Below are 909,058 nucleotides of genomic sequence, written 5' to 3' on the forward strand. Positions count from 1 at the left end.
TTGCGGCTGACGACGATTTCCCTTGCTCCGACAGAGTAAATCTCGGAAACGACATCATCAAGCCTTTCGATAATCGTCACTAAGTTCTCGCCCGTCGTCAAATCAGAAAAAGCGAGCCCGTATGTATGCTGAAATTCACTGACAGAGGCGATAAAGTTGTTTTCATTTTCATGAATTCCTTTTCCGTCCATCACGGTGCCGGGTGTGATCAGCTGCACGACTTCCCTTTTGACGACTCCTTTGGCCGATTTAGGGTCCTCCACCTGCTCACAGATCGCGACTTTATAGCCTTTTTTAATGAGCTGTTCGATATATGAAGAGCATGAATGATAAGGAACCCCGCACATCGGAATTCTTTCGCTCGATCCACCGTCTCTGCTCGTCAGCGTGATTTCGAGTTCCTGAGACGCCTTTTTGGCATCTTCAAAAAACATTTCATAAAAGTCTCCAAGACGAAAAAATAAAAAGGCATCCTGATACTCTGCCTTAATCTTTAAATATTGCTGTATCATAGGCGTGTAGCCTGCCATATTTAATCCCTCACTATGTATAAACGTTTCTATTGATTCCAACACTCATTATACCATAAAGATTCATGCTAAAAAAAAGAAACTAGGGTGGTGTTTCCCTAGCTTCCTTTTATTCTTCTGGATCTCCGACCAAAAACTCCGGATTGATGTCCTCAAGTTCTTCATCAAGTTCTTCTTCCCACGCTTCTTCCTCATCGCTTTCCGTCCAATCAGAATTGACCTCAACGACGACCTTCGTCTCGCCGACAACCTCTGATAAAAATTCCCTTTCCGCCTGTACAACCACTTTGTTTCCGTTCGGAGAAATGGTCACTTCAAGGCAGTTCGGCTGCTGAAGCACCTTCGCAATCACTTCGTGTTCATCATCTAAGTAATTTTTGTCGCGATACCGGAGCTTAATAACATCAACATAGGAAACGCGTTCTGTCACAACTTCGGTTTTGGTGTTGTCCGCATATGAATACCAGACGTTGATATCATATGTCCCTTCAATTTCCACGGTTTTTCCGATTTTTTCGGCGTCATACTTATGATTGATAATCCAACCGCCTAAAATACTGGTTGGCTTTTGCGAAGGGGAGATTGTATGAGTGGACTGGGTGAATTTCCGGCCTTTCGCGACCACCGCTTTAGTAATAATTTCCCTGTATTCAGACATTCGGTCATGCCTCCTTGTTTTTCCTCGTATTATCCTATGCTGGGCATTCGTCTAATGTGCGTTCCTTGAGAAATCAAAATAACATCCCATATAATGAATCTGTTTAAGTGTATGCAGATAAAAGGATAAACTTGACTTAAATCAGAAAAGAAAAAGACAGACCGAAAACCGAATCTTTTCAATTAGCCGTCGCGGCGGGAAATTGCATTCAAAAAAACGACGCCTTTAAAAGGCGCCGCCAAATTATAGAGAACAGCTCGGTGATGAATTTTTTACTCTTGAACCGGTCTCGCCTTTCAGCAGGTCTCCACCGGTTGATGTGATGATCTCGTTTGTCACTTGGTTTGATATTGTATGCGCGACGAGCTGAAGAAGGTCGTTGACTTCCATTTGGGAGTCTCTGAACTCTTGAATGATCGGGATCTCGTCAAGCTCTTCCTGAAGCGCGTCAATCTTTGCTTCCGTTTGTTTAAGCGCTTCGTGCTTTTCGTAATGTTTAAAGTTGACGGCTTGCTTTTGCAGGGCTTTGATTTGGTTGATAATGCCAGTTATTTTGGCATTCTCATTAATCTGTGCCTCCGCTTTTTTGAAAAAGTCGACTTCTTCCGTTTCGGCAATCATTTTTGCGAGCTCCCGCGCTTTTGCAACAATCTCTTTTTTCGTATAAAGCGTCACTTTATTTCACCTCGATTGCTTCTCCTACCATTTCTCCGTCAAGCGACCAAGTTTTCGCCTGGTGGATTTTCACGTTGACAAGCTGGCCGATCGCTTCTTTTGGTCCTTTGAAGTTGACAAGCTTGTTTTTCCGTGTATAGCCGGCAAGGATATCAGGGTTGTTTTTACTTTCACCCTCTACTAACACTTCGACAACCTGCCCCTCATATTCCTTCATTTTCTTCGCGGAAATTTCGTTGACCACTTCATTTAATCGCTGAAGCCGTTCTTTTTTCACGCGCATCGGAACATTGTCTTTCATTTTTGCAGCTGGCGTTCCTTCGCGAGGCGAGTAGATGAACGTATAGGCGCTGTCAAATTCAACTTCTCTGTATAAGGAAAGCGTTTCTTCAAATTGCTCATCAGTTTCGTTCGGGAAGCCGACGATAATGTCTGTTGTTAAAGACGCGTTCGGCATCGCTTTTTTAATTTTGGCGACAAGCTCGAGATAGCGTTCGCGGTCGTATTTGCGCGCCATCAGTTTCAAGACATCCGAGCTTCCGGACTGAACAGGCAGGTGGATGTGGTCCAGAAGGTTCCCGCCTTTTGCGAGCACCTCGATCAGATGATCGTCAAAATCACGCGGATGGCTTGTCGTGAAGCGGATTCGCGGAATATTGATTTTGCGGAGCTCATCCATCAAGTGTCCGAGTCCGTATTCCATATCCTCGAAATCTTTGCCGTAAGCGTTGACGTTCTGTCCGAGAAGCGTGATTTCTTTATAGCCTTCAGCCGCAAGTCGTCTCACTTCCTGAATGATTTCTTCAGGACGTCTGCTTCGTTCTTTTCCTCTTGTGTACGGCACGATGCAGTACGTACAGAACTTGTCGCAGCCGTACATGATGTTGACCCAGCCTTTAATTTTGCCGGTGCGGACTTTCGGAAGGTTTTCAATGACATCGCCTTCTTTAGACCACACTTCGATGACCATTTCTTTTGACAGATAAGCTTCTGACAAAAGTTCCGGCAAGCGGTGGATATTGTGTGTACCGAAAATCAGATCGACGAACGGATGTTTCTTTAAAATCCGGTTGACGACTGATTCTTCCTGGGACATACATCCGCATACGCCAAGGATCAAATCCGGATTGTCTTTTTTCAAAGCTTTTAAATGGCCGATTTCACCGAATACTTTGTTTTCCGCATTTTCGCGAATGGCGCATGTGTTTAACAGAATCACATTAGCGTCTTCAGTCGAATCCGTCGGCTCATAGCCGAGGGTCATGAAAATACCGGCCATGACTTCTGTATCGTGTTCATTCATCTGGCAGCCGTATGTGCGGATGTAGAACTTCCGTCCTTCACCCATCCCTTTGTACTGCTCGGAAATTTTAAAATCGCTATGGTATTTAACCTCTTCTTTGCCGCGTTTTTTCGCATCTTTTAAGGAAGGCGGAACATAAACAGCTTCGAAGTACTTGCTGTAATCCTTCTCGGATTTTTTGTCCGATGGATTGACCTGTCCGCTTTCAATGCGCTGTTTCTCATTCATGTTTTTGATCTCCTTTCAAACAAAGCTCCACTCTTCAGTATAAAGGTTCTCGGTTGTCAGCACAACCCAGAACCTATCATTGTACACTAACTGAAAATGATTATCAATGGTTATTTGCTTTGTTTAAAAAGAAATCGACGAGTTTAAAGCAGACCCGCTTTTTTGGCGCCGGTTTCAATGATTTCAAGGGCTTTATCAAGTTCTTCTTTCGAATGCTGGGCGGTCATGATCGTTCTGATCCGCGCTTTGCCTTTCGGGACGGTCGGAAATACAATGGCCTGGGCAAATAAACCGAGCTCGAAAAGCGTGCTTGAAAAGCGGCATGCCTCGGCTTCATCACCTATTAAAATCGGCGTGATCGGCGTTTCGCTCTTAATCAGCGGAAGGCCGATTTTTTCAAGCTCTTTTTTGAAGTACGAAGTATTGTCCCAAAGCTTTTTAATTAATGAAGGTTCCTCCATCAGCACATTGACCGCTTCAATGCATGCCGCAGTGACGGCCGGCGGATGGGAAGTACTGAAGAGAAACGGTCTGCCTTTATGCTTTAAATAGTCGATCAGCACCTTGGAACCGGCCGCATAGCCTCCTAAAACACCGATCGCCTTGCTGAGCGTGCCGACTTGAATGTGAACCTTCCCGTCCAGCCCGAAATGGTGAACCGTTCCGCGTCCGTTCTCGCCGAGAACGCCGGACGCGTGCGCGTCGTCGACCATGACAAATGCGTCATACTGTTCAGCGAGCCGGACGATTTCGGGAAGCGGCGCGATGTCTCCGTCCATAGAAAACACGCCGTCTGTAACGATAAGCCGCATTCTGTAATTCATTGATTTTTTTAAAATCTTTTCTAAATCTTCCATGTCCGCATGCTGATATACTTTTTTGCCCGCTTTGGTAAGTCTGATGCCGTCAATGATGGAAGCATGGTTTAATTCGTCTGAGATGACGATATCATCTTTGGTGAGAATGCTTGAAAGAATGCCTTGATTTGCGGTGAAACCGGACTGAAATACGAGCGCAGCTTCAGTATTTTTAAATGAAGCGAGCTTCTTTTCGAGCTCATCATGCATGGTGAATGTTCCGGCTATTGTCCGGACCGATCCCGTTCCAGCTCCGTACCGTTTTACCGCCTCTTCGGCCGCTTTTTGGAGGCGCGGATGTGACGTCAACCCGAGATAGTTATTGGATGAAAGCTGAATGATGTCTTTTCCCTTCATTTTGACAGTTGATCCTTGCAGCGATTCGATGATCGGCAGTTCCTGAAAAGTTCCGTTTTCTTTCATTGTATCAAGCTCGGAAGCTAAAAAATTAAATTCTTTCATATCCATCTCTCCCTTCACGGTATCAATACGACTTTTCCGCATTGCCCTTTTCTCATCAGTTCAAAGCCTTTTCCAAACTCTTCCATCGGGAAACGGTGGGTGATGACAGGCTTGATTTGAATCGTACCGGACTGGAGAAGACCGCTGACCTGCCTCCACGTTTCAAACATTTTGCGGCCGGTAATTCCCTGAACCGTCAATCCTTTAAAGACGATATCATTTGTCATATCGATGCATACGGGATGCTCGGGCAGACTTAAGACATGCACCCGCCCTCCGTTCGCAGCCATTTTTAAACTTTGGCGGATGGCCGTCGGATGGCCTGACATTTCGCAAACCAAGTCCGCCCCTTCACCGCCTGTTAAAGCGCTTACATTTTTGAGCGGATCTTCTTTTTCAACGGAGATGATATCGGTTGCCCCCATTTGCAATGCAAGGTCGAGCCTGTATTCGTTTTTATCGATGGCGATCACTTGTGACGCGCCTGACGCTTTTGCAACTGCCACGGCCATCAATCCGATCGGTCCGCAGCCGACGACAGCGACTTTCACTCCAGCTGTCATTCCCGTCAGAACCGTATGCACGGCATTTCCGAGCGGTTCTTGAATAGAAGCGAGATCCTCAGGCATGTCGTCCGGATTTTTCCAAATGTTTGCGGCAGGCACTTTGACATATTCAGCAAAACAGCCGTCTGTATCGACACCGAGAATCAGCGTTTTTCTGCAGACATGCTCTTTTCCAGTCAAACACGGCAGGCACTTTCCGCAAACGATGTGCGTTTCTGCCGAAACATACTCCCCTTCTTGTACCACAGTCACATTTTCCCCCACTAGTACAACCTCGCCAGAAAATTCGTGGCCAAACACATAAGGCGGTTTCACCCTGCTTTTCGCCCATTCATCCCAATTATAAATATGGACATCCGTTCCGCAAATCGATGCGGCTTTGACTTTGATCAGCACCTCGTGTTTGTCGATCTTCGGTATCGGGACGAGCTCGAAGCTGGCGCCCGGCTCCCCCGGCTTCTTGATAAGCGCTTTCATATTTCCGTCCAAGATGAACAGACCCCCTTTGCAAAATCGCTTTACAAAAGGATTGTAGCACGATAATTCATATTGGTAAACATCTGTGTCCTCCTGAGAAAAACAGATGAACACCCTCTGAAAAATGTATGATATTTTTTTAAAATGGGATGCGGCTGAAGAAATTTTGAAAGAGAAATCCGTCGACTTGACTTGGTGTATATGAGCGCTGCAACGCTTCGATCAGATTCCCGTAATCTTTGTGGGCTTCCAGACCCGGAATGACCCGGTCGATGCCGTCAAAATCAGATCCGAATCCGATATGCCGCTCACCTCCCAAAGAGCAGACATGGTCAATATGTGAGAGGATATCTTTGATCACAGTCGTTTTTCCGTTTCTCACGAATTCAGGAACAAATGTCAAGCCGATGACGCCGTTCTTTTCAATAAGCGCTTTGATTTGATCGTCTTTTAAATTTCTCGGATGAGGGCAAAGGCTGTGCGCATTCGAATGAGAGGCGATCGGATACGCTGCCGTTTCAACCGCACCCCAAAAGCTTTTCTCTGATAAATGGGAGAGATCGGTCCATGCCCGGTTTTTGTTCGCCTTGCGAATCAGCCTTTCCCCATAAGAAGTCAAACCTGCGTTTCTTTCTTCTAAAGCGCCGTCTGCGAACGTATTGGCCCAGTTCCACGTCAGGCCGAAACTTCTGACTCCGAGCTGAAAAAAGATGTCAAACAGCCTTAAGTTTTTTGAGATCGGCTCACAGCCTTCCATCGTTAGAATGATGCCGGTTTCATCGCTTTTGAGCTTGTCGATATCGGCTTTATGTTTGATCAGTTTGATTCGCTTGTACTTTGCAATTTTTTCGTGAAACAGCCGGATCTGCACGAGCGCCATTTCAAGCCTAATTGTGTCGGGTACGGTTTCGGGCAGAAAAATCGCCAGACACTGCACTTTCGCCTTTCCGTTTAACAGAGCCTGAACCGGCGTTTGAAGCGACGGGTCGCTGTATTCATTAAGCTTCGGATTTTTCCAGAGCTTCAGCAGCAAATCAGAATGGGCATCAAAAATTTTCACGTTCATCCTCTCCCGGCTGCATTTTTCAAAAACGGCTAAACCAAAAACAACCCGCTTACGTGAAAGTAAGCAGGTTGAAGCATTTGAAAAAGAGTGATTTTTCTATCAGCGAGGCTCTACGATTAGCTTAATCGCTGTTCGTTCTTCACCGTCAATTTGAATGTCCGTAAACGCCGGAATGCAAATCAGATCGACACCGCTCGGCGCTACAAATCCCCGTGCAATCGCTACCGCTTTAACAGCCTGATTTAATGCTCCGGCTCCGATTGCTTGAATTTCTGCAGCTCCTCGTTCCCTCAAGACTCCTGCGAGCGCACCTGCGACCGAGTTTGGATTTGATTTTGCTGAAACCTTTAATATTTCCATTCCTGCTCCCCCTTAAGTTTACAATGGATAAGTGAGTGTTCATTAGAACAATCATTATTAGATGTTGCTATTTTCAAAGCCATCCCCTTTTAATTGCTTTTCAAAAATAGCAGGGTACCTTCCATTTTTACTATATTCACTATAGGACCGGGATATTCCTGCTTTCCTTTTAATATTTTTCTAAAATGATTTTCTGTTCAGTCATTCAAAAAACATGTGGTCATCATTAATTAATATCCGGTCAATTTTAACGGCTTTCTTGCTCTGTTCGTCAATGTCAATGACAACTCCGCTCAGTGTTGTGCGTCCTTCGGCAATCTCAAAACGAACGGGCAGGCTCGTTTTAAATCGCTTGATAATCGTCTCGCGGTCGACGCCGAGAATCCCGTCGTAAGGCCCTGTCATCCCTACGTCTGTTATATATGCCGTGCCTTTCGGAAGAATGCGGTTGTCAGCTGTCTGAACATGCGTATGCGTTCCGACAACTGCTGACACGCGGCCGTCCGTATACCAGCCGATCGCCTGCTTTTCGCTTGTCGCTTCGGCATGAAAATCGATAAAGATGAACGGTGTTCTTTTTGACGCTTCTTCTATTAATTCATCAGCTTTTCGAAAAGGGCAATCAATCGCAGGCAGAAATGTGCGGCCTTGCAAATTGATCACAGCCAGTTCCTTCGAACCGTTTGTTTTTATGTATGTGATGCCTTTTCCAGGCGTGCCTTCGGGAAAATTGGCGGGTCTGACGATCTGCGGCGCATCATCAATAAAATCAAATATTTCCCTTTTATCCCATGTGTGGTTTCCCATTGTGAGAACGTCGGCTCCCGCTTGAATGAGCTGGTGGTATATTTTTTCGGTAATGCCTTTTCCGTGTGCGGCGTTTTCTCCGTTGACGATGACGGCGTTCGGTTTATATTTCAGCTTCAGCTTCGGCAAATAGGTTTTGATCATGTCTCTGCCGGGCGAACCGACAACATCTCCAATAAATAAAATTCTCATAATTTGACCCTTTCTTTTTTAAAATAGGTTTTAATCATAGTGTTACACAAGGAAACAAAAAAATAAAGTGGCGCATTCGCACCACTTTATTTTGCGTATTCAACGGCTCTCGTTTCCCTGATCACGGTTACCTTGATGTGTCCAGGGTAGTCAAGCTCGTCCTCGATTCGTTTTCGAATATCACGCGCCAAACGATGGGCTTCAAGATCGTTGATTGAGTCAGGTTTGACCATGATCCGCACCTCTCGTCCCGCTTGTATCGCGAATGATTTTTCAACACCTTCGTACGATTCAGAGATTTCTTCCAGCTTTTCAAGCCTGCGAATATAGTTTTCGAGCGTTTCGCTTCTTGCGCCTGGTCTTGCGGCGGACAGCGCATCGGCTGCGGCCACGAGCACGGCGATGATGGAAGTCGGCTCCTGATCTCCGTGGTGAGATGCGATACTGTTGATGACAACTGGATGCTCTTTATACTTAGTGGCCAGTTCCACACCGATTTCAACGTGGCTTCCTTCCACCTCATGGTCAATCGCTTTCCCGATATCATGAAGAAGTCCTGCCCTTTTTGCGAGCGTCACGTCTTCCCCGAGCTCTGAAGCCATCAGGCCTGTCAGAAACGCCACTTCCATTGAATGTTTCAGTACATTCTGTCCGTAGCTCGTTCTGAACTTCAAGCGGCCGAGGATTTTGATTAAATCGGGATGAAGACCGTGAACTCCAACTTCAAACGTCGTCTGTTCACCCATTTCGCGGATGTAATCATCCACTTCACGGCGGGATTTCTCAACCATTTCTTCGATTCTGGCAGGATGAATGCGGCCATCCTGAACGAGTTTATCAAGAGCGATCCTGGCTGTTTCACGCCTGATCGGATCAAATCCTGAAAGGATAACGGCTTCCGGCGTATCGTCGATGATCAGATCGATCCCCGTCAATGTTTCCAATGTACGGATATTACGTCCTTCACGTCCGATAATGCGGCCTTTCATCTCATCATTTGGAAGGTTGACAACTGAAACAGTCGTCTCGGCCACATGATCTGCCGCACAGCGCTGTAAAGCCAATGAAAGAATATTTTTCGCTTTTTTATCAGCCTCTTCTTTCGCTCGATTTTCACTTTCTTTCGTCATGATCGCGATGTCATGGGAAAGCTCGTTTTCAACCCGTTCCAGAATGATTTGCTTCGCTTCATCTCGCGTCAGACTTGAAATACGCTCCAACTCTGACTGCTGCATACGAATCATTTCATCCACTTTGCTTTCCATCTCTTCAATATGTTGTTGTCGTTCATTCAGAGAATGATCTTTCTTCTCCAACATCGCTTCCCGTTTATCTAATGATTCATCTTTTCGGTCAAGGTTCTCTTCCTTTTGAAGTAAACGGTTTTCTTGTTTTTGAAGCTCATTTCGTCTTTCACGAACTTCTTGTTCAGCTTCTATCCGAAGCGTATGAATCTCGTCCTTTGCTTCAAGAAGGGCTTCTTTTTTCAACGCTTCAGCATCCCGCTTTGCGTCTCCAAGAATTTGTTCGGCTGCATTTCGCGCACCTGAAATTTTTGCTTCGGCAATGATTTTACGAACATAGTAGCCAACAACTAAACAGAATAGGCTCAGCAAAATGGAGATGAGAATTGCTAAAGGATTCATAACTTTCACCTCCTCTTGCTATGAACTTGTCTTGCTAAAAGTAAGTGTCGGCATGTACATTGTACTTCTTCTCAACATACAGAACCTTCACAGGGAGTGAAGCGGCTTCACAGCCCTTGTCAAGTTTAAATGTTTATCAATCATGTTAAGAAAAACAAGTGATACAATTTCATTGTAATTGTGTGGGAAATACTTGTCAAGCTTACGGTCTTAACGTTTCCGGATTAAACGCCTTTTCAAACGGCGCGGATGAAGGAGATGGACAAAGGAGCTGCGTCTGAATGCGCAGATGAAAGGAAAAGGCTGCCGATCGGGCCGGCAGCCTTTCACATGTTTCATGATTAAAATTCAAGTTCTTCTTGAGCTTGGGCCTCGTCTTCCTGAGCAGGAGCAACGCCTCCAGTGTCCAAACCGTAGTGCTCCCGGATCTGCTCTTGAATCATCAAAAGGATGTCCTTGTTTTCTTTCAGGAACTGTTTGGCATTTTCACGGCCTTGTCCAAGACGTTCCTCCTGATAAGAGTACCATGCACCGCTCTTCTGAACGATGTCAAGCTCTGTTCCGAGATCGATGATTTCCCCTTCTTTTGAAATCCCTTCCCCGTACATAATGTCCACTTCGGCAGTCCGGAATGGAGGGGCCACTTTGTTTTTCACGACTTTGATTTTCGTCTTGTTCCCCATGACATCGTTGCCTTGTTTCAGCTGCTCTGCGCGGCGCACTTCAAGGCGGACAGAAGAGTAGAATTTCAGCGCTCTTCCGCCTGGCGTCGTCTCAGGATTTCCAAACATGACGCCGACTTTTTCACGAATCTGGTTAATAAAGATCGCGATGGTCTTCGATTTATTGATCGCTCCGGAAAGCTTACGAAGCGCTTGAGACATCAGTCTGGCCTGCAAACCGACGTGGGAATCCCCCATATCTCCTTCGATTTCAGCTTTCGGCACAAGCGCTGCCACAGAGTCGATGACAACGATATCCACCGCTCCGCTTCTGACAAGAGCTTCGGCGATTTCAAGCGCCTGCTCGCCCGTATCAGGCTGTGACAGCAAAAGCTCATCAATGTTGACGCCCAGCTTTTGTGCATAGACGGGGTCGAGCGCGTGCTCGGCGTCGATAAACGCCGCCTGTCCGCCCTGCTGCTGAACTTCGGCAATCGCATGAAGCGCCACCGTCGTTTTACCGGAGCTTTCAGGCCCGTATACTTCAATAATCCGGCCGCGCGGGTATCCGCCCACTCCAAGAGCCGTGTCGAGCGCTAAAGAACCGCTCGGAACTGTTGAAATTCTCGTTTCAGTTTGTTCGCCGAGTTTCATAATCGAACCTTTACCAAACTGCTTTTCTATTTGTTTAAGCGCCATATCTAAGGCTGCCTGACGATCACTCATTCTATTTTCCTCCTTTATCACTTCCGCTATATCTACTATACCTTGTTTGCGCGGATTTGCCAAGAAAAAAGCGAACGCATATTCGATTTTTTTAAGAGGGAAAAATCGATCTCCTAAAATGGAATGACTTTTTTCATAAGAAAGATATACCGAAAATCCGGTTTCCGCTTATTTTTCCATCATTTTCAGCAACAGATGGCAGCCGTATTTGGCAGAACGCTTTCGCACCGCAGACCTGGATCCGGCGAACTGAAATTCGAACGCTTCTTCAGCCTGGTCCTTCACGGAGATGCCGATAAACACCTTTCCTGCCGGATGGCCTTCTTGCGTATTCGGCCCGGCTACTCCAGTAAAGCTGATGCCGATATCGCTTCCTGTTTTGACTCTGATGCCTGCGGCGAGCTCTTTTGCGCATTGCGCGCTGACCGCACCGTAGCGCTGCAGCGTGTCTTCAGCAACGCCGGCCGCTGAAACTTTCAATTCGTTTGTGTAGCAGACGGCACCGCCTTTGAAATATTCGGAAGCGCCGCTCATTTCCGTCAGCCAGGTGGAAAAAAGCCCGCCTGTAAAGCTTTCCGCAGCGGCCAAGGTCATTCCCTTGCTCCTGCATGCTTTCGCAAGCTCTTCTGCAAGAGATGTATCATCATACCCGTAAAAGAACTCTCCGACCCGCTCCAGGATGAGGTCTTCCGTTTCTTTTAACAAGCGGTTTGTCTCCTTCGGATCCGCATGCTTTGCCGTGAGCCTGAGCGTGACTTCCCCGTCGGCCGCAAGCGGGGCGATTGTCGGATTAGTCTGCGCATCGATGAGATCTTCCAAATCGGTTTCAAGCTGGGATTCTCCGATGCCGAAGAACCGCAGCACCCTTGACACGATCTTTTCCTTCGAGCCGAGCTTTTCCAAAATCAGCGGCTTCGCTTCGTTTTCAAACATCGGCTCCAGCTCTTTCGGAGGTCCCGGCAAGAGCATATAAAAGCGCGATTCATGCTCAAGCAGCATTCCCGGAGCCATCCCGAAGCGGTTCGGCAGAACATCGGATCCTTCGAGGATCAACGCCTGTTTGCGGTTGTTCGGCGACATCTCCCGGTTCGTTTTTCTGAAGTAATCCTGAATCGATTCGAAGGCTTCATCGTCGAGCTTAAGAGGGCGCCCGACAACTTCAGCGATCGTTTCTTTTGTCAAATCGTCTTTCGTCGGTCCGAGGCCTCCCGAAAAAATGATGAAGTCAGACCTTTTCTGAGCTGTCTGAATGACTTGTTTAAGGCGTTCAGGGTTATCTCCCACCGCCGTGTGATAAAAGACGTTAATGCCGATTTCGGCCAAATGCCTGCTGATAAACTGAGCATTTGTATTAGCGATTTGTCCGAGCAGAAGCTCAGAACCGACAGCGATAATTTCCGCTTTTCTTTCCAACTTCATTGTTTCCACTTCCCCACGTTTAGTTCGATGTTTTTAAAGCATCCCAGTTTTTAGCGAAATAATCCCATCCTGATACGACTGTGAAAAAGACAGCCACCCATAAAGCAAGCGATCCGAACGGGAAGGATACAAGCTCAAATGGAAGATTGTGAAGCAAAAGAGCAGAGATGGCGATGATCTGAGCCCATGTTTTCACTTTTCCAAGCATGTTGGCCGCGACGACTTCCCCTGTTCCCGCAAGGACGAGCCGCAGTCCCGTTACGGCAAATTCCCGGCTGATAATGACAATGGCCATCCAGGCCGGAGCAAGATGGTAATGCACCAGAATAATTAAAGCGGAAGACACGAGCAGCTTGTCTGCAAGCGGGTCAAGAAATTTTCCAAAGTTTGTTACAAGGTTCAGCTTTCTCGCGTAATAGCCGTCAACCCAATCGGTGACAGAAGCAAAAATAAACAACAGTGCGCCGATCAAATGGGTGACCGGAATCGACTCGCTGCCGAAGGAGACAGCCCCCCACTGAAACGGCACAAGCATGATGACCATAAAAACAGGAATTAATGCGATTCTAGAAAGCGTGATTTTATTCGGTAGATTAAACATAAAGGTTCCTCCAGATATGTATGTTTTCCTAATGATGATGAACGCAAGAAAAAGTCATCTGTGCAATTAAGATGACTTTTCCTCCTTTTTATTTTGAATCGTTATGTTTTGTGTCATCACAGTCTTAGGATCGAGCTTGTAAGAAAGAACTTCTCCGTTGATTTTAATTTCAACGCCCGGCGCATATCCGATCCGCAAATCAATTTGCGATTGATCGGTAATATTCTTTTGAAAGGTTTCTCCTTTTTTCATCATTCCTTCTTTAAGGGAGCTTCCTTTCTCGTCGCGCACCCTGACCCATGAGTTTGCGTTTGCCTTTACTTCAAGCTCCAGCTTGTCGGATCCTGATACTTCATAAGTTGTGGAAGAGCCTTCGCTTGCGGTCGCTTTCATGGTCAGCTTGTCGTTCTCATCAGACTGCTGATCCTTTTTTTCTTTGTCGCCTTCAGCGCTGTCTTTCTGCGCATCCGTGTTCTGTTGATTTCCCTTTGTCAGCGGGGAATCTTTTGAGACGTCATACTTGCTTTGCGATTCCTCTGTCTTAGGCTCTTCAGCCTGCTGGTTGCCTCCGCCGTTTACAGCCTGAACGATGACGTAAATGATCGCGATCACAACGATAACGCCGGCTGCCACAAGCAGGGTAGGCAAAAGTTCAAGCGCTTTTGAGGCAGACTTGGGCAGCTCTCTCTGCGGCTTGATTGAAGAAAGCTTCTCAGAAACCTCATCATTGTAAGAATTAGGGATATCTTTTTTAAACTCTTCAAACAAGAGCTCCGAGTCGAGGCCGACAGCTTCGGCGTACTGCTTGATAAAAGCCCGCACATAAAATTTTCCCGGAATGATATCATAGTTTCCTTCTTCAAGGGCCGTTAAATACCTTTTTTGGATCTTTGTGGCCGCCTGAAGATCGTCCAATGACATCCCTTTTTCCTCTCTGGCTTCTTTCAGCCGATTTCCTAGTTCAGTCACAACAAACACCTTCCATTTTAAAAATCAAAGCCGGAAAAACCTGAATGGTCAAACATCTGCGGTTCTTCAGCATGTTCATATGTAATCACCTCATCGGGGCTGTTACGCAATTCGATGATGTAATCAAAATCGTCCATCGTATATTCCGTATTTTGCACGAAAATGTCCGGATGCTCGACAACTTTGGTCGCCGGCAGCCGCATGATCTCACTGACGAGCTGCAAATGGCGTTCAGATCCTCTTCTCGTCGACACAATGCCGTCCAAAATGAAAACATTCTCCGGACTGTACTCATCGGCAATCAGCTGGCTTCTGATCGTTTGCTTCAGCAGTGTCGAAGAAACAAAAAGCCACCTTTTGCTTGCACAGACACTTGAAGCGACAATTGATTCCGTCTTGCCGACGCGGGGCATTCCCCTGATCCCGATCAGCTTGTGCCCGTCTTTTTTAAACAGCTCAGCCATAAAATCGACAAGCAAGCCAAGCTCGTCGCGTTCAAACCGGAACGTTTTTTTATCGTCTGCATCCCGCTGGATATAGCGGCCGTGCCTTACAGCGAGACGGTCACGAAGCTTCGGCTCGCGGAGCTTCGTCACTTTAATCGTATCCATCGTGTTCAGAATCGATTCCAGTCGCTTAATCTGATCTATATGACGGCATTTTAACAAGAGGCCTCTTCTTTGAGTATCGACGCCGTTAATGGTCACAATATTAATTGAAAGCATCCCCAATAAAGAGGATATATCTCCCAGAAGTCCGGGACGGTTGACTTGTATTTCATATTCTAAGTACCATTCGAGCTTTGCCAAATGATAACCTCCCTACCCATCATCGTGGCAAAAATTTACCTTCCTTTATCATAAAGCATTTTGTCTCAATTAGAAAGCAGAATGTTGTGATTAAATAAGAAAAACGTCCGTTTCCCAGAATCGGGAAAAACCTGCTGTAACGGCGCCTGGATGATGTTTACCCTATCGGGGCGGAAAGAAAACACAAAAGCGGTGCCGCTAACAAAGCCGCGCCTATAAAAAAGAGAGAGTGAACACACTCTCTCCTTAATGCGAGCCGTTGTTTTCAACAAGCTTAACCATCACATTCGCAATGGCGCGCTGCTCTTCTTCGGAAGCCACGCTCCAAAGGTCCGCGAGCACTCGTTCTTGATGGTTTTTTGAATCAACCTCACCGGCCAAATAATCGCCGATCTCATATGCGAGATCTGAGATGGTTTCGTTTGACATTCCTCTTTCTTGGGCATAGTTCAAACGGTCGCCCAAAAAGTTTTTCCACTGATCCCAATTATCCAGTACGGACATATCAGGCCCCTCCATTCTCTTGAAGTTACAGCCTTATTATTCTCTGGGGGACCGCAAACTATACATGTTTTTAACAATGCCAGCCGCCATTAACTGACAAAATTTGACCCGTGATATAAGATGCCTTAGCCGAGAGCAGAAACAGCACGGCGTCCGCAACCTCTTCGGCTTCGGCGAGCCTTCCCATCGGAATCTCATCGGCGATCATCTCTTCTTCCTCTTTTGAAAACGAGCCCATCATCCTTGTTTTCACAGCGCCCGGAGAAACGGCGTTGACTCTGATGCCGCTTGGCGCAAGCTCTTTTGCGAGGGCTTTGACAAACACATTTTGCGCGCCTTTTGTCATGCTGTATAAAACTTCGCACGACGCCCCTGTTTCACCCCAAATGGAGCTGACAGCTACAATTGCGCCGGATTTTTTCCTGATCATCGCCGGCAGCAGATTCCTCGTCAACAGAAACGGGCTTGAGACATGGAGCTGCACCATGTCCTGCACAGCCTCATCAGTCATGTCTGTCACAAGCCCGCGAAAGCTTTGACCGCTGTTTAAGACGATGCCGTCAAGCGCCCGCCCGCCGATGGAAGCGGAAACGGCTTTTGCGCCGCCGGGGTCGGATAGGTCGCCGTGAATGATTTCGGCGTGAATGCCGTATGTATGTGACAGCCTTTCTGCAAGTGCTGCGGCTGCCAGCTCATTTGTATGGTAATGGAGGAGAAGATCATACCCGTTTTGCGCCAGCTTTTCGCTGATGCTTTGCCCGATTCCGCCGCTTGCACCGGTGATAAGAGCGAGTTTTGTCATACTATGTTTCCACCTTTCCGTTCAAAAGAAGAAAGGTTCAGCGTGCATCGGAAAATCTCCTGACACGCTGAACTTTCAGACCTTGCTTTATGATTTTGGAACGACTTTGCAGACGGTGATTCTGTCTTCTTCGATTTCTTCCTGAATGACGCGGTGAACGTCCTCAAGCGTAATCGATTCGAGTACAGTGACGATATCAAACAGACTCGTCTCCAGAAAAGCGTACCGTGTAAACTGGTTGGCGATATACTCAGGCGAATTCATCGATTTTAAGAAATTGCCGATTTTTTTCTTTCTAGCCAGCTCCAGCTTTTCGGCTGTGATCGTTTCTTTCGCCTTGAACAGCACTTGTTTCAGCTCCTCGGCAAGCTTGTCGGGCTCAGGCGTATCGCCGCCGACAGAGACGAAACCAAATCCGTGTTCTTCAGTATAGTCATAGCTGAATGTCTCATCGATATATCCTTTTTCATAAATTCTTTCATAATCGCTGGAGCTTTTGCCGAACAGGCACTCGAGAATGAGGTTGATGGTCAGCTCATGCTTCAGCAGGGCTTCTCCCGTATTCATCGGATGAGCGCTTTTTAAACCGACGAGACATTTTGAGCTTTGAACATTCATTTTAATTTCCTGTTCTTTTTTGAATACTGCTCCAGGCTCTTCAACTTCTTTGCGAACGATTTCAGGCTGGTCTGTATACGGCTTTTTCTGCTGATTTTCGCGGACCTGGCGGATGATCGCTTCGGGATCGACCGGACCAACGACAAACAGCAGCATATTGCTCGGGTGATAGAACGTCTCATAGCATTCGTACAAAAGGTCTTTTGTAATATGCGAGATGCTTTCGATCGTGCCTGCGATATCAATCCGGACAGGATGCTCCTGGTACATGTTTTCGATCAAGCCGAAAAACAGACGCCAGTCTGGGTTGTCGTCATACATGTTGATTTCCTGCCCGATGATGCCTTTTTCCTTCTCAACCGTTTTTTCCGTAAAGTAAGGGTCCTGCACAAAATCGACGAGCGTTTCCAAGTTTTCTTCCACGTTGGACGTGCTCGAAAACAGGTAGGCCGTTCTGGTAAAGGAGGTAAACGCATTTGCCGAAGCTCCCTGCCTGCTGAATTGCTGAAAAACATCGCCGTCTTCTTTTTCGAAGAGCTTATGCTCCAAAAAGTGTGCGATTCCGTCAGGCACACGGACCATTTCTTCTTTTCCAAGCGGGACAAACTGATTGTCAATCGATCCGTATTTTGTTGTAAAGACCGCATATGTCTTGTTAAATCCTTCTTTCGGAAGAACATAGACATCGAGGCCGCCAGGCATTTTTTCGTAATATAATGTTTCCTTCAGCTGTTTAAATTCGATCGTTTTCGTCAAGATGCTCCCTCCGTCCCTTTGAGAAAGTACGTTGTATCCAAATCGATTTTCTTCCCGACTTCGATAATCTCGGCTTTTCTGACGTTGTCGATTCGTCCAAGCCAGTCTTCAAGAGAAAATTCGGTTTGGGCGGCAGCCTGCTGATAAATAAATTCGACTAAGCCGTACGGTGTATCAAGCGTTTCAAGAATCTGGTTTTTAATGACCGCTTTCGTCTGGTCGATCGCTTCTTCTGTAAAGCTGCCTTTTTTCATTTCCTGGAACTGCTCCTTGATGATGTCGACGGCTTTTTGATAATTGCCGACTTCAATCCCCGACATCACCATCATCAGCCCTTTAAAGCTTTCGATTCTGGAAGCCGCATAATAGGCAAGGCTGGCCTTTTCCCTGACATTAATAAACAGCTTTGAATGTGAAAATCCGCCAAACAAACCGTTAAACAGCTGAAGCGCCGGATAATCATCATCCGTAAAATACGTTCCCGTCCGAAATCCCATGTTCAGCTTGCCTTGCTTGACATCCGCATCCTCGACGACTTCCTGAGGCTCCTTTGCGCGGATTTGCTCAAGCTTGGGAACGGGTCTCAGCTCCCGCTCGTTTACTTCGAAGTATTTGGAAATGTACGAATCCACCTGCTGTTCATCCACATCCCCAACGACGTAAATGTCGAGCTGGTCTTCTGTGACCGCTTTTTGATAAGCTTCATACAGGCTTTGAGGCGTGATGTCGTCCACATCATCAAGCTCTCCGTTGACGTGAAGCGCGTATGGCTCATCTTTGCACATCACCTGAATCAGCCTCAAATTTGAATAGCGCATTTTGTCGTTATATACCGCCTGTATTCTTTGCTTTAGTGTGCGTTTTTCCTGAGACACGTACAGCGGCAGAAAAGCTCCGTCTTCAAGCGCCGGCGAAAAAATGATCTCTGACAAAAGCTCGAGCCCTTTTTCCAGAAGCGGTGTCTGATCCTTTAAAAATTTTTCGTTTGCGATATCGAGCCTGAATGTAATGACATGCATTTCCCCTTTTTTGGAGAGATCGCATGATACGGAAGTGCCGTAAAGTTCATCAAGATACATTCTGAGTTCTGAAGTTTTGGGGCGGGTGCCCGTTCCCCGCAAAAGCACATGCGGAAAAAGCGCCCTCTCTGTCACATCTTCCTTTGTTAAAGGAGCAAGCATTTTAAAAATAATCGAGACGGTTTTGAATTTTTCCGTTTTGACGATGTGGCTTGTCAATCCGCGGTGCTTTCTTTTTATTTCGTTAAGGTATGTCATATAGAACCTCCTTCGTCCTTGTTTATATTATGTATTATGACCACATTTCAGCATATGCGCTTGGACTGTATGGTTGTAATTATATCAACTGGAGGAGATTTAAGGAAACTAAAAACCTTATGAAAAAGACGGTGCAGATTTACACCGTCTTTGCCGCTTCACTTTCGTCTTCTTTCGGGTCGATATTAAACAGCACAAGCGCTAAGGCGGCTAAACCGCACAAAAGCGATACGATGAATATCAGCCAATCCGCATTTGTCATCATATAGGCGAAAACCGGCGGTCCGAGCGCAACCCCGATAAACCGCATACTGTTGTAAAACGAAGATATCGTGCCGCGTTCTTCTTTTTCAATTCCCTCGGTAATCAGCGCATCCAAAGAAGGGAGTGCAATTCCGATCCCGATGCCGCCGATGGACATAAATAAAAACAGCGGGTAAAAGCTGTGGTTCCACCACAAACCGGCAAACGACAGAGACAGCAGGACCATGCCGGTCAGTACGCAGGCCTTCATTCTGATTTTGTCGTTTCCGATCAGCTTTCCGGCAAGGTAGGAGCTGACGGAAAGGAAAAGCAGCGGAATGCTGAGAAGCGCTCCTTTTGCAATCCCGTCAATTTGATGCTGCTTCTCCAATGTATCCGACAGGTAGAAGAGAACTCCGAATAAAAGAAACATAATGATCCCGCCGATGACAAAAATGGAAACAAGCCATCGTCCTTCCCGTTTAAATATCTCCTGTACGTTTTTTGCGAAATTTTTTAATGTTTGCTTTTCATCATCTTTGTCCTTCGGTTTGGGAACAAAGAACAAGACGAGAAAAAAGCTGGCAAGAGACACGACCGGAATAAACCAAAATGGCATGTACCAAACCCAAGATGCTAAAAAAGCCCCTAATATCGGGCTTAATACTTTACCGGCAGTATTGGCCGTCTCTATATCTCCGAGTCCCGCGCTGATTTCTTCATCTTTTTGAAAAAGATCGCCGATAAACGGCATGACGATCGGGGCTGCGCCGGCTGATCCGATACCTTGAAGGACGCGCCCGGCTAAAATCATCGCAAACGGATCTTCGAAAAAAGTTGAAGCCAAACCTGCCAAAGCTCCTCCAGCTCCCGCGATTACAAGACATGGGAGCATGATCTTTTTTCTTCCGAACCGGTCTGACATATAGCCGGTAATCGGGATGCATAAAATCGCCACGATAGAGTAAACCGTGATGATCAGCGACACTTGGAACGAAGAAATGTTTAATTTTTTTTCGATCATCGGCAAAACCGGAATCAGCATCGAATTGCCTAGCGTCATCACAAGCGGGACCGAAGACAGCGCAACAATGCTTTTCATGTCTTTTTTTATGCTCAACTTTTTTTCACCCAATTCATCAGTATTTCCATCTGTTATTGTTCCGTGATGCGGGCTTATTTATGTATGGGCGCTAATGGGCAAAAAAAAACAGCCGCTCCTAATCGAGCGCCCGTATATCAAAAACGTTTTCTGACGACGTGAAATCTGAATTTATCGGCCCGAAAATAGTTTAAAGAATATAAAACGGGCTTATCGTTTTGGTCATAATGAGTCTGTTTGAGCAGCAGCAAAGATGTTTCAGGATCGCATTCGAGAATTTGAGAAATGGTGTCGTGATACCCGATCGGCACAATATCGGCAACAGCATAGCTGATCACGGCGCCGGATTTGTCCTCAAGCCATTCAAACATCGATTCCTGCTCGTGTGAAAAGCCTTCCGGGAGGATATCCACAGGTATTTTATCAAGACAGTAGACAACAGGCATTCCATTTGCCGTTCTCACCCGCTCAAGCAAAAAGATCTCGGTTTCTTCCGCATATTGAAACCGGAGCATATCTTCTTCGGTAGGAGCGGTAACCTGTGAAGACATAAAAATGGTTCCCGGCGTCATGCTTGCCTGCTCGATCATTTTTGTGACGCTGTTCAGCTGCTCAATACCAGATAGAAATAACGGCCTGGCATTTACAAAGCATCCGACTCCGTGCCTTCTGATGATGACGTTTTCTTCTTCCAGCATTCTAAGCGCTTCACGCAAAGCCGTTCTGCTCACACCAAGCATCTTTGACAGCTCAAACTCAGACGGGAGCCGTTCATTCTCGCAAAAGACCCCATTTTGAATATCATCTTTTATCCGATCAATCACTTTTAAACATAACCGTTGATTGTCAGCTTTTATCGACATGTTTTCCCTCCGTCTGACAGATCAGATTCAAATTACCTTTAATTGAGGATAACTATATCATGTTTTGTCAAATAAATAAATAGACGTTTTCCAGTTTACATAATAAAATTATGTAAAACAAGAACTCTCTTCTTAAGAAGAGAGTTCTTCGTATTGCTCTTTTGACAAGAGGACTTCACGGGGCTTTGAACCTTCATAAGGGCCGACGATTCCCCGCTCTTCCATGGCATCGATAAGCCGCGCCGCTCTTGTGTAGCCGATGCGGAATCTCCTTTGCAGCATGGACACGGACGCCGTCTGCATGCTGACGACAAGCGCAACCGCTTCGTCGTAAAGATCGTCTGTCACTTCGCTGACCGTTTCCTGCGTCTCTTCTGGAATCATTTCTTCTTGGTATTGGGCTTTTTGCTGGGTGATGACGTGATCGACAACTTTTTCAACTTCTTCATCTGACAGGAAGGCCCCTTGGACGCGGAGCGGTTTGTTGGCGCCGACAGGCAGGAACAGCATGTCCCCTCTGCCGAGAAGTTTTTCAGCGCCTCCCATATCAAGAATCGTTCTGGAGTCGGTCTGCGACGATACGCTGAAAGCGATCCTTGACGGAATATTGGCTTTAATAACCCCTGTAATAACATCGACCGAAGGCCGCTGCGTCGCGATGATCAGATGGATTCCCGCCGCCCTTGCCATTTGCGAAAGCCTTGTGATCGAGTCTTCCACATCAGAGGAAGCGACCATCATCAGGTCGGCAAGCTCGTCCACGATCACAATGATGTATGGCAGCTCCGGCTGCTTTGCTTCTTCTGCGGCATTCATTCGTTTAATATAGTCGTTATACCCTTCGATATTTCTCGTTCCCGTGTGAGAAAACAATTCGTAGCGCCGCTCCATTTCGTTGACGACTTTCTTCAAAGCCTGCGATGCTTTTTTCGGATCTGTCACGACGGGCGCGAGCAAATGCGGAATCCCGTTGTAGACGTTGAGCTCGACCATTTTCGGGTCGATCATCATCATCTTCACTTCGTGGGGCTTTGCCCTCATCAAAATGCTTGTAATAATCCCGTTGACACAGACGCTTTTCCCGCTTCCTGTCGCTCCTGCAACAAGAAGATGGGGCATTTTGTTCAGCTCTGCCAATACAGCTTCTCCGGAAATGTTCCGGCCGAGTCCGATCATCAGCTTTGCATCCGGCCGGTCATTCAGTTTCGATTCGAGCACTTCTTTCAAGGAAACCATCGCGACTTCCGCATTCGGGACTTCGATTCCAATCGCCGATTTTCCGGGAATCGGGGCTTCGATGCGGATATCTTTGGCCGCGAGCGCAAGAGCCAAGTCATCACTTAAATTGACAATTTTGCTGACTTTGACGCCCACATCAGGATAGACTTCATATTTCGTTACGGCCGGGCCGAGATGAACCTGGGTGACTTTCGCCTTAACTCCGAAGCTTTGAAACGTCTTTTCCAGCTTCCTGGCATTGTCGTAAATATTCTTTTTATCCGCCTGCTGCCCTGTGTGCTTCGGCTCATCCAGCAATTGAATCGACGGAAGCTGATAATCCTTGTTTTCAAGCTCTGTGAACGTGATCTCGGGCGCGCCTGTAGCCTGCATGTCCTCACCGGCTTCAGGCTCAGGAGAATGCTCGGCAGGGGCAGGCGCCTGAGCTTCGTACGCTTGAACTTCGGGTTTTTCATCACGGTCGGAAAAGCTTGAAATAATCGGTTCTGACTGAATCACCGGATCTGGATCAAGCTCCGCATCTTGTACAGGCTCTTCAGACACTTTCGGTTTTCTCTGCGCCTTTTGTTTTTTTCCTGATTTCTTTTTGGGCGAGCTGCTTTTCAATTGTTTAATGTCTGCTAAAAAGGCCTGCCACTGGTTTTTAATGAAGGAGGCGACCGGGGTCATCCATTTGATCAGCGTCTCCTGCAACGAACGGTCCGTAATCAAAAGAAGGCCGATCAAGATCAGGAAGAAGGCGATGATTTTAGACCCTGCAGATGCAAACAGAAAGTATGACGCCGCAAATAAAACGGCTCCAATCATTCCGCCTCCAAGATCAGGTGATCCTGTCTCGCCTTTTACATCCATCAGAAACAGCTCCCACGTATTTTGGATTACGCTCGGAGACTGAACGATTCCCCTTTCGGTCAAATGCTGAAACAGCTGGACATGGGAAAGAAGCAGCATGCTTGCGATGATGCAGTAAAGGCCCGCTTTTCTCCTTGTTAAAAAACTGGGTGTTTTCTTCTTCCAAAATAAAGACACACCCGTTAAAAAAAGGCCGAGAAAGCAAAGGATGAACCATTCACCGGCGAAAAAGCGGAACATGTAAATGAACGTTTGCCCTGCTACGCCAAGCTGCAAAACCGCAATAATCGAGATGGCGATACAGATTAATCCGTACAATTCAAATTTAAGATGAATCCGTTTTTTTCCTTGTTTTTGTTTCTTTGTTGATTTTCGTTTTCTTTTTGCCATGTTCCATCACCTTACTGCGTGTTAAAAAATGTAAAAACAAAGAGAAAGCAGCCTTTTTTCGGCTGCGATTTTCCTCTGGATTCCCCTATTATAGCATATTTATCCTTGCGACACTTCAGCTATTTATAAAATGTCAGTTTAAGCGTCTGCCCAGGTGCTGTTTCTTGTTTTAAAAAATCCATCGGGTTCGTGCTGAGAACTTGGACGACTCTTGCTTCCTCTCCGTTCATTTCGACTAAAAGGGGCACGCCGTTGACATCGATCTGTTTTAAGTTCGAGTTTTCCGCCTGCCCTGCGAACACGATTTCCTGCGGCATTGTCGTATACAGAATCATTGGATCATCCCTTCCTGGGCGCCTTTGTTTTGTTCGATTAATTCATTCAGCTTTTGAATCGCCTGTCCGACTCCGCCGGTTTCATCGATTAATCCGTATTTCACGGCATCGTTTCCTACGACATTCGTCCCGATATCGCGGGTCAAATTGCCTTTTGAAAACATCAGTTCTTTAAATTTGTCTTCCGATATGTTCGAATGACTTGTCACGAAATTGATGACCCTTTCCTGCATTTTATCGAGATACTCAAATGTCTGCGGCACACCGATGACAAGCCCTGTCAGTCTGACCGGATGGATCGTCATCGTCGCTGTTTCAGCGATATAGCTGTGGTCGCAGGACACCGCAATTGGAACTCCGATTGAATGTCCGCCGCCCAGCACGATAGAGACCGTCGGCTTTGACAGAGACGCCAGCATTTCCGCAATCGCAAGACCCGCTTCAACGTCTCCTCCGACCGTGTTTAAGATGATGAGCAGCCCTTCGATTTTAGGATTCTGCTCTACTGCAACGATCTGGGGAATCACGTGTTCATATTTTGTTGTTTTATTTTGGGGAGGAAGCTGTACGTGACCTTCAATTTGCCCGATAATGGTCAGACAGTGAATGTTGGTATCCTGACCCATTTGCGGGAGTGTCGTTTCGCCGAGCTGCTGGATTTTGTTGACGAGACTGTCTTTTGCGTCCGGCTTAGCCGGCTGCTCCCCCTGGCTGTCCCCGTTTTGTATCCGGTTTGAGTCCATCTGGCTCACCTCTTTCTCGAGTTTCTTTTGTATTATGGACAATGGCGTTTTTTTCATTCAACGCAAAAGGCATGAAAAAAAACCAAGAGAAATCTCTTGGTTTTATACTTCCATGATGATTGGAATGATCATTGGTTTTCGTTTCGTTTTTTCGTATAGGAACTGGTTTAGTGCGTCACGCATCGCCTGTTTTAAGGCGGACCATTCGACGACGGCGTTTTCTGTGCTTTCGTTGACGAGTTCCCTGACAAGTTCCGTCGCTTCAACGATCAGCTGTTCAGATTCTCTGACATAGACAAAACCTCTCGTGATAATTTCGGGTCCTGATACAAGATGTTTTTTCTTTTTATCAAGGGTAATCACAACGATTAAGATTCCGTCCTGGGACAGAAGACGGCGGTCTCTGAGCACGATATTGCCGATGTCGCCGACACCGAGTCCATCGATCAAAATATTGCCTGAATGCACTTTATCGCCGATTTTCACGTTTTGTCCGCGGAATTCCACGACGTCTCCTTTTTCAATCAGGAAAATGTCGCTCCGTTTCATACCGATTTCTTCGGCAAGCTTGGAATGCGCTTTTTGCATTCTGTATTCACCGTTTACGGGGATTAAATACTTCGGCTTCAGCAGGTTGAGCATCAGCTTCAGTTCTTCCTGACAGCCATGGCCTGATACATGGACGCGTTTTTGGGCGAAAACGACCTGCGCGCCCGCTCTTGTTAAGAGGTCGACCGCTTTGGAGTAGACAAGCTCCTGACCCGGAATAGGGGAGGATGCGATCAGGACGGTATCCCCTTTCTCAATGTCGAGCTGCTTATGCCCTTGTTTTGCGATCCTGGTCAATGCGGCGAGCGGCTCTCCATGGTTGTCCCCTGTCAAAATCGCGACTTCTCTTTTCGGATACTTTTTAACTTCTTGGACAGGGATGAACAGATCTTCATCTGCCGTGACATACCCGAGCTTCATCGCCAGCTGGAGTATCGTCGAAATATTTTTTCCTGAAACCGCAAGCTTCCTGCCGTTTTGGAGCGCGGCATCAATGACCTGCTGAATCCGGTTAAAGTTAGACGCGAACACGGCAATAATGACGCGGTTTTCGGCATTGTACATTACATCGGATATCTCTCCGCCGACGACTGCTTCTGAAGGCGTATAGCCCGGTTTCTCAGCATTGGCACTGTCGGAAAGCAGGCACAGCACACCGCTGTTGCCGATTTTGGCAATTTCGCCGATGTCGCTTGTCTGGTTTAAAACAGGTGTCTGGTCAAATTTAAAATCGCCAGTGCACACGATGGACCCGAGGGATGTTTTAAAGCTGACACCGACGGAATCCGGAATGCTGTGATTTGTTTTAAAGAATGACACCTTTGTCGATTCAAATGTAATAACGGATTTTGAATGAATTTCTCTTAAATCGGGCTTTTTGTTTACACCGTACTGCTTCAGCGTTTCCTTTAAAAGGGCGAGCGTCAGCTTCGTTCCGTAAACAGGCACAGAAAGTTTGTTCAGGCAGTAAAATACGCCGCCGATGTTTTCCTCATGCCCGTGTGTGAGAAAAATCGCCTTTACGCGGTCAGATCGTTCAATTAAATATGAAATGTCAGGAATGACCACATCGATACCCAGCATTTCATTTTCTGGATGCATGAGACCGGCGTCAACCACGAATATGTCAGAATCAATTTCAATGACATAAAGGTTTTTTCCGATCTCTCCGACGCCTCCTAAGGCGATAATTCTAATATTTTCTGTATTTTTTTTCAAATTGTAATCCTCCTAATCTAAGTACCCGTCCATCATCACTTGTCCCTATTATACCTGAATCTAAATTTAGAAAACAAGAACCATTATGTATATGACAAACGGTCATCCCCTCCAAAAGAGAATGACCGTTTTCGTCCGTATTGTTTTTTACAGGCCGTTCATCAGGCTGCTTAAACGGAGTCGTTCATCTTCATTTAGCGGAATCAAAGGGAGCCGGACGGACCCGACATCAAGACCCTTCAGCTGAAGAGCCGTCTTTAATGGAGACGGATTCGGTGCGGCAAAAAGCCCTTTCATCAGCGGAAGCAGCTTTTGGTGGATCAAAGCAGCTTGAGCCGTGTTCCCCTCTGTATAATGTTTGATCATTTCCTGCATTTCCGGTCCGATGATATGTGATGCAACGGAAACGATTCCTCTCGCTCCTACGGACAAGGCCGGCAGTGTCAGGCTGTCATCTCCTGAATAAACGGCAAAGTCCTCAGGGGTTTCAGCTACGATTTTTGTAATCGCATCTAAGTCGCCGCTCGCTTCTTTAATCGCAATGATATTCGGGATCTCCGCAAGGCGGATCGTCGTTTCCGGTGCGAGCGAAGCAGCCGTTCTTCCCGGTACATTATAAAGCATGACAGGCAGTGACGTTTCCTCCGCAATCGCTCTGAAATGGCGGTACATGCCTTCCTGAGAAGGCTTGTTGTAGTACGGAGTGACGAGCATGACGGCGTCAGCGCCGGCTTCTTCAGCTTTTTTCGTCAGCTTGATCGACGCTTTCGTGTTGTTGCTTCCCGTGCCGGCGATGATCGGGACGCGGCCTGCCGCTTCCTTGACGGAATATTGAATGAGCGCTACCTTTTCTTCTTCGGAAAGCGTCGGCGATTCTCCGGTTGTTCCGGCAACCACCAGGGAATCCGTCCCATTGTTTATTAAATAATCGATCAGCTTTGACAGTTTTTGAAAATCGATATTTTCATTTTTGTCAAAGGGCGTAACCATTGCGGTTGCGATATTTCCGAAATTCATTTTTTTCACCTCATCATGATTCAATCATATTTATTTTGACAGTTCAAACACTTCATGCAACGCATTCACGGCCGTCGCCATATTTTTCTCGTGCACGAGCACCCATATCGTCGTATGGCTGTCAGCAGACTGCAAGATCGGAATGCCTTTTTCTGATAAAGCGGTAACGATTTTTGAGGTAACGCCCGGAACGCCCATAATTCCCGCGCCAACTGCTGACACTTTCGCGCAATTTCTTGTCACGGCCGGTTCATAGCCCAATTCTTTCAGGATGCCAGAGGCGCGGTCGGTCATGTTTCCAGCCACCGTGTAGACAATTTCACTTGGTGTAATATTGAAGAAATCGACGCTGATGCCGGCATTCGCCATCGCTTTAAACACTTCAGTCTGTACGTTATATTGTCCTTCTTTTGCCGGGACTTTAAACTGTGTCACGTCTTTCACATGGGCGATGCCAGTGATAAGACGCTCAAAAACGTCGCTTCCGGCTTTTGAGTTGTGATGGCTTGTGACGAGCGTGCCCGTCTCGTTTGAATAGGTTGAACGCACGCGGATCGGCACTTTCGCCTGCATTGCGATTTCAACGGCTCTCGGGTGGATCACCTTGGCCCCCTGATAGGCTAAATTACAGATTTCCGTATAGGTAATCACAGGCAGCGGCTTCGCTTTTTCAACGATGCGCGGATCAGCGGTCATGACGCCTTCGACATCTGTATAAATATCGATAAATTCCGCGTCCAGCGCCGCGCCGAGCGCAGCGGCCGATGTATCGCTTCCGCCGCGGCCGATCGTTGTAATGTCCCCTTTTGCAGTCGCGCCTTGGAAGCCTGCGACGACAACCGCATCATGGTCGGCCAGCATGCTGACAAGCCGCTCCGGCTTCATTTCGAGAATCTTTGCATTCGTATGGTTGTTGTCCGTTAAAAAGCCCGCTTGCGCACCGGTTAAAGCAGCTGCTTTAATCCCGTTTTCCAAAAGCATGCTGGCGAACACAACAGAGGAAATCGTTTCTCCGCATGATAAAAGCATATCCTGCTCGCGCTCGGTAATCGTATCCTGTCCGCCGTAAAGCAGATCAAGCAATGAATCAGTCGCATACGGATCGCCTTTCCGGCCCATGGCCGATACGACGACAACCGCTTTGTATCCTTCATTGACCGCTTCCTGAATATGGCTTAAGGCAAGCTTTCTGCCGCGGTCATCTTTTACAGACGTTCCGCCGAATTTTTGAACGATGATTTTCACTTTATTTCACTCCAAGTTGATTTCGGACGTAACAGAAGAGAGCAGGCTTTCATTTTTGCCTCACTCTCTTCTCACATCCCGTTAGAAATCTTAAACTAAATTTAAAGCTTTTAGGCTTTCTGCGATTTGTACGGAATTCCATGCTGCGCCTTTCAGCAGGTTGTCGGAAACGATCCACAGATGGAAACCGTTCGGGCGGTCAAGGTCTTTTCTCACCCGGCCGACAAACACGTCTCTTTTTCCTACTGCATCTGCAGGCATCGGATAGACCTGTTCAGCCGGATCATCCTGCAGAACGACGCCTGGAGCTTCTTTTAACAGATTTTTAATATCTTCTGCTGTCACATCATCACGGTCTGTTTCGATGTAGACGGATTCTGAATGCCCTGTTGCAACCGGCAGTCTGACACATGTGGCTGAAACTTGAAGCTCAGGCATGTGCATGATTTTTTTCGTTTCATTTATCATTTTCATTTCCTCAAACGTAAAGCCGTTTTCCTGGAATTTATCGATTTGAGGAATAGCGTTAAATGCGATTTGGTAGTGTTTTTCATCACTCTTCACCGGCATGATCTCAGGCTCGAACGGTTTGTCGTTCAAAATGGCTTCGGTTTGCCCGTAGAGCTCTTTTACCGCTTCATTTCCGGCTCCCGACACCGCCTGATAAGTCGACACGATGATTTTGTTTAAACCGAAAGCCTTGCGGATCGGTTCGAGCGCAACAACCATCTGGATTGTTGAACAGTTCGGATTTGCAATAATGCCGTTGTGCTTGTGCAAATCTGCCTCATTGACCTCAGGTACGACGAGCGGAGTGTTTTGGTCCATTCGGAACGCGCTCGTATTATCAATAACGATCGCCCCGCGTTTGACAGCCTCGTGAGCAAGCGCCTGCGAAACGCTTCCCCCAGCGCTGAAAAGCGCGATGTTGACGCCTTCAAAGCTCTCTGGACGAGCTTCTTCTACAGTGTACTCTTTGCCTTTGAAAGTCTGCTTCGTACCTGCTGAACGTTTTGAGGATAATAAAGTCAGTTTATCCAGTTCAAAATTCCTGTCTTCTAGTGTTTTTAACATTTGCTGTCCTACAGCGCCTGTCGCACCAACTACTGCTACATGTAATCCTCTGCCCAATTGTAAAACTCCTTCCACCTTAATCGTCGTAAACGATTGGTTGACTATGCATTTTACATTTTATTTTAACATAGATGTGTGCCGTGGTGATTGATATTTTTTGTTACAACTTTATTTTCAAAAGATTTATTGATCACTGTGGACCAGGATAGGCTGCATTTGTTTATGGGAGAGCGCTTCTTCGACCGCCGGCACTAAAAGATCCATTTTGGCGACAAGCGAATTCGGCTTTTTATAAGGATCATCCTGGCCGAACGGAATAAAGTAAACGTTTTTTGCCGCCATCAGCCTCATCAAGTTGACGCCGTTCAAGCCGAGCGCATCATTCGTTGAAATACCGAGGACGACGGGACGGGAGTTTCTCATCGTCGCCTTGGCCGCCATGAGAACCGGACTGTCCGTCTGGGCGTTTGCGAGCTTGCTCATCGAATTTCCCGTCAGTGGCGCAACAACCATGCAGTCCAGCGGAGTTTTCGGTCCGAGAGGCTCCGCTTTCGGAATGGAATCAATGACTTTAAATCCAGTTAGTTCCTCTATTCTCCTGACCCATTCTTCTCCTTCTCCAAAGCGTGTGTCCGTCGACTTGACAGTATGTGTGACGACCGGTCTCACTTCAGCTCCATTGTTGATCAGCGCTTCGATTTGCGGAAATACAGCATCATACGTGCAATGTGAACCCGTCAGACCAAATCCGATTCTTTTTCCTTTGATCGACATTATGACAGCCCCTTTCGGTCGGTTGTTAATTCAGACAAAAGGTTGCACAAAACATTGGCAATAATCTGTCCCGCCGTTTTAGGCGCGACGATCCCGGGGAGTCCCGGAGCAAGCAGCGCTTTAATGCCTTGCTTTTCAGCAAAATCAAAATCGGTGCCTCCGGGACGGGTTGCTAAATCGAGAATTAATGTTCTGGGTGTCATTCGTGAGAGGACGTGTTTATCGAGAATCAGGCTTGGAATGGTATTGATGCAAATGTCGATATTTTCAACATGCTCTGCAAGTTCGTTTGTGTGGAAAGGAGTGAGGCCCATCTCCAAGATTCTGGCGAGGTGGGCGGAGTCGCGCGCTCCGACTTTTACGCGTGCTCCGAGCGCCGAGAACGACCGGCTGATGCTCATTCCCGTCCGCCCGAGCCCGAGAACCATCACATTCGAGCCGTGAATCGTAAAGTCTGTATGCTGTATGGCCATCATAATGGCACCTTCGACTGTAGGTATCGAGTTGTAAATCGCAATATCGTCTCTTTCAAAGAGCTTGACAAGACGGCGGTTTGCCCCTTTGGCCATGCCGTCTAAATACTGGTTTGAAATCCCTGAATAAATCGCACAGTGAGGCGGAGTTTTTTCTAAATGTTCCTGTTTTAACACCACTTTTTCATTGGAAAAAACAGTCGCAACCGTTCCTTCCATCGATGTGCCTGATACAGGCAGAATAATGCTGTCTATTGTGCCAAAGTCGAGTTCGTTCAGCTTTAGTTTTGTAGCTCCGGTAAACCCGTGATCAAGCTGGTCAAAACCGATTAAAAAGACCTTTGCATCCTGTTCCGTCAGCTTGCGGATGATCTCGAGCTGCCTTGCATCGCCGCCGATGATTGCAATCGTTAATCCGGTTAACATGGCTCTAACATTCACCTTCTTTTTTGACAAGGATCTAATTCATAAGCTAATTTCATCATATGACAAAAAGGAAATAGCGGTGAATTGAAATCCAGAAAAACAAAAAGCCCGCCCCAAGGGACGGGCGGGTGTTCTAGGCTTGCTTATTCTTCTTTTGTCACGCTGCTTTCCGGCACATCCAAAATGATCATATCCGATCCGATTTTTTGAATTTGCGACCAGGGCACCTTGATGTCATTCCCCTGTTTTCTGCCAAGTCCGAACCATTTTACAGAAGGGATAATAAGAGCGGTAATCTGTCCGTCCTGCTCATTGATCTCAAGATCCGTCTGCCCCAGTACGCCAAGCCGTTCAGCCCGCTTAACATCGACGATTTCTTTTCCCGAAAGCTCACTCAGCCTCATGAAAAAACCCCCTTTTGTTATGATGTATGAACCGATAACAAAAAACATGCCTGCCTAAAAAGACAAGCATGTTTTAACGAGGTATTATTTCGGCAGCTCACCCGACGGGCTGATCAATGCAGACGAGTAATCATCGGTGAAAATCCGGTTGGCAAGATTGTTCACACGCTCAAGGCTGACGGCATTCAACTTTTCGATGATTTCATCAAGCGTCCGGTGTTTGCCGAGCAAAAGCTCATTTTTGCCGTTGCGGCTCATTTTGCTGTTTGTGCTTTCGAGACTGAGCATCAGGCTGCCTTTCATTTGCTCTTTGCTGTTTTCAAGCTCTTTCGGTGTAATTCCGTCGCTTTTCAGCACACGCAGTGTTTCATGAATCGTTTCTGACAGAAGCTGAAGCTGATTTGCGCCGGTTCCGGCGTAGATCGTCATCATGCCGCTGTCTTCATAGGAAGTGTGGTAGCTGAACACGGAATATGCAAGACCTTTATCTTCCCGGACATCCTGAAAGAGGCGGCTGCTCATGCTCCCTCCCAAAATATTATTGAGAACGATCAAATCGTAGATTTCCGGGTGACCTGCTTCCAGCCCGTTAAAGCCGAGACAGAGGTGAGCCTGTTCGGTTTCTTTTTTGCGCGTCATTTTCTCATGATGAAAATCCGGTTTTGTCATGCCGGTTCTTTTGCCTTTGGCTTCATATGAGCCAAAGTGCTTTTCAGCTTCTTTTATAAAAGCTTCCGGCACATTTCCGGCTATCGAAATGACGACGCGGTCAGGCGTGTAATATTCGTCCATATATTTTCTGAGCGAATCTCCGTCAAATTCAGCAAGCGTCTCCTCTGTGCCGAGGATCGGATAACCGAGGGAATGGCTGCCGAATGACGCTTTGCTCAAGAGATCGTGGACGATGTCGTCAGGCGTGTCCTCATACATTTTAATCTCTTCATAGACGACGTTTTTTTCTTTTTTCAATTCTTCCTCGTCAAATGATGAATGAAAGAACATGTCAGAAAGCACTTCCAGAGCATAGCTTGCATGCTCATCGAGAACTTTGGCGTAATAGCACGTATATTCCTTTGAGGTAAACGCGTTGACCTGTCCGCCGATTCTGTCGAAAGACTCTGCGATGTCCCTTGCAGTGCGCGTTTTAGTCCCTTTGAAAAACATGTGCTCAAGAAAGTGCGAAATACCGTTAATTTCAGGTGTTTCATGTCTTGATCCGGTTCCAATCCAAACTCCGATGGCCACAGACCGGACAGTGGGATTGTTTTCGAATACGATTCTTACCCCATTTTGACAAGTATACCGTTTAATCAAATTTGTTCCTCCTATTCAAAGAACGGGCCGCACATCCTATTCTTCAACAAGCCTTTTTTCATTCATCAGCTGTGAAACAGTTCCGATTTGATAGCCTTTTTCATGAAGGTTCTGTATCAAAACGGCAAGACTTTTTGCAGTTGGATCTGTCGGATGCATTAATATCATGGCGCCGTTATGTACTTTGCTTAATACCCGTTGCTGTAAGACGGCCGGCTGCGGTTTCTGCCAATCGATCGTATCAACTGTCCACATGATCGTTCCCATCCCCATCTTGTGAGCCTGATCCACAACCTCTTTGCGGAAGCTGCCGCTCGGCGGGGCGAACCATTTCGGCTTGACGCCGAGCGTTTCCTCTATTTGTTCATTTGTCATCCGCAGCTGTTCTGAAATACGTTCTCTCGTCAGTTTGCTCATATCCGGATGATTGTATGAATGGTTTCCGATTTCATGTCCGCCGTTTTGGATGGCTTTTGCGAGCTCGGAGTGATGTTTCACCCATCTGCCCTCCAAAAAAAAGGTGGCTTTGACACGATGCTTTTCTAAAACGGGAAGCATCTCCTGCAAATATTCATTACCCCAGGCGACATTGATAATAAACGATACCATCGGTTTATCCGGGTGTCCGCGGTAGATCGGCTCAGGCTTTAAGGATTCTAAATGAACATCAGGTTTCACTTGATCATAAACGAGCAGCTTCTCATCAAATGCTCCGGCCCGTTTCATTTTTTTGTACGATTTTTCGATGTTTACTTTTAAGCCGTTGTAGCCGGGAATCGCTTTCCATATTTGATCAATTTTCGCATTTTGGGCCTTTACTTCATATTCAGGCGCTTTTTGCAAAAGCTCCTGGTACAATTCGTCCTTCTGAGCGGCAACCGTGACCGCATCTTTTTTCATCGCATCTATGTAATGTTGTGAATACGGACGGTTCATCATCTGATAGGACATCAGCAAAAGAAAGAAAAAAACGGAAACACGAACAATCGTTCTTTTCAATTGTATTCCTCCCTTCCCCACAAAATATGTGAGAAAAGGACAAGATAGAACCGGACCGTTTTCACGGCTTAAAACAAAGAAGCCGGGTTACCCAGGCTTCCTTTTGCTTTGAAGACGAAGACAGAAGCAAGATAAAACACCGTTTTTTACGATTTTTGTTCTTCTTTTTCCTTCTGTTCACGCAGTACAGCTTTTCTTGATAAGTTGACGCGTCCTTGTTTATCGATTTCGGTAACCTTAACAAGGAGCTCGTCGCCGATTTTGACGACATCTTCGACTTTTCCTACCCGTTCGAGCGCAAGCTCTGAAATATGGACCAAACCGTCTTTTCCGCTGAACAGTTCAACGAAAGCTCCGAATTTTTCAATCCGCTTTACTTTACCTAAGTAAAGCTGTCCGACCTCAACTTCTCTGACAAGGTCTTCGATAATTTTCTTCGCTTTTTGGTTCATGCTTTCATCGGTGGAAGAGATGAAGATTGTGCCGTCTTGTTCAATATCGATTTTAACACCTGTATCTTCAATGATCTTATTGATTTGTTTTCCGCTTGGTCCGATGACGTCGCGGATTTTATCCGGATTGATCGACATCGTCAAGATTTTCGGCGCATAAGGAGAAAGCTCTTTTCTTGATTCAGCCAATGTGCTCAGCATGCTTTCAAGAATTTCCATTCTGCCTTTTTTCGCCTGCTGAAGAGCCTCTTCCAAAATCTCTCTTGATAGGCCTTCAATTTTAATATCCATTTGCAGAGCTGTGACGCCTTTGGACGTTCCCGCTACTTTAAAGTCCATATCTCCGAGATGGTCTTCCATACCTTGAATATCGGTTAGGACCGTGTAGTTCTCACCTGATTTAACAAGACCCATTGCGATTCCGGCCACCGGAGCTTTAATCGGCACCCCTGCATCCATCATAGCAAGCGTGCTTGCACAAATGCTCGCCTGGGAAGTTGAACCGTTTGATTCAAGCACTTCAGAGACGAGGCGGATGGTGTACGGGAAGTCTTTTTCAGACGGAACAATCGGCTCAAGCGCACGTTCCCCGAGGGCTCCGTGCCCGATTTCGCGGCGTCCTGGTCCGCGCATCGGCCCTGTTTCCCCGACGCTGAACTGCGGGAAGTTGTAATGGTGCATAAAGCGTTTTGATTCCTCGACACCGAGACCGTCCAAAATTTGTACATCGCCAAGCGCACCGAGCGTACAAATGCTGAGCGCCTGCGTCTGCCCCCGTGTGAAAAGGCCTGAACCGTGTGTTCTCGGAAGGAGTCCGACTTCTGAAGAAAGCGGGCGGATCTCATCGACTGCCCGGCCGTCAGGACGAACTTTTTCCTCCGTGATCAGACGGCGCACTTCATTTTTAACAAGTTGCGACAAAATGTCTTTCACTTGTTTCAGCGTGTCTTCATCGTGTTCCTCTTCTTCAAACTTGGCCAAAACCTCGTTTTTCACTTCGCTGATCGCGTCCTCGCGCGCGTGCTTTTCATGAACCTGGATCGCTTTTAAGAGGTTTGATTCGGCCATTCCCCGCACTTTTTCTTTCAGATCGGAATCGATCTCATACAGGGTGATTTCTGATTTTTCTTTCCCGACAGCGGCGACGATTTCCTCCTGGAACGCAATAAGCCGCTTGATCTCCTCGTGACCGAACATGATCGCTTCAAGCATGATTTCTTCCGGAACTTCGTCTGCTCCTGCTTCAACCATGTTGATCGCATCTTTCGTTCCCGCTACGACGAGGTGAATGTCGCTTTTTTCAAGCTGTTCAAGTGTCGGATTAATAATAAATTCGTTGTCAACCCGGCCTACCGTCACTCCGGCAATCGGCCCTTCAAACGGGATGTCCGATACGGACAGCGCAAGAGACGATCCGAACATTGCCGCCATTTCCGACGAACAATCCTGGTCAACACTCATGACGATGCTGACGACTTGAACTTCATTCCGGAAGCCGTCTGCGAACAGCGGACGAATCGGCCGGTCGATTAACCGGCTGGCGAGAATCGCTTTTTCGCTCGGTCTGCCCTCTCTTTTAATAAACCCGCCCGGAATCTTTCCGACGGCATAAAGTCTTTCTTCATAATTCACGGTTAACGGGAAGAAATCTACGGTTTTAGGTTCTTTTGAAGCCGTTGCGGTGCTGAGCACAGCGGTGTCTCCATAACGCACCATGACAGCTCCGTTTGCTTGTTTTGCAAGCTGGCCGGTTTCTACCGTCAGCTTGCGGCCGGCCCAATCTATGGAAAAGACATGTTTCTCTTGTCCCATTCTTATATGAACTCCTCTCTTCGGATAGTTTTTACGTTACTCCTATTATGAACGAAATGAATTGAACATATCAATGGCAAAGTGCTATGTAAAGAATGAATCGGTGTCATTTAAAATCATTTATATGAACAACGCGTTTTAGAGTTGCCGGATATTCGTTCTTATACGATAAAAAAGCGGGAATCCTCCCGCTTTTTACGATTATCGACGTAATCCTAGTTTGTTGATCAACTCACGGTAACGAGTTACGTCTTTGTTACGAAGATACGTAAGAAGATTACGACGTTTACCTACCATTTTAAGAAGACCGCGACGTGAGTGATGGTCTTTCTTGTGAGTGCGTAAATGCTCGTTCAAGTTGTTGATTTGATCTGTTAGGATAGCGATCTGAACTTCCGGTGATCCCGTGTCAGATTCGTGGGTTTTGAACTCATTGATGAGTTGTGTTTTACGCTCTTGAGTAATTGCCATCCTGTTTCACCTCCATATAATATTAGCCCCGATTACCTAGCAAACGCCGGTGATTCGATTTGCCAAGTGAACGGTTTTAAAGCTACAGACAATATGATACTAGAAATGCGGGCCTAATGCAACCATTTATGATGAAGTTTAGCTATTATCACCATTGTTGACGCGTATTGCCGTTTCCATACATCTAGATTTCGGCCGGCTTCCGCTCTCTGAAGAAGCGGATCGCTTCTTCTTTGTCTCTAGAAATCTGTTCGACAAGCTCGTCAACGCTGCCGAATTTTTTTTCGCTCCTCAGCCGCTTATACCATTCGACCTTAATTTCGGACCCGTATATGTCACGGTCAAAATCGAATAAGTTGACTTCGATTGATGGCTGCCCCGGCCGTTTTTCGTAAAACGTCGGCTTGTATCCGACATTGCAGACGCCGTTGTAGACAGCGCCGCCGATTTCGGCTTTAACGGCATACACACCTGTCGGCGGGACGATGTATGTGTCTTTAAGGCCGATATTGGCGGTCGGAAATCCGATCGTTCGGCCCCTTTTATCGCCGTGGATCACAAAGCCTTTCACATGGTACGGCCTGCCGAGCAGTTCAGCGGCGTACTCGACGTCTCCGGCTCCTAGGACGGTGCGGATTCTCGTGGAGCTCACCTTTTGGTCCTGATTGGAGTATTTTGCGACAGACGTGCTTTTGACACGGCCTTTCGCATACTCCTGGAAGTTTTCCATTGTGCCTTTGCCGAATTTCCCGAAGGTAAAGTCAAATCCGGCTACAACATGAGTAACGTGAAAGCCGAGTATATATTGATCGATAAATTCTTCAGGCGATAGAGAAGCGAATTCAGGGGTAAATGTGACAACGTATAAAAAATCGACCCCTAAATCTTCAATGATGCTGATTTTGTCCTGCAATGGCGTGATTAAATCTTTTGGCTCCCGGCCTTTTTTGAGCACGGCAGAAGGGTGGGGATGAAAGGTCATCACCGCCGTTTTGACCCCTTCTCTTGCCGCGGTGTTTTTTGCTGTAAGAATCACTTGCTGATGTCCCAGGTGAACACCGTCAAAATAGCCTAATGCCATAACTGATGTCGGAAAATCCTCACGCTTCAAGTCGTGTGGGTGGGAAATATGTATCGTCTTCAAGAACGGTCACCTTTTCTATTGTTCGCTTTTTTGCACGAGTACTTTTGCCGGCTTCAACAGGCCGGTTTTGGTCGGATGCGGATAATAGACGGCTGTGCACCGGCCTGCTTCCGTAAAGACCGCAATGCGGTCTTCGCTCGTCAAATGAGAAAAGCTGCCGGGCGTTTCAAGCACCGCTCCATTTTCCACTTTCTTAGCTAATGTATCACTAATTATCCATTTCGGCAAATGATCAAGCGCACGTTCGATGGGGACGAGCTTTTCGGACAATGTTCCACCAGCAATCAAGCCTTCGACGTCTTCAAAGGTCAAGCATTCATCAAGGGTAAAAGGGCCTGATGCGGTCCTGACCAGGTTGGACATATGCGCGGGATATCCGAGCTTCTCCCCGATTGTTACCGCCAAGGTCCTGACATATGTGCCTTTTGAACATGTCACAACAAACCGAAAGCGGGCTTTATCCTGCTCATGGCGAATCTCGGATGTCAGTTCGATATGATGGATGGTGATGGCCCGCTTCGGCCGTTCAACCTCGATACCGGCCCGCGCGTATTCATACAGCTTTTTGCCGCCTACCTTGACAGCGGAATACATCGGCGGGACTTGCTCAATCGTTCCTTCAAGAGATCTCAGGACGCTCTGCACGGCCTGTTCATCAGGCGGCGCTAAAACGGGCTTCTTTTCCGTGACTTGCCCCGTCTGGTCTTCTGTCTCCGTGGAACAGCCAAGCGTGACCTCTGCATCATATGTTTTGGACTTTTCCGTCAAATACTCGACGACTTTGGTTGCTCTCCCGATGCAGATCGGGAGAACGCCCGACACCTCGGGATCCAATGTGCCGGTATGGCCGACCTTTTTTGTTTTCAACAGTTTGCGGATCTTCATGACGCAGTCGTGCGAAGTCATGCCGACCGGTTTATGTAACAGAAGGACTCCGTTATACATTCGTGTTTCTTCGCCCCTTTCTCATTTGGAGCTAAAAAGGACAGGCAGTCGCCCGCCTATCCTTTTTCAGCTTATGATTCTTCTTTGTTTGCGTTCAGCTCGTGAATCAATGTTTCGATACGGTTTCCGTAATCGATCGATTCATCGAACTCAAAATGGATTTCAGGTGTTTTGCGAAGCCTGATTCGGTTTCCAAGTTCGGAACGAATAAAGCCCTTTGCTTTTGCCAGGCCTTTGAGCGTTTCTTCCCGTTTCTTTTCATCGCCTAAAACGGAAATATACACTTTGGCAATTTGCAAATCACCTGAGACCCTGACATCAGTGACTGTTAAAAATCCGATCCGCGGATCTTTCAGCTTTCTGCCGATAATGTCACCAAGTTCTTTTTTCATCTGCTCACCCACACGGGTAGCTCTCATCGTCATGACCATACCACCTCTACGTTAAAACCACTCTGTTCTCGTGATCGTCCGTTCAATTTCCGGAAAAGAGTCGATAAAGCTTAGAACCCGTTGCAGCTCTTTTTCCGTTTGCACGCGAGAGGAAGAAACGGCGGCGATACCAAAGCTTGTGCGCTGCCAAGTGTCCTGGTAGTCAATTTCTGAAACAGAAACGTTGAACTTTGCGCGGATTCTTGTGATCACCCGCTTCAGCACCGCTCGTTTTTCCTTGAGTGATGATGCATCGTAAATGATGCATTCGCATTCAACGAAACCGATCACTTTCTTTCAATTTCTTGCATGACATACGCTTCGATCATATCGCCTTCGCGAATGTCGTTGTATTTCTTAATGGTGATACCACATTCATATCCTTGTGAAACTTCTTTCACATCATCTTTAAAGCGTTTCAGCACATCGACTTCCCCTTCATAGATGACGACGCCGTCGCGGATCAAGCGGATTCCGCTGTCACGTGTGATCGTACCTTCCGTTACATAGCCTCCGGCAATCGTTCCGATTTTAGAGACTTTGAATGTTTGACGGACTTCAACCATGCCGATCACTTTTTCTTCATACTCAGGATCAAGCATGCCTTTCATGGCTGCTTCGATCTCATCGATGACTTTATAAATGATGCGGTGAAGGCGGATATCCACATTTTCGGCTTCGGCGGTACTCTTAGCATTTCCGTCAGGTCTGACATTAAACCCGATCACGATTGCATTTGAAGCAGAAGCTAAAATAATGTCTGATTCGGTAATCGCACCTACGCCTGTGTGGATGATTTTGACTCTGACGCCTTCGACTTCTATTTTTTGCAGTGCTGCAACGAGAGCTTCAGCAGAGCCTTGAACATCAGCTTTGACAACGAGATTAATGTCTTTGACATCGCCTTGTTTAATCTGTTCAAACAAGTCATCAAGGCTGAGCTTCGCTTTATCGCTGCGCTGTTCTTCAAGCTGCTTGGTAGCGCGGGCTTCGCCGACTGAACGGGCTGTTTTTTCGTCTTTGAACACAAGGAACTGATCCCCTGCATTCGGAACTTCGTTCAATCCGGTGATTTCAACAGGTGTTGACGGCCCCGCCGATTTAACGCGTCTGCCGACATCATTGACCATCGCGCGAACGCGTCCAAATGTGTTCCCGACGACAATCGGATCTCCGACGTGAAGCGTTCCGTTTTGAACGAGCAGTGTTGCGACAGAACCTTTTCCTTTATCAAGCTCGGCTTCGATGACCGTTCCTTTTGCTCTGCGGTTCGGATTCGCTTTGAGCTCCTCGACCTCGCTGACGAGCAGGATCATTTCGATCAGCTCATCGATTCCCTCTCCTGACAGTGCTGAAAGAGGAACGAAAATCGTCTCGCCTCCCCATGCTTCAGGAACAAGACCGTGCTCTGTCAGCTCCTGCATCACTCGGTCAGGGTTTGCCGTCGGTTTGTCGATTTTGTTGACAGCGACGATGATCGGCACTTCAGCCGCTTTCGCATGGTTGATCGCTTCGACCGTCTGCGGCATGACCCCGTCATCTGCAGCTACGACGAGAATCGTAATATCCGTAACTTCCGCACCGCGTGCGCGCATCGTTGTGAATGCGGCGTGGCCCGGAGTGTCAAGGAAGGTGATCTTTTTGCCGTTTTCCTCGATCTGATAAGCGCCAATATGCTGTGTGATGCCTCCGGCTTCGCCTTCGACGACCTTCGTTTTTCTGATGCTGTCAAGAAGCGTTGTTTTTCCGTGGTCGACGTGGCCCATGATTGTTACGACAGGAGGACGGATTTCAAGGTCTTCTTCTTGATCCGGCTCTTCGTATTTTTCGAGCTCGGTTTCTTCAAGGACGATCACTTCTTCGACGTCGACGCCGTATTCTGAAGCGATCAGCTCAACGGTATCTTTGTCAAGATCTTGGTTGATCGTTGCCATAGTGCCGAGAAGCATTAATTTTTTAATGATTTCTGACGGTTCTTTTCCGAGCTCTTCGGCAAGCTGCCCGACCGACATTGAGTTGGTAAATTCGATTTTTTCAGGCAGTTCTTTTTTCGGCTTGAACTGCTTCTCCTGCGGAGATTGATGATTTTTACCGCGCTTGTTCTTTTTGTTATTGTTGTTGTTGTTTTTCTTTTTGTTTTTATTGTTAAATTGAGTATTCTGCACGTTATTCTTCTTTCCGTCTCGATTTTTGTTTGGCTTACTTCCGGCATTCTGTTTTGCGGCTTCTTGCTGCGGCTTTTGTCCGCCTGTACCGGCATCCTTTTTATTTCCCGCAGGTTTAGCGCTCTTCTTGAATTTTTGATCGAGCTGTTTGATCGCATTTTCTTCGATCATCGCCATATGGTTATTGACTTCGATATTCATATCTTTCAATGCCGCGATAATATCCTTACTTGAAACATTTATGGCTTTTGCATATTCATAAACTCTCATTTTAGCCATTCGTTCACCCCCAAAAAAATTAATCGAGCTTTCGGAGCAACGTATTCGCAAAACCTTGATCAGTGACAGCAACAACCACACGGGATTCTTTGCCGATTGAACGGCCCAAAAGCATACGATCTCCGACTTTTTTCACCGGTACATCGTAGTGCCTGCATTTGTCGGTTACTTTTTTCTCCGTGTTAGCCGATGCGTCGTCTGCAAGCAAAACAAGCTTTGCGCGCGAATGCCTGATTTCTTTCACAACCAGGTCTTCTCCGGACACGACCTTTCGAGCTCGATTCGCCAGACCCAGCAAGGAAAACCATTCTGATTCCGACATTTATCTAATTCTCCTTTTCCGCCAGTTCCAGCAGTTCATCAAAAATCTGATCATCAATCTGTGCTTGAAGCTGATTTGCTAAGCTGTTTTTCTTTTTTGCAGTTAAAATGACGTCTTTATCAAGAGTAAGGTAGGCTCCCCGGCCGTTTTTCTTGCCGGTCGGGTCTACGGAAACTTCCCCTTCTTTCGAACGGACGACGCGGATGAGCTCCTTTTTAGGCTTCATTTCCCCTGTTACGACGCATTTTCTAAGCGGGATCTTCTTTCGGCTTTTCACCAAAGGTCACCTCTTATTCATCCGATTCTGGAGTTTCGCTTTCAAAGAAAAGCTCTTCCGGCTCCTCTTCTTCAAGCTCCCTTGGATAAATTCCAAGCTCTCTTGCATCTGTTTCGCTTTTAATATCGATCTTCCAGCTTGTCAGCTTGGCTGCCAGGCGGGCGTTTTGACCTCTTTTTCCGATGGCGAGCGACAGCTGGTAGTCAGGAACGACAACCGTTGTCGCCTTATCCTCTTCATTGACGATGACGTCGAGCACTTTTGAAGGGCTCAGCGCATTGGCGACGAATTCAACCGGATCGTTTGACCAATGAACAATATCAATTTTCTCGCCTTTCAATTCATTGACGATCGCCTGAACGCGCTGACCCTTCGGTCCGACGCAGGCGCCGACGGGATCGATGTCGGGATTATCCGTGCGCACGGAAATCTTCGAGCGGTCTCCCGCTTCTCTCGCCACGGATTTGAGCTCGACCGTTCCATCGTAAATTTCCGGGACTTCGATTTCAAAGAGACGTTTTAATAAACCTGGATGAGTTCTTGAAACGTAAATCTGCGGACCCTTCGTCGTTTTTTCGACTTTTGTAATGAACACTTTGATCCGGTCATGGGGCTTGTAGACTTCATTCGGCATCTGTTCTGAAACCGGCAGAAGGGCCTCGATTTTTCCTAAAGAGACATAGATGAACTTATTGTCGATCCGCTGAACGATGCCTGTCATGATATCTTCTTCGCGATCGATGAATTCAGAATAGATGACGCCGCGCTCCGCTTCGCGGACGCGCTGAGTCACGACCTGCTTTGCCGTCTGGGCAGCGATGCGGCCGAAATCCTTCGGCGTCACTTCGATTTCCACGACATCTCCGACAATGTAGTTCGGATTGATGTTTACGGCATCTTCAATCGAGATTTCAAGGCGCGGATCATATACTTCATCCACGACATCTTTGCGGGCGAAAACGCGGATTGAACCGGTGTCGCGATTTAAATCTACCCTGACGTTCTGCGCCTGGTTGAAGTTCCGCTTATAAGCGGAAATGAGCGCAGCTTCAATTGCTTCAATAATAATGTCCTTACTGATTCCCTTTTCTTTTTCAAGAACAGTCAGGGCATCTAACAACTCACTACTCATGTTTATGGTTTCCCCCTTAAACAGTCAAAAATTAATTGAACGAAACAGCCAGCCTTGCTTTGGCTACTTTATCATATGGAATATTGATCGTTTTCCGGCGCGTTTTGATCATCACCGCGACTTCCACGTTTTCACCGTCAAATGCGGAAAGCTCGCCTTCAAACTCTTTATTGCCTTCAATAGGTTCGTACGTTTTAATATATACGTTTTTTCCGAGCGCTTTCATGAAATCGGCTTCTTTCTTTAAAGGCCTCTCAGCTCCAGGTGACGATACTTCAAGAAAATAGTTTTGCTTGATCGGATCAGCCTCGTCGAGCTTTTCACTAAGAGCTTCGCTAACCTTGGCACATTCCTCGATGTCCACGCCGTCATCTGAATCAATAAACACGCGAAGAAACCAGCTCGGACCTTCCTTGACAAATTCGATGTCAACGAGTTCAAGCTGAAGATTGTCTAGTATAGGCTGGACCATTTCGCTGACGGTATCGATCACTTTGTTACTCATACTTTTCCTCCTTGTGCAGGCTCCCATTCATCAGCTCCCTCGTAAAAACCCTGCTTCAAAAGCAGGGGATTTTAGAAAAAACGATGAACATGTCGAGACAAAATTGCCTGTTCAATACAAAAGAGCGGGTTTCCCCACTCTTCGCCTCGGCTATCGTTAGCATTTCCAATAAAACTATACCATAACCATATTTTTATTGCAAATCATGACAGCGTTTAGTCTGACGCATTTCGGAAGCGGATGATTTTTCATTCATCCGCTTCGCATGTTCTGAAATGACAGAAGCGGCAGAGCTCGGATAAACGATCCGAAAACCGTCATAATCCGGATAAAGGGTCCCGTCATCCTGAATACCGGTCAAAATCCAAAATTGGCTGCCCGCTCCGCCCTGCTTTTCTATGAGTTCAAGCCATGTTCTGTAGACGTCGTCCCTTCTGGACTTATCCTGATAGCCGTACTCTTCTAAAACGACCGGCTTGCCGATTTCTTTTCCATCGCAAATATGGTCTGTGATCCACTGATTTCCCCATTCGGCCGTTTTGCCCCAATGATCCGGATAGAGGTGATATGTGCCGTAATCAATATGCTTAAGAGCAGTCAGCCTTTTCCAATCCACACCTTCTCCGCCGCTGTAATGCCAATCAGGGTGCCCTTCTATATGATAAAATCCTTCATCTCCAACTGCTACAAGATGGTTCTGATCAATGGATTTAATAAATTCGCTCATCTCATCCGCCCATTCGACAAGTGTATTTCCGGTTCTGTCAGACTGGACCCTTGGTTCATTGGCAAGCTCCCACGCCATAATCGCGGGATCATCTTTATATTTGACGCCATTATATGTGTTGACTCGGTTCAGCATATAGGATACATAATTTTTATACGCCTCTTTAATGTCCGGATGAGTATAAAAGGCGTCATGTCCATCCGCCTGAAACCACCTGACATATTGATTCATTCCGCCGAAATCATCCCAGTTGTTCACAAAAGGGATGACTAGTTTTATCCCTGTCTGTCCCGCTTTATAGATGGCATAGTCAAGCTTTGAAAAGCCTGATTCATCATATATGCCCGGCTTTGGCTGCATGACGGTATTTTCCTGCGGCTGGCCGTCAAGAAATCCCCAGATGCGGATCACTTTCAATTTCATCGCTTTCATATCTTCGAACACATCGTCGACCATTTTTTTAGATTTATAATGGAAATAATAGTTATTCGTCCCGGCAAAATAAAAGTCTTTTCCATTTAAAATGAACGATGTTCCGGATGTCTCAACAAAAGGAGACGCGGCTAGTGCCGGCCGGGGATTGCCAAACTGAATGGCGGAAAGCGCAAGCAAAAACGGTATCAGCAGTGTCAAAAAAAACTTTTTCGTCATCGTTATTCTTCCCTGCTTTCATAAAGAAGATCCATGGACGGCGCCATTCAGAGATTAGCAGGCCGTTCAAGGCGTGACTTTCACCTTCACGACCGTCTCGACGCCTTTCGGCCACAGTTCAAATGTAAAGGTGGAATCGCTTTTCAAATACTTTAAAACCCGCTCTCTCAAATACAAATCCCCGTCTTTTTCATAAAAATCCTCGTCATAGTTCAAGTAGGGCGTCCATGACCATACTTCTTCAAGAACCGGCCTTCCTGTAGAATCGACGACTCCTTTAACCGTAGCCAGCTTCGTTCCGTTCAGTGAAGCCGGGATTTTGAGATCACCGCTGATTGCCGATTGACTGACGGTGAATTCGCTTTTTTCAAGCTTCGGGTCATCATAAAGAATGATATCCATAACCTGGCTGGCTCCTTTATGAAACGTAAAAGTGAGCTGCGCTTTTACCCCAGGCTGCCCGGACCCGTTCAGCAGCTTTGCCAAGCAGGATTCCTTAATAGAGACCGTTTTTCCGGCATTATCAACTGTATAATCACTGCCTTCCTTTAATGGTTCGGATTTCTGATAAATGCCGGTCAGCACATTGCCGGTCAGCTGAATGTCCACCGTCTGATCGCTGAGGTTTTGACCTTTTTTTATAAAAAGATCTGCCGGTTTGATGATCGCATTGGGAACGCCGCGTCCCGCCTGAATGACAATCTCTTTAACAACAGGATCGCGCCACTGTCTCTCAGTCCGGTCAAACTGGTCATTCCCGTTGTCCCACCACATCGGGACCATTTGATATTTGTGGGCAAGGCGGACAAACGTATCATGATAGAGCCGCTTTGAATGATTTTCATTGGCGCCGAGGGTACCGTATTCGCCGATGATAACCGGGTATCCTTCCCTTACAAATTTTTCATAAACCGGTTTGATATCCTCCTCCATCTCGGAGATTTCGGCTGCCGATCCCCAAGTCGTCCGGCCCCACCAGTTTGATACGTAATCCCACGGAGAATAGTAGTGATATGTGAGGACAATCCGGTCATCATCAGGCGGTTCAAATGAATGAAGCAATTCATCTTTGTTATCTTCAAGCCCCCCGACGATCACGAGCCGCTGGCTGTTGTTGCCGCCGGTCGAACGGATGATGTTCAGCATCTCGCGGTTAAGCAGATTCATTTGATATGCGTTCATTCCAGTCGGTTCATTGACGATTTCAAACAGGAGGCGTTCACTTTTGTTTTTAAAACGCTCGGCAATTTGCTTCCAGACTTTCCCCAGCTTATCTAATGTCTCCTGCTGGCTGTTTCCCATGCGGCTGATCCATAGCCAAGAATCGTGGTGAATATTTAACACGACATAAAATTCTCTTTCCAACGCCCAATCCGTCACTTCTTCCACCCGGTTCATCCAAGCGGTGTCGATCAGATACCCGGGAGCGCTGCCGATGTGGGAGTCCCATGTCACTGGAATCCGGACGCTTTTAAACCCCGCGTCGCGAATATCATCAAAAGTATGCTCGCGAACCGGCGGATTGTTCCAAGAGCCTTCTGTCGGAACAGCATCCAGCGTGTTGCCAAGGTTCCATCCGGGACTCATGTTTTCCAAAAGGTCTGCCGGGGTGATGATGCTCTGCTTTTCTTGCTTTGCTGGCCCGCTTGTTCCCGAAGCTTTCGGAACTGTGGATAAAAGAACGGTTCCCATGATCAAAACGAACAGAATGATCGACTTTAAACACAAGGCTAACCATTTTTCTCTCAAACTTTTGAACTCCTTTTTTATTAGATGATCGTGCAAAACACTGGCTAAAATCCCTCAATTTAAAAAAGGCGGCTGAACGCCGCCTTTTCCCAAACGTTCAAGCGCATATCAATCTGACATTCTCTTACAGATTGTTATGCATTTCCGATTAAACGGTCATACTCAGCGTAAGCTGTCGCCATATCGACCTGAGACCAGAAGCGGTGATACACAAAAGTCGGCAGACCGTTTTCCCATTTGCCTGTATTCGGATTCCACGAGGTCTGATATTTATTTTCCAAATAAGGCCACATCGGATCGTTTTTAATTTTCGGACGGAGGTCGGCATGACTGATATAGACGCCGTTACCGCCCTTTGCCGGATCAGACGGCACAGTGTTGGAACCAGGAATGGTGTTGCCCTGCCCGTTTTTGCCGCTCCAGCCATTCGGAAAATAGACTTCCTTCGTAAAGTAGCGGATATAATCTTCATGTTCTTCCTCTGCTGCGATACCGATTCCGTCATTTTTATTCCATGCTGCATCAAGCAGTTCTTTTGCCACGTTTTTGGCCTTGTTTCCAAGAGCGGTAAAGCCGCCGGTTTCGGCTTTTGTTCCGGCTGCAAAGAAGACAAGCGTTTTAATATAGCTGCCGAGAACACCGACATCTTGAGAAGGATTCTTCGTCGTGACATGCAGTGCCGGATTTCCGGTAAATGAATCAAATCCCTTCCACGGATCAGGCTGGCCGCTCCATTCAAGGTTTGCCGGAATCCAAAACTCGCCTGGATCGGATTGTACGGCGATCTGCGGGTTTTGGCCGCCAAGGACGCGTTCTCCCGCTTCATTTAAATAATAGCCTTCTTCATCCGTAACAGGCCGTTCGCCCACAAACACATAATCAAGCGAATACGCGATCCATTTTTCAATCACATGCTTTGCCATTTGGAAGTTTTCAGACGATTTGTCACCTTTCTCTGCGAAAATGTAATACAGTTCCGCCACCCTTTCCAGCGGCCAGACTTGCATCCCGAACCAATTGTTAGAAGGCGGATCGTGATATACAGGCGCTTCTGTGTATGCCATTCCGTAAAATGTGCTGACATTCTGCGGATATGCGCTGTAGCTGCCGTTCCAGCTATTCGTGGCGCCGCCTGCAACAGCTCCTTCTGAAGAAAGCAGCCATGTGTAAAGTTCAAGCTGCCTTTTCAGCGCCTGTTCCCAATCGCTGCGCGCCGTGGATGAATTTGGAATCAATCCGCCTTCAGCTGTTGACAGTGCATAAGAAGCGACAGGGTTTTGATAACCTTGGTGCACATGACTCGCACCGATCCGCCACGCCCAGTTGGCATACTGTCCCAATCCGCCTCCCCAAGCAGTGTACCATGCCATTAAATAATGACAGGCATTTTTTCCAGTTCCGCGGGAAGGCGAGCCGTCAGCAGCGCTTCCAATCTCTTGAAAGTATTTGTCATACATGCCGTAACGGAGAAAGTCCCCCATTTTTTTAGCTTTTTCTAAATACTTAGTATTGCTGTAGCCCCATTGCCTTGCCCAGTACATCGCCTGAACAGCGCGCGCATCGGCGTCGGTCGCATTAGTGTAGCGCCATTGCGGGGCAGGAGCCTGATTTTCTTTTGTAAACAGACTCATAAACCCTTCATTCGGTTTTCCAAACGTCTGATTATCTTGAGAGGGGTGCGGAACCGTTTCCCAAACAGACTCCTGTTCACCGCGCTGGTAAGTGTTCACATAAACGGCGGTGTGTGATGGGTTCAACAGGTTCCCGAATCCATACCAGTTATCGACATCAAGCAGCCAGTGCATTAAATACGTTTCATTGCTTCCGTATGTGGATCTAAGCTCACTGTCAAGCGGATCGTTTCCGGCCGGATATTGTCCGGTCAAAGCCGAAGGATAAAGATCTGGGTAGCGGTGTTCGGCGGCATATGTGGCAGGGCTTGAGGGGTTATAATAGTTCATCGTCGGCTGTTCTTCGTTTCCATCGCCTTCATTGACCGGGATGATATATTTCTCCATATTGTCCCAGGCGGCTTCTAGCTTTGACCAGTCCTGTGTGTATCGGCCGTACATCGCTTCAAGCCACAGCCAATAACTGTATGCTTCAGATGTTGTCATATGGCCGTAATCAGGCGCTTCGCATATGAGCGTTTCAACTGAATGATAAGGAATGCCTTCAGGGGAAAAATAGCCGTTTTGCGGATTTTTAATTTGCTCATACAATTGCATAAAGCGTGTTTTATTGTCCATGATGCGTCCTCCTTTTGAAGCTTCAAGCTTTCGTTTCATATGATGGGACTGCCGGGGATTGAATCCGGGTGTTTTTTAGTCGGGCTCATTTCCAAAAACAAGCCGGCCTTCATCATATACTGGTATATACCGGGTTTTTGCCAGCGTGTGTGACAGCCCCCGGTAAGAGTGGTCATTTTTCGGATTCCAAAAAGACGTCCCCGCCGGAGCCGCTAGGCGGAACTGAACTTCTTTCTTGTGGGCGGATTGACCCCCGGGGTATATCATAACCCCGCTGAAGCTGACTTCCGTATAGTAAATGTGTTCGCCGATGTGATATGGCTTCAGCTGGGACACCGACGCCCCTTCGTTGTATCCGGTTGAGATCTTTATATCTTCCGAAGAAAATCCGGCATTCACCGCTTCAGTCAGGTCCACGTAATAGCGGAAAGACAGCTTATCGGTTTTCTTTGCCGGCCATCCTGATCGGTTATTAAGCTGCACTCTGATTTCTGAGTAGTTGTTTCCCGAGCTGTTTATGGATGCCTCCGCAAAAAATTCATCTTCTGGTGTTTCCTTTTCGGGAAAATGAGGCAGCGGTGATTGCCCGGCACCATACAGTTGAAACATTTTGGCTGCATTGCCCGTGAAAGCCGCATTGTAATCGATCGCAACTTCGTTTGACACATAATCATTTGTTTCGTCCCGGTACGAATCATCTTTTCCCGGTCCGCCTACTAACGCGCCGTAAAGGGTATGGCGGTGGTTTTCAGGCACATTCATATGATCGGCCCATGAACCGTGTGCGGTGCGGTGATGCGGGTGCTTCGGCGGATTTGTTCCGTACCCGACGATAAAGCTGCGCTGTTGCGGATTATCCCCAAGCATATAGTTCATTTGCTGAACCGCAAAATCCCGATACCTTTTTGCTTTGCCGGCATCTTTTACCCAATCTGAATAAACAAAAGCGAGAAAAGCGGCGTTTGAAGCGTAGCGCAGCGATCCCCACTGCTCAAGCCATGCCAGCCCGCCTGGTGTATAAGTGATACGCTCTGTGCTTCCATTATGATTGTAGCCTGTCGACCAATAATCAAGATTGCGTTCGACAGATGCGGTGAATCGGGATTCGTTCGTCAGACGAGCGAGCAGCAGCTGTGCTCCGTAAGAGACGTCATCCCAGGAAAGCGTCCAGCGGTAAGGCCAGTTTGCGGGATCGCCCCAATCTGAGACCGAAGCAAGCGCTTTATCCAAATATTTTTGATCGCCGGTTGCCAAGTAGAGCCAGACAGCTCCCCATGTCAGTTCATCTTTATATCCGCTCCACGAATTATAATATTGCTGCGCGTCTGTAATGCAGTCTGAATATTTGCCGCGGTAGCGGTCGGCAAAATCGTATAATTCCTTGGCATGGGCCAATAGTTTATTTGAATAAGAAGCATCTGTCGGCTTGAAGATGATTGATGCAGAAGCTAGGGCTGCTGCTGTACCGCCGGCAAGGTCTGACCCGGGACAGGCTGCATCTATCTTATAGGCCGGCCGCTTCATAGGCATCACTTCGGCCGGGCCCCACCAGGCGTGATCTTGGGCCCCATGGCCGACTTGGCCCCAAAACTCATAACGATCTGTATGCGCTTTAATAAAATAGTCTGTCGCCCATCTGATATTGTCTAATATCGCATCAAGCTGTCCTGCCGCTTCATAGGCATCGCGGTACTCATAGACGGACCACGACAGAACGGCCGCAGAATAAGCCATTGGAAGGCCGAACTTCACGTGATCTCCGGCATCATACCATCCGCCTGTCAAATCATGGCCGACATCTTTTCCATCCTCAAGAGCAGAGTCCCCTCTCCAATTCAGACGGCTGCTTTCCGGAAGCTTTCCGGAGCGCTGCGCCTCATAGAAAAGAATTGATTTTTGCAGCAATTCCGCATAATTTTGGCTCTCTTTCGCAGATGCAATGTCCGCCTTGCCGGAAGCCGGCATGAACAACATCGCAAACGTAAGCAGTAAAACAAAGAAAAACGCTTTCATTTTCCAAAAAGCTTTCTCTTTCAACGGACTCCTTCCTCCTCATTTTGTTTTCCTTCAAAACAGCCGATGTTTACATGACACTCACCTCCTTTAGTGACGGACAAATGGTGTCTTTCGGTAAGCGGAGAAGAGACTGATTGAATTTTTGAAATTTGAAGATGTGCTGCAGATTCACGCAGGTTCAATGTTTGCCGGAGGAACGAAGAACTTTGTTTGTTTAATCAAGAAACTAACTTCTGTTCACTGAAAAAGTGAACTTCTTTATAGAATAATATCATTTTGAAAATATTAACATTAATGTATTTTTATTGTCAATCAATCTGACAAACTTTCCGCACTATACGCGCCTCTGAATCTTCGAAGAACGCGCTGGGTTAGAAAACAAAAAAGAGACTGCCGAATAAGTCGGCAGCCTTTAAAATAAAGACAGCTGGTTCTGATCTGGGAGCGACTCGAGACAGCCGTGGCGCTCCAAGTATTCCATGATCGTTTTTGACACCTTGCCTCTTTTTTGCAAATCTTCTTTGGAAAGAAATTCGCCTTCTTCCCTTGCTTTGACAATATTCAAAGCGGCGTTTGTTCCAAGCCCCGGTATTGAATTAAACGGCGGAATCAAGCTGTTTCCGTCAATGATGAATTCGGAAGCGCTCGATCTGTATAAGTCGACTTTTTGGAAAGAGAAGCCCCTTTCGCACATTTCAAGCGCCAGCTCAAGCACCGTGAGCAAACTTTTCTCTTTCGGAGAAGCGTCAAGGCCTTTAGAGTTGATGTCATCCATGACGGCTTTAATCGCTGTCGACCCTTTGATCATCGTTTCGATATCAAAGTCATCGGCCCGCACCGTAAAGTATGCTGCGTAGTAGAGCAGCGGATGATGGACTTTAAAATAAGCGATTCTGACCGCCATCAAAACATATGCCGCAGCGTGGGCTTTCGGGAACATGTATTTGATTTTTTTACACGAGTCGATATACCAGTCCGGAACATTATTATTCTTCATTTCTTCTTCCCATTCAGGTGTCAGTCCCTTACCTTTACGGACAAATTCCATAATCTTAAAGGCGAGGGATGGCTCAAGCCCCTGGTAGATTAAGTACACCATAATATCATCACGGCAGCCGATCACTTCGCTCAGTTCACAAATATTATTGTGAATCAGCTCCTGCGCGTTGCCGAGCCATACGTCCGTACCGTGTGACAGGCCGGAAATCTGAACGAGCTCGGAAAATGTCGTCGGCTTGGTGTCTTCGAGCATCTGTCTGACAAAGCGGGTTCCGAATTCAGGGATGCCAAGCGTTCCGGTTTTACAGCCGATCTGCTCTTCGGTTACCCCTAAAGATTCTGTCCCTTGGAAAATTTTCATCACTTCGGGATCATCGGTCGGAATCGTCTTCGGGTCAATCCCGCTCAGATCCTGGAGCATACGGATGACCGTCGGATCATCGTGTCCGAGAATATCCAGCTTCAGCAGGTTGTCATGGATGGAATGGAAGTCAAAGTGCGTCGTCTTCCATTCGGAATCGGTGGCATCCGCCGGAAACTGGATTGGTGAAAAGTCGTAAATATCCATGTAATCAGGCACAACGATGATTCCGCCCGGGTGCTGCCCTGTCGTCCGCTTGACGCCTGTACAGCCTTGGACAAGGCGGTCGATTTCCGCCCCGCGCATATGCAAATTGTTGTCGTTAGCATACCCTTTGACATACCCGTAAGCCGTTTTTTCGGCGACTGTGCCGATCGTTCCCGCACGGTAGACGTTATCCTCTCCGAACAGGACTTTCGTGTAGTTGTGGGCGTGCGGCTGATATTCGCCCGAGAAGTTCAAGTCGATATCAGGAACCTTGTCCCCTTTAAACCCCAGAAACGTCTCGAACGGTATGTCGTGGCCGTCTTTTCTGTAGGCCGCTCCACACTTCGGACAGTCTTTGTCAGGCAAATCAAATCCCGAACCGACCGATCCATCGTTGAAAAACTCGGAATGGCGGCAATCCGGACAGACGTAATGCGGCGGCAGCGGGTTGACCTCGGTAATTTCCGTCAATGTTGCGACAAGGGAAGAACCGACCGATCCCCTTGAACCGACAAGATAGCCGTCATCAAGGGAGCGTTTTACAAGCTTATGAGAGATCAGATAGATGACGGCGAATCCATGGCCGATAATGCTTTTCAGCTCTTTTTCGATCCGCTTTTCGACGATTTCCGGAAGGTCGTCGCCGTAAATGCTTTTTGCTTTCTCATAGCTCATGCGGCGGATTTCGTCATCTGCGCCTTCGATCTTCGGTGTGTAAAGATCGTCTTTGATCGGCTTGATTTCTTCGATTCGCTCGCTGATCAAACGGGTGTTCTTGACGACGATTTCTTTCGCTTTTTCCTCACCCAAAAATGAAAAGGCCTCAAGCATTTCATCCGTCGAACGGAAATGAACGTTCGGCAGTTCGTGCCTGTTGAGCGGATTTGCGCCGCCTTGTGAGGAAACCAGAATCTTGCGGTAAATTTTATCCTCAGGGTTCAGGTAATGAACATTCCCCGTAGCTACTACCGGAATATTCAGTTTCTCGCCGAGCTTTGTGATGTTGGCGATGATTTCTTTTAACGCTTTTTCATCCCTGACGAGTTCAAGCTGGAGCAGGTGCCGGTAGACTTCAGGCGGCATGACTTCAAGATAGTCATAAAATGAAGCGATGTCTTCGACCTCTTCCGGCGATTTCTGCATCATGCCTTCGAATACTTCGCCTTTGTCGCATGCCGAACCGATTAAAAGGCCTTCTCTGTACTTTTCAAGCTGTGACCTTGGGATCCTCGGCACCCTGTAAAAATAATGGATATGTGAAAGCGACACGAGTTTGAAAAGGTTTTTCAAACCTGTCTCATTGACTGCCAAAAGGGTCGCGTGATATGGCCTTGAACGCTGATAGGCATTGGACTGCCCCATATTTTCATTCAGCTGATCGTGGTACATGATATTTTTTTCGGCCGCGTCTTTCAGCATTTTCACAAGGAGATAGCCCGTCGCTTCGGTATCATAAATCGCCCTGTGGTGCTGGGTGAGCTCGATGTCAAACTTTTTACAAAGCGTATTCAGCCTGTGGTTTTTGAATTCCGGATAAAGAAAACGGCCCAGCTCAAGTGTGTCAATGACCGGGTTCTGCACTTTCTCCGAATTCAGCAGACGCTTGTAGGCGACATTGATGAAGCCGATGTCAAAGCTTGCATTGTGAGCGACAAGCGTGTGATCTCCGACCCATTCTTTAAAATCTCGGATGACCTCTTCGGCTTCAGGCGCATCTTTCAGCATATCATCGGTAATCCCAGTCAGCTCGATGATCGTAGCCGATAAAGGGCGATGCGGGTTTGCAAACCTTTCAAAGCGTTCGATGATCTCCCCGCCTTTTACTTTTACGGCGGCCAGCTCGATGATCGTATCATAGACGGCCGACAGCCCCGTCGTCTCGACGTCGAACACGACATATGTCTCCTCTTCAAGCAGGCGGTGCACCGGATTGTAGGCAATCGGCACGCCGTCGTCGACGAGGTTGGCTTCAAGTCCGTAGATCATTTTCACGCCATGCTTTTTGCTCGCCGCGAATGCATCAGGAAACGATTGGACAACAGCGTGATCAGTGAGCGCGATAGCCGGATGCCCCCATTTTTTCGCCTGTTCGACAAGCTTGCCGATACTTGATACGGCATCCATCTGGCTCATCGGTGAATGGAGGTGGAGCTCGACACGTTTTTCGTCCTCCGGTGCTGTATCCTCACGGGTTTTCCCTTTGATTTCATTGACATCGTTGGCGATCATCACCAAATCGCGGACGAATGTATCGTTTTGTATGCTTCCTCTCGCCTTTACCCACATCCCTTTTTTCAGGGACTTCATCAAAACAGCGTCCTCTTTTTCACGTGCGAACATTTTGACGAGAATGCTGTTTGTATAGTCGGTTATCTTAAAGATACAAAGCGTTCTGCCGCTTTTCAGCTCTCTTGTTTCAGCGTCGAATACATAGCCTTGCACCGTAATTCTCCGCTCTTCATCCATGATGCTGTCAAGCGTTCTGATCTCTTCAGAGTCTTTAATCTGGTAGCCGATCTGAAGAGGGCCTGACGGCGCTTCATCGTCTTGGGCTTCCTTATCCTGCTTTTCCATTTCGATTAAAGCCTGAAGGGCTCTCTCTTGATCTTCGGCCATTTTTTGCTCTCTGAATTTCTGAATCTCTTGATCTGACACAAAGATTTCTGTGTCGAGCTGGAGCTCAGGAAAACCGAATGTGCAGTAGCTTGACTGGATGAGCGAGCTGTATTTCTTTTTTAAAGCGGATGCTTCTGTATCTGTTTTCGTTTTAAGCAGGATTTTGTTCCCCGTAAGCTTGGGCTTTTGGTCGTTCAAAAGCGTCAAAATCGGCGGGGAAATACCATCGAGTTCCTGGATGCAGCGCGTCCAGTAATCCTGAACAAGCTGCTCGTCAATCGAAGGGTTTTCCGCCTCGATGGAACAGGTGACCTGAGCGATATGGGAAAAGGTGCGGGTCAGCTGGGTGTGAAACCGTTCGAAGATTTGATAAGGCAGGACATTTTTCAATTTAAAGTGAAAGTGCCATGTCTTCTTGTTTTTATGAACGGTCAGCTTTATGATTTGTCCGCCTTCAAGGTGACGGATCATCGTATCTTCCGTTACATTCAGCTGCTGCAGAAGAATTTGAAACTGTCTTCTGTTGACAGAAAGCTGGTCTTCCAAGACAGATTCCTCCCTAAAAGAAAATCATAATTGAAGGTACCTTGGGACGATTCCCGAGGTACCTTCCTTTACTCTAGTTTAACATCTTTAAGAGTGAGAAGATAAGCTCTTGACTTGTTTTTCGATAAAGTCCAAAAGCTCTTCAGCGGCGACTTCAAATGATTCTCCGGTTTTGCGGATCTTCACTTCGACAACGCCTTCATCAGCTCTTTTTCCGACCGTGATGCGGATCGGCAGACCGATCAAATCGGAATCTGCAAATTTAACGCCGGCCCGTTCAGCACGGTCATCAAACAATACGTCATAGCCGTTCGCTTTAAAATCTTCATACAGCTTTTCGGCAAGCTGAACCTGCGCGTCATTTTTCATGTTAAGCGCGAGGATGTGCAGGTCATACGGCGTCACTTCCAGCGGCCAGATCAAGCCTTTATCGTCATGATGCTGCTCAACGATGGCCGAAAGTGTCCGGGAAATCCCGATTCCATAGCAGCCCATCAGCATCGGCTGAGCGCGTCCGTTTTCGTCAAGGTATGTTGCGTCCATCGCTTCAGAATAGCGGGTGCCGAGTTTAAAAACTTGTCCGACTTCGATTCCTTTTGCAAAACGGATCGTTCCGTTTCCATCCGGTGAAGGGTCTCCTTCCTGGATCAAGCGGAGATCGGCGAATGTCACATTGTGCACATCCCGGCTGATATTCACGTTTTGATAATGGTAATCTGTTTTATTCGCTCCTGCTGCTGCGTTTGCCATCGCCTTCACAGCAAAGTCTGCAAAGATTTCGATTTCACGGTCGAGCCCCACCGGTCCGACAAAGCCAGGCTCAGTACCTGTTATCTCAGCAACCTCTTCGACGCTCGCGAATTCGATCGTTTCTGCTTGGAGCAGATTCTTCACCTTAATATCGTTGACTTCATGATCCCCTCTCGTCAACACGAGGACAAAACGTCCGTCTGCTTTCATGAGCATTGATTTCACGCAGTCTGACGGGGATATGCCAAGAAATGCGGCAACTTCTTCGATCGTTTTGACCGAAGGTGTGTGGACTTCCTGGAGCTCTTTCATTTCAGCCTTCTCGCCAGCACCGGCTTCCTTCACTTCAGCCATTTCGATGTTGGCAGCGTATGAAGACTGATCAGAATACGCAATTGTATCTTCACCGACATCGGACAATGCCATAAATTCATGGGTATCCTTTCCGCCCATCGCGCCTGAATCTGCAATGACCGGTCTGAAATTCAAGCCGCAGCGCGTAAACACATTCGTATACGCCTGGTACATATCATTGTACGTTTTATCAAGGCTTTCGGCGGAAGAATGGAAGGAATACGCATCCTTCATGATGAATTCCCGGCCTCTCAACAGACCGAAGCGCGGGCGCTTTTCATCGCGGAATTTCGATTGGATCTGGTAAAGGGTCAGCGGAAGGCGCTTGTACGATTTCACTTCATCTCTGACGATGCTTGTGATGACCTCTTCGTGTGTCGCGCCAAGGGCAAATTCGCGGCCGTGGCGGTCTTTCAGCCTCATGAGCTCAGGACCGTACGTGTACCATCTTCCCGATTCCTGCCAAGTTTCCGCCTGCTGGAGCGCCGGCATCAGCATTTCGACGGCATTGATTTTCTCCATTTCTTGGCGGACAATGCTCTGGATTTTATGAATGACTTTATTGGCAAGAGGCATATAGCTGTATACACCGCTTGTGTTTTGTCTGATAAACCCCGCTCTGAGAAGAAGCTGATGGCTTTTTGCTTCAGCATCAGCCGGCACTTCGCGGAGCGTAGGAATTAAAGTCCTGCTCTGTCTCATTCGTTCGCACCTCATTTGTTTCAGTTGGTTACTTTTTGAGTCGGGAACGGCGTCCCTAAAAAAGAGCCTTTTAAAAGGGCTTGGCTGCACTTAAAAAAGGCAATTGGTTTTACAGAAATAAGCGCTGGATATCGTTCCATGTGACGACAAGCATTAAGAGCATCAAAAATGCGACGCCGACAAAGACGACAAACGCTTCTTTTTCTCGGTTGATCGGCTTTCCGCGGATCGCTTCAATAAACAGGAACAACAGTCTGCCGCCGTCCAGCGCAGGGATTGGCAGAAGGTTGACGATCCCGAGGTTAATGCTTAAAAATGCGGCCAGCTTCAGCAGATTGATAACGCCTGTCTTGGCCACTTGGTCTGTCATGTCATAAATGCCGACAGGACCGGCCAGCATGTCGATTGAGAATTGTCCCGTGACGAGCTTTCCGAGATTGGTCACGATGCTCTGCGCTACTGTCGCCGTTTCGGTCGCACCGTAGGAAATTGATGTCAGGATTCCTGTTTTCACCGGGTTGTAAGCGCCGAATCTGCCGACGGTTTCGTCCCCTGCCTTGACTGCTTCAGGTGTTACGTATTTCGTCACCTTGACGTTGTCGCGCATCACAACGATTTTCAGTTCTTTTTCAGGGTGTTCCCTGACCGTGTTGACAATATCCGTCCACGATCTCATGTTCTCCCCGTTGATCGTTTGAATGCGGTCTCCTTCCTGGAGTCCCGCTTCCGCCGCCCGTCCGTTGTCTATCAACTTGCCGAGCACCGGCTCGTCAGACGGCACTCCCTGCATCAGGCCGAGCATTACGAGAATGACATAAGCCAAAATAAAGTTCATGATCGGGCCGGCCGCAATCGCCTTTATACGCTGCCAAACCGTTTTTGAATGGAATTGGCGGTTGTAAGGAGCGATCTGGACTTCTTCCCCGTCTACGATGAAAAAGGACGTTTCACTGACAGAAAAGGATGAGAGATGATCTTCATTGCCGTGCTCATAGCCCGTAATCCTCATCTGATGCTCCAGGTCAGCCTGCTCCACTTCGATGACCAATGCGTCAGGATACTTTTCTTTTTGGTTGATAATGATCTTTTCGACTTTGTTTTCGCTGTCGAACAACAGCCCGACCGTATAACCGGGCTTCACTTCAATCATCTCAGGATCTTCGCCGGCCATTCTAACAAAGCCGCCGATCGGAAGAAGCCTGATCGTATAAACGGTCTCATTTTTCTTAAACGAAAAGATTTTCGGACCGAAGCCGATTGCAAACTCCCGGCACAGTATTCCGGCTCTTTGAGCAAGGATGAGATGACCAAGCTCATGGAAAAATACGAGCGTTCCAAAAATAAGAATAAACGCGATCACAGTATTCACGAACATACCACCTTATGTGAGTAATGTTTGGACAAACTTTCTGGCGTCTTTGTCCACTTCACGGATCTCTTGAAGGCTCGGCTTTGCGATCACCTGATGGCGTTCCAAAGCTTTTTCAATAATGTCTTCAATCCCGAGAAAGGAAATCCTGCCCGAAAGAAATGCCGCAACGGCTTCCTCGTTGGCCGCGTTTAAAACAGTCGGCATTGTACCGCCTATTTTACCTGATTCATAAGCGAATTGTAAGCAGCGGAACCTTTCAAAATCAGCTTGGGCAAAATTCAGCTGTCCGACTTGCCAGAGTTCGAGTGATTTGGCTTCATCAAACGGCAGGCGTTCCGGATAGCTGAGCGCATATTGAATCGGCACTCTCATATCAGGTGTGCCAAGCTGGGCGATGACGCTTCGGTCGTGGAATTCCACCATTGAATGAATGATGCTTTCTTTGTGAAGGAGGACATCGATCCGGTCATAAGGCAGATCAAACAGCCAGTGCGCTTCAATGACCTCGAGCCCTTTATTCATCATTGTAGCCGAATCGATCGTGATTTTTGCACCCATCGACCAATTTGGATGATTGAGGGCTTCTTCCACTGTGACGCCTTCAAGTTCCTGCCTTGTTCTGTCCCTGAAGCTGCCGCCTGAAGCCGTGACGATCAGCCGTTTAATATGCTTCGGATTTTCCCCCTGGAGCGCCTGAAAAATCGCAGAATGCTCGCTGTCGACTGGCAAGAGCGGGACATCGTATGTTTGGGCGTGTTCTTTCACTATATGACCGGCTGTCACGAGAGTTTCCTTATTTGCAAGCGCGACTGTTTTTTTATGCTCCATCGCCTTTAAAGTCGGCAGAAGACCGACGCTGCCGACGAGAGCATTGACAATGACATCCGCTTCCGGACTAACGGCCGCTTCGATTAAAGATTCCTCCCCGATCCCTGTTTTAAAGGTGTAAGAAAAAGAATGCTGTTTTAATGCTTCATATGTATGCTCATCCCCTACAGATACATACTTCGGTTTAAATGTTTCAATGATTTCTGCCGCTTTTTCGGCGTTTTTTCCGAAAGACATGGCGGTCAGCTGAAACTTATCGTCATGCGCTTTGATCACATCAAGCGTCTGTTCTCCTATGGAGCCTGTCGCCCCCAATAGACATATGTTCTTCAAAATTGCCGCACCTCTGTTTCTTTCTAGCTATCAGTACCCTTTTCTATCATAGCCCGAACGGCTGAAAAAGAACAAGCAGGAAGTATAGAACCGGCATGACAAATAAAAAGCTGTCAAAGCGGTCCAGCATTCCGCCGTGTCCCGGAAGGATCCGGCCCGAGTCTTTCACTTTGTAGTGCCTTTTGAACGCAGACTCGGCCAAATCGCCGATCTGACCGACGATTGATAAAAGCACGGTAATGATCAGCACAAACAGATAAGCGTGCGGAAAACCTGTGGCAGCCTGATAAATCGCGGAAAAAACGACCGCTGTCAAAATTCCGCCCCAAAAGCCTTCAACCGTTTTGTTAGGGCTGATTTCAGGCCAGAGCTTCCGCTTTCCAAACGCCTTTCCGATAAAATAAGCGCCGGAATCCGTTGACCAGACGACGCCGATTGCAAAAAAGACATAGCTGAGTCCGATGTTTCTGATTTCAATAAAGTAATAAAACCCGAATCCGATATAAACTGCTGCCAGCGCCACGAATGCCGCTTCGTCAAAAGTAAACGAGTTTTTGCTGAGCACCGTGTATGCCAAAAGCAAAAGGACGGCCAAAAAGACGACCTCCCCTTTGGTTATGCCCAGCCCCGCGTCTTCCGCATATTGGCTTGGATACAGCAAAACCGCCAAAAGCAGCAGGCTGATGATACCCGGAGCGCTGATAAGCTTCAGGCCTTTCATTCTTAAAAGTTCAAATAGAGCGAGTATACCTATTGCATAAACTAGCAGGGTGAACGGCAGCTTGCCGAAAATCACGAGCGGCAGAAAAACCGCTGCCGCGATCACACCCGTCAATATTCTCTGTTTCATCTGCACCATCCTCTAAATTCCGCCAAACCTTCTCCCGCGACGCTGATATTCTCCGATAGCCTGAAGCAAGTGAACGTCTTTAAAATCAGGCCACAATACATCGGTAAATAAAAATTCGCTGTAGGCAAGCTGCCAAAGCATGAAGTTGCTCAGCCTGATCTCGCCGCTTGTGCGAATCAGCAAATCAGGGTCCTGCAAAGCTTCTGTCATTAAATAATCGGAAAATAGCTTTTCGTCGATTTCCTCGGTATTCAATGTGCCTTTTTTCGCTTCTTCGGCAATTCTCTTTGCGGCTCTGACGATTTCTGCACGTCCCCCGTAATTCAATGCAAAATTAAGAATAAGTCCGTCATTGTTCTCCGTATCACGGATGGCTTTTTCAACCGCGCGGATCGTGTGGGGCGGCAGTCCTTCCCTATCGCCTGTCAAGCGGACCCGGACATTTTCTTCGACCAGCTCCGGGAGATACGTTCCCAGGAACTCTTCAGGCAGCTTCATCAGAAAGTCAACCTCAAACTTAGGACGCTTCCAATTTTCCGTCGAAAAGGCATACAGCGTCAACGCTTTGACACCGAGCTCATTGGCAAGCTTTGTCGTCTGTCTGACTACCTTCATGCCTTCGTGATGACCCGCGATGCGGGGCATCGCCCGTTTCTTTGCCCAACGGCCGTTTCCGTCCATAATAATGGCGATATGTTCAGGAATTTCTCCTTTTAAAATATTTTCTTTTGTGTAACATTCCATGTTGGAAGCAGCTGAATGCTGATTCTTCCAATTTTTGAGTATATTGAGCATGAGAGTCCTCCATCACCCAAAAGGTTGCTTTCCTGTTATATCGTTCTTGATAACAACAGTATTAACAAAAAAACCCCCTGTAAACATGAGAGGGTCTTTTCACTATTATCTATTGTACAGAGTTTTTCATTAAACTTCCATGATTTCTTTCTCTTTATCTTTTGTGATCTCATCAATTTTTGACACATATTCATCTGTCAGCTTTTGTACGTCTTCCGTTGAAGAGCGCAATTCATCCTCAGTCATTTCACCATTTTTCTCTAGTTTTTTCAGATCGTCATTGGCATCGCGGCGGATGTTGCGAACCGCGACTTTAGCATCTTCCGAATATTTTTTCACGAGCTTGGCAAGCTCTTTTCTGCGCTCCTCAGTTAGAGGAGGGATCGTGATCCGGATGATGTTGCCGTCGTTTGATGGAGTTATGCCGAGGTCGGCTTTTTGAATCGCTTTTTCAATATCGCCGAGCGCTGTTTTGTCATACGGTGTGATGAGAAGCATGCGCGCTTCCGGAACCGTAATGGACGCGATCTGGTTTAAAGGCGTCTGCGCTCCGTAGTATTCAACTGTCACTTTGTCCAGCAAAGACGGATTTGCACGTCCTGCACGTACAGTCGCCAATTCGCGCTGATAAGCGCCTATCGCTTTTTCCATCCGTTCTTTTGTTTCATTCATCACTTGAGTTGACACGTTATTTCCCCCTTACGATTGTACCGATTTGTTCGCCTAAAACGGCTTTTTTAATATTTCCTTCTTCCATAATAGAAAAGACGATCAGCGGGATGTCGTTATCCATGCAAAGTGAAGAGGCGGTTGAATCCATGACGGCCAAACCGTCTTTTAACACATCGAGATAAGACAATTTTTCATATTTTACGGCTGTTTCGTCAGTTCGAGGATCGGCATTGTATACACCGTCGACATTATTTTTAGCCATTAAGATGACGTCGGCTTCGATTTCAGCCGCTCTGAGCGCTGCTGTCGTATCCGTTGAGAAGTATGGATTGCCTGTACCGGCAGCGAAGATGACGACGCGCTTCTTTTCAAGATGGCGAATCGCTTTTCTTCTTATGTATGGCTCAGCGACCTGCCGCATTTCGATGGATGTCTGAACTCTTGATTGAATGCCGAGCGTTTCAAGGCTGTCTTGCAGCGCAAGGGAATTCATGACCGTTGCAAGCATTCCCATGTAGTCCGCTGTTGCGCGGTCCATTCCGAGATCGCTGCCCGTTTTTCCGCGCCACAGGTTGCCGCCGCCGACGACGACCGCCACTTCAACATCAAGCTCGGCGATTTCTTTCACCTGTTTGGCGATGGACTGGATCACGGTCGGGTTGATGCCGTTTCCCTGTTCACCCGCAAGGGCTTCTCCGCTAAGCTTTAATACGATACGATTATACTTTGGTTTTTCCATATTAACCTCCAAGTGCATGCTTGCCGTTATTTATTATGCAAGAGAAAAAAAGGTTTGTAAACTGTTTTAAAAATAGGGACACAAATTGTGTCCCCTATTTTCTTTGAAAAGATCCTGCCATGTGTTTTAAGGCAAGCGGCTTTTCAATCTTATTTTTTCACTTGGTTCATAACTTCTTCAGCAAAGTTTTCTTGGCGTTTTTCGATACCTTCTCCAACTTCGTAGCGGACGAATGTTTCAACTGTTGCATTTTTCGCAGCAACGACCTGTTTCACTTTTTCATCCGGGTTTTTAACGAATGCTTGATCAAGCAGGCAGATTTCTTCGAAGTATTTGTTCAGGCGGCCTTCAACCATTTTTGCGACGATGTTTTCAGGCTTTCCTTCTTGAAGCGCCTGCTGAGTCAAGATTTCGCGCTCGCGGTTCGCTTCTTCTTCTGACACTTGGTCACGGGAAATGAAGCGAGGGTTTACAGCTGCAACGTGCATCGCGATGTCTCTTGCTGTTTCTTCGTCAGTTGTGCCGTTAAGGACAGTCAATACGCCGATTTTTCCGCCCATGTGCAGGTATGCGCCGAATGCAGCGTCATCGCCTTTTGTCAGGACAGTGAAGCGGCGAAGCGTGATTTTTTCTCCGATTTTAGCAACCGCGCTTGTGATGTATTCTTCTACAGTTGAACCGTTAGCCATTTTTTGAGCCATAGCAGCTTCAACGCTTTCAGGCTTTTCAGCAAGAATGTGGTCAGCAAGGTCGTTCAAAAGCTCTTTGAAGCCTTCGTTTTTCGCAACGAAGTCCGTTTCGGAGTTCACTTCAAGAATAACGCCTGTGTTGCCGTCGGTTTTGATCAAAGTCAAACCTTCAGCCGCGATGCGGTCAGCTTTTTTGGCAGCCTTTGCGATTCCTTTTTCTCTTAGAAGATCGATCGCTTTATCCATGTTGCCGTCAGTTTCAGTTAACGCTTTCTTGCAGTCCATCATGCCTGCGCCAGTTTTTTCACGAAGCTCTTTTACCATTTGTGCAGTAATTGCCATTTTTGATTTCCTCCTTATATATCAAACAAAATATGTAAGTGTTGATCTGGTGAAAAAAAAGGTGATAAAAGGCAGACCCCCTTATCACCTTTTGACCAGGTTAAGCAGTTGTTGTTTCAGTTGTTTCTGCTTCTTTCGCTTCTGTTTCAGCTACTTCTTCACCTTGTTTTGCTTCTAGGATGGCATCTGCCATTTTAGAAGTCAGCAATTTAACAGCGCGGATGGCGTCATCGTTCGCAGGGATGACAACATCGATTTCATCAGGATCACAGTTTGTGTCAACGATTCCGATGATCGGAATGTTCAGCTTGCGCGCTTCTGCAACCGCGATGCGCTCTTTGCGAGGATCGATGATGAACAGTGCGTCAGGAAGCTCTTTCATTTCTTTGATTCCGCCGAGGAATTTTTCAAGACGCTCTAATTCTTTTTTCAATTGAACGACTTCTTTTTTAGGAAGTACGTCAAATGTGCCGTTTTCCTGCATTTTTTCGATATCTTTAAGGCGTTTGATACGCTTTTGGATCGTTTCAAAGTTTGTTAACGTACCGCCAAGCCAACGTTGGTTGACATAGTACATTCCAGAACGTTCCGCTTCTTCTTTAACAGAGTCTTGAGCTTGCTTTTTCGTACCGACGAAAAGGATTTTTCCTCCGTCAGCTGCAAGGTTTTTCGTGAAGTTGTATGCTTCTTCAACTTTTTTGACTGTTTTTTGAAGATCGATGATGTAGATTCCGTTACGCTCCGTGAAGATGTAACGCTTCATTTTTGGGTTCCAGCGGCGCGTTTGGTGGCCGAAGTGAACACCAGCTTCAAGCAATTGCTTCATAGAAATGACTGACATGTGTTATTTCCTCCTAATATAATGGTTTTTTTCCTCCGCTTAGGTCATTTTTATGCAGGACTGCACGCGAGAACCGCACAGCACCGCTTGCATAAATCGTTAAGCGTGTGTAATTAACACCAAGAAATAATATAACATAAGCTTTCTCGACAATCAAGAATCGTTTTTCAGCTTTCCGCGAAATTTTAAGAAAAGCTCGATTTCTGTTTTCCCGCTTTTCAGCTGTCTTGCGATTTCCTCCGGAGAGAGCCCCTTTTCATATAATGCGAGAGCTTCTTCTTCATATGATACGGATTCCTGCTCTTTTTGATTGAGCTCATCCTCTTCCTGCTCCACCTCATTGATCATCGCTTCGATGTGAAGCGGCAGATCGCGCGATTCGTCCGCTTCCGAAAGGGCGGGGGTTTGAGCAGGAATGTCAGGCTGTGTTTGCACTCTTTGCGGCTCTTCTTCGGCATTCGCCCGAATCTCGCGAACGAGTTTTTCATTTTCGTCTTTTAGCTCCATCAAAAAAGCGGTCAATGTATTCTCGGTTTCTTCCAAAAGCTGTTTTTGCTCTTTCTCCGCCGCCTTAAAAGCGCTGAGCCTCGCATTCAGAATGATGACGAAATAAATCAATATACCGTGGAGCGTAAAGCTCACAAGCCATAATATTGTTGACATATTTTTCACTCGCTAACCATGAAATTTAATCAAAAAAAGACTTCCCTGTCGGACGCTTAAAAAATGCTGCCGGTTCCATGCCGGCAGCTTACATGTTATTGTACCACTTTATCCAGCAGATGCTTCAGTTTCAAAAGCGCTTTGGAGTGAATCTGTGAAATGCGGGAAGTCGACAAATTCAAAACCTGTCCGATTTCCGTCAGGGTCAGCTCTTCTTTATAGAATAAGCTGATCACGAGCTGTTCTTTTTCTGAAAGCTCGTTTATTTTTTCCGCAAGCTGGGAGATCAGTTCGTCTTTGAGCATTTTTTCTTCCGGCGTGCTCGTTTTGTCGTCCCTGATCATCACCTGGACGTTCTCCCCGTCTTCATGGTCGTGAAGCTTCTCATCAATTGAAAGGAGATTCGCAAAGAAACCTTCATTGATTGTGGTCACGACGTCTTGCTCGCTCATTCCCAGCTCAGCGGCGATTTCGCTCGGCGAAACATTTCTTAAGTAGCGCTGTTCGAGCTTTTCGATCGCAGCTTCCACTTTCTTCGTTTTTTCACGGGATGTTCTCGGAAGCCAGTCTTCTTTGCGAAGGCCATCGATAATAGCGCCTCTGATTCTGAAGGAAGCGTATGTATCAAACTTCAAATCCCTTCCCGGATCAAATTTTTCAAGGGCGTCATACAAACCCAGCATGCCAAGGCTGACCAAATCGTCTTTATGAACGGACTTGGGCAAGCCGACGGCTATCCGGCCGACATGATATGTCACAAGCGGCATATAGCGGCGGATTAAATCATCGCCTGCCTGAGGATCTTTCCATTCTTTCCACCGCGACCAAAGCATCTGATCTTCATAGTTCAAGGATTGCATCTTTATCCCCCTATATTGCATATTAAATCGTCGTTACACCTTGTTTAACTGTCCGGATGACAAGTTCGGCTGACTGCGGATCGAACTCGATCGTTCTTCCGCTGTTTCCGCCTGTATCCTCGCTTACAATCGGAATGTTTAAGAGAGATAGATGTTTTTTAATCGCAAGCACATTTCTTGGCCCGACTTTCATCAAATCATTTGTCATCTTAAATTTAAACATTTCGGCTCCTCCGGCCATTTTCGCTTTCAAAGCGTATTTTCGGCATCCGGCTTCAAGCAGCATCTTGACCGTCGCTTCGACAGCTGTGTCCGCGTACTTTGCCACATTGATGTCCGGTGTCTTGGATAAGGAAGAGTCGGGAAGCATGACGTGGACGAGACCGGCCGTCTTCGCTTCCAAATCATAGAGCACGAGTCCGACGCACGAACCGAGACCCGATGTCCTGATCTTGTCGGGAGTGCGGACTATTTTCACATCGGCAATTCCCACTCTGATAATCGATGTTTCTTTTTCTAAGATTTTCATAGAGCTGCACCCAATGCATGAAAGAGCTTTTCAAAAGAATCATAGTCCGGCAGAAGGAACAAATGCGCTTTTACTTTCCGGTTGTGCTCCTCGTCAAAAATGGAGTTGTCGATCACGATAACCTGGTCTCCAACTTGGCTGAGCTCGATCAGCCCTTCGCTGATGACGGCTCCGAACATATCAAGCGTCAGTTCAGGGACGCTCGGGTACATTTGCCGGTTTGTCAAATCAGCGAGAGCGGTCAAATAAGATCCCGCCATAATATTCCCGAGTTCGTGCAGGGCGGAGGCTCCGATATCATTCGGCGTCATGCTGTCAATCTCGAATTCCGGATTGCCGACAAGCTCCCTGATCAGCTGCTCGGCCTCTGAAAAAGGCATGATCACGAACATAGAACCGGGAAAATCCCCTTCCATGCGCAAAAAGATGCTTGCGACAGGAAGGTCTGCACCGCCGAATAGGTTGACAAGCTCATCAAACGACATCAGCTTGACAAACGGCACTTCCATTTCGATTTTCCTGTTCAGCAATAGAGCCAGGGCAGAAGCGGAATGACCCGCTCCGATATTCCCGACTTCCCGCAATATATCAAGATGCTCTTCTCTAATTCCGTTAAATACGCTCATCATAGGCTCCTTATTTCTTCACATTTTCAGAAGCGGCGGCAAGGCTCGACTTCCGGTTTAAAACAGCTTCAGAGTCAATCAGATTGAGAAGTCTGGACCCTTGCTTGACGATGCCTTTAATCCATTGCCTGCCGTCTTTTCCTACCGTTTCGGGAGCCGATTCAATTTCCTCTTCCTCGACAGTGATGACATCGTTCGCCTCGTCCACCACCCAGCCGACTTCAATGTCCTGATGGGTGATGATGATGATTCTCGTTTCATCTGTAATTGTATCTCCAGGCGCTTCAATCCGCTTTCTTAAATCGATGACAGGCGTGACAACACCTCTCAAATTAATGACGCCGCAAATATACGGTTCCACTCCCGGCACCCTTGTTGGCTGCTGCCATTTTTCAATGGACATCACTTCGGATACAGAGATGGCATACTCTTTATGATTTACTTTGAACACAATCATTTTTTCACCGGTGGTATTCTGTGTGGTCAAGAGGATCGCTCTCCTTTCGCTTTCTATTTGATAAGGGCGTTGCAGTCGATGATCAGGGCTACTTGTCCGTCTCCCAAAATCGTTGCGCCGGAAATGGCAAAGACGTTTGTTAAATAATCGCCGAGTGATTTTAGTACGACTTCCTGCTGGCCGATAAAGGAGTCGACAACAAATGCCGTCAGCTTGTCTCCTTTTTTCACGACGATGGCGTGAAGCTGATCAAGATCATCCGAAGAATCCTCAACATTAAACTGTTCTTTCAGGTAAACCACCGGTACGATATGGCCCCTGAAATCGATCACTTCGCGGTCGTGCGTCTGAAGAATATCTTTCTTATCGATGACAGCCGTTTCTATAATAGAAGAAATCGGTATCGCAAACGTTTCGTTTTCAAGTTTGACTAGCAGCACGGATATGATCGACAGTGTAAGCGGAAGCTGAATGGAGAAAAGCGAACCTTCGCCTTCGCTCGACCTGATGCTGACAGAACCGCCCAAAGATTCCAGCTTGCTTTTGACAACGTCCAAGCCGACCCCGCGTCCTGAAATATCCGAGATTTGATCTGCGGTTGAGAATCCCGGTGCAAAAATGAGTGCGTCGATTTCATGATCTTCGATCGTTTCGGCGTCACGTTCGGTAATGACGTTGCGTTCAAGCGCTTTTTCAAGCACCTTTTTGCGGTTGATGCCGGCTCCGTCATCCTCGACCTCGATAAAGACGTGGTTCCCGCTGTGATATGCTTTCAGACGGACTTGACCCGTTTCAGGCTTACCATTTTTCACCCTGACTTCAGGCGCCTCGATCCCGTGATCAAGGCTGTTTCTCAAGAGGTGGACAAGCGGGTCGCCGATCTCATCTATTACCGTTCTGTCAAGCTCGGTTTCCGCCCCGAAAATCGACAGCTCGATCTTTTTATTTAATTCTTTTGTCAGCTGGCGGACCATGCGCGGGAAGCGGTTGAACACCGTTTCTACCGGAACCATTCTCATGTTGAGGATGATCGATTGCAGGTCGCCTGAAATTCTTGTCATCCGTTCGACGGTATCTGTTAATTCGCCGTGTTCAAGCTCTTTGGCGATCTGCTCTAAGCGCCCTCTGTCAATGACCAACTCCTCAAACAGGTTCATTAATGAATCGAGGCGGTCGATGTTGACGCGGATCGTCTTCGTTCCGCCGCCTGCTGCAGGTTTCGCCGCTTCTTTTTTGCCGTCCGGCTGCTTAGCCGGGGTTTTCTCCGCGTCTTTCGGTGCCGTTTCTTTTTCAGGCGCTGCAGGCGCGGCTTCTTCCTGTGCCGAAAAATCGTTTTTCAGCTCGGTTACTTCAATTTTTTCGATTTCAGATACGCCGTTGATTTTGTTGAAAATCTCTTCTTCCCCGTGTTTGCTTAAAAAGCACACGACGAATTCGGAATCAAAATCTTCCGACTCGAGAACTTCCGTTTCCGGAATCGTTTTGACGACTTCGCCGATTTCGTTCAGCTGTTCAAATACCATGTACACCCGAACTCCCTTCAACAGGCAGTCCTCTTTCAACGCAACATTGATTTCGTAACATTTAAAGCCTTGTTCCTCAGCTTCGGCGATGACCGTCCGCTGAAATTCGTCATAGGCCCATTTCGTTTCAGACGACGCCGTTTCAGGCGCTTCTGCCGATGCGGCCGCCTCCTTGTTTGCGCCTGTCACATCAAGCTTGGCGCAGACTTCTGAAACGTCTCTTTTGCCGTCGCCCCCTTCAATGATCGAAAGGACAATCGCTTCAAGGTCATCGAGCGCTTCAAACATGATGTCCATCCACTCTGACGTAATGGTCATTTCTTCATTTCGGATCGCGTCCAGCACGTTTTCCAGACTGTGCGTTAAATGAGCCATATCTTCATAGCCCATCGTAGCGCTCATCCCTTTCAAGGTATGAGCCGCTCTGAAAATATCATGGACAAGCTGCAGGTCTGTCGGATTTTTTTCGAGTTCGAGCAATTTTTCGTTACAGGTTTGCAAATGTTCTCTGCTTTCTTCAATAAAGACGTCTAAATATTGATTCATATCCATATGAGTCACGCCCTCTCTTTTTTCATATACGTCATAATGGCTGCGGCAATCTCATCAACATGCTTGATGTCGTTTGCAAGCCCGTTGTTAATGACCGATTTCGGCATTCCGAAAACGACGGACGACTCGGCTGCTTCGGCGATCACCGTTCCGCTTCCATGTTTCAAAAGGCCTTTTACGCCTTCTGTTCCGTCGCTTCCCATCCCCGTCATAATGACGGCGATTTTTTCAAACTCCCGAAGTGAGGCCAGGGAATGGAACAAATAGTCAACAGAAGGCTTGTGACGGCTCTCTGTGTCGCGGTCATCGAGCGTGATCACCAATTCGCCCTTTTCAAGGCCGACTGCCATGTTTTTCCCTCCGGGGGCAATGTAAACCCAGCCGTCTTTCGCTCTCTCACCGTTTTCAGCCTCCTTCACGGTTACTTCTGAGAGGTGGTTCAGCCTGTTCGCTAATGAGGCTGTAAACCCCTTTGGCATGTGCTGAACGACAAAAACAGGCGCCTTCAACGTTTTGGGAAGCTTGGGAAGCACTCTTTGCAGCGCTCTCGGTCCCCCTGTCGATGTACCGATGCAGATGAGCTGTTTTCCAGCCCGAACACGGACTGAATCGCTGCCGCTCACCGGCGGCCGCTTTGCCGTCTCGATGGCGGGTTTTGAAATTGGAACAGGCCGGCCTTTCAGTTTCACCCGCCCTGCTGTCAACACTTTCTCAATCAGCATGTCTCTTACTTTATATAAATCAATTGAAATTGAACCCGACGGCTTTGCGACGAAATCGATCGCCCCCAGCTCAAGACATTCGATCGTGATATCAGCCCCCTGCTGCGTCAGACTCGATACCATGACAACCGGAAGCGGATCGCTCGCCATGATCCTTTTCAATGTTTCTTTTCCGTTCATCACAGGCATTTCAATATCCAATGTGATCACATCCGGGCGGAGCTCCTTGATTTTTTGGAGCGCTTCCTCGCCGTTTCTTGCCGTTCCTGCTACAGCAATCTCGTGATTGGATGTTAAAAACTTGGTGATCATGTTTCTCATAAAAGCAGAGTCGTCAACGACAAGAACACGAATCATAATGTATTGCCCCTCCTCAGGAATGAAGATAATTTATCGATAAAGGACCGGTTTTCGCCTATTTCCGTTCTGCCGTTATCAAGCAGCGATTCTGCCAGCAGGTAAACCGCCCTGCTCGGCTTGGAACGCGGGTTCTTCATCAGAAACGGCTGCTGCTCCACAACGGCTCTTGGTACCAGGGGATCCTCAGGAATCGGCCCTGCATATGCAAGCTTTTGCTGTAAAAAAGCGTTTACCGTGTTGGAAAGGCGGAGAAAGGCGGAAATTCCGTCTTTTTGGGTTGTACAGCGATTGACAGCGACTTTCAGCTGAAGATCGCGTCCCGTTAATGCCAAATGCTTGATCGCGCTGTAAGCGTCCATAATGGATGTCGGCTCCGGCGTGGTGACGACCAGAATTTCATCCGCTGACAGGACGAATGGCAGCTGATCTTTTGACAGCCCCGCTCCCATATCAAATATGACATAATCGAAGCTTATCAAAGCCCGCGTTAATTCTTTCAGAAAGAACGCCCAGTTTTCCCCGTTCAATTCGAACATCGCATCCAGTCCCGTTCCGCCCGAAATGTATTGAAGGCCACGCGGACCGGCTGACAAGGCGCGCTCAAACGGTATTTTTTGCTGAAGGAGATCCATCACGGTGCAGAGCGATTGCCGGCCGATCAAAATATCGATGTTCCCCATTCCGACATCTAGATCGATCAACAGCACGCTCTTTCCTTTTTCTAAGAAGGCGAGAGCCGTATTCAGCGATATATTCGACTTCCCGACGCCTCCTTTTCCACTCATAACAGCGAGCGTTTTCGCTTTTGGATGAGCGACAGGGGCGGGCGGTTCGGCGAAGCGCTGCCCCATCCGCCTTCGTAAGCTTTCTGCCTGATCCATGTTCAACACCCCGTAAGCAGTCTGACAAATGATGCATTTGACAAGTAGCGGATATCTTCCGGAACATTTTGTCCGTTTGTCATATAGCCGAGGCCGATTCTCGATTCGGCGAGCAGATTCATGACGCTTCCCAATGAATCGGTTTCATCCACTTTTGTGAATATCAACTGATCGATCGGAATGCTTGAGAACTGCTTAATGAGCTCCTTCATATCCTCGTACTTGCTCGTCGCGGACATGACGAGAAACGCCTGTATCTTACGCTCAAACGGAATGATTTCCTTCAGCTCCCTGACATATTGCCCGTCTTTGAAATTCCGGCCCGCCGTATCGATGAAGACGTGGTCAAAATCGGCGAACTTTTGCTGGGCCGCTTTAAATTCTTCTTTCGTATAGCACACCTCGAGCGGCGCATTCAGAAGCTCGGCATATGTCCTGAGCTGTTCAACCGCTGCAATCCGGTACGTATCCGTCGTGATAAAAGCGATTTTTTTCTGCTTTTCCAGCACGGAAGAAGCGGCAAGCTTTGCCAATGTCGTCGTTTTGCCGACTCCGGTCGATCCGAAGAGCACGACATATTGGGAATGAATCGCCACGTCCTGTTCCCGATTATCGGGAAGAAGATCGGCCAAAGCATCTGTTAAGTGGGCCAGCGCCTTTTCATCCGTCCATTCTTCGCCGTTTTTTAAAGAAGTGCTGATCAACCGGCCGAGCGCTTTCGTACGGATGGCCGGCGATACCCCTTGCTTTGCCAGAAGCTGGTCCGCCTTTTTCAGCGGCTCAGGCAGCACATCAACAGGCTGCTCATGATGCCGCATTTCCAGCAGTTCTTTCAGCTCTTTCACTTGGCTTGCCAAATCGAGGTGGTCCGGCTGCGGGACAGGCGAAGGGCTTTGTTCACGTAAAACTGGCTTTTGCCGCTCCGGTTTCCTCGCGTCGGAAAAGTCCTGGTCGACAACCGCAATCACTTCAACCCCGGCTTTTTTCACAAAGCCGAGAAATTTTCTCGTATGAATTTTTTTAGAATTCAAGATTACGGCGTCATTCCCGAGCTCTTGTATAATTTGCTTTGTGGCTTCCTGCATAGAACCAGCTACAAATTTTTTAATTTTCATTGAATATCCACCACTCCGATGCTTTGAACTTCTACATTGGCTTCCAGTTCGTTATAAGAAAGAACCGGCAGATCAGGGAAATAGCGCTCTAACAGCTGTTTGACATACATTCTGACAGGCGGTGAACATAGAAGGATCGGCACTTCCTGCCTTAATGAGAGCTGTTCGATTTCTCTTGCTACAGATTGAATGATATTTTCGGATAATGCAGGTTCAAGAGATAAAAAGTTGCCGTGTTCAGTCTGCTGAATTCCTTCCGCCACGGCCTTTTCGACACGGCCCGAACACGTCACCACTTTCAGCGTCTCATTTTCCTTCGCATATTGGGCGGTGATCTGCTTGGCAAGCGCCTGTCTTACATACTCGGTCAGCATATCTGAATCCGTCGTCAGCTTTCCGTAGTCGGCCAGTGTTTCAAAGATTGTCACCAAGTTCCTGATCGATACTTTTTCTTTCAGAAGTTTGGCCAGCACTTTCTGAATATCACCGACAGACAGCGGATTCGGCGAGACCTCTTCGACCAGTACAGGATAAGATTCTTTCAAGTGGTCGATCAGCTGTTTTGTTTCCTGTCTTCCGATCAGCTCATGGGCGTGCTTTTTCACCTGCTCTGTAATGTGGGTCGACACGACTGAAGCCGGATCGACAACCGTATATCCGAGCATTTCGGCCTGATCTTTCTGAGATTCCGGTATCCATTTTGCCGGGAGGCCGAAGGACGGTTCGATCGTGTCAATTCCTTCGATCTGATCGTCTTCGCCTGTCGGAGACATCGCCAAAAAGTGATCGAGGAGAAGCTCGCCTTTTGCGACTTCGTTTCCTTTAATTTTGAGCCTGTACTCGTTCGGCTGAAGAGCGATGTTATCCCTGATTCTGACGACCGGAATGACGAGACCGAGTTCAAGCGCAAGCTGACGCCTGATCATGACGATTCTGTCTAAAAGGTCGCCGCCTTGATTTGCATCTGCAAGCGGAATCAATCCGTAGCCGAATTCAAATTCGATCGGATCAATATCGAGCAGATGAACGACGCTTTCGGGACTTTTTAATTCGTCCACTTCAGCTTCTTCCTCAAGGATATCCTCCACTTTTTCCTTCTCTTCACCGGCTTTGGAGAGCGTATAGCCGCCGATGGCGAGAAGAAGAGCCAGAGGACCTGTCAGGAGAATGCCGATCGGTGTGAAAATCCCGAGCAGCAAAATCGTTCCCGCCGTCACATACAAAAGCTTTGGATAAGCAAACAGCTGGCCTGTAATATCGTGTCCGAGGTTCCCGTCCGACGCTGCTCTTGTGACGACGATACCCGTCGCCGTTGAGATCAAGAGCGCAGGCAGCTGAGATACGATCCCGTCGCCTACAGACAAGAGCGTAAAGTGTGAAGCGGCTTCCTGAATGCTCATTTGTTTTTGCAGCATGCCGATGACAATTCCGAAAAGGACGTTAATGAGGACGATGATGATCCCTGCGATCGCATCCCCTTTCACGAATTTGCTCGCACCGTCCATCGCGCCGTAGAAGTCGGCTTCACGGGCCACTTTCTCACGGCGCACTTTCGCTTCCTGTTCGGTCACCATTCCGGCGTTCAAATCGGCATCAATGCTCATCTGTTTCCCCGGCATGGCGTCGAGCGTGAATCTGGCAGCAACTTCAGAAACCCGTTCCGCCCCTTTCGTGATGACGATAAATTGGATAATGATCAAAATGATAAAGACAACGAGACCGACCAAAACGTTTCCGCCGACAACGAAAGACCCGAACGTCTCGACTACTTTTCCCGCATCTCCGTTGGACAGAATCGAACGTGTCGTCGATACATTCAGCCCGAGGCGGAACAGCGTCAAGAGGAGCAGCAAAGAAGGAAATATCGAAAATTGCAGCGGTTCTTGCATGTTCATTGTGGTGAGAAGCACGATTAACGCAAGAGAAATATTCACGATAATTAAAACGCTCAACAACCATGGTGGAAAGGGTATGATAAGCATTGCCACAATGAGGACAACGCCTGATAAAACTGATAAATCTCTTGCTGACATGCTGTTTCTCTCCTTTTAAAACTGAAAAATTCACTAGATTTTTTGCTTTGTTTTGTAAACATACGCCAGGATTTCGGCTACGGCCTTAAAGAATTCTTCCGGAACGGCCTGATCGATCTCAACCTGGTCATAAAGCGCCCTCGCCAAAGGTCTGTTCTCGACTGTCATGACATCGTGTTCTTTGGCGATCTGCCTGATTTTCAGAGCCATCAGATCGACCCCTTTTGCGATGATAAACGGCGCATCCATTTTGTTTTCGTCATATTTCAGCGCGACGGCGTAATGGGTCGGGTTTGTTATGATGACATCCGCTTTTGGCACATCCTGCATCATGCGGCGCATCGCCATTTCCTTTTGCTTCTGCTTGATCTTCGACTTAATCAGAGGATCGCCTTCGGTTTTTTTGTATTCGTCTTTAATGTCCTGTTTTGACATGCGAATATTTTTTTCATAATCAAATTTTTGATAGAGGTAATCGAGCACCGCGAGAAAAATCAGGGCGACTGCAGCGGAAACCCCCATTAAAAAGGTGAGCCAGCCGACATATGACAAAGCCTCGCCCGCGGACAGCGCCGGGATTCTGAGAATTTTGTCAAAGTTCAGCCATAGAACGGCGAATGTCACGCCGCCGACAATCACGATTTTTAAAATCGATTTAAGCAGTTCAACGATCGCTCTGATGCTGTAAATCCGCTTGAATCCTTTAAGCGGGTCAAGCTTTTTCAAATCAGGCTTGATCGCTTCAGGGGAAAATAAAAACCCGACTTGCATATAGTTGCTCAAGACCCCGGAGACGACGGCTGTCAGCAAAAGCGGTGCCATAATGAAGCCCGATTCAAGCACAAGACTTTGAAACAGGCCGGGAATATTGGCGACTGACACCTTCATCGTGATCAACTCTTTGTAATACTTTTCGATCAGTGCGAGCAGGCGGTCTCTCATAAAAGGTCCGACGAATAAAAACGCTAAAAACACGATAAGAAGCGTAACCGCTGTATTGACATCTGCGCTTTTGGCAACCTGTCCTTTTTTTCTGCTTTCCCGCCGTTTTTTCGGCGTCGCTTTTTCCGTTTTTTCACCTGCGAAAAATTGCAAATCCAACGTCAGCTTCATCATGCCACCCCAAGCAAAGTTAATAGATCTCTCATTGTCCGAATGGCAAATTCGAAGACGTGCTGCATCATGCTGAACATAACGGCCATGCAGATGATGAGCATGATAAAGGTGATTGCGATTTTCAAAGGAAGCCCGACGACAAACACGTTGAGCTGCGGCACCGTTCTCGCCACAATCCCCAATGCCAGATCGACTAAAAACAAACAAGCCACAACAGGCGCAGACAATTGAAATGCTGTTATAAACATCGTGTTGAAGCTCTTTGCAATAAACTCGGCAAATCCTTCGCTTCCAAACGACAGCGCCATCTTATCGACCGGGATGTATTGATAGCTGTAATAAATCCCGTCAAGCAGGAGATGATGCGCATTCAGGCTCAGCATGAGGAGCAGCGCCAACGTATATAAAAACTGGCCGACAAGCGGGCTTTGCGCTCCTGTCTGGGGATCGATCACATTCGCCACCGCAAATCCCATTTGAAAATCGATGAATGATCCGGCGATTTGAACGGCCGAGATCATCATGTAGGCGATCAGCCCAAGCAGAAGCCCGATCAGCGCTTCCTTCATGGCCAACATCATGTAAACTCCGTCAACATCAAGCTGAGGAGGCTTTTCAATCGCCTGAAAACTGACGAGCGCAAGAAAAAATGCAAAACCTATTTTATGAACGGCAGGAATTGACCGATAAGAAAATAGAGGCACCGTTACATAGAATGCTGTGATTCTGACAAATACAAGTAAAAAGGCTGGAAATGATTCAATTATTGACATGTTAAAACTACCCTGCAAAACGGTTTAAATTAGAGAACAGCTCAGTCGCGAATGATAAAATCGTCGACAGCATCCACGGGCCGAAAATGACGAGCCCGACCAAAACGGCGACGATTTTCGGAATGAATGCAAGAGTCTGTTCCTGTATTTGGGTGGTTGCCTGAAAAACGCTGACGATCAGCCCGACGAGAAGAGCGAGCGCCAAAAGCGGCCCGCTGATAAGCAATGTAACGTATACAGCCCTTTCAGCCATCGATATAACAAATTCTGAATTCATGTATTAGCACCTACTCTAAAAGCTTTGCAGCAAAGATTTAACGATTAAATACCAGCCATCTACAAGCACAAACAGCAAAATCTTAAACGGCAGTGAAATCATGACCGGCGGAAGCATCATCATCCCCATCGACATCAAAACACTTGCCACAACCATATCGATAATCAGAAACGGTATAAATATCATAAATCCCATTTGAAACGCGGTTTTCAATTCCGAGATGACAAACGCGGGAACCATCGTTGAAAGCGGAATATCTTTAATGGATTCAGGCGTCTCCATCTTTGCGTAATTCATAAATAAAGCCAGATCCTTCTGTCTTGTATGCTTGCTCATAAAGGTTTTGATCGGGGTTTCCGCTTTTGTGTAAGCTTCATCCAAGGTGATTTTATTGTTCATTAATGGCGTCAGCGCTTCTTTATTAATCTCGGAAAAAGTCGGCCCCATAATGAAAAATGTCAGAAACAGTGCAAGTCCGATCAGCACCTGGTTTGGGGGCATTGACTGTGTTGCCAGCGATGTCCGGACAAAGGACAATACGATGACAACCCTTGTGAAACACGTCATCAGGATCAAGATCCCCGGAGCGATCGAAAATACTGTCAAAAGCAGCAAGAGCCGGACGCTGGCGCTGACGTTTGCCGCATCGCTTGAATTAAATAAATCCATAAACTCATTCATGTTGATTTTGGCCTTTCTTTCTGCCTTCTGCGCGATTTTGTTTCAGTTCCGCGAGCTGTGCTTTTAACGACTCGGAAAAAGATGCCGTGCCGCTTTGCTTTTGCACGCCTGGAACTTTGACTTGATCCATCCATTTCTGCCATTCAATCTTGCTGTTCATCGCAGCTTCATGCTGCGTGAGAATTTCTTTATATTCCCTTTCATCATCGATCTCTTTCAGCAGCTGGATATTATCGCCGACACCGACGACCAGCACCCTGTTCCCTACTTTAATCAGCTGTACGGACTTGTTTTGCCCGAGCGAAGTTCCGCCGATGTTTTCGACATACTGGAAGGGTTTTAACAGGCGGTTGCGTTTATTCATGAATTTGACCAAAGCGTAGATCAGAAAAATGACGAACAGTAACGCGCCGATCATTTTCACAAAATCAAATATGGAAACGGAAGGAGACGGGGGTTCGGCCTCCGCCTCTTCCTTAAGAGAACTTTTTTCCTCGGTTTTGTCTTTGTCTTTTGCTTTTTCTTTCTCTTTGCCCGCACCTTTTTGCTCAAACAGATGGTCAACGGTCTGATCCCCCGATTCCTCTGCGAGAGCCGGAGCGTACGGCAGCACGAGAAAGGCAAATAGACAAAGGCCGGCTATGAAAATAAGAGGTTTCTTAAACAAGTTGTACACCCTTTAGCTTAGCGTTTTATTGATCGCTTCCATGACGCGGTCAGCCTGGAACGGTTTGACGATAAAGTCTTTCGCTCCCGCCTGAATAGCGTCGATAACCATCGATTGCTGGCCCATTGCCGAACACATGATGATTTTTGCCTGCGGATCGATTTCCTTGATTTCTTTAAGAGCCGTGATTCCGTCTTTTTCCGGCATCGTGATATCCATTGTGACAAGATCAGGTGAATGCTCTTTATATTTTTCAACAGCCTGCGCTCCGTCTTGCGCTTCTGCGACGACTTCAAAGCCGTTTTTCACTAAAATGTCTTTAATCATCATTCTCATAAATGCTGCATCATCAACTACTAAAATCTTGTAAGCCATTATTAATCTCTCCAATCAATCTGTTATTATCGTAATTTGCTGATTCGTTCCGCCTGACTTAAAATGTCTGTCACCCTGACGCCAAAGTTTTCATCGATGACGACGACTTCGCCTTTGGCAACGACGCGCTGGTTGACCAGGATGTCGACAGGCTCGCCTGCGAGTTTGTCAAGCTCAATGATACTGCCGGTTGACAGTTCAAGCACCTCTTTGACGCTGCGGTTTGTCCTCCCCAGCTCGACTGTGACGGACAAAGGAATATCCATGAGCATGTCAAGGTTTTGAAGGTGCGGCTGCGCGTCAGTCTGAGGGGCAAAGGATTGAAACTCTGCCGGTGCCACCTGCACAGGCTCTGAAACTTTTGCCGTCCCTTGCCGTTTAGGCGCAGGCTCCTGTCTTTGTGTCTGAGCAGGTGCCGGACTCGGACTAGGCGCCGGGTTTTCCTGTACGGGCGGCTGCTTTACCTCTTCAGTCTGCACAGGCTCTTCTCCGCCGTCCTGATTCGTTAATTCATCGATCAGGTCTTTTGCAAAGGTCAGCGGATAAAGCTGCATAATATGCGAATCGATCAGTTCTCCGACTTTCAGTCTGAAAGATACTTTGACGAGCGGGTCCTCTTTCGGAATTTGCTCTGTTCCTTCCCCTTCATTCACATCAAGGAGGTCAACTTCCGGCGGAGAAATATCAATCTTCTTGCTGAAGACGGTGGACATCGACGTCGCTGCGGAACCCATCATTTGGTTCATCGCTTCCTGAACGGCGCTTAGATGAATTTCGCCAAGCGACGGATCTGCGTTCGTCCCGTCTCCACCCATCATCAAATCAGCGATGATCGCGGCATCTTCCTGCTTGATGACGAGAAGATTGTTTCCTGAAAAACCTTCCGTATAGCTCACACCGATTGAAACATACGGGTGCGGGAACTCATCATTTAAATGGCTTTTTTCAATCACCGAAACAGTCGGTGTTGTAATTTCGACTTTTTGATTCAATAAAGTGGACAAAGCTGTTGCAGAGCTCCCAAAGGAAATGTTTCCGATTTCCCCGATCGTATCCTGTTCCATCAGGGACAACCCTGATTCCGGCTGCTCTTGAGCCGTATCATCGCCGCCTTTAAGCAGCGCATCAATTTCATCCTGTGATAACCTATTGTTATTCTCCATATTCTTCACCTCTTATGTCGTGATCTAGAATTTGAATCGCAGTCTTTCGATTCATTCGGCCGGCTTGTGCTAGAAATTTCGGTTTATCTCCGACCAAAACAGTAAGAGGTTCTGCTACTGATTTGTCCAAAGTGATACAATCTCCAATTTCTAAATTTAAAAACTCTTCAATGGTTAATTCCGATGATCCGAGTTCTGCGACAATTGGAATTCGCGCCGTCATAATCCGCTTTTCTATCGACTTTGTTTCCTCCGGTTTTGGTTCAATTCTGTCTGATTGCATCCAGTAGTGAACGGAAAGCTTAGGAATGATCGGTTCCAGGACGACGTGCGGGATGCACAGGTTGATAACCCCGCTGATGTCTCCTATTTGCGTGTTCAGCGAAATGACAACGACCGTCTCATTCGGCGATACCATTTGCACAAACTGCGGATTCACTTCAAAATCGGACATTTCCGGCTCGATTTCCGTGATGGATTCCCACGCATCTTTATAATTCGAGAGGCAGCTTTCAAATAAATTGGACATGATTTTCGTCTCAATTTCCGTCATGCTGTCAATTTTGTTGTGGCTCGAACCGATCCCGCCCATCACCCGGTCCATCATCGTATAGGCGATGGTCGGGTTGATCTCCATCATGATTCTTCCTTCAAGAGGGCGAACCTCAAACAGATTGAGGATCGTCATATTCGGAATGGATCTGATGAATTCCTCATAAGGAACCTGATCAACCGAGCTGACCGAGATCTGGATATAGGTTCTCAGCTGAGCCGAGAAATAAGTCGTTAGCAGCCTTGCAAAGTTATCATGAATCCTTGTCAAGCTGCGGATCTGATCCTTTGAAAAGCGGAGCGCCCGTTTAAAATCATAGACTTTTACTTTTTTAACGGACTCTTCTTTTTTCAGCTCGTCGGCGTCCATTTCACCGGTCGATATCGCTGAAAGCAGTGCATCGATTTCATTTTGGGAGAGTACTTCTCCTGCCATCTGTTTTCACCTCCATGGTTCTGTCATCTATGTTCCTACTGCAGATTAAAGGAGGTAATGTATACAGTTTTCACTTTTCCCTCTTTCATGTAGTTCGTGTTCAGCTTTTCTTTCAGCTGCTCTTTAAATTTTTCTTTTCCTTTTTGTCCTTCAAGATCATCTGCGTTCGTGTTTGCCAAAAGGGAGATGACTGAATCTTTAATTTGGAAATCCCGCTTTTCAAGCTCTTCTTTCGCTTCTTTCGAATCGGTTTCAAGCTTGATTGACAAACGGACCACATTGTCCGATTTCAAGTTTGTCGTGATTTCGGCGACTTCAACTGATGATTCGACCACTTCATCGATCGAAGGTTCTTTCGTTTGATCTTTTTCACTTGCGCTTCCCTTAATGACAAAGAACGCAGCGGTTCCTAACACAGCAATTGCCAGAATAATCGTCAGCATAATTCCTAGAAGTTTTTTATTCATTCAGATTCCTCAATTCTTTGGTCACAAGAAAGTATTTGGATTTTTTGATAGAATGACACGATTGTATCCACAACTGTATCTTCATCTTCTTTGACAACAAACTTTTTTCCGTTTGACAGCGTAATTGTCGTATCCGGAAAACATTCAATTTGCTCAATGAATAGCGCGTTCAGAATAAAAGGCTGTCCGTTTAATCGCGTAACTTTGATCATGTGTTATCAAGAGGCGCCTTTACGAGGGCGCCTCCTTCCCTCCTATCGCTTCAGATTGACGAGTTCCTGAAGAATTTCATCAGAGGTTGTAATGATTTTCGCATTGGACTGGAAACCGCGCTGCGCGATAATCATTTCGGAAAACTCTTCTGAAAGGTCGACGTTCGACATTTCAAGCGCACTCGTTTGAATCTTTCCTGAGCCGCCTTCTCCAGGCACAACGACTTGCGGAGCTCCAGAACTCAATGTTTCGCGGTAAAGGTTGTCCCCCGTTTTTGTTAAACCGGATGTATTGTTGAATGTCGCAAGCGAGATTTGGCCGGCGGGCTGGCTCTCGTTGTTTTTGTCGACATAAGTCACCGTTCCGTCAGGTCCGATGCTGAAGCTTTGCGCGTCTTGCGGAATATTGATTCTCCCGTTATCAGGCGTTAAGACGAACAGCCCGTCAGCAGTGACGAGATCACCTTCATCAGAGCGGTAGAAGTTCCCGGATCTTGTAAAGTACACTTCATAATCTCCGTCTCCCAATCCGACACGGAAATAGCCGTCTCCTGTAATAGTCATGTCTAGCTGGCGGCCTGTTGTTGAAGGCGCTGCGTTTGTGTGAATGATATCGATCGATCCGGTCGTCGCACCGAGCCCGACCTGCTGGCCGTTGACAGAGCCGCGGTTTGCAGTAGACGACGTCGCACCGGAAAGCTGCTGGCTGACAATATCTTTAAACGTAATCCGGCTTTTCTTATAGCCTGCCGTATTGACATTCGAAATGTTGTTTGCCACGACATCAAGCTTTGTCTGAAAGTTTTTCATGCCGCTGATTCCTGAGTATAGTGAACGTAACATAATTATTCCTCCCTGAATTATCTGTTTTTATTTGTCAGAATGACTGACCGCCGTCACATTCCACGGATTGACTTCGGTTCCATCGTCAAGGACAAGCAGATACTGTCCGTCTGAGCTTTTAACTGATTTGACGAGCGCTGTTTTTTCTTCGCTGTCTTCACCTTCATAGGTGACTTCTTTTCCGATCCAGCTGACATACATCGTCATCGGGTCCTGAAGTCCAACGAACGTCGACATCGTTGAGTTTAGATTCGTTAGTTGCTCAAGGCTTGAAAAGGTCGCCATTTGCGCAATGAATTCACGGTCTTCCATCGGGTTTAAGGGGTCTTGGTACTGCAGTTGTTTCATGAGCAGTTTCAAAAATTCATCCTTGCCAAGGTTGGAGCCGCTCCCTGCTTTCTCGGCTTTTTTTGCCTCGGATAAAAAATCGGGTGTCGTCGATTTCGTGTTTGTTGTTCCTAAAACAGTTCTTGTATCAATTGAAGTGTCAGACATTAGATCTCCTCCTCGCTGTCCTGTGATCGAGTCTCGATAAGATCATCCAAAAACTCCTGAAAACCCTCATTTTCCTGCTCTTTTTGCTGATCTTGCTTCGGCTGCTGCTGGTTTTTCTGTTCGTCCGCCAGCTGTCCGAAGGTCTGATCGCCGTTTTGAAGCGGTACACCGAAGCGGTCAATTTGTACAGACATGTTGGGCAGCGCCTGTTTAAGATGCGCGAGATTGTGTTCGAGCAGCTCTTTAGCCGACTGGGTCGATGCGATGATTTTGCTCGAAAACATCCCGTGCTGTTTGACGAGCTTGATCGTGATAAAGCCAAGATTTTCAGGATTCAGGCGGATCGTGAAACTGCCTGTCGATCTGCCGAACGGTGTATACTTCATCTGTTTCCATGAGCTGAGAATTTGTTCTGAAAAGCTTTTCGGCTGAGCGGAAGATTCCTCTGCCGCCGAAGTTTGGAGACCCTGGATCAGCACTGCGCCTGTCCGATGATTGGCCAGTACAGAGGATTGAATCGGCTGTTCCTTTTGGCCTTGCTTTCCTTCAGTTTGAATTTCCCTTCCGTTCAAAACAAAGGACAACGGCTTCTCAGAAAGAGAGACATCGGTTTTTTTGCTCATGAGCATTGCCTTTAGTTCGCTTTCCGCCATTTTCCACTCTTTTTGATCCGGTTCAGCGTTTGCGTTCATCATCTGCTCCATTACACTTTTCAAGCTTTTCAGCTCGGCGTTTGACATGGACAAAAGCTGCGACTCACCCGGATCTTTTGTGAAAAATTGGCGTTTAAGTTCATCAATCAGCCCTTCTGTTCCCGCCTTTGTCTGAAGAGCGGCGAGAAATTCCGGCGCTTGTTTCAATATTTCTGCGATTTGTGAAGTTTTGAGTGCCGGTTGATTTTCATTTACGATCACAGCGAGCAGCTGCTGAATCTGACCAAGAATTTGCAGGTCAGGCAGTTTCGGCTCTTCTGTCCCGCTTTCGTCAGCAGGCAAAGCTTCAATAGCATCAGCTGTTTTGCCTGATTGTCCAGGCAGAGCAGCATTTTCAAGCAGCTCTTTTATTTGCTGTAACAGCTGTTCTGCCAATGCGAGTTCATCCGGAGATGGATTCAGCTCTTCAACATGCTGGAGGGAATTCAACCAGTCTTCATTGAAGGAGCCGCCTTCATTATTTAAAAGCCATTGCTTCAGTTCATGCAAAAGCCCTTCCAATGACGTGTCCTGAGAAGGTTCTTCTCCCTTTTGAAAAGGGGAAAGTGAGCTGTTTTCCTTTTGGAGCACATTTTGAAAGAGTCCGCCCAGAGGCGTCCTGCTCGTTTTTGCAGTTGCGGTATCCGCCGCAGGCTTGGCATCAAAAGAGATTGCGTCAAAAAGCCTCAAGCTATTCCCCCCCTTCTTTTTTCTTTTCATTTTTCGCTTCGTTTTTCACAAGCTTTTCTGTGAATACAGCCGCTTTATCAGGAGACATTTTGGAGAGGATCTCAGTCACTTTCTTTTTGCTTAAAGAATCTAAAATGTTGATTGCCTCTTCTTCTTTTAATTCGCTTAAAATTTTTGCAGCTTTATTGCTTTGCATGCTTTCATAAATTTTGACGACTTTTTTTCCGTCTCCTTGACCTTCGGCGTTCTTTTCTTTCTGCTCTTTTTCATCTTTTTCCGTTTTTTCGAACGAGCTGATTTTTTGTTTCAGCCTTTTAATCTCTTGATCACTCGTTTTCAAGTCACTCGTCAGCGTTTCGATTTCGCTTTTTTGTTCATCGATCGTCTTTTGGAGCTTTTCTGCTTTGTTCTCCTGCTGCTTTGCTGCGTGATCTTTGTCCTGATCCTCGCCGTTTTTCACAAGCTCTTTAACAACGGGGATTTTGGAGGCTGCATCCTGGAAATTGACGCCCAAAAGCCACATGCCGACAAACGCTACAACGATTAAAAAGATCAGCGGAATGACGATGACAAACAAAAATGTCTGAAATTTACCGGCTTTTTTTTCTTCGGTCATCGTTTTTCTACCCCTAGCTTCCTTGAGTTATGTACTGGGCAATGGAGATATCGTCCATTTCCTTTAACTCATTTGCTTTGTTTTGCAGCGAATACATTTCAAACTGCTTTTCTTTCATTTTTTCAAATTTTTTCAGCTCGATATTTTTTTCCGTCAGATCGTGCTGTTTTTCATTCATTTCATTTCTCTTCATCATGACGAGCTTTTGATAATGGTAGATAGTCGTTTCAAGATTTGTGACAAATTGCTGATAATGCCGCATTTCCTGAACGCTCATTCCTGTCTGCATCTTGATTTCCTTGTTTTTTTCTAGCGTTTCTTTTTGGTTCATGCTTTCATACAGCTTTTCCGCGACCTTTTCGAATTCGGAAACTGAGTGCTGATATTCAGCGAATGATTGGTCTTTTTCATTTTCTTTAAGCTCGAGGAGCTTTTGAAATTTAAATGAATAAGCCATTCTTAATCCTCTCTTCCTGTAAGACTCTTTAATAAAGAAATGCTCTCTTCCAGCGACGCCGCTTCATCCACTTCCTGCTTGAGGAAGCTGATCAGCTTAGGGTGGAATTGTATGGCCTCATCAATTTCTCTGGAAGACCCTTTTTTATAGGCTCCTATGTTGATCAGGTCCTCTGAGTTTTGATAGGTTGACAGCATTTCCCTGAACCGGTTCGCTGCTCTTATATGATCTTTCCCGGCGATGTTTGACATCACCCTGCTGATGCTTTTTAAAATGTTGACTGCCGGAAACTGGCCTTTATTCGCAAGGCTCCGGTCAAGAACGATATGACCGTCCAAGATTCCCCTGACAGTATCGGCGATCGGTTCATTCATATCATCACCGTCGACAAGAACCGTATAGAAAGCAGTTATTGACCCGTTTTCCGTCGTTCCTGTTCGTTCTAAGAGCTTAGGTAAAATAGCGAACACTGAGGGTGTATAACCTTTCGTCGTCGGCGGTTCGCCCGTCGCCAGGCCGATTTCCCTCTGAGCCATGGCAACCCTTGTCACCGAGTCCATCATGAACATCACGTTTTGTCCTTTGTCGCGGAAGTACTCGGCAATCGCTGTTGCTGTATATGCCGCTTTCAGCCGCATCAATGCCGGCTGGTCAGAAGTAGCCACTACAACGATCGTGCGCTTCAGCCCTTCTTCGCCAAGATCTTTCTCAATGAACTCCCTGACTTCGCGGCCCCGCTCTCCGACAAGAGCGATGACATTCAAGTCTGCGGCCGTCTCTCTTGCAATCATGCCCATGAGCGTGCTTTTTCCGACGCCGCTTCCGGCGAATATCCCGACACGTTGTCCTTTTCCGACGGTCAGCAGACTGTCGATTGATCTGACGCCGACCGCCATTTTTTCTCTGATTGGCGGCCTTTTCATCGGATTAGGCGGCGCCTGTTCTGTCGAAACTTGAGCCAAACCTTTCGGAAGCGCGCTGCCGTCGAGCGGATTGCCAAATGCATCGACAACTTGCCCGATCAAGCCGGAGCCGACTTTGACTCTGAGCGATTCTCCCGTCGCTTCGACAATGCTGCCGGGTGCAATATTGGCCGCTTCCAAATATGGCATGAGAAGAATATTTTGGTCTTTGAAGCCGACGACCTCTGCTTTGATGGCCTTTGGCCCGTCACCTTTTGTATAGATTTTGCAGACATCGCCGATTGAGCATTCAGGTCCTTTGGATTCAATCATCAGGCCGACCGCTTGTTTGACTTTTCCGTAACGTTTGTAGGAGTCTGCGGTTTCTATACATTCAAGCAGCTGCTCAAGCATCACTGGACAACACCTGCCGTTTCAAGCAGGCTGAGCAGTTTTTGTTTCAGCTGCTGTAATTGAGTGTCGATTCCTGCATCAATTCTTCCGAAAGCCGTTTCAACATAGCACGTTCCCTTTGGCGCTTTTTCATCGGCGTATATCGCGAGATGGGCGCCATATTGGAGGAGCTGCTCAAGTTCGTTTTTGTGGCTTTGAACCTCTGTGTAATACTCCGGATCCACATAGACGGCAATGTCATCGAACTCCTTCATTTCGGACAGCACCTGTTTGACGAGGGCTGAAAAAGCTTCTTTGTCGTCAGCCTTTTGATTCCAAACTTTTTTAGCCAGCGACACGGCAAGTTCGACAATTTCTTCGGAAGATTGTTCGATTTTTTCTTCATAGTCACGCCTCGCCGCTCCGACGATGGCGTTGGCTTCATCCAAATAGGATTGATAAGTGCTTTGGGCCTCGGCCTTTCCCTGTTCAAACCCCGCTTGAAAGCCTTCTTGTTTCGCCTGGTCTATCAGCGCTTCGCGTTCTGTTTCCCAGCTTATCCTTTCCTCTTCGATTTGCCGTCTGACCTGTTCGAGTTCAGCGTTCGCTTTTTCGTATATTTTCCCTGCTTCCTGTCTGGCATGATCGAGGAGGAATTCCGGATCCTGTCCGGTATCAAGTTCAGTTTCTGTTTCAGGAAGTTTGACTTCCTTTAATGAAATCGTCCGCCTTTCTTTTGGCGGTATTGATGATAATCGCTGTTTAATAATGTTAGACAATGATATCATCTCCTCCGCCTCTGGCGATTACGATCTCACCTGCTTCTTCAAGTCTTCGGATGACGCTTACGATTCTGGATTGAGCTTCTTCTACGTCACGCAGACGCACAGGGCCCATGAATTCCATTTCTTCTTTAAATGTTTCAGCCATACGCTGCGACATATTGCTGAAGACGATGTCTTTGACCTCTTCGCTGGCCACTTTGAGGGAGAGAAGCAGATCGTCGTTTTCCACATCGCGGATAACCCTTTGAATGGCGCGGTTATCAAGCGTAACGATATCTTCAAAGACGAACATCCGCTTTTTAATCTCGTCGGCAAGCTCAGGATCCTGGATTTCAAGGGAGTCAAGGATCGTTTTCTCGGTACCTCTGTCAACTCCGTTCAACACTTCGACAACGGCTTCAATGCCGCCGGTCTGCGTGTAGTCCTGAGTGAATGTGGAGGATAGCTTTTGCTCCAGAATCTGTTCGACTTCATTGATGATTTCCGGCGACGTCCTGTCCATGACAGCGATCCGTCTTGCAACCTCTGCCTGCACATCCTGATTTAGTTCTGATAATATCTGACCGGATTGCACGGGATCGAGATAAGACAGAATCAATGCGATCGTCTGCGGATGTTCATGCTGGATAAAGTTCAGAATCTGCTCGGGATCCGCTTTTCTGGCAAAATCGAACGGTCTGACTTGAAGAGACGATGTCAACCTGTTGATAATGCTGGCGGCTTTGTCTTCGCCGAGCGCTTTGTCAAGCACCTGCTTGGCGTAGTGAATGCCGCCTTGTGATATATATTCTTGAGCAATAGCCGTTTCATGAAATTCCTGAATAATTTCATCTTTTTTCTCTGGTGATACAGCTCTGACATTTGATATTTCAAGCGTCAGCCTTTCGATTTCTTCATCTGTTAAATGCTTGTAAACGGAAGCTGACACATCAAGCCCTAAGGATATCATGAGAATGGCCGCTTTTTGTTTGCCTGTAAGCCTGTCTTGTTTCATTTTTGCCATTTCAATACTCCTCCTAATCCTCGGTCAGCCAGCTGCGCAACAATTTGGCGAATTCTTCAGGCTTATCTTTCGCCATTTTTTCAAGCTGTTTTCGTCTGACAGTTTCTTCCGTCTCTTTTTCATTGTTCACATCAGCAACACGAATCGGTTCCTGAGGCGTTTCATACCATTCTTCCTCGTATTCGTCATCTCTATTTTTACGTCTTCTGACAAGCCAGATGATGAGGCCGATTACAGCAACAAGCGCTGCTCCGCCTGCGATGTAAATCCACATCGGTATACCGCCTGTTTCCGTTCCTTCATCGATTGTCTGCTTGCCGTCGAACGATTGGACAGAAACAACGATTTTATTTTCAATATCCTCATCTGTCAGCGGCTCTTCTTCATACTTCTTGTCGATCGATGTTTTCACAATGGTTGAGAGGATTTTTTTAATATCATCTTCTCTTTCAGCAGGCAGTGACTGTGGGTTCTTCGCATCAGGCGGTTCAACCATGACCTGGACGCCCAGATCTCTGATTTTGTACGGACTTTCGGCGATTTCTTTATGGATTTTGTTGACTTCATTGTTGATTCGTTCTTCGCTTTTTTCGTAGTCTCCGTTGCCTGTTCCGCCTTCTGTCTCCGCATAGTTTGTTACATCGTTTTCACCTGTTCCGTTGACGCCTCCAGCTTGCGCTCCCTGTCCGGAATACGTTTCACTGACGCGCTCTGCGCTGACCGTGATCCCTTCCATATTTTCTTTGTCGACAGGTTCAACCAGATCTTCCGTCCTGTTTTCTTTTGTGAAGTCGATGTCGGATGTGACGGATACAACTACTTTATCCTGTCCCATCATCGTGCCGAGCATGGTTTGAATTTGTCTCTGCAGGTCCTTTTCGATCTGAGCTTTGACTTGCCTTTGTGAAGAGTAGCTGTCAGCGTATGAACCTGAATCTTTGCCGGTTTGATCGTAATACGTGGAGTTTTGATCCATGATCACGATGTTTTCCGGATCAAGGTTCGGCACGCTTTTCGATACGAGATGATAAAGGCCGTTGATTTCATTTTGATCAAGCGTGTGGCCGGGCTTCACCTGAAGAACAATCGAAGCGGATGCTTCCGGCTTTTCCTCTCCGACAAAGACGGATTCCTTCGGCAGGTTAATCATGACCTTTGAATCTTTAATCCCGTCTATTCCTTTGATGAGGTTGGAAAGCTCGGTTTGCGTTGCTTTCACTTTCAATACGTCAAATTCGTTGTCCGTCATACCGAAACCGGCATTTTGACCAAAGAACGAATAATCGATGCTTCCGCTTTTCGGAAGACCCTCTGCCGCAAGATCGACTTTCAGCCCGTCGACTTTTTCTTCCGGAACTTTAATGACTGAACCGTCAGCTGCAACCTCAGATGGAACACCTTTTTCATCGAGCACTTTTTTGATTTGGCCGGTTTCTTCAGCTGACAAGTCTTTATAGAGCGGCACCATTTTATTCGACGAAGCAACAATTCCAATGATGATTGACAGGATCACTGCCAGAGCGACGATGCCGATCATCAAAAACTTCTGCAGCTTTGATCTGTTTTTCCAAAAATCTGTTATTTTCGTTTTGATTTGCAATAAAGTACGATTCATCTTACTCCCCCGGTAGTTACACTAATTCTCTTCGCTTTCAGACTCCTTTCTTACATTTGCATTCTCATGATTTCCTGATAAGCTTCAACCGCTTTGTTGCGGAATTCCGTCGCAGCCGTCAATGTAATATTTGCCTTCTGGGCTGCAACCATCACTTCATCAAGGTTGACATCCTGACCGAGAGCAAGCGCGTTTGTCAGTTTATCAGATTCATTTTGAGATTGATTCAAAGCATTGATAGAATCTTTCAGCACGTTGGAAAAGCTGACTTGGTTCTCTGAACCGTCCTGCTTGTTCGTGATCTGATTTGTTGCATTCGTTCCCGCCTGCACGGGTTGAATTCCAAATGGAGAGATTCCATTAACCATTCGTGTCATCACCCTACTTTCCGATTTCTAGTGCTTTCATCAGCATTCCTTTTGTCGCGTTCATCGCTGTGACATTCGCTTCATATGACCTTGTGCTGCCCATTAAATCAACCATCTCTTTTAGCGGATCGACATTCGGCATCTGCACGTATCCGTCTTCGTTTGCGTCGGGATGCGTCGGATCATAAACGAGTTTAAACGGTGTTTTGTCTTCGCTGATCTTGGTCACCTTTACCCCTTCACCGACTCTCGCCGATGCATTCATCGATGATTGGAGCACGGATGAAAAAGATTCGCCTTTCGGAGCCGTCGATACAAGCTTTCTTCTATACGGCTGCCACTGTCCGTCGACCAGCTTCGCTCTTGTTGTGTCCATGTTTGCCAGGTTGGAAGAAACGGTATCCATTCTGACTCTCTGTGCAGTCAACGCCGAAGCTGAGATGTTGATGCTATTGAATACCCCCATTATTTACCTCCTGTAATCGCGGTCCGCAGTGAGTTGAATTTGCCGCTTATTCTTTCAACCAGCGCTTGATACTGGATTTGATTTTTCGCCATTTCACTCATTTCCTGATCAACGTCCACGTTGTTCCCGTTTTCCTGATAACTTGTATTCTTTCTCGACACAACTGAATAATTTGACTCATTCCCTTTGAAGTCAATGTGTCTATAGTCTGTTTTTATAGCGTTAATTCGGGAGGACTCCTCATTCAGCACATTTTTGAAGGATACTTTTTTCGCCTTGTAGTTCGGTGTGTCTACATTGGCCAGATTGTTCGTTATGACTTTTTGCTTAATGTTCGCTTGATTCAAGGCTCCCTCTAGTCTATGTATTGTTCCTGAAAATATATCCATCGCCAAATACCTCCAATCTTTTTCCATCTGTCTCAAAATCTTGTCGAGAATTGTAAAAACCATAAGCCTATTGTAAGGAATAATAGGCTTAAAGTCTATGATCTGGACGCAAAAAAAAATCGTAATAAATATCTATTTTATGAATAGGTATTTCGACCTAGATTATAAGAACTATGTAATGTTACGTTTGTTAAAGTTTCAAAACATTATGTTAGTATATTTTTTATTCAAGCAACGCATTGATTCAGCACCGCATTTTAGTTGTTTTTGATATGAAAAAATTACGATAATATAGTTTAAAACGTGAAATAAAAAAAGCCGCAGAACGGCATGTTCTGCGGCTTTCATCTTTTAATGAGACTTTAGTTTTTCTAATTCCATTAAAAATTTGTTGTTCAGGACTTTAATGTATGTGCCTTTCATCCCTAATGACCTTGATTCAATGACACCGGCGCTTTCAAGTTTGCGCAGCGCATTGACAATGACCGAGCGGGTGATGCCGACGCGGTCTGCAATTTTACTTGCGACAAGCAGACCTTCATTTCCGTCAAGCTCTTCAAAAATATGTTCAATTGCTTCAAGCTCGCTGTAAGATAATGAACTGATCGCCATTTGAACGACCGCTTTGCTGCGTGCTTCCTCTTCGATCTCTTCAGCTTTCTCTCTGAGAATTTCCATTCCTACGACCGTTGCGCCATATTCGGCAAGGATCAGATCGTCATCCTCGAATTTCTCCTGAAGGCGGGACAGAATCAAGGTGCCGAGTCTTTCGCCTCCTCCGATGATCGGAACGACTGTGGTCAGACCCGCTTGGAACAAATCGCGGTTTTCCACAGGGAAAGCCGTATATTCGCTGTTAATGTCAAGGTTGGATGAAGTTTCCGGAATGTTGAACAGACTTTTTGTATAGTCTTCAGGAAACTGGCGCTCTTCAAGCATTTTTTTCATCCGGTCATTTTCGATCTGCTGGTTGATCGAGAAACCGAGAAGCTTTCCTCTGCGGCTGACGACGAAAATGTTCGAATCAATCACATCGCGAAGCGTTTCGGCCATTTCTTTAAAATTAACCGGCTTCCCTGCCGCATTTTGCAGCATTGCATTAATCTTTCTTGTTTTTTGTAATAAAGCCATAATAAATTGATCCTCCTAAATTACTCTTATTTAATTGTTTATAAAATAAACTGGCTTAAATCCTTATTCTTAGCGATCGAACCGAGCTTTTCTTCAACATATTGAGGCGTGATGACAACTTCCTCCATCGTTACATCCGGAGCCTCGAATGACAGTTCTTCCAAAAGCCGTTCCAAAATGGTGTGAAGCCTTCTCGCCCCGATATTGTCTGTGTCCTGGTTCACATGATAAGCCACTTCTGCAATCTTACGAATAGCATCGTCAGAAAATTCAAGAGATATACCTTCCGTCTTCAATAAAGCCTTATACTGCTTTAGAAGAGCGTTGTCAGGCTCAGTTAAGATTTTCACAAAATCATCGATGCTCAGCTTTTGAAGCTCAACGCGGATCGGAAAGCGTCCCTGCAGCTCTGGAATTAGATCTGAAGGCTTCGCCATATGGAATGCACCTGCAGCGATGAACAGCACGTGATCCGTTTTGACTGCACCGTACTTTGTCATGACGGTAGAGCCTTCTACAATCGGAAGAATATCGCGCTGCACGCCCTCTCTTGAGACGTCGGCCGATGAAGAAGCACCGCTCTTTTTGGCGATTTTATCGATCTCATCGATAAAGATGATTCCCGACTGTTCGGCTCTCAGGACGGCCTCCTGGGCAGCTTCGTCCATATCGATGAGCTTTGCCGCTTCTTCATTCGTCAGCACTTTTCGTGCTTCCCTAACCGTCAGCTTGCGGCGCTTTTTCTTTTTCGGCATCAGGCTGCTGAGCGCATCCTGCATGTTCATGCCCATCTGTTCCATACCCGAGCCTTGGAGCATATCAAACATGGATGGCTGCTGCTCCTCCACCTCCACGGTGACATAATGGTCTTCAAGCTCGCCGAGAGCAAGCTGATGTGCAATCCGCTTCCGGTTGTTTTCGATATCCGTGTCTTCATGCTTTTCCGCTTCATTCGTCTCTTGATCCTGATTTCCGCCAAACAGCATTTCAAAAGGATTTTTCGCACCTGACTGTTTTTTTCTTCCCGGTACAAGCAGGCGGACGAGGCGTTTATTTGCGTTTTCTTCGGCGATGCCTTTCACTTCGTTCATTTTTTCCTCTTTGACGAGGCGGATTGACGTTTCCACAAGATCCCTGACCATCGATTCAACATCTCTGCCCACATAACCGACTTCCGTGAACTTCGTCGCTTCGATTTTGACGAACGGAGCGCCGACGAGCTTCGCGATTCGCCTTGCAATCTCGGTTTTTCCCACACCTGTCGGACCCATCATCAATATGTTTTTCGGAACGATTTCTTCGCGCAGTTTTTCATCAAGAAGACTTCTTCTGTAGCGGTTCCTCAATGCCACGGCGACCGCTTTTTTCGCATCGAGCTGGCCGACGATGTATTGATCAAGCCTTTCGACGATCTGCCTAGGAGTCAGCGGCTTTTTTTCCATATGCCTCATATCCTTTCTATTCAAGTTCTTCTACAATGATCTGATCGTTCGTATACACACAGATTTCGCCCGCGGTTTCAAGTGAGGCCCTCGCAATCGCTCTTGCGTCAAGCTGGCCGCCTGCATGACGTTTCAACGCCCTTCCGGCTGCCAGGGCATAGTTTCCGCCTGAGCCGATCGCCAAAATGCCGTCGTCAGGTTCAATCACCTCGCCTGTTCCGGAAACGAGCAGCATGCTGTCAGCGTTCATGACGATCAGCATCGCCTCAAGCTTTCTGAGGACTTTATCGCTTCGCCACTCTTTTGCAAGCTCGACTGCCGCACGCTGTAAATTGCCGTTGTACTCTTCAAGCTTCGCTTCAAACATTTCAAAGAGCGTGAAAGCGTCCGCAACAGAACCGGCAAAGCCGGCAATGACTTTCCCGTTGAAGAGCTTTCTTACCTTTCTAGCGGTATGCTTCATGACGACAGCCTGACCGAACGTAACCTGGCCGTCTCCCGCCATCGCGCTTTTTCCGTTGTGCTGGACGGCGAATATCGTCGTTGCGTGAAAAGATGACATAAAAGAACCTCCTTTATTTCCCTTTATGCGCCCGAGGGTGATGAGACATATATGTCTTTCTGAGCATATCTTTAGATACATGCGTATACACCTGGGTTGAAGAAAGGTTTGAATGCCCAAGCAGTTCCTGAACGCTCCTGAGATCCGCACCCTCATTTAACAAATGGGTGGCAAAAGTATGGCGGAGCATATGCGGATGTATATGTAATGTACCCGAAGTCTTCTTGACCAGTTCTCCCAAAATGTAACGAACCCCCCTCGGGGTTAAGGGCCCGCCCCTTTGATTCAAAAAAATAAAAGGACAGGGCTCTTTCGCTTTTAACAGAAGGATGCGTCTTCCATTTTGCAAATACAGATCCAAAGCCTCCCGGGCGAATGAACCAAATGGAATATACCTTTGCTTCCTGCCTTTCCCGTGAACCAAAACCGTATCTAAAAACAGATCCAAATCGGATTCCTTCAGGCTGCAAAGTTCGCTTACCCGCATGCCTGTTGCGTAAAGAAGTTCCAAGAGCGCCTGATTCCTTTGACCGAGCGGTGTACTCAAGTCCGAAACCTCAAACAGTTCTTCAAGTTCTTTTTCATATAAAAATTTTGGAATCCGTTTATCCTGTTTCGGAAGACTGACAAGCAGAAACGGGTTTTCTTTTACCATTTTTTCCCTTAATAAAAATTTATAGAAGCTTCGCAGAGCCGAAATTTTCTTGCTGATCGTCCTGCGAGTAAGCCCTTTTTCATGCGCTTCCGTCAAGAAAATTCTCACATCCGGATAAGTCACGTCTTCAAAACCTTTTATGCCCTGAACTTGTAAAAAGCGTTCAAAGTCTTCAATAGAAGAAATGTAACCCACAATTGTATATTTTGAATAATTCTTTTCTATTTGTAAATATTCAATGAATAAAGTTAAAAAATTCTTAACATTTGCCATCATTACACCTCTTCGAAAAGGGCTTTTAAATGTTATCACATAACAAGTTCATCTGGCAATGAATAACTATAGCGTTTTCGAAATATTTTGAATTGTCTCCAATGCGCGCGAAGCAAACTGTTCATTTCGTTCCTGCTTGTTTTTAATTTTAACCCCCAATTCCTTGAACAGACCGAAGTTCGCATTCATCGGCTGGAAGTTTTTCTTGTTTGTTTCCGTGATGTAATGGGCCATGCTGCCGATCGCTGTTTCATTTGAAAAAGTGACCGGTTCTTTTCCCTGAATGAGCCGAGCCGCATTTATTCCGGCAACAAGACCTGAAGCCGCTGATTCAACATACCCTTCAACACCTGTCATTTGGCCGGCGAAAAACAGATCGTCCCGTTTTTTAAACTGGTAGGTCGCTTTTAAAAGACTCGGCGAGTTGATGAACGTATTTCTGTGCATTACGCCGTAGCGGACGATTTCAGCTTGTTCCAGTCCCGGAATGAGGCGGAGCACTTCCTTTTGGTCGCCCCATTTGAGATGGGTCTGAAAACCGACGATATTGTAAAGCGTGCCGGCTGCATCATCTTGGCGCAGCTGCACAACGGCGTATGGACGCTTTCCTGTTTTGGGATCTTCAAGACCGACAGGCTTCATCGGGCCGAACAGCATCGTTTTTTTGCCGCGCTTCGCCATGACTTCAATCGGCATGCAGCCTTCAAAGAAGATTTCCTTTTCAAATTCTTTCAATGGAACAGTTTCTGCAGACACAAGGGCGTCATAAAATCTGTCAAACTCTTCTTCAGTCATCGGACAGTTCAAATACGCTGCCTCCCCTTTGTCATAGCGGGATTTCAAATAGACTTTATCCATGTCAAGGCTGTCTTTCTCAACTATCGGCGCAGCGGCGTCATAAAAGTACAGATAGTCCTCTCCTGTCAGCTCCCGGAGCTTCGCGGAAAGCGATTCTGACGTCAGCGGTCCTGTTGCAATAATAGTCGGTCCTTCCGGTATTTCCGTGACTTCTTCATTGAGCACAGTCACATTCGGATGATTCTTTACTTTTTCGGTAACGTTTGCGGCAAATTCATGCCTGTCTACGGCAAGCGCACCGCCGGCAGGAACAGAACATTCGTCAGCAGCAGCGATGATGGCCGAGTCAAGAACCCGCATTTCTTCCTTTAATACACCGACAGCGTTCGTTAATGAATTCGCCCGAAGCGAGTTGCTGCAGACAAGTTCTGCGAATTTATCTGTATGGTGTGCCGGCGTTTGTTTAACAGGCCTCATTTCGTATAAACGGACATTGATACCTCGCTTGGCAAGCTGCCATGCAGCTTCGCTTCCGGCAAGTCCTGCACCGATGACATTTACTGTTTGATTCATATTCACATCTCCTAATTTATGAGTTGACTTCATCTTTTAACACAACAAAGAAGGTGAGCAAAGCCCTGCTCACCGCTACTTTTGTTGTTCTTCCTTATAATCGCAATTCACGCACTGCACTTGAACGCCTTTTTTGAGCTTTTTCTCGACAAGCATGTCCTCACATTTCGGACATTTCCGTTCAAGCGGTTTATCCCATGATACGAATTCGCATTCAGGATAGCGGTCACAGCCGTAAAAAATACGGCGTTTTTTCGATTTGCGCTCGACGATGTTGCCGGTTTTGCATGAAGGGCATTTGACCCCGATCTCTTTTACAATCGGCTTGGTGTTGCGGCAGTCCGGAAAATTGGAGCAGGCCATAAATTTGCCGTAGCGGCCCATTTTATAGACCATCGGGTGGCCGCACTCTTCACAGTCCACACCCGCATACTCCGGTTCGATTTCCACTTCCTGCATCTCGGCTTCCGCCTTTTCAACGCGTTTTTCAAAGTCCTTGTAAAAGGAATCGATGATCTGCACCCATTGAATGTTTCCGTCTTCAACGTCATCAAGCTCTTTTTCCATTTTGGCGGTGAACTCAACATTAATGATCTCAGGGAAAAACTCCATGATCAAGTCAAGCACGATTTGACCGAGTTCAGTCGGGATAAAGCGTTTGTTATCAAGGGCAACATACCCGCGCTTTTGAATTGTGTCAAGCGTCGGCGCGTAAGTCGACGGACGGCCGATTCCCAGCTCTTCAAGCGTTTTGACCAGCCTTGCTTCCGTATAGCGCGGAGGCGGCTGTGTGAAGTGCTGTTCGGGTTCGATATCTTTTGAAAGAACGGTGTCGCCTTCAGCGAGATCCGGAAGCATCTTATTCTTCTCTTCCATCTGATCGTCTTTTCCTTCAACGTACACCTTCATGAAACCTGAAAACTTGACTTTACTGCCGTTCGCCCGAAATGTCAACCCGTTGTTTTCAAGATCGACGCTCATCGTATCGAGTGTCGCCGGAGCCATCTGGCTTGCGACAAAGCGCTCCCAGATCAGCTTGTATAGTCGAAGCTGGTCTCTTCCCAATACCGCCTTCAGATCGGAAGGCTTTCTGAGCACCGAGGTCGGCCTGATCGCTTCGTGGGCATCCTGGGCGTTTTCATTCTTTTTGGCAGGTTTTCGCTTGCTCCCCAAAAATTCTTTTCCGTACTGTTCGCCGATGAATGATGCCGCTTCTTCTTGAGCTGTATTCGAGATGCGGGTTGAATCCGTTCTCATATAAGTGATTAACCCGACAGTTCCTTCTTTGCCGAGATCGATTCCTTCATAAAGCTGCTGGGCGATCATCATCGTTTTCTTTGCCCGGAAATTTAATTTACGCGCCGCTTCCTGCTGAAGCGTCGATGTTGTAAACGGGAGCGCAGGGTTCCGCTTCCGTTCTTTTTTCGTAACCTTTTTAACCTCAAATTTGTTCCCTTTGATCTGGGAGAGGATTTGTTTTACATCTTCTTCGCTTTTCAGCTGGTGCTTTTCGCCGTTTATTCCGAAGAAACTCGCTTCAAATGTTTCTTTGCCTTTGAGAAAAGACCCTTCAATGGTCCAATATTCTTCAGGTTTAAAATCGTTGATTTCTTTTTCTCTGTCAATGATAAGGCGGAGTGCAACAGATTGGACACGTCCCGCACTCAAGCCTTTTTTTACTTTTTTCCATAAAATCGGGCTGATTTTGTACCCTACAAGGCGGTCCAGAATTCTTCTCGCCTGCTGGGCGTCGACAAGATCCATATTGATCATGCGCGGATGCTTAAATGAATCTTTGATCGCATCTTTTGTAATCTCATTAAATACGACGCGGCAGTCGGAATTCAGATCCAGATCAAGGCTGTGTGCCAAATGCCACGCGATCGCTTCCCCTTCCCTGTCGGGGTCGGCTGCGAGATAGACTTTTTTTGCCTTTTTGGCGGCCGTTTTTAATTCTTTTAACACGGGGCCTTTCCCGCGGATCGTGATGTATTTTGGTTCAAAGTTCTGCTCGATGTCAACGCCCATCTGGCTTTTCGGCAAGTCTCTGACGTGTCCCATCGAAGCTTTCACTTTATATTTTTTTCCTAAGTATCGCTCAATCGTTTTTGCCTTTGCAGGCGATTCCACGATGACTAAGTATTCGGACATAACATTATCCCCCTCAAGAGGTGTTCTCTCTCTTTTCAATTTAGCCTTTTTATTGTATTCAGCATAATCGTCGTTTATATAATCATTATTTTTACGAAAAGTGTCTGATTTAATCCTTCTATATGTTGAACGCCGATTAAAGCGTTTAAACTTGAAATCCTCACTATTATTAAATATTACAATACAGTTTGTCAAACGATAATTCTAAACAGGTTCCGGATATTGAGTGCGTGAAGGCGGCAGTTCGCTCAAAATATCTTCAATATTCAATACGAGTTTCGCCCCTTCCTGGATCAGCCTTGAAGGACCGAAAGAGTTGGCGTCAAAGATCGGACCAGGCACGGCGAACACCTCCCGCCCCTGCTCAAGGGCTTGATATGCTGTGATGAGCGACCCGCTCTTTTCCTTTCCCTGGACGACAACGATTCCTTCCGTTAATCCGCTGATCAGCCGATTTCGCATCGGAAAGTGCCATTTTTGAGGTTTAACGTGGGGAGGGTGCTCTGATACCAGCAGGTGGTTTTCGGCCATTTGACCGGCGAGCTGGCGGTGTTCACGGGGATAAATGCTATTGAATCCGCCCGCGATGACGCCGATTGTCCTTCCCTTTGAACAGATGCTCTCCTGATGTGCAAGACCGTCAATTCCTTTTGCAAGGCCGCTGACGATCGTCCAGCTTTTTTTGCAAAGCTCCCTGACAAGGTGAACCGCTGCTCTTTTTCCGTATAATGACGGGCTGCGGGTTCCGACGATTCCGATCAGTCTTTGTTCATTGAGAAGTTTAACATCTCCTTTTAAAAAAAGGACGGGAGGCGGGTCATGAATGGTTTTCAAGCTGGCTGGATAATCGGGGGAACATATGGCGGCCATGCGGACTCCAGCCGCTTCGTAAGAACGGATGAGCCGTTTAACATTAGACAGTTCTTGTTCCGCCAGTTTTCGTATGGAGCACAAGTCTGATCTTTTTAATGAAAGCTTCGTTAAAAGATGGTTTTTTTCGCCCGTAAGAGACAAGGAAGGATCCTGCTTCCACCACTTGGTCAGCAGAGAAGGGGAGAGTGTGCCGCGAAGGCGGAGCAATATCAAAAGCTCGCTGCTGTCGTTCATTCAAAAACCTCCAAACATTTTTAAAACAAAACAATCTGAAAGTACTAAACGATTTAACCAGTTATGAAAAAGCAGGAATAGACCAATCGGACTATTCCTGCTCATGTTAAGATCAGTGTGTTTTACACGTTTCGTAAAGGCCTTTTTCCTTCAGCACTTTAATCAATGTTTCTCCCATAACAGAAGGCGTTTCAGCCACTTCGATTCCGCAGGCGTTCATCGTTTTGACCTTTTCGTCCGCCGTTCCTTTTCCTCCGGAAATGATGGCGCCGGCATGCCCCATACGCTTGCCAGGAGGCGCTGTTTTTCCTCCGATGAAACCGACGACAGGTTTGGTCATGTTGGCTTTCACCCATTCGGCCGCTTCCTCTTCAGCTGTTCCGCCGATTTCGCCGATCATGATTACCGCATGTGTATCAGGATCTTCATTAAACGCCTTCAGCACATCGATGAAGTTCGTCCCGTTGACAGGGTCTCCGCCGATGCCCACTGCCGTTGACTGGCCGACTCCTGCTTCTGAAAGCTGATGAACCGCTTCATATGTAAGGGTTCCTGAACGCGACACAACGCCGACATGGCCTTTTTGATGGATATATCCGGGCATGATCCCGATTTTACACTCCTCAGGCGTAATGACTCCTGGACAGTTCGGACCGATGAGCCTTGTTTTCTTGTCTTCCATATACCTTTTAACTTTTACCATATCCAGCACCGGAATGTGCTCAGTAATACAGATGACAAGATCAAGCTCAGCATCTGTCGCTTCCATAATCGCATCGGCTGCAAAAGCCGCAGGAACGTAAATGACAGACGCATTTGCCCCGGTCTGCTTTACAGCCTCTTCGACCGTGTTGAACACAGGCACCCCTTCAACCTCTGTTCCGCCTTTGCCCGGTGTGACTCCGCCGACAATTTTCGTTCCGTATTCAAGCATCTGCTTTGTGTGAAACAAAGCGGTTGAACCCGTTATCCCCTGAACAATGACTTTTGTGTCTTTATTAATAAATACACTCATTTTGGTCCCCTGCCTTTCTTACTTCACTAAGGATACGATTTTCTGCGCGCCGTCAGCCATTGATTCCGCAGACGTAATATTGAGTCCTGAATCATCGAGGATCTTCTTGCCGAGATCGACATTGGTGCCTTCAAGGCGAACGACAAGCGGCAATGTCAGACCGACTTGTTTCGTCGCTTCAACAACACCTTCTGCAATGACGTCGCATTTCATGATACCGCCGAAAATATTGACAAAGATCCCTTTGACGTTTTGATCAGACAAAATGATCTTGAACGCTTCCGTTACCTTTTCAGCTGTCGCGCCGCCTCCAACGTCAAGGAAGTTGGCCGGTTCCCCTCCGTAGTGCTTGATAATGTCCATGGTCGACATCGCAAGCCCCGCTCCGTTGACCATGCAGCCGATGTTTCCATCGAGCGAAATATAGCTTAAATCATACTTGGATGCTTCGATTTCCTTCGGATCTTCTTCATCGAGATCTCTGTACTCCAAGATGTCTTTTTGTCTGTATAGCGCATTGCTGTCAAAGTTCAGCTTGGCGTCAAGGGCCATGACTTTTCCGTCACCTGTGACGACGAGCGGATTGATTTCAGCAATGGAACAGTCTTTTTCAGTAAACGCCTTGTACAATCCCATCATAAACTTAACAGCCTGGCCGACAAGCTCTTTCGGGATATTGATGGCGAAGGCGATTTTTCTCGCCTGGTAACCCTGCAGTCCGACAGCCGGATCGATCACTTCTTTGACGATTTTTTCCGGCGTTTTTTCAGCGACTTCTTCAATTTCCGTGCCGCCTTCTTCGGATGCCATCAGCACGATGCGTGAAGTCGCCCTGTCAAGAACCAGACCGACATAGTATTCTTTTTTGATATCGCAGCCTTCTTCAATAAGTAAGCGTTTTATTTGCTGGCCGTCAGGACCCGTCTGGTGAGTGACAAGCGTCTTCCCCAACAATTCATCCGCATAGGCTTTGACTTCTTCTTTTGATTTTGCAATTTTAACCCCGCCAGCTTTACCGCGTCCGCCGGCGTGAATTTGAGCTTTCACGACATAAACCGAGCTGGACAGCGCTTCCGCTGCTTTGACCGCTTCATCTGCTGTAAATGCCACTTTACCTTCCGGAACAGCCACTCCGTATTGTCTGAGTACTTCTTTCCCTTGGTACTCATGGATATTCATTTCCCATCCTCCTAACTTATGTAGCAAAAATAAAAATAGACTGCGCTTTCATTTTATATAATCATAGATCGATTGTCTAGGTTTCGATGAGAAATCGTAAAATCCTTCTAAACATTCACACTTTTATTTTATTAAAAATATAAAATTAATAGAGGAAACGGCTTTTTTTCAAAAGTCATTCCCTCTTTTTCATTTTTTCATCAAGCGTATAGACGAATGAAAAGATCTCGGCGACGATTTCGTAAAGCGCTTCAGGAATGTGATCGTCAAGCTCCAAGTGGCGCATTAATTCGACAAGCGTCGCATCTTCCTGAATCGGAACGCCGGCTTTCTGCGCCTCTTCAATGATCTTCTCCGCCGTGTATCCCGATCCTTTGGCAACCACCTTCGGCGCCTTATCCTTCATTTCATCGTAGTGAAGCGCAACAGCTCTTCTTAATGGAACAGATTCTTCCTTCATATTTTCACATCCACTGCGCTCTCTGTAATTTGTTCAAAGCGGGCGTCCAGAAAAGGAGCAAGCTTCATGTTTTCCCGTTTTTTTGCTGTGACGCCTGACAAGCTGTAGCCCAGTTCTTTCAGATTTTCCTTTAAAGCGGGGACCAGCGGTTCAAGCAAAGGCTCCAAGTCGAATCCTGTTTCAATTGTAACCGTCATGACGTTTTGCTGGATTAAACAATCGATCACCGTCTCTTCCAAGGCCTCCAACTGAAGGTAAAACATAAGGCGGCACTGGGAAGGGTCGATCTTTCCGTCGTCCTTTTTCTGCCCTTTTAAGAAAACGGTCAAATCCTGAACGCCGTTCTTTGAAAACAAAGGGTACGACAGAAAAAGCTGGCTCTGGGCAGGCTGATCATTTTGCAAAAACAGCTGTCCGTTTAAACGGTGAAAGATTTGATCAGCTTCCTGTTTTACAGGAGCGGGAAGATCGGAAGCATGCCTCATTTCATTCAGCACGAGCTTTAAAGATTGAAGGCCCTGATCTTTGAGAACAGCGCCGTTTTCCATCGCTCTCAACAATGAGAGTTCATCTCTGACGCCTAAAAGGTCCTTGATCTTGAGGAGAACGGAAAATACATCGGCTTTATTCGTTAATGCAGGTGCTGTTTCTTTCATGATATGCTGCAATAATTCCGTCTCTTTTGGCGTAAATCCGCCCGGAACGGCCGGAGCTTGTCCTAGAGATCCGCTCGATTCAAGCGCTCTGATGACGCCTGCCGCTTCTTTTACAATATGCGTCCCGTTCGTTTCGGCTTGTGCCGCCAATTTAGCGAGCAGGTCTTTAGCTGCCGCGATTTCTGCTTTTTGCGGCTGCTGCTGAACAGCTTTTGCTTCTTGTCCTTGGGTGCCGCCGGCGTCAGCTTTTTGCAAAGGATTCCCAACTTCTGAATGAACCTGCGGCTTTAATGGCTGAACGCCCTGCAGTTCTCCTTTTTCGAGCGACCTGACGTGTTCTGCAAGCTTTTGAATCAGCCTTTCGGCATGCACCTCGGTCTCCGTTTGTAAAACAGGCAAAAGCGCCTGCTTCAGCTTTTCCATGCCTGCGGATTGCTGAGTGGCGTTCGTGATCATATCAAATGTTTTGGCAATCTGCTCGTTCAGCGGTACGGGGTTTTTGACGGCCAAAATCGAATCGAGCACGCCGGGATGGACGGGAAGTTCGCGTTTAAGAGCGAACATGACGGCATCGGCGCCTTTTTGGGCGTCAGACTTCGGCAGATTTTCAAGCCACTTGATGGCGGCTCTTAAATCGTTTTCCCTGATCGGCTGCTGCTCCTTCAGCAACGCTCCGACCAGAAAGACAGCTTCCTTCGTCCGCTTCAGAGAAAGCCCGTTCAACAGCTTAAAAGCGGCATCCTGCACTGTCTTCGGGTTTTTGTCAAACGCTTCAACGACCTGAAGGCGGCCTGTCGCTTCATCAGGCTTCTTTTCATACGAAAACCAGTAATGAGCGCCCGCTTTCAGGGGTGCCTCAAGCTTCCCCTGCCATTTCGTATTGCCGATTTGTATTTCGGCGAACTGCTCGCTGATAAAGCGGAGCACTTTGCCGAGCATCAGCCTTTTCTGATCCGTCTCCGTTCCGCTGATCCGCTGGAGAGGATCAGCTTGTTCAAATTGTTTTCTTAAGCTGTTATGTACATCGTTCAGCATCATCAAAGTCATTCTTCCTCCGGAACGTTATTCATGTGCTTTAACAGGGGCGAACGATCTTCGGTGTATCGGCGACGGGCCGTATTTGGCAAGGGCATGCAGATGCTCTTTTGTTCCGTAGCCTTTATGCTTTTCAAACCCGTAGAGAGGATACTTTGCGGCGTATTCATCCATCAGCCTGTCTCTCGTCACTTTTGCGATGCATGCGCCTGCCGCTATCGATGCGCTTTTTGCATCCCCTTTAATGATCGATGACTGCTCTGTTTCGACTGCAAGCGACATGGCGTCGATTAGAAGATAATCCGGAGCGACGTCCAGCGCTTGGACCGCTTTCAGCATCGCCGCTTTCGAGGCTTCATAAATATTCAGCTCATCGATCTCATCAGCGTCAGCGATCCCGACGCCGACTGCTGCGGCTTCTTCCATAATGTATGAATAATAGTCTTCTCTTTTTTGCTTTGACAGTTTTTTCGAATCTGTCAGCCCTAATATTTCACAGTCTTCTTTGAGGATGACAGCGGCGGCAACAACAGGCCCTGCGAGAGGCCCTCTGCCCGCCTCGTCGATTCCGGCGATATATTGATAGCCCCGCGCTCTCAGCGACCGTTCGAAAGACGTCATCACCTGCCACTCTTCCTGCATGGCCGAAAGCCTTTCATTTTTCTTCAGCCAGGCGTCGACAAGCGCTTGGACGCTTTTTCGCCCATCATTTTTGCACTGCTCTATAAAAGGGTCTTTTTCATCACTCACCGATTGAAGATGTTCTTTAATTTCTTTGACGGTTAATGTTTTCACTTTCTCTTCTCCCCTAATGTTCTTATCGGCGCATCTCCTGCAAAAATAAAGGCCCGCTCTTTTAAAAGCGCGCCTTTTTACATATCCTCCGGCTTTTCAAAAGAAAGCGGACCGAACTTTTCGGTGCGGATATCGCGGATGATGACTTCTGTCGTCTTGTCGTAATTGATCTCGCCTCCGGCCATGAGACAGCCGCGTTTTTTTCCGATCTCATCAAAAAGCGCTGCAATCTCTTCTGGAATCTCTTCCAGATCGTAGCGCTTTTTTAAGCGCTCAGGGTAATTCTCTTCCAAAAAGCGCAAACCGTAGACGGCGACATCCTGCAAGTTGATAATCGAATCTTTAATTGCACCTGTTGCCGCAAGCCTCAGCCCGACAAGCTCGTCCTCAAACTTCGGCCATAAAATCCCCGGGGTATCGAGAAGCTCGAGCTCTTTTCCGACCTTCACCCACTGCTGCGCCGTTGTGATCCCGGGTCTGTCGCCCGTTTTGGCGATGTTTTTTTTCGCCAGCCGGTTGATTAAAGTCGATTTGCCGACGTTCGGAATGCCGACGATCAACGCTCTGATCGCGCGCGGCTTTACACCTTTTGCTTTCATTTTATCAAACTTTTCTTTCAGCAGCTCTTTTGAAGCGGGAAGAATTTGATTGAGCCCCTGTCCGTTGACCGAGTTGATGGCGAGAGAAGGAATCCCGTCTTTTTCAAAGTGCTGCTTCCAAGCCTTCGTCACGGAGGAGTCCGCTTTATCCGCCTTGTTGAGCAGCATGATCCTCGGTTTGTTTTTTAAAATCTCTTCAATCATCGGGTTTCTTGAAGACATCGGAATTCTGGCGTCGACCAGTTCGTATACAATGTCGATCAGCTTGAGTTTCTCCGTTACTTCCCGCCTCGCTTTGGCCATATGCCCTGGGAACCATTGGATCACCATTTGTCTGACACCTACTTTCTGTTATTGCTATTCTTTTAATGGTGCGGTGCATTTATACTTGTTTGACAAAAAAAGAGCTTGTTATGGTTAACAAGCTCTTTTCGTTCGTTATCTTTATCGTCTGATTTCTTTAATACGAGCCGCTTTTCCACGAAGTTCGCGCAGGTAATAAAGTTTCGCACGGCGTACTTTACCATGACGGACAACTTCGATTTTCGCGATTTTCGGTGTGTGCAATGGGAATGTACGCTCAACTCCGACACCGTAAGAAATCTTACGAACTGTGAAAGTTTCGCTGATTCCGCCACCACGACGCTTAATCACGACACCTTCAAAAACCTGGATACGCTCACGGTTACCCTCGACAACTTTAACGTGTACACGTAAAGTATCACCAGGACGGAACGCAGGCAAATCAGTGCGCAATTGTTCTTTTGTGATATCTTCAATCAATTTTTGCATCGTCTTCAACTCCTTCCAACAGATGCTCTTGCGCGAGTTAACCGGCACAGCGGAACATCGTTTTCAAACTTAAACGAGCGTTCCCGTTCAAGTCACAAGTAGTATCATACCACACCTTTTTTCCGGGTGCAATAGAATCTACCGGTTTTTCCATTCAGAAATCCATTTTCGCTCTTCTTCAGATAAAGGATAGTTTTCCAGAAGGTCGGGCCGCCTTAAAAAAGTGCGCCTGAGAGACTCCTTCCGCCGCCATTCTTTGATTTTCGCATGGTTCCCGGATGTCAGAACGTCCGGCACCTTCAGGCCTTTATAATCTGCCGGCCGCGTATAATGAGGGTGTTCAAGAAGCCCCGTGCTGAAAGAGTCTTCAAGGTGCGATTCTTCCTTGCCGAGCACGCCCGGCAAAAGCCGCACAACACTGTCTGCGATCATCATCGCCGGCAGCTCTCCCCCTGTCAAAACGAAATCTCCGATCGAAATTTCGTCTGTAGACAGGTGCTCTCTGATCCGCTCATCATACCCTTCATAATGCCCGCAAATGAACATTAAATGCTCTTCCTGCGCCAGTTCTTCAGCTTTCTGTTGGGTATAGCGTTCCCCTTGGGGGCAGACGAGGATGATTCTCGGAGACCCTTCGGCTTCAGCTGTCAGCTTTTCGACCGCATCAAAGACAGGCTGCGGTTTCAGCACCATTCCTGCTCCCCCGCCGTATGGATAATCATCAACGGTTTGATGCTTGTTGTCGGAAAAGGCCCGAAAGTTCACCACGCGAAAGTGGACAGCGTCCTTATCCTGAGCTTTTTGCAGGATCGACGAGCCGAGCACACCTTCAAACATTTCCGGAAAAAGCGTTAAAAAATCGATTTTCATTCGTCAAGTAACCCTTCCATGATATGAATCTTGATCGTTTGATCCGCCACATTAATCTCTTTGACAACGGCGTCGATATAAGGGATAAGCGCGTCTTTCTTTCCCGGTCTGGCCACGACCCAGACATCGTTGGCGCCCGGCGTTAAAATTTCTTTGACCTTGCCGATTAAATCCCCGTCTTCCGAAAAAACATCGCAGCCGATGATTTCGTGAAAGTAGTACTCGTCTTCCGCCAACTGGCTTAATTGGTCTTCGGGAACTTTAATCAAGGCATTCTTTAATTTTTCGGCTTCGGTGAGCGTTTCAACCTCTTTAAACTGCAAAAGGTGGAACTGTTTATGAAGCCTGTGGGCGCTGACGGTCACCTTGACAGGCTCGTCTGTTCCTTCACGGAACAAGTAGAGAGCGTTTCCGGGCTTGTACCGTTCCTCAGGAAAATCGGTTCTTGAAATGACGCGGACTTCGCCTTTTACCCCATGAGTATTAACAATTTTCCCTACATTAAACCATTGTTTCAGCATTTCTTCACCTCGGACGAATTTCAATGACGATCCCGTCTTTAATCACGATTGTTTTTCCCGTCGTCATATCATGCCAATTATCCCCGACTTCAATGTCCATTAAAGCGTCGATTTCTTTTTCCTTTACTTCGCTGCCAAGCGGCAGTGTATGGATTTGATTGATTTGAAAAACGATCATTTTAATCTTGTCCTGACGTTTTTCAATTTCTTTTTTAAATGATTCAGTCGCTGCCGGATTGTGGTGTTCCTTTTCGTGCTTCCTGAGCTGAAAATAGAGCTGGTTGCATTCGCGCTCAAGGATTTCCTTTCGTTCTTCAAAAGAAGCCAGCAGCTTTTTTTTGCTGTTTTCAGTCAAAACCTGCATAACGGTAACACGTTGGATAATTTGCATGGCATCATCACCTACTGTCCCGTGATTTTTCCTTTCCCTGAAATCCGGCAGCCTGGCATAAGCTGACAATCGGAATCGTTCATCTGTTTCTATTTTTCTTACATGTTAAAAAAGGGGGAGGTTTTCACCCTCTCCCCTTAGTCTGCGATCTCAAGTTGAACTTTCTTAGAAGACTGTGCGCCTGCCGCAAATACGACAGAGCGTATCGCCCTTGCAGTGCGCCCTTTTTTGCCGATGATCTTGCCGGTATCCTCTCTGTTGACAGACAAGCGGAACATCGTCCGCTCTGGATTTTCCTCTCTGAAAACCTGAACGTCATCCGGATGATCCACAAGCGGTTTGACCAGTGATACAATCAGCTCTTCCAAGTGCAGATCACTCATTATTTGCTTTGTTTAGCGTTGTGGAATTTTTCCATAATGCCTTCTTTAGAGAACAGGTTGCGAACCGTGTCAGACGGTTTAGCTCCTGTTTGAAGCCATTTAAGCGCAAGCTCTTCGTCAATTTTGACTTCCGCTGGTTTTGCAACCGGGTTGTAAGTTCCGACTGTTTCGATGAAACGGCCGTCACGCGGTGAACGAGAATCTGCTACAACAATACGATAGAAAGGAGATTTTTTTGCTCCCATACGTTTTAAACGAATTTTTACTGCCATTTTACTAGCACCTCCGAAAATATTTCAACAAGATAGTATATTAACAATGATAAAAGTGTTTGTAAAGTGTTTTTTCTTAACAACGTTTTTATCATCTGAAAACAGGTTTACATGAAGGGCAGTTTAAACCCTTTTTTCTTGCCTTTTGTCATGTTTGTCATCTGTTTCATCATTTTTTTCATTTCTTCAAATTGCTTTAAAAGACGGTTGACTTCCTGTACGGATGTCCCGCTTCCTTTCGCAATCCGTTTGCGCCTGCTTGCATTGATGATCTCAGGCTGCTCTTTTTCCTTCCCGGTCATCGACTTGATGATGGCTTCGATATGGCTGAGCTGTTTTTCATCAACTTTAACGTTTTTTAAGCCTTTCATTTTGCCTGCGCCGGGCATCATTTGAATCAGATCTTCAAGCGGCCCCATATTGCGGACCTGTCCGAGCTGTTCCAAAAAGTCGTCGAGCGTAAAGCTCATATTTTTCATTTTTTGCTCGAGTTCTTTCGCCTTTTCTTCGTCTACGTTGGCCTGGGCTTTCTCGATAAGGGTGAGCACATCGCCCATTCCGAGAATTCGCGAGGCCATCCGTTCGGGATGAAACGGCTCCAGCGCATCAAGCTTTTCGCCCATTCCGGCAAATTTGATCGGCGTGTTGGTCACGGCGCGGATCGACAAGGCCGCCCCGCCTCTTGTATCACCGTCAAGCTTCGTCAGAATGACACCCGTCACACCGAGCTGTTCGTTGAAGCTTTTGGCAACATTTACCGCATCTTGACCCGTCATGGAATCAACGACAAGGAAAATCTCTTCCGGCTGAGCTGTTTCTTTTACCTGCTCAAGCTCATCCATCAGGTCTTCATCAATGTGAAGGCGTCCCGCCGTATCGATGAGAACGTAGTCATGATGATCTTCTTTCGCCTTTTCGATGGCCTGCTTGGCAATCTCAACCGGACTGACCTTGTCACCCAGTGAAAATACCGGCATATCGAGCTGTTTGCCGAGCGTTTCCAGCTGTTTGATCGCCGCCGGGCGGTAGATGTCTGCTGCCACGAGCAGCGGATTGCGGTTATGTTTTTTGCGAAGCAGGTTGGCGAGCTTTCCGGTCGACGTCGTTTTACCGGCCCCTTGCAGACCGACCATCATGATGACGGTCGGCGGACGCTTTGCAGCGGCAATCTTGCTTTCCTCGCCGCCCATCAGCTCCGTCAGTTCTTCTTTTACCACTTTAATGACCTGCTGTCCGGGCGTCAGGCTTTTCATGACGTCTTGTCCGACAGCTCGTTCGCTTACCTTTTTCACAAAATCTTTCACGACTTTAAAATTGACGTCCGCTTCAAGGAGCGCTAAACGGACTTCGCGCATCATGTCTTTGACGTCTTGCTCCGTTACTTTTCCTTTTCCGCGGATTTTTGAGATCGTTTGCTGCAGTCGGTCGGCTAATCCTTCGAATGCCATATTAAGTGCCGCCTCCTAATCTAATTTCTCAAGCGCGTCGATCAGGGATTCCGCTTCGGGCTGACCGTCAGTCAGCTTTCTCAGCTCTTCAAAAATCTTATTGCGCTCTTGAAATTTTTTAAACAAAAGTAGCTTTTCTTCATATTGCTCAAGCATGGCTTCGGTCCGCTTGATATTGTCATAGACCGCTTGCCTTGAGACATGATATTCTTCAGCTATTTCGCCAAGGGAGAAATCGTCTAAGTAGTAAAGCGACATGTAGCTTTTTTGTTTTGATGTCAACAACGACTGATAGAAATCGAATAGGTAATTCATTCTCGTTGTTTTTTCAAGCGTCATGAGACTCTCCCCTTTGTTAAGTCAAATCCCTTTACGATACATTAGTTTACGCTGAAATATTTGATCTGTCAAGTTTTTATCTTGTCATACATGACGGCGAAAAAGAAAACCCCGGCGAAGGGGTTTTCCGCGCCTACTCTTCTTTCTCGATCAGATCGGAAAACAGGCCGTATACATATGACTCTGCTTCAAACGGCTGCAGGTCATCCATTTTTTCTCCCAGTCCGACAAACTTGACCGGAATCTGGAGCTCGTGGCGGATGGCGAGGACGATGCCGCCTTTTGCCGTTCCGTCGAGCTTCGTCAGCACGATGCCGGAGACATCAGTCGCTTTGGAAAATTCGCGCGCCTGTGTCATCGCGTTCTGTCCTGTCGTCGCATCCAGTACGAGCAGCACTTCATGAGGTGCATCAGGCACTTCGCGCTGAATCACGCGCTTTACCTTTTCGAGTTCTTTCATTAAGTTCACTTTATTTTGGAGACGTCCTGCCGTGTCGCAAAGCAGAACATCGGCGCCGCGCGCTTTCGCGGCTTGAACGGCGTCATAGATAACGGCCGCAGGGTCCGAGCCTTCAGCCTGTTTGACGACATGCGCGCCGACGCGCTCTCCCCACACTTCAAGCTGATCGATCGCGCCGGCTCTGAATGTATCTCCGGCAGCAAGGACGACATTTTTGCCTTCTTTGATGAATTGATGGGCAAGCTTGCCGATCGTCGTCGTTTTGCCGACGCCGTTGACGCCGACGAATAAAATGATGTTTAAGCGGCCGTCTTCGACGCGGAGCTCTGCTGCTTCCTGCTCCCCGCCTTCATAGATTTCGACGAGCTTTTCAGAAATGACGGACTGAACCTCTTTCGGGTCCTGAATATTTCTTCGTTTGACCTCGCTTTTCAGTTCGTCAATCAGCTCCATCACCGTTGAAACGCCGACATCAGCGCTGATCAGAACCTCTTCAAGCTCTTCAAAAAAATCCTCGTCCACTTTCCGGTAGCGGGAGACAAGCTCATTGACCCGCTCCTGAAACGTATTTCTCGTTTTCGCCAGGCCTTCTTTAAATTTGCCTGAAACCGAATCGGTCTGCTGTGTGATTTTTTCTTTCAGTTTTTTAAAAAAGCTCATGTCCTGTAACCTCGCTTTATTGAACTAGTTCTTTTGTTTCTTCAAGCTTGACTGAGACCAGCTTGGAAACGCCTGATTCCTGCATCGTCACGCCGTAAAGAACATCGGCTTCTTCCATCGTTCCTTTCCGGTGGGTGATGACGATAAACTGGGTTTCATGGCTGTATTTTTTCAAGTATTGGGCAAAGCGGAACACGTTCGCTTCGTCAAGCGCCGCCTCGACTTCATCCAGCACGCAGAACGGAACCGGTCTGACTTTGAGGATCGAAAACAGGAGCGCGATCGCCGTCAAGGCCCGTTCCCCGCCGGAAAGCAGGCTCAGGTTCTGCAGCTTTTTGCCCGGAGGCTGAGCGATAATATCGACGCCCGATTGGAGCAGGTCATTCGGATCTGTCAGCTTGAGTTCGGCTCTTCCGCCGCCGAACAGCGCCCGGAAGACGTCTTCGAAATGAGAACTGATCTGTGCAAATGTTTCCGCAAAACGCTTCGTCATTTCCTCATCCATTTCCTCGATAACCTTAAAGAGCGTATTTTTCGCTTCGAGCAGGTCGTCTTTCTGCTCCGAGAGGAAGAGGTAGCGTTCATTGACCCTTTCGAATTCTTCAATGCTGCCGAGGTTCACCGTTCCCAGCTCTTCGATTGCAAGCTTGATCAGCTTGACGCGCTTCCTCGCCTCTTCAGGGGAAAGCTTCAAAGGATATTTTTCCCTCGCCCCTTCAAATGAAAGTCCATACTCTTCCCGCAGGAAAGAGAGCAGGTTGTCGAGTTCGACTTCCATGCGGCCGAGCTTGACTTCTTCGTCTTTTAAGAGGCCTGCCATCTGCTTATACTGGCGCTTCATTTCTTTCAGTTCCAGCTCTTCGGTTTCAAGGCCTTTTTGCAGTTTCATCCGCTGCTCTCTTCTTGATGCGATAAGCTCTGCGGTTTTATTTTTGTCGTTCAGCTTCTTTTTCGCAGCTTCTTCAAGTTTTTCCTCCCCGGAAGTATTGGAGGACATTTCTGTCGTCAAGAAAGAGAGATCCTCTTCGGCAATTTTGAGCGCTTCCGCATTCTCGGCATACTCTTCTTCAAGCCTTGCGAGCTTTTCCCGTTCATTCGCACACGACTGTTCGGTTTTCGCCAGCACCACTTTCAAATCGGTCAGCTCGCTTTGCAGCGCTTCTTTCGTCGAGGTCTGTGTCTGTTTCCGCTCCGTCATCGCTTCGATTTCGGAATCGAGGCGCTTCAGCCCGCCGGCGATCGATGTGAGCTTTTCTTCAAGCTCTTTTTTACGCCGTTTCTTGTCTTCGTCCCCTTCGAGCAGAGCCGATTTTTCCTGGTCGTAGAGCTCCAAATGGCTGTTGACGTTTTTCTCGGCGATTTCGAGTTCGTACAGACGCCCTTTGATTTCCTGCTGTTCGGTTCTTAAGCCTTCCCCGTCCTCGCGGAGTGACTGAAGTTTGGCATCAAGCTCTTGCATCGTCTGCTTCAGGGCTTTCACTTCTTTTTCGAGCAATTCGGTTTTCTCTTCCATCTCGGCGAGACGTTTTGTCTGGGCTTCCAGCTCCCTGTTGCGTCCCAGAAGCGAGCTGCTTTTTTTCTTAACGGCTCCTCCCGTCATTGAACCGCCCGGATTGACGACATCCCCTTCAAGGGTGACGATCCGGTATCTGTGGCCGAGCCGTTTGGCAAGATCGTTGGCGCCTTTTAAATGCTCGGTGATCAGCACGGTGCCAAGCAGGTTTTGCACGACGGTCCGGTAGGCCGGATCAAACGAAACAAGCTCGCTGGCGATGCCGATGAACGACGGATTTTCTTTCGCCGCTTCGATATCTCGCGACTGAATGCGGCGCTCTTTGATGACGGAAAGCGGGAGAAAGGTCGCCCTTCCGAACGAATGCTTTTTCAAATATTGAATCGCCCGTCTGGCGGCGTCTTCATCGTCAGTGACAACATGTTGGGCCGTTGCGCCGAGCGCGATTTCAATCGCTGTTTCATACCGCTCGTCCGTCTTTAACAGCTCGGCAATCGCACCGCGAATGCCCGGAAGCTCGCTCTTGGCCTTTAATACTTCTTTGACGCCTTGATAAAACCCTGAGAAGTCCTCCTGCATCGCTTCAAGCATTTCCTTTTTGGAGCGCGCCTGCTGAACGTATTGATAAGCTTGGTAAAGGGCGGATTCCTTTTTCTCGTACTGGCTTTTTTTCTGTTCATAGCTTTTTTGCGCGTCCCTGAATGCTTGAATCTGGCTGTGAAGGCGCTCGTCGACGAGGCTGAATTCGTGTTCGGTTTTCATCTTTCGGTCGGCGATTTCCTTCCGCTCGCTTAAATATTTTTCATTGTTTTGCGCGAGTCGTTTTTGCTGCGCCGCGGATTGGGACATTTGGTCTTCAAGAAATTGAAGCTCGTTTCGGACGGATGCCTGTTCGTTCAAGAGCTCGAAATAATCGCTTTTCAGCTGTTCGATTTCTTCTTCTACATTTTCGCTGTATCCGGATAGAGCCTGATTCTTTTCTTTCACCTTTCGGGCAAGCTCTTTTGCTTCGGCCTCGAGCTTTTCAAACACAAGCTTCTGCGCGGCGATTTTTTCTTTCAGGCTTCGCTCTTTTTCACTGCGCTGGACGAGCGCTTCTTCAAGCTGAGCTCTGTTTTGCGTCGCGTTTTTTTTGCGTTCCTTCAGCACTTCTTTCCGGCCTTCAAGCTTCTCCAGTTCCTCGCTTGTCAAAAGCAGCACTTGCTGAAGCTCATCGACCGATTCGTCGAGCGCTTGAATTTTGTCTCTTGCCTCTTCGATTTTGGCTTCCTTTGCCTGGATGGCCGCAGACGAAGACATCTCTTCGTCTTTCGCCTTTTCGACTTTCTGCTGAAGGGCTTCCCATTTTCCGTGAAGCTCTTCGATATCATACGCCGTTAACGCGATTTCGATTTTTTCAAGCTCATCCTTTTTTTCAAGGTAGTCTTTGGCGATCGAAGCCTGCACTTTCAGCGGCTCCACCTGCCCCTCGAGCTCGTGGAGGATGTCTTCGACACGGTTCAAATTGTCCTGTGTCTCAAACAGCTTGTTTTCGGCTTTTTTCTTTCTCGTTTTGTATTTTAATACGCCGGCCGCTTCTTCAAAGATGCTTCTCCGCTCTTCAGCCTTGCTGCTTAAAATCTCTTCGACTTTGCCTTGGCTGATGATAGAAAACGCTTCTTTTCCAAGCCCCGAATCCATAAAAAGATCAATGATATCTTTCAGACGGCACGGCTGGTTGTTGATGAGAAATTCGCTTTCCCCAGATCTGTAGACTCTTCTCGTCACACTGACTTCGTGAAAATCGATCGGCAAAAAGCGGTCGTCATTGTCAAGCGTCAGCGTCACTTCGGCAAGATTCAGCTTTTTCCGCGAATCGCTGCCTGCAAAAATGATGTCTTCCATTTTACCGCCTCTGAGCGATTTGGCGGACTGTTCACCGAGCACCCAGCGGATCGCGTCGGTAATGTTGCTTTTTCCGCTGCCGTTCGGACCGACGACAGCTGTCACGCCTTTTACAAAATCTACAGAAATTCGTTCTGCAAACGATTTAAATCCTATCACGTCTAAACGTTTGAGGAACATGGTGATCCTCCTTATGTATTAAAGTATTACAATTCTATCATAACCCCATCGAAAAGGCTTAAAATACATTGAAATCCCCCTGAGTTTTGCAAGGGGGATTTATTGTTTCATATGGTGTTTTTGCAGCCTCGCGAGCGCTTCTTGAGCGGCATGCTGTTCTGCTTCTTTTTTGGAACGGCCGCTTCCCACCCCAAGTACTTCTCCTTTTAGCGATACGTTTGCTTCAAATTCGCGGTTGTGCGCCGGTCCTTTTTCCTGAAGGATTTTATACTCCAGAATACCTCGTCCGTCGCGCTGTACAAATTCCTGCAGCTGGCTTTTAAAATCCATCACATGAGAAAAAGCACCATCGTCGATTTTAGGGAAAACGTACGCTTTCAGAAAGGCCACGACAGCTTCGAGCCCCTGATCCAGATAGAGCGCACCGATAAAAGCTTCAAACACATCGGCTAAAAGCGCCGGACGCTTTCTTCCTCCAGTCATTTCCTCTCCTTTTCCCAATAGAACAAGCTCTCCGAAAGAAAGCTCATGGGCCAGGGAAACCAAAGAAGGCTCACATACGATCGCCGCTCTCAATTTCGTCAAATCACCCTCGCTCATCGCCGGGTATTTGGCGTATAAAAATTGAGAAATCGTCAGTTCCAAAACGGCGTCTCCTAAAAATTCAAGCCTCTCATTATCTTCATATGGCTTCTTTCGATGCTCATTCACATAAGATGAATGTGTAAATGCTTGATATAAAAGCTTCTCGTTTTGAAATTGAACCGAAATCCGTTCCTGAAACTTTTTAAACTGCTCCGCTTTCTTTTGAAACATTTTTTTGTCTCTGAAATGTGAATGTTTTGACATAGCAACCTCCATATGGGCACATCAAGTTCACCTCACCTCCAATGAAAAGGCAGGTTCGTGTATCATTGGGCAGCAAAACATTAAAATTAAAGCCGCATTTATAAAGGGATAAAGCCCCGTCTTTAAACGGGACTTTAAATGAGCTTACTGCTTACTATTTATGTAGTTCACAGCGTCACCGACTGTTGCAATCTTTTCAGCATCTTCGTCAGAAATCTCCATATCAAACTCGTCTTCAAGTTCCATGACAAGCTCAACAACATCAAGGGAATCAGCGCCTAAATCCTCTTTAAAAGAAGCTTCAAGAGTGACGTCGGCTTCATCCACGCCGAGGCGGTCTACGATGATTTTTGTTACACGCTCTAATGCGTCTGCCATAGCTATTCACCTCCCCTCAAGTATTATAGTTGATTCGTTTTTAAAAAACCAGAGATAATTCAATTTTTGATTTCGTTTAAACCATAGCCATTCCGCCGTTGATGTTCAGCGTCTGGCCGGTCATGTAGCTCGCATGGTCAGATGCGAGGAAAACAACGGCGCTGCTGATGTCAGACGGATCGCCGAACCGTGCAAGCGGAATCTGCTTCAGCATTTCGTCTTGAATATCTTTTGTCAGCTTGTCCGTCATTTCCGTCGAAATAAACCCCGGAGCGATTGCATTAACGGTGATATTTCTTGACGCAAGCTCTTTCGCCAGCGTTTTCGTCAAGCCGATCACGCCTGATTTAGCCGCGACATAGTTGGCCTGTCCGGCGTTACCGACGACGCCTACAACCGAGGTGATGTTGATGATCCGGCCGCTTCTTTGTTTCATCATCTGTCTTGTTACGGCTTTTGAACAATTGAACACACCTTTTAAGTTTATGTTAATGACGTCGTCCCATTCATCTTCTTTCATTCTCATGAACAGATTATCTTTTGTAATGCCCGCATTATTGACAAGGATGTCAAGCGTGCCGAAGCGGCCGACCGCTTCCTTCATCATCGCCTGAACCTCATCCACATTTGAAACGTCCGCTTTAAAAGCAAACGCATCGCGGCCGAGCGCTTTGATTTCGTCTACAACTTCGTTCGCTTTCGCTTCATTGCCCGCGTAGTTGACGACGACATTTGCTCCGTTTTTCGCCAGGTCCAGGGCGATCGCGCGGCCGATCCCTCTTGAGGCTCCTGTAACAACGGCTGTTTTATTATCCAGCATTTTCGTTTTCCTCCTTCAACGTTTGAACGGCAAGTTCAATTGTGTTCGGGTCTGACACAGCAATCGTTTTGACTCTGCGGTTCACTTTCTTCACAAGCCCTGACAAAACCTTTCCGGGGCCGATTTCGATGAACGTCGTCACGCCTTCGTCAATCAGGCGGCTGATTGTTTCTTCAAATCGCACAGGAGAATACAGCTGTTCAATCAGTTTATTCTTAATGTCGTCTTTATCTGTTACAAAGTCGGCTGTTACGTTGGAGACGACCGGAATAGCTGCATCGCTGATCTTGCACGCATCAAGAACTTCACGAAGCTTATCAGCTGCCGGCTTCATCAGGTCGGAATGGAACGGCCCGCTGACTTCGAGAGGAATCGCGCGTTTTGCGCCCTTTTCTTTGGCAAGCTCTGAAGCGAGCTCGACGCCTTTAGCTGTTCCTGAGATGACGATCTGCCCGGGGCAGTTCAAATTGGCGAGCTGAACAAGGTTTCCTTCTTCGGAAACTTTGTCCGTCACTTCTTTCAGCGCCTGGCTGTCCATGCCGAGAATGGCCGCCATCGCGCCTTCACCTGCGGGCACGGCTTCATTCATGAATTCGCCGCGCTTTCTGACGGCATAAACCGCGTCTTTAAACGACAAGGCGCCGGCAGCTACCAATGCGCTGTACTCGCCGAGGCTGTGCCCTGCCGCATAGTCGGCTTTAATGCCGTATTCCTTCAGTTTTTGAAGCGCTGCGGTACTCGCTGTTAAAAGGCTTGGCTGCGCGTTGTATGTAAGTGTCAGTTCTTTTGCATCCCCTTCAAACATGAGGGTGCTCAGTTTTGTTTCAAGCGTTTGATCCGCTTCTTCAAAAATCTTCTTTGCATTCGGTTCTTTTTCATACAATTCGTGTCCCATGCCGATATGCTGCGAACCTTGGCCCGGGAATAGAAAAGCAATCTTGCCCATATGTTAAAACCTCCAGACTATTCATCTGCTTTTTGTTGAATTTTTTCTTCGATAAATTCAGCGACATTTTGGCTGACCATCTCTCTGGCCTGGCGGATCGCGTGATAAACGGCCCGTCCGTCAGATGATCCGTGCGCTTTGATGACGGGCGCCTTTAAGCCGAACAATCCGGCTCCGCCGTATTCAGAGTAATCCATCTTCGTTTTCATTTCTTTCAGCTTCGGCTTCAGCGCAGAGGCGGCGAGCTTCGCCGTGAAGCTCGAAGTCAGCGTCGTTCTCAGCATTTTAAAAATGGACAGCGCCGCGCCCTCGACCGTTTTCAAGGCAACGTTACCGGTAAAGCCGTCTGTCACGATGACATCAGCGACTCCGTCCAGCATGTCGCGCGCTTCCACATTGCCGATGAAATTCAAATCGGTTTCCTTTAATTTTTGAAAGGTCTGCTTGGCAAGCTCATTTCCTTTTTTGTCTTCGGTTCCGACGTTTAAAAGTCCGATGCGCGGATTTTTGACGCCCAGCACCTGTTCTCCGTAAACAGATCCCATAATGGCATATTGAACGAGATGTTCGGGCTTGGCGTCCACATTCGCTCCGACATCAAGAAGGAGAAAGCCGTCTCCGGAGACAGTCGGCAATGTCGGCGCCAACGCAGGCCTTTCAATCCCTTCAATCCGGCCGACGATAAAGAGCCCGGCCGTCATAAGCGCTCCGGTGTTTCCGGCGGAAATGCAGGCATCCGCCCTGCCTTCGGCGACTTCTCCGGCCATCAGAACCATCGATGAATTCTTCTTTCTTCTGACGGCTCTGACAGGTTCGTCTGTCGCCTCGATGACTTCTTCCGCGTGCTTGACAGTGATCCGCCCGTGCTCCGTTAAATGGGCGGCAATTTTTTCCCGGTCGCCGATCAGCGTAATCTCGAGGTCTTCAAAATCTTCGACCGCTTTCATCACGCCTTCAATAACCGCTTTGGGAGCATTGTCTCCTCCCATGGCATCTACAGCAATTTTCATGACTTACGCGCCACCTTCTATGATTGTTTTGAACGATACATGACAAATTCGCCTGAAAACACAGGCTCTTCGGCAACATAGCTGTTCACTTCAACAACCGTTCTGCCTTTATCTTTATCAAGCTTTACGACTTTCGCTTTTGCAACGACCCGTTCGCCTTGCTTGACCTGCCTGGTAAAGCGGATGTCCGCTTTGGCCGTCAATGCGAGCTCATCGTCGATGAGGGCAACGGCGAGCGAGTTGGCCTGGGCAAACAAATGGTGTCCCCTGGCGATTTGATTTCGGCTGAAAACGTGCTCCGTTCTGATCTCCAGAATGGAAATCGCGTGCTCATCCAGCTCCAAATCAATGATCTCGCCAATGACCTCGTCGAGCGGGAGAGACTTGACTTCATCTTCAAGAGATTTCTCGGCAACACTTTTGATTCTTTCTCTCAGTTCAGGTATGGAAAGTTCCAAACGGTCCAAGCGAATCGTCTGAATGCTGACGTTAAATTTCTCCGCTAACTCCTCGTCCGTAATAAACGGGGTCGTACGAATCGTCTGCTGCAGCAATTCTTGGCGTTCTCTCTTACTTTTTCTCATGTTTTTAAACACCATCCGCGCAATTATGACTAGGTACTAATAGTAGTATATAATTTCATAGATTGGAATGCAATCTTTCTTTACCCGCCGACAATAAATTTTCACAGGACTTCCAGGTCAGCTCAGCTTTTCTCCTTCCATCACCCCGCTGTTTTGCAAGTGTTCCCGCAGGCTTTCATATTCGGCATCCGTCCAGAACGCCTTTGAAGAGACAAGTTCTGCAGCGTCTCTTCTTGCCGTTTCCAGCGCGCGGTAGTCGTGAACCATGTCAGCGACTTTAAACTCCGGCATCCCGCTCTGTTTTTTGCCGAAGAAGTCCCCGGGTCCTCTGAGTTCAAGGTCCTTTTCAGAAAGCTCAAAGCCGTCGGTCGTCTCAGACATGATGCTCATGCGCTCTTTGCCCGTTTCAGATTTCGGGTCTGCCATCAGGATGCAATACGACTGGTGGTCGCCCCGCCCGACCCGGCCGCGAAGCTGGTGCAGCTGGGAAAGACCGAACCGGTCAGCATCATAGATCAGCATGACCGTCGCATTCGGAACGTTTACGCCGACTTCAACGACGGTTGTGGAAACGAGAATCTGGCATTCGTTTTTGCTGAACTGCCTCATCACCTGTTCTTTCTCGTCATTTGAGAGCTTTCCGTGCATGAGACCGATCTGCCACCTTCCTCTGAAAGCATGGGTCAGCATGCTGTGCACATCGATGGCGTTTTGAACGTCGAGCTTGTCCGATTCTTCGATCAAGGGACAAATCACATATGCCTGTCTGCCTTTTTTCAGTTCTTTTTCGATAAACGCGAGAATTCGTTCGAGCATGTCGTGCTTCACCCAATAAGTCTCGATCCGCTTTCGCCCAGCCGGCATTTCATCGATGACGGACACATCCATTTCCCCGAAAACCGTAATTGCCAGTGTCCTTGGAATCGGCGTAGCCGTCATAAACAAGACATCGGGATCTTTCCCTTTGCTTCTCAGTTTTTTTCTTTGCTCGACACCGAAGCGGTGCTGTTCATCGGTGATCACGAGACCGAGCTGTTTAAAATGGACATCGTCCTGAATAAGGGCGTGCGTCCCCACCAAAATATCAATTTCTCCTTCTTTTAATCTTTCTAAAAGCTCTCTTCTCCTTTTCCCTTTCACAGAGCTTGTTAAAAGCGCAACATTGACATCGTACTGCTCAAAGAGGGATACCAATGAATCGGCGTGCTGTTCCGCCAGTATTTCGGTCGGCACCATCATCGCTCCCTGGAATCCCGAAAGCAGCGAGGCGTATAACGCAATCGCGGCGACGGCCGTTTTGCCTGATCCGACGTCTCCTTGTAAAAGCCGATTCATTTTATACCCTGAAGCCATGTCCCTTAATATGTCGTCGAGTGCTTTCGCCTGCGCGTTTGTCAAAGGAAACGGGAGGCTTTTGACAAACGAATTGACGTCTTCCGTTTTAAAGGTGTGGCTGATTCCGTCGGACGCCTCCCGCTCGAACTTCCGTAAAGCCTGCATTTTCAGCTGAAACAGTAAAAATTCTTCATATACAAAGCGGCGCCGCGCATGTTTTAAAGCTTCCCTCGACTCGGGCTTGTGCATCGCCTTCACCGCCTCCTGGTAAGACAGAAGTTTATAGGCGGTCCTAAGCTTTTCCGGAAGGGGGTCTTCGGCAGACGGCAAATGGCTGCGGACGGCTTCCTGAATCAATTTCCTCATTGTCTTTACGGTGATATTTTCTTTGACGGAGTAAACGGGCTCAATCGACTGGTCACCTTGGTGCGGCCCGTTTTTCAGCTCCTGTACCATCACGGATTGTCTGTGCTTGTCCCATTTTCCGGTTACGGTAACGATCGAACCGATCGCAAGCTTTTTTTTCAAATAAGGCCTGTTAAAACAAACTGCTGTGATCAAATAGTTTCCGACCAATAGCCGGAACGTGAGGCGGCTCCGCTTTTTCCCGTAATAGGCAAGAGAAGGCTCGCTGTGAACCTTCCCTTCTACCGTCACTCGTTCGTCGTGTGCCACTTCTTCCAAATCGCGCAATTCATAATCGTCATATCGGTACGGGAAGTAGTTTAAAAGATCAAGAACCGTATAGATTCCGAGCTCATTTAACGTTTTTTCCGTTTCCGTCCCGACGCCTTTTATAACAGATATACTAAGTTGCAGATTGTGTTCCACGTGCAGCTGACGCTCCTCCGAATATTTTTTTCTCCAATTCTTTGCCCGTCGGTGTTGCAGCAAGACCGCCCCGGCCTGTTTCCCTCAGTGCCGTCGGCATCGTCTGCCCGATTTTATACATCGCATCGATCACTTCATCGCATGGAATGCGGCTTGTAATGCCGGCAAGCGCCATATCAGCCGCGACCATCGCGTTGGCTGCGCCCATTGCGTTCCGCTTCACACACGGCACCTCAACAAGCCCTGCGACAGGATCGCAGACTAGACCGAGTACGTTTTTTAAAGCGATGGCCATCGCTTCGGCGCACTGTTCAGGGGTTCCGCCCGCCATTTCGACGATGGCGGCAGCCGCCATGCCCGAGGCCGAGCCGACTTCAGCCTGACAGCCTCCCGCGGCTCCCGAAATGCTCGCATTGTTGGCAACGACGAATCCGAACGCTCCCGATGTAAATAAAAAGCGGACCATCTGCTCTTTCGTCGGCTGAAGTTTCTCTTTTACCGCAAAAAGCGTCCCCGGGACAACGCCGGCCGAACCGGCCGTCGGCGTTGCGCAAATCGTTCCCATCGCAGCGTTGACTTCATTTGTCGCAACCGCTTTGCTGACAGCGTCAAGGATGACATCCCCTGACAGCCCTTTGCCCGATTTGAGGTAAGCTTGAAGCTTAACGGCGTCTCCCCCCGTCAATCCGGAGTGCGACACGACGCCTTCAACACCTTTTTGCACAGCATCTTCCATCACGGTCAAGTTGGCTTCCATCTGCTCGAATATTTCTTCCCGCGTCCGGCCTGACACCTCGATCTCCTGCGCGATCATGATTTCAGAGATGGACACGTTCTTTTCTTTTGTCAGCTGAATTAATTCTTTTACATTTCGAAACATATCGTCTCACCCTCCTTTTAGTCAGCGATCTGGGTCACCTCAATGATGTTCGGCAGCGCTCTCAATTCTTCAAAAACAGCCGGATCGATCGTTTGATCGACCTCAATCGTCATGAGCGCTTCCTGGCCGACGTCTTTGCGGGCCACTTCCATATGGCCGATGTTGATTGCGAACTTTGCAAGCACATTGGCTACGCCTGCAATCGTTCCATAGCGGTCGTTATGGACGACTAAAATAGCAGGGTGATTTCCCGACAATCTGAGCTCAAAGCCGTTCAGCTCAATGATTTCGATTTTCCCCCCGCCGATTGAGATGCCTGCGAGTTCAAGGGAGCCTTCATCATCAGAGATGAGGATGCGGGCTGTATTGGGATGCGTTGGAACCGCTTCTTCTTCCCGGAACTCGATGGCGATTCCCTTTTCTTCAGCTAGGCGGATCGAATCTTTGATTCTTTCATCAAATGTATCAAAATCCAAAAGGCCGCCGATGATCGCAACATCTGTTCCATGTCCTTTATACGTCTCGGCAAAAGAACCGTACAATGACACAACGATTTGTTTCGGCTCCCTCCCAAACACGCTTCTGGCGACTCTGCCGATTCTGGCCGCGCCGGCCGTATGAGAACTTGACGGACCGATCATGACGGGCCCGATAATATCAAACACACTTCTGTACTTCATCCTTATCCCCCTTTTACACACAGATTCCCCCGCTGTACGGAGGAAAAAAAGCCGTTTTTTTTAGACTAATCGATCATTCCCCAATTGGCAAGCAGACAACGTCCGAGCGGGCTGATGCTTTAAAAAAAGCCAAAAGAAGAGAAGGGCTTTTATCATCATGCCCTTCTGCCTTTGATCGATTATTCAACAGCCAGAATGTAGGAATACAGCGGCTGTTTTCCGTCGTGCACTTCCACTTCAACGTCTTCGTACGTCTCGCTGATAAAGGCTGCGAGTTCTTCGGCCTCTTCTCCCGGCGCGTCTTCCCCTTTGATCACAGTGACGATTTCACTGTCTTCATCGATCATGCCTGCGAGCAGCTTTTTCGCTGCTGCTAACTGGTCAGATGCCGTCTCAACGATTTTACCGTTTAAGATGCCCATAAAATCGCCTTTTTTAATATCGATGCCGTCAATGTTAGTGTCTCTGACCGCATAGGTGATTTGTCCGCTTTTCACCTCGCCGATCGCACCGAGCATAGCGGCTTCATTCTCGTCCGCTCCAAGGGCCGGGTTGAATGCGAGGAGCGCGGCCATTCCTTGAGGAACGGTCTTCGTCGGGATGACAATCACATGTTGTCCGGCAACATCCGCGGCCTGGTTCGCCGCCATGACAATGTTTGAATTATTCGGCAGAATCACGACCGTGTCCGCGTTGGCGTCTTTTATCGCCTGAACGATGTCTTCCGTGCTCGGATTCATCGTCTGACCGCCTTCGATGACCTTTGTGGCGCCGATGCTTTCGAAAAGTTCGGCGATTCCTTCTCCCATGGCCACTGTAACGACGCCGTACGGCTGCTTTTCAGCCGGCGCTTTTTCTGCCGGGGCAGCTGCCTCCTGTTTGTTCTGATTGAGAATCGCGCTGTGCTGCTCTCTCATGTTTTCGATTTTCATGTTGATTAAGCTGCCGTATTTTTGCGCATAAGTCATGACTTCCCCCGGATATTCGGCGTGGATGTGCACCTTGGCGATATTTTCGTCTGAGACGACGAGCAGTGAATCACCGAAGCCGCTTAAATCCTGGCGGAACGCATCTTCATTAAAGTTTCTTTTACCGCTGTCGAGCTTTACCATAAATTCCGTGCAATAGCCGAATTCGATGTCTTCTGTATTCATGTGGCTTTGAGCGTTTTTATGGTGCTCCGCGCTGACAAGATCATCCAATGACGGAAGAGCGGCCGCTTTTTCAGAAAGCTTTTCTCCCTTTAAAGAAGCGAGAAACCCTTCATACACGTAAAGCAGCCCTTTTCCGCCGCTGTCGACGACACCGACTTCCTTTAAAACCGGAAGCAGCTCAGGCGTCCGCTCCAATGAAGCCTCCGCTTCATTCACGACGGCTTCCATCACCTTGATGATATCGGTTTCAGTTTGAGCGGTGAGCACTGCTTTTTTTGCCGCATCTTTGGCAACCGTCAAGATCGTGCCTTCGACAGGCTTCATGACGGCCTTGTAGGCAGTGTCCACTCCGGCCTGGAACGCGGCGGCAAATTCTTTCGCGTTAATTTCCGATTTCTGTTCAATCGATTTGCCAAAGCCTCTGAACAGCTGGGACAAAATGACGCCCGAGTTTCCCCGCGCTCCCATCAGAAGCCCTCTTGACAGGCTTTGTGCCACTTTGCCGATATTGGCGGCATCGATCTGCTCCACTTCTTTTGCACCGGATGTCATCGACAGATTCATGTTCGTTCCTGTATCTCCGTCCGGAACCGGAAATACATTTAACGCATCAACTACATTTGCGTTTTGAGACAGATGGCGTGCGCCGTACAGAACCATTTCTGCAAAAGCTTTTCCATCCAGATTTCGTATAGACACTCTTGTTTTCCTCCTAACTACGGGTTCGTCACTCGTACTCCTTGAACGTAAATATTTACGGAATCCACTGCAAGACCCACTGTATGGTCGAGCGTATATTTGACTTTTGTTTGAACATTATGTGCCACTTCTGAAATTTTTGTTCCGTAGCTGACAATGATGTACATGTCAATATGAATACGATCTTCTTCTTGGCGGACGATGACGCCTCTTGCAAAGTTTTCTTTTCTGAGGATTTCAGTCAGTCCGTCTTTAATTTGGTTCTTGGATGCCATACCTACGATCCCGTAGCAGTCGATCGCTGCGCCTCCCGCAACCATGGCGACCACTTCGTTTGATATATCAATCTGTCCGTATTTTGTTCGGAATTCAATGGACACGTTGGTTCCTCCTTTTCGAGTCTCGCTTCTGACCTCTGGTTAACATCATTCTACTATAAGGACCTTCTTTTTAAAAGAACAGGCAGGCTTCTCTCCAAACCTAACCCTACTTATACTACAGCGCGTTCATTTTTTCAAGATGTCAAGGGATTTTTCTTGAAAGCAGAGCAATCAATAGTTGCAAACGGTTTTCAGCTGTGGTAAATTATTAAAGTATCTGAAGCATCACAGGTGATCAACTGATAATGAATGATGATGTTTTTTTTGATAGTTAGGAGGGAAACAAATGGCACGTAAATGCGTTATTACAGGCAGAAAATCACGTTCTGGCAACTCTCGTTCTCACGCGATGAACGCTTCTAAACGCACATGGGGCGCTAACGTTCAAAAAGTGCGCATCCTTGTGAACGGCAAGCCTAAAAAAGTATATGTATCTGCTCGAGCTTTGAAATCTGGAAAAGTTGAGCGTGTATAAGAAAAAATAAACGCCTGCCAAGAGCGACTGTACGCTTTAGGCAGGCGTTTTTTCGTTCTTTTGCTTGCCATCCGGGGAGAGCCCTTTGACCCGCTCCGCAAAAAAAGCGCACCCGGCGCTTCTTAGTCTTTGCGAAACGAGCCAAGCATCGCCCGGACGATTCCCCCTAAAAACTTCGGTAATTTAATGGTGTAAAATTTCATTCCCTTCCCTCCTCAAAGAGTCCGCAACCGCATCCACCTTCAACATCGGATCCCAAACACAAAGCGAGCGGAAGCGCCAGGATATTTAATCAGTGCTTCTTATCATTATTAATATGCCTTCAGAAAACGAAAAAGCACCTTGTGAATGGATGAGTTCGTTACTAATACATAGTGTCGAACCTAGAGCAATATGACACTTATTTAAAGAATACTTAAATCCTTCGAGGGAAAGGTTTTTTACCGTCTCCGTAAACGGCAGGAATGAAATGTACGGTTTTGTTTGATCACGCATGACGGTGTAAGAGCCTTGGGGGTGCATGCTGATCGTATTTTGGCGGTCGATCATGACGGTCTTGACATTTTGCTTCATCGCGGTGTAAAGGAGATGCAGATTCCCGAGAAAATGGTCTGCTCTGCCTCCCGAAATGCCGAACATTCTAATGCATGAAGGCCGCTGTCCGACCGCCCAGCTCAACGCAAGGTCCAAATCCGTCTGATCTTTTTCCGCCTGATAAATATGGAGGCGGGGAGCCGCCTTTTCAATAGCCTTTTTTTGCTCGTCTGTGATGCTGTCAAAATCCCCGAACGCTTCATCAGGCACGATCCCCGCTGCCAAAAGGGTTACAGCGCCTCTGTCAACCCCGACCCAAAGCGCATCGCCGTCCTGATACTGCAGCAAGTCGGGAATGAGATGATCGGGACCTCCCGCTACAATATTGATCGTTTTCATCGCATTGTCCTTTCTGTAAACGCCGTAAAAAAAGAGCTCAGCTTGAGAAAGCCGGCTCTTTTTCATCGGGAAACCTTACCCAAGCGCACCTTTTATATCGGAAATGGCTTTTTTGCGGTCTTTTTCGTTATAAACGGCAGAGCCCGCAACAAGCAGATTTGCCCCTGCTTCGATACACTGTCTTGCCGTCATTTTGTTGACGCCGCCGTCCACTTCAATCAGCAGGTCGGCGAGCCCTTTTTGCTCGGCCATCTCCTTGACCTGCCTGATTTTCGGCAGGACTGAGGAAATAAACGACTGTCCGCCGAAGCCCGGATTCACTGTCATCAATAGTACGAGATCAAGGTCTTCAAGCACATGCTCGATCTGCCGCACAGGGGTATGCGGATTCAAGACAACACCCGCTTTGACTCCTTGCTCTTTGATGAGCTGGATCGTCCTGTGAAGGTGCGGGCACGCTTCAACATGGACGGACAAAATATCGGCGCCCGCTTTTGCAAAAGCAGGTATATAGCGGTCAGGCGCTTCAATCATTAAATGAACGTCGAGCGGAAGTTCTGTGATCGGGCGGACGGCTTCCACTACAAGCGGCCCGATGGTCAGGTTGGGAACGAAATGGCCGTCCATCACATCGATGTGGATGAAATCGGCGCCGCCTTGTTCAACATCCCGAATCTCTTCCCCTAGACGGGCAAAATCGGCTGAAAGAATCGAAGGAGCAACATATACCATATCTTAATACCTCGGCTTTCTGTCTTTGATCTCTGTTAAAAATTCAACATAATGGTCGTAGCGATACTGGGCGATTTCACCGTTTTCCACGGCGCGTTTGACGGCGCAGTTCGGCTCTTTCATATGCAGGCACCCGCGGAACTTGCATTCGGCGCTTTTTTCGCTGATTTCCAAAAACGCAGACCCTAAATCTTCAGCTTCAATACCGGCAAACTCAAGCGAGCTGAAGCCCGGGGTGTCCGCGACGAGCCCGCCGTTTATATCGATCAGCTCCACATGGCGGGTCGTATGCTTTCCCCTTCCCAAGTGAGCGGAAATCCCGGCGGTTTTCAGTTCAAGCTCGGGGCTGATCGCATTTAAAAGCGAAGATTTGCCCACGCCGGACTGGCCGGCGAATACGGTGATTTTGTCTTGAAAATGGGAGACGATGTCTTCGATGCCGCTTCCGTTTTTCATCGATGTCGTATAGACGCAGTACCCGATGTTCCGGTAGTCTTCGGCATAATGGTGAATCCGCTCTTTGAGCGCGTCATCATCCACGAGGTCCATTTTCGTAATGCATATGATCGGCCTGATGCCACCCGCCTCAACCAACACTAAAAAACGATCCAATAGCGACGTGCTGAATGTCGGCTCTTTTGCCGAAAACACGAGAACCGCCTGATCCACGTTGCTGATCGGAGGTCTGACCAATTCATTGAATCTGTCTTTAATCTCGAGAATGTAGCCTTCTTTATCGTTATCGGCCTGGTAGACGACATCGTCGCCGACGAGAGGGGTGATTTTATTTTTTCTGAAAACCCCTCTTCCCCTGCACTGAATGATCTGATCACCATCCAAAACATAGTAAAATCCGCTTAATGCTTTAATGATTTTGCCCTCAGGCATATCGCACCTCCCTTATTCATCCTCAGGATATTCAATCGTTTTTGACCTGACTACTTTATCGTTGATCGTTACTTGATAATACCCTTTTTGCCCGGGCGCAATCCTGAATTTGATCGTCCGCTCTGCCGGCGCCGTGATTTTAAAATTTTCATAGACGTCGGAAATGCTGTGTTCTTCATCATCGATCGAAATTTGGACGTTTTGTTCTTCGCCCTCCGCTCCCGGTTCATAAGGGATATCAATTTTCTCGGTCACCGTTTTGACGGGTTTTTTCTCAGGTCCGAGCGAAAACGTAACCTCGACTTTGTCTCCCGGCTTGACGGATGCCCCCGCCCCCGGCTTTTGTTTGATGACCTGACCTTCCGGCACATCTTCAGAATGCGCCTCCTTTTCGACAAGGACAAGCTGATGGTCGTCCAAATAGCCCGAAGCCGCCTGTTTGCTGTATGTTTTTAAATCCCTTAAAGTAATGGCTTCCGGACCGAGGCTGACCGTTAATTTGATCTCGTCGTCGGCGGCAACGATTTCGGTGCCGGCTGCGGGGTCCTGTTCGATGATGGTACCCGCTTCTTCTTCATGGTGCACTTCTTCTGTCTTGATGTTTTTAAAGCCCTTTTGCTCGAGAAGCTTTTTGGCGGCGTCGACTTTCTGGCCGACCACATCTTCCACTTCTGTTTTCTCTTTGCCTGAGCTTTTATAAAGCTTGACAGTTGAGCCTTCCTTTACGATATCGCCGGCTGCAGGGTCCGTTTTCACGATCAGCCCTTCTTCAATTTTATCGTCGGCAATGTCTTCAGCATTCGGATCCACTTCAAACCCTTCGTCTTCAAGCTTGATGACGGCTTCTTCATACTCAAGGCCTGCTACATCGGGAACGGCTACATCTTTTGGAATAAAGAGCGACGGAAACACCGTCAAAGCCAAGACGGCTGACACAACGAGAACGAAAAACACCGTCAGCAATATAAGCGGCCATTTCTTTCTTTTTTTCTTCTTGTTTGCTTTTGCCTGCTTCTTCTTTTCTTTCTTTGATAACGGAGCCGCTTCCGCTTCTCCGTCGCCGGACTTGTCACCGCTCTTGTCTTCCGGCAGGTTTTTGATGATCGGAACAGCTTTCGTCATCTCATCATCAGCTGGAATCGTGAATCGCTTTTCGTTGAGCCTGTCCGGGTCGAAAGCCGTTTTTAAATCGGATTCCATCTCTTCGGCCGCTTCATAGCGGTGGAATGGATCTTTTGCCATCGCTTTCAGGACGATGTTTTCTATGCTTTGCGGCACAGCCGGGTTCCACCTTTTCACCGACGGCGTTTCTGATTGCAGATGCTTCAGCGCGATGCTGACCGCCGATTCTCCTTCAAACGGCATACGCGCCGTCAGCAGCTCGAAAAGCACGATGCCGAGCGAGTAGATATCGGATTTTTTCGTAGACAATCCGCCTCTCGCCTGTTCGGGCGACAAATAATGGACAGAGCCCAAAACCGAGTTGGTGTGCGTGATGGTCGTCGAACTGAGCGCCATGGCGATGCCGAAATCGGTCACTTTAATGTGGCCCATATGGTCGATCAAAATGTTGTGGGGCTTAATATCCCGGTGAACAATCTGGTTATCATGAGCGTGTGCGATGGCGGATACGATCTGCTCCATGATTTGGACCGCTTCTTTTGGATGAAGCGGGCCTGTTCGGTTTATGTATTCTTTCAGGGTCATCCCCTCGACATACTCCATCACGATATAATAGATGTCATCTTCTTCTCCGACATCATAAATGCTGACGATATTCGGGTGGTCGAGGCTTGCAGCGGACTGCGCTTCCCTTCTGAACCGCCTGATAAAATCGGCATCGTGAACGAAGTCAAACCGCAGCACTTTTATCGCGACTTCACGGTCGAGGATGATGTCCAGCGCTAAATAAACGTTCGCCATCCCCCCGCCGCCGATGGCGCGCAGGATTTCGTAACGTCCGCTGATCCGTCTGCCGATTAACACTTGTCTTCACCTTCTTCTATTTGAGAAGGAAGTTCCAATAGCGCGACGGTGATATTGTCCTCGCCGCCGTTGTCATTGGCCAGCTGAACGAGCTGTTCCGCTTTCTCCTCCGCAGAAGAAAGAGCTGTAAGCATATCCTTCAGTGACTCATCTTCTACTTTATTCGTCAGCCCGTCAGAGCATAATAGAACTTGATCGCCCGGTTCGATTTCAAAAGTATGGGCTTCAACCTTCACTTCCGGATCAGTGCCAAGCGCTTTTGTCAGCACGTTCTTCCGCGGATGGTGTTCGGCATCTTCCTTCGAAATCCCCCCTGTCCGCACGAGTTCATTGACAAGCGAGTGATCTTCCGTCAGCTGTATGAAATGGCCGCCTTGCAGGAGATAGCAGCGGCTGTCTCCGATATGGGCGACTGTCAGCGTTTTTCCCGTGTATAAAGCGCAGACGACCGTTGTTCCCATTCCCTGGCACTCTTCATGCGCCCTCGCATGGTCGAAAAGTTTTTGGTTGACGGCTGAAATCTGCTCTTTCAGCCAAGCTTCGCATTCAGCCGGCGAAGCCGGGACTTCTTCGGTTTCCTCCCAGATATCCCGAAGGGCTGAGACGGCCATCCTGCTGGCAACGTCGCCGGCCAGATGACCTCCCATTCCATCGCAGACAACAGCTAAAACCAGTCCGTTTTTTTCTGTGAAAATGCCGGCATCGTCTTCATTGTGCTGGCGTATTTTTCCCCTGTCCGTTTTTAAGGCTGTTTTCAACCTTGATTCACCTCGTCTCTTCCTGGCGCTCCTTTGCACGAAGCTGTCCGCAGGCAGCGTCAATATCATGGCCTTGCTCTCTTCTGATCGTGACATTTACTCCATGAGACTTTAATGTTTTTTCAAAGGCGAAAATCTGTTCTTTCGGTGTTCTGACATAGTCTCGTTCAGGTACATAGTTGACCGGAATCAAGTTGACGTGGCATTTGATTCCTTTTAGCAATTCAGCCAGCTCTTCCGCGTGTTCAACCTGATCGTTAACACCGCCGAAAAGCCCGTATTCAAACGTAACCCTTCTGCCGGTTTTCTTAATGTAGTAATCGACCGCTTTCATCAGCTCCGGCAGCTTGTAGGCTCTGTTGATCGGCATCAGCCGGCTTCTGATCTCAGTGTTCGGGGCGTGCAGAGAAATCGCAAAGTTGATCTGCAGCTTCTCGTCTGCAAACTCATAGATTTTCGGAATGATCCCGCTCGTTGATACGGTGATATGGCGCGCCCCGATATTCAGCCCTTTATCATGGTTGACGATTTTCAGGAATGCAAGCATTTCCTGAAAATTATCGAACGGCTCGCCGATTCCCATAATGACGATGGAACTGACGCGTTCATCTGTTTCATCAAGCGCCTGCTGCACTTTGACAACCTGGGCGACGATCTCTCCGGCTTCCAGGTTCCGCTTTAAGCCGCCGAGGGTCGACGCGCAAAACGTACAGCCGATTCGGCAGCCCACCTGTGTCGTTACACAAACAGAATTGCCATATTCGTGCCGCATTAATACGGTTTCGATCGTGTAGCCGTCATGAAGCTCAAATAAAAACTTCATCGTTCCATCTTGTGAAGTCTGCTTGACGGCCGTTTTCAGCGTCGTTAATACGAAATGCTCGTTCAACTTTGTCCGCAGCTCTTTTGAAAGGTTTGTCATCTTTTCAAATGACGTGACTCTCTTTTCGTAAAGCCATTCGAATATTTGCGCGGCGCGGAAAGGTTTTTCGCCGTTTTCCGAAAGCCAGCTTTTCAGTTCTTCTATTTCAAAAGAATAGATGGACGGTCTTTCTGTCCGCAATTCTTTTCTTACTTTTTGTTTCGATTCCATTATTGTGATCCCTTCTTTCTCATGCTGCAAATAAAGAAGCCGTCCGTTCCGAAGTAGTGGGGAAGGATTTGAATGCTTCCATCCTTGACATACGGCGCCGCTTTTTCGGGCAGCCGCTCGGCGAGGGTGGGGTCTGCTTCAAATTCATCGTGTTCTTTCAAAAAAGCATGCATGACTTGTTCATTTTCGGTCGGGTCCATTGTGCATGTGCTGTAGACCAATGTCCCGTCTGTTTTCAATAAAGGTGCGATTTCGTTTAAAATCGCCAGCTGAATCCCAGCGAGACGCGCGCTGTCTTCGGGCGTTTTGCTGTATTTGAGATCCGGTTTTCTGCGGATGACACCGAAGCCCGAACACGGAGCGTCGACGAGAATCCGGTCAAACTGCTCCGGTTCGAAGGCTTCGCCGGCTTTTCTGGCATCCAGCGCCCTTGCTTCAATGTTGGAAAGCCCGATCCGGCCTGCCGCTTCTTTGATCAGCTTTACTTTATGCTGATGAAGGTCAAGGGAAATGATCTTTCCCGTATCTTCGAGCAGTTCGCCGATATGAGTGGATTTTCCTCCCGGCGCTGCGCAGGCGTCCAGCACCGTTTCTCCCCGCTCAGGACCGAGGGCTCGCGCTACCAGCATTGAGCTTTCATCTTGTATGGTGACTTCGCCTTCTTTGAAAAAAGGAGTGGACGCAATCGTTCCTTTTTGCAGTTTGACAGCGTCTTCGGACAAGTCGCCTTCTTCCGCCTCAATCCCCGCTTCATTCAGGCGGGAAAGAAGCGTATCCCGGTCGTGTTTCAGCCTGTTGACGCGGATCGTCTGCTTCGGCGGGATCATGTGAATCCGGCAGATTTGTTCTGCCGCTTCGAACCCGTAGGCATCGGTCCATTCCCTGACAAGCCATTCCGGATGGCTTGTCTCAACCGCAAGGCGTTCAACCGGGTCGGCAATATCAGCAAAAGAAGGCACGCCTTCTCTCTGAACAGAGCGCAGAACGCCGTTAACAAATGAAGAAATTCCTTTATGCCCGCGTTTTTTAGCGATTTCAACAGCTTCAAAAAGGGCGGCCCGGTCAGGGATTTTCTCCAGGTATTCCATCTGGTACAGCGACATTCTCAACAGATGGATGACCCAGTCTTTCACTTTTTCCGGTTTTTTAATAAACGGCTTCAGCATATAATCGAGCGCCAGCTTGTTTTGAAGGGTGCCGTAAACGAGTTCTGTCAAAAGGCCTCTGTCTTTGTCGCTTAAATCGTTCGCTTTCATGACAGACTGAAGCAAAAGATTGCTGTATGCCTGATTCTGGTCAAGCTTAATCAGTGCATCAAGCGCGACTTCCCTCACATTATTTTTCATCGCTATGACCCAATTTCATTCCGGCTTGAAGACCCGCTCCCCTGACAAAATCTTCGGCCTTCATTCTTTTTTTGCCCGCAGGCTGCACTTCCGTTAATTTTAACGCGGTGCCATTTCCGGTAGCGACGACAATGCCGTCTTTTTCAACGGAGACGATTTCTCCCGGCTCTGCCTGTTTTAAGGCTTCGCATTTTTTCGCAGCCCATACTTTCAGCGTCTGGCCGCTTAAAACCGTGTATGCGACAGGCCAAGGATTCAAGCCCCTGACTTGGTTGTACAGGACTTCGCCGGGCTTTGACCAGTCGATCAGTTCCTGTTCGCGTTTAATGTTCGGCGCATATGTCGCTTCCCGTTCATCCTGTTTTTCAGGGGTTGCCGAACCGTCAATGACCTTCGGAACCGTTTCGGAAAGAAGCTCAGCCCCGGCCTTGCTCAGCTTGTCGTGGAGCGTGCCGACATTATCGGTTTCTTCGATGTCAACTTCGACTTTGGCAAGCATATCGCCTGCATCCAATTTTTCGACCATGTACATGATCGTCACGCCCGTTTTCTCTTTGCCTTCCAGAATGGCGTAATGGATCGGAGCTCCTCCGCGCAGCTCGGGCAGAAGAGAGGCATGGACATTGATACAGCCGTATTTCGGATAATCGAGGAGCTTTTTCGGCAGGATCTGCCCGAATGCCGCGGTTACAATTAGATCGGGTTCAAGCGCCAAAATCCTGTCCGTCTCCGCATCTTCCCTCACTTTTTCAGGCTGGAGCACGGGAATGCCGCGGCGCAGCGCTTCCTCCTTGACAGGCGGAGGGGTCATCACTTTTTTTCTTCCTTTCGGGCGGTCAGGCTGGGTGACGACACCCACCACCTCATAGCCGTCATCAATCAATGTGCTGAGCACCGGGACGGAAAAATCCGGCGTTCCCATAAAAACGATCCTTGTCATCCAATCATCCTTCCATTTCCTCAAGTTCTTCCGCATCATAATAGCGCGTAACTTTTGATGTGAATAAAATACCGTCCAAATGGTCGATTTCATGCAGCAGCGCCCGCGCCAAAAAGCCTTCAGCTTCAATCGTGAACGGTTTTCCGCGGCGGTCGAACGCCTTGACCTTTACATAATCCGAACGCTTCACTTCACCGTATAGATCGGGAAAGCTCAAACAGCCTTCAGGGCCCGTCTGTTCGCCGCTCTCTTCGATGACCTCCGGGTTGACCAGTTCAATTCTGCCCGTGTCATCGCCGATATCGACGACTGCCGCTCTTTTTAAAACGCCGATTTGCGGGGCGGCAAGCCCGACTCCGTCCAGCTCAAGCATCGTATCATACATATTGTCGAGCAGTTTCTTTAATGATTTATCAAAAGACGCAACGGGTTCGGCAGGGGTTTCAAGAACCTCCGCCGGATACGTTACGATCGGTTTTACTGCCAATCTAGAAGCCCTCCATCACACTGTTATTTTTACATCATCATATATGGATTCATGTCGATCGAAATCATCAATTGCTTTTGTTCAATATCTCGTTTGTAATGATCCATAATGTTTTTAAGCAACGATGTAAGCTGGTTTTCCTGTTTGTATTTTATCACGCATTGATAGCGATATCTATCTTTGATCCTGGCGATCGGCGATGCGACTGGGCCGAGAATCTTCGCCTCGCTTGAAATGTTCTTTTTTAAATAGTTGGCGATTTTTTCAGTCACGAGCGCCGCCTTCGTCACTTCTTCGTGCGATACGCTGACGAGCGCCAAATAATAATAGGGAGGATAGGCCTGTTCCCTTCTGTGCAGCATCTCCTGCCGGAAGAACGTTTCATAATCGTGCGTTTTCGTGAGCTGAATGCTGTAATGGGACGGGGTGTACGTCTGAATGATCACCTTGCCCGGCTTTTCGTGGCGCCCCGCTCTTCCGCTCACCTGTGTCATCAGCTGGAACGTTTTTTCAGCGGCTCTGAAATCGGGGATGTGCAGCATCGTATCCGCGCTCAAAACACCGACGAGCGTGACGTTTTCAAAATCGAGCCCTTTGGCGATCATCTGTGTTCCGAGCAGAATATCGGCTTCACCTTTGCCAAAGGATGTGAGCAGCTTTTCATGCGCTCCTTTTCTCGAGGTTGTATCGACGTCCATGCGGATCACCCTTGCAGCCGGCAGTACCTTCGTCAATTCTTCTTCGACCCGCTGTGTGCCTGTGCCAAAGTAGCGGATATGCTCGCTTCCGCATTCGGGGCAGCTTGACGGCATGCCGGTTTCATAGCCGCAGTAATGGCACTTCAGACGCTGTCCATACCTGTGGTACGTCAACGAGATTTCGCAATGAGGGCACTGGATGACATATCCGCAGTCCCTGCACATGACAAATGAGGAATATCCCCTTTTGTTTAAAAACAGAACGGCCTGCTCTCCTTTTTCAAGGGTTTCCTCAAGTCCGGCCATTAAGTCTTTGGAAAACATCGAGCGGTTTCCGCTGCGCAGTTCCTCCCTCATATCGACGAGAGACACGTCAGGCATGACTTGGTGATTGACGCGGTGCTTGAGGGAAAGAAGCTTGTACACGCCTTTTTTCGCCCTTGCGAACGATTCGAGCGTCGGCGTCGCACTGCCGAGGACGACAGGACAGCGGTGGTATTCGGCCCTTTGAATCGCCGCTTCTTTCGCATGGTATCTCGGCATCTCTTCCTGCTTGTACGATGTTTCGTGCTCTTCATCGATAATAATCATGCCGAGATTTTCAAACGGCGCGAAAATCGCCGAGCGCGCCCCGACGACAAGCCGGACTTCTTTGCGGTGGATTTTCCGCCATTCATCATATTTTTCTCCTGTTGAAAGCCCGCTGTGCAGGACGGCTACCTGTGAGCCAAAGCGGCCTTTAAAGCGGTTGACCATCTGCGGCGTCAGCGAAATTTCCGGAACGAGAACGATCGCTTCTTTGCCGGCTTCCAGCACCTTTTCGATCGATTGCAGATAGACTTCCGTTTTTCCGCTTCCGGTCACTCCGTGAAGAAGAAACACATCGTGCCGCTTGTCTTCGATCGCCTCTGCTATCGCCTCATAGGCCTGCGCCTGCTCTTCAGTCAGCGGAAGCGGTTCGGTTTTTTTGAACATTCTGTCCTGATAAGGATCCCTGTAAACCTCCTCTTCACTTTCCTTTAACAGCCCCTTGTCGATCAGCGCTTTTACGGACGCGGAAGAGCCTCCCGTTTTGCCGATCAGCTCTTTTGCCGGAACAGCGCCGGATTCTTTGCGGTCGATGAAAAACTGAAGGACCGCTTTTTGTTTGACAGCTTGCGGGGAGAGGCTGTCAAGCGCTTCTTTTAAATGTTCTTTCGCACAAAGGGGAGCGATCATTCTCCGCGTTTTTTTGTTTGTTTTCTGCTTTACTTTATAGGCCACTTCAAGGTTGCCCTCTTGAACCTGGCGCTGAATCAGCTTTAATGTCCCATGGTCATCTATATCGGAATAAGAAAGTGTTTCTTTTTGCAAGAACAGGGTTTTAAGCGGTTCGGGAAGCGGCTTATCACCGATCACCTTGATTTCTTTGCCGTATTTTGCTTTCATAGCCGCGGGGAGCATCGCCTGAAGAGCCGTAATTTTAAAAGAAAGTGTTTTTTCTGTCAGCCAATCTGACAGCTCAAGCAGCTCCTCCGTCAAAACGGGCGTCAGATCAAGGATATCCTCGATATCCTTAACCGAACGGCCGGCGAGCTCAGACGATTCTTTCACGCCGGTGACAAATCCCTGAATTTTGCGGGCGCCGAACGGAACAATCACGCGCATCCCTTTTTTAATCATCCCTTTGAATTTGTCAGGAATGCGGTAGTCAAACGGTCTGTCGATATTTTTGGTTGTAACATCGACGATCACTTCAGCGAAATTCATGAGGACGTTCCGCTCCGGCCGGCAAGCTCAGCGGCTTCCTTCAAGACTTCGGCGGCAACCTCCCGTTTTGACATCAGAGGGTGCGCCGTCTTTTTACCGTCTCGGTGAAACACCGTCACGATGTTGGTTTCCGTTCCAAAACCGGCGCCTTCGGCCGTGATATTGTTGGCGACAATCAGATCGAGATTTTTTTTCTCCAGCTTTTGTTTGGCATAGTCTTCGACGTGCTGCGTTTCAGCTGCAAAGCCGACCAAGACTTGCTTTGTTTTCCGTTCTCCCAGCGCTTTTAAAATATCCTTCGTCCGCTCAAGCTCAATGACGAGACCGCCGTCCTTTTTCTTCATTTTTTGATCGTGAATATGCTTTGGCCTGTAATCAGCGACAGCTGCCGTTTTGATGACGATGTCGCTCTCATCGAAAACAGATAAAGCCGCTTGATACATATCTTCTGCAGACTGAACATGAATAACGTCAACTCCTGCGGGATCATCAAGCGATGTCGGGCCGGCAATCAGCGTTACGCACGCTCCCATTTTCGCCGCTTCCTCAGCGAAAGCATAGCCCATTTTCCCTGTCGAACGGTTGGAGAAAAAGCGGACGGGATCGATTTGTTCTCTTGTCGGGCCCGCTGTAATTAAGACACGCTTTCCTTCAAGCAAACCGCTGTTTTCGTTTAAAAAATACGACTCGGCCAACTGGACGATCCGTTCGGGCTCTTCAAGTCTGCCTTTGCCGATATAGCCGCACGCAAGGTAGCCTTCACTCGGCTCGATAAACCGGCAGCCGTCTTTGTAAAGAACGCTGATGTTCCGCTGAACAGCCGGGTGGTCGTACATATGGACGTTCATGGCCGGAGCGATCCAAACCGGCGCAGTCGTCGCTAAAAGCGTCGTCGTCAGCATGTCATCGGCAATGCCTGAAGCGAGTTTTCCGATCACATTGGCCGTTGCCGGAGCAACGATCACAAGATCCGCCCAATCCGCGGCATCGATATGGGCGATGACACGGGGATTCGGTTCTTCGAACGTGTTGGTATATACTTCATTGCGCGAAAGCGCTTGAAAGGTGAGCGGAGACACAAATTCACAGGCGGATTTTGTCATGATGACTTTCACATTGGCTCCTGCCTGTACGAGCTTGCTCGTCAAGGCGGCCGCTTTGTATACTGCGATTCCTCCGCTTACTCCCAGCAGGATGTTGCGATTTTTCAGCATCGTTTTTTCTCCCCCTTATGTTCTGTTTGCCGGCCTGAAAAAAATAACAACCTAGTGTATAGGTTGCTATTTTTAAGGCTATTAGCGATTTTCCTTTTCGAATGTAAGCAGTCCGGCATCAATTTCTTCCAGCGCTTTGCCTACAAATTTATGCGACTTCGGATTTTCGATCTGCGCGTCTTTGTTGATCTGCATTTCGCGGGCGCGTCGGGCCGATACGGTAACGAGCGTGTATTTTGAATCCAGTTTATTCATTAAAGAGTCAATTGACGGATCTAGCATAATTATTCAACCTCCAGCATTTTCTTATATCTTGGAGCAACGCGGTCGCGCCGTAAATGTTCGGCGAGAACGATTGCTTTGATTCTTTCGCACGCAAGCTCAATGCTGTCATTTTCGACAACATAATCGTAGGCGTCCATCAGTTCGATTTCTTCCTTCGCCGCTTTCATCCGGTTTTCGATCAGGGCTTCTGTTTCTGTCCCTCTTGTGACAATCCGGTTTTTCAATTCGGCGAGACTCGGAGGCGCCAAAAAGATAAACAGGCCTTCAGGAAATGCCTTTCTGACTTGCAGCGCACCTTGGACTTCAATTTCGAGAAAAACGTCCCTGCCGCTTTCAAGGGTCTGTTCGACGTAGTCAACGGGTGTTCCGTAATAGTTGCCGACATATTCGGCCCATTCGAGCAGCTTGTTGTTCTCGATCATCTCTTCGAACTCTTCGCGCGTCTTAAAAAAGTAGTCGACACCGTCTCTTTCGCCTTGCCGCGGTTTTCTTGTCGTCACCGAAATCGAATATTCAAATTTTGTGTCCTCCTGAGCAAACAGCGCCTGCCTGACTGTTCCTTTTCCGACGCCGGAAGGGCCGGAGAGAACGATTAATAAACCTCTTTCTTTCATAAAGCTCTTATCCCTGCCCTTCATCCATAATTTCTTCTTTAACGGAAAGCCTTTGTGCTACTGTCTCAGGCTGGACGGCAGATAAGATGATATGGTCACTGTCCATAATGACAACCGCACGGGTTCTTCTTCCATATGTAGCATCTATAAGCATGCCGCGGTCTCTGGCATCCTGGATCATCCGCTTAATAGGCGCGGACTCCGGACTCACAATCGAGATCAGCCGATTCGCGGATATGATATTACCAAAGCCGATATTAATCAGTTTAATCGTCATCCTATACGTTCCCCCTGTACTTGGACGTCTCTAGTTTAACCTGCAGAGAACATCCGTAAACAATACGCACAATCGCTATTCTATATTTTGCACTTGTTCTTTTATTTTTTCAATAGAGCTTTTCATTTCGACCACATGTTTTGTGATCTGGTGATCATTCGCTTTTGAACCGATCGTGTTCGCTTCACGGTTCAGCTCCTGGACGAGGAAGTCGAGCTTTCTCCCCGCGGCCCCGCCCGCTTCGCAAATATCGCGGAACTGGCGGAAATGGCTTTTCAGCCTCGTCACTTCTTCCGTGATATCCGATCGGTCTGCAAACAGTGCGACTTCCGTCAGCAGACGGCTTTCATCGAGACCGTCTGTTGACCATTCTTCAAGGCGCGCCTCAAGGCGTTCCCGATAGTGGCCGACGACCTTGGGAGCAAGCTCTGCAATGTCGTCTGTCAGCTTTTCAAGCCTTTCAATATGCTGAAGGCAGTCATCCTTCAGCCTCAGCCCTTCTGCTTCGCGCATGCTGCATAATTCAAGAACGGCAGCCTCGACCGCTTCAAGAAGGACTTCTTCAAGCTTGTCGTTTTGGATCGGCTCTTCTTCAACTTGGATGACATGGTCAAACTGAAAGGCGTCTTGAAGCGTGATCTCTCCTGAAAGCCGGCAGCGCTCTTTCATTTCGCGCGCGGCTTTCTGGTACTCTTCAAGCAGCGGCCAGTCAACCTGGATTTTCCGGGTGACCAGAGCCTCGTCGTCAACGGACACGAACAGCTCCAGCCGTCCCCTTTGTATATGTTTAAAAATCGTTTGCTTTATTTTGTCTTCTAAATAGAGCAAAGGTCTTGGCATGCGTGCGTTTACTTCTTTAAACCGATAGTTGACAGATTTCAGCTCAACAGCTGCTGTCAGCCCATCCTTCGTTTTGCTCGCGCTGCCGAAACCGGTCATACTCCGTATCATAAAACACACCCAATTCCGTATAAGTGAAAAAGACTTCTTTGATTTAAATTTACGCAAGATGAAAAGGCAATAGAAACCTCTATTACCTTTAAGATTATATCATACAAGCCTATTTTTTTCTTGTCAAAAGTGACCCGGCCAATAAAAAAGTTGGAATCGCCGACATTCCGACAATCAGGAGCCAGTCTGCCATTAAAATCGGAACCGTATGGAAAATCGGCTGCAGCGGCGGATAATAAATAACGACAAGCATTAAAAGAATCGAAGACAATACTGCGCCGAGCAAATAAATGTTTTCAAACGGATTGCGGTCAAAGATAGACCGCTCGCTCCGGCAGTCGAACACATGGATCAGCTGTGCAAGGACGAGCGTTGCAAAAGCGACCGTCTGAGCATACTCAAGCGCTTCCGGGTTGCGATTGTAAATGAACATAAACGCCCCGAGTGTGGCAATTCCGATTAAAAAGCCGCGCGATACGACCTTCCAGCCGAGCCCCCTTGCAAACACGCCTTCTTTCGGACTTCGCGGCTTCCTCTGCATCACATCGTCTTCAGGCTGATCCATGCCGAGCGCCATGGCAGGCAGGCCGTCCGTCACAAGGTTGACCCATAGAATCTGTATCGGAACAAGCGGCAGCGGCAGAGCGAGCAGCATCGCAAACAGCATGACCAAAATTTCGCCGACATTGGATGCGAGCAAATATCTGATGAACTTTCTAATATTTTCATAGATATTGCGTCCTTCCTTGATGGCCGATTTAATCGTCGCAAAATTATCATCGACAAGAATGAGCGATGATGCCTCCTTGGCGACATCCGTTCCCGTAATTCCCATCGAAATGCCGATATCCGCCTGTTTAATCGCAGGGGCATCATTGACTCCGTCTCCAGTCATGGCGACGATGTGGCCGTTTTCCTGGTAGGCGGTCACGATCTTCAGCTTATGTTCAGGCGACACCCTTGCAAACACGTAAACATCGTCAACAATTTCCGCCAATTCTTCCTGCGAGAGCTCGTTCAGCATCTGGCCGTCCATGACCTTTCCGCGCGGCGGCAATAACCCGAGATCTTTTGCGATGGCTGTTGCCGTTATTACATGATCGCCGGTGATCATCACTGTTTTGATCCCCGCTTCCCGGCACTCTTTAATCGCTGTTTTCACTTCGGGCCGCGGCGGATCGATCATCCCTAACAGTCCGATGAAAGTTAAGCCTGACTCCGCTTTTTCGAGCGAGAGATTTTCTGTTTCTTTGATTGGTTTATACGCGACAGCAATCGTCCTCAGCGCTTGGGACGCAAGTGTTTCCAGCGCCGCGCTTGTTTCGGCGAGCCTTGCCTTTGTGAAGATTTCGCGCTTTTCGTCTGTCAGCGTATGCGACGAACGCTTCATCAATACATCAGGCGCGCCCTTTGTGATGACAAAGCGCTTGCCGCTCTTATCTTCCGCAATGACAGACATCATTTTCCGCGTCGAATCAAACGGAAACTCCTCGATGATTTTAAAATGTTCGTCAACATATCTGTCCGTAAAACCCGCTTTTCGAGCTGCCGTCAGCAAAGCGCCTTCGGTGGGATCGCCGTCAAGACGAAACTCCCCGTCTTTTTCGATAATCGAAGATGAATTGCATAATGCGCCGAACAGAAGGACCTGTTGGAGCGGTTTATGATGCCTGGCTTGCACGTCGCGCCCGTTCATGGTGAAGGAGCCTTCGGGTTCGTAGCCGATCCCTGACACGTTCCACGTTTTCCCGCCTGACCAGACATGAGTGACCGTCATTTTGTTCTGCGTCATCGTCCCGGTTTTATCGGAGCAAATTATGGACGCGCAGCCGAGCGTCTCAACCGCGGGGAGCTTTCTGACGATCGACTTTTGCCTGATCATCCGCTGTACGCCGAGAGACAGAGCGACCGTGACAATGGCCGGCAGCCCTTCAGGTATGGCAGCGACGGCAAGGGAAACGCCCGCTAAAAACATGCTGTAAAGGTCATGCCCCTGGATGACTCCGGCAGCAACGACAAGCAGCGTCAGGAACAAAGCGGCGACAATCAAAATTTTGCCGAGCTCTTCAAGCCTTCTTTGCAGCGGGGTCGCCGTATTCCCGGCAGATTCGAGCATATCGGCGATTTTTCCCATCGCAGAGTTCATTCCCGTGCCGATAACGACGCCGGTGCCGCTCCCCCTTGTGACCAATGTTCCCATGAAAGCCATATTCTTCAGATCGCCCAGCGATACGTCGGACGCCTGAAAAGCTTCTGCCTGTTTAGACACGGGAAGCGATTCACCCGTAAGAGCCGATTCTTCTATTTCAAGGCTCTTTGTCTCGACAAGCCTGAGATCGGCGCCGATTCTGTCTCCGCTTGCAAAACGGACAACATCTCCCGGAACGAGCTCTTTGGAAGGGATCTTTACCCATTCCCCCTCCCGGAGCACAGCCACTTGAGGAGCCGACAGTTCCTTCAAAGCCTCGAGCGATCTTTCCGCCCGTCTCTCCTGAAAGAAGCCGAGAATGCCGTTTACAAAGATGATCGCAATGATCGCGATGGCGTCAATATACTCCCCGAGGAAACCAGAGATCAACGTGGCCGCAAGCAAAACAAGAACCATGAAGTCCTTGAATTGAGAAAAAAACAGTGCGATCGCCGATGTTTTTTCCCCTTCCTGAAGTTCGTTTGTTCCGTGTCTTTCCAGCCGCTTTTCGGCCTCTTTTTCTGTTAAACCTTTGCCGATGGACGTTTTTGTTATGTTTAACAATTCGGTTTGTCCCATCTCGTGCCATTTCATTGAATCGTCCACTCCTCCTGCCCTAAAGGTTGCTCTTGGTATATCCATCTCTATAAGTCAATTTATTCAGACTCGTCCCAAATCATGCTATAATTATTGAATAGACGCTTTACGAAGAGGATTAACGAGAAAAGGGAGTTTTTCATATGTCTTTTGACGGCATTTTTACATACGGAATGATCGAAGAATTAAATGAAACGATTCGAGGCGGACGAATCGCAAAAATCCACCAGCCGTTTAAGCACGAGCTGGTGTTTCATATCAGAGCGAACGGGCAGAACCGCAAATTGCTGCTCTCCGCCCACCCGAGTTATGCGCGGGTTCACCTGACAAACGAAACCTATGACAACCCGAGCACCCCTCCGATGTTCTGCATGCTCCTCCGGAAGCATCTGGAAGGCGGCTTTATCGACCGAGTCGAGCAAGTCGGCATGGACAGAATGATGGTCTTTCATATCAGGAGCCGGAACGAAATCGGCGACACGCTGACAAGAAAGCTGATGGTTGAAATCATGGGAAGGCACAGCAACATCGTGTTAACCGACGGAGAAAAAGATGTCATCATCGACAGTTTGAAGCACCTGTCACCTTCGGTGAACAGCTACCGCACCGTGCTTCCGGGATACGATTACATTCTCCCTCCCGCCCAGAACAAATTGTCACCGCTGGAAGCGGAAACTGAAGATATTCTCCGCCATTTGAATTTCCAGGAAGGCAAACTGGACAGGCAGATCGTCGATACCTTTTCCGGCGTCTCGCCTCTGTTTGCGAAAGAAGCCGTCTTTCGCGCGGGCCTTGCCAACAGGGCGACACTGCCAAACGTCTTGACAGAGATGTTCAGCGAAATCAAAAACCGGCGTTTTCAGCCCCAGCTTATCACGACAGAAGATGGAAAAGAATATTTTTACCTTCTTGAGCTGACCCATATAAAAGGCGATAACAAACCCTTTCATACGCTGAGCGAACTTCTTGACCGCTACTATTTCGGAAAAGCGGAGCGAGACCGCGTCAAACAGCAGGCTCATGATTTAGAGCGTTTCGCGGCAAACGAAAAGAAAAAGAACGAAAACAAAATCAAAAAGCTGAAAAAAACGCTTGAGCAGTCCGAACACGCGAAGGATTTTCAGCTGTACGGAGAGCTGTTGACAGCGAACCTGTACCAGCTGAAAAAAGGAGACAAAGCGGCGAGAGTCATCAACTACTATGATGAAAACGGCGGAGAAATCACGATACCGCTCAATCCGAATAAAACGCCTTCCGAAAACGCGCAAAGCTATTTTACAAAATATCAAAAAGCGAAAAATTCGGTGGAAGTCGTGAAGGAGCAGATCAGATTAGCAGAAGAGGAAATCGCTTATTTCGACCAGCTGATTCAGCAGCTTTCGTCTGCCTCTCCGAAAGATATAACCGAAATCCGCGAAGAGCTCGCCGAAGGAAAGTATTTGCGGGCCAAACAGCAAGGAGGCCAGAAAAAACAGAAGAAACAGGCGCCGACGCTCGAAACATACGAATCCAGCGCAGGAGAAACGATTCTCGTCGGCAAAAACAACAAGCAGAACGAATATTTGACGATGAAACTTGCCGCCCGCGACCACATCTGGCTTCACACGAAAGATATTCCGGGGTCGCACGTCGTCATCCAATCGAGCGATCCGGACGAGCAAACCATCCTTGAAGCAGCGCAGATCGCTGCCTATTACAGCAAAGCGAAAAACTCGGCTTCGGTTCCTGTCGACTATACAAAAATACGCCATGTCAAAAAGCCGAATGGCGCAAAGCCCGGTTTTGTCACCTACGACAGCCAGCAAACCGTTTTTGTAACACCTGACGAAGACTTGATCATCAAGCTGAAAAAATAATGCTAAAAGGCCTGAACCTCACTGGTTCAGGCCTCTTCTTTTACGGAGAAGCTCGTCGATCTCTTGGACAAGCTCATCATCGATCAAATCTTCAATCTGTCCGGCCAGTTTGATCGTGTGACGCGGGCTGGCTCCGTTTGTCGAGACGGATATGGTGATGTTTCCTCTGTTGATTATTTTCGGAACATATACATTTCCAAGCTCCGCTTCACTCGCAACATTAACAAGCTGATCAGGAGCAGCTGATGCGGCGATCCGCTTGTTCACCTCGTGATCATCGGTCGCGAGAATGATCAGAAATGCATCCTTGAAATCGCCGGGTTCCGCTTTTTTCTTCTTCCATTCGATGCCGTGCTCTTTGATCAATCCGAGCATCTCTTCTGATGCTTCGGGGCTGATGACGGTTGCAGACGCACGTTCTGCCAGCACCGTTTTCAGACGCCGCGCCGCGATCTCCCCCCCGCCTGCAATGACTGCGGATTTGCCTTTGATGTTAATGTGAAGCGGCAGCATCTGATGCTCCTGTAAAATCAAAGCGGCCGGCTTTGTTGATAACCGCTTCCTCAACGCGGTGCAAAAAGGCGTTTTTCACATGAGGGTGGAAGCCGAGGTAATCCGTCAGCACGACGTCCGGATTGGTTTCTTTCAGCTTGGCGGTTTCCCTTTCAATCTCGTTCATCAGCATACCGGTAAACAGCAAATACGGTACGATAAATGTCGTTTTTCCGTCCCGTTCTTTAAGCTGTTTAAACACATCCAGATAGTGCGGTTCACAGGCTGTCATAAAGCAGGGAATGACCTCGTCAACGGGCGCGAGGTCTCTCAGCCGCTCGCAAATGTCATTGACATCCCGTTTGACATCCGGATCAGAGCTCCCCCTTCCGATCACCACGACTCTTGCATGTTCATATGGCGTCCCCGTTTCTTCGATCCTTGTAAAAACCGCTTTGACGACTTCCTGATCGACGCCGATCGGCTTTCCGTAAGTGACGCTGACGGAAGGATACTGCGAAGAAGCGCGGGCAAGCTCCTCAGGGATGTCCCTTTTGGCATGCGCGGCTGTCAAGAGGAGAAGCGGCACAGCCGCGATATGCGTCGCGCCCTTTTCCACACACGCTTTAAAACCGGTTTCGATATCCGGTGCCGCCAGTTCCAAAAAAGAAATTTCCTGAATGGGGGCGGACATGGTTTCTTTGCAGCTCTCCAAAAAAGCGGCTGCCTCTGTTTGAGCTCTTTTCAGACGGCTCCCGTGGCCGATATATAAAATCGCTTGTTTCATATTAAAGCGCCTCGCTTAATGCCGGATCTTTCAGCTCGGGTTCAAACCAGCTTAACTGTGAGCTGAATTGAACGACATCCCCGATGACAATCAGGCTCGGGTTTTCAATTTTTTCGCTTTCGACTGTACCTGCAAGCGTTTCAACCGTGCAAAGCACCGTTTTTTGTTTGTCCGTCGTTCCCCAATGAATGAAAGCGGCAGGGGTAGACGGATCTCTGCCGTTTTCGATCAGAAGCCTTTCAATTTGCTTCACGTTTTTAATCCCCATATAAATGACAAGCGTATCGATCCCTGTGGCTAGCGCTTTCCACTTCTCTTCAAAATGTTCATCTTTTTGATAATGTCCTGTCACGAAAGCGACGTTTGAACTCGCTTCCCGGTGTGTCACTGGAATGCCCGCATAAGCAGCGGCGGCAATCCCCGAGGTGATTCCCGGCACGATTTCATAAGCAACTCCGTGTTCAGCGAGGGTTTGCGCTTCCTCGCCGCCTCTGCCGAATACGAAAGGATCGCCGCCTTTCAGCCTGACAACGATTTTCCCTTTTTTCGCATACTTGACGAGAAAATGATTGATCGTTTCCTGCTTCATCATGTGGTAGTCCGGAAGCTTTCCGCAGTAGATGAGATCCGCTCCCTCCTTGGCGTGCTGTAAAATCTGTTTATTCACAAGCCTGTCATACAAAATGACATCGGCTGTCTGGATGGCTTTTAAAGCTTTGATCGTCAGTAAATCGGGGTCTCCAGGACCTGCCCCAACGATATATACTTTCCCCATCTTAGATCTCCCCCCGATCTGATCAACGTCTTCTTCAATCATTATAAATCATAAAGAAAGCGTTTGGTGCCTGAAAATATCACAAAAACCAAACGTTTTCTTTATGAAATAGGAAAGTGCATGTGCAGCACTTTCCTATTTCACCCGCATTTTATTTCGTTTGATCTTTCACGTATTGGACGAGCTGATTTTTGCACTCTTCCCGATTATGTGCGCCTGTATCAAGGACTAGCTCAGGCGTTTCAGGCTCTTCATAAGGCGAATCGATCCCCGTGAAAAATGGAATTTCTCCGTTTCTCGCTTTTTTATACAAGCCTTTCGGGTCGCGCTCCTCGCACGTCGCCAAATCGCATTTCACATAGACTTCATGAAACTCATCTTCCTCGACGAGCTGTCTGACAAGCCCGCGGTCTTCTTTAAAAGGGGAAATGAACGCCGTAATGACGATCGTCCCCTGTTCGACAAAGAGCTTCGCGACCTCGCCGATCCGGCGGATGTTTTCCTTCCGGTCTTCATCGGAAAACCCGAGGTCCTTGTTCAGTCCGTGCCTGACGTTGTCGCCGTCGAGCACCGTGACCTGGTAGCCTTGTTCAAACAACTCACGCGCTGCGGCATTGGCAATTGTTGATTTTCCTGAACCGCTCAAGCCCGTCAGCCAAACGATCGAGCTTTTATGTTTATTTTTCTCATGATATTCCCGTTTTGTAATGGACGCTTCATGCCAAACAATATCTTTATTTACCAAGAGATGCTCCCCCTTAAGAAACCCCGGCCGTTAAGCCTTTGATTAATGTTTGAATGACTTCTGGACGGCTGAATGTGCTCGGCGGGAACTCGCCGTTTCTCAGCATGCCCCTCACCTTTGTACCGGACAAAATGACATGATGTTCTTTGCTGTGAGGGCACGTTTTCGCCGTAGCCATTGAACCGCAGACATTGCAGTAGAAGCTGTGTTCGAATTTCAGCGGCGTAATGCCGATCTCTTCCGGCGCGAACTGATCGAACAGTTCCTGCGCTTCATATGTGCCGTAGTAATCGCCGACTCCGGCATGGTCTCTTCCGACGATAAAATGCGTACATCCGTAGTTCTTTCTGACAAGCGCATGGAAGATTGCTTCCTTCGGCCCCGCATAGCGCATCGCCGCCGGAAAAACGCCGAGAAAGACGCGGTCTTTTGGATAGTAGCCGTCAAGCAGCACCTGATAGCTTTCCATGCGGACATCAGCCGGAATATCGTCTGATTTTGTTTCCCCGACGAGCGGATTGAGGAAAAGACCGTCTACTGTCTCGAGCGCCGTTTTTTGAATGTATTCGTGCGCTCTGTGAACCGGATTTCTCGTCTGGAATCCGACGATCGTTTTCCAGCCGAGTTCTGCGAATTTTTTTCTTGTTTCCAAAGGTTCGAATGTGTGGGCCGGGAATTGCTTTACGCTCCGTTTAATGAGAGTGATCGGCCCGCCCACATAAACGCTGCCGCGGTCAAACAATTTTTTGACGCCCGGATGCTCGAGTTCGTCGGTTTTATAGATATTGACGGCTTCCGTTTTCTTGTCCGGCGTATAGATGTCTTCGATCTCGATGACGCCGTATGTTTCCCCATTATAGGTGAGGCGGACGGTGTCCCCCGCTTTTAAGCTTGAAGCTTTTTGCTCGTCAACAGGCAGAGCGATCGGAAGCGTCCATACTTCGCCGCTTGACAGTCTCATATTTTCGACAACGGACAGATAGTCTTTCTCTGTCATAAAGCCTTGGATCGGGCTGTACGCACCGATTCCGATCAGCTCCAAATCTGAAAAAGCCATTAAATCCAGTTCTATTTCCTGTGCGATATGTTGAAAATCGTATGCTTCATTGACGCGGTTAACCAATACACCGCCGTGTGGTGCTAAACTCATAAACTTGTTTCCCCCTACTTTGTGTTTAAATTCCTCCGCCTTGTTCATGGACGGAGCTGTGCTCTTTTTTGACTGCTCTCATCAGGCTGATCGTCCCGACAGATGCCAGAAGGACGCTTGTGACGACGATGAGAGCATAATAGTCTCCTTTTAATAAAAGGCTGACCAGCATATAAGACAGGCTTAATGAAAGGAACGGCGAGACGACCCATACTTTCAGCATCGTTTTGACCACTTGTTTATGAAAGACATTGCCGCCGTTTTTTGCCATTCCCATCCCTATAATAGAAGATGATGTGACTTGCGCAAGCGGAACCGGCAAACCGAAAATCGAACTGATGATGACAAGCCCGGCTCCTGTTCCGGAAAGGATGATCCCCTCTCCTTTTGAAAATTTCGTTATTTTTTTGCCGTTTGTTTCAAGAACGCGCCTGCCCAGTAAAAGGGCGCCCAGCGCGACAAACAGTCCGCCGTAGAGCGTTCCTTCCCCGACTGTCAAAACATGCGCCGCCACCAGAGGTCCGACAGCATTTGCGACATTGTTCATGCCTGCTGAGAAGGCTTCAAAAAACCCGGTGATCAACAGAATGACCGCCAAAACCTTTGCTTTCTTTCCCGAGGCTGGACGTTTGATCGTTTTTTTCATGATGTTTGCCATCGCAAATGTAAAGGTAAAAGCGACGATTGGTACAACGACCCAAAATGAGACGATGACAAGCAAAGATTTCACATATAAAACCTGGTAAGCGACACCTACTCCGACAACAGATCCGACCGTCACTTCACTTGTCGAAAGCGGGATGCCGAGTACATTTGCGATAAAGAGCGACAGTGCCGCCGAGCCGATAATAATGCAGACGATTTCAAGCGAAATCACCCGTTCGGGAATGATGCCTGAGCTGATCGTTTTCACGACGTTTCCTCCGCCGATGACGGCGCCCGAGAGAACGCCTGCTGCACAGATTATTAGTGCGTGAAACTTCTTTTTGACGGCTTCAGATCCATAGGCGATTCCCATTGAAGCAGCTGCACCGCTCGCTCCGATATTCATCGCAAAAAACATGCTAAATAAAATGGCGGCAAGTTCCATGACTCATCTCCTTACTCGTGTAATCCGCATTCTGTTTTAGCCGATCCGTTCCAGCGGCCTGATCGAAGATCATCCATTGTAAAGGCCGGAGAGGTGCACGGAGCGCAGCCGATGCTCGGGTAGCCTTGATCATGAAGCGGATTGTACGGGAGATCGTGCTTTGTCACATATCTCCAAATATCCTTCCACGTCCAATGAATGAGCGGACAAACTTTGATAGACTTGAATTTTTCATCTTTGTTCAAAAAATTCGTTTTGCTCCGCCCGGGCGATTGCTCGCGGCGCAGGCCCGACAGCCACGCCGGGTAGCCTGAAAGCGTCTCGCGGAGAGGAATGACCTTCCTCATTTCACAGCAGGAATTCGGAGCGGTCTTCCATAGTTCGTCCCCATATTCTTTCGCCTGCTCTTCGACGGTAAGCTCCGGTGTTTTCATGATAATCTGAAGGCCTGGATATCGTTCTTTGACAGCGTCGATCGTTTCATACGTTTCTTTAAAATGAAATCCCGTATCAAGGAAAACGATGACCGCATCTTTTTTCACCTTATAAATCAAATCGATCAGGACGATTCCCTCAATTCCGAAGCTGCACGCATATACAAGCTGATTTCCGTAATGTCCGTATGCCCATTTCAAGACGGACAGCGCTCCTTTATAAGAGTCATCTTCCTGAAAAGAGATATTTGGTTCTTCCCATGTGCTGTAAGTAAAAATTTTCGGTTCCCCCTTTTTTCGCCAACAAAAAAACGGCTTCCAGCAGAAAAAAACTGTGAAAACCGCCTCTAGTTTGTCTAGTCAGCTATTTCAATCTTATTTTTTCATTTTTTTCGATTTGAATGACTTTGCCGTCCTGAACAACGAATGTGATCGATCCGTAATTCATGTCTTTCAGCATGTCTTTCATTTTGATGATCACCTTTTCAAGCTGTTCATCTGTCTTCACTTCTAGCTCCTCCTCTGCCCCTAAAAATTAAAATCTTTCTTCCAAATTTGAAAGAAAGACGAGGAACTCCGCTATTCCTTATCTCTCAAAATGAGGGCATTTTGCTGGAAGTAGCACCTTACGCTTCACACGCAGGTTGCCGGGTTTCATCGGACCAGTCCCTCCACCGCTCTTGATAAGTTTGCTTTTGTTATTTTAAAATTTTAGCACAATTCGAACAAAAGTCAACCCGACTTTTTTTATAGGATTAATAAAAAATAAAAATAATCCGATTTTACTATTTTTAAATCTGTAAAAAGACGCAAAAAAAGCCGTTCTCCCATTAGGAGAATACGGCTTTTATCATTAATCCATCCAAGACTTGCTTTCAGGATCCGCCTTCCATTCTTTCAGTTTGGCGGCATCCTGTTCGCTGATATATCCGCCGGCAAGCGCAGCCTCTGTCAATGTATCGTAATCAGTCAGCGTACGGTATTCAACGCCCGCTTCGCTGAAGGCGGCGGCAGCTTTAGGAAGCCCGTAAGTGAAAATGGCGGCGACACCGAGCACTTCACATCCCGCCTCTGTGAGAGCGGCTGCCGCTTCAAGGACGCTTCCTCCCGTTGAAATTAAATCTTCAATTACAACGACTTTTTGTCCTTTTACAACAGCGCCTTCAATTTGGTTTCCTTTGCCGTGCGCCTTCGGTTTGCTTCTGACGTAGCACATCGGCAGGCTCAGCCTGTCGGCGGCAAGCGCGGCATGGGGGATTCCTGCAGTTGCCGTACCGGCGATCATTTCGGCTCCGGGAAACTTGTCTTGAATCAGTCCGGCAAGCCCTGAAGCTATATCATCCCTTACTTCCGGATATGAAAGCGTCAAACGATTGTCGCAGTAGATGGGCGACAAGATGCCGCTCGCCCATGTAAACGGCTCGTTCGGGCGCAGGAAAACCGCTTTGATTCTTAATAAATGGTTTGCAATGTCTGTTTTCATGCCTTGGTTCCCTCCCACTCATGTCCTATTCTTCTGTAGGCTGACACAGGATCTTCCGCCTGTGTAATCGAACGGCCGACAACGATCGCCGACACGCCTTTTTCCCTTGCGTAGCCAGGCGTCGCCACCCGGACCTGGTCGTTGTTTTTGTCATCCGCCATGCGAATTCCGGGTGTCACGGTCAGAAAATCTAAAGACGCGGCCCGGTAAATGTGTTCGGCTTCATGGACGGAGCAGACGACACCGTCAAGTCCGCTTTCTTTAGCCAACTTGCTGTAGTGAACAACTGTATCGAGAAGCGGCGTTTCAATCAGCAGCTCTTGCTGAAGCATTTCTGAAGACGTGCTTGTCAGCTGGGTCACAGCAATTAATGAAGGGCGTTTTCGGCCTGCCGGAGTCCCCGCTTCAAGGCCTTCAAGCGCCGACTCCATCATTTGCTTTCCGCCTGCTGCGTGCACATTGACAAGGCTGACGCCAAACCCCGCCAGCCTTTTCATCGCCTTGTATACGGTCGTTGGAATGTCGTGGCATTTTAGATCAAGGAAAATGCGGCAGCCGCGCTCCTGTAACTTTTCAAGGATGGCCGGCCCTTCCTGATAAAAAAGCTCCATGCCCACCTTCACGAAAAGCTCTTCTCCATGAAACCGGTCCAAAAACGCATATGTTTCCTGTGCTGATGCAAAATCAAGCGCGATGATGGGCGGCGTATGTTTCATCCTTCCAGCTCCTTCCGATACACTCGTTCAACGAACGGTATCCGTATTTTTCTAAAACGCGCGGCAAATCGGCGATGATTTCGGGACAAACAAACGGATTAACAAAGTTTGCGGTGCCGACGGCGACTGCGCTCGCACCCGCCAGCAAAAACTCAAGCACATCTTCCGCTGACTGGACACCGCCCATGCCGATGATCGGAATGCTGACTTTTTGGCTGACTTCATGCACCATTCTGATGGCCACCGGTTTAACAGCAGGGCCTGATAATCCGCCGGTTTTGTTCGCCAAGATCGGCTTTCCCGTTTTTAAGTCGAGCCGCATCCCGATCAGGGTGTTGATCATCGTCAAACCGTCCGCTCCCGCTTCTTCTATGGCAAGAGCGATGTCGGTAATATTCGCGACATTCGGCGACAGCTTCACATAGACGGGAACGCTCGCAACCTCTTTCACCGCTTTCGTCAGCTCACTGGCCATTTCCGGCTGCGTACCGAAGGCGATCCCTCCCGTTTTCACGTTAGGACAGGAAATATTCAGCTCGAGCGCATGAACATTCGGCGCTTTGCTGATTTCTTCAGCCACTTCAACATAATCGTCGATCTGCGAGCCGGCGACATTGGCGATAATCGGTGTATCGAACTGTTCGAGCCACGGCAATTCGTGTTCCATGACAGCCTCTAAACCCGGATTTTGCAGACCGATGGCATTAAGCATGCCGGCTTGCGTCTCGGCGACGCGCGGCGTCGGATTCCCGAAGCGCGGTTCGCTCGTCGTCGCTTTAATCATGATCGCACCGAGACGTGAAAGATCGTAAAAGTTCGCAAATTCTCTCCCGAATCCGAAGCAGCCTGAAGCCGGCATGATCGGATTTTTCAATTGAAGGCCCGGCAAATTGACTTCTAGCATCATAACAGCACCTCCTGGGCTTTGAAAACAGGACCGTCAAGGCATACCTTCACATAAGATGTTTCGCTTTCTTCCGTATGGCAGACACAGGCAAAGCAAGCGCCGATCCCGCATCCCATGCGCTCTTCCATTGACAGATAAACCTCTTTATCCGGATAGCGCTGTTTTAAAGCTTTCAGCATCGGCGTCGGTCCGCAGGCCATTATGCAGTCAAACTGAAGCCCCTCGTTTTCAATGACATCTGTAACAAATCCCTTTGAACCTCGGGTGCCGTCTGCGGTTGCCACATACACACGCCCGAAACGGCTGAATTCCTGTTCGTAAAAGACGTCTTTTGCAGAAGCAAATCCTAACACATGGATCGCGTGCACCCCTCTATTTGTCAGCTGTTTGCTCAGCTCGTAAAGCGGCGGAACACCGATCCCCCCTCCGACAAGAAGAGCCGTTTTCCCCGGTTCAAGCGATTCAGCCGGAAAACCGTTGCCGAGCGGACCAAGGACATCGATCTGATCTCCTTCCTGTTTTAAAGACAGGAGACTCGTGCCTTCCCCATCCTTGCGAAAGATGATGGTCACCTGCCGGGCAGCTCTGTTGATGTCGGCGATGCTGATCGGCCGCCTCAAAAGCGGCGTGAGGGAATCTGAGACCTTGATGTGAAGAAACTGGCCGGGAGCGCCGCAAACTTCGGCAATCTCCCCTTCCAGTACCATTTGATAAATATGATCCGCGATACACTTGTTTGAACGGACTGTCATATACCCTTTTCTCATCTGACGGCCGCCTTTTGCTCAATTCTAATCGCCGGCATATGATCGGCGCGGAAGCTCATGCTTTCAAGCACCCGCAAAATCGCTTCCGCCGTATCAAGGGATGTCAGGCAGGCAACGCCGTTTTCAACGGATTCGCGTCTGATTCTGAAGCCGTCCCTTGCCGGCTGCTTCCCTTTTGTCAGCGTATTGACGACGAACTGCGCTTCCCCGTTTCGAATGACATCAAGGAGATTTGTGCCTTCTTCGCCGATTTTCCCGACGGTTTTAACAGGTACGGATGCGTCTCTTAAATAGCCGGCCGTTCCTTCCGTAGCCAATATTTTATAGCCGATCGCATGGAACCGCTTGGCGATCAATAGACCTTCCTCTTTATCTTTATCAGCAACTGTCAGGAGAACAGAGCCGTAATTCGGAATTTGGATGCCTGAAGCGATCAGTCCTTTGTACAGCGCTTTTTCCAAAGTACTGTCTTTGCCCATGACTTCCCCGGTCGATTTCATTTCCGGTCCGAGCGTGATATCCACTCTCCTCAGCTTTGCAAACGAGAAGACCGGCACTTTCACATATACGCCTTCCTGCTCTTTTTGAAGGCCTTCAGTATAGCCCATATCGGCAAGCTTCCCGCCGAGAATCACTTTTGTTGCGAGATTGGCCATCGGAATGCCGGTGATTTTGCTGAGAAACGGCACCGTGCGGCTCGATCTCGGGTTGACTTCAAGGACGTAAACCTCATCTTTTGAAAGGACAAACTGAATGTTGAGCAGGCCGACGATGTTTAAGCCTTTTGCAAGCTTAATCGTGTATGCTTCAATCTTTTTCTTGATGTCCTCTGAAAGGGATTGCGGCGGGTAAACGGCAATCGAATCCCCTGAGTGGACGCCGGCCCGTTCAATGTGCTCCATAATCCCCGGAATGACGACCGTTTCACCGTCAGAAATCGCATCCACTTCAATTTCCTTTCCGGTCAAATATTTATCGATCAAGACAGGGTGCTGCGGATTGATTTTCACTGCATTCTTCATATAATGGAGAAGCTCTGTTTCATGGTAGACGATCTCCATCGCACGCCCCCCAAGTACATACGATGGGCGGACAAGCACCGGATAGCCGATGTTGGCTGCGATTTCAACAGCGCCTTCCACAGATGTCGCCGTTTTTCCGAGCGGCTGAGGCACATGCAGCGTTTCAAGCGTCTGTTCGAACTTGTCGCGGTCCTCGGCGCGGTCCAAATCCTCAAGGGATGTTCCAAGAATGGCGACGCCCCGCTCCGCGAGCTCGTCGGCAAGGTTGATCGCAGTCTGTCCGCCAAACTGAACGACGACGCCTTTCGGCTGCTCCAAATCGATGATATGCATGACATCTTCAACAGTAAGCGGCTCAAAGTAGAGCTTGTCGGAGATGCTGAAGTCTGTTGAAACCGTCTCAGGATTGTTGTTAATAATGATTGCTTCATAGCCGGCTTCTTTGATCGCCCAAACCGAATGCACAGTCGCATAATCGAATTCGACCCCCTGGCCGATCCGGATCGGGCCGGAGCCAAGAACGATAACGCTGTTTTTGTCTGTTCTGACCGATTCGTTTTCCTCTTCATATGTGCTGTAGAAATAAGGTGTCTCCGATTCAAATTCGGCCGCACATGTATCAACCATTTTATAAACAGGCGTGATGCCTGTTTCTTTTCTAAGATCATAAAGCTTTCTTTCAGGCATCTCCCAGAGAAGGCTGATGAAGCGGTCTGAAAAACCGAGCTCTTTCGCTTCTTTCAAAAGACCCAGGTCACCGCGCCCGGCTTTCAGCTTTTCTTCAAAGCGAATGATTCCCTCAAGCTTGTGCAGGAAGAACAGGTCAATTGCCGAAAATTCGTGGAGATCGCTGACCGTGTATCCTCTTCTAAACGCTTCGGCCAAGTAAAAGAGACGTTCGTCTCCCGCTTTTTTAATCCGTTTTTCAAGCACTTCATTCGAGATCTCACCGGCATCTTTCAGCTCCAGGTGATAGACATCCGCTTCAAGAGAACGGACCGCTTTCAGGAGAGATTCCTCCCACGTTCTTCCGATCGCCATCACTTCGCCTGTCGCTTTCATCTGCGTGCCGAGCTTGCGGTTTGCCGATTCGAATTTATCAAACGGCCAGCGCGGTATTTTTGAAACGACATAGTCGAGTGCAGGTTCGAAAGACGCGTACGTTTTTCCTGTCACAGGATTCATCATTTCGTCAAGAGACAAACCGACGGCAATTTTAGCGGCAAGCTTTGCGATCGGATAGCCAGTCGCTTTTGAGGCAAGCGCTGATGAACGGCTGACCCGCGGGTTTACCTCGATGATGTAGTACTGAAAGCTGTCCGGGTCAAGCGCCAGCTGAACATTACAGCCGCCTTCGATTTCAAGCGCGCGGATGATTTTCAGCGATACATTGCGAAGCATTTGGTATTCGCGGTCGCTCAGCGTCTGGCTCGGCGCTACAACGATGCTGTCCCCGGTATGAATCCCGACCGGATCGATGTTTTCCATATTGCAGACGACGATCGCGTGATCGCTCGAGTCTCTCATGACTTCATACTCGATTTCTTTGTAGCCGGCGATGCTCTTTTCAAGCAGACATTGGTGAACCGGGCTCATTTTTAAGCCGTTTTCAACAATTTCCTTCAGCTCGTCTTCGTTTGAGCAGATGCCTCCGCCTGTTCCGCCGAGCGTGTATGCCGGCCGGACGATGACGGGGAAGCCGATGCGCTCGACGAACTCGCGCGCTTCCTCGAGCGAGTGGATAATCTCGCTTTCCGGAACCGGTTCATTCAACTCATTCATCAGGCTTCTGAACAAGTCGCGGTCCTCCGCTTGTTGGATCGCAGCCAATTTCGTGCCGAGCACTTCAACACCGCACTCAGCCAGGATGCCGTGCTCGGACAGTTCGACCGCCAAGTTGAGGCCCGTCTGCCCGCCCAATGTCGGCAAAATGGCGTCCGGCCGCTCTTTGCGGATGATACGTGTTAAGAATTCAAGCGTCAGCGGTTCGATATATACGCGGTCGGCCATTTCCGTATCCGTCATGATCGTCGCCGGATTCGAGTTGACGAGAATGACTTCATAGCCTTCTTCTTTTAAAGCGAGGCAGGCCTGTGTACCCGCATAATCAAATTCCGCCGCCTGCCCGATAATAATCGGCCCTGATCCGATCACCAAAATCTTTTTGATATCTACGCGTTTAGGCATACCGCTTCCCCTTCTTTCTCTGTGGTTTCAATCATGTGTAAAAATTGATCAAATAAATGGTTGGCGTCTTCCGGTCCCGGTGAAGCTTCCGGATGGTATTGAACCGTGAAAGCCGGTTCGTGTTTATGTTTAAGCCCTTCGATTGTGTCGTCATTAATCGCCACATGCGTCACTTCAAGCGGCGTGTTTTCAACGGTCGATACGGTATAGCCGTGGTTTTGAGCCGTAATTGATACTCTTCCGGTTGCAAGCTCTTTAACCGGATGGTTGGAACCGCGGTGTCCGAATTTCATTTTCGCCGTCTTTGCTCCGCAGGCGAGGGCAAACAGCTGATGGCCGAGACAGATGCCGAACAATGGAACCTTGCCGAGAATGTTTTGAATCATGGCAATTGCTTCGGGTACGTCCGTTGGATCTCCGGGTCCGTTTGACAGCATTACGCCGTCAGGCTTCAGCTGCATCACTTCTTCTGCCGTTACATTGTGAGGAACGACGATCACATCGCATTTGCGCTTGTTCAGCTCTCTTAAGATGCCGTGCTTCATTCCGAAATCGACAAGCACGATTCGCTTCCCCCTCCCAGGGCTCGGATATGCCGTTTTTGTTGAAACTTGGCTGACCTGATCGGTCGGAAGGTTCGTTTCTTTCAGCTTTTGAACCAAAGCCTCAGCATCTTCTTTCGGGCCGGCAAAAACCCCTTTCAGCGTACCTGCCGTTCTGATCATTCTTGTCAGCTTTCTCGTGTCAATTCCCGAGAGTCCCGGGATGTTTTTCATTTTTAAATATTCATCAAGGGTATAAGCAGAGCGCCAGTTTGACGGAAGTTGACATAACTCTTTTACGATAAACCCTTTCACATAAGGGGTGATAGATTCAAAGTCGTCTCTGTTGATTCCGTAGTTCCCGATCAGCGGGTAGGTCAGTGTGACAATTTGTCCGCAGTATGACGGGTCTGAGAGGATTTCTTGATAGCCTGTCATCCCCGTGTTGAAGACGACTTCTCCCATGGTGTTTTCCAGGCTGCCGAAAGCTTCCCCTTCAAAAATTGTTCCGTTTTCTAGTACAAGACGTCTTTTCATTTTACAAGTCTCCCCTCTTGGTAAACGAGTTTTCCCTTTGCCATTGTCATAACCGGCCAGCCGAAGCAGCTGATGCCGTCAAACGGCGTGTTTTTCCCTTTAGAAAGAAAGGTGTTTTTATCAATTTTTTCTTCGCGTTCAAGATCTATCAGCGTAATATCCGCGGACCGCCCGGCTTCAAGCTTACCGTAAGGAAGTCCGAACGCCTCGCAAGGTTTGACCGTCATATAATCGAGGAGCTGTTTCAGCGTCCAGTTTCCCGTTTTGACAAAGTGCGTATAAAGAAGCGGAAAAGCCGTCTCCAAGCCGACAATCCCAAATGGCGCCAGGCTCATTGTCTGTTGTTTTTCATCTTCTGTATGAGGGGCATGATCCGTAGCGATAAAATCGATTGTTCCGTCTGTAAGCCCCTCAAGGAGCGCTTCTCTGTCTTCCGGACTTCTGAGCGGCGGATTCATTTTATAATTTGTATCAAGACCGGGAATGTCGCTGTCTGAAAGGAGCAGATGGTGAGGCGTCACTTCCGCTGTCACACGGATTCCCGCTTTTTTGGCGTCGCGGACGACCCTGACCGATTCCTTCGTGCTGATATGACAGACATGGTAATGGCAGCCTGCCGCTTCGGCCAGAAGAACGTCCCTTGCGATGTGAACGGCTTCGCATATCGAAGGAATCCCGTTTAAACCGTTGGCTTTGGCAAATTTCCCATCGTGGACACTGCCGCCGTAGATCAGTGAATTGTCTTCACAGTGGGCAACAATTGCTTTATCGATCGAAGCCGCTTTTTTCATCGCTTCATACATCATCCCCGCCGTTTGAACGCCGACGCCGTCATCAGTAAACGCAAACGCACCTGCGTCTTTCAGCCCTTCGAAGTCGGTCATTTCCTGACCTGTTTGTCTGATGGTGATGGAAGCGTACGGCAGCACTCTGACAGATGCCGTTTCGTCAATGCGGTTGACGAGCCACTCCATCTGCTCTTTCGTATCGGGGACAGGCCGCGTATTCGGCATTGCGGCGACAGTTGTAAACCCGCCTCTTGCCGCGGCTTTTGCACCTGTTTCGATCGTTTCTTTCTTCTCGCCGCCCGGCTCTCTGAAGTGAACGTGAAGGTCAACAAGCCCCGGCGAGACGAAAAGCCCATCCGCATTGATGACCGTTTCTCCCAAAGCGGCCTCAAGGCTTCCGATTTCGCTGATTGCATCGCCTTCAACCCTGATGTCGCACTGTACTTTTTCACCTTTTTCGTCGAGTATGAAGCCGTTTTTAATTAAATAAGACATAAGCCTGATCTCCCCTTTTTTTGTTTTCGCCGTTTAGAAGCGCTCTTTTTAAAACCGCCATTCTGATATATACACCGTTTTCCATTTGTTTGAAAATTCTCGACTGAGTGGATTCGACCAGCGCACTGTCAATCTCGACGCCTCTGTTAACAGGCGCAGGATGCATGATGACCGCGTCTTTTTTCAGGAGCTCCGCCCGCTTCAGCGACAGTCCAAAAGTTTCAAGATAATCGCGTTCTGCCGCCTTTTTCTCATGACGTTCGTGCTGAATTCGGAGAAGCATCACGACATCCGAACTTGCGACCGCTTCATCAGGCGACACATATGTCCCGTAAGGATTGTTGTCATCCCGCCATTCTTCCGGACCTGAGAAAAGAACCTTTGCTCCGAGCCTTGTCAGCACTTCGGCATTCGATCTTGCCACTCTGCTGTGTTTGATATCTCCGTGTATGGATACCGTCAGTCCGGCAAATCCGCCCCATTCCTCGTAAATCGTCAGCAAATCGAGCAAAGATTGAGTGGGATGCTGACCGCAGCCGTCTCCGGCATTGATCACCGGAATGCCGACATGTCCGATAAGTTCATCGTAATAATGATCCTGAGAGTGTCTGATCACACATACATCAGCGCCGATGGATTCGAGTGTCTTGACGGTATCGTACAACGATTCTCCTTTTTGTACGCTTGTTGAAACACCGTCCAGGTTCAGCACATTCATGCCGAGTTTCTTTTCAGCCACTTCGAAGCTGAAGCGCGTTCTTGTGCTCGGTTCAAAAAACAGATTGGCAGCAAACTTTCCGGAGAGGACGGAATCGAATTTCCTTTTTTTCAGCTCTCTCGCCTCTTCAATCAGCTCGTGAATATCCTCAAGACTAAGCTCATTCATTGCGGTCAAGTGTTTCATTTTTTCTCCCCCTCAGGCTTTAATTTCCTGTGAAAAAACCCCAAGCCACAACGGCTTGGGGTACAGTGAACCAGAGAATGCGCTTTTTTGCACTTCTCTCTCCGTAACCCTTTCAAGCCTCTCTGGACTTCATTTAAAAGGTTTTTAAATATGCTCTTCTATTTCAATCCCGTCCTGATCTCCCTTTGATTCAGGCAGGACAAGGTTTAAAATCACTCCGACGATCGCTGCAAGCGCCATGCTTGACAGCTCGAACCCTGAGATTTTGATAAATGCGCCGCCCACTCCGATGACGAGAATGACGGATGAGATGATCAGGTTTCGCTTATTTTCCAAGTCAATTTTGTTATCAATCAGCATGCGCAGTCCGCTTGATGCGATGATACCGAACAGCAGGAAGGAAACGCCTCCCATGACTGCAGAAGGGACAGAGCTGATCAGGGCCGAAATTTTGCCGATAAACCCGAAGCACAGTGCAATAACAGCCGCTCCGCCGATGACAAATACGCTGAATACTCTTGTGATGGCGAGTACGCCGATGTTTTCTCCGTAGGTCGTTGTCGGCGGTCCGCCGATGCATGATGCCAGCATCGTTGCGACACTGTCGCCGAAAATCGAGCGGTGAAGCCCGGGCTTCTTAATGAAATCCTGACCGACGACTTTGCTTAATACCATTTGGTGGCCGATATGTTCTGACATTGTCACGAAAGCAACGGGCACCATGGCGATTCCAATTCCGACAGCCGCCGCGCTCGGCGTATAGTCGACAAACGGAATGACGAAATCTGGAACAGCAAACCATTTGGCGTCAAGGACCATCTGGAAGTCGACGATGCCTTGGGTCAGGGCGAACAAGTATCCGCCGATAATTCCGATCAAGACAGGAATCAGGCTGAAAAATCCTCTTAAGAAAATCGCGCAGATTATGGTGAGCGCGAGTGTGAATCCTGCAACGCCAAAATGTTTGGCGCTGTAGACGAGCACTTTTGCTCCCGAATCTTCATACATGGCCATATTGACAGCCGTGCTTGCCAGCCCGAGTCCGATGACGATAATGACCGGACCGACGACAACAGGCGGCAGGAGCCTCATCAGCCAGTCCGTTCCCAGCTGCTGGATGAGCAGGGCGATCAGCCCGTAGGCGATGCCTGCCATAAATGCGCCGATCATGGCCGCCCCAGGGCCTCCGGCGGCTTTTGCTGCGATAATCGGGGCAATAAATGCAAAGGATGAACCTAAGTAAGCCGGGATCTGTCCTTTTGTAATCAAGAGATATGCAAGCGTTCCTAGCCCGCTCGTTATAAGGGCCACGCCTGGGCTTAAGCCTACAAGCTTTGGCACGAGGATCGTCGCTCCGAACATGGCAAACAGATGCTGCAGGCTGAAAGTTATCCAATTCAAAGGTTTTGGTACTTCTCTGACACCAAGGTTCACTTTTTTCTGACTCATATTTTTTCCTCCTGATGGTTGACTCACTGTCTTTGATGTCTTTATATCCTGAAAAGATTGTGCCCATTAAAAAAGCCTCTTTGCTTAAATTGCGCAAAGAGGCAGACAAAGATCCGCCGCATGGTGAGGCGGCATCTTTCGTTCTATCCCTCTTTGCAAACTCACTGGAATGCATTTAAAAAAGGATTGTCATTCACTTTTTATAAATCGCCGCAAGGTCGCGTCCGTCAACTTCTTCCAATTGAACCATGACCTTTTCGGTTTTCGATGTCGGGATGTTTTTCCCGATATAGTCGGCTCTGATCGGCAGCTCTCTGTGGCCGCGGTCGACAAGCACCGCGAGCTGGATGGATGAAGGCCGCCCGACATCGACGAGCGCATCCATGGCCGCTCTGACTGTCCGTCCCGTGTAAAGCACATCATCGACGACGATCACCTTTTGATCGGTGATGTCCGCCGGAATGTCCGCTCCTTTGACAAGCGGCTCTTCATTAGACGTTTTTTTGGAGAGATCATCCCTGTAAAGGGTAATGTCGAGCTCTCCTACGGTGACTTTGTTTCCTTCGATTTGCTCAATCCGTTCGGCAAGCCGTTTGGCCAGATAGATGCCTCTCGTTTTGATTCCGACAAGGATACAGTTGTTCATTCCTTTGTTTCGTTCAATCATTTCGTGGGCGATTCTTGTCAGCGCCCTTCTGATCGCCTGTTCGTCAAGCACAACAGCCTTTTCTTGTTCCTGCATGGCCAGCACCCCGCATCTTTTAAAGGATAAAACAAAAACCCCTTCTGCATAAAGGCAGAGAGGGGTCTTGAAACGAATTCATTGATTCGCTTGTCCGGTATCCTTCTCAGCCTCTCTGGACTGTGTTAAAGAATCTGATTTAACTGCATTTATTATTTCAAAAAAGAAAACGTCTGTCAACGTTTATTTCGAATTTTGTCGAGGAGATTTTTCATGTCATCAGGCAGAGGCGCCTCAAATTCAACATATTCTCCGGTACGCGGATGGTCAAATCCCAATACGCCCGCATGCAGCACCTGGCCGTTGAAATCGACCGTCTTTTTCGGGCCGTATTTCGGATCTCCCGCCAGAGGAAAACCGATATATTTCATATGCACGCGAATTTGATGGGTTCGCCCCGTTTCAAGCTGGCATTCAACAACAGTGAAATCGTCGAACCGTTCGATCACTTCAAAATGAGTGACGGCATGCTTTCCATTTTCCCTTGTGACCGTCATACTCTGCCTGTCTTTTTTATCCCTGCCGATCGGCGCGTCGATCGTCCCGTGGTCATGCGGGATGACGCCGTGGACAAGCGCGGTGTATTTTCTCGTCACCGTTTTGTTGACAAGCTGATTCACGAGCGATTCATGCGCCATGTCGTTTTTGGCAACCATCAACAGACCTGAAGTGTCCTTATCAATCCGGTGGACGATGCCCGGCCTCATCACGCCGTTGATGCCTGACAGATCGTCACAATGCGCCATCAAACCGTTGACAAGCGTCCCCGTCAGATGGCCGGGAGCCGGATGAACCACCATTCCGCGCGGCTTGTTGACGACAAGAACGTCCTGATCCTCATAATAAATATCAAGATCCATCGGTTCAGCCATGACATCAAGCGGTTCCGGTTCTGGAACATGGACTGACACCGCATCCCCATCCTGAACTTTATAATTGGCTTTGACCGCATTTCCGTTAACCAGCACGCGGTCTTCTTTAATCCACTGCTGCACCTGAGTCCGCGACCAATCCGCTTCAACTGCGGTCAAGTACTTGTCAATCCGTTCACCTTTATGTTCTTCATGAACGGTCATATCATAATGCTCCATGTTACAGCTCCTTCTTCTTCTTTCCGTCTAACAGCATTTGTATAAATAAGAGCAGGACACCGACGCATAAAGATGAATCGGCAATGTTGAAAATCGGATAATGATAATTGACGATCGTCACGTGTATAAAATCGACAACTTCTTGCCTGAACACGCGGTCGATAAAATTGCCGACAGCACCGCCAAGCATCAATCCGAGAGCGGTTCCGAGCAGGATTTGTCCTTTGGCATGTTTTTGAATGTAGTAAACAATGCCGATGATAACCGCCGTGGTAATGATGTAAAAAAACCACATCTGTCCGGCCAAAATGCCCCATGCTGCGCCTGTATTTCTGTGCGACGTAATTTGAAAGAAACCGTCGATGACGAGAATGCTTTCACCGTACTCCATTTTGCTGACGACCAGCCATTTTGTAAATTGATCGATACCGATAATGAGCACTGCAATTATGTAATAAGGCACAAACCGTTCCTCCAGTTTCTGTTTCTCTTCATTTAAGCATTTTAACAAGAAAAAGAAAAGGAGTAAAGGAATATTCATTGACATCCTGCAAGAGGGCAAAAGCCCTCCCCTCTTGCAGAATGTTATGAGTAGAGCGCCCGGTTGAACGTCTCATCCGTCTCAGCCCAAATAGGAAGCGTCTTTTTTTCAAACTGGGCATGATATAAAAAATCGTTCGCGGTGCGCGCCGTCGGCAGAATAGCCATTTTTTCCAGCGGAATTGCCTGATTCGTTTCTTCGCAAATGCCGTATGTTCCGTTTTCGATTTTTGAAAGGGCCAAAAGCACGTCCTGAAGCTCTTCTTTGACATGATACATAAGTGTAACCTGCTGATACGAATTGATGCCTTGAGAATCCTGCTGAAAAAAGGAGTATTCAAAAAGCCTTGCTTCCAGTTCTTCCTTCATTTGAAGAAGTTCGGTATGAATTGCCGCCAGCTGATCGTTCACGCCTACATCAACTCCTGCTCTTATCGTTTGTGACCTTAGTGTTACCGACAAAGCCGGTATCCAAGCCCAAAAGATTTTTCCTGACGTACAAAACGATGTCAGCAATGGCATCCTTTCTCCGGACTTTCCCAGGATGTGCGTTCAGACAGGACGCCTGGGCAGGCCTGATAAGGTTTGGCGGCATATTAAAAGCGGTTCGGAAAAACTCCGAACCGCTTCGTGGTTAATTTTGATAATACGTCTTCACAATTCCGGCACAGCGAGGGCAAAGCTCCGGATGATCGGCATCCTGGCCGATTTCTTTGGAAACCATGCGACACCGCTCACAAGTTTCGCCTTCTGCCTGAGCAACGACGATTTTTCCTGTGTCAAACGTCTGCGCACCTTCAGGCGCTTCGGCTTCCGTTCCGCCGATGAGAAGCTCTGACACGATGAACAGCTGTTTGACGTCTTCCTTGATCGAAGAAAGCAGCGCTTTTGCTTCTTCATTTGGATACAGCGTCAAGCTCGCAACCGAAGATTTTCCGATGATCTTTTCATTACGCGCTGTTTCAAGCGCTTTAAGAACATCGCCGCGAAGCTTCATGAAGCTGTCGAACTTCTCTTCCGTCTCTTTTGCATTTGGAATGTCTCTTGTTTCCGGCATATCGGTAAGCTGCACGCTTTTTTCCGATACGAATGTGAAGTGGCTCCACATTTCGTCAGCAGTATGCGGCAGGATCGGCGCGATCAGCTTGACAAGCCCGAGCAACGTTTCGTAAAAAACGGTCTGCATGCTGCGGCGGTCTTTATGATCGGCGTGTTCAATATAAACGACGTCTTTGGCAAAATCCATATAGAATGAGCTGAGCTCGATCGCGCAGAAGTTGTGGACAGCATGGTAAATGACCGCAAAATCATATTCTTCATATGCTTTTTTGACTTTTTCAATAAGGCTGTTCAGCTTGATCAAAATGTACTGATCGACTTCGCGAAGTTCTTCCACAGCGATTGCATCTTTCGCCGGGTCAAAATCAGCAATGTTGCCGTGAAGAAAACGGAACGTGTTGCGGATCTTCCGGTACACTTCTGCGACTTGCTTTAAGATCGCGTCAGATACGCGGACATCTGCTTGATAGTCGACAGATGCGACCCACAGTCTTAAAATATCGGCCCCGAACTGATTCATGATTTTTGCCGGAACAACGACATTGCCGAGTGATTTGCTCATCTTGCGGCCTTCTCCGTCAAGGGCAAAACCGTGTGACAGCACGCCTTTATATGGTGCTTTACCCGTTACGGCAACGGCTGTCGAAATCGATGAGTTAAACCAGCCGCGGTATTGGTCAGATCCTTCCAGATACAAGTCCGCAGGTCTTACAAGATCATCGCGCTCTTCCAGTACGGCCTGATGTGACGAACCTGAATCAAACCAGACATCCATGATGTCCTGTTCCTTTGTGAACTTGCCGTTCGGACTTCCCGGATGCGTAAAGCCTTCCGGAAGCAGTTCATTCGCTTCTTTTTCAAACCAAATGTTCGAACCGTGCTCCCTGAATAGTTCAGAAACGTGGTCGATCGTTTCATCCGTGATGATCGGCTCCCCATTTTCGGCATAAAATACCGGAATCGGCACGCCCCATGCGCGCTGTCTTGAGATACACCAGTCACCGCGGTCGCGGATCATATTGTAGAGGCGCGTTTCGCCCCATTCAGGCACCCATTTTGTTTCTTTCACCGCGTCAAGAAGCTCGTCTCTAAAGTCTTTGATAGAAGCGAACCATTGGGAGGTCGCGCGGAAAATGGTCGGTTTTTTCGTTCTCCAGTCGTGCGGATAGGAGTGGGTGATGAAATCGAGCTTCAGCAAAGCGCCTTTTTCTTCGAGCTGTTCTGTAATCGGTTTGTTGGCCTGATCGTAAAACAGTCCTTCAAAACCAGGGGCTTCGCTCGTCATATGTCCTTTTTCATCAACCGGGCAAAGCACGTCAAGTCCGTATTTCTGACCGATGATAAAGTCGTCTTCACCGTGTCCCGGAGCAGTATGAACACAGCCTGTACCGGCATCTGTAGTTACGTGTTCACCGAGCATAACAAGAGAATCTCTGCTGTATAAAGGATGAACCGCGACGATATGTTCCAGGTCTTTTCCTTTAACAGTTTGAACGACTTCATGATCTTCAAAGCCGATCGCTTTTGCCACGCTTTCAATCAATGCGCTTGCCATCACATAGCGCGCGCCTCCGGCAGCAACGACGCTGTACTCCAATTCAGGGTGTACGGCGATGCCGAGATTGGCCGGGATCGTCCACGGCGTTGTCGTCCAAATGACGATTTTTTCGCCGTTTGTTAATACACCTTTTCCATCTTTCACATCGAATGCAACATAGATAGACGGCGAGCGTTTATCATGGTATTCGATTTCAGCTTCAGCCAGAGCGGATTCGCTTGAAGGGGACCAGTAAACCGGCTTCTTCCCTTTGTAAATATAGCCTTTTTTCGCCATTTCGCCGAATACTTTAATTTGCTGCGCTTCAAACTCCGGCTTAAGGGTCACGTATGGGTTTTCCCAATCTCCTCTGACACCGAGGCGCTTAAATTGCGTTTTTTGTCCTTCGATTTGCTGCCATGCGTATTCTTCGCAAAGCTTGCGGAATTCGGCTACCGTCATTTCTTTGCGCTTCACTTTTTTGTTTTTCGTGAGCGCTGTTTCAATCGGCAGGCCGTGTGTATCCCAGCCCGGAACATACGGTGCATGATAGCCGCTCATCGATCTCGAACGGACGATGAAGTCCTTCAGTACTTTGTTGAGCGCATGGCCCATATGAATATCGCCGTTCGCATACGGAGGTCCGTCATGAAGCACGAACATCGGCCGGCCTTCGGTTCGTTTCTGAACGAGGCTGTAAATGTCCATATCTTCCCATTTCCCCTGGATTTCAGGTTCACGGTTCGGCAGGTTTCCTCTCATCGGAAAATCTGTTTTCGGCATTAAGAGCGTATCTTTATAATCCATTACCATTCCTCCAAAACATCTTTTCTAAAACAAAAAAAGCCTTTTCATCCCATAAGGGACGAGAAGGCTTTGATCTCGCGGTACCACCCTTTTAGACAAGCCGATTCGGCTTATCCGCTCAAACATCGTAACGTGATGGGACGTCCTTTCCTACTGGACGGTTCAGAAAGGAAACTTGAGGGCTGATTCACAACGATTCCAACAATCCCGGGCTTACACCGCCCCCGGGTCGCTTTCATTGTTTTCAGAAATCAATGTCTGTCCCTCTCAAACGTTTTTCACTCAATTTATGAACGTATTATATGCGAACGGATGACGATATGTCAAGAACGCAAATGAAATTCTATTCTTTTTCATCCATGACGGCGTCTACTTCGTATTCAAGCAAATGATCCCAGTCGTCGTTTTTCAACAGGTCAAGCTGCGCTTCGATCAGCATTTGGAAACGGGTTCTGAACACTTTTGACTGCTTTTTCAGCTCTTCGATTTCCATCGCGATCTTTCTCGATTTTGAAAGAGATTCATTAATGATCCGGTCAGCGTTTTTCTCAGCTTCACGAATGATGAGCTTCGCTTCTTTCTCGGAATTGCGCTTTACGTCTTCTGCTGCTTCCTGTGCGACAAGGATCGATTTATTCAACGTCTCTTCGATCGTCGAAAAATGGCCGAGACGCTCGTCAAGCTCGTTCACCTTTGATTCAAGCTCATTTTTTTTGCGCAGAATGATCTCATAATCCTTTCTCACCTGGGCCAGGAACTCGTTCACTTCATCTTCGTCATAGCCGCGGAACGCTTTTGTAAATGTTTTATTATGAATGTCATTTGGCGTCAAAGGCATGCTGCCCACCTCCATTATTTTTCTTTATGTACACTTGTCCTAGTCAACATTATAAAGCAAAATTCGACCGGGCGGAGAAAAAACTGTTAAAACGCGTCATTTTTGTTTTTCAAACGTCAATCTCCATTTGCCCTTCTTCGTTTTGCCGTCAATGTTTTTCATCCTGAACCGGCCAAACCCCCGGATCGAAATCATATCCCCTTCCGCCAGTTCATATGAAGGGTCTTCAATGACTTTCCAGTTCACTTTCACGAGGCCATTTTTCACGAGAACCTGTGCTTTTTGCCGGGATTGCCTGCTCATTGCCGAGCAAATCGCATCAAGCCTCAAAGATGAAACCGTATCATCCCTTATTTCGACATCCTGCTCCGGTACTTTAAGCTTAGAAAGCGGAATTTTTTCAAGGGAAACTTTCACCTTGCCGATTTGTGTCAGCTGGGTGAAAACAAAATCAGCGACTTCTTCCGAACAGATAAACTGCCATGTCCCGTCCGAAAAGATCAGGTCGCCGAACTTTTGGCGCCTCAATCCGATGCCCATCAATGAGCCGAGAAGCTCGCGATGCTCGATGGAGGCGAATTTTTGCGGATAGATGACTTCCCAGCCCTGAAGCTGAAAATCTTCGGCAGACGGCTCGGCATATTCAGGGAATAGTAAAGCCCTCTTTCGTTCGGCCTCAGGGAAGCCCCCGAAAAATTCAAGCCTCACTTCGTCCGACTGACCGATGACAGATTGCAGGATCACCTGTTCCCGCGGGTCCAAAAAATCGGTCAGCTTCATCCGGTACTGTTCCGCCACGATTCTTTTCCACTCAAGAGCCTGGTCGATAAACGGCTCTTCGTCTTTTCTGAAATGCTGGTAAATATCGCTCATTGTCTTTCCTTTCTATGTAAAGAGGCCTGGCCTACAGCCAAGCCCGATACTCGGCCCGCAAAGATTGAAGGCACGCTCCTGAACCACGGCGCCGCTGCCTGCGGTAAGTCTTACGGGAGATCGGCATAATGTCTTTAAAAAGCGCCGAGCATTCTGAAAACCGCAAGAAGCCCTGCATCTGCGAACCGCAGGATGAAAATCGCCACGAGCGGAGAAATATCAATCATCCCGAGCGGAGGAATAATCCTTCTGAACGGTTCGAGATAAGGCTCGCAAAGTGAAGCAAGCACCCGGCCGAATGAAGACTCCCTTGCATTAGGCACCCAAGACATAAAAATGTAAATAATGAGCGCAAACGAATAGACGGTTATAAGCGTGCTTAAAATTTGATAAAGTAGGATCATCTGCGATTTACCACCTCTGATGTTCTTCTTCTATGAGCTCGGAAATCGTGCCGGAGACATCGACGTTTTCAGGCGTGCATAAAAAGATGTCCGCTCCGATCCGCTGAATATCGCCGCCGAGAGCATATACAGTTCCGCTCAAGAAATCAACGATTCTTTTCGCCTGATCGTGCTGAATGCGCTGCAGGTTCACGACGACGGCGCGCCGGTTTTTGATATGGTCTGCGATTTCCTGGGCTTCCGCGTACACCCGAGGCTCACTTAACACTACTTTAGAAGATTTCTGAACGCTTTGCAAACTTACGACATTCTGCTTCCCAGCCGCTTTAGACTGGTAGGCGGTTCTGTCTTTCGATTCATGCTCTTCAGGGATTTCCTCCCTGTCTGTTTCAATGTACTCGTATTCGTATTCCTCATCATCCAAGGAAAAAAAGTTTTTAAATTTGTTTTTCAAACTCATGATTGTCCACCTCCAGTTTCATTTCCGACTAAGGAAGATCCGATTCTGACGAATGTCGCGCCTTCCTCGACTGCGATCGTATAGTCGTTAGACATCCCCATCGAAAGCTCGCTGCACGGGGCGTTCCATTGACCGAGCCCGCGAACCTCGTCGCGCAGCTCTCTCAGCAAGCGAAAACAGCTTCTGATTGCCGTCTCGTCATCCGTAAAAGGAGCCATCGTCATTAATCCCGCAATCCGGATGTTTTCATATGCAGACAGTTTTTTTACAAAAGAAAGAACCTCTTCTTTTGCCATACCGTGTTTTGAAGATTCAAGAGATGTGTTGACCTGAACAAAACAGTCAATCGGTTTTTTTGCCCTCTTCTGAATCTCGTCGGCCAATGAAAGCCTGTCTAAAGAATGGATATATGAGACATGATCGATGATTGCTTTTACCTTTCTCGTCTGCAGGGTTCCGATAAAATGCCATACCGGTTCGCTGTCTTTCAGAGCGTCGAGCTTGTGAAGCAGTCCGGTATCGCGGTTTTCTCCCAAATGTCTGATTCCTGCATCAAGCGCTGCCTGCGCCCGTTCCGGGGAAACATATTTCGTGACAGCGATGACGGATATTTCGTCGGGCGTTCTTCCCGCTTTGATACACGCTTCGTTGATCCTGTCATTTATATGTCGTAAATTGCTTTTCACATCCACCTGTAAGCTATACCTCCTTTAATCCGATGAAGGACATCATCCGTCCGGTTTTTCCCCGGTCTCTCCGATGGGAGAAAAACAGTGAATGCTCGCAGCTCGTACAAAGGGAACTCACCTTGATCTGGCCGTTTGGAATTCCGGCGTGTACAAGCAGCTGCCTGTTCACTTCTTTTAATTCGAGACGGTACTCCCCTTCTTTTATCGTCAAAAAGGCTTTGTCTTCTTGCTGAAGAGGAAGATTCCTGATTTTGTCTATTACATGATCGTCGACAGTGTAGCAGCACGAGCCGATCGCAGGCCCGATCACGGCGTGGATGTCTGCGGGATTTGATCCTTCCCGGCTGACCCACGTGTCAACCATGCTGGCTGCGATCCCGAGCGCGGTGCCTTTCCAGCCCGCGTGAGCGATTCCGGCCAGCGAGCGGACCGGATCGTAAAAATAAACAGGAACGCAGTCGGCAAAGCAAAGCGCCAAAAACAGGTTTGGCCTGTCTGTATAAAGTCCGTCCGTAGCCTTCAGCGCCGTATCGTATCGGAAAGCGCCGCTGGCGCGATCGCTATCCGTCACTTTTTGAATCCGGTCTTCATGCGTCTGATCGGCAAATACCCAGTCGTGCAGATCGGTTTTTAAGTTGTCGGCAATCTGTTTTCTGTTATTGATGACATGCTGTTCATGATCCTGAACGTGCAGCCCTGTATTCAGTGAGTGAAAAGGCGGTTCGCTTTCTCCGCCGTTTTTTGTCGTAAATCCGGCTGTGACGGCTCCGCCGGTTTCCGCCGTCTGATTCCATTCCTCAATCAAAAGCATTGACGGAGCATCAAGACGAAAGGGGTTATATGTATTCATGGTGATCAGCCTTTCGACAAACATCGTAGTCTTTCATCATATCGCTCCTATTTTAACACATCTTGATGCATTCGTTTAGTTTCGTTTCAAAAAACTAAACGAAATGTATTGTTTGCAACATTTATCGCCGTTTTTGCAGACGGTCTCACCGTATACAATAATGTTGAAAAAGCAGGCGGATAAGGGCCCGCCGATTGATCAGGCATCATCTCATATGCTTGATCAGCTTAAACGCACAAGAATCACATCTTCTCCAATTTTAACAATATTTCGCCACGGAATGACGATTTCCTCTTCTTTTCCGAAAAATCCGAAAACTTTCCCCGTTCCTCCGATGACAATCGCCTGTATTTTGCCTGTCGTTACATTAATATCGATATCGCCGATGCTGCCGAGCTTTTTCCCGTTTGATACGTTAACGACATCTTTTATCTGGAAATCAGAAATGTTCATCATGTCCACCGCACGCCTCCTCTGATCAAATGTCCTTTTAGATTATATGAAAGGCAGTCCTTTATTTAGACTGCCTTTTCAGTGGTTTATTTCGTTTTTTTCCTGCCGGCTAAAATGTCGAGATGGACGGTCGTAACAGCGGATTCTTTCTTTAAAAAGGCATTGATCCGCTCCTTTTCTGCGCGCCATGATAATGGCGTCATCTTGATGAGCGGCGCGAGAAGGCTTTGGTCTAAACGTTTGCTGTAGGCGATCTCCGTTCTGTCGATCAGATCGAAATGAGACGAGAACCGCTCAGCCGCATCCTCGCTCGTATAGGCTTGTTTGTCCAAGCCGTCATACAAAAATCCCCGCAGTTCTTTCAGATAGCCGCTTTTCGGAATCACTTTCAAAACGATGCCGTCATCCGATAACAGCCGCTCGAATTCCGCGTAATTAGAAGGCGACAATATATTGAGGATCGCGTCGAATGAACGATTCCGAAACGGCGCGGCAGCCAGATCGGCGACACACCAGATCGCCTCTCTTTCTTGCTTAGTCGCAGACACAATCCCGGCTTTCGCCAAATCAAGCCCGACGCCAAGGACAGGCGATCCGGAACGCATTTGAAGCTTTTCAACGATCCGCGCCAAATGCGAACCTTCCCCGCAGCCGGCATCGAGGATGCTGACAAAGTTGCAAAACGGGAGGCCTGCTTGTTCGAGACGATCTGTCAAAGCGCCGCTAAGCGGTTCAAAAAAGCCGCGGGCGGCTAACATTCTTCTCGCTTCAAATAATTCTTTATCATATTTAACAGAAGGAGCATGCGTTGTGACATTGACATATCCCCCTCTTGCGATATCAAACGTATGTCCGTTTTTACAGATCAGGCTTTTTAAATCGGTGACCGCCATATTCGTTGCGCATATCGGGCACTGAAACATCGTTTCATGCCTTTTCATGAGCGATGCTCTTTTTAATTTTTTATTCATCATTGTTACACCTCATTCATTCACATTTAGATCAATGAAAAAGGCATAGACAAATAAACCCGCACCTTCGGCATTTTTTAAAGACGAAGGTGTGGATGGTTTAAGCGTTTGTCTATACCTTTCATTATCTGTAGCGAATGAATTGAATGATCATAATGATGAACCCCTCTTTAACATGACGTTCTCTATTATCTTACCAGCTTTTTTAAGAGGATGAAAGCTGAAAAAGAGCCTCCAAACAAGGAGGCTGCCAAAGAACCAGCCGTTTTAAATGCTGAGGTTTAGAGGCTTTTTCTTGGACAAATACGGTCTGCCGTCCGTCCATACCGCCTGGACGGGCATATCGAAAAATTCGGACAAAACCTCGCCGGACATCATCTCTCTTGTCTTCCCCAAGGCAAACACTTCACCTTTTTTCAGCAGCAGCGTTTGGCTGAAAGCGGGGAGAATTTCTTCCGCATGGTGAGTAACATAAAGCATGGACGGTGCACTGTCTTTTTTGGCAATTTGTTCAACCGTCTCCAGCACCTGCTCCCTCGCGATGAAATCAAGACCGGTTACAGGCTCGTCGAGAATGAGCAGCTCTGGATCGGCCATCAAGGCCCTTGAGATCAGCACCTTTTGTTTTTCTCCCTGAGAGAGCGTTTCATATCTCCTGTCCGCATAACGGATGGAGCCGAATTCCTCCAGGAGGGCGATCGCTTTCTCCCTGACAGACTGTGAAGGCGATTCATAAAGGCCGATCGAAGCGAAAGCGCCGCTTAAGACAATTTCAAATGCACTGTCTTCAGGATACAGCTTCTGCTGCAGGGCCGCTGACACAAGGCCGATTTTTTGGCGAAGCTTTTCGTTCAGCTCCGTTTTTCCAAATTCGCGCCCTAACACGGTGACTTTTCCTGTTGTCGGAAAATAATAAGCGCACAGCATGTTCAACAGAGCGGTTTTGCCGGCCCCGTTCAATCCGTATAACGCCCAGTGCTCCCCCTTTTCCACCGTCCAATCAATATCCTTTAATATCCACTCTCCGTTTCGTTTTAGTGAAGCATTCTCAAGCTGCAAAACCATTTGAAGTCCTCCTTTTATGTAAATATTCTGATAAATTAAAATATAATTCTTTTATTATAGCTTATTTATATAACAAAGTGAATGAGAGATTTTCCATTTTTAGCATGTGAAAAGCCGCAGATTGACTGCGGCTTTAGTGAATGTTCTTATTCATTTGTTTAATGGCGGCTTTTTCCAGCCTTGACACCTGGGCTTGGGAGATTCCGATCTCATCAGCGACTTCCATTTGCGTCTTGCCTTGGAAGAAGCGTTTTCTGAGGATCATTTTTTCCCGTTCATTCAGCCGTCTCATACCTTCTTTTAAGGCGAGCTCTTCGATCCATTGCGAATCCTTGTTGCGCTCATCGCTGATTTGATCCATGACATAAATCGGATCTCCTCCGTCATTGTAAATCGGCTCAAACAAAGATACGGGATCTTGAATAGCGTCAAGCGCAAAAACGATTTCTTCATGGGACACTTCAAGCTCTTTCGCGATCTCCTGAGCCGTCGGCTCCCTGCTTGTCTCACTGATCAGCCGTTCTCTCACTTGCAGCGCCTTGTACGCGATATCCCTGAGTGACCGTGAGACGCGGATCGGGTTGTTATCGCGCAAATATCTGCGGATTTCTCCGATGATCATTGGTACAGCATATGTTGAAAACTTAACATTGTGGCTCAGATCAAAATTATCAATTGATTTCATTAGTCCGATGCAGCCGACTTGGAATAAGTCATCAACATACTCTCCTCTGTTGTTAAACCTTTGAATGACGCTTAAGACAAGGCGCAAATTACCGTTAACAAGCTTTTCTCTTGCTGTCGTGTCTCCTTCATCCTGCATTTGCTTGAACAACTTTCTCATCTCTTCGTTCTTCAGTACGGGCAGTTTTGATGTATCAACCCCGCAGATTTCAACTTTATTTCTCGACACTTTTTTCCCTCCCTACAGGAGCTGCTGTACAAAGTTCAGTATCTCCTCGGGTGGGAAAAATATGCATCGTTAATTTCCAAAAATAAGAAGATCAAGTCGAAAACCCTTGGCTGTCAACACTTCAAATTTCATAAAAAAATTAAACCATTTTGTTGAATTCTTTTCGCAGCCTTTTAATAATTCTTTTTTCAAGCCGGGAAATATATGACTGGGAGATGCCGAGCATATCGGCAACGTCTTTTTGCGTTTTTTCTTCTCCTCCGACAAGCCCGAAGCGGAGCTCCATGATCTGTTTTTCTCTGTCATTGAGCTGTTCAAGCGCTTTTTTCAGCAGCTTCTTATCAACGTTTGCTTCGATATCTTTTGTAATAATATCGTTTTCTGTTCCGAGCACATCTGAGAGAAGAAGTTCATTTCCGTCCCAATCGATGTTCAACGGTTCATCGAATGATACCTCTGAGCGAATTTTATTGTTTCTTCTTAAATACATCAAAATTTCATTTTCAATACATCTGGAAGCATATGTAGCCAGTTTGATTTTTTTCTCGGGATTAAAGGTATTCACCGCTTTGATAAGGCCGATCGTGCCGATGGAGATTAAATCCTCGATATTGATGCCGGTATTTTCAAATTTTCTCGCGATGTAGACGACCAGCCTGAGATTTCGTTCAATCAAAATCGCCCGTGCCGCCTGATCACCGTCAGGCAGCTTATGGAGAAGCACCTGCTCTTCATCTTTTGACAATGGCGGGGGCAGCGCTTCGCTTCCGCCGATATAATAAATTTCGTCGCTTTTCAGCCCCAGTTTCATTAAAAGTTTGTACCACAGATAGGTTAACCTTAATTTTAGTTTTTTCATCTTCCTCCCCCTTCTAAATAAACGTCTTCAGGAGTATGATAATGTAACAGACTTCGAGTTTAAGAAACGTGTTTGACCGGGTTTCCGGCGAGCATTTTCGGATGGACGATGGCGTCAAATTCGCCGTCCGCGGAAAGCGGTGAGGTGCTTATTCCAATCAGGCATTTCGGCGCTTCAATCACCTCCCTTTCCGAAAAAATGAGCACATGATCCGGCTTTAGGCAGAGCAGAAACTGATGCTGATGGCCGACCCCGCGGTAGGGAATCAGGCGGATCCGCCCGATATACGGGAGTGTTTCATCAAGTTTGCCGACGGCATCAAGCGGGCTCATTTCCTTGATGATCACACTCGCTTCTTCTCCCAATACACTTTTCAATTTTTCAATATTGACGATCATGACGGGCGTTTTTGTGATCGGGTCGTAGAGTTGGTTTCCGGAGTCAATCAATCCGGTGAAATGAAGCGTATGTTCATCAATGCCGGTCTCTAGGCGGACGCGTTCTTCATATTGAATTTTCTTCGCTTCAGCATCTTCAAAACGCTTTTTTGAAAACAGCCATACAGCCGGAAAACCTGCACCGACAAACAGCCAGCTGACCGGGTCTCCAAAACCGGACCAATTCGTCATAAAGACGCCGTTTTCCATGATCGAATCCGTTTCAAGTAAAGAATGCGCTCCAATAATCCCTCCTCCCATTAAAAAAGTAGCAAAATAAAAAGAAAACAAATTTTGCAAAAAAAACCGGAACCGCTTAAAACCAAATGTCAAAAGAACGATCACAACCGAAAACGACAGTTTGCCTGCAGGATGAAGGACGTACGGCGAAAAAGGTGTAAACATAAACAGAACGATGCTTGACGCGACAAACGCCCCTAAGATCAGCCTCCGCTTTTTAACCCTTCGCTTTAAAATAAATGCGGTCATCATTAAAAGCAGCAAGTCAAAACAAAAGTTTAACAGCCATATCGCATCTAAATAGATTTCCACATCCTTCCCCTTTCTTTGGACTCGGTGACCATATTGTTTGTTTTCCTAAGTATAAATCAAGCCCAAAGGTAAAGTCTGTCAATTAATGTTGCGCAAATCGTACATTTTTTGAAGTTTTCGTACTGAATTTGTCGATCATAAAACGAAAAAAAACGCTGCCATTAAAGACAGCGTCTTTTCACCTTTATTTCAGCTTTTCATTGATGTACAGTTTGCCTTTTGCCGTTTGTCTCGTTTCATTGCCGTAATCATCCCGGACGATGACCTCGATTTCCGCTCCTTTTGCTTTTGCGGTTGAAGTCGCGGTCCAATATCCTTCATACTTGCCTTTTGAGACTTCTCTGATCGGCAGCTCTGTTACGTTTTGGGCAGCCGTTTTGAAATTGGTAAGTGGCATTCTGATCACAAAGACAGCATCCAAATCAGCGGCGCTTTCAAACTCGATTTTCACGGTTTCTCCCGTTTTGAGCTCGAGGTCTTCAGCCGGTTTCAAGCCGGTGATTTGCGGCGCTTCAAAGTTGACATCCACCGTGACTTTTTTGGTCGTTTTGTTGCCTGCCGCATCCGCTGCCGTTACTTTGATTTCATTTTGGCCGTTGTCAAGCATAATCCTTGCAGAATACTCGCCATTGTCAACAGCCGCTTTTTTGCCGTTTACATGAACAGATTCTAAGTGGTCGTCTGATACTGTTCCTTTCACAGTGACAGTCTCTTTATTGAGTTTTGATCCGCTTTTCGGCGTGTCAATCGTAAGCTTCGGCTTTTTCTGGTCAAGGACGATCCGGACCGGGTCTGAAGCATCCGTCGTTCCGGAAGCCGATGACGATTTGGCGGTGATCACATTTTCACCTTTATTCAGCGGAATCTCTTTTGAGAAAGTGCCGTCTCCCGCCGTTTTCGCCGTTCCGGCTTCTTCATCTCCGTTAAAGAGCTGAACGGTCGTGTTCGGAGACGATGTCCCTTCGATGACAGCATTCTTTTTGTTGGTAATGAATCCGTCTTTAGGCGACGTAATCACAGGCATCGCCAATTCATAGTCGACCAAAGCGCGGATCATGAAGTTGCCTTGGTCTGATGGCGCTTTCGACCATGAGCCGTCCGTATACTGCCAGTTGCGGCCTGAATATTCCCCGTCTTCATCTGTAGCAAGTCCAGGTGAGTTGGCCAGGTCCTCTGTCTGGACGTACACGAGGTAAAAGTCTTTTCCGACGAGGATGCCTTCATCGCCCAAATCAACGGTCGTCCATTCACCTGTGCGGAGCGCTTCAGCTTTGAACGGGCCGGCGAGTTTTTTGCCCGGAGAGCCTTTTTCACCCGACGCATCGTAGACCTCGACTGCAAAATCAGTGCCGCCCGGATCCGGGAATTCTGTATCCCAGAATTTGAACAAGCCGCCTTTCAGCATAGCTTTTTCCTGCCCGTTTTCGAGCGTCATTTTGACGGCCAGCCCGTTGCCGGATTCATAGAAAGCCCAGGCGTTTTCCCCGGTTCCGTCATCATAGCCGATTTCCCCAGGATAGCCGATGAAAGGATCGAGCTCGATATCTTTCGAGACATCTCCTTTTAAATCAACGGAAAACTCGCTGCTGTAATATCCGTTTGCAGAGACCTTTACCATATACGAGCCTTCATAGGCCGTTAATGAATAACTTCCGTCGCCGTCCGTCTGAACCGGTTTTACGGATGCATCTTCAACGATATACAGCTTTGCATGTCGGACGGGTTCGCCCGTTTTTTTGTTTTTTATCGTTCCGGTGAGCGTCCCTTTCTTCAGTTCCTTTAAGACAAAGTCTGCCGTCGTCGTCTTGTCGGCCTCGATTTTTACGGTTTGCGCATTTGATTCATATCCGTACGCTTCCGCTTTCAGCGTATACGTTCCAGGTGCATGAGCCAAACTGTATGCGCCTGTTGCTTGGTTGGAATATGTCGATTTGCCCGTCTCCAGCACGCTGACCTGAGCCCGCACCGGAAGAACTGCAGGAGCTGCTTTTTTCGTCTCAGAATGTTCTTGAACGGTTTCTGCCGGTTTTGCTTTTTTCGGATCAATCGTTTGTTTCTTCGTTTTCTTATCCTTCATTTTAGCCGGCTGTTTTTCAACGCCCAGTCGTTTTTTCGTGCCTGCGCTCTTCACTTCCTTCACAAGCGCTACATCATCGATATAAAGCCCGTCACCTTCAATGCTGTCGTCAGATTGTAGGTTGAACATGATCTTAATCGTCTGTCCCCCGTACTCCGACAAATCAATCTGTCCGTCTTTCCATTCTGACGTCCTGCCGCTGTACTCAGCAGCCGGGATCCATTCATCTTTCCCTTCAGGCTGTACGTAAACGAAACCGTAATCGAAGTCCTCTTCAATATCGTGCCAATATTTGTATGTGAGATAAAGTTTTTGATTTTTTGGAACGCTGACAGGAGGCATAAGAAGATTCATATTGGCCGAACTTTGATACGGCCCTGTCAGATTTGTTGCGAATACGTTTTTTCCCGATGCTGCGGCATTCGGGCCTGACTGAGGAATACCGCGCTCCCATGAATTCTTCACACCTGATGTGATCCAGCCGTTGGCAGCATTCTCGAAATCTTGTTTATACCCTGTGGTCACAGCCGGAGAAATCGGGATTTCGTACACTTTGGATTCCGTTTTGTTTCCTCCGAAATCGGTGACAATCCATTTGTAGGAAAGCGTTTTCCCTTCAGAAACGGATACGGCCGCCTCGTACGTTCCTTTTTTATAGTCGCCGGAAGTTTGTTTGGCAGCGATCGTCACCCAATCGGAATCATCGGTTTTATAGCTTAATTTGACCGATATGATGCTGACATCGTCTTCCACATCAACTGAAAGAGGCGTTTCTGAGCCTGAGTAAATTTCCTTGATCTCTTGATGGTTTAAGACCGGCGGATTTTTGTCTTCGCCTTCTTTTCCGACTTGCCCTTCCGCTTTGCCCAACCCTTCTGTGACGGCGGACACCGCGTCAAACACGTTCACGAGCCCGTGGCCGTATCCGTTGTTCGGCGATTCGGTAAATTTGCTGTCTGTGAGCGGTGTTGCGGTTTCCATCAAAATCTTTTCGATCCCATCAACGGTGATCGACGAATCGGCCTGCTTGATAAGTGCGGCCGCGGCTGCGACATGCGGTCCTGCCATTGAAGTGCCGTCCCAGCCGTCTTGATAGCCGCTTCCAGGGACAGAAGAGCGAATGTTGACCCCAGGTGCTGTTACTTCAGGCTTGGTCTCATCATACGGGGAAGGACCTTGAAGTGAAAAATCGGCTAAGCGATTATCGATGTCTGTCGCACCGGTCGCGAACGCTTCGGGGTAGTTTGCCGGATTGGCAATCGAAGCAGGTCCTCCCGGATTGGTGAAATCAGCGTTCCCCGCAGAGAACTCAGGGAAGATGCCGGCAGCTCGCCACGCTTTTACGATATCCCTGTAAAACTCATCAATCCCGGCTCCCCCTGACCACGAGTTATTGACAACATCCGGAGCCATTTCAGGGTGCGGGTTGCCATCTTTATCTTTCGGCGCCAAAATCCATTCACCCGCTGCAAGGAGGTCTTCGTCCGTTCCGCCGTCATCCGAAAAAGCTTTCACGGCAATCCACTTTGCACCCGGCGCCACACCGATTTGGTTTTGGCCGTCAGGCTCTGATCCGACCATCGTCCCGGTTACATGCGTGCCGTGCTCCAGGTCGTCAAAAGGTTCAGAAGCGCCAGAAACCGCATCATACCAGCTGAATTCGTGATCAGGCTGATCGGGATGCTGCGGGTCATATCCGCGGTATTTTTCTTTCAATGCCGGATGATCCCATTGCACGCCCGTATCAATTGACGCGACAACCGTGCCCGTTCCGTCATATCCCAATTTCCAGGCTTTTGGCGCGTCGACTCGATTGATATTCCATTCGATTTCTTTTTCATCCTTAGCTGCCGATTTTTTCACAGACTGTTTAGCCGGTTTGATCAGCTGCCTTTTTTCGTTCGGGAGCACTTTCTCTACTTCCGGAAAAGCCGCTACTTGTTCCATGACCTCTTTCGTCGCATGGACGGCCATCCCGTTGACAATATAATAGGAGCGGATTTTTTTTACTTTCCCTTGTTTTTCCTGCTTTTTCAAATAACGTTTCAAATCGCTTTGCGTCTCATCCGCTTTGACTCTTAAAGCGGAGACGACAGCCGAGCGCTTTTGATATTCTGTTTTAGCCGCGCTCAGCGACTTTTTCTTCGCATTCTTTTCCGCCTGCTTGGCCACCTTTGGAGTATCGACTTGATCTTTCAGTTTGATCAAGAATGTGACTTGATCTTCTTTTTTGAACTGTTTGACAAGAGATTTCGAAATTTTTCCCTTCCCTGCAACTGCTTGTTCTTTCATCGAAGTGAGCGCAGGCTTTGCCGCGGCATCTGAAACGGCGGGCATGAACAGCGAGCCGATTAACAAACCGCTTAAAATGGTGGAAAACGCCTTTTTTCTCAGCTTTCTTTTCAAATGAACATCCCCCTTTTTGATGAAATTGGCTGGACTTGTCCGTCCTCCTCTCCTTGTGGATGCCTTGTCTGACCTTGATGTAACTTAAATATAGTAAAAACTGGTTAATTTTTTTGTCGGTATTTGTCAAGATCATGTTTAAAATTAGATAAAAAAGGACAAAACCGTTAAAGCGGTTTTGTCCTTTTTTATCATTTTGTTTTTTTAGCCGCGTCAAAAGCTTTTACAGCGTTGACCAAGCCGTATCCGTAGCCGTTGTTCGGCGATTTTTTAAACGTTTTGTCAGTCAGAGGCGTCGCCGTATTCAGCAGGATGCGCTCGATTTCATCGACTGTGAGGTCCGGATTGGCTTCCCTCATTAAAGCGACGATCCCTGATACATGCGGGGTCGCCATCGATGTTCCGCTCATCGCAGCATACTTGTGTCCCGGATAAGCAGAGCGGATGCTGACGCCCGGTGCCGAAATATCGGGCTTGATTTCGTCATATGGCGAAGGTCCTTGCAATGAAAAATCGGCTAACGCGTTTGCGCTGTCAACTGCGCCTATCGCGAAAGATTGCGGATAGTTGGACGGATTCTCAACTGAACCCGGTCCGCCCGGTTCCAATTCGCTGACATTACCTGCTGCGAATGCAGGAAAGATATCAGCTGACCGCCAAGCTTTGACAATATCCAAATACCATTCATTGAGTCCGCGTTCACCCGCCCAAGAATTGTTGACGACATCGGGAGCCTTTTCGGGGTGCCCTTTTCCTTTCGCATCTTTCGGAGCCAAAATCCATTCTCCTGCAGCCAAAAGGGATTTTTCGTCTCCACCGTCCTCTGAAAAGGCTTTGACAGCGATCCATTTCGCAGTCGGTGCGACACCGATCTGGTTTTTGCCGCCGGCTTCTGAGCCGACCATCGTGCCTGTCACATGTGTGCCGTGGCCCAAGTCGTCATATGGCGTTTTCTTATTGCTTGTCGCATCAAACCAGTTGAACTCATTGTCTGGACTGTTCGGTTTAGAAGGGTTGTAGCCCCTGTACTTTGTCTTCAACGCCGGATGATCCCACTCAACGCCGGTGTCAATCGAAGCGACAACGGCTCCTTTGCCTTTATAGCGCTTTTTCCAGACATTAGGCGCATGAACCTGCTGAATGTTGGAAGCGGGGGAACGATCCGCAGACGTTTTCGATTCTACCGTGGGTTTTTCAGTGTTGCCGAGCTTAATTTTTTGATTTGGCAGCACTTTTTCAACCTCCGGAAATGAAGCCGCTTTTTCCATAACATCCTTTGTCGCTGTCACGGCAATGCCATTTACAATATAAAAAGATTCCACTTGCTTTGCTGTTCCTTTTTTCTCTTCTTTTTCTAAAAACGATTTTAAGTCTTTTTGCGTTCTCTCAGCTTTTGTACGCAGGGACGTCAGCACGGCTGAACGTTTGATTTCTTTTACTTTTTTCACGGTCATCACGCTTGCTTTCGCCCGGTTTTCAGCCGCTGTCGCCGCTTGCTGAAGATTCGCCTGGTTTTTCATTTTGATTAAAAAAGTCACTTTATCTTCTTTCTCAAAACGTTTGTAAAGAGCGCTTGATATTTTGTTTTGTTCCTTGGCCTTCGCTGTCGTGCCTGTTTCAGCCTGCACAGCGGCCGGAGCGAGAAGTGAACCGATGAGTGCAGCGCACATGAATGTGCTGAATAATGGCTTTTTCTTCACATGACATCCTCCTTTAAGCAATAGCAAATATAGTCGTTTCTTGCGTTTCTTTGTCTAGAAACAGAAACTATTAATAATGGTAAAAGAAAAGACTTATAGACATTGTCGTATTTTGTCATTTTTCCTTTGTCGGTTTGTAAATTCGTTCTTTTTACATATGACTTGTTCACTGTTCATAGTTCGGCCAGATGACAAGCTGAAAGGAAAATCCGTGCATCCGGGAGAAAAGAGAGAGGTTAGATGCAAGGCTTTTGAGGGAGGCGCTTCGATCAGAATGACAATTGATGCTTTTGGAGGGGAGAATCCGTTCCAGCGCATAAAAAAAGCCGCCGACTTCTTGTCGGCAGCTTTCCAATGTATTATATACGTTTTAGCGTTTATTGCGGTTTCTTAAGAAAGTCGGGATGTCAAGCGTATCCTCGGCAGGCTGTGATTGGCTGCGATGCGGCATGCTTGGCTCCTCGCGCTTCGGCTCCCGTTTCGGAGCAGGCTGATGATGCTGTTTTAAGCCTTGGTTTAAAGGTCTCTGCGGCTTAGATGCATCTTGATCCTGTTCGATAAAGCCGGTCGCGATGACCGTAACGACGATTTCGTCTTTCAAGTTTTCATTGATGACAGATCCGAAGATCATGTTGACGTCCTGGTCAGATGCAGCCGCCACAATGTCCGCTGCTTCCTGAACTTCGTAAAGGCTTAAGTTGGCTCCGCCTGTAATGTTCATCAGCACGCCTTGGGCACCGTCAATCGCCGTTTCAAGCAACGGGCTGGAAACAGCTTTTTTAGCGGCTTCTGCAGCGCGGTTCTCACCTGTCGCTACACCGATACCCATCAGTGCAGAACCTTTGTTGGACATGATTGTTTTGACGTCGGCAAAGTCAAGGTTGATCAGTCCAGGTGTTGCGATCAAGTCTGAAATGCCCTGAACACCTTGGCGGAGAACGTTGTCCGCTTCGCGGAACGCTTCAAGCATCGGTGTGTTTTTATCGACGATTTCAAGAAGACGGTCATTCGGAATGACGATCAGGGTGTCGACGGCTTCCTTCATTGCTGAAATACCGCCTGCCGCCTGAAGCTGTCTTTTTCTTCCTTCAAAGGTAAACGGCCTTGTGACAACGCCGACAGTCAATGCGCCCAGATCTTTTGCGATTTGTGCGATGACAGGTGCCGCGCCCGTTCCTGTTCCGCCGCCCATTCCGGCTGTGACGAACACCATGTCTGCACCTTTCAGCGCTTCTTCAATTTGTTCTTTGCTTTCCTCTGCGGCTTTTTTGCCGACTTCCGGATTGGCTCCTGCGCCGAGCCCGCGCGTCAGCTTCGCACCAATCTGCATTTTCGTTTCCGCTTTTGACAGGTTGAGAGCCTGGGCATCCGTATTGACTGCGATAAACTCGACTCCCTGAACGTCATTTTCGATCATCCGATTGACGGCATTGTTACCGCCGCCACCTACTCCTATTACTTTAATCGATGCTAAGCCGTCTATATTTGTTTCAAACTCTAACATGCTAAATCCTCCTAATCCGTCGAATGACTAATCTCTATTCCCAAAAGAAGTTAAATATTTTCTTCATTTTGCTCGGCTTTTTCTCAGCTTGAGCGTGCTGCTTGGATTTTGGCTTCGGTCGCTGCTGCACTTCTTTTTGATGTGTTGCCGCGACTTCCTGAACCGCTTGTTCCGGCATCTTAAAACCTACTTTTCTGCCTTGGATTTTTGCGTTGCGGTAAGCGAATTGGATGAGGCCGACTCCTGTCATGTATTGAGGTTCTCTTACACCGATATAATTCGGGCTAGCCACTCTGACGTTATTTTGAAGAACATCCTGTGCGAGGCTGAGGACACCCGGCATTCCAGCCTGTCCCCCTGTAAGCACAAACCCTCCCGGCAATTCTTTTATTCCCATGTTCCGCAGTTCCTCTGCCACGAATAAAAAGATTTCTTCGAGCCTGGCTTCTATAATGTCTGCCACTTCCCGCTGAGAAAAGGTCTGCTTTTGGTCTGTCCCGATCACGGCGACTTCAAATGTTTCCTCTTCCGACGCTTCTTCATAGAAAGCATGTCCAAACTGCTTCTTCACCCGCTCAGCTTCGTCTGTGGAAGTGCGCAATCCGATTGAAATATCCTTGGTGATGTTTTCTCCTCCCAGGGGTATGACGCGGGTCGCAAGAAGATGTCCGTCCTCAAATACGGCAACCGTTGTCGATCCTCCCCCGATGTCGATTAAAGCCACTCCGAGGTTTTTTTCGTCCTTTGATAAAGCGACAGATCCGGCAGCCAGCGGCTGAAGACAAATATCCGTTATTTCAATTCCCGCTCTTTCCACACAGCGCAGCAGGTTATGTAAGATCGTTTTAGAGCCCGTGATCAGCGATCCTTCCACTTCAAGGCGGACGCCGAGCATCTTTTTCGGATCTGTAATATCGCCTCTGCCGTCAACGATAAACTGTCTCGGAATCACATCGACGATCAGCTGTTCAGGCGGGATGGAAACGACTTGAGCGGCCTCCATCACCCGGCGCACGTCTTCAACGTGGATCTCTTTATTCTCGCTTGAGACAGCCACAACACCGTTCGTATCTTGAATATGGATGTAGTTCCCATTAACCCCGACGATCGCGTGGGTCAGCGGAAAACCTATCATTCTTTCTGCTTGTTCAAACGCTTTTTTTATAGAATGAACCGTTTCATCTATATCAACGATTGATCCTTTTTTCAGCCCCTCTGAGGGAACATTTCCGACTCCGATAATGTTAAGAGAATCGTCTGACATTTCACCGACGATCACTTTAATATTGGACGTACCGATGTCTAGACTGACGTAAAGTTCATTGTTGTTCATTCTATGGCACCTCCTCACATTTCAGTCAATTCTATTCTATTATTTGCCGAACAACAATACAATGAATCTGGTTTTACAAGTGTGTAACAATCAATACAAACCAATACGCTTCGTTTTTAGTTTTAGGATTACTGTGAATATTCGTGATATCCTATGTATATCCTCTTTTAAATCCGATTTTTTTTAATTTTTTCTCCTCGAGGCCGTCCATTTGGCGAGCAGTATTCTTCTGATGACCGCGATGTTTTGAAAAAGCCTCACGCCAAATGCAAACATACCGACTAAATACAAGTCTACACCAAGATGAACGCCCAGAAAAGCCAAACTTATGGCGAGAATAATATTGAAGAAAAAGCCCGTCACAAAAACTAGTTCATCGTATACACTTTCCAAATGGGCCCTTATTCCCCCGATCAAAGTATCAAGGGATGCAAGAATCGCCAGGGACAAATAATTTGAGTATTCATCCGGAATGGTGAAGTTCGTGCTGAACCCGATTGTAATTCCGAGCAAAAGCCCTAAAACCGGAAGCCACATTAGGAATTCTCTCCTTTTGATTTCTCGAGCGGTTTCAATGGCGCAACTTGCATTGAACCTTCGTAAGCTTTGATTTTGATTTGTTTTTCAGGCCTTTTGATTTGCAAATCCAGATTTTCTCCCGCGAACAGATCCTGCAGGGATGAAGCATTCATTCGGCTATATAGTTTATCGGCGTTTTTGCCGATGACTTTTACCGTTATCGGATAGTTGTCCAAAGGATATCCGTCGATTTTGGTTGTTCCGTTGATATCCCTGATCACCGTCGTGTTGACAACCCTTCTGTCATTGATCGATATTTCTTCCGCTTCATACATATTCAGTTCATTAATCAGCTTTTTCAGAAGGTCTGGCGGCGGATTTTGAATGGATTCTCCCGTGAGTTCTTCCGAGAAAAGCTGAGAAATGGTGATGATGATTCCGTTCCCTGTAACATCTGTGAAGCCGGCCTGTTTTTTTAAGTTTTGAAGCGTTTCATTCAACGCTTTTGTCCGCGAGGTTTCTTCTTGATGACTGTATGTGTTCAGCATTTTTTCATATTTGTCAATTTCGCTGATCAGCTCAAGCTGTTTTTTCTGTTCTTTCTTCAGATCCTCCCTGAGGTCCCAAATGTCCCGCGTATCGCGGACTTTCGGCGCTTTCAGCGAATTGAACTGCACGGACAGCATAATTCCGAAAATGAGCATCAGGATGCTCAAACTGATGAAACGATTATTTTTCTTCAACGTCCGCCCACCAACTTTTCAACGTTCATTCCCCCTGCTTTAAAAGGGGCTCCATCTCGATTTGGTCTTGTTTTTCGATGCTGACTGAAATATGATCGCGGCTCAGCTGGTCCACAAGCCCTCCTGCAATGTTCAGCGCCGGCATCAGCACATCCGGATCCCCGATGGCCGAAATGACAAACGGCGCGGGATACTGGTTGCCGTCAACCGTGATGACAGGACCGTTGCACGATATGTAAGAATGATGTGTCACACGCTGTCCGTTGATCGACACCGCGGCCGCCCCGGAAATCCACAGCTCATTGAGCAGGCGGAATATGTGGCTTTCATGTACGATATAGTTGTTGACATTCTCACCTTCCGGTATGTAAGAAGCGTCTTTCAGCGTCACCTTGATTCCTTCGCCCTGAACGCCGATTTCCCCGACGAACATTCTGTACCTTTCAACATCTTCAACAATATTGTAATACTCTTTTTTTTCCTTTTTCAAAGCCGTCTCTGTTTTCTGTACTTCCTGCTGTTTTTTGTAAAGCTCCTGTTCCAGCTTCTTATTTTGCTTTTCCTGGGAAATCAGCCGGTCGCGCAAGGAATACTCCTCTTTCCAATTTTCAGCTGTTTCTTCATGGTCTTTGTTTTCCCTGGCGAATTGATAGGAGAAAGACAGCAGGAATCCGAGGACAAGCATGGCGAGTGAAAGATTGACTGTGTGCCTCTTCAATTTCCGTCTCCCTTTTTGCTTTCATCCGTTTTTTTCAGAGGTTCAAAATAAGTCGCGACTTCCATATGGATAATGCCTTTTTCCCCTTTCGGCAGCTCTTTTACGATCGCCGGATAGCTGTTCATTTTCTGTCCGAACGTTTTCAGCGAAGCCGTCACGATATAGCCGTCGTTCATATACAGTCTGATCAGCCAAGGATTTGATTTTTGAGGCGTATAGTTAATCTCGGAAATCGATTTTTTCACGGAATCGGAAAGCTTGTTCAGCTGTTTTGCCATTTGAACGAGCTTTTCGTCTTCCTCCCAGTTATTAAGGGTCGGTCCGATGTCAGTCGGCGTCACCTCTTCAGGAAGCACCGTGCCGTTTTCAAGCACGGAGTAGTACACATTGTGTTTTTGCAAAAACGCAATGCTTTTATACTCTTCGATGGAGATGGCGATTTTGTTGGGCAGCTGTTTAGAGATTTCGGCTTTTTTGATCAATTTATTCTGCTCGATCTTTTCTGCGGCCTTTTGCTTGCTCAGACTCCAGAATTCCGTCTGTCCTTTATGGATCGAAGACAGGGAAATGATCTGGTCTTTTGAAACGTTTTTGTTTCCTTTGATCTCTACCGTCGAAACTTTGCTGATCGGCGTCTGCAGGTAAATGATGATCAGCATCATCGTGAAAAAGAGCAGAATAAAGGTGATCAGCCGGCGGTTTGCCTTTTGCTTTCGCTGTTCTTTGATTTTGGGAATCCGTTCTTCTATATTCACTACTTTTTCTTTATCAATACCGGGTTTCACGTAGGCTCACCTCAGGTTAATAAAGCAGACAAAAAGACTTTTATTTGCTTATTTTTGTTCGGAAAAATGACGCGCTTTTCGACATATGAAAGCACGGGGCAAGCTAAAAAGCTTCCATTTAGCGAAACAAACGACATACTAGGATGCCGTTTGCTTGTTTGTTTCATACATTATATCATAAGGCGATCTGAAGTAGAGAGGCCGTTTACCGTTTTTCTCCGATAATTTCGACCTCAGTGTGCATGTCGATATCGTATTTTTCTTTAATCGTTTTTTGAATGAATGCAATCAAATCCAGGACGTCTTGTGCTGTTGCGCCGCCTGCGTTGACGATAAAATTGCCGTGCATCTCTGAAACCTTTGCCCCGCCGATCTGATGGCCTTTCAAACCAGCCTCATCTACTAGCCGGCCCGCATGTTCAGGCAGCGGGTTTCTGAAGATGCTCCCTGCGCAAGGGTTGGACACAGGCTGCGTTTCTTTTCGGTAGTCTTTGTTTTTCTGCATTTGCGCAACGATCTCATCGCGTTCTTTTTGCTCCAGCTGGAGAACGGCTTCAAGACATATGCCCGGCCGCTCGTTTTGCAGGATGGACGTGCGGTAGCTGAACGCCATCTCTTCATTCGTCAGCCAATCGATCGTTCCGTCTTCAAACAGGATCAATGCTTTCACCAATACCCTGCTGATATCAGAACCGTGGGCTCCGGCATTCATGTAAACCGCTCCGCCGACCGAACCCGGAATGCCCGCGGCAAACTCGAGGCCGGAAAGCCCTTTTTTGCTGATGCCTGTCGCAAGCCTTACGACAGAGTAGCCGCCGCCGACCGTTACTTGCTCGCCGTCGATTTCCATATGGTCAAGCCCCTGTCCGAGCTTGATGACAACGCCTCTTATCCCTTCATCAAGGACAAGAAGATTCGAGCCTCTGCCGATGGCCGTCCACTTGACGCCGTGCTTCTTGATCACCTTCATCGTATCTTTGACAGCTTGAATGTTTTTCGGAACCACCAGCACGTCAGCCGGTCCTCCGATTTTAATCGTAGTATGGTTGCTGAGCGGCTCGTTTTCCAGAACTTTGCCGACTTCAAGTTCTTTTAATTCTTGTATCACCTTATCCATCGAAAACCTCCAAAATCCTTCTGTCTTATCATTTTGCATGATGTTTCAGTTCTTTCAGCACATTGTACAAGCGTTCGGCCGCGTCCGGCACGCCAAGCGACTTCGCGCGGCTCTTCATCTCTTGCAGCGTCTTTTCGTCTTGTAAAATATGATCGATCGCCTGAATTAAGCGGTCTCCATTAAGCTCTGATTCTTTTAAAACGACAGCGGCGTTCTGCTCTCCTAGTGAGCGTGCGTTCACTTCCTGGTGGTTGGCCGTAACGTACGGACTCGGAATCAATACGCTTGGAATACCGAGCGCGGTGATTTCCGCTATTGTCGTTGCTCCCGCACGTGCCACGACGACTTCGAACTCTTTTAAGTACTCGGGCATTTGATGGAGAAATGGCTGAACGACCATATTCGGAGCGGGGCCTTCTTTTTTAAGCGCAGCTGTTACTTTATCATAGTGAACTTCCCCTGTGACATAAAGAACCTGGTAATCCCGCTTTTTTAATTCGTTTTGCATCGCGATAACCGCTTCATTGATCGGAGTGGCACCGCGGCTGCCTCCGAAAATAAGGACCGTTTTTTTGCCTTCTGAAAGGCCCAAAGTGGTCATGGAACGGCCCCCTTTTATAGAGACGACTTCAGACGCCCTCGGGTTTCCTGTAAAAACAACTTTTTCTGCAGGAAAATGCGGTTTCGCTTCATCAAAACAAATGGCTACCTTATCAACATATTTGGATAAAAACTTATTGGTGAGTCCGGGAAGGCTGTTTTGTTCGTGGATAATCGTCGGAATCCCCAGTTTTGAAGCGGCGTATACCACGGGTCCGCACACGTAGCCGCCCGTGCCGATCACCGCGTCGGGCTTAAACCGTTTTAATTCTTTTTTGCATTCTTTTACACCCTTTAAAAAACGCATGACGGTTTTGACGTTTTCAAATGACAGCTTTCTTTTAAAACCCGTAATTTCAATCGCCTTGAAAGGGATCCCTTCCCGCTCGACGATATTTTTCTCCAGGCCTTTTTCGGTTCCGATATATAAAAACTCAACATCTTCATGATGCCGTTTCACTTCTTTAATAAACGCAAGGGCGGGATAAATATGGCCGCCCGTTCCGCCTCCGCTAACAACAATCCGCATCTGTTCTCCCCCTTATTCCTTATGTACACGCCGATAACCCTGCTATCTCGCAACAGGGTTATCGCCAAAATCTAGTATCTAGAATACCTGCTGACATTCAGCAGCACGCCGACCGCCATAAGCATCAAGGTCAGTGATGAACCGCCATAACTTAAAAACGGAAGCGTGATGCCTGTAACAGGAATCAGGCCGGTCACGACGCCAATATTGATCATAACCTGAATCGCTATCATCGAAATGACGCCGACGGCGACAAAACTGCCGTATAAATCGGGCGCACCGAGCGCGATTCTGATGCCTCTCCATAATAGAACGCTGAAGAGCAAAAGAATCAGCGATCCGCCGATAAAGCCGAGCTCCTCTGATAAAATCGCGAAAATAAAATCTGTCTGCGGCTCAGGCAGATAAAAAAACTTTTGCCTGCTCTGGCCGAGGCCGAGGCCGAACAGCCCGCCGGGCCCCACCGCATAAAGAGACTGAATGATTTGAAAGCCGCTCCCCAAAGGGTCCTCCCAAGGGTTCAAGTATGAAGTGATCCTTTTGATCCGGTACGGCGCCGACAGCACAAGGCCGACAAAGCCGCTCAGACCCAGAAGACCGAGAAAAACGAAGTGTGAAATTCTCGCACCCGCGACGAAGATCATAATGATGCATGTGCCGACCATTACGGTTCCTGTTCCAAGGTCAGGCTGCATCATGATGATCAAAAAAGCTGAAAAGACAATACCCAGCGCCGGCACAAAGCCTTTTCTAAACGATGTAATATTCTTTTGCTTTTCAGATAAAAACTTGGCCAAAAATGCGATCATCGCGAGCTTCATAAACTCGGACGGCTGAATGCTGAAAGCGCCGACTCCGATCCAGCTCCTCGACCCGTTCCGTTCCATGCCGATCCCGGGAACAAGGACGATGATGAGCAGAAAGAAACATACTATGATCAGTATTTTCGCATAAGTTCTCCACGTCCAGTAGTCGACATTCATGATGAAAAACATGGCGATGACCCCGATGCCGGCAAATAAAAGCTGCCGTTTCGCAAAGAAAAAGGAGTCGTCGTATTTGTAAGTCGCCCATACTGCACTGGCGCTGTATACCATAATCAGTCCAATTGTTAAAAGCAATAGCGTAATGATAACCAGCAAAAAATCCGGTGACGTTTTTTTTGTTTGCAAAGCCGAACACCCCAAGCTCTAATTCTTAGGGCTATCTTTACGAGACAAGCCCTTATTTAAGCATATGCACGGCGTTTACAAACATGTCACCACGTTCTTCAAATGTTTTGTACTGATCCCAGCTTGCACAGGCCGGGGACAGAAGAATGACATCTCCTTCGTCTGACAGGCTGAACGCCGCAGTTGCTGCTTGTTCAACATTATCGACACGTTTAACCTGTTGTATTCCCATTTCTTCGGCCAGCTTCTCAAACTTCGGTGCGGTCTTGCCGAATGTGATCACCGCTTTGACAAAAGACATATGCGGCTTTAGTTCATCGAATTCATTTCCGCGGTCAAGCCCCCCTGCCAGCAAAATGACCGGCTTTTGAAAGGCGGACAGCGCTTTTTTGGTCGCAAGAATGTTTGTCGCTTTGCTGTCATTGTAAAACAGTCTGTTTTTGATCGTCGCGACGTATTGCATCCTGTGCTTTACACCGGTAAAGCTCGTCAGCACCTTGCGGACGGCCTCATCGGAGACGCCTGCGGTTTTAACAATGCAAAGGGCGGCCAAAATGTTCTCCAAATTGTGCTCTCCCGGCAAAACGACGTCTTCAAGCGGCATGACCGGTTCACCGTTAAACATGATCACGCCGTCTTTCACGCACGCTCCGCGCTCAAGTGTCCGGCGGACCGAAAAATACACCTTCTCCGCTTTTGAACACTCGGCAAGCCGTACGACTGTCTCATCGTCCAAATTGACAACGGCAACGTCTGTTTCCGATTGATTTCGATAGACCTGCTGTTTGGCAAGCTCATAATTTTGGCGGGAATGGTGATAATCGAGATGGGCATCAAATACGTTTAATAACAATCCGATTTTCGGTCTGAATTGATAAGTCCCCATGAGCTGAAAACTCGACAGCTCTGTCACGATCCATTCGTCTCCGCCGGCCTGATTGGCCACTTCGCTTGCCGCCGTGCCGATATTACCAGCAACGAGCGCTTTTTTCGAATCGGCTTTCAGCATTTCATAAACAAGCGTTGTCGTTGTCGTCTTTCCGTTTGAACCGGTAATGCCGATGAACGGAGCATCTGTCAGATGATAGGCAAGTTCAACCTCCGTCCAGACCGGTATGCCCCGCTTCAGCGCTTCTTCGACCATCACGTTTTCATAGCGGATGCCCGGATTTTTAATCAGAATGTCGATCGAATGAAGATCAAACAGTTCCGTCGGATGAGAGCCGCAGACGACTTCCACCCCTTTTTCCGCGAGAATCCGCGCAGGTTCATTCTCCTCAAAAGGCAGCTGGTCATTCACGACAACCTTTACGCCTTTTTCATGAAGGATCGAAGCGGCAGCATATCCGCTTTTCGCCAGCCCCAGTACGAGCACATTTTGATTTTGCAATAAATCTTGAGTATCCACTTATAACCACACCTCGATGTAAATTCCTAAGACGGCAAGCAGAAGTCCCGCTGTCCAAAAAGTGACGACAACTCTCCACTCAGACCATCCGACAAGTTCGTAATGATGGTGAAGAGGGCTCATTTTGAAAATTCGTTTGCCGGTCGTTTTAAATGAAATGACCTGCAAAATGACGGACAGCGTTTCAATGACGAATACGCCGCCGATGATGACAAGCAGGATTTCCAGTTTCGTTAAAATCGCGATCGTCACAATCGCCCCTCCGAGGGCAAGCGATCCTGTATCTCCCATAAAGACTTTCGCGGGGTGCGCGTTAAACACAAGAAATCCCAACACCGCTCCGACAACAGCAACCGCGAAAATGGCGACATCGTATTGCGACTGGTTCCATGCCAAAATTGCAAACGCACCGAACGCGATGGCAGCAGTACCAGACAACAGCCCGTCAAGCCCGTCAGTCAGGTTGACAGCATTTGAACCGCCGACAAGCATAAAGATGACGAGCACCGGATAAATCCAGCCGAAATCAAATGACAGCTCTGTTCCCGGAATGCGGATGTCAGTCGGCAGCCCTTGGAAGTGGTAGACGGCATAGAATACCAGAGCAATCACGATTTGGCCGATCAGTTTTTGTTTGGATGTGAGTCCAAGGTTGCGCTTCATCACGACTTTAATATAATCATCCAAAAAGCCGAGCAAGCCGTATCCAACCGTAACAAACAAGAGAAGGATCATGTTCATGCTGACTTCGGAAAATTTCATTGTCATGACAATGGTCGTCGCGATAATCGACAATATGATCATGACGCCGCCCATCGTCGGCGTTCCCGATTTTTTCTGATGGGATTTCGGACCTTCCTCACGGATGCTCTGCCCGAATTTCAGCCTTCTTAAAAACGGAATGAAAATCGGAGATAAAAGAACGCTGATTAAAAAGCCCATGATAATGGTAAATAAAATTACTTGTTCGAGCATCGTTCTTCTCTCCTTTCCGCGTGATATAAGTAGCAGCATACGCATTTATCATATTCACTGTTTTTTTTCATATGTTGATTTATTTCATCCATCATTTCAACAACTCTTTCCTGTAGTTCTTTTTCGGTTATTTCAGCTCAAGAATGGCTCTTTTGGCCACCTCAGCATCATCAAAATCAAAGGTTTGACCGCCGATCTGCTGATAGGTTTCATGGCCTTTGCCTGCGATCAGGACGACATCGCCTTTTTTGGCGTTTGCAATGGCAAAAAAGATCGCCTGCTCACGGTTGACGATGCTGTGATAGTAAGCCCCTTTTACGCCTTCCTCCATATCGTTTAAAATGGCGAGCGGGTCTTCGCTTCTCGGATTATCGGCTGTAAAGACCGGTTCATCGGCAAGGTCAACGGCAATTTTCGCCATTTTCGGACGCTTCGTCTTATCGCGGTCCCCTCCGCAGCCGACGACGACAAACAGCTTTCCTTCCGTTAAGCCTCTGCACGTGTTCAAGACATTTTCGAGGCTGTCAGGAGTATGGGCATAGTCGACGATTACCGGAAAGTCCTGGCCGGCGTCCACAAGCTCAAATCTTCCTCTGACGCCTTTCAGCCCTTCAATTCCTTCTGTGATCGTGGCAAACGGGATATCCGCTGCTAGTGCGATCCCCGCGGCCGTTAAAACATTGTAGACGTTAAAGAGGCCGACAAGCGGAATCGTTACTTGTGCAGTACCTTTGGGCGTCACCAGATCAAAGGTTGTCCCTTTCGGAGCCATTTTGATATTTTCAGCCATGACATCGGCATCGTTTTGAATTCCGTATGTCAAAAGGTGTGCTGACGTCACTTGGGCGAAATACGCTGAAGCAGGGTCATCCGCATTCAGCACGGCCCACTTCGGTGTATCGTGGTTAAAAGATCCGCCGAGCTGAGAGAAAAGCAGACTTTTCGCATGTTTATATTCTTCCATTGTCCGGTGGTAGTCAAGGTGGTCCTGAGTCAGGTTCGTAAATGCGGCGATATCGTAATCACACCCGTGGACCCGGCCCATGTGGAGAGCGTGTGAAGACACTTCCATGACGGCTGTATCCACATCCTGATCAACCATTTTTCTAAACGTTTTTTGAAGTGTGACGCTTTCCGGCGTCGTATTTTTTGCATCGAACGTTTCGTCATGGATTTTCGTGTACATCGTGCCGATCAGTCCTGTGCGGCTCCCGGCTTTTCTAAAGATCTCCTCCACCATGTGAGAAGTCGATGTCTTGCCGTTTGTGCCTGTAATGCCGATCAGCTTCAGCTGCTTCGTCGGCTGTCCGTAAAAGGCGTCCGACAGCACGGCAAGCGCTCTCTTCGTATGGCGGACGATGATCACCGGCACATCGGCGTCAACTTCCCTTTCCGCCACGATAGCGGCAGCCCCTTTTTCAGCGGCTTGCCGGGCGTAGTCATGCCCGTCGACTGTATAGCCTTTTATACAAACAAAAAGACTCCCTGTCTTGACTTCCCTGGAGTCCATCTCAATTGAAGTTATATCAGGGTCTTCTTGGCCGGCATAGGAAGGTGCATTTTTTAAATATGTAAGAAGCTTTGTTAATTTCATCGTATCAAACCTCTCAAGTCTAATCATTCTTCATTCGTTGTCATATGTTCCTGCGTTGATTAACCGCACGAGCTGCATGCAGACATACAGTTCATATTTTAGCGTAAAAAAGAGGATACATCCAGCTAATCCTTTAAAATCTATATATTTTTTAGGAGGAACGGCCCCCGGACATCAGCCGGTTGCCGCTCCTTATCATGATCCGAATTAATCAGAGGCTCCGTCTTTATTGTCAAGGTAAATGCGAATGGTCGATCCTTCTTTTACTTTTTCGCCCGGCTTAGGGGACTGCTGAACGACGACATCGCCTTTTCCGGAAGCTTTCAGCCTGAGGTTGATCAGCAATGGTTCAAGCTCTGTCACGGAAAGCCCTATAAGGTTCGGGACCTCGATCAGCTTTTTGTCCAGCCATTGATATTTGCGTTCAATCTGATCTTTCCGCTTCTTAACGCCGAGCTGTGGAAGGCTGTCTCTCATGATGTTTCCGACGATCGGCGCTGCAACTGTACCCCCGAATTGAATCGTGCCTTTCGGATTGTCGACGGCGACGTAAACGACGATGCTCGGATCATCTGAAGGAGCCGTTCCGATAAACGAGACGATGTGATTGTTTTTTAAATATTTCCCGTCCTTGACTTTTTGCGCCGTACCGGTTTTGCCGCCCACCCGGTAGCCGTCGACAAAAGCGTTCCGCCCCGTCCCCTGGGCGACAACGCTCTCCAGCGCGTACCGGATCTGTTTCGATGCCTCTTCAGAAATCACTTTTCTTTTGGCGATCGGCGTCTGTTTTTTCACTGTTTGTTTTGTTACGGGATCAATCCACTCTTTGGCAATATACGGCGTATACAGCGTTCCGCCGTTGACAGCTGCAGAAACAGCTGCGACCTGCTGGATCGGTGTCACCGATACCCCCTGGCCGAAAGCGGTTGTCGCCTGCTCTACAGGACCGACGCGGTCAAGCGGGAATAAGATGCCCGTTCCTTCGCCTTGTAGATCGATCCCGGTTTTTTGTCCGAAGCCGAAATTTTTAATGTAGCTGAACAGTTTTTCTTTGCCGAGCCGCTGACCAAGCTCAACAAATCCCGGGTTGCACGAATTTTGGACGACTTCAAGAAACGATTGTGCGCCGTGTCCGCCGCGCTTCCAGCATTTCAGCCTTGCGCCGTCCACTTCAACGGAACCCTTATCATAGAAGTGATCTTTTTGGAGGTTGACTTTGTTCTCTTCCAAAGCTGCGGCAAGCGTGATGATTTTAAAAGTCGAACCGGGCTCATATGTGCTCCATACAGGCAAGTTCCGATTATAGACTTTAGGATCGATTGATTTGTAGTTTGCGGGGTCAAAGTCCGGCCGGCTGACCATCGCCAATATCTCCCCGTTTTTCGGGTTCATCGCAACACCGACCATTCCGTCCGGGTTATACTTCGCTTCTGCGATATCAAACTCCCGCTCCATAATCGTCTGCACCTTTGAATCAATCGTCAGCTTCATATCAAGCCCGTCTTTCGGCGGTGTATAGTCATCCGCCTCCCCCGGCATCCTCTTGCCTTTTGCATCAGAATAAAATTTCACATAGCCCTTTTCACCTTTCAACTCTTTGTCATAAAAAGCTTCGAGGCCAAGCAGACCCTGGTTGTCAATGCCCGCGAATCCGAGCACATGGGACAGATAGCTGCCGAACGGGTAATGGCGGATCGAATCTTCTGCAATGTATACGCCTTTCAAGTTGAGATCTCTGACTTCTTTTGCTTTCTCATGGGAAATTTTCCGGCCCTCGGGATTAATCCTTTCAATTGACGTTTTTTTCGTGACATGTTTGTACGCTTTTTCTTCCGACATATTCAACACGCTGGCCAGCAGTTTGCTCGTTTTGATCGGATTTTCAACCTGCCTCGGTACAACCAAAACCGATGGCGCGCTTTGGTTTGTCGCCAGCTTGACGCCGTTCCTGTCCAATATTTCGCCCCTTTCCGGCTCAAAAGGAAGGTTCCGGCTCCACGAATCTTTAGCTAATGTCGTCAGTTTATCCCCCAGAACGAACTGAACGTATCCGAGCCTTGTATCAATAATCAAAAAGATGATCACACCAAAAAGCAGAACGAATATTAAACGTTTTCTGACCGTTACATTGGAAACGCGCAAGAGACCGTTCACTCCTTATTTAGGCTTGTTTCATTTTATGCCTTGGAGCGTTTTGATAGAACGGCCCTTATTTTTATATGCTCAGGAGGCGCCGCGCCCAAACGGAAGGCTATCGACTCTGAGCCGATAGCCTTTTAGACGGGATCTATTCGTTTTTCAATCTGACTTTTACGACCGAGTTGGCTTTTAATTCTTTGCCTGCTTTTACATTTTGGCTTTTCACATAACCCTGGCCGCTCGTTTCGATATGAATGCCTGCCATGGCGCCGAAGCGGAGAGCGTCACGCTTTGACCAGCCCGTCATATCAGGCAGTGTGATTTTCCCGTCGGCCTTCAGGAAGACCCTCTGATTCGGCAGGACGGCTTCTCCCGCTTTCGGGTACTGTTCTTTCACAGCCAAGCCATCGCCGATCGTAACCGGAACAAGGCTGCTGTTTTGCGCCTCTTTTTCGGCGGATTTGGCTCGTTTGCCGGTGAAATCAGGCATTTCCAGCTGTTTTTCTTCCTGCTTTTCTTCTTTTTTGGTCTCTGTCGGTGTGATATTTAAATAGTGAAGACTGTTTTTCATCACCGGATTGAAAATTTTTGATACCGGAGCAGAACCTGTTTCCGTAGCCTTTAATTGCGGCTGCTGTACGGCTACATAAACGAGAAGCTGCGGATCGTCCTTCGGCGCCATGCCCATGAAGGAGAACACGTAGTTTTCGCGGCCGGTCAAATATCTGCCGTCTTCTCCGGCAATTTGCGCCGTACCGGTTTTTCCGGCGACATCAAATCCTTCGATCTTGTACGGCTTCCCCGTCCCTTTATCAGATGTGACGACTTTTCCCAACAGGTCGCGCACTTCTTTTGCCGTTTTGGCAGAGATCGGCTGTCCGACTTTTTCCGGTTTATTTTGATAAATCGTTTTGTTTTTGTCAGAATCAACGACATGATCGATGACATAAGGCTTCATCATTTTTCCGTTATTCGCGATCGCTGTCGCGGCCTGAAGCTGCTGGATCGGCGTGACCGCTGAACTTTGACCAAAGGCAGTTGATACTTTATCACGCAAATATTCAAAATTGATTTTGCTGTTCGCTTCTCCAGGCAGGTCGATGCCCGTTTTGTCGTAAAAATGGAACTTCCGCAAATATTGATTGAAGCGGTCTGTGCCGAGTTTATCATTGGCAAGGATCGCAAACGCGACGTTTGAGGAGCGTTCAACACCTTCATTAAATGTGATCGGGCCCCAGCCGTTGCCGCCATTATGGTCTTTAATCGGCTTATCTTTTTTAGACACCGAATATGATCCAGACTTGTATTGTTCTCCTCCATTATATACGCCTTCTTGGATGGCTGCCGCCAATGTGAAAATCTTCATCGTCGAGCCTGGCTCAAAGCTGTAGGAGACAAGGTCGTTGTAATAGTTCGTGACATCGCGCACGTTCGGGTTGAAGCTCGGCCTTTGCCCCATCGCGAGCACTTTGCCCGTTTTCGGATCAACGACCGCCGCCATAATCTTCTTCGGCTTGTATTCTTTTTGGACGGTCGTCATGCTGTCTTCCAAAAACGCCTGGATTTTTTGATCGATCGTCAAATACACGTTGTCTCCGTTGTTTGGCGCTTTAATATTTTCGTTGCTGTTCGGCAGGCGCCAGCCCGTTCTGTCGGTGTCGTACGTCATGTATCCGTCCGTTTCTTTCAAATAATCGTTGAGCGTTTTTTCAAGGCCCATCATGCCTTGCATTTCACCTGTTTTTGCGTTGATCTGCGAATAGCCGATGAGATTGGAAGCGAAGATTCCGTTTGGATAGTAGCGCTTCGTATCGCGGGTGAACACGATGCCAGGCAGCTTCAGCTTTTCGATTTTTTCTTTTTGGGCATATGTCAAATCCTGCCCCGCCGATCCGAATTCAACCTGAAACGCTCCTTTTTTATTGAGAATATCGAGCACTTTCCCCTCATCCATACCGAGAATCGGCGCAAGCTTCTCAGCCGTCAGCTGCTTGTTTTTCACGTATTGAGGTTCCATCTTTTTGCTCATAATCGCGACGAGCTTGTATGTCGAAGTGTCTTCGGCAAGCACTTTTCCGTTCCGGTCAAGGATCGATCCCCGGTGGGCTTCGATCGTCCGCTTTTTCTCATACTGTTCGTTCGCCTTCTGTGCAAGAACTTCGCCGTTCACTTTTCCCGTCGCTTGAATAAACGCAAATCGTCCTACGATAACAAAGAAAAAGAGGGCAAAACAAATACTGAGTATTGCCGCTCCTCTGTTCATGAATTTATTTTTTTTCGGCATTGTGCATCATTCCTGTATGTCTTTCACTTTTTTATCACCTAATTTAAGGCCTTTTTTCCGGGCGATGTCCATGATACGGTCCGGCTCTTTCAGCATATCGGCTTCTTTTTCGAGGTCACCAACTCTGCTGCTTTCCGTTTCAACCTTCTTTTCGAGCTTTTGAATTTCAATATTGGTCTGATACGCGGCAAAAGCCTTTGAAATCATAAAAAGTGAAGCGCTGAGTACAGCCAGGGCAAAAAGCACAATCAGTACCTTTTCCCCAAGCGTTATCGATGCTCTTCTCCGGATGATAACGGATTGTTCTGCACTGTTTGTCTGTCGTTGCTGTTTTTCTACTTTATAAGCCAAATTGCTCATAGACTGATGACCTCCTTTTAATTCGTACAGCTCACTCTCGTGCTTTTTCCGCGATGCGCAGCTTCGCTGAGCGCGCACGGTTATTGTGTTCAAGCTCCTCTTCAGAAGCTGTGATCGGCTTTCTGTTGACTAACTTTAATTTCGGTTCAAACTCCTTGGGGATCACGGGCAGTCCGTGAGGCAGTTCAGGAGGCGATGACATCTCTTTAAATGTCGATTTGCAGATCCGGTCTTCCAGCGAGTGGAACGTGATGACCGATACCCTTCCGCCCGGCTTCAGTACCTCAATCGCCTGTAAAAGCGCTTCTTCAAACACTCTCAATTCATCGTTTACCGCAATTCGAATCGCCTGGAAGATCCGTTTAGCCGGATGCCCGCCGCTTCTTCTTGCCGGTGCGGGAATCGCCTCTTTGATGATATCGACAAGCTGGCCTGTTGTTTCAATAGCCGATTGTTCTCTTGCTTTTTCGATTTTCCTGGCGATTTGCTTGCTGAACTTCTCTTCTCCGTATTTAAAGAAGATTTTCACGAGATCCTCATAAGGCCATTCATTGATGACTTCCTTTGCCGAAAGGCCCGCCGACAGGTCCATTCGCATATCAAGAGGTGCATCATGATGATAGCTGAAGCCCCTTTCAGGTGTATCCAGCTGAGGAGATGAGACGCCTAAATCAAATAAAACACCGTCCACTTTCGTGATGCCGATTTCGTTTAGACGGTCTTTTAAATACCGAAAATTGCTTTTTATGAAAACGACTTGTCCTTCATGATCCGCCAGTTTTTCCTTCGCGTGGCGGAGTGCGGTTTCATCCTGGTCAAAAGCGACCAGCTTTCCTTTTTCAGACAGCTGTGAAAGCAAATATTCGCTGTGACCGGCACCGCCTAATGTACAGTCTACATATGTACCGTCTTCTTTTACATTTAAACCGTCAACTGTTTCTTTTAATAATACTGTTGTATGCTCAAACATTTCTTTACTAGTCCCACCTTTATTCAAATGAACTGATTGCAGAAGCGCCGCATGCGCAAAGATTCATTATATATCAAATCCGATCATGTTTTCAGCTATTTCGGCAAATGAATCTTCCTGCTCTTCTACGTATTGTTCCCAAATCTCTTTGCTCCACAATTCAATTCGATTTGAAACTCCGATGACCACGCATTCCTTCTCAAGCTTTGCATAATTTAAAAGCGGTGATGCAATGTTGATCCGGCCCTGCTTGTCCAATTCGCATTCGGTGGCTCCGGAGAAAAAAAAGCGGGTAAAAGCGCGTGCATCTTTCTTCGTAAGAGGAAGAGCCTTCAGTTTTTCTTCGATGAGTTTCCATTCGGACATCGGGTAGCCAAACAGGCACTGATCAAGCCCGCGCGTCAGAACGAACTGCTCGCCGAGGCCTTCTCTGAATTTCGCCGGAACGATCATGCGGCCTTTTGAATCAATCGTATGCTGGTATTCACCCATAAACATGATCTCGGCCCCCACTTTCGTTCCTCAACTCACCACTATCCACCACTTCTCTCCACAAATTTATTTTACACTGTTTTAGAACAAAAAAAAACCCTGAACTACTCAGGGTTTTTTAAAAAATTATTTCAAAGTTTGACAACTTGATGCATGTTTTGAAATGAATATGGCAAATCCTTGTATTTTTCCAAGAAATTCGGACCGTATTTGTTCAAATAATACACGATGTTCCAAATTCTCTCCTGCGGAGCGTCTAAAGGCTTGATGCTCGTTTGAATTTTGTCAAAATCACGCAAAATGTAGTTTTCTCTTTCTTCAATCCTTTTAATAACCGTTTTCTCCAAAAATTCGAGCTGGTCTTGAATGAAGCCTGAGTTTTTTTCTAAAAGGGGGCCGAGGCTCCCATCGATTTCGAGGGCTTCAGCGCGCACAGCGGAATGGATGTTTTCGATTTTTTCTTTCGCCTGTTTGACCGAATCGGTAAAACCGCTCGGAACCTTATCTTCAAAATACTGCTCTTTTTTGGCGCGGGCTCCCTTTTCAATCGATTCACGGAGTTCGATTCCCCGCTCGCCCAGCTTTTTTTCGATGTGCCGCTCAAGGAATGTAACCTGAAGCCTCGGTATGACAGGCGGCATTTTATAGCCCATAACCTGAAAAGCGCCTTTCAGCTCGCCCCAATAATTGATCTCTCCGGGACCGGCGATGAACGCCAATGTCGGAAGAAGGTATTCCTGCATGAGCGGCCTTGTTACGACATTATTGCTGAACGCTTCCGGCTTTTGGCAGATCAAATCGCAAAGCTCTGCTTCAGACCACTGAAGGTGAAGCTCTTTTATAAAAAACGCCCCGTTTTCTTTTTCGATTAAAAAGCGCTCGCCGTCGTGCTCATAAAAAAGGTTCGCATGCTGTGCGGCTCCTTCGATAATCGGTGGGTAGCCCAGTTGTTGCATGAATTCCTGCTGCCGTTTGACAGAATCGGTCAGCTCGTCGTTTCTGTTCAGCAGCTGCCGGAAAAAACGCGCTTCAAGGGCTCTGATGCCCGGGTCGCCGGAATTCAGAAGGATCAGTCCGTCTTGTTCAAACATGCCGGCAACAAGATATTCGAAAAAATCGGTGAAGGAAAGAGACTGCCTTAAACATCGGCGCAAATGGCTGAGAAGATCATTCGTATACTCCGTTTCTTCAAATGAGGCAAAAATCCCGTCCAGCCACTTTTCAGCTTTTTCGGCATCGAGCGCCGTTTTTGACGCCTGGCTTTTTTTCCAGTGAGACTGCGGGAGCTTGTGCTTTTTCACCTTGCCCCCGTCAGAAATGTAGACGTGATTGATTTCTTCCAGATCGTGGTCTTCCCCCGCAACCCAGAATACCGGAATGACCGGAACGTTCAGCTCTTGTTCTTTTTGCTTTGCAAATACAAGGATCGATACGATTTTATGTATAGTGTAAAGAGGACCTGTTAAAAGGCCGGCCTGCTGCCCTCCGACAACGACGACGCTTTTCGGATCGCGAAGCCGTTCGATTGTTTCATTCATGCTTGCCGATTGAAATTTGCTGTGATAGTCGAGCAAATAGTCAGCTAAAGCATCGCGGTCATACGTCCGGGAGGAAAGGTCATCCAAACGGACACTCCAACTTTCATTGCTCAGGCCGTAATCGAAAAACGGCTCTATCTCCTTTTTTCCATTTATATAGTCTCGAACAAAAGGGTTTTGACTTTGTATGGAAAGTTCAGTAAGCTGCATCTTTAGAACTTCCTTTCTCCAGTAAATAGTTAGCTTTCCGAAACGAGTATAGCACGTTCCGCGATTCGGTCAAAAGATTTAGCTCCATTCGTTTTCAAGCGCCTTGATACTGCGATATAAAAAGGTAAGGTGCGGAGCAGACTCCTCTGACTCTTTTGCCCGCTTCAGCAAATAGCCCATGATCGCATCGGCTTCCGTTTTTCTTCCGGCCAGCACATCGGCAAGCATCGAAGACGTGTTGCTTTTTGTCCGGCGGCAAACGGAAAGAACATGGTCCCATGCTGCTTGGCGGTCTTCAAGTTTCAAAATCCGGCTCGCTTCTTCAAAGACGAGCTTCATATAGGCCTCATACATCGGCTCTTCAAGCAGTGCGCCGTTTTCCACCCGCAAAAGAGCCGTCAGCGGATTGATGCACGCATTGACAATCAATTTTCCAGCGAGGGTCTTATACCAGTCTTCGCACCAAATAAAAGGGAACGCTTCATGAACTGAAGCGAGCTCTTTTTTCAGCCGGGAGGCGGATGGGCTTCGGAACGCGCTCCATTTTACGGCCCCTTTTCCCGTGTGCCGGAATGTGCGGTCATCCACCCTGACTGCGCCGTGTTCCACAGATCCCGTATAAATGCGGTGGCCCGTCTGCCATTTATCAAGCACGGGAATATGGGCCATTCCATTTTGCAGGAACATGATATCACGAGGCGCGGCCTGTTCCAGTTCCGGCAGAACGCCTCCGAGCTGATGCTCCTTTACGGCAACAAAAAGAAGATCGCAGTCAGGATCAAGTTCAGTCCTGCCTCTGACGTTCCTGATCATCTCTTGTTCGTCTTCAAGAAGGCGGATTCCCTTTTCTTCAATCGCTTCAGCCTGTTCCTTTCTCCGAGCGATCACCGTCACTTCATGGCCGAATGAAAAATAGTATGCAAAAAGGAGGCCGACCGAGCCTCCTCCGATGACTCCGATTTTCACATGCTCACACCCTGATTTTTTCATATACTGTATATCATAGCAGAAATGTTCGCCGTTGACTTGTAAGTTGTTTCAAATATTCAGAACCATTTCGCTTCATTATATTAGAAAATTTTTATCATTTGGATTTTTTGAAAAAAGCGTTTACAATAGAAGTAGACCACAAACAAGGGGGTAACATAATGGTCAAAGTCGAACGTTTGCTGATCAATTACAAAACGCTTGAAGAATTTAAAAAGTTCAGGGAGTACGGGATTCAAGAGCTTTCCATGCTGGAGGACCTTGAAAGCAACATGATTGAAAACGACAGCAATTCACCTTTTTACGGCATCTATTACGGGGATCGGCTCGTCGCAAGAATGAGCCTGTATAAAGCGGATGGAAAAACCAACCAATACTTTGAAGAAGGCCAGGATTACCTCGAGCTCTGGAAGCTTGAAGTTTTGCCGGGGTATCAGCGCAACGGCTACGGTACGATGCTGGTGGAGTTCGCCAAATCATTCGGACTCCCGATTCGCACAAGCCCGCGTGTCAAATCATCCGATTTTTGGAGCAAGATGGGCTTTACACCGGTTAAATACGATATGGCCCGGGATAAAGGGGAAAATCCGCTCGTTTGGCATCCTGCGAGCGAACCAAATCAAAGTTCTGAATCAGCCTAAATGAAAAAAGCCGGCCGAAAGCGGATGGCCGGTTTTCTATTTTTCAAGTGGCTCGAGATTTTCATTCGGCTCCGGCTGGAGCTTCACCTTTTTGTTTCGTTCGCCTTCCTGAAGAACGACCATTTTTCGGGCTCTCTCCATGATTTCAATCAAGGCTTTATAGTCCTCTTCCGTCAATTCAAGCCGTTTTTTCAGCGATTGATTTTCGCTTCGCAGCTTTTCAACTTCTTGTTTCAGCTCATTGATTTCTTCAGCGAGCTTTTTCTTCTCATCTATAAAGTCTTTTTGAACAGGGGCTTCTTTCAGCTTTTCAAGGTATTGAATAACATCATCGAGCGTCAGATTTTCCGCATTGCTCCCGGAAACCGTTTTGACAGATCCAGGAAGATTCGCAGAATGGACGCCTATTTTTTTGCGCAGCTCTTTACGCTGCTTTTTTGCCAGTTCAATACCTGATTGGTATTGCTTTCTGACAAAGGAATTCCAGCGGAATCCGCAGGCAGCGGCCGTTCTGCTTAAAGCCTTGCCCACTTCTTCAAAGGCTGAAAGCTGTGTGCCGCCTTCCCGAATGTGCCTTAAAACAACCTCAGCCAGCAATATATCTTCATCCTGTGTCCATGCATCCTGCCTTGTAATCGTCAAATGTTATCCCCCTCCATGACTTTATGAATTTACCTCATACATATGCGGCTGATAGAGTAGATAGACTATTTTCTTTACAGGAAATAAAAGGATGAAGGGAATAAAAAAAACACAAGACCTGAAGTCTTGTGTTTTTCATTGTTGACGATTAGTTGCTTTTTACGTCTTTTCCTTTGTATGATCCACATGCTTTGCAGACGCGGTGTGAAAGTTTCATCTCACCACAGTTTGGGCATTCTACCATACCAGGCACTTGCAATTTAAAGTGTGTACGACGAAGTCTTTTTTTCGTTTTAGAAGTTCTTCTAAAAGGTACAGCCATTATTCCCACCTCCTTAAAGAGCGTTAAGATTCATCATCTTGTTTTAAGAGCTTCTCGAGTCCGGCAAGTCTCGGATCGATCCGGTTTTTCCGGTCATCTTCTGTAATGACCTGCCAATCCTTGCCCTCCTGCGGAGCACCTTCTTCTTTTTGAACAGACTCACAAAAGATTTGCATAGGGATCTCAAGAAGGATTTCTTCTTTCACGACCGGAGTCAAGTCGATGAGGTCATCCTCAACAATATGGACGTCTTCATCTTCCAATTCCTCGGTCTTATGAAATATAAACAGTTCTTTTGTAGAAATACTGAATGGATAACGAACATCAACAAGCGTTCTTGAGCAAGGCAAGATCATCTCGCCTGAAATGGTAAAATCAAATGCAGCCTGCTTTGAGCGGAATTCCGCGCGCCCCTTCACCCGCACCGGTGAAATGCTGCGTATTTCCGAGCTTTGAGAGAGTTCGCTTAAATCAACTGTTTCATCAAATTCAAAGTCTTTCTTCGGCATTTGATTCAGCTGATGTATCGTCCATTTCATTGTATCACCTCTGAGTGAGCAACAAACATGATTATAGCTTTCATCATGTTTTTTGTCAATATTTTTTCTTTACAGATATGCGCCTGCGCTTTTCATTCGTTGACATCGTGAACAACAATTCATACACTTAGAAAAAACGCTGTTTTCGCGAGGCGTCTGGACATTCCATGTGTAAATGTATCATAACTATTTCAAGAGATGCAAGAGAGGTGAAAAAATGAAAGCGGTCGGCCTTGTTGTGGAATACAACCCTTTTCATAACGGACATTTATATCATATAAAGGAAGCAAAATCAGAAACGCGGAGCGAAGTGGCAGTTGCCGTTATGAGCGGCTCCTTTTTGCAGCGCGGCGAACCCGCCATCGTCTCAAAGTGGGCGCGAACGAAAATGGCGCTCGCATCTTATGCCGATGTCGTCGTTGAACTCCCTTACATATTCGCCGTTCAAAAAGCGGAAACGTTTGCTGAAGGCGCCGTCGCGATTTTAAATGAGTTAGGGTGTGCTTCTTTGTTGTTCGGAAGCGAGCACGGCGATATTGAGGCGTTTCTCAATACAGCCGCACATACGATAGAGCACGAAGACGGGCTCAACGAAGAAGCAAAAAAACAAATAGCGTTTGGGCTGAGCTACCCGCAAGCGATGGCAAAGGCGTTCCGGGCTGTAACCGGAGACGGCAGAAACATTGTTGACCTTTCAAAGCCGAACAACATACTCGGATTCCATTATGTGAAAGCCATCGTGCAAAAGCAATTGAGCATGAAGCCTGAAACCGTCAAGCGCCGATCCTCGGGCTATCACGATTCGGCCTTCCCGGAAGCGGACCGAATCGCAAGCGCCACAAGCATACGCAAATCGATCTTTGAAATGGGAAGCCTCGCGAACAGCCGCTTCTACCTTCCAAAGCCATCGATCGACGAGCTTGATGAATACGCCCGGACTTTCGGCATGTGGCACTCGCCCGAAGATTATTTCCCCTTTTTGAAATACAGCCTCCATACAATGGATACAGAAGAGCTGAAAGGGATTTATGAAGTGGAAGAAGGACTTGAGCACCGCGCCAAAAAAGCGATCCGAAAAGCAGGCTCATTTAAGGAATACATGGAGCTTTTGAAAACGAAGCGCTATACATGGACAAGGCTGCAGCGCATGAACACCCATATCCTCACAAAAACGAAGAAAGCCGACGTCAAGCGCATGTTAAGCGAACCGTATCCGGCATACATCAGACTTCTCGGCATGACAAAAAAAGGACAGGCCTATTTAGCGGAAAAGAAAAAAAGCTTGAGCGTACCCCTTATTACAAAGACGGGATCTTTTTCCCACCCTTCCCTTCAGCTCGACATAAAAGCGGGTCAAGTATACAGCGCCCCGCTCAAAGAGCCGGGGCGGACGATGCTGACAGAGCAGGAATATTCCCTTTCGCCGATCAGATATGACGAAGACAGCCGGATATTTTTGCGCAAATAAAACCGCCTGATGTTGCTCATCAGGCGGTTTTCACTTTATCTTCCAAATAATGAATCGCATCATCCATCGTGTCGACAGGGACGATTTTCATATCGGTTTTAATATCTTTTGCCGTTTTGACCGCTTCTTCGTAGTTAGATCCTTTTTTTCCGCCTTCGTTCGGAGCAAAAAAGATGTCGGCTCCCGCCTTATCTGCGGCAACGACTTTCTGGCTGATGCCGCCGATCGGACCGACTTTGCCTTCGTCATCGATCGTTCCGGTTCCCGCAATATGGTGTCCTTTCGTCTCGTCTTCTTTTGTCAGCTGATTATAGATCTCCATTGACATCATCAGCCCCGCCGAAGGACCGCCGATGTTTTCAATGTCCATATCGACCTCCGGCTTCACCTTGACATTGCGGTCTGTGATGAGGGATACGCCAAGCCCGGCTCTCTTCGGATCTTCTTTAAATGTTTTCAGCTTCATCTCATATGTTTTTTCTTCTTTATCCCGTTCAACTACGATTTTCACGGGGTCTCCGGCTTTTTTTGATTCGATGTAGCGGACGAAGCTCTCCGCTGAACGGAACGTTTTTCCGTCAGCTTTTTTAATTTTGTCTCCGACTTGTATTTTTCCTTCTGCAGGCATGCCGCTGACGACCGTCATGGCATATACGCCGTTAAACGTGTAGCTGACTTCTTTTCCGGCCCGCTTATAAGCGGCGATCATCGCATTTTCCTGGGAATCTCTCATCATTTGCAGCTGGCGCTTCATATATTCCTGATCAGATTCGCCTTCTTGTTTGAAATTTTCTTCCGGAAGAATTTCGTGATAAGGGCGCACTTTTGCCCACATGTATGTAAGCGGATTTGCAGGGCCGACTTTCACTGTCATTAAAGAAAAGCTCCCTTTTTCAGGATAGCCGTTATCAACTTTAATTAAAGGTTTCAGCTCAGTCGCTTCGCCGGGTTCTGTGATGTAATAAGGCAGCTTCACAAATGACAGCGCGGCCGTGATGATAACGATCAGTAATGCGATGCGTATAATTCTTTTTTTCAGCATGTATATGTAACCCTCCATCTTTATTTTCACCGGCTCACATCTTCGGTCCGGTTCCAAATTTTCAGCCTGCATGAATTCACAGATGTATGCCATACCTTCTATTGATGCTTATTAAGGAGAAGGGCTTCAGCAAGTCTCAAGCAGCTTCCGGTTCATTTGTATCGCCGATCTGCAATCTGGTGGTCTAAAATGAGGACCAGCCTTCGTATAATGATAAAGAAGTTTCACGGAGAAGGCTTCCGCACAAATCGGGCAAGCTTTTCGTTTATTTTATCATGATCCTGTTTCCAATGTGTATTCACAGCCGCAAAGGGGGTTAGAAATGGACATGTCAAAGGTAAAGACACTTATGATTGCCGTTTTGCTGCTTTCGTTTACAGCCGCCGTCATCACCCATCCGCAAGAATCATTTGACGCTTCTAAAAGTGGACTTGCCATGTGGTGGGAGGTCGTATTCCCTTCCCTTTTGCCTTTTTTTATTTTATCAGAGCTCTTGATCGGATTTGGTGTCGTCAGGTTTGTCGGGCTGCTGCTAGAGCCTTTCATGAGACCGGTGTTCCGCGTTCCCGGCGTCGGAGGGTTCGTGCTTGCGATGGGAATGGCATCAGGAAATCCGGCCGGTGCAAAACTGACTTCAAGGCTGAGACAAGAGCGGCAGATTTCACGGGTCGAAGCAGAGCGGCTCGCTTCGTTCACCAACTCATCTAACCCGCTGTTTATTTTCGGAGCCGTTGCGGTCGGCTTTTTCCATAATCCTTCTCTCGGCGTCGTGCTTGCGGCAGCCCATTATTTGGGCAATTTCGCAGTCGGGTTGACGATGCGTACTTACGGAAGAAAAGAAGAGAACCGCACCGCTGTGCGAAAGAAGCTTCCTTTGCCTTCTATTAAAGAAGCCTTAAAAGCGCTCCATCAGGCAAGACTTGAAGAAAAGCGGCCGCTCGGCAAACTTTTGAGCGATGCTGTCATCTCTTCTGTCCAAACGCTGTTAATGGTGGGCGGCTTCATCATTCTTTTTTCGGTTTTTAATAACATTCTTTCTGTGATGCACATCACCGACATTCTTTCGCACGCCACACGAATGATTTTGACTGCTCTTCAATTCCCCGGTGATTTTGATAAACCGTTATTATCGGGATTGTTTGAAATTACGCTCGGCAGCAAACTGGTCAGTGCTACGGATGCGGCGCTTCTCCAGCAAGCGGTGATTGTCAGCTTTATTTTGGGTTTCAGCGGCTTCTGCGTTCAGGCGCAGGTTGCAGGCATTCTTGCTGAAACCGATATTCGCTTTAAGCCGTTTTTTATCGCCCGCATCCTCCAGGGCATTTATGCAGCGATCTTTGTTCTTATTCTTTGGAAGCCTCTTTATACATCGTTCTATTCTCCGACGGAGCCGGCCTTCTCCTTTCTGACGGCCGGGAAAACGGAATCTTTCTTTCTGCAGATGTGGAACGCGTTGGCAGAGATTGGTCCGCTCCTTACGATCGGCACCCTTCTCATTTACAGCATTCTTTATGCCAAATCTTACGCCCCTGCTAAAAAATGAGCAGCCGGTTACGGCCGCTCATTTTTTGCAAACTTTTTTTCAAGTGCAGCCTCGACCGCTTCCGGCACGAGTTCTGCGACTGAACCTTTATATTTTGCCACTTCTTTGACAATGCTTGAACTAAGGAATGAGTATTGGTTATTCGTCATCATAAAAAACGTTTCAATATTTTCATCAAGCACTTTGTTCATCGAGGTTCCCTGCATCTCGTATTCAAAGTCAGATACCGCTCTAAGCCCTCGCAGGATGACGTTCGCCTGCTTGCTCTTTGCATAATCAATCAATAGCCCCTGGAAAGATTCCACTTGCACATTCGGGATATCCTTCGTCACTTCGCGAAGCAGCCCACAGCGTTCTTCCACCGTAAACAGCGGCTTTTTCGAAGAATTGTTCAAGACGCATACATACACTTTGTCAAACACTTTCGCCCCGCGCCTGATGATATCCAAATGTCCAAAAGTCACCGGATCAAAACTTCCGGGACAAACGGCAATGCTAGCCATCCCCATTCCCTCTCTTTCTGTATATGGTCACGCCTGTTAAGCCGTATATTTCCTGACGGGCAAGCTGAAGTCCGCCCGCCTCGGTCGGAAGGATAACTTCCTTCCCATGCTCAGCTACAATAAAACCTCTGTCAGTCAGCATATCCGCTTCATCAATCTTCGATAAAAGCGCTTCCAGCTTTTGTTCTCGATATGGCGGGTCCAAAAAGACGGCGTCAAAGCTTGCGCCCCTTTTCACCAGCGCATGGAGAGCCCGTTCAGCGTCATTCCTGTATACCTCGGCCCGTTTTTCCAAGCCCAGTGTTTTCAAATTGCCTTTTACGGTTTGAATCGCTTTAAAATCACGGTCGACAAAAATGAAGCGGTCAAACCCCCGCGACAGCGCTTCAATCCCCAATCCGCCGCTTCCCGCGTACAGATCAAGACCCGTGCCGCCTTCAAAATACGGGCCGATCATATTAAAGATGGATTCCTTTACTTTATCAGTCGTCGGCCTTGTCGACGTGCCGGGAACCGCTTTTAAGGCACGTCCCTTATACGTCCCAGAAATCACTCTCATACTTCCACCACTTTTTCTTAAAACTCGAAAAAAATCATTCCTATCTTATCATAAAGTGTTTTCTGGCACAAACACCCAAAGTACAAATTCATATGTATAGCAAAAAGGCTCAGTGGTGATAATAATAGCAACAGCATCGATTGATGTTGTTGCCAACCGCGGAGAAGACTTACGTTTCCCCATAAGTTCTTCCTCCGGTTTCTCCTCTCCCTTTGCCTTCTCCTTGATTTTTAAGGAATAGAAGGACCCCGCAGAGGTATTTCTGCGGGGATTTTTTTAAAATAAAGCAAGTTAGAGCCCGGCTTTATAGTCGTATTCTTTCGCTTTATCCTGCTTGGATTCAAACTCCATTTTCAAGAACGGTTTGTATGAAAGATCCACCTGTTTGACAAAAGAGTACGAACGTATTTTAGCGATGATTCTTTCGGCATCTTCCATATTGCAATAAACCACTACATATTTCAGCCGCTTTGAAACGTAATGAACATTTCCGAATTTCCTGAGCATTTTCGCCTGCTTCAAGGAGTGCAGCCAAACGATTAAGCCTTGACGCCTGATTTCCAAATTGTTCACCTGCCTGTCGCTCTGTGCATGAAGTTCTAAAAAAAACGAGACTCGGGGCGACCGAGCCTCATCAGGAAACTTTACAGCCGCAGCTTCCGCCTGACCCGCAGCCGCCGCCGCAAGATGAAAGATTATCAAAATAAGGGTTTCCAGTCGGTACTTTGATATGTTTTGATACAGCCTGACCGATTTCCACGCTGACTTCATCTAGGATAGATTGCAGCTCGGTTTCCGCCTTTTTAAATTCGGCTACTGTATCGTGAAGGTCAAGCTCCCGTTTGATTTCCCTCATTTTCTTGGATATCTCTTTATAATCAGGATGATACTTGCCAAAGCGCTGCACATCCTCATACTGTTCTTTTATTTTCGTAAACGAAGCGATAATACGTCCGGCCTCTTCATCTTCGCGGAGACGCTTGTAGCATTTTCTGTAATGTTCAGCCGCCTCTGATTGAAGAATCATGTTGGCCAAATCATATGCTTCATTTTGAAGCCGCAACGATTCCATTGTGGCAAACATAGACATGCACCTCCAGCTATAGTGTATCACAAAACAGCCGTTTTCAAAAATGTCTGTGCCGCCTCCAAACTATTATTTTCCAAAAACTTCGCTTGCACAAGCTGCATCGCGCCATTCTGAAACGCCCTTGGGTTTTGGTTTATGGGTGGCGCAGCCGGCCAGCAAGAGGCACAACATGATTACAAGCCAGCACTTTTTCATCACAGATCAACTCCTTTACACCTAGCTTTGCCAGAATGACGCGATTTATCATCATAAAAAAAAGACTCAGGCTTTAAATTAATCCTGAGTGCGCATCGCATGAAACATTTGAAGCATCATCTGGGCCATCTGAATGCCGCCCGATAGCTGGTTGACCCTGTGAGGAATCGTTTTTTCATAAAAGTTCATCATATCGAGATGAAAGGCTGACAAGTCATTCGGATTCCGCGAAAGCTTGCGGTACCAGACCGGCTGCTCACGGATGAACCGGCGGCGCTCTTCATCAGCGAACACATACTCTTGCACTTCTTTACGCATGTCTGACTCCTTCCCTAATCTTTTCGGAAAGAAAACGGATGCTCGCCGCCGCTTTGATTCTGCTGTTTTTGGCTTCCGCCCGAAAACTGGCTGAGCAAGCTTTGCAGCGAAGAAATAGACTGGCTCATTTTATTGATCTGCTCATTCATTTGATTGGCATCCATCTTTCGGACGGCCGTCACCATTTTTGAAATGAAATCGTTTTTGCCGCCAGCAGAAGGCTCCTTTTCTGCCGAAGCTTCTTTTTCCCTGTACGGATCCCAAATCGAATCGTCTTCCCCGAGCAAAACCCAGTTTTCATATACTTCCTGCCAGCTTTTTTCTTGTTTCCGGACTTCGGAAATCAACTTAGGATGCCGTTTAATAAATTGCTTAAATTCATCAATGGATGATTGCGCGTTTTGATTTGCCAACGTCTACACCCCCTCCGAAAACATATGCCTGCTATAGTGTAATCCGCCCCGGCAAAATGTGTTCGCCTAAAAATTCCTCTTTTTATAGGAGTCCGTGCGGAAGAGTGAGCAGCAGACCAAACATTAAAAGTTTCATGGTTTTCTCTAAAAACTAAAAACCCGGGTATGATCCCGGGCTCTAGTGCCATTCTTTAATAAAGTTCTGCGTATAATATTTCTCGTCCACCCCGACTCCGAGATGAGTATAGTCGGCATTTAACAGCGCTTTTCTGTGTCCTTCGCTGTTTAACCAGCCTTCAACCGCCGCAGGCCCGTCGACATAGTTGAGCGCGATATTTTCCCCCGCCTGCTCAAAGTTCACTTTCCCTTTTTCCAGCCTGTCTTTGAGCGTGCCTTCTGTTTCTGACACATGGGAGAAATAATGGTGCTCTTTCATGTCGCTGCTGTGGCCGTATGCCACTTTTGATACGCCTTCATCCCAAGAGAGCTGGGAAAGACCGTGTCTTGCGCGGATGACATTCGTCAAATCAAAGATCTGCTTCTCATTTGCTTTCTCGATTTTTTTCCAATCCGATTCTGTCAATGCTTGAGGTTCGATCAGGGTGCCTCTGTAGACAACTTCATACGGCCTTTGCTTGATGAAAGTCGGCGCATCAAATGCCCTGATGCTTGACAGCGTCCCCTCGAATTTATCCATATACAGCTGAACATAAATGTCTCCGACTTTCACCGTCGGCCTTGTATTCATGTCTTCCTCAGAAAACTCAAAACGGTATGAACTGCCTTTATATTGAACATTGACATACGGGGCGATCTGGGCGGTTTTGAAAACTTCCCTTGACGGCCGTCCAATTTTAAACGGAGCGGTGTTCAACCCGTCGCCTGTCGCAAACAATGTCACGGCCTTGCCGCCAAGCAAGCCGATTTGAACGTACTGTTTTGCCCCTTGGCTATAGACCCACCATTCATAATCATATGCTGAAGGATCGACCCTGTCCGGTTTCCCCAGTTTCTTTTCGATCGTCTCAGCCGACTCTCCGATAAAAGAAAGCAAGCCGGAATCGGGAATGTTCAAGGATTTCTCTTTTTTCGCATCCTCGTTTGAGACTTGCGGCTTGTCTTCCTTCACAATTTTCTCAGGTGTTGAACCGTATTGAATAAACAGGGTGTATGAAGCCGCAACGATGAGAAGGATCACAATCGCTCTTAATATATTTTTCAAACTTTCACCTCCGACTGACGGATCAATCTATCCATAAAACGGCGCACCGCATCAAAAACTTGCCTTTAGTGTCATTTAAACAGAACTGACATGAATTTTCAATGATAATACAGCCTATTAAGATGTGCGACAAAATATGTTTTAATGAAGAAAATCTCCAGGCCTCTCTTCGTTTTCCGATATAAATGTCAGCGCGTCGCCAGCCTGCCGGTTTGATTTTTTGTGGGTTGAAACATCGCCTAGCGTAATGATGCCCGCAAGCGTCTTTCCCCGTGTAACCGGGACCCTCCTGATCTGATAATCTCCCATGAGATCAACCGCTTTTTCAATTGAATCGTCTTCACTTACCGTAATGAGATCCGTCGTCATGACATTTGTAATTTTTTGCGAATTTGGTTTTTTAACGGCGATCCCCCGCAGCACCAAATCCCGGTCAGTAACGATCCCAACCAGTTCCAAACCGTCATCAAGCACAACCGGAATCGCTCCGACATTTCCGTCTTTCATTTTCACGGCAGCCTCGTACACATTATCAAGAACTGTACAATATAATATTTCCTTTGTCATAATATCTTTCACACGTGTCAATCAGAAGACCTCCTCTTGTCTTTCGTTTGTTCATATTGTCGTCAAGCCGCCCGCGATTCATACTGTTCACAAAAATATTTATATATCGGCTAAAGCCAGGATTGAAAGTTTAACGCTTTCATACTATGATTGTCAGTAAAGGTAATTTTTTAAAGGGGGTTTTACGGGATGAAATTTGAAGAATCCGGTATCGAAGGCTTGACTGCTGACCTTAACCGGTTAGACGACATCATGGAAAACGAAGGGTTCGTAAGAGCTGGCCAATGGGATTATGAACGCGTCACATATGACCGCAAATTCGATATGGTGGAAGGCAGGTACTACCTCCGCGTGTTCGGATATGCCGTCGAAGGCGATGTGGGCGCCCGGCGCGCGGTCATCAAACTGATGACACCGCTTCTGGGCAAATATTATTATCCGCATGGAGTGGAATACGGTGAAAACGAACATTTCCCGCCGCAGCTCCTCAAAACAAGCAAGACGGTGCTGAATTCAATCAAAGAAAAAGTTTCAGCGCTTGAAGTGTAGCAGACGTACATAAAAAGGGTACAGCCCCTCTGATGAGGCTGTACCCTTTTTTCATCTTAATGAACCGTAGACGGCGAGTATCGTTCTTCTTCCAGTTCTTTTTCGTCTTTGGCTCTTTCCTTCCTCGCCCATCCGAAAAAGATAATCGCCAAAAATGTCCCGTACACGATTTCCTGTAAGATTTTCATGACGATCGCGCCAAGCTGCTGATCTTCCAGAACAGGCATGCTGCTGAACATTTCCGGACCTGTAAGCGTCATTCCGCTCAGCGTATCGAGAGGAACGCACAGTTTCATTGCCTCCGCCCATGCGGAAGGATCTGAATATGTCGAATACAGGGTCGTATCGCTGAACATGATCAGCGCGCACGCCGGTGTCAGCAAAATGCCGTCAGCCATAATGTAGCCGAGTTTCAAAAGTCCGTTCATTTGCGGAAGCTCCTCGACCTTGTGAACGAGCGGCCACCACATGAAAAACGCCGCAATGAAGATCAGCACCGTAATGACGGCATGATAAACGGCATCTGTCTTAATAAAATCAAACACCAAAGGAATGTGATACATCGAAAATAAACCGTTAAACACGATAATCGCGATCAATGGTTTTGAAAAAAACCGGAACAGCGGCTTGACGACCGGCAGAAAAATGACCTTTTTCCAAAACCAAGGCGGTATGCCAAGGATGATCAAAGGCGGTACGATCAAATACAAAACCGCCATTTGCGCCATATGCGCGCTGAACATAATATGTCCCAGCAAATCAATCGGACTGCCTTTAGACGCGTATAAAAGAAACATCGCTGTCACGAATAAACCGATTTCTTTCCTGGATGCCCGCTCTTCTTCTGATCCAAATCGTTTCATCAGAAAAAAGTAAAGGACGGTTATGAAAACGACAGCCCCTAGGAAATAGGGGCTCCACAGGGCGCGAAAACCGAATATTTCAAGGCTGCCCAACATGAGGCATCCTCCTTTCTGTATGTCGGTTCGATTACCACCAGATAAGCGTTACAAAAGCCAAAACGGTAACAAAAGCGACCAAAACGCCCGAATAAAGGAACAAAGTCGGCGCTTCATGCCCCCGCTGACTCATATGCATGAAGTAGTACAGCTGAAATGCAACCTGAATAACGGCCAGCAGCAGAATGAACGGCACCGTAAACCATACGCCTGCATCTGAGGCGACCGTTAAAAAAGCGACAAGGGTCAAGCCGATCATCAAACCGAATGAAATAACCTGATATCTCATGTCCTCCGCGTTTTTCTTTTTGCGGTAGGCAAGATCTGTTTTGGGATTCCCTCTGTTTTCGTTATTCACCATTTTTATCCCACCATCCCCATCAAGTATACAACGGTAAAGATAAACACCCAGACAACGTCGATAAAATGCCAATAGAGGCTTGCGACAAAAAACTTCGGCGCGTTGTAAAGGCTTAATCCGCGGCGCGCATTTCTGATCATCAAAGAAAGAATCCAGAGCAGCCCGAACGTAACGTGCGCACCGTGCGTGCCGACTAGCGTATAAAAAGCGGAGCCGAGAGCCGAGCTTTGAATGGTGAACCCATATTCGTGAATATAATGGGTGAATTCATATATTTCAAGCGCCAGGAAGCCTGCACCGAGCAGAACAGTGATTCCGAGCCAAACCTGCATCTTTTTAAAAGCAAAGTTCTTCATATGATACATGGCATATACGCTCGTTAAACTGCTCGTTAAAAGGAGCATTGTCGCCAGAAAGACCAGCCCCATGTCAAACATCTCAGTCGTTTTCGGCCCTCCTGCATTTGAATTCTTCAGCGCAAGGTATGTTGCGAAGAGAGACGCGAAAAGAACCGTCTCTCCTCCGAGAAATAGCCAAAAGCCGATAAACTTATTTTTTCCTTCTAATGTAGCTTTTTCAGGAGAAGCCGGGAAGGTTTCAGCCGTTAATTTCTCTTCTGTATGCATTATGCCTTCACCCCTTTGTCGTCATCATCCATCAGTTCTTCTTTATGAATATGATACCCGTGGTCATCAATTACAGACCGGAGAAGCATCATAAATAATGTGATTCCTAATCCAATCAGAATGACAGGCAGCCCCCAGGCAAATTCCGTCCGGTACATGAAGCCGAAAGCGGATATAAACAGCCCGAGTGACATGATGAACGGGAGAATCGATCCGTTTGGCATATGGACGTCCTGAAGCGGCTCCGCGGCGGTCATTGACTGCTTGCCGGCTCTTTTTTCGATCCATAAAGCATCAAGGCCTCTGACCAGAGGCAGCTGTTTAAAGTTGTATTCAGGAGGCGGTGAAGAAACGGCCCACTCAAGCGTTCTTCCGTCATGCCAAGGATCGCTGCCGACTTTTTCCCCTTTGGCAGTCGTCACGATAATATTGATCACGAGTATGATGACAGCAGCCGCCATAAACACAGCTCCGATTGAACTGATTAAGTTCGCCATGTCAAATCCCTGATTCGGCAAGTATGTGAACACGCGTCTCGGCATTCCCCACAACCCGAGCCAATGCTGGATGAAGAAAGTCAGATGGAACCCGATGAAAAAGAGCACAAATGTTATTTTGCCCAACGCTTCGCTCAGCATTTTCCCGAACATTTTCGGCCACCAGTAATGAGCGCCGGCGAGGATGGCAAACACCACTCCGCCGATGATGACGTAATGGAAGTGAGCCACGACAAAGTACGTGTCGTGGAACTGATAGTCAGCCGGTGCAGCAGCAAGCATGACACCTGTCACCCCGCCCATGACAAACGACGGGATAAAAGAAATCGCATAAAGCATCGGCGTTGTAAACTTAATGCTCCCGCCCCAAGCCGTGAGCAGCCAGTTGAAGATTTTAATTCCGGTCGGGACGGCAATGGCCATCGTCGCCACCGCAAAAATGGCGTTCGCCACAGGCCCGAGTCCCGTTGTAAACATATGGTGGGCCCAAACCATGAAGCCTAAAAAGCCGATCAATACGGTCGCAAATACCATTGAAGAATAACCGAACAGCCTTTTTCTCGCAAAAACCGGAATGATTTCCGAAAAGATTCCGAACGCCGGGAGTACGAGAATATAAACTTCAGGGTGTCCGAAGATCCAGAACAGATGCTCCCAAATGATCGTATTACCGCCTAATTCCGGATTGAAAAAGCTCGTTCCGAACAACCGGTCCAGCATCAAGAGCGCGATGCCTACGGTCAGCGGCGGGAACGCGAATAAAATCAAAGCCGAAGCGACGAATGTCGTCCATGTGAAAAGCGGCAGCCTCATGTATGTCATGCCCGGCGCCCTCATATTGATAATCGTCGCGAGAAAGTTAATTCCGGCAATCAGCGTACCGATCCCGGCAATTTGCAGACCGAGAACATAGAAATCGATCCCGTGCCCTTCGGAATGAAGGGAAAGCGACGCGTAAGACGTCCAGCCGGCATCGGGTGCCCCTCCCAAAAACCAGCTTAAATTCAGAAAGATGCCGCCGAAAAGGAACAGCCAGAAGCCGAGCGAGTTCAAAAATGGAAACGCAACATCCCTCGCGCCTATCTGCAGCGGAACGACGGCATTCATCAGTGCGAACAAAAGCGGCATCGCTGCCAGGAAAATCATCGTTGTACCGTGCATCGTCATGATCTCATTGTAGACTCCGCCGCTCATGATGTCATTGTTCGGTATCATCAGCTGAACCCTGATCAGCATCGCTTCGATTCCGCCGAGCACAAAGAAGAACCCGCCGCCCAGCAAATAAAGGATGGCAATCTTTTTATGATCGACAGTCGTTAAATAGTCCCATAATACAGCCCCAAAACCTTGCTTTTTCTTAAGCGTACTCACAATGTAACCTCCCTCATTCTCCCTTTGAAGCGTTAGTCTTCCGTTTTTAACCCCTTTAAATATTCAGTCAGTGCATCAAGTTCCTTGTCGCTCAAATCAGGGTATGTGCCGGTCATTTTGTTGCCCGGTTTTATGCTTTCAGGATCCTTGAGCCACGCTCTCAAGTTTTCATCGCTGAATTCCTTCACACCGGCGATCGTCGACCGGTCTCCAAAAGTCGCGAGGTTCGGAGCCGTTCTGGCCGCTTCCGCCCTTTGGTCTTTTGAATCGGTCGCATGACAGCTCAGGCAGTTTTTCTCTTTGAACACTTTTTCTCCTTCAACAGCGAGATCGGTTTTCGCCCCCGCTTTATAGTTTTCCATATCGCTCATCCATTCCTTGAACTCATCCTTCGAAACCGCTTTAACTTTAAAGTCCATTAAAGCATGGGAAGGTCCGCAGAGCTCGGCGCATTTCCCGTAGAAATAGTCTCCGGCTTTTTCAGCGCGTTTTGAATCGAACGTTAAGAAGAATTTGTTTTCATTGTCTGTGTTCGTATCAATCTTACCCCCGACTGAAGGAACCCAGAATGAATGTTTGACATCGGAAGCTTTCAGCTTAAAGTAAACGCGTTCATCGGTCGGCACGACCAGCTCCTGGCTCGTCACCACGCCGTAGTCAGGATATTCGAATTCCCACCAGTAAAGGTTCGCCCGGACATTGACGACCAGCGCCTTCTCCGGATCCCTGTTTTTCTTATCCATCGGTTTTGTATCAGCAAGATCAAAGGTCTGTGCGACAACAGGAACAACCAGGATAAGAAGGAGAAGAATTGGAATAACAGTCCATAAAATTTCTAAATTGCGGTTTCCTTCAACCTGTTTCGGGATGTGGTCATCACCGAGCTTAGATCTTCTGTACCTGACGATGACAAATACGAAAATGAAACTTACCACCACTACAACAACAACCATGATCAGCGTGCTGAGAATCATTAGGAAATACTGCTGATCAGCCACCTCGCCCGCCGGCTGCAGCGTTGATATGAACGGTTCTCCGCACCCTGCTAAAACGAGCGCCAAAATAGTGAACAGCGACATCAGACGCCATTTCTTTAACATTTCTTCCCAACCCCTTTTCAATCAATCCTTTTGAAACTTTCACTGTTCAAACGTTTATAGGACACCTATTCATTCATCTGACTCCCCACTTAAATTAAAGCACTTACATTTCCTCATTTCTTAAATAATGAGGTTTTTTACTCAAAATACCATCTATGTATGAACGTAAAGCCGCCTTGTTAAACATAATCGAAAAAAATCGATAAGGCGGCTTTTACATGATTGTTGTCTGTTTGAAGTGTTAAGTGACAGCCTTCAATGTGATGAATTATAGAGTTCTATCCAATTTTAAAAAGTGTGAATACGACCATGGCAACGAAGAATATGGTCAAGTAATTTAATGAATATACAAACATGAGCGTTGCCCACTTCATGATATTTTTGCTTCTGTAACCGACCAGACCGCAAACGAGCCAGCCGATATTGAGTACCGTTCCCAAAATGACGATCGGCAGTCCGAGTCCGCCCAGGAAAAACGGCAGCGGCATTAAGCAGGCAATCCAAATGATGATTTGCCTTTTCGTCACTTCAAAACCGTGTACAACAGGCAGCATCGGTATATTTGCAGCTCTGTATTCCTCCGTTTTCTTAATCGCAAGCGCCAGAAAGTGGGGAATCTGCCAAATAAACATGATTAAAAACAGCACCCATGCCTCAACTCCGATGGAGCCTTGGACAGCGGTCCATCCGATCAAAGGAGGAACAGCCCCTGACACACTTCCGATAATCGTATTAACGGTATAGCGGCGCTTTGACCACATCGTGTATAGAAACACGTACGTAAAGACGCCGACAAAGCCTACTGCGGCAGTTGTCAGATTGGTCATCAGCAGCATGATAAAACCGAGCGCAGTCAGCAGAATGCCGAACCACAATGCCTGTGAAGGCTGGATTTTACCAGTCACCGTCGGCCTTGTTCTCGTCCGCTGCATAAGCTGGTCAATATCACGGTCATAATAGTTGTTGATGACGCATGATCCTGCGATAATAAGCGAGGATCCCGCTAAAGTGAACAGCACGATATCAAGGTTTCCTAGAAAGCTCAGATTTGAAAAGTAAAAAGCGAGCCACAAGCCCGTAAAAGTTGTTATCAGGTTCGAGTAAACAATCCCGACTTTGATAAGGGCGAGGAAATCTTTCCATGCTGTCGTCTCTTCTATTTGTCCATTCATTGCTGTATCAGCTGTAATTCTTGTTTCAGCCATAATACTAACCCCCCTTACTCAAACCTTCATCACGTCAAGAGAAGCGGTATATTCATAAAAAACCTACAACTCTATCATACAAGATTACCGGTTGGAAAAAAACAGCCTATTAAATATTAATCGACAAACCGGTTTATATTTGTGAACTTTTTATGACTTTCTTTACAGATGAAGGAAAAATTGTGAACAAGAGCGGAAAACCACTGTCATTCTAATATAGTTCTATCAAACGAAGCCACAATTATCAAGTCTTCAAAACCAATAAAAATGTGAACGCCTTCTATTGCATTTTTGTGAACAATAATCATTATGAATTGCAGCAGAACATCAATTCGCTTACACTTGAAGGTGGCAAATATCTTTTTATTAGTCAGTTTGCATTAAAAAAGGAGAATTGAATTTATGAATAAAGCATTAAAAGGCTTGGGAATTATCACAACTATCGCCATGCTTTTCGTGCTGATCGGCGGCGCCCTCGTCACAAAGACGGGTTCGGGAATGGGCTGCGGCAGATCTTGGCCGCTTTGCAACGGAAGCATATTCCCGGCTCTAACCCTTGAATCGATTATCGAATGGAGCCACAGGTTTGTCAGCGGCACATCCGGCGTCCTTGTGCTGGCTCTCGCCATTTGGACATGGAAAAAAATCGGCCATATTAGAGAAACGAAATTTCTTGCGGTGATGTCGGTCGTCTTCCTCATTCTTCAGGCGCTCCTGGGCGCTGCGGCGGTCGTCTTCGGGTCTTCGGCCCTGATCATGGCTTTGCACTTCGGAATCTCGCTTATTTCCTTTGCATCTGTTCTGCTGTTGACGCTCCTCGTGTTTGAAGCTGACAGCAAGCAGAAAGCCGAATCGTTTTATATAGGAAAAACCATGCAGTTTCATATGATAGGAATCATTATATACACATATGTCGTCGTTTATACAGGCGCATATGTCCGGCATACGAAGTCAAGCCTTGCGTGCCTTGACTTTCCGATGTGCAGCACACAAAACGGCTGGCTCCCAGGGAAGTTTCACGAATGGGTGCAGATGGGACACAGGGCTGCGGCGCTTCTTCTGTTCGCTTGGATCATTGCGGCAGCGATACATGCGGCCAAACAGTATAAAAATCAAAAACGCATTTATTGGGGCTGGATGATTTCCCTGATCCTGATTATCCTTCAGGCTGCCTCAGGAATTGCGGTTGTCTACAGCAGGCTGGATTTGGGATTTGCACTCGCCCACGCTTTCTTCATTTCCTGCCTGTTCGGAATCCTTTGCTACTTCCTGCTGCTTGTTGCGCGCTATCGCAGACAGGCGCAAAAATAACAATAAACGGTTGATCCCCCGCCTGTTGCGGGGGATTTTTTCATAAAAAAAGGCCGCCGACAAAAGTCAGCGGCCGCACTTTTATTTTTTCAGCTCAATGAGGAGGTCGCCGGTTTGAATGGCTTCTCCGTTTGTCACATGAATGTTTTCAACAGTTCCTGAAAACGGAGCCTGAACGGTCGTTTCCATTTTCATTGCTTCATTGATCATTAAATGATCGCCCTTCTTCACTTGGTCCCCTTTGCTTACAAGAAGCTTAATCACCGTTCCCGGCATGGACGCCGCGATATGATTCGGGTTTGAACGGTCGGCTTTCACCTTTTGATGAACGGACGATTTAATGCTTTCGTCTTTAATGACCACTTCGCGAGGCTGGCCGTTCAGTTCAAAGTAGACGACTCTCGTTGCATCAGGACGCGGTTCGCCGATAGAGACAAGTTTGACGATCAGCGTTTTCCCTCTTTCGATCTCGACTTCGATTTCTTCGCCGAGCGTCATGCCGTAGAAGAAGGTCGGTGTATCAAGCACTGAGATGTCCCCGTACAGTTCCGCTGTCTTAACATACTCGGTAAACACTTTCGGATAAAGCGCATATGCAACAGCATCCTGATCGGAAAGCTCCAGATCATGCGTTTCCTTAAACTCCGCTTTTATATCGTCAAACGAAACGGGTTCGAGAAGTTCTCCAGGGCGCACTGTAATCGGCTCCTGCCCTTTCAAAATCAGCTTTTGCAATTTCTCAGGGAATCCGCCGTGAGGCTGGCCGATATACCCTTTAAAAAGCTCGACTACTGAGTCAGGAAAATCGAGTGATTCTCCTCTTTCGTAAATATCATCTTCCGTCAGGTTATTTTGCACCATGTAAAGTGCCATATCCCCGACGACTTTAGATGACGGCGTAACCTTTACGATGTCCCCGAACAGGTGGTTGACCCGGCTGTACATTTCTTTCACTTCATTCCAGCGATCACCGAGGCCGACTCCCTTAGCCTGCTGCTGAAGGTTGCTGTATTGGCCGCCAGGCATTTCATGCTTGTAAATTTCGGTATGAGGCGCGTTCATGCCGCTCTCAAACTCGCTGTAGTATTTTCTGACAGACTCCCAATATTGAGACAGCGACTCTACCGCATCGACATTCAGCTGCGGACGGCGTTTATCGCCTTCAAGCGCATGATAAAGCGAGCTTGCGCTTGGCTGTGATGTCAGGCCCGCCATAGAGCTGACCGCTACGTCGACGATGTCGACGCCTGCTTCTATCGCCTTCGCGTACATAAAAATACCGTTGCCGCTCGTGTCGTGTGTATGCAAGTGGATCGGAATATCGATCGTCTCTTTCAAAGCTGACACCAGTTCGTATGCTGCTTGAGGTCTCAGCAGGCCGGCCATATCTTTAATGCCGAGAATATGCGCCCCCGCTGATTCAAGCTCTTTTGCCATTGACGTATAATATTCAAGGTTATATTTTGTTCTGTTCGGATCGAGAATGTCTCCGGTATAGCAGATCGCGGCTTCGGCAAGTTTGCCCGACTCGCGCACTGCATCAATGGCGAGCGTCATCCCTTTAACCCAGTTCAAGCTGTCAAAAATGCGGAATACATCGATTCCGGCCGCAGCGGATTCGCTGACAAACTTTTTAATCAGGTTGTCAGGGTAGTTTGTATACCCGACGGCATTCGAAGATCTCAACAGCATTTGAAACATCGTATTTGGAATTTCCTTCCGCAGCTTCTCAAGCCTTTTCCACGGGTCTTCTTTCAAGAAACGGTAAGCGACATCAAAAGTGGCGCCGCCCCACATTTCAAGGCTGAAAAGCTCAGGCCAGAGCGCAGCTGTCGGATTGGCGATTTTCTCCAAATCATGCGTTCTGAATCTTGTCGCAAGCAGTGACTGATGGGCATCGCGGAACGTCGTATCAGTGAGGAGCACTTCCTCTTGATCTTTCACCCATTTGACGAGCCCTTCAGCTCCGCGTTCATCAAGAATCTGTTTTGTTCCGCTCGCGATCGGCTGATCGACATCCGTTTTGACGATCTGGGGCTTGTCGAACTCCGGCTTCTTCTTTTTATCAATGCCCGGGAAGCCGTTGACCGTTACGTTCCCGATATACGTCAGCATTTTTGTTCCACGGTCTCTCTGCTTAGGAAAGACAAAGAGTTCCGGTGTTGTATCAATAAATGACGTGTCGTATTGCCCTGTGAGAAATTTTTCGTGTTTCGCCACGTTTTCAAGGAAAGGAATATTCGTTTTGATTCCCCTTATCCTGAATTCCTGTAGGTTGCGGACCATTTTGGCCGCCGCCTGTTCAAACGTCAGCGCCCAGGTTGAAAGCTTAACAAGCAGCGAGTCATAATAAGGCGTAATGACAGCGCCCTGAAAACTGTTTCCGGTATCAAGCCTCACCCCGAAACCGCCGCCTGAGCGATATGCCATGATTTTGCCTGTGTCAGGCATGAAATTGTTTGACGGGTCTTCAGTCGTAACCCTTGACTGGATCGCATATCCGTGCAGCGTGATGGCATCCTGGTTCGGAATGCTGATTTCGCTGCTGCCCAGACTGAGTCCGGCAGCAATCAGGATTTGTGTCTGAACGATATCGACACCCGTCACCATTTCCGTAATGGTGTGCTCCACCTGAACACGCGGGTTGACTTCAATAAAGAAAAACTCATCGTTCGCAACTAAAAATTCGACCGTACCGGCATTGACATAATCAACATTCTTCGCAAGCTTAACGGCAGCATCGCAAATCTTTTCCCGGAGGGACTCAGAAAGCGAAACGCTCGGCGCTATTTCGATAACCTTTTGATGACGCCTTTGCACAGAGCAGTCACGGTCGTAAAGGTGAACCACGTTACCTTCTTTGTCTCCGATGACTTGAACTTCAATGTGCTTCGGCTTTTCGATCAGCTTTTCGACATACACTTCATCATTACCAAAAGCGGCTTTCGCCTCTGATTTTGCCCTGTTATAGGATTCCTCCAGCTCCGATTCGTCTCTGACGATCCGCATGCCGCGGCCGCCGCCGCCAAGCGACGCTTTGATGATAAACGGATATCCGAACTCCTCCGCAAATTGTTTGACCTCCGCGATATCAGCCACTGGGCCGTCGCTCCCCGGTATGACGGGAATTCCTGCTTTTTCAGCTTGTTCACGGGCTTTTACTTTGTCTCCAAACATATCGAGGTGCTTGGAGGTCGGTCCGATAAAGATGATGCCTTCCTCTTCACACCGCTTGGCAAACTGAATGTTTTCAGACAGGAAGCCGTAGCCCGGATGGATGGCATCCACATGGTTGCGTTTCGCAATCTCGATGATCCCTTCAATATCAAGATAAGCATCAATCGGCTTTTTCCCTTCGCCGACCAAGTATGCTTCATCGGCTTTGTATCTGTGGTATGATCCGCTGTCTTCTTTAGAATAGATCGCTACCGTACGGATATTCAGTTCTGTGCAGGCGCGAAATACGCGGATAGCGATTTCCCCTCTGTTTGCAACAAGAACTTTTTGAATAGACTGTTGTGACATGTCGTTCCCCCTCATCCGCTGTTTTAAGTATGTATCTATTCTAAATGAATCGGATGGACATTGTACACGCTTAGTTTTTTAAAAATTTATACTTTTTTTATATTGATTTTCTTTGGTTTTTGTAGTATCGACAGGCTGTTTTCGTTTGAACCGGTCAAAGTATTCATTAAACATGCTGATGTTCACCAATATCCCCGCGCTTGCCATCAGCAGAATGAGCGATGACCCTCCATAGCTGATAAACGGAAGCGTCACCCCTGTCAAAGGAATCAAGCCGGATATGCCGCCCAGGTTCACGAAAGACTGGATGGCGATCATGCTTGATATCCCGATCGCAAGCAGGCTTCCAAACGGGTCGTCGCATTTTCTCGCAATATAAAACCCTTTTAAAACGATGAAAGCGAGCAGCAGCACGACAAAAAGGACGCCGAAAATGCCGAGCTCCTCGGCGATGACCGCCATAATGAAATCGGTGTGCGTTTCAGGCAGATATCCATACTTCTGCACGCTTTCGCCGAGACCCAGGCCGAACAGCCCTCCCGAACCGATCGCCAAGTAGGAGTTGACGACTTGAAAACCAGATTTCTGTGCGTCTTTAAACGGGTTTTGGTAGCTTTCAAACCGATTCATCCGTCCTTCTGTTAAAATGCTGTCCCAGTTGAAATAAATGAGCGGGCTGACGAGCACAAGGACAGCCCCGGCCAAAAGTACGAGCTTTAACAGCGTTTTGCCGCTGAATCCCGAGCACAAAATAATGCACAAAGCGATTAAAGCGATGATAAAGGCCGTTCCCACATCCGGCTGAGCAGCGACCAGTGCGCAAATGAAAAGCGTGATGATCGCGGGAGGGGCGATTCCGGCTCCCAAGTTGTCAATATAGCTTTGCTTTTTGGCATAGACGGAAGAAAGATACAAGATGACGGTCAGCTTGACAAACTCCCCCGGCTGGATGCCGTAATTCGAAACCCTGAACCAGCTTTGGGCATTCCCGGCCACGTGTCCGACAACGAACAGCCCGAACAAAGCGACAACGGAAATGAGCAGCAAAAACTTTTGGAATTTTTGATTGGCAAAAGCCTTATACGGAAAAAGCGCCGCGCATAAAAATATGACGGTTCCGAGCACCAAAAACATCAGCTGCCTGTCAAAAAAGTAGCTGCTGTCTTGTCCGTACCTTGTCACGGCTGTGATCATGCTTGAGCTGTACACCATGACGAGCCCGAACCCGCACAGCAGGAATACAGCGAAGATTAATGAATAATCATAGGATTTGAGCATTCTTTTTATCATATTATTATCCTCTTCCTTACTTGCCTTCAAAATGTGTTTGTGGTAACTCCTTCGTTATTTTACTACACTTTCTTAAAAAGCACGAAAGATACCCTTTTCATAAGACTTCGAATCTCGTCTGAAAGAAAAGTCCGTCTGTTCCAAGACTGCCGTTCTATTTTTTTATCGGCATACCATGCGTCTTCGTTTATTCGGCACGAACAGCATTCATTCCTTCATCAGCGGACGTTTTCTTTCTCATTCCATAACAAAAAAAGCCTGCCGGCAGTTTGTTTCTATCGAAACGTCGTCGACAAGCTGACTCAGACAGAAAGATTCTTCTGAGGTGTTCATTTATTTTTTTGTAAATGCATCATGTAATGCAGACAATTCACGTTCCAGCCTGTAAAGCAGTTCTTTACCCTCTTCTTCATCCACTAATCCAAGGCGGACAGCAAAATCAATTTCCCTAGAGAGTCCGAACATTTGTGTATCTAAAACCTCTTCATAAAGAGGACATTGAGGCATCGTTAAGTTGTCCATTTGCACTTGAATCAGCTTTAAGATTTTATCAGCATCACGTTTTAACAGGGCAAGTGCTTTTTCACGATGGTCGACTACAATCTCAGACGCCAAAAGTATCCCTCCGTTCCCCAGGCGAGTACCTAATTCTTCTATTTATGATAAAGCCTCAGCCGAAAAAAAGCAAGCTATTTCTGTCCTTTCGCCGTATTTCAAAGACTCGCATTTTAAGCTTCCGCTCACGTTTTAAAAAATGCTTAAACTGTAGTTCGCCGATAACAGCTCTAAAAGCCGGATTCCAGCGATGCTGTTTCCCTTTTCATCAAGCGAGGGCCCGAAGATGCCGATGCCGAAACGGTATGGGGATAGACCCATGATTCCCCCTGAAACCCCGCTTTTGGCGGGTATGCCGATTTTGATTGCGAATTCGCCGCTGGCATTATACATTCCGCATGTCACCATAAATGTTTTGCAAATTCTCGCGATATCCTTCGGTATGATTTGTTCTCCCGTTTCGGGATGCTTGCCGTTCAAAGCAAAAACAGAACCGATTTTCGCCAAGTCTAAGCTGTTCATTTCAATGGCGCACTGCTTTGTATACACATCCATGACATCCTCAACCTCAGCCTGAAAAATACCGTGCTCTTTCATGTAGTAGCACATCGCCCTGTTGACCATCGAGGTTTCAAATTCAGATTCGGCGACCTTCTCACAAAAGGTAATATTCCGGTTATTTGCCAGTTTTTTAATAAAATCAAGAAGCCTGCCGATCTTATCGGCATTCGTCTCTCCTTTAATCATGCTTGTCACCACCAATGCTCCGGCATTTATCATCGGATTCAGCGGCTTCCCCGGGTTGACGGTTTCAAGTTTGATGATGGAGTTAAACGGATCACCAGTCGGCTCTTGTCCTACATAATGAAACACTGTTTCCGGACCGTGATCGATCAGGACGAGAGCAAGCGACAATACTTTTGAGATGCTTTGCAGAGTGAAGGCTTTTTCCACGTCTCCCGCTGATATACACGTCCCGTCCGTAAAGTAGACCGCCGCCGATAAATCGTCCTCCGATAATTCAGCCAAAGCCGGTATGTAAGATGCAACCTTTCCTTTGTCCGTCACTTTTTTCGCTTCCGTGACAAAATATTCAAGCTCCTCATTATCCCGGCAATTCAAGTTTTTTCCCTCCATCCGAGCGTCGTTGCTGTTATCTTTCCCGGAGAGGGCTTTTGTTATGAGAAGTGACAATTTGAAAGAAAGCGCTTATAATTTTTGTGAGGGAGTGGTAGAGACATGAGCATTGTAACGATCACAGGAAATGTAAAGTATTCGATTACGCTCGATCCGAGCGTTTGGATTTTTGATGACCGAAAATTTGATCTCGATCAGTTCTTTTCAGATTTCAGAGAGGTAAAAGATGAAGAAGACGACCTTGTGATTGACCGGGAACGGCAAGTCAGGGAAGGTACTGTATCGCCGCCGACACTGAAATCAGAGAAAAAATATGAAAAGGAGAAATTGCTTGACGGCACTTTCGGGATCAAGCTTGAACCTTTTTTAAAAAATGCGGAGGTGACAGGCTCCGCCGTCAAATGCCTCTTCAAAACGGAAGGTGAAGACGTTTCCGTTCCGATCGAAGAAGCGGGCGGCATGATTCTCTGCTTCAGCAACAATGGCAAGCCGCTTGGCGAAGACGGGCCTGTACACGTTTATTTTCCCGACGGTTCAAACAGGATGACTCCTGTGAAACGAGTAAAAGAAATTCACATTGTTTAAAGCTACAACACTGCAACGGGTGCGCCGGAGGCGATGAAAAACTCCGCCTCCTCTTTCCCGGCCGGGCTATCGGCACTTGCCGGCAACCCGGCCCGCGGGCCATGCAAGTTGCAACCCGGGTTAAACGCCCGGGTTTTTTTATTTACAGCAGATCGGCTGCAAGCCTGGCGAGCCGGGAGCGCTCTCCTTTTAAAAGCTTCACGTTTCCGGAAATTTTTTGATCCTTAAAGCGCTCGACAACATAGGCCAGGCCGTTGTTCATCGCATCTAAATAAGGATGGTCGATCTGTTCGGTGTCTCCCATCAATACGATTTTACTGCCTTCCCCGACGCGGGTCAGAAGCGTTTTGACTTCATGCTTGGTCAGATTTTGAGCCTCATCAATGATGATGAATTGGTCAGGAATGCTTCTGCCCCTTATATATGTGAGGGCTTCGACTTGAATGGAGCCCATCCCCGCTAAAATATCATCAAGCTCCCCCGGCTTTTTTGCATTGAACAAGTATTCCAGGTTATCAAAAATAGGCTGGACCCACGGACGAAGTTTTTCTTCTTTTTCACCCGGAAGATAGCCGAGATCTTTTCCGACAGGAACGATCGGCCTTGTGACAACAAGTTTTTTAAAATTCCCCAGGTCTTCTGTCTGCAGCAGCCCTGCTGCCAACGCAAGCAGGGTTTTTCCTGTGCCGGCTTTTCCAATCAGGGTGACAAGCGGAATATCTTGTCTTAAAAGAAGTTCCAAAGCCATCGTCTGCTGTACATTTCGCGAACGTATGCCCCAAACCTGTTCCTGATCGAAAACAAGCTTTTTAACGGCTTTTCCGCTTTGATCTACGATCCCTACGGCAGAGGATGATCCGCCGAGCGCGTCCTTCATGACGACAAACTGGTTCGGACGCAGCATCTCACTGCTGATTTCGTGAAGCGGCAAATCGTGATGTTCAAAAAAGGAATTCATCTGATCCGGGCGAATGTACACGTCTGTATAACCGCTGTATATATCATCATTGTCGACAACCCTGTCGTGCAAAAAATCCTCTGACATCAAGCCGATGGCATCGGCTTTGACACGGATCAGCATATCTTTGCTGACAAGGATAACCGGCCTGCCGTCTTCTTTCGTTTCCTCTTCCAGGCTGAGGTTTTTCGCTACGGCTAAAATACGGTTGTCGCTTGTTTTTTCGATAAAAATTTCTTGAAGCTGCTGAAAAGAGCGATGGTTCAGCTCGATTCTCAAGCTTCCTCCGTTTGGTAGGGGAACATTTTCATACAGCCTTCCTTTTAAACGCAAATCATCTATCAATTTAGATACGCGCCTTGCATTCCTCCCAATTTCATCCATGTAGCGTTTCTTTGAGTCGACTTCCTCCAATACGACAGCCGGGATGACAACCTCGTTATCTTCAAAAGAAAAGATTGAATTCGGATCCTGCAATAACACATTCGTATCCAGCACATAAATTTTACTCAATCTTCCGCCTCCTGATCAGGATTTTTAGCCTTTTCTTTTCAATTGGGTTAAAAGCTGATGGAGCGCCCGCTAAAATATATGTTTTTGTGAATAAAGATAGAAGGTTAATTCAACAATAAAAATTAATGAAAGCATTTTTAAGGAGGCAACCTCAAGTGCGAATCTTTTTTTTGATCCTAATTCAAACCGTTATGCTGCTTTCAGCCTGCGGCATTCAAAATAATGCCCGAAATGAAGCGAACGAGCTTCCCGGCAACAAACCGATTCAAGTAAAAAACAGCTCCCAAGAGCCGGTGAACCGTAAAGACGGGCAAGCCATCTCGCGGCGCCTTGTGAAGATCACCGAAAGCGTTCCGGGTGTCAATGATGCAACCGCCGTCGTGCTCGGCAGGCTAGCCGTCGTCGGAATTGATGTGAAAGACAATTTGGAGCGCAGCAAAGTCGAATCTATTAAGTATTCCGTGGCTGAAGCGCTGCAGAATGACCCTTACGGAGCAAACGCCGCCGTTGTCGCAGATCCCGACACCGTCAACCGCCTGCGGGCAATGGGCAGGGAAATTCAAGCGGGACGCCCTGTCAAAGGGATTCTCGACGAGCTGGCAGCCATCGTCGGGCGCGTCCTTCCTGAAGTGCCGAACGACGCAACAGACAATCAGCAAACAAATCCTACAAAATCCAACAACGACCAGTTGAATGACAGAAACCAGAAACAGCTTGAAAAGGAGCAGAATAAGCAATCAAACAAGCATATGAAAAATCGGCAGCCATAACTTTTAAAAGCCTGTGCCACTGTTTTCTTGACGGCACAGGCTTTTTCCTTTTTTCTATAGGAGAAAATTTATTTGTCCGATTGATTAAGGTATAATGAATCGTAAGCGAGGTGAATCAAGTGAGGGTAAAGTGTTCATTGTGTGACAAAATCGAAAAAATCGATGATGACACACTCATTGCCAAACGTCTCCGAAACCGGCCGATACATACTTATATGTGCCATGAATGCAGCGAACGAATTAAAATCAAAACAGAAAACCGGATGAAAACCGGCCGTTTTAAGCTATATCCGCACAGAAAAGATAAAGAGCAGATCAAGTCATGAAAGCATGGACAAGCTCCATGCTTTTTTATCGGCTTTTTTGTTACACGAGTAACAAAATTAAAGATTATAGTTGATAAACATTTTCATTTGTAGTATGTTAAAATTGTTTCATACGTAACAAAAAAGGAGTGATTCATCATGGATTTTGATGTACTGATTGCAGGCGGCGGCCCCGTCGGTCTGATGACGGCTTCCGAGCTGGCTTTGGCCGGTGTCCGGACCTGTATTGTCGAACGGCTGAAAGAGCCTTCGCCATTCTCAAAAGCGCTCACGCTGCATCCGCGCTCAATCGAAATACTTGAAATGAGGGGGCTTGGAGAACGGTTTAAGGAAATTGGCAAGCCGAGCCCTTCGGGGCATTTTGCCGGTCTAAAGACTGGATTGGACTTTTCTGCGCTTGATACGCAAGCCAATTTTACATTGATCATCCCTCAGTACGAAACCGAGAAGGTGCTTGAGGAACATGCGCGAAATCTCGGTGTCTGCATCCTTCGCGATCATGAAGTTCTCGCTTTCCGCGAGTATGAGGAAACGGCCGAGCTCGTCGTCCAGGGACCCGACGGCCTGTCCTTTCTAACCGCTTCCTATATCGTCGGTGCTGACGGAGCCGGAAGTACCATCCGCAAGCAGGCGCGTATCGCTTTTTCAGGAACTGATGCGAATATCACCGCAATGCTTGCGGATGTGTCGCTTGAAAATCCGCCGGAATCGCATTTTTATACTTGCGTGAACCGTGAAGGCGGCGTTGTGATCGTGCCTTTAGACGACGGCATTTTCCGCGTCCTCATAACGGCGCCGCACATGCCTCAAGCTTTGCTTCACGAGCCCGTCACACTGGAAGAATTAAAAAAAGAACTCAACCGCATCTGCGGCACGGACTTTGGAATTGACAGCCCGGTTTGGATGTCCCGCTTCGGAAATGCCAGCAAGTTGGCAGAGCATTACCGCTCCGGCAGAATTTTCTTGGCTGGAGATGCCGCGCATATTCATTTTCCTGCAGGAGGGCAAGGTTTAAATGTCGGACTTCAGGACGCAATGAACCTTGGCTGGAAGCTCGCAGCAAAGATCAACGGACGGTGCCCCGACTGGCTGCTTGACAGTTACCATAATGAAAGACATACTGTCGGGGAAGCGCTGCTCGTCAATACACAAATCCAAACAAAGCTGTTTGATTTTACACGTGAAGGCCTGTACCTCCGCGAATTATTATCCGGCATTCTCGGATTTTCAGACGTCAATCGCTATCTGGCAGAACAAATTGCGGCGCTCAGCGTGAAATACAAAGCAGATGAAAAGATGCCTGAACATGAGCTGAACGGAAAACGTCTCCCAGATATCGATCTGACCCTTTCAGATGGTACTGTCAAACGGCTCTACACTTTTCTCCGTGATGGACGCTTTTTATTAGCAGCATTCGGGATAGAAACGAAGGAATTTTCCACCATTCCTCACGTCCGCCGTATACAAGTGAAAGCAATTGACGGCAGGCCTGAATGGAATGGGGTAAAAGCAGCGCTGATCCGTCCCGACGGCCACGTGGCCTGGGCTGTCGACGAATCCATGGAAAACGCGGAGCAATTGATTGCCGATGGTATCCACCGCTGGTGCGGGAACTCTCACATTCAGTCTGTTTAATCATTTTGTTTCATGCGCAACAAAATGATATAATCAAAGCAGAAACATCGATTAAAGGAGCCGATTTTCTGCATGGAGCATTTAACACACGCAAAACAAGAAATATTCGATTTGTACATCAGGCTCATTCATCAGCAAGAGCAGCAAGAAACCGTCATGAAAGAGCGCATCTCCGCTGAAATGAAAAAGATGGAACGCGAATTCGGAGCTGAACTGAAACTCAACATGTCTGACATCCATACGATCAGCTGCATTGGCGACCACGAACCGATCAACGTCACCTCGATTTCCGAGAAAATGGGATTTTCAAAAGCGACGGTCTCAAGGATCACCGCAAAGCTGACCGAAAAAGGCCTCGTCAGCAAGACACAGCTCAGCGACAATAAAAAAGAAATCTACTTCCGCTTAAGCCATAAAGGGAGAAGTATTCATCACCTTCACCAGCGTGAGCACGAAAAAATCGAACAAAGGTTTAAACGATTTTTAAGCCGGTATTCAGCAGATGAGATTCTTTTTGCCAGGGCTTTGTTTCGGGACTTATTAACAGCGGATTTTCTGGCGGATACAAAAAAGACATAGCCTTCTTTGGCTATGTCTTTTCTACGTATTCGCCCCCGTCTGCTCTTTTTTCGAACGGTGCAGACGGATTTTGTAAATCGAAAGGATTAAAACGGCTACGATCAGCCCTTCTCCAACCGGCAGAAAAACGCCGAAAAAAGTTAAAAACGTACAGCCTAGCGCCAGAAAAAAGTAAATGATCGCCGTTTTCAACAGCGGCAGCCGTTTGGCGAACCCCAGTTTAAAGACGACCGCAGACAGGACGAAGATGGTGGCATAAAGCCACCACATTCCCGCCTCAGGATTCTGGTCCACTTTATAAAGAGCGGCAAAAAACGACAGCCGTTCACTTACATCAGTCAAAAAGATTCCCCTCCCCTTTGCTTAGTTGGGTTGCTCTTTTTTTAGGTTCTGCAAATGTTACGACAATCCTGCCAGCTTTTTCTTTTTCGCTGCTTTTTCGCGTTCGTTTTTGTCGAGAATTTTCTTTCTCAATCTGATGGATTCAGGCGTGACTTCGCAGTACTCATCCTCGTTCAAGTATTCAAGCGATTCTTCAAGCGACATGATACGCGGTTTTTTCATGCTGACCGTCTGATCTTTCGTCGCTGAGCGCACGTTTGTCTGCTGCTTCATTTTATTGATGTTGACGACAAGGTCGTTTTCACGGTTGTGCTCGCCGACGATCATGCCTTCATATACTTCTGTGCCCGGCTCGACAAAAATCACGCCGCGTTCTTCAACGCCTTGAATGCCGTAAGCTGAAGCTTTCCCGGTATCCATTGAAACAAGCACACCTTGGCGGCGTCCGCCGACTTGCCCAGGCTCAACAGGCTGATAGCTGTCAAACGTATGGTTTAAAATCCCGAAACCGCGTGTAAGGGAAAGGAATTCGGTTGAGTAGCCGATTAATCCGCGTGAAGGAACGTTGAAAATCAGGCGGACCTGCCCGTTTCCGTTATTGATCATGTCGATCATTTCACCTTTGCGCGCGCCCATTGATTCCATTACAGATCCGGTATGCTCTTCAGGCACATCGATTTGCACACGTTCAACAGGCTCACAGCGAACGCCGTCGATTTCTTTAATGATGACTTCCGGCTTCGATACTTGCAGTTCAAAGCCTTCACGGCGCATGTTTTCGATTAAAATCGACAAATGCAGCTCACCGCGACCGGATACGACCCAGGCGTCAGGAGATGGCGTCGGATCGACTCGAAGGCTGACATCTGTCTGAAGCTGCTGTTCAAGGCGCTCTTCAATCTTCCTGGCCGTGACATATTTTCCTTCGCGACCGGCAAAAGGACTGTTGTTAACCGCGAACGTCATTTGAAGCGTCGGCTCGTCAATGCGCAGAACCGGAAGCGCCTCTTGATGCTCAATCGGGCAGACGGTCTCTCCGACATTGATGTCTTCCATTCCTGATACCGCGACAAGGTCGCCGGCTTTCGCTTCTTCAATTTCGACTCTTTTCAAGCCCTGGAAACCGAAGATTTTCGTTACGCGGAACGGCTTGATAGAACCGTCAAGCTTCATTAAAGCAACTTGCTGTCCGACCTTCATCGTTCCTCTGAACACGCGTCCGATTCCGATACGGCCGACATAATCATTGTAGTCAAGCAGAGCGACCTGGAACTGCAAAGGCTCCTCATGGTTATCGACAGGACAAGGAATATGGTTGACAATCGCTTCGAATAAAGCTTCCATATTTTCATCCTGCTGCTTCGGATCAGCTGAAGCGGTGCCGTTGATCGCAGAAGCGTAAACAACCGGGAATTCAAGCTGTTCTTCATTGGCATCAAGCTCGATAAACAAATCGAGCACTTCGTCAACGACCTCTTCAGGCCGGGCAAAATCGCGGTCGATCTTATTGACAACAACGATTGGCGTCAAGTTTTGCTCAAGTGCTTTTTTCAGCACAAAGCGGGTTTGCGGCATGCAGCCTTCATAAGCGTCAACAACAAGCAGAACGCCGTCGACCATTTTCATGATCCGCTCAACTTCCCCGCCGAAATCTGCGTGTCCCGGAGTATCCAAAATATTAATGCGTGTATCTTTATAGTTAATCGCTGTATTTTTCGCTAAAATCGTAATGCCGCGCTCTCTTTCCAAGTCATTGGAATCCATGGCGCGCTCCGCCACGTTTTCATTTGCACGGAATGTGCCAGCCTGATGGAGGAGCTGATCCACAAGCGTCGTTTTTCCATGGTCAACGTGGGCGATAATAGCGATATTGCGAAGATCTTCTCGAAGTTTCACATTTTCATCTCCTAAAAAATTTAGATAATCTTTCATATTATAACTGACGAACGAAGTTATTTCAATTTCTTTCAAATATCCAGCTTCGGTTGACCCTTTCTATTCAGCGCGATTTTCTGTAAACTAAGAGTAGACTTCATACTAAGGGGATGGGAAAACAGTGAAACAAATCAAATGGATATTCTTATTATTCGCACTTGCTGCAGTGATCAGCATCATGATGATCGGCGTTGCAGTCGCCGAAAAAAGCGCTGCCGGCGTCGCAATTGCCGTCGCAATTCTGATCGTCATTATGGGGAGCGGTTTTACTCTCAAAAAAAGAATGCGCGAAAAAGGCCTGCTTGAATAAAAAAGAGCCCCTTCCGGCTGAAGGGGCTTTTGATTATTAAATTCCAAAAAAACTGGCGGCAGGTTGCCCGCCAGTTCTTATAAAAAGAATAAATAAATCAAAAGCATCAGCAAGTAGCCTCCGCCAAAAAGCGCTGCCCCTTTGAGAATCAGCCTTTGATAGTATGCTTTCCTGAATTTTTGTTCTTCCGCTTCTCCTGCTTCCGTTGGCAATCTGTCGTCATCATGAAAATTGACAGGTTCCCTCATCATGTCATACATTTCCCGGCAATCTGCACACGTTTTGATGTGCGCCATAACCAAATGTTCCGTTTTGCGGCTGCAATCGCCTTCTATGTATAGAGGCAGTAAATCTCTCACAAGATGACATTTCATATTGTTAAACCTCCCTGCCTTCCAAGCTTTTTTTCAGCTCAAGGCGGGCCCGGTGAAGATTGGTTTTTACCTTTGACAGTTTCCAATCGAGCACTTCCGCTATTTCCTCATAGGAAAGCTCCTGAAACTCTCCTAAAATAAGTACGGTCTGGTAATGTTCTTTCAGCCGGTCAATGTGATGTTTCAGCTCCTCCTGCCTTATGGCGTTTGCCAAATGGCGCTCAGGCATTTCAAACGTGTGCTGTTCCATGTCGCCGCAGGCCGTCACATCGGAAAACCGGATTTTTTTATCTTTTCTGTACCAGTTGATAAACGTATGATGCGCGATCGTATACAGCCATGTTTTGATCGAGGAATGGCCTCTGAAAGACTCCAGGCCCGCAAAAGCTTTCAGAAACGTATCCTGTGCCAGGTCTTTCGCCGTCTCAAGCTGATGGGTTCGCCTGTACAAATAGTACATAATGTCATGATAATATTCCCTGTACAGTTCTTCAATCGTCTGTTTTTTATTGGAAGCCATTTAGAAAAAAAACCACACCGTCATCCAAATCGAAAGGAGCAGGAAAGCACCATACAACGAGTAAACAAAAACCATGATATGACGGAGCTGCTGACGATCATCTGCCTTTTGTATGCCGGGAAGCGTTCTATTCTCGACTGCTGCCTCTTCAGCCTGGCCTTGAAAAAGCTGCTCATGCTCTTTCATCCAGATCACGGTTTCCTCTTCCAGTTCACCTTCTTGATAGAGCTCATACAAATCAAGAAACACCGCTTTTTTTTCTTCACTTGTCATCAAATTGTTTCACCTCATTTGTTAAGGCATCAACCAAGTATGCATCATGTTCGTTTGAGCCGAACGGCTGGATGATGACAAGCCACGCATACCGGCTCTTTTGATCCCCGTCTGAAACAATCACAAGCTTCGTCCGTTTATAATAAACCAACCCTTTTTGATAGTGTTCAGACACTTTCCGAAAAGCCTTTTCCCCGTCTGCATATGTGTAGGGGGGCTTTTCATCCGCTTTGCGAAAATATTTTCTCACCGTCAGATAAGCTCCCTCTTCATGCTTCGTCATGGTCCAGCTCGTATTTAATACAGCATCGCTTTCTTTTTTCTGAAATTCTATCAGATCCTTTTCTAACTCCACCCTTTTCAGCTGAGAAAGGTCTTGATCAAATAATGAAAGCAAGCGTTTTTCGAGCTCTTGTCCGCGATAAGGCAAGGCGCTTTCAGATGTGAACGTAATAGCCGTTAATGCACCTGTTACAGGATGGAACGCCATCTCCGTTCCGTCGCTTGTCTTCACGTTTATGGATGCCGAGTTGAGGCTGGATGGAAATAATAAATCAATATCTGTCAGCTGATAAGCTGAGACGGGTATACCCAGCTTACGATAGACCGCTTCAACACCCCGCTCGATATCCTGACCAGAAACGCGGGCTTGTTTCACGCTTTCTAAGTTGTAAACAGACGTGTCTTCGGAAAAACCTATCAGTGTTTCCTTCCTCCAAGTAAACCCCATTGTGCTTAATTCAGGATCCTGGCCTTCACGGTAAAATTCAACAGTAGCTTCGTCGTCATCACGGCTTACTTTTGCCTTGATTTGTTTGTCAAGTTCGCGGCCGTGTTCCCGCAGAAATTGCTTCGACCGCTTGATATACGCCTGATCGGACAGGATATTCCCGCTAGGCTCTTTTTGATTGTAATAATTGGTGATCACCCCCGTCCAGCCGTCAACGTACGCCTCGTAATCCTTCGTTTTAAAATGATAAACGTTGTGAAAATCCTGGTTGGTGGCTGACAAATAGATCAAGCTGTCCGTCGGAAAAAACGAGCTGACAGTCTGCTTCGCTTCTTTAACCGAAACAGGTTGAAAATTGGCATCAACCACGTCTGAAACCTCAGGGTGTGAGATTGTAAAAGCGGCATCTGCCAAATTGTAAAAAGGGTTAAGAAGTAGTGTGAAAAATACGGCGGTGCCCGCGGCTAAAACACGCTTCACCATCAAAAAAGGCTTTCTCGAGCCATTCAGCAAGTGATATGTCATAAGAAAACCGAGCATGGTCAGAAATACGTTCAGCGGAAAAAATTCGTAGCCGAGCTTTTTGATGAAGAAACCGCCGATCGTCACAATGTAAAAAATCAAAAGGAGAACGTAACGGTTTCTTTTCCAATAAAGCTGAAAAAACAAGCAGATCATCAGCCCCGGAACCCCGATGAGCAGCACCAATACAAGCAGCAATTGTTCGAGATCAGCCCCGTTTTCCTTTAAATAGACAGCAGAGCCGAACAGCGATTGGAAAAACGGCATCGTCATCACCGCAATGTCAAATGCAAAAAACAGCCCCTTGCCCCCTTTTTCTGCGAGTGTCATCATATAATGAAATGAGACAAGCAAAATATAGCCGAACAGCAAAAACTGCATAAAAGGCAGGAGCGCATCTTGTTCTTCTATGTACAGGTTTGAAAACTCAGCGGCTTTCATTTGGTGAGCCAATTCAAACGAAAGGGCGCCTACCAAAATCAGCCTGAGCGCGATGCCTGCGTAAAAAAAGAGGCGCCGCCTGCTCACTTTCGGATGAAATGACACGACATACAGAAGGGCAAGGCCTGTCAAACACCACTGAATGACAAGCATGCTCTGCCTGCTTAAAATAAAATAACGTTCAAAATGGAGCACATAATCACTGAATAGTTCAATCAATTTCCACCACAATTCCTTTACATCAAATTAAGGCCTCATCATCATAGACAAACGAAGTAGCATTATGTTTCAAAAAATCATAAAAAAATGAGACCTGTTGTCAAACAAGTCTCATTGAAGCATCAAGCAAGGGGCAACACCATAATCAAATATCGTTTTCCCTCTTTATCTTTTTCCGTTTTCAGCTGTTCAAATCCCGAACAGGCGAGCATGTTCAGCCACGCGTCCTTTTCATATGGCACCGCCGCAAACAACGCTTTATGTCCCTTTTCTTTCAAACGTTTGCCGATCGTTTCAATCACTTCTTTTGCCCGGCCTTTTTGGCGGAAATCGGGATGGACAAGAAGCGTTCCGAGCCAAGGCTTGCCGTTAGAAGGCGCCCATTCGAGATGAAAGCTCAGAGCCGCCGGCAGGCCCCTGTCTTCCCACACGAGCCATTCACCGTTATACATCGCATAAGCACTCATATAGCGTTCCAGGCTGTTTCCGTCAAGCTCTTCCTTCGCCCACCCGGGGCTTGCTTCGGCCAGCTCCTCAAAAAAGGCGAAATCGGAAGAAGAGAAAGACCTGCTATTCATGCGGCAAATATTCGTTGAAAATCGCCCGGTGAGCTGCCGGATTGCCGGCTACGATGCTGTGGTTTTCAAGAAAATTGAGCGGCTTCCCGTCAATTGTCGTATATGTTCCGCCGACTTCATCAAGCAGGATGCAGCCGGCGGCGTAATCCCAAGGAGCGAGTCTCATCGTCACATACACATCCATTCTGCCGGCTGCAACATAAGCAAGTTCCAAAGCCGCTGAACCGTATGACCGGGTCCCTCTGACGCGCTTGACAAGCGGAGATAATACGCTTGGATCGATCCGTCTGTTCTCGGTGATCCATGTCGCATTGATGGCCAGAATCGATTCTTCAAGCGGCACTTCTTTCATCTTGCCGAGCTTTGTATCATTCATGTAAGCACCTTCGCCTTGAAAAGCATGATAAAGCTCGTCGTGAGTCACATCATAAATCAAACCGATTTTGCCTTTTCCGTTTTCAAAAATGCCGATTGAAATCGCAAAATTGCGTTTTTGATGAATAAAGTTCATCGTGCCATCGATCGGATCGATGATCCAAACGATGCCATCCAAAGATGTAAGCTTGTCCCCCTGGCCTTCTTCGCCAAGAATATGATGATCCGGAAAAACCGATTGGATTTTTTCAATGAAAAAACGCTCTGTTTCCTTGTCAATGTTTGTGACAAGGTCATTTGGATTCGATTTCGTTTCGATTGTCATCTTTTCTTTCATTGACTGCTGAATTCTCTGACCAGCTTCTTTCACCCAGCTTTTCGCCAGGCGGTCGATTTCCTTCCAGTTTGTCATCACACTACCTCTTTTCTATGTATACCTGTTGATTTATTCATAGCATACTGATATTAGCCGGGAAAAATCAAGAAAAATGACAAATGATCAGGCGGCCCAGATAAAAACGAACCTCTCAAACGGTTCGTTTTTATTATGGTTTCAACCATATAATCTAATCCATTCTTTTCTGAGTCGTTCCAGTTTGCGCTTGCTCAACTCGATTTGGGTTTCATCCTTTTTTTCCATGGCTTCAAAAAGCGTTGCAAGTTCATAATCGACCTCAAGCCTCCAAACAGCGGCCCGATTGTCTTTTTCCTCTTTCAATCCTTGTTTCACAATTGGTTTCATGTGCCCTACGCCCCCTCCAGAGAAAATTGATGTCAAAGAGAATCCTTCTGGTTTTAGTCCTAAGCGTGATTTATATTAATTTCTTATTCATATCGTATGAAGTGCTCAAACATTCGCAACGTTATTCTAAAAATTGTGTGTTTACCTAACGATTCCCCAAAATCCGCGAAGCGAAACGTAATTTTTTGTTTGAAAAGCCGACTGTGATACAATATCTTTACTGATTGGACAAGGAGGAACACAATGAGCAGTCTGCGTTTTACTGAAGAGGATTTTCGTACATTTACAATAGAAGGTTTAGATGCGCGGATGAGCGTTCTGAAAGAAACCGTGCGCCCGAAACTTGAAGGGCTCGGCGATCATTTTGCGCCTGTACTGTCCGCATTGACAGGAGATGAAATGTTTGTCCACGTCGCAAAGCACGCGCGCCGCTCGGTCAATCCGCCGGACGACAGCTGGGTTGCTTTTGCAAACAATAAGCGCGGCTATAAAAAGCTGCCTCATTTCCAAATTGGTTTATGGGAAACCCACGTGTTCGTATGGTTTGCATTGATCTATGAGTCTCCTCTCAAGCAGGAATACGGCCAGCTGTTTAAAAAGCATCTGCCGGACATTGAAAGCAACATTCCAAGCCGTTTTGTCTGGTCGGCCGATCATACGAAACCGGGCGTCATAAGACAGTCTGAGATGGACGATAAAGAGCTGGAGAACCTGTTTGAACGGCTCGTCAACGTGAAGAAAGCAGAAGCACTTTGCGGTATTCAGCTTGCAAAAGACGAAGTGCTGCAAATGAGCGAAGAGGCGTTTCTATCCGAAATCGAAGCGGCTTTTGAAAAGCTCGCCTTCCTTTACCGCCTGACGCAGAAAGTATCGGTTTAAACAAAAAGGGATGGCCTGTTGTGCCCATCCCTTTTTGTTTTGGATTTTCTCATTACATTTTAATTTTCGTATTTTCCGTTTGTTCCTTTGCTTTTTTGACTGCCTGATACGGAGAGTAATCGCTCGCTTCTTCAAACTGGCTGCAGAGCTTTTTTTCCTCCGCTTTTCCCGGAACGATTTCTTTAAAGCGGCGGTAAGCACTCATTAGTACATCGCGCTCAACGCCTTTTTCATAAGCGAGCTCAACCGTCTGAAAAAACGATATAACGTCTATCGCTTCCTCTGTGCTCCAGTCTTCATTCATCGGATATTGGTATCCTTCTTCCATTTGGTTCATCTCCTTGTGCAGTTCGGCCTGACGGCTTGTTTGGCTTTAGTATTGGTTTTCTTTTTTGCGACTATCCAAAGGGACAGAGAAGCCTTAAAGATGATAAAATGTTCTTTACATTCTTTCAAGAACATAATATAATTCATTTGTTTTATGCCATCAAGCAAAAACGCAAAATAACTCAACGATTTTTGATAAAGAATAGTCTTTAAGGAAATAGCAGGTTTATCATGAAGGTGGGAAAACAATTGTTGCAGCACGAAACACCCCTATATACCGGATTAAAAAAACACGCCGGCAAAAACCCGATCCAGTTCCATATACCCGGGCACAAAAAAGGCTCCGGGATGGACCCTGAATTCAGGGCGTTTATCGGAGAAAACGCATTAAGCATAGATTTAATCAATATCGAGCCTCTCGACGATCTGCACGCACCGAAAGGAATCATCAAACAGGCGCAGGATCTGGCGGCTGAAGCATTCGGAGCCGACTACACGTTTTTTTCCGTCCAGGGAACGAGCGGCGCCATCATGACGATGGTCATGGCCGTATGCGGCCCCGGAGACAAAATCATCGTGCCAAGAAATGTTCATAAATCGGTCATGTCAGCGATCGTCTTCTCAGGCGCAGTACCGATCTTCATCCATCCGGAAATTGACGATGAGTTGGGAATTTCACACGGAATCACCCCTGAATCAGCGAAAAAAGCGCTGCTTGAGCATCCTGACGCAAAGGGGCTTCTAGTCATCAACCCGACTTATTTCGGCATAGCTGCAGACTTAAGAAGCATCGTGGAGCTGGCTCATTCATTTCATATCCCTGTGCTTGTTGACGAAGCACACGGCGTTCACATCCATTTCCACGAAGATCTGCCTCTTTCTGCCATGCAGGCCGGAGCGGATATGGCGGCGACGAGCGTTCATAAGCTCGGAGGATCCCTTACACAGAGCTCGATTCTCAATATGAAAGAAGGTCTTGTTTCAAAAGAAAGAGTTCAATCGATTTTAAGCATGCTGACGACGACATCGACCTCCTATTTATTGCTCGCTTCACTTGATGTCGCAAGAAAACGCTTAGCCACAGAAGGACACGAACTGATCGAACAAACGATTAAGCTCGCTGATGAAACAAGGGATCGCATCAATGAAATCAACGGTATTTCATGCGTCGGGAGGGAAATCCTCGGCTCCAAAGCGGCTTTTAACTATGATCCGACCAAATTGATCATATCTGTGAAAGACCTCGGGCTGACCGGGCATGATGTGGAAAAATGGCTGCGCGAGTCATGTCAAATCGAAGTGGAGCTTTCTGACTTATACAACATCCTGTGCATTTTTACACCGGGAGACCGGAAAGAGGATGCGGATGCGCTGATCAAAGGCTTAGCCGACATCGCTCAGCAGGCCGCCTCTGCTGCGGAAAACAGACGCAAGCCTGAAGTGCTTCTGCCAAACATTCCAGCGCTTGCAATGACACCGCGTGACGCTTTTTATGCAAATACGGAAATCATTCCGTTTAAAAAAGCCGCCGGCAGAATCATTGCCGAATTTGTGATGGTTTATCCGCCAGGGATACCGATCTTCATTCCAGGCGAGATCATTACCGAGGATAATATCAACTACATCGAAAAGAACCTCGAAGCAGGGCTGCCTGTTCAGGGACCGGAAGATGACACCCTCCATATGATCCGCGTCATTAAAGAACAGCAAGCAATCCTGTAAAAAACAGAAAAGCATGCGGCACTATAAATGGCCGCATGCTTTTTTCTATTCTTCCTCTCTAAGATGGCAGTTGCACTGTCCGCACGTTCCGTAAAGAATCGTCACTTTCTCATCTTCAAAATGCTGAATGGTTTCATTGCAGTCTTGACAAACGATCGTGCCCATCTTTCATTCCCCTTTTCTTTTCAAAATGGAGGCGTTTAAATTTGTTACCTTTATAATATTATGTCACATTAATATTGTCAATGGTTAATTGTATAACACATTTAAGTCATTTTTGCTCTTTTTTCAAAAAAAAGGCCATTCATGTTATATATGTATTCCTGCTTAAAGCTTATGCAGAACGCTTCCCTGCTGATTCCGACTATGTACCCATCAAATCCGTTCAATCTGCAACGTCTCATAAATAAAACAGCAGTTATCAATTGTGTAACAAATGGGTAACAACGAAAGATTATTTCAATTATCATGATAAAATAGGAATTGTTTACTAATCGAACAGGAAAATCGGCTTGCATTATATAGAGAGGTGAGGAGACGTCATGTGGTTTCGAGCGATATTCACCGCCGCAATTTGTTTCCTTTTTTTGACGAGTGGATGTTCTTTATCTCACATCATGCCTGACCATGAGCAGCAGCAAAGCGCCAACCAACGCCACCTCAAGCTCATCTTTTTTTCCGATGACGAGCATATGGGGCAGGAAGTGGCTTACTATGATGCGCTTTTGGATTTAAAAAAAGAATTTCCCGAACAGGTTTCAAATATGGAAATTTCACATGAAAAAGGCCAGTGGAAAAAAGAGGTTAAAATCTTTCCAAGCTTGCTGCTTGTTCATGATAAAAAAGTACTGGTTAAAATTGAAGGAAAAATAAAAGATAAAGATAAAATTGTAAAGCTTCTTCAAAAAGAATTGAAGCATTAAAAATCCCCTGTGTATGTGCTAGGGGATTTTCTATCTTGAGCGATTGCTAAAATACATAAAAAAACCCCCTGATAGGGGGTTTTTTTATTTAATTATTTTACAACGTGAATCGGCATGCCAATGGCAACTTCTGCAGCTTCCATTGTGATTTCTCCCAATGTAGGGTGAGCATGGATTGTCATGGCGATATCTTCAGCAGTCATGCCTGCTTCGATTGCCAAGCTCAGCTCAGAAATCATGTCAGAAGCGCTTGCTCCGGCAATTTGTGCACCGATGACTAAACCGTCTTCTTTGCGTGTTACAAGTTTAAGGAAACCGTCAGTTTCGTTTAATGACAGCGCACGTCCGTTTGCAGCAAACGGGAATTTGGCTGCAGTCACTGCAAGACCTTCTTCTTTAGCCTGTGCTTCAGTGTAACCTACAGATGCAAGTTCAGGCTCAGAGAAGACGACCGCAGGAATTCCGAGATAGTCGATTTCCGCTGCTTCTCCGGCAATCGCTTCAGCAGCGATTTTACCTTCATAAGAAGCTTTATGTGCAAGCGGAGGACCTTCGATGATGTCACCGATCGCATAGATGTTCGGAATGTTTGTACGGCATTGTTTGTCCGTTTTGATGATGCCGCGGTCCGTCATTTCAACGCCTACTTGTTCAAGTCCAAGCTCGTCCGTGTTTGCAACGCGGCCGACAGTGACAAGTACGTAGTCCGCATCGATCGTTTGCTCTTCGCCTTTCACTTCGAACGTAACGGTTACGCCGTCAGCTTTTTCTTCTACGCCTTTAGCCATAGCTTTTGTATGGATTTCAACGTTGCCTTTTTTCTTCAGGTTGCGTTTAACAAGAGAGCTCATTTGCTTCTCAAAGCCTGGAAGGATTTCTTCTCCGCCTTCAAGAATGACAACTTCAGTGCCGAAGTTTGCATATGCAGTACCGAGCTCAGTTCCGATGTAGCCGCCGCCGATGACAACGAGCTTCTTAGGAATTTCTTTCAGTGCAAGCGCGCCTGTTGAATTCAGTACGCGGTCGCTATATTTGAAGTTTGGCAATTCGATAGGGCGAGAACCCGTTGCAATGATCGCATTTTTGAACGTGTATGTCTGAGCTGAATTCTCATCCATCACGCGTACAGAATTGCTGTCTACAAAGTACGCTTCGCCTTTTACGATGTCGACTTTGTTGCCTTTCAGAAGGCCTTCCACACCGCCGGTAAGCTTATTAACGACAGAGGCTTTCCATTCTTGAACTTTTGTAAAGTCAACTTTTACGTTTTCAGCAGTGATCCCCATCTCTTCAGAATGCTTTGCATTCTCATAGCGGTGGCCTGCATTGATCAGCGCTTTTGAAGGGATACATCCGACATTCAGACATACGCCTCCAAGATTGCCTTTTTCAACGATTGTTACTTTTTGTCCAAGCTGAGCAGCGCGGATGGCAGCTACATAGCCGCCAGGTCCCGCACCAATGACAAGAGTATCTGTTTCAATAGGGAAATCTCCTACTACCATTACATTACGCCTCCATTAAAATTAATTGTGGATCGTTCAGCAAACGCTTGATGTGATTTAATGCGTTTTGTGCAGTTGCGCCGTCGATCATACGGTGGTCGAAGCTTAGAGAAAGAGCCAGAACAGGTGCAGCGACGATTTCGCCGTCACGAACGACAGCTTTCTCAGCAATGCGGCCGATTCCAAGGATCGCAACTTCCGGATGGTTGATAACCGGTGTGAACCATTGCCCGCCGGCAGAGCCGATATTCGTAATTGTGCAAGAAGCGCCTTTCATTTCAGCAGGAGCAAGTTTGCCGTCGCGTGCTTTTGTCGCAAGTTCGTTGATTTCATTTGAAATCTCAAAAACAGCTTTGCGGTCCGCATTTTTAACGACCGGCACAAGCAGGCCTTTGTCAGTGTCTGCCGCAATACCGATGTTGTAGTAGTGCTTCTGAATCACTTCATCTGTATTGTCGTCAATTGATGTATTCAGGACTGGATATTTTTTCAGAGCTGATGTTAAAGCTTTTACCACGTAAGGCAGGTAAGTCAGCTTAATTCCTTGATCAGCCGCAACTTGTTTAAACTGCTTGCGGTGAGCGACAAGATTTGTCACATCGACTTCGTCCATTAGTGTAACGTGTGGAGCGGTATGTTTTGAGTTGACCATAGCTTTTGCGATGGCTTTGCGGATTCCGCTCATTTTCTCGCGTGTTTCAGGGAATTCGCCTTCAGGCACTTGAACCGCCGCTGCAGGTTTTTGTGCAGCAGGCTCTGCTTTTTCTTCAGCTTGAGCAGCCTGAGCGTTTCCGGCAGTTCCTGCGTTTAAGAAGCTGTCGATATCTTCTTTCAGAACGCGGCCATTTTTGCCCGAACCTGAAACATTCACGATATCAACGCCTTTTTCACGGGCATACTTGCGTACAGATGGCATTGCAATGACGCGCTTATTCGGATCTGCATCCGCTTGCTCGTTTGCTTCCGCTGCTTCTGCTGGTGCATCAGTTTCTTGTTTGTCAGCTTCTTCCGCTTTCGCTTCGCCTGATTCGTCGCCTTTGAATTGAAGATCTTCGTAACCTGGTGCATCAAATGTGATGATTGTCTGCCCAACGGTTGCGACTGTTCCCTCTTCAACTTTTAATTCTAATACTTTTCCTTTAACAGGTGAAGGAATTTCTACAACTGCTTTATCGTTTTGGACCTCTGCCAAAACGTCATCTTCGTTTACCTCGTCGTTTGGCTTGACGAACCATTTTACGATTTCGCCTTCGTGGATTCCTTCCCCGATATCCGGAAGTTTAAATTCAAATGCCACAGTTTTCGACCTCCTAAGATTATTACGTAGTTGATATAATGGTCAGCCTGCTTATTTAGGCTGACTGTCAGTAGACGGCTACAGTTTCTCCGACTGACTGTGGAAATGCATGAAGGGAAAAAGGCTGGTATCAGCTTTTCCCTTATTGTTCAGATCTTATTAGAATTCCAATACTTTTTTCGCAGTTTCAAGCACGTCTTTATGGTTTGGAAGCCATACGCTTTCAGCTTGAGAGAATGCGAATACCGTATCAGGAGCAGTGACGCGAAGCACCGGAGCTTCGAGGCTCAAAATCGCGCGGTCGTTGATTTCGGCAACAACGTTTGCAGCCACTCCAGCCTGTTTTTGCGCCTCTTGAACGACGATCGCGCGGCCTGTTTTTTCCACAGATGCGATGATCGTGTCGATGTCAAGCGGGCTGACTGTGCGAAGGTCGACAACCTCAGCAGATACGCCTTCTTTTTCAAGCTCTTCCGCAGCTTTTAATGACTCGTGAACCATCGCTCCGTATGTGATGATGGAAAGGTCTGTTCCTTCGCGTTTCACATCGGCTTTGCCGATTTCAATTGTGTATTCCTCTTCAGGAACTTCCTGACGGAATGAACGATAAAGTTTCATATGCTCAAGGAAGACAACCGGATCGTTATCGCGGATCGCGGAGATTAAAAGTCCTTTAGCATCGTACGGAGTTGAAGGAATGACGACTTTAAGTCCAGGCTGCTGTGCAACGAGTCCTTCCAAGCTGTCCGCGTGAAGTTCAGGCGTATGAACACCGCCGCCGAACGGAGAGCGGATTGTCACTGGTGAAGTCCAGCGGCCGCCGGAACGGTAGCGCATCCGTGCCATTTGTCCGGAAACTGAGTCCATCACTTCGTACACAAAGCCGAAAAATTGAATTTCCATTACAGGACGGAAGCCTTGTAAGCCTAAGCCGAGTGCAAGGCCGCCGATACCAGATTCAGCAAGAGGAGTGTCAAATACGCGATCCTCACCAAACTCTTTTTGCAATCCTTCAGTCGCACGGAACACGCCGCCGTTAACACCGACGTCTTCTCCGAAAACTAAGACATTTTCGTCATTTTTCAGTTCTGTGCGTAACGCATCAGTGATTGCTTGAATCATTGTCATTTGCGCCATGGCTTACTTCGACTCCTTCTCTTTATAAATTTCCTTTTGTTCTGCAAGGTTGTAAGGAAGCTCTTCATACATGATGTCGATCAGGTCGGTCACTTTTTGCTTCGGCTCTTCGTCAGCTTTTTTGATCGCCTGCTTGATTTCTTCTTTCGCTTCTTCAATTACCTTGCTTTCTTCTTCTTCAGACCAAAGGCCTTTGTTTTCCAAGAATTTGCGGAAACGGACAAGCGGATCTTTCTGCTCCCACTCATTCTCGATTTCTTTCGTACGGTATTTCGTCGGGTCGTCACCGGCCATAGTATGAGGACCGTAACGGAAGCAAAGCGTTTCGATCAGGGTAGGGCCTTCGCCGTTTACAGCGCGCTCGCGTGCTTCGCGTGTCGCAGCGAATACAGCAAGGGCATCCATGCCGTCTACTTGAACGCCGACGATACCTGCAGCCGCAGCTTTTTGTGCGATTGTTTGAGCTGCTGATTGCTTCTCAACAGGTGTAGAAATCGCATAGCGGTTGTTTTGAACAACGAAAATAGCTGGAGCTTTATACGCACCGGCAAAGTTGATGCCTTCGTAGAAGTCACCTTGGGAAGCACCGCCGTCTCCAGTATAAGTGATCGCCACAGCCTGTTTGCCGCGTTTTTTCAAGCCGAGTGCAACACCAGCCGTCTGGATGTATTGCGCACCGATAATAATTTGCGGCGACAGCGCATTGACATCATCCGGCATTTGGTTGCCGCGGAAATGTCCACGAGAGAACAAGAATGCTTGATAAAGCGGAAGTCCGTGCCAGATCAGCTGCGGAACATCACGGTAGCCCGGAAGAACAAAGTCTTCTTTTTCAAGCGCGAAATGCGTAGCAATTTGAGACGCTTCCTGACCGGCAGTCGGCGCGTAGAAGCCAAGGCGGCCTTGTCTGTTCAAAGAAATAGAACGCTGATCCAAAATGCGTGTATACACCATGCGGCGCATTAATTCTTTTAATTGATCATCAGATAGATCAGGCATTGCCGCTTCATTAACGACTTCGCCTTCTTCATTCAAAATTTGAAACGTTTCGAACTGCTTTTTAATGGCATCGAATTGCTTTTTGCTATCAACGATTGCTTTTTTCGTTTTTGCAGCCATATAAAGTCACCTCTTCCTTTCTTTTGACAGTCATAGACGTGTATCCCTTATACATACAGAATTAGGGTGTCCTAAATTGACGGGCGCAACTCATATTTATTTCTTATTAGCCGCTTTGATGGTTGTCGAAACTTTTATGTAAGGACAGCACAACGCGTTCTAAAACTGTATCATTTATAGTTTATGACAAACTAATACAACAAGTTCCACCAAGGCTAAGTTTACACCAGTCGATCATGCTCGTCAATCGATTTCATTCCTGAAATTCAATAAATGTATTCGCTTTACTGAATTTCTGTTTCAGCGCTGTTCAGACTGTTTCAAACTGTTCTAGTATAGACAGCATTCTGTATTACAATAGCAATACAGATTTTGTCGAAAAAAGAGGGCTGAATATTCAGCCCTCTTTCATCTCAAATCCCGCAGCCTTGTAAAAATCCTTTCTGGCTTTGTTGTAATCCTTTGTATACTCATTGAAATGTTTGCTTTCTTTCAGCACTTTGTCATACGATTGATTGATTTTTTTCAGCTGTGCCTCAAGGTCATCCAGTTTAAGACCTTTGTTTTTGAGCAGCTTGTACAGCTCTTTGTCAAGGCCGATTGCGTTCTGATAGGCGTCATAAAGCGAGTCGTAGGCTTTGTAGCGCTTTTCCATAAAAGAAGCAGCGTTCTCAGCTTTTTTCCTGACCTTCTGATCTTCGATTTTTTCCGCCGACGCTTTATTCGCTTCAAACTCCTGCTTTGCTTCGTCTATGCTTTCTTTCTCAGAATTCAAGTGCTTCTCGCGGTTTCCGGCTTTCTTGAGCGCTTTGTCGGAGAGCGCAGCGATTCGGTCAAAATCATCCATATTGAGCCTGATCATTTCCTCGTAAAGCTTAGATTCGGCCTTTTCCAGACTTTTAAGGGAACCCTGCTCTTGTTTAAAAGGCTCTTCCAATTCCACGATCTTCTCCAGCGAGCCGTGAAAAGACTCGACAGGATCTTTCCAGAGACAGCCTGATAGTACAAATGCTGCCGTGAAAAGAACAACGATGCCTGCTGGCACCCGCATGTTTGAAAATTTCACTTCGAACTTCCCCCAATCTCGACAAATTCCACTATAAAATGAATTCGTTTGTTTGACAACAGAAGTCTAAAGCGTATGGACAAGCCGATATCAGATCGGTATGCCGCCGCCTTCGCTTTTAGACCAAAACATTTAGGGAAAATTCCTTGAAGTTGGGCATTCGACTATACAACCGTTGGACTTTTACATAATTTATATTAGACGCCATGCCTACCAAAAAGAAAAGGCTGGCGTAAAATAACGGAGGAGGTCTTCATATGTACGGTTATTGCTGCCCTGGATACGGGTACGGCGGCGGTTATGGATACGGCTACGGCCGCACATTCGCTTTGATCGTCGTTCTCTTTATTTTGCTGATTATTGTAGGGGCCGCTTATTTAGGCTGCTAGCCCCTGATGAATCCGTCATGACCAGCCTCCTTCGGCTGGTCATTTTATCATGCACAGAGATTGCGCGAAAAGAGCAAGATCCGCTATACTTTACATAATGAATCGTTGGGAGTGAAGATGTTGATCACAATGGAAAACATTGTCCGCGACGGGCACCCCGCTTTAAGAACCGTCGCCGAAGAAGTTCAATTGCCAGCTAGCGAAGAAGAAATCAAACAGCTGAGCAACATGATCGAGTTTGTCAAAAACAGCCAGGACCCTGAAATCGCTCAAAAGTACAACCTTCGTCCTGGTGTCGGCCTAGCCGCTCCGCAAATTAATATCAATAAACGAATGATCGCAGTTCATGCCGAAAATGAAGACGGGACACTTTACAGCTATGCGCTTTTCAATCCGAAGATCGTCAGCCACTCTGTTCAAAAATGCTATTTGACAAGCGGCGAGGGCTGCCTGTCTGTCGACGAACCGATTCCCGGATATGTTCCGCGCTATGAACGGATCCGGGTCAAAGGAACGACACTTGATGGCGAAAACGTCGACATCCGCTTAAAAGGATTTCCGGCAATCGTATTCCAGCATGAAATCGATCATTTAAACGGCATTATGTTTTACGACCATATCGACAAAGAAAACCCTCTGAAACAACCCGAAAACGCAACGCCTGTCGGCAGATAATGCACATAAAAAAACGGATCAGACATGATCCGTTTTTTTATGGTTTCAAAAGCCCGAGGGCTTCTACCGCGTATTGAATGCCGTCTTCATCGACGGGCTTTGTGACAAAGTCGGCTATTTTTTTCAGCTCGGGCACAGCGTTGCCCATCGCCACTCCGGTTCCCGCAAACTCGATCATCTGCAGGTCGTTCAGACCGTCTCCAAACGCGTAAGTATCCTCTCTGTCGAACGGAAGCTTTTCAATGACTTTTTTGATTCCTTCCGCTTTCGAACCGCCAGAAGGCAGCACATCTGTGGAGCGCTCGTGCCAGCGGACGAGATCAAACTCCTGAAACCGGCTGTACCGCTCTTCCTCGTCTTGCGTACAGAACAAGAGGACCTGAAAAATGTCCCTACCTTTAAAATAGGCGCGGTCCTCTTCCGGCGGATTGACTTTTAAGCTGCCGATTCCTTCGTGGACGAACGGATGGCCGGCAGATGTAGTGCGCATCCCCTCTTCTCCCATGAAGACGAGGGGATGGCCGCAGCTGTCCGAATGCGCAAGCAGCGCTTCCAGTGACTGTTCGGCAATGGGGTTTTTATAAATGACCTCTCCTTCAAAAACGACATATTGTCCGTTATAAGAGACAAAAGAATCGATGCCCAATTCTTCAAGCACAGGCCTGACCATAAACGGCGCCCGGCCTGATGCGATGAAAACATGATGGCCTTGCGCTTTTAAATCGGAGACAGCCTGTTTCGCGGTGTCGGGAATCCGTTTATCATGATCATAAATCGTTCCGTCGATATCAAAGAAAATCAGCTTTTTATCCATGGCAGTGAATCCTTCTCCCTTAGCTAGTATGATTGATGGTTCTCCTGTACATCATACAAAAACTGCGTACGCGAGAAAACCTTTTCACTCCAAAATCAAAACAAAATCAACATGCCAATAATATCCATGTAACAATAGACGGATTCATCATATAATAGAACTAAAGAGATACGGTAGTGACCGGACAAGTCAGAGAAAGGAGGAATCCGTATGCTACGCCGACTGCGGAAAAAATTAAAAAAACAGCTGAATGGCATGATGCGCAGAAAGTCGATTGCCTAAAAGGACCTTCACTCATGTGGAAGAGTCCTTTTTTTCTCAAGCGCTTTTCTTATGAGGCAATTTCGAATATAATAGAAAGATGAGTCTAACAATCGGCAGTTAAGGAGAGATTTGGATGATCTATAAGGTATTTTATCAAGCAAGCAATGACGAAGTACCTGTTCGTGAAAAAACAGATTCAATTTTTGTGGAAGCTCAATCTGAACGTGAAGTCAGATCTAAATTAAAACAATACAACTACAATATTGAGTTTATACAGCAAGTTGAAGACGCTTTTTTAGAATATGAAAAGCAAAGCGAAAATTTTAAAGTATTGGAGTTATGAATGAATGAAATTTGTAAAAAATGATCAAACGGCTGTATTTGCCCTTGGAGGACTTGGGGAAATCGGCAAAAACACGTACGGGGTCCAGTTTCAGGACGAGATCGTGCTCATCGATGCGGGGATTAAGTTTCCGGAAGACGAGCTCCTCGGAATCGACTATGTCATCCCCGACTACACTTATTTAGTCAAAAACGAAGAAAAAATCAAAGGTCTTTTTATTACGCACGGCCACGAAGACCATATCGGCGGAATTCCGTACCTGCTCAAACAGGTGAACATTCCCGTTTACGGCGGACAGCTCGCCATCGGCCTTCTCAGAAAGAAGCTTGAAGAGCACGGTCTGCTGCGTCAAACAAAGCTTCATATCATTGAAGAAGACGATATCGTCAAATTCAGAAAAACGTCGGTTTCTTTTTTCAGGACGACCCACAGCATTCCGGACTCATACGGGATTGTCGTAAAAACACCGCAAGGAAACATCGTACATACCGGTGACTTTAAATTCGATTTTACACCGGTAGGCGAACCTGCCAACTTGACCAAGATGGCCGAAATCGGAAAAGAAGGCGTGCTTTGCCTGCTTTCTGACAGCACCAACAGTGAAATCCCTGATTTCACGATGTCAGAGCGCAAAGTCGGAGAAAGCATTGATGATATTTTCCGAAAAGTTGAAGGGCGGATCATCTTCGCAACCTTCGCGTCAAACATCCACCGCCTGCAGCAGGTGATCGAAGCAGCTGTTGCAAACGGACGGAAGGTTGCCGTATTTGGACGAAGCATGGAGTCGGCGATTGAAATCGGCCAAACGCTCGGGTATATTAAGTGTCCGAAAAATACGTTTGTTGAAGCGAATGAAATCAACAGGCTTCCTGCCGGCAAAGTGACGATTCTTTGTACCGGAAGCCAAGGTGAACCGATGGCTGCGCTATCCCGAATTGCTAACGGCACACACCGGCAAATTTCCATCATTCCCGGGGATACGGTCGTATTTTCATCATCTCCGATCCCGGGCAATACAATCAGCGTTAGTCGCACAATTAACCAGCTTTACCGGGCGGGCGCCGATGTCATCCACGGAGCTGTGACTAACATTCATACATCAGGACATGGCGGACAGGAAGAGCAAAAGCTGATGCTCCGCCTCATCAAGCCAAAGTTTTTCATGCCGATTCACGGTGAATACAGAATGCAGAAAATGCACGTCAAACTTGCGACAGACTGCGGAATTCCTGAGGAAAACTGCTTTATTATGGACAACGGCGAAGTGCTTGCTTTGACAAGCGAAGAAGCCTCAGTCGCAGGTAAAATCCCGTCAGGCAATGTCTATATTGACGGAAGCGGCATCGGCGACATCGGGAACATCGTGCTTCGCGACCGCCGGATTCTTTCTGAAGAAGGGCTTGTCATTGTCGTTGTCAGCATCAACATGAAAGAGTTCAAAGTGTCCGCAGGACCTGACTTAATTTCCAGAGGATTTGTCTACATGAGAGAATCCGGTGATTTAATCAACGATGCCCAGGACCTGATTGCAGGACACCTTAAAAAAGTGATGGAACGCAAAACGACGCAGTGGTCTGAAATTAAGAACGAGATCACAGACACGCTCGCTCCGTTCCTCTACGAAAAAACAAAACGCCGCCCGATGATCCTTCCGATTATTATGGAAGTCTAATCGCGGCTTGAACAAAAAACGGATGCACCGGTGTGCATCCGTTTTTTTATGGTTGAATCGGGATATGCCTAAACGCTTTAACATCAAACAAGCCTTCTGTCGTCATTTTAATGTCGGGGATAACAGGAAGCGCTAAAAAAGAAAGCGTCAGAAAAGGATTAAACGCTCCTGAAAATCCTGTCTCCGTTAATGCTACATGAAGAGATTTTAAGCTTTCGTTTACCGTCTCAAGCGGTTTGTCCGACAAGAGGCCGGCAATCGGCAGAGCGACGGATTGAAGCTCCTTCCCTCCTTTTGCAATGGTGAGGCCTCCCCCGATTTCTCCGAGACGTTCAACCGCTTTTAAGATGTCTTGATCATTTGTACCGACAGCGATTAAATTGTGGGAATCATGAGAAATCGTTGTCGCGATGGCGCCTTCTTTTAAACCGAAGCCCCTGACAACGCCGAGTCCGATTCCTTTAACGCCGCGATGGCGCTCAATCACTGCAATTTTCAACAGATCGCTTTCCAGATCCGGCTGAAAAAAAGCGCCGCTTTTCGGCTTGGTCAGGGACAGCTTTGTTTCAAGCTGATTGGGGATAATGTCAATGACCCTGATTTCACTCCCTTGAACGATCGGAATTTCCAGATCATCCTCATGTAAATCAGGGAGATGGACAGATTTGAGCAGAGCAGGTGCCGCTTTGCCGTCCGTCCATTCGCTTTGTTCTGCCCCGCTCCAGATCACGCCGTTGATCATCGTCTTTGAAATGCTGACGTTCTCAAAATCGCTGATGAAAAGGAGGTCTGCGTCATAACCCGGGGCAACCGCTCCCTTCGTCTTTAACCCGAAGCATTCCGCTGCATTGAGGCTGCCCATTTGATATGCGAGAAACGGGTCAAGTCCCTCTTGAATGGCAAGCTTGACCTGATGGTTAATGCTTCCTTCATCGACCAGTTCATCCAAATGCTTATCATCCGTACAGAAAAAGAAGCGTCTCGCATTTTTCTCATTAACCGCAGGCAAAACATGACGTGTATTCTTTGCCGCAGAGCCTTCTCTCAGCATGACGTACATTCCTCTTCTGACCCGTTCAAGCGCCTCTTCAGGTGTCGTGACCTCATGGTCTGTCAGCACGCCCGCCGCTCTGTAGACATTGACGAACCCGGCTGACAAGCCGGCCAGATGTCCGTCGATCCGCTTGTCCGCTTTATGGGCATCCATGAGTTTTTGCACCATATCCGGCTCTCCCGCTTCAACGGCCACATAGTCCATCACTTCCGCAAGCCCGAGCACCTCTTCGCGGCTGTAAAAAGGATGTAAATCCGCAGCGTTCAAAACCGCACCCGATTTTTCAAATGGTGCCGCAGGCACACAAGAAGGGAGCATAAAACGAATGTTCAGCCTTGTCATCTTAGCCTGCTCCAACATGAACTCAAGACCCCTCACTCCTGAGACATTCGCGATTTCATGGGGATCGGTGACAACGGTTGTTACACCGTGGGGAATCACCGCTTTGGCAAATTCGGGCGGCGTCACCATTGAAGACTCAATGTGGACATGACCGTCGATAAAGCCGGGAACGATCATTTGTCCTTCTGCGTCAATGGTATTCTCCCCCTCATAATCGCCCAAACCGACGATGGCCCCGTCTGTGATAGCTATGTCTGTCTTCAACCATTCCTGATTAAAAACATCCATGATCTTTCCGTTTTTAATTACAGTATCCGCTTTTTTGCGATGACTGGCGGCGCCAAGCCGGTGAATGAACATCTCATTGTCCAAAGATATATGTCCCCTCTCATTTTTATATGGATATGGTTCAATATCGTAGCCGAATCGTTTGAAACAGTCAATGAAAAGATCAAAAAAACCGCGGGCTGTGGGGTTCCCGCGGCTGATCGATGGCATTTTAATGTTGAAAAACTTTTTTTTCAAATCTCTCAATGTCAGGATTTGAGCCGATGACGATTAAAATATCGTCTTTTTGAATCTCTTCGGTGGCAAGCGGAGATACGATGACTTCTTTCCCCCGCTTGATCGCGACAATATTAATTCCGTATCTGGCCCGGATATCAAGGTCAAGCAGCGTATTTCCGGCCAGTTTGCCGTTCGCTGCGATTTCGACAAGGCTGTGCTCATCAGAAAGTTCAAGATAATCAAGCACATTGTTGGAGACGATGTTGTGGGCGATTCTTTTTCCCATTTCACGCTCCGGATGAACGATCCGGTCCGCTCCGATTTTGGATAATACTTTTTCGTGATAATCGTTTTGAGCTTTGACGGTAATCATTTTCACACCAAGCTCTTTCAAAATCAGCGTTGTCAAAATGCTCGCTTGAATGTTCTCCCCGATCGCTACAATGACGTGGTCAAAATTGCGCAGTCCAAGGTTTTTCAGCACTGATTCGTCTGTAGTGTCTCCTATCACAGCATGTGAGGCAATTTTGGCGTATTCGTTTACGCGATCTTCATCTCTGTCGATCGCCATTACCTCAAGCCCTTCTTCACTCAATGCTTTACAAATGCTGCCGCCGAACCGGCCGAGTCCAATTACTGCAAATTCTTTTTTCATCGGTAATTCCTCCATGGGTCAATCTGAACAAATTCTATCATATGAAGTGGAATTTTTCCTCTTTTATTTTATCGTTGCGCGGCTGCAGCATCCTTGCTGAATATCGTTCTCTTCGGATGCCGCCCCTTTGTCGATCGGAAGCAGGATGTGGAATGTGCTTCCCTCGCCCAATTCGCTGTCGATTTTCATTTCTCCGTTGTGAGCGCCGATAATATTCAGGCAAATCGTCAGCCCAAGACCCGTCCCTTCTTCTTTCGTTGAGAAGAAAGGCTCCCCGAGCTTTGCCAAATCGGCTTGGGAAATGCCTCCCCCTTCGTCTTTGATGCTGATTTTCACATAGTCACCTTCAACCTCCGAGGAGATCGTGATTTTTCCGCCGTCAGGCATCGCTTCTATCCCGTTTTTTATTAAATTGATGAATACCTGTTTGATTTGATTTTCATCGCCGTTTATTTCCCACTCCTCCCCGTGCTGAAACGCTTTTTCGATCTTAATGTGGGAAAGCACGGCGTTGGTCTCAAGAAGCGTTGCCACCTGCTGAAGAACCGAATTGATGTTGATCTTTTTAAATTGAACCTGGTGCGGTTTGGCCAGTACAAGCAGTTCGCCGAGCACGGAATCGATTCGTTTAATCTCTGAGAAAATAATGTCAAAGTAATCTTTCCGGTCGGGATATTCCGCTTTCATCAGCTGCAAAAATCCGTTTACCGATGTCAGCGGGTTCCTGACTTCGTGAGCGATTCCCGCGGCGAGCTGCCCGGCCATCGCCAGCTTCTGAGACTGCATAGCCAGCCGCTGATTCGACTTGAACAATTCCATCTCCGCTTTTTTCCGTTCCGTCACATCAGTCAGCGTCCCCAAGCTGCTCGTAAATTGACCGTTTTTATAATAAAGTTTATAGTGAACTTCGCCCCAGAACTTGCTTCCGTCTTTGCGATGGTAGAGCACCTCGATCCTGCCTTCAGGCTCCTTGTTCTTCAGCTGGGCGATCAGGTGATTCGAGATCCGTTCTTCATGGTCAAAGTAATCGTTGTACATCGTTCCAAGACTCTCTTCAACACTGTATCCGGTCAACGTTGTCCACGCCTGATTCAAAAATGTAATGTATCCTATCCGGTCCGTCTGAAAGACGATTTCCTGAAGGTTATCCATGATGCGGTTGGTTTCTGAAGAAAGCTCTTTATATTTCTTTTCGCTCTCCTTCAGTTTATAGACAAGCTGATTGGACTCATCGATATAAAGCGTGAGCCACCAAACGCTGATTAATGTCACCAGTGTAAACAGCAGATCAACCGTCCAATTGATTTTATTTCCCAACACCCCATAGAATAAAAAATTCCAAAACATGATAAAAGTCATTGCCAGCACGGTTGCAATGATTCGTCCTTGATATCTTTTCATACCCCCACCTGCCACTTGTATTTCTCAGTCAATTGTAACATTCTTTACACCACATTTGAGAGGATTGTTCGAAGTATTTATCGTCTCTATGGCTGAATTTTTCAGTGACGGCGGTTTTATCTTCTGCCGACGCAAGAAAAAGCCCTTCTGATGAAGGGCTTCAAATCTTATGCTTTCACTTCGTTTAAGGCAGCTTTTATTTCTTCCAAAAGCAATTCGGCCCCCTCAGGACTCAGCGTAATTTTCCCGTTTCCGTACTCGCGGTTTTCAGAAGTGATTTCACCGGTCATCAGGCACACACCGTGCGGTTTATATTTTTTCAGGACAATTTTATCTTGGTCGACAAAGAATTCGATGCTGTCCTTGATCGAAATATCCAAAGCTCTTCTCAATTCAATCGGCATCACGATCCGGCCGAGTTCGTCTACTTTTCTCACAACTCCAATTGCTTTCAAAACTTTCGCCTACTTCCTCTTTGTTTCTATTTTTCTAAGATATTGTCTTAGCATAACGATAGACGAATGAAGACTGAAAAAGGTTTCCCTTATTGAACGTTTCTTTGACAAAAATTCGGTCATAAAAATGAATATTTTTCTCATCATGTCAATATGAGGACAGCATTTTACAGATTGGTTTCAAACTCGTCACAAACCCCCAAAAATCGCCGATCATTTGAGAAAATTTAAATGAAATTCATTTTTTCAGCACGAAGAAAATTTCGTTTTTCGGAAAAATTTTAAATAGAGATTGGGTGAAAACATGTTTCAAACAACCGAGATCGGAATTGATCTAGGCACAGCTAACATATTGGTTTACAGCAAAAACAAAGGAATCATTTTAAATGAGCCTTCCGTTGTCGCCGTGGATACGGAAACAAAGAGCGTATTGGCGGTCGGAACAGAAGCCAAAAACATGATCGGAAAGACACCGGGAAAAATCGTCGCGGTCAGACCGATGAAAGACGGAGTCATCGCCGATTATGACATGACGACAGACCTCTTGAAGCAGATTATGAAAAAAGCCGGAAAGAACATCGGCTTTACTTTCAGAAAGCCGAGCGTCGTCGTCTGCACGCCATCCGGTTCAACCGCGGTTGAACGGCGTGCGATCAGCGATGCTGTCAAAAACTGCGGAGCCAAGCAAGTCCATTTGATTGAGGAGCCTGTCGCTGCCGCCATCGGCGCAGACCTGCCTGTCGATGAACCTGTCGCAAACGTTGTCGTCGATATCGGCGGCGGCACGACAGAAGTGGCGATCATTTCATTCGGAGGCGTAGTCTCATGCCACTCGATCCGGATCGGCGGCGACCAGCTTGATGAAGACATCGTGTCATTCGTCAGAAAAAAATACAACCTGCTGATCGGTGAACGGACGGCCGAAGAAGTCAAGATTGAGATCGGCTACGCATTGATTGACCATGAGACGAAAACGATGGAAGTCAGAGGGCGCGACCTTGTCACAGGCCTGCCGAAAACAATTACCCTGGAATCAATAGAGATTCAGAAGGCGATGCGCGAATCGCTCCTTCATATTATCGAAGCCATCAGAGCGACGCTTGAAGACTGTCCTCCCGAGCTGAGCGGAGACATTGTCGACCGGGGCGTGATTTTAACCGGAGGAGGCGCGCTATTGAACGGCATCAAAGAATGGCTGTCACAGGAAATCGTTGTGCCCGTGCATGTTGCTGCAAATCCGCTCGAGTCTGTCGCCATCGGAACGGGCCGCTCTCTTGAAGTGATCGATAAATTGCAAAAAGCGGCTAAATAATTTTTGTTTTCGCGTCTTTTTTCCCTGCTTCTTTCATATCGTGAGGAATGGAGAAACGATAAGGAGGAAGAACATGCTTAGAGATATGGGAAGACGCCTGGCCATCACCGTTATTTTAAGCGGTATTATTCTCGGGGGGATGAGCATCTCCCTTGCAAACATGCCAAGCTCGCCCCCCGGCCAAACGGCCAAAATCAACCGTTAAAAAAGATGCAGCCTTACCGGGCTGCGTCTTTTTTTCTTTTCAATCAAATATTTGATATGATGTTATGGACAATAAAGGAGGTTTTGCCAATGAATTCGTTTACTGATAAACTGAGCAAATATGCGAAGCTTGTAGCCGAAGTCGGTGTAAACGTTCAAAAAGGACAGAAAGTCGTTATCAACGCGTCAACAGAAGTACGCGATTTTGCACGGCTCCTCGTCAAAAGCGCCTATCAAATAGGGGCAAAAAACGTAACGGTCCGCTGGCAGGATGATGAGGTGACAAGGCTGAAATATGAGCTGGCCCCAGCGGAAGCCTTTGAAGAATTCCCTGAGTGGGAAGCGAAAGGTCTGGAGACGCTCGCTAAGGAAGGCGCCGCTTTTATTTCCATTGTCTCTTCAAGCCCTGATCTTTTGAAAGGCATCGATTCCAAAAAAATCGCGACCCAGCAAAAAGCCGCCGGAAAGGCGATGCATACATACAGGCAAATGATTCAATCGGATAAAGTCAGCTGGACTGTCGTCGCAGCACCTTCACCGGCCTGGGCCAAAAAAGTATTCCCTGACGCAGATGAAAAGACAGCGATGCAAAAGCTGTGGAATGAGATCTTCAAAACGACCCGCGTCGACCGTGAAGATCCTGTCCAGGCGTGGAAAGACCACGATCAAACTTTGCGCGATAAAGTAAGCGTCTTAAACGACAAGCATTACCAAGCCCTTCATTACCAAGCAAAAGGAACAGATTTGACGATCGAGCTTCCTGAGAAGCACCTGTGGGTCGGCGCCGGAAGCACTAACGAAAACGGCATCGAGTTCATGGCCAATATGCCGACAGAAGAAGTATTCACCGCTCCGAAAAAAGACGGAGTGAACGGCACTGTTTCAAGCACAAAGCCGTTAAGCTACGGCGGCAATCTGATCGACGGCTTTCAGCTGACATTTGAAAACGGACGGATCACCGATGTCAAAGCTGAACAAGGTGAAGAGATTTTAAAAGAGCTGATCGAAACGGATGAGGGTTCACACTACTTAGGCGAAATTGCGCTCGTTGCCCACGATTCGCCGATTTCCAAGTCCAATATTCTGTTTTACAACACGCTGTTTGACGAAAACGCCTCAAACCACCTCGCAATCGGCAGTGCGTACGCATTCAACATCGAAGGCGGAAAGCAGATGTCGCGCGAAGAGCTGGCGAAAGAAGGATTAAACGAAAGCATTACACATGTTGACTTCATGATCGGTTCAGGAGAAATGAATATAGACGGAATCACAGCAGACGGAAAAAGAGAGCCGATTTTCAGAAACGGCAACTGGGCGATCTAAAGCCTTCCGCACAAAAGGACCTCAGAAGTTTTCTGAGGTCCTTTTATATCATTTCCGCATGCTGCCAGCCTTTCTAACTTCCGTACATAGATGGAGCTATAAAGCCGTCCAATGCCCCGCCTCCTCATGATTTGGGCAAACTGCTTAAATGTTCATGCTTCAGCTTCCAGCTTCCTGACTCGTCCTTTACAAATACGTTTGTCGCACGGCCTGCCCCTTGAACCGGTTCACCCCTAAAAAACCCTTTCCATTCGTATGTATAAAGACAGACGGCCTGTTCGTCCGTTTCCGTGATCCAACTGATATGACTGGCGCTGTATACTTCGTTTTCGATTTGCTTCCAGGCGTTTTCAAAATAACGCTGAATTTCCTTAACGCCCGAGCACGTTTCATCCGAGAACCAGTACACAGCGTCGGGATGAAGGAGCTTTTTGACATTCTCAAACTCATGTGTGTTTGTTGCTTGAATATATTGCTCAAGAGCCTTGCGGCATGACACGGCAACCATCTCCCTTTTTATAAAAAAACCCGCTTTTTAAGGCGGGTTTTCTATCATTATGCGTAAAGTTCAGCAAGCTTGTCCTGAACCGCTTTGTCTTCCAAAAATTCATCATAGCTCATCTGTTTATCGACGATTCCGTTTGGCGTGATTTCGATGATCCGGTTGGCAATTGTTTGGACAAACTGATGGTCATGAGATGTAAACAGCATAGCGCCTTTAAAGCTGATTAAACCGTTATTCAGCGCTGTAATGGATTCGAGATCCAAATGGTTGGTCGGCTCATCAAGCATCAGCACATTGGCGCCGGACAGCATCATTTTGGACAGCATGCAGCGGACTTTCTCTCCCCCTGACAAAACGCTTGCTTTTTTCAGCACTTCTTCCCCGGAGAACAGCATCCGGCCCAAAAATCCGCGCAGGAAGCTTTCGCTTTGGTCATGCGGCGAAAATTGGCGGAGCCAGTCGACAAGGTTTAAATCGCTGTTTTCAAAATACTCGCTGTTGTCTTTCGGGAAAAACGCCTGGGATGTTGTGACGCCCCATTTAAACGATCCGCTGTCAGGCTCCATTTCCCCGGCAAGGATTTTAAAGAGCACAGTAGCGGCAAGCTCATTCCGGCCTGTAAAGGCGATTTTATCTTCTTTATTCATCATAAAGCTGACCGAGTCAAGCACCTTGACACCGTCAATCGTTTTCGACAGGTCTGTGACAACAAGCACATCGTTTCCAATTTCGCGTTCAGGTGTGAAATGTACGTACGGATACTTGCGCGATGACGGCTTAATATCGTCAAGCGTAATTTTTTCAAGCAGTTTTTTTCTTGATGTCGCCTGCTTCGATTTTGAGGCGTTGGCGCTGAATCTGGCAACGAACTCCTGGAGCTGTTTGATCTGCTCTTCTTTTTTCTTATTGGCTTCCTGATTCATTTTAAGCGCAAGCTGGCTTGATTCATACCAGAAATCATAGTTTCCGACATAAATTTGAATTTTGTTAAAATCCAGGTCGGCGATATGCGTACATACTTTATTCAAAAAGTGGCGGTCATGCGATACGACGATAACCGTATTCTCAAAATTGATTAAAAACTCTTCAAGCCACTGGATCGCCTGAATATCCAAGTGGTTGGTCGGCTCATCGAGAAGAAGGACGTCAGGCTTTCCGAACAGGGCCTGTGCAAGGAGGACCTTCACCTTTTCGGAACCGCCCAAATCCGCCATTTTCTTCGTATGCAGTTCTTCAGCAATGCCGAGGCCTTTTAACAAAATCGCAGCTTCCCCTTCGGCTTCCCAGCCGTTCAGCTCGGCGAATTCGCCCTCAAGCTCTGCGGCGCGGATTCCGTCTTCATCTGAAAAATCGGGTTTCATGTAAATCGCGTCTTTTTCCTGCATGACTTCATAAAGGCGTTTATGCCCCATGATCACGACTTTCAGCACTTCATGCTCTTCATACTCAAAGTGGTTCTGCTTCAGGACGGCAAGGCGTTCGCCCGGGCTCATATGAACCTCGCCCGTCTGAGGCTCGATTTCACCTGATAATATTTTCAAAAAAGTGGACTTTCCGGCGCCGTTTGCTCCGATCAATCCGTAGCAGTTACCCGGCGTAAACTTAATATTTACATCTTCAAACAGCTTCCGGTCCGCAAACCGCAAGCTGACATTTTGAACAGCTATCATTTAAAATCCTCCATCTATACTTCATTAAAAAGAGTATAACACGAAAATTCCGCAAGAGAAATGCTTTGCTTTTTTACGATAAAGTTTTAAAGAAAAATATATCAAAAAAACACTTGTTCACACTTTCTTTGTGACAATATGTTACAATTATTGAAGAATGGGGGAAGGAATAATGAAATTAAAAGATGATCCTGATATCATCAGGTGGATCAATTCAAGGCCGCGCCAAGCGCTTTTCGTGTCAGTGGCCATGGTGATTTCTACGATGTCTATCGGGCTTTTCAAAGGGTTTGATATGTGGACCTCGGACTTTTTGATATTTTCCTGTCTGCTGATCGGCTTCGGCCTCCTTGTGGGATGGCTGCAAAAGATATATTATAAAAAGGTGATATTTGAAGAAAACTCGGATCGTTAGACGGAGGAAGACATGAAGCTTATCACTTTGACGGAATACTGCATGTTTATTTTTTTCGCAGGGGTTTATCTTGCCGTAACCGGCTTTACAGCACGGGATGTGGGCCTTTACATCGGGATTGCCATGATTTACGTGTTCGTTCATATCGCGGCGAAACGAATGCTGTCAAAAAGGGGAAAAGAAGCCGCGGAAATCAGAATCTTATACAGCGTTCTTCTGATTATGGCCTCTGTGTTCGTTACCGTACTGTTTATCGCAGTACTGGCATCATTATCCGCATAAATCAAGCAAAAATGCCTGATTGTCCAAATGGACATCAGGCATTTTTCAGTCTGTTTTTCGGATTTCGTTGAACGGGAAAAACACAAATTGTGAAGTCCCGGCCACTCGTTTTTTATCGATCAGTCCGAGTCCGTTCCGGCTGTCCATCGATCTCTGACGATTGTCTCCCATCACGAAATACTTGCCTTCCGGAACCTTCACAGGGCCGAAATCGCCCGTCAGTTTGACGCCGACTGCTTCCGCCTCTTTTCTGTTTTCCGAAAGATACGGCTCAGACACCTTTTTCCCGTTTATGTACAGCGTGTCGTCTTTCATTTGCACGGTATCTCCCGGCAGGCCGATCAAGCGCTTCACATAATGGACATTTTTTTCATCGCCGTCGATAATGACGATATCTCCCCGCTTAAATTCGCCTACGTATTTAACCGTTTTATAGACGAACAGCCGCTCTCCGTCGTGCAGCGTCGGATCCATTGATGTACCTTCGACTAAATACGGTTCGAATAAAAATGCCCTGATCAATAACGCCAGAACGACTGCGATAATAATGGCTTTTACCCATTCAAAGAGAGAGTTTTTATTTTGGGTGGATTTTTCTTCAGTCAAAACGCTTCCTCCTAAAAACAGTCTGTCACAGCATACATGCAAAATAAAGCTTTCCTATACTTTATCACAAGTTCCTGCCGAATACATAATTCCCGCGTTCACTTCCGGCAAAAACGGTAAAAAAGAAAGTGCCACACAGGGATTACTGTGGCACTTTCAGCACTTATTTTTCAGTTGGAACCGGCTTTTTCAAGATGCCGAGAATGAGAGCCGTCACAACCGCACCAATCAAGATACTGAGGAGATACAGCAGCGCATGGTTCGTCGTAAAGAAGAGAACGAATATTCCGCCATGCGGCGCTTGCAGTGTGACATGGAAAAATTGAGATAAACCTCCGGCAACTGCTGATCCGATGATAGAAGCAGGAATGACGCGCGCCGGATCGGCTGCCGCAAAAGGAATCGCACCTTCAGTAATAAATGACAAGCCCATCACGTAGTTGGTAATTCCGGCTTCGCGATCCCGTTTTGAAAATTTATTTTTAAAGAAAGTCGTTGCAAGGGCAATTCCAAGCGGAGGCACCATACCGCCCGCCATGATCGCTGCGTGAGGTCCAAAGTTTCCAGCTTCAATCATCGCGATACCAAATGTGAAGGCCGCTTTGTTGATCGGACCACCCATATCAATCGCCATCATACCGCCTAAAACAATACCCATTACAACAAGGTTTCCTGTTCCAAGACCTTCAAGCCAATGTGTCATGCCATCCATAATATACTTGACAGGCGTATTGACAACATAATGCATGATGATTCCGGTCAAGAATATTCCAAACAACGGATAAAGAAGGACAGGTTTTAATCCGTCAAGCACTTGCGGCAGACCAGCGAACACTTTTTTCAATAGGACAACAATATAACCAGCCAAGAAACCGGCAATCAGTCCGCCTAAGAAACCGGCGCCGGCTTGCGTCGCCATGAAACCTCCGACCATACCAGGCGCAAACCCCGGACGATCCGCGATGCTCATCGCGATAAATCCTGCCAATACAGCGACAATTAATCCAAGTGCTTGAGTTCCGCCTATAGTATTTAATACAGCTGCAAACTCATTATAAGTGGGATCTCCCGGTTTGGTCGCGTTAATTCCCCAGAAGAATGAAACCGCAACTAAGATCCCGCCCCCGACGACGAATGGCAGCATGTTGCTGACACCGCTCATCAAGTGTTTGTAGAAACCGCCGCCTTTTCCTTTGGCAGCTCCGTCTTCAGAAGCAGATGCAGATGCACCTCCGCCTTTACCCTGATAGATAGGCGCGTCTTGTTTCAGCGCCTGCTCAATCAGCTCTTTCGGACGTCTGATTCCTGCTGTTACAGGTACTTCAATGACATGTTTGCCTTGAAAGCGATCCATTTCAACCTGCTTATCGGCGGCGACGATGATCGCAACCGCATCTTCGATTTCCTGCGCTGTCAGACCATTTTTAATACCGCTTGAACCGTTCGTTTCAACTTTGATATCAACGCCGAGCTCTTTCGCTTTTTCTTTCAAAGCATCGGCGGCCATGAACGTGTGGGCGATCCCTGTCGGACATGCTGTAACCGCAAGGATTTTTCCTTTTGCTGATGGTGCAGATGCTTCTTCGGCCTGCTCTTCTTCTTCATCATCTTTATCATGCTGATTGATGATGTCGATGATTTCGTCTTCGGATGAAGCTTCAAGCAGCTGTTTGCGAATCTCTTCCCTCATAAGCAAAGTCGACAGTCTTGACAATGCTTCCAAGTGAGTGTTATTCGCGCCGTCTGTAGCAGCGATCATGAAAACAAGATGGCTTGGCTGGCCGTCAAGGGATTCATAATCGACGCCGTCTTTTGAACGGCCGAACGCGATCGCAGGCTCTTTAACGCTTGCCGTTTTCGCATGAGGGATGGCAATGCCTTCGCCGATACCGGTGGAACTTTGTTTCTCACGGTTGATCACGGCTTCTTTGTAGCCTTCTTTATCATTCAACTTGCCCGCCTGATCCAAAACGCTGACGAGTTCTTCGATAACGTTTTCTTTCTGGCTGCTCTCAAGGTTTAACTTGATCGTATGCTTCGTTAGTAGCTCTGTTATTTTCATAACCTTTCCTCCTTTAAATCGCTTTGACTTGAACTTCCGGAAGCAGCTTGTGAACGAGCTCTTCCGTTCCCAGCTCCTCTGAAAAGGCGGTTGCGCTTCCTGACGCGACACCTAAGCGAAAAGCTTCTTTGATGTCGAGCTGTTTTTCAATGCCTGCGAGAAAGCCTGCAACCACTGAATCTCCGGCGCCGACTGAGTTCACGAGCTTTCCTTTAGGTACGTTGGCATGGTAGACGCCGTCTTTTGTAAATAAAAGTGCGCCTTCCCCAGCCATGGAAACGATCGCGTTTTCGGCCCCGCGTTCAACGAGTTTCTTACCGTAAGGCACCGCTTCTTCCGCTGAAGTGATGGTTGTTCCAAACATTTCACCGAGCTCGTGATGGTTCGGTTTCATTAAAAGCGGCTTCATTTCTGCTGCTTTTAGGAGTGCCTCACCCGAAATATCAACGACAACCCGGACATTTTGCTCTTCACACTTTTCTGCAATCTTTTCATAGGTGTCCTGCGGCAATGAAGAAGGAATGCTGCCAGCCAATACGACAATGTCCCCTTCTTTCATCGCTGAAAACTGGTCTAAAAAGGCCGCGAAATCTTCTTGGCTGATGACGGGCCCCTGCCCGTTGATTTCCGTCTCATCCCCGGTCTTCAATTTGACATTGATGCGCGTGTCTCCATTCACCTCATGAAAAGCCGTTTCAAGCTTTTCTTCTTCGAGAAATGATTTGATGTACCCCCCGGTAAAACCGCCGATAAAACCGAGAACTTTAGAAGGTACATGGTGTCTGTTCAGTACGCGTGAGACATTGATTCCTTTGCCTCCGGGATATTTCGTGTCATAGACTGAACGATTCAGCCCGCCTACGGAAAATTCTTCAACGTGAACAATATAGTCGACCGATGGGTTGAGAGTTACAGTGTATATCATGTTTTCACTACCTTTACGACAGTTTTTTCTTGATAGTTATCAAATGAATGTTTTGCAGATCCTGCTGTAATGATAGTTGCTTCGTCTAAACCGGCAAAGGCAGAAAATGAAATTTCCCCAAACTTGGAAACGTCAGCTAAAATAAATGCTTTTTTCGCCTGGTTGACAGCTTTTGTTTTCAAAAGCGCTTCTTCAGGATCCGGAGTCGTAAATCCCGCTTCTTTATGAATGCCATTGACGCCGATGAAGCTTTTGTCAAACCGGTATTGGCTGATGGCTGATAAAGCCGAACCGCCCACGATTGCTCCGGTTTTATACTTCACATACCCGCCTAATAAATAAAAAGTAATGCCTTTTTTACCTAATGCCTCAATGTGCATGACTCCATTTGTGACCACGATAATATCCATCTCCGGATCGATAAAATCGATCATTTGCAATGTGGTCGTTCCGGCATCAAGGTAGATACAATCGCCTTCTTCAAGAAGTGAGGCCGCTTCTTGAGCGATTTTTCTCTTTTCATGAAGGTTTTTGGATGATTTCTCTAGCATGTCAGGCTCTGTACGAATATCGGAAAGCCTCGATGCCCCTCCATGAACACGCTTTAAATATCCGCGGGCTTCCAGCGTCGACAAATCTCTTCTGATCGTTGACTCAGATGCGTTCGTTAAATTCATTAAGTACTGGATTTTCACGACATCATGCTTTTCAATCTCGTCAATAATCAACTGATGCCGTTCGGGAGTCAACACATTATCACCCCTTTTGGAAACGCCTTCATTTAGCTTACAATTACATTGTAAACGCTTTTTCGACATAACTCAACAAAAATCTTTCAAATTCATTCAATAACCATCAAAATCTTTCACATTTTAACATATTATCGTGATATGTACCGTTTGTAAACTGTATAAACTATAAAAATCCGCAAAAATATGTGACATTATTATTATCTATTCCTTCAAACACCATTCAGAAAAACCTCATGCTCGCCGCATGAGGTTTTACAATAATGCATCAGCCTAATGAACGTTCTAAAAATACTTGCCATAAGCCTAATAAATAAGACAACATCAGCATCATAATAAATATGACGAAAACGCCGATCCAAGCCGCCCGCTTTGAAGCGCCCGCTGCTTTTTGCAGTCCTACCGCCACCAGCACATACGCCCAGATTGTAAAAACATCAAACATCTCCAGGACGCTCAGAAGAGGCTCTTCGGCCGGAATATATCCATCAAGAGATGAGAACGAAAACGCGATCTCAGAATTCGAAGCATAATACACCAAACCGATGATGACGTCTCTGATAACAGGTACAAATGTGGCAAAGACAGACAGAGACACCATGCAGGCAAAATTGGTGTTTCCGCCGCCTATTTTAGCAATCAGCCACAATACTAAAGCGCTGAGCACGAAGAATATGACAGACTGAAAAACATTACGGGCGGCTTCTAGTCCAGGATCTATATCCAAACCAAGAAACTCACTTAGTTCCCAACAAACAAGATAAACGGAAAAGGCGGATAACGCCAGCACGATGATCATCGGCAGCCAAATTGCGGGCCTTTCTCTCATTCTTTCAAACTGACGGACAGGGCTCGTGATGATACCGAACAGTGACGGTTTTTTTACTTGAGTTGCTGTTTCTATATTGGCTTCCACTCTAAAATTCCTCCTGTAATACCTCTTTCATAACATAATGATCAATTTTTCAGCACTTTTAAGTCTATCATTAATGTAAGAAAAGTATTTTTAAATTTAGTTTAATTTTCGCATACAAAAAAACCGCCTCTAAAGGCGGTTTCAGCGTGTCGACAAACTCTCGCATTCGTTGTCAGGCCTGCTAAGTCGATGCTCATGAGTAGGAGCGGGTGTTTCAAAGTGACGCTTATCGGCTGACGACTATATGCCGCTTTACTCATACCTCAATGCATCAATCGGATGAAGGCGGGCCGCTTTATTGGCCGGGATGAGGCCAAAGATAACCCCGATCGCCATGCTGAACAGGACGCCTCCGAGGACCACCTGCCAGGAAACGAGCGGCGGCCAACCGGCAAAAAACGAAACTAGGGCGGCTCCGCCGTATCCGAGGCCGATGCCAAACACCCCGCCAATCAGCGTGATCAAAGACGATTCTATTAAAAATTGCATCAAAATCTGGCCTCTTGTTGCACCAAGCGATTTTCGAATCCCGATTTCCCTCGTCCGTTCCGTGACCGACACCAGCATAATATTCATGACGCCGATCCCGCCAACGAGTAAAGATATGCCTGCAATTGAGCCGATGAACATCGTCATAATTGTTGTAATCTGGCTGATCCCGGCCGCTATGGCCTCCATGTTCATCACTTCGTACGAGTCCGTGGTGCCGTGATTGTTGTTGACGGCCGCGGCAGCCTGCTTTCCGACGGCTTGCAGATGGTCGGCAGATTCAGCTTGAACGGAGACAGAGTCATAGTCGCTGATGCCGAAGGACGATTTTAACATTGAAAACGGAACATACATCTCATTCATCCCCAACGCAAGCAGCCCGGCTTCTTCTTTTAATACGCCGATGATTTCAACGGGCTGGCCATTGATCCATACGACGCGGCCGAGAGGCGACTGCTGAGAAAAAAGTTCCTCCGCAAGTTTCGGCGAAACGACGGCGACCCTGCTTCCGGCATTGTAATCCTCTTCTGAAAACTCTCTTCCCTTTTCGACTTCCATCGAGTTGATGCTGATATATCCGTCATTAATGCCGTTTACAGCGGCATCCGTTTTTTCATCCCGGAAACGGACATTCATAGACTCGGTAGTTTTCGCAACGACATGCTTCACGCCTTCGAGTGACTTTAAACTTCTGATGTCTTCTTCGGTGAAGCCGGCGTCTAAATAGGCGTTGGGATTGGACGTCAATTCTTCATTGCTGGGCTGATAATAGATTTCGACCGTGTTGCCGGGCCCGCTGATCGTCTGCTTGAGCATTTGCTCTCCTCCTTGCCCCGCTGCAACAACGACAATAACAGAGCCTACACCGATAATGATTCCGAGCATTGTTAAAATCGAGCGCAGTTTATGGGAAAGGATGGAACTTAACGCCATTCTCAAGTTTTCGATGAGATTCATTGCACCGTCCCCCTCCGCTCTGTTTCCGGCGAGACGATCACACCGTCCCTCACCATGATGATCCGGCTTGTATAATCTGCAATCTCCGGTTCGTGGGTGACGAGCACCACCGTCGTTCCTTCCTCATTCAATTCGGTGAATTGCTCCATGATATCCCGGCTTGTTTTCGTATCGAGCGCTCCGGTCGGTTCATCGGCCAATATCAGCTTCGGTTCATTGACGATCGCTCTTGCGATGGCTACACGCTGTTTTTGGCCGCCGGAAAGCTCGTTCGGCAAATGGCGCATTCTGTCCTTGAGCCCGACTTTTTCAAGCGCCCGTTCGGCCCGCTCCCGCCGCTCTTTTCTTGGAATGCCGGAGTAGATCATCGGAAGCTCCACATTCTTTATGGCATTCAGTCTCGGCAGAAGCTGAAACTGCTGAAAAACAAAACCGATTAAACGGTTTCTGACGCCGGCAAGCTCCCTTTCACCATATGATGAAATATCCTCGCCGTCCAGCCTGTAAATACCCGATGTCGGGCGGTCAAGACAGCCGATAATGTTCATGATTGTCGATTTTCCGGAACCGGAAGGCCCCATGATGGACAGATATTCACCCGGCTCAATTTTCATATTGATCTCCCTGAGAACATCAATGGTTTCCCCTCCGATTTGGTAGCTTTTTTTCACGCGGGAAAGCTCAATCATTGAAGCTTCACTTCCGTTCCGCTTTTCATGTCCTCGGCCGGGTTTGCGATAACCCGGTCCTTGTTCGTCAGACCGCCGGTAATTTCAACGACGCCATCTGCTTTCTCGCCGGTTTTGACATTGATCCTTTTCGCCTTTCCGTCTCTGACGACATACACGTATGATTGATCATCATCCTGCTTGACGGCATCTTCAGGAAGAGCCTGAATGGTTCTTTTGTCCGTCTGGATTTTGAGAATCATATTGAAGCCGGGCTTTGCTTTAGGACGCTCCCCTTTTATTTTGACTTCAAACGGATATTGAACAGCTTGTTCCTTTCCTCCCGCAGCACCTGCAGACGCCTCTTCTTCGGGAACCAATCCGACTTGAGAGATTCTGCCCCGCCACTCTTTATTTTGGATGACATCCGATGTGATGGTCACGTTCTGTCCCTTTTTCACTTTCAATGTGTCATACTCTGACAACACACCTTTAACGACAAGCTTGTCCTCGTTACCTATATGTATAACCGGCTTTTGAATATCCGATTGCTTTAAGGCGGCTTGTTTATCAGCGGTGATCACTGTCCCGTCAATGCCGCTTTTTACTTGCAGCGCTGCAGATTTTTTCGCGAGCGTTTCCTTTTGCAGGTCGGCTTGTTTCAGCTCAAGCTGAAGCGATTTTTCTTCCATTTCAAGCTGGGACCGTTCGTCATCCATTTGCCTTTTGGCTTTTTCCGCACCCAGCTCAGCCTTCAGCTCGTCTTCCTTGCTTTTTAGGCTGCTGATTTTTCGCTTTACCTGTTCAAGCTGGAGTTCCTTCGATTGAATGGATAACGCATTCTGTTCTTTTTCCAGGCGAATTTCTTCGTTCGTATAGGTGAAAAGCACATCTCCTTTTTTCACCTTGTCGCCTTCTTTTACTTTGACGTCGGCAATTTTCCCTTTTTCTGGTTCAAAATATTCGTATTGTTCGTTGGCAAACTTTAGGGTGCCCGGAACCATGACTTCAGAAGAAATCTCTCTCTCTTCCAATTTGACGGTTTGGACCGCTGTTTCAGCCCCTCCGCCCGTTTGCACCGAGCGGTAGAGGTTGAGTCCGATAAAAAGCGCAGCAGCCCCAACAATGATAATGCCGATCCATATTTTTTTCATTTACATTGCTCCTTCAAATGTATCGAAGAAATTCCTCGCGATTCCGCCTGTTAAAGCGAGCAAAATGGAGATCACAAATAAAATGATCACACCGGTCCAAGCCGCTTTTTTGGAGATGCCCCCAACCTTTTGGAGACCCAGTGCAACCAGTGCGAGCGACCAGATGGTGAAAATATCAAATACACCTAATACCGATTTGAGCGGCTCGTCTGCCGGGATGATGCTGCTTAAAGACGTGATGGCGATCGTGGGATCAATATTTGAATAATAGATCACAAGCCCGCCTATGAATTGCCCGATAGCCGCAATAAAATATGTAAAAACAGACAGCGAAAACATGTGAACAAAATTGGTTGTTCCTCTTCCGATTTTGACAATCAGCCAATAGATTAAAGCGCTGATCAGCAAGGCAATCACAAAGCCGATGATCCCGCCGATGATCCCGCCGATGATCCCGATTCTCTTCATAGTGGCTTCAAATGTTTCATCATCTCCCGGCATTTCCGACAAATCGGTAGATAACACCGTTTTTTCGCTGAGCATATACGCGCCGGTAACCGACAATAATAAAACAATAACAAGCGGAAACCAGACAGCCGGCTTTTCTCTCATTCTCTCAAACTGTTCTCCGGGATGGGTAATCAATCCGAACAATGACGGATTTTTTACTTTTTCAGTTTCTAAATGCGTTTCCATATGTATCCCCCTTAAAAAATGAATTACCAGTTTATACGCAGAATCATCTAAAATGTTTCACCTCTGTTTTCTCAAAAAAACGCCCCGGCCGCATTTCAGAATATGCGGCCGCGGACAGTTTCAGTTTAGTTTCGCTGAAACATTTGATACTGCGCTTTCACCAGCTCATAATACATTCCACGTTTTTCGATTAATTCCTGGTGATTTCCTTCCTCTATTTTCCGGCCGTGGTCAAGAACCAGGATTTTATCCGCATCCCTTATCGTTGAAAGCCTGTGAGCGATCATAATAGCCGTTCTGCCATGGAGCAGGGTTTTCAATGCAGCCTGAATCTTGACTTCCGTTTCTGTGTCAATACTTGCGGTTGCTTCATCAAGGATCAGAATGCGAGGGTCTGCCAGGAGCGCCCTCGCGAATGAAATGAGCTGCCGCTCACCTGCCGATAATACATTGCCGCGTTCTTCCACTTCTGTGGCGTATCCATTCGGAAGCGCTGAAATAAACGAATCGGCCCCGACAGCTTTTGCTGCTTCGATCACTTCTTCATCGGCGGCATTCGGACGGCCAAAACGAATATTTTCCATAATCGTTCCGGAAAAAATAAACGTATCCTGCAGCACGATGCTGATTTGCGAACGAAGATCGGAAAGCGAGATATCGGTAATCGGTATTCCGTCCACTTTGACAGTCCCGCCTGTTGCATCGTAAAACCTGCTGATCAGATTCGCGATCGTCGTCTTCCCTGATCCTGTATGTCCGACAAGCGCGAGCGATGTTCCCGCCGGCACCTCAAATGAAATGCTGTGCAGCGCCTTGCGATTCCCGTCATAAGAAAATACCACCTGTTCAAATTCGATCCGGCCTTTTAATTCTTTAATTTTGACCGCATCTTCCTTGTCTGCGACACTCGGTTTTTCATCCAGAAATTCAAATATCCTCTCTGACGAAGCCATCCCCATCAACAGCTGGTTGTAGACTTGGCCGAGCCTTGAAATCGGCTCCCAGAACATTCCGAGATAGAAGGCGAATGAGACAAATACACCGATCGTAATCGTTTCATTGATGATTAAGCTCGTGCCGTACCAGATTAAAATAGCCGTCCCGACGGCGTTTGTCATTTCTACAAGCGGGCGGAATGTCGCATTTTTTTTCGTCGCTTCCCGCCAGGCTTCAAAGTTTTCGCTGTTGACGCCTTCAAAATACATCATATTCTCTTTTTCCTGCGTAAATGCCTGAGTGACCCGGATGCCTTGAATGCTTTCATTCAAATGGGAATTCAGTTTGGACTGCTTTAAGCGCACCTTTTGCCAGGATCGTCGGATTTTCCTTCTGAGATTGGTTGAAATGAAGAACATAACAGGCAGCGTCACCATGATGGCGATGGTCAGCTCAGGACTGAGCGAAAACAGAATGACGATAATACCGAAGAGGAGCAGGATATCCATCAATAAATTGATGACTCCGCTCGTAAATAATTCCTGCAGAGAATTGATGTCATTCATGATCCGGACAAGGATGGAACCTGCCGAACGCTCATCGAAAAAGCGATGCGACAGCCGCTGAACATGCGTAAATAAATGCTGTCTGAGATCATAAATGACATGCTGGCCAAGCTTGTTCATCCAGCGGATTCTCAACACATTGCTAACATAATTGACAAGATATAATCCACTGATGACGGAGATCAGAATCGCAAGAAGATTCATATCCCGGCCTGCGATTGCTTTGTCGAGCGCATAGACGCCGATCAAAATCGGCACCGTCAGCCGGATCGCCGCCGAGATCATGACCGTTAAAAAGGAGAGCGGCAGCAGATTTTTTCGGTAAGGCTTTAAATATTTGAGCAGCCTCCACATCTGCGCCCAGTTAAAAGGCTTTTCAATGATTTGGTCTGAAGTATAAAAAAACCGGTTCATCAATGTTTGTTTTTTCGCCTGATTTTCCATAGCAAGAGCCTCCTATCCTGCAAAATGCGGCTCATTCAACACATTTTGATCTTTATACTGCAAATCAAAAATCCGTTTGTATAAACCGTTTTCTTCCAATAATTGTTCGTGTGTTCCCCTTTCCTTAACAACACCTTTATCGAGCACAAGAATTTCGTCGGCATGCTTTAAGGATGAGATTCTGTGAGCGATGATGAACGTCGTCCGATCCCGCATCACTTCCCGCAATGCAAGCTGAATACGGTGCTCCGTTTCCATGTCAACGGCACTCGTCGAATCATCGAGGATGAGAATGCCCGGGTTCAGACAAATCGCCCTCGCAATCGCGATTCGCTGTTTTTGGCCACCGGACAGTCCGAGCCCCCTCTCGCCGAGCATCGTATCGTATTGGTTCGGAAGCTCCATGATAAAATCGTGCGCCTGAGCTCTTTTCGCGCTTTCGATGATCTCTTCCATTGATGCATCAGGATTTCCATAAGATATGTTTGATCTGATCGTTGATGAAAATAAAAACGATTCCTGCGGGACGACGCCGATATTGGAGCGCAGCATTTTTAATGAGTAGTGTTCAAGCGGCTTGCCGTCGATCATGATCCGGCCGGATGTCGGCTCATAAAAGCGGCTCAGCAGTTGAATGATACTGCTCTTTCCTGACCCCGTCGCACCGATTAACCCGATCGTTTTGCCGCGCTCGGCTTGAAAAGACACTCCATGCAGTGCTTCAGCGTTTTCTTTTGTATATTGAAGGGAAACATCGCTGAATACGACATCGCCGTTCAGTCTGCCGTTTTTCACCGCATGTCCGCTGTCGGTGATTTCCTCTTTGGCATCAAGAATTTCCAGCAGCCGCTCTCCTGATGCTTTCGCTTGTGAAAACAGGTTGATGACATAACCGAGGTTCATGATCGGCCACATTAAGTAATTGACAAGACTGAAAAAAGCGACAAGCTCCCCCGGTTTTAAGCTGTTTTGCATCACGAGCCAGCCGCCGAACGACAACAGGGCAACGAGGCAAATATTGCCGATAAACTCCATCAGCGGAAAGAATTTAGACATGATAAACGAAGCGTTTAAGTTTTTATTTCGAAAATGGTCATTTGAATGAGTAAAGTTTTGAATCTCAAAATCTTCTTTTGATAAAGATTTAACGGTATTCATGCCGCTGATATTTTCCTGAACTTTCGTATTTAAACGGGCGAAAGATTTTCTTATGTTCCGAAAAGCCGGATGCACTTTTTTATCAAACCTGTAGACAACCGCTCCTAAAAACGGCAGAGAAGCAATCGTTACCAGAGTCAGCGGCACAGAATAAGAAAACATGACAGACAGACTGAAGGTGACAAGCAGGATAAAGCGAATCGCCTCAGCAAAACCGAAAGATAAAAAGAATCTGATGCCTTCGACGTCAGCCGTAAGCCTCGACATTAAATCTCCCGTTTTAGCGCTGTCATAATACTTGAACGGCAGACGCTGCAACTTCGCATACAGCTCTTTTCTTAACCGGTAGACCGAGCGGATTCCGAACATATCTCCAAGATACTGATGAAAAAAAGTAGCTGCGCCCTTCGCCGCCATGACAGCAATGAACCCGAGGCTGATCCATATGACCAAACCGTACCTTCCGCCGAGAATCACTTCATCAATTGTCATTTGCAGAATAATCGGGTAAACAACAGTGATCGCCGTCATCAGAAGCATCGACACAAGCGACCACAAGAACATTCTTTTATAAGGCCAATAAAAATCTTTTAGTTTTTTAAGGGACTCCATTTGCACCAGCACCTTTCCAATTCATGTAAAACAAGGACACATCATCTAATATATCGGTTTGCGAAATAAAATTCCACCGATTTCACAAAATTCAGACTTATTATGGAGTTTTCCTCCTTCTTCCGCTTGAAATAAATCCTTTTTAAAATGTGACAGTCAATAAAAATTAGTTTCTTGTTGGCAAAGGAAATTTTTTGATGAATGAAGGAAGATGATGTAAAATAATAGAAAATGTTATCAAATTATGAATGACGGAGTTGATTGCAATGGCGAAAAGAGAGGCTTTAAAAAAACAGCTTCTCCTCTTAGGTGAATTGGAACAAAAAATCTGGAAGGACTTCCGGAAAGAACGCGAAGGGATTTACGCAAGGTTAGGAGAACTTGACAGACAAATCCAGCGACATAGACGTTCCACTAAAGAGTATTATGCAGCACATTGCGTAGACATTATTAAACAGCAAAAAGGAAAAATTGTAACGACAAAAGAACTGAAAATGAAACTGAAAGAAAGAACCAATTTTAACGTTCACCGTATTAGTGAGCTTTATGACTTGATTCAAAAATTAGAACCAAACATTTCGAAAGAACGGCGCGGCTGTTTTATTTATCTGGAAAACGGTTCGAAAAAAAACGTCGGTCGGTAACAGGCTCTATGCCTGAACCGACCGACGTTCTCAACCTCCGCTGACCGGGGGAATAAGAGCAACCGTATCTCCAGACTTAACCTCACTGTTTCCTCTTCTGTACACTTCGTTGACAGCGATCATCGCTCGGTCCGTCCCCTGAAGATTGTAAGTTTCTTTTAAAAACTGTCTGATGTCGTCTGTTGTCGTTTTTTCTTCATCTATATCAACGCTCTGCGCACCCGCTTGTTCGGCAAGCTGGGCAAACAGTAAAATTTTAATCAAAGGTCAGCACCTCTTTTTCTGTCGGAAGCCGCTGCTTCCAAATCTGGTTTCCCTTCCGGGTATTCAGTTGTCTCAAGCTGGTCGCCGATCCAAGTCTCGCCGTCCTCCCAATGTTCTTTTTTCCAAATCGGCACAATTTGCTTTATCCTTTCGATCGCATATTCGTTCGCTTCATATGCCGCTTTCCGGTGAGGTGACGACACCGCGATCACCACGGCCGCGTCGGAGATGTCCAGCCTGCCGATGCGATGGGTAATCGCTGCAGCTGTACCAGGCCATTTTTCATTGATTTCTTTCCCGATCTGAGCAAGCATGCTGACCGCCATTGGAACATATGCTTCATATTCGAGATAGAGTGTCTTTTTTCCATTTGTCCATTCTCTCACTGTTCCAATAAACGTCGTGATGGCACCGGCTTCCCTTTTTTCAACTTTTTTGACGATATCTTCGATGACAATCGGCTCTTTTGTTATAACAAATCGTTCAGACAAACGCCTTCCTCCTTTAGATGATTCAGAATAAAAGCCACGGCGCTCGGGTCTTCAATATGAAAGGATGGAACATCCGTTTTCGGCTCGCTCTTTTGATAAATGACGGCGATGATGCCGTCCAATTCCTCCAAGAGCTGACAGTCCGCTTCGTTTCTGACCATGACAACTTTTTGATATGGCGCATGTTTAAATCCTTCGATGAGAAGACACTGAACCGCTAAAACTCCATAAGCGGCAATCAGTTGATCAAGCGTCCACTCGCCGCGCGCCCTCAGCTGAAAAACGCCTGCTCCTTCGACGCCGGACGCAGCCGCTCCAGCCCGAAAAAAGCGGTCGGAATCCTTTCCCTCGGCGAAAACATCCGGTTCTCCTCCATGTCCGTGGTGTTTCAGGCAGCCAATCTTGACTCCGAGCTGACCGAGCTTTTCCGCTAGTTTTTCAACGAACGTCGTTTTGCCGCTGTTTTGGTACCCTACGATCTGGAGGATTGGAAAATGTGCGGCCACAGCTCTTCACTTCCGTTCTCATCCCGGTATAACAGAACATGCACTCTTGCCCCGGCCTCATAGCCTCTCGTTCCGCCCGGCAAAACCATCAGCGCATTGGCATCTGCCAGCGACGTGACGGCGCTTGATTTATCCAGGCCGACAGGCTCCGCATGAAGCGCCCCGTCTTTAATGGATACAAACGAGCGGACAAATCTTGTAAACGGATTAGGCTTTGGAAAATCCTTGCTTAAAACCGCTTCTGCACATAAAGAATACGGCTTTTGATGATGCAGCCAGGTGTGGAGGGACGGCTTGACAAACAGCTCAAATCCAACGAAGCAGGCTGACGGGTTCCCGGAGAGCCCAAACAGCAATTTGCCGTTTAATTGAGCAACAGTCGTTACACTTCCCGGACGCATGGCCACTTTATTAAACAGGACCTCGGCCCCGAGCTTTTCGTAAATTGCCGGCAGAAAATCAAAGTCCCCTACGGACACCCCTCCGGTCGTAATCAGAAAATCCACCTTGTCCAAAGCTTTTTCCACCGCTGCAAAGCTTTCGTCAAATCGATCAGAAATCTTCCCTAAATAAAGGGGGGTTCCGCCTGCTTCTTCAACCTGGGCGGCCACCATGCCTGCATTGCTGTTGCGGATTTTTCCGGGAACGAGGGGATCGCTGACATTCAGGAGCTCCGTTCCGGTGGCAATGATGCCTACCACAGGCTTTTTGACTGCAGGTACCACTGCATATCCGAATGTTGCAAGCAAAGCGACAACACCCGGCGTGATCCGGGTTCCTTTCTTCACAAGCACTGATCCTTTTCTCGCATCTTCTCCGGTTTTTGAAATATTTTCTCCCGGCTCCAATGAGCGTTTTAACACCATATAGTTTTTACCGTCTTCTGAGTAGGTTTTCGTCAGCTCAAGCATGACTACCGCATCAGCGCCCTCCGGAATCTGCGCTCCGGTCATAATTCTGACAGCTTGAAAAGGACCGAGCGTTTTACCTGACACGGCTCCGGCTCCAATGTGATCAACCACCTCGAATTGCAGCGGATTTTCCCGTGAAGCACCGGCGGTATCGCAAGCTCGGACAGCAAAGCCGTCGTACGGCGAACGGTCAAAAGCGGGTACGTCGTGATCAGCCTTTACATCTTCGGCTAAAAATCTATGGAGACTCTCCTCAAGATGGATCCACTCTGTATCTCCCTGCTTCCAGTGCCGAGAGACACGCGCAGCGGCTTCAAAAACTGGAATGGGCGTTCTTTTTTCAATCATTAAAAAAACCTCCTGTTGTTACATTCCGATGACTCTCGCCAATATGGAGTTGGCTTCTTTTATATCATTTGTGCCGTGAACAAGGGCTCTTCCATCGTTAAATATGACGATTCTGAATGTCTCGTATTGTACATGCAGCAAATAATCATTCGCATCCACTTTTCCGATGCCCGAAAGTTTTTTCATGAGTTCCTCTTTAGGCAGCCGTTTTAACATATCGCTGCGAATTTGGACGGTCTCTCTTCCGCACAGAACGTCGGCTTTTTTTTGGCCCATGTTGCTGAGAAAAGGAAAAACCGGCGTTTCTCCGCACGAAGGACATGTCTCATTGCGGCCGATCTCCATTCGGAAGTGGGTGTTCGCCCATAAATCAAACGTGACAAAAGCGGTTTCAAGCGCATCTTGGTTGTCCGTTAAGATTTTTAGAATTTCAGCTTGTTGATAAGCCGACACCATTTGAACGGCCGGCGAAATAATCCCCGACGTGTCGCATGTAGCCCCGCCAATCGGAACATCTTCAAACAGGCAGGCAAGGCACGGCGTTTTTTTAGGAATAATCGTCATATACATGCCCTGACTGCTGACACAAGCGCCGTAAACCCACGGAGTGCCCGTCTCTTGGGCAAGGTCATTGATGATCATGCGGGTCTCAAAGTTATCCGTTGCATCGATGACAGCATCCGCTTCTTTGATCAGCGGTCTGAGTGTTTCCACGGTGCCGTCGGCAACATATGTACGAAGCTCAACATCGCGATTGATCTGGGAAAGACGTTCTTTTGCGGCTGCCGCTTTCGGAAGCCTTTCCTCCGCGTCTTTCTCTGTATAGAGCTGCTGCCTTTGCAGGTTGCTCCATTCCACATAATCGCGGTCTATAATAGACAGTGTACCGATGCCTGCGCGCACAAGCCCCTCGGCAGCCGACGTGCCGAGCGCCCCGGCTCCGACGATCAAAACATGGCTCTGCCTGATTCTGTCCTGACCCGCCTGTCCGATGTTTTGATATCTGATTTGTCTTGAATACCGTTCATGCATCAGGATGATCCCCTTTACTTCCTTTTCTATATCATATCATTTTTCCGTCCGCTTTTTTTTGAAAAACACTTTCCGAAAAACCCTTGCAATCTATAATAAAATATTTCATCCCGGAAAGAACGGTTCTATTTTATCTAAATCCGACTTTTTATTGACATTTATAAATTCCCACGGCTCTGCCCCGACCCTATCAGCTTCAATATACTTGACGCGGATGCGGTCGAGGAAACTGCTGATCTTCAGCTCGTTCTGCTGAAGCTGTTCGAGGAGGACGGATTTCACCCTTCTGCTGTAGACAGCAACAAGCGGCTGCGCCCTTCCGTCTGCGACCGGCACGACGGCGTCATCCGCCGGGGTCATCTGCCGTTTTAAAGCCGATATGGTCTCCTGCCGGACAAGCGGGGTATCACAGGCCGAAAAAATATAGCATTCCCCTTCCGCCCGAACCATGGCTGTGTACATACCTGCAAGCGGCCCTCTCCCACTGAACGGTTCGATATCTTCCAGCACCGCTTTTTCCCCGAGTTCTTTAAACCGCTCCGTCAGCCCCGGACGGCTCAATATCAGGACATCGCCTCCCAGCGCATGTTTGCACCATTGATAAAGCGGCTTGCCTTGCCAGCGGGCAAACGCTTTCGGTTCCCCAAAACGGCGTGAAAGGCCTCCCGATAATATGACATGTATTTCTTTCATGCAGCTCAACCTTCCTTCGCGTGTTTCTGCCTGCGAACATCATAGCAAAATTTTAGAAATCCGAACAAGTCTGTAAAATCTCTTTTTCAAAAGGCATGCCGTGTTTCATTTATGCATATTGTAGTTGTAACATTAATAGGGGGCTGGTCACCATGAAAAAAACAACGGGTTCGCTGCCTTATTTTCATGATTTATCACAGGAAAACCTTTTTTTAAAAGCGGAGCTGGCAAGGTCACATCAATTGATCCACGAGCTTGAAGCAAGCTATTTTCATCAAAAAAATCATAAGCTCAGCCAGGAAAACGCAGCGCTGAAGCAGCAGCTTCAGCAGCTGTCAATCGAACTGGAGCGGATTTCGGCAAACAAGGAAGACGAGTCGGCCGAAACGCTCAACCGGATAAAAAGCGAACTGCTGGGTAAAATCGTTGTTCTTCAGGAGCTCCTTCAAAAAGAAACCTATGCAAGAAAACAAGAGATAGAAGAAAAGCACCGCCTTCATTTAACAAATGTAAAAGCCGAAGAAGAGAAAAAAAGCTTACATAGCCAAATAGAATATGAAAAGCTTCATGCGGAAAAAGAAAAAACGCTGAGGGAAAAAAAGGAGCATGAGCTCGAAAACGCTGCACACGAAAATGCCCGCCTGAAAGACGAACTTCATGCTAAAGGTCTTCAGCTCAAACAAATCGAAACAGATGTTGCGGTATTAAAAGAGCGGGTGACAGAAACGAAAAACCGCCTTTTGGAGGCTGAAAAAACAAAAGAAGCGCTGTTTTACGAAACGATTTTATCCTATAAAAGGCAGCTCGATGAAAGTGATAAGTGGATCGCTTCTCATTTTGCCGATATTGATACATCTCAGCAGACGGAGAAGGCGCTTGAACAAAACGAAGAGCTTTTTGAACGGTCAGAGCAGATCGAGGCGGTACTTCAAACAGTTACGGAGCAAGTCGATCAGCTCCAACAGCAATTGAGCGTCATCAAACAAAATGACACGAAAATGGATCAGAAAATAACTGAATGGAAAAAGCAGACGAAAGAAGAAACAACCCCGCAAAAATGGGTCTATCAAATTAAACGCAAAGACAAAGAAACAAAACCTTTAAATTGAATACCACTTTAAGGAATAATTTGGATTTTATAAAAAACCGCTTGAGTCGATTGTCTCAAGCAGTTGATTAGGGCGGCGGCGTATATAGCGGCCGCCTTGGTGTTCCTCAAAATGGAAACGCTATCTGGAAAAGCAAGGGTTTGACTATTGCTGCTCTGTCTCGGTAGAAATCTCACCCTCTAATATATATTGACCGCGGTATGGTTTTTTGACTTCCGGGTACATTTTAATCAGGCTTTGCATAAAGGTTGTCATATTAGGGATCTCAAGTCCGCTCTCTTTTTCGATTTCTTTTTGAAGTTCGGAGCTTTTGATGGCCGCATTATGGCGTTTTAATGTTTTAATCGCCGCTTCACGCAGTTTTGCAGCTTTTGAGCCTGGACGTGCTGTACCCCTTCTGCGCCTTGTCGTTCCATCTGGAATTCCGGCAGGCAGTGAGGAGGTTTGCGGAGAAGTCTGCTGCTGGTTCTTTTGAGATGCTTGCGGCTGCTGCTGTTGTTGCTGATAGCTCTTCATCTCCTGCGCAGCTAATTCAGCTAAAACAGGGAGAGATTCCGTTTTACGCTCCGGGCGAAAATCTTTTTTTGTATCATTAAAGCTGGATGGACGATCCAATTCACGCAGCTTTGCATATATATTATCCCGCTCAATTTGATACTCCCTAATCACCTTAACCTCAGCCTCATTCAGCTGCTCCAATCTTAAACGCAATGCTTCCCTCTCGTTAAACATACCGTTTATACCCTCCTATCAGAATAAATAAACCTTCCAATAAAAATATTAGATTACCAAACTAATTTTATCAACTATTTTTTCGTTTTTCTACTGTTGCTTTCCGTTAAGAAAATAGAACTAAATTTCCGGAAAACTTGAAGCCTGAGGAGTTTTCGAAGCATTTCGGCCTACTCTAAACCCATTGTCGAAAAATGGTAAATAATGAAGGAACATAGAAAATTACTTTTCAACGAAACATAATTTAGGAATAGACTCTACTGTTTAATCGTGATGGAAAGTGTGAAATATCAATGATTAATCCGGCTTATAAATCCAGAATATTCAAAATTACCAGATCTCACTTGTCGAATTCGCAGTTTGTTGTGTACAGGGAAAGTCAGAAATACTCCTGAAACAAAAACAGGACATAAGACTCATCAAGTAAAATAAACAGTGTCTAATGATCCATTTGTCGAAAGGGGCGGATAGAGGAAATTTTTTTGCTTTTTTTGCAATGAGGAGCCGAATAAACAAAAAACCCCATGAAAACGGGGCTTTTCATCTTTATTCAGCAGACTGTTCTGTTTCGGCAAGAACACGGTTTACACGTTTTTCGAGCATTTTCATCCCGCTTCCTCCAGCTTGAAAATGGCGAAGCTGGCCTGTTTTATCAAAAACGTAATAAGCCGGAACATATTCATTTTCGAAAGCGTCAGTCAGCTTATGGTCGCTGTCAACAAAAACAGGCTGAGTAATATCATGTTCAGCGGCAACCTCTTTGATTTTATTCAAGTCTAAATCGTCTTCTGAACGCGGCATATGCACGGCCACCACGTTTAGTTTATCGCTGTAGCGGTCGCGGAACTCATTGACTTGCGGCATTGCCTCTTTGCACAAGTGGCAGCTGATCGACCAAAAATGAATTAATGTCGGCTTTTCTCCGATAAGCTGCTCTTTTGTCACTTCTCCGTTTAACCACTCTTTTGCGCCGGTCAGTTCCGGCATCGGCTGGCGTAATTTCATGATTTTTCCTCCATTGTCATTTTTGTCGATTAAAAAGGTCTAACAAATGTTAGACCTTTCCAATCTGATTTCTAATTTGAGAATAAAAATTAAAGAGTTGCTTGACCCGGTTTCCAGTTTGCAGGGCAAAGACCGCCTGTTTGCAGCGCTTGAAGCACGCGCAATGTTTCGTCTACATCACGGCCGATGTTGTTATGGAACACTGTTTGATATTGAAGTTCGCCTTCCGGATTAATGATGAACAATCCGCGAAGCGCCACACCTTCTTCTTCAATCAGTACGCCGTATTCACGGGATACTTCATGGTTTGTGTCGGCAGCAAGCGGGTATTTCAGCTGGCCGAGACCATTTTCTTTGCGGTCTGTGTTAATCCATGCCAAGTGAGTGTGGATGGTGTCAGTTGAAACGCCGATTACTTCTGCATCAAGGTCTTCAAACTCGTCATAGCGGTCAGACATTGCTGTAATTTCTGTCGGGCACACGAAAGTAAAGTCCATAGGATAGAAGAATAGAACCGTCCACTTATCATTCTTCATGTTTTCTTCAAGGCTTACTTTTCCAAATTCTTTGTTTGCAAGAACCGCTTCCATTTCAAAGCGCGGCGCTTGTTTACCTACCATGCGTTCTGCCATTTTATGTATCCCTCCAATTGTGATTTTTGGGTTCTGCTACCCATATCAAAATGAGAATTTAAATATTAAATTCTCATTTAGTTAATAACATCACATACATAATTCATTATAATACTTACCATATTTTTAGTCAATATTAATTGATAATAAATTTAAATTAGCGGTTGTTCTTTTTTTAAGCCTTTAAAAAAAGTGTAACATGCCTCCGGATGATGAAACAACCGTTTAACACCCGACAGCCGTTTTTTTGGAAAAACAAGTTAAAACCGAAGCTGGAACTTCGGTTTTATGTTTATTACTGAAGTTTTTGCTCAACCTGCTGACAGATTTCATCGGCAGTTAAACCAGTCGCCTGAATGACAGATGCTCCGGTCATCGTATCTGAAATCCCGAGCATGTCAGTGTCCAGACCAGTGACAACACAGCAGTCGCAGCCTTTTGCATCGTCTTCGGTTTTCATCGTTACAACCTCATACCCTTTTTCCTTCAAAGCAGCCTCGACATCAGAAAGAGATTGTTCGATTCCGATTTTTTTCGACATGAAGAAACACCTCCACCAATTAAGATGCCACGTTTGCTGATTTTTTATACCAGCCGCTTGTTCTAATTGGCTTTGGAAGAGAAATAAGCCGTCATAACGCGGACTGCCGTCTCAAGCGCTTCCTCTTTCGGCTGCAGTTTGGCATGGTGGAGTCCGTAAGGTGAATCGACGCCGAGCCAAAACATGAAGCCCGGATACTTTTTCAGCATATAGCCGAAGTCCTCTCCTGTCATCGCTTCTTTTGAACGGATGACCTCTGCAAGGCCGTTTTCAGAAACGAACTTCATAAAGTCTTCAACTAAACCGCTTGAATTATAGACCTGATAATATGCTGCCGGATAGCTGACTTTACCGATGCATTGATAAGCCGTTTCCAGGCCGCTCACCATCGCCTCGATCCTTTTCTTCACCTGTTCCATTGATCCCGGGGACAGCGTCCTGATCGTCCCTTCAAGCCTTGCTTGCTGAGCGATAATGTTTTGTGCTGATCCGCCTGTAATCGTCCCGATGGTAATGACAGCACTGTCCAGCGGATCGACATTCCTGGCTACGATCGACTGCATTTGCGTAACGAGCGAACTGGCGGCGACCACCATATCTTCTGCAAGGTGGGGATATGCGGCATGCCCGCCCTTTCCTTCAAGTTCGATTACAAGCTCTGACGTATTGGCAAAGAGCAGCCCGCTTTTCGTTCCGATCGTTCCGACCGGGAGCTCAGGCGCGATGTGCAGCGCTGTGATCATGCTCGGCTCCCACTTTTTAAACAAATCGCTTTCAAGCATCGGTTCAGCGCCGCCCGGCCCTTCTTCAGCAGGCTGGAACAAAAACAACAGATCTTGTTTAACCGGGTTGCGGACGAAATGATCGATGATGCCGAGGGCAATCGTCATATGAAAATCATGCCCGCACGCATGCATCCGGTTCTGATGTATGGAAGAAAAAGAATATCCGGTATCTTCCCGAATCGAGAGCCCGTCCATATCCGCCCTGTAAGCCAAAATCTGTTCAGGGGCTGTCCCTTTAACCTTTACAAACAGTCCGGTTCTCCACTTTTCGATTTCAATCCGGTCTTCCGGATGCTTTAGTAAGTGGTTCAAAAGATAAGCCTGTGTCTTATATTCCTGAAAACCGAGTTCAGGAATTTGGTGCAGATCTCTGCGAATCGCTGCTAATTCGTCCAATTTCATCTTTCTAACCTCCCCGGCGATACGAAAATGCGTGGATTGTCACATCCACGCACTTTTCGCCGCCGCTTCTTAAAGCTGACGCAATTCCTGTTTGATTTCTGTTTTGCCTTTTGTTTTTTCATCGATGTCTTTGATTTTTTTCGCAGGCGTTCCGGCAACTACTGTGTAAGGTGCCACATCTTCCACAACGATTGCGCCGGCAGCAACGACGGCTCCTTTTCCGACAGTCACACCTTCAAGTACGACGGCGTTTGCACCGATGACGACATCGTCTTCAATAACGACAGGTTTTGCTGAAGGGGGCTCAATGACACCGGCAAGCACGGAACCCGCTCCAATGTGGCAGTTTTTGCCGACGGTAGCTCGTCCGCCCAGCACGACATTCATATCGATCATCGTTCCTTCGCCGATTACAGAGCCGATGTTGATGGAAGCTCCCATCATGATAACGGCGTTGTCGCCGATTTCCACTTGATCGCGGATGATCGCACCCGGCTCGATTCGCGCTTTAATATTTTTCAAATCGAGCGTTGGGATCGCCGAATTGCGGCGGTCGTTTTCGACAACATAGTCTTCAATTTTACCTTTGTTTGCTTCGAGCACAGCTTGAATCTCCGCCCATTCACCGAATACTACCCCAGTATGCCCTGTAATAAAAGGCTTGGCTGAAGCGCCGAAGTCAATTCCTTCAAGGTCGCCTTTCACATACACTTTAACAGGTGTTGATTTCTTACTATTTTGAATAAATGAGATAATCTCATTTGCATCCATCATTTTCATTATGTAAGTCCTCCTTCTCTTTTTCTCCTCATTACTGTATCAAAGGAAAGATTTAAAAACAAGAAAAAAAGGAAAGGGGGCGTCCCGTTTCCTTTTTTAGCAAATGTCATGCCGGCACTTCACATTTCTTTGCAAAATCCCTGCCGAATTGAAGCAGCATGCCTTCTTCTTCATCTTCCGGATTCATTTCGATTTTGACGGACGGAAGCACCGTGTCTCCGCCAAGCTCTTTGATTTTGTCCTCAAGTATGTCGACGGCACCGCAAAAATGCTCGTAAGAAGTATCTCCGGACCCGAAAACGGCAAACATCTTATCTGTGAAATCCATCCCTTCCATATCATCGTAAATATCCAAAAACTCATCCGGGAGATCCCCGTCGCCCCATGTATAAGCGCCAAATATCATATACTGATAATCGTTAAAGAGCGCCGCATCTACATCCATCGCTTCATGGCGGTCAACTTCGGCCCCGCCCTCAAGAAGGCCTTTCTCGATTAAATCGGCCATTGCTTCTGTATTTCCAGACATGCTTGCATAAACCAGCAAAACTTTCCCCATCGTTATTCCTCCTATAAAACGCTATAAAATCAGTGGGCTGCAGCAGGCTGTTCATAAGGCCTGACAAATTTGCATTCATAAAGACCCGCGCAAAAGAAGTTCTCCTTTTGATTGGCGACTCTGAATCCATGCCCTTTAATCGTGTCAAACCATTTCAGCTCTCTTTCAAAGAAATCAAGCCGGTAGATTCTTGAAAATCCGTCTCGGTCTTGAGCCGATGTGACATAGATGATTCCGTTGTCTTCGGACACATCCAGGAATGATTCTTCATTTTCAACAAGGCCCTGCCTGATTTGTATTTCATCATTCGTGTGGATGTTGACCAAATTGACGGCACCGTGATTTCCTTTTTTGGATCCCATCGCACAAACCAGCCATTCGCCTTCAAATGCGATCATCGAGGCGGTCATGCGGCCGGTTTCTTTTTTGATCAAACAAGCCGATTCTGCTGCCAAATCGTATGCCCAAACACCGCCGTGCACTTCATGAATCTGCGTTCCGATGTAAAGGCGCTCCTCATGGAGGCACAGAGAGCGGATAACGGGCGGATGACTCAAACCGGAAAACGGCTTGACGATTTTCCATGAGACGCCGAAATCCTCTGATATGTAAATGCAATGCTTCCCATGGGCACAAACAAAGCCGTCCGTTGTCCCTGTGATCGACCAAATCGTAGCGTTTGTCGGAAAGCTTGAGATTGACCAGGTTGCTCCTTGGTCAGACGATCTGATAATCGTTCCCCTCTCCCCTGCGCCGAATAAATAATCGCCGATATAGGTGATGGAACATATTTTGCTTTTTAATTGAAAGAGCTTTGTCCAGCCTTGCTCAAGTGAGTAGTGAAAAATCCCTTCCCGCTTGATGGCGACAAAGTAACCGGAATGCTTTGCCGAAGCGACGGCCGTCGCACCTTTATGAAACATGGGTCTCAGCCTGCCGCTTTTCGTGTTCTGCCCATCTTATAAAACCTTCGGCAAATTCCTTGCAGCACTCGGCATCTTCATCCGTTTCGGGGGCAAGTTCTATTTTCAAGGTCTCTCGATAAAGGTCGGCGCCGGTTCGTTCTAGCATGCTGTAAAACGTGTTGACCGCTTCGCAAAAGCGGGGGTATGCATAGTCGCCGGATCCGAAGCATGCCGCTTTCTTTCCTTTAAGGTCAAGCGAAGAGACCTCGTCGTAAAACGATTCCGCTTCATAAGGAAGATCCCCGTCTCCCCATGTGTAGGTGCCGATTAAAAGAAGATCGTATTCAGCCAATGAATCGGCATCGACATCATCCATTTCCTGAATTGCGACATCAAAACCGTTCTCCTTCAATGTATCTTTGATGATCATCGCGATATCCTCCGTGTTGCCGGACATGCTGGCATATGCAATTAATGCTTTAGACAACAGAATCACCTCTGAAATTGATAATGATTTTCATTATTATATAGATACACTTTAAATGATAATGATTATCAATGTCAATAAATCGCACAAAAAAAGCAGCCCTCTTTTTTGAGTCCTGCCTTTCTGATGTTTATTCAGTTGCCGTACATTCTTTCACAACCTCTACAAACGCCTGTACTTGCTTCAGTTGGAAAGCCGGCTCATAACCGAGCAGCCACGTATCTCTGCCGATTGCTTTTCCTTTAGCGTCAAGCAGCGGGATTTGATGAACATGGCTCCCGCTTCCGTGAAGCGTCACAGATGGAAGGATCGCATAGCCGATTCCGTGGAAAGCCATCTGTTTGCATGTTTCAATTTGGTCGACAATAATGGTCTGCTTTGGCGACGTTTTAAACTTTTGATGCCACCAGTGCTGAATTTCCTGATAGTACGTGCTGTCGCTTTTGAACTGGATGAACGGCCGTTCCGTTTTGGCAATGTCCTCAATGTTACGGATCTCTGTATCGACAAGGTACAATTCGTCCCGCATCAAGTAATGCTTCGGTCCTTTCCATTCCGGGTTTCCTCTGATAATGCCGACATGAACATGGTCTTCGTAGAGGCTTTTCAGCATTTCGCTGCTCCATCCGGTCACGAGCGAAATTTTCACGTTTGGATATTGTTTGACATAGGTTTTCAGAACGTTGGGAAGCCAATGCTGCCCAATGATCGAAGCGGCCGCCAATTTGAGCGTACCGTGAATCTCGCCCTCCAACTCATCGATATTCTCTCTCACTTTTTCCTGTTCCAATGTCACATCTTTTGCGAACTGGATGATTTTTTCTCCGGCAGACGTAACCGTCAGCCCTTTTTGCGATCTCAAAAAAATTTTCGTTCCCCATGATTTCTCAATGGTCTGCAGGCGTTGGGACAAAGCCGGCTGGGAAACAAACAGGCGTTCAGCCGCTTTCCGCATATTTAATTCTTCCGCCAGAACGACAAGCATGTGGAGCTCTTGAAGCTGCATGGACATTCCTCATTCCAATAAGTTTTTCTTATCATACATTTAATCAAACGGCTGTTTTTTAATCAAGCGGAAAGTCAGGCTTCGGAGAATGTGCGGAGGGTTTGGTGGAGCGCTGCAAATAAAAAATAGGCCGCTGCCGCGCCTATTTATTCAACGTTCTCAAATGCTTATTCAGCTGTTTTAACACGACACGCCTTGTAAATATGCCTTCGAAAACCTGCTCTTCATTTTCGACACATACAAACGCGTTGTTGATGACCAGTCCGAATCCTTTTAAGATCGGGTCGTCAATTTTCAAGCGTGGGATGTCTGTCAGCATGACTTCTTCAACATGAATCTTGTCAAGCTTCTCAAATTCGATTCGTTCCAAGCCGAAGATTTTATCCATGATCATATTCGTTCCGATTAATCCGTGCAAACGGAAAGAAGCATCAAGTACAGGGATCGCGGTATATCCGGTTTTCGTCAACACGAGAAGGGCATGTTCCAGATTATTTCCGACTTGAACATGGGCTACTTTATCAGCATCGATCATAAACTGACCTACTGTCGTTTCAAGAAGTTCATCTGATTGCATACTAATCATGATTTTTCGACTCCTTTTCAGCTTTAATCCATCAACGCATATTTTCCCTATACTACAATAATATAAACGATATCAATATTTGTCGAAAACTTTCCTTTCTTCCAAGGTCAGTTTATCATTCCATATCCTTTTAGGAAACAAAAAAGATACTCTAATGAGTATCAATTGATATAATCTGACCTAATTTTCAGACCGGACACGGTCGTATAAGGTAACCAGTTTTTTATATGTCAGGCTATCCACATTTTTTGTACCCGTTTCTATATCATTGATCTCACTGCTTAGTAGCTCTACGGCATACTCATGGTCCAAAAGTACGTTCAGCAACAGTTTTCTCTCTTCTTCTGAAAAGCGTTCCATTCTTAACCAGCCCCCTAATTGATTTAGCTAGAGTCAGAAACAATATGTTCTCTCTAGTTTCTATAGGGCTAGAATATGAAATTGCAATTCAAACGTCAACCGCACATTTCGACATCTGTTCGATTTTCTTTCAAACAATTATTTTGTGTACCGGTTTGCATAGCTTGAAGCTGTATAGGAGTCAGGTTTAATTTTGGCACAGATTCCCATGGAGGTGATCCGGCCCGTCATTTCCTGGATTAAATCCTTTGTCATTCCTTTTTTTCCGATATCCAAATGAACTTCAAGGGTTAAATCTGCTCCCTCGTCTGTAAACGGAAGAAGCAGATCCATAATTTCATTAAAGTAATCATTTAAAAGATATGCGGCAATCTCTTGGCTGTAAGCTGTTTCAAGCGATATTTTCTCCCTGAGGCTATGTATCGGTCTGTTGACAACCGTGTTTTTCAGACAGCCCCACGCTCCTTTGCCCTTGCGGTGCAAATGGATAGCCGTGATAAACTTTGTGCAGTTCTGATGTATTTGCGAGTCTGTTCCGACGGACAGCAGATAGCTTGCCCGCGGATCTTGGCGTATGAACGCCTTCAGTCTCCCGATCACTTCAGGAAATGTCATTTGATCTTCAGAAAGATTATAAAAAAGAAAAGAATCAGCCATTGGAATGCCCCTTTTCATTTTTGATCTGCACCGAAGATGGAACGATTCGTCTGTCTGCTATCCTTTTTTGGTCGGTATATTTTTCAAGCTGAACCCGCAGCTGTCACATCTGTAAATTACATTCTGATTGGACTGGGCTGTCAGCACTTGATCCATATGCTCGGTTGTTTTGCAATTCGGACAAATAACGCTTGGAAAAGCTTTCATGCCATATCCTCCTATTGCTGAAGCAGTTCAAAGATTTCGATTGAAATCATATCGATGTTGTCAAACGGAAATGTGGTAGGCTTATCGCCTTTTTGATAAACTGTCAGCTCAAATGTTTGGTTTTTTTCAAAATATTTTACGCTGCAAATTTTTTCTCCGTTTACTTCAAAATTGCGCTGCGTCGGTTCTCCGGCAGCCTCCGCAGTCTCCTGCAGGCTCTGCAGTCTCGTGATGATACCCATTAATTGTGACATTCTAAAAAAGACTCCTTTCAAAAAAACAACTTCAGGATCAACAAGTATTAATTATAATACAAGTTCTACACGCATCATACCACAAAGTATCAGCCGATGACATTTTTCCTTTCTGATCATGAAAAAGAAAAACCGCTTTTCATAGTTTGAGTTTTCTTTTTTCATGTCATACATGAAAAATATTTTTTTGACTGCAGAGGAGCCTTTTTAACCACCAATTTAGATTTATGGGGCAACAGGATTGTCTTATTCCTGTCCCACACCTAAAGCCCAAAAATCCCGCAGCCATTTGCAATGCAGGATTCCACGCAAATAAAAAACTTGGCGGGGGCAGCGCCAAGTTTTTTAAAACCTTGATCTGATAGAGGGGTTGGGGAACAGAGAGGTTCATCTCTCTATAATTAAATGATAATGATTATCAGTATCATTGTCAATGAATTTTTTAAAAATTCTTTTTCTAGCTGAAAAGTTCGGCCAATGTCCAGTTAACATCGATGACAAACAGCGGGAATACAGCGTGGTCTTCTTTCTTGTTATCCGCAAAATTCGAGTTTGTTTCTTTCTCATCCGGTTGTTCGGCCATCATGTCTTCTCCAGCCGGTTTTGTATCAGATTGGCCGATAGCCGTTACTTTGAAGCTGCCGCCGATATTCTTTAGCGTCACCGTCTGATAATTTTTTTGATATGAAACAGGACCGCGGTCTTGATCTCCAACACATTCGTATACGGTATAGCTTCCGTCTTTCACCGCCACTTTTGTGTTTTCATCATAGCTGAAGAAAGGGATTGCAACTTCCGGCGCGTCTGTCCCGTAAAAAATCCACCCCGCTTGTTCGGGGAAGGCGTTCGCCTCCACGTACTTCGCTGCCATGGCGTGTTCCATATAAGGTTCCAAGAGGGATATCATGTCTTTTTTCGTTCTTTCCTTTTCGGTCAGCTGAAAATGGACGTCGGATACGGATTGAAGGGTCTCAAATAACGACGCTCTTGTCGGTTTTTCTCCGGCTTCGGCAAAATCCGCACAGAGGAATACAAAAGCCGCAGTCAATAGTCCGCACAGTAAGGATGACCAAACGTTCTTCATATGATCCGCCCCTTTTTTAGCATATATATTCACATTTTCCTTTATATACGCAAAACAAACCTCTCGGGATTCATTTTTTCGAAAAGAAAAAGCGGCGAAAGGCCGCCGCTTAAATTAATCCGTCTTGTTCGTATAAATATGAGTAGGACAGGTCAATGAACAGATACAATTCTTCATCCATCGGATAGGAAAATGTTCTGATCATTTCCCCCGTTTCGATATCGCTGTACAAATCGCTGAAAAACCCTTTTCTCATCGTTCTCATCCTCATGATATTCTCGAGAAAATAAGGGCGCCAGCTCCAGTTTTTGCCGATGTACTCAGGCTGAAATATCCATGCTCCATCATGTTTAAACACGTTTTTCGTCAGCTGAATCCCGTCTTCATCGCACATGTAAATTCTAAAGCTGCAATCGGTCAGTTCTTTTCCGAGATTGAAGAGAAACTCATCGTCTGACTGAGCTGTTTTCTTTAGCGATGTGACAAGCTGATGAATCCGTTTGTAAAACTGCTCAGAGTGGTCGTACAAAATGGTTAGCTTCTTCTTCTCATGTGTGATAAATTGGTGAAACTCGGCATGCAGCCGGTCCTTTAATACATTCCGTTCGATAAATTCATCCTTCGGCACTTCAAGATACTGCCCCTGAAAATACCGGCCTCCGTTTCTCCATGCGTATTGCAGCTGAAAGCTCGCCTCAATATCCTCGTAAAGCAATGCGGCGCCGATTTTTCTGGCAAGGAGTGATATGCTGTAAAGCACATATTCATAGGATGGCGAAGGAGAAGACAGCTTGAGCGGCTGAAGGTCGATCTTTAACAGATCAGGGGAAAGAAGAGCGATTCTGTCGAGGTTGCTGCTTTCCTTTCCGATATTATCAACAGCGACTTTAATTCCGTATGTACGGTAATAGGTCAGCAAATGATGCAGCTGTTCAATATCCCCTTCAAACTTTTGCTCCGTGATTTCGATAACGAAACGGTTGAGCTCGAGCCCTTTATCCTGATATTCCATCAACAGGTCGAGGAACGATTCACCGTGATCCATCATCAGCACATTTGCATCTTGATTGACGAAGATGAGCAGGTCGCGCCCGCTCTCCAAAAAATGATCAAGCGCCTGGCGAATCACCTTGAGATCAACCTCTTTCTTGTATTCTTCAGGAATTGTCGGATCAGAAAAAAACGGCCCGAGACTCTTCACTTCAGATTCTACCTTGATACGCCCCAGCACTTCATAGCCGATCACCTTTTGTTCTTCAGCACTGAAGATCGGCTGATAGTATGGAATAACATCTTCAATGTTCGTTAAAATATCGAGTGGATCCAACATGGCATATCACCTGCTTCTAATCTTTGTCTGATTATACCATACTGGCCCGCACCTTTGAATTTGAAATCTTAAAACGGACGGGGATTCAGCCATTGGCCGCCGTCCATCGTCACACACTCCCCGTTGACATATCCCGCCTGTTCAGAAAGCAAAAATGCGGCGAGTCCCGCGATTTCTTCAGGAGTTCCCAGCCTGTTGAGCGGAACGCTTTTGATTGTCGCGTGCGCGGCTTCTTCCGATTCAAACAATTTTTCGGCACCGCCCGTCCTCTCGATCGGACCGGGCGCGATGGCATTGCATCTGATCCCGTATGCACTTCCCCACTCGACGGCAAGCGTCCTCGTCAGCGACAGGACACCTGCTTTTGCCGCCGCGGAATGAACGACACCGGCACCCGCGCCCCATGCATATGTCGCGACCATATTTAAAATCTGGCCGCGTTTTTTTTCCTTGATCCAGTAGCGGCCGGCTGCCTGGCTGCAATAAAATGTGCCGTTCAGCACGATATCGATGACCGCCTTCCAGCCGTTGACCGACAGTTTTTCAGCAGGGCAGATAAAGTTCCCTGCGGCATTGTTAACCAAAGCGTCGATCGTACCAAAGCGTCCTGCCGTCTCTGTGATCATCTGTTCCACATCTTCAACAGACCTGACATCCATCCGGCATATAGCCACCTGCCCCGTAAATGTTTCAATTTCTTCTTTGGCCGCTTCAAGCGTTTCTTGCGTTCTGCCTGTAATCATCACATTCCAGCCTTCTTCGACTTGCTTTTTGGCGATCGCTTTTCCCATTCCGCTCGACCCGCCGGTCACGATTACAACTTTTCTGTCCATATCCATCCCCCTTGTTTATGAATGAGTATTCATTCAATTCATAGTTTATCATATAAGTTAAAAAAAATTAACAAAACACGCGGACTGTCCTAAAATGGCTTTTCTGGATGATATAATGTAGAGATTCTATTAAAGGTTGGTTGCTTATGAAAAATCCGTCCAGAAGACAATTTTTAAAAGGCTTCTTAGGCCTTGCTGCAGCAGGGCTCTTTACCGCTGCCGGCGGCTTGGGCTATGCGCGCTATCTCGAGCCGCACATGCTTGAAACAAACTTGATTCCCATTCGGCATCGTCTCATTCCTAAAGGGTTTGACCAGTTTCGGATCGTTCAGTTCAGCGACACCCACTTAAGCGAATACTTTACAGCAGACGAGCTTTCAAATGTTGTCAGCCAAGTGAACGCCCTTTCCCCGGACCTTATCGTATTCAGCGGGGATTTAATAGATAAACCGCATCGCTACCGGGAACACGAGCATGCTGTCAACGCCTTAAAAAAGCTTTCAGCCCCCTATGGAAAGCTTGCCATATTCGGAAACCATGATCACGGCGGCTATGGAACAAAAGTCTATCAGACGCTCATGGCATCGGCCGGTTTTCAGGTGCTGCGAAACGACTTCATGAAGCTTGAATTGATAGACGGAAGCGTAATAGAGATCGCGTCACTCGATGATTTGATGCTCGGCAGCCCCGACTATGAAGGCATCCTGTCAAAACTGAGTAAAAAAGCCTTCTCGATTTTGCTCGTCCATGAGCCAGACGCTGCTTTAACGGCAAAACAATACCCCGTCAATTTGCAAATATCCGGACACACCCACGGCGGACAAATTCAGATTCCCGTATTTGGTCCTTTAATCACGCCTCCGTACGGAGAAATTTATACGGAAGGGATGTATGAAACAGCTGGAATGAAAATCTATGTCAATCGAGGAATCGGCACGACCAGGCTGCCGCTCCGCTTTTTGTCAAAGCCTGAAATCACCGTGTTCCAGCTTGAATCCACTTAATCCTTAACCGGCCTTTTGGCTCAAAATGAAAGGCATCTGCATACATTAAGTAAAAGCATTCCCGCTCATTTCATCCAATCCTCATTAAAAAAACGAAACTTCCCCAGCCTCTTTCCGTCTATATATTAGCAGCGGAAAAGGCTCTCTTTTCGTTTTGAAAAGGAGATGTGCTGATTATTGCTGATGTACCAAGTAAAATCTGGAGAAACTCTGGAAAGCATCGCCGCCGATTTCAGAATGACCCGGCAGGCTTTGCTGCAGGCGAATCCGGGCTTAAACGGCGGCCAAGTGTCCGCAGGCCAATCGATTATCATTCCCGGCATTAGAAACCCGGACACAATCCCTTACCGGATTGTCGTGTCTCTCAGCGGGAGAACGCTCAGATTATATGAGCAAAACAGACTTGTAAAAACATATCCGATTGCCGTCGGAAAAATCCTCACACAGACGCCGAGAGGCGAATTTGTCATTGTCAACCGGCAGCCAAATCCGGGCGGCCCGTTCGGCGCCTACTGGCTGAGCCTCTCAAAACAGCACTACGGCATCCATGGCACGAATAACCCGGCGTCAATTGGCAAAGCTGTTTCAAGGGGATGTATCCGCATGCACAATCAGGATGTTCTGGAACTTGCTTCTATCGTACCCAACGGAACCCGAGTGTCCATTACACCTTAGACCAGTACATTTCCAGACAAATGCAATTTGAACAATACAACATCTTGTATTAAGATATAATGGGACCTTTAGGGTAAGGAGCGTATATATGGATCTTTTTAAAAATCGTAATTTCGTCCGACTTTTTTTCGCAGCTTTCGCTTCTCAAATGGGAACGACAGTCGGAAACATGGCTTTCGCTTTTTTCTTGCTCGACCGGTTCAGCAGCCAGCCGGCCTACACGACAATCGCCGAGCTGATGTATTCCTTGCCGACGGTTTTTGTATTCTTTATCGTCGGGGTGGTCGCTGACCGTTTTGACCGCAAGAAAGTCGCGGAAAACTGTGATTGGATCAGAGCGGGATTGACTGTCGTTCTTTTCTTTGTACTGTATCTTCAGATCATACCGCTTGTGTTTTTAGTTCTATTTATCAGAAGCGCGGTTACAAAATTTTTCTACCCGGCCGAAGCAAGTTTGGTCCAGGCCATTTTAAGAAAGGATCAGTATGCAAAGGCAGCCGGACTGAACCAGATGCTTTTCAGCCTGTTTCTATTGTTCGGCGTAGGAATTGGAGCTTTTATGTACAAGACGATCGGCCTGCATGGTGCTATCGCTCTTGATTTTGTGAGCTTTATCGTATCCGGCTTTTTAATCCGTTCCTGCGATATTCCGCTAGAAGCGCGGCAGCCGAACGGGCAAAAAGGCTGGAAAAACATGACCGTCAAAGATTCGATGCACGATTTTAAGGAAGGCATCGTTTATATATTAAAAAATAAATTGCTTGCCTCTCTCGTATTCGGATATTTTATCTTCGGACTTGTCAGCGGGGGACTTTCGGTTCTGCCGATGTTTAAAATGAAGTATGAGCTGTCCCCTGACAGTTATGAGTGGCACACATCCCTCTTTACAATCGTACTGGGTATCGGACTTTTGACAGGGATTGCCGTCGCCGCTCTGCTTGAAAAAAAAGTGAAGCCGGCATACATGATGTCAGTCCCGATTTTTATTGCGGGTGCCTTTATCATTTTGCTTGGCTTTACAGATCAATTGCCCGTATATTACTCGGCTGCGTTTCTTGCCGGGATATGCATCGGACCGATCAACACAGCGCTTGGCGGCTGGATTCCCAAAATCGTCCACCCAAGGCTGATGGGAAGAGTCAGCGGGTGGACCGATCCGCTGACAATGATGGCGCAATCCTCAGCGCTTGGCGTGATCGCTGTTTTATTCCCGGGAATCATCGCCGATGTGGATTATATATATTACGGTTTGGCGGGAATTATTCTGCTGGCGGCGATGTACTATTTTATCGTCCTGCCTAAATTAAGCGCCGAGAACGCGGAAATCGACGTTCAAGCGGCGCTGAAGAGACAAAAAAATACAAAAGCAAAAATGAACTCTGTTTTATAAAGATGAAAACGCGCGATTCCTTAAAAAATCGCGCGTTTTTTCTATGAGATATTTGCATTTTCTGTTCTATTTCGTATAATTTAGACATAAGCCTTGCAACTTTAGGAGGTGATCTAGAAACGAATGGATAGGAGAGAAAAAATGGACGACCATAATCATACGAAAGAATTAAAACCGACAGTTGAAAACCTTTCAAAAGCGATTTATACAGTTAATCGCCATGCAAAAACCGCGACTAATCCCAAATACCTGTATCTTCTGAAAAAGAAAGCTTTGCAAAAGCTGCTTAATGAAGGAAAGGGTAAAAAGGTAGGCCTTCACTTTTCGAAAAATCCAAGATTCAGCCAGCAGCAGTCAGATGTGCTGATTTCTCTCGGAGACTACTTTTTTCACATGCCTCCAACAAAAGAAGACTTCGCAAGCCTTCCACACTTAGGTACATTAAATCATTCGTATCGGAACCCTAAAGCTCATATGTCCTTGAATATAGCGAAACAGCTTCTTCAAAACTACACGGGAATTAAGGAAAAACCGCTCGTCACAAACCGGAAGCGCCCTGCCTCAAAGCCCGTCTTCAAGAAGCTTGGCGAAAGCTATTTTTAATAAAAAAAGCCTCAAAAAGAGGCTTTTTTTAGTTCTTGAAAATATATTTATCAAGCTTTTCGATCAGTTCGTTGAGCTCTGGCTTGCTGATTTGTTCGTCAGCTCCGACTTGTTCCCCTTTATGGCGAAGATCGTCTGTAATCAAAGAAGAGAAAATCAAGATCGGCAGCTCCGAACTCAGCGGGTTATCTTTTAACAGCTTTGTGAGCCGGTGTCCATCCATCTGCGGCATTTCAATATCCGTGATCATGAGATCGACTTTTTCGTGAAGGGCTGTGCCGTCTTCCATCAATTGAAGCACATGTTCGTAAGCCTCTTTTCCGTTTTCAAAAGACACGATGTTGTTATACCCTGCTTCATTCAGCTTTTCCACCAAAAGCCGCAAGAGGAGCGGAGAGTCTTCGACAATCATCAGCTTTTTGTCAGTCCGTCTCTGATCAAATTTTTCATCTTTCATTTGATAAGGGTCCGTACCTGACTCAGACTCAAGATCAAAAATGATTTTTTCGTAATCAGGCAGGAAAATCATTGTGCCGTCGAGCTTAATGATGCCGGTAAGGTGACGGTCCATTCCTTGATTTAAAGCGGTCGGCTTCTCGATTTCTTCCCACGACACCCGGTGAATCTGCGAAACCGATCCAGTGTGAAAGACGATTTTCCGCTTGTTGAATTCCGTCACAATGTATTTTTCTTGATGCTCGTCCTCACCGTGTTCGACGCCGAAGAAAGAGAATAAATCAATGACGGGAAGAATTTCCCCGCGCAATGTGATCATGCCCTCCATATGCTTGTGCGAATGAGGCACTTTCGTAATGTCAACCGGCTGAATGATTTCTCTGACTTTCATGACATTTATGCCGAAAATGTTGAGACCAACTTCGAACTTCACGATTTCTAATTCATTGGTTCCCGAACTTAATAAAATTTCCTGTTGGTTTGAAGACACTGATATCCCTCTCTATCCTACTTTGTGTTTACTTTTTATATCGGCGTCTTTTGTTAAAAGTTGATGCTCTGGGTTAAGCTTTTGCCTTAACATTTTGATGAATGATCAGGCCGATCGCTGCCAATAACACTAAAGATCCGAAAGCCATTCTGCTGGCCATGTTCCCTAAATCCCTGAACAGCAAAGTAATCGATCCGTACAGGACCGGACCGAAAATGGAAGAGATTTTCCCCGACAAAGCAAACAATCCGAAAAATTCGCCTCTTTTATGCTCGGGCGTCAGTTCGATAATCAGTGTCCTTGATGCGACCCATGTGCCTCCAAGCGAGATACCGAAAAGGCTTCCCGCAATCCAAAACAAGACTGTTGACGTCGTGCATGCTCCAATCGTCAAAGCGGTGATCATAATGGCGGCGACAAGACTGACTGCGTGTTTAGCGCCGATCTTTTTTGTTACAAAGCCGAGCAAAAATGAACCGATGATGCTTGAGACCGTTGAAACAAGGTAAAGTAATACAAATTGACCGGTCGTAAAACCGATGACCGTTTTTGAATAAACCGCCATCATGGCTATTGCTGTAGCAAGCGCATCATTCAGGAAAAAGTAGGCGATCATGAACAAGAAGACCGGTTTGTACAGGCGAATGTCCTTGAACGTCTGCACGATTTCCCTGTATCCGCTGAAAAACGATTTTTTTTCTTTCGGTTCCGGTTTTCTTTTCTCTTTCGTGAAGAGCAAATACGGAAGTGAAAAAAGTAAAAACAAGAGAGCCGACGGGATGAAAGCACGGTGAAAATCCTGGTTCCCGACCAGAAGGTAAACCGTTAAGCCGGCCAAAGTACCGATATATCCGATCGCAATCCCGAATCCTGATAAGAGAGGAATTTCTTCTTTTGTACCCAAATCAGCCAAAATCGTATCATAAAACACCAAGCTTGAATGATAGAAAAACTTTGCGGTCACAAACATGACAACAACAAGGATCAAAGATAACGGAAGCCCGTATATGTCCTTCTGAAACGAAGCGCCCGCAAAAACCCCCATTAAGATGGTGCACAAAACACAAATCATCGTAAACAGACCGATGTATTTTTTCTTTCTGCCCGTCCGGTCAATCAACACCCCGAATAAAGGCGTGAAAATGACGAGCAGGAAGCTTGCGGCTGCGTTCGAATAGGAGATAAAAGTGCTTGCCACCTGATTCATGCTGGCGTTTTCGCCGACTGCCTCCTGCAAATAAAAAGGAAAAAAGATCGTCACAATGTTTGATGAAAAAATCGTGTTTGCAAAATCGTATAACGCCCAAGATAGAATCGGCAACGTCAAAAAGAGCTTGATTCCCGTTCTTTGCGCCCGCTTTACAGCTTGTTCACGTTCCGGCTGAGTATCCATCTGGATTGATGCCTCCTTATTTTTATTCCTGCCGTGAAACATTTTCCTGAACAAGACAGCACGCATTCATGCTGAAAGCGTGCTGTCTTTTACCCGTTATTTTTTTACGACAATGGTTCCTGCCAACATATCATGAAGCGCCTGGCGCCTTTCTGTGAAAAAGGCCATAATGTAGCCGACCAATAAAATCGGAGAAAGAAAGCTTTTGGCCAGAAACCTTCCGGCCGCACGGCCGAAAGAGATTCTTCCGCCTTCTGCTTTCGCCACCTGAACGTTCATGATTTTCTTGCCGAGCGTCCCTTGCCATTTGGATGATTCCATCAGCGTGTAATAAAGAAAATAAACAATAAAAGTAATACTTCCAACGATCGCTATGGTTTTGAACATGCTGATGATAAACGTAAAGATTTCCTGATCGCTCAAATACTCGGGATCAGTCTCCATCATGAGCATGATATCCGAATTTCCCAACATCAACGCCGCTGTTAAAACGTACGTGAAAATATATGCGGGAATCCCGAGAATCAATCCGTCGAGCAGGGAAGCTACAAAACGCGCGCCGATTCCGGCATACTCGCTCCTTTCAGGAGCAGTTTCGTGTTTGTCTAATTCCAATTCCAATGTGCTTTTCCTCCTAACATCTTGACTTCTATATACTACTAAGATTCGCTGAATATTATCAATACGTATCACGTTTTTTTAAAGTTAAATTAATGTACGGCTCACAAGTTTTTCATTGACTTTGACATTTATCGTGTTACAATGGTCAAGGATTTTTCAGGAAAGGTGTTTATGATGGGAACAATTGTAACGATTAAAAATCATGAAATGACCATTTTAGAAGGGGTCAGCCGTGCTGTTTACACAGAAATGCTCAAGGATGCTTCAGACAGTGAAGAACAAATATATATTTCGTGGAAAGAAGATGTTGACTTCGATTACGGCTACTAAACGAAATATAACGTAAGACAATCGTTTGATTGTCTTATTTTTCTATCTGCTGCCATCCGCATGTCCGCATACCTTGCATTGTTTTGCATATACTTGTTACGAGTTTTTATAAAATTGATTGATTAAAAGATGACAATTGGTCTGATGATGGTAAAATAAGATAAACCATAACATTTTTAAGGTGATGCTAAATGGAACATTTGCTTAATCCAAATGTAAAAGAAATCGAAATCTCAGGGATCCGCAAGTTCTCAAACCTTGTATCCCAGTACGAAAACGTAATCTCTTTAACAATCGGCCAGCCTGATTTCTTCACCCCCCACCATGTCAAACAGGCCGCCAAAAAAGCGATAGATGAGAATCAAACATCTTACACTCACAACGCCGGATATCCCGAACTGAGGCAGGCTGTACAGCTTTATATGAAGAAAAAAGCCGATTTAAATTATGAAGCGGAAAGCGAGATCATTGTGACGACCGGAGCCAGCCAGGCCATCGATTCGGCATTCCGCACGATTTTATCACCTGGCGATGAAGTCATTCTTCCGGGGCCGGTATACCCCGGATACGAGCCGATCATCAAAATGTGCGGAGCGTCTCCATTGATCATTGACACCACGTCTCACGGCTTTAAGCTGACAGCAAAATTGATCGAGGAAGCGCTGACGCCGAAGACAAAATGTGTTGTTCTTCCTTATCCGTCAAATCCGACGGGAATGACGCTGTCCGAAGAAGAGCTGAAGGACATCGCCTCCCTTTTAAAAGGTCGAAACGTCTTTGTGCTTTCGGATGAAATATACAGCGAACTCACTTTTGACAGACCGCACCACTCCATCGCGTCTGTACTAAGGGACCAGACGATCGTCATCGGCGGACTTTCCAAATCCCACAGCATGACAGGCTGGAGAATCGGATTTTTGTTCGCGCCGAAGGAAATCGCCAAACATATTTTAAAAGTCCATCAATACAACGTATCATGCGCTTCATCGATCTCTCAAAAAGCAGCTCTGGAAGCCGTCACCAACGGGTTTGATGATGCGCTGATCATGCGCGAGCAATATAAAAAACGGCTTGACTACGTGTACGACAGACTTGTGACAATGGGCCTCGATGTGATTAAACCGTCGGGAGCATTCTACATTTTCCCGTCCATCAAATCGTTTGGAATGTCTTCCTTTGATTTCTGCATGTCGCTTCTTGAGGAAGAGGGGCTTGCGATCGTGCCGGGCAGCTCGTTTTCTGAATACGGGGAAGGCTATGTGAGGATCTCTTACGCATATTCTCCTGATACGCTAAGGGAAGGTCTTGACCGGCTGGAGTCCTTTGTTTTCAATAAGAGGCAATCGATACAGACTACGTAAACAACGGCTTTTACGCCGTTGTTTTTTATTTTGGAAATGAAATCTTAAATGTCGTGCCTTTTTCTGCTTTGCTGTCGACTTCGATTGTTCCGTTGTGATTTTCGATGATATTGAAGGTGACCATCAAACCGAGGCCTGTTCCTTTTTCCTTCGTCGTCAAAAACGGCTCGCCGATTCGCTTCATGACATGTTCAGGTATTCCTTCTCCTTCGTCCTCCACCTCGACGATGACCGAATCTTCGGTTTCTCTGACGGTCAAATGGACCGTACCGCCGTTCGGCATGGATTCGACGGCGTTTTTGATCAGGTTGATAAACACTTGCTTTAATTGATTTTGATCCCCTTTAATATAGATATTGTCCGGGAGGATCGTATTGATCAAAATGCCGTTTAAGTTGGCCTGCGTTTCTAAAAGGGCCGTCACTTCGCGGATCAGCCTGATCAGATCTAGCTTTTCTTTCAATGCGTTTTGCTGCGGCTTTGCCAGCATGAGAAGCTCGCTCAAGATCAGTTCGATTCTGCTTAATTCGGAAAAGATAATATTAAAATAATGTTCATTTTCTTCCATCGTGGGCTTCATCAGCTGTAAAAACCCTTTAATCGCGGTGAGCGGATTGCGGATTTCGTGGGCGATCCCGGCTGCAAGCTGTCCGGCGATCGACAGTTTTTCCGAACGGACCATCAGCTCTTCGGTCTGCTTGCGTTCAGAAATATCCCTTAAAATCACCTGAACGGCCGTTTCCCCGAAAAATGTCGTAGGGATGCAAACCATTTCTGTATAGATGAGCCTTTTTTCAAATGTATACCACGTCTGCTTTATGATTTCAGATTCGGATTTTCGGTCTGTAATCCGTTCCAGCCTCGCTTTGACATCTTCGTGGTCGCACGGGTGCAGATGTTCATAAATATCTTTGCCGATTAAATCCTCATACGTTTTTGCTTCAAACAGACGAATGCCTGATTCATTCATAAAGACCCATCTACCTTTATGAATAACGGCTATCGTATCGATTGAGTTTTGAATCAAGAGCTGATAGCGCTCCCTGCTTTTTTGCAAAATGGTCTGGAATTTCTTCCTCGATGAAATGTCAATGAGCAGGAGCAGCTCCGCTTTCTGGTTTTGATAAATGGTCGGCGCCGCCTTGACTTCGAGGTGAATCTGCGTGCCGTCGAGCTTATGCCAAGTTTGCTCGATCATTCCGACATCAAGTCCCTGCTGCATCCGCTTGATACGGTTTTTGACGATGTCATGGTACTCTTTCTCGATAAAATCGTAGGAATACTTTCCGATAATTTGCCGTTTGTGCTCGGCTCCGAGCAGGTTGACCATGGCGTCATTGACGTAGACTATTTCCCCTTGAACGCTGATGCACAGAGGGTTTGGCAAGCCTTCCACCATGGCTTCGAATTCCTCTTTTGCCGGCAGCCTGGCAGCTTCTTCCGGTGTGTCTTCCTCTTTTATGGAGCTGCTTTTCTTAGAGGGACGGTCTTCAAACACTTTCATTTTGAGTACAATCTCGCGTTCTTTTTCTCCAACATGGGTCGTCACGAAATCGATCGATGCTTCGATCCAGATCATCGTGTAGTCTTTTTTCACAAATCTGAAGGTGCAAGGCAGCAAATGATGCTCATTGTAAAAATAGCTTTCTACCAGAAAAAGATCGTCTTCGTGTAAATAGTCCTTCAAATACGTACCGATCAGTTCATTCTGCTGGTAGCTTAAGAGTTCTTTGCAATTTGCAGATATGTATATAAAACGGCCGTTAGCTGACAGGACTGCCTGTAAATTCATATGGGGCTTATATTGCTCAAAACGTTTTGTTTTTTGTTCCATCATATCCCTCCTTTATACCCTATTCATGACCAGCATTCATTAAAACTATTTTGCTTAAAAGGATTCGCTAAAATACGAGAAATCTCCTTCAAAACTTCTAGCATTCGTCAAATTTTGATAACAAAAAAAGAACCCGGAAAAAATCCGTGTTCTTTTTTGTCTAATCCTTGCTGTATTTTTTTTGCAGATCGACATAGGCTTTGACGATTTTGGCGGCGATGTTTTTGTTGATTCCGCCTTTATCAGTGGTCATAGACGGAACAACAACGCTGAAAGCAACCTCAGGATTTTTCGAAGGGTAGTAACCGGCAAAGGTTAGGTTGTAACTCATCGTTCCCCACCAGCTTCTGTTCGTGCCATAGTAAGGCGCCTGTGCTGTTCCGGTTTTGCCTGATACATCAAGTGAACCGAATGTCCCGGCTGCTGTTCCACCAAGCTGAGTGACCCGTTTCAAACCGGTTTTCACGATTTCAATATCGCTTTGGGAGTTGTTGATTTTGTTGAGCACATTGGCCGAACGCTCTTCAATGACAGATCCGAGCTTTTCGCTTTCGGGTTGATGAATGCTTTTCACGACTCTCGGCTGCACTCTGTAACCATCGTTGGCAATCGCAGACATATATTGAGCGAGCTGCAAAGGCGTGTACGTGTCAAACTGGCCGATTGCTTCATCGAGAAGGAGACCCCCGACTATTTTTGGGTTTGTCTGCATCCCGGCCGACTCCTGCGGCAAGTCGATGCCTGTTTTTACCCCAAGGCCAAATTGATTGAAGTAATATCTCATTTTATTTAAGTCCTCTAGGTTCGCTGGAAGCGGGCCGTTCGGTACATACGTAATTCCTGCAATCCTCATGGCCACATGAAACATATAAACGTTTGAACTTTTTTGAAGCGCTTTGACTTCATTAGCCCATCCAATTGTGTCGGTATAGGAACCTTTTATAACAGGCCCTGCGAAAGTCAGCTTTCCGTTATCCAAATACATCTGCCCATGCGGCATACCGTCCTGATAGCCGGCCAGCACGGTCGCACCTTTGACGGCTGATCCCATTTCATACTGGGTCGTAAACGCGCCGATTGAATAGTCGGTGATTTTGCCGTCGATGATTCGCTTTCCGGCCATGGACAGGATGTCTCCGTTATTCGGATCCATCATGACGACGAACGCTCTGTCCAGCATGTAGTTTGAGCCGCGGAATTTATTAAGCTCCTCTTCGATAGCTTCTTCGACTTTCTTTTGGAGCTCCATGTCGAATGTCAGCTGCAGATCGTAGCCGCGTCTTCCTTCATCAACCGTTTCCTGGCTGATGACCTTGCCTGAGCGGTTTTCTGTATATTGCACTTTCGCTTTTTTCGGATTTAAATATTCTTCATATTGATACTCGAGATAGCTTTTTCCCACTCTGTCATTCCGGGCATATCCCCTTGTCAGGTAGAAGTCTTCCCGGTCCTTGATAAGCCCTTGCTCAGGCGTTGTGACGCCTCCGAAAATGGAGTAGAGCGTTTTTTCATAAGGATATTTCCTGGTCCAGTCCATGATGACGTCAACGCCGGGAAGCTCTTCAAGATGCTCGGAAACGCGTGAGACTTCCTCATACGTTAAATCGTTGGCCGGCATCTGTTTTGAAGCCTTCTCATCAAGGAGCTGCGCATCGTTTTTCCCCTCGGTTTTCGGGCTCATCGCTTTGACGATCTGCGGCTCATACGCATAGCCGCCTGAAAACCTTCTGAAAATCGCGGCGACTTTAAGCTCGTCTTTGTCCTTTTCCAGCGCTTTGATCTCTTCTGCCGGAACTCGGTCAACCTGCAGCTTGTATGTTTGATCAGACTTGAGGGTTTTCTCGCCGTCTTTCAGAAGTGCAGCAGCTTTTTTCGGATGTCTGGCAAGCCAGTAATCTTTCAAATCTCTTTCTTTCAGAAACGAAGTATCGATATCGATCAATTCTGCGAGTTTTTTGGCTGTGCTGATTTTTTCCTCCGTTTTTGTGCTTGTCATCATCGTATATGTGATCGCGGGAACGCTTTGGTTGTCGACAACCACCCGCCCGTATCTGTCATACATTTTACCCCGCGGCGCCGGGTATGACGCAATTTTCGCCTCGGTTTTCGAAGCTTCCTGCTCATACGCTTCTCCATTGACGATTTGCACGAGGCCCAGCTTGACAATCAGCGCAGCGAACAAAGTGAACACCGCAAAGAAGTACAGGTTGATCCGCCATAAACGCGAACGCCTGCTCTTTTTGATTTCAGCCGGATCATGTTGAGATTCTGTCACTGAAACTCTCTCTCCTCTCACAATATTCAATTTTTACATTAATTAACTGAGATATATTGTAACACTTTTGTAATGGTTGTTACAATCTAAAGTTTTTAAAAAAGCTGTCAATCTCTTTTTATATTAAAATTTAGCTAACACATTTAAATTTTACCACGTTTATGACAAGACGCGTAAAAGAGCGATCTGGTTGCATATTGGCAGCAAAGGATTTTTCTTTTTTTATGTCAAAATTAACAATAATACCTTGTCAAAGGGAATATATGGATCTATTATTTCAAAAAAGCCGTGTTATGATTCTAGTGTACGAAACAACAACAACTACAACATTTAGGAGGATTACTGTTTATGAAAAAAGCTTTTCTTTTATCAGCAGCAGCTGCAGCAACGCTCTTCACATTCAGCGGCGTTCAACACGCTGACGCTAAAGAGCAGCAGCAAGTACAAGTCAAAACCGTTCATTCCATAAATGTAACTGATCTCGCAGGCAAACTGAATATCCAAAACATGAACCAGCTTTCTAAAGCTGACCAGGAAAAAATTCAGTCCCTGCTTCATTCTTATAAGAAACAAGCCACTCAACAGCCTAAAGCTTCTGCACCGAAGTCTTCTGCACCTAAAGCTTCAAAGCCTGAAAGCACGCAGACTCAAAAACAGGAAGCTTCAAAGCCTGCGGCTTCAAAAGAGCAGACTTCACAGCAAAAGCAAAATACAGCGCCTTCATCTTCTTCTGTAAGCGCGTATGAAAAAGAAGTTGTTGAGCTGACGAATGCGGAAAGAAAGAAACAAGGGCTAAAACCTCTTACTTTGGATGAAAAACTGAGCAAGGTTGCCCGCACGAAATCTCAAGATATGAAAGATAACAATTACTTTGATCACAACAGCCCGACTTACGGTTCTCCATTTGACATGATGAAGAAATTCGGCATCACATACCGCACTGCCGGAGAAAACATCGCGAAAGGCCAAAAAACGCCTCAGGAAGTTGTCAAAGCTTGGATGAACAGTGAAGGTCACAGAAAAAACATTATGAACCCTAACTTCACGCATATCGGTGTTGGATATGTGAAAGACGGCAACTACTGGACTCAGCAGTTCATCGGAAAATAAGAACCAGCAAAAAACCACTTGCATTGAGCAAGTGGTTTTTTTCGTTATTTATATTCTGTCCAAAGCTTGTACACACTTTGGGTGCCGCTGTTTTCTTCGCCTTTTTCCACAAGGGTGTCGTAAAGGCTTTTCGCAAGCTCGAGCCCCGGCATTTTCTCGCCCATCAACTCCGCTTCTTCTAGCGCGATGCCCATGTCTTTAACAAAGTGTTTGACGTAAAAGCCCGGTTCAAAGTCGCCTTTCAGCATTCTAGGCGCGAGATTTGAGAGGGACCAGCTTCCCGCAGCGCCGGTCGTAATGCTTTTTAACACATTGTCGGGATCGAGTCCGGATTTTTTGGCGTAGGCCATCGCTTCTGCGACACCGATCATACCTGCAGCAATCGCAATCTGGTTGCACATTTTCGTATGCTGCCCGCTTCCGGCCGGCCCCTGATATTGGATATTTTCACCCATGATCGAAAAGATCGGGTAGCATTCATCAAAGGCTTTCCGTTCTCCTCCGACCATAATGGCGAGCGTGCCGTTTCTCGCGCCGACGTCCCCGCCTGAAACCGGAGCATCTAAAGCGTAAAGTCCTCTCTCTTTTGCAGCATCCTCGATTTGTTTGGCGAGAGAAGGCTTGGAAGTCGTCATATCGATGAGGTAAGAACCTGTTTTGGCATTTTCAATAATGCCTTCGCTTCCAAAGTAAACTTCTTCAACGTCTTTTGGGTAGCCGACCATTGTGATGATCACATCAGACGACTGCGCCAGTGCTTTGACGGATGATTTCCATTCCGCCCCTTTTTCCACGAGGCTGTCCGCTTTCTGTTTTGTTCTCGTATAGGCGCTGACGGGATAGCCTGCAGCTAAAATATGCGAAGCCATGCTGTTTCCCATTACTCCGAGTCCGATAAATCCGATCGTTTTTTTCATGATGTCATCCCCCTTAAATTGCTTTTACCATTCCGCCGTCTATCAGCAGAGTCTGTCCAGTCATATATGTATTGCATTCTGATAAAAGAAAGCTTGCATATTGTGCAAAGTCGTCAGGTTTTCCGTAGGAGCCGAGCGGAATCTCTTTCTCATAGCTTTCCTTCACCTGCTGCTCGGAAAGGCCTGTTTTCTCGGCTTTGAGCCGGTCAAGCTCTGCCACGCGATCTGTCGCGATTCTCCCAGGGGCGAGCGTGTTGATCAAAATGCGGTGTTCGGCCAACTCTTCCGCAATGGATTTTGTCAGACCGACGATTCCCATTCGAAACGTGTTGGAAAGCAGCAACCCCGGAATCGGTTGCTTGACTGATGAAGAAGCGATATTAACAATGCGGCCTCCATCCTTTTTTAGATATGGAAAAGCTTCGCGGATTAAACGGACATAGCTGAGCAGATGCAATTCAAATGAAGAAGTCCAGTCAGCGTCTGTCAGATCGAGCAGGCTGCCGCCTTTCGGTCCTCCGACATTGTTGACGAGCATATCGATCGTTCCAAATGTGTCAGCGGTCTTTTGAACGAGCGCTTTGATCCCGTCAGCATCTGCAAGATCGCATACTTGATATGAGATGGATCCGCCGCCGAGTCCATTCAGCTCTTCCGCAGCTTTTTTCAAGTCCGCTTCGTGTCTCCCGGACAACATGACATTTGCCCCTTCTTTCGCAAGGGCTTTTGCAATCGCATTGCCTAGTCCTTTGCTGCTTGCTGCCACAAGCGCCGTTTTGCCATTCATCTTTAAGTCCACAATCATCACTCCCTTCATATTTATAGTGTAACATGTATATTCTGAAAATTGGGATTGTGAGCGTTGAAAAAGTCCCTCTTTCAAAAAGAGGGACTTCTTTATTACACGTTAAACTTATTGATCGCATTTAATAATTCTTGATTGGCCTCACTCAGCGCTTCAGCCGATTTGGCGATGCTTTCCAGCGCTGTCAGCTGCTCGTTTGTCGAAGCGCTGACCTCTTCCGCAGCCGCTGCTGACTGCTGGGAAATAGCTGAAATGCTTTGGATCGAATCAGACATTTTTTGCTGTTCTCCGCTCATACCAGAGATTTCAGAGTAAATGTGGTCAATTGAGTTGACGAGCGCCTGCATTTCTGCAGTAATTTTGCTGAGCGCTTCTCCTGTCTCATGAATCATTCCATTTTGCTCTTCATTCATCTTGCTTGCTTCCGTCATCGCTGATACGGCTTCTTTCGTTTCCAGCTGAATCTGCTTGACCGTTTCACTGATATGCTGTGAAGAGACCGCCGATTGTTCGGCAAGCTTTCTCACCTCATCTGCAACTACCGCAAAACCGCGTCCGCTTTCGCCGGCACGGGCTGCTTCAATGCTGGCGTTCAGAGCAAGCAGGTTTGTTTGATCAGAGATCGCCGAGATGGCTGTAACAACCTCTTCAATGTTTTTCGTTTTTTCTTCAAGCTGCAAAAGCATATGTTCCACTTTCTTCGTCTCCGAGTTGGCTTCATTTGATTTTGCAAGCAGCTGCCCGAGGGCATCGATTCCTGTATAGCTTGCATCTTCTGATGTTCTCGAAAGCTTCTTGATGCTGTCGGCATGATGTTCAATTTCTTTAATTTTGACAGATAGCCGTTCGGATTGTTCATTTACATTTTCGATCTCTGCCGCTTGTTCTGTCGCACCTGTCGCCACTTCTTCGATTGCTTTGGCAATCTCATCGCTCGCAGAAACCGTTTCTTTTGAAACAGCGCTTAATTGATCGGTCGTTTTCGATACTTTTCCGGACGAGGTTCCGACTTGCACAATCATTTCTTTCATGTTTTCGACCATCTTGTTGAAGTCTTTTGTTAATATACCGATTTCGTCTTTTGAGGCAGCTGCTGTCTGGACCGTCAAATCACCGCCCGCGACAGCCTTTGTTTTGGCAATCAGCTGCTTAATCGGGCCTGTGATCGTTTTGGCAAGGAAATAGCTTAAAATGATCGCTGCTGCCAAAGCAATGATTGAAACGATCATGACCATTTTGTTCATTTCCTGTGCGACCCACATCAGCTTCGCCGTGTCGAATTGCGTACCGACTTTCCAGCCCGTACCACCGACGGTCTGATAAGCGATCACAGTATCTTTGCCTACTTTGATTCCGTCTTTGGATGACGGGATGTCCCGATATGTTTTGTCTTTCGATATATCGTCACCTTGTTTTGACGGGTGGGCAAGCATTGTCCCGTTTTGGTCCAAAATAAATGCGTAGCCGTCATATGGCATCTTTTGATTTTCGATAATTTTGTTTAATGAATTCAATGAAATATCTAAGCTGATGACGCCTAATACTTTATTGTCGACAACGACTGCTTTAGCCGCTGCGACCATCATCTCTCCAGACACGACATCTTGATACGGCTCTGTCCAGATCACTTGATCAGACGTTTTGGCAGCCGATGTGTACCAGGGCCGGGTCGTCGGGTCAAAATCTTTATCAAATTCGGCTTTCGGGTATATCCATATATCTTTTTTTGAAGTCGCTATATACGCATTGGTGACAAATTCGTTTTTATCCTTGATTTGCTTTAATTCGTCGTTGATCAGTCTGCCCAATAATTTATTTTGATCATCTTCTAAAAATGACTGCGCCATTCGACTGTCGCTCATACGATTTAAAGCGATTTCATAGTTTTCTAATTGAAGCTCGATATTACCTTTGATCGAGTTAAGCAGACTTGAAGTCGATTCTTTTGCTTGATCTTCAAGCATCGATTTCAACAAATGTGTTGTGGAAAACTGTAGGACGATAACCGTCAAAATCAGCAGGATGGCAACAAATCCGGCAATTTTGACATGCAGTTTTTTAAACAAATGAAACCCTCCTTTACATGCACCTTCATATTCTTTTTATCGGCCAAAATTTCGCAAAATTAAGATAGCCTGCTAAAATAACGGTATAATGAAGGAAATATCAAAAGGAGTGATGGGCGATCTATAAACAGTTTTACGTCGATAACGGCATTTCTTATCAGCAGGTGGACATCCGCAATTACAACAACAAAGATATTCCCGATTTGATTGCACTCCAAAGAGAATGCTTTCCGCCTCCGTTTCCGGAAGACCTTTTGTGGAATGAAAAGCAGCTCCATTCCCATATTGAACGATTTCCCGATGGTGCACTTTGCGCGGTTTCCGAAGGCCGAATCATCGGTTCGATGACGGCGCTCATGACTGATTTTGATCCGCATCATCCTCACCACAGCTGGGACGAAGTGACAGACAACGGGTATATCGGCACACATCAAAACGATGGAAACTCCCTTTATGTCGTCGATATTTCCGTGTCCCCTCACTATCGAAAACTCGGCATCGGAAAGCGGCTGATGCAGTCCATGTATGAACTGACGGTTTTTAAAGGGCTCAAGCGGCTCATTGGCGGCGGACGGATTCCCCATTATCACAAGTCGGCTGAAGAAATGACGCCCGAACAGTATGTTCAAGCTGTATTGGACGGGGAAAAGCGCGATCCCGTGCTCTCATTCCTGCTCCAGTGCGGACGATCGCCGGTTTGCGTGATTCCCGGCTACATTGAAGATGAGGAATCGCTTCATTATGCGGTCTTAATGGAGTGGAAAAACCCTTTTTTAACATCTCAAAACAAAAAACAGAGCTTTTCCGGCTAAAGCTCTGTTATGTGAAATACTCGATTTTTGCTTCGGGAAAATAGTTATCAATATACGTTTCAAGGGCGCTGCGAAGCTCTGCTTCTTCATCCTTCTGGTATATATATTTGCCAATCCCGTATCTGCCCCATTTATAGCGCCGTTTTTCTTCATCCAGTTCGAGCTTTGTCTTTGGATAGTTTTTTTCAATGACTCTTTTTGCCGGCTTCGTGAATCTGTGCTGGATCATTTCAAAGGTAATGTCGCGCCTTGCATGCTGCGGCAGCGCACGATCGAGCTTTTCGAGCAGCACTCTGTAGCCTTCCTGCCAGCCGTCATGAATATAAATCGGAGCGATGATAAAACCAAGCGGATAGCCTGCTTCCGCTACTTTCACGGCGGCTTCGATCCGTTTATCCAAAGGGGATGTGCCGGGTTCAAAACTTTTGATGACATAATCGGCATTTACGCTGAAGCGGAAACGCGTTTTTCCGTTGTGCTTGGCATCAAGCAAATGGTCGACATGATGGAATTTTGTCACGAAACGCAATTTACCGTGGTCGGATTGACCGAAATGCTCAATTGCACGCTTTAATGTGTGTGTCAAATGGTCAATCCCGACAATATCAGATGTGCAAGAAGCTTCAAACCGCGTATCCTCGGGAGCGCGTTCTTTCATATACTGGTCCGCCTGATCAAGTATTTCCTCCACATTGACGTACGTTCTGATATACGGCTTGCTGCCCATTGTCGTCTGCAGATAGCAGTAATGGCAGTGACCCATACACCCTGTTGCAAACGGAATCGCGTATTCTGCGGACGGTTTTGATGAATCGAATTTCAATGTTTTTCTGACGCCGATGACCAAAGTGGATTTCGCATTTCTGTATTTTTGCAGGTGGCCTTCCCCCGGGATATTCCTCACCTGATTGTGTGAAGTCGTTTCCCTGATCTCAAGCCCCATGTTTGAAAATTTATCCCTCAGCTCTTTTCCCAGCGGGTATTCCAGCGCTCTCGGTTCAATATAGACGAGCTGGGGAACAAACGGTTTTACCATTGGAAACAGACACATCCTTTGCTTATTTCCGTTACTTTTTGCATTTAGAGGATGTGATATACCGGTAATATTTTCATACCCCGTCAAATAACTCACGGTAAAGCCGTTCCGCCTCTTCATATGAAGAAAAAACGGCATCATCTTCGGCAAAGGCGTGATATGTATCATACATAAACAATGCCAGTTCACCTTCGTGAAGCGGGTGATCAACGACTTCAGCTTCCTTTATATGCGCGACATTGGCGGCATGCGGGTTCCGGTAAATGACATAGACCTCATCACCCGGTTTGAATGGCTGCCTGGGCATATCAAAATCCCCCTTTCTAACTATTGGTCACATGTATTATTTCCGCCGCAGCCGAGATCATTCAGATCAACAAAAAAACCCGGACGGGCATTGGTTATGCCTGTCCGGATTTTCAATCGCTTATGCCATATTGAAGGTTTCTTTTACGAATTGTACAACCTCTTCTGTTGTGCTCATGGACAGAATTTGCTCTTTGAACGATTCCGTCTCTTTTTTAGAAAGCTTACTGATTTGCGTTCTTGCCGGCAGGATTGACGTCGCGCTCATTGAGAACTCGTCCAGTCCAAGACCGAGCAGGATTGGGATCGCAATTTCATCTCCCGCCATTTCGCCGCACATGCCGACCCATTTTCCTTCTTTATGGGCCGCTTCAATGACAAGCGTGATCAGGCGGAGAATCGCAGGATTGTACGGCTGGTAAAGGTAAGATACCCGCTCATTCATCCGGTCAGCAGCCATCGTATATTGAATCAGGTCATTCGTTCCGATGCTGAAGAAATCGACTTCTTTAGCGAATTGATCAGCGATCACAGCTGTTGAAGGGATTTCAACCATCATACCGACTTCAATGTCTTCGGAAACTTGTTGACCTTCAGCTTTCAGCTTTTCTTTTTCTTCTAAAAGAATTGCTTTCGCTTCTTTAAATTCGTTTACAGTCGCGATCATAGGGAACATAATTTTTAAGTTTCCATATGTACTTGCCCGAAGCAGCGCACGAAGCTGCGTTCTGAAAATCTCTTGCTCATCAAGGCAAAGACGGATCGCTCTGTATCCCAAGAAAGGGTTCATTTCTTTTGGCAGTTCTAAATATGGAAGCTCTTTGTCTCCGCCGATATCAAGAGTACGAACGACAACTGATTTGCCTTCCATACGCTCAAGAACGGTTTTATAGGCATCAAATTGCTCCTCTTCAGTCGGAAGCTGGTCTCTGCCCATGTAAAGGAATTCAGTCCGGTAAAGGCCGACTGCTTCTCCTCCATTTTCCAGAACGCCTTTTACATCATCAGGTGTACCGATATTAGCGGCAAGTTCCACATGATGTCCGTCATTCGTTACAGTCGGTTCATTGACAAGCTTCGCCCATTCGGCTTTTTGCGCCAGGAAGGCTTGATGCTTTTCTTCGTATTCGCTGATTGTTTCCTGGGCAGGATCAACGATGACATCGCCATTGATACCGTCAACGATCACTGTTACGCCGTTTTGAATGCCTTTTGTTGCCGCTTTTGTGCCGACAACGGCCGGAATTTCAAGCGAGCGCGCCATGATGGCTGAGTGGGACGTCCGTCCGCCGATATCTGTTGTAAACCCTTTAACAAAGTTGCGGTTTAGTTGCGCTGTATCAGACGGTGTCAAGTCTTCGGCTACGATGATGACCTCTTCGGAAATCAGACTCGGGTTCGGAATTTCAACGCCGAGAAGATGCCCTGTGACACGCTTGGTGACATCGCGGATGTCTGCGGCGCGTTCTTTCATATATTCGTTATCCATCGACTCGAACATTGTGACGAACATGTCGGCCGTTTCTTTTAAAGCGAATTCCGCGTTGACGGAGTCCGATTTGATTTTGTCTTTAATCGGGTTTAACAGTTCCGGATCGCTTAATACTAACAAATGTGCAGAAAAGATTTCCGCTTTATCTTCTCCAAGCTCTTTCAATGCATGGTTTTTAATGATTTCAAGCTCTTTTTTAGAACGCTCGATGGCGTCTTCAAAACGATTTACTTCCGCATCAGAATCAGAGATGTTTTTCTTTTCAACCGTTAGATCAGGCTCCTCAAGCCGATATGCTTTGGCGATCGCAATACCGGCTGAAGCGCCTATTCCTTTTAGTTCAAGCATTATTCGCCTAAACCTTCGCTTTTCATTGTTTCTTCAAGTGCGGAAAGAGCATCATTTTCATCAGCGCCGGAAGCAGAAATCGTAATTTCAGCACCTTTAGCAATACCTAGTGACATAACACCCATAATTGATTTAAGGTTGACGGTTTTTCCGTTATATTCCAAATTAATATCTGCATCATATTTGCTTGCTGTTTGTACAAGAACAGTCGCTGGACGAGCGTGGATTCCAGAATCTGCAGTTACTTTAAACGTTTTTTGTGCCATTTTTTATCAATCTCCTTTTAATTTAAAGCTTTTAGTACATTCACAATATTATATCATACAGCCGTACATGTCATCTGACAAGTACGGCCATTTTGTGAATTTATTTTTCAACGCGGACGATATCGTCCTGTGTCAGGCTGACATTGCCTTCTGCCTTTAAGCTCACGCTTTCGCCTTCTTGAAGGTTCGTGAACACGATCGGCGTCATCAGGGAAGGTACGCTGTCCTTCACTTTTTCAATGTCGACTTCAAGCAGTTTCTGGCCCGGCTCAACCCGGTCACCTTCAGAAACAAATGCAGTGAAGCCTTCACCTTTCAGGCTGACCGTATCGATTCCAAAGTGGATCAGAATTTCTCTGCCGCCGTCAGACTGCAGACCGATCGCATGCTTTGTCGGGAACACGTTCAGCACTTTCCCTCTTACAGGTGACACAACTGTGCCTTCTGCAGGAAGAATCGCGAATCCGTCGCCCATCATTTTTCCGGAGAATACTTGATCCGGAACATCTGTAATCGGATGAAGCTCACCAGCAAGCGGTGAAACGAATACTTCTTCACCTGATTCATTTTGAAGAGGCTCGACCATGACTTCTTCGATTTGCTGCTCTACTTCCTCGGCAGCGTTTGGTGCTTTTTCAGGACGCGGCGTGCGGCCTGACATAATGTCTTGCATTTGCGATTTTAAATTGTCGGATCTTGGTCCGAAAATCGCTTGGATGTTATTGCCGACTTCCAGCACGCCGGATGCGCCGAGTTTTTTCAAGCGCTCTTTGTCAACTTTCTTCTGATCGTTGACTGTGACGCGAAGTCTTGTGATACAAGCGTCAAGGTGTTTGATGTTTTCTTGGTCACCCATCGCCTCTAGAATTTGATAAGGAAGATCTCCTGCTGCTTCTTTGCCTTCATCAGCGGATTCTGCAGCTGCATCTTCGCGTCCAGGCGTTTTCAAGTTGAACTTGCGGATGGCAAATCTGAATCCGAAGTAGTAGACGACAGCCAGGACTAAACCGACAGGAATGACAAGCCACCAAGCTGTACGGTTCGGCAGAATTCCGAACAGGAAGTAGTCGATCAAACCGCCGGAGAATGTCATCCCGATCTTAACATTTAAAATGTCCATCATCATGAATGACAGGCCGGCAAACACACAGTGAATCGCAAACAGAATCGGAGCGACGAACAAGAATGAGAATTCGATCGGCTCAGTGATCCCTGTTAAGAATGATGTCAATGCTGCTGAACCCATAATACCGGCAACAAGCTTTTTGTTCTGCGGTTTTGCCTCATGATAAATAGCGAGCGCTGCCGCAGGAAGACCGAACATCATGAACGGATACTTACCGGTCATAAATGTACCCGCTGTCAAATCGACGCCGTCTTTGATTTGCGCCATGAAAATTCTTTGGTCACCGCGGACAATTTCTCCCGCCTGATTCGTATAGCTGAAGAACTCGTACCAGAACGGCGAGTAGAAAATATGGTGCAGACCGAACGGGATGAGGGCCCGCTCAATCATTCCGAAAATGAGAGCTGCGACCGCTTCATTTGCTGCAAGCAAGTTTGTCGAAAAGCTGTTCAGCGCGCCTTGGATCGGCGGCCAGATAAACAGCATGACGAGTCCCAGCAGCAATGCACAAATCGATGTAATGATCGGAACAAAGCGCTTTCCGGCAAAGAATCCTAAATACTGCGGAAGCTCGATTGTGTAGAATCGGTTGTACATGGCAGCGGCCAGGACACCGACAATAATACCCCCGAATACCCCCGTTGCCAATGTCGGTATGCCGAGCATTGTCGTGTATTCCGGATGGTTTTGAGTAAAGAACTGTGCTCTTTCAACTGCGTCGCTTGGAATCGAACCGTTTTGAAGAAGCACTGCACTCATCGTGACATTCATAACAAGATATCCGATAATAGCGGCGATTCCGGCAACACCGTCGCCGTTAGCCAAACCGATGGCAACCCCGACTGCGAAAAGGAGCGCCAAGTTGGTGAACACGACGTCACCTGAACTTTCCATCACTTTCGCAACAAGCTGAACGGTGCTGTTCGTTAAGAATGGTGCGACTTTTGTCATCTGCGGATTTTGCATGGCATTACCAAGCGCGAGCAGAATCCCTGCAGCCGGCAGGATCGCAACAGGAAGCATCAGCGCCCGTCCAATTTTTTGCAGAACGCCAAATAGCGATTTAAACATGTTTTAACCCCCTCTAAGGATAGTTTGACCTTACAGCAAAAATTCATGACAACTTCGTTCAAAAGACTGCTTTTTCATCCAAATAAACCGTTTACATTTCGCCTTTAGAACGACAAAAAAGGCATGGGTGAAAGCGGGTACACTAAGAAACAAAAGACAGCGTCTTCATTTCTTCCCTTTTTTCACTCATGCCTGATCGAATCAGTAACACGTTATAAAGGCGTTATGAAATTTTATTAGTTAAACGGTACAAATGCAATGTCAAATAAACGGCTTCTGCCTCATGAACCGGTTTCTTGAGCGCTTGCTGCAAGATCTTGATCATCTTCCAAGCAGTATTGTAACACAGCGGATATTCCGTTTTCAACAATAACATTAATTTTTCCGGCTCCTGAATCGGCTCGTCCCGTTTAATCCTGTCGATCGTAAAGCGCAAGTGCCTGATCAGCCGCAAATAGTTCACACTTTCCCTGTTGACCTGCATCTGGAACGAATCCTCGATGACCTGGACAAGCCTGGAGATCAGTTGGGAATGCTGATTGACTTCAGAAAGCGGGCGGTTCGTCATCGCACTGTGGATATGAAGTGCGATAAACCCGATTTCGCCTTCAGGCAGCTGAATGTCTGATTTTTCATTTATCATATCGACGGCTTCTTTGGCGACTTCGTATTCCTTCGGATAAAGCGATTCCGTCTCAAGCAAAAACGGATTCTTCATATCAAATCCCTTTTCTAAGCGCTTAACCGCAAATGCGATATGGTCCGTCAACGCGACATGAATGTGTTCGTTCAGCGGCTGGCCGATTTTTTGCGCGATATGGTAGATAACATCATTGGCGATATCAACCATTTTTTCATCGACATAAGTGAGGAGCTTCTTATACTGCGATTGTTCCTTATCATTTTCCAAGATAAACATTTTTTCATAGTTCTCATGTTCGATAAGATCTCCGCGCTTTTTGCCAAAACCGATTCCTTTGCCAATCAAGACAACTTCTCTGTAATCATCATGGAGAGCGATTAAAACGTTGTTGTTGAGTACCTTTTCAACGGTAAAGGATCTGTTCACGATCCTCAGCTCCTTTTTGTCATCAATCTCTCATATCGTACAAAACTCATGAAAGCGCGTCAATTTATTTTGACCTTTTTGATGAAAAATGTCGAAATTTGATCACTGTCTGGAAAATGATTGATGTTTTGATTACATTACACAGTCGCCCTTTTGATCAGCTTGTATGGAACGGTCTGTTTTTCCGGGCCGGCACCGCCGATTCTTTTTCGCAAAAGGCGAAACGCATGCTTCCCCATTTCCTTTATATTAATTTTGATCGTTGAAATGCCCAGCACTTCACTGATTGGCTGGTTGTCACAGCTTAAAATGGCGAGGCTTCCGGGAATATCCACCTGATGACGCTGCGCTTCAAGAAACATACCAGCTGTTACTTGGTCGTTGGCGATAAAAACAGCTGTCGGCTTCTCCTCCATCTCTCTCCATTCAGAGAACAGCTTTTGCCCGTCGGTTATCGTCAGCGACCGCTCGAATACCCATTCTTCCCGGTAAGGCTCCCCGATCGCGGCCAAAGCTTCCTTGTATGCCTCAAGGCGAAAATGGCTGTTCATGCCATTTTTCCTTGCCAAACCAATGGCGATTTTTGTGTGCCCCTTTTCAATCAAAAAATCCAGTCCTAACCGGAAAGCATCTTTGTGCGGAATGCTGACCGTTGAAAAATACCGTTCGCTTGAGTCCTGGCACAGAATGAACGGACCGGTCTCATGCCAGTCCAAAAGCGCTTCATCAGACATCGCTTTTGAACAGAAAATCAGGCCGTCCACCTGTCTTTGTTTCAGCTGCTCCAATGCAAAAATTTCTTTTTCCAATTGATAATTTGTTTGATAAAGCGAAAAGTGAACGCCTTCCTTTGCAGCTTCTTCAGCGATTCCTTCCAGCAGCTCGCCGAAATAAGGGAGGCCGATGGTCGGCAGCACAACACCTATCATATTTGAAAAGCCTTTGGATAAATGAACGGCATGCATATTCCTTGCATATTCGAGACGTTCAATCGTCTCAAGAACTTTTTGGCGTTTTTCTTCTTTGACATACGGATGGCCGTTGAGAACCCTTGAAACAGTCGTGATGGAAACCCCTGCGGTTTCAGCTATTTCCCTGATATTTGCCATTCGTTTCCCTTCTTTCTTTCAAATCTTTTCATACATGCCGGATCATTTCGCGTCATAAAGAAATTATATCGCTTGGAGACGTGGATTTTGATCGTTTTCGAAATTTTTTTCGGGGTTCTATAAATATGAAGAAAACAGTGAAGAAGATGTACGGAGAAAAAAACCGGCTGATATGAAAATATTTCACAATCAGCCGATACACGAAATATTTTTATCTAAACCATGCTTTTCCAAGGTTATTCATGAAATTGTGATCATTGAAAGGAACGTTTGCGCTTCCGAAATCCGTCGTGTTCAATGCGTTTCTTGCGGCGGGCGTCAAATCTTCCCATCCGATGAGAGGCTGGGTTCCGCCCTTTGCGCTGTCCACATATAAACTGTGGTTAATCGGTGCTTGAGGAGCATCATAGCGGATTTTCGGATGATCACCTTCCATGATCTTGTTGTTTGGAGCTGTTTTTTGAAATTTACCGTGCTGAGAATAAGCGATGGAAAACACTTTTGGATTTTGATTTGCCGGGTTATCGATCCATACGACGATTCCTTCCCAGTCATGTCGATGGCCGAATGCATTAAAAGGCAGAGGTGAATCTTTAGGAAAATACCATGCGTACATAATCGCCCATACTCCATTGTACCATGCAGAGCGGGAGTACACTTGTCCCACGCTTTTGCTGCAGTGTCCTTCGGGCGCTCCGGTAGGCTCCAGGCCTCCGCTTGTATTGCCTTGTGCGTCAACTGCGGGAAAAGGCACGCAGCCGCTTGCGACCTTTAAATAAGGCTGAAAACGTTTGGCCGCTTTTTGAGAAACCGTCACAGGGGTTACTTCACTGAAGCCTTGCACTTTGTCATGATCAATCACTTTCGCGTCAGCTGCCGGTACGATACTGACAAAAGCAAATATCGACAAAAACAGTACATATCCTAATGTTTTCACTCTTTGCTAGCTTCCTTTCATAGATAATGGACTTCAAATCATTAGAGAAGTTTTTTAACGCTTATTTGTGTGGGGGTGAATCCGCAATCATTGCGGGGACTGAAATATCTGGATGAGAGATGAAATTGTCTGCGGCAGATTTAATTTGTCAGCGTTTGTCCCATTTAATCCCTCCCTTCTTTTGAGCTTAGTATACAAATTTTTCACATGAGAATAATGATGCAATCCGATTATCTTTTGATCAATCTAAATCCCCATAATAAAAACAAAAAGGCGCTGTAGATTCATTCATCAAACGATCATCAGAAGACTTTTTCAACGTCAATCATATTAAGCGGCTAGGCAAAATTCCTGAAAACCCTGACATCAGGGTTTTTTATTAATTTAGGGCTTGATATGGAAAGCGTTTCATAATTTAGAATGAAGGCAGCACCGGTGCTGAACACGTTTTCATTCCAGAAAGGGGAAGAAAAATGGGTATCTTCATTCTGATTCTATTATGTATCGTTATCGTACTGTCTTCAAAAGCAGCGATGAAACCGCTTAAAGAAAAACACGAGATCAAACCATTCCGTTCCTTTGACGATTTTTTCATTTCAAAGGATTGACGCGGGTAATAAGACAAACGATTCACGTCAGCATAAAAAAGAACCCGCGCGCGGGCGCGGGTTCCGTTTTTTATGAAATGACAGTCAGCTCTTTTGGATACTTTGTCAGCGCTTCTGCTCCATCGGCAGTGACAAGTACATCATCCTCGATGCGCACCCCTCCGATTTCCGGCACATAGATGCCGGGTTCAATCGTGTATACCATACCTTGTTTTAAAAGCTCATCATTGTTATGGCTCATGGACGGGTATTCATGAGGCGAAATCCCGAGCCCATGCCCGAGACGGTGAGGAAAGTAATCGCCATAGCCCGCTTTTTCGATGATGCCGCGCGCTTTTAAATCAAGATCGCCGATTCTGACACCGGGCTTACTCATCTTAAGCGCCTCTGTTTCGGCCTGAAGCACCGTATCATATATTTCTTTTTGTTTTTCACTCACATTTTGATACACGAGCGTTCTTGTAATATCAGAGCAGTATCCGTCAATGATCACGCCTAAATCAAAGAGGACGAAATCGCCCGGCTTAAGCGTGCGGCTGCCCGGGTTTCCGTGCGGCTGTCCTGACTTTTCTCCGAAAAGGACCATTGTGGAAAACGACATCCCCTGGACTCCTTTTTTCTTCAGCTCATACTCGATTTTAGCGACGACATCGATTTCCGCTATCCCCTCTTTTAATGCGGCGGCTCCTGCTTCGACTCCGTAATCGGCAAGCTTGGCCGCTTCACGGAGGATGCTGATTTCTTTTTCGTCTTTGATGACGCGGATTTGGTTCAGCCTTTCTTCCGCAGAGACAAGCTCCGCACCGCTTGTGACCGCCTGCAGCATTTCGGCGCGCGACAGAGCAAGCGTTTCTTTTTCAACCGCCACTTTTGAACATTGGCTGTTTCGCTTTTGAAGCGCTGAAGATATGAGTTCCCAAGGGTTTTGATGATCCCCGTATCCGATGATCTCATACGCCCAGCCGGCTGCTCTCGCCTGACCGGCCTCCATTTGCGGACAAACAAAAAACGGCTCTTCATCTTGAAAAATAAAAACGCCCATCAGCCGTTCGTGCGGTTCTGTATAAAAGCCGGTAAGATAAAATACGTTTTCTTTTGAATGAATAAAAGCCGAAGATATGTTTTTTTCTTTCAGCCAGGAAGAGATTTGTTTAATTCTTTCCATGCTCCTTTTCACTCCTTGAGACAGTTTCCGTACCATACATTTAACATGTAAAAGCATCACATCCATTGTATCAGTTTTTCCCGTCTCTTGCTCACCGCTTATGTATTGTGGGGATGCCACCCGCTTCGATTATTGCCGCCTCTTCCTCAAACAGCCCTCTGATGTGAAAAAACGGCTGCCGTTAGCATGCAGCCGTTTCTTTATTTAGGATTTCAGCAGCCTGAGACCGTTTAAAATAACAAGCAGCGTGCTGCCTTCATGTCCGATGACACCGAGTGGCAGATCAAGAATTTGAAGAAAGTTGCTGCAGATTAAAAGACAGATCACACCAAGAGAGAAAATCACGTTTTGTTTAATGATCGTATTCATTTTCCGGGAGAGCCGAATCATTTTGGTCAGTCCTGTCAATTCGTTTTTCATTAAAACAACATCCGCTGTTTCCAGTGCGACATCTGTGCCTCCCCCCATTGCGATCCCCACATCAGCGGCGGCAAGGGCCGGTGCATCATTGATTCCGTCTCCCACCATAACGATTGTTCCGTATGTTTTTTTCAGCTTTTGCGCTTCCTCTACTTTTCTGTCAGGAAGGCATTCTGAAACGACGATTTTCAAGCCCGCTTCTCGTGCGATGGCCGCTGCGGTTTCAGGCTGGTCCCCGGTCAGCATTGCCGTCTGAACACCAAGCGCATTCAGCTCTTCGATCACCGCTTTAGCTTCCGGTCTGATTTGGTCTTTTAATGCAAAACACCCCGCGATTTTTTCGCCTTTTTTCACGAACACAATTGTTTTTCCCTGCTTGGCAAGCTCCTGAACAGCCGTCGTGAGAAATTGCCCGGCTGCCTCTTCCCCGACAAATCCGGCTTTGCCGATCAGCCATGTCTCTCCATTATATCGAGCCTGAACGCCAAACCCTGACGTCTCCTCGATCGACACATTTGCGGGAAGCTCGATACCTTTTGCTTCTGCATACTCGACAATCGCTTTGGCAAGCGGATGGCCTGACTGCTTCTCAATCGCAGCAGCAGCCTCCAAGCATTCGCGCTCCTCGATATCAGCAGCTAAAAGCATATCTTCCACGCCGGGCTTTCCGTTCGTAATCGTTCCCGTTTTATCCAATGCAACGATTTTGCTGTTGCCGAGTTTTTCAAGAAAAACACTGCCTTTGACAAGCAGGCCGTTTCTTGCGCCATTCGAGATCAAAGACAGCGCGGCAGGCATGATTGAAGCGACAAGGGCACACGGCGAAGCGACGACCATGAACACCATCGCTCTGTAAAATGTCTCGCTCCAGCTCCAGCCAAGCAGAAAATGTGGCAGAAAGAGCAGCAGTCCGACAGCAAGCAAAACCCCTTTAACATAAATATTTTCAAACCGCTCAATAAACGCCTGTGACGGCGAAACACTGTTTTGTGCAGACTCAACGAGCCGAATGATCTTTTTGAACAACGAATCTTCATTTGTCTTTGTGACACGGACGGTGAGCGATCCGCTCAAATTGACTGTACCCGCAAAAACCGCGTCTCCGAGGGTTTTTTCCGCGGGGATTGATTCACCCGTTAGTGCCGATTCGTCGATACTCGTTCTTCCCGATTCGATCTCCCCGTCTGCCGCAATGCGTTCCCCGGGTTTAATAAGAATGAGGTCGCCCGCTTGAAGATCGGCCGCCGCCACGGTTCTTGTTCTTTCTTCTTCGAGCAAAACGGCTTCCTCCGGCTCCAATTTCATCAGAGATGTCAAATCGCGTTTGCTTTTATTTAATGTATACGTTTCAAGCGCCCCGCTGAGAGAAAAGATAAAAATTAACACGGCCCCTTCAGCCCAGTAGCCGATCAGCGCTGACCCGACCGCCGCAAAAATCATCAGAAGTTCAACATTCAGCGTTTTTTCCGCCAACGTTTCTTGTATGCCTTCTTTCGCTTTGGCAAAGCCGCCGATACAAAAAGCTAAAATAAACAGAACAACGGACAATGTTTTATTGCCGGACAACAGCCAGCCTGCAAGAATCAACAAACCCGACAAAAGCGCAGCAATCAATTCCCCGTGCTGCCTCCAATTTTCAAAATGAAACGTGTGACGGTTCTGCTGCGATTGTTTCCCGATCTCTAATTGCATCTCCAATATCCTCCCTAATTGAGAATGTAATTCATCGTCAATTTCCTTCTTAAAAAACAAATTGCCGCCTCATCGGCAGCATAAACATGGAGTATTTTATTTATATAAAGGGTATGACTGCTTCTTGTCCATTGAACACACCCTTTTCTATTTCTCATTATAGCACGGCTTTCTACGTTTTCAAATAATAATTATTATAATTTCTTCATGATATTAATTATCATTTAGATTTCAAAAAAAAGCTGAACCCCCGGCTCAGCTTTTCCCTGCCCATTCTTTCATTTGTTCCACAGTAATGGGTCCGACAACCGATTTCTCCAGCTCTCCTTTTTCGTTAAAGAAAAATGTTGTTGGAATCGTCATGACATTGTAGGCTTTCATCATTTCGCCCTTTTTGTCAAAAACGATCGGAAATGTCAGCTTGTTTGCTTTAATAAACTGTTTCACCTTCTGTTCGTTTTTTTCGGCATTCAGCAGATTCACGGTCACGAGCTTTACTCCGGATTGCTTGCTTTCATAGTAGGATTGGAATCGCGGAAGCTCTTCACGGCACGGCGGACACCAGGTCGTCCAAAAATGAACGATCGTCTTTTGGCCTTCGGCGGGAATGACGACGCGCTGCCCCTCCACCGTGTTCATCTGCATGACTGCCGGAGAAGCATGTTTTGCAGAGGCCTGCGGCTGAAATACGAAGGCTCCGAAAAAAAGCAACAGGATGAGCGGATAAATAAGACTGATTCTTCGCATATGAACTCCCCTTCTTTTTAGTATTAGCTTCCCCGCAAAAACCAAAACTATGAAGAGGGTCAATCAGCGGCTTTCAATTCTCGGAGATCGGGATTTGTTTGTCAAAAAAAGCGTGACGCCCAGCTCTTTGCAAATCGTCACATAATGCAGCGCCGTCAGCAAAATCATTCCGGTATTCATCGCTAGGATGATCCCCGTCATCTGCAATGTCTGCATGGATCCGAGAACATACATCATCAAAAACGACAAAACACTGGCCCATACATTATGATAAAAGGCATCTTTGGCCAACCCCATTCCGATTAAACAGGCCTGAAACGGCATGGCAAAAAAGTGAAATAAAAAATACGGCCACAGCATTTTCAGGTAAAACGACGCCTTAACCGAATCGAAAAATAAGTGGGTCAGCGGCTCTGCAAAGTGATACATCACCATAACGGACGGTATGCCGTAAAACAGCGTGATGAAGATCGCCTGTTTAATCCGTTTGATCACTCTTTCGTATTGTCCGTAAGCGTAGCTTTCGGAAATGCTCGGGATCATGACGACCATCAGTGAATGGGCGATGAAAGCCGGAAAAAAGCCGATTGTCATCGCCACCCCCGAAAGCATGCCGAACTGGTCGATGGCCGATGTTCTCGATACGCCAGCGGCAAGCAGCGTCCCCTTCACCAAAAAAGGTTCAACTGCGTTTGTCACAGCGTGAAAAACGCGCAGCCCTGTCGTCGGGATCGAAACAGTGAGCAGGCGCTTTAAAACATCATTTCTCCGCAGGTGGATCTGCTGCCCTTTTTGAGCGGCGCGCCTGACCAAAACAAACTGAGAAAACAGATAAACAAACACGACCACTTCACTTGCAACAAGGACAAACAACGAGATCAGAAGAGAAGTATCCAATTCAAAGGAATACCATTGAAAAAATAAAAACAAGCCGATGAGCTGAAAGATTTTTTTCAGGGCATTCGCCGTTGCGATTTTACCCATTTGCTGAACGCCCATGAAGTAGCCTCTCGCGATCGACGTAAAGGCAACCGTAGGGATCATCCCGATCACAAGCCCTCTGATCAGAGGGTGGTAAGAATCAAAAACCGGAATAAATGGAAGAATGATCACTGCAGCTGCCGTGGAAAAAACCGTGCAGACCGCAGTCATCCGCAATGCATGTTTCAGCATGCTTTCGTGCAGCTTCGGGGTGGACTCGGCGATAAACTTCGATATCGATACAGGCAGCTCAAGGCTCGCAATCACCACAACTAAAAAAATGGAAGGCAAAACACTCATGTAGAGCCCCATGCCATGCTCGCCAAGCTCCCGTGCAAGAATCATGTTGATGACAAATTCAAGACATTCTGCAAAAAAAGCAGCTAGCGAAAGAAGAACAATTCCTTTTACAAAACGGTTCATGAGGTCTCTCCTTGTCTCACGGGTTTATCCCATCATATGAGACAAGTCTAAAAATTATTTTCTTTTTCATTGAAAATTGATTTTCATAAAGTATCAAAAACAAATTTTTTCTTGGGGGGTGAAAAGTGAGAAAGAATTGCATATAAAAAGCAGTCAAGGCGGATGGCCCTGACTGCTTTTTAGATCGCAAAGACATGATTGCCGATGCGCTTCACGACTTTTCTTGTTTTAATCCAGTCATCAGAAGCGATGTCGGGATTATAGAAAAATAAAGCGTCTGTTTCTTTTTTATTTTGATCTACCGCTTCTTCCACAGCTTCAACTGATTCGCGGTCTGCTTTTTTCTCGATGCTGCCGTTTAGAACGGGCTCAAAAGCGTTTCTTTGATAGATCACGCTTTTTACGCTGTCAGGAAATCGGCCGTCTTCCACCCGGTTCAGGACGACATTGGCAACAGCCACTTTTCCTTCAAATGACTCGCCTTTCGCTTCGGCATGTACAAGCCTTGATAAAAGATCTTTTTCTTTATGTGAAAGATCCGTCGTCTCTTCATCAGCTTCTTCTTTTTCCTGCTCCTCTTCAGCCGGCAGATGCGCGGCTTCAATGAAGCTTTTTTCATCTGTTAATTGAAAAGCAGGATTTTCTTCCTGTTTAAGGCTTTCCATCAGCCGTTCCATTTCCTGTTTATCTTTTTTCGAGAACAACATGACAGCTTGAGCATGTTCGATTCTTGCTGCCGGCAGCATGCAGATTAAAAACGCAGCTAGCGCAGCAAATTTCGATTTCATTTCCTTCCTCCTTGTCAAATCTTCATCGAAAAAAACATATGTTTTACACTAACAAGACGAATCGCTGATTTCATTGCCAAAATGTTGGCATCCCTTCCATCAAACTGTCCGGTTGTCACATTATTGCAGACGGCCGGACGATTTCATGCAGAGAATACCAAAATCTCCAGAAACATATGGCTTCACACAAATAAAAAAAGCTTTCTCAGCCGGTCTGAGAAAGCCTTTTTCAGCTTCTTGCCTCTTTCATATATTGAAATATAATATCTCCGCCATGCTGGGCAATGCCGCGAAAATGCTTAAAATCTTCCTGCTTTGTTAAGATGGCTCTGAAAGAAAGAAAATCTTCTTTTTTTACGTGGAGTTCATGAATGCTCCCTGACCTTAATTGCTCGATCTGATCGATGGCATTTTGCTCTGTCACCTGTTCTCTCCCCTTTTCTCTCATCATCTTTAACTAATTAACTATAACATTAAGTCACACCGGGTACAACAATAGTGATGCCGCTTCCCAAATTGCTTTACTTCTCCAAGAAAATATTGCAAAATACTTTCAATAGGTTAATTTACTTTAAAGGAGAGGAAGTCACTTGAAAATTGCAAAAGTCGGGAACGTCATCGAATTTAAAAACGGACTCACCGGAATCGTAGAGAAAGTAAACGAAAACTCTGTGATCGTCGATGTTACGATTATGGAAAACTACAGAGACTTGGAACTGGACTCCTTAACCGTCGTCAATCATAAAAACTATAAAATTATTAAAGATTCCCTGCATTAATCAGCCGCCCTTTACAGCACATATTCACGATTTCCACGCAGCTTTATTTCCACAAGTTTTTCTGCAAAAGGAAAAACCGTCTGCCACCCGGGTCCGGCGGTTTTTTTCCTCTGTTCCCTGCATCGTCCCGAAGAAGTTTGTGAAGCATCGCGCCGCGCCGTAATCGATGCCGCTTTTTGATTGAACAGCTGAAAAAACCGGCGACCGTGCGGAATGAAATGAAATACCCGACCGCTTTCCGGCTCCTTAAAACATTATTTTAAAATAGATCTCCGTATCAGTACATTTTCAATTTCATGATCAGTTTAGGAAGACATTATCGTCCAAGCGTGCTTTTTCTTGGATTAAATCCTAAGTTTTTATCGATTCTATTGTCATTCAAGTAAATGCTGTAAGTCCCTGGTGCCAGCTCTTCCATGTCTTCAATATCCTGCACCACTTGATTATAAATGCGTTCACTTGGCCTTGTATGTGCTTTTTTCATATATAAATTTATATTGATATCACATGATTTTGGGGTGATTTCTTCATCTTCTAATTTTTCCTGCCAGTCTTGTTTGCTTCTTTTCGGGTTTTCTAAATATGCTGAATAAAGGTCATCCTTCCAATCAGCAGTTAAAGAAACAGCATAATAAGGCGTCTGATATCCCTTACCGCTTGTGTTATCAACGGCTGCCTGCGTTTTGCCTACAATCGGCTCTTCTTCTGTTAGCTTCTCTAAATAGTAATCTAGCGCGGCAAATTCGTCTTCAAAAGCCAATGCGTATATCGCGCTTGTAATCGAGTCTTTCACGTCCAACTCCGATGAACGGATCGCGTCAGTCTGCACCTCTTTCTTGTCCAAATCAATTTTAATTTTTGCACTTGTGTAGAAATGCAATTTTCCGACCGATTCAGCATACACAGTAACAAATCCATGCCCTCCGACAATGTTATGGACTTTTACCTTTGTTCTATATTGATCCAAGAAATAATCTTTTACGGTTTTTTCAACCTCATCTCGATGCGCTTCCGCGATCTCAGCGGTTTCTTTCTGATAACCCCTGCTCTGAATATGAAAATCTTGTCCTGTGTAATCTTGGACGCTAATGTCAGACTCCTCTCTGTTCTGACATCCGCCTATAAATAAAAGTAAACCAATTCCAAGCGCTGCTGCTTTTTTATATTTCAAAACTGTATCCTCCAGTTCATACTGCAATAACCTTATACGTTTTTATTGAATCACGTTCCATGTTTGCTAATTATTAGGCACGCTTCATTATAAATCATTTGAAGTGTATTTTTGGTATTATGCATAAAAAATAAGACAATAGAACTAATAAAATTTGTGTCATTCTCGCTTTTTGAGTTCTTTAGTTCTAGGTAAAAGTTCTTTCCAAAAAGAATAGACGTGCAATGATGCACGCCTAATCAACATGAATATCTTTTTATTATTGTGAACTTGTGCGTTTTTGAAAGTGGTTTCCCGATAACCAACTATCATATTAAAGCTTTAATCCCTATAATCTTAAAATGAATTCACCTTTCGTTTATTACACTTCACACCAAACTCCGTAACAAATTATAATAAAGTGTTTTACAGCCTATTTCATCATGCTCGTTGTCTTCCCATCTTAAAAATGCCCAAAACTGTAATTTATCCATTTTTAAAGGAAACTTATGATTGATATACTCTTCTTCACAGTCCTTAATATGTGGAAAGTCAGCAAGTACCTCTGTACAAGCTACGCTCAGCATTTCTATTTCATCGTCTGTCGGTTCCCCGTTAAAATAGCCTTTCCAGTATAACGTTTCATTTTCTAACTTGACTGCGAGTCCCCTTAATTTGTATGGAATTGCCCCCAATAAAGCGTAATGGCAACTGATGATTAAATTATTCAATGCCGAATCCATATTTTCAATATTCACCTCAGTATATTAAGCTTTTTCTAAAGTATACCCTTCCTCACAAGATTGAGCTGAGCTAAATCGTTCCGGCTATTCATGGGAACGTTGTAGAAGTAAGGAAAAAGGTTCACTCATTTTAAAAGGGTTCTTTAATATCCGCAATCTTTTCTTTTATGGCGTACCCAAAACATCTATGACGGACTAATATCGACATCCTCATTAGGGAAATATCACGACAGGTTCATCAAAAATTAATATAGATTTCTCAGGGATCTGAGTTTAACGGGCACCGTTTATTTGGCTCCTCAGTCATTCGCTAACTTTCTCGTAAATCTCTTCGAAAATCTCTTTTTCCACCGGGTAAAGCTCACCCTTCATGCCTGTAACGATGTAATGCTTTACGGTAGGTTTAAAACAAATACTAGAAATGATATCACAACATTATTTATTATCAGGGGTAATAAAACTGATTAGTTAAACAAACGTGAGATAAAAATAGAAAAAAGCCCGCTCAATCGAGTCGGACCTTTTATTAATAATCGCAAATTTTATCTTTACATTCGGGCTTTCTTTCAGCATCGACTGTGAAGGACCCTACTTCGTCATTTGACTTATCATAAATACCCCATATTTTCTTTTGCTTATCACCATTTAGATACCCTTTAATATCAATTCCGCCCATTGGGTTCACTTCGTAGTCATCAGAATAATCAATTGACTTAATGTCCTCATAATTCGTTTTAATAAAGTCTGTCATTCTTTCCTTAGCCAAATTATAAAGCTCTTCTTTCTCTCTGTTATCATTTTGTTGCTTCATAAATATTCCTCCAAATGTTATAATGACCAGAGCAAGAAGGATAATTATGTATTTTTTCATAAAACCATCCTTTCCTCATAACATTTTACATAGTTTGCGGGGTTATGTACATGAATAAAAAGAGCGATATTCCTAATTTAACAGATAAGGATTATTATTTTCTTAGCCAAAACACATATAGTAGCAATAAAATGAAAGAAGCTTTCAAGGATAGAACACCTATAGAGAGTAAATCAAATAAGGCTTATTACGTTGATAAAATTAAAAGGGACTCTGACACCGGACTCGACGCGTATGTATTTGTTCAAGCGAAGAAAAAGGACGGTAAATGGGTTAAACCTGACACACCAAAAAACGTCGTCGTAGCCTTCGCGGGAACAGATCCTAAGAACCAATTCTTCCAAGATGTTATTGACGCTGACGGCGGGAACGTTGTAATGGGAATTGACCCGAAAAAGAAGGAACACTACATAGTCGAAAAAGATGCGAAAGATACTTCTAAAACACTCGGAAAATATAACGGAACTCCGACACAAGACTCGATGCTTAGCACCGGTAACTACAAGTTAATTACGAAAACGTCCCAAATCGGGCAAGCTGACAATCTGGTGCGGGAAGTTAAACAAAAGTATAAAGGCACCTCGACGGTCATTTCAACAACCGGACATTCTCTCGGCGGCGCAGAGGCTGAATACAGTGCGGTCAACAATAATGTCTATGCCGTAGCGTTTAACAGCCCTTCAATCGTCCACCTACACTCTGCGGAGCAGCAAAAAAAAATTAATAACGGTGAATATGACCGATCCATAAAATCGATTATCAACCCGGATGATATGGTCGGGGCCGGCTGGTGGAACGAGTATGACCGGCACAACGGTACGACAATTTATACGAAGGACCCTGAATTATCAAATGCGGTGCGCGAGGCGAGAATGCAGGGCGATGTATTCCAACAAATCGGGCAAAACGCTGGGTATTTCTTTCAGACCGCAATCTTAGGAATGCCTGATACGCATTGGGTCGGAAGTAATAACTTCACCTTCGACGAAAACGGCAACGTTCAAAATATAGAGGGCGATGAGCTCATTTATGACAAAAATTTAAAAGCGATGCTCCCACCGGAAGTTGCATCCGGAAGTGGCGCAATTAAAGTAACACCCGCCGTTGCCAAACAGCTCGCGCAAAAAGTAAATGCGATGATCAACGATCTGCGGACGATGAAACGCGAAGCCGAAAACGCTTATCAGGAACACGACGCCGAAATCAACGACCTGAAACACGATACCTACCGTCAAGTCGGCCACGGTTTATACGACAAGCTGACACTCGAAGATGTAAACAATACGCTGAAAAACCTGGCGCAGTCGTTTGACAAAAAAGGCAATCCGCTCTTTTACGATGTTCATGCCGAAAAAGCGTACATCGCCTCATTACAAAATACGATTTCAGATTTAGAAGACATCAGCAGGCACCTTGCTCAGATCGCAAAAGATTTTAAATCAAAAGATAAAATGCTGGCAAACTGGCTTAAGCTTTAGGAGATGACATAATGGAAAATTTCAATAAACTAGCCTCACTCAACAACTTAAACGGTGATCAAGAAGATACGCTCCTCATACGGCGCAATCAGCTTCAAATGCTGAAAACGGGCATGAGGGTATCAGCCGCAACGAAGCTTGAAGGCATTAAAACGACACTAAGACCGAAGTTTAAGATAGACGATATACAAAAAGAAATGAACAGCGTCTATTCATCGCTTCTCTACAGCTTTGAAGGAAAAGCGCAAGAGGCGCTTGCTCAACGAATCAGCCAAAGCGCCCAGCAGCTTATTAACACGGAGCAGGACGGAGAAAGTTTTGTGAATGGATTTAAGACGAGATGAAGGCGCCTTAATTGGCGTCTTATTTTTATTTAAATCTAACAACATTCTCTTTTCTGTTTTCACCACACTAATCGTCTTCGGTCTTCACCTCAAATAACTCCTCGACTTCAACCCGAGTCTTCACGTTATGGGCAAAGACATGCCAATCGGTAGCTGTTTTATTGTCTCCTTGTTGACACATATTCCTTTATGGTACGTTTGAGCTTTTTCACCCTAGGATTTATTTGACGATATGGTTCTGCTGAGTTCCGGTTAACTATCGCATAACCAGCGTTTTTCAATCCATTGACTGTCTCGAACCTGCGTTCATATAAGCTATCGTTCGAAAGACGCTTTAAGCTTGATCTTTTCGTTTGGCGGAAGCCGCAAAGGTCCAAAAGAGGTGATGTATACTCCGCTGACGTATTTCTTTGCATAGCTTTATAAACGCTTGTCTAAAATCAAAAAGATATCATACCATAACAACAACAAAATCACCTTTATCAATAATTTTTTATTGTAAAACGATAAATAATGTGTTAAATTCAAATCGACAAAATAAGTGAGGTGCTCTTTATGAAACGTGGATCAACACTCTTTTTAAAGATGGCTGTTATTCTTATTGGAATCCCAGTTCTTGCTTTGTGCATATTTTTCGTGCCGAAGATAGCGAATTTTGCAGCTGATTTGTATCCAGATATTTCTTATCTGAAATATCTCGTTTATATCGATTTGTATGCAGCGGCGATACCTTTTTACTTTGCTCTGTATCAAGCCTTTAAACTTTTAAGCTATATTGACCACAATAAAGCTTTCTCGAAATTGTCTGTACGGGCTTTAAAGAATATAAAATACTGTGCAATCACCATCAGTATTTTATTAGCGGCAGGCATGCCGCTCTTCTATCTCATCGCGGAGATGGACGACGCTCCTGGCATCATACTAATCGGACTGGTCCTTATTTTTGCTTCAATGGTTATCGCCGTCTTTGCTGCTGTTCTCCAAAGGCTATTGCAAGAAGCGATTGATATAAAATCAGAAAATGATTTAACAGTCTGAGGTGAAAACAATGGCAATTATTATCAATATTGACGTGATGCTTGCTAAAAGAAAAATGAGCGTAACGGAACTTTCTGAGAGGGTTGGAATCACAATGGCGAATCTTTCTATATTAAAAAACGGAAAGGCAAAGGCTATTCGATTATCAACTTTAGAGGCGATTTGCAAGGCTTTAGAATGTCAACCCGGAGATATTTTGGAATACCGAAGTGATGAAGACACCCATGATTAAAAATTTAGCCTATTCGGCGGATGAGAGCACTAAATCAACTCGTTCGTTTTGGTTGGGAGCAGTCCTTGTCATGTTTATTTCCTGTCGTTATTTTTGCCTCTTTGGCAATTACACAAATCATCCCTCTTCCCTTCCTGCCGCGGTATGACTGGCTGCTCATCATCTGCCTTCTCATGCAGTGGTGGATGGTGTATTCCGGGCTTGAAACAAGGGATGAACTAAAGGTGATCACATTGTTCCACCTTATTGGACTAGCTCTTGAACTTTTCAAGGTGCAAATGGGCTCCTGGTCTTATCCAGAGGAAGGTTACTCCAAAATCTTTGGAGTGCCTTTATATAGCGGCTTTATGTATGCAAGTGTCGCCAGTTATCTTTGCCAGGCGTGGAGGAGGCTTAAGGTTGAACTGGTTAAGTGGCCGCCGTTTTTCGTCGTTGTACCTCTTGCCGCTGCGATTTATTTGAATTTTTTCCTCCATCATTATTGGATTGACGTCCGCTTTTGGTTATCTGGACTTGTAGTAATTGTCTTTTGGAAATCATGGGTCATATACGAGGTTAATGGAATTCGTTACCGTATGCCGCTCGCACTTTCTTTTGTGCTCATCGGATTTTTTATATGGATAGCCGAAAATATCGCAACGTTTTTTGGAGCCTGGACATATCCAAACCAAACCAGCGCGTGGAGTCTCGTTCATCTAGGAAAAGTGAGTTCATGGCTCTTACTAGTGATTGTCAGCTTTCTAATCGTGGCCACATTAAAACTGGTTAAGGAGAAAGATTCCACTAGAGTGGATGCCGGTCAATTTTTATAACTTATTTTAAAGGGTATCAAAGAGCTATGGGACCTGTTGCAGACATCAATAAAAAATTTTCTTTAAGCTGATCATTCACATATCGAATTACTCCTTTAGTAGGTCATAAGACTTGATCACCAAGATTCATTTTCCTGGAGAAAACGTTGAATCCTCCGTCCTCTTACGTATCCTATTAGTTGGAGATCGTTGGCGAATGGATTACGAAATAAAAGGATATGATATTACAGTGGTATACGATTATAAGGAATAACCGGACGGTCTTTATGGCCGGTGAGACAACTGCGATTATCCGCTATTCAAGAGCCCGGTGAAGGACGAAATTTACCTTCGGATGCTGCAAATGTGGCATAAATAAGAGCATATAGAATTCAGGCGCCTTAACAGGCGTCTTTTTGTATTGCTTTAATTGCGGTATGCCGAAAATTTTTTCATTTTTCAACCTATTATCTCCCTAAGTATAGTAATATATTTACAAAAAGGAAATAAAAAGGGAGAGGTGAAAGTGAAACAGTTAATACCCTCGTCAAAAGTCGGAGTGAAAATCCACGAATGGTATAAAATGATAAGAGAGTTTAGTGTACCGGATGCAGAGGCTTTAAAAGAAGAAGTAGAGAAAGAAATTAATCAAATGGAAGAGGATCAGGACTTACTCCTTTACTATCAGTTGATGTGTTTTAGACATCAATTAATGTTAGAATATTTAGAACCTACTAACAAAAGAAAACAAGGACAATCAATACACGAATTGTTGGCCCAAATCGAGGAGCCTCGAAGAGATTTAAATGGCCTCCTTAGTTACTACTCATTTTTCTTTAGGGGCATGTATGAATTCGAGAAAAAACAGTACATCAAAGCGATAGAGTTTTATCGAAATGCAGAAAAGCAGCTATCTATCATTACTGATGTTATAGAACAAGCCGAGTTTCACTTTAAAATGGCTGAAGCGTACTACATCATGAAACAGACGCATGTGTCCATGTATCATATATTAAGAGCCTTTAAAATATATAATAATCACGAACTCTACAAAGTCCGTAAAATCCAATGTTTATTTGTAATCGCGGGTAACTATGACGATTTAATGTGCCACGACAAAGCCTTACCCCACCTGGAAAACGCACTCGAATTAGCGATAGAGATTAACAATAAAAGACTTATTAGTTCTGCCTATTTCAATATAGCCGATTGTCATGAATGTATGGGGGACATTGATACAGCGGTTGAATATGCTGAAAAAGCCGTAGAGATTAACCTAAAAGAAGAATATAACAACCTACCACAATCATTGTATTACTTCACTCAACTTCTTTTTAAGCAGAAAAACTACGAGCGCGCAATCGAGATATTTCGTATTGGCAAACAAACGGCTCGAAAATTCAATGATACCCTATTCACTTCCCTATTTGAATATCTTGAGGCCTTATATATCTATTCTGTGAATAAAGAAGAGATTTTAGAGGTATTTAAATACTTGGAGGAGAATAAAATATTTGCATACATAGAAGAGCTTTCGCTTGAAGTCTCCAACCAATACCTTGAAAGAAAAGACCACAGAAACTCAATCGAGTTCCTTCAAAAAATGATGTATGCGCAAACACAAATTAAAAAAGGGGAGTGTTTATATGAGTATTAAAAAGCTCGTTATTCCCATTTTAGCCGCCGCGATATTAACGATGGGCATTAGCGTTGTTTCAGCAACCGACCAATCTGACGGCGTATATCAAATCGCTACCCGCAAGCAAACGTAAGAAACGCCCCGCATTGGGGCGCTTTTTCATGTCTACAGTTTCTTAACGTTAAACATCGTAATAAACTTCTTATCAGCTGTCGATAAAATACGGTAAGATTATCGTATACCATTCCGACTCAGTGCCAACCTTCCTTTACAAATACTTCAACGCTCCTCCCGTCTATAACGATCGATTGCTTCTTTCGTAAGCTCTCCAACATCTTCACGTTACATATTTGTGTGTAAACGTCAGAATGAGACATGCTCTTGACACTATGTTTTAATCGCCGCTCTTCGTCTCTCCTGTATATACCTCCCATCCCCTCCTCAAAGTCAGAATAACTAAATTTTTATGTTTAAAGAAAAAAACAGAAAACATCTTTTTAACAGGAGGACAAAGCTATATTTTTTCACGAATTAATGAACAAACAAGACTAAAAACAGATAAATACCGAACGCTAGAGCATTCGCAGTTAACGACGAACTGACAAGCGGAGACGTTAACGAGGCGAGTGACGACGAAGTTTCCTCCTCTTTACCCTTCAATTAACAATTCGAATCGTATTTCATATACCCGGACTAGCATTCGACCAATACGCTGTAATTGTTCGTGGAAATTTCGAACAAAAAAGACGCGTAACAATACGCGTCTCGGTCACACAGCGATGCACCTCTTACCGATTATCAATCGTCTCCGGATACAGATCATGATTCATCATCCGATACTCGGCCATTTTTTCATACTTTGTACCGGGCTTGCCGTAGTTTGTGTACGGGTCGATCGAGATTCCGCCTCTCGGGGTGAATTTGCCCCAGACTTCGATGTAGCGCGGATCCATCAGCTCAATTAAATCGTTCATGATGATGTTCATGCAGTCTTCGTGAAAATCGCCGTGATTTCGGAAACTGAAGAGATACAGTTTCAAAGACTTGCTTTCTACCATTTTTTTATCAGGGATGTAGCTGATATAGATCGTGGCAAAATCGGGCTGTCCGGTTTTCGGGCACAGGGATGTGAATTCAGGGCAGTTGAATTTCACGAAATAGTCCCTGTTTTCGTGTTTATTCGGGAAAGACTCAAGCACTTCCGGAGAATAGTCAAACAAATAATTGGTGCCTTGATTTCCAAGAAGGGTTACGCCTTCGAGTTCTGAATCTTTTCTTGTGGTCATCATTCATCTTCCTTTCTTCAATCAAACGCCTCGTTTGTTACCCCAGATCAGGGTGTGGAGCTGCGGGAGAACGCGGACGCGGTTCAATTCAGGGTCGCGCGTGACCGCTTCTACCAGCTGTTCATACTTTTGAAGCAGCCGTTCGACGAGCCGCTCTTGGTCTTCTGTATGAACGTCGTCATTTCCGACTTGGAGAAAGAACGGGACATCGGGATAACGCTGGTGAACTTGCTTTGCAAATTGAAGGTCTTCCCCCGTGAATATGACGACCTTCAAACTTGCCGCTGCCGCCCGGCCGTGCTCTTTCAGTTTTTCAACAATATGATCAAGCTTGTTAAAATCGGTTTTCATATTGGAGCTCGGCGGCTTTGGCGAAATTGTTAAATCATCGATTCCGGCAAACCAGTCTTGATAAAACGTCCCTTGCGTCTCAAGCGCTGTCCGTATACCGTTTTCTTTTAAAAGGGAAATCAATCCGTCCAGCTGTTTTAAAAGCGCCGGGTTGCCTCCTGAAATCGTAACGTGTGAGAAGGCGTTTCCGCCGATGTCTTTAAGAGATTCGTATACTTCTTCCGCGGTCATCCATTTGATGTCTTTTTTCGCCGAACCGTCCCAGGTAAAAGCTGAATCGCACCAGCTGCACGAATAGTCGCAGCCGGCTGTTCTGACAAACATCGTCTTTTGCCCGATGACCATCCCCTCTCCCTGAACCGTCGGACCGAAAATTTCAAGTACGGGAATCGGCTTAGCCATTGTGAACACCCGGTTTCGGACGGTAGACGACATAGCTTGTCGGCGTTTCCCTGACAAACACCTGAACGCAATGCGGACGGTTTTTGAGATCTTTCAAATAAGCCTCTGTTTTATCGTAAATCGTTTTCGCCACCACTTCTGTCGAGGGGATCTGATCCGCGCTTTCACCCGAAAATTCCTGATGGTCATTTAAAAGCGTATGATCGTATTCCCCGTGGATCAATTTTTTAATGGTGCTGAAGTTGACAAGGAATCCTGATTCATTCAATTCATCCCCGGCAATCGTGATATTGATTGTATACGTATGGCCGTGGACTCTGCTGCATGCGCCCGCATCCTCTCTCGGAATAAAATGCGCGGCTGACATCTGCATATCTTTATTTAGTTCAAAAGAGTAAGGATGGCTTGGTTGCGGGTAAATTTGTGTAAGCACTGTTAAGCTCGCTCCTTTTTCATTTTCATATATTCATTGTAGCCATTCGCCCGAAGCTTGCAGGCCGGGCATTCGCCGCAGCCGTCGGCAATGATTCCGTTGTAGCACGTCAGCGTCTCGTTTTTCACGAAATCAAGCGCATCAAGCTCATCGGCGAGCTCCCACGTTTCCGCCTTGTTCAGCCACATCAGCGGCGTGTGGATGACAAACGGGCGCTCCATCGCCAAGTTGACAGTGACATTGCAGGATTTGACGAACTCATCCCGGCAATCCGGATAGCCGCTGAAATCCGTCTCACATACGCCTGTTATGATGTGCCGCGCGCCGACCTGGTAGGCGAGGATCGAAGCGAACGATAAAAACACGAGGTTGCGTCCCGGAACAAAAGTGGACGGAAGTTCGCCTTCTTTCGCCTCAATCTCGATATCATCCCTTGTCAAAGCATTCGGCGCGAGCTGATTTAACAGTTCCATATCAAGAAGGTGATGCTTGACGCCAAGCTTTTCAGCGATCTTTTTCGCGACTTCGATTTCCTCCCGGTGCCGCTGATTATATTGGAAGGTGACCGCTTCCACCTCCTGAAATTGCCGAAGCGCCCACAAAAGGCAAGTCGTACTGTCCTGACCGCCGCTGAATACGACGATCGCTTTTTCCTGTTTCATAATTCCTCCTTCTCCGCTTTTCGTCAGCATTTCATAAAAGAAGAGATTCACTGATATTTAAACGAAAAAACACCTTTCTCTGTGAGAAAGGTGCTCTAGCAAAAAAACAATAAAAAAGGCCATACCCCAAGGATACAGCTTTCCTTAGTTTTTTATAGAGGGTTTTGCTAGAACCTCTCCCGCAGTTTCAAGCGGATTTTGTTTCAATTTTCCTTCGCCATCTTATCACAAATCGCACGTTTCGCCAAGTGCAATGCCTGCCATTCAACGCTCAGGCACCCTTTTGACGATCAAAAAGAAAATAAAGACGAGGCTCAGCTGGCCGAACAAAGGATAAATGGTCGATATCAGCTTTCCGTAGCCGATTTGTCCCGTCAAGTAGATTGTCAGCAGGATGAACATAAATACATACAGGCTTTTCATATGAAGATATTCATTAATCTGCTTTTCAAGACCATATAAATTGCCGATGACCGATGTGAAGACTTCCCCGAAAATGATAAACAGATAGATGATATGGACAGAATGCTGGACAATGAATACGACCTGTGCCATCGGAACTTCGTATAAAAGGACATCAGGCAATGTTGAAAGAGACAGAAAGCTCGCGATCAACACAAGGGTAAGCAGACACCCTCCGATTAATGCTCCTTTTATAATGAGCCGCTCAGATTTCAGTTCAGAAGCGATCGGCACGAGAACCGCCTGTGCGAGCGACAAATTAAAAGCGCCGTACGAAACAGCGGATAAAATCCAATCGGGTTTTGCCGCCGAGAATGCCGCCAAATTGTGGATCTCCGGCCCTCTGAAAATAAACGAATCAAACAGGACGATGACTGTGAACAGGAGCAGCAGCGGAACGACAATGACATTGACGCCGAATATCCCTTTGACGCCCTTCATCATGACAAACAGACTCAAGGCAATCGTCGCAATCATCCCCGCTTGGTTTGAAAAGCCGAGCTGCTCCTCAAATATCGCCCCCGCTCCGGACAGCATGACAGACGTCACCCCGAGCAAAATCACGAGCATGAAGACATTGACAAATTTCCCGAGCGTATGGCCGAATAAATATTGATTCAGCTCCTGATAAGATTTGGCATTGATTCTGACCGCAATCAGCATCATTTTTGCGCCGAGAAATGTAAACATCAGTCCGCTGATCAAAATTCCGGCCAATCCCGGCCAGCCGAATCTTAAAAAAAACTCGACGATTTCTCTTCCGGTTGCAAATCCGGCTCCCACGACTGTTCCTACATAAACAAATGCCAGCTGAAAGGCTGATCCATGTGATTGACTCATACGACTCCTCCGTAAACGAATTCCCTTTCTACACCATATGAGCCATGTCCTTTAAAAAGAAGGACAACTTCTCATTCAGGAACAAAAAGGAAAAAGCATAGAACTTGAAAGTCAAAGAAGGTCAATGTATACTAATAGTCAGAAATGGTCAAACTGAAGACCATTTTTTCAAAGTCAATTGGTCAAAAAAGGTCAAATTCAATAAAGGGGGTTTTGGCAAATGCGTTGTCAACATTGTCAAAAAAATGAGGCGACGATTCGCCTGAACATGCAAATCAACTTTACAAAAAAACAAATGGATTTATGTGAAGACTGCTATAAAGAGCTGACTCAGCCTTCTATGTTTTCAGGAAATCATTTTTTGGGCGGCGGAGGTTCTTTCTTCAGCCAGCCATCACAAGCGCAGACGCAAACCGCTGCCAAAAAAGGCTTGCTCGATGAACTTGCCGTCAATTTAACGAATGCCGCAAAGACAGGCTTGCTCGATCCGGTGATCGGCCGCGATGATGAAGTGGCCCGTGTAATCGAGATCTTAAACCGCAGAAATAAAAACAACCCTGTCTTAATCGGTGAACCGGGCGTTGGTAAAACAGCCGTTGCTGAAGGACTTGCTCTCAAAATCGCCGAAGGCGATGTTCCAAACAAATTGAAAAACAAAGAACTCTACCTGCTTGATGTCGCTTCCCTCGTAGCAAACACCGGCATCAGAGGACAATTTGAAGAAAGAATGAAACAGCTGATGAAAGAGCTGAAAGAACGCAAAAACGCGGTCTTGTTTATTGACGAAATTCACCTTCTTGTCGGAGCAGGCTCTGCCGAAGGCTCCATGGACGCCAGCAACATTTTAAAACCTGCGCTTGCCAGAGGCGAACTGCAAGTCATCGGCGCGACGACGTTGAAAGAATATCGCCAAATCGAAAAAGATGCAGCATTAGAGCGGCGCTTCCAGCCTATCATGGTGCATGAACCGACAATTGAGCAGACCGCGGCGATTTTAAACGGGCTGAAAGAAAAATACGAAGCGTATCATGATGTAACTTACACGGATGAAGCGATCAAAGCCTGCGTCGTTCTGTCTAGCCGCTATATTCAGGACCGTCATCTTCCCGATAAGGCGATCGACCTTTTGGATGAAGCCGGTTCAAAAGCGAACTTGAAAATCGACACGGTCAGCGGTGAACAAGCTTCCCAACGCCTGAAAGAAATCGAAGCGGAAAAAGCTAAAGCGCTGCAGGAAGAAAACTATGAGCTTGCAGCAAAGCTCCGCGATGAAGAAGAAGCACTGCACAAAAAAATGGAAAACCATGCGGAAGAAAAACGGGCAACCGTTAAAGCGGAAGACATTCAAGCGATCATCGAACAAAAAACCGGCATTCCGGTCGGCAAGCTTCAGCACGACGATCAGAAGAAAATGAAAGAGCTTGAAGCAAACCTTTCAAGCCGCGTGATCGGTCAAAAAGAAGCGGTAAAAAAAGTGGCAAAAGCCGTCAAAAGAAGCCGCGCCGGCCTGAAATCAAAAAACAGGCCAGTCGGTTCATTCCTGTTCGTCGGCCCGACAGGAGTCGGTAAAACAGAACTTTCTAAAAGGCTTGCGGAAGAACTGTTCGGCACGAAGGATGCCGTCATCCGCCTCGATATGAGCGAATACATGGAAAAACACGCCGTATCGAAGCTGATCGGTTCACCTCCTGGATATGTCGGCCACGAAGAAGCCGGACAGCTCACCGAAAAAGTCCGGAGGAACCCGTACAGCATCGTTTTGCTTGATGAAATCGAAAAAGCCCATCCCGATGTTCAGCACATGTTCCTGCAAATCATGGAAGACGGACGTCTGACAGACAGCCAGGGACGGACGGTCAGCTTTAAAGATACCGTCATCATTATGACAAGCAATGCCGGAGTATCTGAAAAGCGGACAACCGTCGGTTTTAACCGGGAAGAACAAGTAATGGGCGAACAATCAATGATCGATTCCCTAAGCAGCTACTTTAAGCCGGAATTCCTGAACAGATTTGACAGCATCATCGAGTTCCAGCCGCTCGAAAAAGAAGATCTGGTCAAGATCGTCACTCTCTTGCTGGAAGAGCTTGAAGAAACGTTAAAAGAGCAAAACATGACGCTTGAAGTTTCAGATGAAGCAAAAGAAAAAATTGCTGAAATCGGATACCATCCGGCCTTCGGCGCCCGCCCATTAAGACGAACCATTCAAACAGCAGTCGAAGATCAAATGACCGATCTGCTGCTTGAAGAAGAACATATCAACGGTTTTGCGGTTATCGTTGAAAACGATGAAATCTTGGTGAAACCAACCGCATAACACACATAACGGCCTCCGATTGCGGAGGCCGCTTTACATACAACGTAAGGATCACAAAAATTCTATTTTTTAACATTAAATAACCCTAAAGTCCCTTTTCACCATGATTTTGAAACAATTTAAGAAACACCCTAAAGTTCCTATCACGCAACACCGATATTAACGATAGAAAAGTTAGTTAAAGGAATTGGTGAAAAAATGGACAAAACATCGTTAATTGGAATCATCTTAGCTATCATCGGAGTAGGTGTCGGCATGGTCATGAAAGGTGTCAGCCCTTCCGTTCTCGTCAATCCCGCGGCATGGCTGATCATCCTTGTCGGGACAATCGCAGCAGTTGTGATCGCTTTTCCAATCCGCGAGATCAAAAAGGTTCCCAAACTCTTCGGCATCTTGTTCAAAGAGAAGAAGATGATCGAAATCAACGAATTGATCCCGATGTTTTCCGAGTGGGCGCAAATCGCAAGACGTGAAGGACTTCTCGCTTTGGAAGCAAATTTGAATGAGATCGATGATGAATTTTTGAAAAACGGCATGAGCATGGCAGTAGACGGCCAAAGTGCCGAATTTATCAGGGACGTTTTAACTGAAGAAGTTGAAGCAATGGAAGAAAGACATCAAGTCGGAGCGGGCATTTTTACCCAGGCGGGCACATACGCGCCGACACTCGGCGTTTTGGGCGCTGTTGTCGGACTGATCGCAGCGCTTGCGGATATGAGCGACACTGAAGCGCTTGGACATGCGATCAGCGCCGCTTTTGTCGCGACCCTTCTCGGGATCTTCACCGGATATGTACTATGGCATCCTTTTGCCAATAAATTAAAGCGGAAATCCAAACAGGAAGTCAAAGTCCGCGAAGTCATGATTGAAGGCATCCTTTCGATCTTGGAAGGCCAAGCGCCAAAAGTCATTGAACAAAAGCTTTTGATGTATGTCTCTCCAAGCGAACGCTCCAGCATCGTCATCCCAGAAGGAGACAAAGGAGACAGCAGCAATGGCTAGAAAAAAGAAGCACAAAAAAGACCATGAAGAACACGTGGATGAGTCTTGGCTCATCCCATATGCCGACCTGCTGACACTGCTTTTGGCCTTGTTCATCGTACTGTTTGCCATGAGCTCGATCGACGCCAAGAAGTTTGATATGCTGTCTAAATCATTCAATGCCGTATTTACCGGCGGAACAGGAATGATGGATTATTCCAGCTTCACCGAGCCGAAAACGAGCACAACCGAAGATGGAAAAAGCCCTGACCAAGCAAAAGATCTCTCTCAAGATCAAAAAGAAAAAGACAAGCAGTCGCTGAAAAAAATTCAGGAGCAGGTCAACCGGTTTATTAAAGAGAAAAGTCTTGAAAAACAGGTCAATACGAAGCTGACAGACGAAGGCCTCCTCCTTTCCATCGAGGATAATATCTTTTTTGATTCCGGAAAAGCGGAGATCCGCCAGCAGGACATTCCGCTGGCCAAGGAAGTATCCGACCTTCTCGTCTTGAATCCGCCCCGCAATATCGTAATCAGCGGACATACGGACAATGTGCCGATTCGAAATTCTCAATTTAAATCAAATTGGCATTTAAGCGTGATGCGGGCAGTCAATTTCATGGGGCTTTTAATCGAAAATCCCAAGCTTGACGCCAAGATATTCAGCGCGAAAGGCTACGGAGAATTTAAACCGATCGCTTCAAATGACACCGAAGAAGGAAGAAGGAAAAACAGACGCGTTGAAATCCTCATCCTGCCGATCGGCCAGGAAAACTTGAATAAAAAAGAATAGGAAGCTGCCTTTTGGCAGCTTCCTTATTCTTTGCCCTTATAAATATTTCTTGCGTTCAGTCCGACTTTTTTCAGCATTTCGATGCAGGCTTCTTTCTCCTCATCGCTTAACACGCTGATCATGTGGTGAAGCTCTTCTGCATGACCCGGAAAAATCTTCTCCAGGAGCTTGGTGCCTTTATCTGTAATTTGCGCATAGGTCACCCTGCGGTCGGTCGCACAGGCTCTTCTCGCGATCAGCTCCTTTTGCTCAAGCTTGTCAACCACATATGTAATACTCCCGCTCGCCAGTAGAATCTTATCCCCTATTTGCTGAAGGGGCTGATCCCCTTTATGATAGAGGAGTTCTAAAACGGCAAACTCGGTTGGATTCAGACCATGATGATGAATATGTTTATTCATATGATCATTAATGGATCTGTACGCTCGAGATAATACAATAAATAATTTCAAGGACTGTTCCTGTTCTCTATTACTCATATCTCTCATCTCCAAAGAAACAACTACAGGAAAACATTAATAAACTATGAGGAAAATGTCAACTGTTAACATTCAAACCATGTTATGATGAGTAGGAATCGAACATCAAATAGATATATCCGGAAATTCCCCGGTATTGTGTCCTATTTTCACGGTATTGGTTATCTTTTCTATAAATCGGCTCTCACTAGTGATATAATACCCCTATTCCTGTATCGATTGGGAGAGAGTAAAAATATGCGCAATTTGAAAAATCTATGGAAGAAAGTCAGGCTTTATTTGATCTTGGTAATGATCCCCGCCTTCATTATAAGCTTTTTTGTATACGAACAAGAACGAGAAAATATCACTGAAAAGCACCGTCAGACTGCGACTCTCATGCTCAATATTCACCGCAACCAAATCAACTACCTGATCGGCGAAACAGAAGCAAGGCTCAGCTCCCTTGCCACGGCCCTCAACCACCCTGTTAATGAGCAGCATATCAAACGAATCCTGACGGAAACGTATAAAAAAGAACCGCGTTTTTCGGCTTTATACCTTTTAAATAAAGACGGCGATGTCATGGTGAGCACGTCTCCCGTCAAAGAAAAAAAGAAGGTTTCATACAAGAACATTCTGCAAAAAGCGGAAAAATCAAAGAAATCCGTGATCACAGACGATATACATACAGTGTCGGACAGGCTGGAGCTGAATATTTTTACTCCTGTCTATGACAGCGAAGGCAGAACGACAAATTTTCTGCTGGCTTCGATCCGCGTCGATTATCTGAAAAATATCATGAATGTCCTGAGCCCTGAGCTTTATATCAAAATTCTCAACCAGAAGAATCAGATTGTCTTTACAGCAGGCCATTCTCCTCCTGAGAAGCCGGACGGCGGCACCGTCGATGCTTTTTTGGATCAGATCGACTGGAAGCTTGAAGTTTATCCGGAACCGGTCCAGCTTGATGAAATCGTTCACAGTCTTCTGCTGTCATTTTTAAGTATTTTCATTCTGCTGAATATTATGTTCCTCATGCTCCAGTATGTGCTGCTGAAGCGGCGGACCAAGCAGGAGCGCGCCCAAAATGAAGCCCAGAAGCTCGAATTAATCGGCACCCTGGCAGCGAGCACCGCTCATGAAATCAGAAACCCGCTGACAGGTATCAGCGGCTTTATCCAGCTCCTGCAAAAAAAATATCAATCAAAAGAAGATCAAATGTATTTCTCAATCATCGACCAGGAAATCCGGAGGATCAACCAGATTGTCAGCGAGTTTCTCGTGCTCGGAAAGCCGACGGCAGAGCAGTGGCAGCTTAACGCCATGAATGAAATGATTGACGAAATCATGCCGATTATTCATTCTGAGGCAAATTTATATAATGTGGAAGTGGAATTTCAAGACTATGGAGAAGACCCGGCTTATGTGTATTGTAAAAAAGATCATATTAAGCAGGTTGTCTTGAACGTCGCCAAAAATGCTCTTGAATCGATGAAAAACGGCGGAAAGCTGCTCATTCAAATCGAACATCATCAAGAGAAGGCGCAAATTATTGTGAAGGATATCGGAGAAGGCATTCCAAAAGAAATGATGGAGAGTATTTTCCAGCCTTTTGTCACGTCAAAGGAAAAGGGAACCGGACTCGGCCTTGTCGTGTGCAAGCGCATCATTTCCATGTACGGGGGAACCATTCAGATCGAAAGCGAACAGCATAAAGGAACGACTGTAACGATTACGCTGCCGACTTCAAAGGAACAGGTTGACTGAGGCTTCCCCGTTCCTGCAAAGAGCCTGCCTTTCACGGCAGCTCTTTTTCGTTCAGTCACTATGCCGTATATTTTTCAACGGTCAGACAGTCGATGCAGCCTAAAAAATCCTGCAGCAGATGGTCCGACGCATTTTCATTCATAGACAGTTTTTGATATTCATAAATTAATTGATCCAGCTCCTGGCTCCGCCTGATCGTTTCATCCCCTGTAAATCCATAGATTTCAGCGGCTTCAACCATCATTTGCCGCTTCTTGCTGATGGAAACGAGCAATGCTTCTTTTTCAACATAATTTTGCATACGCTTCACCCCTTACCGACATATCGTTTCTTAGAACCATCCAGATTTTGCGTACTTGAGCATTATTACAGATTATACTTATTTTGTAAACCTATTTCTCAAAAAATTATTTTGAAATCGAGTATAATAGAATTGTGGAATTAAAGGTGTAATACCCATCGATGAAATACGGCAAACACCTTTAAAAGAGTTCATGAGGATTGAAGGAGGTCTAAATGATGAAAAAACCAGTGTCAAGGCTCCGAACCATCTTTGCCGTGAAAGAAGCGTATTCAGGCCTCTTATTGTTTTTCAAGGCATTTAGAGCCTGGAGAAAGGGAGACTTCCCCTTATTCCCGAAAAAAACGATTTTACTGGCCGCGCTGGCATTGATTTATGTGCTGTCTCCGATCGATTTGATTCCCGATGTTCTCGCAGGTGTCGGCTGGCTTGATGACGCGGCTGTGCTCGCTTTTCTATTCAGGCAAATCACCAAAGAGCTGGACGGATTTGAAATACATCTAACGGGAGGAATAAACGGCAATGGCAAACAATAATATTCTCGGTATCAATCATCTCTTGTTTTCAGTCTCTGACCTGTCCGTCTCTATTTCATTCTATGAAAAGGTGTTTGATGCCAAGTGGCTCGTAAAGGCCGAGAAAACCGCTTATTTTGACCTGAACGGCATCTGGCTCGCATTAAACGAAGAGAAAGACATTAAGAGACAGGAAATCCATGACTCTTACACCCATATCGCCTTTTCGATTCAACAGGAAGATTTGCCGTTCTGGGAAAAGAAATTATGCGATTTAGGTGTAAACGTGCTAAAGGGCAGAAAACGGCATGAAGGCGACAAAGATTCAATTTATTTCTCAGATCCGGACGGCCATAAGTTCGAGCTTCACACCGGCTCTGTATTTGACCGTCTTCAATACTATCAAAATGAAAAACAGCATCTCTCCTTTCATGAAGGCCACATCAAGGCCCTTTATGACAGAAACAAATAAAAAAGCGTCCACACGGACGCTTTTTCATTATCGGCTCACACTCTCTTTCTCATAAATCGGCACCCAGCCCTCTGTCGTCACAAAGATTCTGACAGCCACGACTTTTCGGTCTTCCTGAAGCGTGAAATAATGGCGGGTGTTTTCAGGAACGGAGATCAAATCTCCCGGATTTAAGAGGACATCAAAAAATGTGCCGTCTTTTCCTTCTATCGCAAAGATGCCGTGGCCGCTGACGATAAATCTGACTTCATCGTCTGTATGATGATGTTCCTGTTTGAAATTTTTCAAGAGCTCATCGAGTTTCGGATTTTGGTCGGAAAGCGAGATGACATCGCTCGCTTTATAGCCGCGGCGTTCTGAAATGTCTTTGATTTCAGCGGCAAAGACGTCTAAAATCTCCTGTTTCTCTTCATCGGTCAAATCGTATTTTTCTTTTAAGCCGGCCGGCAGCTTTGTGATATCCCATTTTTCATAAATGACCTCCTGCCCCTTTAGAAATTGTTCTACTTCTTCCTGCTTTTCAATGGTCGTGTTTTGTTCATCATGGATTCGAATTGTCGCCATGCTTTCTCCCCCTTTTTAATTAACGTGGTAAGCCTGCAAAGCTTTCAGTTTTAAATGCCAGCTGAACAGGAATTCATACGCTTCAAGCATCCGCTTTGTCTCAAATGCCGTTTTTCCCCAGACGGTAATGCCGTGGCTGCGAATCAGCACTGCCCCTGAATCGCCTGAAAGGTGTCCGGCAAAATCCGCCGCCAAATCCGGAATATGAGCGCTGTTTTCGATAATCGGGATCGCAACCTCCGCATTTTCCTCCCAAAGACCGAGCGCCTTTATGATTTCCTGGCCTCTGAATGTCGCTTGCTTTTCTTTTGCGTAAAGCTCTGAGATGACATTGTTGTCAATCGTATGGACGTGAAGACAGCAGCCCGCGTTTGTATTTTGATAGACACGGGTGTGCAGCAGCGTCTCCGCTGACGGTTTCAGCGTATGTCCGGTCTCCGCCGGTCTCCCCTCTTCGTCCGCCAACAGAAAATCCTCCGCGGATGCTTTTCGCTTATCTTTTCCGCTTGCTGTGATGAGAAATCGCAGCGGGTCTTCTGATACTTTGATTGACAGATTGCCGCTTGTCGCAGGGAACCAATCCCTTTCCGCAAGCTCTTTTTTTACCTCGGCAAGTTCGTGCCATTTTTGCTCAGGGTCCATTCTTTCACCTCCGCGGTCTCTTCAAGTATTCGCTTTACATCACGGAAATCGCCGAATCCCGCATGCCTCAGGCCGAGTCCCTCACATTCCCGCAGCAAATAATCGCGCGCGATGCACAAATCGGAACATTTGGCAGCTTCAACATCTGTAACAGAGTCCCCGATCATGACAACAAAATCGTCCCGGCCTTTCAGCCGGCGGATGATAGAAGGCTTGCAGCAGCCGCATTCATTTCCGCAGCTGCCGTCACACGGATACGGCCAGCGGATCTCGATATTGCGCCCTGAAAAGTCGGCCTCATTGCAGTAAATGCGTTCCTTTTCGACAATGCCTTCAAGCAGTGGATAGACGAAAAAGTCCATCCCTCCGCTCACGACGTAAAACGGAAGACCCTGCTCATCCAGGAAAGAGACAAACTCTGTAAACCCGGGGCGGATCTCGGCTTGTTTCAGTACATATCCCATAATGTCCTCCTTCAGGCTTGTCGGCAGCAATTGAAACATTTTGCCGACCCCGTCCTTAATCGATATGTCCCTGGACAGAACCCCGTCTTTTAAAGCGAGCCACTCTTCTGGAGCAAATTGTTTCATAATGCTGATGATGTTGTCGTTCGTTGTAATGGTTCCGTCAAAATCGCAAATGATAAGCGGCTGCTTCATACGGAAACCTCAACCCTTCCCCATTTTTCAAGGGCGAGCTTCAAATCGGGAGAACGCTTTGCTTTTTCTTCGACTGGCTCCGCTTCCAGGACGGCATCAATGATCGCCCGAAACGCTCTTCCTCCGCCTGCCGCTCCGTTTGGATGACCGTGAATCCCCCCGCCTGCGTTGATGATATGGTCAATGCCGAAGTCTTTCATCAAGAGCGGCACCATGCCGGGGTGAATACCGGCCGACGGAACGGCGAATGTCGGTTTAAAAACGTCTTCCTTCGTGCATTCATCATATATGGCAAGCGCATCCTGCTTCGGCAGAGCAACGCTTCCGTACGGTGAAGGGAACAGGCCGAAATCAGCACCCGCATACCGGTTGAGCTTGCCGAGCAAAAGCGAATGGGAAAAACCGTAATGCGGCGACGAAGTGAGTGCGCCGCTTACTGCCGGGTGCGCCATGATCGGCAGCGGGATGTCGTCGTCTTCCGCAAGGCTTTGCAAAACATCGAGCCCGTAGGCAAACACATTCAGCAGCAACACATCGGCTCCGAGCTCGGCTGCTTTTCTCGCCTTCGATTTCAGCTCCATTGTCCTACCCGTCAGGTTGACGGCATACAGCGTTTTGCGCCCTGTTTCTTCAAAAGCTGCCTCAAGCACTTTTTTTCCTTCCGTGATTCGTTTTTCAAAGGGGGCACTGCCTGTTTCGAATAAGATTTCATCGTCCTTGATCAAATCCACTCCGCCGAGCGCCTGCTGTCTGAGCTGTTCCTTCAAGTCTTCCATATCGCGGCCGATGACGCCTTTAAAAATGCTCATCAACAGAGGCCTTTCAAATTCGCCGATTTTTTTCCGGATCCCGTATACGCCGAATTTCGGGCCCGGCAATGATCGTTTAAAAGATTGTGAAAACTCCAAATCCGCCAATTTGATTTTTCCGTCGAGAGACAGCTTTCCAAAAACGGTCGTCAGCACAGCGGGAATGTCGCTTGTAAAATTGGCTTCCGGATAAGCGATGGTGACCGTTGCCTGTTTTTCCCCCAGCGCGCTTTCTGTTTCTTCGACCTTGACGACGCGTCCTTTATGCTTTTTCAGCTGTTCCTGCTTTAAGAGCGGCAGATCTGTCCACGACCCGACCGTCAGTCCGATCGCGATTTGCTCGGCCCGCTTTTTTGCGTCACATCCTTGATCTGTCAAAACATATGTTGCCAAAAGTTCACTCATTCTGTAGCTCCTTCCTGCTTCATGCATATAAAAAACCTCTTTTGCTGCTTTAGCTAAAAGAGGTTTCGCATTTCAGGTTCGAATCCTTATCTCTCAGCGTCAGCTGCAAGAATTAGCACCGTGCTTAAAAAGTCGGTTGCCGGGCTTCATCGGGCTTGTCCCTCTGCCTGCTCTTGATAAGAATATTGATTTTATAAATTATTTTGAATTATCCCATCGTTTTTCCCGGTTGTCAATGACTGTGGCCGGTCTTTTTGAATATATTCAGCTTGGCAATGCGCGAAGCCGCTTCCCGGAGCCGCTCTTCGCTTGTCAAGAGGCCGACTCTCACATAGCCTTCTCCGTATTTGCCGAAGCCGATGCCGGGCGCTGTGACGACATTCGCTTTTTCGAGAAGCAGATCGTAAAAAGCCTCAGATGTATACCCGTCAGGGACAGGCATCCAGGCGAAAAAAGAACCTTGCGGAGCATCCGCGTGCCAACCGATTTCACGGACCGCACGAATCCATACATCCCGCCTTTTTTCGTAGCGCTCATTTTGCTCCTTGACACACGCTTGGTCTGATAGAAGCGCGACTGCCGCGGCGTCTTGGACCGCTTTAAAAAGGCTGACATACATATGGTCCTGATAAAGGTTCAGCGCTTCGATCACAGAGGCGTTGCCAACTGCAAACCCGACCCGCCATCCAGCCATATTATACGTTTTGGAAAGCGTGTAAATTTCGATTCCTGTGTCTTTTGCCCCCTCCGTTTCGAGAAAGCTGACAGGCCTCTTGCCGTCGTAGCCGATCGCACCGTAGGCAAAATCGTGGACGACGCAAATTCCGTTCGACTTGGCAAACCGGACAGTCTCTTCGAAAAAAACAGGCGTGGCTTGGGCACCGGTTGGATTGTTTGGATAATTTAAATACATGAGCTTCGCTTTTTCTTTCACTTCCTTCGGAATCCGGCTGTAGTCAGGCAGAAACTGATTGCCCGCTGTAAGCGGCATCGTTTCCATGTTCGCTCTTGCCAGCTCAACGCCCGACCAGTAGTCGGGATAGCCGGGATCGGGAACGAGCACGGCATCCCCCGGATTTAACAAACATTGCGGAAGCTCGACAAGACCGGCTTTTCCGCCGAACAATACAGCGACTTCGCGTTCGGGATCGAGCTCTACACCGTATTCCCTTCGATAGAACGCGGCTGCCGCCTCCTTGAGTGAACGGCTGCCGCGAAAGGAGGAATACTGATGGTTTTCAGGGTTGCGAACGGCTTGCGCCATTGTATCAACGATGTGATCAGGTGTCGGCTGATCGGGATTCCCCTGGCCGAGATTGATCACATCATGGCCGGCGGCGATTTTTTCATTCACCTTTTTCACCAAGGAAGCGAAAAACTGCTCAGGCAGCTGTTTCAGCACATCTGAAAGCTCAAATTTCATATGATTCACCCGCTTTTGAAAAATTCTTGAAATGATAGTCCATCATCATATATTGTTAAATGTAAAATGTAAAGAAAAAAATGAGGTGATCCAGATTGAAGCTGACAATTTCATGTCTGCAATTCGATATCGCATACGGCAATCCTTCTGAAAATTTTAAAAAAGCGGAGCAGCTGATCGAACAGGAAAGCCGAAAAGCGGATGTTCTTCTCCTTCCCGAGCTGTGGACGACGGGTTATGATTTAAAAAATCTCGGCTCCATCGCAGATGAAGAAGGCAGGCAAACGAAGAGATGGCTGCAGGAAACGGCAAAAGCAAACCGTGTCCATATCATATGCGGCTCTGTCGCCGTTAAGAAAAAAAGCGGTGTGTACAATATCATGTACATCGCAGACAAAAACGGACATTTGATCAAAGAATACAGCAAAGCTCACCTTTTCCAGCTGATGGACGAACACCTCTATTTGTCAGCGGGCTCAGGCGACGGGAGCTTCGAGCTTGAAGGGATCCCGGCTGCGGGGTTTATCTGCTACGACATCCGTTTCCCGGAATGGATCAGAAAACATACGAAGGAAGGTGCGGGCATCATCTTTGTATCGGCGGAATGGCCGCTCGCCCGCCTCGATCACTGGCAAAGCCTTTTAAAAGCCAGAGCGATTGAAAATCAGTGCTTTGTCGCAGCCTGCAACCGAGCGGGAAGTGACCCGGCAAACGAATTTGCGGGCCACAGCATCATCATTGATCCGCTCGGCCGCACCCTCGCTGAAGCAGGGAGCGGTGAAGCCGTCATCAGGACCGAAATCAACCTCGGGGACATTGAAAAAGCGCGGGGGCAAATTCCGGTTTTTGAGGACATTCGCAGAGATTTATATTAAAAAAGTATTGACAAGAAAACTGAGATGCTGGTAACATTTTCAGCAACTGACCGAACTGAAATTTCAAAATTTTATATTGATTTCTCTTATCGAGAGTTGGGTGAAGGACTGGCCTAATGACCCCAACAGCAACCGACCGTAATACCATTGTGAAATGGGGCGCGAAATTCTGCGCCGCTAGGGCACGGTGCTAATTCCATCAGACTTTGAATTCTGAGAGATAAGAGAGGCGAACGCGACAAATCAGCCTCTTTCTCTCGATGAGAAAGAGGCTTTTTTATTGTTAACGACATTTAGGGGGAATCACACATGACCGTAACGAAAACCGCAGCATACGAAACTTTGACCGAAAGCTCCGCGGCCGCGCTGGCCGTCCGCCTCGGGCTTTTTCCAAGCAAAAGCACCCTGACATGCCAGGAGATCGGGGACGGAAACTTGAATTTGGTCTTCCGCGTGTATGACAAAGAGCAGCAAAAAGGGCTGATCATCAAACAGGCGGTGCCTTATGCGAAAGTCGTCGGCGAAAGCTGGCCGCTGTCGCTTGACAGGGCGAGAATCGAAAGCAGTGCGCTGATCCGCCAAGCCGAGCATGTCCCGCACCTTGTCCCGAACGTGTACTATTCTGACACCGAGCTTGCCGTTACCGTATTGGAAGACCTTTCTCACTTGGAAATCGCCAGAAAAGGACTGATTGACGGGAAGGATTATCCCCACCTGTCGGAAGACATCGGAGAATTCCTTGGAAAAACACATTTTTACTCGTCTGAATATGCACTTGACCCAACAGTTAAAGGGCGGCTTGTGAAGCAGTTTACGAATCCGGATCTGTGCGATATTACAGAAAGCCTTGTGTTCACAGACCCTTTCTTTGATCATGAGACAAACGATTTCGAAGAAGAGCTTCGCGATGAAGCGGAAGATCTTTGGCGCAATGAAGCATTAAAAATTGAAGCGGCAAAACTGAAACAGCGCTTTTTGTCTGCAGAGGAAACGCTGATCCACGGCGACCTTCATACAGGCAGCATTTTCGCAAGTGAAGAAGCCGAAACGAAAATCATCGACCCTGAATTTGCGTTTTTCGGCCCGATCGGGTTTGACATTGGACAGTTTATCGCCAACCTGCTGCTGCACGCGCTTTCCCGCGAAGAAAACAGGCGGGCTCCTTTATACCGCCATGTCGAGACCGTCTGGCATACGTTCAGCCGGACATTCAGCGAAGCATGGGAAAACGATGCTCTTGACGCTTGCAAAAATGAGAAAGGACGCCTTGAATCAGTTCTGAAGCAGGCGTTTGAAGACGCAGCAGGCTTTGCCGGCTGCGAAATGATCCGCCGGACGATCGGCCTTGCCCATGTGGCGGACCTTGAAACAATCGTTCCGTTTTCCCGGAGAATCAGCCAAAAAAAGCTCGCCCTTAAAATAGGCGCAGCATTCATAGAAAAACGCAGCGGTTTCCGGACGCCAAAAGACTTGATTGAAGCGTTTCGGAACGCACTTAAGGAGTGAATGACATGCCTGAACAATTTGCGGTGCCCCGCTCTGTCGAATGGGAAGAAGCATCGGTAAAAATTCTGAACCAGCAAAAGCTTCCCGAAAAGACGGAATACCTGCACCTCACAACAAAAGAAGACGTCTATGATGCGATTCAAACGCTGAAAGTGAGGGGGGCACCTGCCATCGGCATTACAGCCGCCTTCGGACTCGCCCTTTGCGCACAAAGCATCGATACATCTGACGTTTCCGCGTTTCTGGTGGAACTCGGAAAAATCAAAGATGAACTCAATCAGGCAAGGCCGACAGCCGTCAATTTATCCTGGGCTCTCAATCGGCTGGTAAAAAGTGCGGAGGACGCAAAATCGGTCAATGAAGCAAAAACAAATCTGATCCATGAAGCTATTCAGATCCAGGTTGAAGACGAAGAAACGTGCCGGCAAATCGGACAGAATGCACTGCATTTGTTCAAATCGGGTGACAGCATCATGACCATCTGCAACGCCGGCTCGATTGCGACAAGCAGGTACGGTACGGCCCTTTCCCCGTTTTATCTTGCCAAAACAAAGGACCTCGACCTTCATATTTATGCCTGTGAAACGAGGCCTGTCCTGCAAGGGGCGCGCCTGACGGCGTGGGAGCTTATGCAGGGGGGAATTGACGTGACGCTGATTACAGACAGCATGGCTGCCCATACGATGAAAGAAAAAAACATTTCAGCCGTCATTGTCGGAGCGGACAGGATCGCGAGAAACGGAGATACAGCCAATAAAATCGGAACATACGGCTTGGCAATCCTCGCCAAAGCCTTTCAAATCCCGTTTTTTATCGCCGCTCCCCTGTCAACTTTTGATGTTTCGATTTCATGCGGCGACAACATTCCGATTGAAGAACGCGATCCGGATGAAGTCAGGCTGATAAACGGAACGCAAATAGCTCCGCAAGAGGTGCCAGTGTTCAACCCTGCTTTTGATATCACGCCGCACGATTTAATCTCTGGCATCATTACGGAAAAAGGGATTATCACAGACAGGTTTGAAGAAGAAATTGAAGCGCTGTTTTCCGCTGAAGCCCTTACTTAGGCCGCTTTAGCGGATTTTAATCGATTTGATGATGTCTTTCTTCTGCTCTTCGGTCAACACGTGCAGCTTGACGAACAATTCCGCGTATCCTGCTATTTTGTTCGGGCGGTTCGTTTTCATTTATTCGTCCTCCTTTTTTACCAAGACCAACATTTTTAACTTAATAAAATTATATGTCGCTGACGAAAAAAAGAAACGGCGTGCTCGTATATTATTTTCCCTTATACGCAATATTTTCGATGTCGAGCAGCACCGCTTTTTTATCCGTTTCATTTCCGGAGTACCCCGTTAAAGAACGATTTTTGCCGATGACACGGTGGCACGGGATCAAAATCGGCAGCGCATTTCTTTTATTGGCCTGGCCGATTGCGCGAACCGCTTTCGGATTCCCGACGGCGCACGCGATATCTAAATAGCTCCGTGATTCACCGTACGGGATCAACTGCAGCACCTCCCACACTTTTTTCTGAAACGGGGTTCCATCCTGGCGGAAAGGAAGGGTGAACGTCTTCCGCTCCCCCCTGAAATATTCTTCGAGCTGGCGCTTTGCCTCCTTCAACAATTCCGTTTCGGTCCGGCGAAGCTCCAAGCCGTCTTGCTGGAGCTGTTTTAGTTCATCTTTTTCAAATAGCAAATGCGTAATGTGGTGATTTTCCTCGACAATGTAAGCTTGTCCAAAAGGCGAGGTCATTTCAATATAAAAGCCCACGATGCGATTAAGCCTCCTCCTCATGATGCTGTCTGATCGGGAGAGTCAGATGGAATGTCGTGCCTCTCCCTTCTTCACTTTCAACTTCGATTTTTCCATTATGCTCTTCAATAATTTTATAACTGACCATGAGCCCGAGTCCAGTGCCCCGTTCTTTTGTCGTGTAAAAAGGTTCGCCGAGCCTCTTCAATTTGTCTTCTGTCATGCCGATTCCTTCGTCAGCAAGCGAGATAATGATATGGTCGTCTCCTTTCGGTTTGATCGACACATATACGTTGCCTCCGTCAGGCATCACTTCAATCGCATTTTTCAAAATGTTGATAAATACCTGTTTCAGCTGATTCGGCTCGCAATAAATCAGCGGAATGCCGCCTTCGCACTTCAGATGCATCTGAACGTTGTCAAGGTTTGCCTGTGCGTGCAGCAAATCCATTGTGTCCTGCATGATTTTGACGATATTTTTTTCTTCATACATAATCGCCTGCGGTTTTGCAAGGATGAGAAACTCCGTAATAATCGATTCAATCCTTTTGAGTTCTGATGTGATGACATTAAAGTAAAGCGCGTGATCCTCATTTTGGATGCTGCCTTTCAGCAGTTGGATAAATCCTTTTAGCGCCGTCATCGGGTTGCGGATTTCATGGGCAATTCCGGCTGCGAGTTCGCCGACGACGTGAAGGGTATCAGACTTGCGGAGCCGCTCTTCAAGCTCTTTTCGTTCTGTCACGTCTCTGAGCATCGCCAAGTTCATATTTTGAATGATATTTCTTTTAAATGAAAATTCAAGAATCCGTTTTTGGTCGCTCAGCAGGAATGGGATGTCATTGTCCATTTCTTCTAAGGAAATCGTTTTAGCGGGAGAAGCTGCGTTTTCTATATGATAGCCGGAGATGACATCAAGTAGATTGGACGTTTTCAGCTGTTCAAGAGGGGTGCTGAGAATTTTTCCGGCAAGGGGGTTCGCATCGATAATGTCGTACTGGTTGTTGAAAAGAACGATTCCGTCCATTGATCCGTTGAATACTTTTCTGAACTTCAATTCGCTTTCCCGCAATTCTTGTTCCATTCGTTTTCTGTCGCTGACATTTCTTAAAATGGTTAGGTCCTGGCTGTCGAACATGATCCGTTTTGACGTGAACTCAAGCTCTTTATATTGTCCGTTTGCCATACGAAACAGCAGTTCCGCCCGGATTTCCCCTTTTTGATCATACTGCTTTTGAATGGCATGGTACCTCTGATCGGTTTGATCAATAAAATCGGTCATCTTCTTGTTGAGAAGCTGTTCCATCGGCAGTTCGAAGATTTTGCAGGCCGACTGGTTCGCTTTGACGATGCGGCCGTCGTTATTCATCAGTATAATGGCATCCATCGCATTTTCAAAGACTTCTCTAAAGCGTTCTTCGCTTTTAAACAGCTGTTTTTCCATCGAGCGCTTCTCGGTAATATCCCTCATAATCGACATGTAAAAGCCGTTTAAAATGTTCGAGGTTATCGTAAGCTCAAACAGCCGGTCTTCTCCTGATCTGAGCCGGACAGGAAGCTCCCCTTTTGCTTTCCCTCTTCTGAAAAGAGCATTCCAGATTTTATCGAGCCGCCCCTTGTTTTCAGGGGATACGAATTGAGACAGCTTCAGTTTTGAAAGCTCTGTTTTTTCAATTTCGAAGCTCTGGCAAAACGAATGGTTCGCATCGATGAAACAGCCTTGTTTATCAAAGATGACGATTCCTTCAACCGCGCGGTGAAACAAATCTTTAAACAGCTTTTCATTAATGGTGCGCTCCCGCTCCAATATTTTTTTCGATGAAATGTCCCTCATGACGACAAAATAGCAGTCTTCACCGATTCCTTTGCTTGCAGTAAACTCGATATATTTGACAGATCCGTTGTCAAGCCTGATGGCCACTTCTTTTTTCGCATATCCCCGCTCCAAAAAGCGTTGAATGCTCTGGTTCAGTTCATCCGGCGGGACGGCGTGCAGGAAGTCGAGCGCCGACCGGTCCAGCAAATTCTTTTTTTGGCTTTGCAGAATTTTGCAGGCGGCATCATTCGCCTGGATGATGTTCATCTGTTTATCCAATATAAAAATAGCGTCCAGCGTCCCGTTAAACAGCAGCTCATACTGATACAAATCCGCTTTTAGCTTGGCGTTCTCTTTCTTCAGTCTGTTCAGCTGGTTTTGCAGATTTAAGGATTCATTCAAATCAAGAGTTTCCTCCATTTATTACACTCCTTCTTGAAAACCTGTCCTCCAATTATTCTACAAACCGGAAAATCTTCCTTCATTTGTTTCGAACTTTTACAACCTTTCCGCCTATTTTACAGGAAGATGACGATATAAAAGTTCCTTACTGTTCAATTACATCGACCTAACAATAAGACTTAATGCATAGGAAAACACATGCTTTCTATTTTAAAATTTTAAAATGAGGCCAGACTGGTGGAAGACGTCATTCCGGAAAGAATGTTCCGGGGTTCAGACGCTTCCCGCACCGGCGTCTCCTGAAAATGTTTGTGAAAGGGTGATGTTATGGCGACTTCGCGCGACAGCTATTTCGACAATGCAAAATTCCTATTAATTTTTCTCGTCGTATTCGGACATATAATCAGGTCCTATATTCATGATAATGATGCTCTGCTTCATATTTATAAATTTATTTACACGTTTCATATGCCTGCTTTTATTCTCATATCAGGCTATTTTGCAAAAGGGTTCAACCGCCACGGCTATGTCAAAAAAATCGCCTGGAAGCTGATTGTTCCTTATTTGATTTTCCAGGGAATCTATACGCTGTTTTATTCCTTTATCGATGATCAAAGCTTAACGGCCGCAAATCCGATTGAACCGCAATGGTCGCTTTGGTTTTTGCTGAGCCTGTTCTTTTGGAATATCCTGTTGTTTCCATTCACAAAACTGCCGGCGAAATGGGCGTTTGCCGCAAGCTTTGCGATCGCCGTTCTTGTCGGATATATCGACTTGATCAGCAACACGCTCAGCCTGTCCCGCACGTTTGTTTTCTTCCCGGTCTTTTTGGCGGGCTATTATTTGCAAAAAGACCATTTTAAAATACTGAGAGGCTGGAAAGGCAAGCAGGCCGCTCTAGCCGTTTTAGCAGCAACGTTCGTTTTCTACTTTTTTGTAGACTTCGATTACTCCTGGCTGTTCGGGTCCAAACCCTATTCGGAATTCGGCGATGTCGGGATAAAAAGCGGGTTAAACCGAGTGGCGCTCCTCGTCATCACGTTCGCTTCAACGTTCGCGTTCATGGCGCTTGTGCCTGAAAGGCGGTATTTCTTTACCCTGTGGGGAACGCGCACATTTTATGTCTATCTGCTGCACGGCTTTATCATCAAGTCGTTCAGAAAAACGGGAGCGGAAGAATGGCTTGCCGATTATCAAAGTCTGACGCTATTAATCATCGCCACGGCGATTTTAACCTTCTGCTTATCAAGCGGATTTGTGAAAACGGTCGCCCAGCCGTTCATCGAATTGAAAATGACGAATTTAATGAGGATGTTGAAAAAAGACAACGGATATAACCCTTATTTAAAATAAATGAAGGTCCAAATCGTTTCCGATTTGGACCTTTCAGATTGTTGAAAAAATCGCAAAACAGCTTTTTTGTTTTGCGATTTTTTCATCCCATCAGCGTGATTGAAAACCCTTGCAGTCTAGGAAGGCCGAGCATCGGAGCGGAGCGAATGTTAGAATTCGTGAGCACCGACGCGCAGGCCTGACAACGAATGCGAGGGTTTGGCGACACGCTGGAGGTGCAAATCGTTTCCGATTTGCACCTTTCTCGTTTGATCCGCAGTTTTAATCTTTATCCCGCTGCTGTCCGTCCGCCTTTTTGTTCTTTTTTTTATTGTTCTCGATCACATCAATCAATTTAAAGGCGTTGACATCGCCCAGTTCGTTTGAAAATTCCTCTTGAAGCACATCTGGATTCATCGGTTTTTTATGGTTTTGCATATCCTTGCTTTTTTGATGTTTTTTCATTGGCGCGATTCTCCCTGCTTCCCTTGTTTCGAGTTGCGGTTGGCGCCCCTGTCTCCGTTTTCGGCATCATATTGGGTCATGTATTGATGATCATGCATGCTTTCAGCAGGCGTTTTATTGTTAAGAGCCGCTTCATTTCTGGCAACTTTTCTTTTCATGATGACATTCCTTTCTTTTGTCGTTTCATCCATATCCTTTCCGTTTCCGTACATTCCACACATCCAGTTTTCGGCAAAAAAATAAGCACCCTGAAGGGTGCTTATTTAAACACTTTTTTCACTTTATTGACGACATATGAGCTGCCGCCGCGATCTGACACATCCTCGATCATCATCGTGATTAAAAGGTTTTTGTTTTTGTAATCATAAGCGGTGAACCAGCCGTTTTCTTTACCTTTTTCGTCTTTCTTCGTTTTCAGCTCGGCCGTTCCCGTTTTCCCTGCGATCGTGAGCCCTTTGACAACCGGCTTGTAAGCCGAGCCGCGAGGGTCTTCTACAACGCCTTTCAATCCTTTTGTAATCGCTTCTGCTCCGCCTGTGGGCAGTACGTTTTTATGCCATATTTCTTTCTCTTCGCCGTCCTTTTTGATCAGGTGCGGCTTGATCAGATTACCGTCGTTCAAGAAAGGCGTATAGCTTGCCGCGAGGTGTATCGGCGACATCAGCATTTGCCCCTGTCCGTATCCTGAATCGGCAAGGAGAATATCCGAGTCGATTCCTTCGTTTGATATGGAGGAAGACTTCGTCGGGAATTCATAATCAAGTTTTTCCTCGAAGCCGAATGATTTCAGGCCTTCGACAAATTGATCCTTCCCTGTGTCAAGGGCGGTCTGCGCGAAATAAATGTTGTCGGAAGTGATCAGCGCGTTTTCCAGGTTGACATCGTTTAATCGATCGGAAACCCGTGTGACTTTATATCCGCCCCATGACGAATCTTTCTGCCATTCCTTCCCTTCGATCTTCTTAGGTTCATCCGCTTTGATCGCGTCATTTTTCAGACCGATTGAAGCCGTGATCGGTTTGATCGTTGAACCCGGAGCATAGGTTTTATTAAATTTAGAGGTGAATGGCGCAGACGCATCTTTGTTGAGTTTTTCCCATTCTCCTTTTTTCCAGCCAAACAAAAACCCGTTCGGATCGTATGAAGGCGCGCTGACAAGCGCCAACGTTTCTCCAGTCTGCGGCTCTAACGCAACGGCAGCACCGGAGTCATCTTTTAACTGGTTGTACAGTTCTTCCTGTTTGTTGATATCGATCGTGGTATGGATGTCTTTTCCGTCTTTTGCATCCTTTGAGGCAACCGTCGCGTTTGATTCAGGAATCGAAATCGTCCAGCCGATTTCTCCTCTGAGTTCTTTTTCATAAATGTGTTCGAGACCGACGATTCCGAGCAGTGAATGCTCGCTGTAGCCTTCTTTATTCTGCTTTAATTCCTCTTCAGTAATCGGCCGTATGTAACCGGTAAGATGTGCGGCTTTTTCACCGTAAGGATAGTATCTTGATTGCGTGTCTTGTTTCAAAACCCCGGGAAGAGAGGTCGCTTTTTTAAGAAGCTCTGTGCTACCAGGCTTCACTTTTTTCAAGGGAACGAATGATTCGTCCGTCACCCAGCTTGCGGACAGCTGTTTTTCGATGTCTTCTTTTTCCATGTCAAGCATGTTCGCGAGCTTTTTGATGACACCATCTTTATCATCTCCGAGCTGCCCCGGAACGACGCCGATTTCAGGCACTGTCGCATTCGTAGCGAGTTTCTTTCCGTTTCTGTCATAAATGATGCCTCTCGCTGGTTCCTTGGCGGTAATCCGGATGGTCTCCCCTTCCTTCAGCTGTGAAAAAATAAAGGATGGGTTCCAGTTGACTTTCCATGACGTGTCACCGTCTTTTTTTTCTTTGACAAGCTTTGCCTTCCCTTCAAAAGAAACGGGGCCGGCCAATGTATTCATGCTGACTTTATACGGTATTGTCACTGCATCTTTTTTCTCTTTATTTTTTTCATCTTCATCGTTATCGACGGCTGAAACCTTCAAATCGGAAACTCCGATCTGTTCATAAATGGATTGATTGCGCTTGATGAAATCGTCTTTTGAAATCGATTTTTGCGCTTCAGCCGACAGCTGTTCATACATTTCTTCAAATTTTTGATCGTTCCATTTGTCTACATATTGATCCATGCTTTCTTTTGCTGTCGGCTCGTTAGAACAGGCTCCGGCGAGCAATAGAAATCCGGCGGCTATAAACAAATGGATGACTCTCATTTTCATCGTTGCTTCCCCCTTTTTTTCAATCCGCCATTTAAGCATTATATCATACAAATAAATACAGCGACCGACTTTATGATCATAAAAAAAGACAGTTTAACTAAACTGTCTTTCTTATCCGATAATTATTCTTTCCTTTGGATAATGGTAGTTCGCTTCGATTTCTTTTCTGCCGAATAAATAAAGCAGCGTGACAATGCCGATTCGGCCGATGAACATCAGAAGGATGATGACACTTTTGCCGATCGTGCTCAAATCTGAAGTAATGCCCATCGACAAGCCGGTCGTACCGAAGGCGGAACACACTTCAAACAGCAGTTCAAGCAAAGAATGTTTTTCCGTCATTGTCAAAATGAGTGTCGAGCCGAAAACGAGAATAACCGCCATCAGCGTCACAATCAATGACTTCATTAAGTCCGCCTGGTGCAGTTCACGTTTGAAAATCTTCACCGATTTATTTCCCCGCGCGAAGTGATACAGCGCCAACAGGTTTAAGGCAAAGGTCGTTGTCCGGATGCCCCCGCCGACAGAGCTTGGCGAAGCGCCGATGAACATGAGCATGCACATAAACAAAATGGTCGTATGCGTGAATTGGCTGATGTCGATCGTCGCGAGTCCGCCGCTCCTGGTCGTCGTCGACTGGAACAACGAATAGAATATGACTTCGTGCCACGATTTTCCTGAAAAGGCAAAGCGCGCTTCCGTGGCGAATATGCCGATCGCGCCTCCAATCACTAAAAGGAAAAAAGTGACTGATGTCAGTTTGGTAAACAGGCTGAAAGTGAATTTGCGCTCTTTGCTGAGCAGAAAATCCTTTACCTCGATGAGGACCGGAAAGCCGATCGCTCCAAGAATGATCAGCATAATCACGATAAACTGAACGAAATAATCATGCTGAAACGGAATCAGCGAGTTGCCTGTAATGTCGAAACCTCCGTTGGTCGTTGCACTGATGCTTGTAAAAAATCCGTGCATAAAGGCTTCTCCAGGTGTCTCAAAGTACTTTAAGAAATAAGTTCCGAGAATCAGCCCGCCAAACAGTTCGATCAGCAGGATCAAGCCGAGCACGTGCTTCATCAGCTTGACAAGGCCCGATAAGTTGGATTGATTTTGATCGGTCATAATCAGCCGGCGCTCTTTCAAACCGATCCGCTTGCCAAAAATCAGCCAGACGAATGTTCCGAGCGCCATCACACCGATCCCGCCAAACTGCAGAACAAACGCCAAAATCCATATTCCGGCTGTGCTGAATGTATCAGCTGTATCAACAACCGTCAAACCGGTTACACTCACTGCGCTCACCGCAGTAAAAAGGGCATCGATAAATGACCATTCCACATCATTCTTGTGTGCAACGGGCAGACTTAATAATATAACGGAAACCGTCACCGCCAAAAAATAATAGAGCGCGATCAGCTGTACAGGAGACAGCACGCGCAGTAGTTTTTTCAATAAAACCTTCATAATCGTTCCTTCTTTTCAATATTCAAAAGTTGCGCTTCTTGTGTATAACGTGTTCCATTTTAAAGGAAACATGCTCTTATGTACAGCCGATTTTCGATTTTTAAATTTAAAAAGCAAACCCCCTTGAAAAAGGGGGTTTGCATATTGATTATTTTGCTTCCAGACGGCGGATTCTGTCGCTTAAATCAGGGTGTGTTGAGAAAAGCGATGTGTGCTTTTTCCCGTTGATTTTCAAAGTGGCAACAGATGCCTGCTCTTCTTTGACTCTTGAAGTGTACTGCTCAAGCGAGCGGAGCGCGTGAATCATCTTATCCTTGCCTGCAAGGTCTGCTCCTCCTCTATCCGCATGATATTCGCGGTGGCGGGAGTACGCAAACACGACAAGGCTTCCGAGAATGGAAAACACGATTTGGAATACGATGACCGCGATAAAGTGAACGATCGGCGCCAGCTCTTCACGGACAACGCGTGAAACAGCCCATGCCGCAATCCGGGCGAAGAAAACAACAAACGTGTTGACGATTCCCTGAAGGAGCGTCATCGTTACCATATCGCCGTTTGCAATATGCGCGACTTCGTGAGCAAGAACGCCTTCCACTGCGTCGTCATCCATTTCCTGAAGAAGACCCGTCGATACAGCGACAAGCGAGCGGTTTTTGGACGGCCCTGTCGCAAAGGCATTCACTTCGCGTGAATTGTAGATGCCGACTTCAGGCATCTTTGTCAGTCCGGCGGCGCGGGACAGCTTATATACCCGGTCAACGAGCTGCTGCTCTTCGTAGCTGAGCGTTTGCTTATCAGGATTCAGCACCTGAACGCCCATCGCCATTTTCGCCATCCATCTTGACATCAAAAGCGACATAAAGGAGCCGACAAAGCCGACAACCGCACTGAATACGAGAAGCGCAACAATATCGATGCCGCCGCCAGCCGTGAAATACGTGCCTACGCCTGTCAGCGAACCGATAATGGACAGCACAATACCGATCGTCGTAATAACTAAAATGTTCGATAAAAGAAAGAGAAAGATTCTTTTTCCCATGATTACCTCCATGTTATAATAAGATCAAATGAACTCGTATAATAAAATTATACGGCATAGAATTGAAAATGCAAGTGATAAGACGTAAGATAATGTTTATATTGTTTGCTATTTCATTTTAATACATAATGAGGTGGAATGATGAAACCTTTTAAACTGACTCGCCTGGAAATGGCCAAACTGATGTACGCTTTAAAAGGGCAGCTGGATGTCAGTCCGCTTGCGATTCTTTTGAGATCGGCCGATTTGGCGCACGATGAGCCGGAAGACAATTTGGACATCCCCGAATTCATTGTCCGGTACGAACGAAAAAAGCCAAAAACGGAACACGGGCTTTCCACAAATGAAATTGTTGAACTTGGAAATTTGTGCGAACTGACATCCTTAAAATCGACAGCCATCCAAAACTGGATCAAACGCGATATAAAAGATTTGATGGGACATCCGGAACTCGGCAAAAAATATTCCATCGACCAAGCCGTCATCCTTCTCATTGTACGAGACTTAAAATCGGTTTATGACTTCGAAACGATCCGTCCAATCTTAACAACGGTTTTTAATACGATTACAGACCGCTCAGATGATGTGGTGAGTCCGCTGCGCTTTTATGAAGGGTATGCGCGGGTTCTCGATTATGTGTACCGGATCAAAGACTATACGCTGAATGAATCGGCGCTCGAAAAAATCGTCATCGAGCAGACTGGACAGCTCCGCGGTTTTTATCAAGATCTGGCCGATCCCGAATGGAACAAAGTGAGAGATATCACCGCTGTCACTGTGCTATCCGTTATCGCTTCGCACATACAGGCGACCGCCCATTCCATGATTGACAGCGTCTTCTTAAAATATGGTATGAAGTAATCGCCGCTGACCGGTGCGCCTGGCTATTGAGCCAGGCGTTTTTTTACACCTTCAACAATTGCCAGCATAAAAAGCCTCAGTCCATTTCAAACTAAACAAGCAGTACCAATTGAAAAAGGAGTTGAGAATCATGGCAAGAACGAATAAACTCGTCGTTCCCGGGGCGGAGCAGGTTTTAGACCAGTTCAAATATGAAATCGCCCAGGAGTTCGGCGTCCAGCTCGGCTCGGACTCGGTCGCTCGCTCAAACGGGTCTGTAGGCGGGGAAATGACAAAACGACTTGTACAGCAGGCACAAGCTCAAATGAATGGGCATACTGACAAATAAATACCCTATGGTTTATTCGCCGGGCCCGCTCGGCGGATATTCTTGTTGATTTGTTTGGTCAGAAGGTTTTTTCTCCTTTTGATAAGGAGTTTTAGGGCTCTCTTGATTTGTGCCGGAACCGCTTCTCTGCGTTCCTTCCTCCGACTGCTGACCGTCTTTGTCATTATGGTTATGTTCTTGAGGGTTTTCGGTATTAGGGGATTTTGACTCCTTTTCTTTTTCCATTTCTTGATCAGATTGAGAGTGATCTTGATCTGAAGGTTTTTCGCCGTCCGGATGATCTTCCGTATCTGATTCTTCATCATCCGTATGTTGTTCCGGCTGATCTTCTTCTTTCACAGCTTTCTCTTTTTCTCCTGTATCTTCTCCCTGATTTTGATCATCTTTGTTATCTTCATTGTCATCATCTTTGTTTTTGTCTTCTAATTCATCTTTGTGGGAACGGATATAACGGCCTGTTGAGATGCCTTCTTTTTGTGCTTTTGCACGCGTATCAAGGTCTGATTCCACCGCTTCCATCTTATAGTTCTGCTGCTCGTATTTTTTCGCTACATGATCGATTTCGCTTTTTACCGTCGCCTTATATGTGTCATCTTTATTGTTTTCATATACGGTGGCGATAAGCACTTCTTTTGATTCGGTGACATAACCGCTCTTATCGCTGTCTTCGACAATTTCACTGATCACTTCTTTAAAGTCAGACTTTTCCCAATTTTCTATACTGTTCATTAAGTCCTTCCCATCCTCGTTCAGCGGCACCAAATCGATAACTTCACAGTTTTTGTTGAGTGTCAATTCAAAGCTTGGATTGATATCGATCGTCATATAGGCGTATGCTTTATTGTTTAAAACATCAGGGATGATCATGAAAGCGAGCAGCATGATCGCCGCGATTGAAAAAACGCCTGCTTTCAGCGGACGGAGCGAAAGCAGATCAAAAAAGCCCGCACGCTTCCTCGACATTCTCGTCTCCGCGGGAAAAGCAATTTCCTGACCGATTTCATAATCTTCCTCTGTGCTCTTTGCTTTTAAAAATTGTCCGTCAGGGGTTAGCAATGTGACGAATTTTTTATTTTTTTCTACAATAATTCCTCTTCTCATGAATTGAGCACCCCTTTTAGATAATCTTTAAGGTAAACATAATCGCCCGTTATAATGATCGCCATAGCAATGATATATTTGCGGTTTCTCTCTACGGTTTTTCTGCTGACAGCCACCAGCTTTTCAAGCTGTTTGACGGGAAGCTGCTTTTTTTCAAACAAGATCTTTTTTAACTCTTCATGTTCGACTAGCGTATATGCCACTTTGATGGCGTTTTGCCTTGCATCCGTATGTTTCGGCGAATGCTCCAGCAAATCGGAAAAAGACAGGCCAAAACTTTTAAGCCTTTCTTTAAAATGGAAAATCTCCTCCCGCCTCTGCTCCTGTTCGAGCATGCGGTTGAATTCATGAATGGAAAGCTCCGCTTCAATCATGCTTTGAGAGGATTCCTGTTCTTCTCCTTCTTGCATGTCCATATTGATATTCTGGGCATTTCTCGCTTCTTTTCTGATATAATCAATGACTTTGCGCTTAATGATCAGCTCTGCAAATGCCAGCAGAGAATTTCCTTTATCAGAAGAATATTTTTCAATGGCTTCATTGAATGCAATCAAGCCGATGCTGAATTCATCATCTTTTTCATCTATATATCGTTTGCACACGGATGAAACCGTTTTAGCCACAAAAGGCTTATACTGATGGATAAGCTCGTTTTGCAACTGCTGATTTCCTTTTTGTATGCTTATTACAGACTCTTCTAATGATTGTTGTTTCTTTTTTCCTGTCTTAAACAAAAGGCTAAGCACTGGTTTCACCTCAGTTCCTCCCTATACTACTCATTAATGATAGCTAATTTGATAGGGATTCGCAAAGGAGAAAACGCGGTATTCATTTCTAATTTTTCAATTGTGACAATGATTTGTTTGATCTCCTAGAACAATTCGTGATCTGTTTGACGATTAAGGGGGTTTTCCCGCCGTTTTTGTAACACGCCTGTTAATAAAATGAAATCTTATTTCGGTTGGACTAGGGCAATCATCCCTGGTGCTTCCCAGTGCGGGCAAACAAAAAAGACCGCCGGTGAAAGACCGGCAGTCTGGCGATAGCTGTTTACTCCTCTGCAGCTTTATTCTCGTGTTTGTTCGGATTTGTCATAAACCATCCCCCGAGCGCAATAGCGATCAGCACCGCCCAGAAGATGAACTTCCAAGTACCTGAATGAATAAAATGTTCAGAGACGATGTTGATTTGCGGGTGTGCGAGCGTATAGAGCGTCAGTTTCACACCAACCCAGCCGACAATCAGAAAAGCAGCCGTTTCCAGGCTCGGACGTTTCTTTAACAAGTTCACAAATTGACTTGCAGCAAAACGCATAATAATCAGTCCGATAATCCCGCCGGCTAAAATCACCATGAACTGTCCGCCGTCAAGTCCGCCGATTTGCGGCAGGTTCGTTGCCGGAAGTGTGACAGCCAGCGCAACCGCCGCCAAAATCGAGTCGACGGCAAACGCGATGTCCGCCAGCTCAACTTTGATAACCGTCGGCCAAAAACCGCTTTGCTTCGACTCTTTCACCTTTTCGTCCTTTTTGAAAACATGGGTTTTCAAAATATGGTGAATGGAGATGTAAAGCAGATAGACGGCGCCGATCGCCTGCACCTGCCAGACGTTGACAAGAAAAGAGATCGCAAACAAAGCGCCGAACCTCATCACAAACGCGCCGGCCAACCCGTAGAAGAGCGCTTTTTTTCTGTCTTTTTCAGGCAAGTGTTTAACCATGACCGCCATGACGAGGGCATTGTCCGCGGCCAAAATACCTTCCAGCCCGACTAGGATGAGAAGAACCCAACCATATTCAAGTAATAATGCTGCATCCATTTTATAATTCCTCCTAAGTGATTGTCTCTTTCTCTTATTCCCGCTAATGCAGCAGGGTATTTTCAGAAAACAAAAAAGACCTCTGCCAACATTAGGCAAAGGTCTTGCTAGACATGGTTATCATTGATTAAATCATGCCAACAAAGCCGATGGATGAACATCCATGAACTGACGACTTTGTTTCCGGTTTTAACATCCGGACGCTACTCCCCTTTGGGATAAAAGAAAATATTGAATTATAAGATAATATTAACCTCATATGCGCCCGGCTGTCAATCCTTATTTTTATTTAAAAAAGTTGAAACGCTTTGCGATTTGACTTTCTTCCGCCTGCCTTTCACCCAAAGGTAAAGAACGAACAAAACGATGAATCCGATGCCGACCGGAAGAAGGTATCCGTCCAATAGGCTGCCGACTTTGCTCCAGTTTTCGCCGAGGTAAAAGCCTAAATAGACATAGACGAACGTAATCGGCGTGATCGCAAGGAATGTATAAATACAAAACACCCACACGTTCATTCTAGCGAGTCCGCACGGAATGGAAATCAGCGTTCTGATGCCCGGTATAAACCGGCCGCTGAATGCGACAAACCCCCCGTGCTTTTCAAAAAACCTGTCCGATTTTTCGAGCGCTTCAGGCTTAATGAAGAAGTATTTGCCGTAGCGCTCCAAAAACGGCCGCCCCCCGTACCTCCCGAGCCAGTAAAGCGTCAGCGGACCTGCGACACCTCCCAGTGAACCTGCGGCAACGACCCCGATCAGCAACATATCGCCTTGATACACCCAGTAGCCGGCAAGCGGCAGAACGATTTCAGCCGGCACGAATTCGATGCACAGCGCCAGAAAAATCCCTAAATACGAGAGGCTCTTAAACGCCTCAGCCAATGATAAAATAAACTCCTCGATATTGACCACAACCTTTGACGATTGATAATTTCAAGTTCCAAAGAACGTACAAAAACGATTTTAACACAATTCAGGAAAATTGAAGAGCAAAATGGGAAGTCCTCCTTAGAAAGAGCAGAAGGATATCATTTTTTATTGGCGAATTTCATTATATATAGTATAATTCACGAATTATACCGGATGTAGCGCTATTGCCGCTTTTTTATGTCAACGGTTAAGAGTACGGCAGTCTGGCCTTTCATAATACAGTATAGAAATTCAGATTTTTCATCATAGTACAAAAAGGCGGAGAAGAAAGTGACAGAAGTTTTTGGTGAATATAATGGATGGTTCGTTCTTTTATCCTATATCACTGCGGTTTTGGCAGCATACACAGCCCTTGATTTATCGGAACGGGTCGTCCATACAAAGGGCAGGAAAAATATCGGATGGCTTTTGGCCGGATCCCTCACGATGGGGCTTGGTATCTGGTCTATGCACTTTATCGGGATGCTGTCATTTCAGACAGCCGAAGAAATGAAATACGATTTGAGATTCGTCTTGCTTTCGATTGTTGCCGCTTTCGCAGGCTCGCTCATTTCATTTTATGTTGTGAATGGAAAAGAACCGACGAATGCAAGACTGGCGGCGGGCTCCCTTGCAATGGGAAGTGCGATCGCATCCATGCATTTTCTCGGGATGGAGGCGATGGAGAATATGACAATCGTCTATCATCCCGTTCTTTATGCCGCCTCTTTTGCAATCGCCATTTTCGCCTCCTTCGCTGCCTTAAAACTGTCAGTGGTATTCGCCAAAAAAACCGGCTCCTTTCGGATCTTGTTCATTAAAATCGGAAGCGCGCTTTTAATGGGCGGCGCCATTTCCGGCATGCACTATACAGGAATGGCAGCAGCTACGCTTTTCATGACTGACGGCCGTGATACAGGCCGCGAAGGAATCGATGCAATTGAACTGGGCATTATGATCGTACTTGTCAGCCTGATGCTTCAATGCTTCTTGATTTTCGGCGCCTTCACTGACAAGCGTCTGCTGTTTCATATCGAGAAAATCAAAGATAATGAGGAACGGTTCCAGTCCTTAATTAACCACAACATTGATCCGATCTACGTGTTTTCGCTTGAAGGCAAAATGCTTTCCGCCAATTCATCGGGATACAGCCTTCTTGAAAAAATGGGAGTTGAGCCTGAGCGCCTGTCTTCGTTTTTTCGACAGGAGGATCATGACAGACTGCTCAACTGGTTTCTTCAGGTCCAAAATGAAAAACAGGCCCTCAACCGCGACACGGAAATCGAAATAGCTGAAAAGCGTTTTGATGTAAATGTGACGCTGATACCGGTGTACGTCAGAAAGCAGCTTGACAGCATTTATGTCATTTGTAAAGATATGACAAACCAGCGTGAAGCAGAACGCAAAATCCATAGAATGGCTCACTATGACGCGTTGACAGATTTGCCAAACAGACGGTATGCAGTCGACCATCTCGCAAATGCTCTGGAGCGGCAGAAGACGGGGACGGCCGTATTGTTTTTGGATTTAAACCGTTTCAAAGTGTTTAATGACGCCCTTGGCCACGACGTCGGAGATCTGCTGCTGGTGGCAGCAGCACAGCGTTTGGCGCATTGTGTGCCTGATGAAGGCTTCATCGCCCGGTTAGGCGGTGACGAATTTATCATTGTCGCCCCTTTACATGGAACCGATCAGCTGACCAGGCAATTGATCAGTCAGTTTGAAACGCCTTTTCACATTAAAGAGCACCGCCTCAAAACATCCGTCAGCATCGGAATCGCCGTTTCCCCGGCCGATGGAACAGACGGTGATGAGCTGATGAGAAAAGCCGACATGGCCATGTACGCCGCGAAGCACAAAAGCAAAAGCAGATATCAATATTTTTCTTCTTCTCTCGCCAGAAAGAACAGGCCGTCTTTGCAGGAGGAACCCGAGCCGAACTAAGCGCTTTCCCCAAGCAAATCACTGTATCGCCGCAAGCATCCGGGCCGAAGCCTGGATGCTTTTTTTTCGCGCTGTTATCCATAAGTTGCTATTCATGAAACAATCTGCAGAGAGGCATCAATAAAAGAAAAGGAGTTGAACCGAACCGATGCATACGATGTGGAAAGGCTCAATCAGCTTCGGCCTTGTCAATATCCCCATTAAACTGTTCGCAGCGACAGAGGATAAGGATATTAAATTAAGGTCGCTTCATAAAGAATGCCGCGCCCCGATTCAGTATGAGAAAAAGTGCACAAACTGCCACCAGGAAATCGCGCCCGACGACATCGTCAAAGGCTACGAATATGTTAAAGGCAAATACGTCGTCTTATCGGACGATGAGCTGAAACAGCTCAAAGAAGAGCAGGAAGACAAAGCTGTCGAAATTGTTGATTTTGTCCAGCTAAAGGAAATCGACCCCATCTATTTCAACCGTTCATATTTCGTCGGACCGGGAGATAACGGTGTAAAAGCGTACTCACTTTTGCGCGAAGCGCTCAGAAAAACAGAAAAGATCGGAATCGCCCATATGACCATCCGCTCCAAAAAACAGCTCGCCATTCTTCGCGTCTACGAGAACTGCATTTTAATGGAGTCTATCCACTACCCTGATGAAGTCCGAAACGCGGCCCACGTACCCGGTGTTCCGGAGGAAACCGCGGTCAACGAAAAAGAGCTGCAAACCGCGATTTCACTAATAGACGAGCTGACGACGACATTTGCGCCTGAACAATATGAAGATACGTACAGACTTGCGCTGATAGATAAAATCAAAGAGAAAATCGATCATAATGAGGGTGTCACACCAAATGCCGGAGCCGCCGCTCCGCGCGAGGATGTCATCGATCTCGTGAGCGCTCTCCAAGCCAGCATCGAACGGACAAAAGCGCCTGACCGGGAAGCTGCAAAAACACCTGTTGCAAAAGGAACCGGGGAAAAAAAGAAAAAAACGTCGCGCAAAAAAGCTTCAGAGGCAAAATAAAAAATGGGAATTACGATGCAGCCCGTGTTGACCACATCCGCTCCTTCAGGCGGCAATTGGCGGTATGAAGCCAAGTATGACGGGTATCGGGGGCTTTTAAAAATTTCTGCGGCCGGCGACGTTTCGCTCATCAGCAGAAACGCGCAGCCGCTCGAAAACACATTTCCGGAAATTACGGAATTTGCAAAAAGCATGATCGAAAATCTCAAAGAACACTTGCCGATCACGATTGACGGGGAAATTGTGTCGTTGACAAACCGTTTTCGTTCCCGGTTTGAATACGTCCAAAAAAGAGGGTTAAGCAAAAAGGCCGAGTTGATTGAACAAGCTGCCGCGAAGAAACCGTGTCAGTACCTCGCTTTTGATTTACTGGTCTTTAAAGGAGAAAGTTTAACCTCACTCCCCTATACCGAACGAAAACGCGTGCTTTCCGACCTGATGAAAGAACTCGGCTTGCCGATGGCTCCCGATCCGATGGCTCACGCACGAATTCAATATATCCCTGACACTTCAGATTTCCATGCTCTATGGAATGCTGTTAAAAGGTTTGACGGCGAGGGAATTGTTGCGAAGAAAAAAGACAGCCGCTGGGCTGAAAATAAAAAAACAGCCGAATGGCTCAAGCTCAAAAACTACAAAAAAGCAGCTGTATTTATGACAGGCTACAACATGGCAAACCGTTATTTGACAATCGCCGTCTATGACCGCGGTCAAATCAAAGAAGTCGGTTCGGTTTCCCACGGACTCGGAGAACAGGAAAGAAACGCCATTCTTTCAATCGTCAAGCAGTACGGAACCGAAACAAAGCCCGGCGAATATACCATAGATCCGTCGATTTGCATGACGGTCCATTATTTAACGATTCATTACGGGACATTGCGCGAGGTGTCGTTTGTTTCTTTTGAATTTGACATGGCTTGGGAAGATTGTACTTACAAGCGCCTGCTGCTTCATGCAAGAAACGTCCACCCCGATTTGCAGCTGACAAGCCTTGATAAAGTCATCTTTCCTAAAAGCAATAAAACAAAAGCGGATTACATCGGATATCTGAATGAAATCGGCGATTTTCTGCTTCCGTTTCTCGACAATCGGGCGCTTACCGTTATCCGTTATCCGCACGGTTCCGGCGGAGAATCTTTTTTTCAAAAAAACAAGCCCGACTACGCACCCGAATTTATCACGTCCATTCGGGATGACGAGCACGAGCATATCATCTGCAGCGATTATTCAGTCCTGCTGTGGCTTGCCAATCAGCTTGCGCTGGAGTTCCATATCCCTTTTCAAACAGCGGATACGACCCGTCCGACCGAAATCGTTTTCGATCTCGATCCGCCTTCAAGGTCGGAGTTTCCACAGGCCGTCAGAGCCGCGAATGAATTGCACCGTTTATTTGAACAGCTTGGCCTCTTGTCTTTTCCAAAGCTGTCGGGAAATAAAGGGATACAAATCTATATTCCGATTTCAAAAAACGCCTTTACTTATGAAGAAACCCGCCTTTTCACAAGCTTTGCGGCTTCTTATTGCGTCTCACTTTTTCCCGATCTGTTCACAACCGAACGCCTGATTAAAAACAGGGGCGGAAAACTCTATATTGATTATGTGCAGCACGCTCCGGGAAAAACGATCATCTGCCCGTATTCCACAAGAGGCAATGAGATTGGCACAGTGGCCGCACCACTGTTTTGGGATGAAGTCCATTCAGACTTGGCACCCTCAAATTTTACGATGGAGGCTGTCATCAAACGCACAAAGGAGCTCGGATGCCCTTTCGAAAGCTTCTTCAGACAGCCCCAAGACAAACAGATCAAAGCTATTCTCGATCACTTAAAAGAAATTGACCGTTCGGAAAACTGACTTTTTCAGCGAAACAATAGGTGCTGGCTGTGGATTCCGGCTTTTTTTAAAAGGGCCATCAGCTGCTCCTGTTCCTCTTTTGTCAAGCCTGAAAAAGCCCGCGCAATTCTCAGGGAGTGGATCGGATAAATCTCATCGAGATAAGCCTTTCCCTTCTCTGTCAAATTCGCATAGACAGACCGTTTATCTTTCGGGTCCTGCTCTCGTTTGATGAAACCGTTTTTTTCCAATTTGTCGATCACATAGGTTACGTTTCCGCTTACAAGGAGCAGCCTCGAGCCGATTTGCTGCAGCTTTTGGGCTCCCCTCGTATACAAAAGCTCCAATACAGCAAATTCTGTAGGATTAAAGCCGTGTTCCTTGCTGTCCCGAATACTATGTTCTGAAACGCTTTTAAAAGCCCTGGCAAAAACCTTGTACAGCGACATAGCACGGTGAACTTCTTCCTCATTAAACGAAAGTCTCATATCATCTACCTCTTATACTATTTTCTTAAAATGAACCCGGGAAATGAAAACCCTTACAAATATAGAAAAAGAAAGGGTCATGCTTTTCCCATATTCTATAAGTATATATTTTCGTGATTCGAAAGAAAACTCCTGCTTATTTTTTTTAAGATATTAAAAAGAAGCCCGTTTTTTCAAAATGGCCGATTTTGAACACGGGCTTTATTTTTCCGGAAAAAATAAAAATATTCTTTTCTGAGCTCCGTAATCGTCATCCTCTGCAAAACATCCTGATTATACTCACCGAGTGAGCTCAGTTTTTTTGAGTAATGGTTTCTTTCCTTTTCCAAAGCGTTTTTTAACAACCTGCTCATGATCTTCTCCTTTCATTTTCGTGTGTTGTAATATAAGAATAGACCTTATTTATTAACCAGGCTTTAAGGCCGTGTAAAGTTTGCTTTCACTCCCACTTCCGGATTTAAGAGGACTTTTGATAAAAGCCGTTCTGCACCGCCCTCAGCAGCGGAAACGCATCCTTTCCGGCAAGATTCATTAATGTCTCGAGCAATTCGTCTCTTTTAATGTCTAAAGCAACGATTTCTTTGGCGAGTGAGACCGCTTTGTGTTCCTTCATCCAATGATTCCCCCTCATCAGTCTGTATCTACAGCATACAAAACACTTTTACCCCTTGCATGGTTCCTGTAAACTTTTCTTCCGCGATTTTTTTAAAAGTTTTTCAACAATGTTAGATTTTCTAACAAACGTCAGGTTTTTTCGCGCGTTTTCTTATATAATACAAAAAAAGTCATCTTAGGGGTGGGAAAATGACAGTCGAAGATCTTTCTTATAAAGATAAAAAAGTGATTTCTATTGGCATTGTCAGCGAGCTGACGGGTTTGTCGGTCAGGCAGATCCGCTATTACGAAGAACGCAAGCTGATCTATCCGCAGCGCTCTTCAAGAGGCACGCGCAAGTATTCCTTTGCTGACGTCGAACGGCTGATGGAAATCGCAAACAAGCGGGAAGACGGTGTTCAGACGGCAGAAATCCTCAAAGATATGCGCAAAAAAGAACAGAGACTGAAAAACGACCAGCAGCTCAGAAAGAAAATGCTCGAAGGACAGCTTAACGCTCATTTTAAATACAAAAACCGCTAAAAAAACGAATCATACCCTCCGGATGATTCGTCACCTGTTTTCCTGCTGTTTCGTTTCCTTTATGTATCCGATGAAATCAATCATAACGCCTTTATCTGGATCATTGCGTATCCGAAACGCGATCGTTCCGGGCTGACCGGTATTTTCCATCTTGTAAGCGGCATGAAACACATGGATGCTCGCTTCAGAAATTTGAAAATCATCAGCACGAAGCCCGGAAATTCCCCATTTCTGTTTGTTTTCCAGGATTGTTTCCGGAGAGGGGGTTGCGCCCTCCACGTACAACCGCTTCATCTTTGACACATCATCGTTCAATATCGCCTCAAGCATACCCTCGACTGCGACGAGCCGCCTGTCTTTTCCTTCATCTTCATTCTGACAGCCGGCAGCAACCATTGCAACGGCTAAACAAATCAGCACAGCTGCAAATCTTCTCATACCAATCCCCCCTGATCTCTGCCTAAAATATATAGGCTTTTACGGATTCTGGCAAGCAAAAAACCCTCCTAAAAAGGAGGGCTGCTGTCTTACAGTGAATGAATGAATGCAGTTGCAATACCGAAGTAGATCAGCAGTGACAAAATGTCATTTAAAGTTGTGATCAGCGGACCCGATGCAATCGCAGGGTCGACGTTGCACTTGTGAAGGATGATCGGGACGATCGTTCCCGCCATCGTTCCGATGATCAGTGTGGCAAAGAGCGAAGTCCCTACCACAAATCCGAGCAGCAGATTCCCCTGCCATACAATCGCGATTCCTGTAATCACGACCGCACAAACAACGCCGATAATAATGCCGGCCTTGAGCTCCCGGAAAATCAAGCGGAAAATCGTTTTTTTATTGAGTTCTTCTTTTGACAGCCCTCTGATGACGACAGCGAGAGACTGCGTTCCGGTGTTACCCGTCATTCCTGCAATCATCGGCATAAAAAAGGCCAATTCGACAACCTGCTGCAGTGTGTCTTCAAAATAGCTCATGATGCTGCCTGAGATCAAACCGATGAACAGAAGCAAGATCAGCCACGGCAAACGTCGATATGCAGCGACATACGATTTTGTATCAAACGTGATTGCTTTACCTGATGCAGCAAATTTTTCGTAGTCTTCATTCGCTTCTTGGATGACGATGTCAATAATGTCATCGACCGTTACGATCCCGACAAGCTCATGGTTTTTTTCTACAACGGGAATCGCCAGAAAGTCGTACCGCTCAATGAGCCTTGCGACTTCTTCCTGATCTTGAAGAGCGTCCGCCGAGATGACCCTTGTAAACATTAATTCCTGAACCTTCTCATCGGGTTCTGCCAAAATGAGATCCCGGTATGAGATAACCCCGACAAGCTGCTTTTGTTCATTGATAACGTATAAATAGTTGATCGACTCCGCGATTTCCGCAAAGCTTTTCAGCTTGACAACCGCTTCTTTTACCGTGTAATGCTGCGGAATCCAGACATAGCGGTTTGTCATGATTCTTCCCGCTGTTTCAGGTGGGTAGTTCATCAGAACGCGGACCGCTTCAGATTCTTCCGCTTCCATACTGGAAAGAAGCTGGTCTTTCAGCTCTGAGTCCATTTCCTCGAAGAGCGCGGCAAGGTCGTCGTTGTCCATTTTATTCATCACATGGATCGCCTTTTCCTTGCCGACCTTGTTCAGAACGACAAGCTGCTCTTCTCTGTCCAGTTCGCCCATGAGATCGGTAATGTCTTCAACCGTTAAAAAAGACAGATACCGGCCGCGGTGCTTTTCGGGCATTTCCTTAAACAGAATCGCCATATCATAAGGCTGCAGTTCCTCTAAAACGTTTTGAAACTCTTTTCGTTTTCCGTCTCTCAGTAAAATAATAATGCGTAAAATCAGTTCATCATATGTCATGTTTTTTACCATGGCAATCTGTACCTCCCTTTTCAGGAGATCCTTATATCACCATAGCAAAAGGGGTGAAGTATAAGGATCTCCTCATCAATCAATGTGTGATGCTGTAAAATATTTCTCGTATGATTAAACCGCCTCGAATGGGGAGAATCCATACTTCCACCTCCTTGTTTAATACGGAAAGTTCACTTTCCTCAAAAAATAAAAAAACACCTATTTCATTGAAATGAAGGTGTTAAAAGCCATACAAAATAAAACCCTAACGCCTTCCATCGTAGAGCTTTAGCACTGTATGGCATAGGCAGCATGCCAGCTGCATTAAAAATCACCTTAGATCGATGATTTCTGTTGACCCATTGGCGTCTTTGGACATTTTTGGGCAGCAGCGTATCTCCATACAGGAGCCTCACCTAACGAAGAGCTGTATTTACCGGACACAATGAGATTACAGAAAAAAAGGATAACTGTCAATAAGAAAAGCAAACTTAATGCTCTCTATTATGGTTGATTCCCTTTTTCGTCAAAATTAAACCAGCTCTTTCGCCGAGATGCCGAGCTCCGTTCTTACTTTTCGCTATCCTGTTCAAGGTCGTCCTTTGACAGCAGGTGATAGTTTTCGTGCAGCAAAAGCGCGTATTCTCCTTCATATTTTGGATGCGGCACAAACTCCGCCTGCTCGATTGACAATTCGTCTCTTTTTTCGTTTTCTTGTTCTTTCACCCTGTATCAACTCCTTTTTATAATAGGATATCCTTTTGCCGGGATAATATGATGAAGCGAAATCTCATATATATAGTGATTCTCTCGCCCTTTCGCCGATTTCACAGGTCTTTTCGCTTACAATTCCAGCATTGTTCGCAGTTATTCGACTTTTCTCCTCTATTATCTATATTTTTTAACTTTTCATAAAATTCATACAAATGAACCTTTTTTTAACAAAGTGAATGTTTTACAATAAAATCACGCACCTTGTAACCCATCTAAAGCAGCATATAACAGGGAGGGCTTTGAAATGCAAATGCGATTAATTCCTTATGTCACTGACACAAAGCTGATGGACGTGAACGAATTGCCGGAAGGAATCGATGCGATTAAGGCACCGGAGCTGTGGTCACAAGGTTTTAAAGGAAAAGATATCACTGTCGCAGTGCTTGATACAGGCTGTGACGCAACCCATCCCGATTTGGCAGACCGAATCATCGGAGGCAGAAACTTTACTGATGATGACAATGGAAAAGAAGATCAATTTCATGATTATAATGGACATGGCACCCATGTGGCGGGTACGATTGCCGCAAACGATCAAAACGGCGGCATCTCCGGCGTGGCACCTGAAGCGAACCTATTAATCGTCAAGGTGCTCGGCGGTGAAGACGGCAGCGGCGATTATGAATGGATCATCAACGGGATCAACTACGCCGTCGAACAAAAAGCCGATATCATTTCAATGTCGCTCGGCGGACCTGCCGACGTTCCGGAATTGAAAGAAGCGGTGACAAACGCCGTGAAAAACGGAGTGCTCGTCGTCTGCGCCGCCGGAAACGAAGGCGACGGCAATGACCGTACAGAGGAGTACTCATACCCTGCTGCATACAACGAAGTCATCGCTGTCGGGTCTGTGTCATTGACGCGGGAGTCTTCCGAATTCTCAAATGCGAACAAAGAAATTGACCTCGTTGCACCAGGAGAAGAAATCCTCTCTACATTGCCCGATCATCAATACGGAAAGCTGACGGGAACATCGATGGCCACACCGCACGTCAGCGGCGCGCTCGCTCTCATCAAGTCAGCTGAAGAAGAGGCGTTTAAACGGAAGCTGACAGAACCGGAACTGTATGCTCAGTTAATCCGCCGCACGCTTCCTCTTGATTACTCAAAAGCGCTGATCGGCAATGGATTCTTATATTTGTCGGCGCCGGAGGTACTGGCGGAAAAAGCCGGCGAAGCAAAACTTCTTTCCCTTTAACAGCCTAAGGAGGCTGCCGACAATGTCGGCGGCCTTTTTCATGGCTATCGATAAGGCCGAATCTTTTTAATTGCAAGAATTCAAAAATTATTTTGACTAAAAGATCGTGACGGTATATAATCTACTAAACAATTTCATCGCCGGGAACATGGTAATCTAACGAGGTTAGATTTTAAAAGGGAAGTTTGGTGAAAATCCGACGCGGTCCCGCCACTGTGAATGAGGAGGTTATTTCATAAAACCCACTGTTTCTATACGGGAAGGGGGAAATAACCGTCGATTCATGAGCCAGGAGACCTGCCTGTTCTGACGCACCATCAACCTACGGTCGATAGGAGGTGTTCGAGTTGACGTAACAATCGCTACGTTTATTTCTCGTTCGCAAAATGCTGTTTTCAGGCATTCACCTTCTCATTGTCCGAAGTGTGAGTGTCTTTTTTTATTGAACACTAAAAGGAGGAGACCAGAATGACAAATGTAAAAACGAGTAGCTTGGGATTTCCAAGAATCGGCTTGAACAGAGAATGGAAAAAATCGCTTGAGGCTTATTGGAAAGGAAACACAGACCGTGAGACCTTTTTAAAAGAAATGGACGAACAATTTTTAGCAGCCCTCCAGACCCAGCTTGATCAGCAAATCGATATCATACCGGTTTCCGACTTTACCCTGTACGACCACGTTCTTGACACGGCGGTGATGTTCAACTGGATTCCAAAAAGATTCAAGGATGTACATGATCCGTTAGATACTTATTTCGCAATGGCGAGAGGCACGAAAGATGCTGTATCGTGTGAAATGACAAAATGGTTTAACACAAACTACCATTATATTGTGCCTGAATTTGAAAAAGGCGCACAATACCGCGTGACGAGAAACAAACCGCTTGAAGATTATAAAAGAGCAAAAGCAGCATTGGGAACAGAAACGAAGCCCGTCATACTCGGCCTTTACACTTTCGTAGCCCTTGCAAAAGGCTATGAACAACAAGATATCAAAGATATTTATAGCCAAATGACGCCTCTTTACATCCAAGTTCTGAAAGAGCTTGAGCAGGAAGGCGGCAAATGGGTGCAAATCGACGAGCCTGCTCTAGTGACGGCTTCACATGAAGAAGCGGCTGCAGTCAAAGAAATCTATCAGACGATTACAGAGGAAGTCCCTGGAGTGAATATCCTTCTGCAAACCTATTTTGATTCGGTTGACGCTTATGAAGAGCTGATATCGTTTCCTGTCGCCGGGATTGGTCTTGATTTTGTTCATGATAAAGGGAAAAACTTCGAGCATTTAAAAGCGCACGGTTTTCCTAAAGGCAAAGTCCTTGCCGCCGGTATTTTAGACGGGCGCAACATTTGGAAAGCCAATCTCGAAGAACGCCTGGATCTGACGCTTGAGCTGATCCAGAGTGCGGGTGTTGACGAAGTCTGGATTCAGCCTTCAAACAGCCTGCTTCACGTCCCTGTCGCAAAACACCCGGACGAGCAGCTTGCCGATGATCTCTTGAACGGTTTATCTTTTGCAAAAGAAAAGCTTCTGGAGCTTACACTGCTGAAGAACGGACTTGTTTCCGGAAAAGCGGCCATCCAAACGGAAATCGATGAAGCGCACGGGCACCTTCAAGCTCTCAAACAATACGGTGCAGCGACAAATTCGGCCTTTGCCGAAGAAATAGACAAGCTGACCGAGGAAGACTTTAAACGCCCGACAGCTTTTGAAGAAAGACTGCGGATCCAAAATGAATCTCTCGGACTTCCTCTATTGCCGACAACGACGATCGGCAGCTTCCCGCAGACGGCGGAAGTGCGGAGCGCGCGGCAAAAATGGCGGAAAAAAGAATGGTCTGACGAGCAGTATGAAGTATTTATTCAGAAAGAAACAAAGAAATGGATTGACATTCAGGAAGACCTCGGACTTGACGTTCTCGTTCACGGAGAATTCGAACGGACAGACATGGTTGAATATTTCGGTGAAAAGCTCGGAGGATTCGCCTTTACCAAATACGCCTGGGTTCAGTCATACGGTTCCCGCTGCGTCCGTCCGCCGGTCATCTACGGAGATGTCGAGTTTAAAGAGCCGATGACGGTAAAAGAAACAGTTTACGCCCAATCCTTGACCTCGAAGAAAGTCAAGGGCATGCTGACAGGTCCTGTTACCATTTTAAACTGGTCCTTTGCCCGCTATGATCTGCCGAGAAAAGAGATTGCCTTCCAAATCGCCCAAGCTCTCCGCAAAGAGGTTGAAGCGCTCGAAAAAGCAGGCATTCAAATCATCCAGGTCGATGAACCCGCCTTGAGAGAAGGCCTGCCGCTTAAAGAACGGGATTGGGACGAGTACCTTAAATGGGCTGCCGAAGCGTTCAGACTGTCCACTTCATCAGTAGAAGATACGACGCAAATCCATACGCATATGTGCTACAGCAACTTTGAAGATATTATAGACACGATCGAAGATCTTGACGCAGACGTCATTACGATCGAGCACAGCAGAAGCCACGGCGGATTCCTTGATTATCTGGAACAGCATCCTTACCTGAAAGGACTCGGGCTTGGCGTCTATGATATTCACAGTCCCCGCGTCCCTTCCAGCGATGAAATGCTCACGATTATAGAAGATGCGCTGAAAGTCTGCCCGGCTGACCGCTTCTGGGTAAACCCTGACTGCGGTTTAAAAACGAGACAGCCTGAAGAAACGATCGCAGCGCTTAAACATATGGTTGAAGCAGCCAAACAAGCAAGGGGCAAACTCGCTCAGACTGTTTAATTCCACAAAAAATCCAACACAAACGCCGCCTGTTCACACGGGCGGCTCTTTTCATGTCCTCAGCCCTTTTTAGGCCGAAAGAACCGTTATATAAGGTACGTCCGCCCAAAAATCATTAAGACTTTTGATTCATTCGTACGATTTCCTTCCGTATCCTTTTCTTTTAACATATTTGTAGTAGATGATGGAAGGGAAGGAAAATATGTAGTGATTGACGATGGAATAGCGTTAGAACGAAAAATCAAACGAAAAATATATCAGGAAGACATTCACTCTCTTCAGCTATACGTAAAAGAAGTGACTGCCGCCATTGACGAGCTGAGGCAGGAAAGTTCTTCTATTTTAAAAGCACACCAAATGTATATCAACGGATGGCGCGGACAGGCGCGCGAAATGTATGACGCACTTTTGGACGATCTTGACCGGGCGGAATCGCGCGTGTATGACAGGCTGAGGGCCATTAAGGAGCAGGCGTCCGAAGAAATTGAGCGGCTTCAGCTGAAAGCCGAGGAGCTGACATGACGATCCGGCTGAACATCAATGATCTGCACGCGCTCGCCCGCCAATTTCGCTATTCCCACCAGCGAATCAGCGATTTAATAAACCTTTTGAACCGCCATTTTCATGTTCTTTTCTCCAGCGTGAAAACAGCAAGGACCTACGGGATCGATCAGGCGCAATCCGAAATGGAACATGAACTCAATGGATTTTTACACACGCTCGATGATTTGCAGCATCTTCTGCACTTTACAGAAATCCGCATGAAAAAGACCGATCAAATGCTTGCAGAGAAGCTCTTCCAGAGCGGCGGGCGTCTGGCAGGCTACCTGCCGATCATGTCTTTTTTGGCCGCGGCCAAATGTTCCCCTGACAGTTACAGACTGACCGCGCCGCCGCTGTCTGAACCGCTCGCTCTCATGAAGCAGATCAAACAAAACGGCCTGTCAGGACTCTTTACGAAAAAACGAGCCGCAGCATATATTCAGTTAGATGAAGAAGGACAGCAGCAGCTGTGGTCAGCACGCCGCATGATCAGCCGCACAATCGCCGACAACCTTTGCCTTCTGGCGTATCAGCAAATCGCAAAAGGCCCGCTTTCTCTTACGGTCTTCCTTTTCGGAAAAAAAGCGGAAGCAGATGCGGCAGATGTCAAAACCGTTTGTCTTTCAAAAAACAAAACGATTTCCGCTGCCACGCTCCACAGCTTCAGTGCCAAAATGTATTCCGGCTAAGAGGCTCGGAGCGGACTTTCACAGGATATGATGACAGCGGCGTTCAGGCAGGACGCCTGGATGGTTTGCCGCCGATCCTGTGAGCACCGCCTTTGCAGGCCTGCAAGGGTTTGTCGACACGCTAAAAGCCTGATTGTTGAAATCAGGCTTTTTGGCATGCCTACCAGGTGGCATTCTTTGCTTCTACTCTATGTTCCCCGTCTCCTTCTCTTTCGATTGTGACCTTTCCATCATCAGAAACTGTTACAACTGCAAGAGCTGTGTCATGAACATAGCTCGAGTTCCATAGTTCACTGACCGGCCTCTTTTTTAACAGATTCAAAAGCACCAAAATAAACACGGAATGGCTGACAATGAGGACATTGCCTTCCCGATGGCGGTGGAGAATGAATTCATACACCCGGCTGACCCGTCTTTCAAAATCGTAAAAGCTCTCCCCTTCATCAGGCATGTATGTTTCAGGCGCATTAAAATACGCTTCCAGCAAGTCAGGATCGCTTTGTTTGATCTCATCATACGTTTTTCCTTCCCAGCGGCCGATCGAGATTTCTTTTAATCTGTCGTCTGTTATAAAGGGAACACTGCGGTTCTGCAGCATAGCCCGCGCAGAATCAACAGCCCGGCCGCTTGGACTGGAATATGCGGCTTGGAATTGAACAGCTTTCAGCCGTTCGCCGAGGGCGTTTGCATTTGCCAGCCCCAAAGCCGTTAAATTGGAGTCTTCCCAGCCTTGCATTCTTTTTTCAATATTCCATTCCGTCTGACCGTGTCTTGCAATATACAATGTAAGCAAAACATCATCCTCCGTTCATCATTCTAGCATTCATTGTATGCGATGGTCCGTTCGAAATCAAACATACTGAATATTCTGATGCGCGTTTATTTTACAAGATTCATCAGCTATAATAAGAAGGCAAGACAACCAAGGAGGATACAGAAATGAATCATGAAACATTTTTGCAGCGCGCAATCGACCTTGCGGTGGAGAGCGTGAAAAGCGGCACGGGCGGACCTTTTGGCGCTGTGATTGTCAAAGACGGCCAAATTATTGCCGAGGGAAAAAACAATGTCACAACAAGCAATGATCCGACCGCGCATGCTGAGGTAACGGCTATTCGGCTCGCCTGTGAAGCACTTGGAGATTATCAGCTGAACGACTGCATTCTTTATACAAGCTGCGAACCGTGTCCAATGTGCCTGGGAGCCATCTACTGGGCGAGACCGAAGGAAGTTTACTTCGCCGCTCAGCATTCAGATGCCGCATCGGCCGGTTTTGACGATTCTTTTATTTATGAAGAAATCACAAAAACGCAAAGCGAACGGACAATTCCTTTTTATAAAATGGACCTTCAAGCAAAGCTTGAACCCTTTCTCACGTGGGAAACGACCGATCAAAAAGTGGAATATTAAAATAAAGAAAGCTTCCTGATGAAGGAAGCTTTTTCATTTTGAAGCTGACGGCTCATACCATTCAAGCTTTTGATCTTCAGATTCCAAATCAAGGCTTTCCGCCTTTCCATCCTTTTCAATTTCAAGCCTGACGATTTTCCCTTTCAGTTTTTCAGGTGCTTCGGCGACATCCCTCTCAAAATCGGCTGTTTTCTGATAAGTTTTTTCCCCTGCTTTTGTTTTGATTGTAATGTTTTGTTCCGATTCGCTGACAAACGCGGCAATGATTTTTCGGCTGCCGTCATTCTCCTGTTCATATACGCCGTTTTGGTCGGCTTTTGACTGCGGCATGAGCTCAGCTTCTTCGGCTTCTTGCGTTTTTCCGTCCACCTCTACCTTCACAAGCTTCCCGATTAAGTCATCATGGTCTTCTTCGCTGTGAAAACGGCTGCTTTTCGGGACAATCAGTTCCTTATCCTTTATTTCGAGCGTGATTTGGTCGTCTTCGGCATGAACATACTTGCCTATCAAATCAAAATCTTCTTCAGACCGGATATTTTTGTCAAGAGAATATGTTTTCAAATCAGGCGCTTTCTGTTTGGCCGTATCAGCCGAGGGTTGATTTCCGTTGTTCTCCTTCGCTCCGGTTCCGCATCCTGCAAGGACGAAGGCGGCAGAGAGCACGGCGAATACAAGCGCTTTTTTAAGATATGCCATTTGCTGCTCCTTTCTAAAAAAGAAAGCAAACAAGCTTTGTTTGCTTTCTCGTTTTCATCTTTCCCGTTTGTTTATTTTACTTCAAGGCTGACGTCGATATTTCCTCTCGTCGCTTTTGAATAAGGGCAAAAGTCATGAGCGGCTTCGACCAGCTCTTTCGCTTTTTCTTTGTCTACCCCGCCTGAGGTGACGATCAGCTTGACGCCGATTTTAAAACCGCCGTCACTCTCATCCTTCAGCAAGCTCACATGGCCCTCAACCTCAGAATCGATGTTAATGCCTTTTTGTTTTGCGACATGCTCCAATGCGCCGCCGAAGCACGCCGCGTATCCCGCCGCAAAGAGCTGTTCAGGATTTGTCCCTGATTCGCCTTCTTTTTTTTCATTTGGCATGACAATGTTGTGATCCAAAACCCCGTCATCTGATGTGACATGTCCTGATCTTCCGCCTTTTGCCGTGACTTTTGCTGTAAATAATGCAGTCATCCTGATTCCTCCTTACGTTTTTTTCCTCTACTCTTTATATTTCACAAAATGAGTTTTTTAAACATCCGTTTTTGTTTTTTCGGGTTTTCTGCAGAACAATGGGAAAAAAACGAAAAATCTTATACAATAAAAAGGAACATAAAAAAGAGTTGGTGAAACGATGACAAACGAATTTGAACATATGAGGCTTGACAGACAGCTTTGTTTTCTCCTTTATGCCAGTTCGCGTGAAATGACGAAGCTTTACAAGCCGCTGCTTGATAAACTCAATATTACGTATCCGCAGTACCTCGCACTCCTTTTATTATGGGAGCACGGGGAATTAAACGTCAAAACAATGGGCAAGCTCCTTTATCTCGATTCCGGCACACTGACGCCGATGCTGAAGAGGATGGAGCAGCACGGGCTTTTAACAAGGGAGCGGTCACCTGAAGATGAACGGTCTGTGGTCGTCAGACTGACAGCAGGCGGCCAGGCACTTCAGGAAAAAGCGAGCAGCATTCCGCAACACATGATCGCCCAGACCGATCTGTCGGCTGGCGAACTGAAGAACTTGAAACAAACGCTTGAATCCCTTCTGGCTTCATTGACGAAAAAAACAGATGCGCTGTAAAGACAGCAAAAAGGCGCCTTCGATATGAAGGCGCCTTTTTTTAAGAAATGACTTCAAGGCTGACATCAACATTTCCGGAAATCGCTTTTGAATACGGACAAACGGTATGAGCTTGATGAACGAGTTTTTCGAGCTCCGACTGTTCAACGCCGGTTCCTTTTACTTGCAGCGTGACACTGAGCTTATAGCCTCCATCTGCTTCATCTTTCAGAAGGCTGACGTTTGCCGTCACCTCTGTCTCCATTCGAAGACGCGCTTTTTGGGCGGTCAATTGCAATGCACTGTCAAAGCATGCCGCATATCCGGCAGCAAACAGCTGCTCCGGATTGGTGGCATTTTCGTTCTTCTTGGCTTTTGGCGTTCCCGGCATGGCCAGCTCCAGTTCAAGGACGCGGTCAGATGAGGTGACTTGTCCGTCTCTGCCGCCTTTGGCAGTAGCTTGCGAGGTAAATATAGGTTTCATGATTTATCGTCTCCTTTAATTTATATTGTGCACAATTAAATTTTATAAAATTAAATACGAAAACGCAACAAAAAAACATCCTGTCTGCATGTCAAGACAGGATGTTTCACTTTCATATCCGGATTTGCCCGTTTCCTTTAATGATATATTTAGAAGAAGTCAGCGCTTTAAGGCCCATCGGCCCCCTTGCATGAAGCTTTTGCGTGCTGATGCCGATTTCGGCGCCATAGCCGAATTCAAAGCCGTCCGTAAAACGCGTGGAAGCATTGTGGTAAACCGCTGCAGCGTCAACAGACGTTAAGAAAAACCGGGCGTTTTCCTGATTTTCAGTCAGAATCGCTTCCGAATGACGCGTGCCGTACTGCCTGATGTGCCGGATGGCTTCATCGATTCCGGCGACAATTTTGATGCTGACAACCGGCGCAAGAAACTCGGTTTCCCAGTCGGTCTCGCGAGCAGGAACCGCAGATGGCAGCAGCGCACATACAGCTTCGTCTCCCCTGATTTCAACGCCTGCTTCTTCAAGCTTTTGAAGCAGCGCTGTCGTATGCTTCTTCGCCCAGTCTTTATGGATAAGCACCGTTTCAATCGCATTGCAGACAGAAGGACGCTGCGTTTTGGCATTGATTACAACCTGCTCGGCCATGTCGGACCGAGCCGATTCATCAATGAATATGTGACAGTTTCCCGCGCCTGTTTCAAGGACAGGCACTGTGGATTCCCGCACCACCATATCAATGAGGTCTTTCCCTCCTCGCGGAATCAGGACATCCAAGCCGTCGTTTAAAGTGAACAGCTGTTTTGCCGCTTCCCTGCTTGTATCTTCAATGAGCTGAACGGCATCCTGCGGAAGCGCAGATTGTTCGAGCGCTTCTCTGATTACGCGGACGAGCGCTTGATTGCTGTTGATGGCTGATGAACTGCCCCGCAGGATGACGGCATTTCCCGTTTTCAAACAGAGGGTCGCGGCGTCGACCGTTACATTCGGCCGGGCCTCGTAGATCATGCCGACGACTCCGAGCGGAACCCTGACATTTTCAATGAAAAGCCCGTTGTCTTTGCGGATCGTTTCAAGCGTTTCCCCCACAGGATCTTCAAGCTTGATGAGCAGCATGACGGCGTCTGCCATATCATTCAGTCTCTCCGGCGTTAAGGCAAGTCGGTCAAGCAGCGCAGGTGAAAAGCCTTTTTCTTTGCCGCGAACGATATCTTTCTCGTTTTCTGCCAATATCTCATCTTGCTTAAAGCGGAGCGCCTCGGCGATGAAGGAAAGCGCCTCATTTTTCTTTGCAGTCGGCTGATGAACCAGTTCTTCTTTTGCGACTTTAGCCTTTTTTGCTTTTTCAATCACTTCGCTCATTCTTTCATCCCCTTATTCTTTAATACTTACCCAATCATTTCGATGGATGACTTCTATCCCTTCTTCATGATGGAACTCATCGCTTCGTTTCCCTTTCACCTCTTCAAGTTCTGCTGCGGAGTACAGCGTTTGGCCTTTTCCGGCCAAGCCGTTCGGTCCGTAAACTTCGACAACCGCCCCTTTCGGAAAATCCCCGGATATTGCTGTTACGCCGGCCGGCAGCAAGCTGCCGCCATTTTCGATAATCGCCAGCTCAGCCCCCTCATCAACGGTAATCTTCCCTGAGACAGGAGAGTGAAAAGCGATCCACTGTCTATGATTGTTGACGGAAGACAGGTCGGATTGGCCGATATAGGTGCCGTCCCCGTTTCCTTTTAAAATCTGAATCAGCTTATCATCTCCCTCTCCGGCGCCTATGAAAACATTGACGCCGAGTGAAAGAGCGGTTTTTGCCGCCAAAAGCTTCGACTTCATTCCGCCCGTCCCGACTTTTGAACCGGCGGATGCGGCGCAGCCCAAAAGTTCGTCCGTAATTTCGGGAATGTAATCAAAACGGCGGGCATCAGGATGTTCATTCGGATTCGAATCATAGAGGCCGTTAATATCCGTTAAAATGATGAGTTTGTCGGCATGAATCAGTCCGCTCACCAGGGCGGATAGCATGTCATTGTCCCCAAACGTCAATTCTTCAACAGATACCGAATCATTTTCATTAATAATCGGGACAAGCCCCCGTTCAATCAGTTCCATAATGGTCGCATATGCATTTCGATACCGTTCCCGTTTGGCAAAATCGTTTCTTGTCAATAAAATTTGCGCAGGCTTGATATCGCGGTCTGCAAAATGCTTGATGTATGTCTGCATTAACAAGCTCTGGCCGACGGCCGCTGCAGCCTGTTTCCCCTTTAGCGTGACAGGCCTCGCGGGATAGCCGAGCTGTAAAAATCCCGCAGCGACAGCGCCGGACGAAATAAAGATGACGTCGTGGCCTTCTTTTTTCAGAGCAGCTATCGCCCGAACATGGTCATTGATCTTCGCCTCATCGATGCTGCCTTTCGAATTGGTTAATGAACTGCTTCCGATTTTAATGACAATCCGTTGTTTTTTCACGTTTTTTCCCTCCGAGATGATCTGGCAGAAGCCAACAAAAAAAGCCCTTTTCGTCCAAATAAAAGGACGAAAAGAGCTTTCCGCGGTACCACCTTCATTGAATGCGCGAGAAAAAAGCGCACTCCTCTTTCCCCTTTAACGCCAGGGTATGCGCCCAGGTTTTCCCCCTGAGACTCCGAGGCAGGTTCAGCAGGTTTCATGTGGTGAAATGTTTCAGCATGCCATTTCACTCTCTTTCACAGAAAGAACTGCTTACTGGCCCTCTTCAACGCTCGTGATTTTTTATTATTATGCCTAGGAAAAACGCCTCTGTCAAGAGGGAGATCAAACAATTTAATTAAAGACGATCGTCTTGTTTCCATGCACGATAATCCGGTCTTCCAAGTGCCATTTGACCGCTCTTGCCAAAACGCTTCTCTCAATCGTGCGGCCGATGTTTTTCAATGCTTCCACATTGTCTCTGTGGTCGACCCGTTCGATATCCTGTTCGATGATCGGTCCTTCATCCAATTCGTTTGTCACATAATGCGATGTTGCTCCGATCAGTTTAACGCCTCTTTCATATGCCCGTTTATACGGATTCGCTCCGATAAAAGCCGGCAGGAATGAGTGGTGAATATTAATGATTTTGTTCGGATGAGCCGAGACAAAATCAGGCGTTAAAATCTGCATGTAGCGGGCGAGAACGATGACATCCGCACGATACTCTTCAAGCCATTTCAGCTGCTGTTTTTCCACTTCTTCACGGATGTCTTTGTTCGCTTTCATGTAAAGGAACGGAATATTCAGCGATTCAACGGTTTCTCTTGCATCTTCATGATTGCTGATAACCGCTGCAATTTCCGCCATCAAATTGCCGCTCTGCCACTCCCACAGCAGTTCATGCAGGCAGTGAAGCTCTTTTGAAACGAAGATAGCGACGCGTTTCAGCTCGCTCGCCAAATTCATGCTCCACGTCATTTGGAAGGACTCCGCCACAGTGGCGAATGTCGCTTTCATCTGTTCGATCTTTTTGCGGATGCCTTCGGCTTCAAACTCAATCCGCAGAAAGAACCGGCCTCCTTCAGGGTCTGTCGTATACTGGCTCGATTCAATAATATTCGCGCCATTTTCAAATAAAAAGGAAGAAACGGCGGCGACGATTCCAGGCTGATCCGGACAGCTGACCAGAAGGCGGGCCTTATCGTTATTGATTTCCTGATATTGCGATAACTGCTGTTTCATATATGCATTCATTTTCGTAAAACCCTCTTTGCTTGTAATTCGTAAACTATCTTTTCATTATACTGGAGTTTATTGAAAAATCAATTTACGGACGCCCATTTGCCATGAAGTGCACGGGCCGGACTCTAGCTTATCAGTTTCAGTCCGACGGCTGATCCCAAAATGAGCGCGATGAAAAAGATGCGTTTTCCGTCTTTCGGCTCTCCGTAAAACAGGATGCCGACAAGCGCACCTCCAACCGTGCCGATCCCTGTCCAAACTGCATACGCCGTTCCCATCGGCAGCGTCTCCATCGCAAGGGATAGCAAGAAAAACGAAGCGGCAAAACCGATGATCAACAATAAGATCCATCTCAGCCGCTTGTCTTTATGAAACTGGTTCATCATCGTCACGCCGAGCATTTCCAGTATACCGGCGGCGATGAGGCAGATCCATTCCATTATGACGCCTCCCCTTTCTCTTCATTTGTTACAAGCTTCAAGCCGATCACGCCGCATAGCAAAACACCGATCAGAGCAAGCTTGGCGATATTTGCCGGCTCATGAAACAAGACGATTTCGCAGACGACCGTTCCCGCTGTGCCGAGACCGGTAAATACGGCATACACGGTTCCGACCGGCAGCTTCTCTCCCGCCTTCACCAGTATATAAAAGCTCATCGCGACGGCCGCCGCCGTGCCGATCCATTCAAGAGCCGAATCAGCGTGTTTCAGCCCCATGACCCAGCCAATTTCAAACAAGGCTGCAAGTATGACACTGCCCCATCTCATCAAAATCCCTCCAATTCATTTTCAGCAAAAGAAAAAACCCGGGTTATCGATGAAAACGATACTCCCGGGCTTTTATCCCTCCGTGTGCATATGAACAAATCATATGTGTTTTCTCTCGGACCAGACCACATCCGAATGTGCGGAACCCTAGAAAACTTTAACGCTATGAAGTTTGCTAATTAGCATCATACCAAATCATTCGAAAAAATCAACTGTTTTGCTTGCGGTACTCCCCTAAGCAGGCCTGGATATGCGCTTGGTGATAGCGGTTATGATCAGACATATGCCAGATTCCCCAGCGGATGGTCGAAAACCCTCCCTCATACGGAACCTTCTTCAACAAGTCTGTTTCCGAGAAGCCTTTAACGGTGCGTTTCAACATCTCCAGCACCTCGTCATACCACTCGATTAACACGGATAAGGGTAAGCCTTTTACCTCAGGCAAACGTCCGTTTTCATCTGTCATCGGCCCGTATTTCTCTTCCAGCTCTCTGGGAAATTCGCTTCCCTTCAGCCTGTATACCCAGCGAATATCGACATTGATTAAATGATAGATCAGCTGGGCGATGCTGTTTTTGTCGCCATGCTCCCCTTTATATTCCAGCTCCTCCCGGCTGATGCCGGAGACGATTGATTTCAGCCGTTCGATGTTTTCATTGACCGCCGAAAAAAGCACCCCGACTGTCGGCGCCATCTCTTCAACTGGAGATAAATCCTTTAAAAACGGCATAACTTCACTCCTCTTGTTTAAAGATATTTTTCAGCAGCCCTTCATTTTCAGGAGCGAGGAAACTGAAACCGTAGTAGGCAGCGACAGCCGACACCGCTGTCCATACCGTGAGACTCCCCGTCATCCAGAGCGCCGTTTGCCTGTGCTTGGCCCCGAAGCCCATGCACATAAACGCGGTTAAGTGGGAGCCGATAAAGAAAGGTCCGACGAAAGAAAGGCCCGGGATGCCGTAGGTCAGCCATATTTTTTTCGCTCTGCTTTTCCTTTTTGAGAGCTTATCGGTCTCCGTTCCCCGCTCCCCGCGTTTTCTTTCAAGCCACGCCTTCACTTTGTCAATTAAAAAAATAAGCAGCAGTACAGTTAACAGATTTCCGAATAGTGCGATAATAGCGGACGGAACCGGTTTAAGCCCGGCAACGATCGCTAGCGGCACGACACCGATCACTTCAAACCACGGAATCGCAGCCAAAATAAAGACGAGTACATAGCCCCACATCATATCCATATATCGGCCACCTTTCATGCTCTGATCATAAACATTGTGATCGCCAAAAGGCAAGAGTCTTTACCTTAAAAAATATCATGCTCTTCCGTATTTCATTCATATTGAGCCGTATTTTTGGCACGCTTTGTCTCAATGAACATGACGAGCAACAGCCCGATATAGGGAATATAAGTTTCTGCCAGCATGGCTCCGGCTGAATCCCACTTCATATACTGAAACAAAAAATGCGTTCCGGCTAAAAGCAGCGGCAATATGGACAAGGCTGCAGCTTTCAACCTGAAAGACAAAAGTACGATCACGAGAAACGACAGAGCCATAATCAGCCAGCGGCTTCCCCCGTCAAACGAAAGAATAGGTGTCCCGAATTGCCGATCAATAAAAATAATCGCCAAAATCGGAAAAAACGTCAAAGCGGTGTACATCACCGTATACATGAAGGCCGTTTTCTTCCCTTTAAACGCTGAAACGCGGCCCAACAGCGGTAACATAGCCGCTGCCAGCAAAATATAAAGCGGATAGCCTGCCAGTACATAGACCGAATAATTGAGGCTGTCGTTCACGGCGTCACTGAATATAAAATAGGATATCGCGCCGATCAAAATGGCAAAGAACAACTTGGCGATCTCCCCAGGCCTTGATGAAAGCTCTTTTGACAGTGCTTGAACATATGACTTGGGAGAATCCCCAAAAATTTGCCGGACGGTTTTTCCTTCCTTTTCCCCTTCCAAGGCATGAACTGTCAGCTCATTCATGATCCCTTCGATTTCTTTGTCGCTTTTTCCTACAGACATTAAATACAATCTCATGTCGTCCAATACGTTTTGCATGTCTTTTGATAGCACGATTTCACTTCTCCTTCAGTTTTTTTTCGAGCAGCGCATTGACGTTCCCGGATAATGCCTTCCAACGCCCGATGAACGATCGAAGCTCCGCTTCGCCAAGGGGTGTCAGTCTGTAATATTTTCTCTTCGGGCCGCTCGCCGACCGTTTTAGTTCGGTCTCCACCCATTTTTCCTTTTGCATGCGCAGGAGAATCGGATAGATGCTTCCTTCGCTGATATCCGAAAAACCGTATCCTGCAAGCACCTTTGTCATTTCATAGCCGTATATCTCCCCTTCGGATATGACAGCAAGCAGACATCCTTCTAAAATCCCTTTCAGCATTTGCGTTGAACTCATAAGCCACCTCTTTTATGTATCTTGCAATACAAGATAGACGAATCATAACATATGGTATTTTGTATTGCAAGATACCCGAACAAAAAAAGCGGACACCATGTCCGCTTTGCGTATATTACTTCAGTTTTCCTGCGCCTGCCTGCGCTTCAACGATTGTCGGCACATCTTCTGCGTCGTCGATTTTTTCAAACAGCGTCGGCTTCCAGCCGGCCGATTTTTTGACAGACGTATGGTTTGCTTTGTTGTATGTGCTGACAACATCGATTTTTGCGACGCTTTTTTGGTTGTTTACGACCGTATCTTTTTCATATAAAGCGTCACCTTTAAAGACCTTCATCAATTTTTGAGGCTTCGTTCCTTCCGGCAGGTCGAAGTAGTTGTCCTCAGCATAAATTTTTGAAGAATAGCCTACACCCCATGAATAATTGTAGCTGTCTTTCGTGCTTTTAAAATAGTTGTTGTAAATGTGCACTTTTCCGTAGCGGACGCGCGGTGCCCGCTCTTTTATATTTTCGTAGAGATTGTGGTGGAATGTCACCCTTAAATGACCGTTGTCTGCTTTGTAGCTGTCGCTTGATCCGATAATCGTGTTTTTAGAATGTCCTGAAAATATGCTGTAGGATACCGTAATAAAATCCGACTGCTTTTTGATATCCAGCAGTCCGTCGTGATGCTGGAATTCACGCCCGAAATACGTTTCGTTCAGCTCATCAGGCTGATCTCCGTCATTGAATGAGCAGTGGTCGATCCAAATATTTTTGGACATTTCAATCAGCAGGTTGTCATATTCTGAATTCCAGTTTCCGCTGCTCCCATCCGTCGGATCCCAGCCAGGGAAGAAATCGTACGCGTTTTCGAATTCGATATTGCGGATAATGATGTTTTCCGCGTTTTTGACATAAAGGCCTCCGCCGACGATTTTCGCATCATCTCCGAGCCCGATTATCGTCGTGTTTGAACCGACTCTGATCAAGACACGCTCCCTCTGATTGTCTTTGGAGCGGAGCCTTGCCTCTTCAAGCTTTCCTGACGGCTCCTTTTTCCCCCATTTCTTCGGATCATAAGCTTTGAGATACGCTTCGATCGAATATTCAGGGTCTTTATAATCTTCATAGCCTAAAGGATTGTTGTCATCATCAACACTAAGATTGATTGTTCCCTTCACATAGATGATCTTCGGCGTATCATTTTCGCTGTTCTTTTTATTGTCTCCCCCTAATGCCTCAACAAGCTGCTTGCGGTTTTTGACCGTATATACCTGATCAGAAGAAGCGTCAGCGCCTCCGGTCGTTCCTTTTCCATAAGCGCCCCAGCCGTCTTTTGAGCCGAGGACGTCGCGTCCGTAGTCTGCCGCTTCGATTGGCACAGAAGTGCCGAGCAGCAGCAGGGCGCCCAAAATTATTACACTAAAAAACCTTTTCATCAATTGCACCTACCATCAAAATTTTTTCACAAAAACTAATATATGCTATAAAAATACAGAAAACAACATATTTTCCTCCTATTTTTTGTGACACCATTTTCAACTTTCATGACATATGACCCGTTTCATTTTACAGATGTAGCAAAGAACAGACTCTTAATATTTTTCTGAAATAACACAAAATAAAAAAATCGCCTATTCGGCGAAAATTAATGGTCTTGCCCCGGTTTATAAAGATATGGATCATCAGTTAACGGGCTGCCGGGATCTTCCCTATCAATCATAATCTCATTTTTTTCGTTCAGGGTGCCGAGCGTAATGGTTGGCAGCATCGCTTGCTTAATCCCTTGATCCTCTAATTTTTGAAACAGCCATTCTTTCGTTTTTTTCAAGTATTTTAAATTGTGTTCGATGATTTCGCCGTCTAAAATAAGCGGAATCGGCACGAAATTCCGCTTCGTCTCCAAGCTGAGGTCCCGCGGCTGTACAGGCCTCGCTTCCGATTTGGGAATCACGCTGATCTGGCCCGATTCTTCAATCAGGGCGATGTCGATATCTTTCGGATCGGCATAGCCTTTTTCGCGCAATTTGCCGAGCAGTTCATTGACGGTCAGCCGCTCTCTTTTTAATCCCCCTTCATCAATATTGCCGTTTCGAATCAGCACAGTCGGGCTGACGACAAGAAACCAGCGCCATTTATTGTGTAATGACAGCTTTTCAATCAACAAATAGAAGATCAGAAAGGAAAGGGCATAATAAATGGACATTGAGATTTTAGAAGTAAGAATCGGTTCGCTGATGATCGTTCCGATCGCAAATGTCAGCAAAAGATCGAAGTTCGTCATTTGCGAAACTGCTTTCTTCCCTGCGATTCGAAAAAGAATATAAGCTATAGAGAACACTAAAGCAGGTTTGGCTAAAAAAGTCCATACAAATTCAAGCATTTCACCCAAAACTTCTTTCCGTTTTTTGTCATTTATTTTGAACAAATATTGGGTTGTGTATTCATTGCACAGCAAAACCCCGGCAAACTGATGCTGAGCCGGGGTTTTGTTCGTATGTTTACCAAGGTTTGTCAACAGCCAGCGCCTGAGCCAGTGCTTTGCTGTGTTTGCGATGGTTTTTCCGTTCTTCGGCGCGCTGCCGGGCGGTCTGGTGCAGCATGATTTCTTCTTCAGACTGCGGTACAACTTGGGGAACGGCCTGAGGATTGCCGTCCTGATCAAGCGCCACGAAGGTTAAAAAGGATGTCGCCGCAAGCTTTCGTTCGCCTGTCAGCAAATGCTCTTTAATGACTTTGACGAATACCTCCATTGACGTTCTGCCGACCCATGTCACATAAGATTCAAGGCAGACTGAATCCTCCTGGCGGATCGGTTCGAGAAAATCGACGGAATCCATGGAAGCTGTCACGGTTTCACACCTCGAGTGTCTCGCTGCCGAAATCGAAGCGATATCGTCGATATAGCTCATCAGCTTGCCGCCGAACAAGGTGTTGTGATTGTTCGTATCAAGCGGAAATACCCTGCTTGTTTTGACAACTTTTGATTCTTTGCAGTATCTCTTTTCAGGTCCATTCATCATCCATTACTCCTTTGATGTCTACTAAGATGCGTTTGTAAAGTGGATTTTTTCTATATTAAACACTATTAGAATTCATTTGTCTAAACTTTTTTATCCGGCTGACTGTCAGATTTTCTGGCTAAAAGGTTTATTTCTCGCTGCGGGAAGGGAATAATGAAATGACTAAAGAGAGGACGGGGGAATCAAAATGGACTCAGCATTATCGAAAAAAAACCGCGGGGCGGGCTGTACAAGCGAATACGACGTCTTAAAAAAAGTGGTGTTATGCAGACCGGAATATATGGAGATTGCAGAAGTGATCAATGAAACACAAAAGTATTTTCAAAAAGATAATATCGATAAAACGCTGGCCGTCCGCCAGCATCATACATTGATAAAAGAATTGGAGAGCCGGGGTATTGAAGTCGTGATTCTGCCTGCTTTAAGCCAATTTCCGGAACAGGTTTTCACGCGCGATATCGGGTTTACGATCGGAGACACTGTGTTTTCCGCGCAGCTATCAGCCGACATCCGCCAGGGCGAAGAAAACGTCCTGCAGGAATGGCTGGCAAAAGAACAGATCTCCTGGGCCACATTTAATGAAGGCTATCAAATCGAAGGCGGCGACATCCTCGTCGACCAAAATACCATATATGCCGGTATCAGCCACAGAACGACGTTCTCGGCCGTCCAAGAACTGAAGCGCAGGCTTCCCTCTTATGAAGTCATACCGGTTCCGTTTGAAGAAACGTTCCTTCATCTGGATTGCGTCTTCAACATTCTTTCGCCGACAGAAGCGCTTGTCTATCCAAAAGCCTTAGGAGAAAGAGAATACGACGTCTTGAAAAAACGCTATGAGATGATTGAAATTACGGATGATGAACAGTTCCAACTCGGTACAAACGTTCTGTCCATCGGCAATAAAACCGTGATCAGCCTGCCTGTTAACCGCCACGTGAATCAGGAGCTCAGAAAAAGGGGCTATACGGTCATCGAAATCGACTTATCCGAGATCATAAAATCCGGCGGGTCTTTCAGATGCTGTACATTGCCGATTGAGCGTAGCTGTACGTAAAAGAGCCTCAGAATGAAGGCTCTTTTTTACGCTTTTCTTTTTAACTTTTGCATACTGCCAAAGTATAAGAAGAGCTTATCAAACACTAGAAGGTACATATTCACAAAGATAAATCCCGTTAAAGCGATCAATACCGCAGGAACAATTTTAAACAAAATTTTGATTGCAGGGTTTCTGAGTCGACCGGTATATATTGCTTTTAAAAGAAGTACATACAAAATTGGCAAAATGAAAAGCACTGTTGGCAAGGATATATTAGAAGGAATCTCGATGTTAGGCATAAGCATAATTCCTATAAATACCGCAACTAAAATGCCGATATTCCCCAGACCTCTGTTTATTCTAAAAGGTTTAAACAACGTTTTGCTTGAAGCTGTTAAAAGCCTTTTATAATATGGATGAATCTCTTCTGCCGTAAGCCAGCTATCTATTTCGAAAAAGCGGTAATTCTTTGGTTTTATAGGAGACTTCGCGGCAAGATCCTTTATTTGGGATCGCTTAAACTCGTACTCGCTCATTTTGTACCCGTCAAGCATTAATGAGTAGGCTTCGACTTCAGAAAAAGAGTCAAGATCTGTCCGGACTTTTGAAAGCAGGTTTTGAACTTCTTCGTTGACACCGTATGTGTGGTAAGGCCCTTTAAACGAGCAGCCTTGTCTTTCTTGATTTTTGATCGGGATCGAGTCAATTGACAGCCGCTTTTTCAAGTGCAACAATGCTGTCGTGCGATGGTATTTTTTCATATGGCCTGAAATCTGTTTTTCCCTCACCAGATCGGCGAGAATGCTGGCGCTTCGCCCCACAACTCCAGGGATATGCGTGGACGGTTCTTTTTCGCTTTCCATTTGCTTAGACGCATCACTAATAATAAAATGAGTGCACTTAGGTCTCTCACTCAACAGAGTACTAATCCCTTGGTTATCATGAACACCCCCATCAGCAAGCTGCACCCGAATGCCTTCCTCATAAAGATCACTGATGGCAAGGGGGACAAAGACTCCAGGGACGCTTGCTGAAGCAGCAACAGCATGGCCCAGCCTGAAACAACTATGCTTGCACGGTCCGCGTTTCCGTTTATTTTGTTCTTCACACCGTGAATGACAGTTACTTTTACATAAGTCTTGATAGGATTTGACACGTTCCAATTTGAAATTTCCATCAACAAACAAAAGACTTTTATCCCTATCGATTTCCCCCATTCCCGAATTGGTAAATACCCAATTATGGCCGTTATTTAAAACAGTGGCATTCATCAATAGCTTGGGAATTTTCGCATTTTTTATAGTCGTGTTTATTGTTAAATCGTGCATGTAGATACATCGCTTGCATTCGCAAAACGCACCCACTGGTTTGAACATGAATTTTTCAAAAAGTTCGCCTGCATAGTCGCTGCGCGAGTAGTTTGGCAAACACATTTTCAAGTTTTTCAAAGGGTTAGTAAAGGTGCGAAGTCTGATGTTGCACTGGACTGCTCTGAGAAAATCGTTTTGTATCTCGACCATCATATTTTGATAATCTTCATCTTTTACTTCAGCTCCTTTTTTACTTTCATACAGCTTTTTTAAACGCAGGTAGTACAGTGTACCGATGATTGACCCTCCTGAAACTGCTGAAATCAAGTCAACGTGACGAAGCAGGCCTATATCAGCCATCCTTGACAAAACTCCAATATGAAAAAATCCGGCGCGAAATCCGCCGCCGGAGAGAGCCAAACCCAGTTTATACGTCTTATCTTCCAGCATCTTCATGTCTCCTTTTTGATTGTTATTATTCTTATAGAGAGCACGAATTATGCTGGGATTTGCTTCACCTCGCCTGCAGTGTCACCTTCAGGCCGTCGTCCTCTTTTCTCACATCTCCGTCATACAGATGGCAGGCGACAAAATGACCGTCATCGGCTTCTTTTAAGAGCGGTTTTTTGGCGGCGCAAATGTCCGTCGCGGCGGGACACCTCGTTCTGAACACGCAGCCGCTCGGCGGATCGATCGGACTTGGCAGCTCGCCTTTCAGTATGATTCGTTTCCGCTTATCTTCCACATCCGGATCGGGAATCGGGATAGCCGATAAAAGCGCCTGGGTGTAAGGATGCAGCGGTTCTTGATAAAGTCGGCCGCTGTCGGTGATCTCGACCATGTGCCCGAGATACATGACGCCGATCCGGTCGCTGATGTGCTTCACCATGGAAAGATCGTGGGCGATAAATAAAAACGTGAGCCCTTTTTCCTTTTGCAGCTTTTTCAAAAGGTTGACGACTTGCGCCTGGACGGAGACATCAAGTGCAGATATCGGCTCATCAGCGACGATAAATTCAGGCTCAAGCGCAAGCGCCCTGGCGATGCCGATTCTTTGCCTCTGTCCACCGCTGAACTCATGGGGATAGCGATTGGCAAAGCTTTTGTGCAGGCCGACTGCTTCCAGAAGCTCGTCCGCTTTTTCAAGACGCGCCTTTTTCCCTCCGTACAGGCCGTGGATTTCCATGGGCTCTGTCATAATCTCCCTGACCGTTAGCCGCGGATTTAGTGAAGCATAGGGGTCTTGAAAAATCATTTGAATTTTCCGGTTATACTGGAATGATTCATCATCGCTCAAATTGTGGATGTTTTTCCCCCGATATGTAACCTCGCCCTCTGTCGGCTGATAAAGGCGCATCAGCACCCTTCCGGAAGTCGACTTGCCGCAGCCCGATTCTCCGACGAGCCCGAACGTCTCTCCTTCTTTAATATCAAATGAAATGCCGTCGACAGCTTTGACCGTTTTGCCCCTTCCTGCGTCAAAGTGCATTTTCAGACGGCTTACTTTCAATAAAGCGCCGGTTTGCATGCCAATCCCCCCGTTTTAATTAAAAATAGCGCCTGATGGCACACAGCTCTTTTTCATAAATTGTGCCTTTAAGAGGTATGACCTCAATCGATTTTCCCGTTTTTGGAGAGTGCAGCATCTCTCCGTTTCCGCAGTAAATGCCGACATGGTGAACCCGCCCTTTGCCTTCTTCATATGCGAAAAACAGTAGATCGCCCCGCTTCGGGCTGCTGAAGGACACCTCTTTTCCGCTGTTCGCCTGATCGCCGGCATCGCGCGGCGCTGAGCAGCCGTTCGCCTTCAGCATATTGAAGACAAATCCTGAGCAATCGTAGCCAAAACCGCTCATTCCTCCCCAAAGATAGGGCAGGTTCAAAAACGCCTCACCGGTTTGAACGATGTCGTCTCCACTGCCTTTTACAGGTGTTTCGATATCCGCATCTTCTTTTTTCAGCCATCTGCGTCCGAGCGGTGTATCAACCTCAAACCAAATGCCGTCCGAAGACAAAACGGGCAGCTTAGTGAGAAAGCTCAGCTCAAGAACTTTCATTTTCTTGTCATCATATAGAAAAGCCGTCGGTTTTTGAATGACGGCGCTTGTCTCAGACTTCGCCGGGCTTTTTTCGGCCAGGCATTCCTTTGGTATCCAGCCCGGGTAGCCGCGTTCGTCTTTTGCAGACGGCTGCCCGGGAATGATGACGAAAGCCCAGCCTTCCCGCTCTTTTATAAGCTGCACATCTTCTCCGAAAAGCACCTGTGTTTGAACAAGGTTTGCCGTACACAGCTCAAGACGCTCATCGAAGGACATTGCGTCAAGCCAGCTTCTTACATGTACGGGATTTGCCAGCATCAACCGGTCAATGCGGCGCGGTGCTTCCGGACTGGTCCAGACGTTGGCGACCGAGACGGTTGTCGTATAAAGGCTCATTCGTCTTCCCCCTCTCAATGGTTGACTTTCGTGATACCGAGTCCGGGAGCATCCGGTATCGTGATCGTTCCTCCATGATAGCGGATGCCGCCTTCAACAATATCCTTCTTCAGCATGAGCGGCGCATCAAAATCGAATTTTGTCACATTTTTCTGGCTTGCTGCGAAGTGGACGGCTGCTGTGATGCCGACCCTTGTTTCGATCATGCTTCCGGCCATGCATTCCACTCCGCACGCTTCTGCCATGGCGTTGATTTTCAACGCCTGGCTGATGCCGCCCGCTTTCATCAGTTTAATATTGATGAGATCGGCGCTTCTCGTTTTCAGCACGTGAAAAGCATCCCTTGGGGTAAACACGCTTTCGTCCGCCATAATCGGCGTATCGACAGCATCTGTCACCTGTTTCAAGCCTTCGAGATCGCACCGGTGGACCGGCTGTTCGACAAGCTCGATCGAAAGCCCCTCATCCTCCATTTTCCGAATGGCTTTGACAGCCTGTTTCGCCGTCCAGCCTTGATTGGCGTCCACACGGATCCGGACAGCGGCCCCCGCTTGTTTGCGGATTTCCCTGATCCGTTCGAGGTCTGTTGCCATGTCGTTTTTTCCTACTTTAATTTTGAGCGTACGAAACCCATCTTTTACATAACGGGCCGCGTCTTTCCCCATTTCTTCCGGGTCATTGACGCTGACAGTAAAATCCGTCTCGATCTCCCGCCTGTATCCGCCCAGCAATTGATACAGGGGAAGACCGCAAAGCTGCGCCAAGCAATCGTAGACGGCTGTTTCTACAGCGGCCTTTGCGCTTGTATTTCCAACAATCAGCTTGTCGATGTCATGAAATATCGCCTCCGCCATTCGCAAATTGCGCCCGGAGAGCGCCGGTGCGAATATCGTGTTGACTGCCCCCTCAATACTGTCAAGCGTCTCACCGGTAATAACGGCAGTCGGAGGCGCTTCGCCCCAGCCTGTCATCCCGTTTTCAGCCGTTAATTTGACAATGATGGCTTCCGCTGTGCGGACAGTTCGAAGCGCTGTTTTAAACGGTTTTTTCAGCGGCACGGCGATACGGTTTGTCGTCATTTCGGCAATCTTCATAGCAGCCTCCTTTTTTCATCAAGAAATTCCCGGATCGATCGTAAGCTGTTTTTTGTCGGCGTCAAGGACGGCTTGCGCCCCCACCGGAACGGCGATATTTGGTGAACAATGGCCGATGTTAAAGCCTGACAGCGCCGGTTTTCCTGCAGCGGCGATATAATCTTGGAAAACTTCTTTTAATGTAAGTGACTCACCGCGTTTTTTCGGGGAGCAGTTATGAAAATCGCACAGCAGGATGCCGACGGCGTCCGATAATTTCCCGGCCATTTTCAATTGATTCAGCATCCGGTCAATTCGGTAAGGCTCTTCATCGACATCCTCGATAAACAAAAGCTTTCCTTTCGTATCAATTTCATAAGGCGTACCGAGCGTCGTCACCAGAAGAGCGAGGTTTCCGCCGACAAGCTCCCCTTTCGCCGCACCGTTTCCGAGCGTTTCCAAAGGCGACAGCTCCTCTGTATAGGTGAGCGTCATTTTTTGAAACAGCTGCCGGAAAGAGCGCCGGGTGAGCGGATGCACATCTTCTTTGCCGATATCCGAACTGAGCATCGGACCGTGAAATGTAATAAGTCCGGTGTTTTGCCTGATCGCTGTATGTAAAAAAGTGATGTCTGAATAGCCCCAAAAAATTTTCGGGCGGCTTTTGATGAGTCGGTAGTCAATGTTCTCGGCAATCCTCGCCGTGCCGTAACCTCCGCAGGCACAGATGACAGCTTTGACCGAACGGTCTTCAAACATGTCGTGCAGATCCTCCAAGCGCTCTTCATCGTTCCCCGCCAAATAGCCGTGTCTTTCAATGGCTGAACGTCCCACTTTGACTTCAAGCCCGAGTTCTTTTAAAAACCGGACGGCGCGGTCAAGCTTTTCGGGGACGGGCGGACTGGCCGGCGCAATCACACCGACTGTATCTCCCTGCATTAATCTTTGAGGCGCAATATTCAACTGAGACATCCCCCTTTATGAAAAGTCCGCCCGCCTCTGTGCGGTGGCGTGCACAAAGAAAGTGGCAGACGGACAAGTTTGATCATGACGTTTTTTCGGCCCATTTCAGTTCAATGTAGCCGACCGGATGACGGACGATGCCTTTCACATTCTCCTTTTCCAAATGGACTTGATTATAGAAGTGGATCGGTATGATCGGCATCCCTTCAAACAGCAGTTCTTCAGCCTGATGCAGCAGCTCTGTGCGTTTTTCTTCATCAGCTTCATTTTTCGCCGCCTTGATCAGTTCGTCATACTCTGAATTGCTCCAGCCGGTTCTGTTCATTGCGTTACCCGTTTGAAAGCTTTCCAGGAAGTTGATCGGGTCCGCATAATCAGCCAGAAAAGAGCTTTGGGAAAATTGAAATTTGAGCGCCTTCTGTTCTTCAAGGAATGTGTTCCATTCCATATTGGCGAGCTTCACATCGACGCCGAGCGTACTTTTCAGCTTCTGCTGAATCGCTTCCGCCATTTTTTTATGTTCCGGTTTTGTGCTGTATGTCAGCGTAACGGCGGGCAGCTTTTCGTAGTTTTCTTCCTTCATGCCTTTTTCGAGCAGCTGTTTCGCTTCATCGGCGTCATATTTGAGCAAATCGCCGCCTTCCTCGCGAAAATCCTTGCCGTTCGGCCCTTTGATTCCCAAAGACACAAACCCGCGGGCCGGTTTTTCACCATTTTTTGTGACATAATCGACGATTTCCTGCTGATCGACGGCCATCGCAAACGCTTTTCTGATCTTTTCATTCTGGAACGGTTCTTTATTGACATTGAATCTGTAATAGTAAAGACCTGCCTGATCGAACACCTTCACCTCGTCAGAACCTATCAGCTTCTCGCTCATTTCAGCCGGGACATAAGCCGTATCGAGCTCATTCGACTCGAACATTTGGTAGTCGGTATTTCTGTCATCGACCATCGCCCATGTCACTTTATCAAGCTTCACAGTATCCCGGTCCCAATACGTATCGCTCTTTACCATCGTAAAGCTTTCATCATGCTTCCATTCTGTCAGTTTAAACGGACCGTTGCCGACAAATGTAGCAGCTTCTTCATGCCATTTCGGATTTTTTTCGGCGATTTTCTGAGGAACCGGGAAAAAAGCCGGATTGGCTACAATGCTTAAAAACGACTGCTGCGGACTTTCGAGTGTCACCTTAAGCGTTTTTTCATCCTCCGCTTTGACTTTGACATCATCCTTCGCACCTTTTCCGCTGTTAAAGGCCTCGCCGCCTTCGATAAAGTAGCCTAAAAACGCGGCGGAAGAGCCCGTTTTCGGATCGAGCAGACGCTTCCACGCATATTCAAAATCCCCAGCGGTTAAAGGGTCTCCGTTCGACCATTTGGCATCATCACGGATTGTAAAAGTATATGTCTTCCCATCGTCGGAAATGTTCCACTTTTCGGCGGACGCCGCTTCCGGTTCATGGTCTGCGCCAAGCCTAGTCAAACCTTCCATCAGATTGTTCAGCGCCTGCCATGAGACATTATTAAAGCCGATCGGCGGATCGAAAGATGTCGGTTCATTTTCATTGTTCAGCCTCAGGACTTGTTCTCCAGCCGTTTCTTTCGCTTTCTTCTTCGTTTCCTGCCCAGCCTGTTCATTTGCCGTACATCCGAACAGCAGAATGACCGCAACTGCGGCAGCCAATACGCTCGCTAGCCTTTTCATCAAATCCCCCCATTGAAAATCGATTTCATGATTATGTTGTCAGCAGAGCCCGTTTCGCCCTTTCATCCTGAAGCCAGCAGCACACACGATGCCCCGCCGAGACTTCTGCAACGGCAGGATGGACCTTGCCGCACACTTCCATTGCATAGGAACAGCGCGCCGTAAACGGACACCCTTCAGGCGGAGAAAACAAATCTGGCGGCGTCCCGTCAATCGGAACGAGGTCTCCACCTTCAAGGTCAAGCCTCGGAACGGAATGCAGCAAGCCTTTTGTATACGGATGCTGCGGTTGGTAAAAAATATCCCTCCTCGCTCCCGTTTCCGCTATTTTCCCGGCGTACATCACGGCGATTCTGTCCGCCGTCTGTGCGACTACGCCTAAATCATGGGTGATTAAAATGATGGATACACCGGTTTTCCGCTGAATGTCTTTAAACAGCTCAAGAATTTGCGCCTGAATGGTAACATCAAGCGCGGTCGTCGGTTCATCCGCAATCAGAATCTCCGGTTCACAGATGAGCGCCATGGCGATCACGATCCGTTGCCTCATCCCGCCGCTGAATTGATGCGGATACTGCCTCAAACGCTCTTTCGGATTCGGAATCCCGACGAGCTCAAGCATCGAAATGACCGCTTTTCGAGCGTCTGTTTTAGACACGGGCCGATGTTCCAAAAGCGCTTCTGTCAACTGGTCTCCGACGGTCAAGGTCGGATTCAGGGCTGTCATCGGATCCTGGAAGATCATTGAGATTTCGGCCCCTCTGATCTTTCTCATCTCTTTTTCGGACAGATGGCGCAAGTCTTTTCCCTTAAAGCGGACCGCACCGTCTGTGATCGTTGCCGAAAACTTCGGCAAAAGCTGCATGATGCTTTGCGATGTCACGCTTTTTCCGCATCCCGACTCACCGACAATCGCAAACGTCTCCCCCTCATATAACTCAAAGCTCACGCCGCGGACGGCTTTGACCGTGCCGCCGTATGTCGTAAATGAAACATGCAGATTCTCGACTTCCAATACTTTTTTCCGCAAAAACACATTACCTCCTCAGCTTCGGATCTAACGCATCCTGCAGTCCGTCTCCAACGACATTAAAAGCGAACATTGTTAATGAAATAAAGAAAGCAGGAAAAAACAGCCGCCACCAGTGTCCCGATAAGATCACCGGAAGGCCGTCGTTCGCCATGACACCCCAGCTCGCAAACGGGGCTTGAATGCCCAAACCGAGGAAGCTGAGAAACGCTTCGGCAAAAATGGCCGACGGCACCGTCAAGGTCATCTGGACGATGATCGCTCCCATCATGTTCGGAAGGAGATTCCGCCTGATGATCCTTACCGTTTTCGCTCCGAAGGTTTTGGATGCGAGAACATGCTCATCATGCTTCACCTTCAAAACCTGACCCCTGACGATCCGCGCCATGCCGACCCAGCCGGTGACAGTCAGCGCAACGATGATCGTCCCGAGTCCAGGCCCCATCATGACCATGAGAAGAATGACGACCAATAAATAAGGCAGTCCATGCAGCACTTCGATGACCCGCATCATGACATGGTCTGTTTTGCCGCCCTTATAGCCGGAGATACCGCCATAGATGACGCCGATTGCAAAATCGATTAAAGCCGCCATCACGCCGACAAACAGTGAAATCCTCGCTCCATACCACGTTCTTGTAAACACATCGCGGCCGAGCTCATCGGTTCCGAACCAATGCTCCATCGACGGAGGCAGGTTTTGCTCGGAAAGCGTCTGCTGGGTGACGCTGTGCGGAGAAAGAACCGGTCCGAGTACAGCCATGATGAACAGGAAGATTAACACGCCCAATCCCGCCATCGCCAGCTTGTTTTTCCTTAAAATCCGCCAGGCGTTCTGCCAGTATGACAGGCTCGGCCTTGCAACGGATTCACGCTCATCCTGCTTTTGTTTCAGCGGGGCAAACCATTCAACAGGGATATCACTGCCTGAAGACGCTTCGTTTTCTGTGCGGACTGGAAGGCTCATATGCTCACCCTTTCTTATGCAGTTTAATACGCGGATCCAGGATTCCGTAGGCCATGTCGACAAGAAACAACATGATGATGAGGATGATGCTGTAAAAAACGGTGGTACCCATAATCACGGGGTAATCGCGGGAGTTGATGCTTTCAACAAAATATTTTCCCATGCCCGGAATCGCAAAGATTTTTTCGATGACGAAGCTCCCCGTTAAAATCGCAGCGGTAAGCGTCCCGAGAATCGTTACGACTGGCATAAGGGCGTTTTTCAGGGCGTGCTTCATAACAATTTTAAAAGGGGAAAGCCCTTTAGCCCGGGCCGTTCGGATATAATCCTGTGTCAGCACTTCAATCATGCTGGAACGGGTCAGCCTGGCGATAATCGCCAGCGGCCCCATTGCCAAAGCCGCAGTCGGAAGCACCATATGAAGCGGGCTCGTCCATGTCGACGGGGGAAATATGTTCCAATTAACCGCGAATTGCTGTATCAGCAAAGTCGCCATTATAAAATTGGGAACCGAAATGCCGAGAACGGCAACGGTCATCGCTATATAATCGATGACGCCGTTTTGCCGCAGCGCGGCAAAGATTCCGAGTGCGATCCCGGAAATGACCGCCATAATCAGCGCCGTCATCCCCAGCTCAAATGAAACAGGGAACCCTCTTGACAGCAAATCGTTCACGCTTTGTGAAGGCTGCTTGATCGATGGCCCGAAATCAAAGGTAACGATCGACTTGACATAATACAAATATTGAACAAAGAGAGGCTCATCAAGCTGATAGTAAGCCTCAAGGTTGCGCTGAACCGCTTCATTCGTGTTTCTTTCTTCATTGAAGGGAGAGCCCGGAATCACTTTCATCATCACAAAGGTCAATGTCGTGATCACCAAAATGGTCGCCAGCATCGACAGAAGCCGCTTCATGATGTAACCCGCCATTTTCATCCCACCTTCCTAGGAGAATGTTGTTCTCATCGCAAGCTCGGTCATGACAAGCATCGCTTGATAGGCTTCAAGAATGTCTTTCGCTTGATAGCGGACAGCCGTCGTTTGCGGTTCGATTTCAGCACCCGGCATCAGACTCGCCCACTCGGCTTGCCCGTAATTGGCAAACTCAATCCGCAGCACCGGCCTGTCCGGAGGCGTGAGCGGCTTGACTTGATCGCGGTTTTGAATCGCATATGCCGTCCGCTCTCTTAATAGCTGCCCCGCTTTCTCCGGCGTCAGGCATTTGACCGCCGAACGGGATATCGTTTCCTTGACGGCCGCTGTCGTTACGTTCGGAATCAGTTCCTCCGCCTCAGCTGCCGCCTCGCTGTCACCGGCAACCATGATAACCGGGACGCCGTAATAACCGGCAACATAAGCGTTGAACCCCAGCTCGCCCACCGCCTGATCGTTTATGTAAAAATGTCTGACGCCGAAAATCATGCTGTGAGACATCACGCCTCTCAGTGATGCTCTCGCATGGTAGCCGACGAACACGGCACCATCGCATGTATCGTCAAGTCCCTGGACCATCGAAAACGGTTTGACATCTCCCGAAATGAGCAGCGCTTCAGGATGGAGCCGCTCAATTAACAGATTGTTCATTTTAGAGTGGCTGTCATTGACAAGCACCTCTCTGCATCCGCTTTTGAACGCTTCGTCAATCACATGATTGGCCTCGTCCGTCATGATCTTCCGGCCTCTCTCATAGTTCAGCTTGCTTGAATCGACGAACGTATCATCCGGAAGTCCGGAAATCCCCTCCATATCAACAGACATATACAGCTTCACAAAAAACCACCCCTTATGAAAAACGTCTCAAATTTTTTATTATTTTGAGAATATTCTAACAAATTATATTAGAATTTTAATAGAAATGCAATAACCATTGGTAATTTTAGAAATTTAATATAAAATTGGAATTTTGATGAATGTTGTCGAATGCAAATAAAAAAGCTGCCTGATCAGGCAGCTTCAGCTTGTCGACAAAGCCACAAAAAGTGGCTTGATCGACAAGCTTTTTTTGTTAAAATGTGAGTGAAATCTAGTTTTTGGAGGTTTTTCCATGTTGTCTAAGCACTCTAAAGATCAGCGCGAACAGCTTGAAGTCTTTGCCTTAAGTGAACTTGTCCCGGAAGACCATCTGGTCAGGAAAATAGAAGAAGCTATGGACTTTTCTTTTATTTATGAAAAAGTTGCTCCCCTTTATTCTTCAAAAGGGCGCCCAAGCATTGATCCCGTTGTATTGATCAAAATGGTTCTGATTCAGTACGTGTTTGGCCACCGCTCGATGCGCGAAACCATTAAACGGATCGAAACCGATGTCGCTTATCGCTGGTTTATTGGATATGGATTTTCTGAAAAAATCCCTCATTTTTCAACCTTCAGTAAAAACTATGAGCGCCGTTTTCATGATACGGACCTATTTGAAACAATCTTCTATAAAATCTTGCGTCAGGCCATGGATCTCGGTCTTGTCGACCCGTCGGTCGCCTTTATCGATGGAACCCATGTCAAAGCCAATGCGAATAAGAAAAAGTTTGTGAAGAAGATTGTGAGAAAAGAAACAAGAGCTTATCAGGAACAATTAGATCGAGAAATTAATGCCGATCGCGAAGCCAACGGCAAAAAGCCCTTAAAGCCCAGGCAATGCTCAGAAGAACGGGAAATAAAAGAAAGTACGACAGATCCTGAGAGCGGTTATTTTGTAAAAGGTGAACGGGAACGTCTTTTTGCTTATGGTTTTCATACAGCTTGTGACCGGAATGGATTTGTGCTGGGGACGGTTGTTGAGCCTGCCAATATTCATGACAGCCAAGTGTTCACGACCCTGTTTCAACAGGTGAAAGAGCACGTCGCCAAGCCTCATACGGTCGCAGTTGATGCCGGATATAAAACGCCGTTTATCGCAAAATTTCTAAGTGATCAAAATGTCCATCCCGTCATGCCCTACACCCGACCACAAACTAAAAAAGGGTTCATGAGAAAACATGAATATGTATACGATGAATATTACGATGCTTATATTTGCCCTGACGATCATGTTCTGACATATCGCACAACCAACCGTGAAGGCTATCGGATTTATGCATCAGATCCAAACCGATGTGAACACTGTTCTTTTTTGAAGCAATGTACGGAAAGTCGAAATCATCGAAAGATGATTCACAGGCATCTCTGGCAGGATCATTTGGATGAAGCCGACCATCTTCGCTACACGGATGAGAATAGGCGAATCTACGCCAAACGCAAAGAAACGATCGAACGGGTTTTTGCGGATTTAAAACACAAGCATGGCCTGCGCTGGACAACCCTACGGGGTAAGAAAAAATTGTCCATGCAGGCGATGCTTGTTTTCACTGCCATGAATCTCAAAAAGCTGGCGAATTGGACTTGGAAAAGTCCAATTCGCCAGCATTCTCATCGAAAAAACAGAATAAATTGGACAAAAATAGGTCGGATTATAAAAATCCGACCTATTTTGTCAACAGTCTGAAGCTGCCTGATCAGGCAGCTTTGGGATGTCCGGATATGTCGATAAATGCCGCAGTTCACTGCCGGCGGACAGCGTCTTTAATGTCTTCATACTTCTTCATCGTTCTGGCAAACAGCTCGTCAAAGACTTCCGGCATGGCATTTTGAATGACCTCCGCCCCTTCTCCGGTTATGCCGCCTTTTGTCGCCACCCGGTCAAGCGTTTGTGCAAACGTCATGTCTTTTTCCATTAACAGCTTGCCCGTTCCCAGCAATGAATGAATCAGAAATTGAAACGCGTCTTCTTTCGTAAGACTGCTGTTTCTGACGGCAGCTTGAGCAAATTCTTCAAAGATCGAAGCGATGAACCCTGGTGAAGAGCTTGTTAAATTACTCGCAGCGTCAATATCTCTCTCATGTATCTGTTTGACTGTGCTGAAAACGGAAAGATATTCTTCCAGCCGGCTTTTGTCCACCTCAGCAACCCGCTCGCCGTGGACAACAAGCGAAACACCGATCCCGGCTTCAGATGTGAGGGTCGGAATGTATCTCGTCACCTGTCCGCTTGTCCAGTCGTGAAGCCGGTCAAGCTCGACCCCCGCGGCAATCGAAACAATGTGGACATCCTCCTGAAGAAACGGCTGTATGTTCACAAGCGTTTCCTTTACCGCCATCGGCGGTACACAGATGAAGATCAGGCCGCACTGTTCGGCGAGCTCTTCGGCTGATTGACAGGCGACATTCGGGTAAAGTTTTCTCAGCTCCCCTGTTTTCCCATCATTCCTTGAGCTGACGACCACCATGTCATCGCTGATTTTCTCCTGATCAAGCAGTTTCACTGCAATCATCCGCGCCATGCTTCCGTATCCGATAAATCCAATCTTTTTCAACGTTTAGAACACCTCTGACATGTCATATTATAAATAGCACCCTATTTATTCTATCCTTTTTCTTTGACAATTTCCCACAATGTTTTCATGTTTATCCCACAGTCTTTGATTATGATTGAGGCATCAAAGGATATGATAACAATAGGAGCGTGAAAATGATGGAATATAATAGAGAAGATCAGCTTGAAACGAAAAACGAACTCATCGTCTCCGATCAAAAGCCCGACCAGGCGATAAAAAAAGCAGAACAGCAAAAGCGGAGACTCTCATGGATGACGCCGATCCTCAGCGGCATCATCGGGGGAAGCCTCGTTCTCGGTGTCACGACATACCAGCATAGCAAAGACGAAACGGCCAATACATCTGTCCAAACACAAACTAATGAGACTGCGAACTCATCGGCTTCTTCCAATAAAGCGAATACCGAAAAATTGTCCAGCACCAATTCGTCTGACATTTCAACAATGGTGGAAAATGTATCTCCCGCCATCGTCGGTATTTCAAACTATCAAAAACAAACGGAGAGCGGTATGTTTGGGTTTGAAAGCAACAGCAACAACAGCAGTTCAAGCGAACAAGAAACAGGCACAGGCTCAGGTGTCATTTATAAAAAAGCAAACGGCAAAGCATACATTATTACAAATAACCACGTTGTCGAAGGCGCATCTAAATTGACGGTTTCCCTGTCAAACGGCAAAGAAGTGGAAGGAAAATTGCTGGGCAGCGATTCCTTGACAGACCTTGCCGTTGTTGAAATTTCCGCTGAACACGTCGAAAAAGTCGCATCTTTCGGCGATTCTTCAAGCTTGAAAGCGGGTGAATCGGTCATTGCAATCGGAAATCCGCTCGGCAAAGATCTGTCCCGAACGGTGACGCAAGGCATCATCAGCGGTGTTGATCGGACCGTTTCCGTTGATACGTCCGCAGGCCAAACCGAGATGAACGTCATTCAAACAGACGCGGCCATCAATCCCGGCAACAGCGGAGGCGCCCTTTTGAATACAAAGGGAGAAGTGATCGGCATCAACAGTATGAAAATCAGTGAAAGCGGAGTGGAAGGCATCGGATTTGCGATTCCAAGCAATGATGTCAAACCGATTGCAGAAGAGCTGATGTCTAAAGGAAAAATTGAGCGTCCGTTTATCGGAATCGGCATGATGGATCTTGAGCAGGTGCCGGAAAACTATCAAACAGGCACCCTCGGATTAAGCGGCAGCCAGTTAAACAAAGGCGTCTACATCCGCCAGGTCGCTTCAGGCTCCCCTGCTGATAAAGCGGGCCTTAAAGAGAACGATGTCATCATCAGCTTTAACGGAAAAGAAACCGATACGGGAAGCGCGCTGCGCAACCTTCTTTACAACGATGCAAAAATCGGGGATACGGTAAAGGTTACCCTCATTCGAAACGGCAAAACAATGACAAAACAAATGACGCTTGACCAAAAAGAATCCGCATCATCTTAACAGCATGCCCCCCTTTTAGGCTGTCGGCTGCGCCGGATGCCTTTTATATAAAAAAACGAGGTCCTTTTCAGGACCTCGTTTTCTATTGAATCGGTTTCAGCCGCGCTTCAATCTCTTTCCGCCGATGTTCCAGGTACGGCGGCAGCGCAAGGCTTCGGCCGAGCTCATCGATAGATTCATCAACGGCAAAGCCCGGCCCGTCAGTCGACAGCTCAAAAAGTATGCCGTTCGGTTCTCTGAAATACAGCGCCTTAAAATAATAGCGCTCCACAATCCCCGAATTCGTAAAGCCGTTCTCGTTGATTTTCTCATGCCACTGTTTAAGTTCTTCTTCATCTTTGACACGGAATGCGACATGATGGACGCTTCCTCTCCCGGGACGCTCTCTTCTGCCGTCATCTGACTCTTTCACATGCACCTCCGCGCCTGCTCCTCCTTCACCCGATTCAAAAATGTGAAGCGTACGGCCGGTTTCATCAGCCTGTTCCTCACCGATTTTATGAAAGCCGAGAATATCGGTCAGCACCGCAGCTGTCGGACCGGCGTCCTTGACAGTCAATTCGACCGGGCCGAGCCCCCTGATCGCGACCTCCTCAGGAATGACGCCGTTTTTCACAGGCACTCCATGATCTTTTCCCTTTTCATCAGCCACAAGCATCATGTTCTGTCCTTCATGGTCTAAAAAGCGGAGAACGCTCCGCCCCGCACGCGTCTCGATGTCGTAAGTCTCTGCGCCGAGCTCATGAAGCCGCTTCTTCCAAAATTCGAGTGCTTGTTCGCCGGGAACCCGAAGTGATACGGACGAAATGCAGTTCGTCCCTTCCCGTCTCCTGGCAAGCATCGGAATTTCGAAAAATGTCAAATCTGAACCCGGAGACGCGACTTCATCACCGTAAAACAAATGATACATCGTCGGCTCATCCTGATTGACCGATTTTTTTATCAGTTTCATGCCAAGCCCTTTGACATAGAAATCCAGATTATGTTGAGCGTTGGCAGTTAAAGCGGATACGTGGTGGATGCCATTTACGTTCATTCTATCATCTCCTCATTAAATATCTCGAATTCGAGATTTCTTCTTTCTCAAAAATAGGCGATTTGATTTGAAAAGTCAACCAAACCGTCTTACAGAACCTTCTTTCCTGTTGCCCCTAAAAAACTAACAATAACTCCGAAATGACTTAAAAAGGTTCGGTTATTCCTGTCCCCTTCGGGTTTTACAACCTTAAAATGTTTAACATACACAAAAAATGCGAAAATCTGAAAATTTATTTAATTTTTCTTTTTTAAAAAAGGTATTACAATATAAAAATAGTTTTCTATAAAAGAGATTACATCAATGGGAGGCATCGCAATGAATGCAGAAGCAAACGGACTAAAAAAAGAGATAGGCTTGTTATTTGCGCTATCTCTTGTGATTGGAACGATCATCGGTTCCGGCGTGTTTATGAAGCCCGGCAGCGTGCTTTCCTATTCCGGAAACGCACAAATTGCTCTTTTTGCCTGGATCCTTGGCGGAATCTTGACGCTAGCAGGCGGGCTGACAATCGCCGAACTGGGCGCTCAAATTCCGAAAACGGGCGGGCTTTACACATATCTTGAAGAAATTTACGGCGAGTTCTGGGGGTTCTTATGCGGCTGGGTGCAGATTATCATCTACGGACCGGCCATCATCGGCGCACTCGGATTATATTTCGGCTCGCTAGTGGCCAACTTGTTTTCCTGGGATAAATCATGGACTGCACTCATCGGCATTATCACCGTCGCCTTTTTATGCATCGTCAACATTGTCGGAACAAAATACGGCGGAGCGGTACAGACGGTCACAACGATCGGAAAGCTGATTCCCATTGTATGTATCATTGTGTTCGGTCTATGGCATGGCGATGAACATATTTTCAGTACAGTTACGGAGAGCATCGCCAGCCAAAACTTCGGAGCGGCGGTATTGGCGACGCTCTTCGCGTATGACGGCTGGATCCTTCTTGCGGCACTCGGCGGAGAAATGAAGAACCCGGAAAAAGTGCTCCCGAAAGCGATGACAGGCGGGATACTGATCGTCACAGCCTGCTACCTGTTCATTAACTTGGCGCTGCTTCACATTCTTCCTGCCGATCAGATTGTCAAGCTTGGCGAAAATGCGACAAGCACAGCCGCGACAATGCTGTTCGGGCCGATCGGCGGTAAGCTGATCTCCATCGGAATTATCGTCAGCATCTTCGGCTGCTTAAACGGAAAAGTTCTGTCTTTTCCGCGCGTGATCTTTGCGATGGCTGAGAAAAAACAGCTTCCGTTCTCCCGCTGGATCTCGCATGTTCATCCGGCATTCCATACGCCTTGGATCGCGGTCATCGTCCAGATGATGTTCGCTGTCATCTTAATGATCATCAGCAATCCGGAAAAGCTGTCAGAGGTTTCGATTTTTATGATTTACATCTTCTATGTCATGGCGTTTTTCGCGGTGTTTATTTTGCGGAGACGGAAGAACGGCCAAGGGAGAGCTTACAGCGTGCCGCTCTACCCTTACCTGCCTGTTGCGGCTATTCTCGGGTCATTGTTTGTTCTTGTCAGCACGCTTATCACTGACTTTTACAGCTGCCTGTGGTCGATTTTGATCGGCCTCGTCGGTCTCCCGGTTTATTTTTGGATGAAAAAAAGAAATAAAAACGGCTCAGCCGCCTGAGCCGTAAGCCGCCGGCTCATGAGCCAGGCGGTTTTTTTATCCCTTCACAGACCCGATCAGAATGCCTTTGGCAAAATGCTTCTGCAAAAACGGGTACACGGCTAAAATCGGCAGCGTCGCAATGACGATAACGGCCAGTTTAATCGATTGTTCAGGCGGCACCGCTTCCATCATATCATTCGTCGTCCCTGTCAGATCCGAAAGAATCGTCACTTGGCGCAGCACCATTTGCAGCGGCCATTTCGCGCTGTCATTGATGTACAGCAAAGCATGGAAAAAGTCGTTCCAAATCCCGACCGCATAAAACAGCGCAAAAGTTGCAATAATCGGCTTTGACAGCGGCAGCGCGATCCTTAAGAACACGCCGATTTCTGAACAGCCGTCAATCTTTGCCGACTCCTCAAGTTCTTTCGGAAGCTGCTGAAAAAAGTTTTTAATAATAATAAGATTGAACGGATTAATCGCCATCGGCAATATTAGCGCCCAGTACGAATCGAGCAGTCCCAGTGATTTGACGACAATATACGTCGGAATCATTCCTCCGCTGAAAAGCATCGCAAAAATAACGAGATTCAAAAGCAGGTTTCTTCCCTTAATGTGCCGTTTCGCAAGAGGATAGGCCATCGTAAATGTAAAAAAGAGCTGGACGATCGTTCCCACAACCGTAATGAACACAGACACCCCCATGCTCCTGATAAATGTCGGCGTTGAAAAAATATAGCGGTACGCGTCAAGCGAGAATGTCTCAGGAAAGATAAAGAAGCTCTTTTCCGCCAGCTCGGCCTCCGTTGCAAAAGATCCCGCGATAATATACAGAAAAGGCAAGACGGTTATCAGCCCGCAGCAGCCGAGAAAGAGCACATTAAACCAATCGAATACCCGACCCGCTTTTGTGTTATGGATCGTTTCCGCACCGGACATCCTTTTCACCTCCATTCATTAAAACAGACCGTCCTGGTCAAACTTTTTCGCGATATAATTGGCGCCGAATATCAGAATGATTCCGACAACCGATTTGAAAAGCCCGACTGCCGTACTGTAGCTGTATGCGCCTTGCGTAATTCCGACAACATAGACATACGTGTCAAAAATTTCAGCCACGCTCCGGTTTAAAGAGTTGGTCATTAAAAAAATCTGTTCAAAGCCGATGTTTAAAAAACTGCCGATTCTTAAGATGAGAAGCACGACGATCGTGCTTCTGATGGCCGGAAGGGTAATGTGCCACATTCTCCTTAATCTGCCTGCCCCGTCCATCACTGCCGCTTCATACTGCTCCTGGTCAACCGAAGCGAGCGCTGCCAGAAACAGGATCGTTCCCCAGCCCGTCTCCTTCCATATGCTTTGCAGCACAATCATCGGCCTGAACCATTCGGGATCCGAGAGAAAAGCAATCTCTTTGCCGGTTATGCTTTGCAGCATTTTATTCATCACGCCCGTATCAACTGTAAAAAAGACAAATGTCATGCTGACGACGATCGTCCATGAGACGAAATGCGGAACATATATAAACGTCTGAATGCACCGTTTATAGATGGCATGCCGCAGTTCATTCAGCATGAGTGCGACAATCAGCGGAGCCGGAAATGCAAAAATCAAATCGAGAGCGGCGAGCATGAGCGTGTTACGGAGCAGGCGGAAAAAGTCAGGGTTCATAAAGAAATCTTTAAAATACTCGAACCCGACCCATTCGCTCTGCCAAAATCCGAGATAAGGCGAATAATCTTTAAAAGCAATGAACACGCCCCACATCGGCCAATATTTAAATATGAGAAAATATAAAACACCGGGAACAAGCAGAAGATAAAGCCATTTATCCCGTTTTACGGCTTGCAGCCCAGTCGGTTTCTTTTCTGTCTCAACAGCGGTTTTCCCTGTTTTAGCGGTGATTTCCACGTGCTGCATCCCCCCTTTCGTATGCTGGTTGAAGATCTGAGCTATTTCGTCTCCTTGTAGCGTTTGTTCAGTTCTTTCATCAAATCTTCACCACCGCTTTTATACCAAAGCTGCACGGCATCTTGAAAGCCTTTTTCATCGATGTCACCGATGATAAACTGCGTTTTGGCATCGAGAATGATGTTGTCAAGCTGTGCCCCTTTTTGGGTGTAAACATCTGAAACGAGCGATTCAGCCGGATTGAATACGGCGATTTTTTCCCCTTCTTTGAGAATCTGTTCACGGTGTTTGAACAGCTTTGATTCTTGTTTTTCCACATGGTATCTTTGTTCGGGAATGCCCATGCTGAACTGCGCAAGACCTTCGTGCTCATAAAGCAGTTTTTTATTATTTTTTTCAAGGGACGTGTACGTTCCGTTCTCAAGCTTATAGTTGCGCCCTTTTATACCGTTGTTGGCAATAATTTGTGCCTCTTCATCGTTCATTTTATCCAGGAAGCTGAGCACTTCTTTCAATTCTTTTTCCGTTTTGACGCTCGCTTTCGGAATGGCAATCATTCCGGCGTATCCCGATGTCGGGAATGTATACGTTCCTTTCGGGCCTTTGACCGTTCCGGTGACGTCGATCACATCCTTGTTAGCGGGATCTGCTTCTTCCATTGCGCTTTGAATTTGTGACGCCCGCGAACCGGTATCGACGATGACACCCGCTTTTCCTTTGACGATTGGATCGTTCCACTTCGCTGAATCCATGACGGCGAAGTCTTTATTGATCAGCCCCTCATCATACAGCTTTTTGAAAAACCGCAGCGCTTCCATGTACTCTTCTGTCGTGAAGTCCGGAATGAGTTCACCTTTTTCGTCTATTCCGTAGCGGTTTGGTGCGCCGAACCACGTCTGCATAATATCCCACGGGCTCCCGTTGCCAAGCCCCATCCATTTCGGCACCACCATGCCGTACGTATCGTCTTTCCCGTTTCCATCGGGGTCTTTTTCTTTAAACGCTTTCAGCACGTCGTAAAATTCGTCGATTGTTTTCGGCATCTCCAGACCGACATTTTCGAGCCAGTCCGTTCTGATGATGATCGAAGCGCGGATCAGGTCCCTCGCCCTGTAAATACCGTAAATCTCGCCGTTGATGGAACTGTTCTTCATCACTTTTTTATCGGCCTTTCCAAGGTTCGGGTAGTCTTTTAAATAAGGTGAAAGCTCCCAAAACGCACCTGATTTGACAGACTTGATAAACCCCGGGGACTTGTCCGTGACGACGATGGCTTGCGGCAAATCTCCCGAGGCCATGACGATGTTGAATTTATCATTATAGGAAGAGTTCGGAACCCATGTCACTTTGATTTGTTTTTTCGTGTATGTTTCGAGCGCTTTTAAAGACGGGCTGTTTTCTCCCGGACTTTCCGGCGACAGGAGCGGAGCCATAATATGAATGGCATCCTTTTCTTTTCCTTTCCCGTCTTGATTGGCCGTCTCATTTGCGCTGCACCCCATCAAGAGCAAAAAAACAGCGGGTGCAGCGAGCCATTTGTTTCCCTTCAGCTTCAGTCTTGCCATTGTACAATTCCCCCTTTTGATCGTCTCAATTGTTCCACTTAAATTTAAAGCGCTTACATTTTTCCGGCAACCTTCATTTTTTGCCTTCATGCGCGAGCGGGATGTTCTTTCATTGCCTTGATGATCTTTTCTTGCATGTCCAGATCAGGCGGCATATCTTTAAGCAGCTCGAGCACGGCTATCAAGTTTAGGCACCATTGTGAGACGCAGTTTGTTGTAACCCAGGGAATTTCCGTGAACGTTTTCCAGGCATGGATTTGTTTTGGAGTGATCGGCAGCGGTGTATGGCTTTGTTTTTCATCGAGCAACAGGCGCCACACTTGTTCGGCGAGCTTCCGGTCTTGGCGGAGCCGGGCAGCGTAAGCGGCCATGGCAGCGGAGAACATCGGCCAGTGAAATAAATCATCGTGAAGCTTCCCGCCGCTCCTTTTGCGCTTTTCTTCATCAGTCAGCAAATAAAATTCGCCGAATTCCCCTAGCATCTCCTTCCATTCGACATCCTCAAGCAGTTCTGCAAGCTCCATCCATGTTTGCGGGGCACCGAAGGCGATGACCATATGATAGCCGCCATGATTCCCGTCTCCCATATGAAGCAGATCTGAAGCTTCAGGATCGTATCCGAAAGTCGGTCCGGACAACAGACGAAGCGGCAGCGCTTTAAGCCGGCCGATCCCCCGTTTGATTTTATCAAGGTACGCTTCATCGCCTGTCCGCTCCCATTCCGTCAGCCAGTTGGAACAGAACGCCGCCCAGTCGGGGCCTACTCTTGCGTGGGCGGGAAACTCTTTTTCCGGATAATAAGCTCTCATCGGATCAAGCGTCTTAAGCGCTCGATCGGCATCTTTTACTTCAGATAACACGTCTCCCGTTCTCTCGTCCGCCGTCAAAAAGTAATAAGGCTTATGAAGGCCGGCCATGCTAATTCTCGCTTCCTTGCACCCGCAGCCCCAATGGAGGACATTGTGCCTTGAACCGAGGCCTTTATACTCCCCGAAATGATAGCAGTCGACTTCGCTAGTGTGACGGGTCATCGCTTCCGCCATTCTGAAGATGTCTTCCGTACCGGATCTGAAAAAAGACTGCCAAAGCCAGAGGTTCGGAACGAGTTCCGTATTTTGCCATGCATAGCCGCCAAGGTCGTACCGCCATACATGCCGGACGGCATCGTACGTATGCATCACATCACCGTAATGCCAATAGCCGTACCAGCTCCGCTGATCGACTTCGTTCATGTAAAACTTGAGAGCCTCGTCAAGCTGATCTTCAAGCACAGCCGAGAGCGGGTGCCGTTTATCTTTCAGGCTCCAAACGCCCAGCGCGCGGGTGTGATAATAATAGTCAGGCTCACAAATAAGCAGCGGGGGATTTTGCCATTCGTCCGCTGCTCTATTCAGCTCTTCATCGCTCGGCGGATTTGCAAAACAGGCGAGGCTGACTTCGTTCGTATTGGCAATGCCGACGGCCGTTGACCTCATTTCGGCAAACCCTTCATATGCGCTTTCAACATGAGTGTCTTTTGAATAATGACGGAAATCCATCGCTTCAGCTTCAGGAGGCCAAAACCATACCGCCAATTTCGTTTCCCCGCCGGCAAGACCTTTCGCTTCAAGCGATGACGGATATTTTTCAAAGAAGTTCCTGAGCCCGAGTGCGATGCCGCCGTTTTCCCCGCCTGCATACATCAGCCCTTTCGCTCTCTCCCCATGAATCGCGTCCACCCAGGCGCAGCCTTTGCCGGTTCGCTTTTTTAAGCGCCAGTGAACAGGGGAATCCTGGATGAGCTTGAAATCGTTCCAGACGGCGTTTCTCTCGGCATCGCGCACGACTGCCGACTTTTCCGGTACAGGCTGTCCCGCAATCTGTCGTTCATAGAGTCCGTTTGTTTCATTGAATCTTCTCGTCACAAGCAGCTGAGAAGCCTCTCCGTAAATCCCTCCGTCGGCCGCATAGCGGATATGCCTGTTTCTCGGCGCTCCGCTCAAAACCGCGCTCATCTCGAAACCGAGTCCTTTGATCCATTCTGTTTCTGCTTCACAGTCGATGAAGATCGTGTGCACGATCCGGATGGACGGATCACCGGCATAGAAAGACAGCCTGACGGTAAAAGGGAGCCAAACATCGATGCCTCCGCCGAGGTGGACGCCTTCAATCTTGACGACTGTCTTAACCGGACCGTTTTGTTCGATTGCCGTACGTTTGATCATGCTCTCAAACCGTTCAATATGATACATGCATTGTGAATCTGAGCCGCTTCTTTTTTCTTTTAAAGCGATGAGCCGCCCTTCTTTCGCCATCATTTCCCCGGAAATGGAAATCGAACGGATGAGTTCCGTCCCCGATTTTCCAAGCCTGCAGACTATCGCGCCCGTATTCACCGTGATTTCATCTTTCTGCTCACTGACATTCATGACGGTTTTAGGGACGCCGGCCCCCCCTTTTTTCAATGTAAATCGGCTACCGCTTTCTTTAGGGAAGACTGCGGCATGCCCCGTCCATTTAAGCGAGCCGTCAGGCCAATACGCGAGCGGCCATGTTTGCAAACACGGGGCGTTTTTCGAAGCAATGGCGACCGTCTCTCCTTTTTGCAGCACTCCTTTTGCCCAAGGAACTCCCCAGGTCACCCCGCCGAACGCGGCAGGCGCCCTATTCAGCCATTTTAGTTCAGTCTGTGCTTTCATAAGTGTTCCTCCTTTCTGTTTAACCGATTGGTCAGTGAATATTTTCCTGTTTAGCCTTTTGACCGTCAATATTCCTTTTTTGCTTATATTGGAGAGGTGTCTGCTCCTTTTTTTGCAGGCATCATCCCTTTTTTAGCAAAACGAAACAAAAAAGCCGCGGGCAAGCGCCTGCGGCGATTCATTTATTCTCTGAAAACAAAACCACGCGGTATTCGTGCGGGCCGAGTGTCACGCGTCCGGATACGGGCCTGTCGGACAATAAATCGGTTCCGTTTCCGTCAAGTGTCACTGCGCCTCCTTTGCCGTCCATATTGATCACGACCCAGACAAGACCGTCTGCTCCTTTCCGGGGCGCGACGACTGTTCCGGGAGTGGCATCGGTTTTCTGTGTAACACCCGCTTCTTCTGCGTAATGACTGATCAGCTTTTTCATCATGATGTCACCCGCTTCGCCTGCCGGCATCGACCCGAGCATGACGATTTTTCCTTTTCCGCATTTATGCTCTGTGATGAACGCTTTTCCTGACGCCGGGCCTTTTTCAATTATCCCGACAGCTTCGGTGCCGCCGGCTTTAAAAACAGCGCTCCACAGACTCAGCGGCGCCTTTACGCCAAACGCCGCTCCACTCGAGTTCCGCTCATCCATCGGAAATGTATAAAGCGTTTTGACTCCGGAACTTTTTTCCAACTCCCCTAATCCGCAATCAGTGTGAACCGTATGATTTTCTGTTCTTCCGCCCGTCAGCGGACCCGCAATCCAAATGCCGCCACTTTGTGCAAAGGCTTCGGCTTTTTTGATAAACGCAGGCGGAAGATAGTGAATAAACGGCGTAAACAGCAGTTTATAGCCGTCAAGCGAGCTCCCTTCAAGAATGACATCTCTGTGAATGCCCATCTTTAACAATCGGTTATAAAACTCGGTGATCAGTGTTCTGTAGTGAAGACCCCGATGTGGCTCCGTTTTCAAAAACACCTTTGCACGATCCGAATAGACGACGGCTGTTTCAGCCTGCAAAGGGTCCGTCGCCAGCATGATGTGCTCAACCTCCCGTCTCGCCTGCTCGACTTCGAGCACATGATCATATCCCACATCAGGCTCCCCCCATGCGCTGATCACTGATCCATGCGGCTGTTCAGATCCGGCTCTCTGCTGACGCCACAGCCAATAGCAGAACGCGGCTCCGCCAAGAGCATAAGAAGAGACCGCTTCAGCCTTCAAATAGCCGTTTTGATGAGGCACGGCATAGCTTTCAAGCGAAGCGCTGTAGGAAGGGCTCGTTTCCATTATCCAGAACGGCCGTCCTTTTTTAATGTTTCTCCATAAATCACAATTAAACAAAAAGGCGTCACTGTTTTCCTGGCTGGCGTACGTATCAAACGAGGCGAAATCAAGGCTCTTGAAAAGATCTTCATGATCAACGCCGAACATGACGCTGCTGTTATGGGTGATCGGGGCGTTGGAATATGTTCTGATCACCTCAGCCTGCTCACGCGCAAATTCAGAAATCTTGTCCATCGAAAACAGCTGATACATCGTCCTTAAAGAAGAATTGTGCAAAAACGGGGTCGGTCCGGGCTGCGGAACTTGCTCGAAGCGCTGATACGTTTCGCTCCATACGCCTGTACCCCAAGCCTCATTCAGACGGTCAATCGTCTGATAGCGGTCTTCCAGCCATTTGTGCCATAATGTGTTGCACGTTTCACACATGCATTCTGCGACATGGCATTTGAATTCATTGTCAAGCTGCCACCCGATCAATCCCGGCAGTTCTCCGAGCTCTTTGGCGATATGTTTGATGATCAGGCGGGCCCGCTCTCTAAAATACGGATGGTTTGTGCAGGCATGCTGCCTCGAACCGTGTCCCATCGTCTCTCCTTTTTCATTCACATGCATTCTTTCCGGATGCCCGTGGGTCAGCCAGATCGGCGGTGTCGCAGTCGGTGTGCACATGACCGTTTCAATTTTGTTATCGTGGAGCTTTCGGATGACGCCGGCAAAAAATCCGACATCGATCCTTCCTTCTTCCGGCTCCATCCTTGACCAGGCAAACTCCCCGATTCTGACGACATTAATCCCTGCTCGCTTCATCATCCAGATATCTTCATCCAGCACGTCCTCATCCCATAATTCGGGATAAAAGCAAGCGCCGTGGTACAGTTTTCCGTTCATCTTCATACCGTCTCTTTAACAAACGGCAGACCGAGCTCTCGAATGCCGATAGAGACAAGCTTCGCCATTTCCCGGGCCCCTTTTTTCGTAAAATGTGTGTAGTCGTTGACATTTTCCGAGATCATAAAATATTTAAATACCTCGCTGTACCCTTTTTCTGCAAAATGCTGCAGGCTTTTGTCCATTAAATCGATCAAGCGGACGTTTTCTTCACTTGCCACCTGCTTCATCGCGATGCAGTAGTCCGGGAAATCGTTCAAAAAGACGCCGTCCTTGTAATGGAGCCTTGCGACAGGCGTGATGAGAAGCGGCGAAGCTCCTTTTTGACGCGCGCCGTCGACGTACATTTTCAAGTATTGTTTATACGTTGTATACGGCTCAGTATAGCGTTCTGGTTTGTCTTTCGACGCGTCATTGTGCCCCATCTGAACGAACAGCCAATCGTTCTGTTTGATTACATCTAAAATCGATGCAAGCCTTCCTTCTTCAACGAACGTTTTTGAACTTCGGCCCCCGATGGCCCGGTTGATCACCTGTACATTTCCGGATACATAAGACTGGAGAAATTCGCCCCAGCCTCCTTGAGGCGAATCCGCCTTATAATTTTGCACGGTCGAATCGCCGGCCAGATAGATGCTGATTGTCATCACGACCACTCCTTTTTATGAAAGAATTTTATCAATTGTGTCGAGCTCTTCAGCTGAGAATCGAGCGGACTTAAGAGCAGCGGCATTTTCTTCGATCTGTTCGGTTTTGCTTGCACCGATCAGCACCGAGGTGACGCGCGGATTTTTTAAAAGCCAGGCTATCGCCATTTGCGGCAGGGATTGGCCGCGTTCGGCCGCCACTTGATTCAGCTTGCGGACTTTGCCGAGCACGTCTTCTGTGATGCTCTCGGCCTGCAAAAACGGACTGTTCACATCTGCGGCTCTTGACCCGGCGGGAATCCCAGTCAAATATTTCGTTGATAAAAGCCCTTGAGCAAGAGGTGTAAACGCGATCGCCCCGGCTCCTTTTTTCTGCAGCACTTGCAGCAGGCCGTTTTCCGGTTCTCTGTGGAACATTGAATATTTGGGCTGATGGATGAGGAGCGGAACCCCGTATTCTTGCAAAATATCGGCCGCCTTTTCGGTCTGTTCGGCGCTGTAGTTCGACAGACCGACATATAAAGCTTTTCCTTGCCTGATGATATGGGCGAGCGCTCCCATCGTCTCTTCCAGCGGTGTATGGGGATCAGGGCGGTGCGAATAAAATATATCGACATAATCTATGCCCATTCGTTTTAAACTTTGATCAAGGCTTGCGACGAGGTACTTTTTTGACCCCCAATCGCCGTATGGTCCGGGCCACATCGTATAGCCGGCTTTCGTGCTGATGACCATTTCATCACGGTAGCGGGCAAAATCGGTTTTCAGCGCTTTTCCGAAAGTTTCTTCGGCAGAACCGGGGGGCGGACCATAATTATTCGCCAAGTCAAAGTGGGTGATTCCCAGATCGAATGCTTTTCTTAACAGTGCTTTGGCATTTTGAAACGAATTGGCTTCTCCGAAATGATGCCAAAGCCCTAAAGACAAAGCAGGCAGTTTTAAACCTGAATGCCCGCAGCGGTTGTATTTCATATTTTCATAGCGTGTATCACTCGCCTGATACTCCATATGAATCCCTCTTTTCATTTTGGAATGAAATCGCTTACCATTCATTTTATGGGAACAGGCTGTGAGATTACAATCATACTTTTTTGTATATTTAATAAACCTGAATGAACCGGCGATCTCTGTCACTCTTCATGTCTCTTACAGGGAGCGGTATAAATATTCGGCCGGGGCGGCTTGTCCATTCCGGTTCCCAAATAAAATCCGGGGTGAGGCGGCTGATTGTAAGCGACATTTTGCCAGGCTACCCCCAAGCGGTAGACGGGATCGTGCATGAACGTATAGAAACGATGTTCAGTCAGCTCGGTCGTTGTGTATATTCGCAGAGCATCGCTTCGCGTGGTGCGGAATACGACATCTTCGCGCCAATCGCCGAATAGATTGGCCTGAAGCACGGGCGTCCCTTTCGTCCAATTGTTAGACAGCGTTCCGTCAGCAGTGAGCAGATTGACCAGCCTGCCGCTGTGATAGTCCCATTTATCAATTTTCGGGATGCCGGCGGGTTCTTTCCAATCGTGGTCAAGCAGCTCGCGGAGAAGATCGCCGTCCCACCAAATCGCAAAATTGGCCGAAGCCGGAGCGGCGTCGCTGAGCTTTTCTCCCTTACTCGTATAGAGGCCGTATGATTTCCCTTCATTACCCGGGGGATCGATCGCCCAGACAAGCGAGCCTTTATAGCGGGGATCGATATGCGCGGCCATTCCCCGCCCAACATCTGTATCGGCCGGCACTCCCCAGAGGATCTCCCCTGTACCCGCATCGCGAAATGAGAGACCGTACGGAAGGCGCGGGTCTTCATGCACTTGGAAGACTTCCAGCCCGGGTCGATCCGGGTCAAGATCGCTCACATGCATGGCGTCACCGTGCCCAAGCCCTGTCGTATAAAGCCCTGTTCCATCATGATCCACGGCCATCGCACCGTAGACGATCTCATCTTTCCCGTCATCGTCGACATCCGCGACGCTCAGACTATGGTTTCCCTGCCCTGCATAACCTTCGTTTCCGGGCTTGTCGCTGTCAAATGTCCATAGCTTGGTCAGCTTGCCGTCCCGGAAGTTGTAAGCGGCAAGCACCGTTCTTGTGTAATAGCCGCGCGCCATAACAAGACTCGGCCTTTCACCGTCCAAATAGGCGATGCCTGCCAAAAATCGATCCATGCGGTTGCCGTATCTGTCTCCCCAATCCTCAAGCCTGCCCCGCGGCGGATCGTAATCCACGGTTGCCAATTCCCTTCCCGTTTCCCCGTGAAAAATCGACAAATATTCAGGCCCGTCCAAAATTCGTCCATTTTCATTTCTGTAATCGGCAGCAGGATCGCCAATCACCCGACCGGTTCCGTCAACCGTTCCGTCAGCTGTCTTCATGGCGATTTCCGCTTTCCCGTCGCCGTCAAGATCATAGACCATCAATTGCGTATAATGGGCGCCCGCGCGGATGTTTTTCCCGAGATGAATCCTCCACATGAATGTCCCATCAAGCTTATATGCATCGATGATGACTTCTCCGGTATAGCCGTTGTGTGCATTATCTTTCGAATTGGACGGGTCCCATTTGAGCACAATTTCGTATTCTCCGTCGCCGTCGAGATCTCCGATGCTCGCGTCATTGGCGCTGTACGTATACTGTACGCCGTCAGGAGTTGTCCCGCCGTCAGGCTTGTTTAACGGAACATCCAAGTACGGCTTCTGCCAGACAGCTGTTTTGTGCGACTGCTCGACTTCCTGATCTCCGAGAACCTTTGTCACATAATAGACAGATTCTCCGTTTCCGTGTTTATCAAGAAAGTTGGTCGATGATGAAACGGGTGTTGAGTTGATTCTGTGACCGTTGCGATATAGGTTGAAAGCCGTTTCTTCCGGATCTGTTCCTAAGAGCCGCCAGCTGAGAAAAACCCCTTTTTTTGTTTTTACGGCCACAAGTCCGCGGTTCAAGCGTTCCATTTGCCTCGGTTTTGCCGTCGATTTCACCGGCCGAACGCGTTCAGCTGCTGCATGTACGTCTTTTTCTCCCATCGTCCTCTCTCCCCTTTACGGTATGGAATGGCGAACGGGAGAACCGGAGACCGGCTCTCCCGACACCTTATTTCTTGAGCGAATGTTTCAGCGGATACATGTTCATATCGGCGATTTCTTCTGTTACGAGCCTTGCCAATTGGTTGGCGCCGAACTCGTGAACATGCACCCTGTCCTGGATTCCGTCTGGATAATTCGGGCTTTCTCCCGGCTCTAAAAACATAAATACGTTTTTAGTCGCTTCAACGCCGATCTCGTTGTAATAATCAATGCTCTTTTTATTTAAATCGAGCACCGGAACGTTCATTTCCCGTCCGAGCTGTCTCATTGCGTTCGGATATTCTCCGATGCTGTTGTAAAAAACGCCCTTTTCATCATAGGTTCGTTTACTTTGAGAAGTGACGAGCACAGGCCGTCCTCCTTTTTCGCGGGCTTTGTTAATGTAGGTTCTCAAGTATTCCTGAAATGTCGTATACGGATCTGTATGACGGGCCGGATCTTGCCCGGCGTCATTGATGCCGAACTGAATCAACAAATAATCGCCCCGTTTCATCCGGTTTAAAATCGTATCCAGCGACCGTTCATCCACAAAACTTTTCGCGCTTCTCGCGCGTTTCGCCTGGTTGTCGATGACAATTTCATCCGAGAAATAGCCGCCTAAAAATTGCCCCCAGCCTGCCATCGGCGCATAACCTGGTTCATAATCGGAAACCGTGGAATCTCCCGCCAGAAAAACCGTCGTCTTGTCATCCGTTACATGATAAGCCGTCTTCGTCAAGACCAGCGCATTGAGGCGCGGCGCTGTTCTCGCTGCTAAGGCTTGAATGGAAAGGCGGCCGCCGGAAATATGAATCGGAAACGTTTTTTCGTTGTATCCGCCCGCTTCCGCTCCAAATGAATAGAGCTGAATCATGCCATTTGCCCGTACGTCCATGTTCGTTTTTGCTCGGGCATCTCCGGTTATCAGCCGGACATGATATTGACCGTCAGGCAAATCGACCGTAAACGCCGTTCCATCCGGTATGCAAAAGTCTGAACGAAGCGGATCGGCGATACCGCGGTCCGTACAAGTCACCTTTGTTGTGTCGTCAAATCCGTAGCCTTTTAAAGGGGTATAAGCCGATTGCGCGTCTATCGGAATAAAGCCCGAAGCAAGAGGCCCGTCACCGAAATCAAACCGATACACCTTCGAAATTTCGACGGCATACACTTTTGGCTGAGGTCCTTTCCACTCCAAATCGAGACGCCCGTCTTCCACCGTAACGGTGAACGCTTTTTCGGCTGAACTTCCCTTTGCTCCGGCCGGGATCGTTCCCATTTCCTCTCCTTCGGCATAAAGCTTCAATTCACCGCGGGATGAGGCAAATACGGTTACGCGGTATTCGCCAGGAGAAAGAACCGCCAGAAAAGCCGTCCGGTTCACGACACAATAGTCTTTCTTGAGCGCTTCTTTTTTTTGCGTCTTTTTGCACACAGCGTTCCCTGCCCGTGAAAACCCGTAGCCTTTACCATTTTGATACGCGGAGGCCTCGTTCACTTTCACATAATCCTTCTCAGCGGGACCTTTTCCAAAATCGAACAGAAAAAGATCCTGACTGTGATGTGCGGCAGCGGCTTTCGGCTGCGCAGGTCCCTCAATCCCCGTGCTGAAGAAGAAAAGGAGAAGGATGGCCCATACGCAACGAACATATCGCTTCATTATGCAGCTCCCCTTTTCCATCAGCGTGTATAAATGTTCGGCTTCTCAGGTGTCTGCATGCCTTCGCCTAAATAAAAGCCGGTGTGCGGCGGCTGGTTGTAGCCGACATTCTGCCAGGCGATTCCGAGGCGATAGACGGCATCATGCATCAGCGTATACAAGCGGTGTTCCGTCATATCTGTCGTCGTGTAGATGCGCAGTTCGCTGCTGTCATCTGCTCGCCAGATCACTTCTTCGCGCCAGTCTCCGAGAATGTCAGCCTGCAGGGACGGCGTCGCTTTTGTTCCGTTATTTGCCGAAGCTCCAGATGCTGTCAGCAAGTTAACGGTTCGCGAATTTCGATAATCCCATTTATCAATTCTGTTGCTGTCCAGAAGCTCTCTTTGGAGATCGCCGTCCCACCAGATGCCGAAGTTCGTTGATGAAGGCAATGTGCTCCCGATTTTTACGCCTTTTGCCGTATAAAGACCGCCGTTCGCCCATACTTCCGCTCCTTCGTAGCGCGGATCGATATCAGCAGCCATCCCGCGTCCGACATCCTTGCCTGCGTGCACTCCCCAGATGATCTTTCCCGTTTTCGCGTCCCGGAAAGACAATCCATAGGGAGAATTGCTGTTTTCATGCACTTGAAAGACTTCGAGTCCCGGTCTTGAGGGGTCCAGGTTTCCTGTATGCATGGCATCCCCATGTCCCCAGCCGGTTGAATAAAGGCCTTTACCGTCATGATCGACAGCCATCGCTCCGTATATGATTTCGTCCTTTCCATCTCCGTCAACATCAGCGACGCTCAAACTGTGGTTGCCTTGACCGGCATAGGCGCCATTTCCGGGAGCGTCCGAATCGAACGTCCACAGTTTGGTCAGCTTTCCGCCTCTAAAGTTGTAAGCGACAAGCACTGTTCTCGTGTAATAACCGCGTGCCATGACAAAACTCGGCCGCTCCCCGTCAAGGTATGCGACACCGGCCAGAAAGCGGTCAACCCTGTTGCCGTAGCTGTCTCCCCAATCGGCTACATTTCCCCGGGCAGGTTCGTAGTTGACCGTTGTAAGCTCAGCGCCTGTATCGCCTTTAAAAACCGTCAAATACTCAGGCCCTGACAAAATTCGGCCTTGGGCATTGCGATAATCGGCGTTTGCATTTCCGATCACCTTTCCCTTGCCGTCTTTCGTCCCGTCGGCTGTCTTCATGGCGATTTCCGCTTTTCCGTCGCCGTCAAAGTCATAGACGAGAAACTGTGTATAATGGGCGCCGGCGCGAATGTTTTTGCCAAGGTTGATTCTCCACATCATGGTCCCGTCAAGCTTGTATGCGTCAATCAGCACGTCTCCCGTGTATCCGTCCTGTGAATTATCCTTTGAATTGGAAGGATCCCACTTGAGAATGATTTCATATTCGCCGTCTCCATCAAGATCGCCGACGCTCGCATCATTGGCGCTGTATGTGAATGACACCCCATCAGGCGTTTTTCCCCCGGCCGGTTTTTGCAGCGGAACAGATTTGTATGGTTTATTCCAAACTCCGGCGGTTTCAGAAGGAGCCTGCTCCACGCCGTTCAAAACGGCGCGCACCTGGTAAACGGCATTCGAATCCCCGCCTGCATCCTGATAATTTGTACTCGATGTAATCGGGGAACCGTTCAGCTTCTCTCCGTTTCGATACACATTAAATGAAACAGAAGCGGGCTCGGTTCCGAGCAGCCGCCAGCTCACAAAGACACCGTTCCCCGTTTTAACAGCGACAAGCCCCCGGTTCAGCGACTCCATTTGCCTTGCCTGCGCAGCCGTCCGCCCGTCTGCTTCCGCTTGTTCCGAGAAGCCGGTCACAAGCGTAATGAATAAAAGAGATGACGCGGCCAACAGTTTCTTCCACCTTTTCTTTCCTTTTTTCATCATCTTCTCCCTTCGCCTTTTTTGTAAGCGTTTACTTAAAAGGGATTCTATTATGGCTTCCATTTTTATTCAATTGCACTTTTTTGCCGAAGGGAAAAGATGTGTTCAAGTCCGATTTAAAGCGGTTCTCCTTTTTCAATTGATACTTTTTTGCTCACTTTTCTCATTTTTGCACGGTTCAGCTAGCCTTCCAGACGCAAAAAACAGCGATGTGCAATGAACATTAATACAAGAGCAAACAAACTGACACCATAAAATGGGATCAGTCCCGGAACCGTCAACAGCACATAAACGACAAAACCTCCAGCAGCAGCCATTCCGGCCGTCGTCAAAGGACGAACGAGACCGATCAGTGCAGCCTGTGAAAAATAGCGGGCAAACGGCAGCTGAACGTGAACGTAAAGCGGAAAAATATACACGAAAACTACGACATACATGAGTCCGGCCATCAGTGTGGCATAGCTGATGATGATTGAAAATAAATCCTCACGGAGGCGGAAAAATTGATAGTTTACTAATAAAATTGTGCCGGCGGCGAGGAGGATGAGGCCAAGTCCGTTTGTTTTGAAAAACTCTTTTTTATACGTTTGATAAAACGTTTTGAATACCGGTGCGTCCGTCCGGCCGAGCAGCCACTTGCGCACGACCGTGAACATCGCGGCCGTGCTCGGAGCCCAGCCGAAAACAACGCCTCCTCCCAGCGTGAATAAAACCCAGAGCGCGTTCAGCCAGGCGATTTTCATGATCGCTTCACAAGCGCCGTACATCATCGCCATCACGCCTTTTTCCCGCATGTCCGATCCCCCTTTCAGTCGCGCAGCAGCCTGCGCACTTCAAAGTTGGCGTAGGCTGCTTTCAGCGGAGCCATTTGCCTGAAGCCGATTTTTCCTCCTCCGTAAACCGGGCCGAAACGCCTGCCGTCATCCTCCCATTCCAAAATGGGCAGCCCGTTGATTGAAAAATGAACGGATGCCCCGTCTTTTATGAGCTTCATCCGATAGGGAGGCAAAGCGTCATTAGCGGGCGGAAGCGGGTCGGCTCCCTCACAGACGAGGTGAAAACCGCGGCTTTTCCTGAGGTTGCATGTTCGGAATGCTCTTTCATCAGCATGCTTATGTCTGAAATACGACAGGTGCAATGTGTTGATGTCCCCTGAATGATATTGCGGATATTTCCCTGTTCTCTCCGCCAGCCGCCCGTCAAATAAATCTTCCCCATTGATCCCGGTGGCTGCAAAAAATATCATGCATAAGCCGGGCTCCCGCACAGGATAGAAATCCCACTTCACAACTATTCCATCAGGGAATGTCTCTGGACACCAGTAAACAAAATGGGCATCGTCTCCATATTGCTCAGCATCGAGTTCATTCTCCATATGCAGGCGGCCGTTCGGAAAACGAACGATTCCTTTTCCTTCCATCACCCAGCCGCGGAGATCTTCAGGAGACGATAAAGGGTTTTGATAAATCAGGCTTCCTTCTCTTGCATTACACTTCGGCACGGAAGTCGCTCCTTTCACAATGAAGATAAGCCGCTAGAGGCAGGCCGAGCTCTCTGATTCCTTCTGTTACCAGCCAGGCGACTTGACGGGCCCCCGCCTCGGAAAAATGGGTATTGTCTTCAATTCCATTTGGATAATGAGGATGTTCATGCGGCTGAAAGTGGACGAACAGCCGTTTTGAGTCTTCCGTTCCGAGAGATTCATAGAGCGCTTTTGTTTTGGACCATAAATCGATGAGCGGAACTTCGAAGCGGTCAGCGAGCGCCTTCATCGCTTTCGGAAAATCTCCGAGTGTGTCGGCAGGCTTTCCGTTTTGATCAAAGCGTCTGCGCTCTGCGGAAGTGATCAAAACCGGAGTCGCCTGTTTTTCGCGAACCGCTTCAACATAGCGGACAAGATGCTCCTGATAGGTTGTATACGGGTCTGTTCCGTACGGTTTTTGATCGTTGTGGCCGAACTGGATCAACACATAATCATCAGGCCCAAGCCGCTCCGTAATGTCATCGAGCCGGCCTTCATCAATGAAGCTGTTCGAACTGGCCCCGCCTTTTGCCATATTCACGACCACAGCCTCATCTGAGAAAAACAGCGGAAGCATCTGTCCCCAGCCGGCCATCGGCGCTTCATGCGGAGGACAGTCTGCGACGGTCGAATCCCCGGCCAAATATACTGACACTTTTGGCTTTTCGTCTGTTCGTTTCATAACACTCTCCCTTTCACGAAGATTCCTGATGAATCTGCCTGTAGCGGCTCGGCGGAATGCCGACCTGCTTCTTGAAAATCCGGTTGAAATAGCTGTGTCTGTAGCCGACTTCTTCAGAAACGTCATGGATTTTTTTATTCGTTTCAAGAAGAAGCTCTTTCGCTTTTTCGATTCTGAGACGGGTAACATAGTCGATAAAATTGATGCCGGTTACTTGTTTGAAAGCTTTGCTCAGCGTATACGAATTCGTCCCGGCTTGATCAGCGCAGCTTTCAAGCGAGATATCGTTCATATAATGCTGATGAATCATCTCAAGCACCTGTTCGACAAGCCGTTTTTGCTGTCTGTTTTTCCTGCCTTCCATTTCTTTAAGATACGGGCTTACGACACGCTCCATCATCCAGCCGACGGCCCTTTCCGGCTCCCTCAGCTCTGAAAGCTCCTGCAGCAGATTTTTTCGGCTGAACAATTCATAAGGGTGAAGGCCGGAATGAAAGATCTCTTCCTGGATCTTTGCCAACAGCTGCATCATGCCCGGCTGGATGCGGATTTCCGTCTTTCCTTTTTCGGACAGTTCCCGGATGAACAGCCTGATCCGCCTTTCGACTTCATCCCTTTCTTCAAGCCGTAACGCCCTAACGACCTCTTTTTCAAGGGTGAACGGATAGTATGATTCAACGGGAGTCATGTCTTCCTTCCGGCTTAAATCGATCACCTGGCTGGCGTTTTCGAACTGTCTGTAATGCCTGCCTTCTTTCACCTCTTCATACATGCCGGGAATGTCTTTTAACATGTGAGCGGTTTTTGATACCGTCACTGTGACGTGGAGTCTTGATATGCCGCAGATCACATCCGTCAGCTCACGGACAAATTGGGCGGTTTCTTCCTTGAAGGCTGTTTTCCTGCCGCTCATCAGCAGCACAGCAAGCGATAACGAACGGACATCGGTCATATAAATATGTTTGAAAGTCCTACCAGCCAGTTCGCGCGTAATGTTGCCCAGCAAAAAACCCGTCAGACTTTCATCCTTTTTTGTAAAAGCTCCGTTCCCTTCGTAAAGTCCCGTCAGCTGGATATCGATGATGGTAAACACATTGTCTTTCGCTTCCCAGCCCCACCTTTTCAGACGATCTCTCAAATTCCTCTCTGATTCATCTGCAAAGTATCCGCCGAGAAGGCGCTGAAAAAAAACGTTTGCAGCCTGGGGCATTTCCTTTTTCAGTCTGCCGCTTTCCTCAGTCAGGTCTTCCCAGCGCTTCTCGAGCCAATGAAATTCATCCGGAAAATGAGCGGCCTTACCCTCTCCTGAGCAGAGCTTGATCAGCCTTGCGACAGGTGAATAAATTTTGTGTGACGCATACCATGACAGAATGAAAGCAAGAACGATCCCGGCGATGCTGACCGACGCGACGAGCTTCGATAAAAACAACACCGGAGCCGTAATCGCCGACATCGGTGAAGCCGAGACATAGGTCCATTCCTGGTTTAATCTGTCCATTCGTCCGTATGAAACGGAATACGCCCCTCCGTCCCAATCCATCACAAGGGAGCCCTGTTGATTTTTTTGTTTCTCAAGCATCCCTTTTAAAACGCTTTCAAAATTGGCTTTGCCGCGTTTGCTCCCGGAAAAAACAGGCTTTTGATTATGATGAAAAAGAAGCGCTGTTCCCTTTGAATACGGTGAAAGGCTTTCCAGCAAATGCCCCATTTCTTTTTCGTCAATCGTTAAAATCAGCGCGCCGAACGGCTCTGAGATGCCTCCCGGAATTTTGTGGACAAGCGCCATTCCGTAAGGAGCGGCGCTCATGTCTTTCCAATAAACGTTTTGACAGCCTTCAAGCAACGAATGATAGGCCTTTAAGATGTTCCGGTCGGTCATTCCGCTGTATTCCGGATTTAAAAGAATCGGCTCTTTCCCTTGAATAAACAGTTCAACCTTGTGAATGAGCGGATTTTGATCCTGAAGCACAAACAGCGATTTTGAGAGCCTGTACGTCGTTTGAAAATCCGTTTGCAGATCGGCATCGGCCAGACCGTTCATCAGGCGCGGATCATATGCAAGCTGGGAGAGCATGATCTCAAGCCCTTCCAGCTTGTCATCGATTTGGCTGATTTGGCGTTTCACCTGGTTCTCGTGCATTTGTTGGAGCTCTTTTTCAATTTTTGCAGCGGAAAACAAATAGATTCCTGCACCCGTCAATAAGCCAGGAATACACGCAATCAGCAGAATCAGCACAAAGCTTTTTTTAAAAAAACTTCCTTTTCGCCGTGAAACATATCTTTGATGCAGCTTTTTCATCCCTCTCCCCCCACTGCAATGAAAAGAATGTTTCTTTTTCAATTTCTATTGGAACGCGCGCGACTTGGAGCGGACGACGTCTGCCAAAAACGTCAGGGCAAGCCCCTGTCCCCAGCCTTGAATCCGTTTATACGGAACGTCTTTGTATCCCTGTGCATCCCGCATCACTGCTGTGCCCGCTGAAACGCGTTCCACCCTTCCGTCAGGCGCGACCGCATCTGTTATGGCTGTGAGCGCCTTCTGAACGGATTTGTGGTATAGCGAGCCTCTGGACAGCAGGCCGGAAGCAATCCCCGCAGATCCCGACACTTCAAGATATGAATCAGGATCCGTCAGTACGGTGTGCCATAAACCAGAAGGATGCTGAAGCCTGACAAGCGCGCTCAACAAGTCTCGAAGTGAACCGTCAATGATCATGTATGAAGGATGCGTAACATCGATCAAAGGGAGCGCTTTAGCCATTGTCAAAGCGGCCCATCCGTTTCCCCTTCCCCAAAATATGCCTGACAGATTGTTTTTGGCCACATGGTCCCATCCGTGATAATAGAGATTGGTCTCCATGTCTTGCAAAAATTCCTCATGGCCGTGATACTGGCGCAGCCCGTCTTCAAAATATGCCTCGCTGCCGACAGTTTTGCCGATTCGGAGAAGGAACAAGCCCGCCATCATCATCGTATCGACCCATGCCTGTTCAGGGAATACATGTTTCTCTGAGTTGACGGTGTGCTGCAAAATCCCATCTGCGAACCGGGGCGCTTCGCGGAGCACATAGTCCGCCATTTGCCGGGCGGTGTCAAGATAACGGTCATCTCCTGTCGCCTGGTAGAGCGACAGAAGGGTATGGCCGATGGATACCCCGTTGATCGACAGCTTAGGCAAGCCGTCTTCAAGCTTTTCATCCGTCCAGTTTTTCAAAAGTTCGAGGTATTCGTCATTTTCGGTTGCTTCATACGCCTCAGCGACGCCGTAAAACGCGACGCCGCCCGGCCAATCCCATTCGAAATCCATCTGAAATGTCCGCTTGACGATTCTGTCGATCACTTCATTCAGTTTTTCTTCATCAAAAACAAGCTTTGTCATGCACTCTTCTCTCCCTTTTTATTTTAATCCGCTCATGCTGATTCCTTGGACGATCGATTTTTGAAAGACGAAAAACACGAGGATCACCGGGACGAGTGAGACGACTGACATCGCAAACATCGCCCCCCAGTTAGACGCCGTTTCCGTATCTAAAAACAGCTTTAGTGCCAGAGAAACCGGGTAAAGCTCCGGCTTGTTCAAGTAAAGAAGCGGATTGATCAGCTCCTCCCACTTCCAGTAAAACGAGAAGATGGCGGACGTCGCGAGCGCCGGTGCGATCAATGGCAAAATGATTCTGAAAAAGATGCCGAGACGGCTGCAGCCGTCAATTTTTGCCGCTTCATCGAGTTCTACCGGGATCGTCCTGATGAACTGAATCATCAAAAAGATAAAAAACGCGTGCCCGAAAAATTGTGGAACAACGATCGGCTTGAATGAATTCAGCCAATCCAATTTTGCAAAAATGATGTATTGCGGAATCATCAGCACCTCGTGCGGCAGCATCATCGTCACCATCATGCAGCTAAACCAAAACGCCTTTCCTTTAAACGGAATCCGCGCGAATCCATAAGCGATGAACGCTGAGGACAAAACCGCACCGACCGTCGAGAGGCCGACGATGATAAGCGAATTTTTAATAAATGTGATGAACGGCTGTCCGGCGATCCCTTTCCAGCCCTCCGTGTAATTGGACAGGATCAAAGGATCCGGGATGAGCGAATGGGATGTAGCGAATATGCTCGCACTTTCTTTAAACGAGCTTGCGATCAGCCAGATAACGGGATACAAAAGGATGATCGCAAGACCGGCAGTCGCGATATGGAACACGAGCTGCCCGGCTCTTTTCTTTCCCGTTCCTGCGGGAAGCGGGGCAGGCGCCGCCCGCCCCGAAATGTCTTTTACCGGCTCCACCAGCTACCCCTCCTTCGATTCGTAATGCACCCATAAGGATGAAGTTTTGAACAATATGAATGTGACAAGGCCGATCAGGATGAGCATCACCCATGCCATCGCCGATGCGTAGCCCATTTGGAAAAAGTTGAAGGCCCGCTGGAACAAATAGAGAGAATATAGAAGCGTCCCGTCAAGCGGACCGCCTTCCCCTTTTGAAATAATGTAGGCCGGCGTAAAGGTCATGAAGGCTGAAATGGTCTGCATCACCAGGTTAAAAAAGATGATCGGACTGAGAAGCGGGAGCGTAATGAGAAAAAAACGCTGAAATCTGTTTGCACCGTCGACGCTTGCCGCTTCCTGATACATCGGCGGGATATTTTTCAATCCGGCAAGAAAGATCAGCATGGAAGAGCCGAACTGCCACACCGACAAAAGAATCAAGGTCCACAATGCGCTTGTCGGATCCTGATACCAAAGAATCTTCTTGTCAAATCCGAGGAAGAACAAAAGCGCATTGATAACACCGTCATTGCCGAATACATTTCGCCACATAATCGCGACCGCCACGCTGCCGCCGATAATGGACGGGAGATAAAAGAGCGTCCGGTAAATGCCGACACCTTTTTCGGCTCTGTTCAAAATCACCGCAATGAAAAGCGCAAACGCGAGGCGCAGCGGAACACCCGCGAGCACGTAATAAAACGTCACTTTCAGCGAGCCCCAGTACTTTTCATCATCTGTCAGCATCGCCTTATAGTTGTCAAGGCCGACCCATTTGGGCGGGGTGAACAGATCGTAGCTTGTAAAAGACAGAAACAGCGAGGCTCCCATCGGAATGACGGTAAAGCATAAAAATCCGATAATAAACGGGGAAATAAAGGCGTAACCCGCCAAATTGTCAATTCTATTTTTTCGCTTCACGTTCACTTCCTCCTGCATTTGATGAGCGGCCTTCCTCCACTTGTCCCGCTTATCATTGTTGATTTCTTTTCAGTATCGCGTCCGCTTCTTTTCTGAACTTCGCGGCTCCTTCTTCAGGCGTGATCTTTTTAAACAAAATCTGGTCTGATGTGTCTTTTAGCAGTTTGATAACTTCGGCGCTGCCGATCGGTTCAGGCGGTTCCGCTTCCCCCGCGGACTCCGAAGCCCGTTCGACATATTCGAAAATCTTTTTCTCCTCTTCACTCAGTTCTTTCTTCACCGTTTCCGCAATTTTGGAGGAAACCGGCACGCCTCTTTCTCCTTTGATCAGGGCATTGGCTTTTTCATTGTTAATAAAGAAGTCGATGAATGCAGCCGCTTCTTTTTTTTGCTCGGAGCTTTTCGGGATTGAAAACAGCATGCTCGGCCTTAAAAACAGCGCCTTTTCTTTCGCCTGTTCAGGAGGCAGTTTTAATGACAGAGGTGCATCGGTCAGCTGTGCGAATGCCGAAAACTGATTTGAATAATTCCATGTTGCAGCCGTTCGGCCTTTAACGATAAAATCGTCCTCCATTCCCTTCACTTGCGCGCTTTCATCAGGTGTCGGCGATGCTTTTTCATCAACGAGCTTCACCTGACGCTTGAAGTAATCGACAAACAGCTTGTCGTCTGAATAAGCAAGGCCTGTGCCGTCCTCTTTATAAAAGCGCTCGCCCTTCGTCCTCAAGTAATAAGGGAAAAAGACATCAGGCGGATGCATGCCGTTTGAACCGTATTGCCCCGTCTTCTCCTCGACCTCTAGCGCCAGGTTTTCAAAATCGGTCCACGTCCAGCTGCCGTCGTCAATTTCAACGCCCGCTTCTTTTAGCATGTCATCATTTGTAATCACCGACAGCACATTCACACCGAGCGGGAAGCCGTATAACTGATCACCGATTTTGCCGCCTTTGATCGTCTTTTCATCAATCGATTCGGTATTGATGGTCCCGTCCTTGACGTACGGAGTCAGGTCTTCAAGCTGGCCTTTCTTGCCGTATTGGGATAAATACGCCATATCCATCTGAATCACATCTGGCAGCTGACCCGCCGCAGACATCGGGGCAAGCTTTTTCCAATAATCGTCCCAATTCGCAAACTCCGCTTCGATTTTGACATGCGGGTGTTCCTTTTCATACAGCTCGATGATTTTTGATGTATAATCATGCCGAGGCTGTCCGCCCCACCACGCGACCCTCAAGGTAACCTTCTTTTTGCCGTCCGCACCGGCCGCCTCTTCAGTGTTTGAACTGCATCCGAACAGGCCGAGCGTCAGCAAAACGCAAAATGAGAAAAACACAAATCTTCTCATCAACATTTCCCCTCCTTATTTTGTAAGTGCTTACATTTCATTTTAAATTCAACTTTTTGTCCCAGAAACTCAAAAAACAGAGAAGAATGTTAAAAAAACAGAGATTCCGTCAATACGCAAAAAACCGCCGAATATACCGGCGGCATTAAAACGTGTTTTCTTCTTTTTTTCGAAATTCTGACGGGGTGAGTCCTGTGTATTTTTTAAAAACAAGGCTGAAGTATTTCGGATTGTGGCCAAACCCCAGCTCCTCTGCCAGTGCGCCGATGGCCGTGTTTTTAGACTTCTTCATCTTCGCGATCGCTTTTTCGATGCGCACCTTTGCAACATAGCTTGAAAACCTTTCACCGGTTTCCTGTTTAAACAGCTTGCCGAGATAATCCGGATTCATGTACAGCATGTTGCGGGCTGCCCATTTCAGCGAAAGCTTCGGATTTGAGGCCTCCTTTTCGATGAGATCGAGCATCCTCCCGATTAAAACCGATGTCTCTCCTTCATGTTGGACGATCTGTGCGTATGCCTTTTCGTACATAGCGGAGGCTTCGCTGATACTGCCGCTTTCGCTGAGTGATGCTTCAGGTTCAAATTGAAGCAGATGGCGTGAAAGTTCTTGGACGCTTTTCATTTTTTCCTCAAGTACGGCAGGAGCGACTTTTCCGTCAACTGCACAAACAAGCACTTGTTGAACGCAGGCCGAAGCGATGACAGAACCGTTCAGCACCTCATCCGCAATGGACTCAACACCTTGGGCATAGTCTTTGTCATCCCCGTCCCGGACGGAAAACAGGATCAGTCTGATGACCTTTTGCTCTGAAAAAAAGCGCAGGCACGTTTCATCCTCGATGCGGCTGCCCGTGACCAGCTCTTTTAACATTTGCTTCATAAGATGCGGCTTCATCATCTCCAGATCATTTTTTACTTTTTGCGCCGATTCCTCTTTTTTCAGCTCGCCGATCACGCTTTGAAGCGAATCTGTAATGTGGTTTTCATTGCAGGGTTTGAGCAAATAATGTCTGACTCCGTATGACATCGCTTTTTTTGCATATTCAAACTGGCCGAAGCCCGTCAGCAAAATAAACCGGATTGACGGGTAGTCGCGGGACACTTTCTCGATCAGTTCGAGTCCTCCCATCCCGGGCATTTTAATATCGCTGATCACAATGTCCGGCCGCTCTTCCATAATCAGGCGGTAAGCGTCAATCCCGTTTTGTGCGGCTCCGATCAAAGACGTTTCAAACGAACTCCACTCGATCATGCTGGAGATGCCGTCGAGAATAATCCGTTCATCGTCCGCCAACAGCACTTTATACATCATCACACCCCGCTTTGAAATGGTATTTTAATTAACATTTCGGTTCCCTTGTTCTTTTCGCTTGAAATCGTCAAGCCGTACCCTTTGCCAAACATCAGCTGAATGCGCTCATCGATATTTTGCAGTCCGATTCCTCTGCCTCTTGTCCGGACAAGCTCTTTTCTCGCTTTTTCCAAAAAGTCTTCATCCATGCCCGGTCCGTTGTCGGTAACCGTTAAATATACAAACCCGCCTTTTTTATATGCTTTAATGTGAATATGGCAAGGTTCAATGAAGGGCTCGAGACAGTATGTAATCGCATTTTCAGCCAAAGGCTGGAGGACAAGCTTTGGCACGCGGCATTTTTTCACCGCCGGCTCAATGTCGAGTTCAAAAACGAGCCGTTCCTCAAAGCGAAAACGCTGAATGGTAAAATAGTGGAGCACAATTTCAGCTTCTTCCTCGATCGTCACCACGTCGTTTTTCATATTGATGGCATTCCTGAGCAAAAACCCGAGAGATTCCGTCATCTTTGAAATTTGCGGCTGACGGTTCGTTTTTGCCAGCCAGTTGATCGACTCGAGCGTGTTGTATAAAAAGTGGGGGTTGATTTGCGCTTGGAGCGCTCTGAATTCCGTCTCTTTCAGCATCAGCTGCTTCTTGTAGTTCTCGGCAATCAGTTCATTGATCCGTTCAACCATTGTAAAAAAGTTGCGGTTTAAGACGCTGACTTCATCCTGCCGGTCTGAAGGAGCACGAGTGAGCGGCGCCAGTTTAAAATCGCCGGTTTGGACATTTTTCATGGCTGCCACCAGCTTCTCAATCGGACTCGTAATGCCCCTGGCCATTTTCCTTCCAAAGAGAACCGCAATCAGAAAGAAGAGAATAAAAAGGGAAATCAGGATCGTCTTCATCGCAGAGATTTTCGAAAACATCGCGTCAAAAGGGATCAGGCTCCAATACGTCCAATTCTTATACGCTGATTTGACATATGAAACGAAAAAGCGCTGGCCGTTTTCCTCCACAATGTCATATCCGTTTTCTGCGTGAGAAGATAAACGTAGTCCATCGGTTTGGCTGAAAGGCATTTCAGAAAAAAACAGCTCCTGCCCGTCCGACATCGCAATCTTGCCTGCGCCTTCCCCCCAGTCTTTCGGAAGATCGCCGATGACCCGTTTTAAATCGGCGACAATCACCACTGTTCCCAGATGGTCAAGGTTTAAACGCTCATAGGAGCGAATTTCCCGGACGGATAACAGCTCGCCGGTTTCACCCGGCATAGGCTCCCATGTGTTGCCGCCTTTTTGGCGCGACGCTTTTTCGATCAGCGCATTCTTTTGCTCCCGCAATGCTTCGGTTAAATTCGCACCTGCGGAATACTCGGTTCCGGAAGCATCAAACAAATGAATCGATTTAATGTACCGCTTAGAGCCGGTATATTCGGCAAGCTTATCCCAGATTTTGCTTTTCATCCGGTAGGTCACGTATTTGTTTTGGCCGCGGCCGGCTTTCAGAAGGTTTGCTTGGATGGCGGCGTCAGTGGTCAGTTGATATGACACATCCTCAATCTTTTTCAATTCATCTTCAATGCTTTTTGATGATAACATCAGCACCTGTGACGACTTCCTGTAAATTTGCTGGTCATAGACACGGAACGCGTATTGAACGCCACTCAAGATCAAGATGAGCGAAACAGCCATGATCAATGAAATCAAGATAAACAATTGATCTTTAATTTTTAAATGCTGATACCGGTTCACCGAACGAACACCTTCATTTCAAGCGTGTGACGGCAGCCTGTTTATCTGTCCGGCGCCCGTCTATTGCGCGGAACGCCTGAAACGAGAGCTTCGTCAAAATGAAGCTTAAAGCGCTGCCGCTGAAAAACAGAAGAAATGTGACATGAAATAAAGCGAGCAGAATTATGCCAAACGCGCTGATCAGCATGAAAAACGAGGTGAGCGGACGGGAAAAGCCGATGATAAAGCTGTATTTCAGCACTGCAATCCGTTTTAAATCGTAGTGGACATCAATTGGAAAAGCGTAAAAGAGGATGATGGCGTAAATGATAAACAAACTGATGAACAGACTTAAGACAACCGGCTGATCGTGAAAATAGACGGCCGCAATTTGAAAATCAACAATCAGCAATAAACCGACCAGACCCAATATCAAACCGAGAACGCTTGCTTTGGCCCATTTCTTTTTAAACGCCTGATAAAACGTCTGAAACACCGGGATATCCGTCTTTCCCAGCGCCCACTGTCTTGTCACAGCGAACATCGCGGCAGTCGCCGGCGCTAAACCGAAGATGACCGCTCCCGCCAGCGTGAAGCCGATCCACAGCAGATTCAAATAGGCGAGCCGCATCACCCACTCGCAAAAGCGGTAAAATCCATTTGCCAACGTGTGAATCATGGTCTCCCTCCTTCGCAACTTAGTAAACGCTTACAAAAAATATATTTCTCTTCTTTCGAAAAAAATCCTCTTTTCCCCGCTGACAGACGGAAGAAGGCTTGATCTAAAAGCCTTAGACCAAGCCCTTGCTTCCGCTATTTAGCCGATGTCTTAATGTTGACGCCGACCGCCGTCCCGTTTCTGCTTGAATCGGCAACCCCCATAAACGTTCTGTTCTCCCGGTCAATGAAAATACTTTGGACATTGCCGATATCAACCGGATTCGCACCGAATCTGTGGCCGAAGTCATTGAGCTTCAGTCTGACATCCTCCGGCATTCCCGATTCATAGCGGTAAGAAGTCAGGCTGTTCGTATAGATTCTCGGCTCTTCAATCGCATCCTGAAGGCTCATGCCGTACTCAAAATAATTCAAGATCGTCTGGAAAACGGAAGCAATGATCGTCGTTCCTCCTGGGGAACCGACAGTCAGCACCGGTTTTTCGTCTTTAAAAACGATTGTCGGCGTCATGCTTGAAAGCGGCCTTTTATTCGGCTGAACTTCGTTCGCTCCGCCTGGAACCGCATCAAAATCGGTCAGTTCATTGTTTAAAAACAGTCCGTACCCGGGCACTAAAATCCCCGTTCCAAAAAGCTGTTCAATCGTAGTCGTATAAGAGACAACATTGCCCCACTGGTCCGTGACGGTAAAATGCGTCGTCTCCCCGATCGTCTTATCTTCAGGCTGAGGCACGATCTCATAATTCGGCTCTCCCGCCTCGTATTTCCACGGATCGCCTGCTTTCACATCGCGGTTCATCGAATCAAGGCTGATCAGCTGCTGCCGCTCCTTAATATAATCGGGATCGAGCAGCCCTGAGAGCGGAACATCGACAAATTCCGGATCGCCCGCATATGCCGCCCTGTCCGCATAGGCGAGGTGCATCGTTTCCGCGAGCAGATGATATTTTTCAAATGATTTTGGATCGTATTGGGATAAATGAAAATCATCAATCAATTTCAGCATCTGCAGCATGAACACTCCGCCTGAACTTGGAGGAGGCATGCTTGCGATATCATAGCCGTGGTACTCGCCCCAGATCGGCTTATCTGTTGTGACCTCATAGCGGGACAGGTCATCAGGTGTCATCGAACCCCCGAAATCCTGCACGACATCTGCTATCGCCCGGCCGATTTCTCCATCATAAAAGGCTTTTGACCCTTCTTTCCGTATTAATTTAAACGTCTTGGCCAAATCCTTTTGTACGAGGATATCACCTTCTTTCAAAGGTTCACCGTCGGGAAGGAAAATATCCTTTGCGGCCGTTTTGCTGAGCTTGTCCTGATGGTCCTTTATCGCATCGGCCAAAACCGAATCGATCGGGAACCCTTCTTCTGCAAGCTTAACGGAAGGCGATATCAAGTCTTCCATTTTCTTCGTTCCCCACTTTTTATGCGCTGCTTCGAGCCCTTTCAGCGTTCCCGGCACACCGACCGCATTTCCGTGTCTCGACCTTTCTGAAAAAGGAATCACCTTTCCGTCTTCATCCAAAAACATGTCAGGTTCGGCACCCTGTGGAGCACGCTCCCTGCTGTTGACGATCGACGTTTCCTTCGTCTCGCCATCGTAGACCATCATGAATCCACCGCCGCCGATTCCCGACATCATCGGCTCCGTTACATTCAGAGCATACTGAATCGCAATTGCTGCATCAATGGCATTCCCGCCCTTTTTCAACACTTCGGCTCCGATTTTTGATGCAAGCGGATGGGCCGTAGCCACCATACCGTCTTTCCCGACGGCGACTTTATCACCATCTCCGCCGCTCATGACCCCTTCTGCTTTTGACACCGGACTGAACAAGCAACCAACCGCCAAGCAAAACGCAACAACTAAGAAAGCTAACCGTCTCATCAGATCACATTCCTTTCCAGTTTATTACTACTATAACAGGAAAGTGAACTGAAAATAAGGAAAACTCCCAATTTTCTATTTTTTTGAACCTAAACTCCCAAATTCAACAAAAAAACCCTGTCATTCGTTCTTTTGACACAATTAGCTGAAAGGAGAAAACACCTATTATCATCATAAAATCCCGGATGCAGCTGGTGCTTGCGCCCATCTAAAAGATGTGAATATCTAAAAATTAAATGGTTTTTTTCGACTGCACCTGTTTTTTTTCGACAAAAAGTTATATAATATTTTGATGTGTGCATTGTCTCATTTAAACAATGGAGGGTTACAAATGTTGAAAAGAAAAAAAGACAAGTTTTCCGTGCTTTTGATGGAAATTGCAAAAAATTTAGACGAAACAGCTGAGTATTTTGTTAACTATAAAGTGACGAATCAGACAACCCTTAAAGAATTCGCGGATACCTTAAAAGAGTATGAGACAAAAGGAGATAATTATGTACATACGATGATTAAGGAGCTGAACAAAGCATTTATCACGCCGATCGAACGCGAAGACATCCTTCAGCTTACAAACAGCCTCGATGATGTACTCGACGGCATCGAACACTTTTCAGCCATGATGGAAATCTTCTCGATCACATCTTCAGATGAGCATATTGATAAATTCAGCGGCTATATCAGAGAATGCGCAAAAGAAATTCTGCTGACGATTGAATTGCTGGCGGAAAATCGCCTGAATGAAATTCAGCCGCACGCCATTAAAATTAAAGAATACGAACATAACTGCGATAACCTGCACCGCAAATCGCTGAAGAATCTTTTCGGAAAAGAGACCGATCCGATTAAAGTGATCCAGTACAGGGAAATCTATGAGACGCTTGAAGAAATCGCAGATTCATGCCAAAGTGTAGCAAACAATTTAGAAACCATCATAATGAAAAATGCGTAACGAGGGATTATAATGGATCTTTTATTTGTATTAACCATATTGATTGTCATCTTTGCTTTGGCATTTGACTTTATCAACGGGTTTCATGATACGGCAAATGCGATCGCCACCTCGGTATCGACAAAAGCGTTAAAACCAAGGCACGCCATTATAATGGCGGCTGTCATGAACTTCGCCGGCGCCATGACGTTCACAGGCGTAGCGAAAACCATTACGAGCGATATCGCCGACCCTTTCAAACTGGAAAACGGATCGGTCGTGATCCTTGCAGCTCTTATCGCGGGCATTACATGGAACCTGGTGACTTGGTATTTCGGCATTCCCAGCAGCTCATCCCACGCGATCATCGGAGCGATTGCCGGAGCTGTCATTGCATCGGAAGGATTCGCCGCGATTAAATACCACGGATTTATTAAAATTATCGAAGCACTTATATTATCGCCCGTTTTGGCGTTTGTTTTAGGATATTTGATCTACAGCATCGTCAAAGTCATTTTTAAGAACAGCAATCTGGCCAAAACGAATAAGCGGTTCCGGCGCGTTCAAATCGCGACAGCTGCCATACAGTCCTATACGCACGGCACGAACGATGCACAGAAAGCGATGGGTATCATTACGATGGCTTTAATTGCGGGTAACTTGCACAGTACAACCGATATCCCGTTCTGGGTGCAGTTTGCATGCGCCACAGCCATGGGACTCGGAACATCTGTCGGCGGCTGGAAAATCATCAAAACCGTCGGCGGAAAAATCATGAAGATCCGTCCCGTCAACGGTGTCTCTGCAGATTTGACGGGAGCCCTCATCATCTTTGGTGCGACGATCGTCCATTTGCCTGTCAGCACGACACACGTCATTTCTTCATCCATTTTAGGCGTGGGCGCTTCCCACCGGGTGAAAGGCGTTAACTGGGGCACCGCAAAGCGGATGTTGATCACATGGGTCATTACCCTTCCCATTTCGGCAACTATCGGTGCATTTGCCTATTTCATACTTGATTTATTCTTTTAATCAGCACACTCCCGTCCGAATCCAGGACGGGAGTTTTCATGTTTAAAAGAAAGCCGGCATAACAATAGAATAGGAACTGCACTATTTCTCGGGAAGAGGGAAACCAGTTATGCTGCTATTTTATCAATTCCTTGTTTGGCTCATTGTTTTGGCGCTGGCTCTGTATGTAGCTGCCGTGTGGCGTTTTGAAAAAAAGCTCACCGAAAAAACGGTCGCGATCCGAAAAACGTGGTACCTGCTTTATGTTATCGGCGCCGTGATTTATTGGACGCACGATCCGCAGTCGATTTTCACAAACCCGCTTCATTACTTGATCGTTGCCGTTTTTTTCACGCTGACAGACGCTTTTATTTTCTTAAACGCCTACTTTAAAAAGCTCGGCAGCTCCGAACTCGCGACAGACACAAGAATGCTTCTCGAAGAAAACAACGACCTCCTCCACACATATCAAAACAGGCTGAAAACGTTTCAATACCTATTGAAAAACGAACCGATCCACATCTATTATGGAAATATAGAAGCGTATGCAGAAGGGATCGAAAAGCTCATCAAACGGTTTGCCGAAAAAATGAATATATCCGCTGCACTTTGCGAATATAATTCAGAAGAAAGCAAGGATCATTTGCTTGAGCATATGGAAAACCGGTTCGATGTTCAAGAAAAGCTTGAGCGCAAAGACGTTTATTATGAAGAAAACGGAAAAATGGTCCTCATTCCTTTTTCCATCCACGATTTTGACTATGTCATGAAGTTAACCTCAGAAGACCTTGTCACAGAATTTGACTACCTCCTGTTTACTTCTTTAACAAGCATCTATGATCTTCTGCTACCAAACGAAGAGGAAGGTGACGACTGATGGAGCCTGCTTTTCAGCAAGACCATGAAAGCGCAAAAAAGCGCCTCGCCTTTAAAATGTTTAAAAGGCAATCCAAAACCAATATCGCGAAATACGAAGTCAGCCCCCATACCGAACGGATTTTCCGGCAAAACGAACGGCTGATCGGCGAGTATAAAAGAAAAAAAGCTTAACGAGGACGGGAAAATTCTCCCGTCCTTATTCCGTTTTCCCGTTTCATACATACAATAAACCAATCAACTAAAAGCGCTGAATTAGGTGATGCTGTGAAAAAACTGAAAAAACAAGTCAAACACGTCGATTTCGCAAAATTTGGCCTGTCAGACTATACCTCTCTTCTCAGAAGAAGAAGCGAGAAAATCATTAAAACGCTGAACAAAAGAAAAAACAAACCGTGAAGCTTGGACTTTCCCCCTCCTTCCCTGCTGAGTAGGGGGGTTTTTTATGCCTCCAGCAGCAGCAAGTGCATCATAAAGGATGCCCCTGTCCGCCTTCTGCAACAGATTGAGGCAGCTTCTCAGAACGTATCGGTTTCACAAACAAAGCGACGCAAATAGAACCTGCCACCGCCAGCCCTCCCGCAAGCAAAAAAGCGCTTGTGAAAGCCCCGGTATACTCGACGATGTACCCTGTAACCGTCGGACCGATAATACCGGACGTATTGGCAAGAAAATGCATGAATCCGCTCACGCCCCCGACCCTGTCCGGATGAACGATATCCTGTATAATCGCCCAGTATGTGATGCCGGTCAAATACAAAAAGAAAACCGATAGTGCGACAAGGGCAACAGCTCCAAACGCAGTCGTGACAAGCCCGGCAAACCCAATGCATACCGCCGCAGCCAAAAGGCAGCACACAAGCACGGCTTTTCTCGAAAACATCTGTTTGCCCGTCAGCTTGAACAGATAGTCCGATATAAATCCCCCAAGCGCGAGACCGAGAAATCCGACAACCCACGGTATCATCGTTGCAACGCTCATATCGTGTATGCTCAGCCCCCGGGCTGACGTTAAATAGCTCGGAAACCACGTTAAGAAAAAGAATAAAATATAGTTGTAAGAAAAGAATGCGAATGCCGTAAACAGCACGGTCGGCTGCTTCAAATAAAAAGACAGCGGGATCCCGGTATCCTTTTTCGGATGCGTTTCTTTTTCAGGGGACAAACTGCGGGAATCGTCCGGCTTATCTTTCATGAATTTCATCCAGAACCAAGTCCAGATAAGCCCGATGATCATGATCAACACAAAGGAAGCTTTCCACCCCCAATGGATCGCGATCAATCCGACGATCGGTCCTGAAATGGCTCCGCCGAGCGGCGTTCCGCACATCGTCATGCCGAGCGCCCTTGCTCTTTCTTTTTGCGGAAACCAATTGTTGACCGACTTGCTCGTTGCAGCTGACAGCGGACCTTCCCCCATGCCAAAAATGACGCGGATGATAAACAGTGAGACGAAATTATATGTCAGTGCAATGGCGCCGCTGAAAACCGACCATACGACCATTGCAGCCGACAGCGTATGTTTCGCTCCATACTTATCTGATGCCCAGCCGCCGATAAAATTAAAGATGGCATATCCGATGAAAAAACTGCTGAACAGCATGCCCATCTGCGCCGGACGTATGTTCAAATCTTCCTGAATAAAAGGAGCGGCGACAGACAATGCTGAACGATCCAAATAATTAATCACTCCCGCCAAAAAAAGCATCACGATGACAAACCCGCGGCCGTTTGAAAACATGGGCAACCCCCTCTTTCCGGAATTTAGAAAACGTTTTCATTTTATGCGTTTTTACAGATGGATCAACACTTTCACAGGATTGGTTTCCGGAGCAAGTGCTGATTGAAATCCGTCAACAACATCGCGGAACGCAATCTGACCGGTAACAAACCGGTTCGCATCCGCTCCGCCATCCCTGATCGCTTTCATCACCGTCTCAAAATCGCTTCTTAATGCGTTGCGGCTGGATAAAATGGTCAGCTCCCGCTTGTGGATTTCAGGATCGGGCATGACCAGATGGCCGTGAACCAGTCCGACATAGATCAGCCGGCCCCCGTGGGCGGCGTACTGATAAGCGCTGTTCATCGATCCAAGGTGCCCTGTCGCGTCAAAGACAGCCGCCGGATAGTCGCCGTTCGTCAACCGTTTGATCTCATCTGCCGCATGTTCTCCCGCTAATACAACTTCATCGGCTTCAGCCCATTCACGGCTAAATGTGAGACGCTCATTTCTGACATCCATCGCGATGACTTTCGCCCCCTTCAATTTTGCGAATCTCATCACGCTGAGCCCGATAGGCCCCGCTCCAACGACAAGCACCGCTTCCCCTTTTTTGATATTTGCCCTTTCTGCAGCGTGGGCGCCGATGCTCAAACATTCAATGACAGCAGCTTCGCTGAGCGTCAATCCTTCTGTTTTTAGCAGGTGGTCTGCCGGGATGTTTATGTATTCCCGCATTCCCCCATCTGTATGGACACCGAGGACGTTCAGATTCACGCAGCAGTTGGGCCGGCCGCTCCGGCAGGCCATGCATGTCCCGCATTCCAAATAAGGAATAATTGACACTTGATCGCCAGGCTTAAGCATTCCGCCGGTATCATCGATGCTGACAATTTCACCGGACAGCTCGTGTCCGAGCACTCTTGGATAAGAGAAAAACGGCTGTTTTCCGCAATAAGCGTGAAAATCCGTCCCGCAAATTCCGATCCGTTTGATGCGGACCAATGCTTCCCCATCCTTAAGTTCCGGCATATTCACATCCGTCATTTTAAAATGATAAGGCTTTTCACACACAATCTGCTTCATGTATCGGCCTCCCCTTTATCGCATGGTTTAGACACCGGCATAAGCCGTAAACCCGCCATCCACCGGCACTGTTATACCGGTAACAAATCCGGACATCTTCTCATCCGCCAGCCAAAGCAGCGTCCCCAGCAAATCTTCCGGGCTGCCGAAACGCTTCATCGGGGTGTGAGAGATGATCTTCTTTGCTCTATCGGTAAATTCGCCGTTTTGATCAAGAAGAAGCCGTTCATTTTGATTGGTTAGGAAAAATCCCGGGGCAATGGCGTTGACCCTGATCCCCGTTTCAGCCAGATAGACGGCCAGCCATTTCGTAAAATTGTCGATGCCCGCTTTCGCCGCGCTGTATGCAGGCACTTTCGTCATCGGGATTTGAGCGCTCATTGAAGAAATATTGATCACGGATGCCCCTTTTTGGTTCAGCATCATTTTTGCAAATTGCTGTGTTGGAATGAAAGAACCGAGGAAGTTTAAATTGAGAACAGAACCGACATCATCGCAGTTCAGATCAAATAATGTCTTGATGTTGTCCTGGAAGAGGTGCGCGGAGCTGAATGTTTCATCTGATGTCGTGCCATTGGGGAGATTGCCGCCGGCCCCGTTCACCAATAGATCACAGCCGCCGAATCGGTCGGCCACAACGCGCTTCGCCCGTTCAATGCTTCGTTGATTGATAACATCACACTCAACGGCAATCGCTGCGCCGCCGGCTTTTCGAATAGCTTCGGCCACAAGCTCTCCTTTTTCAACGGTTCGATTAAGAATGGCAACTTTCATACCCTGCCGGCCGAGCTCTCTCGCCATCGCGCCGCAAAGCACCCCGCTGCCGCCTGTGATGACCGCAGTTTTCCCCGCTAAATTTTCATGGATTTCAAGCATTGTGAAGCCTCCCGTTTTTCTCTATTAAGCGAATCCCATATGCCCCATAAATACATGATACCGAGCGCCCTGTCATACAGACCGTAGCCGGGCCTGCACTTTTCATCCCAGATGTGGCGGCCGTGATCCGGACGCACATAGCCTGAAAAACCTGTTTCATGATAGGCTTTGACAATCCCGCAAATGTCAACGGTGCCATCTTTTGTTCTGTGCGATGTTTCGATAAAATCGCCGTTTTCGTAGACTTTGACGTTGCGGATATGGGCAAATGGAATCCGGTCAGCATACGCATGGATCATGGCGGAAAGATCGTTTTCGGGATTGGCCCCCAATGAACCGCTGCACAGTGTCACGCCATTAGCCGGATGATCGACAAGCTGAAGCAGCCTTCCGATGCTTTCTCCTGAAGTCATGATGCGCGGGAGTCCGAAAACCGGCCACGGCGGATCATCGGGATGGATCGCCATTGTGATTCCGCAGCGTGCGGCGGTTGGAATGATGTGTTCAAGAAAATAGTGAAGATGGCTCCAAAGATCCTCCTCCGTCACATTTTGATAGGCTTCAAACAGCCTTGTCAGATGCTCCAGCCGCTCCGGTTCCCAGCCCGGCATCGTGAATTCGGGGTGCTTGGCGATTTGATCGACAAGCGCAAAAGGGTCGATTGTGTGCACCTTTGCGTGCTCATAAAACAGAGCGGTGGAACCGTCTGGAGCCTTTTTGTATAAATCGGTCCGCAGCCAGTCAAATACAGGCATAAAATTGTAGCAGATCACCTTTACGCCGGCTTTGGCCAAATTTTCAATCGTTCGCTTGTATTTTTCAATATACAGATCTCTCGTCGGCAGCCCGAGCTTAATATCCTCATGTATGTTAACGCTTTCAACAACTTCAATGTGAAAACCGTGCTGTTCACACTGCCGCTTCACTTCTAAAATTTCTTCCAATGGCCATTCTTCACCTGGCGGCTGATGATGAAGCGCCCAAACGATCCCCTCTACACCGGGAATCTGCCTGATCTGCTCAAGGGTGACGGAGTCGTTTCCTTCTCCATACCATCTGAAAACCATTTTCATCACACTTCCTCCTCACCGATTCAATAAGATAAAATGATCTTTGTGACCTGATGGGGACAGTTTTTCGCTTTTTTCAACGCCTCTTCTATTTCCGTAAAAGGCATGATCTCAGTCACAAAAGACCGGGCTATTTCAGGGTTTTCATTCAAAAATTGAATGACGCCGGGAAATTGATTGACGCTGTGTTTAGTCCCGTAAATTTCAATGTCTTTCTTTGTGAGAAGAAGGCCCGGAATCGTCACATTCTCCCCCGTTAAGCCGACAATGACAATGCGCCCGGCGGCAGCTGCCAAACTGATTGATTGCTCAATCGTCGCGGGAATCCCGGCCGCTTCGAACACAATCCCCGCTCCTTCTCCGTCTGTCAGCTTCAGAATCATTTGCTCGGCATCCTCTTCACCAGGCTGTATAACGGCATCCGCACCGAATGCCTCGGCAAGCTCAAGCCTTTCCCGTACGGGATCAACAGCGATTACACGGACGTCAAAGCGCTTTTTAAGCTGTGCCAAAATCGTTAACCCGATCGGACCCATTCCCAATATGACAATCGTTTCTCCTGTTTGAATATCCGCCCGCCGAACCGCCTGCGCTCCGATTGAAAACGGCTCGCACAACGCGGCGGTCGCAAAATCCATTTGCTCAGGAATCGGATGGACATGCGTTTCCGGGACAATGATAAAATCAGCGAACCCTCCTCTGCGAACCGATCCGATCATATCGATGTTCACACAGGCGTTTGTCCTCCCTTTCCGACAAGGGTAGCAGCCTCCGCACGGAATAGCCGGTTCAATTACGACCCGTTCGCCCGCGGATCGCTCCCTCACCCCCGCCCCCGTTTTTTCAATGATGCCTGCGAGCTCATGGCCAAAAATCTGAGGGTACTGTGCATATGGATTTGAGCCGTCGTAAAAATGCACATCACTGCCGCAAATCCCGGCGGCCTTTACCTTGACAAGGACTTCGCCGCTAGCCGGTTCGGGACGCGGAATGTCGCGAAATTCAATTGAAAATGGCTTCGTCATCACCGCAGCTTTCACATCACCACTCCTTTAAAAGCGCTTACTTTTGAAATAACCGGGAAACTCATTAATGAGCATCTGTTTATCGACGATCACCAGCTGCAAATGCTCTTCGGCAATTTTCTTGGCTTTCGCCTTCTGTTTTGTTCGAATCGCTTCTGTTAATGCTGCGTGCTGCTGATGAATGTTGTTCCAGTTAAAATCGGCGGCAAGCCTTAAAAAACGGATTCTTTGGAAGGGAACGTTCATCTGCTGAATCGCAGCCCAAACATTCGCTTTTCCGCAGCCTTCAAAAATCGTCTGATGAAAAGCTTCATCCAATTCAAACAAACTTTCATAGTTTTTCTGTGTGATCGATAATTCCTGCATCTTCACATTCTGCTCCAACTTAAACATAGCTTCCTCCGGAAAGTCTTCACACGCCAGTTCAGCTACAGCCTTTTCCAGGTTTTCCCGCATAAACCTCGCTTCCTCCACCAGATCAAGGTCGATCAGCGATACGCGGGTTCCTTTCTGCGGATAGACTTCGAGAAGCCCTTCTCTCGACAGCTGCAAAAAAGCCTCTCTGACCGGAGTGCGGCTGACTTCATACCGTTCTGAAATCTCTTTTTCCGATATCAGCTCACCCGGCACAAGCCGAAACTTCATGATCTCTTCCTTCAGCATCTGATAGATTTGGTCTCTGACAGAACGCGGGTTTAATTGTTTCATTGTCATGACTCTCACCTCCTCTCCGCCATACTACCATACAAGTATGGTTGTGGGGTAGCTGTTTTTTGAAAATTTTAAAAATATAAAGGAACTTTCAAAAGTTCCTTTATTTCAAGAGAGCCAGCATTTTCGCTTTTGTCTTCGGGCCGTATATCCCGTCCGCCCCCAAACCGTACATCAGCTGAAAACGTTTCACCGCATTTGCTGTCTTCACTCCGTAGTATCCGTCGATCCCGTGGTTTTTGGCCCCTTTATCTGGGTAATAATAAAGAGCCGCAAGGGCTGTCTGAATTTGTGTGACGGCCGTTCCTTTCATCAGCGGGCTTTTCACTTTATAAATGCCGGCGGGAAGAGTCCATGTCTTGCTCTTACCGCCCGCTGACGCTTCAGCGGCTGCGAGGGCTTTTTCGGTTGACGGGCCGTAAATGCCGTCGGCTTTAATTCCCGCTTTCTTTTGCAAAGAAGCAACCGCTTGCACCGTCTCGTTTCCGTAGCTTCCGTCCGCCCCGTATTTGGGCAGCGAAAAACCGGCCGCGATCAAGCGCGTTTGCAGCTTTTTCACATGAGCGCCTGACATTCCTTTTTTGAGTATAATGCCCGACGATGAGCTTGTTTTGCTGGTGGAGGCAGCCGACACGGATACGGTTTTCGTTCCCAAAATGGCGTCTACTCTTTTACGGAAAGCTGACAATTGGCCGGCATCTTTCACCCACGGGGTTGGACAGCTTTTGTTGGTGACATCGTAATGGCGGACAATCCGATCTGTGGACAAACCGTATGTCTTGCACAAATCAGCTACAAGCTCCGCCGCATTGCGAATCGTCTTTTCATGGATTGTACCGTCTTTTTCCACGCACATTTCGACCCCGAGCGCCATGGTATTGGCATTCGGCTTCAGGAAGCTGACATAGCAGCGGTTTTGATCATGCGCATGATAAGCGACTTCCTGATCGGGAATAATATGCTGTGCCTCATGGCGGTCGACAAAATAGTGAGCCGAGGCATAACGCTTGTCAATAATGCAAGTGCCATTGAAATAATTGCGCTCATTTAAAGCGGAGGCCCCGGGCGTCGCCGTCCAATGCATGACAATTCCATTGACTGCCGCAAGCTTCAGCCCGGGACGGGTGTATTGATTGATTTTTACAAAGTTCTTGATGACTTTGACCAATTAAAACACTCCTTATCAAATTAAAAAAGAACTGCCAATGGCAGTTCTTAAAAGAAAAAAGCCCTCTTACCAAAGGACTCTTAATCTGTTCTATATTTTTTCTTTTGACTGACAATACCGAAAAGCTTTTTTAGTGTTGTTAATGGTGATGTAACAAAAGCACTGATTTTTGAGAAGAAATTTGATCCTAACAAAGCCGAGATCAAAATTGCAATTCCGAAGTAAACTATAAATTGTGTATCAGCTTTCCAATCGGCCATGAACTCCGTCCTTCTCAATAAAAATACAAAGACAGGATGGAACAAAAAAATGGAAATGGAATGATCTCCCCATTTTGTTAAAACACTTTTTTCTCCCTTTACACTCGTTAATATAAGTAAGCAAAGCCCCCCAGATAATAAATAATGCAACATTATTTTTGCATGGTAACGCTCTCCTTCATTTAAGAATCGCTCCATTCCGAAACTTCCTCTGAATAATGATTCCAAATTAGGAGTGTATTGAATATAGAAAATAGCTGCAACCGCTGTAACCACAAATAACCCTTTTGCAATATTCTCTGGGATTGATTCATAAATCATTCTCAATTTATTTTTAGAAATGAAAAATCCCGCAAAGAAAAACGGAGCAAAAGAAATTGTACGCTGAAAACTGAGTGTATACGAGGTGAAATTCGGATATATTTCCTTTATAAACTCGACGACAGGTTCAGTATACCAGCGCGAATAAAAACTAAGTGCAAAAACAATCAGAAAGATAATAGTCTTGCCAACTTTTCCTGGTCTTAATTGATGGATACCCCACGCCAAAGCATACCAAAAAATCATGCTTACGATATACCATAAATGAAATTGGGGTTTACCAAAATGAAACTGCAAGGTTTTGTAATCACCTATAAAATATAAGTACCAATCAAAAAATGATTGAAAAATAATATACAATATAAAGAAGTTGATTATTTTGCTTACTGTTGCTCTTTTGGCTAAAAAACCGCTTATAAAAATAAATAGAGGCATATGAAAAGCATAAATCAATACAAAGATTTGATAGTAATTGCCCTTATACAATTCGATTAAATGTCCAAAGACTACTAAAAATATTAGCAATCCTTTAATGTTACTTATTTTCAAGTCTTTTTCTATCAACAGGCTTCCCTCCTTTTTTAAGGATATACGAAGGGAAGCAGCAGTACAATAGCGATTATTTTTTTAATATGCCTTGTTCTTTAAGGGTTTCTTTCTGCCTCCGACCTCTGCTCGTAATATAATTATTTTTATACCATGCAATAAGTGATGCGGTAATTGTAAAAGCCGCAGACCCGGCCACATACAGAGCGTCCGCCAATGTATTAATCTGATCTTCACCAATCGGCAAAACCGGCTTACCAAACATGATCAACGTCTGATTGACTAACGCAATAAAAAGAAGCACCGTTCTGACGACCGTGCCTTTGTCGATATGTTTCATCATCTTGTCCTCCCTTATCTCTGCAATAAATTATAAAAAACAGCGATCGCTCCGCCGATGATGCCGGTGCTGACCGCTGTAATGATCGCGCCTGTGATGCTGCGCTTGATCCAAGTTGTATTCTCTTCGATTTTGTTCAGTTTTTCGTTAATTGAGATGATTTGCTGATCGTGGCGGTCTGATGTTCGTTCGAGTGTGCTGACGCGCTGTTCGAGTGATTTTTGATCAGCCTTAATTCCATTCAACTCATTCTCAAAGATGTTTGTTTCATTTAAGATCGTCAACGAATAGTTCCACTCCAATCTTTATACACTTTCCATATGTCTTCATATTAAATAAAATGTTGCTTATCCAATTTGGGACATGGTGACATATGCAGTCGCAATGGTTATAGCCTTCCCAGTATTCCTTGGCGTAATGTAAAAAGTAACTTTATCACCCGCTGCAAATTTTTGTTGCAGAAAAAGTACACATGTATTATCTGTTGTTGCGGGGTACCAGGTTCCCAGTCTTTGATACTCTTTTCCTCCGACATAACAACTTAATATATTCTCTGAATTAACCGTAATGTTTTTGCTAGTAACATACAGCCTTATTAAATAAAGACCGCTATTTTTTAAAGTTATTTCCGAATTTGATATATTATACTCTTCTAAATGATCAGCTCTTGTGACGCCAAACACTAATTTTGTCGGAATATTCTCCGACGCAGAAACAGAAGAATGTTCATGATCATAAGTATCTACATATGTTCTTTTATTAAAGTCTTCAACTGTCATCACTTTTTTCCAGCCTTTGAAAATGCCGTCAGTGTGTATTGTCCCTAACCATAATGAGTTGTCATAGCTTCGCCAAGCTTGTATCGTCTTTCTTCCGGCACCGGTTTCAATTACATCGTAATTGAACCAGGAGTCGTCGTTTTCTACAGGGTTGTTTTGAACAACATGGCCCATAGCATAATAAAAACCTGTCGGCAGCGTTAACAAATCCGTTCCGTCCGGCAGTTTTGTGCGCGTTCCATTACTATCTGTAATTTTATATAACTGTGCATTGTTCCATTTTTCCCGTTCATCTTCATTCACATGGAGATTTGTATTTCGTTCATGAGCATCAACCTTGGCTTGCGCACCATTAGTCGTTTCTTGGGTCTGCCATGGCGTCCATGTTGTTGAATCGGATTTTCTAAATCTAAAATACGACTGTTTCCCTTCGTACGATTCATAAGCAGCCTGAACTAAAGTATTGCCGAAGCTCATGACAAGCAAAAATATCCGATTTGATGAAGGTGGTGAGTTGATTCCTTCATTATAGATGAGATACATGCCTGTCTCTGTCAAAGTGTTAAAATCTGTTGTTTCTGAACTGCCTCTGTAAAAGACTTTTCCGTTATTTTCGGTTAATTTATATAACTGCCCTGCGCTCCATTTTTCCCGTTCTTTGTCAGTGATGTGAATCGAATGGTCGCTGGCATGCGCATCAGTATACGTTTTAGCCTTTTCTTCAGCTTCCTCAGCCCGCTTTGCAATCCGTTCATCGTTCACATTCAGCTGATCTATCGCTTCGTTAAATAAATCGGCATGGGCGCGGTCTGTTGTTTCAAAGCGTCTCGGTTTTTGGATGTCCACCTTGTTTCAGCTCCTTTAATAAATGTCGTCGATTTCGAAGACGAACTCGATGTCGCCGTCTTTTTGCTTGTCTGTCATCGTTCTGACCGCTGTGAATTTTCCGGCTTCATCGACAAGGGCAAGCTCGTTGATCGTCTCTCCTGCCAGTTCGCTTTCTCCCAAAGTGCATGTATAGCGGACTTTCGCCGGCTCCATGAAGACAAAGCCGTCGATTTCCTTTTGCAAGAGTTCGTTTTTCAGCGCCTGTTCGTTGCCCTGTAAAGCAACGGGTTCACCTTTATCGTTTGTACCTCCGTTTCCGAAAGCCATTTTTGTGATTTTGGTGAGCTTGCCCCCCTCAGCCCGTGCTTTTGCCATTTGCTGTCTCGCATAAAGCGTTGTCACTGTTAATTGTTGTGCCATTTTGATTTCTCCTTTACAATGCGATTTTTTGCGCCGCTGCTGCCAGCTGCTTCGTTCCGTTGAGCAAAAATGCGCCGTTTAACGTCCACCACTTCTCCCTCATTTCTAGCGCGCCTGCTTGCTTAAATTCATGCTCGCATTTGCAGCTGATTTTGAAGGACTGGATCTGTTTGTTTTGATTGGTAATGCCGGTTTTCATGCCTGCTTTTGTTTGCTGTTTCCGCCGGTTTTCAGCGGTCGCCTTTATCGTCAAGCTCGAGGCGGACCGGATGTATTGCCGCTTCTTGTGGCGCAGTGTGAGCTGCTGTTTAAACCTGCGGGGCAGACCGTCGATTTCTCGAAAACCGTTCAAGTAGAATGAATCATCAAGCAGATACTGTCCGTCCAAATAAACCGGTATCGTACCGAAAAATCCGTTTTTGCTTCTTAAAACAAGTCTGTTATGAATGCTTTTCGGCGGCCGATATTCATAATGAAACCCGCCCCGGAATGTATAAGCCAAATGGGCGGGCTTCATATGATTGACGGTTTGAATAATCGAAGGTATAAACTGCAGATCTTCACCGTTTACGCTCAGCAAAAAATGATACCGTCCGGCCGTCAGTCTGACGGAGGCGGACGGCTGTTTTAAAAAAGCATTAACCGCGCGCTCGATCGAGCGCGCAGTAATCGGCGGAATATTGGACATCTTGGTTAACAGTCGCGCCCTTCGAATATCAACGCCGTCTGAAGCCTCGCGTCTGACATTCAAAATCTTTTCCCACCTGTCCAGCCCCCATGTGGCCGTCGTGACGAAAAGCTGGTCTGTTATATCGAAAATCTCTTGATTTTGCTTCTCAAATTCGGGCGCCTCGGCCGCTAAAATGTCTTGGATCTCCCGGATTTCCGTCAAGTATGGCGGCAGATGAAAAGCCATTTCATCAATCTTGCTCAATGATGGTCACCTGCCCCAGCTTTGGAATTTCCGTTTCTGTCAACTGCAGATTTTTCGCTTCCCCGTTGATGAAGACTTCCGAATAGTCACTGACAGAGGACGATTCATAGATCATGTTGTTGATTTGCGAGAGACGGATGACGCTTTCTTTAAAGGCCATTTCTTTAAACAGCTCTGTGATTTTTTCTGCAATTTCCTGTTTGGCTTCATCGATCGTCCGGCCTGAATCAGGAATGATTTTTGCAGATATGCTGACGTCTTTCCAGACCGCACTTTCAACCGCAGTATAAGCTCCGATCGGCGCCATACCTTCCCCTTTTCCCGGATCGGGATCGATATATTGCTTGACTCTTTCGATTAATGCATCAGAGGCAGGTTCCATTTTCGCGTTTGTAATGACAACCTTTACGGTTCCCTCGCCATTCCACAGCGGAAAGACCTTCGCTTTGCCCACGCCGTCCACTTCTTCGGCCCATTGTTTGTAATGCATCTGATTCGCGCTGACCGCTTCGCGGCGGACGCGGATCAAATACCTTTCATACAGCGATTCATCCGTCTCCTCATCACGGCCGGGAATTTCAAGACTTCCCATAACCGCCTTTTCAAGCCCTGGAATGGTATCGAGCGGAAGTAAAGGCCGCCCAGACAGATTGGCGTTTCCTTTTGTCCCGGCCGTTTCACATTCAAGCTTGCCGTCTTCGAGCATGGTAAAATATAAGTCTTCCAGAAAGAAGCGGGTTCCGGGGGGAACCGATACGCCATCCGTAAAGGCTGCTGACCAAATGGCTTTGGACGCTTGATAGCGCTCAAGACCGGCCTCAGCCGCCCTTCTGTCCAAATATTCGCCCTCAGCCGTATCCGCATAAACCAAATTCAGCACTTGATCAAGCCAAATATAAGAAAGCGCCAGCTCGGCAGCTGCCGGGGCAAGCGCATTCCAAATGACGCTGTTTTCACGCTTGTCAATTTCATCTGAAATCCGCTCAAGCATGCGTTCCATGATCTCTTCAAATGTCTGGTTTTCAAACATCTTCCCCTATCACCTCCTCGATTTCCAATGTCCCTTCATCGGTTTCAACCGAAAAAGACACATGGAAGGCATCGCCTTGACGCTCAATCTCGAAATCAGTTACCGCAGAAATTCGGTCGTCATATATGAGGGCTTCCTCAATCAGTCTCGGTATCTCCATTTCTTTATAAGCGTCGGTCGTTTCATGATCTGAAAGAACCTCCTGCAGTTCATTTCCGATATTATGGCTGTAAACGGCATATGTGTAACGCTCAGTTCTCAGCGCCATGTAAACCATTTGTTCGACCGCTTCGAGTCCTGAAATCATATCACCCGTCATCCTGCCCGTTTCAAAATCAATTTTGTACGTTTTTGAAGTCTCAATCACTTCGCTGTCATCCTCGATATCTTCAAAAGATACTTCCGGTGAAAGAGCCATCCGAGCCACCTCCTACTCCTACACTCTGTCTATCACGAAAAACGACTGCCCTCCAGGCATGGCGGCAATCATCACGTGGTCGCCGGCATGCAATTGGCTGTAAAAGCGAATCGTTTTGTCTTCTCCGTCAATCCGGATCTGTTCCGTATGTTCTGTCAAATGCCTGGCCACCACCAGTAAGTCGGAGGGGATCACCAATTTATCATGATTGCGGAGCTTCAGCTTGAGCGGAGAAGCGGACACGACTTCAGCCGGCATGACATCAACAGGCGATTCAGCGTTTACGGCTCCAAGAGCCAGCTCTTTTATCGCATCGCTTAATTTCATGAAGTCGCTCCTTCAGGTATTGTATTTTTCGCGACGACATCAATCGTCATCACATGCTTTGTCCCTGCAAAATCGTGTTTATCTTTATCAACCCAATAGGTTTCTTTAATTCCCGCTTCCGGAATCGATATATAAACCGGCAGTCCGCTTTGGACTTCCGGTATGCCGAGCGCCTGTATGCTCTTCAGCTCTTTTTTGACGCCTTTCTTTTCAGCCTGTATCTTCTTCGCCCGGTCGCGCAGCTGCGCCTCGTTAATATCATCCGAAACCGTTTCTGTGTACTGGAGAACGCCGAATCTTTTCATACCGGCTTCATCGCTGGCTGATGCGGTATAGGTTTTGTTATCTTTCTGCTTTCTCAGTTTCACCCGGGTTGCTGTTTCATCAATTGACGTACTGTAAGCGTAATCGGTAATGTTCACACCTGTTTCCAAAACCCAGATATTCTCCGGTTCGGGCCACGCTCTTAAACACAGCTTTCCCTTTTCGGCATACAGCCGATAGTTTTTTCCGGTTTGCTTTTTTGTTTCCCTCAGCGCTTTTAAGATGATGTCATACAGGCTCGTATTGTCTTTAAAGACGAGTGATTTAATCGTATGTCCGGTGCTTGCGATCGCGCCTTTGGGAATTTGAAAATCGTTCGCAATTCGTTTGACAATGTCAGCGGCCGTTTTGTTCGAGAATACATAGACATCCTGGTTTTTCACCAAGTACTGAAGCATGTCGTACGCTTTAAACGTAAGCGTATATTCTTTCGGCACCCTGCTGAACACAATTCCGCGAAACAGTTCTTTTCCTTTCCATTTAAATAAAACGGTAGCGCCTTCCTGCACGCTGTAATATTTATGGCTTCCCTGCTTGATCACAATCGACGCTTCGATCGAACGAGGCGCCTGGTACCTTTCTCCTTCCAATGTGACGCTTTCGGTGACAAGTTCATACCATTCGCTTTCTTTTATGACAAATAATTCGATCATCGCTATCCCCTGCTTTTGATTTAACAGAAAAACGCCGGTTCACCCGGCGCATCGTTTTATGGTATTTTCAGCTTTTGCCCCGGAAAAATCCAGTGCCCCGGCTGTTTGATGTTTCGCTTGCTTCGTTTGATCATCGCCTGTTTGTTCGCGTTCCAAATTTTCCGCCATTCCTGGCTGTTTCCGTAAAAACGGCCTGCGATGTGCCAGAGCGTATCGCCTTTTTTGACGGTGTACATTTTGGGAGCCGGTTTGGACGGCCGTTTTTTCTTCGTTTTCTTTTTTTGCTTGATCTTCCGAGGTGATGCTGTTTGATACTCTTTTAATGTGAGATCAAAATCCCGGTCACCGATATCCTTTTCACCCTCACGATGCGAAAAGTTTTCGATGCTGCATGTGAAATTGATCTTCGTGCCCGTGACGAGAAATTGAACCGGTTTTTTTGCTTTTATCCACTTCTCGATTTTGAGAATCGCGTTCTCCGGTGAAAGAAACCCTTTATATTCCGCAAGCGGAGAATACTTTTTCGGAAAATGAGACGAAAATGAAATCGTCTTTGCTCCCGGTTCATTGATAAATGTAACCTCGCCGAACTTTGACACCTTTACAGACTCGTTCGCAAGATTATTGCTGACGTCAAGCTGCTCGGGAAGCACAGGGAGGCGCAGCTTTTCCTTTCCTTGCGTCAGCCAAAATTCGTACACGGATTTAGTCATAAGCTACGCTTCCTTTCGTCCCAATATGGATATCCCGTTCAAGCTCATCGACAAGAGCGCGCTTGATTTTCGCAATCAATGTTTCCTGGTCGCGCTCACTGTGATAATGATTGTCGCCGGTAATATAGATGTTGACTTCTTTGGCGCCGTTTCCAGCCGGCTGCCGGGATCGGGCCCCGCCTGCGGTGGCTGCAGCCGCCTGACCGCTTGAAATGGAACCGGATCCTTCAGCGGGGTTATGCACTTCCATTCCGAGCGCGCCTGCAGCCCGTTGAAGCAAATATCTGCCGCGGATGCCGCGCTCTTCGGGAATGATCCATTCGCGCTTGCCGCCTTCACCCACGCGGGCGATCTGCTCGCTGGTGATCAGGCCGCCGTTGGCATAGCCTTTATAAGCTCCGCCTCTTGCCATGCTTTTAATCCCCGGCGTGTTAAATGGCGACCCGTATCGTGATTTGATGTAATTGATGGCCGCTACCGCGTTGTGAACAGGATTGAAAATATCATTCATTCCTTTTCCTTTGTACGCATTAAACGTTTGGCCGATCGTCTGCATCAAACCTCTGCTCGGGTCTCCCCGCTTGGCGTTAATGTCCCAGCCGTTAGAGGCGCGCGGATTTCCGCCGGATTCCTTTTGAGCAATGACAGAAAGCGGCTGCAGCCACGACGCCGGTGAACCGGTAGCCATGATCGCCTGCATCAGCCACGACTTTACATTTCCGCCGACGGCGCCGATTCCGGAAAACGCAGCAGCCAGTGAGCCCGCTTGTTTTTCCGCAAAACTTTTGACATCGACAGAACTTAAACCTTTGACAATCCCGACCGACGCAAAACGCCCGAGATTCATCATAACCCGGGACGGAGAATGAATATCCAGCTCTTCGCGAAACGCTTTTTCCACTTTTTTCGCCAAGTTGTTTGCAGCTTGAGAAACTTCGCTGCCTTTTCCATTCATGCCGCTGATAAAGTGTCCGACCATTCCTGATCCCCAGCCTGCAGCCGACTGTTTCGAATCAAGGAACGGCTTGTTGATATTTTTATCAACATACTGCGATGTCCCGGTCGGTGTTGCATTTTGCCCGGAAGCGAAGTTTTTGACTGTATTTGCGCCCCAGGAAGATGACGTCTTCACCGTTGTTTGATAAGGCGCATTTACTTTTGCTTGAAGAAAACCGCCCGTTCCGGTCGCGGTAGTATTTTGCCCGGAAGCGAACCCGGCGACCGCCTGTTTTCCGTAATTAGACGATTCTGCCGGCAGGCTGCTAAACGGCTTGCTGATGTTTTTTTGCTTCCATTGATCAAGGGAAGGAGCGTTTGAGCCAATCCCTTTGTCAAAGCCGCCGGTGAATTCCCGACCGAAAGCCTGCGCCTCTGCCGTTATATTCCCGACGCCGACAGCAGGCGACACAGAAGCCGAATATGAAGCGGTGCTTGAAACCGGAGAAGAAGCTCCCCCGTCTCCCGCCGCGGCCCCCATATCGTCAACAACGCGCATGCCGAGCTTGGTCGCTGCCTGGGCAAGCAGCATCTTCCCGCGGCCCCGGTTGTTTTCCGTCGGGATGACAAATTCGTTTCCGGCTTCACCGATCCAGGAGATGGTCGGTTTTGTGATGTAGCCGCCTGTTGCATTTTTATCAGGATTATCTCCTGTCATGAAGTTGATGACAGCATCAATACCGCCGCCAACTTTATCCCATATTTTACCTACCCATCCGAATGCTTTCTCAAAACCGTCGCTGATCAATCCGGCAATCTTTACAATTGGCTTTTGAATATTTTTCTCAAACCAGCCGGCGACGCCTTCCCAAATGTCTGTTACCGTTTTTTTGGCCGCTTGAAATTTTTCTCCAATGGCTTCTTTTACGGTTGAAAACGTATTTTTTATCGGATTCCAAACCGTATTTATAAACCATGAGGAAACCGCGCCCCAAACTCTTTTGATCATGTTCCAGGTGAATTGAAAACGATCCCAAATCCCAGTTGCCACTTCAATGACTTTTGAAACTACGGGATTCCAAACATTTTCCGCAAACCAGCCGGCGACCGCCGTGAATGTCTCTTGTATCATCGTCCAGGCTGTTGTCAGCTGATTCCAGATCCCTGTCGCTACTTCAATCACCTTGCTGACAACAGGATCCCATACATTCTCTGCGAACCAGCCGGCGACCACCATGAATGTTTCCTGAATCATCGTCCAGGCTGTTGTCAGCTGATTCCAGATCCCTGTCGCTACTTCGATCACCTTGCCGACAACCGGATTCCAGACATTTTCCGCAAACCAGCCCGCAACTGTCATGAATGTTTCCTGAATCATCGTCCAGGCTGTGGTCAGCTGATTCCAGATCCCTGTCGCTACTTCGACCACCTTGCCGACAACAGGATTCCAGACGTTATCTGTAAACCATCCTGCTATCATCGACCAGTTTTCTTGAATGGCTCCGAGTGCCTCAGCCGATTTATCTTTTATCGTATTCCACGCTTTCTCGACACCGCCGTTGTCATCGAACATCTTCCCGAAATATTCACCGATACTTGAGCCGCCCAAGCTTCCGACCATACCTCCAATGGCCCCGCCGATTGCCGTCCCCCCCACAGGGAGAATAGCTGTGCCAATTGCAGCACCTGCTGCTGCGCCAGCTAAACCGCCGCCAATTCCTCCGCCTGCCGAACCGACTTTTTCGCCTGCGTTTTCTTTGTTCATATCCATTAACTCAGTCGCTGATAAAAGCGCTCCAGCATATGGGAGGGCTTTGCCTCCAACTTTCCCCACTTTTCGAAGACCTTTCATAAACTTGCCGCCGGATCTGTTTCTTCCCGGTCTTGTTTCTCCATTAGTGGAGGTTTCTTCACTTCCTGGCCTGCTGCTTGTTGCAGGTTCATTGATTATAGAACCTCCGCCTCCACCACAGCAGCAACAACCGCCTCCACTTTCTTCACCTTTAAACACCTTACCGAGAATGGCATCAAATGATTTGTCCCAAATCTTCTCGGGAAGCCCCTTCACCCATTCAACAAATTTACTTTTACCCGCCTTTAGAATTTCAGTCCATATGGCCTCAGCTTTCCCATCCGAATCTTTTTTGTCTTCTTTTTGTTCCGTTTTTACAATTGCGTCAATTTTAAGGATACGTTTAGCCTCAATGCTGTTAAGCTTTTTTTGCAAAGCATTCAATTTCCCGGTCGCCTGGTCGTTAATCGTAAGGGTGGCTTGATATTCCCTTGCTAAATGATTTTTCAAATAGGAGGAAATCCTGCTGGCTGTCTGGGTGATTTTATCAATGACATAGAGCGTTGCAGAGTATCCTTTTTGCAATGCACCCTTCATGTAGCCGGAAATTTTTTGAACAGCCGGGGTGACTCGGTCATTAACGGCTGCAGTTAAGAAGTATTCAGCTGATGACAATTCAGACATGATGCTTCTGATCTTTTGAATGCCCGGTGTTGCCTGATCATTTATTACAATTGAAAATTGATAGTTGTCAGGCAGCTTTTGTTTAAGCTGATTTGAAATATTGTCGATGGTTTTGCCGGCCTTATCGACTGCTGAAATTTCAAGCTGCCATGATTTCAGGTTGGCTTTTAAGAAAACATTAAGTTTTTTCAATGTTTTCTCTGCTGTTTTCGTTTTTATTTTCATTGCGAACGGGCGGCTGAGTTTTTTTCGTCTTTTTTCCAGGTCTTTAAACCCCTTCTGAATCCTTCGCAGCTTCTTAGATACCCGGTCTTCAAGTTCAAAACGTGCCGTCAGTTTTGCCATGGATTATGTACCTCCTTTCCGCGCTTCTTTTTCCAAGATTTGAAGTTTGTAGCTGATGAGTCCGTATAAAAATGCTTTAAACGGTTTTGGGGCTTCGTACAGCTCCCGGAGCTGGGATGGAGAATAGTGAAGTTCGTGCATCGCAAAATAGAGATACACCGCTTCTTTATTCCCATCCTTGATTAGTTTTTTGCTTCTTCTTCCAGATCTTCAAGATCGTCTTCAAAGCCGTTGATTTCAATCGCTTTGTTGAGCCAGTTCGCATATTCCCCTCCGACTGACAGAACGCGTTTGGCTACTTCGACCGGGTCGGCCGTTTGATAGGCTTCTCTTAATTCCTTTGAACGGAAATCAGGATAGATCGTCGATTCAATGGCGATTCGGGCGTAAAAGCGCTGGGTGTCGAGATCCTTGACGCGGCCCCTGCCTTTGATGTTTTTATAAGTCGTATTTTCTTTTTCAAGCTCGTCAATGCGCTCGGTTGTAATCGGCTTAAACACAAACGGAATGACATTGCCCTTTTTATCGACGAACCGCTTTGAGATCGGCACTTTGATTTCTTCGGCTTCAACGGTGTGTCCCGGCATAAAAAAGGATAAATCATATACTTTTTCTTCTTGTTTTTCGCTCATGTCTGCTTGCTCCTTTAACATTCAATTTTTAAATGAAAAAGCACCCTCGGCTTGACGAGAGTGCTTGGTGTTATATGTCCTGACTACTAGCCTATGTTTGAAAAGCGGGATACGGGGCTCTTTTTTAAAACGTATCTTTCAGTTTTTCAGGAACGTCAAAATCTTCAAATGTGAACGGCACTTCTTCTTCCAGCGCTTCTGAATCGACGTCAAGGCCGGCGATTTTGGCCGAGTCAAAATTCACATCATACAGTGTGACACGTTCCGTTCCGCGGCCTGATGACTGGTCGTCAAGGACGGCCTGGAGCGTGAAATACGGATCTTCGCCTTTTTTTACATAGTTCATCATTAATGTGACAAATTGAGACGTGACTTTATAAAATGTCGCCGTTCCCGTGCCGTTTGCACCTGTTGTCTTGTGGCCCGTCATGCGGCGGCCCATAATATTGACTTCGGCTTTATTCTTTTCGACGTTTGCCTCAAATGTTTTGATATGAGCCATCTCTTGTCCGTCGAGAAAAAGACGGCCTTCTTTTCCGGAAATCGTGTTTTGCGCTTTTAATGCCATATTATTTTACCTCCACATTAAAGTAGAATTTTTCTGCTGCATCAACCGGCTGAACGGCCAAATCGATTAAAAACCCGTCGCGGTCTTCATTCAGTGTGATGGCAATATCGCTTTCAGAATCAAAACCGGTAATGCCGCCGGCTTCCTGAAGCGCCGTCATATACTGAATGATCAGCGTTTTGACGTACTGCAAACCGTCGTCAGAAGCAGGAATGTCGCTGCCGCTTGCTTTTCGCGCTTTGATTAAAGCCTTTAATTCGCGGGTCAAATTATTGTTAACTCCGTCAAGGACGCGGATGATTTTATTTTTCGAGAATTTTTTGTTTTTGTCGGCAGTGAAACTCGTTAAAGAGTTGATGTCTTTTTCGACACTGACCGATTGATCGCGTGCATCAAACGTAAATAAAAACTCGCCTTTTTTCAGACGTTCGATGACCTGATCTTCATCCAGACGGTTCAGAACATCAACAGCTCCTTCGTATTCGACAAATGTCAGCGACTGGTTAAAAGTCGCGCCTGCGCTTGCTCCGGCAACCCATGCCGTCGCTTTTTCAGGCGTGATTTCTGTGCCGTCTTCCAGCACGACGCCTCCCGTTACATTGATGATGCCTTCATCGTCTCCGGCATAATCGGCGACTACGCCTTGGACTTTCTGGCCCTGCTTATCGCGGAGGCGTTTGATGAAAGCGGCAAAAGTGGCTTTCAGCTGTTCATTGTCTGCAACCGGAAGTGCGATCGTATTGAAGTATTCCGTTTCGGCCGCATCTAAAAACGCGGTGTAATCGGCAACGCTTGCTGTTCCGTTCTCTCCGCCTTCCAGTTTTGTGCCCGCTGTCAGTTCAAGCGCGCCTTCCCCTTGAAACGCGACGTACGCATTTGCGGTAAGCTCTTCTGCCGTTTTGACGGTTTGTCGGTCAGCTTCATCTGTTCCGACAAAGGTTGTGACATCAAACTTTTTAGAATCGAGCACATTTTCGGAAATGCGGATTGAAATGTCGTTCCCTTTCTCGCCCCCGTATTTTGCCGTTACACTCAGCGTTTCGCCGATTTGGGCTTTCGCCGGCGCTCCTGTGTTCAGACGGTACAGCAAAACGGTCTGTGCGTTTTTCTTCGCTTCGCGGAAAAGCAGAAGAGACGGATCATCGATGTTCAATCCCACTTTTTTATTTAAATCTTCAATGCTGGAAATCGATACGAATGATTTCGGCTCCCCCCAGCTCATGACGACAGGAAGGGCAACTGTGCCGCGCTCCCCGACGGAAACCCGCTCCTCTGCTGTCGTTTTAAAATTAAAATAAATGCCGGCACGATCTTTTTCTTTGCCTGGTGTAAATGTTCCGCCGTTCATTAATTCATGACCTCCTTGGCTAAAAATGTTTGAATAAGCTGACTTGCCTCAAGCTTTGAAATCTGCTCTTCTTTCACATGAAAAAGAGCACCGTCGAGAACTTCCGGTTTAATGCCGAAAAGCTCTTTCGCGTGCTCCCTCAGATCCTCGATGTAGAACAGCGCTTCTCGTTCCTCAAGAGGCGCCTTTTTTGCTTCGGTCTTTGTTTTTTTGCTGACTGTCAATTATTTCACCCCGTTTGTAAAATCGATTGTTTCCAGAGAAAGTTCGTTTTCCCGTTTGTACCAGTAGCGGCTGTTCCATTGAATAATAATGGACGCGGTGCCGGAATCCCCTATCCTCGTCTCGATCTGGCTGATCCTCAAGCTGTCTCCCGTGTCTTTACCCGACCGGTCAATGAGCGGGATGATGTGTCGCGCTTCCCTTACGGCGTCTGCAATGCGCTCGGCATGATCGTGGGCCTGCTGTGAATCATGGTGAAACAGTTTCACATTCAGGGTGAAGACTTTTTTAAATGTTGAAACTGTATCATTTTCATCAAAAACAGAAGGGGGAGGAAAATATAGCGACGGTATTTGAAAATGGTCGGGTATTTCCTTTTCATAACAGACGACAGGAAAGACTTGATAAAAGAAATTCATAACAGATCCCGTTTCGTCGTTCAAAGCTTCACCTCCTTAAAGGGAATTCAGCCATGTTTGCAGCTCTTCATTCAGGCGTTTTTCAAATAAACGCTCAAATATGTAAAGCGCATGCTCCCAATAGCCTGTTCCCTTTACCCATTGCCGTTTTAAAACCATGCCGGACGAAGAAACGGGATCGTATTGAAATCGGCCGCTGTGCCATTGTCCCGGAATCCACCTGACTTCCTCTTTTCCGCCTGTCCAATGGCCGTCATTTACGAATGAGGCGTACTCTAACTCCGTCCCGACTTCAAGCGTGAGTCCGCCTTTTTCGATTTCCCATATGTTCCCTTCAGCCCCTCGCTTGAAAGAGCGCATAAGGCTGCCGGTATCAATCGATCCGGCGCGTACGATTTCGTCGCGGACCAGATCTAAAAAATCGGTTCCCGTCTGTTCAAGCCACTTGGCAGCTTCAGTTCGAAAGCCGCTCTGCCCCGCTTTTTCCAACGTCCGCGATAGCTGTTTCAATCCTTTGATTTTCATAGTTTTTCATCCCTGACCGCTAAGACTTCCAGGTGATGGCCTTTGATGTTGCGCGGCTGCTGGAGCGTGTAGCTGACACCGTTCCAGACCGCAAGATCGTGAAGGCGCACATCTGCATCCGCCGGAAAATGGGCCAAATATGAATGATAAATGACCTGTTCGGGATCTTGCTGGACGATCGACTGATTTTTTTCCGTAAAATAGCAGGGAACGTTTTGAAGATCGGGTGTTTCCCCGTATGTGCGAATCGGCTGCAGGTTTGGCGCGGGAATGCCGTACCTTGCTTCCTCTGCATGATCTTCCTTTAAATGATAGATATCGCAACGGTCGCTTAATAGACTTTTGTAGCTCATAGCGGCCGCACCTTGAATCGGACAGATTCATAATCAAGAATAAATTCTTCGAGCAGTTTATAGACGTCGGGCTTCGCCAGGCCACCGCTTCTTGAGAGCGTATAGGAGTAGTCACCCAATTTCTCAGATTTGTAGCCTTTCAAAAGCGATTCATCACCGTTTTTCAATGCAAAGTACTGTGCCAGCTGCAGCAAAGCGAGCCTTGCCTTTTCCGGCAGCGGATCATATTTTTCATCTGTAAAACGATGCCCCGTGATCTGCTCGGCTTCCGCTTCGGCTTCAAGGATATCCTGCCGCAGCAATTCCTGCGGTCGGTTTTTCACGGCTTCAATAACGGAATATTGAATGATATCGTCGGGCGTGATCAGCATGTTCATCACATCCTTCCAGAGCTTTTAGCTGTTGTCCGGGGCGCTTTCGCTTGTGCTCGGACTCGTTTCCCGCCGATTGGCGATGCTTTCAGTGAAAACGTTCGGACTCAGGCATTTACTCTTTTACATTGACGATTTTTGCAACCGCGTCTTCTTCTTCGAATTTGCTGTCCAGTTTTGCCGTCAGGACAATGATAAATTTGCGCGCGCGAATGTCTTTATCGACTTCAATTCTGATATTGCGCGAGAAACCGAGAATAATATTTTTCGGATGCGTCAAAATAATGTCTGATGCTTCGGCGGCTGCATCTCCTTCTCCGTACGCATACGGCTGAATATTTGAGACCCCTTTAACAGGCACGCCAAAAGCGGTTGAAAGCCCGCCCTGTACAGCCGCATCCCCGAGAGTGGTTTGACGGTCTGCGACGCGGTCTTTCCATTCGATCTCCTGACCGAGCGATGTGTAGAATCTGAATTCCTGCGGAACGCGCATATATTTTGCCGGAACAGCTTTCAGTCCCTGTTTGAAAAGCTGTCGGCTGATTTGCTCCCCGCCTGCATCGACGATGTGAGAGACGGACTGCTTCCGGATTCCGTCAAGTTGAGCAAGGTATGGATCTGAAGACGCAACATCACCGTTGACGATCAGTTCTTCAATATCCACAGCGGCCCGTTCCGCCAGCATTTGCATCAGCGTCTGTTGAAGGCCGTCTTTTTCAATGTTATTTTCGAGCGTGTCATAAGTAATGTTGACTTCGGCAATGACTTCTTTCGCATTCAGTTCAACCGTGCTGGTCACCGGTGCGGTTAATTGGTCCTTCGCCAATGCTTTACCTTCATCAGCCGCTCTTAAAATCCGCTGGCCAAAACCGATTTTTTCAAATTTTTGCGAGTCGTTTTCCATTTGAATCACACGTGATTCGCTGAAAATTGTCGGCGTGTTTTGCACCATGCGAATAAATGCAGAAGCCTGCGCCGGATTCATTAATCCTCCGCTTTTCAACGTCGCAAGCGACATCTCGGCTTTACGAATAATCTCTTGATTTCTCATGTTCTTCCTCCTCCAAATTAAAGCAATCCGCTCCAAATCGATTTTTTAACTTCTTCTTCTCCTTCTTTTTCAGCCGCTGCCTGCTTTGAGGCACCTCTCATCTTTTCGAGTGCTTCGATGCGCGCAATCAGAGGGGCGAGCATGTCCTCGACGATTTCCTTCACATGTGCATCCTGGTCTGTCTGCTGCTCTTTTTCGTCCGCCGCTTTATCTCCTTCCAAATCGTCAAGACGTTTGAGAAGCGGAGCCAAGACGGCTTCAATCGTTCCTTGAACTTCTGATCGTTTCATCTTTTTTTCTTCCTCTCCCGTTTTTTGTTTGTCGCCGGCAAAAAACTGCTTAAACAGCTGAAAGAAACTGCCGGTCTCATCAGAGCCGGCGCGGGGCGGGTGTTCGACAGTTTCGGCAGTGCCCGCCATGCTGTAGCCGGTGATGCTTCCTTTTTTAATCTGTTCCCAGATCTCATCGCCGGCTTTTGTCACCAGCACCCAAGAGCCTTTCACAATCGTTTCGCCGTTTACTTCAAAATCAGCCGGCGCAACATAGGACTCCACGACTTCTCCGACGCCTCCCTGGAAATTGTGATCCTTGTCGATCTTCCGGGCATTTTTCAGAAAACCGTGGGCGGCTTTTTGGATTTCGTCAGCCGTCATAAAATCGCCGTGGGCATCCGCAACGTCCGGCTCGTAGACCACGCCGTAGACGAGCTTCTTTTCATCCTCGGCTTTTGCAATCAGCTTGACTTCCTTTTGAAATGTCGGCGGTTCACTCGACTTCGTCATAAAAAATTTCTTTTTGTTCGCCGCTTTGTCGACATAACTGACGAAATTGATCTTGGCATTTTTAAGCTCTCTCGGCACGAAGTGTTCACCTCCTTTCAGTGATCTGCTTCAATGTCTCGACGGCTTCCTGCAGTTCAGGGAGCAGCGCTCCGGCTTCTGCTTCAGCACTCTTTGCGCTTTCCTGGTAACCGAGCGGTCTGCTGAATTCTTCCTCCGGCCATTCATCAAGCGTCTTGCCGAGCACTCTGCCGGCCAGGTCGCGCAGATCATTTGCAGATACCGCCCCCGCTTGAATAAAAGGACCGAGCACTTTTGCAATCTCAAGCGGATCGCGAAAGTCCGGTCCTTTCAATTGAAGCCTCGCGTGGAAAATGTTTAAATCGCGGAGAAACAGCGTATTCAGCTTGCCGATCAATATTTTCCGCTCCGGTTCAAAAACCTGTTCTTCGGTGATTTTGCGGGCGGTATCGGCTGTCGCCCTGTTATATTCATGGGCATCACCGGTGTAGAGCGGTGGGAGCCTGAAGGAAGAGCGGATTTTATTTCGCGTTTTCTCGTCATATTCAAGAAACAGCGCATCTTCCTGCAAAATTTCGGCGAGGGATTTGATGTCCACTTTCACCGGCGTAATGTCCTGGCTGCCGTGAATGTCTTTTTCCTGGGCGATCCCCTCCGCTTCGATGAGCAAAAATTTGTGGGCATTTTCAACGCCTTCCAAGTCGTTCATGTATTCCTGCAGCTCTCTGTACGAAGCCTCTGAGAGCATGCCGTTTTCAACCGTAATGACGGCGGGTACGTGCCGGCCTTGTCTGAAGTACATATAATTCAGCTCTTCCGCTTTCCGCGCTCCGTACAGGTTGACGATATTTCCGATCCAGCGCGGAACGCCGTAGACGCCGCTGCCGATTTTAAAATGGATCGCTTCATTCGCGCTTCGTTCAGGCGGAGTCTGTCCGTTAAACGCACCGGTGGTCATATCCATGACGCGCGGATCGCCGTACTCTTTAAAGTACACCTTCCTGCCGTCAATCATCTGAACGTATTTGCGGAACCTTTTCTCCCTTTTGAACGTTTTCAGCGATCCGTTTTCCATGTAGGCGAATTCAACTTCGATCGGTTCTGTCAATCCGCATACGCGCATATTTTTGACATCGAGGTATTCAATTCCGGCCGGCTGCCCCGCACCGTTTCTGAGCACCTCCAAAAACCCGTTTCCCGTTTTTTCGCGGTCCTCTATCATATGGCTTAAAATCGTTTCAGCCGATTCATCGAAATGAAGATGGCGGCAAAAATCTTCAAGCCTTGTCCAATCGGTCTCAGCAGCCTTTTTCTGATCGGGCGTCACATCCGCACCATTAAAATCAAAAGCGTACTCGACATCAAGCCCGAACCCCGCAATATTCGTTTTATAGGCGTCAATGCACTGCTGAAGAATGGAAGAATATTCAGCAATGGCTTTCAGTTCTTTCAAATTGTACGGCGGTGCGATAATCTCATCTCCGTAGATCTCCGAAAATTGATCTTCATATATTTGTTTTGTTACAGGCTCGTGAAAACGGGATTTCATGACTTTCGCTCTTACCGTTTGCTGAGTGGACATACACTATCTCCCCCTTTTCCTGTTCGGACGTTTTCTCGCTTCCGGCTCAGCCTTCAAATCGGTGACTTCATAATCATCAAGCGCGTACCATAGCGCGGAAAGCGTGTGAGGATCAATTGTAAACTGATCCTCTTTCAGATTGCCGTCTTGATCCGTCGCATAGGTCAGCGGCTGCAATTCGTAGATCGTATTGGCACATCGGTCAGAACAGAATATTTTTTTAAACCGCTTGATTTTTTTCGTATATTGCAGGCGCGAGCCTTGGAACTTGCGGGCTGCGGTCATGTTGAAACCGTTCTGCCTGAAAAACTGAATGCTTTTCGGCTCGGCCGGATCGGCTTTGATCAGCTCCTTCGTAACCGCGAATTCGTTAAGCTCTTCAGCCGTCTTGTCGTCTGTCATTTTATTTTTGTAGTACTCCCAATAAATATAGAGATATTTTTTGTCGGGATCGACGGCCGCCCGGACGACGGCATTGTATGATTCCTCAAATCCGAAATCCATTCCGGTTCTCTTCAGCGGGTTGGAAATGGCGGAGATCCGCCTCATGACCTCCTCATGCTCCATCACTTCAAATTGCGGCAAAACCCTGGTGCCGTTTACCCCGAACCGTCCTTTTCTGGCAATCCGGTACAGGTCAGGGTCATATGCTTTCATATCATCAAGCTGTTTGAGGTAGCTTTTCGGCAAAAACAGGTTGTCATCAGCTGTGGAATGGTGGTAAAACGTATCACCGACGACAGCGACCCGCTTTTCATACAAAACCTCATCATCCAAAATAAACCGCTTGTTCCGCTCGTCCTTGAAAAAGTGTCTGTACGTCCAGTTTGACTGGCTGACGGGGTTTGTCGTCAACATCATATACAGCCTGTGATCAGGATGCCTCAGCCGGCCGATCAGTTCCTTGAAGCCTTCATACTTCACTTCCGAACATTCTTCGATCCAAATCAGCGAGATGTTGTTGACGGATTTCAATTTCGCCGGGTTATCCATCCCTTTAAAAATAATCCGGCTGCCGTTTGCAAACCTGATGTGCATCGGTGAAGAAACCGCCTCGGCCGCCTTTTGAACACCCAGCTCATCGATAATGGTAGCGAATAAAGAAAAAGTCGAATCCCTGTGTGTTTCAAACACTTCCCTTACAACAAGAGCGGTGCGCTTTTCCTGCAGCAGCTTTAATACGACTTTTAAAGCGGTATGATAGCTTTTCGACGAACCGTATCCGCCGACAAGAAATTGAAACGTCTGATCCCAGTTAAACAAATAATCTTCAAAATGCGGATTGACTTCTTTCATGATCAAGCCGAATCACCTTTTCGGGTGATGACCACTTCAACGGATCCTGATTCCGCATCTTTGTCGGCTTTTTGTCTGGCGAGCTTCAGCTTCTCATTTTCAATTTTCCGCTTAAATGAATCAGGGAAAAGGTCGAAATACTGCGAGAGCTTCTCGAGCGCCTTCATTTTATCGGCCAGCTTGATTGCGATTCCTTCTTTCCCGAGTTTCGCTTCTGTGATAACTGTGCCATCGACGAGGTCGGAATGTTTCACATCGACAAAGCTGATCTCTTTCATAACCGGATTGTTTTCTTCATCAAACAGCGGTCCGGACTTTCCGACAGCCTGTACCTCTTTTTTGCCGAAAGTCACATAATCGGTGATATCGGCAAACGCGATTTTTACATAGACTTGGAGAACATCCATCGCCTCGACGAATATCTCCCCTACCATTTCTTTTTTGATCCGCCTGATTTCATCGGCCACCTTTTCGTTTTTCAGAAGCCGGCAGCCTGTCACATGAGCGCTGGCCGGGGAATAGCCCGCTTTTACCGCTGCTTGGGTGGCATTGAAGCTTTTCACATAATAGATGCAAAACAGCCGCTGCCGTTCATTCAGCCCTTCATTGCGGATGTCTGCTTTTCCTCGGCTCGTATCATCCCCGTTTACAGCCTCTTTCCAGCGGTCGCGGATTTTCCAAACGCTGACTTTTTTATTCGAAACGCCGAGTTCTCTTGCGATTGCGAGATTCGTAATGTTTCCCCCGTATTGTTGATAGAGACGAAAAGCTTCATCCCTTTTTGGATCCCTTTTCCTTGGCATTGTTCATCTTCACCGCCTCTCATTCTCGGAAACAGTAATATTTCATCGCTATATGAATCTTCCTTTATGAACAGGATGCTTAGTTATATATTTTTCTCTTTTCACTTATAGGTGGCAAACGTATGACAAAAGACAGATATATCGTTATGCCATACAATCGAGAGGCTTTTCGATTTGTTTTGTGATTTTCAGCTGCGCTCGTTTCACATTGGTTTGAACAGTAGACTTTTTGATGCCGAGCATGGCGGCAATCCGCTCATAGGAAAACTGTTCGACCTTATGTAAAATGAAGATTTCTTTTTCGCGTGCCGTAAGGGCAGACAGCGCGGTTTCAATCCGGGCTTTATCGTACGCTGACACTTCTTGAGCCGGTTCAAATGAAATCTGTTCTGAGAACGTGTCGATGATCAGCGGATCTTTCAGCAGCATCCGTTTATAAGCGTCTCGCCTGTCAATCGCCCGTCTGATTCCCGGCTCCCTTCCGTTTTCAAGCCAGTCGATCACATATTCCAAATCGGTCATCATGTTTCTGATCAGTTTTTTATCTTTTAATTGTTCAGCAGTCAGCCCTTGTTCATCCTGATAGGCCCGATACAGCTTTTTCGTGTTTTTCAGCGCTCTTTTATATTCGAAAAGCAAATCTTCCATTTTGTGTACCTCCGTTTTTTGAAATAAAAAAGGACACCAATCAGCCGCACAGTAAGATGTGCATCTGATCAGCGTCCGCAGGCTTTCCGTCTTGGACTAATATTCAAGTTGTAGAGCTATAGCTTATAGCCGATTTCAAACTCGACCCTTGCGAGGTCTCCCTTTCTCGTTTCAATGACAGTTTTGCCGTGTTCAGGAGCCTCGGCCTGCCATGCTGTGCCGTTCATTCCGTCAAGAACGATTACCGTCACCTTTCCTTTTTTAAGGCGGCTTGCAAGCGTCGTATCGTTGATATTTGTTAACTTTGCCGGATGGTTCATCTTTTTTCCTCCTCTTCAAATTCCGCGTTTGCGACGACTTTTTCTAAAATATTCATCAATTGATTCTCAACTGAATCACTGGAAGCAGGCCGTTTTCGCTTCAAATAGGCAAGCGTGAGCTTCGCTGCGGTCAAAAGTTCGGGAGCCGCGGCGATTAAGCGGGCATTTTTTTCCTTGGAATATGCGCTGTAGTCGGCGACTTTGGCAATCACCCGCCCGCTGGAATAAGGAAACCGTTTCTTTTCGGCTTTACTGTAAGCTGAATAAATGTACAGGTCGCTATTTGTTCTGACAACGCGCCATGGTGACGGGCTGTACGTCGCACTTTCGTTCTTCACGTTTGTCTTCCTCACTTTCCGTCTTCTTCGTGCCATCGTTTCATTTGTGCGTCTCTTTTTGCTGCTGTCCAGATGATGAGAATCATCGCTTTTAAACATTTAAGCACCTTGTTTCACCCTTGTTTTCATTTTTGCAATCAGCGCTTCCAGATGTTTGATCACATCCGTCAAATCGCCGCTTTCAGCGCGGCAGTTTGGACAAGCGCAGAACATCGTTCCGATCCTTGCGTCCTGGTGGACTGATTTTCTCCCGTTACATAGCGGGCACATCAAACCATCCCCTCCAGTCTATGATTGATGCCGAAAGAGCTCCCGTTCAGGACGACGAGAAAGTCCTGGCACATTTCAACCAGCCTCGTTCCGAGCGCTTCGTCTATGCTGACAATTTCTTCAACGCTTAGCTCGCTGGACAGCATGATCGGCTTATGGTTCAAATACCTGTAATTGACGACAGCATATGTCTGTTCGATCTGCCATTCCGTCGCCCGCGGCCTGCCTCCCACCGGTTTAAACAGGTCATCGAGAAACAGCACCTCGACTCGCTTCATCCGGTTCAGCTTATCCTCAAGCAATGAGAAATCCTGTTTTAAATCGTTGAATCCTTCGACAAAAGGAAAATAAAGGACGGGTACGAAATGCTTCCTCATCAGCTCATTGGCGGCGGCCGTCAGCAAATGCGTCTTCCCTGAACCGGGTCGTCCCAAGAACGCGATGCTGTTTTTGCGGCTTTCCCGGATGTCCCGGTAAGCTTGTACATATTCAACGGCGCATTCATACGCCTCTTTTACAGATTGGTGTTTTCCTTTCGTCTTGAACTGAGCAAAATTTAAGTTTTTAAATTGTTCGGTGATTTCGCTCGATTTCAACAGCTTTTGCGCTTTCCGCCATTCGCGGCAGGCGCATGATACCCATACTTCCATCGTTCCGCGCCGTTCGATAAATCCAAGTTCATCTTTGCATTTCGGACAGTCATACCGTTTTGCGGCGGATTCTTCCGGTTTGTCCCCCTGTGATAGACAGCTCCTGTTTCTCAGTTCGTCCATGATCTCTTCGATTGTTCTTTTGGACATTGTTCTCCCTCCTGACAGTTGTTTTCTCTTCCGCTTCAGCCAGCCGGCCGATTATATATTTTTCACAGTAGCTGAAGACCTTGATCGTTTCATTGCGGCTTCGGCGCCGCGCCTCATACTCTTCAAAGCATTGTTCAAGCCATTTGATTGTTTGCGGAATAGACACTCCGCGGGCGACAATCCGGGCGATGGCCTGGTAGTCTTTTGACGAGGGATGGACAGGCTTTCCTTCCTGCAAAGACCTAAGGGCGGCAAATCGGTCTGCTATTGTTTTTATGGAAGTCATATTATGTTTTGTGTTGATTTGTGTGATATCTTTATTGGATTGGACAAGGATGTCCGCACGGCCAGTCTCTTCTGTCCGAACAGAACTGCCTGACCGGACATGGCTGGCATAGGCAAATTTCTTTGAATGTCTGACTGACAAAATCATTCCGTAAGGCGCTCTTGTGACTGCAATGTAGCCGTTTCGTTCGAGAAGAGCGAGCCATCTTCTAACCGTTTTTTCGTTGACGCCGAATTGAAGAGCCAATTCTGCGGCTTTCAGCGGTTTGTTGCCGAGCACGATGCCCCATGTCATCCCATCGCGTTCGATTTCCTTAGTTGTTGAACTGATGCACCATAAAAACAGCCAAATGGCATTGCCTATTTTCTCGTAGTGCACAGGTGTTAAAAGCCCTGAGTAAACGGAAAAGGGATAGCTTTGATCGAGCGGACGGGACATTCATCTTCCCCCTTCCTTGTGCCTTCTGCGGTTCAGTCTGAGATACCGTTCGTATTGGCCTTTACGATCGAATTGGAATACAGGCTTTCCGTCTTTCGTAAAAGCGATGAATCCCCCGGCTTCGCCGAGCCGCCATTGATCAAAACGGTCTGAGCTGTAGGAAATCACAATTTTACCCATTCTGCCTCCTTGTGGATATCCGGCGGGTCCGCCATGTCTTCGCATTTGCTCTCTGTCGGCTTCCTTTGGATAGCCGTGCGTTCGAATGTGTGTGACCATCGGATGTTCAAGATTCATGACATCGCCTTCTTTCATACAGAGTTCCTTTGATACAATATGTATCCAAACAGACCTGAAAAAGATCGGGAAACAGCAATCGATCAGGAACTGAGTAAAGCGTTTCGAATTTCAGCATCGTTTCTCTGCCGGGATTGCGTGTTCCCCTTTCGATTTTGCGAACATAAACCTCGGAGAGTCCAAGCCTTTCCGACACTTGCTTTTGGGTCCATACCCTCTTACAACGCTCTTCGATCAACCGTTTTCGCACATGTTCTCACTCCCTGTTTTTGATACAATACGTATCTGATGATTTGATTATATATGATACACTTCTTATCATCAATACTTTTTTGATACTTTTTTTATCATATATTTATTTCGATACATTTTGTATCTATAATAGAGATAAACATGCCGAATTGAGGAAGAGAGGTCATTCTATGTTAGGCGGCAGACTGAAGAGCCTGAGAGGAAAACGGACACAGGAAGAAGTTGCAAAGCAGATCGGTGTATCGCGGGCCCGCTACTCCCATTACGAAAACGGAAGAAGCGAGCCGGACTATGAAACATTAAAAAAACTCGCCGATTACTATAAAGTGACGATTGACTATCTGTTGACAGGAACGGAAAAGAAAAAAACGATTGAAGACGAAATCGCAGATCCGGATCTGCAAATTGCATACCGAGACATGCAGGAATTTTCCCCCGAAAGCAGACAGCAGGCCATCGAGTTCATTCAATACTTAAAAGAAAAAGAGAAAAAACGAAAGCCCGGAGATAAACAAAACGGATAAAAAAGGAATTTTTATTAAACATTACCTGATGAGCGCCGATTTAATAGTTAAGACGATAAAAAAGGGAAAGATTTGCTAAAGAGGCTGCTCATCGTATATGATAGATCTGCATGAAAACATGACAGCCCCTTTGACGGGCTTTTCTTTCCCGCTAAAAACAGAACATTTGTTCGAAAGGGTGTCTCGTATTGAAGTTTTACTTATCTCACCTAGAAGAATACGTCAAAAATATGTATCAAAAGTTTGGTTTTTTTGAACCCCACCACATTGATATGAATCGCATAGCCGCTCATTTTAACATTTGGATTCACTATGAAAATGTCAACAGCATGATGATTAAGCATGACGGCATGTACAGCATCATTCTCAACAGCAGCCTTTCAAAGGAAAAGCAGTGGGAGGATTTTGCCCATGAGTTATGCCACGTATTAAAGCACGCGGGAAACCAGCTTTATATGAATCAGATGTTCAGGGAGCTGCAGGAATTCCAGGCCAATCAATTTATGTACCATTTTTGCGTCCCTACTTTTATGCTTTTAAAAATGGATTTTCCCCAGCTGCGATGCCAAGCCGCTAAAATGATCGCCGACCTCTTTAAAGTCACGGAATCGTTCGCTGTCAAACGGATCGAGCTCTTTGAAAAACGGCAAGCCGGGATCCAGTTTCATGAGGCATGGATGGCGAGCCTTTCCCAAGAGAGCGAATCAGCGAATGCTGCTCGCCTTAAAGAAGAAGACGAACTTGCACGCTACCGTCGGGAAACCCGCCGCCCGTACACAACGGCAAACGGCGTCGGCAAAATGGTCGCGGCAGAAAGCCGGCCGGCGTATATGCTGAGAAAATAAAAAACAGCCGGCTCAGCTCCCGGCTGCACTCGGCCCATATGCGATGCGGGCTCCTGCCTTCAAAGCTTTGACATAGCGGGAAAACACCTCATTTTGAGACGTTCGCCTGCCCTTTAATGTGAATTGCTCAAACATCGCCTTCCGCTGGGCAGTGCTGATTTCAAACTGCACGCTTAACCCTGTTTGGCAGCGATTGTTGATGCTTGCAGGGTTTGTACCTGAAAGATATCCCCTTTCAGCCGCCAGCTCCGCAGAAAATCCGTGCTTCTCCAATGTCTCCGCAAACAACAAGGCGCGCCTTCGATCTGTCCCCCCGATGAGCGTATGCCGGCGGAAAGGCTCGTCATATCCGTGGAACGCCAGTATGTATCGATGTCCTGCAGCCATTCGCACGGCAAGCGGGCAGTCAAAATGGGCGCTTGTCACATGAAGACTCTTATTGCCGCGCCTTTTCAATCCTTCCAATAAATAAACCGAAGAACCCGCTGCAAAAGCCCTGACAATTTCACTGATGCCCGGTTCGATCCCGCCCCCGTGGGGAGCCATCACAAGCAGTGCGCTCCCTGCATCCCGCGCAGCCACCGAATAATCGGTTCCTTCTATTTCATTTTCTGCCATCTCTGTAAAGCTGCCGTATTGGTCAGTTAAAGCCTGCTTCATCTCTTGATTTTTTGCACCTGCCTGTCCTGTTTTTATGTAGTGTACCGGGAGTCGCAGCGGTTGTAAATATGTTCCCTCTAGGAAAATAAAAATCTCTTTATGAGATTTAAAAGATTAAAGCAATTGAACCAAAATCGAAAATCACCTAAGGCACGAAAATAATTCTTCTAGTAAACACGTCGGTTTTAGAACAAGCAAATACGAAATATGATTAACAAAGTAAGGTTGCCGGCTGACAGCCTTTTTCATTTGGGATCCTATCCTCTTTGCAGCCCTAATGAAAACGCTCCAAATATGATATATGGTAATTAATTAGGTCTCGAAAAACCCATAAGGAATTTTTCAGAACGCTCTCTCCACTCCCCCCTTCCACACAAACTTTAACCCCAAAATCTCATTAATAACTCACAACCGGATATTTTTCTGATATCATGAATATACACTGCATGATTAGGAATGAATGTTTAATGATTAAAAAAACTCTCGGTACCATGCTCGCAGTGACTCTGATCTTTCTGTTGATCCTCACTGTGTTTACGCTCTTATTCGGGTCTTATTATTTCGGCGTCGCCGGCTTTTTCGCGATTTTCGGCGTGACATACGAATCGCCCTGGTCGCTCTTCTGGTATATCCTTTTATCCTTTGGCCTCGGTGCGCTGTTTGAAATCCCGGAAAAGATTTTGAGCTTTATGATCGGTCATAAAGCCGTGACCTTTATGATCGAATGTTTTTTTACGTGGCTTGCCATCCATCTCGCTGATGAATTGATGGACAGCATCACCATCCCGCTGGATGTGGAAATCATCGCCTGTCTGTTTTTATTCGTCATTCAGCTGGCATTTGAAGACAACAAAGAAAGAAACCGGACATACGAGGATTGAGAAACATTCGCGAAGGGAGAATAGAACTGTGACGTTTATCATTTTAATGGCCGGAATGTTTCTTTTTATTCAACTCAAAAAACCGTTCCGCAAGAAAATCTTCGGCTACGTTTTTTTGGCCGTTTATTTAACGGTGCTCGCACTCTATACCATCAATTCCACTTTTGTTCACCTCATATCTGACAGCCTTTTGTCGATCTTGGCAGTGATCGCTGTGGCGCCGCTGCTTGCCGGCTTTCTGAAGCCTTCAGCGGATTCCCGGTGAACCGAATATGGACAAATCGTCCTTTTTCTAAAACAGGCCTTCAAAAAAGGTCTTTTTTTTCGTTAAAATTATATAGACCGATCAGTATAAAATCATAAGGGAATGATAGGATGGCAGAAAAAATGAGCAGCCGCGACAAAATATTGCGGGCGGCTTCACGATTGTTCCGCAAACAAGGCTACCATGCCACAGGTCTGAGCCAAATCACAGCCGAAAGCGGAGCGCCGCGGGGATCGCTTTATTATTATTTTCCCGGCGGCAAAGAAGAGCTGGCGCAAGAGGCGATTCAATTAACCGGGGAAAGAATCAAAGCGTATATATTGTCAGCGATCAGCCATGAAGCTGATCCTGTCAAGGCGTTTCAATCTTATATCCAGATGATGGCTGACGGAATCGAGGAATACATCATGGAAGAAAACGATGATATTCCAATCGTATCCGTCGCCGCAGAAACGTGGTCGTTCAGCGAAAGGCTCCGCCAAACTTGTGAACAGGTTTATCAAGACTGGCAGCTTGTCTATCAGGATAAACTGCTCCAGTCAGGCTACGCGCCGGAAACGGCCGAGACGCTGAGCGTCGCGATACAGGCGATGATTGAGGGTGCGTATGTGCTCTCAGTGACGAAAAAAAACGGTCGGCCTCTCAGTGCAGCCGCCGAACAAATTCCTTTTTTACTAAAACGATCATAAAGGGTGGGAAATGCAAATGGAACATGCTAAAAAAGGCTCCTTCATGATTATCGCCATTTTAATCGTCGGAAATTTTCTCGCTCTGATTAATGAGACGGTTATGAATGTGGCTTTGCCGAAGATCATCGACGATTTCGGCATTTCAGCGAATACGGCCCAGTGGCTGTCAACCGGATATATGCTCATGATCGGCATCGCTGTGCCGATTACCGCGTTTTTAATGCAGCGCTTTACGACAAGGCAGTTGTTTCTGTCTGCGATGACATTGTTTACAGCGGGAACCTTTCTGGCCGGAATCGCTCCGGTCTTCCCGCTCGTTCTCGCCGGACGGATCATCCAAGGCTCAGGTACAGGTTTGATACTGCCGCTTGTGATGAATGTGATATTGACTTTGATTCCGCCGCAAAAACGCGGAACGATGACCGGAATCCTAACGCTCGTTATTTTATTTGCCCCGGCGATCGGTCCGGTCATCTCAGGCTATATTGTCGAGCATTATTCATGGCGCGTTGTTTTCTTCATGATGCTGCCAGTATCGGTTTTCATGATTTTTTATGCGGCGTTCCGCCTGAAAAATGTAACCGAACTGACGTATCCGAAAATTGACATATTATCTATTCTTTTATCGACTGTCGGGTTTGGCGGAATCGTTTTCGGCTTCAGCAACGCCGGGGAAGCTGCGGGCTGGAGCAGTCCGAAAGTGATCATCGGACTGGCAGCCGGTGTCATCGGATTAATATTGTTCGTCATGCGCCAGCTCAAATTGAAAGTGCCGATGCTTGATATGAGGCCGTTTCAGTCAAAAATATTTTCCGTCTCGGTTATCCTGATGTGGATCGTGATGATGCTACAGTTTTCGATGATGCTGATTTTGCCGCTTTACTTCCAGATGGCGCTTGAGCTGTCACCGCTTTATACAGGCATTCTTATGCTGCCGGGCGGCCTTGTCCTGGCGATGACATCTCTTGTTGCAGGACGCCTGTTTGATAAGCTTGGCTTTAAACCGCTGTTGATCACCGGGTTGATCATTGTGATTGCCGTCCTTTCGCTGTTTACGAATATTTCAAGCGATACGCCGATGGCGGCGGGAATGATGCTGTACGCCGGCTTCACACTCGGCGTCGGGTTAACGATGGCTCCGATCATGACGCTCGGTTTAAACCAGGTGCCCAAACCGCTGTACCCGCATGGCTCGGCGATTATGAATACGGTCAATCAAGTGTCAGGGGCCATCGGTCCGGCATTGTACACGACAATTCTGACGACCGTTTCGAATCGCTTTATCGCGCATTCTTCAGGAGCCAGCCGTCAGGAGCTGCACATGCAAGGTATGACAGAAGGCGTTCATATGGTTTATTTCGTAGCCATCGTCTTTGCAGCAGCTGCTCTTGTGATTTCGGTTTTTGTGAAAAGCAGTCGCGGGGAACATCATCCAGCATAAACATCGATCCATCAAAAAAATGCAGGAGGCATGAAGCGCCTCCTGCATTTTTTTATATTAGTTTAAAATTTTGACCTTTACGGTTTTGACGCCCCAATTGAAAGCGTCTTTTTTATCTGGAATAAATACGTCTATTTTATGGCCTTTAATGGCGCCTCCGGTGTCTTCAGCCGTCGCTTCGCCGTAGCCTTCCACATATACTTTCGTACCGAGCGGAATCACGCTTGGATCAACCGCGATGACTTTTGCATCACGGTTCGCATTCAGGTCGACTCCCGTTTTTGTGATGCCTGAAATGCCCCCGTCATTTGCCGTATACGCAGTTGCAGTCACTGTGATTTCCTTTTGCACGTTGACAGGCTGATCGTTTTGTTTTTGCGCGGACTCTTGTTTCACAGGCGCTGCAGCAGCAGCCTCTCCTGCTTCTCCATTTATCGCAATCGTTTGCCCTGCAATAATCAGGTCCGACTTCAGATTGTTCCGTTTTTGAAGATCGCTTACAGTTACACCGAACTCTTTTGCGATTTTTGAGAGCGTGTCCCCTAGCTGAACGGTGTACTGCTTTTCTTCAGATTTTTCTTCTTGAGAAGAAATGTTCAGCTTTTGACCCGGTAAAATCAGATCTGATGAAAGCTGATTCCATTTTTTTAAGTCCTTGAGGTTCATTCCGTAGTTTTGAGAAATCCCCCAGAGCGTGTCTCCTTTTTGAACTTCGATTTCTTTTGCTGAGGCAGTCGCTCCGAATGCAGTCGCCGACATAGCTGCGGCTGCAGCCAAGGACATGATTGTCTTCTTCATAAGTTAAATCCTCCCTTGTTAGCCCTTTTGAAACTAACAGGGAAAATCGTAACACAGCAAAATGTCACCGCTATGACAGATTGATGCGAATTTCGTTACAGTTTTTTTACTGATAAAGTTTGATTTTATGTAAAATTCTGATTTTCAACAACATGATTCCTTTATGTTTCAGACGTCCTCTTTCCTGCTCTTGACGCTGGTTCAAGCTGGAATTCTTTTTCAGTATAAGATGTTTTTTCAACATGAAGCTTTTGTGTTTATGAGAAGAGAAATTCGGGAAAACGAATCAATAAACGTAATTTATTTTCCTAAACATATAACCCCAGTCGCTTTTATGTCGTCATATATTAGAAAACAGCGGAGGAAAATTTTTCTCGCAAATCTCTTGTAATCCATCTGTAATTATTGTAACATTTGTAACATAAGAGATATATTTAAGGAGAGAGGAACATGAAAAAGTTAATCGTTTGTTTATTAGCTGTTTTACTCATCTTACCTGCCGGAGCATCTCTCGCAGCGAAAAACCAAACATCAGGGAATTTAACAAATAAACAAGTCATGCAAATGACTTTGCAGGCACGGGAGCACTTTTGGAATACGATGAGCGGCCACAATCCAAAAGCGAAAAACTCAACTTGCCAAACCAAAACATTTGAATACCGCGGTCTTCCATATACGTATATGTGCAGTGAATTCAGCACAAAAGCAAAGTTAACAGATTACTTGGCACCGGTTTTCACAAAAGACGCCATTAAAAAAGGATTTGAAAAATACAACATTATGTCTTATAAAGGAAAAATGGCCGTTCCTGTCGGCGATGGGGACAACCTCTTAGGATGGGACAAAGCAACAATCAAACTGATTTCTCAAAAAAACAATACCCGCACCTATGAATTTTCCGTACCGGCATTGGATGGATCGGTGACTGCGAAAAGAAAGATCACGTTTGTGAAAGAAGACAAAAAATGGAAAATCAATCAGCTCGATGCTGCCATCTAAACGAAAAAAGCTAATGTCTAAAAACGGACATTAGCTTTTTTCCGTCAAACGGTCAGCTCAACGATGTTGCCGTCAGGATCCAGGATGACGCTTTCATAATACCCGTCACCCGTGACGCGCGGCTTTCCGGCAACCTGGTATCCTTCCTTTTCAAAGCGGCTCGTCATCTCGTCAACCTCTTGCCGCGACCCTAAGGAAAACGCCATATGTGCATAGCCGGAAGCGTTTTCCTCTCCTTTTGCAAGGTCGGGACGTCTCATCAGCTCAAGCCGTGTTCCCGATTCAAACTGAATGAAATAGGATTCGAAATGCTTTTTCGGATTGACGTATTTTTCATTCGCCTTTCCGTGAAAAAACCGGGTATAAAAGTCTTTCATTTCCTCTAAATTGTTCGTCCATATAGCGATGTGTTCGATTTTCATAAAATCTCCCTCCCATTTCATCATACCATATAGACCCTCTGCCTTTTTTTACACCTTTTTAAATTGATAAGTATTCATAAAAATCCCGATGCAGATCATGAAGGCGCCGATCAGGATGCTGATTGTGACCGGTTCATGCAGCTGCAGCCAGCCGAATAAAAGGCCTAATACGGGAACAAACATTAAAGCCATCGATGCTTTTGACGCTTCGATTTGATTCAGGATCCAAAACCAAATGACGAACGTCAAAGCCGTAGAGAATAAACCGTTAAATAAAAGAGATAAGATCGCCTCATTTGACCAGTGAATCGGCCGGGCCGGTTCCAGTATAAAAGAGAAGATCAATAACATCACCGCCCCTGTGAGAAGCTGCCATGCATTCATATGAATCATATCTGTATCTTTAAATTTCAGTTTGCTGTATACATTGGCGATGCCCCAGCTGAGCGCTGCGATTAAAACACAAAGCTCTCCAAATATGACATTTTGATCAACATGCAGAATCCCTCCTCCTAATATAAACAAAAGACCGATCAACCCGGAAAATAAACCGAGCATTTTATACACATTGATTTTCTCGTTTAATTTAAAATGACTGATGACAGTGACAAAAATCGGCATGGTATACACCAATACAGACGTTTTTCCCGAATCGACAAACTGCATGCCGTAAGTTAACACCCCCATATAACCTAAACCCATCAATAAACTCATCACCAGATAATGCTTGATATTCTCCTTTCCTATTGAACGCTTCCTTCCTTTGATCAAGAGAATTACAAACAAAGGAACGGCTCCAATGAACAGCCGCAGTGCCGAAAATAAAACAGGGGGAATGTCAGTGATTGCGATTTTCATCGTCACCCAGGTATACCCCCAAATAAGCGTTACAGAGATGATCCCCAACAGTACTTTAAACATAAACCGTCACCTTTCTTCTTTGTTTCATGTACAGCATATGCTATATTGGATGATAACTGAAATACATTTTTATTATCGGAGGTATAACCATTTGGTTATGAACATGAACAGCCTTCACATCTTTGTGAAAGTCGCGGAGACACTAAATATGACAGAAGCCGCCAACGAGCTGTATATTTCACAGCCGGCCGTGAGCAAAGCCATAAAAACCATGGAAACGTCGCTCGGGGTCAAATTGTTGATTCGGGATAAACAGAACAAGTTAAAGCTTACTGACGCGGGAAAGGAAATCGCCGTACTGGCCAGACAGATGATTGTGATTGAAAACAAAATATACCAAGTGGCCGATCAAGAAAATCATCTGCTCAGGGGGAAAGTCAAAGTTGGCTCGTTCCCCGCCGTCTCAACGAATATTTTGCCGCAGGCTATCGCCTCCTTCAAGTCAAAGTATCCGCTCGTACAAATCGAGCTGGTCGAAGGAACCTCCGACCAAATCAAGCAATGGGTCGAAACACGCCTGGTTGATTTAGGCATCGTCGCCTCTCCCTTTGACGGTTTCGAAAGTCAAGTATTGTTTCAAGACCGGATGGCGGCCGTCATCCCTGAGCAATATCATCACTTAAAAGACGCACCTTTCATTGATCTGAAAAAACATCAAAATGAATTGATCTTTTGCAAGGGCGGGCACGAAGTCGCGGTATCTCAAATCTTTCAAAAACACCGCCTCGAATTAAAAGAAAATCTGACTGTGCAAAACGCGGAAACATTGGTCAATATGGTCAATAACAACTTGGGGATCGGCTTGATTTCTAACTTTTCGCTTTCCTCCGTATCCCATCGGTTGATCAAAAAAGACATCTCTCCTCAAATTATCCGCGAGGTCGGCATGATTACACCCTCATTTGAAGAAGCAACACCGGCGGCTGCCGAGTTTATGAAAATGATCATCGAGTCGGAAACGGTTCGATCATTTTCGTAAACAGAAAACGCCTCAGCACCGATCAAAGGGCTGAGGCGTTTTTTAAAAAATGCTCATCAATCATGGAAATTCGTTCCGTCCGTCGTTTCTTTAACAATTCCGGCGCGGATGACGAAATCTCCGAAATGTTCTCCTTCATTGCGTTCTTTCGCATAGCGCGGAAGAATGTCGCGAAGTTCTTTTAAAATTTCTTCTTCACCGATGTTTTCCCGGTACATTTTACTTAGACGGCTGCCGTCAAAAGCGGCGCCGAGGTACATGTTGTACTTGCCAGGGGCTTTTCCGATGAAGCCGATTTCGCCGAGCGCATGGCGGGCGCAGCCGTTCGGGCATCCCGTCATGCGGATGGTAATCTCTTCATTCTTCAAGCCGTTTTCTTCAATGATTTCATCAATTTTGTCAATCAGCTTTGGCAAATATCGTTCCGCTTCGGCCATCGCCAATCCGCACGTCGGCAGTGCGACGCATGCGATCGAGCTGCGGCGGAGCGCTGTATAATGCCTGCCGTCAGTCAAACCAAACTGTTCGATCAGTTCGCTGATCTTTTTCTTCTTTTGGCTTGTGACATTGGCAATGATCAAGTTTTGATTGGCTGTGAGGCGGATATCGCCGGTATGAACTTTGGCGATCTCCCTTAAGCCGGTCATCAGCTTGTAATCATCATAATCAGTGACGCGGCCGCCCTCAACAAACATTGTAAAGTGCCATCTTCCGTTTACACCCTTTACCCAGCCGTAGCGGTCGCCGTTATGCTCGAAATGATACGGCTTTGCTTCAGCGAGGCTCCAGCCGAGGCGGTTTTCCAGCTCGTTTTTGACCGTTTCCAAGCCGAGGCGGTCAATTGTGTACTTGAAGCGGGCATTTTTGCGAACCGAGCGGTTTCCGTAGTCCCGCTGAATCGTAATCGTTTTTTCGGCGACATCATATAACTGATCAGGCTTGCAGAAGCCAATGACTTTGGCAAGCTGCGGATACGTTGCTTTGTCTCCATGGGTCATGCCCATGCCGCCGCCGATCGCGACGTTGAAGCCGATGAGTTTGTCATCCTCCACAATCGCGATAAACCCAAGATCCTGGGAAAATACGTCGATATCATTTGACGGCGGAACGGCGATGCCGATTTTGAATTTCCGCGGCAGATACAGCGGTCCGTACATCGGTTCGACTTCTTCCGCATCAGGCGTGCCGGCCACTTTTTCTTCATCAAGCCAGATTTCATGATACGCACGTGTGCGCGGCAGGAGGTCATCACTCAGCTTTTTCGACCATTCATACACTTCTCTGTGGATTTCTGATTGATACGGATTGGAAGCGCACATGACGTTCCGGTTAACATCCCCGCATGCTGCAATCGTATCCAGCATGGCTGAATGGATCGATTGAATCGTTTTTTTCATGTTCCATTTTAAAATGCCGTGCATTTGGAAGGTTTCCCGGGTTGTCAGCTTCAATGTGCCATTTCCGTATTTCCGGGCAAGCTCATCCATGACAAGCCACTGCTCAGGCGTTGCGACACCGCCCGGCATCCGGACGCGCAGCATGAACTGATACGCCGGCTCAAGCTTTTGCTTTTGACGCTCATTGCGGAGATCGCGGTCATCCTGCAAATAGCTGCCATGATGCTTCATCAGACGGTTGTCGTCATCGGAAATTCCGGCTGAAAGCGGCTCAAGCATCGATTCCTTCAGGGTGCCGCGCAAATAGTTGCTTTCTTTCTTAATGCGTTCTACATCACTCGGCGGGCCTTCAGGCGCTTTTAATATTTCGTTCCCCATGTTGAAAAAGTCCCCTTTCAATCAAAATCAGTATACATCGCGCTGATAACGTTTTTGCTTTTTCATTTCTGCCAGATAGGCTTCAGCTTCCTCGCGGCTTTTGCCGCCTTCTTTTTCGATAATTTCAAGCAATGCGTTCTGAACATCTTTGGCCATGTTGTTCTTGTCGCCGCAAACGTAGAAAGTCGCTCCTTCTTCAAGCCACTCAAACAGTTCTTTGCTGTGCTCAAGCATGCGGTGCTGTACATATACTTTTTCTTCCGTATCCCGCGAGAACGCGACATCCATTTTTGTCAGCACGCCGTCACTCAGCCACTTTTGCCATTCTGTCTGATATAAGAAATCGGTGACGAAGTGCTGGTCGCCGAAGAACATCCACGATTTCCCCGGTGCTCCGGTTTCTTCGCGCTCCTGCATAAATGACCTAAACGGCGCAACACCTGTGCCCGGACCGACCATGATAATCGGAGCCTCCGGATTTTCCGGCAGCTTAAAGTTTTTATTCGGCTGAATAAAAACAGGCAGCGTGTCGCCAGGCTGAAGGCGTTCAGCACATAAAACCGAGCAGACCCCTTTTCGGTCTCTGCCGTGCGTATTGTAGCGGACAGCGCCGATCGTCAAATGCACCTCATCCGGATTTGCAGCGAAGCTTGATGCGATCGAATAAAGACGCGGCGGAATTTTTCGAAGAATCGAAACAAAATCCTGCGGAGCTACTGCGATCGGACCGAAATCCTGAACGAAATCAATCAGGTCGCGGCCTGCGATATATGCTTTTAATTGATCCGCGTTTTCCTGAGCGACAAGCTCGCGCAGCTTTTCATTTGCAATGAGTTCTGCCGCCTGCTGAATAAATTTTTTTGTCAGCACCGTAATTTCATAGTAAGAAGTCAACGCTTCTTTCAGGGAAAGGTTTTCCCCTTGATCAACCGTGACGGTAGCATTCGGATCCCATTTCAGCTCGGCCAGCAGCATGTTCACGAGTTCCGGGTCATTTTCCGGAAAAATGCCGAGCGCATCGCCAGGTTCATAAGTCAGGCCTGAGCCTTCGAGCGATAATTCAAGGTGGCGCGTTTCTTTATTTGATCCGCGGCCGTTTAAATTCAAATTTTCCAGCACTTCCGCTCTGAACGGATTTTTTCTCGAATATACCGTTTCTCCTCCTGCTGCTTGCGGTGCTGCCGTTTGAGCAGGTGCTGAGCTTGCGCCCTGTTCCTGTCCTTCGTTTAAGCTTGAGATGACACCCTCAAGCCATGCTGCAGCCGGTTCATCATAATCGAGATCGCAATCGACGCGCGGATGGAGCCTTGTGCCCCCCAGCTCACCAAGCCGCTGATCAAACTCTTTTCCGGTCTGGCAGAAAAATTCATACGACGTGTCGCCAAGAGCCAGCACAGAATAACGGAAATCATCGAGCTTCGGAGCCCGTCTGCCATGGAGAAATTCATGGAATGACAGCGCGTTGTCCGGCGGATCCCCTTCTCCGTGCGTGCTGACGACGATGAGAAGGTTTTTTAATTTTTTCAATTGGTTCGGCTTAAAATCGCTCATTGCAGAGACGGTAACTTGAAAGCCCCGTTCTGTAAGCGTCTTAGCCGCGTTTTCAGCAAGTCCCTGTGCATTTCCTGTCTGCGACCCGAATAAAATGGTCACTTCTTTGGAAACAGGCTGGGCCGGACTTGCAGCCGGAGCTTCCGCCGGCAATGTTTCAAGCGCCGCCGCGGCATCGGCGGTTTGCACAGCCGCCAGATAACCGCTCAGCCAGGCTTTTTGTGATGCCGTCAAAGTTGGCAGAAGGCGGTTGAGGAGCTCTGCCTGCTCCTGGTTAAAAGGACTGTTCATTACCTGAAGTTGCAACGATATCCACCTCACTAAGGAATAAAAAAATTATGACTTGTTTGAAACGGAAAAGGATTACATTCATCATATATCCACTATTCCTATAAATCAAATCGGTTTTATTGACGCAAAACATCTGTCGATCACGGCTTTGCTGCAAAGAAATATTGTAAGCGCTCACTCACCACGTCCCCTTTACCGCTCGGCGTCAGCCTGCTTCAAACCAAACATTCCTAAAAAAGATTCTAATTTAAAGTTTACTGGAATACTCAACATTAGTAAAATATATATTAATTATCACAGCTATTAAAATTTTTAATAAAGGAGAGATTCGTGTGCATTATGATGCGCTGAAGACATTCGTTACCCTTGCAGAAGTCAAAAATTTCACAAAAACGGCCGAGCTTCTTCTCATGTCACAGCCGAGCGTGAGCATGCACATTAAAAATCTTGAAAAAGAGTTCCAGACGAAATTATTTGAACGCTCTCCGAAATATTTGAAAATCACGCCGACCGGTGAAATTTTATACGACCGCGCCAAACAAATGATCACCATATATGAACAAACGCGGCAGGACATTCTCGATCACCACAACTCGATCAAAGGCGAGCTGAAAATCGGTGCAAGCTTCACAATCGGCGAATACATTTTGCCATCGCTCTTGTTCGACCTTCAAAAAGAATATCCTGAGCTCGAACTCAAGGCGGTCATTGGAAACACGGAAGAAATCGTGCAGTCCGTCCGCCTGTACAAAGTGGACATCGGCTTGATCGAAGGCCAGACAAATGAAAAAGAGCTTTCTGTCCACGCCTTTATGCAGGACGAATTGTTTATCACCGCTTCAAGTAATCACCCGCTTGCCGCCAAACAGGACGTGACAATGGCCGATCTGCAAAATCAAACATGGGTAACACGCGAAGTCGGCTCAGGTACACGCGAATACTTAAACCATGTCATCCGTTCAAACGGTTTGAAAGTCAAGTCGTTTCTGACGATCAGCAGCAACCAGGGGATCAAAGAAACGCTCATGACAGGCATCGGCCTGTCACTCCTGTCTGAAAGCGTCATTGAAAGAGACGTGCAGCATGGAAACCTTTCCGTGATCCGGCTGAAAAATCAAACCTTTACCAGGACGCTTTCATATATATATTCACCCGTCATGCAAGACAAAAAAAATGTAAAAACCTTTATTAACGCTTTGAACCAAAGAACAGCTTCGGAATGATGATCCGTTCTTCCTGCCCGCTTCACGAAATGTTTGTTTTCGTTTGTCCAATGTGTGAATCATCACTGGAAACGATTGACTGCCGGCTGGAGATGCCATATCCTGGAACTATCACATAGGAAAAGAGATGATGGTTATGAAGTGGTTAAGTAAAAGTTTAGTTGCTTCATCATTACTGGCAGGTATGCTTGCTGTTTCGGGAAGTCCCATGCATGTACAAGCCCAGGAACTCTCTAAAACTGAAAGTCTCTCTTCTCACGCATCTGCACAAGGAATCTTCGCCCCTCAGGCGATCGTCATCAACAGGCCGATGAAAGTCGGACAGGAAGATCAATACGTCGGCATTTCAAACGTGTCCTACAGCGGCAGCGCCATTACCGTCAGCGTCACCTCGGACCGCGTGTACGTAAAAGCCGTCAGCCCAGGCAAAGCGACATTTTCGTATCTCAATTCATTGGGACAGCTGGTCATCAACAATATTACGGTCACCCGATAACACTTAAATCCGCGGGAGAAATCTCCTTCCCGCGGATGTTTGATCAACTCCAACATTCACCGCGTCTATATAAAAACACCAATCACATAGAATTGGTGTTTTTGCCGTCAACGTATTTAATTATTTTCGCCGGATTGCCGCCGACGATGGCATTGTCCGGGACATCTTTTGTCACGACGGCTCCGGAAGCTATCACTGCATTGTCGCCGACCTTGACGCCGGGATTGATGACCGCTCTGCCGCCAATCCAGACGTTCCGTCCGATGATGACAGGTATCCCGTACTCCGCACCGCTTATCCTTTCGGACGGATCGAGCGGATGGGTCGCCGTATAAATATGAACGCCCGGTCCGAGCATACAATGATCACCTATCCGGATTTCGCATACATCGAGGAAAACACAGTCAAAATTGGCGAAGAAATTTTCCCCGACATGTATATTAAAGCCGTAATCACAGCGAAACACCGGTTCGATGTGGAGCGTTTCCCCTGTTGAACCAAACAGCTCTTTGATCAGCTTGGTCCTTTTATTGTCGTCGATTTCGTTCGAATGGTTGAATTCATTCATAATGTTGCGCGCCTTGAGTCTGTCATGGCACAGCACCGGATCAGAAGCAAGATAAAGCTCTCCGTCCAGCATTTTTTGCTTTTCTGTTTTCATTGGTTTTTTAGTCTCCTTAACTGCATTTTGATATTGGCTACATCAATTGCAACACGAGATTGAACACTTTTACAATAAAATAGACATTGATGAGCAGCAAAAGCAAGATAACAGCCTTCCGCTTCTCATGTTTAATTTCATAAACGAATTTCCACATAAAAAAGATTGCTAAAAATACGATTAAAATACTATCAACACTTTTAAGTATCAGATCCATCCAATTCCTGCTCCCTTTTGACTTCTATATAAGACAATATTTTCATAACGCGCGGCGTACTGCAAGACTCTTTCCCAGTTCTTTAAAAAAAAATCGAAAAACTGTTGACGAACCCATCTAATCTGCATATAATAGAACTTGTCAGCAAAACAAATACCCAGTGTTACATATCATGATTCCGTAGCTCAGCTGGGAGAGCGCTACCTTGACAGGGTAGAGGTCGCTGGTTCGAGCCCAGTCGGAATCATACCAACAAACCCTTGTATATCAAGGGTTTGTTTTTTTATGCATTACTTTAAATACGCCCTGATGAATTGAATTGTTGGCGAATTGTTGGCAAAAAACTTCTTTAATCAATGACATTGATGCTGCTGGAGCATGTCAGTTTGCTTCGAGAATTAGAAACTTACCACAATAGAGTGAAAAAAGCCGGTTCTTGATATGGCCCAAATAAAAGACACGGAACGTGTTATATGCGAGGCGATGGAATTCAACTCGGTTCTGATCATTAGTGTATACAGAGACGGTTTTATTGAAGAAGTAACAGGACATGTTAATTATATAGATGAAGTAAAACAGAGGCTGCTGCATGTGAAGTATTTAAAAGGGATACAAATTTTATGAATCTGTTTAATGTGATTTACGCAAAGTTTAAAATAAGACCAAGTAAATTTCTCCCCGAAAATTTGTCCAAATAATGTTATAATGAAGAAAAAGAAGGGTATGCAAACTATGGGAGATATTGTTTCAGCTTTTTTGGACAAGAGTCCACCTTGGTTTTTTATCATTTCTAGTATTATTCTAATTGTTATACTCATAATTATCGGTGTTTTTGTATATATTGCTGTAAAACGATTTGCTGATAATGCAAATAAAGAAAATAAGGTTATCAAGCTTTTAGAAGAAAGAGAAACACTTAAAAATGAAAATCTGCACAATAAGCTACTTACAGAACAACTAACTGTCGCTATCTCCAATGCTAAAACCTTTGTCGATTTGTTAGTGTTAATACAAAAAAACCGATCAGGTTCGACTGGCGATGATGTACTACATGCCATCAATAAAATTTTGGAGGGACTTACCGCTGTCATTAAAACTGACATTGGCGAAATGCACAGATGCGGGTTTTGGATAAATGATGACACAGGTCTTAGGTTACTTTGTGGAAGTTCGGGCTTTCCTCTTGATTATCCGGGTAATAGAGTTTTAGATATAAATCACTCTATAGCTGGACGATGTTTTAGAAAATCAGAATCAATAAATATTGTTGATGTGACCAAAGATGCTGACTGGAAAGAATCAGATTCTTCTAATACATATAGCTCACTGATATGTATTCCAATAAGTGAATGGGGAGTTGTTACCATTGACGCAAAAAGAGAAATGAGTGATAATACGTTACAAATAGGACAACTTTATTGCTCTATTATAAGTGGCATTTTAGGTGAATATTACGAACTTGTACAAGATGAAGATATTGGTGACCAAAACCTTGACAGAGATTTCGATGATTTTGTTGATGAAGTTGCTGCTAATGTTGAATCTTAATCTAAGGAGTTGATTAAATTGAACAGCAAATATACACTCCAAAAAACAGCAATAACCAAGCTTTTTAATGACAATAAAATTTCAAAAGAAGATTTGGAACTGATGTTAGCAAAACTTGAAAGAGAAGCAGACTTGATAGATCAACAAAAGAACAAACGAAAAGAATTAATTAAAAAAGCTCGATATAGAATATTCGAACATGTTTAAAAACCCCTTCCACTTTAGAAGGGGTTTTTTATTTCTATTTTAATAAAGTTTTAAGCTTTGCTTTAGTGTCAGATCCATAAATGCCATCTGCAGACAACCCGTGCATTAACTGGAAACGTTTGACTGCGTTCGCCGTTTTCGGTCCGTAATAACCATCTATGCCGTTATTCTTCGCTCCTTTGTCTGGATAGAAATAGAGGGCAGCTAGAGCCTCTTGAATCTGTCGGACGCCTGTCCCTTTCATCAGTGGGCTTTTCACCTTATAGATGCCAGACGGCAGCGGGTAGGATGTTTTTTTGCCGTTAGAGGAAGGCTTTTTCTTTTTCGCTCCAATGGCTGCAAGGGCCTTTTCCGTTGCTGGACCGTAAATTCCATCCACCGCGATACCCGCTTTCTTTTGTAACGCTTTGACAGCTTGCACCGTTTCATTTTCGTAAGACCCATCAGCCCCGTATTTCGGCAGTGAGAAGCCAGCGGCAATCAAACGTTTCTGCAGCGCCTTGACCTGGGAACCGGACGCCCCTTTTTTCAGAATGGTCCCTGTGGATTTGCTTGACTGGCTCGTTGATGATGTTGTCTTTGACACCGTTTTATTTCCAAGCAGGGAATCGACTTTTTTCCTGAATGTCGTCAGCTGGCTGGAATCGCTCACCCACGGTGCCGGACAAATTTTGTTTGTTACATCGTAATGGCGGACGATTTTGTTAGTAGAAAGACCGTAACGCTTGCACAGGTCGGCAACCAATTCAGCGGCATTCTGAACCGTTTCACTGTGAATCATGCCGTCTTTTTCGACACACATTTCAACGCTGATTGACTTTGTGTTGGCGTTCGGTTTAAGAAAACTCACATAACAGCGGTTTTTATCATGTGCATGGTACGCGACTTCATTTTCAGGAATGATGTGCTGCGCTTCTTTACGGTCCACAAAATAATGAGCTGAAGCTTTGCGTTTAATGGCTATACATGTGCCATTGAAGTAATCCCTCTCATTCAATGCAGAAGCGCCCGGCGTCGCCGTATAGTGCATGACAATCCCTTTCACTCCTGCCAACTTCAGCCCTGGACGAGTATATTGATTGACTTTCACAAAGTTTTTCACGACTTTAACCATTTGAACTCCTCCAATTTTGTTTTAAATAAAAAAGGCTGCCAGCCGGCAACCTCATTTCGTTAATCCCTTTTGTTTCAAAGTCTCTTTCTGCAACTTTCCTTTGCTTGTGACATAGTTGTTTTTGAACCAAGCGACCAACGTCGTGACGATTGTAAAAATCGTGGAGCCGGCCAAATACAAAGCGTCGGCCAACGTATTGACCTGATCCTCGCTGATCGGCAAAGCTGATTTTCCAAACATGATCAATGTCTGGTTTACCAATGCAACAAAAAGAAGCACCGTCCTGATGACCGTGCCTTTGTCTAAGTTTTTCATATTGTGTTTACCTCCTTATTTCTGCAGTAGATTATAAAAAACAGCGATTGCGCCGCCAATGATGCCGGTGCTGACCGCTGTAATGATCGCGCCGGTGATACTGCGCTTGATCCAAGTTGTGTTTTCCTCGATCTTGTTCAGCTTTTCATTGATAGAGATAATCTGCTGATCATGGCGTTCAGAAGTTCTTTCCAGGGTGCTGACACGTTTCTCAAGCGTTTTTTGATCCGCCTTGATCTCTTTAATCTCTTTCTGAAAAACTTCGTATTCGTTTGTTTGCGACATCTCCCTTAATCCTCCCGTTCTCACATCGTTTTCACCTCCTCCGAGGCAAAATAAAAACACCGTTTTTTACGGCGTGATCTTACAAGAAATGAGTAACCACAAGGTTTTTAATTTTCACGTCTGTTTCTCCGTTATTGGTCAACATAAGTCGCGGAGAGGCAGCTAATAAATCAACCTTCTGAGCGTCTCGGTCATTATTTTCTAATACAATGACATCTTCATAACCCTTCAGGGTATAGTTGCTTGTTCCCGGGATGATGTAAGTCATGCGAACACTCAGATTCGTCTTTTCATAAAGATAAATCGCGAGTCCAAGCTGATGACCTGCCGATCGATTGAGGTTATGAAAGAAAAGGGAATTCAAAGTCAAAAGGAATTAGCTGAGTTGGTTGGTACTACAGAGGCAACAATAAGCAGATTTAAAACGAATAACAGATATGACATCACAACATTATTTATTATTAGTAGAGGATTAAACGTGCCTATAGAGTATGTTAAGGAGATTAAAGACGAACAGTAAACCATATAGTGCGGTAGGGCATGAAAAAGCGCATATAAAGAAAAAAGCCCGTCTCTGGTGAGCGGGCTATTATTCTATCATCGAGTACACAACTCATCTTTACATTCTTCTTTAGGTTCAGCATCCACGGTATATGACAATATTTCTTTATTTCCCGGATCATACAAACCTTCAAACTCTTTATCTCCGTTCGTATGTCCCTCTACTGTTATACCTCCCATTGGATTAATATAATAATCATCGGAAAAGTGGATATTATCAACATCTTTATAATTGGTTTTTAAAAACTTTTCCATATGATTCTGAGCTTCTTCAAATAAAGCAATCTCTTTTTCTTTTTGATCGTGCTGATGCTTCATAAAAAATCCCCCAACTGCTATAATTATTAAAATAAGGATAATTATGTACTTTTTCATTTGAAAATCAACCCTTTCTTATCCTATTTTACAAAAATAAAGAGGCGATGTATATGAGCGACAAGATAAAAGTTCCAAAAATAACAGATAAAACTTATTATACGCTAAGTCAAGAATCTTACAATCGCGATAGATTAGATAGTAAGTTAAAGACAGGGAAACCAATACAAACAGATCAAAAAACCTATTGGTTTGTCGAAAAGATTAAGAGAGACCATGATACAGGACTAGATGCCGTAGTTTTTTCCCAGGGCAAAAAAACTGAAGGTGGTAAGTGGGTAAAATCAGATAACCCTAAAAATGTCGTCGTAGCCTTCGCAGGAACTGATCCTAAAAGCCAATTCTTTCAAGATGTTGTTGACGCTGACGGCGGTAACGTTGTTATGGGTCTTGATCCGAAAAAGAAATCGCAATACATAATCGAAAAAGATGCGAAGGATACATCAAAAACAATAGGAAAATACAACGCAACCCCCTCACAAGACGCGATGCTTAGCACCGGTAAATACAAATTAATTACGAAAACGTCCCAAATCGGGCAAGCTGACGATCTGGTACGGGAAGTTAAACAAAAGTATAAAGGCACCTCGACGGTTATTTCAACAACCGGACACTCTCTTGGCGGCGCAGAGGCTGAATACAGCGCTGTGAACAATGATATATGCGCAGTCGCATTCAACAATCCTTCCGTCGTTAAATTGCATGCTGAAGAAAAGCAAAAGGAGATCCGAAGCGGCAAATATGACTCGTCTGTAAAAGCGATTGTCAATCCGGATGATATGACTGGTTCTGGCTGGTGGGATGAGTACGAACGACACGCAGGCAGAACAATATATACCAAAGACCCCTCTACTTCGCGTGTGGAACGACAAATACGACTAGATCCGAAGTATAACGGCGGTATATTTGGCACAGTGTTTAATGTCGCTGTAGACTACATTGCTACGACAGCAATGGGAATGCCGGATACACACGGACTCAACAAAGGCAACTTTACCTTCGACGAAAACGGCAATGTTCAAAATATAGAGGGCGATGAGCTCGTATACGATAAAAATTTAAAAGCAATGCTTCCACCGGAAGTTGCATCCGGAAGTGGCGCAATTAAAGTAACACCCGAAGTCGCTAAGCAGCTCGCGCAAAAAGTAAATGCGATGATCAACGATCTCCGGACGATGAAACGGGAAGCCGAAAACGCTTATCAGGAACACGACGCCGAGATCAACGATCTGAAACACGATACCTACCGTCAGGTCGGCCACGGTTTATACGACAAGCTGACACTCGAAGATGTAAACAATACGCTGAAAAACCTGGCGCAGTCGTTTGACAAAAAAGGCAATCCGCTCTTTTACGATGTTCATGCCGAAAAAGCGTACATCGCCTCATTAAAAAATACGATTTCAGATTTAGAAGACATCAGCGGGTACCTTGCGCAGATCGAAAAAGATTTTAAATCGAAAGATAAAATGCTGGCAAACTGGCTTAAGCTTTAGGAGATGACATAATGGAAAATTTCAATAAACTCGCCTCACTCAACAACTTAAACGGTGATCAAGAAGATACGCTCCTCATACGACGCAATCAGCTTCAAATGCTGAAAACGGGCATGAGAGTAACGGCCGCAACTAAGCTTGAAGGCATTAAAACGACACTAAGACCGAAGTTTAAAATAGACGATATACAAAAAGAAATGAACAGCGTTTATTCATCGCTTCTCTACAGCTTCGAAGGAAAAGCGCGGCAGGCGCTCGCTCAGCGAATCAGCCAAAGCGCCCAGCAGCTTATTGCGACAGAAAAGGACGGAGAGAGCTTTGTGAACGGATTTAAGACGAGATAGAGGCGCCAAAATAGGCGTCTTTTTTCGTTAACATACCACTGACTGACCGTTGACTTATAGGATTGCTATCGCCTACCTTTACAGGGTAGAGGTCGCTGGTTCGAGCCCAGTCGGAATCATACCGAATCGAACGGCAGGAAAACGTTGATTTTCAACGGAGTTCCTGCCGTTTTTGCGTTTGATTTTTTCCATTCTTACCTCTCATACTCTATATGTCTTCATTCAACAAAAAACAGTCGCTGATCGAAAGAGTTATGGTAAAATATTGTTTGTACAAAGTTCGGGCTCACTCAAGGGAAGTTGGCTCATCCCCTATGAAAGGGGGTGATGCTTATGACAGCATACGAAACAATCTCGTTAATGATTGCTTTCGGCATGTTAATTGCCGTGTTGTCGAAGAAAGAAAAATAGACTTCCCTTGAGCCCTGGTAAAGTTCAAAGGGAAGTCTATATTTAAAATGACTGAGCCAAGCCCTTGTTGGGCCGCTTTGTACACTCGACTCGACTGTTGGCGCAGTCGGGTCTTTTTTATTTTATGCATTTCTTTTTAAAAAATACACCTGAACGTTTGAGCGATACGTTGATGACACACCTGTGGTCTTTTTATGATTTTGACAGTCTATCTTCAAATTCATATTACCAATTTCAACCCACTAAATCAACTAATAGTGTCATTCACCTCTCGGGATAAATGAAAATATTCGAGCGTAAACCGTGCTTCTTCTTCCAACGCTTTTGAACATCCACATTATTTGTTCATAATTCACAACATCCAAAATACTCCAAAATAAGTCGAATTAATCACTTCCAACTCTTTACAATTCAGACGAAAAAATGACTTTTGTTTGATTGTTTTTTAAATATGGATATTTTCTGGGTTTTTCACTTTATTTCAGGACTACAAAACAAGTCCTTTGTCTGATTGAGAGAGACCGAACCCCTGCTAAAATAAAGTGCGTGTTGTTGGGAAATATTTCTCAAAGGAGGACCGATTGTTAAAGGACATCGAGATTTGAAAGGAGAACAACTGTGGCTAAGACGATTATTTCTGGTTTTATTTTATTTTTTCTGCTTATTTTTTCGGGAGCTGAGCCAACATCAGCGGCTTTTTGGGATACAAAAGGAGACAACGTTATTCATGATCCTTCCATGATTAAAGAAGGAAATACATGGTATACATTCGGTACTGGTATCGGCAATGGAATCCGCGTCATCAAATCGACAGACGGAAAAACGTGGAGCCCAGCGCCAAGTATTTTTACAACTCCATTATCATGGTGGAAAAAGTACGTGCCAAACCATGAAAAAAACCAATGGGCGCCTGATATCAGCTATTACAATGGTCGCTATTGGCTTTATTATGCGGTATCCGCGTTCGGCTCCAATACTTCGGCGATCGGACTGGCTTCAACAGACCGGATCTCTTCCGGAAATTGGCGCGACGACGGGCTTGTCACCCGGACGACGACCTCGAACAATTATAATGCGATCGACCCTGAGTTAGTCATTGATAAAGAAGGAAATCCGTGGCTGTCCTTCGGCTCGTTTTGGAGCGGCATCAAGCTGACAAAGCTTGATAAAAAAACGATGAAACCTACAGGGAAGGTTTATTCGATCGCATCAAGGCCGAGCCATGGCGGAGCGGTTGAAGCGCCGTCTATCACATATAAAAACGGCTACTATTATTTATTCGTTTCGTTCGATAAATGCTGTCAAGGTGTGAACAGCACGTATAAAATCGCTTACGGCCGCTCAACAAAAATTACGGGACCTTACTATGACAAAAGCGGCAAGAAAATGACGGAAGGCGGAGGCACCATCCTCGACTCTGGAAACAACCAATGGAAGGGCCCGGGCGGCGCAGATATCGTGAACGGCAACATCATCGTCAGACATGGTTATGATGCGCTTGACAATGGAGCGCCTAAGCTGCTGATTAATGATTTATACTGGGATTCCAAAGGATGGCCGAGGTATTAGTTTTTAAACCGAGCAGATATTTTTCTGCTCGGTTTTTTCTGTTGTTTTAGCAGTCCAGCTTTGTAAGAACTCCATCTCTTCCATATCTTCAAAGTATCGATCATTTTGATCAACTTTTTTGATAAATCCCTCTATAGAGTCAGCTATTTTTTTATCAAAAAAGAATACCGATGACTTATCGGTATCATTTAAATCAAGCGTTAAATATACACCTTCATTTACCTCATAAAAAACAAGCCTGTCTTCATCTTCATATATATCATCTAAATCAGGGTCAAATTCGTAAATATCTTCCCTTAAAGTGATATCTGTGATAGTAGCGGGATCTAAAAATCTGTTTATTGCACTTTTATTCCCTCTTATAAACCCGTACCCAATTTCTAAATAAAATTCTCTGAGTTCTTTAGGAAATCGGAAACCAAGTCTATCTTCCGCTTTTATTAGATCGTTTTCTTTTAACTCATAAAACTCATGATGACTATTTTTTATAAAATTAAATTTGTTCAGCCTCATGAACCTCCTTATAGATGGCATCAGAAACGATTAATTTTCTTCCTGACAAACAACGTTCATACCTTGCTGCTTGATTCCACTATCCGCACCGCTTCTTCCTCTGCGCCATTTTGATAAATAATCAAGCGGGTTGCGACACCATCCTCCAAAATAAATTCCACTTCAACAGACAATGACCTGAGGAAAAAGCGCGTTTCCGAAGCTGGAAATAATTCAAAACGGATCTGTCCGGTGATTTGCATATAAAGCCGGTTCTTATCAACTGTCACATCAGCGGCGGTGCCATCCTGAAGTGAATAACTTCCGACATATCTTTTGTAAATGGCCGGATCGATCTCTTTTTTCTTTTTATCGGCAGGGCGATCAGGGATTTTGTAGGCCTTGTCAAACAGGATATTTTCAACGGCTTCAAAGATGGCCTGTTCATATTCATCATCCTGTTCCACATTGCTCAAATAAATGAAGGTTTTTCGTTGATCGATATATCGGATCATTACGGTTGAATAGCCTGGCCAGCCGCCGCTGTGACCGACAATTCGCCCTGTTTCAGGACTGTCCCGAAGCACCCATCCACACCCGTAATCTACAGACTCTCCGTTTTTCAGAGACGCGGGAGTAAAAGCAAGCTCTTTTGAGACTTGATTGATCAAACAATCTGTATATAAGGCCTGGTCAAACAAATATAAGTCATGAATGGTTGAGTTTACGGTTCCGTCCCCCTGAATCCCGTCAAGATAGGAGACATATTTTGTTTCTTCAACATCATCAGGCAGAACGTACTGTTCTGTATGCACGTCATACACATATCCATACGCATAGTTCTCAATGGTTTCAGGTTGAAGCCTTCTGTTATACACCCTTGAGTTCCGCATTTCCACCGGTTCAAAGATATTTTTTTTCATATATTCGGCAAAACTCAGACCGGATGCCTTTTCAATGATAACCGCAAGCAGCACATATCCCGTATTGCTGTACAGCCAACCTTCACCCGGGGCAAAATAGCGTTGCGGCTGATGATTCATCAGCATATCAACGATATCTTGATTAACAGCAATCTTGTTATGATCCCAATGTTGTAAAAACCACTCCATATAATCGGGCAGACCCGCCGTATGTGTCAACAAATCGTGAATCGTTATGCCTTGATAAGGAAATCCGGTTATCCACCGTTCTACGGGATCCTCAATATTCAATACCCCTTGCTGTGCTAATTGACGGATGCCCAAAGCAGTGAACGGCTTGGATAGCGATGCTAATTCAAATAAGGAATCCTCCTGCAATAAACGCTTATCTGCCAAGTTTGCATAACCGAAGGCGCCTTGAAAAAGAATGTCTCCGTCTTCAGCGACTAATACCGCCGCGTTGATCTGCTTTTTTTCATTTAACACACTAAACAGGTTAACAAGTTGTTCTCTTTTTTTCTGTTTCACTTTTCCACCTCCCTTTCTTTATACGCATATGGAAATAAGAGGTTTCAACTAAAAAAAGACAAGACTGCTTCTTGTCTTTGAAATCGCTAGTCTACAATTCTAATAAGTTTCAACATCCTTTTCACAAGTCACTCATTGATCTACGGTGCGACTCATTAGCCCCAGCACAAACGAATGTCAAATCGATTTTTGATTTCGGCGAAAAAATGTTGCAAACAGCAATAAAACGTTGCTCAAAAGACTTGCCGCCCCTAACCAGACGAGCCATTCCGCCTTTGTCCCCCAGGAATATCCAATGATGATCAGAGCAATGCAGCTTGAGAAAAAGGGTCCTGTCCTGTCTAATTTTGTGCCGCGGCGAATGGTTTCCTTTGTCTGCAGGAATTTATCTTTTGCATGATAGAGCTTCTCCTTTCCTTTGATTTTAAAAGTTGTTGCTTTTACATAAAGATTATTTTTCATCATTTTCTCCTCCGTAGCGGCGTTTCTCAAATTCTCCGAGAATCTTTTCTGTATCTAATGAATTTCCTACGCCAAGCTGAATGTTTGCATTCTCCTCAAAGCCGTCTTGTTCTTCACCGTCAAAACGGTAAAGCTTTTGCAGCAGCCACCAAAATGTCGCAACCTCTTCGGCAGCAAACTGCTGAAACAAGTCAGCCAAGAAATAGACGGACCTTTCGGAACAATCCACCAGCGCTTTCTTTCCTTCAGCGGTCATTTCAATATTAATAGAGCGTTTGTCTTTTTGATTTGGCACTGATTTAACATAACCTTTTTTGATCAGACCTGTCATCAGCTTGTTGGCGGTCTGTTTGGTTGTGCCAAGCTTTTTGGAGATATTCGTAAGCGTGGCAGTTTCAGTCGGCAAATGCGCGATGGCGATGAGTGCCATGTGTTGCCTCGAAGTTAATATTTCCATGTATTCATCACCTCGGGTTTGCACCTTATTGACAACTGAAAACAATGTCGCATAGCTTTGCTGCATCAAATGTAATTCGTTGATTAAGCTGTTGGTATCCATTTGTTCTCTCCTTTGAATATAGTCAACATGCTGACGAATATACAATACTCTTACTCGTTAATTTTGTCAACATGGTGACTATTTTTTCGTGATTGATCAATTGGACATTCCGTTTTACACTATTTAATTATCTGATAATTAAAAATATAGGATGAGAATAGGGGGAATATAATGAATTCTTCACTCATTTCAGCGGATGATGCATGGATGCTTTGGGGGTTTATTGCGGTGTGGGCGGCGGTGAGTATTTATTTGGAGCAGCGGTATCGCTGGGCTGCGGCAGTATCGGGGGCTGTACTGGCGCTGGGCGGATCAATGCTGTTTACGAATGCGGGGATTCTTCCGGCCGAGTCGCCCGTCTATGATGCGGTGTGGTCCTATGTTGTTCCGCTTGCGATACCTTTGCTGCTTTTTCAAATCAATGTGCGGAAGATCCTGAAAGAAAGCGGCAGGCTTTTGATGATCTTTTGCATCAGCGCCCTGGGCACTGCTGCCGGAAGCGTGATTGCTTTTTTTCTGTTTAAGCAGCAGATTCCGCACCTTGAGAAAATCGGCGGGATGATCAGTGCCTCTTATATCGGCGGAGGCGTGAATTTTGCGGCGATGGCCGCGAAGTTCTCAACTCCCGGTGAATATGTATCATCGACGGTGGTTGCGGATAATTTTATGATGGCTCTTCTTTTTTTCATTTTAATGGGGATACCGGCGCTTAAATGGTTTCAAAAGCGCTTTGGCGTTCATGAAGAGACGGCCGGCAGCAAAAATCAGGCGGAAGCCTATTGGAAAAGAAAAGAGATGTCCTTGCAGGACATTGCTTTAAACATCGGAACCGCCTTCGCGATCGTTGCTGTGTCTGTAAAAACAGCGGCCTTTTTCAAAGAGCGTTTTTCTTCTGACGGCGGGTTTCAGTTTCTTGCCTTTATCTTGGGTGACCAGTTCCTGCTGCTGACGACGCTGACAATTTTGCTGACAATCGCCTTTCCCCGCTATTTTGAACGGCTGCGCGGCACACAGGAAATCGGGACTTATTTGATTTACTTATTCTTTGTGGTGATCGGCATTCCGGCAGACTTGCGGATCATTCTCATGAACGCACCGCTCCTTTTGGCATTTGTGTTTGTGGTTGCCATGTCCAACCTGCTCGTAACGCTTGCCGCAGGAAAGCTGTTGCGTTTTCGGCTCGAGGAAATTCTCTTGGCCTGCAACGCATCTGTCGGCGGTCCGACAACAGCGGCGGCGATGGCGATCGCCAAAGGCTGGCAGAGCCTCGTCGCTCCGGTTATGCTGGTCGGGACGTTCGGATATCTGATCGGCAATTATGTCGGCACCCTCTTGGGCACATGGTTTTCTACCCTGGTTTAAACGCAAAAAAAGCCGCAGATTCCCTGAAGAGTCTGCGGCTTCTTTTATGATCGGGCGAACGCTCCGGATACGGCTTCCAATGCACGGGCAAAATCGGCCTGCAAATCATCGGCATGTTCCACACCGACGCTCAGCCGCAGAAGGCCGTCGGTAATCCCCCGTTTTTCCCGCTCTTCTTTCGGCATAGCGGCGTGTGACATTTTTGCCGGATAGGAAAGGATCGACTCCACAGCGCCGAGACTGACGGCAAAGACCGGAAGAGAGACGCGTTCCACAATCTTTTTCACGGCTTCTGCATTCTCCAGCTCGAACGAAAGGACGGCGCCGGCGCCATATGACTGGTGCCTGTGAACTGACGCACCCGGATGCGAAGACAGCCCCGGATAATACACTTGTTTGACGGCCGGATGCTTTTCAAAAAATTCAGCGAGCTGCTGAGCTGTTCGAGATGCTTTTTCAAGCCGAACCTGCAGTGTTTTCAGCCCTCTCAGCACAAGCCAGCAGTCTTGGACGCCGAGAACAGCGCCGAACGAATTTTGCAGCTTATAAAGTTCTTCCCCGAGCTTTTTGTCTTTCACAACGGCAAGTCCTGATAATACGTCGCTGTGTCCGCTTAAAAACTTCGTCGCGCTGTGTAGCACAACATCGACGCCGAGCTCGAGCGGCCGCTGCAGCGCCGGGGTCATAAACGTGTTGTCAAGAAACGTCAGACAGCCGTGCGCCTTGGCAAGCTTGACGACGCCTCTGATATCCGTAATGCCGAGCGTCGGATTTGACGGTGTTTCAAGGTAGATGACTTTTGTATTTTCCCTTATGTTTAAAGCAATTTCATTTAAATCCGTCATATCGACGAAAGTATGTTCAATCCCGAAGCGGCTCAGCACTTCCGTAATCATCCGGTAAGTGCCGCCGTACACATCTTTTGTGACAAGCACGTGATCGCCCTTTGACAAAAGCAGAAAGGCGGTGGAAATCGCGGCCATTCCGGATGAAAAAGCAAATCCCCTCGTCCCTCCCTCAAGCTCGGCTATCGTGTCTTCAAGCGCCGTTCTTGTCGGTGTTCCTGACCGGCTGTAGTCATATTCGCCGAATTTGTCAAAAGAGCCTTGATGAAAGGTTGAGGCGTGCTGGATCGGCACGCTGACGGCTCCGGTTGCTCCGTCCGTTTTATTTTGGTTATGAACAAGCCGTGTTTCAAGCGTCCAGTTTTCATGACTCATGCGGAACCGCCTCCCCTTTTACTTTTTCCAGCGCAGCTTTTAGATCCTGCTTTAAATCGGAGACGTGTTCGATTCCGACTGAAAAGCGCAGAAGTCTGTTGCAGACGCCGTTTGCAATTCGGATGTCTTCCGGGATATCCATATGGGTCTGTGTCGCCGGATAGGTGATGAAGCTTTCGACTCCGCCGAGGCTTTCGGCGAAACAGATCGTCTTGAGATTTTTCAGCAACGGATTAACCCATTCTTCTTTTTGAACGCGGAATGACAGCATGCCGCCTTTTCCCGGATAAAGAACATCGGCAATTTCCTCCTGCTCTTCCAAAAAGGCCGCAAGTTCCCGCGCGTTTTCCTGATGCTGTCTCATCCTGAGAGCGAGCGTCTTCATCCCTCTCATTAAGAGCCATGAATCGAACGGCGATAAAACCGCGCCGATGGCGTTTTGGTGCTGGAACATTTCCTCAGACAGCTCTTCGCCTTTTGCAACGACAAGCCCCGCCAAAAGATCGTTATGACCGCCCAAATACTTCGTCGCGCTGTGAATGACAAGATCAGCGCCGAGCTCAATCGGCTTTTGCAGAACCGGTGTATAGAACGTATTGTCAACAATGAGCAGCAAGTCGTGCTCTTTGGCGATTTGCGCGATTTTTTGAATATCAGCTTCCTGCATGAGCGGATTTGTCGGCGTTTCTACAAACAGTGCCTTTGTATTGTTCGTGATTTTCGACTTGATACAGTCTTCGTCTGAAAAATCGTCGTAGAAAAAGCGAAGTCCGTATTTCTTCCATTCGTTTTCAAAAAGGCGGTACGTTCCCCCATATAAATCGGACGAAACGATGAGCTCATCCCCGCTTTGAAACAGAGCCATGATCGTCTGAATGGCAGCCATACCGGAACTGAACGCAAAGCCGCGCGTTCCCCCTTCGAGTTTCGCGATTGCATCTTCAACAAGCTGTCTTGTCGGATTTTTTGTGCGAATGTAATCAAACCCTGTGGATTCCCCGATCCCTTTGTGCCTGTACGCAGAAGAGAAATAAACGGGAGGATTGACAGTTCCCGTTATTTCATCACTGCGGTTGCCGATTTGCGCCAGCGTTGTTTGTACATGTTCAGTCATATGACACCATCCTTTTAAAAATAAAAAACCCCTTCTTCATAAGAAGAAGGGGGATTATGCGCTTCTTCTTATCTTCCAAGCATCTGCTTGCTGGATTTAGCACCTTGGTACACTGACATCGTCAGTGCAGACCGGTTGCTGAGGTTTCAAAGGGCCAGTCCCTCCACCTCTCGTGATAAGAATCTCTTCAATTTTCTGATTGTTCTTTACTTTAACCTAAGTCAAGACATTTTTCAAGGGTCATTTTTAAATCTTTCCTCATATTGAACATGGTATGATGAAACCAAACGACGGAACCGGAGGAATCAGATGCCAAAAACAGAGCGATTAATCGAATTGATGATGACCGTTCATACAAAACGAAAATTTACGGCCGGGGAGCTCGCAGCAGAATTCGGGGTTTCCTACCGCACGATTCTCCGCGATCTGGACGAGCTGAGCGCGCTCGGCGTCCCGATCTATTCTGAAACAGGCGCGAACGGAGGCTATTATTTGCTGAATGAACCTGTGCTTCCGCCGCTCTTTTTTACACAATCAGAGGCGGCGGCTATGTTTTTCGCGTATCAATCTCTGCAGTTTTTCGGATCGCTTCCCTTTGATGCGGAAACGCGGATGGTTTTAAAAAAGTTCTACCGCCACCTTCCCGTGGAAACACAGGAGCGGATTGATGCGATGAAAGACAGAATCGTGTTCTGGAATCCGCATCGTCCAAAAGCCGCCGAACATTTAGAAACGCTTCTTGATGCAGCCATCAATCAATCCGTTTTGACGGTCGTTTATGACGGAACAGACGATTGCGCGGAGAGATCCATCCAGCCCATCGGCTTGTTCAGCTGGAACGGCTTCTGGTACTGTCCGGCCTATTGCTTTAAAAGGCAGGCGTTCAGACTGTTCCGCGCCGACCGCATCCTTCGGGCGGAAAAAGCGGCCAGCCCGCTGGCCCGCCAGCTTCCCTATCGATCGGTTCTCAGCTGGATCAAACATTCGGAGAGCGAGTGCTCTGAACCGGTGCGGCTGCAAGCGGAACTGACACGCAGAGGAGCCAGGCGGGCTGCGGCTGATGTGGACTTATTCAAGATCCTCACCATGCGGGATGACGGGACGGGGGCGATCGATGCAAACCTCCCCAGACCAGAACTTGAGTATTTCGGGGAACTTTTGTGGAACCTCGGCACTGAGGCAACTGTCAAAGAACCCGCGGAAATCAAGCTTCAGCTGAAACGAAAGGCTTCTGACATTTTAGCAAGGTACGACTGACTTTTTTTTAGAATCGTGACAAAGCCTGTCAGGATTAGGTGATACTTTTAGAATAATGCCAAATGGAAAGGATGAAGCAAATGAATCAAGTTCAAGCCCTGCGGAGCGATTTGTTCCACGAGATGGAGACGGGCATCCGCTCCACGTGTCATCTTCTGAAAAAAGTGAAGGAATCTGACTGGTCTTACCGGCCCGCCGACCGCATGCGAAGCCTGAAAGAACTGGCAAGCCATCTGACGGCCATCCCAGAAGCCGACATGGCTATCATGCAGGAAAAGGAAGAGGCCGCCATCTCCCGAATTGAAAAGAAGTATAGTGCATTGCAGTCGGCTGACCAAATGGCTGAAGCGATGCAGAAAGGATTCGCCGCTTTTCAAACGTATATGACTTCCCTCTCCGACGAGGAATTTTTGACGAAAAAAACAAAGCCGTTTTACCTTGATGAAGGGATGACCCAAAGCCGCTGGCTGACGGAAACGCTCACCCACGTCTTCCATCACAGGGCCCAGCTGTTTAATTATTTAAAACAGCTCGGCTATGACGTCAACATGTTCGATCTGTATCTTTAAAAGGTGTTCATATGAAGCTGCCTCTGACAAAAAAAGAACGGTCAAACTTAAGGACAGCCAAGGTAAAAATAAAAAACACGGCATATATGGATCTGTCCGTCCTTGCACATACGCTCGGTTCGTCTTTGGAGCGCGCCGCATACATCAAGGCGCTCGCCCAGTTTCAAACCGCTCCTTCCATCGGGCCGAAAATGGCGCAGTGCGCCGTTGACCTGGGCTACTATTCCCTTGGCGACATCAAGCATGAATCAGGTGCGGATTTGATCATCCGCCTCGAAAAACTGAAAGGCTACTGGGAAGATCCTTGTGCAGAAGATGCGCTGCGATGCATCGTCCATTACGCCAACGATCCCGAAAGCGCTAAAAGCTGGTGGGATTTCACAGAGGAAAGAAAAATGTACCGCGAACGCTGCGGATACCCTCCGGATAGACCGTCAACGCCCTGGTACGAAAAAAAACGGACATAAAAAATCACGGCTGCCGAACAGTTCGGCAGCCCTTTTCGCTTCTTTCACAAGAGAATTTCGTGTTAAAATGAATGGAAACGTTCACAAACATTATTTCTGGAGGAATTCATCTTGGCTATGAAAACAGGAGTCATTCAGGAGAAGAAGCTTTTTTCGGAAGAGCTCGGCGAGGAAATGGAGCTTCTCGTCTATTTGCCGTCATCCTTCTCGCCGCTTTACAAATATCATGTGATCATCGCACAGGATGGACATGACTATTTCCGCCTCGGGCGCATCAGCAGACAGGTGGAAGAACTGCTGGCGAACGGCGAAATCGAAAGAAGCATCATCATCGGCATTCCGTACAAAAACGTACAGGAAAGAAGGCTTACATACCATCCGGAAGGGTCAAAATTCGAAGCGTATAAACGTTTTTTGGCAAATGAACTCGTCCCTTTCGCCGACAGTGAGTACCCGACATACCAAGTCGGATCAGGCAGGACGCTGATCGGAGACTCGCTCGGAGGAACGGTTTCCCTCATGACGGCGCTTGACTATCCGAATATGTTCGGAAACGTCATTATGCAGTCACCTTATGTCGACCGCCATGTTCTCGATAAAGTGAAACAGTCCGATTCCCTGCAGCTTATTTCAATTTGCCACCAAATCGGAGAGAAAGAAACCGCCGTCAAAACGACTGATGATCAAATTTTGGATTTCACCGGTCCAAATGAGCAATTAAAAGAATTGCTTGAAGAAAAGCAGACAAACTACGATTTCAAAGCTTTCGACGGGGATCACAAGTGGACATACTGGCAGCCGCTCATCACCCCCGCTTTAAAAAAAATGCTGTAGCTCTCTGTATATCGGCCCATCTTTGATATACTAAACCATATCAATTGTTTAAGGAGGGAACAAAATGAAATACGGTATTGTGCTATTTCCATCAAAAAAACTTCAGGACATTGCAAATTCCTACCGAAAACGCTATGACCCGAATTACGCTTTAATTCCGCCCCACCTTACATTAAGAACACCTTTTGAAGTGTCCGAAGACGAGATCGCGAGCGTCGTAGGACACCTGAGGGAACTTTCAAAAGAGCTGAAACCGGTCACGCTGAAGATTACAAAATTCAGTTCCTTTGCCCCTGTCAATAATGTCATCTACATGAAAGCCGAACCGACAGAAGAATTGACGCAGCTTCATGAAAAAATGTACAGCGGCGTTTTGGAAGACAAACCCGAATATGCGTTTGTTCCCCATGTCACAGTCGCACAAAAGCTGTCAGATGATGAGCATTCCGACGTCCTCGGCACGCTGAAAATGAGAGACGCGTCCCACGAAGAAGTCATCGACCGCTTTCACCTGCTTTACCAATTGGACAACGGATCTTGGACCGTCTATGAAACTTTTATTTTAGGAGCGTGAAGAAAGCCAGTGGAAGCCGTCATTGTGAAGAATCAACAACAGCTTGAAGACGCCTTCTTTGTTAGAAAGGAAGTCTTTATCAAGGAGCAGCACGTATCACCGGAAGAAGAAATGGATCATCTCGATCAGGAATCTTCACATCTCGTCATCTATGACGGAAAAGAGCCGATCGGCGCTGGCCGGCTACGGCTTGTCGACGGCTATGGCAAACTTGAACGAATCTGTGTACTGAAAAGCCACCGCTCCCTCGGCATCGGCAACCTGATCATTCAGGCGCTTGAAGAGGAAGCCGCCAAGCAAGGCGCGGTTCAATTCATGCTGAACGCGCAGACACAGGCTGTTCCCTTTTACGAAAAACACGGCTATAAAGTCGTGTCTGAAGAATTTTTAGATGCGAATATCCCCCATGTCAAAATGGTCAAAAAGTAACCGTTCCGCTTTTTAAGCGGAACGGTTTTTTCTTTTCCTCCAGAAAACATTTCATAGTTTGTTCATCTTTTGTTTATCGTTTATTCAACATTGTCTATTAAAGTTGTTTCTAAGCTTTTACGAAGCCCTACACAAAATAGACGGGAGGTAAACAGCCGAATGCCGTTATGAACAAAAAAAACATCACCACACTCGCCCGTTTCGGGATAGTCGGAGCCGGAAACACACTCGTTGATTTCGCCGTGTTTTTCATCCTTACGTCCCTCCGCGTCCCCTATCTGGCCGCACAGCTGTTTTCCTATTCGGCAGGCGTAGCAAACAGCTATATCTGGAATCGGACATGGACGTTTCAAGTAAAGGAAAAAGCGCATGGCGCGGAAATCGTCCGGTTTATCATAATCAATCTTGCAGCAGCGGGCGCTACATTTGTCCTTCTGTATATTTTTCACAAAGCCGGCCTTTCCCTTTTTGTCAGCAAAATGTCCGCAACAGTCGCAGGAATGGCGATCAACTTTATCGGAAACAGGCTTTGGGTGTTTCAAAAACCCGGAACAGATTCATAAAAAAGACCAGGAGTGAATAACCATGAAAGTAAAAAAAGCAGTCATCCCAGCAGCCGGTTTGGGTACAAGGTTTTTGCCGGCAACAAAAGCGCAGCCGAAAGAAATGCTGCCGATTGTCGATAAACCGGCTATACAATATATCGTGGAAGAAGCTGTTCAATCAGGAATAGAAGACATCCTTATCATTACAGGAAGAAATAAGCGTTCGATTGAAGACCATTTTGACCGCTCTGTTGAACTGGAGCAAAACCTGTTCGCCAAAGGAAAAAATGATGTGTTAAAAGAGATACGCGACATCGCCGATATGGCGAATATTCATTATATCCGGCAAAAGGAGCCCCTCGGTCTCGGACATGCGGTGTTATCGGCCAAGCATTTCATCGGTGATGAGCCGTTTGCCGTCCTTCTCGGCGACGACATCATGGTGTCAGAAACGCCGGCGCTTCGGCAGCTGCTCGAAGTATTTGAAGAATATCAGACAGAAGTAATCGGCGTTCAGCCAGTCGATCCGGCGGACGTGAGCAAATACGGCATTATTCAGACGTCCGCGCAAAAGAACAAAGTATATCAAATTGACGATCTTGTGGAAAAGCCGTCTGTCAAAGAAGCCCCTTCAAATATCGCGGTTATGGGCCGCTATGTGCTGAGGCCTTCGATTTTCCCTGTGCTCGAACAAACGAAGCGCGGTGCGGGAAATGAAATTCAGCTGACTGACGCACTAAGGGAAATCTGCCGGGAACAAAGCATGTATGCGCGCAAATTGGAAGGAAGCCGCTTTGATATCGGCGACAAGCTGGGCAGTTTAAAAGCGAGTACGGAAATCGCTCTTATGCGGGACGAGATGCGGCCAAAACTGCTCGCCTACCTGGAAAGCGTCCTAAAAAAAGAGGCGCAGAAAGGAGCATGGCAATGACATCCGTACTCGTTACAGGAGGAGCCGGATACATCGGCAGCCACACCGTACTCGAATTAACAAAGCAAAACCGCTCCGTCGTCGTGCTTGACAATTTATCTACCGGACACAGGGAAGCCGTCAGCGGGATCAGCTTTTACGAAGGCGACATCGGTGATGCGGCACTTGTCAAAGCCATCATCAAACATCATGATGTCGATGCTGTCATCCATTTCGCCGCCAAAAGCCTTGTGTCCGAATCGATCGAAAAGCCTGAGCTCTACTTTAGGGAAAACACGCTCAAGTCTTGTGCATTCTTCGAAACGGTCATCAAGGAAGGCGTCAAAAACATCGTCTTTTCGTCGACCGCCGCCGTATATGGCATCCCGGAGAACGTCCCGATCAAAGAGACAGCCCCCCTCTCCCCTGTCAATCCTTACGGGGAATCGAAGCTGATGATCGAAAAATACTTGCACTGGGTCGGGAAAACGCACGGTGTCAAATGGGCAGCCCTCCGCTACTTCAACGCGGCCGGCGCCGCTTTAAACGGAGCGATCGGCGAGGATCACGATCCTGAAAGCCATCTCATTCCCCTCGTCCTGCAGACGGCTTTGGGACAGCGAAAGCAGCTGTCCATTTTCGGAGATGATTACCCGACACCGGACGGAACATGCATCAGGGATTATATTCACGTCCTCGATCTGGCTTCCGCCCACCTGGCGGCTCTTGACAGGTTATATGAAGACAGACTGAAGCAAAATGTTTATAATGTAGGGACAGGAGCCGGACATTCCGTAAAAGAAATCATTGAAACCGCGGAAAACATGACAGAGCGAAGCATTGCAGCAAAAACGGACGAGCGCAGAGCGGGGGATCCGCCAGTGCTTGTGGCGGACAGCCGGACACTGATGGAAGATACCGGATGGAAGCCGCAATACAGCGATTTACAAACCATCATTCAAAGCGCGTGGCAATGGCACAGGGCGCATCCGGACGGTTTTTGAGATTCGCTTGTTTCCCGCGCGGACGGCAGGGAAACATCCCGGCGGCTGCTCCAACGTTCGGCTGATGAAATCAAAAGCAGGGAGAAAAAACGAAAATGGGAAGCATAGTGAATGATATTTTAATGTGGCTGACCGATCTTGGCTATTTCGGCATTGCAATCGGTTTAATGATCGAAATCATCCCGAGTGAAATCGTACTGGCCTACGGCGGATACTTGGTGTCAAGCGGCTCTATTACGATGACAGGGGCCGTGATCGCCGGCGTCATCGGGGGAACGATTGCTCAATTGTTTTTATACTGGATCGGCTATTACGGCGGAAGGCCGTTTTTATACAAATACGGAAAGTACTTATTGATCCAAAAGCATCACATTCAAACGGCCGAAAAATGGTTTGAGAAATACGGCGGAGGCGTTGTCTTTTCCGCCCGCTTCATTCCCGTGGTCAGGCACGCCATCTCCATTCCGGCAGGAATTGCGAAAATGCCGATTTTAAAATTCACGGGTCTGACCGTGCTGGCCATCATACCGTGGTCGATATTATTCGTCTACCTCGGCATACAGCTCGGCAGCCGGTGGGACCATGTTGAAAATGTGGCGAGAACGTACACGACTCCGATTATGATCGGAGCGGCCGCTATGATTATTCTGTATTTCGGACTCAAAAAACTGCGCAAAAAATAACGAAAACCCCGGTATAAAAGCCGGGGTTTGTTTCATCTTTCAAACGGACTCGTTAACGTAGCGTCCGCTTTCCGCCTTTTCCGCAACACGGCGGTTCAGCGTTTTTTTTCGCTTCTTTTCCAAGACCCGCCTAAAAGCCGCAGTCTGGTTTTCCTCTCTTTTTTCGACTTCGCGGTAGGCGCGCTCGCTTGGGATATTGGCGGTTTTTTGTATATGCGCATAGTTCGATTTTTGGCTGATGCTACGATTGGCGTACTGTGTATATTGATCATGATGGACAGGCGGCAAATATCCCATTCGATCTCCTCCTCATCAGCTTTAATTCCCAAAAATCTACTGTTTTAAACGGTTTTCATTTGATATGATAGACGTTGTCTCATAACACTAGACGATTACCCATTAATTGGAGGACCTCTTTTTGAAATGCGCCCGATTCAATAACCGAGACATTCATATACATACATATTCGAGAGAACACCTGCAATTCCTCTTTGATGAAGCAAGAAAAGACAGAATCACGTGTAAACATTGCGGCTTGCCTCTCAGACTGAAATTGTCGATTCATGAAGAACCACATTTTTTCCACCGGGAAAACGGGGATTTTTCTCAATGTGAAGCAGCTTGCTTAAACGAGAAGACAGAGCAAACCAGACAGAACGACTATACAGAAAGCGGCGTGTTCCGTCTCCCGAAAGGCAAAGCGATCGGAGAGGAAAAGAAGACGGATGCGGACTTCTGGACGCCGCCTCGCGAAGCTTCCATCCATTTTCCTTTCTCCCCAGCGGAAGAAACGGCCCCGGAACCGGTCTTTCCGAATGTGCCGCTGAATGAGAAACAGCTTGCCGCCGTGACGGCCCCCGAAGAACCCCTTCTCGTTCTGGCCGGCGCGGGAAGCGGAAAAACACGGGTATTAACCGCGCGAGCGGCTTATATGATATCCCGGCTCGATATCCCGCCTTCCGCCATTTTGCTCGTCACATTCACGACAAAAGCCGTGAAAGAAATGAAAGAGCGGATGGCCTCGCAATACGGATTGCCGATGCAGACTGTGAACCGCCTCGTGACAGGCACCTTCCACAGCTTTTTCTACAAAATTCTTTATCACCATGATCCGGCAAGATGGAATGGCGAGCATCTGCTGAAATGGGAATGGCAAAAAGAACAATACATCAAAATGGCCCTTGCCGAAGAAGGGCTTGATGAAAAAGATTTTCCGGTTGATCAGGCGATCCAGCAGATCGGCTACTGGAAGAACGCTTATCTTCCGGGCGAACAGATTCCGCTGGAAGACGAATGGGAAAAGCGGGTTCACCGGCTGTACCGTCAATATGAAGAACAAAAAGCTGCGCGGCGCCAATTCGATTTCGACGATATGGCATCTGCATGCTGGCAGCTGTTTCAAGAACAGCCAGACATTTTAAAACGATATCAGACGCGCTTTCACGCGATTTTGATCGACGAATTTCAGGACATTAACCCTGTTCAGTATGCCATCATCAAGCTGTTGGCGAGCCCGGAAAACAACCTGACCTGTGTCGGGGATGATGACCAGTCAATCTACGCGTTCAGAGGCAGCAGCCCTTCTTTTATACTCGATTTTGAAAAAGATTATCCGAAGGCGAAAACGGTCCGCCTCACGACGAATTACAGATCGAGCCATCCGATTGTGGCAAGCGCTGATATGGTCGTGAGGAAAAATAAAAAGCGTTTTCCGAAAACATTAAGTGCCGCGAGAGATGACCGCCAAAAACCGCTTATATTTTATCCTTATGATGAAGAGGAAGAAGCGATTATGATCGTCTCTGATATCCAAGAAAAAATTGAAATGGGCGCTAAGCCTGATGACTTCGCCATCCTATACCGGACAAACAGCAGCGGGCGCGCAATCTTTGAACGTCTGCACCAGTCAGCTATTCCGTACACGGCTGAACAAGGCGTCCGGTCGTTTTACAGCAGGAGAATCGTCCGGCAGATGCTGGCTTATCTCTACTTATGCCAAAATCAGGATGACGCGGAAGCCGTCAAACAGATTTTACCCGCCCTCTTTCTCAAGCAGTCCGCATTAAATACGCTTAAAGCGCTCTCGATTACCGAAGATTGCACGATGGTTCACGCGCTTGAAAAACTAACCGACATCAAACCGTTTCAGCTTGATAAAATAAAGAAAATCGTTCCTTTTTTCACAGGCTTAAAAACGATGAAACCAGTTGAAGCGATCTCTTTCGCAGAGGAAAAAATGGGATTTTCCGATTACTTGAAAAAGCGCGGTAACGAAGGAAACAAGCTCGAAAAAGGGTCTGACGATCTGCGGGATCTCAAAACAGCGGCAAAAAAATTCAAAACGATCCCCGAATTTCTTGAGCATGTCGATCATATGAGAGCAGCGGAAAAGCAAAAAGCTGACGGATACGGTGTTCAGCTTTTAACAATCCACCGTGCGAAAGGGCTTGAATTCAAAACGGTCTATATCCTGGGGGTGCAGGACGGCTCGATTCCGCATGACTTTGCCCTGGAGACAGCGAGAAAAGGCGACGAAACCGCTCTTGAAGAAGAGCGGAGGCTGCTGTATGTCGCCATGACCCGGGCCGAGGATCGCCTGTATATCAGCGTCCCTTCCGTCAGAAGGGGCAGAACGGCATATCGCTCAAGGTTTTTACAGCCTGTTTTACGCCCGAATCCCCAGGTCCAGCTGCAATAAAAGACACCGTGCCCTCCTTTTATCGGAAGGCGCGGTGTTTATTTTTTGCTGTTCATCATTTTCGCGATCGTGTTGAAATCCATTTTTTCCTTGCCGCTTACAATGGATTCAACAATCTTATCTTCCATTTCCTGCGGAACCCGTTTGTTCGCCAATTTAGCGACGCGCTTAATCACGCTGCGGACCGTTTTTTCATCCTTGAAGTTGGCATTTTGCAGCGAATTTGCGAGCTGCATGACGTCATTCATGCTGACGCCCGTTTTCTTTTCGATGTTTTTGAAAAATTGATTGTCCATACCTATGCCTCCTTTTTGGGAGTGATACGCTATCTTATGCATCTTTGAAAAGCCTTGTGCTTTTCCCGTTCAAAAAGAAGAGGACCCGGCACACATGCCGCCGCCCTCTTCGCTTCAACTCAAAAACTAATATTTAAAAGAAGCGCCGACAATAATGAGAAGAATAAACAAGACAACGATCAATACAAACGTTGAACCATAGCCGCCGCCATAGCCCCCGCTGTAGCCGCCGCCGTAGCCTCCGCCACAAAAGCCCATCTAAAGCACCTCCTTTTCTCTCTACACGATATGACAGTTGATAGGATTCGCTTGGATTGATGCATAGGGCTTCCGTGGATTATTTATAGATGCCCGGCAGACTCACGTCCTCTCCCAGCCATTTTTCAGCATTCTCTGCAAACGCTTCGACCTGCCTGCCGAACTGTTCGGCAGAACGGTCAAATGTCTCCAGTTCCTTCTGCTGCTCAAAGATCACCCGGTCATGGCCGGCTTGCGTTTGATCGTGCTTACGGCATATTGATTCAACCAGCTGTTCAAATACATTCATCGCTTTTCCCCCTTATGATGGTGTATGCATCAGAAGAAAAATTGGCAACAAAAAAACCGGACTGTATCCGGCTTTTTTTGATATTAATAGGTTCTCTTCTTTTTGCCGCATCCGCAGCCTTTTTTCTTCACTTTTTTTGAGAAAGTGGACTGATGATTGCTGGAAGCGTTCGTTAATCGGCCTTGCTGCCTTCTTTTCACTTGTCTCATTGCATTCCTTCCTTTCTCATGCTTATACGCCATTATATGAGTCTTCTTTTCATAAGTTGCCAATGATAAATCCCCATTCAATCGAGCCATTTGGACACGATCGTTTCCAGTACCCCAGCAAGGCCTGCTATGGCAAGCAGAAGAATCAGCCATTCGGCAATGGTCGGAACAAAGGCGTAAAGAACAAGCAAAAACGCGGTACACCACACACCCGTGCACCAATAACAGCTCAACAGCTCGCCGATCCACGCTCTCACGCCTTTTCCTTTCATGACAAGATATGTCTCGGTCTCTCCCGTTTTTTCGTTTTTTTCTTCAACCTCTTCGTGAAACAGGCTTCTAAACGGCGCCATGATCGTATCAAACACGACCAGCCGTGTCAGCCGAAATACCGCGATAGAAAATAGAATATATAAAAGCCAGCTTTGTATCACAGGGCTCCCCCTTTCCTGCTTCCAAATATATGCCGGAACCGCCTTCCCTAAAACAGCAAATTTGGGTGCTGAAATGTATGTTTTCCTCATTCCGCTAAGTTACCGGTCTGCATTTAATAAAGTGTGGATAAGAAAGGAGTGAAAGTTATGTCGTTTCATGAAAAAGCCGAAGCGTTGTACGCAGAAACATTTGACGAATTATACCGGGAATATGACCAGCTCATTGAAGTGATTGATTCCGAACATGTCACTGTAAACACGGCAAACATAACAGCAGCTCTCTCTTTACAAGCCACTGTGATCTCTTTGACGATTTTATCGGCTCAGCTTGCGATCGAAGACGAGGATACAGCAGACATCGTAACAGAACATGTTTTAGCCGTACACAGGCTGCAAAGCAGGAGAAGAGTCATCATCAAAGTCATCGGCAGCCGCAATGTCACCATTACGCTTTCCTCGCTGGAGATCCTGCTTTCCGTCCAAGTTTTAACCGAAGTGCTGATCGCGCTTATCACAGAGCTTGACATACTTTAAGCCTTCCTTTCTTTCTAATATTTTTTGAGAAATTGAGGTGAAAAACAATTGGCAGATCGCGAAAAGCTTAAAGCGGAAGTAAATCCGCTGACAAATACGCTTGTGCAAAATATCCTTAGAAAACACGGCGTTTCAAAAGACAATGTGCGAACGCTGTCTGAGGAAGAAAAAGAAAACATCTTAAAAATACTCGAAGATTTAAAGGCGCAGTCCGAGGCTCTCATCCAGCGGCAGCAGGAAAAGAAGAAAGAAGCGAACAATGAATCATCATCACAATCCGAAGAACGCCCGAGACGAAGAAGAGAACGTTCAGGTAAAAATAAATTAAGAGAAAAGCTGAGACAAAGAAGGCAGCAGGAGAACACCGCCCAAACCGAAGAAAAAAATGGGGATTTGGAGTAGGGTATCTGCCATATACAAGTTCGAGCCTTCAAACATTTAATAATAGTAAATGGAAGGAGGAAAACAAATGGAAACTAGACCATATTCTTGGGTTGCGCTAGATCCAGAATGCGAGCATCCGGGAACTGAGTATTATCCGAGACACCCTAAGAAACACGTTTGTGACGATTACAACTGCAAGTGCGGTAAACACGATGCATTTATCAATCAGGAGCTCGACCAGCTCAACCTGAACAAACAGCTGTCAGATGAGACAATCATCATCAAGGATTCTTGCGATATCCGAGTCTCTACAGAGGATACTCAAGTTGTCGCATCTGTTATGACTGCGGTGCAGACGGCAATTGTTACAATCGTTCTGGCAATCATTGACGATGCTGATCTTGCCGAGCTTGTATCACAAGACTTGCTGCAGGTAACAGCAAACAAGCAAACAAACCGTCAAAAATTAATTATCGACAATTCACGCGATGTCACAGTTACAACAGAAGATACCGATGTCGCCGTCTTGGTCTCTACAGCTGTCCAAACGCTTACCGTTGTTATCGCAACACTTATCGTCGGACTCCTTTAATACAAAAAAGCAGAGCCATCAAGCTCTGCTTTTCTTCATTTTTATAGACGATTACCCACACCAACAAGGGCACGGGTACATATGTTGTTAAAGACTAAAGTCAAATATCCCTATAAAAAGGAGCTGAAATCCATGAGCTGCGGAAAACATCATGGCCGGCATGAAAATTGTGTATGCGATGCAGTAGAACAAATTATAAAAGAACAGGATGCAGTTGAAGAAACATGTCCGACGAGCTGCTTCGGCAATCTGCTGAGTCCGACGGTTTCCGGTAAAGACACCATTCCGTTCCTTTTGTACGACAAAAAAGGCGGTTTATTTTCAACATTTGGAAATGTCGGCGGATTTTCAGATGATATGCAGTGCTTCGAATCGATTTTCTTCCGGGCAGAAAGTCTAAAAGATTGCTGTGCAACGCTTTCAATCCTGAGGCCTGTGGACATAAACGGCGACACATTAAGCGTCTGCCATCCTTGTGACCCTGACTTTTTCGGGCTTGAGAAAACGGACTTTTGCATCGAGGTTGACTTGACTTGTTTCTGCGCGATTCAATGTCTGTCACCTGAACTAGTTGATCGCGCAGCAGACAAAAAACACAATCAGCACCACGGTTAAAAGGTGTCGGACTGCATCAAGCCGGCCGTTATAATCGGCTTGATGCCAGTCTTTTCACGAAAGCTGCCGGCTTTCGGCAGCTCCTTTTACCAATAGAAAAGCCAGGCCGAAAAATGAATTTTTAAATCCTGAACTAGGAGGGATCATAACATGACGAAATGTTCAGCCGAAAACTGCGTGTGCGAAGCCGTTGAAAACATTCACGATCTGCAAAACGCCATTGAGGAAGAAGGCTGCCCGACAAGCTGTTTCAGCAACCTGCTTTCCCCTTCGAGACACTTAGGCGACACCATTCCGTTTATTTTATACACTTCAAAGTCTAAGCCGTTCGTAGCCTTTGGAAATGTCGGAGAGCTTCAGGCAGGCCCTTGCTTCAGCACCGTGTTTTTCAGAGTTGAAAAGATTGACGACTGCTGCGCTACATTGAGACTGTTGATTGCCTTTGATGAAAATCGCCGCGTTCTCGATTTCACAGAAGATAAAGACAAAATTTGCGATGTGTTCCGCTTGGAAAAAACAAATTTCTGCATTGAAGTGGATCTGGAATGCTTCTGTGCGATCGAATGCTTAAATCCGCAACTGATCAATCGTTCAAATTAAAAAGTCCCTGAATCGGGACTTTTTTTATCGTGTAATTTAAAAGCCAAGCGGGTGCAAGGAAGTAATACTCTCGATTTGCAGTTCCGCCGGAGCCCCTTTGCTCGACGTTTTGACAAATACGGAACCGCCTTTCTTTCCGGCGATCGTTCCTCTGTATGTCTTCCCGTCTGCTTCAATGAGGCAAAGAGTTTTCGGCATATTGCCGGGAAGGCTTGCCAAAAAGTCGATTTTCTCGGCGATGGTCATCTTGCTGAGCGGCTTTTTAATCGGTTTGACTCCTTTTTCGGACCGATTCGCCTCATCGCTAAGCACCGCTTCGGCGCCGTCCTTTTCGTCTGGCCGGACGGCTTCATCCTGCTGTTCCTTTCGCCGGGCTTTTTGTTCGGAAGCGTCGGGTTTTGCTTTCTTCTTTCTTTTAATCAGAATATCCTGCATGTTCGCTTCTGCCTTATCATAGTCCGGCTGCACAATATACATGAGCGGCTTTTGCTCCGCATCGTTTTTTCTGCTAGACATCTTGATCCCTCCGATCTGTTCATGGTATATCTATATGCAAAAAAGGAGAAATCAGAAGAAAAGAAAAAGCAATCCTTTAACGGATTGCTTTTTAGCGTTATGTTATCGCGCGATGATATGATAGCCTGAATCAACATGCAGGTTTTCGCCGGTCATACCGCGGGAAAGGTCGCTGAACAGGAAAGCAGCCGTGTCGCCGACTTCTTCCGGAGTCGTCGTGCGGCGAAGCGGTGCGCGTTCTTCGATTTCTTTTAAAATCGAGTTGAAGTCGCTGATTCCTTTTGCGGACAATGTCCGGATCGGCCCTGCGGAAATGCTGTTGACGCGGATTCCGTCTTTTCCGAGATCGCTCGCCAAGTATTTGACGCTGGCATCAAGTGATGCTTTCGCAACACCCATGACATTGTAGTTGGATACAACGCGCTCGCCGCCAAGGTATGTCAGCGTGACGATGCTTCCGCCTTCAGTCATAATGCCGCGCGCCGCTTTAGCGACCGCTGTCAGTGAGTAAGAGCTGATATTGTGTGCGAGCAGAAAACCGTCGCGGGTGGTATTTAAGTATTCTCCAGCCAAGTCTTCTTTGTTTGCGAAAGCGATGCAGTGTGCAATGCCGTGGATGACCCCGACTTCTTTTTTGATGTCGGCGAAGCACGCTTCAATTTCCTGGTCATTTGTGACATCACAAGGAAGTACGATTGAATCGTTCCGCTCCAAAGAATCGGCCAGCTCCTTGACCGATTTTTCAAGCCGCTCACCCGCATACGTAAAAATCAGTCTTGCGCCTGCATTGTGAAGCGAGCGGGCGATTCCCCAAGCGATGCTTCGTTTATTTGCTACACCCATGACGACGATATTCCGGCCTTCCAGTGATAAATTCATATGTATGAAATCCTCCTAATGATTAACATTTTATTAGTACCTGATCATAATATATAGTATCACAATTAATAGCAGGCTGACAATTTCAGAATATAAAAAGCGGCAGAGACCGTTTTTGATGTCTGCCGCGATATTAATTCATTTTTATTGCGGGACTACAGTTCCAACCCTGCATTGGATATCTTTTGATATGCAAAATGGTTGGTCGGTCCGTGGCCGGCTCCGAAATCAAGGCTGTGTGCAACCGCTTCGTGGACGAAAGCCTCAGCGATGCTGAAAGCTCCTTGAATGCCGTTTCCTTTCGCTGTTTGCGCGGTAAGAGCGGCGGCAAATGTGCAGCCTGTTCCATGGGTATTTTTCGTCTTAATATAGGTGTTCGTTTTTTCCGTGAACACCTCTCCATCGAAGAGGAGATCGGTTACTTTGCCATCCTCGGGCTGATGCCCTCCCTTGATGATAATGTTGCGGACGCCCATTTCATGCAATTCACGAGCCGCTTTTTTGCGGTCTTCCATTGTTTGAATGCTTCTCCCTGTCAGCACTTCGGCTTCGGGTATGTTCGGCGTTACCGCATAAGCAAGCGGAAGCAAGTGCCGTTTCAATGTTTCAACTGCTTCCTCATTCAATAGTGAAGCGCCGCCTTTGGCGATCATGACAGGATCGACAATCACACGTTTAAGCTCGTATGTTGCAATTTTTTCAGCAATGACCTCAATCATCTCCGCGCTCCACAGCATCCCTGTTTTCACGGCGTCAGGTTTTAAATCTTCCGCCACTGCATCAATCTGCGTGCCGAGTGCTTCCGGAGATAGCGGGTAGACGCCGTGAACCCCTGTTGTATTTTGCGCAGTGACCGCTGTCAAAGCCGTCATGCCAAAGACGCCAAGCTCCTGAAATGTTTTAATGTCGGCTTGAATGCCGGCGCCGCCTCCTGAATCCGACCCGGCGATTGTTAATGCTTTGTATATGCTCATGATGTTTGCACTCCCTTCGGCCTTTAGCCAATCCACCTGTGATATATCGTTTTCGCGCGATTGATATCGTTCGTTCCGTGAATCAAAGCGCGTCCGTCCCGAAAAATCACGAACTTAAAATCCTCCGTACGGCAAGATAATAAATAAGGATTTCCCGTCACATCCAAACCGGCTTTTTTTAATCTGGCGGCAAGCGGCTCCAGCTCCGGCGGCTGTTCCGCGGCCGGCCTGATCTGAACCGTTTGTCTGCCGCAAAGAACGGCTGCTTTTGTTTCGTTTTCAGCTGAAAGAAACGGAAACTCGCCTTTTCCGCACGTCGGACACGAGCCATGTTTAAGCGCGTCAGCCCGGACTTCAGAGCGCTCATTTGTCCAAATATCAAATGAGCGAAGCATTCCTGACGGTTCATGCCCTGTCAGCAGCTTCAGGGCATCTGTTACCTGGTAAGCGGCAACCTGCTGAACAACCGGACCGATCACCCCTGCTGTGTCGCACGTCATGGTATTCGCGGGCAAATGCCCCAAAAGACAGTGAAGGCACGGCGTTTTCCCCGGAATGACGGTATATGTGATGCCATAGCTTGCGACACACGCGCCGTACAGAAAAGGGATGCCTAACTTGACCGCCGCATCGTTCATGATCAGCCGCGTTTCAAAATTATCGGTCGCATCGACGATCAGGGACGCTTTCTCCGCAAGCTCGAGCGCTTTTTCCGCGGTAACATCTGCTACAATGCCGGTCACTTGAACAGAGCTGTTGATCAGGCGCAGCCTTTTTTCGGCAGCGGCTGCCTTTGGCATATGATCAACCACATCCTGTTCCGTATAGAGCTGCTGGCGCTGGAGATTGCTCCATTCCACATAATCCCTGTCGGCAATCGTCAGCGAACCGACTCCGGCCCTCACCAGCATTTCTGCGCTGGCCGCGCCCAATGCCCCCGCACCGATCACCAGGACGCGGGCGCGACTTAATTTTTCCTGGCCGTCCGGTCCGATCGGGTGAAAAAGCTCCTGTCTTGAATACCTGCCAGTCAAATCGTCAACTTCCCTTCTTCAGGACTGCTGGCGATGCCGTAGTTCTTTTCCGGAATTCGTCCGGCAAGGTATCCGAGTCTGCCTGCTTCAACGGCGAGTTTCATAGCCTTCGCCATTTGGACCGGATCTTTCGCCCCGCTCACTGCCGTGTTCAAAAGCACTCCGTCAGCGCCGAGTTCCATTGCGTATGCCGCATCTTTCGGAGAACCGATTCCGGCATCCACGATTACGGGAACCTTAGCCTGTTCAATGATGAACGACAGGTTAAGCGGATTGACGATTCCCTGTCCCGAACCGATTGGAGAGGCCCCGGGCATAATGGCGTGTACGCCGAGCTCTTCAAGCTTTCTCGCAAGGACGACATCGTCCGATGTATACGGCAGCACAATGAAGCCTTCTTCAAGCAAGGCTTCTGACGCCTTCAGCGTTTCTACCGGGTCAGGCAGAAGCGAACGGTCACAGCCGATCACTTCGACTTTGATCATGTCGCAAAGACCGCTCGCTTTAGCAAGCTTGGCGATCCGGACGGCTTCCTCAGCCGTTTTTGCTCCGGCCGTATTCGGCAAAAGCGTATAACGGCTTAAATCAAGCTGCTCCAAAAAATTAGGCTGAGACTCTTCAAAAATATTCATCCGTCTGACGGCAAAGGTCAGGATCTCCGATTCAGATGCACTGACAGCCTCTTTTTGAATTTCAAATGACGGATACTTCCCTGTGCCGAGCAATAATCTTGATGAGAATTGACGATCTGCGATTTTTAACATAACGGTTTATCCCCCTCCGACAAAATGAACGATTTCGATGACATCGTGTTCTTCCAGTTTGACTGTTTGATATTGGTCTTTTCCGATAATCTGCCTGTTTCTTTCAACAACGACAACACGATTTTCCAAACTGTAGGATGCGAGCAAATCGTAAATCGTGCCGCCGTCATCTCTCCACTCTATTTTCCGGCCGTTGAGCTGAATGTTCACCTGTGCACAGCCTCCTTTCGCTCCGCTTTAAACGCCTCGGCCCACTCTGTTTTGACCGGATTGCCGAGGATCATGTCAGCTATCATCTCACCGGTTGCAGGTGCCAGGAGGATGCCGTTTCTGAAATGTCCGGCAGCAAACAATATCCGGTCATTTTCAGGGTGTCTGCCGATATATGGATTGCCATCCCCTGTTTCCGGGCGCAATCCGGCCCAGCATTGGTCGATGTTCATGGATTCAATGTCAGGGAGCATCGACTTGGCCTTTCGGATCAACTCCTCGATTCCGCCAAGTTCCGGCTGTTCATTCCAATCCCCGGGCTTCATTGTCGCGCCGACGACAAGCTTTCCGCTATGGCGCGGAACGATGTAGCAATGATCATGGTAAAGCGTCCTCGTCAAAGGGATGCCGTCATTCCACACAGACAGGCACTCCCCTTTGACAGGATAAAAGCTTTTGTCTATGCCGATCTGTTTAAAGAAAGCACCGCTCCACACACCGCTTGCAATGACAACGTGCTCCGCCTCCGCGGTGCATGAAGCAGCAGTGACGCGGACGGCCCCCGCTTCAGATTCGATCGATAAAACGGGGGTAAACTCGAAGACCTCGGCACCGAGAATCCGGGCCCCCCTGGCAAATGCCCTGCACACTGCGGCCGGTTCGACATGGATGTCGTCCCGAATGAAATTAGCGCCGAGAATCCCTTTTCCGGCATGCGGTTCCAGCTCATATACTTCAGCGGCTTCAAGCCATTCCACTGAATCCAGTGCAGCCATTTGCATCAGGTGTTCGCGGTCGCTTTCTGAAAATGCCAGCTTTAATATCCCTCCGTCATGCTTTCTGATATCGATGCCGCTTAAGTCTTTCAATTCGCCCGTCAGCCGCTGATAGGCTTTTTGGCTGGCTCTGGCAAATTCGAAAAAGGTACCGGGTTTATCGCATTCCGCATGGGCGCCGAGCATGCCCGCCGCCGCGCTCGTCGCTTTTTTGCCGACTTCTCCGCTTTCAAACACGGCCGTTTTTTTCCCCGCTTTCGCAAGATGGTAAGCGATGGATGTCCCGATGATGCCTCCGCCGATCACGATCGTATCATAGCGCTTTCTCATATGAATCTCCCTTCGCGAGACAGGCAAGCCGCGCGGCCGCCTCATCCGGTCTGTCATGAGAAAAGATCCCCGACATCACGGCGATGCCGTCTGCCATTTTGACTTCCGCCAGTCGTTGTTCGGTAATACCCCCGATCGCAATGACCGGAATGCGGACAGCCGCCTTCACTTCAGCCAGACTGAGAGCTCCTCTTCCTTTCCGGCCCTTTTTACAGTCCGTTTCAAAAATGTGGCCGAACAGCACATAATCTGCACCTTCAGTTTCAGCCTGAACCGCTTCTTCTGGCGAATGGACGGACTTTCCGATTTTCAAATGCGGAAAACGGCTCCTCACACTTTTGACGGAAAAGCCGTGTGAAGGCAGCTGAACCCGGTGAATGTGATGAAACAAAGCGATATCCACCCTGTCGTTGATGATCAGTTTCCGCTTATCAACCCCTTCTTCGGCAAGGCGGTCGATTAAACTTGATATTTCACTTACTTTTTTTGATCTTTCCCTGATATGGATAAAGTCAACGGCATTTTGAATCGAGATGATTTTTGCAGCAAGCTCTTCCACAGAGTGCTTGTCATCGGTGATCGCGTGCAGATGCAAGCTGATCCACCCCGCTTTTTGACCAGCTTTCTTTTTGGTAGGCCATATCCCAGAAGCTGTATTCGTAGAAGCTGGAGATGACGAAGTTCTCCTTCATCTTCGCGCGCGTTTTCTCATCGGCGTTTTCAGCCAGCTCATCGAAGCGGTTGATCTGTTCTGTCACAAGTTCTTTAAACCAGTCGCCTCCGTATGTCGCGATCCATTCCTGATAAACCGCGCTGTCAGGCCTGCACGTTTTTAACGTCTCACCGACGTCATAATAGAGCCAATAGCAAGGAAGCAAAGCGGCCAGTATTTCCGCAAAACTGCCGCTCACGACAGAACGGTACATATGCGATGTGTACGCATACGCTGTCGGCGACGGCTGAAACGACTCCAGTTCTTCCTTTGTGATTCCCAATAGATCGGTGAATTTCCTATGGAGCGACATCTCGGCTTCATATGTGCCTTTCGCGTGTTCAGCCATCCGGCTTGTCGTATATAAATCGCGAGCATATGCCGCACCAAAGGATTGGACTTTGGCAAAGTGGGTCAAATAGTAGGAATCCTGCATGACATAGTATTTAAATCGATCAACCGGAAGTGTGCCGTCTCCAATCCCTTGAATAAACGGATGGACAAAACTGCCTTCCCACCATTTTGCAGCGCTGTTTCGGCATTCTTCTGAAAACTTCATTTCGAGGCTCCTCCTTCGATTCTGAACATAAAAAAACCACTTTCCCGCAAGGAAAGTGGTTTGGAATTTGCATAAATACATACTCAAATACCGTGCCACTTCCCTACGCAGGTTTGAACCTGTTCAGGTTATGAGGGTCTAAAAGTCACACTTTTATCTCAGCCCTTATCAAGGACTCCCCTAGTGGAAAACATTTCTTGTTCATTCAGTTTATACTTTTATCTTATCACGAATTGCAAAATGGTCAAGCATCAGTCTCCAAGCGTTTTTCTCAATTCCGCAATATATTCGCGCGAACCGGTGGCGATCAGCCTGTCACCCAATTGCAGCCTTGTATCCCCGTGGGGCACGATGCTGTCCACCCCGCGGAAAATTCGGACGAAGATAACATCTCCCGTAAACGGAAACTCCCTTAACAGAACACCGTCAAATCGCTCATTGCTCATATTGATCTGATACAGCGACGCATCCTGGTTCGTCAGGAGTTTCATAACGCCAGGCGCCTCGATAAGCGCGCGCAGCAGCGTTTTTGTAGAAAGCAGAATAGAGAATGTATCAATTCCGTTATCTTTCAGTCTGGATTCGGCGTCTGGAGAATCTGCGCTGGCGATAATTCTCGCGACTTTCTGCTCCTTCGCAAAAAGTGCGATCCCTGTATTGCGCTCTTCGCTGCCAGTGGCCACGACGAGTATATCCGTTTGGAAAACGCCGAATGATTGAAGCGTCTCGTATTCATAATCAGGCAAAACTTCAACATCAAACACCGGGTCCGCCAGATTTTCTTCCTTTTTTTCCTGCCGGACATGCAGGATTCTGACGTGATAATCTTCCGGAGAAAGTTCGAGCGTGACTGGCAGCGTCATTTGATTTGCGCCGATAAAGGTGATCGTCTTTTTCTCTTTTTCGCTTTCCGTTTTCGGCATTAATTTTTTAAAGCCGGTCGGTGTGATGATGCATGTAATGACAGCGACCAGAATCAGCGCGCCGGACATCTGCGCGTCAATCACGCCGATGCGCTCGCCGATCGTTGTCGCCGCGATCACCAAAGAAAGCGTGGAAGTCAGGAGAAAACCGGAAGCCAGCACGGTTTTCATGTCATACCACTTTTTCAAAAACAGCACCGGAACGACTTTGCTGATTAACAGAGCCACAAACAGAAGCGGGATCATCACTAAAATTTTCGGATTGCCAAACAGTGACCAAATGTCCAATTTGACGCCTGTCATCACAAAGAAGATCGGGATGAGGAATCCGTATCCGAATGAATCGAGCTGCTGAACGAGCTCCTTGTTCGGCGAAAGCAGCGAAACAAGCACCCCGGCCAAAAACGCGCCAAGTATGTTTTCTGCACCGAGCGACTCGGACAGCGCCACAAGTACGATGATCAGCGTAAATATCGCCCTTGTGCCGATCTGGATCGTTCCTTTTGACAGCACTTCGACAAAAGGCCGCTTTTTAAATATCCTTCCGAACAGGTATAAAACGACGCCGGCGGCAAATAAGATCATCAGCAGCCACATATTGCTGTTTTCGTCCCCGTAGATTGAGGCGAACACTGCAAGCAGAATCATCGTGACAAGATCGGCAATGACGGCGACAAGCAAAATAATCTGGCCGATATTTGTCTTCATGAGACGCTCTTCTTTCAGCGTCGGAACGACAACCCCGAGCGAAATTGTCGAAATGATCAGCGTCATTAAAAAGGCGTTGTCAATAAATCCTGCCATGACAAAGCTGTAAGAAAGGCCGAGCGATAAAATAAAGACGGCAATAAAGATGACCGAAGCCGTTTTAAATGTATTCGGCGCTTCCTTTCCGCTTGGAAGCAGCTGCTTTTTCTTTCCTTTTTCAAATGCGGAAAAATCGATTTCAAGCCCGCTTAAAAACATTAAAAAGATAAATCCGAGCATCGATAAAGTTTCGAGCCATGTATCGTGCTGGGCGACCAGATCGAACCCGCTTTTTCCGATAATAAGACCCATGATAATTTCAGCGACAACCACCGGTATGCTTAACCTGAAACGGTGCAGCAGGATGGGCGTTAAAAATGCGATAATCAGTACGACAACTAAAGATGAGACAGATGTGTGCTCCATAAACTGGTACCTCCTCTAAAACCGGTTTCCGGGTATGATTAGCGTTCCCTTTTTTAAAAATAAAAGGGACATCTTTTTAGACATTTTCATGTGGGAAAAGAACCGTCTGAACTCTTTTCTCACAGGTGTAAAAATCGATTTTAACAATGCTCGCTCAGAAAAAAAAGTAATATGCCTGATTTTCTCCGGTGAAAGTCGCTGAAGCTTGATTTATATATGGACTGGGCAATGTATATACATACGCAGACAGGAGGCAGAAAACGCATGAAATATGATGTAATCGGCGATATTCACGGGTGCTATGACGAAATGATTGCGCTGATTGAAAAGCTCGGTTACTCGCTGTCATCGGGGTTTCCCGTTCATCCGGAAAACAGAACACTTGTCTTTCTCGGGGATTTAACAGACAGAGGGCCAAAATCGCTGGAGGTCGTTGAATTTGTAGGACGGGCCGTTGAAGAAGGAGCTGTGCGATATGTGCCCGGCAATCACTGCAATAAGCTGTACCGTTTTTTCAAAGGCAATCCGGTGAAGCTGCAGCACGGGCTGGAGACGACGGCGGCGGAATACAGAAACCTTCCGAAACATAAACAGAAGGATATCAGAGACCTTTTCATGCGCCTTTATGAAAACGCCCCGCTTTATGAGATCCTGCATAACGGCGAACTTGTCGTCGCACATGCCGGCATCAAAGCGGAAGACATCGGCAAAAAGCCTGTCGGAAAAGTAAAACAGTTTGTGCTATACGGAGATATTACAGGAGAAACGCTGCCTGACGGACGGCCGGTCAGGCGGGACTGGGCCGCTCATTACAAAGGCGATCCGTGGGTGGTGTACGGCCACACTCCTGTCAAACGTCCGCGAATGATACATCATACGATCAATATCGATACCGGTTGTGTATTCGGCAACAGGCTGACCGCTTTCAGATACCCCGAACTGACAACCGAATCTGTCCCCTCTTCATTGCCTTATGATGAGTCAAGATTCCGTATGGAGCCATAAAAAAAGAGAGCTTAATTCAGCTCTCTATCAACTGACTCATATCATGCGGAACCGGCGCTTGAAACGTCAGCTCTTCCATTGTGAAGGGATGAAAAAACGTCAGCGTCTCACTGTGGAGCGCCTGCCGATTGATGAAGCCGCGGGTTCCTCCGTACAGCGTATCACCGCACAAAGGATATCCGATATGACTCATGTGAACTCGGATCTGATGGGTTCTCCCGGTTTCCAGACGGATGGAGACATCCGTCATACCGCTGAAGCGCCTGTTCACCCAAAAATGCGTCACCGCTTTTTGCCCGTCGGGGATCACCGCACGCTCGATGATGCTCGATGATTTTCTGCCGATTGGCGCATCGATCGTTCCCTGCTCTTCTGCGATCAAACCGTGGACGACCGCCCGATATTGCCGTTTGACGGCTCCCTTTTTTTGCAGTCCCGATAAAAGCGAGTGGGCGAAGCGGTGCTTGGCTACAAGCATGACACCCGATGTGTCGCGGTCAAGCCTGCTCACCAGGTGAACGGTCGCGCGGACGCCCGTCCGCTGGTAATAATGAATCAGACCGTTCGCCAAGCTGCCTGATGGATGCTCGCGCGAGGGAATCGACGACAGGCATGGCTGTTTATTTAATACGAGGACATGGTCATCTTCGAACAAAATATCAAGCGGAATTTCTTCCGGGCGCAAAGATTCGCTCATTTTTTCCGGAGGGAACTGTATGACGAGCTCGTCCCCTTTTTGAAGAACGTATCTGACCGTTACATGCCCGCCGTTTACCAAAAGATCCCCGCCGCCGAATTTGATGTCCGTCAGCATCCTTTTTGAAATGCCCAGTCGCTGGACGTATTCTTTCAAAAGAACCCCGCTGTCCTCTTCTGTTATGATCTGTTTCATCAAAAAATCGCTCACAGCAAACCTTCCTATTCTCCTTTTCCGATAAAGGAATCCTGGACCCTTTTCCAAAACGGAAACGGCCGAAAGCGGGCAAACCTGATATTTTCGTTTGCGACGCGGCATTGAATTGACTTGACGTCTTTATGCAGCAATGTCAAATGGTCAATCGCGACTTGAAACGTCACATCATTAATCGGTTTAATTAAACAAGTGTGGTGCTCAGGCAGAATGAGCGGCGATCCGACCGTCCGAAACACCCGGTTGTTGATCGACGCCATTTCAGCCAGCTGGACCGCTCTGATGGACGGATGAATAATCGCACCGCCGAGCGCCTTGTTATATGCCGTGCTTCCCGATGGGGTCGATAAGCAAAGGCCGTCGCCGCGGAACGTTTCGAAAAGTTCCCCTTTAATTTCGACATCTGTCACAAGCGTCCCTTCGATGCTCTTGATCGTACATTCGTTCAGCGCCAAATATCTCGCTTCATCGCTGCCGTCATTGTAGCGGACGATAACTTCCAAAACCGGATATTCAACAATTTGATACGGCGTTTTCGCAATCGCGATTACGAGTTTTTCAATCTCGGTCGGCACCCAGTCGGCATAAAAGCCGAGATGTCCTGTATGAACCCCGACAAAGGCCGTTTTGTCGAGGCGGCCGCTGTATTTGTGAAATGCGTATAAAAGCGTTCCGTCACCGCCGACGGAAATGACGATATCCGGCTCTTCTTCATCGCATTCAAGACCGAAGTCGAGCAGATATGTTTGAATTTTGCTTTTTAATGAATCGGAAACATCATTTCCTTTGGACGATACCGCAAACTTCATCATTCCATCTCCTTTCCCCTAACCGTCATCCTCATCCTTTTTCTTGCGTGAAAATGCCACGTGAGCCTCCTGAATCTCGCCCCTGATCTCGGACATTTCCATATCGAGCCTTGATGCTGCTTCAGAAGCTCTTTGAAGCCTTAATTTTACTTTTTCCGGAATGTTGCCGCTGTATTTATAATTTAAAGAATGTTCGATTGTCGCCCAAAAATTCATCGCCAGCGTCCGGATTTGAATTTCAACCAAAATCTGTTTTTCCCCGTTGATTGTCTGCAAAGGGTACAGCACGACGAGGTGGTAGGAGCGGTAGCCGCTCTCTTTATGTTCCGCGATATAGTCGCGCTTATCCACGACCGTGAAGTCCTTTCTCGCCAGAAGCATATCGACGACAATGCGAATATCCTCAAAAAATTGGCACATGATTCTGAGCCCGGCAATATCTTGCATGCTTTCAATGTTGTGCAGAGGAATGTTTTTCCGCTTGGCCTTCTCAAGAATACTCGGAACAGGCTTCACCCGCCCTGTCACGAATTCGATCGGCGAATGTTCCTCCTCGTATTCGTAAAGGGTCCGGATCCCTTTCAGCTTCACTTTCAACTCTTCAACAGCCTGCCGGTACGGCGCTAAAAATTGCTCCCATTGTTTTTCGTCCATAAACCTTCCCCCAATTTCATCGCCTTTTTTTCTAGAGGAATATCCGTTTCACTCTCTCTTCCATTTCTTCGCCATAATTTGCATTATCTTTAATATTCTCTATTAAATATCCGAGCTCATCATGGAACCCGTTAAGCTCCAGCTCCGTGTTTCCGATATGTAAAAACACAGGAAGATTGGCGTCGAGGGCCGCTTTAAGATCGGACCAGATGCCTTCGTTTAAAATGACGTATTCAAAGGAATCGTCCTGTTCAAGTATGTATACAAATGCAAAATGATCGGAGTCTGTCAGCATGCGTCCGGCCGGTTTCCGCTCCGCTCCGTCATTGATTTCGCTGGTCAACACCAGCCGGTCGTTTCGCAGATTGGCTTCTGTAATCTCAATTCTGTTCTGCATAATGCTCTCCTTTACAATAAAAGTACAGATTCATTTTATCATATCAGCTTCAATATTGATAAACGTTCCTTCTCAAGAGATAATAAGGAAAATGCAATTTTACCAGCTGAGAGGATGAAAAAATTAAAGAATGAGCCAGGAACTTGAAATCGAATTTAAAAATATGCTGACAAAAAAAGAATTTGAGAAAATCAAATCATATTATCAATTTACTTCCGAGCAATTTGTTATACAAAAAAACCATTATTACGATACGTCCTCCTTTTCTTTAAAAGAAAAAGGAGCGGCTTTAAGAATTCGCGAAAAACAGCAGCGATATGTACTGACATTAAAAGAGCCGGCACCTGTAGGTCTGATGGAAACCCACCAGGAGCTGACCGGGAATCCCGAATTTGAAACGTTCACGATTCCGCATGGACCGGTATACGATCGCCTGAAGCGCCTCGGCATTCAACCGGACGAGCTCATCCTTTTCGGAACGCTTGCAACAAGCCGTGCAGAAAAAAAATTGCCGCAGGGCTTAATTGTTTTGGATCACAGCCGATACTTAATGGTAGAAGACTTTGAAGTTGAATTCGAAGTGACAGACTATGAACGCGGAAAACGGGATTTCTCTGAACTGCTGAAATCGTTCGGCATCCCTGAGCGTGAAACCAAAAATAAAATCGTCCGATTTTATGAACAAAAACTTAAAGATCAATAAGGTGGGAAAACAATGAACGTCAACCATTTGGCCGCCCTCTTGGAACTCCAGGCGATACGGTCGTTTTATCCGGCTTCAGACAGCGGTCCCGAAGATGCTGGTTTTGATTTCAGCTCGATTTTAAACCAATATTTAAGCAATGTCGGCGGTTTGGAGTCTTCACAGCCCGCGGTTGTTCCGGCCGTGTCGACAGGGTCTCAGCTCCAGGCGCCGCTGACAGCCGAAAAGCCTGCGGCAATTGCGGCCGTCCCATCTGCCGCAGCGAAACCCGTCTCTTTCGGCGGCCAAAATCAGAGCATTGACCAGATCATCAAAAACGCCGCAGAAAAATACGGAGTCGATGAGAAGCTGATTCATGCCGTCGTCAAGCAGGAATCGCGCTACCAGGAAAAAGCGGTCAGCCCGGCCGGCGCCATGGGCCTGATGCAGCTCATGCCGTCAACGGCGAAAGCGCTTGGCGTGAATAACGCTTTTGACCCCGTACAAAATATAGAAGGCGGAACAAAATACTTAAAGCAGATGCTCGATAAATACAGCGGGAATGTGAACCTCGCATTAGCGGCCTACAATGCCGGACCGGGAAATGTCCAAAAATACGGAGGCATTCCCCCTTTTAAAGAAACGCAAAATTATGTAAAAAGAATCACCTCAAATTACTATGCTTAAGCCGGAAAGGACGCTTTCCGGCTTTTTTTGTCCTCATTTACTTCCTCTTTGATCCTCCCGGTATTAAAAATACACATTTAAGAAGCGAATATGATATGATATTTGAAACAAAATCAGCGATTTTCGCCCGCAGGCAGAAGTCGGTTTGTTTGTAGAAATGGAACGAGGTTGCTAAAATAAGTATATACAATCGTGAAATAATAAATGATGCACAAGATAAATATTTTTTTGCGATAGGAATCGGTATATTTTCCTATTAGCCATATTAAAAGGAGTAGTCAACATGGGACAATCGTTTAACGCACCTTATGAAGCGATTGGAGAAGAGCTTCTATCGCAACTTGTTGATACTTTTTATGAGCGTGTAAAGCGGCATCCGCTGCTCTACCCGATTTTTCCGGACGACTTAACGGAAACGGCAAGAAAACAGAAGCAATTTTTAACGCAATATTTAGGCGGTCCGCCGCTTTATACAGAAGAACACGGACACCCGATGCTGAGGGCGCGGCACCTGCCGTTTCCAATCACACCGGAACGGGCGGACGCATGGCTTTCGTGTATGAAAGAGGCAATGGATCATGTCGGTTTAAAGGGCGAAATAAGGGAATTTCTTTTTGAAAGGCTGACATTGACAGCCAGACATATGGTAAATCAGCCTAAAATGGAGGATGGTTCACATTGACACTAAATCAGCGTGACCAATTTTTCTCCCATTGCCATGGACATCCGCAAAAACCGATGGAAATTTATATGTTTGTCGACCCTTTGTCTCCTGAATGCTGGGCTTTGGAGCCGGCGATCAAAAAGTTGAAAATCCGCTACGGCCGTTTTTTCACACTAAGGATCATCGCCGCATGCAGCATCACAGCGCTGAACGTTCAGAAACGTAAAAAGCACCGCCTCGCAGAGGCATGGGAAAAGATCGCATGCAGATCAGGCATGTCTTGTGACGGGACGCTCCTGCATGACAAAGCGCTCTCCGCACCATACCTCGCTTCACTCGCTTTAAAAGCGGCGGAACTGCAAGGCAGAAAAGCAGGGCTGCAGTTTTTGAGATGCATGCAGGAAAGCCTGTTTCTCAATCGGCAGGATATCACCGAAGAACAGGTGCTGCTGGCGATCGCAGAGCATACACAGCTCGATCTGGAGGAATTTAAAAGGGATCTTCATTCGCAGAGCGCCGTGAAAGCCCTGCAATGCGATTTGAAAATCGCTGCCGAAATGGAAGTGGCATCTGTCCCGACTCTTACGTTTTTTAACAGTCTCCGCGAAGGAGAAGGCTTAAAAGTAACCGGAAATTATTCATACGAGATTTACGAAGAAGTATTGTTTGAGATGCTCGGCGATGAGCCGAAGCCTTCGCAAACACCTCCGCTCGAACTTTTTATCGAATACTTTCAATTTGTAGCCGACAAAGAAATTGCCGTCGTTTACGACTGGACGCTGGAAGAGGTGGAACGGGAAATGAAAAAGCTCGCGTTCGCCCGCAAAGTCGAAAGAGTGGAAGCGAAACACGGCATGTTCTGGCGCTATATAAACGGACATCATGATGCTGGACCGCTTTATCAATGCGAAAAATAGCACGGGTTTCTCCCGTGTTTTTTTTTGCGCTAAAACGAACGCACGTTCCTTTTTGAAGCAGTAAGAAACCGCGCCGGGATAAGCGCGGTTTCTAATTATGTCTTAACGACAACAAAGGGGATGGGAGAAATTTTTCACGGTCAAACAAAGGGGTAAATGTTTGTTTGTGATCAATTTCACATCTTTATAATATCAAATCATGTCGAGTTTTGACAACTGATTTCATTAGTTTTCACATTTTTGTCACAAAAACATAAAAGATAGATGTCAATCATATGATCAAAGTAACAAAGAAAACGAGCCCGCCGCACGTTGCCATACCGCGATTTATGCGAACTGGCGCCCGGTTTTGCTGCCTTTTTGCGCATCGTCTCCCCCTGTGAAATTTTATCAGTCCTTAGGAGGGTTTTTATGCTTCAGATCATTTTAGGACTTGCATCAATATTATTTTTTTTCGTCTTGAATATTTTAGGTTTGATGAATATGTTTCCCCTTTATATTACGTCCCCTCTCTTATTTATATCAATCCTTTTTACGCTCAGCCGCCTCAACCACCGCAAAACATTTAAAGGTTTTTGACCTCATCGCGAACAAGGCTGCCGGTATGACCGGCAGCCTCTTCTATATACTCGCCTATTATGAATGATTGACTTTTTGCAAAAGTTCTTCCATTTCGTTCAGCTGCTCTTCAAACTTTTTGCACGCAGCTTCGATCGGCTCCGAAGATGTCATATCAACACCGGCTTTTTTCAGCACTTCAATCGGATAATCCGAGCTACCCGCTTTCAAGAACTCAATATAGCGGTCAACAGCCGATTTGCCTTCTTTTAAAATCTGCTGACTGAGTGCCTGAGCTGCACTGAAGCCTGTCGCATACTGATACACATAATAATTGTAATAGAAATGCGGTATTCTTGACCACTCAAGACCGATTTCCTTATCAATCTCAATATTGTCACCGAAATATTTCTTATTCAAATCATAGTAGATGCTCGTTAACAGCTCAGGTGTCAGCGGTTCCCCTTCCTGGGCTTTGCTATGGATCTCATGTTCAAATTCGGCAAACATCGTTTGTCTGAAAACCGTTCCTTTGAAGCCTTCAAGCATATGATTCAAAATGTAGAGCCGCTGTTTTTCATCGTCGATTGTATTCAGCAAGTATTCTCCCAAAAGTGCTTCATTCGTCGTAGAAGCTACTTCGGCTACGAAAATGCTGTAGTTTCCGTACGGGTAAGGCTGATATTTTCTCGTATAGTAGCTGTGCACGGAATGGCCGAATTCATGGACGAGCGTAAACAAATTATTGACGTTGTCCTGCCAGTTCATCAAAATATACGGATTTGTTCCGTAAGTTCCTGAAGAATAAGCGCCGCTTCGTTTTCCTTTGTTTTCATACACATCGACCCAGCGGTTGTTCAAGCCTTCTTTCAGGATGGATGAATATTCTTCCCCTAAAGGCGTCAAACCTTTTAGCATATAGTCCTTGGCCTGCTCGTAGGTAACTTTCATTCCAGAGTCCTTTACCAGCGGAGTATACAGGTCATACATGTGTACCTCATCAAGCTCAAGCACTTTTTTTCTAAGCTCAACATAGCGGTGAAGAAGCGGGAGATGCTTGTTGATCGTGCTGACAAGATTGTCATAGACTTCTTCAGGAATGCTGTTTCGCGACAAAGCAGCTTCCCGCGCCGATTTATAATGTTTAACCTTCGCATAAAAGTTGTCTTTTTTCACAGCTCCGCTGAGCGTGGAAGCGAGCGTGTTTTTAAAGCGGCCGTATGTTTCGTAAACCGCCTTGAATGCCGCGCGGCGGACATCGCGGTTCTCGCTTTCCAAAAAGGTGACATAATTGCCGTGTGTGAGCTGTACCTTTTCTCCATTTTCATCGGTGATCTCCGGAAATTCCATATCGGCGTTATTCAACATGCCGAACGTGTTGGAAGAAGACGAAAGAACATCAGACGCTTCGGCCAAAATCCCTTCCTCCTCCTCGCTCAGTACGTGAGGACGCTCTTTATTGATTTCTTCGAGAGCATGCGAGTAAAGCTTTAACTCCTCTTTTTCCAGCAGGAACTGCTGAAGCTTTTCTTCCTGAATCGATAGTATTTCCGGCACCATGTAGGCCGTTGCGCTCGCTGCCTGGGTATAGAGGTTGGCCGCTTTATCATTGAGACCTTGGTAAAAAGAATTTCCAGTATCCTGATCATAGCGCATGTGAGCGTAAGTATACAGCTTCCCGAGACGCTCCATCACCTTATCCTGATAAGTCAGCGCTTCATATAGATCATCGGCGGAATGGCCGAGCCTGCCCTTGAATTCGGAAAGCTTGGGCAGCAGTTCTTTAACGGCTTGAAATTCCTCGCTCCAAGCATCATCTGACGGGAAGATATCCTCAAGTCTCCACGTGTCTTCTTGCTTCACCTCTTCTCTTGAAGGCAGTTTCTTCGATTTTTTTTCTTCAGCCACTGTCAATCCCCTCGCTTTCTTTACTCCAAGTCCATTGTTGTCCAATAAACTTGTATTGTGTTTATCTTCTGTTTTTTCACCGTCTTTTGTCAAATCATATGCGAAAAAAAAGACGCAAAATCCCGCCGTTAAAAAATAAAATACATATCTTTTGATCTGAAACAGCCCGGACACCACCTTCCTTTCTTTAGGTTGAACGAAAGGCTTGATAATCATTCGGAAAAATAATGTTCATCCCTTTTTAACAGCGCCTCCAGCCGCGGCTCCGGAGCAACAGGACCCGCGGAATAATAAAATTCCTCTTTCCTCTCCAAAAATCCTTTTTTATGCAAAAAACAAATATATTCACAAACGGCATCAGCAGCCGTTTGCTGCCCGCTCCATCTCAGCTTCAGCCTTTTGCCCTTGACGAGCCAGTCCATATAATGAACCGCAGACTGCAGGCGAAACGTATCATGCTTCGTTATAAATAAGAAAAGGTACCCTTGCCACACATAAACCGGGTGGGCAAAAATATAGCCTGACGGCACCGGGAGAAAGACTTCTGAGGGGAAAAACGGGAGATGGAGCCGGTACTTTTCATAAAAGAGCTCGGCCATCTGCTTCGCTTCTTTTGATAAAAAACGCACGGTCGACATTCGAAAGCTGCGGATGTTTTCTTTCCAACCTTTAAGCTGGAGAGGCGAACAGTTTTCCCATGCGGTTAAATCATGCCAGCCTGCTTCAGCAAGTGGGAGAAAACGCAAGGATGCGGATGTTTTGTTTGTTTGAAAGGGAATCAAGTGTTCGAGGATGATGAAAGCCTTTTGTTCGGGGCAAAAAAACAGGAGCTTAGGAGGCTTATCCCTTTTCTGAGCGAACTGCCAGTGAAACCCTGAAAGCTGAAAAAAACTCCTCGCCAAGCGTCTTACCCGGTTACCGCCCAGAATCCACAACGGCTCGATTCCCAGTTTGAGAAAGCCGTCCGTTCTTTTTCGGTACGCTGCCGCATCGAGATTCGCACATTGAAATTCAACTGCAACCTGGCGGGTTCCGTATTCCAGAAGCAAATCGGGCCTTTGTCTGATCTCTTGCAAATACGGTTCAAGCACCGGGCGGAAGCCTTGTCTGCCGAGCCATTCGTACAACAGCCGTTTTCCTTTCAGGTGATAGGAGCTCTCCGGTTCATGAGGCACCGGACATGCTGCACCCGGCTTATGAGCGAAGTGTGGGAGCTTGACGGCACCGACTTTCAGGTCGAGTTCACACCGGCAAACCGGACAGTAAAATAAATGTCGTTTTCTCAATCGCTTGAGATCTTCGGTTTTGTATCCGTCGGCAAGACAGATGATCTCTTCTTGATCGATCATTGCACTGAACATATTGTCTCTCTCCTTCCTGTTTGATCAAGTATTCAACATGCGCGGAAGCTTTCCTTTTTTTGAAAACGCTTCAAATTCAGGCTGATTTTATATAAAGTAGTATTATAGAACTCGAAATTTTTAGAAAAGGAGTTTTTGACATCAAACGGAAGCTGACCACCAAGCTTACATTGCTGATTCTCACCCTGCTATTCATCTTGCTTTCTGTTATGAGCGGCCTCTATTTAATCATTTTAGAAAATTCGTTAAAAACACAAATTCAAGCCAGAGCGCTCGATATGGCGAAAACGCTCGCCCAGATGCCTTCCGTCCAGGAAGCCTTTGAAACGGACGATCCGTCCCGAATCCTTCAGCCAATTGCAGAAAACGCGAGAAAGCAGTCCGGTGCGCAATACATTGTGATCGGCTCGGCGGATGCGATTCGCTATGCTCATCCGGACCCGGGAAAAATCGGCAAACCGATGGTCGGCGGAGACAATCAGCGCGCTCTTGAAAAAGGGGAAGCATATATTTCGGAAGCCGTCGGCACGCTTGGCCCAGCCATCAGGGGCAAAGCCCCGATCCTTCATGAAAACGGCAAAATCGTCGGAATCATCTCAGTCGGTTTTTTAAAAGAAAATATTCAGGATACCGTCTCTCAATATCAGACAAAATTAATATTTTTATTAGGATTTGTCGTGCTGATGGGGGTTTTGGGAGCCGTCTATATTTCCCGCAATGTCAAAAAGTCCATTTTCGGTCTTGAACCTTATGAAATTAATCAATTATATACTGAAAAACAGGCGATTACAGAATCTGTGCACGAGGCCTTGATCGCCATCAACAAACATGAAGAAATCACGCTCTTGAATAGAAAAGCGTGTGAGCTCCTTCGCGTCGAAAGCGAAGATCAGTGGCTCGGCAAACCGATTTCCGAGCTTCTTCCAGATACGCTGCTCCCCGAAGTGATGAAAACGAAAACGGCGCAAAAAGATCAGGAATTAACGATCGGAAATGAAGAATTAATCGTCAACAGAGTGCCGATTTTCGAAAACGAAAAAATCCGCGGGGCCGTTGCAAGCTTCAGGAGAAAGACGGACATTGACGAACTCTCCAAAAAGCTGGCGCAAACTTCGCAATACGCGGAAGGTCTGAGAGCCCAGACCCACGAATATTCAAACAAGCTGAACACAATCGCGGGACTGATCCAGCTGGAAAGCTATTCTGAAGCGCTCGAATTGATCCAAAAAGAGAACAAAAGCCATCAGGAAATGCTGCGATTTCTCATCCATTCGATTCCTGATCCGCTTCTTTCCGGGTTGCTGCTGGGAAAGGTCAACCGTGCAAAAGAGCTGCACATCAACCTGGAAATCGATGAAAGCTCAAAATTGGACGCTTTGCCGGACGAAATGGACAAAGGCAAATTCATTACGATTTTAGGAAATTTGATTGAGAATGCTTTTGACGCCGTTTCCCACAAAAAAGACCGCAGCATCCTTGTCTTCTTGTCAGACGGGGGAGATCACATCTTAATTGAAGTCGAAGACTCGGGAGACGGTATTCCCGAGGGGGAACAGGAGCGGATCTTTCAAAAGTTTTATTCGACAAAAGCGGCTAATCACCGCGGTCTCGGCCTCTTTTTAGTTAAAGAAGCCGTCAATGCGTTAAACGGACAAATCAAAGCGGATAAAAGCGACCTTGGCGGAGCATTGTTTACTGTCGTGATACCAAATAGAGAAACGCTGGGGGACTGACCTATGAAAGCATTACAAGTGTTTATCGTGGAGGATGACATCAGGAACGCTGACATACATCAAAAACTGATCAGCAAAATTGAAGGATTTTCTGTTATTGGAATCGCAGAAAATTTTCAAGATGCAAAGGATTTGCTTCCGGACGTGAAGCCCGACCTTGTCCTGCTCGACATTTTTCTGCCGGACGGCTCAGGCATGGAGCTTCTCTGGCTGATCAGACAAAAGCTCAGACATACAGACGTCATGATGATTACGGCGGCGAAAGAAGTTGAGTATGTCGAACAGGCGATTCGCGCGGGAGCCGTCGATTATTTGATCAAGCCGATTATGTTTTCCAGGCTGAAAGAAACGCTGTTAAACTATCGGTCCTACCGGCTCAAGGTAAATGAAATGTCTTCAATCGATCAGACAGACGTTGACAGCTTGATGGCAAAAAGGCGAAGCATCATGAAAGAAAAACAAACCGCTGAAGCCGATTATCCGAAAGGAATCGACGGCCTGACGCTGAAAAAAGTAGCCGGCGTTTTAAACAAAAGCGAAAACAGCGATGGCATCACCGCCGAAAACCTCGGGCGCACCATCGGTGTCAGCCGGACGACCGCAAGGCGCTATTTAGAATTTTTAGCTGCGGAAAAGCATGTAAAAACAGAACTTTTCTATGGAACCGTCGGACGTCCCGAACGCCGCTACAAGCCTGTGAAAAATGAAAGTCCGGAAACGTAGCGTTCCGGACATCAAAAGCTCAGCCTTCCAAATCGATCGACTTTTTATTTTTGTTCTTCATTGCCCGGGAAATCGGCGGTACGATGAGCGACAAAAGAGCCGTAATCAATAAACCGATTGTGACGGGACTTTCAAAAAACACGGACAGGCTTCCTGATGACAGCGTCATCGCTTGTCTAAACGATTCTTCCATCAAACTTCCGAGAATAAAAGCTAAAATAAACGGAGCCGCCGGAAAAGACAGCACTCTCATAAAATACCCGAGGATTCCGAAGAACACCAGAATATAAAGATGCACGACATTAAATGTCACAGCATAGACGCCGATCAGGCAGAAAACAAATATGAGCGAAATTAAAAGCTGCTTCGGAATCAGAAGAATTTTTGACAAGAAAGGAATTAACGGCAAATTTAAAATCAGCAGAAATAAATTGCCGATATACATGCTTGCGATCACGCCCCAGAACACGTCGGGATGATCCGTCAGCATGAGCGGTCCCGGCTGAACGCCGACGACCAAAAGGGCGCCGAGCAGGACGGCCGTTGTTCCTGATCCGGGAATCCCGAGTGTCAGAAGGGGTACGAATGCGCCGCTCGTTGCCGCATTGTTCGAAGTCTCAGGTGCTGCGACCCCTTTGATATTTCCCTTGCCAAACGTTTCAGGATGTTTTGAGATTCTCTTCTCTGTAATATAAGAAATAAATGATGCAATTGTCGCCCCTGCACCGGGCAGGATGCCGAGCAAAAATCCGATGACCGAATGCCTTGCGATCGGTCCCGAAATCTCTTTCATTTCGCTTTTCGTCACCTTCAGGCTGCCGACCTGAGACGCTCCTTCCGTCATCGGCTTGTTCCGCGTCTTGATCAAGAACGCAACTTCAGCAAGTGCAAACAAACCAAGAGCCACGATCAGAAAATCGATGCCTTCCAGAAGGCTTGCCACACCGAATGTAAACCGTTCGGTCCCCGTCTGCGGATCAATCCCGATGGTAGCGGTCATAAAGCCCAATGTCGCAGAAATCAGCGCCTTGACTGTCGATCCTTCGGAAAGGCTTGAAATTGCCACCAAGCCGAGCATCATCAATGCAAAATATTCTGTCGGTCCAAATGTCACCGCAATGTTTGCCATTGTCGGTGCGACGAGCATCAGCGCAACTACGGTGATCGTTCCGCCTGCAAAGGAGCAAATTGCAGCGATGGCAAGGGCTTTTCCCGCTTTCCCCTGCTTTGCCATCGGATAGCCGTCAAACGATGTTGCGACAGTGCCCGCTACTCCGGGGGCATTTAACAGAATCGATGACGTCGAACCGCCAAAGACCGCTCCGTAATAGACACCCGCCATCAAAATTAACGCGGAGGCCGGGTCCATTCCGTAACTTAACGGGATCATAATGGCAATCGCAGTGATCGGCCCAAGCCCGGGCAGCATCCCGATAACCGTCCCGATCAGCACCCCGATAAAAGCGAACATGATATTCTGCGGAGTCAGCGCCACCTGAAATCCGTATAATATACTATCTAACATGCACTTTCCTCCTTATGTTCGATTAAAAAGGCATAACCCCCTGCGGAAGCATGATGTTGAGCACATAGTTGAATGAAAAATAAATTGTGCCGCTGAAAATCAGTGAAACGAGCGCAGCCGTTGTCCAATTTCGATATCCCAACACCGCGGGCAAAACGATCAGCAGCATTACCGTAGAAAGCAAAAATCCGATGAATTCCAAAATCGAAATGTAGATCAACAGAGAAGCAACACAGAGCATCATGACCTTGACGTCTTTTTTCTTCAGCTGAAACAGCTTTTTCACCGTTGTATCTTTTTGATCTTTTTCAAAAAACAGAAATACACCCAAAATGAGAAGCAATATGCCTAAACTTTTCGGCAGCACGTCCGCATCGATCACCGCGTACGGATAGCTGTCTAAATTAAAGCTGAACGCCAGGTAAATGGCTGCCACAGCCAAAATGATGACAGAAACGGCCCGGTTTGTGATTCTCATGGTTTACACCAGCCTTTCTCGATTTCAGCTTGCCGGTCGCCGGCTGTGCCGGGCAAAGCTTTTAAGTCGCTTTCCCATACCGGCAACCGCGCGGAGACCATTTTATTTGCCACCCAATCCGATATCATCAAGGAGCGCTTCCATTTCTTTATATTGAGCGTCAAGATAGTCTTTGAATTCTTGATGGCCCATAAACTTATCCGTCCATCCATAGCTGTCCCGAATCGATTTCCAGCTGTCTTTTTCCATCATCTCTTTGATTTTTTCTTCATAATATTTTACGGCGGACTCGCTCATTCCCGGAGGTCCCATAAATCCTCTCCAGACCGTAAATTCATCATCGATTCCCTGCTCTTTTAAGGTCGGAAAATCTTTGACCGTATCTCCTTTCATGCGTTCGGGAGCGGTGATGGCCAGCACTCTGACTTTTCCGGCGCGCGCCTGTTCGGCCGCTTCACCGACACCCGTCGAGTAGACGTCGGCTTTTTTACCGAGCAGCATGCTCATCCCGGCGCCGTCTTGCGCCGTAATGTATTTCAGCTCTTTCGCATCAACGCCAGCCTTTTGAACAGCGCTGACAAATTGCATGTGGTCCATGCTTCCCGGAGAAGAAGTCCCTACAATAGAGGCTTTTTTCGGATCTTTTTTCAGCGCATCCACAAGATCTGTCATCGACTGATAAGGCGAATCTTTATGAACGACAAACGCTCCGTAGTCGGCAATCACGCTTGCGATCGGCGTAAAATCATTGTGACCGTACTGGGATTGTCCGTTTAAAGGCACGAACAAAATCGGCGGAGATGTAACAAACAACGTATGGTTATCACCTTTTTTGCGGTGGACATACGACCATCCCGACGCTCCCCCGCCGCCCGGTTTATTGACGACAGCCATCTTTTCAATCAATTTTTCTTCACCTAAAATTTTCGAGATCGTTCTGGCCGTTGTATCCCATCCCCCGCCGGCTCCGGCAGGCGCAACGACCTCAATTGCTTTCGAAGGTTTAAAGTCTTTTTCGTTCGCGGCTTTATTTGAAGCCGTGTTTCCGCCGCATCCTCCCAAAATCAGCGCAAACACAAGCAAAATTGTAAAGCCGTAACATCTACCCCTCTTTGTCATGTTGTGCTCCCCCTTCATTGTAATCGCTTTCATTATAGCTTCCCCGACTTTTCGTGCACAGTTTAACTGCATAATATTCTTTTTGTTCATAAAGTTCACAAAAATCTTCCTCAAATAGAGATGTAATTTTTGTTAAAGGATAATTATGGGATCAACTTCTGACCAATTAAAAACCCCTCTCCGGAGAGAAGGGTCAGTCTTTCAATTTGATATTACATTTTTTAAGGAAGGTACATCGCAAATTTGCCGTTTGCCACAAGGCTGTTCAGCATGTAAAGACATGATCCGTAATAATCTTCTGGAATATATGTGCTGTTAAACGCATTGGCAAATCCCGTCCTTAATAATGCATCGCTTGCTGCAGTCGCGCCGCCCGCATTGGCGGCGATCAGGCCAACCGGGCTTCCTTTTTTGACGGCCGTCCCATTCAGCGTATATTCATGGGCCGTTCTCCCGTAGTTTTCCCGTTTCATAAACGTCAAGAACTTGTTAACCGCTTTTTGCTCGCTGGCGCGATATGCGTTATCTGCCGAGGACCAAAGTGTATGATCCATAGCGATATGAGATACCGTCCGCCAAGCATCATAGCTGAAATTTCGGTCTGTTTCCGTTGAGGAATGAGCCGCATCGCTTACGCCGTCAAAGCCGGCTTCATCGGGAAACAGCCCTGTGGCCGCATTGGTGACGGTTGATCCGTTATTTAACACGCTTTTAAACGTTGTTTCTGACAAGTATGTTCGAGATTTGTTTGCTGCATCTTTCCAAAAATACTGCTGGCTGCTTCTGGCGCTTTTAGCGAACAACTCGAAAAAAGCAGGAACATGGTAGGATGGGTCCGTCCAATTGACATAAGGGCCGAATCGAACCATCGCATAGCGCTGATCCTTGCTGTTTTTAATAAACACTCGCGATTCCTTACCGGTGTTGGCGTATTCTCCATCACCGGCCAAAGCGTCAAGCATGTCTTGAGCCCGCTCTTTGTAATCGTACGGGTATTTTTTATCTCCCCAGCGGCCAGATGCCATCATGAGCGCTGCCGCAAACCAGACCTCGCCGTCAGATGCAACATTCTGATCAATGGTTTGCACGTCTGAGCCGTTCGTTTTCATATGCCAGCTATGGTAGCCGTACAAACTGTCGCTTCTGTCGGAATGGCGCATATATTTACGGACGAAATCCCACAGCTTTTGGAACTTATACTCATCATTCATTTGCAGCGTAATCATCATCCCGTAACTCATACCCTCTGTTTTGACGCTGTAGTAGCCATTTCCCAGGTTATCGTCCGTCGTCGAAGCGATATAAGCTGAACCGTCCTTCATATAATGAAACAGCGATCCGCCTTTACCATCGCCTTTTGTATCAAAGTATTTTTTATAGGCCTGATTCAAATTGTTTTTACCCGTTGTTCCGAGAATATCCGGAGTCTTGGAATGTACGGCTGCCATGGCTGTTTGAGAATAAGCGGCACAAAAACATGTTAAACCAATAAAGACAGCCATGATCCATTTTAAACTTTTTCGCATCAAATCAATCTCACCTTTCAAAATTTGTCATAACACCAATCCATCTTAATCAATGAAACTGGAAGTGTATAGATCAGATTGACCCTATTTGGTTTGGTCCGAAATGATCGTTTTCTTTTGAAAGTGGTGAGCCGTTTGAAAGATGTAGAGCGGGAGGAGGGAAGTTGTGGAGAATTGAAGCTCTTTGTTATATTTGTTCCAGAAAGTTAAAGCCGGCTTCAAAAGAAACCGGCTTTTTTATGCGAAGTGCTTTTTTATTGTATGAAGAGCATGATCCGCTGCAATCAGTGTTCCATACTCTTTCAGCATATGAATCGTCGTCTTTGATTCTGAGGCATACTCCAGCAGAATGCTCAGCTGGTTTTCCACCTCTTCATCAGGCAGTTCACTGAAATCCACGAATAAATAGTAGCGGTTTTCATGAGAGTACAATGTCGTTTGGCAGCCGCTGATAGACATTTTTGACAGTGAGATTAAATCCTCAAAATCGTCAAACTTTAAAACAAACTGCAGTTTCTGCTCTTCTGCCTGCTCTTCTTTTTGAAAGTCGTCAAGCAAAGCATCAAGGCTTTCTTCTGCTACATGCTGTTTTTTATCTTCAGGAATCGGCAGTTCCAGCTTTTGTCCGTCTTTGGACAGCTGAGCTCTTGTCACAATGATTTCCAATCCCTTATCAAGGGCCTGCACTTGAATCCAAAGGGGGCCTTCAACGGCAAACTCTTCTTCTTCGTGCACTTCGTCCATCATTTCCCAAAAAAGCTCTTCACTGCGTTCTCGATTGTACCAAATTTCTTCTCTGTCAAACCCGCGGTCTTCGATATCACCGTAGGAAATATAAAACTTAACCGTATGTTCGTTTATTCTTTCGATTTCCATTTGCCAACCTTCCCTTCTTTGTAAGATGTTGAAGGGATAACTAAGCTCCCAATTAATTGTACTTTACTACACTTTACCCATTACGTCCACTTCTTAACCTTATCCATAATCAATCTTTATTTTCTATTTTATGATAAAAAAGGCGGAAAAGAAATAAAAACGCCTTCAAAGCCAAGCTAACATATTTTCCGGCCTGCTTCATATAATAGTTGTACAAGCAGCAGCTGTAGAAGCGGGTGCCTTTTAGGCAAGTCCCGATGCAAAGGCAAAGCGAGGTGCCAGTTGATGGAACACGATGTACTGATGTCGTTCCTTGTGATCATCGGAATCGATCTCATACTTGGCGGCGACAACGCTGTTGTGATTGCAATGGCAAGCCGTCATTTGCCTCCACGGCAAAGACAAAAAGCGATCATCATCGGCACATTGATCGCCATCATGATGAGAATCGCGCTAACAATGGCAGCAGTGTACCTGCTCGCGGTTCCTTATCTGCAATTTATCGGAGGAATCTTCCTGTTGTACTTAGGATATCAGCTTTTGATTGAGAAAAAAGATGCCCAGCATGTCAAAGGCGGGACATCTTTATTTAAGGCGATCCGTATCATCGTGATTGCCGATTTGTTCATGTCGCTCGATAATGTGATTGCGGTCGCTGGAGCTTCTCACGGACGCCTGATGCTAGTCGTTGTCGGCTTGATGGTCTCCGTCCCGGTCATCATTTGGGGCAGCAGGCTGATTCAAGCGGCCCTTGCAAAGTTTCCGCTCTTCATATACGCGGGAAGCGGACTGCTCGCTTATACCGGCGGCGAAATGATCGTCAGGGAGCAGGAGTTGTCTTCCTTTATGGCGCAGCACAGCACCCTCGAAATGCTGCTGCCCGCCCTGACGGTGATTTTTGTGATTCTAGCCAGTATTTATTATGAACAGACGAGTGAAAAGCATTAAAAAAAGAAGGCTGAAAAATTCAGCCTTCTTTTAGTTTGCGAGACGCTGCGCTTCACGAAGCTGGAATGTGCGCACTTTGCGCGGCAGGAAGCGGCGGATTTCGTCTTCGTTGTATCCAACCTGCAGGCGCTTTTCGTCAATGATGATCGGACGGCGCAAAAGGCCCGGATGTTCATTGATGAGCTGGTACAGCTCTTGAAGCGGCATTGTTTCAAGGTTGACGTTCAATTTTTGGAACACTTTGGAACGGGTTGAAATAATTTCGTCTGTTCCGTCCTCCGTCATTCGTAAAATCTCTTTTATTTCATCAATTGATAAAGGCTCTGAAAAAATATTTCTTTCCGTATACGGAATATCATGTTCTTCTAACCATGCGCGCGCCTTTCTGCAAGACGTGCAGCTTGGGGATGTATATAATGTAACCATATTGCTTCACTCCTTAAAAAGTAGAATGAAATTAGCGTATTCTTAAATTGAAATAAATCTAAAAAAGTAATCTTTATTGAGTATTATACTATAAAAAAGTAAGTGTGAACAGTCTGTAACAGAAATTTTTTGACAATCCAGCGACTTTTGCTTTTTTATGCCATCTGTTATTCTCATTTAGCTCAATTCATCGAAAATGTTCTTTTGTTTATGATCGTCAACAATCGTAAGGACGTCATCCACATCTTCATAAGATTCTCCATACCACTTCTCATCTTTGTATGTATGGATTTTTTCGTACGTTTCTTTCATCGCGTCAAACACTTCCTTCTCTGTGTTTGATTTTGGAGACCAATACAAAATCTCCATTTTGTTCACTTTGCCGGTTGCGAGTGACCGGCGACGGTAACCAATCGACTCAGCGTGTTTAAAGTTTTCCTTTTGATAAAATTTAAGACGTTTCGCCGTATCGGCATCATCTTCATCCACGGGCTCGACTTCGAGGAGGATCGGTTTGTTTTTCTTTTTCAGCTTCTCAATCAGCTTGGAACCAAGTCCCTGTCCTCGCGCGTCTTTAGAAACGAATAAATAGTCGATGAAAATAAAAGAGTCGAATTCGGCGTACATCAACACATGATGACGGCCTTCTTCTTTATGGTAAATATCGTTTTGTTCCTTTAACAATGCTTCCATGTGCTCTTTTGATTTCATTTCTTCAATTGGGAAATACTCGCTAAGCTTCTCATACCAGTTCATTGATTTGCTCCTTATGGATGTTCTAATTTCACACTTTAGATATACCCGCTTTCTTTTTAGTTTAAACAAAATCTTTTTAGAAAGGAGCTTCAGTGAAGCTGAGCATGTTACCTACATATACTAAGACGGTTGTCTCCCGCGAAGGTTTCAAATTTTTTCTCAAAAAATTGCCGGCGGTTGTTCGGCATAAAAAAAAGACAGCCTTGTGACGGCTGTCTTCCTGCTTCGTTTATTTGGATTGATAGGCTTTAAATTCTTCCTCTGTACACATGACGAAATGGCCGGGCTTTACTTCGCGAAGCTCCATCTGTTCGTCGCCTTTCAGCTGGTGTACGCTTGGATCATACGTCTTCCGCACGCGCGTACGCTCATAATCCGGATCAGGGAGCGGAATGGCGGAAAGCAATGATTGTGTATACGGGTGAAGCGGATTTTCATACAGTTCATCTGCCGGCGCCAATTCAACAAGCTTCCCAAAATACATGACGCCGATCCTGTCGCTGATATATTTGACCATCGACAGATCGTGAGCGATGAAAAGGTATGTAAGCCCTCTTTCCTTTTGCAAATCCTTCATTAAATTGACGACTTGCGCTTGAATGGACACGTCCAGAGCGGAGATCGGTTCATCGGCAATGATGAATTCCGGTTCGACCGCAAGCGCCCTTGCGATTCCGATCCGCTGGCGCTGTCCGCCGGAAAATTCGTGCGGATAGCGGTTCGCGTGCTCTTTATTTAAGCCGACGAGTTTGAGGAGTTCATGAACGCGCTCAAGCCGCTCTTTTTTCGTTTTGGCCAAACCGTGGATGTCAATTCCTTCTGCGATGATATCGGCAACCGTCATCCGCGGATTCAAAGAAGCATATGGGTCCTGAAAAATCATCTGCATCTTCCGGTTGAATTCGAGAAGGTCCTTGGCAGACTTTTTGTCGTGGACATTCTTTCCCTTAAACAAGACTTCTCCGGAAGTCGCTTGATACAAACGAATGATCGAACGGCCGGTCGTCGACTTTCCGCAGCCGGATTCACCGACAAGACCGAGCGTTTCTCCTTTGTAAATGTCAAAAGAGATTCCGTCAACAGCTTTCACAATCCCTTTCGGCGTTGAAAAGTGCTGTTTTAAATTCTTGATTTCGAGCAGTTTTTCTGCCACATCATTCACCTTCTTTCACTTCAACCGGTTTTTCATACTGATTTTTAAACTCCTTCATCTTGCTTTTGACAGCTGCCGGCGGCTCGACTTTTGGAGCGTCCGGGTGCAAAAGCCATGACTTCACATAGTGTGTATCAGATATTTTAAACATCGGCGGTTCTTGTTCAAAATCGATTTTCATTGCGTAAGGGCTTCTTAATGCAAAAGCATCGCCCTTCGGCGGATTGGTCAAATCAGGCGGAGACCCCGGTATCGCCATTAATTCTTCATCACCATCGTTGTCAAGGCTCGGCATTGATGCCAACAGCCCCCATGTATACGGATGCTTCGGGTTGTAGAAAATCTCGTCGACCGTACCGATCTCCACAATTTGTCCCGCGTACATGACGGCGACTCTGTCTGCGACATTCGCGACAACGCCGAGATCGTGCGTAATAAAAATGATGGATGTCTCGATCTTTTTCTGCAATTCTTTCATCAGCTCTAAAATCTGCGCCTGAATCGTCACATCAAGAGCTGTCGTCGGTTCGTCCGCGATTAAAAGCTTTGGATTGGCTGCAAGCGCCATCGCGATGACGACGCGCTGCCGCATCCCGCCGCTGAATTCGTGCGGATACTGGTTGACGCGGCGTTCAGGCATCGGAATTCCGACCAGGCTGAGAAGCTCTACCGCCCGCTTATTGGCCTCTTCTTTTGAGATCTTTTCATGCTTAAACAGCACTTCTGTGATTTGACGGCCGACTTTCATCGTCGGGTTCAAAGAAGTCATCGGATCCTGAAAGATCATGCCGATCTCTTTTCCCCTGATTGACTGCATTTGTTTTTCCGTTTTCGGAACCAGATCTTGTCCGTCAAATAAAATTTGTCCGTTTTTAAAATAGCCCGGCGGCATCGGAATCAGTTTCATAATCGCCTGCGAAGTGACGCTTTTGCCTGATCCGGATTCTCCGACGATCGCAAGCGTCTCTCCTTTGTCAACATGAAAGTTGACGCCGCGGATCGCCTGTACTTCTCCGGCGTATGTTTTAAAAGAAATGGCTAAATCTTTCACTTCAAGTAAGTGTTTCATCTTTCTCACTCCTTTATTTACGCAGCTTCGGATCTAAAGCGTCGCGCAGTCCGTCGCCGATAACGTTGAATGCAAACATGGTCAGACAGATAAAAGTAGCCGGGAAGAACAGGCGCCATGGGTAATATTCCAATCCCTGCACACCGTCTGTAGCCATCGTTCCCCAGCTTGCAAGCGGCTGCGGAACCCCGAGGCCGAGGTAGCTTAAAAACGCTTCATAGAAAATAGCCGTAGGCACGGTTAATGTCATGGTGACCAAGATCGGGCTCATAATGTTGGGCAGCAAGTGCTTTCTGATGATGCGCGAGTTTTTCGCTCCCAAAGTTCTTGAGGCGAGCACAAACTCCTGATTTTTGAGCTGGAGTACTTGTCCACGGACGATTCTTGCCATGTTGATCCATCCCGTAATAACCATCGCGACGATCATCGTGATCAAGCCTTTTCCCATCACTACGAGCAGCAGGATCGTCATTAATAAGGAAGGAATCGCCCATAAAACATCTGCAATTCTCATCATAATTTCGTCAGTACGTCCGCCTCTGATGCCTGATATCGCACCCCATATCACACCGATCAAAACGTCGATCAGCGCGGCAGCCAGTCCGATTGTCAGCGAGATGCGTGCGCCGACCCATGTACGGACGAATACGTCCCTTCCAAGGTCATCTGTTCCAAACCAGTGCTCGCCGCTCGGCGGCTGGTTCGCATTCGTTAAATCCGTTTCTTCATATTGAAAGCTTGAGAATACCGGCGCGAAAATAGCCATCAGAGCGATCAGGATCAGAACCACCAGTCCAAACAGCGCCAGCTTGTTTTCTTTAAATCTCAAGAATACGTCTGTCCAAAATGAAAGGTTTTTCTTTGAGATCTTTTCGGCTTCGCTATGGTCAACAGCTGCAGGTTCAAACATGTCTTTTGGTATTTGCTGCATCCTATTACTCCCCTTTCTTAGCGCCAAACAGTTTAATGCGCGGATCAATTAAGCCGTATAAAAGATCGACAATCAAGACGCAAAGCAGCAAGATTGCCCCGAAGAAGACGGTAACACCCATGATCACCGTGTAGTCTCGGTTCGTAATGCTGGTGACAAAGTGCATGCCGAGTCCCGGTATACCGAATACTTTTTCGACGACAAACGTTCCTGTCAAAATGGACGCCGCCATTGGCCCCATATATGTAACAACCGGCATGATGGCATTTCGTATCGCATGCTTAAACGTAACGGCCGGTGTGCTCAAACCTTTTGCACGTGCCGTGCGGATATAGTCGCTGCTCAACACTTCAAGCATGCTCGAACGCGTCAAACGGGCGATAAACGCCATCGGCATCGAGGCGACTGCGATGGCAGGAAGCACAGTATGTCCCCATGACTCCCATTGTGCGACAGGGAACATGCCCAGCTTCATTGCCAGCACGTATTGAAGAAGTGCAGCCATGATGAAGTTCGGAACAGAGATCCCGACAACCGCAATGATCATCGCTGTGTAGTCCTGCCACTTGTTTCGCTTCAGCGCGGCGATCACGCCAAACAATACGCCGAAAGCGAGCGCAAGGCAAATCGCTTCCAATCCAAGTGTAAAAGAAATCGGAAAACCTGAGCTGATCAAGTCGTTCACAGTTTGTCCCTTATATTTAAATGACGGCCCGAAATCCCACTTTGCTACCGATACTAAATAATCGAGATATTGTTTAAAAAGAGGCTGGTCTAAACCATAGTAGGAATTGAGACTGGCTTCAATTGCAGGGGGAAGTTTCCTCTCGCCTGAAAAGGGTCCGCCCGGTATCGCTCTCATCAGGAAGAAGGTAGCTGTGACGATAACCCAGAGAGAAATTAACATATAAACAAGACGACGGCCTAAAAATTTAATCAATTTTACACACCTCCGAATATTCAGTCTATTAACTTCTTTTCATAAATAAAAGTATATGGGGGGAAAGTCTAAGCCCCATATACTTTCATGCAATTTTATTCAAAATGCGCGGTTTTGAAATAGATCTCACCAGTACCAGTTAGAACAAAGTCTTTTAAGCTTTCATCATGAAGATACGGCATTGTGTAGAAGTAGATCGGTGCGACCGGCAGCTCATCCATGATGATGCTTTCTGCTTCTTTCATCAGCTCGATGCGTTTCGCTGAATCAGTTTCTCTCGATGCTTTATTCAGCAGCTCTTTATACTTTGCGTTTTCCCAGTTCGTATCATTGTTTCCGCCTTCTTTGTCGCGGTATGTTTCAAGGAAGTTCATTCCGTCGTTAAAGTCGGCGGTCCAGCCTAAACGGCCGATTTGATAGTTTCCTGCATGGAGCTTATCGATGTATACGTTCCATTCTTCATTGCCTAATTCGACATCTAAGCCCAGTTCCTTGTTCCACATTTCCTGAACGGCTTGAGCGATTTTTTGGTGTGCTTCATCCGTGTTGAAGGAAAGCGTGATTTTCGGAAGGTCTGACGCTTTTTTCAAACCGAGCTCTTTCAAACCTTTTTCCAAGTATTCTTTCGCTTTATCAACATCATGGTCTTTGAAATAGCCTTTATTTGACTCAAAGCCGTGGACTGCCGGCGGCACTAATCCCATCGCAGGCAGCTGTTCCGCTTGCGTGATGTTTTTGACGATCGCTTCGCGGTTGATCGCGTATGTCAGCGCCTTACGGATGTTGACATTGTTCAGCGGAGCCGCTTCAGTGTTGAATTTGTACAGGTAAACCGATGCGAACGGATCAATGTTCAGGCCTTCTTTTTTCAGGCTTGGAATCGCATCCGTTGAAATCTGGTCAAGCGGCTGTCCTACAAAGTCTAGCTCGCCTTTTTTGTACATGTTCAGACCAGTGTTCGGATCGTTGACCATCGCCATATTGATTTTCTTCAGCTTAACAGCGTCTTTATCCCAGTACTGGTCGTTTTTCTCCAGTACGATGTTTCCGCTGTGCTTCCATTTCGCCATTTTGAAAGGTCCGTTAGATACGTAGTTCTCATCTGCGTTTGTGTACCATTTCGCATTCTTCTCTGCTACCTTTTTATTGACTGGCATATATGTGTAGAATGCTGTCAGTTCAGTAAAATACGGTGTCGGTTTTTCAAGCTCGACTTTTAAAGTCTTATCATTAACAGCTTTAACGCCGACATCTTCAATTTTCCCTTTGCCGGTGTTCGCTGCTTCTCCGCCTTTTAAGTAGTAAAGCTGATACGCATATTGCGATTCGTTTTTAGGGTCGAGCGCCCATTTCCATGCGTATTCAAAATCCTCTGCTGTTACAGGATCTCCATTTGACCATTTCGCGTCGCGGAGCGTGAATGTGTATGTTTTTTGGTCGTCGCTGACTTCGATTTTTTCGGCTGCCGCTTCAACCGGCTTTCCATCTTTACCGATTGTCGTCAATCCTTCAAAAGTCTGACGAAGCACGTTTGCAGACACCGAATCGTTTGCGAGTCCCGGATGTAGTGAAAACGGTTCTGTTTTAATGTTGACATTTAATGTGTCTTTCCCTTTGCTGTCTTTTTTACCGCCGTCACCGGAGCTTGAGCCGAAGCCGCAGGCGCTGAGGACGAGTGTGAAAATGAGCATTAAACTGATAAATGACAAACGCTTCTTCAAAGAGAAACCCCCCCAATTTCTTGTTTTTTTAGTTCCTTACTCCTGAACATTCAGATTTATCATAAAAAAGTAATAGGCCCACTTGCCATACTTTTTCCTCTGTTTCGTCTTTTCTGAATATTTGTTATGTAAGAAACCTGTAACACCGAGGTGAACAAATTCATTATAATTAATAGAATAATTTATTGCAATATTAATTTTCAATTATTTTTTTATTCAAACTATTTATGATTGTCAGGTTTTCTGCCAAATGTACAAATACACTTCTCTGTTTTAAAGCGTAACCACATTAAAAGGAAAGTTTATGTTTTACAGGTTAAAACGTTTTACACGTATAACATTAACCATTCTTTATATCGAACCAGATGCCGCCGCGCCAACTTTATTCAGCCCGGTATTCGTTTTCTTTTCCCCAAGGCTGTCGACTTTCATTTAAAATTTATATATAATAAAATTATGAATAACATGCGATGAAGAAGAAGAGTACACATTTCTTCCCATTTAAAGAGAGTCCGCGGTGCTGGGAGCGGATAATGGCGAATGTGGAATGGGCTTCGGAGCAGCTGACCGAACACGGATAAGTAGGCTCAGCCGGAGAAGACTCCGTTACAAACGTCTAAAGCGATTTCATTTTGACCATAATGAAATAATCAGGGTGGCACCACGGTTCATTCGTCCCTTTTCTTTTAAGGGAAGAATGGGCCTTTTTATTTTGAAATGGAAAGAGGGATTCACATGAAAAAAACGATTTTTTCCGGTATCCAGCCGAGCGGCTCTGTCACCCTCGGCAACTATATCGGAGCGATGAAGCAGTTTGTCGACTTGCAGGATGACTACAACTGTTACTTCTGCATCGTCGATCAGCACGCGATCACAGTACCGCAGGACCGGCTCGCGCTGAGAAAGAACATCCGGAACCTTGCCGCGCTGTATTTGGCGATCGGCCTCGATCCGAAAAAAGCGACGCTGTTTATCCAATCGGAAGTGCCTGCACACGCCCAGGCGGGATGGATGCTTCAGTGTGTCGCCTACATCGGCGAGCTTGAGCGCATGACGCAGTACAAAGATAAATCAGCCGGAAAAGAAGCTGTCGTCTCCGGGCTTTTGACATATCCTCCATTAATGGCTGCGGACATTCTGCTTTATGGAACAGACGTCGTCCCTGTCGGAGAAGATCAGAAGCAGCATCTTGAATTAACCCGGAACTTGGCGGAGCGTTTCAATAAGAAATATAATGACATTTTTACGGTTCCGGAGGTTAAAATACCGAAGGTCGGCGCCCGCATTATGTCACTTGCCGACCCGCTCAAAAAGATGAGCAAATCAGATCCGAACCAAAAAGCGTTCATCACCCTGCTTGACGAACCAAAACAGCTTGAGAAAAAAATCAAAAGCGCTGTCACGGATTCCGACGGAATCGTCAAATATGATAAAGAAAACAAACCCGGTGTATCCAACCTTCTGACGATCTATTCGATTCTCGGACAAGCCTCAATCGAAGAGCTTGAAGCAAAATACGAAGGCAAAGGCTACGGCGAATTTAAATCAGACCTTGCCGAAGTCGTCATCGGCGCGCTGAAACCGATTCAAGACCGTTACCACGAATTGATCGAATCTGAAGAGCTGGACCGGATTTTGGACGAAGGCGCCGAACGCGCAAATCAAACAGCAAACAAGATGCTAAAAAAAATGGAAAACGCGATGGGACTCGGCCGAAAAAGACGCTGATCCAAAAACACCTTCCGATTGTACGATAATCGGAAGGTGTTTTTCATAGAGAACAGCCGCAGCTCCGCATTCACTTGCCTCCGGATCACGATATTTCTATAATAAATGATTCAAAACACATGTCTCCAGTCCTTCATTGACCGCTTTGTCAGAAAGACAGCTCATATTTTTTATTTTTCAATATAGAATTTTCGCTTTTACAAATAAAAAGACCGCCGTACTTCCGGCAGTCTTGATTCTTAATTTAGTTGACTTTAGACTCATTCTCAATTTCCCAAAGCTTTTCAAAAAACGGCTGTCCTTTAATCAAATTTTCACAAAAGTCCCTGTGTTTGTCTGACCATCCGTCGATCGTCTCATTGAAAAGCATGTCCCAGATTTCTTCAAATGTCATGCGCTTGATCTGTTCATACATATACGGATTCCATTCGGTGTACCAATAAGCGATCTCGGCCCGATTTTGGAGCCCTTTGAGCTGATCGAGCGCCATGAACAGCAGCTGTTTGAGCTGGCGTTCTTTTCTCGTTAATCCTCTGACATGCTCCGGTGATAAAGATAAAATGTGGTATTCTTTGGAAGATTGCAGCTTCTCTGGTGCAAACTCGTAAGTTTCCGCTTCAACGTCCTTCACCATTTCATAAACGAGCTGCTCCTGTCTCGGAATGAGGCGGCTTTTTCTTACCGGTATTGTGTAACCGGCCGTATCGACCGCGAGAATACCAATGCCGTCCGTTACGACGAAACAATGATCAAGCTGTGTCCGCTCATGATTTTTACGAATATACGCTTTTTGATGAACCTCGTTCAATAATTCGGCCGGAAGCTCTGACAAATCATTTTCTATGTAGTGAAACAAAACGGACGACACCCTTAACAAAGGCACCTGGTCAAGCAATTCAACACTGTCTTCCTTCCGCCATTCATGAAAGTGGCAGACGTTGTAGCCATTTTCTTCTCCCTCAAACCAATTCACCCACACATCATGAAGAAACAACATTTCTAACCCCTCACTTTTAATAAAAACTGTTGTCCACAGTATAGGCAAGGGGGCAGGAATTTATTCCAAGCGGATGAGATTATGGCAATCGCCGTTAAAAAAAAGCCAAGGGCGGCAATCCCTCAGCTTTTTATTTCATATTCTTCGGATCAAGCGTATCGCGGAGTCCAGACAATGGGCAAAATCATGATGACTGAATGAAGCAATTCACACATTATTTATTCAACACGTTTGTAAAAAAGCTGTATTCTTTAGCGTTTATTTTTTCTGATGAAGGAATTGATCTTAAAGAAGACTGAAACACCCAATAAACAGATACAAACAGCATGGCAATTCCTCCTATAAAGAAAACCTTATCGCTGCCGATCAATGACGCGGTAAACCCTCCCAGCAAAGATCCAAAAGGAGCTGCTATGCTTGTCAAACTTGCGATAAAAGAAAAAACTCTCCCTATAAACTCTTCCGGCAGTATGCTTTGCAAAATGGACATGAAAATGACGTTTGTCACGCCGATGGATATTTGAGACAAACCAAATAAAATAATCGATATGTATGAAGAGGTGGCGATCGCCGAAATACTCCATAAAACCCCTGAAATGAAAAATCCGTATATCGTAAGTGATCCTATCGCGAATCGGCCAAACACTGTTGCGAATATTGAACCTAACAGTAAACCGCATGACATGGAAGCCAAATAATATCCATAGTATTCTTCTCCTCCTCTAATCGAAGAGAAGCTTGGCAAAATCACAATCGTCGCACTAAGCATGAAGTTAGAAATCATCGAGCCCAAGAGGATTTTTGGAATGAGGGAATGACGAATGAGTGTAAATCCCTCTTTTATATCCGTTGTATAATTGTGTATGACTTTTTTGAAGTGGAATCGGGGCTTATGTTCTATCTCATTTTTTTGTTCTAATTTTACGCACTTAAAAAACAGCGCCGCTAACAAAAAAGTGAAAGAGTCAACTAAGTATATGCTTATAGCTCCTGCCGAAGCAATCACAATACCTGCAATACCAGTAAATATAATATCTGTACCTTGATATGAAAATGACATAAGTGAGTTTGCTTTAACTAGATCTTGACTTTTGATTATTTTAGGCAGTGCGGCAGATTGCGCAGGATAAGTAAATTGCTCAATGAATACGATAAGAGGCATAATCATCATGATGATCCAAATGTTCAAATATCCAATGAAATAAAAAAGCGGAATAATCAACACCAAAATAGCTTGGATGAGTTGACTCCAAACCAAAACTTTATTTAATCTGACTTTATCAACAATCGGACCTGTTAAAAATTGCAAAACAGTTGGGAACATCGTCAAAAAACCAGCTAATCCGGAATAAAATGTACTTTTTGATAAATCAAACACAAGCCACATTGCCGCAACTGTATACATACTGTCCCCAATATTGGTTACCAAACGCCCTAATATCAAAAATAAAAAGTTTTTATTTTTCAATACGCTTAACATCGTTAATACCTCTATTCATTTAACAGGACTGTTTAGCTTTTTGATAAAACGGTTCCTTTTTCACTTAGCAATTTCAAAAGTTCATCAGGATCTGGAAGCCCCGCTTCAGTTTGAACAATTTCCCCACTTGATGCTTTTATTCCCAAGCTGGTAGTATTAACAAAAATATGCCCGAACTCTTTTATAATTTTTACATTTTTTTGTACAGCAGGATTATTCCACATTTCATTGTTCATGTTTGGAGCAATATATATAGCCTCTGAATAATTAAGTACACTTAAACTTAAAAGGTCATTGGCAGCTCCGTTAGCTATTTTTGAAAGCGTAGCCGCAGAAGTAGGAAGTATAAGGAAACGATCTATTTCGTTTACTAGTTCTACGTGTAAGATTTTAGAAGAACAATCAGAAAAAACATTCTCATAAACTCCTTGAACAAAAGGCCTTATAGCTCGCGGAGATAGGAATCGTTGAGCATTTTCTGTCAAAATAACATCTATGTCATATTCGTCGCGTAAAGTATAGATAAATTGAGGAAGGTTGATTGCACCAATTGTACCTGTAACCCCTAACAACATCTTTTTTTTACCCATAAATGGAGTCCTCCTCTACAAGGTTTAGATATCTCTTAAGGTTTTGTTTTATTGGCGGACATGGAGTTTTTTCCGCTTCAATCCGTTCTAAAGGGCAAGCATTTCCTTGACAGGCAGGTCTAAAATAGCATTTAGTGCAATTCGGATCTTCATTAGCTCCTCCGGAAAGCCAAAGTGAGAGCCTTTCTTCATATAATTCCATTTCTCCATTCTCTTTAATATCGCCAACGTGATTTAACGGGTTATTAAATGCAACTGTACATTTGTATACCATCCCATCTGATCCAATAACATAAGAATTTGGATTTGATGCATAACATTCTGAACCCCCAGGCTCCATAAATCCTTTATAAAAATTAAAATTAAATCCTTGTTCTTGTGCATATTCATAATAGGGAAATAAATCTTTGGTATTACATAAATGAATATTACTAGATTGTTCTCCTTTTAAATTGAGAACAGGGATAAAATGCATTAAAAATCTAGGATCATCTTTAAACAAATCTCTCATTAAATCTATATAATCATACATCACTTCAGAAACATCTTTACTGATATTTGATCTTAGAAGTATAGAATATTCATAACTTGTGTTTTTTAAATTGACCAAATTTTCAATAATTTTATTAAATGTTGGACCCCCGTCTTTTTTTATTCTTTGTCTATCATGAGTTTGACTATTACCATCCAAAGTAATTTGAAAATCACTAACATTAAGTTCTATTAACTTCTTAAATTTTTCCTCATCTAAATTATATCCATTTGTTGTTATATCTGCAAAATAATCTACCTTATTTTTATTACACAACACTTTAATTTCTTCAGACAGTTCTTGGATTACATTAAAAGATTCTAAGGGCTCTCCTCCAAACCAAGATATATTTAAATTTTTGTAGCTCACCAATTCTTTTTCAAGAAAATTCAAAATCCCCTTTTTTACATGAGTTTTCATTTCCTTTTTTAAAAAATCCTCGTAGCAGTAAATGCATCGAAAATTACAGTCTTCATTTGGCAACAGGATTAAATGCAATGTTCGATTTTCTGATAATAACTTAAATTTTTGAGCAGTTGCTTTTTTATACTCATCTGTGTCATATCTTACAATAAATCCTTTGTTATATAAAAGATCAATCCACTTATCACCTTTTTCAAATTTTATTTCTCTTCTATGCAATATATTTAGTACTTTTTCTTTTGTTCCATTTGAAAATTTGATAATTTCCCCAGTATAAGAATTATAAAGCTTAATTTCTTCATTGTTTTTTTTGAGTATAATATTAAATCTTGATGGCTTTAACTTAATCTTTTCCAACACATGAATTTGGTTTTTGTTTCTATTAAACAAAAGTATTCCCCCTTATAGCTTTTAAAAAATTGCTAGAGTCAACTTTATATTCTATCTCTGATGTATTTGTCTAAAAGGGTGTTAAAGGAAGTGAGCAAAGTTTTTTGTTTAAGTGTGCAATTAAATTCTTTTTAGAAAAAAATTAAATTGAGGATGTTGTGTACATTGAACTTGATCAATATACCTAGAGGTCTGGGGTGAAATTATTCAGAAGTAATTTAAGAAAATTGTTCAGAGTGAGATACCAAAGACTTATGACTTATGATGATTATTCATCTTTGGTACCTCATTCATTAAAGGCTAAATACATCTACTAACAGAGAACATTAATTCTATGTCCACTATTTCGGTTACCTAGATTTTCTTTTTTATTTTTCATTTTTATTCACCTCCTTAAAGAACATAGATAAATTTTTTTTGTATTACACTTTAAATATACCACCCTAAAATTCCAATAGTCAACTTTTTTTCAATTTTTTTCAAGTTAATATCTAGTTTTCTCTTCCTAATTTTCTATATTCATTTAATATTCTTCGGATCAAGCGCATCGCGGAGTCCGTCGCCTAAGAAGTTAAAGCACAACACAGTGAGCAGGATCATCAGGCCCGGGAACAGCGGATACCACCACGCCTGGATCATGATCGTAAAGTTCTGTGCATCCTGAAGCATGTTTCCCCAGCTTGCCATCGGCGGCTGAACCCCGAATCCAAGATAGCTTAATGCCGATTCCGCAAGGATCACGGTACCGACTGAAAGCGTCGCGGCAACGATAATCGGCCCCATCGCATTCGGAAGAATATGAGAAAAGATGATTTTGTAATTTCTTGTGCCGATCGTTTTCGCCGCCAAGACGAACTCCCTCGACCTCAAGGACAAAAACTCGCTCCGGACAAGGCGCGCCGTCGTCGTCCATCTCGTCAAGGCGAATATTAAAATCAGTTTATCTATGCCCGGCTGGAAGATGGTGACCAGCGTGATTAACAGAAAGATGTCGGGTATGGATAAGATAATATCAACAATTCTCATTAAAATGGCATCAATGATTCCGCCGAAATAGCCGGCGATCGCTCCGACAACGGTTCCGATGGTGATCGAACCGAGGACAGACGCGAAACCGACGAGCAGCGAGATTTGTGCGCCGTACAACAGGCGGCTGAAAATATCCCGGCCGAATTTATCCGTTCCCATCAAATGCTCCGCGCTCGGCGCTTTTAATTTGTTCATCAGATTTTGCTGTTCCGGCGGGTATGGAGCAATCAGCGGTGCAAACAAGGCCGACAGTACAATGATAAGCAAGAGAATTCCGCCGATGACAGCGAGCTTGTTTTTGAAAAACTTCTCGAAAAAGATTTTTGTCATCGTTTCCGGTTTTTGCGAAACGTTTTCTTGAAGCCCGATCTCCGCTGAAGGCACTTGTGGATTTGGCTGTGTCATGATTTACTCCCCTCTTTCTTAATACTCAATCCGCGGATCGATGATCGCATACAGAATGTCCGCTATTAGATTGCCGATGACAACCAGTACAGCGGATATGACGGTCATCGCCATAATCACGGGATAGTCTCTTTGAAACGCGGAATCAATAAACAGCTTCCCGAGTCCAGGCCAGCTGAAGATCTGTTCGGTCACCACCGCACCGCCGATAAAGGAAGGAATCATCAGTCCGAAAATCGTCACAACCGGGAGCAGCCCGTTCCGCAGTCCATGCTTGTACACGACCCGATTTTCTTTAAAACCTTTCGCTCTTGCCGTCCGGATAAAATCCTGGCGCAGCACATCCAGCATGCTTGACCTTGTATATCTCGTAAGCCCGGCCATATCTGCGGTGGCGAGTACGAAAGCAGGCAAAATTAAATGATGAATCCGATCCCACAAGCTAAAACCCGAATTCAGCGTCATAACGCCCCCGGTCGGAAACCAGCCTAAATTCACGGATAACACCATAATTAAAATTAAACCGAACCAAAAGTTTGGAACAGCAAGTCCGATAAAAGACGTAAACGTAATACCGTAATCAAGCTTTGAATAGGGCCGCCTCGCCGAGAGCACGCCGAGCGGGATCGAAATCAGAAGCGCCAGAATCGTTGATACAAGCATTAATAAAAGCGTATTCGGAAGCCTGGCAAGAATCAAATCGATAACAGGCGTTCCTTTCCTGACGATCGAAGTGCCAAAGTCCCCTTGCATCATATTGCCGAGCCATTTCAAATATTGAATATGTTCGGGCTCATTCAGTCCGTATTTTTCGATGAACTTCTCGCGGTCAGCCTGTTTAATGGACGGATCGACCATCAGTGACACCGGATCACCGGGAGCCGCTTTCATGATCGCGAAAGAAAGAATGGTAATCCCAAACAGGATCGGAATAGACATCAGCGTTCTCCGAATAATGTATGTAACCATCTTCTATTCCCCTTTTATCATGGATTTTAAAAACCAGGGAGAGGAACATCCCCTCTCCCTTTAGAGAATATTAGATTATTTTTTCAGCCACCATTTGTTCACTTCATAGAAATCGTTTTTCGGATGAAATTCGAAGCCTTTCAGGTTTTTAGGGATCGCCCGGTGGTAGTTATAATAGAACAGGAATGTATACGGCTGATCTTCGGCAATCATTTTGTAAATTTTCTCGTAAGCTTTCGAATATTCTTTCCGATCCTTCAGTTTTTTCGCGTCGACGAGAAGCTTATCGACTTCTTCGTTTTTGTACCATATGTTATTTAAGCCCGCTTTCGACTGGCTGGAGTGGAAGATATCATATTGATCAGGGAAGGTCGCCAAGCTCCAACCGAGCAGGAGTGCGTCATAATTCCAGTTTGGCGCGCTCGTTTGTTCAATTAAAGCGCTGAACTCGACGATTTGCGGCTTCGCTTCGATTCCGACTTCTTTCAGCTGCTGCTGGATGACAACCGCGGCATCTTCGCGTACTTTATTTCCCTGGTTCGTTTTAATGGTAAAGGAGAACTTTTTACCGTCTTTGTCTAAAATGCCGTCACCGTCTGTATCTTCCCAACCCGCTTCTTTGAGCATTTTCTTCGCTTTTGCCGGATCGTATTCAAAGACCGGGATATCAATGTCTTTCGGATAGTTCCATGATAAAGGGCTTTCCGGAATATTCGCGACTTCCCCATCGCCGTCCAGCACATTTTGAACGATCGATTCGCGGTCAATCGCATGGGTTAAGGCCTGGCGGACTTTTTTATCTTTAAACAGCTCATTTTTTTCGTTCCAGCCGAGGTATGAATAGTTCAGGCCTAGATCAGACTCAAGCTTGACATGATCGAATTTTTCGACCGTCTTCACATCCGTGCCCGGGACGACGAAATAATTAATGTCTCCCGCCTGAAGCTGGGCGATCGCTGCATTGGCATCCGGAATCACTTTGTATGTCAGCGTGTCAAGGTATGGCCCTTCACCGTAGTAATCCTCAAATGCTTCCACTTTAACGTATTGCCCCTGTTTCCACTCTACGAATTTAAACGGTCCCGTTCCGATCGGTTTTTTCCTGTTAAATTCGTGTTCGCCAAGGTCTTTAATCGGCACGTCCCCTAAAATATGCTCAGGGAGGATTCCGTAGCTTAAAGAGACAGGCAAAAATGAAGGGTCCGGATGCTTGAGCTTGAATTCAACCTCGTAGTCTCCTTTTTTCGTCACTTTATCAATCATTCCAAAATTGGAGCCGCGCTCACCGGCATAGTCTTTGCTTAATGGGATGTTATACGTAAACACGACGTCATCGGCCGTAAACTCCTCGCCGTCATGCCATTTTACGCCTTTTTTCAAGGTCACGTTATACGTTATGCCGTCTTCCGACTGATCTATTTTTTCAGCAAGCTTCATCGTCGGATTCAAATCGGTGTCAGAGCCGACAAGTCCGTCAAAAATAAACCCTTCAATATCAGAGCTTGACACATCGGTTGAATATAAAGCGTTGAACATCGTAGGCTCCCCTGTAGAACCGATGACCAAGTCACCGCCCTTTTGCGGCTTCCCGTCAGATTTGCCTTCTTTTTCGTCCCCTCCGACTTCGCCGCTGTTGCAGGCCGTTAGAAAAATCGATAAGATCAGCAGCAAGCTTAAAATTGAAAATCCTGTTTTGCGTTTATTCATTTTATGAATTCCCCCTTATTAAACTGTTGTCCTTCTTTCCACCCGATTGACCCCCGTTTTTTAAAGAAGACATTCCCCCTCTCAAGGATTTAATATGTGACGGCCTTCCCCTTTATTCGTAAAGGTGGCATGCCACGAAATGGTTTGTTTTCGCTTCCTTGAAAGCGGGTTCGGCTTCCGCGCAAATCGCTTTTGCGGCCGGACACCTCGTATGAAAGACACAGCCTTTCGGAGGGTTGGCGGGGCTCGGCAGCTCGCCTTTTAAAACGATTCGCTCCCGCTTTGTTCCGCCTTTCTTCCTGGTGACGGGAACGGCGGACATAAGCGCCTGCGTGTATGGATGAAGCGGGTTGTTGTACAGCTCATGCTTGTCTGTCAGCTCCATCATTTTGCCGAGATACATGACGCCGACCCTGTCGCTGATATGGCGGACGACGCTCAAGTCATGGGAAATGAACAAATATGTCAGATTGAATTCTTCCTGAAGCTCTTCCATCAGGTTGATCACTTGAGCCTGGATTGACACGTCCAATGCGGATACCGGTTCATCGGCGATAATAAGCTCCGGATTTAAAGCCAGCGCCCGCGCGATTCCGATCCGCTGGCGCTGCCCTCCGGAAAATTCGTGGGGATAGCGGTTCGCAAACGACGGGTGCAGCCCGACCTTAGCCAAAAGCTCTTCGGCTTTTTCGTTGCGCTCTTTGAAATTGTACATATGATGCGTGTTGAAGGGTTCTTTGATGATGGAACGCAGCGTTTTTCTCGGGTTCAGTGAGGCAAACGGATCTTGGAAAACCATCTGGATGTTTTTGCGGACGCTCTTTCTCAACGCTTCTTCCGACAAACTTGAAATGTCGCGACCTTTGTAAAAGATCTGTCCTGCCGTCGGTTTATAAAGGCGGATCATCGTCCGTCCGGCGGTCGACTTTCCGCAGCCCGATTCACCGACAATGCCGAGTGTTTCGCCGCGTTTAAGCGAAAAGCTGATGCCGTCCACCGCTTTGACGTCGCCGATTTTTTTCTGAAATATCCCTGAGCGGATCGGAAAGTACTTTTTGACATCTTTCAGCTCCAGAAGGGATTCTTGCGGGTTCATTTCCTCTCCGGGCTGTAATGGTTCAGCTGATGAAGTCATCCCTTATTCTCCCTCCTCATATAAAAAACATCTGACAGACCGGCCGTCCGGACGCGTCTTCAAGTCCGGCTGCGCGCCCCAGCATTTGTCGCCCGCACTCGGACACCTCGGAGCAAACCGGCAGCCGGCCGGAAGGTTGTCAGGCGTCGGCACATTTCCTTTAATGGCTGTTAATTTTTCAATGGAGCCTTCAATAACAGGGATGGAGTTTAACAGTCCTTTTGTGTAGGGATGCAGGGGTTCATCGAATAGTTCATCTACTGTGGCATTTTCAACAACTTGTCCGCAATACATGACGATCACGCGGTCCGCAATTTCGGACACAACGCCGAGATCGTGGGTAATGAGAAGTATGGAGGTATCGAATTTGTCGCATAGGTCTTTCATCAGTTCCAGCACTTGCGCTTGAATGGTGACGTCAAGCGCTGTAGTCGGTTCATCCGCGATGAGCAGCTTCGGATTGCAGCTTAAGGCAATGGCGATCATCACCCTCTGCCTCATGCCGCCCGACAGGCGGTGCGGATATTCTTTCATCAGCTCGCCTGCCCTCGAAAATCCGACAAGCTTTAATAATTCTACCGCTTTTTTGGCAGCTTCTTTTTTCGATAGCTTTTTATGATAGATCAGCACCTCTGTGATTTGTTCGCCGATCGTCAAAACCGGATTGAGCGAGGTCATCGGCTCCTGAAAAATCATCGAGATTTCATTTCCGCGGATCTTGCATAAATCTTGTTCTTTGTATGTAACGAGATCCCGTCCTTCGAGCTTGATGGAACCGTTCATGATCTTTCCGCCCGAGCCCTCGACGAGTCCCATGATAGACAGAGACGTGATGCTTTTACCGGATCCCGATTCACCAACCAGCGCCACGGTTTCTCCTTTTTTGATTGAAAAATCGACGCCGTCCACTGCGGGTATCGGCTGTTTTTTTCTGAAAAAATAAGTTTTTAAATCATTGACTTCCAGCAATGCGCTCATCCAGATTCCCCTTCCATAGACCAGAAGTTAAATATTACGAAAAACTAATATATTACTTTTTTAGAATTTTCTTAATATGACTGAATTATCTTAAAATTTTATAGTTGTATATTATTACATAATCATTACAAAAGCAAGGAGTTTTTTGATTTTTTGTAATAATATTAATTTAATCCCATAATTTTAGTATTTTAAAGCGATAGCTTTATAAAGTCTTCTGACGGGAAGGATAAAACGTCGGCAACCTTCAAATTTCGAGCCGATAAATATTTTTTTACAATACTGTAACCGACAGCATATCCGACCATGTCGGGGTAAGGACCTTTTCCAAATAAAATATTGGAGAATAGTCGGTTATCATGTCGGCGCAGCTCGAAATGAGGCTTTACGAACCGGTCCTGGAAATGACAAAGCTGTTTTTCGGAGTAATATGACGTCCATGCAGCTGTTTCGGCTTCTCCCAACCGTTCGAAAACGGCATATTCTGCGATGCCTTCGAGAATGATTGTATCAAGCAGCGTCATCTTTTTTTCTTCTTTCGGCATATTTTCTAACCGGCAAACGTGATTATATTCGTGCGTCATGATCGCAGAAATCGATGACCGGGGAAGATCGGCCGATAAAAACAAAAATAATTTGTCGCTGAACGCAAGGCCTGATTTCGAGCCGAATTCGACGCGGATTTTGCGGTTTCTTTCATCGACCGGCAGGATGAAAATCGGAACATCCGGCCCATTCCATCTTTTGCAGAGCAGCTGTTCTTCCCGTCTGACATGCTGAAATACGCTGTTTTTCTTAAGCTGCTTCATCGTACGCTCGCCGTCCGTCCACGAACGGAACATGCCGTGGGTCTGCAGGTGGCTGACAATCGCCGCCGCATCCGCTTTTGAAGCGCCTTTAAAATACGGCAGGAGAAAGCTTGACAATTCCCGCACGGATGAAGCCTGTTCAAGCCATTCATACGTGCTTGCTATACTCATTTAGATCACACTCCTTTTTCATCTGTATGGTATGCACGCTAAAAAAAACGGCCACCATCTAAAATGGCAGCCGTTTATATTGCGGTTATTCATATTTTTTGAAAATCAGCGTTGCGTTGTGTCCGCCGAAACCGAGCGAGTTGCTGAGCACAACATTTACGTCCTGGCGGCGGGCTTGATCCGGTACATAGTCCAGATCGCAATCTTCATCAGGCGTTTCGATATTGATTGTCGGAGGAATGATGCCTTCCTTAATGGCAAGGACGGAGAAAATCGCTTCGATGCCTCCGGCAGCCCCGAGCAAGTGCCCTGTCATCGATTTTGTCGAGCTGACGGCAAGCTTGTAGGCATGCTCTCCGAACACTTCTTTAATGGCGATCGTTTCAAATTTATCATTGTACGGCGTGCTTGTTCCGTGCGCATTGATATAATCAATGCTATCAGGAGACAGACCCGCATCTTTGATCGCTTCTTTCATGGCTCTGACGCCGCCTTCCCCATTTGGCGCAGGGGCCGTGATATGATAGGCGTCTCCCGTTGATCCGTAGCCGACCACTTCCGCATAGATTGTCGCTCCGCGGTTTAACGCATGCTCAAGCTCCTCAAGAACGACGATTCCCGCTCCTTCTCCCATGACGAAGCCGTCGCGGTTTTTGTCAAACGGGCGGCTTGCCGTTTTCGGATCCGGATTAGTGGAGAGCGCTTTATTGGCGGAAAAGCCGGCAAACGACATTCTTGTAAGCGGGGCTTCCGTTCCTCCGGAGATCATGACATCTGCATCGCCGCGCTGAATGACTTTAAAGGCGTCGCCGATTGAGTTCGTACCCGTCGCGCAAGCCGTCACCGTACAAGAGTTGACACCTTTTGCACCGAGAGAAATCGAAATCTGGCCGGTCGCCATGTCAGGAATCATCATCGGTACAAAGAACGGGCTGACGCGCCGCGGTCCTTTTGTTAAAAATGTTTCGAACTGCTGTTCAAGCGTTTCAAGGCCGCCGATCCCGGAACCGACCCAGACGCCGACCCGGTCTGCGTTGCTCTCATTAATGTCGAGCCCCGCGTCTTCCACGGCCATTTTCGCCGACACAACGGCATATTGTGTGAAGCGGTCCATTTTTCTTGCGTCTTTTTTATCCATGTAATCTTCTATCTTAAAATCTTTCAGTTCCGCGGCTACTTTAGCTGGATACTCGTCCGCGTTCACCCTTGTAATCGGGCCGATTCCGGAAACCCCGTTAACCGCGTTGTTCCAGCTCGTTTTGACGTCATTACCAAGAGGTGATAAAGCTCCTAATCCGGTAATGACTACTCTTTTACTATTCATAAGTTGCACCTCACCTTTCTTTTATCGGCCCCAGCGCATGGCGATGGCTCCCCATGTCAAACCTCCGCCGAAGCCGACCATCACAATGACGTCACCGTCTTTTATTTTACCAGCTTCAAGCTCTTCCACAAGAGAAATCGGAATAGAAGCAGCTGATGTGTTTCCGTATTTATGAACCGTTTTAGACATTTTTTCGACTGGAAGCTCCAAACGTTCGCGCGCCGCTTCCATGATCCGGATGTTGGCTTGATGCGGCACCAAAAAGTCGACATCCTCTTTGGATAATCCGGCTTTTTCAATGACATTCACACTGGATTCACCCATTTGGCGGACGGCAAACTTGAACACTTCTCTGCCATTCATGATTGTATGATCTTTTTCATCCAAGTACAAGTGCTTTCCGCCTCTGCCGTCTGCACCGAGCTCAAAAGACAAAATCCCTTTATCGTCGCTGACAGGCCCGACAACTGCGGCGCCCGCTCCGTCTCCGAACAGAACAGCGGTATTGCGGTCATCCCAGTCCGTAATGCCTGAAAGCTTTTCAACTCCGATGACAAGCACATGCTTATACGTCCCGGCTTCGATAAACTGTTTTCCAGTGACTAAACCGTACATAAAACCGGCGCACGCTGCGCTGATATCCATTGCACAGGCATTGAATGCACCGAGCTTTTCTTGAATCATGCAGGACACTGTCGGGAATGCCTGGTCAGGAGTAACGGTGGCGACGAGAATCATATCAAGATCTTCCGCCTCGATGTTTGCGTCTTCCATCGCTCTTCTAGCGGCGGCCACAGCCATGTCGGATGTTTTCTCATCTTCAGCTGCGATTCTTCTTTCTTCTATGCCTGTTCTTGTACGAATCCACTCGTCAGAAGTTTCAACCATTTTTTCCAAGTCGAAATTGGTCAGCACCTTTTCAGGGATGTACCGGCCGATTCCAATAATTCCAGCTTTCATAGGAAAGACTCCTTTATTCATGATTTTTTCCAACTAATGTTATGAGTTATTATTAGTATCTGGTACTAATCCTACCCTATTTTTTTTTAGTTGGCAATATATTCGTCTAATCTAGCAGATCAAAACATTCATATAGTAGTGATATATATGAAAAAGGAGGGATGAAGAGTGGCGAACGACGATTTTTTCACAAAAATGATGTTTGGCGCAAACGCACCCGGCAGGCATGAAGAGACGGAGACGGATGCGGAAGCGGAAACCGTCGAAGACGCTGAAGTATCCCAGGAAGCCGATTATATGCACGTGTTGAATCAGGTTGGAGAAATTATGGATTCGCTCGATGAGCTGAAGCCTGTGTTTAAAGAAATCGGCTCAATGGTCAGCGCTTTGAAAAATAAGATTTCCATATAAAAAAGCCACTTCTTCTGAAAAGTGGCTTTTTAAGCGTTTGCGGGCGTTTAAGTCAGGCGTCTGAACCAGCTTCCGCTTTACCGAGCTCGTAAGCCTCGGCCATCACTTTCGTAAACAAGTTCATGAATGGCTCAAGCATTTCCGGGGAAAGTTCGATTCCCGCTTTTTCCATCTCTGCTTTCGCTTCCGGAACGTATTTCATGGCAATTTGCAAAAATTCCATTGATTTTTCGTGCATCTTGATCACCTCAATGTTCGTTTGGCAGTTTGTTTGTTTTTTTGTATTCGTCAATCAGCCGATTCATCTTTTCTTGAAATGACTGATCGACAACAGGGCTGAATTCTCCCATTTCGATGACGCCGTCTTGAATGTCAAATGAGCGCTTGCCGCCTTTAAGCGTTCCTTTATTAAACTCGTCGGCGGTGAGTTCATAAGCGTCGTCTACATGCTGTATGGTGCTTGTCAAAACGACATTCTCACCCAATTCCGACTGGTCGCTTACATAGCCGATAGCGTACAGCCCGTCCTTTTTGATTTGTTCAATGACAGGGACATTATACCCGTCTCCGGCCGGATACACAACATCCGCGCCTGCCTTCTTCATTTTTTCATACAGTTTGACGGCATTTTCGCTGTCGTCCCACTGGCCGACATATTCTGTCATCACCTCAATGTCCGGATCGAGGTATTTAGCCCCTTCGGAAAATCCTTCTACTTCAGGCTGCCATTTATACGTTGCGAGCACGCCGATTTTCTTTGTTTTTGACTGATGGGCCGCCGTCATTCCGCCGAAGAACCCCATCGCTTCTCCTTCAAGCGATATGCTTGTCACATTTGGGTGATCGGCTTTCGAGTTCATTAAAACAAAATGAATATCAGGATAATCTTTGCATATCTCATTAAAGGCTTTTTCATATTCGCTTCCGTGCCCGTAGATGAGGTTGACGCCTTTTTTGTGAAAATCTTCTACAGCCATTTTAATGGCAGCGTCATTATCGATTCCCTCTTTATAATAGACGTCGACATTGTAGACGGATTGTATTCTTAATAATCCTTTATATCCTTTGGTTCCCCATACTTGGTCATTTATCGTATCAGGGACAAGCAAACCGACTTTTTCAATTTTCCCTTTCAGCGGCGATTGTCCGCAGCCGCTTAGCGCCAGGAGAATGAAAAAAATCGCGACAAGCCTGTACACCATGCCATGTTCAACTCCCTTTCGAAAAACAGCAATTCAAATCTATCTTTATTGTATCCTTTCAAGTGTAAATTAGGAAGATCTTTCTTATTTTTTGTCGAAAAATGTAGACATTTGTCTGATCCATTCTTCAATGATCTCATCGGCTTTATCGTATGGCGTCTTCTGTACAAACTGCAAATCTGAAAAATCTTTTTCAACAGCACAGGCAGCGGCTTGTGCTGCCGCGTCGTTCACAAAAAGCGCTCCGTCCCTGTTTTGTTTATCCTCTGCCCTGACGTCCCACGGACCGAACAGATCCGGAAGCACGATCAGTTCAACACCCTTTTCCTCCATGCCGGCGCGTAAATCCTCTTCGAATTGTTCCTGGTAGACAAACAGAATAACAGGCTTGTTTTCAACGCCTGCAGCCAGCGCTTCTTCCGGCACTGAGCCTGTGTATTGGATGAAGACTTGTTCATACGGGGCTTCAAGCTCTTTTTCGATGAGACGGAAATGCTCGTTTCTTCCCAGCCACATCAGCCGCTCTTCGAGGTACATCAGCTTTTTTTCGTCGCTTGTCTGTTCCAGCTTTACATCTATGTCAACACCCTCTTCAAGTAGATGTTCACAAAATGAAAGGCCGAAGAACTCATCTGCTCCATATACAAGTGCCGGCTTCATTCGATGGACCACCTTTCGTTTCAGCTTTTTTTACCAAGCAAAAAACAGCCCTTTTCATCATTTTCGGGCTGCTATTATTCTATTCTCTATAAGACTTTTTCATGCGTTTTGAAAAAGTTCGCGATTGCTGAATGAATGCGCTGAGGATGTTCGGACAGGTGCAGGGTAAGCCCCACGCTGTGACGGCCTTTAAGCTGGCGCTCCTCAAACGTTTTGGCATGGATCATATACGGATACGGTGAGCCGTTCAGTCTTTGCCAAATATGAACGGGTACGAGATTGTGATAAGGGGATATGCTTTTGAACGGATAATCGGCTGCCTCCCGCTCCGTAATTCCGTAGCTTTCGGCAATTTCTTTAATAAACTGTTTGTAGAAAAACTTGTTTTCTTTTTCTCGTTTATGATGAGCCTGAAGATCGAGGCAAGGATTAACCATCGCTGCAGAACGTATTTGGTTCGGGATCGAGCGAAGGAGCTCATCTGCAATGAGGGCCCCTGTGCCTTCCGCCAATAGATGAATTTTTTCATTTAAAATCTCTTGTTTGAACACGTAATGAATCAGCTGTTTGGCGTATGCAACCGCTTTTTCGGAGCCCCAGTGCCTGCCGAACAAATTGCTGTTTACCAGGGTATAGCCTTTGTTTCTCAGGCTCGTTAGAAGCTGATTTCTTCCGTAATGCTGAAGCCAGAAGCTCGAATCTTCCCCGACAAAATGGTTCCGGTCGCCGAAAATGAACACCAGAAAACCGTTCGGCCTGTACGGAAGATGAACCACGTTCCATTCTGAATCCATTTGAAAAAAACGTTCGGTTATTTTCATCACTTGCCTGCCTCCTTCCTGCCGTAATCTGCTCATTATTTTATGTCGTACGTGCAGCAAACGAATAAGGAAAAGTCCCAGTCTTCATGATGAAAAGTAAACTTTAATGAAATACCCTTTCTGATATTTCTGAAAACAGAGTTGAAAGCCCTGTCTTGTTCACTAAAATGTCTTTTCCAGCTGGCTATGTATATGGTATGATAAGTTTTAGAATTGAATGAGAAGGACGAGGTGGGAAACGTGCGATTTGTGGTCGCTTTTTTCTGGACATTTCTTTTGACGCAGATGGCCTGCTATATTGTCGGCGCCATGAACGGTGCTGGGTATGACCTTCAAACCAGTGTCATTATGGGCTTTATCATCACCGCAGCCGTTATTGTTCTTGGAGAAATTATGCCTGTTAAACAGGATGCAAGTCAACATTAAAACCCCGGCTTTTGAAAGCGGGGTTTTTTGCTTTAGACAGACAGCCGTCCGACGGCTGTTTTTTAAGGCTTTCTTTTATATGTCCAGAGCCGGTTATGGTTGGAGGTTTCAGGGAAGAACTCGCCGGCGCTCAATTTGATTTGTTGAGGGTTCTGAACCATGCTTCCCGTTTCGCCGATCTCCACATACACTCCATTATTGGGCGCTTTTTGGCCCGGCCGGAATTGACGCTGCTGTCCCATTTGCTTCACTCCCTTTTATTATTAGATTGCCCCACTCTCCCAAAAAACATGTCGATTTTATCTTTACATCTGTTTGCTTTGTATAGTTTAATGAGAAAAGTGTTCCGAAAATTAAAACGAACCGCCTGTTCATTCCGTCTTTTAAAAGGGCGTCACAACTTGTGGGAAACGGAGGAGTATCATGGATTTTTTAATGTTGATCAAGTATATCCTTTTAGGGTTGCTTCAGGGACTCACAGAGCCGATTCCTGTTTCTTCAAGCGGCCACTTGGTGCTGGCACAGCACTTTTTAGGCTTGAACATTGAAGGCTTCAGTTTTGAGCTTTTAATGAATGCCGGTTCTTTAATTGCCGTATTGCTCGTTTATAAAAACGATATTTTCAGGCTGGCGGTAAACGGACTGTCTTATGTCACATCAAAAAATGAAAAAGGAAAAGCGGACTTCAGGTTTATCATCTATCTGATCATCGCCACGATTCCTGCCGGTGTCATCGGTGTTTTATTTGATGATGAGATTTCGGCTTTCTTTAAAGACGGCGTCCGGATCACCGCGGTTACTTTGCTGATCACGGGTCTGGCATTGTTTCTCATTCGCAATTTGCGCGGCCGCAAAAACGACGGCGAAATCAGACTGAGAGACGCCGTGATCATCGGCTTGTCGCAAATGGTTGCACTTGTTCCCGGCATCAGCCGTTCGGGAGCGACGATCGTCCCTGCGATGGCGCTCGGCCTCAAATCTGAAACCGCGCTCAGGTTTTCATTTTTACTGTACATACCGGTCAGTCTTGGCGGGACCATTTTAAGCATTACCGATATTTTTCATGATCCGCGTTTAGGGGAGCTTTTCCTTCCTTATTTGTTTGCGTTCATCGCATCGATTATCGCTACATACTTTTCATTGCGCTGGTTCATGAATATTATGGCGAAAGGAAACTTGGTTTATTTCTCGATTTACTGCTTTGTCATCGGCATCGCCGTTTTGATATTCGCCTAAAAAAACAGCTGATCAATTGTGATCAGCTGTTTTTTATTTAAGATAACAATGCTTTTAATAAAGCTTTTTGGACGTGCAGGCGGTTTTCAGCCTGCTGGAATACCGCTGAATTCGGGCCGTCGATGATCTCTGCGGTGACCTCTTCTTCCCTGTGGGCAGGAAGGCAGTGCAGAAAGACGTAATCCGGTTTGGCATGGGAGACAAGCGCTCTGTTGACCTGGTAAGGAGCAAAGATATTCATCCGTTCTTCGGCTTCTTTCTCTTGGCCCATGCTTGTAAACACATCAGAATAGATGACATCCGCTTGTTGAACGGCTGACACGGGGTCATTTGTGATTGTGACGGCCGCTCCGGACTCTTCGGCGAATCCCTCGGCCAGTCTTACCACTTCCTGATTCGGCTCATACCCTTCAGGCGAAGCGACCGTAATGTCGCATCCCACTTTCGCACAGCCGATTAACAGCGAATGCGCGACATTGTTTCCGTCTCCAACATAAACGGCTTTCAGCCCTTTTAATGTTCCTTTCGTCTCTTGAATCGTCAAGAGGTCACTAAGCGCCTGACACGGATGGAAAAGATCGGTCAATCCGTTGATCACGGGAATCTCGGCGTGCTTGGCAAGCTCTTCGACTTTTTCGTGTTCGAATGTGCGGATCATAATCGCGTCGACATAACCCGAAAGCACTTTCGCGGTATCTGCGATCGTTTCCCCTCTGCCCAGCTGCATGTCTTTACTGCTTAAAAACAGGGCGTTTCCGCCGAGCTGCGCCATTCCGGCTTCAAACGATACGCGCGTTCTCGTCGACGACTTTTCAAAGATCATCGCCAATGTTTTTCCTTTAAAGATGTCTTGAATTTTATTTTGCTTCATCGCTGCTGCCTCTTTCAGCAAATAAACGATCTCTTCTTTTGAAAAGTCTTTCAGGCTTAAAAAATCCTTACCCGTCAGATTGATTTCCCGGGTCGCCCCGATGTTTACAGTAGACATGTCTCCACTTCCTTTTTATATAAATCTTTAAGCGACACGGCTTTAGTCGTTCCATGCCCGCTCGTCAAAAATGCCCGCACCGTCTCTTCCTCTGTCATCACCGCCACACCGTGGGTGACGGCTTCCATTCGCTGCTTGCTCGCCTCTTTTGATTCGGCTAAATGGATGTGCAGCGCTTTGTCTTTCCGTTTGATCCAGCCTGGAAAATCGTCCGACTGTACGGTGAAACCCACCTGTTCTGCGAGAGAACGAAGCTCGCCGGCCCCTTCCATGTAAATGCAGCCTTTCGTTTGCCAGATTCCCGCAAAGATTTTCTTCAGGGCGCTTTCCGGATTGAAGCCGACATACATGCCTTCTCCGGTCGATTTCATTTCCGGTCCAAGCTTCAAATCGACATCCTGAATAGCGTGCGATGAAAAGACCGGAAACTTCACGGCAACGCCGCGTGAGTTTTTGGCGGCGGGCTTCAACTCTTTGAGTGACGAACCGGCCAACAGCTGCGCCGCAAGCGGGATCATCGGAACCCCCATCACCTTGCTGACAACCGGAACCGTCCGGCTCGCCCTCGGATTGACTTCAAGGATGAGCAGTTCATCCGCGTCCGCTATAAATTGAATGTTCATAATACCTTTAAATCCGAGCTTGCGGACGATTTTTGCGGCAGCATCCCGCGCGGCGCTTTTCATCTCCGGAGTGACCGAAGGCCCCGGCAAAATCGCGTAGCTGTCACCTGAATGCACGCCCGCTTTTTCAATATGCTCGATATAAGTCGGGATGTAGAGATCGTCGCCATCGCTGACAAGGTCGATTTCAAACTCTTTTCCCGATACGTATTGATCGATCAGAATCGGGTAAGGCATTTGCGACGCTCCGCCCAGCAGCTCTCTGAGCTCTGCTTCGGAGTGAACGATCATCATGCCCATGCCGCCGATCACATATGACGGCCTGATCAGCACAGGATAGCCGATTTCGTTTGCTTTCTGCACCGCTTCCGCTTTTGATGAAGCCGTTTCTCCTTTAGCATGAGAAATGCCGAGCTCGTCAAGAAGCTGATAAAATTGATCACGGTCTTCAAGTATGTCAAGGGTTTCCGATGATGTCCCAAGCAGGGTGATGCCCGCTTTTTCAATCGCTTCAGCCACATTGATGGCGGATTGGCCGCCGAATTGAACAATCGCAAAATCGATATCTTCCGCTTCAGCGACATTGAGAATATGCTCGGGTGTAATCGGTTCAAAGTACAGGCGGTCTGCCATTTCATAATCCGTGCTGACGGTTTCCGGGTTGTTGTTCAGCATGATCGTTTCAAACCCGAGGTTTTTCAGCGTCATGACGCCGTGCACGGCGCTGTAGTCAAACTCGACTCCCTGGCCGATCCGTATCGGGCCGGAACCGATGATCAGGGCGCGCTTTTTCGTTTTTTGAGAGATGTCTCCGTCGCTTTTCCCAAAATACGTCGAGTAAAAATAGTTTGTCTTCGCATCAAATTCAGCTGCGCATGTATCGACGATTTTAAAGGATGCGGCTATGCCCATTTTCTTGCGGAGCGCGCGCACTTCTTCTTCCGTCTTTCCGGTGAGGGAAGCGATCGTAAAGTCGGTAAATCCCTTTTCTTTTACCTTTTTCAAAAGGCTGACGGACAGCGCGTCTCCCTGTTCCATCAACATGTTTTCCAGCTGAATGATGTTAGAAAACACATGAAGGAAATAGTTATCGATTTTCGTTTTCTCGTGTATCTCGCTAATGGAAGCCCCCCTGCTCAGCAGCTCCATGACCGCAAAGAAACGGCGGTCATCAGGAGTCTCAAGCAGCTTCCACAACACTTCTGAAGATGCGCCGCCAAGTTCGGGCAAATGGGTTCCTGACGTTTTCAGCTCAAGGGATGCGACCGCTTTTTGCAGGGCCGCTTCAAGATTGCGGTCAATCGCCATGACTTCTCCCGTCGCTTTCATTTTCGTGCCGAGCTTACGGTCGGCTTGTTTGAATTTGTCGAACGGCCAGCGCGGAAATTTGACGACGACATAGTCAAGAGCAGGCTCGAAGCTGGCGTATGTCGAATCTGTGAGCGGATTTTTCAGCTCGGCAAGCGTGTAGCCGACAGCCAGTTTAGCCGCCATTTTTGCGATCGGATAGCCGGTCGCTTTTGAGGCGAGCGCCGATGAACGGCTTACTCTCGGATTCACCTCGATGACATAATAATTTTTGCTTTCCGGGTCCAGGGCGAATTGAATGTTGCAGCCGCCGACGACATCGAGCGCGGAAATGATCTTTAAGCTGGCAGAACGAAGCATTTGATAATCCGCATCCGTTAATGTCTGCGACGGGGCGACAACGATCGAATCCCCCGTATGGACGCCGACCGGATCGATGTTTTCCATATTGCAGACGGTAATGCATGTATTGTTTCTGTCACGCATGACTTCGTATTCGATTTCTTTAAAACCGGCAATGCTTTTTTCGACAAGACATTGGTGAATCGGGCTTGCGAGGAGGGCGCTTTCGATTAAAGGCAGGAACTCCTCTTTCGTCGCCGCGATGCCGCCTCCTTTTCCGCCCAATGTATAGGCCGGCCGCACGATAATCGGAAAACCGATTGAGAGCGCAAAACGAAGCGCATCATCTTGATTGTCAACAATTTCTGAATCCGGCACAGGTTCGTTCAGCTCCTTCATCAAGGCGCGGAACTTTTCCCTGTCTTCGCCCTTTTCGATCGTATCAACAGATGTTCCAAGCAGCTTTACCCCGTATGTTTTAAGAATGCCGGCCTTTTCGAGCTCGACGGCCAAATTCAGCGCTGTCTGTCCGCCCAGATTGGCGAGCAGTCCGTCCGGTTTTTCGCGCTTGATGATTTGTGTGAGGCTTTCCACTGTCAAGGGCTCAAAATAGATTTCATCTGCAAAAGATTCATCGGTCATGATGGTCGCCGGGTTGCTGTTGACAAGAATCACCCGGTAGCCTTCGCTTTTCAGCGCCATGCAGCCCTGGGTTCCGGAGTAGTCGAATTCAGCGGCCTGCCCGATGATAATCGGCCCCGACCCGATAACGAGAATGCTTTTGATGGTTTGATCTTTAGGCATGGGCGATCTCTCTCCTTGCTTCGTTCAATTTCTGCAAATATTCGCCGAATATCCACTCGCTTTCAGCCGGTCCCGGATGGGCTTCCGGATGAAACTGAACGGATATGACAGGCAGTGTTTTATGCATCAGCCCTTCTACTGAACCGTCGTTGACATGATAAAATCTGACGGAAAATTCATTTTCGCTGATGGTGTCCCGATCGACGACATAGCTGTGGTTTTGGCTTGTCATGAACACGCGTCCGGTCTCTTTGTCCATGACCGGATGATTGGCTCCCCTGTGGCCGAACGGAAGCTTATACGTGTCGCTTCCGAATGCGAGCGCGATCAGCTGGTGCCCGAGACAGATGCCGAGAGTCGGATAGGAAGAGATGATATCCCGGAGTGCATCCATATATGGAAGGATCGCTTTCGGATCGCCCGGCCCGTTTGAAAGGACGATCCCGTCCGGATTCAGCTTTGAAATGCCGTCCATCTCTTGATAGGGAACGACCGTTACTTTGCAGCCCCGGTTTGCAAGCGATGAAGCGATCGACTTTTTATAGCCGAAATCGATCACCGCAATATGCGTATTGCCTTCCCTAAAGGCGCCGTTTTCGTTTTGTCCGGCAACCTGTGCCGCATAGTTTTCCAGCTGGCGCGGAGCCGGAATGCCGTCCTTTTGTTTCGTCAGTCTGGCATTCAGCGTCCCCTTTGCCCTGATATGCTGAACAACCGCTCTTGTGTCCACGTGCGATAAAAGCGGAACATCCCACTTCACCAAGTATTCCCGAAGGCTTTCTGTCGCCTGATGATGGGAAAACCTGTCGCACGCTTCATAGACGACAACCCCTTTCACCTGAGGCCGCTTGCTTTCATCATCGCTTTCGTTTATTCCGTAGTTGCCAATCAGCGGGTACGTAAAGACAATAATCTGGCCTTTATAAGAAGGGTCTGTCAAAACCTCCTGATAGCCGGTCATGCCCGTAAAAAAGACGACTTCACCGGTGCAGCCGTCAAGACCGTCCAGTTCACCGCTGAAGGATGTACCATCTTCAAGAACTAAATATCCTTCCATCTTATGCCCACCTTTGATGAATAAATAATGATATTCATGAATTTTTATACTTACATATCGAAAAAAAATTACTGTTTTACAGCTGAATGATCTGCCATGACAGCTTTCAGTTTTTCCACGGCCGCTTTGATTTCACTTTTCGCAACCGTCAATGGCGGCAGAAGTCTGATGACGTTCGGACCCGCGGGAAGAACGAGCAAACCTTCCTTTTGAAGCGCTTCGATCAGCGGCTGTACAGGTTCCTTGCACTCGATTCCGGCGATCAGCCCTTTCCCGCGGATATCTTTTACAAGCGGAAATTGAAGCTTTTCTTTCAGCTGTTGATGCAAAAATGCTCCTTTGGCGCTCACTTCTTCAAGAAAGCTGCTTTCAAAAATGGTCTCCAACGTGGCGTTTGCCGCAGCCATCGCCAGCATGTTCCCTCCGAATGTCGAGCCGTGGGAACCCGGAGAGAACGCTTCTGAAAGCTCTTTTTTCCCGATCACGGCTCCGACCGGAAAACCGCTGCCCAGTCCTTTCGCGACGGTGATGATATCAGGTGACAGCCCTTCGTATTCATATCCGAAAGCTTTACCGGTGCGTCCAATTCCGGTTTGAACTTCGTCGACGATAAGGAGAGCCTGCTTATCGCGGCAAAAATCTTGAACGCTCTGCAGAAATTCCCTGCTCGCAGGGATGACGCCGCCTTCGCCTTGAATCGGCTCGAGCATCACTGCCGCGATATCTTTTTCATCCTGCAATTCAGCAAATGCTTTCGGCTCGTTGTAAGGTAAGTAGTGGAATCCTTCAAGCATCGGTCCGAATCCGAGCTTGATCTTTTCCTGTCCGGTTGCGGCCATTCCCGCATACGTGCGTCCGTGGAACGATTGCTGAAACGTTATGATTTTTGTTTTTTCCGTATGTTTTCGTGCGAGCTTCACCGCCCCTTCATTCGCTTCCGCCCCGCTGTTGCAAAAGAAGACGAGATCGCCTGCACTGTTTTTGGCAAGAAGCTGTGCAACCTTTTCTTGAAGCTCATTTTGAAACAGATTGGAAACATGCCAGACATCATCAAGCTGTTTTTTGACAGCAGCTGTCACTGAATCGGGGCAATGCCCGAGATTGCAGACCGCGATTCCCTGGACGAAATCAAGATAAGCGTTCCCCTTCTCATCCTGAACGATCGTGCCTTTCGCTTTTTTAATATTGATATTCCAGCGGCTGTACGTCTGAAATAAATGACTCACGATACGGCCTCCTTTTGTTTAATGATTTTCGTGCCGATGAAATCGTCTTTCGTGAGGAAAGATCCTTTTCCGCTCACGATCATCACTTCATTCACTTCATCTGTGAGGGCTTCTTTTGCAGAATGCACTTTTGGTATCATGCCTCCCGAGATCACGCCTTCAGCAATCAGGCTTTCGATGTCTGCCGGCGTCAGCTCTTTCAGCATTTCTTCGTTATTCATAATCCCTTTAACGTCTGTCACAAACATTAATTTGTCAGCGTGCAAGGCTGCCGCAACAGCCGACGCCGCCAAATCGGCGTTCACATTCAAAGTCTCACAGCCATCCGTCATCGAGAGGGGGGCGATAACCGGAATAAAGCCTTTTTCCATGAGCGCTTCGGCCATTCGGCCGTTTACTTTTTTAATGCGCCCGACCTGACCGTATTCTTTTTCATTTAAATAGTCGGCAAGGAGCAGTCCCCCGTCTTTTCCTGATACGCCGACAGCCGGAAGGCCGTGCTTTGTCAGCTCGGCAACGAAAAATTTGTTGATCGAACCGGATAAGACCATTTCAGCGACTTCAAGAACCGCTTTTGTCGTCTTGCGCTGTCCGTTGACGAATTCGCTTCGAATATTGAGTTTCTTCAGCATCTTTGTAATATCGGGCCCGCCCCCGTGGACGAGTGCGATTTTCCAGCCGCTTTCGGTCAGCTCTTTCAGATTTTGAAAAAATTCGTCCGATAGTTCACGGATGACGCTTCCGCCGCATTTAAAAACGATTGTTTTATCCATTGTGATCCCCTTTTTACGTCCGATAGCTTGCATTGATTTTGACGTATTCATAAGTTAAATCGCAGCCCCAAGCCGTACCCTTTCCGTCACCTTCCTGCAAGCGAACCTCGATTTTCACTTCGCTGTTTTCTAAATATGTTTTGGCCAGCTCTTCTGAAAACGGCTGCGGTTCGTTATTTTTAAAAAGGCATTGGCCGCCCAGGTAGATTTCTACCTTCTCCGGTGTCACAGCAGCCATGCTGTCTCCGATCGCGACAATGATTCTGCCCCAGTTCGCATCCGTTCCGTAAACCGCGGTTTTTACAAGGTTTGAGCCGACGATTTTTTTGGCGATGATTTGCGCTTCAAGATTGCTTTTCGCACCGTTCACTTCAACCTCGATCAGCTTTGTCGCCCCTTCCCCGTCTCTCGCGATTTGTTTGGCGAGGTCTGTGCAGGCAAGCTGCAGGCCTTTTTTGAAAACCGGCCAATCTTCGTGTTCTTCATGGAGGCGCTCATTTCCGGCGCATCCGTTCGCCATGACGAGCACCATATCGTTAGTCGATGTGTCGCCGTCGACTGTGATCTGGTTGAATGAAACGTCCGTAATTTCCCTTAATGCCCTTTGCAGCGCGCTTTCTTCGATGCATGCATCTGTTGTGACAAAGCCGAGCATCGTCGCCATATTCGGGTGGATCATTCCCGACCCTTTGGCTGCTCCGCCAATCGTCACTCTTTGACCGCCGATCGTCAGTTCATAGCACGTTTGTTTGATCACCGTGTCTGTCGTTAAGATCGCTTCTTCGAAATCGCCTTCGGCAGGCTCAGTCTCGGCGAGAAGGCTGATGCCTTTTGTAATGCTCTCCATATTGAGGTATTCGCCGATGACGCCGGTTGAGGACACGGCCACCAGTTCCGGCTCGATCCCAAGCATATCAGCGCTTTGGCGGCGCATCTCATATGCATCTTTTAAGCCCTGCTCTCCCGTACATGCGTTGGCATTTGCGCTGTTGACGATGACGGCTTGCAGATGCGCGCTTTTTTTGAGACTTTCCTGCGTCACCTTGATCGGCGCAGCCTGAAAGTGGCTTTGCGTATAAACGGCGGCGCTCACCGCCGGTCTTGAGCTGATGATAATTCCAAGATCCTTTTTTGAATAGCGGAGGCCGCAGTGAACCCCTTTTGCCAAATAGCCTTTAGGCGAAGCGACATTTCCGTCTGTTTTTTTTATGCTGTCTTGACTCACCTGAATCATATGTTTGTTCTCTCCCGTCTTATGGATAAATTGGCGTAAATTCAAGCCCGGCGGTTTCGCTCCAGCCATTCATAATGTTGAAGTTTTGAACAGCCTGACCCGCTGCTCCCTTCATCAAGTTATCGATCACTGACACAATTGTCACTCTGTTCGTCCGTTCATCAACGGTAACGCCGATATCGCAAAAATTGCTGCCGTACACCTCTTTAGTTGCAGGGAACGAACCGGGTTCTCTCACTCTGACAAAGTATGAATCTTTATAAAATTTCGAAAAAATAAGTTGGAGCTGCTCGGCATCCATGCTGTCTTTCAGTTCTGTGTAGATGGTCGCCATAATGCCCCTTGTCATCGGAACTAAATGCGTGCTGAATGTGATCGGTTTAAATGCGGAGTCCCATTGTTTAACAATCTGCTCGATTTCAGGCGTATGCTGGTGTTCGTTTACCTTATATATTTTGAAATTGTCATTGATCTCTGAAAAGTGAGTGCCCATCGACGCCTTTCTGCCTGCTCCCGATACCCCTGTTTTCGCATCGATGATGACAAAAGATTCGTTGATGCTGCCGCTTTTGACGAGCGGCGCCAAGCCGAGAAGAACCGCTGTCGGGAAACAACCTGGATTGGCTATGTACTGCGCCGTTTTAATGTCTTCCCGATTCAGCTCAGACAGTCCGTATACCGCTTTTTGAAGCACGTGTTCAGGCGCGGCTTCCCTTTTATACCATTTTTCATAGACGCTCGGGTTCTGCAGCCTGAGATCGCCGGACAGGTCAATGATCGGTATGTCATATGCATCAAACTGTGGCGTCAGCCGGCTGGATACCCCCGGAGGCGCAGCCATAAATAAAAAATCGATTTCGTTCGCAATTTTCTTTACTTCGATCGGTTGCAGGTGTTGATCTGTCAGTTTCATAAGGTGCGGGTATGCGGCATCATAGCGGGCTCCCTCATCACTCGATGAATACAATATGCATCCATCTGCATAAGGGTGCAACTTCATAATCCTCATAATCTCTGCCCCTCCATAGCCAGTAGCACCTATAATACCTATTTTCAAAACAAGTTCACCTTCTTGGTCTTTGTGAAATTATTTAACATTATAACATGAATAAAAATTAATTCAATTGTATATTTAATATTTTTTGTTCATCTTTCATATTGGTTCTTTCCTCCCGCCGGCGGTCCTTTTTCAGCGGCTTGGTCGTGCTCCGTTCCCATCTTCCCGGATTCTCCGCTTTTCAAACCGGAGAATGTGCCGGCTGGCGTTTTTGCAATAAAAAAAGAACGCTTGTACAAGCGTTCTTTTTATAACGGGAGTAGCGATCTGCCTGGATACGCCCGCGTTATCTATTACGGCGGCTCCCTTTTCAAAACAGAAAGAGCCTGTCAACGGTTGAGCAGGCTCTGGAAACGTTTATTGGATGCCAAGTGCGATTTTCGCATATCGCGACATTTTGTCCCGTGTCCAAGGCGGATTCCAGACGATATGAACGTCAACTTCCTTGACTTCGGGAATATCTGCGAGCGCTTTTTTGACTTCATCCACAATGATCGGTGCCAGCGGACAGCCCATTGAAGTCAAAGTCATAGTCACGTCAGTTTTGCCGTTTTCATCCATATCCACGTCATATACAAGGCCGAGATTGACGATATCGACGCCCAGTTCAGGGTCAACGACCTGTTCAAGGGCGCCCATGATGTTCTCTTTTAATGCTTCATCCACTCTTCCTCACTCCTTTTTTCATCAGTATAACGCACTTCTTTCATTTTCTAAACCGACAGCACTTAAAGGTGCGCATCAAACCATTCGACTGTTTTCAAAAGGCCTTCCCTTGATACTTTATGCCCAGCCCGCTCATCTTCGATAAAATGCAGCAAATCAGGCCGAGTTTCATACAGCGGAATCGTCGATTCATAGAAGCGGCGCGCCAAAGCAAACGGAACGGTGCCATCCTGTTTGCCGTGCCAAAATAAAAGCGGCCTCATCTTCAATTTGTCCGGCTGCAGACTCAAGTCAAAACGCTTCAGTTTATCGCGCTGCTGTTCGATTTGTCCTTCTGTGAAAGGAAGTTCAATTTTCTTTTCACGCATAAAAGCGAGCTGTTGATCAAAAAATTCTACATAGGCGGGACTGCCCATTAAACTGACGGCAGTTGTAATCCATTCGTATTGTGTCAAAGCGCCGAGCGTGACAATACCGCCCATCGAAGTTCCGGCGGCGCCGATACGGCCCTGTTCAATCAGGTTTTCTTGTTCAAAGTGGTTTTTCAGCACTTCGAGCTCTTTGATTTCATTCGTGACGATCTCCCAAAACCTCGGGGCGAGCTCTTCCTGAGTGAGCTGTTCTTCCCTCTCCCCGTGATAAAGAGCCTCAGGCAGGACCACGCGCATTCCTTTTTCGGCAAGCAGATATGCGAAGTGAAGGTTATGCTCTTTTGCGCTTGTAAAACCATGTATGAAGAAAACAAGAGGAAGAGCTTTCTCTTTTTTCTCCTCTTTTACAATATGCAAAAGAGGAATGTTTGAAATATATTGCTTCTCGATTATGATCACGACTGTTTCTTCCTCCTTTTAGGATGTCCATCATCATAAGTTTAACATGTAGACAATAAAGAAGGTAAAAAGATACACTATAGGTAAGTCAGAACTTTCAAATTCACAACAAAGGAGCATTTATGGAGACAAAACCATATTTAATTGCATTGGACTTAGACGGTACATTATTAAAAGACGACAAGACCATCTCGGAAAGCTCCAGCGACGTCATCCGCAAGCTGCGGGAAGATGGACATTACGTGTGCATTTCTACGGGAAGACCGTTCCGAGCAAGCTCCGTGTATTATGATCAGCTCCAGCTCGATACGCCGATCGTCAATTTCAACGGAGCGTTTGTCCATCATCCTAAAGATCAAAGCTGGGGACGCTTCCATACATCTCTTGATCTCGAGGTGGTCAAACAGATCATTGAAGTCAGCGAGACATACAACGTACATAATATCCTTGCTGAAATTGTCGATGATGTTTATTTTCATTATCATGACGAAAAACTGATTGATGTCTTTACGATGGGCAGCCCGAATATTACGGTCGGAGATTTAAGGACAAACCTCGGCCAGGATGTGACAAGCGTACTGATCCACGCAAAAGAAGAGGATGTTCCGGCGATCCGCTCCTACCTGTCAGACGTTCACGCGGAGATGGTCGATCATCGAAGATGGGCGGCTCCGTGGCATGTGATCGAACTGATTAAAAGCGGCATCAATAAAGCGGTCGGCTTAGAGAAAATCACGGACTATTACGGGATACCGCCTGAGCGGGTCATTGCCTTCGGCGATGAAGACAACGACCTTGAAATGCTTGAGTTCGCGGGCTGCGGCGTGGCGATGGGCAACGGCATCGAAGGGGTAAAAAGCGTTGCAAACAAGGTTACAAAATCAAACGAAGAAGACGGAATCGCAGTCTTTTTGAAGGACTACTTCGCTTTATAATATTATAATTTGCCATTCATAAACGGCTTTTCAAAACGGCAATACTATGAGAAGACGGCCGCACCGGACCGTCACTCGTGTTAAGGGGGAATTTCAAGATGGGTAAACGCAGCAAATCAAAACGGTTTATTCAGCAAGGCAAGGATTCGCTTAAACAGCATGCCGCCAGGTTCCCTTACCGCTCCACATTAGAAGAGGCTGAACAAAAGAGCGGCCCGACGGAATGCGGAGGGCTGTAACATGAGAAACGAACTGTTTCAAATGGCCAAAGCAGCCGTTCATGAAGCTGAAGCTTCGACGGATTCAGGCGAAAAGGCGAAAGCCGTTGCAAGAGCCAAAAACGCCCTTTCCTCGGCATACGCCAATTCAACTGATGCCGAACGGCGCCAGCTTCACGATCTTCAGGAGCAGCTAGATCAACGATCATAACAACACGCCGGCTTTTTGACAGCCGGAGAGGAGTCTGTGCCATCGGCACGGCTCCTTTTTTATGTTCAAATTTCAAAACATAAAAATTTGACATCGGAAGCAAAAGGAAGTACATTATAAAAGGCGAACATTTTATATAACAAACAAATAAATATTCGTTTTTGGGGGTTTTTATATTGGAAAACGTGTTTGATTATGAAGATATTCAACTAATTCCTGCAAAGTGCATCGTCAAGAGCCGCTCTGAATGTGATCCGTCCGTGCAGTTCGGCGGAAGAACATTTAAACTGCCTGTGGTGCCCGCCAATATGCAGACCATTATAGATGAAAAGCTGGCTGTTTCATTAGCGGAAAACGGTTACTTTTATGTGATGCACCGCTTTGAGCCGGAAACACGGATCGATTTTGTAAAAGACATGAAGGCGCGCGGTTTGTTTTCTTCAATCAGCGTCGGAGTCAAAGATGACGAATACGCGTTTATCGAAGAGCTGGTGAAAGAGAATCTCACGCCTGATTACATCACGATCGATATCGCTCACGGTCACTCGAACGCCGTCATCAATATGATTCAGCACATTAAAAAACATCTTCCGGACAGCTTCGTGATCGCAGGAAATGTCGGAACGCCCGAAGCTGTGAGAGAACTTGAAAACGCCGGCGCCGACGCTACAAAAGTCGGCATCGGTCCCGGAAAAGTCTGCATTACAAAAATTAAAACCGGTTTTGGAACGGGCGGCTGGCAGCTGGCTGCGCTGCGCTGGTGTGCAAAAGCGGCGAGCAAGCCGATCATTGCAGACGGCGGCATCCGCACTCACGGGGACATCGCCAAATCGGTCAGATTCGGAGCGACAATGGTCATGATCGGTTCGCTGTTTGCCGGACACGAAGAATCGCCGGGGGCAACGATCGAAAAAGACGGCAAGCTTTACAAAGAATATTTCGGTTCGGCTTCTGAGTACCAAAAAGGTGAAAAGAAAAATGTCGAAGGCAAAAAAATGTACGTGGAGCATAAAGGCGCGATCATGGATACGCTGACAGAAATGGAACAGGATCTGCAGTCATCCATTTCTTACGCGGGAGGAAACAAGCTCGATGCGATCCGCAACGTAGACTACGTTATCGTTAAAAATTCTATTTTCAATGGGGATCAATATTAACGGTCACAGGGCGGTGTTCAGGCAGCCGCCTTCCCTTCTGCCTGACAGCATACAAAAAGGCATCCTTCCCGGGATGCCTTTTTTGACGGCTATTTCACTTCAAACGATTTGCCGGCCCTCAAAGTTGCAAACTGTTCCGATCTTCCCAAAAATGTCACGTTTACTTCATATGTGCCGGGTTCAGGCACCTCTTTCCATACATCAGTAAAATCGTAAGACTCTTTCGGTTTGAGCGTCATCGTCTGGAACGCCTGCGTAAACATTTTTCCTTTCGAATAGCGGTACCTTTCATTCCCTTCTTTGTCGCTGACGATCAGTTCAAATTTCTGTCCGCTGCTGAATTCAAACTCTGCCACATCATCCGTATGGTTGACAACCGACATCCGAAATTCGATTTCTCCCTGCTTCTGAACGGGTTCAACCGTTAATGTTACACTCCCGTTATTCACTTCCCCTGATACCTCCTTATCGGGGACTTGATCCCCGTTTTGCCCGCATCCACCGACAAACAGCAACATTACAATCATGGAAATCAGCCGCATTCATTCACCCTTTCATTAATCTTTGCGGAAAAACCCTAAAACCTGCGTTGTCTGCACGACGTTTGTGAAAGCATTTGGATCCACTTCATTAATGATTTTTTCCAAGTCGTATAATTCGTATCTTGTAATCACAATGATCATCATTTCTTTCTGTTCATTCGTAAAGGCGCCTTTCGCCGGAACGGTTGTAATGCCGCGGACCATCTTTCCGTAAATCGCTTCTTTGATCTCCTCCGCTTTCTTTGTGACAATCATAACGGTGAGCTTGGCGTGACGGGTGTGGATGGCATCGATCACCCTGGTTGTCACATATAGTGTAACGAGCGTATATAATGCTTTCTCCCACCCGTTCAATAATCCTGCTGTTAAAATGATCGCACCGTTTAAAATAAAGAAATAGGTGCCGACCGGTTTGTCTTTCCACTTCGCCAGGATCATCGCGATAATATCCAAACCGCCCGTTGAAGCCCCGTATTTAAGGGTCAGGCCGATTCCGACCGCGGCGATCACCCCGCCGAACACGGCGTTCAGCAAAATATCGTTTGACAGGCTCGCCTCAGGGAGCATTCCTAAAAAGACCGTCGTCAAGGCTACGCTCAAAATGCTGTAAACCGTAAATGAGCGCCCGACCTTCAGCCAGCCCAGAATCCCGACGGGAATGTTTAAAATAAACAATAGCGTCCCCGTTGAAAAGTAAATCGGGCTGTACTGGTCAAGCGCACTCGATAAAAGCTGCGCCACCCCCGTAAAGCCGCTGGCGTAAACATCGGCGGGAATCAGAAACAGATTCAATCCGATGGCATTTAACAAGGCGCCGATGATGACAATGAACAATTTTTTTGCTTCAGCTATGACCATATTTAGTTCCTCCGCTACTTTCGTATATATTTGGTTTACCCTTAAAACAATATTTTGAAAACGTCAATGTAAAAATATATGATATAGTTGACCTAAAAAACGAAATATACCGAAGGACAGTTTGGCGTCCTTTTCCACCATTTTTTAGAAAGAAGGGGTTCAAATGAACGTTCACCTTTTAGCAGACAGTGCGGCAGATTTGCCGAAATCTTTTTATGATGAACATCACATCTCATTTATTCCGTTAAAGGTGCTGCTTGATGAAAAAGAGTACGATGACCTTCTGACGATTCAGCCTCTGGACGTTTATGAAGCGATGCGCGAAGGCAAAGCGCCGAAAACGTCCCAGCCGTCCATGATGCGGTTCAAGAATGCATTCAGGGAGCTGGCCGGCGAAAACAAACCCGCTCTCTATATCGCCTTTTCTTCAGAGCTTTCCGGAACATACCAGACGGCTGTGATGGCAGCAAACGAAGTCAAGGAAGAGTTCCCTGATTTCGATCTGCGGATCATCGACTCAAAATGCGCTTCATTAGGCTATGGGCTCGCGGTTAAGCACGCCCTTAAACTCGCAACTAACGGCAATACAATACAAGAAATTGAATCGTCTGTAAAGGACTTTTGCGAACATCTTGAACATATTTTTACCGTAGATGACCTGACTTATTTGGCAAGAGGCGGTAGAATCAGCAAAGCATCGGCTTTTGTCGGCGGTTTGCTGAATATTAAACCGCTCCTGCATGTTGAAGACGGCAAGCTTGTCCCCTTGGAAAAAATCCGGGGCAAAAAGAAGCTGCTCAAACGGATGATCGAATTGATGAAAGAAAGAAGCGTCGATTTGAGCGGACAGACGGTCGGCATCAGCCACGGAGATGACGAAGAGACGGCCGAAGAGGTCAAACGGATGATCGAAGCCGAATTTCAGCCGGGGGAAATCGTCGTCAACATGGTCGGTTCAGCGGTCGGCGCCCATTCCGGCCCCGGAACATTGGCGGTCTTTTTTCCGGGGAAAGACAAAAGATAAGGTAAAACAGAGGCCTGCTTTATAAAAGCAGGCCTTAGATTGTTGACAAAATCCCAAAACGGCTCTTAGTTTTGGGATTTTGTCATCCTATCAGCGTGATTGAAAACCCTTGCAGTTTAGGAAGGCCGAGCATCGGAGCGGAGCGAATGTTGCAATTCGTGAGCACCGACGCGCAGGCCTGACAACGAATGCGAGGGTTTGTCGACACGCTGAGGCCTGCTTGATAAAAGCAGGCCTTCTTCGTCAGCTGTCTTCGGTGACTGTTCCTTCAGCGGCGACCGGTGTAAGCGCTCCATCAAGAAAACCGGCAGCCGCTGTCGCGACATCAGGACCTCCAGACCCCTCGACCACTTTTTCCATTGTGATCGGACAAATTTTGAACGCACCGCCAAAATTGACGACTCCTCCTGCCGAAACACTTTGAATGTAAACTGAGCAGCAATGTTTCATACCAAGTCTCCTTTTTTTGGGTCTTATGATATGTGTATGCTGGCGGTACAAGGAGGCATAAACTTCCCGGCAAAAAACATCGCGGTTGGGAGAGTACATAGTTTTGCCGGCAGTGTGCAAGCTAAAAGCGACATTTTGACAGGAGGTGCTTCCTCATGAAAGATGATGATAAAAAGCCAGTTGACAACAACGCCGTCAACCAGCAGAAAAACCGGCTCGCTGAAAAGAACAGACAAGCCGGTAAACACCAGGAATCAAAGAAGCCTGATCACTTGTAAAAAACCGGCTGCGTCCTCATCGGACGCCGCCTCATATTTATTTTTTCTCGTATGTCCAGCCCTCTTCCTGATAGATTTTATCCTGTTTCATCAGATGGCCGAGCGCCCTTTTAAATGCTGCTTTGCTCATGTTGAAGCGCTCTTTGATATCCTCAGGGTCGCTTTTATCCCAGAACGGCATCGCGCCGTTTCTCGTTCTCATATAAGTCAAAATTTGTTCTGCATCAACCGATAAGGCATCCTGCTTTCTTGGCAGAAGCGACAGATTAACAGAACCGTCTTCTTTTACTTTGATCACCCTTGCGGTCAGCTTTTCCCCAAGCCTCGGCTCTTCCTTTCGCTCAGAAGAATGGATAAAGCCTCTGATACCGGTTTCGGAAATCATAAAAGAGCCTGATGCGATCAAGCGGTAGATCGTTCCGGTGAGCTCTTTATTCATCAGACCGGGTGAAGCTTCACTAAACAGCTCGCTGATCTTATCCTCCGGCGCCGGTTTGGCAAACATCCTTCCGTGCCCCGTGATTTTCAGCATACAGTACAGCCTGTCCCCTTTTTGCGGCCATACTGATTCATACGGCGGGAGATGCTCTGTCGCAACGAGGGCGTCCTTCGAGAGCCCGACATCGACGAAAACCCCCATGCCGCTGACGGCATCAACGACTTCCACCCAGCCGTACTGTTCAGCGCTGATCATCGGCTTTCTCATCGTAGCCGCCAAGCGATCTTCATGATCGACATATAAAAAGACATCGACCTCTTCTCTATCTTCAATATCCTCCGTGATCTCGCTCTGATGCAGAAGGACCGCCGTTTCGCCGTCCGTCAAAAAGTAACCGTAATCGGCTTTATGATCTATTTTCAATGTTAGCTGCTGTCCTGGTTTCATACTGTTTCTTCCTTTCTTATCCGCCTGTTTTTCTTTTTCTTATTATTCCTCCAATGTTAAAATTATTGCCGGATCGCGGCCAGGCAAACCGCTCGATATTGGAAGTTTCACCTTATTCTACTATAATTGACTCATAAGTAAAATGGATGGAGGTTTTCACATGGCGAAAGAAAGCTCATTTGATATCGTCTCAAAGGTTGAACTGCCTGAAGTTCAAAACGCAATTCAGACCGCTCTCAAGGAAATCGGCACACGCTATGATTTCAAAGGGTCAAAAAGCAGCATCACACTCGAAGGAGACGAGCTCGTTCTCGTATCGGACGACGAATTTAAAATGAACCAGCTGAAAGACGTGCTTGTCGGCAAACTGATCAAGCGGAACGTCCCGACGAAAAACATCGAATACTCAAAGCTTGAGAACGCTTCAGGCGGCACGGTCAGACAGCGCGGAAAACTAGTTCAGGGCATCGACAAAGAAAACGCGAAAAAAATCAATAACCTGATAAAAAAATCGGGTCTGAAAGTTAAATCGCAAGTGCAGGATGATCAAGTCCGCGTAACCGGAAAAAATAAAGACGACCTTCAGCAAATCATCGCGATGGTGAGGGAAGCCGACCTGCCGATTGATGTCCAATTTATAAATTTTCGATAAATTCTTAATTTACTGTTGATTATTCCCCCGATTTTCGGTAAATTGAGTAAAAGTAATCAATAGAAACTAAATAGCTGTTCTTATCAAGAGAGGCAGAGGGACTGGCCCAATGAAGCCTCAGCAACCGGTGAATGAATATTCATGACCAAGGTGCTAAATCCAGCAAGCAGTCTGCTTGGAAGATAAGAAGACGGACAATGTCGATGAAAAGTCTTCTGCTTCACAGAAGACTTTTTTGTTTATCAAAAATGCTTAAGGGGGAAAACGATGGGTTTTTTGGAGGATATAAAAAGCAAAACGTTAATCGCGGACGGCGCAATGGGCACACTTCTGTATTCCTACGGGATCGACAGGTGTTTTGAGGAACTGAACATCTCCAAGCCCGAAGAAGTGAGACGCGTCCACGAAGCGTATGTACAGGCCGGCGCCGATATTATTCAAACGAACACGTACGGCGCAAACTTCATCAAGCTGTCCAGATACGGGCTCGAAGACGAAACAAAACAAATCAACGAAAAAGCGGTCCGTCTCGCCCGCTCCGCCGCCGGTTCTGCTTATGTTCTCGGTACGCTCGGCGGAATCCGGACGTTCAACAAAAACTCGTATTCTCTCGAGGACATTAAAAGAAGCTTCCGCGAACAGCTCTATCTTCTGTTAAATGAGCAGCCGGACGGACTTCTGCTCGAAACCTATTATGATTTAGAAGAAGCGCGCGAAGTTTTAAAGATTGCCAGAAAGGAAACAGAGCTGCCGATCATTTTGAATGTCTCAATGCACGAAGAGGGCGTTCTTCAGGACGGAACCCCGCTTGCGGACGGCCTGAAGCAGCTGGCATCCCTCGGCGCAGACGTCGTTGGTATCAACTGCCGCCTCGGCCCTTATCATATGATCAGAGCGCTTGAAGAAGTCCCGCTTTTAGAAGACGCCTATCTTTCCGTCTATCCGAACAGCAGCCTCCCGTCCCTTGTCGAAGGCAGGCTTGTTTATGAGACAGATGATGAATATTTCAGGGAAAGCGCGGAGGAATTCCGCAATCAAGGCGCACGGATCATCGGCGGCTGCTGCGGAACCACGCCGAACCACATCAGGGCGATGGCTGAGGCGGTCAAAGGGCTTCCTCCAGTCACCGAAAAACACGTGAAAATCAGAAAGAAAGCGGCGCTTGCTGTTCAAAACGAAAGGACAGAGCCCGTTCTCGACGATCTGGCCAAGCAAAAACGGTCCATTATCGTCGAACTCGATCCTCCAAAACAATTAAACTTTGAGAAATTTTTGCACGCCGCTAAAGAGCTTCAATCAGCCGGAATCGATGCACTGACATTGGCGGACAACTCGCTTGCCACACCGAGGATCAGCAATGTCGCCTGCGGCGCGCTCTTAAAACAGCGCCTCGATATGAGGTCGCTGATCCATATTACATGCAGAGACCGCAACCTGATCGGCCTGCAGTCCCATCTAATGGGGCTCGATACACTGGGGCTGTCAGACGTGCTGGCGATTACCGGCGATCCGTCGAAAATCGGCGACTTTCCGGGAGCGACTTCCGTCTATGATCTGACATCGTTCGATTTGATCAGCCTGATCAAACAGTTTAACGAAGGCTTGTCATATTCAGGTAAACCGCTCGGCAAGAAAACAAATTTCTCAGTGGCGGCCGCCTTCAATCCGAATGTCAGACACATTGACAAAGCGGTGAAACGGCTTGAGAAAAAAATCGCCTGCGGCGCAGACTATTTCATTTCCCAGCCTGTCTATTCAGAGGAGCAGCTCATCAAAATCCACGAAGAAACAAAGCATCTTGAAACACCGATCTATATCGGCGTCATGCCGCTGACCAGCAGCCGCAACGCGGAATTCATCCACAACGAAATCCCCGGCATCAAACTGTCCGATTCAATCCGCGAAAAGATGGCGCTGGCGGGAAATGACAAACAAAAACAGGCCGAGGAAGGGCTCGCGATCGCCCGCTCCCTGCTTGATGCGGCGTGCGACCTGTTCAACGGCATTTATCTGATCACACCGTTTTTGCGGTCTGATTTAACCGCCGAACTGACGGCATATATCCACCAGAAAGAAAAGGAGAAAACAAATGTCTAACATCAATGACCAGCTGAAGAAAAAAATCCTCGTCCTTGACGGTGCGATGGGAACGATGATCCAGAATGCCGGTTTGTCCGCCGCTGACTTCGGCGGCGAGGCCTATGAAGGGTGCAATGAATTTCTAAGCATCACGGCACCTCATATCATTCAGGGCATCCACGAAGCCTATCTGGCCGCTAAAGCCGATATCATCGAAACCAATACATTCGGAGCCACACGGCTCGTTCTGGACGAGTACGACCTCGGGCAGCGCGCCTATGAAGTCAACCTCGCTTCAGTCAAACTCGCCAAAGCGGCCGCCGAAAAGTTTTCCACACCTGAATGGCCAAGGTTTGTCGCCGGCGCGATGGGTCCGACGACAAAAACCCTTTCCGTCACCGGCGGCACGACCTTTGACGAGCTGATCGATAATTACGAGGAACAGGCAAGAGCGCTGATCACAGGGGGAGCCGACCTCTTGCTGCTCGAAACGAGCCAGGATATGCTGAACGTTAAAGCGGGCTTTATCGGCATCAGGCAAGCCTTCGAAAAAACCGACAAAACCCTTCCCCTCATGGTATCAGGCACGATCGAACCGATGGGCACGACACTGGCCGGCCAGGATATCGAATCGTTCTATATCTCACTCGAGCATATGAAGCCGGTCAGCGTCGGTTTAAATTGCGCGACGGGCCCGGAATTTATGACAGATCACATCAGAACCCTTTCTTCCCTTGCGAGGACGGCCGTCAGCTGCTATCCGAATGCCGGCCTCCCCGATGAGGAGGGACAATACCATGAATCACCGCAATCGCTCGCGAAAAAAATCAAGGCGTTTGCAGAAGAAGGCTGGCTGAACATTGTCGGCGGCTGCTGCGGAACGACGCCCGCCCATATTGAAGCGCTGGCCGATGAAGTAGCCTCGCTGCCGCCGCGGACGGTCCCTTCGGAAAAAAAGCCGCACACCGTCTCAGGGATCGACGGACTAATTTATGAAGAAACGATGCGTCCCCTTTTTGTCGGGGAGCGGACAAATGTCATCGGATCGAGAAAATTCAAGCGGCTGATCGCTGAACAGAAATTTGAGGAAGCATCCGAAATCGCGAGAGCCCAAGTGAAAAACGGCGCCCATGTCATCGACATCTGCCTTGCAGACCCGGACCGCGATGAAGCGGAAGATATGGAAGGCTTCTTAACAGAAGCGATGAAAAAAGTAAAAGCCCCGTTTGTCATCGACTCGACGGACAAAACGGTGATTGAAAAGGCGCTGAAATACTCACAGGGAAAAGCGATCATCAATTCGATCAACCTTGAAGACGGCGAAGAACGGTTCGCTGACATCCTCCCGCTCGTCAAACAGTTCGGAGGGGCACTCGTCGTCGGTACGATCGATGAAGAGGGAATGGCGGTCACCGCGGAAAAGAAGCTGGCCGTCGCCGTCAGGTCGTATCAGCTGCTCACCGAAAAGTACGGAATACCGGCCAGCGATATCATCTTCGATCCGCTCGTCTTCCCTGTCGGAACAGGTGATGAACAATACATCGGCTCAGCTAAAGAAACGATCGAAGGCATCCGCCTCATCAAAGAGCGGCTCCCTGAATGTTTAACGATTCTCGGCGTCAGCAACGTCTCATTCGGTCTTCCGCCCGTCGGCCGGGAAATCTTAAATGCTGTATTCTTGTACCACGCAACACAGGCCGGGCTTGATTACGCGATCGTCAATACGGAAAAGCTTGAGCGGTTCGCTTCCATTCCTAAAGAAGAAGTCGAAATGGCTGAAAAACTTCTGTTTCACACTGATGACAAAACGCTCGCATCCTTCACTGACTTCTACCGCGGAAAGAAAAAAACGGACAAACAGCCGAAAACATCTCTTTCCCTGGAAGAGCGCTTGGCTGAGTACGTCATCGAGGGTACAAAAGAAGGCTTGATTCCCGATCTCGAACAAGCGTTGAAAAAATTTGCCGCCCCGCTCGACGTGATCAACGGTCCGCTTATGGACGGCATGGCGGAGGTCGGACGGCTGTTTAACAACAATGAGCTGATTGTCGCTGAAGTGCTGCAGTCGGCAGAAGTCATGAAAGCTGCCGTTTCCTTTCTCGAACAGTATATGGAAAAGAAAGACGACAGCGGCAAAGGAAAGATCGTTTTGGCAACCGTTAAAGGCGATGTCCATGATATCGGCAAAAACTTAGTCGACATCATTTTAAGCAACAACGGCTACAAGGTTGTCGATCTTGGGATTAAAGTGACACCGCAGGAATTAATTGAAGCGGTCCGCAAAGAGAATCCCGATATCATCGGTCTGTCCGGCCTGCTCGTCAAATCGGCGCAGCAAATGGTCGTTACAGCGCAGGACCTCGACAAAGCGGATATTTCCATCCCGATTATGGTCGGCGGAGCCGCGCTTTCAAGAAAGTTCACGAACATGAAAATTTCGCCTGAATATAAAGGGCCGGTTTTATACGCGAAGGACGCCATGGACGGCTTATCGCTCGCCAATCAGCTGCGGACGGACCCGTCGCAGTTTCTCGAGAAAAAAGAAGCCGCTGCACCCGCCGCCGTCGCGGAGAAAAAGCAGACGAAAGCCGTGATTGAAATGCTTGAAAAACGGGCGCACGTTCCGCAGGCGCCGGTCTTTCAGCCGGAAGACTTGAAGCGGCACTATTTGAAAAACATCGACCTTTCCTATATCGTGCCGTATGTCAATGAACAAATGCTGCTCGGCCATCACCTCGGCTTGAAAGGAAAAGTCAAAAAGCTCCTGGCTGAACAGCATCCGAAAGCACTGGAGCTGAAAGAGCTGATTGACGAGTTGCTGAGAGACGGGAAAGAGCACGGCTGGTTCGACCCCGCCGTCGTCTATCAATTTTTCCCCGCGTACAGCGACGGGGATTCGCTCCATATTTTAGACCCCGGGAACAAAGACAGCATCCTTGAAACGTTTGTTTTTCCTAGGCAGGAAAAGCTTCCGTACCGCTGTATTTCCGATTATGTCCGACCGAAAGGAGAGCTCGATTATGTCTCGTTCTTTGCCGTGACAGCGGGCAGACATGTAAGAGCAGCCGCAAACCGCTTTAAGGAGGAAGGCGACTACTTGAAAAGTCATGCGGTACAAGCGCTTGCTCTTGAGCTGGCCGAAGGACTCGCCGAACGGACGCACCAAGTTATCCGCGACCGCTGGGGCTTCCCTGATGCACCAGACTTCACGATGGAACAGCGTTTTCAGGCGAAATACCAGGGACAGCGCTACTCCTTCGGATATCCGGCCTGTCCGAATCTCGAAGATCAGGAAAAACTCTTCAGACTCATCCAGCCTGAAGGAATCGGCGTTCATTTAACAGATGGCTTTATGATGGAGCCCGAAGCTTCCGTATCAGCGATCGTTGTCTCCCATCCGGAAGCCAGATATTTCAATGTTCATTAACCCGAAGACCCTGCTTGCCGTTTGCGGCCTGCAGGGTTCATTTTGTATGGACGTAACATATGCCGCGAATACTTCAGGATTTATAATGAGCAACAATGGATTCAGCCATGTTGAGTATCTTCCCGTGCAGTTCTTTAGGTTCAATAATCCTTATGTGCTCTGCGAACCCGAGTATATACCTTTTCGCTTCTTCTTCCGTATCAAAAGATAATGTAACGGGGATCCACCCCTCCTGATCGACCTCATTTGTTTCGATGATCCGCACAAAATAATTGGTAAACGACAGCCTCGGCAAGATGTCCTGCGCCGCCTTCACCCGCACTTCATACGTCGGCAGCCTTTCGATAAATTCCTTTGTTGAAGACTGCCATACGTGAGCAATATCAAAGTTTTCGGGCCTTTCAAATGTTTCGCGGACAGGAGTGGCAGAATGAATCCGTGAAGCCCTGTAATTTCGAATCTCCCCATTTTCTTTAGATGCAATCAAATACCAGTTTGACCCTTTAGCTACCAGTCCAAGCGGTGCTACAATTCGATCAGCTGTTTGTCCATCTGCCCGCTGATAAACGATTTTTAATTTTTGATCTTTCCATATGGCATCTTTCAGCACTTCAAAGGATGCTGCTTTTTCTTTCTTATGGCGCCATGCACGGGTATCAATATATATTCGGTTCCACACGTCTTTTGCGTTTTGACGATATACCGAAGGCAGCGAGGCTATCAGTTTATTTCGGGCTTCTTCGGATATGCGGGTTAATCCGAGATCGTCCAGCAATTGTTCAGAAAGCGGGACAAATAATGCGCGTATTTCAGATTCTTTTAAACCGGTTAAAGTGGTTTGGTAATCATCAAGCAATGACCAGCCTCCGTTAATCCCGCGCTCGGCCACAACGGGAATTCCAGCTCCGCTTAACGCTTCCATATCTCTGTAAATCGTCCGCTCCGAGACTTCCAGCCTTTCCGCTAATTCTTTCGCCGTCATTTGTCCCTGCGCCTGAAGCATTAAAAGAATAGATATCAGTCGATCTCCTCTCATATGACCACCTTTTTTATCAATGGATGAACTTATTTAATAAAATATGACAATGGTTGTCAAGATTCAGCTTTTATAATGAGCATATCTTTTATAATGAAAGGAATGGGATGAATGAAACCGCTGAAAGGAAAAATCGCTCTCGTAACAGGCGGAAGCAGAGGCGCCGGCCGCGCCATCGCTGTCGAACTTGGAAAAGCCGGTGCAACCGTGTATATGACAGGCCGCAGCATCAGGGGGGCTTCCACGAATCAATGGCCCGGTACAATTGATGACACCGTGTCACAAATTGAAGCTTCCGGCGGAAAGGGTATTGCTGTAAGATGTGATCATACGAACGATTCAGAAACAGAGGCTGTCATCGCTAAAATTCGCGAAGAACAAGGAAAACTGGATATCTTGATCAACAATGTATGGGGTGCGCACGATCTGGGTGTCGAGGCAAAGCCTTTTTGGGAATTGTCATTAAAAAATTGGGATACGATGTTCACCGCAGGGGTGCGCGCCCAGCTGGCGACGAACCACTTCGCCGTGCCGCTCCTTCGCGAAAATAAACAAGCTCTTATCATTCATACGACCTTTTGGGATGAGAACAAATACACCGGACAGTTTTATTACGATTTGGCCAAGAACGCCATCGTCCGGATGGCGTACGGTCTTTCATTGGAATTAAAACGGGACAACATTGCCGTTCTTGCCGTTTCGCCGGGATTTATGAGAACCGAACTTGTGCTGAAGTACCATAAATCAGATGAGGCGGATTGGCAGGAGTCAGAAGATTTAAGGAAAACCGAAACGCCTTATTATGTCGGACGCGGAATCACAGCATTGGCCAAAGATCCGGATGTGATGGAGAAAAGCGGACGTGCGTTAAGAGTTGGTGATTTAGCCAAAGAATATCAGTTTACAGATGTGGACGGACGGTATATTCCGCCATTTACGATATAGGGATTAGGGATCGCCTCTCGGGGGAAATGATTCTTTAAAGGCAGATCAGGTGAAGGCGTTTATCCTGCTTTGATCGTTTCCGCCAACGTTATATAATGGAATGACAGTCATGATTTCAACAGCACGCGGAATTTCGTTCGCCCAATCTGAACTGCAACTGAAGGAGGAATCATATGATTGAAGTCAAACCTATAAACGCGGAAGATACGTATGAGATCAGGCACCGCATTCTCCGGCCGAATCAGCCGCTGGAAGCATGCAAGTATGAAACCGATTTGCTCGGGGGCACGTTTCACCTCGGCGGATATTATCGGGACAGGCTGATCAGCATCGCCTCCTTTCATCAAGCCGAACATTCAGAGCTTGAAGGCCAAAAACAGTATCAGCTGAGAGGGATGGCGACACTTGAAGGGTACCGCGAGCAAAAAGCGGGCAGTACGCTTATCCGCCATGCCGAAGAGCTTCTTCGGAAAAAAGGCGCAGACCTTTTATGGTGCAACGCCAGGACATCTGTGAGCGGGTACTATAAAAAGCTCGGCTTCAGCGAACAAGGCGGGGTCTACGATATACCGCCGATCGGACCTCATATTTTGATGTATAAGAAATTGACATAAAAAACCCCGCCGGAAGCGGGGCATTCTCTGCCGCATGAGCATTAAAGCTTTGCGGCCTCTTTTTTAAATTGCGCAAGCGCGTTTGTCACTTTTCCGAATTCGGAGGCGTGCGGGCGGTCATCTCCGTCCTTATAGCCGTAGTCGACCATCCGGTTTCTGTTGAGGCAGAGCTTCGTCAATTCCGGCTTGAATAAGTCGAACAATTCGAAGCGCTCATGCAGTTCAGGAAATCTCTGCTGATATTCCAAAATCGCATCAGCCAAAGCTTTCCACAGGCGCTTTTCAGGAAGCAGACCGTCATTTTCCAAAATGTTGGCCACATAGCGCAAATGGCAAATGAAAAGCCCTGTAAAGATAAACTGCACAAGCCCTTCCGGCGGCTCGCTTCTGAGAACGACTTTTAAATCTTCTGTCAAACCGCTCAGTTCAGGCAGCGGCTGGTCGCTGATATTGACGTCATCTACAAAATCTTTAATCGCCAGCCTGTGCGGCTGATAATCTTTTAAGACGAGAATCGTATTTTGTCCGTGCGGCGAAAATACGGTTCCGTAGCGGTACATGAAATGCAGAAGCGGCGGCATCACGGTGTTAAACAGCTTTCCGATCCACTCCTCCGCTGACAGCTCCGACTTTTCGATCAGGCGCCTGATAAACGGCACGCCGCCTTGATCAATGTATGTTAAAGAAGCGAGCGTAACAGGCTGCTCTCCATCTTCCAAATACGTATAAATGCTTTCTCTGAAAATAGCGCCGAGCATTTCCAAATATTGATACGGGGCTTTTTCAAGAGCATGATAGTATTGGTGATCAACGTTCAGACTGGCATTTTCGCCCGGCAGGATCACCCTGCATTCATCTTTTAGAAATGCGTCGTTTTCGGCGATCCCTTTAATATGCTCAGTAATTCTCGGCGCGATCACCGTCCGCTCCGACGGCAGTCCTCTGTATACAAGCGTATTTAAAATGCTCATCGGCAGTTTAATATGATGCTTGTGTTTGTTTGTGATGTTTGTAAAGGTCCTGATCGACTGCTGCGGCAGGTACTCGTCTCCGCCTTCCCCTAAAGGAATGATCGCTTTTGAAGCAATTTCTTCCGGAAACTGCTGAATGATCGTATTTGTCCACTGCCATTTGTGGACGGGCAGATAATAATAGTCTTCACTGGCTGCGTCCTGCTTTTCTATCACTTTAGCGAACTGCCTTAAAGTCAGCTCATCAAGCTCTTTATGAATCAGCGTTTCATAATCGAGTCCTTCAACTGAGTGGAATGACGCGGTCTCTTTGTGTACAGCGATCCACAGCAGCCGTTCGGCTCTCTGATTTTCCGGTGCAAACCGGAGGTAGTCATCATAGCCAAAACCGATTCTTCCTTTGTTGTAGACGATCCACGGATGGCCTGTCATCTCGCCTTCAATGACGGCATAATCGGCTTCGGTCAGCTCGTCAGCCGTAAGCGCATCCTTTGCCAAAAGATGAGCATCCGCCAGCATCGTATGGTTGAACTCTTTGATCAAATGCCCCGCTGTTTCCGGACTCATCGGGATATGCGGCTGGATATCGAGGAGAAATTCAATCGCGCTCACTTGTTTTGTCCATTGTCCGCTCTTGAAGACTTCAATCGTCTCCGGCATCGCGTCAAAACTGTCAAACATGCGGGGTTTGGCGGCAAACCGGTACACCTTATCCTCCGCCGTTCTCAGCTCATACCGGTTGATGCCGTCTTCAGTTTCAATGAAATCGGGCTTGATGATATCCTCATACATATACTCAGAAAGCATCTTCGCCAGTAATCGCCGATTGACTTCTGTCCACCTGTCCGGATTGAGGACCCTCTTTAATTCATCTTGAAACAACATGAAAATGCCTCCTTTATTAGCCGTTTGGCACCGCGGTTTTTTCGGTGATTCCTGTTCCGAATGTCTGGAAAACCGTTTTGTGGCTGACGTTGTATACTTCTCTCCCGGCTAGCTGATTGATGATCACCGAGTTCCGGTAAGCGCCGAGTCCCAGGTCAGGCGCTCCGACGCCGTGCGTGTGCAGCTCTCCGTTTTGAACGAAAATATGGTTTTTTGATGTTGCAGCTGTCACCAGTCTATAGTCGCGCGTAATGACATAGCGGCCGCCCGCGTCCTTTTCAATCAGGCTGTCAACAGGTGCCAGACACTCCGGCAGCCTCTCTTTATAGCCCGTCGCCAGGACGACCACATCTGCCTGCCGCTCAAACCGTTCTTCATTCACCCGGTTTGCGCAGTGCAGAATCAGCGTTTCTCCATGCTGTTCGATCTGCTTGACTTCTGTCATGGACTGAAGATCAAAAGCCGCTTCCCGCCCTCCGCAGGTCCGCTCATACAGAAGATGATAAATATCGCTGATCGTCTTCGCGCTGATTCCTTTATAAAGGAGATCCTGCTGCGTTAGCAATTCATCTTTTTTCCACTGTGGAAGCTGATAGAAAAAATCGATATAATCAGGCGAAAAATATTCGAGCCCGAGGTTCGAATATTCCATCGGGAAGAAGCCTTTTGAGCGGGTGAGCCAGCTGACATGCTCCGCTTCATCTACACCGACGAGGTCATAAAACACCTCGGCTGCGCTTTGACCGGAGCCGACGACGGCCACCCTTTTCCCTTTAAATCCGTCGGGCTTTCTCATTAAATACTCAGCTGAATGGAACACCGAGCCTCCCAAAGCGTCTGAGAGCGTTTCGGGAACGTGCGGGCCCGTCCCAATGCCAAGCGCAACATGCCTCGTGTAATAAACGGCTTCCCCGCCGTTTTCCCGATTCACGACCCGCACTTTAAAAAGCGCCTCCGGATTCGATTCAATGAGCGATATGCTTTCAACATTCATCCCGAAGCGGCACGAGTCAAGCTGTTCTGCCACCCAGCGGCAGTAGTGGTTGTATTCCTTTCTCGGAATATGAAAGTCTTCCAGAAAATAAAAAGAATACAGACGGTTATGCTGCTGGAGATAGTTTAAAAAGCTGTATTCGCTTGTCACATCGGCCATGCTCACCAAGTCGGCCAAAAACGGCACCTGCAGTGTCGTCCCTTCAATCAGCATGCCGGGATGCCAGTTAAAGCTTTCATTTCGTTCAAAAAACAGCGCATTAATCTCAGGCACGGAATCGGCTAATGCGGCAAGGCCAAGGTTAAACGGCCCGATGCCGACGCCGATGACATCATATACATCAGTGGCTCTCTTTGTAGAGTTCATCTTTTTTCCCCTTTTCAAAAAAACGTTCTCGTTCGCAAAACATCAATAATCCGGTTTTATCAGGGAGATTCACAGGTTTAATCGGGCGAAACCCGCATTTTTCAAAAACATGAATCATTTTTTTGTTGCGGATATCCGGCTCTGCGATGACCTTTTTTGTGTTAGGCTCGGCAAATTGCATACAGACCATCGCTTTTAAAAGCGGAAGGGCCAGCCCTTTTCCCAAGTACTCTTTTTCTCCGATCAACAGGTGGATGCCCTGGTCAAAAGGTTCATTATCATAGTGGTGTTCAATGACGTCCCCCTTGACCCAGTACGACTCCCAGTAGCTCATGGGCACACCGTCGATAGAGCCGATGTACAGCGTTTGGTGGGGGTCTGTGATGGCCTTGTGAAAATGGTCTTCAAATTTTGCAAACGGCATGTTTAAATGCCAAAACGGGATGACGTGCTCCTCCTGCATCCAGCGATAGACGAGCGATACGTCTCTTGCATAGTCCGCTTTTTGAAATGTGATCCGGTCGTTCATTGGACGGCCGCCGCCTCCTTTAACAGCGGATTGCCGACAGACGTATAACGAGACTGGGTTTCAAGCGAGCCCGTCAGCTCATCCATGTCGTAAAATCTCGTCAGCAGATTGGCCTTGCACGGAAGCTCCGAAAACCGAAGCAGGCTGTCCGTCAACTCAGTGATGCCGTAAATGTGTTCCGCTTTTTCAAGCCGCTCTCTGATCATGGACAGGAGCGTTTCTTCCCGGATCAGCCCTTCGCAGCCAAACCCGTTCACCAGCCCAAACAGATGGTTGAAGAAGAAATAATAGCGCAGTCTCTCAACAGCCACGCCGTCCGTGCAGATCGTCTCGCTCCTTTCGCTCAAGTCTTCGATCAGCTTGGAAAGAATCCCGGCTTTTGATTCGCTGTAGTAATAGCCTTGATTATCCCTGTAGTAAAACGTCTCCGGATAGCCGTTTTTTAAGCGGATAACGGCGTTTTGCTGGTGCGCTTCAATCGCCAGCCCGTATGTTTCAAACAGCCATAAAACAGGCTCTATCGAAATGGATAAATATTTGTCAAACCAATCAATGCTCACTTCTTCCGTTGTCCGCCCTTCTTTTAACGCCAGCCCGCGGATAACAGAGGACAGCCGCGACTCTTTCCCGAAGGCGTGATCTTGGCAAAGCCCGGCGACCAGACATGCAGAACGGTCGTCTTCATAAAACGGATTCTCCCTAATCACGACTTCAAAGCCGGACTCCCTGTTCTCCCCCCGAATCGAGATGTAGGCAGGATCTGTGATAACGCGAAAGCCCGGAAACTCCTGTTTTAACCTTTGACCGAGTTCTGTCTGAAGCAGCCGGGCCATTTCAACACCTCTGTCCAATTCTTTCTGCTTGTTCACACGAAGCGAATTCGTGATTTTGATCGGGATCGAGAATTTGTACATATAGCGCGAGTGCTTGCTGTAAACCGTGCGGACGGAGGATGTCGCCGTGAACGTCCTGCCCTTTGCACCGAGATATGTAAGGAGACCTTGATCGATCAATTTTTGCACATACGGCTCCTCCAGCAAAGCTCTCGCCTGGAGCGGGTGTGCGGGAAGAAGCGCAAAATCCGGATCGGCCGTTTGCTCGTCTAGCCACGCATTATCAATCATCGGGTCGTTTCTCAATTCCTCTTGTATGACTAGCGGCGCTTTTGTTCCAGTACTTGAATCGTGCAGAACGAGCGAGGCATGCGCCTTAAAGTAATGAAGCTGAAACTCCCCTTTCAATTCAGGTGAGAAAATGTTTTCCTCTTCAGGTTTCATGCCCTGCCTGCTTTTTGGCGTCGGGTGCATCAGATGACCGAGCAAGAGCGACTGCTCCGCTTCGATAAACGTAAAATCAGCGCGGCTAAGCTCATTTTGATCACCGGCCCGTTCTTCCACATAACGGCTGATATTGCGGCAGCTCAAAATGACTCTGAGCAAGAATTCATCCTCGGCACCCCCGCGGTTTTGCTGAAGAAGCAATTCTTTTGAAGCGAGGGAGACGAGCGTGACATAGTCGAGCGGAAGCGGCTTGTTTTGGGTTGTTTGATAGTAAAGCGGAAATGAGAAAAGGTGCCTTCCCGTCTTCGACCAGTACTTGATCGGAACGATCAGCTCGATTTGCTGGCGTTTTAGCGGAACAATCAGCGTTTTTTGAGAGCCGTCCGCGATCTCACGGGTTTTGATGCCGGTTTCACGCAAATAGCAATTTAAAAAACTTTGAATCGTAGCGTTTTCTGCTATTTCTTTAAATGAACTCATCTTGTTACCCTCCTGCTATTCGTATAAAGACTTGCCAGCTCTTGAATCCTGCCGAGAATGTCGTCAAGATCCGAAAGCGTCGTCCGCGGATTCAGCAGCGTGAATTTTAAATACGTTTTCCCGGCTGCTGCCGTCTTGGCGATCACCGCCTGTCCCGTTCTGAACAATTCTCTGTGGATACATTTATTCAAACGGTCGTTCTCTGCGTCGTCTTCTGAGGCGAGGCAGCGGAAGACGACAGCGTTCAGTTCAGGGTGCGGATTCAGCAGTTCGAACCGATCGCTTGCTGAGATTTTTTCCGCTGTCGCTTCGGCCAATGCGAATGTCCAGTCAATCATCTCGGCGAATGTATCTTCTCCAAGCACACGCAGCGAGACAAACAGCTTTAAAGCGTCAAAGCGCCTCGTCGTCTGAATCGATTTATTGACGAGATGAACGATTCCCTCCGCTTCATCCTCTTCAGGATTTAAATAATCGGCATGATAACCAATCAAGCGGAAATGCCTTCTGTCTTTGACAAGAAAAGCGCCGCAGCTGACCGGCTGATAAAACTGCTTGTGGAAGTCGACGCTGATGGAGTCGGCCCTGTCGATACCGGCCAATTTATAGCGGCGGGTTCTGCTCAAAATCAACGCCCCTCCATACGCGGCATCAACGTGAAGCCAAAGCCCGCCGGCATGCGCGGCATCCGCAAGCTCGGAAAGCGGATCGATGCTTCCGAAGTCCGTCGTACCGCATGTGGCAACAATCGCAAATGGATGTAAGCCCGATTCCTCAAGCAGCGTTGTTTTTCGCTTTAAATCGTAAAGGCTCATCCGCTTTTCATCATCTGTATCGACGAGTACGACGGCGCGCTCTCCAAGTCCGAGCTGGGAAGCCGACTTTTTCACGGTAAAATGAGCATCCTTTGAACAGAGGATCCGCAGCCTGTCCGCTTCCGGCGGCAGTCCGTCCTTCTGTACGTTCCAGTTCCACTGCTTTTCACAGAAAGCATCGCGGGCCAACAGAAGTCCCATGTAATTAGACTGTGTGCCTCCGCTCGTAAATGTTCCGTCAGCATTCTTTCCGTACTCGAACTTTCGGCAAAGCCACTGCACCATTTCTTCCTCGATCAATGAAGCCGCTCCGCTTTGATCAAACGAATCCATCGACTGATTCAGCACACTGATCAGCATCTCTGCAGCGAGTGCCGGGATGAGCGGCGGACAGTGCAAGTGTGCGGCGCATTTTGGATCTTCAACATGAATCCGGTGCGGCAAATAGGCTTCTTTTAGATCAGCGAGAACATCCGCAAGCGGTTCTCCCGCTTCCTTAAACGAAAACAAGTTTTTAATTTCGTGCTTTAATTCATTCGGCATCTTCCCGCTGTAGGGCTTCATTTTATTTTTCCAATCGGCCCACAGCGTCTCTACAGCGGCCTCGGCCGCGTCACGGTATGCTTTGATCCCCTGTTCGCCGTTGTGCATAAACAGGGAATCAAAGTTTTTCTGTTTACTTGACTGCTTCATAGACGGCCTCTCTGAAGATCGTGATGATATCGTCGATTTGCGCATCTGTTACGATGAGCGGCGGCAAGAAGCGGATCACGCTTCCATGGCGTCCTCCCGTTTCAACGATCAGTCCTTTTTCAAAGCATTTTCTTTGAATCACGCTTGCAAGCTCCGCATCAGCCGGATAGCTGCCGTTTGTGTTTTGTTTTTTATGCGGTGCGACAATTTCGGCGCCGATCATCAGCCCTCGTCCCCGGACATCACCGATTTCAGGAACGTGTTCCTGAATGTCTTGCAATTCCTGCATGAGCTTCGCGCCGACTTTTTCTACATGTGACAGTACATCGTGCTCTTTTATATATTTTAACGTTGCACTTCCGGCCGCCATCGCCATCTGGTTCCCTCTGAATGTACCGATATGCGCCCCCGGTCCCCATTGATCAAGGTCTTGATCATAGATGACGACAGACAGAGGAAGGCTTCCGCCGATCGCTTTTGAAAGGACGATGACATCCGGTATAATGCCGGCGTGCTCGAACGCAAACATTTTTCCGGTTCTGCCGATGCCGGTCTGCACTTCATCAATGATCAGAGGGATTCCGCGTTCTTTTGTGATCCTTCTCATTTCTTTTATCCATTCAGCCCGAGCCGGAACTGAGCCTCCTTCTCCTTGTACGGCTTCAAAGATCATCCCGGCCGGCTGTAAAATTCCGCTTTCCGGATCATCCAGCATATTTTCGATATATGCGCTCGACAGCTTGTGGCTCGCCTCTCCTCCTCTTCCAAACGGGCAGCGGTATTCATACGGATATGGCAGGAAATGCACATCAGGCATAAGTCCCTGGACATTTTCCTTTGGAGATAAATTACCGCTCAGCGCCATCGTTCCATGAGTTGCACCATGATAGGCACCGTGAAACGACAAGATGGTTCTTCTGCCCGTTGCCGTTTTGACAAGCTTGAGAGCGGCTTCGATCGCATCGCCGCCGGTCGGACCGCAAAACTGGATCTTCGCCCGTTTGGCAAACGCCTCAGGAAGGCTTGCAAATACTTCGCTGACAAACTCTTCTTTGATTTCCGAAGTGATATCAAGCGTGTGCAGCGGGCGTTTTTCATCAAGCATTTTTTGAATCGCTTCAATCACAACTGGATGATTATGACCAAGCGCAAGCGTCCCCGCTCCTGCCAGGCAGTCATAATATTGCTTTCCATCCGCATCAGTCACCAAGACGCCTTCCGCGGTTTGCATGGCGAGCGGAAATCTTCTCGGATATGAACGCGCATTAGACTCTCTTCTATTTTGCTGCTCCAAAAACACTTGATTTTTAGAACTCGTTTGTACAGGCATAGAAAGCATTCCTCCAATTGATAAAGATTATCATTTTCAATGACAAAAAAAGTGTATATTTTGTGACACCGGCATGTCAATAAGATTCAGAAAAATAGGGCGTTTCTCACAATGAGGCAACATGAAGATTTCCTCTACTGCAAATCCAGCTGCTAATATGAATCAATAGTTCCTTGAATGATATGTTAATGGGATTTTTTGGACTGTTTTTAAATAACCCCAGACCTGAAATAAAAAGGGGCGGCTGCTGAACGTCGATTTTTCAGCAGCCGGTACAGCCGGGACTCACATGAGCTTCCCGGCGAGTTCTGCGATCGTTTGAATGCCGTAGCGAAGCTCTGGCAAAGAGGCGTATGAATAGGACAATCTGATGCTGTATTTAGCTTCTTTATCGTAGAGGGTGCCGGGATTGATGAGGATGTTTTTCTGTAATGCTTGTTCGAACAAAGCGCTGAGCGAGAGCGGCTTTAGAAATGTGACCCAAATGTAAAACCCGCCTGAAGGCTTTTCCCAGCGGGCGATTCCTCTGCAATAGGTCTCAAGACACCGGAGCGCCTCATCCCGCCTTCGTCTCAGTTCATCTTTGATCCAGCTGAGATTTTCATCATAAAGTCCGCTTGAAAGCCACTTTGCAGCCACCCATTGCGACAATGAACTTGAGCCGTAGTCAGTCTGCATTTTAATATCGGCCAGCCTCTCGATGACGGGCTCCGGGCCTGCGACCCAGCCGATGCGAAGGCCGGGGCTGACGGTTTTCGATAGTGTACTGACATAAAGAATGCTGCCTTCTCTGTCCATGGCCTTCAGCGGCGATGACGGCGGACCGTCAAGCCGCAAGTCGCCGTATGCGTCATCTTCAATAACCGGGAGCGACAGCCTTTTGCTCATTTGAATCAGCTCGCGCTTCCGGTTTTCCGACATCAGTTTGCCCGTCGGATTGTGAAATGACGGAATCGTGTACAGTAAATCGGCGCCATGCCGTTTTTTTACCGTCGGAATGACGGACGGGTCTAATCCCCCGCCATCCATTGGAAGCCCGCAAAGCCGCATGTCCATCGATTGAAAAACGTGCAGCGAGTATAGGTATGACGGCTTTTCCGCCAACACGACGGCTCTCCGCTTCAAAAGGCCGATCGATATGAGCTGCAGCGCTTGGAGCGCTCCGGAGACAATCAGAATCGAGTCGGCCGATACACGCACACCCTTCCGGACCAGATGCTCCGCCAGCACCTCTCTTGTATAGCGGCTTCCTTTCGCTTCTTCATACCCGAGCATCAGCCTATCAGACGGTGCGCGGCGAAGAATCTCTTCCATCTGTTGATAGGGCAGCAGTTCAGGCGCTAATTCACCTGTGCCGAGCCTGATGATCCCTTCTGTAAACTCCTGCCTGTTGATTTCCTGAACCGTCATTGAATTGGGACGGTGAATTCCCGAACGTACATAACTCGTCCAGTCAAGCGGCGGCCCCGCCGTCAATTGTGACCATGTTTGATTGGCCACCTTTGTGCCTCCGCCCCGGTTGCCTTCAAGAAATCCTTGGGCTGTCAGCTCGTCCAGAGCCGCGGTAACCGTGCTTCTATTCACTTGAAAGATGGAGGCCAGCTTGCGTTGTGAAGGGATTTTCGTCCCGGCCGGCCATTCCCCCTGTAAAATCTTCTCTTTTATGATCTGTTCGATTTGCTGGTATAGCGGAATGTCTGAATGTCTGTTCAGCTGTCTGTGCACTTCATGTTCAGCTCCTTTTTTAAAAAGATAGCATTTGGCTGGGCAATTAGACCAGCCAAATGGCCGGAGACATTCCCTGCTTCTTGCTCTACAATAAAACGGATGTTTTGAATGAAAGGGGTTTTTACAGTCATGAACGCAGTTATTCACGGAATGATTCTCGCTTTTGGACTGATCTTGCCGCTCGGCGCGCAAAATGTCCTGATTTTTCAGCAAGGGGCCGCATCATCGAGCATTTGGCGTGTCTTGCCGCTTGTGATCTCCGCATCGTTGTGCGATTCCCTCCTGATTATACTGGCAGTCACAGGTATTTCCGCGGCTGTCGCCGGCCTTCCTGAAGTTAAATTTGTCCTTTTGACCGGAGGATTTTTGTTTCTCATTTATATGGGATGGATCACATGGAGGAGCAAACCGGCGGTAGGAAACGCGTCCGAAGCTATGCCGCCCAAAAAGCAAATCGCTTTTGCTGCGGCCGTATCGCTCTTAAATCCGCACGCCTTGCTCGATATCGTCGGCGTGATCGGCACCAACTCTTTAGCGTATGAAGGTGCGGATCTTTGGCTGTTCACCTGTGCATGTATGATCGTTTCGTGGCTATGGTTCCTTGGACTTGCCGCAGCGGGAAGACTTCTCAAACAGCTCGATTCACAGGGGATCGTCATGACCTTGTTCAATAAAGGATCTGCGGCTGTCATGTGGGGGCTTGCCGCCTACCTCGGCGCCTCGCTGTTTACCTGATCCTGCGGGAACGCGGCTTCTGTCCGCATAAACCTGAGAAGCGGCGAGCACAATAAGGACATCCGGTAACCCGGCAATGATCAATCGCTGATGAGGGATGTCCATGTTTCGAAAATATAAAAGAAAGGGAGCCGGATTGCGGAGCGCTCCCATTACGAAAGATGCCCTTCTTGACGCCACCGCCGGTATGGCTGATGCGGTGATCGAAGAGCATGAAACAAAAGGCGGACAAAAAGCAGTATTTTACTATTTACATACCATCATTGATCGGGTCATGCTGCAACAGTCGATCATCAGGCCTCTGATCATGAGCGCCGAAGAAGAGTCAATATATCGCTGTTTAAAAACCTTTGTTTTGCACGTTGAACCGATCGTATCTTTAGAAACCGCAAAGGAGTGGCTGATGTCCGGTTCGATCATCATCCATGATCCGGACAGGCAGCAGTGGTTTGCCATTCCCATTGAAAATCGGGTCGGCCGGCAGATCGAACCGTCTCAAACCGAAACGGTGATGTACGGTCCGAAAGACAGTTTTACCGAGCAGCTCGACGTCAATCTTTCTTTGCTGCGGCGCAGGCTGCCTTTAACCAATTTAAAAGCGGAAAGGCTGACGGTCTGTTCGCTCAGCAAAACATCTGTTGTTATCGTTTATATTGCCGGATTAACCAATCCGGAATTGATTGAGGAAGCCAGAAAAAAAATCGCGGAAACCGATTTTGACATGATCTTCGATTCCGCACAGCTCACTGAATTGATTGAAGATCATCATCATTCGATTTTTCCGCAGTTCCAGCAGACCGAGCGTCCCGACATTTCCGCATACAATTTAAGCATTGGCAAAGTCGCCATTTTGGTCGATCAGACGCCGTTTGTATTACATGCACCGATCACGTTTTTTCACCTTTTTCACTCCGCTGAAGATTATACGACGCGCTGGCCGGTTGCCAGCTTTTTTAGAATGCTGCGCTACGCCAGTTTTTTTCTGTCTATTTTGCTCATCCCTTTTTATGTGGCTTTGTCGACTCATCATTATCATATGTTTCCGCTCCAGATCCTTTATGTGCTGATCGAATCAAGGAGCAAAGTGCCGTTCACCCCGTTTTGGGAAGCGGTTCTTATGCTGCTCGTCATTGAAATTATTAAGGAAGCCAGCGTGCGGATGCCGACAAAATCAAGTTCAACATTGGGGGTTATCTCGGGGATTGTGATTGGAGAAGCGGCGGTGCAGGCGGGCTTTGTCAGCAAAGTGCTAATCGTTTTGGTCGGCATCTCAACGGTCGCGTCATTTTTGGTGCCTAACTACATCGTAGCTAAAGGGCACACTTTGATTCATTTTACGATGCTCGTGTTCTCCGCCTGCCTCGGTTTTTTCGGATTGATCTTCGGAATGATCGGACTGTTTGTTCATTTGAACGGGCTTACTTCTCTCAAGCAGCCTTATTTTGCGCCGATTACTCCGTTATATTGGCGCGATTGGCTCGATCTTTTTATACGAAGTCCTTTGATCTGGCTGAAAAAGCGCCCCGAATATCTGCATACCTTGCAAAAATGGCGGTACGTTAAAAGGAGATGAAGCGGCTTGAGTTCTTTTCAATTATTTCACAAGACACGGCCTCTCGGCGGAATTTACATCGCCCTCATCGCCAACCGTATGCAAGTTCTTTTTTTCATCTTGGTTCTGCCGATGTATCTGGTTCACCCTTACATGATGTTCGTTATGCTCGCTGTCGGAATGCTGTCACAGTTCAACTTGTACCTGTTGTCCAAATGGCTGTCTTCTCCAGCGGCCGCAAAAGGCTATGAAGGCTTTGCCGCTCTCTTCGGCGAACGCAAGCTGCGCTTTTTTATCTTGATCGGCTTAATTCAGCTCGCGTTAAAGATCGCGATCATGATCACAAGCTACGCCGAAACGGTGAGACACTTCATCTTTCCCGCCATCAATATCAACTGGCTTGTGATCTTGATTCTGGTGATCAGCGGATATGCGGCCTCCCGCGGCATGGAAAATACGATGCGTTTTGTCATCATTGCCTTTATGTCATCATTTTGGATCGTGTTCATTTTTATCAGGTTTTATATCCCCCCGATCGCTTCCTTGACCGATTTATATCCGTTGATTCCTTTTGACTGGACTGAACATTCTTGGAAGGCGCTGCTCGTCATGTGGTCTTCTTTTTCCAGTCCCGAGTATTTGATTTGTCTGGCTCCATGGTTCAGCAAGGAAGCTAATATGCTGAAATATTTATCGGTCGGTAATGCGATTTCACTCTTCGAATATTTGTTTTTGTTTATCGGTGCATTATTTTTCTACGGCTCCTCTTATTTGCTGGAAACCATTTTTCCGGTGATAAACATGCTCCGCTATTTGCAGTCGCCGATTTTGGAGCGGATCGATACGTTTCTACTGTCTGCCCATATGTTTCATTTTGCGTTTGTAATCGCGATTTTTTTACTCTGCTTTTACGGAGGCCTCCGCATTTTGTTTAAAAGAATGGCCAAGCCTGTGACGCGAAGAGGATTTCTGTTCAGCTTCCTATTGCTCATGGGATGTTCGCTCGTGTTAAGCACCTGGTTTTGGCAATCCGGAAAACAGCAAGATATGTGGTTTTTGATCGAAGTATCCATCGGAGCCGTCACTTACGCATTGATTCCGGCTATTCTTGTCATTGCCGGAAAACGAAAGGGGCGCATGCAATGATCAGCGGGAAACGCCTCATATTAAACGGCTGTATCGCACTTGTGATTTTCATGACGATTGAGGGCTGCTCTCCATTTGTTGAAAACAATGAGATTGAAGAAATCTCACCGGTTACCTTTTGGTATATCAAAGAAGGAAAAAAAGGAAAGATCTCAATGAGCACCACCGTCCCTCCGGTGGGCCTTGAAAAGAAGCGGCTATTCAGCACCGAAGTCAATATGATCAAACAAGTCGGCAAGCGATTTAATTTAAATTATTACAACGAGCTGAAAAACGGGCAGCTGAGAATGGTGATGATCGAAGAAAATCTCGCTGAAAAAGGCATACTTCCGATTATCAACACGCTTCTGTCAGACCCGAAAATCGGCCCTCGCCTTTATCTCATCGTCGTCAACGGCGATTTTGACAAATATATACTGAACGAATTGAAGCAAAGCGAGAATTTTGACTTTTATCTTTATCAGACGTTAAGGCATTTTGAAAGAGCCAACCAGGGTGAAATGAGCATCGTTAACCTGCATCAATTCAAAAACCAGCTGTACACCCACTATTCAGATCCTTACGTGCCTGTTTTCAGAACCGATGGTAACCAGTTCACATATGAAGGAACAGGACTTTTCCGAAACGACAAATTCGTGAAGACACTGACCGGCATAGACGATCAAATTTTTCAGCTGCTCAACAATAACAGGTATCTGAAGTTCCTCACGATTCCCAACTTGTCAATCATAATCGGCCAAGCCCGCTCAACCGTCACATTTGACTTGAATCAAAACAATACAGCTTTATCAATGAAAGTCAGCATAAACGCGGGCATTGAAGAATACACAGGCGACAAAAACCTGCAGGATCAAAGCGAGTTCAGCGCACTTGTCCATGATGTGGAATCCGAATTGGAAGAGAAAACAGCGGACATGATAAAGGACATGCAAAACATTCGGGTTGATCCGCTTGAAGTCGGCGGTGAAGCGCTTTTTCCGTTTACGAAGCCGATGAGCGACAAAGCGTGGCTGCATCGTTGGGAGAAGATGGATGTCGAGGTGGACTATCAGGTGAATCTGAGACCGAATCTGAATGTGCAATAAGGGGCTTGCAGTTGATTGAAAACGCTGAGAGAAAGGGCGGCATCGGGCGGAGAAATGCTTTCTTCCGCCCTTCTTTCTGTTGATCCTATTGACCGCAGGATGATCTCCGGCATACTTTGTCTTTATCACAGCCCGTTTATGAGCCCCGTTTCATACCGTAAGCTGTTTCGTCTGATACTGAATCTTGACGGTCTTGCCTGTTGACCAGGATTCTGTGGCCGCAAGCGCGATTTCCAGATTGACTGCCGCATCCACTTCAGTCACAATCGGTTTCGTTTTGTTGCGAACACACTTGGCAAAGTGCTGCATCTCTAAGCAGTACGCTTCATGGAACCTCGCCTGGAAATCCGGAATGATATTATAGCTGCTCCCCTGCCCGGTCCGCACGGTAACCGCCGGGTTCCGCAGCGTCCCGATGAAGATGCTGCCGTCCGTCCCGATAATTTCGGCGCGTATATCGTGGCCGTAAGACGAATTGCGGCTTGCTTCCGCATCACCTGCCGCCCCCGAATCAAACTCCATATAGGTGAGCGCTTGATCGACATCATGGCATCCCGGCATGAACGCGTGCTTCAAAACCCTTCCGTGGCCGGAAACAGCAGTAATTTCAGCCCCCATTAAATAACGCGCGATATCATAATCGTGAATCGAACAATCGACGAAAATACCGCCGCTTTTTTTAATGAATTCGGCCGGAGGAGAGCCAAAATCGCGCGTAAACCCTTTATAATAGATCGGTTTGCCGATCTCTCCGGCATCGATCCTCCTTTTGGCATCCGCATAAGCAGGATCAAACCGCCTCATAAACCCCACCTGGCAAATCACGCCCGTTTCTTTGACTTTAGCAATGACTTCAATCGATTCTTCAAGATTTAATGTCAACGGCTTCTCGACGAAAATCTGTTTGCCGCATTCGGCCGCCTGTTTGATCACTTCGGCATGGGTAGATGTCGGTGTAACGATGACGACGGCATCAATCTCTGGATCGTGGAGACATTCAAACGGATCTTCAAACCACTTTTCAACACCCAGTTCAGCGGCAATCTCCCTCGCCCTCCCCTCTGCCGGATCGGCCACAGCGGCGAGCAGGACCCCGGGCACCTCGGTTTTGAGGTTTTTCGCATGGTAATAGCCGAGCCTTCCGAGCCCTAATACGGCGCATCTCACTCGTTCTGTCATTTTCTTCTCTCCCTTCTTACATATTGAAAGCGCTTTATTAATTAGAGAAAGCGCTTGCTCATTTCAATTTTGATTTTACCCTGTATTTATTTTATCCGCAATGCTTTTTAGGATTTAACGAGAGCAAGCGCTTGCTCTTATTTTTTAAAAAAAGAGCGTTTTTTTCTATCAAAACCCGCTCTTTTCTGCATGTGCATCTTTTTTAAATGGAGGTGCCGTCGACTGTCTGACGACAAGTTCAGGCATGAGAATGATTTTGTTTTTCGAACTTTTCTCGCCGCTGATTTCTTCGGCCAGCAGCTCGGCCGCACGGCGGCCCATTTCTTCAATCGGCTGCGACACTGTCGTAAGCGGCGGATCGGTCATTTCGGCTAAAAACGTATTATCAAAGCCGATGACAGATAAATCCGTTGGAACTTGGAGCCCCCATTCCCTTGCAGTCTGAATGACTCCGCACGCAAGCACATCATTCATGGCGAAAACGGCGGTCGGAATGTTGCTTTCGAAAATCTGAGCGGCTGCTTTTTTGCCGCATTCCAGGGAAAAACCGGTACCGGCGATGAGCGATTCATTCACTTTGATGCCGGCTTCATCCATCGCTTTTTGGAAGCCTTTCAGCCTGTCTTTTTCTCCGGTTGTCGATCCGTCGCCGGCGATGCAGGCGATTGTCTTATGGCCGAGCGAAATTAAATGCCGCGTCGCTAAGTATCCGCCCATAAAATCGTCGATGACCACGACATCCAGCGGAACAAGGGCGCGGTCCTGAGAAATCATCACGAGCGGTATGCCCTCTTTTGCAATATCCTCGAGCGCATCCATGCTCTCCTGATTTTCGATGCCGGTCGCAAAAATGATGCCGTCGACGCTTTTTTGCTTGAGCACCGAGAAATACGTTGCCTCCTTTTTCGGATCGCGGTCGGTACTGCATATCATCATGCTGAATCCAAGCTCGCCCGCCCGCTCTTCAACGCTTTTGGCAAGCTCTCCGAAAAAAGGGTTTGCAATATCGGGCGTCAACAGGCCGATAATGTTCGTGCGCTTTCCGGTAAGCGCAGAAGCGTGAACATTCGGCTGATAATCGAGTTCTTTCATGACGGCATGCACTCTTTGCCTTGTCGACCTGCTGATTCTCCCGGTATTGTTGATCACCCGGGAAACCGTGGAAATCGAAACGCCTGCCGCTTCCGCTACATCATAAATGGTTTTTTTCATTTTGGTCCCCTCTAGTCCGCTGATGAAAGATATCTAATATTACATTATAGAGCGTGTCAGCTACCGCCGCAAATCAGCTCCCACTCCTCCCGCAATATTCCGTATCTGATTGAATCATAATAGACTCCGTCATAATATCTGACTTTGCGAATCCGGCCTTCCATCTTAAACCCCGCTTTTTCGGCGCACCTCATCATCCGCCTGTTGCCGGACCACGTCGTCATTCCGATTCTCGGCACATCGACGTTTTCAAATAGGAAGCCGACCCATAATTCTACGGCTTCCGTGCCGTAACCTCCGTTCCAGAACCGCGGATCATAGATGCCGATCCCGCATTCCAGCCAGCGTGTCGGCCGGCACTCCCAATAGTAAGAAACGGTTCCTTTCAGCTCTCCTTCGATCTCAATCGCCAAATAGCGCGGCGGTTTTTCTTTTAAAGCCGGCACAAAAGAGTCGAGAAAATATTGAAACGGTTCGGGCTGAAGCGGAAAATAAGGGGCATCCCATTTTTTCCATTCAGGGTTTCGGGTTCCGTAAATCATTCTCCATAATCCGGGCAGGTCATCCATTGTGATCGTGCGCAGCTTTACTTTTTCACCATTGATGGATGCCAAACTTTTCTCCTCCTATGCTTTGAAAATATCACTCAATATTTCTCTTCATCATCTTTCTGTATTCAACAGGCGAAATCCCTTCTATTTGTTTAAACAGCTTTGAGAAATAAGTCGGATCATCGATTCCGACTTGTTCGGCAATCGATGACATTTTGTCGTTTGTCGAAGAAAGGAGCCGCTTCGCTTCAAAAACCTTCGCCTTATTGGCGTATTGGCCCGGTGTGATGCCGAACGCCTTTTGCATGCAGCGGGTAATGTAGTCCTGGTGATAGTGAAGGGCAGCCGAGAGCTGCTCCATGCTGAGCTTCTCCTTATAGTGGCGGTCGATGTAATGCTGCACTTCAGATGCCACACGCTCACTCGCCGAAGGAATGTGGAACGCCTCCTTCTGCAGGTGAATCAGCAGCTCTTCGAACAAGAGCTGCTTCCGAAGAGGCAGGTCGGAATTTTGGGCAGAATCGTCAATCAAACGTCTAAACTGCTGTTCAATAAACGCTTTTTGGTCGATCTTTCCCTTTCTCGGAATCTTTAAATGATATAATGTCGGCGTTTCAAACGTCCCCTTCTTCAGCTTGAGCTCGGTCCAGTTCTCACCTCCCTGCTGTGCAAAGCCATAAGACGGCTCCTGAAAGTGCAGCCAAAAATAGCGGGTATCGTCTTGACAGCCTTGGTGTCCATAATGCTCAAGCCCCGGTACAAGGATGATATATTCCCCTTCCCGGATCTGATGGGGGTCGCCGTCCTCAGTCAAAAATAGTTCCCCCTGTATTACATATAAGAGATCAAACACGGAATATTCACGCCTCACATGCTTTTCCCCTTTTTTGAACAGTCCTTCTCCGCCGGTAATCAACACAGGGAGCGGCGGAATTGTAAAGATGATATGTTCCATGTTCTCTCCCCTTTTCATCAAGTCGTATTTCTCCAAGAAGTATCGGTTTCGTCTCTTCTTATTATAAGAAAATGGCGTTACACTATAAAACGGATTTTTTAAAAGAAAGGGGTCAAACGCCATGAAAAAAACAGCACCTCAAAACCTCTCTTTATTCGCATTGACCTGGCCTATATTTATCGAGGTTTCATTATATATGTTAATGGGCAACGCAGATACCCTGATGCTCAGCCAATATTCCGATGACAGCGTGGCAGCCGTCGGCGTCAGCAACCAAATGCTGAACTTGATCATTGTGATGTTCGGTTTTATCGCCACAGGAACAACCGTTATTATTTCTCAATTTTTAGGAGCGCGGCAAAAAGCCGAAGCGATGGAAGTCGGCTATGTTTCCATCAGCGCCAATTTTATCATCAGTCTATTCATCAGCGCGGTGATTTATATATTTGCCAAACCGCTTTTATTGATGATGGGCCTGTCCGCCAACCTGCTGGCCGAGGCCGGCATCTTTCTCCAGATCGTCGGCGGACTGTCCTTTATTCAAGCGCTCATTATGACGTTCAGCGCCATTTTGAAAAGCTACGGGCATACAAAGGACACAATGGTTGTAACCATCGGCATGAATATCCTGAACATCGCCGGCAACTATCTTGTCATATTCGGGCCGTTCGGCTTTCCGGTTTTAGGCGTGGCCGGCGTAGCAATGTCCACTTCGATCGCGCGCATCATCGGCCTGTTCGCGATCGCTCTGCTCGTCAAAAAGCGCGTCGGCATGCCGATGTTGTCCAAACGGCTGTTTGTCTTAAAGAAAAGCCATCTGAAAAAACTGCTGAAAATCGGGATACCTTCAGCAGGGGAGCAGCTTTCGTATAACGCGTCACAGATGATTGTCACCTATTTTATCACGCTGATGGGCGCGCAGGCGCTGACAACAAAGGTCTATACCCAAAATTTGATGATGTTCATCATGCTTTTCGGCACAGCGATCAGCCAGGGAACGCAAATCTTAATCGGACGCCATATCGGCGCGAAACAATTTGATGAAGCGTACAGCCGCTGTCTGAAGAGCCTCTGGTGGGCTCTGGCCATTACAACATTTACTTCCGTTCTCTTCGCTGTGTTTTCCAAACAGCTGATCGGCATTTTCAGCAGCAATCCCGATATTATCGCAACGGCCAGTATACTGATCCTTTTGACGATTATCCTGGAGCCTGGCCGCTCGTTTAACGTGGTCATCATTAATTCTCTCAGAGCTGCTGGAGACGCGAAATATCCGGTTTATATGGCGATTGTCTCAATGTGGGGAATCGGCCTTCCGATCGCTTATATTTTCGGCATTCAGCTCGGATTCGGCCTGGCGGGAATATGGTTTTCCTTCATCGCCGACGAGTGGGTCAGGGGAATTTTGATGTACAGAAGATGGAGATCTAAAATGTGGCTACAAAAAGGCTTTGCGGCATAACCTGCTTTCAACTGAAAGCAGGTTTTTTCATGTTATAAAACATCACAAGGATTTCATTCTGTGAATACAGACCTCTCTGATAATAGGTCTAATAGATTAATTTTTTTAAAAATTCGTATTGATTTTCAATTTGATATTACGTATGATAATAAACATAACAATACACGTAATAAAACCTTACACCAAAAGGAGGATTTACATTGTGAAAAAAATCGAAACAATTATACGCCCTGAACAGTTTCCCCGCCTCCGCAAAAAGCTTGAAGAGGTTGGCATAAACGGATTAACGGTCTCAGAGGTTGCCGGCTGCGGGCAACAGCGCGGGAAACAGGCTTTGTTTCGCGGCACCTCCTACGAAATCAAGCTGCTGCCTAAAGTGAAAGTCGAAATGGTGATTGAATCGGAGAGCGTTGATGAAATTATCCAAATCATCGAAAGCACATGTTCGACAAATACGGTTGGCGACGGAAAAATCTTTGTGCTCCCGATTGAAAATGCGGTTCGAATCCGGACAGGGGAATCCGGAAAAGAAGCGATTGTGTAAAACGACCGGCTCCATCCCGCCTCTTTTTGCCGATACTTTAAGAAAGGATGATTCTTATGAAAACCAAGGTATCTTTCGTCCTGTTCCTCAGTTTTTTCCTCGCAGCATCAGCTCTGGCCGCCGAACCGACGGCGCAATCGGTCAATGATTCGGTCAACATGACATGGGTGGCCATCGGCACTCTGCTCGTCTTTTTTATGCACGCCGGTTTCGCGATGGTTGAATCTGGCTTTACGAGAGCTAAAAACACGTTAAACATTTTAATGAAAAACTTTCTGACGGTCTCTATCGGCTCCATCCTTTATTTCTTCGCCGGATACGCGTTGATGTTCGGGGACAGCGCCGGCGGGTTCATCGGCACAAGCGGTTTTGCTTTAGCAGGTGATCAGGATGTCGGATTTTTCGTCTTTCAGGCCGTGTTTGCCGCTACGTGCGCGACCATTATTTCCGGCGCTGTCGCTGAACGGATGAAGCTTGGCAGCTATATGATTTTGACGCTGTTTATGACCGGTCTCATCTACCCGGTTGTCGGCCATTGGACTTGGGGGGAAGGCTGGCTGTATGACCTCGGATTTGTTGATTTTGCCGGATCTGCGATCGTTCACATGACAGGTGCTGCGGGCGCGGTTGCGGCTGTCATCTTTCTCGGGCCGCGGATTGGAAAATATGCAAACGGAAAGGTCAATGCCATTCCAGGACACAGCATTCCGCTGGGCGCACTCGGCGTCTTTATCCTGTGGTTCGGCTGGTTTGGGTTCAACGGCGGAAGCACGCTTGCGGCTGATCCCGCCGCCGTCCCGCATGTCATCACCACAACCCTTTTAGCCGCGTCGGGCGGAGTCGTCAGCTCGGCGCTGTTCACTTATTTCCGCTACGGCAGGATCGACCCTTCCCTGACGCTGAACGGCGCGCTTGGCGGCCTTGTCGGAATTACCGCGGGCGCGGACGGCGTTTCATTTACAGGCGCGATATTAATCGGATGCATCGCAGGTGTCATTTTAGTTGTCGGCGTTCAGTTTATCGATCAGGTGCTGAAACTTGACGATCCCGTCGGCGCCATTGCCGTTCACGGTGTTTGCGGTGTTTGGGGGACGCTTGCAGTCGGGCTTTTCAATACATCGAGCGGTCTCTTTTACGGAGGAGGAGCCGCACAGCTCGGCATTCAAGCCGTCGGCATTTTGGCGATCGCAGCCTGGACCCTCGCTGCTACATCGGCTGTCACTGCAGTAATGAAAGCTTTCACTCCGATCCGGGTATCAAAAGAAGAGGAAATATCCGGACTCGATTATGCCGAACACGGTTCTTCGGCGTACGAGTATAAAGAAAGCTACATCGAACAGGGCGATGTTGACGTCAGCTCCGCTTTCGGAACCGATCTTGTCTCACGGCTCAACAATTTAAAGCCGGGACCGTCTTCCAAAACAGAACAGGTTTGACTCTCTTCCATCCAGTCTGCCGATCATTGAAATCAGCGGCGGTGTTCAAATAACGCCGCCGTTTCTTTTGCCAAAACGCAGAACACCCGGCTTATGCCGGGTGTTTTATGTTATTCCTCAATATCAATTCGATAATTCTCAAACCAAGTATGGATTTGGGCAAGGTGTGCGATCAACTGCGGTCCCTTCATCAATTGTCCGTACCAGGGAACTTGAAATGATGCGCCCTCCGTCTCAATCAGCCGCTCCAGTTTTTTCTTGTCTAAGAAAACATAAAGCGCCGAGTCTTTTTGCTCCAGCAATGACTCCAGCCAACGAATGACGGCCTTCGTATAAGCGGGGTGGTGCGTTTTCGGATATGGACTTTTTTTGCGATACAGCACTTCATCAGGCAAAATGCCTTCAAGAGCCTTGCGAAAGATGCCTTTTTCACGGCTGCCATGCATTTTGACATCCCACGGAATATTCCAGACATACTCGACAAGCCTGTGGTCCGCAAACGGAACCCTGACTTCGAGGCTCGCCCCCATGCTCATTCTGTCTTTTCGATCCAAGAGCGTTGTCATAAACCAGAGCATATTTAAGTAAAACAGCTCTCTCCTTCGTTTCTCCGCACCCGTTTCTCCTTCAAGCAGCGGTGTTTCTTTAACCGTTTCCTCGTATTTCGCCTTCACATATTCGCCGAGGTTCAGTTTTTTCTGCCAGCCGTCCTGCAGAAGTGCGATCCGTTCTTCCATTGATCTCATCCATGGGAAACCTTTCACATCTTCTGCCGAATGGAACCAAGGATAGCCGCCGAAAATTTCGTCCGCGCATTCCCCGGAAAGACTTACGACAAAGTCCTTTTTAATCTCGCGGCAAAACCACAGCAAAGAAGAATCGACATCAGCCATCCCCGGCAAATCACGGACCAGTACGGCTTCTTCCAAATAAGCGGCCAGCTCCTCTTGGGAAATCACGCAGTTGTGGTGAACCGTTGCGAATGCATCGGACATTTTTTTAATCCACGGGCCGTCGGCGTTTGGCTGAAATGAACTTGACGTAAAATATTGTTCATTGTCTTCATAATCGATCGAAAACGTATGAAGCGGCCCCTTCCCTTCTTCCTCAAAATGCTTGGCGGCCGTTGCGGTAATGGCGCTCGAATCAACCCCTCCTGATAAAAACGTGCAAACCGGCACATCAGACACAAGCTGCCTTGTGACGGCGTCCTGAAACAGCGACCGCACATTTTCCACCGTTTCGTCAAAGCTGTCGGTATGCTTCTCGCTTTTCACATTCCAGTAGCGCCAAACCGTTAAACCGTCTTTTGAGAAAATCATCGCATGCCCCGGGCGGATCTCTTTTATTCCTTTAAAAACACCGCTCCCCGGCGATCGCGACGGCCCGAGGCCGAAAATTTCGGCCAGCCCTGAACGGTCGACCTTTGCTTTCACTTCCGGGTGAGCGAGAATCGCTTTGATTTCAGATCCGAACAGAAATGATGAGCCCTGTTCGGTGTAAAAGAACGGTTTAACGCCGAGCCTGTCGCGTGCCGCAAAAAGAAGATCGCGCTTTTCATCCCATACCGTAAATGCAAAAATTCCGTTCAGCCTGTCGATGCATTCCTCTTTCCATTCCATGTATGAATGAAGCAAAACCTCTGTATCTGAGTGGCTCTTGAATTGATGCCCCCGCTGCCTAAGCTCTTTCCGCAAATCCTCCGTATTATAGAGTTCGCCGTTATAGCAAATCGTATAATCGTACCCTTGGTGTGTGCGGGTCATCGGCTGTCTGCCGCCTTCCAGATCCACAACTGCCAAGCGTTTATGTCCGAATAAAACATGGCGCTTTCCCCAAATATTCGTATCATCAGGTCCTCTGTTCGAAAGCGTATCAGTCATTTTCTCCATGACAGACTGCTCCTGAACAAGCGGCTTCTTAAAATCGACCCACCCCGTTATTCCACACATTGTCGATCAGCTCCAATTCTAATGTTCTTCCTCTGCTTTAGGCTTCACTTCCTTTGTCACTTTACCTATTTTATGCACCTTAAAATAATAGTTGAATTGTCCAACAGAGTCTTGTATGAGACAAGCCCGTTTTGGAAAAAACGAAATAAGAAAGGAGACCGCCCATGGACACCGAACGCCAAAAACGAATTTACGCCGAAAAGCGCAAATGGATTTACGGCAAAATTTTAATGGAAGACGGGATTTGCCTGATTGAAAACGAAGAAGGAGATTTATTTTTGGTTGAAAGCCTGAACAGTCCCGGAGTTTTCATCAGCATAGACGGAGAATGGCAAAAAGCCGAACTGTTTGATCAATTTGCCGTCACGGAAAAGCCGGAGACCGTGAAGCTGACAGGCGGAGAATCGATCCGTTATCTGAAAACGGTAAAACAGGCATTTCTCGAATTTTTGAACGATCTGGAAGACGGACAGTTCTATTCTTTTTTGGATCAGCTGAACAGCCTCGGCTTTTCCGTCTTTGACTGCGTCTTCGCCTATAACGGCTTGAGCTTTTGGCCCGGGAAAAAGGATGTGAAGGGCGTTTCGTTTTATCAATTTTCTCATGATATGAAACAATGCGCCCTGCAGCATCATTACGAACGAAAAGAGGAATGGAAGGACAGATTCGAATGGACCGCTTCAGACGGGGAACGAATCGTGATGATTTCAACCTTCAAGCCGCCGACATAAAAAGACACCAGTTCTCATAAAGAACCGATGTCTTTTAATTAAAACACTTTAAAGCCGAGTGGAAGACGGAGCCCAAGCACAACCGTCAAGAGCAGAACGACAATAAAGCCGATCCAGATCCCGGTGGCCGCTTTTCCGTTTTTCCTGCGAATTAAAAGCATTTCCATGAATCCGATGGTGATGAGGCCGAGCAAGGCCTTCGCTATGTATTCTCCGTTCCATGCCGTGAACTTTAAAAAGAGCTGCGCCCCGGTAATGATAACGATAATATAGAATAAGCGGAGAATCATATGTGTAATTTTTGCGCCTTTGCTGTTTCCAGATGAGTAAAGTCCGTAAGCAACGAACACTAAAATGAGCGCGATCACCCAAGACGTGATATGCATATGCGTCATATTCATTTTTCCCCCTATCAAATCAGGTATCGTTCTTATCTTATCATGAACCGGTCCATTAAACAAAACAATGTGAACGCTGTCATTTCCGCAGCAAAAAAGACGCTGAGATCATTCATCAGCGCCTTTTTCATTTATTTGCGTTTGTTCTTTTTCATGCTTTTCGTTATCTGTTTCCACCGCTTTTTTTCCTGCTGCGCCGCCCGTTTATCCGTTTTTCTTTCGAGGTATTCGAGCTCTTTTTTTAATTTCAGGTAGCTTTGGAACCGGCCGGCATCGAGTCTGCCGTCAGCCAGCGCCTCCTGCACGGAGCAGCCGGGTTCTGTTTGATGCATGCAGTCTGAAAATCGGCAGTTTTTTGCAAGCTGGTCAATATCGCTGAAGCTCTGTCTGAATCCTTCTTCCGATTCCCAAAGCTCCAATGCCCGCATCCCCGGCGTATCGATTAAAAGTCCGCCTTCAGGCAGCAAGAACATTTCCCTGTGTGTCGTCGTATGCCGCCCTTTGTCGTCATCTTCACGGACGGATTGGACCACCTGCCTGTCTTCATTCAGAAAAAAGTTGATGATCGTTGATTTGCCAACGCCTGACGACCCTAAAAGGGCGACGGTTTCTCCTTGTTTCACATACGCTTTCAACTCATCCATCCCATTGCCTTCATGAGCGCTGATGACATGAATCGGCACCCCGAATGCCACGGATTCCGCCTGGCGCACCTTTTCTTCAATCCGGTCAGCGATGTCGGCTTTGCTCAAGACAATGACGGGATTGGCTCCGCTTTCCCAAGCCAGCAGCAAATAGCGTTCGATTCTTCTCACATTAAAATCCAGACCGAGCGCATTGACGAGAAAGATCGTGTTGACGTTTGCTGCGGTGATCTGTTCCTCTGCCGGCTCCCCCGCCGCTTTGCGCGAAAATTTGCTGAACCGGGGAACGACCTCCGTGATCATCCCTTTCTTTTCGCCACCGCGTGGGCGCATATACACCCAATCGCCGACAGCGGGGTAGTCTCCGCGGCTCTCCGCTTCAAACCTCAGCCTGCCTGAGATTTCGGCCAGCCACTCTCCCTCTTCCGTCCATACCCGGTACAACCTTTTATGCTCAAGGGCGATCCTTCCTAAAATCAGACCTTCCTCGTCCTTTAAAGCTTCCATGATATATTTGATGCCTAATGCAGATAAATTCAATGTGGTTTCCTCCTAAAGATCTGATGATTTTTCAAACAAAAAAAGAGCCGCAAATACACGGCTCTCTCAACATATAAACACTCCATGAGCCGCTTCGACAGCCCATGGAAATATCACCAGATCCATTTGAAGAATACCAGTCGAAATATTACATGGGCTGTGCAATGATCGTTTGTTGGGCAAAAAAGACAATATCCATTCTCATCACACATCCCTCATTTCTAAAAAGTTTGACAGCTTCATTATATGCTAAAGCCAATCTTTTGACAATCCTTTATTTCACTGGATTGGAAAGCGTTTCAGCCAAAACTCTGCCTGAACCTTCCTTCGAGATCCTCCTTTATCAGGCAGGGATAACATTTCACCCAGTGTCTCAAATCATTTTACAGATCGGCTGAGCGGCTTGTCTGTCTTCCATTTCATTTTAGCCAGTGATTTTATTGAATATGAAATCACTGGTAAAAAATACGATTAAACCAGCCATTAAAATCAAAAATGAAATATTAAATCCTGATTCTATAAAAAATGAATATGCGGAACTTACCGATAAAGCAATCATATAAAAAACAAATCCTACTTTTGTCGCTTTTTCAGTACTTTTCTTTTCCTTTTCCGTCATTTTTCTAAAGAACAATTTCTTTCCTCCCAAACATCAATCATTATTGATAAACAATCTGCGAGCAGCCATAACACATGTCGAAAACAGGCTGTGTACTTGCCGTTGATTCGAAAAATAGCCCCCTGGCAATCTCGCATATTTTTATAAAAGTTTTTTATTTCACTGGATTGGAAAGCGTTCCGATCGGTTCGATCGTAATGTCGACTTGATCGCCTTTTCGGAGGAACTTTGGCGGATTAAAGCCTTTGCCGACTCCTGACGGCGTACCGGTTGCGATAATATCCCCCGCTTCAAGCGTCATTCCTTTAGACAGCGTTTCAATCATGTCCGCAATCGGAAAAATCATGTCCTCTGTGCTGCCCGACTGGCGGAGTTCGCCGTTCACTCTCGTCTCAACCCTCAAGTCGCCTGCGTCTTCAATCATTGATTTATGTACAAGAAACGGCCCCATCGGGCAAGTCGTATCAAGGCTTTTGCCGATAAAAAACTGCTTGTGCCTCTTTTGCAGATCGCGCGCCGTCACATCATTGATGATCGTATAGCCGAACACATAGTCGAGGGCTTCAGCTTTCGGGATGTTCTTTCCCGTTTTGCCGATGACAACCGCGAGCTCGCCTTCATAATCGAGCGCCTCTGTCACGCCTTCGTGGGCATCAATCCCTTCCATGTGGCCGATAACCGAAGTCGGCGCTTTTGTAAACACCATGATATGTTCGGGAATATCTGCTTCACTTCCCATTTCAATCGCATGATCCCGATAATTTTTTCCGATGCAGATCACGTTTTTCCGCGGTTCGGGAATCGGCGCAAGCAAATCAACGTCTGACAGCGGATAAATATACGAACCGCTCTCTTCGCTGTTTTTCTTTTTTGACCATTCCACTAGCTGTTCGACATGGCGGACAAACTTCTCTCCCTCGCTTACGCATTCGATAAGCGTTTCAGGTATCGTTTCAAGCTCAAACAGCTTTTTTTCCGCCTTTTGCAAATCCATTATCTTCTCATCCATGACAAGCCCTACAAATGTACGGCTGTGTAGCTTTGCTGTCGCAAACTTCATAAATATTCCCCCGCAGTATGATTTAAAACTATTCTACATATTCTCTAAAAAAACGAAAATTCCTTTTCGCTTTCAGCAAACAGCTTCGAAAGTCCCGGGCGTTCCTTCCCGGAAAAGAAAATGGCGGCTCACCATGCAGTAAGCCGCTTCTCTTATTTTTTCCGGTAGATGACTTCGGTCAGATTTCCGTCAGACCATTTTGTAATGGTTTCATAGCCGCCTCGTTTATGATGGTGAGTCTTCTTGCAGCGATGATGATCGGGGCGTTTACTTCTGCATTTATCCCGTTTTTTGCAATCGTGAGGCTTTTTGCTTTTATCCGGTTTTTTACAGCCGTCAGGTTTCTTGCTTTTGTCAGGCTTTTTGCAGTCATCAGGTTTCTTGCTTTTGTCGGGTTTCTTGCAGTCATCAGGTTTCTTGCTTTTGTCGGGTTTCTTGCTTTTGTCGTGCTTGCTTTTATCCGGTTTTTCATGGTCGTCATGCTTCTTGCTTTTATGATGTTTTTTGCTTCTGTCCGGCTTGATCCCCCACCAAAGATCCCAAATGTTATGCGGACGCCGCTCTTTTCCCGAGCCGGCGGATTCTTCGGGTTCCCGGTCTAAATAATGGTCTCTGCCTTCGCTCTTCAGCTGATCTACCGCCTCTTTAATGTCATGATCATGGACACCACTCATCTTGTAACCTCCTGTTCTTCCTTTTTTATGTCCTGATTTATCATACGCACCGTAAAGACAAGTGTACTGAGGCAAATGACTGTTTTTGTTCAAACTTAGGCGGTCCGCTTCCGGGACTGGCTGTTTTCACATATGATATGTCAGCTGAAAAAGGAGGAAATGATGATGAGTGCCACTGCCTTGCCGGCCTTCAGGCTGCACATTCATCCGAAGCATCTGCTTGAGTTGAAAAAAGACGTCTGGAGTGATGAAGCCGTTCCGGGCATGCTCTTGACCGGTTCAGCAAAGACGCCTGTCGCAGTGTCATACAGAGGGGCCCATACCCGCAAACTGACAAAGAAGTCCTATTTCATTCAATATCCGGACAGAAAAGAAAAGGCTGAAGAAGCTGCGTTTCATTTGAACGCCGAATATCACGACCCGTCTTTCATCAGAAACAGGCTATCCTTTCATTTTTTTGAACAAATCGGCGTTCTTGCGCCGGCAGCATCGCACGCTTTCCTTTATCTCAACGAAAAAAAAGAAGGCATCTATTTAAAAATCGAATCTGTTGACGATCATTTCTTAAAGAGGAGAAATTTAGAAAGGGGGGCCATTTATTATGCCGTTGATGACGATGCTAATTTTTCTCTGCTGAGCTCCTTCGATAAAAAGGCTAAGCAAAATCTCATGCAGGGATATGAAAGAAAAACGGGGTCAAGCCGCCACGATGATTACCTCCAGGAATTTATCTACTTTATTAATACCGCAAAAGACGACATATTTGAAAAGGAAATCAAACGCTATCTCGATGTCAAACAATATTTGCTATGGCTCATCGGCGCCGTCTGCACCCAAAACTTCGACGGCTTCGTCCATAACTATGCGCTTTATTTAAACGATCGCACAAAAACGTTTCAAATTATTCCATGGGATTATGACGCGACATGGGGACGGAATATTCACGGGGAAGAAATGGAACATAACAGGATTCCGGCGAAAGGCTATAATACACTGTCTGCGAGACTGCTCGACATACCGGCTTTTCAGTCCCAATACTTCAATTTAATGAAAAACGTCTTGCACCGCCAATTTACAATCAGCCGGCTTTCGCGGTTTGCGGTAGACTGGCATGAGACAATCGCGCCTTTTCTTGAATATGATCCTTATACAACCGTCACATACAGCCGACTCGAAGATGAGCAAAAACAAATTTTCCATTTTATCGAACAGAGGAAGCGGTTTCTGCTTTTCGAGCTTTCCCGATTATAAACGGGCGCTCTCCTTCAAAAAAAATGTCACATTTTTTGTCATATTGGCGAAAAAAATCCCTTTAACACAAAATAAGGTATACTAGCAATATCAAGGAACATCATTGCTGAATACCTGAAATCACCGACTCAAAATACAAATCGAAAGTTGGAGACTGCCATGATGAACAATAAAATTGAAGCAAAAAGACTGGCCTTATTTGAAGCTGCCGAAAAATTCGGCATCAACTCCAAAGAGGCCATTCAATGCAGTCAGGAATTGGACAACTTGCTGAACCAACGAATGCAAAAGGATGAGAACTGCGTGATACATGCGGAAGAAAGAAAAGGCCGCCATACGTCATGACCTCCGACTGCAAGCTGCGCCTGATGCCCGGCCTTCCCTCTCCTCCGTTTCCTCATCCAATGATTTCAGGTCGCAGCTTTGGCTATTCGGCCATTGTTTTTTGAACATAAATCATCGTGCACACACCGTAGGCAAGAATGACCGAAGGTGTAAAGGACTCTTGATACGGAATATAAACAAACCCGTTCAAGAATAACAAAAATCCGCTGTTCAAAAAGAAATACCCTGCGATTTTGGCCAGCTTATCCTGATCCCTTACTCTTTCCCGGCGAAATCCCCGCAATATCCAAGTTTGTTTTTTTATTCCGACTGCATAGGCTGCTGAAAAGAACAGCAGGGCTGCAGCGATTGACACCAAATTCCATTGAAAATACATGTCTCCTACCCCTTCCCTTATCGCACCGTTTTTTTATTCATACGTTTTCCCCTCTGATGAGTTTCACCCGCATGTGATCAGCACTCACGAAAAAACCTCTTTTTTTATCACAAAAGCGCCTAAGCAACATAGGATATGGTGTATAGCCCATAAAAAACGTTTGATTATTTAAAGGGTGTGCCATCATGCCAGCTATTGTCGGAGCTTTTAAAGTAAATGCCGTCGGTACGAGCGGCGTTGTTCATGTCGGAGACTGCATCACGATTTCTCCTTATGCAGAAGTTAAAACTTTCGCAGGCGCCGGCAGTTTCAATACCGGAGACGGACTAAGCGTATATAACCAGAACAGCATCACCAACACATATGACAACGATATGATTGATCAGCCGATCGCAGGCAACCTGTAAGGAGGTGGGGGCATGAATTTTTATATCAACCAATCGATTCAAATCAACTATTTAAGAGTCGAAGGCATCAGCAACTCTTCCGTCTTGCAGATCGGGAGCGCGGGCTCCATTAAAACACTTTCCAACCTTTATAATACAGGGAGCTACACGGAAGCAGCCCCGCCTGTCGCCGGCGGCGGAGCTTTCCAAGATGCTTTTGAGGAGGGGCCGTCATCGACTTTCGTTCCTCTCATAGCTCCATCTGTTACAACAGGCTAAACGGGGGTGTGATCACTTATGAAGCAAAACAATCCCTCATATTCTCAAAACTGGTACAGCTATGTGCAGCAGCAGGCTGCTCTGATTGAAAATCTCGAAAGGCGAATGGCCGTATTACAGGCAGAATTGAACAACCTGAAAGAAAATCCCGGCACAAGGATTGACCGGATTGAATACAAATTTGACCAGCTGAAGATCGAGCGTCTTGAAGGAACGCTCAACATCGGGCTTAATCCGACAGATCCTGACCAGGTGGAGAACTTTGAAATCAGCCAGCAGCCGCCGGGTATCGGAATGCTGCAGCAGGAACTCGACGGCCAGCTGATGCAGCAAACGAGACAGCTCGTCGATGCCTACTTAAACGAAGAAACCCCTCGTTTGCTGGAACAGCTGGAAGACCGGTATGACAGTAAACTGGACGATACAAACCGCCACCATATCATCGAAGACATCAGAAAGCAAATCGACAGCCGCATCCGCTATTACGTCAAACATGTGCAGCCTGACGAAAACATCCAGCCCCGCGAGCATGCAGAACGGCTGGCCGATTATGTGAAGCGTGATATCGCGCGGGCAATCGAACACTTTCTCAAATCGATTCCTGACGAAATGAAAGGAAATGAAAACGAATGAATTTTACCGTTGTGAACCGCTGTTTCGATGTAGGCAATATTAATATTACCGCAGTTTCAAGCTCATCTGTTTTTTTAATCGGAGATACAGAATGCATTTCCCTGTCATCAATTTTTGATACACCGCCTGAATCTCTCATTGTCGGGCCGTTTGTCCCGCTGGCGCCGGAATCAAGATGATCAGAACGTCAAAAGTAAAGTTTATGAAAGTTCATTCAGTAGGGATCACCAGCACGCTGCAAATCGGGGATGTCGAAGAGATTATTCCTAAAGTGAAAATTCTCGCTGTTCAGCGCTACCTTTCACTTTTTTTCGGAAATGAAGGCTCATTTAATCAGGAAGATTTCCCTCTCTTTCAGCAGCCGATACCACATTTATTACCGGAAACCGGCGTCTCATCAGCTTTTTTCCATGAGGTTCCCGTCATTCGAGTCAGAGCTGTAAAAATTGCCGGGGTATCTTCTTCTTCAGTTTTTCAGGTTGGTTCGACGCGCCGCATGATTTCCGAGGCGAGAGTCAAACATATCAGAAAGCTTCCTCCTGCAAGGAACTCACAATAACCGCCCGGCCGACATATACTAGTTCAGAGACTTCTATAAAGGATGTCGATCAATCATGCCAGCCATTGTCGGACCCATTAAAATCAATGAAATCTCAGGAGGAGTAGTGAATTTCGGCGATTCTTTTTATCTATCTCCAAAAAGCTCTTCAAAGTCTGCACTCGGTTCTGGTGCTGGTAATACTGGAGATTTCCTTATCGTCAACAATGGTATAAACGCGACAAATTATATAGACCCGGATGTAAGCGACCAGAATGTTGTCGGAAATGCATAAAGCAGCCTCTTCCACTAGAAGAAGGCTGCTTTTTGGTTACCAGGTTAAATCATTTCAAGCGATACAGCTGTGCCTTTGCCGCTCGGTTCAGCCGGATGGACAATCAGCTTCTTCGGCAGCCTGGCCCGAAGTTCCTGAACGTGGCTGATCACACCGACCGACAGATTGTCAGACTGAAGCTTCTCCAATGCGGTCACGACCGTATCCAGCAAATCCTGATCAAGCGTGCCAAACCCTTCGTCCAAAAAGAAGAATTGGAGCGGATACTCTCCGCGAAGCTGGATCTGTGCCGAAAGTGCAAGCGCAAGCGCCAGTGAAGTCAGAAACGTCTCCCCACCTGACAGACTCGTAACAGGGCGCTTGACTCCGCCGTTGGCATCGTCCCTCATCACAAAACCGCCTTCTGAGTCGACTTCAATCGCATACCTCTGTCTTGTCAGTTCGCCGAGTCTTGCAGATGCGTCTCTTGTGACGCTTTCAAGCTGCTCTTCTGCCAAGTATTCAACAAAGCTGTTTCCTTTAAAGACGGCTTGGAGTTTATCAAGACGGTCGATGTATGTCTGCCATTCAGCCAATGATGCTTCAAGTTCCTTAAACCTTTTATGGTTCTCGCGGATGACGGCGAGAGCTTTGCCGGCCGCGCCCCTTTCTTCCAAGGCTTTGCTGAATGCCTCCTCAGCTTTGTCCTTCGTGACGGCGGCTTTTTCCCAACTCTCCTCAGAAACCGATCTCCCATCAAGCTTTTCCGTAATCCGCTTGATATTGGACTCGCACTGTTTTGTCTGATCCCAATGCATTTGAATGTCTTCTTTCAGCCGGGCAAGATCATCGCGGTCTAAAATGCTCGCTTTCACTTCAGAGGCCTTTTCAAACGGTGTACCTCCGGATTTTTCCTGCCAGATGTCCGCCGCTTTCGCAAGCCTTGCTTCCGCTTCACGCAAAGCGAGCTCACACCCTTTTGTCTGTCCTCTTAAACGGCTGACTTCGGATTCGGTCTCTTTGAGCCGTCCGTAAAGCGTCTGTTCCTGCTCATGCAGCTTGGCCAATTGCGTTTTCACGTCTTGAAGCTTTTTATCGATTGCAGCTGTATCGGGATAGCCCATCAGCTCTTTTTGATAATCGTTTATTTCTTTATTAAGGCTTTCGACAGCATAGCGGAGGTCGAGCTTTTCTTTATCAAGCGCAAACAAGCGCTCGGTGAGCTTCTCTTTTTGCTGTTCATGTTTTGTGAGAAAGCCGACGCTCGTTTCGATACGCTTTTCGAATTCCTCTGCGGCCAGATCTTTTTCTTCAATCGTTTTTTGCCATTTTTCAGCCTGTTCATAAGAGAGGCCGTCGAATTGTTCGCCGAAGCTTTTTCGGCGTTCATTTAACTGGTCATTTAATTCGCCGACGCGGTTTTGAAGCCTGTTACGCTCCTTTTCTTCATGGCTGAGTCGCTCGCTGATTTGGTCGCGTTTCTTGCAGAGCTCTTTATATGTGTGAAGGAGCTTGGACATCCTGCTTTTTGTCTCTGCGAGATCCTGTCTGATTCCTTTCCATTCAAAGCTGATGCGGTTGTACCGTTCGGGAATGGTGCCTTCTTCTATCGATGCAGCGGTTTCAGGCAGTTCATGTTTGCTCTTGACTAAAAACGGGCATTCGCTCACCAGGTGGTCGGATTGCTGTTCGAGTGCCACTTTGGCCGAGAGAAACTCCTGAGCCAGCGCACCGGCTTCAGCGATGATGGCTTCCGTTTTCTCCAGTTCGGAATCCGCCTCTTTAAAGGACAGGCTTTCTATGCCGACGCGGGCGGGCATTTCATGATGTACAGATCCGCAGACCGGACAAGGCTCTCCGTCTTTGAGCTGCTTTGCCAGTTCGATTGCCAGCTGATCACGGTTTGCCTGTTCCCGTTTTGCCGCAATCTCTTCTTTTTTTTGAGATGCCACACGGATGGTCTCAGAGAGCGATCTGTCTGTTTCGCAAACGAGCGCGTACGCTCGTTCGACAGCGGCAAACAATGCCTCGATGCGTTCGGTTTCAGCTTTTACCTTTTGATCCACCGCTTGCTGTTCTTGCTGGAGCTCTTTAATCAGCGTCTCCTGCTGACCAAGCCGTTCCTTTTCTAAAGCGGCATCGTTGTTAAGCTGTTGAATGTGAAAAGCAAGCTGATTGGCATTTCGGCAGTTTTTACGCTCTTCGCTAGATACCTGGACAGATTTCAGCTCCGCTTTCAGCTGATTCTGCTTGGCTGTCCCGCGTTCAAGCAGACTTTTCACCTTGGCCAGCTCGTCTGCCGCATGCTTGATTTCCTCTTCTTTCAAACGCTGTTCGCGCTGCTTCTTCTCGGCCTCGGCCTGTGCGGCTAGCCGCTTGTTTTCAATTTCCTTCAAAGCGGTGAGCTGTTCTTCTTGCTTGAGAAGCTCCGGTTCCTTTTCATTTTTAAGACGCCTGAAATCCTCGTACTCGCGTTCTGTTTTTTTATGAAGCTCTTCATATTGTTCTAATTGTTCCCGCGCTTGTTTTTCTTCCCGGTGTGCGCGTTCGGCATCTTCCCGCGCTGCCAGCAAGGCGTCTGCATAAGGCTTGAGCGTATTTGCCGTTTCGGCGAGGTGCAGGCGGCTTTCTTTTTCCCGAATCTGTTCCTGTTTCTTTAAAAGCTCCGCCTCTTTTTTCAGATAGCTTTCTTTTTCCTGCTGCAGGTTCCAAATCTCCTGATACTCCGCAAAGCGCTGCGCTTCTGCGTCTCGTTCGCGCTTCTTGCTTTGCAAAAGGCTTTCAGCTTCTTCGAGATGCTGTTCCGCCTGTTTCAGCGCCTCTTCCCCCGCATCGCCCAATCCAGCCTGCTCGGCAAGCATCTCATTTTTTCTGGCCTGCGCTGTTTGCGCCTGTTTCTTCAGTTTTTTGACGAGCCTGTCCCCGTATTGTTCGAGGTTGAACAGGCGCTGAAGCATCTGCCGCCGCTCCGCTCCTTTTAAGGAAAGAAATTCGGCGAATTTACCTTGCGGCAGGACGACTGCCCTTGTAAAATCGTCGATCGTCAAGCCCAGCAGCTCTTCGATTTTCCGGTTTACTTCATTCGCTTTATCGGCCAGAACGATTTGTTCCTCTTTCATTTCAATGAAGCGGCAGATCGATGTTTTGACCTTGACGGCATCTGTCCGCTTAAAGACCCGTTCCACTTTATAAGCCGTCTCATGGCCTGTCTGCAGCTTAAACGTAAACGATACGGCAAGCTCATCTTCGGCATGATTCAAAATACCGTGCGTATTATTGGCGGCCCGCTCCACCTTCCCGTACAAAGCGAGAGTCATCGCGTCAAGAATCGACGACTTGCCGCTTCCGGTCGGCCCGAAGATACCGAATACACCGGCATCGCACAGGCGCTCAAAATCGATCACCTGCTCCTGCCTGAAACTGTGCAGCCCCTTAATAGACAGAGAAATCGGCTTCATGTTTCATCACCCTCTTCCTGTTCCGATCCTGCGGCGAGCTCCAGAAACAGTTTGACGGTTTCCTCATCGGGAACCGCTCCACCGGTTTGTCTTTCATAAAACGCTATAAACCGTTCTTCAATCGGAACGTTTCTGGACCGGATCTTCTCTTCATCCGAGGCGGCTTCCTCAAAAACCGGACGAATATGGATGATGCCTTGATGCGCTTTTCTCAAACGGTGAATTTCTTCAATCGACAGCTGGTCTGTCAGATGGATTTCAAGGTCGATCCACGCGTTTTTGTCCCGCTCTTCCTCCAGCCAGCTGTATACTTGGGACATCCCTTTTTCCGCCTTCCATTTAACGAGCGGTTTTCCACTCGTCAAATGGACCTCTTCCCATGATGCCGTTTGACCGGGTGCGGCTTCGACAATGGAGACCGATTTTGCGTATCCCGCTTCAGAAAAGCTGTAGGCAAGCGGTGAACCTGAATATCTGGCAAGCGTGCGGGCCCGTTTGATCGTCTGCGGGCGATGAAGATGCCCGAGCGCCACATAGGCGGCGTTTTCCGGCAGGCTTTCCGCAGCCACCGTATATGCGCCTCCGACTTCGATCGGCCGCTCAGAATCCGTCTGGCTGCCGCCCGCCACATAAATATGGCTTGCCGCAATCTGCACCGCATCCTTTCTCGCCTTGCCGCACATACGCTGAAAGGTCTGCTTGATTTTCTCATCATACTGGTCGCGCAGCAGTTTTTCGTCAAATGTTTCCGACAGCACTTCATTCAGTCTGGACTCGGAAGGATAGGCGAGCGCTGCGACTGACAGGATCTCCCCACTAGAAGCGACTTCTATTTCAACTGGCTCAGTCTTCGGGTACCCGATCAAGTGGATGCCATGGTCTGTCGTTAACGGAGAGGCCGCGGAAAGGCGGTCCGGATTATCATGGTTGCCGGCAATCACGACGACCGGACGGTTTCCTTTGTCAGACAAGGCGGAGAGGCTTTCATAAAAAAGCTGTTCAGCCAGTGCAGGCGGATTCACTGTGTCAAATGCGTCTCCGGCCATGATAACGGCGTCGATCTTTTCATCTTTTACGATCCTTGTGAGCTCTTCAAGAAAGTCCGCCTGTTCTTTCAGGCGGCTTCTCCCTTCAAGCGTTTTTCCTAAATGCCAGTCCGCTGTATGTAAAATTCGCATGTGTGCCTCACCTCTCTTTTCATTAAAGCTCCCCCCGAAATCGTCAGGGGGACGCCGGTTTCATATTAAAATAAGAGCACATGTCCTCCGTCAAAAAAGTACAGTGCACGCCCTTTGAGCGGCATTTTAATCATCGTTTCAACGGCTCGTGCATAAAGCTGAATTTGTGTTTCGTAACGCTTCCTTAAAATCGGTTCGGCCCCTTCGAATCCGTTTCGGTACTTTCCGTGTATCCGGTCGGTTTTGTAATCAAGAAGGTAAAAACCGTCCTCCGTCTCGAATAAACAATCGATAATTCCCTGTATCAATACAGTTTCGTCGGCTGACTCAAGATCAGGATAAACCTCTTTGGCGGACAGCGTCATGTTAAAGGGAACTTCCCGTTCGACGCGGCGGGCGCCGAGAAGCTTTTGTCCGATTTCCGTATCAAAGAATGCGAGAATATCGTCTTCCTCAATCGCTGCCCGCTGGTCTTCTGTTAATAGCTCTTTCTCAACAAGCCTGTCTAGGAGGCGGCTGAGCTCATTCATTTCAAGCGCACGGGTCAGCGGAATATGCTGCATGACGGTGTGCATCGCCGTCCCTCGTTCGGCCGCGGTCAGGCCTTTTGCCATCATAAAGGACGGCCGTTTAAACAGGAGAGCATCCTTAGTTGGGCGAATCAGCGAGCGGTCGCCGTACTCATCCTCATACTCCTTCTGCCTTTTCATTTCTGAGACAGACTGTTTTGTTCGGACTTTGGCGGCGTCTTTGTATGGATATGACCATGTCAGCCTTTCTCTGACTTGTTGCTCATACTCAAACGAACCATCGATCGGAAGCCCCATTTGAATTTGGGAGAGCCGGCCGTGTCTTTCTTCACCGGCCTGATCAATATCTTCTGCTTGAAGATCCGCGGCCGACAGCCAGCTGACCTGAAAGCGCGCCGGATGTTCACGGATCTCATCAATCACCAGCGGCGCGCCGGATTCATCCATATCTCTGTGTCTCATCAAAGCAGGTCCGATGAAATCCAGGTAAGATTTCGCCTGAAACCGTTCATAATCCGGAAGCAGCCACTCAGACCCCGCCGCTTGTGACCGCCAGTCGGCAAGCAGCTTTTCTTTATCCTTAGCCGTCCCGACCAGGTACAGCTTTTCCTTGGCCCGGGTAAGAGCGACATACAAGACGCGCAGCTCCTCTGATAAAAGCTCGCGGCGGAGCTTTTTCTTCATCGCGATCAGCGGCAGCGTCGGATAGCTGATCCGCCACTTCGGATGAATAAACTTCGTTCCGAAACCGAGTTCTTTATCCAGCAGATAAGACTTGTTCAAGTCCATCATATTAAAATTCCGTCCGAGACCGGCGGTAAATACGACAGGAAATTCAAGCCCTTTGCTTGAGTGGATCGTCATCAGCCGAACAACGTCTTCCTGTTCGCTCAGAGCTCTTGCCGTTCCGAGATCATCACCCCGCTCCTGCATCCGCTCAATAAACCTTAAAAAGCGGAACAAACCGCGGAACGATGTCGCTTCATAGGATCTTGCCCTGTCGTAAAGCGCGCGCAAATTGGCCTGCCGCTGTTTTCCGCCCGGCATTCCGCCGACATAATCCAAATACTTCGTATCCCGGTAGATTTCCCAGATCAGCTCTGCCACAGAGTGGTTTTTCGCATACGCTCTCCACTTTTTGAGCAGGGCGTCAAAGCGGCGAAGCTTTTCGCTGAGCCTCTCATCGCCATCTGCTGCAGCAAGGTATGCTTTCATCGCTTCGTAAAACGGCGCTTTTTTATCCTTGATTCTGATCAAGGAAAGCTCATTTTCGTCAAGACCTACAACAGGCGATCTGAGAACGGACGCAAGCGGGATGTCCTGATAAGCATTATCGATGATTTTTAATAAAGACAGTGTGACCGATACTTCTGTCGCTTCAAAATAACCCGTTGAGAGGTTCGCGTATACCGGAATCCCCTGCTGTTTAAACTCGTCCATAATTTGCGGCGCCCAAGGCATCGACCGCAAAAGCACCACGATATCACGGTACTGGATGTTCCGCGACGCTTTCGCTTTGGCATCATATACTTGAAATTTTTCTGTTATCAGCCTGCGGATTTGTCCGGCCATCGCTCTTGCTTCAAGCTGGACCGCCTCAAGCTCTTCAGCCTCTTCATCCTGCGCGCCGCTCTGGTTTTCGATGAGCAGAAGCTCCGTTTTTGTCGCTTCGTTCGACGGATAAGACGCACCAAGCTTCAATTCGGCCTGTTCGTCATATTCGACTTCCCCGACCTTTTCTCCCATGAGCTGCTTGAATAAAAAGTTCGTGCTGTCCAAAATATCTGAACGGCTTCTGAAGTTTTTATTTAAATCGATTTTTTGACCGGAACCCGAGCCATCGTCTGTAAAGCGTTTATATTTCGAAAGGAACAAAAGCGGTTCTGCCAGGCGGAACCGGTAAATCGACTGCTTGACATCGCCCACCATAAACAGGTTCCCCTCATGCTCCTCTTTGGCGACGAGCTTTAAAATCGCTTCCTGGACCAAGTTCGTATCCTGATATTCATCAACAAGCACTTCATGGAACTGATGGCGGTAAAACTTCGCCGCTTCGCTCGGCACGGCTTCGCCGGCTTGGTTTTTCCCGGATAAAATCGCAAGGCAGTCGTGTTCAAGGTCTGAGAAATCGACGATCGCTTTTTCCTTTTTCGCGTCCGCAAACCGCTTGCCATACTCCAACACGAGCTGGACGAGCGTCTGAATGACCGGCTTCATTTCCCTCAAGCTCTCAAGGTGCTGCTCGGGAGTTCGCGTAAAATAATCGCTTTTCAGCTTTTCAAGTTGCTTTTTCGCGCTGTTGCGGAGATCTGCGGCCTCATCAACCAATCGAGGATCGTACGCATCTCCTTTGCACGGCTTCAATCTTTGAAACGAAACGGCCGGTACAAGCTCGTACAGAGCCGAAAAATCATTCTGCTGCTGAATCAGCCTGTCAATCTGCGCTAAATCATCGAGGAAATTTTCGGCGCGCGGCGCAGGCCCCCCTGGCTGCTTTGTCAAATCAAGCGCACGCGTCAGCTTTTGCCGCATCCCCTCCAGAACGAGTGCGATGTCTTCTTTAATGTAAGAATAAAACGGCAGAGCCTCAACTTTCGTATCTGAAGCCGCGTCATACAGATCAACAAATGTGTGAAGCCAGCCTTCCGGATCGGGATGCGAACGGGAAAACTCGTAGACCCGCTTGACGAGATGCTGCAAATCGAGGTCATGACGGTCTGTCGTATATCTGTCCACAAGTTCAAAAAAGGCCGGATCTTGCTTTTTGTATTCTTCTTCAAACAGCTCGTCCAGCACCTCATCGCCAAGCAGCTCGCCTTCCGTCTGATCGGCGATCCGGAAAGCCGGATCAACATCGATCAAATAATAGTATTTGCGGATGACTTGAAGACAGAATGAGTGCAATGTTGATATGCTCGCTTTGTTTAATAAAGCAAGCTGTCTGCGCAAATGAAGCGAACCCGGATTTTCGGCAAGCTCTTTTTCGAGCGCTTCGCCGATCCTGTGCTTCATTTCAGCCGCAGATGCATTCGTAAAGGTGACGACAAGCAGCCTGTCGACATCTACGGGATGTTCCTGATCCGTTATTTTCCGAATGATCCGCTCAACCAGCACGGCCGTTTTTCCGGAGCCGGCCGCTGCCGCAACTAAAATGTCCCGGCCGGATGAGACAATCGCCTTCCATTGGTCATCAGTCCAATTGCTGCCCTTCGGTTTAGAAATCTCCATCTGTCTCATCCTCCTTTTTCAGCCGCTCCAAAATCACGTTGTCTTTTTCGGGTTTTAATATCCGGTATTCGTTTTCCTCAAGCGATTCGTCAAACTGGCAGAATGACCGGTACGAACAATATGTGCACGGTGTCCGGTCTTTTAGCTTGTAAGGCTCGATCGACACTTTACCGTCTGTGATCTCCTCGCCGGCCTTCTGAAATGTCCGGCGGATATGGCGCCTTAATACATGAAAATCCTCTTCTGCAATAACGTCAGAATCCGAACGGAGCGAGCCGTCTTTTTTCAAGCCTGCGCTGATCATGTTCGACCTGCCTTGTTCCAGCGTGGTATCCATCAGCTTGACCGCTTCCTGGTCTCCCAAGAGCAGCCCTTTCATCTTGAACTTTTTGAAAATCTCTTTTTCTATTTCATCAAGGCCGAGCGGCACCGAAGCCTGGATCATCGGATCGTGCACATGAAAATAAAGCACGCCTGCAGGGGATGCCTTCATGCCGAGCCAATCGGTTGAATGTGTGATCGACAAATCGAGATATGTCAGCATTTGCAGGGCGAGGCCGTAATACACCTCGGCCAAATCGAGGCCTTTATCGCTTGATTTATAGTCGACAATCCTAAGCAGCAGCCCTTTTGAGCTCTCCGCTTTATCCACTCTGTCGATCCGGCCGACAAGCTCCATTGTGCAGCCGTTCTTCAAGGTAAAACGCATTGGAGGAAGCGGACCTTTCCCCCCGAATCCGAGCTCGATGCCGACGGGGGCAAACCCGCTTGCTTTTGCATGCTCGCTTAAAATGCCCGATACCCTGGCAATGATTTTTTGCAGCTTCTGCTTCACGTAATGATGACGGTTCGAACTGAGCAAAATCTCTTTTTGCAGCTTTGGCGCGAGCCGTTCAACTGCATCGCTTGACAAAGTCTCGCATTGGGCTTTCGTTAAGTCGCGCCAATCCAGTTTAAGCTCGTGAAGCCGATCTGAAATCAGCTTCAGCGCCGAGTGGAACAGCTGACCGATATCCGGAGCTTCAAGCTTGAAAAATTGACGTTCCTTCAGCTTTAAACCGTGCGAAGCAAAATGGGAAAACGGACAGGCTTTGAACGTCTCCATCCGCGACACGCTTCCCTGAATGTGCTCCCCATATAAATCGCGGCTCACATGCCGGTTCAAGTTTTCGACCTTGTTTCTGAAAAACAGGCTGGACAGGATATTTTGAGAAAAGATGCGGTCAGGCTCATTCATTAAAAAGTTGTATGTACTCCACCATACATCGCTGATCGCATACTGCCTCGTCCAAATGCCGAGCTGCCCTGCCAAATGGCTCAAGGCGGCGCCTTTATTCACGAGAAATTCAAGCTGGGCTTCGTCGTCCAGCTGCTCGGGTTCATGAATCAGCATCTTCTCTTCGCCGTCCGGGAACAGCTCATTCAGCCGTTTCACTACTGTTGAAGGAAGCAGCGTCTTCCCTTCCGAATCTGCGATCGGATAGGAGACATAGAGCTTTTCAGACGGGCTGGAAAGCGTCATGTAGATCAGAAAATTCTCATCCAAGAGCTGCTCTCGACCCGTCGCAGCCAGCTGTGCGCCGTTTCGTTTCAGCCACTCCCGGTCATCGTCTGAAAGCACGCCGTCGTCCGCAGGCCTCGCCGGAAGTATACCGTCGTTTACACCGATGAGAAATGTGCATTTCGTGCCGTACATCCTTGAAAGGTCCATATTGCCGATAAACACTTGATCAAGAGCGGGCGGAATCAGCGCGAATTTCAAAGACTCCAAGCCGGTTTCAATCATTTGCTGAAATAAAGCAAACGATATCCGCTCTGTGCCCATCATTTCAACAAACTCGTCCAACAGTTGAATAACGGCATCCCATACTTGCTCATGCTGGCGCGACTCTGCAATCCTACCGCTTTCTTCGGCCAGCCGCCTTTCCTGTTCAAGCTTCATCGGAACATCGGCTTCTTCAAGATAAAGGTAAACGGCTTCGGCCATTTCCCTGACGGTTTCAGCTTTTTTCAAGCGCTTCTGCAGCCTGTGGATCGGTGGAACGATCCAGCCCTTTAGTTCATTGAGCATATTTTCCGTTTCAATCTCTTTGTCTGTCTTGGCAAAATCCTCATCCAGTGAAGAGTACCTTCTGTAAACAAACGGATCTTTGCTTGTCCATCTGTCTCCTTTAATGCCATACGCAATACAGTAGTTTTCAAGCTGGTCAATCTGTTCGCGCAGCCGTTCCTTCGGCTGTCCTTCCGGGAATAAAAGTTCCGTTTTGACACAGCGGAACACCGCTTCATACCGCCAGTTTCCTTTAATGATATCAAGCGTCGAACGGATCAGCTCAATGAGCGGATGATTTTGCATCGATTCCTTGCCGTCTATGAAAAAAGGAAGTTCACAGTCTTTAAAAACTTCTTTTATCGTATCTTTATAATCTTCAACATTCCGGGCAATAACGGCGATATCCCTAAGCCTGAAGCGGCCCTGGCGAATTAAAGAATGAATCTCGCGCGCAATTCCTTCAATCTCGGTTCTTCTGTTCGACGCCTGCATGATGCGGAGCGATTCCGTCCGTCCGCGATACGGTTTTGCAGGACGCTCGTCAAAATAGCGTTCAAGGTGCCGGAGCTCCGAATGTTGCTGGTGCCGTTTCGTTTCTTCCAGCCGCACTTCTGACGGATCAAGGCCAAGTTCCTTCGCCTTCTGGTAAAGGTCATAGTACGCCTTCCCGGTCATTCTGAACAGATGGAGCTCATTCGGGCTGTTGGCCGTAAACGGCTGATCCGCCGTCAGCGAAAAAGTGATCTCCTCCGCATGTACCATCAGCTGTTCCAGCACGTTCATCTCCTGCGGCGTAAATTGGTGAAATCCGTCCACGTAAACGGCAGCGTTTCTAATCTCATCCGCATACGGAATCTGCTCGGCCAAAAGCGTCAAATAATCCTCAGATTGAACATATTGATTCTCCAGATTTTCCTCAAGCTTGCTGTATAAAATATATAAGTCGTGCAATTTATCGGAAAGGATCCGTTCATCTTCGTATTCCGATTTGCCCGTCCCCTCTATCATGTCCCGGATGCTTTCAGGCTGCAGACAATGCCGTTTAAATTCGGTCAGCATCCGTTCCACCTGCTCCGTAAATCCGCTTTTATCGCTTGCGTTTTGATAGACTTTAAACTCGCCCTTATGCTCTTCAATCAGTCTCCGCAGCAGCATCTGAATGCCCGTCCCCGTCAAAAACGGCCGATTCATGCCTCCGGTATGCTGGAGCACTCGCCAGGCAAGCCTTGAAAAACTGTACACTTGGGCGCGGATAGTTCCGCCCAAATCGGGTGTTTTGCTAAGCTCGTATTCCATTAAAAACGTCATTTGATCCGGGACTAGAAAAATGATCGGTTTTCCGAGCGGTTCATCGCGAAGTTTTTCTCTGATTTCATTCAGGATAAAGGTCGTTTTCCCACTCCCGGATCTGCCTGATAAAAATACTGCTCCCACTAAGCTCGTCTCCTTTCTGTTTCTTACTCTTTATTCTATCGAAACATCTGCAAAATAACCATTCTCCAAAACTGGGAAAAAACCGTATGAGCACTTGCACCCCATACGGCTATTTTTGCTTGAACTGCACAAAAAACAGCATCAAAAACGAGATGATCGCGATAGAGGCGACCCACATCCATGCCAGCGTCATATTTCCCGAATCGATCGCCAAGTATATCGCCGTAGGCACCGTCTGCGTCACCCCCGGGATGATACCCGCAAACATCAGCGTTGCGCCAAACTCGCCCAGCGCCCTCGCAAAGCTGAGCACAATCCCCGTCATGATTCCATTTGATGCGAGGGGAACGGTGACAAAGAGGAACACCCTCCACTCGCTTGCTCCATCAACCCTCGCGGCATCCTCGATATCGCGGTCGACAGCCGAAAATCCTGATTTTGCTGACTGATACATTAACGGGAACGCGACAACCGCAGCGGCGATCACGGCTGCCCACCAGGTAAAAATAACCGGTGCTTGAAATACGTTTTCTATCAAGCGTCCGATCATGCTCTGCCTTCCGAAGATCACGATTAAAAAGAATCCGACAACGGTCGGCGGCAGAACGAGCGGCAGCATCATTACCGTCTCGATAACAGACTTGCCTTTAAAGTTTCTGTTCGCCAGGAGCCTCGCCGCAGCAGTTCCAAGCAAAACTGCGATGATGCCCGCTGCGACTGATACTTGAATTGAAATTTCAATCGGGGAAAAGAATTCCTCAAGCATAACGGCGGTCAGCCCTTCTTAAATCCGTACTTTTCCATTGCCTTAACGGCTTGGTCGCTTTGCAGGAATTGATAAAATTCCTCAGACTGTTCCCTGTGCTTTGTATTTTTTACAATTCCGAGCGGGTAGACAATCGGTGTATGCAGATCGCTTTTCGCCGTCTCGACAGTCTCGACCTGATCTGATGAAAGGGCGTCCGTCCGGTAAACGATTCCGGCATCCGCGTTGCCTGTTTCGATATAAGAAAGGACCTGCCTTACATCTTTGCAGTAGACGATTTTAGATTGCACTTTAGACCATACGTCAAGGTTCGTCAACGTTTCTTTTGCGTATTTTCCGGCTGGCACTGATTCGGGTTTTCCGACCGCAAGTTTTTCGATTTTGCCCTCCGCCAAATCTTTGAAGCTGTTGACATGCTGATTTTTCCCTTTCGGAACGATCAGCACCAGACTGTTTTCGACCAGCTTGACAGAGTCTTTTTTGTCAATTAACCCCTGATTAACTACTCTATTAAATTTGTCCTCGGCGGCAGAAAAAAACAAGTCAGCCGGAGCGCCCTGTTCGATCTGCTGCTGCAATGCACCCGATGAACCAAAATTAAACTTTATGGAGACATTCGGATGATCTTTCTCATATACGGAGGAAAGTTCCGCTAATACATCTTTGAGACTCGCAGCCGCGGAAACCGTAATTTGAACTTTTTCAGACTTCCCCTTGGCTGATCCCCCTTTTTCCGCCTGGCAGCCGGCGAACAAAACAACCGACATCAATAAAGCCACGGCCGTCAATATTACCTTTTTCAATAGTCTCACTCCATTTTGATATGTATGTCATTAATTCGGCACTAACAACCATTTTACGTCAAACTTCATTTTTTTAAAATAGATTGTGCTCACCGCACATCATTTTGACACATGTTCGAGGCTCAACCTTCCATAGGCACATGCATGCAAGCACATACATATAATGACAGGACGTCAAATATAAAGTGTTGAGGTGAAAAAGATGTGGTATGTTCAGCCGTATCTTCCCGCCTATCCCGCCAGGCAAAACGACAAGCTGATCAAGGATCTTGAAAAAGCGGTAAACGGAGAGCACAGCGCGGTCGTCTGCTATCAAAAAATCGCCCAAAAGGCGCCGGATTCCGAAACAAAAAAGCGGATTTTAGAAATCAGACAAGATGAAATTCGCCACTTTAATGCGTTCCTAACATTTTATACGTCTCTTACCGGCCGAAAGCCTGACATTTCCATAACTGAGCCTTGTCCGGAACAGTATCGAAACGCGCTGGAGTTCGCATTTAAAGACGAACAGGAAACGGTTGATTTTTATTTGGACATCGCAGACTATGTGAAAGACCGGGCGATACGGGAGGCGTTCAAGCGGGCGGCAGCTGACGAACAAAACCATGCAGTCTGGTTTTTATACTTCTTAACAAAGAGATGATCCGCCTTGATCAATATACCCTTATAGGGTATATTTTTAAAATAGCGGACTTTTATTTTGACTAAAGAGGTGCTAAAACATTGAACGTGCTGCTTGTCGATGATGAAATCCGGATGCTCGATCTGCTGGAGCTTTATTTAGAACATTATTCGTGCACAAAAGCCGCCACCGGAAAAGAAGCCCTGGATTTAATAAAAATGAACAATTTTGATCTTGTTATTCTCGATATTATGATGCCTGAGATGGACGGATGGATGGTGTGCCAAGAGATCCGCAGATTGACAAGCGTTCCGATTATCATGCTCACCGCCAAAAACGGGCAGGATGACATTGTGCGCGGATTGAATTGCGGCGCAGACGATTATTTAACAAAACCGTTCAGCGAAAAAGTGCTGCTTGCCAGAATAGAAGCTGTCCTGCGCAGGACCCGTCGGTTTCATGAAATCCGGTTCCGCGGTTTAATCTGGAATAAACAGCATCATACCCTGCATGTCAATCAACGGGAAATCGGCATTACGCCAAGTGAATTCGATCTGCTCGGGACGCTCTTAAACCACACGGATCAAGCGCTTTCGAGAGACCAATTGATTGAGAACATCTGGGGGTTCAACTCTGATATCGAGCCCCGCACCATCGATTCACACATGAGAAATTTGCGAAACCGATTGAAAAAAGCTGGCTTTCCGGTTGAAGATCATCTCCGGACCGTCTACGGCGTCGGCTACAAATGGACAAGCAAAGGAACCGGAGCATGAAAAAGATTTCATTTAAGCTCGCAGGTTCATTTTTCATTTTAATCCTTTTCATCGAAACCATCCTTTTTGCGGCGCTGTATACAACGATTATCAACACAAGAATAAACGAAGAAATCCGCGCGCTCCAACTAAGGGGCAACAGCCACAGAGACGTCCTCGAAAAACATTTTGACAAAAGGACGATAGACCACGTCACCCTGATGGAAACCGAAGCCCGGACAAACGTAATCATAACGGACCAAAATAGACGCGTATTGGCGCAGTCTGCCCGGGGAGACATGACGGAACACCTTCATTTCGAAGAAAAACACATCCCGAGGAAAGGGACCGCTTTATCGTCCCATTGGAATACATCAAAGTATATTTGTACGATCAGTCCGATCATGAACGGACGGGAAACGGCCGGCTACGTCTTCATGTATTTGGAGACCTCCTCGATAAAAGCCTTGGTGGCAAGCATTACGAAGCGGTTTTTCCTCAGCTTTGGCTTAACCGGCGTCTTAACTGCCGCAGCTATTCTTTGGTTCAGCCGTGTATTAGCGAAGCCGATTATTAAACTAAAGGAAGCAACCGAAAGTATCAAAAACGGTCAAGCTTCGATTCCGCTTGATATCAAACGGAACGATGAACTCGGCGAGCTCGCCGCATCAATCGAAAGCCTTTCTTCAAATCTCAGCAGGCTTCAAAAAGAACGAAACGATTTTCTGTCAAGCGTCGCTCATGAGCTGCGGACTCCGATCACATATATAAAAGGCTACACAGATGTCGCGATGAGAGATAAACTCGATCCACAAGCCAGAAATCAGTACTTGTCGATCATCAAAGAGGAAGCGGACAATTTAAACACCCTTGTTGACGATTTATTTTTGCTGACAAAACTGAAACAGCCCGGATTTCAAATCAGTAAGAAAAAGGTTCACCTGCACACATTCATAAAAAAAGAAGTTCAGAAAGCGGCAGTCGCTTTTTCGGAAAAACGAATCAGCCTTTCGTTCGACATCCCGGCGGATCTTTATGTCTCAGTCGATGAAGTCCGTTTTTCACAAGTGATCTCAAATTTGCTGAACAACGCCCGCCAATACTCCGATCCTGATTCAATAGCATCCGTCACCGCAACAAAAGCAGAGGATCAGGTCAAGATTACGATAGCGGACGAAGGCTGCGGCATTCCGGAAGAAGAACGGGATTATATTTTTGAGCGCTTTTACCGGGTCGATAAGTCGAGATCGAGACAAACCGGCGGTACCGGGCTGGGCCTGGCCATCGCGAAAGAAATCGTCGAGCTTCACGGCGGTCAGATTGCAATAAAAAACAGAACCCCGAAAGGAAGCGAATTTATCATCACGCTGCCTTCTAATATGTAACAAATGTCGAGATGTCTGCACCAGTTTTGCACATTTCCCGGGTATACTACTCAGTAATCTGGACCAAAAAGGAGGAAAACACCATGAAATTGAAATCCGGTTTACTTTTTGTCATGCTTGTTTTCGCGCTTCCGCTCGCAGCATGCCAAAATTCCGGCTCGGGAAAGACGGACGGACATAAGGAGCATCATACAAAGAATCATTCGGAGATGAAAGAAAAAGACGCCGTTTCTCTTCCGAATGATTTCAATAAGCGGGCGGAAGAAGGGCTTCTGGTGAAAAACACAAAGAACACGACAAGACTTGACGCGAATACACCGGAAGAAATGAGCATCAAAACCTCTCAAACGATATGGCCGGCCACTCATAAACAAAACAGGCCGGGCGCAGTGATTTTAGTTTCGGGCGGATCATGGCAGGCAGCTCTTGCATCAGCTGATCTGATCCATCACCCGAATAACGGACCTGTTTTAATCGCGGAAAAAGGGAAAATCTCCGGGCAGATTCAGAATGAAATCAAGCGCTTGAACCCGACGGGCACTTCAGACGGAACGCAAATCATGGCTGTCGGAGAATTCGATTCACTTCAAGCTTTGAACTCTTTTAAAATAAAAGAGCTGAAAGGGAAGAACGAGGCTGATCTGGCAAAAGAGATTGACAAAGAATACGCGGATGCAGCCGATGAGTATCCGAAAAGCGTTATCATCGGATCATCCGAGGAAGATGCGGAACTTTATTCGCTCCCGGCTGTAAACTGGATCGCCCACATGCCTGAGCCGATCCTGTACGTGAACAAAAAAGGCATTCCCGAAGAGACGGCCGCAGCATTAAAGAAAAGGGACGGCAAAGCAAACATCTATATTCTCGGCCCTAAAAAAGCCGTTTCAGAAAAAACGGAGGATGCATTAAAGGAATATGGAACAGTCAAAAGAATTTCCGGAGATACGCCTGTCGCAAATTCGATTGCGTTTGCGAAATTCAGCGATAAAAACACCGGTTTTGGGTGGGGAATCACAGATCCGGGACACGGACTGTCCTTCGCATCAACGGCCGCGCCCGAGCTGGCGCTTGCCGGAGCGCCATTTTCCCATTTGGGAAAACACGCTCCTCTGCTTTTACTCAAAAATGGACAGGCAGACAGTACGATGTACAGCTATTTATCCGAGATCGAGCCTTCTTTTCGGGACAGACCGCAGGACGGCCCTTATAACCATGCATTCATTCTCGGATCAGAAAATGAGATTTCATTTCGAACGCAAGGCGTTCTTGATGACATATTGGAAATTAAGTCAGTGGATGGAGGACATTCCGGTCATTAAGAAACACAATGGAGGGGCTCTTACAGAAGAGCCTCTTTTTTGTACCAGATGCCGTAAAAATCAATCCATCCTTCTTCGTTAAGCACAATGCCTTGAATGGCTTCCCCCGCTTTAACGCGAATATTGTTTTGATATAGCGGAATCGTGTAAACCTCTTCTGCCAAGGCGCGGTCCGCCTCACACAGAAGGCTGATCCGCTTGGAATGCTCATCAATGAAACGAAGCTGATCCCTCATCAAGGCGGACTTCCTCTGCCATTCCCCCGGCATATGGACGTGTAAAAAGCTGTTTTCCGTTAAAAGGAGGTGCAGCCAGCTCATTTCTTCCGAACGTCCGAATGTCGCACTGTCGTGAATCAAATCGGCTTTTGCGATCACTTCTTCCTTCATGAGCTCATCCGCTTTCATATAACAAACCTCTAGTGCGATGCCGTACCGCCTGCACCTCTTTTGGATCCATGACGCATCCTCCCGGTGATCCGGTTCGGAAAACGTATAAAGCCGAAGCGGATCGCCTTTGTAATGGCCTTCCATAAGCAGCTTGCCGATGTCGTCGTCCCCGGATTCAGGCGGAAGATCCCGGTTTAGAAAGCCTCCCGCCGGAGCCGTCCGTTGTCCGGCTAATTCACTGACCATATGTGAAGGGGAAATGATTTGCCGCAAAGCCTTCCTGAACGCCTTATGCTTGAGAGGCCCCGATTTGTTTGCATTCACCGAGATGTACTGAACATTCCTTTCCTCGTGCCATTCATCGAAAACCTGACTTTGTTCTTCTTTTTCCATATAAAAACCGTAGTCGACAAGAGAAAAATTGCCATCCATATACCATAGTTCGATCCGGTCTAAAAAAGCCCGTCCTTGAAAATATCGCTCATGCGCTTCAAGCCCGAGAATCCGGTCATCCCGGCGGACAAGTCTGAAAGGACCCGTCCCGATCAACAGTCCGTCATTCTGATGGCGGTTTAAAATAGACAGCCTTTCATCGCAAAGATGATGCAAAAACAGCGAGTTTTTTGCCTTTAAACAAATATCAAAACTATATTTATCCCTGACCGCAACATTTCCGATATCCTCTACGAGCCATTTGCATTTATTTTCATCATCCAGCATAAAACGCTCAAACGAGTATTTAACATCCTCAGCTGTCAATGTTGTGCCATCATGGAAATAGATCCCTTTCCTCAAATAGAACGTCCACGTTTTTTGGTCGGCGTCACATTCCCAGTGGTGGGCAAGATGCGGCATAAAACCTCCTTCCTTTTCATTAAAACGGATCAATGTATCACATACCTGCTTAACGACATGGCTCTCTGAACGCAGATAAATACGGCACGGATCAAGACGCTTAAAATGCTCTGGCTCCATCGCGGTCATGAGCCTCAGCACATCTTTTTGCTTGCTGCCCTCCGATTCGGTCTGAAAGCCGAAAACGCGCTCAAGCCACTCTTTATATGACGGCAAAGCGTCCGGGCACGAATGCTGATATGCTTCGAGAAGGTGTCTCGCCCGGTCGATTTTACCTTCTTTCGTATCATTTTTCGCCGTTTCAAGCAGCAGTTCACAAGGTTCTTTTAAAAAGCGGATTTCTGATTTGTTCCCTCTCCCCCTTCCCCTTTTCCAAGCAATCCACTGCAAACCTTCAAGTTTCGCTAAAATCAGTTTTGCGTTCCTCGGTGTACAATACAGAATATCCGCGATTTCACTGACTGAAATCTCTTCTGCCTCCCCTTCGCTTTCGCATTTAATTCCCGCGGTAAGTTCCATGTAATGTTCGATCGATTTCATCTCCGTTATCCCCCGCTTTATAAAAGGGGAAATTTCTCCCCTGGTTTTCTGTCCTTTTTACTGATGATTTTCCATTTTACACTAATTGCACTGCTATGTTGAAGGAGGATATGAAATGAACCGTTTAAAACAAAGGTACGGTTCTCCCGTGCTGATTTGCTTCTTCGGAGAGTTCCTGACCGGAATAACGGGAGCCATGCTGGCCCCTTTCCTCCTTTTTTATCTGTATGATGTGCTTGGAACTGGCATATTGCCGGTGATGCTCGTCATCGGAGCAAGACCGCTGACCGAGGTCGCGGTGACGCTTGCCGCAGGTGGACTGACGGATCGGATCGGAAGACGGAAGGTGATCCTGGCGGCGCTCGCCTTTCAGACCGTCTCTGCCGCCGGTTTTATGATGGCAGATCACATTTGGCTGTTCGCTCTTTTTTATGTGCTGAACGGCATTGGGGGAGCTTTGTACATCCCTGCGCAGCGGGCCCAAATAACGGACAGCACCGAAAGCGGGCGTCGCTCTGAAGCGTTCGCTGTCCTTCATGCCATTGAAGGGTTGGGCGCAGCGGTCGGTCCGGCCGCCGGACTTGCAGTCTATTCCTATCAGCCAAGCCTGATGTTCGGCTTTCAGGCATGTGCGTTTTTTCTCTATTGGCTTGTTGTTTATTTTAAAATGCCCGAGGTATGGCGGTCAAAAAGGCAAAAGGAGATTTTGGAGAGGGAAAAACTTCTTTCCGCAAAAAAGGTATTTTTTCAGCACCGTCCGGTTCTGTCCTTGATGTTCTTGTCGGTCCCCGTCAGCCTGTTCTATGCTCAACTGGAGTCAAACTACCGCCTTTATCTCGAAACTCTTTTTGAAGATTTCCTATTCATCTTGACTGTTTATACAGTGTGCCGCGCCCTTCTTAGCATTACGATGCAAATTCCGCTTGTCAAATGGACGGAAGGACTGAACATCCAAACGGTCGTTTCCATATCATATGTATGCTACGCTGTGGCAGCAATTGGTTTCGCTTTTTCATCATCGATCTTTTGGCTGCTCTCGACTGCCGTTTTATTTACGGCGGCAGAAAGCATGCTGCTGAATCACATGCAAACCTTTGTCTCGCGCCTTGCTCCCGATCATATGCGGGGCAGATATTTTGCATTTTTCGGCCTGCATTGGGATATTTCCCGGACAATCGGTCCTTTTTTAGGCGGGATGATGTTCATCAAGTTCGGCGGGGCAGCGCTATTTCTTGCTATTGCAGGAATCGTGGCTGCCGGCGGAATTGCACAATACCGAACAGTATTAACATTATCTTCCCGACTAAGAAAAAACTAATTCTTTATAGTACCTGGTACTAGAACAAAGTGCTATAATAGAAACAGTTTTTATTCGGGAGGCAAGGAGGCATTATGATTACATTAAAAAAACAAACGATCGGCGGGCTTTTAAAATCAACCGCCGGCCGGTTTCCGAATCATGAAGCGGTTGTATATTCTGAGCTCGATTTAAGATATTCGTATCAGGAGCTTGTTGAAGAAACCTCTAAAATTGCAAAAGGGCTGCTCGCGCTCGGCATTCAAAAAGGAGAGCATGTCGCCATCTGGGCATCCAATATACCGGAATGGCTTCTGCTCCAGTTTGCGACGGCAAGAATCGGCGCTGTGCTCGTCACCGTCAATACAAGCTATCAGGCGAGAGAACTTGAGTACTTATTGGAACATTCCGATTCCACCACCCTCTTTCTAATGGACGGATACAAAGGAACATCCTATATCGATATGGTCGACGAGATCATGAAAAATCCGGAAAAGCTGCCGAAGCTGAAAAATCTCGTCTACCTTGGCAAGAATAAAGTCCCTGAACATATGACGGCTTTTGCCGACATCGCCAAACTGGGCGAAACGGTCTCTGATGCCGACCTTTTCGAAAGAGAGCAATCACTCACACACGATGATGTGATCAATATGCAGTATACGTCGGGAACAACAGGCTTTCCAAAAGGTGTGATGCTGACTCACTACAATATCGTCAATAATGCGGCGATCGTTGCCGACAGAATGGGGCTGACGAGCGAAGACAGGCTGTGCATTCCGGTTCCTCTGTTTCACTGCTTCGGCTGTGTGCTAAGCACGCTTGCCTGTGTCGCGTCAGGCGCGGCCATGCTGCCGATCATCGAATTCAAACCGGACATCGTCCTGCAAACGGTCGAAAAAGAGCGATGTACAGGACTGCAGGGTGTGCCGACAATGTTTATCGCCGAGCTCACCCACCCCGATTTTGCAAACTATGACCTATCTTCATTGCGGACCGGGATCATGGCAGGCTCCCCGTGTCCTAAAGAAGTGATGAAAAAAGTGATGAAGCAAATGAATATGACGGATATCACAATCGCATACGGACAAACGGAGTCTTCACCCGTGATTACGCAGACAACGGTCACCGACACGCTCGAACGCCGCGTTGAAACCGTCGGTAAAGTGCATCCGCATGTAGAAATGAAAATTGTGGATCCTGACACGGGGGAAACGCTCGCACCGGACGAGCAAGGCGAACTGTGCACAAGAGGATACCTCGTCATGAAGGGATACTATAAAATGGACGAAGCCACCAAAAAGGTCATTGATGAAGACGGCTGGCTCCATACCGGCGATTTGGCCGAAATGGACCGGGACGGATACGTGAGGATTACCGGCCGCTTAAAAGATATGATCGTCCGCGGCGGTGAAAACATATACCCGCGTGAAATAGAGGAATTCCTTTATGAACATGAGGATATTGTCGATGTACAGGTTGTCGGCGTCCCTGATGAAAAATACGGGGAAAAAACGGCGGCCTTTATTAAATGCAAACCGGGCAAAAAGCTGACGCTTGAAGATGTCAGAGATTTTTGCAAAGGACAGCTTTCATATTACAAAATTCCGGAGTACGTATTTCTGATCGACGAATACCCGCTGACCGCTTCCGGAAAAGTCCAAAAGTATGTGCTTCGCGACCGCGCAGAAGAGCTGCTTGCGAGCCCTGTGCAGTAAACAAAAAGCCGAAAATACCAATCGTATTTTCGGCTTTTTGCTGTTTAAAATACTTTTTTACTGTCGCGCTCTTCCTTCAAAATTTCGACAGCTTCGCGGAAGCGCTGTGAATGAACGATTTCCCTTTCCCGTAAAAATGCCAGCCCGTCATTTAAATCCGGATCATCCGACATGTCAATCAGCCATTGATACGTAGCCCTCGCTTTTTCTTCAGCCGCTATATCTTCATATAAATCGGCAATCGGATCGCCTTTTGCCTGGATGTATGTAGCGGTGAACGGAACGCCGGCAGCGTTATGGTAAAACAGGGCTTTGTCATGGTCTGCGTAATGATCGCCGAGCCCGGCTTCCTTCATCTGTTCGGGTGTCGCGTCTTTTGTTAATTTATATACCATCGTCGCAATCATTTCAAGGTGAGCAAACTCTTCCGTACCGATGTCCGTCAGCAGTCCGACGACTTTGTCAGGAATGCTGTAGCGCTGGTTCAAATAGCGAAGCGCCGCAGCCAATTCGCCGTCCGCTCCGCCGTATTGCTCAATCAAAAATTTGGCAAGTCTCGGATTGCATTCTCTCACCCTAACAGGATACTGCAGTTTTTTCTCATAAAGCCACATGAACCTGACTCCCTTCCTCTATTAAACTTGCCACGGCCAGGGACTTTTTTTCCAGCTCCAATAGGATTCCGTCTGATCCGGGCTCCCTTGCGTCAAAGGGCCGTATTTTGATTCAAACTTCGCTTTCAGTTTTCTTGAATATCCGGCATACTGGTTGTATTGTCTGATGGCGTCGGTATCATCGGGATGTGTATCAAGGTAAAGCATCAGCTCAACGATGACAAAATCGACGGCCTGAATTTCATGGAGCCTTTGATAATAGTCTTGCGGTAAAGAGTTCGTCACCCCCCTTACCTCCCATCTTCATACGGATTTTCATAATGATCGTAAAATACGGGCCAAAGCGTCCCTTTTTGCAGCGCCTCCATCGGGGAAAACTGCGGAAGGCCGCGGGGCTGAAAACCTAGATATAGATTTGGAGGGGTTCTGTAATATCTTTTACCGATCGGAGGACACGGATCAAAAGCGCTGTGAAACGGACGATACGATTTGACTTTGGTGAATGATTCCTTGGAATGTTTCATATCGGTTCACCTCTATTTGTGATCGAATCTAATTTAATGTATTCATATGTTCCATCTGTTATGTTCAAAAATGAACGATCAGTTTTTCTTATTAATCTTTTAAATAAATTTGTATTTTACCAATCACTAAAATTATTATATAGTGATATATAGAAATACTTTACTTAGTGAACAAAATGATTGCAGTAATCAGGAAGAAGGTTTTTCATTTGAGGGAAAAAAGAGATTTCCTTCGGGATATATTATTGATATTAATCAGCAGTTTTGGGGGATTTCTTCTCTCTTTGACCGGCATGACGATCGGCTGGATGGTCGGCACAATGACAGCAGCCGCTTGTCTGTCGCTGTTTCGCCCGTCACCGTTAAAGGCTGCTGTCAGACAAAACGGCATCCATCATGGCTGGCTTCAGTTCGGCCAAATGCTATTGGGAATTGAGCTCGGCCAGAAAATCAATATGTCCGTGATTTCGATTTTTAAGGAAAATTGGCTAATTGTCGGCGTCATGCTCCTCCTTTCCGTCGTGTTCGCCATGCTGTCGGGCTTTGTCTTATGGAGGTTCAGCAAGACCGATATGCTGACGAGTTTTGTGGGAACGGCCCCCGGCGGGCTTTCCGCGATGCCGGGCATCGCTCAGGAAGTGGGAGCGAACACGGCAATCGTCAGTCTCGTGCAGATGATACGTGTGCTTCTGGTCGTCATGACCATTCCTTTTTTCGTTTTTTTCATAAATGCGAAGCAGCCTGACGCCCATGCTGCCGGCAGCCAAGTGATCGCCGCGGGAACATCGGCTTTTGAAGCGCCTCATATCGCATGGACTGCGCTGATCATGCTGGGCGGATTCGGAGTATGCAAAGCGATGAAAGCACTGCGGTTTCCGGCGCCATGGCTGCTCGGAAGCATGACCGGTGCGGCCGTTCTGCAAATCGCAGGCGCTTCAATGACCGGGCTCAGCGCAACAGCCTGGTGGCCCCACGGCTTTTCAGTGCTGTCGCAAATTTGTCTCGGCGCGACGATCGGTTCAAAAATCAGCAAAGAAATGTTTATCGGCGTCAGAAAAACGCTGATCGTCGCACTTGCCAGCTCCGTCGGACTGATCATTGCAATGATTTTAAGCGCCGCCGTCACCGCTAAAGCGGCAGGCATTTCCCTGACAACGGCCATATTGGCGTTTGCTCCGGGGGGAATCGCGGAAATGGCGACAACATCTGTCACGCTTCACGCCGACTCTACGTTCGTTGTCGCCGTCCAAGTGTTGCGGGTGGTGCTCGTGATCGCGATGCTTCCTCCATTCTTCCGATTGCTTCATCAAAAGTCGGAAAAATATTCACACCCCCGCATGAAAAAAGTCCGAGCTGAAGGCTGATCCCTTCGCTCGGGCTTTATTTTTTTATTCAAATTCCGGCAGCCAGTCGCCGTGTGCTTCGATCAATTCATCGCACATGCTTACAATATCATCCATCGATAATTCCGCAGCCGTATGCGGATCAAGCAATGCGGCATGGTAAATGTGCTCTTTTCTTTTTGTTATTGCCGCTTCAATCGTTAACAGCTGTGTATTGATATTGGTCCGGTTTAAAGCCGCCAGCTGTTCAGGCAGCTCGCCCGCAGCGCACGGAGTGATCCGGTTCCGTTCAGCGACGCACGTCACTTCAACGACGGCTTTTTCCGGAAGGTTTGGAATCAATCCTTTATTCAAGACATTTCCCCCGAATGTAAACGGCTGTCCGGTTTCCATCGCTTCGATGATTCTTGAGCCGTATTCGTTTGACCGCTCGTGGGTTAAATGCCGGTTGCCGACGATTTCGCCGCGCATCTTTTCCCAGTTTTGAATCTGCTTCTCGCACCTTCTCAAATATTCGTCAATCGGAATATTCAGCTCTTCAATCAGTTCGGGATAATGGCTTTTGATGAAATAAGGGTGGTACTCCGCGTTATGTTCGGATGATTCGGTCACATAGTAGCCGAATTTATCCATCAGTTCAAATCTGACCATGTCATCATGTTTCGTTTTCTGCTTTTCTTTTGCCCGTTTTTTGATTTCTGGATACAAGTCTTTTCCGTCTTGCTTTACTTCAAGAAGCCAGGCCATATGATTGATACCGGCGATTCTTTCTTCGATTCGTTCATGCTTCATGCCGAGGGATTTGAAAAGGTCTTTTGTGCATACTTGTACGCTGTGGCAAAGACCGACCGTTCTCACGTCCGTGTAGCGAAGCAGCGCACCGGTTAAAGAAGCCATCGGGTTTGTGTAATTTAAGAGCCAGGCGTCGGGCGCCGCGCATTCGATGTCTTTTGCCATATCCAATAAAACGGGAATCGTCCGCTGCGCCCTGAATATCCCGCCGATTCCGACCGTATCGGCAATCGTCTGTTTGAGGCCGTACTTTTTCGGGATCTCAAAATCGATGACTGTGCCCGGTTTATAGCCGCCGACCTGAATGGCATTGATCACATATTTCGCCCCCGCCAAAGCTTCTTTTCTATCGTCATAAGCGCGGATCGATACCGTGTTGTTATAGCGGTTTTTTAAATGTTCAAGCATTTCTTTAGATTCTTTGAGACGCTGCGGATCGATATCATACAAAGCAAATTCAAATCCGTTGACCGCCGGAACCATCAGGCAGTCCCCCAGCACATTTTTCGCAAAAATCGTGCTTCCGGCTCCGATAAAAGCAATTTTAGTCATTCATATCTTCCTTTCCCCGTGAAATTTCCGCTAACCTTTTAGCGCTCCTGCTGATAATCCTTTTATAAAATACTTTTGCAGGAATAAAAATAGAATCGTCATCGGCAGCATCGCCATCAGTGAAGCTGCAGCCACCAAGTGCAGGTTGTTCGCATTTTGCCCAAAGAATCCGGCAATCGCCACAGTCAAAGTCTGCACACTTTTGTCTTGAAGGAAAAAGATCGAAAACTGATAGTCGTTCCAAATGAATACGCAGGCAATAATGCAAATCGTCGCAGTCACCGGCTTTAATAAAGGAAAGACAATTCTGAAGAAAATGCCCGCCGTGCTCGCCCCGTCGATTCTTGCCGCCTCTTCAAGCTCTTTCGGAATCGTCGAACGGATAAATCCGGCATACAAAAAAATTGTCAAGGGCATATAAGCCGCCGTATTATTCAATATCGCGATTTCGAGCGTATTCAGCATGCCGAACTCCACCACCATTTTGTATAAAGGAACCATTGATGTCAGCGGCGGAATGATCATAATGCCGATAAACAGAAAGTATACGGCTTGATTGAGCTTTGTTCTTCGTCTGGCGAGGGGATAGGCCGCCAGAGAGCCGATCATAATCAACAGAGCCGCCGAAGCAAGAGTGATCGCAGCGGTATTGAAAAACGAGCCGGCCAGACCTGCTTTATCCCATGCTTCTGCGAAATTACCGAGGCTGATTTCGTCAGGGAACTTCCATTTCGAGCTGAAATCCCCCTTTGCTTTCAGCGCTGTCGTCAGCAAAATATAAAATGGAATCAGGTGAAAAACGGTAATGCATGCCGCCAGTGCCGTCCACAGCGCCCGCTTCTTTTTCTCTTGGTGATTCATCTAGGCTTCGACCTCCTTGCGCTTAAAATAAATAAGAGCCGTAAAGCTGATCAGCAGTATCAACGCCGCCATGAAAACCCCCTGTGCGGCTGCATAACCGGCATCCTGCCTTTTAAAATACAAATCGTACATAAAAGTCGACATCGATTGCGAAGCATTTCCCGGACCGCCGCCTGTCAGCGCTAAAATGACATCAAACAGCTTCAGTCCGCCGATGATATTGATGACCATGTTGATTGTGACAGAAGGCATCAACAGCGGCAGCGTAATCTTCCAAAACTGCTGAAAACCGCTTGCCCCGTCAATTTGCGCCGCTTCATAAAAATCTTTCGGAATGCTTCCGAGACCTGCTAAATAAATGACCATCGCAATACCGACAAACTGGTACGAATTCACAAATACGATGATCCACGGATTGATTTCCGGGCTGCTCAAAGCGTTTACAGGAGCTGCTCCGAATAATTTCAGCACATCGTTCAAGGCGCCTCCTTCATAGGAGAAGAAGAAATACCAGATATACCCCATGATCAGCGGGCTGATGATGACGGGCAAATAGACAACCGTACGTATCAGCGCTTTCATTCTGATGCTTTTAAACAGCAGGAGAGCATAGAGAAGACCGATGACATTTTGCAAAATCGTACTGCCCAGTCCATACAGCAGGGTGTTTCTGACGACAAGCCATGTGGCCGGGTCGGCCAGCATCCGTTTATATTGGGCAAAGCCGATCCAGTCATACGACTGTGAAAAACCGTTCCAGTTCGTAAACGTGATTTTAATGCCGCTGGCAAACGGATAAATCATAAAAATGGATACAAGCGCCAAGGCGGGAAGATACATCCACCAGAGTGATCCGCTTTTCTTCACAAATCCCCTTTTACTTTTCGTAATAGTCAGACTTTTTCCTTTAGCTAATTCGCTCATCATTTCACCCTTCTTTTTTCATCATGATGAAAACGATCCTTTCTATTGATCTTGCAGTCTGCTGTACTCCTGTTTCATTTTTTCCGATACCTGCTTCGGCGTTAACGTACCGGCCAAAAGTTCCTGTCCCGTCGTCCCCATGACGTCCCACATTCCGCTCGGGAGGTAGACACGGTCAAAGTACGGTTCGATTTCGATTTCTTTATATTGATCATAAAACTTAGAATAGTAGTTTTCGGCTTCTGTGTTGGTTAACGCTTGAGGAAATGAGGTGGCTTCGGCGATCTTTTTCGCATATTTGGGCTGTGCGGCGAATTGAATAAACCGCTTTGCTTCTTCGAGGTGTTCAGAGTCTTTCCAGACAGCAACGGTATGGCGCTCTCCTCCAATCCAGCTCGGTTTGTCGCCTTCATAAACGGCTGGCGTCGGCATCACGCCTAACTGGATATCAGGATTGACTTCTCTCGTATCAGGGCCGATCGATGTGACCGAGAGAGTAAAGCCGATTTTTCCTTGTGCCATTAATTCGACCAATTGCGACGGTTTTGCCGTTAGGATATCTTTATTGATCAATTGCTTTTCCTGCATTTCTTTAAAGGTTTCTGCGAGAAGTGTGTAGCCGGACCAGTTGAATGTGCCGTTTTCCAAAGCTTTTTTTTCATTGCGGCGATCATCTGTGATGAGAAGCGGGGTGGCAAACTGATCATAAAACTGAGCTAAAGCGCCTTTATCTGAACCTGCGAACCAAAAAGGAATGACATTCCCATTGCTTTTTTCTTTGATCGTTTCCAGCGCGTGCATCAGTTCATCCAACGTGTGTGGAGGCTTGAGACCGTATTTCTGCAACAAACCGGCATTATAGACGATCCCGTCTTTTGCCTGATTGAAAGGATAGGCATATACTTTGCCTTTTTCATCCTTCAAAATCGGATCGAGGTTTGGGTCGAGATGCTTCACCCATTCCATGTCTTTTAAATCTGCGGTGTATTCCCCGTAGCGGATCTTCGCCCAGCCGTGCGTATCGAACAAGTCAGGCATGTCATTTGCCGCCATTTTGACACGCAGCATATTTTCATAGTCCGGTCCGGGAAAGCTGATATCGATTTTGATGCCTTCATTTTCTTTTTCAAAATCATCTGCGATGCTTCTGAGCGTCTGTTTTTCACTGTCTTTTGTCATTGTCGAAAACATTGTGAGTGTGACGTCTCCGTTCTTTCCGGCATTCTTTCCCGAGCAGCCCGCTGCTAGTGCAGGCAAAATGATCAGGAGAATAAAAGAGAAAATGATTTTTTTCATCAATTTCACTCCAATTATGAAATTTTGACGGTGGGTAAAATGCACTTTCATTATTTACTGTCATTTAGTAAACCTATTTGCCTCACCTCCTTGAAAAGCGCCTGATCCTTACTATTAGCCCCGCTTGCTGAATCCGCAGCTTTCCCGAATCATCAGTTCTGAAGGTACGGTCACTTTCAGCGGGAGTTCCCGTCCTTTCATTCTGTCGAGCAGCAGTTTCACACCCGTCCGGCCCATCTCTTCTGTATGAACCTTTACGGTAGTCAATGGCGGATTAACAAATTCGGACGCTTCAATGCCGTTGAAGCTGACGATGGCAACATCTTCGGGAACCTTGAGTCCCGATTCTCGAAGAGCCCGGAGCGCGCCGATGGCCATCGAATCGCTGGCGATAAAAAAAGCTTCGGGAACGTTTTTCTCAAGAATCGCTTTTTTCATCAGCTCATAGCCTTGCTGCATCGAATACTCGCCGACATAAATATGCTTCGCGTTTTCCGAACCGGCCGTCTCCAGAAACGCAGTCAGCCGTTTGTCTTCAATTTCAATGACGTTTGTCTCCTGATCGCTGATTCGAAAGTGCTCTTTTTCTCTTCCGCCGATATAACCGAGCCTTGTATAGCCGAGCGATTTCAAATGGTTCAGCGCCCTCCCCGTCGCCTTCTCAAAATCGACGACAACCGAGTCGCGCAATTCTTCATTGTCTGTATGGTTGATGTACACGACGTTGTTGAGCGCCCCCATGCACTGCTGCAAGCCGGCAAAATCGATCCTTCCGATGACGATTAAGCCGTCGACATCGCCTGCAAGCTGATTTGAGCGGATGCTGCTCAGCTGAATAAACTTCGTAATAAACGCTCCTCTATCAAAACACTCGCTTTCAATTCCCTGCCTGATGGAATAAAAGTATGGATCGTTCAGCTCTTCTTCCTGTGATTGGCAGACAACAATGCCGATTCGCGGGCTTTCCCCGCTTTCTGAGACATATACGTCGCGGCGTCTGCGCGTGTTTTTATAGCCGAGCCGGTCTGCAATATCCAAAATCCGCTGCCTTGTTTCAGGGGCCACCGCTAATGACTGATCATGGTTCAAAACCCTTGAAACCGTTGTGCTTGATACTTTAGCCTGAAGCGCAATTTCTTTAATCGTCGCCATTTTCATCCCGCCCTGTCTTTAAGATCCATATTCACTAAACTTTACTAAAGACATCTTAACAAATGAAGTAAACGTTTTCAATATTTTAAAAAATTAGATTTCTCTACAAAAAAACCCGCCCCTTAGCTCAGGAGCGGTTGTTCAATATTTGTTCCGGGTATTCGTTTTAACCAACCATCTTTTCAGCAATCTGCATGTCGCCGGATGGCGAATGAGTTTCTGCCGCAAACCATCCCGAACATACGACGGCAGCAATCGCAGCAACAATGAACAGTTTTTTCATCACATTCCCTCCACTTTTTTCATTTTTTCTTCCGCTTTAATCGCTTCCAAAAAGAAATGTGCGGCCTCTTTATAAAGAGACTTTGATCTGTAAACATTGGCCGTTAAGAGAGAAAGTTCTCTGGCACTGTCGTATTGCTTTGCTTGAAAGAGGATTTCTATGTTGTCTTTGCAGTCTTTAACCGCCTGTTCACCACATCCAGCATAAACCGCATATAAAAGATCGATTTTAGCGTCAAATATTTCATTCGCCGCAGATTGCGACCTTTCCTTCCCTTCTTTGTAAAAGGCTGCGGCGCGTTCATAGTCTCCGGTTTTAAACAGCTCTTTGATCATTAAAAACACGACATTGAAATAATAATCCGATGCAGCATATGCATGATCATTCAAAACGATGTCCAAAAATTGAATGCTCTTGTCCGATTTGTCCATCGCCGCATAAAGCAAGGCAAAATTATGAAGGAGCTGCATTTCTTTAAAATGGTCGCCGGCTTTTCTGACAGTATGGATTGCTTCTGTTAAATATTCTTCCGCCTCTGTATATTTCCCCATCTCGGTATAATTTCCGGCCATTGTAATATAAGTTGAGACAAGGTTCATGTCATGGTCGCCATGTCCTTTGAAAATTTCCATCGCCTGCCGGGTATGGTTTAAAGAGACGATATTCTGGCCCAAGTAATAGTAGAGCTTTCCGACTTTATCGTGAAATTGGGCAACTTCAATTTCATCATGTACATGAGCAAGCTTCTTCTCGGCAATTTTATAGAAGCTGATTGCCTGCTCATAATTTTTTTTATACACTTCATAAGCTCCTGAAAACAGGTAGTAGTAATAGGATGTCATATGTGATGCAGCACTGTCGCCGGCCGATACGTCGTGCTGCTCTATCTTTTTGCCTCTCGAATCGTAGAGCATAATTTTATGCCGCAGTTCCAGCAGGGAATAGTAGATCAAAACTTCCTGATCTTCCTCCATGTCTGCCAGCAGCGGTTTGATTTGTTCAAACAGCCTGATCGACTGTTCAGCATCGCTTCTTCTAATGGCGCGGTACCATGTATTGAGCATGTTGGCGACTTCTTCCGCGGCGATTTTGTTCATATGGAGCTCCTTTCTGCCGATATTCAATTTTTTTGTATTTTATTCATTTCTTATCATACTATATTTTTCCCCTTATATAAATTAATAGTAATAGTTCATTTTGCACAGTTTTTTTGAATCCCCCGCTATTTCTACCCCTTCATTAGGTCAAATGACTCTTCAAGAAATGAGAAACCGGGACTGATAAGACAGCAAAAAGCACCCTTGCTGAAAGGGTGCTTTCATTGCTTTAATATAAATACGAACTTATCTAGGCATAAGCGAGGGTTTCGCTTGATGAATGATAATATTTCCTCATCGCATATGAAGAACGCGGATCGAGAACATAAACCATCGGTGTATAACAGGATGTCTGACCCGGGAGCACTTTTCCGTTTCCTCCAGCTGAGCTGCCGCTCAGTTCTTTCCCGTCTTGTTTCTTTTCACATATGCATTTGCCTCCAAGCCTGAGCGCGCTGCTTTGTCGCGTCATTTTAGCCCATGCTGTTTTGCAGAAGCAGCCGAATTTTAATACCGCGATCCCGAATTGTTTATTATTTGCATCTATCAGTCTGGCTGTCGCCTTTGTTATGCTGCTTGAATCACAATTACAGTGAAAAAGTCATAAGCTTTTACTGACTAATGATCTTTAGCTGCTTTATCAACAGAGGGCAAATTACTTTCATCTATTAAATATGTTGCAATCAATGCGATGACTAACAGAGCTGCTGCAAAATAAAATCCTATATTCATACTTCCTGTAGCGTCTGTAAGCCAGCCCGTAATATACGGAGCTAAAATGGAACCTAACATTCCAACAAAGTTGTAGAATCCAAATGCTGTACTTAATGATTGCTTTGGTGCATTATTAGCTACAACCGCAATTAAAACGGGATTAACGCTAATTTTCCCTACAATTCCATACACAATTAGTGTCATATACAGAATTGGTAAGCTATCAAAGTAAACAATTGCAGCTGTTGATAAAATACCAAACGGTAACATCATGAGCAATACTGGTTTACGCCGGCCTAGCTTATCTGACAGCCAACTAAAAAATAATGAACCTGGAATCGCGGCCCATGGAACAAGTGATGCAACAAAGGCGATATTTCCTCCGGTTAAACCGCGTGCTGTTTCTAAATAGTATGGCAACCAAGTAATAATCATAAAGAATCCGTAAATAGAGCAGAAAATAATAATATAAGCCAAAATTAAGTTTCTATTAAATAAAGATGAAAACTTAAACGGTTCAGCGGTGCCTTTAACCTCTTTATCATTTTTGGGCTTGTCTTTAATTACAATTGCCATTGCAATACCAATAAGTACAACCGGCACTCCGATGATAAAAAATGGAATTCTCCATCCGAATCCCCATTCTCCTACAACATAACTGGAGATATAATAGCCAATTGAAGTACCGAAAGCCATCCCTGCATTAATTACAGCACTACCTAATGTTAAACGGTTCTTCGGGATCATTTCGGATGATATTCCATATTGCGGCCCATAATATACCCCCTGAGCCATACCAACCATAAGCCATGCAGAGATAAATAGAAAAAATGTAGGCATCATTCCTGCAACTGCTGCTAGCGATCCAAATAGAATAACACCTGGAACCAACACTCGTTTTTTTCCAATTTTATCTCCTAATATTCCTGCAGGAACGTTCATACCTGCATAACCGATGAAAAATATACTCATAATTAAGCCAAGTTGTGCCTTGCTTAATGAAAACGCTGATTCAATATCCCCCATAATCGGGTTTAATATTGTTCGCGTTGCATAAAGAGCTACCCAACCGAAGAAAAATACGATAACAACTTTAACCCAATAGGGAATCAGTGGTTGTTTTCCTTTACCTTCAACTGATCCCGTCTCTTTTGTCATCAAACTTCCTCCTTCAACTTTTAAATGATCCTTATTTTCTACTCTTCCTTTGACTTTCGATTTAGACTTCATAGATTGTATCTTTTCGAAATCTGTCTGTGGTCATATCTGAAAAAAGGAGGAATTTTGGCTTTTTATCCTCCTTATGAACAACACGGATTGTCTTATTTTGTTATGCGTGTCCCCGCTTTTCCATCTAGCGCAGCTACCGCTTGATCCAATGAACAAATCATTGCCTCTTTACCTGACTTTGCAAATTCTATAGCCGCTTGGATCTTTGGCAGCATACTGCCAGCAGGAAATTGCCCTTCTGCCACATATTGTTCAGCTTCTTCTACTGTAATTCGGCTTAGTTTTTGCTCATTTTCTTTGCCAAAATTGATAAATACATTTGGTACGTCTGTCAACATCATGAAAACGTCAGCATTTACTTGTTGTGCAAGCTTTAATCCTGAACGATCTTTGTCTATAACTGCTTCAAGACCGTGTAATAGACCGCTCTCATCACGATATACAGGTATACCGCCGCCGCCAGAGGAGATAACAATCGTTTCATCAATTAAACGCCGAATCTCTTCTATTCCATGGATCACTTTCGGTTCCGGGGAAGGCACAACTCGTCTGTAGCCTCGCCCTGCATCTTCTGACATCGTAAACCCTTTCTCTTCTAATTGCTTCGCCTCTTCCTCTGAATAAAATACTCCTATTGGTTTCGTTGGTTTTTCAAATGCTTTGTCATCCTTGTCCACTTCGACCATGGTTAGAAATGTAGCTACATTCGCAGCAATGCCCCGTTCTTTCATATGGTTTTTCAAAGCTTTTTCCAGCATATAACCAATGAATCCCTGTGATTCTGCATTACAAGCATAGATTGGCAGTGGTTCAACGACATTTTTGGCAGCTTCGTTTTGAGCAATAATATTCCCCACTTGCGGACCATTGCCATGTGTAATCACAATTTTATGTCCTGCTTCTTTGATTTCAATCATATGACGTGTTGCAGAGATTACATTTTTGAGTTGATTGGCATAAGTTGCTTCTTGTTTTGGCTGTAAAATTGCATTACCTCCTAGTGCCAGTACTACTCTTTTCCCCATTTCTTTCACTCCTTTGTTAAAGCCATATAAATTCCGTATAAAGTATCCATCCCAGAAGAAGAACCTACTTTTATAAGGCTTTTCATACTTTTCAAAGATGGATCATGTTGTAATCTTGTAATTTTCGAACTAAATAAACCTTCTAAAGCACAAGTTAAAAAGCGCGTGCTAACAAGGGTTGTTAAGGGTTTTCTAATGAGATTCCCCAATGTTTCGAGGTGGTTTTGTGCGATAAAAGAGTTGATGAAATGTCCATATAATATACCGACCAGTATATCGTCACCTGTTGGGGTTAAACCTTGGCCTCGTCCGATAAAGTAACGAAACTCCTCTTCTAAATTTTCAGTTGGATCGTGTAATTTATTTATCAAGTCCGACACATGAACTGATTCAAAATCAGTAGATTCATACGATTTAAATGAAATCTGTTGCATGTTTTCTTTTAATTTATTGATGTTTGCATGTTTAAAATCCGTATATAACGGAAGTATTTTGGCATTAAAATTGAGTTTAAAGCAGTTATGGGAAAGATGGTTATTGCGAACGTGTAATGAATCTCCCACCTCAAGACCTGCTTTTAATGTTTGCTTCGTTTGTGAACCAAGCAAAATTCCAAATGGAAAGGTCCCATTTTCATTTGTGCCGATAAATATCAATTCATCATTCTGATCAACAATATTTATACCTTTTTCAAAAATGCTGTGCACAGTAAATGTTTTTCCCTCAATTAATAGCTGAAGTGCGATTGAACCAATCGCACTTGCCTGTAAAATCATCCTTGAAAACCCAGTTTTTCAGCATATGCTGTGATTGCTTTCTCAAAACATTCGATTGGAGGATGAACTGTACCAGCACCAATTTGCCCATATCCGGCAATTTTATGTGCAATGCCTGTGTTGATTACCGGCGTGATGCCTGTTTCAACAACTTTACGTGCATCAATACCTAAACACGCACCTTTGAAGTCCCACGTCGGAATCACAAAGTTCGGATTTTCTCCAACACAGATCTCAGCCATTTGATTGCTTGTTTCAAGCGCATCATTAAATCCGCCTGTTCCAACAAAACGTGTTACTGCAGGGGCAGCAATCATTGCTACACCGCCAACACCGATTGTTTCTGTAATCGCTGAATCTCCGATATCTGTGTTTGCATCTTCCGCTGAGTAGCCGGTAAAATATAACCCTTGTGGTGTATGAACAGGTGCTGTAAACCACTCATCTCCCATACCTGCAATACGGATGCCAAAGTTTTCACCGTTTCGGCACATTGCGGTAACGACTGTACCATGTTTGATTGTACGCGCTGCATCCATCATTGCTTTTCCTGTCGCCATGGCAATGTTTAAGAAAAATTGGTCTGTATCAGCTAAAAATTGGATCACTTCTGTTCTTTGTTCGTTTTCAACAACATCTAATGCTGCAATTATTGGAGCAACTTCTTTTAAAAACACCAATGACGCTGCAATATTGCGCTGGTGAAATTCATCCCCCATTGCTATAGCTTTAGCCATCAATACATTAACATTTAAGCCTCCATCAATTTTTCTTAATGCCTTACTTAACACCGGACCCAACACATCTTTCATCCAGTGCAGGCGATTGATTACCTGCTCATGATAAGCACCGAAGCGTAATACTGCACCGATGCCTTCGTTCATTTGACAGTACGCCTCGTTGCCGCTCTCTTTGTTCACCACAACAAGAACCGGCATATTAGGTGATGTAATGCCTCCCATTGGTCCAACTGCATTCACATGATGACATGGAATAAATGTAATCTTATTGTTTTCAAGCAGTTCACGCGCTCCCTCTTCATCTTCTGCCCATCCTTCAAAAAGAATCGCTCCAACACAAGAGCCTTGCATAGGATCTGTCATATTTTCATATTTAATTGGAGGCCCGGCATGTAATAACACGTAATCTTCCAATTCAGGAATCACAGACTTGGCAGGTACAACATCCGTTAAGAATGGTTCAGCTGCTATGATCTTCTGGATAACAGCTTCGTTCGCTTCATTTATTGTTTTGTACCCCATTAGATTGTCTCTCCTTCATAGTAGTTTAGAAATTGAAGTACTTTCATTAACTTTTCATCACCGCCAGCAATTGGCCGCCAGTTAAATTGAACACACTCTGATCCGCTGTTCTGAACAGCTGCTGTAAAACTTTTCAGCCCAATATTGATGACACTTGGCTTCTTATTAATTAAGGACACAATTTTTTCGTCTACTGTTAAGTCTTCTTGGGTATGTTCAAATTTTTGTATATCAAGGACTGGCTGTTCCACTTTTCCTCGTGCCAGTTTAATCGCGGTACGAACCATTTGGTCGTTTGTCTCACAAATGATTGCACCACTTTCTTTTAAGGTTTCAATTTGCTTTTCATAACCTTGAGGATCTTTAGTTGTACCTACAACTGTTACAAGAACTGCAAGTTCGCGGCCTCCCTGATGTGCATTGGCTAACATACGTTTAATGGCTGGTGCTAATTCACTTGCCATATCATCATGACTGCCATAGCCAATAACGTTATCAATCATGATGACTGCTGTTTCAGGATCGTTTCCCGATGTTTCAAGCATTTCGATACGCTTTTCAGGATCAATCATCGGGTGCGGCTTCCCTTGGGTATAAATATCATCGCCTAAGTCAATAATTTCATGATGTTTTGTTTTTAGGATATAGGCTTCTTTCTTCTCTTCAAGTACTTCCTCTTTAAATGCCTCTTTCAATAACATAGCTGCTTCAGATGCCAAAGTACCACCTGAGTAATAACCTTTAATACCAACTTGTGAATCTTTTAACGACACATTTACATCTTCAGCCAATGTCGGTTTAAAATTCGGTTTGTCACCATTGGATAATTGAACAGATACAACCGCTGCTTCTTCAAGTGTATACGCATGATAAATATTTTCTTCCTGATAAGTTGGTTGATCTCCTAAAAATAACGTAACAACCGGTTTTTCAATATTTCTTAATACGTTTAATACTTTTTGCTGCACTTCCTCTGCAGGCGGTTTAGAAATTACTGTAATCACTTTTACTTTTGGATCTTGGTTCAATGCTTTGATACTATCTAAAACCGTGATAGCACCAACCTCTGTCGATAAATCCCGACCACCTGTACCAATTGCGTTTGTTACACCTTTACCATAACGGTCAATGATGCTTGTCACTTCCTGAATCCCTGTACCTGATGCACCCACAACGCCAATATCTCCTTCATTCACGATATTTGTAAATGCAAGTGGCACGCCATGGATAATTCCGGTCCCGCAGTCTGGTCCCATTACTAATAATCCTTTTTCATGCGCCTTTTGTTTCAACTTAACCTCATCTTCTTTAGATACATTGTCGCTGAATACAAATACATGTAACCCTTCATTCAATGCATTTTCCGCTTCCATTGCTGCATACTGACCAGGAATGGAGATCAATGCCAAATTAGGGTTGTTCGCAAGTTCCATTGCGCGCTTCCAGTTATGTGCTTCTTGGCCTTTAGATGCGTCTTGTGAAGCGGCATCACCTTTTAAAGCTGCTTCTACTTCTTCTTTCACTGCCGCTACTTTTTCTTCTTGATTTGTATCTATAACGATAACAATGTCATTTGGATTTGCTTTTTCCAATTCATCTGTGCCTAAACCCGAAGATTTAAAAATATCTTTGTTAGCTGGTGTTCCCATCATGATCGATACTTTGTTTACACCATCTATTGCAGATAACTTGTTTGATAAAAGCATTAACACGATAGAATCTTGATAGGTGTTTTCTTTTATAATTGTGTATAACATAATGATCCTCCATTTTGTTATTCTGCAAATCTATTCTTTCCATGATAGCGATTGTAATGAACATCGCCTGAAACGAGGTAGTTATAAATATCGTCTACAATTTCAATTCCTTCTTTATCATATTTGGCACTTCTTAATTTACCGCGCTCACCCGGATAATAAATTTCTCCATAGCCTTCAGCTGCCGGTTGTGCTTTTAATTCATCGAGCATCGTCGAAATCTGTTGTTTAAAAGCAGTTAAATCTGTGAAGTATGCGGGATTGATAACAATATGAATTTGCCCTAAATCGCGGCCTTTTGTCAGATCTTGATACATGGAGGATACATGTACGCCATGAGGTACTCCAAGAAGACTGCCCGATAAAATATCCACCATCATCATCAATCCATAACCTTTTGGACCAGCAATTGGCACAAGTGCATGAACATCTCTTGCATTCGTTGTTGGTGCACCGGCTGCATCTACTGCCCATGTTTCCGGGATCGATTCATTTTTACTTCTGGCATCCAATACTTTTCCCCATGCCTGAACAGTTGTCGCCATATCAAATGTGATTATGCGTTCATCAGCCGATGGTACACTATAAGCAATCGGATTGGTGCCAAAGTATGGTTCTGTTCCTCCAAACGGTACGACCATTGGATCTGATTGGCACATACTTAAAGCAACCATGTCCTGTTCTGCTGCCATTTCAACAAAGTAACCCAATGCACCACTATGCGAAATATTCTTCATGCCTACAACAGCCACACCTGAATTTTTTGCCATTTCGATTGCTTTTTCCATCGCTTGTTTTGCTGCTTGGTGACCTGGACCATTATCTCCGCTAAAGACAGCGGATGCAGGTCCTGTTTGTTCAAATGTGTAGTTTGGGTTTGCTGTAATACCGCCTTTTGCGATTCGTTCGGCATAGTATTCCACACGTACTGCTCCATGGGAATGGATCCCTCTATGATCGGCGAATGTCAATACATCTGAAACATCGTGTGCGGCTCCTTCATTTAATCCAGCTTTGATTAGCTTCTGTTTGATTAAATGAAACAGCTCCTGCTTAGATACTCGCATCTGATCCTCCCCCCTTCCATTACATAATTAGTAAATGTTGTCTGACTCTAAATAATCTAAAATTTCCTTTGTAACTGGGATACCTGTTTTTTTATACTGTTTCATCACATCTATTTGAATTTCACCGGGATAATACACTTTGTCAAATCCTTCAGCAGGCGGGTTATCATGTAATTCTTCAACCATTTGAGATATTTTTTCCAGGAATTGCTCCTTCCCGCCAAAGTATTCAGGATTGATCACGAGATGAAGCTGCCCTAAGCGACGGTACTCTGATAAATCTTTATACATGGAAGTGACATGCTTGCCAAATGGCAAGCCGAGTAAACTCCCCGATAAAATATCCACCATCATCATTAACCCGTATCCTTTAGGCCCAGCCATTGGTAATAATGCATTTACCTTAAACGGGTCTGTTGTTGGTGCTCCATTTTTATCAACTGCCCATGAGTCTGGAATAGATTTGTTTTTACTTCTTGCATCTAAGATTTTCCCCCAGGCTTGTACCGTTGTTGCCATATCAAACAGTATTGGACTGCCATCTTTTCGAGGCGCACTAAAAGCAATTGGGTTGGTGCCAAAGTACGGTTCGGTACCGCCAAATGGCACAACCATGGGATCAGATTGACATACTGTTAATGCCACCATACCTTCTAATGCTGCTTGACGTGCATAATAACCAATCGCACCACTGTGTCCCATTTCTTTTACACCGACAACACCGATACCTGATGTTTTTGCTAATTCGATTGCCTTTTTCATTGCTTGATAACTCACATAATGTCCTAACGCATTATCTCCATGGTAAATCCCTGATGCTGGACCCGTTTTTACGAAGCTTAAGTCGGGGTTCAGGTTATATCCACCCTTTAATGTACGTTCGGAGTAGTATTGCATTCTCACTGCACCATGTGAGTGAACACCTCGTTCATCTGCAAAGATGAGTAAGTCAGCTGTTTTATCCGCATGTTCTTCAGGTAAGCCTGCTTTCACTAATTTATCTTTCATTAGCTGCCGGAGACGATTACTTTCTACATACACTAATGGTTCACTCATTAAAATTGCCCCTCTTTATAGATTAATATCTCTATTCGCATCCTTTGAATAAATATACGAGAATGGTTCATCTAAACCAATTGCATAGGTTGCTTGCGGCGTATAAGCTCCCATAAAAATATAGTCACCTTTGTCAACTGGCATCCACTCGTTGTCTAAGTTGTAAACACCTCGTCCACTTAATATATAAGCACCATGTTCTTGAACGTGCGTTTCAATGTAACCATGCGAAGCACCCGGCTTAAATGAAAGAATATGAATGTTCATGTCATATGCGATTTCTTTTGGCAGTAAATCTTGAATTAATACTTCTTTCATCCCTTCATAGGGTTCTTGTTTGATGTTATTCACATTACCTGTAACAATTTCTGGCGTATGTCCTTTAAGCGGCTGATAACGCTTTTTGTATAAAAACAAACGGCTGTCCTCACCATTATTATGATTATCAAACGTCAATTGTAAGTGTGGAGGTACATATAAGAATCCGCCTTTTGCCAATTCGTATTTTTTACCATCCGCAAAAGCGTTGATTTTACCATATTCAACGTACACAAATGATTGGATACCATCACCGGCAAAACCGGTTTTGTTTCCGCCCTTGTTTTTAACTGTTACCAAATAATCTACAAACCTTGCACCTAAACGCGGGGATCCTAAAATGGTTACATCACAATCTTCAAAGCCAGGTACAACATTATTAACCAAGCCATCGGGTGTAATTACCGCATAATTATCCTTTTTTATTACTGAACGTGTTTCTAATAAACCTTCTCTGTATCCTTGATTATGATTTAAGTAACTCATGAGTATCTGGCTCCTTTTCATTATTATTCCTTATAAGCTAGTTCAAACAATACATCTTTCAATACTTCAATCCCCTTCACAAGGTCTTCTATCTTCGTTTCTTCATTGGTATTGTGGCTGATTCCGCCAATAGAAGGTACAAACAACATTGCTGTAGGGACAAAATCCGCAAAAATTTGTGCATCATGACCTGCACCAGATGGCATCAATTTATAGCTGTCCCCCACATTATCCTTAGCTGCTTGTTCAATTATTTGAATGATTTCTTTATCCATCAATGACGGTGCTTCATCCATCCATAAATTAATGTCATAAGCCATGCTGTTTGCTTCTGCCACCGCTTTAACTTTATCTTCAATTTCTCTCGCAAAATCATTTAATAGTTGTTGATCAATATGACGACAGTCTATCGAAAAGGTAATTTCTCCAGGGACGACATTTACCGTGTTTGGAACAGGAGTGACATGTCCAAACGTTAATACAAGAGGCTCTCCAATTTCTCTAGCTCGTTTCGTTAAGTCTGTTACAATCTCACTATATGCAACAACTGTATCTCTTCGTAATGACATCGGTGTTGTGCCAGCATGGTTTGCTTCACCTTTCAAGTTAACTGAGTAACGTTTTTGACCGACAATCCCAGTTACAACACCAATCGCTTTATTTTCCGTCTCTAATACTTTCCCTTGTTCAATATGTACTTCAATAAATGCTTTAATATCGTCACGAACATCATCTGTTTTACGGTAATCAAAACCCGATTCGTGCATAGCATCTTCGAATTTAATTCCTTCAGCATCTTCTATTGTGTCAACATCCTCTTTTTTGGCTAGGTTAAAAAAGTTTTTACTTCCCCAAAATGTATATGGAAATCGGCTTCCTTCTTCTTCTGCGAGCGATAATACTTCTATTGTTCGTAATGGTTGACCATATTTTTCTTTTAAATATTTCACAGCAACCAGTGCAGATAAGATACCGAATTGTCCATCTAGATGACCGCCTTCAACAACTGTGTCGATATGTGATCCTGTTAAAATAGTTTCTTCAGAATATTTACTTCCAACAAGACGACCAGATAAGTTCCCAACATCATCAAAGCTTACTTCTAAACCTTCTTCCTTGAATGTTGCTTCCAGTTCGCGAACTGCATCAATCCATTCAGGAGAGTATAACAGCCGCGTAATTCCCCCTTTTTCTAAACCGCCAAATCTTGTGAATTTCTTATCCAACGTTTCAAAGGTTGATTGAATATCCATTCTTTTTCTCCCCCTCTCTTTTATTTACTTTCATCATAGAACCCTATTTACAACCATTCATTGACATAACCAACAATAATGAAAAAACATTTTATGCACTTTTAACAAAGACACCTTTTAATCAATTTACGGTATCTAAATAATGGGCTAATGCCAGATATAAAAAGAAACTGTTGGCTTTCGATTACATAAAAAAATACGCTTTATAACAAATTAAATTTGCATTGAATTTCTCCTAAAGAAAATCGCAGATCGCTCGCTTCAAAAGAGCGAAACTTCTCTTTTACCAATCAAATAAATAAGGTGCAAATAAAAAAATGACCCTATAAATCAATAAAAAACATTGATTTATAGGGTCATTTATCTGTTTCATTACATCATAAATGATATGCCAAGAGTCAGGATACATATTGATTAACAACTGCTGCTGTAATAGCGAAAGATTGTGATGAAGTCAACTTTGCCATGCTCACTTCAGCTGTATTAGCTGCCATAAGAAATGCTGATGACACACTGAATTTGCGAGTGTAACACAATCTCAGGTCGCCTTCACACCTTCCTATGCCTCAAATTCCTGACGGGATAGCTAGTCCGTCACTTAAGGAATAAATCTTCCTACTTTTTCATTTAAAATCCCTTTTTCTTTATCATAGATTTCGACACCGCGAAGGATTGTTTTCACTACCTGAGCACCAATTTTGCGGCCAATATACGGACTAATTTTGTGTCGATATGCTAAGTCCTCAGCCTTTAATTCATAAGGTGCATCTTTCTTAATAAATACGAAATCCGCATCTTTCCCTACTGCAATACTGCCTTTTGATGATAGATTAAAACGTTTCGCAGGGTTTGTAGCAATAATGTCTGCAAATTTGGATAATGACATATTACGTTTTTGCACACCCTCATCAAATAATACGTCAACATTATTTTGTACACCTGCGATACCCCCCCAAGCTTCAAATGCATTATCCGTAGCTTTTAAGTCTGGGGTACATGGTGAATGGTCTGATGTTACGAATGAAATATCTCCGTTTAATACCCGATTCCACATGCCTTCTAAGCGTGATTGTTCACGGATTGGCGGAGAACATTTTACAACTGGTCCGATATGATCCAGTTCTTCTTTATAGAAATATAAATAGTGTGTACATGTTTCGCATGTAATATCGACCCCTTCCTGTTGTGCTTTGACAATTTCATCTACGCCCTCTTCACAAGCTATATGAACGATGTGTACACGACATCCCGTTTCTTTCGCAAATAGAATTATTTTTCTAATCGGTTCTACTTCAGTAAATACGGGTCGAGAATCTACATAAGCACGTAATGAGGTTTCACCATTTTTAGATGCTATTTCCCCTAACTTGTCCGTAATTGCAGCATTTTCAGCGTGTACAGATAATATTTTGCCTGTCTTCGCAATTTGTTTCATACCTTCGTAGAGGGAATAGTCGTCCACATTCATGAAATCTCCTTCTATAGAACGGTCACCACATGTTGCTAAAAAACATTTATATGCAACAACACCATTGTTATCTAACTCTTGAATACCCCCATCCAAGTTAAATGGTACTAAACCGCCGTAACTCGCAACGTCTACAGATAATTTTCCTTTTCCAGCTTTAAATTTTTCTTGAATAGATTCCTCATCTACCGTTGCTGGCACTTGATTTAATGGCATTTCGATGATCGTTGTGACACCGCCTTTTGCAGAGGCACGTGTTCCTGTGTCATAGCCTTCCCATTCATCACGATAGCCGCCGCCCGGCTCTGTGATATGAACATGTGCATCAACCATACCCGGAGATACAATCGATCCTTTTGCATCGATAATTTTTGCACTTGTACCCAAATCCTGACCGATTGCTGCGATTTTGCCATCTTTAATCCCTACTTCGACTTCTTGTTCACCATTTTCCAGAATGACTAATCCATTTTTGATAATTGAATCAAAATTCATTAAAATCATCCTCCTCTTTTAATGGTTGGATATAAAATACTGCCTTTCGCAACCGCCAGCATTAATCCCCCGGGTAGCCAAACCACCAAAAATGCAAATCATTAAATTTAAGATAGCACTTATTTAATGTTTCACCGATAGCAAAGTTAATGATCAAGAATAATAAATGGCAACCCCGCCCCACTATCAATGAAAACGGGACGCCATATTTTGAACCTGTGTATCCGTTTGCAACAAGTCATAAGGCTATCCGACAAGTGATATCGTTGCTTGAAATGGTGATGTAAAACATCACCAACAGCTATATAATCCGGAATATTATGCACTAGTCCCACCCCCAACGTTAAAAAAAGTAAATGAGGATGAAATTCTTTGTTCAAGTGATCTTCGGCATGATATCTTTGTTATAATCACACTTTTCAAAAAACGAAGAATCATGTTCAAGCATTAATGATTCTCCTTTAATATTTTTAACTAAAGGATTATACGTATAATTACCTTCAAAAACAGTGTACGATCAGATTGAAAAGTTATCCTTGTAACATCTGACATATTTCATTTTTATTTTATCTTTTTCTAACAAAGATAAGGAGGCAGCCTTTATGACAACATTAAAAGAAATATTATCTGTACTACAATTTTCAGATTTAACATTGCTAAATGAGCAGGGCGATTTGGAACGAGTGGTAGAAATGGTTGATATTACAGAAACGCCTGATATTAAAAATTTTACAACGCCGCACTCACTTATCGTCACAACAGGAATGAGCTATCAGGATGATCAATCCGGACTAATCAGTCTTATTAGTGAGTTAAATGATATACAAGTTGCTGGTCTAGGTATCAAGCTATCCCGATTTTTAAAAAAATTAGATGATGAGGTTATTGCATTTGCAAACAAATTAAAATTCCCAATTATTGAAATTCCGGAAAGTTGGAATTTAGGATCCATTACTCATCATATATCGTCATTTATCCTGGATGAAGAAACAGAAAAATTACACTTCGCATTAGATATCCAACAAGAGTTAAATGCTATGCTTATGCAAGGGTTAAGCCTGAACATGATGATTGAACGTTTAAGTAGACTTATAAAGGTTCCTGTCATGCTGCTAAATTCTTTTCATCAAGTTGAGTCAGCGAGTCATCACTTTCATCAACACTCAGAACATGTTCAAAAAAACCTCAATTATTTCCGAAGATATTTAAATTCAGAGCAAATCGAACCAAATCACAATGGTGTTTTCCAGGAAGAATATGCTATATTTAAGGTTCCTGCATTTAAATATTTTCCGTATTATCTAATGATTTCAAATGTTAATTTGCTCAACTATCCGTTTAGTTTATTAACAATAGAACAAGCAGTTAACACACTTAGTCTCGCAATTTATAAAAATAGTAAAATCAAAGAAGCAGAGCAGCAGGATACGAACCATTTTTTTACATCTCTGATGTCCGAACATCCTGATAACCTTGTTTCACTAACACAACACACCGACCTTTTAAAAAAATATCACATTCAACCCTCTAAATTCTACCAAGTGATGATTTGCGGGATAGACAAAGAAAAGAATGTAGAAAATAGCGCCTACTTAAATGAGCGATATCAGATGACTTTTGAGTGGTTAACGCATAAGTTTACTGGGATTGACCCTTCCATTAGTATATATATGTCTCAGGGTGAACGCAGATTTACGATACTTTTACAAAGAAGACATCATTATTATTTGGAATACTGCAGATATATCCAAAAAGAGTATCAGCTATTTTTTAATAGCTCCCTTTCATTTGGCATTGGTAATGAGGTCTCCGAGCTTTCACAATTACCACTGTCTTTTTTCGAAGCGAATGAAGCTTATGATAATAAATATGAACAAGGCGAAATAGAATTTGTAGAGCCCTATAAATCTAAAAGCGTAGAAGAATTATTACAACTCATTCCAACGAATAAATTAAAACCATTTATCATTTATACACTCGGTCCATTAGCTTATCCCCAAACAACGAAGGAAAAAGAACTAAGGTTTACGTTAAATGTCTATATGGCAAACCAATGTGATCTTACAAAGACCTCAGAGGATATTTTCATTCACCGTAATACTGTGAAATATCGTATTAAAAAATGCGAAGAAATATTAGGTCAATCTGTAGAATCTCCTGATACATCCCTGAGCATTCGATTGGCATTATTTGCTTCAGAGAAAATATCGTTGTAAATCAAAAGTAGAACCACCGGAAGTTTTCTTTTCTATTTATTTAGTTAGCTACTGTTTTATTCTGTCTTAACATAACCACAAGGAAAAATAGCAACGCTGCTGCTGCGAGAAGGATGGTTGCAATATAGAATGCTAATACTTGCGAGCCGGTTACATCACCAATATAACCAGTAAGTGTTGGTGCAATAACAGATGAGCTCATTCCAAAGAAGTTAAAGAGAGTTAATGCTCTGGCCACTCTATCTCCTGATACGGAATCAGATACATAGGTTATTAAAACTGGATCAATCGCAAGTTTACCTAATAAGCCATATAAAATTAATGCAATATACAGCACTGCAGGATTTGGTGCAAATACTGTCAAACTAATTGTGATTGCCGCAGCAATTAATAGAAATAAAATTAAACGCAGACGCAAATGTGCATGTTTGTCTATGTATTTAGTAAATATCAAAGCACCAGGCACTGCAGTGACTGCAACTAGTGCAGCTACATATCCTACTGAGCCTTGAGCAAATCCTTTTTCTGCTACAAGGAAGGATGGCAGCCAAGTGACAATCATATAATAGCCATAGCATGTTGCAAAATACACAAAATATACAACTAATTGTCTTGGAGAAAATAAGCTTTCATTTAGAATCTCTGTGCTTTGTACGGCGTCTTTCTTCTCTTCAGCCACTTCCTTGTCTGATGTTTTATCTTGTTTAATAAACAACACAAACACAAATGTTACAGCTACGATAACGATAGCTGTTATAAAAAGCATATAATTCCATTGAATTTCAAAACCGCCTACTAAAACCGATGATCCGATTAGTCCAATTACCATTCCTAATGCTGAACCGCTATTTATTATCGCATTGGAAAAGCTTTTTTTATCTTTTGGCGTATGTTTGGCTGATAAGGAAAAGGCTGCACCGTAATATGAACCAGTCGAAATACCAGCCAATAACGAACCAATGTATACTTGCATGATAGTTGAACTTGTGCCAATTACAAATGCAGCCAGCGCAAAGACGATAAATGCAGGAATTAACACCTTTTTCTGTCCAAATTTATCGACAAGTGCTCCTGACGGAATTTGCATACCCGTATAGGCAAAGAAATAAATAGAAGCAACCAACCCCATTTGTGTATCACTAATATGTCCTAATGATTCTTGAATCTGTGGATATATTGGCGTAAGGATTGTACGGTAAATCCAAATAGCTACCCACCCTAAACACAATGCAATAATGATCTTTTTGTAATAATCGGGGTCATGTTTCTTTGTTTTTTCCACGGTATGACACGCTCCCTTTTTATTATTTAATTAAATTGTAGGTTATAAGCCAGTCAATAACATTGTTCACTTTCAACAAAAACAAAAGTAACATTATACATTTTAGACAAAAGGTATCTGCTTAAAAATATCAATGAAAGATTCATCGATAGAAGCTAGTCCTATTTTTCCCAGCTCTCCCATTTCTATAAAAGCAATCAGGTAAAAAAGATGGCTCTTTTTTTAAACAAACCTACAATTTATTAAAAAAAGCACTTCCCAAATAAACAGGAAGGCTCCCCAAACGTTGATATAGCAGCGTTCTTAACATTTCAAGAACGGAGTTGCACGACGGGCGCCCTTAAGATCGTCTTTCTTTCTCTTTGAAAATTCAAAAATTCTCCGATATATATAGCGAATGCCGCTAAATAAGGAGGAGAGCCGGATGAGAAAGTTATGGAAAATCGCGGTGTCCGCTGCAATGTTCGTCGGTTTTTCCGCAAATTCACCCCGCATTCAAGCGGAAAGCAATAAGCAGGAAAACGAAGTCATTGTCGTATATAAAAATGCCAGCGGAAAAGAAAACGTCATCGAACAAGCAGACACGGTAGAACACGTTTACCGGCACATTCCCGCAGCTGCTGTTACTGCGGACGACAAAACAGTGCGGGAACTTGAACAAGATCCCGACGTCCTGTATGTCGAAGACAACCTCCCGGTAGCTGCTGCCGACAGCACCGTTCTAAAAGCTGTCTCCAGCAGCACAGCGCAAACCGCCTCCGCGTTTTCACAGTGGAACATCAAGCCGATTCAAGCCGCACTGGCTTGGAATAAAGGTTTGACAGGGAAACAGGTGAAAATTGCGGTTATTGACAGCGGGATTTCCCCCCATGAAGAGCTGTCAATCGCAGGCGGTGCATCGATGGTCGGCTATACCGCTTCATACCGTGATGATAACGGCCACGGAACACATGTTGCCGGAATCATCGGAGCGAAGCATAACGGACGGGGGATCGACGGTCTCGCGCCCGGCGCGCAGCTGTATGCCGTAAAAGCGCTGGACCGGAATGGTTCGGGGGATCTGAAAGGCATCTTACAAGGCATCGATTGGTCGATCCAGCACGGAATCGATATCATCAATATGAGCCTCGTCGTTTCAGGCGACAGTCAAGTTCTCCACGATGCAGTAGATAGAGCATACAAACGGGGAATGATTTTAGTCGGTGCAAGCGGAAATGCCGGAAACGGAAAATCCGTTTATTACCCGGCCGCCTACAGCAGCGTCATTGCCGTCTCGGCCACCAACGAAAAAAATCAGATCGCCTCATTTTCCAACACCGGCAGCGCCGTCGAGTTTGCCGCTCCCGGCACATCGATTATCAGTACATCTTCCGACCGCGGCTATGCAATCGGAAGCGGCACTTCACAGGCAACGCCGCACGTCACCGGAATGTTTGCTCTTTTGAAACAGCTGTACCCAACCGCTTCAAATCCTGAGCTGCGCAAGAAAATGCAGATTTATACAAGCGACTTGGGCGCTCCCGGCCGTGATCATTTGTTCGGCTATGGATTAATCCGCTTCAAAGAGATCACACAGCCGTTGGAGAAAGCGCAAAAAGCAGTCGGACAAGCGGAAAAGACAAAGAAAAAAGCGGACATTCAAACCGCGCAAAAAGCGATCGAACCGCTGCCTGCAAACGCCGATAAAACCGCTTTGAAAAAGAGGCTCGATGCTGTTAAAGAGCAGCTTAAAAAGACAGCCGAAAGCAAAGTAAAACTCGCAGAGAAGCAAAAAAAGAAAACCAATGCCGACGCAGCCCAAAAAGCGGTCAATGAACTCGACAGCGGTACTTTCAAAACGAATTTGCAAAAACGGATCAATGCGGTCCGCTCAAGCCTCTTGAACACCGCAAAGCAGGCCGTTGCAAAAGCTGAAAAAGCGGCCACAGACTCAAACCTCGGCAAAGCGCAAAAAGCGATTAATGAGCTGCCTGCCGGAAAAGACAAATCAAATCTGCAAAAAAAGCTGAACACCGCGAAAAAGCAAGCCGCGTCAGCCTATAACAAAAAAGTGGCAGCGGCGAAAGCCAAAGTTAAAACGGCCGAACAAAAGAGAACGAAAAAAACAAAATCGGCAGCGCAATCAGCGGTCAGCAAGCTGAAAGCATCCGCCGAAAAAACGAAGCTGCAAAAACGAATCAATGCGATCAAACTGAAATAGCAAGAAAAGCCCGGAATCCCGGGCTTTTCTTGCGAATACGTCTTTTTTGATGCTGTTCTGCTCGGACACGACAATTGCGACATCGTATTCCTTTCGGCCGGGCGCTTGCTTTCCGCCGCATTCTCCAATCACTTTTTATCAATTCTTTCCGTCACAATCCCGACGATGTCCCGGTCTGAAACAAAGCCGAAATGGCGGCTGTCAAAGCTGTGGATCCGGTTGTCCCCGAGGACGAAGTACTCATTTTCAGGCACCTTTTCCTCTCCGGTCACTTCCTTCAGCGTAAAATCCCCTGTCAAGTCCCCTCCGGCAGTGACGGCCTTTAAATCGTCCAGATAAGGCTCTTTGATCTTTTCTTCGTTGATATACAGCTGATCATCTTCATACCGGAGGGTTTCGCCCGGAAGCCCGATCACCCTTTTAATGAATATATCTTTGTCAGGTCCTTTAAACAGCACGATGTCAAATCGGCTGATTGTTTTAAAGTGGTGGGCGAACCTGTTGATCAAAAGTTCGTTGCCCTCCTGAAAGGTCGGATTCATGCTGACGCCTTCTACTTTATATTCAATGAAAACGGCATTTTTGACCTGAATTCCGACGACGATGACAAGCAGCACCCCGGCTATGACCAAAAAACGCTTTTTCAATTCTGTGTCCCCCTAGTCTTTCTCTCTCTGGCTGAATCTCACGTTCAGACGATGTTCAACCCGTTTTCCGGCGTACCATAAGATCAGCATGACGATGATCACGGCAGCTGTCCGCAAAGGCTGGGTAAAAAGCGCCTTCAGATCATGGCCGACAAAGCTCACCATAAAAATCATCACGAACTTGCCGCAAAGCACCGCCAGTGAAAAAGGCAGCAGGCTGACTCTCGAAAGTCCTGCCACAACATTTACCGCTGCCGAAGGCGTGAATGGAAAGCAAAGCAGGAGAAACAGCGGACCGAAGCCCCGTTTTTCCACCCAGATCATCAGTTTTTTTACGGATGGATGCCTGCGGATAAAACCGAGTGCTCTTTGCTGGCCGAAATGGCGGATAAAAAGAAAAACTGCTATAGAGCCTAAAGATGCCCCGATCCACGTCAACAAGAACCCCTGCCATAAACCGAACGAATTTACATTGGCGACAACAAACACGAGCAGGGGTAAAAACGGGAGCAGCGCTTCAATAAACGGCAGCAGAACGGCTACAAAAGGACCAAAAGCTCTGTAGCTCTGAAAAAACTCTGTTAAATTCTCTTCTGTAAAATAGCTGAATAATTGCTCCAACATTGATTCTCCTCAGGGCGGTTGTCTACTTCTATTCTACACTTTAAATCAAAAACTTTAAATCATCCGTCTCGGTGTTTTCTGTATTAGTCTGAAACAACTTGATCATTTTAGTCATTTTTTCCCGTTCTTGATTAAAAGGCCGTCTTTCGTGTAAAATAAAAACAGAACAAACGTTCCTTATCAACAAAAGAAATGAGGAGAAAAGCCATGACAAGAATTCCCGCTGAAGCCAGGGATATGATTGAAAAGGCGATTTACCTCCCGATGACCGTCAGCATATTAAACCGGGACATGAAAATCATCCAGCAGGGGCCATTCAAGCTGAAAGACCCCTATCAGCGTCTGATCGAACAGGCGTTAAAGCTTGCCCAGCGCGATCTGTACGACGTGAAAAATGAACTGCGCCGGCGGAAAATCAAGGTGCACGAAGTGTCACGGGACGAAGCCTTTACGATGTACTCCTTTATATATGAAGGATACGAAGAAGAGCATAACTATTTTAATCCCCGCATCCGCAATCAGGTATCCGCGCTTCTTGAGCACTATTTATTCAAAGCCGCTCCCGATCAATAGCGCTTTTTCAGCTCCCTGAGGATGAATTCGTATATCAGCTGATTCCTGTCTTCCTTCGGATAGAGCATAAATTCCTGTTTCTTCTGCATGGCGTTTCCTTCAATCCGGTCGATAAATTTTGTTCTCAGCCATGCCGTTCGGTAAACCTGGTTTTCAAAAGATGTGATGGATACGGGCAGCTCCAGCGTTTCCCCGTTGACAAACGTGACAAACGTGTTGTCATACTTTGCCGCGCAAAACTCGTGAACATGCGCATGGGAAAGCCACCCGCACTGAGGACGAGTTGAGGAAAATGTGGGAAAAAGAAAAATATTGTTTGAGTGATCCACCATGATCGGCGGTTTATGGGAAACTTTAATGACCTCATATGTGCCCGCTTTTCTCCCCGCATAGCTCGACCCGAAATAGCGGCAGCTTCTTTCGATGATCTGAAACGGCTTCATATTGACGAGGAAAGTCCTGTCGGTCTCGAGTATTTTTGAGGCGGGTTTCTCCCCCTCTCCCAGAGGCAGGACAGCCATTGTCGAACTGTTTACTTCATACGTATCTTTTGTCATATCCTCTGTGCTCATCTTGATCCTCCTAATCGTTAGTAAATTTATACTATTAATCTAACATTATCCTTTACAAAACGACAGGATTTTTTCCAATTAATTTGAAAATATGTTTTTAAAATGCAATTTTTATATTTTGTTCGATTAAATCCGTGTTTCTTTGTCCAAATATACAAACTTTTATTCTCATAAACACGCTCCTTCGAATAATTATCTAAAAATTATAAATACTTATTGATTTTTTGTTGCGTAATCCATATACTATAAAAAAGGCATCAGGGGGAATCTTTATGAAAGAGAAAAAGTCGTACGCTGAGCTCATGAAGTCCCGCAATACCCAAAAGGTGAAAGAACTTGATGTAACCATCACGGATATCTACATTCAAATGGTCCTTGATGAATCGCTTTTTAAACGGCGTTTGCACACGCTGAACAAGAAGATTAATGAAGCATTAGACAAAGGAGATAAGCAATCTTTCCTTGAGCTTTCAAGAGAATATACAGCGCTGAAAAAGCACGCATAACGGCCAATCCCTCCCGGATTGGCTTTTTTACGCGGAAAAAGCCGGCTTATGAAATAGTCCCGGCCTTTTTATCCGTTAATAATCGTTCCGCCGTTGACATGGAGCACTTGGCCCGTCATGTAGGAAGAATCGTCGCTGGCTAGAAACAAATAGCTCGGCGCCACTTCAGCAGGCTGTCCGGGCCGTTCCATCGGCGTTGTTGAACCGAATATTTCGACCTCTCTCTCCGTAAACGTCGACGGGATCAGCGGCGTCCAAATCGGACCCGGTGCCACCCCGTTCACACGGATGCCCTGATCGACGAGCGACAAAGCGAGCGAACGCGTAAATGATGTAATCGCTCCTTTCGTCGAAGAATAATCGATCAGCCTTTCATTGCCGGCATAAGCCGTAATCGAAGTGGTATTGATGATTGAGCTGCCTTTTTTCAAATGCGGCAGCACAGCTTTTGTCAAATAAAACATTGAAAAAATATTCGTCTGAAACGTTCGGATCAGCTGATGGCTTGTAATTTTTTCGATTCCCTTTTGCGGATGCTGTTCAGCCGCATTATTGACGAGTATATCGATCGTTGGGAATGCTTCCTTTGCCTGGCGCACAATATCGTTGCAAAAAGCCTCGTCTCCGATGTCTCCTGCGATCAGCTTGCATCCGACCCCTTCTTTTTCCACATACCCCTTTGTTTCTTCTGCATCGCGGTGTTCATTTAAGTAGACAATGACAATGTTCGCGCCTTCCTTCGCAAACAAAACGGATACGGCACGGCCGATTCCGCTGTCTCCTCCCGTAATAATCGCGGTTTTCCCGGCCAGTTTCCGCTCTCGTTTCGGCCGGTCAAAAACGGGCCGGGGATCCATCAAATACTCCAATCCCGGACGCTGTGTTTGGTGCTGGGGAGGCAGTACTTTCTTCGGCTGCTTGCTCAAAACGATTCCCTCCTTCACATCGATTCAACCTTACTATTTTATGAAAACGCCCCTTTTTTATGACAAGCCGTTTCACATGCATGAATATTTCTCAATTGGGAAAATTTAAGAACAAAACAGATGGATGATGGAGGGAACTTTGTGAGCAATCAAGAACAAAAACTGCCGGACTCGCCTGAATCGTATTGGAGAAACAGTACAGATCTTCCTAAGTTCGAAGAACTGTCTGAAGATGTCAAAACAGATGTCGCCGTCATCGGCGGCGGCATGACCGGACTGACGACTGCTTATTTACTGACGAAAAAAGGCTACAGCGTCATCTTGATCGAATCCGGGCGGATACTCGACGGAACAACCGGCTATACGACAGCCAAAATCACCGCACAGCATGATCTGATCTATGATGAGCTGATCGGGCACATCGGAATGCCAAATGCGAGACTGTATTATGAAGCAAACCTCAAGGCGCTGTCCTTTATCAAAAACCTCGTGCTTGAGCAAAAGATTCCGTGCGATTTTGAAGAACAGGACGCATGCATTTACACAACTGAAGAACAATCGGTACAAAAAATCAGAAAGGAATATGAGGCATATCAAAAGCTCGGGATTGACAGGGAATTCATCAAAGATCTCCCCGTTCCAATCGATATGAAAGCAGGACTTGTTATGAAAAACCAGGCCCAGTTTCATCCGCTCCACTATTTGAAACACCTTGCAGAGGCCGTCCTGGAAGCCGGCGGAAAAATTTACGAAAACACGGCGGCTAAAGAAATCAAAGAAGGCGACCGGCCAAAAGTGCTGACAAGAAACGGGCATCAAATCTTCAGCGATTATGTCGCGTGCTGCACGCACTTTCCGTTTCATGATAAAAAAGGCTTCTATTTTGCAAGGCTTGAGCCGAGCCGGTCATACGTGCTCGCCGTCAAGCCGAAAACGCCGTATCCAGGCGGCATGTATTTAAGTATAGATCAGCCTTCACGCTCGCTCCGTTCGGTGACGATTGACGGAGAAGAAATGGTTCTTGTCGGCGGTGAAAGCCACAAAACCGGCCAGGGAGAGGATACAATCAAGCATTATCAGGCGCTTGAATCATTTGCAGAAGGCGTGTTCGGCATTGAATCGATCCCTTACCGCTGGTCAGCGCAAGATTTAATCACGCTTGACAAAATTCCGTATATCGGGCCGATCTATCCGAAAGAAAAGCGCATTCTCGTCGCCACCGGCTTTCGGAAATGGGGCATGACAACAAGCACCCTCGCCGCGCAGTTGATGACAGACCATATCGCAGGCGAAGACAATCCTTATCAAGCCGTCTTTCAACCGGCCCGTTTCCACCCGGATCCAAGCATCAAAAAAGTCATTTCCTATAACGCGGATGTTGCAAAACACTTTGCCGAAGGAAAACTCGAACAGCCGATCAGGAAGCCGGAAGACCTTGTCAACGGAGAAGGTGCGGTCGTATCACATGCCGGGAAACGTGCGGGTGCTTATCGCGATGAAAAAGGCGAGCTTCATCTGGTTGACACAACATGCACCCATATGGGCTGCGAAGTCGAGTGGAACGACGGAGAAAAGACGTGGGACTGTCCGTGCCACGGCTCAAGGTTTTCGGTCGACGGCGATGTCATCGAGGGTCCTGCCGTAGAACCTTTGAAAGATCCGGAAAGCTGAGGTGTACAAGTTAAAAAGTAATGAAAAATTGCCGATAAAAAGATAAATGCTGGAAATTTCATAAAAACGGCAGTTTTATCATTAACGATTACAGGGGGATACGATCGTGTTATTCAAAAAGGATAGAAAGACAGAACGATCATTCTTTGCTGAAGAAGGTCCTGACCAAACAAAAAGAATCAGGCTCAATCAGCACGCAGAATTTAAAAAACAGCTGGCAATGGTCGATTTGACGGATGAGGATCTTTGGGTGCTGAGCAGGCTGAAGCCTTTAGTCACTGAACATATCGAAACCATCGTCACCCGGTTTTACCAAAACCTTGAGCATGAAAACTCTTTGATGGAGATCATCCATGACCACAGCTCAGTTGACCGTCTCAAAAAGACATTGACGATCCACATCCAGGAAATGTTTTCAGGTGTCATCGACGAAGCCTTTTTAGAAAAAAGGATCCGGATCGCCCACGTTCATCTTCGGATTGGGCTCTTGCCAAAGTGGTATCTGGGGGCATTTCAAGATCTCCTTCTTTCCATGCTGTCAATCTTTGAAAACGCATTATCCGATGAGGAATACAGGCGGTCAGTCAAAGCCGTCACCAAAATTCTCAACATCGAACAGCAGATCGTCCTCGAGGCCTTTGAAGACGAGCATGCAAGGCTCCGCAGACTTGATGAAGAGAGCAAAAATGACCTTCACCGGCAAATCAAAGATACTTCCGGTTCTTTGGCCGCTTTATTTGCCGAAACAACGGGCGCTGTACAGGAATTGGTCGACAAATCGTCCGAAATCGCCGAAACGTCAAGAGCCGGAACGAAGACAGCTGTTTCTGTCGAACAAAAATCGATCGGCGGAAAAAAGGAGCTTGAGGAGCAGGAACACCAGCTGAATCAAATGGGAAGCAGCATGACGCAAATCGAGCAGGAAATTAAAAAGCTGGAAGAAATCGCGCTGCAGATCGAAAAGATTTTCGGAATCGTAACAGGCATTGCCGAGCAGACGAATTTACTTTCGCTCAACGCCTCGATCGAATCTGCAAGAGCGGGGGAGCACGGCAAAGGGTTCGCAGTCGTCGCAAACGAAGTCAGAAAGCTGTCCGATGATACGAAAAAAACCGTCTCCACCGTATCTGAGCTCGTCAATAACACAAACGCGCAAATCTCGATCGTCACGAAGCATATTACAGATGTAAACCAGCTCGTGAACGAAAGCAAAGACAAGATGTCGGAGATCAATCATCTATTCGATGATATCGTCTCCAATATGAAAACGAGCAAAGAGCAAAGCGGCCGAATCGAAGGCGATCTGCAGGCATTTTTAAGCGGCCTTCAAGATGTGAATGCCGCCGTGTCACAAGTCGCGGTTTCAGTCGATTCTCTCGTAGAGCTGACAAAAAAATAAGCTGCTACCGTACACAGGTCAATTCATGACCTGTGTATTTTGCTTTTGAAACCTGATTCTATTACGTTATTTGAAAGTCTGCTATGCAAGTCAAAGATATATTCACAGCCATAATGGCAACGCTCAGTGATGTTTTCAATTCCGCAGAATCGGCGCTACGCTCCTGTTTGAAAAAATCGTGTAAATGTTGTTCTGTGCCAGTCATATTTCGTGGTTCTGTTTTTTAAATTTAGTATAATAGCCATATCACCGAAAAACGCGAAAGCCGACATCGAAAGGAGATTTTTCAGAATGACTGCGATTTGTTTGATCCGGCATGGCGAGACAGACTGGAATGCTTTAGGAAAACTGCAGGGAAGAACCGATATCCCTTTAAATGAAACCGGTCAAAAACAGGCAAAAGAAACCGGGGCGTTTTTGAAAGGGTCCGACTGGGACGTCATCATTACAAGCCCTTTAAGAAGAGCGAAAGAAACCGCTGAAATCATCAATCAATACCTGGGACTTGAAATCATTGAAATGGAAGATTTCATCGAAAGGAATTACGGAGATGCAGAAGGGATGCCATTCGAAGAAAGAACGAGGCTCTACCCCGATAAAGAATATCCGAATCAGGAATCAAAAGAAGCGCTTGCCGAACGGCTGATGGCCGGCGTTCAAAAGGTCAGCGAGCGGTATCCGGACAAAAAAGTGCTGATCGTCGCACACGGAGCCGCGATACACGCCCTTCTGTCAAAAATCTCAAACGGCGACATCAACCTGGAAAATACGAAGCTCGTCAATGCGTGCCTAAGCAACATCAAATTCCATGAAAATAAATGGCATGTGAAGGATTACAATCTTTCACACCATTTGTCAAATTAAAAAAAGACGGCAAGGTTGATGCCGTCTTTTTTATGCTCTCCCCCGCCTCGCTTCGCGGCGCAGTAAATAGATAAAATACGGACCGCCGATAATGGCTGCGATCAATCCAGCCGGTATTTCAAGCGGCGGCACAAGGCCTCTTCCGGCGGCATCGGCTATCAAAAGAACGATGCCGCCGACGAGAGCTGAAACGGGAATCAAGATCCTCGTTTCAGCCCCTGCCAGCTTTCTTGCGATATGGGGCGCCATCAGCCCGATAAAACCGATTGTTCCCACGGCGGTCACAGCCGCAGCTGTCAGCAGGACCGCACCGGCAAGCAGCAGAAATCGCGTTCTTTCGAGCCGGATGCCGAGGCCGACGGCAATCCCGTCCCCTGATTTGATGATATCGAGCGGTTTTGCCGCAAACCATATCGGAGGAATGACCAGACAGCACCATATGAAAAGAGACAGTACATCATCCCAGTCTCTCCCCCACAGACTTCCATTCAGCCAAATTAATGCGTTGTTGACATTCGGGCTCCCCCTTGAAATGAGTAGCTGAATACCCGAATGGCAAAAAGCATTGACCGCGATCCCGACAAGCGCCAGCCGCACAGGAGAAATCCCGTTTCGATAAGCCAATAAATAGACGAGAGCCGCAGCCAAAACGCTTCCTGAAAAGGCGGCGCCTGTCAGCAGAAGCGGACTTTGCTGTGAAAACAAGACCGTAACGATCACAGCGCCCAATCCCGCTCCTCCTGTAATGCCAAGCGTGTCAGGGGCGGCCAGCGGATTTTTCATCAGCGATTGTGCGACTACACCTGCGATTGAAAGCGCCCCTCCGGCAAGCACAGCGAGAAGGATGCGCGGCATTCGAAATTCCATCACCAAGAAGCGGACTCCTGCATCCCCTTGCCCTGCCAGTGATTTCATTACGTCCCACAGTCCGATGTTTTCATCGCCGATCGCCAAATTGAGTACAATGAGCATCAACAAACAGGCGCATAACGCAGAGAGGACAAGCGCCGATTGCCCGCGCCGTCTTTTCATTTTTCTTTCCGCATTGTTCATCATGCCGCCCCCTTTTTCCGTCTTCTCGCCAAATAGATGAAAAACGGCGTCCCGATCATTGCCGTGACAACTCCGACCGGCGTTTGGTACGGAAAATAGACAAAGCGGGACAGAATATCAGCAAACAGCAAAAGAACGGCTCCAAGCAATGCCGAATACGGAATCACGAACCGATAGTCAGCCCCCATCAGATACCGGATCATATGAGGAACCATCAAACCGATGAAACCAATCGGTCCGGCAGCGGACACCGATGCTCCTGCCAGCGCGACAACAGTGAAAGCGATGAACAATCTGCTGAGCCATACATTTTGTCCCAGCCCATGTGAAACATCATCTCCGAGACTCATAACGGAAGCCGCCCTCCCTAAGGCCAAAGCCGCCAACAAACCCGCAATGCTTACCGGAATCAACAAATGAAGCTTATCCCACGAGCTCCCCGCTAAAGAACCGGAAAGCCAAAACAATAGCGTTTCCGTCGACTCTTCATGAAAAATGAGCAGCATTTGCGTCATCGAAGCAATGATCGCCTGAATGACGACACCGATCAAGGCAAAGCTGATATCCCTGTCGTGTTCACTGAATACTGAGGCAACCGCGTACACGACCAGCGCGGCCGCGGCACCGCCGGCAAAAGCGGCTCCCATCGCTGTCTGGGGAGCGGCAAGCGCAGGAAACATCACCGTCAAACATACGACAGCAAGAGAGGCCCCTGCATTGATTCCGAAGATGCTCGGAGATGCCAGCGCATTTCTTGTCACCGCCTGCATCAGTGCGCCCGCGGCCCCTAGATTCGCGCCGATGAATGCGGCGGCCAAGGCGCGCGGAATTCGGATGGACTGAATAATCGCGTGCAATTTTGAACCGTCGTACATAAACACAGCTGCCCAAATGTCGGGCAGCGCAATCGTTGACGAACCGATTGAAACAGAAAGCGCAAAACCCACGAGCAAAAGAAAAACAAAAATGAGCGGTGCAAAACGTTTCATATATATCAAAACAGGTCACTCCTTTAGAAAAAAACAAGCGCATGCTTTTGTAAAAAGCATGCGTCAGATTGTTGACAAAATCCCAAAATGGCTCTTAGTTTTGGGATTTTGTCATCCTTTCAGCGTGACCCTCAACCCTTGCAGTCTAGGAAGGCCGAGCATCGGAGCTGACTTTCACAGGAGGTGATGACGGCGGCGTTCAGGCAGGACGTCTGGGCAGTTAGCCGCCGATCCTATCTCTATTCGTGAGCACCGACGCGCAGGCCTGACAACGAATGCGAGGGTTTGTCGACACGCTGGCGCATGCTTTTGTAAAAAGCATGCGTCATCCCGTCCAGCAAGCCGGCAGGCTCTTAAGATTTCTTTTGATCCTCAGACAGAAGATGCTGACCGATTTCATCTATCAGCGCATCTGCTCCGTCAATACTGCGGCGGAGCGACCAGGCGAATCTGTCGGCTTCATAAACCTTGCCGTTTTTGACAGCGCTGAGCTTTTTCCAAAGAGGGTCTTTTTCAATGGGTCTTTTCCCGTCTTCATCGACTTTATCTTTTTCTCCCGTCATCAGGACAATGGTGTCGGGGTCTTTCTCAAGCAGCTGCTCAAGCGTCATTTTAATATTGACGGATTCACCGTTTTCGCCATCGCCTTTGCTGCTGTCTCTGACACCGTATGTATAGCCGATTTTCGTCAGAAGCTGAGACGTGAAAAAGTTTTCGTCGCGCACAGTGATTGCTTCATTTGTGTTTCCGAGCAGAAGAATACTCTGTTTCCGGCTCCCGAATTTCTGTTTCAATTCATTCAGCTTTTGTTTATGTTCAGCCAACTTTTTCTCCATTGCGCTTTCTTTGCCGACGGCTTTCGCAATCGTAAGAGACGCGTCAAGCGTGTCCTGATAATCTGCATTCAAGTTTTTCAGCGCGATTGTCGGCGCAATTTTCGCCAGTTTATCATAGACACCGCTGTGCCTGCTCGAATCGGCAATTATTAAATCGGGCTTTAAAGAAGCAATTTTTTCAAAACTTGGCTGGGCGCGCGAACCGACTGAAGTATACCCTTCGATTTTTTCTCTGACCTTCTCGTTAATAAACTTAGGTTTGCGGTCGTCCGCAATCCCGACAGGCTTAATGCCCGCATCAAGGAGCGCATCAATAAAACCCAATTCAAGAACAACAACTTTTTTCGGATTGTTCTTTACTTTCGTTTCTCCTAAGTCGTGCTTAACTGTCACGGAATCCTGACTGGAGGTTTTCGTACTTTCGCTTCCCCCCGAGCAGGCTGTCAACACTGATATCATCAATAGGAATAAAATAGCAAAATACTTGTGCTTCATATGTATCTCCTTTTCTGGTAGTAGACGAAATTATTATAGCAACACTTCATACCAATGACAACGATAATCATTATCATTATAAAAAAAGAAAGGAGCCTCCTTCTCCTTTCTACACCCGTTCATTCACGGAATCCCCCGCTTTGCTTTCTCTGCTGAGGGAAAGAATGATGACCGTGATGATCACCATTACCGTACCGGCACCTTGAAAGGCATTGAACGGCACACCCAGCCAGACCGCCGACGACAAAACAGCCGCTAGCGGTTCGGCGCAGCTCAGGCAGCTCGTTTCTTTTGCGGAAAGATAAGAAAGGCTGCCGATGTATAGGGCAAACGCCAAAGCTGTGCCGCACAATACAACAAACAGAATGGCTGCCGCCTCCCCTGCCCCAATGTGCGAAAGGTCAAACCGAAACGGCGGAAACAAAAAAGAAATTCCGGCCCCTCCGACGAGCATACCCCATCCCGTAACCGTCAAAGCACCGAACGATTGAATTAATCCTCCTGCAAAAACCGTATAGAAAGCAAGCGCTCCACCGGACAAAATGCCCCAAACGGCGGCCTCGGCCGGAATATACAAACTGTCCGGCCTTCCGCCTGTCAAAAGAAGAAACACGCCGAAAAGCGCCAATAAAGTAAGTACGGCATCTTTCCCCTTAGGCGGAAGTTCTTTTTTAACATATAGGTAAAACAATACGAAAAAAGGCGCCAAGTATTGAAGAATTGCAGCAGCCGCGGCATTACCCTTTTCGATTGAAGCAAAAAACGTATATTGAACAGCAAGCATTCCAAAAATGGAAAATACTAAAATCGAACAAATATCTGTTTTTTTCTTCCATATCTGACACACATGTTGAAAACCGTTTTTCATTGAAACATATAACAAGAGAATGACTCCCGATGCCAGAAGCCTGACAGAGACAAGCGAGCCGGCTTCAACCGCTCCCCTTTCAAATATGTACTGTGCAGCGCTTCCCGATAATCCCCACAATGAAGCCCCTGCAAGCACCATCAATACGCCTTTCACATGAGCTGATTTCATATCTTTCACCCGTTTCTGTATGCGATATATTGCATATTTTAATAGATGATCGACAAGGCCGCAACCTCCTTCGGCAAAAAATGATCTCATAAAATAAATGAATAGTATTTTCATAAAATGAATCAGATGGAGCAATCTCCTGTCATTCGCGGCCCTCGGGACCTCTTTCCCTGCCAGGCTGAAGCGGTCTATTCATACTTTCGAACTGAACATTTTTCTAAAACAGTTATTAATAACCAAAAAATTTTAAATTGGTCCTCCAAAAAAATAGGCCTACCATATAATTCATTTTTTTTCTATAATAAATTAACAGAATAATTGGAATAGATTATATTATCCTTCTATTTAAATTATTCTGAATAAAGAGGAGGAGAGTGAGTAATGATGAGGAAAAAGAGTTTTTGGCTTGGGATGCTGACGGCCTTCATGCTCGTGTTCACGATGGCATTCAGCGATTCCGCTTCTGCTGCTCAACCGGCGAAAAATGTTGAAAAGGATTATATTGTCGGATTTAAGTCAGGAGTGAAAACCGCATCTGTCAAAAAGGACATCATCAAAGAGAGCGGCGGAAAAGTGGACAAGCAGTTTAGAATCATCAACGCGGCAAAAGCGAAGCTAGACAAAGAAGCGCTTAAGGAAGTCAAAAATGATCCGGATGTCGCTTATGTGGAAGAGGATCATGTGGCCCATGCCTTGGCGCAAACCGTTCCTTACGGCATTCCTCTCATTAAAGCGGACAAAGTGCAGGCTCAAGGCTTTAAGGGAGCGAATGTAAAAGTAGCCGTCCTGGATACAGGAATCCAAGCTTCTCATCCGGACTTGAACGTAGTCGGCGGAGCAAGCTTTGTGGCTGGCGAAGCTTATAACACCGACGGCAACGGACACGGCACGCATGTTGCCGGTACAGTAGCTGCGCTTGACAATACAACGGGTGTATTAGGCGTTGCGCCAAGCGTATCCTTGTACGCGGTTAAAGTACTGAATTCAAGCGGAAGCGGATCATACAGCGGCATTGTAAGCGGAATCGAGTGGGCGACAACAAACGGCATGGATGTTATCAATATGAGCCTTGGGGGAGCATCAGGCTCGACAGCGATGAAACAGGCAGTCGACAATGCATATGCAAGAGGGGTTGTCGTTGTAGCTGCAGCAGGGAACAGCGGATCTTCAGGAAACACGAATACAATTGGCTATCCTGCGAAATACGATTCTGTCATCGCTGTTGGTGCGGTAGACTCTAACAGCAACAGAGCTTCATTTTCCAGTGTGGGAGCAGAGCTTGAAGTCATGGCTCCTGGCGCAGGCGTATACAGCACTTACCCAACGAACACTTATGCAACATTGAACGGAACGTCAATGGCTTCTCCTCATGTAGCGGGAGCAGCAGCTTTGATCTTGTCAAAACATCCGAACCTTTCAGCTTCACAAGTCCGCAACCGTCTCTCCAGCACGGCGACTTATTTGGGAAGCTCCTTCTACTATGGGAAAGGTCTGATCAATGTCGAAGCTGCCGCTCAATAACATATTCTAACAAATAGCATATAGAAAAAGCTAGTGTTTTTAGCACTAGCTTTTTCTTCATTCTGATGAAGGTTGTTCAATATTTTGAATCCGTTCCATGATCGTCGGATGGCCGTATTTAAAAATCTTGACGAGAAACGGCGGGTTTGCCTCGCTCAGCCCGGCTTTTGAGAGCTCTTGAAACGTCGAAACCGCTGCATCGCTGTTTTGCGTCAGTTCAATCGCATACTGGTCAGCAGCTTTTTCCTGATGCCTCGAAACTGCGTTCGTAAATGGAGACGACGCGAAAGAGATGACCCCCATCAGCATCAGAAGAAGCGGAAGTGCGGCTAGATCGGATTTTCCTGCAATATGAAGGCTTCTTCCATAGCGGCCGATGATCCGCTTGTACAGCTTGTCGATCACATAAAAGACAGCAAGGGATAAAAGCAGATACCCGCCAAGTCCTATGTAAACATGCTTCATCACATAATGTCCCATTTCGTGCGCCATGATGAATAAAATTTCCGGCTCATCCAGCTTGTTCAGCGTGGTATCCCAGAGCACAATCCTTTTATTGGCGCCGATTCCTGTTACATAGGCATTTAACGCATTCGTTTTTTCAGACATGTTCACTTCATAGACGTGATTCGCAGGAATATCCGCCTGATCGGCCAGCTTCAGAATGCTTTGTTCAAGATCTTTATTTTTCAGCGGATAAAAGTCATTGTATAAAGGATCAATGACAACCGGCTGGAGAAAAAATAAAAACAGCGTAACCGGAACCGTCAGACACCAGGCATAAAACCACCAGCGTTTTTCATGCTTTTTGATCAAATAGTAAAAGACGATCACCGCCGCAGCCGTTATCGGAAAACTGATCCAGAAGTCGATCACCTGGTCTTTGATCCAGCTCGCGGTTGTCTGGGTTGATATGCCGTAGTCAAGCGAATATTGATAGCTGATCCAGTCAAGCGGCAAAGAAACGATCGTGACGATCAGAAACAAAGCAAAAACATATGCCGTGATTTGAATGCTTCTCCTCTTCGAGGTCTGCTCCGCCCAATTTTTCATTTTCCTGGATAAACCGGCAATCAACAATATAAAAAATAAAAACCATTCAAACGGAATCCGGATAAAAAACATAAAGTCCTTTATTTTCGAGTACTCTTCCGTCAGCATGAGTTCTCTTTCGTTCATAAATGCCGCCGGGTCTGCGCTTGTCCCTTTCAGCGCCTCAGGAACGGAGGGTTCACCGGCCATAAAGAGATACCAATAGAAAAAAAGGCCGTACAGCACATACAGGAGACCGGCTCCCGCGATCCATTTCCGCATGGCGAATCACTTCCTCTCACATAGCAGTTACTTCTATTGTAAGCTTTTCATGCGAAAGTTAGAACCAAGCCTTACAATGAGAGCAAGAGGCCGGCGCCTGCGAGCGTCAAAATCGTCCCCATCACGACGACTATGACGCTTGCTCCAAAATAGGAAAATAAAAATGCGATAAGAGCGCCGGCAAGTCCGTAGAGCATACCGCTTTGCACGAAAAAAACTCCCGGAAAAATGAGAGCCCCTAAGACGGCGTACGGCACATTTTTCAGCACGCGCTCCAAAAATCCGGGAAGCTTCAGGCTTTCAAAAGCAATGAGCGGCACCATCCGCGGCACATATGTAACGGCAGCCATGCCGATAATCATCCAGATGATCGGGCTAAACATAGTTTCTCTTCCCCTCTGTTCTAAATTGGTACAGCCATTCAATCAGGACGGCGGATAAAAGCGTAGCGCAGACGATCGACCATCCTGCCGACAATATTCCGTTCATTTGGAAAACGGTATTGAATAACGCAGCCGCCCCCGCCAGCAGCAGGACTTTTCGCTGTTTTTTCAAAGGCGGCACCAACAATCCGATAAACATGGCATAAAGGGCGATGCTCATGCTTTCCTGGAGAACAGCCGGCATGGCGGCCCCTGCAAAATGCCCGGCCGCACTCCAAAAAACCCAGCTTACATATCCGATCGAACCGAGGCCGATCATATACCCGGTCGTTAGCTTTTCCTTTCTTAGAGCAGCGACGGCAAACGATTCATCTGTCACCGCGAAAAATGAGTAAAACGCTTTTTTCCAAGGCGAATCTTTTTCTACCAATTGATTCAAAGTCGCCGAAAATAAAAAATGTCTGATATTCACAATGAACGTCGTCATAACGATTTCGATGATTCCCGTCTGAACGGCGAGCATGCTTAAAGACATATACTGGGACGCTCCTCCGAAAACAAGGGCGCTCATCAAAAACGTTTCAAAAAGCGACAGCCCCGTTGTTTTCGCCAAAAGCCCGAATGTCAAAGCGACCGGAATGTAGCCGACGGCAAGGGAAACCCCTGAACGAAGCCCGTCTAGAAAGTTGAGTGAATCGTGCTTTTCCATCTTGACACCTCTTTACGGATAATAAATGAGTGTATAACATGATGCCGTTTGTTCCGTGTTGTTTTCGTACGTATGCACGGTGTTTGCGGTGAAATGCATCGCATCGCCTTCGTTCAGGCTGCAGGTGTAATCACACGCCGTCACCGCGATCGCTCCTCTAGAGACGAGCACATACTCTTCAATCCCTCCGTGGTGAGGCTCTGATTCGTGTACACAGCCGGGCGCAAGTTCAATATAAAAGATTTCAAACTTCTTTTTCTGGTCGAAGGGAAAATGCGGAAATGCCGCGTATTTTTCTTCTCCGGCCAAAACGGGCGTTTTCTCATGCTTTCTGACGACCGTCGGCTCCCCCGCGGGCTTTTCTGCCAAGGAAGTAAATGATACTTGCAGCCCGTTTGCGATCTTCCACAAAGTTGTGATCGTCGGACTTGAAGAGCCTTTTTCAATTTGCGCGAGCATGCCTTTGCTGACGCCAGTCATCGATGACAATTGATCAAGACTGTAATTGCGGACTTTTCGCAGCCTCTTTATGTTTTCTGCGACTTGTTTTTCAATCGAATTCATCTTCTGCCTCCTCTCAATAAATTGAACATTTGTATAATTTATTGAACATTATAGCATAATTTTTTAGGATGAAAAGCCATTAAACGGAGAAAATAAATAGCCTGAGGTGATCATTCTGAAAAAAATAATGGGGATCATACTTTTTTTCGGTATTTTATCTATCACTGTCTTTTATGTATTCCACTTGATGGCGGAGCCTTTCGACTCAAGAAATGCCGAAGAAATCATCTTGAAGCAGGCAGATGACAGCGAAAAAACGGTCAGCATCAAAGATAGGCACAACATAGGCGTTCTGCTTGATACATTTAACAAAGGGAAAAGAATGAAAGAAAAGTCGGCGCATAGCCTGCCTTCTCCGGCGTATCACGGATACATCAGCATGACCGACACACATCGCGTTCACTTCACCGTCTGGCTGAAGAAAGATGAAGCCGTCATCCTGAAAGAAGAGGAGGGCACATATTTTGTTCTCCGACAAAAGGAAAAAGACGCTCTTCTCAGAGAACTGCAGAAAAGGGACGCGGCAGGCGTCCCTTTTAACGTGTCAAGATTGATTTGTCAAAATGTCTTTTAAAGCGCGCCTTAAAATTTTGCCGGTCGAATTTTTCGGTATTTCATCCATGAAGACGATTGCCGCCGGGCGCTTGTATTTGGCAAGATGCTTTTTGCAATGCGACAAGACATCATCCTCTGTCAGCGTTTTATTCTTCGGAACGACATAGCACTGGACGGCTTCTCCCGTATTCGGGTCTGGCACTCCGATCACCACCGCTTCTGCGATTTCCGGATGAAGGTAGAGCACTTCTTCGATCTCCCTCGGATAGACATTATAGCCGCCGACGATAATCATGTCTTTTTTTCTGTCGACGATATAAAAATAACCGTCTTCATCCCGTTTTGCCAAATCACCTGTATACAGCCATCCGTCTTTAATCGTATGGGCCGTTTCTTCCGGCATGTTGTAGTACCCTTTCATAACATTCGGCCCTTTAACGATCAACTCCCCGACTTGACCGGCAGGCAGCTCTTCCCCGATTTCATTGACGACTTTGTTTTTCACATTGAGAATGTTCGTGCCGATCGATCCTGGCTTGCGGCCGGTGCTGAACGGGTTAAAGCATGTAACAGGAGAAGCCTCCGACAAACCGTAGCCTTCTAAAACGAGAACGCCGAATCTTTCTTCAAAACTTTTCAGGAGAGCAACAGGCATGGCTGCTCCGCCTGAGATGCAAATCCTGATGGATCGAAAACCGGTTTCATCCGCCCCTTCATACTGGTACAGGTAATTGTACATTGTCGGCACGCCTGAGAAGATCGTCGCCTGATGCTTTTTAATCAGCTTGAAAACTTCGGCGGGGCTGAATTTCGGCACGATCAAAATCGCTGCGCCGTTCATGAGCGGCGCATTCATGCAGACCGTTAAACAAAAAACGTGGAACATCGGCAGGGCGGCGACGACAAGGTCAGATTCATTCATTGTTAGATAGCGGGCTGTATCATTTGCATTCGAAAATAGATTTTGATGTGTGAGCATCGCCCCTTTTGGTCTTCCCGTAGTTCCTGACGTATAAAGGATGGCGGCCGTATCTTCGGCGTCGATTTCAGGAAACGGCCGGACAGGAGGTTTCATAATGTTTGTAAACGATTTCAATTTCATCTTAACCTCAGTGCTTTCCGGTTCGCGAAGCGGCTCTCCCGTTTCGCAAAGCACGACGCAGCTGACTTTCGGAAGGGATTCATGCACCTTTTCGTAAAGCGGAAGCAGCTGTCCCAGAGCCACGATCACTTTTGCGTCGCCATTTGTCAGCATATAGCCGATCTCAGTCGGCGTATAGGCCGGATTGATCGGTATGACAACGGCTCCGGCCTTCAGCGCACCGTAAAACGCAATCACAAAATGCGGGGTATTGCCGAGAAGCAAAGCAACATGATCTCCCTTTTCCACCCCGATTTCGCGCAGACCTTCTGCAAAGCAATCAATTTTCTGCTGTAATCCCCCGTATGTTTCCGTCTGTTCCCCAAAAATATAAGCGGTTCTGTCAGGCTTTGATTGAGCTGTTTCCCCTAATTTTGAAACTAAATTCATTCTCCCACCCCTTAAAAATGAATGAATGACCATTCATTTTGTGATAATCAAAATCTATTCCCATTATAGTAAATGAACAGAAAACACTCAAGGGCTGTTGGGAAATATCTTCCATTCCTCTCAAGTTAAAAAGGAGCCGCGGAAACCGCAGCCTCTCTTTTAGTAGACAAGATCCAAAAATTCTTCTTTTTGAATATTGCCGAAGTAATGCTTGATGTCGACGCCTTGAAGGGCTTCTTCAATCGCTTTTCTTTCATACTGTACGCCTGTCAGCTTCTCTTCAATATCGCTGACATCGCCGACTCCGAAAAAGTCACCGAATATTTTGCACTCGCAGATCACGCCTTTTTGCACTTCCAGGCGGATGTCGACCGATCCCGCTTGAAATCGTTTTGAATGCTGAAGATTGAATTTCGGAGACTTCCCATAGTTCCAATCCCAGTTTTGATAGCGTTCCTTTGAAATTTGATTGATGATTTTCCAGTCTTTTTCAGTCAGCTTATACTCCGGTATTTCCCCTTCGGTATCAAAAATATAGCGGAGAAGCATGCTTCGGAATTCCACTGTCGTCATCTTCTGATCGAGAAATTCGCTGATATTGGCTACCCGGCTCCTGATCGATTTGATGCCTTTTGATTCGATTTTATCTTTTTTTACTTTTAAAGCCGATACGACATGTTCTATCTCAGAATCGAACAACAGCGTGCCATGGCTGAACATTCTCCCTTTCGTTGAGAACTGGGCGTTTCCCGAAATTTTCCGGCCGTTTGCCATCAAGTCGTTTCGGCCGCTCAGCTCCGCATCGACGCCAAGCCGCTTTAAAGCGGCCACAACGGGCTCCGTAAACTTCTTAAAATTATGGAAGCTGTTGCCGTCGTCTTTCGTAATAAAGCTGAAGTTCAAGTTCCCGAGGTCATGGTAGACAGCTCCGCCGCCTGACAGCCTGCGAACGACAATGATCCCGTTTTCATCCACATACTTTGTGTTGATTTCCTCAATCGTATTTTGGTTTTTGCCAATGATGATCGACGGCTGGTTGATATAAAACAGCAGATACGTCTCTTCAGGATCGAGGTGCTTTAAGCAGTACTCCTCAATCGCCAAGTTGATCCTCGGATCTGTAATATTTTGATTATCGATAAACAGCATGTTTGTCAGTTCCTCCTTCTATTCTCCCCACACATAACCGGTGTGCGCCAGATCAACCGCGCCTTTATAAATGGTTTTGGCCTCTTCTGCTAGTTTTTGATGTTCCCCGAAATGCGGGAGGTGTGTCAAGAGCAGATGTCCCGCACCCGCTTCTGCAGCGATGCGTCCCGCTTCGAGGCTGTTCATATGACCGGCGCTTCTCCCATCCTGATCCGCATAAAAATTGCACTCCGAGATCAATAGATCGGCTCCTGCGCTGAACGGGATGAAAGCTTCCTGAAAGCTCGAATCGGCTGTATAAACGACAGAATGAACACCGTCCGTCACCCTCATAGCAAAGCAGTCAACAGGATGAACCGTCTTTAAAAACGTGAACGTAAACGGTCCGATTGCCAAAGACTCTTTCGGATCATAGGCCAATCCAGCGGTATGCGTTTTATATGTAAGCTTTGAAAACTGCTCTTCATCAAAAGGATGTCCATATATCGGAAGGGCATTCGCTCCCTTGCCGAGGAATGAGCCGACCAGTTTGGCAAATTGCAAAGGGCCGACATCCGCAATATGGTCATGATGATAATGGGATAATATAACGGCATCAAGCTCCTCAACGGGCAGAAACAGCTGAAGCTTCGATAAAACGGCACTGCCGCAGTCGATTAAAACGGAATAATCCCCGGATTGAAAGAGATAGCCTGAAGTCGCTTCATTTGCAGCCGGAAATCCTCCGCAGCAGCCGATGACTGTCATCTTCATATATACACACCTCTTTTTTGTGTCTATCGTCCCCCTATTCAATATACCCATTTTTCTTAAAAATTGCATGTTTTATATTTTGTCATAAAACAGACATTGATTTCCTGGATACTGTTATAATACAATGATGACAACAAACGAATTGGGGGAATCAACATGCTCGCTAAAATCACCGAGTTCTTCAGAAATTTGCCTTCCAAAAAATGTTCAAAATGCGGCCACGATATTGATGAGCAGCACGAATGCTACGGAAACACTTGCTCTAAATGCTTAAATGTAAAAGATATATAGACGTCATTAAAAAATGCCCCGGCGGATCTCCCCGGGGCGTTTTTTTGTCATAAAGTTAGTTATAAAGAGAGAGATTCTTGTCAAAATTCATTATTTTAATAACATTTTACTATTTCACTTAGGGAAATATACACCGATGAACGTCCCGATTTGAATTTAAGCTGGGATGATCATCTCATATTTGAATTTTCAATATATTCAGACGTTATTTTTTTAATGGACGAGCTGTATTTTCTTTCGCTATACTTAATTTACGATCTCAAGTTTAATATTCTAGTATAAATTAAGCATGCGTTGGGAGGGCATCTATGAAAAGACTTAAATTCGGATTAGCCACACAAATTTTCCTCGGGCTGATTTTAGGTGTTGCAGCAGGAGCGATTTGGTTCGGAAACCCTGCGGTCGCAACGTATCTGCAGCCCGTCGGTGATTTGTTCTTAAGATTAATCAAAATGATTGTGATTCCTATTGTCGTTTCGAGCTTGATTGTCGGGGTTGCAGGGGCCGGCAGCGGAAAAAAGGTCGGCAGGCTCGGTTTTCGGACGATTCTGTACTTTGAAATCATTACGACTTTTGCGATCGTGCTCGGACTGCTCCTTGGAAATATCATTCAGCCTGGACACGGCGTAAACTTTTCTGGTGCTGAAAAACAGGATATCAGCCAATATGTAGAAACAGAAAAAGAGGCAAGCACCAAATCTGTCGCAGACACGTTCCTGCACATTGTGCCGACAAACTTTTTCCAATCGCTCGCTGAAGGCGATCTGCTTGCGATCATTTGCTTCACTGTTCTGTTCGCACTCGGAGTGTCAGCCATAGGCGAAAAAGGCAAGCCTGTGCTTTCCTTTTTTGAGGCAACGTCTCAAGCCATGTTCCACGTCGTGAACATCGTCATGAAATTCGCGCCGTTCGGCGTTTTTGCTTTAATTGGTGTAACGGTTTCAAAATTTGGTTTTTCTTCGCTTTTATCATTGGGAAAGCTCGTTTTGCTTGTCTATCTTGCTCTTGCTTTCTTCCTGATTGTCATTTTTGGGATCGTCGGCAAGCTGTGCGGTATCAATATATTTAAATTTTTGGCCTATATGAAAGATGAGCTTCTTCTTGCATACAGTACATCAAGCTCTGAAACTGTGCTTCCGCGCGTCATGGAAAAAATGGAGAAAATCGGCTGTCCGAAAGGCATTGTGTCGTTTGTCATTCCGATCGGCTACACATTTAACCTTGACGGCTCTGTCCTGTATCAGGCAATCGCGGCGCTGTTTCTGGCGCAGGTCTACGGCATCGATCTGTCCATTGGGCAGCAGCTCACGCTCATCCTTGTCCTGATGGTCACTTCTAAAGGAATGGCTGCCGTTCCCGGCACATCATTCGTCGTTCTTCTCGCGACTCTGGGCACGATCGGCGTTCCTGCTGAAGGGCTGGCCTTCATTGCCGGAGTCGACCGGATTATGGATATGGCGAGAACGGTCGTCAACCTGACCGGAAACGCTCTTGCCGCTGTGGTCATGTCAAAATGGGAAGGTGAATATGACGCCGTTAAAGGACAGACCGTCTTAAATCAAAGGGAGCCGGCAGATATGAAAATGTCCGGCTGACAGCCCGCAAAAAAACGTATGTTTCCCGCTTTTGGAGAAACATACGTTTTTTTAAAAATATGCAATTTGCTCAAGAAACCTGTCCAAACAACTTCCTTTCGTTTACATACGATGTACTGTAGTTAAATTAGAAAAGAAAACTGGAGGGAAGTTTAATGTATTTTTACCATGACCATTGCAAGAAAGATTATGACTTTGACTACCACAAGAAAGACCACGACTGCAAGAAATACTACTACTACTATTATTACTACTATTATCCATGCTATAAGAAGTATGATTATGACTATGACTACAAGAAGTTTGACCACTTTGATCACTGCAAAAAGAAAAAACACTATGATTACTGGTAAGTAAACGCCATCCTCTACGGATGGATGACTTCCACTCTTTTTTTACTCCCAAGGGACCGGGATCCTTTGGGAGCTTTTTTATGCCATGTCAGACAGGACATAATGATACAGCAGCTTTGCCGTCTGCTCCAAGGACGACTGATGCGTCCTTTCAAACGCGTGGGATGCGTCAATTCCCGGGCCGATCAGCCCGTGGACGATATCATGGCCCGCTCTGATGGCTGCTGAAGCATCTGAGCCGTAGTACGGGTAAATATCAAGCTTATACTCGATTCCGTATGTTTCACAAAGAGCGGTCAGACGCTTGCGAAGCCCGTAGTGATATGGCCCGCTGGCATCCTTCACACAAATGGATACCGTATATTCGTCGGTTGACTGCCCATCGCCGATCGCTCCCATATCAACAGCCAAATATTCCACCGTTTCAGGCGGGATATTGGAGTTGCCGCCATAACCGATTTCTTCATTGTTGGAAATTAAAAAATGTGTTGTGTAAGGCAGTGTCATCCCTTCTGTGTTGATCGTTCTGATCAGCTCAATAAGGAGGGCGACGCTTGCTTTATCATCAAGATGACGCGATTTGATAAACCCGCTCGGTGTGATCTCAACGCGCGGGTCGAAGGAGATAAAATCACCGACATTGATGCCGAGTGCCCGGGTTTCTTCTTCACTGCGGACCGGTTCGTCAATGCGGACCTCCATATTCTTCTGGTTCCGCTCGGCTTTTCCGGCGTCTTTGTAAACATGCACTGATGTCTGATGCATTAAGATCGTGCCGGTGTAAGTTTTCCCTGATGCTGTTTCAATTTTGCAATACTCGCCTTCAATCGAGTTGTAATTGAACCCCCCGATTAAGTCAATTTTCAGCCTTCCGTTCGGCTTAATCTCTTTCACCATCGCTCCGAGGGTATCGACATGAGCGGTGAGCATCCGGTGCCGGGCTTTGTCGCGGCCCGGTATCGTCGCGATCAGGCCGCCCTTACGGTTAAACTTTGTTTCGACTCCTTCTTCCTGTAATAGGCGATTGATATAGTCTATGATGTCATACGTATTTCCGGTAGGGCTCGGGATGGAGACGAGCTCCTTGATGAGCTCCAGCGTTTTCTGTCCTGACATTGTTCATTCCTCCCAACTTGTGATGTTTATAGTATACATCAGATCAATATTTTAGTACCAGATACTAATACTAGGTGTTATAATAAAAAAAAGGAGAGTGAACTTCATGAAAACTTTATCAAAAGCGCGAATTTCCGCCATCGGCACCTATGTTCCCGAAAAGCGCATGACAAACAAAGACTTTGAAAAAATCGTCGATACTTCTGATGAATGGATCGTTCAGCGGACAGGAATGAAAGAAAGGCGAATCGCAGGAAGTCACGAATTCACATCAGATCTTTGCATAAAGGCCGTTGAAAATCTACAAAGCAGATACAACGGCACGCTGGACGATATTGACATGATCATCGTCTCTACCACAACGGCGGACTATGCTTTTCCAAGCACGGCATGCCAGGTTCAGGAGCACTTCGGATGGAAAGAAGTCGGCGCGGTGGATGTAAATGCGACTTGCGCGGGATTAACATACGGATTGCATATCGCCAACGGCCTGATCACTTCCGGACTGCATAAAAAAATTCTTGTGATCAGCGGTGAAACCTTATCCAAAACAACCGACTACACAGACCGCGCGTCTTGCATCTTGTTCGGCGACGGCGCGGGCGCCCTGCTTGTCGAACGGGACGACAATTCCCCAAGCTTTATTACTTTTACCCAGGATACGAAAGGTGACGGAGCCCGCCATTTATACAGAACCGGCTTGCGCAGCGACCTTAAAGGGGAGCCGCTCTCAGGTGAAGGAAAAATGGTTCAAAACGGCCGCGAAGTGTATAAATGGGCGGTCAGATCCATTCCCGAAGGCGTCAAAAAGCTGCTTATCCAAGCTGAAATGGAGCTGAAAGATATCGATTGGTTCGTCCCGCACAGCGCGAATTTGCGAATGGTCGAATCAATTTGCGAAAAAACCGGAATTTCACTCGAAAAAGCGCTGACGAGCGTCGAATGGTTTGGCAACACCTCATCCGTATCAATCGTTCTCGCCCTTGATGAAGCCGTCAAAAACGGAAAGTTGAAAGAGGGCGATACCTTGATTCTGTTCGGTTTCGGCGGGGGTCTTACATATACGGGACTGATTGTAAAATGGGGCGCGCCAGCTTCCTGATTTCAAAAAAAAACATCTTTTCTTGCCCTTGCCGGGCTTGAAAAGATGTTTTTCTTTTATGCGTGCTGCTCTTCAACTTTTCCTTTTCTCAGCAGCACTTTAAAATAAATCAGCGTCAAGGCCATCATGACGATCGCAACACCGCCGAGCACGGCAGCCTGCTCCCACATATACGCGTAGTCTCCGCTTGAAATCACCGCTCTGTATCCCGCAATGCTGTAGGTCATCGGCAGTGCGGAATGGATGACTTGGAAGAACTTAGGAACAAGTGCAAGAGGGAATGTTCCTCCGCTTCCTCCAAGCTGAAGTACGAGCAGAATGACGGCAATGAAACGTCCCGGATTTCCCATGGTCGCAGCCAAAAATTGAATGATCGCAAGACATGTAATGCTCATGATCATACTGAACACATAAAATCTCCAGACGCTTTGCACTTCAAGCCCGATGCCAGAGAGAATGATCGTGCAGGCGATCGCCGCTTGAAGAATCCCCACTGCAAAAAGTACGCTGAATTTGCTCATAAACCAGCCGAAAGCTGATTCAGGCCGGACGGCCGGCTCTTTCACATCAAAGACGACGGTGATCATTAATGCACCGACAAATAAGCCGAGCGACAAAATATACGGGGTTAATCCTGTTCCGTAGTTGGAAACCGGATCGATTTTATCGCCTTTCACATCGACGGGATCTGAGAACATATTGTAGTTTTCGTCTCCCGCTTGAATATCGCCGGTCTGATCGGCAGCGTCAGACAGCTTGTCAAACAGCTCCCCGCTTCCGTCAGACAGCTTGCCAAGACCTTCATCAAGAGATTTAGCCCCTTCTGCAAGCTTGGAAGAACCGTCTTTCAGTTTATCAGCCGCGCTTTGCAGATCGCCGAACTTCCCGACTAACGTCTGGCTGCCTTCGGCGATTTTGGATGATCCGCTTTTCGCCTCCACGAATTTTTCGTTGTAAGCACCCAAACCGTTTGTCAGCGCATCGAGCCCTTGCTGAATCTTTTGCGATCCTTTATAAAGCTTGTTCACATCCGAAGGAACTCGCTTCAATTCCTCAAGCTTCTGTTTCAGCCCGGATAAATCGGGAAGTTCGCTTACATCGGGAATTTGCGCTTTCAACTTGTCAAACTCAGGCAGCTTCACCGTTCCCATTTTTTCATCGACTTGTTTCATAAGCGCGGCTTTCTGTTCTTGTGTCAGCATGTTGCTGGATTCAATAATTTGTTTGACTTCACTGTGCTGGTTTTTCAATGCCGCTTCAAGCTCATCAATATTTTTTGAAATCTGACTGATTTCTTTTTTCGCCTTTTCGGCGTTTGAAAGTGCCGTTTCAAGCTGCTGAATCTTTTCATTTGAAATGGCTTCTTCGAGTTTGCTTATCATCTGTGCTTTTTCATTCATCTGCTCCAATCCCGCCACAATCTGAGGCATGCCTTGTTGGAGCTGTTGAGCACCGCTGTGCAGCTGGCCGCTTTTTTCTAAAAATTGCGCAAGCCCTGAATCAAGTTCATGAATTTTGTCGTTCAGCGTATTGAATGCCGCGCCGAACTTCTCCATTCCGTCTTTGTTGAACTGAATTTGGCTTTTCGCAAGCTTTTCAAGGTTCTTTTTCAGCTTTTCGCTTCCTTCTTTCGCATCTTTCAGTCCTTTATCCAGTTTTCCGGCACCTTCGCTGGCTTCACCGAGACCTTTTGCGATTTTGCCGAAATTGTCAAAGATGACTTCAGCATATTGCTGCGTGATTTCAGAACCGACTGAATGCTGAAGCTGCTCAATCGCTTTATCGCTGATCTGGGCGCCGACATAGTTTCGTCCGGCGTTTGTATGATAAATCAGATTCAGCTTTTTCGGATGTTTATCCATCACCGTGCTGGCATCTTTCGAAAAGTATTCAGGAATTTCTACAACCATGTAGTATTCCTCATTTTGCAAGCCTCTCAGCGCTTTTTCCTTCGTCGTAAAATGCCAGTCGAATTTATCGTTTTTTTTCAGTTCTTTGACAAGGTCGTCGCCGATGTGAAGGTCTTTTCCTTCATATGTCGTTCCCTTGTCGGAATTCACAACCGCTACGGGGAGCTGATCGACGTTTCCGTATGGGTCCCAGTACGCCGCCAAAAATATGCTGCTGTAAATCAGCGGTATAAAGAGAACCCCGATCACGGATATCAGTAGTTTTTTATTGGTTATCAGTTCTCTCCACTGGTTTTTGAAAACATTCATGTTGATACGCCTCCTAGTTAGTAGCCGCTCTCTATGCGGATAAGCACCCCTTTAAACAAAGAAAGGACAATCTAACGAGATAATCCTTTTAAAATATACATTTTCAGCATCTCTGCCAACTCTTCATCTTTCAGCGGTTCATGGTTTTTTTCCCAGTCAAAGATGAGCGCGATGTAAAGCTTGAAGATGACAAACGCGTTCAGCTCGGGGTCACACGGTCTAATATCGTCATTTTTAATCGCTTCTTTAATCTTTCTCTTAATATAGCTGATGACCATGCGTTCCAGCTTTTCAATCACTTCGCGGGCCGCCGGTGTGCCGAGCTCCGCACCTTCCTGAAAGATCTTAATGGTCAGCTGGTGCTTCTTTCTGTACTCCAATATCGCCATCATCGCGCGATGGGCATTTTCGTGAAAAGGCAGATCAGGATCAATCGCTTGATCAGCCGTTTGCTTCATCTCAATCAGAAGCGAAGAAAAAATGTCGTCGAACAGTTCCTCTTTATTCTTGAAAAAAGTATAAATCGTACCTTTGCCGACATTGGCAAGCTTCGCCACCAGATCCATCGTCGTCGCTTTGTAGCCGAATTGTGTAAACGATTTTGTCGCCGCTTCTAAAATCAGTGCTTTTCGATCTTTGCTCACGGTTTCTCACCCCGAAATTGACTATTTGAACATTTTGGTCAGTAAGTACAAAAAGTAATGTAACACACCTGAATATAAAATGCAATAATTTAAATGTTATCTTTTCCATAAACAAACTTTAAAATGATGAAAGCTGTAAAAAGAGTGAAATAAAAAAAGCCGCCGAATGGATTCGGACAGCTTTATTTGCTCTTCTTTATTCGAAAAGGTGTGAGAGTACATCGGCTACGGCCTGCTTGCCTTGGTCGATGCAATCCGGAATGCCGACCCCTTCAAAAGAGGCCCCCGTCATGAAAACGCCCGGATATGACGCCTGTAACCCTTCCCTGATCTCTTTCATTCTTTTCTTATGGCCGACATGGTATTGCGGCATCGCTTCATGCCATCTTGTGATGCAGGTCATTTCCGGCTCGCCGTCGATCTTCATAATCCGCCTTAAATCGTCGAGGACGATTTTCACCATTTCGTTATCTGACTGTTCGACAACGGACTCATCGCCGGCTTTCCCCACATAAGCTCTTAACAGAACTTTTCCTTCAGGCGTTGTGCTCGGCCATTTTTTGTTTGTCCAAGTACACGCCGTAATCGAAAAGTCGCTGTTCCTTGAAATGACAAAGCCTGTTCCTTGATGCTCCATTTGGACGGCTTCTTCCGGAAATCCGAGCGCCACATTGGCGACAGATGTTGACACCATATCTTCTAAACCCTTCAGCCAATCCGCTTTTGGAAACATCGCGGCAGCTGCTTTATGGGGAGCGGTGACTACGGCCGAATCAGCGTGAAGCACCTTGCCGTTGTCAAGCTTCATGCTGTAGCCCGAGCCCGCGCGCTCAATGCTGACGACCTTTGTGCCTTTATAAACCTTTGTGATATCGAGCTGCTTTTCCAGTTCTTCAACAATCGTCTGCAGGCCGGTTTTCACCGTCTGGAACTGGCCTTTCTTTTTGTTCGCAGGCTTTTTGGCGCTCTGGGCGCCGCGCGATTTTTTCATCCCGATGATCAAGCTTCTGTACTTCTGTTCTGTCTGGTAGAATTGCGGGAAAGTTGACATCAGACTGAGGCGGTCAATGTCCCCGGCATAAATGCCTGACAAAAGCGGTTCGATCAGGTTCTCCACCACTTCACCGCCGACACGCCTTCTGAAAAATTCTCCGAGCGACTGGTCTTCCTGCGGCTTGCTCGCTGGAAGCAGCAAATCCATTCCGGCTCTCAACTTCCCCGGCAAGGAAAACAAGCCGGTTGTCAGAAAAGGTCCGATTTTTGTCGGCACCCCCATCACAGCTCCTTCCGGAATCGGATAGAGCGTTTCGCTGACAAGAACATAAGACTGGCCTGTCGCGTTGTTCACGAGCAAGTGCTCCAGCCCGAGATCCTTCACGAGCTGAGGTGCGCTTTGCTTCCGTTCCAAAAATGAATCCGGCCCCCGTTCAATCACATAGCCGTCTTTGTGTACCGTCTGTATCTTTCCGCCCAGTCTCGGACTTGCTTCAACAAGCGTGACTTCGGCCGGGAGATCGTTCTTTTTGATTTCCTTCTCCAAGTAGAAGGCGGCGGCCAATCCGGTAATACCGCCGCCGATGATGACAATCTGCCTGCGTTCTCCACTCATTTACAATCGCCTTCTTTACTGTTCTTTCTCCAATTGTTTTAATACAACATCTGCTAAAGCATCGATAAACTCATGTTTTGCGTTAGGCATTTCAGGTCTGTAATAGCTTGCTCCGATATCGTCTGTGACGACTTTGCATTCATAATCGTTGTCATAAAGAACTTCCAAATGGTCAGCTACGAAGCCGACGGGAGCATAAACAAAAGCGCTGTACCCTTTTTGCTCTGACAAGTCACGGGTCAAATCCTGAACATCCGGCCCAAGCCACGGATCAGGGGTGTTTCCTTCGCTTTGCCAGCCGACGGCGTAATCTTTTACACCCGCCGCTTCGGCAATCAGCTTCGCTGATTCTTTAAGCTGTTCAGGATATGGGTCACCCATTTCGACGATCTTTTCGGGAAGGCTGTGCGCCGATACAATCAAGACGGCGTTTTCCCTTTCTTCCGAAGGCATTTCGTCATAGATTTTTCTCACTTGATCCGCCCAATATGCGATGAATTTCGGCTCATCATACCAGCTGTTGATCGATGTGATCGACAATCCGCCGAGCTTTTCAGCCTCGTCTTTCGCCCGCTTGTTGTACGACTGTACGCTGAAGGTGGAGAAATGGGGCGCAAGCACGATGCTGACGGCTTCTGTAATCCCGTCTTTATGCATCTCCTGAACGGCATCCTCGATGAAAGGTTCGATATGTTTGAGACCGATATATGACTTGAATACCACATCATCCTGAAGCTCGTTTAAGCGTTTTTCCAGCTGCTTCGTCTGCTCTTGCGTGATCTTTGCAAGCGGAGAAATTCCGCCGATCGCCTTATAGCGGTCTTTTAAGTCCTGAAGCATGTCAGGCTCAGGCTTCCTGCCTCTTCTGATGTGTGTATAATAACGTTCAATGTCTTCCTCTTTGTAAGGCGTCCCATACGCCATAACAAGAAGCCCCATTTTCTTTTTACCCAACGTGAACACCTCTTTAAAGATCATGATCTATACGTATTTTGACAGTTTATATTGAAAAGACCAACTGAAATGCTCATGTCATCAGGCTCGATTTTTTTGAGGCGGAATACTCATGAACAAATGCCGTCAATTTTTTCAGTGTGTCAGGACTCACTTCGGGAAAAATCCCGTGACCGAGGTTGAAAATAAACCGGTCCGTCTGCATGCCCTGATCGAGAATGGCTTTCGTCCTCTCTTCAATGACTTCCCACGGGGCGAGGAGGATCGAAGGATCCAAATTCCCCTGAAGCGTTTTTGTCAGCCCTTTATCCCTGGCTTCCTGCACGCTCATCCGCCAGTCCAACCCGACGACGTCAAGGTCAAGATCGTGCCATTCAGTCGCGAGGTGGCTTGCGCCGACCCCGAACATAATCAGCGGCACGCCTTCTTTTTTCAGCTCTTTGAAAAGAATGTCCATCGTCGGCTTGATATAGCGGCAGTAATCACCGATATTCAGCGCGCCGACCCAGGAATCGAACACTTGAATGGCTTTGGCACCGGCGCGGATTTGGGCTTTGACGTATACAGCCGCCATCTTCCCGAGCTTTTTCATCAAGAGGTCCCATGCAGCAGGCTGGCTGTACATAAACGCTTTTGTTTTATTGTAGTTTTTGGACGGGCCGCCTTCGATCATATAGCTGGCCAGTGTAAACGGTGCCCCAGTAAAACCGATCAGCGGAACGTTCAGCTGTTCTTCTGTCAAGAGTCTGATCGTCTCCAGCACATATGGTATATGCTCCTCCGGCTCGAGTTCGCCAAGTTTTTCAACATCTGTGAGAGATGTGATCGGCTGATCGATAACAGGACCGATGCCGTTTTTAATTTCGACGTCAACGCCAATACCTGGAAGCGGTGTCATTATGTCTTTATAAAGTATTGCCGCATCGACACCGTACTGTTCGACGGGGAGCCTTGTCACGTAAGCGCACAGTTCGGGCTGATGCGTAATTTCGAACAGTCCGTATTTTTCCTTGAGCGCTCTGTACTCAGGCTGTGATCTTCCAGCCTGCCTCATGTACCATACCGGTACATGGGCGGCTTTTTCTCCTCGGCACGCTTTTAAGAATGTGTCATTAAAAGCCTTGTCGTTTTTCATCATGATATCCACCTTTCAAGCTGCAACCATACGTTCGCAAAATTACTCCTTCCAATATACCGTTTTTTTATTGAACGGTATACTCATGAGACTTATTGTTCAAGAAATTGATGAATTTCGGGTACCTAATGACCCGAAGGAAACACTTTCGGTTCGATATAATCAGTCCCTTTCCCCTCTGTTTTCGTCTGCGGATTGTACGGAACAATTTTATAGGAAGCATTGGAAAAGATGTTTGCATAAGGGATTGAATAGCTTCCTTTCCCCTTAACCGTATCAATGAGCGTTTCTTTTCCGTTTTTCCTTTCATATATTCGGTATTCAACCCTTTTATCCTCTTGTTCATGCCATTTTAATGACACCGTAATCAGCCCCATCGGCGTAAAGGAATAGTCTGCTTTAACACTTTCCAAATCTTCGAGGCGGATCGGCCTGTCCAGATCTTTTACACCTTCAGGCGCCTTAAATCGTTCAGGCTTATGGTTGGAGCGTTTTAAAATGTCTTTAAACAGCCTTGTCGGATAAGCGCTGCCGCCTTTTAAATAATGGGATTCATCCGTTTTATCGTAGCCCATCCAGACAGCTCCCGTCACTTCGGGCGTATACCCCGCAAACCAGGCATCTTTTGTTCCGCCCTCTTTTCCGGTATACGTGGTCGAGCCCGTTTTTCCTGCAATCTCTCCGGAAAAATCACCGGCTTTTCCCGTTCCGCTTTTCACGACCTCCTCTAGCATTCGCGTCATGTTCCAAGCGGTTTGTTTGCTGAATACCTTTTCTGATTTTTCCTCGCGGCGGAATATGACATCCCCGTTTTCGTCCGTGATTTTTTTAATAAAGAACGGCTCGGTGTATTGTCCTGAATTTGCAAAGGTCCGGTATGCCCCGGCAATCTCAAGCGGCGACACTCCTTTCTCTAAGCCGCCCAGCCCCAATGCCAGGCCCTCATCCGGCACGTTCATGCCCAAGCGGCTGAGATAAGGCTTCACCGTTTCGATTCCGATCTCATTTAGCGTCCATACGGCAGGCGCGTTTTTGCTGTAGGTCAGCGCATCCACCATAGAGACCTTGCCCTCGTACTGGCCGTCATAGTTTTTCGGCGAGTAGCCGCCGTATGACAGCTGTTTATCTTCAAGCATGGAGTACGGCTTAAACCGCTTTTCTTCAAGAGCGGGGCCGTAAACGGCAAGCGGTTTAAAAGTCGAACCCGGCTGACGCGGGGCTGTTGCCCTGTTGTAGCCTTTCGGAGCGTATTCCCGACCTCCGAGAGCGGCCACTACGCCGCCTGTCCGGTTATCGATAAAAACGGCGCTCCCTTCAGCTTTATTGTCTGTTCCGGGAAAATAGCCGTCCTGCTTCATCAGCGTGTAAGCCGCTTTTTGTATCGAAACGTCGAGCGGAACACTGATTGTGTATCCGCCTTGAAGAAGCTGTTCACTCGAAATCGAATATTTGTCTTCCGCTTCTTTCATGACCAGATCAATATAGCTGTCAAGCCACGGATTTTTTGATTTTTCTTTCACGTGGAGGCCCAATGTGCTGCCTTGGGCTCTGACGGTTTCCTTTGAGCTGATATATCCCTGCTCGTTCATCATGCCGAGAATGACATTGCGCCGCTCACGGCTTTTTTCCGGATTGAGAATGGGAGAATACGTGGACGGCGCTTTAGGAATGGAAGCCAGCACCGCTCCCTCACTGACCGTCAAGTCTTTCACATCTTTGCTAAAAAAGTAGTTTGCAGCCGCCTGGATTCCATAGACGCCGTGCCCGAAATAAAGCTGGTTCAAATACATTTCCAAAAGCTTGTCTTTGCTGTAGTCCCGCTCCAAGTTGATCGCGATTATGACTTCTTTCGTTTTTCTTAAAAACGTTTTGTCGTGTGTCAAAAAAGTGTTTTTTGCGAGCTGCTGGGTGATCGTACTTCCACCTTCCACTTTTCCTCCCGCTAATATATCTTTATAGACCGCACGGCTCACGGATTTAAAATCGATGCCGTGGTGCTCATAAAAGCGCTTGTCTTCAACCGCGATAAAGGCATTTTTTACGCCGTCCGGCACCTCGGCAATTGAAATAGGTCTTCTATTTTCAGTATAGAGGCTTGTGACTTCTTCTCCATTTTGGTCGACGATTTTAGAAGAAGCATGGAAAATCAGTTTCTTTTCATCAATCACATAATCCCCCAGAAACAAAATCGTAATATATCCGATTAACGATAAAAGGAATATCGCCGCTGTAATGATGATTGGAATGAAAAATCTCTTTCTCATATGGTCACCTCATTCCTTTCTATAGCTAGTATGGGAATTTTTTCTTCAAATTATGTTGCAGCATTTATAGCGGGTAATAGATAGAATTTTAAATCGTCCTTTTGTTATACTATCAAAAAGGGGTGATAAAATTGAATTTTTACATTACATACGGAACTGTCGAGTTTTTAAAAAAGCTCGCCAAACAGCACGGTCTTGAAAACATGTTATTTATGAAAAGCCACGATTCCGCCATTCTCTTTCACGAAACCGACGGAGAAAGCGTCTTTCATTCTCCTCACCGCTACGAAATCATCGATCAGTCGGGAACTTTGGAACATTCCGGATTCGCCGTCCTCAACAACATCCCTGTCACACCGGAAGGAAGACCGCTTTTCGAAACCCGTTTTAAAAACAGAGCCGGAAAAATCGAAAATCAGCCTGGCTTTAAAGCCCTCAGGGTGCTGAGGCCGAAAGACAGCGATACGTATATCGTACTGACGCTGTGGGACACAGAACAGTCGTTTCAGGACTGGAAAAGCTCCAAATCGTTCGGCGAAGCCCATCAAAAGAAGGAATCTTCAGCTGGAATCAACCAAGGCGGAACGATTTTTTCCCGCCCATCCTATATTTCTTCGTATCATTCTGTCGAATAACTGCCTTTTAAGGCAGTTTTTTATTTCCGAGGAAATGAGCCCTTCCTTCACACTCTGACAGCCCAGGAATAAGCTGTATGAGGCTATGTTAACGGGGGGATCGGGAAATGGAAATTGAATTAACGTCCGTTCACTTTATATATTTGGGCTTTATCGCTGCAATTCTTGCATTTATGCTTCTTCGTCTTGATACCACCTTTATATCGCTTGCCGGGGTTTTTTTCATTTCATTAGCGGCGACCCATTCTGCCATTGCCTCTGTGATGGGCCTGTTCAACAGCTTAATCTACGCCGCCGGAGAACTTCTCCCGACCATTTTCATCATCTGCTTTACCGTTTCGATGAGCGAACTGCTGGCAAAGACCGGCGTTAATGAAGCAATGGTCACTCCGATCGCCAAATGGATGAAAGGTCCTGCCTTGGCCTATTGGATCACCGGAGCTTTAATGTTTATCATTTCTTCATTTTTTTGGCCCTCCCCGGCTGTCGCATTGATCGGCGCCGTCCTCCTGCCTGCCGCGCTGAAAGCCGGCCTCTCCCCGATAGCGGTAGCGTGCGCCATGAATTTATTCGGCCACGGTTTCGCTCTATCAGGCGATTACATCATCCAGGCGGCGCCTAAATTGACCGGAGATGCAGCCGGACTGTCCGTTGCAGAAGTGATGTCTGCAAGCGTTCCGCTCGTCCTGATCATGGGCTTTTCGACAACGGCGGCAGCCTTTTTTATGCTCAGGAAAGAGAAAGACAATCAAGCAGCCGCAAACAGTGAGCGGCGGCAAAGCGAGCCTGAATGGCTTCTTCCCCCAGCCCCAAGAAAATGGCTCGCACTGATGATTCCGGTCATTTTTTTAGGGGATATCGCCGCGATGCTGATCCTGGAATTGCAAGGAGACGAAGCGACGGCGCTTGTCGGAGGAACAGCTGTCTTCGTCATGATTCTCATTCATTTTATCGTCCACAAACACCGTCGTCTTGAGAAAATCACCGGTTATTTCATTCGCGGATTTCAGTTCGGCTTTAAAGTGTTTGCCCCCGTCATTCCGATCGCCGCCTTTTTTTACTTGGGCGACGCGGGTTTCGAAAAAGTACTGACAGCCGAGATACCCGGTTTTTCTAATAGGATCGTGCAGGACCTCGGTTCAGCTTTTGCCCACAGCGTCCCGCTCTCTCCAGAGCTCGCCGCAGTGGCGCTCACTGTCACGGGAGCGGTGACCGGTCTTGACGGCTCTGGTTTTTCAGGAATATCTCTAGCCGGATCAGCTGCTTCGATGTTTGCTGCGGCTGTTGACGGCAACCCGGCCGTTCTGACCGCACTCGGCCAAATCTCAGCCATTTGGGTCGGCGGCGGTACGCTTGTGCCATGGGCGCTCATTCCGGTAGCAGCGATTTGTAAAGTGGACCCGTTCGATCTTGCCAGAAAAAACTTTATTCCTGTAGCAGCCGGATTAACTGTCACAACGATTGCCGCCATTTTTCTTCTATAAAACGTGACAGCAAGGTTGAATAGCGGCTTCAGTTGTCATAAAATTATAAAAACTTGTCATTCCTAAAAGGAGGAATTTTTTTGAGCGCATCCGCATTCATCCGACAAATTAATGAGCAGCTTGATGCACACTACGATGAAATGGTCAAATTGAGGCGTCATTTTCATCAGCACCCGGAGCTTTCTTTTCAAGAAAAGAAAACAGCCGCATTTATCGCTTCTTACTATGAAGCGCTCGGTATTCCTATCCGCACCAATGTCGGCGGGGGCGGTGTTCTCGCGCACATCGAAGGCGGATCGTCCGGCCCCGTCATTGCGCTTCGAGCCGATTTTGACGCGCTGCCCATTCATGATGAAAAAGATGTGCCTTACCGGTCGACGGTGCCGGGAGTGATGCATGCCTGCGGACACGATGGGCACACGGCCACCCTGCTCGTCCTCGCGAAAATTTTGAACGAACATGCCGACCGTTTAAAAGGAAAGATCGTCCTCATCCATCAGCACGCCGAGGAATATTCCCCGGGCGGAGCCAGGCCGATGATTGAAGACGGCTGTCTTGACGGTGTTGACGTGATTTTCGGAACCCATTTGTGGGCTACTGAGCCGACGGGAACCGTTCAATATCGAACAGGACCGATCATGGCCGCTGCGGACCGTTTTACGATTACGATTAAAGGCAAAGGCGGGCATGGCGCACAGCCTCATAAAACAAAAGACGCCGTGTTGATCGGATCGCAGATCGTCGCTTCACTCCAGCAGATTGTCAGCCGCAGGCTCGATCCGACTCAGCCGGCAGTCGTTTCGATAGGTTCATTTGTTGCCGAAAACTCCTTTAATGTAATCGCTGATAAAGCCGTTTTAATCGGGACGGCGCGTTCCTTCAATGATGAAATCCGCACCTTGATTGAAAACGAAATTGAACAGATTGCAAAAGGTATATGCGGCATGCATGGCGCTGACTGTGACTATTCCTTCGAAAGGGGCTATCCGCCTGTCTGCAATCATCCGGAAGAAACGGCTTTTCTCGCAAAAATCGCTAAACAGACAGAAGGCGTCGAAAACGTTGAGGAAAGCGGCATGCAAATGGGCGGGGAAGATTTCGCTTACTACCTAGAGCGCGTCAAAGGGACATTTTTCTTTACAGGCGCCCGTCCTGAAAATCCGGACGCGGTGTTTCCCCACCACCATCCGAAATTCGATCTTGATGAAAAAGCGCTGCTGATCGCAGCCAAGGTGCTGGCAAATGCCGCTGTCTCCTATCAGGAGAAAGAGCAGTCGCTCCGCGAAACGCCTGCAATGTAACAACCAAAAAAGCAAAAAACAGCCGGATCATCAATATCCGGCTGTCTCATGTATCAACCTCATATGGAAAACGTGTCTCGCTGTTTCCCCAAGATGCCCAAGCAGCTTATAGTTAGCCGTTCCGCCTATGACCGCGCCGAAGCCCGGCACAAGCTGAAACAGCTTTACAAGATCGAGATAGTCCCGGTATTCCTGCTGAAATGCCAGCCAATCGATTTCGCGCTTTTCGGTTTCCCAATGTTCAATCATACGGAAAATTTCTTTTCGGTGAGCTTCCCCTGAGAAGGCGAGCTGAAAAATATACAGAAGAAACATCCGCTCTTCTTTTTCCTTGATATCGTATCCGTAAATCGACGCCAATTCAAACAGGCATTTCATTTTGATGCCGAGCAAAAGCGGAAAGTCCGCCAGTCCGAGAAAAATCCCGCCTGCGCCTGTTCCGATCCCTTCAACGGCAGCCGCCTTTTGATACTGGGCAATCGTCTTCTGAGCCAGCTCATCTTTTTCCCTTAGCGAAAGCGCGCCTGTTTTCTTGTCAAAAGTCGTCAAATTCGAGCCGAGCAAAGTGGCCTCGACCATCTTTTTAATGCTTTCTGTTATCGCTTTATGAACTTTGGCGGGAATGCGGGCGTTGATTTTCGACTGCACGCCTTTCGACATCCGCTCAGCCATCGACGGCTTTCTGAGAAACTTCATTTTCCAGCGGATCGCTTCCTCCAAATAAAGCTGGTTTTCATTCATGCGCCTCTCACCTCTTCTTTCATCATACTTGCTTAAAAAGAAAAGGATTCATGATCTCTTGGCATTTTTCTTCAATCTGCTGTTGAAATAAGGCTTCAAAATTACAAATATAAGCAATGCGGAGCCGGCCAGTCCGGCAAGCATCCCGGTCCACTGCATCATGGCTCCGGCAACGGCAGACAAAACAAGCGCCTGGACGCTCAGAACAATGTGAAGCAGACCGAAAAAGCTCTTCCGCTTTTCTGCAGCTTTGACGGGATAAAGCTCCTGCAAGGACAAATGTGAAAAATGATCAAACAGCGGTGTCAGCTGAATTCCTGTAATGAATACGGTAAAGACGATGAGCGCCGCAGAAACCCACTCATATGTCGAAAAATAAGCGATGATGATACCAAAAATTGCGGTCAGCCTGACGACGATACCGAAATAGTCGTTTGATCTGATAAAGGCCCTTCCGTACATATATGTAAATGTCCGGCGCTGTTCATACGGAATAAACCGGAGCATCCAATCGAGATATGCTCTTCTTTTCGCCTGCTTTCTAAGATGGGGAACGTCTGTGAATAGGTTCGCAATTCTGTAGAACCGCTGCTTTCTTCTGATTTCGTCTTCAATATGCAGCTCCCATTTAAACGATTTTTTCTTATCGATCATTTTAAAATACACATACAGAGCGGCCATGATCAGGTAGACAGCTGCTGCAAATCCGTATGAAGACGCTAAAGCGAAATAGATCGCGATCGTGTTGAGAAGCAGTCTGACAATCCAGTCGGTGACCCTCATGTTTTTTTCGCCGAAAAACGTCATCCGCCATTGCATCGCTGTGTTCCATCCTTTTAAGACGAGCAGCTGAATCAGCAAGATGAAGTACGCGGAAAATGCCTGGCCGCTCGCTTCAAAATAGAGCGGTGCCAAAGCGAGGGCCGCGGCGGCCAGCGGAAAAAGCTGCGTCAACAAACTGAATCGGAAAGCCTGCTGAAAATACGGCTCCATCTTTGCTTCGAGCGGCAGCAAAAAGACGAGATCCGCTTCTTTAATTAGCGTGCGGACGTATGAGCCTGTCAAAATGAACGAAAAGATGACGGCCATCACCCAATAGGCGGGAAAACCTTCGGGCATCTCTTTCAGCCATTTGCTGTACCAGCTCGCAGCTCCTGCAAGGAAAAAAATCATGACGATGACAAGGTGGTCATTCAGCATGTATTTCAAATATGATCTTGTTTCTTTGACATACTCCTCAATTCTTGTCTTCCAAATCCCCAGAATGCTATTCATAGCTCTCTTCCTTCGTCAGTTCAAGATACAGGTCGTCGAGGCTCGCTTCTTCCATCGAAAACTGCTCTCTGAGCTCATCAAGCGTTCCTTTCGCCCGCACTTCGCCGTTATGAAGAATAATGAAGGAGTCGCAATACCGCTCTGCCGTTGCCAAAATATGCGTCGACATCAAAACGGCCGCGCCGTTTTTCTTCGCTTCGTTCATCCGCTCGAGAAGGGCATTGATCGCCAGCGGATCAAGACCGAGAAACGGTTCGTCTATAATGTACAGGTCGGGTTCGACAAGGAAAGCGCACATGATCATAACCTTCTGCTTCATACCTTTTGAAAAATGGGCAGGGAACCATTTCAGGCGCTTCTCCATTCTGAATTCTTTCAAAAGCGGCGGAAGCCTTTTCTCGAACGTTTCCTTCGAAAGGCCATACGCCATCGCCGTCAGCTCCAAATGCTCCTTCAATGTCAGCTCTTCATATAAAATCGGCGTTTCCGGAATAAACGTAAATTGGGAACGATAGCTTTCCGGATCGTCCATGAACGTTTTGCCGTTCAATTCAACCGATCCTTTGTGCGGTTCCATTAAGCCGATGATATGCCGGATCGTCGTGCTTTTCCCCGCTCCGTTCAAACCGATCAGCCCGACGATCTGCTCCCGTTCAATCGCAAATGAAACATCGCGCAGCACCGGGTTTCTTGTATACCCTCCAGTTAACTCATTAACAGTCAGTAGTGACATACGTTCGTTCCTTTCCTGCATTTTTCTTAATAGTACCAAAAACAAGAATGTATTTGAAACGTTTTCCCTCCCGCTTTTCGGCCTTAAAATAAAACGAATAATCGAATGCGCATCAGGACATTCTAATTCTTGAAGAAGGGAAAGCTTATCAACTCTGGCGAATGAGGTGTTTGTCAAAGACAAAATCGGCAAGAGTTCCTGAGTATGAAACATGTCAAGCTTAGAAATTTCTTTCATCCACTGAATTGAGAAAGCACCTGCTTTATTTGACATCTCCGTCATATAAAAAAGGTGTGACGATCAAATGAGGTGTTTGTCGCAGGAAATGTATAGGCGTTACAAGCTTTCATTTTGACGAAAATGGGGTGCTTGCAAAAGGCAGTTAACGTTTCTTCGTTAAAGCGTACCTTCTTCAGGCAGGGTGAACGTTGGAGCCGTTCATCCTGTTTTTCGTGTTTTCGCGCAAATTGTGGTAATATGTTGCTTATACATAACCTTTCCCTGATGGAAAAAGGAGGAAAAGTATGAGCGACTGTATTTTCTGCAAAATCATAAACGGAGAAATCCCTTGTGCAAAGGTATTTGAAAATGAACATGTACTGGCTTTTCTCGACATCAGCCAAGTCACAAAAGGGCATACGCTTGTGATTCCAAAAGTTCATAAAACCAATATTTACGAAATGACACCTGATGTTTCAAGGGAATTTTTTGAAGCGGTTCCGAAAATCGCCCAAGCTATCAAAGACGAATACGAGCCGATCGGCTTAAACCTTCTGAATAACAATGGCGAAAAAGCGGGGCAGTCCGTCTTCCACTATCACATGCACATCATCCCCCGCTACGGCAAAGGAGACGGATTCGGAGCCGTCTGGAAAACACATGCGGACGACTATTCACCGGAAGACTTGCAGAACATTGCAGCTTCCATCAACAAGCACCTGTAATCGAGACATTGTCCAAGGGCGCCGGCAGCTGCCGGCGTCTTTTTTTCGTTCAAAAAAACTCCACATTTATCAGATCGCCCGGCACGACTAAATAGACTTTGTTCTATATTTCACACAATTCAAATTTTTTATGTATAACCGGAACCTTTTATGTTAGGATGGTTTTATATTTTTATACATGAACAGGGAGCGATTGTGATGATACGTACAACGAACTTTAACGCAGGACCGGCAGCACTGCCTTTAGAAGTACTGCAAAAGGCGAAAGACGAATTTCTTGATTTCAACGGTGCGGGGATGTCCGTGATGGAGCTGTCCCACCGCAGCAAAGAGTATGACGCCGTTCATCAAAAAGCGAAAGCTCTGTTAAAGGAACTGATGGACATACCTGATGATTATGAAGTCATGTTTCTGCAAGGCGGAGCAAGCCTTCAGTTCTCAATGATTCCGATGAACTTCCTCTCCAAAGACAAAACGGCGCACTTCATAATGACAGGCGCCTGGTCTGAAAAAGCGCTCGCCGAAGCGAAGCTCTTCGGAAACACATCGATCATCGCGTCCAGTAAAGAAGATACGTACAGCTATATTCCCGAAGTACCGGAGATTCCGCTAGACGGTGCTTACCTCCACCTGACTTCCAACAACACGATCTTCGGAACGCAGTGGCAAAAGTTCCCTGACGCTCCGATTCCGGTTGTCGCTGATATGTCCAGCGATATTTTAAGCAGAAAAATCGATGTTTCCCAATTTGACATCATCTATGCCGGCGCTCAGAAAAACCTCGGACCGTCAGGGGTGACCGTTGTCATCATGAAAAAAGACTGGCTCGGCAAAGAAAACGAGCAAGTTGCCAAAATCCTGAAGTACTCAACACATGCCAAAGCGGATTCTCTCTACAATACCCCTCCGACTTTTGCGATTTATATGCTGTCTCTCGTGCTGGAGTGGCTCAAGGAAAAAGGCGGCCTCGATGCCATTGAGAAACGCAATCGAGAAAAGGCCGGTATTTTATACAACGCGATCGACGAAAGCGGCGGATTCTACCGCGGCCATGCGAGAGAAGACAGCCGCTCAAACATGAACGTCACCTTTACGCTCAAAAATGATGAGCTGACAGCATCATTCATCGCAAAGGCAAAGGAAGAAAAAATGTCAGGGCTTGGCGGACACCGTTCGGTCGGAGGCTGCCGCGCTTCGATTTACAATGCCGTATCTGTTGAAGACTGCGAAAAGCTGGCGGCCTTTATGAAGAAATTCCGCGAAGAAAACTGATGGTTTATCCTGATGATGGAAGATGGCGAAAAAAGGCTTCCCCATTCCTTCGAAAGTTTGATATACTACTAGAAAGCTTTCGCAATAAATGACGAGCATATTATTGGAAAGCGTAAAAAGAGCCTAGATGAGGAGAGAATAGACATGAAAACAAAAGAATTAGTGGCTATGGCCCTGTTTGTCGCCATTGGAGCGGCGCTTCACGCTGTGATTCCGCCTTTTTTCTACGGAATGAAGCCGGATATGATGCTGATCATGATGTTTATGGGAATCCTTTTGTTCCCTAGATTGCAAAATGTTCTTGTCATCGGAATCGTGACAGGCGTTATTTCCGCGTTGACAACGGCTTTTCCGGGAGGACAGCTGCCCAACATCATCGACAAACCGCTAACAGCCTTGATGTTTTTCGGCGTATTTCTGCTTGTGAAAAAGCTGAACAGCAAAACGCTTGCCGCCGCCGGATTAACTGCTGCAGGAACGGTTCTTTCCGGAACCATTTTCCTTACGGCTGCGCTGTTCATCGTCGGCCTGCCTGGAAACCAGGGGTTCATTACCCTGTTTTCTGTTGTCGTTTTACCTGCTGCCTTGATCAACACGATCGCCATGGCGGTCATCTTCCCGATCGTGCAGTCGATCATGAAGCGCTCAAGGCTGATTGAACAAGTCAAATAAAACCAGAACCTCTTCTTGAAAAGGGTTATCCTTTTTTTGAAGAGGTTTTTTTCATTTTGATGGTCAAAAAAAGGGGAATCCGCCCGATATTTTATATAAGAAGCTGAATAAAAAAAAGGAGCAGGAGCGCCAATCCTGCGCTTCCCGTGCAAAAAAGCGCTTTTTGTTTAAGAATGCGTTTCGGCGGGTAAGATGCAGAATATCCGAGAAGCCTTAAATAATAAAAGGAGCCGGCGGTAAACACAGCGCTTAAAATTGTCAAAACAATGATAATGACAGACAACCCTCTCCCTCCTTTTTTTAAAAGTATGCTAAAATAAAGCAAGCTATGCAGAAGTTTCTAAGAAGAGAAACGGATGGCCCGGCTCGAACGCCAATATCTAATCATGAGAAGACGGGTGCCTGCCAAGCCTGATCTTTAAAAATATAACCGGGGTGATGTACATGTCAAAAGGCCGATCTTTAGCAGCTGGACTGATTGTAGGCGGTGTTATTGGCGGTGTTGCAGCATTGCTGACCGCGCCGACTTCAGGAAAAAACTTGAGAGGACAGCTAAAAGCCAACTGCGGTAAATGGGAAGACACCGTCAAAAGGCTGAAAAACGACGGAATCGCATTAAAAGAGCAATTCGTCAAAACCGCCATAGAAGGCGCGGAAACCATCAAAGACGTCGGCAGCGAACTGCAAACGTCCATCCAGGAATGGCGCGAGGAAATCAAACCTCACCAGCAGGACTTAAAAAAGGAAATCGCTGAGATTGAAGAAAAGATAAAACAGCTGGAGAAAACCTTACAAAACTAATATACTCAGCGAAAAAAATGAACCTTAAAAAAGGGGTGTGAATGGAAAATTTTCACGCTCTTTTTTTGGGTAAAATCCTGATTTCACACCGTAAAGCTGGATTTTTTAAAAATTTCGTAAATTTACATCTTTATTAATCTTTATTTTATTGGCATAATAGAAATTATAAGATAAAGAGAAGCAGGTGAAGTGAATGAATCGAGCGGAAGAGCCCTATACGGTGAAAGAAGCCCTTTTATTCAGTCAAAGAATGGCACAGCTTAGCAAGGCGCTTTGGAAGTCAATAGAAAAGGATTGGCAGCAGTGGATTAAACCTTATGATCTGAACATTAACGAGCATCATATTTTGTGGATCGCCTACCAGCTGAACGGTGCATCCATTTCGGAAATCGCCAAGTTCGGCGTCATGCACGTATCCACAGCGTTTAATTTTTCAAAAAAACTTGAGGAAAGAGGTTACCTGGAGTTTTCCAAAAAGTTGAATGACAAACGAAACACTTACATTCAGCTGACTCCGAAAGGTGAAGACGTTTTCCTTAAAATCCTCGAGTCTTACGATCCGACCCGGAATGCCGTCTTAAAAGGCGCTCAGCCCCTTCATCAGCTGTACGGGAAGTTTCCAGAAATCGTCGAGATGATGTCGATCATCCGCCATATTTACGGCGATGACTTCATGGAAATTTTCGAAAAATCGTTTTCAAACATCGAAAGTGAATTTACGAGCGAAGAGGGCAAAATGAAGAAAAAACAAGAAGCAAAAGAAGCCGGGGAATCGATAGAGATGGACAAACCGCTTGAGCCTCTTAAAAACTAAGCCAGATCGTATTGCCTGATAATGCTGATGAATTCGCTCATCAGCGGTTTGTACAGACCTTGTCTGTGAAGGGCGAAAATCGTTTCGTGCACTTCAAGTTTTTCATTTAACTGTCCCGCAAAAAGCGTGAGGAGATGATCGAACATCACATATCCTTGCGCTTTTTGTGCTTCAAGCTCCTTTGAGAGCTCTTCGCACAGCTTTTCCGTTTCCTTTGCTTCTTCCTCTGATAAGCCCTTTTCGATCAACATTTTATAATACGGATACTCTTTCATATCCGCATTGTTCAATAACAGTTTGATGTAATATTCCAGCCGCTCAAGGCGTTGCTCCATAGAGTTCATATTTGTCCCTTCTCTCCCTTTCTCTTATTTTAGCCGATATTCCCTTCTGATGAAAGTTCAACACGGGAGATTTCTGTTCCTTTTACACCCTTCTAAATTCTTTGGAAAATGACGAAATTTTTTTCGAAAAAGGGATTGATTTTTCTCATCCAGAGGAGTAAATTATTCTGAGGATTTCATATAACAGTTTGTTGAAACGGAAGGATGTCATTTATGAGTTGCTGGAAAACCATCAATCTCGTTAAAGATTATGGAGGCATGCGCATCGTGCTCACTGCCGTCAGTTTAATGATTTTATTTTTTATTCCCGAATATTTAGCGATGCAGCTGATTCATCCGCAAACTGTTCAGAGAGGCGATCATGCCCTTTTGTTTGCAGGACTATTGGTTGCGGCTATAATTGCCCATAAAATTCTTCATATCTTGCCGTTGATCAGCAAGAAAAAAATAGAAAAAAAGATTTATTGGTTGAAAATGAGAACATGGAGAGAAGTTCCAAAAAACACGATGCTTGTCTCTCTTCTCTGCCCTTTTTTCGTCATCACGCCTGCTTTATTTTACGCGGGGGCTGTGATGCCGAGCTTTGCTCATTATTTCTGCATCATTTCAAGTATTCATTTCGGCTATTGTCTGCCTGATTTTCTGTTTGCCTGGAAACTGATCAAAGCGCCTAAAAACTGCTATGTCGATCAGGAAGCCGACGATTTTGATATTTTAATACAAAAATAATCCAGCCGCTCGGCACTTGGAAAATCCTTTTTTTCAGTCTATTTTCTATCTTTTTTAATAAATATTTGGTAATGTAGTATGGAGCAGAAACAGAGAGGGGGATCTCCTATCATCCTTTTTTATTTCATCTTGTTTGCGGTTTTTACTGTCTTCAACATAAACAAGCTTACAAACTCTTTATGCCTTGTCAGAGAGATTCCTGAAGAACGGCAGGATAAGGTGTTTAGAATGATTAATGTGCTGATCTTAATTTTATTGATCTCATCATTCATTGAGATTTCCTTTACGGTGTAAAGAAAAAAAGGATAGCTGCCGATCGTATTGATCCGGCAGCTATCCTTTTGTTGATTAGCATATCCAAGAAGCACCAATAATAATTAATAAGATGAACAGTACCACAAGCAGCGCAAAGCCGCCAGCGAAACCTCCTGTATAACCGTCGCCCATATTGACACCTCCTCTGCCCCAGTCGTTACATTAGTGTATGCACGAATGTCATGAAACGATTAGGCTATCGTCCAAAAGAAAAGAACCGCCTGAAAAAATGACGGTTCTTTTCTCATTTTCTAAGGTTTTAGTACAGATAAGCTGCACCAACGATGATTAATAAAATGAACAACACGACCAATAAAGCAAAACCGCTTGAGTATCCTCCGCTCATGTTATTGACCTCCTTTTCTTGATCAATATATTTGTATGAGCGGAAAGAAAATTTGACTAGACGGATGCCCCTCTGTTGAAAATCTTTTTACAGCATGTCAGAATATGATATGATACAATTCAAAGGAAAGTTTAAACTGTTATGATTAGGAGTGTTTGCATTTATGAAGAAGATTGCAATTGCGGCGATTACAGCGACAAGTGTGCTGGCTCTCAGCGCATGCAGCGGAGGAGACTCTGAGGTTGTTGCAGAAACAAAAGCTGGAAATATTACAAAAGAAGACCTTTATCAAACATTAAAAGACAATGCCGGAGCGGACGCACTGAACATGCTCGTTCAGCAAAAAGTACTCGATGATAAATACAATGTCTCCGACAAAGAAATCGACAAAAAGCTGAACGAGTACAAAAAGTCGATGGGTGACCAGCTCAACCAGCTCATTGAGCAGAAAGGCGAAGACTTCGTCAAAGAACAGATCAAATACGAACTTCTCATGAAAAAAGCCGCAAAGGATAACATAAAAGTAACCGATGATGACGTAAAAGAATATTATGACGGCCTGAAAGGCAAAATCCACTTGAGCCACATTCTTGTGAAGGAAAAGAAAACGGCTGAAGAAGTTGAGAAAAAGCTGAAAAAAGGCGAAAAATTCGAAGACCTTGCAAAAGAGTATTCAACTGACGGAACAGCCGAAAAAGGCGGCGACCTCGGATGGGTCGGCAAGGAAGATAACATGGACAAGGATTTCGTCAAAGCTGCGTTTGCTTTGAAAACCGGCGAAATCAGCGGCCCTGTGAAATCGCAATTCGGCTATCACATCATTAAGAAAGACGAAGAGCGCGGCAAATATGAAGACATGAAAAAAGATCTCAAAAAAGAGGTCCAAGAACAAAAACAAAACGATCAAACTGAACTGCAATCTGTTATCGACAAACTTGTCAAAGATGCTGATCTAAAAGTAAAAGACAAAGAGTTGAAAAAACAAGTCGACCAGCGCCAAGCTCAGACAAGCAGCAGCAGCTGACGCCAAAAAAGCTGTCCTCCCCTCGCGGGGCCGGACAGCTTTTTTTATGCGATGGAATGACTATCAGCCGATTTTTCATGCTGTTCTTGATCTTCATCCAATGAACGCTTCATGCGCTGTGCTTTTTCTTTTTCCATCCGTTCGATATAAATGCGGCCTTCTTTTTCGATAAAAGCCTGATCGATCTTTTCCTCTTCCTTTGCCGTCGTCATCAGCTTATAGGCGCTGAAAATAATGCCGACGATGCAAAGGTACACCCACCACGGAAACAGCAGCACGGCTTTTCCCCCTTTTTTGAATAAACTGTATATCAGACATTATGCAAAAGGGAGACAAGTTATGACGCTTATTTGTGAAAAACAGGCTTGTAAAAGGAACGATTATCCAATGCAAAGACGCGTTCGGTATACTCTCCCGGCTTGACCCGTTCGAGCGCTCTGTCCATCATATTGATCTTCGCGTCAAGGTTGTCGATATAGTGAAGAATTTCCGCTTCCTTGACCATCGGCGGCTTTGGACTGCCCCATTCGGGTTTGCCGTGATGGCTTAAAATCAAATGCTGGAGAATCAGCACTTCTTCTGAATCAATTTGAAGCTCTTCGGCTGCTTTTGCAATTTCTGTCACCATAATCGAAATGTGCCCCAGCAGATTCCCTTCGACAGTATAGGTCGTGGACACCGGTCCGGATAGTTCTTTTACTTTTCCAAGGTCATGCAAAATAACACCTGCGTACAATAGGTCGCGATCGAGCGACGGATACAGGTCTGCGACCGATTTGGCCAGGTTCAGCATGGAGACAACATGGTATGCGAGACCTGATACGAACTCGTGGTGATTTTTCGTCGCAGCTGGATAATCAATGAATTCCTTGCCGTATTTTTTGACGAGGTGCCTCGTGATTCGCTGAATACTAGGGTTTTTCATTTCAAAAATATATTGAGTGACCGCATCCATCATTTCGTTTTTGGGAATCGGTGCAGTCTCAAGAAAGTCATCGATTTTGACATTGTCATTGTCGCCCGCAGGTCTGATGTTTCTCAGCTTCAGCTGATTCCGCCCGCGGTAATGATGAATGTCGCCGACCACTTTCACGATCGTCTGCGGGCCGTAGGTCACTTCGTCCTGCTGTTTGGCGTCCCAAAGCTTCGCTTCTATATCTCCGGACTGATCCTGGAGCATCAGCGTTAAAAACGGTTTCCCATTGCTCGCGATTCCTTTCGTTGACGATTTAATGAGCAAATACAAATCAACCTGCTCGCCAACTTCGTGCAGCATGATACCTTTTGCCATGATAAAGCTCCCTCCGTTTTCCTACATAAAATCATTATAGCACACACTTTTATTTGTTAGTTATACCCTTTACTTCCACGTTTTTCATGACGGGAGGCAGCAGGATCACATCTTCGTCGTGAAAAGCTTCTCTTACATGTTCATGACACGTAAAATACAAGATTTGCTGTTCTTCGCCTGAAAGCTTTTTTAAGATGTTCAGCACTTGTTTAAACCTCTCCTCGTCAAAGTGGACAAAGCTGTCATCCAGCTGGAACGGCAATTTGACTTCCTTTTGATGGGAGAGGGCCAGAGCGAATCGGATCGCTAAATAGAGCTGTTCACAAGTTGCCTGGGACAGTTCGTGGGCGTAAAAAATAGCCCCGTCTTTCCGCATGACCATCATGGATTCATCTGTTTCAGAAAAATAAATTTTTTCGTATTGCCCGGCAGTCAATGGGTTCAGTAATGTTTCAGCCGTCTGTAACAGCTTCGGAAGCCGAACCTTCTTATGTTCATCGATCTTGTTTTTGACCGCCTGCCGGATCAGCTTGACGGCTGCCCACTTTTTGGCCAGTTCGGCGACCCGCTCTTTTTGCATTCCGGTCTGATAGGCGAGCTCGGATACCGCTCCCGATTCCTCAAGTCTGACCAGTTCCGCATGGACATTCGCCGCCTTTTGTCTTTCTTCTGCAAGCTTATTTTCTATACGGGCTCTTTTTTCCTGCGCCTCGGCCAGCTTTCCTTTCAGTTCTGCAAGAGAGTGTTCTGATGCAAGCATGACGGCCTTCTCGTCCTGCCTGCCGAGCTCTCTTTTGAGCTGCCCGAGCCTTGCCGTTAATTCTTTTTTGGCTTGGTCGCGCTTCGCCAGACCGATGAACATCTCACGGCCGTCCGCCCCTGCTTTTTGAAAGAGTTCGCCAATTTGGGATTGGAAGTATTCCGTCTCTTTTGTCAGCTCTTTGATTTGTTCGGCGGTATGCTTTAAAGACACGTCCGCTTCCTGTTTTTGCCGAAGTTTTTCTTTTTGGGAATCAAGCGCGCTTTTCAGCTGAAACACCTGCTCTTGGACGCTTTCGCCAGCGCGGCCGAGAGATGAGACAAGCTTTCTCAATTCCGATTCAAAGGATGCTTTTTTAGCCTGAAGGCGGCTCAGCTCTTGCTCGATATCCCGCTTTTTCAACATTTCCTCTCGGAGTTCCTTGATCAAAGCGTACGCATCGGCTAAAAATGACGGGTCGATTGACAGGTTCAGCTCTCTCAAATAGCGTTCGGTCTTCTCCTGATACGGACGGATATCCTTTTCCCACGCTTCGAACTTCTTAATCGCTCTTTCATATTCCGCTTCTCTCTGTCTGAGCTCTGCTTGTTTTGCGATAAGGAGCTGCCGGGTTTGGTCGTCCTTCCACAGCTCTTCCCTCAAAGCGTTGTCACTCACTCCGCTTTTTGTACCGCTGCGATCAATGTCGTCCAGCTGTTTTTGAATAAAAGCCGCTGCCACGGAAGGCTCGGGCTTTTTTAGAACAACAGCGGCAAATATGAGCAAGATCGGCACGAGTAAAGCGCCCGGGAACCACTCCTTGAAAAAGAGCGCCGCACAAGCTGCCGCAAAAGCAGCACAAAGCGCTACTGCAAAAGCGGTCTTTCTTCTTTTCATCCGAACCTTTTGTTCTTGCTTCAGATAGGACAGCTGAAGGAGCAGCTCTTCCCGCCTTCCGGCATGGCCGCCGGCGGACGCAAGCCGGCTGAGGGTTTCCTCCTTTTGCTTGCGGACATCTTCCGGCATCACTTCATTGCTGAGAGCGGCGTGGGCCTGTTCAGCTTCCTCCAGATCAGCTCTCGCCTGCTCAAAGCGTTCGTCAAGCGACCGTTTCAGTTCACGCAGCTCGATGTATGCCTGAGCGGTTTCCTGCAGCTTCCACTCATATTCATACGCGGTGTCCGCATTGAGGATATCGCATTCCTCGATTTTCAGGCGCCCAAGCCCCGCTTGAACCCGTCCGTTAATCTGGTGAAGCTGATCAGTCAAAGACGCGATTTTTTCGGAATACGACTGGTAAAACGGATATGCTTTTAAAAGCTCTTCCGCTTCGTGCTCGAGAAAGTCTTCAGCCGGTGCAAAAGCGGCGGCCCGCTGTTCCAAACGGCGCTTTTTCTCTTCCAGCGCCTTCAGCTGAGCCGCTTTTGGATGCAGGTGGGATTCGAGCTTTTCAAGCTCAAAAAGTCCGCCTTCGGGGAAACGGCTTTCCCCTGAGCCGCCGAAAGATGCGAGCTGCTCTTCCAGCTGGCGTTTTTCCGCGGCTGCCGGCAGAATCTCAATCGCCTGCTCGATTTGTGAGACGAGATGCTCAAGATCTTTTAGCAGTTGTCCGCTGTCCTTTATTGAGGCCTCAGCGCCTTTTTTTTCGTTTAACAGGCGGTGGTAGTCGCCTTCCCGCGCTTTCGCTTTTTTCAAATCTTCGGAAAGCTTTTTTAACCGGTCGAGCTCCTGATTCAGTTCAGGTTTCCGGCCGTTCGGTTTAAACAGCTCTTCCTGCTTTTTCACGAGGCCGGCATCCATCTTTGAAATCGCTTCAGAGCCGAACAGACTCGAAAACAGCAGAAAACGGCCGATTTTGTCGCGGTTGAATTTATGAATTTCCTGAAGGCCGAACACGTCAAATGAATAGATCGCTTTATACAGCTGTCTGTCGACGCCTGACAGCAGCTCATTTAAAAAACCTTCCGGCTTCGTGCTGCCGTCTTCCAGATAAACGGTGACCCGCTCAGGCTTTCCGGCCGTTCGTTCGATCCGGATCTGCCCCAAATCAGGGTGCCCGACCTCAAGCATCCCCCCGTAAATAACGCCCGTTTTCGGCTCATACCGTTTCGTCTTCGGAAAACCGAACAGCACGCTTTCAATAAACGACATGAGCGTCGTTTTCCCGGCTTCATTGAGCCCGTAGACCAAATGCAGATTTGAAGGAGACAGGCGAAATGTCTGATTGGCAAATTTACCGTATCCGTATATATGTATCGCATGTATATTCACCCTGCACCCTCCCTTATCTTTTCAATGTCTTCAGTTCATGAAGCAGCAGTTTTTCCGCCTGCGCGCGAATGTCCCGGAAGTCTTCTTCATGAAACCGCTCTCCGTGCCTTCTAAAGACCGGATGCCGCTCCAAATCGTCAAAAATCAGGCTGAAATCCTGAAATTCCTGCATTTCTTGCAATAGCTCCTGAAAAAAAGCGTCCCGTTCAATTCCAGACAAGGCGGCATCTGTTTGATCTTCGATCGCGGTAAGCCAGATGAACGCGTCTTCCTCCCGCTCTTCTTCATGGAAGATGTCAAGGATCTCGTCCACGATGCCGGCCTGTCCTTCCGCCAAATAAGAGGGTGTTTCTCCTGTCAATACCACCTTGACGCATGCCGGCTTGCCTCTGTTTCTGAAAGATTGAAGGGCATCCTGCATCAGGCTGATCAGCTCTGTCATCTGCTTTGTCTCTGAGATATCGATGCTGGCCGTTTCCCACAGAACATCCGATAAGGCTTTAAATTCGAAGGACAGTTCTCCGCCGCAAACATTGACGAGATAGCAGCCTTTCTCTCCCGTTTCCTTCATGTGCCGCGATTGCGTGTTTCCCGGATAAATCACCGCCGGTTCGGAGGCTGAAATGACCTGTCTTTTATGTATATGGCCAAGCGCCCAGTAATCCATCCGGCCGTTTTTTAAATCTTGAAGGGAAAAAGGACAGTACGGATCATGGCCGCTCTCCCCGGAAAGCGTCCCATGAATCATGCCGATATGCAAGGGCGCGTCGGTCGTTTTTTTGATTTCAGCAGCCTTATTGGCAAAAACAGAGCGCTCGGGATAGCTGTAGCCGTAGATGCTTGCGGCGAGCCGGCCGTCTTTGTAAAACGATTTTTCTTCAATGTCTTCCGACGAGAAAATGTGGACGTTGTCCGGCCAATCAATCGGCGTCCAATCGGCGCCCAGATGATCGTGATTGCCAAAAATCACATAGACTTGGATGTTGTTCTCTTTCAACTTTAAAAATTGCTTTCTCAAAAACATCTGTGCTTTTAAACTGCGGTTTGCTTCGTCGAAAAGATCGCCGGCAAGCAAAATGAAGTCGGCCTCTTCATCAATCGCAAGCTTAAACACATTTTCAGCGCTTTTAAATGTGCTGTTTTTGATCCGCCGGTAAACCTCTTCGGGTAGCCGGCTGATGCCGTGAAACGGACTGTCCAGGTGAAGATCGGCCGCATGAATGAAAGTGATGTTTGTCAATCTTCTGCTCCTTTTCATAAAATATTCTGCTCCCATTCTATCACGGGTTGAAAGCGAATGCACGTTCTACTCTTTGCACGAAAAAAGCAGCTTTTCTTTCAAGCTGCTTTTCTCTTTCATTATCGATCTTTCGACAGACGAAGCGCCTGTTTGATATTTTTCAATCCGCCGCCGCTCGTGTACATGAGCACGCCGCCTTTATACACCCTCGCCCCGATGACGGCGAGAATCACAATGGTGAGAGCGGTAATGCCGATGCCGAGTGCCGCTTCCCAAAACGGAATATCAAGCACGCCGACTCTGAGAAACATGATCATTGGCGCAAAGAACGGAATGAATGAAGTAACGGTAATGAACGTTGAATCTGGTGTGCTTAGCCCGACCATGGCAATTACGAATCCTGCGACGACCAGCAGAATCATCGGCGAAATCATCTGCTGAACATCTTCAATCCGGCTGACGACGCTTCCGAGAAATGCCGCAAGAGTTGCATAGAGGAAGTAGCCGAGCATCAAGAAAATGGCCGCGTACACAAGCGTTGCAGTAGGTACGCCGGAAATGTCAAGAAATCCTTTAATCATATCGGCTGCATCCCCTCCCTTTTCCTGGCTGGACTGGAGCGAAAGATAGCCGACAAGAAACAGTGCGGCAATCTGTGTCAATCCTAACAGAGCGACGCCGAACAGTTTGGCGAACATTTGCTGGACAGGCGGCACGCTGGAAATTAAAATTTCCATCACGCGGGAAGACTTTTCCGTCGCAACTTCTGTCGCGATCATTGACGCGTACGTCAAAACCGAAAAATAGATGACAAACAGCACAACATATACAAGTCCTGTCGCCTTTTGAAGCTCTTCCTCGGTTTTCGCTCCTTCTTTCAAGGCGACACTGTTGACTTTTACCGGTGTAAACAGTTCACTCAGCTTTTCCTGTGGTACGTTCAATTCAGCCGTTCCAACGGCAACCTTTGCTTGTGAGAGCGCCTGTTCAATCGTGGAGACAGCTGTGGAATCAGCGATTTCGAGCGCTTTATACGTTCCCTTCAGCACGCCTTTTTTATCTCTGTCCAGGATTAAAATGCCTTCAAGCTTTTCGTCTCTGACGTCTTTTTCAAGCTCTTTTTCCGGTTTATCCGCTTTTTCGACTTCCAGCGCTTCATCAGTGTCGAGTGCTTTCACTTGCTGGGCAAACGTGTCGTACAGCTGATTTGAACGGTCAATGACGGCGATTTTATCACCCTCTCCGCCGTCATCAAACATGGAAATAATCGATCCCAGATTTGTGACGAGCACGACAAGCGCAAGCGTGATCACCGTTGAAATGATGAACGACTTTGTTTTCAGCTTGCTGAGATATGTATGAAAAAGAACAATCCAAAACTTATTCATAACGGGCACCTACCTTTTCGACGAAAATATCATGTAAAGAAGGCTCTTCAAGTTCAAATTTTCTGATAAACCCGCGTCCTTGAAGCATTGTAAACAGCTCTTGAGAGACTTCTTCATTTTCGACCTGCAGGCGGACTCCTTCGGAATGATCCCGCCATTTGACGATACCGTCCGCCTCTTTCAAGAAGCTCAAGTCGCCGTCTGCGTGAATCGTGACATTCTTTCTGCCAAAAGAACGTTTGATTTCTTTTAATTTCCCTTGAACGACAGGCGTCCCGCGCTGCAAAATGCAGACGTGTTCGCACAGCTCTTCGACATGCTCCATTCTGTGGCTTGAAAATACAATCGAAGTGCCGTCGTCTTTCAAAGAAATGACCGCGTCTTTTAATAGCTCGACATTCACCGGATCGAGACCGCTGAACGGCTCGTCGAGAATCAAAAGCTCCGGCTTGTGCAGCACGGCCGTGATGAATTGAATTTTTTGCTGGTTCCCTTTGGAGAGCTCCTCAACCTTTTTGTCGGCGTATTCCGTAATATGGAACCGTTCGAGCCACTTCTCCATTTCCTTGAGCGCATTTTGCTTTGTCATGCCTTTCAGGCGGCCAAGGTATACGAGCTGATCTTTCACCTTCAGCTTCGGATACAGTCCGCGCTCTTCGGGCAAGTAGCCGATGCTGTTTGTGATACCGTAGTTAATCGGCTGTCCTTTCCATGTGACAGTACCCTCTGTCGCATTCAAAAGGCCTAATATCATTCGGAATGTCGTCGTTTTCCCTGCTCCGTTGGCGCCGAGCAGACCGAACATTTGCTTGTCTGGAATCTCCAGCGTCAGATCGTTTACAGCTGTAAATGAACCGAACTTTTTCGTGACGTGATCGATTTTGAGCATAATAACTCCTCCTTCCAATTTACAATCATACGTTAGTCATACCATTTTAAAAAGGATTTTTTTGATTTTTATATAATTTTAAACAAATAGATCATATTTTGAGAAAGGGGAAGAGAAATGGAAAATTATTATGTAACCGTTTTCGATACTGGTGGAGAAACGCTTTTGAATGAGCGATTTGAAGCGGCCGATGATGAAGAAGCGAAAGAGAAAGGAAGAGGAATGCTGAAGGAAAAGCAATTTTTGGAGCATACACACCGGGTAGTACATTCGTCCGGTAAAATCATTGTTTTCCGGAGCTGACTAAAATACGGGGCAAGGCGGCTCTTTTGGGGAAGGTCTCCCGCTGCCGCCTGCCCTTTAATCCGCCAAACACTAGTGGATCATCATAACAATGAGCAGTCCCATGTTGATGAAACAGAGTAAAAACGATAAGCAAGCGACGCCTTTATTTTTTCGCAGAAAATAAAGGCCATTGACCGCCAGCACACAGATGATGACGGCATCAAACAGTCGAAACAGCAGATCCTGCAAGCTGTAGGCCGGAGCGAAAAAACAAATCACAGAGACGATCAGGATGAAAAGGCAAGAAACTGTAATATACATCGTCCATTCTTTCGCTGCGTCAGCCCGCTCATTCTCAGATGAAATCATGTTCTTAAACTCGGGCCTCCTTGTCAGTCGTGATCATTTTGTCCGCGTACAAGGAAGGAGCTTTTCCCACATCTGCCAAAAAGCCTGAAGACGTTAACACAACAGCCAGCGACACCGCGACGAACAACAGTTTAGCTTTCATACAACGCATCTCCCCTTTTGATTTTTCGTCTTGCCTGAGCGCACTTCTCATAGTAAAAAATGGCATCTTCAAGCCGCTCCATTTGATTATAGTACTGGGCTGCGTCTAAAGCCAGCTCTTCAACAGCGGCATATAAATGGTTTGACTCCAAATAATCAAATCCGATTTCCACGGCTTTCCGATCCCCGCCGTCCAAATACAGCCCGGATAGAATGTTAAGCTTGGCCGCGTGTTCTTCATCTCCGAGCGATGCCGCACTTCGGATGCCTTTTTCATAACAGTCGGCCGCTCCGACATGATTTCCCTGTTTTAGACGGACGTACATTAAGTTGTACAGCACTTTTGGAATATATGATGAACTTTCCTGTTCAAAAATGGAAAGGGCGCTCTCCATATGATCTGAGGCTTCCCGGTACAATTCTTGATGGAAATAGCAATTTCCCAAATTAAAATGAGCGGCTGCCGTCAAATGGCTGTTTTTGATTTTCGCGGCGTCTTCAAGCGCGTTGGCCAGGCTTTTCAGCGCTGGTCCGTATGTCATCGATTCAACCCAATTGCCGGCAATGATAAAATCGCAGAAAATCTTTTTTTCTTTTAGCGTCTCATACCGGTTAAAAATGTCGGAAGCGAGCGTCGCATAGTTGATCGATAAATATCTCTGGCTGATATAATAGTAGATTTCCGCCAGCTTATAATAAAATTCCGCTTTTTCAACCTCGTCTTCCAAGGCGCTGACTTTTTGTTCAGCCGTTTTATAGCAGCCGATTGCTTTGACAAACCGCTTTTGTTTGAACTCATACATCCCTTTAAAAAACCAGTAATAATAGTTTAGTAAACCTGTCATTTGGTCCTTTTTCTCTTCTAAGTCGCGGAGGTTTTTTTCAATATTTTCAGTCTTTTGTGGTTTCAAATAGCTGAGCATCAGCTTATGCCTGAATTCGAGCAGCGAATAGTAGAGCAGGACGTCCTGATTTTCTTCCATGTCTTGAAAATCATTTAAAATTTCCGCTTTCAATGATTCACTGGCGGCGATCTGATTTTTCCGAATGGCGTTGTACCAATCATTCAGCTTACTAGCAACGTATTCAGATGGAATCTTCTGTTTCAATTTCCCCGCCTCCCAAGACTTCGTACAGACCTGTGTCCTTATGAATCATTTTATAGAAACTTAAATTTTTTTACAATTGCTTCTGCACATCATTTCCCAAGGTCAATTTCCTGTCGGGCCCTCTTGTTATACTTGCTGACGGTTAAATTGCGGCTGGCGCTTTTCTAAAAATGCGCGGATTCCTTCCTGATGGTCGCTTGTCAGCCTCATTTTCATTTGGGCCGCTTTCTCGAGTTCAAGCGTTTTCTGCAGCCTACCGCCATTCAGCGCCTGATAGATCTTTTTTGTCTCAATCATCGCTGCCAGCGGAGCGTGCAGAAGCTTTTCAAGATAGATGCGCGCAAAACGGCCGGAGTCCCCGCTGAATACAGCGTCTGCGATCCGAAGTTCGTGCGCTTCGGCCCCCGTCAATTGTTTCCCGCTCCAAATCAATTCTTTGGCCGCAGCTTCACCGATTCTCCGCTCTAAAAAGAAGTGTCCGCCTCCGTCGGGAACAAGCCCGATGCCGATAAAATTCATCGCCAGCTTCGCCTCTTTTTCGACCAGCACATGGTCGCAGCTGAGCGCGAGGCTCAATCCCAGACCTGCGGCCGCCCCGTGGACAGCCGCTGTCGTCATCTTCGGCATGCTGTAAAGCTTCACCGCAATTTCAGAAATTGTGTCAATGACGCGGGCAGAGCTGTCTTGATCTCCGGAAGACAGCATCATCTTAATGTCTCCGCCTGCCGAAAATCCTTTGCCGCTGCCTCTCACAAGGAGAAGCAGCGATTCGCTTTCCTCTGCAATACGCAAAGCTTCATTCAGTTCTTCAAGCATTTTTTCATTCAAGGCATTGTACGCCTCAGAGCGATTCAGCACAATTTCAAAAATCCCGTCTTCGTCTTTCCATTTGATATACTCCATCTTGCACCTCCGTGAATACGATTTTGTAAGATATTAGCTTAATTAATTCCACCTTTTATTTTCAATACCTTTTTTCATGTGAAAATCAGCTGAATGATTTTCAATTTCAAGATCAATTGATACTGAAATAAGCCTTTTTAGTTGAATGATTTTCTTTGTTTATATATAGTTATTTATAGAAAGCATGTGAGGAAAGGGGGATGAGCGTAATTAAATCATTTTTGACGTTGATGCTTAGTTTATGCATGTTAACAGTACCATTCGCCGATCAGGAGCAAAACCCTGTTTGTGATCCCGAAGCGGAATATCATATGTCTCTAAACACCTCAAAGTTTGAGACACATGCAGTGAACCCCTCCCCTTTTACAAAAAGCTTTCTTAACCATCCAGGAAAAGCCGCAAATATTTCTGTCTTTGACGCACGTTTCTACACTCATTTCATTCCTCGATTCGAGGTTCAATCAAATGAATTAATTCTTAAAAAAACTTGCGCTATTCCTGTGAAATACCAATCTAATTACCTCTCCTGATTTTCCTTTTTTACCTGCATAACTTTTCAGCCGAATGGGGAAATTTATTTTGGAGGGATATGATTGAATATTAAAGAAAATGATCTGCCGGGTATCGGCAAAAAATTTGAAATAGAAACGAGAAACCATGAAAAAATGACGATTGTCGTTCATGATGACGGAAGAAGAGAAATCTATCGTTTTGACGACGAAGATCCCGATGAAATCGTGACCAACATCTCGCTTGATGACGGCGAAGCAAGGCAGATCGCCGCCATCCTCGGCGGAATGGTCTATAAGCCGCAGGCGCTTGAATCGATTGAAATGGCGTTTAACGACCTGATCATCGAGTGGTTCAAAGTCGAAAAAGGAGCAAATGCCGTCGGCAAAACTCTCGGTGAAATCGACGTCAGGCAAAACTACGGCGTCACTGTCATCGCGATCATTAAAAAGAATCAGGAAAAATTCTTGAATCCCGGTGCGGATTCCGTTCTTGATGAAAATGATACACTCGTCCTGTCCGGTGAAAGAAAAAACCTCAAGGAAATGAAGCAGGCTTTTCTTTCCCGAAAGGAAGGGTGATGCTCTTTGGATCATCTAGTATTTGAAGTCGGCACCGCACTCTTGCTTGTCGCGATTGCTGCCTTAATTGCGAATCGGATTAAATTCTCGATCATTCCCTTTTTAATTGTTCTGGGGATGATCGTAGGCCCGCACGCTCCGACGATCGGTATCATCAACTTGAAGTTTATCGAGAGCTCGGAGATCATCGCCTTTTTCGGCAGAATGGGCGTCTTGTTTTTACTGTTTTATCTCGGACTAGAATTTTCGATCGGAAAGCTTATTAAATCAGGACGGTCCATCGCCGTCGGAGGAAGCATTTATATTCTGATCAACTTCAGTTTAGGCCTCATGTTCGGGTTCATCGCGGGCTTCGAGTTTCTCGAAGTACTGATCATCGCCGGGGTTATTACGATTTCTTCGAGTGCGATTGTCGCCAAAGTACTTGTCGACCTAAAGAGAACAGCGAATCCGGAAACCGAACTGATTCTCGGAATCATTATGTTCGAAGATATTTTTCTCGCCGTTTATTTATCCGTCGTCTCGGGGCTCGTCCTAGGTGACTCAACTTCAGTCGGATCGGCGCTGCTTTCGATTTTGATCGCTTTTGGCTACATGATATTGTTCTTTATCGTTGCCAGGAAGCTGCCAAAATTGTTAAATCGGCTGTTTGATATCCGTTCAAACGAAGTCTTTATTATCGTGATCTTTGCGCTGCTGTTCTTTGTCGCCGGCTTTTCGGAAACGATTCACGTTGCCGAAGCAATCGGCGCCCTGCTTCTCGGACTCGTGTTTTCCGAGACAGAACATGCAAGCCGGATCGAGCATTTGGTTGTGCCGTTTCGCGATTTCTTCGGTGCAATGTTTTTCTTCAGCTTCGGATTGAGCATCGACCCGTTTACACTGGGAGATGCGGTATGGCTTTCAATCGGCGCTGTCATCCTTACCTTGGCCGGGAACTTTATCGCCGGCATGATCGCAGGCAGAAGGGCCGGACTTTCTCATAAAGCTTCATCCAATATAGGCTTAACGATTGTCTCACGAGGCGAGTTTTCGATCATTGTCGCCAACCTCGGAATCGCCGGCGGACTTTCGGTTACATTAAAGCCGTTTGCCGCTTTGTACGTACTGATCCTGGCAATTTTGGGGCCGCTTTTGACAAAAGAATCAAAACGGATTTTTCAAATGCTGAACAAAATATTTAAGTGGAAAAAATTCAAAACAAAACAAAGTGGATGACAGAAAAGGAGACTTCGCCAGGATTGGCGAAGTCTCCTTTCGTTTTGCCCAGGGACTGTCCCGTTTTAAACCGAACCTTTTAACTGCCTTTGGCATTCTTGTCAAAAAGCCCGGACAGGTAGCGAAGCTTTTCTTCTGTATAGTGTTCAAATCTGTCATTGTACGTTTTCGGGTCTTTCGGGTTGGAGAAGTGTGTGATCTTTCCCGTTTCCGGATCGACGAATTTGCTCGCAGCTCCGCAGCCGATCCCGATAATCGTCTGTTTTTCCTCCATGATCATGATGTTATAGATGCTTTCCTGGCCGGGAAGGGAATAGCCTATATTCTCCAGGTTGCCGAGAATGTTTTTCTGCCTGTACAAATAGTAGGGATGGTAGCCGTGCTGTTTCGTCCACGAGACAGCGTCATCCATCATCGCGACAATCTCCTCGCGGTCAGCCACCTTATACTTATGCTTGTTTTTCGTCATTTCAGACGCGCGCTTAAATGACAGCGTATGGACGGTCAATGATTCGGGCATTAATTTTTCGGTTTCGGAAAGAGAGTTTCTGAATTCTTTTACCCCTTCGCCCGGAAGGCCGATGATCAAATCCATATTGATGTTCGACATGCCGGCATTTCGCGACAGATGATACTTTTCGATCGTTTCTTCGACCGTATGGTGGCGTCCGATCGCTTTCAGCGTTTCATTCTCGTAAGACTGCGGATTAATGCTAATTCGGTCGATATTCCATTTTTTTAAGACTGCGAGCTTTTCCTCTGTGATCGTATCGGGCCGTCCAGCCTCAACTGTGACCTCGCGGATGTTTTTTACATCGGGAAATGAACGGTACATTTCTTCATACAATAGATCCATTTCTTCAGCGGTAATGCTTGTCGGCGTTCCGCCGCCGAAATACACGGTCGTTATTCTGACATCGTTCTCCTTGAGCCATTCGCCGATTTTTTGCATCTCATAGTGAAGCCCCCACAAAAATGAGCCGACCCGTCCGGCTTGTCCTCTGATCGCATACGCCGGAAACGTACAGTAGGCGCACTTCGTCGGACAAAACGGGATGCCGATGTAAATGCTGACTTCTTGACTCAGCTCATACAAATCGGGTACCGCTTTCAGCTGACGGTCAATGATGTTTTGCATCAGTTCGATTTTTTCGTCGTGAATTAAATAATCCCGTTTCAGCTCGGCATGTGCCTCTTCCTTTGGCATGCCGCTCTCCAGCTTTTTATGAAGCAGCTTTGTCGGACGAACACCGGTGAGAATCCCCCATTTCTGAATGATTCCGGTATGCTCCTGAAGCATGCTCAAAAAAACGTAGGAAACGGTATTTTTCACCTGCTTAAACGCTTCCTTTTCCGTCAGTTTGGGGTCAATGTTTTTGGCATATTCCGCTCTAATGTCCGTATCTTTTATCATACCCGAAGCCTTGACGCCGTTCTCTTCCCGGTCGTAGCCGAGAACGATCGCAAGGTCTGCCGGCGCTTCTTCGCCAAAAGCGACTTCGCTTTCTTCAAAGAATAAGTTGGCTATATGCTCAAGCGGTCTCTGGAACCTTTCATCTTGGAGCCCTTCTATATAAATGCGCAATGTCATCACCTTTTTCGTTTCAAAACTTTCTTTAGTGTACAAAAATAAATGGCCAAAATCAATCCGGGAAACAAACATTCCTACGTGGCAGCGATGAATGAATAATCCCCGCATTCGAGTTGAAAGCGGGGATTCTATCAGAATCAGACTTTTTTAATATGGAATTTTTTAAGAAACCCTTTACTTTGCTGCATTCTGAAGTATTCTTTAATCATATAAGCGACGCCCTGTTCATCATTGGAGCGCGTCACCCAATCCGCTTTTTGTTTGACTTTCTGAGGAGCATTGCCCATTGCGACTCCGAGTCCGGCAAGCTCGATCATCGGGAGGTCGTCGATTTCATGGCCGATCGCAACGACATCTTCCATTTTTAGACCGAGGTCGGCGGCGAGCATCGTCAAGCCTGCTTCTTTGGAAACCCCTTTATGGACAATCAGCATTTTTTCCCCCGCTCCAATGATGTCGACGAGAGGAAATGCATTTGTGATCGTCTGCCTGATTTCTTCGGACTGTCCTGTTGAGCAATAAACCTCGATCACCGGTGCGCTGACCGGTTCATCCATCAGCATATCGCTCAGCGAATCGACAAACTGGACGGGATAAAAAATCGGGTCAGACGGGTGAATCATCGTTTTCCCCAGCAGGTTTGAATTCGTTTTTTTCCGGTTTCCAATCGAATATTTTTCATGGAGGATTCTGATATTGCAATCATAGCTTTCCAGTATTTGAACAAGGTTAAATGTCTGTTCTTCGGAAATCCTTTTTTCTAATAAAGGATCGTCGATTTTGTCCGCTATGATGGCTCCGCTGTGCGTAATCAGCTTCGTATCCAGCTTTAAAGATTTGGCGATTTTTTGAGCGGAGCGAAAATGTCTGTTCGTCACAAGCGTAACATATACACCTTTCTTCTTTGCATATTCGATCGCTTCCTTCGTTGCGGGATGAAGCCGTCCGTTTGTCCGAAGCAGCGTTCCGTCTATATTCAGCGCAAGCATTTGTTTTGACACCAGGAGGTCCCCCTTCTTTGATGACTGAATCTGTTATAGAGGATATGTCCCGATCCCTTTTTTTAGAACAGCCCTCTTGATGCACATACTAAAAAAAGCCTGTTTTCACAGACTTTTTACTTCGCATCTTGTGGATACGATCATGATTCTCCCTCATATTCAAAACAGTGAATTTAACGCCCCTTTCGTTCAATTCACCGTATATTGATAACCCCTTTATTTGACCAGCAGACGTGCTTTCAGTCTGTTAATTTCCTCTATACCCCTTATCATTTTGCCGCCAGTCCGTTTTTCATGATCGTATCCCGGCAAAAAAATGAAAGCACTTACATTTAGTATTATCGCAACTATTTCATGAATTGACAAGTCTTTTTTTAAATCTTTATGAACGTTATTTGTTCACTTAGTGAAAAAATCCCCTCTTGCCTTGACAAGGGGGGATTTTTTATCAGCTCTCTGGGTTTCCGTAAAGCTCTTCCAAAGGCTTCATGATGATTTTGTTTAATTCAGCAATCAGCATGCTCATCCGCTGTTCCGCTTCCATCAGCTGCGAGATTTTATCATGCTGCTGGACGAGCGCCACGGATTTTTGCGCTTGTTCGACTTCTTCCTGTGTGATGTCTTCGCCGTTCATCTGTTTTTGCTGAAGGTTCATTTGAATATCGCGAAAGTTATCAAACATCTTTTTAGCAGATGGGTCGCCATTCACCTCATCATAAAGATTTTTCAATCGGGAATATTCATCGCTTTGTCGCAAGGCTTGCCCCAAGTCATAAGCCGAGTCATGTAAATTGACCGTCATCCTGATCCGCTCCTTTCCTGCCTGTATTCTTCTTATGGAATCGGCACCACTCCACTATAACAAACTATGGAGCGTTTTTCACAGTTATACGATAATTCCGTTTGAACAGGCCGTCTTCAGCCTCAGATCAAAATCACAAAGATGGCTTGCACGGCTCCGATAATTCCGCCAAGCAGACCGCCTAAATACGTGATCATTTTGAACTCCCGCTTGGAAATGGACAGCACCATTTCTTCAAGACGTTCAACAGGGAAGTTGTCCACCTGTTCCTTGACGATTTGCTCGAGCTCCAGCTGCTTGAGCACTTGATCCAGGCGGCGGCCCGCCTCTTCGAGAAGCCGGTCGGCGATCTGCGGCAGGCGCAAAGCGATCTCCCGCTCAACACTGGCAATAGAGGAGCCGATCGTTTTTTCGAAAAACGGCTGAAGCGAGAATCGTTTCAAAAGCTTTTCCTTCAAATCGAAAATGAGAGATTTGAGATTCCATTTGTCATCCGCTTCCTTGAACGTATATTCTTTCAGCTTGTCCCATTCGTTTTCAAGCAGATCCGTTAAAAGACGCGCGGTCTCGCCGTTCTTTAAAAACTTCACAATCTCCGGCTGAACGCGGTCAACCAGACTGCTGTTGCCTAAAAACATCTGCACCATGCTGCCGAGCATGCCCCGTTCTTTCAAAAAATCGTCAATCATATGTCCGAGGCGTTCCTTTCCTTCGTCGCTTTCAAAGTAGGTGACAGCCCGGCTTAAAATATAGCCGGACACCATCGGAATTTTCTCTTTCAGCTTTTTCTGGGCCTCAAGAGGGATAAGCTCTTTGAGCGGTTCATTTTCATGTGCCTCTAACAATGCGGACAGCTTCTCATCCGTCCATCTGGATACCGCCCGATCCGCTTTTTGGGCGGGATTTGAAATTCCGATGCTTTCCAATGCTTCTTCAACGGTGGCCGTTGATTGCGAGAGGTGCGCCAAGATCCGCTCCCCAACCTGCACCGCCTGGCTTTTAACCGCATCGGATGCAAGCCTTTTTTTGATCCCTTCTGTTGTCAGCAGATGGCCTGTGACCATCTGTCCCATCTGTCTCGCCAATTCATCGCGCCTTTTCGGAATTAATCCGGGTGTAAAAGGAACCCTCTTTCCAAATATGTAGACCGCTTTATATGGGCGAAAAAGCATTTTAATCGCAAAATGGTTCGTTACAGCGCCGATAAGTGCACCGACTGCAATCATAACGGCAAAAACCCCAAATACATACATGTTCTTTTCAACTGCCTTCCTTTTTACCTGACATCTTAGCTGCACAGCGTGGGCCTTATGGTCGATCCTCACCGTCTTGCCTAACGTTATTATAGTAGCTGAATAAAAGACGGGCAAATAACGGAATGGAGCAAGCCGCTTCAAAATACAATGGGTCAGATGGCAATTGTATGAAGGGCGCTCTAAAATTTTTAATCATTTCCAATTTACAAAAGCCTATTTCTGCAATCTCAAGCGTATCATGAAACAGAAGTCTATATATTAAAGTTTGCCCGAAGTTTGACAGTCTCAGCCTGTTAAGCCTTGTTTTTCATGAAGGAGGTATAATCATGATGACGCTTGGATTTATGTCGCTGTCGCACGAACATGAAAAAGCCTATGCCGAAGAACTGGCCAAAATGGCTTCGGACTATGGAATCCGGTTTATCCGTTTCACGCCCCTGGATATTTCCCCCGGTTCCCTGCTTGTGAAAGGGCTCTCCTTTCACCCGAAGTCAGGACAGTGGAATGAAATTGAAAGAGAAATCCCGGAATTGATCTATGACCGCTGCTTTTACGGCAGAGATCAGCAATCGAAAAAAGCAAAACCGATTGTCGAATGGCTCAAAAAGTATCCTAAAACAACATTTTTAGGACTCGGACTTCCTGACAAATGGACGGTTTTCAAAGCATTGAATGCCGATCCCGTCATCAAGTCCTACCTTCCTGCCACATCGATTGCAGAAAACGCCCAGGATATCCTGCGCAAGCTTGCAAAAGAAAAAGCGTGCATCTTGAAGCCTGCATCCGGATCAGGAGGCCGCGGCATCATTCACCTCGAGCTTACGGGAAAAACGGTCAAGGCCGCCTACCAAACCGGAAAACACAAACAGCTGAAGTCATTTTCGAAACAGGCTTCATTTGAAACGTGGTGTCAGAAAGTTCTTCAGCACCGCTATTTGCTGCAATCGTTCCTCGATATTCAAGACAAAGACGGTTTTCCGTGCGATATCAGGCTGCTGCTTCAGAAAAACGGCAGTGGAGAATGGGAAACAGCCGGCAAAACGGTAAGGCGGAGCTATCAGCACGGACTGCTTGCAAACCTGGCCGGGGGCTCAGAGGCGGTGAGCTTTGACAGCTGGCTTTTATCCGTGCCGAAAAAGCGCCAGGCCGTCCTTCTCGATGATTTAGAGACAATGGCGCAGGCCGTACCCCTGGTGCTTGAATCAAATCACGGACCATTATTCGAGCTCGGCCTTGATATCTGCCTGACGAAAGACGGAAAAGTCTGGCTTCTGGATGTCAATTCAAAGCCCGGAAAGCACGCTTTTATTAAGCACTCTCCTGAAAAAAGGGAGCTTTTGTATAAAGGTCCTTTGGAGTACTGCTCATTCTTAACGGCTTCAGCCGGCGCGAAAGGGGCTGAGAAAAGATGACCGGTCAACCGCTGACCGTCGGCATCCACCAGACGAGCGAAAACACGATGCTCCTGCCCGCTTCTTTTAAACAGGACGGTTTGTTATTCGCGGCTTTCGGTACAAGTGTTGAACGTTGCCACGTCTCATTTGACAGCCATTTGAAGCGCACCGTTTTATTATCTGAAAATCTGTACAAAAACCTGCGGATTCCGTACCGCGGCAAAGCCTCCCTGATTTTCCGCGACAATACCGTCTATATCGGACCTTTAATCGGGATTTTCACGGCCGGTTTTACAAAATCGCAGCTGGACCCTGTCAGAGGGAGGTCTTTATTTTTTTCGAAGCTTTTGACGATGGATCTCCCGGCAGGAGGCTACAGCTATCTGTTCGGAGCGCACCAGATAGATTGGGAAGAAGGTACAGTGCAGGCTCTCATTTTCAGGGAAAACGGCTGGGAGGAGGCCACAGTCCCCCTTCCCAACGTCGTTTACGACAGACTGCCGAACCGCAAAGCGGAAGAATCCGCTGCTCTGCGGGAAACAAAAACCCGTCTTATGGATGAATACCGGATTCCGTGGTTCAACCCGGGCTTCTTTAACAAATGGGAGATCTATAAATGTCTGCAGCAAGACGAGAGGACAGCGGAATTGCTTCCATTTTCGGCATTGGAGCCCGATGCCGGTAAAATCGAAGACATGATCGGTCAATACGGCTTCATTTATGTAAAGCCCGCCGGCGGCAGTTTGGGCAAAGGCATACTCCAGCTTTCAAAACGGGAAGAAAACGACATTCTCGCCAGACATGCCGAAGGCGTCACATCTTATTCGTCCGCTGCTGAATGTTTAGATGAATGGCAGAGACTGCACAAACATACTTCTTATCTCGCCCAGCAGGGCATCGAACGGATCGAAGTGGATCATCATCCGGCAGACTTCAGGGTTCATACAAACAAAAACGGAAAAGGCCAATGGACCGTCACAGCCATCGCGGTCAAAATCGCTGGAAAAGACGGAATTACAACCCACATGTCGAGCGGCGGTGCCGTCAAAACGCTTGCAGAGCTATATGATGATCCTCAGGAAAGGCTTCACACTCTGCAAAAACTGACAAAAGCGGCGCTCCTCCTCAGCCGGGTCCTTGACGAAAAGCTTGACGGTTTCATCGGGGAAATCGGCTTTGACCTCGGATTGGACCGTTCGGGAAAAGTGTGGCTGTTTGAAGCCAATTCCCGGCCCGGCAGGGGGATCTTCTCCCATCCCCGTCTGGCATCTGTCAGCAGCTTAACGAAGAAAAGAAGCTTCGAATATGCTTCTTATTTAACTGAACAGTCCATCCTTAATCCGGAGGACATGTGGCATGACCTCAAGCCGTGAAGAACCTGCTTCTTCACGGTATTTTTTTGAAAAGCTCCACTTGAAAAGAATCTATGATCTTTTCTGTGAATGAGATACAATGATAACAAATCAACGTGTAGACAGCTCGCTGGATTTGACCCACCTGAAATCAATGAAGGAGCGTGGCGTTTATGATTTCTCATTTTCAATGGAAGCCGCTGTTTAAAAAAGAAAGGCTTCCCGGCTGGAAAATATCGTTTTATCATAAAGGGATTCACTATGAAGGAATCTATCATAAATCAGGGGAAATCGAGTGGGGCAGCACCTATCCCCCGCACGATGACGAGCCTTCCCTGAAAAGCGAAATTCATGAATTAATGCTCTTCCATATTTACGAATAAAGAAAAGGACGTTGTCGTATGCTGGAGAAATTAAAGACGCTTTACGGTGAACGGATGATTGTATCTGAGGCTGTTTCAAAACACGATGCATTATGGTTTCAAACGGACGAAGGCGAGACCTTCGGCGTTTTGAAAAACGCGGTCACCGACCGGGAAAAAGAGCTGCTCCATTGCCTGTTCCGGCCTTTCTCAGAACCGCGTCCCGAACAGCAGCTGACAAAGCGGGAGAAAGAATGGCATCAATATTTTTTTCGCAATGCCCCCCTTCCAAACCCGGGGAACATTCAGCTGATGCAAGGACATTTTTTTAAAATGGAGCATGTACCTGAAGAAAGACAGGCGATCAAAGAAGCGGTCTGCGGCTTTTTTAAAGACCCGCTTGTGGTATGGTACGACCGGCACGAAGCTGTCATCGTCCACGAAAATCCTTCGCCGTTTCTCGCCAAAAAAGAGCTGTCCGAGCTTGCGCATGCACTGACAAGCGATTTCATGGCAAACCCTGTGTTTTTCAGCGGCCAGCTTCATCCAGTCAACGGATCGCTTCAAGGCAAAATCAGCTTTGAAAAACAAATGTTTCATTATATGCTGGAAGCGGGTGACATCGGAAACGTCGCCACGTTTTTCCAGTGTCTTCCGTCTTTTTTGACGGCAAAACCCGAGCGGGTTCATGCTTCTTCGTTTTCGGACGCCGTAAGAGAGGCGCTGTCTGATCCCGAGACATCCCTGACCATCAAAACGTATATGAGATGCAACCTTAATGCCTCTCTTACAGCAAAACGTTTGTTTATCCACCGAAACAGCCTGCAGTACAGAATTGATAAATTCATCGAACGGACCGGGATTGACATCAGACAGTTTGAAGAAGCAGCCGCTGTTTATTTGATGATGTATCTCCTTTAGCGGCTTTAGCAACTTGCACGAAAAGAAATTGTGCACCATGTCCATTTACACCGACCTGCCGTTTTTTATAAACTAAGACCAGATAAAGCGCTTACATAAAAGAGGGGGAGAAAAAATGGCGGAACTCGTGCTCGATCGGATATACAAAGTGTATGACAACAAAGTCACGGCTGTGGATAATTTTAATCTTCATATCGATGATAAGGAATTTATCGTCTTTGTCGGACCGTCAGGCTGCGGCAAGTCGACAACGCTCAGAATGATCGCAGGACTTGAGGAAATTACGGATGGCGAATTCACAATCGACGGGAAACGGATGAATGATGTCGCTCCCAAGGACCGCGACATTGCGATGGTATTCCAAAACTATGCCCTTTATCCGCACATGAACGTCTATGACAATATGGCTTTCGGTTTAAAGCTGAGGAAGTTTCCGAAGGATGAAATCAAACGGCGCGTCCATGAAGCGGCCAAAATTCTGGGCCTTGAACAATATTTGGACAGAAAGCCAAAAGCGCTTTCCGGCGGACAGCGCCAGCGCGTTGCCTTAGGCCGGGCAATCGTTCGGGACGCAAAGGTGTTTCTGATGGATGAACCGTTATCAAACCTTGATGCCAAATTGCGCGTACAAATGCGCGCCGAAATCACAAAGCTTCATCAGCGCCTGCAGACGACGACCATCTATGTCACCCACGACCAGACTGAAGCGATGACGATGGCTACGCGGCTCGTCGTCATGAAAGACGGAATCATCCAGCAGGTCGGCGCGCCGAAGGAAGTCTATGAAAATCCGGAAAACGTGTTTGTCGGCGGCTTTATCGGTTCTCCCGCAATGAACTTTTTCACCGGCACTCTAAAAGAAGACTTGTTTACATTTGACGGCGTTTCGGTTCGCGTGCCGGAAGGAAAAATGAAAGTTCTGCGCAGCCAGGGCTATGCCGGCAAGGAAATCATCATGGGAATCAGACCTGAGGATATCCATGACGAGCCTGTTTTCATTGAAGCGTCAAAAGACTCAAAAATCGATGCGAAAATTGAGGTAGCTGAGCTGATGGGCGCCGAAACGATGCTTTATTCGCAAGCCGGCACGCAGCCGTTCATCGCCAGAGTCGATTCAAGAACCGACGTCCAGGCCGGCGATACGCTTCCTCTTGCGCTTGACATGAATAAAGCCCACTTCTTTGATAAAGAAAAGGAGCTTCGCATCCGTTCTGAAGAATAGCGGATTTAAACACTCTCCATGACCGAAGCATGCTGCGGCCCTCCGTGCTGCTATGCTTCGGTCGTTTCAATTTCAACGGTTTCTTCATAAGTACAGTCCTGGCAAGTATATAAATGAACGCATACGGTTTGCGTTTGTTTAAATGAATCGAACTCCATATACGGACTGTACGGACCGAAAAAATCGGTTGCTCTCCCCGCGTCCGCCATTTCCCCGCCGCACTTCGGACAATGCCTTGTCTGGACGATAATCCCATTGCACACTGGACACATCATCTGCTTCATCCTCCTGCTTTTTTTCTTAGCTTGCCCCATTCCCGGCCTTTTCGCCTTTCAACATTTACCAGATTGAAGCACGCATTTATTTTATCGAATCCACCATAATACGTAGTACAAACCAACATTGGGCTTTAGCCGAGAAGGCAGCGGTTTTCTTTTGGTGAAAGCCGGCAGCTGGTGCAACTCCAGTCAGCCCAACCATACCATTTTTATAAAGGAGTTTGATACAAATGGCTAATCAAAATTCTTCAAATCAACTGGTTGTCCCAGGAGCAGCTCAAGCGATCGAACAAATGAAATTCGAAATTGCTTCTGAATTCGGCGTAAACCTCGGCGCTGACACGACTTCCCGTGCAAACGGTTCTGTCGGCGGAGAAATTACAAAACGTTTAGTTTCCCAAGCTCAAGCATCTATGGGCGGTCAACAATTTTAAACAACTTCATATTCATGGATAACAGAAGGTGCATATCCTGCACCTTCTTTAGCGTGTCGACAAACTTTCACATTCATTGCCGGGGCGGCGGCCCGCACCTCTGGCATATCTTATGAAAGCCCGCACCCGCTTCTCCTTTTTTCATATGCTGATATAAAGGAGGAGTCGGCATGCAGCTGATGTTGAGCATCAATTGGGAATTGATTCAATTTGTCGGGATTTCTCTATTGAATGAGTATGTCTCAAATGTCCGCCCTTATCATGGAATTTTTTGCTTTCGCGGGGCTTTTTCTTCCGGACGATCTGACGTATGATAGATCCGATGGGAGTGATTATGTTGAAAATTGCGCTTTTTGGAGGTACAGGCCGTGTCGGACAGGCCTTTCTCAATTTTGTTGAAGAGGATGGGCGTTATCCCGTTTACGCACTTGTTAGGAGGACGGAAGGCGCCCGCATTCCGGATAAATGCTGCCAAGCGCTTACAGGGAACGCCAGGAACCAGCATGACGTCGAGTCTTTAATAAAAGATTCGGATATCGTTGTCAGCTGTTTAAACACAGATGGAGACGATACATTGACCGTCTCCATCGAACATATGATAAATGCCATGAACGCACATCGGATTAAACGGCTGATTACCATCGGAACGGCCGGTATTTTAAACGCGAGGCAGAACCCGGACCTTTACCGCTTTGAAACAAACGAATCAAAACGGCGCTCGGCGCGCGCAGCGCAAGAACATGCCCGTGTGTACGAACGTCTCCGCGAGTCTGAATTGGATTGGACGATCGTCTGCCCGACATATCTCCCCGACGGGCCGGCATTGAAGACATACCGTTTTGAACAGGATGTTCTGCCGGACGGCGGAAAAGAAATATCGACCGGCGACACCGCCCATTTTCTTTTCAAACAGCTTGAGTCAGACCAGTTTGTCAAGGCAAGGGTGGGGCTTGCTTATTAAAGCCGGGGTGAAGATCCGGCTTACCCTGTCAGGGTTCCTTTTCCCTTTTGCAGTTCATACATTTGATAGTATTGTCCTTTTTGCTTCATCAGCTCTTCATGATTTCCCCTTTCGATAATCCGGCCTTTTTCAAGAACGAGAATCTGGTCGGCGTTTTTGATCGTTGACAGCCTGTGGGCGATGATAAAGGTCGTGCGCCCTTGTTTAACAACATCAAGCGCTTTTTGAATGACCGCTTCTGTTTCCGTATCGATATGGGCCGTTGCCTCGTCTAAAATAAGAATAGCCGGATCATATGCCAACGCACGCGCAAACGAGATCAGCTGTCTTTCCCCTGACGAAAGGGTGCTTCCTTTTTCGATGACCGGCTCGTCAAGACCTTTCGGCAGGCGGGCGAGCATTTCAAGTGCCCCAACCTGTTTCAAGGCGGCTTCTATTTGATCTCTGGTCAAATCAGCATTGTCAAGGCTGACATTTGAAGCAATCGTGCCGGAAAATAAGTAAGGATCCTGGAGAACGATGCCCATCTGCTTTCTGATTTCCTGCCTTGACATATCGTATATGCTTCTGCCGTCGATTTTGACATCGCCCTTTTCAATATCGTAAAAGCGGAAAAGTACATTTAAAATGGAGCTTTTTCCTGAGCCTGTATGGCCGACCAATGCAACGGTCTCCCCTTGCTTCGCTTCAAATGAGATGTTTTTCAGCACATCTTCACCGTCATGATAGCGAAAAGATACATCTTCAAATACGACTCGCCCCCGCGCTCTTTCGCTGCCCGGCTCTTTGACGTCGACGCCTGGCTCATCCAGCAGGCGGAAAACCCGCTCCGATGATACGCGAGCCAATTCAAGCTTGGCAAACTGGTTGACAATGCCCGTAATCGGCTGAAATAAACGATTCAAGTAATCAACGAATGCATAAAGGACGCCGATTGAAATCATTCCTTCCGCGTTCAGGGCAGCTCCCCCGAAATACCAGATTAAAGCGGTGAACATCACATTTCTGAGAATGTTGACCAAGTTGTGGGACATAAGCGAATTCAATTTCAGCATTTTATTTTGGTAATGAAAGTGGCTCTCGTTCAGCTGTTCAAATTCTTCTTTTGTGTCCTGTCCGCGACGGAATGCCTGAATAATCGGCATGCCTTGAATCGATTCATTCATTTTGGCGTTGATCTCGCTGTTGATTGACCTGAGTTTATGATTGTAGCCAGAAGCGAATTTTCGATAAACGGCCGCCCAAATGACAATCAGGGGCAAAATCAACAGACAGACGCCGGCCAGCCTGACATCAAGGAAAAACAGCGCGGCGAATATTCCGGCCATATAAATGATATTTGTGACAAACGTCGAAAGAACGGTCACATACAGGTCGCGGATCGCTTCGGTATCATTCGTCACCCTTGCAACGATTTTTCCTGCCGGCAAATTATCAAAATAGCGGATAGGTAGCCTTTGAATGTTGGCGAATACATCCTGCCTCATCTTTTGAATGATGCGGTTTGCGCTCATCTGCAAGAGGTAGAATTGGCCGTAATGGAAAAAGATCGAGAAGACGAGAAGGCCGAAATAAATAGAAACGAGTGAAATCAGCCCTCCTATTTCAGGCTCGTAAAAAGCATACACTTCTGACAAAGACAGGCGATCGGCCTTGTAGGTTTCCGTCCGGTCTCCGCTTGTCATTCTCAGCTCTTCTCCGGATACCGTCCGCTCTCCGTCAAAGGAAACCGGTTCCTCCACAAAGTAGTAGTTCATGCCGACTTGAAAGATGTGAACTTCCTGCAGCTTTTCAGCTGAAGAGTCTGTCCTGTCCTCCCTGATATATTCCTTTCCTTTATAGGAAACGGTATATTTCGTCTTCTCTGTCGTTTCATACCACGTTTTTTCAATTCCAAGAATATGATCGTCGATCATCTTTTTGGCGATCATCGGTCCCGTCAGCTCGGCTGTGACGGCAATCGTCAGCATGACGAGCGCCCAGATGAGAATTTTTTTGTAAAGTAGCGCATATTGGAAAAGCCTTTTTCCTGTTGTCATGCTACAGTCCCCCCTTCTTCTCCCGAAGGAAGCTGCTGTGCTTCGTATTGTTCAAAATACCAGCCTTTCCGGCCGATCAGTTCCTGATGCGTCCCTCTTTCAACGATCCTTCCATTTTCCATGACGAGAATGAAATCGGCGTGTTCGACGGCCGACATCCGATGTGATGTAATAAAGGTCGTTTTGCCTTTCCGCCTGCTGCGGATGTTTTCAATAATCGCCGCTTCCGTTTTTGCATCGACGGCGGACAGCGAATCATCCAAGATCAAAATATGGGGCTCCGCAATCATCGCTCTCGCAATTGAAATCCTTTGTTTCTGCCCCCCGGATAAAGCGACGCCCTTCTCTCCGACCATTGTCTCCAAGCCGTCTGAAAGCATCTCAATATCCTTTTTCAGATGTGCTGCAGAGATGACATCGTATAAATCGCGTTCCTCGGCGAGTCGTCCGCCGAACAAAATATTGTCTTTCACCGATTTTGAAAACAACACGTGGTCCTGAGGCACATACCCGATCCAGCTGCGAAGCTGATCAAGCGGCAGGCGGTCAATCGGCACGCCCGAAATGGTGATCGTTCCTTTTCCTTTCGGGTACTGCCTCAGCAGCTGCTTGACTAACGTCGTTTTGCCGCTTCCCGTCTTTCCGACGACTCCGACCGTCTGTCCTTCTAATACGGTAAATGAAATATCGGCCAGGTTTTCCGACGCGGAGCTCGGGTACGTAAAAGCGACCCCGTCAAACACAATATCGCCCGGTTCCGCTGCTTCAGGTTCGGCGGGCTCTCTCACATCAGGCTCATATGCCAATGTTTCATTTACTCTGTCAAGCGAAGCATTTCCCCTCTGCATGACATTGATCAGTTCTCCGATCGCAAACATCGGCCAGATCAGCATGCCGAGGTACACGTTGAAAGAGACGAGTTCACCCAATGTCAGCTGGCTGCGGAAAACAAGATAGGCGCCGTAGCCAAGACCGATTAAATAGCTGATCCCGACCAAAAACTTCACCGTCGGTTCGAACAGCGAATCGATCAAAGCGACTTTCATATTTTTCTTGTACACATCAGCCGTCATGCTGTTGAACCGGCTGACATCATTTTTCTCCTGTACATAGGCCCGGATCACCCTTACCCCTGACACGGACTCAAGCACTCGATCATTTAAAGCGCCAAACGCATCCTGCGCTTCCGTGAAACGCTCATGAATTTTTTTCCCGTAAATGCTGATGGCAGCCGCCATCAGCGGAAGGGGAATGATCGAAGCAAGCGTCAGCTTCCAGCTGATCAAAAAACCCATCGTCAAAAGAATCGTCAGCATATACATCGTCGAATCGACCAAGGTCAAAATGCCGAAGCCCGCCGTCATGGAAATCGCTTTTAAATCATTTGTCGCCCTCGCCATCAAATCCCCTGTGCGGTTTTTCTCGTAAAAAGACGGGGGCATTTTCAGCAAATGGCCCATCAGCTTGGATCTGAGGATTTTTTCGACAAGGTTCGCTCCCCCAAACAGCTGATACATCCAATAATAGGACAAGATATAAACAACTGCGCCAAGCGCGAGAAATAAACCGATATAGCCGAGCATGCCGGCCTTTGAAAAAGTGCCCGCCTGCATGTCGTCAATCGCGTTGCCAAGCAGCTTCGGCGGAAACATTTCCAATACGTTTACAATAATCAATAGGACGACTGCTATCGTGTAGCGCCGCCAAGAGGCTTTAAAAAACCAGCCCAGCTTCCATAAAACAGAAAACATCTAATATCCTCTCCTTTTTTAGCCGCCTTCAAGTTTTTCCTTACAATCTTTGATTTCGTTTTTTCTGATACTCGGCATAAAAAATTCCTCCTTATGTGCGGTTTATTTATTAGAAAAACATGCTGCTCCGCATCAGGAACAGAATGTTTTTTCTCAGAAAAAAAAAGGCACACTGTGTACCAGCATGCCTTTTTTCATATAAAAAGGCGCATGTACGCTTGTTCACGCGACATGCGCCTTCCTTTTGAAAATTGTTAAAGTGAAACAGAGCCCTGATCGTAAGGAAGGTATAAAAATGTCACGTTAAGGTGCTTTTGTTGTTGAACTGATGCTTTGATATTTCTAAACATGACGATACCCTCCAATCTTATTAATATTTTCCATCTTATAGTACGGCCCTTTATTTGTCAATTTGTTTTTTTGGCGAATGGCGGGCTTTTGATTCATATTCTCATATTTCGTTAGATTTGTTGGGAAAACGGGTAATATAAAAGTAAATCCATTCTGAAAGGAATGATCAATTTGTTTAAAGCTGACCGGATCATTGTCGCGTTTGACGGAAAAGAGGAAAGCAAAAAAGCGCTGAAAAAAGCGATCGACCTCTCGAAAAGGCTCGGCTCGCAATTGACCGTCGCCCATGTCCATGAACCGAGGCAAGTGAGAACAGAGGCTGCGACTGAAAGACCCGCTGCCGGCGCGCCATACCTTTACAGCGGCTTCCCGGCCGCGCCCCGGGTCCCCCACGATTCAGACTTGGCCGGTGAACCCATGATCTATGAGGACAGCGCGGAAGAAGCGATTGCGGCAGCGAAAATCATATTGAGCGAAAACCAGTACGACGCGGAAATAGAGGTGTTGGAAGGCGACCCGGCCAACGCAGTTCTACAACATGCGGAAAATATCGGCGCTGACCTTGTCATCACGGGTACGCGCGACCAAAACCGCCTGAAAAAGCTCCTGTTTGGCAGTGTCAGTGACAAGATATCGACAAAATCGGAGATCCCTGTGCTAATTGTAAAATAACGATTTTAAAAGAGGCCGGTCAAATGTCCGGCCTCTCATCATGTTACGATCTTCTCCTGTTCATAATATAGATCATGCCCCACACAATGGATAGGGAAGACTCCTAATACTATGACCGCATTTATTATTGAATCAATGCAATCTCTCCTTCTCTATGAAAACATACTTGTAGAAAGAACCTGTTTTTGCAGTCATACATAAGCATTTGCATCAGTATAAAACTGCAAGGGCACTGTTTCCGCGAATGATCCTCTACTGCTATATACAACGCCAATTGATTTTTTCCTGCTAAGCCGAATGGTTACCTTTATCCTCTAGGCTTTCTTCACTTTAGACGTTTCCCTTGAAATTTGACTTTCACTCCACATGACTTACAATTGATTTCTTTCTCCGCCTTGCCCCGCATTCTTGGTTTTACTTAGTGTCCCCCCTCTCTTCAGTCCCAACGATCTTTATATCAATAAACTGCCGCAAAATAAAAGCCCCTCTCCAGCGAAATCCAATAACAGGAAAAATAGGCGTTCAAATTAGTAACAACCACCTAACAGACCTCATAATTTGATCTTGTGAGTACCCGGGGTATTTGACTTAATCTGACTTTGCTTATGTTTCATTCTTTTTTTATTGTGTTTTGGTCAAAAAATTTTATCGATGAGGGGGATATTAAATGCAACCATTCCATGATGAACTGCAGTCGTTGGAGATGGATCAATTCCAGGCAGAAGATATGACGCATTGGGATGCGGACCGTCATCACGCCAATGTTAAACACTGCGCAAGCTGCTGGAGCTGCGGAAGCTGTGCCAGCTGTTGGAGCTGCATGGGTCACAGCTGTTGGAGCTGCGCGGGTCACAGCTGTTGGAGCTGTGCGGGCCACAGCTGCTGGAGCTGTATGGGCCACAGCTGTTGGAGCTGCATGGGCCACAGTTGTTGGAGCTGCGCGGGCCATTGCTGTTGGAGCTGTTGGCGCGGAGGCATGTAGTTTTTTTATAAAAAAGAAGACTTCCCCTGCCTCTTTTGCCGCAGGGGTCTTCTATTGCATAAAGGACAAACAAAATTACATATAATGGTATGTCTTGTTTTTAAAACATAGAAGGAGGAAGAGCATGACACACCTGACTGCTTCCGCTCGCCTAAAAGTAAACCAGGATACATGGTTTCTTCCTGATCCGAACGGCGGCGCATATTTTAGAAATAATTCCGGGTCGTTTCGCATAAAAGGATCTTCGATTGCTCAATGGATCGAAAAACTTCTGCCGATGTTCAACGGGGAACATTCGCTTGAAGACTTGACAAAAGGGCTGCAGGCTCCGTACCGAAAGAGAGTATATGAAATCGGAGAAATGCTTTATAAAAACGGGTTCGTTCGCGACGTAAGCCGGGATCACCCGCACAAACTGGAAAGCTCAGTGCTTCAAACGTTTGAAGCCCAAATCGAATTTATTGAGAGCTTTGCCGATTCCGGCGCTTACCGCTTTCAGCTGTCGCGTCAAACCAAAATATTGGCTATAGGGGCCGGCTCCTTTCTCACAAAATTGGTCCGGTCGCTGATCGATTCCGGTTTTTCAAGAATCCGTGCGATCGTGACGGATGCATCCGGGCACGCTTTAGACGAACTGGCAGAAATATCAGGGCAAACCGAAAGCGGACTGGAGATTGGCTGCGCCGAAACGCAACACTGGCGGGAAGCGGTGCGATCTGCCGATTGGGTTCTGTATGTCTCTGACCGCGGCTTCACAGATGAGCTCCGCGATCTTCAAACGTTTTGCCTCGAAGAGAACAAAGGCTTCATACCCGGGATCTGCCTGAAACAAGTCGGACTGGCAGGCCCTGTCTTTCATCAACAAGGAGACGGCTGCCTGAAGGATGCCTGGAGGCGCCTCCATCGGTCTGCGCTCCATGAAGAACGGGCTCTTCGAACTTTTCCTTCGGCAGGGAAAGACATGCTGGCAAACGTTATTGTGTTCGAATTGATGAAAGCAACTGCTGAGATTGCACCATTATCTAAGAAGAATCAAGTGTATCTGATTGATTTGGCAACGCTCGAAGGCGGCTGGCATATGTTTCTTCCGCATCCGGACTTCGCTTGCGGCAAGGATTCGCCTGAACTCATCTGCGACCTTGAAGCGAAACTTTCGGAGCGCCCCGGAAGAGAAGCAGAAAGCAGGTTATTTCAATGTTTCAGTGAACTGACCTCACCTGTAACGGGCATTTTTCATCTGTGGGAAGAGAAACATTTGCGGCAGCTTCCTTTAGCACAATGCTTTGTTCAGACAGCAGACCCGCTCTCTTCCGGACCTGCGGAGCTTTTGCCCGAGACGGTGTCGGTCGGTTTGACCCATCAAGAGGCGCGGCGGGAAGCCGGGCTGGCGGGTATTGAAATGTATGCATCAAGGTTGAACCGTTCTTATCCGAGTAACGGGGAGTTGTTCGCGATCGCCGCCGGGGAAACGCTGGCTGAAGGCGTATTAAGGGGATTGGAGAAATGCTTGGAACACCGGTTGCGAGAACGGATCAAAAGCGGAAAAGAAACGATTTCCCTCGTTCAGCTAGGCGGAATGGAAGACCGGCATACCGCATTTTATTTAAAAGCGCTGACAGTCTTGTACGGCAAACCGGAAATCGGTTTAGGAAAAAACATACAAGGCTTCCCTGTCGCATGGGCGGGAATTCGCGGCCGCTGGTACGGAAGTTCTGGACTCAACATCACATTCGCTCTCAGAAAAGCGCTCGAACGGGCGCTGACAGACAAAGACCCTGTGAAAGGCGCGGATGTTTTGCTGGAGTCTAGTGACCTGAAGCTTGCTACCCCCGTTTCCGCTGATTTGCAGCAAACACTGCTTTCCGCCTTGAAAAACAACTGCGGCTTGCAGCTTTATGTCTATGAGCTGCCTGCTGAACCATTTTTCAAAGAAAAACTGGCAGGCATTTACTGCGTGCAGTTGCGAAAGGAGGAATCTTGATGAACCGCTGCATTTTGGTCATTGGCGAAGGATTGATGGCAGAAGACGCATCACAACAATTATCTGCTGAATATAACATTATCCGAAGGTCTGATTTTGAGAACAGCATACCGGAGGAGACTGCGTTCGCTCTTGTGCTGCACGATGCTTGGCGGCCTTTATTATACCGCGAGGCGGAAAAGGTGCTAAGGGCGGCAGGGATTCCGTGGCTTCGCGGGTTTGCATCTTTTGGCGAAGGGGTCATCGGACCGCTCGTTAATCCGTCAGCGTCAGGATGTTCCCAATGCGCCGATATGAGGCGGTATATCTCCGGCCCCGACAGCAGAGAGACCCTTGAACTGGAACAAAAAAGCAATGGCATAAGCCGCGATCCGTGGGTTTCAAAGACCGGCTGCCGCCAAATGGTCAGCCTGATCTGCACAGAAGTCGACAACATCATGAACGGCGGGTGCGGCCGGTTGATAAAAAACCTTTACATCGTCAATTTGAAAACGTTAGAAAGTTCGCTCCACGCTTTCATCCCGGAACCGACATGCCCTATATGCGGGAGTCTGCCTGAAGACGGAGCGGAATCCGCACGGATATCGCTTCGGCCCAGTCTGAAAACGAACCCGGACAGCTTTCGCGTGCGAAACACGGACGATTTAAAACAAACGCTCGCCAAAGACTATCTGGATCATAGAACGGGGATATTCAACACCAAAATTTATGACGCGATTCTGCCGTTCGCCGATATGATCGTCAATATGCCTTTATGGACGGGAAATGAAGGTGTCGGAGGGCGGAGCCATTCGTATGAAGACAGCGAATTGACCGCCATTTTAGAGGGTTTGGAACGTTATTCCGGAATTGAACCGCGCGGCAAACGGACGGTCGTACATGACACCTATGAAAATGTAAAGGATCGTGCGCTCAACCCGGCAAAAGTCGGGCTCCATCAAGCGGAACAATACATGCATCCCGATTTTCCTTTTCAGCCATTTCACCCGGCCCGTCCTCTTCACTGGGTATGGGGCTATTCATTTTTGCAGAAACGGCCGATTCTCATTCCTGAATCGCTCGCCTATTACAGCCTGGGGCGCGAAGACAGCTTCGTCTATGAAACATCGAACGGCTGTGCACTTGGAGGGAGTTTGGAGGAAGCGATTTTCCATGCCATACTAGAAGCCGCTGAGCGCGATTCATTTTTGCTTGCCTGGTACGCCAGGCTCCCACTTCGGCAGCTGGATCTCGGCTCTTCAGAAGATCCGGAATTACGCCTCATGACAGAGAGGGTGCGAAGTGTGGCGGGATATGATCTGCATGTCTTTAATTCAACGATGGAATACGGCATTCCAAGCGTTTGGGCGATCGCCAAAAACAGAAAACGGGAAGGATTGAATCTGATTTGTTCCGCAGGGGCCCACCCCGATCCCGTAAAAGCGGTGAAAAGCGCCCTTCATGAGCTGGCAGGCATGATGTTGAAGCACGACCGCAAATTTGAATCTGAAAGGAGCAAATATCACCAGATGCTCCGCAATCCTGCTTTAGTGCAGGAAATGGAGGATCACAGCTTCATGTACGGACTGCCTGAAGCTGAAGAGCGACTCCGGTTTTTGCTGAATCAAAGCCGGCCTCTACAAACATTCGACGATGCCTTTAAAAAAAGAAAGAAACACCTTGATTTAACCGAAGATCTCTGCGACCTGCTTGAAGCTTTCCGGAGTCTCAATCTTGAAGTGATCGTCGTTGACCAGACTTCCCCTGTTATCAAACGGAACGGACTTTACTGTGTGAAAGTGCTTATCCCGGGCCTGATTCCGATGACATTCGGACAGCGCTTCATCCGCCTGGAAGGACTTGAGAGAATTTTCACGGTGCCGAAGGAGCTCGGCTTTGCAGAAGAGCCGTTAACACCAGAACAGCTGAACCTGCACCCGCACCCGTTCCCTTAAAATTTAAGAGAATGACTTTTTTTCCCGATTGTTCTGCTTTATGATCATAAAGCAGAACTTTTTAGGCGGTGGATAATATGAAACAGGAATACAAGCGGCCGCTTCTTTTCATTGCTTCCCTTTTCACGGCCTTTTGCACCGTTTATTTCGGCGGCAGACTGATCGGTTTCTATATGACGGAATACCCGAAATGGAACGGACAAAGCGCCGATGGAAATTGGGAGGCCGTGATCAAAAAGATAGAAGGCCGCACGCTATTTGGCGGAGACCTCTATTGGACAGGCGACCGCGGGGAGCTGGACGATATATATTTGGAAAAGTTGGTCGTAAAGTTTGGTGATGAAATCGTTTTGAACTCCCAAGTCGAGACGCCGATGAAAGATTACGCGGGAGGCGAATTCCCCGGCGGAGGGTCAAAAGAACAATCCGTTTCTTTTTTGGAAGAGCTTGAAGAAGCCGAATTCGCCGGCCGCAAGATCACGGTTCAATTGGATTGGAGAGAGGGCAAACAAGCGTCCCATACAGCATTTACCCTTGATAAAAGCTCATGGTAAAAGGCGGAATATCGATTATATTCCGCCCACCTCAATTTTGCTTCGCATCGTCAGCTCTTCCTGCGGCCCCAAATCCCGAAATCCGGTCACATCCTTCGGAAGGTTGAGGTTCGGTGCATTCGTCATCCAAGTATATCAACACCAGCTCAGGGAAAAGCTCCGTGGGTCCGGCAGAGAGCGAAGCTGTTATCTGAACAAAGCATTGTGCTAAAGGAAGCTGCGGCAAATGTTTTTCTCCCCACAGCTGAAAAATGCCCGTTACGGGTGAAGTCAGCTCGTTGAAACAATGTAATAACCAGGCAACGTCAGCGACAAGATATCGACAAAATCGGAGATTCCGCTGCTGATTGTAAAATAACGATTTTAAAAGAGGCCGGTCAAATGTCCGGCCTCTCATCATGTTATGATCTTCTTGATTTCCTTAACCTGTTAATAAAGGAGACAATTCCCCAAACAATTAATAGTAAGACTCCTAATACAATGATCACATTTATTATTGAAAAATTGATCAAAGCAATCTCTCCTTCTCTATCATATCATTAGAAAGCATACTTGTTGAAAGAACCTGTTTTTGTAGTAACTGATACATAAGCATTCGTATAGGTATAAACAACTGCAAGAGCACTATATTTAACAGTATTATCCATAGAAACTTTGGATTTTGTTCCCGTAGAAGATTTTCCACTGTTATATACAATGCCAATTGATTTTTTCCCTACCAACCCATAAGCCGAGTGAGTTACCCGTACTTTCAATGCTTTCTTTACTTTAGATGTTCCAGAAGTTATTTTTGCACTCAATTTCCCTCTATAACTATGATTTACAATACCAATTGTACCATAGACTTTCCCAGAGAATTTAACTTTCACTCCATTAGAACTTTTTGAAGTATTGAAAGATTTACTGGCTGTTTGACCTGGATACCATTGAATTGCACTAATTGATATCCCATCATTTAACTCGGAAGGAGTTTCCAGTTGAGAATCCGCATAAAACTTTATAAACTCAGCATCCTGCTCAGAAAAAGCCTGACCAACATCGTATTTTGTATTTATCTTGTAAAATCTAGATGTTATTTCTTCCTGAGTCAAATTTTTATTGACATCATATTGTAGATCGTCTGCGCTTTTAATAGGTTCAGAATAAGCCTCTTCTGGTAATTCCTCTGCAGCAAAAGCATCTTCAATACCGATGAAAGCACTAATAGAGACTAGACAAAGGACCAATAGACTTACAAAAATGTTCTTCATTAAAAAACCTTCTTTCCCCCTTATTTTCATATGTATTGTAACACAAAAGATATCATCAATGTTAAGTTTTTACAATCTTTCCATCTCATTTTAATCAACAGATTTCTTAATAATCTTCCGGATACTTGTCTAATAGTGAGAGTATATATGATTACTTGACTATAAACAATGGTAACAAAGTTTGCTGATGAAATCGTACGGTTCAATTGGATTGGAGAGAGGGCAAACAAGCGTCCCATACAGCATTTACGCTTGATAAAAGCTCATGGTAAAAGGCGGAATATCGATTATATTCCGCCCACCTCAATTTTGCTTCGCATCGTCAGCTCTTCCTGCGGCCCCAAATCCCGAAATCCAGTCACATCCTTCGGAAGGTTGAGGTTCGGTGCATTCGTCATCCAAGTATATGGCTCTATACAAAGCAGGTCATCCTGATCAGATGTACCGTTAAACACAACCCAGTGCTTAAAATGACCGTCGCATTGGTAGCGGACGCGAATGCCGGCGAGGCTGTCCGCAATGACGGCCGCGCTGTTTCCTTCCTGGTCTTGTTCAGCTGCCAATATATCGTCAAGCCTTTCTCCCGCTGCCATTTTTCCCGCTTTGAACTCCTCTGTCACCCGATACTCGCCTGTCGGCAGCATGCGGTCTGTCAGCGTCCATCGCTTTGAGGCAGGAAGAGTAAACAGACACCTTTCTTTATCTCCTGCTTCGTTTAAAGGATAGCGGAAAGATGTGTGGTACCCCAATCCGATCGGCATCGGGTCTTGACCGCGATTGACAGCCGATGCATCGATTTTCAGATGCTGTCCTTCTAACGTGTAAGTGATGGTGATGGAAAACGAGTGCGGAAAGATCGCTTTAATATCGGGATGATCATCAGAGTCCAGCTTCGTCTGCACGATGATCATCTCTTCTGTTGCCTCCACTTTTTCGACCGTCCATTTTTTATCGTAAAGAAATCCGTGCAGGTGGTTTTCGAGCGGCTTTTCATTGATCGGCAGCTCGTACGTTCTTCCCGCATATGTAAATCTTCCGTGATCGATCCGGTTGGGAGGAAAAAGAACAGGAATTCCGAATAAAAACGGATTCGCGTTATATTCTTCCTTTGTTTCAGGCGTTTTCAACAATTTCAAACCGCTCGGCTTCCACTTCAGTGAAATTAAATTGCTTCCCCACCCGGGCACAAGTACAGCCTCTAAATCATCATTTTCCAACCAGATCGCTTCCTCATCTAAAAACCGGCTTTTCTGAACAGTGTAAGACATTCGCATTTCCCCCTATTTTGGCTAAAGGATCAGTGAAACGTGTATCAAGTACATGCCTATCTCCAATCTATTATATCTTAAAAAAGTCAGCGCTTTCAAAAGAGAATGGGCGAACCTTTGAAAAATGTTTGAAATATTTTAATTTAAGTATATAATCTATTTTTCTGTTATAATACGTTTATGCACAAAAGCATCAAAGTATTAAAGAGAGATATTTCTTCTAATGAGGTGTGTGACTTGTCAAACGAAAAACGTCTATCGTTTTCCATATCGGCTCTATTGTTTTTAGCCATATTGTTCATTATTTTCACCTGCTTATTCATATTTAAAGCAGAAGCGCACATACCGCTGTTGATTTGCGTTGGTTTTTTAGCTGCGGTCGGCGCGGTGAAAGGCCATTCCTGGAAAGACCTTGAAAGCGGCATTGTCTCAGGCATCCGGAATGGCGTTCAGCCGATTATCGTCCTTTGTTTAATCGGCATCTTAATCGGAGTCTGGGAGTACAGCGGCGCGATTCCGACGGTAACGGTTTACGCGTTGAATCTGATTGAACCGCAGCACCTGCTGCTCACCGCACTTTTCAGCTGTCTTGTGATCAGTTCATTGGTCGGCTCCAGCTTTACGACGGTCAGCACGATCGGCGTCGCCCTCATCGGCGTGGCCGCGGCGGCCGGCGTTCCACTGACATGGGCGGCGGGAGCTGTGATTTGCGGCGCCTGTTTCGGCGACAAAATGTCTCCGATGTCTGACACGACCAATTTTGCCGCAGGGGTCGGAGAGCTTCCCATTTTCAAGCATATTAGACATATGGCGGGAACGACGATCCCCGCTCTTTTGATCACGATTTTGCTTTTCTTTTTCATGGGCCGTTCTTTAACGGCGGCACCGGCTTCTACCGAAAACATTCAAGCGATCATAAACGGAATAGAAGGTACAGTCAACATCAGCGTCTGGGCGCTTCTGTCGCCTCTTCTTGTGATTGTACTTGCTGTCAGACGAACGCCCGTCATTCCGTCGCTTGCAGCGGGGATCGTTTCCGCCGGAATTCTTGCCGCGTTGATACAGCCTGACGCCAGCATTTCATCGTTTTTGTCAGCGATGCAGAATGGTCCTGTTTTCTCAGCCGACACTGAAGCCGTTGAGAAAATTTTAAACCGCGGCGGCCTTCAATCGATGATGGGCTCTGTTTCCCTGATTATCATCGCATTCGCGCTCGGCGGTCTCATGGAAAAGATCGGCCTGATTACAAGCCTGCTTGAAGGTGTGATCAAGGGCATTCATACGAAAGGCCGGCTTGTGTTCTCAACCGTTTCATCAAGCATCGGCATGAACCTGGCGACAGGCGAACAGTATTTATCGATCTTGATTCCCGGACAGTCCTTTAAAAAGCTGTATGACAAGCTCGGAATCGACCGGAAACATTTGTCGAGATCACTTGAAGACGGAGGGACATTAATCAATCCGATGATTCCTTGGGGAGTCAGCGGCGCGTTCATGTCCAGCGCGCTCGGCGTTCCCGTTATTGAATATTTGCCGTTTGTGTTTTTCCTATATTTATCGCCGCTCTTTTCAATTTTGTTCGGTTTCCGCAAGTAAAAAAACGCCGTTTCCCCATGGAAGCGGCGTTTTTCTTTTGTTAAACCGGTTTGGCTGTCTCTGACAAAATGCTGTTTTGCAATGCGGTCTGCACATTTTTGGTGAGCAGTCCGGGCGCTCCGGAGCCGATAGTTTGCCCATCAATCGATGTGACCGGAATGACTTCGGCTGTCGTTGACGTGATGAACACCTCATCTGCATTCAGCAATTCAGCCTTTGTCACCGCTTTTTCTTCATAGTTCAAGCCGTGTTGCTCACACAGCTGAAGCACTTTCATCCGCGTGATGCCGTTTAAGATGAGCGTTGTCACAGGATGGGTGTAGATAACGTTTTGCTTGACGACGTAAACATTTGAGGACGTCCCTTCCGTCACCAACCCGTCGCGAATTAAGATCGCTTCGAATGAAGAAGCTTCATGCGCTTTTTGCTTGATCATTACATTGTACAACAGATTTAAACTCTTAATGTCGCATCTCAGCCAGCGCATGTCGTCCGCAGTAATAGCTGTAACGCCGTTTTGCTGTTCTTTTTCAGGCTTTTGAATAGGAAATGTATAAGCCGTCACCTGAGGCGTAAGCCCTGCCCCGTATTGGTGCTTTCTCGGGGCTTTTCCCCTTGTCACTTGAAGATACAGCCCGCCGTCCCGCATTTGATTGATGTCGACGAGCTCTTTCAGCTGGCTTTTCAGCTCGGCTTCTGAAAAAGACAAGTCGATTCCGATTTCGGCTGCGCTTTTATATAAGCGGGCAATGTGTTCATCAAGCGTGAACAAGATTCCATTGTAAATGCGGATGACTTCATAGACGCCGTCTCCAAATTGGTAGCCTCTGTCTTCAATATCAACCGCACACTCGCTCCGTTCCATCAGCCGGCCGTTAAAAAGAACTTTCATTTCTCCATCCCCTTGTTTTTTGTTGACTTCTGAATTTTCTCCATTCCATTCTAACACGACCCTGCTCTTCAAAATAGTGCAATATTTCCAAAAACTTTTCTCCGCCTTCATGATCAAAAAAACAGCATTCCCCATCGTTCAGCATTTTCTATTAAAATTTGATATCTTTTTCCCTTCATCCTGTATTCATCTTCTTTCCAATCCTGTATACTTAAACATTGTGATCCATTATTTTATGAGACTAGCATTCTATAATGGCATTGGAACGAGAAAAATGATACGGAGAGAGTGACATGCGCCAAGTATCAAAAAAAACTGCCCCATCTGTAGCTTATCTGTTGACGAAAGCAGCGTGCTTTTTTGTTTTGTGTCTGATTCTCCTGTACGTGTGGGACCTTTCACAGTCCTCTGCCGCCGCTGAGAAAAAAGAGCTTACGGTGTCGGAAAACAGCCAAATGAGGCATGAAGGAGACAGCGTTCCGCTCAAAAAAGCAACGCAAGGCGAACTTCTCGATCACTTGAGCACAAAACAGCAGATCGAAAAGCGCAAGCAGGAAAAAGAGAAGCAAAAAGCTGCCGCGGAAAAAAAGCAAGAAAAATTGAAGGAAAAAACGGTTTATTTGACGTTTGACGATGGGCCTTCAGCCGTAAGCCAAAGGCTGCTGCAAATTTTATCCGAACATGACGCTAAAGCGACGTTCTTCATGCTCGAACCGAACATGAAGCTTCACAAAAAAGCCGTTCTCAATACGAAGCAGCAGGGCCATGCACTTGGACTTCACGGAGTGACCCATGACCAAAAGCAATTTTATAAAGGCGCCAATTCTCCTCAGCTGGAAATGAAGCAGGCTCAAAAAACGCTGAAGTCTATCACCGGGGTTGAAACCCATTTAATCAGAACGCCTTACGGGAGCAAACCTTCGCTGACCGAAGCGCAGAAAAAAGTGCTGAAAAAGAACGGATTTGTTTATTGGGACTGGAATATTGACAGCATGGACTGGAAATACAGAAGCCAAAAATTCGTTCCGGAAGTCATGAACCAGCTGAATACGCTGGAAAAGCGGCAGACAAAACAGCCGATCGTGATCCTGATGCACGATATTCCTTCAACGGTTCAATCGTTGCCGTTATTGCTGACAAATTTAAAAAACATGGGGTATTCATTTGCAACGCTTGATGAATCGATGACACCCGTTCATGAATAACCCCCCATGCCTGATCCCCTGCTGAAGGGGATTTTTTTATTTCCTCCCGCAAGTGTGATTATCTGACACACTTGTTGCCAAACAAACCGTTTTCTGATTATGATGCAGTTATCTTTATATCATGGGGTGAATAAATGAAAATTGAAGAGCTGCATTCGACTGCCGAATATACCAATCAATTGGCCGAGCTTCTCATCCGGGTCGTCGATGACGGGGCATCGATCGGCTTTCTGCCCCCGCTTGATGAGCAGCTGGCGGAGGCTTATTGGAAAACAGCAGTCACACCGGATTCGGTGTTATGGATTGCCAAACAAAACGGCCGGATCGCAGGAAGTGTTCAATTGCACTTATGCACAAAACAAAACGGCCGCCACAGAGCGGAAATCTGCAAGTTAATGACAGATCCCGCCTTCAGGCGGCAGGGCGTCGCCAGATCATTAATGGAAAAAGCGATCGACAGGGCGAAACAGGAAGGCAGATCTCTTCTCGTGCTGGATACAAGGGAAAAAGACCCGTCCAACCTTCTTTACGCTTCGCTCGGCTTTGCCGAAGCCGGCCGCATTCCCGCATACGCGGAATCTGCAGACGGCAGCTTCGATACATCCGTTTTTTATTATAAAAAATTGTGATGAAGCTCAGAAAAAGGCGCTCCGGTCTGGAGCGCCTTTTTAACAGTTAAGCTTCCGAACAAACTCGGCGATTTTTTGATGGATGACAATATCAAATAAATGATCGTAAGGTGTCTTATCGAGATTGATCATCGCTTTCTTCAAGCCTGAGATCAAGTGCGCTTCTTCAGGAACAAACCTGACAGGCGCCACTTCAAGTGAAGTGCCGATCACCAAAAGCAGGTCGGATTCGTTGAGGACTTCAAAAAGCGTGTCAAAATGCTGAACGGCATCGCCGAACAGCACGACATCCGTTTTTAATATGAATCCGCATTCTCTCCCCTTGCCATTGACGCGATGGCATCTTGGCACTTCTTCTTGAAGAATGTGGTCAAGACCATAGCGCGCCCCGCATTTTGGGCATGCGGCTGTTTGGATCGAACCGTGCAGTTCATATACATGCCGGCTTCCCGCCTTGAGATGCAGTCCGTCGATATTTTGCGTGAATACCTTGACATCCTTACCGCTTTTCTCGAGATCGGCTAAATAAAGGTGCCCGTCATTCGGCTGATAAGTTCCGGTCATTTTCATTTGAAAAAGCTCTTTAAACTTCGGCCAAAACAATTTTGGATATCGTTCGTAATAATCACGACTCATCGCTTCCATTCTCGACAGATCTTCCGTCCATATGCCGCCGGCTGAACGAAAATCGGGAATACCTGATTCCGTGCTCATACCGGCGCCTGTCAAAACGGTAATGCGCTCGGCATTTTCGATCATCTCCACAAATCTCAGGGCTTTTTCCTCCATTTGGCTTGTCTCCCTTCCAAAAGCGTTACCTAAGCATCTCCTTGCTGATCTTTCATTTTCTTCAACTCAAAGAGGCTGTGACCCGGAGAAACAAAATCAACCTGCTCCTCTTTCATAATATCAAGAATGCGGTAGTTGACATCCTGTCTGACGTCCAAGTTTTCGGCCCAGACCGTCGTATTGGTATAGTAATTGAAGAAGATGCTTAAATGCGTATCCTTCAGGACATCAAAATTGACCATAATGACATCCGGGTTGACCCCTTCGTGCGACTTGAGCATTTCTTTGAAACGCTCCACACATCGTTCGACTTTCTCGCGCGGGGTGGACGGATCGATTTCGAGCGTAAAGGTGACCTGACGCTTTCGCATTTTCGTCCAGTTCATGATCGCTTCGTTAGCCAGCACCGAGTTGGGGACGGTCACGAGAGCTTCTCCGGCCGTGCGGACTTTCGTGCTTCTGAACGATATATCTTCAACAGATCCGGTGACGATATTTGTTTCAATCCAATCGCCGATTGTAAAGGGCTTCTCCATAATAATGACAATTCCGCCGAAAAAGTTGCCGACAGTGTCTTTTGCCGCAAGAGCAAAAGCGAAGCCGCCGAGCCCGAGTCCGGCAACAAATCCGTTGACATCATAATTGAACTCTCCGGCGATGACGCTGATTCCGAGTGCTACAATGATAAAGCGGAGAATCTTGGACAAAAACGGCGCAAGAATATCATCCATATCAAGCTCAAGCCGCTTATTGATTTTATCGAATAAAACCGACGAAGCCGCCGTTAAGTTGTATAGCCCGCTTACAATAACCAAAATCACGGACACTCTGTACAGTTTATGAACGATCGCCATATGCCCATCAAAAAACGGGGAATATATGATGGCCAGATAAATACCGAGTATCGCAAAAAACCACCGGGCCGGCTTTTCAAAGGCCAGCACCACCTGATTGAAAAAGTCTGTTTTCGTCTTATTCGTCAATTTCAGTATTAAGTTGAACAAGTACTTCGTAAATATTTTTCGAAACGCGAAAAATAAAAGAAGGATACCGATGCTGATTCCGATATCGACAGCGAAATCCATTGTCATATACTTTTCGAACATTGCTTTCTCTCCCTTATTTCACTCATCAAGCTTTAATTATACTAAAACGAGAAAAAAATTTCTCACTTTATTGTGCACCAAAAATAACCGTCGACACACATAAAAGGCTGCCGAACACTTCGGCAGCCTGATGATCATCATATTTTATTGTTCCAGAGACAACGTGATTCGGGCCAACACCGCTATTTCTTCTTCTGAGACTGTGTTTGATCAAGGAGAGTCGCTTTAAACATTTCAGCATCGGTTTCGATCTTAATCCGTTCTTCCACTTTAATTCTCCCTTTACCCATCATCTCGCCTCCTTTTGTCCATTATAAAATATCAGAATCTTTAGTAAATGATCCTTTTGTACCATTTTGCCGAAATTTGTCGCTTGTCTCTTCTCCCTGCCCTTTGTCCGCTTCAGTCAAATGATTTACTTGCATCGCCAAAATCGGGTATCCTTGTGATGGAAAGATTTTATCAAGAGGAGCTGACATGCTTGCATATTATCGCACATCGCGGAGCCTCGGCTTACGCCCCTGAAAATACGTTTGCCGCTTTTGAAAAAGCGGTGGAGCTCGGGGCTGATTTTATCGAACTCGATGTACAGCTGACAAAAGACGGCAGACTTGCCGTCATCCACGATGACAAAGTTGACAGAACGACGAACGGTACCGGGTTCGTTCGCGAGTATACGATGAATGAGCTCGAAAAGCTTGATGCGGGAAGCTGGTTCAGCCCGGAATTTCTGGGCGAAAAAATCCCTTCACTTGAAGCTGTTCTGGGGAAATATCACAACGAGACGGGCCTTCTCATCGAAATCAAGTCGTCCAAAACCCAGCCCGGAATCGAAAAAGCGGCCGGACAACTGATCAGCCGGTTCGGCCATTCGATGAACACGATTGTCCAGTCGTTTGACGCAGGTGCCATGAGGGCGCTTCATCACATGTATCCTTCGATTCCGACCGCCGTTTTGATCAGGCCGCGATTTGGAATGCTGCCGCGCGCCCGGCTGCGGCAAATCGCGGAGTTTGCCCGGTACGTCAGCCTGAAAGCTACAATGGTCAGCCCTTTTCTGATCAAATCGATTCACAGCTGTGATTTGAAGGCGCTGGCCTGGACGGTCAACGGGGAGAAAACGGGACGCCGCCTGAAAAGCTGGAAAATCGACGGGATCATTACCGACTACCCGGATTATTTTTGAGAAAGAAGGAAGAGTATGAAATCATCTGTTGCCGTTTTTATCGGAGGAGCCCTCGGCTCGCTGCTGCGCTACTTCGTCAATCTGCATGGCGGCACCGCCGGTTTTCCTTGGCCGACTTTTATTGAAAATGCGTCTGGAAGCCTTCTTCTCGGCCTTTTGACAGGTTTTTTTGCGGCTCGGGCAAAAAAGCCGCTCGTCCAGTTATGTTTAGGAACGGGGTTTTGCGGAGGATATACGACAATGTCCGCTTTTTCTAAAGAGACCGTATTTTTGCTGCAATCGGCCGCTCCGCACATCGGGGTTCTGTACTTGATCGTGTCGCTTGCCTGCGGGGTGTGCTCCGCATTTTTGGGCATCATGATCGGCAAAAGGATGAGCGGAGCGTCAGGGAAAGAAAAGGAGCGGTATCAATCATGATGGCAGTTGGATTTATGATCGCCGGAGGATTCGGCTCCGTTTTAAGATTTTGGCTCGGCAATATGCTCATGGCGATGTTTCCGCGCCCGCGCATTCCTGTCAGCGTGATGGTGGTCAATATTGTCGGCTCATTCGCCCTCGGCATATTCGTCAGTCTCGGCATTGACAATCAAACGGTCTCTATCTTGGTCGGAACTGGATTTTTCGGAGGCTTCACAACATTTTCCACATTCAGCGTCGAAGCGGTTCAGCTTTTGGCTGCAAAACGTGTAAAGGATTCAGCGGTTTACATGCTGCTTACAATGGCATGCTCACTCGGGGGGTTCTGGGCCGGCAGCATGCTGATTTTGTGAAGATGATGAAACAATGATGCTCGTTCGGCTATGAACAGGCGCTTGCACATGTACTTCCGGTTGTCATTTTTCTTGCGCCCGCCGTCGCAAAAGCTGTGCCCTGATTTGAATGGCATTGTTCAGAAAGGAACACCACGGACAACTAAAAAAGATACAAACACATTAAAGAATCCATTTTGAATGCTTCAAAATGGATTCTTCCCTTTTTATCCTTTTTCAATGGCCGCTGTTTGAAAGCTGTCCCAATTCGCAGAAATAACGTTCAAAACATCGTCTTTTTCTTGGTAAGCTCCAATTTGTCCCCCGTCCATCGTCACTTTATACAGGGGAAACTCATTGTGTGTCAGACCGAGGCAGAGTGCGATGCCGGCTGCATGTCCCCGCGCCGTCTGTTCGATCCAGGCGGCGCTTTTCATTTTTGCCGAATCTTCGGGATGATCGATAAAGCCGTTCTCCGTCAATATGGCGTGCATCGCTGTTTCCCGAAGAACATGAAAGTTCGCCTTCTTCATTCCCCTGTCCCTGAGTCCGTTCTGCTTGATCACTTCGCCGTGAATGATCCGTTGATAAAGAGCAGTAACCGACTCATCGGTCAAGCCGCTGTAGATATAATCTTCATACCCGTACGCCGTACCGTCAAAAGCGTTTGTATGAATGGAGACAAATAAATCGGCCCCCCACGAATTGGCATCATCTGTGCGCTCCTGAAGCGTGACCGTTTTGTCTGTTGTTCTGCTCAGCCTCGTCTCTGCGTTATCATACTCTTTTAATAGAATGTCATTCATTTTGAGAGCAATCGCAAGCGTCACGTCCTTTTCCTGCAAACCGTTTCCCGATGCTCCCGGATCACTTCCGCCGTGTCCCGGATCCAAATAAATCTTCATGTTCAATCTCCTCCTTTGATAATGGTTTCAAGACGTTTTTTGAGCCGGAGTAAAATCCAACTGATGACAAGCCAAGCCAAGTTCCGATCATCATATCTTCCTTCCAGTCCCCTGCGGTAAACAAGAGAGAAATCGAGATGCCGAAGACAATTGCACAGATAGGGAGAAATCGTTTCTGAATGCCGACAAGCTTTACCGTATGCACCAATCCCGTAATCAGCGGAACGAGCGCAATTTCAGAAAAATCCATGTTCTTCCTCTCCTTTCCTGAAGCGTTTGTCTCAAAAAATGACCGGCATTTGTTTCATTACATGTGTCAAACCTCCCCGCTGTTTAAAGCTTGTCTTTATCATAAAAGAAAAGCTGCCCTCTCCCGTGTCATCATCGCGTCAAGAACCTGAAAAAAAACTGAAGCGGCGCAGAAAAGAAGGGCTTGTTTGAGACAAGCCCTCGCATCCGTTAAATATTCGTGATCGCCGCCAAGCTGACAAGCAGCTTGTCCAGCAGCGATTTCTTCATTAAAAACAGCGTTTTTTCGCTGTAGCCGATTTCCATCGCGCATTTTCCCATGCTCCAATTATGAATATACCGGCATTCCACCAACTTCCGCTCGAGCTCATCCAATTCGGAGACAGCCGTTTCCATCGAATCAAGCAAAAATTGATAGAGCCTTTTTTCCGCGTCGATCTGATATTCAGCGTTTCTTTCTTTGACGGTGAGCCCGTTCTTTTGCTCCTTCTCCATCCTCCTTTCTAAATTGAGCACGGCGGCTTTGTAATTTTTCCAATTCCGCAAATGAAATTCGATCCGCTTAATATACGTTTTCCTCTCTTCCTCCGAAATGATTTCGTACCACAGCAAATCAATCACCTCTCAAACAGAACATTTGTTCCCATTATATACGAACAAAAGTTCCTGTTCAAATGACTTTTTTCTTAAAATCAAAAATCACCTTGAGCTATTTTTCGCTCAAGGTGACTTCGTTAACGACGACCGGATTTGCCGGTGCCAGCTCTACATGTTCTGTTGTTTGTTCCCGCTTAACTTCGACGTGTTTAATCAGACGCCCTTCCATTTCGAGAACCGTTATCGTGTAGGAGCCGATATGCACCGCCTGGCCTTCCGCGATATCTATGTTTTCTTTCAGCACAAGTCCGCCGACTGTTTCGACTTCCTCTTCCTCGAGATCGTCTTCAAACAGCTCATTGACCTGATCGATTCTCACTTTGCCGTCCATAATGTATTCATGATCGGAGACTTTTTCGATAAGCGGTTTTTCGTCTTCATCGAATTCGTCCCTGATTTCCCCGACGATTTCTTCAAGAATATCCTCGGCCGTCACAAGACCAGATGTCCCGCCGTACTCATCCGTTAAGATCGCCATGTGAATCCGCTCCCGCTGCATTTTGATCAGCAGCTTTTGAACAGGCACGGTTTCAATGACTTCAATAACCGGACGGACATAGGCTTCAAGGGACAATCGCTTTTTCTCAGCCTCTGACATCATGAGCATATCCGTAAACAGCTGTTTCGTATTGATCATGCCGATGACATGATCCTTATCGCCTTTATAGACAGGCCACCGCGTATACTTTTCCTGCAGCATGACCGAAATGGCCTCATCGATCGGCATATCCACCGGGACGGAGGCGATTTCAGTGCGCGGCACCATAATTTCTTTGGCGATCCGATTGTCGAATTCAAAGATTTTATTAACGTATCTATATTCAGACGGATTGATTTCTCCGCTTTTGTAGCTTTCTGATAACAGGATTCGCAGCTCTTCCTCCGAATGGGATTCATCCTTTTCCGAAGCAGGCTTCAAACCGAATAACCCGGTCAGCACTCTGGCTGAGGCATTCAGCGTCCAAATGAACGGGAACATCACAACATTGAAAAAGTGCAGAGGTCCCGCCAGCCACAGTGTCATCTGTTCGGCTTTTTGAATCGCGATGGTTTTTGGGGCAAGTTCTCCAACCACGACGTTCAGGAATGTAATCACTAAAAATGCAATGGCAACTGAAAGAGCGTGCGATACAGCGCCAGAAACATGCAAGCTTTCAAAGACCGGATGCAGCACCTTTTTAACCGTCGGCTCCCCCATCCAGCCGAGTCCGAGTGCTGTAATCGTAATGCCGAGCTGGCAAGCTGAAAGGTATTCATCCAAATCCGACACCACTTGTTTTGCGCGAACCGCCTTTTTGTTTCCTTCAGCAATCAGCTGATCAATGCGGGAGCTTCTGACTCTGACAATCGCAAATTCCGATGCCACGAAAAAAGCGGTTAATGCAATCAGAATCCCGATGATTATCAGACTAACAATATCGTCCATTTAACCTTATCCTTCACAAAGGACAAGGAGTCACCTCCTGATGAATTCAAATTCCCTTAATAAGGCTGATGTGCGTTCTGTAAAAATGACTATGCAGAGGGCCCCATCTAACCACCTCCAAGCCAAATATATACTATTATCTTACTTTATTAAAAAAGAGTCAGTCAAATGTCTAAACTTTAAATCTAACAATATTTTCTCGAATATTTAGATAAATAAAGGTTTTCGCATCAATTTTACGCCTTTTTTTGATCAATTAACTTGTATAAACAGCTTCTAATATATTAAAATGTTTTATAACTATAACGTGATGGTTGAGGAGGGATGCAGATGGGGCAGAGAAATATCGCATTGGCGAATTAGCAGCTGCTGCAGGCGTAACAAAACGGACTGTCGATTATTATACGAATCTCGGGCTGTTAACGCCTGACAGATCATGTTCAAACTACCGTTATTACGATGAAGCCGCTCTCAAACGGCTGAAGTTTATTATGGACTGCAAGCAGCAGAGATTGGCCCTGTCCGACATTAAAGTAAGGCTGGAAAACCAGTTTCCCTCTTCAACTGTGAATGATGATGAAATTGGAAGCCTGACAACGGAAATTGATCATGTCAATGACAATATTTCCGTGCTCTTAAACAGATTGAAACGGCTGAATCCCGATGAACGGAAGATTCTGAAAAGCCGGCTTTCTCCTGAAAAAATGACGGTCATCCAGTCCTTTTTACTGCTGCTTTAGTTAATCTTTTACTAAACAGGAGGTGTTACCTTCATTCTCACGCTAGAGTGAAGGTCCTAATTGGAAATAGTTAATTTGGTTTTTGTTGCTGTATTAATTGCTTTAACAGCATTTTTCGTAGCGTCTGAGTTTGCGATTATCAGAATCAGAAGCTCGCGGGTTGATCAATTGATTGCTGAAGGAAACAAAACAGCGGTTTCGGTGAAAAAAGTCATTACGCATTTAGACGAATATTTATCGGCCTGTCAGCTCGGCATCACTTTGACGGCTCTCGGTCTCGGTTGGCTCGGGGAGCCGACAGTTGCCCGGCTGCTTGAACCGCTATTTGTGAAGTGGAACATTCCGAGCTCTGTATCACACATCGTTTCAGTCGTGATCGCCTTCAGCTTGATTACGTTTTTGCATGTGGTTGTCGGCGAGCTCGCTCCGAAGACGCTTGCGATCCAAAAAGCGGAAGCCGTTTCCTTCCTTTTTGCAAAACCGTTGATCTGGTTCTACCGCATCATGTTCCCATTCATCTGGGCGCTGAACGGATCGGCAAGGCTGCTGACGAAAGCGTTTGGCCTTGAAGCGGTTTCTGAAAATGAAATGGCGCACTCAGAGGAAGAGCTGCGAATTATTCTGTCAGAAAGCTACAAAAGCGGCGAAATCAATCAATCTGAGTTCAAATATGTCAACAAAATTTTTGAATTCGATGACCGTCTTGCCAAGGAAATCATGATCCCGAGAACAGAAGTCGTCAGCTTTCCAAATGATATGAAAATCGCCGAGATGATCGACATCACGAAGGTCGAAGGCTATACCCGCTATCCCGTCGAAGACGGAGATAAGGACAACATTGTCGGCGTCATCAATGTCAAGGAAATACTAACGGCCTGCATCAGCGGAGAATGCTCCAAAGAAGACACGATTGAACAGTTTATCAATCCGATCATTCATGTGATCGAGACTGTTCCGATCCACGATCTGCTTCTGAAAATGCAGAAAGAACGCGTTCATATGGCGATCCTTTCTGATGAATACGGCGGAACGGCCGGACTCGTGACGGTCGAAGACATCATTGAAGAAATCGTCGGCGAAATCCGTGACGAATTCGATATCGATGAAATTAATGAAATCCGCAAGATTGGCGAAAACCATTACATTCTCGACGGTAAAGTGCTCGTCAACCAAGTCAACGATCTGCTCGGCATTCAGCTCGACAATGAGGAAATTGACACGATCGGCGGATGGTTCCTGACACAAAAATATGACGTCCAAAAAGGCGACATGATCACCGATCAGGGATTTGAATTCACGATCAACGAAATCGACGGCCACCACGTTTCATACGTTGAGGTGAAAAAAGCTGCGGAAACGCCGCTGCTTGAGGAAGCGGAATAACATTGTGAACAAACCGGGGGATACAATGAATTTGTATCCTCTTTTTTTTGCATTCAAAATATGTAACCACTTGATTACAGAACAAAATTCAATTATCATGTAATCAAGTGATTGCATTTCAGGAGGGACTTATGTCAGCACAATCTACAAGGGATCGATTAATCGAAGCGGCGCTTGCCCTTTTCAAAGAAAAAGGATATCAAGCCGCATCCACCAGGGAAATTGCCCAAAAAGCAGGCGTCAATCATTTGACCCTTTTTAGACACTTCGGAAATAAACAGAATTTATTTCGGGAAAGTGTTATTCAACATGTGTCATCGGGAGATTTTATTGGAGAACTTGAAGGAATACTGAGCGGCGATTTACGACAAGACCTCTCATTCATTGCGAAAGCATATCTAAAAGAAAACCTGGAAAAAGGTACTGTTTTTTTACTTTACTTTAATGATGCAGTACAAGATAAGGAAGTTTGCGAATTAATCATGGATATTCCCCGCCGTCTCAATCGCTTTTTAGAGACTTATTTTGCCAACCTCTATGCCGAAAAAAAAATTTCAGGCGGCAATTTTCAAATTTTAAGCCAAATGTTTTTCGGTTTGCTGAATCAATACATTATGTTTCAACATTTGCCCGCATTCAAGGAGTCGTTCGATGATCGTATTGATGACTATGTTGAGGAGTGCGTCGATTTATTTTATACAAAACTTGAAAAGGAAGTGCCGTCTTGATTACTCTGCAACCGGTTTTGCACATACCTGCAGTTTCCAAATGGGATGAAAAAATAAACCTGAAGATAAGCGGACTCCGACCGTTTGATATCATTGAAATCATCTTGACTGTGAAAGATGAAGCTGACGCAGAGTGGAGATCACATGCTGTTTTTCAAGCGAATCGATTGGGAGAAGTCGACCCTGCAGCAGCAGCCCCAATAAAAGGAACCTACCAGTCTAAAGATCAAATGGGGCTTTTTTGGTCAATGCAGGCGGTTGAATCCTCCTGCTCGTTCCATAAAAAATCGGTTAATTCCTCCGTTTACAGGATTGAGGTGAAGCAAAAAGAACGCACGATCCTGAGTAAAGAAATAAAACGAGTGCTGCTTTCTGAAACAGTAGAGAGACAGGAAGTAAGCGAAAATGGGTTGTCCGGCACATTTTTTCGTCCGCTTGCTGTCAACCGGCCTCCCGCAGTCATCGTATTAGGGGGATCTGACGGCGGTCTTGATGAAACAATGGCAGGCATGTTAGCAAATTACGGATATGCAACATTTGCAATCCCTTATTTTCAATACAAACAGCTTCCTAAAAAACTGGTTGAAATCCCGCTTGAATATTTCCGGAAAGCGATCGATTGGCTCGGACGCCAAGAAGGACTTCATCATCGTCAGATCGGAATATGCGGAAGGTCAAAAGGCGGCGAACTGGCGCTGCTGATAGGTTCCCATTTTCCGGAAATCCGTTTTGCGGTTTCTCATGTAGGCGGCGGGGTCGTCTTTCAAGGCGTTGGATTAAAAAAATTTCGGCAGACATCTTCCTGGAGTCTGGACGGCGCACCGCTCGCCTTTGCCCCGCTGCCATTGTTTTCGCTTTCTCAGCTGTGGAATATGGTGACACATAAGCTCACAAGACAGCCTCATGCTTTTACTGATCTTTACAAAAAAGCTTTACGGAAAGTGAAAGAGGATCATCCAGCAATTATAAAAGCGGAACATATTAATGGGCCTATTCTGTTAACTTCAGGTACGGATGATTTGGTATGGCCCTCCGCCTCTATGAACGAGAAAATCGTTGAACGGCTGAAAAAGAAGAGATTTCCCTATTCTGTTAAACATCTATATTTCGAAGATGCCGGCCATAATATCAGGCCTCCATACTTTCCGACATCCGGGCGGAAAAGCCGAAAAATAGCCTATGGGGGAAAAACTGAAGCCGATGCCATTGCAGCTCAAACATTTTGGCGGGAACTGCTTTTGTTTTTAGAAAAATCAACTGCCCCAAACAACTAAAAAACCGCCTGGGGACAGGCGGTTTTCGCTTAGATTGCTCCCTTCGGGTTCGGCCCGTATTGATTTTCCTCTTTTACACTGTTTTGACAAAGCATGATCAGCAAAATAAATTGCCCAATGAGAGGGATCAGACCGATGCAGATCCAGCAGCCGCTTTTACCCGTATCATGCAATCTGCGGATCGTGACAGCCAAGCCCGGCACAAGAATGGCAAGCAAATAAACCATCCCTAAAAATGTCTCTATTTCATATTCCGGAAGATGCAGAATGGCTTTAAAAAAACCGTAGAGGACCAAAATCATGTATGAGAAAAAGCAAAACAGCCAAAATTCCTTTCGTCTCGCCCTTCCTGTAAATCCTGCATAGTTTTTTATTGCTTTCAAATACCATTTCATATATAAGCTCCTCACCTAAAATACTGCCCCAAAAATTAAAAAACAGCTTCTGTGCGTGAGAAGCTGTTTTTCCTGTTTTTCCTTGCGTATGTTTGAATTATAGCTGCTCCAGCTTTTTCTCTAAAGCTTTAATACTGTCATTCAAAGCCTCCGTCATCTTGACCAGCTTTTCTTTTGACGAATATTGAGCGAAATCTTCCTGATTGAGCGGTTCGCCGATGACCAGTTTCATTTTACCTCTCTTGAAAAGCTCTTTTTCGTTGGAAGGACCGCTGTATGCGGCCGGCACAAGCGGCGCTTTTCCCATCTGGGCGATCGTGACAGCCCCTCTTTTCAATGGAACATCTTCAGATGATCTCGTTCCGCTTGGGAAAATGCCGACGATTTTTCCTTCTTTCAACAGCTTGATCGGGGTTTTGATGCTGCTTGGCCCGGGATTTTCCCTGTCGACGGGAAATGCGTTGATGCTTGAAAGAAAAGAACCGCTTAATTTATTTTCAAAAAGCTCTTTTTTCGCCATGTAATGAATTTCCATAGGCAAAATGCCGACACCCAGTGCGACGACATCCACCCATCCTGCATGTGTGCACGCAATAACGAAACCTGTGTCTTTAGGAAGATTTTCTTTATTGTATACTTTAATTCCGCCGCGCAAAGAAAGAATCGCTTTTGCAGCATAACCAGTAAATTTATACATATGGCACTTCCTTTATTGATGTAGTCGTATGAGGTTTCCCTTTATTATTATAACAATTTTTTTTATTACCTGGTACTAAAAAATGATTTTTCACAAAAAAAACCGGGGAATTTCCTCCCCGGTTTTCAGACTTTTTCTTTTGTCGGCGGCGCCATGAATTCAGGCCCGATCTGTTCTGAAATCGTATTGTCCAATATGTCGTCAATTGCTTTTTGATCACTTTCCGTTAAACTCCAGCCGGTGATTTCGCTGACGGGACGGATTTGATCAGGGCGTCTTGCCCCCCATAAAGCAATGCTTGCGCCAGGCTGATCAAGCACCCATCTTGCTGCCAGATGGAGAACCGATTTGCCGAACCGCTCGTTTGCAAACTCATCAAGTTTCCTGACGGCCTCAAGGTATTCTTTAAAGCGCGGCTTTTGAAACTTAGGGTCCCGCTTTCGAAGGTCGTCCCCTTTGAACGTGTAGTCCTCATTCATTTTTCCTGACAGGAGCCCCCTGCACAAGCTTCCGTATAATAGCGTTGTCAGCCCTTGATCTTGCGCATACGGAAGAATGTCTTGCTCGATTTCCCTTTCAAACATGTTGTACGGCGGCTGTACGGTATGAAGCGGCGCCGCAGCTCTGAATGTGTCCATCTGCTCCGGGGAAAAATTGCTGACGCCGACCGCTCTGATTTTCCCCGCATCATACAAGTCTTTCATCGCTTCCGCCGTTTCTTCGATCAGGACGAGCGGATCGGGCCAATGCACTTGATACAGGTCGATGTAATCCGTATTGAGCCTTTTCAGCGAATCGTCAACTTCCTTGATGATCCGCTCCCTCGATCCGTCGCGGTACAGCTGTTCCTGCTTCCAATCAAGTCCTGATTTTGTCGCGAGAATGACTCGGTCGCGCTCTCCGTATTGCTGTACGGCTTTACCGACGATTTCTTCCGACTGCCCGAAACCGTATGCCGGAGCGGTATCAATCAGGTTGATTCCTTCATCAAACGCAGCATGAATCGTCTGAATCGCTTCTTTTTCATCGCTTCCGCCCCACATAAAACCTCCGATGGCCCATGTTCCGAGACCGATGCGCGACGATTCGATCGATGTACCGGATATGTTGATGTATTCCATGCTCCTCTCCCTCCTGTTGTGAGTCTGATATCATATTTTCCCGGAAGCTTTTTTTTAAAAACGTGTTTTGACTAAAAATCATCTTACAGCGGGACACTTCATATGCCTATTGCATATGATGATCCCAATAAACTAATGAAGGGACCTAGAACAAATGCATCCAAATCAATACCCATATTATATTCCTTTTTCTTATAACCCGGTTTGGTTTCACGAATCAGACTATGCAGGCGCTTTTCGAACACCCGGCAGCGAAGAACGCATCGTATTAAGAGATTATGGACAAAAGCCGTTTGCCGCTAACATCAACGAAGCGGCCAAACAGAACAAAACGTTTCGGACCGCTTTATGGACAGGAAGACATTTGCAAGTTACCCTGATGAGCCTCAACCCCGGCGAAGACATCGGATTGGAAATGCACCCTCACGTTGACCAGTTCCTTCGTGTTGAACAAGGCAGGGGAATCGTGCAAATGGGGCCGAGCAAACATCATTTGCAATTTAAAAGAAATGTTTACGATGACACCGCTATCGTCGTCCCTGCCGGAACATGGCACAATCTCACCAATACAGGCAATACTCCGCTGAAACTATATTCAATCTATGCTCCGCCCAACCATCCATTCGGCACCGTCCATCGAACGAAAGCCGATGCGCTGGCCGCAGAAGACCGCCGCGGTCACGGCCAATATCTTTGACAGACGATAAAAACAGCTGATAATGAAGGATATCCTCTAATCAAATAGCCTTTTAGCATATAATAAAGATCTGATATGCTTAAAGGCTTATTTTGCTGCTGTGCTTTATATTTCGGCCGTTCAGTCGTTAAAATCGCGATGAAGATTAGTTTTTTTGAACGTGTTCAGTTATTATATAGGATAGATGATTTTAAAGGTAAGAAATTGGAGGAAAAATGAGCCGTGGGCATATTTAGTGCAACTTCAAACCTTTCTTATGCGTTTATAACATAGAGGGGAGAAAAGGCAGTGACTATCGACGAAATTTACCAAATGTATATGAATGATGTTTACAGGTTCCTGCTCTCCATGACGAAAGATAAACATCTAGCAGAGGATTTGCTTCAGGAAACCTTTATGAGAGCTTACATACACATCCATTCTTACGACCACAGCAAAGTGAAGCCATGGCTTTTTCAAGTGGCACGCAATGCGTTTATCGACTATGTCAGAAAGCATAAAAAGGAAGTGACGATTTCTGACGACATGATCGGAAACCTGTTTCAAAACGCGGTGCAAAGCCCTGCTCACCAGGTCGAAATCAAGGAAGTGTTAACCTTATATATGAACCAGCTCCCCGATAACTACCGGGAAGCGCTTACGCTGTACTATTTAAAAGAAATGAACTACAAGGAAGCGTCAAGCTTGATGAATATCTCAGAGGCTAATTTTAAAAGTGTTTTATTTCGTGCCAGACAGCGGCTGAAAGCACTTTACAACAGAGGTGTTAACGATGAATGAAGATTTTAAAAAACGTTGGGAAAAATATAAAAACGGCGAACTTTCCGAATCGGAAATGCTCCGGGTCGAAGAAGAGCTTGAACAGCTTGAAGAATACCAGGACATGCTGGAACAGGAAATGAAAGACGAAGACTGGGATTTGGCGATCAGTCCTGAAAAGCAAAAAGCGATTTTAAGATACGGAAAAAATAAATCATATATGCGGATTTCCACCCTTGCTGTTATTTCTACGCTTATTATTCTGCCGATCTGCACACTCGGCAGCTATCTATACTACGGGTTGGGCGGGCATGAAAGCAAAGGGAATGAACTGGTGCAAACCGCTTCAATGACAGTTGCCGTCACAAACCCGAATATTCAAGTCGATACTGAAGCCCTTGTCAACAAAGTAAAACTCTTTGGAATCGAAACACAGTTCCCGTTAAAGAAGCAAATCGGAAACGTCACAAAAGTAGTTGGAAATGAAGAAGTGGAAATGTTCTTCGATCAGCTGAAGTCTCCGCAGATTCATCAATACAATCAGGAGCTTTCAAAAGAAGAACGTCATTTTGTCTACCCTGACGGCATCAAAGAAAAATCAGTGTCCAAAGCCGAGTCGATTTTAAAACAGCTGCCTGACGGAACCGTAACCGAAGCTTTCCTTTCCTTTGAAAAAGCATACCCGACAAAGGAGCTGTATGAAAAATTAAAAGGCTATGATGTTCGCGTTCTGTGGAATGCGATTGAAACAGAGGGCGATTTAAAAGATCATCCATACGCAGAGCCGATCGGATTTCCCGGAAAAGATTCAAACCGGATTTTTGAAATTCAGCAACCTGCCGAAAACGATGACGAGCAGTTTAAAGCGGCGCTTTCCTACATGATCAAGAACAAGAAATGGGCTGAAACCATTTCAGGCAGGAAAGACCTGAAGCTTTCCAAACGGCTTGACTATGTGGAACAGAATGGTGTGAACGTGTATGGAGCCGTCATTACCGGACCGTCAAAAGAGGTTGAACGGCTGATCAAAAAAGGGCCTGTCAAAGCAGCTAAAGTAGGTGAGGTGGAATTATGGAACTGGTAAGAATCTTTAAGGAGCACAACGTATTTGGATGGGTGTCTGTCGGCACGGCCATTCTGTCCCTGTTCGTCTTAAACTTGGCCATTTTAAGCGACACGATCGCATATTCGTATAAGATGCTTCCTTTTGCGATGGCCGCCGTTCCGCTCGGAATTATCGAGCTGTTCATAAAAAAAGGACGGACCGGTCTCGGATTTCTCGGCGTCGTCCTGAACATTTTCATTCTCGTTTGCGTATGGACCATCGTCTCCATCGATACGAATCTGCAGCTCGGCTTTTAATAACTCCCCGGTTATACCGGGGAGTTTTTCATTTCAGAGCCTTGCGAAATAGGTAGCTCGCTTTTTCATACCCCATTTTCTCTTCGTAAAAACGGTGAGCGTCTGCCCGCTGTAAGCCTGAGGATAAAGCGATTGAAGCCAATCCGTTCCCTTTGGCCCACTCTTCAACAGCGCCTAAAAGCTTCTTTCCATAGCCTTTTGAACGGTGTTTTTCACACGTCACCAGGTCCGCTACCCAAACATGCCGGCCTTGGTTCAAAGAAACCCTCGGCAAAAAGCCGGCCAAAGCCACCGGAATATCACCGTCGTACAGCGCAAATAATGTGTAGCTTTCAGCCTCCCGAGCTTCTTTGACGAGCTCCAAAAAAGACGTTTCATCCAAATGGGGGCGGAGCTGTCTCATAATCGGATAGACTTCCTTGAGCTCTGTTTCACAATGCAATTCCCTACAATCGAGCAACATCGTCATTCCCTTCTGTTGGTTATGAAACTACTTTAACCCGGAAACTGACCTTTTTAAAATGGCCAGTTTTGATAAAATAAAACATACCAGATGAATTGAAAGGGATGATTGAATGGATATAACCCCCTTTTTAAGCCGCAGCGGCAGCGAGCCGCTTTATCAGCAGCTGTACGCGTTTTTCAAACGAAGCATTCATTCGGGGTACATAAAGCCTGGAACAAAGCTTCCCTCCAAACGAATGCTTGCCAAACATTTAAATATCAGCCTGACAACCGTTGAACACGCGTATGAACAGCTGGCTGCAGAAGGATATTTGCTTAGCAAGCCTAGAAAAGGCTGGTTTGCGGCTGAAGTGGAAGGAGACTTTGCACAGACTGCGCCTCCTCCCCCTGCCGAAAAAGAACCGGAAGAACATGAGACGGCGGCTAACATGATCGATTTTCACCACGGCCATGTAGACCTCGCATCATTTCCCGTTTCCCTATGGAAAAAAACGCTCGCCAAAACCTTTGATGAATCAGGGCACGGACTTTTTCAAAGCGGCCCCACGGCCGGAGATCTTCCGCTGCGGAAAATGATTGCGGTTTACCTCAGAGAATCGCGCGGCGTGGTCTGTTCACCCGAGCAAATCATCATCGGAGCCGGCACACCGGTTTTGCTGCAGTTGCTGTGCCATCTGTTTCCTAAAGGCACAACCGTCGGTTTTGAAGATCCCGGATTTCATCGCTCTAAAACGGTCCTGAAAACCGGCGGCTTCAATGTGATGCCTATAGCAGTCGACGAGAGCGGGATTTCCGTGCAAGATCTTGAACAATATCAGCCGCAGCTCGCATACACCACCCCGTCCCATCAGTTTCCGCTCGGAATGATCATGCCGGTCGGCCGCAGGCTGCAATTGCTTGACTGGGCAGCATCGACCGGAGCTTATATCATTGAAGACGATTATGACGGGGAATTCCGCTATGCAGGACAGCCGATTCCTTCCCTTCAGGGACTTGACCGGAACCACCGGGTCATCTATTTAGGGACCTTTTCAAAATCGCTGATTCCCTCCCTCAGGATCAGCTATATGGTTCTCCCCTTTCCGCTCGTCCAAGAAGGGCTCAACATGGCATCCTTATTTAAACAAACGGTTTCCCGCCATGTGCAGCAAGCCATTGCTCTTTTTATGAAAAACGGGGATTATCAAAAACACTTGAACCGAATGAGAACACTCTACCGAAAAAAGCGAAAAACGCTCCTTGATGCCATCAAGCGTGAATTTGGCGCTCATGCCGCAGTTCAAGGAGAGAACGCCGGTCTTCACATCATCCTTGAGGTGAAAAGCGCTCCGAGTGAAGAGTGGTTGACCCAAAAAGCGCTGGAAAAAGGGGTCAAAGTATATCCAGCCTCTGTCTCGTATGTGACTCCTCCTGAAACACACGCGGTGCTCCTCGGGTTTGGCGGACTTTCTGAAAAAAGCATCGCAGACGGCATCAAAAAGCTGAAGACAGCATGGTTGAGCGGCGGACAGTCTCGGGAATGATCCTGCACAATCGGGCACGGAAAGTCGGATGCCGGGATTCTGATTCTGATATTTTTGTAAACAGAGGAGGTCATCAAATGGATGTGCTGAAGAACATGAATCAAGCCATGGCGTATATTGAAGAACACCTGACGGACAGAATCGACTTTCAAACGCTTGCGAAGCTTTCTTACTGCTCTGAATATCATTTTAAAAGGATGTTTTCTTTTCTTGCAGGGATTTCGCTGTCCGAATACATTCGCCGCAGGCGGCTTACCCTTGCAGCGTTTGAATTGAAAAACACAAATCAAAAAGTAATTGATATCGCTGTGAAATACGGCTATCACTCGCCGGATGCTTTTACGCGCGCATTTCAAAAGCTGCACGGCATCACGCCGACAGAGGCAAGGCACGATATCAGCACACTGAAAGCATATCCTCCGATGACCTTCCAGTTAACAATTAGAGGAGGAAACGAAATGAACTACCGTATTGTAGAAAAGAAGGCATTTCGGATCGTCGGAATCAAAAAAAGGGTCCCTGTCGTCTTTCACGGAATCAATCCGGAAATCGCCTCGATGTGGAAAGCTTTAAGCAGTGAAAACATCGCTGAATTAAAAGAGCTGTCAAATGTCGAGCCGCTTGGACTGATTCAAGCATCAGCGAACTTCTCCGAAGGCCGGATGGAAGAGCAGGGAGAACTTGACCATTATATCGGTGCAGCGACAACGAAGGAATGCCCGGACCGATATGAACAGCTTGAAGTTCCCGCCTCGACATGGGCTGTATTTGAAGCGGCCGGTCCGTTTCCGGACACCCTTCAAAATGTCTGGGGACGCATTTATGCTGAATGGTTCCCGTCTTCACATTACGAGCAAACGAAAGGGCCGGAAATCCTTTGGAATCAGGATCAAGATATCAGCTCCCCAACGTTTAAAAGCGAAATATGGATACCGGTTCAAAAAAGAACAGCATGTAAGGATTAAAGAAAAAAACAAAAGCTCAAGATATCAGTTCTTTTATGCTTCACTTTTCCACCGCGTGCAGCAGTGAAAATATCGCTTCAGAAGAAAAAGAGACAAATGACGCTGAGAGTGACGATATAACATTGAAGAAAATGACGTAAAATACCCAGCCTTGAAGAATTTGCACAGGCGTACAATAAAGTAGAGCAAAACTTTGAAAAACGATGAAGAGATGAAAGCTCCTATTCTTAATCGGATTAATGATGGTGGGAATTACTCTGTTCATCTGGCTAATACTCCAGAAACAAAATAATAATAAAAAATCGAACCGTTAATATGAGAACCAACCAAGCACATTCATATTGACGGTTCGCTTCCTCAACAATTTTACACCCGTTTGTATAGTCTCCTAGGATTTTTTGAATCCCTATCTAAAAGAAGTCAAGAACAGAGTGATAAAAAATATGAGTTTATATGGTGGATTGCAACACTCTTCATGGTTCTAGTGATGGCTCATAATACTGTCTTTTTTGAAATTGACCCTTTGTATAATATCATCGTTGTATTCATTTACATTTTGTTCATAGAGGTTAAGAGGAGCTGATGGAAAAAACCTAAGATCTAGCCCTAATAACCTAAGTAAATTGATTCATTTTCATGGATGAACAGGATTTATTCCCCAATCGGTTTCCGTATAGTGGTAAACTCTATACTGATTGTAACGAAAAGTATTAGAGGAGAATGCCATGAAGACGCTGGATGTTCAGTCGTTGCACAATGCAATTGATCAAACGATCGAACAATTAAAACAACAATTAGACGAATTCGCCAAAGTCAAAAAGGCCGTTGAGGGCATCACATCACTTGATGATGCTTTAAAAGGAAAAGGCGGCGACGCGATCCGCACCTTTTACGAGGAATGTCACACCCCTTTTCTACAGTTCTATGATACTTTTATAGAGGAATACAGTTCCACGCTGAAGAAAATGAAAAGCGCGCTGAATTCTCTGGAACCAAACCATAACGGATTTATTTCGCAAACCTTCCTCGAACACGAACTGGAACAAGGGGTGAATGCGGCCGACCGCACAACGAAACATTTGGTTTCTAAAACCAACGCCATGATCGCAAAAGTCAGCCATATCGTCGACTTACCGGATTTGAACGACAGCGGTTTTCATGAACAGAATCAGAAAGCATTAAAGGAAATCAGCACGACACTTGAAAAGCTGCATGCATTTGACCGCGAGCAAACCAACGCCCTGAAGACGGCTGAAAACGATCTTGAGACGATGCAAAAATACATCGCACGGCTCGAAAAGATGTATACCGGCCCCAAAATTGAAATTACCAGCTATCAAAAAGGTTCGATTTTAAAGCCGGATGAGATGGATAACCTGAGTGGAAATCAAGAAACAGCGATGGGTGCCATGCTGAAAAAAGTCGGAGACAAAGAAGATGCTGACGTAAACACACTCGCCGATCCAGATCGATTAAAAAAATTGGCGACACAAAAGGTTTCCAAGAAAGAGTACACTCAAGAGGAATTGAATGAACTTAAAAAAGATTATAGAGTATTTAACGATACGCTTTACCGGGCATACATAGATGGTGATACAATCGTTAAGATAGAACCCGCCTACACCCTTCCAGAGAATGTGGAAAAAAGCGACTTTGCTGAATATTTCGATACAGCGATGGAATTTACAGGTGTGTATGATGCAGTAAGAGCAGCGTTTGGATATGACCTTGCGACAGGCAAAATCGTTAAAGATAGTGGGGACCGTTTGATCGCCGGATTGAGTGTCACACCTTTCGGAAAGGCATTTAAGTACGGAAAGCGCGGCTTCAAGTTATTTAAAGGTGAAGAAGCTGGAAAGAAAGTTGCGAAGGTAGATAAAGGATCGAAAGCAGCTAAGGATGTTGAAAAAGTTGAGAAGAAAACTTCTAAAACTACGAATGATGTTCTTAAAAACCCTATCGAGAGCAAGTTTAAAGGGTCTGGAGACCTTGATAAACTTTATAAGAGTGTGTCTTTAGGAAAAGGAACTACAGGCAGAACAAAACCAAATAATTTAAATGAACAATTAGCTATGAAGGAAGTGCTCTCAAACCCTAATACCGGCAAACCTATACCGTTAAGAAAAGGGATGACAGACTCTCGTTGGCCTAAAGATGAAGGTTGGGTTAAAATGACTAAGAATGTGAATGGAGTCGAAGTTCATTACTTAAAAAACACTAAAACAGGCCAGTTCGATGATTTTAAATTCAAATAAATGAAGGTGACAATAAATGAAAGTTAAATGCAAGATGAATACAGGTTTAGAGTTATCAGAAAAAACTTATGAAATTGGTTACAGCCCTGAAACCATCTTCGATTTAAAAAAAGAAGAACAATATAGTGTTTATGGTATTTGTGAATGGAATTCTTCTTTACACTTTTTAATCAAAGGTGAAGAAGACAACTTTCCATCTTGGTATCCCTCGGAATTATTTGAAGTTACGGAGAAACAGTTGCCACTAGAATGGTATTTTAATCTCGATAGGCATAATGATATTTCCGCAGTGTGGGGTTATAAAGAGTTGGTGATGGATGAAAGCCATTTCGATGGTTTAATGGAGCGAGAAAACGATGCGTTAAAAGTATTTTTAGAACGAAAAAAAGAAATAGACGAAGATTTTTGCTAATTAATTAAGTTAAAAGACGCTAAACAGGCGTCTTTCTTTTTTACTCCGAAACCACGGCAACCCAGCAAAAACGGAGCTCATATAGTACCTTCAGAACCTTTAAAACAATAACTGAGGAGGATATAAATGGGATATGATCCTTTAATTTCAGCATTTAGAAAATATAAAAATAACGATTTGATAATAGAATGGAAAAGTGGATTAAAGGTTATTGGAGAACCTGACACACTCTATGAAACAGACAACGGATTGGACGATGATGATGTCAATTATATAGAATATGACGCAGTCGCATTCCAAGTAAATAATATTTTATCCCACCCCACTAATAACGACTGTGGTATATATGATTGGTTGAGACAAGGAGAAAGTTCCTTAATTGAAATTTCACTTTATGAAGATACACCAAGTGCAGTATATTTAGCAGACGGTCAGAAAATATGGGAGATGGATAGTGATGAATAACAATTGACAAGTTAGAATTTATAAAATCTAAGCCCTCTTGAAAGAGGGCCTTTTTGTGTTAATTCAATAGCGATTCAAGTTTCGCCTTTGTCTTTGGTCCGTAAATTCCATCAACCACGATACCCGCTTTCTTTTGTAACGCCTTGACAGCTTGCACCGTTTCATCTTTAAACTTTATCCGGCTGCTACATCGGACGGTTCAACATGCGCTTTTAAAAAGGCGATATAATGGTCAATTGTATCAACCGTCGTGTAAGGCGAGACACTGTAGAATTTCTGGACATAAAGCGGCACGGGCAAACGGCTGTCAGCAGGATAAACGTATGTTTGCTTTTTCGTGCTGCCAAAATAGGTGTGACTGCGGTGCCTTCCCAATGTTTCGGCGATTTTTTCATTGAATTTGTTAATATTCCGCACTTCTTCCTCCGTGATGGCGCCGCTGATTTCTTCGTGATAGTGGACATTTCCCGGATAGAAGCGGAATGTCGTTACAGGTGATACATCATTGGTGACGGCTGCATTCGGAAAAGCCTGCAGGAGTTTTTTTCGAAATGCCAGGTTAACTCTGATGTAATTGGCCAAGATCTCCTGGTAGCCTTCGATTCCGAATGCGAGCAGAGAAGCATAAATCGGTATGCTGCTTCCCATTCGCGAACACTCTAGCGTATAGCTCGTATGATAGCTGCCAAACCCTCTGTTACCGACATAAGGCGTCTCATCCGGATCCAAATCAACGACTTTCAGTGCCTCACGGTTTTTCACCAAGAAAAGGCTTGTGATATACGGCGTTTGTCCAAGTTTATGAAAATCAAAGACCAAGCTGTCCGCCAGGTGCAAATGCTGAAAATGTTTTTTGTAGCGGGCAAGCGTCTCAAGCACCTCATCTTCAAGATGAAGCGGGTTTCCGATGAAATCGTATCCGTTAAAAAAACCGTACATCCCGCCCATCGCCGTATCGGCATGAATATAGACAGGAGGCAAACCGTAGGCGGCCTCTATTTCCTCAGTCACTTTTTTGATACCGGCCAAATCATCGATGCCAAATGAGTCGGTTGTGCCAAGCGTTGCCAATACATAGATCGGATGTCCGCCTTTTTCAATCACGGCTTGCATTTTTTCCCGCAAATCGGCCAGATCCATCGAATGATCGCGATTCGTCTTGACCTTGATCAAATGGTCCGTCCCGATTCCGGACGCTTCCATCGATTTGTAAAGGCTGAAATGCGAAAGCTCTGAACAGAACGCGTACAGGTGATGCGGCGTTCCTTGCTGATTCGCTTCAGGGTACGCGCTTGCGATCGCCAGCCTGAGCGACTGAAAAACGGCTCCCTGCCCGCCCCATGTGGTAAAACCGCCGCTCTTGTGCCTGTCATAGCCGACAATGTCCGAAAGCATCGCCGTGATCTGCACTTCCGCCTTGGCTGCAGCCGTGCCGTCGACATCCCATAAATTGTTTCCGTTTAAAAGAACCATTAAAAGATTCCCGGCGATGCTGGCGGTGTTCGGCAAAGGTGTCGCGTTGGCCACATAATGCCTGTTTAAAAAACGGTGGCCGTCAAGCAATTTCAATAGCTCTTCAACGCTTTTTTCCGCCCCGAAGCCTTTTTCCGGCAAGGCGGCCTCTTCAATGACGCTTTGATAGTAGTCAGAGGAAACTTCAGACTCGCGGCCAAGCGTCATCCGGGCGGGATCCTTCAGCCTGTCCATTCCGGCCAATACCGCTTCAAGCAATGCCAGCAGCTGATACCGCGCCTCGTGATTGCCATCCTCGCTCGGAAACATCTGTTGAAAGTCTAACACCATATTCACCCATCTCCTGATCTTTTAAAATGAAAACACTCCGATTAAATTTAAAAAGACAAGTACAATTGCAAGCGGCACAAGGAAACGGAGAAGATAAAACCACACGATAAAAAAGCCTTTCCCCGCTTTTGATCCGCTTTTCATTTCTTCATATAGATCGTGTTTGGACAATTTCAGCGGAATAAAAATCGAAATAAAAAGCGCGCCAAGCGGCAGCAAAATATTGCTGACGACATAATCCGCCGCATCAAAAAACGTCTTCTTAAAAATGAACGGCTCATCGAGCACTCCGTAAGACAAGCAGGAAGGAATGCCGACGGCAAAAATCAAAAGGCCGATCGCCCACGTCCATTTTCCCCTTTTTGTTTGATCGCCTTTTGTAATAGCGGCAACAATGATCTCAATCATCGAAAAAGCCGAAGTCAGGGCAGCAAATAAAAAGGCCGTCAAAAATCCGATAAAAAACAGCATCCCGAATGGAAGCCGGTCAAAAACTGCCGGCAGAACCGTAAATAATAAAGTCGGACCCTGATCGGGCTGAAGCCCGAATGAAAAGACGGCCGGAAAAATCGCCAAACCGGCAAGCAGCGTGACGGCAAGGTTCATGATCACGATCGAGACCGCCGACTTCGGAAGGTTTTGTGACTTTGACAAATAGGAGCTGTACGTTACCATCACAGATACGCCAAGCGTCAACGTAAAGAAAGCTTGTCCGAGCGCAAAAAGAATCGCCTGCGGCGTCAGGCTGCCAAAATCGGGCACAAGCAGAAAACGCACGCCGTCGATCGCATGCTCAAGCGTCAGAGCCCTTAAAACGAGCGCAATAAATAAAATAAATAATAGCGGCATCATAATCGAACTGACGCGCTCGATTCCTTTTTGCACACCCTTCGCCACGACGAGGATCGTCATGATGATAAACGCAAGCTGCGCTGCCAGTGTCTGCAGCGGATCTTGGATGATCGAACCGAAGAGCTCCCCGTATCCGTCCTGCGTGAGACCCGACAATGAACCGGTTACTGCTTTGATGATATAAAGCAAAATCCAGCCGCCGATCACACTGTAAAACGACAGAACAAGGAAGCAGGCGGCGATTCCGATCCAGCCTGTGATCACCCAAGGCGTCCCCGGCGCTATTTTTTGATAGGTGCCGATAGCATCCGATTGGCTTTTTCGGCCTAATATAAATTCCCCCAAAAGCAAGGGGTATCCCAGCAGGATCGTAAATAGGACAAATACAAGGAAAAATGCGCCTCCTCCGCTCGTTCCAGCCACATAGGGAAACTTCCAAATCGCCCCCAGGCCGATGGCGGATCCCCCTGCAGCGAGAACAAATCCAAGTTTGGATGCCCATTTTGCTGTCATTCTGCGATCGCTCATTCATACACATCCTTTCTCTTTCTGTTTCTATTATCTCTTACGGGGCAGCTTTTTTGAAAGTGATCTTTCAAATTCTTATTTTTCCGAAAAAATAAACAGAAAAAACCGACTGCCTTACAATAGCAGCCGGTTGAAAGCTTATGTCGTCACATATCTTCCGCCGTTGATGTGGATCGTCTGTCCTGTCATATAAGAAGAATCGTCTGAAGCGAGCAGAACATACACCGCAGCGTGTTCAGAAGGCTGTCCGGGCCTTCCCATCGGCGTATTTGTACCGTGTTTTTCCGTTTTTTCCGGCGAAAAAGTAGCCGGAATGAGCGGCGTCCAAATGGGCCCCGGCGCTACCGCGTTGACGCGTATTCCTTTTTTGACAAGGGATGCAGCCATCGAACGGGTAAACGCCACAATCGCACCCTTTGTGCTCGAATAGTCAATCAGCGCCGGACTGCCCTCATAAGCTGTGATCGATGCGGTATTGATAATCGCGCTTCCTTCCCCTAAATGCGGGAGCGCGGCTTTTGTCATGTGAAACATGGAGAAAATATTCGTTCTGAACGTTTGTTCAAGCTGTTCGGTCGAAATATCTTCGATCCCTTTTTGCGGATGCTGTTCGGCAGCGTTGTTGACAAGAATGTCGAGTCCGCCAAAGTGATTCACCGCTTTTTCGACAGATGTTTTGCAATGTGCTTCATCCCCGACATCTCCGGGAATCAAGAGGCATTTTGCGCCTTCCTGTTCGATTCGTTCTTTCGTTTCCTCGGCATCCTTGTGTTCGTCCAAGTACATGACGGCAATGTCCGCACCTTCTTTGGCGTATGCAATGGCGGCCGCTCTGCCGATTCCGCTGTCTCCTCCGGTAATAATGGCGGTTTTTCCTTTTAATTTGCCGCTTCCTTTGTAGTCGCGATCTTCCGAGAGCGGAAGGGGCACCATCTTGTGCTCAGCCCCGGGTTGTTTTTCTTGTTTTTGCGCTTTCTGTCCATCCGTCTGTCTGTTTGCCGGATTCATTCGTCTCACCTCTTCACCATTGTTTAGTGCACAGTTACCACGATTCCGGCATCCTTAAACGCAAGAACTCAGCGAGACATGTTTACTGGTCAGACAGAGGCACGCGGATGAGCCGGTCATCTGTCTGTTTTTTTTCGCCTCTTCCGTCGCCATTGTTCGTAATGAAATACAGATCATCTCCGATTACTTTTACATCTCTGATTCTGCCGTATCCGCCAAGCCACTTGACCGCTTTGGCTTCCGCAGGATCGACCCGGAAAACCCCCTCTCCCCGCAGCCCGGCCATATAGAGGACATCCCCTTTCTGCGCTAAACCGGATGGGGCCCACGTTTTTTCTCCCGAATGGATGAGCGGCGCTTTCATTCCCCGCTTCTCATCGCTTCCTTCAATCACCGGCCAGCCATAATTGGCTCCGGGTTCAATTTTGTTCACTTCATCATGTCCAGACTGCCCGTGTTCGGAGCTGTAAAGCTGCCGGCCGATCCATGCGAGGCCTTGCGGATTGCGGTGTCCAAAGCTGTATACATAAGACGAGCGAAAAGGCTGATCAGCAGGGACCGCACCATCAAGCTCCATCCTTAAAATCACACCCGCCATCTTTTCAGGCTGCTGGGCCCATTCCCTTTCCCCCGCATCGCCTGTCGTGATGTACAGCTTTTGATCGGGCCCGATCGCCATCCGGCCGCCGTTATGAATCACGCCTCCTGGCAAATCGGCAAGCAGCTCCTCCGTTTCCGTCCAAGTAAGACGGTCAAGCGTCAATTTTACGATCCGGTTTTTCAGATGGCTCCCGTCTTTGTATGTATGGTAAACGTATGCCTCCTGATTGTTTTTAAAATCAGGATGGAGCACAAATCCGAGCAGCCCGCCTTCCCCTTCTTGATGAACGGGCTTTTTCAGCTGAAGCTGCATGCGCTCCTTTTTGCCTTCGGCAATGGATACGATTCCCCCGTTTCTTTCGGTAATGAAAAAAATCCCGCCAGTGTGAGCGATCGTCCAAGGTACATCCAAGCGCTCTGCGATGACCTCGGCGCCGCTTCCGCCTTCTTTTGTCGCCGCCGCTTCATTTTCAGCATCAAAATCCCGGCCTTCCGAGCATGCACTCAGAAAAAACAGCATGATCAACATCAGGAATCCTTTTTTCATCGTCTCCCCCTTAAAGGATTTTCTTGATGAATACATTCAAGAACACCGGCATAATTCCCTACTTAAACATACAAAAATCTATTAAAAAACACGCCCTTCGCTGAGAAGGCGTGTGTCCGCATTACTGAGAAACCAATTCCCCGATATATTTAGCCGACGGCCTGAAAATCATGTTGTTATCAGCCTGCTCCAGCACATGGGCGCACCAGCCGACCATTCTCGCTGCCGAAAAAGTAGGGGTAAACAATGCGGCATCAAAATCGATCGCCTTCATGACAGCCGCTGCGTAAAATTCGACATTCGTATAAAGCTTGCGCCCCGGTTTGTATTCTTCCAAAAGGCCGATCGCCGTATTTTCAACATGAAGAGCAAGGTCGATATCCCGGTCGCCCCCGGCAATTTCCTCAGCTTTCACCCTTAAAGCCTTCGCTCTCGGATCATGCGTTTTATAGACGCGGTGTCCAAATCCCATCAGTCTCTCGCCTTTTTCAAGCTTCTCTCTTATATAGCTTTCTGCGTGCTGTTTTTCCCCGATGCCTTCCAGCATATCGGTAACCGCTGACGGCGCTCCGCCGTGCAAAGGTCCTTTCATTGTGCCAAGTGCAGATGTGACGGCAGAAACAAGATCGGATTCCGTAGACACCGTAACCCTTGCCGAAAAGGTTGAAGCGTTCATGCCGTGTTCCATCGCAAGAATCATGTACGTTTCGAGCGCTTTTTTCTGAGCTTCTGTCGGGCGCTTTCCTTTCAGCATGTAAAAATAATGTTCCACAAAGCCAAGCTCATCCAGCGGCTGAACAGGCTCTTTGCCATCAGTCAGCCTTTTTCTGAAGGCGATAATCGACGGGGCGGCTGCTATCAGTCTGAGAGCCTGCTCCATTGTCGGCTTGAACGCAAACGATTTATCCCCGAATGAAGAAACGGCCGTGCGAAGAACCGCCATATCGTCTAATTCGGCAGGAAGGCTGCGGATCAATCGCTCGCATGCTTCTGGCAGCACACGGAATGAAGCGAGCATCTCATTGAATTGGCTGAGTTCCGCTTCCGTCGGAAATGACCCGTTGAGTATCAGATAAGCGACTTCTTCAAATGTGGATGTAAGCGCCAGTTCATCAGCATTGTACCCTCTGTAGATCAGCTTTCCCTCTTCACCGTCAATGCGGCTGATGGCTGTTTCAACACAAGTAATCCCTTTTAATCCATGATAAACCATATCAATTCCTCCTTTTTCCTTTGTAAATATCATTATAGTTGATATAATATTTAAAAAATATTGAATTATATTGATGTCTTTGATTAACAAAATTAATCAGGAGGACTGCAATGGATTTTAAATGGCTTCATACCTTTGTTACTGCCGCAAAATACGAAAATTTCAGAAAGACGGCGGAAACCTTATTTATTTCTCAGCCGACCGTCACCGTTCAAATTAAACTGCTTGAGGAAGAACTCGGGTGCCAGCTGTTCACCCGCAAAGGAAGAAGCATTCATTTAACGAAAGAAGGCCGCGCTTACCTTCCTTTCGCCCTTCGCCTGCTGGAAGACTATGAATCGAGCATGGCAGAGCTTCACAGAATCAGACAGGGCTATTCGCAGACATTGAATCTAGCGGTTTCACCGCTTATCGCCGATACGATTCTCCCATTTGTATTAAAAAAATACACAGCGCTGCATCCGAATTCGGAGATCAAAGTAAAGATCGCCGAATCAGCTGAAATCGCTCCCCTGATTTCAGCCGGCCATGCAGATATCGGATTAAGCTGCTTAAACGTGCAATCGTCAAACCTGAACTGCTATTCCATGTACAGCGATCCCGTGATTTTGGTTGCCCCTCATGACGGCCGCGATTCAGAACAAGCGCCGCCGCTCGATGTCGAAGATTTGCTTGAAGAATATTTGCTGTTGACCCATAATCACCCCGAATACTGGGACGACCTCGTCAGGCAGCTGAGGATCAAATTTCCGTTTGTCAGAACAATGCTCGTAAGCCAAACGCATATTACGAAACGATTTATTTCAGAAGGACTCGGTATATCATTTTTGCCGCTGTCGACTGTGCGCCGCGAGCTGATGGAAGGAAGATTAATAGAGGTGCCGTGCGATTTCATGAAGCTTCCTGTTGCAGGGGGATATGCAATTAGTCTGAAAGATAATGAGAAGGTCGAACACTTTTTAGCGTTTTTAGCCGAGTTCCGTTTCTAAACGGAAAAAAAACCCGTTCATCATGATGAACGGGCTTGTCCCTGTAACATTAGAAGCGTTTTGCTCCAAGATAGCGGGGCTTCCAATAGCTGTTTGTCATATCGCTGATCGTTACGCCGTCAGAACCGGCATGAACGAATTGATTGTTTCCGATGTAAACCCCCATATGCGAAGGTCCCGGCTGATATGTCGTGAAGAATACGAAATCACCTACTGCAGGGCTTGATACGCTCTTCATCGAATTCCAGTAACCGGCTGTGTTCGTTCTCGCCACATTTGTCTGTTTATTGAGGATGTACCAGACAAATCCGCTGCAGTCAAATCCTGATGTAGATGTTCCGCCCCATTTATAAGGCGTTCCGATAAGGGCTTTTGCATCTGAAACAAGCTTTGACGTATTCAGCGCTGAAGAGGTTTGCGCAGGTGCCTTACTTGTTTTGCTTGAAGAAGAAGGCTTTGTCGTTGATGCAGCTTTTACGCTTTTCGTCCCTTTAACTTTTAATACTTGTCCGATCCGGATTAAATCTGTTTTTAAGCCATTCAGAGACTTCAGTTCATTGACAGTCATGCCGTATGTCCGAGAAATTTTCCAAAGGCTGTCTCCTTTGACCACTTTATGCGTAGCTGATGAAGCTTGCGACGCTTTTGCAGACGATGAGCTGCTTCCATTGATCGACAACCTCTGCCCTATGTAAATGATATCGGATTTCAGCTTGTTTTCCTGTTTAATCTTGCTGATACTTGTACCGTACTTCTTCGAAAATCCCCATAACGTATCCCCTTTTTTCACCGTTATGGTTTGCGCGGAAGCCGCTCCCGCAAATAAAGTCGATCCTAAAACAACCGCTGATGCTGCTGTTATTACTTGTTTTTTCATGTTGTCCTCCCACTAGCAGAATTCTTTATATTTTCAAAGACAAAAATTAGCAGTTTCATGATTTTTGAGAACGGCTGCTTCAGCCTTCCTCTGCTTCTATTATAAGGAGGGGTTTCCATCAGGTATAGTCTTGACTTACTAAGTCAAATTCCTTAATTATTCGTTTTTAAAAAAAGTTTTTAAGGGTCGATAATATTTCATTTACATTTCAAAGGTAACTTAAATACTACATTTTCGCACTTTCCTGCAGCCAAAATTACAATACTAGAAAGAGTGTTAAATACTTTATTTTACATTTTTGTTATTAACTCGTAAAACTGCATAGTGACGGACGTTGCTGCGCTTTAAAATAAAAAAGGCTGCCCGAATGCAGCCTGAAACTTTTTATAAATATCTGCGATGGACAGCCTTTCCATCATAGGAAAACATGACGGGCTTATCTTCGAGCACGGTTTCGACATGCACGCTTCTTCCCCATAGCTGGTGAAGGTAAGGCAGAACTTTTTCAAGATACTTTAAATCGAGTTCGATCCCTTCATACCAATGCTTAATGTATAATTCATTGTTCTTTAAGTAATCTCCATCCTCAACTGTCAAATAAGGAAATCCTCCGTTGACTCTCATGCTGACAAGCTGATCGCGCACAGCCTTCCAATCCTTGTCGATGATTTTATAATCCCTTCCCTGTTTTTGAAACAAGTAGAGATCTTCCCTCATTACGAGATCTTTCGTTAAATAGTTTCTGATAAATGAAATGTCTGATTCGATCTCCCTGACTTCAAATATTTTTTCTCTCCCCGAGTCCGGCTTTACACCCATCTTCTTCATATCTTCTGTCGGGTTGTTGTAGCGCTCCTCTATGTCCTCAAATATTTTCAATCCGAGATAATAAGGATTGATGCCCGTTTTGGACGGCTGAACCACTCCCGCGTTGAGCTTGGCGAATTCGATCGCTTCACTTGATGTCAGATCAAGCTCGCGGATGATTCGCTGATGCCAATAGGACGCCCATCCTTCATTCATGATTTTCGTTTCAAGCTGCGGCCAGAAATACAGCATTTCCTCTCTCATCATCGTTAAGATGTCGCGCTGCCAAGGCTCCAGCTCCCGCGAATGTTCTTCAATGAACAGCAGAATGTCTTTTTCCGGCTTCGGCGGAAACTTTTTTTTCGTCCTTTTCTTCTTCTCTTTCGATCCTTTGTGATCCAGTTCCCAGAGGTCGTCATAAAGAGTGGGCGACGCGTCTGTTTCTTCTTCCTCTTCGTCATCTATGCTCCACGACAGCTTCGGCCTCACGAGCGAAGGGTCAATGTGTTCTTCAATCGCCAGCACCGCATCGAGAAATGCTTCGACTTCTTTTGAGCCGTGGACCGTCTCATAATGTTTAATCCGCTCTGCTGTCGCCGACATGCTTTCAACCATATCGCGCTTCGTATTTTGAAAACGGCAGTTATTTTTAAAGAAATCACAATGAGCCAGAACGTGTGCGACAATCAGCTTATTTTGAATCAATGAATTGCTGTCCAGTAAAAACGCGTAACACGGATTTGAATTAATGACAAGCTCATATATTTTGCTCAAGCCAAAGTCATAGTGAAGCTTCATTTTGTGAAATTGCTTGCCGAAACTCCAATGGCTGTATCTTGTCGGCATCCCGTATGCGCCGAATGTATAAATGATTTCAGCCGGACAAATTTCATATCTCATCGGATAAAAATCCAGGCCGAATCCTTCCGCGATCTCCGTAATTTCTGCTATCGCCCGCTGCAGCTCTTTTTGCTCCCGTATGCTCAATACTCAAATCCCCCCCGGTTGGACTTATCTTTATTGTATGAGCCGGGATTTGAAAAGATGAAAGGCAGCTGTCGGTTTGACAGCTGCCTCTTTGGTTAGTTCGCTATTTGCATGTCAAGGGATGAAGCAAAGCTCTCATAGCGGATGTTTTCCATCTGAACGCCAAGATTTTGCAATCCTTCAATCACGCTTTTCATAAATGAAAGCGGACCGCATACATAAAATTCGCCATTTGGATCTTTCACGATCGATTTCAAAAGCTCTTCATTCACCCGGCCTTTTACAATATGATCTTCCGTCGCTTCAGCACCCCTGCTGTAGACAAACAGGAGACGGTTCGCCGGATTGGCGACGAGCAGCTTCTCCGTTTCTTCCTTGAAAGCGTGGTGCTGTTCAGATTTCGCAGCGTGCACGAATGTGATCTCGCGGCTGCTTTCTTTTTGAGCCAATGTTTGCACCATGCTCATGACAGGCGTGATGCCTGATCCGGCGCTGATGAAGTAAACCGGACGATCCGTTCCTTCGGAAAGGGTAAAATCTCCGGCCGGAGCGCTCACTTCCAAGCTGCCCCCGATCTCCATGTTCTCATGCAGATAGCTTGATACCCTTCCGACCGGTTGCCCTTCCTCCGCTTCCAGTTTGACTGAAATGCGGTAGTAGTCTTTATTCCAGGCATCTGACAAGCTGTACTGCCTTGTTAAGAAATATGGTTCGCCGGGAATTTTAATGCGGACAGATACGTACTGTCCGGGACTGAAAGCGGGCAAATCCGTTCCATCGGCAGGCTTCAAGTAAAAGGAAGTAATCGTAGCGGATTCGACCCGCTTATCCATGATGACAAACGGTTTAAATCCTTCCCAGTTTCCATCCTGCTTTTTGTCTTCTTCATACATTTGTTTTTCGACTTCAATAAATACGCGGGCGATCTCTTCATAGGCTTCTGCCCATGCCTGGAGAATGTCCTCTGTCGCAGCTTCGCCGAGCACGATTTCAATGGCTTCCAAAAGGTGCTGACCGACAATAGGATAGTGCTCTGGTTTCACATGCAAACTTTTGTGTTTATGTCCGATTTGTTTGACAACCGGCAGCAGGTCTCCGAGCCGGTCGATGTTCTCAGCCGCCTGCAAAACAGTAAAAGCCAAAGCTTTCGGCTGTCCGCCGGTTTGCTGGCGGGACATGTTGAAGATATTTTTCAATTCAGGGTGCGCATTAAACATCCGCTTGTAAAAACAAGTGGTGATCTCTGTTCCCTTTTCTTTTAAAACAGGGGCGGTCGATTTGACAATTTGCATGGTTTTTTCAGATAGCATAACGCTTTCTCCTCTCCAGTCACTTTAAAGATGTATTTTGAATACATCTTTAAAGGTGCAATAAGATCTTTTTTTAAATGGGACTGTTACTTTTGATTAAAGATGTATTTTGAATACATCTTTATACTAGACTTTTAATGGAATTAAAGCAATATTTTCAAGGAATGTTTTATATTTTTGTAACAATTTCCGCTCCACCCTCATAACCGAAGGCAAATGTGATAAGATAATGGAAACTTGTTTGATTGAGGTAATGCGATGAAATTAACAAATTATACGGATTACTCATTGAGAGTACTGATTTTTCTAGCAACCAAAAACTCAAACGAGCTTGTCAATATAAAAGACATCGCCGAATCTTATTCCATTTCAAAAAACCACCTTATGAAGGTGATTTACGAGCTTGGCAAGCTTGGCTACGTTGAAACGATTCGGGGCCGCAACGGCGGGATTCGTCTCGGAAAAGCGCCTGAACTGATTAATATCGGTGAAGTCATAAGAAATACAGAAGATGATTTTAACCTTGTCGAGTGTTTTAACGGAGAAAAAAACCATTGTATACTTTCTCCGATCTGCGGATTAAAGCATGTTTTAAACAAAGCCCTTTCCGCCTATTTGGACGTATTGGATCAATACACTCTGCAGGATATTATCGTTAATCAGGACCATATACGTAAATTATTGAGTTAACGAAGGAAGCTGCTTCCTTCGTTTTTTTTGTTATAAAGTGAAAATATTCACGTTGATGATCGCATTGGTCACCGGGTGAAAATACACCTCGGCGTGCGCCGAAAATGATTTGCCTTCCTGATTGACGGTTACCCTGAAGACATCTTTTGTCTCTTCATCATTGACTTGAGTGCGCCCTAAATATTCATAATCCTCAAGCTTTGCACCTTCGTATTTTTCTTCAAGGGCGCTCCAGGCGATTCTCTCCCACCGTTCTGGCGCATCGGAAACACCTGCTTGAAAGTGGCTCTTCGCCGGGAATGACAAAAGCGTTAATATGCAAAAAAAGTACGTGCAATATCGTTTTTTCATTTCCATTCGCTCCGCATGTATTGTACATACGTTAGCTTGACCGGAAACGGAGAATGTCATGCAGACATTTTTTCGCGGTATAGCGTATACCATCCTCATATTTCTAGGCCGTCAAACAAGGGAGACCAAGTTTTGCCCGGAGAAAAAAACACCCCGCCACATAAAATAATCATGACTCCTCAGAAAGAAGGGAGAGTGGCGAAATTGAATTACGCTGACTATGACAAAGCTTTGTATTATACGCACCGCTCGCAGTGGGACAATCTGCTGATCCTGATGGTGCGGACAGAAGACGATTTATTATCAAAGCGGATCGAGCATTTTTTGCACGCCTACAATTTTGAAAGAGATGACGCCATTGTCGAAAAAAGGCTTTATGATCTGCTGCAATACATTGATCACGCCTCATTTTCGGGACAAGAACACGAAAACGGCGTGCTCGTTTTTACGTAAAATAAAATAAGCCTGGCGCTCTAATCAGCGTCAGGCTTTTTGAAATTCAGCAAAGTGCAGAAGCTCTTCCATTACATTTTTGATATTGGCTTTGGCTGCTTCAGTAACCGTATGGTGTTCCTCATCAATATGAATCGGATCGAGCACAAGCTGCTTTGTGATGACGTTCGCATAAACTCCGCGCGCGACAATACGCATATTGGCGAGCGCGTTCATCCCGCCTTTGCCGCCTCCTGCACAAGCAAAAAGCGCCACCGGTTTGCCCGAGAACTGTTCATTGCTTAAAAAATCGAGCGCATTTTTCAAAGCGCCGCTCATACCGCTGTGGTATTCGGGAGATAATAAAACGACAGCGTCTGCTTCTTTGACCGAAGTTTTCAGTTTTTGAACATTCTCCAGCGAGCTCTGCTCTTCTTCTCCGTTGAAAATCGGTAGGATGAACTCGCTTAGATCGATAAGCTCGGCCTGATACGTGCGGGCGATATAGGAAGCGGCGATCCGCGTTCTGCCCTGTTTTCTTGCGGTTCCGCTGACTACGGTTATTTTCATTTGATCATCTCCCGTCATTTTGTTGTAGTCCGTGTTTAACTGCAAAGAGCGCGGCTTGCGTGCGATCGGATAAGCCAAGCTTTGACAGCAGATTGGATACATGAGTTTTCACTGTTTTTTCGCTGATAAATAAAGAAGCGGCGATTTCCTTGTTGCTTTTCCCTTTTGTAATTTCCAATAAAACATCTTTTTCTCTTTTTGTCAATTGATGTATTTTTTCTTTCTCATCAGCCTGTGACATATGGTGAAAGACATGGGACATGATGCTTGGATCCAAGGAATATCTCCCTCCATAAACAGCACGTATCGTCTCGACAAGTTCATCAGGTTCGGCGTCTTTGAGCTGATAGGCAGAGGCTCCAGCCTGGATGGCGGGAATCACATAGCTTTCATCCGCATAGCTTGTCAGCGCTATGATTTTGACAGACGGATATGCCTTTTTTATTCGCTTTGTCGCCTCAATTCCGTCCATTTCAGGCATTGATAAATCCATTAATACGATGTCTGCCTCCCGTCTTCGCAAGACATCGAGCGCCTCAATTCCTGTTGATGCCTCTCCGACAACGTCAAAATCGCTTTTTGTTTTGAAAAAAAATAAGAGGCCTTTTCTGACAATATGATGATCATCGGCAATGATGATTTTCACCTTTTCCATCCTGCCTCCCCCTTCTCATTCAAAGGCAAAACCGCCCGGATTTTCGTCCCCTTACCGATTGCGGAGTCGATCAAAAACGTGCCGCCCGCTTTTTCCGTCCGCTCCTTCATTCCTTTCAGCCCAAGCGTCGGAATCCCCGCGTCAGGATCGTACTGAAACCCTTTGCCGTCATCTTCGATCTCCAAGACGGCAGACGATTGGAATACATCGATTTTCACTTGTATGCGGCTAGCACTGGCATGCTTTTTGCAATTGTTGAGAGCTTCCTGGCTCAGCCGCCACATCAATTCCTCAGCAGGAGGCGGCAGCCGGAGCACACCGCTGAGCGTGAAGATCACCTGAAGGCCGAGCACTTCCGCATATTTTTCAAGAGCCGCCGCCAACCCTTCTTCAAGGCCCTGGGGCCTCAGCTGCCAAATTAACGCCCGCATCTCAAGCAGTGCTTCATGAGAAAGATGTTGCATAAACTCGAGCATTTCCCTGATCTCAGGCTGGTCTGTCATTTCCCCCGCCGCTTTAGCGGTCAAGCTGAGCGAAAAAAGCATTTGATTGACGGAATCATGCAAGTCCTGAGCCAATCTGTTTCTTTCGGTCAGCAGCATGTGTTTTTGCTGTTGTTCAGCAAGCCGCATCCGTTTGATCGCCATCCCGATTTGCAAAGCAACAGCTTCGAGGAGCGCCAGTTCCCCGCGGCTGAAATGAATTTTGTCCGGAGCCGCAACGTTCAGCAAACCGAACTGTTTCTTCTGATCGCTGAGAGGGACGGTTGCATGATGTGTGATGCCTTCCGGATCTCCGGTCTTCTGTCTCATGGCCGTCGTAATTCGCCGGCAATGAATGATATTTTTCGCCCTGTCCAGCTTTCCGTCCCTATATTGTTCAAGACAGTAGCAGCTTCCTTCGCATAATAAACGGTTGTGCCGGTAAGAAAGCGCCTGAGGCAGGCGGACCGAAGCGGCCAGTTCAAAGCGACCCTTTTCATCGATCAGAAAAAGCCACGCTGTTTTGAGTCCCGTTAAGCTGAGCAGCTTTTTTAAAACAGCATGTAGCGTTTCTTTTAGATGGTTCCCTTCGTTTAAAGCTTCCGCTATTTCTTTGAGCGTTTTCAATTTTTCAAACTGCGTGTCTTCCCGCAAAAAATTCATCCCCTTAACCCGGAGTTTCTTTTATTATATCGATATTTGATAAAAAAAAGGCCACCTCATGAGATGAACTTTTCTAAGACTTTTGACCGAGAAGGGACAAAGCGAATCGTTAAGCTTCTTCCTCCCAAAACAAATCATCAAGCGTTTTGCCCAGCGCCTTTGCGATCGCGATGCAAAGGTGCAATGTCGGATTGTATTTATTTTTTTCGATCAGCCCGATCGTCTGTCTTGTCACATTGACCCGCTCGGCAAGCTGGGCTTGTGTCAAAGACTTTTCGACCCGGGCGAGTTTGACCCGGTTAACCATATGCTCACCCGCCGTTTTCATTTAATCATCTAATAGATCTTGATTTTTCCGAAAGGATTTGCGCAACGAGATAAAGTTGATCAGAAAATGAAAAAATACAAACAACATCACCATCATAATAAAGTCAAACCAACTGCCGGGGTGTTTTGGTATGCCGGTAAAAATAAGCACTAAAATGGCAAATATGATGCCGGAAGCGAGGCTGAGAGCCGTGATCTCTTTTCTTTTTTTCCTGTACGCCGCTTGACCTGCAATCTCCGGATATTCAAACCCCGACAAAAGATAGCGGAACAATATCCAGCCTGCATAGACTGCAAAACCGATGGCACTGACGATGTATTCGGATGCCGGTCTCCCTAAAATGAGGCCCCGGATGATCATATCCAAAAATAAGATAGCAGCGACAATCGTACCGGCTTCGCTAAAAAATTGCGTCATTTTCTTTTCTACATATTCATCCCCGGTTTTTATCCATTTCATGTCAGCCATTTTCCCCTTTCACATGCAATTTATATCTAACTTATTGTTAAATATATATTACATTATTTATGGCCGCTTATCAATAAAAATTGAAAACCCGCCGTGTAGCAAGGCGGGTTTTCAGCGATTATCAATTTGAAGTCGCTTTTACAATATCATCGATTTTTTTCATCACTTCATCTGTCAATTGATGGAGAAGCGCTTCACTGTCTTCATTGGTTGGGCCTTTGACTGCGAAATAAAATTTCACTTTAGGCTCTGTGCCAGATGGACGGAGGCAGAACCATGAGCCGTCTTCAAGGAAATATTTCAAAACATTGGATGTCGGAAGATCGATCGTTTCTGTTTTGTTTTCCTTCAGCAGCGTCCGCTTCCCTGTCAAATAGTCTTCTGCGGATACAACGTCTTTTCCGGCGATGAAAAGAGGCGGCTGTTCTCTGAATGTGCTGAGGATGGCTGCGATTTGCTCCGCTCCCTCTTTTCCTTTTAAGGTCAGGGACTTCAAGCCTTCTCTATAGAAGCCGAACGTTTGATACAATTCGAGGAGCCCATCATACAGCGATTTTCCTTGCTTTTTATAGAAGGCGCATACCTCAACCGCAAGCAGTGCTGCCTGGACGGCATCCTTGTCTCTTGCGAAATCGCCGATCAAGTAACCGTAGCTCTCCTCATAACCGAATTGGAAAGCATATTCGCCCGATGCTTCAAATTGTTTGATTTTTTCTCCGATGAATTTAAAGCCGGTCAGCGTGTCGATCGTGTCAAGTCCGAAAGAAGCGGCAATGTCGCGCCCCATTTCGCTCGTCACAATCGTTTTTAGAACGACTCCGTTATCAGGCAGCGTGCCTTTCTGCTGTTTTTGCGATAGCAGATAATGCAAAAGCAGCGCGCCGGTTTGATTTCCTGTCAGCACCGCGTAATGGCCTTCTTGATCCTTTACAGCAACGCCGAGGCGGTCCGCGTCGGGATCGGTTCCGATCAGAATATCGGCTCCTTTTTCTTCTCCGAGCCTGATCGCATATTCAAAAGCGGCGTGCTCTTCCGGATTAGGAGAAGACACGGTCGAAAAGTCAGGATCAGGCAGCTCCTGTTCCGGAACGACTGTGACATGCTCATACCCGAGAGCTTTCAAGCCGCGTCTCACGGATTTATTTGCCGTGCCGTGCAGCGGGGTGAAAATAACTTTGACTTCAGTTTCCTTTGCCAGATCAGGATTGACAGAAATCGATGTCAGTTTATCGAGATACGCTTGATCGATTTCCTCGCCGATTATTTGGATCAACCCTTTTTCGGTTAAGGCAGCTTCATCGCCTGCTTCGATTTCCAATTCATTTTCAATCGCATTGACATAGCCGATGAGTTTGTCGGCATCAGCAGGCGGAAGCTGCGCGCCGTCCTCTCCGTAGACTTTATAGCCGTTGTATTCAGGCGGGTTATGGCTCGCCGTGATGACAATACCTGCAAACGCATTCAGTTCTCTTACCGCAAAGGAAAGTTCAGGTGTCGGGCGCAGTTCGTCAAACACGTACGTTTGAACGCCGTTTTCCGCGAGCGTTTTAGCAGCTTCCATTGCAAATTCAGGCGACTTGTGGCGGGAATCGTACGCGATCACAACGCCGCGCTTTTTTGCTTCTTTGCCGTTCGCTCCTATGTATGCGGCAAGGCCCGCCGATGCTTTGCGAACCGTATAAACGTTCATGCGATTCGGACCGGGTCCGATCTCTCCGCGCATGCCGGCTGTACCAAACTCAAGTTTTTTATAAAAGCAATCCTCTAGTTCTTTTTCATTTCCTTCAGCTTCCAAAAGAAGCGATTTTAATTCGGAATCTAAGTTTTCTTTGTTTTTCCAGCGTTCATAGCTCGTTCTCCAGCTCATGATTACCTCCAATGTTCTAGCTAAGTAATTGCAGCTTTTCTTTTATCATATCGACAAACAGCCGCTTTGTCCAAATTTAGCATGCCGAACGAAAAAAATGAGGCTGCCTGATCAAGACAGCCTCACGTTAGGCCATTCGGTTGATTTTTAAAGAAAATTCATCAAGGGCATTTGACCCGATACATCATCTGCTTTCCAGCGGGACAACAGCGTCGTGAAGAAGTCCTTCCAATGCTTGGACATGCCGGGCCTTCGTTTCGCCATCCCAGTTCAGCTTCTCGCTCATGTAGTCGGTAAGGCTGTCTTTGTAAGTGCGGACCCAATTGATATCAAAGAACAGCGCACCCGTTCTGCGGACGAAGAAGTCTGCCGGGACGGCAGCCATTTCTTCCTCGATCCCGTAATCCATTTCTGCCAGTACATGGACAGGAATGCGGCGGTCTGCTGCTTCATCTTTCAGGGATGGGACACGATCAAACAGGCGGTCTGCGTTTGAACCGTATCGTGCGGCGATCTGTTTTGCCGTCTCTTCGGACAGTCCGGCTTTGATCCCTTCGGCTGCTTTCACTTGAATAAAATCCTCCAGATTTTTGGAGCCGCCGATATGGCCGCCTGAGATCGGCATCGTTTTTGTTCTGCAAGGACCGAAGTCTCTGCCGCCCTCTTCTTTTAATCGGTCTCTGACAAGATCGACGATATGCTCAGCCATTTTTCTGTAGCCGGTCAGCTTTCCGCCGGCAATCGTGATCAGTCCGGATTCAGAAGTCCAGATCTCATCTTTCCGGGAAATCTCGGACGGGTCTTTTCCTTCTTCATGAATCAGCGGTCTGAGCCCCGCCCAGCTTGATTCGACATCTTCGGCCTTGATTCCCAGTTCAGGGAACATATAGTTGATTGCATTAATGACATAATCCCTGTCTGCAGTCGTCATTCGAGGGTGTTCCAGATCCTCGTTGTAGACGGTGTCCGTTGTGCCGACATATGCCTTTCCGTCTCTCGGAATCGCGAACACCATGCGGCCGTCGGGCGTATCAAAATAAACGGCTTGTTTTAAAGGAAAGACCGATTGATCAAAAACAAGATGCACGCCTTTTGTATGCTGAAGGTGTTTGCCTTCTTTTGAATGGTCTTTTTCCCGCAGACGGTCAACCCACGGACCCGCGGCATTGACGATTTTTTTCGCGTGGACACGGTACGTTTTTTTCGTGAAGACGTCTTCAATGACCACGCCGGTGACCTTGCCGTTTTCATAAATAAAATCGCTTACTTTCGCATAATTGACGGCCTCGGCTCCGAATTTAACCGCTTCTTTCATGACTTCGATCGTCAACCTGGCGTCATCCGTCCGGTATTCGACATAATAGCCGCCGCCTTTCAGGCCGTTCTTTTTCACGAGCGGCTCTTTTTGAAGCGTTTCCTCGGCATTCAGCATGCTCCTCCGCTCAGCTTTTTTGACACCTGCTAAAAAGTCGTACACTCGCAGTCCGATTGAAGTGCTGAATTTGCCGAAAGTGCCTCCCTTATGCATCGGAAGCAGCATCCATTCAGGCGTTGTCACGTGCGGACCGTTTTCATAGACGATCGCCCGCTCTTTGCCGACCTCGGCTACCATTTTCACTTCAAATTGCTTTAAATAGCGAAGTCCGCCGTGTACGAGTTTCGTGGAGCGGCTTGACGTTCCGGCCGCAAAGTCCTGCATTTCGCAAAGCGCCGTTTTCATTCCGCGCGATGCGGCGTCCAATGCCGTCCCTGCGCCTGTAATACCTCCGCCGATAATAAACACGTCATACTTCTGCTTCGTCATATTCTGTAAAATATCGTCCCGTTTGCGGCTTGAAAATAATGATTCCATGTTCATGTCCTCCCTTGTTGTCACGGTAAAAAAATAGAAAAAGAGACCACAAACATCCAAAGCGCTGATACTGCTTTGGTGCCTGCGGTCTCTCCTCTTCTCCAACCGTTTCTATTAACTTAATTAGATTGTAACATACATGCGGCTTATTTAAAAGCCCTAGCTGCATTTACAGCTTTCTTCCACCCGCTGTACAGACTCTCACGCTCTTTTTCTTCCATTTTCGGTTCAAAACGTTTGTCAAGCTGCCACTGGTCTTTGATCTCGGAACGATCACTCCAGAAGCCGACAGCAAGACCCGCTAAATAGGCTGAACCGAGCGCGGTTGTTTCATTGATTTCAGGACGTTCTACAGGGACATCCAAAATGTCGCCCTGAAAATCCATCAGGAAGTTGTTTTTGACAGCTCCGCCGTCGACTCTCAGCGTTTTCACCGAGATCCCGGAGTCTTCCATCATTGCGTCAAGAACATCTTTCGTTTGATAGGCAAGCGCTTCAAGCGTTGCTCTAACAAAATGCTCTTTCGTCGTACCCCGGGTCAGTCCGAATACAGCGCCGCGGACATCGCTGTCCCAATAAGGCGTGCCTAAACCTACAAATGCAGGAACCACATAAACACCATCGGCAGATTCTGTTCTTACAGCGTATTTTTCACTTTCTTTGGCGTCCTTAAACATTCTCAGCCCATCACGGAGCCATTGAATAGCGGAACCAGCGACGAAGACGCTGCCTTCCAGCGCATATTCCACCTTTCCGTCGATGCCCCAAGCGATTGTCGTCAGCAGGCCGTGCTCTGATTTGATCGCTTTCTCGCCGGTGTTCATCAGCATAAAGCAGCCTGTTCCATACGTGTTCTTAACCATTCCCTCTTCAAAGCAAGCCTGCCCGAACAATGCTGCCTGCTGGTCGCCGGCTGCACCTGCAATCGGAATGTTTTTGCCGAAGAAATGATAATCGACCGTTTCAGCGTATACATGCGATGAAGGCTTGACTTCAGGAAGCATCGATTTCGGTACGCCGAGAATATCGAGAAGTTCATCATCCCATTTGAGGTCATAGATGTTGAACATCAGTGTTCTTGAGGCGTTTGAATAATCTGTCACATGCGCTTTTCCGCCGGACATTTTCCAGATCAGCCAAGAATCGATCGTACCGAAGAGAAGGTCGCCGTTTTCCGCTTTCTCCCGTGCCCCTTCCACATGATCCAAAATCCATTTCACCTTCGTGCCTGAAAAATAAGGATCGATTAAAAGGCCTGTTTTTTCTCTGATCGTTTCTTCATAGCCTTGTTCTCTCAATTCCTGACATATTTCCGCCGATTGGCGGGACTGCCACACAATCGCATTGTAGACCGGTTTACCGGTATGTTTATCCCAAACAACGGTCGTTTCCCGCTGGTTGGTGATCCCGATTCCGGCAATTTGCGCGGCTTCGATTCCCGATTCTGAAAGCGCAGAAGCGATCACCGACAGAACCGAGCCCCAGATTTCATTTGCATTGTGTTCAACCCAGCCGGGGTTTGGAAAATATTGCTGAAATTCTTTTTGCGCAATATGGACAATTTCGCCTGCTTTGTTGAAAACAATCGCCCTTGTGCTTGTGGTGCCTTGATCAAGAGACAAAATGTATTTTTCCATTTTTGGAAACTCCCCCTTATATGTCTGTTAAGATTTGCGTTTTTTTTTAAATGTTGACCGATTGATCAACCGATTGTTTTTTCATATGAATATAGAAACCTAACAATATCACAACTAGTATAACGCTTACAATCCAAAATGTGTTGGTGATGTGCCCTTTGAATGCGGCGTTGTAAAAAACGCCTGCAAATGAACCGCCGAGCGCCGGTCCTAAAACAGGAATCCACGCGTACTTCCAATTTGAACTTCCTTTGCCTGCAATCGGAAGGACAAAGTGGGCGATTCTCGGCCCCAAATCGCGGGCAGGGTTAATCGCATAGCCTGTTGTTCCGCCGAGCGAGAGCCCGATCGCCACGATCAGAAATCCGACAACGAGCGGATTCAGTCCGTCAGTAAACTTGTTTGCACCGATCGCTAAAAGTCCGAGAACGAGAACAAAAGTCCCCAATGTTTCACTGAACAGGTTTGCAAATGTATTTGGAATCGCCGGCCCTGTCGAAAATACTCCCAGCTTCGCGCCTTGATCTTCGGTTTCTTTCCAGTGCGGCAAGTAGTGAAGAAAAACGAGCACCGCTCCTAAAAATGCGCCGATCATCTGTCCCAAAATATAGGAAGGCACTTCTTTCCAAGGAAAATCTCCGACAAATGCCAGCCCCAATGTAACGGCGGGATTTAAATGCGCTCCGCTGATGCCGCCGACGGCATATACCGCCATGGCCACGCCAAGCCCCCAGCCGAAGACGATCACAATCCATCCGGATTGATGGGACAGCGATTTTTTCAAATTAACTCCTGCACAAACTCCAGCTCCAAAGACGATGAGCAGCATCGTTCCGATAACTTCCCCCCAAAATGCTGTCAAGGCTATCCCTCCTAAAATCTATTATGAAGTGTTATTCTAAGATGAACACCATGGGTTCACCTTCTTCACTGTGTCTAAAAGACCATAAAAAAACACAGCAAACTTTCTTTACATCATACTGAGTAAAGAACTGCTGTGGTCTCCGGGTCTCCGTCACAATGTATTAACTTAGTAAGATCGTATCGTATAGTGAAAGCGTTGTCAATAATTTTTCACATTTTAAATTTTTACTTCCAGTATTTTTTCCATAGATCAGTGTCTGAGGTGGTGACTGCGGATGCCCCTGCTGCAAGCGCCTGCTCGACGTCTTTTTCGGTACGGATAAACCCGCCCGCAAAGATCGGAATGCCGGTTATTTCTTTGACTTCCTTGATCAGTTCCGGCACCACTCCGGGAAGCACTTCTATATAGTCGGGTCTGTGCTTTTTCACCAATTCAATACTCTTCTTCATGGCGCTTGTGTCTATTAAAAACATGCGTTGGATCGCATACACTTTCTTCTGCTTTGCTTTTGCGATAACGCTTGATCTTGTAGAGAGAATGCCCGCCGGCTTCATTTCCTGGCAAATGAATTCCGCACCGTATTCATCATGCTTAATTCCTTGGATCAGATCGACGTGCACAAACATTTTTTTCCCATGGGATCTGGCCGCGCTGATGACGCCTCCCAGCTGTCCAAGGTGGATGTCAAGCAGGACCCCGTATGAAAACGGGCTGTCCAGGAATGTATCAAACTGCTTCATATTACGTACCGCAGGTAAAATTTGTTGATCGTGAAAACTCATGTTCCATCTCCTTCACTTGCTATCTTGCTTCTGTATTACACTAATGGAATTTCCGCCTCATTGCAATCCTTTATAAACAGAAGCCTCTCACAGTGCCCGGGCAAATCATTTTACATTTACCTTCAGTCATGTCCATAATTTAACACAACCAACTCGAATGGGGGAATTTTTTATGAAAGCGATCATCCATGAAGGAATCAAGGGCCTTTCGGGACTGAAATATACAGACGTTTCCGACAAAACGCCCGGTCCGGGTGAAGTCAAAATCAGACTGAAAGCGGCCGGGCTGAACCACCGTGACTTGTTCCTTTTTCAATCCAGGGAGGCGGGTGATGCCCCATTTATACCCGGCTCCGACGGAGCTGGCACGATCGAAGAGACAGGCGAAGGCGTTCAGGGCCTCGCCGTTCATACAGAGGTGATCATCAATCCGAGCATCGGCTGGGAATATACGGATTCTGTTCCGCAAGTACCCGACATTCTCGGCGGCCCATCTGACGGAACCTTCGCAGACCATGTCATCGTCCCGGCGAAGCACGTGTTGAAAAAACCGGCGCACCTTTCCTGGGAGGAAGCAGGCGTCCTGCCTTTATCCGCTCTGACCGCTTACAGGGCTTTATTTACGAAAGGAAATTTAAAAAAAGGCGAACACATCTTAATACCGGGAGTCGGCGGAGGCGTCGCCACAAACGCAGTGCTCATGGCAAAGGCAGCAGGCGCGCGGGTGACTGTAACCTCCCGAAGCGAAGAAAAAAGAAAAGAAGCGCTCCGCTATGGGGCGGATCTCGCAATTGAAAGCCGCGGTCTGTGGAAAGAAAGCTTGGGCGGGGAACGGGTTGATTTAATCCTCGACAGCATCGGTCCGGCAACTTTTGCGAATTATTTCGATGTCATCAAGCCGAACGGAAGGATCATCAATTTCGGCGCCAGCTCGGGAGACAGCATCCAGCTTCCGCTGCGCTCGCTCTTTTTCCCGCAGATCAGCATCATCGGCACTTCGATGGGCAGCCTCGAAGAATTTCGGCAAATGATTGATTTTATCGAACGCCATTCCCTTAAGCCGGTGCTTGATCAAGTGTTTCCTTTATCAGAAGCGGTTGCAGCCTTTAAACGGATGAAAGACGGGGAGCAGTTTGGAAATATCGCATTGCAAATAGGCGGGTAACCTCTGGGGAACGGCGGCTTGCCAGTCATCAGCCGCCGTTTTTTGGTTTTGACCGAAAAAAGAGGTCAGCCCCATAATGAAAGCAGCCACAGCACGACCGGAAGGGTGACGATGCTGAGCATTGTACTGATAAACGTCGCGCTTGAAACGATTTCCGGCTTTGTTTCAAACTGAACCGCCATCAAAGTCGTATTCGCCGCTGTCGGCATGGCCGCCGCCAACACCATGATCTGTTTAACCAGCCCGTCGACGGGAAGAATCAGCGCAAACCCCAAGGCAATGAGCGGAGACACGAATAGTTTCAGCAAAAGCGAGTAAGAAATTTTCCGGTATTCGATATGTTGAAAGGAAATCACCGCAAGCTGCATGCCGAGAATAATCATAATCGTCGGAATCGCGGCGTCCCCCACCAATTTAATTCCCGTCATTAACTGTTCGGGAATCGAAATATGCCCCAGCTGAAAGCATATGCCGAGCAGCGCACCGTATGCGACCGGCATCCGGATAACCCTTGTCATCACAATTTTAAATCCGCCCGCTTCAGGGCTTCCTTTCGCTGCATAATATATGCCGATCGTGCTCATGACAAGCTGCTGAAGCACCATCAGCACAACGGCGATATCAAGCCCGGCCGTGCCGTAGACAAGCAGGACGACGGGAGTGCCGTAGTTTCCGTTATTCATGAAAGCGGATGATAAAACGAGAGCGCATCGCTCCTGATTGGAATACCCGTGAACATATGAAATGAGGTAGACAAATAGAATCAAAATGAAACAGAGGCCGAGACAATAGACAGACATATAGATATAATCCATCGTCAGCTTGTTCTCATAAAACGTATCAAACGCTAAAAACGGAGACATTAAATACAGGGACATTTTAGATAGGTTCTGAATATCAAAATGAAGCAGCTTTTGTCCGATGAACCCGATCGCAAATATCCCGAAAACCGGCAGTAAAACAAGCACAAACTCCATGATGCACCTTCTTTTTATGTATAACCGTTCTCATTAATACTATCAATCATATAGAAAATTCCGTTTGTTTTCAACGGTGTTTCCAGCCCGTTTGCAGTAAAAGAGATCCCGCATACCCGGCCCTGCTTGGCTAGGTATGCGGCAATCTTCTTCATGTACTGGGATGCGGCTGTAAGGAGAACTTGTTCACTCACATTCCGTTTCCCCTGAAACAGACAAACGATTTTGCGGGCCTCCCGTACATGTCGGATGATGACTTTCTGGCGGTTCTTTGATCTTGGCAGTGCTCAAGCAATGGGCATGTTTCAGGATTTTTATATGACCGGCAGCCTTTCGGTCTTGCTGGTTTAGGCGAATGCAACTGTCTTTTTCACTGTCCTTTCAAAGGGCATCATTTTTTCTGCCGCGGGCAAATAAAAACCGCAGACAAAAGAAGACATACATTGTCTCTACTGCCTGCGGGGAGTTGCGGATGTCCGTCTATTCCGATTTTAATAGGTGCGATAAGCATTGGTTAAGGAAGGACACGAATTCTTCCACAGGCTGAATGAGCCATGAGCTTTTCCTTGTGTATCACATTCTGCTGTCTCATTGTCATGCTGTTCAGCTCCGTTGCTTTTTTCTTACTTTGAAGTACACCCGCCTAATCCCATTTCATCATCATCTTTTTCCAAAAACGGACGGCATTTGTATGTTTGCCCTTTGTTTATGATACCCGCTTCATTTCTTTTCTGGAGCGGTCTTTCTTGTAGTATCCAATAAAATAAATGAGACCGACGAACACGGATCCGCCAATGACATTGCCGATAAAAGCCGGAATGATGTTTCCGATAAACTGCCCCCATGTGAACGAGCCTGCAAAAATGGCTGCGGGAATCACAAACATGTTGGCGACAACGTGCTGAAATCCGATTGCGACAAAAGCCATAATTGGGAACCAGATGCCAAGGATCTTCCCTGCTCCGTCTTGCGCGCCGAAAGAAAGCCATACCGCAAGACATACAAGCCAGTTACAGCCGATGCCGGAAATGAGAACCTTGCCGAAGCTCATTTCGAGTTTCCCTTGTGCAACGGCGATCGTTTTTTCTAAATAAGGGCCTGTTTCAGTCAATCCAACCAAATGTCCGAAAAAGTAAGCAACAAACAGTGCCCCGATTAAGTTCATAATCGTAACGATTCCCCAGTTAACCGCCAATTGTTTCAGTGATATTTTTCTTGAAAATAAAGCCATCGCAACGGACATCATATTCCCTGTGATCAATTCAGCGCCAGCGAGCACCACAAGGATCAGACCGACAGGAAATACGGCAGCTCCGATCAGGCTGGACAGGCTTCCCCATTCTTTCGGCAGGTCGCCGATTACCCTGATATCAAGCAAGTACCCAAGCGCGATAAATGCGCCGCCTAAAAACCCCAATACAAGCAGTGACGGCAGCGGGAGCTGTATTTTTTTCATTCCTGCTTCAATTGCCGCATCCGCTATTTCATCCGGTTTTCGAAAAGCCATACTAAAACCTCCATTATTTCTTCTTTTCTCACAGTTATGGCAGAAAGACAATAAAAAAAGGCAGCACTCAAATAACCTGTGTCAACCAGGCGTTTGAATGCTGCCTAACTTGTATGCATACCCATACAACAAAATCAAGCAGAATTAAGATATCGAAAGAGAATATATACAGTCCGTGCATACATTCCATTGCTTTTGCCTTCTATAACTGTAGCAATATCCTATCAAATGTGATAAAAATGTGTCAACCCTGCCGCCGCTTCTCTCTTGCGAATGTATAGTTCCCTTCATACTTGACGAGTTTTCTGCCGTCAAGCCACCAGGTGACATTGAAAAGCCGGTCAAGAAAGTATCTGTCGTGCGAAACCGCGATAATCGTCCCTTGAAATTGGCTTAATGCTTCTTCAAGCATCTCCTTCGATTCGATGTCCAAATGGTTTGTCGGCTCATCGAGGATCAGCACATTATGGTTTTGGTGAACGAGCTGGGCCAAGCGAAGCCGCATCCGTTCGCCTCCGCTTAAATTTTTCACTTTTTGAAAGACGGATTGGCCGAAAAACAAAAACTTTGCAAGCAACATTCTGGCTTCGCCTTCTGATGCAGAAACATGTTCACGGAATTCGGCTAAAACCGTGCGCTCTTCCTCCATTTCGCCGACATGCTGCGTCAGATATGCGGCCGATAAATTGCTGCCAAGCTGCACGTCACCGCTGTCCGGTGTTTCCTTTCCGCTAATGATGTTGAGCAGCGTCGTTTTGCCGCTGCCGTTCTCTCCGACGATGGCGGCGCGCTCCTGAAAACGGACATGCATACTGAGATTGTCAAAAAGCAACCGCTCACCGAAGCTTTTGCAGACATCCTCAAGCCTGACGACATCTTTTCCGCTTCGTTCATCCATGCTGAAAGCTAAATCGATCTTTTTGCGTTCCAGTACGGGTTTCTTCACCTTCTCCATGCGCTCCAAAGCCTTTTCCATGCTTTTGGCTCGCCGGTGCAGGCCATCATTCGGAGGATTGGCGCGATTCGCCCATTCCTTCAGCCGCTTGATCGTTTCCTTCATTTTTTTGATTTTCTTCTGCTGATCCTGATAGTCATGAAATTCTCTCATGAGGCGCTCTTCCCGTTCATCGGCATAATGTGTATAGCTGCCTTTGGAAAAGTGAAGCTCTCCCTGGTCGATTTCAAGAATTGAGGTGGCCGCTTCATCCAGGAAATAGCGATCATGCGATACAATGACTGCTGTGCCTTTGTACTGCTTTAAAAAAGACGTCAGCCATTCGATCGCTGTCAAATCCAAATGGTTTGTCGGTTCATCCAGTAAAAGCAGATCCGGAGCTGCCAAGAGAAGCCTGGCAAGACCCGCTTTCGTCCGTTCTCCTCCGCTTAACTCCCGCCACTCGGCATCGAGTAGCCGCTCGATATTTAAGCCGTGCGCTACCCGTTCGATTTGCGCACTGATGCCGTAGCCGCCTTTCCGCTGAAATTCATCTTGTAAAGCCCCGTACTTTTCCAATAGAAGACTGAGTTTTTCCTCGTCTTTTTCAACGGCCAATTGCCGTTCAATCCGGGAAAGCTTCTGCTGTGTGTCCCATAATGACGAAAAAACATCATACAGCAGCTCTTTTACCGTTTGGCTGCCGTCCCATGCGGGATTCTGCTCCAAGAGCCCCGTTGATAATCCTTTTTTCCAAGTCACAAGGCCTTCATCAGGTTTCGCTTGGCCGCCGATCAGCTTCAGCAACGTTGTTTTTCCTTCCCCATTTCGTCCGATCAGACCGATTCGCTCCCCTTGGTGCAGGTCCCATGACAGCCCGCTGAAAATCGTATGTCCTCCGTATGTTTGCCCGACATGTTGCAAACTGCATATCATCATCTTTTTTTCCTCCGCACTCCGTAAAGAGACACCGAGCATAAAAAAGACGGCAGAGCTTACACCCCGCCGTCAGCATCAAAAATCCGATTGTGGGCAGATGTCTCTCACTGGTATTTTTTCCAATTGAATGTGTAAAAAAGGGCAGACTGATCCCGTAATACGCATTCCCCGGAAAAAATCGCGCGACAAATATACAGATGAGCTTGCATATCTGTCATACGCTTACCAGTTTGATTCATCTTTTCCACCTCCTTTTAATAGTTACAATATATGAAAAATAAAGATAAAAGTCAACATGAAAAAGCCGGCCTAAAACGGCCGGCACACGAATCTGCTATTTTTGATAATGAATCCGGTAGATGTCATGGCGTCTGTCCTTGAGCTGCCGGACGGTTCCGTCCTGCCGCTGCCTTCTGAGAATTTCCAGGTCGACATCGCCGATGACCACCATTTCAATGTTCGGATTGCATTCTCCGACGATTCCATCCCTTGCGAATTCAAAATCTGAAGGAGCAAAAATTGCGGATTGTGCATATTGGATATCCATATTTTCGGTTTGCGGCAGATTGCCGACCGTACCGGAAATAACCGTGTACACCTGATTTTCAACCGCTCTTGCTTGAGCGCAGTATCTGACTCGCAAATAGCCTTGGCGGTCTTCCGTGCAGAAAGGGGTGAAAATAATCTTGGCCCCTTTTTCGGTTGCGATTCTGCCGAGCTCCGGGAACTCGATGTCATAGCAGATCTGGATCGCGATTTTGCCGCAGTCTGTGTCAAAGACGCGCACCTCGTCCCCCCTGCTGATGCCCCACCATTTTCGTTCATTCGGGGTAATATGAAGCTTATATTGCTTTTCGATAGTTCCGTCCCTTCTGAACAAGTAAGCGATATTGTAGATCTTCCCTTCTTCTTCAACGAAGTGGGAACCGCCGATAATGTTGACATTGTATTTAACGGCAAGATCTGTGAACAGGCTGATATAGTCTTCTGTATATTCGGTGATCCGCTGAACAGCCAGGCTCGGTGAACGCTCTTCAAGAAACGACATCAGCTGCGTCGTAAAGATTTCGGGATAGACGGCAAAATCCGCTCCCGCGTCTGAAGCTACGTCTGCATAGTATTCGACTTGGTTGGCAAACTCCTCGAAGGAATGAATCTGCTTCATCTCATATTGAATCACACAGATTCTCACCGGAAAAGCTGATTTGTAATAGCGCTTCGTCTGCGGCAAGTAGTCGACATTATTCCACTCCATCAATGTCGCATATTTGCTTGATGCTCTGTCATCCGGGAGATAGTTCGGATTGATCCTCATCATCGTAAATCCGTTCAACAGTTGAAACGAAAGAACCGGATCATAGATCTGGTGGTGGATGACTTGTTCGACATACTCCCTCGGCGTCATCTCGGAAGCGTACTTATGATAGTTCGGAATCCTGCCGCCGATGATAATGCTCTTTAAATTCAAGCGCCTTGCCAGATCTTTACGCGCTTCATAGAGACGGTGGCCGATCTTCATCCGTCTGTATTCAGGATGAACCATGACCTCGATCCCGTACATGTTTAAACCGTCGGGATTGTGATTCGTAATATACCCGTCGTCTGTAATATCTTGCCATGTGTGTCTGTCATCATATTCATCAAAGTTGATCAACAGGCTTGAACAGGAACCGATGACTTCTCCGTCAAGCTCTGCGCAAAACTGGCCTTCCGGGAAGTGTTCCAAATGGCTTTCCAGATGTTCCCGTTTCCATGGGATCATTCCCGGAAAACATAGCTCTTGAAGCCCGATGATGCTGTCGATATCTTTTTCTTCAATATTGCGGATGACAATCTTTTTTTCAAAGCGGGAAAGATCCAGTTTTTCAGACACGTCCCATTCCTCCTCTGCCTTCTTTATGATGGATTGGAAATTTTTTCGATCAGCTGCTCCAGCTCCATTTCCGCCATTGATTCCAAACGGTGGTCATAATGCTCGAACAGCAGGCTTTTCGTTACTTTATTCGGTACAATCACACATTTCATTCCGGCTCTTTTCGCGGCGACTGATCCGTTGACAGAATCTTCAAATGCAATGCACTCCTCAGGATTCACACCGAGACACTCCGCCGCTTTTAAATAGAGTTCCGGGTTCGGTTTGACTTCCTCAACATCATCGGCCGTTCTGATGCACTCGAAATCATCGTACAGGCCGATTTGTTTCAAATGCTGAGACACCCATTTATAATCCGAGCTTGACGCCAAGCCGATTTTTAAACCGAGCTCTTTCGCCGCGGACAAATAAGCTTCCACACCGGGACGCGCTTTTTCGCTTTCCATTCTTTTCGTAAAACGCTCTTGCCTCAATTTCGTCAATTGCTCATGGTCCAGCTTTTTTTGCAGCTGTTCCTCCAGATAAGAAAACGGCTGGAATCCGGCGGCCGTGCCGATGACATTTCCCCAAACCGACATAGGCAGCTCTGAGCCGTGTTCTTCAAAAATTTCCTGGAGCACTTCATATTCATGCGTTTCTGTATCTAAAATAAGACCGTCAAAATCAAAAACCACTGCTTTAATCATCGCGCTTTAGCCCAACTCCTTTTGACTGTTTGCACCATTCATTGTATCCTTCTTGCCGCCCCTTGAAAAGAGAAGACACTAAAAACCGGTATGTATAAATGAAGAAGAGCCTGCTGTAAGAGGCAAGCTCTTCCGGTTCTTACTGAGTCCGTGCCGGAGTGGAGATGTTCGTAAGCGCCTGTCCGGCAGATTCGTTGGACATTTCGTTTACCGCCAGATCCCCGAGCGCCAAAATCCCGACTAAATGGTTGTTATCGACGATCGGCAGACGGCGGATTTGACTTTGAGCCATCAGCTGTGATGCTTCTTCAAGGCTCATGTTCGGATTCCCTGAAACAACATTTGTTGTCATCACGTTTGAAACAGGTGTCTGTCCATCCTGGCCTTCCGCTGTCGTTCTGAGTGTGATATCACGGTCTGTGATCATTCCTTTTAACACGCCTTGATCTACGACCGGGATCGCCCCTATATTATGACGGCTCATCAACTCAGCCGCTTCTTGAACCGTTTGATTGGAAGAAATTGTCGCCACTTGCTTAGACATTGCATTGCTGATTGTCGTCAATAGACTGCACCCCTTTCGATTGTTAGTATGTACAGGTCGCGCACATGCTAAAAAGGAAGTTGGCACCATTTCATTGTGTTTTCAGCTTATTTCTTATATCATCTTTTCATAAAAAGAAGAGCTTTTCCGAAAACGGAACAAGCTCTTTCAATTCAGGCAAAAGCCGATTTTACATCAGCATTTTATTCTCGGTATTCACGATATGAAAGTCGGCGGATGTCAGAGGGAAGTACAAACCGCAGTCATTCAGCTTGCGGCAGTTTTTATCGAACAAATCACGGTCTTTCAGCATCCACCGGCGCTTCGCCTTAGTTAATAAGGCATGGATCAATTGCAGGCTTGTCATAATCTGAAACGCCTCATCGAGCGTTCCTTTGTATTCATCCTCTTTCAATTCAAGCATGCCCTGCTTTTTAAGTTCTTTTATTTTTTGTTTATTCAAGTACAATGGAAATATTTGATACAGCTCTGATACAAGCTCTTCTATATAAATTTCTTGTTCTTCAGTTGCTGCCTTTACAATTCGCAAATTGATCACCCTTCATCCCTTGTTCAAATCTCTTCAATCAGAATATCATACATAAACAATGGGCTGTGAAGGTAAGTGTTTCCTAATGGCTGAACGCTTTTTACAGAAAGGAGCAGTAAAAATGAACCAAAAAAACCACGGCTTAATCTTTAGTGCAGGCAGCCGGCATGACGGCGAACATTTATTTGCATTTCTAAAAAGAGAAGCGAAAGCATCGAAGCCTGTCATTCAATACTGGGTCGCAAACGAGAAAATTAAAGTGAATCATAAACCCGTAGATCATAACGTTCGGCTTGAGAGCGGAGACAGCGTGATGATCGATCTCAGGGAGGAGGAAGAAAGCGGAATCGTCCCTGAATACGGGGAACTTCCCGTTCTGTTTGAAGATGATCATATGCTCATTGTCAATAAGCCGGCGGGAATGGCGACACATCCGAATGAAGCTGGCCAGATCGGCACGCTGAGCAACCTTGTGGCGTTTTATTTTCAAATGAACGGCGAGGAGCGGAAAGTCCGGCACGTCCACCGTCTTGATAAGGATACGAGCGGCGCTGTCGTTTTTGCAAAGCACCGCCTCGCCCACGCCCTTTTAGACGAACAGCTGCAAAGAAAAGAACTGTCGCGTACATATCTAGCTGTAGCGGAAGGGAAATTCAGAAAAAGAACAGGAACCATTTCGGCGCCGATCGGCAGAGACAGGTACCACCCCGTCAGAAGAAGGGTGTCCGATTCCGGACAGCCCGCCGTGACCCATTTTGAATCGAAAGAGTATGACAGCCGGCACGATGTTACACTATGCAGGCTGCAGCTGGAGACAGGCCGAACCCACCAAATACGTGTTCACCTTGCAAGCATCGGCCATCCTTTGTCTGGCGACACTTTATACGGCGGTTCAGAGGGGCTTTTTCCGAGGCAGGCTCTTCACGCGATCGAAATCAATGTCACCCATCCGATCACAAAAGAACCCGTCACTGTCACAGCACCGCTGCCGGATGACTTGAAAGACGAAATCGGACGACTGTTCGGCACGATTGATTAAACATAAAAAAGGCAGTCCATTAAGGACAGCCTTAAAGCGGTTTTGCATACATAATATAGCGCTCAGGCGCATTTCCGACATAAGAAAACGGATAGCATGTCGTTAACAGCAATTCTTCTTTTTCGTGCTGCAGCGTGATGATGGATGTATCATCTTGATCAACAATTTTCGTGTGTGTGATTTCATATTCGAAGCTTCCGTATGGAAGCTCGATTTTCAGCTTATCTCCGATTTCAAGCTCTCCTGTTCTGCGAAAAACCGTATCCCTGTGCCCCGAAAGAACAATTTGCCCGTTTTGTTTTGGATAATAGCTGTCTTTATAATGACCGACACCTTTTTTCAAATCATCGGGACTGGTTCCTTCAACGATGGGAAGCTCAGCGTCCAGTCTGGGAATATGGAGGATGCCTGCCGCTTCGCCGTTGTCGGGTTTAAACGATGCGGGCGCTGAGGGATGCTTTGCTGAACGGACGGATTGACTCGATGCAATGGCTTCTTTTGCTGCAGTTAAAGAAATATCGGTCTGTCTGTTCATATCGAATATTTTCCAGCCGCCGTATGCAAAAATGGCAAGCCCCGCCGTCATAAGCAGAAACGATAACATCTTGACTTTCATAGTTTTGCAATACCCCTTTTCCGCATATAAAGAATCGCTCCAAACATAAATGTCAGGAAGCCGTACAAAAGGAAACCGCCGTAAAAGGCCGCCGTATCGGGCAGCTTGTGCTCTTCACGCGAATCTGACAGAAACGCATCATTTGACAGACCGTCCATCTTCTCCTCCGGCGCATCCGCCCCTTCACCGATCGTCACGCCTGCAACAGGAGCAGCTCCGCTCTTTGACGTATCGCCATGAACCGGCTTTTCTCCGCTGTCATAGCCGGGCTTTTCTCCATCGCCCTTATCTCCAGCCGGTTTTTCTTCGTCATTCGGATCAGCGCCTCCGCTTCCGGGTTTTTCTTCATCATCAGGATCAGCTGGCTCTTCTCCCGGACGCGAATCATCTTCTGCTAATTTTTTGATTCGTCCTTCGGCAGCATAAGCGATCGGTTCTTTAAAGCTTTTGACAAATTCTACTGTGGCTTCGATATCCTCCGGCCCTGTGACCGAATTTTTTCCAAGCCGGGAAATCGGCGAATACTTGCTGCCCGAAGCAGATGCCATAAAGTTGTTTACGGTCAGCGTATATGTCCGGTCTAAATCAATTGGCGTTCCGTCCTCAAGAAAGATATCCGCGGTTTTATTTGTTTTCGGGTCCCATGTGTAGGTAAAGCCGCTGATCGAGTAATCCGGACCGTATGATGGGGATATTTGCGCGTCTATAATATCGTATAAATCCCTTCCTTTAATTTCAAGCCTGACGAGTACATTGCCGAAAGGCTGGATATTGAACAAGTCTCCCCATGTAATCGTTCCTTTTTTTAAATCTTGGCGGATCCCGCCCCCGTTCATCAATGCGAAATCTGAATTCATCGCGTGCCGCATGCCGTCAGCAATCAGATTTCCGAGAGGGGTGTCTCCGTCATTTGAATAGCCTCCTGCCATGTCGTGCGCTGCTTCACCGACTTTCTCACCGATGATCGGCGCAACCATCTGCTCATATTTATCCAGTATCTGACCGACCGCCGGATCAGGCTTGAGCTTTTCCTGATTCACATATTCGATTTCCGCTTTCTTTTGAACAATGTCTTTCGATTCCCGATCGATTTCAAGATCGACAACACCGATTGCCTTCCCGTATTCGTATGCTTGAACGATTAAAATATCATTGACTTGGCCGTTGACCACTTCATGATTGTGGCCGGCAAAGATAACATCGATCTCGGGATCTGCTTTTTTGGCAAGTTCGGCTGATTCACCGGTCACAACTCCGCCGTCCTGGGAAGCTGTCATATGGGCGAGCACCGCTATCGCCCGGACCCCTTTCGCTTTCAATTCTTTTGCAGCCTGGTTGACGGCCTTTGTTTCATCTGTAAATTCAATTGAGCGAATCCCTTCGGGCATGACCATATTGGCAGCCGCCTGTGTCACGACGCCGATAAAAGCGACAGGCACTCCTTCAACTTCAATGATTTCATATGGAGGAAGAAAGCTGTCCCCGCTTGTTTTCAACTTGCAATTGGCGCAGACAAGCGGGAAATTCTGTCCGTCATAACCTTTTGTCCCTTTCCCTTCAGGGTGTTCGCCGCCGTTCAACATGCGCAGCAGCTCTTCGGTCCCTTCATCAAACTCGTGGTTCCCGACGGTTCCAATGTCAAATCCGATTTCCTCCATGACTTCAACTGTCGGTTCGTCTTGAAGCAGGGAAGAAACCGGCGAGCTTCCTCCGATCATATCGCCTGCATGGACGATCAGCGTATTTTCACGTTCGGATTTTTTTTCTTTGATTAATGCTGCTGCATAATCCATCCTGCCGAATGTTCCATCCGTCCGGCCATCGCCGTTTAGATCGAGCTCATATTGCTGATCGATCTTTCCATGCAGATCATTCATGCTTAACAGACGCAGCGGAATATTGCCGCTTTGCTCTTTTTTCGAATAGCCTGCAGCTTCCGCTTCTTCAGCCGTCGCAAAGAAAATTCGTCTTTCCACCGGAATCTCTCGCCACTTTTCAGGCGCAACATACGTTTTTTCCGCAGAGTCTCCGACGTGCCGCGTCAGCCCTTTGCCTTGCTCCCTGGCACGAAATTCAAACGGCATTTCGAGGAGGGGATCAGCGGGATTCCAAATGCCGATTTTCTCGTCTTTCGCCTTTTTGACGGCGCTTTGAAACAATTGATAGTCTTCATCGCTTCCAATCGGCCAAATGAAATAGGTGACAGCCATCCCCTTTTGGACAAGCTGCAAATTCGTATTGACGCCGTCTTCAGTGATGACTTGGGCAAGCAGGCGGCCGTAGCTGTCTTTTGCTTCTTTGCCCACCTTCACAGTGACTTTGTCTCCCGGAGCCAATATAGACTGCAAATATTCCTTCGCCTTGTTTCCATGTTTCAGCTGGTTTTCATCTAATTCATTTTTCGGCGTATGATAAGTTTCGGCTGTATCTATGTTGACATAGCGGACTTTTGTAGATCCGAGAACCGGCTCTTTTAAGTGGATCGTATCCCCGTCAACAACTCGTTCGACAACACTTTCGTATTCCCCTTCAGCAGCGGGGGGAGGATGCCCGACGCCGTCTAATATCTGAAGGTCGTCCTGCTTTCTTGGCAGAAGCTGCACCGTATCATAACGGCTTAACACGCCGGTAATTTCGTACCATTGTCCTTGTTCTATCGATTCGGCGGCATTCGTTTGTTCCATCACCCTTAGTGTGAGCGGATGATAGTTTTCATCGATCATCGTGATATTATAGCCGCCGCCTGCCGGCGCATCCGGCTTTGTTTCAATAAAGCCTTTCATCTTCACAAGCCGGCCTTCGTATTCAGCTGCCGTTCCGTGATCGAGCACATCTTTAATGGTCAACGGAACAGGGTCAGGCAGTACCGCTCCTTCTCCGGTTACTTCAATGCCTGACGGTACAGGAACAATTTCTGTCAAACCTTTGAATGTCGTGATCTTCCCTGTGACCGAGACAGACATCCCCTCTTTCAGCTCCGGAAAATCGTCTTGTACAGCGGAATAAATATTGATTCCCGCCGTGTCGTCCTGAATAAATGTGGACAGTTTTCCTCCTCCGACAGCTGCTTGATCCGCAGTGACGATTCCTTTGATTTTGACCGTTTCATTTAAAAGCTTGCGCGCCTCGGCTATCGTTTTGATCTCCGGCTGGACTGGCGGCGCATCGCCTCCGGAAAATGTGATGGATTGAACGGATTTCAAACCGGGGGAATTAAAATATGTAGAGCGTTCGCCTTCAATGATGAGTTTTTTTCCGATGAGATGAGGGTTTGTCTTTAAACCGAACTGGTCTCTGAAAGATGCGGGTATCTGCACGGGGAGTATGTTCTCAGGTGATGTTTCCTCTTTTTTATCTGCGATTGCGATGTTATAATCGTTGGCGAAATTTCCGCTGAAACGATAATGGCCGCTCGACACAGTATGCCCGACGACATACCCTTCAACGGCTGCATGCCCTTCGTTGTGCTTAATCGCTTCTTCTACGGTAATCGTTTCTGAAGCGCGCGATACGTCCGCAAACGGCGCTAAAAAAGACGCAATCATCATAAGGGTGATCGTCAAACCAGCTAAAAAACGACACTTTAGAACATTGACCATATATTCGCCTCCCGTTTTTTGCTTCCTGTCAAGTTTATCTGATAATGATAAAGAACATATAATTTTTTTGTAAAATTTTCAAAAAAGAATGAGAACAGGGATGACCGCATTCTCATTCTTTAATCGGAAGCTTCAATTTTACGGTCGTTCCTTTTCCTTCCTCGCTTTCAAAATGAATGCTTCCGCCGTGATTTTCAATAATTTTAAATGTAACCATTAATCCGAGCCCGGTTCCTTTTTCCTTCGTTGTATAAAATGGCTCCCCAAGCTTTTCAAGCACATCTTTTGAGATGCCCTTTCCCTGATCTTCAAAGGTGATGAATACGCTGTCTTTTTCAAAGTAGGAACGTATTGTGATAAAGCCTTCAACATCCTCCATCGCCTCGATCGCATTTTTTAATATGTTGAGGAAAACCTGTTTCAGTTCATTTGATACAGCAAGAATCTCAGGGAGATCTCCGCTCAGCTGTTTCTCGATCCGCACATTGTTCAGCACGGCCTGCGACTCCAATACCATGCAGACATCTTCAACAATCGAGTTGACCTGAACCGGATCAAATGTAGTCGATTTTGTTTTGGCCAATACGAGAAATTCGTTGATAATCGCTTCAAGCCTGATGAATTCGGACATCATCACTTCCGCATAGTCTTTTTGATATTTTTTAGACTGGATCATCAGCTGGAGGAACCCTTTCAGAGATGTGAGGGGATTCCGTATTTCATGAGCGATCCCGGCAGCGAGCTGCCCGACCGCTGACAGCATTTCCGATTTCATAAGCATTTTTTCAGACCGCTTTTGGTTTGTAATGTCCTCGGATATCAGCATCACCTGATGCACGTTCCCTGCGCTGTCCTCCACAGGAACAAGGGAGGTTTGCTCCCACCTGTCCTGCTGCTCCCCATCCTGGTAATGAAGATCCCCTGACCATGGTTTCTTATCAAGGACGTGCTTCCAGTAGCGATGGAGATCATCACAGTGAAAATGCTTGCGGTAAATGTCAAATACATCCCTGCCGATGATGTCATCCTGTTGTTTTCTGAGCATCCGGCAGAAGCGTTTGTTTGCATAAGTAACCGAACCGTCGACCGAAGTGAGCAATATGTTGGCCGGACTTTGATCAATAGCCTGTGAGCTGATGTGCAGGGCCTCGTTTGTCTTTTTCAGTTCAGTGACATTCGTGAACGTGACAACAATGCCTTCAATCTTTTTCCCCGACGCATAATAAGGCATCATTTTCACGGCATACCAGCCGCCGTTTGGCATTTCGAACTCTTTTACGACCGTCTTGTTTTCATAAAGTGTCCGCTTTAAGTCATCGGCATACTCCTCATAGTTGAACCTCTCTGTCAGCTTATCGGCAGGCCTTGAAAGGTCATCCTTTTTCAGGTCGAACATATTGGCGGCTTCTGGCGTAAATAATTTCAATTTCAATTCCTGATCCAAAAAAACGGCGGCGATGTTCGTGCTCGTCAGCAGATTGTTCAGATCATTTTTAAGGGTGTTCAGTTCATTCACTTTCTTTTCAAACGCCCTGTTTAGCGCCGTTAATTTTTTGTTTTCTTCCTGAAGCTTTTGATTGGCGGACACCAAAGCGTCGTTGGACGCTTCGAGCTCTTTTACCGTCCGGTACAGATGTTGGAGATGAAGCTGGCCGTCCTCTCCGCCGGATACCGGCGCGCGGGCAGCCTCTTCTTTTGCTTTTTCGATAAACAGCACATAAAGCTTGTGATACTGGCGGAAGAAACTTTTTAATGTCAAATGAACAAAGGATAGTTCTCCGCTTAAATAAATCGGAACGTTTTTAAACGACACTTTTTTCTCTTTTTTTGCCCGTTGTAAAGCGGCATTGACCTGCACGGATAAGCTCGCGGGAAAAGCTTGATGAATGTTGCCTTTTGAACTTTTCAAATATTGATCGGCACTTTCTGAGGACGCGACAATTTCTCCCCGGTCATTCAGGATCAGACAAGGAAACATATACTGGTCGATCAAGGAAAGATAAATATCATCCAGCCTATGAAAACCACTCAGTTCATTGATTTTTTTATATACTTCTGTTTGCACCTTCGGATACACAGAATCATTACCAAATAAACCTGACATTTTTCCAACCGTCTCACTTGAGCCCAGCATTACAAAACTCCTCCTTTTCTAAGTGCAAAATCAAAAAGGAAAACACCTTTTTTGCATTTTCATGATGATTGGCAGCTGAAATCATTTACGGAGGGAGAATCCTTTACAGATCGCGCAGGGGCAATAAAAAGTTTGCAGGCACCTTCTTTAAATGCCAAAGTTCTTCATGCCGATATCCACCCGGGCATTGCAAATCGATTGTTTTTCAGTCCATATTTAAACAAAAGTGCATGAACACAAGACCGACATCCGTCTTTTATTCTTCTTCCGGCAGCCTTTATTTGAATCCGACCTGTTTCGGCTCATTTGTTTTTTCGGATATCAAACATCCATCCACTCATCGAATTCCTTTAACTGCCGGAAGCATGCATGAACATTTCATCATCGCCCGGCAGATATGTGCTCCGTTTACAAAGGTACGAGGGATCTCAAAACCGGCCAGAATTTCCTCTCCTGATCCTCAGTTTTTTTCAGTTTGACGCCAAAATGACCTCATTTCCACTTTCGACCAATGAGATGATATATTGTCTTTGAACACAAGACCCCCATAATATTTTCTCTGAACTAAACTATTCGACGGTTAGAATAAAATCCCTTTAAATCCAGTTTATCGATTATTCCTTTTTTGAATAAACATGACGGCAAAAACGAAATATAATAGTTGAATTACATTTAAGGAGGATACGTTAGAGTGGAACAGCAAAACCAGCCGCAAATGCAAATCAATCAAGGCAATGAAGGAATGCAGCATATGAATCACGGGGGCCACGAAGTGTTTGACATGCATGAAGTGTTGTCCGGTATGATCGGCGTTCTTGAGCAATATATGATGTTCAGAGAGCATGTCAAAGATCCGGAGCTGCTCGATATTTTGGACAGGCAGCACCGGTTTATTTCGTCTCAGTACAACATCACAACAGAATGTTTCAGAACGGGGCAAAAGCCGAGCCAGGAAACGGCAACATATATGATGAAAGAGGATCGCCAATTTGTCTACGGGTTAAAAGATGCCCAGCCAAAACAGCCGAAGCAATCCGTGCAGGCGATTGATGACGCCTGTATCAGCAGCTTTATGCTCGGCTTGATGAAAACCAATTGTTCGGCATTGGCCATGGCGGCTCCCGAAGTGACAAACCCTGTCTGCAGAAGGGTTCTCGCAGACCAGATTCCTCACTATATCGAAATGGCTTATGAAATTTTCCTTTATCAGAACAAACACGGGTACTATCAAGTTCCTCAGCTTGCACCGCAAGACATGCAGAAGATGACTTCAGCATTCGCTCCGGTGCAAGGTCAGCCGCAAATGCCTCCGAACGGGCAGCAGAGACCTATTCATTGATAATGAAAACGGCACGGAAGAATGAAACCTTCCATGCCGTTTTTTTCGCTTCATATTTCCGTTTGAATTCTTTTTCAAAGCCCGGTAAAGACTGACCGACGGCGGCCTTAAATCCGTCTTCAAAACTTCCCCGAGCAGCCGTTTCCTCTATAATGTCGAGGATGATACCCCTTCCTTTTTTCTCCGCGAGCTCTTCGATCAAATAATAACTTTGCAAATAAATATCGGTTTCATATCCAATGCGTGCTTTTTGCCACTGCCGGTCGGTCTTCAGCTTGCTTAAAGGAACGGCTGACGGCAAAGTCCGGATTTCTACGGCGTCATGCGCAGAAACCCATTCCGCCACTCCCTCGTGAAACCAAAGCGGATAAGCTGCCGGGTCGGCATTCAGTTCTCTCAGCTTGACGTGAAAAGCATAATGGGTATACTCATGTATCAGCACCCGTTTGTACAGGAAGACGGCGAATCCCTCGCCGCTATTCAGATGCTTTTTCTCCTCGAGCAACAGCCCGATCATCCGCATATCATTTGAGTAAAATCCGGTGATATCCTTTAATTTTGAAAATGACTCCATATCATCGCGGTTTGAAAAAAAGATCAAATCAACGCTGTCTTGAAGAGGACTCGCAAACAGTTCTCGATTCATGTCAGCTGCTTCCTGAAGCGTCTCCTTTGTCAGCTCCAGAATCGTCCTATCTTCTTCAGCGTAATAAATGCTGACACTTTCATATTTAACCATTTCCAGCGATTCTTTCAGTTTTTCTTTTTTCCCCGAAAAAACAGCCGCCTCTGGGCTCTCTTGGCTGAACACGACAAAAACAGCCAATAACAGAGCGGATAGAGTGCCCGCCATAATTAAAATAAAGGCTGCTTTCATCTCTCCCGTCACATGTCATCCCTCCATCCGCAATGTGCTTCACTGTACTACACACTATGCGGGAAGGTTCAGGAAGTGGCCTGTATGAAAAGCAGCCAACAAAAAAAGCCGCTCATTGCGGCTTTTCATTATCTTTGATTCGGGAAAATTCTGTTGATCGTTTCACCGAATTCTTCAAACATGCCCTCGATCGGTTCGCCATTTTGGATTCTGTCGCCATAATTTCTCATCCGGTCAACAAAATCAGGATTTGCCGAAACGAATACATTGTTGATGTTATTGTCTGCTTCTTTAACCTTTTTCGAGATTTTCCCTTTCAACTCATTCGTTACGTCGCCTTTCGGATTGCCTTTCAAAACGACCGCTACATAAGCGTTGCGGTTTGTCGTAATGACGTTTGCACTTCTGACTTCTTTCAGTTCCGTCACTTTGTCTGCGGCTTTATCCGCCACTTCCATATTATTATTATCCCGGTTGGCATCGCGGTTGTCTGTCACATTCATTTGGTCGTTGACGTTTCTGCCGTCATTGACATTCGTGCGGTCGTTATCTCTGTTTGTTACATTTTGAAGCGCATTGTCCTGGTTGCGACGGTTGTTATCCGCCCCCTGGTTTGCCATGCCGCATCCGGCTGTGAACAAAAACGGAAGGAGCAAAGCAACAATCGCGCCTTTTTTCATACTAAACATTAAAATTGCCTCCTTTAATGATTGACGTATAGGTTTTTCTTTTTCGTGTTATTTATTTGTCTAAAGCATATTTTTTATACGCGACTTTTGTTATGATCTTATTGAATGTAAAAATACCCAAATAAATCCGGAGATGTATATAAAATGGAAAAAGCAAAAAGCATTTTGTATGTGCTGCGAATTAAAGACTTTGCGGTACATCCCGATGAGACGCAGCTTGTTTTTGATACAAATCTCAACGGAACATCAAACCTGTGGGCGATGGATCTTCCCGATGCATACCCGTACCAGCTGTCATTCTTGAATTAGGATGCAAAAGGAATCGCCTACAATCCCGACGGCTCTATTCTGTATGCCGGTTTTGACCATGACGGAAACGAACAAAGCGGACTGTACAAGCTTTCGTCAAAAAACGGGTCGTTCCATTCATTAAACGGAAATCAAACGGACCGCCACTTCGAGCCCATCCCTGTCCAAAACGCCGTTTACTACTCCTCCACAAAGGACAATCCGACATTTTTAAATACATACAGATACGATTGTCTCGCTGAAAAAGAAGAGCTTATTTTTGAAGGAAAAGACGGAACTTCAATACTGGCTGATGTAAGCCCGGGCGAGAAAGCCGTCAGCATCCATGTCTACTATGTCAACAGCCACAATGTCTGCATGATCCATACCGCTGAAGGTGTGACGACAGGAATCGTCCCCGATGAGACGCTGCCTCATATGGTTTATTCTTCCCGCTTTGCATCTGATGATCGGTTATTCGTCACGACAAACTACGAAGCCGAGTTTTCATACCTTGCCTTGTACAACGTTTCATCCGGTATTTTTGCGCCGGTGCTTTCGATTGACAAAACTGATTTAACAGCCATCCACGCTGATCCGAGCGGAACTTTCCTTTATCTGATTGGAAAAAAAGGCGTCAAAGAGGTGATGTATGAGTACAACACAGCAACAGGAGGAAGCCGGGAGGTGGACTGCCCTTGCACATCCATTTCGAAAATACACTGCGCCTCTTCGGGCACGCTGTACATTCTCGGCTCAACGCCGACCAGGCCGGCTAATCTCTATGTATTAACGAAAGGACAGACGAAATGGCGGCAATTAACGAAACATTCGGTTCCAGGTTTCTCCGAACAGGAGCTGTCATATCCGGAGGTTGTGACATATCCTTCTTTTGACGGTCTCGCTATAGAAGGGCTGCTGTTTAAGCCGGGCCCGGAAGAAGCGAACGGCTGGACGATTATTTGGCCGCACGGCGGACCGCAAGATGCAGAAACCTTTATGTTCTATGATCTCTTTCAACTCGCTGCGAGAATGGGCTACCAGTTATTCGCCCCTAATTTCAGGGGATCAGCGAATTACGGCTATTCCTTCTTTAAAATGGTTGAACAAGATTGGGGAGACGGACCGCGCCTCGATATGACTGCAGGCATCGACTGGCTTATCGATCAAAAGCTTGCGGACCGCGAAAAACTTTTTTTAATGGGGGGCAGCTACGGAGGGTATATGTCGCTATTGCTTCACGGAAGGCATCCAGAGTAGCGCCGTCGTCGATATATGCGGAGTCAGCAATCTGTTTTCGTTTGTCGAATCCGTACCGGATTTCTGGCAGCCGATGATGGAAAAATGGGTCGGCAAGCCTGAGCGGGATTATGAAAAACTGAAAGCCGATTCTCCTGTTACATACCTGGAGAATATGACTCAGCCGATGCTGATCATCCAAGGCGCAAACGATCCCCGCGTCGTAAAGGAAGAGTCCGATCAGGTCGTCGATCGGTTAAAAGCAAGGGGGCGGAATATTGAGTATCTTGTTTTGGAAAATGAAGGGCACGGTTTTTCTAAAACAGAAAATAAAATAAAATAAAAGCCTACCATAAAATTTTCGAATTTTTCGAAAGTAACCGCTTATATCTCGCGGCACAACTTGAAGAATAAAACCGATCAGGACTGGGGATGGTATACGTAAAAAGGAGGTTGACCCTTTGTTTAGAAGAAGATCAGGCATCCATCCCGCTGTATTGGTTTTAGGATCAGCTGCATTGACCGCGGCTTTTTCTCCCGAAATCCGCAAAAGATTGACAGGCATGTTCGCGAAGGGCATGGGAGGTCGACAGCAAGGTAACGGCCGAAACCAGATGATGATGAATCCGGCTGACATGATCAAACAGGCTTTCAATTCCGGAGGACAGTCACAGGAACATCGCCAGTCAGGCCATACGGCAAACGACCAGCATCAATCAAGCCATATGACTGCCCCGGTTAATGTCATGAACGATCAGACTGCAAACCAGACGATGTTCGATAACGACCAAAACTATTCATAAAAAACGGCCCGCACGAGCAATCAAGCTGTGCGGGCCGTTCTTCTTTTACACTTCTGCTTCAATGATATTAGTACGGTCTTGATACGTGTCTTTTTCAAGTTCATTTGTTGCTTTGCTTGTGACAAGTCCTGACGTCATGCTGCCGCTGACATTAAGAGCCGTACGCCCCATGTCGATGAGCGGCTCAACCGAAATCAGCAGTCCAGCAAGCGCTACGGGCATATTTAACGCCGAAAGGACGAGAAGCGCTGCAAATGTCGCACCTCCGCCGACGCCTGCCACTCCGAAAGAGCTGATCGCAACAACAGCGATAACCGTGAACAAAAATGACGGCTCAAGCGGATTTTGTCCGACCGTCGGCGCAATCATGATCGCGAGCATTGCAGGGTAAATTCCGGCACATCCGTTTTGTCCGATGGACAGTCCGAAGGAACCGGCAAAGTTTGCAATGCCTTCGGGAACACCGAGGCTGCGCTGCGTTTTAATGTTCAGCGGCAAAGCGCCTGCGCTTGATCTAGATGTAAACGCGAATACAAGGACCGGAAACGCCTTTTTCAAGTATGTGACAGGATTTAAACCGCTGAATGTAATGAGCAGCAGGTGAATGATGAACATGACGATCAGCGCCACATATGAAGCGATGACAAATTTGCCGAGCTTGGCAATGCTGTCGAGATCGCTCGTTGCAATCGTTTTTGTCATGATCGCCAATACACCGTAAGGCGTCAGCCTCAGAATCAACGTCACTACACGCATAATGATCGCATACACGGCATCAACCATCTTTTTGAAAAGCTCAGCTTGTTCAGGCTGTTTTCGATTGACCCCGAGATACGCGATTCCAAGGAAAGCCGCAAAAATAACAACGGCGATCGTTGATGTCGGTCTTGCTCCCGTAAAATCTAAAAACGGATTCCCCGGAAGAAGCTCGACAATTTGCTGTGGAAGTGTTTTGGCTTCCATGTCCTGCGATTTCTGTTCGAGTTCCGCCCCTCTCATTGACTCTGCCTGGCCTTGATCCACATGGACAGCCTGCAGGTCGAAAGCAAGTGCGGACGCGATTCCCACCGCAGCAGCGACAGCTGTCGTCGCGATCAAGAGGCCGATGATCAATCCGCTGATTTTTCCGATATTGTGCGTCAGTTTAAGCTTTGTAAAAGCACCCAAAATCGAGATGAATACAAGCGGCATAACGATCATCTGCAAAAGCTTCACATAGCCGCCGCCTGCAATATTAAACCAATCAGATGTCTGCGTAATCGTTTCTGAAGACGAACCATATATAAAATGCAAAGCGAATCCAAAAACAATGCCGATTCCCAGAGCGGTAAATACCCGCTTAGAAAAAGAAACATGTTTTTTTTGCATCATATAAAGGAGCGCCATCAGGCCGAGCATGACGATAATATTAATAACAACAAATAATGTCATGGTAACAAAAGCACCCCCAGAATTTTTTACATTTAAAAACTATAGTACAACAAACCTGATTGGTCAAGTAGGAATTATCGATGTATTTCAATATATGACCCGGGAATCAATTGCGCGACTGACATTTTATTCGCCGATGTCTTTCAGTGGAACAAAAGTCGGCAGCTGTGCACCGTCAAACTCTTTTTTGATCAATTCAGCGGTATCGTCTGATTGGTACAGCTCAACGATCTTTTTCAAATCTTCACGGTTCCGGTCTTCTGTTCTGGCCGCAATAATGTTGATGTACGGTGTCGCTGTTTCGTCTTCCAGTTTAATCGAATCTTTGACAGGATGGAAGCCGGCGTCAACCGCTATGCCGTTGTTGATAACAGATGCAGCGACGTCGGGAAGCACGCGCGGCGTTTGCTCTGCGGCCACCGTTGTGATTTTGAGTTTTTTAGGATTTTCTTTAATCGCATCAAGCGTTCCGTTTCCGTCAAATCCGTCCTTTAATTGAAGCAGGCCGGCGGACTCCAACAGGAGCAAGGCTCTGCCCATGTTCGTCGCTTCGCTCGGAACAGCGATTTCCGCGCCGTTTGGTATATCGTCAGGCGAATCATACTTCTCGGAATAAATGCCCATCGGAGCGATGATCGTTGTGCCGATCGGCGATAGTTCAAGATTGCGTTCCTTTTTGAATGCATTAAAGTAAGATATCGTCTGAAATGCATTGGCGTCAATGTCACCGCCCGCCAAAGCCTGGTTCGGCTGAACATAATCAGAATATTTGACGATTTCAAGCTTTAAGCCTTCTTTCTCGGCTTTTTTCTTCACAAAGTCCCAGATTCTTGTATCCGTTCCGCTGATGCCGATTTTAATGGTTTTCGCATCAGAGTCTGCCGCACACCCCGCGATCACTCCCGCAAGCAGCAGTAAAATGATAACAAATGTGAACTTTTTCATCATAGCTGTCTCCCTCTCTGTTTATCTTCTTCTCAATTTTTTGGACAGAACGTTTCCGGATGTCTGCAATCCCTGCACAACGATGACGAGAATTGCAACCGTGATGATCATCGTCAGCGTGTCAAACCTTTGGTAGCCGTATGTGATCGCCAAATCCCCAAGACCGCCGGCGCCTATCGCACCAGCCATCGCCGACGCTCCGACCAATCCGACCGTTGCCACCGTAAAACTCAGCACAAGCGAACCGAGCGCTTCCGGAATCAGAAACCGGAAGATGATCTGCCGCGGAGTCGCTCCCATTGCTTCAGCGGCTTCAATGACTCCCGGATCGACTTCAAGCAGAGAGTTCTCGACGAGCCTTGCGATGTAAGGCCCCGCATAAAAAGTCAGGGGAACAATCGCTGCCGATGTGCCGATGGACGTCCCCACAATCAGCCTTGTCACCGGAATTAAAGCAACCATCAAGATGATAAACGGAACGGAACGGAAAATGTTAATGATCATATTGACAACCGTAAAAACTGCCGGATTTTCAAGCAGATGCCCCTTCCTTGTGACAACCAGCAAAATGCCGAGCGGAATGCCGATCACGCTTGAAAATAAAAGCGAGAAAACCGTCATTTGAATCGTCTGAACCAGTGCGTCAATGATTTGGTCATATGTAACAAGCATGCTTATACCTCCCTGATGCGAATGTTTTCTCTGCGGATATATTCGAGCGCCCGCCCGATTTCACCGTCTTCCCCCTGCAGTTCAACCGTCATACTGCCAAACGGAATTCCCTGAAGCTCTGTAATCGTTCCGTGCAGAATGTTGACTTCTACGTCAAACCGCTTTGCCACTTGCGAAAGAAATGGCTTCCCGGAAGATTCGCCGACAAATTGAAGCTGGTAGAGATGCTTCACATTTAATTTTTGAATCGATTCAGGTATCTCGTGGTCGATGGCTGATTTGACAAAGCTTTTGGCCGTTTCGGTTTCCGGCGCGGAAAACACGTCAAACACGCTGCCTGATTCAATGATCCTTCCTTTTTCAATGACCGCGACTTTGTCGCAGATTTCTTTTGCCACATTCATTTCATGAGTGATCAACAAAATCGTGATGTTATATTGTTCGTTGACGCGCTTCAGCAGCTTCAAAATATCGCCGGTCGTCTGCGGGTCAAGCGCGGATGTCGCTTCATCACAGAGCAGAACCTCCGGATTTGTCGCCAGCGCCCGGGCAATGCCGACGCGCTGCTTTTGGCCGCCCGACAGCTGATCCGGATAATCGCGGGCTTTATCCTCAAGTCCGACAAAATGGAGCAGTTCCGTCACTTTTTGCTTGATTTCGGCTTTCGGTGTTTTGACAAGCGCGAGCGGCTCAGCGACATTAGCGAAAATCGTCTTTGAATTTAACAGGTTAAAATGCTGAAATACCATGCCGATCTTCCTTTTAACAGCTCGAATCTCAGCTTTCGACAGAGACATTAAGTCTCTTCCGCCGACGAATACCTTTCCGGCCGTCGGTTTTTCAAGGAAGTTCACACAGCGGATCAGCGTGCTTTTCCCTGCGCCGCTGAATCCGATGACGCCGTATATTTCCCCTTTATCTACATGAAGGTCGATTCCATTGAGCGCATGAACCTTCTGTCCGCCGCTTTCATAGACCTTTTCAACGCCTTCAAATGTAATCATGATGATCTTCCTCCTCTTTTTGGCTAACAAAAAAGGCTCCCTCTTAAAAAATAAGAAGAAGCCTTAGACGACACGAAGTAAATAGAGTGGTCCGCTCTCTTCTTATCTTCCAAGCCCGTACGGCTTGTTGGATGTGGCACAGTATTCTGCTGTATGCAGAACCCGCTGCCGAGGCTTCATAGGGCCAATTCCCTCCGCCTCTCTGAATAAGAAGTGTTGATGCATGAAGTTTTACCTAACTTTACAGCTTCTTTGAAATGTTGTCAATCAGATTTGTGAAAATTTCAAAAACATGCTTTTCAATGCTTTATTTTTCGCCCTGATTATTAAATTTCACTTTTTTTAAAAAAATTGTGTTTAGCAGTTGTAATTTCGCTTAAACACTGGTAAAGTAAAGGTAATTATTTTTGTTCGAACTATCTTTAAGAAGAAAGTTTTGTAAGAGTTTTCGTCTTGGAAGTTTGTTTTAGAGCAAGAATAGTGAATTTAAGCGTTATCGCTTTAGGAGGAAATTTCATGCTAGAAGGTAAAGTAAAATGGTTTAACTCTGAAAAAGGTTTCGGATTCATCGAAGTTGAAGGACAAGACGATGTATTCGTTCATTTCTCTGCTATTCAAGGCGAAGGCTTCAAAACTTTGGAAGAAGGCCAATCTGTATCTTTCGAAATCGTTGAAGGAAACCGCGGACCACAAGCTGCTAACGTAACAAAAGCGTAAGCTGTGAACCGCTGATCTTCATACAGGACTGCTGACCGAATGTCAGCAGTCTTTTTATATTTTATTTAAAAAAGCCTCACGCCCGGAAAACCGGGGTGAGGCTTTTTCGTGAATACCGCTTATGAAGCGATGTCTCTTTTTGTGAATGCCCCAAAGGCGAGCACATGAAAAACGATAAAATAGACAGCCAGCACGACAATCGAGAATCCCAGCGTCATATCTGAAACAAGCGGAGATCCATCAAAGTATTGAGTGAGATCAGTGTTGGCAAATAAGATGTATTTCACCCATTCAAATTTTGTCGCGAGCAGGTTTGTCACCGTTCCGCCCATTGCCAAAAGGAAAATTGAAATACCTACGGCAAGCGAGCTGTTTCTGAAAACAGCTGAAATCATAAAGGCCATTGTCGCCATCATCAAAAGCGAGATTGAATTCAGCAAATAGCTGCCGGCCAAGTGCAGCAGCAGGCTTTTTTCTTCAACTGTTCCATCGGCGTACGCCAAGTGAACCTGGCTGCCGTCGCCTGCCCCGAATAAAGCAAGGCCTGTGATACCCGCGCTTGCGAACAGAATGAAAAGCAAAGCCAATGCAAAAAGCAGAACTGTAAAATATTTTGCCAGCAAAATTTTAAAGCGGCTGATCGGCCTGATCACAAGCAGCTTCACCGTCCCCCAGCTGAATTCATTCGCAACGATTCCCGCAGCCACCGTGATCACAAACAGACCGAGGAGGGGAATGATGCTGCTCGCGTCGCTGATGAACGACAGGGCCGAATAGTCCCCGTCTTCCGGCAAATCGTGCTTGATTCGATACTCATTAATGGCGGTCGACCGTTCATAGCTTTTTTCAAGTGCCGGATTATTGACCCCTTTAAGTTGTTCTTTCATATCTTTATTTTCCTGCATTAATTCTTTTTTCCAGTCCGGGTTGTGGTCTGTCTCTCCGATCGTCTTTGTGAGAACGCCCAGCCCGATGGCAGATAACAGCAAAATCGCGATCATGACGTATGTGCCTTTTCGATTAAAAATTTTGATCCATTCATTTACGATGAGATTAAACATGCTGAGCTTCCTCCTTATCTGCGGTGATTTCCAGGAACCGGTCTTCCAGCGACTTGTTCACAGCCTTCACTTCATATAGGCGGACACCGCTGTCTGTTAAGTGTTTGATCAAATCAGGCACTTCATCCTTTTGAAGGCTGAGCTCTATCCCGCCTTCCGCTTCGTCAACCTTCATCTTTCTGAAAGCAGCCGCTTCCCGCATCAGAGCCTGATTGTCATCCGCTTGAAGATAATAGCGCTTCTTTTCATCCCGAGCGGGTCCGTGCACATGCTGAATATCCCGGAGCTTTCCGTTCTGGATAATGGCGATCCTGTCGCACATCAGCTCCATTTCTGAAAGCAGGTGGCTTGAAACGATGACCGCCATACCTCTTTCTCTCGTCAGCTTTCTTAAATGATCGCGAATTTCCCGGATACCGGCCGGATCAAGCCCGTTCGTCGGCTCATCGAGAATCAAGAGCTTCGGATCGTGCAAAAGGCTTTGGGCCAGGCCAAGCCTTTGTCTCATTCCTAAAGAATACGTTTTGACCTTATCGTTGATCCTGTTTTTCAATCCGACAAGCTCGACGATTTCGTCAATTTTCTGTTTCGTCACGCCTTTCGTCATGCGCGCGTATTGCTGAAGGTTTTGATAGCCCGTTAAAAATTTATACAGTTCCGGATTTTCAACGATCGCTCCGATATGCCGCGCGGCCTTTTCAAAATTTTCTTTTACGCTGACGCCGCACACGGCGATTTCACCGGCGGTGATGTTCATATGCCCGACAATCATCCGGATCGTCGTCGTTTTTCCGGCGCCGTTCGGACCTAGGAAGCCGAATATTTCGCCTGCCCGCACGTCAAAGCTCAAGCCGTCGATAATCTTTTTCCCCCTGATCGTTTTTGATACATTTTTTAATTCCAAAAGTGTTTCCACTGTTTCTCCTCCAGCCTTTTCAATTTTTTTCTTCAATAAACCGTTTCAGCCATTCCAAAAGCGACATTCCGGATTCCTCGCGCAGCTGTTCGACATCCTTTTTTTCTTCAATTCGGCCATTTAAGACGACGACGACCTCATCCAAAATTTGTTCAATTTCATGAATCTCATGGGTGGCGATGACGATTGTCTGCTTATCAAGCTCCAAATATGTAAGAAGGCTTTTGACGATCGATTCTCTCACCATCGGATCAAGACCGGAAAACGGCTCATCAAGCAGCACGACTGCTGCATCGCGCGCCAATGTGAGCGCGAGCTTCAGCCTGCCCCGGTTGCCTTTGGAAAGCTTGCCGATTTTTTTATCCCCGTCGATTTTCATGTCCTTTAACAGATCCCACGCTTTATTTATACGGAAATCGGAAAACTGGGTTTCATAAAAGTGAATCATATCCTTGACCCGAAATGGATCGTAGAACATATCGAGCTCTGTTAAATAGGCGATGTTCTTCGTCTCCTTTCTGGCTGAATCAGCTTTTAAAGAAATGCTCCAGAATCTCTGCACTTGATGAACAGCGCCTCGAATAATCCATAAGCATTGTAGATCAACAAGGAAATGTCCCGGATGAATTTTTGATAGCCGAATATTTTCTGAGCGCTTCATCTATCGTTCGAAAGAACATCACCTCATGTGGAAAAAACACGGAGCCTAAAAAGACAGCGATATTGACAAGAAGCAAATGACGCGGAAAACAGGCTGTTGCTGCTTGAGAGCAGAACGCTTCTGACAATCAGCCCGAAAATGAATAAACTAGCGCGGGAAATCAATTGGTATACAACAGCAATAACGCACTGTTGTTCGGATTATATAACCAAAGCTGCGTCTTTCCTTCCAGACCGAGCTGTATCAGAGTACTGCATCAGTAGTACGAGGGAAATCACAAGTAATATTGCAAAAAAGCGCAAATAAAAAAAGCAAACCCGCTGGTTCCCAGCGAATTTGCCTTTAATCCTGTTCCCGCTTTTTCATGGATTTTAATGCTTTTCGGTAATCCATATCGTCCATTTCCGTTTTCTCGGAATGGTTTTTTTCCTCTTTTGGATGTTGAAGTTTTTGCAGAATCGCCCGATAGGTTTGATCATTCATTTCGAACGGATCTTGCTGATCGGCTTCAACTTGCTCAGCGACTTCTTCTTCCTGAACATGAGGAATGCCAGCTTCAGCTGCCGCGTTATCCTCATGTTCGGGTTTATCCTGTGAAGACGCCGACCGCACATTAAATACCACCAGACCGATAATGACGAGGACAGCAGCGATGATGGTCAATATAATGGTCATGTCAAATCGCTCCTCACTGTCCTGCTGTAAAGCGGTCTGTCACTTGGGCGACGCGTCTGCCTAAAGCCCGGCCCAGCTCCAGGCCTTCTTCGCCGATCAGTTCGTCACTGTCGACAGGACACGTGATGCCTGCACCGTAATAAGACCCGTATAAAGCATTTTCAGGTACATTTCCAGGCAAGCCGACGACCATCATGCCTTGATGAAGCATCGGTGTTATTAAGTTGAGCATTGTCGCCTCAAGACCGCCGTGAGTTGTCGCTGTTGTGCAGAAGACTGCGCCGATCTTATTGATCAGCTTCCCTTCCGCCCAAAGGTAGCCCAGCCTGTCGATCCAAGTTTTTAATCCGGAGCTGATTGTACCGAAATGACCTGGGCAGCCCCAGATGATAGCATCCATTTCTTCGAGCTTTCTAATATCCGCCTGGCTGACATGATCGATCAGCACGTCTGCAGCCTCATGTTCCCCTGCGCCTTCCGCAATGGCTTCAGCCAGCTTTTTCGTATGCTCGCCTTCACTGTCGTAAACAACATAAATTTTCATGTCAGAACCTCCTCATTTTAAGATTCTTTCGCTTCTTTAGGAGCCGGAAGCAATGTCAGCTCCTCCGCCTTGTTCTTCCTGCGCAGCTTGTCTTTTCTGACATCCCTCAAAAACAGGCTGAGAACGAGGCCGATGACACAGAACCCGGCCGCCCACATAAATGCGTCATTGATGCCCATGACATTCGAGTTGAGCTGAGCCTGTCCGGTCAAATATTTCACGACATATTGTTGTGCTTGTTCAAGAGATATATGCATCGATTGCGCTGTTGACTGAATGGTTGACTGCAATGTGCTCATAAATGACGGATCAGCCGTATTTGTCTGATCGGCCATTGATGCATAGTGGAATGTCGTGCGATTTGTATAAATCGTCGTGATCAAGCTCGTTCCGATCGAACCGCTGATTTGGCGAAGCGTATTCGACATCGCCGTTCCGTGGCTGTTTAAATGCTGCGGAAGCTGGTTCATGCCGGCAGTCATGATCGGCATCATCAACATGGACATCCCAAACGCCCGAATCGCATAGATCAACACGATGTGCATATACGGTGTATCGATCGTAAGCGTCGTAAATTCGTAGGTCGTCACAACAGTGATCAATAATCCGACAATCGCTAGCGGCCTTGGGCCGACTTTATCAAATAAAATTCCTGAGATCGGCGACATCACAAGCATGACGAGTGCGCCCGGCAGCATCAGAAGCCCCGACTGAAGCGCTGTAAAGCCGACCAGGTTTTGCAAATAAATCGGAATCAGGAACATTCCTGCATACAAAGCAACTGTAATGATGGCGTTGATCACGCTTGACAGTGAAAACATATCGTATTTGAACACTCTGAAGTCAAGCATCGGCTCTTTCGATTTCAACTGCTGGATGATAAAAGCGGCAATGCCGATCACACCGATCACAACTGTGGAAAGTACGAGCGGATCATCCCAGCCGTCTGAGCCGGCTTCGCTCACACCATACAGCAACGCCGCAAATCCGACAATTGAAAGAATCGCGCCTGCTGTGTCCAATTTGATTTTTTTAGGTTCCGTCATATTTTTAAATAGGAAAAAACCGAAAATGATGACGATCAAACCAACCGGCACAAGGCCGTAAAACATGATCCGCCAGCTGTAGTTTTCAATGACCCAGCCGGATAGCGTCGGACCGACAGCAGGAGCAAACATCATCGCAAGCCCGAAGATTCCCATTCCTTTCCCGCGGCTTTCCGGAGGAAAGATAAAGAGAATCGTGGTCATGACCAAAGGCTGAAGTATGCCTCCGCCGACTGCCTGAATGAGGCGTCCGGTTAACATCGTCGAGAAGTTAGGCGCAATTCCGCATATCAGCGTTCCGACCGTAAACAGCAGCATCGCCGTTAAAAACAAGCTCCGTCCGCCGAACCGCATAATCAGGAAGGCTGATAAAGGAATCAAAACGCCGTTGACAAGCATATATCCGGTTGTCAGCCATTGAATCGTTGTGGCGCTCACATTGAACTCTGTCATGAGATGAGGCATCGCCACATTCAGTAGCGTTTGGTTTAAAATGGCCAGAAACAAGCCGCCCATTAAAATGATGAGCAGTGACATATTTCCTTTTTTCTGAGAAGCCACTTATGACATCCTCCTTTCGCTCGTTTTTATTTCCCCCGGTTATTTTGAAATTTTCACGGATGCGTTCATTCCCGGCAGCACTTTGTCAGACGGGTTTTTAATTGAAATTTTCACAGGTACTTTCTGCGTCACTTTCGTGTAGTTTCCGCTTGAATTGCTTTGAGAAAGCAAGTCAAATGTTGAGTTTGTCGCATAGCCGATTTCTTCGACATTTCCTTCAAATGTAGTGCCTGAATCACCGTCAACGACGATATCGACTTTGTCCCCTTTTTCGATGTCTTTCAGGTCGTTTTCTTCAATGTTAGCTGTAATGTACAGATGATCCATGTCGATGGTTTTCGCAAGCGTTTGACCGGCTTGTACGATCTGGCCTTCTTTCGCTTCGTTTTTGACAATCGTTCCGTCCATGATCGACTTCACGTCAACCGTTTGTTCCCCTTTGATTTTCGCTGCTTTTTCGTCTTTTGAAACTTTTGATCCTTCTTTCAAATCCCAATCTGAGAGCTTCCCTGATGCAGGCGCCGTAATGTCGGCCATCTCGCCTGTCACGTGTGCTTCGTCGGTTTTCACATAGCTGATGCTGTCATAATAGAAATACGCACCTCCTGCTAAGATGGCAAGCACGATGATGAGTCCGATAATGTTCGTCGCAATTAAACGTCCTTTGCTCATGTTTATTTCTCCTTTCATATCCTTATATTTTGGATGAAGCCGGTTTGATCGGCTTCCGCGGTTTTGCGTTTTCCTATTTCCTGCCCAGCAACTTGCGGGACGTGTACTGAAAAAGTTGTTCAAAACTGAGCAAGAAAGATCGGAAGCGGTAAATTTGTTTTTACCTCTGCACAACAAAATAAATAGTTAACAAGATTAAATATTAGTTAAAGTAATAAAGAATGTCAATAACCTTGCACTTAAAATTTTGATTTAAATATTTTCCAAACAAAAAACCTCCGCTGCCGGAGGTTTCAATCGCGTTTTTTCATGTATATTGATGCCGTTCTTCATTGCTGAAGAAGCTCTTCAGAGCCTGAAAAACATCGGCTTTCTGTTTCAGCACATAATACTTGAATTTTTCGTTTTTAATATTTTTGTAGGCTGACATTAACGTTGAATGTCTGTTGTACTGGTTGACTTCGCCATAGCAAAAGATATTCGCTTTCTCCATAATCTCTCCGACAAGCTTAACGCAACGCGCATTGTCGGATGTCAAATTATCGCCGTCCGAAAAATGAAACGGATAAATGTTATAGCGTGTCGGATGGTATTTGTCTTCAATCAGTTCGAGGGATTTGCGGTATACAGATGAACAAATCGTGCCCCCGCTTTCCCCTTTCGAAAAGAAATCTTCTTCTGATACCACTTTGGCTTCAGTGTGATGGGCGATAAACTCAATATCGACCGTTTCATACTTTGTCCGTAAAAAACGTGTCATCCAAAAGAAAAAGCTTCGCGCCATATATTTTTCCCAAACGCCCATCGATCCGCTCGTATCCATCATTGCGAGCACAACGGCTTTTGATTCCGGCTTTACGGAGTCATTCCACGTTTTAAATTTTAAGTCTTCGGGGTAGATCGGATAAAATGAAGGTTTTCCCGTCATTGCATTTCGCTTAAAAGCGCTGAGCATCGTTCTTTTCTTATCGATATTACCGGTCAAACCCGTTTTGCGGATATCGTTGAACTCAATATCTTCGACAACGATATCATCCCGTTCTTTTTGTTCTAAATTCGGCAGTTCCATTTCGCTGAAGAGCGCCTCTTCCAAATCGATTAACGAAACTTCAGCTTCATAATAATCTTCACCGGCCTGATCGCCCGCTCCCTGGCCTTTGCCGGCGCCCCGTTTATCCGAACCGTCCCTTGCGACGATATCTCCTACCTCGCTGTCGCCGTCTCCTTGGCCGGCATGTTTATTTTTATCATAGTTATAGCGGATTTTATACTCATCTAACGATCGAATCGGAATTTTGACAACATCTTTGCCGTTGGACATAATAATGCTTTCTTCTGTAATCAGGTCAGGCAGATTGTTTTTGATCGCGTCCTGCACCTTTTTCTGGTGACGCTGTTGGTCATCATACCCTTTTCGGTGGAGGGACCAGTCTTCCTGAGAAATAATAAAATGGCCATTGTCTTTATGGGACATGAATTCCCCTCCTTATTGATAATCCCCTTAAATGGCTTCGGTTTATAGCCCTGCGGATGCAAGTCTAAAATGTTTATTGTTATCTTATGCAGGTGCAAATAACTTTTGACAAACAATTTTGAAAATGGGACAAAAGGACCCGCCCTTCTCCGGACGGGTCTTCAAGTTACCGGTTTAATAAGCTTCCTACATATTTTAAGAGTTCGTTTGCGCTAGTCGAGTTGTAGCCGTGCTCATCAATGAGACGGGCGACGACCTCGTTGATTTTCTTGAGCTGCTGTTCGTCCGGCGTTTTTGTCGATGTCGTGATTTTGACGACATCTTTCAAGTCTGCGAACAGCTTTTTCTGAATGGCTTCTCTGAGCCGCTCATGCGAATTATAGTCAAACCGTTTCCCTTTTCTTGCATAGGCAGAAATGCGAATGAGAATTTCTTCGCGGAATGCCTTTTTCGCATTTTCGGAAATGCCGATTTGTTCTTCTATTGACCTCATCAGCTTTTCATCAGGATTCATTTCTTCTCCCGTCAGCGGATCGCGAAGCTTAATTTTATTGCAGTACGCTTCGACATTATCAAGATAATTGTCCATCAGCGTTTTCGCAGATTCCTCATAAGAGTACACAAACGCTTTTTGGACTTCTTTCTTCGCCATTTCGTCGTATTCTTTTCTGGCGGCGGAAATAAAGTTCAAATAACGCTCGCGGTCTTCTGCCGAAATCGATGGATGCTGGCTAAGCCCTTCTTTTAAAGAACGGAGGACATCAAGCGCATTGATCGATTCCATGTTTTTGCGGATGATCGTCGACGAGATCCGGTTGATGACATAGCGCGGATCGATTCCGCTCATTCCTTCGTCAGTGTATTCTTTTTTCAAATCCTCGACATCGACAGAATTGTAGCCTTCAACACTCTCTCCGTCATACAGCCTCATTTTTTTGACAAGATCAATGTCTGACCGCTTCGGCTCTTTCAGCCTCGTCAAAATCGAAAACATCGCAGCCACTTTTAGCGTGTGCGGCGCAATATGAACATCAGACACATCGCTTTCAGCGATCATTTTTTCATAAATTCTTTCTTCTTCTGATACTTTTAAATTATATGGAATCGGCATGACGATAATCCGCGAATGGAGCGCTTCGTTTTTCTTATTGGATATAAATGAACGGTATTCGGTTTCATTCGTGTGGGCTACGATCAATTCATCCGCTGAGATGAGCGCGAACCGGCCCGCCTTGAAATTCCCTTCCTGTGTAAGCGATAAAAGATGCCAGAGGAATTTTTCATCGCATTTCAGCATCTCCTGAAATTCCATCATTCCTCTGTTCGCTTTGTTTAATTCTCCGTCGAACCGGTATGCGCGCGGATCGGATTCCGATCCGTATTCGGCAATCGTCGAAAAATCAATGCTTCCCGTCAGATCAGCGATATCCTGCGATTTAGGGTCCGACGGACTGAACGTGCCGATCCCCGTCCGTTTATCCTCTGAAAAAAAGATTCTTTCAACCTTCACGTCTTCTATTCTTCCGCCGTATTCCTGTTCCAGCCTCATCATGTTCAAAGGGGACAGGTTGCCTTGAATACGGATGCCGTATTCATTGTAAAAATCGTCCCGCAGATGCTGAGGAATTAGATGAAGCGGATCTTCGTGCATTGGACAGCCCTGAATGGCGTAGACAGCCCCTTCATCTGTAAGAGAGTATGCTTCAAGCCCCCTTTTCAGCATGGTGACCAAAGTCGACTTTCCCCCGCTGACAGGCCCCATCAAAAGCAGGATTCTTTTTCTGACATCAAGGCGCTTCGCGGCCGGATGAAAGTATTCTTCAACAAGGCGTTCCAAAGGCTCTTCAAGACCAAACAGCTCTTTGTCAAAGAAGCTGTATACTTTTTTCCCGTCTTTCTCTTCAATGCCGCTGTCTTTAATCATATTGTAAACGCGGGAATGAGCAGATTGCGCGACAGTCGGATTTTCCTTTACGATTTCCAAATATTCAGCGAAGGTTCCTTCCCATTTCAGACGCTGCTCTTCCTCTCTATACTGTTCAATCTTTTTTAATATATCCATAAGAACCTCCTATATGATGATAAATGCAAGGTGCCAAGTGAATCACTGTTACATTCAATCTATGCGGAGATGTCCCTTTAGATGCTTTTCATATAAAAAATGAAATGTACTTTCCTCGAATTGACAAGGATGGAGCAAACCATTCATAATAAGAGCAGAAAAGTTCCGTCCGCAAGTGCTCCTGCGGTACGGCTGATGGCATCGGTGCAGATGACAACAAGGGAATAAGGATGAGGAGGGATTTTAATGAGAACGTTGATCATGATGGGGGTCATCCTCGCGTTCCTCGTATCCATTTTTACTGCCGGATACGAAAGCAAACCCGGCAAATAAAATTCAAAGGAAAAAGGATGGCTCACTTTTGAAGCCATCCTTTTTTCGTAACATAACACTGTTTCATTCCTGTTGATCTTCATTCACTTCAGACTTAGGAGATACCCGGCAGCTGCTTTTGTATTCAACTTTCTCAATCTTGCATCCGGGCCCTATATGCACGCGGTTTCCCCTGACCATGCGGGCCTCCGTGTTTTCCAGGTAAATATCATCTCCTTCGATTGTCCCTGCTGAGAGAAAACCTCCGTTTCTATTAAACAAGAGCCCGCGTTTTTTGCCAATCTTAATATGCGTGCCGCCGATATCGCCAATCGAACTGTTTCCGAACTTTAAGCCGATGTCAATCGCGCCGGCGTTCAGCAGACCCTTTACGTCCAAGCTGCCCGTCAGTGTAAAATCCTCTGCCTCACAATCGCCTCTTACGTTCAGTGCGCCTTTGACATCGCACGTTTCAGCCGCCATATTACCCCCGATATTGATAATGCCTTTTACGGCTGCATCGCTGATGTCGGCGTCCTCAGAAACATCCGCCGTCCCGTACACTCTGGCTTTGTCAGCTTTCAGCCTCCCCCGGATCTCTGTTTCCCCGTGTACACTAAAGCTTTTGATTGTCGCATCGCCTGACAATTCGCTTGTGCCGTGTGTACTGAATTTTTCACATTCAATGTTTCCTGTGATCGTTCCTTCACCTCTGATGAGAACATGATGGAATGATCCGCCTCCGGCATTTCCGGAGCCGTGTATTTTCAAGTCGTGTTTCTTCATGTCCTATCCCTCCGCTATATTTTCCTCTTCTCTCCGACTTTTGCCGTTTCCGCCACCCGGATATCTTCCTTATACTCAATCAGGCCGATGTCGCAATTTTCGCCGATGATAACCGAATTGCCCCGGACAACTTTCGCGGCCGTATTGGCGAGTTCAATTTGATCCCCTTCAATCAGCTCGGCAGACAGTCTCGGAGGAGAAATAAGCGGCGTTAAAAACGAGAACAGCTTCGATTGATGTGCAGTGCAGACGATCCGCCGGCACCCGATTTCTTTCACTTTACTTTCACCGCCGTGAACCTTAATCTCAATTTGTTCCGCGTTTAAAAGCCCGTCGATTGTAAAATAGCCTTCCGCAGTAAAATGTTCCACTTCGCAGTCTTTGCCGATTGACGTTTTTCCGCGAACGATTGCTTCGTCGCCTTTCACATGTCCGCTAATGCCGGCATAGCCTAAGACTTTAAGCTGTTCTGCTTCAACATCGCCATCCACCTTTGCAGAACCGTCGATTCTGACCTTGGAAGCTGCGATTGCGCCGTTTAGTTTGGCGTGGCCGCTGATTCTCAACTCATCCGCTTTCACGTCTCCGTTTACAGTCCCGGTGCCGCTGCAGCTGAACCTTTCGCAGTCAATATCGCCGTTAATCGTTCCTTTGCCGTTTAATTCAACCGTTTGATACGTGCCTCCGCCTGAACTGCCAAATCCGTTTATCAATAAATTCTCCATCTTTTGATCCTCCATTTACATGAATTTTGTTTTCAATTCTTCGCTGCTCGCTGCCAGATTGATGTCAGCGGCGACCTTGACTCCTTTTTCCAACACGATGCTGCCCTCGGTGATCAGACATGTTGCAATGCCGAGCTTCCGAAGCACAATCAGCCTCCCTTTGTTCTCCGCCTCGTGCGACATGATGACATCCAGCACCATTTTTCCTTCATCCAGGCTGATGTCGCCGGATTGGAGCAGGCCTTCCAGCACATAAGCCGCAAGCGCTTCTGTCAGATGAAATGGATCATCGCGCTTTCCGGTGCATTCTTCAAAAAACGTCATGACCGCTTGTGAAACGATGCCTTTTTCAAGCAGTTCCCCGCGGCTCGCGTTTAGTTCGGTCAGACCGGGCGAGAACATTTCCGCCATTTCATCAAGGGAAAGATTTTCTTTCATGCTTTGAATGGTTTCGATTCTTTTTAAAATATCTTCCTTCGGAAAAAACGTTTCTTGTCCGGTGAACGTCGATTTCCGGATAAACCACTCTTCCGGTATTAAATTTTTCCGTTTCCATCTATAGAGCTGCCCGTATGAGATCGAAGTCAAATCCAGCAGCTCTTTTTTTGAAATTAAATCATCCTGAACCATCTGTTTCAGCTCCTTTACACACATTGTAACATAACACTGTTACATTAGAAAGTAAAAAAAAGAACCCTCTGTTAAAAAGGGCTCTTTTCCTGATAAAGCTTAAGTCAAATCTCTGTAATTCTGCTGGCGAAGCGCCTCGTACACGAGGATTGCTGCAGTATTTGATAAGTTCAGTGATCTGACATGCTCTGTCATCGGCAGGCGCAGACAGCAATCCATGTTTTGTTCGATCAGCTCTTTCGGCAAGCCGTTCGTCTCTCTTCCGAAGACAAAGAAGTGATCTTCGTTTTGATCTGAATAATCAAATGAAGTGTGCGGTTTTTGACCGAATTTTGTAATGAAGAAAAAACGGCCGTCAGGATGGGCATTAAACAATTCGTCCAATGAGTCGTGGTAGACGACATTGACGAATTCCCAATAATCAAGACCTGCCCGCTTGAGCATTTTATCGTCGGTTGAAAAGCCGAGCGGTCTGATTAAATGAAGCGTTGTATCTGTTGCTGCACAAGTCCGTGCGATATTTCCTGTGTTTGCAGGAATTTCTGGTTGATATAGTACGACATGCAATGCCAAAGTATTCACCTCTGTTTTTCTGATCCGCTGTTTATTATACCACTCATTACGATTTTGTCGTATCATCTGATATATGAAAAAACGCATATCGAATCGATGAAGTATAAGCAGGCGAATCCTCGTAAGACCAGTACCTCATCCGGCAGTCGTGCGTTTGCGCGTTCACCAGCGGCATATTGCTTTTATCCTTTGCCGTCACAAGAGCCACGTGGTCAAATCTTCCGTCTCCGTTAAAATCATAGCAGATGACATCGCCTTCGATCAGCTCTTTCGCGGCCCGCTTTTGAACCGCTCGGAGGCCGGCTTTTGACTGCTTCAAAAAGGTTCTGAGCGAATGAGCGACAGTCCAGCTGTAACTCCAGGAATGGTTTTGCATCCACCAGCCTTTTCCTCTGTTCGGATAGCCGCGCATCGGCGCATCTCCCGCCCTTATGCACTGGGAAATAAAGTTTGTGCAATTGTCTTCAAAGTTTTTGTAAGCGGGATTTCGTTTATTCCAATACGTTTCTGCATAGCGCACCGCGGCCAGCCGGTCATAGCGGAACGCCCTTCCCAGCAATTCGCGCATCTCATCATCGCCGCTTTCAGGGTCAGGATAAGACTGTGCGGCCGGACGCGGGGCCTTGGAGTCTTTGATGACCATCTGATCATACAAAATGGCGCTTCTGTCTTCAATATGTTCTTCCATATACATATCATCCCCGTCTTTGCACAAGTATGCGGTATGGGTTTGATAGTTCACATGCGACGCGCCGTCTTCATCAAGCCAGTGCTCTTTTACAGCTGCTTTCATATTGGCCTTCACGATCTGCACGCCGCGGTTTTGAAAAAGCCTCCGCTTCCGTTCAATGACTTCAAAACCCCCGGCATCCTGCCAGTTTGTTTCATCATTGCCGTTGATTAAGTAATGAAGTCTGGCTTTCAGGAGCTGCTCGATGATCTGTTTCAAGGGCTACACCACCATATGTTTGTTAATTCATTTCTCATCATTAAACATATGTCAGGACAGCCCTCAATTAGTCGCACTCGTTTCTTTTAAAAGGCCGATGCCTTTTTGGATTTCAACTTTTGCTTCTTCATCCTGCTCGTGCGCGAGCGCGCGCTCCAATTCACCCATCACATCTGCTCCGCCGATCTTTCCGACCGCCCATGCGGCGGTTCCCCTGATGACCGGCCGCGGATCTTTGTGCATCAGCTCAATCAGTTCAGGGAGAGCGTCCGTTTCTTTAAAATGGGCAAGTGCGATAATCGCATTTCTCTGAATCGGCTTTTTGCCTCTCCATGAGCCGGCCACGTGGCCGAACTTTTCTTTAAATTCGCGATTCGACATCGTCAGAAGCGGTTTTAAAAGCGGCTTGGCAATCTCAGGGTCCGGCTCCATTTCAGGATGCAGATGAAAATCGACCCCTTTATTTTTCGGGCATACCATCTGGCACGTATCACAGCCGTAGATCCTGTTCCCGATTTTCGTACGGAACTCGTCGGGCAGAAAACCTTTTGTCTGCGTCTGAAAAGCGATGCAGCGCTGGGAGTTGAGCTGCCCGGGGTTGACGAGCGCACCGGTCGGGCATGCCTCAATACATTTATTGCATGAGCCGCATTGATCTTCGATTCTCTCATCAGGCTCGAACGGAATATTCGTAATCATTTCCGCCAAGTAAACGTAAGACCCGAATTCAGGCGTAATGATCATGCAGTTCTTTCCGCTCCAGCCGATGCCCGCGCGCTCTGCGACAGCTCTGTCCGACAGCTCACCGGTGTCAACCATCGATTTCGTTCTGACATCGCTGCGCTGCGCTTTCAAAAATTCTTCCAGCTGATCAAGCTTTTCCCTCAGGACATGATGATAATCCTTTCCCCAGGAAGCTCTGCAAAAGATGCCCCTCCGTTCGCCTTTCTTGCTTCTCGGCGCATCTTTCATTTTTGAAGGGTAAGCAAGGGCGATGGCGATGATCGATTTCGCCTTCGGCAAAAGCAGATCCGGGTTCGTCCGCTTTTCAAGATCGGGTTCTTCAAAGCCTGATTCATAGCCGAGGGTCCGGTTCTCAATCAATCGTTCTTTTAATGTTTCAAAAGTATCTGCACTGGCGAACCGGATTTTATCGATGCCGATTTCCTGTGCGAATTCGATGACATCCTGTTTCAGTTTTTTCACATCCATCGTGCAGAGCCTCCTTTCTTTGTTTTCGTTTTCGCTCTCTGTATAATAGAGTGTACCATGACACGGGAGATGAATTTAAATTGGAACTTCGTTTGCAAATCGCGCCTGCTATTTTAAACCGCATTCCTTCATTTAAGGTTGGCGCTGTGTTATATCAAGATATTGAGATCACCGGCTCCCCGCAAATGCTCAAAGGCCGGCTCCGCCTTTTTCAGGAATCGCTGTTTTTTGACTATGCCGATCGCAGTCCCGAAGATGAATCGGCCGTTAAAGAATGGCATGATGCCTTCCGTGAGCTGAACCCGTCTTATTCAGGACGGGAAAGCGGACTCGAACGGATGCTGAAAGATATCAAAGAACAACGCTTTGTTGAGCCGGAAAATTCAGCGATTGATTTGAGCCGTTTTTTCTCCCTCAAATATTTGATACCGGTTCATATATATGATGCCCGGAAATTAAACGGTCCGATCAAAATCGAACCCGGCAGTCCCGGCGAGATCATCACGTTCTCCGATGATGCTGGAGCATTCGGCACGATCACCGGAAACCTCAGCCTTCATCATGCAGGAACGGATACAAAAGATGCCTTGCAGCTCGTCTTTTTCAGGCCCTCATTATCTATAGAAGAATCCCGCCGCCTGCTCGAGTCTTTAACAAAAATGTTCGAACAAATTCACGGCGGCGAACATATCTCAACCGTCTTTCCTTAAAAACCTGTTCTTAAAGAGAGCAGGTTTTTTACGATGATTTCATACATGAAAAAACGCAATGCTTCGTTTAATCTGAGAAACGAAACACTGCGTTATAAACAGTATGTATGGAGCGGGTGATGGGAATCGAACCCACGACATCAGCTTGGAAGGCTGAGGTTTTACCACTAAACTACACCCGCATATGATCTCTAAAAACAACATCATCGTTTTGACTTTTATTATGTTACACGTTTATTAAAATTTCGTCAAGGGTATATTAAAAATTTGTCGAAAAAAAGCCGCCGATATGAACATCGGCAGCTTTTTTCCGGACATTGACAGATTACCAGCTGGATTTCTTCACACCTGGTACCTGGCCTTTATATGCTAACTCTCTGAACGCGATCCGCGACATTTTAAACTTTCTCATATATCCTCTCGGCCTTCCGGTCACTTCGCAGCGGTTATGCAGCCTTGATGGCGCCGAGTCGCGCGGAAGCTTGCTCAAAGCTCTGTAATCGCCTTTTTCTTTTAGTTCTTTTCTGAGTTCCGCATATTGTTCAACAAGCTTTTGGCGCTTTTTTTCTTTAGCAATTTTTGATTTCTTGGCCACTCTGAGTATCCTCCTTCTCAATAAAGCGTAATGATTACGATTTAAATTTATCACAACCCGTCTTCCGATGCAAATAAAAAAAGCCTGCCTCAAGTAGCAAGCTCTTTTAAGATTCACCCTTTTTTTTCTGATAAATTGATGAAATCGCGGCCGTTATAATAAAAATGCCGATAAACAGCCCGATCATAATGAAGAAAAAGTTGGGCTTCACCTGGAATGAAAAAGCCGATTCGCTCTCCATGACAAACGACAAACTGTTAAACAGGATATCGTTGCTCGTTTGATTTGAAAAAAGATGATAAAACAAAAGCGCAGCCGCAAGCATCGGAAATGCGAGAAAGCTTGAGAAACTGGCAAAGATTAGTCCCTGCTTTAAAGAGTTTGTATTCATGATGATTTACCTCCAATTCCTCTGATCATCAGCTGTTTCATAATCGACTTTCCGTCACCCATAAACGGAAGCAGATACATCATATGCAGAGCATAAGTGGAAAAGAACAGAAGCATGCCGACCGAGACCGCGTTTTCCTGAAGAAAAAAGATCGTAAACAGCACGCCGGCTATTCCGAGCGCCCCTGGTATAAGCGGCCCCAACGCCGTAATCCAAATCGACTTTTTATCATACGGCGATATGACAGGCCTGATAAATTTGACGGACATCATATCAGCCGCTAAAAACCCTTGAGGCCCGTTTTTTCCGACAAATTTCCGGTGCGCGATGCCGTGCACCACTTCATGAAGTGCTGTGCCGGTGATCAACCCGAAATAGATGACGGAAAAATAAGCGGCAATGCTGATGATTGAACCGTCCGGAACGAAAATGTAAGCCGAAAGCGACAGCATCAAAAAGACGAGCCAGAAAACAATAATTTTCTTAGAAATCACATGAAGAAATTTCATGTACAAAAACAGAAATGAATCAGAATCGCTTGAAAACCTTTCCTTGTAGCGAATATGGTACTGGCCGAAAAACTGATAGAGAAAACCGAGGAAAGACGGGCGTTCACCGTACTTCCAATTGATTAAATAGTTGCGGTTGAGCCCTGTCAGCAATTGGTGCAAATCCTTTAGCAACACCTCTTCACTGACGCGAAAGACGCCGGCCAGATCCCCGGCTATCTCCAGTTCGTCTTTTTTTCCGTCGACTTCTTTCAGCATTTGATAGGCTGTCGGATTGATGGGAAAATCCGCATCGAGATCGCGATCTGAAATATGCTTCCGATCCAGCTTCACATGCTCTGGAAAATAGGGAATTTTTTTGATTCCGACCAGCGCTTTCAACATCCTAATGATCATAATGGTACCTCCATTTAAACCCTCCGTATAACAGCAGGATCAGCAGTAATTCGAGACACGGTATGAGAAACAGCAGCGCTTCGCCCGTGACTTTATCGACCGCATAATTCACGATGAAAAACAGCGGAATCATAAAGATGAGGAGCATTCCGAAAGAGAAGATCCCCATATAAGGGTTGTTGCGGTCAAGCGGAAAAATAATGCCCGCTAAATAGAACATCGCAATTGCGTTTAATAGCACGGCAATCGTCTTTACAAAGACCGCAAAGCTCTCAGGAAAAGTCCACGTCAACACGGAAAACAAGCAGAGTTGAATGAGGCCAAGCACACACAGCCCGAGATACTTTGACCACAAAACCGTTGTTATTTTCAAGTGCATCGCCTTGTACACCTGCATCATCCGCAGATCATTCCCATATGAATTGAAGGCGATGATGCCCGTCACGCCTCCAAGCACCAAATAGCTCTCCCCGGTAAATCCGAACTGAAATTTGTATTTTAAAAAGCATAGAGCCAAAAGTAAAAAAATGAAGTTTAAAATATTTTCTTCATTTCTGGCCTGTGATTTTATTTCTTTCACCGCCAAAGACAGCGGTTTTGACGACGGGATTTTAATAAATGAAAACAGTTTGGATGATTTTTTTTCAGTGAGGATCGGCACAACATTCAGCGACATAAACGAAGCAGTTACTGCGGCTGCCAAGATCAGCACCACCAGTATAATTCCGGCGCCTGCCGGCTGACCGTTCAGCACGAGAAACAGCGGCGCTGCAAAATATGTCAGATTATAATCAAAGGTTGAATAAGCGTTCTGAATCTTCCCCAGATCAAAAGAGGTGAATCCGTAAATAACAGCTAATACGACAAGAACAAACATTGAAAAAAATTTTTGCAGCGGAAAACCGAATTTCAAGATCACCATATACACCAGGTTATAAACAAGGTTGAGAAGCGAAAAGAAAAAAATGATCTGCACAAAAAGCAGGGCAAAAAACGTAAAAGCAAACCAAAAGCCTACACCGCTGGCGACAAAATTCGGAATCAGCAGAATAGACATGATAAACAGGACAAGGAATGAAACCGCGCCGGCAAACGGAATAAAATATCCGAGACTCCTCTCGAAAGCCGTCAGCGGGAACCAGCTCAGCTGCATGGAGAAGCTGTTCTGTTCAGGCGTCCTTACTTTAAATAAAATGAAGAAAACAAACGTAAAAATCGAGACGTTCATGAACATTGAAATCACGAACAACCCGAGTGAGCGAATTTCTCCATTCAGAAAAGCGCTTAAAAACATCCCCGTAAAGCTGTAGCCAATGATGCTCCCCATCGCAATCGCCAAAATTAAAAAAAGGGCGGCGATCATTTTTTTGGTGCCGGTATTTAAGAGCTTGCCCATTTCCTTCTGCCACATTTTCAGCATCATTTTAGAAATTTCGAATGATTTGATCAAAATGCGCACCCCTATCACTCAGCATCGAAGCTTTCAAGAACACTTCTTCAAGCGAATTACAGCTGTATTTAACCTTTAATTCTTTGACTTTTCCTTCATCCATCTTGACGCCTTTGGAAATAATCGCAATCTTATCGCACAATTCTTCCGCAGAAAGCATGTCATGAGTCGCAAGCAGTATCGATCCTTGTGTGGCCGCATAGCGCTTCATCAGCTTTTTCGTATTGATGACCGCTTCAATATCAAGCCCGCGAAACGGCTCATCCATGATGACAAATTCGCTCTCCAGCATAAAAGCAGCGATCAGCTGCGTCTTTTTTTTCATTCCGTGTGAGTACGTTTCAATCGGCTCCTGCAAAGCCTCTTTCATATCGAAAAGCTCAATTAATTGTCTCCGCTTTTCATTTGATGTACAATTATACATAGAAGAAACAAAATCCAAATATTCGGCAGCTGAAAGGGCATCCGGCAAAAGCAGTTCATCGGGAACATACGCCAGCTTTTGCTTGAATTCCGCCGTCGTGTTCTGCAGGTCATCCAAAAGAATGGTTCCTTCACTAGGCGTAATGATTCCTAAAATGGAATTAATAATCGACGTCTTTCCTGAACCGTTCGGACCCGCTATCGCGACAATCTGGTTTTTTTCAATCTTTATATGAAACCCGCTAACGGCAGTCACATTGTTTTTATATGTTTTAGATAGGTTATCTATAATAAACATAATGCCTCCAGGGTATGATTAATGTCAGGAAGACTTAACCGCCCCCCACAGACGGTTAAGCCTCATCAAATATGTCTCTTGTTGTGAACAGATACTTTAAGTATGGCTATTTCCTACATTCAATGTTGACTTTCAAACCGCTGACCCATTGGACGGATCCTGTGAAGCTGCCGTTTCCGTTAACTACACACCATACAGCGGCGCCAAGAACAACAGTTGCGCCAAGTGCCAAAAGCACTGCAACAAACACCAAGAACCAAGCCTGATCTTCGATCGACGGATTGACAGAATAGTCAACCTGAGGTGCTGCGTATGTCATTTTTCCCCCTCCTTTCTATCAAGTAACCAAAGAGTAACATATCCAAAATCATACTGAAATCTATGAAATTTCCTATTTCATAAACACTACGTTCCAACTATTTATTTAAGGATCTCGCGGTTTTTCAATCTAATGGCCCACGCTTTTCGGCTTGGAAGAGAAGATGAAAGCCCCGTTTCCACTTTATGATGTCTTTATAATCTTTTTGTCTTATTTCTCCTCCTTCTTTCTCTCTCATTTTTTCTTTTTATAAATCTCGTGTCTTTCAAGGATGTTAAGGAAAAAGAACCAGCTAATAAGACCCTCCTTCTCCTGAAATCCGAACCCCAAAATACCCTCAAAGTCCCTTTTTTCAAAAAGTGAGATAATTCTATTTTCTCTATTCCATTTCTGTTAATTTTATGTATAAATTTAAATGTTACAGTTAATAACCTGCCGATCCTAGATCAAAAGATGTTGATTACATTGTAAAATCAAGTTAACATTATGTCAAACCCATTTAACAATATGTCAAATATACTATATAAACGAAGAATTGCAGGTGGTAGGATGAACAACAGGGTTAGAGAATTGAGAGCAAGGTACGGGTATTCACAGGAAGCCCTTGCAAACGCGATCGGAGTTACAAGGCAGACAGTTGCGGCCATTGAAAAAGGCAATTACATCCCGTCGCTTCTTTTGGCTTTGAAAATTTGCGATGAATTTCAATTAAAAATGGAAGACGTATTTTGGTTAGAGGGAGGCAAACACGAATGAATATGATCACACGGACTTTCTTTCACATCCTTCTGTTCGGACTCGCATGCTGGACGTTTATAACCTTTTTTCACACATCGGAACAAATCGCCAAAAGCTTGAAAACAAACGCTTCAGAGCTCCATTTTGTTTTTAACCTGATTCCCATCCTTCTCTTTGGGCTCGCGCTTTCGATTTACACATACTTGGAGAAAAAAAGCGGTTCACGCAAGCAGCGCTTTATGCTCGTTCCTGACGAATTTAAAGAACAGGATGAAAGAGAACAGATGATTACTGCAAAAGCATGCAGAACATCTTATATCGTGCTGTATGTGGCGATGCCAGTCGCAGCGCTTCTATTGATCTTTTACCCGTTTTTCCAAGCCAGGATCCCGTATTTCCCGATCATCGTCATCTTTGTGCTGATCATTATTCAGCATCTTTCGTATATGTTTTCATTTTATAAAAACAGATAAAAAACTCCAGAATGTCTGGAGTTTTTTTATTTAAATCGTTTTTTCCTTTTGCCTCGTCGGAAAATGGTCATTTCCGATGACTTCGCCAGACGCTTTTCTTTGAAGTTTCGGGCGAAACGGAAGGAGCGGAAAGACCTTTTCGGCAAAATGATACGCTTCTTCAAGATGAGGATAACCTGAGAAGATAAAGGATTCGATGCCGAGATCAGCATATTCTTTTATCCGGCAGGCCACCGTTTCCGGATCACCGACGAGCGCTGTCCCCGCTCCGCCTCTGACCAGTCCGATGCCCGCCCAAAGATTCGGGCTGATCTCAAGATTGGTTCTGTTTCCCTGATGAAGCTGAACCATCCTCTTTTGCCCTGATGAATCCGTCCGTTTCATCGCGTTTTGGGCTGCGGCAATCGTTTCATCATCCAAGTGGCTGATCAGTCTATTTGCCGCCTGCCACGCCTCTTGTTCCGTTTCTCTGACGATTACGTGCAGTCTAATTCCAAAACGGACGTTCCTCCCTTCTTTTTCAGCCTGTCTTTTGACAGATTGGATTTTTTCTTTAACGAGATGGGGCGGCTCTCCCCATGTTAAATAGACATCCGCGTGTTTGGCGGCAGTCTCCTGCCCGGCCTTTGACGAGCCCCCAAAATAGATCGGCGGATGAGGGTGTTGGGCGGGCGGAAAGAGTAAGCGGCCGTTTTCGGTCTTCAAGTGTTTCCCCGAATAGCTGACAGTCTCGCCTTTTAAAAGCGACCGCCATATGTCGAGAAACTCATTTGTCGCTTCATACCGTTCATCATGGCTGATAAACAGGCCGTCGCCGGCTAATTCATACGGATCACCGCCGGCGACCACATTGATGAGGAGTCTGCCCTCTGCAAGCCGGTCGAATGTGGAAGCCATCCGCGCCGCAACCGACGGCTGCATCAAACCGGGTCTTACAGCGACTAAAAACTTCAGATTTTTCGTGACTGACGCCAGAGCGGCGGCGGTAATCCACGGATCTTCGCACGATCTTCCCGTCGGCAAAAGAACCCCTGTATACCCAAGCCGGTCAGCCGCTTGCGCTACCTGCTGAAAATAGGTGTGATCTGCGGCTCTGCCTCCCGTGTCTGTGCCGAGATAACGTCCGTCCCCATGAGTAGGAATAAACCATAAAATGTCCAAAAAGATCTCCCCTTTACTTTTGATTACCTTGATAGCTATTTCTCCAGCCAAGGCACTTTTTCTCCAGAATTCTGACGAATGAATCCGTCAGCTTGCCGACGGCTGCGAAAATCAAAATTCCGACAAACACCTTATCGGTTTGTGAAAACTGTCTGGCATCCATAATCATATAGCCGACTCCCGCGCTTGATCCCATCAGTTCGGCAACAACAAGGCCCAGCCACGAAACACCGAGCGACAGGCGGATGCCTAAGAGGATGTTCGGAAGCGATGCGGGAAGAATCAGCTTAGTCACCTGCTTCAGCCAATGGAACTCCAATACTCTCGCCACATCGAACAGTTTCGAATCGACGCCCCTGATTCCTGAAAATGTGTTGATATATACCGGGAAGAAGGCGCCGAGCGCGATCAAGAGCACCTTTGACAGTTCGTCGAAACCGAACCATAAGATAAACAGCGGCGTGACGGCGAGATGCGGAACGGTTCTCAGCATTTGCAGAGAGGGATCGAGATAATCCTCGGCGATTTTTGAAAAGCCGATTACAAGCCCCAGCAGGACCCCGAGTCCGGCTCCCAGGAAAAAGCCGAGCGCGGCGCGCTGAATGCTGATGCCTAAATGAGTGAAAAGCTCTCCTGATACGATGAGATCCCGAAATGTAAGCAATATATCTAAAGGAGCCGGAAGCACGGTTTTTGATATGAGCTCAAATGACCCGACAAGCTGCCATAATAAAATCAATATCACGGGTAATACAATTCCCTTCCCCCATGCCAGCCGGAAAGCGGCCGGTCTCAGTTTTGCGCCTGCTTTCGGCTGGATCGAGGGGGTGCTTGATGAAACAGCCCTCATCTGTCATCTCCTCCTTTCAGCGCTTTTTTAATAAATGAATTGTCAACCACTTCTTTTACATCAATCTCTTTGTTAATCGCTTTTAATTTAAATTGAAAATCGGCAGTCTCCTGCTGCGTTTCAATAATGCGGTCTGTGATCGGCTCATTTAACGGTTCGGTGTTATTCAGCACGTTTTCAACGACCTTTTTGTCGAGATTTTTAATTTTCGCATACGCTTCAACCGCTTCTTTCTTATGGTTTTTATGCCATTTCACGGCCTTGTCATACACCTTCAGAAAACGGATCACCTCATCCGGATACTTCTCGGCAAATTCGCTTCGTACAAGCGTAAAACCCGGGGAATACTTGTCGATTTGTTCCCCGTCAACCAATATTGCCGCGTCACTTTTGATCGTTTTAAGGGACAAAAACGGCTCCCAAATCGACCATGCATCAATCGCGCCGCTGTCAAATGCCGGTATGGCTTCGTCAGGCTGAAGCTGAATGATGTTGACGTCTGTTGGCTCCAGACCTGCTTTATCGATCACTTTATACAGAAAATCGAACCCGCTGCTGCCTTTTGCCACCGCCACCTTCTTTCCTTTCAAATCTTTTATGTCATCGATGCCGTTCACAAGAATGCCGTTCGCCTTTAAACCGTCTTGCGAAAGACCGATTTCTTTAAAATCAATGCCAGCCGCCTGCCCTGCGATCACCGGTGAATTTCCAACCTGGGAAAAATCAAGTTTACCTGCGGCAAGACCTTCAAACTGCGGCGGACCGCTTTGAAACTCTGTCCATTTCACTTTAATCCCTTCTTTTGCGAACTCTTTTTCAAACCAGCCTTTTTCTTTCGCAAGGAGCAACGGGCTTAAGCTTTGCTGCACTCCGATGTTGATCTCTTTTAAATCTCCGCCCCCTCCGCTTGATTGGGCTGCTGAACAGCCCGCAAGAAGCATCAGGCAGCCCAGCATATACAACGGCCATTTTTTCACGTTTTTCCGCTCCTTTCTGCTCAAATCCCTGAACCTTCCTGAAAGCTGAATGTTTCCGTTGTCTCGAATTCTTTCAGCACTTTTTGTCTGATTGATTGAAAAACGGGCGATGTTCTGCTGCGCGGAAATGGCAGATCGACCGGAATCAGCTTGTGGATTCTCCCCGGCTTTGCGGTAAGAATCGCGACCCGGTTGGCTAAATAAACCGATTCGTCAATATCGTGCGTCACGAGGATCATCGTCATCTTCTTTTCTCGCCAAATGTCTGTCAGAACATCCTGGAGATGCTTTCTCGTAAAGGCGTCCAAGGCGCCGAAGGGTTCATCAAGCAGCAAAATCTCAGGCTCCCTGAGCAAAGCCCTGGCAATCGCGACCCGCTGCGACATACCTCCGGACAGCTCGCGTGGATACTGTTTCTCCGCGCCTTTCAGCCGCACCGTTTCAATCAATTCATCGACTTTTTTTCGCACCGCCGGTTCTTTCAGGCTTAAATCTGCGGCGATATTTTGCTCGACCGTCAGCCATGGAAAAAGCCGATGCTCCTGAAAGATGAAACCTTGCTGAATCCCCGGGCCCTTGATTTCTCTTCCGTTCATGCTGATTCGCCCTTCATAATTCCCGTCAAGACCGGCAGCGATTTTTAAGAGCGTGCTTTTCCCGCATCCGCTTGGACCGATGACAGTCAGAAATTCGCCGTTTTCGACCGTCAGTTTCACGTCTTGAAGCACGCTTGTTTTAAGGCTGCCGTTTCCAAATGCTTTTTCTTTTACACGAATTGATAAAGACATCTTGTTCCCCTTTCTTTTCTAAACTGAAAATAAAAAACTCTTATCCCAATTGAGATAAGAGCCTTCGGTTGACCGATCAGCGCTGATGGAATTTTCCGAAATATTAAACAACATACTAATTCATATTATTCCGACCTGTCAACCCCATATTATAAAAAAACAGATGAAAGGTTCCCCTTTCATCTGCAGTATTGCCCGTTTTTAACTGTAAATGCTGCCGCCTGCTTTTTTAAATTCCTTCGCCTTCTCTTCCAATCCTTTTTGAATAGCCTTTTGTTCATCAAGGTCGTTTTCCTTGGCATAGTCGCGAATATCCTGGGAAATTCTCATACTGCAAAATTTAGGCCCGCACATTGAACAAAAGTGTGCCGTTTTGGCGCCTTCCGCCGGAAGGGTTTCATCATGGTATTCAAGCGCTCTTTCCGGATCGAGCGACAAATTGAACTGGTCCCGCCAGCGGAATTCAAAGCGCGCCTTGGAAAGCGCGTCATCGCGGATTTGCGCGCCGGGGTGCCCTTTGGCAAGGTCAGCCGCATGGGCCGCGATTTTGTATGTTATGACGCCTTCGCGGACATCGTCTTTGTTCGGCAGTCCCAAATGCTCCTTCGGCGTCACATAGCAAAGCATGGCCGTGCCGTACCAGCCGATCATCGCCGCTCCGATTGCCGATGTAATATGATCGTAGCCCGGTGCAATATCGGTCGTCAGCGGGCCGAGCGTGTAAAACGGCGCCTCTTTGCAAATTTCCATCTGCTTGTCGACATTCTCTTTAATTTTATGCATCGGCACGTGTCCCGGTCCTTCGATCATCACTTGAACATCATGCTTCCAGGCGATTTCCGTCAGCTCGCCGAGCGTCTCCAATTCGGCAAATTGGGCCTCATCATTCGCATCCGCAATCGAGCCGGGCCGAAGGCCGTCCCCGAGCGAAAATGCGATATCGTATGTTTTCATAATCTCGCAAATCTCTTCAAAATGAGTGTACAGAAAGCTTTCCTCATGATGAGCCAAACACCATTGCGCCATAATTGCCCCGCCGCGGGATACGACTCCAGTGACGCGCTTTGCCGTCAGCGGCACATACCGAAGAAGGACGCCGGCATGAATCGTAAAATAATCAACGCCTTGCTCAGCCTGCTCGATTAATGTATCGCGGTAAATCTCCCAAGTGAGATCTTCCGCGACGCCGTTTACTTTTTCAAGCGCCTGATAAATTGGCACAGTCCCTACAGGAACTGGACAATTGCGGATGATCCACTCCCTCGTTGTATGAATATCTTTACCTGTGGACAAGTCCATCATCGTATCGGCGCCCCAGCGGATGGCCCATGTCATTTTTTCTACTTCTTCTTCAATCGAAGAGGTGACAGCGGAATTGCCGATGTTGGCATTGATTTTCACGTGGAAGTTGCGGCCGATAATCATCGGTTCGCTTTCCGGATGGTTGATATTTGACGGAATAATCGCCCGTCCGCTTGCCACTTCATCACGAACAAATTCGGGAGATACATGCTCTCGGATCGCGATAAATTCCATCTCGGGCGTAATGATCCCCTTTCTTGCATAATGCAGCTGGGTGACATTTTGACTTTTTTTTGCGCGCAGCGGTTTTCGTTTCAACCCTGGATAGCTGTTGCTCGCTTTCTCTTTGCTTTTATAGCCGTTATCCTCCGGTCTGATTTCTCTGCCTTCATATTCTTCGGTATCGCCGCGCTCCCTGATCCAGGTCGCCCGCAAAGGTTTCAGCCCCTTAAGAATATCAACCTCTGCATTCGCGTCCGTATAGGGACCGCTCGTGTCGTAGACGCGGACAGGCTGATTTTCTTCGGCGCCAAATGAACCCGTCGTCGGACTTAGCGAAATTTCTCTCATCGGCACTTGAATGTCAGGTCGCGCCCCTTCGACATACACTTTGCGGCTCCCTGAAAAACTTGACATAATCGAGATGTTTTTTTGCTGTACTGACTCCTGTTTCATGTAAAAATCCTTCCCCTCTAAAAAATTGATCAGGACGAAACTCCGGAACAGCACCAGCACAAAAAAACCAGGCTCATATGATGAACCTGGTTTTACAGTCAGTAAAATCACTGGAAGACAGACGGACCATACCCATTCTCCATCTTCTCCCGAATCCTTTTTACTTCCCCACGCTGGTACGAACCAGATCAGGTCCAAAGGGTTAAGAAACACATGTTTCTCTCTCAGCCCGCAGTCGGGCACCCCTAGTAAAGCTATTCAATTCATTTTTTATCGTAACACACCGATTTGGCAAGTGAAAAGGATGGAAAAATATATGAATCTTTTTCACTATAGCGGCACACCCAATTATTATAAATTGCGATGAAGCACATCAAGTATATGTTTCAAATCCGTCGCCTCAATTTGGCCAGGTGCGGATGCTTTTTTCGCTGCGCCGAACGTCACGGCCGAGCCAAATACCTCTCCGGCGAGCCGGCTGATCAAGCCTTTTCCGGCCATCGACATCGTGATAATCGGCCGCTTCGCATACCGCTCATGCATCATATGAGTCGCCTCAAGCAACACCAGCACATCTGCCGGTGTTTCAGGCATCACCGCGATCTTAGGGAAATCGGCGCCAAGATCCTGGGCTTTTCGGAGACGGGAAACGATCTCTTCCGCTCTCGGCGTCTTCCCGAAATCGTGGTTGGATATAATGACAAAGACATGCTGCATATGAGCCGATTGAACTAGTTTTTCCACATGATGCTCTTCATTGAACAGCTCGACATCAATCACATCTGCCAGCCCTGTTTTGACTACGGCATGATTCAAGGAAAAGTAAAATTCCTTACTGACTTCTTTTTCGCCGCCTTCCTCCGCGCTGCGAAATGTAAATATCAACGGGATATCCTTTAAGATCTCCCGGATGTCAGCCAATACCTTTTTCACTTTGTCAACGTCTTCGACATCCTCAAAAAAATCCGCCCGCCATTCGGCAAGATCCGGATTAATCGATAGAAGAAAAGCAGCTTCTTCTTTCAATTGTTCATGCGTTTTTCCGATGAGCGGCACGCAAATTTTCGGGGCTCCTTCTCCGATGGCCACCCCTCTGATCTTCACCGTATTCAACAACGGCCTCACTCCTGTTCTCTATATTACAAGGGTCTTTGCATTAACGGTACCGAAGATTGGCCGTAAGCACAAGCAGAAATTAAGAAAGAAGGCTAAACACTTAAAGCACTTATATACCAACATGAGATCACCTTTCGATAGCTTGCTTGTTTAAAAATGAATCTACTATTCCTTGCAGAATATGACTCATTTCTTCAGGAGTTTCCTTCCGGCCTCTCTCAAACCATTTTGAAAGGATGTTCCAAAAGCCCCCTGCGCTGAATGAAAGCCCGTACTCCAAGTCGATTTTGCTTTTAAAATGAAAGGTTTCTTCTTTAAATTTTTTATGAAGATCCGGTAGAAGTTCATTATATTTCTCAACAATCAAATAAAACAAATGGTTCTGATGAAGGGCTTGTAAAAAATCGGCATGTCGGCTCCAAAAGTTGAAGTATGCATGTCCAAGACTGGATAAGTCAATATGTTTTTCCTGAACAATGTAATTGGAATACTCACTGCAAAGCTGCTCAAAATAGCGGTCTAATATATCTTTTTTTGAATGGAAATGCCGATAAAATGTTCTTCTGTCAAGCTGCGCTTTTTCCGCTATCTCTGTAATGGTGATGTCTGAAAAGCTTTTTTCCTTCATAAGCTCCAACAATGATAGCGTCAGCCAGCTTTTAGATTGCTGAGCTGTTTTTGAGGGCATTTGCTTCATATTCTCTCTCCTGTCGCGCTTTTTATGGCAATGTAGCACTTTTCGTTGGCTCATTGACTTTGTTCTCTATGAAATGTCACAATTGTGGCACACAAGAGGGGGAATGTAAATGGAAAACATGCAATTTATGGCTTGGATGCTGCCGATATTATTTATACTGCATGATTTTGAAGAGATGGTGATGGTCGAGGCATGGGGCAAAAGATATCGAAGCAAACTGAAACAACTGAAAAAAGCTCCATTCGGACATGCCAAAACCGCTTCTTTTGTTTGCGCTGTGCTCGAAGAATTTATACTAGCTGTTGGTGTAACTGTTCTCAGTATTTATTTTAATCAATATATTATCTGGTTTGGTTTCTTTTTTGCTTTTACTGTTCATTTCCTTGTTCACATCGTCCTATGGTTCAGATTTAAACATTATGTACCCGGCATATTAACGTCGATCTTTATGCTGCCATTTTGTTGCTATCTGCTGACCGCTGCCGCAGAGATAGAAAAATTCAGTTTTCCTGCAATGATCTTATCAGCCCTATCCGGAACACTTATCGTCTTTTTTAACCTTAAGTTTCTGCATAAAAAAATGGGGAGGATTCAAGAAAGGCTGGAAGCATATGGCCGCATATGAAAAGCAGGCACTTACGGAAGCTTCCGGCCCTTTGACTAGAAGCAAAGCAAACGATGAAGACCCGTCAGACACGAAAAAACTGCCCTTCAAAAGAAAGGCAGCATGATCTAAAATCATGGCACTGCTAACGATGGTTCAATGTTCGTTCCAAAGCTTGTCTATCCAGCTGTTTAGACGAGACACCTCCACTGCGGGAGCCGCTTGCACTTCAGCTGTCCAGCCTCTCATCGTTTTGATGATGGAGCATTTTCGGTTTTTCCGGGACCCGCATTGAAAATCGAATTCGCCAGCAACCGATATTGATGCTGCGGATGATCGTCATTGGTTAGATCGTTAGCGAAAACAGTTAAGTTCTTGTTGTTATCTTTATACGTGAAAGCCATAATCTTTCCTTTGGCAGCATCATGTCCAGGCCACCAGCCTGCTTTGAAGAAGTGATCTTCATCAGCAATCACCGCAAGCACTTTTGCCGTTTTAGGAACAGCGGTAATATAAGAACCAGTGACTGTGTAGAAGTATTCCTGTTTATTGTAAGGAGCTGTAATAGCATGATCTTGCATGACATTTGCCAAGAAGACGCCTTCGTATCTCTCCCATTCAGGTCCTTTAAAAGAAAATCCGGGGATCCACTTCTGAACATTCGTCATCCCCATGTTTCCAAATGCAATGTAAGGCTTTCCTTTATTAACATATTTAGAAGAGTCGAACGTATTGACAAGCACATCTGCGCCCGCCTGTTCTGAGGTGACGTTAAAGCCCAGATTTTTCAGTACATATGCCGCTTCACCCAGTGCTCCTACAGTAGAAGCCTTGAGGACTTTGCCGCTTGGTTTCTTATGGCCGGATGCGCTCACGTCGAGATAGTACTTGGAAGCCAATGGGGCCAGGTCCTTGTAGGCAACCGCGAAGTCGCCCGCTTGATAGCCTGATCCGCTCTTGGTGAGCATTGTAACGGTCTTGCCGGCTGCCAGTAACTCGTTGACTGCCTTTATCGCATCATTGCTTGTGTTCTGGATCAGCACATAAGCTGAGCGTTTTGGCATTTTAGTCCCCGGAAACGACACGGAGGTGATGGCAGAAGTCTTGCCTTTGAACACCCCGGCATCTCGAATGACATAACGGTCAAAACCTCGCATATCATGGAAATTTTGAATCATCTCACCGGCTATCATTTCATAATCAGATACATCTATTCCATCATACAAGACCAAGTTCGCGAGGCCGCGGTTTGCCTGGTGCATGTTTACAATAAATGATCCTGCCGGATATGTTTTTCCGTCAACGGTTACCGCTTTTGTTGATCGTTCAATCTTTACGCCGTTGCGAAGGAAGTACTCAACCATCTTATAGGTTTCCAACACATTCTTTTGAATATTTTTATCGACCGGCAGTACGTAATATTCCGGGAAGAAGTTTTGATTGCCCTGCCGCGGTCGGCCGATCTCTTCGTTTTTGGCGTTGACCAAGTAATGATCGACAGCGCGATCATCGATATTGTCCACGCCGCGCTCGAATATTTTTAATTGGTTCAGAAACAGTTCTTCTTTTTTTTCCGCTACATATTTTGCAGCTGCCGCAGAACTGTAATACAGAGCTTTAATAGACTCTTCATTCGACTCGGGCGTTTCCAGCGTGTGACCCATCGCACCGTGATACATGGCGAATGCAGCGGTATATGCTGCAGATGCATCATCCCATCCCGAAGCCGTGCCTTTTGACACATAATTTGGATCTTTCGCAGTTTTCCGATGTTCTTCATAAGGAATATGATAGTAGTCATACTTCGTATTAGCAATCCCGGCCTCACCCATAGCCTTTGCCTGTTCCACCATGTGGTCAATCAAAAGGTCATACTCAACATTCGGGTTATGAGGCGGAGTAGAAGGCTCAATCAGGAAATTGGCATCGAACCCGTGCATATCCAGAAAAGACAGCGGCGACCACTTCGCGATTTGTTCCGTTACGCTGCGCGTTTCAGGCTGGGTTTGATAAGAATTATCCCGGTTCAAATCGAAATCCTCAGCATTGGAACGTGTTGTATGAACCCGGCCATCCGGGTTGTCCGTATAAACGAACAGGAAAAAAACATGTTCCAATGCATCGTCTATATTCAACGTTGTCTTGCTTTTCTTGCCATTCGGCAGGACTGTATCGTACGTCATGCTCTTATCCAATGCCATTGACTTAAAGTAATTCATGATCGCATCGACGCCAGGCGCTTCATTCGGATGAATATTGTTCAACCAGATCGGCACCTGATAGTCGCCAAATGCGCCGGATTTAATGTCGGCCTGCAATTTCTTCGGGTCATTGAGCATGGCAGGGTGAGTCACCTTCTGATACTTATCGACAGCGGCTTTATCTTTGGCAAGCACTGTCAAATAGATATCACGGCCTTCGACCGATTTTCCAATAGAAGTCGTTTTGATATATCTGTTGTTTTTTTGCGCAGCTTTTGCTGTAACGGCATCGATCTCCGGTTTCAGCTCATCGTAAGTGCGGAAGCTGTCATATGGCGTCAATTTTACGGGAGCATGGGCAACCACTCGTCCGTTCACTGTTGCCGCCAAATCATATGTGCCCATCAGCGATGCGTATAGCGGACGTTGCAATCGCGGCTCTGACAGGTTGTCTGTATCGTATGGAAGATCGAAATTGATGTTAGCATGAACCTTGCCGTTGGTCACTTTTACATGGCTAACAGTAATGAAAGGTGCACCGCTGTAATCCCGGACCTTATATTTTTTCCATTGAGACAGCGGTTTGCCGTCATACGTCCAGCTTAAGCTCTTCACATCAACACCTTGCGGAAGCTTAAACGCAGCATGAAGCGTTCGTTTCTCTGTCATCGAAGCAACATTGTTGTCCAGTTTTAGCTTCTGAGATTTTTTAGTCTTTACTTTTGTCTGCTGACCGGACGCCGTCCCCTTGCCAGTCTGCGCCATAGCAACACCGGGGGTTATCGCTCCAAGCAGCATCATAAGCGACAAAACCAAGATCAGATAACACTTTGTGAACGATTTCTTAAACATAGAAAAATGCCATCCCCATTTCGTGATATTTTCAAATTGCAAACTTGATAAGAGAAAACCATTACAAGAGTGAGGAGTTCTGGCTGCATTTCATTTGCCTGCCTCACACTCTGATTCAGCATGCCCTCCTCCTCCAATATCTTCCGGAGCTCCCGACAGGCTAACAGCCTGAAGGAACTGCCTCCTTAGACGGTTTCTTCTGGTAAAATGTTAAAAGACCGCCTACCTGGATGTCGTCGTTCCCGTGACGGGTCCCAAGGTGCTGAAGGCCCGGTCAAAGCGGCGCATCGCTGTCTCAAGCGGACCGGCAGGAAGCCGTGCAATCAGCCACCCTATCACCGTCACCATGGCCGCGACGAACAGATCACTGAATGGAATGGCCCCGATATCATACTTGGCCCCCGAGATTTCAAGAGTCCATATAACAACAAACTGAGCTGCATACATCGTCAACGCCACACGTCCGACTCCCGCGAACGGCTTTAACACGGCAGAGTTTTTCTGCGGCACGAGACATACCAATCCAAGCACCAGAAAGGCAACCCCAAGCCCCAGCATCGTCTGGAAAGTTGACGCACTGTGCGGAGCAATCGAAAGAAGATTGTGCCACAACGGCGGTGCCACGTTGTGCGGCCAGATTGCATACTGATCCGGCTCAGCGCCGGCGGTGCCTTGAACACTTACGAGCCACTCTTCGAATGAACGGCTCAGCCCCGGAAGAACGAAAGTGCCCAAAACTTTAGAGACGATAACCATGATTGTGCCGCTGCCCACTAGCGAGAGTGCGGTCCGCATCCTGGTCAAATCGAAGCGCCCGATTGCCATACCGGCGACAAAAGCGGGTGCAAGTGCGAGCGCCGACATCGGGCCGCCTGCCATATCACCAAGTAAGTATGCTTTCGACAGGACGCTGCCTCCGAGAATCATCAGCGGCGGGCTCACTGCAAGCAAAACAGCTGCTGTTGTAACTAACACACGTGTCGAACGACGAATCAGCACCAACGCCAGCACAAACAGTGCCGCATAAGCTGGCAAAATCACCCCGAACGGAGTATTCAGCATGATGAGAAGGTATCCTATAATATCGATAAATACCGCGCGGGCAAGCATCCGCGTCCGAAATGCGGCCGGCTCCATTCCTCGATCCAACATGCGCCCGGCCATGATCGAATAGGAGATGCCGCCGCAAAGCACAAATAGAAGCGTCGTATTCCCGGAAACGATTGAACCGTTCGTTTCGTTCAAGGCGAAGTGCTGCAAATACATCCCGATGACCGCCAGCCCCCGAGCTGCATCAAGTGCCACAATACGCCCTGTCCCCCGCGCTTTTTCACGCTTGAACTTCTGACCTTCAGCCGAGTCCCGGGTGACAATTTCAACGAGCGCACCGTCCTGAAGCGGAGTTGATAAATCTACAAGCTTTCCGTTTAATTTACCTGCAACCGCATTTTCCAGACCGCAGCTAATAGAAGCAGCGACATCTTCAATGCTTGCTTCCTCCTCAAATTCTCTGACGGACCCGTCAGGCAATTTAATGCGAATTGACAACTGTATTCCTCCTCAAAAAATTAATCCTTTACGTGTTCCATTGTTCCTTTGTCTATATCTAGATGAGATCTGGCTGTATTCAATATAGCGGGCAGATGTCGCTAAAGTTTGATCAACTTGTAAACAAAACGTAAAAAGGCGATCGGAGGATCGGGACATATCATTGCATGGAGAAAAGCACCTTGCTGATGACAAGGTGCTTCATTCTCACTGAATGTGATGATTTATTGGGTGAATTTCAATGGCGCTGAATGAAGAGTGAGAGTGCGGACAACAACAATTGATCATTGTGTTTATTTTGGCGGTTTTCCGCTTTGTTGAGGAATAAACAAAAAGAGCGTTTCTTTTGTAAGGAACGCTCTTTCATCGTTTGGCAATATAATGTTTAGTGAAACCGGTGGTCGGGGTCGAAATAGGTCTATATTAATTGAATTTATAAGGTTTTAGACTAGTTATGTGTAAAATTGATTGTGTTTTAACGCGAATTTAAATTTAATCACTCTTCTCGCTTTAACCTATTCATAAATAACAGGAACTATTGATATGTCGTGATAGTTTATCTCTATTTTTTACACGGGACTTCAGTGCGGTCATTTCACTTAACCAATTTTTTTGTATAAGGTAATAATTCTTCAATCTTCGCTACGATTCGCTTTTGTTCTTCGAGTGGGGGGAGTGGGTATAGTTGGTTTTTAACTACTTCACCTGTAATTGCGACGAATGTTGTTCCAGTAGCTTTTTTTATAAATTCATTCTTAAAAGCTCTTAATGTATACATCACAAATTTAGGATCAATTCCCAAAAGAGTATTTATCCCACACAACCCCCTTCCAATACATATCTTTCTTTCTGTTATATTTACTATACCTACCGGTGCTCTAACACACAGAAGTACAGTATTGGGTTCAACTACTTTAGTTGGCTTATTTGTTGATTGATTCGAATTTTGAAGATAATCTTTCCCAAAGAACACTTTACCTTGGTGAAACTCAATTCCTTCATTTCCTTCGAATACACTTGTACCTTTTGGTGATTGCCCCATTATTATGTCGAATACCTCACCCAACCTAACCCACTTCCAATTTTCAGGGATATCAAATGGGATCTCATCTTCTTTGATTTCTGGAAGAGCATTCTTCTTTTTAATCATACCTTCCTTGATAAGCTTATCTTTTTCTTCTTGAATCTGCTGAAACAGTTCTTCAGCAGTACCCTCTTCTTCTCGCTGCTTTACCAGCTTGCCTTGGATCGCATATTGCAAAATAGATTTTTGCATATCATCCGGGAACTTCTTATTCAGCTCATTCACTTCAGAATATGCTTTATCGTATTTTTCCACATAAGGCATTAACTCTTCGATCTTTGCTACAATACGCTTTTGTTCTTGGATCGGAGGTAGGGGGATCAATGACGTAGTAATTTTTTCTTTGGATATATTTGGTTGTGCTCCACCTGCACCCATTTTGATATAAGCTCTTCTTTGCCCCATTAAATAATAAAATAAATATTTGTTATTAATGCCTCCATAAGGTATACATGCACAACAAGCTTGATTTGTTGTAGCTTCAATATTTAAAATCCCAAGTTTACCAATTGTTGCTCCATACATAGCCATCAATACTGAACCCACAGGATTTAATCGAACTGATGTCTTTTCTAATGCCTTTTCCGAAATATACTCTGGAACTTCATCAATATAACTATCATTTAAATCACCAGTTTTTAACCAAGGTATATTTCCGCCATAATACTCTGGGTTTGACCTTGAAGGGGTAGCACCTGCGCTCCACGATCCAACATCACCAACTCTTACCCATTCCCAACTTTCAGGAATATCAAAGGGTATCTCATCTTCTGTTATCTCTGGAAGTGCTTTTTGCTTTTTAATCTTCTTCTCTTTTATTAGCTGTTCTTTTGCTGCTTTAATCTGCTCAAGTAGTTCTTTTGCAGTTCCCTCTTCTTCACGTTGTTCAACCAATTTCCCTTGAATTGCTAACTGCAGAATGCTGTGTTTTAAGTCCTGTGCATCCATCTTAATTACCTCCAAGCATAGAAGTAATCTGGTCTAACACATGATCGATTTCAGCATTTAGTGAAGCTCTTTTTTCTTGATATTCTTGAATCAAGTCCATCGGTTCTAAAATAACTTCTTCCTCATGAGGAAAACCACAAAGGTCGATGTTATAGCTTCGATTTACAATTTCATTGATGGTATATTTCTTCGCTTTTGGATAACCTTCAACTTCAATATCTTCTCGGTTTTCCCACCATGCCATAGCATCATTGAAGTGTTCTAACTTCATCGGTCTAGTCTTAGAGAAGTTCTTATACCCCTCTGGCATATCCACACGATAGAACCAAGTTCCCTCCGTAGATTTGGTGTTATCAAAGAACAAGATATTAGTTCGAATTGACGTATATGGCGCAAAAACGCTATGAGGCATCCTTATGACTGTGTGTACATTAAATTCACTAAATAATTTCTTCTTAATATTGAATTTTGCATTATCAGTTCCAAACAGAAATCCATCTGGGATGATTACTGCCGCTCGACCGTTCTTCTTCAATCGATACATGATGACATTCATGAATAAATCTGCTGTTTCAGAACTTCTCAGTTCCATTGGAAAGTTGACTTTAACGCTCTCTTTCTCACTTCCTCCATAAGGCGGATTCATTAGAATCACATCAAAAGGCTCCATTTTACGAAGTTCTTTATAGTCTGTTTCTAATGCGTTTCCATGAAGTATATTTGGATCGTCAATATCATGAATCAGCATATTGGTCACACACAGCATATGCGGCAACGCTTTTTTTTCTATTCCATACACAGACTTGTTATAGATTTCTCTATTTTCAAGAGAGTTACCAACTTGTTTATCCAGAGCATTTAGCGCAGATGTCAAGAAGCCCCCTGTACCACAAGCAAAGTCAGCAACCTTTTCTCCTAATACCGGTTTAACCACTTCTACCATAAAGTCTGTTACAGCTCTAGGCGTGTAAAATTCACCGGCATTTCCTGCACTCTGTAAATCCTTAAGGAACGATTCATAGATGGCACCGAATTCATGGCGCTCTTTATATTCTGTGAAGTCAATTTCATCAATAATATTAATAACCTGACGAAGCAGCACTCCATCTTTTTGATAGTTATTGGCATCTTCAAAAGCTGATTTTACGATGATTTGACTCATCGGTGTTTCTTCATCAATTTCTAAGTTCTTAAGCGTAGGAAACAGTTTGTTGTTTACAAAATCAAGTAAGGCATCTCCTGTAAGTGCCTCACCGTCTTTTAGATCAACAGCCCAATCTCTCCACTTTAAGCCCTCTGGAATGATGGACTTATAATTGTCATCATAAAGCTCCCATGCTTCTTCTTTTGCATCATATATTTTCAAGAAAAGAATCCACACGATTTGCTCAATTCTCTGAGCATCTCCATTAACACCCGAGTCATTTCGCATAACATCTTGAATTCTTTTGACAAAATTACTAATCGCCATAACCTATACCTGCCTTGTCTACTATTGTTTGTTTTACTTATGCGTAATAAATTTCATTCTCTAGTTCCTTTACAGCCTTCAGATAGGCTTCTTTTCCACCAAAGGCTTTGACTATTTTCATTGGACTACCAATCTTAGCAAATTCCTTTAGTTGAAGTACCTTTGTATCTTCAATCTCTTTAATGCCATCGTTGGCATACTTATCAAGCAGTGCTTCAATAACCTGTTGTGCAGTATCGGAATACTTGTACAAGTAGTGACGTTTCTTCACATTCTCTGCTCGCTCTTTTTTGGTCAGCGGTGGTTTATCGTAAGCCAAGTGACAAATGAGATCAAAATCATCTAGCTCCGTTTTGCCCAATTCTTCTCTGACCGCATCTAGCAGTACACCACTGTCTTGTAATTCATCAATGATGGCTTGTTTTTTCTCCGCTTCTGTCCATGTTCTCAAGAAATCATCCAGCCTTGCATATTGCTCTAGGATATTTTTCTTTGTGTAGTCAATCAGACTTTCAGTGATGAGCTTCCCATCCTTATCGACATATTGGACTCTCTCTGAAAGAACCCTAACAGTAACATCGCCTATATAATATTTGCGAGGTTTATCTTCACCGTCATCATTAAAAGGTGGTGTGTCCCCAGTTCCATACTCACCATTATCTTCTTTGACACGATTATCCCCATCATTTTCCTCAGAACCATCTTCCTCTTCATCTGTCGGCGGCTCTGGTTCATCCACCGGATCATTCCCATCAATATCAATAACCACTTCCGGTCTACCATCAAATGCAGGATCAGCAAAGAGCCGGCTGGAATTACGAAAGTCCATAATAGTAAAGTAGGTCTTACCGTATTCTTCAAGAAGTCTTGTACCACGACCAATAATCTGCTTAAATTCGGTCATGCTATTGATGTTATTTTCCAAAACAATCAACTTACACATTTTCGCATCCACACCGGTAGTCATTAGCTTACTGGTTACTGCAATTACCGGGTAATCACTTTCTTCATCAATAAAGTAGTCTAGTTGTTCTTTTCCTTCATCATTATCCCCCGTAATACGCATGATGTATTTATCATTTTCCGCATACAAGTCTTTATTTTCATTAATAAGTGCTTGCCTCATACGTTCGGCGTGTTCAATGTCCACACAGAATACGATGGTTTTACTAAAGCGATCGGTTTTCTTTAAGAACTCTGTGATTTTAGATGCTATGACTCGTGTGCGATCATCAATCACAAGAGATCGTTCAAAATCTTTTATATTGTACTCTCGATCCTCAATTTCATAACCATATTTATCAACCTTTCCTGCTTCCGGGCGATAACCTTCAAGATCTCGATCCAATCCAATTCTGATGACTTTATAAGGTGCCAAGAAGCCATCATTGATTCCTTGTTTTAAAGAGTACTCATAAATGGGCTCCCCAAAGTAGGTATGGCTTGAGGCTTCTTTTGTTTCGATTGGTGTTGCTGTACAACCAATGTGAGTAGCCGATGAAAAATAATCCAAAACCTTTCTCCATGCTGATTCTTCTTTTGCACTTCCTCTGTGGCACTCATCTATTACAATTAAATCAAAAAAATTCGGCTGGAACTGACGGAACGTCTCTTCTCCATCGTCACCAGTAAGCTGCTGATAAAGAGCTAAATAAATCTCGTAGGAACTATCAAGATCTTTATTTTTCACCTTTGTCATCTTCCCGCTAAAAGGCTTGAAATCTCCCGATATAGTCTGGTCAACCAGTACATTGCGGTCTGCTAAGAAAAGGATCCTTTTCTTCAAACCCGATTTCCACAACCTATAGATAATTTGGAAGGTCATAAAAGTTTTACCGGTACCTGTGGCACTAACTAAAAGCACACGTTCTTGTCCTTTGGCAACCGCATCTACTGTTCTATTGATCGCGACCCTTTGATAGTATCTAGGTGTTTTGTAATTAGGCACATAATAATAAGGCTCTAAGATAACCTTTTCTTCGGCCTCATTGATATTTTTATCAATTAAATATCTTTGGTATAATTCTTCTGGTGATGGAAACTCTTCAAGTCTTAGTTCTCTTACCTCACCAGTAATCAAGTTCTGCTCTACAAAGGCATCCCCATTAGAAGCGTAGACATAGGATATGTCCAGTGCTTTCGCATATTCGATCCCTTGCTGCAAACCTGCTCCTACCGGATGATTATTATCTTTAGCTTCTATGACTGCTAAAGGAAAGTTATTTTTGTAAAAAAGTACATAGTCCGCTCTTTTCTTTTTTCCTCTGGCAGTCACATTTCCACGAAGGATGATTCTACCAGCCGTAAAGGCGTATTCAAGCCGAACTTGCTTATTTATATCCCACCCCGCATCAATAATTGCCGGTGTGATATATCTAGCTTTGATATCTTCTTCAGATAGATGTTTCTTCCCCATATCATCAGCACCTTCCATTCAATTTAACCGCTATATTTGTCGATCGAAGTGAAATTCTATGATGTCATCGATATTACATTGAGGCATTTGCAAATCTTATATAAGCTTTCCACACTTACCGGCTGCCCTTTTCCAAGACGACCCAGTATATTGTAGGTGATTCCAGCTTAATCTTTTAAGTCAGTTTTGTTCATTTTCTTGTCAATCAATAGTTTTCACAATTTATCATAGCTTATAACCATACATAGATCTTTCTTAGCTATGTAAAAAAAGACAATTATATTATAGCACTTTAACAGGAAAAATGGAGAAAACCTTGCAATCATGTGAGGTTAAAATAAAGCTGGAATATTCCCATATTGAACGAGTAGTTTAATTTTTTGTTTGAGTAATAGAAAAATTGCAAAACTTATATCATCCCAAAAAACGAAATGAATTAATAGAAGTAATGACCTAAGTCCAATGATTCATTTTCATGGTTGAACAGGATATATTCACCAAGTCCTTTCTATAAAGTGGTAAACTATATACTGATTGTAATGAAAAGTATTAGAGGAGAATGCCATGAAGACTCTGGATGTTCAGGCGCTTCACCCTGCAATTGATCAAACGCTGGAACAATTAAAACAACAATCAGACGAATTCGATAAAGTTAAAAAGGCCGTTGAGGGGATCACATCACTTGATGATGCTTTAAAAGGAAAAGGCGGCGACGCGATCCGCGCCTTTTACGAGGAATGTCACACCCCTTTTCTGCGGTTCTATGACACTTTCATAGAGGAATACAGTTCCACGCTGAAGAAAATGAAAAGCGCGTTGAATTCCCTGGAACCCAACCATAACGGATTTATTTCACAGCCCTTTCTCGAACACGAACTGGAGAATGGCTTAAATGCTGCTGATCGCACAACGAAACATTTGGTTTCTAAGGCCAACGCCACAATCGCAAAAGTCAGTCATATCGTTGATTTACCGGATTTGAATGACAGCGGTTTTCATGAACAGAATCAGAAAGCGTTAAAGGAAATCAGCACGACCCTTGAAAAGCTGCATGCGTTTGACCGCGAGCAAACCAACGCCCTCAAAACGGCTGAAAACGATCTTGAGACGATGCAAAAATACATGGCGCGGCTCGAAAAGATGTATACCGGCCCCAAAATTGAAATCACCGGTTATCAAAAAGGCGCGATTTTAAAGCCGGATGAGATGGATACCTTGAGTGGAAATCAAGAAACAGCAATGGGTGCCATGTTGAAAAAAGTCGGAGACAAAGAAGATGCGGACATTAACACACTCGCCAATCCAGATCGATTAAAAAAATTGGCGACACAAAAGGTTTCCAAGAAAGAGTACACCCAAGAGGAATTGAATGAACTGAAAAAAGATTATAGAGTATTTAACGATACGCTTTACCGGGCATACATAGATGGTGATACAATCGTTAAGATAGAACCCGCCTACACCCTTCCAGAGAATGTGGAAAAAAGCGACTTTGCTGAATATTTCGATACAGCGATGGAATTTACAGGTGTGTATGATGCAGTGAGAGCAGCGTTTGGATACGACCTTGCGACAGGCGAAATCGTTAAAGATAAAGGTGATCGTTTGATGGCCGCATTGAGTGTCACACCTTTTGGAAAGGCATTTAAGTACGGAAAGCGCGGCTTCAAGTTATTTAAAGGTGAAGAAGCGGCAAAGAACGTTTCTAAGGTAGATAAAGCCCAGAAGAGTAAAGATACAGTTAAACCAGGGGACAGTAGTCCCCTGGCACCAGGTGGTGGATTAGCAGCTCATGAATCCAAAAGAGGCCACTTAATCAAAAGGCATGTTGGGAAAACTGACGAGGAGTTATCCCAACGTTTAAAAAAAGATCTTAAAATCACTGGTTCATCTACTTTTAAAGATAGAGCTACAGCAGAAAAAGTCGCTAGTGAAGTATTGAAAGATCCCAAAAACATAAAAAAAGTAGAAAAGTGGTTATCAGACCCTAAAAGCAGGCCTACTCTTGCATTAAGATACAAAGGTAATGGAGATGTTCTTGGAAGAAGTATAGAAAGAGGCTCAAATACCGCAGAAGATGTTACGAATGCAAAAATAGTCTTGAAAAAGGGGAAAGATGGAGAGTATATTTTAACAGGATATCCAATAAAATAAAGGAGTTTCAATATGCAAGATAATTATGATATTTTTGAAGAGTTAAGCGATTTTTTGGATGGCACATTTCATCAGGATATGGGGGCCCCAGAACAAGCACTGAATGAGTTTATTAGTGAATCCAGCAAAGAATGCTTGGCTTTCACAATACAATTTTGTCAAGAGTTTTTAAATAATGACATATCTGATCAAGAGAAAGAAGACTTTATAAAATCGCACTGCGAAATTTATTTTCCTGCTATCGGATTAACTCCAATACAATGGTTAAAAAGTGTAATAGAGCAAATAAAAGAAGCTATTTAAAAGAAAAAGACTTGAAAGGCCCACTTTTTTACGAGAGGGCCTTTTTTATTACTTCAAGTAAGGATTCAAGTTTTGCCTTTGTCTTCGGCCCGTAAATGTTGTCGGCTTTCGCATATTGGTTCTTTACACCTCTAATACGCTTTTGAGGACTCTAATTTGTGGGGTAGTCACAGAAAACACGGCCCTATGCTGGCAGGCGGGGCATTGAATATACCAAATTTCAACGCCATTCTCCCTTTTCTCCTCCCGCAATAAAACCCCATGAACCTCACCGCAATACTCGCATTTCGATTCCATCCAGATCATCTCCCTAAAATAAAAGCGCCCTCCCGTAAGCGTGCTGCTTTATAGAAAGGTGTCAATTTATTATGTAAGTGAAAGGTTAGGACATGCTGATATAGAAACCACGTCAAATACATATGTTCACTTAATTAAAGAGCTTCGGGAAAGAGATGAAACTGAGACTGTAAACATTTTTGAAGATATGGCTGTTGAGGAAGTTGAAAAGCCTGAAGAAGTTGAGTATGTGTAAAGAATGTGCAAAACCATTTCAAATCATAACATTTTCTATCCAATTTAAAAGAGCTAAGGATACTGGTGGTCGGGGTCGAACCGACACTCCCGAAGGAACACGATTTTGAGTGGTGCCGATTCTATTAGAAAGCCTTAGTCCACAGTATATTCGATATAATAAGCCATTACGGTCTATCATGGCGTAAGATTCGTATTTTAGACATAACTATAGTATACAAATTCAAACTGCGAAAGGTAACCGAAAGCAAAAAAAGACGGCTGTAATAGCCGCCCTCTTACTGTTGTATTTTTGTTTTATGAGCCCGCTCCTCTTGAGGCAAGTAATGTTACTGAGTCTGCTGTTTGGATACTTTCTGCGAGGAAGTCTGCTGCGCTGGTTAAAACGAGTCCAAGCGATGCAGTAAGGAAAGCAGTTACAATAAGTTTTTTCATTTAAAGAACCTCCTTTCCTGTTAGTTTACTTGATTTTATTGCTTTTTCCAAGAAGTATGTGGAATATTTGTAATTATAATGAGCTGTAGACGTTGGCCACATCCTCAGCAAGCGCCTCAATGTCTACGTAAGCCTCTCTCTCCTCGAGCATTTCGATAAACTCTTTGACTTGCGGTACACCCTCGAGGGGAGCGCTATAGCATATATTTAGAATCGAGAATTTGAGCGAAAAGTTGATATTATTCGTTTTCTGAGCAAACTCAAAACCAAGATGAACCCTCTTAAGCGCCTTATCAACCTCACCTATCTTATAAGTTGACCTAGCTGACTCGTATATGCACTGCATGTACATAATAGGCGCATTTTTTTCGATATCATCCGTTTTAAATGAGAGGTCGAAATACTCGAGTGCTTCTTCATGTTTATCCTCTTGAATTTTTAAAAAGCCGAGATCATAGTAGACAGCCGCCAGCAGATGAATATCGCCCATCTTGATCAGTCTTTCTGCGCAACTCTTAAGCATATTTTCAGCTCTTGTTAAACGTCCGTCGTCTATATAATTGAGTGCGAGAGCAGTACCGTACAGTTTATCGACTGTGTCTTATATTCTTCATAAGCCCTATAAATGCTCTTCGCGATTGAAAGATGATGAAAAGAAAGTAGAGTTGTTTTCGTAAAATAATAGAGATTTCCAAGCTTATAATGAAACTCGGCCTTTTCGATTTCATCTTCGACATTATCGAGCTGCCGCTCGGCAACTCTAAAACAATTAAGCGCTTTAGAGTAGTTGCTCCTCGCACTTTCATACATTCCTTTAAAGAGAAAGTAATAGTATCGTAACAAACCGTCTGTCTTCGCCTTATCTTCAGCAATAGGCGGAAGCTGCGGCTCCCCCGCGATGTCTTCCATTAATACTCTGAACCTGTAATCAAGTAGATTAAAGTAAAGCAAAACATCCTGATCTTCTTCCATTACGTTTAAAAGGCCTTTTATTCTGTCCCTAAGTTCTACGGCATTTGAAACATCTCTCTTTTTTATGTGAACATACCACTGATTGATGAGATTGGCTACGTTCACAGAGGCTACTGTTTTCATTGTCAAACCTCCCACACTTTACTGCCTCTATCGCTATGAGAACATTTTACAGAAAGTTACCAATCTTTGCAAAGGAATTTGTATAATTTACTTTTTACCCTATAAATGGATAATAAAAAGTGAGGGCTTGCCTATATAATTTATTGTGCGATTGCCGCCCTAGGAAGTTACGGCAAACTTATTTGTCCTTTTCTCAAATGTTTCTTATTTCAATGACAGACTCTCTATCGAGAGTAATAAACATTGCTTCTGCCTCGACATACCCTCGGATAGAAATATACTTTTTAAGCTGCTTCTTCATTATGGCGTAATCGATACACTTCTTTCTTGATCCCCTTTTGCATTTCTTACGTGTATGACTGATTCTTCTCTTCGATTTTTACAACTGTTAAATTTTAGGCTTGCGAACTCATTCTCCCGAATACCTGTCTTCAATAAGAGCAGCATCATTGAATAGTCTCGGTTACCTGTGAATGTTCTAAGATTCGGCTGGCTTAAAAGTTGCTTCTCTTATTGTCGACTGAATTAGTGATCCGGTCTTTAAGGAATTTTAGTCCTCCTCTGCGTATATATCCAATGATATACCACTGCTCCTGACGAGGGATCGCCAGATACATTTTGCTCCTGTAAGAGTTTCTGCACCTTATTAAGCTCATTTCGATAATATCTCACGGTATGTTCTCGCAGCTTCCAGAACTCGCAGTCCTTAAGAAAAAATTCTTACGGACTCGTTCCAAGATAAAGAATAAATAAAAAGAGCGTTCCCTTTATAAGGAACGCTCTTTCATCGTTTGGCAATACGATGATTAATGATACCGGTGGTCGGGGTCGAACCGACACTCCCGAAGGAACACGATTTTGAGTCGTGCGCGTCTGCCAATTCCGCCACACCGGCATGTGTGTGATCAATGGTGCCGAGGGCCGGACTTGAACCGGCACGGTAGTCACCTACCGCAGGATTTTAAGTCCTGTGTGTCTGCCAATTCCACCACCCCGGCACGAGGCAAATAAGGCGACACCCGGATTCGAACCGGGGATAAAGGTTTTGCAGACCTCTGCCTTACCACTTGGCTATGCCGCCATCATTTTAAGAATTGGAGCGGAAGACGGGATTCGAACCCGCGACCCCCACCTTGGCAAGGTGGTGTTCTACCACTGAACTACTTCCGCATTTTAACTAATATTCATCTTATCATATGCAGGATGATAAAGAAAGATGAAAACTGGGCTAGCTGGATTCGAACCAGCGCATGACGGAGTCAAAGTCCGTTGCCTTACCGCTTGGCTATAGCCCAATATGAAGGGCGATTGATGGGAATCGAACCCACGAGTGCCAGAGCCACAATCTGGTGCGTTAACCACTTCGCCACAACCGCCATAAATTGTGAATTAAAATTGGCAGGGGCAGTAGGAATCGAACCCACACTGGAGGTTTTGGAGACCTCTGTTCTACCGTTAAACTATGCCCCTAAAAACATGGTGGAGGGGGACGGATTCGAACCGCCGAACCCTGAGGGAGCGGATTTACAGTCCGCCGCGTTTAGCCACTTCGCTACCCCTCCAAAACAGTGCCGGCCAGAGGACTTGAACCCCCAACCTACTGATTACAAGTCAGTTGCTCTACCAATTGAGCTAGACCGGCAAATGGTGGCTCGGGACGGAATCGAACCGCCGACACACGGATTTTCAGTCCGTTGCTCTACCAACTGAGCTACCGAGCCTTTATTTAAATGGCGGTCCGGACGGGACTCGAACCCGCGACCTCCTGCGTGACAGGCAGGCATTCTAACCAACTGAACTACCGGACCATTTTGGCAATGAATTTAATTTGGTTGCGGGGGCAGGATTTGAACCTGCGACCTTCGGGTTATGAGCCCGACGAGCTACCGAACTGCTCCACCCCGCGATAATATGATTTTCATAGAAATGGTGGAGGATGACGGGATCGAACCGCCGACCCTCTGCTTGTAAGGCAGATGCTCTCCCAGCTGAGCTAATCCTCCGCAGTACAGGACGTACAAGTGCATGCGTTGCAACAGGACGTT

The 909,058-nt window shown here is 46.5% G+C and carries 918 protein-coding genes, 15 tRNA genes, 11 pseudogenes, 12 riboswitches and 3 other annotated features (1 of these 959 only partly in view); of the genes and pseudogenes, 238 read left to right on the forward strand and 706 right to left on the reverse strand.

Translation table 11 applies throughout. From position 1 onward, the window contains the following. The 124 genes from mutS to M1E06_RS12830 form a co-directional block, all read right to left on the reverse strand. On the reverse strand, nucleotides 1-530 hold the 5' portion of the coding sequence (gene mutS, locus M1E06_RS12215) for a DNA mismatch repair protein MutS (protein ID WP_216904282.1). The gene continues 2,080 nt to the left of window position 1, outside the view; only the first 530 of its 2,610 coding nucleotides appear in the window; the start codon lies at nucleotides 528-530; the stop codon falls past the left edge of the window. Nucleotides 531-639: 109 nt separating this feature from the next. Then, entirely contained in the window at nucleotides 640-1,188 is a 549-nt protein-coding gene (cotE, locus tag M1E06_RS12220) for an outer spore coat protein CotE (RefSeq protein WP_020451464.1), read from the reverse strand. 243 nt (nucleotides 1,189-1,431) lie between these two features. Beyond that, nucleotides 1,432-1,863, reverse strand: coding sequence for a RicAFT regulatory complex protein RicA family protein (locus M1E06_RS12225; protein ID WP_020451463.1), 432 nt, complete (start codon nucleotides 1,861-1,863; stop codon nucleotides 1,432-1,434). Nucleotide 1,864: 1 nt separating this feature from the next. Next, entirely contained in the window at nucleotides 1,865-3,394 is a 1,530-nt protein-coding gene (gene miaB / locus M1E06_RS12230; RefSeq protein ID WP_020451462.1) for a tRNA (N6-isopentenyl adenosine(37)-C2)-methylthiotransferase MiaB, read from the reverse strand. A 143-nt stretch (nucleotides 3,395-3,537) separates the two neighbouring features. Then, the gene (locus tag M1E06_RS12235; RefSeq protein ID WP_020451461.1) at nucleotides 3,538-4,713 is read right to left on the reverse strand and encodes a glycine C-acetyltransferase; all 1,176 of its coding nucleotides are present in this window, start codon (nucleotides 4,711-4,713) and stop codon (nucleotides 3,538-3,540) included. A 14-nt stretch (nucleotides 4,714-4,727) separates the two neighbouring features. Next, nucleotides 4,728-5,771 carry an L-threonine 3-dehydrogenase gene (gene tdh / locus M1E06_RS12240; protein ID WP_161517517.1) on the reverse strand — a complete coding sequence of 348 codons (1,044 nt, stop codon included), beginning with the start codon at nucleotides 5,769-5,771 and terminating at the stop codon, nucleotides 4,728-4,730. 124 nt (nucleotides 5,772-5,895) lie between these two features. Then, nucleotides 5,896-6,816 carry a dipeptidase gene (locus M1E06_RS12245; protein ID WP_145654251.1) on the reverse strand — a complete coding sequence of 307 codons (921 nt, stop codon included), beginning with the start codon at nucleotides 6,814-6,816 and terminating at the stop codon, nucleotides 5,896-5,898. A gap of 105 nt (nucleotides 6,817-6,921) precedes the next feature. Continuing rightward, nucleotides 6,922-7,182 (reverse strand): stage V sporulation protein SpoVS, encoded by a 261-nt coding sequence (gene spoVS / locus M1E06_RS12250; RefSeq protein ID WP_003181955.1) that lies wholly within the window; start codon nucleotides 7,180-7,182, stop codon nucleotides 6,922-6,924. Nucleotides 7,183-7,383: 201 nt separating this feature from the next. Further along, complete coding sequence (locus M1E06_RS12255; protein WP_003181930.1) at nucleotides 7,384-8,181, reverse strand: TIGR00282 family metallophosphoesterase; 798 nt, start codon at nucleotides 8,179-8,181, stop codon at nucleotides 7,384-7,386. An 86-nt stretch (nucleotides 8,182-8,267) separates the two neighbouring features. Further along, entirely contained in the window at nucleotides 8,268-9,827 is a 1,560-nt protein-coding gene (gene rny, locus M1E06_RS12260) for a ribonuclease Y (RefSeq protein WP_020451457.1), read from the reverse strand. Nucleotides 9,828-10,168: 341 nt separating this feature from the next. Further along, a complete protein-coding gene (recA, locus tag M1E06_RS12265; RefSeq protein ID WP_020451456.1) occupies nucleotides 10,169-11,215 on the reverse strand; it encodes a recombinase RecA in 1,047 nt (348 codons plus the stop codon). A gap of 168 nt (nucleotides 11,216-11,383) precedes the next feature. Continuing rightward, the gene (locus tag M1E06_RS12270; protein ID WP_020451455.1) at nucleotides 11,384-12,634 is read right to left on the reverse strand and encodes a competence/damage-inducible protein A; all 1,251 of its coding nucleotides are present in this window, start codon (nucleotides 12,632-12,634) and stop codon (nucleotides 11,384-11,386) included. A 19-nt stretch (nucleotides 12,635-12,653) separates the two neighbouring features. After that, nucleotides 12,654-13,235 (reverse strand): CDP-diacylglycerol--glycerol-3-phosphate 3-phosphatidyltransferase, encoded by a 582-nt coding sequence (gene pgsA / locus M1E06_RS12275; protein ID WP_003181921.1) that lies wholly within the window; start codon nucleotides 13,233-13,235, stop codon nucleotides 12,654-12,656. Nucleotides 13,236-13,301: 66 nt separating this feature from the next. Then, entirely contained in the window at nucleotides 13,302-14,204 is a 903-nt protein-coding gene (locus M1E06_RS12280) for a helix-turn-helix domain-containing protein (protein WP_020451454.1), read from the reverse strand. 17 nt (nucleotides 14,205-14,221) lie between these two features. After that, nucleotides 14,222-15,013, reverse strand: a complete 792-nt coding sequence (locus M1E06_RS12285; protein WP_003181917.1) for a YmfK family protein — start codon at nucleotides 15,011-15,013, stop codon at nucleotides 14,222-14,224. A gap of 246 nt (nucleotides 15,014-15,259) precedes the next feature. Further along, nucleotides 15,260-15,517, reverse strand: coding sequence for a DUF3243 domain-containing protein (locus M1E06_RS12290; protein WP_020451452.1), 258 nt, complete (start codon nucleotides 15,515-15,517; stop codon nucleotides 15,260-15,262). Nucleotides 15,518-15,587: 70 nt separating this feature from the next. Beyond that, the gene (ymfI, locus tag M1E06_RS12295; RefSeq protein WP_035338737.1) at nucleotides 15,588-16,319 is read right to left on the reverse strand and encodes an elongation factor P 5-aminopentanone reductase; all 732 of its coding nucleotides are present in this window, start codon (nucleotides 16,317-16,319) and stop codon (nucleotides 15,588-15,590) included. Between the two features lie 87 nt (nucleotides 16,320-16,406). After that, nucleotides 16,407-17,693, reverse strand: coding sequence for an EF-P 5-aminopentanol modification-associated protein YfmH (gene yfmH, locus M1E06_RS12300; RefSeq protein ID WP_035338738.1), 1,287 nt, complete (start codon nucleotides 17,691-17,693; stop codon nucleotides 16,407-16,409). Further along, on the reverse strand, nucleotides 17,690-18,970 hold the full coding sequence (gene yfmF / locus M1E06_RS12305) for an EF-P 5-aminopentanol modification-associated protein YfmF (RefSeq protein ID WP_216904281.1): 1,281 nt from the start codon (nucleotides 18,968-18,970) through the stop codon (nucleotides 17,690-17,692). Before yfmF ends, yfmH begins: the two co-directional genes overlap by 4 nt. Before the next feature lie 139 nt (nucleotides 18,971-19,109). Beyond that, entirely contained in the window at nucleotides 19,110-20,315 is a 1,206-nt protein-coding gene (locus tag M1E06_RS12310) for an MFS transporter (RefSeq protein ID WP_031305147.1), read from the reverse strand. A gap of 137 nt (nucleotides 20,316-20,452) precedes the next feature. Continuing rightward, nucleotides 20,453-21,178 (reverse strand): GntR family transcriptional regulator, encoded by a 726-nt coding sequence (locus M1E06_RS12315; RefSeq protein WP_020451447.1) that lies wholly within the window; start codon nucleotides 21,176-21,178, stop codon nucleotides 20,453-20,455. A 132-nt stretch (nucleotides 21,179-21,310) separates the two neighbouring features. Further along, nucleotides 21,311-23,659, reverse strand: coding sequence for a DNA translocase FtsK (locus M1E06_RS12320; RefSeq protein ID WP_079289129.1), 2,349 nt, complete (start codon nucleotides 23,657-23,659; stop codon nucleotides 21,311-21,313). Between the two features lie 119 nt (nucleotides 23,660-23,778). Beyond that, a complete protein-coding gene (locus M1E06_RS12325; protein WP_003181904.1) occupies nucleotides 23,779-23,994 on the reverse strand; it encodes a YlzJ-like family protein in 216 nt (71 codons plus the stop codon). Continuing rightward, entirely contained in the window at nucleotides 23,991-24,737 is a 747-nt protein-coding gene (locus tag M1E06_RS12330) for a ClpP family protease (RefSeq protein ID WP_020451445.1), read from the reverse strand. The genes M1E06_RS12325 and M1E06_RS12330 overlap by 4 nt, the downstream gene beginning before the upstream one ends. 102 nt (nucleotides 24,738-24,839) lie before the next feature. Continuing rightward, a complete protein-coding gene (gene rnjB, locus M1E06_RS12335; protein ID WP_020451444.1) occupies nucleotides 24,840-26,504 on the reverse strand; it encodes a ribonuclease J2 in 1,665 nt (554 codons plus the stop codon). A 147-nt stretch (nucleotides 26,505-26,651) separates the two neighbouring features. Next, nucleotides 26,652-27,521: a 4-hydroxy-tetrahydrodipicolinate synthase gene (gene dapA / locus M1E06_RS12340; RefSeq protein ID WP_020451443.1), complete on the reverse strand. Its 870-nt coding sequence runs from the start codon at nucleotides 27,519-27,521 to the stop codon at nucleotides 26,652-26,654. 30 nt (nucleotides 27,522-27,551) lie between these two features. Then, on the reverse strand, nucleotides 27,552-28,766 hold the full coding sequence (dapG, locus tag M1E06_RS12345; protein ID WP_020451442.1) for an aspartate kinase: 1,215 nt from the start codon (nucleotides 28,764-28,766) through the stop codon (nucleotides 27,552-27,554). A 90-nt stretch (nucleotides 28,767-28,856) separates the two neighbouring features. Continuing rightward, on the reverse strand, nucleotides 28,857-29,897 hold the full coding sequence (asd, locus tag M1E06_RS12350; protein WP_020451441.1) for an aspartate-semialdehyde dehydrogenase: 1,041 nt from the start codon (nucleotides 29,895-29,897) through the stop codon (nucleotides 28,857-28,859). Between the two features lie 126 nt (nucleotides 29,898-30,023). Then, nucleotides 30,024-30,617 carry a dipicolinate synthase subunit B gene (dpaB, locus tag M1E06_RS12355; RefSeq protein ID WP_025811418.1) on the reverse strand — a complete coding sequence of 198 codons (594 nt, stop codon included), beginning with the start codon at nucleotides 30,615-30,617 and terminating at the stop codon, nucleotides 30,024-30,026. Then, the gene (gene dpaA, locus M1E06_RS12360; RefSeq protein ID WP_020451439.1) at nucleotides 30,614-31,513 is read right to left on the reverse strand and encodes a dipicolinic acid synthetase subunit A; all 900 of its coding nucleotides are present in this window, start codon (nucleotides 31,511-31,513) and stop codon (nucleotides 30,614-30,616) included. The genes dpaB and dpaA overlap by 4 nt, the downstream gene beginning before the upstream one ends. Nucleotides 31,514-31,656: 143 nt before the next feature. Beyond that, nucleotides 31,657-31,917 carry a YlmC/YmxH family sporulation protein gene (locus M1E06_RS12365; protein WP_003181887.1) on the reverse strand — a complete coding sequence of 87 codons (261 nt, stop codon included), beginning with the start codon at nucleotides 31,915-31,917 and terminating at the stop codon, nucleotides 31,657-31,659. 84 nt (nucleotides 31,918-32,001) lie between these two features. Then, nucleotides 32,002-33,231, reverse strand: a complete 1,230-nt coding sequence (locus M1E06_RS12370) for a M16 family metallopeptidase (RefSeq protein ID WP_025811414.1) — start codon at nucleotides 33,229-33,231, stop codon at nucleotides 32,002-32,004. Nucleotides 33,232-33,267: 36 nt separating this feature from the next. Further along, on the reverse strand, nucleotides 33,268-34,230 hold the full coding sequence (locus tag M1E06_RS12375) for a polysaccharide deacetylase family protein (protein WP_026579722.1): 963 nt from the start codon (nucleotides 34,228-34,230) through the stop codon (nucleotides 33,268-33,270). Between the two features lie 146 nt (nucleotides 34,231-34,376). Next, a complete protein-coding gene (gene pnp / locus M1E06_RS12380; RefSeq protein ID WP_216904280.1) occupies nucleotides 34,377-36,494 on the reverse strand; it encodes a polyribonucleotide nucleotidyltransferase in 2,118 nt (705 codons plus the stop codon). Between the two features lie 201 nt (nucleotides 36,495-36,695). After that, nucleotides 36,696-36,965 carry a 30S ribosomal protein S15 gene (rpsO, locus tag M1E06_RS12385; RefSeq protein ID WP_003181879.1) on the reverse strand — a complete coding sequence of 90 codons (270 nt, stop codon included), beginning with the start codon at nucleotides 36,963-36,965 and terminating at the stop codon, nucleotides 36,696-36,698. 184 nt (nucleotides 36,966-37,149) lie between these two features. Next, nucleotides 37,150-38,109 carry a bifunctional riboflavin kinase/FAD synthetase gene (ribF, locus tag M1E06_RS12390; protein WP_020451435.1) on the reverse strand — a complete coding sequence of 320 codons (960 nt, stop codon included), beginning with the start codon at nucleotides 38,107-38,109 and terminating at the stop codon, nucleotides 37,150-37,152. Nucleotides 38,110-38,124: 15 nt separating this feature from the next. Beyond that, the gene (gene truB, locus M1E06_RS12395; protein WP_020451434.1) at nucleotides 38,125-39,054 is read right to left on the reverse strand and encodes a tRNA pseudouridine(55) synthase TruB; all 930 of its coding nucleotides are present in this window, start codon (nucleotides 39,052-39,054) and stop codon (nucleotides 38,125-38,127) included. 71 nt (nucleotides 39,055-39,125) lie between these two features. Then, nucleotides 39,126-39,479 (reverse strand): 30S ribosome-binding factor RbfA, encoded by a 354-nt coding sequence (gene rbfA, locus M1E06_RS12400; RefSeq protein ID WP_003181873.1) that lies wholly within the window; start codon nucleotides 39,477-39,479, stop codon nucleotides 39,126-39,128. An 18-nt stretch (nucleotides 39,480-39,497) separates the two neighbouring features. Then, the gene (locus tag M1E06_RS12405) at nucleotides 39,498-39,776 is read right to left on the reverse strand and encodes a DUF503 domain-containing protein (RefSeq protein WP_020451433.1); all 279 of its coding nucleotides are present in this window, start codon (nucleotides 39,774-39,776) and stop codon (nucleotides 39,498-39,500) included. Next, nucleotides 39,773-41,929 (reverse strand): translation initiation factor IF-2, encoded by a 2,157-nt coding sequence (gene infB, locus M1E06_RS12410; RefSeq protein ID WP_020451432.1) that lies wholly within the window; start codon nucleotides 41,927-41,929, stop codon nucleotides 39,773-39,775. Before infB ends, M1E06_RS12405 begins: the two co-directional genes overlap by 4 nt. Before the next feature lie 19 nt (nucleotides 41,930-41,948). Then, entirely contained in the window at nucleotides 41,949-42,251 is a 303-nt protein-coding gene (locus tag M1E06_RS12415) for a YlxQ family RNA-binding protein (RefSeq protein WP_020451431.1), read from the reverse strand. A 4-nt stretch (nucleotides 42,252-42,255) separates the two neighbouring features. After that, the gene (gene rnpM, locus M1E06_RS12420) at nucleotides 42,256-42,528 is read right to left on the reverse strand and encodes an RNase P modulator RnpM (protein WP_020451430.1); all 273 of its coding nucleotides are present in this window, start codon (nucleotides 42,526-42,528) and stop codon (nucleotides 42,256-42,258) included. 13 nt (nucleotides 42,529-42,541) lie between these two features. After that, nucleotides 42,542-43,660 carry a transcription termination factor NusA gene (nusA, locus tag M1E06_RS12425; protein ID WP_020451429.1) on the reverse strand — a complete coding sequence of 373 codons (1,119 nt, stop codon included), beginning with the start codon at nucleotides 43,658-43,660 and terminating at the stop codon, nucleotides 42,542-42,544. Nucleotides 43,661-43,691: 31 nt separating this feature from the next. After that, nucleotides 43,692-44,165: a ribosome maturation factor RimP gene (gene rimP / locus M1E06_RS12430; RefSeq protein WP_023857195.1), complete on the reverse strand. Its 474-nt coding sequence runs from the start codon at nucleotides 44,163-44,165 to the stop codon at nucleotides 43,692-43,694. Nucleotides 44,166-44,358: 193 nt separating this feature from the next. Next, nucleotides 44,359-45,543, reverse strand: a complete 1,185-nt coding sequence (locus M1E06_RS12435; protein WP_020451427.1) for a glycoside hydrolase 5 family protein — start codon at nucleotides 45,541-45,543, stop codon at nucleotides 44,359-44,361. Between the two features lie 66 nt (nucleotides 45,544-45,609). Next, complete coding sequence (locus tag M1E06_RS12440) at nucleotides 45,610-47,292, reverse strand: cellulase family glycosylhydrolase (RefSeq protein ID WP_020451426.1); 1,683 nt, start codon at nucleotides 47,290-47,292, stop codon at nucleotides 45,610-45,612. Between the two features lie 134 nt (nucleotides 47,293-47,426). After that, nucleotides 47,427-49,541, reverse strand: a complete 2,115-nt coding sequence (locus tag M1E06_RS12445; protein WP_048350311.1) for a glycoside hydrolase family 48 protein — start codon at nucleotides 49,539-49,541, stop codon at nucleotides 47,427-47,429. Between the two features lie 75 nt (nucleotides 49,542-49,616). After that, nucleotides 49,617-51,578, reverse strand: a complete 1,962-nt coding sequence (locus tag M1E06_RS12450) for a glycoside hydrolase family 9 protein (protein WP_020451424.1) — start codon at nucleotides 51,576-51,578, stop codon at nucleotides 49,617-49,619. A gap of 391 nt (nucleotides 51,579-51,969) precedes the next feature. After that, the gene (locus M1E06_RS12455) at nucleotides 51,970-56,286 is read right to left on the reverse strand and encodes a PolC-type DNA polymerase III (protein WP_020451423.1); all 4,317 of its coding nucleotides are present in this window, start codon (nucleotides 56,284-56,286) and stop codon (nucleotides 51,970-51,972) included. An 87-nt stretch (nucleotides 56,287-56,373) separates the two neighbouring features. Then, nucleotides 56,374-58,092: a proline--tRNA ligase gene (locus M1E06_RS12460; protein WP_020451422.1), complete on the reverse strand. Its 1,719-nt coding sequence runs from the start codon at nucleotides 58,090-58,092 to the stop codon at nucleotides 56,374-56,376. Between the two features lie 109 nt (nucleotides 58,093-58,201). Next, the gene (gene rseP, locus M1E06_RS12465; RefSeq protein WP_095323561.1) at nucleotides 58,202-59,467 is read right to left on the reverse strand and encodes an RIP metalloprotease RseP; all 1,266 of its coding nucleotides are present in this window, start codon (nucleotides 59,465-59,467) and stop codon (nucleotides 58,202-58,204) included. A 6-nt stretch (nucleotides 59,468-59,473) separates the two neighbouring features. Beyond that, nucleotides 59,474-60,625 carry a 1-deoxy-D-xylulose-5-phosphate reductoisomerase gene (gene dxr, locus M1E06_RS12470; RefSeq protein ID WP_020451420.1) on the reverse strand — a complete coding sequence of 384 codons (1,152 nt, stop codon included), beginning with the start codon at nucleotides 60,623-60,625 and terminating at the stop codon, nucleotides 59,474-59,476. A 46-nt stretch (nucleotides 60,626-60,671) separates the two neighbouring features. Beyond that, a complete protein-coding gene (locus M1E06_RS12475) occupies nucleotides 60,672-61,475 on the reverse strand; it encodes a phosphatidate cytidylyltransferase (RefSeq protein WP_020451419.1) in 804 nt (267 codons plus the stop codon). 12 nt (nucleotides 61,476-61,487) lie between these two features. Next, a complete protein-coding gene (locus M1E06_RS12480) occupies nucleotides 61,488-62,270 on the reverse strand; it encodes an isoprenyl transferase (protein WP_020451418.1) in 783 nt (260 codons plus the stop codon). A gap of 129 nt (nucleotides 62,271-62,399) precedes the next feature. Next, nucleotides 62,400-62,942: a ribosome recycling factor gene (frr, locus tag M1E06_RS12485; RefSeq protein WP_154495759.1), complete on the reverse strand. Its 543-nt coding sequence runs from the start codon at nucleotides 62,940-62,942 to the stop codon at nucleotides 62,400-62,402. Nucleotides 62,943-62,958: 16 nt separating this feature from the next. Beyond that, on the reverse strand, nucleotides 62,959-63,681 hold the full coding sequence (pyrH, locus tag M1E06_RS12490; RefSeq protein WP_020451416.1) for a UMP kinase: 723 nt from the start codon (nucleotides 63,679-63,681) through the stop codon (nucleotides 62,959-62,961). 149 nt (nucleotides 63,682-63,830) lie between these two features. Further along, nucleotides 63,831-64,712 carry a translation elongation factor Ts gene (gene tsf, locus M1E06_RS12495; RefSeq protein ID WP_020451415.1) on the reverse strand — a complete coding sequence of 294 codons (882 nt, stop codon included), beginning with the start codon at nucleotides 64,710-64,712 and terminating at the stop codon, nucleotides 63,831-63,833. Nucleotides 64,713-64,812: 100 nt separating this feature from the next. Beyond that, complete coding sequence (rpsB, locus tag M1E06_RS12500; protein WP_020451414.1) at nucleotides 64,813-65,553, reverse strand: 30S ribosomal protein S2; 741 nt, start codon at nucleotides 65,551-65,553, stop codon at nucleotides 64,813-64,815. Between the two features lie 153 nt (nucleotides 65,554-65,706). Further along, nucleotides 65,707-66,216: a DUF6115 domain-containing protein gene (locus tag M1E06_RS12505; protein ID WP_020451413.1), complete on the reverse strand. Its 510-nt coding sequence runs from the start codon at nucleotides 66,214-66,216 to the stop codon at nucleotides 65,707-65,709. Nucleotides 66,217-66,311: 95 nt separating this feature from the next. After that, nucleotides 66,312-67,076, reverse strand: coding sequence for a FliA/WhiG family RNA polymerase sigma factor (locus M1E06_RS12510; protein WP_003181822.1), 765 nt, complete (start codon nucleotides 67,074-67,076; stop codon nucleotides 66,312-66,314). Between the two features lie 22 nt (nucleotides 67,077-67,098). Continuing rightward, complete coding sequence (locus M1E06_RS12515; RefSeq protein ID WP_003181820.1) at nucleotides 67,099-67,605, reverse strand: chemotaxis protein CheD; 507 nt, start codon at nucleotides 67,603-67,605, stop codon at nucleotides 67,099-67,101. Further along, on the reverse strand, nucleotides 67,602-68,231 hold the full coding sequence (locus M1E06_RS12520; protein WP_003181818.1) for a chemotaxis protein CheC: 630 nt from the start codon (nucleotides 68,229-68,231) through the stop codon (nucleotides 67,602-67,604). The genes M1E06_RS12515 and M1E06_RS12520 overlap by 4 nt, the downstream gene beginning before the upstream one ends. Nucleotides 68,232-68,241: 10 nt before the next feature. Then, on the reverse strand, nucleotides 68,242-68,718 hold the full coding sequence (locus M1E06_RS12525) for a chemotaxis protein CheW (protein WP_020451412.1): 477 nt from the start codon (nucleotides 68,716-68,718) through the stop codon (nucleotides 68,242-68,244). Between the two features lie 23 nt (nucleotides 68,719-68,741). Beyond that, nucleotides 68,742-70,763 (reverse strand): chemotaxis protein CheA, encoded by a 2,022-nt coding sequence (locus tag M1E06_RS12530; RefSeq protein ID WP_020451411.1) that lies wholly within the window; start codon nucleotides 70,761-70,763, stop codon nucleotides 68,742-68,744. A 5-nt stretch (nucleotides 70,764-70,768) separates the two neighbouring features. Beyond that, on the reverse strand, nucleotides 70,769-71,842 hold the full coding sequence (locus M1E06_RS12535) for a protein-glutamate methylesterase/protein-glutamine glutaminase (RefSeq protein ID WP_020451410.1): 1,074 nt from the start codon (nucleotides 71,840-71,842) through the stop codon (nucleotides 70,769-70,771). Continuing rightward, a complete protein-coding gene (locus M1E06_RS12540; RefSeq protein WP_020451409.1) occupies nucleotides 71,839-72,726 on the reverse strand; it encodes a MinD/ParA family protein in 888 nt (295 codons plus the stop codon). Before M1E06_RS12540 ends, M1E06_RS12535 begins: the two co-directional genes overlap by 4 nt. A gap of 2 nt (nucleotides 72,727-72,728) precedes the next feature. After that, on the reverse strand, nucleotides 72,729-73,841 hold the full coding sequence (gene flhF, locus M1E06_RS12545) for a flagellar biosynthesis protein FlhF (RefSeq protein WP_020451408.1): 1,113 nt from the start codon (nucleotides 73,839-73,841) through the stop codon (nucleotides 72,729-72,731). After that, nucleotides 73,838-75,874, reverse strand: a complete 2,037-nt coding sequence (gene flhA / locus M1E06_RS12550; protein ID WP_020451407.1) for a flagellar biosynthesis protein FlhA — start codon at nucleotides 75,872-75,874, stop codon at nucleotides 73,838-73,840. The genes flhF and flhA overlap by 4 nt, the downstream gene beginning before the upstream one ends. A gap of 33 nt (nucleotides 75,875-75,907) precedes the next feature. Further along, nucleotides 75,908-76,987 (reverse strand): flagellar biosynthesis protein FlhB, encoded by a 1,080-nt coding sequence (gene flhB / locus M1E06_RS12555; protein ID WP_020451406.1) that lies wholly within the window; start codon nucleotides 76,985-76,987, stop codon nucleotides 75,908-75,910. Next, nucleotides 76,987-77,763, reverse strand: coding sequence for a flagellar biosynthetic protein FliR (fliR, locus tag M1E06_RS12560; protein ID WP_020451405.1), 777 nt, complete (start codon nucleotides 77,761-77,763; stop codon nucleotides 76,987-76,989). The genes flhB and fliR overlap by 1 nt, the downstream gene beginning before the upstream one ends. Before the next feature lie 7 nt (nucleotides 77,764-77,770). Continuing rightward, nucleotides 77,771-78,040, reverse strand: coding sequence for a flagellar biosynthesis protein FliQ (fliQ, locus tag M1E06_RS12565; RefSeq protein ID WP_020451404.1), 270 nt, complete (start codon nucleotides 78,038-78,040; stop codon nucleotides 77,771-77,773). A 15-nt stretch (nucleotides 78,041-78,055) separates the two neighbouring features. After that, on the reverse strand, nucleotides 78,056-78,721 hold the full coding sequence (gene fliP / locus M1E06_RS12570; protein ID WP_020451403.1) for a flagellar type III secretion system pore protein FliP: 666 nt from the start codon (nucleotides 78,719-78,721) through the stop codon (nucleotides 78,056-78,058). Further along, nucleotides 78,714-79,388, reverse strand: coding sequence for a flagella biosynthesis regulatory protein FliZ (gene fliZ, locus M1E06_RS12575; protein WP_020451402.1), 675 nt, complete (start codon nucleotides 79,386-79,388; stop codon nucleotides 78,714-78,716). The genes fliP and fliZ overlap by 8 nt, the downstream gene beginning before the upstream one ends. A gap of 12 nt (nucleotides 79,389-79,400) precedes the next feature. After that, nucleotides 79,401-79,763 carry a response regulator gene (locus M1E06_RS12580; protein WP_003181796.1) on the reverse strand — a complete coding sequence of 121 codons (363 nt, stop codon included), beginning with the start codon at nucleotides 79,761-79,763 and terminating at the stop codon, nucleotides 79,401-79,403. A gap of 26 nt (nucleotides 79,764-79,789) precedes the next feature. Then, entirely contained in the window at nucleotides 79,790-80,926 is a 1,137-nt protein-coding gene (fliY, locus tag M1E06_RS12585) for a flagellar motor switch phosphatase FliY (protein ID WP_020451401.1), read from the reverse strand. Continuing rightward, entirely contained in the window at nucleotides 80,916-81,914 is a 999-nt protein-coding gene (gene fliM / locus M1E06_RS12590; RefSeq protein WP_020451400.1) for a flagellar motor switch protein FliM, read from the reverse strand. The genes fliY and fliM overlap by 11 nt, the downstream gene beginning before the upstream one ends. A 35-nt stretch (nucleotides 81,915-81,949) precedes the next feature. Then, a complete protein-coding gene (gene fliL / locus M1E06_RS12595; protein ID WP_020451399.1) occupies nucleotides 81,950-82,381 on the reverse strand; it encodes a flagellar basal body-associated protein FliL in 432 nt (143 codons plus the stop codon). After that, complete coding sequence (locus M1E06_RS12600) at nucleotides 82,378-82,593, reverse strand: flagellar FlbD family protein (RefSeq protein ID WP_003181786.1); 216 nt, start codon at nucleotides 82,591-82,593, stop codon at nucleotides 82,378-82,380. Before M1E06_RS12600 ends, fliL begins: the two co-directional genes overlap by 4 nt. 42 nt (nucleotides 82,594-82,635) lie before the next feature. Beyond that, nucleotides 82,636-83,436: a flagellar basal body rod protein FlgG gene (gene flgG, locus M1E06_RS12605; protein ID WP_020451398.1), complete on the reverse strand. Its 801-nt coding sequence runs from the start codon at nucleotides 83,434-83,436 to the stop codon at nucleotides 82,636-82,638. A gap of 27 nt (nucleotides 83,437-83,463) precedes the next feature. Then, entirely contained in the window at nucleotides 83,464-83,931 is a 468-nt protein-coding gene (gene flgD, locus M1E06_RS12610; protein WP_020451397.1) for a flagellar hook assembly protein FlgD, read from the reverse strand. Further along, on the reverse strand, nucleotides 83,931-85,313 hold the full coding sequence (locus M1E06_RS12615; RefSeq protein WP_020451396.1) for a flagellar hook-length control protein FliK: 1,383 nt from the start codon (nucleotides 85,311-85,313) through the stop codon (nucleotides 83,931-83,933). The genes flgD and M1E06_RS12615 overlap by 1 nt, the downstream gene beginning before the upstream one ends. 1 nt (nucleotide 85,314) lies before the next feature. After that, nucleotides 85,315-85,929: a MotE family protein gene (locus M1E06_RS12620; protein ID WP_020451395.1), complete on the reverse strand. Its 615-nt coding sequence runs from the start codon at nucleotides 85,927-85,929 to the stop codon at nucleotides 85,315-85,317. A 13-nt stretch (nucleotides 85,930-85,942) separates the two neighbouring features. Further along, nucleotides 85,943-86,386, reverse strand: coding sequence for a flagellar export protein FliJ (gene fliJ, locus M1E06_RS12625; protein WP_020451394.1), 444 nt, complete (start codon nucleotides 86,384-86,386; stop codon nucleotides 85,943-85,945). Nucleotides 86,387-86,388: 2 nt separating this feature from the next. Continuing rightward, nucleotides 86,389-87,702, reverse strand: a complete 1,314-nt coding sequence (fliI, locus tag M1E06_RS12630) for a flagellar protein export ATPase FliI (RefSeq protein WP_020451393.1) — start codon at nucleotides 87,700-87,702, stop codon at nucleotides 86,389-86,391. Next, nucleotides 87,702-88,469, reverse strand: coding sequence for a flagellar assembly protein FliH (gene fliH, locus M1E06_RS12635; protein ID WP_020451392.1), 768 nt, complete (start codon nucleotides 88,467-88,469; stop codon nucleotides 87,702-87,704). The genes fliI and fliH overlap by 1 nt, the downstream gene beginning before the upstream one ends. Continuing rightward, nucleotides 88,453-89,469 (reverse strand): flagellar motor switch protein FliG, encoded by a 1,017-nt coding sequence (gene fliG / locus M1E06_RS12640; protein ID WP_020451391.1) that lies wholly within the window; start codon nucleotides 89,467-89,469, stop codon nucleotides 88,453-88,455. Before fliG ends, fliH begins: the two co-directional genes overlap by 17 nt. A 13-nt stretch (nucleotides 89,470-89,482) precedes the next feature. Beyond that, on the reverse strand, nucleotides 89,483-91,084 hold the full coding sequence (gene fliF / locus M1E06_RS12645) for a flagellar basal-body MS-ring/collar protein FliF (RefSeq protein ID WP_020451390.1): 1,602 nt from the start codon (nucleotides 91,082-91,084) through the stop codon (nucleotides 89,483-89,485). 50 nt (nucleotides 91,085-91,134) lie between these two features. Further along, nucleotides 91,135-91,452 carry a flagellar hook-basal body complex protein FliE gene (gene fliE / locus M1E06_RS12650; RefSeq protein WP_020451389.1) on the reverse strand — a complete coding sequence of 106 codons (318 nt, stop codon included), beginning with the start codon at nucleotides 91,450-91,452 and terminating at the stop codon, nucleotides 91,135-91,137. 13 nt (nucleotides 91,453-91,465) lie between these two features. Continuing rightward, nucleotides 91,466-91,918 (reverse strand): flagellar basal body rod protein FlgC, encoded by a 453-nt coding sequence (flgC, locus tag M1E06_RS12655; RefSeq protein WP_020451388.1) that lies wholly within the window; start codon nucleotides 91,916-91,918, stop codon nucleotides 91,466-91,468. Continuing rightward, nucleotides 91,918-92,307: a flagellar basal body rod protein FlgB gene (gene flgB / locus M1E06_RS12660; protein ID WP_020451387.1), complete on the reverse strand. Its 390-nt coding sequence runs from the start codon at nucleotides 92,305-92,307 to the stop codon at nucleotides 91,918-91,920. Before flgB ends, flgC begins: the two co-directional genes overlap by 1 nt. A gap of 351 nt (nucleotides 92,308-92,658) precedes the next feature. After that, the gene (codY, locus tag M1E06_RS12665; protein WP_003181756.1) at nucleotides 92,659-93,438 is read right to left on the reverse strand and encodes a GTP-sensing pleiotropic transcriptional regulator CodY; all 780 of its coding nucleotides are present in this window, start codon (nucleotides 93,436-93,438) and stop codon (nucleotides 92,659-92,661) included. Between the two features lie 38 nt (nucleotides 93,439-93,476). Beyond that, entirely contained in the window at nucleotides 93,477-94,880 is a 1,404-nt protein-coding gene (gene hslU, locus M1E06_RS12670) for an HslU--HslV peptidase ATPase subunit (protein ID WP_020451385.1), read from the reverse strand. A 16-nt stretch (nucleotides 94,881-94,896) separates the two neighbouring features. Then, nucleotides 94,897-95,442 carry an ATP-dependent protease subunit HslV gene (gene hslV / locus M1E06_RS12675; RefSeq protein WP_020451384.1) on the reverse strand — a complete coding sequence of 182 codons (546 nt, stop codon included), beginning with the start codon at nucleotides 95,440-95,442 and terminating at the stop codon, nucleotides 94,897-94,899. 13 nt (nucleotides 95,443-95,455) lie between these two features. Continuing rightward, nucleotides 95,456-96,370, reverse strand: a complete 915-nt coding sequence (xerC, locus tag M1E06_RS12680; RefSeq protein ID WP_020451383.1) for a tyrosine recombinase XerC — start codon at nucleotides 96,368-96,370, stop codon at nucleotides 95,456-95,458. A gap of 66 nt (nucleotides 96,371-96,436) precedes the next feature. Then, nucleotides 96,437-97,741, reverse strand: coding sequence for an FADH(2)-oxidizing methylenetetrahydrofolate--tRNA-(uracil(54)-C(5))-methyltransferase TrmFO (gene trmFO, locus M1E06_RS12685; RefSeq protein ID WP_048350336.1), 1,305 nt, complete (start codon nucleotides 97,739-97,741; stop codon nucleotides 96,437-96,439). 75 nt (nucleotides 97,742-97,816) lie between these two features. Beyond that, on the reverse strand, nucleotides 97,817-99,892 hold the full coding sequence (topA, locus tag M1E06_RS12690; RefSeq protein WP_020451381.1) for a type I DNA topoisomerase: 2,076 nt from the start codon (nucleotides 99,890-99,892) through the stop codon (nucleotides 97,817-97,819). 204 nt (nucleotides 99,893-100,096) lie between these two features. Then, nucleotides 100,097-100,999, reverse strand: a complete 903-nt coding sequence (gene dprA, locus M1E06_RS12695; RefSeq protein WP_057957852.1) for a DNA-processing protein DprA — start codon at nucleotides 100,997-100,999, stop codon at nucleotides 100,097-100,099. 112 nt (nucleotides 101,000-101,111) lie between these two features. Next, entirely contained in the window at nucleotides 101,112-102,014 is a 903-nt protein-coding gene (gene sucD / locus M1E06_RS12700; protein ID WP_048350337.1) for a succinate--CoA ligase subunit alpha, read from the reverse strand. A gap of 18 nt (nucleotides 102,015-102,032) precedes the next feature. After that, nucleotides 102,033-103,193, reverse strand: coding sequence for an ADP-forming succinate--CoA ligase subunit beta (gene sucC / locus M1E06_RS12705; protein WP_026579739.1), 1,161 nt, complete (start codon nucleotides 103,191-103,193; stop codon nucleotides 102,033-102,035). Nucleotides 103,194-103,368: 175 nt separating this feature from the next. Continuing rightward, entirely contained in the window at nucleotides 103,369-103,653 is a 285-nt protein-coding gene (locus M1E06_RS12710; RefSeq protein WP_025811381.1) for a FlhB-like flagellar biosynthesis protein, read from the reverse strand. Continuing rightward, nucleotides 103,650-105,347 carry a hypothetical protein gene (locus M1E06_RS12715; protein ID WP_048350338.1) on the reverse strand — a complete coding sequence of 566 codons (1,698 nt, stop codon included), beginning with the start codon at nucleotides 105,345-105,347 and terminating at the stop codon, nucleotides 103,650-103,652. Before M1E06_RS12715 ends, M1E06_RS12710 begins: the two co-directional genes overlap by 4 nt. A 24-nt stretch (nucleotides 105,348-105,371) precedes the next feature. Further along, entirely contained in the window at nucleotides 105,372-106,139 is a 768-nt protein-coding gene (locus M1E06_RS12720; protein WP_048350339.1) for a ribonuclease HII, read from the reverse strand. A 77-nt stretch (nucleotides 106,140-106,216) separates the two neighbouring features. Beyond that, nucleotides 106,217-107,068 (reverse strand): ribosome biogenesis GTPase YlqF, encoded by an 852-nt coding sequence (gene ylqF / locus M1E06_RS12725; protein ID WP_020451374.1) that lies wholly within the window; start codon nucleotides 107,066-107,068, stop codon nucleotides 106,217-106,219. A 114-nt stretch (nucleotides 107,069-107,182) separates the two neighbouring features. Then, a complete protein-coding gene (rplS, locus tag M1E06_RS12730; protein ID WP_020451373.1) occupies nucleotides 107,183-107,530 on the reverse strand; it encodes a 50S ribosomal protein L19 in 348 nt (115 codons plus the stop codon). Nucleotides 107,531-107,668: 138 nt separating this feature from the next. Next, nucleotides 107,669-108,400, reverse strand: coding sequence for a tRNA (guanosine(37)-N1)-methyltransferase TrmD (gene trmD, locus M1E06_RS12735; protein ID WP_020451372.1), 732 nt, complete (start codon nucleotides 108,398-108,400; stop codon nucleotides 107,669-107,671). Then, nucleotides 108,397-108,921 (reverse strand): ribosome maturation factor RimM, encoded by a 525-nt coding sequence (gene rimM / locus M1E06_RS12740; protein WP_020451371.1) that lies wholly within the window; start codon nucleotides 108,919-108,921, stop codon nucleotides 108,397-108,399. The genes trmD and rimM overlap by 4 nt, the downstream gene beginning before the upstream one ends. A gap of 4 nt (nucleotides 108,922-108,925) precedes the next feature. Further along, nucleotides 108,926-109,312 (reverse strand): YlqD family protein, encoded by a 387-nt coding sequence (locus M1E06_RS12745; RefSeq protein WP_020451370.1) that lies wholly within the window; start codon nucleotides 109,310-109,312, stop codon nucleotides 108,926-108,928. A 137-nt stretch (nucleotides 109,313-109,449) separates the two neighbouring features. After that, nucleotides 109,450-109,695: a KH domain-containing protein gene (locus tag M1E06_RS12750; RefSeq protein WP_023857213.1), complete on the reverse strand. Its 246-nt coding sequence runs from the start codon at nucleotides 109,693-109,695 to the stop codon at nucleotides 109,450-109,452. Then, entirely contained in the window at nucleotides 109,695-109,967 is a 273-nt protein-coding gene (gene rpsP / locus M1E06_RS12755; RefSeq protein WP_006638197.1) for a 30S ribosomal protein S16, read from the reverse strand. Before rpsP ends, M1E06_RS12750 begins: the two co-directional genes overlap by 1 nt. A gap of 107 nt (nucleotides 109,968-110,074) precedes the next feature. After that, nucleotides 110,075-111,415 carry a signal recognition particle protein gene (ffh, locus tag M1E06_RS12760; RefSeq protein ID WP_020451368.1) on the reverse strand — a complete coding sequence of 447 codons (1,341 nt, stop codon included), beginning with the start codon at nucleotides 111,413-111,415 and terminating at the stop codon, nucleotides 110,075-110,077. A gap of 15 nt (nucleotides 111,416-111,430) precedes the next feature. Further along, nucleotides 111,431-111,754, reverse strand: a complete 324-nt coding sequence (locus M1E06_RS12765) for a putative DNA-binding protein (protein WP_020451367.1) — start codon at nucleotides 111,752-111,754, stop codon at nucleotides 111,431-111,433. 133 nt (nucleotides 111,755-111,887) lie between these two features. Further along, nucleotides 111,888-112,874: a signal recognition particle-docking protein FtsY gene (gene ftsY / locus M1E06_RS12770; protein ID WP_020451366.1), complete on the reverse strand. Its 987-nt coding sequence runs from the start codon at nucleotides 112,872-112,874 to the stop codon at nucleotides 111,888-111,890. 16 nt (nucleotides 112,875-112,890) lie between these two features. Continuing rightward, a complete protein-coding gene (smc, locus tag M1E06_RS12775) occupies nucleotides 112,891-116,451 on the reverse strand; it encodes a chromosome segregation protein SMC (RefSeq protein WP_048349994.1) in 3,561 nt (1,186 codons plus the stop codon). Nucleotides 116,452-116,550: 99 nt separating this feature from the next. Continuing rightward, nucleotides 116,551-117,300, reverse strand: coding sequence for a ribonuclease III (gene rnc, locus M1E06_RS12780; protein ID WP_023857216.1), 750 nt, complete (start codon nucleotides 117,298-117,300; stop codon nucleotides 116,551-116,553). A 144-nt stretch (nucleotides 117,301-117,444) separates the two neighbouring features. Next, on the reverse strand, nucleotides 117,445-117,678 hold the full coding sequence (gene acpP / locus M1E06_RS12785; protein ID WP_003181706.1) for an acyl carrier protein: 234 nt from the start codon (nucleotides 117,676-117,678) through the stop codon (nucleotides 117,445-117,447). Nucleotides 117,679-117,754: 76 nt separating this feature from the next. Beyond that, nucleotides 117,755-118,498: a 3-oxoacyl-[acyl-carrier-protein] reductase gene (fabG, locus tag M1E06_RS12790; RefSeq protein WP_020451363.1), complete on the reverse strand. Its 744-nt coding sequence runs from the start codon at nucleotides 118,496-118,498 to the stop codon at nucleotides 117,755-117,757. Next, a complete protein-coding gene (gene fabD, locus M1E06_RS12795; RefSeq protein ID WP_020451362.1) occupies nucleotides 118,488-119,444 on the reverse strand; it encodes an ACP S-malonyltransferase in 957 nt (318 codons plus the stop codon). The genes fabG and fabD overlap by 11 nt, the downstream gene beginning before the upstream one ends. A 17-nt stretch (nucleotides 119,445-119,461) precedes the next feature. Then, nucleotides 119,462-120,454 carry a phosphate acyltransferase PlsX gene (gene plsX, locus M1E06_RS12800; RefSeq protein WP_020451361.1) on the reverse strand — a complete coding sequence of 331 codons (993 nt, stop codon included), beginning with the start codon at nucleotides 120,452-120,454 and terminating at the stop codon, nucleotides 119,462-119,464. Nucleotides 120,455-120,471: 17 nt separating this feature from the next. After that, nucleotides 120,472-121,038, reverse strand: coding sequence for a transcription factor FapR (gene fapR, locus M1E06_RS12805; RefSeq protein ID WP_020451360.1), 567 nt, complete (start codon nucleotides 121,036-121,038; stop codon nucleotides 120,472-120,474). 117 nt (nucleotides 121,039-121,155) lie between these two features. Further along, complete coding sequence (recG, locus tag M1E06_RS12810; RefSeq protein WP_020451359.1) at nucleotides 121,156-123,204, reverse strand: ATP-dependent DNA helicase RecG; 2,049 nt, start codon at nucleotides 123,202-123,204, stop codon at nucleotides 121,156-121,158. Continuing rightward, nucleotides 123,182-124,084 (reverse strand): L-serine ammonia-lyase, iron-sulfur-dependent, subunit alpha, encoded by a 903-nt coding sequence (gene sdaAA / locus M1E06_RS12815; protein ID WP_020451358.1) that lies wholly within the window; start codon nucleotides 124,082-124,084, stop codon nucleotides 123,182-123,184. Before sdaAA ends, recG begins: the two co-directional genes overlap by 23 nt. 17 nt (nucleotides 124,085-124,101) lie before the next feature. Then, nucleotides 124,102-124,764: an L-serine ammonia-lyase, iron-sulfur-dependent subunit beta gene (sdaAB, locus tag M1E06_RS12820; protein ID WP_020451357.1), complete on the reverse strand. Its 663-nt coding sequence runs from the start codon at nucleotides 124,762-124,764 to the stop codon at nucleotides 124,102-124,104. A 179-nt stretch (nucleotides 124,765-124,943) separates the two neighbouring features. After that, on the reverse strand, nucleotides 124,944-126,617 hold the full coding sequence (locus tag M1E06_RS12825) for a DAK2 domain-containing protein (RefSeq protein ID WP_020451356.1): 1,674 nt from the start codon (nucleotides 126,615-126,617) through the stop codon (nucleotides 124,944-124,946). Between the two features lie 17 nt (nucleotides 126,618-126,634). Then, complete coding sequence (locus tag M1E06_RS12830) at nucleotides 126,635-126,997, reverse strand: Asp23/Gls24 family envelope stress response protein (RefSeq protein ID WP_003181687.1); 363 nt, start codon at nucleotides 126,995-126,997, stop codon at nucleotides 126,635-126,637. Nucleotides 126,998-127,283: 286 nt separating this feature from the next. On the opposite strand from M1E06_RS12830, the gene rpmB reads away from it, so the two are divergent. Then, complete coding sequence (gene rpmB / locus M1E06_RS12835; protein WP_003181685.1) at nucleotides 127,284-127,472, forward strand: 50S ribosomal protein L28; 189 nt, start codon at nucleotides 127,284-127,286, stop codon at nucleotides 127,470-127,472. A 122-nt stretch (nucleotides 127,473-127,594) separates the two neighbouring features. On the opposite strand, the gene spoVM is transcribed toward rpmB, so the two are convergent. From spoVM to M1E06_RS12920, 17 genes are all read right to left on the reverse strand, one after another. Further along, nucleotides 127,595-127,675 carry a stage V sporulation protein SpoVM gene (gene spoVM, locus M1E06_RS12840; RefSeq protein ID WP_003221545.1) on the reverse strand — a complete coding sequence of 27 codons (81 nt, stop codon included), beginning with the start codon at nucleotides 127,673-127,675 and terminating at the stop codon, nucleotides 127,595-127,597. 85 nt (nucleotides 127,676-127,760) lie between these two features. Next, nucleotides 127,761-128,405 carry a thiamine diphosphokinase gene (locus M1E06_RS12845; protein WP_025811376.1) on the reverse strand — a complete coding sequence of 215 codons (645 nt, stop codon included), beginning with the start codon at nucleotides 128,403-128,405 and terminating at the stop codon, nucleotides 127,761-127,763. Nucleotides 128,406-128,480: 75 nt separating this feature from the next. Further along, nucleotides 128,481-129,137 (reverse strand): ribulose-phosphate 3-epimerase, encoded by a 657-nt coding sequence (gene rpe / locus M1E06_RS12850; RefSeq protein ID WP_020451354.1) that lies wholly within the window; start codon nucleotides 129,135-129,137, stop codon nucleotides 128,481-128,483. Nucleotides 129,138-129,140: 3 nt separating this feature from the next. Next, the gene (rsgA, locus tag M1E06_RS12855) at nucleotides 129,141-130,025 is read right to left on the reverse strand and encodes a ribosome small subunit-dependent GTPase A (RefSeq protein ID WP_020451353.1); all 885 of its coding nucleotides are present in this window, start codon (nucleotides 130,023-130,025) and stop codon (nucleotides 129,141-129,143) included. A gap of 12 nt (nucleotides 130,026-130,037) precedes the next feature. Further along, the gene (pknB, locus tag M1E06_RS12860) at nucleotides 130,038-132,011 is read right to left on the reverse strand and encodes a Stk1 family PASTA domain-containing Ser/Thr kinase (RefSeq protein ID WP_020451352.1); all 1,974 of its coding nucleotides are present in this window, start codon (nucleotides 132,009-132,011) and stop codon (nucleotides 130,038-130,040) included. Then, nucleotides 132,005-132,769: a Stp1/IreP family PP2C-type Ser/Thr phosphatase gene (locus M1E06_RS12865; RefSeq protein WP_020451351.1), complete on the reverse strand. Its 765-nt coding sequence runs from the start codon at nucleotides 132,767-132,769 to the stop codon at nucleotides 132,005-132,007. The genes pknB and M1E06_RS12865 overlap by 7 nt, the downstream gene beginning before the upstream one ends. 7 nt (nucleotides 132,770-132,776) lie before the next feature. After that, on the reverse strand, nucleotides 132,777-133,862 hold the full coding sequence (gene rlmN / locus M1E06_RS12870) for a 23S rRNA (adenine(2503)-C(2))-methyltransferase RlmN (protein ID WP_020451350.1): 1,086 nt from the start codon (nucleotides 133,860-133,862) through the stop codon (nucleotides 132,777-132,779). Further along, a complete protein-coding gene (gene rsmB / locus M1E06_RS12875; protein ID WP_020451349.1) occupies nucleotides 133,862-135,208 on the reverse strand; it encodes a 16S rRNA (cytosine(967)-C(5))-methyltransferase RsmB in 1,347 nt (448 codons plus the stop codon). The genes rlmN and rsmB overlap by 1 nt, the downstream gene beginning before the upstream one ends. After that, nucleotides 135,198-136,148 (reverse strand): methionyl-tRNA formyltransferase, encoded by a 951-nt coding sequence (gene fmt, locus M1E06_RS12880; RefSeq protein WP_020451348.1) that lies wholly within the window; start codon nucleotides 136,146-136,148, stop codon nucleotides 135,198-135,200. Before fmt ends, rsmB begins: the two co-directional genes overlap by 11 nt. A 4-nt stretch (nucleotides 136,149-136,152) precedes the next feature. Next, entirely contained in the window at nucleotides 136,153-136,635 is a 483-nt protein-coding gene (gene def, locus M1E06_RS12885; protein WP_020451347.1) for a peptide deformylase, read from the reverse strand. A 29-nt stretch (nucleotides 136,636-136,664) separates the two neighbouring features. Continuing rightward, on the reverse strand, nucleotides 136,665-139,082 hold the full coding sequence (gene priA, locus M1E06_RS12890) for a primosomal protein N' (RefSeq protein WP_020451346.1): 2,418 nt from the start codon (nucleotides 139,080-139,082) through the stop codon (nucleotides 136,665-136,667). Further along, on the reverse strand, nucleotides 139,079-140,296 hold the full coding sequence (coaBC, locus tag M1E06_RS12895) for a bifunctional phosphopantothenoylcysteine decarboxylase/phosphopantothenate--cysteine ligase CoaBC (RefSeq protein ID WP_020451345.1): 1,218 nt from the start codon (nucleotides 140,294-140,296) through the stop codon (nucleotides 139,079-139,081). The genes priA and coaBC overlap by 4 nt, the downstream gene beginning before the upstream one ends. Nucleotides 140,297-140,377: 81 nt before the next feature. Continuing rightward, nucleotides 140,378-140,578, reverse strand: a complete 201-nt coding sequence (rpoZ, locus tag M1E06_RS12900; protein ID WP_020451344.1) for a DNA-directed RNA polymerase subunit omega — start codon at nucleotides 140,576-140,578, stop codon at nucleotides 140,378-140,380. A 2-nt stretch (nucleotides 140,579-140,580) separates the two neighbouring features. Then, the gene (gene gmk, locus M1E06_RS12905) at nucleotides 140,581-141,195 is read right to left on the reverse strand and encodes a guanylate kinase (RefSeq protein ID WP_003181659.1); all 615 of its coding nucleotides are present in this window, start codon (nucleotides 141,193-141,195) and stop codon (nucleotides 140,581-140,583) included. A 7-nt stretch (nucleotides 141,196-141,202) separates the two neighbouring features. Beyond that, nucleotides 141,203-141,472: an extracellular matrix/biofilm regulator RemA gene (gene remA, locus M1E06_RS12910; protein ID WP_003181657.1), complete on the reverse strand. Its 270-nt coding sequence runs from the start codon at nucleotides 141,470-141,472 to the stop codon at nucleotides 141,203-141,205. Nucleotides 141,473-141,547: 75 nt separating this feature from the next. Next, nucleotides 141,548-142,423 carry a YicC/YloC family endoribonuclease gene (locus M1E06_RS12915; RefSeq protein WP_023857229.1) on the reverse strand — a complete coding sequence of 292 codons (876 nt, stop codon included), beginning with the start codon at nucleotides 142,421-142,423 and terminating at the stop codon, nucleotides 141,548-141,550. Between the two features lie 109 nt (nucleotides 142,424-142,532). Next, the gene (locus M1E06_RS12920; protein ID WP_035338801.1) at nucleotides 142,533-145,205 is read right to left on the reverse strand and encodes a calcium-translocating P-type ATPase, SERCA-type; all 2,673 of its coding nucleotides are present in this window, start codon (nucleotides 145,203-145,205) and stop codon (nucleotides 142,533-142,535) included. 146 nt (nucleotides 145,206-145,351) lie between these two features. Here M1E06_RS12920 and M1E06_RS12925 point away from each other — a divergent pair, with 146 nt between their 5' ends. Next, the gene (locus M1E06_RS12925; RefSeq protein ID WP_020451341.1) at nucleotides 145,352-147,064 is read left to right on the forward strand and encodes an Rqc2 family fibronectin-binding protein; all 1,713 of its coding nucleotides are present in this window, start codon (nucleotides 145,352-145,354) and stop codon (nucleotides 147,062-147,064) included. 18 nt (nucleotides 147,065-147,082) lie between these two features. On the opposite strand, the gene M1E06_RS12930 is transcribed toward M1E06_RS12925, so the two are convergent. From M1E06_RS12930 to M1E06_RS13200, 55 genes are all read right to left on the reverse strand, one after another. Beyond that, nucleotides 147,083-147,577, reverse strand: coding sequence for a precorrin-2 dehydrogenase/sirohydrochlorin ferrochelatase family protein (locus M1E06_RS12930; RefSeq protein ID WP_025811372.1), 495 nt, complete (start codon nucleotides 147,575-147,577; stop codon nucleotides 147,083-147,085). Further along, nucleotides 147,558-148,343 carry a sirohydrochlorin chelatase gene (locus tag M1E06_RS12935; RefSeq protein WP_026579745.1) on the reverse strand — a complete coding sequence of 262 codons (786 nt, stop codon included), beginning with the start codon at nucleotides 148,341-148,343 and terminating at the stop codon, nucleotides 147,558-147,560. The genes M1E06_RS12930 and M1E06_RS12935 overlap by 20 nt, the downstream gene beginning before the upstream one ends. Nucleotide 148,344: 1 nt before the next feature. Then, nucleotides 148,345-149,118, reverse strand: a complete 774-nt coding sequence (gene cobA / locus M1E06_RS12940) for a uroporphyrinogen-III C-methyltransferase (protein WP_020451338.1) — start codon at nucleotides 149,116-149,118, stop codon at nucleotides 148,345-148,347. A gap of 151 nt (nucleotides 149,119-149,269) precedes the next feature. Beyond that, complete coding sequence (gene cysC / locus M1E06_RS12945) at nucleotides 149,270-149,863, reverse strand: adenylyl-sulfate kinase (RefSeq protein WP_020451337.1); 594 nt, start codon at nucleotides 149,861-149,863, stop codon at nucleotides 149,270-149,272. Nucleotides 149,864-149,876: 13 nt separating this feature from the next. Further along, a complete protein-coding gene (gene sat, locus M1E06_RS12950; protein ID WP_020451336.1) occupies nucleotides 149,877-151,013 on the reverse strand; it encodes a sulfate adenylyltransferase in 1,137 nt (378 codons plus the stop codon). Between the two features lie 25 nt (nucleotides 151,014-151,038). Further along, nucleotides 151,039-152,103 (reverse strand): inorganic phosphate transporter, encoded by a 1,065-nt coding sequence (locus M1E06_RS12955; RefSeq protein ID WP_020451335.1) that lies wholly within the window; start codon nucleotides 152,101-152,103, stop codon nucleotides 151,039-151,041. A gap of 11 nt (nucleotides 152,104-152,114) precedes the next feature. Further along, on the reverse strand, nucleotides 152,115-152,816 hold the full coding sequence (locus tag M1E06_RS12960) for a phosphoadenylyl-sulfate reductase (protein ID WP_023857233.1): 702 nt from the start codon (nucleotides 152,814-152,816) through the stop codon (nucleotides 152,115-152,117). A gap of 85 nt (nucleotides 152,817-152,901) precedes the next feature. Then, entirely contained in the window at nucleotides 152,902-153,018 is a 117-nt protein-coding gene (locus M1E06_RS12965; protein ID WP_369878884.1) for a YezD family protein, read from the reverse strand. A 102-nt stretch (nucleotides 153,019-153,120) separates the two neighbouring features. Next, a riboswitch (SAM riboswitch) is annotated at nucleotides 153,121-153,227 on the reverse strand. A 163-nt stretch (nucleotides 153,228-153,390) separates the two neighbouring features. After that, nucleotides 153,391-154,020, reverse strand: coding sequence for an orotate phosphoribosyltransferase (pyrE, locus tag M1E06_RS12970; RefSeq protein ID WP_020451333.1), 630 nt, complete (start codon nucleotides 154,018-154,020; stop codon nucleotides 153,391-153,393). Next, nucleotides 154,017-154,736, reverse strand: a complete 720-nt coding sequence (gene pyrF, locus M1E06_RS12975; protein WP_020451332.1) for an orotidine-5'-phosphate decarboxylase — start codon at nucleotides 154,734-154,736, stop codon at nucleotides 154,017-154,019. Before pyrF ends, pyrE begins: the two co-directional genes overlap by 4 nt. Beyond that, complete coding sequence (locus M1E06_RS12980) at nucleotides 154,705-155,640, reverse strand: dihydroorotate dehydrogenase (RefSeq protein ID WP_023857235.1); 936 nt, start codon at nucleotides 155,638-155,640, stop codon at nucleotides 154,705-154,707. Before M1E06_RS12980 ends, pyrF begins: the two co-directional genes overlap by 32 nt. Further along, nucleotides 155,640-156,410: a dihydroorotate dehydrogenase electron transfer subunit gene (locus M1E06_RS12985; RefSeq protein WP_023857236.1), complete on the reverse strand. Its 771-nt coding sequence runs from the start codon at nucleotides 156,408-156,410 to the stop codon at nucleotides 155,640-155,642. The genes M1E06_RS12980 and M1E06_RS12985 overlap by 1 nt, the downstream gene beginning before the upstream one ends. After that, entirely contained in the window at nucleotides 156,407-159,619 is a 3,213-nt protein-coding gene (carB, locus tag M1E06_RS12990) for a carbamoyl-phosphate synthase large subunit (RefSeq protein WP_020451329.1), read from the reverse strand. Before carB ends, M1E06_RS12985 begins: the two co-directional genes overlap by 4 nt. Further along, a complete protein-coding gene (locus M1E06_RS12995) occupies nucleotides 159,604-160,698 on the reverse strand; it encodes a carbamoyl phosphate synthase small subunit (protein WP_043054306.1) in 1,095 nt (364 codons plus the stop codon). Before M1E06_RS12995 ends, carB begins: the two co-directional genes overlap by 16 nt. After that, nucleotides 160,695-161,981, reverse strand: a complete 1,287-nt coding sequence (locus M1E06_RS13000) for a dihydroorotase (RefSeq protein WP_020451327.1) — start codon at nucleotides 161,979-161,981, stop codon at nucleotides 160,695-160,697. Before M1E06_RS13000 ends, M1E06_RS12995 begins: the two co-directional genes overlap by 4 nt. After that, nucleotides 161,965-162,885 (reverse strand): aspartate carbamoyltransferase catalytic subunit, encoded by a 921-nt coding sequence (locus tag M1E06_RS13005; protein WP_020451326.1) that lies wholly within the window; start codon nucleotides 162,883-162,885, stop codon nucleotides 161,965-161,967. Before M1E06_RS13005 ends, M1E06_RS13000 begins: the two co-directional genes overlap by 17 nt. Nucleotides 162,886-163,029: 144 nt before the next feature. Then, nucleotides 163,030-164,334 carry a uracil permease PyrP gene (gene pyrP, locus M1E06_RS13010; RefSeq protein ID WP_020451325.1) on the reverse strand — a complete coding sequence of 435 codons (1,305 nt, stop codon included), beginning with the start codon at nucleotides 164,332-164,334 and terminating at the stop codon, nucleotides 163,030-163,032. 193 nt (nucleotides 164,335-164,527) lie between these two features. Continuing rightward, a complete protein-coding gene (pyrR, locus tag M1E06_RS13015) occupies nucleotides 164,528-165,076 on the reverse strand; it encodes a bifunctional pyr operon transcriptional regulator/uracil phosphoribosyltransferase PyrR (protein ID WP_020451324.1) in 549 nt (182 codons plus the stop codon). A 176-nt stretch (nucleotides 165,077-165,252) separates the two neighbouring features. Continuing rightward, nucleotides 165,253-166,167: an RluA family pseudouridine synthase gene (locus M1E06_RS13020; protein ID WP_020451323.1), complete on the reverse strand. Its 915-nt coding sequence runs from the start codon at nucleotides 166,165-166,167 to the stop codon at nucleotides 165,253-165,255. A gap of 1 nt (nucleotide 166,168) precedes the next feature. Then, nucleotides 166,169-166,630, reverse strand: a complete 462-nt coding sequence (gene lspA, locus M1E06_RS13025) for a signal peptidase II (protein ID WP_041817442.1) — start codon at nucleotides 166,628-166,630, stop codon at nucleotides 166,169-166,171. 122 nt (nucleotides 166,631-166,752) lie between these two features. Beyond that, nucleotides 166,753-167,118 (reverse strand): TraR/DksA family transcriptional regulator, encoded by a 366-nt coding sequence (locus tag M1E06_RS13030; RefSeq protein WP_023857244.1) that lies wholly within the window; start codon nucleotides 167,116-167,118, stop codon nucleotides 166,753-166,755. A 223-nt stretch (nucleotides 167,119-167,341) separates the two neighbouring features. Beyond that, a complete protein-coding gene (gene ileS / locus M1E06_RS13035; RefSeq protein ID WP_048350284.1) occupies nucleotides 167,342-170,110 on the reverse strand; it encodes an isoleucine--tRNA ligase in 2,769 nt (922 codons plus the stop codon). A gap of 51 nt (nucleotides 170,111-170,161) precedes the next feature. After that, nucleotides 170,162-170,391: a binding site (T-box leader), on the reverse strand. A gap of 62 nt (nucleotides 170,392-170,453) precedes the next feature. Beyond that, entirely contained in the window at nucleotides 170,454-170,948 is a 495-nt protein-coding gene (locus tag M1E06_RS13040) for a DivIVA domain-containing protein (RefSeq protein WP_020451319.1), read from the reverse strand. A gap of 96 nt (nucleotides 170,949-171,044) precedes the next feature. Further along, nucleotides 171,045-171,821 carry a YlmH family RNA-binding protein gene (locus M1E06_RS13045; protein WP_020451318.1) on the reverse strand — a complete coding sequence of 259 codons (777 nt, stop codon included), beginning with the start codon at nucleotides 171,819-171,821 and terminating at the stop codon, nucleotides 171,045-171,047. Nucleotides 171,822-171,955: 134 nt separating this feature from the next. Then, nucleotides 171,956-172,222, reverse strand: coding sequence for a YggT family protein (locus tag M1E06_RS13050; protein WP_025811370.1), 267 nt, complete (start codon nucleotides 172,220-172,222; stop codon nucleotides 171,956-171,958). A gap of 10 nt (nucleotides 172,223-172,232) precedes the next feature. Next, nucleotides 172,233-172,685, reverse strand: a complete 453-nt coding sequence (gene sepF, locus M1E06_RS13055) for a cell division protein SepF (RefSeq protein ID WP_003181594.1) — start codon at nucleotides 172,683-172,685, stop codon at nucleotides 172,233-172,235. Continuing rightward, nucleotides 172,682-173,377, reverse strand: a complete 696-nt coding sequence (locus M1E06_RS13060) for a YggS family pyridoxal phosphate-dependent enzyme (protein ID WP_020451316.1) — start codon at nucleotides 173,375-173,377, stop codon at nucleotides 172,682-172,684. Before M1E06_RS13060 ends, sepF begins: the two co-directional genes overlap by 4 nt. Nucleotides 173,378-173,384: 7 nt before the next feature. After that, complete coding sequence (pgeF, locus tag M1E06_RS13065) at nucleotides 173,385-174,224, reverse strand: peptidoglycan editing factor PgeF (RefSeq protein WP_020451315.1); 840 nt, start codon at nucleotides 174,222-174,224, stop codon at nucleotides 173,385-173,387. A 222-nt stretch (nucleotides 174,225-174,446) separates the two neighbouring features. Next, nucleotides 174,447-174,680, reverse strand: a complete 234-nt coding sequence (locus M1E06_RS13070; protein ID WP_011197962.1) for a YlmC/YmxH family sporulation protein — start codon at nucleotides 174,678-174,680, stop codon at nucleotides 174,447-174,449. An 83-nt stretch (nucleotides 174,681-174,763) separates the two neighbouring features. Beyond that, the gene (locus M1E06_RS13075; RefSeq protein ID WP_020451314.1) at nucleotides 174,764-175,651 is read right to left on the reverse strand and encodes a putative RNA methyltransferase; all 888 of its coding nucleotides are present in this window, start codon (nucleotides 175,649-175,651) and stop codon (nucleotides 174,764-174,766) included. A gap of 264 nt (nucleotides 175,652-175,915) precedes the next feature. After that, nucleotides 175,916-176,713, reverse strand: a complete 798-nt coding sequence (locus M1E06_RS13080; RefSeq protein WP_020451313.1) for an ABC transporter ATP-binding protein — start codon at nucleotides 176,711-176,713, stop codon at nucleotides 175,916-175,918. 133 nt (nucleotides 176,714-176,846) lie between these two features. Further along, on the reverse strand, nucleotides 176,847-177,626 hold the full coding sequence (sigG, locus tag M1E06_RS13085) for an RNA polymerase sporulation sigma factor SigG (RefSeq protein WP_003181576.1): 780 nt from the start codon (nucleotides 177,624-177,626) through the stop codon (nucleotides 176,847-176,849). A gap of 139 nt (nucleotides 177,627-177,765) precedes the next feature. Next, the gene (gene sigE, locus M1E06_RS13090) at nucleotides 177,766-178,485 is read right to left on the reverse strand and encodes an RNA polymerase sporulation sigma factor SigE (RefSeq protein ID WP_003181573.1); all 720 of its coding nucleotides are present in this window, start codon (nucleotides 178,483-178,485) and stop codon (nucleotides 177,766-177,768) included. Nucleotides 178,486-178,544: 59 nt separating this feature from the next. Continuing rightward, nucleotides 178,545-179,474, reverse strand: coding sequence for a sigma-E processing peptidase SpoIIGA (spoIIGA, locus tag M1E06_RS13095; RefSeq protein ID WP_020451312.1), 930 nt, complete (start codon nucleotides 179,472-179,474; stop codon nucleotides 178,545-178,547). Nucleotides 179,475-179,658: 184 nt separating this feature from the next. Next, on the reverse strand, nucleotides 179,659-183,957 hold the full coding sequence (locus M1E06_RS13100; protein WP_048350610.1) for a S8 family peptidase: 4,299 nt from the start codon (nucleotides 183,955-183,957) through the stop codon (nucleotides 179,659-179,661). Between the two features lie 191 nt (nucleotides 183,958-184,148). Then, on the reverse strand, nucleotides 184,149-185,657 hold the full coding sequence (locus M1E06_RS13105; RefSeq protein ID WP_050820750.1) for a S8 family serine peptidase: 1,509 nt from the start codon (nucleotides 185,655-185,657) through the stop codon (nucleotides 184,149-184,151). 370 nt (nucleotides 185,658-186,027) lie between these two features. Continuing rightward, nucleotides 186,028-187,161 carry a cell division protein FtsZ gene (gene ftsZ, locus M1E06_RS13110; RefSeq protein WP_020451308.1) on the reverse strand — a complete coding sequence of 378 codons (1,134 nt, stop codon included), beginning with the start codon at nucleotides 187,159-187,161 and terminating at the stop codon, nucleotides 186,028-186,030. 34 nt (nucleotides 187,162-187,195) lie between these two features. Beyond that, complete coding sequence (ftsA, locus tag M1E06_RS13115; RefSeq protein ID WP_020451307.1) at nucleotides 187,196-188,494, reverse strand: cell division protein FtsA; 1,299 nt, start codon at nucleotides 188,492-188,494, stop codon at nucleotides 187,196-187,198. A 183-nt stretch (nucleotides 188,495-188,677) separates the two neighbouring features. Then, a complete protein-coding gene (locus M1E06_RS13120; protein ID WP_003181559.1) occupies nucleotides 188,678-189,031 on the reverse strand; it encodes a small basic family protein in 354 nt (117 codons plus the stop codon). Next, nucleotides 189,031-189,756 (reverse strand): DUF881 domain-containing protein, encoded by a 726-nt coding sequence (locus M1E06_RS13125; protein ID WP_020451306.1) that lies wholly within the window; start codon nucleotides 189,754-189,756, stop codon nucleotides 189,031-189,033. The genes M1E06_RS13120 and M1E06_RS13125 overlap by 1 nt, the downstream gene beginning before the upstream one ends. A 25-nt stretch (nucleotides 189,757-189,781) precedes the next feature. Beyond that, complete coding sequence (locus M1E06_RS13130; RefSeq protein WP_371268716.1) at nucleotides 189,782-190,441, reverse strand: DUF881 domain-containing protein; 660 nt, start codon at nucleotides 190,439-190,441, stop codon at nucleotides 189,782-189,784. Between the two features lie 29 nt (nucleotides 190,442-190,470). Next, nucleotides 190,471-191,259, reverse strand: coding sequence for a cell division protein FtsQ/DivIB (locus M1E06_RS13135; RefSeq protein ID WP_020451304.1), 789 nt, complete (start codon nucleotides 191,257-191,259; stop codon nucleotides 190,471-190,473). 205 nt (nucleotides 191,260-191,464) lie between these two features. Beyond that, nucleotides 191,465-192,376 (reverse strand): UDP-N-acetylmuramate dehydrogenase, encoded by a 912-nt coding sequence (gene murB / locus M1E06_RS13140; protein ID WP_020451303.1) that lies wholly within the window; start codon nucleotides 192,374-192,376, stop codon nucleotides 191,465-191,467. Between the two features lie 28 nt (nucleotides 192,377-192,404). After that, nucleotides 192,405-193,505: an undecaprenyldiphospho-muramoylpentapeptide beta-N-acetylglucosaminyltransferase gene (murG, locus tag M1E06_RS13145; RefSeq protein ID WP_020451302.1), complete on the reverse strand. Its 1,101-nt coding sequence runs from the start codon at nucleotides 193,503-193,505 to the stop codon at nucleotides 192,405-192,407. 71 nt (nucleotides 193,506-193,576) lie between these two features. After that, nucleotides 193,577-194,677, reverse strand: a complete 1,101-nt coding sequence (gene spoVE / locus M1E06_RS13150; protein ID WP_020451301.1) for a stage V sporulation protein E — start codon at nucleotides 194,675-194,677, stop codon at nucleotides 193,577-193,579. Nucleotides 194,678-194,729: 52 nt separating this feature from the next. Beyond that, a complete protein-coding gene (murD, locus tag M1E06_RS13155) occupies nucleotides 194,730-196,085 on the reverse strand; it encodes a UDP-N-acetylmuramoyl-L-alanine--D-glutamate ligase (protein ID WP_048350611.1) in 1,356 nt (451 codons plus the stop codon). Continuing rightward, nucleotides 196,086-197,060 (reverse strand): phospho-N-acetylmuramoyl-pentapeptide-transferase, encoded by a 975-nt coding sequence (gene mraY / locus M1E06_RS13160; RefSeq protein WP_020451299.1) that lies wholly within the window; start codon nucleotides 197,058-197,060, stop codon nucleotides 196,086-196,088. Nucleotides 197,061-197,187: 127 nt separating this feature from the next. After that, the gene (locus tag M1E06_RS13165; RefSeq protein WP_020451298.1) at nucleotides 197,188-198,654 is read right to left on the reverse strand and encodes a UDP-N-acetylmuramoyl-L-alanyl-D-glutamate--2,6-diaminopimelate ligase; all 1,467 of its coding nucleotides are present in this window, start codon (nucleotides 198,652-198,654) and stop codon (nucleotides 197,188-197,190) included. Nucleotides 198,655-198,861: 207 nt separating this feature from the next. After that, nucleotides 198,862-200,796 (reverse strand): stage V sporulation protein D, encoded by a 1,935-nt coding sequence (locus tag M1E06_RS13170; RefSeq protein WP_020451297.1) that lies wholly within the window; start codon nucleotides 200,794-200,796, stop codon nucleotides 198,862-198,864. 145 nt (nucleotides 200,797-200,941) lie between these two features. Next, on the reverse strand, nucleotides 200,942-203,077 hold the full coding sequence (locus M1E06_RS13175) for a penicillin-binding protein (protein ID WP_456270551.1): 2,136 nt from the start codon (nucleotides 203,075-203,077) through the stop codon (nucleotides 200,942-200,944). A 6-nt stretch (nucleotides 203,078-203,083) separates the two neighbouring features. Next, entirely contained in the window at nucleotides 203,084-203,437 is a 354-nt protein-coding gene (gene ftsL, locus M1E06_RS13180; protein WP_020451295.1) for a cell division protein FtsL, read from the reverse strand. Nucleotides 203,438-203,468: 31 nt separating this feature from the next. Beyond that, nucleotides 203,469-204,407, reverse strand: a complete 939-nt coding sequence (rsmH, locus tag M1E06_RS13185) for a 16S rRNA (cytosine(1402)-N(4))-methyltransferase RsmH (protein ID WP_020451294.1) — start codon at nucleotides 204,405-204,407, stop codon at nucleotides 203,469-203,471. Between the two features lie 66 nt (nucleotides 204,408-204,473). Continuing rightward, nucleotides 204,474-204,905: a division/cell wall cluster transcriptional repressor MraZ gene (gene mraZ / locus M1E06_RS13190; RefSeq protein ID WP_009328555.1), complete on the reverse strand. Its 432-nt coding sequence runs from the start codon at nucleotides 204,903-204,905 to the stop codon at nucleotides 204,474-204,476. A 125-nt stretch (nucleotides 204,906-205,030) separates the two neighbouring features. Next, entirely contained in the window at nucleotides 205,031-206,647 is a 1,617-nt protein-coding gene (bshC, locus tag M1E06_RS13195) for a bacillithiol biosynthesis cysteine-adding enzyme BshC (RefSeq protein WP_456270550.1), read from the reverse strand. Nucleotides 206,648-206,725: 78 nt separating this feature from the next. Then, nucleotides 206,726-207,613 (reverse strand): 2-dehydropantoate 2-reductase, encoded by an 888-nt coding sequence (locus M1E06_RS13200; RefSeq protein ID WP_026579764.1) that lies wholly within the window; start codon nucleotides 207,611-207,613, stop codon nucleotides 206,726-206,728. 182 nt (nucleotides 207,614-207,795) lie between these two features. On the opposite strand from M1E06_RS13200, the gene M1E06_RS13205 reads away from it, so the two are divergent. Continuing rightward, the gene (locus tag M1E06_RS13205) at nucleotides 207,796-208,275 is read left to right on the forward strand and encodes an N-acetyltransferase (protein WP_020451291.1); all 480 of its coding nucleotides are present in this window, start codon (nucleotides 207,796-207,798) and stop codon (nucleotides 208,273-208,275) included. 36 nt (nucleotides 208,276-208,311) lie between these two features. On the opposite strand, the gene gerR is transcribed toward M1E06_RS13205, so the two are convergent. From gerR to M1E06_RS13220, 3 genes are all read right to left on the reverse strand, one after another. After that, entirely contained in the window at nucleotides 208,312-208,917 is a 606-nt protein-coding gene (gene gerR, locus M1E06_RS13210) for a sporulation-specific transcriptional regulator GerR (RefSeq protein WP_020451290.1), read from the reverse strand. Nucleotides 208,918-209,065: 148 nt separating this feature from the next. Further along, the gene (gene rpmF, locus M1E06_RS13215; protein WP_003181522.1) at nucleotides 209,066-209,239 is read right to left on the reverse strand and encodes a 50S ribosomal protein L32; all 174 of its coding nucleotides are present in this window, start codon (nucleotides 209,237-209,239) and stop codon (nucleotides 209,066-209,068) included. A gap of 23 nt (nucleotides 209,240-209,262) precedes the next feature. Continuing rightward, nucleotides 209,263-209,778 carry a YceD family protein gene (locus tag M1E06_RS13220; RefSeq protein ID WP_020451289.1) on the reverse strand — a complete coding sequence of 172 codons (516 nt, stop codon included), beginning with the start codon at nucleotides 209,776-209,778 and terminating at the stop codon, nucleotides 209,263-209,265. 217 nt (nucleotides 209,779-209,995) lie between these two features. On the opposite strand from M1E06_RS13220, the gene M1E06_RS13225 reads away from it, so the two are divergent. After that, nucleotides 209,996-211,246, forward strand: a complete 1,251-nt coding sequence (locus tag M1E06_RS13225) for a nucleotidyltransferase (protein ID WP_020451288.1) — start codon at nucleotides 209,996-209,998, stop codon at nucleotides 211,244-211,246. A 19-nt stretch (nucleotides 211,247-211,265) separates the two neighbouring features. On the opposite strand, the gene M1E06_RS13230 is transcribed toward M1E06_RS13225, so the two are convergent. Continuing rightward, nucleotides 211,266-212,288, reverse strand: a complete 1,023-nt coding sequence (locus M1E06_RS13230; RefSeq protein ID WP_020451287.1) for a SepM family pheromone-processing serine protease — start codon at nucleotides 212,286-212,288, stop codon at nucleotides 211,266-211,268. A gap of 322 nt (nucleotides 212,289-212,610) precedes the next feature. Here M1E06_RS13230 and ylbJ point away from each other — a divergent pair, with 322 nt between their 5' ends. Continuing rightward, a complete protein-coding gene (gene ylbJ, locus M1E06_RS13235) occupies nucleotides 212,611-213,831 on the forward strand; it encodes a sporulation integral membrane protein YlbJ (protein ID WP_020451286.1) in 1,221 nt (406 codons plus the stop codon). Nucleotides 213,832-213,839: 8 nt separating this feature from the next. Here ylbJ and coaD read toward each other — a convergent pair whose 3' ends face one another. The 10 genes from coaD to M1E06_RS13285 all read right to left on the reverse strand — a co-directional run bounded on the left by coaD (nucleotide 213,840) and on the right by M1E06_RS13285 (nucleotide 218,719). Then, nucleotides 213,840-214,334 (reverse strand): pantetheine-phosphate adenylyltransferase, encoded by a 495-nt coding sequence (coaD, locus tag M1E06_RS13240; RefSeq protein ID WP_020451285.1) that lies wholly within the window; start codon nucleotides 214,332-214,334, stop codon nucleotides 213,840-213,842. Next, nucleotides 214,327-214,893, reverse strand: coding sequence for a 16S rRNA (guanine(966)-N(2))-methyltransferase RsmD (gene rsmD, locus M1E06_RS13245; protein WP_020451284.1), 567 nt, complete (start codon nucleotides 214,891-214,893; stop codon nucleotides 214,327-214,329). Before rsmD ends, coaD begins: the two co-directional genes overlap by 8 nt. A gap of 48 nt (nucleotides 214,894-214,941) precedes the next feature. Then, nucleotides 214,942-215,076, reverse strand: a complete 135-nt coding sequence (locus tag M1E06_RS13250; protein ID WP_256163752.1) for a hypothetical protein — start codon at nucleotides 215,074-215,076, stop codon at nucleotides 214,942-214,944. Between the two features lie 108 nt (nucleotides 215,077-215,184). Further along, the gene (locus M1E06_RS13255) at nucleotides 215,185-215,457 is read right to left on the reverse strand and encodes a YlbG family protein (RefSeq protein WP_009328559.1); all 273 of its coding nucleotides are present in this window, start codon (nucleotides 215,455-215,457) and stop codon (nucleotides 215,185-215,187) included. 70 nt (nucleotides 215,458-215,527) lie between these two features. After that, complete coding sequence (locus tag M1E06_RS13260; RefSeq protein ID WP_020451283.1) at nucleotides 215,528-215,977, reverse strand: YlbF family regulator; 450 nt, start codon at nucleotides 215,975-215,977, stop codon at nucleotides 215,528-215,530. A gap of 72 nt (nucleotides 215,978-216,049) precedes the next feature. Next, nucleotides 216,050-216,178, reverse strand: a complete 129-nt coding sequence (locus M1E06_RS13265) for a hypothetical protein (RefSeq protein ID WP_256163750.1) — start codon at nucleotides 216,176-216,178, stop codon at nucleotides 216,050-216,052. A 78-nt stretch (nucleotides 216,179-216,256) separates the two neighbouring features. After that, entirely contained in the window at nucleotides 216,257-216,496 is a 240-nt protein-coding gene (locus M1E06_RS13270) for a YlbE-like family protein (protein WP_020451282.1), read from the reverse strand. A gap of 14 nt (nucleotides 216,497-216,510) precedes the next feature. Next, nucleotides 216,511-216,909: a YlbD family protein gene (ylbD, locus tag M1E06_RS13275; RefSeq protein ID WP_020451281.1), complete on the reverse strand. Its 399-nt coding sequence runs from the start codon at nucleotides 216,907-216,909 to the stop codon at nucleotides 216,511-216,513. A 178-nt stretch (nucleotides 216,910-217,087) separates the two neighbouring features. Then, nucleotides 217,088-218,131 (reverse strand): CAP domain-containing protein, encoded by a 1,044-nt coding sequence (locus tag M1E06_RS13280; protein WP_020451280.1) that lies wholly within the window; start codon nucleotides 218,129-218,131, stop codon nucleotides 217,088-217,090. Nucleotides 218,132-218,272: 141 nt separating this feature from the next. Further along, nucleotides 218,273-218,719 (reverse strand): CBS domain-containing protein, encoded by a 447-nt coding sequence (locus tag M1E06_RS13285; protein ID WP_023857262.1) that lies wholly within the window; start codon nucleotides 218,717-218,719, stop codon nucleotides 218,273-218,275. A 168-nt stretch (nucleotides 218,720-218,887) separates the two neighbouring features. Between M1E06_RS13285 and M1E06_RS13290 the strand changes: the two genes are divergently transcribed. Further along, nucleotides 218,888-219,247: a YugN family protein gene (locus M1E06_RS13290; RefSeq protein WP_020451278.1), complete on the forward strand. Its 360-nt coding sequence runs from the start codon at nucleotides 218,888-218,890 to the stop codon at nucleotides 219,245-219,247. 56 nt (nucleotides 219,248-219,303) lie between these two features. On the opposite strand, the gene ctaG is transcribed toward M1E06_RS13290, so the two are convergent. The 6 genes from ctaG to cyoE form a co-directional block, all read right to left on the reverse strand. Next, the gene (gene ctaG / locus M1E06_RS13295) at nucleotides 219,304-220,203 is read right to left on the reverse strand and encodes a cytochrome c oxidase assembly factor CtaG (RefSeq protein ID WP_025811368.1); all 900 of its coding nucleotides are present in this window, start codon (nucleotides 220,201-220,203) and stop codon (nucleotides 219,304-219,306) included. A gap of 34 nt (nucleotides 220,204-220,237) precedes the next feature. Then, a complete protein-coding gene (gene ctaF, locus M1E06_RS13300) occupies nucleotides 220,238-220,567 on the reverse strand; it encodes a cytochrome c oxidase subunit IVB (RefSeq protein ID WP_020451276.1) in 330 nt (109 codons plus the stop codon). A gap of 2 nt (nucleotides 220,568-220,569) precedes the next feature. Continuing rightward, nucleotides 220,570-221,193, reverse strand: a complete 624-nt coding sequence (gene ctaE, locus M1E06_RS13305; RefSeq protein ID WP_020451275.1) for a cytochrome c oxidase subunit III — start codon at nucleotides 221,191-221,193, stop codon at nucleotides 220,570-220,572. Further along, entirely contained in the window at nucleotides 221,193-223,061 is a 1,869-nt protein-coding gene (gene ctaD, locus M1E06_RS13310; protein ID WP_020451274.1) for a cytochrome c oxidase subunit I, read from the reverse strand. The genes ctaE and ctaD overlap by 1 nt, the downstream gene beginning before the upstream one ends. 32 nt (nucleotides 223,062-223,093) lie before the next feature. Further along, the gene (coxB, locus tag M1E06_RS13315; RefSeq protein ID WP_020451273.1) at nucleotides 223,094-224,161 is read right to left on the reverse strand and encodes a cytochrome c oxidase subunit II; all 1,068 of its coding nucleotides are present in this window, start codon (nucleotides 224,159-224,161) and stop codon (nucleotides 223,094-223,096) included. A gap of 278 nt (nucleotides 224,162-224,439) precedes the next feature. Then, nucleotides 224,440-225,366, reverse strand: a complete 927-nt coding sequence (gene cyoE, locus M1E06_RS13320) for a heme o synthase (RefSeq protein ID WP_020451272.1) — start codon at nucleotides 225,364-225,366, stop codon at nucleotides 224,440-224,442. Nucleotides 225,367-225,768: 402 nt separating this feature from the next. Here cyoE and M1E06_RS13325 point away from each other — a divergent pair, with 402 nt between their 5' ends. Then, nucleotides 225,769-226,677: a COX15/CtaA family protein gene (locus tag M1E06_RS13325; RefSeq protein WP_020451271.1), complete on the forward strand. Its 909-nt coding sequence runs from the start codon at nucleotides 225,769-225,771 to the stop codon at nucleotides 226,675-226,677. A gap of 81 nt (nucleotides 226,678-226,758) precedes the next feature. Here M1E06_RS13325 and pyc read toward each other — a convergent pair whose 3' ends face one another. From pyc to glsA, 4 genes are all read right to left on the reverse strand, one after another. Beyond that, a complete protein-coding gene (pyc, locus tag M1E06_RS13330) occupies nucleotides 226,759-230,202 on the reverse strand; it encodes a pyruvate carboxylase (RefSeq protein WP_020451270.1) in 3,444 nt (1,147 codons plus the stop codon). A gap of 78 nt (nucleotides 230,203-230,280) precedes the next feature. Beyond that, nucleotides 230,281-231,492 carry an FtsW/RodA/SpoVE family cell cycle protein gene (locus M1E06_RS13335; RefSeq protein ID WP_020451269.1) on the reverse strand — a complete coding sequence of 404 codons (1,212 nt, stop codon included), beginning with the start codon at nucleotides 231,490-231,492 and terminating at the stop codon, nucleotides 230,281-230,283. A 333-nt stretch (nucleotides 231,493-231,825) separates the two neighbouring features. Continuing rightward, nucleotides 231,826-232,107: a YlaN family protein gene (locus tag M1E06_RS13340; RefSeq protein ID WP_003181465.1), complete on the reverse strand. Its 282-nt coding sequence runs from the start codon at nucleotides 232,105-232,107 to the stop codon at nucleotides 231,826-231,828. Between the two features lie 132 nt (nucleotides 232,108-232,239). Beyond that, complete coding sequence (gene glsA / locus M1E06_RS13345; RefSeq protein WP_371268713.1) at nucleotides 232,240-233,184, reverse strand: glutaminase A; 945 nt, start codon at nucleotides 233,182-233,184, stop codon at nucleotides 232,240-232,242. A gap of 102 nt (nucleotides 233,185-233,286) precedes the next feature. On the opposite strand from glsA, the gene M1E06_RS13350 reads away from it, so the two are divergent. Next, on the forward strand, nucleotides 233,287-233,769 hold the full coding sequence (locus M1E06_RS13350) for a peptidyl-prolyl cis-trans isomerase (protein WP_216904277.1): 483 nt from the start codon (nucleotides 233,287-233,289) through the stop codon (nucleotides 233,767-233,769). 142 nt (nucleotides 233,770-233,911) lie between these two features. Here the strand turns inward: M1E06_RS13350 and M1E06_RS13355 are convergent, their stop codons facing one another. Further along, nucleotides 233,912-235,240 (reverse strand): PhoH family protein, encoded by a 1,329-nt coding sequence (locus M1E06_RS13355; protein ID WP_020451266.1) that lies wholly within the window; start codon nucleotides 235,238-235,240, stop codon nucleotides 233,912-233,914. A gap of 155 nt (nucleotides 235,241-235,395) precedes the next feature. Between M1E06_RS13355 and M1E06_RS13360 the strand changes: the two genes are divergently transcribed. The 4 genes from M1E06_RS13360 to M1E06_RS13375 all read left to right on the forward strand — a co-directional run bounded on the left by M1E06_RS13360 (nucleotide 235,396) and on the right by M1E06_RS13375 (nucleotide 238,550). Further along, on the forward strand, nucleotides 235,396-236,010 hold the full coding sequence (locus M1E06_RS13360; protein WP_020451265.1) for a YhcN/YlaJ family sporulation lipoprotein: 615 nt from the start codon (nucleotides 235,396-235,398) through the stop codon (nucleotides 236,008-236,010). 119 nt (nucleotides 236,011-236,129) lie between these two features. Further along, nucleotides 236,130-236,336, forward strand: coding sequence for a YlaI family protein (locus M1E06_RS13365; protein ID WP_003181456.1), 207 nt, complete (start codon nucleotides 236,130-236,132; stop codon nucleotides 236,334-236,336). A 138-nt stretch (nucleotides 236,337-236,474) separates the two neighbouring features. Next, the gene (locus M1E06_RS13370) at nucleotides 236,475-237,971 is read left to right on the forward strand and encodes a monooxygenase (RefSeq protein ID WP_020451264.1); all 1,497 of its coding nucleotides are present in this window, start codon (nucleotides 236,475-236,477) and stop codon (nucleotides 237,969-237,971) included. A gap of 72 nt (nucleotides 237,972-238,043) precedes the next feature. Continuing rightward, a complete protein-coding gene (locus M1E06_RS13375; RefSeq protein ID WP_023857268.1) occupies nucleotides 238,044-238,550 on the forward strand; it encodes a MarR family transcriptional regulator in 507 nt (168 codons plus the stop codon). Nucleotides 238,551-238,571: 21 nt separating this feature from the next. Here the strand turns inward: M1E06_RS13375 and M1E06_RS13380 are convergent, their stop codons facing one another. Together M1E06_RS13380 and typA are read right to left on the reverse strand one after the other, a co-directional pair. Further along, on the reverse strand, nucleotides 238,572-238,892 hold the full coding sequence (locus M1E06_RS13380) for a YlaH-like family protein (RefSeq protein WP_003181448.1): 321 nt from the start codon (nucleotides 238,890-238,892) through the stop codon (nucleotides 238,572-238,574). A gap of 57 nt (nucleotides 238,893-238,949) precedes the next feature. Continuing rightward, complete coding sequence (gene typA, locus M1E06_RS13385; protein WP_020451262.1) at nucleotides 238,950-240,788, reverse strand: translational GTPase TypA; 1,839 nt, start codon at nucleotides 240,786-240,788, stop codon at nucleotides 238,950-238,952. A gap of 160 nt (nucleotides 240,789-240,948) precedes the next feature. On the opposite strand from typA, the gene M1E06_RS13390 reads away from it, so the two are divergent. Further along, nucleotides 240,949-241,137, forward strand: a complete 189-nt coding sequence (locus tag M1E06_RS13390) for a YlaF family protein (protein ID WP_020451261.1) — start codon at nucleotides 240,949-240,951, stop codon at nucleotides 241,135-241,137. Between the two features lie 77 nt (nucleotides 241,138-241,214). Here the strand turns inward: M1E06_RS13390 and M1E06_RS13395 are convergent, their stop codons facing one another. The 7 genes from M1E06_RS13395 to M1E06_RS13425 form a co-directional block, all read right to left on the reverse strand. Continuing rightward, a complete protein-coding gene (locus tag M1E06_RS13395) occupies nucleotides 241,215-241,511 on the reverse strand; it encodes an anti-sigma factor family protein (protein WP_020451259.1) in 297 nt (98 codons plus the stop codon). A gap of 4 nt (nucleotides 241,512-241,515) precedes the next feature. Beyond that, nucleotides 241,516-242,031: a sigma-70 family RNA polymerase sigma factor gene (locus tag M1E06_RS13400; RefSeq protein WP_048350114.1), complete on the reverse strand. Its 516-nt coding sequence runs from the start codon at nucleotides 242,029-242,031 to the stop codon at nucleotides 241,516-241,518. Beyond that, complete coding sequence (locus M1E06_RS13405; protein ID WP_020451257.1) at nucleotides 242,032-242,304, reverse strand: hypothetical protein; 273 nt, start codon at nucleotides 242,302-242,304, stop codon at nucleotides 242,032-242,034. Next, a complete protein-coding gene (locus M1E06_RS13410) occupies nucleotides 242,294-244,216 on the reverse strand; it encodes a hypothetical protein (RefSeq protein WP_048350113.1) in 1,923 nt (640 codons plus the stop codon). The genes M1E06_RS13405 and M1E06_RS13410 overlap by 11 nt, the downstream gene beginning before the upstream one ends. 122 nt (nucleotides 244,217-244,338) lie before the next feature. Then, a complete protein-coding gene (locus tag M1E06_RS13415; protein ID WP_048350112.1) occupies nucleotides 244,339-244,794 on the reverse strand; it encodes a GNAT family N-acetyltransferase in 456 nt (151 codons plus the stop codon). Next, a complete protein-coding gene (locus M1E06_RS13420) occupies nucleotides 244,787-245,581 on the reverse strand; it encodes an inositol monophosphatase family protein (RefSeq protein ID WP_020451254.1) in 795 nt (264 codons plus the stop codon). The genes M1E06_RS13415 and M1E06_RS13420 overlap by 8 nt, the downstream gene beginning before the upstream one ends. A gap of 141 nt (nucleotides 245,582-245,722) precedes the next feature. After that, a complete protein-coding gene (locus M1E06_RS13425) occupies nucleotides 245,723-245,911 on the reverse strand; it encodes a hypothetical protein (RefSeq protein ID WP_020451253.1) in 189 nt (62 codons plus the stop codon). Between the two features lie 243 nt (nucleotides 245,912-246,154). Here M1E06_RS13425 and M1E06_RS13430 point away from each other — a divergent pair, with 243 nt between their 5' ends. After that, complete coding sequence (locus M1E06_RS13430; RefSeq protein WP_050820754.1) at nucleotides 246,155-246,790, forward strand: YktB family protein; 636 nt, start codon at nucleotides 246,155-246,157, stop codon at nucleotides 246,788-246,790. Nucleotides 246,791-246,842: 52 nt separating this feature from the next. Here M1E06_RS13430 and M1E06_RS13435 read toward each other — a convergent pair whose 3' ends face one another. Then, complete coding sequence (locus M1E06_RS13435) at nucleotides 246,843-247,118, reverse strand: UPF0223 family protein (RefSeq protein ID WP_020451251.1); 276 nt, start codon at nucleotides 247,116-247,118, stop codon at nucleotides 246,843-246,845. 248 nt (nucleotides 247,119-247,366) lie between these two features. Here M1E06_RS13435 and M1E06_RS13440 point away from each other — a divergent pair, with 248 nt between their 5' ends. Then, nucleotides 247,367-248,839: an aminotransferase class I/II-fold pyridoxal phosphate-dependent enzyme gene (locus M1E06_RS13440; protein WP_095290397.1), complete on the forward strand. Its 1,473-nt coding sequence runs from the start codon at nucleotides 247,367-247,369 to the stop codon at nucleotides 248,837-248,839. A 45-nt stretch (nucleotides 248,840-248,884) separates the two neighbouring features. On the opposite strand, the gene M1E06_RS13445 is transcribed toward M1E06_RS13440, so the two are convergent. Next, nucleotides 248,885-249,004 carry a GapA-binding peptide SR1P gene (locus tag M1E06_RS13445; RefSeq protein WP_020451249.1) on the reverse strand — a complete coding sequence of 40 codons (120 nt, stop codon included), beginning with the start codon at nucleotides 249,002-249,004 and terminating at the stop codon, nucleotides 248,885-248,887. Between the two features lie 377 nt (nucleotides 249,005-249,381). Between M1E06_RS13445 and M1E06_RS13450 the strand changes: the two genes are divergently transcribed. After that, nucleotides 249,382-249,762 carry a hypothetical protein gene (locus M1E06_RS13450; protein WP_020451248.1) on the forward strand — a complete coding sequence of 127 codons (381 nt, stop codon included), beginning with the start codon at nucleotides 249,382-249,384 and terminating at the stop codon, nucleotides 249,760-249,762. Nucleotides 249,763-249,854: 92 nt separating this feature from the next. Here the strand turns inward: M1E06_RS13450 and lpdA are convergent, their stop codons facing one another. The 5 genes from lpdA to M1E06_RS13475 form a co-directional block, all read right to left on the reverse strand. After that, entirely contained in the window at nucleotides 249,855-251,267 is a 1,413-nt protein-coding gene (gene lpdA / locus M1E06_RS13455) for a dihydrolipoyl dehydrogenase (protein WP_020451247.1), read from the reverse strand. A 4-nt stretch (nucleotides 251,268-251,271) separates the two neighbouring features. After that, nucleotides 251,272-252,564 carry a dihydrolipoamide acetyltransferase family protein gene (locus M1E06_RS13460; protein ID WP_020451246.1) on the reverse strand — a complete coding sequence of 431 codons (1,293 nt, stop codon included), beginning with the start codon at nucleotides 252,562-252,564 and terminating at the stop codon, nucleotides 251,272-251,274. A 159-nt stretch (nucleotides 252,565-252,723) separates the two neighbouring features. Continuing rightward, nucleotides 252,724-253,701 carry a pyruvate dehydrogenase complex E1 component subunit beta gene (pdhB, locus tag M1E06_RS13465; protein WP_020451245.1) on the reverse strand — a complete coding sequence of 326 codons (978 nt, stop codon included), beginning with the start codon at nucleotides 253,699-253,701 and terminating at the stop codon, nucleotides 252,724-252,726. Between the two features lie 3 nt (nucleotides 253,702-253,704). Continuing rightward, on the reverse strand, nucleotides 253,705-254,820 hold the full coding sequence (gene pdhA, locus M1E06_RS13470) for a pyruvate dehydrogenase (acetyl-transferring) E1 component subunit alpha (protein ID WP_216904275.1): 1,116 nt from the start codon (nucleotides 254,818-254,820) through the stop codon (nucleotides 253,705-253,707). 397 nt (nucleotides 254,821-255,217) lie between these two features. Beyond that, nucleotides 255,218-255,886: a YkyA family protein gene (locus M1E06_RS13475; protein WP_020451243.1), complete on the reverse strand. Its 669-nt coding sequence runs from the start codon at nucleotides 255,884-255,886 to the stop codon at nucleotides 255,218-255,220. Between the two features lie 257 nt (nucleotides 255,887-256,143). On the opposite strand from M1E06_RS13475, the gene M1E06_RS13480 reads away from it, so the two are divergent. Both M1E06_RS13480 and def (M1E06_RS13485) read left to right on the forward strand, forming a co-directional pair. Further along, nucleotides 256,144-256,275, forward strand: a complete 132-nt coding sequence (locus M1E06_RS13480) for a YjcZ family sporulation protein (protein WP_003181399.1) — start codon at nucleotides 256,144-256,146, stop codon at nucleotides 256,273-256,275. Nucleotides 256,276-256,395: 120 nt separating this feature from the next. Next, entirely contained in the window at nucleotides 256,396-256,950 is a 555-nt protein-coding gene (gene def / locus M1E06_RS13485; RefSeq protein WP_025811364.1) for a peptide deformylase, read from the forward strand. Nucleotides 256,951-256,987: 37 nt separating this feature from the next. Here the strand turns inward: def (M1E06_RS13485) and M1E06_RS13490 are convergent, their stop codons facing one another. Next, a complete protein-coding gene (locus tag M1E06_RS13490) occupies nucleotides 256,988-257,764 on the reverse strand; it encodes a Cof-type HAD-IIB family hydrolase (protein WP_020451241.1) in 777 nt (258 codons plus the stop codon). Between the two features lie 397 nt (nucleotides 257,765-258,161). Here M1E06_RS13490 and M1E06_RS13495 point away from each other — a divergent pair, with 397 nt between their 5' ends. Then, a complete protein-coding gene (locus tag M1E06_RS13495) occupies nucleotides 258,162-258,371 on the forward strand; it encodes a DNA-dependent RNA polymerase subunit epsilon (protein ID WP_020451240.1) in 210 nt (69 codons plus the stop codon). A 4-nt stretch (nucleotides 258,372-258,375) separates the two neighbouring features. Continuing rightward, nucleotides 258,376-260,043 carry a ribonuclease J1 gene (rnjA, locus tag M1E06_RS13500; protein ID WP_020451239.1) on the forward strand — a complete coding sequence of 556 codons (1,668 nt, stop codon included), beginning with the start codon at nucleotides 258,376-258,378 and terminating at the stop codon, nucleotides 260,041-260,043. Between the two features lie 46 nt (nucleotides 260,044-260,089). On the opposite strand, the gene ade is transcribed toward rnjA, so the two are convergent. The 4 genes from ade to M1E06_RS13520 form a co-directional block, all read right to left on the reverse strand. Beyond that, nucleotides 260,090-261,811 (reverse strand): adenine deaminase, encoded by a 1,722-nt coding sequence (ade, locus tag M1E06_RS13505; RefSeq protein WP_020451238.1) that lies wholly within the window; start codon nucleotides 261,809-261,811, stop codon nucleotides 260,090-260,092. A gap of 127 nt (nucleotides 261,812-261,938) precedes the next feature. Continuing rightward, nucleotides 261,939-262,601, reverse strand: coding sequence for a potassium channel family protein (locus M1E06_RS13510; protein ID WP_020451237.1), 663 nt, complete (start codon nucleotides 262,599-262,601; stop codon nucleotides 261,939-261,941). A gap of 63 nt (nucleotides 262,602-262,664) precedes the next feature. After that, nucleotides 262,665-264,002 (reverse strand): ATP-binding protein, encoded by a 1,338-nt coding sequence (locus tag M1E06_RS13515; RefSeq protein WP_020451236.1) that lies wholly within the window; start codon nucleotides 264,000-264,002, stop codon nucleotides 262,665-262,667. Nucleotides 264,003-264,169: 167 nt separating this feature from the next. Further along, on the reverse strand, nucleotides 264,170-264,457 hold the full coding sequence (locus M1E06_RS13520) for an AbrB/MazE/SpoVT family DNA-binding domain-containing protein (protein WP_020451235.1): 288 nt from the start codon (nucleotides 264,455-264,457) through the stop codon (nucleotides 264,170-264,172). Nucleotides 264,458-264,761: 304 nt separating this feature from the next. Between M1E06_RS13520 and mreBH the strand changes: the two genes are divergently transcribed. The 3 genes from mreBH to M1E06_RS13535 all read left to right on the forward strand — a co-directional run bounded on the left by mreBH (nucleotide 264,762) and on the right by M1E06_RS13535 (nucleotide 267,296). Continuing rightward, nucleotides 264,762-265,769: a rod-share determining protein MreBH gene (mreBH, locus tag M1E06_RS13525; RefSeq protein ID WP_020451234.1), complete on the forward strand. Its 1,008-nt coding sequence runs from the start codon at nucleotides 264,762-264,764 to the stop codon at nucleotides 265,767-265,769. A gap of 73 nt (nucleotides 265,770-265,842) precedes the next feature. Continuing rightward, nucleotides 265,843-265,974, forward strand: coding sequence for a protein YkpC (locus M1E06_RS13530; RefSeq protein WP_003181378.1), 132 nt, complete (start codon nucleotides 265,843-265,845; stop codon nucleotides 265,972-265,974). 89 nt (nucleotides 265,975-266,063) lie between these two features. Next, complete coding sequence (locus tag M1E06_RS13535) at nucleotides 266,064-267,296, forward strand: aminopeptidase (RefSeq protein ID WP_023857280.1); 1,233 nt, start codon at nucleotides 266,064-266,066, stop codon at nucleotides 267,294-267,296. Between the two features lie 124 nt (nucleotides 267,297-267,420). Here M1E06_RS13535 and M1E06_RS13540 read toward each other — a convergent pair whose 3' ends face one another. Both M1E06_RS13540 and M1E06_RS13545 read right to left on the reverse strand, forming a co-directional pair. Further along, entirely contained in the window at nucleotides 267,421-267,795 is a 375-nt protein-coding gene (locus M1E06_RS13540) for a YybH family protein (RefSeq protein ID WP_020451232.1), read from the reverse strand. Nucleotides 267,796-267,851: 56 nt separating this feature from the next. After that, nucleotides 267,852-269,471: an ABC-F family ATP-binding cassette domain-containing protein gene (locus tag M1E06_RS13545; protein WP_020451231.1), complete on the reverse strand. Its 1,620-nt coding sequence runs from the start codon at nucleotides 269,469-269,471 to the stop codon at nucleotides 267,852-267,854. A 172-nt stretch (nucleotides 269,472-269,643) separates the two neighbouring features. On the opposite strand from M1E06_RS13545, the gene M1E06_RS13550 reads away from it, so the two are divergent. After that, nucleotides 269,644-269,886, forward strand: a complete 243-nt coding sequence (locus M1E06_RS13550) for a hypothetical protein (RefSeq protein WP_020451230.1) — start codon at nucleotides 269,644-269,646, stop codon at nucleotides 269,884-269,886. Between the two features lie 12 nt (nucleotides 269,887-269,898). Continuing rightward, nucleotides 269,899-270,168 (forward strand): hypothetical protein, encoded by a 270-nt coding sequence (locus M1E06_RS13555; protein WP_020451229.1) that lies wholly within the window; start codon nucleotides 269,899-269,901, stop codon nucleotides 270,166-270,168. Nucleotides 270,169-270,213: 45 nt separating this feature from the next. Here the strand turns inward: M1E06_RS13555 and lepB (M1E06_RS13560) are convergent, their stop codons facing one another. The 11 genes from lepB (M1E06_RS13560) to M1E06_RS13610 form a co-directional block, all read right to left on the reverse strand. Continuing rightward, on the reverse strand, nucleotides 270,214-270,774 hold the full coding sequence (gene lepB, locus M1E06_RS13560) for a signal peptidase I (protein WP_020451228.1): 561 nt from the start codon (nucleotides 270,772-270,774) through the stop codon (nucleotides 270,214-270,216). A 163-nt stretch (nucleotides 270,775-270,937) separates the two neighbouring features. Continuing rightward, nucleotides 270,938-272,836: a PTS fructose transporter subunit IIABC gene (locus tag M1E06_RS13565; protein WP_020451227.1), complete on the reverse strand. Its 1,899-nt coding sequence runs from the start codon at nucleotides 272,834-272,836 to the stop codon at nucleotides 270,938-270,940. Nucleotides 272,837-272,849: 13 nt separating this feature from the next. Continuing rightward, nucleotides 272,850-273,761 carry a 1-phosphofructokinase gene (gene pfkB, locus M1E06_RS13570; RefSeq protein WP_020451226.1) on the reverse strand — a complete coding sequence of 304 codons (912 nt, stop codon included), beginning with the start codon at nucleotides 273,759-273,761 and terminating at the stop codon, nucleotides 272,850-272,852. Beyond that, nucleotides 273,758-274,513 (reverse strand): DeoR/GlpR family DNA-binding transcription regulator, encoded by a 756-nt coding sequence (locus M1E06_RS13575; protein ID WP_020451225.1) that lies wholly within the window; start codon nucleotides 274,511-274,513, stop codon nucleotides 273,758-273,760. Before M1E06_RS13575 ends, pfkB begins: the two co-directional genes overlap by 4 nt. Before the next feature lie 265 nt (nucleotides 274,514-274,778). Next, nucleotides 274,779-275,426: a Yip1 family protein gene (locus M1E06_RS13580; RefSeq protein WP_020451224.1), complete on the reverse strand. Its 648-nt coding sequence runs from the start codon at nucleotides 275,424-275,426 to the stop codon at nucleotides 274,779-274,781. A gap of 252 nt (nucleotides 275,427-275,678) precedes the next feature. Continuing rightward, nucleotides 275,679-276,872: an ABC transporter permease gene (locus M1E06_RS13585; protein ID WP_048350518.1), complete on the reverse strand. Its 1,194-nt coding sequence runs from the start codon at nucleotides 276,870-276,872 to the stop codon at nucleotides 275,679-275,681. Continuing rightward, the gene (locus tag M1E06_RS13590) at nucleotides 276,869-277,561 is read right to left on the reverse strand and encodes an ABC transporter ATP-binding protein (protein ID WP_020451222.1); all 693 of its coding nucleotides are present in this window, start codon (nucleotides 277,559-277,561) and stop codon (nucleotides 276,869-276,871) included. Before M1E06_RS13590 ends, M1E06_RS13585 begins: the two co-directional genes overlap by 4 nt. After that, complete coding sequence (locus tag M1E06_RS13595) at nucleotides 277,558-278,694, reverse strand: efflux RND transporter periplasmic adaptor subunit (protein WP_095323567.1); 1,137 nt, start codon at nucleotides 278,692-278,694, stop codon at nucleotides 277,558-277,560. Before M1E06_RS13595 ends, M1E06_RS13590 begins: the two co-directional genes overlap by 4 nt. Beyond that, nucleotides 278,695-279,390: a Yip1 family protein gene (locus tag M1E06_RS13600; protein ID WP_020451220.1), complete on the reverse strand. Its 696-nt coding sequence runs from the start codon at nucleotides 279,388-279,390 to the stop codon at nucleotides 278,695-278,697. It abuts the gene before it with no gap. Between the two features lie 125 nt (nucleotides 279,391-279,515). Then, the gene (locus M1E06_RS13605) at nucleotides 279,516-281,336 is read right to left on the reverse strand and encodes an ABC transporter ATP-binding protein (RefSeq protein ID WP_020451219.1); all 1,821 of its coding nucleotides are present in this window, start codon (nucleotides 281,334-281,336) and stop codon (nucleotides 279,516-279,518) included. A 12-nt stretch (nucleotides 281,337-281,348) separates the two neighbouring features. Beyond that, entirely contained in the window at nucleotides 281,349-283,106 is a 1,758-nt protein-coding gene (locus M1E06_RS13610; protein WP_023857282.1) for an ABC transporter ATP-binding protein, read from the reverse strand. Nucleotides 283,107-283,372: 266 nt separating this feature from the next. Here M1E06_RS13610 and M1E06_RS13615 point away from each other — a divergent pair, with 266 nt between their 5' ends. Next, the gene (locus tag M1E06_RS13615; protein ID WP_020451217.1) at nucleotides 283,373-283,750 is read left to right on the forward strand and encodes a Rok-like winged helix domain-containing protein; all 378 of its coding nucleotides are present in this window, start codon (nucleotides 283,373-283,375) and stop codon (nucleotides 283,748-283,750) included. Nucleotides 283,751-283,780: 30 nt separating this feature from the next. Here M1E06_RS13615 and moaD read toward each other — a convergent pair whose 3' ends face one another. From moaD to mobA, 6 genes are all read right to left on the reverse strand, one after another. Beyond that, on the reverse strand, nucleotides 283,781-284,014 hold the full coding sequence (gene moaD, locus M1E06_RS13620) for a molybdopterin converting factor subunit 1 (protein ID WP_023857283.1): 234 nt from the start codon (nucleotides 284,012-284,014) through the stop codon (nucleotides 283,781-283,783). After that, complete coding sequence (locus M1E06_RS13625) at nucleotides 284,011-284,505, reverse strand: molybdenum cofactor biosynthesis protein MoaE (RefSeq protein ID WP_020451215.1); 495 nt, start codon at nucleotides 284,503-284,505, stop codon at nucleotides 284,011-284,013. The genes moaD and M1E06_RS13625 overlap by 4 nt, the downstream gene beginning before the upstream one ends. Next, nucleotides 284,484-285,011, reverse strand: a complete 528-nt coding sequence (gene mobB, locus M1E06_RS13630; protein WP_020451214.1) for a molybdopterin-guanine dinucleotide biosynthesis protein B — start codon at nucleotides 285,009-285,011, stop codon at nucleotides 284,484-284,486. The genes M1E06_RS13625 and mobB overlap by 22 nt, the downstream gene beginning before the upstream one ends. Then, nucleotides 284,978-286,270 (reverse strand): molybdopterin molybdotransferase MoeA, encoded by a 1,293-nt coding sequence (locus M1E06_RS13635; RefSeq protein WP_035338847.1) that lies wholly within the window; start codon nucleotides 286,268-286,270, stop codon nucleotides 284,978-284,980. The genes mobB and M1E06_RS13635 overlap by 34 nt, the downstream gene beginning before the upstream one ends. An 18-nt stretch (nucleotides 286,271-286,288) precedes the next feature. Then, a complete protein-coding gene (locus M1E06_RS13640) occupies nucleotides 286,289-287,302 on the reverse strand; it encodes a molybdopterin-synthase adenylyltransferase MoeB (protein ID WP_023857284.1) in 1,014 nt (337 codons plus the stop codon). A 105-nt stretch (nucleotides 287,303-287,407) separates the two neighbouring features. Further along, nucleotides 287,408-287,995 carry a molybdenum cofactor guanylyltransferase gene (mobA, locus tag M1E06_RS13645; RefSeq protein ID WP_023857285.1) on the reverse strand — a complete coding sequence of 196 codons (588 nt, stop codon included), beginning with the start codon at nucleotides 287,993-287,995 and terminating at the stop codon, nucleotides 287,408-287,410. Nucleotides 287,996-288,147: 152 nt separating this feature from the next. On the opposite strand from mobA, the gene M1E06_RS13650 reads away from it, so the two are divergent. Continuing rightward, nucleotides 288,148-289,104, forward strand: a complete 957-nt coding sequence (locus tag M1E06_RS13650) for a coiled-coil domain-containing protein (protein ID WP_023857286.1) — start codon at nucleotides 288,148-288,150, stop codon at nucleotides 289,102-289,104. Between the two features lie 144 nt (nucleotides 289,105-289,248). Here the strand turns inward: M1E06_RS13650 and rok are convergent, their stop codons facing one another. From rok to fadH, 18 genes are all read right to left on the reverse strand, one after another. After that, nucleotides 289,249-289,836 carry a transcriptional regulator Rok gene (rok, locus tag M1E06_RS13655; RefSeq protein WP_020451209.1) on the reverse strand — a complete coding sequence of 196 codons (588 nt, stop codon included), beginning with the start codon at nucleotides 289,834-289,836 and terminating at the stop codon, nucleotides 289,249-289,251. 546 nt (nucleotides 289,837-290,382) lie between these two features. Further along, entirely contained in the window at nucleotides 290,383-290,841 is a 459-nt protein-coding gene (locus M1E06_RS13660; protein WP_020451208.1) for a redoxin domain-containing protein, read from the reverse strand. Between the two features lie 89 nt (nucleotides 290,842-290,930). Further along, on the reverse strand, nucleotides 290,931-291,473 hold the full coding sequence (ahpA, locus tag M1E06_RS13665) for a biofilm-specific peroxidase AhpA (RefSeq protein WP_020451207.1): 543 nt from the start codon (nucleotides 291,471-291,473) through the stop codon (nucleotides 290,931-290,933). 295 nt (nucleotides 291,474-291,768) lie between these two features. Continuing rightward, nucleotides 291,769-292,014 (reverse strand): YkuS family protein, encoded by a 246-nt coding sequence (locus M1E06_RS13670; protein ID WP_003181323.1) that lies wholly within the window; start codon nucleotides 292,012-292,014, stop codon nucleotides 291,769-291,771. A gap of 62 nt (nucleotides 292,015-292,076) precedes the next feature. Then, nucleotides 292,077-293,201 carry an N-acetyldiaminopimelate deacetylase gene (locus M1E06_RS13675; RefSeq protein WP_020451206.1) on the reverse strand — a complete coding sequence of 375 codons (1,125 nt, stop codon included), beginning with the start codon at nucleotides 293,199-293,201 and terminating at the stop codon, nucleotides 292,077-292,079. A gap of 69 nt (nucleotides 293,202-293,270) precedes the next feature. Then, the gene (gene dapD / locus M1E06_RS13680) at nucleotides 293,271-293,981 is read right to left on the reverse strand and encodes a 2,3,4,5-tetrahydropyridine-2,6-dicarboxylate N-acetyltransferase (RefSeq protein WP_020451205.1); all 711 of its coding nucleotides are present in this window, start codon (nucleotides 293,979-293,981) and stop codon (nucleotides 293,271-293,273) included. 106 nt (nucleotides 293,982-294,087) lie between these two features. Beyond that, nucleotides 294,088-294,540, reverse strand: a complete 453-nt coding sequence (locus tag M1E06_RS13685) for a flavodoxin (protein ID WP_456270548.1) — start codon at nucleotides 294,538-294,540, stop codon at nucleotides 294,088-294,090. 29 nt (nucleotides 294,541-294,569) lie between these two features. Beyond that, entirely contained in the window at nucleotides 294,570-295,463 is an 894-nt protein-coding gene (locus M1E06_RS13690) for a WD40/YVTN/BNR-like repeat-containing protein (RefSeq protein WP_023857288.1), read from the reverse strand. After that, nucleotides 295,453-295,932: a flavodoxin gene (locus tag M1E06_RS13695; protein WP_020451202.1), complete on the reverse strand. Its 480-nt coding sequence runs from the start codon at nucleotides 295,930-295,932 to the stop codon at nucleotides 295,453-295,455. Before M1E06_RS13695 ends, M1E06_RS13690 begins: the two co-directional genes overlap by 11 nt. A 130-nt stretch (nucleotides 295,933-296,062) precedes the next feature. Next, a complete protein-coding gene (locus M1E06_RS13700) occupies nucleotides 296,063-296,938 on the reverse strand; it encodes a LysR family transcriptional regulator (RefSeq protein ID WP_023857289.1) in 876 nt (291 codons plus the stop codon). 142 nt (nucleotides 296,939-297,080) lie between these two features. Beyond that, entirely contained in the window at nucleotides 297,081-297,524 is a 444-nt protein-coding gene (cbpB, locus tag M1E06_RS13705) for a cyclic-di-AMP-binding protein CbpB (protein ID WP_020451200.1), read from the reverse strand. A gap of 180 nt (nucleotides 297,525-297,704) precedes the next feature. Continuing rightward, the gene (gene abbA / locus M1E06_RS13710; RefSeq protein ID WP_003181305.1) at nucleotides 297,705-297,884 is read right to left on the reverse strand and encodes an antirepressor AbbA; all 180 of its coding nucleotides are present in this window, start codon (nucleotides 297,882-297,884) and stop codon (nucleotides 297,705-297,707) included. 138 nt (nucleotides 297,885-298,022) lie between these two features. Then, nucleotides 298,023-298,541 carry a ribonuclease H-like YkuK family protein gene (locus tag M1E06_RS13715; RefSeq protein WP_020451199.1) on the reverse strand — a complete coding sequence of 173 codons (519 nt, stop codon included), beginning with the start codon at nucleotides 298,539-298,541 and terminating at the stop codon, nucleotides 298,023-298,025. Between the two features lie 57 nt (nucleotides 298,542-298,598). Further along, a complete protein-coding gene (locus M1E06_RS13720; RefSeq protein ID WP_020451198.1) occupies nucleotides 298,599-298,748 on the reverse strand; it encodes a hypothetical protein in 150 nt (49 codons plus the stop codon). Between the two features lie 11 nt (nucleotides 298,749-298,759). Beyond that, nucleotides 298,760-299,002: a YkuJ family protein gene (locus tag M1E06_RS13725; RefSeq protein ID WP_003181299.1), complete on the reverse strand. Its 243-nt coding sequence runs from the start codon at nucleotides 299,000-299,002 to the stop codon at nucleotides 298,760-298,762. 457 nt (nucleotides 299,003-299,459) lie between these two features. Continuing rightward, nucleotides 299,460-300,086, reverse strand: coding sequence for a DUF3993 domain-containing protein (locus M1E06_RS13730; protein WP_020451197.1), 627 nt, complete (start codon nucleotides 300,084-300,086; stop codon nucleotides 299,460-299,462). 109 nt (nucleotides 300,087-300,195) lie between these two features. Next, a complete protein-coding gene (locus tag M1E06_RS13735; RefSeq protein ID WP_020451196.1) occupies nucleotides 300,196-301,416 on the reverse strand; it encodes an EAL domain-containing protein in 1,221 nt (406 codons plus the stop codon). A 68-nt stretch (nucleotides 301,417-301,484) separates the two neighbouring features. Next, on the reverse strand, nucleotides 301,485-302,249 hold the full coding sequence (gene fadH / locus M1E06_RS13740; RefSeq protein ID WP_020451195.1) for a 2,4-dienoyl-CoA reductase: 765 nt from the start codon (nucleotides 302,247-302,249) through the stop codon (nucleotides 301,485-301,487). 146 nt (nucleotides 302,250-302,395) lie between these two features. On the opposite strand from fadH, the gene M1E06_RS13745 reads away from it, so the two are divergent. From M1E06_RS13745 to M1E06_RS13760, 4 genes are all read left to right on the forward strand, one after another. Then, nucleotides 302,396-303,253, forward strand: a complete 858-nt coding sequence (locus tag M1E06_RS13745; RefSeq protein WP_023857290.1) for a metallophosphoesterase — start codon at nucleotides 302,396-302,398, stop codon at nucleotides 303,251-303,253. Between the two features lie 177 nt (nucleotides 303,254-303,430). Continuing rightward, complete coding sequence (locus M1E06_RS13750) at nucleotides 303,431-303,928, forward strand: L,D-transpeptidase family protein (RefSeq protein ID WP_020451193.1); 498 nt, start codon at nucleotides 303,431-303,433, stop codon at nucleotides 303,926-303,928. 88 nt (nucleotides 303,929-304,016) lie between these two features. Continuing rightward, the gene (locus M1E06_RS13755) at nucleotides 304,017-305,318 is read left to right on the forward strand and encodes an MFS transporter (protein ID WP_020451192.1); all 1,302 of its coding nucleotides are present in this window, start codon (nucleotides 304,017-304,019) and stop codon (nucleotides 305,316-305,318) included. A gap of 141 nt (nucleotides 305,319-305,459) precedes the next feature. Further along, a complete protein-coding gene (locus M1E06_RS13760) occupies nucleotides 305,460-305,921 on the forward strand; it encodes a YkyB family protein (RefSeq protein ID WP_020451191.1) in 462 nt (153 codons plus the stop codon). 28 nt (nucleotides 305,922-305,949) lie between these two features. Here the strand turns inward: M1E06_RS13760 and M1E06_RS13765 are convergent, their stop codons facing one another. The 3 genes from M1E06_RS13765 to M1E06_RS13775 all read right to left on the reverse strand — a co-directional run bounded on the left by M1E06_RS13765 (nucleotide 305,950) and on the right by M1E06_RS13775 (nucleotide 308,881). Beyond that, complete coding sequence (locus tag M1E06_RS13765; protein WP_020451190.1) at nucleotides 305,950-306,867, reverse strand: chemotaxis protein; 918 nt, start codon at nucleotides 306,865-306,867, stop codon at nucleotides 305,950-305,952. Between the two features lie 73 nt (nucleotides 306,868-306,940). Beyond that, on the reverse strand, nucleotides 306,941-308,260 hold the full coding sequence (locus M1E06_RS13770) for an MFS transporter (protein WP_020451189.1): 1,320 nt from the start codon (nucleotides 308,258-308,260) through the stop codon (nucleotides 306,941-306,943). 96 nt (nucleotides 308,261-308,356) lie between these two features. After that, nucleotides 308,357-308,881, reverse strand: a complete 525-nt coding sequence (locus M1E06_RS13775; RefSeq protein WP_020451188.1) for an RDD family protein — start codon at nucleotides 308,879-308,881, stop codon at nucleotides 308,357-308,359. Between the two features lie 171 nt (nucleotides 308,882-309,052). On the opposite strand from M1E06_RS13775, the gene M1E06_RS13780 reads away from it, so the two are divergent. Both M1E06_RS13780 and M1E06_RS13785 read left to right on the forward strand, forming a co-directional pair. After that, nucleotides 309,053-309,211, forward strand: coding sequence for a hypothetical protein (locus tag M1E06_RS13780; RefSeq protein WP_165583461.1), 159 nt, complete (start codon nucleotides 309,053-309,055; stop codon nucleotides 309,209-309,211). 191 nt (nucleotides 309,212-309,402) lie between these two features. After that, nucleotides 309,403-310,583 (forward strand): annotated as a pseudogene (locus M1E06_RS13785) (aminotransferase A); the annotation flags it as partial. 14 nt (nucleotides 310,584-310,597) lie between these two features. On the opposite strand, the gene M1E06_RS13790 reads toward M1E06_RS13785, so the two are convergent. Together M1E06_RS13790 and M1E06_RS13795 are read right to left on the reverse strand one after the other, a co-directional pair. Beyond that, nucleotides 310,598-312,406: a PAS domain-containing protein gene (locus tag M1E06_RS13790; RefSeq protein ID WP_023857291.1), complete on the reverse strand. Its 1,809-nt coding sequence runs from the start codon at nucleotides 312,404-312,406 to the stop codon at nucleotides 310,598-310,600. A 160-nt stretch (nucleotides 312,407-312,566) separates the two neighbouring features. After that, complete coding sequence (locus M1E06_RS13795) at nucleotides 312,567-314,681, reverse strand: peptidoglycan D,D-transpeptidase FtsI family protein (protein WP_023857292.1); 2,115 nt, start codon at nucleotides 314,679-314,681, stop codon at nucleotides 312,567-312,569. A 348-nt stretch (nucleotides 314,682-315,029) separates the two neighbouring features. Here M1E06_RS13795 and M1E06_RS13800 point away from each other — a divergent pair, with 348 nt between their 5' ends. Beyond that, entirely contained in the window at nucleotides 315,030-315,791 is a 762-nt protein-coding gene (locus M1E06_RS13800) for a CAP domain-containing protein (protein WP_020451183.1), read from the forward strand. Nucleotides 315,792-315,835: 44 nt separating this feature from the next. Here M1E06_RS13800 and M1E06_RS13805 read toward each other — a convergent pair whose 3' ends face one another. From M1E06_RS13805 to M1E06_RS13820, 4 genes and pseudogenes are all read right to left on the reverse strand, one after another. Continuing rightward, the gene (locus M1E06_RS13805; protein ID WP_023857293.1) at nucleotides 315,836-316,708 is read right to left on the reverse strand and encodes an NAD(P)-dependent oxidoreductase; all 873 of its coding nucleotides are present in this window, start codon (nucleotides 316,706-316,708) and stop codon (nucleotides 315,836-315,838) included. A gap of 13 nt (nucleotides 316,709-316,721) precedes the next feature. After that, on the reverse strand, nucleotides 316,722-317,507 hold the full coding sequence (locus tag M1E06_RS13810; protein WP_023857294.1) for an SDR family oxidoreductase: 786 nt from the start codon (nucleotides 317,505-317,507) through the stop codon (nucleotides 316,722-316,724). Between the two features lie 101 nt (nucleotides 317,508-317,608). After that, nucleotides 317,609-318,556: a methyl-accepting chemotaxis protein gene (locus M1E06_RS13815; protein ID WP_373368584.1), complete on the reverse strand. Its 948-nt coding sequence runs from the start codon at nucleotides 318,554-318,556 to the stop codon at nucleotides 317,609-317,611. A gap of 42 nt (nucleotides 318,557-318,598) precedes the next feature. After that, nucleotides 318,599-319,477 (reverse strand): annotated as a pseudogene (locus tag M1E06_RS13820) (cache domain-containing protein); the annotation flags it as partial. A 221-nt stretch (nucleotides 319,478-319,698) separates the two neighbouring features. Here M1E06_RS13820 and M1E06_RS13825 point away from each other — a divergent pair. Next, nucleotides 319,699-320,391, forward strand: coding sequence for a GNAT family N-acetyltransferase (locus M1E06_RS13825; protein WP_023857296.1), 693 nt, complete (start codon nucleotides 319,699-319,701; stop codon nucleotides 320,389-320,391). A gap of 7 nt (nucleotides 320,392-320,398) precedes the next feature. Here the strand turns inward: M1E06_RS13825 and splB are convergent, their stop codons facing one another. The 8 genes from splB to M1E06_RS13865 all read right to left on the reverse strand — a co-directional run bounded on the left by splB (nucleotide 320,399) and on the right by M1E06_RS13865 (nucleotide 329,151). Continuing rightward, nucleotides 320,399-321,427: a spore photoproduct lyase gene (gene splB / locus M1E06_RS13830; RefSeq protein ID WP_023857297.1), complete on the reverse strand. Its 1,029-nt coding sequence runs from the start codon at nucleotides 321,425-321,427 to the stop codon at nucleotides 320,399-320,401. Nucleotides 321,428-321,500: 73 nt separating this feature from the next. Then, nucleotides 321,501-321,734, reverse strand: coding sequence for a transcriptional regulator SplA domain-containing protein (locus M1E06_RS13835; protein ID WP_023857298.1), 234 nt, complete (start codon nucleotides 321,732-321,734; stop codon nucleotides 321,501-321,503). 120 nt (nucleotides 321,735-321,854) lie between these two features. Beyond that, a complete protein-coding gene (gene ptsP / locus M1E06_RS13840; protein WP_020451177.1) occupies nucleotides 321,855-323,573 on the reverse strand; it encodes a phosphoenolpyruvate--protein phosphotransferase in 1,719 nt (572 codons plus the stop codon). Further along, nucleotides 323,573-323,839: a phosphocarrier protein HPr gene (locus tag M1E06_RS13845; protein ID WP_003181247.1), complete on the reverse strand. Its 267-nt coding sequence runs from the start codon at nucleotides 323,837-323,839 to the stop codon at nucleotides 323,573-323,575. The genes ptsP and M1E06_RS13845 overlap by 1 nt, the downstream gene beginning before the upstream one ends. 100 nt (nucleotides 323,840-323,939) lie before the next feature. Continuing rightward, nucleotides 323,940-326,036, reverse strand: coding sequence for a glucose-specific PTS transporter subunit IIBC (ptsG, locus tag M1E06_RS13850; protein ID WP_020451176.1), 2,097 nt, complete (start codon nucleotides 326,034-326,036; stop codon nucleotides 323,940-323,942). A 223-nt stretch (nucleotides 326,037-326,259) separates the two neighbouring features. Then, the gene (glcT, locus tag M1E06_RS13855) at nucleotides 326,260-327,105 is read right to left on the reverse strand and encodes a glucose PTS transporter transcription antiterminator GlcT (protein WP_003181243.1); all 846 of its coding nucleotides are present in this window, start codon (nucleotides 327,103-327,105) and stop codon (nucleotides 326,260-326,262) included. 137 nt (nucleotides 327,106-327,242) lie between these two features. Then, nucleotides 327,243-328,214 (reverse strand): LacI family DNA-binding transcriptional regulator, encoded by a 972-nt coding sequence (locus M1E06_RS13860; protein WP_020451175.1) that lies wholly within the window; start codon nucleotides 328,212-328,214, stop codon nucleotides 327,243-327,245. Between the two features lie 211 nt (nucleotides 328,215-328,425). After that, nucleotides 328,426-329,151: an NPP1 family protein gene (locus M1E06_RS13865; RefSeq protein ID WP_020451174.1), complete on the reverse strand. Its 726-nt coding sequence runs from the start codon at nucleotides 329,149-329,151 to the stop codon at nucleotides 328,426-328,428. Between the two features lie 473 nt (nucleotides 329,152-329,624). Between M1E06_RS13865 and M1E06_RS13870 the strand changes: the two genes are divergently transcribed. After that, entirely contained in the window at nucleotides 329,625-329,759 is a 135-nt protein-coding gene (locus tag M1E06_RS13870) for a hypothetical protein (RefSeq protein WP_003181237.1), read from the forward strand. Nucleotides 329,760-329,829: 70 nt separating this feature from the next. Here the strand turns inward: M1E06_RS13870 and M1E06_RS13875 are convergent, their stop codons facing one another. The 6 genes from M1E06_RS13875 to M1E06_RS13900 all read right to left on the reverse strand — a co-directional run bounded on the left by M1E06_RS13875 (nucleotide 329,830) and on the right by M1E06_RS13900 (nucleotide 336,423). Continuing rightward, nucleotides 329,830-330,924, reverse strand: a complete 1,095-nt coding sequence (locus M1E06_RS13875) for a M24 family metallopeptidase (protein ID WP_023857301.1) — start codon at nucleotides 330,922-330,924, stop codon at nucleotides 329,830-329,832. A 204-nt stretch (nucleotides 330,925-331,128) separates the two neighbouring features. After that, nucleotides 331,129-333,036 (reverse strand): heavy metal translocating P-type ATPase, encoded by a 1,908-nt coding sequence (locus tag M1E06_RS13880; RefSeq protein ID WP_020451172.1) that lies wholly within the window; start codon nucleotides 333,034-333,036, stop codon nucleotides 331,129-331,131. Nucleotides 333,037-333,291: 255 nt separating this feature from the next. Continuing rightward, the gene (gene stoA / locus M1E06_RS13885; protein WP_020451171.1) at nucleotides 333,292-333,783 is read right to left on the reverse strand and encodes an endospore biogenesis thiol-disulfide oxidoreductase StoA; all 492 of its coding nucleotides are present in this window, start codon (nucleotides 333,781-333,783) and stop codon (nucleotides 333,292-333,294) included. A 63-nt stretch (nucleotides 333,784-333,846) separates the two neighbouring features. Then, nucleotides 333,847-335,187 carry a polysaccharide biosynthesis protein gene (locus M1E06_RS13890; protein ID WP_020451170.1) on the reverse strand — a complete coding sequence of 447 codons (1,341 nt, stop codon included), beginning with the start codon at nucleotides 335,185-335,187 and terminating at the stop codon, nucleotides 333,847-333,849. A gap of 179 nt (nucleotides 335,188-335,366) precedes the next feature. After that, nucleotides 335,367-335,975 carry a cell wall hydrolase gene (locus M1E06_RS13895; RefSeq protein ID WP_020451169.1) on the reverse strand — a complete coding sequence of 203 codons (609 nt, stop codon included), beginning with the start codon at nucleotides 335,973-335,975 and terminating at the stop codon, nucleotides 335,367-335,369. Between the two features lie 229 nt (nucleotides 335,976-336,204). Continuing rightward, on the reverse strand, nucleotides 336,205-336,423 hold the full coding sequence (locus tag M1E06_RS13900) for a hypothetical protein (protein WP_371268714.1): 219 nt from the start codon (nucleotides 336,421-336,423) through the stop codon (nucleotides 336,205-336,207). A gap of 142 nt (nucleotides 336,424-336,565) precedes the next feature. Here M1E06_RS13900 and M1E06_RS13905 point away from each other — a divergent pair, with 142 nt between their 5' ends. Continuing rightward, nucleotides 336,566-336,754 carry a YkvS family protein gene (locus M1E06_RS13905; RefSeq protein ID WP_003181225.1) on the forward strand — a complete coding sequence of 63 codons (189 nt, stop codon included), beginning with the start codon at nucleotides 336,566-336,568 and terminating at the stop codon, nucleotides 336,752-336,754. A 316-nt stretch (nucleotides 336,755-337,070) separates the two neighbouring features. On the opposite strand, the gene M1E06_RS13910 is transcribed toward M1E06_RS13905, so the two are convergent. The 3 genes from M1E06_RS13910 to M1E06_RS13920 form a co-directional block, all read right to left on the reverse strand. Then, nucleotides 337,071-337,925, reverse strand: a complete 855-nt coding sequence (locus tag M1E06_RS13910) for a DUF1672 family protein (RefSeq protein WP_020451167.1) — start codon at nucleotides 337,923-337,925, stop codon at nucleotides 337,071-337,073. Between the two features lie 368 nt (nucleotides 337,926-338,293). Continuing rightward, nucleotides 338,294-338,647 (reverse strand): hypothetical protein, encoded by a 354-nt coding sequence (locus M1E06_RS13915; RefSeq protein ID WP_020451166.1) that lies wholly within the window; start codon nucleotides 338,645-338,647, stop codon nucleotides 338,294-338,296. 526 nt (nucleotides 338,648-339,173) lie between these two features. Then, nucleotides 339,174-339,518 carry a DUF1433 domain-containing protein gene (locus M1E06_RS13920; protein ID WP_023857304.1) on the reverse strand — a complete coding sequence of 115 codons (345 nt, stop codon included), beginning with the start codon at nucleotides 339,516-339,518 and terminating at the stop codon, nucleotides 339,174-339,176. A 50-nt stretch (nucleotides 339,519-339,568) separates the two neighbouring features. Here M1E06_RS13920 and M1E06_RS13925 point away from each other — a divergent pair, with 50 nt between their 5' ends. From M1E06_RS13925 to M1E06_RS13945, 5 genes are all read left to right on the forward strand, one after another. Further along, entirely contained in the window at nucleotides 339,569-340,996 is a 1,428-nt protein-coding gene (locus M1E06_RS13925) for a phage hydrolase (RefSeq protein WP_020451164.1), read from the forward strand. Between the two features lie 11 nt (nucleotides 340,997-341,007). Next, nucleotides 341,008-341,340: a hypothetical protein gene (locus M1E06_RS13930; RefSeq protein WP_020451163.1), complete on the forward strand. Its 333-nt coding sequence runs from the start codon at nucleotides 341,008-341,010 to the stop codon at nucleotides 341,338-341,340. Nucleotides 341,341-341,895: 555 nt separating this feature from the next. After that, nucleotides 341,896-342,378 carry a DUF2975 domain-containing protein gene (locus M1E06_RS13935; protein WP_020451162.1) on the forward strand — a complete coding sequence of 161 codons (483 nt, stop codon included), beginning with the start codon at nucleotides 341,896-341,898 and terminating at the stop codon, nucleotides 342,376-342,378. Between the two features lie 10 nt (nucleotides 342,379-342,388). After that, nucleotides 342,389-342,610 carry a helix-turn-helix domain-containing protein gene (locus M1E06_RS13940; protein ID WP_020451161.1) on the forward strand — a complete coding sequence of 74 codons (222 nt, stop codon included), beginning with the start codon at nucleotides 342,389-342,391 and terminating at the stop codon, nucleotides 342,608-342,610. Nucleotides 342,611-342,630: 20 nt separating this feature from the next. Continuing rightward, nucleotides 342,631-343,422, forward strand: coding sequence for a DUF817 domain-containing protein (locus tag M1E06_RS13945; protein ID WP_023857306.1), 792 nt, complete (start codon nucleotides 342,631-342,633; stop codon nucleotides 343,420-343,422). Nucleotides 343,423-343,717: 295 nt separating this feature from the next. Here the strand turns inward: M1E06_RS13945 and M1E06_RS13950 are convergent, their stop codons facing one another. After that, nucleotides 343,718-343,864 (reverse strand): hypothetical protein, encoded by a 147-nt coding sequence (locus M1E06_RS13950; protein ID WP_020451158.1) that lies wholly within the window; start codon nucleotides 343,862-343,864, stop codon nucleotides 343,718-343,720. A gap of 63 nt (nucleotides 343,865-343,927) precedes the next feature. On the opposite strand from M1E06_RS13950, the gene M1E06_RS13955 reads away from it, so the two are divergent. Continuing rightward, the gene (locus M1E06_RS13955) at nucleotides 343,928-345,058 is read left to right on the forward strand and encodes a response regulator aspartate phosphatase (protein ID WP_020451157.1); all 1,131 of its coding nucleotides are present in this window, start codon (nucleotides 343,928-343,930) and stop codon (nucleotides 345,056-345,058) included. Then, nucleotides 345,048-345,173: a hypothetical protein gene (locus M1E06_RS13960; protein WP_023857307.1), complete on the forward strand. Its 126-nt coding sequence runs from the start codon at nucleotides 345,048-345,050 to the stop codon at nucleotides 345,171-345,173. The genes M1E06_RS13955 and M1E06_RS13960 overlap by 11 nt, the downstream gene beginning before the upstream one ends. A gap of 655 nt (nucleotides 345,174-345,828) precedes the next feature. On the opposite strand, the gene queF is transcribed toward M1E06_RS13960, so the two are convergent. From queF to M1E06_RS13985, 5 genes are all read right to left on the reverse strand, one after another. Further along, nucleotides 345,829-346,326: a preQ(1) synthase gene (queF, locus tag M1E06_RS13965; protein WP_009328607.1), complete on the reverse strand. Its 498-nt coding sequence runs from the start codon at nucleotides 346,324-346,326 to the stop codon at nucleotides 345,829-345,831. A gap of 21 nt (nucleotides 346,327-346,347) precedes the next feature. Next, a complete protein-coding gene (queE, locus tag M1E06_RS13970; protein WP_020451154.1) occupies nucleotides 346,348-347,079 on the reverse strand; it encodes a 7-carboxy-7-deazaguanine synthase QueE in 732 nt (243 codons plus the stop codon). Further along, nucleotides 347,072-347,512, reverse strand: coding sequence for a 6-carboxytetrahydropterin synthase QueD (queD, locus tag M1E06_RS13975; protein ID WP_020451153.1), 441 nt, complete (start codon nucleotides 347,510-347,512; stop codon nucleotides 347,072-347,074). The genes queE and queD overlap by 8 nt, the downstream gene beginning before the upstream one ends. A 2-nt stretch (nucleotides 347,513-347,514) precedes the next feature. Then, nucleotides 347,515-348,174 carry a 7-cyano-7-deazaguanine synthase QueC gene (gene queC / locus M1E06_RS13980; protein ID WP_020451152.1) on the reverse strand — a complete coding sequence of 220 codons (660 nt, stop codon included), beginning with the start codon at nucleotides 348,172-348,174 and terminating at the stop codon, nucleotides 347,515-347,517. Between the two features lie 138 nt (nucleotides 348,175-348,312). Next, nucleotides 348,313-348,357: riboswitch (PreQ1 riboswitch) on the reverse strand. An 81-nt stretch (nucleotides 348,358-348,438) separates the two neighbouring features. Continuing rightward, the gene (locus M1E06_RS13985; protein WP_020451151.1) at nucleotides 348,439-349,476 is read right to left on the reverse strand and encodes a YkvI family membrane protein; all 1,038 of its coding nucleotides are present in this window, start codon (nucleotides 349,474-349,476) and stop codon (nucleotides 348,439-348,441) included. 220 nt (nucleotides 349,477-349,696) lie between these two features. Between M1E06_RS13985 and M1E06_RS13990 the strand changes: the two genes are divergently transcribed. From M1E06_RS13990 to motB, 3 genes are all read left to right on the forward strand, one after another. Continuing rightward, nucleotides 349,697-351,793, forward strand: a complete 2,097-nt coding sequence (locus M1E06_RS13990; protein WP_216904273.1) for an ATP-dependent Clp protease ATP-binding subunit — start codon at nucleotides 349,697-349,699, stop codon at nucleotides 351,791-351,793. Between the two features lie 198 nt (nucleotides 351,794-351,991). Further along, the gene (motA, locus tag M1E06_RS13995) at nucleotides 351,992-352,795 is read left to right on the forward strand and encodes a flagellar motor stator protein MotA (RefSeq protein ID WP_020451149.1); all 804 of its coding nucleotides are present in this window, start codon (nucleotides 351,992-351,994) and stop codon (nucleotides 352,793-352,795) included. Further along, nucleotides 352,788-353,567 carry a flagellar motor protein MotB gene (gene motB, locus M1E06_RS14000; RefSeq protein WP_020451148.1) on the forward strand — a complete coding sequence of 260 codons (780 nt, stop codon included), beginning with the start codon at nucleotides 352,788-352,790 and terminating at the stop codon, nucleotides 353,565-353,567. Before motA ends, motB begins: the two co-directional genes overlap by 8 nt. Before the next feature lie 23 nt (nucleotides 353,568-353,590). On the opposite strand, the gene M1E06_RS14005 is transcribed toward motB, so the two are convergent. After that, on the reverse strand, nucleotides 353,591-354,046 hold the full coding sequence (locus tag M1E06_RS14005) for a MarR family winged helix-turn-helix transcriptional regulator (RefSeq protein ID WP_020451147.1): 456 nt from the start codon (nucleotides 354,044-354,046) through the stop codon (nucleotides 353,591-353,593). Nucleotides 354,047-354,283: 237 nt separating this feature from the next. On the opposite strand from M1E06_RS14005, the gene M1E06_RS14010 reads away from it, so the two are divergent. Further along, nucleotides 354,284-355,795 (forward strand): PAS domain-containing sensor histidine kinase, encoded by a 1,512-nt coding sequence (locus tag M1E06_RS14010; protein ID WP_023857312.1) that lies wholly within the window; start codon nucleotides 354,284-354,286, stop codon nucleotides 355,793-355,795. A 58-nt stretch (nucleotides 355,796-355,853) separates the two neighbouring features. On the opposite strand, the gene M1E06_RS14015 is transcribed toward M1E06_RS14010, so the two are convergent. Continuing rightward, nucleotides 355,854-356,096, reverse strand: coding sequence for an aspartyl-phosphate phosphatase Spo0E family protein (locus M1E06_RS14015; protein ID WP_020451145.1), 243 nt, complete (start codon nucleotides 356,094-356,096; stop codon nucleotides 355,854-355,856). A 215-nt stretch (nucleotides 356,097-356,311) separates the two neighbouring features. Between M1E06_RS14015 and M1E06_RS14020 the strand changes: the two genes are divergently transcribed. Together M1E06_RS14020 and fosB are read left to right on the forward strand one after the other, a co-directional pair. After that, nucleotides 356,312-356,632 (forward strand): YkvA family protein, encoded by a 321-nt coding sequence (locus tag M1E06_RS14020; RefSeq protein ID WP_020451144.1) that lies wholly within the window; start codon nucleotides 356,312-356,314, stop codon nucleotides 356,630-356,632. Continuing rightward, nucleotides 356,619-357,083 (forward strand): metallothiol transferase FosB, encoded by a 465-nt coding sequence (gene fosB, locus M1E06_RS14025; protein WP_026579806.1) that lies wholly within the window; start codon nucleotides 356,619-356,621, stop codon nucleotides 357,081-357,083. Before M1E06_RS14020 ends, fosB begins: the two co-directional genes overlap by 14 nt. 27 nt (nucleotides 357,084-357,110) lie before the next feature. On the opposite strand, the gene M1E06_RS14030 is transcribed toward fosB, so the two are convergent. The 5 genes from M1E06_RS14030 to M1E06_RS14050 form a co-directional block, all read right to left on the reverse strand. Further along, nucleotides 357,111-357,647 (reverse strand): 1,2-dihydroxy-3-keto-5-methylthiopentene dioxygenase, encoded by a 537-nt coding sequence (locus M1E06_RS14030; protein WP_020451142.1) that lies wholly within the window; start codon nucleotides 357,645-357,647, stop codon nucleotides 357,111-357,113. A 15-nt stretch (nucleotides 357,648-357,662) separates the two neighbouring features. Then, the gene (locus M1E06_RS14035) at nucleotides 357,663-358,289 is read right to left on the reverse strand and encodes a methylthioribulose 1-phosphate dehydratase (protein WP_023857315.1); all 627 of its coding nucleotides are present in this window, start codon (nucleotides 358,287-358,289) and stop codon (nucleotides 357,663-357,665) included. After that, complete coding sequence (gene mtnX / locus M1E06_RS14040; RefSeq protein ID WP_103749028.1) at nucleotides 358,250-358,948, reverse strand: 2-hydroxy-3-keto-5-methylthiopentenyl-1-phosphate phosphatase; 699 nt, start codon at nucleotides 358,946-358,948, stop codon at nucleotides 358,250-358,252. Before mtnX ends, M1E06_RS14035 begins: the two co-directional genes overlap by 40 nt. Then, on the reverse strand, nucleotides 358,945-360,162 hold the full coding sequence (gene mtnW, locus M1E06_RS14045; protein WP_216904271.1) for a 2,3-diketo-5-methylthiopentyl-1-phosphate enolase: 1,218 nt from the start codon (nucleotides 360,160-360,162) through the stop codon (nucleotides 358,945-358,947). Before mtnW ends, mtnX begins: the two co-directional genes overlap by 4 nt. An 83-nt stretch (nucleotides 360,163-360,245) precedes the next feature. Beyond that, nucleotides 360,246-360,345: riboswitch (SAM riboswitch) on the reverse strand. Nucleotides 360,346-360,394: 49 nt separating this feature from the next. Continuing rightward, nucleotides 360,395-361,585 (reverse strand): pyridoxal phosphate-dependent aminotransferase, encoded by a 1,191-nt coding sequence (locus tag M1E06_RS14050; RefSeq protein WP_145654217.1) that lies wholly within the window; start codon nucleotides 361,583-361,585, stop codon nucleotides 360,395-360,397. Nucleotides 361,586-361,680: 95 nt separating this feature from the next. Here M1E06_RS14050 and M1E06_RS14055 point away from each other — a divergent pair, with 95 nt between their 5' ends. The 3 genes from M1E06_RS14055 to mtnA all read left to right on the forward strand — a co-directional run bounded on the left by M1E06_RS14055 (nucleotide 361,681) and on the right by mtnA (nucleotide 365,033). Further along, complete coding sequence (locus tag M1E06_RS14055; protein WP_020451137.1) at nucleotides 361,681-362,460, forward strand: carbon-nitrogen family hydrolase; 780 nt, start codon at nucleotides 361,681-361,683, stop codon at nucleotides 362,458-362,460. Between the two features lie 83 nt (nucleotides 362,461-362,543). Further along, nucleotides 362,544-362,687, forward strand: a riboswitch (SAM riboswitch). 82 nt (nucleotides 362,688-362,769) lie between these two features. Beyond that, nucleotides 362,770-363,966, forward strand: a complete 1,197-nt coding sequence (mtnK, locus tag M1E06_RS14060) for an S-methyl-5-thioribose kinase (RefSeq protein WP_035338874.1) — start codon at nucleotides 362,770-362,772, stop codon at nucleotides 363,964-363,966. A gap of 5 nt (nucleotides 363,967-363,971) precedes the next feature. Beyond that, a complete protein-coding gene (gene mtnA, locus M1E06_RS14065) occupies nucleotides 363,972-365,033 on the forward strand; it encodes an S-methyl-5-thioribose-1-phosphate isomerase (RefSeq protein WP_079289242.1) in 1,062 nt (353 codons plus the stop codon). A 6-nt stretch (nucleotides 365,034-365,039) separates the two neighbouring features. Here mtnA and M1E06_RS14070 read toward each other — a convergent pair whose 3' ends face one another. The 3 genes from M1E06_RS14070 to M1E06_RS14080 form a co-directional block, all read right to left on the reverse strand. Then, nucleotides 365,040-365,153 (reverse strand): hypothetical protein, encoded by a 114-nt coding sequence (locus M1E06_RS14070; RefSeq protein ID WP_023857319.1) that lies wholly within the window; start codon nucleotides 365,151-365,153, stop codon nucleotides 365,040-365,042. A 91-nt stretch (nucleotides 365,154-365,244) separates the two neighbouring features. Next, nucleotides 365,245-365,742 (reverse strand): methylated-DNA--[protein]-cysteine S-methyltransferase, encoded by a 498-nt coding sequence (locus tag M1E06_RS14075; RefSeq protein WP_023857320.1) that lies wholly within the window; start codon nucleotides 365,740-365,742, stop codon nucleotides 365,245-365,247. 7 nt (nucleotides 365,743-365,749) lie between these two features. Next, nucleotides 365,750-367,960, reverse strand: a complete 2,211-nt coding sequence (locus tag M1E06_RS14080; protein ID WP_020451133.1) for a PAS domain-containing sensor histidine kinase — start codon at nucleotides 367,958-367,960, stop codon at nucleotides 365,750-365,752. A 309-nt stretch (nucleotides 367,961-368,269) separates the two neighbouring features. Between M1E06_RS14080 and M1E06_RS14085 the strand changes: the two genes are divergently transcribed. After that, complete coding sequence (locus tag M1E06_RS14085) at nucleotides 368,270-369,295, forward strand: acyltransferase family protein (protein ID WP_025810280.1); 1,026 nt, start codon at nucleotides 368,270-368,272, stop codon at nucleotides 369,293-369,295. 261 nt (nucleotides 369,296-369,556) lie between these two features. On the opposite strand, the gene M1E06_RS14090 is transcribed toward M1E06_RS14085, so the two are convergent. From M1E06_RS14090 to htpX, 5 genes are all read right to left on the reverse strand, one after another. After that, a complete protein-coding gene (locus M1E06_RS14090) occupies nucleotides 369,557-369,739 on the reverse strand; it encodes a hypothetical protein (RefSeq protein WP_020451131.1) in 183 nt (60 codons plus the stop codon). Beyond that, nucleotides 369,736-369,951, reverse strand: coding sequence for a hypothetical protein (locus M1E06_RS14095; protein WP_023856450.1), 216 nt, complete (start codon nucleotides 369,949-369,951; stop codon nucleotides 369,736-369,738). Before M1E06_RS14095 ends, M1E06_RS14090 begins: the two co-directional genes overlap by 4 nt. Before the next feature lie 47 nt (nucleotides 369,952-369,998). Further along, nucleotides 369,999-371,999 (reverse strand): penicillin-binding transpeptidase domain-containing protein, encoded by a 2,001-nt coding sequence (locus M1E06_RS14100; RefSeq protein ID WP_023856451.1) that lies wholly within the window; start codon nucleotides 371,997-371,999, stop codon nucleotides 369,999-370,001. A 111-nt stretch (nucleotides 372,000-372,110) separates the two neighbouring features. Beyond that, on the reverse strand, nucleotides 372,111-373,460 hold the full coding sequence (locus tag M1E06_RS14105) for a TrkH family potassium uptake protein (protein WP_020451128.1): 1,350 nt from the start codon (nucleotides 373,458-373,460) through the stop codon (nucleotides 372,111-372,113). A 148-nt stretch (nucleotides 373,461-373,608) separates the two neighbouring features. Continuing rightward, complete coding sequence (gene htpX, locus M1E06_RS14110) at nucleotides 373,609-374,502, reverse strand: protease HtpX (RefSeq protein WP_020451127.1); 894 nt, start codon at nucleotides 374,500-374,502, stop codon at nucleotides 373,609-373,611. A gap of 141 nt (nucleotides 374,503-374,643) precedes the next feature. Here htpX and M1E06_RS14115 point away from each other — a divergent pair, with 141 nt between their 5' ends. Then, on the forward strand, nucleotides 374,644-375,363 hold the full coding sequence (locus M1E06_RS14115; protein ID WP_023856786.1) for a DUF1836 domain-containing protein: 720 nt from the start codon (nucleotides 374,644-374,646) through the stop codon (nucleotides 375,361-375,363). Nucleotides 375,364-375,493: 130 nt separating this feature from the next. After that, entirely contained in the window at nucleotides 375,494-375,691 is a 198-nt protein-coding gene (locus tag M1E06_RS14120; protein ID WP_020451125.1) for an alpha/beta-type small acid-soluble spore protein, read from the forward strand. A gap of 12 nt (nucleotides 375,692-375,703) precedes the next feature. Here the strand turns inward: M1E06_RS14120 and M1E06_RS14125 are convergent, their stop codons facing one another. The 4 genes from M1E06_RS14125 to M1E06_RS14140 form a co-directional block, all read right to left on the reverse strand. After that, nucleotides 375,704-376,792 (reverse strand): anti-sigma-I factor RsgI family protein, encoded by a 1,089-nt coding sequence (locus M1E06_RS14125; protein WP_023856785.1) that lies wholly within the window; start codon nucleotides 376,790-376,792, stop codon nucleotides 375,704-375,706. After that, on the reverse strand, nucleotides 376,789-377,547 hold the full coding sequence (gene sigI, locus M1E06_RS14130; RefSeq protein ID WP_023856784.1) for an RNA polymerase sigma factor SigI: 759 nt from the start codon (nucleotides 377,545-377,547) through the stop codon (nucleotides 376,789-376,791). The genes M1E06_RS14125 and sigI overlap by 4 nt, the downstream gene beginning before the upstream one ends. 295 nt (nucleotides 377,548-377,842) lie before the next feature. Further along, the gene (locus M1E06_RS14135) at nucleotides 377,843-378,610 is read right to left on the reverse strand and encodes a TerC family protein (protein ID WP_020451122.1); all 768 of its coding nucleotides are present in this window, start codon (nucleotides 378,608-378,610) and stop codon (nucleotides 377,843-377,845) included. Nucleotides 378,611-378,882: 272 nt separating this feature from the next. Continuing rightward, nucleotides 378,883-379,524 (reverse strand): DedA family protein, encoded by a 642-nt coding sequence (locus M1E06_RS14140; protein WP_023856783.1) that lies wholly within the window; start codon nucleotides 379,522-379,524, stop codon nucleotides 378,883-378,885. A gap of 288 nt (nucleotides 379,525-379,812) precedes the next feature. On the opposite strand from M1E06_RS14140, the gene M1E06_RS14145 reads away from it, so the two are divergent. From M1E06_RS14145 to M1E06_RS14155, 3 genes are all read left to right on the forward strand, one after another. Beyond that, complete coding sequence (locus M1E06_RS14145; protein ID WP_023856782.1) at nucleotides 379,813-381,465, forward strand: diguanylate cyclase domain-containing protein; 1,653 nt, start codon at nucleotides 379,813-379,815, stop codon at nucleotides 381,463-381,465. Nucleotides 381,466-381,613: 148 nt separating this feature from the next. Next, nucleotides 381,614-382,486, forward strand: a complete 873-nt coding sequence (gene ku, locus M1E06_RS14150; RefSeq protein ID WP_023856781.1) for a non-homologous end joining protein Ku — start codon at nucleotides 381,614-381,616, stop codon at nucleotides 382,484-382,486. Nucleotides 382,487-382,489: 3 nt separating this feature from the next. After that, nucleotides 382,490-384,340: a DNA ligase D gene (locus M1E06_RS14155; RefSeq protein WP_023856780.1), complete on the forward strand. Its 1,851-nt coding sequence runs from the start codon at nucleotides 382,490-382,492 to the stop codon at nucleotides 384,338-384,340. Nucleotides 384,341-384,345: 5 nt separating this feature from the next. On the opposite strand, the gene M1E06_RS14160 is transcribed toward M1E06_RS14155, so the two are convergent. The 3 genes from M1E06_RS14160 to M1E06_RS14170 form a co-directional block, all read right to left on the reverse strand. Continuing rightward, nucleotides 384,346-384,807, reverse strand: coding sequence for a MarR family winged helix-turn-helix transcriptional regulator (locus tag M1E06_RS14160; protein ID WP_020451117.1), 462 nt, complete (start codon nucleotides 384,805-384,807; stop codon nucleotides 384,346-384,348). Between the two features lie 173 nt (nucleotides 384,808-384,980). After that, a complete protein-coding gene (locus M1E06_RS14165; RefSeq protein WP_020451116.1) occupies nucleotides 384,981-385,160 on the reverse strand; it encodes a hypothetical protein in 180 nt (59 codons plus the stop codon). Between the two features lie 104 nt (nucleotides 385,161-385,264). Continuing rightward, nucleotides 385,265-385,420: a hypothetical protein gene (locus M1E06_RS14170; protein WP_020451115.1), complete on the reverse strand. Its 156-nt coding sequence runs from the start codon at nucleotides 385,418-385,420 to the stop codon at nucleotides 385,265-385,267. A gap of 191 nt (nucleotides 385,421-385,611) precedes the next feature. Between M1E06_RS14170 and M1E06_RS14175 the strand changes: the two genes are divergently transcribed. Next, nucleotides 385,612-385,944 (forward strand): MerR family transcriptional regulator, encoded by a 333-nt coding sequence (locus M1E06_RS14175; RefSeq protein ID WP_020451114.1) that lies wholly within the window; start codon nucleotides 385,612-385,614, stop codon nucleotides 385,942-385,944. A 30-nt stretch (nucleotides 385,945-385,974) separates the two neighbouring features. Here M1E06_RS14175 and M1E06_RS14180 read toward each other — a convergent pair whose 3' ends face one another. From M1E06_RS14180 to M1E06_RS14190, 3 genes are all read right to left on the reverse strand, one after another. Further along, nucleotides 385,975-386,382: a hypothetical protein gene (locus M1E06_RS14180; protein WP_020451113.1), complete on the reverse strand. Its 408-nt coding sequence runs from the start codon at nucleotides 386,380-386,382 to the stop codon at nucleotides 385,975-385,977. 89 nt (nucleotides 386,383-386,471) lie between these two features. Further along, nucleotides 386,472-387,827, reverse strand: coding sequence for a magnesium transporter (gene mgtE / locus M1E06_RS14185; protein WP_216904269.1), 1,356 nt, complete (start codon nucleotides 387,825-387,827; stop codon nucleotides 386,472-386,474). 248 nt (nucleotides 387,828-388,075) lie between these two features. After that, nucleotides 388,076-388,240, reverse strand: a riboswitch (M-box (ykoK) riboswitch). Between the two features lie 139 nt (nucleotides 388,241-388,379). Beyond that, entirely contained in the window at nucleotides 388,380-388,535 is a 156-nt protein-coding gene (locus M1E06_RS14190) for a transcriptional regulator SplA domain-containing protein (protein WP_020451111.1), read from the reverse strand. 292 nt (nucleotides 388,536-388,827) lie between these two features. Between M1E06_RS14190 and M1E06_RS14195 the strand changes: the two genes are divergently transcribed. From M1E06_RS14195 to M1E06_RS14210, 4 genes are all read left to right on the forward strand, one after another. Continuing rightward, nucleotides 388,828-389,781 (forward strand): S8 family peptidase, encoded by a 954-nt coding sequence (locus M1E06_RS14195; protein ID WP_023856779.1) that lies wholly within the window; start codon nucleotides 388,828-388,830, stop codon nucleotides 389,779-389,781. 130 nt (nucleotides 389,782-389,911) lie between these two features. Further along, nucleotides 389,912-390,100, forward strand: a riboswitch (cobalamin riboswitch). Nucleotides 390,101-390,249: 149 nt separating this feature from the next. Beyond that, nucleotides 390,250-392,538: a 5-methyltetrahydropteroyltriglutamate--homocysteine S-methyltransferase gene (metE, locus tag M1E06_RS14200; RefSeq protein WP_216904266.1), complete on the forward strand. Its 2,289-nt coding sequence runs from the start codon at nucleotides 390,250-390,252 to the stop codon at nucleotides 392,536-392,538. Nucleotides 392,539-392,745: 207 nt separating this feature from the next. Beyond that, a complete protein-coding gene (locus M1E06_RS14205; RefSeq protein ID WP_020451108.1) occupies nucleotides 392,746-393,060 on the forward strand; it encodes a hypothetical protein in 315 nt (104 codons plus the stop codon). Continuing rightward, nucleotides 393,057-393,770, forward strand: coding sequence for a hypothetical protein (locus tag M1E06_RS14210; protein WP_026579821.1), 714 nt, complete (start codon nucleotides 393,057-393,059; stop codon nucleotides 393,768-393,770). The genes M1E06_RS14205 and M1E06_RS14210 overlap by 4 nt, the downstream gene beginning before the upstream one ends. A 160-nt stretch (nucleotides 393,771-393,930) precedes the next feature. Here M1E06_RS14210 and M1E06_RS14215 read toward each other — a convergent pair whose 3' ends face one another. After that, nucleotides 393,931-394,563 carry a histidine phosphatase family protein gene (locus tag M1E06_RS14215; protein ID WP_025812015.1) on the reverse strand — a complete coding sequence of 211 codons (633 nt, stop codon included), beginning with the start codon at nucleotides 394,561-394,563 and terminating at the stop codon, nucleotides 393,931-393,933. 146 nt (nucleotides 394,564-394,709) lie between these two features. On the opposite strand from M1E06_RS14215, the gene M1E06_RS14220 reads away from it, so the two are divergent. After that, nucleotides 394,710-395,180, forward strand: a complete 471-nt coding sequence (locus M1E06_RS14220) for a nucleoside deaminase (protein ID WP_020451105.1) — start codon at nucleotides 394,710-394,712, stop codon at nucleotides 395,178-395,180. Nucleotides 395,181-395,213: 33 nt separating this feature from the next. Here the strand turns inward: M1E06_RS14220 and M1E06_RS14225 are convergent, their stop codons facing one another. Both M1E06_RS14225 and M1E06_RS14230 read right to left on the reverse strand, forming a co-directional pair. Next, on the reverse strand, nucleotides 395,214-395,876 hold the full coding sequence (locus tag M1E06_RS14225; protein WP_020451104.1) for a hypothetical protein: 663 nt from the start codon (nucleotides 395,874-395,876) through the stop codon (nucleotides 395,214-395,216). Nucleotides 395,877-395,947: 71 nt separating this feature from the next. Further along, nucleotides 395,948-396,361: an organic hydroperoxide resistance protein gene (locus M1E06_RS14230; protein ID WP_020451103.1), complete on the reverse strand. Its 414-nt coding sequence runs from the start codon at nucleotides 396,359-396,361 to the stop codon at nucleotides 395,948-395,950. A gap of 160 nt (nucleotides 396,362-396,521) precedes the next feature. Here M1E06_RS14230 and M1E06_RS14235 point away from each other — a divergent pair, with 160 nt between their 5' ends. Next, a complete protein-coding gene (locus M1E06_RS14235; protein WP_020451102.1) occupies nucleotides 396,522-396,974 on the forward strand; it encodes a MarR family winged helix-turn-helix transcriptional regulator in 453 nt (150 codons plus the stop codon). Between the two features lie 40 nt (nucleotides 396,975-397,014). On the opposite strand, the gene M1E06_RS14240 is transcribed toward M1E06_RS14235, so the two are convergent. From M1E06_RS14240 to M1E06_RS14300, 13 genes are all read right to left on the reverse strand, one after another. Continuing rightward, nucleotides 397,015-397,437, reverse strand: a complete 423-nt coding sequence (locus M1E06_RS14240; protein ID WP_020451101.1) for an organic hydroperoxide resistance protein — start codon at nucleotides 397,435-397,437, stop codon at nucleotides 397,015-397,017. 112 nt (nucleotides 397,438-397,549) lie between these two features. Next, nucleotides 397,550-398,797, reverse strand: a complete 1,248-nt coding sequence (locus M1E06_RS14245; protein ID WP_020451100.1) for a glutamate-5-semialdehyde dehydrogenase — start codon at nucleotides 398,795-398,797, stop codon at nucleotides 397,550-397,552. A 12-nt stretch (nucleotides 398,798-398,809) separates the two neighbouring features. Further along, on the reverse strand, nucleotides 398,810-399,907 hold the full coding sequence (gene proB / locus M1E06_RS14250) for a glutamate 5-kinase (protein ID WP_025812022.1): 1,098 nt from the start codon (nucleotides 399,905-399,907) through the stop codon (nucleotides 398,810-398,812). Between the two features lie 59 nt (nucleotides 399,908-399,966). Beyond that, nucleotides 399,967-400,185, reverse strand: a binding site (T-box leader). A gap of 55 nt (nucleotides 400,186-400,240) precedes the next feature. Further along, nucleotides 400,241-401,143: a formyltetrahydrofolate deformylase gene (gene purU / locus M1E06_RS14255; protein ID WP_020451097.1), complete on the reverse strand. Its 903-nt coding sequence runs from the start codon at nucleotides 401,141-401,143 to the stop codon at nucleotides 400,241-400,243. A gap of 113 nt (nucleotides 401,144-401,256) precedes the next feature. Then, nucleotides 401,257-401,571: a DMT family transporter gene (locus M1E06_RS14260; protein ID WP_020451096.1), complete on the reverse strand. Its 315-nt coding sequence runs from the start codon at nucleotides 401,569-401,571 to the stop codon at nucleotides 401,257-401,259. Beyond that, the gene (locus tag M1E06_RS14265) at nucleotides 401,571-401,900 is read right to left on the reverse strand and encodes a DMT family transporter (protein WP_020451095.1); all 330 of its coding nucleotides are present in this window, start codon (nucleotides 401,898-401,900) and stop codon (nucleotides 401,571-401,573) included. The genes M1E06_RS14260 and M1E06_RS14265 overlap by 1 nt, the downstream gene beginning before the upstream one ends. A 59-nt stretch (nucleotides 401,901-401,959) precedes the next feature. Continuing rightward, nucleotides 401,960-402,062: riboswitch (guanidine-I (ykkC/yxkD leader) on the reverse strand. A gap of 46 nt (nucleotides 402,063-402,108) precedes the next feature. Further along, complete coding sequence (locus M1E06_RS14270) at nucleotides 402,109-402,630, reverse strand: DinB family protein (RefSeq protein ID WP_020451094.1); 522 nt, start codon at nucleotides 402,628-402,630, stop codon at nucleotides 402,109-402,111. 4 nt (nucleotides 402,631-402,634) lie between these two features. Then, nucleotides 402,635-403,135 carry a small multi-drug export protein gene (locus M1E06_RS14275; protein WP_020451093.1) on the reverse strand — a complete coding sequence of 167 codons (501 nt, stop codon included), beginning with the start codon at nucleotides 403,133-403,135 and terminating at the stop codon, nucleotides 402,635-402,637. A gap of 92 nt (nucleotides 403,136-403,227) precedes the next feature. Beyond that, complete coding sequence (locus M1E06_RS14280; RefSeq protein ID WP_020451092.1) at nucleotides 403,228-403,977, reverse strand: DUF1129 domain-containing protein; 750 nt, start codon at nucleotides 403,975-403,977, stop codon at nucleotides 403,228-403,230. Between the two features lie 4 nt (nucleotides 403,978-403,981). Next, complete coding sequence (locus M1E06_RS14285; protein ID WP_020451091.1) at nucleotides 403,982-404,314, reverse strand: PadR family transcriptional regulator; 333 nt, start codon at nucleotides 404,312-404,314, stop codon at nucleotides 403,982-403,984. 115 nt (nucleotides 404,315-404,429) lie between these two features. Next, complete coding sequence (locus M1E06_RS14290; protein ID WP_230368373.1) at nucleotides 404,430-405,737, reverse strand: pectate lyase family protein; 1,308 nt, start codon at nucleotides 405,735-405,737, stop codon at nucleotides 404,430-404,432. Nucleotides 405,738-405,946: 209 nt separating this feature from the next. After that, nucleotides 405,947-406,681 carry a DUF421 domain-containing protein gene (locus M1E06_RS14295; RefSeq protein WP_026579830.1) on the reverse strand — a complete coding sequence of 245 codons (735 nt, stop codon included), beginning with the start codon at nucleotides 406,679-406,681 and terminating at the stop codon, nucleotides 405,947-405,949. Between the two features lie 118 nt (nucleotides 406,682-406,799). Then, nucleotides 406,800-407,318 (reverse strand): acyl-CoA thioesterase, encoded by a 519-nt coding sequence (locus M1E06_RS14300; protein ID WP_023856769.1) that lies wholly within the window; start codon nucleotides 407,316-407,318, stop codon nucleotides 406,800-406,802. Nucleotides 407,319-407,508: 190 nt separating this feature from the next. On the opposite strand from M1E06_RS14300, the gene M1E06_RS14305 reads away from it, so the two are divergent. Then, complete coding sequence (locus tag M1E06_RS14305; protein ID WP_020451088.1) at nucleotides 407,509-408,375, forward strand: dimethylarginine dimethylaminohydrolase family protein; 867 nt, start codon at nucleotides 407,509-407,511, stop codon at nucleotides 408,373-408,375. Between the two features lie 26 nt (nucleotides 408,376-408,401). Here M1E06_RS14305 and M1E06_RS14310 read toward each other — a convergent pair whose 3' ends face one another. From M1E06_RS14310 to M1E06_RS14355, 10 genes are all read right to left on the reverse strand, one after another. Next, nucleotides 408,402-410,117, reverse strand: a complete 1,716-nt coding sequence (locus M1E06_RS14310; protein WP_025812033.1) for a patatin-like phospholipase family protein — start codon at nucleotides 410,115-410,117, stop codon at nucleotides 408,402-408,404. A gap of 64 nt (nucleotides 410,118-410,181) precedes the next feature. Continuing rightward, complete coding sequence (locus tag M1E06_RS14315; RefSeq protein ID WP_020451086.1) at nucleotides 410,182-411,195, reverse strand: ABC transporter ATP-binding protein; 1,014 nt, start codon at nucleotides 411,193-411,195, stop codon at nucleotides 410,182-410,184. A 19-nt stretch (nucleotides 411,196-411,214) separates the two neighbouring features. Further along, nucleotides 411,215-412,102 carry a C40 family peptidase gene (locus tag M1E06_RS14320; RefSeq protein ID WP_059231328.1) on the reverse strand — a complete coding sequence of 296 codons (888 nt, stop codon included), beginning with the start codon at nucleotides 412,100-412,102 and terminating at the stop codon, nucleotides 411,215-411,217. 14 nt (nucleotides 412,103-412,116) lie between these two features. Then, on the reverse strand, nucleotides 412,117-413,196 hold the full coding sequence (locus M1E06_RS14325) for a mandelate racemase/muconate lactonizing enzyme family protein (RefSeq protein ID WP_195536237.1): 1,080 nt from the start codon (nucleotides 413,194-413,196) through the stop codon (nucleotides 412,117-412,119). Nucleotides 413,197-413,214: 18 nt separating this feature from the next. Beyond that, complete coding sequence (locus M1E06_RS14330) at nucleotides 413,215-414,147, reverse strand: S66 peptidase family protein (RefSeq protein WP_229105316.1); 933 nt, start codon at nucleotides 414,145-414,147, stop codon at nucleotides 413,215-413,217. A gap of 73 nt (nucleotides 414,148-414,220) precedes the next feature. Continuing rightward, a complete protein-coding gene (locus M1E06_RS14335) occupies nucleotides 414,221-415,846 on the reverse strand; it encodes a peptide ABC transporter substrate-binding protein (RefSeq protein ID WP_105979002.1) in 1,626 nt (541 codons plus the stop codon). 31 nt (nucleotides 415,847-415,877) lie between these two features. Then, nucleotides 415,878-416,876, reverse strand: a complete 999-nt coding sequence (locus M1E06_RS14340) for an ABC transporter ATP-binding protein (protein ID WP_095290320.1) — start codon at nucleotides 416,874-416,876, stop codon at nucleotides 415,878-415,880. A 7-nt stretch (nucleotides 416,877-416,883) separates the two neighbouring features. Beyond that, on the reverse strand, nucleotides 416,884-417,843 hold the full coding sequence (locus tag M1E06_RS14345) for an ABC transporter permease (RefSeq protein WP_003180946.1): 960 nt from the start codon (nucleotides 417,841-417,843) through the stop codon (nucleotides 416,884-416,886). 4 nt (nucleotides 417,844-417,847) lie between these two features. After that, on the reverse strand, nucleotides 417,848-418,774 hold the full coding sequence (locus M1E06_RS14350; RefSeq protein WP_026579833.1) for an ABC transporter permease: 927 nt from the start codon (nucleotides 418,772-418,774) through the stop codon (nucleotides 417,848-417,850). Nucleotides 418,775-418,789: 15 nt separating this feature from the next. Beyond that, nucleotides 418,790-419,614 (reverse strand): M55 family metallopeptidase, encoded by an 825-nt coding sequence (locus M1E06_RS14355; protein WP_035338890.1) that lies wholly within the window; start codon nucleotides 419,612-419,614, stop codon nucleotides 418,790-418,792. Between the two features lie 274 nt (nucleotides 419,615-419,888). Between M1E06_RS14355 and M1E06_RS14360 the strand changes: the two genes are divergently transcribed. Further along, on the forward strand, nucleotides 419,889-421,319 hold the full coding sequence (locus tag M1E06_RS14360; RefSeq protein ID WP_020451077.1) for an IS1182 family transposase: 1,431 nt from the start codon (nucleotides 419,889-419,891) through the stop codon (nucleotides 421,317-421,319). A 55-nt stretch (nucleotides 421,320-421,374) separates the two neighbouring features. On the opposite strand, the gene proG is transcribed toward M1E06_RS14360, so the two are convergent. Next, nucleotides 421,375-422,187, reverse strand: coding sequence for a pyrroline-5-carboxylate reductase ProG (gene proG / locus M1E06_RS14365; RefSeq protein ID WP_195257749.1), 813 nt, complete (start codon nucleotides 422,185-422,187; stop codon nucleotides 421,375-421,377). Between the two features lie 158 nt (nucleotides 422,188-422,345). Here proG and M1E06_RS14370 point away from each other — a divergent pair, with 158 nt between their 5' ends. Beyond that, nucleotides 422,346-423,650, forward strand: coding sequence for a S1C family serine protease (locus tag M1E06_RS14370; protein WP_025812040.1), 1,305 nt, complete (start codon nucleotides 422,346-422,348; stop codon nucleotides 423,648-423,650). An 82-nt stretch (nucleotides 423,651-423,732) separates the two neighbouring features. Here M1E06_RS14370 and M1E06_RS14375 read toward each other — a convergent pair whose 3' ends face one another. Next, complete coding sequence (locus tag M1E06_RS14375) at nucleotides 423,733-424,686, reverse strand: ring-cleaving dioxygenase (RefSeq protein ID WP_026579835.1); 954 nt, start codon at nucleotides 424,684-424,686, stop codon at nucleotides 423,733-423,735. A 318-nt stretch (nucleotides 424,687-425,004) separates the two neighbouring features. On the opposite strand from M1E06_RS14375, the gene M1E06_RS14380 reads away from it, so the two are divergent. Then, the gene (locus M1E06_RS14380) at nucleotides 425,005-426,333 is read left to right on the forward strand and encodes an APC family permease (protein ID WP_095323651.1); all 1,329 of its coding nucleotides are present in this window, start codon (nucleotides 425,005-425,007) and stop codon (nucleotides 426,331-426,333) included. 36 nt (nucleotides 426,334-426,369) lie between these two features. On the opposite strand, the gene M1E06_RS14385 is transcribed toward M1E06_RS14380, so the two are convergent. The 22 genes from M1E06_RS14385 to ggt form a co-directional block, all read right to left on the reverse strand. Continuing rightward, nucleotides 426,370-427,254: a carbohydrate ABC transporter permease gene (locus M1E06_RS14385; RefSeq protein WP_023856757.1), complete on the reverse strand. Its 885-nt coding sequence runs from the start codon at nucleotides 427,252-427,254 to the stop codon at nucleotides 426,370-426,372. An 18-nt stretch (nucleotides 427,255-427,272) separates the two neighbouring features. Beyond that, nucleotides 427,273-428,226: an ABC transporter permease gene (locus tag M1E06_RS14390; protein ID WP_020451071.1), complete on the reverse strand. Its 954-nt coding sequence runs from the start codon at nucleotides 428,224-428,226 to the stop codon at nucleotides 427,273-427,275. 41 nt (nucleotides 428,227-428,267) lie between these two features. Beyond that, nucleotides 428,268-429,791 (reverse strand): extracellular solute-binding protein, encoded by a 1,524-nt coding sequence (locus M1E06_RS14395; RefSeq protein ID WP_020451070.1) that lies wholly within the window; start codon nucleotides 429,789-429,791, stop codon nucleotides 428,268-428,270. An 86-nt stretch (nucleotides 429,792-429,877) separates the two neighbouring features. Beyond that, nucleotides 429,878-432,469 carry an exo-rhamnogalacturonan lyase family protein gene (locus M1E06_RS14400; RefSeq protein WP_337819233.1) on the reverse strand — a complete coding sequence of 864 codons (2,592 nt, stop codon included), beginning with the start codon at nucleotides 432,467-432,469 and terminating at the stop codon, nucleotides 429,878-429,880. Between the two features lie 178 nt (nucleotides 432,470-432,647). Further along, on the reverse strand, nucleotides 432,648-434,645 hold the full coding sequence (locus tag M1E06_RS14405; protein WP_033155141.1) for a beta-galactosidase: 1,998 nt from the start codon (nucleotides 434,643-434,645) through the stop codon (nucleotides 432,648-432,650). Beyond that, entirely contained in the window at nucleotides 434,642-435,286 is a 645-nt protein-coding gene (locus M1E06_RS14410; RefSeq protein WP_023856752.1) for a rhamnogalacturonan acetylesterase, read from the reverse strand. The genes M1E06_RS14405 and M1E06_RS14410 overlap by 4 nt, the downstream gene beginning before the upstream one ends. A gap of 15 nt (nucleotides 435,287-435,301) precedes the next feature. Then, the gene (gene mgrA, locus M1E06_RS14415) at nucleotides 435,302-436,294 is read right to left on the reverse strand and encodes an L-glyceraldehyde 3-phosphate reductase (protein WP_020451066.1); all 993 of its coding nucleotides are present in this window, start codon (nucleotides 436,292-436,294) and stop codon (nucleotides 435,302-435,304) included. Between the two features lie 122 nt (nucleotides 436,295-436,416). Next, nucleotides 436,417-438,303: a rhamnogalacturonan lyase gene (locus M1E06_RS14420; protein WP_033155142.1), complete on the reverse strand. Its 1,887-nt coding sequence runs from the start codon at nucleotides 438,301-438,303 to the stop codon at nucleotides 436,417-436,419. 67 nt (nucleotides 438,304-438,370) lie between these two features. Beyond that, nucleotides 438,371-440,002 carry a rhamnogalacturonan acetylesterase gene (locus M1E06_RS14425; protein WP_230368371.1) on the reverse strand — a complete coding sequence of 544 codons (1,632 nt, stop codon included), beginning with the start codon at nucleotides 440,000-440,002 and terminating at the stop codon, nucleotides 438,371-438,373. A gap of 20 nt (nucleotides 440,003-440,022) precedes the next feature. After that, nucleotides 440,023-441,891, reverse strand: a complete 1,869-nt coding sequence (locus M1E06_RS14430) for a rhamnogalacturonan lyase (RefSeq protein ID WP_035338902.1) — start codon at nucleotides 441,889-441,891, stop codon at nucleotides 440,023-440,025. A 182-nt stretch (nucleotides 441,892-442,073) separates the two neighbouring features. Beyond that, the gene (locus M1E06_RS14435; protein ID WP_035338904.1) at nucleotides 442,074-442,685 is read right to left on the reverse strand and encodes a YesL family protein; all 612 of its coding nucleotides are present in this window, start codon (nucleotides 442,683-442,685) and stop codon (nucleotides 442,074-442,076) included. A gap of 14 nt (nucleotides 442,686-442,699) precedes the next feature. After that, on the reverse strand, nucleotides 442,700-443,392 hold the full coding sequence (locus M1E06_RS14440) for a YesU family protein (protein ID WP_035338906.1): 693 nt from the start codon (nucleotides 443,390-443,392) through the stop codon (nucleotides 442,700-442,702). After that, complete coding sequence (locus M1E06_RS14445; RefSeq protein WP_065643299.1) at nucleotides 443,379-444,095, reverse strand: rhamnogalacturonan acetylesterase; 717 nt, start codon at nucleotides 444,093-444,095, stop codon at nucleotides 443,379-443,381. The genes M1E06_RS14440 and M1E06_RS14445 overlap by 14 nt, the downstream gene beginning before the upstream one ends. Nucleotides 444,096-444,108: 13 nt before the next feature. Beyond that, nucleotides 444,109-446,394 carry an AraC family transcriptional regulator gene (locus tag M1E06_RS14450; protein WP_216904255.1) on the reverse strand — a complete coding sequence of 762 codons (2,286 nt, stop codon included), beginning with the start codon at nucleotides 446,392-446,394 and terminating at the stop codon, nucleotides 444,109-444,111. Between the two features lie 45 nt (nucleotides 446,395-446,439). After that, the gene (locus M1E06_RS14455) at nucleotides 446,440-447,474 is read right to left on the reverse strand and encodes a glycoside hydrolase family 88/105 protein (RefSeq protein ID WP_023856745.1); all 1,035 of its coding nucleotides are present in this window, start codon (nucleotides 447,472-447,474) and stop codon (nucleotides 446,440-446,442) included. A gap of 18 nt (nucleotides 447,475-447,492) precedes the next feature. Then, the gene (locus tag M1E06_RS14460) at nucleotides 447,493-448,302 is read right to left on the reverse strand and encodes a carbohydrate ABC transporter permease (RefSeq protein ID WP_243941130.1); all 810 of its coding nucleotides are present in this window, start codon (nucleotides 448,300-448,302) and stop codon (nucleotides 447,493-447,495) included. 87 nt (nucleotides 448,303-448,389) lie between these two features. After that, on the reverse strand, nucleotides 448,390-449,307 hold the full coding sequence (locus M1E06_RS14465; RefSeq protein ID WP_031305097.1) for a carbohydrate ABC transporter permease: 918 nt from the start codon (nucleotides 449,305-449,307) through the stop codon (nucleotides 448,390-448,392). A 34-nt stretch (nucleotides 449,308-449,341) separates the two neighbouring features. Next, nucleotides 449,342-450,637 carry an ABC transporter substrate-binding protein gene (locus M1E06_RS14470; protein WP_026579841.1) on the reverse strand — a complete coding sequence of 432 codons (1,296 nt, stop codon included), beginning with the start codon at nucleotides 450,635-450,637 and terminating at the stop codon, nucleotides 449,342-449,344. A 145-nt stretch (nucleotides 450,638-450,782) separates the two neighbouring features. Continuing rightward, the gene (locus M1E06_RS14475; RefSeq protein ID WP_186439853.1) at nucleotides 450,783-451,949 is read right to left on the reverse strand and encodes a response regulator transcription factor; all 1,167 of its coding nucleotides are present in this window, start codon (nucleotides 451,947-451,949) and stop codon (nucleotides 450,783-450,785) included. Nucleotides 451,950-451,951: 2 nt separating this feature from the next. Continuing rightward, nucleotides 451,952-453,688 carry a sensor histidine kinase gene (locus M1E06_RS14480; protein WP_003180890.1) on the reverse strand — a complete coding sequence of 579 codons (1,737 nt, stop codon included), beginning with the start codon at nucleotides 453,686-453,688 and terminating at the stop codon, nucleotides 451,952-451,954. A gap of 13 nt (nucleotides 453,689-453,701) precedes the next feature. Beyond that, entirely contained in the window at nucleotides 453,702-454,346 is a 645-nt protein-coding gene (locus tag M1E06_RS14485) for a YesL family protein (protein WP_103749036.1), read from the reverse strand. Between the two features lie 134 nt (nucleotides 454,347-454,480). Beyond that, nucleotides 454,481-456,238, reverse strand: a complete 1,758-nt coding sequence (gene ggt, locus M1E06_RS14490; RefSeq protein ID WP_216904250.1) for a gamma-glutamyltransferase — start codon at nucleotides 456,236-456,238, stop codon at nucleotides 454,481-454,483. Between the two features lie 331 nt (nucleotides 456,239-456,569). Between ggt and M1E06_RS14495 the strand changes: the two genes are divergently transcribed. The 5 genes from M1E06_RS14495 (at nucleotide 456,570) to M1E06_RS14515 (ending at nucleotide 459,452) form a co-directional block, all read left to right on the forward strand. Further along, a complete protein-coding gene (locus tag M1E06_RS14495) occupies nucleotides 456,570-457,187 on the forward strand; it encodes a DUF47 domain-containing protein (protein ID WP_020451049.1) in 618 nt (205 codons plus the stop codon). A gap of 12 nt (nucleotides 457,188-457,199) precedes the next feature. Further along, nucleotides 457,200-458,198: an inorganic phosphate transporter gene (locus tag M1E06_RS14500; RefSeq protein WP_020451048.1), complete on the forward strand. Its 999-nt coding sequence runs from the start codon at nucleotides 457,200-457,202 to the stop codon at nucleotides 458,196-458,198. A 109-nt stretch (nucleotides 458,199-458,307) separates the two neighbouring features. Further along, nucleotides 458,308-459,054, forward strand: coding sequence for a type II toxin-antitoxin system SpoIISA family toxin (locus tag M1E06_RS14505; RefSeq protein WP_020451047.1), 747 nt, complete (start codon nucleotides 458,308-458,310; stop codon nucleotides 459,052-459,054). Further along, entirely contained in the window at nucleotides 459,054-459,227 is a 174-nt protein-coding gene (locus M1E06_RS14510; RefSeq protein WP_020451046.1) for a type II toxin-antitoxin system SpoIISB family antitoxin, read from the forward strand. The genes M1E06_RS14505 and M1E06_RS14510 overlap by 1 nt, the downstream gene beginning before the upstream one ends. Before the next feature lie 93 nt (nucleotides 459,228-459,320). Next, entirely contained in the window at nucleotides 459,321-459,452 is a 132-nt protein-coding gene (locus tag M1E06_RS14515) for a hypothetical protein (protein ID WP_023856733.1), read from the forward strand. Nucleotides 459,453-459,522: 70 nt separating this feature from the next. On the opposite strand, the gene M1E06_RS14520 is transcribed toward M1E06_RS14515, so the two are convergent. From M1E06_RS14520 to M1E06_RS14720, 41 genes are all read right to left on the reverse strand, one after another. Then, a complete protein-coding gene (locus M1E06_RS14520; protein ID WP_020451045.1) occupies nucleotides 459,523-460,794 on the reverse strand; it encodes an MFS transporter in 1,272 nt (423 codons plus the stop codon). Between the two features lie 51 nt (nucleotides 460,795-460,845). After that, complete coding sequence (locus M1E06_RS14525) at nucleotides 460,846-461,859, reverse strand: zinc-binding alcohol dehydrogenase family protein (RefSeq protein WP_020451044.1); 1,014 nt, start codon at nucleotides 461,857-461,859, stop codon at nucleotides 460,846-460,848. A gap of 27 nt (nucleotides 461,860-461,886) precedes the next feature. Beyond that, nucleotides 461,887-462,735: an SDR family oxidoreductase gene (locus M1E06_RS14530; RefSeq protein ID WP_020451043.1), complete on the reverse strand. Its 849-nt coding sequence runs from the start codon at nucleotides 462,733-462,735 to the stop codon at nucleotides 461,887-461,889. Next, nucleotides 462,711-463,808, reverse strand: a complete 1,098-nt coding sequence (gene uxuA / locus M1E06_RS14535; protein ID WP_020451042.1) for a mannonate dehydratase — start codon at nucleotides 463,806-463,808, stop codon at nucleotides 462,711-462,713. The genes M1E06_RS14530 and uxuA overlap by 25 nt, the downstream gene beginning before the upstream one ends. 20 nt (nucleotides 463,809-463,828) lie before the next feature. Continuing rightward, nucleotides 463,829-464,845, reverse strand: coding sequence for a zinc-binding alcohol dehydrogenase family protein (locus M1E06_RS14540; protein ID WP_020451041.1), 1,017 nt, complete (start codon nucleotides 464,843-464,845; stop codon nucleotides 463,829-463,831). A gap of 12 nt (nucleotides 464,846-464,857) precedes the next feature. After that, entirely contained in the window at nucleotides 464,858-465,544 is a 687-nt protein-coding gene (locus tag M1E06_RS14545; protein WP_020451040.1) for a GntR family transcriptional regulator, read from the reverse strand. A 100-nt stretch (nucleotides 465,545-465,644) separates the two neighbouring features. Beyond that, the gene (locus tag M1E06_RS14550; RefSeq protein WP_020451039.1) at nucleotides 465,645-466,709 is read right to left on the reverse strand and encodes a peptidoglycan recognition protein family protein; all 1,065 of its coding nucleotides are present in this window, start codon (nucleotides 466,707-466,709) and stop codon (nucleotides 465,645-465,647) included. An 80-nt stretch (nucleotides 466,710-466,789) separates the two neighbouring features. Continuing rightward, nucleotides 466,790-467,854, reverse strand: coding sequence for an acyltransferase family protein (locus M1E06_RS14555; RefSeq protein WP_020451038.1), 1,065 nt, complete (start codon nucleotides 467,852-467,854; stop codon nucleotides 466,790-466,792). A gap of 55 nt (nucleotides 467,855-467,909) precedes the next feature. Further along, the gene (locus M1E06_RS14560) at nucleotides 467,910-468,176 is read right to left on the reverse strand and encodes a phage holin (protein ID WP_041817189.1); all 267 of its coding nucleotides are present in this window, start codon (nucleotides 468,174-468,176) and stop codon (nucleotides 467,910-467,912) included. Between the two features lie 14 nt (nucleotides 468,177-468,190). Further along, nucleotides 468,191-468,460: a hemolysin XhlA family protein gene (locus tag M1E06_RS14565; protein WP_020451036.1), complete on the reverse strand. Its 270-nt coding sequence runs from the start codon at nucleotides 468,458-468,460 to the stop codon at nucleotides 468,191-468,193. Between the two features lie 63 nt (nucleotides 468,461-468,523). Continuing rightward, nucleotides 468,524-469,801, reverse strand: a complete 1,278-nt coding sequence (locus tag M1E06_RS14570) for a pyocin knob domain-containing protein (RefSeq protein WP_020451035.1) — start codon at nucleotides 469,799-469,801, stop codon at nucleotides 468,524-468,526. Between the two features lie 15 nt (nucleotides 469,802-469,816). Beyond that, nucleotides 469,817-470,203: a phage tail-collar fiber domain-containing protein gene (locus tag M1E06_RS14575; RefSeq protein ID WP_020451034.1), complete on the reverse strand. Its 387-nt coding sequence runs from the start codon at nucleotides 470,201-470,203 to the stop codon at nucleotides 469,817-469,819. A gap of 13 nt (nucleotides 470,204-470,216) precedes the next feature. Then, nucleotides 470,217-471,137, reverse strand: a complete 921-nt coding sequence (locus M1E06_RS14580; RefSeq protein WP_048350281.1) for a YmfQ family protein — start codon at nucleotides 471,135-471,137, stop codon at nucleotides 470,217-470,219. Continuing rightward, nucleotides 471,124-472,167 carry a baseplate J/gp47 family protein gene (locus M1E06_RS14585; protein WP_050820764.1) on the reverse strand — a complete coding sequence of 348 codons (1,044 nt, stop codon included), beginning with the start codon at nucleotides 472,165-472,167 and terminating at the stop codon, nucleotides 471,124-471,126. Before M1E06_RS14585 ends, M1E06_RS14580 begins: the two co-directional genes overlap by 14 nt. Beyond that, nucleotides 472,160-472,585, reverse strand: a complete 426-nt coding sequence (locus M1E06_RS14590) for a DUF2634 domain-containing protein (protein ID WP_020451031.1) — start codon at nucleotides 472,583-472,585, stop codon at nucleotides 472,160-472,162. The genes M1E06_RS14585 and M1E06_RS14590 overlap by 8 nt, the downstream gene beginning before the upstream one ends. Before the next feature lie 18 nt (nucleotides 472,586-472,603). Continuing rightward, nucleotides 472,604-472,912, reverse strand: a complete 309-nt coding sequence (locus M1E06_RS14595; protein WP_023856723.1) for a DUF2577 domain-containing protein — start codon at nucleotides 472,910-472,912, stop codon at nucleotides 472,604-472,606. Continuing rightward, complete coding sequence (locus M1E06_RS14600) at nucleotides 472,909-473,889, reverse strand: XkdQ/YqbQ family protein (protein WP_080131335.1); 981 nt, start codon at nucleotides 473,887-473,889, stop codon at nucleotides 472,909-472,911. The genes M1E06_RS14595 and M1E06_RS14600 overlap by 4 nt, the downstream gene beginning before the upstream one ends. A gap of 56 nt (nucleotides 473,890-473,945) precedes the next feature. Then, on the reverse strand, nucleotides 473,946-474,602 hold the full coding sequence (locus M1E06_RS14605) for a LysM peptidoglycan-binding domain-containing protein (RefSeq protein WP_080131334.1): 657 nt from the start codon (nucleotides 474,600-474,602) through the stop codon (nucleotides 473,946-473,948). Continuing rightward, nucleotides 474,595-478,359: a transglycosylase SLT domain-containing protein gene (locus tag M1E06_RS14610; RefSeq protein ID WP_020451027.1), complete on the reverse strand. Its 3,765-nt coding sequence runs from the start codon at nucleotides 478,357-478,359 to the stop codon at nucleotides 474,595-474,597. The genes M1E06_RS14605 and M1E06_RS14610 overlap by 8 nt, the downstream gene beginning before the upstream one ends. Before the next feature lie 3 nt (nucleotides 478,360-478,362). Beyond that, nucleotides 478,363-478,500, reverse strand: a complete 138-nt coding sequence (locus M1E06_RS14615; RefSeq protein WP_095290311.1) for a hypothetical protein — start codon at nucleotides 478,498-478,500, stop codon at nucleotides 478,363-478,365. Nucleotides 478,501-478,541: 41 nt separating this feature from the next. Further along, on the reverse strand, nucleotides 478,542-478,991 hold the full coding sequence (locus M1E06_RS14620; RefSeq protein ID WP_020451025.1) for a phage tail assembly chaperone: 450 nt from the start codon (nucleotides 478,989-478,991) through the stop codon (nucleotides 478,542-478,544). 124 nt (nucleotides 478,992-479,115) lie between these two features. Continuing rightward, the gene (locus M1E06_RS14625) at nucleotides 479,116-479,559 is read right to left on the reverse strand and encodes a phage tail tube protein (RefSeq protein WP_020451024.1); all 444 of its coding nucleotides are present in this window, start codon (nucleotides 479,557-479,559) and stop codon (nucleotides 479,116-479,118) included. Between the two features lies 1 nt (nucleotide 479,560). Continuing rightward, the gene (locus M1E06_RS14630; protein ID WP_020451023.1) at nucleotides 479,561-480,907 is read right to left on the reverse strand and encodes a phage tail sheath family protein; all 1,347 of its coding nucleotides are present in this window, start codon (nucleotides 480,905-480,907) and stop codon (nucleotides 479,561-479,563) included. Then, on the reverse strand, nucleotides 480,907-481,131 hold the full coding sequence (locus tag M1E06_RS14635; RefSeq protein WP_020451022.1) for a hypothetical protein: 225 nt from the start codon (nucleotides 481,129-481,131) through the stop codon (nucleotides 480,907-480,909). The genes M1E06_RS14630 and M1E06_RS14635 overlap by 1 nt, the downstream gene beginning before the upstream one ends. After that, nucleotides 481,132-481,572, reverse strand: coding sequence for a hypothetical protein (locus M1E06_RS14640; RefSeq protein WP_048350218.1), 441 nt, complete (start codon nucleotides 481,570-481,572; stop codon nucleotides 481,132-481,134). It abuts the gene before it with no gap. Nucleotides 481,573-481,584: 12 nt separating this feature from the next. Next, nucleotides 481,585-482,073: an HK97 gp10 family phage protein gene (locus M1E06_RS14645; RefSeq protein WP_026579861.1), complete on the reverse strand. Its 489-nt coding sequence runs from the start codon at nucleotides 482,071-482,073 to the stop codon at nucleotides 481,585-481,587. After that, nucleotides 482,070-482,426, reverse strand: coding sequence for a YqbH/XkdH family protein (locus M1E06_RS14650; RefSeq protein WP_026579862.1), 357 nt, complete (start codon nucleotides 482,424-482,426; stop codon nucleotides 482,070-482,072). Before M1E06_RS14650 ends, M1E06_RS14645 begins: the two co-directional genes overlap by 4 nt. Further along, nucleotides 482,423-482,797 carry a protein YqbG gene (gene yqbG / locus M1E06_RS14655; RefSeq protein WP_023856716.1) on the reverse strand — a complete coding sequence of 125 codons (375 nt, stop codon included), beginning with the start codon at nucleotides 482,795-482,797 and terminating at the stop codon, nucleotides 482,423-482,425. Before yqbG ends, M1E06_RS14650 begins: the two co-directional genes overlap by 4 nt. A gap of 115 nt (nucleotides 482,798-482,912) precedes the next feature. Next, the gene (locus M1E06_RS14660) at nucleotides 482,913-483,848 is read right to left on the reverse strand and encodes a phage major capsid family protein (RefSeq protein ID WP_020451017.1); all 936 of its coding nucleotides are present in this window, start codon (nucleotides 483,846-483,848) and stop codon (nucleotides 482,913-482,915) included. A 17-nt stretch (nucleotides 483,849-483,865) separates the two neighbouring features. Then, nucleotides 483,866-484,708, reverse strand: a complete 843-nt coding sequence (locus tag M1E06_RS14665; RefSeq protein ID WP_048350216.1) for an XkdF-like putative serine protease domain-containing protein — start codon at nucleotides 484,706-484,708, stop codon at nucleotides 483,866-483,868. A 7-nt stretch (nucleotides 484,709-484,715) separates the two neighbouring features. Beyond that, complete coding sequence (locus tag M1E06_RS14670) at nucleotides 484,716-486,230, reverse strand: phage portal protein (protein ID WP_048350215.1); 1,515 nt, start codon at nucleotides 486,228-486,230, stop codon at nucleotides 484,716-484,718. A gap of 3 nt (nucleotides 486,231-486,233) precedes the next feature. Next, complete coding sequence (locus M1E06_RS14675; protein ID WP_048350214.1) at nucleotides 486,234-487,532, reverse strand: PBSX family phage terminase large subunit; 1,299 nt, start codon at nucleotides 487,530-487,532, stop codon at nucleotides 486,234-486,236. Further along, the gene (locus tag M1E06_RS14680; RefSeq protein ID WP_048350213.1) at nucleotides 487,529-488,329 is read right to left on the reverse strand and encodes a terminase small subunit; all 801 of its coding nucleotides are present in this window, start codon (nucleotides 488,327-488,329) and stop codon (nucleotides 487,529-487,531) included. Before M1E06_RS14680 ends, M1E06_RS14675 begins: the two co-directional genes overlap by 4 nt. 144 nt (nucleotides 488,330-488,473) lie before the next feature. After that, nucleotides 488,474-488,977, reverse strand: a complete 504-nt coding sequence (locus tag M1E06_RS14685) for a sigma-70 family RNA polymerase sigma factor (protein WP_050820766.1) — start codon at nucleotides 488,975-488,977, stop codon at nucleotides 488,474-488,476. A gap of 116 nt (nucleotides 488,978-489,093) precedes the next feature. Beyond that, entirely contained in the window at nucleotides 489,094-489,297 is a 204-nt protein-coding gene (locus M1E06_RS14690; RefSeq protein WP_048350211.1) for an XtrA/YqaO family protein, read from the reverse strand. Next, nucleotides 489,294-489,635 (reverse strand): hypothetical protein, encoded by a 342-nt coding sequence (locus M1E06_RS14695; protein WP_216904248.1) that lies wholly within the window; start codon nucleotides 489,633-489,635, stop codon nucleotides 489,294-489,296. The genes M1E06_RS14690 and M1E06_RS14695 overlap by 4 nt, the downstream gene beginning before the upstream one ends. A 99-nt stretch (nucleotides 489,636-489,734) precedes the next feature. Then, nucleotides 489,735-489,905: a hypothetical protein gene (locus M1E06_RS14700; protein ID WP_023856713.1), complete on the reverse strand. Its 171-nt coding sequence runs from the start codon at nucleotides 489,903-489,905 to the stop codon at nucleotides 489,735-489,737. Then, nucleotides 489,905-490,705 (reverse strand): ATP-binding protein, encoded by an 801-nt coding sequence (locus tag M1E06_RS14705; RefSeq protein WP_025811606.1) that lies wholly within the window; start codon nucleotides 490,703-490,705, stop codon nucleotides 489,905-489,907. Before M1E06_RS14705 ends, M1E06_RS14700 begins: the two co-directional genes overlap by 1 nt. Further along, a complete protein-coding gene (locus tag M1E06_RS14710; RefSeq protein ID WP_216904241.1) occupies nucleotides 490,605-491,429 on the reverse strand; it encodes a helix-turn-helix domain-containing protein in 825 nt (274 codons plus the stop codon). The genes M1E06_RS14705 and M1E06_RS14710 overlap by 101 nt, the downstream gene beginning before the upstream one ends. Beyond that, complete coding sequence (locus tag M1E06_RS14715) at nucleotides 491,430-491,726, reverse strand: hypothetical protein (RefSeq protein ID WP_020451007.1); 297 nt, start codon at nucleotides 491,724-491,726, stop codon at nucleotides 491,430-491,432. Beyond that, entirely contained in the window at nucleotides 491,716-491,976 is a 261-nt protein-coding gene (locus M1E06_RS14720) for a helix-turn-helix transcriptional regulator (protein ID WP_020451006.1), read from the reverse strand. The genes M1E06_RS14715 and M1E06_RS14720 overlap by 11 nt, the downstream gene beginning before the upstream one ends. Nucleotides 491,977-492,148: 172 nt before the next feature. Between M1E06_RS14720 and xre the strand changes: the two genes are divergently transcribed. After that, on the forward strand, nucleotides 492,149-492,502 hold the full coding sequence (xre, locus tag M1E06_RS14725) for an HTH-type transcriptional regulator Xre (protein WP_020451005.1): 354 nt from the start codon (nucleotides 492,149-492,151) through the stop codon (nucleotides 492,500-492,502). A 188-nt stretch (nucleotides 492,503-492,690) separates the two neighbouring features. Further along, on the forward strand, nucleotides 492,691-493,347 hold the full coding sequence (locus tag M1E06_RS14730) for an ImmA/IrrE family metallo-endopeptidase (RefSeq protein ID WP_020451004.1): 657 nt from the start codon (nucleotides 492,691-492,693) through the stop codon (nucleotides 493,345-493,347). Between the two features lie 12 nt (nucleotides 493,348-493,359). Here the strand turns inward: M1E06_RS14730 and M1E06_RS14735 are convergent, their stop codons facing one another. Beyond that, nucleotides 493,360-494,007 (reverse strand): poly-gamma-glutamate hydrolase family protein, encoded by a 648-nt coding sequence (locus M1E06_RS14735; protein ID WP_020451003.1) that lies wholly within the window; start codon nucleotides 494,005-494,007, stop codon nucleotides 493,360-493,362. Nucleotides 494,008-494,474: 467 nt separating this feature from the next. On the opposite strand from M1E06_RS14735, the gene M1E06_RS14740 reads away from it, so the two are divergent. The 4 genes from M1E06_RS14740 (at nucleotide 494,475) to M1E06_RS14755 (ending at nucleotide 497,283) form a co-directional block, all read left to right on the forward strand. Then, nucleotides 494,475-494,888 (forward strand): regulatory YrvL family protein, encoded by a 414-nt coding sequence (locus M1E06_RS14740; RefSeq protein ID WP_023856707.1) that lies wholly within the window; start codon nucleotides 494,475-494,477, stop codon nucleotides 494,886-494,888. Nucleotides 494,889-494,916: 28 nt separating this feature from the next. Beyond that, the gene (locus M1E06_RS14745; protein WP_048350210.1) at nucleotides 494,917-495,153 is read left to right on the forward strand and encodes a hypothetical protein; all 237 of its coding nucleotides are present in this window, start codon (nucleotides 494,917-494,919) and stop codon (nucleotides 495,151-495,153) included. Between the two features lie 110 nt (nucleotides 495,154-495,263). Further along, on the forward strand, nucleotides 495,264-495,842 hold the full coding sequence (locus M1E06_RS14750; RefSeq protein ID WP_048350209.1) for a TetR/AcrR family transcriptional regulator: 579 nt from the start codon (nucleotides 495,264-495,266) through the stop codon (nucleotides 495,840-495,842). 16 nt (nucleotides 495,843-495,858) lie between these two features. Further along, nucleotides 495,859-497,283: a DHA2 family efflux MFS transporter permease subunit gene (locus M1E06_RS14755; RefSeq protein WP_026579875.1), complete on the forward strand. Its 1,425-nt coding sequence runs from the start codon at nucleotides 495,859-495,861 to the stop codon at nucleotides 497,281-497,283. A 57-nt stretch (nucleotides 497,284-497,340) separates the two neighbouring features. Here the strand turns inward: M1E06_RS14755 and M1E06_RS14760 are convergent, their stop codons facing one another. Next, nucleotides 497,341-498,081 (reverse strand): 3D domain-containing protein, encoded by a 741-nt coding sequence (locus M1E06_RS14760; protein WP_025811608.1) that lies wholly within the window; start codon nucleotides 498,079-498,081, stop codon nucleotides 497,341-497,343. Nucleotides 498,082-498,531: 450 nt separating this feature from the next. Here M1E06_RS14760 and M1E06_RS14765 point away from each other — a divergent pair, with 450 nt between their 5' ends. Beyond that, nucleotides 498,532-499,080, forward strand: a complete 549-nt coding sequence (locus tag M1E06_RS14765; RefSeq protein WP_020450997.1) for an IseA DL-endopeptidase inhibitor family protein — start codon at nucleotides 498,532-498,534, stop codon at nucleotides 499,078-499,080. A gap of 44 nt (nucleotides 499,081-499,124) precedes the next feature. Here M1E06_RS14765 and M1E06_RS14770 read toward each other — a convergent pair whose 3' ends face one another. Next, nucleotides 499,125-499,502 carry a VOC family protein gene (locus M1E06_RS14770; protein WP_023856701.1) on the reverse strand — a complete coding sequence of 126 codons (378 nt, stop codon included), beginning with the start codon at nucleotides 499,500-499,502 and terminating at the stop codon, nucleotides 499,125-499,127. Between the two features lie 48 nt (nucleotides 499,503-499,550). Continuing rightward, nucleotides 499,551-500,423 (reverse strand): DMT family transporter, encoded by an 873-nt coding sequence (locus M1E06_RS14775; RefSeq protein ID WP_020450995.1) that lies wholly within the window; start codon nucleotides 500,421-500,423, stop codon nucleotides 499,551-499,553. A 91-nt stretch (nucleotides 500,424-500,514) separates the two neighbouring features. Between M1E06_RS14775 and M1E06_RS14780 the strand changes: the two genes are divergently transcribed. Then, a complete protein-coding gene (locus tag M1E06_RS14780) occupies nucleotides 500,515-501,402 on the forward strand; it encodes a LysR family transcriptional regulator (RefSeq protein ID WP_020450994.1) in 888 nt (295 codons plus the stop codon). Between the two features lie 56 nt (nucleotides 501,403-501,458). On the opposite strand, the gene cysI is transcribed toward M1E06_RS14780, so the two are convergent. Together cysI and M1E06_RS14790 are read right to left on the reverse strand one after the other, a co-directional pair. Continuing rightward, nucleotides 501,459-503,177: an assimilatory sulfite reductase (NADPH) hemoprotein subunit gene (cysI, locus tag M1E06_RS14785; protein ID WP_020450993.1), complete on the reverse strand. Its 1,719-nt coding sequence runs from the start codon at nucleotides 503,175-503,177 to the stop codon at nucleotides 501,459-501,461. Nucleotides 503,178-503,204: 27 nt separating this feature from the next. Then, nucleotides 503,205-505,034, reverse strand: a complete 1,830-nt coding sequence (locus tag M1E06_RS14790) for an assimilatory sulfite reductase (NADPH) flavoprotein subunit (protein WP_020450992.1) — start codon at nucleotides 505,032-505,034, stop codon at nucleotides 503,205-503,207. A 317-nt stretch (nucleotides 505,035-505,351) separates the two neighbouring features. Here M1E06_RS14790 and M1E06_RS14795 point away from each other — a divergent pair, with 317 nt between their 5' ends. Further along, entirely contained in the window at nucleotides 505,352-506,242 is an 891-nt protein-coding gene (locus M1E06_RS14795) for a LysR family transcriptional regulator (protein ID WP_020450991.1), read from the forward strand. A gap of 136 nt (nucleotides 506,243-506,378) precedes the next feature. Further along, complete coding sequence (locus M1E06_RS14800) at nucleotides 506,379-506,738, forward strand: hypothetical protein (RefSeq protein WP_023856697.1); 360 nt, start codon at nucleotides 506,379-506,381, stop codon at nucleotides 506,736-506,738. 82 nt (nucleotides 506,739-506,820) lie between these two features. On the opposite strand, the gene M1E06_RS14805 is transcribed toward M1E06_RS14800, so the two are convergent. Together M1E06_RS14805 and M1E06_RS14810 are read right to left on the reverse strand one after the other, a co-directional pair. Next, nucleotides 506,821-507,399 (reverse strand): maltose acetyltransferase domain-containing protein, encoded by a 579-nt coding sequence (locus M1E06_RS14805; RefSeq protein ID WP_020450989.1) that lies wholly within the window; start codon nucleotides 507,397-507,399, stop codon nucleotides 506,821-506,823. Between the two features lie 37 nt (nucleotides 507,400-507,436). Next, a complete protein-coding gene (locus M1E06_RS14810; RefSeq protein ID WP_011197793.1) occupies nucleotides 507,437-507,616 on the reverse strand; it encodes a hypothetical protein in 180 nt (59 codons plus the stop codon). A gap of 174 nt (nucleotides 507,617-507,790) precedes the next feature. Here M1E06_RS14810 and M1E06_RS14815 point away from each other — a divergent pair. From M1E06_RS14815 to M1E06_RS14830, 4 genes are all read left to right on the forward strand, one after another. Then, a tRNA-Val gene (locus M1E06_RS14815) sits at nucleotides 507,791-507,863 on the forward strand. Between the two features lie 194 nt (nucleotides 507,864-508,057). Next, entirely contained in the window at nucleotides 508,058-508,240 is a 183-nt protein-coding gene (locus tag M1E06_RS14820) for a YolD-like family protein (RefSeq protein ID WP_020450988.1), read from the forward strand. Nucleotides 508,241-508,348: 108 nt separating this feature from the next. After that, entirely contained in the window at nucleotides 508,349-509,164 is an 816-nt protein-coding gene (locus tag M1E06_RS14825; protein ID WP_026579879.1) for a GAF domain-containing protein, read from the forward strand. A gap of 18 nt (nucleotides 509,165-509,182) precedes the next feature. Beyond that, nucleotides 509,183-509,371: a hypothetical protein gene (locus tag M1E06_RS14830; protein ID WP_026579880.1), complete on the forward strand. Its 189-nt coding sequence runs from the start codon at nucleotides 509,183-509,185 to the stop codon at nucleotides 509,369-509,371. A gap of 34 nt (nucleotides 509,372-509,405) precedes the next feature. Here M1E06_RS14830 and M1E06_RS14835 read toward each other — a convergent pair. The 4 genes and pseudogenes from M1E06_RS14835 to M1E06_RS14850 all read right to left on the reverse strand — a co-directional run. After that, a pseudogene (locus M1E06_RS14835) lies at nucleotides 509,406-509,660 on the reverse strand (peptidoglycan-binding domain-containing protein); the annotation flags it as partial. A 63-nt stretch (nucleotides 509,661-509,723) separates the two neighbouring features. Beyond that, a pseudogene (locus M1E06_RS14840) lies at nucleotides 509,724-510,485 on the reverse strand (peptidoglycan recognition protein family protein); the annotation flags it as partial. Nucleotides 510,486-510,536: 51 nt separating this feature from the next. Beyond that, nucleotides 510,537-510,800 (reverse strand): phage holin, encoded by a 264-nt coding sequence (locus M1E06_RS14845; RefSeq protein ID WP_020450985.1) that lies wholly within the window; start codon nucleotides 510,798-510,800, stop codon nucleotides 510,537-510,539. Nucleotides 510,801-510,815: 15 nt separating this feature from the next. Beyond that, the gene (locus tag M1E06_RS14850; protein WP_020450984.1) at nucleotides 510,816-511,085 is read right to left on the reverse strand and encodes a hemolysin XhlA family protein; all 270 of its coding nucleotides are present in this window, start codon (nucleotides 511,083-511,085) and stop codon (nucleotides 510,816-510,818) included. A gap of 343 nt (nucleotides 511,086-511,428) precedes the next feature. Between M1E06_RS14850 and M1E06_RS14855 the strand changes: the two genes are divergently transcribed. Next, on the forward strand, nucleotides 511,429-511,605 hold the full coding sequence (locus tag M1E06_RS14855; RefSeq protein WP_044805482.1) for a helix-turn-helix domain-containing protein: 177 nt from the start codon (nucleotides 511,429-511,431) through the stop codon (nucleotides 511,603-511,605). Nucleotides 511,606-511,682: 77 nt separating this feature from the next. Here the strand turns inward: M1E06_RS14855 and M1E06_RS14860 are convergent, their stop codons facing one another. Beyond that, nucleotides 511,683-512,021 carry a DUF1433 domain-containing protein gene (locus M1E06_RS14860; protein WP_020450982.1) on the reverse strand — a complete coding sequence of 113 codons (339 nt, stop codon included), beginning with the start codon at nucleotides 512,019-512,021 and terminating at the stop codon, nucleotides 511,683-511,685. Nucleotides 512,022-512,074: 53 nt separating this feature from the next. Here M1E06_RS14860 and M1E06_RS14865 point away from each other — a divergent pair, with 53 nt between their 5' ends. The 4 genes from M1E06_RS14865 (at nucleotide 512,075) to M1E06_RS14880 (ending at nucleotide 515,841) form a co-directional block, all read left to right on the forward strand. Then, nucleotides 512,075-513,517 (forward strand): lipase family protein, encoded by a 1,443-nt coding sequence (locus M1E06_RS14865; RefSeq protein ID WP_456270547.1) that lies wholly within the window; start codon nucleotides 512,075-512,077, stop codon nucleotides 513,515-513,517. 11 nt (nucleotides 513,518-513,528) lie between these two features. Further along, the gene (locus tag M1E06_RS14870) at nucleotides 513,529-513,861 is read left to right on the forward strand and encodes a hypothetical protein (RefSeq protein ID WP_020450980.1); all 333 of its coding nucleotides are present in this window, start codon (nucleotides 513,529-513,531) and stop codon (nucleotides 513,859-513,861) included. 360 nt (nucleotides 513,862-514,221) lie between these two features. After that, nucleotides 514,222-514,272 carry a hypothetical protein gene (locus tag M1E06_RS14875; RefSeq protein ID WP_228767678.1) on the forward strand — a complete coding sequence of 17 codons (51 nt, stop codon included), beginning with the start codon at nucleotides 514,222-514,224 and terminating at the stop codon, nucleotides 514,270-514,272. A gap of 618 nt (nucleotides 514,273-514,890) precedes the next feature. Then, nucleotides 514,891-515,841, forward strand: coding sequence for a glycoside hydrolase family 43 protein (locus tag M1E06_RS14880; RefSeq protein ID WP_065643371.1), 951 nt, complete (start codon nucleotides 514,891-514,893; stop codon nucleotides 515,839-515,841). Nucleotides 515,842-515,916: 75 nt separating this feature from the next. Here M1E06_RS14880 and M1E06_RS14885 read toward each other — a convergent pair. The 4 genes and pseudogenes from M1E06_RS14885 to M1E06_RS14900 all read right to left on the reverse strand — a co-directional run. After that, nucleotides 515,917-516,348: pseudogene (locus M1E06_RS14885) on the reverse strand (SMI1/KNR4 family protein); the annotation flags it as partial. A 62-nt stretch (nucleotides 516,349-516,410) separates the two neighbouring features. Further along, nucleotides 516,411-517,784, reverse strand: coding sequence for a serine hydrolase (locus M1E06_RS14890; protein WP_020450977.1), 1,374 nt, complete (start codon nucleotides 517,782-517,784; stop codon nucleotides 516,411-516,413). A 177-nt stretch (nucleotides 517,785-517,961) separates the two neighbouring features. Then, nucleotides 517,962-518,249, reverse strand: coding sequence for a hypothetical protein (locus M1E06_RS14895; RefSeq protein ID WP_224066935.1), 288 nt, complete (start codon nucleotides 518,247-518,249; stop codon nucleotides 517,962-517,964). Further along, nucleotides 518,236-518,805 (reverse strand): MarR family winged helix-turn-helix transcriptional regulator, encoded by a 570-nt coding sequence (locus M1E06_RS14900; protein WP_020450976.1) that lies wholly within the window; start codon nucleotides 518,803-518,805, stop codon nucleotides 518,236-518,238. Before M1E06_RS14900 ends, M1E06_RS14895 begins: the two co-directional genes overlap by 14 nt. 171 nt (nucleotides 518,806-518,976) lie before the next feature. Here M1E06_RS14900 and M1E06_RS14905 point away from each other — a divergent pair, with 171 nt between their 5' ends. Next, on the forward strand, nucleotides 518,977-520,167 hold the full coding sequence (locus M1E06_RS14905) for a DUF819 family protein (protein ID WP_020450975.1): 1,191 nt from the start codon (nucleotides 518,977-518,979) through the stop codon (nucleotides 520,165-520,167). Nucleotides 520,168-520,211: 44 nt separating this feature from the next. On the opposite strand, the gene metC is transcribed toward M1E06_RS14905, so the two are convergent. Together metC and M1E06_RS14915 are read right to left on the reverse strand one after the other, a co-directional pair. Further along, complete coding sequence (gene metC, locus M1E06_RS14910) at nucleotides 520,212-521,387, reverse strand: cystathionine beta-lyase (RefSeq protein ID WP_020450974.1); 1,176 nt, start codon at nucleotides 521,385-521,387, stop codon at nucleotides 520,212-520,214. Then, nucleotides 521,377-522,501 carry a methionine biosynthesis PLP-dependent protein gene (locus M1E06_RS14915; protein WP_003180736.1) on the reverse strand — a complete coding sequence of 375 codons (1,125 nt, stop codon included), beginning with the start codon at nucleotides 522,499-522,501 and terminating at the stop codon, nucleotides 521,377-521,379. The genes metC and M1E06_RS14915 overlap by 11 nt, the downstream gene beginning before the upstream one ends. Nucleotides 522,502-522,566: 65 nt before the next feature. After that, nucleotides 522,567-522,683, reverse strand: a riboswitch (SAM riboswitch). 127 nt (nucleotides 522,684-522,810) lie between these two features. Here M1E06_RS14915 and M1E06_RS14920 point away from each other — a divergent pair. The 10 genes from M1E06_RS14920 (at nucleotide 522,811) to M1E06_RS14965 (ending at nucleotide 529,773) form a co-directional block, all read left to right on the forward strand. Continuing rightward, the gene (locus M1E06_RS14920) at nucleotides 522,811-523,758 is read left to right on the forward strand and encodes a helix-turn-helix transcriptional regulator (protein ID WP_020450973.1); all 948 of its coding nucleotides are present in this window, start codon (nucleotides 522,811-522,813) and stop codon (nucleotides 523,756-523,758) included. A gap of 80 nt (nucleotides 523,759-523,838) precedes the next feature. After that, on the forward strand, nucleotides 523,839-524,327 hold the full coding sequence (locus M1E06_RS14925) for a DinB family protein (RefSeq protein WP_020450972.1): 489 nt from the start codon (nucleotides 523,839-523,841) through the stop codon (nucleotides 524,325-524,327). 11 nt (nucleotides 524,328-524,338) lie between these two features. After that, the gene (locus M1E06_RS14930; protein ID WP_003180732.1) at nucleotides 524,339-524,794 is read left to right on the forward strand and encodes a helix-hairpin-helix domain-containing protein; all 456 of its coding nucleotides are present in this window, start codon (nucleotides 524,339-524,341) and stop codon (nucleotides 524,792-524,794) included. 111 nt (nucleotides 524,795-524,905) lie between these two features. Continuing rightward, on the forward strand, nucleotides 524,906-525,628 hold the full coding sequence (locus M1E06_RS14935; RefSeq protein WP_003180731.1) for an esterase family protein: 723 nt from the start codon (nucleotides 524,906-524,908) through the stop codon (nucleotides 525,626-525,628). 64 nt (nucleotides 525,629-525,692) lie between these two features. After that, the gene (locus M1E06_RS14940) at nucleotides 525,693-526,202 is read left to right on the forward strand and encodes a YjcG family protein (RefSeq protein WP_003180728.1); all 510 of its coding nucleotides are present in this window, start codon (nucleotides 525,693-525,695) and stop codon (nucleotides 526,200-526,202) included. Between the two features lie 9 nt (nucleotides 526,203-526,211). After that, nucleotides 526,212-526,631, forward strand: a complete 420-nt coding sequence (locus tag M1E06_RS14945) for a GNAT family N-acetyltransferase (protein ID WP_003180726.1) — start codon at nucleotides 526,212-526,214, stop codon at nucleotides 526,629-526,631. A 167-nt stretch (nucleotides 526,632-526,798) separates the two neighbouring features. Further along, on the forward strand, nucleotides 526,799-527,194 hold the full coding sequence (locus tag M1E06_RS14950; RefSeq protein WP_026579888.1) for a GtrA family protein: 396 nt from the start codon (nucleotides 526,799-526,801) through the stop codon (nucleotides 527,192-527,194). Nucleotides 527,195-527,210: 16 nt separating this feature from the next. Next, nucleotides 527,211-528,107, forward strand: coding sequence for a UTP--glucose-1-phosphate uridylyltransferase GalU (gene galU, locus M1E06_RS14955; RefSeq protein ID WP_161517303.1), 897 nt, complete (start codon nucleotides 527,211-527,213; stop codon nucleotides 528,105-528,107). Then, nucleotides 528,104-529,090, forward strand: coding sequence for a UDP-glucose 4-epimerase GalE (gene galE / locus M1E06_RS14960; RefSeq protein WP_023856677.1), 987 nt, complete (start codon nucleotides 528,104-528,106; stop codon nucleotides 529,088-529,090). Before galU ends, galE begins: the two co-directional genes overlap by 4 nt. Nucleotides 529,091-529,185: 95 nt before the next feature. Then, nucleotides 529,186-529,773, forward strand: a complete 588-nt coding sequence (locus M1E06_RS14965; protein WP_020450968.1) for a DedA family protein — start codon at nucleotides 529,186-529,188, stop codon at nucleotides 529,771-529,773. Between the two features lie 39 nt (nucleotides 529,774-529,812). On the opposite strand, the gene M1E06_RS14970 is transcribed toward M1E06_RS14965, so the two are convergent. Beyond that, on the reverse strand, nucleotides 529,813-530,070 hold the full coding sequence (locus M1E06_RS14970) for a hypothetical protein (RefSeq protein ID WP_003180714.1): 258 nt from the start codon (nucleotides 530,068-530,070) through the stop codon (nucleotides 529,813-529,815). Nucleotides 530,071-530,191: 121 nt separating this feature from the next. Here M1E06_RS14970 and M1E06_RS14975 point away from each other — a divergent pair, with 121 nt between their 5' ends. Next, a complete protein-coding gene (locus M1E06_RS14975) occupies nucleotides 530,192-532,471 on the forward strand; it encodes an ATP-dependent helicase (RefSeq protein ID WP_216904240.1) in 2,280 nt (759 codons plus the stop codon). A 38-nt stretch (nucleotides 532,472-532,509) separates the two neighbouring features. Here M1E06_RS14975 and M1E06_RS14980 read toward each other — a convergent pair whose 3' ends face one another. From M1E06_RS14980 to M1E06_RS15000, 5 genes are all read right to left on the reverse strand, one after another. Beyond that, nucleotides 532,510-532,767, reverse strand: coding sequence for a stage VI sporulation protein F (locus M1E06_RS14980; protein WP_003180710.1), 258 nt, complete (start codon nucleotides 532,765-532,767; stop codon nucleotides 532,510-532,512). Nucleotides 532,768-532,893: 126 nt separating this feature from the next. Further along, complete coding sequence (locus M1E06_RS14985) at nucleotides 532,894-533,025, reverse strand: YjcZ family sporulation protein (protein WP_020450965.1); 132 nt, start codon at nucleotides 533,023-533,025, stop codon at nucleotides 532,894-532,896. Between the two features lie 79 nt (nucleotides 533,026-533,104). After that, entirely contained in the window at nucleotides 533,105-533,314 is a 210-nt protein-coding gene (locus M1E06_RS14990; RefSeq protein WP_020450964.1) for a hypothetical protein, read from the reverse strand. A gap of 83 nt (nucleotides 533,315-533,397) precedes the next feature. Beyond that, nucleotides 533,398-533,523, reverse strand: coding sequence for a hypothetical protein (locus tag M1E06_RS14995; RefSeq protein ID WP_254926386.1), 126 nt, complete (start codon nucleotides 533,521-533,523; stop codon nucleotides 533,398-533,400). 77 nt (nucleotides 533,524-533,600) lie between these two features. Beyond that, a complete protein-coding gene (locus M1E06_RS15000) occupies nucleotides 533,601-533,957 on the reverse strand; it encodes a DUF1360 domain-containing protein (protein ID WP_003180704.1) in 357 nt (118 codons plus the stop codon). A 147-nt stretch (nucleotides 533,958-534,104) separates the two neighbouring features. Between M1E06_RS15000 and M1E06_RS15005 the strand changes: the two genes are divergently transcribed. The 5 genes from M1E06_RS15005 (at nucleotide 534,105) to M1E06_RS15025 (ending at nucleotide 536,682) form a co-directional block, all read left to right on the forward strand. Further along, nucleotides 534,105-534,491, forward strand: a complete 387-nt coding sequence (locus tag M1E06_RS15005; protein WP_003180700.1) for a spore coat protein — start codon at nucleotides 534,105-534,107, stop codon at nucleotides 534,489-534,491. 48 nt (nucleotides 534,492-534,539) lie between these two features. Next, entirely contained in the window at nucleotides 534,540-534,893 is a 354-nt protein-coding gene (locus tag M1E06_RS15010) for a hypothetical protein (protein WP_003180698.1), read from the forward strand. Nucleotides 534,894-534,960: 67 nt separating this feature from the next. Next, nucleotides 534,961-535,467 carry a spore coat protein gene (locus M1E06_RS15015; RefSeq protein WP_003180696.1) on the forward strand — a complete coding sequence of 169 codons (507 nt, stop codon included), beginning with the start codon at nucleotides 534,961-534,963 and terminating at the stop codon, nucleotides 535,465-535,467. Between the two features lie 132 nt (nucleotides 535,468-535,599). Next, nucleotides 535,600-536,082: a CotY/CotZ family spore coat protein gene (locus M1E06_RS15020; RefSeq protein ID WP_003180694.1), complete on the forward strand. Its 483-nt coding sequence runs from the start codon at nucleotides 535,600-535,602 to the stop codon at nucleotides 536,080-536,082. Nucleotides 536,083-536,232: 150 nt separating this feature from the next. Beyond that, nucleotides 536,233-536,682: a CotY/CotZ family spore coat protein gene (locus M1E06_RS15025; RefSeq protein WP_023856676.1), complete on the forward strand. Its 450-nt coding sequence runs from the start codon at nucleotides 536,233-536,235 to the stop codon at nucleotides 536,680-536,682. A 36-nt stretch (nucleotides 536,683-536,718) separates the two neighbouring features. Here the strand turns inward: M1E06_RS15025 and M1E06_RS15030 are convergent, their stop codons facing one another. The 10 genes from M1E06_RS15030 to M1E06_RS15075 all read right to left on the reverse strand — a co-directional run bounded on the left by M1E06_RS15030 (nucleotide 536,719) and on the right by M1E06_RS15075 (nucleotide 545,532). Further along, complete coding sequence (locus tag M1E06_RS15030; protein ID WP_003180690.1) at nucleotides 536,719-537,198, reverse strand: CotO family spore coat protein; 480 nt, start codon at nucleotides 537,196-537,198, stop codon at nucleotides 536,719-536,721. A gap of 102 nt (nucleotides 537,199-537,300) precedes the next feature. Then, nucleotides 537,301-538,077 carry an enoyl-ACP reductase FabI gene (fabI, locus tag M1E06_RS15035; protein ID WP_003180687.1) on the reverse strand — a complete coding sequence of 259 codons (777 nt, stop codon included), beginning with the start codon at nucleotides 538,075-538,077 and terminating at the stop codon, nucleotides 537,301-537,303. A gap of 155 nt (nucleotides 538,078-538,232) precedes the next feature. Then, on the reverse strand, nucleotides 538,233-539,051 hold the full coding sequence (gene thiD / locus M1E06_RS15040) for a bifunctional hydroxymethylpyrimidine kinase/phosphomethylpyrimidine kinase (protein ID WP_020450959.1): 819 nt from the start codon (nucleotides 539,049-539,051) through the stop codon (nucleotides 538,233-538,235). A 23-nt stretch (nucleotides 539,052-539,074) separates the two neighbouring features. Further along, nucleotides 539,075-540,085, reverse strand: coding sequence for a thiazole biosynthesis adenylyltransferase ThiF (locus tag M1E06_RS15045; protein WP_020450958.1), 1,011 nt, complete (start codon nucleotides 540,083-540,085; stop codon nucleotides 539,075-539,077). Continuing rightward, complete coding sequence (locus M1E06_RS15050) at nucleotides 540,082-540,849, reverse strand: thiazole synthase (RefSeq protein ID WP_020450957.1); 768 nt, start codon at nucleotides 540,847-540,849, stop codon at nucleotides 540,082-540,084. Before M1E06_RS15050 ends, M1E06_RS15045 begins: the two co-directional genes overlap by 4 nt. 6 nt (nucleotides 540,850-540,855) lie before the next feature. Continuing rightward, nucleotides 540,856-541,059: a sulfur carrier protein ThiS gene (thiS, locus tag M1E06_RS15055; protein ID WP_020450956.1), complete on the reverse strand. Its 204-nt coding sequence runs from the start codon at nucleotides 541,057-541,059 to the stop codon at nucleotides 540,856-540,858. Continuing rightward, the gene (gene thiO, locus M1E06_RS15060) at nucleotides 541,056-542,165 is read right to left on the reverse strand and encodes a glycine oxidase ThiO (RefSeq protein WP_020450955.1); all 1,110 of its coding nucleotides are present in this window, start codon (nucleotides 542,163-542,165) and stop codon (nucleotides 541,056-541,058) included. Before thiO ends, thiS begins: the two co-directional genes overlap by 4 nt. Continuing rightward, nucleotides 542,149-542,760, reverse strand: a complete 612-nt coding sequence (tenI, locus tag M1E06_RS15065; RefSeq protein WP_023856672.1) for a thiazole tautomerase TenI — start codon at nucleotides 542,758-542,760, stop codon at nucleotides 542,149-542,151. The genes thiO and tenI overlap by 17 nt, the downstream gene beginning before the upstream one ends. Next, a complete protein-coding gene (tenA, locus tag M1E06_RS15070; protein ID WP_023856671.1) occupies nucleotides 542,735-543,436 on the reverse strand; it encodes a thiaminase II in 702 nt (233 codons plus the stop codon). The genes tenI and tenA overlap by 26 nt, the downstream gene beginning before the upstream one ends. Before the next feature lie 83 nt (nucleotides 543,437-543,519). Continuing rightward, a riboswitch (TPP riboswitch) is annotated at nucleotides 543,520-543,628 on the reverse strand. Nucleotides 543,629-543,687: 59 nt separating this feature from the next. Then, a complete protein-coding gene (locus M1E06_RS15075) occupies nucleotides 543,688-545,532 on the reverse strand; it encodes a monovalent cation:proton antiporter family protein (protein WP_020450952.1) in 1,845 nt (614 codons plus the stop codon). A gap of 264 nt (nucleotides 545,533-545,796) precedes the next feature. Between M1E06_RS15075 and prpE the strand changes: the two genes are divergently transcribed. After that, complete coding sequence (prpE, locus tag M1E06_RS15080) at nucleotides 545,797-546,537, forward strand: bis(5'-nucleosyl)-tetraphosphatase PrpE (RefSeq protein ID WP_020450951.1); 741 nt, start codon at nucleotides 545,797-545,799, stop codon at nucleotides 546,535-546,537. A 16-nt stretch (nucleotides 546,538-546,553) separates the two neighbouring features. On the opposite strand, the gene M1E06_RS15085 is transcribed toward prpE, so the two are convergent. Genes M1E06_RS15085 through M1E06_RS15100 form a run of 4 tightly spaced genes read right to left on the reverse strand, consistent with a single transcriptional unit; the run spans nucleotide 546,554 to nucleotide 549,307 of the window. After that, nucleotides 546,554-547,429 (reverse strand): RluA family pseudouridine synthase, encoded by an 876-nt coding sequence (locus M1E06_RS15085; RefSeq protein ID WP_020450950.1) that lies wholly within the window; start codon nucleotides 547,427-547,429, stop codon nucleotides 546,554-546,556. A gap of 26 nt (nucleotides 547,430-547,455) precedes the next feature. Continuing rightward, nucleotides 547,456-548,256 (reverse strand): NAD kinase, encoded by an 801-nt coding sequence (locus M1E06_RS15090; RefSeq protein ID WP_023856668.1) that lies wholly within the window; start codon nucleotides 548,254-548,256, stop codon nucleotides 547,456-547,458. Nucleotides 548,257-548,274: 18 nt separating this feature from the next. Next, nucleotides 548,275-548,910, reverse strand: a complete 636-nt coding sequence (locus M1E06_RS15095; RefSeq protein WP_003180661.1) for a GTP pyrophosphokinase — start codon at nucleotides 548,908-548,910, stop codon at nucleotides 548,275-548,277. Nucleotides 548,911-548,941: 31 nt separating this feature from the next. After that, entirely contained in the window at nucleotides 548,942-549,307 is a 366-nt protein-coding gene (locus M1E06_RS15100) for a UPF0738 family protein (protein WP_003180659.1), read from the reverse strand. Between the two features lie 130 nt (nucleotides 549,308-549,437). Between M1E06_RS15100 and M1E06_RS15105 the strand changes: the two genes are divergently transcribed. The 5 genes from M1E06_RS15105 to M1E06_RS15125 all read left to right on the forward strand — a co-directional run bounded on the left by M1E06_RS15105 (nucleotide 549,438) and on the right by M1E06_RS15125 (nucleotide 552,836). Next, nucleotides 549,438-550,010 (forward strand): CYTH domain-containing protein, encoded by a 573-nt coding sequence (locus tag M1E06_RS15105; RefSeq protein WP_020450948.1) that lies wholly within the window; start codon nucleotides 549,438-549,440, stop codon nucleotides 550,008-550,010. A gap of 12 nt (nucleotides 550,011-550,022) precedes the next feature. After that, nucleotides 550,023-550,676 (forward strand): lytic transglycosylase domain-containing protein, encoded by a 654-nt coding sequence (locus tag M1E06_RS15110; RefSeq protein ID WP_020450947.1) that lies wholly within the window; start codon nucleotides 550,023-550,025, stop codon nucleotides 550,674-550,676. A 283-nt stretch (nucleotides 550,677-550,959) separates the two neighbouring features. Then, a complete protein-coding gene (locus M1E06_RS15115; protein ID WP_003180652.1) occupies nucleotides 550,960-551,358 on the forward strand; it encodes a globin domain-containing protein in 399 nt (132 codons plus the stop codon). After that, nucleotides 551,355-552,257: a protease adaptor protein SpxH gene (gene spxH / locus M1E06_RS15120; RefSeq protein ID WP_003180650.1), complete on the forward strand. Its 903-nt coding sequence runs from the start codon at nucleotides 551,355-551,357 to the stop codon at nucleotides 552,255-552,257. The genes M1E06_RS15115 and spxH overlap by 4 nt, the downstream gene beginning before the upstream one ends. 411 nt (nucleotides 552,258-552,668) lie before the next feature. Next, entirely contained in the window at nucleotides 552,669-552,836 is a 168-nt protein-coding gene (locus M1E06_RS15125; protein ID WP_023856663.1) for a hypothetical protein, read from the forward strand. Between the two features lie 57 nt (nucleotides 552,837-552,893). Here M1E06_RS15125 and pepF read toward each other — a convergent pair whose 3' ends face one another. Both pepF and M1E06_RS15135 read right to left on the reverse strand, forming a co-directional pair. Beyond that, nucleotides 552,894-554,723, reverse strand: a complete 1,830-nt coding sequence (gene pepF / locus M1E06_RS15130; RefSeq protein ID WP_023856662.1) for an oligoendopeptidase F — start codon at nucleotides 554,721-554,723, stop codon at nucleotides 552,894-552,896. 212 nt (nucleotides 554,724-554,935) lie between these two features. Next, nucleotides 554,936-556,084: a competence protein CoiA family protein gene (locus tag M1E06_RS15135; RefSeq protein WP_154059120.1), complete on the reverse strand. Its 1,149-nt coding sequence runs from the start codon at nucleotides 556,082-556,084 to the stop codon at nucleotides 554,936-554,938. A 170-nt stretch (nucleotides 556,085-556,254) separates the two neighbouring features. On the opposite strand from M1E06_RS15135, the gene M1E06_RS15140 reads away from it, so the two are divergent. Beyond that, nucleotides 556,255-557,817 (forward strand): ATP-binding protein, encoded by a 1,563-nt coding sequence (locus M1E06_RS15140; protein WP_456270546.1) that lies wholly within the window; start codon nucleotides 556,255-556,257, stop codon nucleotides 557,815-557,817. 3 nt (nucleotides 557,818-557,820) lie between these two features. Beyond that, the gene (locus tag M1E06_RS15145; RefSeq protein ID WP_020450941.1) at nucleotides 557,821-558,540 is read left to right on the forward strand and encodes a response regulator; all 720 of its coding nucleotides are present in this window, start codon (nucleotides 557,821-557,823) and stop codon (nucleotides 558,538-558,540) included. A 19-nt stretch (nucleotides 558,541-558,559) separates the two neighbouring features. Here the strand turns inward: M1E06_RS15145 and M1E06_RS15150 are convergent, their stop codons facing one another. The 6 genes and pseudogenes from M1E06_RS15150 to M1E06_RS15175 form a co-directional block, all read right to left on the reverse strand. Then, complete coding sequence (locus M1E06_RS15150; protein WP_216904239.1) at nucleotides 558,560-560,065, reverse strand: tripartite tricarboxylate transporter permease; 1,506 nt, start codon at nucleotides 560,063-560,065, stop codon at nucleotides 558,560-558,562. Between the two features lie 22 nt (nucleotides 560,066-560,087). Next, the gene (locus tag M1E06_RS15155; RefSeq protein ID WP_025811638.1) at nucleotides 560,088-560,543 is read right to left on the reverse strand and encodes a tripartite tricarboxylate transporter TctB family protein; all 456 of its coding nucleotides are present in this window, start codon (nucleotides 560,541-560,543) and stop codon (nucleotides 560,088-560,090) included. Nucleotides 560,544-560,645: 102 nt separating this feature from the next. Beyond that, nucleotides 560,646-561,662: a tripartite tricarboxylate transporter substrate binding protein gene (locus tag M1E06_RS15160; RefSeq protein WP_223254839.1), complete on the reverse strand. Its 1,017-nt coding sequence runs from the start codon at nucleotides 561,660-561,662 to the stop codon at nucleotides 560,646-560,648. Between the two features lie 221 nt (nucleotides 561,663-561,883). Then, nucleotides 561,884-563,188 (reverse strand): glycosyl hydrolase family 8, encoded by a 1,305-nt coding sequence (locus M1E06_RS15165; RefSeq protein WP_095323655.1) that lies wholly within the window; start codon nucleotides 563,186-563,188, stop codon nucleotides 561,884-561,886. A 237-nt stretch (nucleotides 563,189-563,425) separates the two neighbouring features. Further along, nucleotides 563,426-564,064, reverse strand: a complete 639-nt coding sequence (gene mecA / locus M1E06_RS15170) for an adaptor protein MecA (protein ID WP_003180627.1) — start codon at nucleotides 564,062-564,064, stop codon at nucleotides 563,426-563,428. Further along, nucleotides 564,046-564,171 (reverse strand): annotated as a pseudogene (locus tag M1E06_RS15175) (hypothetical protein). The gene mecA and the pseudogene M1E06_RS15175 overlap by 19 nt, the downstream one beginning before the upstream one ends. A gap of 178 nt (nucleotides 564,172-564,349) precedes the next feature. On the opposite strand from M1E06_RS15175, the gene M1E06_RS15180 reads away from it, so the two are divergent. Beyond that, nucleotides 564,350-565,012, forward strand: a complete 663-nt coding sequence (locus M1E06_RS15180; RefSeq protein WP_095323656.1) for a TerC family protein — start codon at nucleotides 564,350-564,352, stop codon at nucleotides 565,010-565,012. A gap of 30 nt (nucleotides 565,013-565,042) precedes the next feature. Here the strand turns inward: M1E06_RS15180 and spxA are convergent, their stop codons facing one another. The 7 genes from spxA to M1E06_RS15215 form a co-directional block, all read right to left on the reverse strand. After that, nucleotides 565,043-565,438, reverse strand: a complete 396-nt coding sequence (spxA, locus tag M1E06_RS15185; protein ID WP_003180621.1) for a transcriptional regulator SpxA — start codon at nucleotides 565,436-565,438, stop codon at nucleotides 565,043-565,045. Between the two features lie 177 nt (nucleotides 565,439-565,615). Next, on the reverse strand, nucleotides 565,616-566,194 hold the full coding sequence (locus M1E06_RS15190; RefSeq protein ID WP_003180619.1) for a GNAT family N-acetyltransferase: 579 nt from the start codon (nucleotides 566,192-566,194) through the stop codon (nucleotides 565,616-565,618). A gap of 229 nt (nucleotides 566,195-566,423) precedes the next feature. Further along, nucleotides 566,424-567,347, reverse strand: coding sequence for an ABC transporter ATP-binding protein (locus M1E06_RS15195; protein WP_026579902.1), 924 nt, complete (start codon nucleotides 567,345-567,347; stop codon nucleotides 566,424-566,426). 1 nt (nucleotide 567,348) lies between these two features. Beyond that, nucleotides 567,349-568,416, reverse strand: coding sequence for an ABC transporter ATP-binding protein (locus M1E06_RS15200; RefSeq protein WP_020450934.1), 1,068 nt, complete (start codon nucleotides 568,414-568,416; stop codon nucleotides 567,349-567,351). 13 nt (nucleotides 568,417-568,429) lie between these two features. Then, on the reverse strand, nucleotides 568,430-569,347 hold the full coding sequence (locus M1E06_RS15205; RefSeq protein ID WP_020450933.1) for an ABC transporter permease: 918 nt from the start codon (nucleotides 569,345-569,347) through the stop codon (nucleotides 568,430-568,432). Between the two features lie 4 nt (nucleotides 569,348-569,351). Next, the gene (locus tag M1E06_RS15210; RefSeq protein WP_020450932.1) at nucleotides 569,352-570,287 is read right to left on the reverse strand and encodes an ABC transporter permease; all 936 of its coding nucleotides are present in this window, start codon (nucleotides 570,285-570,287) and stop codon (nucleotides 569,352-569,354) included. A 95-nt stretch (nucleotides 570,288-570,382) separates the two neighbouring features. Further along, entirely contained in the window at nucleotides 570,383-572,008 is a 1,626-nt protein-coding gene (locus tag M1E06_RS15215) for a peptide ABC transporter substrate-binding protein (protein WP_020450931.1), read from the reverse strand. A gap of 461 nt (nucleotides 572,009-572,469) precedes the next feature. Then, nucleotides 572,470-572,691: a binding site (T-box leader), on the forward strand. Nucleotides 572,692-572,743: 52 nt separating this feature from the next. Here M1E06_RS15215 and trpS point away from each other — a divergent pair. Further along, the gene (gene trpS, locus M1E06_RS15220; protein ID WP_011197767.1) at nucleotides 572,744-573,736 is read left to right on the forward strand and encodes a tryptophan--tRNA ligase; all 993 of its coding nucleotides are present in this window, start codon (nucleotides 572,744-572,746) and stop codon (nucleotides 573,734-573,736) included. A gap of 244 nt (nucleotides 573,737-573,980) precedes the next feature. Here trpS and M1E06_RS15225 read toward each other — a convergent pair whose 3' ends face one another. The 12 genes from M1E06_RS15225 to M1E06_RS15280 form a co-directional block, all read right to left on the reverse strand. Next, nucleotides 573,981-574,733, reverse strand: a complete 753-nt coding sequence (locus M1E06_RS15225) for a YjbA family protein (protein WP_003180605.1) — start codon at nucleotides 574,731-574,733, stop codon at nucleotides 573,981-573,983. 214 nt (nucleotides 574,734-574,947) lie between these two features. Beyond that, a complete protein-coding gene (locus M1E06_RS15230) occupies nucleotides 574,948-576,213 on the reverse strand; it encodes an MFS transporter (RefSeq protein WP_011197766.1) in 1,266 nt (421 codons plus the stop codon). A 32-nt stretch (nucleotides 576,214-576,245) separates the two neighbouring features. Beyond that, on the reverse strand, nucleotides 576,246-576,803 hold the full coding sequence (locus tag M1E06_RS15235) for a flavoprotein (RefSeq protein ID WP_009328837.1): 558 nt from the start codon (nucleotides 576,801-576,803) through the stop codon (nucleotides 576,246-576,248). Continuing rightward, the gene (locus tag M1E06_RS15240) at nucleotides 576,796-578,148 is read right to left on the reverse strand and encodes a radical SAM/SPASM domain-containing protein (protein WP_216904238.1); all 1,353 of its coding nucleotides are present in this window, start codon (nucleotides 578,146-578,148) and stop codon (nucleotides 576,796-576,798) included. Before M1E06_RS15240 ends, M1E06_RS15235 begins: the two co-directional genes overlap by 8 nt. A gap of 519 nt (nucleotides 578,149-578,667) precedes the next feature. Further along, nucleotides 578,668-579,582: an oligopeptide ABC transporter permease gene (gene opp4C / locus M1E06_RS15245; protein ID WP_023856649.1), complete on the reverse strand. Its 915-nt coding sequence runs from the start codon at nucleotides 579,580-579,582 to the stop codon at nucleotides 578,668-578,670. Nucleotides 579,583-579,600: 18 nt separating this feature from the next. Next, entirely contained in the window at nucleotides 579,601-580,551 is a 951-nt protein-coding gene (locus M1E06_RS15250; RefSeq protein ID WP_023856648.1) for an ABC transporter permease, read from the reverse strand. 75 nt (nucleotides 580,552-580,626) lie between these two features. Next, nucleotides 580,627-582,258 (reverse strand): peptide-binding protein, encoded by a 1,632-nt coding sequence (locus M1E06_RS15255; protein WP_023856647.1) that lies wholly within the window; start codon nucleotides 582,256-582,258, stop codon nucleotides 580,627-580,629. 112 nt (nucleotides 582,259-582,370) lie between these two features. Next, the gene (locus M1E06_RS15260) at nucleotides 582,371-583,354 is read right to left on the reverse strand and encodes an ABC transporter ATP-binding protein (protein ID WP_026579903.1); all 984 of its coding nucleotides are present in this window, start codon (nucleotides 583,352-583,354) and stop codon (nucleotides 582,371-582,373) included. Nucleotides 583,355-583,396: 42 nt separating this feature from the next. Next, nucleotides 583,397-584,371 (reverse strand): ABC transporter ATP-binding protein, encoded by a 975-nt coding sequence (locus tag M1E06_RS15265; RefSeq protein WP_003180594.1) that lies wholly within the window; start codon nucleotides 584,369-584,371, stop codon nucleotides 583,397-583,399. Nucleotides 584,372-584,562: 191 nt separating this feature from the next. Next, nucleotides 584,563-585,351 (reverse strand): DUF2268 domain-containing protein, encoded by a 789-nt coding sequence (locus tag M1E06_RS15270; RefSeq protein WP_023856645.1) that lies wholly within the window; start codon nucleotides 585,349-585,351, stop codon nucleotides 584,563-584,565. An 85-nt stretch (nucleotides 585,352-585,436) separates the two neighbouring features. After that, nucleotides 585,437-586,675: a beta-ketoacyl-ACP synthase II gene (fabF, locus tag M1E06_RS15275; RefSeq protein ID WP_003180590.1), complete on the reverse strand. Its 1,239-nt coding sequence runs from the start codon at nucleotides 586,673-586,675 to the stop codon at nucleotides 585,437-585,439. Between the two features lie 21 nt (nucleotides 586,676-586,696). Beyond that, nucleotides 586,697-587,635 (reverse strand): beta-ketoacyl-ACP synthase III, encoded by a 939-nt coding sequence (locus M1E06_RS15280; protein WP_003180588.1) that lies wholly within the window; start codon nucleotides 587,633-587,635, stop codon nucleotides 586,697-586,699. Nucleotides 587,636-587,803: 168 nt separating this feature from the next. Between M1E06_RS15280 and M1E06_RS15285 the strand changes: the two genes are divergently transcribed. Further along, on the forward strand, nucleotides 587,804-588,046 hold the full coding sequence (locus M1E06_RS15285; RefSeq protein ID WP_020450928.1) for a hypothetical protein: 243 nt from the start codon (nucleotides 587,804-587,806) through the stop codon (nucleotides 588,044-588,046). Nucleotides 588,047-588,098: 52 nt separating this feature from the next. Here the strand turns inward: M1E06_RS15285 and M1E06_RS15290 are convergent, their stop codons facing one another. The 4 genes from M1E06_RS15290 to M1E06_RS15305 form a co-directional block, all read right to left on the reverse strand. Then, a complete protein-coding gene (locus M1E06_RS15290) occupies nucleotides 588,099-588,284 on the reverse strand; it encodes a ComZ family protein (RefSeq protein WP_011197761.1) in 186 nt (61 codons plus the stop codon). A 10-nt stretch (nucleotides 588,285-588,294) separates the two neighbouring features. After that, nucleotides 588,295-589,248, reverse strand: coding sequence for a BMP family ABC transporter substrate-binding protein (locus tag M1E06_RS15295; RefSeq protein ID WP_020450927.1), 954 nt, complete (start codon nucleotides 589,246-589,248; stop codon nucleotides 588,295-588,297). Nucleotides 589,249-589,332: 84 nt separating this feature from the next. Further along, nucleotides 589,333-589,908, reverse strand: a complete 576-nt coding sequence (locus M1E06_RS15300; RefSeq protein ID WP_003180580.1) for a hypothetical protein — start codon at nucleotides 589,906-589,908, stop codon at nucleotides 589,333-589,335. Between the two features lie 86 nt (nucleotides 589,909-589,994). After that, the gene (locus M1E06_RS15305) at nucleotides 589,995-590,729 is read right to left on the reverse strand and encodes a hypothetical protein (RefSeq protein ID WP_039072677.1); all 735 of its coding nucleotides are present in this window, start codon (nucleotides 590,727-590,729) and stop codon (nucleotides 589,995-589,997) included. Nucleotides 590,730-590,960: 231 nt separating this feature from the next. Between M1E06_RS15305 and M1E06_RS15310 the strand changes: the two genes are divergently transcribed. Next, complete coding sequence (locus M1E06_RS15310; protein ID WP_009328851.1) at nucleotides 590,961-591,155, forward strand: YjzD family protein; 195 nt, start codon at nucleotides 590,961-590,963, stop codon at nucleotides 591,153-591,155. Nucleotides 591,156-591,217: 62 nt separating this feature from the next. Here M1E06_RS15310 and M1E06_RS15315 read toward each other — a convergent pair whose 3' ends face one another. Continuing rightward, nucleotides 591,218-591,397: a YjzC family protein gene (locus M1E06_RS15315; protein WP_003180573.1), complete on the reverse strand. Its 180-nt coding sequence runs from the start codon at nucleotides 591,395-591,397 to the stop codon at nucleotides 591,218-591,220. A 181-nt stretch (nucleotides 591,398-591,578) separates the two neighbouring features. On the opposite strand from M1E06_RS15315, the gene M1E06_RS15320 reads away from it, so the two are divergent. Then, on the forward strand, nucleotides 591,579-592,391 hold the full coding sequence (locus M1E06_RS15320; RefSeq protein WP_020450925.1) for an undecaprenyl-diphosphate phosphatase: 813 nt from the start codon (nucleotides 591,579-591,581) through the stop codon (nucleotides 592,389-592,391). Nucleotides 592,392-592,428: 37 nt separating this feature from the next. Here M1E06_RS15320 and argF read toward each other — a convergent pair whose 3' ends face one another. The 9 genes from argF to M1E06_RS15365 all read right to left on the reverse strand — a co-directional run bounded on the left by argF (nucleotide 592,429) and on the right by M1E06_RS15365 (nucleotide 603,299). Beyond that, complete coding sequence (gene argF, locus M1E06_RS15325; RefSeq protein WP_020450924.1) at nucleotides 592,429-593,379, reverse strand: ornithine carbamoyltransferase; 951 nt, start codon at nucleotides 593,377-593,379, stop codon at nucleotides 592,429-592,431. After that, the gene (locus M1E06_RS15330) at nucleotides 593,367-596,456 is read right to left on the reverse strand and encodes a carbamoyl phosphate synthase large subunit (protein WP_075212955.1); all 3,090 of its coding nucleotides are present in this window, start codon (nucleotides 596,454-596,456) and stop codon (nucleotides 593,367-593,369) included. Before M1E06_RS15330 ends, argF begins: the two co-directional genes overlap by 13 nt. Next, nucleotides 596,449-597,513: a carbamoyl phosphate synthase small subunit gene (locus tag M1E06_RS15335; protein WP_075212954.1), complete on the reverse strand. Its 1,065-nt coding sequence runs from the start codon at nucleotides 597,511-597,513 to the stop codon at nucleotides 596,449-596,451. The genes M1E06_RS15330 and M1E06_RS15335 overlap by 8 nt, the downstream gene beginning before the upstream one ends. A gap of 68 nt (nucleotides 597,514-597,581) precedes the next feature. Continuing rightward, a complete protein-coding gene (locus M1E06_RS15340) occupies nucleotides 597,582-598,739 on the reverse strand; it encodes an acetylornithine transaminase (RefSeq protein ID WP_039072673.1) in 1,158 nt (385 codons plus the stop codon). After that, nucleotides 598,736-599,512, reverse strand: coding sequence for an acetylglutamate kinase (gene argB, locus M1E06_RS15345; protein WP_039072672.1), 777 nt, complete (start codon nucleotides 599,510-599,512; stop codon nucleotides 598,736-598,738). Before argB ends, M1E06_RS15340 begins: the two co-directional genes overlap by 4 nt. 13 nt (nucleotides 599,513-599,525) lie before the next feature. Beyond that, nucleotides 599,526-600,746 carry a bifunctional ornithine acetyltransferase/N-acetylglutamate synthase gene (gene argJ / locus M1E06_RS15350; RefSeq protein WP_050820921.1) on the reverse strand — a complete coding sequence of 407 codons (1,221 nt, stop codon included), beginning with the start codon at nucleotides 600,744-600,746 and terminating at the stop codon, nucleotides 599,526-599,528. Between the two features lie 19 nt (nucleotides 600,747-600,765). Then, entirely contained in the window at nucleotides 600,766-601,803 is a 1,038-nt protein-coding gene (gene argC, locus M1E06_RS15355; protein WP_075212953.1) for an N-acetyl-gamma-glutamyl-phosphate reductase, read from the reverse strand. Between the two features lie 357 nt (nucleotides 601,804-602,160). After that, nucleotides 602,161-602,469: a metal-sulfur cluster assembly factor gene (locus M1E06_RS15360; RefSeq protein ID WP_003180552.1), complete on the reverse strand. Its 309-nt coding sequence runs from the start codon at nucleotides 602,467-602,469 to the stop codon at nucleotides 602,161-602,163. Nucleotides 602,470-602,531: 62 nt separating this feature from the next. Next, a complete protein-coding gene (locus M1E06_RS15365) occupies nucleotides 602,532-603,299 on the reverse strand; it encodes a prolyl oligopeptidase family serine peptidase (RefSeq protein WP_050820922.1) in 768 nt (255 codons plus the stop codon). A gap of 122 nt (nucleotides 603,300-603,421) precedes the next feature. Between M1E06_RS15365 and M1E06_RS15370 the strand changes: the two genes are divergently transcribed. The 4 genes from M1E06_RS15370 (at nucleotide 603,422) to guaC (ending at nucleotide 605,820) form a co-directional block, all read left to right on the forward strand. After that, nucleotides 603,422-604,234: a Cof-type HAD-IIB family hydrolase gene (locus M1E06_RS15370; RefSeq protein ID WP_020450916.1), complete on the forward strand. Its 813-nt coding sequence runs from the start codon at nucleotides 603,422-603,424 to the stop codon at nucleotides 604,232-604,234. A gap of 98 nt (nucleotides 604,235-604,332) precedes the next feature. Beyond that, complete coding sequence (locus M1E06_RS15375) at nucleotides 604,333-604,473, forward strand: hypothetical protein (RefSeq protein WP_003180548.1); 141 nt, start codon at nucleotides 604,333-604,335, stop codon at nucleotides 604,471-604,473. 1 nt (nucleotide 604,474) lies between these two features. After that, nucleotides 604,475-604,663 (forward strand): DUF3813 domain-containing protein, encoded by a 189-nt coding sequence (locus M1E06_RS15380; protein ID WP_020450915.1) that lies wholly within the window; start codon nucleotides 604,475-604,477, stop codon nucleotides 604,661-604,663. Nucleotides 604,664-604,839: 176 nt separating this feature from the next. Then, on the forward strand, nucleotides 604,840-605,820 hold the full coding sequence (gene guaC, locus M1E06_RS15385) for a GMP reductase (RefSeq protein ID WP_020450914.1): 981 nt from the start codon (nucleotides 604,840-604,842) through the stop codon (nucleotides 605,818-605,820). 89 nt (nucleotides 605,821-605,909) lie between these two features. Here the strand turns inward: guaC and M1E06_RS15390 are convergent, their stop codons facing one another. Continuing rightward, a complete protein-coding gene (locus M1E06_RS15390; protein WP_020450913.1) occupies nucleotides 605,910-606,362 on the reverse strand; it encodes a BsuPI-related putative proteinase inhibitor in 453 nt (150 codons plus the stop codon). 15 nt (nucleotides 606,363-606,377) lie between these two features. Next, nucleotides 606,378-607,220: a YitT family protein gene (locus M1E06_RS15395; RefSeq protein ID WP_020450912.1), complete on the reverse strand. Its 843-nt coding sequence runs from the start codon at nucleotides 607,218-607,220 to the stop codon at nucleotides 606,378-606,380. A 163-nt stretch (nucleotides 607,221-607,383) separates the two neighbouring features. On the opposite strand from M1E06_RS15395, the gene M1E06_RS15400 reads away from it, so the two are divergent. Further along, the gene (locus M1E06_RS15400) at nucleotides 607,384-608,244 is read left to right on the forward strand and encodes a DegV family protein (protein ID WP_020450911.1); all 861 of its coding nucleotides are present in this window, start codon (nucleotides 607,384-607,386) and stop codon (nucleotides 608,242-608,244) included. A gap of 243 nt (nucleotides 608,245-608,487) precedes the next feature. Here the strand turns inward: M1E06_RS15400 and M1E06_RS15405 are convergent, their stop codons facing one another. After that, a complete protein-coding gene (locus M1E06_RS15405; protein ID WP_026579910.1) occupies nucleotides 608,488-608,694 on the reverse strand; it encodes a spore germination protein in 207 nt (68 codons plus the stop codon). 155 nt (nucleotides 608,695-608,849) lie between these two features. On the opposite strand from M1E06_RS15405, the gene M1E06_RS15410 reads away from it, so the two are divergent. After that, nucleotides 608,850-608,972 (forward strand): DUF3941 domain-containing protein, encoded by a 123-nt coding sequence (locus tag M1E06_RS15410; protein ID WP_023856637.1) that lies wholly within the window; start codon nucleotides 608,850-608,852, stop codon nucleotides 608,970-608,972. A gap of 37 nt (nucleotides 608,973-609,009) precedes the next feature. Here M1E06_RS15410 and M1E06_RS15415 read toward each other — a convergent pair. After that, a pseudogene (locus M1E06_RS15415) lies at nucleotides 609,010-609,878 on the reverse strand (CvfB family protein). A gap of 140 nt (nucleotides 609,879-610,018) precedes the next feature. Between M1E06_RS15415 and M1E06_RS15420 the strand changes: the two are divergent. The 3 genes from M1E06_RS15420 to metH all read left to right on the forward strand — a co-directional run bounded on the left by M1E06_RS15420 (nucleotide 610,019) and on the right by metH (nucleotide 616,016). Then, nucleotides 610,019-610,510, forward strand: a complete 492-nt coding sequence (locus tag M1E06_RS15420) for a YajQ family cyclic di-GMP-binding protein (protein ID WP_003180528.1) — start codon at nucleotides 610,019-610,021, stop codon at nucleotides 610,508-610,510. Between the two features lie 77 nt (nucleotides 610,511-610,587). Then, nucleotides 610,588-610,699, forward strand: a riboswitch (SAM riboswitch). A 78-nt stretch (nucleotides 610,700-610,777) separates the two neighbouring features. Further along, nucleotides 610,778-612,607, forward strand: a complete 1,830-nt coding sequence (locus M1E06_RS15425) for a bifunctional homocysteine S-methyltransferase/methylenetetrahydrofolate reductase (RefSeq protein ID WP_035338980.1) — start codon at nucleotides 610,778-610,780, stop codon at nucleotides 612,605-612,607. After that, nucleotides 612,600-616,016 carry a methionine synthase gene (gene metH, locus M1E06_RS15430; RefSeq protein ID WP_035338982.1) on the forward strand — a complete coding sequence of 1,139 codons (3,417 nt, stop codon included), beginning with the start codon at nucleotides 612,600-612,602 and terminating at the stop codon, nucleotides 616,014-616,016. Before M1E06_RS15425 ends, metH begins: the two co-directional genes overlap by 8 nt. A 73-nt stretch (nucleotides 616,017-616,089) precedes the next feature. On the opposite strand, the gene M1E06_RS15435 is transcribed toward metH, so the two are convergent. Beyond that, complete coding sequence (locus M1E06_RS15435; protein WP_026579913.1) at nucleotides 616,090-617,052, reverse strand: helix-turn-helix transcriptional regulator; 963 nt, start codon at nucleotides 617,050-617,052, stop codon at nucleotides 616,090-616,092. A 111-nt stretch (nucleotides 617,053-617,163) separates the two neighbouring features. On the opposite strand from M1E06_RS15435, the gene M1E06_RS15440 reads away from it, so the two are divergent. Both M1E06_RS15440 and M1E06_RS15445 read left to right on the forward strand, forming a co-directional pair. Further along, nucleotides 617,164-617,997 carry a dehydrogenase/reductase SDR family member 1 gene (locus M1E06_RS15440; RefSeq protein ID WP_020450904.1) on the forward strand — a complete coding sequence of 278 codons (834 nt, stop codon included), beginning with the start codon at nucleotides 617,164-617,166 and terminating at the stop codon, nucleotides 617,995-617,997. 173 nt (nucleotides 617,998-618,170) lie between these two features. Continuing rightward, on the forward strand, nucleotides 618,171-618,611 hold the full coding sequence (locus tag M1E06_RS15445; RefSeq protein WP_020450903.1) for a GNAT family N-acetyltransferase: 441 nt from the start codon (nucleotides 618,171-618,173) through the stop codon (nucleotides 618,609-618,611). A 41-nt stretch (nucleotides 618,612-618,652) separates the two neighbouring features. Here the strand turns inward: M1E06_RS15445 and M1E06_RS15450 are convergent, their stop codons facing one another. The 7 genes from M1E06_RS15450 to M1E06_RS15480 form a co-directional block, all read right to left on the reverse strand. Further along, nucleotides 618,653-620,467 (reverse strand): IucA/IucC family protein, encoded by a 1,815-nt coding sequence (locus M1E06_RS15450; RefSeq protein ID WP_020450902.1) that lies wholly within the window; start codon nucleotides 620,465-620,467, stop codon nucleotides 618,653-618,655. A gap of 16 nt (nucleotides 620,468-620,483) precedes the next feature. Beyond that, on the reverse strand, nucleotides 620,484-621,827 hold the full coding sequence (locus M1E06_RS15455) for a lysine N(6)-hydroxylase/L-ornithine N(5)-oxygenase family protein (protein ID WP_035338984.1): 1,344 nt from the start codon (nucleotides 621,825-621,827) through the stop codon (nucleotides 620,484-620,486). Continuing rightward, nucleotides 621,802-622,356, reverse strand: a complete 555-nt coding sequence (locus tag M1E06_RS15460; protein WP_020450900.1) for a GNAT family N-acetyltransferase — start codon at nucleotides 622,354-622,356, stop codon at nucleotides 621,802-621,804. Before M1E06_RS15460 ends, M1E06_RS15455 begins: the two co-directional genes overlap by 26 nt. Beyond that, the gene (locus M1E06_RS15465; protein ID WP_095323658.1) at nucleotides 622,353-624,116 is read right to left on the reverse strand and encodes an IucA/IucC family protein; all 1,764 of its coding nucleotides are present in this window, start codon (nucleotides 624,114-624,116) and stop codon (nucleotides 622,353-622,355) included. Before M1E06_RS15465 ends, M1E06_RS15460 begins: the two co-directional genes overlap by 4 nt. Then, nucleotides 624,113-625,624 (reverse strand): pyridoxal phosphate-dependent decarboxylase family protein, encoded by a 1,512-nt coding sequence (locus M1E06_RS15470; protein WP_026579917.1) that lies wholly within the window; start codon nucleotides 625,622-625,624, stop codon nucleotides 624,113-624,115. The genes M1E06_RS15465 and M1E06_RS15470 overlap by 4 nt, the downstream gene beginning before the upstream one ends. Then, nucleotides 625,608-626,954, reverse strand: a complete 1,347-nt coding sequence (locus M1E06_RS15475; RefSeq protein WP_095323659.1) for an aspartate aminotransferase family protein — start codon at nucleotides 626,952-626,954, stop codon at nucleotides 625,608-625,610. The genes M1E06_RS15470 and M1E06_RS15475 overlap by 17 nt, the downstream gene beginning before the upstream one ends. A 285-nt stretch (nucleotides 626,955-627,239) precedes the next feature. Then, on the reverse strand, nucleotides 627,240-628,679 hold the full coding sequence (locus M1E06_RS15480) for an aminotransferase-like domain-containing protein (protein WP_095323660.1): 1,440 nt from the start codon (nucleotides 628,677-628,679) through the stop codon (nucleotides 627,240-627,242). Between the two features lie 132 nt (nucleotides 628,680-628,811). Here M1E06_RS15480 and M1E06_RS15485 point away from each other — a divergent pair, with 132 nt between their 5' ends. From M1E06_RS15485 to M1E06_RS15500, 4 genes are all read left to right on the forward strand, one after another. After that, complete coding sequence (locus tag M1E06_RS15485; RefSeq protein ID WP_023856626.1) at nucleotides 628,812-629,417, forward strand: LysE/ArgO family amino acid transporter; 606 nt, start codon at nucleotides 628,812-628,814, stop codon at nucleotides 629,415-629,417. A gap of 103 nt (nucleotides 629,418-629,520) precedes the next feature. Beyond that, nucleotides 629,521-630,990: a spore germination protein gene (locus tag M1E06_RS15490; protein WP_023856625.1), complete on the forward strand. Its 1,470-nt coding sequence runs from the start codon at nucleotides 629,521-629,523 to the stop codon at nucleotides 630,988-630,990. A 6-nt stretch (nucleotides 630,991-630,996) separates the two neighbouring features. Continuing rightward, nucleotides 630,997-632,115, forward strand: coding sequence for a GerAB/ArcD/ProY family transporter (locus M1E06_RS15495; protein WP_080131310.1), 1,119 nt, complete (start codon nucleotides 630,997-630,999; stop codon nucleotides 632,113-632,115). Beyond that, complete coding sequence (locus M1E06_RS15500; protein WP_095323661.1) at nucleotides 632,112-633,200, forward strand: Ger(x)C family spore germination protein; 1,089 nt, start codon at nucleotides 632,112-632,114, stop codon at nucleotides 633,198-633,200. Before M1E06_RS15495 ends, M1E06_RS15500 begins: the two co-directional genes overlap by 4 nt. Before the next feature lie 150 nt (nucleotides 633,201-633,350). On the opposite strand, the gene M1E06_RS15505 is transcribed toward M1E06_RS15500, so the two are convergent. From M1E06_RS15505 to M1E06_RS15520, 4 genes are all read right to left on the reverse strand, one after another. Beyond that, nucleotides 633,351-634,379 (reverse strand): Gfo/Idh/MocA family oxidoreductase, encoded by a 1,029-nt coding sequence (locus M1E06_RS15505; protein WP_080131308.1) that lies wholly within the window; start codon nucleotides 634,377-634,379, stop codon nucleotides 633,351-633,353. Between the two features lie 168 nt (nucleotides 634,380-634,547). Further along, nucleotides 634,548-635,591: a LacI family DNA-binding transcriptional regulator gene (locus M1E06_RS15510; RefSeq protein WP_048350081.1), complete on the reverse strand. Its 1,044-nt coding sequence runs from the start codon at nucleotides 635,589-635,591 to the stop codon at nucleotides 634,548-634,550. A gap of 56 nt (nucleotides 635,592-635,647) precedes the next feature. After that, entirely contained in the window at nucleotides 635,648-636,205 is a 558-nt protein-coding gene (locus M1E06_RS15515; protein WP_020450889.1) for a GNAT family N-acetyltransferase, read from the reverse strand. A 28-nt stretch (nucleotides 636,206-636,233) separates the two neighbouring features. Beyond that, nucleotides 636,234-637,097, reverse strand: coding sequence for a helix-turn-helix transcriptional regulator (locus M1E06_RS15520; RefSeq protein ID WP_041817179.1), 864 nt, complete (start codon nucleotides 637,095-637,097; stop codon nucleotides 636,234-636,236). 121 nt (nucleotides 637,098-637,218) lie between these two features. Here M1E06_RS15520 and M1E06_RS15525 point away from each other — a divergent pair, with 121 nt between their 5' ends. From M1E06_RS15525 to M1E06_RS15535, 3 genes are all read left to right on the forward strand, one after another. Continuing rightward, nucleotides 637,219-638,559, forward strand: a complete 1,341-nt coding sequence (locus M1E06_RS15525; RefSeq protein ID WP_023856619.1) for an MATE family efflux transporter — start codon at nucleotides 637,219-637,221, stop codon at nucleotides 638,557-638,559. 202 nt (nucleotides 638,560-638,761) lie between these two features. After that, nucleotides 638,762-639,103 carry a P-II family nitrogen regulator gene (locus M1E06_RS15530; RefSeq protein WP_020450886.1) on the forward strand — a complete coding sequence of 114 codons (342 nt, stop codon included), beginning with the start codon at nucleotides 638,762-638,764 and terminating at the stop codon, nucleotides 639,101-639,103. A gap of 56 nt (nucleotides 639,104-639,159) precedes the next feature. Beyond that, a complete protein-coding gene (locus tag M1E06_RS15535) occupies nucleotides 639,160-640,539 on the forward strand; it encodes an ammonium transporter (protein ID WP_020450885.1) in 1,380 nt (459 codons plus the stop codon). A 110-nt stretch (nucleotides 640,540-640,649) separates the two neighbouring features. Here M1E06_RS15535 and asnB read toward each other — a convergent pair whose 3' ends face one another. Further along, the gene (gene asnB / locus M1E06_RS15540; protein ID WP_020450884.1) at nucleotides 640,650-642,491 is read right to left on the reverse strand and encodes an asparagine synthase (glutamine-hydrolyzing); all 1,842 of its coding nucleotides are present in this window, start codon (nucleotides 642,489-642,491) and stop codon (nucleotides 640,650-640,652) included. Between the two features lie 164 nt (nucleotides 642,492-642,655). Between asnB and M1E06_RS15545 the strand changes: the two genes are divergently transcribed. Continuing rightward, nucleotides 642,656-643,222 (forward strand): DUF2777 domain-containing protein, encoded by a 567-nt coding sequence (locus tag M1E06_RS15545; protein ID WP_020450883.1) that lies wholly within the window; start codon nucleotides 642,656-642,658, stop codon nucleotides 643,220-643,222. 38 nt (nucleotides 643,223-643,260) lie between these two features. On the opposite strand, the gene M1E06_RS15550 is transcribed toward M1E06_RS15545, so the two are convergent. From M1E06_RS15550 to cotG, 5 genes are all read right to left on the reverse strand, one after another. Next, nucleotides 643,261-643,617 carry a YisL family protein gene (locus tag M1E06_RS15550; protein ID WP_011197750.1) on the reverse strand — a complete coding sequence of 119 codons (357 nt, stop codon included), beginning with the start codon at nucleotides 643,615-643,617 and terminating at the stop codon, nucleotides 643,261-643,263. 134 nt (nucleotides 643,618-643,751) lie between these two features. Continuing rightward, on the reverse strand, nucleotides 643,752-644,804 hold the full coding sequence (rsgA, locus tag M1E06_RS15555; RefSeq protein WP_020450882.1) for a ribosome small subunit-dependent GTPase A: 1,053 nt from the start codon (nucleotides 644,802-644,804) through the stop codon (nucleotides 643,752-643,754). Between the two features lie 424 nt (nucleotides 644,805-645,228). Then, nucleotides 645,229-645,438, reverse strand: a complete 210-nt coding sequence (locus M1E06_RS15560) for a hypothetical protein (RefSeq protein ID WP_020450880.1) — start codon at nucleotides 645,436-645,438, stop codon at nucleotides 645,229-645,231. Between the two features lie 139 nt (nucleotides 645,439-645,577). Beyond that, nucleotides 645,578-646,483: a fumarylacetoacetate hydrolase family protein gene (locus M1E06_RS15565; RefSeq protein WP_020450879.1), complete on the reverse strand. Its 906-nt coding sequence runs from the start codon at nucleotides 646,481-646,483 to the stop codon at nucleotides 645,578-645,580. A gap of 152 nt (nucleotides 646,484-646,635) precedes the next feature. Next, the gene (gene cotG, locus M1E06_RS15570; RefSeq protein ID WP_020450878.1) at nucleotides 646,636-647,157 is read right to left on the reverse strand and encodes a spore coat protein CotG; all 522 of its coding nucleotides are present in this window, start codon (nucleotides 647,155-647,157) and stop codon (nucleotides 646,636-646,638) included. Between the two features lie 165 nt (nucleotides 647,158-647,322). Here cotG and M1E06_RS15575 point away from each other — a divergent pair, with 165 nt between their 5' ends. After that, entirely contained in the window at nucleotides 647,323-648,408 is a 1,086-nt protein-coding gene (locus M1E06_RS15575; RefSeq protein WP_025811689.1) for a CotH kinase family protein, read from the forward strand. Nucleotides 648,409-648,570: 162 nt separating this feature from the next. Beyond that, nucleotides 648,571-648,753, forward strand: coding sequence for an aspartyl-phosphate phosphatase Spo0E family protein (locus M1E06_RS15580; protein ID WP_020450876.1), 183 nt, complete (start codon nucleotides 648,571-648,573; stop codon nucleotides 648,751-648,753). 82 nt (nucleotides 648,754-648,835) lie between these two features. On the opposite strand, the gene M1E06_RS15585 is transcribed toward M1E06_RS15580, so the two are convergent. Beyond that, complete coding sequence (locus tag M1E06_RS15585) at nucleotides 648,836-649,129, reverse strand: DUF3784 domain-containing protein (RefSeq protein WP_023856612.1); 294 nt, start codon at nucleotides 649,127-649,129, stop codon at nucleotides 648,836-648,838. A 185-nt stretch (nucleotides 649,130-649,314) separates the two neighbouring features. Between M1E06_RS15585 and M1E06_RS15590 the strand changes: the two genes are divergently transcribed. From M1E06_RS15590 to M1E06_RS15615, 6 genes are read left to right on the forward strand one after another with little or no spacing between them, the layout of a single operon-like run. Further along, the gene (locus tag M1E06_RS15590) at nucleotides 649,315-649,536 is read left to right on the forward strand and encodes a spore germination protein (RefSeq protein WP_020450874.1); all 222 of its coding nucleotides are present in this window, start codon (nucleotides 649,315-649,317) and stop codon (nucleotides 649,534-649,536) included. A 12-nt stretch (nucleotides 649,537-649,548) separates the two neighbouring features. After that, nucleotides 649,549-649,794, forward strand: coding sequence for a spore germination protein GerPB (locus M1E06_RS15595; protein WP_020450873.1), 246 nt, complete (start codon nucleotides 649,549-649,551; stop codon nucleotides 649,792-649,794). 18 nt (nucleotides 649,795-649,812) lie between these two features. Then, the gene (gerPC, locus tag M1E06_RS15600) at nucleotides 649,813-650,427 is read left to right on the forward strand and encodes a spore germination protein GerPC (RefSeq protein WP_020450872.1); all 615 of its coding nucleotides are present in this window, start codon (nucleotides 649,813-649,815) and stop codon (nucleotides 650,425-650,427) included. Then, on the forward strand, nucleotides 650,424-650,606 hold the full coding sequence (locus tag M1E06_RS15605) for a hypothetical protein (RefSeq protein WP_003180439.1): 183 nt from the start codon (nucleotides 650,424-650,426) through the stop codon (nucleotides 650,604-650,606). The genes gerPC and M1E06_RS15605 overlap by 4 nt, the downstream gene beginning before the upstream one ends. Further along, nucleotides 650,603-650,986, forward strand: a complete 384-nt coding sequence (locus M1E06_RS15610) for a spore germination protein GerPE (protein WP_003180437.1) — start codon at nucleotides 650,603-650,605, stop codon at nucleotides 650,984-650,986. Before M1E06_RS15605 ends, M1E06_RS15610 begins: the two co-directional genes overlap by 4 nt. A gap of 55 nt (nucleotides 650,987-651,041) precedes the next feature. Continuing rightward, nucleotides 651,042-651,260: a spore germination protein gene (locus M1E06_RS15615; protein WP_016885923.1), complete on the forward strand. Its 219-nt coding sequence runs from the start codon at nucleotides 651,042-651,044 to the stop codon at nucleotides 651,258-651,260. 44 nt (nucleotides 651,261-651,304) lie between these two features. On the opposite strand, the gene sbcC is transcribed toward M1E06_RS15615, so the two are convergent. The 6 genes from sbcC to modA all read right to left on the reverse strand — a co-directional run bounded on the left by sbcC (nucleotide 651,305) and on the right by modA (nucleotide 664,653). Continuing rightward, nucleotides 651,305-654,697: an exonuclease subunit SbcC gene (gene sbcC / locus M1E06_RS15620; protein ID WP_003180433.1), complete on the reverse strand. Its 3,393-nt coding sequence runs from the start codon at nucleotides 654,695-654,697 to the stop codon at nucleotides 651,305-651,307. Next, nucleotides 654,694-655,875, reverse strand: coding sequence for an exonuclease subunit SbcD (gene sbcD, locus M1E06_RS15625; RefSeq protein ID WP_003180431.1), 1,182 nt, complete (start codon nucleotides 655,873-655,875; stop codon nucleotides 654,694-654,696). The genes sbcC and sbcD overlap by 4 nt, the downstream gene beginning before the upstream one ends. A gap of 65 nt (nucleotides 655,876-655,940) precedes the next feature. Further along, nucleotides 655,941-659,633 carry a helicase-exonuclease AddAB subunit AddA gene (gene addA / locus M1E06_RS15630; RefSeq protein ID WP_095323662.1) on the reverse strand — a complete coding sequence of 1,231 codons (3,693 nt, stop codon included), beginning with the start codon at nucleotides 659,631-659,633 and terminating at the stop codon, nucleotides 655,941-655,943. Then, nucleotides 659,620-663,120, reverse strand: coding sequence for a helicase-exonuclease AddAB subunit AddB (gene addB / locus M1E06_RS15635; protein WP_043054268.1), 3,501 nt, complete (start codon nucleotides 663,118-663,120; stop codon nucleotides 659,620-659,622). Before addB ends, addA begins: the two co-directional genes overlap by 14 nt. A 109-nt stretch (nucleotides 663,121-663,229) precedes the next feature. Further along, complete coding sequence (gene modB / locus M1E06_RS15640) at nucleotides 663,230-663,886, reverse strand: molybdate ABC transporter permease subunit (protein WP_035339021.1); 657 nt, start codon at nucleotides 663,884-663,886, stop codon at nucleotides 663,230-663,232. An 8-nt stretch (nucleotides 663,887-663,894) separates the two neighbouring features. Continuing rightward, nucleotides 663,895-664,653, reverse strand: coding sequence for a molybdate ABC transporter substrate-binding protein (modA, locus tag M1E06_RS15645; RefSeq protein WP_043054577.1), 759 nt, complete (start codon nucleotides 664,651-664,653; stop codon nucleotides 663,895-663,897). A 238-nt stretch (nucleotides 664,654-664,891) separates the two neighbouring features. On the opposite strand from modA, the gene M1E06_RS15650 reads away from it, so the two are divergent. The 4 genes from M1E06_RS15650 (at nucleotide 664,892) to M1E06_RS15665 (ending at nucleotide 668,770) form a co-directional block, all read left to right on the forward strand. Then, nucleotides 664,892-665,332 carry a ferritin-like domain-containing protein gene (locus tag M1E06_RS15650; protein WP_020450867.1) on the forward strand — a complete coding sequence of 147 codons (441 nt, stop codon included), beginning with the start codon at nucleotides 664,892-664,894 and terminating at the stop codon, nucleotides 665,330-665,332. Between the two features lie 113 nt (nucleotides 665,333-665,445). After that, nucleotides 665,446-666,087 carry a response regulator transcription factor gene (locus M1E06_RS15655; RefSeq protein WP_043054576.1) on the forward strand — a complete coding sequence of 214 codons (642 nt, stop codon included), beginning with the start codon at nucleotides 665,446-665,448 and terminating at the stop codon, nucleotides 666,085-666,087. Further along, nucleotides 666,084-667,451, forward strand: coding sequence for a sensor histidine kinase (locus M1E06_RS15660; protein WP_003180417.1), 1,368 nt, complete (start codon nucleotides 666,084-666,086; stop codon nucleotides 667,449-667,451). Before M1E06_RS15655 ends, M1E06_RS15660 begins: the two co-directional genes overlap by 4 nt. Nucleotides 667,452-667,534: 83 nt before the next feature. Beyond that, nucleotides 667,535-668,770, forward strand: coding sequence for a cell wall-binding repeat-containing protein (locus M1E06_RS15665; RefSeq protein WP_020450864.1), 1,236 nt, complete (start codon nucleotides 667,535-667,537; stop codon nucleotides 668,768-668,770). A gap of 20 nt (nucleotides 668,771-668,790) precedes the next feature. Here M1E06_RS15665 and M1E06_RS15670 read toward each other — a convergent pair whose 3' ends face one another. Next, nucleotides 668,791-670,554 carry an ABC transporter substrate-binding protein gene (locus M1E06_RS15670; protein ID WP_061576183.1) on the reverse strand — a complete coding sequence of 588 codons (1,764 nt, stop codon included), beginning with the start codon at nucleotides 670,552-670,554 and terminating at the stop codon, nucleotides 668,791-668,793. A gap of 115 nt (nucleotides 670,555-670,669) precedes the next feature. Between M1E06_RS15670 and M1E06_RS15675 the strand changes: the two genes are divergently transcribed. After that, complete coding sequence (locus tag M1E06_RS15675) at nucleotides 670,670-671,872, forward strand: MDR family MFS transporter (protein WP_020450862.1); 1,203 nt, start codon at nucleotides 670,670-670,672, stop codon at nucleotides 671,870-671,872. A 74-nt stretch (nucleotides 671,873-671,946) separates the two neighbouring features. After that, nucleotides 671,947-673,566 carry an AMP-binding protein gene (locus tag M1E06_RS15680; RefSeq protein WP_050821026.1) on the forward strand — a complete coding sequence of 540 codons (1,620 nt, stop codon included), beginning with the start codon at nucleotides 671,947-671,949 and terminating at the stop codon, nucleotides 673,564-673,566. Between the two features lie 44 nt (nucleotides 673,567-673,610). Here the strand turns inward: M1E06_RS15680 and M1E06_RS15685 are convergent, their stop codons facing one another. Genes M1E06_RS15685 through M1E06_RS15695 form a run of 3 tightly spaced genes read right to left on the reverse strand, consistent with a single transcriptional unit; the run spans nucleotide 673,611 to nucleotide 674,704 of the window. After that, nucleotides 673,611-674,180 carry a manganese catalase family protein gene (locus M1E06_RS15685; protein WP_023856600.1) on the reverse strand — a complete coding sequence of 190 codons (570 nt, stop codon included), beginning with the start codon at nucleotides 674,178-674,180 and terminating at the stop codon, nucleotides 673,611-673,613. 21 nt (nucleotides 674,181-674,201) lie between these two features. Continuing rightward, the gene (locus M1E06_RS15690) at nucleotides 674,202-674,465 is read right to left on the reverse strand and encodes a spore coat protein CotJB (RefSeq protein ID WP_020450859.1); all 264 of its coding nucleotides are present in this window, start codon (nucleotides 674,463-674,465) and stop codon (nucleotides 674,202-674,204) included. Between the two features lie 5 nt (nucleotides 674,466-674,470). Continuing rightward, nucleotides 674,471-674,704, reverse strand: coding sequence for a spore coat associated protein CotJA (locus M1E06_RS15695; RefSeq protein ID WP_020450858.1), 234 nt, complete (start codon nucleotides 674,702-674,704; stop codon nucleotides 674,471-674,473). A 209-nt stretch (nucleotides 674,705-674,913) separates the two neighbouring features. Here M1E06_RS15695 and M1E06_RS15700 point away from each other — a divergent pair, with 209 nt between their 5' ends. Then, nucleotides 674,914-676,068: an AbrB family transcriptional regulator gene (locus tag M1E06_RS15700; RefSeq protein WP_050821024.1), complete on the forward strand. Its 1,155-nt coding sequence runs from the start codon at nucleotides 674,914-674,916 to the stop codon at nucleotides 676,066-676,068. 24 nt (nucleotides 676,069-676,092) lie between these two features. Here the strand turns inward: M1E06_RS15700 and melA are convergent, their stop codons facing one another. From melA to allB, 18 genes are all read right to left on the reverse strand, one after another. Then, nucleotides 676,093-677,391: an alpha-glucosidase/alpha-galactosidase gene (gene melA, locus M1E06_RS15705; RefSeq protein WP_050821023.1), complete on the reverse strand. Its 1,299-nt coding sequence runs from the start codon at nucleotides 677,389-677,391 to the stop codon at nucleotides 676,093-676,095. A 30-nt stretch (nucleotides 677,392-677,421) separates the two neighbouring features. Continuing rightward, nucleotides 677,422-678,252: a carbohydrate ABC transporter permease gene (locus tag M1E06_RS15710; protein ID WP_025811718.1), complete on the reverse strand. Its 831-nt coding sequence runs from the start codon at nucleotides 678,250-678,252 to the stop codon at nucleotides 677,422-677,424. Further along, the gene (locus M1E06_RS15715) at nucleotides 678,253-679,176 is read right to left on the reverse strand and encodes a carbohydrate ABC transporter permease (RefSeq protein ID WP_065643353.1); all 924 of its coding nucleotides are present in this window, start codon (nucleotides 679,174-679,176) and stop codon (nucleotides 678,253-678,255) included. Between the two features lie 42 nt (nucleotides 679,177-679,218). Further along, on the reverse strand, nucleotides 679,219-680,472 hold the full coding sequence (locus M1E06_RS15720; RefSeq protein ID WP_020450853.1) for an ABC transporter substrate-binding protein: 1,254 nt from the start codon (nucleotides 680,470-680,472) through the stop codon (nucleotides 679,219-679,221). Between the two features lie 114 nt (nucleotides 680,473-680,586). After that, a complete protein-coding gene (locus tag M1E06_RS15725) occupies nucleotides 680,587-681,624 on the reverse strand; it encodes a LacI family DNA-binding transcriptional regulator (protein WP_243390397.1) in 1,038 nt (345 codons plus the stop codon). 166 nt (nucleotides 681,625-681,790) lie between these two features. Next, complete coding sequence (locus M1E06_RS15730; protein ID WP_020450851.1) at nucleotides 681,791-681,907, reverse strand: hypothetical protein; 117 nt, start codon at nucleotides 681,905-681,907, stop codon at nucleotides 681,791-681,793. Next, on the reverse strand, nucleotides 681,907-683,004 hold the full coding sequence (locus M1E06_RS15735; RefSeq protein WP_079289334.1) for a Rap family tetratricopeptide repeat protein: 1,098 nt from the start codon (nucleotides 683,002-683,004) through the stop codon (nucleotides 681,907-681,909). The genes M1E06_RS15730 and M1E06_RS15735 overlap by 1 nt, the downstream gene beginning before the upstream one ends. Before the next feature lie 250 nt (nucleotides 683,005-683,254). Beyond that, nucleotides 683,255-683,575, reverse strand: a complete 321-nt coding sequence (locus tag M1E06_RS15740; protein ID WP_079289333.1) for a DUF2690 domain-containing protein — start codon at nucleotides 683,573-683,575, stop codon at nucleotides 683,255-683,257. Between the two features lie 47 nt (nucleotides 683,576-683,622). Further along, nucleotides 683,623-684,876, reverse strand: a complete 1,254-nt coding sequence (locus M1E06_RS15745; protein ID WP_216904236.1) for an MFS transporter — start codon at nucleotides 684,874-684,876, stop codon at nucleotides 683,623-683,625. Nucleotides 684,877-685,040: 164 nt separating this feature from the next. Next, nucleotides 685,041-685,973, reverse strand: coding sequence for a carbamate kinase (arcC, locus tag M1E06_RS15750; protein WP_020450847.1), 933 nt, complete (start codon nucleotides 685,971-685,973; stop codon nucleotides 685,041-685,043). 5 nt (nucleotides 685,974-685,978) lie between these two features. Next, nucleotides 685,979-686,749 carry a DUF2877 domain-containing protein gene (locus M1E06_RS15755; protein WP_020450846.1) on the reverse strand — a complete coding sequence of 257 codons (771 nt, stop codon included), beginning with the start codon at nucleotides 686,747-686,749 and terminating at the stop codon, nucleotides 685,979-685,981. After that, the gene (locus M1E06_RS15760; RefSeq protein ID WP_020450845.1) at nucleotides 686,746-688,011 is read right to left on the reverse strand and encodes a YlbE family protein; all 1,266 of its coding nucleotides are present in this window, start codon (nucleotides 688,009-688,011) and stop codon (nucleotides 686,746-686,748) included. Before M1E06_RS15760 ends, M1E06_RS15755 begins: the two co-directional genes overlap by 4 nt. Further along, nucleotides 688,011-689,768, reverse strand: a complete 1,758-nt coding sequence (locus M1E06_RS15765) for an acyl-CoA synthetase FdrA (RefSeq protein WP_020450844.1) — start codon at nucleotides 689,766-689,768, stop codon at nucleotides 688,011-688,013. Before M1E06_RS15765 ends, M1E06_RS15760 begins: the two co-directional genes overlap by 1 nt. A 17-nt stretch (nucleotides 689,769-689,785) precedes the next feature. Then, nucleotides 689,786-690,835: an ureidoglycolate dehydrogenase gene (gene allD / locus M1E06_RS15770; RefSeq protein ID WP_020450843.1), complete on the reverse strand. Its 1,050-nt coding sequence runs from the start codon at nucleotides 690,833-690,835 to the stop codon at nucleotides 689,786-689,788. Between the two features lie 27 nt (nucleotides 690,836-690,862). Then, on the reverse strand, nucleotides 690,863-691,891 hold the full coding sequence (gene allD / locus M1E06_RS15775) for an ureidoglycolate dehydrogenase (RefSeq protein ID WP_020450842.1): 1,029 nt from the start codon (nucleotides 691,889-691,891) through the stop codon (nucleotides 690,863-690,865). Between the two features lie 15 nt (nucleotides 691,892-691,906). After that, nucleotides 691,907-692,695 carry a (S)-ureidoglycine aminohydrolase gene (allE, locus tag M1E06_RS15780; protein WP_020450841.1) on the reverse strand — a complete coding sequence of 263 codons (789 nt, stop codon included), beginning with the start codon at nucleotides 692,693-692,695 and terminating at the stop codon, nucleotides 691,907-691,909. Nucleotides 692,696-692,718: 23 nt separating this feature from the next. Next, nucleotides 692,719-693,948 (reverse strand): allantoate deiminase, encoded by a 1,230-nt coding sequence (gene allC, locus M1E06_RS15785; protein WP_020450840.1) that lies wholly within the window; start codon nucleotides 693,946-693,948, stop codon nucleotides 692,719-692,721. Between the two features lie 598 nt (nucleotides 693,949-694,546). Continuing rightward, nucleotides 694,547-695,911: an allantoinase AllB gene (gene allB / locus M1E06_RS15790; RefSeq protein WP_020450837.1), complete on the reverse strand. Its 1,365-nt coding sequence runs from the start codon at nucleotides 695,909-695,911 to the stop codon at nucleotides 694,547-694,549. A gap of 602 nt (nucleotides 695,912-696,513) precedes the next feature. Here allB and M1E06_RS15795 point away from each other — a divergent pair. Further along, entirely contained in the window at nucleotides 696,514-698,127 is a 1,614-nt protein-coding gene (locus tag M1E06_RS15795) for a PucR family transcriptional regulator (RefSeq protein ID WP_020450835.1), read from the forward strand. 40 nt (nucleotides 698,128-698,167) lie between these two features. On the opposite strand, the gene M1E06_RS15800 is transcribed toward M1E06_RS15795, so the two are convergent. Beyond that, complete coding sequence (locus tag M1E06_RS15800; RefSeq protein WP_020450834.1) at nucleotides 698,168-699,409, reverse strand: MFS transporter; 1,242 nt, start codon at nucleotides 699,407-699,409, stop codon at nucleotides 698,168-698,170. A 424-nt stretch (nucleotides 699,410-699,833) separates the two neighbouring features. Between M1E06_RS15800 and M1E06_RS15805 the strand changes: the two genes are divergently transcribed. Then, nucleotides 699,834-701,609, forward strand: coding sequence for a S8 family peptidase (locus M1E06_RS15805; RefSeq protein WP_020450833.1), 1,776 nt, complete (start codon nucleotides 699,834-699,836; stop codon nucleotides 701,607-701,609). 128 nt (nucleotides 701,610-701,737) lie between these two features. Here the strand turns inward: M1E06_RS15805 and lepB (M1E06_RS15810) are convergent, their stop codons facing one another. Both lepB (M1E06_RS15810) and M1E06_RS15815 read right to left on the reverse strand, forming a co-directional pair. Next, nucleotides 701,738-702,256 (reverse strand): signal peptidase I, encoded by a 519-nt coding sequence (gene lepB / locus M1E06_RS15810; RefSeq protein WP_020450832.1) that lies wholly within the window; start codon nucleotides 702,254-702,256, stop codon nucleotides 701,738-701,740. A 12-nt stretch (nucleotides 702,257-702,268) separates the two neighbouring features. Further along, complete coding sequence (locus M1E06_RS15815) at nucleotides 702,269-702,880, reverse strand: TVP38/TMEM64 family protein (RefSeq protein ID WP_020450831.1); 612 nt, start codon at nucleotides 702,878-702,880, stop codon at nucleotides 702,269-702,271. A gap of 207 nt (nucleotides 702,881-703,087) precedes the next feature. Here M1E06_RS15815 and M1E06_RS15820 point away from each other — a divergent pair, with 207 nt between their 5' ends. Continuing rightward, a complete protein-coding gene (locus M1E06_RS15820) occupies nucleotides 703,088-703,453 on the forward strand; it encodes a hypothetical protein (RefSeq protein ID WP_020450830.1) in 366 nt (121 codons plus the stop codon). On the opposite strand, the gene M1E06_RS15825 is transcribed toward M1E06_RS15820, so the two are convergent. Beyond that, entirely contained in the window at nucleotides 703,447-704,025 is a 579-nt protein-coding gene (locus M1E06_RS15825) for a competence protein ComK (RefSeq protein WP_020450829.1), read from the reverse strand. The two genes, M1E06_RS15820 and M1E06_RS15825, sit on opposite strands and share 7 nt — an antisense overlap. A gap of 272 nt (nucleotides 704,026-704,297) precedes the next feature. Here M1E06_RS15825 and M1E06_RS15830 point away from each other — a divergent pair, with 272 nt between their 5' ends. Then, nucleotides 704,298-704,531: an IDEAL domain-containing protein gene (locus tag M1E06_RS15830; protein WP_020450828.1), complete on the forward strand. Its 234-nt coding sequence runs from the start codon at nucleotides 704,298-704,300 to the stop codon at nucleotides 704,529-704,531. A gap of 68 nt (nucleotides 704,532-704,599) precedes the next feature. Here the strand turns inward: M1E06_RS15830 and M1E06_RS15835 are convergent, their stop codons facing one another. After that, nucleotides 704,600-705,457, reverse strand: coding sequence for an SDR family oxidoreductase (locus tag M1E06_RS15835; RefSeq protein ID WP_020450827.1), 858 nt, complete (start codon nucleotides 705,455-705,457; stop codon nucleotides 704,600-704,602). Between the two features lie 120 nt (nucleotides 705,458-705,577). Between M1E06_RS15835 and M1E06_RS15840 the strand changes: the two genes are divergently transcribed. The 4 genes and pseudogenes from M1E06_RS15840 (at nucleotide 705,578) to M1E06_RS15855 (ending at nucleotide 709,391) form a co-directional block, all read left to right on the forward strand. Then, the gene (locus M1E06_RS15840) at nucleotides 705,578-707,128 is read left to right on the forward strand and encodes an FAD-dependent oxidoreductase (RefSeq protein ID WP_043054265.1); all 1,551 of its coding nucleotides are present in this window, start codon (nucleotides 705,578-705,580) and stop codon (nucleotides 707,126-707,128) included. A gap of 220 nt (nucleotides 707,129-707,348) precedes the next feature. Then, nucleotides 707,349-707,720, forward strand: a pseudogene (locus M1E06_RS15845) (protoglobin family protein); the annotation flags it as partial. 9 nt (nucleotides 707,721-707,729) lie between these two features. Then, nucleotides 707,730-708,527, forward strand: coding sequence for a methyl-accepting chemotaxis protein (locus M1E06_RS15850; protein WP_409333862.1), 798 nt, complete (start codon nucleotides 707,730-707,732; stop codon nucleotides 708,525-708,527). Nucleotides 708,528-708,818: 291 nt separating this feature from the next. Then, a complete protein-coding gene (locus tag M1E06_RS15855; protein WP_020450824.1) occupies nucleotides 708,819-709,391 on the forward strand; it encodes a histidine phosphatase family protein in 573 nt (190 codons plus the stop codon). A gap of 30 nt (nucleotides 709,392-709,421) precedes the next feature. Here M1E06_RS15855 and M1E06_RS15860 read toward each other — a convergent pair whose 3' ends face one another. The 4 genes from M1E06_RS15860 to M1E06_RS15875 form a co-directional block, all read right to left on the reverse strand. Then, nucleotides 709,422-710,444, reverse strand: a complete 1,023-nt coding sequence (locus tag M1E06_RS15860) for a FecCD family ABC transporter permease (RefSeq protein WP_025811748.1) — start codon at nucleotides 710,442-710,444, stop codon at nucleotides 709,422-709,424. Continuing rightward, on the reverse strand, nucleotides 710,444-711,442 hold the full coding sequence (locus tag M1E06_RS15865) for a FecCD family ABC transporter permease (protein WP_020450822.1): 999 nt from the start codon (nucleotides 711,440-711,442) through the stop codon (nucleotides 710,444-710,446). Before M1E06_RS15865 ends, M1E06_RS15860 begins: the two co-directional genes overlap by 1 nt. A 344-nt stretch (nucleotides 711,443-711,786) precedes the next feature. After that, nucleotides 711,787-712,764: an ABC transporter substrate-binding protein gene (locus tag M1E06_RS15870; RefSeq protein ID WP_096747983.1), complete on the reverse strand. Its 978-nt coding sequence runs from the start codon at nucleotides 712,762-712,764 to the stop codon at nucleotides 711,787-711,789. Between the two features lie 109 nt (nucleotides 712,765-712,873). Continuing rightward, nucleotides 712,874-713,803, reverse strand: coding sequence for a DMT family transporter (locus M1E06_RS15875; protein WP_035339432.1), 930 nt, complete (start codon nucleotides 713,801-713,803; stop codon nucleotides 712,874-712,876). Between the two features lie 384 nt (nucleotides 713,804-714,187). Between M1E06_RS15875 and M1E06_RS15880 the strand changes: the two genes are divergently transcribed. Beyond that, nucleotides 714,188-715,324: a S8 family peptidase gene (locus M1E06_RS15880; RefSeq protein ID WP_023856571.1), complete on the forward strand. Its 1,137-nt coding sequence runs from the start codon at nucleotides 714,188-714,190 to the stop codon at nucleotides 715,322-715,324. Between the two features lie 57 nt (nucleotides 715,325-715,381). On the opposite strand, the gene M1E06_RS15885 is transcribed toward M1E06_RS15880, so the two are convergent. The 4 genes from M1E06_RS15885 to M1E06_RS15900 form a co-directional block, all read right to left on the reverse strand. Beyond that, a complete protein-coding gene (locus tag M1E06_RS15885; RefSeq protein WP_020450818.1) occupies nucleotides 715,382-716,638 on the reverse strand; it encodes a M48 family metallopeptidase in 1,257 nt (418 codons plus the stop codon). A 71-nt stretch (nucleotides 716,639-716,709) separates the two neighbouring features. Next, entirely contained in the window at nucleotides 716,710-717,021 is a 312-nt protein-coding gene (locus tag M1E06_RS15890; RefSeq protein WP_048350512.1) for an AzlD domain-containing protein, read from the reverse strand. After that, on the reverse strand, nucleotides 717,014-717,730 hold the full coding sequence (locus M1E06_RS15895; protein WP_003180314.1) for an AzlC family ABC transporter permease: 717 nt from the start codon (nucleotides 717,728-717,730) through the stop codon (nucleotides 717,014-717,016). Before M1E06_RS15895 ends, M1E06_RS15890 begins: the two co-directional genes overlap by 8 nt. A 12-nt stretch (nucleotides 717,731-717,742) precedes the next feature. Beyond that, a complete protein-coding gene (locus M1E06_RS15900; RefSeq protein ID WP_003180313.1) occupies nucleotides 717,743-718,294 on the reverse strand; it encodes a helix-turn-helix domain-containing protein in 552 nt (183 codons plus the stop codon). Nucleotides 718,295-718,421: 127 nt separating this feature from the next. Here M1E06_RS15900 and M1E06_RS15905 point away from each other — a divergent pair, with 127 nt between their 5' ends. Continuing rightward, nucleotides 718,422-718,868, forward strand: a complete 447-nt coding sequence (locus M1E06_RS15905) for a hypothetical protein (protein WP_020450817.1) — start codon at nucleotides 718,422-718,424, stop codon at nucleotides 718,866-718,868. Here M1E06_RS15905 and M1E06_RS15910 read toward each other — a convergent pair. The 3 genes from M1E06_RS15910 to M1E06_RS15920 form a co-directional block, all read right to left on the reverse strand. After that, entirely contained in the window at nucleotides 718,839-720,380 is a 1,542-nt protein-coding gene (locus M1E06_RS15910; RefSeq protein ID WP_039072636.1) for a fatty acid--CoA ligase family protein, read from the reverse strand. The genes M1E06_RS15905 and M1E06_RS15910 overlap by 30 nt on opposite strands. Nucleotides 720,381-720,539: 159 nt before the next feature. Beyond that, nucleotides 720,540-721,529: a lipoate--protein ligase LplJ gene (gene lplJ / locus M1E06_RS15915; protein WP_020450815.1), complete on the reverse strand. Its 990-nt coding sequence runs from the start codon at nucleotides 721,527-721,529 to the stop codon at nucleotides 720,540-720,542. Nucleotides 721,530-721,547: 18 nt separating this feature from the next. Next, nucleotides 721,548-722,282, reverse strand: coding sequence for an MBL fold metallo-hydrolase (locus tag M1E06_RS15920; protein WP_048350511.1), 735 nt, complete (start codon nucleotides 722,280-722,282; stop codon nucleotides 721,548-721,550). A 156-nt stretch (nucleotides 722,283-722,438) separates the two neighbouring features. On the opposite strand from M1E06_RS15920, the gene yhfH reads away from it, so the two are divergent. The 3 genes from yhfH (at nucleotide 722,439) to M1E06_RS15935 (ending at nucleotide 724,521) form a co-directional block, all read left to right on the forward strand. Further along, nucleotides 722,439-722,573, forward strand: coding sequence for a protein YhfH (gene yhfH, locus M1E06_RS15925; protein ID WP_003180302.1), 135 nt, complete (start codon nucleotides 722,439-722,441; stop codon nucleotides 722,571-722,573). 308 nt (nucleotides 722,574-722,881) lie between these two features. Next, on the forward strand, nucleotides 722,882-724,168 hold the full coding sequence (locus M1E06_RS15930; protein WP_003180300.1) for a cation:dicarboxylate symporter family transporter: 1,287 nt from the start codon (nucleotides 722,882-722,884) through the stop codon (nucleotides 724,166-724,168). A gap of 155 nt (nucleotides 724,169-724,323) precedes the next feature. After that, entirely contained in the window at nucleotides 724,324-724,521 is a 198-nt protein-coding gene (locus M1E06_RS15935) for a hypothetical protein (RefSeq protein WP_003180298.1), read from the forward strand. 78 nt (nucleotides 724,522-724,599) lie between these two features. Here the strand turns inward: M1E06_RS15935 and M1E06_RS15940 are convergent, their stop codons facing one another. Continuing rightward, nucleotides 724,600-725,637: a M42 family metallopeptidase gene (locus tag M1E06_RS15940; protein ID WP_016886430.1), complete on the reverse strand. Its 1,038-nt coding sequence runs from the start codon at nucleotides 725,635-725,637 to the stop codon at nucleotides 724,600-724,602. Nucleotides 725,638-725,743: 106 nt separating this feature from the next. Here M1E06_RS15940 and M1E06_RS15945 point away from each other — a divergent pair, with 106 nt between their 5' ends. Then, nucleotides 725,744-726,739: a ketoacyl-ACP synthase III gene (locus M1E06_RS15945; protein ID WP_003180291.1), complete on the forward strand. Its 996-nt coding sequence runs from the start codon at nucleotides 725,744-725,746 to the stop codon at nucleotides 726,737-726,739. Between the two features lie 56 nt (nucleotides 726,740-726,795). Here the strand turns inward: M1E06_RS15945 and M1E06_RS15950 are convergent, their stop codons facing one another. From M1E06_RS15950 to M1E06_RS15975, 6 genes are all read right to left on the reverse strand, one after another. Further along, entirely contained in the window at nucleotides 726,796-728,958 is a 2,163-nt protein-coding gene (locus tag M1E06_RS15950) for a YhgE/Pip domain-containing protein (RefSeq protein ID WP_105980852.1), read from the reverse strand. Between the two features lie 71 nt (nucleotides 728,959-729,029). Next, nucleotides 729,030-729,602, reverse strand: a complete 573-nt coding sequence (locus M1E06_RS15955) for a TetR/AcrR family transcriptional regulator (RefSeq protein WP_003180287.1) — start codon at nucleotides 729,600-729,602, stop codon at nucleotides 729,030-729,032. A gap of 196 nt (nucleotides 729,603-729,798) precedes the next feature. Further along, complete coding sequence (hemY, locus tag M1E06_RS15960; RefSeq protein WP_023856566.1) at nucleotides 729,799-731,211, reverse strand: protoporphyrinogen oxidase; 1,413 nt, start codon at nucleotides 731,209-731,211, stop codon at nucleotides 729,799-729,801. Nucleotides 731,212-731,226: 15 nt separating this feature from the next. Continuing rightward, entirely contained in the window at nucleotides 731,227-732,165 is a 939-nt protein-coding gene (hemH, locus tag M1E06_RS15965; protein ID WP_003180282.1) for a ferrochelatase, read from the reverse strand. 73 nt (nucleotides 732,166-732,238) lie between these two features. Continuing rightward, nucleotides 732,239-733,300 carry a uroporphyrinogen decarboxylase gene (hemE, locus tag M1E06_RS15970; RefSeq protein WP_059231189.1) on the reverse strand — a complete coding sequence of 354 codons (1,062 nt, stop codon included), beginning with the start codon at nucleotides 733,298-733,300 and terminating at the stop codon, nucleotides 732,239-732,241. 125 nt (nucleotides 733,301-733,425) lie between these two features. After that, a complete protein-coding gene (locus M1E06_RS15975; RefSeq protein WP_023856563.1) occupies nucleotides 733,426-735,564 on the reverse strand; it encodes a transglycosylase domain-containing protein in 2,139 nt (712 codons plus the stop codon). Between the two features lie 131 nt (nucleotides 735,565-735,695). Between M1E06_RS15975 and M1E06_RS15980 the strand changes: the two genes are divergently transcribed. From M1E06_RS15980 to M1E06_RS15990, 3 genes are all read left to right on the forward strand, one after another. Continuing rightward, nucleotides 735,696-736,199 (forward strand): antibiotic biosynthesis monooxygenase family protein, encoded by a 504-nt coding sequence (locus M1E06_RS15980; protein WP_023856562.1) that lies wholly within the window; start codon nucleotides 735,696-735,698, stop codon nucleotides 736,197-736,199. Nucleotides 736,200-736,306: 107 nt separating this feature from the next. Further along, nucleotides 736,307-737,683, forward strand: a complete 1,377-nt coding sequence (locus M1E06_RS15985) for a membrane protein (protein ID WP_023856561.1) — start codon at nucleotides 736,307-736,309, stop codon at nucleotides 737,681-737,683. A 140-nt stretch (nucleotides 737,684-737,823) separates the two neighbouring features. Further along, complete coding sequence (locus M1E06_RS15990) at nucleotides 737,824-738,984, forward strand: M20 family metallopeptidase (protein WP_164504584.1); 1,161 nt, start codon at nucleotides 737,824-737,826, stop codon at nucleotides 738,982-738,984. A 30-nt stretch (nucleotides 738,985-739,014) separates the two neighbouring features. On the opposite strand, the gene M1E06_RS15995 is transcribed toward M1E06_RS15990, so the two are convergent. Genes M1E06_RS15995 through M1E06_RS16005 form a run of 3 tightly spaced genes read right to left on the reverse strand, consistent with a single transcriptional unit; the run spans nucleotide 739,015 to nucleotide 741,733 of the window. Then, nucleotides 739,015-739,725, reverse strand: a complete 711-nt coding sequence (locus M1E06_RS15995) for an EcsC family protein (RefSeq protein ID WP_003180270.1) — start codon at nucleotides 739,723-739,725, stop codon at nucleotides 739,015-739,017. A 48-nt stretch (nucleotides 739,726-739,773) separates the two neighbouring features. Next, nucleotides 739,774-741,000, reverse strand: coding sequence for an ABC transporter permease (locus tag M1E06_RS16000; protein ID WP_020450803.1), 1,227 nt, complete (start codon nucleotides 740,998-741,000; stop codon nucleotides 739,774-739,776). Next, a complete protein-coding gene (locus tag M1E06_RS16005) occupies nucleotides 740,993-741,733 on the reverse strand; it encodes an ABC transporter ATP-binding protein (RefSeq protein WP_020450802.1) in 741 nt (246 codons plus the stop codon). The genes M1E06_RS16000 and M1E06_RS16005 overlap by 8 nt, the downstream gene beginning before the upstream one ends. A 524-nt stretch (nucleotides 741,734-742,257) precedes the next feature. Between M1E06_RS16005 and M1E06_RS16010 the strand changes: the two genes are divergently transcribed. The 3 genes from M1E06_RS16010 to M1E06_RS16020 all read left to right on the forward strand — a co-directional run bounded on the left by M1E06_RS16010 (nucleotide 742,258) and on the right by M1E06_RS16020 (nucleotide 744,621). After that, a complete protein-coding gene (locus M1E06_RS16010; protein ID WP_020450801.1) occupies nucleotides 742,258-742,677 on the forward strand; it encodes an HIT family protein in 420 nt (139 codons plus the stop codon). 198 nt (nucleotides 742,678-742,875) lie between these two features. Further along, a complete protein-coding gene (serC, locus tag M1E06_RS16015; RefSeq protein ID WP_020450800.1) occupies nucleotides 742,876-743,949 on the forward strand; it encodes a 3-phosphoserine/phosphohydroxythreonine transaminase in 1,074 nt (357 codons plus the stop codon). 144 nt (nucleotides 743,950-744,093) lie between these two features. Next, nucleotides 744,094-744,621, forward strand: coding sequence for a tryptophan transporter (locus tag M1E06_RS16020; protein ID WP_020450799.1), 528 nt, complete (start codon nucleotides 744,094-744,096; stop codon nucleotides 744,619-744,621). 91 nt (nucleotides 744,622-744,712) lie between these two features. Here the strand turns inward: M1E06_RS16020 and M1E06_RS16025 are convergent, their stop codons facing one another. Continuing rightward, nucleotides 744,713-744,904 (reverse strand): hypothetical protein, encoded by a 192-nt coding sequence (locus M1E06_RS16025; protein WP_020450798.1) that lies wholly within the window; start codon nucleotides 744,902-744,904, stop codon nucleotides 744,713-744,715. A 161-nt stretch (nucleotides 744,905-745,065) separates the two neighbouring features. Here M1E06_RS16025 and M1E06_RS16030 point away from each other — a divergent pair, with 161 nt between their 5' ends. After that, a complete protein-coding gene (locus tag M1E06_RS16030; protein ID WP_195201939.1) occupies nucleotides 745,066-745,422 on the forward strand; it encodes a YtxH domain-containing protein in 357 nt (118 codons plus the stop codon). Nucleotides 745,423-745,615: 193 nt separating this feature from the next. After that, the gene (locus M1E06_RS16035; protein WP_020450797.1) at nucleotides 745,616-746,236 is read left to right on the forward strand and encodes an HTH-type transcriptional regulator Hpr; all 621 of its coding nucleotides are present in this window, start codon (nucleotides 745,616-745,618) and stop codon (nucleotides 746,234-746,236) included. On the opposite strand, the gene M1E06_RS16040 is transcribed toward M1E06_RS16035, so the two are convergent. Continuing rightward, nucleotides 746,233-746,580, reverse strand: coding sequence for a YhaI family protein (locus M1E06_RS16040; RefSeq protein WP_020450796.1), 348 nt, complete (start codon nucleotides 746,578-746,580; stop codon nucleotides 746,233-746,235). The genes M1E06_RS16035 and M1E06_RS16040 overlap by 4 nt on opposite strands. 213 nt (nucleotides 746,581-746,793) lie before the next feature. On the opposite strand from M1E06_RS16040, the gene M1E06_RS16045 reads away from it, so the two are divergent. After that, complete coding sequence (locus tag M1E06_RS16045; RefSeq protein WP_020450795.1) at nucleotides 746,794-747,309, forward strand: DUF3267 domain-containing protein; 516 nt, start codon at nucleotides 746,794-746,796, stop codon at nucleotides 747,307-747,309. A gap of 78 nt (nucleotides 747,310-747,387) precedes the next feature. Continuing rightward, the gene (locus tag M1E06_RS16050; protein WP_003180249.1) at nucleotides 747,388-747,603 is read left to right on the forward strand and encodes a hypothetical protein; all 216 of its coding nucleotides are present in this window, start codon (nucleotides 747,388-747,390) and stop codon (nucleotides 747,601-747,603) included. A gap of 54 nt (nucleotides 747,604-747,657) precedes the next feature. On the opposite strand, the gene M1E06_RS16055 is transcribed toward M1E06_RS16050, so the two are convergent. Further along, nucleotides 747,658-747,756 (reverse strand): YjcZ family sporulation protein, encoded by a 99-nt coding sequence (locus M1E06_RS16055; protein WP_020450794.1) that lies wholly within the window; start codon nucleotides 747,754-747,756, stop codon nucleotides 747,658-747,660. A 127-nt stretch (nucleotides 747,757-747,883) separates the two neighbouring features. Continuing rightward, on the reverse strand, nucleotides 747,884-747,970 hold the full coding sequence (locus M1E06_RS16060) for a YjcZ family sporulation protein (protein ID WP_003180245.1): 87 nt from the start codon (nucleotides 747,968-747,970) through the stop codon (nucleotides 747,884-747,886). A 163-nt stretch (nucleotides 747,971-748,133) separates the two neighbouring features. Here M1E06_RS16060 and M1E06_RS16065 point away from each other — a divergent pair, with 163 nt between their 5' ends. Then, nucleotides 748,134-748,994 carry a peptidylprolyl isomerase gene (locus tag M1E06_RS16065; protein WP_020450793.1) on the forward strand — a complete coding sequence of 287 codons (861 nt, stop codon included), beginning with the start codon at nucleotides 748,134-748,136 and terminating at the stop codon, nucleotides 748,992-748,994. A 44-nt stretch (nucleotides 748,995-749,038) separates the two neighbouring features. Here the strand turns inward: M1E06_RS16065 and M1E06_RS16070 are convergent, their stop codons facing one another. The 6 genes from M1E06_RS16070 to M1E06_RS16095 form a co-directional block, all read right to left on the reverse strand. Beyond that, nucleotides 749,039-749,272, reverse strand: coding sequence for a sporulation YhaL family protein (locus M1E06_RS16070; protein WP_020450792.1), 234 nt, complete (start codon nucleotides 749,270-749,272; stop codon nucleotides 749,039-749,041). Between the two features lie 68 nt (nucleotides 749,273-749,340). After that, on the reverse strand, nucleotides 749,341-750,285 hold the full coding sequence (yhaM, locus tag M1E06_RS16075) for a 3'-5' exoribonuclease YhaM (RefSeq protein ID WP_020450791.1): 945 nt from the start codon (nucleotides 750,283-750,285) through the stop codon (nucleotides 749,341-749,343). A 49-nt stretch (nucleotides 750,286-750,334) separates the two neighbouring features. Beyond that, nucleotides 750,335-753,295 (reverse strand): AAA family ATPase, encoded by a 2,961-nt coding sequence (locus M1E06_RS16080; RefSeq protein ID WP_020450790.1) that lies wholly within the window; start codon nucleotides 753,293-753,295, stop codon nucleotides 750,335-750,337. A gap of 13 nt (nucleotides 753,296-753,308) precedes the next feature. Beyond that, on the reverse strand, nucleotides 753,309-754,535 hold the full coding sequence (locus M1E06_RS16085) for a metallophosphoesterase family protein (RefSeq protein ID WP_186440884.1): 1,227 nt from the start codon (nucleotides 754,533-754,535) through the stop codon (nucleotides 753,309-753,311). 119 nt (nucleotides 754,536-754,654) lie between these two features. After that, the gene (locus M1E06_RS16090) at nucleotides 754,655-755,923 is read right to left on the reverse strand and encodes an ABC transporter permease (protein ID WP_020450788.1); all 1,269 of its coding nucleotides are present in this window, start codon (nucleotides 755,921-755,923) and stop codon (nucleotides 754,655-754,657) included. Further along, entirely contained in the window at nucleotides 755,916-756,812 is an 897-nt protein-coding gene (locus M1E06_RS16095) for an ABC transporter ATP-binding protein (RefSeq protein WP_020450787.1), read from the reverse strand. Before M1E06_RS16095 ends, M1E06_RS16090 begins: the two co-directional genes overlap by 8 nt. Nucleotides 756,813-756,929: 117 nt before the next feature. Between M1E06_RS16095 and M1E06_RS16100 the strand changes: the two genes are divergently transcribed. After that, the gene (locus M1E06_RS16100) at nucleotides 756,930-757,115 is read left to right on the forward strand and encodes a YhzD family protein (RefSeq protein ID WP_026579962.1); all 186 of its coding nucleotides are present in this window, start codon (nucleotides 756,930-756,932) and stop codon (nucleotides 757,113-757,115) included. A 72-nt stretch (nucleotides 757,116-757,187) separates the two neighbouring features. Here the strand turns inward: M1E06_RS16100 and M1E06_RS16105 are convergent, their stop codons facing one another. The 4 genes from M1E06_RS16105 to M1E06_RS16120 form a co-directional block, all read right to left on the reverse strand. After that, nucleotides 757,188-757,466, reverse strand: a complete 279-nt coding sequence (locus M1E06_RS16105; RefSeq protein ID WP_020450785.1) for a hypothetical protein — start codon at nucleotides 757,464-757,466, stop codon at nucleotides 757,188-757,190. A gap of 4 nt (nucleotides 757,467-757,470) precedes the next feature. Further along, nucleotides 757,471-757,608 carry a hypothetical protein gene (locus M1E06_RS16110; RefSeq protein ID WP_023856549.1) on the reverse strand — a complete coding sequence of 46 codons (138 nt, stop codon included), beginning with the start codon at nucleotides 757,606-757,608 and terminating at the stop codon, nucleotides 757,471-757,473. Then, nucleotides 757,598-758,716 (reverse strand): Rap family tetratricopeptide repeat protein, encoded by a 1,119-nt coding sequence (locus tag M1E06_RS16115; RefSeq protein ID WP_020450784.1) that lies wholly within the window; start codon nucleotides 758,714-758,716, stop codon nucleotides 757,598-757,600. The genes M1E06_RS16110 and M1E06_RS16115 overlap by 11 nt, the downstream gene beginning before the upstream one ends. Nucleotides 758,717-758,842: 126 nt before the next feature. After that, a complete protein-coding gene (locus M1E06_RS16120) occupies nucleotides 758,843-759,619 on the reverse strand; it encodes an enoyl-CoA hydratase (RefSeq protein WP_020450783.1) in 777 nt (258 codons plus the stop codon). A gap of 200 nt (nucleotides 759,620-759,819) precedes the next feature. Here M1E06_RS16120 and M1E06_RS16125 point away from each other — a divergent pair, with 200 nt between their 5' ends. From M1E06_RS16125 to M1E06_RS16135, 3 genes are all read left to right on the forward strand, one after another. Next, complete coding sequence (locus tag M1E06_RS16125; protein ID WP_020450782.1) at nucleotides 759,820-760,149, forward strand: hypothetical protein; 330 nt, start codon at nucleotides 759,820-759,822, stop codon at nucleotides 760,147-760,149. A gap of 63 nt (nucleotides 760,150-760,212) precedes the next feature. Next, on the forward strand, nucleotides 760,213-760,710 hold the full coding sequence (locus M1E06_RS16130) for a cation:proton antiporter regulatory subunit (protein ID WP_023856548.1): 498 nt from the start codon (nucleotides 760,213-760,215) through the stop codon (nucleotides 760,708-760,710). A 6-nt stretch (nucleotides 760,711-760,716) separates the two neighbouring features. Beyond that, nucleotides 760,717-761,928, forward strand: a complete 1,212-nt coding sequence (locus tag M1E06_RS16135; RefSeq protein ID WP_020450780.1) for a cation:proton antiporter — start codon at nucleotides 760,717-760,719, stop codon at nucleotides 761,926-761,928. Nucleotides 761,929-762,007: 79 nt separating this feature from the next. Here the strand turns inward: M1E06_RS16135 and M1E06_RS16140 are convergent, their stop codons facing one another. From M1E06_RS16140 to M1E06_RS16155, 4 genes are all read right to left on the reverse strand, one after another. Continuing rightward, entirely contained in the window at nucleotides 762,008-763,513 is a 1,506-nt protein-coding gene (locus tag M1E06_RS16140; protein ID WP_020450779.1) for a coproporphyrinogen III oxidase, read from the reverse strand. Nucleotides 763,514-763,656: 143 nt separating this feature from the next. Next, nucleotides 763,657-764,520 carry a Cof-type HAD-IIB family hydrolase gene (locus tag M1E06_RS16145; protein WP_016886434.1) on the reverse strand — a complete coding sequence of 288 codons (864 nt, stop codon included), beginning with the start codon at nucleotides 764,518-764,520 and terminating at the stop codon, nucleotides 763,657-763,659. A gap of 448 nt (nucleotides 764,521-764,968) precedes the next feature. Then, nucleotides 764,969-765,322 (reverse strand): YlbF family regulator, encoded by a 354-nt coding sequence (locus M1E06_RS16150; protein WP_016886435.1) that lies wholly within the window; start codon nucleotides 765,320-765,322, stop codon nucleotides 764,969-764,971. A 122-nt stretch (nucleotides 765,323-765,444) separates the two neighbouring features. Then, nucleotides 765,445-766,575: a DUF445 domain-containing protein gene (locus tag M1E06_RS16155; RefSeq protein WP_020450776.1), complete on the reverse strand. Its 1,131-nt coding sequence runs from the start codon at nucleotides 766,573-766,575 to the stop codon at nucleotides 765,445-765,447. Nucleotides 766,576-766,904: 329 nt separating this feature from the next. On the opposite strand from M1E06_RS16155, the gene M1E06_RS16160 reads away from it, so the two are divergent. The 5 genes from M1E06_RS16160 to M1E06_RS16180 all read left to right on the forward strand — a co-directional run bounded on the left by M1E06_RS16160 (nucleotide 766,905) and on the right by M1E06_RS16180 (nucleotide 771,829). Next, nucleotides 766,905-767,990, forward strand: coding sequence for a YheC/YheD family endospore coat-associated protein (locus tag M1E06_RS16160; protein ID WP_020450775.1), 1,086 nt, complete (start codon nucleotides 766,905-766,907; stop codon nucleotides 767,988-767,990). After that, nucleotides 767,987-769,345: a YheC/YheD family endospore coat-associated protein gene (locus M1E06_RS16165; RefSeq protein WP_216904233.1), complete on the forward strand. Its 1,359-nt coding sequence runs from the start codon at nucleotides 767,987-767,989 to the stop codon at nucleotides 769,343-769,345. Before M1E06_RS16160 ends, M1E06_RS16165 begins: the two co-directional genes overlap by 4 nt. Before the next feature lie 143 nt (nucleotides 769,346-769,488). Then, on the forward strand, nucleotides 769,489-769,707 hold the full coding sequence (locus M1E06_RS16170; protein ID WP_171866274.1) for a YheE family protein: 219 nt from the start codon (nucleotides 769,489-769,491) through the stop codon (nucleotides 769,705-769,707). Nucleotides 769,708-769,725: 18 nt separating this feature from the next. Continuing rightward, complete coding sequence (locus tag M1E06_RS16175; RefSeq protein ID WP_146873849.1) at nucleotides 769,726-770,607, forward strand: PucR family transcriptional regulator; 882 nt, start codon at nucleotides 769,726-769,728, stop codon at nucleotides 770,605-770,607. A gap of 115 nt (nucleotides 770,608-770,722) precedes the next feature. Further along, nucleotides 770,723-771,829: an ABC transporter ATP-binding protein gene (locus tag M1E06_RS16180; RefSeq protein ID WP_146873851.1), complete on the forward strand. Its 1,107-nt coding sequence runs from the start codon at nucleotides 770,723-770,725 to the stop codon at nucleotides 771,827-771,829. A gap of 50 nt (nucleotides 771,830-771,879) precedes the next feature. Here the strand turns inward: M1E06_RS16180 and M1E06_RS16185 are convergent, their stop codons facing one another. Beyond that, complete coding sequence (locus M1E06_RS16185; protein ID WP_146873853.1) at nucleotides 771,880-772,104, reverse strand: hypothetical protein; 225 nt, start codon at nucleotides 772,102-772,104, stop codon at nucleotides 771,880-771,882. Nucleotides 772,105-772,337: 233 nt separating this feature from the next. Here M1E06_RS16185 and M1E06_RS16190 point away from each other — a divergent pair, with 233 nt between their 5' ends. The 3 genes from M1E06_RS16190 (at nucleotide 772,338) to M1E06_RS16200 (ending at nucleotide 773,502) form a co-directional block, all read left to right on the forward strand. Beyond that, nucleotides 772,338-772,541: an alpha/beta-type small acid-soluble spore protein gene (locus M1E06_RS16190; RefSeq protein WP_020450770.1), complete on the forward strand. Its 204-nt coding sequence runs from the start codon at nucleotides 772,338-772,340 to the stop codon at nucleotides 772,539-772,541. Nucleotides 772,542-772,711: 170 nt separating this feature from the next. Beyond that, nucleotides 772,712-772,855, forward strand: a complete 144-nt coding sequence (locus M1E06_RS16195) for a hypothetical protein (protein WP_165688282.1) — start codon at nucleotides 772,712-772,714, stop codon at nucleotides 772,853-772,855. 23 nt (nucleotides 772,856-772,878) lie between these two features. After that, nucleotides 772,879-773,502 carry an NAD(P)-dependent oxidoreductase gene (locus M1E06_RS16200; RefSeq protein WP_254114893.1) on the forward strand — a complete coding sequence of 208 codons (624 nt, stop codon included), beginning with the start codon at nucleotides 772,879-772,881 and terminating at the stop codon, nucleotides 773,500-773,502. Between the two features lie 20 nt (nucleotides 773,503-773,522). Here the strand turns inward: M1E06_RS16200 and M1E06_RS16205 are convergent, their stop codons facing one another. Next, the gene (locus M1E06_RS16205) at nucleotides 773,523-775,541 is read right to left on the reverse strand and encodes an ABC transporter ATP-binding protein (protein WP_080131302.1); all 2,019 of its coding nucleotides are present in this window, start codon (nucleotides 775,539-775,541) and stop codon (nucleotides 773,523-773,525) included. Beyond that, nucleotides 775,538-777,292 carry an ABC transporter ATP-binding protein gene (locus tag M1E06_RS16210; protein ID WP_216904231.1) on the reverse strand — a complete coding sequence of 585 codons (1,755 nt, stop codon included), beginning with the start codon at nucleotides 777,290-777,292 and terminating at the stop codon, nucleotides 775,538-775,540. Before M1E06_RS16210 ends, M1E06_RS16205 begins: the two co-directional genes overlap by 4 nt. 522 nt (nucleotides 777,293-777,814) lie before the next feature. Here M1E06_RS16210 and M1E06_RS16215 point away from each other — a divergent pair. From M1E06_RS16215 to M1E06_RS16235, 5 genes are all read left to right on the forward strand, one after another. Further along, nucleotides 777,815-778,315 carry a universal stress protein gene (locus M1E06_RS16215; protein WP_023856540.1) on the forward strand — a complete coding sequence of 167 codons (501 nt, stop codon included), beginning with the start codon at nucleotides 777,815-777,817 and terminating at the stop codon, nucleotides 778,313-778,315. Nucleotides 778,316-779,042: 727 nt separating this feature from the next. Further along, nucleotides 779,043-779,297: a hypothetical protein gene (locus M1E06_RS16220; RefSeq protein ID WP_411674848.1), complete on the forward strand. Its 255-nt coding sequence runs from the start codon at nucleotides 779,043-779,045 to the stop codon at nucleotides 779,295-779,297. Nucleotides 779,298-779,421: 124 nt separating this feature from the next. After that, entirely contained in the window at nucleotides 779,422-781,278 is a 1,857-nt protein-coding gene (locus tag M1E06_RS16225) for a putative thiazole-containing bacteriocin maturation protein (RefSeq protein ID WP_216904229.1), read from the forward strand. Further along, nucleotides 781,278-783,212 carry a TOMM precursor leader peptide-binding protein gene (locus M1E06_RS16230; protein WP_130569374.1) on the forward strand — a complete coding sequence of 645 codons (1,935 nt, stop codon included), beginning with the start codon at nucleotides 781,278-781,280 and terminating at the stop codon, nucleotides 783,210-783,212. The genes M1E06_RS16225 and M1E06_RS16230 overlap by 1 nt, the downstream gene beginning before the upstream one ends. 77 nt (nucleotides 783,213-783,289) lie before the next feature. After that, nucleotides 783,290-783,766 carry a DUF4944 domain-containing protein gene (locus M1E06_RS16235; RefSeq protein ID WP_023856536.1) on the forward strand — a complete coding sequence of 159 codons (477 nt, stop codon included), beginning with the start codon at nucleotides 783,290-783,292 and terminating at the stop codon, nucleotides 783,764-783,766. A 539-nt stretch (nucleotides 783,767-784,305) separates the two neighbouring features. Here the strand turns inward: M1E06_RS16235 and M1E06_RS16240 are convergent. After that, a complete protein-coding gene (locus M1E06_RS16240) occupies nucleotides 784,306-785,016 on the reverse strand; it encodes a hypothetical protein (RefSeq protein WP_025811786.1) in 711 nt (236 codons plus the stop codon). A 206-nt stretch (nucleotides 785,017-785,222) separates the two neighbouring features. Between M1E06_RS16240 and M1E06_RS16245 the strand changes: the two genes are divergently transcribed. Next, nucleotides 785,223-785,288, forward strand: a complete 66-nt coding sequence (locus M1E06_RS16245; RefSeq protein WP_075213189.1) for a hypothetical protein — start codon at nucleotides 785,223-785,225, stop codon at nucleotides 785,286-785,288. A gap of 15 nt (nucleotides 785,289-785,303) precedes the next feature. Here M1E06_RS16245 and M1E06_RS16250 read toward each other — a convergent pair whose 3' ends face one another. Continuing rightward, nucleotides 785,304-786,284: an aldose 1-epimerase gene (locus M1E06_RS16250; protein WP_026579975.1), complete on the reverse strand. Its 981-nt coding sequence runs from the start codon at nucleotides 786,282-786,284 to the stop codon at nucleotides 785,304-785,306. Nucleotides 786,285-786,521: 237 nt separating this feature from the next. Between M1E06_RS16250 and nhaC the strand changes: the two genes are divergently transcribed. Further along, a complete protein-coding gene (gene nhaC, locus M1E06_RS16255; protein WP_035339086.1) occupies nucleotides 786,522-787,880 on the forward strand; it encodes a Na+/H+ antiporter NhaC in 1,359 nt (452 codons plus the stop codon). Between the two features lie 40 nt (nucleotides 787,881-787,920). On the opposite strand, the gene dat is transcribed toward nhaC, so the two are convergent. Continuing rightward, nucleotides 787,921-788,772, reverse strand: coding sequence for a D-amino-acid transaminase (gene dat / locus M1E06_RS16260; RefSeq protein WP_216904227.1), 852 nt, complete (start codon nucleotides 788,770-788,772; stop codon nucleotides 787,921-787,923). Between the two features lie 293 nt (nucleotides 788,773-789,065). On the opposite strand from dat, the gene M1E06_RS16265 reads away from it, so the two are divergent. Continuing rightward, nucleotides 789,066-789,977, forward strand: coding sequence for a polysaccharide deacetylase family protein (locus M1E06_RS16265; protein WP_130569375.1), 912 nt, complete (start codon nucleotides 789,066-789,068; stop codon nucleotides 789,975-789,977). Nucleotides 789,978-790,111: 134 nt separating this feature from the next. Beyond that, complete coding sequence (locus tag M1E06_RS16270; protein ID WP_025811792.1) at nucleotides 790,112-790,606, forward strand: GNAT family N-acetyltransferase; 495 nt, start codon at nucleotides 790,112-790,114, stop codon at nucleotides 790,604-790,606. A gap of 39 nt (nucleotides 790,607-790,645) precedes the next feature. On the opposite strand, the gene M1E06_RS16275 is transcribed toward M1E06_RS16270, so the two are convergent. The 3 genes from M1E06_RS16275 to M1E06_RS16285 all read right to left on the reverse strand — a co-directional run bounded on the left by M1E06_RS16275 (nucleotide 790,646) and on the right by M1E06_RS16285 (nucleotide 792,791). Beyond that, entirely contained in the window at nucleotides 790,646-791,395 is a 750-nt protein-coding gene (locus tag M1E06_RS16275) for an NAD-dependent protein deacylase (protein ID WP_026579977.1), read from the reverse strand. A 29-nt stretch (nucleotides 791,396-791,424) separates the two neighbouring features. Then, the gene (locus tag M1E06_RS16280) at nucleotides 791,425-792,501 is read right to left on the reverse strand and encodes a mechanosensitive ion channel family protein (RefSeq protein WP_023856529.1); all 1,077 of its coding nucleotides are present in this window, start codon (nucleotides 792,499-792,501) and stop codon (nucleotides 791,425-791,427) included. Nucleotides 792,502-792,683: 182 nt separating this feature from the next. Next, nucleotides 792,684-792,791, reverse strand: a complete 108-nt coding sequence (locus M1E06_RS16285) for a YhdX family protein (RefSeq protein WP_003180159.1) — start codon at nucleotides 792,789-792,791, stop codon at nucleotides 792,684-792,686. A gap of 191 nt (nucleotides 792,792-792,982) precedes the next feature. Here M1E06_RS16285 and M1E06_RS16290 point away from each other — a divergent pair, with 191 nt between their 5' ends. The 3 genes from M1E06_RS16290 to crcB are packed head-to-tail and all read left to right on the forward strand — an operon-like array spanning nucleotide 792,983 to nucleotide 794,457. Then, complete coding sequence (locus M1E06_RS16290) at nucleotides 792,983-793,687, forward strand: glycerophosphodiester phosphodiesterase (RefSeq protein WP_254114891.1); 705 nt, start codon at nucleotides 792,983-792,985, stop codon at nucleotides 793,685-793,687. A gap of 15 nt (nucleotides 793,688-793,702) precedes the next feature. Further along, nucleotides 793,703-794,104, forward strand: a complete 402-nt coding sequence (locus M1E06_RS16295) for a fluoride efflux transporter FluC (RefSeq protein WP_023856526.1) — start codon at nucleotides 793,703-793,705, stop codon at nucleotides 794,102-794,104. Continuing rightward, nucleotides 794,101-794,457 carry a fluoride efflux transporter CrcB gene (crcB, locus tag M1E06_RS16300; RefSeq protein ID WP_039072566.1) on the forward strand — a complete coding sequence of 119 codons (357 nt, stop codon included), beginning with the start codon at nucleotides 794,101-794,103 and terminating at the stop codon, nucleotides 794,455-794,457. The genes M1E06_RS16295 and crcB overlap by 4 nt, the downstream gene beginning before the upstream one ends. Before the next feature lie 206 nt (nucleotides 794,458-794,663). On the opposite strand, the gene M1E06_RS16305 is transcribed toward crcB, so the two are convergent. From M1E06_RS16305 to M1E06_RS16320, 4 genes are all read right to left on the reverse strand, one after another. After that, nucleotides 794,664-795,341 (reverse strand): N-acetylmuramoyl-L-alanine amidase family protein, encoded by a 678-nt coding sequence (locus tag M1E06_RS16305; RefSeq protein WP_009328972.1) that lies wholly within the window; start codon nucleotides 795,339-795,341, stop codon nucleotides 794,664-794,666. After that, nucleotides 795,304-795,591: a hypothetical protein gene (locus M1E06_RS16310; RefSeq protein WP_003180149.1), complete on the reverse strand. Its 288-nt coding sequence runs from the start codon at nucleotides 795,589-795,591 to the stop codon at nucleotides 795,304-795,306. The genes M1E06_RS16305 and M1E06_RS16310 overlap by 38 nt, the downstream gene beginning before the upstream one ends. Nucleotides 795,592-795,800: 209 nt before the next feature. Beyond that, nucleotides 795,801-796,202 carry a hypothetical protein gene (locus M1E06_RS16315; RefSeq protein WP_003180147.1) on the reverse strand — a complete coding sequence of 134 codons (402 nt, stop codon included), beginning with the start codon at nucleotides 796,200-796,202 and terminating at the stop codon, nucleotides 795,801-795,803. Between the two features lie 97 nt (nucleotides 796,203-796,299). Beyond that, nucleotides 796,300-797,673, reverse strand: coding sequence for a hemolysin family protein (locus M1E06_RS16320; RefSeq protein ID WP_003180145.1), 1,374 nt, complete (start codon nucleotides 797,671-797,673; stop codon nucleotides 796,300-796,302). 314 nt (nucleotides 797,674-797,987) lie between these two features. Here M1E06_RS16320 and M1E06_RS16325 point away from each other — a divergent pair, with 314 nt between their 5' ends. The 4 genes from M1E06_RS16325 (at nucleotide 797,988) to M1E06_RS16340 (ending at nucleotide 801,798) form a co-directional block, all read left to right on the forward strand. Further along, nucleotides 797,988-798,413 (forward strand): MerR family transcriptional regulator, encoded by a 426-nt coding sequence (locus M1E06_RS16325; RefSeq protein WP_145685218.1) that lies wholly within the window; start codon nucleotides 797,988-797,990, stop codon nucleotides 798,411-798,413. A gap of 60 nt (nucleotides 798,414-798,473) precedes the next feature. Next, on the forward strand, nucleotides 798,474-799,796 hold the full coding sequence (locus M1E06_RS16330) for a hemolysin family protein (RefSeq protein ID WP_020450744.1): 1,323 nt from the start codon (nucleotides 798,474-798,476) through the stop codon (nucleotides 799,794-799,796). A 107-nt stretch (nucleotides 799,797-799,903) separates the two neighbouring features. Beyond that, nucleotides 799,904-800,524 carry a TetR/AcrR family transcriptional regulator gene (locus M1E06_RS16335; protein WP_308438557.1) on the forward strand — a complete coding sequence of 207 codons (621 nt, stop codon included), beginning with the start codon at nucleotides 799,904-799,906 and terminating at the stop codon, nucleotides 800,522-800,524. Further along, nucleotides 800,521-801,798: an acyl-CoA thioesterase/bile acid-CoA:amino acid N-acyltransferase family protein gene (locus tag M1E06_RS16340; RefSeq protein ID WP_026579981.1), complete on the forward strand. Its 1,278-nt coding sequence runs from the start codon at nucleotides 800,521-800,523 to the stop codon at nucleotides 801,796-801,798. The genes M1E06_RS16335 and M1E06_RS16340 overlap by 4 nt, the downstream gene beginning before the upstream one ends. 29 nt (nucleotides 801,799-801,827) lie before the next feature. Here the strand turns inward: M1E06_RS16340 and M1E06_RS16345 are convergent, their stop codons facing one another. The 3 genes from M1E06_RS16345 to M1E06_RS16355 form a co-directional block, all read right to left on the reverse strand. Then, on the reverse strand, nucleotides 801,828-802,193 hold the full coding sequence (locus tag M1E06_RS16345) for a DUF805 domain-containing protein (protein ID WP_020450741.1): 366 nt from the start codon (nucleotides 802,191-802,193) through the stop codon (nucleotides 801,828-801,830). 97 nt (nucleotides 802,194-802,290) lie between these two features. Further along, nucleotides 802,291-802,890: a lysophospholipid acyltransferase family protein gene (locus tag M1E06_RS16350; protein ID WP_026579982.1), complete on the reverse strand. Its 600-nt coding sequence runs from the start codon at nucleotides 802,888-802,890 to the stop codon at nucleotides 802,291-802,293. Nucleotides 802,891-803,015: 125 nt separating this feature from the next. Further along, nucleotides 803,016-804,011 carry an aldo/keto reductase gene (locus tag M1E06_RS16355; protein ID WP_095323686.1) on the reverse strand — a complete coding sequence of 332 codons (996 nt, stop codon included), beginning with the start codon at nucleotides 804,009-804,011 and terminating at the stop codon, nucleotides 803,016-803,018. Between the two features lie 154 nt (nucleotides 804,012-804,165). Between M1E06_RS16355 and M1E06_RS16360 the strand changes: the two genes are divergently transcribed. From M1E06_RS16360 to M1E06_RS16375, 4 genes are all read left to right on the forward strand, one after another. Beyond that, nucleotides 804,166-804,708: a cupin domain-containing protein gene (locus tag M1E06_RS16360; RefSeq protein WP_095323685.1), complete on the forward strand. Its 543-nt coding sequence runs from the start codon at nucleotides 804,166-804,168 to the stop codon at nucleotides 804,706-804,708. Between the two features lie 288 nt (nucleotides 804,709-804,996). After that, complete coding sequence (gene sigM / locus M1E06_RS16365) at nucleotides 804,997-805,488, forward strand: RNA polymerase sigma factor SigM (protein ID WP_020450737.1); 492 nt, start codon at nucleotides 804,997-804,999, stop codon at nucleotides 805,486-805,488. After that, nucleotides 805,481-806,551, forward strand: a complete 1,071-nt coding sequence (locus M1E06_RS16370; RefSeq protein ID WP_011197691.1) for an anti-sigma factor — start codon at nucleotides 805,481-805,483, stop codon at nucleotides 806,549-806,551. The genes sigM and M1E06_RS16370 overlap by 8 nt, the downstream gene beginning before the upstream one ends. Then, nucleotides 806,539-806,829, forward strand: a complete 291-nt coding sequence (locus tag M1E06_RS16375) for a hypothetical protein (protein WP_003180123.1) — start codon at nucleotides 806,539-806,541, stop codon at nucleotides 806,827-806,829. Before M1E06_RS16370 ends, M1E06_RS16375 begins: the two co-directional genes overlap by 13 nt. Before the next feature lie 28 nt (nucleotides 806,830-806,857). On the opposite strand, the gene M1E06_RS16380 is transcribed toward M1E06_RS16375, so the two are convergent. Then, on the reverse strand, nucleotides 806,858-807,292 hold the full coding sequence (locus M1E06_RS16380; RefSeq protein WP_095289894.1) for a GNAT family N-acetyltransferase: 435 nt from the start codon (nucleotides 807,290-807,292) through the stop codon (nucleotides 806,858-806,860). Nucleotides 807,293-807,404: 112 nt separating this feature from the next. On the opposite strand from M1E06_RS16380, the gene pdxR reads away from it, so the two are divergent. The 5 genes from pdxR to M1E06_RS16405 all read left to right on the forward strand — a co-directional run bounded on the left by pdxR (nucleotide 807,405) and on the right by M1E06_RS16405 (nucleotide 812,914). Then, the gene (gene pdxR, locus M1E06_RS16385) at nucleotides 807,405-808,817 is read left to right on the forward strand and encodes a MocR-like pyridoxine biosynthesis transcription factor PdxR (protein ID WP_095323684.1); all 1,413 of its coding nucleotides are present in this window, start codon (nucleotides 807,405-807,407) and stop codon (nucleotides 808,815-808,817) included. A gap of 77 nt (nucleotides 808,818-808,894) precedes the next feature. Continuing rightward, entirely contained in the window at nucleotides 808,895-809,782 is an 888-nt protein-coding gene (locus M1E06_RS16390; protein WP_095323683.1) for an AraC family transcriptional regulator, read from the forward strand. Between the two features lie 725 nt (nucleotides 809,783-810,507). Beyond that, complete coding sequence (locus tag M1E06_RS16395) at nucleotides 810,508-812,037, forward strand: ribonuclease YeeF family protein (protein ID WP_254114889.1); 1,530 nt, start codon at nucleotides 810,508-810,510, stop codon at nucleotides 812,035-812,037. 16 nt (nucleotides 812,038-812,053) lie between these two features. Continuing rightward, a complete protein-coding gene (locus M1E06_RS16400; protein ID WP_146874420.1) occupies nucleotides 812,054-812,449 on the forward strand; it encodes a phosphoribosylaminoimidazole synthetase in 396 nt (131 codons plus the stop codon). A 126-nt stretch (nucleotides 812,450-812,575) separates the two neighbouring features. Further along, nucleotides 812,576-812,914 carry a hypothetical protein gene (locus M1E06_RS16405; protein ID WP_146874422.1) on the forward strand — a complete coding sequence of 113 codons (339 nt, stop codon included), beginning with the start codon at nucleotides 812,576-812,578 and terminating at the stop codon, nucleotides 812,912-812,914. Between the two features lie 58 nt (nucleotides 812,915-812,972). Here the strand turns inward: M1E06_RS16405 and M1E06_RS16410 are convergent. The 6 genes and pseudogenes from M1E06_RS16410 to M1E06_RS16435 all read right to left on the reverse strand — a co-directional run. Next, nucleotides 812,973-813,086, reverse strand: a pseudogene (locus M1E06_RS16410) (peptidoglycan-binding domain-containing protein); the annotation flags it as partial. Nucleotides 813,087-813,088: 2 nt separating this feature from the next. After that, entirely contained in the window at nucleotides 813,089-814,717 is a 1,629-nt protein-coding gene (locus tag M1E06_RS16415; protein ID WP_095323682.1) for a pyridoxal phosphate-dependent decarboxylase family protein, read from the reverse strand. A gap of 21 nt (nucleotides 814,718-814,738) precedes the next feature. Beyond that, nucleotides 814,739-816,097, reverse strand: coding sequence for a sodium-dependent transporter (locus M1E06_RS16420; RefSeq protein ID WP_020450728.1), 1,359 nt, complete (start codon nucleotides 816,095-816,097; stop codon nucleotides 814,739-814,741). 138 nt (nucleotides 816,098-816,235) lie between these two features. Beyond that, nucleotides 816,236-817,105 carry an SDR family oxidoreductase gene (locus tag M1E06_RS16425; protein WP_020450727.1) on the reverse strand — a complete coding sequence of 290 codons (870 nt, stop codon included), beginning with the start codon at nucleotides 817,103-817,105 and terminating at the stop codon, nucleotides 816,236-816,238. Between the two features lie 82 nt (nucleotides 817,106-817,187). Continuing rightward, on the reverse strand, nucleotides 817,188-818,252 hold the full coding sequence (locus M1E06_RS16430; RefSeq protein WP_025811803.1) for a PQQ-dependent sugar dehydrogenase: 1,065 nt from the start codon (nucleotides 818,250-818,252) through the stop codon (nucleotides 817,188-817,190). Nucleotides 818,253-818,373: 121 nt separating this feature from the next. Continuing rightward, entirely contained in the window at nucleotides 818,374-819,465 is a 1,092-nt protein-coding gene (locus M1E06_RS16435; RefSeq protein ID WP_216904223.1) for a citrate synthase/methylcitrate synthase, read from the reverse strand. Nucleotides 819,466-819,575: 110 nt separating this feature from the next. Here M1E06_RS16435 and M1E06_RS16440 point away from each other — a divergent pair, with 110 nt between their 5' ends. Further along, entirely contained in the window at nucleotides 819,576-820,454 is an 879-nt protein-coding gene (locus M1E06_RS16440) for a LysR family transcriptional regulator (protein ID WP_025811806.1), read from the forward strand. A 49-nt stretch (nucleotides 820,455-820,503) separates the two neighbouring features. On the opposite strand, the gene M1E06_RS16445 is transcribed toward M1E06_RS16440, so the two are convergent. The 3 genes from M1E06_RS16445 to hmpA all read right to left on the reverse strand — a co-directional run bounded on the left by M1E06_RS16445 (nucleotide 820,504) and on the right by hmpA (nucleotide 824,435). Further along, entirely contained in the window at nucleotides 820,504-821,331 is an 828-nt protein-coding gene (locus tag M1E06_RS16445) for a C40 family peptidase (protein ID WP_026579990.1), read from the reverse strand. A 384-nt stretch (nucleotides 821,332-821,715) separates the two neighbouring features. Continuing rightward, nucleotides 821,716-823,125, reverse strand: a complete 1,410-nt coding sequence (locus M1E06_RS16450; RefSeq protein WP_216904221.1) for a SpoVR family protein — start codon at nucleotides 823,123-823,125, stop codon at nucleotides 821,716-821,718. Nucleotides 823,126-823,220: 95 nt separating this feature from the next. Then, nucleotides 823,221-824,435, reverse strand: coding sequence for an NO-inducible flavohemoprotein (gene hmpA, locus M1E06_RS16455; RefSeq protein WP_216904219.1), 1,215 nt, complete (start codon nucleotides 824,433-824,435; stop codon nucleotides 823,221-823,223). Between the two features lie 258 nt (nucleotides 824,436-824,693). Between hmpA and nsrR the strand changes: the two genes are divergently transcribed. Further along, nucleotides 824,694-825,125 (forward strand): nitric oxide-sensing transcriptional repressor NsrR, encoded by a 432-nt coding sequence (nsrR, locus tag M1E06_RS16460; RefSeq protein ID WP_023856512.1) that lies wholly within the window; start codon nucleotides 824,694-824,696, stop codon nucleotides 825,123-825,125. A 30-nt stretch (nucleotides 825,126-825,155) separates the two neighbouring features. Here the strand turns inward: nsrR and M1E06_RS16465 are convergent, their stop codons facing one another. Beyond that, on the reverse strand, nucleotides 825,156-825,482 hold the full coding sequence (locus tag M1E06_RS16465) for a YqzG/YhdC family protein (protein WP_306453675.1): 327 nt from the start codon (nucleotides 825,480-825,482) through the stop codon (nucleotides 825,156-825,158). Nucleotides 825,483-825,680: 198 nt separating this feature from the next. Here M1E06_RS16465 and M1E06_RS16470 point away from each other — a divergent pair, with 198 nt between their 5' ends. Continuing rightward, nucleotides 825,681-825,929, forward strand: coding sequence for a YhdB family protein (locus M1E06_RS16470; protein ID WP_023856510.1), 249 nt, complete (start codon nucleotides 825,681-825,683; stop codon nucleotides 825,927-825,929). A gap of 30 nt (nucleotides 825,930-825,959) precedes the next feature. On the opposite strand, the gene M1E06_RS16475 is transcribed toward M1E06_RS16470, so the two are convergent. The 10 genes from M1E06_RS16475 to M1E06_RS16520 all read right to left on the reverse strand — a co-directional run bounded on the left by M1E06_RS16475 (nucleotide 825,960) and on the right by M1E06_RS16520 (nucleotide 836,077). Beyond that, a complete protein-coding gene (locus tag M1E06_RS16475) occupies nucleotides 825,960-826,478 on the reverse strand; it encodes an NADPH-dependent FMN reductase (protein ID WP_025808224.1) in 519 nt (172 codons plus the stop codon). Between the two features lie 4 nt (nucleotides 826,479-826,482). After that, nucleotides 826,483-827,133: a response regulator gene (locus M1E06_RS16480; RefSeq protein ID WP_031305082.1), complete on the reverse strand. Its 651-nt coding sequence runs from the start codon at nucleotides 827,131-827,133 to the stop codon at nucleotides 826,483-826,485. After that, nucleotides 827,121-828,269 (reverse strand): GAF domain-containing sensor histidine kinase, encoded by a 1,149-nt coding sequence (locus tag M1E06_RS16485; protein ID WP_025808222.1) that lies wholly within the window; start codon nucleotides 828,267-828,269, stop codon nucleotides 827,121-827,123. The genes M1E06_RS16480 and M1E06_RS16485 overlap by 13 nt, the downstream gene beginning before the upstream one ends. A gap of 118 nt (nucleotides 828,270-828,387) precedes the next feature. Next, nucleotides 828,388-828,585, reverse strand: a complete 198-nt coding sequence (locus M1E06_RS16490; RefSeq protein ID WP_059230683.1) for a helix-turn-helix transcriptional regulator — start codon at nucleotides 828,583-828,585, stop codon at nucleotides 828,388-828,390. 21 nt (nucleotides 828,586-828,606) lie between these two features. After that, on the reverse strand, nucleotides 828,607-829,065 hold the full coding sequence (locus tag M1E06_RS16495) for a DUF6773 family protein (protein ID WP_025811820.1): 459 nt from the start codon (nucleotides 829,063-829,065) through the stop codon (nucleotides 828,607-828,609). A 130-nt stretch (nucleotides 829,066-829,195) separates the two neighbouring features. Continuing rightward, on the reverse strand, nucleotides 829,196-830,941 hold the full coding sequence (locus M1E06_RS16500) for a phospho-sugar mutase (RefSeq protein ID WP_216904217.1): 1,746 nt from the start codon (nucleotides 830,939-830,941) through the stop codon (nucleotides 829,196-829,198). A 184-nt stretch (nucleotides 830,942-831,125) separates the two neighbouring features. Further along, complete coding sequence (glpD, locus tag M1E06_RS16505) at nucleotides 831,126-832,793, reverse strand: glycerol-3-phosphate dehydrogenase (protein WP_020450711.1); 1,668 nt, start codon at nucleotides 832,791-832,793, stop codon at nucleotides 831,126-831,128. Between the two features lie 146 nt (nucleotides 832,794-832,939). Next, nucleotides 832,940-834,430, reverse strand: coding sequence for a glycerol kinase GlpK (gene glpK / locus M1E06_RS16510; protein ID WP_020450710.1), 1,491 nt, complete (start codon nucleotides 834,428-834,430; stop codon nucleotides 832,940-832,942). Between the two features lie 46 nt (nucleotides 834,431-834,476). After that, entirely contained in the window at nucleotides 834,477-835,292 is an 816-nt protein-coding gene (locus M1E06_RS16515; RefSeq protein ID WP_020450709.1) for an MIP/aquaporin family protein, read from the reverse strand. Nucleotides 835,293-835,519: 227 nt separating this feature from the next. Further along, entirely contained in the window at nucleotides 835,520-836,077 is a 558-nt protein-coding gene (locus M1E06_RS16520) for a glycerol-3-phosphate responsive antiterminator (protein WP_026579996.1), read from the reverse strand. Between the two features lie 172 nt (nucleotides 836,078-836,249). Between M1E06_RS16520 and M1E06_RS16525 the strand changes: the two genes are divergently transcribed. Beyond that, nucleotides 836,250-837,242: a quinone oxidoreductase family protein gene (locus M1E06_RS16525; protein WP_216904215.1), complete on the forward strand. Its 993-nt coding sequence runs from the start codon at nucleotides 836,250-836,252 to the stop codon at nucleotides 837,240-837,242. 65 nt (nucleotides 837,243-837,307) lie between these two features. Here the strand turns inward: M1E06_RS16525 and M1E06_RS16530 are convergent, their stop codons facing one another. From M1E06_RS16530 to M1E06_RS16565, 8 genes are all read right to left on the reverse strand, one after another. After that, complete coding sequence (locus M1E06_RS16530; protein ID WP_020450706.1) at nucleotides 837,308-838,219, reverse strand: AEC family transporter; 912 nt, start codon at nucleotides 838,217-838,219, stop codon at nucleotides 837,308-837,310. Between the two features lie 14 nt (nucleotides 838,220-838,233). Beyond that, complete coding sequence (locus M1E06_RS16535) at nucleotides 838,234-838,413, reverse strand: hypothetical protein (RefSeq protein ID WP_023856501.1); 180 nt, start codon at nucleotides 838,411-838,413, stop codon at nucleotides 838,234-838,236. A gap of 512 nt (nucleotides 838,414-838,925) precedes the next feature. Continuing rightward, nucleotides 838,926-839,726, reverse strand: coding sequence for a formate/nitrite transporter family protein (locus tag M1E06_RS16540; RefSeq protein WP_023856499.1), 801 nt, complete (start codon nucleotides 839,724-839,726; stop codon nucleotides 838,926-838,928). Between the two features lie 244 nt (nucleotides 839,727-839,970). Then, nucleotides 839,971-841,599 carry a ribosomal protection-like ABC-F family protein gene (gene abc-f / locus M1E06_RS16545; RefSeq protein ID WP_095289869.1) on the reverse strand — a complete coding sequence of 543 codons (1,629 nt, stop codon included), beginning with the start codon at nucleotides 841,597-841,599 and terminating at the stop codon, nucleotides 839,971-839,973. A 334-nt stretch (nucleotides 841,600-841,933) separates the two neighbouring features. After that, nucleotides 841,934-843,472 carry a bifunctional GNAT family N-acetyltransferase/carbon-nitrogen hydrolase family protein gene (locus M1E06_RS16550; protein ID WP_020450701.1) on the reverse strand — a complete coding sequence of 513 codons (1,539 nt, stop codon included), beginning with the start codon at nucleotides 843,470-843,472 and terminating at the stop codon, nucleotides 841,934-841,936. A 23-nt stretch (nucleotides 843,473-843,495) separates the two neighbouring features. Further along, the gene (locus tag M1E06_RS16555) at nucleotides 843,496-844,158 is read right to left on the reverse strand and encodes an HAD family hydrolase (protein WP_035339121.1); all 663 of its coding nucleotides are present in this window, start codon (nucleotides 844,156-844,158) and stop codon (nucleotides 843,496-843,498) included. 139 nt (nucleotides 844,159-844,297) lie between these two features. Then, nucleotides 844,298-844,702, reverse strand: coding sequence for a CBS domain-containing protein (locus tag M1E06_RS16560; RefSeq protein WP_373367315.1), 405 nt, complete (start codon nucleotides 844,700-844,702; stop codon nucleotides 844,298-844,300). Between the two features lie 190 nt (nucleotides 844,703-844,892). Then, complete coding sequence (locus M1E06_RS16565) at nucleotides 844,893-845,261, reverse strand: DUF5365 family protein (protein WP_026579999.1); 369 nt, start codon at nucleotides 845,259-845,261, stop codon at nucleotides 844,893-844,895. A 112-nt stretch (nucleotides 845,262-845,373) separates the two neighbouring features. On the opposite strand from M1E06_RS16565, the gene M1E06_RS16570 reads away from it, so the two are divergent. Next, on the forward strand, nucleotides 845,374-846,291 hold the full coding sequence (locus M1E06_RS16570) for an RluA family pseudouridine synthase (protein WP_023856494.1): 918 nt from the start codon (nucleotides 845,374-845,376) through the stop codon (nucleotides 846,289-846,291). Between the two features lie 31 nt (nucleotides 846,292-846,322). On the opposite strand, the gene M1E06_RS16575 is transcribed toward M1E06_RS16570, so the two are convergent. From M1E06_RS16575 to M1E06_RS16585, 3 genes are all read right to left on the reverse strand, one after another. Beyond that, nucleotides 846,323-846,907, reverse strand: a complete 585-nt coding sequence (locus M1E06_RS16575; RefSeq protein ID WP_023856493.1) for a class D sortase — start codon at nucleotides 846,905-846,907, stop codon at nucleotides 846,323-846,325. Beyond that, a complete protein-coding gene (locus tag M1E06_RS16580) occupies nucleotides 846,904-850,506 on the reverse strand; it encodes a 5'-nucleotidase C-terminal domain-containing protein (protein WP_023856492.1) in 3,603 nt (1,200 codons plus the stop codon). The genes M1E06_RS16575 and M1E06_RS16580 overlap by 4 nt, the downstream gene beginning before the upstream one ends. 112 nt (nucleotides 850,507-850,618) lie before the next feature. Beyond that, nucleotides 850,619-852,640 (reverse strand): ATP-binding protein, encoded by a 2,022-nt coding sequence (locus tag M1E06_RS16585; RefSeq protein ID WP_023856491.1) that lies wholly within the window; start codon nucleotides 852,638-852,640, stop codon nucleotides 850,619-850,621. Between the two features lie 691 nt (nucleotides 852,641-853,331). On the opposite strand from M1E06_RS16585, the gene M1E06_RS16590 reads away from it, so the two are divergent. Further along, the gene (locus M1E06_RS16590; protein ID WP_020450692.1) at nucleotides 853,332-853,979 is read left to right on the forward strand and encodes a spore coat protein; all 648 of its coding nucleotides are present in this window, start codon (nucleotides 853,332-853,334) and stop codon (nucleotides 853,977-853,979) included. Here M1E06_RS16590 and M1E06_RS16595 read toward each other — a convergent pair. Both M1E06_RS16595 and M1E06_RS16600 read right to left on the reverse strand, forming a co-directional pair. Then, entirely contained in the window at nucleotides 853,969-854,868 is a 900-nt protein-coding gene (locus M1E06_RS16595) for a hypothetical protein (RefSeq protein ID WP_243390395.1), read from the reverse strand. The two genes, M1E06_RS16590 and M1E06_RS16595, sit on opposite strands and share 11 nt — an antisense overlap. Before the next feature lie 116 nt (nucleotides 854,869-854,984). Beyond that, entirely contained in the window at nucleotides 854,985-855,545 is a 561-nt protein-coding gene (locus M1E06_RS16600) for a YhcN/YlaJ family sporulation lipoprotein (RefSeq protein ID WP_025811842.1), read from the reverse strand. A 144-nt stretch (nucleotides 855,546-855,689) separates the two neighbouring features. On the opposite strand from M1E06_RS16600, the gene M1E06_RS16605 reads away from it, so the two are divergent. From M1E06_RS16605 to M1E06_RS16620, 4 genes are all read left to right on the forward strand, one after another. Continuing rightward, nucleotides 855,690-855,854, forward strand: a complete 165-nt coding sequence (locus M1E06_RS16605) for a hypothetical protein (protein WP_229129138.1) — start codon at nucleotides 855,690-855,692, stop codon at nucleotides 855,852-855,854. A 357-nt stretch (nucleotides 855,855-856,211) separates the two neighbouring features. Further along, nucleotides 856,212-857,093: an alpha/beta hydrolase family protein gene (locus M1E06_RS16610; protein ID WP_254114887.1), complete on the forward strand. Its 882-nt coding sequence runs from the start codon at nucleotides 856,212-856,214 to the stop codon at nucleotides 857,091-857,093. A 31-nt stretch (nucleotides 857,094-857,124) separates the two neighbouring features. Continuing rightward, nucleotides 857,125-857,415, forward strand: coding sequence for an alpha/beta hydrolase family protein (locus tag M1E06_RS16615; RefSeq protein WP_254114896.1), 291 nt, complete (start codon nucleotides 857,125-857,127; stop codon nucleotides 857,413-857,415). Nucleotides 857,416-857,533: 118 nt separating this feature from the next. Continuing rightward, the gene (locus tag M1E06_RS16620; protein ID WP_020450688.1) at nucleotides 857,534-857,875 is read left to right on the forward strand and encodes a hypothetical protein; all 342 of its coding nucleotides are present in this window, start codon (nucleotides 857,534-857,536) and stop codon (nucleotides 857,873-857,875) included. A 45-nt stretch (nucleotides 857,876-857,920) separates the two neighbouring features. On the opposite strand, the gene M1E06_RS16625 is transcribed toward M1E06_RS16620, so the two are convergent. The 4 genes from M1E06_RS16625 to M1E06_RS16640 all read right to left on the reverse strand — a co-directional run bounded on the left by M1E06_RS16625 (nucleotide 857,921) and on the right by M1E06_RS16640 (nucleotide 861,927). Further along, complete coding sequence (locus tag M1E06_RS16625; RefSeq protein ID WP_020450687.1) at nucleotides 857,921-859,306, reverse strand: L-cystine transporter; 1,386 nt, start codon at nucleotides 859,304-859,306, stop codon at nucleotides 857,921-857,923. 126 nt (nucleotides 859,307-859,432) lie between these two features. Continuing rightward, the gene (locus tag M1E06_RS16630) at nucleotides 859,433-860,251 is read right to left on the reverse strand and encodes a MetQ/NlpA family ABC transporter substrate-binding protein (protein ID WP_041817169.1); all 819 of its coding nucleotides are present in this window, start codon (nucleotides 860,249-860,251) and stop codon (nucleotides 859,433-859,435) included. A gap of 21 nt (nucleotides 860,252-860,272) precedes the next feature. Beyond that, on the reverse strand, nucleotides 860,273-860,923 hold the full coding sequence (locus M1E06_RS16635) for a methionine ABC transporter permease (protein ID WP_020450685.1): 651 nt from the start codon (nucleotides 860,921-860,923) through the stop codon (nucleotides 860,273-860,275). 2 nt (nucleotides 860,924-860,925) lie between these two features. Further along, complete coding sequence (locus tag M1E06_RS16640) at nucleotides 860,926-861,927, reverse strand: methionine ABC transporter ATP-binding protein (RefSeq protein WP_023856483.1); 1,002 nt, start codon at nucleotides 861,925-861,927, stop codon at nucleotides 860,926-860,928. 99 nt (nucleotides 861,928-862,026) lie between these two features. Beyond that, a riboswitch (SAM riboswitch) is annotated at nucleotides 862,027-862,140 on the reverse strand. A 303-nt stretch (nucleotides 862,141-862,443) separates the two neighbouring features. Here M1E06_RS16640 and cspB point away from each other — a divergent pair. Beyond that, nucleotides 862,444-862,644, forward strand: a complete 201-nt coding sequence (gene cspB / locus M1E06_RS16645) for a cold shock-like protein CspB (protein ID WP_003155376.1) — start codon at nucleotides 862,444-862,446, stop codon at nucleotides 862,642-862,644. A gap of 119 nt (nucleotides 862,645-862,763) precedes the next feature. Here the strand turns inward: cspB and M1E06_RS16650 are convergent, their stop codons facing one another. The 16 genes from M1E06_RS16650 to queG all read right to left on the reverse strand — a co-directional run bounded on the left by M1E06_RS16650 (nucleotide 862,764) and on the right by queG (nucleotide 877,503). Continuing rightward, nucleotides 862,764-863,705 (reverse strand): ABC transporter permease, encoded by a 942-nt coding sequence (locus tag M1E06_RS16650; RefSeq protein ID WP_020450683.1) that lies wholly within the window; start codon nucleotides 863,703-863,705, stop codon nucleotides 862,764-862,766. Then, the gene (locus tag M1E06_RS16655) at nucleotides 863,698-864,621 is read right to left on the reverse strand and encodes an ABC transporter ATP-binding protein (protein WP_216904213.1); all 924 of its coding nucleotides are present in this window, start codon (nucleotides 864,619-864,621) and stop codon (nucleotides 863,698-863,700) included. Before M1E06_RS16655 ends, M1E06_RS16650 begins: the two co-directional genes overlap by 8 nt. 19 nt (nucleotides 864,622-864,640) lie before the next feature. Next, on the reverse strand, nucleotides 864,641-865,183 hold the full coding sequence (locus M1E06_RS16660) for an ATP-binding cassette domain-containing protein (RefSeq protein ID WP_230631837.1): 543 nt from the start codon (nucleotides 865,181-865,183) through the stop codon (nucleotides 864,641-864,643). 441 nt (nucleotides 865,184-865,624) lie between these two features. Next, nucleotides 865,625-865,957, reverse strand: a complete 333-nt coding sequence (locus M1E06_RS16665) for a hypothetical protein (RefSeq protein WP_039072544.1) — start codon at nucleotides 865,955-865,957, stop codon at nucleotides 865,625-865,627. A gap of 13 nt (nucleotides 865,958-865,970) precedes the next feature. Then, entirely contained in the window at nucleotides 865,971-866,501 is a 531-nt protein-coding gene (locus M1E06_RS16670; protein WP_020450678.1) for an NAD(P)H-dependent oxidoreductase, read from the reverse strand. 17 nt (nucleotides 866,502-866,518) lie between these two features. Then, nucleotides 866,519-868,084: a DHA2 family efflux MFS transporter permease subunit gene (locus M1E06_RS16675; RefSeq protein WP_217626294.1), complete on the reverse strand. Its 1,566-nt coding sequence runs from the start codon at nucleotides 868,082-868,084 to the stop codon at nucleotides 866,519-866,521. Between the two features lie 63 nt (nucleotides 868,085-868,147). Continuing rightward, entirely contained in the window at nucleotides 868,148-868,780 is a 633-nt protein-coding gene (locus M1E06_RS16680; protein ID WP_020450676.1) for an HlyD family secretion protein, read from the reverse strand. Between the two features lie 307 nt (nucleotides 868,781-869,087). Further along, complete coding sequence (gene yhbH / locus M1E06_RS16685) at nucleotides 869,088-870,254, reverse strand: sporulation protein YhbH (RefSeq protein ID WP_020450675.1); 1,167 nt, start codon at nucleotides 870,252-870,254, stop codon at nucleotides 869,088-869,090. A gap of 166 nt (nucleotides 870,255-870,420) precedes the next feature. Then, nucleotides 870,421-872,316 carry a serine/threonine protein kinase PrkA gene (gene prkA / locus M1E06_RS16690; protein ID WP_020450674.1) on the reverse strand — a complete coding sequence of 632 codons (1,896 nt, stop codon included), beginning with the start codon at nucleotides 872,314-872,316 and terminating at the stop codon, nucleotides 870,421-870,423. A gap of 143 nt (nucleotides 872,317-872,459) precedes the next feature. After that, the gene (locus M1E06_RS16695) at nucleotides 872,460-872,675 is read right to left on the reverse strand and encodes a hypothetical protein (RefSeq protein WP_125897635.1); all 216 of its coding nucleotides are present in this window, start codon (nucleotides 872,673-872,675) and stop codon (nucleotides 872,460-872,462) included. A gap of 37 nt (nucleotides 872,676-872,712) precedes the next feature. After that, entirely contained in the window at nucleotides 872,713-873,414 is a 702-nt protein-coding gene (locus M1E06_RS16700) for a hypothetical protein (RefSeq protein ID WP_035339144.1), read from the reverse strand. A 14-nt stretch (nucleotides 873,415-873,428) separates the two neighbouring features. Next, on the reverse strand, nucleotides 873,429-874,139 hold the full coding sequence (locus tag M1E06_RS16705; protein ID WP_035339146.1) for a polymer-forming cytoskeletal protein: 711 nt from the start codon (nucleotides 874,137-874,139) through the stop codon (nucleotides 873,429-873,431). Between the two features lie 15 nt (nucleotides 874,140-874,154). Next, the gene (locus tag M1E06_RS16710; protein ID WP_025811862.1) at nucleotides 874,155-874,769 is read right to left on the reverse strand and encodes a YhbD family protein; all 615 of its coding nucleotides are present in this window, start codon (nucleotides 874,767-874,769) and stop codon (nucleotides 874,155-874,157) included. Between the two features lie 99 nt (nucleotides 874,770-874,868). Further along, a complete protein-coding gene (gene trmL, locus M1E06_RS16715; protein WP_095323679.1) occupies nucleotides 874,869-875,351 on the reverse strand; it encodes a tRNA (uridine(34)/cytosine(34)/5-carboxymethylaminomethyluridine(34)-2'-O)-methyltransferase TrmL in 483 nt (160 codons plus the stop codon). Between the two features lie 37 nt (nucleotides 875,352-875,388). Then, on the reverse strand, nucleotides 875,389-876,291 hold the full coding sequence (locus M1E06_RS16720) for an amidase domain-containing protein (RefSeq protein ID WP_023856472.1): 903 nt from the start codon (nucleotides 876,289-876,291) through the stop codon (nucleotides 875,389-875,391). 63 nt (nucleotides 876,292-876,354) lie between these two features. Continuing rightward, entirely contained in the window at nucleotides 876,355-877,503 is a 1,149-nt protein-coding gene (gene queG / locus M1E06_RS16725; RefSeq protein WP_026580012.1) for a tRNA epoxyqueuosine(34) reductase QueG, read from the reverse strand. 80 nt (nucleotides 877,504-877,583) lie between these two features. Here queG and M1E06_RS16730 point away from each other — a divergent pair, with 80 nt between their 5' ends. Further along, nucleotides 877,584-878,213: a hypothetical protein gene (locus M1E06_RS16730; RefSeq protein WP_023856471.1), complete on the forward strand. Its 630-nt coding sequence runs from the start codon at nucleotides 877,584-877,586 to the stop codon at nucleotides 878,211-878,213. Between the two features lie 108 nt (nucleotides 878,214-878,321). Here the strand turns inward: M1E06_RS16730 and M1E06_RS16735 are convergent. The 7 genes from M1E06_RS16735 to M1E06_RS16765 form a co-directional block, all read right to left on the reverse strand. Then, a tRNA-Gly gene (locus M1E06_RS16735) sits at nucleotides 878,322-878,395 on the reverse strand. A 143-nt stretch (nucleotides 878,396-878,538) separates the two neighbouring features. Then, entirely contained in the window at nucleotides 878,539-878,808 is a 270-nt protein-coding gene (gene rpsN, locus M1E06_RS16740; RefSeq protein WP_023856470.1) for a 30S ribosomal protein S14, read from the reverse strand. A 106-nt stretch (nucleotides 878,809-878,914) separates the two neighbouring features. After that, nucleotides 878,915-879,199 carry a hypothetical protein gene (locus M1E06_RS16745; protein ID WP_011197680.1) on the reverse strand — a complete coding sequence of 95 codons (285 nt, stop codon included), beginning with the start codon at nucleotides 879,197-879,199 and terminating at the stop codon, nucleotides 878,915-878,917. Next, the gene (locus M1E06_RS16750; RefSeq protein ID WP_020450665.1) at nucleotides 879,196-880,104 is read right to left on the reverse strand and encodes a PqqD family protein; all 909 of its coding nucleotides are present in this window, start codon (nucleotides 880,102-880,104) and stop codon (nucleotides 879,196-879,198) included. Before M1E06_RS16750 ends, M1E06_RS16745 begins: the two co-directional genes overlap by 4 nt. Then, nucleotides 880,094-881,563 carry a hypothetical protein gene (locus M1E06_RS16755; RefSeq protein WP_080736660.1) on the reverse strand — a complete coding sequence of 490 codons (1,470 nt, stop codon included), beginning with the start codon at nucleotides 881,561-881,563 and terminating at the stop codon, nucleotides 880,094-880,096. Before M1E06_RS16755 ends, M1E06_RS16750 begins: the two co-directional genes overlap by 11 nt. Beyond that, nucleotides 881,529-882,275: an ABC transporter ATP-binding protein gene (locus M1E06_RS16760; protein ID WP_020450663.1), complete on the reverse strand. Its 747-nt coding sequence runs from the start codon at nucleotides 882,273-882,275 to the stop codon at nucleotides 881,529-881,531. Before M1E06_RS16760 ends, M1E06_RS16755 begins: the two co-directional genes overlap by 35 nt. A gap of 106 nt (nucleotides 882,276-882,381) precedes the next feature. After that, nucleotides 882,382-882,594: a hypothetical protein gene (locus M1E06_RS16765; protein WP_020450662.1), complete on the reverse strand. Its 213-nt coding sequence runs from the start codon at nucleotides 882,592-882,594 to the stop codon at nucleotides 882,382-882,384. 549 nt (nucleotides 882,595-883,143) lie between these two features. On the opposite strand from M1E06_RS16765, the gene M1E06_RS16770 reads away from it, so the two are divergent. Further along, on the forward strand, nucleotides 883,144-883,350 hold the full coding sequence (locus M1E06_RS16770) for a helix-turn-helix transcriptional regulator (protein ID WP_035339153.1): 207 nt from the start codon (nucleotides 883,144-883,146) through the stop codon (nucleotides 883,348-883,350). Beyond that, nucleotides 883,347-883,805 carry a hypothetical protein gene (locus M1E06_RS16775; RefSeq protein WP_025811868.1) on the forward strand — a complete coding sequence of 153 codons (459 nt, stop codon included), beginning with the start codon at nucleotides 883,347-883,349 and terminating at the stop codon, nucleotides 883,803-883,805. The genes M1E06_RS16770 and M1E06_RS16775 overlap by 4 nt, the downstream gene beginning before the upstream one ends. A 30-nt stretch (nucleotides 883,806-883,835) precedes the next feature. On the opposite strand, the gene ssuD is transcribed toward M1E06_RS16775, so the two are convergent. The 7 genes from ssuD to M1E06_RS16810 all read right to left on the reverse strand — a co-directional run bounded on the left by ssuD (nucleotide 883,836) and on the right by M1E06_RS16810 (nucleotide 891,371). Next, the gene (ssuD, locus tag M1E06_RS16780) at nucleotides 883,836-884,966 is read right to left on the reverse strand and encodes an FMNH2-dependent alkanesulfonate monooxygenase (protein WP_020450658.1); all 1,131 of its coding nucleotides are present in this window, start codon (nucleotides 884,964-884,966) and stop codon (nucleotides 883,836-883,838) included. A gap of 13 nt (nucleotides 884,967-884,979) precedes the next feature. Next, on the reverse strand, nucleotides 884,980-885,816 hold the full coding sequence (locus M1E06_RS16785; RefSeq protein WP_035339155.1) for an ABC transporter permease: 837 nt from the start codon (nucleotides 885,814-885,816) through the stop codon (nucleotides 884,980-884,982). Then, on the reverse strand, nucleotides 885,813-886,772 hold the full coding sequence (locus M1E06_RS16790) for an aliphatic sulfonate ABC transporter substrate-binding protein (RefSeq protein WP_456270558.1): 960 nt from the start codon (nucleotides 886,770-886,772) through the stop codon (nucleotides 885,813-885,815). The genes M1E06_RS16785 and M1E06_RS16790 overlap by 4 nt, the downstream gene beginning before the upstream one ends. Before the next feature lie 41 nt (nucleotides 886,773-886,813). Beyond that, a complete protein-coding gene (locus M1E06_RS16795; RefSeq protein WP_025811874.1) occupies nucleotides 886,814-887,581 on the reverse strand; it encodes an ABC transporter ATP-binding protein in 768 nt (255 codons plus the stop codon). Between the two features lie 201 nt (nucleotides 887,582-887,782). After that, nucleotides 887,783-889,558, reverse strand: coding sequence for a phosphomethylpyrimidine synthase ThiC (thiC, locus tag M1E06_RS16800; protein WP_035339446.1), 1,776 nt, complete (start codon nucleotides 889,556-889,558; stop codon nucleotides 887,783-887,785). Nucleotides 889,559-889,706: 148 nt separating this feature from the next. Continuing rightward, a riboswitch (TPP riboswitch) is annotated at nucleotides 889,707-889,815 on the reverse strand. Nucleotides 889,816-889,909: 94 nt separating this feature from the next. Beyond that, nucleotides 889,910-890,674 carry a type I 3-dehydroquinate dehydratase gene (gene aroD / locus M1E06_RS16805; RefSeq protein ID WP_025811878.1) on the reverse strand — a complete coding sequence of 255 codons (765 nt, stop codon included), beginning with the start codon at nucleotides 890,672-890,674 and terminating at the stop codon, nucleotides 889,910-889,912. A 127-nt stretch (nucleotides 890,675-890,801) separates the two neighbouring features. Beyond that, entirely contained in the window at nucleotides 890,802-891,371 is a 570-nt protein-coding gene (locus tag M1E06_RS16810) for a TetR/AcrR family transcriptional regulator (RefSeq protein WP_035339157.1), read from the reverse strand. Between the two features lie 109 nt (nucleotides 891,372-891,480). On the opposite strand from M1E06_RS16810, the gene M1E06_RS16815 reads away from it, so the two are divergent. Further along, on the forward strand, nucleotides 891,481-891,996 hold the full coding sequence (locus M1E06_RS16815; RefSeq protein ID WP_025811881.1) for an HXXEE domain-containing protein: 516 nt from the start codon (nucleotides 891,481-891,483) through the stop codon (nucleotides 891,994-891,996). 224 nt (nucleotides 891,997-892,220) lie between these two features. On the opposite strand, the gene M1E06_RS16820 is transcribed toward M1E06_RS16815, so the two are convergent. From M1E06_RS16820 to hsdR, 5 genes are all read right to left on the reverse strand, one after another. Then, nucleotides 892,221-895,028, reverse strand: coding sequence for a M14 family metallopeptidase (locus M1E06_RS16820; RefSeq protein WP_035339159.1), 2,808 nt, complete (start codon nucleotides 895,026-895,028; stop codon nucleotides 892,221-892,223). Nucleotides 895,029-895,250: 222 nt separating this feature from the next. After that, nucleotides 895,251-896,576: a TGS domain-containing protein gene (locus M1E06_RS16825; protein WP_035339161.1), complete on the reverse strand. Its 1,326-nt coding sequence runs from the start codon at nucleotides 896,574-896,576 to the stop codon at nucleotides 895,251-895,253. A gap of 595 nt (nucleotides 896,577-897,171) precedes the next feature. Then, the gene (locus M1E06_RS16830; protein WP_025811887.1) at nucleotides 897,172-898,608 is read right to left on the reverse strand and encodes a restriction endonuclease subunit S; all 1,437 of its coding nucleotides are present in this window, start codon (nucleotides 898,606-898,608) and stop codon (nucleotides 897,172-897,174) included. A 1-nt stretch (nucleotide 898,609) separates the two neighbouring features. Continuing rightward, complete coding sequence (locus tag M1E06_RS16835) at nucleotides 898,610-900,079, reverse strand: class I SAM-dependent DNA methyltransferase (protein WP_025811889.1); 1,470 nt, start codon at nucleotides 900,077-900,079, stop codon at nucleotides 898,610-898,612. Nucleotides 900,080-900,116: 37 nt separating this feature from the next. Then, nucleotides 900,117-902,495: an EcoAI/FtnUII family type I restriction enzme subunit R gene (gene hsdR / locus M1E06_RS16840; protein ID WP_025811891.1), complete on the reverse strand. Its 2,379-nt coding sequence runs from the start codon at nucleotides 902,493-902,495 to the stop codon at nucleotides 900,117-900,119. 564 nt (nucleotides 902,496-903,059) lie between these two features. Between hsdR and M1E06_RS16845 the strand changes: the two genes are divergently transcribed. The 3 genes and pseudogenes from M1E06_RS16845 to M1E06_RS16855 all read left to right on the forward strand — a co-directional run. Next, complete coding sequence (locus tag M1E06_RS16845; protein WP_025811893.1) at nucleotides 903,060-904,649, forward strand: ribonuclease YeeF family protein; 1,590 nt, start codon at nucleotides 903,060-903,062, stop codon at nucleotides 904,647-904,649. Between the two features lie 12 nt (nucleotides 904,650-904,661). Beyond that, entirely contained in the window at nucleotides 904,662-904,952 is a 291-nt protein-coding gene (locus tag M1E06_RS16850; protein ID WP_035339163.1) for a contact-dependent growth inhibition system immunity protein, read from the forward strand. Nucleotides 904,953-905,286: 334 nt separating this feature from the next. Next, nucleotides 905,287-905,484: pseudogene (locus M1E06_RS16855) on the forward strand (hypothetical protein); the annotation flags it as partial. Nucleotides 905,485-905,780: 296 nt separating this feature from the next. Here the strand turns inward: M1E06_RS16855 and M1E06_RS16860 are convergent. From M1E06_RS16860 to M1E06_RS16930, 15 genes and pseudogenes are all read right to left on the reverse strand, one after another. Next, complete coding sequence (locus tag M1E06_RS16860) at nucleotides 905,781-905,918, reverse strand: hypothetical protein (protein WP_011201590.1); 138 nt, start codon at nucleotides 905,916-905,918, stop codon at nucleotides 905,781-905,783. Beyond that, nucleotides 905,919-907,013 (reverse strand): annotated as a pseudogene (locus M1E06_RS16865) (response regulator aspartate phosphatase). It abuts the gene before it with no gap. An 813-nt stretch (nucleotides 907,014-907,826) separates the two neighbouring features. Then, nucleotides 907,827-907,908: transfer RNA gene (locus M1E06_RS16870), tRNA-Leu, on the reverse strand. A gap of 14 nt (nucleotides 907,909-907,922) precedes the next feature. After that, nucleotides 907,923-908,011, reverse strand: a tRNA-Leu gene (locus tag M1E06_RS16875). A 12-nt stretch (nucleotides 908,012-908,023) separates the two neighbouring features. Further along, a tRNA-Cys gene (locus M1E06_RS16880) sits at nucleotides 908,024-908,094 on the reverse strand. Nucleotides 908,095-908,108: 14 nt separating this feature from the next. Beyond that, nucleotides 908,109-908,183 (reverse strand) — tRNA-Gly (locus tag M1E06_RS16885). A 53-nt stretch (nucleotides 908,184-908,236) separates the two neighbouring features. Continuing rightward, nucleotides 908,237-908,308: transfer RNA gene (locus tag M1E06_RS16890), tRNA-Gln, on the reverse strand. A gap of 8 nt (nucleotides 908,309-908,316) precedes the next feature. Further along, nucleotides 908,317-908,389 (reverse strand) — tRNA-His (locus M1E06_RS16895). 20 nt (nucleotides 908,390-908,409) lie between these two features. Then, nucleotides 908,410-908,483 (reverse strand) — tRNA-Trp (locus tag M1E06_RS16900). Between the two features lie 7 nt (nucleotides 908,484-908,490). Next, nucleotides 908,491-908,575, reverse strand: a tRNA-Tyr gene (locus M1E06_RS16905). A 7-nt stretch (nucleotides 908,576-908,582) separates the two neighbouring features. Then, nucleotides 908,583-908,655: transfer RNA gene (locus M1E06_RS16910), tRNA-Thr, on the reverse strand. A gap of 3 nt (nucleotides 908,656-908,658) precedes the next feature. Further along, nucleotides 908,659-908,734: transfer RNA gene (locus tag M1E06_RS16915), tRNA-Phe, on the reverse strand. A gap of 10 nt (nucleotides 908,735-908,744) precedes the next feature. Further along, nucleotides 908,745-908,821: transfer RNA gene (locus tag M1E06_RS16920), tRNA-Asp, on the reverse strand. 21 nt (nucleotides 908,822-908,842) lie between these two features. After that, a tRNA-Met gene (locus M1E06_RS16925) sits at nucleotides 908,843-908,919 on the reverse strand. Nucleotides 908,920-908,940: 21 nt separating this feature from the next. Next, nucleotides 908,941-909,016: transfer RNA gene (locus M1E06_RS16930), tRNA-Val, on the reverse strand. Nucleotides 909,017-909,058: the final 42 nt, after the last annotated feature.

This window comes from Bacillus sp. AK124 (genome assembly GCF_053903085.1).

Bases quoted from the DNA above. Each gene is read 5' to 3' on its own strand.
- cotE (WP_020451464.1), bottom strand. From the start codon at position 1,188: ATGTCTGAATACAGGGAAATTATTACTAAAGCGGTGGTCGCGAAAGGC.
- miaB (WP_020451462.1), bottom strand. From the start codon at position 3,394: ATGAATGAGAAACAGCGCATTGAAAGCGGACAGGTCAATCCATCGGAC.
- M1E06_RS12235 (WP_020451461.1), bottom strand. From the start codon at position 4,713: ATGAAAGAATTTAATTTTTTAGCTTCCGAGCTTGATACAATGAAAGAA.
- spoVS (WP_003181955.1), bottom strand. From the start codon at position 7,182: ATGGAAATATTAAAGGTTTCAGCAAAATCAAATCCAAACTCGGTCGCA.
- M1E06_RS12255 (WP_003181930.1), bottom strand. From the start codon at position 8,181: ATGAGAATTTTATTTATTGGAGATGTTGTCGGTTCGCCCGGCAGAGAC.
- rny (WP_020451457.1), bottom strand. From the start codon at position 9,827: ATGAATCCTTTAGCAATTCTCATCTCCATTTTGCTGAGCCTATTCTGT.
- recA (WP_020451456.1), bottom strand. From the start codon at position 11,215: ATGAGTGATCGTCAGGCAGCCTTAGATATGGCGCTTAAACAAATAGAA.
- M1E06_RS12270 (WP_020451455.1), bottom strand. From the start codon at position 12,634: ATGAAGTTGGAAAGAAAAGCGGAAATTATCGCTGTCGGTTCTGAGCTT.
- pgsA (WP_003181921.1), bottom strand. From the start codon at position 13,235: ATGTTTAATCTACCGAATAAAATCACGCTTTCTAGAATCGCATTAATT.
- M1E06_RS12290 (WP_020451452.1), bottom strand. From the start codon at position 15,517: ATGTCCGTACTGGATAATTGGGATCAGTGGAAAAACTTTTTGGGCGAC.
- ymfI (WP_035338737.1), bottom strand. From the start codon at position 16,319: ATGACAAAACTCGCTCTTATCACCGGTGCAAGCGGCGGAATCGGGCAA.
- yfmF (WP_216904281.1), bottom strand. From the start codon at position 18,970: ATGACATACCTTAACGAAATAAAAAGAAAGCACCGCGGATTGACAAGC.
- M1E06_RS12310 (WP_031305147.1), bottom strand. From the start codon at position 20,315: ATGAAAAGCATTGTTGCGCTGTCTTCGGTCCCGCTTGTGATGACGCTA.
- M1E06_RS12315 (WP_020451447.1), bottom strand. From the start codon at position 21,178: ATGTCGATAAAAGCTGACAATCAACGGTTATGTTTAAAAGTGATTGAT.
- M1E06_RS12320 (WP_079289129.1), bottom strand. From the start codon at position 23,659: ATGGCAAAAAGAAAACGAAAATCAACAAAGAAACAAAAACAAGGAAAA.
- M1E06_RS12325 (WP_003181904.1), bottom strand. From the start codon at position 23,994: ATGATTCTGTATACGACAATGCCGCAGGAAATCGTGTTCGCAGGGCAG.
- M1E06_RS12330 (WP_020451445.1), bottom strand. From the start codon at position 24,737: ATGGACTCAAACCGGATACAAAACGGGGACAGCCAGGGGGAGCAGCCG.
- dapA (WP_020451443.1), bottom strand. From the start codon at position 27,521: ATGAATTTCGGAAATATCGCAACCGCAATGGTTACGCCCTTTGACAAA.
- dpaA (WP_020451439.1), bottom strand. From the start codon at position 31,513: ATGTTAACCGGATTAACGATTGCAATCATCGGCGGCGATGCAAGGCAG.
- M1E06_RS12365 (WP_003181887.1), bottom strand. From the start codon at position 31,917: ATGAGGCTGAGTGAGCTTTCGGGAAAAGAAATCGTCGATGTTAAGCGG.
- pnp (WP_216904280.1), bottom strand. From the start codon at position 36,494: ATGGGACAAGAGAAACATGTCTTTTCCATAGATTGGGCCGGCCGCAAG.
- rpsO (WP_003181879.1), bottom strand. From the start codon at position 36,965: ATGGCAATTACTCAAGAGCGTAAAACACAACTCATCAATGAGTTCAAA.
- truB (WP_020451434.1), bottom strand. From the start codon at position 39,054: ATGTATAACGGAGTCCTTCTGTTACATAAACCGGTCGGCATGACTTCG.
- rbfA (WP_003181873.1), bottom strand. From the start codon at position 39,479: ATGACGATGAGAGCTACCCGTGTGGGTGAGCAGATGAAAAAAGAACTT.
- infB (WP_020451432.1), bottom strand. From the start codon at position 41,929: ATGGCTAAAATGAGAGTTTATGAATATGCAAAAGCCATAAATGTTTCA.
- M1E06_RS12415 (WP_020451431.1), bottom strand. From the start codon at position 42,251: ATGTCGGAATCAGAATGGTTTTCCTTGCTGGGTCTGGCGAATCGAGCT.
- nusA (WP_020451429.1), bottom strand. From the start codon at position 43,660: ATGAGTAGTGAGTTGTTAGATGCCCTGACTGTTCTTGAAAAAGAAAAG.
- rimP (WP_023857195.1), bottom strand. From the start codon at position 44,165: ATGAGTAACAAAGTGATCGATACCGTCAGCGAAATGGTCCAGCCTATA.
- M1E06_RS12435 (WP_020451427.1), bottom strand. From the start codon at position 45,543: ATGACGAAAAAGTTTTTTTTGACACTGCTGATACCGTTTTTGCTTGCG.
- M1E06_RS12445 (WP_048350311.1), bottom strand. From the start codon at position 49,541: ATGGACAATAAAACACGCTTTATGCAATTGTATGAGCAAATTAAAAAT.
- M1E06_RS12460 (WP_020451422.1), bottom strand. From the start codon at position 58,092: ATGAGACAGAGCAGGACTTTAATTCCTACGCTCCGCGAAGTGCCGGCT.
- rseP (WP_095323561.1), bottom strand. From the start codon at position 59,467: ATGTTCGTGAATACTGTGATCGCGTTTATTCTTATTTTTGGAACGCTC.
- M1E06_RS12475 (WP_020451419.1), bottom strand. From the start codon at position 61,475: ATGAAACAGAGAATATTGACGGGTGTGATCGCGGCAGCGGTTTTTCTG.
- M1E06_RS12480 (WP_020451418.1), bottom strand. From the start codon at position 62,270: ATGCTCAATATACTCAAAAATTGGAAGAATCAGCATTCAGCTGCTTCC.
- frr (WP_154495759.1), bottom strand. From the start codon at position 62,942: ATGAATGAAACAAAAGAACGGATGGAAAAAGCGATAGGCGCTTATCAG.
- pyrH (WP_020451416.1), bottom strand. From the start codon at position 63,681: ATGGAAAAACCAAAGTATAATCGTATCGTATTAAAGCTTAGCGGAGAA.
- tsf (WP_020451415.1), bottom strand. From the start codon at position 64,712: ATGGCAATTACTGCACAAATGGTAAAAGAGCTTCGTGAAAAAACTGGC.
- rpsB (WP_020451414.1), bottom strand. From the start codon at position 65,553: ATGTCAGTCATTTCTATGAAGCAATTGCTTGAAGCTGGTGTTCACTTC.
- M1E06_RS12505 (WP_020451413.1), bottom strand. From the start codon at position 66,216: ATGTCAACAATATTATGGCTTGTGAGCTTTACGCTCCACGGTATATTG.
- M1E06_RS12510 (WP_003181822.1), bottom strand. From the start codon at position 67,076: ATGCAATCCTTGAACTATGAAGATCAGATGCTTTGGTCGCGGTGGAAA.
- M1E06_RS12515 (WP_003181820.1), bottom strand. From the start codon at position 67,605: ATGAAAATCTTAGAAAAAGAAACATCGATTATCAGAGTGGGAATTGCC.
- M1E06_RS12520 (WP_003181818.1), bottom strand. From the start codon at position 68,231: ATGAGCGTATTTAACGGAATTAGAGAAGAGCATCTTGATATATTGCGG.
- M1E06_RS12530 (WP_020451411.1), bottom strand. From the start codon at position 70,763: ATGGATATGAATCAATATTTAGACGTCTTTATTGAAGAAAGCAGAGAA.
- M1E06_RS12535 (WP_020451410.1), bottom strand. From the start codon at position 71,842: ATGATTCGTGTTCTTGTCGTTGACGACTCTGCTTTTATGAGAAACATG.
- M1E06_RS12540 (WP_020451409.1), bottom strand. From the start codon at position 72,726: ATGGATCAGGCAGAAAGCTTACGAAGGCGGATGGGGCAGCGCTTCGCC.
- flhF (WP_020451408.1), bottom strand. From the start codon at position 73,841: ATGAAAATTAAAAAATTTGTAGCTGGTTCTATGCAGGAAGCCACAAAG.
- flhA (WP_020451407.1), bottom strand. From the start codon at position 75,874: ATGTCAGCAAGAGATTTATCAGTTTTATCAGGCGTTGTCCTCATTGTG.
- flhB (WP_020451406.1), bottom strand. From the start codon at position 76,987: ATGAAGCTGACGTTGGATTTGCAATTTTTCGCAGGTGAAAAAACGGAA.
- fliR (WP_020451405.1), bottom strand. From the start codon at position 77,763: ATGTCAATAATTGAATCATTTCCAGCCTTTTTACTTGTATTTGTCAGA.
- fliQ (WP_020451404.1), bottom strand. From the start codon at position 78,040: ATGAATTCAGAATTTGTTATATCGATGGCTGAAAGGGCTGTATACGTT.
- fliP (WP_020451403.1), bottom strand. From the start codon at position 78,721: ATGAATGAGTTTATGGATTTATTTAATTCAAGCGATGCGGCAAACGTC.
- M1E06_RS12580 (WP_003181796.1), bottom strand. From the start codon at position 79,763: ATGGCTTACAAGATTTTAGTAGTTGATGATGCAGCATTTATGAGAATG.
- fliY (WP_020451401.1), bottom strand. From the start codon at position 80,926: ATGGAGAATAACAATAGGTTATCACAGGATGAAATTGATGCGCTGCTT.
- fliM (WP_020451400.1), bottom strand. From the start codon at position 81,914: ATGGCAGGAGAAGTACTCTCCCAAAATGAAATCGATGCACTGCTTTCA.
- fliL (WP_020451399.1), bottom strand. From the start codon at position 82,381: ATGAATAAAAAACTTCTAGGAATTATGCTGACGATTATTCTGGCAATT.
- M1E06_RS12600 (WP_003181786.1), bottom strand. From the start codon at position 82,593: ATGATCAAAGTTACGCGATTAAACGGACAGCCTTTTATTCTGAACGCG.
- flgG (WP_020451398.1), bottom strand. From the start codon at position 83,436: ATGTTACGTTCACTATACTCAGGAATCAGCGGCATGAAAAACTTTCAG.
- flgD (WP_020451397.1), bottom strand. From the start codon at position 83,931: ATGTCTGACACTTCAATTGATACAAGAACTGTTTTAGGAACAACAAAC.
- M1E06_RS12620 (WP_020451395.1), bottom strand. From the start codon at position 85,929: ATGACCGAAGAAAAAAAAGCCGGTAAATTTCAGACATTTTTGTTTGTC.
- fliJ (WP_020451394.1), bottom strand. From the start codon at position 86,386: ATGGCTTATTCATTTAAATTTCAAAAGCTCCTCGAGCTTAAAGAAAAT.
- fliI (WP_020451393.1), bottom strand. From the start codon at position 87,702: ATGCTTGAGCAGCTGCTTGAATGTATAGAAACCGCAGACTCCTACAAA.
- fliH (WP_020451392.1), bottom strand. From the start codon at position 88,469: ATGATATCATTGTCTAACATTATTAAACAGCGATTATCATCAATACCG.
- fliG (WP_020451391.1), bottom strand. From the start codon at position 89,469: ATGGCAAAAATGAAACAAGACAGGCTTACAGGCAAACAAAAAGCGGCC.
- fliF (WP_020451390.1), bottom strand. From the start codon at position 91,084: ATGAATCGTACTTTATTGCAAATCAAAACGAAAATAACAGATTTTTGG.
- fliE (WP_020451389.1), bottom strand. From the start codon at position 91,452: ATGGTTAATGGAATCTCTCCATTTGGAATTCAACCCGTGCAGGCGGGA.
- flgC (WP_020451388.1), bottom strand. From the start codon at position 91,918: ATGGGGGTATTCAATAGCATCAACATCTCAGCTTCGGCGTTGACTGCA.
- flgB (WP_020451387.1), bottom strand. From the start codon at position 92,307: ATGGATATATTTTCAGGAACAATACATAGACTAGAGGGAGCCTTGAAT.
- codY (WP_003181756.1), bottom strand. From the start codon at position 93,438: ATGGCTTTATTACAAAAAACAAGAAAGATTAATGCAATGCTGCAAAAT.
- hslU (WP_020451385.1), bottom strand. From the start codon at position 94,880: ATGGAAAAAAAGCCGCTGACTCCTAGGCAGATCGTCGAAAGGCTTGAT.
- hslV (WP_020451384.1), bottom strand. From the start codon at position 95,442: ATGTCATCTTTTCACGCAACGACGATATTCGCCGTCCAGCACAACGGA.
- xerC (WP_020451383.1), bottom strand. From the start codon at position 96,370: ATGGCAAATGTTAAGAATTTTTTAACTTTATTCATTGAATATTTACAA.
- trmFO (WP_048350336.1), bottom strand. From the start codon at position 97,741: ATGAATCAAACAGTAAATGTCATCGGTGCAGGACTTGCCGGAAGCGAA.
- topA (WP_020451381.1), bottom strand. From the start codon at position 99,892: ATGTCCGAATACTTAGTCATCGTGGAATCGCCTGCAAAGGCAAAAACG.
- dprA (WP_057957852.1), bottom strand. From the start codon at position 100,999: ATGAACGACAGCAGCGAGCTTTTGATATTGCTCCGCCTTCGCGGCACA.
- sucD (WP_048350337.1), bottom strand. From the start codon at position 102,014: ATGAGTGTATTTATTAATAAAGACACAAAAGTCATTGTTCAGGGGATA.
- sucC (WP_026579739.1), bottom strand. From the start codon at position 103,193: ATGAATATCCATGAGTACCAAGGGAAAGAAGTACTCAGACAATACGGA.
- M1E06_RS12710 (WP_025811381.1), bottom strand. From the start codon at position 103,653: ATGAAGGAAGAATCTGTTCCATTAAGAAGAGCTGTTGCGCTTCACTAC.
- M1E06_RS12715 (WP_048350338.1), bottom strand. From the start codon at position 105,347: ATGATGCTGAACGATGTACATAACAGCTTAAGAAAACAATTTGAACAA.
- ylqF (WP_020451374.1), bottom strand. From the start codon at position 107,068: ATGGTGATCCAATGGTTCCCAGGGCATATGGCCAAAGCGAGGCGGGAA.
- rplS (WP_020451373.1), bottom strand. From the start codon at position 107,530: ATGCAAAAATTGATTGAAGATATCACAAAAGAACAATTGCGCACTGAT.
- trmD (WP_020451372.1), bottom strand. From the start codon at position 108,400: ATGAAAATCGATTTTTTAACGCTTTTTCCGGAAATGTTTGAAGGTGTG.
- rimM (WP_020451371.1), bottom strand. From the start codon at position 108,921: ATGCTGAAACAATGGTTTAATGTAGGGAAAATTGTTAATACTCATGGG.
- M1E06_RS12745 (WP_020451370.1), bottom strand. From the start codon at position 109,312: ATGCAAATTATCCAACGTGTTACCGTTATGCAGGTTTTGACTGAAAAC.
- M1E06_RS12750 (WP_023857213.1), bottom strand. From the start codon at position 109,695: ATGAGTGATCTGCACTTGGAAGAGCTGATTGTATCACTGGTCAAACCG.
- rpsP (WP_006638197.1), bottom strand. From the start codon at position 109,967: ATGGCAGTAAAAATTCGTTTAAAACGTATGGGAGCAAAAAAATCTCCT.
- ffh (WP_020451368.1), bottom strand. From the start codon at position 111,415: ATGGCATTCGAAGGATTAGCCGACCGACTGCAGCAAACGATCTCAAAA.
- M1E06_RS12765 (WP_020451367.1), bottom strand. From the start codon at position 111,754: ATGACGCTTGAAAAAACAACGAGAATGAATTACCTATTCGATTTCTAT.
- ftsY (WP_020451366.1), bottom strand. From the start codon at position 112,874: ATGAGCTTTTTTAAAAAACTGAAAGAAAAAATCACACAGCAGACCGAT.
- smc (WP_048349994.1), bottom strand. From the start codon at position 116,451: ATGTTCCTCAAACGTTTAGACGTGATAGGATTTAAATCGTTTGCAGAA.
- rnc (WP_023857216.1), bottom strand. From the start codon at position 117,300: ATGTCAAAACATTCACATTTCAGAGACAAAAAAATGTTTCAAAAGAAA.
- acpP (WP_003181706.1), bottom strand. From the start codon at position 117,678: ATGGCAGACGCATTAGAGCGTGTAACAAAAATCATCGTAGACCGCCTC.
- fabG (WP_020451363.1), bottom strand. From the start codon at position 118,498: ATGCTGGATAATAAAACAGCCGTTGTTACAGGAGCCTCAAGAGGGATC.
- fabD (WP_020451362.1), bottom strand. From the start codon at position 119,444: ATGGGCAAGATTGCTTTTCTATTCCCGGGCCAAGGTTCGCAGCATATC.
- plsX (WP_020451361.1), bottom strand. From the start codon at position 120,454: ATGAAAATTGCTGTAGATGCCATGGGAGGAGACAATGCTCCCAAAGCG.
- fapR (WP_020451360.1), bottom strand. From the start codon at position 121,038: ATGAGAAAAAGTAAGAGAGAACGCCAAGAATTGCTGCAGCAGACGATT.
- sdaAA (WP_020451358.1), bottom strand. From the start codon at position 124,084: ATGTTTCGAAATGTAAAAGAATTAATTCAGCTGACAAAAGAAAAGAAC.
- sdaAB (WP_020451357.1), bottom strand. From the start codon at position 124,764: ATGAAGTACAGAAGTGTGTTTGATATTATCGGGCCCGTCATGATCGGT.
- rpmB (WP_003181685.1), top strand. From the start codon at position 127,284: ATGGCACGTAAATGCGTTATTACAGGCAGAAAATCACGTTCTGGCAAC.
- spoVM (WP_003221545.1), bottom strand. From the start codon at position 127,675: ATGAAATTTTACACCATTAAATTACCGAAGTTTTTAGGGGGAATCGTC.
- M1E06_RS12845 (WP_025811376.1), bottom strand. From the start codon at position 128,405: ATGAAAACGATCAATATTGTAGCGGGAGGTCCCGATCATCTCATTCCC.
- rpe (WP_020451354.1), bottom strand. From the start codon at position 129,137: ATGGTATATGTTGCTCCTTCGATTCTTTCAGCCGATTTTGCCCGTCTA.
- rsgA (WP_020451353.1), bottom strand. From the start codon at position 130,025: ATGCCTGAGGGCAAAATCATTAAAGCATTAAGCGGATTTTACTATGTT.
- rlmN (WP_020451350.1), bottom strand. From the start codon at position 133,862: ATGGAATCGAAACAAAAAGTAAGAAAAGAATTGCGGACAGAAAGACCG.
- rsmB (WP_020451349.1), bottom strand. From the start codon at position 135,208: ATGAAAAATAATGTGAGGGAAGTCGCGCTTGATGCACTGATTAAGCTT.
- fmt (WP_020451348.1), bottom strand. From the start codon at position 136,148: ATGACAAGGATCGTTTTTATGGGAACGCCGGATTTTTCCGTCCCGGTG.
- priA (WP_020451346.1), bottom strand. From the start codon at position 139,082: ATGAATTTCGCTGAAGTGATCGTCGATGTTACAACCAAAAATATCGAC.
- coaBC (WP_020451345.1), bottom strand. From the start codon at position 140,296: ATGCTGAAAAATCGCAACATCCTGCTGGGAGTAAGCGGAGGAATCGCA.
- rpoZ (WP_020451344.1), bottom strand. From the start codon at position 140,578: ATGCTAGATCCGTCAATTGACTCTTTAATGAATAAACTGGATTCAAAA.
- gmk (WP_003181659.1), bottom strand. From the start codon at position 141,195: ATGAAAGAAAGAGGTTTATTAATCGTTCTCTCCGGCCCTTCCGGCGTC.
- remA (WP_003181657.1), bottom strand. From the start codon at position 141,472: ATGACGATTAAACTGATTAATATCGGCTTTGGTAATATCATATCCGCG.
- M1E06_RS12915 (WP_023857229.1), bottom strand. From the start codon at position 142,423: ATGATACGGAGTATGACCGGTTTCGGCAGCGCGAGCAAAACGAAGGAT.
- M1E06_RS12920 (WP_035338801.1), bottom strand. From the start codon at position 145,205: ATGAAATGGCACGAGATGGGACAAACCGAATTGTTAAACATAACAAAA.
- M1E06_RS12925 (WP_020451341.1), top strand. From the start codon at position 145,352: ATGTCTTTTGACGGCATTTTTACATACGGAATGATCGAAGAATTAAAT.
- M1E06_RS12930 (WP_025811372.1), bottom strand. From the start codon at position 147,577: ATGCTGCCGCTTCACATTAACATCAAAGGCAAATCCGCAGTCATTGCA.
- M1E06_RS12935 (WP_026579745.1), bottom strand. From the start codon at position 148,343: ATGAAACAAGCGATTTTATATATCGGCCACGGGAGCCGTCTGAAAAGA.
- cobA (WP_020451338.1), bottom strand. From the start codon at position 149,118: ATGGGGAAAGTATATATCGTTGGGGCAGGTCCTGGAGACCCCGATTTA.
- sat (WP_020451336.1), bottom strand. From the start codon at position 151,013: ATGAGTTTAGCACCACACGGCGGTGTATTGGTTAACCGCGTCAATGAA.
- M1E06_RS12955 (WP_020451335.1), bottom strand. From the start codon at position 152,103: ATGGAACTTGCCGCCATTTTATTTAGCATGTTTTTTGCGATGAATATC.
- pyrE (WP_020451333.1), bottom strand. From the start codon at position 154,020: ATGAAAACAGACATTGCAAACCATTTATTAAGAATCAAAGCGGTTTTC.
- pyrF (WP_020451332.1), bottom strand. From the start codon at position 154,736: ATGAAACATACGCCGCCCATCATCGCGCTTGATTTTGCATCAGCACAG.
- M1E06_RS12980 (WP_023857235.1), bottom strand. From the start codon at position 155,640: ATGCTAGAAGTCAATTTGCCGGGCCTTCAATTGAAAAATCCGATCATG.
- M1E06_RS12985 (WP_023857236.1), bottom strand. From the start codon at position 156,410: ATGAGAAAAGGGTATATGACAGTCCGTTCAAACAAGTGTATCGCGGAT.
- carB (WP_020451329.1), bottom strand. From the start codon at position 159,619: ATGCCTAAACGCGTAGATATCAAAAAGATTTTGGTGATCGGATCAGGG.
- M1E06_RS12995 (WP_043054306.1), bottom strand. From the start codon at position 160,698: ATGAAAAGACGTCTTGTACTAGAAAACGGAACAATTTTTGAAGGGGAA.
- M1E06_RS13000 (WP_020451327.1), bottom strand. From the start codon at position 161,981: ATGTCTTATTTAATTAAAAACGGCTTCATACTCGACGAAAAAGGTGAA.
- M1E06_RS13005 (WP_020451326.1), bottom strand. From the start codon at position 162,885: ATGAAACACTTGACCGCAATGAATGAGCTTAGTCTTGAGGATATTCAC.
- pyrP (WP_020451325.1), bottom strand. From the start codon at position 164,334: ATGAGTCAGAAAAAAGTGAACCTTGGTGTCAGAGAAGTACCAAAACCT.
- pyrR (WP_020451324.1), bottom strand. From the start codon at position 165,076: ATGCAGGAACAAGAAAAGGCTGTTGTGCTTGACGAACAGGCGATCAGA.
- M1E06_RS13020 (WP_020451323.1), bottom strand. From the start codon at position 166,167: ATGGAGCATTATGATATGACCGTTCATGAAGAACATAAAGGTGAACGG.
- ileS (WP_048350284.1), bottom strand. From the start codon at position 170,110: ATGGATTATAAAGATACGCTCTTAATGCCGAAAACAGATTTTCCGATG.
- M1E06_RS13040 (WP_020451319.1), bottom strand. From the start codon at position 170,948: ATGCCTTTGACGCCAAATGACATTCATAATAAAACATTTACAAAAGCG.
- M1E06_RS13045 (WP_020451318.1), bottom strand. From the start codon at position 171,821: ATGAGCGATATTTACCAGCATTTCAGAAAAGACGAAGAGCCGTTTATC.
- sepF (WP_003181594.1), bottom strand. From the start codon at position 172,685: ATGAGTTTGAAAAACAAATTTAAAAACTTTTTTTCCTTGGATGATGAG.
- pgeF (WP_020451315.1), bottom strand. From the start codon at position 174,224: ATGAATACATATAACCCCTTTCGTCTTGATGCTCCGTCAATGCTTTTG.
- M1E06_RS13070 (WP_011197962.1), bottom strand. From the start codon at position 174,680: ATGATGAACATTTCTGATTTCCAGATAAAAGATGTCGTTAACGTATCA.
- M1E06_RS13075 (WP_020451314.1), bottom strand. From the start codon at position 175,651: ATGATGAATAAAAAATTAAAAAGAGCATCGCTCATGAAAAGGCATGAA.
- M1E06_RS13080 (WP_020451313.1), bottom strand. From the start codon at position 176,713: ATGGTTTTGCAGCTTGAGAATGCTTCACTAAAACGAAACGGAGAGTGG.
- sigE (WP_003181573.1), bottom strand. From the start codon at position 178,485: ATGAAAAAACTAAAATTAAGGTTAACCTATCTGTGGTACAAACTTTTA.
- ftsZ (WP_020451308.1), bottom strand. From the start codon at position 187,161: ATGTTAGAGTTTGAAACAAATATAGACGGCTTAGCATCGATTAAAGTA.
- ftsA (WP_020451307.1), bottom strand. From the start codon at position 188,494: ATGAACAACAATGAACTTTACGTCAGTCTAGACATCGGTACGTCCAAT.
- M1E06_RS13120 (WP_003181559.1), bottom strand. From the start codon at position 189,031: ATGTGGCTTCCGGTTTTAGGGCTTTTGCTCGGAATTACAATCGGGTTC.
- M1E06_RS13130 (WP_371268716.1), bottom strand. From the start codon at position 190,441: ATGCTTGTCCTCGGATTCCTGCTGTCTTTCTCCTATCAATTCGCCAGG.
- murB (WP_020451303.1), bottom strand. From the start codon at position 192,376: ATGGATAAGGTGATACAAGAATTAAAAGAACTTGAAGTCGGCAAAGTT.
- murG (WP_020451302.1), bottom strand. From the start codon at position 193,505: ATGCGGATTGTTGTTAGCGGAGGCGGAACGGGCGGCCATATTTATCCC.
- mraY (WP_020451299.1), bottom strand. From the start codon at position 197,060: ATGCTCGAACAAGTAATTTTATTTACCATTATCATGGGCTTTTTAATC.
- M1E06_RS13165 (WP_020451298.1), bottom strand. From the start codon at position 198,654: ATGAAATTAACAAAGCTTCTTACATATTTAAAAAATGCACCTTCCTAT.
- M1E06_RS13175 (WP_456270551.1), bottom strand. From the start codon at position 203,077: ATGCCGAAAAAAAATAAATTCATGAACAGAGGAGCGGCAATACTCAGT.
- ftsL (WP_020451295.1), bottom strand. From the start codon at position 203,437: ATGAGCAATTTGGCTTATAAAGTAGAAAAACAGCAACGACAGACAAAC.
- rsmH (WP_020451294.1), bottom strand. From the start codon at position 204,407: ATGTTTGAGCATACAACAGTATTATTAAAAGAAACAGTTGACGGTTTA.
- mraZ (WP_009328555.1), bottom strand. From the start codon at position 204,905: ATGTTTATGGGTGAATACCAGCATACGATTGATTCAAAAGGCCGCATG.
- bshC (WP_456270550.1), bottom strand. From the start codon at position 206,647: ATGCAGCTTACTGAACTTTCCATACAAAGTCAAAACCCTTTTGTTCGA.
- M1E06_RS13205 (WP_020451291.1), top strand. From the start codon at position 207,796: ATGGTCAAAGTCGAACGTTTGCTGATCAATTACAAAACGCTTGAAGAA.
- rpmF (WP_003181522.1), bottom strand. From the start codon at position 209,239: ATGGCTGTACCTTTTAGAAGAACTTCTAAAACGAAAAAAAGACTTCGT.
- M1E06_RS13220 (WP_020451289.1), bottom strand. From the start codon at position 209,778: ATGAAATGGACGATACATCAGCTGAATCAAATGCCGAAGAAAGACTTT.
- M1E06_RS13225 (WP_020451288.1), top strand. From the start codon at position 209,996: ATGAAAGCGGTCGGCCTTGTTGTGGAATACAACCCTTTTCATAACGGA.
- M1E06_RS13230 (WP_020451287.1), bottom strand. From the start codon at position 212,288: ATGCTGAAAAAAAGAATTATACGCATCGCATTACTGATCGTTATCATC.
- ylbJ (WP_020451286.1), top strand. From the start codon at position 212,611: ATGGACATGTCAAAGGTAAAGACACTTATGATTGCCGTTTTGCTGCTT.
- coaD (WP_020451285.1), bottom strand. From the start codon at position 214,334: ATGGCTAGCATTGCCGTTTGTCCCGGAAGTTTTGATCCGGTGACTTTT.
- rsmD (WP_020451284.1), bottom strand. From the start codon at position 214,893: ATGAGAGTGATTTCTGGGACGTATAAGGGACGTGCCTTAAAAGCGGTT.
- M1E06_RS13250 (WP_256163752.1), bottom strand. From the start codon at position 215,076: ATGGGGAAACGTAAGTCTTCTCCGCGGTTGGCAACAACATCAATCGAT.
- M1E06_RS13260 (WP_020451283.1), bottom strand. From the start codon at position 215,977: ATGTTTGCCACAATGGAATCGTTGCGGCTTCAAAATGAAGCATATGAT.
- M1E06_RS13265 (WP_256163750.1), bottom strand. From the start codon at position 216,178: ATGAAAAAGTGCTGGCTTGTAATCATGTTGTGCCTCTTGCTGGCCGGC.
- M1E06_RS13270 (WP_020451282.1), bottom strand. From the start codon at position 216,496: ATGCGTAAAGAAGTGCAAGAGTATGTGTTCGCTGATGAAGAGCGCCGC.
- M1E06_RS13290 (WP_020451278.1), top strand. From the start codon at position 218,888: ATGAAATTTGAAGAATCCGGTATCGAAGGCTTGACTGCTGACCTTAAC.
- ctaF (WP_020451276.1), bottom strand. From the start codon at position 220,567: ATGGTGAATAACGAAAACAGAGGGAATCCCAAAACAGATCTTGCCTAC.
- ctaE (WP_020451275.1), bottom strand. From the start codon at position 221,193: ATGCATACAGAAGAGAAATTAACGGCTGAAACCTTCCCGGCTTCTCCT.
- coxB (WP_020451273.1), bottom strand. From the start codon at position 224,161: ATGTTAAAGAAATGGCGTCTGATGTCGCTGTTCACTATTTTGGCGCTC.
- cyoE (WP_020451272.1), bottom strand. From the start codon at position 225,366: ATGGCTGAAACAAGAATTACAGCTGATACAGCAATGAATGGACAAATA.
- M1E06_RS13325 (WP_020451271.1), top strand. From the start codon at position 225,769: ATGAATAAAGCATTAAAAGGCTTGGGAATTATCACAACTATCGCCATG.
- pyc (WP_020451270.1), bottom strand. From the start codon at position 230,202: ATGTCACAACAGTCTATTCAAAAAGTTCTTGTTGCAAACAGAGGGGAA.
- M1E06_RS13335 (WP_020451269.1), bottom strand. From the start codon at position 231,492: ATGATAAAAAGAATGCTCAAATCCTATGATTATTCATTAATCTTCGCT.
- glsA (WP_371268713.1), bottom strand. From the start codon at position 233,184: ATGGAGGGAAAAAACTTGAATTGCCGGGATAATGAGGAGCTTGAATAT.
- M1E06_RS13350 (WP_216904277.1), top strand. From the start codon at position 233,287: ATGAGCATTGTAACGATCACAGGAAATGTAAAGTATTCGATTACGCTC.
- M1E06_RS13370 (WP_020451264.1), top strand. From the start codon at position 236,475: ATGGATTTTGATGTACTGATTGCAGGCGGCGGCCCCGTCGGTCTGATG.
- M1E06_RS13375 (WP_023857268.1), top strand. From the start codon at position 238,044: ATGGAGCATTTAACACACGCAAAACAAGAAATATTCGATTTGTACATC.
- M1E06_RS13395 (WP_020451259.1), bottom strand. From the start codon at position 241,511: ATGAAATGTCATCTTGTGAGAGATTTACTGCCTCTATACATAGAAGGC.
- M1E06_RS13400 (WP_048350114.1), bottom strand. From the start codon at position 242,031: ATGGCTTCCAATAAAAAACAGACGATTGAAGAACTGTACAGGGAATAT.
- M1E06_RS13405 (WP_020451257.1), bottom strand. From the start codon at position 242,304: ATGACAAGTGAAGAAAAAAAAGCGGTGTTTCTTGATTTGTATGAGCTC.
- M1E06_RS13415 (WP_048350112.1), bottom strand. From the start codon at position 244,794: ATGAATAGCAGGTCTTTCTCTTCTTCCGATTTCGCCTTTTTTGAGGAG.
- M1E06_RS13420 (WP_020451254.1), bottom strand. From the start codon at position 245,581: ATGACAAACTGGAAGGAAATCGACCGCCTGGCGAAAAGCTGGGTGAAA.
- M1E06_RS13425 (WP_020451253.1), bottom strand. From the start codon at position 245,911: ATGAAACCAATTGTGAAACAAGGATTGAAAGAGGAAAAAGACAATCGG.
- M1E06_RS13430 (WP_050820754.1), top strand. From the start codon at position 246,155: ATGAGCAGTCTGCGTTTTACTGAAGAGGATTTTCGTACATTTACAATA.
- M1E06_RS13435 (WP_020451251.1), bottom strand. From the start codon at position 247,118: ATGGAAGAAGGATACCAATATCCGATGAATGAAGACTGGAGCACAGAG.
- M1E06_RS13445 (WP_020451249.1), bottom strand. From the start codon at position 249,004: ATGGGCACGATCGTTTGTCAAGACTGCAATGAAACCATTCAGCATTTT.
- M1E06_RS13450 (WP_020451248.1), top strand. From the start codon at position 249,382: ATGTGGTTTCGAGCGATATTCACCGCCGCAATTTGTTTCCTTTTTTTG.
- lpdA (WP_020451247.1), bottom strand. From the start codon at position 251,267: ATGGTAGTAGGAGATTTCCCTATTGAAACAGATACTCTTGTCATTGGT.
- pdhB (WP_020451245.1), bottom strand. From the start codon at position 253,701: ATGGCGCAAATGACAATGATTCAAGCAATCACTGATGCGTTACGCACA.
- pdhA (WP_216904275.1), bottom strand. From the start codon at position 254,820: ATGGCTGCAAAAACGAAAAAAGCAATCGTTGATAGCAAAAAGCAATTC.
- M1E06_RS13480 (WP_003181399.1), top strand. From the start codon at position 256,144: ATGTACGGTTATTGCTGCCCTGGATACGGGTACGGCGGCGGTTATGGA.
- M1E06_RS13490 (WP_020451241.1), bottom strand. From the start codon at position 257,764: ATGGATAAAAAGCTGATTTTCTTTGATATCGACGGAACGATTTATGAT.
- M1E06_RS13495 (WP_020451240.1), top strand. From the start codon at position 258,162: ATGATCTATAAGGTATTTTATCAAGCAAGCAATGACGAAGTACCTGTT.
- rnjA (WP_020451239.1), top strand. From the start codon at position 258,376: ATGAAATTTGTAAAAAATGATCAAACGGCTGTATTTGCCCTTGGAGGA.
- M1E06_RS13510 (WP_020451237.1), bottom strand. From the start codon at position 262,601: ATGAAAAAAGAATTTGCAGTAATTGGACTCGGCCGGTTCGGCGGCAGC.
- M1E06_RS13515 (WP_020451236.1), bottom strand. From the start codon at position 264,002: ATGAAAAGATATCAAGGACGAATCATTGCAACCGTGCTGGCAATGACT.
- mreBH (WP_020451234.1), top strand. From the start codon at position 264,762: ATGTTTCAAACAACCGAGATCGGAATTGATCTAGGCACAGCTAACATA.
- M1E06_RS13530 (WP_003181378.1), top strand. From the start codon at position 265,843: ATGCTTAGAGATATGGGAAGACGCCTGGCCATCACCGTTATTTTAAGC.
- M1E06_RS13535 (WP_023857280.1), top strand. From the start codon at position 266,064: ATGAATTCGTTTACTGATAAACTGAGCAAATATGCGAAGCTTGTAGCC.
- M1E06_RS13545 (WP_020451231.1), bottom strand. From the start codon at position 269,471: ATGATAGCTGTTCAAAATGTCAGCTTGCGGTTTGCGGACCGGAAGCTG.
- M1E06_RS13550 (WP_020451230.1), top strand. From the start codon at position 269,644: ATGAAATTAAAAGATGATCCTGATATCATCAGGTGGATCAATTCAAGG.
- M1E06_RS13555 (WP_020451229.1), top strand. From the start codon at position 269,899: ATGAAGCTTATCACTTTGACGGAATACTGCATGTTTATTTTTTTCGCA.
- M1E06_RS13565 (WP_020451227.1), bottom strand. From the start codon at position 272,836: ATGAAAATAACAGAGCTACTAACGAAGCATACGATCAAGTTAAACCTT.
- pfkB (WP_020451226.1), bottom strand. From the start codon at position 273,761: ATGATATACACTGTAACTCTCAACCCATCGGTCGACTATATTGTTCAC.
- M1E06_RS13585 (WP_048350518.1), bottom strand. From the start codon at position 276,872: ATGAATCTCATCGAAAACTTGAGAATGGCGTTAAGTTCCATCCTTTCC.
- M1E06_RS13590 (WP_020451222.1), bottom strand. From the start codon at position 277,561: ATGATTGAGCTTTCCCGCGTGAAAAAAAGCTACCAAATCGGAGGGGAA.
- M1E06_RS13595 (WP_095323567.1), bottom strand. From the start codon at position 278,694: ATGAAAAAAATATGGATCGGCATTATCATTGTTGGGGCTGCTGCGCTT.
- M1E06_RS13600 (WP_020451220.1), bottom strand. From the start codon at position 279,390: ATGGAAACGCATTTAGAAACTGAAAAAGTAAAAAATCCGTCATTGTTC.
- M1E06_RS13605 (WP_020451219.1), bottom strand. From the start codon at position 281,336: ATGGAAAATCAGGCGAAAAAACAAACATTGATGAACCGGTTTTTTTAT.
- M1E06_RS13610 (WP_023857282.1), bottom strand. From the start codon at position 283,106: ATGGAGTCCCTTAAAAAACTAAAAGATTTTTATTGGCCTTATAAAAGA.
- M1E06_RS13615 (WP_020451217.1), top strand. From the start codon at position 283,373: ATGGCGAAAAGAGAGGCTTTAAAAAAACAGCTTCTCCTCTTAGGTGAA.
- M1E06_RS13635 (WP_035338847.1), bottom strand. From the start codon at position 286,270: ATGATTGAAAAAAGAACGCCCATTCCAGTTTTTGAAGCCGCTGCGCGT.
- M1E06_RS13640 (WP_023857284.1), bottom strand. From the start codon at position 287,302: ATGCATGAACGGTATTCAAGACAAATCAGATATCAAAACATCGGACAG.
- mobA (WP_023857285.1), bottom strand. From the start codon at position 287,995: ATGAAAGAAATACATGTCATATTATCGGGAGGCCTTTCACGCCGTTTT.
- M1E06_RS13650 (WP_023857286.1), top strand. From the start codon at position 288,148: ATGAAAAAAACAACGGGTTCGCTGCCTTATTTTCATGATTTATCACAG.
- rok (WP_020451209.1), bottom strand. From the start codon at position 289,836: ATGTTTAACGAGAGGGAAGCATTGCGTTTAAGATTGGAGCAGCTGAAT.
- M1E06_RS13660 (WP_020451208.1), bottom strand. From the start codon at position 290,841: ATGAAATTACGCCAGCCGATGCCGGAACTGACCGGCGCAAAAGAGTGG.
- ahpA (WP_020451207.1), bottom strand. From the start codon at position 291,473: ATGGCAGAACGCATGGTAGGTAAACAAGCGCCGCGCTTTGAAATGGAA.
- M1E06_RS13670 (WP_003181323.1), bottom strand. From the start codon at position 292,014: ATGTCGAAAAAAATCGGAATCGAACAATCTCTTTCTGATGTCGAGGCT.
- M1E06_RS13675 (WP_020451206.1), bottom strand. From the start codon at position 293,201: ATGAAATTGGACGAATTAGCAGCGATTCGCAGAGATCTGCACCAAATT.
- dapD (WP_020451205.1), bottom strand. From the start codon at position 293,981: ATGAAAATGATGGATGCAAATGAGATTATCTCATTTATTCAAAATAGT.
- M1E06_RS13685 (WP_456270548.1), bottom strand. From the start codon at position 294,540: ATGGGGAAAGTTTTGCTGGTTTATGCAAGCATGTCTGGAAATACAGAA.
- M1E06_RS13690 (WP_023857288.1), bottom strand. From the start codon at position 295,463: ATGTTTCATAAAGGTGCGACGGCCGTCGCTTCGGCAAAGCATTCCGGT.
- M1E06_RS13700 (WP_023857289.1), bottom strand. From the start codon at position 296,938: ATGCAGCTTCAAGAGCTCCACATGCTTGTCGTTCTGGCGGAAGAATTA.
- cbpB (WP_020451200.1), bottom strand. From the start codon at position 297,524: ATGATTAGTATGCAATCAGATGAACTTCTTGAAACGACAGTAGGTCAG.
- abbA (WP_003181305.1), bottom strand. From the start codon at position 297,884: ATGGAACGCTTTTCAGAAGAAGAGAGAAAACTGTTGCTGAACGTACTT.
- M1E06_RS13715 (WP_020451199.1), bottom strand. From the start codon at position 298,541: ATGGCTGATTCTTTTCTTTTTTATAATCTTTCTGAAGATCAAATGACA.
- M1E06_RS13720 (WP_020451198.1), bottom strand. From the start codon at position 298,748: ATGAAAGCTTTTCCAAGCGTTATTTGTCCGAATTGCAAAACAACCGAG.
- M1E06_RS13725 (WP_003181299.1), bottom strand. From the start codon at position 299,002: ATGTCACAATTAATGGGTATCATCACGAGACTGCAGAGCCTGCAGGAG.
- M1E06_RS13730 (WP_020451197.1), bottom strand. From the start codon at position 300,086: ATGAAGAACGTTTGGTCATCCTTACTGTGCGGACTATTGACTGCGGCT.
- M1E06_RS13735 (WP_020451196.1), bottom strand. From the start codon at position 301,416: ATGTTGGATCCACTCGATATTTTAACGAACATTGAAGATGTTATTCCA.
- fadH (WP_020451195.1), bottom strand. From the start codon at position 302,249: ATGGACAGAAAAGTTGTAATCGTGACCGGCGGGTCGAGCGGAATGGGA.
- M1E06_RS13745 (WP_023857290.1), top strand. From the start codon at position 302,396: ATGAAAAATCCGTCCAGAAGACAATTTTTAAAAGGCTTCTTAGGCCTT.
- M1E06_RS13755 (WP_020451192.1), top strand. From the start codon at position 304,017: ATGGATCTTTTTAAAAATCGTAATTTCGTCCGACTTTTTTTCGCAGCT.
- M1E06_RS13760 (WP_020451191.1), top strand. From the start codon at position 305,460: ATGGACGACCATAATCATACGAAAGAATTAAAACCGACAGTTGAAAAC.
- M1E06_RS13770 (WP_020451189.1), bottom strand. From the start codon at position 308,260: ATGGATACTCAGCCGGAACGTGAACAAGCTGTAAAGCGGGCGCAAAGA.
- M1E06_RS13780 (WP_165583461.1), top strand. From the start codon at position 309,053: ATGATGGGAACAATTGTAACGATTAAAAATCATGAAATGACCATTTTA.
- M1E06_RS13790 (WP_023857291.1), bottom strand. From the start codon at position 312,406: ATGGAACAAAAAACAAAACGTTTTGAGCAATATAAGCCCCATATGAAT.
- M1E06_RS13800 (WP_020451183.1), top strand. From the start codon at position 315,030: ATGAAAAAAGCTTTTCTTTTATCAGCAGCAGCTGCAGCAACGCTCTTC.
- M1E06_RS13805 (WP_023857293.1), bottom strand. From the start codon at position 316,708: ATGAAAAAAACGATCGGATTTATCGGACTCGGAGTAATGGGAAACAGC.
- M1E06_RS13815 (WP_373368584.1), bottom strand. From the start codon at position 318,556: ATGGTCGAAAACATGAAAGAAATGATTGTGCAAGTCGGAACCTCGTCC.
- splB (WP_023857297.1), bottom strand. From the start codon at position 321,427: ATGGTAAAACCGTTTGTTCCCCAGCTCGTCTATATTGAACCGAGAGCG.
- M1E06_RS13835 (WP_023857298.1), bottom strand. From the start codon at position 321,734: ATGCCCAGGCAGCCATTCAAACCGGGTGATGAGGTCTATGTCATTTAC.
- ptsP (WP_020451177.1), bottom strand. From the start codon at position 323,573: ATGCTTGAACTAAAAGGAATAGGCGCTTCAGCCGGTATTGCGATCGCC.
- M1E06_RS13845 (WP_003181247.1), bottom strand. From the start codon at position 323,839: ATGGCACAAAAAACGTTTAAAGTAACTGCAGATTCTGGAATCCACGCT.
- ptsG (WP_020451176.1), bottom strand. From the start codon at position 326,036: ATGTTTAAATCGCTATTTGGCGTTCTGCAAAAAATTGGACGGGCGCTG.
- M1E06_RS13860 (WP_020451175.1), bottom strand. From the start codon at position 328,214: ATGGCAAATATCAGGGAAATAGCTGAAACCGCAGGGGTTTCCATCACG.
- M1E06_RS13870 (WP_003181237.1), top strand. From the start codon at position 329,625: ATGGGTATCTTCATTCTGATTCTATTATGTATCGTTATCGTACTGTCT.
- M1E06_RS13875 (WP_023857301.1), bottom strand. From the start codon at position 330,924: ATGGAAAGAATTAAACAAATCTCTTCCTGGCTGAAAGAAAAAAACATA.
- M1E06_RS13880 (WP_020451172.1), bottom strand. From the start codon at position 333,036: ATGCAATTAGAGATCGGGAAACAATCGCAGCAGAACCGTCACACGTTT.
- stoA (WP_020451171.1), bottom strand. From the start codon at position 333,783: ATGCGAAGAATCAGTCTTATTTATCCGCTCATCCTGTTGCTTTTTTTC.
- M1E06_RS13890 (WP_020451170.1), bottom strand. From the start codon at position 335,187: ATGAACCGTTTTGTAAAAGGAATTGTTCTTCTTTCGCTAGCTGCTTTT.
- M1E06_RS13895 (WP_020451169.1), bottom strand. From the start codon at position 335,975: ATGAAATCGAAATTTGCTGCGCTAGCTGCGTTTTTAATCTGCATGCTG.
- M1E06_RS13900 (WP_371268714.1), bottom strand. From the start codon at position 336,423: ATGAGAGAAAAGGGGAGAGAACAGGTGACAGAGCAAAATGCCATCGAT.
- M1E06_RS13915 (WP_020451166.1), bottom strand. From the start codon at position 338,647: ATGGATTCGGCATTGAATAATTTAATCATCAGTTGCCATTACGCTTTA.
- M1E06_RS13920 (WP_023857304.1), bottom strand. From the start codon at position 339,518: ATGAAAAAATACATAATTATCCTTCTTGCTCTGGTCATTATAACATTT.
- M1E06_RS13925 (WP_020451164.1), top strand. From the start codon at position 339,569: ATGAATAAAAAGAGCGATATTCCTAATTTAACAGATAAGGATTATTAT.
- M1E06_RS13930 (WP_020451163.1), top strand. From the start codon at position 341,008: ATGGAAAATTTCAATAAACTAGCCTCACTCAACAACTTAAACGGTGAT.
- M1E06_RS13935 (WP_020451162.1), top strand. From the start codon at position 341,896: ATGAAACGTGGATCAACACTCTTTTTAAAGATGGCTGTTATTCTTATT.
- M1E06_RS13940 (WP_020451161.1), top strand. From the start codon at position 342,389: ATGGCAATTATTATCAATATTGACGTGATGCTTGCTAAAAGAAAAATG.
- M1E06_RS13945 (WP_023857306.1), top strand. From the start codon at position 342,631: ATGAGAGCACTAAATCAACTCGTTCGTTTTGGTTGGGAGCAGTCCTTG.
- M1E06_RS13960 (WP_023857307.1), top strand. From the start codon at position 345,048: ATGAGTATTAAAAAGCTCGTTATTCCCATTTTAGCCGCCGCGATATTA.
- queF (WP_009328607.1), bottom strand. From the start codon at position 346,326: ATGACCACAAGAAAAGATTCAGAACTCGAAGGCGTAACCCTTCTTGGA.
- queE (WP_020451154.1), bottom strand. From the start codon at position 347,079: ATGGCTAAGCCGATTCCCGTACTTGAAATTTTCGGTCCGACGGTTCAG.
- queC (WP_020451152.1), bottom strand. From the start codon at position 348,174: ATGAAACAGGAAAAAGCGATCGTCGTATTCAGCGGCGGTCAGGACAGT.
- M1E06_RS13985 (WP_020451151.1), bottom strand. From the start codon at position 349,476: ATGAGTCAATCACATGGATCAGCCTTTCAGCTGGCATTTGTTTATGTA.
- M1E06_RS13990 (WP_216904273.1), top strand. From the start codon at position 349,697: ATGCGTTGTCAACATTGTCAAAAAAATGAGGCGACGATTCGCCTGAAC.
- motA (WP_020451149.1), top strand. From the start codon at position 351,992: ATGGACAAAACATCGTTAATTGGAATCATCTTAGCTATCATCGGAGTA.
- motB (WP_020451148.1), top strand. From the start codon at position 352,788: ATGGCTAGAAAAAAGAAGCACAAAAAAGACCATGAAGAACACGTGGAT.
- M1E06_RS14005 (WP_020451147.1), bottom strand. From the start codon at position 354,046: ATGAGTAATAGAGAACAGGAACAGTCCTTGAAATTATTTATTGTATTA.
- M1E06_RS14010 (WP_023857312.1), top strand. From the start codon at position 354,284: ATGCGCAATTTGAAAAATCTATGGAAGAAAGTCAGGCTTTATTTGATC.
- M1E06_RS14015 (WP_020451145.1), bottom strand. From the start codon at position 356,096: ATGCAAAATTATGTTGAAAAAGAAGCATTGCTCGTTTCCATCAGCAAG.
- M1E06_RS14020 (WP_020451144.1), top strand. From the start codon at position 356,312: ATGATGAAAAAACCAGTGTCAAGGCTCCGAACCATCTTTGCCGTGAAA.
- fosB (WP_026579806.1), top strand. From the start codon at position 356,619: ATGGCAAACAATAATATTCTCGGTATCAATCATCTCTTGTTTTCAGTC.
- M1E06_RS14030 (WP_020451142.1), bottom strand. From the start codon at position 357,647: ATGGCGACAATTCGAATCCATGATGAACAAAACACGACCATTGAAAAG.
- M1E06_RS14035 (WP_023857315.1), bottom strand. From the start codon at position 358,289: ATGGACCCTGAGCAAAAATGGCACGAACTTGCCGAGGTAAAAAAAGAG.
- mtnX (WP_103749028.1), bottom strand. From the start codon at position 358,948: ATGAAGCAGCCGCTTATCATTTGCGATTTTGACGGAACCATTACAACG.
- mtnW (WP_216904271.1), bottom strand. From the start codon at position 360,162: ATGAGTGAACTTTTGGCAACATATGTTTTGACAGATCAAGGATGTGAC.
- M1E06_RS14050 (WP_145654217.1), bottom strand. From the start codon at position 361,585: ATGAAATTTGAGCTTTCAGATGTGCTGAAACAGCTGCCTGAGCAGTTT.
- mtnK (WP_035338874.1), top strand. From the start codon at position 362,770: ATGACCGTAACGAAAACCGCAGCATACGAAACTTTGACCGAAAGCTCC.
- mtnA (WP_079289242.1), top strand. From the start codon at position 363,972: ATGCCTGAACAATTTGCGGTGCCCCGCTCTGTCGAATGGGAAGAAGCA.
- M1E06_RS14070 (WP_023857319.1), bottom strand. From the start codon at position 365,153: ATGAAAACGAACCGCCCGAACAAAATAGCAGGATACGCGGAATTGTTC.
- M1E06_RS14080 (WP_020451133.1), bottom strand. From the start codon at position 367,960: ATGGAGGAAACTCTTGATTTGAATGAATCCTTAAATCTGCAAAACCAG.
- M1E06_RS14085 (WP_025810280.1), top strand. From the start codon at position 368,270: ATGGCGACTTCGCGCGACAGCTATTTCGACAATGCAAAATTCCTATTA.
- M1E06_RS14090 (WP_020451131.1), bottom strand. From the start codon at position 369,739: ATGAAAAAACATCAAAAAAGCAAGGATATGCAAAACCATAAAAAACCG.
- M1E06_RS14095 (WP_023856450.1), bottom strand. From the start codon at position 369,951: ATGTACGGAAACGGAAAGGATATGGATGAAACGACAAAAGAAAGGAAT.
- M1E06_RS14100 (WP_023856451.1), bottom strand. From the start codon at position 371,999: ATGAAAATGAGAGTCATCCATTTGTTTATAGCCGCCGGATTTCTATTG.
- M1E06_RS14105 (WP_020451128.1), bottom strand. From the start codon at position 373,460: ATGAAGGTTTTATTGAAAAAACTACTGCGCGTGCTGTCTCCTGTACAG.
- htpX (WP_020451127.1), bottom strand. From the start codon at position 374,502: ATGGGAAAAAGAATCTTTCTCTTTCTTTTATCGAACATTTTAGTTATT.
- M1E06_RS14115 (WP_023856786.1), top strand. From the start codon at position 374,644: ATGAAACCTTTTAAACTGACTCGCCTGGAAATGGCCAAACTGATGTAC.
- M1E06_RS14120 (WP_020451125.1), top strand. From the start codon at position 375,494: ATGGCAAGAACGAATAAACTCGTCGTTCCCGGGGCGGAGCAGGTTTTA.
- M1E06_RS14125 (WP_023856785.1), bottom strand. From the start codon at position 376,792: ATGAGAAGAGGAATTATTGTAGAAAAAAATAAAAAATTCGTCACATTG.
- M1E06_RS14135 (WP_020451122.1), bottom strand. From the start codon at position 378,610: ATGGATGCAGCATTATTACTTGAATATGGTTGGGTTCTTCTCATCCTA.
- ku (WP_023856781.1), top strand. From the start codon at position 381,614: ATGCATACGATGTGGAAAGGCTCAATCAGCTTCGGCCTTGTCAATATC.
- M1E06_RS14155 (WP_023856780.1), top strand. From the start codon at position 382,490: ATGGGAATTACGATGCAGCCCGTGTTGACCACATCCGCTCCTTCAGGC.
- M1E06_RS14160 (WP_020451117.1), bottom strand. From the start codon at position 384,807: ATGAGACTTTCGTTTAATGAGGAAGAAGTTCACCGTGCTATGTCGCTG.
- M1E06_RS14165 (WP_020451116.1), bottom strand. From the start codon at position 385,160: ATGAGCAGGTTGTTAAAAAACGCTTTGGAAAAGGAAAGAAACCATTAC.
- M1E06_RS14170 (WP_020451115.1), bottom strand. From the start codon at position 385,420: ATGAAGGAACACAAAGCGGTCTCACTCGCCAAAGAAATCGTTGCTTTA.
- M1E06_RS14175 (WP_020451114.1), top strand. From the start codon at position 385,612: ATGACAGTCGAAGATCTTTCTTATAAAGATAAAAAAGTGATTTCTATT.
- M1E06_RS14180 (WP_020451113.1), bottom strand. From the start codon at position 386,382: ATGAGAAGATTTGCAGCTGTGCTGATTTGTTTAGCCGTTGCAATGGTT.
- mgtE (WP_216904269.1), bottom strand. From the start codon at position 387,827: ATGGTAAAAAACATGACATATGATGAACTGATTTTACGCATTATTATT.
- M1E06_RS14195 (WP_023856779.1), top strand. From the start codon at position 388,828: ATGCAAATGCGATTAATTCCTTATGTCACTGACACAAAGCTGATGGAC.
- metE (WP_216904266.1), top strand. From the start codon at position 390,250: ATGACAAATGTAAAAACGAGTAGCTTGGGATTTCCAAGAATCGGCTTG.
- M1E06_RS14210 (WP_026579821.1), top strand. From the start codon at position 393,057: ATGACGATCCGGCTGAACATCAATGATCTGCACGCGCTCGCCCGCCAA.
- M1E06_RS14220 (WP_020451105.1), top strand. From the start codon at position 394,710: ATGAATCATGAAACATTTTTGCAGCGCGCAATCGACCTTGCGGTGGAG.
- M1E06_RS14225 (WP_020451104.1), bottom strand. From the start codon at position 395,876: ATGGCATATCTTAAAAAAGCGCTTGTATTCGCCGTGCTCTCTGCCGCC.
- M1E06_RS14230 (WP_020451103.1), bottom strand. From the start codon at position 396,361: ATGACTGCATTATTTACAGCAAAAGTCACGGCAAAAGGCGGAAGATCA.
- M1E06_RS14235 (WP_020451102.1), top strand. From the start codon at position 396,522: ATGACAAACGAATTTGAACATATGAGGCTTGACAGACAGCTTTGTTTT.
- M1E06_RS14240 (WP_020451101.1), bottom strand. From the start codon at position 397,437: ATGAAACCTATATTTACCTCGCAAGCTACTGCCAAAGGCGGCAGAGAC.
- M1E06_RS14245 (WP_020451100.1), bottom strand. From the start codon at position 398,797: ATGAGCGAAGTGATTGAAAAAGCAAAAAAGGCTAAAGTCGCAAAAGAA.
- purU (WP_020451097.1), bottom strand. From the start codon at position 401,143: ATGAATGCATATATGAAACAGCAGTTATCGCAATATCAGGAAATCAAT.
- M1E06_RS14260 (WP_020451096.1), bottom strand. From the start codon at position 401,571: ATGGAATGGATCTGCCTCATCGCCGCCGGTATACTGGAAATGCTCGGC.
- M1E06_RS14265 (WP_020451095.1), bottom strand. From the start codon at position 401,900: ATGAGATGGGGCAGTGTCATACTTGCAGCCTTGTTTGAAATTGGCTGG.
- M1E06_RS14270 (WP_020451094.1), bottom strand. From the start codon at position 402,630: ATGCCGTTTTTAAAGGATTTATCTCCAGTTGAAGAGATGGCGCCGACA.
- M1E06_RS14275 (WP_020451093.1), bottom strand. From the start codon at position 403,135: ATGGATATGATGTGGGGCTATGTACTCGTCTTTATTTTGGCTGCGATT.
- M1E06_RS14285 (WP_020451091.1), bottom strand. From the start codon at position 404,314: ATGAGTTCAACGCAAATGCTGAAAGGGATTTTAGAAGGATGTCTGCTT.
- M1E06_RS14290 (WP_230368373.1), bottom strand. From the start codon at position 405,737: ATGAAAAGGTTTTTTAGTGTAATAATTTTGGGCGCCCTGCTGCTGCTC.
- M1E06_RS14295 (WP_026579830.1), bottom strand. From the start codon at position 406,681: ATGCTTGAATTTGTATGGACTTTTTTAGCCAAACCTGCTTTAGTGTTC.
- M1E06_RS14300 (WP_023856769.1), bottom strand. From the start codon at position 407,318: ATGAATGGACCTGAAAAGAGATACTGCAAAGAATCAAAAGTTGTCAAA.
- M1E06_RS14305 (WP_020451088.1), top strand. From the start codon at position 407,509: ATGGACTCAGCATTATCGAAAAAAAACCGCGGGGCGGGCTGTACAAGC.
- M1E06_RS14310 (WP_025812033.1), bottom strand. From the start codon at position 410,117: ATGCTGGAAGATAAGACGTATAAACTGGGTTTGGCTCTCTCCGGCGGC.
- M1E06_RS14315 (WP_020451086.1), bottom strand. From the start codon at position 411,195: ATGCAAACCGGCGCTTTATTGAAAGTAAGCCGTCTGAAAATGCACTTT.
- M1E06_RS14320 (WP_059231328.1), bottom strand. From the start codon at position 412,102: ATGAGCCTTTATACGACAACCGTCTCGGTCGCCAACGTCTGGACCAGT.
- M1E06_RS14325 (WP_195536237.1), bottom strand. From the start codon at position 413,196: ATGAAGATTGCCGAAATGACGACAAACCGTATCGCCGTGCCGCTGAAA.
- M1E06_RS14330 (WP_229105316.1), bottom strand. From the start codon at position 414,147: ATGTCTCAGTTGAATATTGCGCCTCAAAGATTAATGCAGGGAGATACA.
- M1E06_RS14335 (WP_105979002.1), bottom strand. From the start codon at position 415,846: ATGAAAAGGCTAGCGAGCGTATTGGCTGCCGCAGTTGCGGTCATTCTG.
- M1E06_RS14345 (WP_003180946.1), bottom strand. From the start codon at position 417,843: ATGAGCCTTCCAGTCCGCACAGAAAACGAAGCGTCTTCAGGCAGTGAT.
- M1E06_RS14350 (WP_026579833.1), bottom strand. From the start codon at position 418,774: ATGGCGGGTTACATCATGAAGCGGCTTCTGTCGATGCTGGCGACCATT.
- M1E06_RS14360 (WP_020451077.1), top strand. From the start codon at position 419,889: ATGTTGTCTAAGCACTCTAAAGATCAGCGCGAACAGCTTGAAGTCTTT.
- M1E06_RS14370 (WP_025812040.1), top strand. From the start codon at position 422,346: ATGGAATATAATAGAGAAGATCAGCTTGAAACGAAAAACGAACTCATC.
- M1E06_RS14375 (WP_026579835.1), bottom strand. From the start codon at position 424,686: ATGAACGTAAATGGCATCCACCACGTATCCGCTTTAACTGCCAACGCT.
- M1E06_RS14380 (WP_095323651.1), top strand. From the start codon at position 425,005: ATGAATGCAGAAGCAAACGGACTAAAAAAAGAGATAGGCTTGTTATTT.
- M1E06_RS14385 (WP_023856757.1), bottom strand. From the start codon at position 427,254: ATGTCCGGTGCGGAAACGATCCATAACACAAAAGCGGGTCGGGTATTC.
- M1E06_RS14395 (WP_020451070.1), bottom strand. From the start codon at position 429,791: ATGGCAAGACTGAAGCTGAAGGGAAACAAATGGCTCGCTGCACCCGCT.
- M1E06_RS14400 (WP_337819233.1), bottom strand. From the start codon at position 432,469: ATGAAAGCACAGACTGAACTAAAATGGCTGAATAGGGCGCCTGCCGCG.
- M1E06_RS14405 (WP_033155141.1), bottom strand. From the start codon at position 434,645: ATGAAGATGAACGGAAAACTGTACCACGGCGCTTGCTTTTATCCCGAA.
- M1E06_RS14410 (WP_023856752.1), bottom strand. From the start codon at position 435,286: ATGACAATCAGCATCTATCTGGCCGGCGATTCGACCGTGCAAAATTAT.
- mgrA (WP_020451066.1), bottom strand. From the start codon at position 436,294: ATGGAGTATCAGGCGAGTGATACACGCTATGAAAATATGAAATACAAC.
- M1E06_RS14420 (WP_033155142.1), bottom strand. From the start codon at position 438,303: ATGGGAGAAAAAGACGTACATGCAGCAGCTGAACGCGTTCGGCCGGTG.
- M1E06_RS14425 (WP_230368371.1), bottom strand. From the start codon at position 440,002: ATGAAGCGATATGTTCGTTGCGTATGGGCCATCCTTCTCCTTTTCTTC.
- M1E06_RS14430 (WP_035338902.1), bottom strand. From the start codon at position 441,891: ATGAAAAAAGGAAAGAAAAGGTGGAAGAAACTGTTGGCCGCGTCATCT.
- M1E06_RS14435 (WP_035338904.1), bottom strand. From the start codon at position 442,685: ATGCGGGAAAAAGGCGTGATGGCGATGATGTACGGCGCTTGTGAAGCG.
- M1E06_RS14445 (WP_065643299.1), bottom strand. From the start codon at position 444,095: ATGAAACGAACAGACGAAAAGCCAAAAGTGTCAGTATATTTGGCCGGG.
- M1E06_RS14450 (WP_216904255.1), bottom strand. From the start codon at position 446,394: ATGAAAAAGCTGCATCAAAGATATGTTTCACGGCGAAAAGGAAGTTTT.
- M1E06_RS14455 (WP_023856745.1), bottom strand. From the start codon at position 447,474: ATGACAAAGCTTGTTTTTGATGAAGAAAAACTGAATGAAGTGATCGAC.
- M1E06_RS14465 (WP_031305097.1), bottom strand. From the start codon at position 449,307: ATGCAGGAGGAAGTGAACGTGAAGCGAAAAAATAGAATTGACAATTTG.
- M1E06_RS14470 (WP_026579841.1), bottom strand. From the start codon at position 450,637: ATGAGAAGATTTGTGTTTTTCTCATTTTGCGTTTTGCTGACGCTCGGC.
- M1E06_RS14475 (WP_186439853.1), bottom strand. From the start codon at position 451,949: ATGTATAAAGTGCTGTTGGCGGACGATGAACGGATTATTCTCGACGGC.
- M1E06_RS14485 (WP_103749036.1), bottom strand. From the start codon at position 454,346: ATGATTCACACGTTGGCAAATGGATTTTACCGCTTTTGCGAGTGGGTG.
- ggt (WP_216904250.1), bottom strand. From the start codon at position 456,238: ATGAGACGGTTAGCTTTCTTAGTTGTTGCGTTTTGCTTGGCGGTTGGT.
- M1E06_RS14495 (WP_020451049.1), top strand. From the start codon at position 456,570: ATGTTGAAAAGAAAAAAAGACAAGTTTTCCGTGCTTTTGATGGAAATT.
- M1E06_RS14500 (WP_020451048.1), top strand. From the start codon at position 457,200: ATGGATCTTTTATTTGTATTAACCATATTGATTGTCATCTTTGCTTTG.
- M1E06_RS14505 (WP_020451047.1), top strand. From the start codon at position 458,308: ATGCTGCTATTTTATCAATTCCTTGTTTGGCTCATTGTTTTGGCGCTG.
- M1E06_RS14510 (WP_020451046.1), top strand. From the start codon at position 459,054: ATGGAGCCTGCTTTTCAGCAAGACCATGAAAGCGCAAAAAAGCGCCTC.
- M1E06_RS14520 (WP_020451045.1), bottom strand. From the start codon at position 460,794: ATGTTTTCAAACGGCCGCGGGTTTGTCATCGTGATGCTTTTTTTGGCG.
- M1E06_RS14525 (WP_020451044.1), bottom strand. From the start codon at position 461,859: ATGAAGCAGATTGTGTGTGAAAAGCCTTATCATTTTAAAATGACGGAT.
- M1E06_RS14530 (WP_020451043.1), bottom strand. From the start codon at position 462,735: ATGCTTGAAATCCATGAAAATTTAGCGGGGAAAACTGCGGTCATCACA.
- uxuA (WP_020451042.1), bottom strand. From the start codon at position 463,808: ATGAAAATGGTTTTCAGATGGTATGGAGAAGGAAACGACTCCGTCACC.
- M1E06_RS14545 (WP_020451040.1), bottom strand. From the start codon at position 465,544: ATGACAATGAAACAATTAAACCCGCGTTCTGTCAGAGACCAAATCTAT.
- M1E06_RS14560 (WP_041817189.1), bottom strand. From the start codon at position 468,176: ATGAAACATATCGACAAAGGCACGGTCGTCAGAACGGTGCTTCTTTTT.
- M1E06_RS14575 (WP_020451034.1), bottom strand. From the start codon at position 470,203: ATGGCACAACAATTAACAGTGACAACGCTTTATGCGAGACAGCAAATG.
- M1E06_RS14585 (WP_050820764.1), bottom strand. From the start codon at position 472,167: ATGTTTGAAAACCAGACATTTGAAGAGATCATGGAACGCATGCTTGAG.
- M1E06_RS14590 (WP_020451031.1), bottom strand. From the start codon at position 472,585: ATGGCTCTTTCACCGGAAGTATCTTTTGAAGATATCGAGGATGACAGC.
- M1E06_RS14595 (WP_023856723.1), bottom strand. From the start codon at position 472,912: ATGAAATTAAGCGATGCGATAAAAGAGCTGGCTCTTGGAGCCGTAAAC.
- M1E06_RS14600 (WP_080131335.1), bottom strand. From the start codon at position 473,889: ATGATCGAATTATTTGTCATAAAAGAAAGCGAATGGTATGAACTTGTC.
- M1E06_RS14605 (WP_080131334.1), bottom strand. From the start codon at position 474,602: ATGACTAAATCCGTGTACGAATTTTGGCTGACGCAAGGAAAGGAAAAG.
- M1E06_RS14610 (WP_020451027.1), bottom strand. From the start codon at position 478,359: ATGGCAAAACTGACGGCACGTTTTGAACTTGAAGACCGGGTATCTAAG.
- M1E06_RS14615 (WP_095290311.1), bottom strand. From the start codon at position 478,500: ATGCACGAACTTCACTATTCTCCATCCCAGCTCCGGGAGCTGTACGAA.
- M1E06_RS14620 (WP_020451025.1), bottom strand. From the start codon at position 478,991: ATGAGCGAAAAACAAGAAGAAAAAGTATATGATTTATCCTTTTTTATG.
- M1E06_RS14625 (WP_020451024.1), bottom strand. From the start codon at position 479,559: ATGGCATTAAAAGCGCAAAACACGATTTCCGGAAAAGAAGGCCGTCTT.
- M1E06_RS14630 (WP_020451023.1), bottom strand. From the start codon at position 480,907: ATGAACGGCGGAACATTTACACCAGGCAAAGAAAAAGATCGTGCCGGC.
- M1E06_RS14645 (WP_026579861.1), bottom strand. From the start codon at position 482,073: ATGAAAATCAAAGGATTGAAACAGCTATCGCGGACGTTGGAAAAAGCG.
- M1E06_RS14650 (WP_026579862.1), bottom strand. From the start codon at position 482,426: ATGAGCTACAAAAGTCTATTAAGCGACCGTTGCGATATCTATCATTTA.
- yqbG (WP_023856716.1), bottom strand. From the start codon at position 482,797: ATGCTGATCACGCCCGACGATATCATTCAATATTCCGTTATTGAAGCC.
- M1E06_RS14660 (WP_020451017.1), bottom strand. From the start codon at position 483,848: ATGAGAAATCAAGAGATTATTCGTAAAGCCGAGATGTCGCTTGCGACG.
- M1E06_RS14670 (WP_048350215.1), bottom strand. From the start codon at position 486,230: ATGTCCACTCAGCAAACGGTAAGAGCGAAAGTCATGAAATCCCGTTTT.
- M1E06_RS14680 (WP_048350213.1), bottom strand. From the start codon at position 488,329: ATGCCAAGGAAAAGGGATCCAAAAAGGGATGAAGCTTTTCGTCTCTAT.
- M1E06_RS14685 (WP_050820766.1), bottom strand. From the start codon at position 488,977: ATGGAAGATTTGCTTTTCGAATATAAAAGAGCGCTGAAAAACACGAAA.
- M1E06_RS14690 (WP_048350211.1), bottom strand. From the start codon at position 489,297: ATGAACCATCCGGCAAAGTTAACAAATATCAACGATACGACGCTTGCA.
- M1E06_RS14700 (WP_023856713.1), bottom strand. From the start codon at position 489,905: ATGTGCCCGCTATGTAACGGGAGAAAATCAGTCCACCAGGACGCAAGG.
- M1E06_RS14705 (WP_025811606.1), bottom strand. From the start codon at position 490,705: ATGTCCAAAAGAACAATCGAAGAGATCATGGACGAACTGAGAAACAGG.
- M1E06_RS14710 (WP_216904241.1), bottom strand. From the start codon at position 491,429: ATGTCCCGTCCGCTCGATCAAAGCTATCCCTTTTCCGTTTACTCAGGG.
- M1E06_RS14715 (WP_020451007.1), bottom strand. From the start codon at position 491,726: ATGAATCTTGAACATCCGATGGTCACACACATTCGAACGCACGGCTAT.
- xre (WP_020451005.1), top strand. From the start codon at position 492,149: ATGTTAGGCGGCAGACTGAAGAGCCTGAGAGGAAAACGGACACAGGAA.
- M1E06_RS14735 (WP_020451003.1), bottom strand. From the start codon at position 494,007: ATGAAGCAGGCTTTAACTGACCAATACGGCAGCTTTACAGAGATGGCA.
- M1E06_RS14740 (WP_023856707.1), top strand. From the start codon at position 494,475: ATGATTAAAAAAACTCTCGGTACCATGCTCGCAGTGACTCTGATCTTT.
- M1E06_RS14750 (WP_048350209.1), top strand. From the start codon at position 495,264: ATGGCAGAAAAAATGAGCAGCCGCGACAAAATATTGCGGGCGGCTTCA.
- M1E06_RS14755 (WP_026579875.1), top strand. From the start codon at position 495,859: ATGGAACATGCTAAAAAAGGCTCCTTCATGATTATCGCCATTTTAATC.
- M1E06_RS14760 (WP_025811608.1), bottom strand. From the start codon at position 498,081: ATGAAGAAGACAATCATGTCCTTGGCTGCAGCCGCAGCTATGTCGGCG.
- M1E06_RS14765 (WP_020450997.1), top strand. From the start codon at position 498,532: ATGAAAAAGTTAATCGTTTGTTTATTAGCTGTTTTACTCATCTTACCT.
- M1E06_RS14770 (WP_023856701.1), bottom strand. From the start codon at position 499,502: ATGAAAATCGAACACATCGCTATATGGACGAACAATTTAGAGGAAATG.
- M1E06_RS14775 (WP_020450995.1), bottom strand. From the start codon at position 500,423: ATGTTTAAAGTACTGTTGGGGATCATCTCTGTAACGCTTATTTGGGGG.
- cysI (WP_020450993.1), bottom strand. From the start codon at position 503,177: ATGGGGAACGAAATATTAAAAGCGCCTGAAGGCCCGCCGAGTGATGTA.
- M1E06_RS14800 (WP_023856697.1), top strand. From the start codon at position 506,379: ATGAAGTGGTTAAGTAAAAGTTTAGTTGCTTCATCATTACTGGCAGGT.
- M1E06_RS14805 (WP_020450989.1), bottom strand. From the start codon at position 507,399: ATGAAAACAGAAAAGCAAAAAATGCTGGACGGAGAGCTTTATCTTGCT.
- M1E06_RS14810 (WP_011197793.1), bottom strand. From the start codon at position 507,616: ATGGATCTGATACTTAAAAGTGTTGATAGTATTTTAATCGTATTTTTA.
- M1E06_RS14820 (WP_020450988.1), top strand. From the start codon at position 508,058: ATGGCCCAAATAAAAGACACGGAACGTGTTATATGCGAGGCGATGGAA.
- M1E06_RS14825 (WP_026579879.1), top strand. From the start codon at position 508,349: ATGGGAGATATTGTTTCAGCTTTTTTGGACAAGAGTCCACCTTGGTTT.
- M1E06_RS14845 (WP_020450985.1), bottom strand. From the start codon at position 510,800: ATGAAAAACTTAGACAAAGGCACGGTCATCAGGACGGTGCTTCTTTTT.
- M1E06_RS14850 (WP_020450984.1), bottom strand. From the start codon at position 511,085: ATGTCGCAAACAAACGAATACGAAGTTTTTCAGAAAGAGATTAAAGAG.
- M1E06_RS14855 (WP_044805482.1), top strand. From the start codon at position 511,429: ATGAAAGAAAAGGGAATTCAAAGTCAAAAGGAATTAGCTGAGTTGGTT.
- M1E06_RS14860 (WP_020450982.1), bottom strand. From the start codon at position 512,021: ATGAAAAAGTACATAATTATCCTTATTTTAATAATTATAGCAGTTGGG.
- M1E06_RS14865 (WP_456270547.1), top strand. From the start codon at position 512,075: ATGAGCGACAAGATAAAAGTTCCAAAAATAACAGATAAAACTTATTAT.
- M1E06_RS14870 (WP_020450980.1), top strand. From the start codon at position 513,529: ATGGAAAATTTCAATAAACTCGCCTCACTCAACAACTTAAACGGTGAT.
- M1E06_RS14895 (WP_224066935.1), bottom strand. From the start codon at position 518,249: ATGATGAAAAATAATCTTTATGTAAAAGCAACAACTTTTAAAATCAAA.
- M1E06_RS14900 (WP_020450976.1), bottom strand. From the start codon at position 518,805: ATGGATACCAACAGCTTAATCAACGAATTACATTTGATGCAGCAAAGC.
- M1E06_RS14905 (WP_020450975.1), top strand. From the start codon at position 518,977: ATGAATTCTTCACTCATTTCAGCGGATGATGCATGGATGCTTTGGGGG.
- metC (WP_020450974.1), bottom strand. From the start codon at position 521,387: ATGAGTCATGAAAACTGGACGCTTGAAACACGGCTTGTTCATAACCAA.
- M1E06_RS14915 (WP_003180736.1), bottom strand. From the start codon at position 522,501: ATGACTGAACATGTACAAACAACGCTGGCGCAAATCGGCAACCGCAGT.
- M1E06_RS14920 (WP_020450973.1), top strand. From the start codon at position 522,811: ATGCCAAAAACAGAGCGATTAATCGAATTGATGATGACCGTTCATACA.
- M1E06_RS14925 (WP_020450972.1), top strand. From the start codon at position 523,839: ATGAATCAAGTTCAAGCCCTGCGGAGCGATTTGTTCCACGAGATGGAG.
- M1E06_RS14930 (WP_003180732.1), top strand. From the start codon at position 524,339: ATGAAGCTGCCTCTGACAAAAAAAGAACGGTCAAACTTAAGGACAGCC.
- M1E06_RS14940 (WP_003180728.1), top strand. From the start codon at position 525,693: ATGAAATACGGTATTGTGCTATTTCCATCAAAAAAACTTCAGGACATT.
- M1E06_RS14950 (WP_026579888.1), top strand. From the start codon at position 526,799: ATGAACAAAAAAAACATCACCACACTCGCCCGTTTCGGGATAGTCGGA.
- galE (WP_023856677.1), top strand. From the start codon at position 528,104: ATGACATCCGTACTCGTTACAGGAGGAGCCGGATACATCGGCAGCCAC.
- M1E06_RS14965 (WP_020450968.1), top strand. From the start codon at position 529,186: ATGGGAAGCATAGTGAATGATATTTTAATGTGGCTGACCGATCTTGGC.
- M1E06_RS14970 (WP_003180714.1), bottom strand. From the start codon at position 530,070: ATGGGATATTTGCCGCCTGTCCATCATGATCAATATACACAGTACGCC.
- M1E06_RS14980 (WP_003180710.1), bottom strand. From the start codon at position 532,767: ATGGACAATCAATTTTTCAAAAACATCGAAAAGAAAACGGGCGTCAGC.
- M1E06_RS14985 (WP_020450965.1), bottom strand. From the start codon at position 533,025: ATGGGCTTTTGTGGCGGAGGCTACGGCGGCGGCTACAGCGGGGGCTAT.
- M1E06_RS14990 (WP_020450964.1), bottom strand. From the start codon at position 533,314: ATGAATGTATTTGAACAGCTGGTTGAATCAATATGCCGTAAGCACGAT.
- M1E06_RS14995 (WP_254926386.1), bottom strand. From the start codon at position 533,523: ATGAGACAAGTGAAAAGAAGGCAGCAAGGCCGATTAACGAACGCTTCC.
- M1E06_RS15005 (WP_003180700.1), top strand. From the start codon at position 534,105: ATGTCGTTTCATGAAAAAGCCGAAGCGTTGTACGCAGAAACATTTGAC.
- M1E06_RS15015 (WP_003180696.1), top strand. From the start codon at position 534,961: ATGGAAACTAGACCATATTCTTGGGTTGCGCTAGATCCAGAATGCGAG.
- M1E06_RS15020 (WP_003180694.1), top strand. From the start codon at position 535,600: ATGAGCTGCGGAAAACATCATGGCCGGCATGAAAATTGTGTATGCGAT.
- M1E06_RS15025 (WP_023856676.1), top strand. From the start codon at position 536,233: ATGACGAAATGTTCAGCCGAAAACTGCGTGTGCGAAGCCGTTGAAAAC.
- M1E06_RS15030 (WP_003180690.1), bottom strand. From the start codon at position 537,198: ATGTCTAGCAGAAAAAACGATGCGGAGCAAAAGCCGCTCATGTATATT.
- fabI (WP_003180687.1), bottom strand. From the start codon at position 538,077: ATGAATTTATCACTGGAAGGCCGGAATATCGTCGTCATGGGTGTAGCA.
- thiD (WP_020450959.1), bottom strand. From the start codon at position 539,051: ATGAGCATATACAAAGCATTAACAATCGCCGGGTCGGATTCAGGAGGC.
- M1E06_RS15050 (WP_020450957.1), bottom strand. From the start codon at position 540,849: ATGTTAAAAATCGCAGATCGTCAATTCTCATCAAGATTATTGCTCGGC.
- thiO (WP_020450955.1), bottom strand. From the start codon at position 542,165: ATGAGAAAGCGCTATGATACGATCGTGATCGGCGGAGGCATCATCGGG.
- tenA (WP_023856671.1), bottom strand. From the start codon at position 543,436: ATGAAGTTTTCAGAAGAATGCCGAAACAGCGCTGCAAAATGGTGGGAA.
- M1E06_RS15075 (WP_020450952.1), bottom strand. From the start codon at position 545,532: ATGGAGCACACATCTGTCTCATCTTTAGTTGTCGTACTGATTATCGCA.
- prpE (WP_020450951.1), top strand. From the start codon at position 545,797: ATGAAATATGATGTAATCGGCGATATTCACGGGTGCTATGACGAAATG.
- M1E06_RS15085 (WP_020450950.1), bottom strand. From the start codon at position 547,429: ATGAAACAGATCATAACAGAAGAGGACAGCGGGGTTCTTTTGAAAGAA.
- M1E06_RS15090 (WP_023856668.1), bottom strand. From the start codon at position 548,256: ATGAAGTTTGCGGTATCGTCCAAAGGAAATGATGTTTCCGATTCATTA.
- M1E06_RS15095 (WP_003180661.1), bottom strand. From the start codon at position 548,910: ATGGACGAAAAACAATGGGAGCAATTTTTAGCGCCGTACCGGCAGGCT.
- M1E06_RS15100 (WP_003180659.1), bottom strand. From the start codon at position 549,307: ATGCAGAACAGAATTGAGATTACAGAAGCCAATCTGCGAAACGACCGG.
- M1E06_RS15105 (WP_020450948.1), top strand. From the start codon at position 549,438: ATGAGCCAGGAACTTGAAATCGAATTTAAAAATATGCTGACAAAAAAA.
- M1E06_RS15110 (WP_020450947.1), top strand. From the start codon at position 550,023: ATGAACGTCAACCATTTGGCCGCCCTCTTGGAACTCCAGGCGATACGG.
- M1E06_RS15115 (WP_003180652.1), top strand. From the start codon at position 550,960: ATGGGACAATCGTTTAACGCACCTTATGAAGCGATTGGAGAAGAGCTT.
- M1E06_RS15125 (WP_023856663.1), top strand. From the start codon at position 552,669: ATGCTTCAGATCATTTTAGGACTTGCATCAATATTATTTTTTTTCGTC.
- M1E06_RS15135 (WP_154059120.1), bottom strand. From the start codon at position 556,084: ATGTTCAGTGCAATGATCGATCAAGAAGAGATCATCTGTCTTGCCGAC.
- M1E06_RS15145 (WP_020450941.1), top strand. From the start codon at position 557,821: ATGAAAGCATTACAAGTGTTTATCGTGGAGGATGACATCAGGAACGCT.
- M1E06_RS15150 (WP_216904239.1), bottom strand. From the start codon at position 560,065: ATGTTAGATAGTATATTATACGGATTTCAGGTGGCGCTGACTCCGCAG.
- M1E06_RS15155 (WP_025811638.1), bottom strand. From the start codon at position 560,543: ATGAGAATCACAAACCGGGCCGTTTCTGTCATCATTTTGGCTGTGGCA.
- M1E06_RS15160 (WP_223254839.1), bottom strand. From the start codon at position 561,662: ATGACAAAGAGGGGTAGATGTTACGGCTTTACAATTTTGCTTGTGTTT.
- M1E06_RS15165 (WP_095323655.1), bottom strand. From the start codon at position 563,188: ATGCGAAAAAGTTTAAAATGGATCATGGCTGTCTTTATTGGTTTAACA.
- mecA (WP_003180627.1), bottom strand. From the start codon at position 564,064: ATGGAAATCGAAAGAATAAACGAACATACGGTTAAGTTTTATATTTCC.
- M1E06_RS15180 (WP_095323656.1), top strand. From the start codon at position 564,350: ATGGAACACGATGTACTGATGTCGTTCCTTGTGATCATCGGAATCGAT.
- spxA (WP_003180621.1), bottom strand. From the start codon at position 565,438: ATGGTTACATTATATACATCCCCAAGCTGCACGTCTTGCAGAAAGGCG.
- M1E06_RS15190 (WP_003180619.1), bottom strand. From the start codon at position 566,194: ATGAACTGGTATGAGAAGCTTAGCGAGTATTTCCCAATTGAAGAAATG.
- M1E06_RS15200 (WP_020450934.1), bottom strand. From the start codon at position 568,416: ATGAAACACTTACTTGAAGTGAAAGATTTAGCCATTTCTTTTAAAACA.
- M1E06_RS15205 (WP_020450933.1), bottom strand. From the start codon at position 569,347: ATGCAGCAAATACCAAAAGACATGTTTGAACCTGCAGCTGTTGACCAT.
- trpS (WP_011197767.1), top strand. From the start codon at position 572,744: ATGAAAAAAACGATTTTTTCCGGTATCCAGCCGAGCGGCTCTGTCACC.
- M1E06_RS15225 (WP_003180605.1), bottom strand. From the start codon at position 574,733: ATGTTGTTTCTTCATGATGTGTGGGTGAATTGGTTTGAGGGAGAAGAA.
- M1E06_RS15230 (WP_011197766.1), bottom strand. From the start codon at position 576,213: ATGTTAAGCGTATTGAAAAATAAAAACTTTTTATTTTTGATATTAGGG.
- M1E06_RS15235 (WP_009328837.1), bottom strand. From the start codon at position 576,803: ATGGGTAAAAAAAAGATGTTGTTAGGGGTTACAGGTACAATTGGTGCA.
- opp4C (WP_023856649.1), bottom strand. From the start codon at position 579,582: ATGACACAGCCAAATCCACAAGTGCCTTCAGCGGAGATCGGGCTTCAA.
- M1E06_RS15250 (WP_023856648.1), bottom strand. From the start codon at position 580,551: ATGGTTACATACATTATTCGGAGAACGCTGATGTCTATTCCGATCCTG.
- M1E06_RS15255 (WP_023856647.1), bottom strand. From the start codon at position 582,258: ATGAATAAACGCAAAACAGGATTTTCAATTTTAAGCTTGCTGCTGATC.
- M1E06_RS15260 (WP_026579903.1), bottom strand. From the start codon at position 583,354: ATGAACCCGCAAGAATCCCTTCTGGAGCTGAAAGATGTCAAAAAGTAC.
- M1E06_RS15265 (WP_003180594.1), bottom strand. From the start codon at position 584,371: ATGAGCGCATTGCTGGAAGTCAATGATTTAAAAACTTATTTTTTCAGA.
- M1E06_RS15270 (WP_023856645.1), bottom strand. From the start codon at position 585,351: ATGAGTATAGCAAGCACGTATGAATGGCTTGAACAGGCTTCATCCGTG.
- fabF (WP_003180590.1), bottom strand. From the start codon at position 586,675: ATGAATAGTAAAAGAGTAGTCATTACCGGATTAGGAGCTTTATCACCT.
- M1E06_RS15280 (WP_003180588.1), bottom strand. From the start codon at position 587,635: ATGAAAGCTGGAATTATTGGAATCGGCCGGTACATCCCTGAAAAGGTG.
- M1E06_RS15290 (WP_011197761.1), bottom strand. From the start codon at position 588,284: ATGCACGAAAAATCAATGGAATTTTTGCAAATTGCCATGAAATACGTT.
- M1E06_RS15295 (WP_020450927.1), bottom strand. From the start codon at position 589,248: ATGGTGTACAGGCTTGTCGCGATTTTTTTCATTCTCCTGGCGCTAAGC.
- M1E06_RS15300 (WP_003180580.1), bottom strand. From the start codon at position 589,908: ATGAAGCCGGCACTTGTATATGGAGCAGATGAGTTCTTCGGCCTTTCA.
- M1E06_RS15305 (WP_039072677.1), bottom strand. From the start codon at position 590,729: ATGAAAATAACCGAACGTTTTTTTCAAATGGATTCAGAATGGAACGTG.
- M1E06_RS15315 (WP_003180573.1), bottom strand. From the start codon at position 591,397: ATGGGACAGCAGCGTCAATTCCGGCCGGGCCAAAAAGCGCCCAATAAT.
- M1E06_RS15320 (WP_020450925.1), top strand. From the start codon at position 591,579: ATGGATTTTTTAATGTTGATCAAGTATATCCTTTTAGGGTTGCTTCAG.
- argF (WP_020450924.1), bottom strand. From the start codon at position 593,379: ATGTCTACTGTAAACATCGGGGCGACCCGGGAAATCAATCTGACGGGT.
- M1E06_RS15330 (WP_075212955.1), bottom strand. From the start codon at position 596,456: ATGCCTAAAGATCAAACCATCAAAAGCATTCTCGTTATCGGGTCGGGG.
- M1E06_RS15335 (WP_075212954.1), bottom strand. From the start codon at position 597,513: ATGGAAGGATATTTAGTTCTTGAAGATGGTACATCCTTCAGCGGTGAA.
- argB (WP_039072672.1), bottom strand. From the start codon at position 599,512: ATGGATAAAACAATCGTTTTTAAATGCGGCGGAAGCGTCATCCGTGAA.
- argJ (WP_050820921.1), bottom strand. From the start codon at position 600,746: ATGATTCAGGTGAGTCAAGACAGCATAAAAAAAACAGACGGAAATGTC.
- M1E06_RS15370 (WP_020450916.1), top strand. From the start codon at position 603,422: ATGGAGACAAAACCATATTTAATTGCATTGGACTTAGACGGTACATTA.
- M1E06_RS15375 (WP_003180548.1), top strand. From the start codon at position 604,333: ATGGGTAAACGCAGCAAATCAAAACGGTTTATTCAGCAAGGCAAGGAT.
- M1E06_RS15380 (WP_020450915.1), top strand. From the start codon at position 604,475: ATGAGAAACGAACTGTTTCAAATGGCCAAAGCAGCCGTTCATGAAGCT.
- M1E06_RS15390 (WP_020450913.1), bottom strand. From the start codon at position 606,362: ATGCGGCTGATTTCCATGATTGTAATGTTGCTGTTTGTCGGTGGATGC.
- M1E06_RS15395 (WP_020450912.1), bottom strand. From the start codon at position 607,220: ATGGTCATAGCTGAAGCAAAAAAATTGTTCATTGTCATCATCGGCGCC.
- M1E06_RS15400 (WP_020450911.1), top strand. From the start codon at position 607,384: ATGAACGTTCACCTTTTAGCAGACAGTGCGGCAGATTTGCCGAAATCT.
- M1E06_RS15405 (WP_026579910.1), bottom strand. From the start codon at position 608,694: ATGAAACATTGCTGCTCAGTTTACATTCAAAGTGTTTCGGCAGGAGGA.
- M1E06_RS15410 (WP_023856637.1), top strand. From the start codon at position 608,850: ATGAAAGATGATGATAAAAAGCCAGTTGACAACAACGCCGTCAACCAG.
- M1E06_RS15420 (WP_003180528.1), top strand. From the start codon at position 610,019: ATGGCGAAAGAAAGCTCATTTGATATCGTCTCAAAGGTTGAACTGCCT.
- M1E06_RS15425 (WP_035338980.1), top strand. From the start codon at position 610,778: ATGGGTTTTTTGGAGGATATAAAAAGCAAAACGTTAATCGCGGACGGC.
- metH (WP_035338982.1), top strand. From the start codon at position 612,600: ATGTCTAACATCAATGACCAGCTGAAGAAAAAAATCCTCGTCCTTGAC.
- M1E06_RS15435 (WP_026579913.1), bottom strand. From the start codon at position 617,052: ATGAGAGGAGATCGACTGATATCTATTCTTTTAATGCTTCAGGCGCAG.
- M1E06_RS15440 (WP_020450904.1), top strand. From the start codon at position 617,164: ATGAAACCGCTGAAAGGAAAAATCGCTCTCGTAACAGGCGGAAGCAGA.
- M1E06_RS15445 (WP_020450903.1), top strand. From the start codon at position 618,171: ATGATTGAAGTCAAACCTATAAACGCGGAAGATACGTATGAGATCAGG.
- M1E06_RS15450 (WP_020450902.1), bottom strand. From the start codon at position 620,467: ATGTTGTTTCAAGATGAATTAAAGAGGGTCCTCAATCCGGACAGGTGG.
- M1E06_RS15455 (WP_035338984.1), bottom strand. From the start codon at position 621,827: ATGAACTCTACAAAGAGAGCCACTGATGTATATGATGTCATCGGCGTC.
- M1E06_RS15460 (WP_020450900.1), bottom strand. From the start codon at position 622,356: ATGAACGACCGGATCACATTTCAAAAAGCGGACTATGCAAGAGACGTA.
- M1E06_RS15465 (WP_095323658.1), bottom strand. From the start codon at position 624,116: ATGAGTTCATTTAAAGAAATAGCAGAAAACGCTACGATTCAAAGTTTT.
- M1E06_RS15470 (WP_026579917.1), bottom strand. From the start codon at position 625,624: ATGAAGCAGTCAAGTAAACAGAAAAACTTTGATTCCCTGTTTATGCAC.
- M1E06_RS15475 (WP_095323659.1), bottom strand. From the start codon at position 626,954: ATGCCTGTACAAACGAGTTCTAAAAATCAAGTGTTTTTGGAGCAGCAA.
- M1E06_RS15485 (WP_023856626.1), top strand. From the start codon at position 628,812: ATGAACGCAGTTATTCACGGAATGATTCTCGCTTTTGGACTGATCTTG.
- M1E06_RS15490 (WP_023856625.1), top strand. From the start codon at position 629,521: ATGTTTCGAAAATATAAAAGAAAGGGAGCCGGATTGCGGAGCGCTCCC.
- M1E06_RS15500 (WP_095323661.1), top strand. From the start codon at position 632,112: ATGATCAGCGGGAAACGCCTCATATTAAACGGCTGTATCGCACTTGTG.
- M1E06_RS15505 (WP_080131308.1), bottom strand. From the start codon at position 634,379: ATGACAGAACGAGTGAGATGCGCCGTATTAGGGCTCGGAAGGCTCGGC.
- M1E06_RS15510 (WP_048350081.1), bottom strand. From the start codon at position 635,591: ATGAAAAAAACCATTTATGATGTAGCGGAAGCGGCAGGCGTTTCGATT.
- M1E06_RS15520 (WP_041817179.1), bottom strand. From the start codon at position 637,097: ATGGAACATATCATCTTTACAATTCCGCCGCTCCCTGTGTTGATTACC.
- M1E06_RS15525 (WP_023856619.1), top strand. From the start codon at position 637,219: ATGAAAAAAACAGCACCTCAAAACCTCTCTTTATTCGCATTGACCTGG.
- M1E06_RS15535 (WP_020450885.1), top strand. From the start codon at position 639,160: ATGAAAACCAAGGTATCTTTCGTCCTGTTCCTCAGTTTTTTCCTCGCA.
- asnB (WP_020450884.1), bottom strand. From the start codon at position 642,491: ATGTGTGGAATAACGGGGTGGGTCGATTTTAAGAAGCCGCTTGTTCAG.
- M1E06_RS15545 (WP_020450883.1), top strand. From the start codon at position 642,656: ATGGACACCGAACGCCAAAAACGAATTTACGCCGAAAAGCGCAAATGG.
- M1E06_RS15550 (WP_011197750.1), bottom strand. From the start codon at position 643,617: ATGACGCATATGCATATCACGTCTTGGGTGATCGCGCTCATTTTAGTG.
- M1E06_RS15565 (WP_020450879.1), bottom strand. From the start codon at position 646,483: ATGAAGTTTGCGACAGCAAAGCTACACAGCCGTACATTTGTAGGGCTT.
- cotG (WP_020450878.1), bottom strand. From the start codon at position 647,157: ATGAGTGGTGTCCATGATCATGACATTAAAGAGGCGGTAGATCAGCTG.
- M1E06_RS15575 (WP_025811689.1), top strand. From the start codon at position 647,323: ATGAGTGCCACTGCCTTGCCGGCCTTCAGGCTGCACATTCATCCGAAG.
- M1E06_RS15580 (WP_020450876.1), top strand. From the start codon at position 648,571: ATGAACAATAAAATTGAAGCAAAAAGACTGGCCTTATTTGAAGCTGCC.
- M1E06_RS15585 (WP_023856612.1), bottom strand. From the start codon at position 649,129: ATGTATTTTCAATGGAATTTGGTGTCAATCGCTGCAGCCCTGCTGTTC.
- M1E06_RS15590 (WP_020450874.1), top strand. From the start codon at position 649,315: ATGCCAGCTATTGTCGGAGCTTTTAAAGTAAATGCCGTCGGTACGAGC.
- M1E06_RS15595 (WP_020450873.1), top strand. From the start codon at position 649,549: ATGAATTTTTATATCAACCAATCGATTCAAATCAACTATTTAAGAGTC.
- gerPC (WP_020450872.1), top strand. From the start codon at position 649,813: ATGAAGCAAAACAATCCCTCATATTCTCAAAACTGGTACAGCTATGTG.
- M1E06_RS15605 (WP_003180439.1), top strand. From the start codon at position 650,424: ATGAATTTTACCGTTGTGAACCGCTGTTTCGATGTAGGCAATATTAAT.
- M1E06_RS15610 (WP_003180437.1), top strand. From the start codon at position 650,603: ATGATCAGAACGTCAAAAGTAAAGTTTATGAAAGTTCATTCAGTAGGG.
- M1E06_RS15615 (WP_016885923.1), top strand. From the start codon at position 651,042: ATGCCAGCCATTGTCGGACCCATTAAAATCAATGAAATCTCAGGAGGA.
- sbcC (WP_003180433.1), bottom strand. From the start codon at position 654,697: ATGAAGCCGATTTCTCTGTCTATTAAGGGGCTGCACAGTTTCAGGCAG.
- sbcD (WP_003180431.1), bottom strand. From the start codon at position 655,875: ATGCGAATTTTACATACAGCGGACTGGCATTTAGGAAAAACGCTTGAA.
- addA (WP_095323662.1), bottom strand. From the start codon at position 659,633: ATGGAGATTTCTAAACCGAAGGGCAGCAATTGGACTGATGACCAATGG.
- modB (WP_035339021.1), bottom strand. From the start codon at position 663,886: ATGCTTGAGGAATTCTTTTCCCCGATTGAAATTTCAATTCAAGTATCA.
- modA (WP_043054577.1), bottom strand. From the start codon at position 664,653: ATGTCGGTTGTTTTGTTCGCCGGCTGCCAGGCGGAAAAAGGGGGATCA.
- M1E06_RS15650 (WP_020450867.1), top strand. From the start codon at position 664,892: ATGTGGTATGTTCAGCCGTATCTTCCCGCCTATCCCGCCAGGCAAAAC.
- M1E06_RS15655 (WP_043054576.1), top strand. From the start codon at position 665,446: ATGCTCGATCTGCTGGAGCTTTATTTAGAACATTATTCGTGCACAAAA.
- M1E06_RS15660 (WP_003180417.1), top strand. From the start codon at position 666,084: ATGAAAAAGATTTCATTTAAGCTCGCAGGTTCATTTTTCATTTTAATC.
- M1E06_RS15665 (WP_020450864.1), top strand. From the start codon at position 667,535: ATGAAATTGAAATCCGGTTTACTTTTTGTCATGCTTGTTTTCGCGCTT.
- M1E06_RS15670 (WP_061576183.1), bottom strand. From the start codon at position 670,554: ATGAAATCGATCGAACATTACATGGAACTTACCGCGGGAATTAAATGC.
- M1E06_RS15675 (WP_020450862.1), top strand. From the start codon at position 670,670: ATGAACCGTTTAAAACAAAGGTACGGTTCTCCCGTGCTGATTTGCTTC.
- M1E06_RS15680 (WP_050821026.1), top strand. From the start codon at position 671,947: ATGATTACATTAAAAAAACAAACGATCGGCGGGCTTTTAAAATCAACC.
- M1E06_RS15685 (WP_023856600.1), bottom strand. From the start codon at position 674,180: ATGTGGCTTTATGAGAAAAAACTGCAGTATCCTGTTAGGGTGAGAGAA.
- M1E06_RS15695 (WP_020450858.1), bottom strand. From the start codon at position 674,704: ATGAAACATTCCAAGGAATCATTCACCAAAGTCAAATCGTATCGTCCG.
- melA (WP_050821023.1), bottom strand. From the start codon at position 677,391: ATGACTAAAATTGCTTTTATCGGAGCCGGAAGCACGATTTTTGCGAAA.
- M1E06_RS15710 (WP_025811718.1), bottom strand. From the start codon at position 678,252: ATGAATCACCAAGAGAAAAAGAAGCGGGCGCTGTGGACGGCACTGGCG.
- M1E06_RS15715 (WP_065643353.1), bottom strand. From the start codon at position 679,176: ATGAGCGAATTAGCTAAAGGAAAAAGTCTGACTATTACGAAAAGTAAA.
- M1E06_RS15720 (WP_020450853.1), bottom strand. From the start codon at position 680,472: ATGAAAAAAATCATTTTCTCTTTTATTCTCCTGATCATTTTGCCTGCA.
- M1E06_RS15725 (WP_243390397.1), bottom strand. From the start codon at position 681,624: ATGGCGACGATTAAAGAAATTGCGCTTCAGGCTAAAGTATCAAGCACA.
- M1E06_RS15730 (WP_020450851.1), bottom strand. From the start codon at position 681,907: ATGAAAAAACTGTTCATTGTTGCTGCGATTGCTGCCGTCGTATGTTCG.
- M1E06_RS15735 (WP_079289334.1), bottom strand. From the start codon at position 683,004: ATGAACAAAATCGCCGCGGAAGAAGTCGCCAACATGCTCAATACATGG.
- M1E06_RS15745 (WP_216904236.1), bottom strand. From the start codon at position 684,876: ATGACAAAAGAGACGGGATCAGTTGAAGGTAAAGGAAAACAACCACTG.
- arcC (WP_020450847.1), bottom strand. From the start codon at position 685,973: ATGGGGAAAAGAGTAGTACTGGCACTAGGAGGTAATGCAATTTTACAG.
- M1E06_RS15755 (WP_020450846.1), bottom strand. From the start codon at position 686,749: ATGATTTTACAGGCAAGTGCGATTGGTTCAATCGCACTTCAGCTATTA.
- M1E06_RS15760 (WP_020450845.1), bottom strand. From the start codon at position 688,011: ATGGGGTACAAAACAATAAATGAAGCGAACGAAGCTGTTATCCAGAAG.
- M1E06_RS15765 (WP_020450844.1), bottom strand. From the start codon at position 689,768: ATGTTATACACAATTATAAAAGAAAACACCTATCAAGATTCTATCGTG.
- allD (WP_020450843.1), bottom strand. From the start codon at position 690,835: ATGCGAGTATCTAAGCAGGAGCTGTTTCATTTAATCAAACAGAAGCTA.
- allD (WP_020450842.1), bottom strand. From the start codon at position 691,891: ATGAGTGAACCATTAGTGTATGTAGAAAGTAATCGTCTCCGGCAGCTA.
- allE (WP_020450841.1), bottom strand. From the start codon at position 692,695: ATGAGTTACTTAAATCATAATCAAGGATACAGAGAAGGTTTATTAGAA.
- allC (WP_020450840.1), bottom strand. From the start codon at position 693,948: ATGGATATTCAATCAACCTTTGAAACGTTGGATAAGAAATTCACAAGA.
- allB (WP_020450837.1), bottom strand. From the start codon at position 695,911: ATGAATTTTGATTCAATTATCAAAAATGGATTAGTCATTCTGGAAAAT.
- M1E06_RS15795 (WP_020450835.1), top strand. From the start codon at position 696,514: ATGACAACATTAAAAGAAATATTATCTGTACTACAATTTTCAGATTTA.
- M1E06_RS15805 (WP_020450833.1), top strand. From the start codon at position 699,834: ATGAGAAAGTTATGGAAAATCGCGGTGTCCGCTGCAATGTTCGTCGGT.
- M1E06_RS15815 (WP_020450831.1), bottom strand. From the start codon at position 702,880: ATGTTGGAGCAATTATTCAGCTATTTTACAGAAGAGAATTTAACAGAG.
- M1E06_RS15820 (WP_020450830.1), top strand. From the start codon at position 703,088: ATGACAAGAATTCCCGCTGAAGCCAGGGATATGATTGAAAAGGCGATT.
- M1E06_RS15825 (WP_020450829.1), bottom strand. From the start codon at position 704,025: ATGAGCACAGAGGATATGACAAAAGATACGTATGAAGTAAACAGTTCG.
- M1E06_RS15830 (WP_020450828.1), top strand. From the start codon at position 704,298: ATGAAAGAGAAAAAGTCGTACGCTGAGCTCATGAAGTCCCGCAATACC.
- M1E06_RS15840 (WP_043054265.1), top strand. From the start codon at position 705,578: ATGGATGATGGAGGGAACTTTGTGAGCAATCAAGAACAAAAACTGCCG.
- M1E06_RS15855 (WP_020450824.1), top strand. From the start codon at position 708,819: ATGACTGCGATTTGTTTGATCCGGCATGGCGAGACAGACTGGAATGCT.
- M1E06_RS15860 (WP_025811748.1), bottom strand. From the start codon at position 710,444: ATGAACAATGCGGAAAGAAAAATGAAAAGACGGCGCGGGCAATCGGCG.
- M1E06_RS15870 (WP_096747983.1), bottom strand. From the start codon at position 712,764: ATGAAGCACAAGTATTTTGCTATTTTATTCCTATTGATGATATCAGTG.
- M1E06_RS15875 (WP_035339432.1), bottom strand. From the start codon at position 713,803: ATGAAATCAGCTCATGTGAAAGGCGTATTGATGGTGCTTGCAGGGGCT.
- M1E06_RS15880 (WP_023856571.1), top strand. From the start codon at position 714,188: ATGAGGAAAAAGAGTTTTTGGCTTGGGATGCTGACGGCCTTCATGCTC.
- M1E06_RS15885 (WP_020450818.1), bottom strand. From the start codon at position 716,638: ATGCGGAAATGGATCGCGGGAGCCGGTCTCCTGTATGTGCTGTACGGC.
- M1E06_RS15890 (WP_048350512.1), bottom strand. From the start codon at position 717,021: ATGTTTAGCCCGATCATCTGGATGATTATCGGCATGGCTGCCGTTACA.
- M1E06_RS15895 (WP_003180314.1), bottom strand. From the start codon at position 717,730: ATGGAAAAGCACGATTCACTCAACTTTCTAGACGGGCTTCGTTCAGGG.
- M1E06_RS15900 (WP_003180313.1), bottom strand. From the start codon at position 718,294: ATGAATTCGATTGAAAAACAAGTCGCAGAAAACATAAAGAGGCTGCGA.
- M1E06_RS15905 (WP_020450817.1), top strand. From the start codon at position 718,422: ATGGGGATCATACTTTTTTTCGGTATTTTATCTATCACTGTCTTTTAT.
- M1E06_RS15910 (WP_039072636.1), bottom strand. From the start codon at position 720,380: ATGAATTTAGTTTCAAAATTAGGGGAAACAGCTCAATCAAAGCCTGAC.
- lplJ (WP_020450815.1), bottom strand. From the start codon at position 721,529: ATGCTGTTTATCGATAATCAAAATATTACAGATCCGAGGATCAACTTG.
- M1E06_RS15920 (WP_048350511.1), bottom strand. From the start codon at position 722,282: ATGAAGATGACAGTCATCGGCTGCTGCGGAGGATTTCCGGCTGCAAAT.
- yhfH (WP_003180302.1), top strand. From the start codon at position 722,439: ATGCTCGCTAAAATCACCGAGTTCTTCAGAAATTTGCCTTCCAAAAAA.
- M1E06_RS15930 (WP_003180300.1), top strand. From the start codon at position 722,882: ATGAAAAGACTTAAATTCGGATTAGCCACACAAATTTTCCTCGGGCTG.
- M1E06_RS15935 (WP_003180298.1), top strand. From the start codon at position 724,324: ATGTATTTTTACCATGACCATTGCAAGAAAGATTATGACTTTGACTAC.
- M1E06_RS15940 (WP_016886430.1), bottom strand. From the start codon at position 725,637: ATGTCAGGACAGAAAACGCTGGAGCTCATCAAGGAGCTCGTCTCCATC.
- M1E06_RS15945 (WP_003180291.1), top strand. From the start codon at position 725,744: ATGAAAACTTTATCAAAAGCGCGAATTTCCGCCATCGGCACCTATGTT.
- M1E06_RS15950 (WP_105980852.1), bottom strand. From the start codon at position 728,958: ATGAATGTTTTCAAAAACCAGTGGAGAGAACTGATAACCAATAAAAAA.
- hemY (WP_023856566.1), bottom strand. From the start codon at position 731,211: ATGAGTGGAGAACGCAGGCAGATTGTCATCATCGGCGGCGGTATTACC.
- hemE (WP_059231189.1), bottom strand. From the start codon at position 733,300: ATGAAAAACGACAAGGCTTTTAATGACACATTCTTAAAAGCGTGCCGA.
- M1E06_RS15975 (WP_023856563.1), bottom strand. From the start codon at position 735,564: ATGAGAAAGAGATTTTTCATTCCAATCATCATTACAGCGGCGATATTC.
- M1E06_RS15985 (WP_023856561.1), top strand. From the start codon at position 736,307: ATGGAAATTGAATTAACGTCCGTTCACTTTATATATTTGGGCTTTATC.
- M1E06_RS15990 (WP_164504584.1), top strand. From the start codon at position 737,824: ATGGTCAAATTGAGGCGTCATTTTCATCAGCACCCGGAGCTTTCTTTT.
- M1E06_RS15995 (WP_003180270.1), bottom strand. From the start codon at position 739,725: ATGAATGAAAACCAGCTTTATTTGGAGGAAGCGATCCGCTGGAAAATG.
- M1E06_RS16000 (WP_020450803.1), bottom strand. From the start codon at position 741,000: ATGAATAGCATTCTGGGGATTTGGAAGACAAGAATTGAGGAGTATGTC.
- M1E06_RS16005 (WP_020450802.1), bottom strand. From the start codon at position 741,733: ATGTCACTACTGACTGTTAATGAGTTAACTGGAGGGTATACAAGAAAC.
- M1E06_RS16010 (WP_020450801.1), top strand. From the start codon at position 742,258: ATGAGCGACTGTATTTTCTGCAAAATCATAAACGGAGAAATCCCTTGT.
- serC (WP_020450800.1), top strand. From the start codon at position 742,876: ATGATACGTACAACGAACTTTAACGCAGGACCGGCAGCACTGCCTTTA.
- M1E06_RS16020 (WP_020450799.1), top strand. From the start codon at position 744,094: ATGAAAACAAAAGAATTAGTGGCTATGGCCCTGTTTGTCGCCATTGGA.
- M1E06_RS16030 (WP_195201939.1), top strand. From the start codon at position 745,066: ATGTCAAAAGGCCGATCTTTAGCAGCTGGACTGATTGTAGGCGGTGTT.
- M1E06_RS16035 (WP_020450797.1), top strand. From the start codon at position 745,616: ATGAATCGAGCGGAAGAGCCCTATACGGTGAAAGAAGCCCTTTTATTC.
- M1E06_RS16040 (WP_020450796.1), bottom strand. From the start codon at position 746,580: ATGAACTCTATGGAGCAACGCCTTGAGCGGCTGGAATATTACATCAAA.
- M1E06_RS16045 (WP_020450795.1), top strand. From the start codon at position 746,794: ATGAGTTGCTGGAAAACCATCAATCTCGTTAAAGATTATGGAGGCATG.
- M1E06_RS16050 (WP_003180249.1), top strand. From the start codon at position 747,388: ATGGAGCAGAAACAGAGAGGGGGATCTCCTATCATCCTTTTTTATTTC.
- M1E06_RS16055 (WP_020450794.1), bottom strand. From the start codon at position 747,756: ATGGGCGACGGTTATACAGGAGGTTTCGCTGGCGGCTTTGCGCTGCTT.
- M1E06_RS16060 (WP_003180245.1), bottom strand. From the start codon at position 747,970: ATGAGCGGAGGATACTCAAGCGGTTTTGCTTTATTGGTCGTGTTGTTC.
- M1E06_RS16065 (WP_020450793.1), top strand. From the start codon at position 748,134: ATGAAGAAGATTGCAATTGCGGCGATTACAGCGACAAGTGTGCTGGCT.
- yhaM (WP_020450791.1), bottom strand. From the start codon at position 750,285: ATGGCAAAAGGTATCATGCTGCACGAAGTTGGCGAGCAGGTTGATTTG.
- M1E06_RS16090 (WP_020450788.1), bottom strand. From the start codon at position 755,923: ATGAATAAGTTTTGGATTGTTCTTTTTCATACATATCTCAGCAAGCTG.
- M1E06_RS16095 (WP_020450787.1), bottom strand. From the start codon at position 756,812: ATGCTCAAAATCGATCACGTCACGAAAAAGTTCGGTTCATTTACAGCT.
- M1E06_RS16100 (WP_026579962.1), top strand. From the start codon at position 756,930: ATGGAAAATTATTATGTAACCGTTTTCGATACTGGTGGAGAAACGCTT.
- M1E06_RS16105 (WP_020450785.1), bottom strand. From the start codon at position 757,466: ATGATTTCATCTGAGAATGAGCGGGCTGACGCAGCGAAAGAATGGACG.
- M1E06_RS16110 (WP_023856549.1), bottom strand. From the start codon at position 757,608: ATGAAAGCTAAACTGTTGTTCGTCGCGGTGTCGCTGGCTGTTGTGTTA.
- M1E06_RS16120 (WP_020450783.1), bottom strand. From the start codon at position 759,619: ATGGAGTATATCAAATGGAAAGACGAAGACGGGATTTTTGAAATTGTG.
- M1E06_RS16125 (WP_020450782.1), top strand. From the start codon at position 759,820: ATGAGCGTAATTAAATCATTTTTGACGTTGATGCTTAGTTTATGCATG.
- M1E06_RS16150 (WP_016886435.1), bottom strand. From the start codon at position 765,322: ATGACGGTCAATTTACATGACTCGGCTTATGACTTGGGGCAAGCCTTG.
- M1E06_RS16155 (WP_020450776.1), bottom strand. From the start codon at position 766,575: ATGTATGTATTTGGGGTTTTTGCCGTTATGATTGCAGTCGGTGCACTT.
- M1E06_RS16160 (WP_020450775.1), top strand. From the start codon at position 766,905: ATGATGACGCTTGGATTTATGTCGCTGTCGCACGAACATGAAAAAGCC.
- M1E06_RS16165 (WP_216904233.1), top strand. From the start codon at position 767,987: ATGACCGGTCAACCGCTGACCGTCGGCATCCACCAGACGAGCGAAAAC.
- M1E06_RS16175 (WP_146873849.1), top strand. From the start codon at position 769,726: ATGCTGGAGAAATTAAAGACGCTTTACGGTGAACGGATGATTGTATCT.
- M1E06_RS16180 (WP_146873851.1), top strand. From the start codon at position 770,723: ATGGCGGAACTCGTGCTCGATCGGATATACAAAGTGTATGACAACAAA.
- M1E06_RS16185 (WP_146873853.1), bottom strand. From the start codon at position 772,104: ATGATGTGTCCAGTGTGCAATGGGATTATCGTCCAGACAAGGCATTGT.
- M1E06_RS16190 (WP_020450770.1), top strand. From the start codon at position 772,338: ATGGCTAATCAAAATTCTTCAAATCAACTGGTTGTCCCAGGAGCAGCT.
- M1E06_RS16195 (WP_165688282.1), top strand. From the start codon at position 772,712: ATGCAGCTGATGTTGAGCATCAATTGGGAATTGATTCAATTTGTCGGG.
- M1E06_RS16205 (WP_080131302.1), bottom strand. From the start codon at position 775,541: ATGACAACAGGAAAAAGGCTTTTCCAATATGCGCTACTTTACAAAAAA.
- M1E06_RS16210 (WP_216904231.1), bottom strand. From the start codon at position 777,292: ATGTTTTCTGTTTTATGGAAGCTGGGCTGGTTTTTTAAAGCCTCTTGG.
- M1E06_RS16220 (WP_411674848.1), top strand. From the start codon at position 779,043: ATGACGCATTGGGATGCGGACCGTCATCACGCCAATGTTAAACACTGC.
- M1E06_RS16225 (WP_216904229.1), top strand. From the start codon at position 779,422: ATGACACACCTGACTGCTTCCGCTCGCCTAAAAGTAAACCAGGATACA.
- M1E06_RS16230 (WP_130569374.1), top strand. From the start codon at position 781,278: ATGAACCGCTGCATTTTGGTCATTGGCGAAGGATTGATGGCAGAAGAC.
- M1E06_RS16235 (WP_023856536.1), top strand. From the start codon at position 783,290: ATGAAACAGGAATACAAGCGGCCGCTTCTTTTCATTGCTTCCCTTTTC.
- M1E06_RS16240 (WP_025811786.1), bottom strand. From the start codon at position 785,016: ATGAAGAACATTTTTGTAAGTCTATTGGTCCTTTGTCTAGTCTCTATT.
- M1E06_RS16250 (WP_026579975.1), bottom strand. From the start codon at position 786,284: ATGTCTTACACTGTTCAGAAAAGCCGGTTTTTAGATGAGGAAGCGATC.
- dat (WP_216904227.1), bottom strand. From the start codon at position 788,772: ATGAAAGTTCTTTTTAACGGCCGGCTGATGGAACGGAGCGAGTGTGCG.
- M1E06_RS16265 (WP_130569375.1), top strand. From the start codon at position 789,066: ATGCGCCAAGTATCAAAAAAAACTGCCCCATCTGTAGCTTATCTGTTG.
- M1E06_RS16270 (WP_025811792.1), top strand. From the start codon at position 790,112: ATGAAAATTGAAGAGCTGCATTCGACTGCCGAATATACCAATCAATTG.
- M1E06_RS16275 (WP_026579977.1), bottom strand. From the start codon at position 791,395: ATGGAGGAAAAAGCCCTGAGATTTGTGGAGATGATCGAAAATGCCGAG.
- M1E06_RS16280 (WP_023856529.1), bottom strand. From the start codon at position 792,501: ATGTTCGAAAAGTATATGACAATGGATTTCGCTGTCGATATCGGAATC.
- M1E06_RS16285 (WP_003180159.1), bottom strand. From the start codon at position 792,791: ATGGGTAAAGGGAGAATTAAAGTGGAAGAACGGATTAAGATCGAAACC.
- M1E06_RS16295 (WP_023856526.1), top strand. From the start codon at position 793,703: ATGAAATCATCTGTTGCCGTTTTTATCGGAGGAGCCCTCGGCTCGCTG.
- crcB (WP_039072566.1), top strand. From the start codon at position 794,101: ATGATGGCAGTTGGATTTATGATCGCCGGAGGATTCGGCTCCGTTTTA.
- M1E06_RS16305 (WP_009328972.1), bottom strand. From the start codon at position 795,341: ATGAAGATTTATTTGGATCCGGGACACGGCGGAAGTGATCCGGGAGCA.
- M1E06_RS16310 (WP_003180149.1), bottom strand. From the start codon at position 795,591: ATGGATTTTTCTGAAATTGCGCTCGTTCCGCTGATTACGGGATTGGTG.
- M1E06_RS16320 (WP_003180145.1), bottom strand. From the start codon at position 797,673: ATGGACGATATTGTTAGTCTGATAATCATCGGGATTCTGATTGCATTA.
- M1E06_RS16345 (WP_020450741.1), bottom strand. From the start codon at position 802,193: ATGAAATGGTATTTGAAAGCAATAAAAAACTATGCAGGATTTACAGGA.
- M1E06_RS16350 (WP_026579982.1), bottom strand. From the start codon at position 802,890: ATGTATAAATTTACTGGTTATGCTGCAAAAGCGATTCTTTCTTTGCGC.
- M1E06_RS16355 (WP_095323686.1), bottom strand. From the start codon at position 804,011: ATGGAATACATCAACATATCCGGTACATCGATCGAATCGTCGCGCATC.
- M1E06_RS16360 (WP_095323685.1), top strand. From the start codon at position 804,166: ATGCATCCAAATCAATACCCATATTATATTCCTTTTTCTTATAACCCG.
- M1E06_RS16370 (WP_011197691.1), top strand. From the start codon at position 805,481: ATGAATGAAGATTTTAAAAAACGTTGGGAAAAATATAAAAACGGCGAA.
- M1E06_RS16375 (WP_003180123.1), top strand. From the start codon at position 806,539: ATGGAACTGGTAAGAATCTTTAAGGAGCACAACGTATTTGGATGGGTG.
- M1E06_RS16380 (WP_095289894.1), bottom strand. From the start codon at position 807,292: ATGTTGCTCGATTGTAGGGAATTGCATTGTGAAACAGAGCTCAAGGAA.
- pdxR (WP_095323684.1), top strand. From the start codon at position 807,405: ATGGATATAACCCCCTTTTTAAGCCGCAGCGGCAGCGAGCCGCTTTAT.
- M1E06_RS16390 (WP_095323683.1), top strand. From the start codon at position 808,895: ATGGATGTGCTGAAGAACATGAATCAAGCCATGGCGTATATTGAAGAA.
- M1E06_RS16395 (WP_254114889.1), top strand. From the start codon at position 810,508: ATGAAGACGCTGGATGTTCAGTCGTTGCACAATGCAATTGATCAAACG.
- M1E06_RS16400 (WP_146874420.1), top strand. From the start codon at position 812,054: ATGAAAGTTAAATGCAAGATGAATACAGGTTTAGAGTTATCAGAAAAA.
- M1E06_RS16405 (WP_146874422.1), top strand. From the start codon at position 812,576: ATGGGATATGATCCTTTAATTTCAGCATTTAGAAAATATAAAAATAAC.
- M1E06_RS16415 (WP_095323682.1), bottom strand. From the start codon at position 814,717: ATGGTGTTAGACTTTCAACAGATGTTTCCGAGCGAGGATGGCAATCAC.
- M1E06_RS16420 (WP_020450728.1), bottom strand. From the start codon at position 816,097: ATGAGCGATCGCAGAATGACAGCAAAATGGGCATCCAAACTTGGATTT.
- M1E06_RS16425 (WP_020450727.1), bottom strand. From the start codon at position 817,105: ATGAATCCGGCAAACAGACAGACGGATGGACAGAAAGCGCAAAAACAA.
- M1E06_RS16430 (WP_025811803.1), bottom strand. From the start codon at position 818,252: ATGAAAAAAGGATTCCTGATGTTGATCATGCTGTTTTTTCTGAGTGCA.
- M1E06_RS16435 (WP_216904223.1), bottom strand. From the start codon at position 819,465: ATGGTTTATCATGGATTAAAAGGGATTACTTGTGTTGAAACAGCCATC.
- M1E06_RS16440 (WP_025811806.1), top strand. From the start codon at position 819,576: ATGGATTTTAAATGGCTTCATACCTTTGTTACTGCCGCAAAATACGAA.
- M1E06_RS16445 (WP_026579990.1), bottom strand. From the start codon at position 821,331: ATGAAAAAACAAGTAATAACAGCAGCATCAGCGGTTGTTTTAGGATCG.
- hmpA (WP_216904219.1), bottom strand. From the start codon at position 824,435: ATGCTATCTGAAAAAACCATGCAAATTGTCAAATCGACCGCCCCTGTT.
- nsrR (WP_023856512.1), top strand. From the start codon at position 824,694: ATGAAATTAACAAATTATACGGATTACTCATTGAGAGTACTGATTTTT.
- M1E06_RS16465 (WP_306453675.1), bottom strand. From the start codon at position 825,482: ATGGAAATGAAAAAACGATATTGCACGTACTTTTTTTGCATATTAACG.
- M1E06_RS16475 (WP_025808224.1), bottom strand. From the start codon at position 826,478: ATGAAAATAACCGTAGTCAGCGGAACCGCAAGAAAACAGGGCAGAACG.
- M1E06_RS16480 (WP_031305082.1), bottom strand. From the start codon at position 827,133: ATGGAAAAGGTGAAAATCATCATTGCCGATGATCATCATATTGTCAGA.
- M1E06_RS16490 (WP_059230683.1), bottom strand. From the start codon at position 828,585: ATGGTTAACCGGGTCAAACTCGCCCGGGTCGAAAAGTCTTTGACACAA.
- M1E06_RS16495 (WP_025811820.1), bottom strand. From the start codon at position 829,065: ATGAAATGGATAAAAACCGGGGATGAATATGTAGAAAAGAAAATGACG.
- M1E06_RS16500 (WP_216904217.1), bottom strand. From the start codon at position 830,941: ATGAGCTGGAGAACGAGCTATGAACGCTGGAAAAACAAAGAAAACTTA.
- glpD (WP_020450711.1), bottom strand. From the start codon at position 832,793: ATGGAATCATTATTTTCAAGCCGCAAACGGGACGATATTTTACAGAAT.
- glpK (WP_020450710.1), bottom strand. From the start codon at position 834,430: ATGGAAAAATACATTTTGTCTCTTGATCAAGGCACCACAAGCACAAGG.
- M1E06_RS16520 (WP_026579996.1), bottom strand. From the start codon at position 836,077: ATGAGTTTTCACGATCAACAAATTTTACCTGCGGTACGTAATATGAAG.
- M1E06_RS16525 (WP_216904215.1), top strand. From the start codon at position 836,250: ATGAAAGCGATCATCCATGAAGGAATCAAGGGCCTTTCGGGACTGAAA.
- M1E06_RS16530 (WP_020450706.1), bottom strand. From the start codon at position 838,219: ATGGAGTTTGTGCTTGTTTTACTGCCGGTTTTCGGGATATTTGCGATC.
- M1E06_RS16540 (WP_023856499.1), bottom strand. From the start codon at position 839,726: ATGGCTTTTCGAAAACCGGATGAAATAGCGGATGCGGCAATTGAAGCA.
- abc-f (WP_095289869.1), bottom strand. From the start codon at position 841,599: ATGATGATATGCAGTTTGCAACATGTCGGGCAAACATACGGAGGACAT.
- M1E06_RS16555 (WP_035339121.1), bottom strand. From the start codon at position 844,158: ATGATTAAAGCAGTGGTTTTTGATTTTGACGGTCTTATTTTAGATACA.
- M1E06_RS16560 (WP_373367315.1), bottom strand. From the start codon at position 844,702: ATGTCTAAGCAAGTGGCGACAATTTCTTCCAATCAAACGGTTCAAGAA.
- M1E06_RS16570 (WP_023856494.1), top strand. From the start codon at position 845,374: ATGAACCAAAAAAACCACGGCTTAATCTTTAGTGCAGGCAGCCGGCAT.
- M1E06_RS16575 (WP_023856493.1), bottom strand. From the start codon at position 846,907: ATGAAAGTCAAGATGTTATCGTTTCTGCTTATGACGGCGGGGCTTGCC.
- M1E06_RS16580 (WP_023856492.1), bottom strand. From the start codon at position 850,506: ATGGTCAATGTTCTAAAGTGTCGTTTTTTAGCTGGTTTGACGATCACC.
- M1E06_RS16585 (WP_023856491.1), bottom strand. From the start codon at position 852,640: ATGCTGGGCTCAAGTGAGACGGTTGGAAAAATGTCAGGTTTATTTGGT.
- M1E06_RS16600 (WP_025811842.1), bottom strand. From the start codon at position 855,545: ATGTTTAGTATGAAAAAAGGCGCGATTGTTGCTTTGCTCCTTCCGTTT.
- M1E06_RS16605 (WP_229129138.1), top strand. From the start codon at position 855,690: ATGGAAAAAGCAAAAAGCATTTTGTATGTGCTGCGAATTAAAGACTTT.
- M1E06_RS16610 (WP_254114887.1), top strand. From the start codon at position 856,212: ATGATCCATACCGCTGAAGGTGTGACGACAGGAATCGTCCCCGATGAG.
- M1E06_RS16625 (WP_020450687.1), bottom strand. From the start codon at position 859,306: ATGACATTATTTGTTGTTATTAATATTATCGTCATGCTCGGCCTGATG.
- M1E06_RS16630 (WP_041817169.1), bottom strand. From the start codon at position 860,251: ATGAAAAAGTTCACATTTGTTATCATTTTACTGCTGCTTGCGGGAGTG.
- M1E06_RS16635 (WP_020450685.1), bottom strand. From the start codon at position 860,923: ATGCTTGTTACATATGACCAAATCATTGACGCACTGGTTCAGACGATT.
- M1E06_RS16640 (WP_023856483.1), bottom strand. From the start codon at position 861,927: ATGATTACATTTGAAGGCGTTGAAAAGGTCTATGAAAGCGGCGGACAG.
- cspB (WP_003155376.1), top strand. From the start codon at position 862,444: ATGCTAGAAGGTAAAGTAAAATGGTTTAACTCTGAAAAAGGTTTCGGA.
- M1E06_RS16650 (WP_020450683.1), bottom strand. From the start codon at position 863,705: ATGTTTAATCTCATCGTAAATGAATGGATCAAAATTTTTAATCGAAAA.
- M1E06_RS16665 (WP_039072544.1), bottom strand. From the start codon at position 865,957: ATGACCATTATATTGACCATCATCGCTGCTGTCCTCGTCATTATCGGT.
- M1E06_RS16670 (WP_020450678.1), bottom strand. From the start codon at position 866,501: ATGAAAATTTATGTTGTTTACGACAGTGAAGGCGAGCATACGAAAAAG.
- M1E06_RS16675 (WP_217626294.1), bottom strand. From the start codon at position 868,084: ATGTCACTGCTCATCATTTTAATGGGCGGCTTGTTTCTGGCCATTTTA.
- M1E06_RS16680 (WP_020450676.1), bottom strand. From the start codon at position 868,780: ATGAGCAAAGGACGTTTAATTGCGACGAACATTATCGGACTCATCATC.
- yhbH (WP_020450675.1), bottom strand. From the start codon at position 870,254: ATGTCCCATAAAGACAATGGCCATTTTATTATTTCTCAGGAAGACTGG.
- prkA (WP_020450674.1), bottom strand. From the start codon at position 872,316: ATGGATATATTAAAAAAGATTGAACAGTATAGAGAGGAAGAGCAGCGT.
- M1E06_RS16700 (WP_035339144.1), bottom strand. From the start codon at position 873,414: ATGAAGAAACACGACTTGAAAATACACGGCTCCGGAAATGCCGGAGGC.
- M1E06_RS16705 (WP_035339146.1), bottom strand. From the start codon at position 874,139: ATGGAGAATTTATTGATAAACGGATTTGGCAGTTCAGGCGGAGGCACG.
- M1E06_RS16710 (WP_025811862.1), bottom strand. From the start codon at position 874,769: ATGGTTCAGGATGATTTAATTTCAAAAAAAGAGCTGCTGGATTTGACT.
- queG (WP_026580012.1), bottom strand. From the start codon at position 877,503: ATGGATGTGAAAAAACTGAAACAGGATGTCATCGAATTCGCACAGGAA.
- M1E06_RS16745 (WP_011197680.1), bottom strand. From the start codon at position 879,199: ATGAATACAAACTCTTTAAAGCAGGGACTAATCTTTGCCAGTTTCTCA.
- M1E06_RS16750 (WP_020450665.1), bottom strand. From the start codon at position 880,104: ATGATCATTAGGATGTTGAAAGCGCTGGTCGGAATCAAAAAAATTCCC.
- M1E06_RS16760 (WP_020450663.1), bottom strand. From the start codon at position 882,275: ATGTTTATTATAGATAACCTATCTAAAACATATAAAAACAATGTGACT.
- M1E06_RS16765 (WP_020450662.1), bottom strand. From the start codon at position 882,594: ATGACATACGCAGCACCTCAGGTTGACTATTCTGTCAATCCGTCGATC.
- M1E06_RS16770 (WP_035339153.1), top strand. From the start codon at position 883,144: ATGAACAACAGGGTTAGAGAATTGAGAGCAAGGTACGGGTATTCACAG.
- M1E06_RS16775 (WP_025811868.1), top strand. From the start codon at position 883,347: ATGAATATGATCACACGGACTTTCTTTCACATCCTTCTGTTCGGACTC.
- M1E06_RS16785 (WP_035339155.1), bottom strand. From the start codon at position 885,816: ATGAGGGCTGTTTCATCAAGCACCCCCTCGATCCAGCCGAAAGCAGGC.
- M1E06_RS16790 (WP_456270558.1), bottom strand. From the start codon at position 886,772: ATGCTGGGCTGCCTGATGCTTCTTGCGGGCTGTTCAGCAGCCCAATCA.
- M1E06_RS16795 (WP_025811874.1), bottom strand. From the start codon at position 887,581: ATGTCTTTATCAATTCGTGTAAAAGAAAAAGCATTTGGAAACGGCAGC.
- thiC (WP_035339446.1), bottom strand. From the start codon at position 889,558: ATGAAACAGGAGTCAGTACAGCAAAAAAACATCTCGATTATGTCAAGT.
- M1E06_RS16810 (WP_035339157.1), bottom strand. From the start codon at position 891,371: ATGAAGCAAATGCCCTCAAAAACAGCTCAGCAATCTAAAAGCTGGCTG.
- M1E06_RS16815 (WP_025811881.1), top strand. From the start codon at position 891,481: ATGGAAAACATGCAATTTATGGCTTGGATGCTGCCGATATTATTTATA.
- M1E06_RS16820 (WP_035339159.1), bottom strand. From the start codon at position 895,028: ATGTTTAAGAAATCGTTCACAAAGTGTTATCTGATCTTGGTTTTGTCG.
- M1E06_RS16830 (WP_025811887.1), bottom strand. From the start codon at position 898,608: ATGGATGCACAGGACTTAAAACACAGCATTCTGCAGTTAGCAATTCAA.
- M1E06_RS16835 (WP_025811889.1), bottom strand. From the start codon at position 900,079: ATGGCGATTAGTAATTTTGTCAAAAGAATTCAAGATGTTATGCGAAAT.
- hsdR (WP_025811891.1), bottom strand. From the start codon at position 902,495: ATGGGGAAGAAACATCTATCTGAAGAAGATATCAAAGCTAGATATATC.
- M1E06_RS16845 (WP_025811893.1), top strand. From the start codon at position 903,060: ATGAAGACTCTGGATGTTCAGGCGCTTCACCCTGCAATTGATCAAACG.
- M1E06_RS16850 (WP_035339163.1), top strand. From the start codon at position 904,662: ATGCAAGATAATTATGATATTTTTGAAGAGTTAAGCGATTTTTTGGAT.
- M1E06_RS16860 (WP_011201590.1), bottom strand. From the start codon at position 905,918: ATGAAAAAACTTATTGTAACTGCTTTCCTTACTGCATCGCTTGGACTC.